The sequence below is a fragment of the Chryseobacterium sp. 3008163 genome (assembly GCF_003669035.1).
Classification (GTDB): Bacteria; Bacteroidota; Bacteroidia; order Flavobacteriales; family Weeksellaceae; genus Chryseobacterium.
Genome location: NZ_CP033070.1, coordinates 2,249,188 through 3,171,933, shown reverse-complemented (window position 1 = coordinate 3,171,933; position 922,746 = coordinate 2,249,188). Strand labels below are relative to the sequence as shown.

The window sequence follows — 922,746 nt, the reverse complement described above, 5'->3', positions numbered from 1 at the left end:
ACCTCTGTTGAGAACTCCGACAAAGATAAATTTAGAATCTGGACTCCAGGTAATTGCTGTTAGATACTGATCTTTTTCGCCTTCAATTTTCAAGAAAGTCGTTGATTCATTTTTAATATTATACACTCCAAGTGTCACTTCGTGAGAAGTTTTTCCCGCCATTGGATATTTAATGTTGGTATTCACCGCAGGAGTTACAGACCAGTCGATGACAGGATAATCCGCAACCATCGTCTGATCCATTCTGTAAAACGCAATATTTTCAGAATTTGGAGAAGGGAAAATTCCACTGTCGATTCCGAATTCGTTTCTGTGAACGTTGGAAGCTCCATTGAGAATATTTTCGTTGGCATCATTCGTTACCGCAACTTCTTTTCCGTTTTTGTTGATGAATAAATTATTGCCTTTTGTATAAACTAAAGTCTGATTATCAGCAAGCGTTTTTACAGTAGAAGGATTATCTCCCAATGCTGCAGAACGCTTCACTTTCCAGTCGTTTCCGGATTTCTCCACCCAATACATCTGATTGTTGGCTGAGAAATAAGCGTTTGAATTACTCGTGAACTTTACCGGTGGAAGACCTTTCAGCTTTTTGTCTGCGAAACTTTTATTTAATTGATATAAAGAAATCAAAGTATCTTGTTTGCTGGTTTTCAAATCTGTCAAAAGATATCCGCCTTTCACTGCCTGAATGTATGATTTGTTATCAGCAGACCATGAAAACTGGGAGATGTTTTTTACCGCCAGATTGCTTCGCATTCCGTTGACGGCTTCTGCCATGGTAAACTTTTGGGTCTGTGCAAAAGCAGTTCCACCCAAAACAACCATCAATAAAGAAAATTTATGTAATTGCATTGTATAAAATTGAATCTGTCAAAAGTAAGAAATAAAAGTCAACCGTTAAAAAATGTTAAAATAAAAGATGAATTTATTTAAATAGAAAGGTAGTTTTAATGATGATGAGAAAATCCGTTGCTCTTTTACAGAATCATCTTAATTATTCAAAAAAGCAATTTCAATTGTTCCTTATAGTATACTGAGAATGCTTTCCCGAAGTGTCGGGACAGGCTATTCCTCGCAATGACAGATCTTAGAATTCCCCTCCTTTGGAGGGGTGGCGAAAATTCTGAAAGAATTTTTGACGGGGTGGTTTTAAAATGCACATTTTAAAGTGAATGTCCAATCGTTAATTTTTCAGACCAATTTAAATCAATAAACCACTTCCCTAGCCCCGATAGAAGCGGTTACCCCACAGCAAGCCTTCGACAGGCTCAGGACAGGCTGGCTTGCGAGGAGTATGAGTGGATAGCGGGATAAGCTCCCCAAGATAATAAGTAATGGGTAATTAACAATAAGTAATGATCAAAACAAGAATTCTTGTTAAATTTATAATAAAACTGATTTCTTATCCTAAATCAATGAATCGGAGATTGTTCTTGGTGTAGATTTGCAGTATAAATAACAAAAAAAATAAATACAATGGCTACAAAATGGAATTTAGACCCAGCGCACAGTGAAATTACTTTTAAAGTAAAACACATGATGATCTCAAACATCAAAGGTAACTTCACCAACTTTACTGCAGAAATCGATGCGGAAGACGATACTTTTGCGAACGCAAAAACTACCGCTACCATTCAGACAGATTCTATCTCTACACACAATACAGACAGAGATAATCACCTGAAATCTGCAGAATTCTTCAACGTAGAAGCTAATCCTACAATTACTTTCGAATCTAATGCTTTAAACAATTCTGTAACAGGAAATCTTACCGTAAACGGTATTACAAAGCCTATTACTTTGGATGTTGAGTTCGGAGGAATTAATGTAGATCCTTGGGGAAATACAAAAGCTGGTTTTTCTTTTGAAGGAAAAATCAACAGAAAAGAATTCGGACTGAACTGGAACGCAGCTCTTGAAGCAGGAGGTGTAATGGTAGGTGAAGATGTGAAAGTGGCAGGTGAACTGCAGTTTGTAAAGCAAGCATAGTAAATTAAATATAGTTTTTGAGATTCGGTGGTTTGCTATAATCACCGAATCTTTTTATTTTAAAAATATAGATTATGCAACTTAACGACTTACAAAATATCAGCGATCAGTTTAAAAACACTCAGGAAATGCCCGTGCTATTTCTTGGTCATGGCTCGCCTATGAATGCAATTGAAGAAAACCAGTTTGTTCAGGGATTTAGAAATGTGGCGAAAGAAATTCCGAAACCCAATGCAATTCTGTGTATTTCTGCACACTGGTTTACACAGGGAACTAAAGTCACTGCAATGGATATGCCCAAAACGATTCATGATTTTGGCGGTTTTCCGCAGGCTTTGTTTGATGTACAATATCCAGCACCGGGGAATCCCGAACTGGCAAAGGAAACGGCAGCGCTTCTTTCTCCCGTTTTCGTGGAAGAAGATCATAAGTGGGGTTTAGATCATGGTGCGTGGTCGGTGATTAAACACATGTATCCGGATGCCGATATTCCTGTCATTCAAATGAGTATTGATTATACGAAACCACCGCAGTATCATTTTGATTTGGCTAAAAGATTGGAAAAACTGAGAGAAAAAGGAATTTTGATTATCGGAAGCGGAAATATCGTGCACAATCTTAGAATGGTAGACTGGAAAAACATCAACACCGTTGGTGCCGGCTGGGATTGGGCAATCGAAGCGAGAGAGAAAACTAATAATTGGCTTTTGGACGGAGAGTTTCAGAATCTGATTGATTATCAAAAGCAGGGACTTTCGTTGCAATATGCGATTCCGACGCCTGATCATTATCTGCCGCTGATTTATTCTTTAGGTTTAAAAAATCAAGTTGAGGATTTGGTTTTATTTAATGATGATTTGATTGCAGGGTCTTTGAGCATGACGAGTGTAAAGATTGGATAGTTAAATTTATTTCACCCTCTTTTTTTATCACTATAAATTTAGTAATATTGTTTACCATGAAAAAAACAGTATTCCTTTTATTGATTATTCTGCCGTTTTATCTTTCAATTGCTCAAACGATTAAAGGAAAAGTGGTGAATGATATTGAGAAACCTATTTCAAACGTCAATATTTATTTGGACGGAACAAAGACGGGAACAATTTCTGAAGCAGACGGAAGTTTTACGCTTCAATTGCCTTCTTCGAATAACAACAGTCTGGTTTTTCAGAAGGACGATTACGAAACATTTACCATCAATACTTCGGAAGTTTTAAACAAGACCTTAAAAGTGGTTTTAATTAAAGCTAAAGAAATTGAGGAAGTACGGATTGTCCCTTATACAGAAACAGCTTACAAAAATTATATTCAGTTCTTTCTTGATTCTTTCATTGGTTATGACAAACAGAATGTAAGAATTAAGAACCAACGATCGCTGAAGTTTTCATACGATAAAGAAAATAAAATTCTAAAAGTAAAAGCTCCGCAGACTTTAATCATCGAAAACAAAAATTTAGGCTACACGATTGACTATAATTTGGTAGAATTTTCTGCCAATTTTGATGAAAACACGACTCGATTTATGGGAACCAGTTTTTTCAAAGAAACAAAAATCAATGATAAAGTAAAACTCAATAGGATGAATGCTTATGACGGAAGTCAGACTCATTTTTTCAGAAGTGTGTATGAGAACAAAGTTGCAGATGAAGGTTTCATTGTCAATCAGATTACTAAGTTTCCGAACTCAAAATATCCAACGGAAGAGGAGTTGCAGAGATTGAAAGATTTTGCAAAAACATTAAAATCAAAAGGTACACTGAGTGTTCCTGAAGACATTTTAGATATTGGTAACAGAAAAAGAAATGAACTTCCTTACAAAATTGCCATCACAAAAACTCAGATTCCTGAATCTGATTATACTAAAAAGACAGACGGCAAATTGTTTTTGGATTACGACTACATGATGCAGATTAATTTTAAAAGATATTTTTATGAACTGAAAAAAGGGCAGTTTGTGAAAGCAACGATTCCAATTATTCAGACTTCTTTTCTTCATCCAGAAGGTGAAACTTTTGAAATTTATCCTGATGGAAACACTTCAAATCCCGGAATGCTTACCAATCAGGGAGAATTTGCTAAGGATAAGATTGAAAAACTGCTACCACTGGATTATAAGCTGGGAGATTAATTTAATTCTTTCTCAAAACAAACACTGTTTTCTACGCCAATATACTGTCCGTAATTTGGAATTCTATGATATCCGCATTTTTCATACAATGCGATTGCTTCAGGTTGTTTGATTCCTGTTTCTAAAACACATTTTTTGTACCCCAATTCTTTTGCCCAAATCTCCAGTTGATGTAAAGTTTCAGACGCCAAACCCATTTTTCTCTTTTGAGGATTGGTGTACATTCTTTTCACTTCCACACTTTCTTCATTAAAAGGTTTAATAGCTCCACAAGCGACAGCTTCATCTTCCAAATAAGCAACAATGGAGTGTTTCAGCATATCAATTTTGTTGAATTGATGGTAGAAAGCATGATCTTCACCATCGCGGATTGCCAAATCTGCATCTAAAAGTTTGACGAGCTTTTGAAAATCTTTATCTGTGGAATCAACTCTCTTGAATGTCATTTTTTATTTTTCAAGCAAATTAAATTAAAATTTTTAAAATTAAAAACTTCGAGGTTGATTTAAATAAAGAAAGCTTCCATTATTGAAAGCTTTCTATAGTATCTGAGAAATTTAAACTTAACATTACTGTACAGCCTGAAGAACATTGATATTTCCATAGCCAAAATCTGCATTTTTTGTAGGGTAATAGGTCGAAGACTGTCTCATTTTATTTAAAACCTGATCTCTCGTCCACGAAGGATTTTTTGACCAGACCAAAGCTGCTATTCCTGCTGTGGAAGCTGTGGCAACCGAAGAACCTCCAACATAATCTGTCTGCGAATTGTAGTAACTCAACACCGGAATATTATTTCCTGAAGCTCTTTCCATCTGATACGTAAAATCGATTTCACTTCCTGAGTGGCAAACGTCACATTTTTGGTTAGATGTATTTTCTTTCACACCCGTTATTGCCTGTGTTTCCGGCATCCATGCAGGAAAAATGACACCAACGAAAGTCGTAAAACTTGTAGATGTTCCACCTGCGCAGAAGATCAATTTTCCTTTTGAGTAAGCATATTTCACACCGTCTTCGATCTTACCGACAGAAAAAATATGTCCCATTGACATGGAGATAATTTTCACAGAAGTATTATTTCCTAAAGCCGTAAAAGCAGTTTTCACCCCTTCTTGTTCGTGATAACCATCCAAAACGACATTAGAAGCAGCTCGGTATGAAATTAAATTCGCATTGTATGCCACACCAACTGGCTGTCCGAGATTGTTTCTTGGAGCTGCCATCGCAGAAGCCATACTCGTTCCGTGACCACATTTGTCATCTGCACCGTCGTAACCCGAACTCCAAGGCCAGACAGAATCTACATAGACACCGTTTTTGCTAATGGTTCGCCCGGAAGATGAACCGTTATTAAAACTGCCACTCAATAAACCTTGGTTAAAAGAAACTCCTGAATCGATTAATCCAATGGTAATTCCTGCTCCTGTGCTATAATTCCATGCGCTGGTAATATTGTGTTTTGCGAAAGACCACGGCGCTTTTGCATTGGGCGTAACTGTTGTGTAGTCTGCGGAACTTAAAGCTGTAGACTCCAAACCGCAACCCGATGAACTTCCGCTTGATTTGGCAACACCGCTTAGTTTGTTTTCATTTTCAAAATAATGGTAATCGGCTGGTTCAAAATAACGTATTGATTTTAATTTACGCAGTGCAATGACTGTTTCCTGCTTTTCAATATAAACATCAATCTGATTCAGATATTCGTCAGATGCCATGAGAACTCGGTCTTTTTTGCCTTCGTACTGTGAAATTACCTCAAGAATTTCGTTCTGTAAAGCTTCAGAATTGGAAGATTTGCTTCGATCGAAATCATCTTTAGAATCTCCAAAACCTATGGATGCAACTTTATTTCCCTGAACAATTCCGCTCCATAGAAAGTGGGAGGAAGATTCGTTCCAGGAAAATCTGCCTTTGGTTTTGGTGGTTTCGTTAATCTTATCATTGATTTGTCTCGCTGTGAGCGGATCTGTTTGTACAATTTCGCTCTCAATAGCCGATGTCTGAAGATCATCATTGTTGCATGAACTCAAAGCGAATGCAGTGAGTAAGAAGAATACACATTTTTTCATAGTAAAATTTTTGTTTGGTTTTACCAAATTAGTATTTTCTATTGAATTACAGATACTTGATGATTGAAATTTAATATTGAGTGCATAGAATCCTAGGTCTTTTAAACAAAAAAGCTTCCGATGTGGAAGCTTTTGATTTATTATAAAATTAAAGAATTAAAAATTCACTACAAATTTTCTCTCATTAATCAATTCGGCAATAGCCAACATATCTTTTCCAATCAATCTATCTTCTTCTAGTTTTTCAACTTTCGTACGAAGAATTGCGAAGTTTTCTTCAATAATTTTAGAACATTTTGCAGGTCTTCTAAATTCTAAACCTTGCGCTGCAAACATCAGCTCTACCGCTAAAATGTTTACTAAATTTCCTAAAACCTGATTGAATTTTCTTCCCGAAATACTTCCCATAGAAACGTGATCTTCCTGACCCAAACTTGTAGGGATTGAATCTGCAGAAGCTGGGAAACAAAGTGTTTTATTCTCCGTTACTAATGCCGCAGAAGTATATTGCGGAATCATAAATCCTGAATTTAAACCTGAACTTTCCGTTAATAATCTTGGTAGACCGTATTTTCCTTCCAATAATAAATAGCTTCTCCTGTCTGAAATATTTCCCAATTCAGCCGCCGCCAAAGTTGCATAATCTAAAGGCATCGCCAGCAATTGTCCGTGGAAATTACCTCCAGAAATCGATTCTTCAGCACTTAAAACAATTGGATTATCAGTTACAGAATTTAATTCTATTTCAGTAAGTAATTTAAGATGTTCAAAAGCATTTCTGCTGGCACCGTGAACCTGAGGAACACATCTCATCGAATAAGGATCCTGTACTCTGTCACAATATTCGTGAGCTTTTAAGTTGTCAGAATTCTTTAAGAATTTAAGCATTCTCGCAGCCACTTTCTTGCTTCCTTCAAAAGGTCTGATGTCATGAAGTTCTTTCTTGAACGGACTTGCCGAACCTCTGTACGCTTCCAAACTCATTGCAGCGGTCATATCTGCCAAGTCTAAAAGGTATTCAAATTTTTCTAAACCCTTGATGGCATGCGCCAGGATAAACTGAGTTCCATTAATCAATCCCAAACCTTCTTTTGGACCTAAAACCAAAGGCTCAAGGTTATTTTTTTCAAGAATTTCAGCAGTTTCAAAAATTTCGTTTCCTACCCAAACCTGACCTAAACCTAAAAGCGGCAAAACCAAGTGTGATAAAGGTGCCAAATCCCCCGAGGCTCCTACAGAACCTTGTTCCGGAACTACCGGAATGATGTCTTTTTCAAGCATCAGAATAAATCTTTCAATCACTTCCAGAGAAACTCCCGAAAAACCTTTTGACAACGCATGAACTTTTGCAATCATCATGATTTTTGAAAATTCTTTATCAATGGGTTTTCCAACGCCAACAGCATGAGAAATAATTAAATTATATTGAAGTTGCGCCGTTTCGTCAGCAGAAATTTTAGTATCACAAAGCGGCCCAAATCCTGTATTGATACCATAAACACAACGATCTGACTCCACAATTTTCTTTACATTATCCTGAGATTTTAGGATCTGCTCTTTCGCAGTTTCATTTAATTTAGCTTTATTTGGGGCTTTGCAGATTTCCAAAACATCATGGAAACTCAAAACATCTACTCCGTATATCATTTCAAAAAATTTGCTTAAAAATACACATTTTGACGCGAACTGAAAAAGTGATATTTCAAGTTTAAAATAGATGGTTGAGAAGCCATTTATTTCACTATTTTTATCACCTTATTTAATAACTAATCTATATGAAATTCAAAGTTTTATTATTGGCACTTTCGTTGACGAGTGCATTCTCATTTGCGCAGGAAAAAATCAAATATTCTAAAGAGCAAAAAAAAGAGATGAATCAATATCTGTTCAATGAAGGTTTCAATACGGCATCTCCAAAAAAAATATCGACCATTATACTGAAAGACAATAATGAATATCAAGGTTACAGCAAATCTTGGGAAAAACAAAAAGGACAGATTCTTTCTATTACGATTGAAGATGCCGATACAGGAAATATCAAGAAATTTGAAGCTAAAGATATTGCTGAAATGTATTTGTATGCGAATGATGTAGAAAAGAATGTAAAAGCAGTGAAATTTATTTCAAACATTAGAAATTACAGTACCAAAAAATTCAAAAAACAAACTTCAGATGAACGTATTCACTTCGTTAATCAAACGGTTTCACTAAAAAACAAGAAAGAAAATAGAGAATTTCTGATGCAGGTAATTAATCCTGATTTTGCTGAATCAATTGAAGTTTATCACGATCCGTTTGCTTCTACCACTGCAACGACAGGTTTTGCAGGAGCCCCAGCTTTTGGTGGCGGAGTAACTAAATCTTATTACGTAAAAAAGGGCGACAAAGTAATATGGCTGCATAAAGATGACTTTGAAGATAACTATGAATTCTTATTTGGTGACAATGCAGAATTCATGAAAAAATACCCTAAAAAATCTGTAGAATGGGATTATTTTAGCTTTTTGGTGAGTGAATACACTGAGATGATGAACGGATAAAATTATTTAAATATAAATCTGAAGCTGTAGAATTTTCTGCAGCTTTTTTTGTGCTTTTAAATGACATCAGGATTCCGTAATTTTGCTTTATGAATCCTTCTTTAGAATTACAGCTTAAAACTTTACCATCAGAACCCGGCGTTTATCGTTATTACGATAAGAACGAAAATTTACTGTACGTAGGAAAGGCTAAACATTTGAAGAAAAGAGTTCTATCCTATTTTAATAAAAATCTTTTAGGTTCCAGAATAAAAATCATGGTTGGTAAAATCCACCGGCTTGAAACTACTATCGTAAACAGTGAGTATGATGCACTTTTATTGGAAAATAATCTAATAAAAGAGCATCAGCCTTTTTACAATGTGATGTTGAAAGATGACAAAACTTACCCCTGGATTTGCATTAAAAATGAAGATTTCCCACGAATTTTTCTCACGAGAACGAAGATTAAAGACGGTTCAGAATACTATGGACCTTATGCAAAAGTGCGCCCGGCGAAGATTCTTTTAGATACAATTAAACATATTTATAAGCTTAGAACCTGTAATCTCAACTTGGCTTCAACCAAAATCGATGACGGTAAATATAAAGTCTGTCTTGAATTTCATATTAAAAACTGCGAAGGACCATGTGAAGGTTTGGAAAGCAAAGAAGATTATGATGAAAAAATCGATGCGATACGAGGTATTATTAAAGGAGATTTCCAGACTGCAAAAAAATATTTGATCAATCAAATGATGAAATATGCTGAGAATCTTCAGTTTGAAAACGCGCAAACCATCAAAGAACGCATAGATATGCTGGAAGACTATCAGGTCAAACATACCGTGGTGAATCCTAACATTGACGATGTGGATGTCTTTGGGATGACGAGTGATGAGACGGCGGCTTATGTGAACTATTTTAAAATCAGAAATGGAAATATTATTCAGAGTTTCACCACAGAAATCAAAAAAATTATTGAAGAAAGTGACGAAGATATTTTGGAAGAAGCTTTGATTGAGATTCGTCAGAAATTTGAATCTGATTCAAAAGAAGTACTTATACCATTTCATTTGACGGTGGAAATTCCTAATGTGAAACTAATTGTTCCTAAAATGGGCGATAAAAAGCGTATCGTGGAACTTTCGGAAAAAAATGCAAAGGAATACAGAATCGAAAAGCTAAAACAGGTACAAATTGTAGATCCCGAAAGACATTCAAATAGAATCATGGCAGAAATGCAAAAACTCCTGAGAATGCCTGTCGAGCCACGTCACATTGAAGGTTTTGACAACTCTAATATCCAGGGAACCAATCCCGTTTCAGCGTGTGTTGTTTTTAAAGATGGAAAACCGAGCAAAGCCGATTACAGAATTTTCCATCCCAAAACCGTCATTGGTCCTGATGATTTTAAAACGATGGAAGAGGTAATTTTCCGACGTTATAAAAGAATGCTCGACGAAGGTGAAAGCCTGCCACAGCTGATCCTGATTGATGGTGGAAAAGGTCAATTATCATCAGCTATAAAAAGTTTAAAATTACTTGGACTGTACGGAAAAATAACGATCGTAGGTATCGCAAAAAGATTAGAAGAAATTTTCTTCCCCGAAGATCCTATTCCTTTGTATCTCGATAAGAAATCTGAAACGTTGAAAGTTTTACAAAGAGTACGTGACGAAGCCCACCGTTTCGGAGTAAAACACCATAGAACAAGAAGAACCAATTCAACCATAAAATCTGAATTGGAAGAAATTCCTGGTGTTGGAGAGAAGACGATTGAAATGCTTTTATCTAAATTGAAATCTGTTAAACGAATAAAAGAAGCAAACCTTGAGATTTTGGAAGAGATTTTAGGAAAAAGTAAAGGGAAAATAGTACATGATTTTTTTAACAATCCATAAAAAACAAAATCAGCTCAAAAATTTGAGCTGATTTTTTATAATATTTTAATCAATTTTTCTTATACTCCACCCATCACAAACATATTTTCCATCGTAGGAACTTCACTTCCCCCTTTTTCTCAAGAGTGATTGCAAAAGCTTGCGCATTGGTGATATTAGAGATTGCTATTCTGCTGTCTTTATCTTCAGAATACATTCCGGCATTTACTGGCTTACCGTCTGCAATTGCCCACAATTGATACTGCATACCTTCCGGAGCTTTTGGCAGAGAATTTGCAGATAGATAAATATCTTTGGAATTACTATCCCATAGTACTGTTGCTTTAGCCTCAGGGTGTTTTTCTACACCAGCCAATACAACTTTTTTCATATTCGGATTAGCAAAAACATCCAATTTTTGCTGCATATTCTGCATCGCCAATTGATTTGTTTTGCGTTCACTTTCTACTTTTACAAGTTGGTCATTAATTTTTGATTGACTATTCATCCAGTATAAATTAATACCGGTGCTGATTAAAAATAGAACCGCTGCTGCAATTGCAAAATTCTTCCAACTGCTGCTTTTACTTTCTTTAATTTCCTTAACTTCTTCCTCTACCTTCACTTCTTTTTCAATATTGTTTTGGATCGGAATGACAGGTTTTTCAACTTCAACTGTTTGTTCTTGTTGAATTTTAGCCCAAATTTTAGATTTTAAATCATTGGGTGGGATCACAGCCTGCGCAGTGGCAAGCATCTCAAAAGTTTTTTGTGCTTCTTCAAAAGCCTCTCTTACTTCATTATTGTTCTTCATTACACATTCCAAAATACCTGCTTCCTCGGGAGAAACATGACCTAGAATGTATGATTCTAGAATTCCGGATGATATGTACTCTTTACTATTCAATGTTATTGATAATCTTTTAATAAATCTTTTAATTTCATCAATGCATTTCGCATCTTCGTTTTTACAGTACCTAAAGGCATATTCAGTTTTTCTGATATCTCACTCTGCGTGTAACCTTGATAGTATGCCAAATCTATAAGCTCCTGTTTATCAGAATCTAAAGTTCCAAGCACATTACTAAACCCAATAAAATCTGAATTATTGGTGGTTGAAAGTTCCGCATTATTATATACGAAATCAGGAAGTGATTGGTTTTTTAACTCGTTCTGAAAGCTTTTAGATTTTAAATAATCGATTGCTGTGTTTCTTGCAATATTAATCATCCAAGTATAAAAACGTCCTTTGGCAGCATCATATTGATGAATCGAATTCCAGATTTTCATAAAAACATCCTGAATAATTTCTTCAGTATATTCTTTAGACTGCACAATTCGGAGAATCACACCATATAATGCCCCAGAATAGTGGTCATATAAGTGGTGAAAACCAGATTCGCTCTTTTCTCTGAGCAAAGCTATAAGTTCGTCTTCCGAATAGGTTGTTTTAATATGAAGTATTTTACCTACCAAATATAATAAAATAAATCGTGTAGGGCTGAAAATCTTTTAAAAAATTTATCTCGTATATATAATCATAAACAATTATTACAATCAAAATGAAAAATGCAATTACTAAAATATTTTCCACATTACTGATTATGTTGATGTTTGGAATTTATTCAGCACAGTCAGAAAATTTTAAGGCAAAAAATCCTTATTACTCAAAAACCAATACAGCTCACTTAAAAGTAAGCAATGCAGAGTGGAAAAAAATTCTTAAACCTGAACTCTATCAGGTGGCAAGGGAGGGTGTAACAGAAATGGCATTTACCGGAAAATATTATGAATTTGATGTAAAAGGAACGTACTACTGCTCAGTTTGCGGAAATGCTTTATTTCTTTCGACTTCAAAATTTGCAACGACTTGCGGATGACCTTCTTTTTATGAACCCTTGAGAAAAGATGGAGTAAAATATAAAAAAGACAATTCTCATAATATGGAGCGTACCGAAGTACTATGCGGAAGATGCGATTCTCATCTGGGACATATTTTTGATGACGGGCCAAAACCAACAGGAAAAAGATTCTGTATGAATTCGGTTTCTCTGGAGTTTGTTCCTAATCAAAAAACAAAGAAATAAATTTAATCAACTGATTTACAGTAAAATAAAATAAATTTTTAAAATATTTAAAACTAAAATCAGCATACTGTCGTAGATACCAATAACAGAGAAAGAAACTCACAACTCAAATAATAATAATTTAAAAAATTAAAAAAATGAATACAAGAACAAAATTCGTAGCGTTAGGAATGGTTGCATTATCATTCGCATTAAGTGGAAATGTAGCCGCACAGAAAATGAAAGAAAAGACGGTAATGGTTGGCGGAGCGCCAATGTATCCTTCTAAAAATATTGTAGAAAATGCAGTAAACTCTAAAGATCACAAAACATTAGTTGCAGCAGTAAAAGCAGCTGGCTTGGTAGAAACTTTACAAAGCGCAGGACCTTTCACAGTATTTGCACCTACAGATGCAGCTTTCGCAAAATTACCAGCAGGAACTGTAGAAAATTTGGTAAAGCCTGAAAATAAAGAGATACTGACTAAGATTTTAACTTACCATGTTCTTCCAGGAAAATACAGCTCTAAACAAGTTTGGGCAGCAGTAAAAGCAGGAAATGGAAAAGCAATGATGAAGACAGTTGCAGGAGAAGAGCTAACGTTCTGGACAAAAGGAAATGACTTATATGTAACCGACGCAAAAGGTAACAAAGCAAAAGTAACCATTGCTGATGTGAATCAGTCAAACGGTGTTATACATGTAATAGACACTGTTCTATTACCATAGTTTTAGTTTTTTATGGTTTATTTTAAGGAAGCCTTATCTGGATGACAGATAAGGCTTTTTTTGTATTTATTTTAAAGTGAAAACTTCCTTCGAATAATCATCGTTGCCCTTCGGCATTTCAATTACGATATTTCCGTTTTCGTAATAACCGATGGTTGATTCTCCTGAATTTAATTTTACTTTAAAAGTGTCTTTCTTACTTGTCGATTTGAATGTCGCAAAAGGAACTGAGCTGTTATTTTCAACTAAAATAAACTGACTGTCATCAATCTGAACTTTCTGTAAACTTACTTTACCGTTCGTATATTTTCCTGATTGAGGAGGAGTTGAATTTTCTGCCGCCTGGCGATTAACTTCTTTTACAGGTTCAGAAGTTTGTACTTCCTGTACAACTGTTTCTACCTGATTGGAAATTTCTTTCGGGCTTGAGACAGGAACAGTTACCAAAGCTTGCTTTAAAGCATCCTGAAAACCTTCTTCAAATTCTTTAATCGAAGTACTGGCTTTTTGACTTGCAATCACTTTACCGTTGCAATCTTTGAATTCTAAAACAACTTTATTTCTTAAAAAACCACTGTCATTGATTACATCTGCATTCAAAACGCTGCATGGATTTGAATTTGCTTCCGCCGTCCATTGACTCCTATTTCCTGAAACAACTACATATTGTTTTTGTTTAAGTGTTTTAGAAAGCAACACATCCAATTTGTATTGATCATTCTTAAATCCCTTGAATTTCTCTGGAAGGGCAATATATTTATAATCGGAAACCTTTTGGGCATACGAAAACGTAATGCAAAGAGTTGCTATTATTATTGAAAGTTTCTTCATTGTAATTAATTTAAAATAATTCTGATTTTTTTAATCGTTTCTAAATTCTCCCATATCCAATTTCAAAGAGAAAAAGTTGGAGAAGAAATTAGACCCTCCGATTCCTGAATTGCTAATGGCGTAATCAAGCGTCAGTCCTCTGTATCTGATTCCTAAACCTGCACTTGGTTGAAAAGAAACCTTTCTACTTAAATCTTCAATATCTGTAATAGATTGAAATCTATTGACCCCCAATCTCACAAAAATCATTTTCTGGTAACCTAATTCTGCTCCTGCATACGGCGTGATACTTGCAAAATCTGTTGAAAGAAGAGCTGCTGTTTTAGCAAAATCAACGTTAATACCCGCTTCTGGTAAAACATATAAACTGCTGTTGATATTGAATAATTTACTTGCACCGGCATTCAGCTTAGGCATCGTTAATTCCATTTTATCAGTAGGTGCAGGGTTAAATTCTTCCCCATTTACAATTGTTGATAATTCCTTTTGATTCACAGACCAAAAGTTTACAGTTGTGGTTGCATCACGAAGAACTCCCCCGAATTTCCAGCCATTATCAGCTTTGTAAATTGCTCCGACATCAAAACCGAAACCATAGCCGCTTGCAAATTTACCTACATTACGGTAAACAATTTTGGCATTGACACCGACATCCAATTTTGGATTTCCACCAGGATTAAATGCATAAGAAATAATTCCAGCATAATCTGATTGTGAAAATTTGGTAATTTTATCGTAATCAATATTTCCTTCAGTATCGATCAACTGAGTGGTATTTAAAATGTTATCAACTCCCAATCTTACAATCGAAACTCCGAAAACACCTTCTTCTAAAACTTTTGCGTAAGCCAGATAATCATATTTCGCAATCGATTCAAAATATTCTGCGTGCATTGCTGCTCCCTGCCAGTCTTTTGTAATCCCATTCAAACCTGCCGGGTTCCACATCGGGGAATAGACGTCATCCTGATTGGAAATCACAGCTCCACCCATTGCAAGACCTCTCGCTCCGGCACCAATATTTAAAAATTCATTGGAATATTTTCTGATGATCTGAGATTGAGAAAACCCAAATACAAGGGGAAATAGTAATAAAAGATATTTTTTCATCATGCAATTTGATGCTTAGTTAATTGTTTTTTGTTTCCTGGTTTTGATCAGAGCATTCGCTACAATCGCCAAAATCATAACGAGTGAAGCCACATAAAATACTGGACTCATGTGTTCTGATTCCCCAAAGATAAAAAAAGCTAGTATAATTCCGTAGACTGGTTCTAAATTTACTGTTAAAATTAATGTGAAAGGCGAAATATATTTCATCAGCTTTACCGATTCTAGCATCGGGAATGCCGTGAAAACACTTGCCAACAAGCATATTAACGCCAAATCTCTGTAATTTATTTCATTCATCGAAAATATTTGACCAGATAATAAATAAAATACAGTCAAAATAAGCCAACCGCTGAAGATTTCGTAAAAAATAATATTGCCCGGACTGGTTTTACCAAATAGTTTTCCATTGAAAACAGAAAAGATAGTCCCAAAAACGGCACAAAGAATACCAAAGAAAATACCTTCTTTATACTGAAACTCTGTTTTAAAAATAAGAAGAATACACGCAACAATCACAACTCCCATGACAACTTCTGAAACATCTACTTTCCTTTTAAAAACGAGAGGTTCTAAAATGGCTGCAAACAATGTAGACAAAGAAAGGCAGCTTAAAGCAATTGAAACATTCGAAACTTTAATAGAATAAAAAAACATAACCAATGCAGCGCCATGAAAAATCCTATAGCAGAAAGCTGTAAAAAAAGTTTTTTGGAAACTTTAATACTTTCCTTTTTAAAAACTCTGATGAAAACAAACAGAAATATCGCAGCAAACAGCATTCTGTAGAACACCAAAATATGTGCATTGGCAGTAATCAGTTTTCCCAAAATTGCAGTAAATCCCCACAAAAAAACAATCAAGTGCAATCTGAAAAGAGCTAATTTTTGCATGTCTATTGATATCAAATTTTTAACAAGCAAATTTACGAATAGGTTTTAGTAAAACACAGAAATATTATCCTATAAGAATGAAAAAATATTGAGTGAAATTAAAAAAAGTGAAATTTTCTTCATAATACATAAAAAACCCTGAAAGTCTGTTCAACTTTCAGGGCCTTCAAATAATAAACTATTAAAAAAATAAACTAGGAACAGAGGATTTATAACGGAGTAATCAGCTCCTTTCCTCTTATGTAAAATTATAAAAAAACAAACATAAAAAAACTTAACTGTGTTAAATATTTCATAATTTTATGATTTTCAATGCGTTGAATCATAAAAATTTGTAATATATTATTTTTTATAAAAGTAGTATCTTAGGCACATTAAAATAGAAATTTCATGGATATTGAATTCAACAAACGAGAAGATCAAAACAAATTAAAATTATCTGAAATAAATCGTTTACTTTCTGAAATAAAAAAGGCGGTGGAGAAAAAAGACTTCAAAAGCTTCGTGATGAAGGGAAAATGACGGCGAGAGAAAGAATAGATTATCTTCTCGACAAAGATTCAGATTCCATTGAAATTGGCGCTTTTGCAGGTTACGAAATGTATGAAGAGCACGGCGGCTGTCCAAGTGGCGGAGTTGTGGTAGTAATGGGCTATGTTTCAGGAAAACAATGTCTGGTTGTTGCCAATGACGCTTCTGTAAAAGCAGGTGCGTGGTTTCCAATCACCGGAAAGAAAAACCTAAGAGCTCAGGAAATCGCAATGGAAAATAAACTTCCAATTATTTATCTTGTTGACTCTGCAGGTGTTTATCTTCCAATGCAGGATGAAATCTTCCCAGATAAAGAACATTTCGGCAGGATTTTTAGAAATAATGCGAAAATGAGCGCCATGGGAATTATTCAGATTTCTGCTGTGATGGGAAGTTGTGTTGCGGGAGGAGCTTACCTGCCTATTATGAGCGACGAAGCTATGATTGTTGATAAGACAGGTTCTATTTTCCTTGCCGGAAGTTATTTGGTGAAAGCAGCTATCGGTGAAAGTATTGACAATGAGACTTTGGGTGGTGCAACAACACACTGTTCAATCTCGGGAGTAACAGATTATAAAGCTAAAGATGATCAGGATGCTTTGAACAGAATAAAGAATATCATGAAATCTATCGGAAGCTACGAAAAAGCAGGTTTCGACAGAATTGAAAGTTTTCCACCAAAAGAAAATATAGATAACATTTTCGGAATCATGCCGGTTTCCCGTGCCGACCAATATGATACTTTAGAAATTATCAAATGTCTTGTAGACAATTCTGAGTTTGAAGAATACAAAGCAGATTACGGACAAACTATCATTTGTGCTACGGCAAGAGTTGACGGATGGTCGGTAGGAATCGTCGCTAATCAAAGAAAGCTCGTTAAAAATGGTAAAGGAGAAATGCAGTTTGGAGGAGTAATTTACTCCGACTCAGCTGACAAAGCAACACGTTTTATCGCTAACTGTAACCAAAGAAAAATTCCATTAATCTTCTTACAAGATGTAACAGGTTTCATGGTTGGTTCAAAATCAGAACATGGTGGAATCATTAAAGACGGTGCAAAAATGGTGAATGCCGTGGCCAATTCTGTAGTTCCTAAATTTACCATCATCACAGGAAACTCTTACGGCGCCGGTAATTACGCAATGTGCGGAAAAGCTTATGACCCAAGATTAATTGTAGCTTGGCCATGGGCAGATCTCGCTGTTATGGGAGGTTCTCAAGCTGCTAAAGTTTTAGCGCAAATTCAGGAATCTACTTTGAAAAAACAAGGAAAAGAAATCACTGAAGAAGCTCATAAAGAAATTTTAGATTCCATCTCTAAGAAATATCAAAAGCAGACAGAAGCTACATATGCAGCATCAAGATTATGGACGGATGCGATCATTAATCCTATTGATACCAGAAAATGGATTTCTATGGGAATTGAAGCCGCTGATCATTCTCCTATTACTGAAAAATTCAATTTAGGAGTTATCCAAGTCTGATCAATACTCAATTGTACAATATTTTGCCTCACTTTAGAAGTGGGGCTTTTTTATTATGTTAAATAGTCCTAAAGAATTATAAACTGTCTTAACGACATAACATAAGGGTAAGATTTTTGTTATTAAAGAATACAAAAACTAATAAGCACTTCAACCTCTTTTTAATTACTAATCCCTAAAGGAAACCTATGAAAAGATATTTTGCAGTATTTATTGCCTTATACACCGTCGTTTTATTATATATGATGTTTTATGCTTCTGGTAGAGAACCTTCAGAAATTTCGTATATCCAGCATCAGCCATTTATTACCATTCAGCATTTTTTCAATGACAACAATATTGATAATCAAGCTTTTATTGTCAATATATTTGGTAATATATTTCTCTTCAGTCCATTTGGATGGTTAGGATTATGTATTAAAAAATTCAATCATTTTGTTCCCATCACATTATTTTTTCTTATAGCAATAAGTATTATTGAATCCATTCAATATATATCAGGAAGAGGCGTTGCAGATATTGATGATGTGTTTTTGAACACCATAGGAATGTTAATCGGATTTGTACTATTCAAATATGCAACTTGGAAAAATATTGCCAATATCAAGGTTCACTTTGAATTGTTAGATTCTAAAAGTAAGCGTGTATCAACGGTTTCATAATATTCACGAAAAGAATAAATCAACATTTATGTTAAATTATTAACGATCTGTCAAACTAAATTTTTCAGGAGCTTGATCCAGCTCTACACTATATCTTTTTTGTGCCTGTGCTTTTACCGGATAACAAAAAAGGATGCCGTTTCGATCTGGGCTATGGGTGACTGCATTCTTTGATTATATGTCAAAAAAATGACTTTTTCCATTTTCAAAACTATTACTTGATGGTTGATGGTTGATGGTTGATGGTTGATGGTTACGCAAAATTACATTTGTGTGGGTATTTTAAGATGAATAAAAATCATCTTGTATTCATCATTAAAATGAAGCTTATGAATCATCTTAAAACAATTACAATATATAACTTTCCAAGATGTGTAGTTGTTTCCAAAAGCCGCAGAGCGGCGGACTGTTAGTAGAATATGAACAAAAGCTCATGGAAGGAGAAACTCCTCCAGAGCGACCTGTAAATTCTGTGCAGCATTTACAAATGAGGAATAGATAGCGTTCCTACGGAACGCGCTTGTGACCGCTTCAGCTTTTTTCTACACAGATATTGCTCCTACGGAGCAACAGTATGGATTATTGGATTAAATTATCTTGATTTTCATTAACTTCTTTACCCTAAACTAGATCTCGAATCATGTAAACACTTAAGTTCTTTTATTTTTAACTTAATTTCTAAAATTTAGAACAAGAAAAGTCTCCTACAAATCCATGCCTGAGGCTTCTAAGGGTTAGTTAGTTAGATTTTAAGGTTTACTTAAGGTTTAGGACAAAAAAAAGTCTCATACAACTGAATGTATGAGACTTTTAAATAAAAACTGGCGGCGACCTACTCTCCCGCTTTCGCAGTACCATCGGCGCTGGTGGGCTTAACTTCTGTGTTCGGAATGGGAACAGGTGAGCCCCACCGCTAAAACCACCCTAAAGGTTGTATATTGTTGTCAGTTTTTGGTTGATTGTTGATGGTATAATACTATCAACTGTCAACTCTTTACTGTCAACTGTTTTATCGATAAAAATGTTCACAAAGAGAGAACCTTGATTGCGCAATTAAGCGTTGCCAATTAGGCTATAAATCTACGGGTAATTAGTACTACTCGGCTATGCTGTTACCAACTTTACACCTGTAGCCTATCAACGTCGTCATCTCCAACGACCCTTAAAAGATGTCTCATCTTGAGGCGAGTTTCGCACTTATATGCTTTCAGTGCTTATCTCTTCCAAACGTAGCTACTCAGCGGTGCTCCTGGCGGAACAACTGATACACCAGAGGTTTGTTCAATTCGGTCCTCTCGTACTAGAATCAAGCCCTCTCAAACATCTAACGCCCGCAATAGATAGAGACCGAACTGTCTCACGACGTTCTGAACCCAGCTCGCGTGCCACTTTAATGGGCGAACAGCCCAACCCTTGGGACCTTCTCCAGCCCCAGGATGTGACGAGCCGACATCGAGGTGCCGAACCTCCCCGTCGATGTGAGCTCTTGGGGGAGACTAGCCTGTTATCCCCGGAGTACCTTTTATCCTATGAGCGATGGCCCTTCCATACGGAACCACCGGATCACTATGTCCTGCTTTCGCACCTGATCGACTTGTAGGTCTCACAGTCAAGCACCCTTATGCCATTACACTCTACGCACGGTTACCAAGCGTGCTGAGGGTACCTTTGAAAGCCTCCGTTACTCTTTTGGAGGCGACCACCCCAGTCAAACTACCCACCACGCAGTGTCCTTCTAAAAGAAGTTAGGCTCCAAGTAAGTAAAGGGTGGTATTTCAACGTTGACTCCACAAACACTAGCGTGCCTGCTTCAAAGTCTCCCACCTATCCTACACATTACTTACTCAAAGTCAATACGAAGTTATAGTAAAGGTTCACAGGGTCTTTTCGTCCCATTGCGGGTAAACGGCATCTTCACCGTTACTACAATTTCACAGAGCTCATGGTTGAGACAGTGCCCAGATCGTTACACCATTCGTGCAGGTCGGAACTTACCCGACAAGGAATTTCGCTACCTTAGGACCGTTATAGTTACGGCCGCCGTTTACTGGGGCTTCAGTCAAACGCTTCGCATTGCTGCTAACGCCCTTCCTTAACCTTCCAGCACCGGGCAGGTGTCAGACCCTATACAGCATCTTTCGATTTAGCAGAGTCCTGTGTTTTTGATAAACAGTCGCCTGGGCCTCTTCACTGCGGCCAGCATTGCTGCTGGCGTCTCTTCTTCCGAAGTTACGAGACTATTTTGCCTAGTTCCTTAACCATGATTCACTCTAGCACCTTAGGATTCTCTCCTCGACTACCTGTGTCGGTTTTGGTACGGGTTGCTTCACTTCGGCTTTTCTTGGAAGCACTTTCCTTACAGCAACTTCGCCCGAAGGCTAGGTCTTGACTATTCCGTCAGTCTCCAGTAAGTACGGCACTCCGTCCCCTTTTTAGTGTGAGCAAGTATGGGAATATTAACCCATTGTCCATCCACTACCCCTTTCGGGTTCGCGTTAGGTCCCGACTAACCCTCAGCTGATTAGCATGGCTGAGGAAACCTTAGTCTTTCGGTGAGCGGGTTTCTCGCCCGCTTTATCGTTACTTATGCCTACATTTTCTTTTCTGTCCGCTCCACCAAGCCTCACGACTCAGCTTCTGTGCAAACAGAATGCTCCCCTACCAGATACAACCCTAAGTTGTAAATCCATAGCTTCGGTACTCTATTTATGCCCGATTATTATCCATGCCGGACCGCTCGACTAGTGAGCTGTTACGCACTCTTTAAATGAATGGCTGCTTCCAAGCCAACATCCTAGCTGTCAATGCAGTCCAACCGCGTTGCTTCAACTTAATAGAGATTTGGGGACCTTAGCTGTTGGTCTGGGTTCTTTCCCTCTCGGACACGGACCTTAGCACCCGCGCCCTCACTGCCGTGGAACATTTATTAGCATTCGGAGTTTGTCAGGAATTGGTAGGATTTGACTCCCCCGCATCCAATCAGTAGCTCTACCTCTAATAAACTTATACACGACGCTGCACCTAAATGCATTTCGGGGAGTACGAGCTATCTCCCAGTTTGATTGGCCTTTCACCCCTACCCACAGGTCATCCGAAGACTTTTCAACGTCAACCGGTTCGGTCCTCCACTTTGTGTTACCAAAGCTTCAACCTGCCCATGGGTAGATCACAAGGTTTCGCGTCTAATACTACTAACTAAGCGCCCTATTCAGACTCGCTTTCGCTCCGGCTCCGGACCTGAAGTCCTTAACCTCGCTAGTAACATTAACTCGTAGGCTCATTATGCAAAAGGCACGCCGTCACCCAACTTGTGGGCTCCGACCGCTTGTAGGCGTACGGTTTCAGGTTCTATTTCACCCTTCTATTCGAAGTGCTTTTCACCTTTCCTTCACAGTACTTGTTCACTATCGGTCTTTCAGGAGTATTTAGCCTTGGAGGATGGTCCCCCCATATTCAGACAGGATTTCACGTGTCCCGCCCTACTCATTTATCATCTAAATATACCTTTCATGTACGGGGCTATCACCCTCTATGGCTGTTCTTTCCAGAACATTCTATTAAATATATAAAGACTTTTGGGCTAATCCGCGTTCGCTCGCCACTACTTACGGAATCTCTTCGATTTCTTTTCCTCAGGGTACTTAGATGTTTCAGTTCTCCTGGTTTGCTCCTCTTACGAGGTGACATGTCTTCAACATGCCGGGTTGCCCCATTCGGACATCTGCGGATCAATTCGTGTGTGCCGATCCCCGCAGCTTTTCGCAGCTTACCGCGTCCTTCTTCGCCTCTGAAAGCCTAGGCATCCGCCATACGCCCTTAACGATTTCTTTCCTAATTATTAATTAGTTCAGTATTTTTTGCTTAGTATTGCTACCAAGCTATTTTTGTAAACTCAAACGCTTAATTGCGCTCGGTTTTCTCTTTGTGATATTTTTACCGTTAATGTCAATGATCTTAATTCTTTCTGCTTGTCTGATAAATGGATATTTGTTTTGGCTCTATCCATCGTACTTTTAAATCAAACGCACAAAACTGTGGAGAATAAGGGAGTCGAACCCTTGACCTCCTGCGTGCAAGGCAGGCGCTCTAGCCAGCTGAGCTAATTCCCCCTCTAGTAGTTGTCAGTTGTCGGTTTTTAGTGGTCAGTTGAAAACTAACTTCTAATTACTAACTTCTAACCTCTAATTCAATTAGTAGTCTCGGGCAGGCTCGAACTGCCGACCTCTACATTATCAGTGTAGCGCTCTAACCAGCTGAGCTACGAGACTTCATGTTTTTAGTTGTCGGTTGTCGGTTTTTAGTTGTTAGCTTTAAAACTAACTTCTAATTATCTAACCTCTAACTTCTGTAACTAAAATCTCTCTTTCCCTGATACTAATTTCTAGTGGGTTTTGTATTTTTATAATATAAGCAACCGAGTAAAAAACTAAAACGTTTTCTTTTAAGTAAGTACATGATACATTTAAGTATCTTTATTTGTTTAACGTCTAATGACGCTCTAAAATGAGATGTTCCAGCCGCACCTTCCGGTACGGCTACCTTGTTACGACTTAGCCCTAGTTACCTGTTTTACCCTAGGCAGCTCCTGTTACGGTCACCGACTTCAGGTACCCCAGACTTCCATGGCTTGACGGGCGGTGTGTACAAGGCCCGGGAACGTATTCACCGCGCCATGGCTGATGCGCGATTACTAGCGATTCCAGCTTCATAGAGTCGAGTTGCAGACTCCAATCCGAACTGAGACCGGCTTTCGAGATTTGCATCACATCGCTGTGTAGCTGCCCTCTGTACCGGCCATTGTATTACGTGTGTGGCCCAAGGCGTAAGGGCCGTGATGATTTGACGTCATCCCCACCTTCCTCTCTACTTGCGTAGGCAGTCTCACTAGAGTCCTCAACTAAATGTTAGCAACTAGTGACAGGGGTTGCGCTCGTTGCAGGACTTAACCTAACACCTCACGGCACGAGCTGACGACAACCATGCAGCACCTTGAAAATTGCCCGAAGGAAGGTCTATTTCTAAACCGATCAATTCCCATTTAAGCCTTGGTAAGGTTCCTCGCGTATCATCGAATTAAACCACATAATCCACCGCTTGTGCGGGCCCCCGTCAATTCCTTTGAGTTTCAAACTTGCGTTCGTACTCCCCAGGTGGCTAACTTATCACTTTCGCTTAGTCTCTGAAGCTTAAAGCCCCAAAAACGAGTTAGCATCGTTTACGGCGTGGACTACCAGGGTATCTAATCCTGTTCGCTCCCCACGCTTTCGTCCATCAGCGTCAGTTAAGACATGGTAACCTGCCTTCGCAATTGGTGTTCTAAGTAATATCTATGCATTTCACCGCTACACTACTTATTCCAGCTACCTCTACCTTACTCAAGACCCGCAGTATCAATGGCAGTTTCATAGTTAAGCTATGAGATTTCACCACTGACTTACGAGTCCGCCTACGGACCCTTTAAACCCAATAAATCCGGATAACGCTTGCACCCTCCGTATTACCGCGGCTGCTGGCACGGAGTTAGCCGGTGCTTATTCGTATAGTACCTTCAGCTTTCCACACGTGGAAAGGTTTATCCCTATACAAAAGAAGTTTACAACCCATAGGGCCGTCGTCCTTCACGCGGGATGGCTGGATCAGGCTCTCACCCATTGTCCAATATTCCTCACTGCTGCCTCCCGTAGGAGTCTGGTCCGTGTCTCAGTACCAGTGTGGGGGATCACCCTCTCAGGCCCCCTAAAGATCATTGACTTGGTGAGCCGTTACCTCACCAACTATCTAATCTTGCGCGTGCCCATCTCTATCCACCGGAGTTTTCAATATTAAATGATGCCATTCAATATATTATGGGGTATTAATCTTCCTTTCGAAAGGCTATCCCCCTGATAAAGGTAGGTTGCACACGTGTTCCGCACCCGTGCGCCGCTCTCAAGATTCCGAAGAATCTCTACCGCTCGGCTTGCATGTGTTAGGCCTCCCGCTAGCGTTCATCCTGAGCCAGGATCAAACTCTCCATTGTATGTTTGTCTGACTCACTCAAAGTTTTGACGCTTTAGTTTTTCCTTACTTGGTTGTTATATCTATTTTTCAATGATCTCTTCTCTTCCGCTTCCTCAGCTACCCTTTTCTGTCGTTGGGCGTTGCCGTATTTGCGTGTGCAAAAGTAATAACTTATTTCTAATTGACCAAATGTTTTTTGAAGAAATTTTAAAGTTTTTTAAGTAACCCTAAACCCTTTTCCTAAACATTCAATCTGCTACTCCTGCGCTTCCCGTATTGGGATTGCAAAGATACAAATCTTTTTTATTCTCACAACTTTTATTGCTAAAAATTTTCAGTGAATCTTTTTTTGATTTACATCCTATAAAGTAACTTAAATTATATGCCCGAAGGCCCTCCTGCGCTACTGATATACTCTCGTTTTCAGTGGGGCAAAAGTACCAACTTTACCCCCACACTTCCAAATCTATTTAACATAAAATTCAAATTAAATTCATATTTGACGGTAAAACCTTGAAAGCGTGGGAGAAAAATTTTCATTAGGTTGGAGGTTGGATGGTAAAGGATGGGGGTTGTGTTGGGGAGAGTTGATGCGTCGAGGTGCCGGAGCGTTCGAGAGGGGGTTGAAAGGTGGCGCTCCTACGGAGCTCATGCTCTTTATTGTAGATTAAACTAAAAACATCACACTCCTACGGAGCTCAAAATTTACTCTATCCGATATACTATGAACAGTGAGCTCCTGAAGGAGCTCAAGCATTCGTTTTTGCAATGGAGGTTATAAACATAGAGGCCCTAATAGAGCTTATGAGTGATTCGGAATTTTTTTCACCTGTCGGTCTTATTGATAAAAGCATATCGGAAGTTTTGTTGAGATGTTGATTATGAGGTTTACTTGACAAAAAAAACATCTTACTTTAGAAATGTAATTTTTACTTTGGTGATTTTTGATACATGACCACTACCCTAGCCCCGATAAAAGCGACATCCTTTTTCTGGTTGCCGATGCAGAGCAGCGGTAAACAGAAAAAGATACAGCGGTGAGCGGGATTAAGCTACTAATGAAAATGAAGTATAATGGCGGTGTGATACATGAAAGATACCGAAGTCGTTAAAAGAATCCGTAATCTAATTAAAATATCTTTTGATGAGTCTCTTATATATATAGTATCCGAGAAGGCAACCAATGGTGTCGGCAACAATGTCTAAAGTTTCCATTGATCTGCCGAAACCCATTTCTTCCTGAAGGATTTCTGTGAGGAAGGCGTAGATAAGGATGATCTGAAAAAAGTAAAAGAACTTGATTCTCGGGAAAGCCGCCATAAATGAGAAACCAAGCATTGCAAATATTCCCAGATGCAAAACTTTGTCGATTCCCTCGAACATAAAGAAATATTCGTGGTTTTCTACTCCGGGGCGCAGGAGCATATAAGTAAGAAATGCCCAATAAATGGGCAGTATCTTTATAAATATGTTTGAAATCTTATCCAATTAATGCCTGGTATTCTTCTGCAGAAAGCAATTCTGACTGATCTGCACCGTCAGCAATCTCCAATTTGATAATCCAACCGTTTCCGTAAGGTTCTGTGTTTAGTAATTCTGGCTGATCTTCTAACGCAGCATTGAACTCAATTACTTTACCAGAAATTGGCAAGAACAAATCTGAAACCGTTTTTACAGCTTCTACACTTCCGAAAACATCTCCTCCATTGATATCATCATCTACCGTATCTACATCTACATAAACGATATCTCCTAATTCTCCCTGTGCAAAGTCTGTAATACCAATTGTAGCAACATTACCTTCGATCTTTACCCATTCGTGATCTTTAGTGTACTTTAATTCTGATGGTGTGTTCATTTTAATTTTTTATTTAATATTGACAAATTTATTCAAAATACAGATATGCTCAAAGAAAATAAATAATTATTTAAAAAGCAGGCTAAAAGAGGGAGGTTTGGAACTTGAGAAGTTTTACATAGGCGACTTAAATTTAAGTTTTAATTATTTAAACACCACTAATTTTTTAAATATTCTTTTTTGCTAAATTCAACATTTAATATATAAAGGTAGAAGTTTAGAATGATCAAAAACCAAATCCATCAATATTATAACGACCTCGCAAAATCCTATGATGAAAACAGGTTTGAAAATTCTTATGGGAAGTATATTGATCAACAGGAAAGATATTTTTTGAATTCATTTTTGAGAGATGATAAGTATTCAAAAATTTTAGATTTAGGTTGCGGAACAGGAAGGTTATTGAATTTTGCAACGCATGGCGCAGATTTCAGTCAGGAAATGCTGAATATTGCTCAGGAAAAATTTCCACATAAACAATTAAAGATAGGAGAAATTTCAAATATTCCTTTTGAGGAGAACTTTGACTGTATTTTTTGTTTTCATGTCATCATGCATCAAACCAGACAGGAAACTGAGAATTTTCTAAATGAATGTTATAAAAAAATAAATAATGATGGAATTTTGATTTTTGATTATCCGATTAAATCAAGAAGAAAAGTACCTTCACCACAACAAGATTGGCATGCGAATAATACTTTTACACCCAATGAAATTTTAGATTTAATAAAAAGTGATTGGAAGATCATTGAAAGAAAAGGAGTTTTATTTTTTCCTATTCACAGAATTCCAAAGGCATTGAGGAAAATATTTCTACCTTTAGATATATTGATTTGTAAAACATTTCTAAAAAAGTGGGCATCGTATCAAATCGTAGTTCTGAAAAAACGATGAAACAGTTTATCAAAAACTCTCTTCCCTACTCATGGAAATTGCAGTATAGGTTATTGCAAAGGATTTTTCATGAACAGAAAAACGCTCACTTATATGCTAAAAATTATTTGAATGAAGATATTGGAGGTTATTCAGTAGAATTTAAGCAAGTAATCAGAAGAGGAGATTTCCACGAAAATAAAATTCATAACCTAAAAATCGTCTGTGAAAAAGTCAACAACTTAATCATTCAGCCAAATGAAATTTTTTCTTTTTGGAAAATAGTTGGCAAACCGAGTAGAAAAAACAAATTCAAAGAGGGCAGAAATTTAGTTAAGAACAATATTTCACAGGATTTCGGTGGCGGAATCTGTCAGTTCTCATCGATTTTATATTATTCTGCGTTGCAATACGGATTGGAAATTATGGAAAGACATTCTCATTCGATTGACATTTACAAAGAAAACGAACGTTTTACCCCTTTAGGTTCAGATGCTACGGTCGTTTTTGGGTATAAAGATTTGCAGATAAAGAATAATTTCCTGTTTCCGGTACAATTCAAATGTTGGGTAAACGAAAATGAACTTCACCTCATCATTCGCTCTCAAAATGAAATCAAACTGAACACTATACATTTCAAATATCAGGAAACTGAAAACGGAGTTTGGGTAGAAACCTTAAATAATGACCAAACTTTATTTAAAAATTTCTATATTCGTTTATGAACTTTCTCGCCCACTCTTTTCTCACATTTAATGACGGACAAATTGTCGGGCAGTTTCTCGAAGATTTTATCCGAAACAAAGACCGCTACTCTTTTCCGAAAGAAATTCAGGATGGGATTACTCTGCACCGTGCCATTGATACTTTTACTGATTCTCATCCAGCGATTCATGAAGCAAAAAAGGTTTTCAGTCCGCTAGTTAGGTTGTATGCAGGAGCTTTTGTAGATGTTTCTTTGGATTATTTTGTCGCCAACGATTTACAGCTAAATTCTCTACAAGGCTGGAAAGACCACTCGTTAAAAGTGTACAGAGTTCTCCATGAGCACTACGAATTTTTACCGGATAATTTCAGGTACATGCTTACCAAAATGGAACAGGATAACTGGCTGTACAATTACCGTCACGATCAGAATATTAAATTCAGCATGAGAAATGTTTTGAATAAAGCTAAATATTTAGATAAAGATATTCCGGTATTTGAGGCTTTTTTAGACAATAAAGATATTCTGCAGAAATGCTATGATGATTTTTTTCCTGATCTTTTAGCTCATGCAAAAGCAGAAAATGAGTTACTGCAACTTCGAAAATAAATTTTAAAACTGTTGAAACAAATACCGATTCGGATACGTGAGTTTTTCACTTTTACGGTTTCCATTGACGATGATGTGAACGAGATTAATCTGGTCATCAAATAAATTATACAGAAAACTCACCGCAGCTTCTACTTTTTTTGGATTTTCCACTTTTTCAGATTCCAGATAAATATTGACCGATTCGCTGTCTTCTTCGTAACCGATGTAATTGATTTTTAAAAACTGATTATCTGTTTTGAGTTTAAAATATTCTGAACTATAATTTTTTAAGGCCTCATTAATCTTAGCTTTATATTTGTTATCATTAAAATGAAATGACTTTCCGTATTTCTTGCCAAGACCATTTTCTAAATCATCTAAGAAAAATCTTCCGGTAATCTCAAAAGTTTTTGATTTTGAATTATAATTAATTTCTACCGAACCGACGTGATAAGGATGTACTTCTTTGGTGAAAGAAAGCAATAATAAAAGAGCCGCTAAAAAACAAAAAACCTTTTCATATCTATAAACTCATTGATCGTTCAAATCTTTTCCGAAATTAATCATTATTTTCGTAAACCTAATATTCATAACATAATGCAGGACTTTTTATTTTATTTAAAACTCGGTTGGGAACATATTATTTCATTGGATGCGCTTGATCATCAGCTTTTTGTTTTGGCATTAATTGCCGTTTACACTTCCAAAGACTGGAAAAAAATTCTGATTTTGGTGACTGCATTTACCATAGGACATTCTATCACTTTGGCTTTAAGCATTCTCGATGTGGTAAGACTTCCTTCTGATTGGGTGGAATTTTTGATTCCTCTGACAATTGTTTTGACGGCGGCCGGAAATATTTTAATGAAAAATAAAAAACAGACTCAGAATAAAACCAATTATTATTTAGCCCTATTTTTCGGATTGATTCACGGATTAGGATTTGCGAATACTGCGAGAGTGATGATTGCGAAAAGTCAGAGCATTGCCGTTCCGCTTTTAGGTTTTAATATTGGGTTGGAACTCGGACAAATCGTGATTGTGCTGGCCATTTTAATATTGCTTTTTATTCTTTTAAACCTTTTTAAAATTAATAAAAAAGACTGGATACTTTTTGTATCATCTGGAGTTTTTGCATTGGCTTTAAAAATGACCTTAGAGAGAATTCCTTTTTAGATCAATCATTGGCTTGTTTTTGAGATCTGCAAAGTCTTCTATTTTCCTGCAGCGAAATTGTCTTTCCGTTTTGTACCTACTCTTTGAAGAATATCCTTTCACATTGTAAAAACAAAAGTCGACACCGTGCCAATATTAAACAACAAGACAGGAATATTATTCCACATTGCAAAAATATCAAGTTACATAGAAAGAATGTAACTCTACATTGCAAGAATATAACTCCACATCGAAAGAATATACCATCCCATAGGAATAATATAAAATCACATCACAAGAATATAAAAACATCTGCCTCAAATATTATTACTTTGCAATCAATATCTCACCATCTTATTGCTTTTGAAAAACATTTTACAGTTTCTTTTAAACCGAATGTTTTTTAAGATCCGCCAATTCCCAAATATTCAAATCTATCACTGTAACATTCCCAAATTTTCAAATACTTATTATTATATTTGATCATTCTTAAATCATTCGTCAATGCAACTAAAAGTAACAGCACTTTCGCTATTTCTATATGTAAGTGTTTCTGCCCAAAACATTCAAAACAATCCGGGAAGTAATCACGGAAACAGATTTGAACAGTTGGGGACCATCCTTCCTACTCCAAACGTTTACAGAACGGCTTCAGGAGCTCCGGGACAGGCTTATTGGCAAAACAGAGCAGATTACGACATCACCGCATATCTCGACGAAGATAAAAGAAACTTAAAAGGTTCGGAAACGGTTACCTATCACAATAATTCGCCGGACGATTTAGATTATATTTGGTTACAGTTAGATGAGAACCAACAATCAACGGTCAAAAAAGCGGATTATCAGTTCTCTTCTACCCTGCCGAAATCTTTGAACGATCAGCAATTAAAGACGACAGATATTCCTGCAAAAGATAACGGGTATGGTGTTAATTTAGAAAAAGTAATTGATGCTTCAGGAAATCCTTTGAAATACACCGTCAATAAAACGATGATGCGTATTGATTTGCCTAAAGTTTTAAAGAAAGGCGAAAAATTCATCTTTAAAATAGATTGGAATTATAACATCCCGAACCGCACAAAAATGGGAGGCCGCGGCGGTTACGAAAATTTCGCAGAAGACGGAAATGATCTTTATACGATTACCCAATGGTTCCCGCGAATGTGTGTGTACAGCGACTTTCAGGGTTGGCAGAATCATCAGTTCACAGGAAGAGGTGAATTTGCTTTAGTTTTTGGGAATTATAAAGTTTCGATGAACGTTCCGGCTGATCATGTGATTGGAGGAACCGGAGAATGTAAAAACTACGAACAGGTTTTAACTCCTGAACAATTATCAAGATATAAGAAATCACAAACTTCGAATGAGCCTGTAGAAATTGTGACTTTGGATGAAGCTAAAAAAGCAGAGAAAAATCATTCAAAACAGAGAAAAACTTGGGTTTTTGAGGCAAAAGATGTCAGAGATTTTGCCTGGACGGCTTCAAGAAAGTTTGTCTGGGATGCAATGGGCGTTACGATTCCCGAAAACAATAATAAAGTAATGGCAATGAGTTTCTATCCTAAAGAAGCTTATGGTTTATACAGAAAATTCTCTACAAAAGCGGTTGCTCATACGATTAAAACGTATTCAGAATTCACGATTCCCTATCCTTATCCGGTAGCGCAGTCTGTGGAAGCTTCGAATGGAATGGAATATCCGATGATCTGTTTCAATTTTGGAAGAACAGAAAAAGATGGAACATATTCTGAAGGAATTAAAAACGGAATGATCGGGGTAATCATTCATGAAGTAGGACACAACTTTTTCCCGATGATCATCAACTCAGATGAAAGACAGTGGAGCTGGATGGATGAAGGTTTAAATACATTTACAGAATATTTAACGGAAGAAAAGTGGGATAATAAATTCCCTTCAAAACGTGGTCCGGCATGGACAATCGTTGATTATATGAAGCTTCCGAAAGATCAGCTGGAACCGATTATGAGTAATTCTGAAAACATTATTCAGTTTGGTCCGAACGCCTATTCAAAACCTGCAACAGGACTGAATATCCTTCGTGAAACGATTATGGGAAGAGAACTTTTCGATAAAGCATTTAAAACGTATTCAAAAAGATGGGCGTTTAAACATCCTGAGCCTGCAGATTTTTTCAGAACAATGGAAGATGCGAGTGGTGAAGATCTTGATTGGTTTTGGAGAGGCTGGTTTTACGGAACTGATCCTGTAGACATTGCGATTGATAAGGTTACGATTGCAACTCCGGATTTAGATGCAGTACCAATGGCAAAAGAGGAAACTTATACGGTTGATAGGCCTTTACAAAATGAATTTGAAGATATTTCGAAAATCAGAAACAGAGAAGATAAAAACATCACTTTTGATGTAGAAAAAGATAAAAGTCTTCAGGATTTCTACTATCGTTATGACAGAGGTCAGGAAAAAGTAGACAACAGCAAAACGTATACTGTAAAGAAAGATGAAAATGCGGCTTTAGATTCTAAAGACAAGGATAAATTTAAAAATATCACAGCGTATCAGATCGATTTTGTAAACAAAGGCGGATTGGTAATGCCTGTTATTCTTGAATTTACTTTCGAGGACGGTACAAAACTGTACGATAAATCTTCGGCTCAAATCTGGAGACAGAATGAAAAGAAAGTTTCGAAAACATTCTATTTTGATAAAAAATTAAAATCAATTCAGCTTGATCCGATGAGAGAAACAGCGGATATTGATACTTCAAATAATTTGTGGAGTAATGACGGAAGTTCTGCCACAAGCTCGAAATTTCAGTTATTTAAACAAAAACAAGACGGCCCAGTAAGAGGTGGAGGAACAGGAAAGGTCAATCCGATGCAGGCTGCAGGAAAGAAAAGCTAAAAAATAATTTTAAAAAGTATTCAGACTCTGGATACTTTTTTTTAGATTTGCCACCTATTAAAAAACTTTTACCCCCATGAAAAAACTTAGTTTATTGTTGATATTTATCTTTTCAGCACAGAGCTTTTTTGCTCAGTCTTTACAATTCTACACCGGAAAAAGAGATTTCATCCCCATTGAAATTCTGATGGAAGATGGCAGTACAAAAAAGGATTCGCACAGGATTTTATGCTTCCGGATGTTGCTACTTTCAGCTTTATGGGAAAAGGCGCAAAGTATGCTAATCTAGACAGAAAGGAGGTGAAATTTAAATCATCAAAAAGCGATACTCAAGTACAATTGATTTCAGTCTCAGATATAAAAAACCTTATTTATACAAACGAAGACACGCAGGAAACATCTCAACTAGATAAACGTCTTGTAAAAGAAATAAATAATGATCTGGAAATGGAATCAGAAGGTAAAGTATTGATGCTTCCACTGATGCAAAAAGGGAAAATAAATCTATACGGCTACAGAAGTATGATGTGCAGAGCCGATTTTGGGGACAATGTTTCTTCTGGATTTAATGGAAACGAAGACAATTGCCAACTTACTTATGTGATGATCTATTTAAGTAAACCAGACGAAACTTTTGCCGTTGCGCCGGTAGATTACAGTTCATTAAGTCCTTTAGCTTTATTCAATATGAAAACATTGTATAAAAAGTTTTACAAAGCATACGACATTGTAGGCGCCGACTGCCCTGAATTTCTGAAAAAAGTGGATGAAGCAAGACAAAGCGATTATTTCTCCAACAAAACTTTCAAAGAAAACAAAAGAGAATCAGAAGCCGAAAGAAAAGCTTTAATTAAAGGAAAAAAAGGTGCAGAAGCATCAAGAATCAATATGAAGTTCAGAACAGAATTATTCATAAAAATGTACAAAAAACTGCTTGATGATTATGAGCAAACATGTCATTAATTATCATTTAAAATTCACTTATTATAAGTGAATTTTTTTTATGAAAAACCTTATTTTTTTTAATTCAAATACGTTTTCAAGAAATTCTTATACGTTCTGCCTAACGGAAGTTTATCACCGTCTTTAAGATAAACATTCCCGGTATCATAAGAACTGATATGAGATGACAAAACGATGTATGATTTATGAATTCTGATAAACCCTAAGTCTTGAAATTTCTCTTCAAAATTAGACATTCGTTCAAGAATCATGTATTTTTTGAGAGCCGTAATAAGGATGATATATTCTCCAAACCCCTGAATCCATTTAATATCTTCCAAGAAAACTTTATTCATGATATAATTGGATTTAAACATGATAAAATCTTCCTGCTTTTTATTCTCTGCTGAATTTTTAAACTGTAAAAAATCTTTTGCTTTATTGACTGCTTTTTTAAACGTTTCAAAATCTACAGGCTTCACAAGGTAATGCACAACATCCAGCTCAAAAGCTTTTACAGCATATTGGGTTTCCAGCGTAAGGAATATACAGAGAGGTTTGTAGGGTAACTGCTGCAAAAGTTCAATCCCATTCATATAAGGCATATTGATATCCAGAATCACAAGATCTACTTTATTTTTCAGAAGATATCCCAATGCTTCTTCCGGGTTTTGAAATCCTTTTATAAGGTCGATCCCTTCTATTTGATAACAGTATTGCTCGATAAGCTGCAACGCAGGATATTCATCATCTACACTTACTATTGTCAAATTGGTCATGATAATTTAATTTTTAAAACGGTCTGATATTCTTCATTCTCTCCTTCTGTAGAAATAAAAGTAAATATACCCGAATAATTTTTTTCTAAGATACTCATTACTGCTTCATTCCCTAATCCGCCATTATCTTCGTTGTTCACAAGGATTTTCTTTTTAGCAATGCTATTTATAATTTCAACAAATATCTCCTGATTTTCTATTTTGTATTGGACTTTTATAAAACTGTCAGATTCAATTCCGATGGCCGAATGCTTAAGTGCATTTTCAAATAGCGTAAGAAAAATTGAGGGCGGAATTTCAATTAATTCCAATGTTTCTTCGTCCTGAATATCAAAAGAAATATCCAGCCGGTTATTGTATTTCAGCTGATACAATCCGGTAAGAGACTGAATAGATGAAAACTCCTGCGCAATATTTATTTTTCTTTATTGGTATCATAAATTACATATTGAAGCAGCTTGCTGAGTTGTAATATAGATTCTGAGGTATTTTCTGAAGCATGAAAACTTTTTGAATAAATGTTATTGAGTGTATTCAGCAGAAAGTGAGGATTCAATTTAGATTTAAGCAAATCCAGATGTAACTGGTCTTTTTCTTCTCCCAATTCCTGAAAATCCTGTTCTATTAAAAATTTATCTTTCGTTATTCCTAAAAATGAAGCCACAAGAATCACAATTCCCTGCTGTGTATAGACATTGTATAAAAATTTGGTATTGGAAAGCGTCTCATTAAAATTCATTTTAAAAACTGCCGGCTCTAATAAAATTCTGAAAAGACTGAACACCAAAAAACAAATCAAAGCATACAAAATAAACTGCGGATATTTATTGGATAAATAAAATTGCGGAACAAGATAATAGTATACCAAATAATATAATCCAATATTGAAAAGAATTACAAATAATACACACCAAATTAATTCCGGAGCATCAAGAAAGTAGTTTTCGGTGAAAAAAGTGATCAAAATGAAAACAAAAAAGAAGAAAACATGCTGAAACTTCAATAAAAAGCCCCAACGGTATTTCATCAGCATTTTTAGAATCTTATTATTAAATAAAACTCTAAAAACCAACAATATAACCACAATATTTACTAATAAAAACATCTGAAAACTAGAATTTTCGGTCTTCCAAATATAACATCTTTTTAACCTTATCATGTAGTTTACTGATAAAATAGGTCATTGATTGAAAAATTAATCCGCGATTTCTCCTTCTGGATATATTTGGGAATACAGATATTAATTAAATATTACATGAAGATTAAATTAAAATTAACTATCATTTTACTGATATGTTTCTGCACCTCAGCAAACGCGCAAAGCCGTGATAATTACAACATGTGGTTTCAGTATCTTATGTCTGCAAGATTAACAGACAAAAGTACGTTAACTGCACTTTCTCAATACCGCTCTTTTGATTTGGCTTATGACACAAGACTTTTCTTGGTCTCAGCCTATGTAGATTATGAGATTGCCAATGATGTAAAACCCGCGGCAGGATTTATGTTCCTTGTTTTGGACTCTTATAAATCTGATAACAGTAAAAAGGAAAGATATGAAAAACGACCTTTTCAACAGGTGAGTTTAGGAGGTAATATTGGAAGAACATCCATATCTCACCGTTTCCGTGTAGAAGAACGTTTCATCAGTAATCCGGACGAATTCATTGTAAGGCTTCGTTACCTGATTTCCCTGAGAATTCCATTTAACAAAGCCGGAGAAAAAGAAAAATTCTACGGAATTCTGAAAAATGAGATCAGAATGAATGTGGTGAAAGAAGATCCGTTCGACAGCAACCGTTTAACCGCAGGAATCGGCATAAAAACAGGAAAAAACTCAGCGATAGAAGTTGCGTTTATCAACCAACTCGAAACCGGATCTACAAGTAATTACGGATATATCGGATTTAGAAACAGCTTCGACTGGCGCAAAAAAGAAAAAAACAGATAACCCAAAATACATTTAGTTATGCTTACATTCCTTGGATTTTTAATGATCATCATCTTTATGGTGCTCATTATGAACAAAAAAATGACCCCGCTTACAGCTTTGGTTATCGTCCCTGTAGCCATCGCTCTTTTTGCAGGCTTCGGCCCTGAACTCGGAGATATGATGAAAAACGGGGTTAAAGAAATAGCTCTTACCGGAGTGATGTTAATTTTTGCTATTCTTTACTTCAGTTTAATGATTGACACAGGATTATTTGAACCGTTGGTGAATATGATTCTAAAAGCCGTTGGAGATAATCCTATAAAAACGACCATCGGAACAGCCATCCTTACAACGCTCGTTTCTCTGGATGGAGACGGATCTTCCACTTATTTAATTGTCGTTGCTGCCATGTTGCCACTTTATAAAAAGCAAGGATTGAATCCTTTAATCCTAACCTGTATTATTATGTTAGCAGGCGGAATTATGAATATTCTCCCTTGGGGCGGGCCTACCGCAAGAGTAATGAGCTCTCTGAAGCTTGGGCACACAGAAATATTTGTTCCCATGATCCCTATTATGGCTATAGGTATCGCGTGGGTGATATTTGTTGCTTATATCTTAGGCAGGAGAGAGAAAATAAGAATTGCCAAACATGGAAAATATACCAACTATAATACTAATGATATAATCGGTGAAGTAGATCTTAAGCTTAGACGTCCGAAATTAATCCTCATCAACCTGACTCTTACAATTGCGCTTTTGGTCGTGATGATTCTGGATGTGGTTCCTTTGGGAATTGCCTTTATGATCGCCTTTTGTATTGCATCTATTATCAATTATCCAAAATTAAAAGACCAGCAAAAGATTATGTCTAAACATGCAGGAAATGCTTTATCGGTTGCAGGAATGATTTTTGGTGCAGGAATTTTCACGGGAATTCTCAATGGCTCCGGCATTATGCAGGCGATGGGAAACAGCATGATAGAAATAATCCCCAAAAGCTGGGGTGGATCTCTGAATATCATTACAGCCGTATTTAGTGTTCCGCTTACCTTTTTCCTTACCAATGATGCTTACTATTTCGGAATTCTTCCGATTATCACAGCAACCGGACATCAATTGGGAATTCCGCCTGACGTATTGGGAAGAGCAAGTCTTGTTGGGCAGGCTTCCCACCTTTTAAGTCCACTTGTTCCTTCAACGTATTTATTGGTTTCTCTTGCAGGCGTAGAATTTTCAGATCATTTAAAATATACTTTAAAATGGGCTCTCGGATCCTCTGTTGTGATGTTATTGGCTGCGCTGATTCTTGGGATTATTTAATATTAATTAAAAACACCTTTATTCTGGTGAGAATATAATTATATTTTTGTAGAGACAAATAGTTTTTGAAATGAACCTTTTCCATACAAAAAAGACATTTACAGGCAAATACTTAAGGAATCTTACCCTTTATGTATTTGCTGGCATTATCGGGGGAGTGCTTATGGGATATTACTTCCCTGAGGTAAGCATTAAACTTGGCGTGGTAAGTCAGTATTTTTTTATGGTGCTGGAAACACTCATTCTGCCGATTATTTTCATGGCTATTATTTATGGGATCTGTCATTTAGCGGAAATTAAAAATGCAGACAGACTTATCTGGCAAACCGGACTCTATTTTATTTTGACAACTTCTTTAGCCATTATATTAGGGTTTATTTTTGGTTTCGCCGTACAACCGGGAGCCAACACTGGCATCGACAGCAGTAAAATAAATACCTTTCTTCCCAAAACGTTTGCAATTAATGATAATTCTATCACTTCCGTTCTTTATCTTAACCGACATGTCATTTTTCTTATTGTGTCGATTATTATCGGTGTCTCCTTAAATCTGTCTAAAGGAAGAGAACGTTTTATAAAAGTATTGGATTATGGATTGGGGGCTTTCTACACTGTTATCAAATATTTATATATCATACTTCCGATTATTATTTTCTGTAATATCGCTTTTGGGATTTCAATGTATGGCATCAATACTCTTTTACCGCTCAGCAAAGTCGTGGCCACCGTATATCTTGCGGATATTGTTTTTATTTTCGGAGTGTTGGGGTTTGTTTCTTATCTATTTAAATTTAATCTTTGGAAATTTCTTCTCAACATCAAAGAAGAAATTATTTTAGTGATTACAACCTCTTCTTCAAAAACAGCCTTTCCCATCATTTTTGAAAAAATGGAAAGCGAAGGATATAGTAGAAAAATTTTAAGATTTATTATTCCGTTGGGATATAATTTTAATCTAGCTGGGGCTTGTATTTATCTTTCTGTAGCCTGTTGTTTCCTTATACAGTTTTATAACATTTCTTTAAGCATTAATGATTACATTTGGCTTTTTATCATCATTTCCATTACCTCTAAAACTGCTTCAGGAGTTCCCGGATCAGGATTTTTGGCACTTATTTTCACATTAAACAGATTCGGAAAAATCCCTTTGACTGATATCGCCTTGCTCTACAGCGTAGACCGCTTTATGAATGAAGCAAGATCTGTTACCAATTTTATTGGCATTGCGGTTTCCGGTGCGGTAATCTCGAAGCTCAATCAACATCAAAAAAATTAAGAGTCTGTGATTATGATATTTAATATTGGACACATAGAATTTTAAAATATTTTCACCCCTTTAAGAAGAATTTAGCGATTAAGAGAAAATCCATGGATTTCCTTAAGCAGGTCAGTTTAAAACAGAAATAAAACTTATTATTCTAAAAATTTCAAGTCCCTCTAATGGTCAAAATAATCAATCTTGATTCACCTGAATTACGCCTTACCCTATATTGATATTTTACCATCAGACGATTCTTACAATTTTCAAAAAAAGGATCGAAATTTTTCTGCCAAAATTTCACATCTTCAAAAAAAACCTGCCAAAAATCTCCTTCAAGACCGTTGGCATAGATTTAGAGAATTTCAACACAGAAATAATTAAAAATAAAAATATTATGTCAGTAAACTTTAAACCCTTAGCAGACAGAGTGCTTATCGAGCCAATCGCTGCAGAAACTAAAACAGCTTCAGGTATTATTATCCCAGACACAGCTAAAGAAAAACCACAAGAAGGTACAGTGGTAGCAGTAGGTCCTGGTAAAGTAGATGAGCCTACAACTGTAAAAGTAGGTGACAAAGTTCTTTATGGAAAATATTCAGGTTCTGAATTAAAATTAGACGGAAAAGATTTCTTAATTGTAAAAGAAGGAGATTTATTGGGTGTAATTGGATAAGATTCCAGATACAAAACATCAGATTTCAGACTATTCAAATTAAATTCAAATTAAAACAAGTGTTACATGTCTAACTTCTGACATTTAACATCTAATATCAAATCAAAATGGCAAAAGAAATAAAATTCGATATCGAGTCAAGAGACGCTCTAAAAAGAGGAGTCGATGCATTGGCTAACGCAGTAAAAGTAACTTTAGGACCAAAAGGTAGAAACGTAGTAATCGAAAAATCATTCGGTGCACCTCACGTTACTAAAGATGGTGTTTCTGTAGCAAAAGAAATCGAACTTGAAGACAGAGTAGAAAATATGGGAGCGCAAATGGTAAAAGAAGTTGCTTCCAAAACTAATGATATTGCAGGAGATGGTACTACTACCGCTACTGTTTTGGCACAGGCTATCGTAAGAGAAGGTCTTAAAAACGTAGCTGCAGGTGCAAACCCAATGGACTTGAAAAGAGGAATCGACAAAGCAGTAACTGCTGTTGTTGCTAACCTTAAAGAGCAGTCTAAGCAAGTTGGAGACTCTACAGAAATGGTGAAGCAGGTAGCTTCGGTTTCTGCAAACAATGACGAAACAATCGGATCTTTGATCGCTGAAGCTTTCGGAAAAGTTGGTAAAGAAGGTGTAATCACTGTAGAAGAAGCAAAAGGTATCGATACAACGGTAGATGTTGTAGAAGGTATGCAGTTTGACAGAGGATACCAGTCTCCATATTTCGTGACGAACCCTGAGAAAATGACGGTTGAATTGGAAAATCCTTACATTCTTTTAGTTGAGAAAAAAATCTCTTCAATGAAAGAATTGCTTCCTGTTCTTGAACCAATTGCACAAAGCGGAAAATCTCTATTGATTATTTCTGAAGAAGTTGAAGGTGAAGCTTTGGCAACTTTGGTAGTGAACAAATTAAGAGGTTCTCTTAAAATTGCTGCTGTAAAAGCTCCTGGATTTGGTGACAGAAGAAAAGCAATGTTGGAAGATATCGCAATCTTAACTGGCGGACAGGTTATTTCTGAAGAGCAAGGTTTCACAATGGAAAACGTATCTCTTGATATGTTGGGAACTGCTGAAAAAGTATCGATCGACAAAGACAACACAACAATCGTAAACGGTGGTGGTGAAGAAAGCAAGATCAAAGGAAGAGTAAACCAGATCAAAGCTCAGATGGAAACGACTACTTCTGACTACGACAGAGAAAAACTACAGGAGAGATTGGCTAAATTAGCCGGTGGTGTTGCCGTACTTTACGTAGGTGCAGCTTCTGAAGTTGAAATGAAAGAGAAAAAAGACAGAGTTGACGATGCATTGAACGCTACGAGAGCAGCAGTTGAAGAAGGTATCGTTGCAGGTGGTGGTGTTGCTTTTGTAAGAGCGATCTCTGCTTTAGAAAATCTTGAAGGAATCAATGCTGACGAAACTACAGGGATCAAAATCGTGAAAAGAGCGATCGAAGAGCCATTGAGACAAATCGTTGCTAACGCAGGAGGTGAAGGTTCTGTAATCGTAGCTAAAGTTGCTGAAGGCAGCGGAGACTTCGGATACAACGCTAAAACTGACGAGTATGTAAACATGCTTGAAGCAGGAATCATCGACCCTACGAAAGTAACAAGAGTTGCCCTTGAAAACGCAGCTTCTGTTTCTGGAATGCTATTAACAACAGAGTGTGTTATCACTGAAATTAAGAGCGCAGAACCTGCTATGCCAATGGGAGGTGGAATGCCGGGAATGATGTAACACGGCGTGTCACCGAGACAATATAAAATTAAAACCGTTCAGATTTTTCTGAGCGGTTTTTTTAAACGATTGTTAATTAATTATAATATACAAATTTAAAATCAACTTATTTTCAACGACAACTATATTTCACAAAATTATGGATATAAAAAAAATTATTACTGATTCCCCTCTTTATTCTAAATGGAACAACAAAGTCGAATTAGAGGACGAAAATGGCATTTTATCTGATTATGATTTGGATTATTTAATATCAAGCTATAATGGAAGATTTGATCATTATTGTACGGAATGTGAATCTCAAAGAATATTTGCGCCTGATAAAGGTCTTTATGATTCTGCATATAATGTAAACCCACATTTCGGAGGTAAAACAATTAAAAATAAGCCTAGTTTATTTAAAACATTTAGATGTAGTGCAAATCCAGAACATCAAATACTTTTTGGATTTTATTTAGAAAATGATCAGCTTGTAAAAGTTGCAGAATATCCTTCAAAATATGATACTGTAATTGATAAGTTTAATAAATATAAAAAAATTCTTGATAATGTTCAGTTGAAAGAATTAGCAAAAGCATCACAATTAGAATCCTATGGCTACGCAATCGCATCATTCTTATATTATAGAAGAATTTTCGAAGGTATTATTTTGAAAAACTTCAATGAGTCTGAAATTCAAGAAAAAATATCTGAAGAAGAATTTAGAAAGTTAAGAATGGAAGATAAGCTGAGTTATGTAAAAGAATTTTTGCCAAATTATTTTAATGATAATGCACATATTTACTCAACCTTAAGTAAGGGAGTTCATGAATTGGAAGAAGCCGAATGCCAAGAATATTTGCCAATAGTTCAAGCAATAATATTTTTTTCATTAGATGAAGCTGTAGATAAAAGAAATCAGGAATTAAGAAAATTAGAGTTTGCCAAAAAACTTAATGATATTAATTCAAAAATTAAATAAACGATAACCATATAAATTCTAAAAAACAAATTAAAACAATGAATAACATAAAGAATCAACTTTTGAATGTACAAAAGGATATAATAAGCAGTTTAGATAATAGTTTTGTAAATTATTTATTAGGGACAACTAGTATTTTTTTTACTGGAAATTATCCTCAATCATATGAAAACTTATTGTTGATAGGTACTAATAATTTAAAAGTAAAGATTAATGATGAATATATAAGCCCTTATTCAGAAGAATTTATTAATAATCCAATAAATAATAGAGAGTATATAGTTAATCTTTCATTTTTACATACATATTGTTTTAGTTTATTTACTAATTTTTTTGAATTTTTATATTATGGCTTACCATTTGAAGGAGCAAAAGAATATTATAAAGAATTTGAATTTTTCCTAAATACGCAAATTATTTCTGAATTTGATGAATATAATATCTCATATAAAAACCATTGGCTTGAGCTATTATCTAGAGTGGATTGGGTATTAGAATATAATAATCATTCATTTGCTCATTTATTTAATCATGACCTACAAAAAGAAATTAGAACCTACTTAAATGGTACAATAGATTCTTTAAAATAAACCCTGATGTCGCGGATTTGAAATCCGTGACTTTACTTTAATATTAATCTCTTGGCCGTGCGAGCATCTCGCTCATATCAATAAATATAAAAACCGCTCAATTTCAAGAGCAGTTTTTCATTTCAAAAAAACCTCAACATCTAGAATTCGCAATCAGCAACTTTTCTCCCGCTGCGCAAAGTCTCCTGACTTTGCTCAATAAATAAAAGACACAATCCCGAGTCCCAGATTTCCAATCCATGACTTTTCCCTATATTTAAAACATATTTTTATACACAGAAATCAATTAAACCCGCCCATCGCAAATCTGCAAAACCGTTATGTGTAATATAAACCAAAAATAGAAATGAAAATAAAAAAATATTATTCAGCATATTAACCGCTCTTGTTTTAATAATATCAATATTCCTTTATATGAATAAGGATAAATTTGTCTATGTAGGTTCAGTAGATATTATTGAAGTCGATTGTAGCAAAAAACGTCAAATCCTGAGCGAAGTTTTCGAAAGTGACCAAAGGATTAGAAAAGCAAATGAACCCATCAAATACGCTAAAGAAGATCACAGGAATCAAGAATTAGTAATCAGCATTATTGAAAAGTGCGGTATGCCAACATTAAAAGAGGTGGATCAAAAACAAATGGATGCAATCTGGTTGGGACTTCAACACAGTACTGAAGAAATCAGAAAAAAGTATTTTCCACAAATAGAGAAAGCGGTTAAAAATGGAGACTTATCTAAAGGACAGTACGCATTGATGAAAGATAGGATTTTAATGGACGAAGGAAAACCTCAAATATATGGTTCACAAATAAAAAATGGTAAATTGTATAAATTAGAAAATCCTGCAACTGTGAACGAAAGAAGAAAAGAAATGGGAATGGAGCCAATAGAGGATTATTTAAAGTATTTTAACATTCAGTTCAATCCGAATTAAAATACTACACCCACAAACATAAACCACTCATTGCAAATTCATTTTAATTGTTCGATTATCTAATTTCACTATCAAAATAATAAAAACGAGCCTTCAAAACTCATCATCGAGTATTGAAGGCTCGTTTTTGAGACTCAAAGACTCGACAATGTGGTAAAAGACTCTTCAACGAGTATGAAAGACTGGTTTTTTTGATTATAAAACACTGGATGCTGAATGTGAAAGATGGGATGGTGAGTCTTTAAGAATAAAAACCGACTCTTTTACGATGATTACCGACTATTAAAGAGTCGATTTTGAGTTTTTAAAAAGAAAAAAAAGATGACGTTGTCCACTTGACTTTCTGGATTTCCAATCCGTGACTTTTCCCTATATTTAAAACATATTTTTCTACACAGAAAATCAATTAAATCAAACCTCAGCACCATTGAAAACAAAATTATTCCTCCTTTCACTTTTCGGTTTATGCTTTGCCAATGCACAAACCTTAAATTTTAAACATCTTTCGGATATGTCTGTTCGCAGAGGAGCTGTAACCAGTGCCATTGCAGGTGACAATATCTATGTGAGCAATGGGTATAAAGATTCGGATGGTAATGCCACTATTATTGAAAAATACAGTATTAAAGATAACCGTTGGAGTGTTATCAACTCCAGTTTGGTTCCTAAAAGATTTGCCAATTCGGAGACTTACGGTAACAAAATTTATATTTTTAACGGTTGGGGAAACAGCCATCTTGAAATTGTAGACCTTGAAACTCATCAAAAAACGAAGGGAGCTGTTAATCGTGCCTATACAGGAAATGCAGGTTCTGCCATCCATAACGGAAAAATATATACGTTCGGAGGCAGTGGGCTAAACAATGCTGCAACCACTGTATTTTCTGATAGATTCCAATATTATGACATTGCTTCAGATACATGGCATCCGTTACCAAATATGCCTAACGCCAGAGAAGCAAGGGGCAAAATTGTGAATGATAAGCTTTACGTCCTTGGAGGTTTTAACGGTACGTCATCCCGCCTGGTGAATGTGTATGATCTCAACAAAAATCAGTGGACTGAACAATATACGATACCCGCTGCGATATCGGGTCATTCATTAGCGGTATCCGGTACTAAGATTTTTATTGCAGGCGGTTATAACAATCAAAATTTTTTGGCTTATTTTGATACAGAAACCAATACGTTACATCGGTTATCATCCAATATGATTCCTAGACGACATGCTGCTGCAGAGGTATATAACAACAAATTATACATCATGGGTGGAAGTACAGCCTCCTCAACCAAATCATCTATTAAAAGCATTCAGGTTGCGGATATTAGCGAAGAAGTGCTTTCTGCAAAATAACCCCGATGCTGCAGATTTGTAATCCGTGACTTTACAGCTACAAAAGTCTTTTCCTAAATGTCATAAAAGCAAAAAAAATCACGAAAAACCATTTCGATAAGACCTACAATCATTTCAACATAACTTTCAACTCATTCGTTTAAGTTGTCAACTTCTTCGTAAAGACAATCAGGCATTATGTTGAGGCGTTCAAGCATTTCGAAGAAGCGATTAACCAGTTCGAAGAGACAATCAACCATTCAGAAGAGGCAATCAACCACTTCGAAGAGCCGATCAACCAGTTCGAAGAGGCAATCAAGTACTCCGAAGACGCAATCAACCATTCCGAAGAGACAATCAAGTACAATTTATTATATTTCAGTACTTTACAGCCCTTTTCAAACTTGGTGAATACCCAGAATATTATTGATAGTGACATCTGAAAAACAATTAAAGCCAAATGTTTATCTTAACCGCCAATTTCCAGCCTATACCCTTTCCCACGGATTACCACAATTTTTATATTCGGTTCGATTTCCAGTTTTTTTCTGAGTTTTGAGATAAACATATCCAGACTTCGTCCTACAATCACACCGTCATCTTCCCAGATTTCTTTTTGCAGTCGGCTTCTCTCGATGATTTCGTTGGGAGACGATGCGAAAATAAGCAATACACGGCTTTCCGTTGCGGTAAGATCTAAGGTTTTCTCATCAACGATGAGTTTCCTGTTTTTCGAATCAAATAACACTGAGCCCAAAGTGAATAGATCAGTTTGCAGACTTTCAGGTAAAACTTTTTGTGGCTTTACAGATTTAGATCTCAAAAAAACAAAACCGATGAATGCCAAAAAAGACAATCCGCCCAAAAGATAAACGCTTTTTGTTGTGTTGATTCCTGTTGATTTAAATTTGATGTTGATTGTGTAACAGGCTTTAGGTTGTTTTCTTCCTATACAAGCTATAATATCATCTTTTTTATTTTTAGATACCGAATATCCATAGGCTACACTGGAATTTCCACAGTTTAAAACGTTAACAATATAATCACTTGCAACCGGATCTTTCGCCAACACACGCTTCGTAAGATTCACCAAAGAGTCGGGTTGAAAAGTAATTTCATTCTCGAAGCTGATCTGATATTCATTTTCCGAAATCTTTTTTACAGGAAGCACTCTTGATGTATGGTCGCCCGACTGTAAAAGTAACTCATGCCCTATCCTGCGGAGTAACACTTCCCTTTTGGCAAAATTAAAGTCGTCATTATCCTCAGTACTGAAAGCGGCACAGACTACAAAAATCAGTGAGAGCAAAATGATTGTAAAAAGGTATTTTCGCTTTCCTGAGAAGAGATTTTGACTAAGATGCATAGTGTCAAGTTATTATTTACAAAGTTTACAATTTTATTTACAATTCAAATCCTTAGATCTGAAAAATATCAAAGTATTTTCGTTGAGTCAACTTTGATAGATTATTAAAAACAAAAGTAGGTCTTATCAGATCTGACTTATCAAGAGAATCGAAATTTAATTTAAAATTAAAACTTATGAAAAAAGTAATTTTTGCGCTCATGCTACCAATGCTTGTAGTGAGTGGACTCTTATTCGCCAATCGTGAAATCAAGAATGAAACCAGTAAGAAGCCGATTCAAAAGCAACTGTCTGCTGCTGAAAAGAATGCCGAAATGAAAAAATGGGAAGCTACCCCGGCCGGTAAAAAGTTCAAAGAATGGGAAACATCTCCCCGAGGTAAAAAAGTGTATGCCGCCGAAGCTAAAATTTGGAAGCGCATTACAAATTACACCAATATGGAGGGAGTTGTCACCTCTCTTTCTCTTCCGCCAGGCTCAAGATTAGGTTTCGGAGTAATGGTCAGGATTAATGGTGATGATTATATTGTAACATTTGATGCAGAAAAATTTCAACTTGAGCAGTTGCAAGGCCTGAAAGTGAACGACAAAATAATTTTAAAAAGCCGTTATGTAGCACACGCACCGAAGTACTCATATCCAATTGTAGGATGTGAATATGCGGAAAAAGATGGCAAAATACTATTTAAACGTGTACCCCGAAAAAGCGGTTGCTGAAAATTATAATATATATACACTTTATATTAGCCACAACACCCAAAGCACATATCCACCGCTGTTACACAAATTCTTTCGTGTAGCCTTTTCTAAAAAACAAAAACCGTTCATATTATCTGAGCGGTTTTGTTTTGTTTTATACCTAATTATAGGGTTAATGTATCTTCATCAATATTACCCTAAAGTGTTATTGATTCATTTTTATGTCCTTTTTAATTTTACAAAAAAAACGGGGATGCTGAAAACCGAAAATAGAGTAAGCTAAAAATAAAAACTAAAAACCATGAAAAACTTACTTATTGTAATTACAGTATTGATCAATTGCATTGTTTATTCTCAATGCAGTTTTGATCAGGCAACATTTGACATTATTACTAACAAGTATCAAAAAGATTTTGACTATTTAGAAAAAAGATCACAAGATATATCTAAAGATTCCCCTGATCCTAATGATGTGGAAGGTGTAGTAAATGCTGATTTTGAAATTAAAATGATTCGAAAAAACTTTTCATGCAGCATACCACAAGTTACCTTGAAAGATAAAAAATTAGTATTTGACACTCCTCAGGTTACCATGAAATTGAAGTCAATAAAACTCAAAAAGCCAGTAACAAAGATGGTTATAAAGAAAACTGGTCAATATCCAGTTTTTAGAGGTTTCACTGTCAAATGGAAAGACATAAAAACTTCAGTTCCTGAAGTGACTATGGAAGAACATGAAATTAAAACAAAGATTCCTGAAATAAAAGTTGAAACCACCAATATTACAACAGCTATACCTGAAATAAAAATGGTTCAAAAAGATATGTCTATCAATTTACCATCAGTAACAGTAAAAAAAATAACAGCTGAAGTAAAAAAAATAGAAGATCGTGCAAAAGAAGTCTCTTTAGAGAATGAGAAACTACTGGAATCACAAAATGAAGAATTTGCACAAGCAATCCATAAAAATTTTGAATGTCAGCGAACAGATTTAATCTACTCTAGAACGAATATGGAAAATGAATTTTCAAATTCAATTTTAGAAATTGAAAATAGTATTTCTGATTTAAAAGCTAATGGTATAAATCCAGAATTAATAAAAGGCGATCAAGGAGAAAACATTAATCTCGTCTCAATTAGAGATGAATTACTTTTAAAAAAGAAAGAAGCTTTTGAACAAATTGATGCAGCTATAGAAAAAATGAATACAGAAGAGAAAAATGCAATTAATATGCTTTCAAAAAAATAGAAGTTTAGCTACTTAACTTTAGATCAATTAGTGAACTTTTATTTTACAAGAAAATATATTATAATGTTAAAATCTCCCTATCAATAGCGGAAAAATTCTTTTACATGGCTCATAGAAGCAAATCAAACCGCTCGACTCCCAGAGCGGTTTGATCATATCAAAACAAATTCCCGATGCTGATGCGACTATCTTACCCGTACCTACAAAATAAGCTTCCAGAAATTTTAATTGTTATTTTAAAAACTACCCTTTTTGCATCAACCTCGATGATTATCAAAGTTAAGCGAAGCTTAATAATTTCAGAACATCTTACAAGTGCGGAGTAAACTTCACTATCACTATTTATTATTTAAAAATTAGATACCCTAAAATCAAGAGAAACATTTAATAATTATTAAATTTGAAATGCACCATTTAATAATCATTAGAACATGTACAATACAAAAATCCAGAAAGTTACGGCTTCACTACTTGCTTTAATAGCGTGGTTTTGCGTCGTCTTGCAGTTTTATATTTCGACGGATACCTTTACCAATGTGATCAGCTATTTTACCATTTTGTGCAATTCCTTAATCGCAGTCAGCCTCACATTTTCCGTTTTCTTTTCACAAACTCAATTGGGAAAATTCTTTTCAGGTCTGTCTGTCAAAACAGCCGTTGCACTATACATTTTTATCGTATTTGTAGTCTACAATACGGTTTTGAGAGGCATCTGGAAACCGACCGGATGGCAATTGTTTTTAGACAATATGCTTCATGTAGCCATTCCGATTTTGTATATTTTGTACTGGTTATTTTTGGTTGATAAAGGTAAACTCAACTGGAAGAACGGCCTTTACTGGCTTATCTTTCCGCTCTTTTATCTAATCTATTCATTGATTCGTGGCTCTGCGGTTGGCTGGTATCCTTATCCTTTTCTGAATGTAGACAAATTAGGTTTTGGTCAGGTTCTAATCAATATTGTAATCATGCTCATTGTATTCCTGATAAGCGGATCTGCATTGATTGCCATTAATAATAAATTTGAAAAAAAAATTAGATTAGAAAAATAACATAAACTTTTAAAAAGATTAAAATGCCCAATAAAGATTTAGAAAAGTACATCAAAGACATTGGAACTCCGCGAGATTATTCCAACAGCAAATATCTTGTGTATGTAGAATTGTACAAAGCAGATAAAAAATTAAAGAAAATTATCTCAGAGCATTGCAAAGTCATCAAAGAACTTGAATTCGGCTACCTGTGTGAAGCTCATTTGCAGGCAATTCCGGAAATTACGAGATCTTTGTCTCTGAAAAACCACGCTGTATATCAGATTGTGAGGTTGGTGAAAATTTCTTGAAATAATTTAAAACGTTCAACGTTGCATATTTTCAACTCAACTGTTTTATTGCTGACTAAGGCTCTGCGCTCAAAAAATAAATCAAAACTGCTCAATTCCCAAAGCGATTTTCCCATTTAAAAACAAATTCCTAAGTTTACAAGTTCTTCCAACCTCAAAAACACTACCGCAATGGAAAACAAAAAAGACGAGCAGATTCTGGATAACGGTCCATTCTACCACGGAACAAAAGCCAATCTTAAAATCGGCGATCTTATTGAAGTCGGTTTCGCATCCAATTACGGCAAAAAAAGAAAATCAAAATACATCTATCTCTCCGAGACTTTAGATGCCGCAACCTGGGGTGCAGAATTGGCTTTCGGAAACGGAAAAGAAAGAATCTACATTGTGGAACCCACTGGAGAAATCGAAGATGATCCTAACCTGACAGACAAAAAATTTCCGGGAAATCCTACGAAATCTTACCGCTCGCAACATCCTTTCAAAGTTGTCGGCGAAGTTCAAGATTGGCAGGGGCATTCACCCGAGCAACTTAAAATGATGAAAGATCATTTGGAAAAACTGAAAGAACAGGGAATTGAAGCCATTGAAGATTAATCAAAAACACACGAATTAAATTTCAAAATCATGGCTAAAGCAAACAAAACCACCGAGACAGAAGTCAGCGTCACAGATTTTATCAATTCTTACGTCGAAAACGAACAGAAGAAAGCAGACAGCTTTGAACTTATTAAACTGATGAGCGAATGGTCTGGTTTTGAACCGAAAATGTGGGGACCAACGATTATCGGATTTGGAAGTTATCATTACAAATATGCCAGCGGACATGAAGGTGATATGCCCATCATCGGATTCTCACCACGCAAGGCAGAATTTTCACTCTACATCTACTCACCAACTGAAGAAAACATACATTTATTAGATGATTTTGGGAAATTTAAAATGGGCAAAGCCTGTATTTACGTCAAAAAATTGTCTGATATTAATATTGATTCGCTTGAAAGAATTTGTAAAGCGACCATTGAATATTTAAATAAACATCACGAATGTGCTTGCCACAAAAAATAAAAAAACCAATTTATTTTTTGATTATCTTTATAAGAAAAAATAAACATGAAAACAACTCTATTCTTTTTAATGGCGTCAACAGCTGTATTATCGGCTCAAGCCACAATTACAAAGGCATTTCATGATCCTAGTGTGGGCGATGTTTCTAATAATATCAATTTGGCAGGTACACCAGATAACTCTGCTACAGGTGTTAATACTATTTTTAATAATTCTTCACTCACACAAAGTGGCGGGGTTTCCGGAACATATTCTACACCAAGCAGTGCAGAGATTTCTTCTTATCCGGGATCAACTTTGAAATATGTCAACGGTTCTACCACTGTTTTTTACAAACAAACTGCTACGAAACTTGAAATTACAGGTTTGGTAACTCCCGATGCAACTCTTAATTTCAGCGCAAACAACGGTACATTCATATCTTATCCTGCTACTTATGGATATTCTGAAACAGATAACGCATCCGGAACATTTTCTTCCACGCAAGGTTCTGGTAATTTCAGTGGAAGCATCACTCTTTCTGGGGATGCATGGGGAACTCTTCTCATTGGCTCTAAAACGTATACGAATGTTACCAGAATAAAATCTATACAAAACTTTGTTCTTACTGTTTTTGGTTTTACAGCTGCTACAGTTGTTAATACCTCATATACATATTATGACGGTTCTCACAAATTTCCTTTGTTTAGTACTACTAATGCTGTAATTACTCCAACAGGAAGCACTGCACAAACCACCAATGGTGCTCAGGCTCTAAACGAAGTATTTTTAGGTACATCAGACTTTGTAAAGAAAGATTCATTTAAAATTTATCCAAACCCTGCTCAGGATTTTATCGAGTTTAAAGGTGATATGTCAAATTATTCTAAAGCAAACATCTACAGTTTAGACGGGAAACTGATTAAAACTTCAGATTTAAAAGCAGGAAAAGTACAGGTTTCAGAATTACCAGCATCTTCTTACTTCATTGAATTTTCAGGAAACAAAACACAATCTGAAAGCATAAAATTCATCAAAAGTAATTATTATTAATTATTTCAAAATAAATTAAGCCGTTCTAAGTTTTTAGAACGGTTTTTGATTTAACTAAATTGTAATTTAATGTTCTTTTAAATTTCACAAAACCAAATCGCATTTTATTTAACTTAAATCAAAAATCTTAAGCCATGAAAAAACTACTTATACTTCTCCCACTCTTTATTATTTCAGGAGCCCATGCACAAGGAATAACGACATCAGAAGTAAACACCGTTCCTGAAGATAAAATGAATATTATTAAAACCAATATTACCGGCTACGCTTTCAGAAATATCAATCTGTCTTATGAGCGGTCAATTAACCGTTGGTTTGCAATCAATGTCGGTTTTGGAACCGTTACCGAAGGCAAAGTTCCGTTTATGAATGCTTTTTTGAGTGAAGAAGATGAAAAAGATTTTCAGAATTTAAAAATTAAAGCGACCAATTTCACCATCGAACCAAGATTTTACATCGGTGAAGGCTATGGAAAAGGATTTTATTTCGCTCCCTACTACCGTTACTCAAAGGTTTCAACCAATACGTTTGATTACACTTATGACTATACCGCATTCGGAACTACTCTACCAATTCCGCTGAAAGGTTTGGGAGATGCTAAAGGAAACAGTGGCGGACTGATGGTTGGTGCCCAGTTTTTTCTGAACAAGCAGCATAGTTTTGTGCTAGACTTTTGGATTGCCGGTGCACATTATGGGTCGGGCAAAGGAGATTTTAGTTTAACGAGCGATATTTTTCTTACTCCGGAAATGCAGGCTGAGCTAAAGAGAGAGATTGAAAACCTAGATATTCCTTTTGTAGATTATACCGTAGAAACCAATTCAAATGGTGCAAGAATCAAAGTTGACGGTCCTTGGGCAGGTTTCAGAAGCGGATTTTCCTTGGGATACAGATTTTAATCAATCATCAAGATAAAAAAATACCGTTCACAAATTGTGAACGGTATTTTTTATTTATAGGCATCTTTAAATTTTTCAATAAGATGATCGAGCGTGTGACGCTGCACATATACTGTTCTCACATCATCATATCGTGGGGATCTGTAAAAGACTTCATGAAAGTCCATACTTCCATTTCCTACTTTTACTACTTTTTCAACATCAATGTTCAATTTCTTTAATTCTTCTTTTAAGACTTGAAATTCGTCTTGGATATTATTCATCTTTATATTTTGGTTTAAGTTAAAAAATCATCAACAATTATCAAACTAACCCCTATTAATTTCAACAGATGGTTAAATTTTTAATAAATTTAGTAATTTACTTTGAAATAACCATAGGGTTTTCAATAATTTTTATATTTAATCTAAATAACAAAAACTATACCTAACTGTATAGTTATTAATTTAAAGTGAATTCAATGTTAACCAAATGTTAACAAATCTAGTGAAATAGGGATTTTTTGATGTCATAAACCTGCAATTCCGCATACTTATAGAAGCTTTATCTTCAGGATATCCTCGATCAGATTTATGGTGAAGAAAAATATTACGTTGATGAATATTTAATTGATATGGATTTTTCTTCCAAGCAAGGTATCACCAAAGAAGAATTTAAAAAGATTCTGGAAAAAGAATATGATATTGAATAAATTTTCAAGTCTAAATTTATTCTGTTCTTAAGAAATATCTATTAAAAGTGATTTTTAAATTTAACTCTTAAAACAATTTGCAATCAAATAAGCAAATATATTTTAAGCCATGAAAACATTTAACGCTTTTCTAATTTTGACTTTACTTACAGTTTCAGGTTCTACTTTTGCACAGAAAAACACGCAGAATAAATCTGATAACGTTAAAACAAGTACAACAAAGAATGAAAGGACTTTACCAAACGAAAATGCTCCACATTTCATGCAGTTTGGAATCATGTCAAGAAATCACGATGAATTCAGAAAAAATATGGAATTTCCGTTATTTATCAGAATTGCGTGATCAGCCAATTTCTATCGCAGAAAGCCAAAGAAAATAATCAACTCATTGCTAAATCTCTTACTGAAAAATATGGAGATACATGGCGAAAAGACCTCGGATTTATTCCTTACGGCTTATAATTTAAATTAAATCTTTTCATCAACTTCAATCTCGTGTCTCAGCTGCGCTTTGTACAAGGTTGAATAATAACCGTTATTAGCGAGAAGTTCAAGATGCTTTCCTTCTTCAACGATTTTCCCATGATCCATCACGATGATTTTATCAGCTTTTTCGATGGTTGAAAGTCGGTGTGCAATAATGATTGAAGTTCTGTTTTTAGTAATTTTTTCAGTTGCTCTTTGAATCAGTTTTTCGCTTTCATGATCAATTGATGAAGTTGCTTCATCTAAAATCAGGATTTTGGGATCAGATAAATAAGCTCTTAAAAATGATAATAATTGTCTTTGCCCAAGTGAAATAGAAGAACCTCTTTCACTCACCACATATTCGTAACCGCCGGGAAGACTTTCGATAAAATCATCGACTTCAATTTCCTTTGCGCCGGCTTTTATTTTTTCTAAAGTCACGCTGTCATCTCCAAATGCAAGATTCTCAAAAATACTTCCATGGAACAAAAAGACATCCTGCAAAACAACACCAATGTGACTTCTCAGATTATACAGTTCGTAATCTCTCAGTTCAACATCATCTATATAAATTTCGCCTGAATTAATATCATACAACCTTGTAATCAAACTGATAATCGTAGACTTACCCGCTCCGGTTGCCCCGACGATGGCTACAGTTTCTCCAGGATTTACTTTAAAATCAATTCCTTTTAAAACTTCCTGCTTGTCACCATAAGCGAAACGTACATCTTTGAATTCTATTTTTCCGTCGAAATGGTCTTTAGAAACCTTACCATCATTAGGCATGGCATAATCTTCATCCATAATTCCTAAAACTCTTTCTGCGCCTACAATTCCACGCTGAATATTGTTGAAACGATCTGCAATCTGTCGCAAAGGACGAATCAACATCGAAATAAACTGAATAAACGCAATCACAACCCCCGCACTGATGGTAATATAACCACCATAAAAAAGAACAAAACCAATGAAAAGTGAAGAGATTAATTCAACTACAGGAAAAAACAGTGAGAAGATGAAAACCGTTTTCAGCAAAGCACTTTTTAACGTGATATTGATATCATCAAACTTTTTAAATTCAGCCTGTTGTCTGTTAAAAACCTGAATAATCGGCATTCCAGCAAGCCTTTCCTGTACAAAAGAGTTTTGATTGGAAGTCCAGGTTCTTTCATCACCAAAAGCTTTCTTCAGTCTTTTCTGAAAAAATCTTGTAATAACGACCATTAAAGGTAAGATTGCCAAAGAAATATAACTCAGATGTACATCCACCTGAAACATCATGAAGAGCACAAAAATAATTCTTAAAACATCTCCGAAAACCATTAAAAAACCATCTGTATAAACGGTAGCAATCGTTTCGACATCCCCAACGGCTCGTGTTACCAGCTGACCAATCGGGGTTTTATCAAAGAAAGCTGTTCTGAAATAAATCAGTTTATTGTACAACCTTTCACGAATATCTCTGATCACATTCTGTGAAATATAATTGGAAAAATAAACCAAAAAGAAATTTAAAATCGTCTCAGCAAAAACCAATCCGACTAAGCCATAAATATGCCTCATCATCAAGGCTTTATCTTTCAGTTTCGTAATGTCATTATCCACAATCTGCATCGTGAGATAAGGTCTGTAAGTAGAAACGATGGACAGTATGATAGAAATAATCAGGGTAAAAATAAACCAGGAACGAAACTTCATACCGATGAAGAAAAGCCTTTTTACAATTGCCCAGGTATCTTGTTTTTTCATTTATAGAATTGACGTAAAGAATTAATTTGAAAAATTCTCTGCAAAAATACGGCTTTAAAATTTTACAGCCTTTACAACTCTATCAAATAGTCATAGAAAATTTCTGATTCCTGTTATTGAGCAAATAAATATTAAGCTAGTTTTCTCAACCAGTTCAAAATATATTCAGCAACTTCTTCCCAACCCTTTTCTCCGGCAATAAAATGGCTTCTACCTTCAAATTCTTTAAAATCAACGATACTTTTCTGGTTTTTGTAAGCATTGGCAATTTTTCTTGAAAATGCTGCCGGAAAAATATTGTCGTTGGAACCTGCGATAAATAATAATGGTTCGTGAGGTTTGTTTAAATCTAATTTTGCGGAAGATTTGAAAAGCGGATCTCTTGCTAATTTTCTACTTTCAGGGGCGGCAACAGTTTCGTACAATTTATCGCTTTCTGCTTTTGTATAATTATTGAAGAAAGCTTTGTGATACCATTCTTTAGATCCCAAAAACGCAGAGTTTCCTTTGAAGAAATTCACTACAGGCCAAACGACTTTCACGGTAGAAAAAGGAGCCATTACATTTTTTGGAGGTGCACCATCAATACTGACACCCGCAACAGCTTTTCCCATATCAATTAATTTCTGAACCATCAATCCACCGAATGAATGGCCGATAACGATTGGTTTTTCAGGAAGGGTGTCGATGAATTTTACTAAATTTTGTACCGTGTCATCAAAGCCAACATTTTTCAGTTCTGAAGGAATGTTTTTCTTTAGATCAATTGGATTTCCGTCGTGTCCGGGATTGGATGGAGTATGTACGGTGTAACCTTGTGCTTCAAAATAAGTTTTCCAGTTTTTCCAGCTTGTATTGTTAACGAATAATCCGTGAATCAATACGATAGTTTTTGTTTTCATAATAAATATTGTTTTAAATTATGAGACAAAGTTGCGCAGATTAAGCGAGGATAATTTTAACTTTGGTTAAAATCGTAACAGTAGGTTTAAATTTAATGTGATTGTTATTCACGTGCTATTTTTTAACGCAAAGTGCGCAAAGATTTTTTTTAACTACTAATTGTTTTTAAGCTCACAAAGGCATAAACTTAACAAAGAACACAAAGATTTCTTTAATTAGGAAAATTGCGGGAAAGTTTTAATTGATTCTTTTCTCTTTTATCAGCGAATTGCAGCAGCCCGGCTTGAACGGAGCTCTTTTTGCCGGAGCAAAGCGGAGGCAAAAAAGCGGGAGTGGAAGACGGTAAAAGCTGCCCAAATAAAAAAATAGGAAAAATTAAATTACTTCCCTGAAATTCTTTTTCTTATCCTGCTTAAAGAAGGTCCCTGAATTCCCAAATAAGAAGAAATATGATACAGAGGAACGTTGTTGAAAATATCAGGATGCTGTTTCATCAAATCTAAATATCGCTCTTCGGGTGACTTTAAAATAAAGCCTTCAATCCTTGACATCGTCACATTAAAAGCTTCCTGCGCCAAAAGCCTTCCGAATTTTTCCCATTGATGCGACTGCTGATACAACGAAATCAAATCTGTATAACGAATGTAAATAATAGTAGCATCCGTCAAAGCCTGCGTATGATAATCGCAAGGAATCTGATTGATAAAACTTTTGAAAGAAACTACAAATCCGTTGGCAGAATAGAGAAAAACATTCTTTTCTTCCCCAGTTTTCTCATCAATCGTGTAAGAACGGAAAACACCATCAACAATAAACCCAAAATAGGTACAAACCGTCGCCCGAAGATTGTAAAATTCTCCTTTTTTGTATTCTTTCGGATGCCAAAAATCCTCAGATAATTTAAAATCTTCTTCTGAAAGACCAGCGAAATGATTGAGTGCAAAGGCAAGTTTTTCTATTTCGGTCATGGTTTTAGTTTTTTAAATTATTCTTTAACCCCTATTTCTTCTATTTCTAAGGAAGGTTTTTTAATATTTTCCTTCTTAAACTTTTTTTCAAGAATATGATATACTGCATAAACGCCCGCAATTGCAAAGAGCCAACTGATAATATTGATCAATGAAAAACCTGTATAATTATTATCATTCAAAGAGCCTGTGAATGCTTCATACATTCCATAACCAAAAAGAAATGCAATCTGAAATCCTAAATAAATTGCAATTGCTAACAGACCAAACTGCCATTTGGTTTTACCAAATCTTTCAGCTAAGCCCGCATAATATCGATATGCTCCGATTAAAATAAAAATTGACATCATAAGTTTTAGTTTTTAATTAGTTTTTATTAAATTCATACCCAACATCCACCAAATACAACGCATGCGCGGGCGCAGAAACCCCTGCAGAATTTCGATTCTTATTTTCAATTACTTTTCTTACATCTTCCGGCTGTATCTTTCCTGAACCAACTTCAATCATTGTTCCTACGATGGCTCTTACCATATTTCTGAGAAAACGGTTTGCTGAAACAGTGAATTTTAATTCTGTTCCGTTTTGTTCCCATTCTGCTTTGTACATTTTGCAGAGATTGGTTTTGTTGTCGGTGTGAAGTTTTGCAAAACTTGTAAAATCTTCATATTCAAAAAGAATTTTACTGGCTTCGTTCATTTTAACAACATCAATATTTCTTCTCCAAAGTTGCCATGCAGAATCTTGTGTAAACGGATTTTTTTCTAATGAAATGTAATATTCATACGTTCTGTATGTTGCATCAAATCTTGCATGAAAATCATCTTTAACTTTAAATATTTTTTTGACTGAAATATCTGCCGGAAGAAAACTATTGAGTTTGTGTGAAAGCTGATCGCTTAAAACTTGCTCGGTTTCAAAATGCGCAAACATCTTTTTTGCATGCACGCCAGTATCGGTTCTCCCCGCTCCTACCGTTTTGATGGGTTCCCGCAAAATGGTGGAAAGTGCTTTTTCCAGTTCTTCCTGCACAGAAATGTCGTTGGGCTGAATCTGATAGCCAAAATAATTTTTACCGTTGTATGAAAATTCTATAAAATACCTCAATGCAAATAGATGTTATATTGTAAATTTTGCTTTCAAGCTTATTTGATTTTTTGAATTGCTAATTTTAAAAATCAGATTTAAAAACAATATTGCAAAAATAATTTAATTTAACAATAATTAAGAACCTATTTTTTAAAATAAATGTTGATAAATCATAGACATATTCTATAAAAATCGGCTATAAAATTCTTATTTTTGTCAACGTATGAAAAGATGGTATCTCTATCCTTTTTCTTTAGGTTATCACATGGTGACGGGCATCCGAAACACAATGTATGATCTGGGAATATTTAAATCTACGAAATTCAAGACTCCGATTATCAATGTCGGTAATCTTTCTGTGGGCGGAAGCGGAAAATCGCCAATGGTAATGTATCTGGCTAAATCTTTATCTAAATATTACAGAACCGGTGTGCTTTCCAGAGGCTACGGAAGACTCACGAAAGGATATGACGTTACCAATTACGACAGCAATTACAAAACTGTAGGTGACGAAGCGATGCAGCTATTTGAACGTTTCAAAAACCGTTTTGTAATCGCAGTTTCCGAAGACCGTGTTCCCGGAGCCAAAAAAGTGATTGATGATATGGATCTTGATGTTTTGATTCTTGATGATGCCATGCAGCACAGAGCAATCAAGGCCGGGTTTAATATCCTCATGACCGACTTTAATGATCCTTATTTTAAAGACCATCTTCTTCCAGCTGGTGATTTGAGAGAATCCAGAGGCGGAGCAAGCCGTGCAGATATTATTATGGTCAGCAAATGTCCGGATGAGCTGACAGAAGAAACCAAACAATATTACATCTCAAGAATACGACCGGCTCATAATCAGAAAGTATTTTTCTCATCGATTGGATATGATGAAAATGTATATTCAAGAGAGAAAATGCTGCCGGATAATAATCTCAATTATTATGACATTCTGCTTATCACAGGTATTGCCAACCCAAAACCCTTGCTAAATCATTTGTCTAAATTTTCTCAAAAAGTGAAACATCTTAAATTCAGAGATCACCACAATTTCTCCGATGCAGATATTAAAAATATTGTTGCAGAATACAAAAAACTGGGCGAGTACAAATTAATTCTAACCACAGAAAAAGATTATGTACGTCTGAAAACTTTCGATTATCTGCGAGATATGGTTTATTATTGGCCAATCAATGTCGTTATTGATAAGAAGGAAGAATTTAATCAGATGATTCTGAATTATGTTAACAAAAAGCATTAAAACTAGATACTAAAATCCGCAGCAGCCGTTGCGGATTTTGTTTTGTTGAAAATAGAATTTTTCGATTTTTCAAATTTCTGTTAAATCATATAATTTCACACTAAAATTACGTTTCAATGTTTAGATTTGTAAAAAAATAGAATGAAGCAGCTCATGACATTTTTGATGTTGAGTATTTTTACTTTTGGATGTTCACAAAAAACTCCCGAAGTTTCAAAAACTCAATTTTCAAAAGAAGCATTAAAACAAAAATTAGAAGATGAGAACGGGAAAAAAATTACCGTTCAGGAAATATTAAATCAGCACAAAGGAAAAGTTTTGGTCATCGATTTTTGGGCAGGCTGGTGCAGAGATTGTCTTATCGCTTTACCAAAAGCTGAAGAATTAGAAAGAAATAACCCGAACATCGATTTCGTATTCTTTTCATTGGAAAGATCAAAAGAAAAATTCGACAGTAGTCTTGAAAGATTTAATATGAAAGAGAAAGAAAACTATTGGTTTTCTGTAGGCTGGAAAAATGATTTTAATGAATACGTTGACCTCAACTGGATTCCGAGATACATGGTGATTGATCAAAAATCTGAGATTGCAAAATACTACTCCATTTCTCCAGAAGACCCGGAAATTCAGACTACGATTGACAAACTTTTGAAATAGTTTTTTTTAGGTTTAGAATTTAACAAATAGTAATCATCTCAAATTGAGATGATTTTTTTATTTTATCTAACAGAATTTTATCTAAATTTACTTAAAACTAACCATGATGAATCTCTTAAAATTATTTGGAGTAGTATCTCTTCTTTTTTTGAGTGGTTATTTTTTGCCCAGAATTATTCTCTTAACAATACATTTCACACCGACAACTCTAAACTTCCAAGCAATCTTATTTTTGATTTAGAGCAAGACGACAAAGGCTTTCTTTGGATTGCAACCGAAGATGGATTAAGTCGTTTTGACGGATTGAATTTCTTTAATTATACTATTAAAAACGGTTTACCTTCCAACAGTGTTTTGCAAGTTGTAAAAGATAAGTCGGGGAAAATATGGGCAATCTGCTATAAGCAACCACCTTCTTTTTTGATGAGAAAAACAACCGTTTTATCACGCAGAAAAACTTAAGCTTAGAAAAAAAATGTAATGCAGTTTTACAATATTATTTTAATGAAAAAGGAAATATTATTTTTTACAAAGCCCCTGACTATCTTGAAATAACAAGTGCCACCACTTTTATCGTTAAACAAAAACCAACTATTTTTATTGATAAAAAACAGATCGCTTTTCAACTCAAAAATGATTTCACTTCTACAAAACCTAAAGTTTTATATCGTAAAAAAAGCAATGAGATTGTATTTTTAAATTTTATCCCAAGAAAATCATTCATTGCAAAAAACTCTTATTTCATCTATAAGGATGACAAAATTCATAAGTTTTCTCATTTTAAAACAGGCCCCTTCACTTTCAAAGAACAAAGTCTGAAGTATCCCGAGGGTATAAAGTGGCATAAGTTGGTATATGACAAACTATACCTCATCACCAACAAAAATTATTTTGAAATAATTGACTTAGAAACATTTTCTGTTGAGAAAAAAATACGATGTGATGAAAAAATAAAATGCGCCTTTTTAGATACTCATCAAAATCTTTGGAGCGGAACTTTCAATGAAGGAATTCAACTTTTCAATACCGGAAAAATAAGAAATCTGACAGTGCCTGATAGTTTTAACAACAAGAATTTCAATACTGTAACTGCGAATGAAAAAGGTGAAATATTTGCAGGAAACTTCAACGGAGAAATTCTAAAAACTGACGGTATTACTACTGAAAAAATAAAAACAGGAACCGATTTCTGGATCAGAAAAATTCTCTTTTTTGGCAAAACGTCTTTGGTTGTTACCGATAAAGGATATAGTATCAATTGGGGAAAAGTTCAAGATATAAAAGATGACAGTTACCCACTTTATTCATTAAAAAAAGCAACAAAAGCGAATGACAGCATTGCACTGATTTGTACAATTTCCGGTGCATTTCGACTCAATATTTTAAAAAACACTTATCAGAAAATTAATTTTCCGAACGAAAGAATCATGTCTTTTTCTAAAATAAAAGAAAATGAGTTCTACGTGATTTCATCGAGCGGATTTTATACTTATGATTTAAAAAACAATACTTACCAAAGAATTTTAGAGAAATACAATTGTACATCAGGAAGTTATGACGGAAATTTATTTTTCGCAGCCACAACTTTGGGTGAAATCTATATTTTTAAAAATAAAAAATTGATTAAGATTATCCCAAATTCTAACAATCTGCCGGAAAATATTTCACAGATGGAATATATCAATAAAAAATTATGGATTGGCGGACGAAAAAATCTATCTATTCTATCTTACTCTGAAAATAATGGAATCATTGAATATGACATCAAGAAAATCGGTAAAAATGATGGATTGGCCTCAAATGCAATTACTGACATTTCAAGTTCCGGAAGAAATGTACTGGTTGCGACAGAAAATGGAATTTCCGTAGTTCCTGATGATATTCAAATTTTAAATTTCGAAATACGTCCTGAGATCATTTATCTGAAAATAAATCAGGAAATAAAGCCTATTGCAGATGTTTATGATTTAAAAAGTGACCAAAACAATATAAGTATTGCTTTTTCCGGGGTTGAACTTTCCGGTCATTTTAAAAACTTTCAATACAAAATTAATGATTCCAAAAAGTGGAGCAATCTTTCAGGAAATATACTCAATCTGGAGCTGAGTGGAGGCAAAAATGTGATCACCATCCGCGCAACAGATAAAAACAATTATATAAGCTTAAATACAAAATCAGTAACATTTAATATCAGCATTCCTTTTTACAAAAGTATTTGGTTTTGGACTCTTGTAAGCGGTGTGTTTTTCGGAGGAATCTTTGCGTTTTATGGTAGATGGAGGTTTTTGAAACAGCAGGAATTTTACCGCCACAAATTAGATTTAGAAAATCAACAAAACAAAATTACAGCAGATCTGCATGATGATTTGGGTGCTACCCTGAGCAGTTTACAGATCAATAGTGCAATTGCACAAAAATTAATGGAAAAAGATCAGCACCAAACGAAAAAATTCTTCAAAAATAGAACATCAAGCGAAAGAAATTTCAGAAAACATCGGAAATATTATCTGGAGTATGAAACCCGGTAAAAACGAATTTATGTCTTTGAGCACCCGAATAAAAAACTTTGCAAGCGAAATTTTGGGAGATACAGGCATTTTGTACACCATAAAAATTGATTCTGACATAGATTTAGAGATTACAGATTTTACAGTTAGAAAAAACCTGATTCTCATCTGTAAAGAAGCTCTGAATAACATTGCTAAGTACAGTCTGGCAAAAGATGTTCAATTGTCTTTACATAATGTAAACTCAGAATACATTCTAAAAATATCCGACAACGGAATTGGTTTCGACCATACAAAAACCACAGGAAACGGATTGCAAAACATGAAGAAGCGAACAGAAGAAATGAATGGAAAATTTGAAATCCTTGCTGATACCGGAACACACATCACAATTTATGTCCCTAAAATTAGGGATTGAAAAAAGGGCTTTTTCCTTATATATTTGTACCATAAAGCTAATAACCATTTCTAAGTTTGACAGTACAGAAATCAGCAGATCAATCAAACTATAACTATTTTTTTTTAAATCATGATTAGAATATTCGCATATGACGACAATCCCGAAAGACTGCAAAGTCTAAAAGCGCTTATCTCTCTAAGTGATAATATGTCGTATGTAGGTGATGCAGATTGTTGTGAAAGCGTGTTGAGCAATATGCAGGAATATTTTCCGGATGTTATTTTAATGGATATCAATATGCCAAAAGTTGACGGAATTGAAGGTCTTAAATTGATAAAATCTCATCATCCACAGATAAAAGTACTGATACAGACGGCATTTGATGACAGCGACAAAATATTCCGATCAATATCTAACGGGGCAAGCGGTTACATTCTAAAATCAGACAACCCCAAAAGAATTTTACAGGCAATAGAAGAAGTCTACGAAGGCGGCGCATCTATGAACCCCGCTATTGCCAAAAAGGTAATGGAATACTTTCTTCCGAAAAAACAGAAGAAATTCTCACTCCAAAAGAAAATGAAGTACTCAAATATCTTTCTGAAGGTTTGAGCTACAAAATGGTTGCCGACAGATTGGGAGTGAGCTACTCTACCATCAACACACATACTAAACACATCTACGAAAAACTGCATATTTCCTCTTTGGGAGAAGCAATTTCCTGGTATTACAAAAATTTTTAATAATTGATTTTACAATTTTCTGCGATTGCTCTTACTCCCTATAATTAGGGATTTTTTTATGTTAAAATTATCTTAAAATTTGTTGAAACATTTAAACTAAAACCAATGAAAAATTTCAACTTATTATTAAAAGGAATCATCTTATCAGGATTATTTTTCCAATGTACCAACAAAGACATTACCATAGATGATAGTATAACGCCACCTTCTGCACAGAGGCTGAACGCATTATTCGAAGAAGGACTTACAAGCGAAAAGGCATTTGCCCATTTTGATTCTTCACTTCCCAACTACATGTACACCTCATCCCGAGGAACGACAGTGAAGGTGAACGGAACATGTCTCAGATTAAATGGAGCTCCTGTCACCGGAACTGTTATTCTTGAATTTGTAGAAATGTACGATCGTGCAAAAATGATCGCATCTAACAAGCCTACGATGGGAATAAAATCACCGAACGAACAGGAAATGCTTTTATCAGGTGGTGAGTTTTATGTTAATATTAAAAAGATGGAAATACATTAACCACAACATGCCCTATTATCATCGAAACTTCGACCGCTAATTCAGGAGGTACTGTTGCCGGAATGCAGGCTTTCAATGGTATAATATCTAACAACGCTTTAACATGGGAACCCGCAAACAATTGGGATGTTGTTACCAACACCCAATTAAATCCTAATAAATATGTATTGACTATTCCGGGATTCGGATGGTATAATTGTGATAAATTTTTTAATTATCCTGATCCGAAAACAACCATCACCGCAAACGTTCCCGCCGGTTACGGAAGTGCTTCTCAAATATTCATTCTGACAAAAAATATCCCTAACGCACTGGGAACAACATACGGCAAATTTCCTGTGGGAATGCAATGCTATCTGATTTTTGTGACAGAAAACAATGGCAACTTCATGTGGATTATCAAGGAGCAGACCCTCACAGCAAATCACACGATTTATTTTGAATTGAAAGATGCTAAAGTGGGGAAAAACGCTGATTTCGTAAGCAATATCACACAATTAAATTAAAAAAAATGAAAAGAAAATCTTACTTATAGTATTACTTCAGTTTTGTTTCACCTATTTTTTCGGACAAACTGCAAGTTTAAGTTCTACTAATGACATCAACAGAGGATTTCAAATATCTCTGAGAGGTGGTTATGATGCCATTCCTATTTATGATAACAACACTCCATACATTGATTATAAAGGAAACTGGATGGCCGGCGGAAGTCTTGACTATTATTTTAATCGTTGGTGGGGAATTGGGGTAGACTTCGATTATTTAGTTAATAATCCTAAAAACACTTATCCCACGGAAAATGTTATATACAGCAGTTTTACGGTGAATCAATTTCATTTAATGGAAAACTATATATCCCGTACTTTTTTAGGAATCGGACCCAATTTGAGATACAAAAAAAATGACAAATGGAATCTTGAATTAAAACTGAGAGGCGGAATTTCTAATATTAAAGGAGGATACACAATGCTTGACGGAACAATTCCGATGGTTCCTACACCGATGAATATTGCACTCAATCAGCACGCAGGATATGACGCAAAAAACATTTTCTCTGGTAAAGCATCATTACAGTACAATTATTTTATCACGAAATCATTAGGTCTGCATTTAGGCATTTACCATATTAATCATTTTAAAGTTCCTGAATTAATTGATCCGAGCATAGGCTATTCTTCAAGTTATTACAGTTTTACAAACGATGAAGGAGCAAATAACCTGGCATTAGAACCAAAATTCAGAGATAAAGCATGCAATTGCAATATCAATTCTACAGGCGTTTATGCAGGGGTAACTTTGAGATTTCCAAAAAAAGAAAAATGTACTACCTGCCAATTGTGCAACGTTTGCCACAAAGTACATGAGCCACCAATGTGCGCAGCAACCTGTAATACATGTGGGTGTAAAATATCAGTCACAGCTAAAGATAAGCTAAGCGGAGAAGTTCTTGATCATACTGATGTCGTATTACAAAGACAAGACGGAACGATTGTAGAATCTGGTAAAACTAACAGCTTTGGTGTCGTTGTCTTTGATAATGTATCGGCAGGAGACTATTCTGTAAAAGGTAGACTCTACAGCGTCAATTTGCAGGAAAGCAAAATTTCACAGGCAGAATTTGATCAGTGTAAAGCAAATGGTGGAGTTATTCAGAAAGAAATCCTGTATACAGACGATAATTTTGTTCTGAAAGGCCAAGTCTTCGAATGCAATACCACAAAAACCATTGAAGGAGCAAATATAGAATTGTCGCATCTGGTTTCCAACACGAAGAAAAATACAATCTCTTCTGCTTTAGGAGAATATATTTTCAACATCAGTAAAAATACAGCTTATTCTATTAAAGGAAACAAAGACGGATATTTTTCAAATGAAGTAGAAATAAATACAGCAGCTTACGACAGAACAAAATCATTATTTATAAAATTTGAAGTTTGTGTAGATCCTTGTGGCAAGGCAATCATACTAAATAACATCAATTTTAATTTAGATAAATCAGATATTTTAAAATCATCAGAGGCAGATCTAAATTATGTTGTGAATTTAATGAAGAAAAATCCAAAATCAAGGTAGAACTATCTTCGCATACTGACTCCAGAGCGAGCAATGCTTATAACCAAAAACTATCTCAGAGAAGAGCCGATTCTAGTGTCAGCTATATCGTTAGTCATGGTATCGAAAGAAGCCGATTGGTTTCCCGCGGCGCAGGCGAAACAGAATTGCTCAACCGCTGTTCAGACAATGTTGCGTGTTCCGAAGAAGAACACAGAATCAACCGCAGAACAGAATTCAAAATCTTATGTGTAGAAAATTATTAATCTAATCAATGAGACACTTATAAACATTTCATTATTAACCTGAAAAGAATAGAGTGTTTCATTTCTCAAAAAATTTAAATCCATGAAAATATTCAATATAAAAATAATAGCCGCAATGAGTGTTTCACTACTCATCAGCTGCGACAAAGAAACTTGCGAATATGTAACCCAATGTGAGCCATTAGGAAACAATACCGAGCAATCCGGAATTACTGTTGTCACTTATAATGCAGATAATCCCACCGATTTTGTGGGTGCAATTTATGACACCAGAAACAACGCTTCAGCACCATTAGGAACAGATTGGGCACCCGCTCTTGGCACTGGAGGAAAAATTACAAAACCAGCAGATTGGACTCTGGGTAAGCTGGGAAGAATCTTTGGGATTGCGATGGACAAAAATTCAAATATTTATCTTGCAGCATCAGGAGTTTACGGGCAAAACTTTTTGAATACCCCTTATCAAAATACAAATCCGGGTAGAATCTACAAAGCTACGGCGGGAAGCTATTCGACATCATCATTTGTAGATTTGCCAATGTCGTACGCCAGCTCTGCAGGAAGTTTAAACGGGATAGGAAATGTAGCTTATGATAAAATAAACAATCAGCTTTTTGCCACCAATCTTGATGATGGAAAAATTTACAGAATCTCCATGACCGGCACCATACTTCAAACCTATGATCCTTTTTCTGTAGATTCTGGTACTCCCGACATTACTGTACAGGATGAAAGAATATGGGGAATCGGGGTAAATTATGAAAGCGGAAAAGTAAAAGTTTATTTTCCCAGAATTACCACACCCGTTACCACGCTTGCTAATAGAAATCTGTATTCTATCACTTTAAATTCCGGTGGAAATATGCCTACCTCCGCTCCGGTATTAGAAATCCCTAATCTTCCTGGCGTTGCAGAATCTATTACAGACATTGAATTTTCTGCCGACACTCAAAAGATGATTTTAGCGGAAAGAGGAGACCCACACAATGCTATGTCTTTCAGTTATAATAAAATTGGAAGTAGCTGGAATTCTAATACTCAATATTTCGTGGGTGGTTTCACCGGAAAAAATGCCGCCGGAGGTGTAGATTTCGCTTTTGTAGGCGATGATAAAACGCCTGTAAAATGTGAAGAATTCATCTGGGCAAGTGGAAATTATTTAGAAGCTGCATCCGTCAGTCCCGGAAGAGTTTACGGTTTACAAGGTATCAAATATGCAGGAAATACTTTAACATCAGCTCCTTCATCAGATTTATTTGTAGATTATAATCCGCCTATTTACAATTTTGCTCAAAAAGGTGACATTGGTGATGTAGATGTTTTCGATGCAGACACTTGTTCTTGCATTTCAAAATAATAGATTCAGATTGAATATATTATTTAAAACTCGAAAATTCCGGTTGCATCAATCGGAATTTTTTTTGTGTGATTAAGAACTTCGTTTGTAAGCTTCTATAAAGTCTTCTTTTTTAAACAACTCTATTCAACATTAAAATTGATGCTAAAATATTTTACCTTCTTGTAAATAATTGTCAGTAATTTTGTAGCAATGGCTTTTCCCCAACGCAAAATAATTCATGTCGATATGGATGCATTCTATGCTTCTGTGGAGCAGCATGACAATCCTGCACTTCGCGGAAAAGCCATTGCAGTGGGCGGTGGGCATCGAGGTGTAGTTTCTGCGGCAAGTTATGAAGCGAGAAAATATGGTGTGCGCTCTGCAATGCCTAGTAAAACGGCAAAAGAAAAATGTCCGCATCTTATTTTTGTTCCGCCAAGATTCCCGAGGTATAAAGAGATTTCAAGAATGATTCGTGAGATTTTTCATGAATATACGGATTTGGTAGAACCGCTTTCTTTAGATGAAGCCTATCTTGATGTTACCGAAAATAAAAAAGACATAGATTCTGCCAATCAGATTGCCAAAGAAATCCGCCAGAAAATCTTTGAAAAGACTGGTTTGACAGCCTCTGCAGGAATTTCAGTTAATAAATTTTTAGCTAAAGTCGCCTCCGACATCAATAAACCCAACGGACAAAAAACCATTCATCCCGAAAAAATTGAAAAATTTCTGGAAGAACTTCCTGTAGAAAAATTTCACGGTGTGGGAAAAGTTACTGCCAACAAAATGTTTAGTCTGGCAATTTATAAGGGAAAAGATTTAAAGAAAAGATCGCTGGAAGATTTAACGAGACTTTTCGGTAAGTCGGGAAAATATTATTATGATGTCGTACGTGGTATCCATCATTCTGAAGTGAAACCTCATAGAATTCAAAAAAGTGTTGCAGTAGAAAGAACTTTTTTTGAAGATCTTTCTGATGAGCAGCAAATTGACGAAAAACTTGAGAGCTTAAGCGAAGAACTTCATCAGAGATTGACGAAAAACAATATCATGGGAAGATCTTTGACCTTAAAAATAAAATATAAAGATTTCTCACTATTCACAAGAAGCATCACAAAAGAAGAATATTTCAGCTCTCCTGAGCAATACTTTAAAACTTCAAAAAAGCTTTGGGAGCTCCGTCCTTACGATAAAGCGGTACGATTATTGGGTCTGTCGTTATCTCATCTCAATACCGAAGAAAAAAAGCAGATTTCTGTTCAGCTTAAAATTCGTTTTGAGGAATTCGAAGATTAGCAATAATTTTCATTAAATTATACTACCAAATACAATAAACTATGAACCAGACAATGATTCAATTTTTCCATTGGTACAGTGACGGAGACGGGGTGCTATGGAAACATGCCGAAAAAGAGGCAAAACATTTATCAGAATTAGGAATCACATCAGTTTGGTTTCCGCCCGCTTATAAAGGAACAAACGGAGGATACTCTGTAGGATATGATGCGTACGATCTCTATGATTTGGGGGAATTTGACCAAAAAAACAGTATTCCTACAAAATACGGAACCAAGCAGGATTACATCAACTCAATTAAGGCATTAAAAAAAGAGAACATACAGGTTATCGTTGACATTGTGTTAGGTCATAAAGCCGGCGGTGACGAGCTTGAAACCTTTAAAGCAGCAAAAGTAGACGAAAACAATCGCGAAAAAATCATTTCAGAGTTTTCAGATATTCAGTCGTATACAAAATTCACCTTTCCCGGAAGAGGAAAAAAATATTCTGACTTTGAATGGAATTTCACCTGTTTCAGCGGTGTTGATTATGCCGAAGGAAAAGATTCTCATATTTACAAAATACAGTCTGAGTACGGAAATGACTGGGAAGAAATGATCGATGATGAAAAAGGAAATTACGATTATCTAATGTTTAACGATGTTGAACACAGAAATCCTCACGTACGAGAAGAGCTTAATAATTGGGCAAAATGGTATTTTGACCAAACCGATTTTGACGGCGTAAGACTAGATGCTTTAAAGCATATCTCTTATGATTTTTATAAAGAATGGTTGACGATGTTGCGTACGAATTCCGGTAAAAATATCTTTGCAGTCGGCGAATATTGGGCTCCCGGACAATTAAATTTACTCCAAAAATATATTGAAGCCACAGAAGGTTGCATGAGCTTATTTGACAGTTCGCTTCATAACAATTTTCACACCGCATCCAACGAAGGCGGTTCTTATGATTTGCGAAGAATTTTTGATGAGACACTAACGGCATCAGACCCTTTGCATTCTGTAAGCATTGTAGATAATCATGACACACAACCTTTACAGGATTTGGAAGCTCCGGTTGAAACCTGGTTTAAACCCTTGGCGTATGCATTGATTTTGCTTAGAGAAAATGGCTATCCGTGTATTTTTTATCCCGATTTGTATGGCGCAAGTTATAAAGATAATGACCGTGAAGGAAACGAGCAGGAAATATTTTTAGATAAAGTAGATGGTATCGAAGAGCTTTTGAAAGCCAGAAAAGAAAATGCCTACGGAATTCAGAGAGACTATTTTGAAGACGCCAATTGTCTAGGCTGGACTCGTGAAGGCGATGATGAACATCAAGGTTGCGCTATTGTGTTGAGCAATAAAGACGCTTACGAAAAGCCAATGGAAATGGGTGAAAAATATATCGGTAAAACTTTTTATGATTTTCTTGGAAGATTTGAAGATAAGGTAACTATTGATGAAAACGGTTGGGGGAATTTCCCTGTTCCTGCTGGAAATGTGAGTGTTTGGATCCCGAAATAGATTTTTTACACGAATTTCACTAATTTACTTGTGCTATTTGTGAAAAACATTCGTGTCATTTGCGTTTTAAATCAAAACTAAATCTTTCGGAGAACTAAAATCTCAGGTCTTTCAGAATCATCAGATATACTACCGCTTTGGGCAAATTCTGCCCAAAGCTTTCTTAATTTTTTACCGTTTTCATTAATATATTTCCAGGGAATATTTTTTAAAATTCCTGCATTTTTCCAGGCAGATTCATTCCCAAAAATAAAAGGAAGATCAATGGCATGTGCTCCCATAAAATAATTTTCAGTCAGACGCGGATGAATGCGGAATAAATAAACATTTCCTCCTGCTTCAGCATAATTTTCAGCAAAATCTTTAGCAGGTTTTCCGTATATAATTTCAGTAGTCGTCCGGATTGCTCTATTAATGATTCTTTTCGGCAAATATTTATTTAAATTGTCTGAAGCTTTTAAATAAAATGAAGTTTCTTCGTCATTTAAACCAATTAAAACATCGATATTTTTAGCATTATGCTTCCATTTTTCTTCCACTTCACTTTCGTTACACAATGGCGGAAAACCATATTGAGTTCCGAATGGCATTGCAGCTTTTAAACCATATTTTATAAAAGACGGGAGATTATTTTTGTAGTTTTCTATCATCTCTACAGCATCAGATTTTTCATCGAAACTTTTAGTATTACCTAAAAATTCCATAGACATTTTACTTCTGTTTTGCCTTAAACCTAACGGCGCACTGTGAATAATGACTCTTTTAAATAAATTTTCGATTCCTTCGGATGCCATCAGATGAGCAATCGCATCACCTCCGGACGACTGTCCGAAAAGAGTAATATTTTCTGCATCACCTCCAAAACTTGAGATATTTGTTTTTATCCATTTCAAACCTTCAATGATGTCAAACAATCCTAAATTGGCTGGTCTTTCTTTTGTTCCACCTAAAAATCCAAAGATTCCTAAGCGATATGAAACGGTGACAACAATTAAATTTTGTTCTTTCACCCAATCTGTAGGATCTGCGGTTGCGATATCTCCACAGCCAATTTCGTAAGAACCACCGTGAATCCATACGATAATTGGTAATTTTTCATTAAAATTTTCAGGACGTAAAACCGAGATAAATTGTGGCGACTCATCCACTTCAAAATCATCCAAATTGGTTTTGCCAATCATTTTCTCTAAAAGCGGACTGATGTTTTGCGGACAAACAGGAGTTTTTTCAGGAAAAAGAATTTCAGAATCTGATGGCTCTGTTGCAATTGGTTTTTTAAACCTTTCAGAATAAGCATAACGGATGTTTTTGGCTTTCATGATTCCGTTCTGTTTCAAGGCTAAAATTTTTCCAAATGGTGTATGAAAAGTATGCGTTTCAATATTCTGCTGAGATTTCATTTGTACAATGAATTTATATTTAAAAATATGATTGTTTAACTAAAAAAGCAACTTTTTTAATGATATTTTAACCTTGTTTTTATAACAACGAATCATTGTAAAATTTACTTTAAATAAAAAAGATCAGCATCAGTAAAAATGGTATCTGATTCAGTAATTTATATAAGTGATATTTCTTAAAAAGTCCCGATTTTTGCATAAAGAAGAATAACTTAAAATTAAAAAATGAACACATACTCAGTAAAAGCTTACGGTACGGAATCTAAGGAAGCCGACTTAAAAGAAATGAATATCGAAAGAAGAGAAGCAACACCAAAAGATGTAGAAATAGAAATTCTGTTTTGTGGTGTTTGTCACTCAGATCTTCACACGGCAAGAAACGATTGGGGCGGAACAAAATATCCTGCCGTTCCCGGACATGAGATTGTTGGGAGAATTACAAAAGTAGGAAGTGAAGTTTCTAAATTCAAAGTTGGAGATTTAGCAGGAGTTGGTTGTATCGTAGATTCTTGCGGAACATGTGAAAGCTGCAAACAAGATCTTGAACAATACTGCCAAACCGGCTTTGTAGGAACTTATAACGGTAAAGATGAGCATTTGGGAGGTCATACTTTCGGTGGGTATTCTCAGAAAGTAGTGGTAGATGCTGATCACGTTTTAAGAATTCCTGAAAACTTAGATTTAGCAGCCGTTGCGCCACTTCTTTGTGCAGGAATCACAACATGGTCACCATTAAGACACTGGAATGTTGGTCCGAATTCTAAAGTTGCGGTTGTAGGTTTAGGAGGTTTAGGGCACATGGCAATTAAGCTTGCAAAAGGCTTGGGCGCTGAAGTGACTTTATTCTCAAGGACTCCAGGAAAATCTGAGGATGCAAAACAGTTGGGTGCAGATCACGTAATAATTTCTACAGACAAAGAGCAAATGAAATCGGTAAGCGGAAAGTTTGATGTGATCATCGATACTGTCCCTTATGATCATGATGTGAATCCTTATATAGCAACTTTAAATATTAACGGAACTCATGTTTTGGTTGGATATTTAGGTGGTCTGGAAAATATTATCAATACAGTTCCGATGATTCTGGGAAGAAAATCGGTGGCAGGATCTGTCATCGGTGGAATTGCCGAAACTCAGGAAATGCTTGATTTCTGTGGTGAACACAATATCGTTTCTGAAATTGAAATCATTAAAATGCAGGAAATCAACGATGCGTACGAAAGAATGCTGAAAAGCGATGTGAGATATCGTTTTGTGATTGATATGAAATCTTTGTAAGATTTTCTTATATAATTTAACTAAGGCTCTCATTTTTGGGAGTCTTTTTTATTTTCTTTACCGCAAAGGAAGACAAAGTTTTTTTAATAGAATATGTTTTAAAGGAAAACAAAGGCATTTCATTTAAGAAAAGAAATACAATTATTTTAGGTTTTGGCTAAAGCCAAATTTGATTATTTTAATTTTGAAAATGGTCTAAAGCCCATTCCTATTGATGATTTGAAGATCTTTAGAAAAAAGTTTCTGTCCAATTATCCACATTTATATTTTCCGTCCATATCTTTAAAAGCCCATTCTGCCATTTGATGGATGACAGGAATTAATCCTTTTCCGGATTCACTCAATTCATAGGTTACATGAGGAGGAATGACCGGCTTAGCTGTTCTGATCACCAATCCGTCTGCTTCCAATTGTTTTAAATGTTGAATCAACATCTTTTCGGTAACTGCAGGAATACAACGTTTTAATTCGCTGTATCTTTTATCTCCGTTTGAGAGATGATATAAAATAATAGGTTTCCAAAATCCACCGATTTTTTCCATAACATACGTCACCGGACAAAGATCGAGTGCGTATTTTTTATTCTGCTGAATGGTAGAACTTTCTTTAATGGCCGTCATGTTACATACTTTAGGGTAAGTACTTGTATAAAAGTAAGTACAAATATACCTTTGTTCTCAGAAATAACAACAAAAAAATAAATATTTACTTATGAAAATTATTATTACAGGTTCTCTAGGGAACGTCGCAAAACCATTAGCTCAACAATTAATTACAGAAGGTCACGAAATTACGATTGTCAGCAGTAACGAAAATAAAAAAAACAAAATTGAATCTTTAGGTGCCAAAGCAGCGATTGGTTCGATTACTGATTTAGATTTTTTAGTTCAAACATTTGAAGGAGCAGAGGCAGCATTTCTAATGACTCCTCCAAATATGGGCGGAACTAATATCGTTGAAAATACAATCAATGCAGGAAGAAATTATGCTGAGGCAATAAAGCAGACAGGCGTAAAAAGAATTGTTATGTTAAGCAGTATTGGTGTAGAATCTCCGGTAGATAATGGTCCAATTAAAGGATTACACTTTATTGAAAAGTTTTACAATGACTTGGAAAATACTTCTGTAACTTTTTTAAGAGCAGGATATTTTTATATTAATTTCTTCAACGATATTCCTTTGATTAAAAATGCGGGAATTATTGGAGCTAATTATCCTGAAAATGCAAAAGTTCCATTAGTTCATCCTACTGATATCGCCAAAGCTGCTGCTGAAGAATTAGTTAAATATTCTGAAGATAAAGATGTGAGATATATTGTGAGTGATTTTCGCTCGGCTTCGGATTTAGCAAAAACTTTTGGTCATGTAATCGGAAAATCTGAACTTCCGTGGGTTGAATTTAAAGATGAAGATTCTCTCAACGGAATGATTCAAGCCGGAGTTCCACAAGAAATGGCTGAGCTGTATACGGAAATGGGATTGGGAATCAGGACTGGGCTTGTTCAGAAAGACTTTATTGAGCATGGCTCTTATGTTGATGGTGAGATTAAATTGGAGGAATTTGCAAAAGAGTTTGCTGATCGATTTAATTCTTGATGTTTAAAAAAGCAGTATCGGCGGGCCTTTGACCCGCCGATACTGCTTTTTTAATGTAATATATTTGATAGGATTTTATCCTATCCTTTGTTAGGTCGTCCCGTTGGGACTTTATTTTTTTAAAGTTTCTTTTAATACTTTCAGCTTTCCGTCAATTTTATTTTCTGGTTTTAAACCTAAAATCTCAGCAACCAAAGGATAAACGTTCACATTTGAAAACTCATCAATGATTAGATTATTTTTAAACCCGGATCCCCAAGCAAAAAATGTTGCTTTCATTTCGGGAACTAGTTTTGGATCATAGCCGTGTTTTCCTAAAGATGTTTTCTGATCTTTTTCTAGAAATACTTTCGGAGCTTTTGGAATCAGAAGAATCTGCCCTATCCTATTGTATCGATCGTCTCTCGTGGCAAAATGCAAATATTTCGGTAGTTTTTTATCTAAATACACTTCATAGTCATTCGTTTTATTCGCTTTTAATTCTTTAAAAACAGTTTTAACGTCTGCAGGATTTTTTACATACACTCTCAACAAAGTCTGGGAATTGTAAAAATCAAATCTTTTTTTATCAAAAAGCATCGCAGGAATTACTAAAGGATTTCCACCATCCACCTGAATCATCCCGTGATCTGAAACGAAAATGAAATTGATATTTTTTAAATCTAATTGCTTTACTTTTTCCACTAAATCTCCAATCGCAGCATCAACCAACTGAACTGCATTTTCAGTTTCTTTAGCTTCGGGACCAAAATGATGCCCAGCTCCGTCCACCTCAGGAAAATACATAGAGATGAAGTGCGGTCTTTTATCTTCAGGAAGCTTCAACCAATTGACAACCTTATCCACTTTTTCTGAAGGGCTAAATTTTTCGTGATACGGATAATAATAGGTTGGTCTTTTTTCACCAGCTTCACTTGCAGAACCCACCCACTGCATAGATGCACTTATCATTCCTTGTTTTTCAGCCAACGCCCAAAGTGGAGTTCCGCCGTACCAGCTTCCATCTTCTACAATTTCTTTTTTGTTCATGGCATAGTTCTTTTGCAATTTGTAGTCGTAAAAGAAATTATCAACCAAACCATGATGCGCAGGATATAATCCGGTAATCAAACTCCAATGATTAGGAAAAGTGATGCTTGGATAACTCGGAATCATTGCTTTTGCCTGAATTCCTTGAGCTGAATATTTCAGAAGATTTTGAGCGTTGTATTTTTTAGCATAATCATATCTGAAACCGTCTGCGGAAATCATAATTACATAAGGTTTTGACTTTGCTTCAGCATCATTCAATCGATTGGGAATGATAATTTGTGCTGTATCAATTTTAGTTTGTGAAAAAACTGATACAATTGTGAGTAGAAATATGATCGAAAGACTTTTTTTCATCCTTTAAAAATTTATGCAAATTTAAGTTGAATGTCTATCGCATAAAAGTTTGTTGAGTTAAAAAATAATTAAAAGATTTACGCAATAACATTATTCTGTAAATCAAAAAAAGCCACTTTTCAGTGGCTTCATTTTATTCTTTAATTAATTTTTCAAAGGTCAGACTTCCATCTTTTAAAGTCATTTCAAAATAATAACTTCCGGATTTCAGATCAGCAACATTGATGTTTTCGCCTTCTAATTTCACCGATCTTACTTTTCTTCCTGTAGATTCGTAGATGTCGATAGACTTTATCTTATCTGCATTTTTTAAGCTTACGGTTTCTTTTGCAGGATTCGGGTAAAGCTTTACTTTGTTTTCTTCTAAAGCATTCAATTCATCTACTCCCAATACAGTCGTAAAAGAAGCAGTAGCATATCCTACATTAGCGGTTCCGCCATGTGGAGCAACTGTTGTAGTTGCAGTAGGTGGTCTTACACCAGCTATACTTATTGAGTTGGTAGTTGCATAAGGGAGCTGAAAATCATTAGTATCAGAATTCGTTAAGTTTCTGGTTAAAGTTACAGTTCTTATTCCTGCAACAACATTATCACTTACAATTGTCCAGTCTTGTACAGCATCAACCGGAGGCTGTTGCGTTCCTATGAAATTTCTGTCTGTGAGCATTGGAGATGTAACAGCAGAATAAACTAACGCATCACCTGAAGACATACTGAAACCAGCATTTACTCCTATTCCCAATCCAAACCATCTGTCTGAAGGACCTTTAAGCAAAAGAGTTACTTTAGAAGTTGTATTGTTTAAAGTGAAATTTGCCATAACACCATTATTAGGAGATAATGTAATATCTCCGGTAGTTTTTTGTTGAGCAAAGCTCAAAAAACTGATTAATGAAAGTGAAAAAATTACAATTTTTTCATATTTTATTTTTTAGTTGGTTTATAAGTTCTTGATTTTTTGAAAATACAGCATATTCAAAAGCCGTTTTTCCTTCTTTATCTATTATACTTTTTTCTGCCTTATATTTTATAAGAAGTTTTACCATATCAACATTTCCTAATTTTGCAGCAAAAATAAGAGGGGTTGTGCCATGAGAATCTGCTTTATTAATATCACATTTATTGTCTAATAATTTTTGAGTTAATTTCAAATCACCTTTGAATATTACTCCCATGAGCGCAGTACCCATTGGAGAATTGTAATTGATATCCTTTACATTATCAATAAGAAAATCAACCACTTCCATATTTCCACGGTAACAGGCTAAAATAAGAGGAGAATAATTCTGCTCATTGGTCTCATTGATAACATCAGGATTTTTTTTCATTAAATCTTTTAGTTCTGCAAGCGTACCACTTCTTGCAATATCAAAAACTGATTTTGCTTTTTCCTGAGCTGATATAAAAGACAAACTCAAGAAGAAGACTGTGAATAAAATTAACTTTTTCATTGTTTTACAAGGGTATAATTATATTCTACATTAACGTTTTCTGCGACTTTTTTCATAACCATTTTTGGGATGGTTACTTTGAAATCTGCTGACTTAGCAATAAAATTGCCTTTCATATAAATCTTTCCGTCTTTTGAAGAAATCGTAGCCGTGGAAGAAATATTTCTATCTACTCCGTGAAAGTTTAATATTCCCTGAACAGTAAATTTTTGTGGATTTTCACTAAGCTTTGTTTTATCAAAATTCAAAATCTTCCCTTTGAAAGTTGTCTTCGGATATTTTGCTGTTTCGGCATAGCTTTCATTGAAATGCTCTTCCATCAGTTTGACTTTAAATTTGAAGTTTTTCACCACTGAAACAGAAGCCATTTCTCCGGTATCCGCATTGAGAACCACAATATTATTGTCATCCTGAGCAAAAACATCTTCAAACATAGGAATTGATGCTTCGATTGTAACTTTTCCTGTTTTTGAGCTGTATTTTTGAGCCAAAACAAGATTACTAAACAATAACGAAAACATTATTAATACTACATTTTTCATATTCAATTCTTTTAATTTTCAATAAGACCATCAGCTTTCCATTTAACGAAAAGATTAATCTGATTTTGAGACAGAGAACCTCCTTGAGGCATTTTTAAAGGATCTCCATTGGGTCTTTGAATTCGGTTAATGATGTTATCAATATTCGTTTTTACCTGATTATAATTTGTCCATGGCTGAAAAGAAGCTGATCCTCCAGCAGAATGACAAACTGTACAGTTGGCATCGATAATCGGTTTTATGTCTGTTTGATACCTTACAGTTTCTGCGATTGGTGTATTGTCAGAAATCTCTTCATAGGTTCTGCTTTCGCAAGAGGTAATGAAAAGAATAAGACTGGTTATGTAAATTATTTTTTTCATTTTAAAATACTCTGTAAAGATTAAACCCAAAGAAAATCTGTCCTTTATCCCACTTTCCGGTAGCGTTTGTCAGATAGCCAATATCAGAATTCAATTGAGAATTGCTAAACAGCAGCTGAAAAACGTGACCTCCTGTTTCAATATCCATTCCTAATGACAACGGATTTTTGTAGAAACTGTGACTGTCGAAATTCACAAAATACTCTGCATTGATTGAGATTCTTTTGGAAATTTTGTATCGTCCTCCTAATCCGGTTAAGAATTGATTGTTGTTTTCAATGCTCGGCTCATAAAGATTTTTATGAACATAAGACGGCGTCAGCTGTAAAGAAAAATTCTCATTAAACCTTCTGGAAATAAGAGCTTGTGTAAGATAAGAAAGCCGGTCGCCAAACTTCAGATGCGGATAAGTTTCGGTATCCAAATCTGTGTTTAATGCCATTACATTATATCCTACAAGATCTACGGGTACGTCATCATTTTGTTTCAGAAGCTTGTATTTTGCTCCGAATTCAAAAGTTTTCATGTTGGTTTCCCTTGAAAGACTTAATGAAATTCCGTCTGTTACACCGTAAATTACTCCAAGCTTGGTAGAAGCATCATCCAGACCAAAAAAGTTTTTGAACCCCTCGCTTACATCTCCAAAACGGTGCGCAATAACCACATACCACTCATTTTTTGCAGTGAGTTTGGTTGATTGTCCGGTAACGATTTGAAGTGCTTTGAAAGCCGGCGGCGAAGTTGAGTTGGTTGTTGAAATGGTGTCAATATCTTTCAGCAGATCTTCCTGTGAATAGGCAAGAACTGAAGAAATCATCGACAAAAATAATAGAGTTTTTGTCATATAATTTTAATTAAAATTGATACAACAAACTTATCGACTAAAATTTTTAAAAGTGTGTGACAAAAGTCACCGACGATATTGTTTTTATCAATCAGCTTTATAAAATCATTAAAACAAATTTATTAGAACTGACTAACATTTTCAGACTGCACTATTCTGATGCCCTGCTTACTTTGAGAAATCTCACCTTCGTTTTCAATTTTTTTCATCACTCTGCTCACCACTTCTCTTGAAGTACCAAGATTGACGGCAATTTCCCGATGGGTAAGCTTGATGGGATTGTTACCAGTCAATACTATCTGTTGTTTGATATAGCTTAGGATTCTTTTATCGAGCTTGTGAAATACAGCTTCATTCACCATATTCATGACATCTGAAAACCGTCTATCATATTCCTGATAAAATAATTTGTTTATTGCAGGGAACTGTAACAACCAATCGTGCATTACAGAAACCGGAATCAATAAAACCTCAGAATCTTCTTCTGCAACTGCATAAATACGGCTTACATAATCAGAAAAAATAGAGGAAAATGTCATCATACAGCTATCATTTTCTCTTACGTAATAGTAAATCAGCTCCCTTCCGTCATTTAATGAAAATACTCTGATTGAACCTTTGATAAGAAACGGGACAAATTTATTCTTCTGCCCTTCACTGGCTAATTCAGTTTTAGCTTTTACATTGCTGATGATTCCATGCTTGTTGAGATCTTTTAAGAAATCAACACCCAAAAATCCGAATTTGTTAATAATAAATTGATTCTTCAACATATATTTTATCTAAAACTTAAACAAAGGTATAAAATTGAAATATTGTTAGTTACATTTATTTTCATCAAGCTATTATTTTTAATCATTCTTAATAATTCACTTTTGGACTATGAAAATAAGTTTCATAACATGAAAATTTTGACTAAAAATGAAAGAATGAGAATATTGCGCCCCGGCCTGAACGGAGCTGTTTTTGCTGGAACGAAGCGGAGACAAAAAAAGCGGAAGCCCTTCGATACAGCTCAGGATAAATTCCGGATGAAATTTGGCGTCCAAATAAATATCATGATTATATTTTGTACAAAAAAATGCCCCAACTTTCGCTGGTGCATTCTTATATATTTTGAGAAAACCTTACGCTTGTACGTTATTTCCACCTACTCAACTTTTTGATTTCTCCGAACTGCAGCTCGTAGTTTATGATGTTTTGCTGAAGAACCGCAACAACTCTAAATTCATTGAAAACAATCTTGTATTTAATTCAATTTATTAAATTATAAACACACATACTAACATTACATTAAATTATTTATTTTCATTTATTTTATCACTATGTAATGGGTTATTATTTATTTTTTATATATTTGATTTTAAATCAAAATATTATGAAAAAAACAATTGTACTTTTAGTAAGTGTATTACTCTTGTCTTGTAGCACATCAGAAACTGATATTTTACGTGATAATGAAACGAAACCAACAGGAAATCCTTCAAAAACTATTGATCCTCAACTGGCATATGAATCTCCGTATGATATTGCCGGGGTTGGTAAAGATGTCATTTATAAGTTTGAGCATTCCACTCCGTTTCAAATCAAAATTAAAGCTTATGTAGGCTTAGCTTATATTGATGATAGTAGTCCGCACTACCCTGATTATATGGGCTTTAATTTGGATAGTGGTCAATATCCATTACTCTACCATTCAAATTTAAAATATGGCAATACAATTGCTTCAGACGAATTAATACTACCAATTGCTTCAAATGGTTTTGGTGTTGATTCTATGATAGGACACTTGCCAATTTCTGGTTTAGGACCAAATATTTATCCTCAAAACATTGCTTTTAGCTTCAGCGCCTCCGGAGCTACTGCCGAAGAATTAGAATTACTTTACAGAGCCGGAAAAATATATTACATGAGATATGAAATACTTGATGCAAGTAATAATCCTGTTGCTAATGGTTATGTAAATTCTGGATTTCCATCAGGAATTGGATCATTTGGCACACTTCCTTCCAATTGGTCACATGTAGGGTATGATACTAATTTTACCAGAGAACTGATTTCAGAAAATAACTCAAAAGAAATTGTTGTAACAGATGATCTAACATCTTTTGGGTCTGTAGTTCCTTTTAGTTACGGTGGTAATAATTATCAAGTAAAAATGTTTTCTGATCCAAATATTGTAGTTTTTGGAGTGTATCCGAATTAAAAGTCTCTTAGCTTTGCATAGCAAAGGAATTTTATAATATAAAACAAATAAAAATGCCCCAACTTTCGCTGGGGCATTCTTATATATTTTGAGAAAATCTTACGCTTGTACGTTGTTTCCACCTAATACGAAAGGCTCAACTTCTTTGATTTCTCCGAACTGCTGCTCGTAGTTTGTGATATTTTGCTGAAGAGCTGTAAGAACTCTTTTAGCGTGAAGTGGAGCAAGAATTACTCTTGAACGCACGTTCGCTTGCTGTACACCTGGCATAAGCTGGATGAAATCTACTACAAACTCTGATGGAGAATGGTTTACTAAAGCAAGGTTACAATAAACCCCTGAAGCTACCATTTCGTTTAGTTGAATGTTAATGTTGTTTGGATCTTGGTTTTGATTTTGGTTGTCCATTATTTTTGTTTATGTTTTATGTTTAAAAAATTCAAGGCTCAAAAATAAATTAAATCTTTGAACCTTGAACATTAAATTTTGAATTAATTTAAATCTTCGAATTCTTTTTTAGAACCTACGATTACATTCTGATACTCTTTAAGACCTGTACCTGCAGGAATTCTGTGTCCTACAATTACATTTTCTTTAAGACCATTCAAGGTATCTACTTTACCAGCTACTGCTGCTTCGTTTAGAACTTTAGTGGTCTCCTGGAATGATGCTGCAGACATGAACGACTTAGTCTGAAGAGCCGCTCTTGTAATCCCTTGCAATACCGGCGTTGCCGTTGCAGGAAGTGCTTCTCTTACTTCAACTAAAGCCTGATCTTCACGCTTCAACTTAGAGTTTTCGTCTCTTAGCTCTCTTGCAGTAATCATCTGTCCTGGCTTGAATTCTTTAGAATCACCAGCATCTGTAACTACTTTAAGACCAAATACTCTGTTGTTTTCAATTAAGAAATCGTATTTGTGCTCTAGAGCAGCCTCAAGGAACTGAGTATCACCTCCGTCAACGATTGAAACTTTTGTCATCATCTGTCTTACGATGATTTCGAAGTGCTTATCGTCGATTTTCACCCCTTGTAGACGGTAAACTTCCTGAATTTCGTTTACTAAATATTCCTGAACCGCAGTTGGTCCTTTGATCTTCAAGATGTCGTCTGGAGTAACTGAACCGTCAGAAAGTGGCGAACCAGCTCTAACGAAGTCATTCTCCTGTACCAAGATCTGGTTTGATAATTTAACTAAATAAATTTTTCTCTCACCAGTTTTAGCTTCAACGATCAATTCTCGGTTACCTCTCTTGATTTTTCCGTAAGAAACTACACCATCGATTTCTGTAACAACCGCTGGGTTTGAAGGGTTTCTTGCTTCAAATAATTCTGTAACTCTCGGAAGACCTCCGGTGATATCCCCTGACTTAGCAGATTTTCTTGGGATCTTGATTAAGACTTTACCAGCCTTAATTTTTTCACCATCGTTTACCATTAAGTGGGCTCCTACCGGTAAGTTGTAACCTTTTTGCTCAACTCCTTTAGAATCTACCACCTTCAATGTAGGTACGGCTTTCTTATTTCTAGATTCAGAGATTACTTTCTCTTCAAATCCTGTTTGCTCATCAATCTCCAGTTGGAATGAAATACCTTGGATAATATCCTCGTATTCTACCTTACCAGCGTTTTCTGCAATGATTACCGCGTTATACGGATCCCACTTAGCAATGATATCGCCTTTTTTCACTTTATCACCAGATTTAACTAGTAACTGAGAACCATAAGGTACGTTAGCAATCATTAATGGTGTTCTGGTTTCGTTATCAGCAACCAATCTAAATTCTGTTGTACGAGATACTACTACTTCCGCAGTGTTTCCGTTTTCATCTTCAGAAGTAATTGTTCTTACCTCATCCAATTCAACGATACCGTCTCTTCTTGCAGAGATTGAAGGATTTTCTGATACGTTTGTAGATACACCCCCTTGGTGGAAGGTTCTCAACGTAAGCTGAGTTCCCGGTTCCCCAATTGATTGTGCAGCAATTACACCTACCGCTTCACCCATATGGATTTTCTTACCAGTTGCCAGGTTTCTACCATAACATTTAGCACAGATTCCTTTTTTGGTTTCACAAGTAAGTGGTGAACGTACTTCTACTGCTTCAATACCCATTTCCTCGATTCTTTTCGCTAAAGCTTCCTCAATAATCTGATCAGCAGTTGCTACTAATTCGTCGGTTTCCGGATCGTAAATGTTATGAAGAGATACTCTACCTAGGATTCTTTCAGAAATTCTTTCAACGATTTCGTCATTTTTCTTAAGCGCAGTAACTTCAGTTCCTCTAAGAGTTCCACAATCTGCTTCAGTAATGATAACATCTTGTGCAACGTCTACCAATCTTCTCGTTAAGTAACCTGCATCGGCAGTTTTCAATGCGGTATCCGCAAGACCCTTACGAGCACCGTGAGTAGAGATAAAGTATTCTAAGATAGAAAGACCTTCCTTAAAGTTTGCAAGAATCGGGTTTTCGATAATTTCCGCACCGGTAGAACCAGCTTTTTGCGGTTTTGCCATCAAACCTCTCATCCCTGATAACTGACGGATCTGTTCCTTAGAACCCCTCGCACCAGAATCAAGCATCATGTATACAGAATTGAATCCACCTTGGTCAACTTTCATTCTGCTCATGATCATTTCAGTTAATCCAGCATTGGTGTTTGTCCAAACGTCGATTACCTGGTTATATCTTTCTGTATCTGTAATAAGACCCATGTTATAGTTGGCTCTAATTTCGTCTACAGTTTCAATAGATGTTGCGATCATTTTCTTTTTCTCAACAGGGACAACGATGTCACCTAATGAGAACGAAAGACCTCCTTTAAATGCATTTGAATAACCTAAGTCTTTCATAGCATCCAAGAACTTCACAGTGGTAGGGAAATCTGTATCAGCAAGTACTTTACCAATTACATTTCTTAATGATTTCTTCGTAAGAAGTTCATTAATATATCCTGACTGTTTAGGAACAATTTGGTTAAATAAGATTCTACCAACAGAAGTTTCAATCAATTTTGTAGTGATTACACCTTCTTCTTTTACCGGTAGTCTACATCTTACTTTAGCGTTCAATGAAACTCTACCTTCAGCATAAGCGATTTCCGCTTCTTCCGGAGAATAGAATGCAAGACCTTCTCCCAAAACTTTTTTCTCATCTGTAGAGCTTAATTCTTTGGTCATGAAATAAAGACCAAGAACCATGTCTTGAGATGGTACCGTAATTGGAGAACCGTTTGCAGGGTTCAAGATATTCTGAGAACCTAACATCAATAACTGAGCTTCCAAAATTGCTTCAGGACCCAACGGTAAGTGTACCGCCATCTGGTCACCATCAAAATCGGCGTTGAATGCTGTTGTTACTAATGGGTGTAATTGGATTGCCTTACCCTCGATCATCTTAGGTTGGAAAGCCTGAATACCTAGTCTGTGCAAAGTAGGTGCTCTGTTTAATAAAACAGGGTGACCTTTCATTACACCTTCTAAGATATCATAAACTACAGGTTCTTTTCTGTCAATAATTCTCTTTGCAGATTTTACTGTTTTTACAATTCCTCTTTCAATCAGTTTTCTGATGATAAACGGTTTGTAAAGTTCAGCTGCCATATCTTTAGGAATACCACATTCGTGAAGCTGTAAGTTTGGACCTACAACAATTACAGAACGTGCAGAGTAATCTACCCTTTTCCCTAGTAAGTTCTGACGGAAACGACCTTGTTTACCTTTCAATGAATCTGAAAGTGATTTCAATGGTCTGTTTGATTCAGATTTAACTGCAGAAGACTTTCTTGTATTATCGAATAATGAATCTACAGATTCCTGAAGCATACGCTTCTCGTTTCTCAAGATTACTTCAGGAGCTTTGATTTCCAATAATCTCTTTAAACGGTTGTTTCTGATAATTACTCTTCTGTAAAGATCATTTAAGTCAGAAGTTGCGAAACGTCCTCCATCCAATGGAACTAATGGTCTTAATTCTGGTGGTATTACAGGAAGCACACGCATAATCATCCACTCTGGTCTGTTGATCATTCTAGTGTTAGCACCTCTCAATGCTTCTACTACGTTCAATCTTTTTAGAGCTTCTGTTCTTCTTTGCTTAGAACCTTCGTTGTGAGCTTTGTGTCTCAAGTCGAAAGACAATGCATCAAGATCAATTCTTTTTAGCAATTCTTCAACAGCTTCCGCACCCATTTTAGCAAGGAATTTGTTTGGATCTGCATCATCAAGATATTGATTATCCGGAGGAAGAGTTTCCAAAACATCCAGATATTCTTCTTCTGTAAGGAATTCTTTCTCGTCAAAATCTGAACCATCTGCTTTCTTAGCGATACCCTGCTGAATAACAACATATCTCTCGTAATAGATGATCATATCTAATTTCTTAGAAGGAATACCCAAAAGGTAACCGATTTTGTTTGGTAAAGAACGGAAATACCAAATATGCGCAATAGGAACAACCAAACCAATGTGTCCGATTCTTTCTCTACGTACTTTTTTCTCCGTAACCTCTACACCACAACGGTCACAAACGATCCCTTTGTAACGAATTCTCTTGTATTTACCACAAGCACATTCGTAATCTTTGATAGGACCGAAGATTTTTTCACAGAACAAACCATCTCTTTCTGGTTTATGCGTTCTGTAGTTAATAGTTTCCGGCTTAAGAACTTCTCCTCTTGAGTCTTGTAAAATTGACTCAGGTGAAGCTAAACCGATGGTTATTTTATTAAATCTACTTGATTTATTTTTATTTGACATAATTTAATTTTTGATTAAAAGATTAAAAGATTGAAAGCTTCAAATCGCTTTCGCACTTATTATCTCTGAGTTTAATTAATGCTTTAATTTTTTAACAATTAAATCTTAATTTACTCTTCCAATCTTACGTCTAATCCAAGACCTTGTAACTCGTGAAGTAATACGTTGAAAGATTCCGGAATACCTGGTTCAGGCATTGCTTCACCTTTTGCAATTGCTTCATAAGTTTTTGCTCTACCAATCACGTCATCCGACTTCACAGTCAAGATTTCTCTCAAGATATTTGCAGCTCCAAATGCTTCAAGAGCCCAAACCTCCATCTCTCCGAATCTCTGACCACCAAACTGAGCTTTACCTCCTAATGGCTGCTGAGTAATCAATGAGTAAGGTCCGATAGAACGTGCGTGCATTTTGTCATCTACCATGTGCCCAAGTTTCAACATATAGATAATACCTACCGTTGCAGCTTGTGTAAATCTTTCTCCGGTACCACCATCATAAAGGTGAGTGTGACCGAATTTAGGAACTCCTGCTTTCTCAGTATACTCTGTAATCTGATCAAGAGTTGCCCCATCAAAGATTGGCGTAGCGAACGTCATCCCCAATTTCTGACCAGCCCATCCAAGAACTGTTTCATAAATCTGTCCGATGTTCATACGAGAAGGTACCCCAAGTGGATTCAATACGATATCTACTGGTGTTCCATCTTCTAAGAATGGCATATCTTCTTCACGAACGATTCTCGAAACAATCCCTTTGTTACCGTGACGTCCTGCCATTTTATCCCCAACGTTTAGTTTACGTTTTTTAGCGATATATACTTTAGCCAATTTCATGATCCCTGCTGGAAGTTCATCTCCGATAGAAATTGCGAATTTCTCGCGGTTTTTAACTCCTTGAATATCGTTGAATTTGATTTTGTAGTTGTGAATCAATTGTTTGATCAATTCATTCTTATCGTTGTCAACCGTCCAATCTGCACCGCTAACGTTTACGTAATCTTCTACTGAAGTCAACAATTTGTGAGTGAATTTCACGCCTTTACCGATAATTTCTTCATCTAAGTCATTCGTAACTCCCTGAGAAGTTTTACCACTAACTAAAGTGTTTAATTTTTCGATTAAAGTATTTCTCAACTCGTCAAACTTAGCCTTGTAAGTGTTTTCAATCTCTTCAAGCTTAAGTTTTTCTTCAGTTCTTTTCTTTTTATCTTTAATGTTTCTAGAGAACAATTTCTTGTTGATTACAACACCTCTTAATGAAGAATCTGCTTTCAATGAAGCATCTTTTACATCACCAGCTTTGTCACCAAAGATTGCTCTTAGAAGTTTCTCTTCAGGAGTAGGATCAGATTCACCTTTTGGAGTAATCTTACCAATCATGATATCACCAGGCTTCACTTCAGCACCGATTCTGATCATTCCGTTCTCATCAAGATCTTTTGTAGCTTCTTCAGATACGTTTGGAATATCTGCTGTCAATTCTTCCATACCTAATTTGGTATCACGAACTTCAAGAGAATACTCATCCACGTGGATAGAAGTAAACCAGTCTTCACGTACAACTTTTTCGTTGATTACGATTGCATCCTCAAAGTTGTATCCTTTCCAAGGCATGAAGGCTACCACTAAGTTTCTACCAAGAGCTAATTCTCCATTTTCGGTTGCATAACCGTCACAAAGAACCTGACCTTTATGTACCGTCTCACCTACTCTTACGTTTGGTCTTAGGGTAATTGTCGTACTCTGGTTAGTTTTTCTGAACTTAGTTAATTTATATGTTTTCGTAGCAGATTCGAATGATACTAAATCTTCGTCATCGCTTCTTTCATATTTAATAGTAATCTGATCAGCATCTACATATTCAACGATACCATTTCCTTCAGCATTGATCAAAATTCTAGAATCTTTTGCAACTTGTTGTTCCAGACCTGTACCTACGATTGGAGCTTGTGGCTTCAACAAAGGAACTGCCTGACGCATCATGTTTGATCCCATCAACGCACGGTTTGCATCATCATGTTCCAAGAATGGAATCAATGAAGCTGAAATACCGGAAATCTGGTTAGGTGCCACGTCGATCAAATTAACCTGAGCAGGCTCAACTACAGGATAATCACCATCTAATCTGGCAATAATTCTGTCTGTTAAGAAAGCTCCGTTATCGTCTAACTCAACGTTTGCCTGAGCAATTACTTTATCTTCTTCGTCTTCAGCATTAAGATAAATAGGATCAGCATGTAAATCTACCGTGCTTCCTTCTACTTTTCTATATGGAGTTTCGATGAAACCTAAAGAATTGATTTTTGCATAGATACCCAAAGATGAGATCAAACCAATGTTTGGTCCCTCAGGAGTTTCGATAGGACAAATACGACCATAGTGAGTATGGTGAACGTCACGTACCTCGAAACCTGCTCTTTCTCTTGATAAACCACCAGGTCCTAGGGCAGAAAGTCTACGCTTATGCGTGATTTCTGATAGAGGATTGGTTTGGTCCATGAACTGAGAAAGCTGGTTGGTACCAAAGAATGAGTTAATAACTGATGTTAAAGTCTTCGCATTAACAAGGTCAAGTGGAGTAAAGATTTCGTTATCTCTAACGTTCATTCTCTCTTTGATTGTTCTTGCAATTCTAGAAAGACCTACACCGAACTGTCCTGCTAATTGCTCACCAACAGTTTTAATTCTTCTGTTTGATAAGTGGTCAATATCATCAACATCAGTTTTTGAGTTTACTAACTCAATTAGGTGTCTTACAATCGCAATGATATCTTCTTTTGTAAGAACTTCAGTTGTAGTTGGGATGTTTAGGCTTAACTTTTTGTTTAGTCTATAACGTCCTACTTCACCCAATGAATATCTTTGCTCAGAGAAGAATAATTTTTCAATAATTCCTCTTGCAGTTTCCTCATCGGGTGGATCTGCATTTCTTAACTGACGATAAATATATTCAACCGCTTCTTTTTCTGAGTTGGTTGGATCTTTTTGTAAAGTATTCTGGATGATAGAGAATTCGTTTGAATTTTCTTTGTGAATCAAGATAGATTTCACACCTGCATCCAAAATAAGATCTAAATGTTCTTTTTCAAGAATCGTTTCTCTGTCTAGGATAATTTCATTTCTTTCAATAGAAACAACTTCTCCAGTGTCTTCGTCTACGAAATCTTCGAACCAAGTATTCAATACTCTCGCAGCCAATGTTCTACCTTCTACTTTTTTAAGTGCAGCTTTAGAAACTTTCACTTCTTCTGCAAGGTCAAAAATCTGAAGAATGTCTTTATCAGATTCGAAACCGATAGCTCTTAATAATGTAGTTAAAGGTAATTTTTTCTTACGGTCGATATACGCGTACATTACGCTGTTGATATCGGTAGTAAATTCCATCCAAGATCCTTTGAAAGGGATAATTCTTGAATAATACAATTTAGTTCCGTTTGCGTGGTAAGTCTGTCCGAAGAATACACCCGGAGATCTGTGTAACTGAGTTACGATTACACGCTCTGCTCCATTAATAATAAATGAACCAGACGGAGTCATGTAAGGAACCGGACCTAAATAAACATCTTGTACAACAGTCTGAAAATCTTCATGCTCAGGATCTGTACAGTATAATTTAAGTCTAGCTTTTAGAGGAACGGAATACGTTAAACCTCTTTCCACACACTCATCGATTGAGTAACGTGGTGAATCTACCAAATAGTCTAAGAATTCCAAAACGAATTGGTTTCTAGAATCGGTAATTGGAAAGTTTTCTTGGAAGGTTTTGTGCAAACCTTCTTTCTTTCTGTCTTCAGGAAGTGTATCTAATTGGAAAAAATCTTTGAATGACTCTAACTGGATATCTAAGAAATCCGGAGTAATGATTTTTCCTTTCGCTGTAGAGAAATTAATTCTCTCATTTCCTTTAGTAATTGCGGTTGTTTTACTCATAAAACTTTTAAGAAAGGGTTAAAAAATATTTTGATTTTACAAAAAATATCAGAAAAAGACTAAAAGATAAAAGAGGCAAGATAAAAGACATTTGATGTTTGGCGCTATCAGAAGTGGTCTTTGTTCTTAGTTCTTTATTCTAAACTCTAATTCTAACTGCAACGCTGGTATATCTTTTCACAGCGTAATGCAAAATATTTTTAAATTTTTATTTTGGACGAAAAAAATGTAAATAATCTATCAACAAGAAATCCCTTTCAAAATTATGAAAGAGTTGATTTACAATGTTTTACTGATGTATGTATATTTATTAGCGCCAAAAGAACTGCAAATATACTAATTTTTAAGTGATTACACAAATTTAAGTATCACTCTATAACTTTTGTAATTATAAAATTTTCTTATTTTTTTAAAGAGTTGATATAGCAAATTAGCTGAAGGTTTACCTCATACAGCAAAAGTCACTATTTTTTAAATCAAAAAAACCACCACCTTATAAACAAGGCAGTGGTTTTTAACTTTAAAGAAATTGATTTAACTTAAATAAAAAGTTAATTTTTTATACATCTTACTGACATACCATAAGCCCGTTGAACCACCGAACCTGCTGCTGAAGAGTTAAAATAAAAAAAAGTAGTATTTGTACCAGATTCTGAACTTGTATAGTAATAACCAGTGCCTCCTACCTGCTGTAGAGAACCATTGTTATACTGTCTATAACCAGCAACAGTCAATTTTAATGGAGAATTATAAGCACCTGAAGCATTTTGAGTTGCAAGCAACGCTATTTCAGCCTGAAATTCAGCTGTCGTAGGAATTCTAAAACCACTTGGACAAGGATTATTAATTCCATTTACACCCTCCCATAAGTTATTATTCTGTGGGTTTCTCCAGTCAAGTTGGCCCGTAGTAACTATAATAAAATTACCATTACCAGGGACATCCGTACTGCTTGTAGCATTCAAAACACTATTAGGGGATGTTCTTAGCTGGTGCCCATCAGACAATCTTCCCCATTGGTAAAGACTACCATAAGCAAGAGCATCTGTAGAACTTGTAGCCACCTGCGTTGCACCTAAATTACGATCCATCCATACTCTTCCAGTTCCTGTCGTTACAGTAGGAACCGCTTCGATTCCTCCCCGCCAGAAAGACCAAACTGTTCCGTTATAAACAGCTAACACCTTATTGAAATTATCATACACCATCATACCGGGTGCAGGATTTATGATATTAAGATGCGGACTTGCAGCTGTAGGTAAAACCATAGCCTTGTCGGTATCTTCTAAAACCAATATTCCAGGTGCAGAACTTAAAGTTGTTCCAATGGCTGTTTTAGCAGAAGTATTTTCAGCTACTGAACTCGCTTGAATTAAGGCACCATCTACACCGCCCTGCACTGTTGTACCATTTGTATTAACTGTAAGATCCTTCCAGCCTGACGCGTATTTTACCTTCACTTTTTTATCGTTAAGATCATAAACCAATGTACCGTTTACAACACCAGTAACACTTCCTTCTGAAGTTACCCATGGTAAAATAATCCCACGATTCCCAAGTCCGAAATCAAGTGAAACAGATGGTGAAGACACACTTTCTTTACCTATCGCTATTTGAGAATATACATTTCCTGACAAAAAAGCCAGTATGATTAGGAATAAATATTTCATTATTAATTCTTTTTATTGTTAAACATTAATTAGACGGACACGTAGGTGTACTAAAACAAGTCCAACCCGCTGGAGTACCCGTTGTGTTGACCTGAAGACAATCTGATGTAATATTGTACACCATCATTCCTTCTACCAAATTTGCTGCAGGAATTTGCGAAATCTGCAGTGCTGTCAATCTGTTTACAACAAAACCTTTAGTTCTTGATTCCAAAACCGTCCAAGCTCCTTTTCTTATCATTGGCCAATTGCCCGATGCAGTACCACCTGCTCTTGCTAAAGAAGTAAAACCGTGATTTGTATTCAATACAGTTCCGCTTGTAATTCCTGGTCTGTAACACACCTCCTGAGTATCAGTATCGGTAGCCGTATTATTAGTCAAATTAGAATCTGTACTGTTTGCCGGCGCTGTAATGGTGACCGTATTCACAAGATCACCTGTGAAAGTGAACGGTATACCTACCGTTACCGTGTAAGTTACCGTAGCATTTACAGGCAGATTTACCACATCATTGATCGCTCCAGTCTGCGTTCCCAAAACAGAAGTTGTCGCACCTCCTGCAGCAACTGCAGTATAGCTTACATTCGCAGCAAGAATACCCACTGGCAAAAGATCTGAAACCGTTGCTCCCAAAACACCAAAAGGCCCATTGTTTCTTGCTACAATTGTATATACCCTTGTAGAACCCGGTGCATAAGCTGTTGTATTATCTGTCTTGCTTATGGCAAGATCGGCGCTGAACGCAATCGGAGATGTCACACAATGCGCTCCGTCATTAGAACCACTCGCAGGCGAATCTGAAATCAAAACTCTTTGTCCAGTAGTAAGATTGAATTGGTAAAATCCACCACCATTTTCCGATCCGTAGATCTCTCCTGTACTAGAACCGAACAACGCCCCAAAAGCAATAGTTCCCGGCGAAGGTCCAATCCCGGTAACAGTACCATTAGCAGGATTGATTGACATCAACCGCCCTGTATCATTACTAACAGTATATAAAAGACCGTTTGTAGTTCTAAAAGCAAGATCTGCCACAGTAATACTTGCCGATAATGTAATAGGCGTAGCTACTAAAGTTGTTACATTAACTCTGTACAAAATATTATTAGACCCTGACGCTTTTATATAATAGTTTCCTAAATTATCAACCTCACCCGAATTATATGCATCCGCAGGCAATCCTGTCACAGGACCTAAATTAACTGAACTTCCATTAGGATTAATAATCCATAAATTATTAGAAGCTATACTAGGCATTGCGTACATACGCCCATTCAACGGATGGATCCCTATTGCATTATAATCACCTGAAGCATCTCCAATAAGAGGATAGGCAAATGGATTACTTGATGTATCAACAGAATATAAAGTCTTAAACTGCGCAAGATATAATGCATTAGTACATCCAATTGCTGTAGAACATTCAAAATCCTGTATTGCAGCATTCTGAGAAGTTCCTACTCCCTGACCAACATCGCTTCCAACATCAGCAACACCTCCTGTATTTACCAAATTAGGAACACCATTAGCATTTACTGCTCCAGCAATACTTCCATTTGCATTAAGCTGAGCTCCCGTAACATTTTCATCACCCTCCACAGCATCGAAACATCCGTCATCGTCAGAATCTAGATCTAAATAATTAGGAATACCATCATTATCTAAATCACATACTAATCCATTTATAGATACATCATCCACACTCCAATCATCACTTTGAGAAGTCATTCTGAACGCCAAAGTTGCGGTATTCGGACCTGTATAAGGAATATTGATTGTGAATGGAGCAGATTGGGTATACCCCGTTGCAGCCCCAGTTCCAAAGGTTGTAAATGTTCCGGTTGCTCCATTTGCATAAGTTATAGTAACATTACTTGTATTTCTCAAAATAGAATTTGATAAAGTCGCATATACAACATTATTCAAAACAACCTGTAAACTTGCTGTAGATCCGGCAGAATTATTACCATCCTGAGCTCCAATTCGCAAATTAAGCGACACAGTTCCATTAGGCACCACAGTATTTAGATTGCTTATAGATTGAGATAGTGGGCTCAAAGTAAGATTTTCACCAACATTATGAGCATATCCGCCAGCAGCATCATACACCCAACCGTTTCCTAACGTCCATCCGCCAAGCCCAGTAGCAAAGGCTCCATTAGTTACAAGATTTGCAGGTGGACATTCCACAGTATCTAAAATACCGTCATTATCGTCATCAAGATCTATGTTATCAGGAACGCCATCACCATCAGTGTCTGGATCTACCGCTACTACAGAAGTATTATTCGCAGCATTTGGATCTGATAGCGAAGCACTTGTTACAGTAGCCGTGTTTGTATAAGCTGTGTTTGCATTTACCGTTGCATTGATAGATAATGTTGCTGAAGCTCCATCGTTCAAAGTAGGAATATTCCAGACTCCGGTTCCTGTGGCATAAGTCCCTACAGAAGGCGTAGCAGATACAAAAGTATATCCGGAAGGTAAAACATCTGTAATATTGATATTAGTATTATTCGAAGCTCCATTATTGGTAGCAGTTACCACAAAATTCACCGTACTACCAACCGCTGCAGATGAATTATTCACGGTTTTTGCAACTTGTATATCCGACTCAGCAGCCGACAATCCTATTAGAAAAGCATCCAATCCATCCCATGTAACCACAGTTGCATCTGCCCCATTTCTATTACCATATACCTCCAAAACAACAGTTCTTATATCATTATTTTGAAATCGAACTGTTCCCCTAGCAGTATTTACTGTAGCAGGATCCGTCGTTCCAATATAATCGTTATTTATAGTCTTAGCAGCATTATTCACATTGAGATTGGTACCCGACAACTGTGAAATAACGGTACTTCCAAGAATTTGTGTACCAGATGAATTTAAAACGGATTTTACTGTAAATTCCGCTGTAAGAGATGTTGTTGCATTACCACCTAATCCTTTGAAATGCAGATGAGGATTATTAACCCCTCTACTCAAAGTAATGGTTATTTCACCAAGCTTTACCCTGCCATTTCCTGCTTGATTACCTGCAGCTACAAAATTGCCTTCAATACGTGTTGCATAATTTGTAGCAACATCAATTCCCGTACCATTGGCTGGAACTCCATTAGAGGTATATTGAGTATTATCACCACCGGCATTTCCTATATTATTCATTAATGTATAATATGGCGCAACACCACTCGCACCAAACCTAACAGCATCAGTGAAATTTGTTGTATTTACATTGAAATTCACAGTTAATGCACTAGGAGATGCATAATTAGTTAATGTCGTTGTAGTATTGTTATTTGTATCTTTTTGCAAAGCTACCGTTACATTAGTTGCAGCTCCTACACTTGGAATAACATTTCCCATTTCCAGATCCGGATAAGTCTGAGCAAAAGCAAGAGACGTAAACATGACCAAAGAAGCCACTGCCTGTTTTTTTAAATGTTTAAAAAAATATTTAAGTTTCATTATTCATAAAGTATTAGCATACCCACTATAAAAACGTGAGCATGAGTATTAATAAAAATTATTCGAATTTTATTTAAACTAATACCGGTGGCGGTCTCACAGAAAAGACCTCAGAGAAACAAAAATCCAGAGATTTGTTATTGTAGTATGTGTATTTTTGAGAATGTAGAAAGTCTAAAGCCTGAGTAATTACATAAGCGTCTGCCGAAATATAGAATTTAGAAAAATCGTGAGTGTTTTGACTAGGTATTACATAGTTTTTTGCGATTGAGCTTGAAGAAAAAAACTGATCAGGAGGCGGAGCACCATTGAAATCATGCTTAACAAAAACCTGAACCCTTTTTTCAAATTTTTCTATTTCTTTTTTTACTTGTTGTAAAGCTTCTTTTTGTCTTTTATTTTCAGCTATTTTTAACTGATTCTTAAGATCTTTCTTTTCTTCCTTTTGGGATTGCTTGGCAATTAATTTGAGAAGGTGTTCTTTGCCTCCGTTTTCCTGATAAGAAACATCAGAGTTTTTCAGAATAATTTTATTGCTAAGAATCTGCTTATTAAAATTATCATCTGCAGAGTACAAATTTGCCCCATCTTTTAAAACAATGGTAGTCGGCGTAATTTGTTGCTGAGAATTAGCTTTTTGAGCGTAAACATTATTTATTAAAGAAAATAACATTATCAACAATAACGCTGGAAAATAATTCAAACCTTTAATAAAGTTCAAATTTTTAGCAACCGTATTGTTATATAATAAAGTTTCTTGCAAGGATATTAGTTTACAGGTGCAAAAGTAAGCAATAAATCAACAAATATTGTATTAAATGAATATCAACAAATCACATAGTATCACGTTATATCCGAATTGCGTATAAAAACAATATCATTAAATTTTTAACCGCATTTTTTCAATAACAACGCATTTAAAAATTGATTTTTTACACTTAAAATTTCAAAAAAAATTGCAATAATTTACACCTACATTTATTTTCTGATTAATTTATAAAATCTCGAAATAATGGATACTACCAACCTAAAAGCATTATTAACAGGAATTACATAAGAAACTTATATAAATAAAATACATTAAACACGAATACCTGAATATGATTGCTAACTATACTTTATCCATAATTTTAATTTAAAAAAATAAAATTTAAGAAAAAACAATCCATAAAATTAGAGATACATCATCAACAAATATTTGATTTTCATTTCATCACCACGTGAAATTATTTTTAAACAAAAAAAAAAAGTTGCTCCATCACGAAGCAACTTAAAATATATATTTATTTTACTGTAAATCTATGGTTTCCAAAAAGACCAAACTTTACCATTAAAAACTGCCAATTGCTGTTTTACCGTATCATAAACCATTGTTCCAGGTTCAGGATTTGAGATATTCAGATGCGGACTTGGCACTTTTGGGAGAATCATTGCTTTGTTAGCGTCTTCCAAAACCAAAATCCCGGGAACCGAAGTCGGTGTTCCGATGCTTGTTTTGGCTGTAGGACTATCCGCTAAAGCAACACCATTGAAAGTATCCTGAAGTGTCGTGTCTACCACACCTTGGGTACTGTTTATCGGTGCAGGAGCGCTTTCGTTTTTCGTGAGAGCCACCCAGCTTGTTGCCGCAGTTCCGTTTTTGTACTTCACGATAAAATCTGTGGTATCGTAGATAATTGTCCCTTCCACTGCAGCAGCTTTATCCATCGCAGCAGTTGTCCAGGGTAATACAAAACCTTTTCCCTGATTGACTACATAATCCCCAAATTCCAGAGAAATTGAAGGATTGGGAGTTCCTGCCGGAGCCGGTAAAGGCAAGGTGGTGAGTGATGATTTCCCGATTGCCACCTGAGCAGAGGCAGAAGCAGCGATGAAGAGAAATGCTATTTTTAATATATTTTTCATGTTTTTTAAAATTTAAACTTAATTAAAATCTTAATTGAATTAATCCGGACAAGTCTGTGTACTGAAACAGCTCCAGATTGTACCATTGTAGATTTTCAAACACTTTGCTACGGTATCGTAAACCATCATTCCCTCTACATAATTCGCTGCAGGAATGGATGCCAATGGTGGCGTGGTTGGTGTAGCCGTGTTAGAATCTGCATCTACGAATGCCATACGGTTGAGAACAAAACCTTTAGTTTTAGACTCTAAAACCGTCCATGCACTCTGTCTCACAACCGGCCAATCTGAAGTACCTGAATTTGCTCTTTTTAGTGCAGTAATTCCGTGTTTTACAGGGTTCGGATTTCCTGCAACCACTACTTCAGGTTTGTAGCAATAACATCCTGAACTTATCAATGCGTTTTGCGAATCACCGATTCCCTGACCAACATCTCCTCCGATATCGGCCGCTCCTCCAGAATTCACTTGGGTAGGAACACCATTAGCGTTAACACAGGTTCCGGAAGCACACAAATTCTGATTGGATGCTGATGAACCTGTTCCCACACTAAGACCTGATGCTGCATTAACCAACATATTCACAGTAACGTTCTCATCTCCTTCCATCGCATCTAAACAACCATCGTTATCGGAATCAAGATCTAAATGATTAGGGATTCCATCATTATCTGTATCACAAGTCAGCGGCTGCAGATCTAAAAATACAATCTCATTCACAGAAGCTCGTGGTGGCGTTACAGTACTGTAGCCTTGGCTGGAAACAATAGTGAACCGAACTCTTGCCACATTTGTATATTCTTTTGTAAAACTAAAAATAGGAGTTCCCGTATATTGATCCGGAGCTACAAAATTCTCAGTTCCCAAAAGTGTATTGCCCGCATTATATAATTCAATTGTAAAATTACCAATCCATTCATTGAATCCCCATGGACCATATAGTTTAACATGATCAATTGTAGAGGAAGATTGCATATTCATACTGAAAGCTATGGGAAGGTTTGGCACGTTGGTGTACCAGTAAGGGAAAGGACCATCTCCCGATCCACCTGCCCCCTCACCGTCAGCAATTTGCGGAGCGGTTCCAACAGTTATAGGTTTATCGGCTGTAACTGAAGACGAAGTAACCGGGCGCACTAAATAAGTTGGTGTACATTCTACCGTATCCAGAATCCCATCATTATCATCATCTAAATCCTGCCAATCAGGAAGACCATCGCCATCAGAATCTAGACAATCGTTTTTCGATGAATCCTGAGATTGTCCAACAGACTGACCTGCTCCTACTGCAGTAGGTACGCCTGTAGTCACACTCACCGCAGTTCCAAAGTTGGTATTTGGAGTTTGGGAAGCAATTGTTCCTGATGCAATTGTTGTAGGGTTGAAATTTCCTGCACCTTCTCTGGCATCTGGACAGCCATCACCGTCTGAATCTAAGTCTAAATTATTGGGAATTCCGTCACTATCAGTATCAGTACCACAGCTGAACCCTACCGATGGTGCTTCCGAAATATCACCCCAACTATATCCAGAAGTCAGGGTAGATATTGTCCCTAAATTAGCTGCATTATTTGGATCTATTCGTATTAAATTTCCACTATTGCTCCCTATCAAATCTCCATTCGCACCAAAAAACAATTGCGTACCTGAGGCTGAGGCTGTTGTTCCAACAGAAATCCAAGCTGATGAAGGAGTAGTTATACTTAAGTTTAAACTGCTCAAGTCAAGTTTATATAGAGCACCTGTGCTGCCTATAACATAAACCATCCCTGAAGAATTGATCGCAATATCTCCTAAATCTATTCCAGAAATAGGGTCAACAACTTTGGTAAGGGTACTCGCATTTCCGCTTGCATTAAACGTTACTCGCCACAATCCCTGACTTGTTGTTCCTGTGTCATCGTAAATAAAATAATCATTGTTATACATTGCGGCCCCTCCTGAAGCATCACCCAAACTTGATAAAAATCCTGAACCTACATTTACAACGGTATTGGTTGAAAACTGATAGGCAAAAAGACTTCCCTGCGCTATATTATTTGCAAATAACACTCTGTTTCTCGCAGCATCTGTTGTCATGTGATTGGCATCATTACCAGGGATAATATTTGTTGCTATAGTCGTAGGAGTATAAGTATTGCCTGTTAAACCTATTAAATTAGCCTGAGTAGCAGATATCGTTCTGATCCCAAATCCGGAATAGTTGTAAATTGCACCCCCTCCACATTCAGCAGTGTCTAAAATACCATCGTTGTCATCGTCATCATCTATATAATCAGGAATACCATCCCCATCACTATCGACAGCTTCCTGCAATACTAAATCATCAAGAGCAAAATCATTTCCCGTGGTAGATTTTGTGGTATTTTCCCAAGTCATATCTACTGAAGTAACTGACGAAGGAACCGTAAATTCATACTGAACATTTTTCCACGCATTCACATCCGCAACAACCATTCCCGAGGTATAAAATGATGTCGTATTGCCTTGTGGTGAAACCCTGAATGTGGCGTTTGCCCTATTTGTAGCAGTACCAGGAACGGCTCCTAATGTTGCAAAACGGTAATTTATTCTATATGTTTTCCCAGGCACTACAGTCATAGTTTTTTTGAAAAACACATTTTCTGAAGCTGGTATAGCGACCCCACCTTGTGTCCAAAACATCAGAAATCTCCCACCCGCTGCATCGGAAGGTACTTGTGTTGTACCTGCAACAATATTATTAGCTGGGTTAGCTTCAAAAGCGCCATTTATCTGACTATTTTGTGGCGGGTTGGCACTATTATTCCAATATCCTGTAACACCGTTATTGTAAGACGAACTGTAAGAAAGCCCGTTGAAATTCTCAGTCCAGACTGTCGTCCAATTCTGAGCTTTAAAAAAGTTAATTCCAAATGCACACAAAATCATTGTAGGCACAAGGACATACTTGAATATATTTTTTTTCATTTTAATTTTTTTTATATAAGAATTCAATATTTCAGGTGTTTACAAGAGAAATTATAAATAAACAATCCTCTTTTTAATTACCTGATTAGAAAAATTATATAAAAAATGGTGGTGGCCTTACAGAAAAGACTTCAGAAAAACAGAAATCTAAAGGTTTGTTATTGTAATAAGTATATTCTTTAGGGTATAAAAAATCTAAAGCCAGCTTAATTATATACTGATTTTCTGCACTATAAATTTTAGATAATTTATGCTGATGGTAGCTCGGGACTACATAATCTGTGTTGACGTGAGTAGATGAAATGAATTCTTCAGAAGACGGAAAAGTCTTTATTTTCTCTGATTCGAATTTTTCTTTTTGAGATTCATAATCAGAAACCTGCTTTTTTAGTTTTTTTAGCGCCTCTTTCTTCTTGTTGTTTTCAGCAATTTTTACCTGAGTTTTGAGATCTTTTTTTTCGGATTCAATACTTTTTTCTGAAGCAGCTACCCATATTACTTCATCACCATTCTCACTTTCATAAAAAACTTCTGTGTTTTTTAAGGAAATCTTGTCTGAATTTATTTGCTGATTAAAGTTGGCATCTGTAGAATAAATCGCAGCCCCATTTTTAAGAATAATCGCAGACTGAGCGGGATTCCCAATGCCTACTTGTGCATTCAATAAACTATTAAAAGAAAAAAATAACAAGACACATAAACCGCAAAAATATCCAAAGCCTTTATTAAGGTTCGAATATTTTTTAGCACAGCTAAAGCTTGTTAGTTTCTTTTTCAATTATATCATTTGTTTGCGCAAATATAATCATTATATTTAACTAATCAATTGTTTCTTTGTCAATTATCTAAAAAATATCATTTAACATAATATTTAATTTCACACAATAAAGAATAATAAATAAATATTTACTTAAAAAATAAATGCTGTCTCATTTCTGAAACAGCATTTATTAAATGTAATTGTAAAAAAATTATTGTATTGGTTCCAAAATCTTCAAGGAAGATGAGGTACCTGCCATAGTAGCACTCAAAGTATTAACTACACCAGTCTGTGCCTGCCCTACTGTTAGTACACTTCCAACAGGAACATTACGCTGAGCACAGGCAAATTTATAACTGTGGATACCCACAGGTAAATCAGGAATAGATGCATTCAGTGTTAAAATTTTATAAGAACCTGTAGCGCCTGTAACAATTCCTGTTCTTGTAAATCTCAATTGATTATCTATATAAATACCACACCCGAACGATCCTGTAGCATTAGCGCCCGTTACCTGTGCTACGGTCTGTACAAAAATATTGACAATATTGGTTGTTTTATTGATTCTAAATGAAGTCTCACTTACTCCGGTAATCTCTATCCAATCAGCCGGCAGTGCCTGATTTTCGTTGTAAGAGACACCATTACTCCCGGTTCCATTAAATGAGGCTCCTACGTTGGTAGACTTCAGATAAGATGCAGTAAGTATCAGACCATCTAAATAGCCATTTGGCAAATCAAATTTTTTCCATTGAGGGTTTGTAGCACCATTTGCAGAAACGAGGTCTCCTACAGTCCCCGGACTTCCGACAGCTGAATCTGATCCTCCCAAATTAATTTCATTATTAACATTTGTTGTTCCATTTACATCAAGATTTGTTCGCGGATTTACTGTTGCGACCCCCACGTTTCCTGTCTGTGCAAAAAACAAACCCGATTGTATTGCAAAAAGAAGAATTAAAATATATTTTTTCATTTTAATAAAATTGATTAAGGATTATAAACCGGTACAGTATTGCTCGTACTAGGTTTTTCATAGGTTTCTACTACCAGTGATGATTTTGTCATAAAATTATTCAAATTTCCACTTACAGCCCTGCCAATTCCGAGCTGGCCAGAAAAGCCGTTGATGTTTCCTCGTTTTTTACAAGCAACTTTGGCGGTATGATTTCCAACCGACAAATTATTTGCAGAAGCTAGTAAATCAAATGTAAAGAAGGGGGTTACTGCTGTTCCTGATTGATCGACAGTATACACTCTTATACCTTTTAATAAATCATCAACAAAAATACCGCACGAAAAGTCTGCTGCACTGTACTGAATGGTAGATTCTAAATGAGCTATCGTTTCGAATGACAAAAACGTTATATTCTGTGGGTTATCAATCTGAAAATCACGTTGTAGCTCTGTTATCTGAGTTCCTGCAAAACTACTTAAAGTCTGGTCTAAAGCATACAGTTGAAACCCACTGGCTGCAGTACCGAAGATAATACCGTTTTGTGTTTCTGCTGCTGCATTATTAAAGATGGTGTACAAGAAAGGATTAAAATCTGGTCTTCTTATCAGCTTCCAAACCGGAGGATTGTTTGCTCCCTGCGAGACCAAAACTGTACCAACATCACCCAGAGAACCATTTGCCAAATCTGTTCCCCCTAAAAAGATTCTGTTTCTTACACTTAAATTACCCTGTACATCTAGCGTTGCGTTTGGAGTTTCTGTGTTGATACCTATCTGTGAATTTGCAAAACCACCTAGAACCAACAAAAGAAGAAGGAATATATTATTTTTTGTTTGCATGACTTTTAATAAATTATTTTAACTTGTTCACTTACATCAAATTTGAGAACAGATTTAAGCATAAAATTGTTGGCAACCTGAGTACCATCTGTTGTTGTTCTGCCAATTGCAAAATGAAAACCTGTATCACTTGATGTAATTCTTCTACAAGCTACCTTCACTGTATGGTTACCAGCCGATAAATTATCTACGGTATAGTTTAAGGTAAAAATTGATTGGTTTTTTTGGCCTTTATTGTTAATACCATTGATCTGATCGGCTCTTATTGCTCTCAGTGTATCGTCTATAAATATGCCGCAAGCAAAACGCACATATTTACCTGTACCTGCTCCAATGTTAGACATTTCTAGGCCTGTCTGGAACAAAAAGTTTGTTCTGTTTACCGGATTCGCCACATTAAAGCTAGATGCCAAGCCGGGAATCTCTGACCAAACAGGCGTTGCAGAAGTAATGCTTTCTCCAACAGCACTTGTGGTAATTCCATCACCTGCACTTGTATTTCCGAAATTGATTCCTACTTCATCGGCCGTAGCGTTAGAATCTGTTATTCTGTATTCGTTCAGTTCATAAAAACCAAGTTTGGAAGTTTTCCATATTGGTGTAGTATTGTCACCTTGTGAAACTAAAATCTGATTATTTGTACCCGGATTACCATTTACGTCTTTCGTACCGCCTACACGAAGTTCGTTTCTTAAAGTAATGTTGCCATTAACATCTAATGTGGATTGTGGACTAGTAGTATTAATTCCCACCTGTGCGAATAATGTTGCGCCTATAAGTATTGCACAAAATAAAGCATATTTTGTCATTGATAAAATTTAATTAAAATTGATAATAAGTAGATATAAACCGTCTTCTCTAAAAAGCAGTTTAAAAATAGTTTATGCAAAAACTGGTGGCGGTGGCCTTACTGAGAAAACTTGAGAAAAACAACCGTCAAATGATTTATTGTTATAATAAAAGAATTTTTGGGTATGCAGAAAGCCCAACGCTTTCTTGATTAAAAAAAATTCTGAAAAACATACTTGTTTACAAACATTCTGATTAGAAGGTTTGGGAGCAATATAATCTTTAGTATTAGACTTAGAACCAGAAAATTTATCTGAAGATTGTGGCGGGTAAAATTCTTTGATTAAAGAAGATTTATTTTTGCTTTCGAATTTTTCAATTTCTAGTTTAACCTCTTCAAGAGTTGTTTGCTTCTTTTTTTCTTGTGTCAATCTGACTTCTTCCGTAAGATCATATTGTACAGCTTGCTTATTCTTACTAGAAGAATTTTGTGCAATTGAATGTGATTTTTCAAAATCTTTTTCTGATAAGGCTGCTTCTTTATATCTGAGCTTTTTGTTGAAGCTTTCATCTTTAGAAAATACAACTACATTTCGGTCTACAAAAATGAATGCTGTATCTGTGTGTTCTTCTTTTGAAGACTCTTGTGCATTTAAAAACTGAAACTGAAATAGGAAAATAATGAATCCAAGAAAACGCAGCAAAAATTTAAAACTTTCACCACTAAAGTTCTTAGAACTTATGCATATATGTAAACCATCACTATTCAAAATACCTACTGTTTTGCAAAAATAGAAAAACTATGTGTTTTAGTTCAAAATCAGTATGTTAAGAAATCCTAAAAATGATATATATCAACAATAGTAAATTTAACATAAAAATTTATGTTTTAAAATTTATTAATTGAAGAGTAAAAGAAGCGGCAAAAATTTAACCTTTTTGCTATTTCTAAGGCTTAAAACAATCCATTAAGACGGTCAGAAGTTAACCATCAATACAACTCTGTTAGCTGTTGGGAATTCCAGAAATAGTACAAAAAAAAAGCGATAAACTAAGTTTATCGCTTCCTTATATTTAAAAATTGAAAATTATTTCAATTCTACTTCAGCACCAGCTTCTTCTAATTGCTTCTTAAGAGCTTCAGCTTCGTCTTTAGAGATACCAGTTTTGATTGCAGCAGGAGCTCCATCTACGATATCTTTAGCTTCTTTAAGACCAGCACCAGTTAAATCTTTTACTAATTTAACGATAGCCAATTTAGAAGCACCAGCAGCTTTAAGAATTACATCGAATTCTGTTTTTTCTTCAGCAGCTTCAGCACCAGGACCAGCCATAACAACTGCAGCAGCAGCTGGCTCGATTCCGTACTCATCCTTAAGGATAGTAGCTAATTCATTTACGTCTTTTACTGTTAAGTTTACTAGCGTTTCAGCTAAATTTTTTAAATCTGACATTGTTGTAATGTTTTTGTTGATTATTTATTTAATTTTTTGAGAGTAATTATTCAGCAGCTGGAGTTTCCTCAGTGCTTTCTGCAGCAGGAGCTTCTGGAGCTGCCTCAGCAGGAGTTTCTTCTACAGCAGGTGCAACAGCTTCTTCAGCTTTAGCTTCTACTGTTTCAGATTTGTTTTGAAGAGCAGAAACAACTCTTTGAATTGGAGACTGAAGTAATCCGATGATTTCACCGATCATTTCTTCTCTAGACTTAATGCTTACTAAAGCATCTAGATTGTTGTCACCAACATAGAAAGTTTCTTGTACAAAAGCAGATTTTAAAGCCGGCTTTTCTTCTTTTTTTCTAAAGTCTTTGATTAATTTTGCAGGAGCGTTAGCCGTTTCAGCAATCATTAATGCAGTATTCCCTTTGAAAGTTTCAAACATTTCAGAGTAATCTACTCCTTCAATCTGTTCCATTGCTTTTTGCAAAAGTGTGTTTTTCACAACTTTTACTTTAATATTTTGCTTGAAAGCCTGTCTTCTGAAGTCAGAAGATTTAGCAGCATTCAAACCGTCTAGATCTGCTACATAAACTACTTTAGCATCCTGAAGCAAATCTTTGATCTCTTGTATTGCTACAACTTTTTGGTCTTTTGTCATTGTCTTAAGGATTATAATTAGTTAACAGATTTACTATCAATTGCAATACCTGGGCTCATTGTAGAAGACAAATAAATGCTCTTCACATAAGTACCTTTAGCAGCAGTTGGTTTCATTTTGATCAAAGTAGAGATTAATTCCTGAGCATTCTCCTTGATTTTAGCAGCATCGAAAGATACTTTACCAATACCAGCGTGGATAATACCGTATTTGTCTACTTTAAAGTCAATTTTACCAGCTTTTACTTCAGTTACCGCTTTACCAATTTCCATAGTTACAGTACCTGATTTTGGGTTAGGCATCAAACCTCTTGGTCCTAATACTCTACCCAATGGTCCTAATTTACCCATAACAGCTGGCATAGTAACGATAACGTCAACATCAGTCCAACCATCTTTTATTTTTTGTAAATATTCGTCAAGACCTACATAGTCAGCACCAGCTGCTTTCGCTTCAGCTTCTTTATCTGGAGTTACTAAAGCCAAAACTTTAACATCTTTACCAGTACCATGAGGAAGAGATACTACACCTCTTACCATTTGGTTAGCTTTTCTAGGGTCTACACCCAATCTTACAGCGATATCTACAGAAGCGTCAAACTTTGCAGTGTTCACCTCTTTTACAAGAGCAGAACCTTCTTCAAGGTTATAAATTCTTCCTTTTTCTACTTTGCTTAAAGCTTCCTTTTGCTTTTTAGTCAATTTTGCCATTTCTCTTAGTTTTAAGCGTTAGTTGGTTTAGTTCCTGTTACTCTTAACCCCATAGATCTAGCAGTACCTGCAACCATAGAAAGAGCTGAGTCCAAAGTAAAACAGTTAAGATCTGTCATTTTATCTTCAGCGATTTTTTGAACTTGCGCCCAAGATACAGCACCTACTTTGTTTCTGTTTGGTTCACCGGATCCTCCTTTGATTTTAGCTGCATCCATTAACTGAATTGCTGCAGGTGGAGTTTTAATAACGAATTCAAAAGATTTGTCTTCGTACACTGTAATTACTACAGGTAAAACTTGACCTGGCTTATCCTGAGTTCTTCCGTTAAATTGTTTACAAAACTCCATGATGTTCACACCTGCAGAACCTAATGCCGGACCAACTGGTGGAGATGGGTTTGCTGCTCCTCCTTTTACTTGGAGCTTAACCATTTTAAAGACTTTTTTAGCCATTGTTTGTTTTTTAAAAATTGAATAATTAATGAGTTTGGAAGCATTTATTATTCAGCAGGTTACCGCACTCACATAAAGCAAACCTACTTTTCGGACTGCAAAATTATGAAAATTATTTTAAATAGCAAACACTTAACTAATTAAATTTCAATATAAAATAATAAAATCTGTTGCATATGAAAAAATAGGTTTCATTAATTCAACGATAAAATATATAAGTCTCAAAGGTTAAACCACTAAATATATACTCAAATTGAATACAGATTTAATTTAAAAAATTATTAAAAAAAATACCGCTCATTTCTGAACGGTATTTTTTTATATTTTAAAAGTTTTATACTTTTTCTACTTGTGAAAAGCTCAGTTCCATTGGAGTTTTTCTTCCGAAGATTAAAACAGAAACTTCTACTTTTTTCTTGTCTTCCAAGATTTTCTCTACTGTACCGTTGAAACCATTGAATGGTCCATCGATTACTTTCACGTTTTCACCAACGATGAATGGAATTTCTGCATCTGAAGCAAATTCCGAAAGTTCATCCATTCTGCCAAGCATTCTGTTGACCTCAGATTTTCTCATCGGAACAGGATCTCCACCTTTGGTTAAACTCAAGAAAGAAATCACACCAGGAATGTTTTTGATCACGTGAGGAATCTCTCCCATCAACTCTGCTTCTACCATCAGATAACCAGGATAGTATGGTCTCTCTTTTGGCACTTTCTTCCCATTTCTAAGCTGAATAACCTTTTCCATAGGAATCACTACCTGAGTAACATACTGCTCAAAGCCTAAACGCTTGATTTCTGTCTCAATATAGTTTTTCACTTTATTTTCCTGTCCGCTGATCGCTTTCAGCACATACCATTTCAATTCGCTCATTATGGGAAAATACTTTATTAGTTGAAGGTATTGATTAGTATTCCGATGATGTTGCTGATTGATTTTGAAAACAATTCATCAACGCCAAAGGTAAACAATGCCAAAATAACAGTTGCTACAGTAACAACAATAGTTGAAGACTGTAAGTCAGACCACTTTGGCCACTCTACTTTGTGTCTAAATTCGTGATAAGAACCTTTTAAAAATTCTACTAAGCTCATTATTTTCTTTTTGCACGGGCACAAGGATTCGAACCCTGATCAACGGTGTTGGAGACCGGTATCCTACCATTGGACGATGCCCGTAGATTAAAAGTTCCGTAAGTTTCCTTACGGAACTTTAATTATATTAAGATGATTAGTCTAAGATTTCAGTAACCTGACCTGAACCAACTGTTCTACCTCCTTCTCTGATTGCAAATCTAAGACCTACGTTAAGAGCGATTGGCTGTAACAATTCTACAGTGATCTCTAAGTTATCACCAGGCATTACCATTTCTACACCTTCTGGTAAGAAGATTTCACCTGTAACGTCAGTAGTTCTTACGTAGAACTGAGGACGATATTTGTTGTGGAATGGAGTGTGACGTCCACCTTCTTCTTTAGAAAGGATATAAACTGAAGCTTTGAATTTCTTGTGAGGCTTCACAGAATCTTTCTTAGCGATAACCATACCTCTCTTGATGTCAGTTTTTTCAATACCTCTCAACAATAGACCTACGTTATCTCCAGCTTCACCTCTATCTAGGATCTTTCTGAACATCTCAACTCCTGTAATAGTAGAAGTTAATTTCTCTTCACCCATACCAATGATATCTACAGGATCTCCTGTGTTGATAATACCAGCTTCGATTCTACCAGTTGCAACAGTACCTCTACCTGTAATAGAGAATACGTCTTCGATTGGCATCAAGAATGGCTTATCAGTATCTCTTGGTGGTTGCTCGATCCATTCGTCAACAGCATCCATTAATTGCTCAACAGATTTAAACCATTGATCATCAGTCTTAGCACCTCCTTCTGCAGTAGCAGCAGTAAGAGCACCAAGTGCAGAACCTTGAATTACTGGAGAGTTATCTCCGTCGAAATCGTAAGTAGACAATAAGTCTCTCAATTCCATTTCAACAAGCTCTAATAACTCAGCATCATCTACCATGTCAACTTTGTTCATGAAAACAACGATTCTAGGTACGTTTACCTGACGACATAGAAGGATATGCTCTCTAGTTTGAGGCATTGGTCCGTCTGTAGCAGCACATACAACGATAGCACCATCCATCTGAGCAGCACCAGTTACCATGTTCTTTACGTAATCCGCGTGACCTGGACAGTCAACGTGAGCGTAATGTCTTTTTTCAGTTTCGTATTCGATGTGAGCAGTATTGATAGTAATACCTCTTTCTTTTTCTTCTGGAGCAGAGTCAATAGCAGAGAAATCTTTTTTCTCAGCAAGACCTTTGCTAGCCAATACAGCAGAAATAGCTGCAGTAAGTGTAGTTTTACCATGGTCAACGTGACCAATAGTACCAATGTTCAAGTGTGGTTTGTTACGATTAAACGTTTCCTTTGCCATGATATTAAATTATTTATTTTATTGTTTATTCAAATTTTCAGTGTGCAAATATAATGATTTTTTAAATACTAAAATCTTTTTGTTAAAAAAAAATAGTACTCAAACCAAAAAAAATGCAAACATCCATTTCCCTAAATTGGAATTGCAAATTTATAACAAAAAAATGAATTAAAAAAAACACTTTACAAATCCAAGTTTATTTTTCTCTCGTATATTTAGACGAAACTATCAATTAAAATAAATTTTATGAAAAAACTATTCAACATTTGTCTGGCTACATTTGCATTTGTCACGATCATCTCTTGCGATGACGACGATGACATGAGTACACCAGAAACACCTTCCGTTGCACCAGACGTTATGGTCTACGGTTTGAGTGCCAACAACGACCTTTTAGCTTTTAATGCTAAAAACAGTAACGTAATAACTTCCACCAAGCCTATTACAGGACTTGCAACGGGAGAAAAATTATTAAGTATCGATTTCAGACCTGCTACCGGAGAACTTTATGCAGTATCCAATAACAGTAAATTGTATATCATTAATACAGCTACTGCAACAAGCAGAGTGGTAAGTACTACAGCATTTAGTCCTGCTGTTTCGGGAACTATTGTTTCTATTGACTTCAATCCTACTGTTGACCGTATCAGATTGGTATCAAACACAGGACAAAATCTTCGTATCAATCCTGAAAATGGAGTTACTGCAGCTACTGATACAAGCATTGCAACGACCGCAGCAATTGCGGGTATTGCATATACCAACAGTAAATCTGGTGCTGCAACAACTACTTTATATGATCTTGATTTAACTTCAGGAAAATTATTTAAACAAGATCCACCTAACAATGGAACTTTGGTAGAAGTAGGAAGTTTAGGCTTTACATTCTCAGGTCAGGCAGCATTTGACATCAGCCCGGATAATACAAATGCATTAATGGCAGTTACAAGTGGAGGTCAAAATGCTTTGTACAGCGTAAACCTTACTACAGGAAAAGCTTCAAGTATCGGTACTTTACCTCAAAAAATTATTGATATTGCTATCCCTACAAACGCTGTTGCTTATGCAATTGATAACTCAAATGCATTACAAATTTTTGACCCTAATAAACCTGAACCAGTTACTAAGCCAATCACTGGATTACAAACCGGAGAAGGAATTCTTGGGATTGATTTCAGACCTTTAAACGGGCAATTGTACGCCTTAGGAAACTCAAGTAGAATTTATACGATTAATTTAGGTACTGGTGCAGCAACTGTTGTAGGAGCTCAACTTCCTACATTATTATCCGGAACTGAGTTTGGTTTTGATTTTAATCCTTTAGTTGATAAAATAAGAGTAGTAAGCAATACAGGACAAAATTTAAGATTAGATCCTGTCACAGGTGCAATTACTGGTACAGACACCGTACTTAGCCCAGGAACTCCAGCTGTAGGTGCAGCAGCTTATACCAATAATTTTGCCGGAACAACTGCTACTGAGCTTTTTGTAATCGACCATAATACTGATAAATTATATCTTCAAAATCCACCAAATGCAGGTACTTTGGTAGAAAGAGGAGCCTTAGGAATTAACATAGCAGCAGCCAACGGTTTCGATATCGGAAGCACAAGCCAGAAAGCATATTTATTAGCTACTGTTGGTACAGAAACAAAATTATATACAGTAAACACTACAACCGGAGCAGCTTCTTCATTAGGCACTTATCCTAATCCTGTAAGAGGATTTACGGTAGGTTTAGGATTCTAAAAACAGACTTGATTTCATATAAAGAAGCCCGAGATAGATTATTCTATTCCGGGCTTCAACTTTATAAAGATAAATGAAAGAATGATTTTTTAATTTTAATGAATAGCCTTTAAGCTATAAAACTTCTGTTTTCTTGGTTTTATTAAATATCCAAAAGATAATCGGGAAGATTAATAAGGTTAAAAATGTTGCCGTAATTAATCCGCCGATGATTACAATCGCTAACGGTTTTTGCGATTCTGAGCCAATACCTGTAGAAAGTGCCGCTGGTAAAAGCCCAATCGATGCCATTAATGCTGTCATAATTACTGGTCGCGTTCTGGATTTTACACCGCTAAAGATGGCGTCATCTATTTTCAACCCTTCTTTTACATTTTGATGAAATTCTGTGATGAGAATGACTCCGTTTTGAATACAGATTCCGAGAAGGGCAATCATTCCTACTCCGGCAGAAATACCGAAATTCATATTCGTTACATGCAGTGCGATAATTCCGCCAATTAAAGCAAAAGGTACGTTCGCCAACACCAATAATGAATCTTTCATATTTCCGAAAAGGATGAATAAGAGGAAGAAAATCCCCAGAATACTTACAGGAACGACCTCTGTCAGTCTTTTTGTAGCTCTTTGCTGGTTTTCAAACTGACCTGTCCAGCCTACAGAATATCCGTCAGGAATTTTAATTTTTGCCACTTCTTTCTGTGCATCGCCAATTGTTCCACCTAAATCACGGTCACGAATCGAGAATTTAATTCCGATATATCTTTTAATATCATCACGATAAATAAACGCTGCACCGTTATCTTTTACAATTGTACTGATTTCTTTTAAAGGGATTTTTGCACCGTCCTGCGTAGGAACCATCAGTGAAGCAATATCTTTTTCGTCTTTTCTGTACTCTTCAGAATACCTCAACCTTATTGGGAATTTTCTTTCTCCGTCAAACATTTCAGAAGCCGTTTTTCCACCAAATGCCATTTCCAAAACCGATTGTGCATCATCCGGCATCACGCCGTAAGCCGCCATTTTATCTCTGTCGAGCACCACACTAACTTCCGGTTGCCCAATATTTTTAATGATTCCGGCATCTTTTACACCTCCTACATCTTTAATTGATTTTAAAACCTCATCCGCCAATCTGTCTAGCGTCTGTAAATTGTCACCGTAAATTTTAATTCCATTTTCAGCTTTAAAACCCGCCACCGCTTCTGCCACGTTATCTGAGATCGGCTGAGAATAATTGAACGTAATTCCCTGATAATTTCTCAGTTTTTTATCAATTTCTTCTACGAGTTCTTCATAATTGATTTTTCGTTTCCACTCATCTTTTGGCTGAAGATTCACGGCAAACTGCACAAATCCGAAACCGTTGGGATCTGTTCCGTCATTACTTCGTCCGGTTTGTGCCAGAACATCGGTCACTTCCGGAACACTCATAATGTCTTTCTTCAAAATCTCTGCAGTCTTCAACGATTCTTTTAAAGATGAACTCATCGGCATTTCTGCAGTGATCCACAGCGAACCTTCATTTAACTGAGGTAAGAATTCTGTTCCTAAAAATTTTCCTGAAAATAAGGTCACTGCCATGAAGGACAACGCAACAATTAAACTGAGTTTTTTATGTTTAAATGTAAAACTGAAACCTTTCAACACAATTCTGTCCCAGAAATTCACAAACGGATTGTTCTTTTCCCTCACATTCTTATTTAAAAGTAGATGCGTAAGAACTGGAACCAGCGTCAGCGTGAAAATCAATGCTCCGATCAATGCAAAACCAAGTGTGAACGCTAATGGTGAGAACATTTTTCCTTCCACTTTCTGGAATGAGAAAATTGGAATTAACGAAGTAATGATAATTAATTTTGAAAAGAAAATTGCTTTTCCTAAACCTGTCCCGGTCTGTTTAATCCACCCGGCTTTTGCCATTTTGTTAAATTTCTCAGGACCGTATTTCTTGGCTTTATGGTCGAGCATGACAAAGATTCCTTCGACCATGACGACGGCTCCGTCAATGATGATTCCGAAATCGACTGCTCCAAGTGAAAGTAAGTTGGCACTCATCCCTGCCATTTTTAAACATAAAAAGGCAAACAGTAAGGATAATGGAATGATGATGGAAACAATCAAAGTTGTACGCCAGTCTGCCATGAAAATTAAAACGATAACTGTCACCAGAATAATTCCTTCCAGTAAATTATGCATTACAGTTTCTGTAGTGAAATCCATCAGATTATCTCGGTCGTAAAAAGTGACCATTTTCACATCTTTCGGAAGAATCTTTTCGTTCAGCTCATTAATTTTAGCTTTTACACCCACCAAAACCTCTCGTGGATTTTCGCCTTTCCGCATCACCACGATTCCTTCTACGGTATCATCCTGCTTATTCAGACCAGCCTGCCCTACCCTTGGCAGTGAACTCTCGTGAACTTCCGCTACATTTTTTACCAAAACCGGATTTCCGCTTTCGTTTTGAATCGTGATGTTTCCAATATCTTCATTCGATTGTACCAAACCAATTCCACGAACAACGTAGGCTTGTCCGTTTTTCTCGATCACATCTCCGCCGACATTCAGATTGCTTTTTGTAACAGCTTCAAAATCTGAGAAGGTGTCAGATTGTATTTATCTAAAGCTCTTGGGTCAATGCTCAGCTCAAACACTTTATCCTGACCACCGAAGACATTGATATCAGCAACTCCGGGAACACCTCTCAGCGCACGGTCGATGACCCAGTTTTGCAAAGTCAGCAATTCTCTTGAATCTTTAGTTTTACTTTCCAAAGTATATCTGAAAATTTCTCCGGTCGGTCCGTATGGAGGCTGCACTTCCGGGTCAACCTCATCAGGCAGACTCACATTTCGAAGCTGATTGTTGACCTGATTTCTGGCAAACATATCGTCTACTCCATCATCAAAAAGAATTTTAACAATAGAAAGTCCGAACATCGTTGTACTTCTAACGCTTGTTTTTTTCTGAACTGGACTCATCGCCAGTTCAATAGGTGTCGTAACAAATCGTTCCACTTCTTCGGCACTTCGGCCATTCCACTGGGTGATAATCACAATTTGGGTGTTGGTGACATCGGGGAAAGCTTCAATCGGCATATTTTTGAAACTGATAAAACCCGCAACCGCTAAAACCGTTACCCAAATAAAGGTGAAGGCTTTATTTTTGAGTGAAAACGAAATGATATTTTTAATGAATTTATTCATAATAGAAATTAGATGTTAGCTTTAGATATTAGACTAATAACTAAATGTTTAATTTTGAAAAACTTTAACTAAGAAAATCGTTGAATAGATTTGAACCATTAAGGACTATTAAGGAGTTAAGGGTTATTAAGGAATTCGCAGGCAAATTTCATAAGAATTCTACAACGTATTTAAACTTCACAGCTTAATCAAAACTTAATGTTTAAATAAATTAGTTTTTCAGCGAACGGTAAATCAGTAGTTGGTTATTGGTGATTACATTTTCTCCTTCGGTAAGACCTGCTGAAAGGTACGTCACGTCGCCAAGCTGTTTCTGAACTTTAATTTCTTTGACTTTCACATCGGTTCTTGATTTAAAAACAACAACAAAACTTCTGTCATCATCAAAAATTACTGCTTTTGACGGAACGGTAAGCGCTGAAGCATTTTCAGATTTTGAAACTTTGATGGTTGCTTTACTTTCAGGAATTAATAATCCGTTGGCATTATCCAAAACCACTCTTGCCTGCATCGCATTGGTTTGCGGGTCGATAATTTTAAATATTTTATCAATCTTCCCGTCAAAAACTTTATCCGGATATGATAATGTGGAAACCTGCGCAGTCATTCCTAAACTGATTTTATCAATATCAGATTCGTTGACATTCATGATTGCCCAGACGTTATTTGTATTGGCCACATCGAAAATATTTTCGCTTCGGTCACTTCTCAGCTGCATATCTTTATTGATATCTTTATGCACAATATATCCGTTGATCGGAGCAAGAACGCTGTATATATTTCCTTTTTTCACATTATAAACTGTACTTACTGCGGAAGATCTCTGCATCTGATCCTGTGCTTTCTGCACCTGACTTTTAGCTTCTAAAACATCTCTTTCGGTATTTAGTTTTCCTTCATACATTTCTTTGGCAACACGTAAATTGTTTTGAGCAACCAATAAATCGGTTTTAGCATCACTCACATCTTTCTGAACATCTGCCAATTCCGTACTTCTTATGGTTGCGAGAACCTGACCTTTCTTTACATAATCTCCCAATTCAACATTTACACTCATCACATTTCCGCCAACCAAAGGATAAACGTCGATGTAAGAGTTCCTGTCTGCAGATATTTTTCCGTAAAAATTGTAGGCGTCTTCTATGTTTTTGAATTCAGCTTTTGCAGTGGTGATCGATTCGAGCATCGTATTGCTCAGTTCAAAACCTTTAAGTGCGGCTTTTTTCGGTGTTTCTTTTTTCGAACAAGACGTTAAAAAAAGTGCAATAATTAAAGGGATTATTAATTTTTTCATTTTTAATAAAAGATTTTCGTTTGTACCAATTGATTGAGTTGTTCTGCGGATTGTATCAATTCATTTTTCATATCATAGATCTGAAGCGAAGTCTGACGGTAACTTTCCATAAAATCTGTAAAATCGATGAGATTGACGTTTCCGTTTCTGAAGTTTTTGAGAATTCCGTTGTAGACCAGGTCTAAATTATCGAGGTCGGTAGATTTTATTTCAAGCAACTGTTCGTATTGATTTTTCCACATTTGAAAAGCCGACTGCACTTTAGTCTCCAGATTTAGTTTTTGAAATTCTGCATTTCTCTGATTCTGCTGAATAGCAAAATTGGCTTTCTGCACATTTCCTTTATTCACTTTCCAAAGCGGTATGGGAATTCCAATTTTTAAATTGATTTCATTATTAAAAGTTCCTGAAGCTTGATCGTATTCAGCACCCACATTCAGATCTGGAACATTGAGAGATTTTTGCCATTGAGCATAAAGTTTAGAATTATCAATCAGTTTTAAATTAAATAAATAATCTGCGTTGTTTTCAATGGCTTTCCTTTTTAAATCAGATTCGTCTCCGAAAGGTTGTGCAGCAAGAATTTGTTTTGCTTCGTCATCTGAAATTTGAGGCTCTATATTTTCGGTAATTCCCGTAAGAAGTTTTAAGTTTTGCTCAAATTCCAAAATGTCTTTATTGATTCTCAGCTTATCATTATTCAGCTGAATTACAATACTTTGTAATCTCACTTCATCTTTCAGAGAAACATTTCCTTTAGCAGATTGTACTTTATAAGCTTTCAATAGGTCATTCATATATCCCAATTGCTTATTGGTGTTCTCAAGCTTCAGTTTTTCATAATAAAGATTGTAGTAATTGGTATGAAGTTGTGTTCTCAATTCAACAAGAAGCTGAGTAAACTGAAGCTGTGCCAAATCTTTATTGGATTTTGCAAAAGCAACTTCGTTTTTCTTCTTTCCGCCCATGTAAATCAGCTGTGTCACTTCAAAACCTTTCGCTTTACCTGCATCTAAAAATTTTCTGTCTTCAGGATTATAGGCGTTGATGTAACCACTCATCTGTGGAAGTTCCCAGATTTTAGCCTGCAAGATATCCGCATCAGCCATGTTGATGTTGTACTGTTCGGCAAGAAGCTGAAGATTGTTTTGCTGAAAGGCATTTTCGCAATCCAAAAGCGACATTTGCTGTTGCGCTGTCATTATCGAAGATATAACAACGAACAGTCCTGCAATTTTGTTCATTCTCTCAATTTTGATGACAAAAGTGCGGTTGCTCGATTAAAACGACCTTAAAGGAGACTTAAAAAAAATTAAATTTGGTTTTGGGTGCGAATTCGCTAAGTTTTTTTGAACCATTAAAGGAATTAAAGGGTTAAGATTCTTTAAGAAAATCAAATAGATTTTATTTAAAGCTGAATGCTTAAAATATTTCACAGAAAGAAATTTTCTCTTCGCCAACCAAAAACTACTTGCAAAAGAATGTTTAGAAAAATATTTTAAACGCAACGTGAGACAAAGCTCTTTTTTAAATTCTATATTAAAATTTTTAAGATAAACAAAGCCGTTTCACTTAGCCAAGTAATACAATTTATTTCTGGGCAAGTATCTTGGCACTCTTAAATCTTAATCGTTAAAAATATTATTTATTAAAAGTAACACTAAACTTATTAGTATGTTCAGCAGGTGAATTGTACTTGATTTTCGCATTGTGGTATTCCAGGATTCTTTTGGCAATGCGGAGTCCGAGGCCGGAGCCTGTAATATTTTGAGAATTATTTCCACGCATGAAGGCGTCAAATAATTTGGGTTGCTCTTCCATTGAAATGGTATTTCCTGCTGAAACGACATCTACGATGAGTTGAGATTCTGTTTCTGTGATTAAAACTTTAGCCTCGGAATCGTCTGAATAAACGGCAGCATTTTTAAACAAATTGATAAAAACAATATTAAGCAGCGACTGAACTCCTTTTATGGTCAGAAACGCTTGATCAGAAGTGGTTTCCGAAATCAGAAAATCCATAGTGAGGTTGGGGAAGCTTTTTTGAACACGCTCGAAAGATTCAAATATTACCTCATCAATCCGTACTTCCTCGTAAATCGTCTGAATATTTTCTTTGTCGAATTTTGTGAGAAGCAGAAGAGAGTTCGTCAAATCTGAAAGCTGATAGACATCTTTCAACATTTGTTTTAAAGCGGAAAGTGTTTCGGGCGAATGCTGTTCGAGTTTAATTAAATTTTCCAATTGGAAAGCCATTCTGGTAATCGGTGTTCGAATTTCGTGGGATGCACTTGCGGTAAAATCTTTCTGTGACTGGAAAACATCATTCAGGCGAACAATCATCGTATTAAAAGACTGCGCAAGAATACTGATTTCGTCATCGGACTGTTCAACAGGAATCTGCGTGGTGAGTTTGTGTGCGGTCACTTCAGAAATTTCTTTGTTCAAATCTTCCAGCGGCTGAAGAAATTTACCCATAAAATAATAGCTGAAAAACCCAATCAGAAGGGCGCAGGTGATGAAAGCAGTAATCAAAAGATACTTAAGATAGTCCAATTTGGATTGTCCGTTGGCATCAAATGCGCTGGTGAGAATGTAATAATTTTCTCCGTTGATGTTTTTTAAAGCTGCGTAGACTTCAGGATAAGTATTTTCTTGATGCACTGCTTTTTTTTGATCAACTTCCTGCAGTAAATTCTTGTCCCAGGTTACTTTTCTGTCTTTTATGGTACTATAGATGAGTTCCTTTTTAGCATTAAAAATCAAAATCGTTTCATTCAACAAGACATTATCAGAATTTTCATTGAAGAAAATAGGAGCTTCCTCTACAAAATTTTTAGATTTAGAAATAAAGTTGGTCGTAAAATCTAAACGACGGACGAATCTTTCTTTAAACTCTTCTTTCCTGAAATCATTAAAAGAAACATAAATAATGATAAGAACAATACCAAAAAGTAATGAAAATGAAATGCTGAGTGTGAGCGCAATTTTCCTTTTTAAAGACATCTATAAAGGATTTAAATAATATCCGAAACCGGAACGCGTGTGAATCAACTTAACTTTATAATCTTTATCTAACTTTTTCCTTAAAAAATTGATGTAAACTTCAACCGTATTAGTGTTGGTATTGAAATTATGTTCCCAAACGTTTTCTGTAATCTGCTGTTTTGAAACCGTTCTCCCTTGCGCTTCTGCCAGATAAGTTAATAATTGAAATTCTTTTAAGGTCAAAGCGATTTCGTTCCCGGCTCTGAATACTTTTTGTTCGGTTTTATTAATAATTAAATCATCTACTCTGATGATGTCCTGGTCTACAGTATCAGACGGTACTTTTCTTCTTAGTAAAGAATTTATTCTCAATAGTAATTCTTCAAACTGAAATGGTTTCACCAAATAATCGTCAGCTAATCTTGTAAACGCATCTTTTTTATCTGAAAGATCGCCGTAAGCAGAAATGATAATAATAGGTGTGTTTTTGTCAAAAGACCTAATGGTTTGACAAACATCTAATCCGTTGATCTTTGGAACATTGATGTCTAAAAGATACAGATCATACGAATTGCTTTTTATCTGGCGAAGAAAGGTTTCTCCGTCATAAATTCTGTCGGTGGTAAAACGGTTTGACTCTAAAAACTTACTCAATTCTGCAGAGAGAATGAGATCGTCTTCCAAAAGAAGAATATTCATCAAGGATATATTTACTACGAATTTAACGAAAAAAATAATGAGCTTGAGAATTGAAAGATTAGAGAAAACTTTTAAATAAGTAAAATGTTAAAAGAAAGACTTAGTTTAGAGCTATTGATTTGAATGTTTTTAGTTTTTCAATTATGATTAATTAAAATAATATTAAACTTTTAAAGTTTGTCAAAATCAGATTAAAAACAAAAAACCTCAGATATTTCTATCTAAGGTTTTCATTGATTGGTTTCCCGATTTGCGGAGAGAGAGGGATTCGAACCCCCGGACCTGTTACAGTCAATAGTTTTCAAGACTATCGCAATCGACCACTCTGCCATCTCTCCATTAACTCCGATTGTATCGTTGTTTTTGGTGGTGCAAATATAATACGTTTTTTTTAATCTCCAAAATATATTTTTAAAATTAAAAAAAAATGTTCTTAAAAATGGTTTAAAAGCCCTAATGTTTATTGGTTTGAAGATATACAATTTATTAATCTTTTAATTCCTCTCTTCTAATTACATCTAAAGATGATTTGAATTTCTCTTTTGCTTCTGAACTTTCATTATCAGCAGTTTTATAAATATTATTATCAATAAGGTATAGGGTAGAAATAACTCGTGCTTCACAATCGCTTGAGTGACCGTCTATCAACATATACGTCATGCTTAAATTTTTTAAATTATTAGTCCAAGTTTTAGTATATATTGATGATCCCAAATCAAATGACTCACCCCCAATTCTGCATTTATCAGAACTTTCTCTTTTTTAAGTTCTCCTTTACCAAATTTCAATTCTAAATCATCAATAAGTTTACTATCAGGTGAAGTAATGTCTATTTTGTACAAAATATTTTTATAAAATGAGAGTGCAATTCTTTTATTATCATATTTTCCATTCAGTTTGTAGTTATTAATTGAGTATGCAGAAATATTCTCCGAATATGAGGCACCAGAAGGGCTTTTATATGCTTCCGATTTATTAGGCTTTAGTTTCTTAATATTGAATTTATATCCAGCGGACAATTCACAACTATAACTATCGCAATCTTCTATTGCAATTTTATTGTTCACGGCAATAGAATCAATTTGATTTTCTTTAAATTTCGCAAGTTTAAAAATTCCGAGTCCCTCAATTTCTTGAGAAAAGAATACTGAGTAAGTTAATAAACTAAAAAGTATAAATATTTTTTTCATAGTAGATATTTTAAAGTTTGATTAGAAAATTAGAATAAAAATTCGACTTTATTTAAACTGTATTTAAATTAACTGTTACGTATGACTATATTTTTTAATCAAATTTTAGGAATAAAGATTTGAATTTGCTTTATGATTTTATAGAAATGAAAATCGCCGAACGCAATTTTTTTATTGAAGTATTTTAAAAACTTCGGAAAGCCAATGTAGGAAAGGCTTTCCGAATTGAGCCAACTACGGGACTTGAACCCGTGACCTCTTCCTTACCAAGGAAGCACTCTACCGCTGAGCTAAGTCGGCATTAAAAGAAAAAAATCACGCTGTAAAAGAGTGATTTTTTTGAGCGGAAGACGAGGGTCGAACTCGCGACATTCAGCTTGGAAGGCTGACGCTCTACCAACTGAGCTACTTCCGCAATTTTGTTTCCAAAATTATTGGTAAACGCTGTACAAACTTAGGATAAACCCTTTAAATCTGCAAGTTTTTTTCTAATATAAAATGTGGGGAGAGCAGGATTCGAACCTGCGAAGCCGAAGCAACTGAGTTACAGTCAGTCCCATTTAGCCACTCTGGAATCTCCCCAGATATTTTATATTAAATTGAGCCTCCAGAGGGACTCGAACCCACGACCTGCTGATTACAAATCAGCTGCTCTAGCCAACTGAGCTATGGAGGCAATTTAATAAAAACTGAAAGCTATCAGAGAAATTCTACTCTGTGCTGCATCAGCAGTTAAAAAAAATCACGCCAAATGCGGTGTGAAATTGAGCGAAAGACGAGGGTCGAACTCGCGACATTCAGCTTGGAAGGCTGACGCTCTACCAACTGAGCTACTTTCGCAATTTTGTTTCCAAAATTATTGGTTAACGGTTTGCAAATGTAACAAAACTTCTTGAAACTTGCAAGCTTTTTTTTAATATAAAATGTGGGGAGAGCAGGATTCGAACCTGCGAAGCCGAAGCAACTGAGTTACAGTCAGTCCCATTTAGCCACTCTGGAATCTCCCCAGATATTTTATATTAAATTGAGCCTCCAGAGGGACTCGAACCCACGACCTGCTGATTACAAATCAGCTGCTCTAGCCAGCTGAGCTACGGAGGCAAAATAAAAAAAGATTTCAAAAAACGATTGTTCCTTTTTGCGAGTGCAAATATAGAACAGATTTTTTGAAATCTCAAACTTTTTTAGAAACTTTTTTTAATTTATTTTCTATGCTAATTCTTTTTTCTTGATTAACAGTTTCTTAGCCGCGTCAACACATTGGTCTAAACTTTCTTCAAAACTCGTACTTGTCTTTTTCACGACGATATCTTCACCCGGAACTACCAAAATAAGCTCTGTTGTCTTATTGGATTTGTCTGAATTGTTTTCTACTTTTAAGAACACTTTGCATTCCTGAAGCTTGTCGTAAAACGTATTAAGCTTGCTTACTTTTTTGTCAACGTGTGACTCTAGCGGTTCGTGTGGAGTTAAGCCGATTGCTTGTACTGAAATCTTCATAATTCTTCTTTTTTAACAGCTCTTGGATGAGCTTGATTAAACACTTTTTTCAACTGTTCTATATTGGCATTCGTGTACACCTGAGTGCTTGCAAGACTAGAATGCCCTAATATTTCTTTTACTTTAGATATCTCTGCCCCATTATCCAAAACATGCGTAGCAAAGCTATGTCTTAAGATGTGCGGACTTCTTTTTTCCTTCGAAGTAACAAGACTAAGGTAATTATTAACCACTACATAAACAAATTTTTCTGTCAGTTTTTTTCCCTTTTTGTTGACAAAGAAATATTGTTTAAAATCTTCATGAGGTTTTCTGATTTCCAAATAGCCTTTCAGTAGTTTTGCTAAGTCAGGTGAAATAGGAACATAACGTTCTTTATTTCCTTTACCTAAAATTTTCAATTGTTCCCCTTCGAGGTTTACACTCTCAAATATTAAGCCACAAAGCTCAGCCTTTCTGATTCCTGTTTGATACAAAACCTCCACGATGCATTTCTCTAAGATATCGTCAACATTGACAAGAATCTTATCCTGAAGCACCTCCATTTCCTCCACAGACATAGGAATTTGCTTCTCTGCGTAAAATTTAAGGGAAGTAACCGTTTCTACAGGAGAAACTTCAATTTCGCCTAATCTTAAGAGAAAAAGATAAAAACTTCGGAGCGAAGACAGCTTGCGATTGATACTTCTTTTTGAAATATCATTCTCACTGAGTTCAACGATAAAATTTCTGATTGTTTTTTTATTAGCTTTAATGATGTTTTCTGAACCTTCTGTTTTAAGATAAAAAGAAAAAAAATCGTCAAGATCCTTACGGTAACTTGTTATGGTATGAGGCGAATACCTCTTTTCGAGCTGTAGATAGTCTAAAAACTTCTCTCGCATAATGTATATATAAAACAAAAATCACTCCTCAAATATAACTATTTAAGAAGTGATTTAGTATGTGTTTAAGAAAATTTCTTAAGCTTGTTCTTCCTTGCTTAATCCTCTTTGCTTATAAGCTGCTTTCAGCCTAGATTGTCTAAGAGTTACAGAAGGCTTAATAAAAGCTTGTCTAGATCTTAATTGACGAACTGTACCAGTTTTATCAAATTTTCTCTTGTATTTTTTAAGTGCTCTATCGATGGATTCACCATCCTTTACAGGTATTATTAACATAATTTACATCTCATTTTGGATTGCAAAAATATAACTTTTTTCTTGATTAGCAAATTATTTATCTATAAAATCGACATTAATTCTGAAATTTCTAAACACAACTTTTTAATATGAATTGAATTTAAACAAAATATTGTATCTTTGCCTCTACGTAAACATGGGGTTGACTGGTTTCGACAGCAAGATCAATGGGTAAGTAAGCATGCAGAGAACCGTAGTGCGATCTCTTTAATCACTTGCTACAAACTTTTAACTGGCAACGAAGAGTTCGCTCTTGCAGCTTAATCCGAATAAAGTAAGATTCAAGCGCTTTCCCGAAGATAGTAAGGAAGCAAGATGTCTCACAAATGCTCTGTTCTGCGGCGTTTGATTCTGAGATATAGTAATGCAGAAATAAGGTTTTGGGAGCTTTGACCAAGACTCGAAAACTTCAGAAGCTAAGGTTTAAGTTGGGTGTTTGCTCTCTGCTTAGGCACGAAAATCAATAGTAAAATAAGCATGTAGAAATCTTATGTATTGCTTGTTTGGACGAGGGTTCGAATCCCTCCAACTCCACTTCAAACCCTGTAAATCAATTTATTTACAGGGTTTTGTTTTTTTAAGGTGCTAATTTAAGTGCTACCTCTGTTGTTTTTACAAGAGCATAACTTCCTTGTAAAATAATAAGCCGGACACCAATTGAATGATTACGTGTTGGCATTTGAAGTACCCTCAGCAGAAAATCCTTACCAAAAATCAGCACTTCAGTACAAATACAAATTCCTAATATTACATGGAACATTAATAGAGATTAGAACTGTGAATCAACACCTCCCTCCCTACGATGCAAGTTTTCAATTTAAAAATGCAAAATGAAATCCTCAAATAAAGCTTTTTTGTAATTCAATAAGGATATTTTTGAAATAATATTAAAAAAAATAAAATCAAGTTTAAAAAAAATTATATTTATATGTCAATACAAACGTTTATCCATTGCGATAATTAACGATTTATTGATAATTTAAAGATCTAAATTTAATATGTATGAATTTTTCTAAACCCCCTATCACTATTACTCTGATTACTTTATTACTAATGATGAGTTGCGGAAGCAGATCAACAGATTTTCAAAAGTCAGGAGACACAAGCTTTTCTCATAAAAGTGGCCGCCAGGAGGAGTTAAATTATATAGCGTATTACTCCGAGATTTACAAGGCAGACAGTTTATTTATGACGAAGAATTATGATGAATCTTATAAAATTCTAGATTACCTGCTGAAGAGATACAAACCCGTCAAAGGTTGGTTTGTAAATGTATCGAGAGATTATTTGATCTCTAAGAGTAAAGTGGCAAAAGTTGAAAGAACTGATGTTGAAAATTATCTTTACGAACAAGCATACGTTTTAGAAGCTATTTTAGGAGATAAAAGTGTAGCAAAACTTTTAGAAGAGTTTCATATCGACAAGATTGAAGTTGAAAAAATCGTCGCAAAAAATGTCAGCAAAATCAACATCCCATTAAGAAATGAGCTGGGCAATATGACACTGAAAGATCAGGACATAAGAAATACAAAAAACTACGACAGTATAAAAAAAATTGATTGGCAGCACAGCCAAAGATTAAAAGAAATAATCGAAACAGTCGGCTTTCCTAATGAAAAAATTGTTGGTGGATATAATCTGCAAGGAAAACCACATTCGGAAATATTCTTACCCCAGATTTTTAACCACATGGCCTATAATGGGGATTATGATTATTTCAAAAAGAAACTGCCCGAATTAATCAGAAACGGAACATGCGATCCGTTTAATTATGCGATGTTGGAAGATAGAAGAAATGAGATCAATAACAGGCCAATAGAATATCATGTGATTATTCCGATAACGGAAAACAGCGATAAAAAGAAGATCAATGCCAATAGGAAAGCCATTGGTTTACCATCTGTAGAATTCGAGGAGTTCAAAAAGAAAATAATGTCAAATTAATCATATACTCGTAATAAAGTATAATTGCAAAGGCTAGTTATACCGTTTCATTGCGGTGATGATTTTAATTTAAAAATCAAGTAAGCTGTTATTATCAATATGGCTATAAGAATAAAAGCGGAAAATTATAGCACTATTGAAAATATGAAAATTCGCCAACTCAACTTTAGTAATAAAAAAACTCAATGTTTGTTCTTTTTTTCATTAACACATACCACAACTTCTGCACAATAATCAGAAAGGCATAGTATATGCTAATACTAAAATATAACACCCAAAAATTTTATTATGAGAAGTTTACTATGGTTAGTCGCAGTCATTTGTATTATCGTTTGGCTTTTAGGTATATTGAATGTCGTACCAGGAATCGGAACTAGTTCTTTAGTACATATATTATTGGTAATTGCAGTTATAGTAGTGCTTTACAATATTATTAGTGGAAGAAAACCACTTGATTAAAAATCTAAACTAAAACTATTTAAAGAAAAAAAACACCAACAAAATTTGTTGGTGTTTTTCTTTGAAAGTAAAAATCAAAAATTCATTTTAACACCTTCGTTCTTAACAAGGCAACCAAGAATACATGATACCTTATCAATGCATAGATTGAAGAATTGAAAACATTTTTTTCGTTTGCTTTTGCTAAATCCAGAAAGGACAACTAGGTGATAAAGCCAATAAACCTGAATTGATGGGTTTACTAGTACACTTATCTACTTTATCCATATTACCTACAACGAAAGGTACCGTCCAGAATCTGTAAATTCCCGCATTTAGATAAGTTGAATCAAGAATCGATCTACAAATATTTGAAAATTCACCCCAAACCTTTCGTGTAATATCTATCTGCTTGACAACGTCCAGAAATTCACTTTTAAGTAATTTACAGTTTTACATCTTCTAAAATAATAGAATTCTGGCTTGACGCATCTTTGTTAAATACAATTCCTATAATTAAGAATCAACATATTGCAATACGCTCTTAAACCTCGCATCTTTTTTAAAGCTTTAGCCGTTTCAGGATGTTATTAAGGGCTCAAAAATTTACTTTTAATGCAATTTTAATAAAAATTTAAACTAAAAAGTTTTGAGAATTAAAAAAATAAAACATCAAAACAAACAATCAGATTTAATTTAAAATCTAAACACCTGAAAACTAAAATACTAAAGTCTGAGACAATAAAATAAGCGGTATTGGTCCACAAAAAAGACTAAAAAAATGTTTTATCGTAAAGAATTTTATATATTTGCACAATCTAACAATTAAAAAAATAATTTACTATGTCAGACATTGCATCAAGAGTAAAAGCTATCATCGCTGATAAGCTTGACGTTGAAGAAACAGAGGTAACTCCAGAGGCTAGCTTCACAAATGATTTAGGAGCTGACTCTTTGGATACCGTTGAGTTAATCATGGAATTTGAAAAAGAATTTAACATTCAGATCCCTGATGACCAAGCAGAAAAAATTACTACTGTAGGGCACGCTATTGCTTACATTGAAGAAGTAGTAAATAAATAATATTCTTCAACAAAGAAAATTTACAAAGTTTATGGAATTAAAAAGAGTAGTTGTAACCGGTTTTGGCGCCTTAACACCCATCGGTAATAATGCGAATGAATACTGGGAAAGCCTGTTAAAAGGTGAGAGCGGAGCCGCTCCGACGACTCTTTTTGATGCCACAAACTTTAAAACAAGGTTTGCTTGCGAGGTGAAAAACTTCGATCCGCTGGATCATTTCGACAAGAAAGACGCCAAAAAGATGGATCGTAACACCCAACTTGGTATGGTAGCTGCCCGTGAGGCAGTTGCTCATTCAAGGATTATGGAAGACAATGTAGACAAACACAGAGTCGGAGTTATCTGGGGTTCAGGAATTGGTGGTTTAGAAACTTTTGAAACTGAGGTTTTAGGGTGGGCAAACACAGATATTCCGAGATTCAACCCTTTCTTTATTCCTAAAATGATTGCGGACATTACGCCGGGACATATTTCAATAGAATATGGTTTCCACGGTCCCAATTATACTACTGTTTCTGCATGTGCTTCATCTGCAAATGCATTGATTGATTCTAAAATGCTGATCCAATTAGGAAAGGCAGACGTTATTGTTTGCGGAGGCTCTGAAGCTGCCGTTACAGCAAGTGGCGTTGGTGGTTTCAATGCGATGATGGCACTTTCTACAAGAAATGACGATCCGAAAACAGCTTCAAGACCTTTTGACAAAGACAGAGATGGTTTTGTATTGGGTGAGGGTGCAGGAGCAATCATTCTTGAAGAATATGAACACGCTGTAAAGCGTGGTGCAACGATATATGCAGAATTATTAGGTGGCGGTATGAGTGCAGATGCACATCACATGACGGCACCACATCCTGAAGGTTTGGGAGCTTATTTAGTAATGAAAAATTGTTTGGAAGATGCAGGATTAACTGCTGATGAAGTAGACCACATCAATATGCATGGTACATCTACTCCATTAGGAGATCAGGCAGAATCTAGTGCAATTTCTAAATTATTTGGTGAGCACGCTTACAATATTCAGATTAATTCTACAAAATCAATGACAGGTCACCTTCTGGGTGCTGCCGGAGTCATTGAAGCTATTGCTGCTTTGGGAGCTATTATTCATGGTATTGTTCCTCCTACAATCAATCACTTTACGGATGATGAAAAAATCGACAGCCGATTAGATTTCACATTCAATAAAGCGGTGAAAAAAGATGTGAAAGTAGCGATGAGTAACACTTTCGGGTTTGGTGGACACAACGCTTGCGTTCTATTCAAGAAAATCTAATTATTACTGAATGGAGTTACAGAAATACTTTTCTAAATTCCTTCTCAAACAAAGAAAAAAAGTATTAACGGAAAGAGATTATTTCCTGAGCATTGAGCTTAATAAAATTTTAGGCACACCCGTTCAGAATATCAACTTTTACCGCGAAGCTTTTTCTATTAAAAGTTCTTCTAAAAATCAAGATAGTAACTACGAAAGACTTGAGTTTTTGGGAGATTCTGTTTTGGGTACAATTGTTTCATGTCATTTGTTTAGCACTTATCCTAAAGGTAACGAAGGATATATGACGCAGATGAAATCTAAAATTGTAAATAGGAAGAATCTGAATAAATTAGGAGAAGATTTAAAACTTACCGATCTTTTACAAAAAAACAACAATTCTGCTGCTTTAGGAGAGAATATTTCAGGAAATCTCTTTGAAGCTTTGGTGGGAGCTGTTTACCTTGACTTTCAATATGATACCTGCAAAAGAATCGTATTGGAAAGATTGCTCACGCCTTCAGAAATCAACAAGCTTGAAAATAAAATTGTAAGCTACAAAGGTCTTCTGCTAGAATGGAGCCAAAAGAAAAAGGTCAACATTAAGTACGAAACTTGTGAAGAAATTCAGGTGAACAAGAGTATTGTTTTCCGCTGTCACGTGTGGTTAGGTGATGAAAAAATTGCCAACGCTACCGAAACTTCCAAAAAGAAAGCCGAAGAAAAATCGGCACAAAGAGCATTTTATATTTTAAATAAAAAAGAAAATATACTTGGAAATCCAAAAACTGTATGATCTTGACGATATAGAATTTGAAGATATTACCATTGGTTTGGTAAGATTAGCTAAAAATATACCCGATCATGAGTTTTTTTTCAAAATAAATCAAGGAAACGATTTGAAATTTTCAAGAATTAAAGATCTTGTTTTTCACGGAGTTTACTACGATTATTATTTTCCAAGATTTGAGGCATACCACAAGTTTACAAAGACCTGCTTCACTTTTATTTCTAATAAATCTTCAGATAGTAAACAAAAAAAGTTACAAACTGAACTCTTCTCAGAAGAAGAAAACATTAAATTTTTATTAAATAATCAGACAGAAGTAGAATATATTCTGCATAGTCCGGAACAATTCACTGATTTTTCCGTAATTTTGCTGCCTGAAAATCTTGTGTTTCCAATTCAAGATTACAATTTGAGTTCTGAGGATGAACTCTATCAAATAATACAGTATTATGAATAAGTATTTAAAGAAGACAAAAATTATCGCAACGCTTGGACCCGCTTCCTCATCAAAGGAAGTAATGTTAGGATTGATGAAAGCTGGTGTTGACGTATTTAGAATAAATTTTTCACACGCAGATTACGATTTAGTTCGTTCTAATATTCAAACCATCAGAGAGCTTAATAAGGAATACGGATATTCTGTAGGTATTTTAGCAGATTTACAAGGTCCAAAGCTAAGAGTTGGTGTTGTAAAAGAAGGTTCTTACTTAAATCCTGGTGACGTTTTAACGTTTACCAACGAAAAGATTGAAGGAGATTCTACCAAAGTATACATGACGTATCAGCAATTCCCTCAAGATGTGAATGTTGGTGAAAGAATCTTGATTGACGATGGAAAATTGGTTTTAGAAGTTCTTGAAACAAATAAAATTGATACTGTAAAAGCTAAAACGATTCAGGGTGGACCTTTGAGTTCTAAAAAAGGGGTTAATCTTCCTAATACGAACGTTTCACTTCCTGCATTGACAGAAAAGGATATTTTGGATGCCAATTTCATGTTGGATATGGAAGTTGACTGGATTGCACTTTCTTTTGTACGTCACGCACAAGATATTATCGATTTGAAAGAATTGATGTCTAAGCACCCGAACGGTAAATTTAAAACACCAATCATCGCTAAAATTGAAAAGCCTGAAGGTGTAAAAAATATTGATCAAATCTTATTGGAATGCGACGGATTAATGGTTGCCCGTGGAGATCTTGGGGTAGAAGTTCCGATGGAAGAAGTTCCTGCGATTCAGAAAACTTTGGTTGAGAAAGCGAGATTCTATTCTAAGCCGGTAATTATCGCTACTCAAATGATGGAAACGATGATCAACAGTTTGACACCAACAAGAGCGGAAGTAAATGACGTTGCCAACTCTGTATTGGATGGAGCTGATGCCGTGATGCTTTCTGGTGAAACTTCTGTAGGTAGATATCCTATCCAGGTAGTTGAAAATATGGCGAAAATTGTTCAAAATATTGAGCAGACTAATTTTTATCAACATAAAAATGAGCCGATTGAAAAAGACTTCAACTGTATTGATGAGAGATTTATCACAAACAGAGTTTGTCTTGCTGCGGTAAGAATTGCAAAGAGCACCAACGTTTCTGCTATTGTTACTTTAACGAATTCAGGATACACAGCGTTCCAGATATCTGCTCACAGACCAAATTCTCACATCATTGTTTACAGTGCCAACAAGCGTGTAATCACGATGCTGAATTTACTTTGGGGAGTTCGTGCTTATCATTATGATATGCATAAATCTACAGATGAAACAATTATTCAGGTAAATATGCTGACACACAATCACGGTTATATTGAAACCGGAGATTTTGTAATCAACATCAACGCTACTCCATCTTATGAAGGCGGAAAAACGAATACTTTGAGATTAACAACAGTTTAATCTTTTTGATATAAATAAAAAACTCTCGAGAATTCTCGAGAGTTTTTTGTTATTTCTTTTCTAGTAATGGTAAAACAATTCTTTTGATTGTAGACGTATCATCTTTCCATTGCGGATATTCTTTGTTGTCTTTCCAATTGGTAACCAATTGCACTTCTCCGGAATTATTCAAAACGATATACTTCGACATATCCGGAATAACCTCATATTGACTAGGCGTAATTTCCTTCACAAAATCTTTATATTTTCTACCGTTTTTCTTTTCCCTATCTTTTAAAATAACAATTTTTGCATCCGGATAATCTTTGAGTACATAATCCATTGCAATTTTTGTCCTTTCACTTCCTTCATTATCCATGAGAAGAACATAGGAGTCAACATTGTATTCTTTTTCGATTTTCTTAAAATTCGGCAGATGATAAAGACAAGGCTCACACCAGCCGGCAAACGTGAAAAATATCGTATTTCTTTTGTCAGAGTTTTTTGCTAGACATTTTAAATCCTCAGTACCTACTTTATAAATATCAAAGTCCGATTTTTTCAAACCACACTTTTCTTCTTGGGAGAAAACATTCTGTGCGATCATAATTCCAACGAGAATGAAAAGTTTTTTCATAGATTATTTTAAATATTCATGAAAATAACAAATTAAATTTAAAAGTCAGGAATTTATATTAAAGAATTATTTCCCTAAAATAGTCTTCGCCGTCACAAACTCTTTTAAAGCCAATAAAGAAAGCTCCGTTCCATATCCTGAAGACTTTGTACCTCCGAACGGGAAACGTGGGTCAGAACTCGTCATTCTGTTGATATTCACCGTTCCTGATTCCAATTCATTGATGAAAAATTGCTGACGGTCTGTATTTTGTGTCCAAACTGAATTTGAAAGTCCAAAAGGAATATTGTTTGCCATATCCAGAGCTTCATTATCGTTCTGAGCAATCATGATCATTCCCAAAGGACCGAATAATTCTTCCTGCAAAATAGGATTGCCTTCTTTCACACTGATTAATCCCGGCTTGAATTCTGTATCTGAAATTCTCTCTAAAGGAATAAGAGCTTCTGCCCCATTATCTAAAGCCTTCTGATATTGTTTTTCTAAATCATCTGCCAAATCTGGTCTTGCCATTCCTCCTAATTTTGTTTCCTTATTCATCGGATCGGCAGGAACATATTTTTTATATTCTTCGATAAATTTAGGTAAGAAATCAAATTCAATATCTTTCTGAATGATAAATCTTTTTGCCGCAACACAAGTCTGTCCGCAGTTTTGAAGTCTTGCCAGAGCACCAACTTTCGCTGCTTCATCTAAATCTGCATCATCCAAAACGATAAAAGCATCGCTTCCTCCCAATTCAAGCAAAGATTTTTTGATTTTCTGTCCGGCAATTGATGCGACTTCGGCACCCGCTTTTTCGCTTCCGGTAAGACTTACACCTTTAATTATCGGATGTTCAAGAATTTCTTTTACTTCTTTGTGCCCAACTTCTAAGTTCTGAAAAACACCTTCAGGAAAACCAGCTTCCAAAATATTTTTTCTATAGCATTTCCACTTCCGAAACATATTGAAGCATGTTTCAGAACAACGGTATTTCCAGCTAAAATTGCAGGCGTTGCAAATCTTAAAACCTGCCAGAAAGGAAAATTCCAGGGCATAACTCCCAAGATTACCCCTTTCGGAACATAATGAATCTCAGAAATTTTATATTCAGATTCTATTTTTTCGGGTTGTAAAACGTTGTCAGCTTCCGCATAATAATTCATCATCAACGCACATTTTTCTACTTCTGAGATAGATTGCGAAATGGGTTTATTCATTTCTTTGGTAATGATGATGCCAAATTCTTCTGACTTTGCTTTAAATAATTCTGCAGCCTTTTTAATTAATTTTTGTCTGTCTGCAAAAGGTACTTTTTTCCACTCTGTAAAGGCTTTATCTGCTTTTATGAGTTTACTTTCGATTGATTGTTCCATGTCGTAATTTCATTTAAAAAATTCAAAAATGAATTTTCTGCTTTTGGATAAAGCATGAGTAAGGCAACAAAATATGTTCCTTCGTTATATTTAAAAAAATGATAATCTCTATTGACTTAATTTGTCTTTTAGATCATCAGCCATTCATTTACCAAGCTCGCTGCCAACCTCGCTGTCCTTTCCTGAATATCATATTGAGGATTCACTTCAGCAACATCTAATGCAACGAGTTTTTCGCTCTTTAAAATATGTTTGTAAAAATGCATAAAAGCGGCATCCGTAAACAACCCGTTGTAGGCTGCGGCTGAAACTCCGGGAGCGATTGCGGCATTGAAAACATCCATGCAAATCGTAAGATAAACCACATCCACAGACTCTATCAACTCAGTAATACGTTCGTACACCGATGGAAGATTTTCAAAAAACAGTTCGTCTGCTAAAATATATTTCATCCCAAACTGATGAGCGGTATCAAACAATTTTAAAGTATTTGAATTTCTCTGAATTCCAATATGCAGCGTATGATTGTTTTCTTCCTGAGCAATTTGCCAAAATCCGGTTCCGGAACTTGCTCCAACTCCGGTCTCCGGCCTGCGGTTGTCAAAATGAGCATCGATATTGATGATTCCAATTTTTTTATCGGGAAAAGCATTTCTAATTCCTGAGTAATGGGCAAAAGTGACTTCATGACCGCCACCTAACACGAGAGATTTCGCACCTTTCGCTAAAGCCTGAGCAACATTTTCTGCAAGAGCATTTTGAGCTTTTTCTAAATCTCCGTCTTCGCAAGTAATATTTCCAAAATCAAGCATCGAAAAATCCGGCAAAATCACAGGGAAATTAGCCATGTTTTTTCTAATAATGTCCGGTGCATCTTTCGCTCCTACTCTGCCTTTATTTCTTTTAACACCTTCATCTACTGCAAAACCATGTAAAACGAAATCATTAGTTATAATAAGATCATGATTTTCTGCTTCCTGCACACGCTGAAAAAGTCTGTGAAACAATGGTTCTTCTCCGTCTAATCTTCCTTGCCAGATCATAATTTTATCTAATTTTAATTGATATTATAGCGTTCGAAACTTTGCCAGTATTTGTCTTTATAAATTTCGAGTGACATTTTATATTCGGGGTTGTCTTTGATAATTTTTTGGAGAATCTTTGAAACAGACCTGAAATCTTTACTTGCAAAATAAATTTCTCTTACCCCATCTGCACTTTCTCTTCCAATGTAAAGATTTCCTTCCTCATTTTTCAGATTCTGAAAAGCCGTTTCTTCTATGGTATTTAATTTCTCGTAGTCTTCGTTTTCTGGAAGCCCGTTATTTTCTTCTCCATTGTAGTGAATTTTTAAAACTGAAATCCATGGATACGAAGCTTTAGCATCATATTTTAATGAAGTTGTATTAATTGTAGCAATCAATGGCAATCCGTTATTTAAGACTGCTTCGAGAACAGTGTAAGCATCTTCTTCACTGAAATCTTTTACGTTTTTATATTTTTCCGTAAATTCTCTTTCTCGCCACTGCAAGTAATCTTTCAGTTTCGTGATTGGGATGAGTTCATTTTTGACTTCATCTTTTCCAATGACGTTAAAAGTATCGATCTGCGTTGCAAAATTTAATTCACCTAAAAAATTATCCAAAAAGATGCAGACTCCTGTTACTGCAGAATCTTTATTATCGGCGTTCAAATGATCATAAACGAATGTGATGTCAATCTCGTCTGGATAACCTTCGATTTCATTTGCGTAAAAGTGAATGTTTTCTGTATTGAATTCAAGACCTTCCATACGAATGCCGCTGTCTAAATTCATCTCCGGTTTTAGTGCCGTAAACTTCCATTGATTTAACTTCGGAGCGGCAGCAATAATTTCTTCGGCAAAAACGATATTTTTAATTTCACCTTCTGCAGTAATAATCAATTCTACGGTTTCATCGTCGCTCATCCCTGCAAGAAAGTAAAAACCTACATTGATCTTGCGTAGTTGAGATGACATCAAATCAAAAAAGTCAGTTTCAATATGAGTGCGGTTTTTCACAATCGCATGAAACTCTTTTTCTTTCGTTAAAAACCAATTCCAGAAATCCTGATAGGTTTGAATTTCAACATCAACATTTTCTTCTTTTTTCCGAAAACTTTATCAAATATTCCCATCTTATTTTACTTTTGTGCCATCAATAAAAACACTTTCAGCTTTTAAACTTCCCTGATTGTACAATACATTCTGGAAATTATCTGTTTTATAAGTTACAAAATCTGCTTTCATATCTTTTTCCAACCTGCCTCTGTCTTTTAAACCTAATGCAAAAGCTGAACGGAAAGTCATTCCTGCCAAAACTTCAGCGGTAGTTAGCTTTTCATACGTTGCTAAAATTGATGCCTGCGTAATTAAATTTCCCATGGGTGCAGAACCCGGATTCCAGTCACTAGCTATTGCCAAAATTGCGCCAGCATCCAATAATTTTCTTGCGGGTGTAAACTTTTCTCCCAAACCTAAACTTGCGCCGGGCAAAGCGGTTGCAACGGTATTTGACTGAGCTAAAAATTCAATATCTTCATCAATGGTCGCTTCTAAATGATCTGCAGATTGTGCACCCACTTCGACAGCAATTCTTGAACTACCAGGTGTAAATTGGTCTGCATGAACCGTAATTTCAAAACCTAAGTCTTTAGTTTTAAGTAAAAACTCTTTGCTTTCTTCAGGTTGAAATGCTGACTTCTCAATAAAGATATCGACTCTATTGGCAAGGTTTTCTTCTTTTACTTTGGGTAAAATTTCAGCTAAAATATAATCTAAATATACTTTATTGTCTCCCTCAAAATCTCTAGGCTTCAAGTGTGCAGACAAACAAGTCGGAACTAATGTTGCCTTAGTTTGAGACTGTGCATTTTTGATGATTCGAAGCATTTTTAATTCGTTTTCTACATCTAGACCGTAACCACTTTTCACCTCAATTGTGGTGATTCCTAAAGCTATTAAAACATCAATTCTTTCTAATAAAGTTTTTAATAACTCTTCTTCAGAAGCATTTCTGGTATGTTGAACGGAACTCCAGATTCCACCACCGCTTTCGGCGATTTCAAGATATGTTTTCCCTGCATTTCGCATGGCAAAGTCATTGGCACGGTTTCCTCCAAAACAAATATGGGTGTGAGAATCAACAAAAGCAGGAAGAACGATTTGCTCTCCTTCAATTGCTTCAATCTCTATATTTTGATTTTCTGATTTTAAATTTTCAAAGTTTCCTACTTTTTGAATTTTGTGATCATCCACTAAAATTCCGCCATCAACAATAACTTCAAGTTGCTCGTCTGAAAGTTTTCCTCTTAAGGGAAGATTGGCAAGTGTAACCACCTGCTTGAAAGGTCCAATTAATTTCATTAAATTAAGGTTAAGTTTGAGGTTGTGGCCGAAACCGCAACGTTGAAATTTTCTCTCTCAAAATTACTTAAAATATATCAATTTGCTAAATCACGTGTCTTCAGACTTGTAACCTCAGACTAAACCTTAAACTCAGCCTGAAATTTTCCTCAATCTCAGTCTCAGCCTAAACCTAAATTTGTTATCTTTGAGGTAAATGAAATGAATTAATGCCAGATTTTTTACATCCTGATAAGGAAAATTATTCCGATGACGAACTCGTACAGGAAGAAAAAATTCGTCCGCAGAGTTTTAAAGATTTTGCGGGACAAAGAAAAACATTAGAAAATCTTGAAGTTTTTGTGGCTGCCGCAAAGAATCGTGGGGGTGCGCTCGATCATGTTCTTCTTCACGGTCCGCCAGGTTTGGGAAAAACAACTTTATCTAATATCATTGCCAACGAATTGGGAGTGAATTGTAAAATTACCTCGGGTCCTGTATTGGATAAACCAGGAAGTCTTGCAGGATTGCTTACCAATTTAGAGGAAAATGATGTTCTTTTTATTGATGAAATTCACAGGCTATCACCGATTGTGGAAGAATATCTTTATTCTGCAATGGAAGATTACAAGATTGACATCATGCTGGAAACCGGTCCGAATGCTAGAAGCGTTCAGATCAGTTTAAATCCTTTCACATTAGTTGGTGCAACTACTCGAAGCGGAATGTTGACAAAACCGATGTTGGCGAGATTTGGGATTCAGAGCAGATTAGAATATTATTCAATTGAATTACTTTCAACTATTATTATCAGAAGTGCCCGTGTTTTGGGTGTGACCATTTATGAAGATGCCGCAATTGAGATCGCAAGAAGAAGCCGAGGTACACCAAGAATTGCCAATGCGTTGTTGAGAAGAGTTCGTGATTTTGCAGAAATAAAAGGAAACGGAGAAATTGAAATCAACATTACAACGTATGCTTTGAATTCTTTAAATGTTGATGAATTTGGTTTAGATGAAATGGATAATAAAATCATGCGCGTGATGATTGAAAATTTCAAAGGCAAACCTGTGGGAATCTCAGCTTTGGCAACATCCATCGCTGAAAACCCAGAAACTTTGGAAGAAGTGTATGAACCGTTTTTAATTCAGGAAGGATTTATCATCAGAACGCCAAGAGGACGTGAAGTGACGGAAAAAGCATACCGACATTTGAATATTGCTATACCGAGAAATCCGGGAGAATTATTTTAATATGTTTATACCTAAAATATACCGAAGTGAAGATGATCATTTGATGAAAGAAATCATCAGAAAGAATGCTTTTGCTTTACTGATCTCGTCGGAAAATAAAATCAGAGCAACACATTCTATGATGATGCTCAATGAAGATAACCCAGAGGAAATATACATTGAAACACATATTTCAAGAGCTAATCCACAAGCCAAAATACTGAAGGATGGCGACGAAGTTTTATGTGATTTTTTAGGAGCACACACTTATATTTCAAGCAGCTGGTATAATCATTTGAATGTTTCTACTTGGAATTATGAGGCTGTTCAGGTTTATGGAAAAATCAAACTTATGAATCACGAAGAACTTTATAATCATCTTGAAAAACTTACTTCAAAATACGAGCAATCTCAAAAATGCCCGGTATTCGTAAAAGATATGGGTAAAGAATTTGTAGAAAAGGAAATGAAGGGTGCTTTTGGTATTAAAATCTTTCCTACTGAAATTTATATCAATCAAAAGCTGTCTCAGAACAGGAAAGAATCAGATTATCAAAATATTATTTCTAATCTGGAAAATTCCGGCAATGAAAACAGTAGAAAAATTGCCGACAAAATGAAATCAATACAAATTAAATAACAATATACTATATGAAACTATATCCTATCCAATGCGGAAAATTCAAGCTCGACGGCGGAGCCATGTTTGGAGTCGTCCCGAAAAGTCTGTGGGAAAAAACCAATCCGGCAGACGAAAGAAATTTAATTGAATTAGGAACCCGTTCTTTACTCATTGAAGACGGCAAAAAGCTTATTCTCGTAGACTGCGGCCTCGGCAACAAGCAAGATGACAAATTCTTCGGCCACTACTCTCTTTGGGGCGATGACAGTTTAGATAAAAATTTAAAGAAATATGGTTTTGTAAAAGAAGACATTACCGACGTATTTTTTACACACTTACATTTTGACCATTGCGGTGGTGCCATCGAATGGAATGATGATAAAACAGGCTACAGACCTGCCTTTAAAAATGCTCAGTTCTGGACGAATGAAAATCATTGGCAATGGGCAACAGAGCCAAACGCAAGAGAAAAGGCAAGCTTTTTAAAGGAAAACATTTTACCTATTCAGGAAAGCGGGCAGCTTGGGTTTTTACCTCTTCCGGTTAACGGAAATTACGGTTTCTCACCAGACCTTAAAATGGATGTTATCTTTGTGGATGGTCATACCGAAAAACAAATGCTACCGGTGATTCAATATCAGGAAAAAACCATTGTTTTTGCAGCCGATTTAATTCCTACTGCAGGACATATTCCACAAGTGTATGTGATGGGTTATGATACAAGACCATTATTGACCATTGAAGAGAAAGCAAAGTTTTTGAAGCAATGTGTAGATAATGACTATTTATTATTCTTTGAGCATGATGCTCATAACGAATTGGCCAGCCTTAAAATGACTGAAAAAGGAGTGCGTTTAGATGAAACATTTAGTTTTAATGAAGTTTTTGGTTATTAATTATGGAAGAATTACTTGCAGAAACTCAAAAAGCAGAGCCTGATTCTGCCTCGAAAATAATAGGTCTTACCGGTGGAATTGGTTCCGGTAAAACAACAGTAGCTCAGTACATAGAAGACTGCGGTTTTCCGGTTTATTATTCTGATGACAGAGCTAAAACAATTGTGAATGACAACGAAGTCGTAAAGAATAAAATCAAAGAACTTCTGGGTGCAGATTCTTATGATGAAAATAACATTTACAATAGGAAATTCGTTGCCGGAAAAGTTTTCAATGATGAAGAGTTGTTACTTCAGTTGAATGGAATTATTCATCCCGCAGTACGTTTAGATTTTGAGGAATGGGTACGCAAGCAAACCAAATATCTGGTTTTTAAAGAAACCGCTTTGTTGTTTGAATTAAAGCTTAATCTTCAATGCTACAAATCTCTTTTGGTAACCGCAGAAGACAATATAAGACTTAAAAGAGTGATGGATAGAGACTCCAAAACCTACCGTGAAGTGGAGACCGTAATGAATAATCAAATGCCTGAAAAGGACAAGATAAAATTAGCTGATTACGTTATTTATAACAATACTAATCTGGATGATTTAAAAGAGCAGACTGAAAAAATTATTTTTGAAATTGAATAATTATAATTAGCACATTACAAATAAAAACCGTTGAATTATCAGCGGTTTTTTTATGCCTAATTATCTAAGATCACAAAAAAATAAGCTCTCATTTCTGAGAGCTTATTCTGTATTTAGAATTTATTATTTAAATTATTCTTTAATAAATTTCTTCTGAGCAGTACCCTGAGCGTCTTCTATGTCAATAACATAAACTCCGTTGATTAGTCTGCTTACATCAATCTTATTGTTTAAGATTAATCCGCTTGATACCACTTGTCCTGCAGCACTGTAAATTTTATAATTCGCTTTTTTGCTGATATTTTTTACATTTAAAACTGTGCTTACCGGATTCGGATAAATTAAAATTTCCGTTTGGTTAAGAGCATTTGCAACACCTGGCTTAGATATTCTTACCGTATAATCTTCAACTTCACCGTTTTGGAAGCTTACGCAATTTACCGGAATTTCATCTTTCGCCATTGCTACTCTCATTCTTACATATTTGTAATCTGTCATACTTACAAATGCATCAGCTGGTACATTGAATGTTGCAGATACTGAAGGATTAATGTTTGGTCCATCAGCCATGATTCTTTCATTTAAATCGAAATATCCATTTCTGTTGAAGTCGATCCAAACTGCTACCCCTGTAGGAGATGTACCTACTGTTTTGTCAACTGTAATCTGATTACCTGTAGAACCTTGAATTAATTCAATATACTTCGCAGGAATTGCAGTAAAGTCAGAATACGTACCTCCAGTAAGATCTTCATTGACCATTTCTAGCTTACCTGTCGGCTTAACAGTAACTTTATTAATAAAGTATTCTGATAGTGTCGTAGCAGTCATCTGGCAATAAACCACAGTCGGTGTTGTAAAGTAGTAAGGAGGGGTAAAGTTACCCGGAGTTCCACTACATACATTTGCTACCTGCATTTCGTATTTAGTTAATTCTAATAATCCAGTTAATGTATAAGTATTTGTATTAACATTAATAGTCGTCCAACTTGGAATTCCTACTTTTCTGTATTTTAAAATATAACTTCCTGTCGCTCCTGCACCTGTAAAGGCATCCCATACTACTTCAGCACTTGTAGGTGTTAATGTAGTAATTGTCAATCCTGGAGGAGGTATCTCACAAACTCTTACCGTAGTAAATACTTGAGGGTTTGACCAAGGATTGTCAATCGTTGTTCCGTTACATCTACTTCTCACTTGCACTTCATAAGTTGTGAATGAAGTCAAATTTGGAAGTGTATAACTGTTTAAAGGAGGCTGAGGTGTTCCGCCTGTAGGAGCGAACCAACCAGGAGTACCAACAATTCTCCACCTTAATTCATAAGATGCGTTTGCAACAAGTGGATTCCATGTCACTAAAGCCGATGTAGCAGTAATGTTAGAAATTACAACATTTGGAGGTGTAGGGTCACATTTTGTTGTAAAGACATTATTTGAATAAACGCCAATAGTATTTCCACTGTTACATACCGCTGCAACTTCTACTTCATAAGTTGTCACAGGTAAAAGAGTACCAGCAAAGGTATATGTTTGAGTAGTACCAGGTACAGCAGCCACATCAATAGGACCGGCTACAGGCAACCATGTAGTAGTACCTACCGGTCTATATCTGATTTTATAGTCTGCACCGCCAGTATCTTGTGGCCATGTAATAGTAGCTGAATTATGTGTAACAGAAGCTGCTGTAACAGTAACTACAGGTGTAGCTGTACTACAAACTCTTAACACAATATTATCTATTGCAGCTGGAGGCTGAGTTCCACCACCACCATCGTTTCTCCATTCAAATACTAAACGCATCACAGTACCTGCAAAAGCAGATAAATTCAAGTTTGCATTCGAGTAGGACTGCCATGTACCTTGAAGGTTATATTGTCCTATTAATACTCTTCCAGTACCTGCGGTAATTAAAGTTCCCGGAGTTGGTAAAAAATTAGAAGGAACTAACCATACTTGCAAGTAATCATACTTGAAAGTCGTTCCTTCCCCTTGCCCTTTCCAATCAAAAGAAAAAGTTGCTATCGTTGTACCATTAGGAATTGTAATATCTCTATATGCCTGTACAGTACTTGTTGTATGTGTGTAAGCATTAGTTACGCCATTATCATTTGATATATATAATGATTGAGCAGGGTTTCCTGTAGCATTACCACGAACCCATTTATTGGTCTGAGTGCCATTTAATAACCCAAGATCATTACCTGTAGTAAAGTTTTGAATATATGGTAGTGTAGCAGGAATCTGAGTTGTCATTACAGATACAGGTTCTGATAAATCACTTTGATCTGTACCACTACAAATTGCTCTAACCCAAATATTATATGTGGTACTAGGAGCTAAACCTGGAATTGTATAACTTGTACTCGTACCTGGTACACCCACTATTTGAGCTGTAGGAGGAGGAGTATTGGTAGTACTATAATAGATTTGGTATCCATTTGCAGGCTGTGTTGTAGGCGGATTCCATGATATACTAGCTGTATTCCCTGTCACTGCAGTAGAAATAACCCCTAAAGGCTCTATACATGTAGGAGCGACTCTTAGTCGGAAATCATCAACACCCATATACCAAGGGGTGAAATTAGATGATGTGTTCACAGCAAAATTATATGTTCCTGTAGTTGTAGGAGTATAATATACTTTATATTGAGTATAAGCACTCGTACCTTGTGTTGCAGTGATAAATGTACCTAGATTTGTAGCCCCAGTCATAGATTGTGAAGTATTCACCAAAACATTACCTGTATAACCGATTAGAGAACTAGTAGTTCCACCAGTATGATAATAGTATGAAAATTCATAAGTAGTTCCTGCCGTTAATGCAAATCCTGGAGTCCATAATTGGCTCGCATTTGTATTACCATATTGTATTCTGACATAATTTGGCGCAGATCTAGGACCTGGAGATGTTGTAGAAAATACTGCATTTGATGATGTCCATGCACTAGTTCCTGTGACATTTTTCCAACAAGGAGGTAAAATTCCAGCACCTAAAGTTGTCATAGAATCGAAATTCTCTATCCAAGGTAATGCATTTACGGGCACACATAAAGTCATGAATGACGGCATCGGTGTCCACGTACTTAAATCGGTACCAGTACATTTTGCTCTCACCCATACATAATATGTAGTGATAGGCGTCAATCCTGTGATATTCGCAGTGGTAGTAGCACTTTGTACAGAATTGGTTGCATTTAGCGGAGTAGTCGCAATAGGAGCTACACCCGTTGTATTGTAATAGATATCATAACCGTTTGCCGGCGCTGGTGTAGGAGCAGTCCAAGAGATATTTGCATTTGTTGCTGACACGTTAACCAAAGTAAGATTAAATGGAGCTAAACAAGATGGTGCTGCCCCTTGAGACATTACAACATTATCAAAATAATAGTAGCTATCGTTTGTACCAGACTGAACGTAAAATCTCACATATAAATTACCCGCCAATGGACTGAATGTTATCGTTCTCGTCGCACAGGTATTAGCTGTTATGTGATTTGTTGAGTTTACAGTGTAGGCAGTAGTCCATGGACCACCCATGTTGTTTGAATATTGTACAGCTATTGTACCAATAGTTGCTGCTGGAGTAGCAACAGTTCCGGCAGACCAATTCGTAATTTTATAATCAAACGACATGGTTACGACCCCTTGGTTATTACCAGGAATATTTGGAGATGTAAAATCTCCTGCATTCCCACTGTATCTGTTTCCTCTTATGGTTCCTCCGGTAGTACCACAAATTTGGTTTGCGGTAGCATCTCTAGAAAAAACACTGCTTGTGGATGTCCAGTTACTAAGTCCCGTGGCCGTCCAGTCTTGCGTATAGTTGACTTGGGCCATGAGAAATGCGCCATAAAGTAATTGACACATGAGTAGAAGTTTCTTCATAATATTAAATATTAAAATAAAATTGGATACTAAGGTAATTTATAATTTTACCATTTAAAGAATCTGTAAAATCATGAGCACTATTTGTTCTTAAAACACAATAATTATTGCTAGATAACAGACTGGTTGTATACCTATCACATGATTTAAGTCTATTTATCAAACTTATTTTCATGAAACGACTAGGATTTAATAAAAAAGTAAAGGATTTCCTCATAGGCTATATTTATTTTATTAAATACAAATCTAATCATTTTTTGTTATTTGCTGATATTTTTGGCATTTTTTTTTATTACAACTACACTTAAACTTAACTTATGATTACATAATAAAAAAAATCCCCAGCAAAAACTGAGGATTTATTAAGTATTAAGATGTTTTGTTATTTCTTAATGAATTTAGAATTGAAACTATCTTTCCCTTTGTCGTCGATTGAAATTACATAAGCTCCTTTGATTAATGAAGATACATTAATTTTTCCATTGCTAATACTTCCATTACCAACTAACTGACCAGCTGCACTATAAATTTTGTATGTAGCTTTGTCTGAAACTTTAGTAACATTTAAAATATCACTTGCCGGGTTTGGATATATTTGGATACCATTATTGGCACCTGATGTTTCGTTTGTACTCAAAGGAGACGCAACTACAACATTATAATCTTCTACCTCGCCATTCGGGAAAGATCCACATGCAAAAGAATCTGGAATACTAGCACCAACAGACTGAGGAGTCAATAACACAGTCACGATTCTCATTCTTAATGAAGAATTTGTAACTGCTGTTGCCGGAACTGAAAACACAGCCGTTTTCGTAGTTACACCAAGTGGCAAAGCTTGTGCTGGCATATTTAGAACTCTTTCACTAGCATCAAAAACACCATTTTTATTGAAATCAATCCATACAGCCATTCCGTTAACTGCAGCATTTGCTGAAGTAGTAGTCAAAGAAACACTCAAAGAATTATTCGTACTATTAGGCACCAAGTTCACTTGCAACGCACTGTTGGTTGTAAAGTTTGAATATGTAGTACCACCTGTCGTATTATTTACAGTAGCCAATGTCAAATTAGAAATATAATTTAATTGTCCACTACTACTTACTGAAGCACAATATGGTACAGCTGTAGTTGAAAAATTAGTAGAAGCAGAATAAGCCCCCGGAGTACCCGCACAAGTAGCTGAAATTTGTACTTCGTATGTTGAAGCATCATTCAAGCCTGTCAATGTTACAGTTGGAGAAGTAGAGGTCGTTTGTAACCAAGTAGTTTGCCCCACAACTCTATATCTAATTGTGTAAGTAGCATTGGAAACTGGGGTCCAACTAATAACTGCCCCACTTGGAGTGATATTACTTGCAACAACTCCAGTAGGAGCAGAGCCATCACATGGAGCGAATGCAGCAACAGTTATTTGACCAATTGCATAGAATACATTGTTAATAGATGAAATTCTCAATTTAATAACTTGTCCATTTAATGCAGCTGGAAAAATAAAATTTTCACTACCATCATTAGGAGTAGAATTTGTTACAACAACCCAAGAAGCACCATTATTTGTCGTATAATCAATTTTGACATCTGTAACATTATATGGAGCTGTATTAGTATTTGAAACCGCCCAATCTATTGGAGTTGAAACACCACCATTTGCATATTGACTAATGACCTTAAACGGGCCATCATTTCCGACAACAATTTGTTGAAAATTATAATCTGCTTGTTGCTGCGTTGCAATAGGACTATTATCTCTTACAGTAACTGCAAAGTTTGTAGTTCTTGCTACTTTAGAAACAGATTCCCATGTAGTATTACTATTATCTACTAGACCATTTAATACGGTTTCTAATTTAGGGAAATAACGAGCTGGGCTTGTCGTTGGGCTGACTGATCTGAATGTAGCTCCTGAAGCAGTAGTTCCTAAGTTTGTTCTAGTAATAACAACACCTGCATTATCAACTTCTTCCCATGTATATGTCATAGGGTCGTTCTCAGGATCAGTCGCTGAAGCTGTAAGCACAAACGCCGTTCCCTTAGGAATACTATATGTTGCCATATCAGCTATTACAGGAGGATTATTTGTAATAGTAGTTTCTACGTCACATGTTTTATTTATCAAATTTTCATTTACCTGATCTAAGCTGATTACATGGAAATAAGGATCTGAATGTGGCTGAACATCGGTGTTTGCTCCACCAGTAATACCTGCATATCCCATAATTGTAGATCCAGAACCTGGTTCCATCTGAGAAATCGCGCCCTGCATAGTATGTGCAAAAGTATGATTAGCACCTAATTGATGTCCTAATTCGTGAGCAACATAGTCAATATCAAAGTTATCTCCAGAAGGAGGATTTGCCGCAGTTGGATTTACAGATCCAGTTGCCGGAGAGGTAATTCCCGATCCTTTACCATAACCTACTACAGGATCATAACCAGTACCTACCGGGCTCATACACACACAGCCAATACAACCTGCATTTCCACCGCCGCCAGAAGCACCAAATAAATGTCCTACATCATAATTAGCCTGACCAACAACACTTGCCAATACATCTCTTAGAGAAGTATTCCAAGACCCTGGTGGTGCATTCGGGTCTGTAACAGTAGCATAAGGATCTGTAGAAGCATTAGTGTAAATAAGCTGAGGGTAACTTAATATATTTAAATGTAGTGCAAAGTCTTTTTCAAAAACACCATTTACCCTAGTAATTGTTGCGTTGATCTGAGTTAATGCACCTGTTACACCTCCAAAAAAATTCGTATATTCAGCTGTTGTCGACATTGCCAACTTCATTGTTCGATACTTCTTATCGTAACTTTTATTAAAAGTAGTTGGTTGATTTGAAAAAGATTTACCACGTTGAAGTAAGTTATCAATTTGTTTTACAGCAGAAGGAGCTTCCTGTGTAGAGCATAAAAATCCGAATTCATTTTTTGAGATTTTGGGTGTACTCTATACACTGTTTTGTCTGCATTTGCAGGTTCAATGAACTCATATTCTCCACCCTTGATAATCATTGATTGAAAATCTGTTGGAGCAACAGAAAATCTTAAAAATTTTGTAGGATCATCGATTCCGACACCTACATAAGAGCCTAACTGATATTGGTCAGCCAAATCTTTTGCAAATACAGGAGAACTATACACTGAAAATTTTTCTACTTTTCCAGATAAAGTAGGTAATGAAATCTCGACAGCTTGTGCTGTAGATCCCATTTCGTGTGCATTTCTTAACTGTAATCTGATTTTAGCTAAATCCAGCGTGTAATAACTTTCTACTGACGTGGCTTTCACATCACCTGCCCGTTTGGGAACACTTGAATAGGTAGTAGGTACCCACTGAGCAAAAGCTGAAGCACCAATCATACTACAAAATAAAGCAGTAATGAGTTTTTTCATATAATTGAATTATTTTTATTTTTCCAAATATAGCAGTTTCATATCGATTAAGTAATAAAAAAGTAAAATTTAACCAACAACACTAGCATAAACAAAAAATCCCTAGAAAAACTAGGGATTTTAGTATGATAAAAACTTTTATTATTTTTTAATAAACTTAATACTTTCAGAGATATCTCTGTCATTGATTGTAATAATATAAGTTCCTTTTACCAATTCAGCAACTCTCACTTGATTATTATTAATCTCACCTGCTTTTACAATTTGTCCAACTGCATTATGAATTTCATATTTAGCTTTGTTAGAAACTTTTGTAATATTTAAAATATCGTCAGCTGGATTTGGATATAACGCAAACGTCTCTTTAATAACTTCATTAGTTCCTAAAACTTGAGCCTTAAGAAGTCTAGTTTGAGTTAGGCTATAATGAGAACCAGTTATAAGGGTAGCTCCAGATTGTGTTTTTATATTATAATAACCACCCCATTGATAAATACCATCACCAAAACCATCATTTATGGTAAATGTATAACACTCCAAAGGATTTAGTGTCCAATTAAAAGTTTGTAATGCTGGAAGGCTCGTATTAGTACTTGGATAAGCTGAACCACTGTAAACTGTTACTCCCGAACTATTTTTTAAATTCCAACTAACTTCAGCTCCATAAGGATCTAATTGAAGATTAAAAACTACGTTTGCATCAACTCTAGCAGGAGCACCAAGATAGTTAACTGTTAGATTACTGTTAGATGATCTCTGATCTGCTGTACCATTTACAGAAGTAACATTTATATTTAATTGTCCCCCAAGTGTACTTGCACCCATTGGAAGCGTTACAATTTGATATTTATCTTGAGCCAAATTACCTGTCCAGTTGAGTGTTTGAGAGTTACCATTTATAGTATAAGTAATTACTGCGGAAGTCAATGCACTTGTTCCTCTATTATAAAGTGAAATTTTAGGACTTTGTGCTACCGTTGAGCAAGAAATAGTTGCACATTCTCTCTCAATCTTTACTTCTGCATCATTTGCAAATAAAGGAATCGCAATATCTTTCGTAGATGTTTTAAGCTCTAATCTCCTAGGAGAATTATTCATAACAGCTGTAATTCTAGCTTTTTGATCAATTGTAAAGATGTTCATACAGGCATCATTAGTGTAATCCATGTAATTTTCTACCATTTCAAAAACAGCTGGATTATCACAACTTGCTATAGCCGGATTACATACATAATTTTCCATATGAGCTGTTGGAGTGTCTGTACAATAATCTGTTCCACATGCTTGATCTCCCCAAATATGTCTTAATCCTAAAAAGTGACCGACCTCGTGAGTCATAGTCCTTCCTTTATCATATCCAGTAATCATAGAAAATGTACCATCCACATCATAATCAGTACTTCCAAAAGTACCATATCTAGCTACAACACCATCCGTATAATAATCACCACCTACTGGATCTAAACCTGCAAGGTTAGAATCAGGAAATTGAGCGTAGCCTAAAATGCTTGAGTTACTTGGGAAATTCACACTCCACATATTCATATATTGTGTAGTATCCCAGCTTGTTTCTGGTTTTACAAATTGTTCTACTTGCTGTCTAGTCCAAGATGCCTGACAAAGATTAACTCTATCAATACCATTTGTCGGATTCCCGTTAGGATCCACTTTTGCCAGAGCAAATTGAATCTGGGTATCTGCACCTACAACATTACTATTAAACCCTGGTGTTCCTGTTAATCTACGGAAATCATTATTCATTACAGTAATTTGAGACATTACCTGCTCATCGACAATATTCTGTGCAACACCATAGGCCTGACCACTATGAATAACGTGAACAACTACAGGTATCGTAACAATATTTCCAGATTGAGATTTATTTGCTTTAGCGTTCTTCACTAAAGGCGCAAGCCAAGATTCAAATTGCTCCGTTGTCATTCTTCCTGGAAAACTTTCTCTAAGAAAATTCTCATAGTCAACAGTTGAGCATCTCTCATAACCAGAAGGGTTGGATGTATCTCCGAAAGATTTTTCTTTAAATTCAGCATTCTTGGATCCCTTTACTATTTGAGCATGATATACTCCAATCGTAAGAAAAGTAGATAATACAGCTACTCTTAAACCAGTAAATTTCTTCATTTTTAAAATTAATTTAAATTTTGCCAAATATACATCAATTCAGTAATTACACACTTTTTTTAATTACTTTTTTCAATATCTATGATAGTATTTAACGTTTTACCCTAAAAATAAATTTTTTGAGAATTAATCTAGAAAATGTTTTTGATTAAATTAATAATGACATTTAATCCATACTTATGCATTATTTCATAAACGGGTTAAGTCTAATAAATTTTAAGATTAATTATTAATAAAAAACAATTTCTAAAAACATGGAATACAATAATATTCTGGCATAATTTTCTGTATATCTTTATACTTATTTATATTTAAAAAATGAATTCAAAAACACTTCTTATTTTAATAATTTCTTTTGTTTTAAATATTAGCTGCTTATCACAGAAAAAAGATTTACAATTAATGAATAGTATTAGTACAAAAACCGAAAATCAAATCATAAAAAAGATTGAATTGACAGAGAAAACAAGAGGTACGAATAGATTATTTACCTTCGCCAAAAATTCTTTGACTAAAAACATAAACGGCGAAAAAACAACTTCAACATTATCATCTTTGCAATGGAAAAACATTCTCCAAATTACTAAAATGATTGACTTACAAAAAATATCCACGTACAAATCGCCAACAACTGGTAGATATTCTGATGCAGCATTAGCAAGTACAATAATCATCACTGTTGATGATAAAAAATATAATTCTTCTGATTTCGATGAGGGTAAAGCACCTAAAGAATTAGAAGCTTTGTATAATGAGCTTCAAAAAATTGAGGAAAATGTGAAGTAGAAAATCACATTTCTAAAAAGTTATACTAAAACTTATATGCAATACTCCAAGCAAAACCCATATTAAATTTAGAAGAGCTTCTTCCAAAACCTGGAACAATCATAGGCACAACTTCATCTTGTTTTGAAGTCACCATGAGATATCTCGGTTGCATATTGACATCAATGAAAAAATTTGAGGTAAATAACTGAACTCTTCCACCTATCGTTCCTTCCAACCAGAAAGATGATTGGGAAGATGCAGGCATTGAAACTGATGAACTGCTTCCACCAAAACCTCGGATAGGGATTGCAAAGTATTCCTGAGTATAAAATGACCCGCCTATTTTTGCTCCGCCATAGAAACCGTTGAATTCATTTTCAGGATCTCTCGCTAGCATATAAAAACCACCAACTTTGAAAAACGGACCGTTAGCAGTTGCATCGTAACCATTTTTCTGATAGATGTTTTTCTCAAATCCTGCTTCTACGATTGCATGGATGTTGCCTTTTATTTTTGATGAAATAAATCCCTGAAACAATTGTCTGTCTGAAAAAAATGAAACTCCGGTGTTCAAAACATCTACCCCAACCATGAAGTTGGGTTCGTATTTCCATTTTTCTTTTTCGGCTTCCTTTTTTTCCTGCGCAGAAAAAAGCAGTCCCAACAGACTAAAAAACGAGGTAAAGATTAGTTTTGTCTTCATTTTCAATAAAGTTTTGTCCGGATTCTAGTTTTATGACAGGGGTTACTTTTAATAATTGTCCGCTTACGTTTTCATAATTTAATTTGGCTCCACAGCCAGGCGAAACGTAAATTGATTTTGTAGTGTAACTCACCCGTACTTTTGATGAATCACCTTTTTTAGTCCTTTTTACATACAAATCGGTGAATGGAGAATCGTCAACACGAAGAGGAACTAAGATAGAATCTGTATTTCTGCTCCATCCCAAATCCACCGTTCTCGCTCCATAATCTACATATACCTTTAGAGAATCTAAAGTGGTAATTTTATCGGCATTTTTAAACATGATTTTCATTCTTGGCGTACCTTCACCGCTTTCGCAGATGTCGTCATCTCCGCCACAGGAAATCATGATGACAGATAATATAAGGAATGACAGTAATTTTTTCATTTTAATTATTTTGGATCTAAAGCCTTTTCAATACGGAAAACCAAATCTTCGTAATGGTATTTATTCACCAGGTCTGAACTTGATTTTGCAGAAAGGTCTTTTTTAATGGTATTTAAATTCCCTCTTACCAATGCAGAAACATCTGATTTGTCTGAAGCTCTATTATCAACGAGTTTTATTAATGAATCGATATAATTTCTCTGAAGATTTCTTCTGTAAATATCTACATTATCATTTTTAAGAATGGCTGTATTTAAATCTGAAAGCAATTCAATCACAGAATAGGTGTTAGATTCTACAGCTTCCATTTGATACATATTCTGAAGAACCATCGGGCTCAAAATTCTTCCCAAAACACCATTCTGAATTTCTTCAATTGTTTTCACAGGAGTTTTTCCGGTTTTTTCAAAAATATCTTTTTTTATCAGCCATTGAGGAGTTGTGAAAATATTTTCATCTAAAAACTTCATGGCTTCTTTCTGATCTTTTTTAGCAACAACTTCATACACTGCTCCCGACTGTTCTGCCGTTTTCGGAGTTTCCATCTGTCCACCGACGTATTTTGAAACGTGACCTAAGTATCTTCTGAACTGGCTCGTCACCTGATCATACATCATATCAAGGTTTGCATAATCTTCGTTTGGAGTTTTCGTCCAATTTTCTAAATTATCAACAATTCTCTGAAGGTTTTTAATTCCATAAGTACTTGCAATCATTGCATTGTCACCAACTTGTTCACTTTGTGATCTTGGATCTAATGGATTTGTTTCTGTTCCGAACCACAATCTTTCGTTTTTCAGATTTTTAATTACCCATTTATTCAGATATTCTTTTTCTGCATCCGGAGTTTTAAACTGATTGAATCTTTTGTATCCCCACTCTATTGCCCAATCATCATAATCACCGATTCTTGGGAAAATCCCGGCATCACCAATATTATCTTCTGGTTGTGCAACATAATTAAATCTTGCATAATCCATAATTGAAGGCGTGTGGCCATTCTTTTCCAGCCATTTTTTATCTCTCAGTTTTTCGACAGGAACCGTTGAACTTGAACCGTAATTATGTCTTAAACCTAAAGTATGCCCAACTTCATGAGAAGAAACAAAACGAATCAACTCACCCATTAATTTATCTTCAAATTCAATTTTTCTTGCTCTTGGATCGTTTGGTGAAGCCTGCACGAAATACCAATTTCTCAACAACAACATAACATTATGATACCAGTTGATATGACTTTCTAAAATCTCTCCGGTTCTAGGATCGGCAATTGAAGGTCCTGAAGCATTAGACACATCAGAAGGCTTATAAACAATCGCTGAAAATCTTGCATCTTCAAGGCTCCATTCTGTATCTACTTTCGGATCCGGAACTTTTGCTACGATTGCATTTTTAAATCCTGCTTTTTCAAAAGCTTTCTGCCAATCATTGACTCCCTGTATTAAATAAGGAACCCATTTTTTTGGAGTTGCCGGATCAATGTAGAAAACAATCGGTTTTGCCGGCTCTACCAATTCGCCTTTATTATATTTTTCTACATCCTGAGGTTTGGGTTCAAGACGCCACCTTTTAATCAAAGAAATCTTTTTTACTCCTTGAGGATCAAGATCGAAATCTGTATAACCCACTGTAAAATATCCAACTCTCGGGTCAAAGTATCTTGATTGCATTTTATTTTCCGGAAGAAGTACAAATGAAGAATTAATTTCTACCGTATAATTCCCACTTACTTTTGGAGCGGGCATTCCGGGAATTGCCGGGGTTGTTACTCTACCTAAAGTTCTCGCGAAAGTTTTAGTAGTATTAATTTCAATATTCGTCGGGAAAGATTTAACAAAATTTACAAATGACATGTCTTTCTGAAATACGCCAACTCTGTAAGAATCTTTAGACCAAACCGAAAAAGATGTCAATTCATTATCAGAATTTAAAACATCCGTAACTTCAATTACAGACGAATTTTTCTTGACACCATATGCTTTTACATCAAAAGATTTAATGATAGACTGCACATTGTTTCTCGTCACCGAATTATACATTTGCGACGTAGAATCTTTCGAATAATCAACGTGAGAAATTGAACGTAGCAAGATTTTATCTTTTGGCCCTTTTTCAAAAGCGATTACCTGTTGACCAATCTGATCTCCAGCATAACCGGAAGTTCCAGAACGCATTCCAGCGGCAGCTTTTGTTAGTCTTGTCACCAATAGAAATTCCTTCTTCAACATCGAATCTGGAATTTCAAAATAATATTTATCGTCTACTTTATGAACTGTAAAAACTCCCTGATCAGAAACCGCTTTATCGGTAATAATTTCTTTAAATGGCTTAATCAGGCTTTTCTTTTTATCGTCTTTTTTTACTTTTGCCGTATCGGTTTTCGCAACAGCCGAATCTTTAGGCTTTTCCTGAGAAAATAAATTTTGCTGGCAGAATACCAAAGCTGCTAATAATAAGAATGTTTTACAGTTTTTTATCATATCAATATCTGATTTGTCTATTCAAATTTAAAAATAATTATTTCTTAACCAACAATGCAATGTTCTCAACATGATGCGTCTGTGGGAACATATCCACTGGCAAAATTTTGACTAAAGTATAATGGTCTTTCATTAAAGCTAAATCTCGTGCCTGAGTTGCCGAATTACAGCTTACATAAACCACTTTTTCAGGAGCTAATTTTAGGATTTGTTCAACAACTTTTTGGTGCATTCCGTCTCTTGGAGGATCGGTAATCAAAACATCTGCTTTCGGATGATTTTCTAAAAACTCATCATTGAAAACGTTTTTCATATCTCCACAGTAGAAAGTTGTGTTCGTCAAACCGTTTAATTCAGCATGCTCAATGGCTGCATCGATTGCTTCCTGTACCGATTCAATTCCGATAACGTGTTTAGCATTTCTGGCAACATATTGTGCAATCGTTCCTGTTCCTGTATATAAATCGTAGACCACTTCATCACCTTTTAAGTCGGCAAATTCAAGTGTTTTTCTGTATAATTCTAAAGCCTGTTTATAATTGGTTTGAAAGAAAGATTTTGGGCCGATTTTAAATTTAAGACCATCCATTTCTTCCATTAAAAATCCTTCACCAAAATAAGTATTTACATTAAGATCGTAAATAGAATCATTCTGTTTGGGATTGATGGCATACACCAACGTTTTGATCTGTGGGAATTGTTCTAATAAATAATCAAAAAGTTTTGTACGGTTTGCTTTTTCTTCTCTGTACAATTGAAACAAGACCATCCATTCTCCTTTCGAGTTTTGTCTCATCATCAAAGTTCTCAGAAAACCTTTTTGCTCTCTGACATCGAAAAAATCTAATCCGTTCTCAATTCCGAAATTTCTTACAGCCAAACGAATCGCATTAGAAGGATCTTCCTGCAACCAGCATTCTTTTAGATCTAAAATCTTGCTCCACATTCCCGGAATGTGAAAACCAAGCGCATCTCTGCTTCCGTAGTTTTCTTCAGAACTGATTTCGTACTGAGTCAGCCATCTTGCATTAGAGAAAGAAAACTCCATCTTGTTTCTGTAGAAGTATTGCTCTTCTGCACCTAAAATACGAACGGTTTCGAAATCATCAATTCCGCCAATTCTTTTGATATTATTGTAAACTTCTTCTTGTTTAAAGTCAAGCTGCTTTTCGTAGCTCATATTCTGCCATTTGCAACCTCCACAAGTTCCGAAGTGAATACATTTTGGCTCAACTCTGAATGGCGATTTCTCAACAATTTCTTTTACTTCTGCCTCAAAATATTTTGATTTTGACTTTTTCACTCTTGCATTCACCACATCGCCGGGAATTGCTCCTGAAACCAGTACTGTTTTTCCTTCTTCAGTTTTTCCTATGGCAACACCTTTTGCGCCTGCGGCAAACAATTTTATATTTTCAAGAATTACATCTTTCTTCTTTCTCATATCAATTTCTATCGCTACGGATATAGCTTTCTATTTCTATCCCCGTAAATTTTCTATTTTTTCTGTACTATATAATGGCTAAGCAATCAGCTTTCATGATTAGCTTATCATTCAAAGTTTAAAATTTAGCTTTAAATGTTTGAGCTATTGACCGATTAGCTTTTTATTTTCGCTTTGCAAAAATACAATAAAAAAAACCTTATCCGAAGACAAGGTTTTTTTCTATTGTGTAAGTTTTATTATTTTGTCTGAGCCGGTTGCTGAGGAGCTTCCTGAACTGGAGGAGCAGGCTGAGCTGATGGATCCATATTCATTTGAGGCATCATCTGCTGTTGAGGAGCAACCTTTGGTGCAGAAAGACCTGTTTCTTTATCTAAGATCGTAATCAAATCCTGATCACCTAAGTTAACAAAAGATCTGCTTGCGATTTTACCGTTTTTGTCTACCACGATGAAGTTTGGCAATTTAAATCCATAAACTCCGTATTTTTTAGCGATGTCAGAATTAAGACCACCTTCAGCATAAACATTCGTTCCCTGAATTCCTTTCATCATTGAATTGCTAGTTTTTGTAAACTGATCTTTTGTATCATCAACATTTACGAAAACGAAATTCATTTTAGATTTATAGAAATTCACTACTTCTTTCAATACTGGGATTGTACCTTCTGCGATGTAAGGATTCCAAGATGCATAGAAAACCAATACGTAAGGCTTCCCTTTGTTCTCGCTCAATTTGTAAGCTGAACCGTCTGCTTTTACTAATGAAGCTTCTGGAGCATCATCACCAATTTTGAATCCGTTGATGGTAAACTGCATTTTTTTAACATCTGCTTTTACACCAGCATCTTTGATATCTTCTTCGATGATTTTTTTGATTTTATCAGTTGTTGCAGCAGGAGTTTGTGGGTGAATATCAGACTGAGCCATTACGAATGCCAACAAATAATCTTTAGTAATCTGAGAAACTTCTTTCTGAGACTTCAAGAAATCATTAAACAATTCTGTAGTTGTGATATCTGTTTTACCTTTACTTTTTCCTTCAGCAAATTTTTGGAAATCAGGGCTCATTTTAGTTAAAAGATATTGTCTGAAGAAAGGGCTTGTTTTCACCATTTCGTCATTGTTTTCTTTTAATTTATTTTCATAGTCTGTAAATACTTTCCCCATTTTGAAAGAAGGATTTCCAGACATTTGCTTTTTAGTCATTTCATAATTTACCAATAAATTAAGAATAGCAACTTTAGCATCAGTTTTTTTCCATTCAACCACTTCTTTACCCGGGTTGAATTTCTTTACGTTCTCTTCGATATTTTTGTTGATATCAGCTTCGATTTTCTGCATAGCCTTTACGTACTTTGCTTCATCACCAGCTAATAATTCCTGAATGTTTAAACCTTGGCCGTAAGTAGAAAGAAATTTCTGACTTGCTTGGTAAAAGTCATTATCATTTTTAGCATCACCTGTTACGACATACTCATTAGGGAAAGTAGCTGCACTTCCGGAGATGTTCACAGTTTGTCCGCCTTTAAGGAAGATTAGGTTTTGCTTTCCTGCATAGTTGATAACGTACATTCCATTTTTAGGAGCTTCAAAAGTTCCTGCGAAATTTCCGTCTTTGTCTAAGCCCATGTTGATTAATGGCAAAGTAGCAACACCAGAAGCCTCTACAAATTCTACTCTTTCTAATGGAGAGCTTCCTGCGATTTTTCCTTTTACTTCAACTTTTTTTGAACAAGACATTGCAAATATTGCAATGACAAATAACAAAAGATATTTTTTCATTTTTGATTTTAAATAATTTAGCAAAAGTAAGTTTTTCGATAAACTTACTGCTATCTAATAATTGATTTTATGAAAGATTTAACTAAAAATTTCGCCTTCATTGAAGAAGACGAAATTTTAAATATATTTTTAAAACAGATTAACCTCTGTCTGCCATAGCAGCCATGTACTCTCTGTTCATTCTTGCAATATTCTCAAGAGAAATACCTTTAGGACATTCTACTTCACAAGCACCAGTGTTTGAACAGTTACCAAAACCTTCCTCATCCATAGCTTTCACCATGTTCAGAACTCTACGTTTTGCTTCTACTCGACCTTGAGGTAAAAGAGCATACTGAGAAACTTTAGCTCCAACGAATAACATTGCAGAACCGTTTTTACAAGTCGCTACACAAGCTCCACACCCGATACAAGCTGCAGCATCCATTGCTTTGTCTGCATCTTCTTTAGGAATAGGAATTGCATTCGCATCCAAAGTGTTTCCTGAAGTGTTAACCGAGATAAATCCTCCCGCAGCCATTACTCTGTCGAATGCGCTTCTGTCTACCATTAAATCTTTGATCACAGGGAACGCAGCGCTTCTCCAAGGTTCGATAACGATCGTTTCACCGTCTTTGAACATTCTCATGTGAAGCTGACAAGTTGTAATTCCTGTATCTGGACCATGAGCTCTACCATTGATGTAAAGAGAACACATCCCGCAGATTCCCTCACGACAGTCGTGATCAAAAGCGATGGGTTCTTTTCCTTCGTTGATTAAGTTCTCGTTCAGAATATCTAACATCTCCAAAAATGAAGAATCTGTAGAAACATCTGATATTTTATAGGTCTCAAACTGACCTTTAGTTTTTGTATTTTTTGTCTCCAAATTTTCAGCGTAAGATGAAGGCCTTTTTTTGCACTCATAATTTTATATTTATAGGTTGGAGATTATTTGTAACTTCTCGCTTTAACTTCGATGTTGTCATAGATAAGATCTTCTTTATGCAGAACTTCTTGCTTAATATCATCACCCTGATATTCCCAAGCTCCTACATATTTGAAGTTGACATCATCTCTTTCTGCTTCACCTTCAGGAGTAGAATGATCTTCTCTGAAATGCCCACCACAAGATTCGTTTCTGTGTAATGCATCGATAGCCATTAACTGTCCTAATTCGATAAAATCTGCAACTCTGAACGCTTTTTCAAGTTCGGTGTTCATCCCTTCAGTTTCACCCATTACTTTCACGTCTTTCCAGAAATCTTTTTTTACCTGATCAATTTCTGCAATAGCTTCTCTTAAACCTTCAGGAGTTCTTCCCATTCCAACTTTATTCCACATGATGTGTCCTAACCTTTTGTGGAAATGATCTACCGAATGTGTTCCTTTATTATTTACAAAGAAGTTTACTTTGTCTTTAATTTCTTTTTCAGCTTCGTCAAACTCGGCAGAAGTCGTAGGAATTTCTCCTGTTCTAATGTCTGCAGAAAGGTAATCTGCAATGGTGTATGGAAGAACAAAATATCCGTCTGCCAAACCTTGCATTAATGCTGAAGCTCCCAATCTGTTTGCTCCGTGATCTGAGAAGTTGGCTTCACCGATTACGAAACATCCAGGAATTGTAGACTGTAAGTTATAATCAACCCAAACACCACCCATTGTGTAGTGAACGGCAGGATAAATCTTCATTGGAGTTTTGTAAGGATCATCCGCAGTAATTTTTTCATACATTACGAATAAGTTACCGTACTTCTCTTCAATCCAAGCTTTTCCAAGGTCGTATATCTGTTGATCTGTAGGATTTTGAATATTTTTTTCGATAGCGGTTTCTTTACCTTTTTGATAATCTCTGTTGAGAAATCAAGATAAACACCTTCTTTGGTCTCGTTATTTTCTATACCATAACCAGCATCACATCTTTCTTTACCCGCTCTAGACGCAACGTCACGAGGAACTAGGTTTCCGAATGCAGGATACCTTCTTTCAAGATAGTAATCTCTATCTTCTTCTTTAATATTTTCAGGTCTTAATTTACCTTCTCTGATTGCAACTGAATCTTCAATTTTCTTAGGAACCCAGATTCTTCCGGAGTTTCTAAGTGATTCAGACATCAAAGTCAGTTTAGACTGCTGAGTTCCGTGAACCGGAATACAAGTCGGGTGGATTTGCACATAACAAGGGTTTGCGAAGTACGCTCCTTTTTTGTGAATCTTCCAAGCTGCAGAAACGTTTGAACCCATTGCATTGGTAGAAAGGAAATATACATTCCCGTAACCTCCTGAAGCAATAACCACGGCGTGAGCAGAATGTCTTTCAATTTCGCCAGTTACAAGGTTTCTTGCGATAATTCCTCTTGCTTTTCCATCTACGATTACTAATTCTAGCATTTCGTGACGGTTGTACATTTTTACTCTTCCTTTTCCAATTTGACGGCTTAATGAAGAATATGCACCTAATAATAACTGCTGACCAGTTTGTCCTTTTGCGTAGAAAGTTCTTTTAACCTGAACTCCACCAAATGAACGGTTATCTAATTGTCCGCCGTAATCTCTACCAAATGGAACTCCCTGAGAAACACATTGGTCGATGATATTTGCAGAAACTTCAGCTAATCTGTAAACGTTTGCCTCTCTTGCTCTATAGTCACCACCTTTGATGGTGTCGTAGAACAGTCTGTATGTAGAGTCACCATCACCCTGATAATTTTTAGCAGCGTTGATACCACCCTGAGCCGCAATCGAATGCGCTCTTCTTGGTGAATCCTGATAACAAAATGCTTTCACATTATATCCCTGCTCAGCCAAAGTAGCTGCTGCAGAACCCCCTGCTAAACCTGTACCTACAACAATAATATCAATTTTATCACGGTTGTTAGGCGCAACAAGGTTCATATGGTCTTTATGATTTTTCCATTTATCCTTAAGTGGACCAGCTGGAATTCTTGAATCTAATTTACTCATATTAGTATATTGAAATTATTGAGTTACGTAATGAAAAACTGCGATGAAAATAAACCCAAGCGGAATAAGGATAGAATACCAATTTCCAAAAGCCTTAATTACCGGTGTATATTTTGGATGTCTTGCTCCAATTGATTGGAAAGAAGACTGGAATCCGTGTGCTAGATGTAAACCAAGCAATCCAAAAGCGACTACATAAAGAATCACTCTCCAAAGATCATGAAACTTGTGGTGAAGTTCAGCATAATACCTAGTTTCATCTGGTGTATTTGCCTGAATGTATTTGTAATTCATTTCAGGAAAATAAAAATCATAAAAATGCAATACCAAGAAAGCTAAAATCACAGCACCAGAAATAATCATATTTCTAGACATCCATGTAGAGTTAGCAGAACCTTTGTTATCGGCGTATTTTACAGGACGTGCCTTGTTATTTCTTATTTCTAAGATGAACCCCATTGCAAAATGGAATATTACCGCAAACATCAAAATAGGTTGCATCAGGAACTGAACCGCCGGATTGTACCCCATAAAATGAGAAGCTGAGTTGAAAACATCTTCACTGAAAACAGATGTCATATTGGTGGATAAATGCATCAACAAAAAGATCAGCAAAAACATTGCTGAAAGCGCCATCGCATATTTCCTTCCTATCGAAGAACTTGTTAAACCTGCCATATTGAGTTTAAATTTGATTTTCCACAAAATTAAGGAATGTTAACAAAACTAAAAAGTGAGAAATCTCACTATTAGGCAGTTTGTAATCTTTCTAAATAACTATGGAATATATTGAAAATGCGAGAAAAATTTAAAAAATCGATATTATTTTAAATTATAAACTTGGTTATTAAAAACCACTTTTTCCGATAAAGCAGGAAGTTGTTTAATCTTAAAATTTTTCACCCTTCGAGAAGACACGTAAGGATTAATAATATATTGCCGAATTTTCTTTTCATCATCCCAGTGTTGAATCCAAAAACAGACTACATTTCCTTTTTTAACCGAAACAACATTACTTTTTCTATATTGATGAACCAAAATTTCTTCTTTTTGATTCTCATAAATTGTAAACGAAATTCTCAAAATAAAAAAGAATAAAATTGCCAAAGAAAATTGCGCAAATCTTTTAGCATTAAATTTAACAATCACGAATCTCAAAAGGTAAATGACAATAAAAAGTATGGCAACCTCAACGAAATTCATTGAGATGTTTTCAAAAAACAAAGATTCAAAATCAGCAAACCAATGAATTATTTTTAACAGTAAATCGATGATGAAATTGTAACCCGAATTTATAATACCGAAATCTAATCCCAAAGCCATCAAACCTGTCACTAAAAATGAAAAAATGATAATTACTTCAGAAAACGGAACGATGAAAAAATTAGCAACAATTGAAATAAAAGAAAATTGGTGAAAATAGTACAAAACCAACGGCAGCGTCGCCAATTGAGCAGAAATCGAAATAGAAACCGTATTGAAAATAATCTTTTTGAAATAATTATCTTGTTTTGGCAAATATTTTAAAATCGGCTGATTGAGCCAGAAAATCCCGAACACTGCCAGAAAACTCAACTGAAATCCAACATCAAAAAACTGCTGCGTATCAATCATCAAAATAATGAAAGCAGATAAAGCTAAAGAGTGCACTAAATCTGGTTTTCGCTGAACCAATACATAGACAAAATACACCGTAAGCATAATACAAGAACGTATTACCGAGCTCCCAAAACCGATAAACAAAGCAAAAAACCAAATGAAAGCCAAACTTAAAATGATTACAGATTTTCGGAATCTTAACGGCAAAATTTTCATTAAAACAAAATAGAGCATCCCGAAAATAACTACAACATGAGTCCCGGAAATCGCAAGAAAATGCACCAATCCCGAACGGTTAAAATCCTGCAAAGTTTCCGAATCAATCTCTGTGCGATCCGCCAGAATAATTCCTTTTAAAAATTCCTGACTTTTCGGTGACATTTCAGAATGATTAATTTCCTTTAAAACTTCCAGTCTTTTCTGACTGATTTTTTCACCAAAAGACAAATCATTTCTTATTACTGAACTTACCTCATCATTAATATAACATTGATAAAAAATGTTTTTCCGATGAAGATATTTTGCATAATCAAACTGAAAATCATACTGCGAAGATTGAGGTTGGCTTACATAAGCTTTAGCTTTGTAATAATGCTCAAAATCAAGCTCTTTACTCTCTTTTGGAATTAATACAATTGCATTAAAAGTTTCTTTTCCAATCTTTACAATTGCTTCGTATTTTTTATTTTTTTCTGTTGAGTTTAATTTTTTAGAAATCTTAAAAACAATGTTTTCATTTGATTTAAATGAAATTTGAGAAGCGTTTGGAAAATTTAAATAATGCAAACAGATTCCCAATCCGAAAAAGAATAACCCAAGTAATATTGAATTGAATTTCGAGATAAAAAATGATTTGATGAATGTAGAAATCGCAATAAAGAAACAGAAAACCGCAACAGTAAGAATGAAATTTTGTTTAAAAGAAAAATAATCCTGAAATAAAATTCCAAGAATAAAGCAGCAAACTAATATTAGCAATGGCTGTCGGTTCAATTTTCATCAATTTGTACTACTAAAGTAATGAAAAAATGAAAATCTTTCGTAAAAAGTTTATTTAATTTTCAGAATAATATCTGCAGCATTATCGCTTGCACCTTTACCCCCAAGCTTTGTACGTAAAGTTTCGTACTCTTTGAGCATCAAATTCCTTGAGTCGCCTTCAAGAATTAATTTTAATTGCTCAACAAGACTTTTAGTATTTAATTCACTTTGAATCAATTCTTTAACCACTTCTTTATCCATAATTAGATTGACGAGCGAAATATATTTGATATGCTTCACCAATCTTTTTGCAATCGCATAAGAAATCTTGCTTCCACGGTAGCAAACAACTTCCGGAACATTTAATAATGCCGTCTCAAGAGTCGCTGTTCCAGAGGTTACCAATGCAGCTTTAGAACATCTTAACAAATCATAGGTTCTGTTGGACACAAAATGCACATTTTCGTCCACATATTTCTGATAAAAATCCTTTTCAAGACTTGGAGCTCCCGCGATAACGAACTGATAATCTTTAAAATAAGGTCGTACCGAAAGCATAATCTCCAACATCTTTTCAACTTCCTGCTTTCTGGAACCTGGAAGCAATGCGATAATTTCTTTTTCGTTTAAGTTATTTTCTTTTTTAAAATATTCAATATCAACATCTTGCAACGTCGAAATTGCATCAAGCAAAGGATGTCCTATAAAATGAGATTTTACGTTATGTTTATGATAAAAATCTTCTTCAAAAGGAAGAATGACCATCATCTCATCTACATATTTTTTGATGGTTTCTACTCTACCTTCCTTCCACGCCCAAAGTTGGGGCGAAATATAATAGACCACTTTAATCCCGAGTTCTTTAGCAAACTTTGCGATTCTTAAATTGAAACCCGGATAGTCAACCAAAATCAAAACATCTGGAATATTATTTTTAATATCGGCTTTGCAGAATTTAATATTATTTAAAATTGTTTTTAAATTCATTGCAACTTCAAGAAAACCCATGAAAGCAAGATCACGATAATGTTTTACCAAAGTTCCACCTTGTTTTTCCATCAAATCACCTCCCCAAAACCTGAATTCTGCGTTGGGATCTTTCTGCTTTAAGGATTTCATTAAATTACTTCCGTGCAAATCTCCGGAAGCTTCACCTGCAATGATATAGTATTTCATGAACGATAATTGATAAATGATTTTATCTATTGAAACAACAGTTTCAAACATCAAAATTCAAATAATAATTGAGTAAATTTGCTTCAAAGATAATGATAAAAAATGTCAGAAGAATTTGAAATAAAAAATAAAATTGCGTCTAGCGGACTGGTCAATTTTGACCTTACAGATTTGGTTCCGAAAGGCATCAGAAAAGGAATTGATTTGAAAGATTTTCTTTTCATGGAAATGATTTTGAAGGAAAAGGACTTCCGTGAAAAAGTGGCTGCTATCAATCCTGAAGAGTACAAAGATCAATATGTTTACATCTACAATTCTGCAGATGCAATTGTTCCGCTTTGGGCATATTTTCTTATTACTGCAAAATTAACCGATGTTACAAAGAAGATAATTTTCGGAAATAAAGAAGATCTGGAAGTTCTTTTGATGCATAATGCAATTCAAACACATGATTTTGATGATTTGAAAGACAAAAGAGTTTTGGTAAAAGGCTGTTCTGATAAAGAAATTCCTGAAAATGCCTACATAGAATTAGTTGAACAACTGAAACCGATTGTAAAATCCTTGATGTTTGGGGAAGCTTGCTCTAATGTTCCTATTTTTAAGAATTAAATCTATGAGTAAAAGAACTTTAGCTTTTTTAGTTTTTATTGCTTTTTTCTTAATTTATTATATAGGTAGTTTTTCCAAAATATCTTTTGGAGACTGTATAGGATTTGTTTTGGATGTAGAAAATCGTGAATTTTTAACTATAGCTACACCACTTGCTCATTTTCTGTATATTAATACTGCCGTAGTTTTTACAAAATTTTTAAACTTTGACAGTGTTTCGGTCATGCGACTCATGTCTGTCATTCCAGCCGCTATTACGGTAAGTGCACTATTCTATCTGATAAAAGAATTTATTGAAGAAAATTGGATTGCAGTAACCTCAGTGTTCGTTTTTGGTTTGGGGTTCACATTTTGGCGGAGTGCAGAAACAGTAGAAGTTTACACCTTCAACGCTCTTTGGGTTATTCTTTTTTTTATCTATTCAATCAAATCATTAAAGAGTAATTCTCAAAAATACATTGTGGCTGCTGGTATTTTATTGAGCATAAGTTTTTGGGTTCATATCCAGAATATTATGCTGATTCCTGCATATTTGGTTTTCCTTTATTTATTAAAATCTGAACGCAAGAGCATTATCTTATCTTTCATCTCCTTTATTTTTATTTTTTCTTTGATGTTTTACACAAATCATCTTAATAATATTGAATTGAAATATGTTTTCACATCAAAAAGCGGACCTTGGGTAGAAAACACTTTTAAACAAAGCTTTTCTGATTTAGTAAAAGATGTCGCAAAATCTCTATTGTATTTGATTTATAATTTTAATCTATTCATTGTATTTGCCATTAGTGGAATGATTTATTTATTCAAAAATTATAAAAAGAGCTTTCTATTTTTGTTCATAGCTTCTTGTTTCACGCTTGGTTTTGCGACATTTTATGCAGTTTCAGACAATTATGTTTTTTTATTCCGTTTTATTTAATTTTTACAGTTTTTATTGCTTTAGGAATAAAGCAATTGAGTAGTAAATACAATTTGAAAAAATTAATATTTGCTCCTTTGTTTATTCCATTCATATACATTTTAAGTCTTTATATTGTTTCGTTAACTCCTCAAGGAAAAAAATTTCATCAGGAGAAATTATACAAAGGTGGTTTGTATTATTATATGCTTCCTTGGCTTACCGATAATGTAGGATGTATAGAATTTACTTTAGACAACATAAAATGTAAGGATAATGTTGAAGCTTTAATTGAGCAATCAAAAGAATTTATACAACTCCGACTGAAATATCAGCCACTTTCAGAAATTCGCAAACTTTAACATTCATTTTAATCTAAAAAAATTTTTAATTCAAGAATTTTGATAACTTTGATATTCTAACAATTTTAAAATTTAAACACAAAAACAATGAATTTAATCGACCTTTTAACAGGAAACACAGGAAATCAAGTAGCTGAACAAGCCGAGAACAAATTCGGTATAAGCAAGAACCAGATTATTGCACTTTTGGCAGTGGCTACCCCACTTGTTATTTCTTATCTTAGAAATAAATCTCAGGATGCGAAAGAAGCGGAAGCTTTGAACAATGCTTTAGATAAAGACCATGACGGAAGTATTTTAGATGATACATCTCAACTTGACAACAGACAAGACGAAGGTGGATCTATTCTTTCTCACGTTTTCGGAAATCAAAAAAACAATGTAGAAAACCAATTATCTCAGAATACCGGAATTTCTATTGACAAAATCGGACCCATTTTGGCGATGCTTGCTCCAGTAATCATGGGTTACATAGGGAAAGAAAAGCAACAGAATAATGTGGGAGCCGGTGGCCTTGGTGATCTTCTTGGAGGAATTTTGGGAGGTGCTCAAAATCAGGCTCAGCAACAGCAATCTAGTCCTTTAAACGATATTTTGGGAAGTGTTTTAGGCGGCGGACAATCACAATCTTCAGGAAATCCTTTGAATGATATTTTAGGAAGTGTACTTGGAGGCGGTGGACAGCAGCAAAAACAACAACAAGGAGGATTGGGAGATCTACTTGGAGGACTTTTCGGAGGAAAGTAAACTTATTTTAAACATAAAAAAATGACCGGAGAAATAATCTTCGGTCATTTTTATTTTTAGTCTTTTGACTTTTCAGCAGCTGCTGAATAAGCTTTTGAAGCTTTTCTAGGTCTTTTCTTTCCGTAGCTTCCTAAGATGATTTTCCCTTTTCTTGACTTTCTGTCTCCTTTTCCCATAATATTATAATTTGTTATTCTTCACAAGTTACACATTAACAACAAGAAGTCAAAAGATTTTGCAGTTAAATATATTATAATAAATAAGTTACACTTTCACATTCTTCCATTTTCCTTTTTTAAATAAAATAAAAGCAATGATTGTTATCAATGTTTCTGCCACAGGAATTGAAATAAAAACTCCTTTCGGACCCATTTCAAAATATTTTGACAACACATAAGCCAAAGGAATCTGAAACATCCAAAATCCGAAAAAATTGAGACAAGTTGGTGTCCACGTATCTCCTGCTCCATTGAAAGCATTAATGGTTACCATTCCTATTCCATAAAACACAAAACCGATACTCATTATGTGTAATGCATTTTTAGCATAATTTTTTATTTCAATCTGCTCCGTGAAAAAACCAACAAGGAAATCGCCAAGAATTAAAAACAGCAAACTCACCAAAAGCATGAAAATCACATTGTACTTTACGGTTTTCATAACAGATTGTTCTGCACGGATCATTTCACCTGCACCCATATTTTGTCCGACTAAAGTTGAAGCCGCATTACTCAATCCCCAGGCTGGAAGCATAAAGAACATCATTAATCGAAGTGCTGTCTGATAGCCTGCCGATGCATCTTCCCCACCGGTTGTTGCGACCAATTTTGCAAGAAAAATCCAGCTGCATGAAGCGATGACAAACTGGAATATTCCGGGCATGGCAATTTTTATGATGGACATGATTAATTTAAAATCAGGTTTAAAATAAATTGTTTTGATTCTCACCAAAGAATCAGCAATAAAAATATGATACAACTGATAAAGAACTCCTGTACTTCTCCCGATGGTTGTTGCAACTGCAGCTCCAGTTAAACCCATTGCAGGAATCGGACCCAATCCTCTTATCAAAATCGGACAAAGAATAATGTTGGCAATATTGGCAATCCATAAACTTTTCATGGCGATGGCAGCATTTCCTGCACCTCTGAAAATTCCGTTAATTAAAAATAACAGCATGATAATCACGCTGCTTCCCATCATAATTCTTGTAAAATCTTTTCCGTATGCTGCAGCATCCGGTTTTGAACCCATCAAAATCAAGATTTCTTCTGCATAAACCACTCCCAATATACTCAAAACAGAAGTCACAACAAATGAAACTGAAATCACCTGAGCCGCGCTTCTGGAAGCCTGTTCAGGATTTTTCTCACCGATTCTTCTTGCCACAACTGCGGTTGCGGCCATACTCATTCCGATAGCTATAGAATAAATGATGGTCAACACAGACTCAGTAAGACCAACAGTTTGAATGGCAAAACCACTTTCTTTGAGGTGACCAACAAAATAAAGGTCAACCAGAGCAAAGACAGATTCCATGGCCATTTCCAGCATCATCGGAATCGCTAAAAGAAGAACAGCACTTCTGATACTGATTTTGGTATAATCAGTTTCTTCTTCGCTAAACGCTTTTTTCAGAAAATTTAAATATTTTTTCATCTTAAAATTAATCGCCTTAAAAATACGATTTCAATAAATTTAATTTCAAATAAAATAATTTTAATAATTAATTATCGTAAAACAATAAATATTTATACATTTGCAATAATAAAATATTAAAACAATGAAAATCATCGGAAAAAATTCTCTTTCTCAATACATAGGCTATTTCCTCTTTGTATTGTTTATTATTCTGTCAGCTCAATTTATCTACGAACAAATTGGCTATGCCACATCTTATTATAATTTTAAAACCAATAATTCGATGTTATCAGATTTCTATATCATCGGAAATGATGTTGGATGGGCAAAAAACCACTACACCGTAAAATTTGATGATCTGATGAAGTTCAAATTTTATGTTCCCTTTACAACTCAGAATTTGATAACAGGTATTTTTAGTCTCACTACCTACATCAGCAATACCGTGAGAGGTATTTTTATGATTGCTTTTTTTTACAGCAGTTATAATATTTTCAAAGAAATCAGCAACGAAAAAGTGTTTAATTTAAAAGCTATTCTCTGGTTGAAAAGGTTTGGCTTGCTCAATATTCTGTATACAGTTGCAATGATTGTTATAAGCATTTTCCGCATCAACGATTTAGGCAATACAGCATTTTCTGCCATCCCTTTTTTATTCTTCGGAGTTCTCATTTTATTTATTGTAGAATTTTTTAAAAAAGGTTACAACTTACAGTCAGAAAACGATTTAACAATATAAACCATGCCAATCATAATCAACGTAGACGTCATGTTGGCGAAAAGAAAAATGCAGTCTCAGGAACTTGCAGAGAAAATAGGAATTACACAAGCCAATCTTTCCATTTTAAAAACGGGGAAGGCAAAAGCCTTGAAATTATCGACATTAGAAGCAATATGTAAAATTCTCGATTGTCAGCCCGGCGATCTTTTGGAATACGTAAAAGATTAAAATTCTTTAACAGTTTACTTTTAAATTTAATTTTCAAAACTACAAGTATCTTAAAAACTTGTACAAACTATACTTTCAAAAAAAAACACTCACTCAAATAAAATCTTCAATTATGAAAAAATATTTAATTTCAGCCTTATTAATGTTAGGTTTAAATTCTTTTGCACAACAGAAAATTGAAAATCTTAATTTTGAAAATTTTGAAAATGATCTCCCTTCTCAATGGACAACATTTGGTGGCAGCATTGCAAAAATATCAGCAGATGCAAAAGAAAAACAAGAAGGAAAAACTTCGGTTTTGTTTCATACAACAGAAAACTCAGGATTTAAAGCATTAATGTATACACTTCCCGAAAATTATGCAGGGAAAAAAATCACACTCTCCGGTTATATCAAAACAGAAAATATTTCTGACGGTTTTGCCGGTCTTTGGCTAAGAATAGATCCTGAGATTGCTTTTGACAACATGGAAAAAGTAAATTTAAAAGGAACAAATGATTGGAAAAAATATGAAGTAACGCTTGATATGTCTCCGGAAAATACCAAGAAAATAGTTTTTGGTGCTTTACTTTCTGGTACAGGAAAAATGTGGGTTGACAATCTAAAAATCACGATTGACGGAAAAGACATTAAAGATGCTAAAATTTTCGAAAAAAATTAACCAAAATTGATCTGGACAAAGAGTTTGACCTTGGCTCAAAAATTTCAAATATAAATCTTGATAAAGAAAATGTAGATTACCTTACAAAACTTGGACTCATTTGGGGCTATCTTAAATACTATCATCCAAGTGTTGCAGAAGGAAATCACAATTGGGATTATGAGCTTTTCAGAATATACGAAAAGACAAAAGGCGTTTCACTTAATAAAAGAGACGAAATTCTTATACAGTGGATCAAAAATTTAGGCAAATACCAAATTGCAAAAAATTCTGAGCCGGAAAATGTAAAATTTAAACCCGATCTAAACTGGATTACTAATTCAGGTTTTTCAAAAGAACTTTCTGAAGAACTTTTAAAATTAAAAGAAGCGAAAAGACCACAAGCAAACTATTATGTAGATTTTTTTAGGCAAGTAGGGAATCCCGATTTTAAAAATGAAAATCCTTATCAACAGATGAATTATCCTGATGAAGGTTTCCGCCTGCTTTCGCTTTATAGATATTGGAATATGATTCAGTATTATTTTCCATATAAAAATCTCATTGAAGAAAATTGGAAAAATGTTTTAAAGGAATTTATTCCCAAATTTATCAACGCAAAAAACGAAACAGAATACGCCTTAGCTTCCCTTGAAATAATCACAAGAATACGAGATACACACGCAGATATCACAAATTACAACAAAGGGATTCATCATTTTTTCGGGACAAGATATACCGCTCTACAGTTAACTTTTGCAGAAAACAAAGCTGTCGTCAATGATTTCTATAATGAAAATTTTGCCAAAGAAGCCGGAATTCAGAAAGGCGATGTCATTACAGAAATTAATAGTGTAAAAACGGAAGATTTTGTAAATAATTTACTCAAGTATATTCCAGGTTCCAATTATCCTACTCAATTGAGAGATGTTGCTGGAAATTTATTGAGAAGTAATAACGAAAACATTAAGATAAAGTTGACAAGAAATGTGAAAACAGAAGAAAAAACAATTAAAACCTACACCGGTACTGAGCTAAAATATACAAGAGAGAAAAAAGAATTTTTCAAAATGCTCGACAATAATGTTGCTTATTTTTATATGGGAAGTGTAAAAGCTGATGAACTTCCTGCGATTTTTGAAAAAATAAAAAACACAAAAGGTTTGGTGATTGATTTTAGAAGCTATCCATCAGATTTCGTTACCGTAAAAATGGGGAAACTATTAAAACCTGAGACAACAGAATTTGTTAAGTTTTCAAATACAAACAATACTCAACCTGGGCTTTTTACTTTTACAAAAAGTTTGGTAATTCCCGGATCCGGTAAAAACTCTTACCAGGGAAAAATTGCCATACTCATCAATGAAACTACTCAGAGTAGTGCGGAATATCATACGATGGCATTCAGAACGGCCCCAAGTTCAAAAGTTTTTGGTTCACAGACAGCAGGAGCAGACGGTAATGTTTCAGATTTTGTTCTGCCTGGAAATATTACAACGATGATTAGTGGAATTGGAGTTTACTATCCCGACGGAAAAGAAACCCAAAGAATAGGAATTATTCCTGATGTAGAAGTAAAACCTACCATAGCCGGAATCAAAAACAACAAAGACGAAGTTTTGGAAAAAGCAATGAATTGGATTAATAATTAAAAGTATCAAAAAAAATATTTAGATTTGTATATTAATTGAAAAAATAAATTTTATGAAAAAGATTATATCGGCTACTTTGCTTCTTGCAATCTCAATTTTCGCAAACGGATTATTTGCTCAGCAAGTCTCTAAAGACCAAATGAAAATCTTCCAAACTGATAATCTTCAGGGATTTAAAACAGCATTTACACAAGAAGAATACAATAAATGTTTCAACATCAAAGACAGATCTTATGACCTTCTTTCTCTTGCTGTAAGACATGAAAGAAAAAATAATTTTGCCTTTTTAATCAATAACACGACAGATGTCAACAGAGTATGTGGCAACAATACTCCTTTGATAGTTGCTGCGACTTACGGAAGAATAGATATGGCAAAAGCACTACTGAAAAAAGGTGCAAGCAAATCTGTTAAAAATTCTAACGGAGAAACGGCTAAGGATATTGCTATAAAAAACAATCATCCAGAACTTGCAAAGATTTTGTAATACAGTACAAATTATATAATTTAAAACTTCCTTCGGGGAGTTTTTTTGTTTATAAACCCTGCAAAAATATTATCTTTGCACACGGAAATTTCAAACTTCCTAGTTGATTGATTTGGGTCTGATACTCAAAACTTTAAACTATACATTCAAAACTTTAAACAAATTAGTATGTTTCGATCGCACACAAACGGAGAATTATCTCTCAAAAATCTTAATGAAGAAGTTACACTTTCAGGATGGGTACAAACCATTCGTGATAAAGGATTTATGATTTGGATAGATCTTCGAGATCGTTACGGAATTACTCAGTTGGTTTTCGACCAAGACCGTTCTTCAGTAGAATTGATGGAAAATGCAAAAAAACTGGGACGTGAATTTGTAATTCAGGTTACAGGAAAAGTAATCGAAAGAGTAAGCAAAAACCCCAATATTCCAACTGGAGAAATTGAAATTTTAGTTGAAAAATTAGAAGTTCTTAATGAATCTCAGCTTCCGCCTTTCACCATTGAAGATGAAACAGACGGTGGTGAAGAATTAAGAATGAAATACCGTTATCTGGATATCAGAAGAGCTCCGGTAAGAGATAAATTGATTTTCCGTCACAAAATGGCGCAGAAAGTGAGAAATTATCTTTCAGACGAAGGATTTATCGAGGTTGAAACTCCGGTTTTAATCAAATCTACTCCGGAAGGAGCGAGAGATTTCGTTGTACCAAGCAGAATGAATCCGGGACAATTTTACGCATTACCACAATCTCCACAGACTTTCAAACAATTGTTGATGGTTGGCGGAATGGATAAATATTTCCAGATAGTGAAATGTTTCCGTGATGAGGATTTGAGAGCTGACAGACAGCCTGAATTTACACAAATCGATTGTGAAATGGCTTTTGTAGAGCAGGAAGACGTGATGAACGTGTTTGAAGGAATGACAAAAACATTGATCAAAGATATTACAGGTCAGGAATTCGGAACTTTCCCAAGAATGACATTTGCTGATGCGATGCAGAAATACGGAAACGACAAACCGGATATCCGTTTCGGAATGGAATTCGTTGAGCTGAATGAATTAGTAAAAGGAAAAGATTTCAAAATATTTGACGACGCAGAATTGGTTGTCGGAATTAATGTTGAAGGCTGTTCAGATTACACAAGAAAACAAATCGACGAATTGGTTGATTGGGTGAAAAGACCACAGATCGGGGCTTCAGGAATGGTTTGGGCTAAATTCCAGAATGACGGTGTGAAAACTTCTTCTGTAAATAAATTCTACAACGAAGAAGATTTATCGAAAATTATCGAAAAATTCGGAGCGAAAGAAGGCGATTTAATGTTAATTCTTTCAGGAAACGAACACAAAGTAAGAACTCAGCTTTCTGCCTTGAGAATGGAGCTTGGAAACCGTTTGGGATTAAGAAAAGGAGACGTATTCGCACCACTTTGGGTTGTTGACTTCCCATTATTGGAATTTGACGAAGAAAGCGGACGTTACCACGCAATGCACCACCCTTTCACCTCTCCAAAAACCGAGGACATCCATTTATTGGAAACTGATCCAGGAAAAGCAAGAGCTAACGCTTACGACATGGTTTTGAACGGAAATGAAATCGGTGGAGGTTCTATCAGAATTTTCGACAGAGATCTTCAATCAAGAATGTTTGATCTTTTAGGATTTACAAAAGAAGAAGCAGAAGCTCAGTTCGGGTTTTTAATGAACGCCTTCAAATATGGTGCTCCGCCTCACGGTGGTCTGGCTTTCGGGTTTGATCGTTTGGTAGCAATCCTTGACGGAAATGAAGTGATCAGAGATTACATCGCATTCCCTAAAAACAATTCAGGACGAGATGTGATGATTGATGCTCCGGCCGCAATTGCAAACGAGCAGCTCGATGAACTGGAACTGAAATTAAATTTAAAAGCATAAATTAGGAGCGGAGATTTTTTCTCCGCTTTTATTTTGAATCTAACAAGTTTTAAAGCTCTAATAAGAATATCAAAATTCGGAATTATGACATTCTGTTTTTCTTTATTTTATTAAAAATCTGATTTCCAACATCTTCTACAATAACAAATACGCAGAATTTCTAAATTATATTATAGTTTATCGCTAAATTTATATCATACACAACAATATGAAAATAAGGTCTTTTTCTTGAAAATTTTAGGTCTCTTTTTTTTCTTTTTTTCGCAAAATTCAATTTGTCAAAGCCCGAAAAATTTAGAAAAAGAATATGAAAAAGCGAGAGAAATGGCTTCCAAAGATCCAGATAGTTCTTTGGTCTTGCTTAATTTTATTCAGAAAAATGCGATTGAAGAAAAGAATGAGAAAATTGAAATAAAATGTGATTATCTAAAATCTTACAATTATTATCTAAAATCAGATGCCCAAAAATGTATAGATTACGCACAAAAAGCACAAAAAAATGCACAAAAATATAATTATCCTGATGGTGAAGCTTTGGCATTAAGAATACTTGGAGCTCAAAATGCTAAATTAGGCTTATTAGAAAATGCCCAAGAAAACCTCAATCAAGCTCTGAAAATAATCAACACTTCGGAAACCGAAGAATCTAACGAAATTCGGGGGTTGATTTATAATTCTTTTTTGATTTTATTCAATGAAAATGATATTCAGAAAAAATTATACTTTTCTAAAAAAGCAATAAAAGAGTTTTTAAAAATAACCAATTCTAAAAGAAAAAATGAGCTTTTAAGCTCTGCTTATACCAATTTGGGTTACAATTATGTTTCAGAAAAGAAATTTGATTCGGCGGGTTTGTATTTTAATAAATCTCTGTCTGTGCTTTCTCCTACTCAAAATTATCTGAAATCTGCCGTTTTTCACGATATTGGGTTTTCTTTTGCCCAGCAAAAAAAACATGACAGTGCTATTTTTTATTATCAAAAATCGCTTCAGTTGGTTGAAAAATATGGTTTTTCTGAAAAAAAGAAAGAAATTTTAAAAAATTTAGCCACTTCTTATCAGGAAAAAAAAGATACGATAAATGCAGAAAAATATGAATTAACTAAGTTAAAATTTGAAGACAGCCTTCAAAATAATAATAAAACCGCCATCAATAATGTAGTGAAGTTTGAAAAAAAGAGACAAAATCACTTTTACATACTAAAAATAATTTCCTGAAAATAGGTATTATCTTTATTCTTTTACTGTTGCCATTATTTTATTTTTTGTGGCGTAAATATAAAACCCAACAAAAAAAATATGCAGAAATCGTTGCTAAAATAAAAAAAGAAGGACTTACAGATACCAATATTTCTCTTAAAGAAGATACTGAGAAGGATTTGCATGCAAAATCGGAACCCTTTACTATTTCTGCTGAAGTAGAAGAAAAAATTTTACAGGAGTTGATAATCTTCGAAAATGAAGGAAAATTCAATAGTAAAACAATGTCTCTTTCTCATCTTTCGGACCAGATGAATGTGAATAATAAATATTTGTCAGTTGTCATAAAAAAGCATAAAAACATGAATTTCAACGGTTATATTAATCATTTAAGAATCAATTATTTAATTGAAAAATTAAGAACAGACCCCGAGTTTTCAAAATATAAAATAAGTTACCTTGCGGAAATTACCGGTTACTCTTCTCATAGCGCATTTTCGGCAGTATTTCAACAAATTGTGGGTGTATCCCCGTCTGTATTCATCAACGAACTGAACAGGCAAAAATAAAAGGCGCTCAGAAAGGAACGCCTTCATTAAAAACCCAAAACAAATTAGCTATTGCTCTGCAATTGTAAGATTGTTATATCCTCCTGAAACATTGAGATTTCTTGTCCCTACTCCAGTAAATAAATTAAACCAAACATAAGGCATTAATCTTTGTCCTGCAGTCATATAAAATGATGCGGTGCAGTTACTTCCTGCATCAACATTTGTTCCCATTGCCGGAAAAGGGTTTGAACATTTTACCTGATTGATGATATTTAAAGGTGATAATAATCCTGTGTTGTCATACATTTCCCAAATTGCTTCTATTTGTTTTTGGTTGGTTGCTCCACTTTGATTAATAGGACCTGAAACCAAAGCAAAAGTATAACTCGCAACATAAACTCCAGTTTTAGGAGCAGTAAAAATTCCGGTTGCAGGGTCAAAAGCATTGCTGTTGTCAAATTTTTCTGTCCAATCAACCAAATAATTTTTCCCAGAATTTTGTAATCCTGAAGTATTAATATTTGTTGGAAGTGTTTTTTTCACATTACTTGTTGTTTTCGCTGCAATAATAACCAGTTTTGGTGTTGCACTTGTTGTAAAAGGAATCCAGCTTGTTCCGTTGGAATATTCTATACCATTGTTGTATCTTACGGCACCTTCTCCGGCTGAACTCGCAGATAATGTTGTATTTCCAAAACCTATGGCGTTATCTGTATTTCCTGTACCTCTTACATCGAGTTTTGTTGTTGGGACAATTTTCCCGGCTCCTATATTTCCGTTAAAATCTACAATTATGTCGTTTGCTTGTTGTGTAGAAGAAAAAGTGGTTCCTGTAGAAGGATTGTCTTTTGTACCATCAATATGCAAAATTCCTTGTGGATTTGTGGTATTAATCCCAACTCCGGAAGTTTGTCCTGAAATAAATGAAACGGTAAGTGATAAAAAGGGTATATAAACTATTTTTTCATTGTTGTATTTTTATTTAAAGCCCAAAAACACTGAACGAAGTAAGTGTCTTATCTGTACTTAAAGATTTTGAAGTTCCTAAATTTTGAAAAACACTGGGTCTTATAGTGTCTCCCGTTACCAGATTGAAAATCCCGGAACAACTTCCTGAAACCAAATTTGTGGCTGTTCCCGCTGTATTTCCAGGGTATGAATTCACACACTTAAAAATAGGATTGGTTGTAGTAGAAGTATTGCTCGTTTGCACAATGGCTTCAATTTTAGTATCATCTGCAATAGTTCCTGAAGCAAAAGTAAAGTTGAAAGAGACTACATAAATTCCGTTTTTAGATGCGGTAAAAATTCCTGTTGCTGGATCGAATCTGGAGTTTACATCTTCATTTTCTGTCCAACCTGTTACAACATTGGTCGTATTGTTGGCAAAACTTTGACCTGAAGAATTTTCTGCCTGTACAAAATCGCTCGGTGCTTTGTATGGCAGTTGAATCCAATTGGTTCCATCCGAATAACTCATATCTTTTGTTGAGGCATTGTATCTTAATGCTCCTGCTTTTGCTACAATTGCCGTTTGTGTGGTACCTCCAATTCCTATGGCATTTTTATTTTCCGCAGACCTAAGATCTACTCTTGTTGCGGGAGATATATTTCCTACTCCCATTTTTCCTGAAGCAGTAATTCCGGCATCATCATAGTAGCTTGTTGCATTGGTAGAAGTTGTATTCTTTTTTGCATCAATGTGGAAAATTGTTTCCGGAGATTTTATCCCGATTCCTACATTTTGGCTATAAAAAAATGCTGAAAACAGAACTGGTAAAGAATAAATTATTTTTTTCATTTGTGTTTTTTATTGTTCTACTATTGTAATGTTATTAAAACCAAAATCGTTGTCTATATTAGTTGGTCCGCTTCTCATACTCAAGTCACCATTATACACTTTTTGATTAATCTTTGCTTCCAAAGTATCACCTTTAGTAAGTTTTATTGCTGAAATACAATTACCTCCATTTTGGGAAGCAGTTGAAGTTTCTCCATACGCTCTCAAACATTTTTTGGCAATAGTGCTTCCGTTTACTACAAATTGCGATTCTACCAAATAAGGAGAAACAATGGGTATAGAAACCAAATTATATGTAAAAGAAACTAAATAGATACCTGTTCTGGGCGCAGTAAAAACACCAGTTGTACCATCAAAATTTAAAGTTAAGTCAGCAGTTACATCCCAATTGGTGACAGTTTTGGCAACTTGATAAGGAAACTTATATGTAAAATTGGGAGCCTGAATTCTTGCAACCACTGTTGCTTTATTGGGATTTGATATAAAATCATTCCAAACAATTCCATCAGAAAATTGCATTTTACCACCATTTGTAGAGTTATACCTCATCGCTCCTGCTTCTGCTTCTGCAGCCGTTTGTGTAGTTTGCCCTATTCCTATAGAATTATCTGTATTTACTGTAGATCTTGTGTCCAAACGTGTAACAGGACTCAGTACACCAACCCCTATTTTTCCTGTTGTTGTGAAAACTACATCATTGGCAAATTCATTATTGGTAGGAGATACGGAAGTATTATCTTTTTGCCCATCAACCTGAAGAGAATGTGTAGGGAAAATAGTATTAATCCCTACTTGAGATTTTAAAAGTGTAAATGAAATAAAAAGAAGCCCTATAATGTAAAATTTTCGAAACTTCTTAGCTTTGAGATTTGTAGTAAAATTCATCATAATTGTTTTTTGTTTTCTAAAATAGGCGACAAAATAACATCTTTATTATACTCAAAAAAAAGAATAATGTATCAATATTCGGAATTATGACATCAGAAAAATAATATTAAAGAACAAGTGACATTACTTTAAATTCAAATAAAATTTAAATTTTCAGAATGTAGCGGCAAGAATTTTAACATCACTATTATTGTTAAGAAAAACAATTGGAAAGAGTTCTTTAGTAGAAAGAAGAAAAATTAGATAAATTACGGCCTATTCCCAACTATATACTGAAGAGCATGAAAGAAAGTACGTCATTAGAATGGGCTTATAATTCTAACAATACTGAAGGGAATACTTTAACACGTTATAAACCAAAAAAACTATTGAAGAATCTTTTCCGTCTATTATTATTTTGAAAAACATCCTAAAAATATTGTGACAGTTTGAATTTAGCTACCAATAATTCAAACCCTTTTCTTTTGATTTGGAAAGCACGGAAATTTTTTAGCACTTTTTTAGGGCAATTTCGCCACCAAACCCTCCGGCAAAATTTTCAAAATAAAATAAATGAGTTTCCATTTAAAATTCGGAACAATGGTAAAAGAATTTCCGGCATTCACGATATGTTTTGCCACATAATCTGGTTCCATCAAAAGACTTTTATTAAGTTTTAAACCTGCGTTGATCTTTGTATTGATATATCCACTGACCAAAACGTTCACTTTTATATTTCTATCAGCTAATTCTTGTCTTAAACCAGCTAAATACGTCGTAAAAGCGGCCTTTGTACTTCCGTAAATGAAATTACTTTTCCTGCCTCTGACTCCGGAAAGCGAAGATAAACCGATGATTCTTTCTAAATTTCTGTTAGATTGATCCATCGCAACAATATTGAGAATAGAAACTCCACCCATATAATTGACCTGCATCATTTGTTGGGTTCCTTTGAAATCTTTTAAAGCCTTTTCATTTTCCACTAAAAATCCTGCAGAATAAACAACAATATGAGGTTTTGTCGGAAGTTCATTATAAAATATTTGGTGAGAATCAAAATCTGCTGCATCGAAATGTAAAACTTCAACCTTTTCAGACAAATTATTTTTAGCGACAAAATCGTTCAGGGCATCGGTATTTCGTGAAGCAGCGATAATTGCAAAACCTTTATCAGCATAATGCAAAATGCATTGTTTGGCGACATCGGAATTGGCACCGAGAATGAGAACGGTTTTGGCGTTGTTATGATTCATACGGCAAAGATATTTTTTAAACACGAATTTTGCGAATTTTTTATACGAATGAGTATAAATTTAATTACGATGAATAGCAATCTTAAAATCTTTTAGAATGATAAAATGGTTGAAAAAGAATCGGCGCGGTGACCTTTGGTCACCGCGCCGATTCGCAATATTATTTAAAACTGAAAGATTATTTCTTTTCAGTTTCTATAATTTCTTTTTTGTCAGCTGTTGTTGTAGCTTTATCCCCAAATCTGTTAGCAGTAAATTCTCTTGAAATGGCAGCTTTCTCAAATTTTAATTTTCCGGAAAGTGTTTCAATAACAACTCCGTCATCGTGAATCTGAGCAATTCTTCCGTGAAGACCAGAAGTAAGCACCACTCTGCTTCCTACTTTAAGCTCTTCTTGAAATTTTTTCTCTTGCTTCTGTTTTTTCATCTGAGGTCTGATCATCAGGAAATAAAACCCAACAAACATTACCCCCATCATGATTAGCATCATTGGAGAAGATCCTCCTGCAGGTGCTGCCTGTAAAAATATTGTCAACATAGTAGTTTAATTAAGGTTGAATGTTCGCATTGAACGTTAGTTTGATAGGCGATTTTTCTACGTTAGCAAAAACGTCTGCATACTTTTGAACCGCACCGTCAAAACTTGTCGAATCAAAGCTTAGAGTTATTTTTCCTTTTTGACCAGGTAAAATTGGTTCTTTCGTAAACTCAGGAGCAGTACATCCACATCCAGGCTTAACTTCAGAAATAACCAAAGGATTTTTTCCTGTATTGGTAATTTCATATACGTGGTTTACTTTATCTCCTTTTTTAATTTTTCCAAAATCATAATTGCTTTGAGATAAAGCGATTGTCGTTAAAGGTTGGTTTGATACCGGAGCAGCAACCGGTGCACCAGTCACAGCTTTTGTAGGTGCCGTTGCTGACAATGAATCGCCTGGCAAAGTTTTTAAAGAATCTGATGTTGCAGTTTCTGAATTTTGAACTTCTTTATTTCCTTCTTTTTTACAAGAAACCAAACCGAAGCCTATTACTGATAAAGCGATAATTGATAACGTCTTTTTCATTTTTATTTTTTTAAATTCTATTTAAGTCTTTACAATATTTATCTAAAATTCCATTAATAAATATATTTGAACGGTCTGTTGCAAATACTTTAGCAATCTCGATGTATTCATTAATGATTACTCTTGAAGGAGTAAGAGGAAAATGATCAAGCTCAGAGATAGCAATAGTAAGAATCACTTTATCCATCAACCCAACTCTATCCAAATCCCAGTTTTCTAATCTCTCAGAAAGCTTCTTCTCGTTGCCTTCCCAATTGTTTAGTGTATCTCTTAATAATTTTCCAGCGAAGTTTTTATCTTCTTCATCTTTAATCATTTTGATTAACGTACGGCTATCTTCATTTTCTTTGATAAAACCAATCGTCTTTTGAACCATTGAGTTCGCAATATGAATATCATCCGACCACGAAAGTTCTCTGTCCCCTACATAATCATGAAAATCTTCGTTTTCAGCAATATATCTTAAAAATAGCTTACCGATAAACTTTTGATCTTCTTCGAAAGAATATTCATCAACCTTCATGAAATCCTGGTAACGCTTTCCTGAGGTCATTCTCTGGAAAGTTCTTACCAAAAAATCATCATGCAAATCCCATTTCAAATCTTGGTGCTGACCAGAAAAGAAAAGTCTTTCAGGGTTTTCTTCCAACTTAATCAATACTTGATTATTGATGAATTTTTGATTTGGGTTGATATCAGAATCGGTTTTAATGTACTTATTCTTACCGATTTCCATTTGATTTTCTGCGAGACCTTTAAGGGCTACCAAAAAATTGAGTTCCAACACATAAAGATTATAGATTTTCTCTATACTCGAGAACATGTTTTTTTCTAAAACATCAAATTTAATTGGATTTTGGTAGTATGAATACACGTTTTCTACTACTTTCTCACGGATTTGTCTTCTTCCTAACATTCAAAGAGCTTTTTATGGGTGCAAAGATATGAAATTTAAAGTTTATGAAATTCTTAGTCTCTATCAATTTTCGTAATTTTGCGAAAGTTTATGAAAGCACTGAAAACTCTGAACCCTTATTTTTGGAAGCACAAAATATTATTGTTTTGGGGGTTACTCTTTATCATCGCCAGCAACTTTTTTAATATTTATAAAGTACAGTTTGTAGGAAAATCTGTTGATGAGCTGACCAAACAAGGGAATTTAGGCTTTAACAAGCAGGTTCTCATTTACGTTGCCATCATTGTCGGATGTTCACTTTTGACCGGATTTTTCACTTTTATGATGAGACAGACCATTATTGTTGCATCAAGAAGAATTGAATATGAGCTTAAAAATAAAATCTACAGACATTATCAGGAATTATCCTTAACAGATTATAAAACCACGACAACAGGAGATTTAATGAATCGTCTGAGTGAAGATGTTGTGGCGGTAAGAATGTACCTCGGGCCAGGCGTGATGTATGTTGTGAACTTATTAATTTTGTTGACAATCACCTGCATTTACATGTTAAAGACTGATGTTTCAATGACGGTCTGGACTTTATTTCCACTTCCTATTCTTTCTTACATCATTTTTAAAGTAAGTTCGATTATTAATAAAAAATCGAAAATCATGCAGAAAAGCCAATCTGCGATATCAACTTTTGTACAGGATAGTTTTTCAGGAATCCGTGTGGTTAAATTTTTCGCTAAAGAAAATTACATTAAAAAAAACTACGGAGCCAAGGTTACCGATTATCAGGATAAAGCTTTAGACTTAGCAAAAACAGAAGCGTATTTCTTTACCATTATTTTATTTGTCATCGGATTATTAAATGTTGCGATTATACTGATTGGCGGACAAAAATATATTGCAGGCGAACTGAGCGTTGGTAAGATTGCAGATTTCTTCATGTACATCAACATCTTAATCTGGCCATTTTCTATGGTTGGCTGGGTAACTTCTGTTAATCAGAGAGCCGAAGCTTCCATGCAGAGAATTAATGAATTTTTAGATAAAAAATCTGATGTCATTAATAAGAATTTTGAAAAGCAGCCAATTAAAGGAAATATAGAATTTAGAAATGTGTCTTATGTTTATCCAAATACCGGTATTAAAGCTTTAGATAATTTAAGTTTTAAAATTGATGCAGGACAATCTTTAGCGATTATGGGTAAAACCGGAAGCGGAAAATCTACCATTGCTCTTCTTCTCTGCAGATTAATAGATCCGACAGAAGGAGAAATTCTGATTGACGGGAAAAATCTTAAAGACCATAATCTCGATAACTATAGAGATTTCATTGGTTACATTCCGCAGGAAAGTTATTTATTTTCAGATTCTATTGAACATAACATCGGTTTCTCAATCGACAATCCTTCTCATGAAAGAGTGGTTGAATATTCTAAAATTGCTGACGTTCACAAAAACATTGTAGAATTCAAGGAAGGCTACAAAACGATGGTTGGAGAACGCGGAGTGATGCTTTCAGGAGGTCAAAAGCAGAGAATTTGTATTGCCAGAGCTCTCATAAAAGACCCAAACATTATTATTTTTGACGATTCACTGTCTGCTTTAGATACAGAAACTGAACAGAATATCTTAGAAAACATCGATACTAAAATTCACAACGCAACTTCTATAATCATCACACACAGAGAGTCTAGCGCTCAACGTGCAGATAAAATCATTAATCTTACCGAAATTACCAATTCTGTAACCGCTTAGCCTATTTATTCACAAATGTTAAATAAATCATAAAAAAAATTTTGTGATTAAAAGAAATATTTTATATTTGTTCTTAACAAGATTAAAAAATATCTAATAATGAGTGAATACAAGGAACGCCATGAGAATGAAATTTTCACGAAGGTGTTAAAAGCAGGAAGAAGAACGTATTTCTTTGATGTGCGCGAGACGAAAGCAGGAGATTATTATCTTACAATTACCGAAAGCAAAAAGAATTTCGGGGAGAATGGAGAGGCTACATTCGAGAAGCATAAAATTTACCTTTACAAGGAAGATTTTAAGAGTTTTCAGGAGATGTTTAATGAATCTACAGATTTTATCATTAATGAAAAAGGAGAAGATGTAATCTCTGAAAAACATGATAAAGATTTCAAAAGCAGAACTTACACTATAGATTCTGACGACGAAGTTTAAAACAAGCAACCCAAACCAAGTATATAAAAACACAAGCATCTTTTCAGATGCTTTTTTTGGCATAAAAAAACACATTTTCAAAAGAAAATGTGTTTATGTGGGGTGAATGAGGGGTCTCGAACCCCCGACCTCCGGAACCACAATCCGGCGCTCTAACCAACTGAGCTACAATCACCGTTTTTGGTGGTGCAAATATAGGAAAGATTTTTTAATTACCAAACAATTCCATCAAAATTTTTCAACGCCATTAACTTCTCAGACGTAAATCCCTCAGCATAAGTCACTCCGGAAAGCCTTCCTAAATCCTGAGCTCTGTAGGTAAGACTCTCATAAAAATCTTTTGAAGTAATAGGTGTTTCCGGCTCTGTAGATTTGGGATCGTAAAACTGTGTTTTGAATGCCATACACGCTTCCAATTTCTTATCTAAATACTCTGATATATCAATGACAAATTCCGGTTTGATATCTTTCCATTGAATATAATGGAAAATCTGTTTTGGTCGCCATACGTCTTGGTTTTCCCCATCAATATTTGTCTCAATCTTTCTTAAACCAGATAAAAAGCACGCATCCGACACTAATTTCGCTGCTTTTGCATGATCCGGATGCCTATCATCAATCGCATTAGCTAAAACGATTTCCGGGCGGTATTTACGGATCATTTTCACGATGCTTAATTGGTATTCTTCTGAGTTGACCAAAAAGCCATCTTTCATTCCTAAATTCTCTCTGGCAGAAACTCCTAGAATCTTTGCAGATTCAGTTGCTTCTTCATGTCTTATCTCATCAGTTCCGCGAGTTCCCAATTCACCTCTCGTAAGGTCAACAATGACGCATGTTTTTCCATCAGAAATTAATTTAGCGACAGTTCCGCCACAACCTAACTCAACATCATCCGGGTGTGCGCCAAATGCAAGTATATCTGTTTTCATCTATTCTTTTTATTTTAATTTGTCAGATGGAACGTCCTATAAATTTCCTCATATTTTATAATTTTAATCCTGAACGTTTCATACTTTCAAATATAAGATTTAAAATAAAAACTTCCCAAACTTGAGGAATGGGAAGTTTTAATATGTATAATTTAAAATTTAAATTATTTATTGATTTCTGTATTTAATTTCACAGCATCCTGATAACTTGGATCTAACTGTAAAGACTTAGCAACATAATCTTTTGCTTTTGCTGCATCAGAATCTTTAGATAAGTAAGCAACGGCAAAGTACGCATACGCTAAAGTCTGCTTGTTAGCTTCTACCTCTGCAGGTTTTACTGTCGCAATATATTTTTCGTAAGCAATTTTTGCTGCATCATTATTTGTTGCTTGCTGATAAGCATAACCTAAACTGTAGTAAGCAGGAGCCCAATCTGGTAAAATCGCACTCATTTTCTGCCAAGTTGCAATCGCACCATTCCAGTTTTTAACATCCTGGTAAGCTGTTGCTAATTTGTACAATGCGTCAGAATCTTGAGCGTTTGCTGCAACTTGTTTTTTCAATGCTTCAATCTGTGGATTTGTAGGACCAGCGTCTACAGAAGCCTGAGATGCTGTACCTCCACCACTGATTTTTGCCAACTCCATATCCCACTTCATTGTTTCGTCTTTAGCTGCTTTTGCAATCGCAATTTTTTGCTGAGATTCTGCTGTTAATGCTGCTTTTTTAGCCGCATCAGTTTCAGTTTTAGCCAAACCTGCAGCAATTAAACCTTGTAATCCTTGATCAGCAGGCTGAACTCTAGATTTTTCCGCTTGAGACACGAAAGTATCCATATTTTGTTTTGCTTCTGCGTATTGTCCGTCTGCATAGTTTACATAAGCTCTCAATTTGAATTTGATAGGATCTGTAATTTTATCAAAAATCTTATCTAATATCAATTTTGAATTTGCATAATCTTCATTGGTGAAATACAATTTTGCAATCTCCAACTGAGTGTAAGGATCTTCATCAGCATATTTTGTATAGTTAATCAAATCCTGAGTTGCTTTTGCATTTTCCTGATATTTGATATTGTATGCAGCTAGAGCTTTGTAAGCCGGAGCATAAGTTGCGTCAGTAGAAATTGCCTTCTCAATACTTGTTTTAGCTTGTTGCCACTGTTGAGCAGCCATCCAAAGTGTTCCAATTCTTGTATAAACAGAAGCCTTGTTTTTAGCTAAAGGTAGCGCTTTGTCATAAGCTGACATTGCATCACCAGGAATTCTCTTCAATCTGTAAGCATCACCTAAGGTGTAATAATAGTTAGCAGGAACTTCTTTTTTGGCAGCTCTTTCAATTGCTTTATTCAAGAATTGAATTGCTAAATCAGGTGAGTTGTTTTTTTCAAATAACGTTAAAGCTTCTGCAGCTCTGAAAAGAACTTCAGCATCTTTCTCTCTTGAGTCAGTTACTATTTTCTGAATTTCAGCAATAGCACTTTTATCTCCTTTACCAAGTTTAACCGTAGCTAAACCTAATTTATTTAAATAGCTTTTACTGTCTGCAGCAAGGCCTTTATTAAAACTTTCAGTAGCCTGAGCAAAATCCGGCTCAGATTGTCTCAAAAATGTATTTCCTAAATAGAAATAGTTTTCAGCTTTTGGTTCTTTGGCAATCATCTGCGTGAAATTTGTTTTTGCCTGAGCAAATTTATCACTATCGATGCTGTTAATACCATCTTGTAACGTTTGTGCAATGGCAAAATTGCTAAAAAATACAACCGCCGCCCCAAAAGCAACTTTCTTTACATTCATAATCATTATATCTTTCATTATATATTTTCTAAATTGAATTATAATTTACACACAATTTTCAGACCAAAATAAATGAATTAAATTGGTATTCAGATGAATTTAATATTATTTAACGCATCTGAACTTCTCGTGGATAAATATTATAGGGCTGTAAGCCCTCTTTTTGAACGATTTTCTGTCCCAAATGAGTACAAGAATATCTTATAAAACCATTGGCAATGTTAAAATTACCTTCATTTGTTAAGAAATACAAAACCCTTGTAAAAGGATATTTCATCTCACGCATTCCTTCAAAATCTGCAGAATATGTTTTTCCATTACTAACAATTGGTAAAACTTTTATGAGTTCTCTTAATTTTTCCGCATTTTTATCATAAGGTCTGCTGATTGTATTAAGACCCACAACACCAATTTTATTTGGATATTTATTCAATTCCTCAATCACATTTGCACTTCCCGGAATGATTGAATACTTTAAATCTTTAGGAAGTTTTTTTAGTTTTTGTGCTACAAAATTTAAGTTACTTGAATTAGCTCCGTCAAATATAAAATTCTTTTCTTCTGATTGCATCCCTTGAACGATTTCTTCCATTGTAATGCTTGTTTTTTCAGAATTTTTAGGAACAACAAACACCACTGCATCAGCAGCGAATTTTGCCGGAATAAATTTTAAATCTACTTGTTTTTCGTAAGCTTTCTTTTCTTCAGGAGACAAATCCTTAGACATTACAGCAATCTTTACTTTATTATTTAAAAGATCTAAAAACCCAAGGTCTTCTTTCTTTGTAACAACTTTTATTTTGCTTTCAGGATAACTGATCATATATCCTTCAGCTAGTGCTTCTGTAACACTTTTGAATGATTCGTCAGTAAGAATAGTCATCTCACCATTGTTATATGACAGAGACTTTTCGCCTTTCTTTGAGCAGCTTACAATTGTTGCTAACAAAAAAAGAAGTATAATTTTAATACTATTCTTCATCTGCTGTATTTTTTAAATTTAAAAATCCCCTCCAAATTCTGAACATTCCGTATAAAATTATTGCTATACCAAACACCAAAATCATTGTAGGATCAAAACTCGCAAAAGATGCTTTATAAAAAATAATGATGAGTCCTAAGACTATATAACAAAATCCTGTTACTAAGGATAAATATTTGAAAACCATATAACAAAAGTATTAAAAAAATAAAAAGAGAAGCATAAGCTTCTCTTTTTTAATAATATTTAAAGATAAATACTATCCTTCAAAATTCATTGTTAAAGGTAATCTGAATCTGTAACGAACAGATTGACCATTGATTTTTGCAGGAGTCCATTTATTTTTAATTGACTTAATTGTTCTAACAGCTTCAGAATTAAAATCTGCATTTTTACCGTTAGCTTTTACATCTGTAATTGTTCCGTCTCTTTCTACTACGAAAGTTACTTCAGCTTTTACAGTACCTTCATCACCATTCATTGCTGAACCGTCGAAGTTACCAGATACTTTATTTCTAAATGCATTGATACCTCCAGGGAATTCTGCAGTTTGCTCTACCTCGCTGTATACTTGCGTATCACTTACCTGAGGTTTAACTTCAGCTGTTGAAGCTTTAGTACCTGTAGATGGTGGCGGCGGTGGTGGCGTATAAGCCGGAGCTTTCACACCTTCTTGAGCTGTAACACCCGTAGTTGTTTCTAATTGCTTAGAAATTGGCGGTGGTGGAGTTTCAATTTTTGGAGCTTTCACTGGTTCTGGAACCACATTCTGAATAATTTCAATCTTCTCCTCCTCTTTTGGTGGAGGTGGTGGAGGTGGTTCTTCTTCTTTAGGCTGCTCTATAATTTTATCTTCCTGAATAATATCAACCAAATCTGCCTTCACTTCTACTTGCTCTTCAGCAGCGAGGTTTTTGATGGTTAAATAAATAAGAGGAGATAAAGCAATCAATAAAAATATAGATGTTCCAATGATAAAAGATTTTGTCAGTAATCTAGGATACTGCGATCTGATATCATAAGCTCCATAATTTTTATTTCTATTTTCAAATACAATCTCGTCTAATGTAAGATTTTGACTGTAAGCATTTTCATCTGCCATTGTAATATAAATTTAATGGTTAATTACTTTGTAGTAATTATTTGTTGCCAACTCTTTTATCATAAATAGCTTTTTCCCAAGGCTTCAAATCGGTAACACCGTATCTTTCGCTTTTAGTAATAGCCATTTCGTCAAGAATGTCTACAAAGTTCTTATATACTGCATCGTCAGTTGGCTTGATAATTACTGTGAATTTTTCTTTATCTGCTGCTCCTGCTTTTGCTTGCTCTATAATCTTTCTGATACCTTCTCTATCAAAAGATGTTTCAGTTAAATTTTGGTCAGTTAAAGATGTATTATCTTGCTGATGCCAAAAAATTCTGTTGTCTTTCCCTAATAATAAAGAGATTGAATTAGAAAGTTTAATTTCTGTCTGTGGAGGAATTGGATCGTTTGGTTTTGGTTTACCAGGAAGACCTAAATCCATCACATTTGGTTTACTAAACGTTGATGTAAACATAAAGAACATCAATAGTAAGAAATTCAAATCCACCATCGGAGTCATATCGACCCTAGGGTTATTTTTCTTGGAACGTACCTTGCCGCCTTTGCCGCCTTTCTCTTGTACCTGTACTTCTGCCATTTCTATTCCTTATTATTCGTTAGGTTTACCTTCTTGTGACGTAATCAACCAAAATTTAAGAAAATCAATATCTCTTAAACCCTCAAATAAACTTTTAACTTTTGGATATTCTGTAGTAACGTCACCCTTAATCGCTAATTTGTATTCAGGATTAACGCTTAAACTTTGCTCTACCCAGTCTACTAATTGTTTATTTGTACTGTCCATAGGAATCCCTTTTGGACTTTTAAAATTCTTCTGCTCATCCTCAGACAATGAAAGATAGCTTCTAAGTTGGTTCATAGGAACCCCAATTGTCTGAACTCTCTGAAATGCAGCTTTCTGGTTGTTGTCAAAAGTAACACCGTACTTTTTCCCCATTTTATCCAAAAGCTCTAATCTTTCTGTTGCGTTCTCTACCGGCTGGAAATAGAATTTTCCGTCTGGTGTAGCGTTAATAGTCATTAAACTAGCATCAGGAAGTAATTTTTCTGAGATTGAAGATGGCGGTTTGATTTGCTCCACATCAGGCTTTTTGAACTGAGTGGTCATAATAAAGAACGTAAGTAGTAAGAACGTAACATCGCACATTGCGGTCATATCCGTAACTACCCCATGTCTTTTTGGTTTTATTCTCGCCATTATTATTATCTAATTAAATTATAAACTTCTTTTTGTGTAAAACACAGATTCACTTAATTCTTAGTGAAATTCTGCAAAAGACTGCTGGATGCTCATTGCAATCTCGTCGATCTTGTAAGTCAATCCGTCAATTTTAGAAGTAAAGAAGTTATAAAGGATAATCGCTACAGCTGAAGTACCAATACCTAATGCAGTGTTGATCAATGCTTCAGAAATACCAATTGATAATGCAGCAGCATCAGGTGTACCACCACTAGCTCCTAAAGCGAAGAACGCTCTAATCATACCAATTACAGTACCTAATAGTGCTACCAATGTTGCAACTGTACCTAAAGTAGAAAGAATCATCATGTTTTTCTCTAACATTGGCATCTCAAGAGTAGTAGCCTCTTCGATAGCTTTGTTTAGAGCAATCATTTTTTGTTCTTTGTTTAAAGTAGTATCGTGAGCCAACGCTTTGTAAGTCGTCAAACCTTCTTTTACTACATTTCCTACAGAACCTTGTTGTCTGTCGCACTCTTCTAGAGCTTCGTCAACTTTGTTCTGGTTTAGCAAACTTCTAACTTTTACAACGAAGTTGTCTACATTTCCTGCACCTGAAGCTTTGTTTAAAACAAAATATCTTTCAAATGAGAAAACGATTACAGTAATCATGAATGTAACAAGCAATGGTACAATAACACCTCCCATGTAAATCATTCCCATGAACCCTTCTGGATGAAGATCTTTACCTTCAACATCAGAAAAAGCTACTGAACCTCCTCCTAATCTAGGATCAGCTTTAAAATTACCTGGGCTACCCAATACGAATAACCAAATACAAATCCCCAACACCAATAGGATAGGAATAATTACAGCTGGATTTAAACCTCCTGCCTTTCTAGCAACTACTTGCTCATCATTTTTTGAAACATTCATTTCCATATTTAACTAAATTATATTGTTTAAAAATTTTAAAGTTGTAAAATAAAGGCAAAATTACTTAAAATGCAATAGTCTTAAATAAACATTTTGTCTTTTTTTGATAACGAAAAATTAATACGATTCCGATATTGTAATTATATCCAAAATTATTAATGATTTTTATCACTTTTTGTAATTACATTAAAAAATCAAAAAATTTAATGCTTTAATTTTTTGAAATTACCAATGTTAAATTTATTTTAAATTACAATATTTACTATCTTTTTATGCACTACAATGATTTTTTAGGAGTTTTCCCCTCTAAAATCTCTTTCAATTTGTCATTTTGAAGCACTAAAACCTCAACATCTGTTGCAGAAAGCTGAGCCGAAAGAGAAATTTTAAATTTCATCTTACCATTTACGCTTATTGGATAATTAATCTCGTCTTCAACTAAGTATTCCTCATTCAGAATAGGGAATGTTTCAAACTCTATCGAATCGTTATGACCAAGCAAATTCCATACCTCTTCACAGATATGTGGGGCGTAAGGGGAAATTATAACGGCTAAAGGTTCTAATATATTGCGTTTGTTGCATTTTAATTTCTGTAACTCGTTGACAGCAATCATAAATGAAGAAACTGACGTATTGAAAGAAAAATTTTCAATATCATAAACCACCTTCTTTATTAAAGTATGCAAAATTTTATATTCAGCTTTTGTAGGTTCATCTTCAGAAATTTCAAAAACATCTTCGTTGAAATACAAATTCCAGAATTTTTTCAGGAAACCGTAAACTCCACTAAGACCTTGTGTGTTCCAAGGCTTGGATTGCTCTAATGGACCTAAGAACATTTCATACAATCTTAAACCGTCTGCTCCGTATTCTTCACAGATGTCATCAGGATTTACAACATTGTATTTTGACTTAGACATTTTTTCTACTTCACGACCTGTGATGTATTTTCCATCTTCTAAAATAAATTCTGCGTCTGCATAATCTGGCCTCCAAGATTTGAACGCTTCAGTATCCAATTCGTCAGAAGTTCCTTTTAATAAAGATACATCAACGTGAATAGCCTGAGTCTGATAATCTTTTGCCAAATTTTTAGAAACATACTGATTAGTACCCTCCACTCTATAAGCAAAAGCACTCATCCCCAAAATCATCCCTTGATTGATCAACTTTTGGAAAGGCTCATCCTGATTAATATACCCTCTGTCTTTTAAGAACATATTCCAGAAACGAGAATATAATAAATGTCCAGTTGCATGCTCGCTACCTCCAATATATAAATCTACTTGTCCCCAATAATCAGAAAGTTCTTTTTTAGCAAAAACCTCATCATTATTCGGATCCATGTATCTAAGGAAATACCATGAGCTTCCCGCCCAACCCGGCATTGTAGATAATTCTAATAGAAATACCGTTTGATCATCAATTAAATCTGTTGCGACGACTTTTTGATTAGCTTCATCCCAGGCAAAAGATTTTGCGTTTCCTAATGGTGGATCTCCGTCTTCTGTCGGCAAATACTTTTCAACTTCAGGAAGTTCCAAAGGCAATGCAGAATTTGGCAATGTGTAAGGCATTCCTTCCTTATAATATATAGGGACCGGCTCACCCCAATATCGCTGTCTTGAGAAAATAGCATCACGCTGTCTGTAGTTCGTCGTTCCGTGACCGATTCCCTTGTTTTCTATTTCAGCAATTATTTTGATTTTGCATCATTATAATTTAAACCGTTTAAGAAATCAGAATTCACACAAACAGAATCTTTAGAATCAAAAGATTTTTCCTGAATGTCTTCTTCGGTTTCTACAACTTTTATAATTTCTAAATTAAATTTCTTTGCAAATCTGTGATCACGCTCATCGTGCGCAGGAACAGCCATTACAGCTCCCGTTCCATAGCCCATCAAAACATAATCTGAAATATAGATCGGCATCTTTTTTCCGCTAAACGGATTGATTACATAAGTTCCGGTGAAAGCACCGCTCACGTTTTTCACGTCAGCCATTCTATCACGCTCAGTCTTTTTAGAAGTGTCTTCTATATAAGTGTCTACCTCAGCTTTTTGTTCTGCAGTCGTGATATTTTCAACCAAAGGATTTTCAGGAGCCAACACCATAAAGGTCGCTCCAAAAATAGTATCAGGTCTTGTAGTGAAAACTTCGATGATTTCTTCGTGATTTTCTACCTCAAATTTTACTTGAGCTCCTTGAGATTTCCCAATCCAATATTCCTGGGAATCTTTCAAGGGTTGTGGCCAGTCCAGAGTTTTTAATCCTTGCAATAATCTTTCAGAATACGCAGAAATTCTCATGCTCCACTGCATCATTTTCTTTTGAAAAACAGGGAAACCTCCTCTTTCAGATTTCCCGTCTTTAATTTCGTCGTTAGCTAAAACAGTTCCTAATGCCGGACACCAGTTTACAGTAGTTTCAGCTCGGAAAGACAGACGATAATTTAATAAAATATCTTCTTTATCAATTTCAGAAGCGTTTTTCCATTCTTCTGAAGTGAAATTTAATTCGTCGTTTTGATTGGCGTTAAGACCTTCAGTTCCTTTTTCTTCAAAATGTCTGATTAAAGTATCGATAGATTCTGCCTTGTCTGTATCTTTATTATACCAAGAATGAAACAATTGAATAAAAATCCATTGTGTCCATTTATAATAAGAAGCGTCAGAAGTTCTCACTTCCCTGCTCCAGTCAAATGAAAAACCTATTTTTCTTAACTGCTCTTCGTATCGTGTGATATTCTGTTCTGTAGTCACCGCAGGATGCTGCCCAGTTTGAATAGCATATTGTTCTGCAGGCAAACCGAAACTATCATAACCTACAGGATGCAAAACATTAAAACCCTGATGTCTTTTATATCTCGCATAAATATCTGACGCAATATATCCCAGCGGATGACCTACATGTAGCCCTGCTCCCGATGGATACGGAAACATATCGAGTACATAAAATTTAGGTTTATCTGTTTTATCGGAAGTTTTGTAAGTTTGATTGTCTTCCCAGTATTTCTGCCACTTTTTTTCTATCTGCTGATGATCGTAAAACACGTTATAATGATATTTGTTGTTAGACTTTTATGAAATTTTAGATTTTATTTAAATCAAGATTCACAAATTTAATGATTTTAAAAGAATTGGTTATTTAATTTTAAACTAATTGAACGTTGCCCTAAACAAAAAATCTCATCCGGAGATGAGATTTATATAGATTATTATTAATTTAAATACTAAGGAGCTACTCTTTTGAAAGTATACGTTGTTGCTTTGTAAACTGTAGGATCTATATTATCCTCAATTTTAAGATTCATTGTTTCTGCAGTTAAATCAACAATTTTCCCTTTTTCAGAAACTACCGTTCCTTGATATTTGATTTCAAAATTCTTTTCAGTTTTGTTATACGTATAACTGAAGTTACGTTCAGAAATCGTTGAGCACGTTAGTGAAGACCCTGCCAAATCTTTATTTGTTCTTTTCCCTGAATTATTTTCATTAAATACCCATCTAGATTCTTGCTGACAAGTAGTGTATGTAATTTCATCAGAAACCCCGACACCGTCAAGATCAACTTCAGTTCTTACTTCTGCTACCGGCTTCCAAGTTCCTACAATGGGAAACTCTTGTACAGTCTCGTCATCATCGTTACATGCGGTAGTAGCTACCATTAATGACAAACCTGCAAATAATAATGCTAATTTCTTCATAGATCAAATTTTTCAAGGCATAAAATTATGATTTTTTATTAAAAATCAATCATTTTTTTGAATTTTGGAATCATAATTTACATTTTCTTAAAAATACCGCTTTTAAAGACCATTTCCAAAGCCTTATATTTGCAAAAAATACTGAATGCCTGAAGTTTCCATCATCACGCCTTGCTATAATTCTTCGAAATTTTTGGAAGAAACCATCGCATCTGTACAAAATCAGACTTTTAAAGATTGGGAGTGGCTGATTACAGATGACAAATCTTCTGATAATTCTGTGGAAATGATTCAAAGACTGAATGATCCGAGAATAAAACTGACGATTGCAGAAAAAAATGGAGGAGCAGGACATGCGAGAAATATTTCTTTAAAAAATGCAAAGGGAAGATTTATTACTTTTCTGGATGCAGATGATTTTTGGGAACCAAATTTTCTGGAAGAAATGATTGGATTTATGAAGAAAGAAAATGCAGAAATCGCCTACTCTAATTATGCACGATGTGATGAAAATTTAGTTCCGAAAATTGAGGATTTTAAAGCGGATAAAGAAGTGACTTTTGAAAATTTACTCAAGACTTGCCGCCTGTCTTTACTTTCATCAATGTACGATTCTAAAAGAGTTGGTGTGGAATATTTTCCAGAAGGAAGTAAACGTGAAGACCATGTGATGTGGCTGAATTTATTAAAGAAAATCCCCATCGGAAAACCGCTTCCAAAGACTATGGCAAAGTACAGAATGCATGCAACAAGCGTTTCCAGAAAAAAGCAAAACATTGTGAAAGATCAGTATTTAGTCTACAAAGATTTTATGAATTTTTCTACTGTAAAATCTTTATATTACACCGCCAATTGGGCAATTAATGGATTTTTGAAATACTCTAAAATATTTAATTAATGGAATATTCAAAAGAATTTAAAGCGGCACTAAGCAACTTTTCGGCAATTGAAAAAGACCGACTTATTTTCCGTTTGCTAAAAAAAGATAAATTATTGTCTAAGAAACTTTATTTTGAACTGATAGACACGGAAACGACCGACCAAAAAAGAAGTCAGATGGAAGAGCAAATCGAGGAAAGAATTCTTCTTGCATCAAAATACATTGGAAATCCTAAGTATTTTTTGGTTCTCATCAGAAAAATAAGTGCAGAAATTACGGAGCATGTGAAAGTAACAACTGATAAATTCGGAGATATTGCTCTGCAGTTATTTTTGGTTAATCAAATTTTAGAAAATAACGACAAGCTCAATAATCAAAGGTTTGATAACATTTACAAGCTGTATATTTATCTGATCAATAAACTTTTGAAAGCCATCATTTCGATTAAAAAATTGGATGAGGATTACTGGATGGAATTGAATGAAATTTTAGAAAGTATAGAATCAAAAATTCATGAGAACAGATATTTCGAAAAACTCTGCATCAATAATAGCTTTGATTTTAATTGGCTGAACATTGAAAAAATTCCCGATCATTTAGATTTATTAGTCAAAGACATTAAAAGCCAGGGATTTTTAAAGTGATAGAATCTTCTTTAGAATTAATTCTGAAGAATTAGGTTGTTCTGCAACAAATTTTCCGGCGTTTGCAGACATCGTTTCTAGCTCTTCTTCATTATTTAAAAGATACAGAGCAAATTCTGCAGCTTCATTTTCATGTTCAAAACATTTTCCGCCTTCAGCTTTAATTAAATCATCCGCTTCAGGATTTTTCTTGTAATAGTTCCCAAAAACCACAGGAATACCGAACGTAGCAGCTTCAAGAATATTATGCAATCCGGAATCATGAAAACCACCGCCAACAACTGCAATATCTGCATATGAGTAAAGTTTTGAAAGCAACCCGATACTGTCGATGATTAAAGTTGGAGAGTCTGATGGCTGTAGAGTTTGAGCGTTTTTTAAGTTGCTATAAAGAATAGCGTTTGGGAATATTTCTTTTAAATTTTCTACTCTTTTTAAATCGTGTGGAGCGATGATTAATTTTACATCTTGATTTTTTTCTGAAATCATTTTCGCCAGTTTCTCTTCCGCCTGCCAAGAACTTCCGAAAACGATTGCTTTTTTATCATCAATAAATTCTTTGATAAAATCAACATGATTATCACGATTTTTCAAATGCTTTACTCTGTCAAATCGTGTATCGCCAGTCACTGAAGCGTTCTGCAAACCGATACTTTTAGCCAAAAGATAAGACTGTTTTGTCTGGTGAAAAAACCAATCGACATTCTTTTTCAATTGCTTTACAAACCACTTTCCATACGAGGTGAAGAATGATTGACTTTCATAAAACAAAGCGGAAATCACAAATGTTTTTACATTCCTATTTTTCAGTTCCTGAAGAAGATTATACCAGTAGTCATATTTCACCGTAAAAAATAGTTCAACATTCATCTGAGCAAGAAATTCTTTTACATTTCGCTCTGTATCAAAAGGTAAATAACAGATTGCATCAGCTATATTTTTCTTTTTAACAACATTCTCTAATCCTGATGGAGAAAAGAAAGTTATCAAAATTTTATGATTAGGAAATTCGTCCTTAAGCTTTTCTAAAACGGGTAAACCTTGCTCATATTCGCCTAAGCTAGCAGCATGCATCCAGATCACTTTGTCATGGGCTGAGAATGCTGATTTAATGATATTCAAAGATTGTTTTCTTCCTTCAATGCCCTTTTTAGTTTTATCATTAAACAATGAGAAAACTTTCATTCCGAAAATGAGAAGTTGGATAAAAAGATTGTAAAGGAAAGCCATATTTAATTATTTAAACTGAGCCGTAATGATAAAAACTGCAATTAAACTACCAATAATAGAAAGCAACATCGTTGAAAAAGGAACTTTTGCTTTTGCATCTTCATCAAAAGCATATCTGAATGTAAAATCCTGATTGTTTAAAAAATTAAACAAATTAAAAGAAAAAGCCATCTTATAAAAAAGTTCATGATAAAGAACTGCACATCTCTGTTTTCATCATTAATCTCAAAAGGAAAATTAGCAGATTCCGGGGAACGTATCAAAAAGAAAATGCCTATGTAAAAAATAATGCTTAGAATCGGAGTAAAGAATGCATACTTTTTATTTCCGAAATTATCTGGTTTTCCTTCAACATCGAAATGTGTAGGAATTCTTTGAGGTAATGCTTTGTAATTTTTTATTGTAAACCACCACAAGAAAATAACCAATCCGAGATTGAGTAAATCAAATACTATAAATAATGCATCTTCCATTCTAGGCTATGTTTAAGATTACAAAACACTTTTAATCACTCTCAGTTTATGCGTATGCTTATTCATTTCTTTATTGAAAATTCCGGTAGAATCCAACGTGTCGATTCTCACTTTTCCTGATGCGTGAATAATTTTCTGATTTTCAAGCATAATTCCAACGTGAATAATTTTGCCTTCAGAATTTTCGAAATATGCTAAGTCGCCGGGCTGGCTTTCTTCCACAAAACTTAAAACGTCACCAACTTCTGCCTGCTGATAAGTATCTCTGGGCATTTTCACGTTATGAATCTTATATACCAACTGTACAAAACCCGAACAATCTACTGCAAAGAAACTTTTTCCGCCCCATAAATACGGAACATTCAGGAATTCTTTTGCTGTCAGAGCGATACTTTCACGCAAGTCATGACTCCTACTAGACGCAACGGCAGGATATTCTACTTCAGAACCCATTGAAAGCAAAGTGCGGCCGTCATTTGTCATGATAGATGCAAAATCTTCAGTAATTAAAGTTACTTTTCTGTTTGCTAAATATTCGTCGGTTACATGTTTGATTTGTTTGGTATCCATCCAGCCTTCATAGCCGTCGTAGTGCATTTTTATTTTGGTCCAGTTTTTATTCACTTCCAAGATATCCGCACTTTCGCCAAACAATATTTCAGTAACAATTTCTGCTCTGTCAGAATTTTCTGCACGCACCGGCGCCACTGTTACCACACAAATTCCTTTATCCATTTATTTAAGTTTTAGGTTAAGTTTTAGGCTGATTATTATTAGCCTAACCTTTGCCTGAATTATTTCCTGCGAAGCAGATTTACTCCGTCACGCAAAGGTAAAATAAGATTTTCAAAATCTTCATCTTTCGCCGCCAAATCATTGAGTTCTTTGATGACTTGTGTTGATTTCTGTTTCGGGTTTTCCTCTAATACTTTTCCGTACCAAAGCACATTGTCAAACATCACGACAGAGCCTGATTTTGTTTTTGGTTTAATTAATCTGAAATATTCTGCGTAATTTTCTTTGTCAGCATCAATGAAAACCAGATCAAAAATCTCATCGGTTTCCTTTAAAAACTCTTTCGCATCCTGAAGTTTAAAATGAATCTGACTAGAAAATTTGCTTTCAGCAAAGTATTTTTTTGGTAAATAAGCTAAATCCTCATTCACATCTAAAGTCGTTAGCTTTCCTTCTTTTGACAAACCTTCTGCCATGCAAAGTGCAGCATATCCCGTAAAAGTTCCTATTTCTAATATATTTTTCGGTTGTAAAATTTTTGAAATAATGGTTAACAATCTTCCCTGCTGATATCCTGAAATCATGTGAGGCTGAGTTGTCTTCTGAAAAGTTTCTCTTCTCAGTTTTCTCAGAATTTCAGGTTCTGCAGAAGCATGATTCTCCAGATATCTGTCCATCTCAGCATTTTCTTCTTCAAAAAAGCTCATATTGATAATTTTTACGATTCAAATTTACTTAAATATAAACAATTTTTTTGAAATGTTAAAATCAAAAAATCCGTATAAATACGGATGCTTGGTAACGGTTTATCGTGTTAGATTTGCACGAGCAAGAAATCTTGTACATGATGGTGAAAAAAGATTTATTGAAAACGGAGGTAAAAACAAGTCGATGAAACAAACTAATCCTTCAGACAAAAAACAATTCCTAAGAAGAGGACGCAATTCCCTTTTAAAAGCTATCTTCTTTAAACTTAAAAAGGATGATGTTGTCTAACAAAAAAATCCCGATAAAAATTTATCGGGATTCTTTGTGCTATTTTGAAAGCAATTATTTCTTAGGAGTAATATCCATCAGTTTCATAAATTCATCAAGCTTAGGCATAATGATGATTTCCGTTCTTCTGTTTTCAGATCTTCCGGAAACACTCATGTTTGTCGCTTTCGGATTGTATTCTGAACGCCCACCTGCTGTAATTCTTGCAGGATCAACACCAAACTGGCTTTGCAATACTTTTGCAATTGAAGTTCCTCTTAGAGCAGAAAGATCCCAGTTATCTCTAGGTAGATTTGTAGAGCTTAATGGAGAATTATCTGTATTACCCTCAATCAGTACAGAATATTTGTCGTAATCGTTGATCACCTTAGCTACTTTCCCAAGAACTTCCTGAGCTGCCGGAAGCACGTTGTAATCTCCTACTTTGTATAACATTTTATCTGAAAGTGAAATCATTACAACACCTTTCAGAACTTTTACCTGAACATCATCATCAGTTACGTTATCCAAAGATCTCTTCAACTTGTTTGACAAAGCTAAATTTAAACTGTCATTTTTCGCATTAGAAGAAATAAGCTGCTTGATATACATATTAGAAGAATTAATTTCTCCTACCAATTTATCAATGTTTGCAGAGCTTTTTCCTGTATTTGAAAGACATGCATCCAAAGATGATTTCAAAGCATCATGCTGACTTTTTAATAGGTTATTTTCTGCGGTCAACGTAGAGTTCTGACCTTTCAGATCCTGAATTTCTCTTTGTCTTTCGCCGATATTTTCGATACACTGTTTGTAGTTGCCGCTCAATGCGTCATACTGCTTTTTACTTACACAAGATGTTGCACCCAACGCCATTGCAGAAACTGCTAAAATTTTAAAAATCTTCATAAATAATCTTTTTTAGACGAGCCAAATTTAGGAAAATTCATTTTAATTATATGGTTTATCTTTGTACAAAAGAAATTCTGAGCCTCATGCTGGAAAAATCAACCTTCAAAAAACAACTCGAAAATCTCATTTCATTTCCCGAAAATCAACGCTATCTTTTAGCAGTTAGCGGAGGTGTAGATTCCATGGTTTTAGCGCATGTTTTCAATGTTTTAGGTTTAAATTTCGAAATTGCGCATGTGAATTACAAACTTCGAGGAGAAGATTCTGATGCTGATCAAAAAGTGGTTGAGAATTTTTGTTTTGAGAATAAAATTAAATTTCATTTATATGAAGTTTCAGAAAAAGACAACAAACCTGAAAATTCAATTCAGCTTTGGGCAAGAGAACTTCGATATCATTTTTTTAAGCAAATTCAGGAAAAAGAAAATCTCGAATTTTTAGTGACGGCTCATCATCTGAACGATCAGCTTGAAACTTTCATCATTAATTTATCTAAAGCTTCCGGAATTAAAGGCTTGAGTGGAATTCCCGCAAATGACAACAAAATCCTCCGGCCGCTTTTGCATTTTTCTAAAGATGAAATTTACGATTTCGCCAAAGAACATAAGATTGAATACCGCGAAGATCTTTCCAACAAAAAAAGTAATTATTTAAGGAATAAAATCAGAAATGAGATTGTTCCGAAACTTTTGGAAACGAATGATCATTTTCTAGAGAACTTTAAAAAATCTTTGTGTTATTTAAATCAAACCAAAGATTTTGTTCATCAACAAATTGCAGAAATTGAAAACAGAATTACTATTCCTAACAAGAAACATAAAATTTTAGATAAAGAAAAACTCAATCTCGAAAGCGGTTTTGTGAAATTTGAAATTTTAAAAAAACATGGTTTTGAAAAAGAAGAAGAAATTAAAAAAATCTTTAAATCTGAAACCGGAAGCGCATTTTTCTCAAAAGACTTTCAATTGATCATCAACCGAAACGAATTGATTTTAAGCAAATTAAATCAAAAAACAGAAAGTCAGGAAGAAATTATTTTAACCAATGCGTTTGAATTGAATCAAAACATCGTTGAACTCAATATTTCAGACACAATTTCGAGTATTGAAGAAATCAATAAAACGTTTCGATGGGATTTTGATGCCAAGAAAATCACGTTTCCACTAAAGCTTCGCAGAAAAGAGGAAGGAGATGTGTTTTATCCGATTGGTTTTTCGGGAAAAAAGAAAGTTTCGAAGTTTTTTAAGGACGAAAAATTGTCTATTTTAGCCAAGCAAAAAATCTGGCTTCTGACAGACGGAAACAATAGTGTTTTAGGCATTATTCCTTTCAGGCAAGATAGACGCTACGCAAAAGATGAGAGAACGAAAAGTATTCTCACAATTTTTAATGAAAAGTAAAATGAAATTCAAAAACTGGTTTTTACTCATTCTCCTGTTCTTATTCACGGGAATCAATGCACAAATCAAGAATCCTGTAAAATTTAAATTCACGGTCAACGAACTGGGCAACAACCAATACGAAGCCGTTCTGAATGCAACTCTGGAAAGCGGATGGCATATTTATTCAAGAGACATTCCTGAAGATACAGGAATTCCTACAGAATATGTTGTGTCAGGAAAAAACATAGAGCTGATCGGTAAATTTCAAGAAGTTGGAAAGAAGCACGAAGAATTTTCTGAGGCTTTCGGCGGAACGATTATTTACTATTCTAATTCAGCAGGTTTTAAGCAGAAATTTAAATTAAAAGATGCCACAAAACCAGGTGAAGTCGTTGCTGAAATCACCTACCAAACTTGTGACGACAGAGTCTGTCTGGCTCCGAATACTTTAGAATTCAATCAGAAAATTACTCCAAAAGGAGTTTCAGAAGATGCCGTTGTACCCACTGAAGAAGTAAAAGATACTGTAAAAACCACCGAAACGGTAGTTGAAAATCCTGCAAAAGGAGAAATTACGGTCACAGAAACTTCAAAGCTCGACCCAAAACAGCTGAAAATAGCATCTATAGATTTCAAAAAACCTTTGACTGATTGCGGAACCAAAACCATTGAAGCATCTGAAAACTATTGGACCTATTTGTTCTTAGGTTTCATTGGCGGATTGATCGCTTTGCTTACCCCATGCGTTTTCCCGATGATTCCTTTAACGGTTTCATTCTTTACCAAAGGAAATAAAAACAAAGCAAAAGGTAAAAGAGACGCTTTGATTTATGGGTTTTTCATCCTGATTATTTTTGTTTTATTGAGTCTTCCTTTCCATTTAATTGACGGAATTGCAGGAAATGTTTTTAATGAAATTTCTACAAGCGTTTGGCTGAATGTGGTGTTCTTCATCATCTTCATTTTCTTTGCAGGAAGTTTCTTTGGATACTACGATATCACTTTACCAAGCTCAATTGCCAACAAATCTTCAAAAGCTGAAGAAGCAGGAGGAATTATTGGAATTTTCTTCATGGCGCTGACATTAGTGATTGTCTCATTCTCTTGTACAGGACCTATTTTAGGAAGTTTATTGGGGAGCGCCGTGACAGGTTCTACAAACGTTCCGATGTTGCTGACGTTTGCTTTGGCAGGTTTCGGATTTGCTTGGGCGATCGTTTTCGGACTTTTAGCATTATTCCCGCAGGCTTTACAAAGTCTTCCAAAATCCGGAGGATGGATGAATACAGTGAAAGTGGTTTTAGGTTTCGTGGAATTAGCTCTAGCTTTAAAATTCTTATCAAAAGCAGATTTAGTTTCAAAAACTTTCTTAATTAAAAGAGAACTTTTCATTGCAATCTGGATTGTAATTGCAATAGGTTTAGCATTATATTTATTCGGGTTAATCAGGTTTCCGCACGATGATAAAAAACCAAAAATTTCGATTACAAGAAAAATTCTGGGAGCTTTAGGAATTGGTTTTGTGATTTATTTAATTCAGGGATTAATTCCTGCAGAAAGACCGAAACTTCAATTATTAAGCGGAATTTTACCTCCGTTGAATGTAAGTTATTTCCACAACGAAAAAGACGGAATTCTGGGAATGAAGCCCGAACATGACTTCTTTAACGCTATTGAATTAGCCAAAAAAGAGAACAAACCCATTTTAATTGACTTCACAGGTTACGGTTGTGAAAACTGTAGAAAAATGGAAGAATTTGTCTGGAGCGAACCGGATATCTTACCGATTCTTCAGAACGACATTGTACTTGCTTCTCTTTATGTAGATGATAAAGAAGAACTTCCTGAAGATCAAAAAACGAAGATTGATTTAGGTGAAGGTCAGGTAAAGAAAGTAAAAACAATTGGTGACCGATGGAGTTTATTCCAGCAGGTGAACTTTAATAATAATTCTCAGCCACATTATGTTTTGATAACGCCTGATGGTAAGGTAATCAATACGCCTGTTTCCGGATATATGCCGAAAGAAGATTTCAAAAAATTCTTAGAGTGCGGAGTTAATTATTTTAAGAATAATAAATAAGACATAAACATTATAGATTTCAGCCTTATCAATTGATTTTGATAAGGCTTTTTTAATGAAACCCCACAACAGGTATTAAATCAAAAGATAATTTTAATAATTTAACATCAAAACAAAAATTTAGGTATAAACTTTGCATAGATTTCTGAAAATTACGAGATAATCTTTATCACATTTTCTTTAACATTAAAAAGTACAATCATGGCTGAAATCATTGCACAAGAGAAATCAGGAGGCAGACAAAAAAAGAAAAACGTTAAAATCGATATGACTCCGATGGTCGATTTAAATTTTTTATTACTCATGTTTTTCATGTTTACATCAAGCTTTTCAAAACCTAACGTAATGGATTTGGGATTACCTGGAAAAGATCCTGTTTTAGACCCGAAAACCGTCATTGATCAGAGAAATCAAATCACATTTATCATCGGAGAAAACAACCGAATCTTTTATCATCAAAGTAATGCAGAAGAACTTACAGAAACTAGATTGAAAGAAACTGATTACAATGGCGTGAATGTTTCAAAAATAATTTCCAATGCGTATGAAAAGGCACCGAAAAAAGAAAAATTCACCATCATCGTAAAACCTACAGACGAGTCGAATTACAAAAACTTTGTAGACATGATGGATAATATTTCAATTTCGAAAAAAGAAAGATACGGAATAAGCGATATCAAACCCTGGGAAAAGAAAGTTTACGAAAACGTAATCAAATAATACTCGAGAGCATTTTTATAATGCTCTTTTTTTATTTAAATTTGAGAATATAATTTATGTATTGATGAAAAAAACTTTAATCATAGCCATCGCAGGAATTCTCACTTTTTCATGTTCGAAAAAAGAATCTCAAAAAACTCCTGAAAAATCTGACAGCACCAAAATCATAGACTCCATCAACGCTGAAAGAACAAAAATCAACGACAGCATCAAAGCTTTAAACAGCAAAAACCGGTTCAGAGATTTCAGCGGAAGTCACAAATTTGTATATCAGAATGACAGTTCACCTAAATACTCAGGCTCAGTAAATTTCACCAAAATTGAAGGTGAAAGAGATAATTATACTATATCAGGAAGTATAAAGTCGGGTAATAATTCAGTTAATCTAAAAGGTTTTGTACAGGTTGTTACTTCTAAACATATGAATTTCACAGGAGAAATCACTCAAAGCATTTCTGATAACGATAACGGAAAACCATACACCAGAAAAGGTACGAAAACGTTTATGTCTAAAGATGGCGGAAAAACCTACAGACTTCAGGATATGGTAAATGGTTCGGGTTTTGTAGATTACATTGATATTCATTTTTAAATCTACACTATGCTCAACTTCGAAAAGAAAGGAAACGGAAAGGAAACATTGGTTCTGCTGCACGGTTTTATGGAAAACCTAAGCATCTGGCATGAGATGGAATCTTATCTTTCTAAAAATTTCACCTTGTTAAAAATCGATCTTCCCGGTCACGGAAAATCTGATATCTTAGCTGAAGTTCACACCATGGAACTGATGGCTGACGAAGTAAAGAAGGTAGTAGATAGTGAAAATTTAGAAAAATTTCATCTTTTAGGTCATTCGATGGGCGGTTACACTTCATTAGCTTTTGCTGAAAAATTTCCCGAAAATCTGAAAAGTTTAACTTTATTTTTTTCAACCTATTTCGCAGATGACGAGGAGAAAAAAGAGCAACGTATTAAAAGTTACAGAATCATCAAAGATGCTTTTCCGCATTATGTGAGAGCTGGAATTCCGAATTTATTCAATCAAAATGAGAGAGATGTTCTGGAAGGAAAAATAGAAATTGCTTTGGAAACCGCCCTTTCAACCAATAACCTTGGAGCTTTAGCTTGTGTAAAAGGCATGGTGGCAAGAACCGATAAAAAGCACATTCTTGAAAATCTAGAAGCCAAAATTTTAGTCATTGCCGGAAAACATGACAACGCTGTAAAAACAGATAAAACTATCAACAACCTGCCCGACAGAACCAACATAAAATCATACGTCGTTGATTGCGGACATAATGGTCATTGGGAAAAACCGAGCATCTGTGCAGAAATTATCAACACAGAATTGCTTCATCATCTTCCGAAAAAATTTCTTCTATAAAAAATCATTATGAGAATTTGGATACTTTCTGTGCTTTTCGTTTCATTAATTGGTTGCAAAAAAGAATCATCGGCTTCTACTATAAATCAAAAAGATACAACATCAATTGCTGAAAAATCTAAACCTGATTCTTTAGCCATAAAATCAGCTCAGCCCGAAATTTTCTCTTTTGTCACAGAACTTTGCGACAGTAAAGGGTATTTTGACGCTACGAAATATTCTCGTGAAGAATTGGAAGGAACTTATAAGCTTTGGTTTCAAATGGGCGGAGTTCAACTAGACACGCCATCGGTTTTTGATTTTGATGACTTGCAGAAGGTAAGGCAAGACAAAAATCAAATTTTAGATCAACTTGATAAAGATTTTGCAACAAATAAAAAAGTGATTGAAAATCTGAATGTTGTCAATATTCCTTACTGGCAAGATATCAAAAAACTACAGGCAAAATCTCTGTATCAGGAATATGAAAAGAAGAAACTTCAAATTACAGCTTATTCTGATCCTTCAATTTTAATCAATAATAAATTTACAGGAAACTGTAGAAATTTCGCAAAAGCTTTAAATTCTAATGATGACGAAATGATTGCTGAATGGCGAAAACTCCGTGAAGAAATGAGTAAAGGAAATGGTGATCCGCAAAGGATTATCAATGAATTTGAAAATCATCTTAAGTCCTCAGACTGGAAAGATTACGCTATTATAGATTTAATAACATTTGGCTGGGGAAATTGCGTCAATGAATATATCGAAAGACCTGAGCATGACGAAAAAATGAATAAAGAATTTGATGCATTATTTATAAAAATAGATTCTGAGTGTGACGAACCATAATATTTCTGTAAATTTCACTTAATTTAGTACAGCTTAAAATTTTCAATGGGATTATTCTCTTTCAAAAAAAAGAAACCAATTATCGGTCTGACTTTATCGGGCGGCGGAATGCGTGGAATTGCTCACATCGCTGTCCTCAAAGCGCTGGAAGAATATGATCTGAAGCCTCAAATCATCTCGGGAACCAGTGCAGGTTCTATCATTGCCGCATTCTACTCTATCGGAACTTCTCCCGATGAGATGATGGAAATTGTAAAGAAAACAACTTTTTTCTCTCGTTCTTATTTAAAACTTTCCAAAAACGGAATCTTTAGTTCAAAATTTATCATGAAATTACTGATGGATCATTTTCCTGAAGATGATTTTAAAGTTTTAAAAATCCCCGTTTATGTTGCAGCGACAGAAATGACTCATGGGATTGTAGATTTTTTCTCGGAAGGCGAATTATTCAGACCGCTTTTAGCGTCGTCAAGCGTTCCTTTTGTATTGCCTCCCGTAAGAATGGGTGAAAAAATCTATATTGACGGCGGAGTTATAGACAATTTACCCATAGAGCCTATTATTGATAAATGCGATTTTCTAATTGCTTCACACGTCAATTCTATAAGCTATGACAGCCTTGAAAACATGAGTTTAATGAAAGAATTTGACCGTATTTTACATTTAGCCATCGCAAAATCTGTTTATTCTAAAGCTAAATCCTGCGATATATTTTTAGATCCTCCAAAAATGACCAAGTTCAGTTTATTCAATAAAAAATTCCTGGACGATATGTTTTCTGAGGTTTATGAATATACGTGTGTAGAGCTTGAGAAAAAAGGATATAGCAAGATATGAGTTTAGAGTTATTAATTACGAGTTAATATTTACTAACTACAAATTCTCATCAACCAATCTCTTTTTAAACTTCTCAATCGTATCTGGCAAAGATTCCATAGATTTTCCTCCGGCTGCGTTGATATGGCCGCCACCGCTGAAATATTTTCTTGAGAACTGATTAACATCTACATCATCTTTACTTCTGAAAGAAATTTTAATAAAATCTTCATACAGATCTTCCATAAAGAAGGCAGACATTCTCACCCCGACAATACTCAGTCCGTAATTCACAAAACCTTCCGTATCTCCTTTCTGGAAACCGTAATCCTGAAGTTCTTTTCTTGTTAAAGATAAAACAGCTACTCTACCATCATTTACCACTTCAATTCGACCTAAAACAAGTGCCAACAAATGTAAACGTGAAACCGTGTTGGTATCCCAAGTATTTGAAGTAATCACTGAAGGGTCGGCACCTTTTTCAATTAAATTAGCCACAATTCTATGCGTCGCCGCACTCGTAGATCGGAAACGGAAACCGCCGGTATCAGTCATAATTCCGGTGTACAGACATTCTGCAATCTCTTTATTCACCAAATCTTCATCATCCATCGCCTCAATAAAATGATAAATCATCTGACAGGTTGCAGGAATAACCGTATCTGAATACACAAAGTCAAAATCTTCCGGTTGCTGGTGATGATCGATAAGAATTTTCTTTGCTTTTGCCCTCATCAGCCAATCACCCAAAAGTCCGATTCTTGCAGGAGAATTAAAATCTAAACAGAAAATTACATCTGCATCATTAATCAAATCAAAAGCTACCTTTCTTTTGTATTCGCCAATGATGTTTTTCTTTGCTTCAGGCATCCATTTCAGGAACTTCGGGAAGTCGTTTGGTGTTACCACTTCCGCTTCAATACCTTTAGCACGCAGATAATGTTTAAGGCCTAAACTGGAACCAATGGCATCACCATCCGGATTGTAATGGGTAAGGATTACGATTTTATTTTCCGGGATAAGAAGCTGATTGATTTCTAAAAGTTCGGCAGGTGTAAACATTTTATTTCTTTAAATTTTAGTCTTCAAAGATAAAGTTTTTATACGGATGAATTTTGAAAAAGTACAAATACCTACATCAAACTCCTCATTGCCGACCTAATATTTCATTAAAATATTTTAAAATTATATTTGCACTTAATAAAAATATACATATATTTGCAACCTGAAAATTAATAGATAATTACGACTAAAATATATAGTAATGAGTAAAAGAACGTTCCAGCCATCAGAAAGAAAGAAAAGAAACAAGCACGGTTTCAGAGAAAGAATGTCTACGCCAAACGGAAGAAGAGTTTTGGCAGCGAGAAGAGCTAAAGGCAGAAAAAGCCTTACAGTTAGTTCTGCAAGAGCTAAGAGATAATTCTTAACTTACAATATACAGATTATGCTTGAAAATAAGTTTTTTCAAGCATTTTTTGTTGTTAAATTTTCCTAAATTTTAGGTTTATAAAGCTTCTTTTTTCTATTTTTAAAATCTGAAAAAACTTTTTGGAAAAAGCCTCTAAAAATCGAATTTATGCCACATACAAATATATCCGGAAACAACATTATCAATCTGCAGCACGCAAAAATTACACAGAAAAATTTCACCGTGCTTACTGATGTTAATTTAAACATCAAGAAAGGCAGATTCTGCTATCTTATTGGGAAAACCGGTTCCGGAAAAAGCTCACTTCTGAAAACTTTATACGGACACATTCCTTTGGTTGCAGGAGTCGGCGAAGTGGTAGGTTTTGATTTGGCTAAATTAAAAGCTTCTGAAGTTCCCAATTTGAGAAGAAAATTAGGAATCGTTTTCCAGGATTTCCAACTGCTTTCTGACAGAACTGTTGAGAAAAATCTGAAATTCGTTTTGGAAGCTACAGGATGGAAAGACAAAGCAAAAATGGACGAACGCATCAACGAAGTGCTTTCCAGCGTGAATATGAAAGGAAAGAAGCACAAAATGCCGCATGAACTTTCCGGAGGTGAGCAGCAACGTATCGCCATCGCAAGAGCTTTATTGAATCATCCTGATTTGATTTTAGCAGATGAGCCGACCGGAAATCTGGATCCCGAAACATCAAATGAAATTATGACTTTACTAAAACAAGTTGCCGCTGAAAACGGAGCTGCAGTTGTAATGGCAACGCATGATTATCACATGATCCAAAACTTTCCTGGAGAAGCAATCAGATGTGAAGATGGTAAAGTTTCTGTGCTTGATACAGCGGAATTATTTGAATAAATTATTCTTTAAAAACATGAAACTCTTTGGTGAGTTCAAGATATTGGTCCGAGTATTTTCTCGGACTTTTTTCTATGATAAAATCAGATTCTTCCAGACCTTTCTCAATTTGAGAAAATTCCAACACCAATCTTTTTATTTTTGAATTTTCTATTCCGTAAACGTTGATTTTTCGGTTTAAAAACAATTGATTTTCTTCCGCAATTCCGATAAAATAAACACCAGCTTCAAAAGGAATAATTACAGAAAGAATTCCTTTTTCTGAAAGTAATTTGGATGATTTTGAAATCAATTGCTGGAAATTTAATTCAACGGTTTGCCTTGCGAGAATATCTTTACCAGAAGAATTCTCTTCAAAATAAGGTGGATTTGAAACAATTAAATCATACTTTTCATCAATTTCATTTTTTTTAAAATCGTGAAGAATATTTTTTAATCTTAAATGAAATGGCGAGTTTTGAAAATTAAGTTCCGTGAGATTTACAGCTTCTTCATTGATGTCAATGCCTAAAAAATTTGCATTTAAATTTCTTTGAGCCAGCATTAAAGAAATCAAACCCGTGCCCGTCCCAATCTCCAGAACATTTTCAGCAGAATCAACATTTACCAAAGCGCCCAACAAAACTCCGTCAGTTCCCACACGGAAAACATCAGTTGACTGCTGAATTTCGAATTGTTTAAATTTAAACGGTTTCACTAAAGATTTGTAGGTAATGTAATAATGAATGTAGAACCTTTTCCCTCCTCAGACTTTACAGTAATCTGACCCTTGTAGTCTTCCACCATTTTTCTGACCATTGATAAACCTAGACCCATTCCGCTATTTTTTGAGGTGAAATTAGGTTCAAAAATTCTTTCGTACATATTTTCAGCAATTCCAATTCCGTTATCCTGAATTGAAATCATAACTTTTCTTTGATGCTGCTCAATATCTACATTCACGAGAAGATTGCGATCATCACTTTGCGCCTGTTTTGCATTTGTTACAAGATTGGTAATGATTCTGGAAAGATAAATTCTGTCCATACTGATCATGATATTGCTTTTATTGGAATGAACGAATATCTGATCATCGTTGAAAACCCTTAGAATATCATCAATTTCTGTATTCAGATTGATGACTTCATTATTTTTTTCGGGAAGTTTAGCAAATTCAGAGAATGCAGACGCGACGGTAGCAATTAAATCTATCTGATCAACCATCGTTTTGCTTAATTTTTTAACCTTTTCACTTACATCAGGATCATTGGGATCAAATTTTCTTTCAAAATTCTGAATGGTCAGTTTCATCGGTGTCAAAGGGTTTTTCACCTCGTGTGCAACCTGTTTTGCCATTTCGCGCCAAGCTTCTTCTGACGCTTTGAAACGAAGCCTTTCTTTTTGATCCTGAATCTGAAGAATCATTCGGTTATACGCTCTTGCCAAGGCATTCAGCTCGTCATTTTTATAATATTTAATAGGACGCATTTCGTTTTCAAAAAGCGTAATTCGGGTGATCATATCCGAAAATTTGGTGATATTTTTCGCAAGATTTGTAGAAGTCACCCAGCTCAGCCAAATACTGAAAGCAATCAGTAAAATATCAACAATTAAAATATAAATAACGTATTTATGAAGAACATCAAGATAAGCAGATTCATTGTGGTACAAAGGAATATAGATAATCCCAATTGGCTCCCACATATTGTTTTTTAAGAGCAAATAAGATGACGTAAAAACAGCATCTTTTGACTCATCTACTTCCCTAAAATCATGTCTTGCTTCTGTTGACAACAGTTTATTAACGATTTCGATAGGAATCTTCTTTTTATCAACTAAGTTTTCGTCCCTACTAGAAAGTAAGTAATTCCCTTTTAAGTCATAAATAATAATATCGTGTTGATTGATGTCTGCAATTTCAAAAATTTTATTCTTTAAAACCACAGGAAGATCTTCTGTACGCACCGTCGACTGACTGACTGCGTAATCCAAATACCTCATCACCGCATTGGTCTTCTCCTGCATATCAATTTTACTTTGTTGCAGAGAATTATTTCTCAAAACAAAGTAAGGCACCAATGAAGAAGCAGCAACACTCAAAAGACATACGAGTAGGAAACCAAAAAAAACCCGGTTTCTTAAACTATATCCTTTATATTTATTAAACGACATTCCGCTTGTTAATTAATTTAGCAATGTATTTACCAACGATATCAAATTCAAGATTGACTTTATCACCGATTTTCACATTTTTCATATTGGTAAACTCCCAAGTGTAAGGAATAATAGCTACCGAAAACTTAAAATCTCCGCTTTTGGCAACAGTAAGACTGATTCCATTCACAGTGATTGAACCTTGCGGAACTGTTACGAAACCTCCTTCTGAACTATACTGTACAGTAACAAAATAGCTGCCATCTTTGTTCTCAATATCAATTATTTCACCGGTTTGATCTACATGCCCCTGAACAATGTGCCCATCAAGTCTTCCATTCATCATCATGCAGCGCTCAAGATTCACCACACTTCCTACTTCCCACTTTCCTAAATTGGTTTTTTCTAAAGTTTCATTGATTGCAGTAACAACGTATTGGCTCTCGGTAATCTCAACCACCGTAAGACAACAGCCGTTGTGAGCAAGACTCTGATCAATCTTTAATTCATGAGTAAACGGACAACTTAAAGTAAAATTAATGTTGCTGCCATTTTCTTCAATTTTTTCAATAACTCCTACCGCTTCAATAATTCCTGTGAACATATTATTTTTTGCTAAATTTGTAAAATTATAATCTTCAAAGATAATCAAAATGAGCCCAAAAAACCATAAAGTACGAGTAGGAATTTCAATTGGTGACTTCAACGGCATCGGCCCGGAAATCATCATGAAATCTCTGAAAGACAAAACCATTACCGACTTTTTTACCCCAATTATTTTCGGCTCAGGAAAATTATTCACTTACCAGAAGAATATTTTTAAGCTTAATTTAAATTTCAACTACATTACAGAAACTTCACAGGCTCAAAACGGAAAGCTGAATATGCTTAATTTGGTGAAAGATAATTCTAATGTAGAATTGGGCAAACCATCAGAAGAATCTACCAAAATGGCGATTGATTCTTTAGAAGCCGCAACCGATGCTTTGATGAAAGGTGAAATTGATGTCTTGGTTACCGCGCCCATCAACAAAGATGAAATGATGAAAATGGGTTTTAAACACGCAGGTCATACCGGTTATTTTGAAGAAAAATTCAACAAAAAAGGATTGATGTTTTTGGTAACAGACGGTTTGAAAGTTGCCGTTTCTACGCATCACATACCGATTTCTCAGGTTGCTGAAAACATTTCAAAGGAAAAAATCAAGAAACAGATTAAGGCTTTAAACCAAACTTTGATTGAAGATTTTTCTATTTCTAAACCAAAAATTGCGGTTTTAGGTTTAAATCCACACTCAGGAGATGGTGGTGTCATCGGAAATGAAGAGATTGAAATTATCTCACCCGCCATCAAAGAACTTTCAGATCAGGGAATTTTGGCTTTCGGACCTTTTCCGGCTGACAGTTTCTTCCAGCCAAGCAAATACCAAAGTTTTGATGCTGTTTTAGCGATGTATCATGATCAGGGTTTAGCTCCTTTTAAAACTTTAGCTTACGAAGAAGGCGTAAATTACACCGCGGGACTTCCTTTCATCAGAACTTCACCCGATCACGGCGTTGCGTATGATATTGCAGGGAAAAATATTGCCGATGAACAGAGCTTTATGGAAGCGATTTTCATGGCGATTAAGATTTTTAAAAATAGAAGCGATTATAAAGAAATGATGGTCAACAGACTTCAGCCAAGAAGAATGCCTTCAGACAACGGAATTGATGAAGATCTTCCTGTAGAAAGCGAAATGTAAAACGTTAACTCAATTAAAATTAATTTTGTTACCTATTTTATTTGTAATATTAAAATAAATGCATATTTTTGCACACTCATTTTATGGACAAGTTAAGAAACTACGATATAAGCTTTTCCGGACTGAAAATCGGTAAGCACGAGTTCAGGTTTGAGATAGATAAAGAGTTCTTTCAATTATTCGACACTGAACAGGAATTTACAAATCCTGAAATACATGTAGAAGTATTTTTAAATAAACACACTACATTTTTAGAATTTGAAGTAAAAGTAGATGGAAAGGTAGAATTGGTTTGTGATATCACAAATGATAGTTTTGACCACGACATTGAAAACCAAATCGGTATTTTAGTAAAATTCGGGGAAGAGTATGACGACAGCGAAGAAGATGTAGTTACCATTCTCGCTAATGATCACGCTTTCAACGTAGCACATTTAATTTATGAAAATGTAGCACTATCAATACCTATGAAGAAAGTATCACCGAATATAAGTGATGAAGATTTGGCAATTCTTGATAAATTCAGTCCGAAAGAAATTGAGGAAAAAGAAGAGGAAGTTGACCCTAGATGGGAAGCTTTGAAGAAATTAAAAGATAAAAATTAAAAATAATAATAATATGATGAGATGATGAAAGATCTCATCGCTCATCAAATTAAAAAAGTTATTACAAAATGGCACATCCAAAGAGAAGACAGTCGTCTACAAGAAGAGATAAGAGAAGAACTCATTACAAAGCAGTAGTTCCTCAATTGGCAAAAGATGCAACTACAGGAGAAATGCATTTATACCACAGAGCACACTGGCATGAAGGAAAATTATACTACAGAGGAAAAGTAGTATTGGAAAAAACAGTAGAAACTACTACAGAAGAAAACTAAGAGCTTTTTACTTTAAAAAGCCCTATTTAATACAAAAACCACTCATTTTTAATAAAAATGAGTGGTTTTTTGTTGCTTTTTGTGTTTTTTTGGTATCTTTGACGACAAATCAAATATCAATTTTATGGACATTAAAGACATACAAAATCTTATCAAGTTTGTATCTAAAGCTGAAGTTTCAGAAGTAAAATACAAGACTAAAGATTTCGAAATTACTATTAAAACACCACTTGGAGGAAATGAAGTAAGCTATGTTGCGCAACCGCAAATGTATCAGCAGGCTCCTCAGCAAGCAGCTCCAGGACATGCACCAGCTGCAGTCTCTGCATCTCCGGAAAAAACTGAAGCAGCTTCTGAAGATAGTAAATATGTAACTATTAAATCTCCAATGATCGGAACTTTCTACAGAAAACCATCTCCGGATAAAGATGTTTTCATCAACGTAGGTGATGAGGTATCAAACGGAAAAGTAGTTTGTGTAATCGAAGCAATGAAGTTATTCAACCAAATCGAGTCTGAAGTAAGCGGTAAAATCGTTAAAATTTTAGTTGACGACGCTACTCCTGTAGAATATGACCAACCATTATTCTTAGTAGATCCATCTTAAGTAGAAGTTAGATGTTAGACATTAGATGTTAGATTAAATTCTACATTAAAATAACATTATCTAATTTTCAAATTATCTAATTTTCAAATTGAAAAAGATGTTCAAAAAAATATTAATTGCCAATCGTGGCGAAATTGCAATGCGTATTTTACGTACTTGTAAAGAAATGGGAATCAAAACTGTTGCGGTATACTCTACTGCCGACAAAGACAGTCTTCACGTAAGATTTGCTGACGAGGCTGTTTGTATTGGCCCTGCAATGAGTAAAGATTCCTACCTTAAAATCCCTAACATTATTGCTGCTGCTGAGATTACCAATGCAGACGCCATTCACCCGGGATACGGTTTCTTATCTGAAAATGCTAATTTCTCAAGAATCTGTCAGAAAAACGGTATCAAATTTATTGGTGCAAGCCCTGAGCAAATCGAAAGAATGGGAGACAAAGCGAATGCTAAAGCAACCATGAAAGCGGCTAACGTACCTTGCGTACCAGGTTCTGAAGGTTTAATTGAATCTTACGAGCACGCCGTAAAAACAGCTGAAGAAACAGGCTATCCTGTGATGATCAAAGCTACCGCAGGTGGTGGTGGTAAAGGAATGAGAGCCGTATGGAAAGCCGAAGACCTTAAAGAACACTGGGAATCTGCCATTCAGGAAGCTGTTGCAGCCTTCGGAAACGGAGGAATGTACATGGAAAAACTGATTGAAGAGCCAAGACATATCGAGATTCAGGTTGCAGGTGACCAATTTGGCAAAGCTTGCCACCTTTCTGAAAGAGACTGTTCTGTACAAAGAAGAAATCAGAAATTAACTGAAGAAACTCCTTCTCCATTCATGACTGACGAGCTTCGTGAGAAAATGGGGGAAGCAGCAGTGAAAGCAGCAGAATTCATCGGTTATGAAGGTGTAGGTACCATCGAGTTCCTTGTTGACAAGCACAGAAATTTCTATTTCATGGAAATGAATACAAGAATTCAGGTAGAGCACCCAATTACTGAGCAGGTTATTGATTATGATTTGATCAGAGAACAAATTCTTTTGGCAGCGGGAACTCCTATTTCAGGAATCAACCACTATCCGAAATTACACTCCATCGAGTGCAGAATCAATGCAGAAGATCCTTACGCTGATTTCAGACCTTCACCGGGAAAAATTACAGGATTAAACATCCCTGGAGGACACGGAATCAGAGTGGACACTCACGTTTATTCAGGTTACACCATTCCGTCTAACTACGATTCTATGATTGCAAAACTAATCACGACAGCACAAACCCGTGAAGAAGCGATTGCAAAAATGAAACGTGCTTTGGAAGAATTCTATATTGAAGGCGTGAAAACAACCATTCCTTTCCACAGACAGTTGATGGAAGACGAAGCTTATCTTTCCGGAAACTACACGACAAAATTCATGGAGAGTTTTGTAATGGATAAGAAATATGATAATCATTAAGATTATTTGATATAAATTTAAACCGTCTCAATTTTGAGGCGGTTTTTTTATTTTATATTTAAATTCAATATTCCAAAAGATATAAAAACTACATCTCATAATGACTTTGGCTAATATTTTCTGATAGATTATTTCATATCATCAAAACATACTTGAATACATCCAATACTCAGCATCATTATTCTGTTGAGCCATCTGGTTTATTATCCTTAATTTTGTACAAAATCAAATATATGTCAACAACAGAACAAACAAAAAATTCACAATACTTCATCGAGCTCGAAGAAAAACATGGCGCACACAACTACCATCCGCTTCCTGTGGTTTTAGATAAAGGAGAAGGTGTATTTGTTTGGGACGTTGAAGGCAAAAAATATTATGATTTCCTTTCAGCTTATTCAGCTGTTAATCAAGGACATTCTCATCCAAAAATTGTGGAAGCTTTAGTTAATCAGGCTAAAAAATTAGCTTTAACGTCAAGAGCATTTTACAATTCAAGTTTGGGAGAATACGAGAAAAAAATCACTACCCTATTCGATTTTGACAAAGTTTTACCAATGAATTCCGGAGCTGAAGCGGTGGAAACTGCAGTGAAATTAGCCAGAAAATGGAGCTATGAAGTAAAAGGAATTGCTGAAAATGCAGCAAAAATTGTAGTTTGTGAAAATAATTTCCACGGAAGAACAACTACAATCGTTTCTTTCTCAAATGATCCTGATGCAAATAAAAACTACGGTCCTTTCACACCGGGATTCGTAAAAATTCCGTACAATGACCTTGCAGCTTTAGAAGAAGTTCTGAAAAATGATGCATCAAATATTGCAGCATTTTTAGTGGAGCCAATTCAAGGGGAAGCTGGAGTTTACGTTCCGGACGAAAACTTCTTGAAAGATGCTTCTGAACTATGTAAAAAGCACAACGTTCTTTTCATTGCAGATGAAGTTCAAACCGGAATTGCAAGAACTGGTCGCTTAATTGCCTGTCATCACGAAAATGTACAACCCGATATTTTAATTTTAGGAAAAGCCCTTTCGGGAGGAATGTATCCTGTTTCTGCAGTTTTGGCGAATGACGAAATCATGAATGTTATCAAACCGGGACAGCACGGTTCAACTTTCGGAGGAAACCCAATTGCTTGTGCAGTTGCCATTGCCGCTTTAGATGTTGTAGAAGACGAAAAACTTTCAGAAAGAGCGGAAGAGCTGGGTCAATTATTCAGATCTGAAATTGAAAAAGTGATTGAGAAATCTGATTTGATTACCAAAGTAAGAGGAAAAGGTTTGTTAAATGCAATTTTAATCAACGATACACCGGAAAGTTCAACTGCCTGGAATCTTTGTTTAAAATTAAAAGAAAACGGATTATTAGCAAAGCCAACCCACGGAAACATTATCAGATTGGCTCCGCCATTGGTCATTACAGAAGAACAATTGTTGGATTGTGTGAAGATTATTGAAAAAACAGTTTTAGAATATTAAGAATTTTCACTTAGAATTTTCTTATAAAAATCAAGATAATTATTGGACATAACAGTATAACTATATTGTTTTGTCCAATTTTTTATTTCCAGACTTATTTGTTCTTTATTTTGATGATAAAAATTCATTTTCTCATTGAAAAGATGAGCCATCGAATGAGCATCAAAATTATCAAAGTAAAATGCGGCTTCTCCTCCTATCTCGGGTAGACTTGTATATTTTGAAAGGAAAACAGGCTTACCAAATGCCATTGCCTCAATTGGCGGAATCCCGAAACCTTCTGCAATAGATGGATGACACATTGCCTCGCAGTTTTGTATAAGAGCATATTTTTCTTCCTCAGAAATATTTTTAAGAAAGTGAACTCTATTAGATAATTTTAAATCTTTAATTCTTTTTCTTACAACATCAGCATAAGGTAGTTTTTCATCTGAAGCAATTAAAACCAAATCTTCTTCAATGTAAGGAAGCATTTCGATAAGGCTTAATTGATTTTTTTTATCAAATAAAACACCAATATTCAGAATATATTTTTTTGTTTGAAAATCCTGATATTTTCCTAAATCATATTTTTTATCTTCCGGAAGCTGAATACCATTGTGAATAACCACAACATCCTTAAGCTTAGTGAAGTTAAAAAGATTTTTGTTTTTAAGTAAATCTTGTTTGGCGTATTCGGAAATGCAAACTACATAATCGGCATTTTTTAAGTTGCTTCTCACCTTACCCAGCATTTTTCTCCTTTTAGAATCGCTTAGATTTTCATGCAGGAAATTCAGGTCATGCAGAGTAACTATTTTAAGCGAATCCTTATAGTTCCTATGAAAATAAGACGACAGCTGATGACTTACATGAATCAAATCAAATTGCCCACTGAAACGTTCAAAAAACTTATGAGTCTTATTCCAGAAGATAGATTTTAAACAAGGTTCGTAAGCACTTAGTTGCTCTCGGTTGCCAAAATAAGATATTTCAAATTCTGTATTATTTTTCTGTAAACCTTTAGTAAGATTTTTGAAAACATTTGCGATTCCGGAATTGGGATACCTAAGACGCTCAAGGTCAATTAAAATCTTTGCCATATCTGTATAACGGAAAATAATTATGAAAATTTGTTTTTAAAGAAAGAAATTTCTTTTTCTATACTGTGATTATTCTTGATAAACTCATGTGCTTTGTGTCTCTGCTCATCGTAAAATTCATCATTTGAAATTAGAAGATTTATGTATTCAGCAAATTTTTCGGCATCTTCTGTAACCAAACATCCATTATTATTTTTTTGCGAAAGACCATCTACACCTCTTGTATTGGTAACAACAGGCAGATTATTCGACAGTGATTCTAAAACTTTTATTTTGACACCGGTACCGCTTAACATAGGACAAATTGTAATTCTTGCATGATCATAGAATTCGTTTAAATCATTTACCATGCCATAGATTTTCACGTTAGGATATTCTTTTTTAATTTCTTTCCCTATTTTTCCAATGATATGAATTTGAATATCCGGTTTTATAAATGATAAAACATGATCTAAAAACCAGTGAATACTCGTTGTATTATGAGGATTGTTACTCGCCACATACACTACATCATATTTGTAAGTAGGTTTCAGAGGCAGCAAATCTTTTTGCGGAAAAGGAATAGGAAGATATTTCACTTTTTTATTGGTAAACTGTCCGAAAATATATTCTTCTTCTACAGAATAGGTCCATATTTCGTCAAATTTTCTCAGTATATCCATTTCGCCCTGAAATATTTTTCCAATTTTTTTGATTTTCTTCCGATTTTGAGCTGTTATAAAATCATGCGTATCTACGATGAAATTTGTTTTGATTTTCACATTATCAATTACTTTCCCCCATGTTGCATAACTAACAATGATGTGGTCAAATTGATCTTTGTTTGCAATCTCTGCAAATTCTTTTCTCAAAATCCAGCTTGTCATATCCACCGGGTTTTGTTTAAAAAATAGGGAAGTTTATATAGAAAGAAATATTTAAAAAAACTTTTTTTATACTTTTTATCTAAAAGAATCAGCTTAATATGTGGATATTTCTGAGCAAAAAGATCTTTTTCAGAATCTTCCCACAGCCCCCAGTCTTTTAAAGAAACAAAAGTAATATCTGTATTCTCGAATGTATTAAAATAAGAAAGCAACTGATTAAGTCTTGTCGTATTTCCTGCGTTTCCAGACATTGGGTTATCTGGCATAAAATACAATACTTTCTTTTTCATGAAATTTATTTTAATTTTCTTTACTTTTAGGTCTACAAATATGGATATTTGCAGCGATATATGAAAGATTTAGCAATTATAATTTTAAACTATAATTCTTATAGTGACGTAACAAGACAGATTATCGAATTCAGTAATGATGCCAAAATTAAGGATGGATTAATCATTTTGGATAATAATTCTGATGACGGTAATGCTTTATCTGAATTTTGTGATGAAAAAGATGTATTTTTCCATCAAATGGGCAGCAATTTGGGATATGCTCACGCTAATAATTGGGGTCTCAAAAAAGCAATAAGTTTAGGGAAAACAACATTTTTATTGCTTAATCCTGACATTCATATTAAAACTAAAGACATAGATGATTTATACAAAACCTTAGAAGACAATCCTGATTTAGGTGTTGTCGGTCCAAGATTATTGTATGCTGAAGAACCTTCAAAAATTTTCTCAGATGGAGGACTTCTGTTTCCTAAAAAAGGTTTTGAGGGAAATCACGTTCACTTTAATAAAAATATTGATGAAGTTAAAATTGAAGGACTCAATTATAACATTGATTACGTGAACGGAAGCAGCATGATGTTTAAAAAAGAGGTTTTGGATGAGTTGGGCTTTATGATAGAAGAATTATTTATGTATTATGAAGAGTCTGAATGGTGCTACAGAATAAAAAATAAATCTAAATGGAAAATAGCCATTGACACTGACGTAGTAGCCTATCAATCTGACAGCTCAAGAGGCAAAGTTTATGAATATTATATGACGAGAAACAGAATATGGCTGACTAAAAAATATTCCGGGAACTTATTTTTTGTTCTTAGGGAAAGAATGATTTTTGCAAGAAAAAAACTATTTTCATCAAAAGGAAAATTTAAAGATAACTTATCTTTTTCACGTAATGTCGTAAAAGGTATTTTTGATGGCTTAACAAACAAATTAACCAAATTATGAGTGAATTGGTTTCAATCATTATTCCATATCACAACGGGCAGGACTATATTGAAGAATGCCTTGTAAGCGTATATAATCAATCGTATAAAAATATAGAAGCTATTGTTGTGAATGATGGTTCACCACATACTTTTTTAGAAGAGCTCCAGAAAGACAAATACCCATCGCTTAAACTTTATTTACAGCAAAATCAAGGGCCTTCTGTTGCCAGAAACAGAGGTGTAGAATTGGCATCCGGAAAATATATTCTGTTTTTAGATTGTGATGATACGATAGAGCCAACTTTTGTAGAAAAAACATTCAATGTTTTAAAAAACCAACCAGAAGTAAGATTGTGCTACACAAAAGGAAATTATTTTGAAGAAAAAACCGGAGAATGGTATCTGCCTGAATTTAATTTAAATAATTTTCTGCTTTGTAATTGCATCCCGATTTCCACTCTATTTTATAAAGAAGATTTTATAAAGTCCGGAGGTTTTGATGAACGCCTCAAGTTTTTTGAAGATTGGGATTTGTGGATGTCTATTATTGAAAAAGGAAATAAAGTTGCCCGAATAGAGGAATTTCTTTTTAATTACAGAATCAGAAACCAAAAAAATTCATTGACCAATACATGGGCAAACAATCATTTTGTAGTTGCCGATTACAAATTTATTATCTATCAAAAGCATTATGCTTTGTATGAGAAAAACGGATTAGACTTTAATTCTCTCACCAATATCGTCAGTGAAAGAAATAAGTACAAGAGAAAATACTATAATGTTTGGTATAAAAAATTGATCTATAAATTTTTTAAGAAAAAAAATATCAGGAAATTTATGACTCATTATAAATTCACCCATAAAAAAAACATAATTCACATTCGAATTATGTTTTTTTATTTTGAAAAATCCTGATTAGATTTTTGTTATTCTAAAAAGTGTAAAATGCAATTTTACTCTCTGTCATATATATCTTCAATTCTTACAATGTCATCTTCACCAAAATAAGTTCCTGTCTGTACTTCAATGAACACGACAGGTTGATCAGAAAGGTTCATCATTCTATGTTTAGAGCCCAATGGAATGAAAATGCTTTCGCCGTAACCCAATTTTATTTCTTTTTCATCTAAAACTACCGTTGCATCACCTTCAATGACCGTCCATTGTTCTTGTCTTTTATGATGATATTGATAAGATAGTTTTTGGCCGGGATTCACTTCAATTCTCTTTAATTTATAGTGTGGCTCGTCTGCCAAAACGTAATATTTACCCCAAGGTCTTTCCCCTATTTCCAACATAGCATGATTTTTTTAGCGAATGTAATTAAAATACTTTTGTAAAACCAAAATCGAAATTAAATTTTCCACATTTTTGTTGTTAAACTGAGCTCTGTATTCTTTCGCATTGTTTATAATGTCTTTGGCTTCAGATTCATGATCAATATAATATTGCAGCTTTTCTTCGAGATTTTTATAATCTTCATTGATTCCTATAAAATGCTCGTCCGGTTTCAAAGTGCCTTCCATATACCAGGTTTCCATCTTTAATGGTGGGGATACAGCGATAGAATTTGAAGACATGATCCATTTCAAATTTGTGGCGACATCATTACCCTCAAGACTCAGGATAAATTTATTTTTAAGATGATCTGCAATACTGATTTTTGGTTTTATCCAATCAGGATTACCTCCGTTTTTATTTACCTGCCCAAGATCACATAATGTACTGTTGTAGTAATTTTCATAAAATTTAATTCTGTGCTCTTGGAAAACTGCTGCCCTGCCAATCATTTTATCTTTTTTCTGAGAATAGTTTAAAGAATCATTTACAGAAACAAAATGTCTGGCTTTATCTAAATTCAATAAGATATTATTTTCGTTATTTCCGTTAATGGGACGGCTTTTTGTAATCATCGGAAGATTCAAAATGGTATTGACATCACCAAATGCAAAATCAATCAGATGATTTTCAGGAAAATATCTTGCATATTCATAGGTATCAAAATAATATGCTTTGGGAGTTTTGGGCTTAAGCAAATCTTTAATATATGTACCTTGATGAGCAACTTCTGTCTGGGAACATATTTTATTATAATAATCTACTCTTCTTTCAACATTATTCACTTCTTCTTTAGAAAGTACACTGTACAGTTTACTGACTTTCTTTTCTAATGACTTTACGGGAAGTAGCCCCCTTGTAAACCCCTGAATATAAAAGGATAATTTATTTTTTTTAGTAACCCTTGTCATGATATATAATATGAATCAAAAATACGCTAATCTATCCATTTTTCGTAAATTTGCACCAAAATTTTATTTAAAAATGGGGAAAGTAAGAGTCCGTTTTGCACCAAGTCCTACGGGGCCGTTGCATTTGGGAGGTGTAAGAACTGCGTTATATGATTATCTTTTTGCTAAAAATCAGGGCGGAGAATTTGTATTGAGAATAGAAGACACCGATACTGCAAGATATGTAGAAGGTGCCGAAGATTATATCGAGGAAGCTCTTGAATGGTGCGGAATCATCCCCGACGAAAGCCCTAAAAAAGGCGGAAAATTTGCTCCTTACAGACAATCCGAAAGAAGAGATATCTATGACAGATACACCGAGCAAATCTTAAAAACAGATTATGCCTACATCGCTTTTGATACTGCTGAAGAATTAGATGCCATCCGAGCTGAGTTTGAAGCTAAAGGTGATGTTTTCTCTTACAATAATGTTTCAAGAAACCGTTTAAAAAACAGCCTTTCACTTTCTGAAGAGGAGGTTAAAAAATTGCTGGACGAAAAGACGCCTTACGTGGTAAGATTCAAAATGCCGATTGACAGAACACTTGGCTTAGTAGATATTATCCGTGGAAACACAGCCGTGAATACCAATACTTTAGATGATAAAGTTTTAGTAAAAAACGACGGAATGCCAACATATCATTTCGCCAACATCATCGATGATCACGAAATGGAAATTACACACGTCATCCGTGGTGAAGAATGGCTGCCATCTTTAGGCTTACACATTTTATTATATGAAGCGATGGGATGGGAAGCTCCGGAATTCGCCCATCTTTCTTTGATTTTAAAACCTGAAGGTAAAGGAAAATTAAGCAAAAGAGACGGTGATAAATTCGGCTTCCCTGTATTTCCTTTAAATTTTAAAGATGCCGAAACCGGAAATATTTCTAAAGGATACCGCGAAGAAGGTTATCTTCCTGAAGCTTTCATCAATATGGTAGCGCTTTTAGGCTGGTCTCCTGCTTATGATAAAGAAATTTTGTCTCTGGATGAAATGGTGAACGAATTTGACTTAAATAAAGTTCACAAGGCCGGAGCAAGATTCAATAAAGAAAAAGCTGAATGGTTTAATCATCAATATATTCAATTAAAATCAGATGAGGAATTATTAGAAATACTTAAAAATTCAGATTTAAATTTAAATATCGGAGACGAAAAGCTATTGAAAATCATCAATCTGATGAAAGAAAGAGCAACGTTCCCGAAAGATATTTACGAAAACGGAAAATTCTTTTTTGAAGCTCCAACGTCTTACGACGAAAAAGCATCTAAGAAAGCTTGGAACGACGAAACGTCCAATCTTTTGACTGAATTTGCTGAAAGTTTACAATCAATAAATGATTTCACTTCAGAAAATATTAAGCAAAACTTACACGATTTTGCAGAAAACAAAGGTGTAGGAATGGGAAAAGTAATGATGCCGCTACGTTTAGCGTTAGTTGGAGAATTAAAAGGCCCAGACGTTCCGGATATCGTGGAACTCGTTGGTAAAGAAGAAAGTATCGCCAGAATAAGCAATGCTATAAATAATTTTAAATAAAATTTCATAATTTTTCATACATTTGAAAGATTTAATTTACTTCAAGAATGGAATATTTAAGTTTCGAACTTCCTATAAAAGAACTGATGGATCAGTATCAAACCTGTTCATTGGTAGGAGAAGAAAGTGGTGTTGATGTAAAATTAGCATGCAGTCAGATCGAGGATAAGATTATAGATACCAAAAAACAGATCTATGGAAATCTTACGCCTTGGCAAAGAGTACAGTTATCGCGTCATCCGGATCGCCCTTATACAATCGACTATATCAAAGGTATGGTAGACAAAGGAAGTTTCTTAGAACTTCACGGTGACAGAAACTTTGCAGATGATCCTGCGATGATCGGAGGTTTGGCGACTTTAGACGGTCAAAGAGTGATGCTCATCGGTACTCAAAAAGGGAGAACCACCAAAGAAAGGCAACACAGAAGATTCGGAATGCCGAATCCTGAAGGATATAGAAAGGCTTTAAGACTAATGAAATTAGCTGAAAAGTTCAAAATTCCTGTGATCACTTTAGTAGATACGCCGGGAGCTTACCCAGGATTGGAAGCTGAAGAAAGAGGTCAGGGTGAAGCCATTGCAAGAAATATTTTTGAAATGACGATGCTGAAAACTCCTATTTTCACATACATTATCGGCGAAGGAGCGAGTGGCGGAGCTTTAGGAATTGGTGTTGGTAACAAAGTTTACATGTTGGAAAACACTTGGTACACCGTAATTGCACCGGAAAGCTGTTCTTCAATCTTATGGAGAAACTGGGATCACAAAGAAGATGCAGCAAATGCATTGAATCTGACTCCAAAAGATGCTTTAAGAGAAAAATTCATCGATGGAATCATTGAAGAACCTCTTGGAGGAGCTCATTACGATCCTGAAACTACTTACTTGAATTTAAAGACTTCGATTTTGCAAAACATCAAAGCGTTCTCAAAATTCACAGGCAAAGAACTGGAAACCCAAAGACAAGATAAGTTTATTGCGATGGGGCAATTTAAAGGATAAAAATAAAAAAGGTAGTTTAGAATTTCTAAGCTACCTTTTTTTATTTTGATTTAAAATGAATACTAATCAGCAACATCCAGCTGTATCTCAATATCTTTTGTAATCTTCTTCAATGAAGAATATTTGGCATCACACACCATTGTCGTCAGTACATAATCTCCTTTTTCAATCAATACGAAGTTTTGCCCTTTTGCAGGAACGTCGAGATTATAATATTTTTTTCCGCTTATTTTTACGATCAGTCTGCAGTTTGATCTGTTTTTGATATTGATGTAAGCTTCTTTATCACTCGGATCATTATTAAAAAGATGAGTCAGCATTGATGCCGTTTTTTTCGCTTTATCGCTTGGCTCTGCTTTTTTACTTGCACCTCCTACACTTGCATAGGTCACGTTTCTTTCCGGCGTAGAGGTAGTTTTTACATTTGTGCCTAAATTTTTCCCTTTATTAAGTTCACTATTGTTTACAATATTTTCAATTTTATCTTTACTAATTGGTTTTATTGTGGGTTTTGCTTCCGGTGAATTGTCAGCCATAATGATGGTAATCAATCTTTTCTTAAAAAAATCAGTCCTTGCATGACCGGGATTTTGTTTTAGAAAACCTGCGATAATTCTGGGTTCGTTAGAAGTTTCAGCTTCTGTTTCTGTATAAATAATGACCGTTTCTTTCTCGGCGACTACTTTTGCTTTGCCTTTTTTCTTCTTTTGAGAGAAGCCAAGACAGAATATGGAGAGGAATAAGATCAGAAATAATTTTCTCATTGAGTAAAAACCTTTAAAAATTTATTAAATAATACTATAACGTGAAAAGTCATTTTTTAGTTTATCATTAAAATCATTATCTTTGCACATCTTTATAATAAACTATTAAAGTTAATCATAATTTTAAATAAAAAAATAATAAATATTATGTCTTATTCACCAGCTGCTGCAGACGTAGCAAAATTGAGAAACCAAACAGGTGCAGGTATGATGGACTGCAAGAAAGCTTTAGTTGAAGCAGAAGGAGACTTCGAAAAAGCAGTAGATATCCTTAGAAAAAAAGGACAAAAAGTTGCTGCTAACAGAGCTGACAGAGATTCTTCTGAAGGTGCAGTAATCGCTAGAGTAAACGAAGATAACACTTTAGGTACTGTTATCTCTTTAAACTGTGAGACTGACTTTGTTGCTAAAAACGAAGCATTTATCGAGCTAGCTTACGAAATCGCTGAAATGGCTATTTTCGCTGCTACAAAAGAAGAATTATTGGCTACAGATTTCCACGGAATGACTGTTGCTGAGAAATTAATCGAGCAAACTGGAGTTATCGGTGAGAAAATCGAGATCGGTGCATTCGAAAGAATTACAGGACCTTTCTTGGGAGCTTACATCCACGCTGGAAACAAAATCGCTGCAATCACTTCACTTTCTGCAAAAGTAGACGGTGCTGATGAAGCTGCTAAAGCTGTTTCTATGCAGGCTGCTGCAATGAACCCTATCGCTCTTGACGAAACTAAAGTTTCTCAGGATACAATCGATAAAGAATTGGAAATCGAAAGACACAAACTTACTGAAGAAGGTAAGCCTGCAAACATCATCGAAAACATCTTGAAAGGTAAAATGCAGAGATTCTACAAAGACAACACTTTGGTACACCAAGATTTCATCAAAGACAGTTCTATTTCTGTTGCTGATTACGTAAAATCTGTAAACGCTGACTTGAAAGTTACAGGATTTGTAAGAGTAAGCTTAGCTTAATCAATCTTTCCAAACAAATATATGATCCCGGTGAAATTTTTTCACCGGGATTTTTTATACCAACCAAATTATGGATATTAATTAATCATGAAGTTTATTTTAAATATTCTACACTGTCTCATTTTCACAAAAATATGTTAAAAAAATACGTAATATTTTGATTATTAATAATTAAATTTGTCGCCCTTTAAGAATCGGCATGAAAAAATTTTTATTAAGTCTTTGTATATTTCTCTCTTTATTGGTAAATGCACAATTGGATACTGAGCATTGGTTTGCACCGATGTCCGCCAGTTCATTGCAGGGAACCGCAAAAGGTTATCTGTATTTATCTACTGATCAAACGACCCCGTTTTCAGTTCAGGTATTTAATAACAACACCCTTTTTACAACTGTACAGGTAAGTAAAAATAATCCCGTACAATTGACGATTCCTAATAGCTTCATGATTTCATCAGCACTATCAAATCTTTTTGTTTCAAACTCGATGGGACTGAATGTGAAAGGAAGTAAGAAATTCTTCGCCAACTTTAGGTTTTCAGTTCCTAACCAAGCGGAAATTATTACTTCAAAAGGATTAGCGGGTATCGGCAAAAACTTTTTTGTGGGTATGGCTCCCAACACTACGGCAAAACCTTATGTAAATTCTACGATTGGAGTTACTGCAACAGAAGACAATACGACCGTTACTTTGTCTGGCTACAATCCTAATGTTGTTTTTTCTGATGGAATTTCAGCTCCAACAAGAACTTTCACCCTAAATAAGGGTAAATCATATATTATAGAAGCTCAAAGTGATCTTTCTCCGAATAACTTATCCGGTTTGGTAGGAGCGAAAATTGTCGCCAGCAAGCCTATTTCTGTAACCAACGGAAATTTCAACAGTATTTACACTACTCAGAATAGCAGCAACGTAGATGTTTTAATGGATCAGGCTGTCCCTGTCGAAAGATTAGGTAAAGATTTTGTTATGGTAAAAGGAAATGGCCCTTCCAATTCAGGAATGGAAGCAGCATTAGTTATCGCAACAGCAAACAATACCAAACTTACAGTCAACGGAAACCTTCTTGCGAATGTTACCTTGAATGAAGGAGACTTTTATCTTGTGCAAGGCACATACTATGTTCATCAGGGAAATAATAACTTTAACATGAGTATTTCTTCTAATAACAATGTTTATGTGTATCAATTGCTTGCAGGTGCATCAGGAAGTACGGTTTATGCAACCGGAGGAATGAATTTCATCCCGCCATTAAGCTGTTTTATGCCTAATAAAATTGAAGAAATAGGTTTTATTAACAAAATTGGATCAGATTCATTTAGCACCAAATTAAATATCATCACCCAAACCGGCGCTGTTGTTACTTTCAACGGTAACAATATCAACACAGCAAACGGACCTTATGCTGTGACGGGAAACCCAAATTGGGTCACCTACTCGATTCCCAATGTGACAGGAAATATCACCGTGAATTCTACCAAAGCTTTAACTGCAGGAATTGCCGCCGGAGACAATGCCGTGGGATACGGAGGTTATTTTGCAGGATTTTCATCTGTACCCGCCATTACAAAAACCGGAGACTGCTACCTTGGGGTATTGCTTCAGGTTGACAACAATTATGATAGTTACCAATGGTATCTGAATGGAATTATCATCCCGGGTGCTACTACTTTTTCAATCAATCCTGAATTGTATGGTACGGGAATCTATACTTGTATGGTCAGTAAAAACAACTGTGAAACAAAATTGACATCCGAATACGATTATACACTTTGTCCTCCAATATCTACAACGACTTACAATATCGGATCTTGTAGCACTAAAGTAATCAATCCTGCTTTTACTACTTCTACACAAGCGATTGTCCCGAATCAAACTGCAATCATTGCGGCTCCTACATCAGGAACGGCTGTTGTAAATCCTACAACCGGGCAAATCACTTACACACCAAATTTAGGATTAACACTTGACACAACTGATACATTCACCTATTATATTCAAGGAAATGGAAATCCTGCGAGTTTTGAATATTTTAAAGTGATCATCAACATTGACGTTCTTCAGGTTAACAATGCGACCTTAACAACTTGTAGCGCCAATGGAAATTCCGGAATATTTAATTTAACAACAGCAGTTGTGACACCAGATGCCGGAACAACCGTAACTTATTATACAGATGCTTTATTAACTACAATCATTGGAAATCCTTCAGCATATATTTCTAATTCTGGTATTGTGTATGCCAATGTAACTTCAGCAAATGGATGTTCAAAAGTTGCACAAATCACTTTGACGGTAAATCCCGGTGCAAATATCAACACAACCAATTACAATGCAAATCTTTGTGATGATAATTTTGATGGAATTATTAATGTAAACTTTACAACGGTAACGCCTCAAATTGTAGCGAACTCAACAAATTTCACAGTAAAATATTATTTAAATCAAGCTGATGCCACTGCAGGAAACAACAACACATTACCTGCAAACTGGACTTATTCAGCAAACACAACCGTTTACGTAAGAGTAGAGTCTACCAATGGCTGCCCGCCGGTTTTTGGACAAATAAATTTCACAATAGGAAATAAACTTCCATTACTAACAACAGATTACACGACCTTGGTTTGTGATGATAATTCTGACGGAACGGAAACGGTAAATTTAGATGTTTATAAAAATAATTTCACCACAGATAATACGGTATCACTTACTTATCACAATACTTTAGCAGATGCACAAAATGGCACAAATGCTGTAAATGTTTTACAAATCATTGCCCCTACTAAAATACTTTACATAAGATTTCAAAAACCAAATTCTTGCCCGAATATTGCAAAAATCACATTAAGTTTAGATACTATAACATCTACTAATGCAACACTTAGTGGTTGCGCAAATAATACAGGCACCACAACTTTTAACCTTACAACGGCAAACGTAACTTCTACAGCTGGTGCTACACTTCTATACTATTCTAATGCTGTTTTGACCACGCCTATCACTGCACCTTCAGCTTATAATTCTGGAACTTCTGTGGTATATGTGAAAATCACTTCACCATTCGGTTGTATAAAAACAGCTCAGATTTCATTGGTATCGAACCCACTTCCAAATGTCAATACAGGAAACTACAATGCAGCACTTTGCGATGATAATTTTGATGGAATTATTAATGTTAATTTTGCAAATATTACTCCTCAAATTGTAATAAATTCTGGTAGTTTCACAGTAAGATATTATTTAAATCAAACTGACGCAACCGCAGGAAATAACAACACATTACCTTTAAACTGGACGTACACAACCAGCGCAACAGTCTATGTAAGAGTTGATGGAACGAACGACTGTCCTTCGGCTTTCGGACAAATCAATTTCTCAATTGGTAACAGAATAACTTTACTGACAAACACCGTAAATACACAGATTTGCGACAATGACCTTAATGGTTCTGAAAATGTGAACCTTAATGATTTTAAAAATCAATTCACAACAGACCCTTCAGTGAGTTTGACATTCCATTTGACATTAGCCAATGCTCAGGCAGGAACAAATGCAGTTGCAGCTCAACAAACAATCACCGGATCCGGAACTTACTACATCAGATTCACCAACAATAATGCTTGTCCAAATACAGGAACAATCACCATAACATTAAAATCAGGAAAAAAATCTGAAACACTAAAAAATCAGATCATATGCTCAGACCGAAAAGCAATTCTAAATGCCGGAGACGGTTTTACATCTTATTTATGGAGTACAGGCGAGACCACTTCATTCATCACTGCAGGTGTAGGAACTTATTTTGTTGATTTAACATTTAACGGTTGTATCTATAGACAAACCGTAAATGTGACCGCTGCACAATCACCTACTATTACAAGTATACAAGTGACCGGATCTAATGCAACAGTTAATGTATCAGGCGGAGCCGCCCCTTATCAATATTCACTAAATGGAATTGACTATCAATCTTCAAACATTTTTTACGGCTTGACGAGAGGAACTTACAAGGTGTATGTTTTGGGTGCAAACGGATGTCAGCCTGTTACAAAAGAGTTTATCATTTTAAATCTTGTAAATACAATAACACCAAATGGTGATGGTCATAATGATGTTTTGAACTATTCTGAGCTTAGATTAAAACAAAATGTCAGCATTGAAGTGGTAGACAGATACGGAGCACCAGTTTATAAATCTTCAGATAAAAATTATATATGGGACGGAAAATCTGGTGGAAGACCTCTGTCAACAGGGACTTATTGGTACATCTTGAAATGGATAGAACCCGAAACTAAATTGCCAGTTTCGCATTCCGGATGGTTATTAATTAAGAATCGAGAATAATTTTTATATTTTCTTTAGCATTTATTAACAATATATTAAATAATATACTAATTTTGTAGAAATCCTAATTCTATACCTATGAAAAGATTTCTACTCAGTTTAGTGATGGTTTTTCTTTCGTTCACATCTCTATTTGCACAGAGAGATACTGAACATTGGATAGCTCCATTTCATTTTACACAACCTTACACCCAATCTGTTTATCTGTCTACCGATTCTCTGACACCATTTGTTGTTACAATATACAGTAATAATGTCTCACTGGGAACAGTTACTATCAGTAAAGGCGCTCCGATGACTTTTGTTATTCCTCCAGCAAGAATATCAACAAATACCGCATCAGAACTTTTTAATGTTATAGATAAAGGGTTATATCTTCAGGCTGCTAAACCATTTTATTGTACACTTCGAATGGTAAGTAGTACTACACACGCCGAAATTGTTACCAGCAAAGGCAAAGCAGGTATTGGAAAAGAATTTTACGTAGCCAATACACCTTCTACTGGTATAGGTAATAATTTTACAGCAGGAGTTTTAGCAACTGAAAATAATACTGTTGTTACTGCAACTTGGACTGGCGCAGTGGCTTTCATCGGTGGTGCACCAACCGGAAATACCCAAACATTTACATTAAATAAAGGTCAATCTTTTATTTTTGCAGGTAATACTGCAGGTACTGCTCCATTTATGGGAGCAAAAATTGTATCTGACAAACCAATTACACTTACAAACGGAAACGTTAATGGAAACTTTGGAAACAGTCCTTCAGGATCAGATGCTATTTTAGATCAATCTGTACCTGTTGAAAGACTTGGAAGTACATTTGCAATGGTAAGAACAAGATCTACAGCGGCAGATCTTGAAGGAGCTATTGTTGTTGCAACCGATAGCAACACTCAGATATTTTTAAATGGCTCTACTACTGCTGTAGCAACATTAAATCAAGGTCAATGGTACAGAATTACCGGAGACAACTATGTCGCTCAAGGAACTGCAGGTCATTATAATATGCTTGTATCGACTTCTAAAAACGTTTATTTATATCAATTAGTATCTGTACAGGACAGCAATGCAACGTGCGGATTTAATTATATACCACCATTGAACTGCTTCTTACCAAGAAAAATAGATGAAATTGGTAAAATCAATGAAATGCCTTTACCGAACCCTACCCCGAATGATATGGTTATTAAACTAAACATATTGACGGAGGCAGGCGCAACTGTAACTGTTAGCAGCAATGGAGGAGCACCTACTCCTCCTACCGCAGCCCAAGGCCCCTATCCATTAACAGGGAACACCGCTTGGGTAACATATAGTATAGAAGGTGTTGCAGGAAATCTAGCCATACAATCAAACAAAGCAGTCACAGCGGGAATTAACGGTGGATATAGCACCTCTGGTTATGGTGGATATTTTGCAGGATTTTCATCAATCCCTCTAATTGCAAAACAAACAGGAGATTGTATTCCGGGAATTATTCTGGAAGTAGATGATGGATACGAAACATATCAATGGTTTTTAAATGGCGTTGCTATACCTGGAGCAACATCTTATACATACACTCCTCTAGTAGCAGGAAATTATACTGTAAAGGTAACCATGGGAACTTGCCCTCCACTTACCACACCTATTTATAAAGTATTTACTTGTCTACAACAGACCACTAAATCTTTATACATCTGTGGCAGCAAAGCAATCACCCCTGCCTTTACCAGCTCTACACAGGCTCCAACACCAGGTTCTGTTACTATTATTACACAACCAACACACGGAACAGTTACGATAAATCCATCAAATGGGGTAATTACTTACATTCCAAACCCTGGATATTTAGGGCCAGATGTTATTGTGTATAAATTCTGCGGTAATGCACCTGAGTTTGTAGATTGCGAACAAGTTACTTTAAACTTAAATTTAGTTCCATTCGTATTGACAGACAGAACGATAAAAGCTTGTCAGTATTCAGGAAACGGATTTTTTGATTTAACTACGGCAAACGTTACAGACAACGCAGTGCCAACAACTAAAAAATTCTATCCTACATTGGCAGACTTAACTGCAAATACCAATCAGATCAGTAATCCTACAAATTACTTTTCAGGAGCAGGATCGGTATATGTAGCTGTCACAACTTCTGAAGGTTGTTTTGGAACTGCAAAAATCACTCTTGATTTCTTCCCGACTCCGGTTGTGAACGATGCAACTTTGACAGTATGTTTTCTTCAAAATAATGAAACAAAAGGTTTATTTGATTTAACGTCTGCTGTAATAAGCACTGAAACTCCGATTACGAAAAAGTATTATCCAACGTTCGTAGATGCAAGTAACGGAACCAATGAAATTTTGAATCCTACGCTGTATATTTCTGGTGACGGATCTGTACATGCGAGAGTTTTCAATTCAAACGGATGTTACGCGATTGCTAAAATCAATCTTAAAGTAACTCCTCCAAAGAGATCAACCACTTTGGTAGATAAATTCATATGCATTGATGAGAGAATCACACTAGATGCAGGAGCAGGATTTACATCTTATAAATGGAACACCGGTGCGACGACACAGACTCTACAAGGTGTTGGTGTAGGTGAGTATTGGGTAATTCTTGAAAACAACGGTTGTTTCATAAAACAATTTGTAAGTGTTAAGAAGGTAGGCGAACCTGTAATTACTTCGATTGAAATATCAAACAGTACAGCGACTGTAAATGTTCAAGGTGGCAACGCCCCTTATCAGTATGCAGTTGACACACCTGCGAATTGGCAAAATTCTAATGTATTTACCAATCTTTCAAGAGGTCAGCATAGATTTTTCGTGAAAGATGCAGCTAATTGCGACCCTGTTTCTGTGGAGATTACAGTTCCTAATCTGGTCAATGCGATTACGCCAAATGGAGACAACGTAAATGATTTCTTAGATTACAGCGAATTGGCCTACAAAGGCGATCTTACATTCGTAATATACGATCGATACGGTAATAAATTGTTCACCGGCGACAGATCAAACAATTACAAATGGGATGGTAAGTTTGCAGGCAAAGGAATTCTCACAGGAACTTATTGGTATCATATCAACTGGATAGAACCAAATGCACAGAAGACACCAATCAAATACACAGGGTGGATTTTAGTGAAAAATAGAGAATAATTCTAAAATTTAGAAAAAACCACGGTTATTAACCGTGGTTTTTTCATATATCATTAATATATCTTAAAAAATTACAAAACATATTGAATATTCTATTATTTTTGTAAAAATCCTAATTCTACGCTTATGAAACAATTTCTACTTATTTTTCTATTAACGATTTTAGGCATCAATGTTTCTGCTCAAAGAGATACAGAGCATTGGATCGCACCATACTATGCAACCACAGCTGTTACAGCACAGTCACTTTATCTTTCCACTGACTCTGTAACACCTTTTGTGGCAACGGTATACAGCAACAACATTGCATTGGGAACGGTAACAATTAGCAAAGGAAATCCTCAGATTTTTGTAGTCCCTTCAAATAATATAGCAGCTACAATTACAGGAGAAGCTTTTACGGTAATTAATAAAGGATTATATATTAAGGGGGATAAACCTTTTTACTGTACCCTTCGATTAGTTAATTCAACTCAACATGCTGAAGTGGTAACCAGCAAAGGGAAAGCTGGTATTGGGAAAGAATTTTTTGTTGCGAACACTCCATCTGTTACGACTCGTACCACAGACAATTTTACGGCAGGAGTTTTAGCAACCGAAGATAATACAATAGTTACTGCCACTTGGAGTGCAATTACTCCGATAACTTTCTATGGAGCAACACCACCAACCAATACACATACTTTTACTTTAAATAAAGGACAATCTTTTATTTTTGCAGGTGGTATAGGTCCCGCTGCACCATTCATGGGAGCAAAAATCGTTGCTACTAAGCCAATCACCCTTACAAACGGAAATGTGACAGGGAATTTCGGTAATACAACTTCTTCAGGGACTGATATAATTTTAGATCAGTCTGTTCCCCTTGATAGATTAGGGAATGAATTTGCGATGGTAAGAACAAGATCAAATACTGCGAATGAACTAGAAGGAGGAATTGTGATTGCTACAGAAAACAATACTGCAATATATTTGAATGGATCTACCACTCCTGCAGCGACTTTAAATGCTGGTCAATGGTACAGAATTTCTGGAAGTAGTTATATAGTTCAAGGTGGTGCACACCCTAACATGTACATCAATACTTCAAAAAATGTTTATTTGTACCAACTGGTTTCGGTAAATAATGACACTGCCACATGTGGATTTAATTATATCCCCCCTTTAAACTGCTTTTTACCAAGAAAAATTGATGAGATTGGTAAAGTAGGTGAAATGCCAACAGGTACCGGAGGAGCTAGTGTTATACCTAGTGGTACTGTTGTAAAGCTTAATATTTTAACTGAAGCGGGTGCTACAGTTACTTATACCGTTAATGGAGGAGCACCAATAACTCCCACTGCTGCACAGGGTCCGTTTCCATTGACAGGAAATACCAATTGGGTAACCTATGCAATACAGCCTATTACCGGTAATATAGCCATACAATCTAATAAAGCGGTCACCGCCGGAATTAATGGAGGACACAGTACTTCTGGATATGGAGGATATTTCGCTGGATTCTCATCAATTCCGCTTATTGCTAAGCAGATTGGTGATTGTATTCCAGGATTGGTTTTGGAAGTAGATGACAGTTATGATACTTACCAATGGTTCAGAAATAGCATTGCAATTCCGGGAGCAAACAGCAACTCTTACACACCAACACAGTCAGGAAATTATACTGTAAGAATTACAGTGGGATCTTGTATTCCGGCAACAACTCCTGTTTATAAGGTATTTACATGTCTTCAACAAACTACAGCTGCAAAAACTGTTTGTGAAGGCTATCTTAATATTGCTCCAGCCTTTACTTCGTCTTCACAAACATTTGTTCCGAGTACTGTACAGATTATTACACCTCCAACAAATGGTACAGCAATCATCAATCCTACTACAGGAGTGATTGGATATGTTCCTAACTTTGGTTTTGCAGGAACAGACACCATTACATACAAATTCTGTGGAAACGATCCTGAATTTGTAGATTGTGAACAAATTACTTTAACCCTTACAATAGCAGAGAGCCCAGTGGTGAATAATGCACTATTGAGATCTTGCTACCTTGAAGAAAATATTGCTACAGGATTATTTAATTTAACTAATGCAAGCGTAACCACTCAGCTAGGAACAACAAAAAAATATTATCCTTCATTGACAGACGCTAACAACCAAACCAATGAAATTCTAAATCCTGCGAATTATGTAGCTCCAAACGGTATTGTATATGTAAGAGTAAGCAATGCAAACGGATGTTACAGAGTGGCAGAAATTACATTAGTTGTTATCCCGCCTACAAAATCAACTGTTTTAGTTGATAAAGAAATCTGTATCGAAAACAAAACAACATTAGATGCAGGCCCTGATTTTGACGGTTATCAATGGAGCACAGGAGCAACAACTCAGATCATCAGTGACGTTACCGTAGGAACATACTCAGTAATCCTTAAAAAAGGAGATTGTTTCACAAAACAAACAGTGACGGTTTATGCTACTCAGCAACCTGTAATTTCGAATATTGAAGTTACTACTAACGACATCACTGTATTTGCAATAGGAGGAACTGCTCCTTACAAATACTCAATCGATAATATCAACTGGCAGGATTCTAATGTTTTCACCGATATAAAAAGAGGTGACATTACGGTTTATGTAAGAGATTTCTTTAATTGCGAACCGTTAGAAGTGACCGTTACAGTTCCGAACATTGTCAATGTAATTACACCAAATGGTGACGGAGTAAACGATGTTCTTGATTATTCTGCTTTAGCAAAAAAACCTAATCTGCTCTTAGGAATTTATGACAGATACGGAGTTAAAATATTTGAAGGAAACAAAGACACCGGTTATAAATGGGATGGAACCATCAATAAAACCAAAAAAGTTTCTACCGGAAATTACTGGTTCAGCATCAGCTGGAATGAAAGTAAAAACAAAACTCCAATCAAATTCTCAGGCTGGATTCTAGTGAAAAATAGAGAATAATTATGAAAAAAATAAATATTATGAAAAAAATTCTATATACATTCTTAATTTTTTCGTCAGCAATACTATTTGGACAAAAAAACAGTAAAGTGAAATTTGCTATTTGCAATGGTGCTGTGGGAACTACTGAAATGTTTGAGCCGTACAAAAAAGATATAGAAAGTACCACTTTTTTAAGGCTACAACAAAACTACCGCAACATCTACAAAAGTTCAGTTATTTGGCTGAAGGCGGTTTGACGGAAATTAAATTTAAGAAAAATGTAGGCACACCAGATATTATGTCACTTGAAGCTCTTAATGAACAAAGCAATATACCTAAAGATACAAAAGTAATGATTGATGGTTATGTGTTTGATAATCCGACGACTAACATCTATAGTGTACTGGTTAAAAAGATAGAGGTAAAAGAAGATAATGGCGAAAAATATCTTTCTATCTTCACTTCTGATAATTAAAATAAAGTGAAAATTAATTTGGTCGGAGTAATTTCCGGCCATTTTTTTATATGGAAATTTAAATTTTAATCAAGTAATAATGAAATTAAGTGATTTCTTTAATTGCGAACCATTAGATTTACAATTCCAAATATTATCAATGTAATTGCACCAAATGGTGACGGAGTAAACGATGTTTTTGATTATTCTGCGTCTAGCGAACAAATCTGATCTTAGGAATCTATGACAGATACGGAGTTAAAATATTTGAAGAAAACAAAGACACTGGTTATAAATGGGATGGAAGCATCAATGAAACCAAAAAAGTTTCTACCGGAAATTACTGGTTCAGCATCAGTTGGAACGAAAGTAAAAACAAAACTTCAATCAAATTCTCAGGCTGGATCTTGGTTAAAAACAGAGAATAACATTATTTTTAATAATATTATTAAAACCACGACCTTGAGTCATGGTTTTTTTGTTCATTTTTAAATGATTCAACGTATTTTATTATTAAATTTGTGATAAAATCAAATACAGAATGAAGAAACTTCTATCTTTTTTTCTTATTTTTTACATATTCTCTATTTCTTTTGCACAATTAGATAGAGAACATTGGTTTGCGCCAATGGTGGATAGAACAGGAAACCCAAACCCATACCAGAAACTATACCTTTCTACAAATCGTACAACCCCCTTTCCTGTAACAATTTATAACAACAATGTTGTTATAGGAACCGTTACAATCAGTAAAAACAATCCTCAAAAATTTGATGTTTTAAGAAATTATATCATCACAACTTTGCAGACTGATCTGTTTACGCCAACTACAAAAGGCCTTTATGTAAAAGCTGATTTTCCTTTTTATGCCAACTTAAGATTTTCAGTATTAAATCATGCAGAAATCATTACATCTAAGGGCATACCATCAACAGGAAAAAACTTTTATGCTGCCAACGCCCCTATTACGGTGAGCAATGGTATTCTTAATTTCATGACTAGTATTTTGGCAACAGAAGACAATACAACGGTAACCATTTCAGGATATAAGCCCGCTGTACAATTTTCAAACGGAACAACAGGATTGACCAATCCTACGATGACTTTTATTTTAAATAAAGGACAATCTTACATCATCGATGGTATCGGGAATATTGCCGGCAATTTTGACGGATTTCTAGGTGCAAAGATAACAGCCGACAAAGCCGTTAATGTTACCAACGGAAATTTCAACGGTCAGTATTCAGGAAACGTTCCTCTGAGTTCAGATATCCTGATGGATCAGTCGGTACCGGTAGAACAGCTGGGGACTCAGTTTGCACTAGTAAAAGGCAACGGAAGTATTGGCACTAACATGGAAGGTGCTTTGGTTATTGCCACCCAAGACAACACCCAGATTTTTCTTAACAATGAAGGTTTACCGATAACAACCTTAAACACTGGTCAATATTATGTAGTACCAGATTCTAAGTACCAACTTCAGGGAACAAGCCATTATAATTTATACATAAGAACTACTAAAAACGCCTATGTTTATCAGCTTCTTGCTGGTGATGCTCTAGGGGGAAGTGAAGCAGCAACCGGTGGATTTAATTTTATCCCTGCACTAAGCTGTTATCTTCCTAAGCAAATTGATGAAATTGGTTTAATTAATGAAAATTTTGTTCACTCAAATGTCAACCCAGCAGGAATTCTGAATATTCCTACGAAATTAAATTTGGTGACCGAGCGTGGAGCTGTTGTTACTGTCAACGGAGCTTTTCCGCCAGCAAGCACAGGACCTTTTGATATTACAGGCCTCACCCAATGGGTCACCTACGGAATTCCGAATACAACGGGAACTATAACCGTAGTTTCAACCAAAGCTATTACAGCGGGAATTACAGCGGGAAGTGATGCAGTAGGTTATGGAGGTTTCTTTGCCGGATTCTCAACTCAGCCAGTCATTTTAAAATCTGGTGGAGACTGTGTTCCAGGAATTGTATTGACAGTTGACCCGATCATTTACGAGACTTATCAATGGTATAGAAACGGAATTCTCATTCCTGGTGCTACTTCAGCCTCTTACACTCCTACACAATCAGGAAATTACACGTGCTCTGTAACCATGGGAAGTTGTGCGCCCTTGGTAACGGCAGTTTATAAAGTTTTAAATTGTGTGAAGCTAACGAACGTAACTTATAATATTTGCGAAAACAAAGTAATTACACCTGCATTTACTACATCAACACAAACTCCCGTAGCATCAACAGTTGCAATTGTTACAGCTCCAACTCTTGGAACTGCAACCATCAATACTACTTCAGGGGTTATTACTTATACTCCAACCAATCCGGCAGTAGCAGGAACAGATACTTTCGTCTATACTTTCTGCGGTAACGATCTTATATTTACGGATTGTGAAACGGTAACGGTAACGATAAATATTCAACCAGTTACAGTAACAAATACAACTTTAACTTCTTGCAACATAAACGGTGTTGGAACATTTAATTTAACAACTGCAAATGTCACAAATAATACACCTGTCACAAAAAATTATTACACCAGCTTAGCAGCAGCACAAAACGGAACTACGGTCGGAGAAATTCTGGCTCCACTTACGTATACTGCTCCGGCAGGAACAATTGTTTATGTTTTAGTTAAAAATCCTACTGGCTGTAAAAATATTGCAGAAATTACACTTAATCTTTTTCCTTTAGCGGTAATCACACCGGCAAATTTTGGAAACCAGTGTGATGAAAATCTTGACGGAACAGTAAATGTCGTTTTATCAGATATTACTCCATTGATACTGAATAATCCAACCTATTTTACCAACGTCAGATATTACGCCTTATTAGCTGATGCCAATTTAGGAAACGCAAATACACTTCCCAATAACTGGAGTTATACCGTAAATACTACGATTTACATTCGGGTAGAATCTCCAGACGGATGTGCACCGGTAGTTCAACCAATTAATTTTACGGTCGGTTCAAGACTACCTTTAATAACAACAACTCTAGTTCTTGATTTTTGTGATGACGATTTAGATGGAATCAAACCTGTAAATCTTTCACAATTTATTTCACAGTTTACGTCTGACCCTTTGGTATCCGTAAGTTATCACATGACTCTACTCGATGCTCAAAACGACACCGCACCCATAAGCGGAGCTGTGAATCTAACGGGCACACAAACCTATTTTATTCGATTTGAAAAAACCGGATTTTGTCCCAATGTTGCAACTATTAGAATTAATTTAAAAATTCCGAAAAAATCAGATATTTTGTTTGATAAATTAATCTGCCCGAAAACTACAACGACTTTAGATGCCGGGCCAGGATTCACTGCCTATCTTTGGAGTACAGGAGCTACTACCCCTTCAATCTCTAACCTTCCTGCAGGAAATTATTGGGTAGAACTTACTTTTAATGGTTGTGTTTACAAACAGTTTGTGAATGTCTCAGAATCTGTATTGCCGGTTATTACTTCAATTGACATCAACGGAACCACAGTAACAATTGGGGTAACAGGAGGCGTTCCACCATACGAGTATTCATTAGATAATAACACTTGGCAAAGCTCAAATATTTTTTATAATGTGCAGCGTGGTAACCATAAAATTTACGTGAGAGACGCTCAAAAATGTGCCGTTGTAGAAAAAACTTTTGTGATTATTAATTTAATCAACACCATCACGCCAAACGGAGATGGGCATAATGACGTTATCGATTATTCATCTTTGATGAGCAAAGACAATCTTGAATTCAGAATATTTGATCGATATGGTGCAGAACTTTTCAGAGGTTCTCCTTCAAATAATTTTAGGTGGGACGGAAAAATGAAAGGCAGACCTGTATCAACTGCAACCTACTGGTATTTCATCAGCTGGACAGAGTTTGGAAATGCAACGACTGTAAAATATACGAGCTGGCTTTTGGTAAAAAACAGAAATGACAGCTTGTGGGACAAATAATTTTCACATTTAGAATCTTACCTTTCATTTATAACATTCATTAACAGTTTAAATAAAAGTTTAATATAATTTTAACCTGTTTTCGGAAAATTAAAGACATTAAATGATGCTTTTCTTGTGTAATTTTGCACATTATATGAAGAAAGCAATTACCCTTTTGCTATTAATTTTTATTATTAAAATTAATGCACAGATTTTTACGGGACAGGTATTTTTAAGAGACAATTCTGTATTGTATCTTAATCAGGTATATGTTACCAATCTTACCACATATAAAACCGTTCTTACAAATTACAATGGAGATTACACCATACAGGGAAATCCTGGTGATGTGATTCGCTTTACTTCAATCATTACCGAAAGAAAAGACGTTAAGTTATCTGAAAAAAGTTTTGGGATAAGAAATTTAATAGAATTGAAAGTTGCCTATCACGATATTCAGGAAGTTGTGATCAATAGATTCAGACCTACCGGGAATTTGAGATATGATGTTAATTCATTAAGAAAAGAAGACAAAGCCTACGCCCTGAAAAAAGTAATCGGGCTCCCAGAACCTAAAGGTGACGGCACGCCACCAGAACTTCCGGTGGCTGGTCTGAGAGATGGCGGACTTACCTTTAGCTTAGAAAGTATTTTTGATATTCTTTCTGGTGAACGAAAGAAAAAGCAACGTTATGTAGCTTATGAAAGAATGAATAAATCTGTCGTAAACATCAAAAATTATTTAGGCAAAGATTATTTTACAAGATTTAAAATTCCGGAAAATCTAATTGATAATTTCCTGCAGTTTGTATATACTTCTGAGAATATTGAAAGCTACGTACAGAGCGGTAACTTTGAAGCTATCAAGATTCCTATTGAAAAATATTTACCAATTTACCAGCGGAGATTAAGAAATTCTCACTTGCAGGATGTTTTGAAATAAATATCCTTTTATGGCACGTTCTTTTCTCTCATCAACATACTTGAAATTTTTAATATTAAAATTTAAAACTACTATTTAAGAATTAACCTAAATTTTTAGTTTTTTTAATGATTATTTCAAGAGAAACACAAATGATTCACCTCAGTTTTACATTAAATGAAAAAGTTATTTTTACTCTTTACCACACTTTTATTCGTCTGTCTTTCTGCTCAAAAACAAGGCAAAGATTATAGCAATATTTTGAAAAGTAAAAGCATTTACGAAATCAATGCTTTTCTAAGAGATGCGCATCCTGATGATCCCCGCAGATCTGTTTTGAAACCAAAAGTGATGGAATTGATGAAAGACTACATCAAAAATGCACCTCCGGGCGACCAAAAAGTGAGACAAATGCAAGATTGGCTGGCAATACTGAAAAGAAAAGCTTCTACAAAAATTACTTTTGACGAAATGAATGCCATCATCAAGAAAAAACAAATTGCAAAATATCAAAAAGAACTTCAGGTGGGGCAATCTGCTGTTGCTTATACACCTAGTTCCCCCCAAAATGTTTATGTGGCTACCTCTTCTACTTCGACGACAACTAAAAAAACTACAGCGGTTATCGCTAATACCGAAGCATCAGAATTTAATATGTTGATGGCAGATAATCCGGTGGAGCACAAAAATAAGACCGTGAAGATTCTTAATTCACTTTTTGACAACGATCCTAACGCTAAAGAATGCATTGTCATGATTGAGAATAAATCTGACTGCAATATCATTGTAAGAATAGAAGGTATAGGAAATACAAAGTATAGACTTCCGGTTCCTGCACATGGCGACAATTCTATGGTTATACAAAAAGGAGATTATCTATTGACAAGTATCGTTTGCGGTGCTCAGTACGCTTCACAAAAAACTATCCAAAAACCTTTGATGGTAGCTTTGGGGAGCTCATCTAAATAATTAGTTCAGAAACATATTTTCAAATCTATTTTTCTCTTTAAAAATCAAAGAGATTGTATCATATTTTTGCTAATTTTGCAGGTTCATATATATTACATGGGCAAGAACAAATTAGCAAGATTCGCAGAGAACAAAATATTACCAAACGTCATTCAGCCAACCAGAGACGAAGCCCTTAACAGCTTTGAACTGAGAGGAAATTGGAGAAAAGATTTCTTTAAAAATGACCAACCTATTGTTCTCGAATTAGGCTGTGGGAAAGGAGAATACACTGTAGGTCTTGCCAAAACATTTACAGATAAGAATTTCATCGGCATTGATATCAAAGGTGCCAGATTTTGGTTCGGAGCCAAAGAAGCGGTTGAAAATGATATGAAAAACGTGGCATTTATTCGTTCTCAAATCGAGCTGGTAGACCATTTTTTTGCTGAAAATGAAGTTGATGAAATCTGGATTACTTTCCCAGATCCACAAATCAAATACAGACGTACAAAACACAGACTAACACACCCCGATTTTCTTGAGAGGTATAAAAAGTTCCTAAAACCTGGCGGAATTGTTCATCTTAAAACAGATTCAGAGTTTTTGCACGGGTACACTTTAGGTTATCTACAAGGAGCAGGTTACGAAATCATTAGCGCTCACCACGACATCTATGGCGCTGCAGAGTACGATCCGGGAACACCCCATTTAAGAGATATCAAAACTTATTACGAAGAACTTTTTTCAGCAAAAGGAAAAACAATAACTTATATAAAATTTAGAATTAATTAAATGAAATAATAAACTGATGAAAAAAAATTACCTCATCATTTTATTCTTCACTCTCACTTCTTCATGTTCTACACAAACAAGCAATCATGAAGACATTTTAAAAAACACAAACATTACCGAGATTGAAGAATATTTGAAAACTGCACACCCGGAAGACCCGAAAAGGCGCATTTTAAAATCAAAACTAATTGCGCTTAAAAACAGTGAATGGACAAAAGGTTCTGCCACAGCAAAACCAATGGAAGTTCGCCCTATTATTACAGAAATCCCACAAAATTTCAAAACCAATCTTATTGCTAAAGACTCTGAAGAGTTTAAAAAATTAATGTCAGAAACTTCTTCTGAGCACAAAGAAAAGACCGTACAATTGCTCAACGCAATGTTTAGTGAAGACATTAACAGTAAAGAAGCAATTTTACTTTTCAGGAATAATTCTGATTGTAATTTGGTTTTAAAAATCAGTGGAAAGAAATTTTACAATTTAGCTGTTCCTGCTCACAACGAGAATTTTATTGTTGTAGATAAAGATCATTACTCTCTTTCATCTAACATATGCGATGTTGAATATGCATCAAAAAGACAAATCAATAAAAATATTCAAATAGCAATTAATAACCCTCAGTATAAATTTAATGAAAATGAAAGTTTGGCTTTAAATAATGAACTAGGTAGGGATGCAAACAATCAATCTTCAACAAAAAAAAATAATTTAGCCAAGCAAAAAAAGACTAAAAAGAAACGTTGATATGAAAAAACTGCTGATCGGATTTGTAATTTTTATGGTTTTAAATAGTTGCGGGACTACATACAATAACTACCCTGTCAAAAGTTCACCATCCAATACTGAAAGAGAGTATCATGAGGTGTTGAAAACTTACAAATCTGAAACCGCAGAAGTATTGACCTATTTGCTGAATGAAACATCACCAAATGACCCCAAAACAGCACTAACGGTTGAGAACACTTCCAGATGCAATATGGTTTTAACCGTTAGTTCAAATAATTATTACAAGAAGATTCCGATCGGTGCCGGAAAAATCGGTTCTGTGATGATTCCTAAGAACCAAACTTATAAATTATCGGGAATGGTTTGCCAGTCAGCATATCAGACTTCTAAATTTATTACATCTGCATATTCAATAAAACTTTCGAATTGATTTTAAACTTAGATTATATTTAGGTTAAAACCAATACTGATTTTAAAAATTCGAAAAACGGTATAAAGCCCGTTCCTATTGATTGTCATTGCAGTTTAAAACTCAAGTTTAAACTAAAATTTAACATAAAAACATAAAAAACCGCTAAACAAGTTTAGCGGTTTTTCTTTATTTCAAAGATAAATCTTCAATTATTCAGCAGCAGCGTCGAAATCTGCATCTTTATCAGCAGATACTACTTCTCCTTCTTCTTTAGATTTTTCTTTATCAGCTTTTCTCTGAGACTGACCTTCTTTGATAGAATCTGAAACTACGTTTAAGATCATATCGATAGATTTTGAAGCATCATCGTTTCCTGGGATAACGAAGTCTACTTTTCTTGGGTCAGAGTTTGTATCAACAATACCGAAAACTGGAATACCTAATTTCTTAGCTTCAGTTACAGCGATGTGTTCTCTCATGATATCTACAACGAAGATTGCAGAAGGAAGACGCACCATGTCAGAGATAGAACCTAAGTTTTTCTCTAAGTTAGCTCTTTGTCTGTCAACTTGTAATCTTTCTTTTTTAGATAAAGTTTCGAACGTACCGTCTTTTTTCATTTTGTCGATAGAGTTCATTTTCTTTACAGCTTTTCTGATTGTAACGAAATTCGTTAACATACCTCCCGGCCATCTTTCTGTAATATAAGGCATATTAAGTTCAGCAGCGTGCTTAGCAACTACTTCTTTCGCTTGCTTTTTGGTAGCTACGAAAAGAACTTTTTTACCTGCAGAAGTTAATTTTTCTAAAGCGCTGCACGCTTCATCCAATTTAACAGCTGTTTTATGTAAGTCTACAATGTGAATACCATTTTTCTCCATAAAAATGTATGGAGCCATATTTGGATTCCACTTTCTAGTCATGTGACCGAAGTGTACACCAGCCTCTAGAAGGTCTTTTACATTTGCTTTTGCCATGTTTTCTGTTTTTGTTAGTTTACTTTCCGTTTCTTAAACAATCAACGACTTCTTTAGATGGGAGAAGTGTTTGGATGCTAAACGTAACGGGCAATTTTTTTGTTTTGATAAATAGCTTTCAGATATAAGACAACAGACAGAAAAAATTCTGAAATCTGATATCCTGAATCTGAAGTCTGAAAATTAACGTTTTGAGAACTGGAATCTCTTTCTTGCTTTTTTCTGACCTGGTTTCTTTCTTTCTACCATTCTTGCATCTCTTGTAAGTAAACCTGCAGGCTTCAACAACAATCTGTATTCAGCATTGATTTCGCAAAGCGCTCTAGAAATACCTAATCTGATAGCTTCTGCCTGACCTGTATTACCACCACCGAAAACATTTACGGTAACGTCATACTGACCAACAGTCTCAGAAAGGATAAACGGCTGATTTAATTTATAAACCATTACGTCTGTAGAGAAATAAGTTGCAGCTTCTTTACCGTTTACTGTAATCACACCAGAACCTGGTTTTACATAAACTCTTGCTACAGAAGTCTTTCTTCTTCCGATTTTGTGAACTATAGACATATTAATTATTTAAATTCGTTAATATTAAGTGTTTTAGGCTGTTGAGCTTCGTGCTTGTGCTCAGTTCCTTCATATAAATAAAGGTTTTTGAACAAAGCAGATCCTAATTTAGTTTTTGGAAGCATACCTTTTACAGATTTTTCCAATACTTTTAAAGAATCTTTCTTTAGAAGTTCAGTAGCCGTCATAGACTTTTGACCTCCAGGATAACCTGTATGCCAAATGTAAGTCTTGTCTTCCCACTTGGTTCCGGAAAGGGTTACTTTCCCAGCATTCAAAACAATAACATTATCACCACAATCTACGTGAGGTGTAAAGTTTGCTTTGTGCTTACCTCTCAAAATCTTTGCAACCTTAGAAGCTAGTCTTCCTAACGGTTGTCCTTCAGCGTCTACTACAACCCATTCTTTATTTGCAGTAGCTTTGTTCGCTGAAACAGTTTTGTAACTTAATGTATTCACACGTTTTAGTTAAAGATTAAACATAATTTTCCCCATAAGGGTGTGCAAAGGTACAAATTATTTTTAGATTGTGAAAACATATTTAAACTTAATAAATCTGCATCTATATATATGATTGGATTTAAAGTTTTAAAAATAGTTTTAAAAGAAGAATTTTTGAAACAAATATTAATTACGCAAAGACTTATTAGCCCTGAAACTTGCAATTAAATAATACGCCACAAAAACCGTAGAGAATTTCAGAATGGCAGGAATTGCCAATTCAAGATTAAATATTAGATAGCCAATTAAAACCAATAGTCCCATTGCCGCAAAAGAACTCAATAACTTTTGAACTAAAGTAAATTTCGGAGTATCAAGATAGTAAGATAATCCCCAAGCTGAGCCGAAAGCAATCGCATAAAAAATATCTAACCCTATATTTTCACTGCTGATGAAAAAATAATTGATCACAAAACTGAGAACCGTTCCCAAAGCGAAATACATCAGTGCTTTCTGCATACTATTTTAATATGACGCAAAAATAACGAATTTTATTTTGAAAGAAAACTGTTGAAATTAAATCAGGTCTATTCCTTTATTTATTTTAACTCTTCGTATTTCGAAAATAAGTGAAACGCCTTTGTTTATCTTGAGTACAATAGCATCTTTAAGTTTCTTTGTCTGCCATTGCGTTTTAATCTCAATGATAGACTAAGTTTTTTAAAAAAACTTAAAACAGGAAATTTACATTTTAAAAAATTTATTTAAATATTTAAAAATCAATATCTTGAATAATTAAAATAAGTTTTTATTAAATTGTTATATTTGGAAACTTAGAAATTTTCTACAATCAATATGGAAACCCAAAAATATACTCCAACAAACAAAGTAAGAATTGTAACAGCAGCGTCGTTATTCGACGGTCATGATGCAGCTATTAATATTATGCGTCGTGTGATTCAGGGAACAGGATGCGAAGTCATTCACCTTGGTCATGATAAATCTGCCGAAGAAGTTGTAAACACAGCTATTCAGGAAGATGCAAACGCAATTGCTTTAACATCTTATCAAGGCGGTCACAACGAATATTTCAAATATATCTATGACCTTTTAAGAGAGAAAAACTCCCCACAAATCAAAATTTTCGGTGGTGGTGGCGGTGTAATTCTGCCCGAGGAAATCGAAGACATTATGTCTTACGGAATCGACAGAATTTATTCTCCGGACGACGGTCGTGAGCTTGGTTTGCAGGGAATGATCGATGATTTGGTGAAAAGATCAGATTTCGCAACAGGAAAAGATGTAACGGCTGAAGATTTAGATTCAATTAGTTTTGAAAATTCTACAAGTATTGCTAAAATCATTTCTGCGGTTGAAAACTTCTCAGAAGAAAAACCTGATTTGGTAAAAGCCATTGATGAAAAATCAAAAGATTTAAATATTCCAATTATCGGGATCACAGGTACAGGTGGAGCCGGAAAATCTTCATTAACAGACGAATTGGTAAGACGTTTCTTACGTTCCAATATAGATAAAAAAATTGCGATCATCTCGATTGACCCTTCGAAAAAGAAAACCGGAGGTGCACTTTTGGGAGACAGAATTCGTATGAACGCGATCAATGATCCGAGAGTTTATATGCGTTCGATGGCGACAAGAGAAAACAACGTTTCCGTTTCTCCGTTCATTCATTCAGCTTTGAATGTATTGAAATTAGCTCATCCTGATGTTATCATTTTAGAAACTTCAGGAATTGGACAATCAGGATCGGAAGTATCAGATTTTGCAGATGTTTCAATGTATGTGATGACGCCTGAATATGGAGCTTCAACACAGTTGGAAAAAATCGACATGTTGGATTATGCGGATTTGGTTGCCTTAAATAAATCTGACAAACGTGGTGCTTTAGATGCACTTCAAGCCGTAAGAAAACAGTTCCAGAGAAACCATTTATTGTGGGAAAGTCCGTTGGATGATATGCCGGTTTATGCGACAAAAGCATCTCAGTTCAACGATCACGGAACAACTGATTTATACAATAGATTAATTGAAAAAGTTAACGAGAAATATCCAGATTTAAACTTACAAGGATTTGTTGAACAGGAAGTTTCTGAAGACATTACCATTATTCCTCCAAAAAGAGTTCGTTATTTATCGGAAATTGTAGAAAATAATAGAATTTACGATGCTAATGTTGAAAAACAAGCCGAATTAGCAAGAAAAATGTACCACATTGAAGGGGTGAAAAAATTCCTTTCTAATGAAACTTTAGATGCAGAATATCAAAAAGCAGAAAAAGACCTTCAACAGGAAAATATTGACTTTCTGAACAATTGGGATGATACGAAACAGGCTTTCAAAGCTGAGTTTTATTCTTATTTCGTTCGTGGAAAAGAAATCAAGGTTGAAACCTCAACAGAATCTTTATCACATTTAAAAATTCCAAAAATTTCTTTACCAAAATATACCGATTGGGGTGATTTGATCAAATGGAAAGGTCAGGAAAACCTTCCGGGAGGATTCCCTTATACAGCAGGAATTTATCCTTTCAAAAGAACAGGTGAAGACCCGACAAGGATGTTCGCCGGAGAAGGAGGACCAGAAAGAACCAACAGAAGATTCCATTACGTTTCTGCGGAAATGGATGCAAAACGTCTTTCAACAGCATTTGACTCTGTAACTTTATACGGTCAGGATCCAGCTTTACCTCCGGATATTTATGGTAAAATCGGAAATGCGGGAGTTTCTATCGCAACTTTGGATGATGCGAAAAAATTGTATTCAGGATTTGATTTGGTGAATGCAATGACTTCGGTTTCAATGACGATCAACGGACCTGCACCGATGTTGCTGGCTTTCTTTATGAATGCGGCAATTGACCAAAACGTTGAAAAATATATTGCTGAACACAAGCTTGAAGCAAATGTTGAAAAAGCTTTAAAAGCAAAATTTGACGATAAAGGTTTAGAAAGACCAAAATATAATGGAGAATTACCGCCTTCCAATAATGGTTTAGGTTTAAAATTATTAGGCTTAACGGGAGATGAAGTGATTCCTGCTGAAGCGTATGCTGAAATTAAAGCTAAAACCATAGCAACCGTTCGTGGTACCGTTCAGGCTGATATTTTAAAAGAAGATCAGGCTCAGAACACTTGTATTTTCTCTACCGAATTTGCCTTGAGATTAATGGGTGACGTTCAGGAATATTTTATCACAGAAAAAGTAAGAAACTTCTACTCTGTTTCGATTTCTGGTTATCACATTGCAGAAGCGGGTGCGAATCCGGTTTCTCAGTTGGCATTTACTTTAGCAAATGGTTTTACTTATGTTGAATATTATTTGTCAAGAGGAATGGACATCAATGATTTTGCACCGAACTTATCGTTCTTCTTCTCCAACGGTATCGACCCTGAATATTCAGTAATCGGACGTGTGGCAAGAAGAATCTGGGCAAAAGCAATGAAACTGAAATACGGAGCAGACGAAAGAAGCCAAATGTTAAAATATCACATTCAGACTTCAGGACGTTCGCTTCACGCTCAGGAAATTGATTTCAACGATATAAGAACGACACTTCAAGCATTGTATGCTATTTATGATAACTGTAATTCACTTCACACGAATGCTTATGACGAGGCGATTACAACTCCGACTGAGCAATCTGTAAGAAGAGCAATGGCGATTCAGTTGATTATTAATAAAGAATTAGGATTGGCGAAAAACGAAAATCCGCTTCAAGGTTCATTTATTATTGAAGAACTGACAGATTTGGTGGAAGAAGCTGTTTACGCAGAATTCGACAGAATTACAGAAAGAGGTGGTGTTTTAGGTGCAATGGAAACAATGTATCAACGTTCAAAAATCCAGGAAGAATCAATGCATTACGAATGGTTGAAACATACCGGAGAATATCCAATCATCGGAGTTAATACCTTCCTTGGAAAAGATGGTTCGCCAACGGTTCGTCCGGGAGAAGTCATCCGTTCGACTGAGGAAGAAAAGCAGGTTCAGATTGAAACGCTTCATAATTTCCAACAAGCTAATGAAGATAAATCTGAAGCAGCCTTAAAAACTTTGCAACACGCTGCCATCAATCAGCAGAATTTATTTAATGTCATGATGGATGCCGTGAAATATTGTTCGCTTGGGCAGATTACCAACGCTTTGTTTGAAGTGGGCGGTAAATATCGTAGAAATATGTAGGCACGTGTCGGGCAGACTGTTTTAACTGCTAACTGTTTTAAATATAAATCAAACCTCAAGGAAGTTTCTTTGAGGTTTTTTGTACTTTTACTTTAAGAAAAATATTAAAAATGAAAAGTTTTATCAGAATAATTTCAGCAATTTACTTAATGGGATCTGCTGTCTCGTGTAAATCTTATCCGATGGAGACTCCTCAAAAAAGCGATGTCGACAGAAATTCTGAAGAACTGCAAAAAAGACAAGCTGCGGAACGCGAAAAAACAGAGATTAGTAATCTAAATAATTTTGGAAAACCACCAAGCAAATAGCTTAATTTAAACTTTGTCACTACAGAAAACCTTCAAGAAATTTCTTTGATGTTTTTTCTTACTTTTACTCTCATAAATTTTCAAATGACAAAATATATTTTATTAGTGATGGGAATAATTTCCAGTGCACTATTGAATGCACAAGAGGCTGACAACAATCTTCAAGGTTATTTTATGACCCAATCTAAAGAATCTTTGTATTCTTATTTTGCTTTTGATGGCAATGGAAAAGTGGATATCGCAGGCTACGGAAAGGGTGATTATTTTGTAAAAGGCGATTCTGTGGTTGTATTTCCGGATAAGGATATTTTTATATTTAAAATTTCTAAAAATCGTTTGAGCGGGAATTCAAGTTGGGTAAAAAACACAAAATGGGATTTGAAGAAAGACAGTATTGCCGAAAACAACAGAAAAGATGATGCTTCAGCTAAAAAAAATGCGCAGCTTCTTTACGAGTATTACCGAAAAACCAGAGCTAAAAGCAATGATTTAGAAAAACTGTTTGATGAAAGCGCAATGGCAAATTATACCAAAACCATTGATGATTTATGCAACAGAGGTCTTGCAAAAGCCTGTATGGAGAAATTTGGATTAATGGTAATGGAAGATATTGGCGGAATGGGCGCAGTCTTGGCAAGCAAAACAAAAAAGCCAAAACAGAATCCTGAAATCATCAAATTGGGACAGAAAATCATCAGTATGGGCGAAGTGGAAGGCCATACAGCTTTAGGGAGTTATTATTATAGTTTAGGCGATAAAATAAAAGCTGAAAGAGAATGGCAAAAGGGCACTGACAAAGGAAGTACGAAGGCTGGATTAGCACAGTTCGAGGCGGAAATGTCTGAAGTTAAGTAAGCGAATTTTAATTTTAAATAAATTGAAAACCTTGAAGAAAATTTCTTTGAGGTTTTTTTGTATTTTAGATTTAAATAAAACCTTATGATCCGAACAATTCTATTTGTCTCATTTTTTTTAATGACACTTTTTGCATGTCAACAAAAAAACACCACTGTTTCTATAGAAACAAAAGAAAATTTTAGTGAATATATTCCACCCGTGAAATTAGACAGTCTATTGGATGAAAAATATTTATTAAACAAGTATTATGCATTAGAAAACAGACAGAAAGAATTTTCTTTCTATACCCCAATATCATCAGCTAAAACATATGAAAATTTTATTGATGAAAAAGGAAATCTAACATATCCTGACTATCCGGAACATATTCTATCTGAAATCTATTTTACTAAGGCAGGAAAATTAAGCTCATTTGAAAATGTAAAAGATGATAAAAAACTAACTGTGATTTACAACGATAAAAATCTCGTTCATTATTATATCAAGTATGAAAAAGATTCCTATTCAAAAGAAGACATAGAAAATATTACAGAATATAAATATGATGATAAAGGAAATATAGTAAGTACTTTTAATTATAAGAAAACAAAAACTGCACTAGATTTCTGGCATTATACGGAGTATAAATACCTTGTAGAGAATGGAAATGTTGTTGTATGGAAAAATCGCTTGGAAAAATTTGCGAGATATTATTTCAATCAAGAGAAAATTACTTTTGACAATAAAAAAAGAATTATCAAAAAAGAATCACTTACTCAAAATGTATTAGCAGGAGGTCGGGAGATAAAATCTGAAGAAAATTATTTTTATGAAAATCCCAATTTTCCAGAAAAAATCACAAAACAAACATCGATTGCAAAAACAGATAATAGTAGTAATTTAGAAACTTATGAATATGACAAAGATGGCAATCTTACTAATTACTCATATTCAGATAATCCCGCAACTACAATAATTGTGAATAATAACAAGTACATCTCTAAAAATAAAATTGAAAAAACTTCAGAATTCAAAACTCTTAAAGATTATAAAATAGGAAATGTAACAATGACTTCAGACGATCGCAACGAACATATAATTATTACTTATGATAATTTTGGCAACATTCTACAGGAGGAAAACATCAAAAACATATCCGAAAAAAAGTACATTAGCAATATCTACAAATTTGACGCTAAAAATAATTGGATCGAAAAACTTGTAAAAGAACACACTTATATACCAAAAGAATATCTTAATGAAGATATAAAAGAGGATGGATACACTAAATACAGACGTGAAATAAATTATTCTGATTTCAAAGAAAAAACCATGAATAATATTAATTATAAAGAAGCAGAAGTATTTAAAAAGAAAATTCTTGAGCAAGAAAAATTCTACGAAAAGTTTAGAGGTTTAAATTAATCTACAAGTATATATTGAAGCAAAAACCCGCCGAAATCTTCAGCGGGTTTTGTTTTACATCAATTTGGCTTTTATTTCTTATTAAAATCTCCGGCAAAAACTGAAGTCATTTTATCTTCACTGATGTATTTTTTCAAGACATCATTTACCTGATTGACTTTTAATGCCTTCACTTTTGTTTCTAAAGCGTCATAATCTTCTAAAGGAACCCCGTATTGCAATTGTTGATTGACCAATCCCATCAAAGCTCCGTCAGTACCTAAGTTGGTTTTTCGGGAAGTCAGCCACGAGTTTAAATTAGACTTAAATTCGTCTTCTGTAAAACCATCTTTCACTGCTTTATTTACTTCTTCTTTCAAAGCTTTGTTGACGTCATTTTTCTTTGTAGGATTAAAAAATGCATACCAACCCCAAGATGCTACATCATTACTCACAGGCACACTCATGTAAGAACCGGCACCATAGCTGATTCCTTCTTTTTCACGAAGTCTTGTAGGAATTCTTGATGTTAAGAAACCACCGCTTCCCAACATTTCGTTGGCAATAAGAAGTGCAGGATAATCGGGGCTTTTTGTATCCATAGTAAAGCTGATTTTCCCTACTGCAGCGCCGTTTTCTTTATCCGGAGTGATAAAGTCTTTATCTTGTTTTTTTGTTGCAAAAAGTTCCGGTTTTACATATCCATACTTAGATTTTGAATTCCATTTACCGAAAGTCTGATCAAGCAATGTTGAAGCAGTTTTGGTATCTAGATCGCCAATCATACTTCCTACTCCGTTATTACTTCCTAAAATTTTGTTGTAGAAATCAATAAGATCTTCTCTTTTTATTTTTTTATTATTATCAATCTGCTCTTGCGTAGAAGATGTATAATATATGCTTTCTTTAGGATAAGCTTCCGTCATTTTTTCTATTTCGGTAAAGGCAATTGACTGTGGGTCGTTCAATGAACTTTCCAGATACGTATTGTATTCGTTAACCGTTTTTGCCAATTCAGCTTCTGGGAAATTAGATTCAGTCAGAATTTCTTTCACTAATCCCATTACTTTTGGTAAATTTTCTTTGTAAGTACTGATGTTGACATAAAAAGTCTGCCCGCCGAATCCGAAATTCACATTAGATTTCCACTGATCAAGCATATCCTGGATTTGCTCTTTGGTATGCGATTTTGTTCCGGTTTTCAGAACCTGCGCCATCAGCGAACCGATATGCGATTTACCGCTTAAATCTTTCGCATTACTCACCGGAAATCTAAAGCTTCCCAATACTTTCCCGCCTTTGATCTCTTTTTTAATGACGCCATATTTCATCCCGTTGCTTAATTTACCTTCGGTAAGATTAGCTTTAAGGTTTTTTACGCTCGCTTCAAATGGTGCGACTTCTTTCTCAAGAGCTTTACCTTTGTAATCTTTCGTCAGCGAAGCAATTTGCTCATCAGAATATTCCAGATTTTTGACTCTCACCTCATCTTTAGTCGGGATGAAAACCCCTATTGTTCTGTTGTTATCTTTAAAATATTTATCTGAAACTCTCTGAACATCAGCCAACGTTAATTTCTCGATGTTATCACGATAGAGCATTGATAATTTATAATTTCCTGCACCTACAATTTCAGTTAAACTAATCGCTAGATTGATTGTATTGTTTTTGGTATTTTCAATCTGTTTCAGGATTTTGGCTTTCGCTCTTTCAACATCCTGGGCAGTATATTTGATTGTAGTTATTTTACTAAGCTCTGTTCTGAAATCATTTTGTACAGCTTTTACATCTTTATCAGCAGGCACTTCCAATCCGAAATACATAAAAGAGGCATCTCTTACAGTTGGCTGATAAGAATGTACAGACGCAGCTTTACGAGAATCAATCATCGCTTTATACAAATATCCTGACGGATCTGAAGTAAGAATCTCAGACAAAGCATCCAAAGCCGCATAATCTTTATCTGCGTAAGGCGCCGTATGATACAATGCGCCAACAATTTTACTTTCACCAGAACGTTTCAACTCTACAAAACGTTCACCATCTTGTGCCGGCTCTACCGTATAAGGCTGATCGAGCACTCTGGAAGGTTTCGGAATAACCGAAAAGTATTGCGAAACGTAATTAAGAGCCTGCTTTTCATCAAATTTTCCGGCAACAATCAATGTAGCATTATCCGGCTGATAAAATTTCTCATAAAACTTCCTCAAAGTTGGCGCTTTTACTCTCTCAATATCTTCTTTGCTTCCGATGGTACTGTTTCCGTAGTTGTGCCACAAATAAGCTGTTGAAACAATACGCTCCATCAAAACACCACCCGGATTGTTTTCGCCAATTTCAAATTCATTTCTTACAACAGAAAATTCTTTGTCGAGGTCAGTCTGCAGAATAGTTGCATTGATCATTCTGTCCGCTTCCATATCCAAAGCCCATTTTAGATTTTCATCACTCGATGGGAAAATTTCATAATAATTGGTTCTGTCATACCATGTTGTTCCGTTCGCATCACCACCTTTATCAGAAAGCTGTTTCTTTATATCACCCAATCTTTTAGTGCTTTTGAAAAGCATGTGCTCAAGCAAATGCGCCATCCCTTTTTCGCCGTATCCTTCATGTTTGGAACCAACATTATACACAATATTGACAATCATATTGCTTTGTGAACCATCAGGAATTAAAAGAACTTTCATCCCGTTATTCAACGTATATTCTTTAATGCCTTCTGTGTTGCTTACAAATTTTGGAGTTTCAGCTTTTTGGGAAAATACAGGATTGATGCTTCCTGTAAAAAAGAGAACAGCCGTACCTAATAAAAAGTTTTTCATATTATTATTTTAAGATTTTAAATTTATAAAATTTTTCAACGCCATGATTAGATATTTTACCTTTATATTTGATTTTGTAATAGTTATAAAATGACTTTAAAATATTTTAAACATCATTTCTTTCAACTCATCTTTAAATCTTAATATTGCTGAATGAAACCCAAAGCCATCTTCAACTGGAGCAGCGGAAAAGATTCTGCTCTTGCATTGTATAAAATTTTAAAAGAGAATCAATTTGCAATCACATCTCTCTTAACAAGCATCAATCAGGAGTTCCAAAGAATCTCGATGCATGGCGTTCCTGTTTCACTATTAGAAAAACAAGCTGAAAGTTTGGGTTTTCCTTTAATTAAAATGGAAATTCCCAAAGAACCATCGATGGAAGATTACCAGAAGATTATGTCTGAAACGATGACAAAAATTAAATCTCAAGGAGTCACCTACTCTGTTTTTGGAGATATTTTTCTGGAAGATCTGCGAACGTATCGAGAAGAACAATTACAATCTATCGGAATGAAAGCTGTTTTCCCTTTATGGAAGCAAAACACGAGTGACCTCATTCAGGAATTTTTAGATTTAGGTTTTAAAACGATTGTTACCTGCGTGAATGAGACTTATCTCGATAAAAGTTTTGCTGGAAGAATAATTGATGAAGATTTCATTAAAGATTTGCCTGAAAATGTGGATACATGTGGAGAGAACGGAGAGTTTCATACTTTCACTTTTGACGGTCCTGTTTTTAAAAATCCTATTGCATTTGAAATTGGAGAAACGGTAAAAAAGACTTATCCGAAACCAAAGTCTGATGAAACCAGTGAGGAAGGAGAATATGTTTTTTGGTTTTGCGATTTGATTTCTAAATAATTTCTATTTTTATGTTAATCATATTTTTCATATTTTTAGGAAAACAATCTTAAATGCTGAAAAAATCACTCTTCCTCTCCTCTCTTTTTATCTTTTTAATTTCCTGTCAAAAACCAGAAACGCCAAAACCCGTTGATAAAAAAGCAATCGCAGATTCTGCGGTGGCAATTTTTCAGAACAAACTGTATCAAAATCAAATTGATTCCGTTTTTTCAAAATATAATTTTAATGGAAGTGTCGCAGTTTTTAAAGATTCAACCGAAATCTTTAGAAAAAATAATGGTTTTGCTGATTTTAAGAATAAAAAAGTTATCGACAATCAGACGATTTTTGCCATCGGATCTGTGAGCAAACAGTTTGCGGCCGTTTTAATTTTGTTGAAAATGGAAGAAGGAAAATTGAGTTTGGAGGATAAAGTTTCAAAATATCTAAAAGAATTTCACTCCAATGGATATGAGAACATTACCATTTCTCAACTTCTTAATCATACTTCTGGGCTGAATAATTTTGGCGAAAAATTAATGTTCAAAAGCGGAATCGGTTTTAATTATTCTAATGATGGCTTTAATGCTTTAGGAAAAATCATTGAAGAAGTTTCGGGAAAATCTTATGATGAAAATGCGATGGATTTATTTGAAAAAGTGGGTATGAAACATTCTTCTACCGGAAATCTATTTCAAGGTGAAAATTTTGCCTCTGCTTATTTGGGGAATGGAAAAAAATTTGAAATCATCGGGAATATGCCCAAAAGATTAGGCGGAAAAGAAATTGGTATTGCGGCAGGCGGAATTTTATCTACGATTGACGATTTGCATTTGTGGAATAATGCTCTCTACTCCGGAAAAATAATACAGCCGGAAACTTTAAAGAAATTTTTAAACAAAAGTGCCGAGAGACAACATGCCATTTTCGGGAAAATGGGTTACGGCTACGGAATTATGATGAACATCGGAAATCCAACTGCTTACTTTCACAGTGGTTATGTAAAAGGTTCGCCTTCACTCAACATTTATTATCCTGCAACAAAAACTTCGGTCATCATTCTTTCAAACATTGCCGATGAAGAAAAAGGGAAAAGCTCAACTTTCAAACCTCATCGTGAGATTAAAAACTTCACCGATATGATGGAAAGTATTTCTCACCAATAAAATTCATCACTAGCTTACGGAGTTTTGATAAAATTCTGAATTTTCAATAATGCTTTTTTGTGTTCAAGAAAATTGATAACTGAAAAAACTACTAATGTCTGCAATAAAATAGGAACAATCAACATAATGAGAAATGGAGCAATACTACTATTTCCTTCTTTTAAAAATAAATACGTGTACGCTTTGCCATTAGCGTTTACCGCCTGAATCATAGTTGAAACACTAACAATCATCAGTCCCAGATTCTGTTGATACATTGAATAAAATACTTTCCCTTTATACTTAAAATCTGCTTTTATATACTTCCAAATTTTGTAATTGCTTAGTATCAAGAAAACAGGTACAATAATGAAAAAAGCATTCTGAATTTTAAAAAACAACTTGAAAGTTTCTTCATTTGGAGAAATATAAATGAGTGCAAGGTTCAATAGAAAAGAAATAAAAGCTATTATCAAAGCCTTTCTGATGATTCTTCGATAATTCGCCTTTACAATTTTTTTGAAAATTGCAGGAATATGCTCAAGAGAAAAAGCAGAATATGTTGTCATTTTAAATTCGTCTTCCCAAGCTATTTTAGTCTTAAAAAACGCCTGTTCAAAACTCAGATTTTCATGAATCTGAATGTCCAAAATCTGCGAAATCATGTGATCACGAACTTCCAGTAAAATATCCAATGGAAGCTTGTTCAGAATCAGATAATCGTCTATTTGCTTTTCTTCTGCTGAGGTAATCATATATTGAAAATGGTATTTAGATTAAACAGATAAGTTTTCATTTCTGCTTCTTGGGCGGCTTGTTGTTTTTTTCCTTTCTCTGTTAAAAGATAGTATTTTCTGTCTCGTCCGTTAATTTTCTGAATCTCGGAAGTGATGAGACCATCGCCTTCCAATTTGTGTAACAATGGATATAAAGCACCTTCGGTCATCTCCAACTCGCCTTCTGTAAGCTCTTTCGCACGCTGCGTCATTTGGTAACCATACATTTTCACCTCTTTTGAAAGTAATTTCAAAATGATATTTTGTAAAGTTCCTTTGTAAAGACTGTTCTTTTTCAATTCTCAATTTTATACATAACAAATCTATATATAATTTTCTTATGTATTAAATTTTTATATCTAATTTTTAAAAAGTTTATTTTTATGGTATGAAAAAAATGTATTTCATAGCCATCTATCCACCACAGGAAATCATTGATGAGGTGAAGATTTTCAAGGAAGATTTAGCTTTAAATTATAATAATTCTAAAGCTTTGAAAAATGATGCACACATCACATTATTTCCACCTTTTGAGAGAGAATTAGCTTTGGAGAATGATATCCACGAAGCTTTTCAAAAGATTGACACCAATGTTTCCCCTTTCGAAATTACACTGAATGGTTTTGGCAGTTTTCCGAACCCTAAAAATCCGGTTTTGTACGTACAACCTGAAGAAAATGATGATTTGAAAGATTTGCATTTAAAAGTAAAAGAAAGATTTAGTTTTAAAAATTATTCATTCCATCCTCATGTAACAGTCGGATTTCGTGATTTAACATTCGAAAACTATCTTAAGGCTTGGGAAATTTATAAAGAAAAAGAATTTAAAACTAAATTCATCGTTGAAAAAATCATACTCCTTCGTCATGACGGAAAATGGATTTCGATTGCAGAAAAGAAACTTGAAAAACCATAAAAAACCGACCTGAAAAAGTCGGTTGAATTAAAAAATGTGTGATAATTTATTCTTTGATCATCTTCTGAGAAATGATCATATTTTTATTCTCTGTAGCCGTCACCGTATAGACGCCCGCAGGAACATTTTTGATATCAACATAAACAGTTGCGGCATCTTTCAATTCAAATTTTACAGAAACTAACTTTCCTGATGCATCAAAAAGATGGATGTTTACATCTTTCGAGAAATTTGATTTTCCTTTAATGAAAAATTCATCTTTTGCAGGATTAGGATAAATGCTGAATCTTCGCTCTTCCGCTTTAATTTCTGATGTTCCTAAAGTACTCTTATTTAAAGTCCACGAAACATTCGTAAAATGCACTGTACTGTGGTTATCTGTTTTCACCAACGCCGTATTATCAGTTACTGAAAACAGCAATGTATTATTTCCATTATTTAGCTGACCAGGAGTAACAGTCAGCGTGTTTGCTGTCGAGGCAAGTACAGTTCCGTTTAACGTCCATTTGTTGACCAAAGTATTCGGTATCGGAAGAATTTCGTTGACGGTGAAAGTGACATTAGCATTAGCATCTACAGAACTACTGTTTGCAGGAGTGTAAGAATCAACAGGAGATACCAATCCGTGAATTTTCTCAATAATTCCCTCTTTACAAACCGAGCAGAATTGCTGATTGAGAGATCTCATCTCACAACTTTGATGTGGTCTGTACCAATTCGGGCTTTCTGCATGTGAATAAACTCCAACATTATTAATACCTATCCAATTTTTCCATTTGATTGTTGTTGGACTGGAAGTTTGGGTTTTATTTGCTGCCTCACCAGAGCCAGAAAACCAATACTCGTCGGCTAATTTACCAAATGAATGACCTAACTCGTGCACAACAATTTCGTTTGCAGAAGCATTGAGCGAAGCAAAAGCATAAGTTCCTCCACAACCACCATATTCTGTAGTATTTCCTAAAATATAAGCTATATCAAAATCCGGAAGATTGGCAGCTAAAGTCTGTGTAACTTTTGTAGCATTTCCATAATAACATCTGTGTACTCCGTTATCAAAAGTAGAACTGAAATAATTATTCGGATTAGAAACCGGAAAAATAGGCTCAGTGACATCTGTAGCTGTTCCCGGATGTTTTACACCAGATTCTGCAGAAATTACATTAATTGCATAAGCATTAAAATAATTTTTGTATTCTGTGTAAGGACTTTTTGTGAATAAATAATTAATCGTTGCCTGAGCAGAACTGACAAAAGCAGTCTGCTGCGTCGCAGTAAAACCATCTCCTAATACTGCGATATTGATGCGTTTGTCATTGGTCCCATTTTGAAGTAACGGTGAAGTAGTAAATGTCTGAGATAAGCAAAAGGAGCTACCCATCAACAGGAAGAATATATATTTTTTCATGATTAAAAGTTTTGGGTGAAGAGTACTTGTTTTTTAGAATTATTAATTCTTTCAATTTTGACAGATTTAATTTCATCAGAATAAGGAAATCTAAAACTGAATTCACTTTCCTGCAACGACATTTTGTGTCTTTCTATCGTATCCCCATAACTTTCAAATTCAGGATTTAACGGATCTTCTACAGACTGTTTTATAAGCTCATTCCCTTGTGCATCAGATAAAGTAATTACAAAATCATTCTGCAAAGCCTCTCTATCACCAAAAGTCGGTATTGATTTTAATTTTCCTTTTACAATTTTCTTGTCATACAAAGAAATTTTTTCTACGCCTTTGGTGTCTTTATTAATCTTAAAAAAAGATAAGCAATCTGATTTTCGTTTTGCTGGTTTATATTTTGAGAGGGTTTAGACTGGCTTTTGAGAGTGCCTGCCCCACCACACAACAACATACTGATTGCCAATAAATTATTTACTATTTTCATGATAGTTTTTTTACTAAATTATAAAAAGAAACTTTAAGTTGAGTAAATTTTTAAATAAATTTAAGAATGCCTTATCTTTGGTGCGATGATTTCAACAGAGAAAATAATTTTAGGTATCGACCCGGGGACTGCCATTATGGGTTTTGGACTTATTTCGGTAAAAAAAGGGAAGATGGAAATGATTTCTATTCATGAACTGATTTTAAAAAAATATCCAAATCATGAAACCAAGCTTAAATATATTTTCGATAAAACGTTGGCATTGATTGACGAATTTCATCCTGATGAAGTCGCATTAGAAGCTCCATTTTTTGGTAAAAACGTACAGTCGATGCTGAAATTGGGACGTGCTCAAGGTGTTGCAATGGCCGCAAGTCTACACCGAGATATTCCTATTACAGAATATTCTCCAAAAAAAATAAAAATGGCCATCACCGGAAACGGAAACGCCAGCAAAGAGCAAGTTGCAGGAATGCTGAAAAACCTTTTAAACCTGAAAGAATTTCCTACAAAATATCTTGATGCTACTGATGGTTTGGCTGTTGCCGTCTGTCATCATTTTAATTCCGGAACGATTACTGACACGAAATCATACACAGGTTGGGAAAGTTTTTTGAAACAGAATCCTGATCGATTGAAGTGATCTTTTTGCTATAGGTATATTTTCTATTTCTGTGGTAAAAGTATGACACTAAACGATTTCTTCATCCTGCTTTATTTTAAGTAAAAAAAAGCCCTTATAAAAAGGGCTTCTTAGTTGTTAATTGTTAAGGAATTTTTTCGATCCTTGTTTATCGCCATCTGAATAATTGACGATATATGTGCCTTTTACTAATTCTTGATTGATCTGGATTTCATTTGTTTTTGAATTCCCTTTCTGAATCAGTTTTCCACTCATATCATAGATTTGATAGTCGCCAAATACAAGTTTGCTGGCTCCAAAAATCTGAAGTTTGTTGCTGGCTTTGGTATAAACAATTTTAGTTTCAGTATTATCTTTTTTAATATCAGAAGTACTTAATGTTTCCAAAATCCTAACTGCGTAGTCCTCCATTTGACCATATTGTAATTGCGAACATGCATCAAAGTCAGGGAAAGTTACTCCATTGAATGTAGCAGCATCTACCGCTATTCTCATTCTTAAGTACACATTCTTTACAGCACTTGCTGGAGGGGTGATGTTATTGGCTAGGGTAAGTCCTGAATTTGTTAAATTGGCTGATAAGTTATTTACTACCAATTCTGAGTTTTCAAAAATCCCATTGTTATTATAATCAATCCAAACTTTCGTTCTAAATTTATCAGGATGGTTAAATGCATAAGCATAAGTTACTTTCAACTCTGTTGCAGTATTTGAAGCAATGTCTGTAAAATAAGCAGGTCTTATGCAGCTTGCCGTAGCATAATTTGCATAATAAACGGGAGTTGCTTCGTCAGAATCATATCCGCTACTTATACTATTGATAGTTCCGAAAATTACTCGCGTCGGCCCCACAGCACTATTAGTTGGATTTACTATTCCAGAAGGACTACATTGTACGTTCACTACAGAAACGGGGGTAGTGACAACTGTTGCAGGATCGGTACCGGCAAGTGAATTGAGCAGATTTTTTCTATATTCCATCATCAGCAGAACAGCTCTGTTTCTCTGCCCTTCTGTAAATTTACGGTTAGAATTTGTGTAGTTCATTACATTATACTGCGTACCATCGTAATTTTGAGCTGTACATGGATCTATAGCATTATTGTTGGGAATTGCAACTCCATACATACTTCTAGATGGTGAAGTATCACAAACCCGGTCACCTTCTGTTGAGCAGTTGTTATTTACTGGACAGCTTGTTTGACTGCTTGCCGAAATTCCTTGAAAAGTATGATAAAGCCCAAAAGCATGACCCAGCTCGTGAGTAAGTGTTGTATCATTTTGATTCTTAATCGTTGCTACTTTCATAAAACTTTCATAATCGTAATCATATGAAGTTGGAAATGCAGCATAACCCATTAGCCCATAAGATAACTGCTGCTGTCCGTCAAAACCAATGACAACATAAATATTAAAGTATGAATTTTCAGGCCAATGTGGTGCAAGTTGGTTTTTAATTTGAGAATCTGTGGCTCCGGTATCAGTTACTCCATTTTGATCATAATCAGGAAGAGTACTTCCGTTATAGCGTATAATACCAGTCGTAGGCATACATGTTGGCGATCTTTTTGCCAAAACAAGTTTAAATGGCATTACATTTCCACCGGCAGGGCCAGCCCCTTCAGGATAAAAGCCATTACCATAAGTAGTGGCATACATACTGTTTGCTCTTCCAATCCAATTGATAATTTCTTGGTCAGTTACTGCTAAATTAGCATTTGCTGCATCCTGTGATTCGATTACATGTACAACAACAGGGATCTCATAAAGCTGTCCGGTATACAATGCATTCCACGAAGAAGTTGCCCCGACTTTATTTAGAAAAGCCTGTTGATTGATACCGTTGATCTTCTGCTCACCTTCTTCTCTCAATCTTTTTGATCTGGATGTCTGTCATCCAATCTTTGCATGATTTTATCAAAACCACATTCTTTATGTAAGTCCTGCGAAAATGAATTAACAAAAAACACAATCAACAAAACAGTACTGATTCTTTTCATTTTTACTTAAATTTTTAAATATTTGACCGCAAACTTACTATTTTTTTATCAATTCTTCAATTAATAAAACTTTTAATTTAACAATAAATTAACATCAAATAGTTTTTAATATTTAAACACATGGTAATCAACCATTTAAATATCAAAAAATAGATACTTGGTAAAACATATTACTGTTTGTAACATTGGTATGATTTTTAATACTAATTTTGTATAAATTTTCAATAATGAAAAACAGTCAACAAACTATAAATCAGACGAATCATCAAATTAATTGGTTTCAGAAATTTTTGATGGTCTGCTCAGGAGGAAATATTCATATTCTCAGAAAAACACCAAGCGAATGGAATAAATTTTCCGGAATTGGTGGCATTGTATTTTTTACAGCGATTTTTGCAACACTTTCTGCTGGTTACGCAATGTATACCGTATTTGATGATCTATTAATTTCCGTGGGATTTGGGATTTTGTGGGGATTGATGATTTTTAATTTAGACAGATATATTGTTTCATCTATAAAAAAAACCGGAACGTGGTGGAATCAGATTTTGATGTCGATTCCGAGATTGATTTTAGCAACATTTTTAGGAATTATTATTTCCAAACCTTTAGAACTTAAAATTTTTGAAAAGGAAGTCAACAAACAATTAAATACCATTATTCAAAGAAATAAAAAACAATTACAAGGCGAAATGAGCGGAAGAATACTTCAGCAAAGTGGGCCTTTTGATACCGAGAAAAAACAAATCTCTGATAAAATTGCTCAATACCAAAAGTCATATGATTCTGCAGCCGTTGAATTGGAAAAGGAAATTTTGGGAAAACAATCGGGATTAACAAGTGGTAAAGAAGGTTACGGGCCGAATGCAAAGCGTAAACAAGAATTAAAAGAGCAACGCAGAGTTGATCTTGAGAATTACCAAAAGCAGGCTGCTCCAAGATTAGAATATTTAGACAAAGAAATTTCAAAAGTTTATACCAGCTTGGAAACCGAAAGAAAATCAACCGAAACTATTGAAGATAAGTTCAATGGTTTTGCTGCGAGACTTCAGGCTTTGGATGAATTAGGAAAAAACTCAGCCATTATAGCAACTGCCGCTGCATTCATCATGGGACTTTTCATTTGTCTGGAAATTTCTCCGGTTTTGGTGAAGTTGATTTCCCAAGTCGGACCTTATGATTATCTATTAGAAAAAACTGAAAATGACTTTAGATTATATGCCAAAGAAAAGATTGAAAAAGGAAATGCACTAACCGATTTTCGAATTGATGATTTTAAGGATAATTTAAAAAATTAAAGTAAATACATCAACATAATGTTACCTTTCAGTTAATTTTGAAAGGTTTTTCTTTTTATGAGTAAAATAACTTTAATATTTCTTAATTTTGTTAAGAACTAAAATTAATCACCATGAAAAAATTAGCATTAGCATTAACGATGCTTGCAAGCATTGCGTTTACACCAACAGCAAAAGCTCAAGCATCAGATCCTTACATCGGGCAAATAATGTTCGGAGCCTTCCAAAACGCACCAAACGGATGGGCAGAATGTAATGGACAACTTCTTCCAATCTCTCAAAATTCAGCATTATTTGCACTTTTGGGCACCACTTATGGAGGCAACGGCCAAACAAATTTTGCCCTACCAGACATGAGAGGGCGATCAATTGTACATCCGGGAACAGGCCCAGGGCTAAGCCCGATAGTGAGCGGACAAACAGGTGGTACAGAAACCGTAACTTTGACACAGTCCCAGATGCCTCTTCACTCTCATACAGTAAATGCAGTAAGCACAGAAGGGAACCAAAATACCCCAACAAATACACTACCTGCAGATACAAAAGTACTTGATAAAGAATACTCTGACGCAAATGCAAATACAGTAATGAAAAGTACAATGATCAATCCGGCAGGAGGAAATCAACCACACGAAAACAGACCCCCATATATTGGGATCAAGTGTTATATAGCTTTACAAGGAGTTTGGCCATCATGGAATTAACAATATGAAAAGTATCTATCTTTTAGCACTGGCACTCGGAAGCTCAGCTTTTGGCCAGACAATAACTTTCAAGGGTTGTTATAATCTTTTTGAAAACCAAACCTATACTTTTACAAAAACAGGTTTAGATGCTAACAATAAAGGTATTTATATAACAACACCTGTAACCGGAGATCAGGATTGTGGGGGATTAGGAACATGTGAGTTTAAAATACAATGGAATAATACATTAACCAGATGGGAATTTTTAGCAGATTCGGGAAATGGAAACTTTGTTAACCCTTTTTTAATTTATTATAATTCGACAGGGAATAATGCAGTTTCAACTCCACCCGCAAACAATTTTGGAACATGGGTTGAAAACACGGCAGTAACTAACGGAGAATGTGGAGGAAATCTTACTGCTGCGAACTCTACAATGACAGGAAATGTTCATTCAAGCAATTTAGGAACTTCAACTTCAGAGCTTACGAGAACTAAGATTCAGATTTTCCCTAATCCGGTATCTGAAATCATTAGTATTTCTGGTATTGAAAATGCTCAAACAGTTGAAATTTATAATATGGCCGGGCAATTGGTAAGAACTGAAGATTTTGCAGAAAAATAAATGTCTCTTCTCTTAGCTCAGGAACATATGTACTTAGGATTAAAACAAAAGAATCTAAAGTTCTTGAGTTTAAATTTGTAAAAAATAAGTCCTCAATTTTACGAAAAATAAAGCTCTCAGGATATTCTGGGAGCTTTTTAAATATAAAAAAACCATACAAACTTATAAAGAATGCATGGTTTATAGTTATTTTGAATTTTTATAAAGAATAATTAGGAGCTTCCTGAGTAATAATCACATCGTGTGGATGAGATTCTTTCAATCCGCTTCCGGTAATCATAACCATTTTGGTGTCTTTTTGTAAAGCTTCAATATCTTTAGCTCCACAGTAACCCATTCCGGCTCTAAGACCTCCGGTCAATTGGAAAATCACATCTTCTAACTTCCCTTTATGAGGAACTCTACCTTCAATACCTTCCGGTACGAATTTTTAGCTTCACTCTGGAAATATCTTTCTTTACCGCCTCTCTTCATTGCAGAAAGACTTCCCATCCCTTGGTAAGCTTTGAATTTTCTTCCTTGATAAATGATTTCTTCACCCGGAGATTCATCGGTTCCTGCTAAAAGTGAGCCCACCATTACAGCTCCTGCTCCACTTGCGATTGCTTTTACGATATCACCTGAAAGTTTAACACCTCCATCGGCAATAACAGTTACATTTTTAGATTTAGCATATTCGTAAACGTTGTAAATAGCTGATAACTGAGGAACTCCAACTCCTGCAACAACTCTCGTTGTACAGATAGATCCCGGACCAACACCTACTTTAAGAACGTTTGCACCAGCTTTAATTAAATCTTTTGCACCTTCTGCGGTTACAATGTTTCCACCTACTAAATCTAAATCTGGATAAGCTTTTCTGATTTCAGAAATTCTGTCTAAAACTCCTTTTGAATGACCGTGTGCAGAATCAATAGCGATAATATCTACACCAGCTTTCACCAATGCAGCAATTCTATCCATTGTATCTTCTCCAACTCCAACTCCGGCTCCAACGATTAAACGACCGTTTTCGTCTTTGTTTGCGTTAGGATATTCTAACTGATTATCAATATCTTTAATAGTAATCAAACCAACAAGCTTATATTCTTTATCTACAATCGGAAGTTTTTCAACTCTGTTTTTAAGAAGAATTTCTTTTGCTTTTTCAAGGTTTGTGCTTTTATCAGAAGTAATCAGATGATCTTTTGTCATGATTTCTTCTACTTTCATATCAAGTTTCTCCTGATACTTCACATCTCTGTTGGTGATAATCCCAATTAAAACATTATCTGCGTCAACCACAGGAAGACCAGAGATTTTATATTTAGCCATCGTTTCTTTAGCCTGAGCCAAAGTGTGATCTTTAGAAAGCGTAACAGGATCTGAAATCATTCCGTTTTCTGAACGTTTTACACGGTTAACCTGTGCAGCCTGCTCAGCAATCGGCATATTTTTGTGAATGAAACCCAAACCACCAACTCTTGCCAAAGCAATTGCCAAATCAGCTTCTGTAACAGTATCCATCGCTGCGGAAACTATGGGAACATTAAGCGTAATTTTATCGGTAAGTCTTGATTTTAATGAAACCTGATTAGGTAAAACTTCAGAATAAGCAGGGACTAGAAGCACGTCATCGAAAGTGATGGCTGTCTCTACAATTTTGTTATGAATAGACATCTTTACTTTCTTGCAAAATTAAGGCTTTTTAGCGAGATACGAAAATCCTTTTTAATAGTTTAAATAAAACTTAACAATCAATTATATTTATTAAAAAAGTCGCAATCTAAATGACTGCGACTTTCTACAATATAAAAATAAGTTAATATGAATTCTATTTATCTGAAACATGACTGATCATCTGAGAGATATCATCCGGAGTGAAACTTCCTTTTACATCCACAAAGACCAATTCTTTATCTGAATTTACGGTGATGAGCATATTTTTGATAAATTCACCTTTCTGCTTTACTCTGATGTTGACGTTATTTCCGTCATGCTTTATAGTTGCCCAATCTTGGTAATTGTTGTTGTTTAAATAATTAGAATAATCATTCAGCATTGTTTTGTTTCCGTTTTCAACGGTCATTATTTTTATTTTCGAAACTTTTTTTACGAGATCATACACCGCTTCACTTTCACCATCTTCTTTCAATGCTCTCTTGATATAGGGCTTCGCCAAAAATAACGGAACATTAAAACTCACAAATCTTGCCCCTTGGTAATCATAATCTGCATTTGAGAAAAATTCCATATTTGGTTTTTTTGAAACCACGCAAGATTGCATGAAGGAAATTGTACAAATGGCAATAAAGATTGTTTTTAAAATTTTCATGGTTGGTGTTTTTAGTTGATTGATGAAAGACTTCCTCCGGACATTTTACTTACATCAGAATCAATCTTAGGATTCCCTTTGTATCTTACCGATCCACCTGAAGATGCTTTCACTCTCATTTTGTCTTTCACATTCACAGAAACACTGCTTCCTGATGTAGATTCTACTTCTGCATTGTTTATTCTAAGGTTATCTGCTTTTACCTCCGCTCCACTGCTTACATCAATCATTCCGATGTCTGAATTTCCTTCTAAGTTAACACTGGAACCACTTGAACATTTTACCAAAATTTTTCCTGAAGTGACACTTGCTTTCACATCAGAACCTGAGCTAGCACTAAAATCCGTTGTGTTATTTACTGTAAACTTACCGGCAACACTAGATCCTGAGGAAGCATCAATTCTAAGATTATTTTCTTTAATTGAATTCACAACCGTAAAAATAGAACCAGATGAAGTTTTAATATTATCCATTCTTGGAGAAGAAATATTGACACTTAAGTTTTTAAATTTCATCTTTTTTGCGCCTTTGTTATCGATATAGACTTTCAAAACACCGTTCTCAACTTTTGTGATGATATTATGAAGCTTATCCGAATCTGCATAAACCTTAACATTGGTTACATTTTCCTGCTTGAAAACCACATTTACGCCTGTACTCACTTCAATTCCTGAAAAATTGCCTACATTTCTGGTTTCACCATTTAAATAAGATGAGTCACTATTAGAATTAAAACTGTTTTTTACAGTCGTAGTGCTCGTAGAACTTGTTTTTGTCTCGCTGGAATTGATAATTTTATTCACATCATCCATTGAAAGTTTCCCATCAAGCATGACCAGAATATTCTCGCCGTTTCCGCTGTCTATTCTTAGCAAAATATCTTCAAGAAGTCCGTTTTTAGCTTCTGATGAAAGAAATTTAATCTTACTATCTCCATTTTTCACAGACATCATTTCGCTGTAATTCATGTTTTTCAGGTAAGAAGTAATTTCTTTATTCAGCTGATTGAGATTATTCGAAGATTTTCCGTTTTCAGGACTTTCTGTGATTAAAACTTTCAATCCGTTGATTTTGGCAAGTAAAGGTTTTATCTGATCCAATTCTGAATCTGCAATGTTAAGATTGCTGAGCATCCCAAACATGGGTTTTGCAATTTTGATGGAAGTTACTCCTTCAACTTCCTGATACTTGTCGAAAAGCTGGTCTAATTTTTCTCTCTGCCCGTACACATTGAAAAAATGTGAAAAAGCGAGTGCAAATATGATGAATATTTTTTTCATGACTTTAATTTAAATTTAGTTGACTACAAGCCGCCTGATCAGTTGCGTAATCTATATTGATTGTTCTATTAGTATTCTACGTTGTCCATTACTTTTGGCTGTGTCAATGCCTGATTCATGTTGTTGGCAACTACCTGAAATGAATATTTTGTAACATTAATGGCTTCTTCCATATTTTCGATTCTTTTACCGTTCACGATAACATAAGAATCTCTGTATCCTGTGGAATCTTTTATATTTTTAACTCCGGAATTGTTCACGTATCTCGGCTTTGTTTCTTTTTTAATTCTGCTTTTTTAGAAAGAATTTTATCTAGAACATCTACTTCCGCCAAAGAAACCTCCTGAAATATGGAATCTTTTTTCTCTCCTGAAATTGAGTCGTTGCTTAGTACTGCAACCTGAGTCTGATGCTCGTGATTTTCTTTAATAAAATCAGATTTTTGCTTTTGAATTGCGTTTTCAACCAATTGTGCCTGATTTTCTACGTCTCCATTTTGATTATCATTAAAAATCAATCCGACACTGAAAATCAAAACTACACCTGCTGCCATCCAAAACCATTTTGGGAATGAAGGTTTGCCTTTACCGATAGGAATAATTTCAGCTTCATCATTACCTTCTGCCTTTTGAAGAAAATCTTCAAAATCCCAATTCATTTTTTCATCTTTTAAGTCATTGAAGACTTCTGTATATTTATCCTGATATTGTTCGTTGCTCATAGCTCATCAGTTGTGAGATTTGTTCTTTTACTTTTTGTCTCGCCCGCATAAGATTCACTCTTACTGCATTTTCTTCCATTTCCAGCATTTCGGAAATTTCAGACACATCATACTCTTCTACATCTTTCAAATGGATGACCATTTTCTGTTTCTCAGGAAGCTGATTGATAAAACCAATGATATGCTCCTTGAGATTATTCACATCCATACTGTAGAATTCCGACCGGTGAAGCTGCAGATCTGCAAAGCCTAACTTCACGTCGTGGTGTTTCAATCTATTGAGGCATTCATTTTTTACAGATTTTAATGCGTAGGATTTTAAATTTCCAAATTTTTCAAGTTCTTCTTTTTTCTGCCAAAACTTGATCATTAAATCTTGTACCACATCTTCTGCCTCATCACTGCTCATGACAAACCTTTTCGCAAAACGATACATCTCATCTTTGAGAATGAAAACCGTGTTCTTGAAAATCTCTTGGGTCATAAGTTTGTTTCTATAAGTAAGACATCTAAAAACTGAAATATATTACATCTAAAACAAAAAACTTCAAAAAAGTTTGAAGTTTCATTATTATTTCGTTTAATATTCGTCAAAAATATGCTTTAAAATTGCCTTGTCATCGTCTGTTAAAGGCAGTTTTCTTCGTGCCATTACTTTCTCGGCGACTTCGTAGGCTTTGTCTAATTTAAATCTTTCATCATCTTTAAATCCGCCCCAAGAAAAACTTTCTATCAGATTTGGAGCAAAGCCTGCTCTGAAAATATTGGCAGCCACTCCAATGACTGTCCCTGTATTTAATTGGGTATTGATGGCAGTCTTAGAATGATCTCCCATGATTAAACCTGCAAACTGCAAACCTGTATCTTCAAAATGTTTGGTTCTGTAGCTCCAAAGTTTTACGCTTGCGTAATTGTTTTTAAGATTAGAAGAATTGGTATCTGCACCCAGATTGCACCATTCGCCAATCACAGAATTTCCAACAAAACCATCGTGACCTTTATTAGAATATCCGAAAATAATAATGTTATTCACCTCTCCACCCACTTTAGAATGCGGACCAATCGTAGTTGCGCCATAAATTTTTGCTCCTAAATTAAATTTAGAATCCTCGCACAATGCAATCGGGCCACGAAGATTACACCCTTCCATCACTTCAGCATTTTTTCCGATGTAGATTTTTCCGGTTTTAGTATTAATAGTGGAAAATTCGATTTGTGCACCTTCTTCGATGAACAAATCTTTCTTATCGCCTAAAAATCCATTAGTTGAAGATAATTCCTGAGAAACTTTTCCTTGGGTTAATAATTCAAAATCAAAATCGATGGCTTTATCATTATAAGTAAAGAGATCTGTCGGTTTTTTAAAGAAAATCAATTCTTCTTTGATGTCGGTCATTTTCTCAATCTGGTTCAGAGAAAAACCTTTCATATTGATTCTTGCAGCGATTAATTCATCTTCATAAACCAAAGCTTCACCTAGTTTCAAATCTTTTATCTGCCGAATAATTGTTTCTGTCGGTAAAAAATTGGTTACCAAAAAAAGACTTTCCACATCTTCCGGATTTTTAAATTTTCCTTGAAGATAGTTTTCGGTAAAAAAAGAAACTTCAGTGTTTTCTAAAATTTTCTGCCATCGTTCGGAGAAGGTCAGAATTCCGCATCGCATTTCTGCAACAGGACGGGTAAAAGTAAGCGGAAGAAAATCTTCCCAATATTGTGCATCTGAAAATACTAGCTGCATTGTGTTTTATGTTTAAAATTCTAAGTTTGATCTTCTCACAAAAATACAAATAAAAAAGTCTTCCAAAATTTTGGAAGACTTTAAATATTTTTAAAACAAAAAATTACTTAGAGAATTTCTTGTATTTATTCATGAACTTGTCTACTCTACCTGCAGTATCAACTAATTTAGTCTTTCCTGTGTAGAAAGGGTGAGAGCTAGAAGAGATTTCCATTTTGATCAATGGGTACTCTACACCTTCGTGCTCGATAGTGTCTTTTGTTTCAGCAGTAGATTTTCCTACAAATACCTCGTCGTTACTCATATCTTTGAAAACAACAAGTCTATAATTTTCTGGGTGAATTCCTTTTTTCATAATACAATTTTTTAAAAAAATTAAAGTTTTGCTTTCGAAATAGTAATGGTATTTCTCTGCTAAATTTTAGGTTGCAAAAATACAATATTTTTTATAATATACAAATAGTTGTACAATAATTTTTTAGAGATAAGAAAATTAAAGTATTTTCGTTAAATTTGGAATCTATATAAAACTTCATTATCAATGAAATTCAAATTACTACTGTTTTGCTCTTTCTGGATGCTTCTATTCGCAATTTCTTGTAATAAAGACGAAATTTCTTTTGACGCACCGTCTCAGGAATTGAGTTTTTCAAAAGACACTGTATTTTGTGACACCGTTTATCATCAGGTACGTTCAGAAACTTATGCTGTGAAAATATACAATAATGAAGATAAAGATGTTATGATCCCGAGAATCAACCTTGAAAAAGGTGCTGCTTCTTTATATAAAATCAATGTAGACGGAAAATCTGGTCATGACTTTACCAATGTACCTTTAAGAAAAAAAGACAGTCTGTTTATTTTTGTTGAAATTGCTCCTCAGGCAACAGGTCCGGAGGCTATTGCTGAAGACCGTATCCTTTTCAATAGCGGGACTGGTCAACAGCATGTAACATTATTTTCTGTCATTCAGGACGCTGAATTTTTTATTCAAACCCCTTCTAATCCTAATATTTTAAGCAGCAACACAACGTGGACGAACAATAAAGCTAAAATCATCTATGGTAATCTTACCGTTGATCAGGATGTTATTTTAAATATTCAGGCAGGAACGAAAGTTTATTTTCATAAAAACAGCGGAATGAAAGTTGCCAGCGGTGCAACATTAAATATGAACGGAACTCAAGCCGACCAAATTATCGTCCGTGGTGACAGAAACGACTCTTATTACGACACCATCCCAAGAAACTGGAATTCTATTAAAATGGAACCAGCTTCTATTCTGAACATGAATCACACTAGACTTTTTGGAGGAACGAAAGGTTTAGACATGAAACAGGCAAATGCCACCATAAAAAATTCGTTCATCCACACTTTCCAAGAATTTGGAATTTATGCTGTAGCTTCTACGGTGAATGCAAGTAATTTAGTTATGAATAATTGCGGAGAATCTGCAATCGGGATTTTCAAAGGTGGAAATCACACCTATACCCATGCAACAATTGCGAATTATTCTTCAACGATGGGTTCTCTTAACCGTATGGGAATTTTTGCCACCAATGAATGGAAAAACGAAAACGGACAAACCGAACAGGGAGCGTTGCAGAACTTAAACATCCTCAACAGCATCGTTTACTCAGACAGAGATGATTCAGTGAATTTTGAACAGACACCTGGACAGCAGTTTCAGTATTTGATTCAAAATTCATCGATAAAATATGCAGGTGCTAGCGGAGCAGGATTTACATTTGATAATAATCCTATGAATGTTATTCAAAGTTTTAAAAATGAAGATCCGAAATTTATCAATTACTTCGCAGCGCAAATGAATCTTCGTGTAAAAGCAGATTCACCGGCAAGAAATAAAGGTGCAGTCTCAATTGCAGCAACAGTCCCTACAGATATTGTAGGAACTACAAGAACGACAAGCCCAACTTTAGGAGCATATCAATAATGGAAATCACAAATCTGCAGCAGCAAGTCGATGAATGGATCAAAACCATTGGCGTTCGTTATTTTAATGAATTGACCAATATGGCAATGCTGACCGAAGAAGTAGGAGAAGTTGCAAGAATCATCGCAAGACGATACGGCGAACAAAGCGAAAAAGAAAGCGATAAAATCAAAGATTTGGGTGAAGAGTTGGCTGATGTATTATTTGTAACATTATGTCTTGCCAACCAAACCGGAACCAATCTGCAGGAAGCTTTCGACAAAAAATGAAAGTGAAAACTGATCGCGATAAAGATCGTCATCAGAATAATGAGAAACTTAAATAGTTATGAATGATGAGTTATTAGTTATAAATACTTGACTGATCTTTTTATATAAAGAAGAAATAATGAAGCTAGAAAAATCAAAATTAATCGGAAATAAAACCATACAAATCAGCGGTTCGAAAAGTATTTCGAATCGTTTGTTGATTTTGGAAAGTTTATTTTCAAACATAAAAATCGGGAATTTATCTAATTCTCAGGATACACAATTATTAAAAAAAGCACTTTCGGAAAACACTGAAACTGTTGACATTCATCATGCAGGAACGGCGATGCGTTTTCTGACATCCTATTATTCTATTCAGGAAGGAAAAACTACCATTCTCACCGGTTCAGGAAGAATGAAAGAACGACCGATTAAAAATCTGGTGACCGCTTTACAGAATCTCGGCGTTCAAATTGAATACTTAGAAAATGAAGGTTTTCCGCCATTGAAAATTACGGGAAGAAAAATCACTGAGAAAAAAGTGGATGTTCCGGCAAATATTTCAAGTCAGTTTATTACTTCTCTCCTACTGATTGGAGGAAGATTGGAAAACGGTCTGGAAATTAATTTGGTTGGTGAAGTTACTTCAAGGTCATACATCGAAATGACTTTGGATATTCTGACCAAATTCGGGATTAAAAATACCTTTGAAGGAAATACTATAAAAGTTGAATCATTCATCAATAATCATTCATCAATTATAAATTACGAAGTAGAAAGCGATTGGAGTTCGGCGTCGTACTTCTATTCATTCGCAGCAATTGGAAGAGAAACAATCCATCTGAAAAGTTTTTACAAAGAATCTACACAGGGAGATTCTACGATTGCAGATATTTATGAACGGTTTTTGGGGATTAAAACTATTTTCACAGAAGACGAACACAAATTGACTCTTCAACCTATTGAGAATTTCCAATTCCCGGGAAAAATTGTTTTGGATATGAATAATTGTCCGGATATTGCACAAACGCTTTGTGTGACAGCAGCAGCTTTGAAAATTCCGTTTGAAATTTCTGGATTGGGAACTTTAAAAGTAAAAGAAACCGATCGACTTTCAGCTTTACACAACGAGTTGAAAAAATTAGGAGCGGAAACGGAAATTACAGATTTAACCATACAATCTTTAGCATTTAAAGATGCGGAAGAAAATATTTCTATTAAAACATATCAGGATCACAGAATGGCAATGAGCTTTGCTCCGTTTTGTCTGATTAAAGAATTGAATATTGAGGACGAAAATGTAGTGGAAAAATCTTATCCGATGTTTTGGGAAGATTTGACACATATTTTGCTAAAATAAACTCATATGAAAAAGTACATCTTCATCTTAACGTTTTTAATTCCGGCTACATTTTGGGCGCAATATCTTCTACCAAATGAAGAAGTTGTTTATTCTTTTGAAACCAAAAACGGTAAGAAAATGTCTTTGGTAAAAGATAAAACGAATCAATACATTCAATATCGTTTTGGAACTAAAAACAAAGTTGAAATGGAATTTCCTGCCGAAAGAACGAAAGAAAGCTGGAAAAAATTTCATTATAACTCGTACATGAGAGGCGGCGGAAAAGACAATGCCGGAATGGAAATCGACAATCTTTTATTTAAAAATAATGGATATGAATATGTGATATTCAGAGCGTATCATTCTGAAGGAAACGATTACTCTGCGGGAATAATCATCAAAGACAGCAAAGGAAAAGAAAGCAGAATTTCAGGAAATTACAAAACTGTAAAAGGATGTATCTGTAATCTAGAAGAAACGGGAATGATTGAAAGAGAAGATATCGGCTTAACATTTTAAATTAGAAAAAATTGAATAAAACAATCATCATCACCGGAACTTCCTCAGGAATTGGTTTCGTGTTAGCAGAATATTTCGGGAAGAAAGGTCATAAAGTCTACGGTCTGAGCCGAAAATTTACCGAAAGCCAATATTTCAAATCAATTCCGACTGACATTACTGATAACGATGCCGTTCAAAATGCCATTGCGGAAGTTTTAAAAACAGAAACCAGAATCGATGTTCTCATCAACAATGCGGGAATGGGAATGGTAGGTTCTGTGGAAGACTCTACGAAAGAAAATATTCTTAAATTATTTAATCTGAATCTGGTTGGAGCCGTGCAAATGATGACTGCTGTAATGCCAAAAATGCGTGAAAACAAATTTGGAAAAATCATCAATGTTTCCAGTATTGGAAGCGAGATGGGATTGCCGTTTCGTGGGTTTTATTCGGCTTCAAAATCTGCTTTAGACAAAGTGACAGAAGCCATCAGATATGAAGTTTATCCTTGGAATATCGATGTTTGTTCGCTTCATTTAGGTGACATCAAAACCAATATTGCAGAAAACAGAGTCAAGACGAAAGTTTCTGAGCCTTACAAAAGCGTTTTTGATAAAGTGTATGCTTTGATGAATTCTCACGTTGGCGACGGAACTGAACCTTTGGAAGTTGCAGAATATATTGATCAACTTTTAACTAAAAAGAAGTGGAAAGCTCATTATTATTTCGGTAAATTCGGGCAGAAAATCGGAGTTCCTTTGAAATGGATTTTACCGCAGGGAACGTATGAGAATTTAATGAAGAAGTATAATAAACTGGCTTAGATTCAGTTATTAAAACAAATTTTAAATACAATTAAAATATTTTGGACCATTAAGGAGATTTAAAAAAGTTAAGTTTTATTAAGAAAAATCAATAGATTTTTTAATCAGCACAATGCTTACGGCGAAGCTCAACTTAATATTCTTAATTCTTAACAGAATCTTAATGGTTTAAATTCCGAGAAAAGTTGAAGTTATTTCTAAACATATTTTTTATCCTGTTCTGCGTTTTTACACAAGCGCAGAAGAAGCATTATTTTCTGATTGATTCTGAAACGAAAGTCAAGAAAAAGGTAAAAGATTCTGTTTCTGCCGTGAAATTTCTAGATTCTTTGGCACAGAGTAATTACTTTTTCACTGAATTAAAAGATGTCAAAATAAAAGGTGACAGCACAGAAATTATCTACGATAAAGGAAAAAACTTCAACGAAACTTTTGTTACACTTTCTGATTCTATTATCAAAAAACATAAAATCGAAAGGGATTTTTTTACTAAAAATTTAGATTCCACAAAAAAGGTCATCAACAAAAAATATATTGATGACGGTTTTGCTTTCAGCAGAATAAAATCGAAATATAAAGGTCAAAAAAACGGTTATCCGATTGTAGAGCTCGACATCAACAAAAATGATAAACGGACGATTGATGGTTTTGTAGTGAAAGGTTATTCCAGAGTTCCTAAAAGATTTATGAAAAATCTTGAAAAAGAATTTAAAGGAAAGACCTACGATGATAAAAACCTAATTTCCATTAACAAAAATTTTCAAAGTCACGCTTTCGTTAGTCTTGAACGGCCCCCGCAAACCCTTTTCACAAAAGATTCTACGCAGATTTATCTTTTTATGGAAAAGAAAAAGACCAACAGCTTCGATGGGGTCATCGGTTTTGGAAATGATAAAACAGATAAATTCACGTTAAACGGAACGCTGAATGTCAATTTCAGAAACATGTTCAACGGATTTGAAACCGTCAATCTATATTGGCAGCGAAACCCAGATAAAGGGCAAAATTTTGATCTTCAAGCAGATATCCCTTATCTTTTTAAATCGAATGTTGGTTTGAATATGAAAGTGAATATTTTCAGACAAGATTCTACTTTTGCTAATGTAAAAGCGCTTCCTGCTTTATATTATCACATGAACAGCCGAAATAAAATCGGTTTGAGAGGAACTTTTGAAAACTCTACAATCATCGACTCTCTCTACGTTCAGGGAAAAGATTACAACAAAAAGGAATCGGAATCTGGTTTGAAATGGTAGAACCTACAGACATCGATTTATTTCTTTATAAAACAAAAATCAATGCAGGATATGATTATCTGACGACAATTTACACCAAAGACAATATTACGGCTCCGCAAAATCAGTTTTACTTTTTTGGGGAACACAATTATAATATCAACGGCAATCACTTCCTCAACATCAAAGCTGAAGGTGCAATGATGGATTCTAAAGTCGATTTCTCTGCCAATGAACTCTACCGTTTTGGAGGCTGGAATTCCCTGCGGGGGTTTAATGAAAATTCTCTTGCCGCCGATTTTTATTATTACGGAAGTTTAGAATATCGATATCTAATAGGTAATCAGGCATTTTTTGATGTCTTTGGCCAATATGGGCAGCTCAATAACAAATCGCTCAATGTAAAGCCTAAATTGTACAGCGTCGGGCTTGGTTTCAATTTCTTTATTCCGATTGGCTTGATGAGTTTCCAGCTGTCGAATGGTAACGAATTTGGAAATCCCTTCAAGTTTAACGATATAAAAATTCACTGGGGAATTTTGAGCAGATTCTAAACAGAAAACTCAATGTTTTCCGATGTTATATATATTTATAAAAAAACAAAAATTCTTTTACATACCACAAATTTCATCTTTATCATTACATTAATTTTATCATTGTCTCTTATTGAAAAAATGTTTTTTTCGTAACAAAGTGTTAAAACCTAAGTAACAGTACCCATCTAAATTTGCAGTCAAATTTAGAAAATGAAAAAAACTTTAGCCACGTTTACGGTATTGTTGCTTCCACTCTACCTGAGTGCACAAGAAATCAACATTACCGGAACTGTAAAATCAGAAGAGGGAACTGCAGTTTCTGGAGTAAATATTACCGACAAAAACACGGGAACAACAGTTACATCAGATGAAAATGGAAATTTTACTATTTCAGCCAATCCGAAAGATATTTTAGAGTTTTATTCTGATCATTATTCACTTTACACTGTAGAAGTTTCTTCGAGAAGAAATTACACCATCATGCTGAAAAAAGTAAATGAAAAACAGATTGAGGGTGTTGTAATTACTGCTTTAGGAATTGAAAAAAAGAAAGAAAAATTAGGATATTCTACCCAGGAAGTTAATACTAAACAGTTTGAAACCATCACCACACCAAGTTTAGGAAACTTATTTTCAGGACAGGTTGCTGGTTTAAATGTTTCAAACCCAACAGGAATGCAGCAGAAACCTGTTTTTTCTCTTCGAGGAAATACCAACTTAGTGTATGTCATCGACGGTGTAATTGTAGAACCAGAAGTTTTTCAGAATTTAGATCCAAACAATATTTCGAATATTAACGTGCTGAAAGGAGCAACTGCTTCTGCTTTATACGGATCAAGAGGTCGGTACGGAGCTGTTTTAATCACTACAAAAAACGCTAAGAAGCAAGGGTTTTCTGTTGAGTTTTCTCAGAATACAATGGTTACTGCAGGATTTACCAATCTTCCGGAAACTCAGACTGAATACGGAAACGGTTCTCAGGGAAAATATGAATTTTGGGACGGAGCCGACGGTGGGGTAAATGACGGAGATATGATTTGGGGACCAAAATTTGTTCCCGGTTTAAAAATTGCTCAATGGAACAGCCCAATCAGAGACAAGCAAACTGGGCAGGTCATTGAATGGTATGGAACTGTTGCCGGAAGTCCTTATGATGATAAGTCAAGATATGAAAGAGTGCCTATCGACTGGAAATATCATGATAACTTAAAGACTTTCATGAAACCTGCCGTCATCAACAATAATAATTTCTCAATCAGTTACAAACACAATAAAGATTCTTACCGACTTTCAGGGAATTTCATGAATTATGATGATAGAATTCCAGAGGCTTATCTGCAGCGTTACGGAATCAACTTTGCGTCTCAAAATTATTTCGGAGAGAAATTTATTCTTGATACTAAGTTTAATTTCAACCAGACTTTCACGCCGAATGTTCCCAATTATGACTACAACCCCAGCGGTCACATGTACACGATTTTGATTTGGATGGGAGGTGATGTAGACGGAAATGCTTTAAAAAATCATCTCTGGGTTCCGGGGCAGGAAGGAAAAACACAAGCCAACTGGAACTACGCTTGGTACAATAATCCTTGGTTTGGAGCTGAAAAATATAAAAATCAAAACCGCACGAATATCATCAATGCTCAAACGAGTTTAGAATATAAAGCAACAGAAGATATTTCCATCAAAGGAAGAGCTTCAATTGTTGAAAACCACAACAAACAGGAGATTTCAAGTCCGTATTCTTATTTTAATTACAGTGCTCCAAGAAACGGAGGTTATATTTTAAATGACATCAAAACATGGAATATGAACTCAGACCTCTTGGCAACATACAAGAAAAAGATTTCAGACAATTTTGATTTCAGTGTGAATACAGGAGCCTCTACTTTTTACTATAAAAATGATATTGGTAATGCTTCAACAGACGGATTAAATATTCCCGAAGAATATACCTTAGAAAATTCTACAGGTGCTGTAAAATATTATAATTATCTAAAAGAAAAACTTATCTACTCTACTTACGGAACGATAGATATTGGTTTGTACAACGCATTTTTCATCAACGTTTCGGGAAGAAATGACTGGTCTTCAACTTTACCGAAAGCCAACAGATCCTATTTCTATCCGTCTGCTTCATTGAGTACAATTGTTTCTAATTTGGTTAAAATGCCTGAAGCGATTAATCTGTTAAAGATTTCAGCTTCATGGGCAAAAGTAGCGTATGACTTTCAGCCTTATGCTATTAGAAATTACTATTTAAATAACAACGGAGTTAGTTTTAACGGAAATCCTACGTTCTATTATCCGACGACTTTGAATTATGAAAATTCACTAAAACCTGAACAGACCAAATCTTACGAAATCGGTTTAACGGCTGGTATGTTTAATAATAGAGTGACTTTAGACGCAACGTATTTCCGAACTTTAGATTATGACAATATCCTTCAGTTCCCAAGTACACCTTCTTCAGGATTTACTTCCCAGAACGTGAACGGAAACGAATATACAACCAAAGGTCTGGAAATATCCTTAGGCTTAGTTCCCGTTAAAACTACCAATTTCACCTGGAGGTCATTAATCAACTGGAGTACCTATGAGAAAACATTAACGGAAATCTACGCCGGAATGCCAAACTATAACAACATCAAGTTGGGCGAAAGAATGGACACCTACTACGATGTAACATGGCAAAAATCTCCGGATGGAAAAGTAATTTTGAACGCTACAACCGGAATGCCGACAAGAGCAACCACACCAACTAATCTCGGACATTTCAACCCAGACTGGACTTTTGGATTTAACAACACCTTTAAATACAAAAAATTAAGCTTAAACATCGGAATCGACGGTAGCATCGGCGGTGTGATGAGATCTCAGGTTGTAGAAAAAATGTGGTGGGGTGGTAAACACCCAAACTCTACCGCATACAGAGATATTGAATATGCAAATCCGGGAACGTATTATTTTGTTCCGGACGGTGTAAATTACAATGCTTCTACAGGAGCTTATACACCTCATACAACACCTATCAGTTTCCAAAGTTGGGCGCAGAATTATCCTTATCAGGCTAGAGTTACAGAAGATGAAAGCGAATTGTTTGCGAATGTTTTCGATAGAACTTTTGTAAAACTGCGATCAGTAGTTTTAGAATATGATTTCTCTCACTTATTAAACCCGAATGGTTTTGTAAAGAGCTTTACCGCAAATATTTCAGGATATAATTTAGCCATGTGGAAAAAATCTAAAAATCTTTACTCAGACCCTGATTTCCAGATTGGAAGTCAGACTTCAGGTTCAGGAAACGATATTCAGGATCCTTCGAGCAGATGGTTCGGGGTCGGATTTAATCTTAAATTTTAATGAAAAACAAATGAAAAACAATATCTTCAAAATAGTAGTTTTAGCCGTTGGATTATTTTCACTTTCATCGTGCGAAACCGATTTGGATAAAATCAACGAAAACCCAAATGATCAGGCTAATATCGACCCGAAATATCTTTTAACATACGTTTCAAAATCTGCATTTGCCGTTCAGGGAGATCCGATGTATGCTTCCAGAATGCTGATTGGTACCGATGGTGAAAATATTTACCAATACATGAAATGGAATGATGCTTCATTTGGTACGTACAGCACAGATTTGCTGAACACGATGAAAATGATGCAGGAAGCCGAAAGAATTAACAATAAAAATTATCAGGCAATTGGTAAGTTTTACAGAGCTTTCCATTTCTATAATTTAAGTTTAAAATTCGGAAGCATTCCTTATTCTGAGGCGATAAAAGGAGAATCGGGAATTACACAGCCAAAATATGACAGTCAGGAAACGGTAATGGCCGGAGTTTTAAATGAACTGAAACAAGCCAATGATTTAATTAATTCTTCAGATGCGATTGCCGGGGACATCATTTTCAACGGTGACGCTACAAAATGGAAAAAATTGATTAACTCTTTCCGATTGAAAGTTTTAATGACTTTATCTAAAAAAACAACCATTGGCGGAATTAACATTGCCACTGAATTTGCTTCAATTGCAGGAAGCCAAAGTTTAATGACTTCCATTCAGGATAATGGTGAACTGAAATTTGCAGATGCTGCAGACAGCCGATACACAACTTTTAACAGTAGTGGTTATGGTTCTAGTTTGTATATGGCGAATTACTTTATCAACATGTTCAAAGACAGACAAGATCCAAGAATTTTTACGTTTGCAGAACAGACGACCTCGGCTAAAGAAAATGGTTTGGCAATTACCAACTTTAACGGTTACAACGGAGGCAATCCTACTTCACCTTACGCTGATAATGCCGCATTGATTATCGCTAAAAACATCTCAAAAGTCAACGAAAGATTTTATAAAGATGCTACCAATGAACCTTCATCTATTCTTTCTTATGCTGAACTTGAATTTATTTTGGCCGAAGCCACAGCAAGAGGCTGGATTTCAGGATCTGCAAAAATGCATTACGATAACGCAATCAAAGCAAGTTTTCAGTTTTACCAGACATATGTAAAAAATTCGAATCAGTATTTTGCAGGATTTAATGTTGATAATTATTTGGCGAGCTCATTAGTGCTTTATAATAATTCAGCTCCGCTTCAGAATCAGCTTGAAAAAATTATTACACAAAAATACATGACCATGTTCCATCAAGGGCAATGGACATCTTATCAGGATTACTTGAGAACTGGTTACCCAAATCTGCCTTTGCAAACAGGCGTTACCGCACCTTCAAGATTCAGATATCCACAGGTGGAATACAATTATAATAATATCAATCTGCAAGCAGCATTGACTGCACAGTACAACGGACAGGATAATATTACTTTAAAACCTTGGTGGTTGCAGTAACAGAAAGCTAACAATTTTGTAATTTTCAATTTAAGAAACCGTAAGCTGATGATGATACTTGCGGTTTCTTTCTTACTTAGTATTTTTCGATATGAACAGAAGAGAATTTTTAGAAAAATCGGGAATTTTAATGGCCGGTTTGGGAACTTCAAGTATGTTGCATCCTGCAATTTTAAAAGCTTTAACAATAGAAGCTGCAGCCGGATCTACATTTTATGATGCAGAACACGTTGTGATTTTAATGCAGGAAAACCGTTCTTTTGATCACGCTTTCGGAGCTTTGAAAGGGGTTCGGGGATTTTTAGATCAAACTGCATTCGCTAAAGAAGATGGCCACTCGGTATTTTTTCAGAAAAATAATGATGGAAAATATGCTGCTCCGGGAAGATTAGATTTAAAAATACCAAATCTACATGGATGAGCTCATTGCCGCATTCATGGTCTGATCAGCAACATGCCTTAAACGGAATGAAGTACGACCAATGGCTTCAGGCAAAAGCTTCCGGAAATAAGGACTATAAAGAAATGCCTTTGACTTTGGGGTATTATAACCGTGAAGATTTACCTTTTTATTATCAGCTGGCAGATTCATTTACAATTTTTGATCAATATTTTTGTTCGTCATTGACAGGAACTACACCTAACAGATTATTTCTTTGGTCTGGAACGATTCGTGAACAGCAAAATGGCAAAGTAAAAGCCAATGTTTACAATGACAACATCGATTATGATAAAAACAGACAGGCAAGATGGAAAAGTTTTCCTGAAATACTGGAAGAACAAGACGTTTCGTGGCGAATTTATCAGAATGAAATCAGTCTTCCGAAAGGGATGCCTGGTGAAGAAGAATCTTGGTTGAGCAATTTTACCGATAATCCCATTGAATGGTTTTCTAATTTTAATGTCAAATTTTCTAAAGGTTACCATCAAAATATTCCCAATCTCATTAATCACTTAAAAACTGAAATCGAGAAGAACCCGAAAAACAAAGAACGTTTTGAAAATTTAATTAAAGAGCTTGAAGAAGATTTAATAAAATATCATCCTGATAATTTTGCAAAGCTTTCTCAAAAAGAAAAAAATCTTCACGAAAAAGCATTCACCATCAATTCGGATGATCCTGATTACTGGAATTTAGAAGTGGGAAAAGATGAAAACGGAGAAAGGCTGGTTGTTCCAAAAGGAGATGTTTTGCATCAGTTCAGAAAAGATGTACAAGACAAAAAACTTCCATTAGTTTCCTGGTTGGTTGCACCGGAAAGATTTTCTGACCATCCTGGTTCACCGTGGTATGGTGCATGGTATATTTCTGAAGTTTTGAATATTCTTACACAAGATCCTGAAACCTGGAAGAAAACAATTTTCATTATTAATTATGATGAAAATGATGGTTATTTTGATCATGTGATTCCTTTCGCACCGCCGTTAAATCCGAATCAACCCGTTGATATGAACGGAAAAGAGGGTGTAGAATATGTGAATAAGAATCAGGAATATATGTCAAATTCTGACCTTCATGATAATGAACGAGTTGAAGGAACGGTTGGTTTAGGATTTCGTGTTCCGATGATTATAGCTTCACCTTGGACGAAAGGTGGTTTCGTCAACTCTCAGGTTTCTGATCATACTTCGGTTTTACAATTTCTTGAAAAATTTATACAGAAAAATATAACAAGGATGTAACGGTGGACAACATCAGCGATTGGCGAAGAGCAATCTGTGGTGACTTGACATCAGCTTTCAACAAATCTGAAAGCAAAATTCCTACAATGAATTATTTGAATCAAAAAGAGTATGCAAAGATCATTAATTCAGCAAAAAACAAACCCACACCCAATCTCAAATGGTATTCTGAAAAGGATCTCAATCATCAATTATTACAAATTCAGGAAAGAGGTATAAAACCATCAAATCCATTACCTTACGATTATGAGGTCAACCTTAAAAATCATAAAATTGTGATGACCAACCTTAAAGATGCTGCAGTACCTTTAATTATTTATGATAAAAATAAATTTGATACACCAGATTATTATTTTTCTTATGCGCTCTATGCAAAAGAGGAGATTTCTCACGAAGCTGATATTGATTCTTATAATTTTGAAGTAACAGGACCCAACGGTTTTGTAAGAAAATTTAAAGGAAATAAAAAAGCAGAGGTAGAAATAACATTATCAAATAATATTTCGAAAAATGAAGTTGAAATAAAACTGAATAAGATCTCTGCTAACAAAACAACTATTATCTTAGAAAATCTTTATGATGGGAAAAAGCAAGAAATTCCTCTCGAATCATCAGGAAAAAAATAATTTTTAATCTTGATAAAACAAAAGGCTGGTACGATTTCAAAATAAAAACTGAAAATAACAGTTGGCATTTTGCGGGAAGAATAGAATCAGGAAAACCTACAGTGACGGATCTTCATTGGTCTTAAAATAATTTAAAATTTAGATAAAATCTTACACAAAACAATGTGTAAGATTTTTTTTGATGTTGACTTTAGTCATAATATTTACTGCTTTTTTTTATAACCATGAAAAACAAATTATTTAATTATTATTAGATATTGTAAATGAATAGATAACAATAAAAAATTCTTATTAAATATTTCATATTGTAATGAATTTTATTAACTTTAGAAACTAAAACTTAATTCCATGAGAAAAACAACATTAACCTTAGCTATGTCTTTAGCAGCTTTTACTTTCTCAGCAAATCTAAAGGCGCAAGACATTAACACAGACAATCACACCATCGGGATTACTATTCCTGAAGTAGCACTCGTAGACATTGAGCCTGCTGCCAACAAAAACATAACTTTAGGATTTACAGCTCCTGATGAAGCTGGTCTTCCTATCGTTCCAAGTGGTACAAACAACACACTTTGGCTGAATTATTCATCGATTAAATCTGTTGCAGATGCTACCCGTAATGTTTCGGTAAAAGTAGATGAGATAATCCCTGGTATTGACATCAGAGTAACTGCTGCTACAGCAACTGGTTCAGGAGGAGGAACTCTGGGAACTCCATCTGCGCAGTTGACGCTAACTGCCGCAGATCAAACAATCATTTCCGGAATTGGAAGTGCTTACACAGGAGATGGCGCAAATAACGGTCACAATCTTACGTATGCTTTAGCTGCAGGAAGCGGATCTGGTACCATCGCTGCTTATGCAGATCTTGAAGCAACTACGACTGCTGTTGCAACTGTGACCTACACTATTTCGGATAACTAAATTCTGAAAAACATCTTTTAAACACGGAGAAATTTAAGATTTAAGTTTCTCCAAGTTTTTCTTGTCTTTATTTTAAACTCAAACTTTACATTCAAATGCTAAAGCGTACCATCTTTTTCATTATCCTGATGTTTTCATCTTATTTTATAAAAGCTAACATTGTCATACTAAACGGGCTTTCACACAATTATAAAGTAGAAAACGGACATATTTATAAAGGAAAAATAAGTCTAGAAAATACAAGCAATCAGCCACAAAGTATAAAATTATTTCTGCAGGATTTCAACTATCAGTCAGACGGGTCAATACAGTACACAGTTCCAAACACAAATCCTAAAACTAATGCTCATTGGATTAAGTTAAATACAAATCTGATTAATCTAAAAGCGAAACAAAAAACTGAAGTTTTATACGAAATTACAATTCCAAAGCAAGTTGCTGATATAGGAAGCTATTGGAGCGTAATCATTGTAGAGCCAGTAGACAACATTAGACCAAGCAACGAAAAAGAAGGCGTAAACATAACATCCATCGTTCGATACGCTGTTCAAATTATTACTGATATAGATTCTGAAAAAGCAAAACCCAATCTAAAATTTGAAGGAGTAAAAATTGAAAAAGAAGATAAACTACAAATTTTAAAAATTGCAGTCGCCAACGAGGGAAACCTTTATTGCAAACCCAGCATAGCAATTGAAATTTATAACAAAAAAAACGGAGACAAAGTCGCAACTTTTTCAAGTCTGCCAATGGGATTGCTACCGCAGACTTCAAAATCATTTTATATCGATATCAGTAAAATGCCTCCAGAAAAATACAATGCGGTTCTCATTGCCATCGATGAGGACGAAAATGCATTCGCACTCAATATTGAACTAGAAATAAAAATGAATAAAACGTGGTTACTATATATTACCATTCTATTCCCCGCGCTACTTTTTTCTCAAAAAAAGACAGTTTAAAGCCGGGAACTTCATCTTCTATTTCATTCATCATAGAAAACAAAACTTCCGAGAATAAAATATTTGACATTGCGATTGAAACGTCTCACCAATCAATCACTCCGATTTTAAAAAATGATCAGATAAAAATTTTTTCTAACGAGAGCACAATTCACATTGTTCCGTTAAAAATTGCTACAGAAACTCCACAAGGTCAACATAGAATTACAATAAAAGGAATCGAAAAAAATACAAAAGAAGAATTTATCCAAACTTCAGATTTTATCGTTTCCGGAAACAGAAAACTTACATTAACCGCAATTAATTCTCCTGAATTTGTAAAAGCTGGGGAAACTATTAAATCAACTTTCCTTTTAAAAAACAACGGCAATGTTTCGGAAAATTTAATTCTAGAAAGTAAGAATGCTGTCGTTGATGAAGATATTTATCTAAACTTACCTGCAGGAGAAGAAAAATTAATTACCATCAGTAAAATCACCAACCCAGAATTAGGGAAAAATGAATTTGTAAATCTAAATCTTACAATTTATCCGGTAGGAAATCCCAAAGAGAATCAAACTATTTATACAAGCATTAAAATAATTTCAACAAAGCCTATTGAAGATGATATTTTTCATAGAATTCCCATCTCTGCATCAATGTCTTTTGTCGGAATGCAAAACCGAGGTGAATATAATGATGGATTTCAGAGCGAAATTTATGGAAAAGGAAGTTTAGATCAGGAAAACAAAAATCTATTGGAATTTCGTGCAATTACAAAAAATCCTGTAGAATTCAATTCTTTTACCCAATATGAAGAATATTTTGTGAATTACAAACGAGACAATTTATACATACATCTCGGAGATAAAAATTACTCTTCTTCATTTTTAACGGAATATGCGAGATACGGGCGTGGCGCAGAAATCAGATTTGATTTTAAAAAAATAAGTTTTGGCGGTTTTTATAATCACCCAAGATTTTTCAGAGATATAAAAGGTGAATTTAATTTTTACACAAAATTTAAAATTGCCAAAGAATCAGAAATTACTACCGGATATCTGTATAAAATCTCGAGAAAGGAAAACGTAAACTTTAGTTTTAGTAATCTAAGATTAGATTCTAATGCGCATTTACCATACATCGAAGGAAAATTTAAGCTCAATAATAACCTTGAAATTGCTGGAGAAACATCTTACAGTAAAACAGATAATGCAGAAGGAACGGCTTACATGTTGCAAACTCATGCAAATTTTAAACAAGTCAGCGGAAACCTCATGTACATGAGATCAAGCCCAGAATATGCAGGATATTTTAACAATACCAATACGTTTAATGGCAATCTACAGTTCAGGATTTCAAAAAAAATAAATTTAATTTCGACCTATACTCAGGATGCAAGAAATTTTCAGAGAGACACTCTATTTCTTGCAGCACCTTATAGAAAATATCTGCAGTACGGAATTCAGTATAAATATTTACCCAGCGGTTCAATCATGCTTTATAACGGGTTTCAAAGATATGAAGATCGCTTGATGCCGAAAGAATTTGATTATAAAGAACATTTTTTCAAAGTAAGCCTTGACCAGCAAATTGGAATTTTTCAATTGAATTTTGAAGGACAATTCGGTAAAACTAATAATTTCTTGTCGGGATTTTCGGGTAATTCAAGTTTCTATACTGCGAATGTAGGTTTCGAAAAGTTTAAAACTTCATTTAATCTATATGGAAGTTATGCGGTCACTTCACGCTATCAGCTGCAAAATCAGAAACAGTTTTATTACGGTGTGAGAATGATGAGCCGGTTTTCTGATAAAACCAGCTTCAGTTTATTTTATCAGAATAATTATATGCCCGAAGATTATTATACGGATAGAAATCTTTTTGAACTTCTTTTTCATCAACAAATTTTTCGAGGTCATGAATTTGATTTATCTGCACGATACAATTTGCAAAGAGGAGAAATTGGAAATAAAGATTTTATTTTCTCACTTCGCTATACTTTAAGAATGAATATTCCGATTCAAAAAACTGCTGAATACACTACACTTTCTGGAACGATCAATAATCTTGCAGTAAAAAAAGTAGACGGCATCCGTTTGATTTTAGGAAATCATCTTTCTGTAATAGACAAAAACGGAAATTATGTATTTAAAAATGTAAAACCTGGAGACTATGTTTTGGAAATCGACAGATCAACAACAGAAATCAATGATATTCCAGATCTTAGTTTACCTATTTCTTTAGTTTTAAATCAAAAAGAAAATATTTTTAATTTCGGGTTGACAAGTGCAGCGAGTATTCAGGGAAAAATTGATTACTCTGAGCCAGAAAGTAAATTAAGTTTTGCACAACTTCCACTCAAAAAAGATAGGAAGAAAAAAGAAAATTTAATTATTGAAGTTTCAAACGGAGAACTGATCCTTAGAAAGCTTGCGATAATCGGGCAAAATTTTGATTTTACTTATCTGCGTCCCGGAGATTGGAAAATTAAAGTATATCGGAATGGTTTAGATAAAAAATATAAAATTCCGATTGATCAGTTTGATATAAATCTAAAACCATCAGAATCAAAAAATATTATTATCAATGTTATAAAACAGCAATCTGAAATAAAATATCAGCAAGAGAGTGTAAAAGTAAGTTACAACGAAAATAAAAAACAAGAATGAATTATTTTAAAATATTGATTGTAGCTGTTAACTTATTTTCTTGTATTGCATTTTCACAAACAACAGGAAACAGAACGATCGGCATCACATTACCAGTTGTAACATTAATGGATATTGAACCTGCAGGAAATATTACAATGAATTTTACGGCACCTACTGACGCAGGAAGACAATTGATTGCGCCTGCTCCCAACACCACAAAGTGGATTAATTATACATCTGCAATCGTATCAGGTGGAGTCACAAGGAGAATTACTGCCTCAATAAATCAGGTGATACCGGGAGTTGATATTAGACTACAAGCTGCGACATCATCAGGAGGAGCCGGCGTTTTCGGAATCCCAACTGCAACAGTAACTTTATCTACAACTTCACAAACAATTATCAGCGGAATTGGTGGCGCATTTACCGGCAATGGCGCAAATAACGGGCATCGCATCACCATCACATTATCTGCGAACACCTATGCAAACCTATCTGCGAGAACAAATACACCGGTCGTAATCACCTATACCATCACCGAATAACTTAAGATTATGAAGATTAAGACAAAATTGTTAAAATATTTATGTAGTATCATCCTATTAGGATTTGCAACAAGTATAAAATCTCAGACTTTAACTGTAGGTGGAACAAATTGGACTGTACCTATAACTACCATTACAGAAGCAGGAAATAATTATTCTGGGACTTATGAAAGTGTTGCCAACCAAATTCTTTTAGCGGCATCAGTTCCCTTACTTTTAGGAAATGCAAAAGTATCTGTGCATTATGAACCCAACCCGACTTGGCATAATTCATTGCTCTTGGCAGCCAAGAGAACAGGAAATGGTACAACGCTCTGCGTACTTTGTACCATAACAGGTGGAACGACCTATTTGCCGTTCACGCAGACTGCTGTTGAATTATTCAGAATTCAAGCAGTTTTAGCATTAGCTTCATACTCCAATATTCCTATTCAAATACAACTGAGTGGAGTTTCAGTAACTACTCCAGTTGCCAGTTACAACAGCAGAATAGTTTTTACAATTAGTGGCCTTTAAAACTTCTCTCTTTTATTGGAAGCTTCATCCAGCTCTTCACTGTATCTTTTTTGTGCCTGTGCTTTTTCCAAATAACAAAAAAGGATGCCGTTTCGATCTGGGCTAGGGGGGTGACTGCATTCTTTGATTATTTGTCAAAAAAACAATGATTTTTTTTATTTTCAAAGCTTGCTTTTGATGAATGATGAATGATGAATGATGAATGATGAATGATGAATGATGAATGATGAATGATGAATATTCAAAATTACATTTGTGTGGGTATTTTAAGATGAATAAAAATCATCTTGTATTCATCATTAAAATGAAGCTTATGAATCATCTTAAAACAATTACAATATATAACTTTCCAAGATGTGTAGTTGTTTCCAAAAGCCGCAGAGCGGCGGACTGTTAGTAGAATATGAACAAAAGCTCATGGAAGGAGAAACTCCTCCAGAGCGACCTGTAAATTCTGTGCAGCATTTACAAATGAGGAATAGATAGCGTTCCTACGGAACGCGCTTGTGACCGCTTCAGCTTTTTTCTACACAGATATTGCTCCTACGGAGCAACAGTATGGATTATTGGATTAAATTATCTTGATTTTCATTAACTTCTTTACCCTAAACTAGATCTCGAATCATGTAAACACTTAAGTTCTTTTATTTTTAACTTAATTTCTAAAATTTAGAACAAGAAAAGTCTCCTACAAATCCATGCCTGAGGCTTCTAAGGGTTAGTTAGTTAGATTTTAAGGTTTACTTAAGGTTTAGGACAAAAAAAAGTCTCATACAACTGAATGTATGAGACTTTTAAATAAAAACTGGCGGCGACCTACTCTCCCGCTTTCGCAGTACCATCGGCGCTGGTGGGCTTAACTTCTGTGTTCGGAATGGGAACAGGTGAGCCCCACCGCTAAAACCACCCTAAAGGTTGTATATTGTTGTCAGTTTTTGGTTGATTGTTGATGGTATAATACTATCAACTGTCAACTCTTTACTGTCAACTGTTTTATCGATAAAAATGTTCACAAAGAGAGAACCTTGATTGCGCAATTAAGCGTTGCCAATTAGGCTATAAATCTACGGGTAATTAGTACTACTCGGCTATGCTGTTACCAACTTTACACCTGTAGCCTATCAACGTCGTCATCTCCAACGACCCTTAAAAGATGTCTCATCTTGAGGCGAGTTTCGCACTTATATGCTTTCAGTGCTTATCTCTTCCAAACGTAGCTACTCAGCGGTGCTCCTGGCGGAACAACTGATACACCAGAGGTTTGTTCAATTCGGTCCTCTCGTACTAGAATCAAGCCCTCTCAAACATCTAACGCCCGCAATAGATAGAGACCGAACTGTCTCACGACGTTCTGAACCCAGCTCGCGTGCCACTTTAATGGGCGAACAGCCCAACCCTTGGGACCTTCTCCAGCCCCAGGATGTGACGAGCCGACATCGAGGTGCCGAACCTCCCCGTCGATGTGAGCTCTTGGGGGAGACTAGCCTGTTATCCCCGGAGTACCTTTTATCCTATGAGCGATGGCCCTTCCATACGGAACCACCGGATCACTATGTCCTGCTTTCGCACCTGATCGACTTGTAGGTCTCACAGTCAAGCACCCTTATGCCATTACACTCTACGCACGGTTACCAAGCGTGCTGAGGGTACCTTTGAAAGCCTCCGTTACTCTTTTGGAGGCGACCACCCCAGTCAAACTACCCACCACGCAGTGTCCTTCTAAAAGAAGTTAGGCTCCAAGTAAGTAAAGGGTGGTATTTCAACGTTGACTCCACAAACACTAGCGTGCCTGCTTCAAAGTCTCCCACCTATCCTACACATTACTTACTCAAAGTCAATACGAAGTTATAGTAAAGGTTCACAGGGTCTTTTCGTCCCATTGCGGGTAAACGGCATCTTCACCGTTACTACAATTTCACAGAGCTCATGGTTGAGACAGTGCCCAGATCGTTACACCATTCGTGCAGGTCGGAACTTACCCGACAAGGAATTTCGCTACCTTAGGACCGTTATAGTTACGGCCGCCGTTTACTGGGGCTTCAGTCAAACGCTTCGCATTGCTGCTAACGCCCTTCCTTAACCTTCCAGCACCGGGCAGGTGTCAGACCCTATACAGCATCTTTCGATTTAGCAGAGTCCTGTGTTTTTGATAAACAGTCGCCTGGGCCTCTTCACTGCGGCCAGCATTGCTGCTGGCGTCTCTTCTTCCGAAGTTACGAGACTATTTTGCCTAGTTCCTTAACCATGATTCACTCTAGCACCTTAGGATTCTCTCCTCGACTACCTGTGTCGGTTTTGGTACGGGTTGCTTCACTTCGGCTTTTCTTGGAAGCACTTTCCTTACAGCAACTTCGCCCGAAGGCTAGGTCTTGACTATTCCGTCAGTCTCCAGTAAGTACGGCACTCCGTCCCCTTTTTAGTGTGAGCAAGTATGGGAATATTAACCCATTGTCCATCCACTACCCCTTTCGGGTTCGCGTTAGGTCCCGACTAACCCTCAGCTGATTAGCATGGCTGAGGAAACCTTAGTCTTTCGGTGAGCGGGTTTCTCGCCCGCTTTATCGTTACTTATGCCTACATTTTCTTTTCTGTCCGCTCCACCAAGCCTCACGACTCAGCTTCTGTGCAAACAGAATGCTCCCCTACCAGATACAACCCTAAGTTGTAAATCCATAGCTTCGGTACTCTATTTATGCCCGATTATTATCCATGCCGGACCGCTCGACTAGTGAGCTGTTACGCACTCTTTAAATGAATGGCTGCTTCCAAGCCAACATCCTAGCTGTCAATGCAGTCCAACCGCGTTGCTTCAACTTAATAGAGATTTGGGGACCTTAGCTGTTGGTCTGGGTTCTTTCCCTCTCGGACACGGACCTTAGCACCCGCGCCCTCACTGCCGTGGAACATTTATTAGCATTCGGAGTTTGTCAGGAATTGGTAGGATTTGACTCCCCCGCATCCAATCAGTAGCTCTACCTCTAATAAACTTATACACGACGCTGCACCTAAATGCATTTCGGGGAGTACGAGCTATCTCCCAGTTTGATTGGCCTTTCACCCCTACCCACAGGTCATCCGAAGACTTTTCAACGTCAACCGGTTCGGTCCTCCACTTTGTGTTACCAAAGCTTCAACCTGCCCATGGGTAGATCACAAGGTTTCGCGTCTAATACTACTAACTAAGCGCCCTATTCAGACTCGCTTTCGCTCCGGCTCCGGACCTGAAGTCCTTAACCTCGCTAGTAACATTAACTCGTAGGCTCATTATGCAAAAGGCACGCCGTCACCCAACTTGTGGGCTCCGACCGCTTGTAGGCGTACGGTTTCAGGTTCTATTTCACCCTTCTATTCGAAGTGCTTTTCACCTTTCCTTCACAGTACTTGTTCACTATCGGTCTTTCAGGAGTATTTAGCCTTGGAGGATGGTCCCCCCATATTCAGACAGGATTTCACGTGTCCCGCCCTACTCATTTATCATCTAAATATACCTTTCATGTACGGGGCTATCACCCTCTATGGCTGTTCTTTCCAGAACATTCTATTAAATATATAAAGACTTTTGGGCTAATCCGCGTTCGCTCGCCACTACTTACGGAATCTCTTCGATTTCTTTTCCTCAGGGTACTTAGATGTTTCAGTTCTCCTGGTTTGCTCCTCTTACGAGGTGACATGTCTTCAACATGCCGGGTTGCCCCATTCGGACATCTGCGGATCAATTCGTGTGTGCCGATCCCCGCAGCTTTTCGCAGCTTACCGCGTCCTTCTTCGCCTCTGAAAGCCTAGGCATCCGCCATACGCCCTTAACGATTTCTTTCCTAATTATTAATTAGTTCAGTATTTTTTGCTTAGTATTGCTACCAAGCTATTTTTGTAAACTCAAACGCTTAATTGCGCTCGGTTTTCTCTTTGTGATATTTTTACCGTTAATGTCAATGATCTTAATTCTTTCTGCTTGTCTGATAAATGGATATTTGTTTTGGCTCTATCCATCGTACTTTTAAATCAAACGCACAAAACTGTGGAGAATAAGGGAGTCGAACCCTTGACCTCCTGCGTGCAAGGCAGGCGCTCTAGCCAGCTGAGCTAATTCCCCCTCTAGTAGTTGTCAGTTGTCGGTTTTTAGTGGTCAGTTGAAAACTAACTTCTAATTACTAACTTCTAACCTCTAATTCAATTAGTAGTCTCGGGCAGGCTCGAACTGCCGACCTCTACATTATCAGTGTAGCGCTCTAACCAGCTGAGCTACGAGACTTCATGTTTTTAGTTGTCGGTTGTCGGTTTTTAGTTGTTAGCTTTAAAACTAACTTCTAATTATCTAACCTCTAACTTCTGTAACTAAAATCTCTCTTTCCCTGATACTAATTTCTAGTGGGTTTTGTATTTTTATAATATAAGCAACCGAGTAAAAAACTAAAACGTTTTCTTTTAAGTAAGTACATGATACATTTAAGTATCTTTATTTGTTTAACGTCTAATGACGCTCTAAAATGAGATGTTCCAGCCGCACCTTCCGGTACGGCTACCTTGTTACGACTTAGCCCTAGTTACCTGTTTTACCCTAGGCAGCTCCTGTTACGGTCACCGACTTCAGGTACCCCAGACTTCCATGGCTTGACGGGCGGTGTGTACAAGGCCCGGGAACGTATTCACCGCGCCATGGCTGATGCGCGATTACTAGCGATTCCAGCTTCATAGAGTCGAGTTGCAGACTCCAATCCGAACTGAGACCGGCTTTCGAGATTTGCATCACATCGCTGTGTAGCTGCCCTCTGTACCGGCCATTGTATTACGTGTGTGGCCCAAGGCGTAAGGGCCGTGATGATTTGACGTCATCCCCACCTTCCTCTCTACTTGCGTAGGCAGTCTCACTAGAGTCCTCAACTAAATGTTAGCAACTAGTGACAGGGGTTGCGCTCGTTGCAGGACTTAACCTAACACCTCACGGCACGAGCTGACGACAACCATGCAGCACCTTGAAAATTGCCCGAAGGAAGGTCTATTTCTAAACCGATCAATTCCCATTTAAGCCTTGGTAAGGTTCCTCGCGTATCATCGAATTAAACCACATAATCCACCGCTTGTGCGGGCCCCCGTCAATTCCTTTGAGTTTCAAACTTGCGTTCGTACTCCCCAGGTGGCTAACTTATCACTTTCGCTTAGTCTCTGAAGCTTAAAGCCCCAAAAACGAGTTAGCATCGTTTACGGCGTGGACTACCAGGGTATCTAATCCTGTTCGCTCCCCACGCTTTCGTCCATCAGCGTCAGTTAAGACATGGTAACCTGCCTTCGCAATTGGTGTTCTAAGTAATATCTATGCATTTCACCGCTACACTACTTATTCCAGCTACCTCTACCTTACTCAAGACCCGCAGTATCAATGGCAGTTTCATAGTTAAGCTATGAGATTTCACCACTGACTTACGAGTCCGCCTACGGACCCTTTAAACCCAATAAATCCGGATAACGCTTGCACCCTCCGTATTACCGCGGCTGCTGGCACGGAGTTAGCCGGTGCTTATTCGTATAGTACCTTCAGCTTTCCACACGTGGAAAGGTTTATCCCTATACAAAAGAAGTTTACAACCCATAGGGCCGTCGTCCTTCACGCGGGATGGCTGGATCAGGCTCTCACCCATTGTCCAATATTCCTCACTGCTGCCTCCCGTAGGAGTCTGGTCCGTGTCTCAGTACCAGTGTGGGGGATCACCCTCTCAGGCCCCCTAAAGATCATTGACTTGGTGAGCCGTTACCTCACCAACTATCTAATCTTGCGCGTGCCCATCTCTATCCACCGGAGTTTTCAATATTAAATGATGCCATTCAATATATTATGGGGTATTAATCTTCCTTTCGAAAGGCTATCCCCCTGATAAAGGTAGGTTGCACACGTGTTCCGCACCCGTGCGCCGCTCTCAAGATTCCGAAGAATCTCTACCGCTCGGCTTGCATGTGTTAGGCCTCCCGCTAGCGTTCATCCTGAGCCAGGATCAAACTCTCCATTGTATGTTTGTCTGACTCACTCAAAGTTTTGACGCTTTAGTTTTTCCTTACTTGGTTGTTATATCTATTTTTCAATGATCTCTTCTCTTCCGCTTCCTCAGCTACCCTTTTCTGTCGTTGGGCGTTGCCGTATTTGCGTGTGCAAAAGTAATAACTTATTTCTAATTGACCAAATGTTTTTTGAAGAAATTTTAAAGTTTTTTAAGTAACCCTAAACCCTTTTCCTAAACATTCAATCTGCTACTCCTGCGCTTCCCGTATTGGGATTGCAAAGATACAAATCTTTTTTATTCTCACAACTTTTATTGCTAAAAATTTTCAGTGAATCTTTTTTTGATTTACATCCTATAAAGTAACTTAAATTATATGCCCGAAGGCCCTCCTGCGCTACTGATATACTCTCGTTTTCAGTGGGGCAAAAGTACCAACTTTACCCCCACACTTCCAAATCTATTTAACATAAAATTCAAATTAAATTCATATTTGACGGTAAAACCTTGAAAGCGTGGGAGAAAAATTTTCATTAGGTTGAATGATGAATCTCAGAGGATGGAGGTTTGTGTTAAGGGAGTTGATCGGTTGGAACGTGGGAGAGCTTTGAGAGGTAAGTGTGAATGGGCGTTAACTTGAATGTGCGGGAAACACCAATGTCATGTGGCGCCCCTACGGAGCTCATCCTCTTTATTGTAAATTAAACTAAAAACATCACGCTCCTACAGAGCTCAAGTTTTAATATTACAGATGGAGGTTATAAACATGACGCTCGATTGAGCTTATAAGTCATTCGGTTTTTTTTTACTTTTTCGGTCTTATTCATAAATCGTATTCGGAAGTTTTTTTCGAGAGGTTTGTTTGGCTTTAATATATTAATTTAGAAAGTCAACTTTTACTTTGACAAATATTGATATATGACCACTACCCTAGCCCCGATAGAAACGGTTACCCCACAGCAAGCGTTGGGAAAAGCATTGGCGCGAGGAGTATGAGTGGATAGCGGGAGAAAGCTAATAATAAAATGATGTGTAAGAGAATTAATTTCAAACAAAAGAAATGCCCCAGAAATTCTCTGAGGCAATATTTTAAAATCGTTTAAATTCAATATTATTTTGTTTCCTGATAAATGACTGACAGAAATTCGGCGAAAGATTTTTCTAAACCAACGATGTCACCAGATTTTAGATGAAGAGTTCCGTCGTTTTGAGTACTGTTTCCTAATCGTGCTGAGGAAATCTGATAATATTGATCAGAATTTTTTGTGCCTTTCTGAATTTTTATTGTGGAACCCAAAAGTTTCTTCGTTGAAATGGTGTACACTTCGCCAGAAACTAAGGGAATCTTTAAATAAGTACGTGGAGAAAGATTGTAGTCTTTTCTGTTGATGCTTATCTTTTGATCTTTTGATGATGACGCAAAGAGATATAAATCACCTTGTTCCTGTGCCAATTTTTCGGAAGAAATATAATAGAGCTTAAGCCTATAATTCGAAGCATTAAATTTCTGGAAATTACCATCGACATTTTCGAATGGTTTTACAGTATAAGAGTTGGCTCCAACTTCTTTTGCTTTCTTATAGATTTGAGAAAATACGGCCGCATCGTCATTTGAAAATCCCTGAACTTCGATTTCACCCAAATATTCTGCGTCGTTGGTTTCTATAATATGATATAGGAATTTATCCTGATTCTCGTTGGTTTTTTCGACTTTAGTCAAGAACACGTTTTGCGCATTGATTATTTGAGCAAAGAAAACCAATAAAACAATGATAATATTTTTCATATGAAAATTATTTAGAAAGAATTTCTATGCATTCTTCCAAGCTGTTTTCCCAATGCTTGGGTTCTATCTTATAAATTTCTTCAATTTTATCTAAACACATCGTACTTCTCTTTGGTCTTTTTGCCGGAGTTGGATATTGCTCCGTGGTTAAAGAATTTAATTTCACAGATGATTTTGAAAAGTCTGCGATTTTTTTAGCAAATTCAAACCATGTGGTTTCTGGATAATTGGAAAAATGGAAAATTCCAAAAGTTTTTTTCGGGTTTTCGATGATTTCCATGATTGCTTCTGCCAAATCGTTTGCGTTAGTAGGTTGCCCAAACTGATCACCTACGATTCCTAACTCGTCTTTTTGAGAGAATAAATTCAGCATCGTTTTAACAAAATTCTTATTAAACTCCGAATACAACCAAGATGTTCTTAAAATAATGGTTTGAGGATTGGCTTCTAAAGCGAGTTCTTCACCAATTCTTTTAGACTCACCATACACTCCGATGGGATTTGTAAAATCATCTTCTGAATAATCTAAGTTGGTTTCGCCATCAAAAACATAGTCTGTAGAAACGTGAATGAAAACCGCTTGGTGCTCCGAACAAGCTTTTGCCAAATTCTCTACTCCATACGCATTCACAGCAAATGCTTTTTCTTTTTCCTGCTCGGCAAGATCTACTGCAGTATATGCTGAAGCATTGATGCAGAATTCCGGTTTTTGTTCTGAAAAGAAATCATTGATTTGCCCTTCATTGGTGATATCTAAAGTTTTTGAATCTGTAAAAACGAATTCATAATCTAATTCAAAATTGGGAGCTATCTTTCTGATGCAGTTTCCTAACTGTCCGTTGCTGCCTATTACTACTATTTTCTTCATTATTATGAATTTTTTGCGTTTTGCGATCTTAAAAATTTAACTCTTGGCTGGAAATCTTTCTGTTCTAAATTTACAAAGAATTTGTGGAAAGTATCTTTTATGTCTTCAGGATGAACTTCTGATTTTCTTGTTTTGATATTGAAATAAATAACAGTGACCCAAAGAACCGCATGAACGGTTTTTTCATCGAGACTTTTCATTAAAATTTCAACCTTTGCCGTTCTGTCTTGTATTTCTATGGTTTTGCTGCTGATGATAACTTGGGTATTATATCTTACTTCCCGTAAGTATGCAATTTCATTTTGAATAGCAATCCAGGTACAGCCTGTTTTTTTTGTGTATTCTTCGTAAGTGAAACCATAAAATTCTTCTACGTGGTCTTCTCTGGCGTTGAACATGTAATCTAAATATTTCACATTATTCAGATGCCCAATAGGATCACAATCGCTGAATCTTATTTTTACCGTAGTTGATACTTCTTTTTCCATAGCGCAAAAATAAAAAAACCACCTCTAATAGAAGTGGTAGTTTTTATAAATCTTTGTTAATATCTCTATTAAGGCTGACCTAATTCTTTTTTTACAGCTGCAGTTGCATCAGGACCATTCTTGTAAACAAGACCAGTAGAGTTTGCATCCATGATATAATCGTAACTGTTTGCTTTAGCAACTTTGTTTACAACTTCCATCAATTTTTTCTCGATAGGCTCAAAAAGGGCATCCTGCTTAGCAGTAGCGTCTTTTCTCATTTTGTCTTCCATCTGAGCCATTTCTTCCTGAAGTTTCTGCATTTCCTCACCTCTTGCTTTGTTTTCAGCTTCGGTTTTCGTAGGAGCTTCTTTTGATAAAGCGCATACTTCGCTTGTGCAGCTTCTCCTTTTTTCTTTATTTCAGCTTGTTTAGCATTTACAAAAGCTGTTAAATCTGCATCAGCTTTTTTCTTTTCTGGCATTGCATTAAGAATACCTGCGACATCTAACGTAGCCAATTTTTGGGCTTTTGCCATACCTACAGATACAACCATCATCGCTGCTGCAAATAATACACTTAATTTTTTCATAACGGGGTAATAAATAATTAATTTTGTTTTTAGATTTTAAATTTAAGCAAAAGTTAATTCTGAGAAACTAATTTTACTTTTTTTACTTGATTTTTTTTCTTTATCTGTTGTTCCTTTTAATAAAATATCTAATACTTTGTCTGTATAATCATATCTTTTTTCAAGAGAAATCACATTAATGTCGTTACTTTTATCAAGAACTATGCCCAAACCATTCTTTTGTACCATCGTTCTGATGGCTGTAAAGATTTGATCCTGGAATGGCTCTACCAAGTTGGCTCTTAATTGGTGAATCTCACCTGTTTTTCCGAATCTTAAACTTGTAGTGGTTTTGATGTTTTTATCTAAATCTGCTACTTCCTTTTCTCTCAACTTCAACTGATCACCTATCAATAAAACTTTTTCGTTTTCGAAGGCTGATTTTTTCTTGTCGTACTCAGCCTGCATACTTTGAAGTTCTTGTTCCCAAGTATCAATCTGAGAATTTAATCTTGCTTCTGCCTCTTTATATTGCGGCATCATATTCAAAATATAATTGGTGTCAACAACGCCTATTTTCTGAGCATTGCTGAAGCCGAAAAGCAAGAGCGCTAAAGATGTGAAAAGTATTTTAAAATTCTTCATTTTTATTATAAAGATTGGTTCATTAGGAAGTGGGTCTGGTTTCCATGAGGTTCTGTACTTAAAATTGTCTTATCAAAACCATAAGCAAAATCAAATCCGATCAAACCAAATGCCCCCATGTAAACTCTTACACCAACACCAATCGATCTTTTCAACTGGAAAGGGTTGTACTTGCTCCAAGTGTTCCAAACATTACCACCTTCAGCAAAAGTCAATGCGTAAATTTTGGCGGTTTGACTCATTGATATCGGATATCTTAGTTCTAACGTAAATCTATTGTAAATAGTACCTCCACCTCGTGGGGTAATATCATCGTATTCTCCTCCGTAAGTAGAAGCATTTTCGTAACCTCTCAAAGGAATTAATTCTCTACCGTCAAATCTACCTCCAAAAAGTCCTGTACCACCTACATAGAATCTTTCAAATGGCGGAGCTCCCAATTGCTTGTTATACCCATCCATGAATCCCATTTCAGCAGAAGATCTTAAAACCAATTTACCGGCAACTTCGTTGTAAACGTCTGCTTTAAATTTGATTTTATAGAATTCCATCCACTTATATTTGTCTGTAGGAGACATTGTAGAGTAGTCTTTATTGCTAAACAATGAATATGGTGGAGTAAATTTACCTGACAATTCAATATTAGAACCCGTTGTTGGGAAAATAGGATCGATACCCGCAGAGTTTCTGCTTAATCCAATATTTAAACTTAAGTTATTGGCGTTACCGTACAATTCTGTAGTATCCCCAAACTCAAACGGATAGTTACTGAAGTTATATTTTTGGAACTGAATACCAGTGTATAATGAGAAATAATCATCCGGCCATTTCAACAACCTGTTCAGACCTACCGTTGCTGAGAAAATATTTAATCTCTGATCCGGACCGCTTACCTGACTATAATTTACTCTTGAGTTGTTTAAACTTACAGAAAGCGCAGTTGGCTTCGTACCAAATAACCATGGCTCTACAAAAGAAACACCATAGTTTTGGAAATACTGACCAGCTTGTGCTGTGATAGACAATGTTTGCCCGTCACCCTGAGGAACCGGTCTGAAGTCTTTGAATTTCAAGAAATTTTTAAGAGAGAAGTTGTTGAACGTCAATCCTAAAGTCCCGATAAAGCTGTTACCACCGTAACCTGCCTGCAACTGAACCTGAGAAGATCCTTTTTCAACCAATTTCCAATTAATATCTACCGTATTGTCCTGCTGATTAGGCTGAATATCCTGACCGATCTGTTGAGGATCGAAGAAAGACATCCCTGCTAAATCAAAATATGTTCTTTTAATTTCTGTTTTCTTGAACAATTCTCCCGGTTTTGTTCTTAAAGCTCTTAAAATAACGTGGTCATGGGTCGTTGTATTTCCTTCCCAAGTTACTCTGTTCCAAGTTGCCTGCTCTCCTTCATTGATTCTAATTTCCAGATTGATGTTATCTCCTGAAATAGATTTTTCTACCGGTGTAATGTTTGAGAAAAGGTAACCGTTATTCATGTACATCGATTTGATATCAGAATCGTCTTCCTTACCACCGTCTTCCCCAACTTTTTTGTTGAATCCTACCGCATCATAGATATCACCTTTTTTATATCCTAACTTTCTTTGAAGATATTCTGTAGCGTAAACTGTATTTCCGGTGAAAGTAATATCACCGATGTAGTATTTTTTACCTTCTTTCAGTTTTACGTTAATTTCGTAGTTATTTTTCTTATTTCTCCAAACAGAATCAGAAACAATTTGAGCATCTCTGTATCCTAAAGAGTTATAATAATTAACTAAACTCTGTTTGTCTTCCTGATATTTTTCTTCGATAAATTTTGAAGATTTTAAAATACCACCAATACCAAATCTTTTTTGTTTAGTTTCTTTGAATGCTTTCTTTCTTAGTTTAGCATCAGTAATACTTTCGTTACCTTCAAACTCGATATGGCTGATTTTTACTCTTCTGCCCTTATCTACATTAATCGTCCAGTCAACCAAATTAGGATCACCCGCATTTACCTTATCTTCGATGCTGATTTTAGCATCTGCAAAACCTTTTTTCACATAATCCTTAGGGATATTTGTTTTAAGGCTGGAGATAAGATTCTGGGTAATCTTTGTACCTGGCTTCAGGTTATTATCTTTGGCTAATTTTTCGTTTTTAGATTTACCAATCCCTTTCCCAGTGAATTTTACTTCACCAAGGTCTTTTAAATCCTGAAGATAAAACTTCAAAACGACAGTTTTTCCTTCAATACTCTCGATGTAAACTTCTACTTCAGAGAAAGATTGAGAGTCCCAAAGCTTCTTGATACCGTTGCTGATTTTCTGCCCCGGAATATCAACTTCTTCACCTTTGGTAAGACCTGTAAATCTTAAGATTTGTGCAGGTGTATATTTTTTTACCCCATCAACAACAATGTCTTTCAGAGTGTAAGTTCCTGTTTGATTTTCCGCAAGAACAGAGGTAGTGTTTACCTTTGTGCTGTCTTGTGGCGTCACCTGTCCATAAAAATGTGCAGAAGCAGCAAACATAATGATGGGTAATAGTCTAAACTTCATTTTATCGTAATCTTTCTTTTCTTAATTTACTGGATTTGTATTTGTTCGCCCGTAAGGCCATATCGTCTTTCCTTGTTTTGATAATCAACAATACATTGGAAGAAGATATCTTTTGTGAAATCCGGCCACAAAACATTTAGAAACTGCAATTCTGCGTAGGCAATCTGCCAAAGTAGAAAATTGCTTATCCTTATTTCGCCACTGGTTCTGATCAACAAATCTACAGGTGGAAAATCTTTGGTATAAAGATAGTTTTCAAATAATTTTTCATCAATATTTTCAATATCAACTTTCCCTTCTTTTACGTCGGAGCTGATGTTTTTAACGGCATTAAGGATTTCGTTTTGCGAGCCGTAGCTTATCGCCAAAACCAAATTGCCTTTCGTGTTTTCTTTAGTTAAATCAACAACCTTTAAAAGTTGTTCTTTCACCAAAGGTGGTAATTTTTCCAGATTCCCGATTACGTGCATACGCAGACCTTTACTGAAGATTTCATCGGCTTCCAAAAGCAAGGTTTCTGTAAGCAGAGACATCAGCGTATTTACTTCATCAGTAGGACGCTTCCAGTTTTCTGAGGAAAATGTATAGAGTGTAAGATAGGGTATGCTGATTTCATTACATGCATTAATAGCATTTCTTACTGCATCAATGGCATTTTTGTGACCATACGTTCTTTCTTCACCTCGAGATTTTGCCCATCTTCCATTACCATCCATAATGATGGCTACATGCTGCGGTAAACTCTCGGAATCTATTTTATCTTTAATCAACGACATAATTAATTAATCACAATAACATGGTGGTCTTCCGAAAGAATAGGTCAATCCTAAACTAAAGGTATTCATCCAATCTTTTGACTCGGGATCACCGACTGTTCTTTTATTTAAGAAAGCGGCTTCTCTCTCTTTTGAAACTGCAAAATAATCTCCTGTCTGCAAAAGCGATCCGCCAGTAGAAGGATTTATGATATCAGCATTATAATTTGAAATCAAATCTTTAGATAATATTTTGCTGTGATCTAACTGATCTGTCAAAGTATATCTGAATGTAGCTTCAGCAAATATTGCCCAGCCATGATTGAATTTATATTTTAAACCAACTCCAAAAGGGATATGAGCAACAGTTTTTCTTCCCATCGTATATTCTGTAGTTGTAACGAAATCTAGTTCATCAACCGGCGCTTGCGCTACCCCATCAGCATTTCTTCTGTAGTCATGATTTAATGTTGCTTTTGGAGCATCATACATCAAACCTCCAACACCAGCAAAAATATAAGGACTCAACATGCTTAACTGCTCATTATTTACCGGGAAGAAATTGTATTCGAATACAACGCTTGCTTCATACACATTGTTCTTACCAAATGAATTTCTATTTCTTCTATACTCTTCTTTAGCAGCTTTATCACTAAACTGCACTTGATTGTAACCTAAATCCACTCTCACAGTCTGGTGAGGGTTAAAATTGAATCTATATAACAAACCACCATAAAAAGGAACTCCCCAATCTGAAACCCTGTCAAAATCCAATGGTTGTTGCAGAATGTAATTGGTTTTTCCTATATCACCTACTAAATTACTCATCCCAAGACGAATTCCCAATTCATTTCTTTGTGCCTTTATACTTACCATTGTGCCTAAGAGGGTAAGGAAGCTAAACAATAATTTTTTATTCATAGAAGAATATGGATTTATGGTTATTTTAAAAATTAATTTTTGCAAATATAAAACATTTTTATATTAATGATAACCTTAATGTTTCGTTAAAAATAAACAAAAAACATAATTTGTTATAAAGTAAACGACAAACAAGCAAAATTATTCTTTTTTTAACAGATTCTGTTTTCTCAGATAACAACAAACCCCCATTTATTGAGGGCTTGATATTATTTATTTTTAGTAAAAATTGCTTTAACTATGTTTCGTATTTTTATAAGCATTGGCTCTTTGTAATTTTTGTCTTCATCAAAATAACCATAACCATAGCCATAGCCGTAACCGTAGCCATAACCGTAGCCGTACCCCTGTTTCACTACGTAATCATTATACACGAATCCTAGATGTTTGATCTCATCGTTGTGATATTTTTCTGTAATCATTTTCAGCATATACTTTTCTGTGTACTCATGACGCACTACGTATAAATTGGCATCCGAATGCTTCATCAAATCATAAGAGTCTGCAACCAAACCTACTGGCGGAGAGTCGATAATGATAAAATCATATCTGGTTTTAAGCTCCTCAATCAGCTGAAGGTTTCTGGCACTCATCAGAAGCTCAGATGGGTTTGGCGGAATAGGCCCCGATGTAGCAACATCCAAATTAGGAATTTTGGTTTTATTAATGATTTGCTCAATCGTCACCTCACCTGTAAGGTAATTTGAAATACCATTTTTATTATCTATATTAAAATCGCCGAAAATTTTAGGCTTTCTAAGATCCATTCCTAATAAGATTGTTTTTTTATCACTTAATCCTAATACAGAAGCTAAGTTGATAGAAACATAGGTTTTCCCTTCACCTCCTACAGAAGAAGTTATTAAAATCACCTTACTATTGCCGTCTTCATTTGAAAGAAATCTCATATTTGCTCTAATTCCCCTGAACGCCTCAGAAACAGATGATTTAGGTGAATCTAAGACGGTCAGCATGTTTTCATTGTTATTGTTTCCAATAACACCCAATAATGGAATTTTTGTTGCGCTTAGTAATTCTTTGATATTTCTGATTTTGCTGTCTAAGAGCCCACCTATCAGAATAAGTACAAACGGCACAGCTAATAAGCCTCCGATGATGGCCATCTGAGTGCCTTTCACATTCGGACCGATTGGGCCTTGTCCCAGATTCTTTGCCGGGTCAATGACCGTAATATCAGATTGATTGGTTGCCAATCTCATCTGGCTCTCGTTTTGTCTGCTCAACAAGCTATTATAAGTAGCTTCAATCATATTGTACCCCCTTTCAGCATCTAAATATTTTCTTTGCTTCTCAGGATAAGTTGATAGATCAGAATTTGCTTCACCAACTTGCTGATCAATCTTACTCAGTTGTTCGGTATATACATTATAAACATTTCTTAATGACCCTGAAGAATTCTGTTTTGCTTCGCTGATAAGCCTGTTCACTTCTTTAATGGGTTCAGAATTCGGAGTATAGATCGTAGATAATTCTCTTTTCTTAAGGTATAAAGCTTTCAACTCAGATACAGAGGCAGTAAACAAGCCGTCATCAAAACCTGCGGCTGAAGAGCTGATCATTTTATCAAAATTTTGAGTTTCTACAGAATTTCTGATATTACTCAAAGAAGACATTTTGCTAAGAATTTCAGCTTTTTTTGCTTCAAGCTCTTTGATTCTCGTCAGAGACTTTTCGTCACGATTCGAAATATCATATAGTTTTTCTGTAACTTTCAAGTAATTGAGAACAGCACCACTGGAATCTAACTTCTTTCGTATGCTGCCTAAACTTTCTTTAAGATAAAGTTCTGTATTTTTATCTACTTTTATTTTATCATTAAATCTTTTCTTCTGCAATTCTGTAACCGATTTATTTAAGAAATTAACGGTACTATTAAGATTAAAACCTGTTTTGGTGATAATCATAATTGTATTAATCTCTTTATCAAAATCAACCCCTACAGTACCAATAATCCCGTTTACAGCATCATTTACCGTAGTTAAATTAACAATAATATTTTCTAATTTGATTTTAGCAGCCACAGGATTGGACAATAATCTAAATCTTAAGTTTGGAGAAGTATACCACTCGTTGACCTTTATTGTCTTATTGGCAGGTCTTTCAAAAGCATTAATATTCTGAAACCCTTCAAAATCATATGAGTATAGATTAGTAGATTCACCTTCCTCCGGCAAAACTACTTCATAGGAATCATTCCCTTTTGGAATGAATGTAATAGGATAATTAACTTGCTGAAGGTGTTTTCTGTCAACCTCTAGGAACACTGGTGAATCATCTTTATCCAAATAAGTAGACTTAATAAGGCCTTTTGTCTGATAATTGACAAAGTAATTGAGCTCCTTCACCAAAAACTCGTTATGAGATCTTGACAAAAGCATCTTTTTAAGATAAATTCCATCCTGATTTCCATTTTGCCCCCAAATGAAATTGATTGATTGGCTGGGTGTGAAGTAACTCGCAGTATTGCTTGAGACACTTAGAGATAAGCTTGATGCATAAATACTTTGTGCATAATACTTCCCATAAAACCATGAAAAGCCATAGCCTAACAAAAGCATAAAAACAAACCAATACCAATTTTTCAGAAGTCGTCTTAAGAAATGTTCAACATCAAAAAGCGCAAATGATCCAAATTTTTCTTTCTGAGCTGCATTTTTATCTACAGTAGCATCTTTTCCTGGAATCATAATTAAAGGTTTTTAAGAAGTAGATAAATTGATAATGCGGTAGTAATCACAGAAACCCCACTTATAAGAGTCTGTATAGGATCTTTCCCGAAACCATTAAGTGCTCTTCTCTGTGTGGTAAGGAATATTTCGTCACCATTTTGCACATAATAATATGGAGAATTCATTACATCTTCTCTAGTAAGATCTATTTTCGCTTTTTTAATTCCCTCTGGATATTTTCTATGAATAACAATATTTTTTCTATCAATCGTTCTGTTTAATCCTCCATTAATGGCAATCGCTTCAGAAAGCGTCAAAGTATTTTTGTGTGCAACCCTTTCTCCTGTCATACCAGTTGTTTCAACATCACCTAAAATATAATAAGTAATACCATTGGTATCTAGCCTAACCTCAGATTTTCCTTCTTGAAAGTTTTCGTTGACTTTTTCCTGAATTTCTAACCTGATATCTTCAGTAGTTCTGCCTTCTGCTTTGATATAACCAATACCAAAAACATTGATGTCTCCTTTTGAATCAACTCTCAGACCATTAAAATAAATGATAGCATTACCTCCTGATCCTGAACCACCTGTTACGCTTATAGTACTTTGTCCCGTCGATGAGTTCAATGAAGAATAAAATTGTGCAGCATCACCTTTAGGGGTAGTTACAATATTAAGAATCAACATGTCATTTTTAGTAATTCTATACACAGGAATGTTGTAAGGAATCAGACCTTCTTCATTAATTACCAAACTTTCGCTTGGCTGCATATATTTCACATCTTTTGAAGTGATGCAAGATGATAAAAGGAACGGTAGAATTAAAAATAAAATATACTTAAAGATTTTCATCATAATTAAATGTAGTTTGCAAAAATAGAAATTTAATTATTATTTTTTAAATTATTGTTATTTCTCATCAAATAAAAGACATCTGGAAGATAAGCTCCCAAGAAACCCAATGCTAAAACTATAATAAGCAGAAGATTCACATTACTGTGTCTCATAAAATAAGCTACTGCAATAATAAAAAGATAATAAGTTATGATATAAAAGCTGGATCTTCTATGCGTTAAATCAAGCTTTAATAGTTTATGGTGAATATGATTTTTATCTGCCTCAAAAGGAGATTTTTTATTCCAAAGTCTGACTAAAATAACGTTGAGAGTATCAACAATAGGTAAAATCAAGATGGCAACAGCAATTACCGGAGCTGATTGTAAATAATATCTCGGGACATTCGGAAGTTTTTTATCAATAAAAATATCAATAAAACAAATACAAGTAAATGCCAGTAAAAATCCTAAAAGCATAGATCCGGTGTCTCCCATAAATATTTTGGTTGCTCTATAATTTGATAAATTATAGTACAGAAATGCGAGCACCGAGCCAATAACCACTACAGATAGCACAACCAGAGGATAATTATATTCCCCTAAACGATAATAGCTAATGCCAAAAAGCGCACAGCATATTACTGAGTAACCGCCTGCCAAACCGTCAATTCCATCAATTAAGTTAAAAGCATTAATCAATATAACAAAAGTAATAATGGTAACAATTATACTTATCAGGTAATTAATTTGATAAATTCCGCAGATCCCGAAAAGATTTCTGATTCTGATATCTGAACCTATGACGATAAATGCAGAAACAATAATTTGAGCCACTAACTTTTTGTATGCTCTCATCACCACAATATCATCCATCACGCCCACATAAAGCAGAACAATGAGCGAGGCAAAGAGAAATTTATATAAATCAAAAAGTTCGTAAGCAAAAACCGAAGTACAGATACCGATTGAATAAAACATCGCAATGCCACCAAGATTAGGGATTTTTCTAAGGTGCGAACTTCTAACGCCTGGTTCATCCATCAGATTTTTTCTTCTGGAAATTTTAATAATGGTGGGAATTGAGAAAAATGTGATTAAAAAAGAGAATAGAAAGCCCAGACCTATTTTTACATAAAAATAGAAATTCCAGAGCTATATAAGAACAATTCAAAATTCTTCATTTTTTTTCTGTTAAGTACCTTTCGGGCTTAGTTGACCGAAATGTCTTAGTGAAATATTTGCCAGTCATTTGTTATTCTGACAAATTTCTTATCACTTGTGTTTACATTAATTTTCTTATCAGTTTTTTTTGTCCAGCAAAAAAGAGCAGATAAAATATCTTTTTTTTCAGGGGCAAAGATAAAATATAATTCGTATCAAAACGATTGTAATTCAATATATCTTTAAAATTAATATTCCGTTCTTGTATGAAAACGTCTAATTGATGCGCCATTTCATAGAAAACACTTTCATCTTTCACAAATGCTAAATACGCCAAAAAGGTATAAATACCTTCCAAAATTTGGAAATTCTTCAGCTCTTTTAGTTTGGTAGAATACTGTGATTTTTGGAAAAAAACCTCCACATCTTTCACTGCATTTAAGATATCAAGACCTTTTTCTGTATGTGTTTTTGAAATAGAATCAGTTCGTTCCAAATATTGATAATGAAAATTCTGCGTTTGTGCCAAAGTTTTACACTCCAGCAATAACTGCGGAATCAACTGAATATCTTCATAATGAATTCCTTTTTTAAACCTTTTATCTTTAAAAAGATCTTTTTTAAACAGTTTATTACAAGCAAAATAGCTTAAATCTGAAAAGACAGAAAAATGACTTTCCAAATCAATTTTCTCGGGCATATTAGGAATTTGCGTAAGCTTTTGAGTTACATTTCCATGCTCATCAACTTTCTGGATGTTGCAGATGACCATTTCAGCCTGATGTTTTAATGCTAAATTCAGCATTTCTTCAAACATCGTTTCCGTAACGTAATCATCGCTGTCGACAAATCCTACATAATCTCCAGCTACATGGTCTAGCCCAAAATTTCTGGCATCACTTAAACCTCCGTTTTCTTTAGTAAAAGCTTTGATTTTTTCAGGGAATTTCTGAGCGTAATCTTGAATTATTCTCTCAGAAGAATCTTTACTTCCGTCATTTACTACCAGAATTTCCATATTCTGATACGTCTGATTCACCAAAGAATCAAGACATTTTGCCAAATAATTTTCGACATTATAAACCGGAACGATGATAGAAATTAAAGAGGGAACGTTTATCATCGTTTAGCTTTTTGTAAATCTTGCACTCAGCCAGCCTTTTTTGGCTTCATCAAAATCTTTTCTCGAACACGGAATACAGTTTTCTATATTTTCATCATCTCCGAAATACCAAAGATTGCTGAACGTATCACGCTTGAAAGCATATTGTCTGTCCTCAATCAAAACATAAAACATTTCGTACTGTCTTTCTTTCGGATGCGACTGCTGAATATTGATTCCTTCGATCAGATACCAAATCATTTGTGCCAAAAGCTGATGATTGAGCTGATTTTCAGTGTAAATATTATAATTAAATATTCCTACAGACTTTAGATTTTCACTCAGTCCGATTTCTTTCATGTAAGCACAGATTTCTCTTCGGTTCAAACCATTCACCTGCGGATTCATCGAAAAAGCATCACTGAAACTTTCAATCGCGTCACAATTTACCGTCACCAAATCTGCTTTTCTGAAAAAAGGTTCCGTTTTCTCAGTAGAATTCATCATTTCAGCCAAACGAACAATGTCAAATTCAACCTCTTTGATGAGTTTTACCGAATCTGATTCGTTCAGATGCTTTTGATAACCAAGATGATGATAATTTTTGATAGAGAAATTTTTTGAGCCTAAAATTTTGCTTAAAAAAGTATGTTCGTCAATACTTTCACCTTGTTTCAATGAAATAATATTGCTGATCTGCGTATAGTTGATGTTTTGCTGATGAAAATTTAATCCTGAAAATAACGAAAAAGCAAAGTCATTAGAACCCCCAATAATCACCGGAATGGCTCTTTTAGAATGACAAGCCGACAAAACTTCCTGCAAAATATAATGCGAGTCTTCCACCGATTTCCCTGAAACCAAATCTCCCAGATCAACCACCGGAATTTCAAAATCAAGCTGTGAAAGTTTGTAAAACTCTCTTCTGATTGCCGTAAAATCCTGCACTTCTGCATCGCCATTTGCACCACGGTAATCGGAAACAAAGAGCAAAACAATACTATCTTCTTTTATTTCTTTGGTAATCTTACTGCCAATCTGCCAGTTTTCTGTCCTGAAATTTCTTGGTGAAATTATAAAATCTTCAAAATCCATTATATAATTACTCTTAATTACTTTACTTCAATATATTTGGGTTCAACTTTCCAAATTCTATATTCTATATCCATATTTTTTGGAATATAGAAAGTATACGGTAATACTGACCTATATTCTTCTATCTTTGGATAGTTATATACTTTTTTATCAATCTTCTTATTAGAACAATTACCATTTTTAAAAGTTATTATTTCTATATTGGGATTGCTTAGTTCATAGTAAGCATATCTTGCTGGTGGAACTAAGAATTTCGTTTCAAGTTTTGCATTTAAGCTAGCATTCTCACAATCATCTAATTTCATATTTGAAACTAGAAATATTTCTATTTTAAAATCTTTATTATCAATTTTTGAAGGCAATTTAAGCTCTACTTTTTTATATCCATCTTTTGCTTCAGGATATTCAACTTTTTGAGAAAAACAAAAAGAAACAAATAATAATAATAAAAATAAGGTGTAGTATTCTTTCATCAAATATATTTCAGCAAACATACAAAAAAACCCTATAAACTTAGACTTGTTGTAATATTCATTATAGCAAAAAACCGTCAATTAATAGTTGACGGCTTGTACAAGTATTTTAGAATTACTGTTTTTAACCCCTCAAAATCTCAAACACAAAAGTCGTAGAAGTCTCAAACTTTCCACCCTGCGTTGCCCCAAATAAAAATTGAGGTCTTTTTCCGTCTTTACTCATCAAAATCATAGGACGCTCAAGTCTTCCAAATCTTTTTAAATGTTTCGGTGGAGCTGCTTCCTGTATATAATGTTGCATATTGAGATAGGCAATTTCAGGTTTTGTCCATTTGATGCCATCTTTTGTGGTTAAATGCAAACCGTATTCATGATTAAAAAATCCCATATCCCGGGCAACCATGTGAAATTTTCCGTTTTGTTTCCAGATAAAAGCGTCTTCTAACTGAGCATTGTTGGGCAAAGAAGAAAAATCAATCACCGGATTTTGAGATTTTTTTTATAAGGTCCCATTGGAGAATCTGCTTTTGCCAATCCGTATTTTCGGTTTCCTCGGACTGCTCCTTTTTGGGTTTCATATTCTTCGGTGTTCCAGGATTTGTAAAACAGCCAGTATTTTCCGTCGTTTCCTTTTACAAAAGCAGGATTTGTGGTACAATGATCGTCCCACGCACCTTTTTCTCCGGGAAGAAGCAATGGTTTTTCAGGTCTTGTCCAATCTCCATCCAAACTTTTTGAAGTTGCCAATCCTATCCTTTTAGTATTCGTCTTTCCATTGGAAGTTCCCATGAAGAACAGATAATATTGATCTTCCACTTTTTTGATCAAAGGATTGTGGCAGGTTGTTGCATCCCAAAACTCGCCGCCTCTTGGAGCAAGTACAATCTGCTTGTGCTGAAATTCTTCAAATGGTGAGTTGGCTTCTGCACGACAGATCTCAGAACCGTTGAGCCAGCCGCCCATTCCTTTTTCTTTTTTCCAGCGGGAGTAGAAAAGATGCACTTTCCCATCTTCACCCCAAATTGGAGATGAACACCAGATATAATAGCCATCCAGTTCTAATGATCTTCCGATGGGTTTTAAATTAAAATAAGGTTTGTCTGAAAAATCAAATGCGCGAGTAAATGATGAACTGAAGAATACTGCTGCAATTCCCAATGCTGAAGTTTGCAAAAAATCTCTGCGGGTGTATTTTGACTGGCTCATTGTATTTGATTTTCAGCTAATGTAGAAGAAAGCTATACAAATAGTGTCCTGCGGTTTAGGGTTTACGTTTTTAAATAATATTGTTTATAATGTTTTTAAAATTATTCAATTTTTAAATCTAAGCTATTCGGTCTAAACGGATGGAAATTGAGGTAAGAAGATTGGCTAGTAAAATTTTTGGAGTGGGAAAATCGTTATATTTGACTGATTAATAATAGAAAAAAATCGCTAACACCACCGCAAGACTTCATTACTAATAGAGACCGACTAAACTGAAAATGAAAACTATAAATAAACCGACTGTTTTTAAAAAGATCGTAAACAGAAAACAATTTTGCAAAAATCTTCTTTTGGTATTATTTCTTTTGGTTACTGTTACTCCTTTGATGGCAATTCCGCCAGGCTTTACAACCAAGAATATAAAATTTATAAGTGAAGGAGACTCGCTTGCAGGAACTATTTATAAGCCTGATCATATTTCTGCAGCTGTTGTACTTATTCACGGATCCGGACAAGAAAAAAGGATGACAAAGTTTGCAACACTGCTGGCTAAAAATGGAATTGCTGTTTTAACTTACGACAAACGTGGTGTCGGAGAATCTGGCGGGATCTATGCCGGACCCGAAGTAGGAACCAATAATGTAGACGCTGCCAATCTTAATCTTCTGTCTATGGATGCGAGCATTGCAGTAGATGTATTATCTAAATATTTATCAAACAAGCAAATATCAATAGGTTTAATTGGGGCAAGCCAAGCCGGATGGATTATTCCGTTGACTGCAGAGAAGAATAAGAAAGTCAAATTTATGGCGATTTTCAGTGGTGCACTGATAACGGTGAAAGAGCAACTTAGGTTTCAGTTTTACACCAACGGAAATTCAAAATTCTGGGATACGCACACAGAAGAAGATGCAAGAAAACATACCATGACTGACCCTGATAAATACGAATTTACAGATACTGATCCGCAAGATGTTCTTTCCAAATTATCAATTCCGGGACTATGGATTTTTGGAGGAAAAGACATTCAGGTACCCGTGAATTTATCCATTGAACATCTGAATACATTAAAAGCAAAAGGTAAACGCTATGAGTATAGATTATTTCCCAAATTAGGGCATAACACTGCGTTCTCAGACGATGAAAAGCCGATGAAAAATGTTATTGAGTGGATGAAGAACGTAAAACCAAAATAGACACGAGATGCTAGATTTTTACATTATAGGAGATGCTCAAGCAAAACCAAGTTATCCCGAGCAATTAGGACTTGAGTTTATCGGTGAACTTGATTGTAAAACATTTGACAATTTGCAGAATAAAGGAATAATTGACAGGCGATTTGACTTTTACTCAGATTTTAGATTAGAGAGTTTGTTAATTAAACAAATCAGACAAACAATTTTAGAAAAGCAATTACAGTCTGATATTGACGTTAAAAAGTTAATTCAATTATTTGATATTGCTGACAAAAAACAAAGTGGATTAGTTGCCTACGGAGACTAAGGAACCAACACAAAACTCTATTTTGCGGATTTGCAATCCGTGACTTCAGTTATAGTAAAAAAAATAAACAGCACGGTTGCAAATCCGCGCTATCGGAAATTTCCTTCCTAACGTGGATGCGAGCGTCTCGCTCGTCATCGAAAATCATTTAATATTTTTCATATATTCGTTAAGCATATTTATGTATGTTGTAATGAGCTCTGAGCTTATCTGATACGGATAATCTTCATACTTTGAATTTCCCTCATTAAAAGTATATCCCATTTTGTAATCATGTTCACACTCTTTGAATAATTTCAAAGCTTCTTCAAAATCGCTAATATTTGCAAGACATTTGGCTTTATAAAATTTTGCATCTGAAAAAGATTGATATTCTGATAATGATTTATCAAAATAATTTATGGCTATTTCATAATTCTCTAATTCATATTCTATAACACCTAAATAAAATATCTCGTAAAAATTGACAGTATTATTAAATTCTCTTTTTTGATTATCTATTGATTTTTGAATATAGCTTTTTGCAAGTTCAAAATTATTTAGTTGCAAATAACATAAACCTAACCAAAAATTATATGAATGATCCATTACATAAAAATCTTTTCCTTGTATCTTCTGAAGTTTCTCAAAATCACCTATTGATTCTTTGTAGCTTCTTTGAAATATGCACTTAATAAAAGCTCTATATTCCAGATAGTGGTTGGTATTATCCAAATTCACTGCTTTATCTAAATAGATCATCCCTAATTCATATTTCTTTTGTTTAAAAAACGGCATTGCCTTTTGTTCCCATAAATAAGGATCATTTGGTAAAATTGCAAGTGCTTTATCTATATTAATTTGCCACTGTTTTGAGAACATAGGATATTGCCAAGCGCCATTTTTTAAGTACTGCTCAATAATAGAATCTCGATTTATAGGTTGTTGCTTTTTCAAATCGTGATTCTGAGCAAAAAAACAATTACAAAATAGAAAAAGCAGTATCACAGAGCAAAAACCAATATATTTCATTGCTAATTTTTTTAAAAAAATTGTATTTATTGAATTGATATTCTTGATTGGAAAAATCAAATATATGCAAATAGATTTTTAACATCACTCAGGTACGAGCGTCCCGCTCGTACCTGACCAAACCCTTACCGCAGACAAGAACCAAAAAGCACAGACCAAAAATCTGTGCTTTTCTATTTTATTAAAAACTAATTATTTCTTAGCGGCTGGCTTCTTAGCAGGAGCTTTCTTCGCTGTAGTCGCTTTTTTAGCAGCTGGCTTTTTAGCTGCAGGTTTCTTTTTCTCGGCAAAAGCTTTAGGATCCTGTGCGGTAATCCATTTTTTAACCTCATCAAGAGAAACTTCTTTCAACTCGTCAGATTCATACTTGGTATCATCTTTTTTCTTTGGAATTTTGAACATTGCTTTTCCAAATTTGATGAATGGTCCCCATCTTCCGTTTTCAAGAGAAATTTTCTCTTTTTCCCACTGCTGGATGTATCTGTTGGCTTCTTTCTCAAGTTTAGCTTCCACCAATTCGTTGATGTCGCTTTGAGAAAGATTATCAAAATCATATCTTTTAGGAACGTTGATAAAGATGCTCTGATATTTAATGAAAGGTCCGAATCTACCCGTTCCTTTAGTAATTGGTTCACCTTTGAAGTTGGCGATCGGTGCGTCAGCTAATTTCTTCTCGGCAATAATTTCCTCTGCACGCTTTTGATCTACAGAAAGTGGATCTTCACCTTTCGGGATGCTAATGTACGTTTCGCCCCATTTCACATAAGGCCCGAATCTTCCAACACCGATTGTCACTGATTGGTCTTCGAAATTATTGAGTTCAAAAGGTAATTTAAACAATTCTAAAGCATCCTCTAAAGCGATGGTTGCAATATTTTGTCCGGCCATTAATGATGCGAAAATTGGCTTTTCTTCATCGTCCTGTTCACCAATCTGAATCATCGGCCCGAACCTTCCGATCCTTGCATAGATATTCTTCCCTGATTTTGGATCAACTCCTAAAAGACGTTCTCCATTGGCACGGTCTGCATTTTCTTCTACATCTTCAATTCTCGGATGGAATTTTGAGTAGAAATCGGTCATCATTTCTTTCCATTTCTGCGCTCCGTTGGCAATTTCGTCAAAGCTTTCTTCCACTCTTGCTGTAAAACCGTAATCAAGGATTTCAGCGAAATTGTTGGTTAAGAAATCATTCACCACTTCACCAATATCGGTAGGAATAAATTTATTTTTATCGCCCCCGAATTTATCTTCAAGAACTTCTTTTTTGATTTTATCTTTAGCTAAAGAGATTTTCACCACTTCACGAGTTTGCGGTTCAAGCTCTCTTTTGTCTACATATTCACGATTCTGAATCGTCTGAATGGTTGGAGCGTACGTTGACGGACGGCCAATTCCCAATTCTTCCAGCTTTTTAACCAACATGGCTTCGGTAAATCTTGCAGCAGGTCTTGTAAATTTTTCTGTAGCAGTGATTTTTTTATAGTCTAAAACTTCACCTACTGTAACTTTCGGCAATAATTTTTCGTTGCTTTCTTCGTCTTCGTCTTCAGTTTTTACGATTCCGTAAGCTTTTAGGAAACCGTCGAATATAATGACTTCACCCTGCGCTTCAAAATGTTGTGAAAGTTTTGCATTTCCTATTTCGATGACGGTTTTCTCAATTTTAGCATTTGCCATTTGAGAAGCTAACGTTCTTCTGTAAATTAACTGATATAATTTACTCAACTGAACATCACCAATCGATTTCACAGAAAAATCTGTCGGACGGATTGCCTCGTGAGCTTCCTGCGCTGAAGCAGATTTGGTGGTATATTTTCTAGGTGCAGAATATTCTGCCCCATATTCTGAAGTAATTTGATTTTTAGCACCTTCAATAGCTTCCTGAGAAAGATTTACAGAGTCAGTTCTCATATAAGTAATGAAACCTTCTTCGTATAATCTCTGAGCCAAACGCATCGTGTTGGTTACATTATAACCTAATCTTGACGAAGCTTCCTGCTGAAGCGTAGACGTTGTAAACGGTGCAGAAGCAGAACGTGTTCCCGGTTTGGTTTCCACATTCAGAACTTTGAATTCTGTGGTTCTTGCTAATTCTAAGAATTTCTCTGCGTCTTCTTCTTTATCGAAATCTTTTTTAAGCTTTGCAGCGATTTCCTGCTCTGCTTTATTTAAGAAAACTCCGTCAAGCTTGAAACTTGCCTTAGGAGTAAACTGACGAATTTCTTTTTCTCTTTCAACCACCAATCTTACGGCTACCGACTGCACTCTTCCTGCAGACAATCCCGGTTTTACTTTTTTCCAAAGTACAGGAGACATTTCGAAACCTACAATTCTGTCTAAAACTCTTCTTGCCTGTTGAGCATTTACTAGGTTCTGATCAATATCTCTCGGATTTTCTATTGCTTTAAGAATAGCATTTTTGGTGATCTCGTGAAAGACGATTCTTTTTCTGTTTTCAGGTTTCAGTTTTAATTCATCTGCCAAATGCCAGGCGATTGCTTCACCCTCGCGGTCCTCATCGGAAGCGAGCCAAACCATTTCGGCTTTCTTTACGGCAGACTTTAATTCTGTTACCAGTTTCTTTTTATCGGCGGAAACTTCGTAATCCGGACTGAAGGTGGCAAGGTCAATTCCCATTCCTTTTTTTGGAAGGTCACGGATGTGCCCGAAGCTCGATTTGACCTCGAAATCCTTCCCTAAATATTTCTGAATAGTTTTTGCTTTTGCCGGAGACTCGACGATTACTAAATTTTTCGACATCCTCTAAATTTTTGCAAAAGTAAAGCTTTTTTATTATATCATTTTTCCGTCAGACCATTTTATGCAATAATTCTATCGGTGCAATGAAGATTCTATAGAAAAAACCTTCAAAAGTAAAGCCTCTTCCCGACATTTCCACACGATAGGTCAACGATAAAATAATAATGAATAAGGTAACGTAGAATTTCAGATTAAATTTTAAAACTTCAGAACTTGTAGAATCCGTGCTATCCTTCAACTGCATGGCAAAAAGCACAATCATAAACATCATGTGAATATACATCCACCTTCCCCAATCGATGGCCAAGTAAAACAGCGGTAATGAGAAGAGAAATGCACCTATTAATAAAATAGATGTTGCCTTTCGATGAGTTTGATATTTTAAATAAAACCCAATGTGGAAAAGTGATATCAGAAAGCTAATGACATACAGTCGGTATTCTTTAATATGTTCAATGATGTATTGTCTTTCATTGATATCCCAAAAGAAAATACCTTTCGTTAAAATTACCCCACGTTCCTGAAGGATTTGTAAAGATTGTCCTTCATTGATATTTTCCCCTAACAAAGCGATGAAGATTGCCGGAACAAAAACCACGAAGATGTATTTTAAATATCTTTTTAATTCGACTTTTTCAGTCTTTAAATACAACGCAATCAAGAAATAGGGAATGAAAAACAAGGTGATTTCATGGAAAAACATGGCAATGAAAAGTCCAAGGCAAACCCAATATTCTTTTGATTTTGTGAGTGAATTTTTATTTAAATGATAAACGAAATACGCAAATAAAAAGAACACAATAAATTCTTTTTTGCCTACATAATCAACGCAGTTAAAAAGCCCTATAAAGCCGATGGAAGATAATAAAAGTGAGAGATACAGAAATGTCGCTTCTTTGTACTGTATCAATTTAAAATAAAAATAAAAAAAACCTGAAATGATCAGTACCTGAAAAAAGTAGACTAATAAATTCAATTTTAAACCTGAAATGTCCTGCAGAAGAAAAAAGAAACTTCCGGAAAGCCCTCTTCTTTTGAAACCACCATCCTGATAATTAATGAGCCAGTCGCCTAGGATATATCCATCTGATTTTGCATTATGAAGATAGGTAAAAACAAGCGCAAACAAGGCTGTTGCGGCAATCAGAATATAAATAAAGACCTTAATATTTAAAAAAGATAAAATTTTCTCGCGTATCATCATAAGTTTCACGGGACTATTTCAAACAAAAAAAGAGAAGCAAAACAGCTCTTAAAATATTATATAAATCCGTTGATTTTGTGAAATCAAAAATAGGGATTTACAAATAGCTAAGCACTATTTTGTTTCTCTTTACTATAGATTTAAAGAAAAATTCTTTCGGGGTTTTATTTTTTCACAATCTTCACTACAGTTTCAGAATTATTGATTCTCACTAAATAAACTCCCTGCACAAGCGAAGAAACATCGGTCTTGGTATCTTCAAACTTACCAGATTTCACCATCTGACCCGAAGCATTATAAATTTGATAGTGATAATCTTTATTATCCGTAGCTTTTATATACAATACATCTTTCACAGGATTCGGAAACAATGTGATTTTGTTTTCTTTGGTAATCTCAGCAATTTCATTTTTAGTGAAAACATTAGAAGCTTTTACCGAAGCTCCTGCAGTAACCGGAATTGCAGGAATAGGTCCGGATTCGTTTCCGTTTTGATCATACTTAACTTTTACACAACGGCAATTCATTCCGAAATACGGATCGTTATTGTCATGAAAGGCAATCAAACGGTTTGCGGATGAAGCAGCATCAAAAAGTATATTGATTGGTCTTCCGATGTAATTTGAATTCAAAGCAGCCGTCCATACTCCCGGATATTGGAAATTATTTACCGTAAATGTTCCTGATGCAGTCTGATTAGCCGTCACACTTCTGAAACCACGCGATCCTGAATTAGGATAATTCCCCACAGAATAACTTGCATCATTAAACATATAACCAATTGTAGTTGTGGTAGTATTTCTCACTCTTACCCCTGCATAATCATTAATTACACTGTATGGCGTTGCTACTTTTTTATCTATTTTATACCAAGGTGAAATTCCATAATCGCGATTTGCAAGGATTGCTACAGCTGTAAGATCAGGAATCCTCCAGCCTTCCGGACAAGGATCAAAAGGAGATTTTTCGCCACCTCTTCCCCATCGGTCTGCGGCGACATTTGGTTCATTTAAAAGCCAATCTGTTCCGTTTGTATAATTTGGAACTGCACTGTTGTAAGGAGCAAAAGCACTCGGAATCATATACACCAAAGGATTTTTAACTGAATAGGACAGCACTTTTGCTATTTTGTCTGAAGTTTTATCAGTCGCTAAAACATTCGCATTTGAAGTATTTGTATAGGTGTCGTAAGGAACAATATAATTACCTGGAAGACTATTGTAAGTACCTAAAGTAAGCGTCGTGTAAGCAACACCGCCATTCGCATTTACATTTCCTAAAAATACATTGTAAGAAGCTCTTGTATCTGCATGTTGAAATGATGGAATAGGATCTTTTCTTCCCCACTGATACTGCAAACCTGTAGAAGCTCTTATTTTTGCATATTCCGCCGCAGTTGGCGTTAACGGATTAGCCACAATCGGGAATGCATCTGTTGCGCCAAGGTTTCTATCCATAAATTCTGTTTTTAAAACATCTCCTTTGGGAACATAATTCACATAATTAGTTGCTACTGCATTAGGTGTTTCTGTGGTGTAATTGTAAGAACCAATTGCCGTATCTGTAACCCAAATATGCCAAGACCAGTAAATAGGATTCGTGATGTTTCCATTATGCAAAGTAACCACAGCATTTCCGCTCTGATTGGGATTTAAAGTCACTAAAATTTTAGAATTAGCAAGACCTAAAGTTGAGCTTGGTGAAGGATTACTAATCGTAACCGCATTAATTAAACCTGTATTGGTTGTCCATAAAACATTTGCTTTTAAATTATTAAAACTTGCAGGATTAAGAATCGCAGGGTTATTTAACAATTGACTCTGAGCAGAAAATGCCTTAGAAACTGGAATTTCAATTGTTGACAAAGCAGTGTTTTTTACAACCTGATACGTATTCGGATTATTTAAACCTTCTGTATATTCTACATTGGCATTCAAATATTGTGTAGGGAAATCATATCCATTCACCACATACAAAGGATCTTTCACACATCTACAGCCATTGGCATCGGATGTTTTACTGCTTGATGTGGGAATGTAAAAATATCTACCTTTCACGCTGGGGTTAGCAGGATCCGGAATATCATTCTGATATTTATCGGGAAGCATAAATAGTGCTCTTGCTCCTACCGCCGGAGTCGTGTCAAAAAATCTTGTCATCGTTGCTGTCCATAACGAAACATGATGCTGATCGGTGTACTGACCTGCCTGAGAGTTAATGGCTAATTGCCCTGTCCCAGGAAAAATTCCCATGTTATTTCCGTCGATGTTGGATAAATCGAAACCGACATTAGAATATAATTTGAATCCAGTCATAAATGAAGGCGTATTGGCATCGTTTGGCTTTACAATATGATAACCATTAGCTTCAAAAGCATTTTTACCTAAATTGGTTCTCACCCCAAAAGGCGAATAATCTATCCTGATATCATCTACGGAAGCATCTGATGCTAAATTAGCAACAAGCATTGAAGGAATTCTCCAGCCATTCGGGCATGGATCAAATGGAGATTTATCTCTATAAGGCGCGGCACTATTATCATTGTTATAGTCTGTTGCTAAAATACCTTTTGAATTGTCTGACCATAAATTAAGTTCTGGTAATCTGCTGTCATTAACGCCCGCAGCTCTACCAAACCAATTGACCATCAAATTTGCATTATTGTTGTAATAAGCAGGTCCCGAATTGTCATCTTTATTGACATAAATTAAGCTTAAAGGATTTTTAACAGAAAGCTGAAGATTATTGCTTAAAGTAGCATTAGAAAACAATACAAATTTTCTGAGAGCATCAAAATTTATCGCATTTGTGAAATTTTTTGCACCTCTGTGTCTTACCCTTCCGATAGTACCCGAAACCTCATAAAAATCTTCTCCTTTCATTACCAAAGGCGGAATAGGATCTTTCCTCCCCCATTGGTAAAGAAGTCCTCCGCTGCGATTCCAATCACCGCTGGTATTGCTGTTGGTCATGGCTCCTAAATTCCTGTCCATCCATTTCCATTCGGCATCGGGAATATCTTCTATTATTCCGTTTTTTCTTTCTCTTTTTACACCAGCAAAACTTTTGTAAGTAGAGCCGTTGGTAGGATCATCTGTGACCCAGATATGCCAAGACCAGAAAATCTCGCCATTTACTCTAAAAGCCACAACAGCATTTCCTTTTTTTGCTTTGTTGATCATGACTTTTATTTTCCCGTTTTCACCAGAGTCTACAATTTCTAAATTATAGTTTGTTCCCGATTTTACAAGACCATGAACGTCTTCCCAGAGTACTTCAGCACTAATTTTACCTTTTATAGCTCCTGCACTTGCCAAATATTTGTAGCTACGCCACATTTCATAGGCTTTTTTGACAGGAATATACAATCCTTCACCGTTTTGAGCGGGGTCAAAAATATAACTATTAGGAGCTTTCGTCCAGTCCGGAGCTACCGCAACACGCGATTGACTAAGCAACTCGTCATTTACATTCCCTGAGATTTTATCTAAAGTATCCTTTTCAATAAAGCTATACGGTTTAGATGTACCAAAATCTCTGTCTTTTTCTAAACTATTTTTAGAATAACCATTTAAAGAAGCTAAGCAAAATATTGCTATTAGGTTCTTACTTACTTTACCTTTCATACTTAAAGAATTGCGCTTGCCAAACCATTTTTAAATCTTAAACCAAAATAAACGATAATCGATTTGTTTTAAATATAAGTAATATATATAACATTTATATTATCAAATAATCAAAATTAAATTGATTTTAACGAAAACTTCATTTAATGATTTTGAACAAAAATACAATAATCTGCGAATAAACGAACATGCGCAGAGTCAATTTTTCTTAATATTAAAAAAGCTTAAATTTTGTAGTAAAAGATGTGAAGAAATGTAAAAAAAATTTACGGCAATAAGTAGTTGTGGTAGCGGTCGATGGTAAAGTTACCGTTCACAATATTTCTGAAACTTGCAAAGACAATAAAGTTAAACACAAACAAAGCAATAATGAATGTATGAATTATTTTTTTCTGTCCCAAAGAAACCACGTACATGGCATTAGGTATAATGATATAAGAAAATCCGATAAATGCACCCGCCAATCTCGAAGAAAAAACAGGGTTGTTTCTGAAAATAAAGTAAAAACAAATTCCGATTACTGCATAATTCCTATGATACTCGTAGTAAGGATACTTCTCCTTCATTGGAGTATCAAAAAAGAACAGGAAAAACGTCAGAATCGCCATCAATCCTTCGGGAATACCAATTCCTCCATTCAAACGCTCAGATGTCTCATCAACATATCCGTTAAAACCTTCTACAAGCATATTATCGCTGGCGATGCCACTGATGAAATCTCCAAAAATCCTATACACTTCAAACGGAGACGCAAAAATGGAGGCGATAATAAAAATTAACATCCAAAATTTATTCAGAGGAATACGTGCCACCCAATACATCGGTAAAAACACATAACAAACATTATGGATACCCGCACCCAGATAAATACATAGCAAGTACATGAAAAGCCTTTCCTGTTTGATATATCTTATTCCGTAATACACAATAAAAGACCCCAAACATTGTCTGATCTGCCCACTTTCCCCAATAAAAAATCCGGGAATAAACATGAACAGAATAAAGGTAAAGGGATAAAAGGTGTTATCATCAATATACTCTATTTTGAGAATGATAGTAATCATCGCAATCACCAACGTCAACATATAAAACGGAGCATTGAAGACATTGAGCAAGACCTTATTAATCAAAACAAATAACCACTCGAGCTCTACCGGCTGCGGACCATCGAGATAGAGGGCTTTTAGAATAATACTTACATAATCTTTTGTATCAGAATAATTGTAAATCCCGATATAACTTCCATAATCTGGGCCTACCTGATTACGCAAACCTGCAAGAACAATTAAATACCCTCCTAAAAACCACAGCCATTTTTTTTCAACTTTCTGCCCGTAAACCTCCTGGAAACTGAAAATAACCAAGAAGATAAGAGCTATGATATAATATGGATGCAGTAAACTCATTGTTGCGGTATGGATATTTTAAACTGATGAAAAGCCACAATAATTCCCGAAAGAATAAGCGGCAAAAAAAGTCTGGTTTCCCAAAAAAGCCCGACAAAAGTAATCATTCCCAAATAGGGTAATGAAAAAATAAGATATTTCTTTAAAATTAATTTTCCGTAATCATCACAAAGCCTGAACGTAAAGTAAAAACCAAGCAATCCAAAAAACAATCCTGCAAGATTAAAAGGGCTGGTGAAATTTTTAACGAAATAAACCCCTTCAAAAAACGATGTATTTTGGGGAATCATCAATTTCAGTCCGATGTATGGGAAAACAAAAGACAAAACCAAAAAGGCAGTTTCTCTTATATATTTAAAATTTCCAGCTTTAAGTTTTTCGAAATCAATAAAAATTGCAGCGAAAAAAGCAATATTCAAACAAGAGGTTTCTCTCACAAAAGTTGAAATAAAAATTGTAAGACACAAAAAAATAAAATCTGAAGTCTTCTTCTCATGGTAATATTTTAAGCTAAACAAAACTCCTAGAAGATAAAAGAAAATTGCAATACAATCGCAGTTGGTGGGCACATACTGAACAATGACAATAAAGAAAACTGCCAAAAGATGAACCAGCCATTTTATATTTGAATTGAAAAGAGTACTGACGGGCTTATATTTTAAAATTAAATTTAAAATATAAGATGAAAGCACAAAAAAGAAACTGTTGATTAGAAAAATACTGTGATAAAAAACAGTTCCGTTCTTCAGAAGCATTGATTTTGCAGATGGTAGAAAAAGATTGATAAAAGAATTGAGCAAATCTGTTACGTGTACCATCAGAAAATTAGGAATCACACGATAGGCATACACCGATGTAAACATAAAATCCGGAGCCTTCTCCATAGATTTGAGCTTTACATACGACGATTCAAAGCCATAATAAGACATGAAAAACAGCAGAAATGGGAAAATTACTACAAATAGAAATCCGTTTAATTTTTCATCAAAAATTTTCAACATACAAGATGTCCCTCAATTTAAAAATAATTTCGTGTTTTATAAATAAGTAGCAAAAAAGGGAACTTGTGCAAAAGTAAAAGATTTTTTCATTTTAAATGGAATATTTTATTGATTTTCAGCGAAAACTTCTCTCACAAATGTTTTAAACTACTCTATAAAAATTTAAATTTGCAAACTTGATTTGAGAATCTCATGCATCGCTTTTTTATTTTTTATATTATCTGATTGCCAAAAACAGAATTCTTTCCATCGCAACGGCGCTGGGAGTTGCTGTTTTGTGTTTATTTTTTGCTTCAAAAATCAACTTTGAAGAAGACATTAATCAAATCATTCCCAAAAGCGAAAAGTCTGATTTGACGGCGAAAGTTCTGAAACAACTTAATTTTTCAGACAAAATCATCGTCATTATCGAAAAAAAATCGAAAGACGACAACTTTCAGTTATCCGAAACAGCTGATCAATTTTTAGAAAAAACTCAGCCTTTACAGAAATACATCGGCTCGATTCAGGGAAAGGTGAATGATAATGAGATTTCAGAAACCTTTGATTTTGTCAATCAGAATCTCCCTTTATTTTTAGACAAAAACGATTACAAAGAAATTGAAAGGAAGCTCAACAAAGACAGCATTGCAAAACAAGTTGAGAACAATTATGTTTCATTAGTTTCTCCGACGAGTTTGGTGACGAAAGAATTCATTAAAAAAGACCCACTCGGAATTACCTTTTTAGGAATCAAAAAACTGAACGCTTTAAACATCAGTAAAGATTTTAAACTTGAAGACAATTACGTTGTAACCAAAGATGGAAAAAACCTTCTGCTTTTTATCGAACCAAAAAATAAAAGCAACGACACCAAAAACAATGAGGCTTTTGTCAATCAGCTGAACGAAATCAAAGACAACCTCAACAAAGAATTCAAAGGAAAAACAGAGATCAGCTATTTTGGCTCACCGGTAATTGCTGTTGCGAATGCCCAACAAATCAAGAAAGACATTCAGAATACGGTTATTATTTCGATGACTGTGCTAATGATTTTATTGATTTATTATTTTAGAAGTTTTTTCACACCCATCGTTATTTTTCTTCCGACTTTATTTTCGGTATTGCTCGCGTTGATGGTTTTGTATTTTATTAAAGATAAAATTTCAGCCATTTCATTAAGCGTCGGAGCCATTTTAATTGGAATTACGATTGATTACGCACTCCATATTCTGACGCATTACAAGCACAACAATAATATTGAAGAACTTTACAAAGAAATTACCCAACCGATTATTCTGAGCAGCGCAACGACGGCAGTTTCATTTTTATGCTTGGTTTTTGTACGTTCTGAAGCGTTGAAAGATTTAGGACTTTTTGCTTCGATTACAGTTTTGTTTTCGTCAGTTTTAGCTTTAATAATTGTCCCGCAATTGTATCATCCGAAGGAAAAATCAAATCAACTAAACACAAACTTTATAGACAAAATCGGGCATTATCCTTACGAGAAAAACAAACCTTTGATTATTGGCTGTTCGCTTGTGATTATTGCATGTTTGTTTGGTTTTAGGCACGTTGGTTTCAATGAAGATATCGGCGACCTTAATTACATTCCGAAAGATTTAAAAATAAGTGAGGCAAAACTTGAAAAATTGTCTGACATCACTTCAAAATCTATTTACACCATTTCTTACGGAAATTCTGAGGAAGAAGCTTTAGCAAGAAATTCAGATTTGAGTCAGTTTTTAGAGAAAGAAAAAAAAGAAGGGAAAATTTTAAGCTACAATTCCCTTGGGAATATTGTTTTCTCTGAAAAGGATCAACAGAAAAAAGTAGCAATCTGGCAAAAATTCTGGAACGAAAACAAGAAAAACCAAACCGTTTCTGAATTGGTCAATAACGGAAATAAATTTGGTTTTAACAGTTCTGCTTTTGACCAGTTTAATGAAAATTTAAATAAAAACTACTCTACTGTAAGTTTAAAAGATTACGAAAAAATAAAAGCACTTCAAATCTCAGAATTTCTCAGTCAGGAAAATGGTTTTTACACCGTATCGAATGTGGTGAAAGTGGATGAAAAGAAACGTGATGCTTTCATCAAAGACGTCGAAAAGAAACATGATGCCATCGCCATCGACCGCCAGCAAATGAATGAGAACTTTTTAGGCTTGCTGAAGAGAGATTTCAACACCTTAATCAATTACTCATTGTTGGCAATTCTTCTTACGATTATTGTTTTCTTCAGAAATTTTGAATTGACGCTTCTCACCATGTTTCCGATTGTTTTGACGGGAGTTGTGACCGCGGGAATTCTCTATTTTTTAGGATTAGAACTCAACATTTTCAGCACCGTTGTCTGCACTTTGGTTTTCGGGGTTGGTGATGATTTCAGTATTTTCCTTACGAAAGCGATGCAGAAAGAACATACGACAGGGAAAAATGAACTCCCTACGTATAGAATTTCAATTATTCTGGCAGTTTTCACAACAATTCTTTCTATTGGTTCTTTGATCTTTGCAAAACATCCGGCTTTACATTCTTTAGCTTTGGTTGCATTGATTGGAATGCTCTCTGTGATTATCATTACTTCAACTTTGTATCCGTTTTGGTTTAGGTTTTTAATTATCAATAGAACTAAAAAAGGACTTTCACCGATAACTTTGAGATTGTTGGCACGTTCCGTTCTGTCATTTATTTATTATGGTCTGGGTGGACTTTTCTTCTCATTTTTCGGACATTTTTTTGTGAGAAAAGCCAAAGGAAAAACTTTAAATTTCATAAAAAAATCAATTGCTTTATTCTTAAAATCAGTGTTACATCTTTCACCTTTCGTAAAGAAAAAAGTAATTACAAACCCGAAAGAAGATTTCAGCAAACCTGCAATCATCATCGCCAATCATACATCATTCTTAGATACTTTGGCTATTGCGATGGCAACACATAAAATTGTTTATCTGGTCAATGATTGGGTCTATGATTCTCCGGTTTTTGGCAAACTTGTAAAGGCTTTAGGATTTTATCCGGTTTCTCAAGGCATCGAAAATGGAAAGGAAAAATTAAAGGAAAAAATTGACCAGGGTTATTCATTAGTCGTTTTCCCAGAAGCAGAAAGATCTTATACGAATGATGTAAAACGCTTCCATAAAGGTGCTTTTTATCTTGCAGAAGAATTTGGTTTAGATATTTTACCACTTTACATACATGGGAATTCTGAAGTTTTACCAAAAGGTGATTTTATTATTTACGATGGCGATATTATTGTGAAAGTTGGTGACAGAATCAGCAAAAACGACTTATCATTTGGAACGACTTATAAAGAAAGAGCTAAAAAAATCAATTTTTATTTCAGAAATGAATTTGCCAAGCTAAGAAATGAAATTGAAGACGAAAATTATTTTAAAAAGAAATTATTTTTGAGCTTTCTCTATAAAGAAACCGAAGTTGTAAAAGAAGTCAAACAGGATTTCAAAAGAAATAAATCTGTTTATTTTGAACTGAACAAACATATTGCAAAAGATGCAAACATCTTACACATCGCAGATGATTTTGGTCAAAAGGATGCTTTGATAACGCTTCAGCAAGCCGGAAGAAGAGTTTTCAGTTTAATTGAAAATGAAGAAAAAAGACAAATTGCAGAAAACAATTATGTCGTTAAAACAAGAAAAATAAATTACATCAAAAACACTTCTGAAATCGTCAAAGACATTGATGTTCTTTTGATTTCAGATCCCAAATTTAATGTAACCGAAATCACTCAGCTTCCAGAAACCGTTATTTTTGTAAACACTGAAAATATTATTTTTGAAAACCCTTCATTTAACTTAGTGTTCACTTCGGAATCAATAAGAGTATTCCGACACGAATAATAAATTTTAAAAGCATATTTTTGTAATCCATAAAGAATATTAATGCAGAAAAACGTACTTGTTCTCTATTATACACAGACGGGTCAGCTGGAGGATATTATGAAAAATATTGCCCAGCCGTTTGAGGATAAGAAAGACGAATATCTTGTCACCTATTACAACATTCAGCTCAAAGAAGACTTCCCCTTTCCCTGGCCGAGTGATGTTTTTTTTAATACTTTTCCGGAATCTTATTTGCAGATTCCAAGCGACATCCTTCCGCCACCGGAAAATGTGCTGAATAAAAAATATGACCTTATTCTTTTCGGATATCAGGTTTGGTACCTGACGCCTTCTATTCCTATTATTTCATTTTTGAAAAGTAGTTATGCAGAAGGTTTATTAAAAGACACTCCCATCGTTACCGTTTCTGCAACCAGAAATATGTGGATGCTTTCTCAAGAAAAATTAAAAGTTTATTTAAAAAATCTAAATGCCAAACTGATCGGAAATATCGCTTTGGTAGACAGACACGACAATTACACCAGTGTTTTGACTATTCTTCGCTGGCTGACAACGGGACAAAAAGAAAAATCGGGAATGCTTCCGGCAGCCGGAGTTTCAGATGAAGAAATCAACGGAGCCGGAAAATATGGGAAGATCATCGAAAATCACTTTGAGAACAATGATTTCACCAATCTACAGCCCGACTTAGTAAAAAACGGAGCTGTTGAAATAAGACCCTTCCTGGTGCGTGTAGAGAAAGTAGGAAACAAAATCTTTACCATATGGAGTAATCTGATTATCAAGAAAAAAGAAAAACGACCTTTGCTGATAAAATTCTTTAAGGTATATTTGATGGCAGCAATTTGGATAATTTCACCAATTGTTTTGATTTTTCATTTATTATTAGCGCCTGTTTTATGGTCTAAAAGACAAAAGCAGAAAAAATATTTACAAGGAATTAATTTAAAATAGAAATGTACGACGTATTTATAACAAAAGCTTCAACATACTTGCCGAATGAGCCGGTTTCGAATGACGAAATGGAAAGCTATCTTGGCTTGGTAAATAATACACCCTCTAAAGCGAGAGCTTTAATTCTAAGGAACAATAAAATCACTACGAGATATTACGCTTTAGATAAAAACGGAGAATCTACTCACTCTAATGCTCAGATTACCGCAAAGGCAGTGGAAGGACTCTTTGATGAGAACTTCAAAAAAGAAGATCTGAAACTCTTGTCCGTGGGAACTACTTCGCCGGATCAGATTCAGCCTTCACATGCATCTATGGTACACGGTGAGCTTAATATTGGGAGATCTATCGAAATAAATACCGCAACAGGACTTTGTAACTCTGGGATGAATGCCTTGAACTACGGTTTTCTTTCCATAAAAGCGGGAGTGCAGGAAACTGCCGTGTGTGCTGGTTCTGAAAAAATGTCTTCTTGGATGACTGCCGATAAATTTGATCATGAAGCAGAAAATCTAAAACTTTTAGAAGAAAGACCAATTATTGCTTTCAAAAGAGAATTCCTTAGATGGATGCTTTCGGACGGTGCCGGTGCATTTTTATTGCAAAACAAGCCAAGAGAAAACGAAATTTCGTTAAAAATCGATTGGATAGACTTCTATTCTTACGCTCACGAAATCGAAGCTTGTATGTATTCCGGTTGTGAAAAGCAGGAAGACGGAAGCTTGAAATCTTGGGCAGATTACCCATCAGACGAATGGCTGAAGCAATCTATTTTTGCTTTAAAACAAGATACTAAAATTCTTGATAAATATATTTTGGTGAAAGGTGCAGAAAGTTTAAGAGCATCTTTTGACAAACACCAGCTTGATCCGGAATCTGTAGATCACGTTTTGGCGCATATTTCTTCAGGTTATTTCAAAGAAGGTTTAAAAGAAGAATTTGCAAACGTAGGATTAGATTTCCCTTGGGAAAAATGGTTCTATAATCTTTCAGAAATTGGAAATATTGGTGCAGGATCTATTTTCGTTGCCGTAGAACAATTGATGAATTCAGGGAAATTGAAAAAAGGTGAAAAAATCCTTTTATGTGTACCTGAAAGCGGAAGATTTGCCTATTCTTGTTCGTTACTAACTGTTGTATAATGGAAATTACTTTACCAAATTCTGATCAAAGTTTTGTAGGAAGTCTTATTCCGCAGAAAGCACCTTTCGTGATGGTAGGCGAGGTTTCAGAATATTCAGAAAACCACGTGATCTCAGGATTCACTATCAAAGAAGACAACCTTTTTGTACATGAAGGAATTTTTCAGGCTTCAGGCTTAATCGAGCATCAGGCTCAGACTGTGGCCTTACATACCGGTTACAAATATTTTCTTTTAGGGAAAGAATCTCCGACGGGCTACATCGGTGCCATCAAATCTTTTGAAGCAGACGCTTTACCAAAATTGGGTGACCAATTGGTAACCGAAGCTACCATTCTGAATGAAATGCTGGGTGTAACTTTAGTAGAAATTATCACTAAAATAAATGATACCGTAATTGCAAAATCACAGATGAAAACGGTTGTAAAATAGATTTAAAAACAATTCGTCAGTTCGAGTAAAATTCTGGAAGAATTTGTATCGAGAACTTTAGCACATCAACTTCTCGATACGATTTTTTCAAGATCTAATCGAAGTGACGAAATGATATAATTAAAGTTTTTTAGAAGGAAAATTTACATGGAGTTAAAAGAAGAAAACATCATTAATATTCACCATTTTTTACCACATCGCGAACCGATGCTGATGGCTGATTATATTCTGGAGCTTACTCCGGAAAAGGTGATTACTTCTTTTGAAATTACTTCTGACAACATTTTCGTTCACAATAATCATTTTGTAGAAGCGGGTCTTATAGAACATTCGGCACAAACTTGTTCTTCAATTCTCGGACAGAGTTTTTTTAAAGGTTCTGATGACGGAACTAAAGTAATCGGTTTCATTACCAATATCAAAAAGATTGAGATTTTTGCCTTGCCCAAAATCGGTGACAAAATTATTTCAAAAGCTTCTTTAATTTCTCAATATGAAAACATCTGCCAGATTTTCTGTGAAACATTTCTGGACGATGAATTGTTGATTCGTACGGAGATTAGCTTGTTTATTCAGGAACTGAAATCTTAGAATATTGTTTTAAAATATACAAGGCTTACTTTTTTGATGAACCTGCTTTAACAACATTTCTTTCCGGCTATACAATTGACGCAGCTTATTGGCATTTTCACTCGAAGGATTCCACATCCTCAATTCGTACTTTTCAGCATATTCTACAATCGTTTGAACGTCTTTCTTATCCGTTTTGCGCAATACAGATTAGTTTGGGGAAATTGCTTTATTACCAAAGGATTCACTACGCAGATCTGCATTCCCATCTTGTTAACAACTCCGTCAAAGGAAGATAGAGCTTCCTGATGCTTCCTTCGCAACCCAATCTTCCGGATCTATAAGTTGTAATAATTTTTTGAATCCGTAAGCCTTGTTCTCAAAAACATGATGCTTCCAAATTTTATCCTCTGAAAAACTAACATCAAATGTTTGCTTACTAATGTCAATTCCTATAAATTTACACATACAATATTTTTTACCGAGAAGAAGTACTACACTAGCTTATCTATCCTAAATGCAGGCTTTATAACCTAATGATCTGTTCAAGCTTTTGTAGTAAAGGGTAAAGGAACTTACATTCCGTGCTGTCTCCAAGACTAATGACAATTTGTAGCTTTTTCTTTACCTTAACTTCTCTATTATTCCTTAAATTTATTGTTTTGCAAACATAGGATGACAAAAACTAAATTTAATCTTTCGTAAATAATGTTGTTTTAAAATAAGAATTTCCTTGAAAAAAACATACGACATATTGATTATCGGCAGCGGAATAGGAGGTCTTGTTTCGGCTCTTATTTTGGCGAAAGAAGGCTTAAAAGTCTGTGTATTGGAGAAAAACAATCAATATGGAGGAAACTTGCAGACCTTTTCAAGAGATAAATTAATTTTCGACACTGGAGTTCACTATTTGGGTGGACTTTCAAAAGGGCAAAACCTGCATCAGTTTTTTTCTTATCTGGGAATAATGGATAATTTGGAACTCCAGAAAATGGATGAAAATGGCTATGATAAAATCACTTTCGGAGATGATGAAATTGAATATCCACACGCTCAAGGATATAACAATTTTGTTGAGCAATTATCCAACTATTTTCCTGAAGAAAGAGAAAAATTAGAAAATTATTGTGAAGAAATCCAGCGTGTCTGCAATCATTTTCCGAGATATAATATTGTCGGAAAAGATAGTTACAGTGAAGAAATTCTCCATTTAAATACCAAAAGATTCATCGAATCGATTACTCAGAACAAAAAACTGCAATCCGTTTTATTAGGCTCTAATTTTTTATACGCAGGAGATTCTGAAAACATTCCGTTTTATGTTCATGCCTTGACAGTAAATTCTTACATTCAAAGTGCGTACAAATGCGTGAAAGGAGGAAGCCAGATTTCTAAACTTTTAATTCGTAAATTGAGAGAATACGGAGCAGATGTTCATAAACATTCGGAAGTGGCTGAGATTATCTTTAATGAAAATAACGTTCTAAGTTCTGTAAAAACGAAATCAGGGAAAGAATATTTCTCTAAACAGTTTATTTCAAATATTGAAATCCGGTCTTTAACTAGATTAATCGGTGAAGAAAGACTGAAGAAATCTTTTTTAAACAGAGTGTTAAGCTGGGAGCCTGTTTCGTCGTGTTTCAGTGTTTATTTGGTTTTAAAACCGAATTCAATTCTCAATTTCAATCATAATATTTACCATTATTCATCCGAAGAAATGGTATGGAATGCTTTTAAATATAAAAAAGAAAACTGGCCGGAAACTTATATGCTTTCGTCTGCTCCTTCAAAGCAGCATCCTGAATTTGCAGAAAGTCTGACCGCAATTTCTTACATGGATTTTGAAGAAGTGAAAGAATGGGAAAATACCTTCAACACGATTGCAAACCAGCACGAAAGACACCAACTCTACGAAAAATTTAAACTTGAAAAAGCTGAAAAAATGATTCAGGCTTTAGAAAAGAAAATCCCGGACTTAAGAGAATCGATTAAAATATTTATACTTCATCACCGTTGTCATATCGTGATTATATCGGTAGTTTTGAGGGAAATATGTACGGTTACAAAAAAACTTCAGAAAACCCCTTAAAAACGATGGTTTCGCCACGCACGAAGATTGAAAACCTTTTCCTCACAGGTCAATCTGTGAATATGCACGGGATTTTAGGCTGTACAATTGGAGCTTTCAATACCTGTGCTGAAATCTTAGGGAAAGAATTGATCGATGAGCGGTTATCAAAAATTTTAAATCAAGCCGATGAAAAGTAAATCTTTATTTTTTCTTTTGCTGGTTTTAAATCTCATTTCGTGTGGAACAAGAAAGTCTGTTAAACACACTCCCGAAGTACAACAGTATGCGCTGGAAATTCCAAAAGTTGAGAAGATCAACGATTCCACTTTTAGTTTTAATCAAAATTATTTAACCAAGAACAAACAACAGCTTTGGGAATTGTACATTAAAGGAAATCCTTTGCAGTTAGGCTATAACAACGGAGCTTTAACTGAAAATTTAACGCAAAAGCAGGAAGAAATTTTCTTTTCTAAAGTGGAAGGTTTTGTTCCGTCAAAGTTCAAGCAAAAACTGTTGAGAGGTTTCCTGAAATGGTACAACCGCAAAATGTATCTCAATGTAAGAGAAGATTTTCAGGCTGAATTGTTTGGTTTGTCTCAATATTCATCAGACAAATATGATTTTATTGCTCCAAAATTCAGAAGAGCAATGTATCTGCACGGAGCGCACGATATTGGTCACGCAATGCAGGATTTAATGGTAGTAGGTTGTACATCTTTGGCTGTTTGGAACGAAAATACAGAAGACGGAGATTTATTGATCGGTAGAAATTTCGATTTTTCTGTAGGTGAAGATTTTTCTAAAAATAAATTAATTGAATTTGTAGAACCCGAAAACGGAATTCCATACATGTCTGTAAGTTGGCCAGGAATGATTGGCGTGGTTTCCGGAATGAATAAAGAAGGAATTACGGTGACCATCAATGCCGGAAAATCGAAAATCCCGTTGATGGCAAAAACACCGATTTCTCTTGTTACGAGAGAGATTTTGCAATATGCCAAAAACATTGATGAAGCGATTGCGATTGCAAAAAAGAGAAAGGTTTTTGTCTCAGAATCTATTTTGGTTGGGAGCGCAAATGATAAAAAAGCCGTGATTATTGAAGTTTCACCTAAGAATTTCGGTGTTTATGATGCGGCTAATTCAAGCAGGGTATTTTGTACCAATCATTTTCAATCTGAAGCTTATAAAAATGATAAAAAAAATAAAAAGCATATCATCGAAAGTCATTCAGAATACCGCTATGAAAAACTCCAAGAGCTTTTGCAGGAAAACCCAAAACTGAATCCTGAGAAAATGGCTTCGATTTTAAGAGACAAATCTGGTTTAAAAGATAAAAGTATTGGTTACGGAAATGAAAAGGCTATAAATCAACTTTTAGCTCATCATGCGGTAATTTTTTCGCCTCAGAAAAGATTAGTTTGGGTATCGTCAAATCCTTATCAGTTGGGAGAGTTTGTCTGCTATGATTTGAATGAAATTTTCTCTGATCAAAAATTGAAAGATGGTGACTTTGCAAAATCGGAATTCAATATTGCTAAAGATCCATTTGTTGAATCTAAAGAGTTTGAAGATTATGAAGAATTTAAGTTTGCGAATGGAGAAGTTCAAAGTGCAATTGATGGTAATGATGTTCTTTTAACTGATGATTTTATTCCTCATTATCAATTGTTGAATCCAGATTTTTGGTTGGTTTATTATCAGGCTGGGAAATATTATTTTAAGCAAAAAGAATATTCTAAGGCAAAAACTGAATTTGAAAAAGCTTTGAAGAAAGAAATCACAACAGTTCCGGATCGTGAGAATGTTGAGAAATATCTGAATAAAACTGTGAAGAAATTGAGGTAATCTGTTGAATCACTTCGTGGCTGTACAGAATGTTGAAAATAGAGTAAATCTGCAGCCCGACTTGAGCGGAAATCCTTTTTTGCTTGGTTTTTCAGTTCTATTCAAGCTCAATCGTCTTGCAAAAAAGATTGGGAGCGGAAGACGGAAAAGCTGCCCAAAAAAAATTAATTATTCTCCGGACTCACTTTATTCAAAAAAAGAAAAGCAACAATTCCCGAAACCGTAGACGTTGTTGACGCCAAAATAAGGCTTCCGATAATGTATTGCAGAAGATTGTTTTTTACCAAATCAAAATTCAGATCTTGGCTCAAAATATTAGAGTTTCCCGAAACGAAAGGCGCTCCCAAAAAGAGTGAAGCGGCAATAATGAACGGAATAAACGGTGGCAAACTTACATTGGAAGCCACAAATGCCAAAACTTTATTGAGTTTGAAAAGTACGGCAAGAGAAATCACCAGCAACGTCTGAAATCCCCAAAACGGAGAAAGTCCGATGAACACGCCTAAAGCAATTGAGAAAGCTTTTACACGATTGGTACCCTCGCTTTCTAAAACATCTTCTTTGATGAAACGTTTGAAACTTTTCTTTCTGAAATTCCGAATAAAATTTCTTGGGATGATGTAAAATAAAGTGATGGTAACCAACACCGTATTTAAAATACTGATTCTAGTAAAATCTTTAAACGGTCTGAAGTGAGAAACCCTTTCTGCGGGGTCATACAGAACTTTTATCGGAACATTTTTTACAGGAATATGTCTCCAGGCTGTCCGTACAATGATTTCAATTTCAAATTCAAATTTCGGAGTGAAGTATTTTTTGGAATTTTATGTAAAGGATATAAGCGGTAACCAGATTGGGTGTCTTCCAGTTTAATTCCGGTTTCGAACCAGAACCAAAAATTTGAAAAACGATTTCCGAAACTGCTTTTCTTGGGAATTCCGTTTTGCGACATATTTCGGTTTCCAATCAAAAGAACATCCTGATTTTCATTCAATAAGGCTTCTACAAAAACGGGAATATCGTTTGGGTAATGCTGTCCGTCAGAATCAATCGTGATTGCATGATGGTAACCTAATTCTTTTGCTTTTCTGAAACCGACTTTTAAAGCATTTCCTTTCCCTTTATTTTCAGATAAATTGAGGATGGTAAGTTGAGAATAAGTTTTTAGAATTTCTGAAGTAGAATCTATAGAACCGTCGTTGACAACAATAATGTTTTGAGTGTATTCCAAAACGCCATCAATCACTCTTCGCAGTGTCTTTTCGTTGTTATAAGTCGGAATTAAAACGCAGATTTCTCTCTTGTCAATTGCATTCTGTACTTCAGAAAGTGTCATTTATTTCAACGAATTTTTTTCCGTTGCGGTCATTGTTTTAGACTGCATGGCAAATTTTTTAATGTAAACCTTCAGCGCAGCGTTTTGCTTTGAATAGTTACTTAAGATATAAGTTTTGTCTTCTTTTAAATTTTTAGAATACCCTACGATTTTCGGAATATTTTCCTGAACGCTCATTCTGATCAATCTCAGTTCTACGTTATTGGGGTTAGATTTTATCACACTTTCTAATTCTGTAGCACCAGATTTAACGAAAGATTTTCTTTTATTCTTTTCTGTAGTTACTTTGGCTTCAAGAATTTCTGCAGCAGCTTTGTATCCTTTAGTCAACGGATCGGAAGATGAATTTTTCTCCGCAATTTCAATGAAATTTTTCGCACCTTCATTAGAAAGATTTGCCTTAGAATAAGCGCTTCTCAAAGCATCTAAATCGGATGTCTGGAAAAATAAAAACAAACCCGTGAAAAGAGATAATATCAGTTTCATGTTATATTTTTGTGTAATTAACTGACATTTTCAATGCAATAGTCTCGCCAAACGAAGTTAAGTTTTTTACCTTCACTTCATTTTCGCCTTCGTTGATATCAAGTTGTATCTTAAGATCAGGCGTTTCGAAAGGATTGATAATCGCCATAAATTTCACGTTAGAAGCAGATTTTAGAAATAGTTTTCTACCTGTAAACTCTTCAGTCAGCTCTTTCACAATTTGCATCATACAGACTCCCGGAGTTACCGGATTTCCCGGAAAATGACCGTTAAAAATATCGTGAGCCTGATTTAATTTAATATTTGCGATAAAACTTCCGCTCTCTGTTTTTTCCTGAGTTTCTAACGTATAAAAGTCAGTAAGAATCGTTTGCATATTTATTCAGTTTCGGTAATTTGAAATAGTTTAATATTGATTTTGAAATCTTTATGTTCAAGATTAATCATCTCTGCAAAAGTAGGTTTTTTAGCTTCAAAACTAAAATTGATTTTCTCCTTATTATTCTTTGTGTAAACAATATTTGTGAGAAGAGAATTTTCTTTGTTGAAAGACAGATAGTATTTTTTTTTGTCTCGTTCTGATCGAAAAATACTGAAGTTTTCATTTTCAAAGCTTTCAGCGACAGGATATTTTTGTCTTAATAATTCCTGAAAGTCATTTTTCAGAAAATTAATGACCATTTTTTTGTCTAAATCTGCCAAAACATAGTTGAGTTTAAAATCGTTTTCAGAGATTTCAAAATCAATCATTTTATTCCCAAAATCAGAGGTCATTACAACTCTGTGCGTGGTTTCGGAGATTTTTTTAATGATAAGAATTCCGCTGATATCGTTGCCGTAAACTTCCATTTGGCATTTGTAAACATAATCCTCGTTCGAAGAGAAGTACAAATTTTCAACTTCTTTTTTAGAGTTTGAAATTGGTTTTACATCTGTCAATTCAAATGTTTTACACGAAATAAAACTAAGAAAAATGAGACTATAAAGAAAACTCAGAAGCAGGAATCGGCGCATTGATTTTGGTGTTTTTGAAAACAATATTGGTTGTATCTCCAGAAGCTTCTGTCATATTCACCTGCGAAACTGTCGTCTGATTTTTAGGAAAATGAAGTTCAATTTGCTTAATGTATTTCAACAATTGAGCAGATTTCGGAGTGAATTTAGCGATATTTGAAGTTCCATTTTTAAAATAAGCAACCACAAATTCAGGGTCTAGAAACATTTTCCCATTTGAACTTCCGACTATTAATTTGTTGATTTTTTCAAAGGTTTTGCTTTTGGCATCCACCGAAGATTTTTTCCCTTGGTCGTTGATGAAGATTTTATTTTCCTTAAAAATAATGCTGTATTGATAAGGTTTTGTGTATTTCCAACTTAAAGTATTTGGAGATTTTAAAGACATCCTGCCTTGTGTGACAATATTTTTATCTAAAAATCCATTTTTTTGGTTTGAACGAAGTCGCTTTGTAATGTTTTGATTTCTTTCGTTTCAGAAGAAATTTTGGTCACGAAGGCTTTTGTTTCTGCGCTCGTCATTGCCGTATTTTGAGCCAAAACAAAACTTGAAATTAATAAATAGGCGATGAAGACTATATTTTTAAACATTATTTTTAGATTTAAATATTGAATCAATTGTAAAAGTTGAGTACTTTTCACGCTCCAAAAATAACAATAATTCGAGCAAAACATTGTACGTTTTTTCCGAAGTATCGTGAAGCAGAATAATGCTTCCTATTTTCAAACCTTTTGTTACTTTCCTTAAAATTTTCTTCTCGTCCGTAATTACAGTGTCCAACGAACGTACATTCCAGCCGATGCTTTTTTTCTTTGTTTTCTTGATCGCTTTGGCAATATTCGGATTGGTTACTCCAAAAGGTGGTCGATACAAATCAGTTTTAAAATTTTCAATTTTCAACATTATTTCATCACATTTCTGTATTTCTTCTATCATTTTTGAAGTAGATAAAAATCCTGTATTGTTAGAATGTGAATAGGTATGATTTCCAATGGTGTGACCTTCCGCAATGATTCTCTGAAAAGTTTCGGGATATTTCTCAATCTGCTTTCCGATGCAGAAAAATGTGGCTTTGATTTTATTCTCTTTCAAAATATCTAAAAACTTCGGTGTGAACTCGGTTGGGCCGTCATCGAAAGTTAAAGCAACTTCTTTATTTTTTGTTCGTTTATGGGTAAAACTGTTGACAAAATAGCCTAATTGAATATCAAAAGAACCCCAAACTACAACTGCTGAAAATAGTATAAAACAAAATATGTAAACCCAAATCGTTCCTTGAAAGGTATAAATAAAAAGGTTTAAGAAAAGATAAAAGATAATAAATGGGTAATGTTTCATCTTTATTATTTTGGAATTTGATTTGAAATATTCTCTTTGTCATTCTGAATGAAACGAAGTGGAGTGAAGAATCTAAAATGAAAATGTAGAGATTTTTCCTTCGTCAGAATGACAAACACACTATCTTAATTATGTAAAATCAAACTTTCTCTAACAAAACCAAGCTATGGTCATTTCCACCCAAATGATTATACAAAAGAATATTTTTAATGCTATCTTTTTTACAGAATTAATCAACATCACTTCCGGAATCTCCTGGTTTTTAATAATTTGACAAGCTATAAAGGTTGAAAATCCACTCGCTGTATTGAATTCTCCACTCAAATGTTTGTAATAAAGTAACGAAGAATTTGGAAATAATTCCGATGTATTTTGATAATAAGCGTCCGATTTTGAATCTCCGCTGAAACCTAAAATCACAGCATCAATATCTTCGTTCTTCAAATTATTCTTCGCTAAAAAATCATCAATGAATTTCTGAGTTTCGTTTAATTCTAACGAATTAACAATCTGAATATCTTTTAATTGCGCATAAGAAGTTTCAGTTTTCTCTTTTCCTAAAACGAAAAAACTAGAACCTTCGCCCCAAATCACACCTTCAGTAGTTGAATTTAAATAATCAATCGGAAAATTTTCTTCTTTTTAATAGAATTATTGAGTTTGTACAATTCCATTGTTCTGTCGGTTTGTTCGTCTGTTGAACCCACCAAAACATTATCAGCTTCGCCGTCCAAAATCTGAAGTTTTGCATCCAACATTGAAAATTCGAGCGATGAAGAACAGTTGACGTAAGTGAAATTATAGCCGTGACATTGCAATCCCAAAGCAATTTGCCCGGCAACCGTATTGTGAGTTGACTGAATGAAAAAAGTTGGCGTTAGAAATTCCTCATTGTTTTCCAGAACATTTTTCAGAAACTTTTCAGAATCTTGAGAACAGCCCATTCCGGTTCCAACGATGATGGCGTCGGGTTTTTCAATTCCAGCTTCCTGCAAAGCTTTTGTGGAAGCTACGGAACTCATTTTTACCGTTTTAGACATTCTTCGGCTCATTGCTGGAGGAATGAATTCTTTATAATTCGGCTCAATAGCTTTTAAAATCTGAACTGAATTTTCAGGTTTTAAAGTGTCAAAGAAATTTTCGTTTAAAGTGTCCTGAACCGAGATGCAGGCGGCACTGTTGATGTAAACTGCACTCATTATTTAGAAAAAATTAAAGTTGAACAGTTTCCTCCAAATCCAAACGAATTGGAAAGTACGTGATTGATGTTTTTCTCTTTCAGTTTGGTAACCGGCGTCAAATCAAATTCTTCCATTTTCGTTTTAAAATTTAAATTTGGAAAAATCACATTATTCTGCATCGCCAAAATCGAGTAAACCGCTTCAATTCCCGCAGCCGCAGCCAAAGTATGACCGGTAAACGCTTTTGTAGAACTGAATTCAGGAACCTGATTTTCGCCAAAAATCCGAATCATTGCAACGCCTTCTGACAAATCATTATTCGGAGTCGCCGTTCCGTGAACGTTGATGTAATCAATGTTTTCTTTATCTAGACCAGAAACTTTTAACGCTTTTTCCATTGCTAAAAACGCACCTTGTCCGTTTTCCGAAGAAGCGGTTTGGTGATGCGCATCGTTGGCATTTCCGTAACCGGAAAGATAAGCGAGGACTTTTTTGTTTTCTTTTTTCACCACTTCATCAGATTCCAAAACAAGGAAAGCGGCTGCTTCGCCCAGATTCAGACCTTTTCTGTCGTTGTCAAAAGGCGTATTGTAAGAATCCGTCAAAATCATCAGCGTATTAAATCCATTCAAAGTAAATTTTGAAAGAGAATCTGTTCCGCCAACAATCACACGGTCAAGAACGCCGTTTTTAATGAGTTTTGCGCCCATCATAATCGCATTGGCGGCTGACGAACAGGCTGTGCTGATGGTAGAAACCATTCCTTTCAAGCCTAATAATTCTGCAATCGCCAGAGATGAATTTCCGGCATCGTGCGAGTCAATATATTTTTGCTTTTCAGGAAAATCTTCGTAGGTGTAGAAATATTTTTCGGTAATATCCATTCCGCCCACGCTGGTGGAGGAAATAAGTCCGGTTTTGTATTCATTAATATCGGAAATTCCGGCACTTTCTACAGCTTCCTTAGCGGCGACCATTCCCAACAAAGCAGTTCTTGTAACGTTGTTGTCCTCATTAAGCTGAAGTTTCTGAACAAGTTCTTCATTAGACAGTTTTATCTCGCCTGTTTTGATGCTTCCGGCGTGGCGTGTTTCAAACAGTTCAATGTCTGAAATACCGTGTTTACCGGTGGTCAGCGAAATAAAATTTTCCTCGACATTGTTACCAATGGAGGAAATAATGCCCATTCCTGTAATGGCAATTTTTTGACTCATCTTTTAATAATGTAGCAATGTATCAGTTTAACAGTGTAACAATATTGGTACATTGCTAGATTGATACATTGTTAGATTGAATTATTTTGTTCTGTTTTCTTCGATGTATTTCGCCATCACCTCGATAGACTGGAAGATTTCTTTTCCTTTTTTTGGGTCAGATAATTTGATTCCATAGTCTTTGTCAAGAAGGACGATTAATTCCAAAGCGTCAATAGAGTCCAATCCAAGACCACCACCAAATAATGGATCTGTGTCTTTGATTTCTTCTATTGCAACGTCTTCAAGATTAAGAACTTCTATGATTTTGTTTTTTAATTCTAATTTTAAATCTTCCATAAATAAATTTCATTTATAATGTACCAATGTATCAGTTTAGCAATTTACCAATTATTTCAAGGTATTTAATTATTGGTAAACTTTTACATTGTTAAATTGTTATATTACAAAGTCAGCAAATATACAAAAGCTTTATAACTTTCCTGATATAGTTCGACCCAGCCGCACAAGACTTTTTCAGCTTTCCCTGATTGCAGAATCTGTGCCGCGTATGAGTTTAAAAACTCTTCATCAAATTCATCCAAGACGAAAAAGGCATTTTCAGTCTGCATTTTATGTTTAATGCTGATTTCGCCAACGCAAATGTTAGGTAAAGTGTATACAAAAACGGCAGGACTCGGGAAATAATTTTCCTGAGAATTGATGCTTTCCTGATATTTAAAATCGGTGTCGAGGCTTGATGATTTGTTGGCGAAAACCAAGGCAGTTTTACTGTGGTCGTCGTTTTTCAGAATCATTTCCGAAGCGAGAAAGGCCAGTTTACTGAGATTATCCATTTTGTGAAATTTTGGATAATTCAGTTCTAAAGTTTTATAAGCTTCTTTTGCAAAGTCTGAGAAATTTTCGGTTTGGCTTTCAAAAACAATTTGTTCATTGACAATTATTTTTGAGCTTTTTATAGTGCAGGATTGTATTGTTGTCATTAATGAATTTTGTAATTAAGGTTTTCGCTGTGGATTTTGATGAGTATTAAAAACAGAGAAGACCACAATTTCATTTTCTATCAATTCAAAAATGATAACGTAAGGGAATTTTTGGATGTAAGCCTCACGCAAATTTCCTTTTTTCAAAGGAAAATGTAGCGGATTATTTTGAATTCTAGAAAAATAAGATTCAACCTTTTGTGTGAATTTTTCTCCAAGTCCAATTTGGCGGCTTTCGTACCATAATGCAGATTCAAGCAAATCAGCCTCAGCATTTGGAGATAAGGAAAGATGATAAATCATAATTTCTCCAGCAATCTTGCTTTCACTTCTTCCCAAGAAGATGTTTTTAATTCACCTTTTAAATATTTTTGACGTTCTTCTTCAATCTTGTCATAAATATAATCCGGAACTTGATGATAATCAGAAGGTTCTATGTCAAAATCTTCCTCTTCAGCATCAATGATTGCATTGAAAATACGAAGTATACGTTCATCTGCATCATCAATGTAATCGTGAATTCTTTTTCTGATTTCTAAAGTAGATTCCATTTTTTAAACTTTAATTCTATCAAAATTACAAAAATTTTCTTACGCTTTCTCTAAAACAATGGCCGCATTACATCCACCAAAACCAGAAGCTGTTTTCAGAATGTATTTAATTTCTGCCGATTGATTTTCTTTAATAATATTCAAATCCTGAGAAACGCCCATTTCTTCGAAGTTTTTAGACGGAATCAAAATATTGTTCAAAGCAGATTCCATTGAAATGATGCTTTCCAATAAACCTGATGCGCCCAAACAATGTCCATAATAGCCTTTCATACTGTTTAAGGGAACATTTTGCAAATCCATTCGGTTGAAAGCAATGGCTTCCATCTCGTCATTGTAAAGGGTTGCCGTTCCATGAGCGGAAATATAATCGATTTGTTCTGCGGAAACATTTGCTTCTTTTATCGCATTTTGAACGCTGGCAAATAACCCGTCGCCAGTTCTCGATGGTCCGGAAATATGATTAGCATCATTAATCGATGAATCGCCTAAAACTTTAAACTTAAATTTTTCGTTTTGTGAGGTTGCTTCGTCATTTTGTTCTTCGCAATGACCCGTGATATAAACTACTGCCGTCGCTTCGCCCAAATTAATTCCGTTTCGATTTTTATCGTAAGGTTTGCAAGGTTCACTTGCAATCGCTTGAAACGAATTAAAACCCGAAATCACAAACTCAGAAATCTCGTCTCCTGCGACTACAAATGCATTTTTGTATTTTCCTGCCTGAATCATATTCTTTGCCACAGAAATCGCCATTACACCAGAAACACAAGCATTGGAAACGACAATTGGTTTGGTTTTAAATCCAAAAAAATCAGCTAGTTTTTGAGCTAAATTTGAAAGGTAAACGCTTTCCGGTAAAGTGGTTTCGTTTTTTAATAAACTGATATTTCCTTTTGTTGTTGAAAGAATAAAAGCTGTTTCATCTGAAATTTCATGTCTTTCTACCAAAGGTCTCAGGCTCAGCAAAAACATTTTTTCAAGTCTCGTGAAATTTTCATTGTCATTCTGGGCGGAGTCAAAGAATCTATTAAATTCCTCTTCCAATTTTTCAGAATCAATTTTAGAAACAAAAAAAGCGTCGTGATTGTCTATGATTTTATGCAAAGCGACACCGGATTTCCCTTCCAAAAGTGCCTTCCAATTTGATTCAACATCAAAACCTAAAGGTGTGACGCAATTGTAATCCGTAATGTAAATTTCCTTCATCATAATCCCATTTTATCTTTCCAGGTTTGAAAAAACTCAGGATTGTACAGGCATAAGTTATTGTCAGAATCTAAAAAACCTGAATGGTCTCGCCGCTACAAACCAATTGATTTTGTTGGTTAAAAATCTCGTATTTATAAATCAATTTCGCAGAAACAGAATTCATGAAAGTCGTCACGATATTGAATGTTTCTCCATATTTCAAAGGAAGAAAGTGTTCGCAGGTACTTTTCACAATCGGTGTTACAAATCCTGCTTTTTGGATGTCGAGATAGGTCAAGCCGTGCTGTCTTCCGAAAGCCTCTCTTCCGTCTTCAAAATACACTATGTAATGCCCATGCCACACGATGCCCAGCGGATCTGTCTCATTGAATCGTACGCGTATTTCTTCGGTACAAGTTAAGTTTTCTTTAGACTGCATTTTGTTTCCGTTCATATAGTAAAGAGATGGTTACCATCGCAATATAAAATAAAAATAAGAAAATCAGTTCCTTAGCAATTTCGCCAATGCCGCTGTTTCTTAAAATAATATCGTAATACGCATTCAGTCCCCAATTCATCGGGGAAAACTGCGCAATTTTCTGCATAAATTCAGGCATCAGGAAAACTGGAACCCAGATTCCGCCAATCGCTGCCAAAACTACCACCGAAGTTGCTCCAAATGGTGCTGATTGTTCCTGAGTGTTTGACATTGTTCCTATTAAAACCCCAAATCCAATCGCTGCCAATCCTGCAAAAAGAGTGACAATGAGAAGGTGGAACATTTTTCCGGAAACATCAAACTGAGGTAAGTCCATCAGCGGGAAAAGCCAGATTCCTACCGCAACCATCAGTAAAAACTGGATGACGCAGATGATAAGATATGTGAATGTTTTTCCTAAAATATGAATGTAATACGGCGTCGGGCTCACACGAACTCTCACGCTCGTTCCTTGACTTTTTTCTTTGACTAAATTAATCGACAAAGGCACCACAATAAAGAAAATAGCAAACAATGCCCACGCCGGAACGTTGTGCTGAACGGAATTCGGCATCAGTTCTTCTTTGCCTTTGTTAGGTGTGATTTCTTTGAAGGTAATAAGACTTTTATTTTCTAGGTCTTCCGTGGTCCCGAGTTGGTCTTGGAAGGCTTTGTATATTTTTTTATTCTCGATTTCGAAAACCATTTTGTTGATGGCATTCATCACAGAATTTTTGAAACCGGCGTTGGTTGCAGGGTCGAAATAGAGATGAATGTCTTTCGTTTTTGAAGCCACAGCTTTTGTCGCAGTCGAATCGGCTTCCAAACCAAACGAGCTTACGACGGTCTGAACTTTAGAATCGATATTTGAATTTAAATCTTTCGTTAAATTTTCAGGAATGACAATAGCCATCTGATAATCTCCCGTAAAGACAGCTTTTTCAGCTGATTTTTCATTGTAATCCGTGACTAACTCAAATGTTTTGCTGGTTTCCAGTTCTTTTTTAATGACTTTGGAAACTTCAGATTTATCATTGTCAATAAAAATAATCGGGATTTTTGAACCTTCCAGATTTTTGAATGTTGAATCCTGAATTAAAGTAATCGTAATAATCAGCAACAACGGCATCAAAAAAATGATGACAATTCCACCCGAATCTCTTTTCAACAACTGAATTTCCTTGATGAAACTTCTCCACAATTTATACAACATCTCTCAATTCTTTTCCGGTTAATGAAATAAAAACATCCTCCAAGTTTTCCGCATTGGCAACTTTTTCCACCAATTCTTCCGGCGTTCCTGTCGCATGGATTTTTCCGTGGTCGATGATGGCAATTTTTGTACAGAATTCCTCAGCTTCCGATAAGTGATGAGAAGTGTAAATAATGCACGTTCCTTTTTTATTTAAATCTAAAAGATAATCGATGATGGCTTTTTTTGACTGAACATCTACGCCAACGGTCGGCTCGTCCAGAAACAAAACTTTTGGGTTGTGAAGTGTTCCGGCAATCAGATTGCAACGGCGTTTCATTCCGCCTGAGAACTGGTCGACTTTTTTATGGGCAAATTTCGTTAAGCCCATCAATTCCAATGCTTCGTCAATTTCTTTGTGAAGGTTTTTAGATTTTAAACCATACAGACTTCCGAAGAACAAAAGGTTTTCTTTTGCTGTCAAAGTCGGGTAGAGCGCATATTCCTGAGGAACAACGCCGATGATTTGTTTAATTTTGGAACCGTCTTTTTTAGGAGACAATCCGTTGATGGTAAAACTTCCTGAGGTTGGTTTGATTAAACCTGAAAGCATAGAAATCAGCGTGGTTTTTCCCGCTCCGTTGGGACCGAGAATTCCATAGATTTCGTTTTTATCGATGTTCAAAGAAATATCATTAACCGAAAAGTCTTCCGAATTTTTGTATTTCTTGTAAAGATTTTTTATTTCGATGATATTCTCCAAACTATATTGCTTTTCTCAATTTCTTATAAAAAGCTTCCTCCAAATCAGCAATATGAAGCATTGATTTTGAAAGCTGATTGTAAATGTCGCTTTTCGAATTTCTGTTTTTGTAAACTCTTGCAATATCCACAGCAAAATCTCTCCAAAGGTCACCGATGGCAGTGATTTCTTTGGATAATTCCTTTAACTCGTCATTTTTAAGAATTACAGCGGATTCCTGTAAAAAAGCACCATAAATAAACCTGAATCCGCCACCGCCGGTTCCGATTTCCTCCTGCATTCTGATGAGTTGTCCGAGATAATGATTGGTCACTTTCGTGCCTTTTTTCTCTGCCCATCTCGGGATGCTTTTCGCCACCCAACGCATTGCTTTTACTCCAATGATCGGAACAGGAGCCAACATATTTTTACAAGTGTCTTTGATTCCTTTTTTGATAGCTTCTTCCAAGTTTACATTTTCCGGAATGTGCGTAGGGAAATACATATGACCTTTCGGAGCGAGTGCGCCTTTCGCATAACGTACTTTTTCCAATTCAGCTTCCGTCAAAGTTGTTGCGAAATCCATTACAGGGTCACTGATGAGGAATTTTCCGTCTTCTTTTCCGTAAACCACTAAGTTGTGAGCATTAAAATGGAATTTATATTCTTCAGGAAAATAAGTAAGGTTGAAAACGCCTACTTGCAAACCTGTCGGGATATTTTGTTCTAAATTTTTCTCTAAAGCAGCCTGAGCTTCTTTCGGGTTTGAAAATTTAACTCTTTTGATTTTGATACCCAATCTTTTTGCCGCTTTGCTGAAAATAGCTCCCGGCATCGGACGGTAACTGAAACCGGGCGCAAAATTTACTTTCAAAAAAGGCAAATACACGAAAAATAATCCCGAACCGATTCCGAAAATCATGGGTTCGCTAAGTTTTAAACCTCTGTTGAGAAGTAAATTGGAGGCAACACCGTTTTCGCAGTGGGCTGTCTGATGGTGTTCAAAATTGATCTTCATTTATTTACCGTCGAAGTTTTTTAATTCATCTACTGAAATTCCGAACGTGTCGGCGTATTTTTTCAAAGTAAAATCGCTGAGTTTTTTAAATATTTTCGGTTTTGCGTGTCTTTTGACCGTCCATTGCCACTTTCCAACGTACGCTGCGAGAACCTGTAAATCCATTTTATTTAATTCCATAAAATAGATGATTGGACTCACGATATTGTTGGCCACATTTTGTTTTGCTTCTTCGATTCTCTCGTTGATGAGCGCCATCGACTCGTCAAGGGCTGCCTTTTTTGCTTCCCAGCCGATGCTTTGAGCGGTGGTATAATTGTTATTTTCATCAGTCACATATAACATTTCAGTCATATTTGCTGATTGAAGATTACTTTCGTCTTGTGGAATATCTTGTTTTTTCACCCGAAAAGATTGATGTTTTAATAATCAGATGATATTATATGCATCTGTTTCTTACTGATTTTTCAATGCGCTAAAATAATAAAAATGCAGGACATAGGATAATGGAATATATCGAGACAAATTGCTCAGATTTAAAGCAAATTCTTTGTAATTCGTCGTGATTTGATATTTAATTACATCATAAATACATTGAACTTGTGTCCATCGGGATCTGAGAAAGTAAATCCGTAATACTTGTCACCAAATTTTTTCGGTTCAGATTCTATTTTTCCGCCAGCGTTTTTCACAGAGTCTGCCCAATCATCAACTTCTTCTTTTGTTTCTGCTGATAAAGTGAAAATAATTTCATTGGAATTCGGATTGTTCAGAAATTTGAGATCTGTATTTTTCTCTAAAATATCTTTTAGGAAAAAATGAATCACAAAGTTATTGTCGCCAAAGAAAAAACTTGTCAATTCGTCAGCACGACCATTTGATTTAAATCCTAATGCATTGTAAAACTTAGTAGTGCGGTCAAGATCTTCCACGGCAAAGTTTGCCCAAATCATTTTGGTTTTCATAAGATATTATTGATTAGTAAGTTACTGAGTGCAAAATCTATTCCTTGTGAGCGTGTATTCGTTAAAATATATTCCAATCTTAGATTTACAGATAATTTAAAGCTGAGAAAATTTTAATTAAAATAATAATTGCTCTATCGGAGCAAAACGTTTGTAGAAAAAATTAAACGTAATTAAAGGAGAGCTCCGTAGGAGCGGCATTTCGATATAGCGAGATGTAAATTTCATAGTCTGTAACAAACACTTTCATTTTAAGACTAATCATTTTATATTAAAATGATTTAATAAATTCTACTATGAAGAAAGTTTTTATTTCTCTTTCATTCTTTTCATGATCAATGCAATGGCGCAGAAATTTGATACGCAGACAGTGACCGACGGTCAGGGTTATACGTACGAAACTGTGAAAAATGATCAGGCTGGAGTGAGAGTCTATACTTTAAAAAACGGATTGAAAGTTTATCTCGCAAAGAACGACGATGCTCCGAGAATTCAGACGTATGTGCCTGTAAGAACGGGTTCAAACAATGACCCGAGTGATAATACCGGATTGGCTCATTATCTTGAGCACATGGTTTTCAAAGGAACTTCTCATTTGGGAACTCAGGATTGGGCAAAAGAAAAAGTTTTGCTTCAGCAGATTTCTAACCTTTATGAACAACACAAAGCAGAAAAAGATCCTGAAAAGAAAAAAGCACTTTATAAAAAGATCGATGAGGTTTCTAACGAAGCTTCAAAATTTGCAATTGCTAACGAATATGACAAAGCAATTTCATCTTTGGGGGCGACGGGAACCAATGCTCACACTTGGTTAGACGAAACAGTTTACAAAAACAACATTCCGGCTAACGAATTGGAGAAATGGCTGAAAGTTGAAAAAGAACGTTTCTCAGAATTGGTTTTAAGACTTTTCCATACAGAATTGGAAGCAGTATATGAAGAATTCAACAGAGCTCAGGATAACGACAGCCGCTTGGTAAATTATGCTTTAATGGAAGCGCTTTTTCCTAAACATCCGAACGGACAACAGACTACGATTGGTACTTCAGAACATTTGAAAAGCCCGTCAATGGTGGCGATTCATAAATATTTTGATACGTATTATGTGCCTAATAATATGGCGGTTGTTTTGGTTGGAGATTTAGATTTCGACAAAACGATAAAATTAGTTGACCAATATTTCGGGTCGTTCAAATACAAAGAACTCCCGATGAAGAAAATGGTTTCTGAAGAGCCAATGACTCAGGTGGTAACAAGAACTGTAAAAAGTCCTTCTACACCAAGAATGACGATGGCTTGGAGATCTGATTCTTACGGAACAAAAGATGCAAGATTGGCAAGTATGATTGGTGAAATCTTAAGCAACAGCGGTGACGCAGGTTTGATAGATTTAAATATCAGCCAAAAGCAAAAAGTTCTAAGCGCAGGAGCTTATGAATCTCCTTACAAAACTTATGGTGCGTTTACAATGTATGTTGTGCCGAAAGAAGGACAAAGTTTTGATGAGGCTAAAAAATTGTTGCTTGGACAATTAGATTTGGTTAAAAAAGGACAGTTCCCGGATTGGATGCTGAAAGCCATCGTGAACGATATGAAAGTACAGCGTATGAAAGGTTGGGAAACTGCAGACGGTTTGGCAACAACTTTATACAATGCTTACATAAACGAAAGAACCTGGCAACAGGAATTAGACGAAATTAATGATTACGAAAAAATCACCAAAGCAGATATCGTGAAATTTGCGAATGAGTTTTTCAAAGACAATTATGTTGTCGTTTATAAAGAAAAAGGAGTGAATGACAAATTGGTTCGTGTACAGAATCCTGCCATCACGCCAATTAAACTCAACAGAGAAGCGCAGTCGCCTTTCCTTAAAGATATTTTAGGAACAAAAGCGGGAGATATCAAACCTCAGTTTATTGATTACAAAACGGCAATTGCTACTTCTGAAATTAAAGACAAAAAAGTAAGCTTCGTTGAAAACAAATACAACAAAGTAGCTCAGGTAAATTATATTTTCCCTTTTGGGACAGATAATGACAAAGAATTGAGCCTTGGAGTAAGTGTTCTACAATATTTAGGAACTGATAAATACACTCCTGAACAATTAAAAGAAGAATTCTACAAATTAGGAATTTCAAACAGCTTCAGAACTTCAAATGACCAAACGATCATCTCTCTGAGCGGATTGGAAAGCAACATGAAAAAAGGGGTAGAATTGCTGAACCACTGGATGACCAACGTAAAAGCCGACAAAGCAATCTACGACCAAACCGTAAAAACAATCTTAGAATCAAGAGAAGTTGGTAAAAAAGATAAGGGAAGAATTATGGCAGCACTTTCTAATTACGCTAAGTATGGAAAGGACTCCAGAATGACTGATATTATTTCTAAGCAGCGTTTGGAAAGCATCAACGTGAATGAATTGATGTCAAAAATCAAAACATTAAACCAATATCCTTACGAGGTTTTCTTGTACGGAGAAGATCAGAAAGGTCTTGAAAAAGCGGTGAAACCTTTTATTGACAACACCAAACTACAGCCTGCAACTGCAAAAGTATATGCGGAGCCTGCAACTGAAGGTAAAATATATTTCACCAACTATGACATGGTGCAGATGGAAATGGCGAAAGTTGCTAAAGGAGGCAACGTAAACTTAGCAGACTTCGGAAAGTCTAATGTATTCAACGAATACTTCGGACGTGGTTTATCTTCTATCGTTTTCCAGGAAATAAGAGAGAGTAAGTCATTGGCTTATTCAGCATATGTTTCTTTTGGTACAGCTTCTGAGAAGAATCACCCGAATTATGTAACCAACTACATCGGAACTCAGGCCAATAAATTGCCTCTTGCTGTAAATGCAATGAATGATTTGATGGCCGATTTCCCACAAATTCCGGCACAGTTTGAGAACTCTAAAGGTTCAGCGTTGAAGCAGATTGCCTCAAACAGAATCAACAGAACCAATATTTTCTACAATCAATTGGCGTTGAAAAAACTAGGTGTTGATTATGACATCAGAAAAGATATCTATGCAGAAATTCAGACATTAAGCCTGCCACAACTGACAAGCTTCTACAATACTGAAATCAAACCGTTGAAATATAATACCGCCATCATCGGGAAAAAAGAAAACCTGAATATGGAATCAATCAACAAAATGGGAGAATTCAAAGAAGTTACCCTAGAAGAAATCTTCGGATATTAATTTTTCATTAATATAAATTGTTTGAAGTGAGGCAGAAATGTCTCACTTTTTTGTTTAATTTAGAAGCTGTTTTAAGTACTGATGAAAGATAATTTACTAATACAATCACTTACAATTCTTTCAAAAGATGCATCTGAGCAAGAAGAATATATTCACAATTTATTTAAAGATGAAAAATATACTAATGCTGAAGAACTTCTTTTGGAATTTGAAGATGCTACATTTATGATTGAAAGTTATTTAAATGATCAAGAGATAAGCAGTTTATTTTTTGAGCTAAAAAAATTAATAGACGAAATTGATATTAAAAAATTATTCTATACTCACCAATTAAGGCATGGCTTATGGGAAAGAGTACGTCTTACAAGTAAAGAGCTTTTGATTATCTTAAAAGATCAAATTTAATAGACAGAATAAAAGCTGCTCAGTTTTGGGCAGCTTTGTTTGTAAATACCGAAATTTTAGATTTAATCTATGAGGTCAAGTTTTCTCAATTCATACTCTACATCATGGTCTTCAAGTTGAGTATTATTGATTTTTTTAAAGTTAAGTCTTTCCAAAAGCTGAACGGCCCGATGATTGTCTCTATTGGTTACTGCCCAAATACGGTCAAGGCCAATTTCTTGTAATCCATAATCTATCGCTAATGAGAGAGCCTGCGTCATGTAACCTTTTCCTTGTGATTCTGAGAGCAAAATGCAACCCAGTTCACCACCGTTGTTTTCGAAGCCTCGATAGTAGCCACAAGTACCTACAATATTATTTGTAGAATTCTCTGCAATCCCCCAATGAATAGAATTTCCAGTAATATAATCCTGGTTGATTTTATTCTGCATTTCTTCTGCTATTTCTACAGTTGTTGCTTTTACGGCATCGTAAAAAGAGATTTCAATAAGAGCCGGCATATCAGCGGATGTAATATTTCTCAGCGTGATGTTTTCATTTGAAACTATAGGAAAACTAGAATAGGGCGGTGTTCTCATTTGATTTCTTAAAGATTGTGTAAAAAATAAATAGAAATACTAAGTACGAATTATTTTCTCCTTTTATACTTTAAATGAATCAATAAATATACCTCATCTTTCTCTATGTCTTTGCACCAAGTACGTTCGGTAACCAACGCATTTTCATACAGATAAAGATCTTCCACATTATTGACATATTCTAATCTTTCGGAAGTTTTATATTTAAAAAATGAAATCAGGTTCACCTCATCACCTACTGCAGGCGCAACAGGAAACTCCACAGAGTTCTCAAACTCAAATTCTATATCGTAGGAATAAAACCTTACTTTAACGCTCATACTTTTATTTTTATCAAATATATCGAAAATAAAGGGGTTTTTAAGAACATAATTTATACTCGTAGCTTATGAAATTTCTTTTTTTTGATGTGTGTTTTAATTTTAGAGACAACTTATACGCAAAGTTTGTCATTCCATAGGAATTCAAACGAGATTCCTTAGATTCCAGAATAAATCGTAAGCTTTAAATTGAGTTTTAATTCTATGTTTACTCTGTTGCAGCCCGACTTGAGCGGAAATCCTTTTTTCGCTTTGGGAAAAGCTTTGGCAAAAAAGATTGGGAGCGGAAGGCGGAAAAGCTGCCCTAAAAAATATTGAAAATTAATCAATATCATCCCAAAAATCGAAATAGTTGAACCATTGAAGCGGATATTTTTGAATCATTGATTCAAGGTTTTGAGTATAAGAATTTAAAAGCCCCTGTGCATCGCGTTTTTTCACGTTTTCCGCAACTCTAGCATACAAATGATAATGAAGATTTTTTTCTTTCATCACATAGACATAAACAACCGGAACGCCCAATCTGGAAGCAATAAGGAACGGACCTGCAGGAAATTTTGCACTTTTCCCTAATAAATCTCCCTCAAGAAATTTTGAACCTTCAAAATAACGGTCACCTGTAAAGCAAATCAATTCGTTTTTTGACAAAGCTTCATTGATGTCGAAAATATGCGACATGTCATCTTTTACATAAATGAATTTGATGTTGCTTTTCTTTACAGAAACACTTTCAAGATATTCTTTAATGACTGTAACTTCCTGATCTGTAGTAACTAAATTAATCTGACAATCGAAATCAATTTCGGCAAAAAAATGTTCTGCAATTTCGAAATTTCCGATGTGCGCGCTAATAAGAACACCACCCTTTTTTTCGGCTAAAAGGCTTCTGAGATTTTCTATTCCGTCGAATTCGTAGGTGTATTTATCTCTTAAACCTGCAGAAATAGCAGTCTTATCAATCAAAACCGTCCCAAATGTAAAATAGCTTTTGAATACTGAAAATTTTGATTTCCAATATCCATAGTTTAATCTTTTTTGAAAGTAATAAGAAATGTAATGATTGCTTTTCTTCTCGAAAAGGGAATAGTAAGTTGCAACGAAATAAAGAACAAAATAAGAACTGCGGATTCCCATATTTCTAATGCACCAAACAAAGATTCTGTATCCTAAAATTGAGCCTTTAGACTTGCCTTTCCACTTGTTCATAAATACAATTCACCAATTTATCAATTCAGTAATGTAACAAATTTATTCTCATTGGTACATTGCTAAACTGTTATATTGCTACATTTTTAAAGTAAATATTAGTCGATAATTAAGCTTTTTTCTCAGTGATTTTGTTTTCAATTGTCGAGTAGAAATCATCGAAAGTAACGATGTTTTTGAAATCGGCTTCTCCTAATTTCACACCAAAACTGGACTCGATGACCACCACCAAATCAATATAATCTAAACTGTCTAAGCCCAAAGTTTTCTTGAAATGGGCATCATTGCTGATCTCATCACCATCTACCTCAAACTCATTGATTAAAAAATCATTAGCAATGGCAACAATTTTTTCTCTTTCCATGTTTTTTTTATTCAAATTTTTTAACGATTAATGCAGAATTTGTTCCTCCGAATCCGAAAGAATTCGACAAAAATACGTCAATTTTTTGATTTTTAGTTTCGGAGATTAAATTAATCTTTTTGGCGTCTTCATCGGGGTTTTCCAGATTGATATTAGGAGCTACAAAATCGTTCTGCATCATCAGAATGGAGTAAATCACTTCACTTGCACCCGCCATCCAGCATTCATGACCGGTCATCGATTTTGTAGAACTCACCGGCACTTCACTTCCAAAAATTTCGTGAATTGCTTTCGCTTCATTCCCATCACCAATTGGCGTTGAAGTCGCATGAGCATTGATGTAATCAATATCTTTCACATCTAAACCTGATTGTTTTAAAGCTCGGTTCATGGCCAAAGATGGCCCCTCAACATTGGGTGTAGAAATATGAGCTCCGTTTGAAGAAAAACCATAACCTACGATTTCTCCTAAAATAGTTGCGCCTCTTTTTTGTGCAGATTCTAAACTTTCAACAATTAAAGAAGCCGCTCCACCACTTGGAATTAAGCCGTCTCTTTCAGAATCAAAAGGTCTTGATGCCTTGGTCGGTTCATCTTCTCTTACCGAAAAAACGCCCAAACCATCAAAACTCGCCATCGAATATTTATTGGTTTCCTGAGCACCACCGCAAACGATGATGTCCTGAAAACCGTTTTTAATCATCATATAAGCCAACCCTAAAGAATGAGAACCGCTTGCACACGCTGCGCTGATGGTTAAATTGATTCCTCTTAATTTAAAAATCGTAGAAAGATTCATCGTCACAGTGGAATTCATCGATTTGAAAATCGCTCCTGAACCCATTAAAGTCGTATCTTTTTTTTCCCTCGCAATGTCGATAGATTCTACAACTGCTTTTGAAACACTATCGTTTCCATATAAAATTCCGACCTCATTTTGGTCTAAAAAATCCTGGTCGATATTGGCTTGCTTTAAAGCATCAAGGGTTGCGACATAAGCATATTCGCTTTCCTCGCCCATGCTTACACGCTGGCGTCTGTTAAGATGATTCTTCAAATCAGGTTTCGGAACAACTCCGGATAAACCAGATCTGAAACCAAATTCCTTTCTTTCATCAACTAAAACAATTCCAGATTTACCTTGATACAGGGATTCTTTCACTTCTTCCAAAGAAGTTCCGATGCAAGAATAAATTCCCATTCCGGTAATGACTACCCTATTTTCCATCTTTTTAAATTTAACAATGTATCAGTCTAGCAATGTAACAATTTTAAACATTGATAAACTGATACATTGTTATATTGGCACATTATTTTACGAATAAATTCCTCCGTTAATATTAATAATTTCTCCTGTGATGTAGGAAGATTTTTTTGATGCTAAAAATGCGACTAAATCTGCCACTTCTTCCGCTTCACCAAATCGGTTGGCGGGAATCATAGCTTTCAGTTCGTCTTCGTTGAAATCCTGCGTCATATCTGTTTTAATGAAACCGGGAGCAACAGCGTTTACTGTAATATTTCTTTTAGCAACTTCCTGAGCCAAAGCTTTTGTAACTCCGACTAAAGCACCTTTTGCGGCTGAATAATTGGTTTGTCCCGCAGTTCCTTTCACTCCGGAAACAGAAACCATATTGATAATTCTGCCGTATTTGTTTCTCAATAATTTCTGAATGAAGAAATTGGTCACGTTATAAAATCCATTTAAACTCGTGTTAATCACAGAATTCCAATCTTCGCTTGGCATCCACATGAATAATCCGTCTCTTGTAATTCCGGCATTATTGACGATAACCTCAACGATAGCTTTTGGATTGTTTTCTTGCCATTCATTTAAAACTTTCTGGGTTTCTTCGGCATTACCTACATCGAATTTAAGAATTTCTCCTGTAGAACCCAGCTCTTCCACTTTAGCTAAAGTTTCCTTGGCTGCAGCTTCGTTTGAAGTATAATTAATTAAAATATGATAATTTTTCTCCTCAGCTAGTTTTATACAGATTGCTCTTCCGATTCCGCGGGAACCACCTGTTATGATTGCACATTTCATATGTGTTATATTTTTTTTATCTGATCGGTATCCAATTGTTGAACACTTTTGTAATTTGATTCATTGTCATAGGTTTCACCTGCGGCTATTCATATTGAACCCTTCGGGTTTTCATTTTCAAACCACTTATTTCTTCAAATAATCCTTCACTTTTTGAAGATACGGGTACATTACCATGTCATCCGAAAAAGCCGGGATTAATTGTCTGATATCATCATACAATTCTTTTGTTTTAGATGAAACTTTATCCTGATACCCGCAATATTCAATTGCCTGAACGACTGTAATGGCTTCGATTGCCAAAACTTCAAACGCATTTTCAATTACTTTTCTGCAAATCACCGCAGCATTCGTTCCCATGCTTACAATGTCCTGATTATCATTATTATTAGGTATACTATGAACGTACATCGGGTTCGATAACATCTGGCTTTCCGCCGTTGTAGAAGTTGCTGTAAACTGAACGCCCTGCATCCCGAAATTAAAACCTAATTTACCTAAATTTACGAAAGGAGGCAAGATTTCGTTGATTTTTGAATTTAAAAGGTAATTCAATTGTCTTTCTGCCAACATTGTGAGTTTCGTCACCACAATTTTTAGCTTATCCATTTCCAAAGAAATATAATCTCCGTGGAAATTTCCGCCATGGTAAACGTGCTGGTCTGCCACGTTGATGATCGGGTTATCGTTTGCCGAGTTGATTTCGTTTTCTAAAACTTTCTCGGTATATTCTAACGTATCTAAGACGGGTCCTAAAATTTGAGGAATACATCTTAACGAGTAATATTCCTGTACTTTTTCTTTGAAAACCTTTTCTTGCTCCTCAAAATGAGTATATAAATGATCGGCTCTTTTTCTGATCAACTTACTATCTGACAGATGAACACGCATTTTTTCTGCGATTTTTTGCTGACCTACGTGAAGTTTTGTTCCGTTCAGTACTTCCGAAAAATGATCATCGTAAGCCTGAACAATTTCGTTGATAGCGCAAGATAATTTAATTGAAATTTCAGTTAACTGATTGGCTTTGTATGCATTTACAATTCCAATTCCAGACATAACCGAAGTTCCGTTCATTAAAGCTAAGCCTTCGCGGATCTCCACCTGAATCGGCTCTAAGCCTTCAATTTCAAAAACTTTTTTGGTCGATTTTCTTTCGCCTTTATAAAAAACTTCGCCTTCGCCAATTAATACTAAAGCTAAATGGGCTAACTGTACTAAATCACCACTTGCTCCTACTCCGCCATGTTCGAAAATCAGTGGCGTAACATCTCTGTTTATTAATTCTTTAAGTAAATTCACAACAGATTCATGAACTCCTGAATTCCCTAATGACAAAGTGTTTAATCTTGCCAACATACAAGCTTTCACTTCATCTGCCGGAAGCGGATTTCCGATACCCGAAGAGTGACTTCTGATCAGATTATATTGAAGCTGGTGTGTATCTTCATCACTGATTTTGAACTGAGCCATCGGTCCGAAACCTGTATTCACACCATAAATTACTTTATTTTTTGAAAATTCTTTCAGAAAAGAAAAACTCTCATTCACTCTTTGGAGAAGTGATGGATCTAATTCTATGCTTTCGTTTTCAATAATAATTCTCTGAAAATCTTTCAGTTCTAAAAATTTATTTATTTTCATTAATTAAAGTAATAAGAGATAATTTTGTAAAATATAATTAATTGTCACTAATTTTGCGCAAAGATAAAAAGTTTTATTAAACAAATGGACAAAGAAATTGTTGATGTTTTAGTAATTGGAGCTGGACCTTCCGGATGCGTATCTTCTGCTTATCTGAAGAAGAATGGGATCAATGTAAAGGTAGTCGAAAAGACAAAATTCCCTCGACTTGTAGTTGGCGAAAGCCTTATACCGCGAGTGATGGATCATTTTGACGAGGCCGGATTGTTTCCTGCGTTAGATAAAATGGGCTTCGAAAAGAAACTCGGAGCACGTTTTATGCGTGGAAACGAAGTCTGCATTTTTGATTTCAGCAACAAATTCGGGAAAGGCTGGGACTGGACGTGGCAGGTTCCGAGAGCTGATTTCGACAATACTTTGGCTCAGGAAGTGATTAATAAAGGAGTTGATCTTGAATTTGAAACTGAAGTGATTGGCATTGAATTTAATGGAACCGATTCTATCACAACCGTAAAAAACAAAGACGGAAAAACTAAAGAAATCCATGCAAAATTCGTGATTGACTCGAGCGGTTACGGAAGAGTTTTGCCGAAACTTTTAGATTTAGAAAAACCTTCGAAACTGTCTCCGCATTCTGCTATTTTTGCACATGTTGAGGATATTAACAGAGAAGATGGTGAAGAGGGAACTTTAATTTCATTTGATATTATTGAAACCGAAGTTTGGCTTTGGGTAATCCCTTTTTCTAATGGAAATACAAGCATAGGAATAGTTGGCCCGACTGATTATATTGAAAAATTATCTGAAAACGGCGATACGACTGAAGCTTTGAGAAAAGCAATTTCACTTTCCGATTATTACGTAAAACGTTTCGGAGATGTGGAATTTTTATTTGAACCGAGACATCTGAAAGATTATTCCTGTTCAGTGAAAAAATTATTCGGAGACGGATTTGCATTGACTGGAAATGCTTCAGAATTCCTTGATCCTGTTTTCTCCTCAGGAATGGCATTTGCCACCGAAGGCGGAATGACTGCAGCAAAATTGGCAATTCGACAATTAAACGGTGAAAAAGTAGACTGGCAAACAGAATTTGCAGATTATATATTGTACGGCGTCAACGTTTTCACAACTTATGTGAAGGAATGGTACACCGGGAATCTTCAAGAATTATTTTTCCATCAGCCGGAAAACCCTGATGTGAAAAGAAAAATCTGTGCTGTTTTGGCAGGTTACGTTTGGGACAAAAAGAATACGTTTGTAAGAATACACGACACTGCAATCGTAAACCTTGCGAATTTCATTAAAGCAGAAAAACAACAAGCATAAAAAAACGGTCTGAAAATTTTCAGACCGTTTTTATTTTATTTCAAAGCTTTCTTGATTTCGGCCCCAAGTTTTTTACCTGTAATCTCATACGCTGCAGCGATTCTTCCGTATTCCCAAGAAAAATCTTTATTCATTTTTTTGCCCTGAATTTTATCTGCTTGTAATTTCATGATAACATTAGAAGGATTATCTGTTTCTACAAATAGTAGATCCGCAGTAAGTTTTGCTTCTTGCGAACCAATCATTCCACCGTACCAACCGGCATAAACCCATTTTGCATCGACAATTAAGGTATATTTTGCTTTGATGCCATTCCCAAAAGTTATATTTTTTGATTTAGCATTAATTCCTTTAAAAAAATAATCTAAATATTCTGAAGTTTTAAATCTATCCCATTGGTAAGTCCAATTTTTCCAGACTTTTTCACCTTTTCTTTCAGAAATATCAGCTTTTCTATTTTCAACATATTGAGTTTCGGTTACATTTTTCTCCTGATAAGTTGCATTATCAAATTTCAACTGAACATTTACATCTGTTTGGTCTTTCAAAAAATCAAAATTATCTCCGGAAACAAAATTAATTTGATTCTGAGCAAAAGTTGTCGATGCAATAGCAAAAAACAACATCAGGAATAGTTTCTTCATAGCTTATTTAAAATTTCCCGCAAAGATAAGCGTTCACTATCAATAAAATTTAAGTGATTAAAATATTTCCTATTTATTTGAATTTATCTTAAGTCTAAAAAATGAATTGGCTTTCTGCTATTTGGATTCAGAACCGTTTTAGATAAAATATCAAAATCAACGAATTCAATTTTCGGGCTTACCCTTAGTTTTGCCCTGAAATGATCACGAACTTCGCCTTCAAAACTTTCATCTTCTCTTTCTGTACTCAATTTAATGATAATTTCATCCAAACCTATTTCATTGGATTGAATTACAATCTGGTAACATAAAATTCCGTCAAAATCATTCAAAATATCATTCATCGCAGGCGGATATAATGTTGTTCCTTTATATTTGATCATCTGCTGTTTCCTACCAACAACCGGACCTAGACGCATCGTGTTTCTTCCACACTGACAAGGCTCGTAATGGGCTTTAACTAAATCTCCCGTTTTAAATCTTAATAAAGGAAGTGCTTCAACACCTAAAGTTGTAATTGTCAGTTCACCGCTTTCTCCATTTTCCACAGGATTCTCTTCATCATTAAGAATTTCTGTAATAATTAATTCCGGATGCTGATGTCCGCCAATTTGCAATTCACATTCTGTAAAAGCCGTGCTCATTTCCGTTGAAGCGTAAGTAGAATATAATTGAATATTCCATTTTTCTTTAATCTTCTGCGAAAGAATATTATCGGTAAAATCCTGATTTTTGATACTTTCACCAATACAAACAGCTCCGAGAACACTAGAGTTTTTATAATCAATTCCATTTTTCTCAGCGTAGTCGATCATTTTTAAAAGAAATGAGGGAACCGTAATTAAATATTTAGGTTTGTATCTAAAAATTGAATCCCATTGCAATTCAGGAATTCCCGGTCCCATTCTGATGACGCTTGCACCCATTTTTCTTAAACCTAAAAGATAGGCGAGCCCAGCAATAAATCTTTTGTCAATGGTCGTGATCATTTGTACAACGTCGCCTTTTTGAATTCCTGCACAAGAAAGAGATATCGCTTCATTGTAAGCAATTCTTTCCATATCATTTTCAGAAAGTCCAAAAGTCACCGGATCACCCAATGTTCCTGAAGTTGTACTGTAATCAACAATTTGATTTTGTGGAACACAGAAAAAGTCTTCATTATTCTGCTGAATATCATTCTTCGATGTCGTCGGGATTTTCTGCAAATCTTCCAAAGTCTGAATATCAGAAATCTGAATATTATTTTCTTTGAATAGCTTCTGATAAAAAGGTGAATTCGCCTCAAGATATTGTAAAAGCTCCTGAAGTTTTTCTTCCTGAAACTTTTTGATGTCCTGAATGCTTGATTTCTCGATGAGTGGGAAGAGTTCCAATAGTTTAAATTTAGAAGACAAATTTATTTAAATTAAAATTAAAAGAGGAATGCTAAATTTTGTTTCCACGTATCACATAGATTTTCACAGATTATTGTTTTAAAATTTAATCTAATAAATCTGCGCTATCTGCAAAATCTGCGAGAGAAATGTAAGTTTTGGCTAAAGCCCGCTTCTATTGATGAAAATCACAGATTTTATTAGTAAAACAATTTAAAATTCACTTTCAAAAACGCTTCAATTTTCACAAACTTTTCAATAATTCGACTCAAAATAAAACATATATTATAAACCGACAAAAATCACTAAATTTGCCAACTTGATTAATCAACGAAATTGAGAAATTACAATGAGCCAATTTAAAGAATATAAAAACCTTAACCTGATAGACGTAGCCGAGAATGTTGCGGAATTCTGGAAAGCCAATAAAACCTTTGAAAAAAGTGTTGAAACTCGTGAAGGAAATCCTGAATTTGTGTTTTATGAAGGTCCACCTTCAGCAAACGGAATGCCCGGAATTCACCACGTTATGGCAAGAGCGTTGAAAGATATTTTCTGTCGTTACCAAACTCAGAACGGGAAACAGGTTTTCCGTAAAGCGGGTTGGGACACGCACGGACTTCCGGTAGAATTAGGAGTTGAAAAAGAACTAGGGATTACAAAAGAAGATATTGGCAAAAAAATTTCGATTGAAGATTACAACAAAGCTTGTCGTGAAGCGGTAATGCGCTATACTGATGTCTGGAATCACCTGACCGAAAAAATCGGATATTGGGTAGATCTTGAAGATCCGTACATCACGTACAAATCAAAATACATGGAAACCGTTTGGTGGTTGTTGAAGCAATTGTACAGCAAAGATTTGTTGTATAAAGGGTACACGATTCAGCCGTATTCTCCGAAAGCAGGAACGGGACTTTCTTCTCACGAAGTTAATCAACCCGGAGCTTACCGTGATGTGACCGACACAACGATTGTAGCACAATTCAAGACACTTCCTGAAACATTACCTTCGTTTTTACAAGGTTTTGGAGATGTACATTTCTTAGCATGGACGACAACTCCTTGGACTTTACCTTCGAACACTGCTTTGACGGTAGGTCCAAAAATCGATTACGTTTTAGTAAAAACATTTAACCAATATACTTTTGATCCGATTAATATTGTTTTGGCTAAAGCTTTGGTTGGAAAACAGTTCGGGAAAAAATTCATCGAAGGAACTGACGAAGATTTCGCTAATTATACTTCATCAAGCAAAACCATTCCTTTCCAAATTCTTGGGGAGTTCAAAGGTTTTGATTTGGTTGGAATTAAATATGAGCAGTTATTACCCTACACTTTACCGTACCAAAACCCAGAAAATGCTTTCAGAGTAATTTCAGGAGACTTCGTTACGACTGAAGACGGTACAGGAATCGTTCATACAGCGCCAACTTTCGGTGCTGATGATGCGAAAGTTGCCAAAGAAGCGACACCTGAAGTTCCGCCAATGTTGGTTTTAAATGAATTCGGAAACCCTGTTCCGTTGGTAGATTTACAAGGAAAGTTTACTTCGCAGATGGGAGATTTCGCAGGTAAATATGTGAAAAACGAATATTATGATGCAGGAAAAGCACCAGAAAAATCTGTTGATGTAGAAATTGCAATTCGTTTAAAAGAAGAAAACAAAGCTTTTAAAGTTGAAAAATACGTTCACAGTTACCCACACAGCTGGAGAACAGATGAGCCACTTTTATATTATCCGTTAGATTCTTGGTTTGTAAAAATGACAGCGGTAAAAGACCGTTTGGTAGATTTAAACAAAGAAATCAACTGGAAGCCGAAAGCTACAGGAGAAGGGCGTTTCGGGAATTGGCTGGAAAATGTGAACGACTGGAACCTTTCCCGTTCAAGATATTGGGGAATTCCTTTGCCAATCTGGAGAACAGACCCTTCAACAGGCTCAGCACAGGAAGAAATCATCATCGGTTCTGTTGAGGAATTATACAATGAGATTGAGAAATCTATCGCAGCAGGATTGATGAAAGAAAATCCGTTCAAAGGATTTGAAATCGGAAATATGTCTGAAGAAAACTATTCTTTGGTTGATTTACACAAAAATATCGTTGACAAAATAGTTTTGGTTTCAGAATCAGGAAAAGCAATGAACCGTGAGAGCGACTTGATCGACGTTTGGTTCGATTCAGGTTCTATGCCTTATGCGCAGTTGCATTATCCTTTTGAGAATAAAGAATTAATTGACAATAATAAAGCTTTCCCGGCAGACTTCATCGCTGAAGGCGTTGACCAGACTCGTGGCTGGTTCTACACACTTCATGCAATCGGAACTGCGGTTTTTGATTCAGTTGCTTATAAAAATGTAATGAGTAACGGACTTGTTTTGGATAAAAATGGTCTGAAAATGTCAAAATCAAAAGGAAATGCAGTTGACCCATTCGAGACTTTAGCAGTTTACGGACCTGATGCAACACGTTGGTACATGGTTTCGAATGCAAACCCTTGGGAAAACCTGAAATTTGACATCGAAGGAATTGACGAAGTGAGAAGGAAATTCTTCGGAACTCTTTACAACACCTATTCATTCTTCACTCTATATGCGAATGTAGATGGATTTAAGTATTCTGAAAAAGATATTGAAAACAGACCAGAAATCGACCGTTGGATTTTATCTGAATTGAATCTTTTAATTAAAGAAGTAAAAGCATTCTACGAAGATTATGAGCCTACAAGAGTAGCAAGATCCATCAGTAATTTCGTAAACGATAACTTGAGTAACTGGTATGTAAGATTGTGCAGAAGACGTTTCTGGAAAGGAGACTATTCTGATGACAAAATCTCTGCTTACCAAACTTTATATACGTGTCTTGAAACTGTTGCCAAATTATCCGCACCCATCGCTCCGTTCTTTATGGATCAGTTGTATCAGGATTTAAATGCAGCGACAGGAAAAGAAACATTTGAATCCGTTCACTTAACAGATTTCCCGGTTGCCGATGAAAGTTTAATCGATCAGGATTTGGTTGAAAAAACACATTTAGCACAGAATATTACGAGTATGGTTTTCTCTTTGAGAAAGAAAGAAAATATAAAAGTGCGACAGCCGTTACAAAAAGTTTTGATTCCTGTTTTGGATAAGAAAACTGAAGAGCAGATTTTAGCGGTTTCAGAATTAATTAAACAAGAAGTTAACGTTAAAGAATTGCAGTTAATCAATGCTGAAGAAGCATCTCATTTAATTGTAAAACAGATCAAACCGAACTTCAAAACTTTAGGTTCAAGACTCGGGAAAGACATGAAAGTTGTTGGTAGTGAGATTTCTAATTTCACACCAGAGCAAATTTCATCTTTAGAGAAAGAAGGAAAAACAGACATTCAAGGGTATGAAATTACAACAGCCGATGTAGAAATTTCAACGAAAGACATTCCGGGATGGACCGTAACTTCTGACGGGAAAACAACTGTGGCATTAGATTTGACGCTAACAGAAGAATTAAAATCTGAAGGTATCGCAAGAGAGTTTATCAACAGGATCCAAAATCTTAGAAAAGAGAAAGATTTTGAATTAACAGACAGAATAAACATCATTTTGGAAGAAAATACACCATTTTTGGAACAAATTAAGCAAAATGAGGAATATATTTCATCTGAGGTCTTGTCAAATAAAATAGAAATTGTATCTTCACTTTCAAATTTTAACGAAATCGACATCGATGACCTTAATTTTAAAGTAAATGTTGAAAAAAATTAATATTTAATTATTGTTTTTTCAAAATCCATTTCATAAATTTATTAAAAAAGAAAAAGACAATGCAAGACGAAAGGGTAAGATATAATGACTCTGATTTACAGGAATTTAAAAAGTTAATCAAAGATAAAATAGAAAAAGCAGAGAAAGATCTGCAGTTGATTAGAGAAAGTTTCATCAACGATCAAAACAACGGAACTGACGACACATCACCAACTTTCAAAGCTTTTGAAGAAGGTGCTGAAACGCTGAGCAAAGAGCAAAACTCTATTTTGGCAGGAAGACAGGAGAAGTTTGTGAGAGATCTGAAAAATGCTTTAATCAGAATTGAAAACAAAACGTACGGTGTATGCCGAGTAACTGGAAAACTGATCCCGAAAGAGAGGCTTTTGGCAGTTCCACACGCTACTTTGAGCATTGAAGCTAAAAATATGCAGAGATAATTATTTTTATCTTATTTTTGTAAATAATTAATTGGGTTTATATGATGTTATTCAACATTGTATAAACCTAATTTTTAATTATATCTATGAGTGAATATTTGATTTTAGGAATTATCCTTGTGGCAGTTTTATGGTATTTTAATCGAGATCTGATCAAAAATAGATTCTATCCCGACAAACCTAAAAATCTGACCATCGATCAACAGTTCAATTCAGATAAGCGAGAAAGGGAAAAGGAAATCGACAGACTTCTCAGTAAAATGGGCAAGAACGGAATCAACGACCTGTCTGCAAAAGACAGAAAAAGATTAGACGAACTTTCTAAGCATTAACATTAAACATAAAGCGTTGGTGAAGCTTTAGGCTTCACCAACGTTTCAAATAAATTAAAATGGAAGCATTAATTGTACACCCCAAAAACCAAATGGAGCTGAATGCGCTGAAAAGCGTGATGAAAGATATGGGAATTCGTTACGAAAAATTTCACACAAGAGGCGCAAAAACTCAAACTTTTGAACCTCGTACTCCTGCAGTGAAAAAAGATAAGCCTGTAAGAAACTTTAAAGACAAACCAAAGCCGAATTTGTAATGAAGAAGATTGCACTTATCACTTTTCTTATTTTATTGATCGATCAGGCATCAAAAATTTATATTAAAACTAATTTTAGCCTTAATGACAGTGTTTCTGTTTTTCCAGGTTTTAAATTAACTTTTGTCGAAAATCCAGGAATGGCTTATGGCTTTCATTTTGGAGGAATGCTTGGCAAATATTTTCTGGTCATCGTTCGTATTTTCTTGATAGGCGGAATGGTTTATCTGTTTAAAAAATGGTTGGCAAGAGGTGAATCTAATTATCTGATTATTCCAATGTCCATTATTTTTGCCGGAGCTATTGGAAATCTTATAGACGGAATGTTTTACGGATTAATTTTCGACAGCGGGATGGTTTATGATGAAAGCGTTAATCAATGGATTGGTTACGGCGGAGTTTCTAAATTAGTTCCTTTCGGTGAGGGTTACTCTACATTTATGAAAGGTTGCGTGGTTGATATGCTTCATTTTCCTTTGGTAGACTGGACTGCTCCCGAAAGCTGGCCGTTAATTGGAGGTAAGCACTTCGAATTCTTCAAATACATTTTCAATGTTGCCGATTCTGCAATAACTGTGGGTGCCGCATTTTTATTGATTTTCAGAAAGAAAGCTTTCCCGAATGGATTAGAATTTTAAAATATTTCATACTTTTATGAAACCTTTTAGGGTTTAAAATGTATGAAAAGAATTATAAAAAATACACTCAAAATCTTCCTGCTACTTTTTGTGGCAGGAATTATTTTTGTCATCTGGTCAAACTTCACCATTAAAGATCAGGCGGAAAATTTCGTTACTTCAGATCTTTCAAAACTACCTACCGAGAAAACAGGACTTCTCCTTGGAACGAGCAAAACGCTTTCAAACGGAAATCCGAATGCATACTTTTTTAACAGAATAAAAGCCGCCGCAGACTTATATAAATCCGGGAAGATTCAAAACATTATTGTAAGCGGAGATAATTCTCAAAAGGATTATAATGAACCTGAAGAAATGAAAAACGAGCTGATCAAAGCCGGAGTTCCTGCAGAAAGAGTCTTTGAAGATTTTGCAGGCTTCAGAACTTTAGACTCAGTCGTTCGGGCGAAAGAAATTTTCGGGCAAAATTCTTACATCATTATTTCACAGAAGTTTCACAATGAGAGAGCCGTTTTTCTTGCCAGAAAAAATGGAATTGAAGCATTCGGTTACAATGCTGCAGATGTGAATAAATATGCCGGCTTTAAAACCAATGCGAGAGAAAAACTGGCGCGAGCAAAGGTTTTCTGGGATTTCATTTTTGGAGTTGAACCGAAGTTTGGTGGAGATAAAATTTTAATTCCTTAGTTTTTTTAAATTTAATATAAAAACTAATAAATACTCTTGAGAAAAATGAGCGTCTTCACTTATCATTTAGTAAAAACAAACTACTTTTCTGCGCTTAGAATTCTTTTGTTTTCACCAAAGCCAAAAAACACTCCGGGTTTGATTCATGCAGAATGTATGACCGCAATGACGCTTGGTTCTGCTATATTTTCACCTTCACGAATGCTGATAAGACAAATCGCAGTGTTTGCTCAATGGGAAAATGAAAGTGATGTTGATAATTTTTTAGCTAAAAATAATTTTGGAAAAATCTTATCTAAAGGTTGGCATACGAGATTAACTTTTATGAGAAAATGGGGGAAATTCAATAAGTTTGAAATTCCGGATGAAACTTTAGAATTTGAAAATCCTGATTCTCCAGTTGTCGCTGTCACTATTGCACGAATGAAATTTCTGCAAATCCCAAGATTTATTCATTGGGGAAGACCGGTTGAGAAATTGGTTAGAGATAATCCTGCAACTACCTTGTCTTTAGCTTCCATTAAATTTCCAAATACCGTTTCTACTTTTTCAATTTGGAAAACGCAGAAAGAAATGACCGATATGGTTCATGGACACAGCAAAGTTCCAAAGCCAGAAAGACACGCTGATGCAATGAAAGAAAGAAATCGAAAAGATTTTCATTTTGAATTTACAACGTTGCGCTTCAAACCCATCTCGGAATTTGGTGAATGGAACGGACGACGCAACATTATTCCAAATCTCAAAAGTAATTAAATGAGATTCGCTTATCCGATGCAGAAGTTTCAGGATTGGATGACTCAGCAATGGGTGATTCTGCGTGGAAGAAAAATAAAGCCAGAAGATTTTCCTTGGCTGATGGGACCGTTTGGAAATCTGGATGCAATTGGTGAAGATTTCATTCACAAATTTGCGGAAAAAGAAAATTTAATTATTCAAAAAGATTCTAAAGCAAAAGGCATTATCCCCGCAATGCAGAAATTGAATTTATCTGAAGCTGAATTTTCTAATTTATCTAAAAGTGTGATTGAGTTTTATGAAAAAACAGACAATTACAACTTGCAATTTTCTGTACATTGGAATCCGTTTTTCAAACTTTTCGGGATTTTGATTAATAAATTATTCAGCAACAGAATCAATCAATTAAATATTCCGACTAAAAACATTGATGACTCAGAATTTTTAAAAAGTGAGATTATCAACCTTATTGATGTAAATACCAATGAAATCAAATATACATTTTGGTTTCGCTCTATTAAATCCAGCGGACAAGTGATCTATTCTGGCGTTTATGGAATTAGCAATTTACCTTCAGGAAAAACCTGTGTAAAAGCCGTTTTCCCCCTTCCCAATGGGAATGCAACAGTGTTGATGAATCCAAGTATTGGAGAAAATGGGGAATTGATTTTAGATTCTTCAGGAAAAAAATTTGGTGATGCCGGGTTTTATTTTTTACTAAAAGATTCTAAGGGTGATTATTGGTCGCAATTCATCAGTTCATTCCGTGACCGTTTGATTATTGGTTCACAAAACGATATCATCTCAGCAGAACAGACCTTAACACTCTGGCATTTAAAGGTTTTAACTTTTAAATACACAATTGAGTTGAAGAAATAATTCTTCTAAATTTGAACAGAACTAACTTTTTTAATAGAGATAATTTTATATTACTCTACGGTAGTTTTGAACAAGATAAATTCTAAATTTTCCCTATTTTTGCACAAACAATTTTAAACAAATGTCAAGAATTCTTACCGGCATACAAGCCACCGGAACTCCGCACCTTGGAAACCTTTTGGGTGCTATTATTCCTGCGATTGAGCTATCAAAGCAAGCAGGAAACGAATCATTTTTATTTATTGCGAATCTGCACTCACTTACGCAGATCAAAGACGCAAAAGAACTTAAAAACAATACCTACGAAATTGCTGCAGCTTGGCTTGCCTGCGGATTGGATACTGAAAAAACATTCTTTTACAGACAGAGCGACATCCCTGAAACCTGTGAACTATCTTGGCATTTATCATGTTTTTTTCCTTATCAGAGACTGACCTTAGCGCATTCTTTTAAAGATAAAGCAGATCGTTTACAAGATGTTAATGCTGGATTATTTACCTATCCGATTTTGATGGCGGCAGATATCTTATTGTACGACGCAGAGATCGTTCCTGTAGGAAAAGACCAGCTTCAACACCTTGAAATTGCCCGTGACGTTGCCTCAAGATTTAATAATCAAATGGGAGAAGTTTTGGTTTTACCTCAAGCTGAATTGCAGGAAGACACCAAATATGTTCCAGGACTTGATGGACACAAAATGTCTAAATCCAGAGGAAACATCATCAATATTTTCTTGCCTGAAAAGGAATTGAAAAAACAGGTAATGAGTATAGAAAGTGATTCTAAATCTTTAGAAGAGCCAAAAGATCCGTCTACAGATAAGACTTTTGCTATTTTTGAATTAATTGCTACACCTGAACAAACTGAAGAATTGAGAGCCAAATATCTAGCCGGAAATTTTGGTTACGGTCATGCTAAAAAAGAACTTTTCGATTTAATTCTAACAAGATTTGAAAAAGAAAGAGAATTGTTTTCTTACTACATGAACAATCTTGATGAACTAGAAGCAAAACTTCAGGAAGGAGCAGAAAAAACGAGAGCAATCGCCACACAGACCATTCAGAGAGTAAGAGAAAGTTTGGGAATTTAATTTAAACTTTTTAAATATAGGAAAGCCTTTCACGTTGAAAGGCTTTTGTTTTTTAATTGTGTATTAATTTTTCGAAAGAATAAAATAATGCATACCATCATCAAATTCATATGTAACATCCCATTGCGGATATTGTTTTATAATAGTCTTAATGATAGACAGTCCCAATCCTGTAGATCCCTGATCTGAACCTTGTTTATAAAAACGATTAAAAATCTGAGATTTATCTAAAGGAATTTCTGAGCCTGTATTTTGAAATATTAGTCTTTCTTTTTCTGTGATAATATTAATAATTCCGTTTTGGTTGTTATATTTTACTGCATTTTTAAGTAAATTTGAAAGAAGAATATTGACAAGATCAGGATCAAAAGCTGCTTCAAAAACCTCTTTTTCAACCACATTGAGATCGATCTTTTTATATTCAATAAAATCTTCATAGCTTTTCACCAAATCGTTGATCAATACATTAAAATTGACATTGGATATTTTATTAAACTGATTATTTTCAATCTTGGAAAGCATTAACAAAGATTTATTCAATCCAGCCATTCTTCTGAGATCATTTTTTACATCATTCAAAAAGTTGAGATTTTTCTTATCGAGCTCACCATTTTGAATTGATAAGTCAATTTTATTAATCACAATTGCCAATGGAGTCTGCAGTTCGTGAGAGGCATTTTCTATAAACTGTTTCTGCTGATGAAAAACGAGTTCATTGCGCTCGATCATTTCATTAATTTCAATATTTAACTCCTCAAATTCTTTTATGGAATAATTTTGAGGTTCATTAAAAGAAGAAGCACCAAACTGGTATTTTTTAAGCTTATCTAAAATTAAATAAAACGGTTGCATAGCTTTATGAAGCAGAAATCCATTAACGGCAACAATACTTACTACCAAGAGAAGATACAGAACAATCAATGCTGTTGTAAGGTCGTATACCAACTCATCTTCCTCTACAGTAGACGTTCTGATGATAAGCTGCTGATGTTTTCCAAACTGGTCTATAAAATCAGTTTTAAGAACCCGGTATGGCTGTTCTTCATCATCATATTCCATATAATACATTTTATTATACAGACTGTTTTTATCTTTATATTCTGACGCAGAAATAGGATTTATCTTAAACTCATTAAAGCCAAATTCATTATTTCGCAACAAATTTTCGTCAAGATATACCGCCTTAATAATTTGTATTTTCCTGTTTTTTAAGCCATCATCTACATTATCATACACTTCATCTAAAATATAAGCGTAAAACAACGCAGCCCAAACAGCAATGATCAATAATAAGATCGTGATGAGGTACTTTATTGTATAATATTTTAGAGAAACTTTCATTAAATAAATTTATAACCAATCCCATAAACAGCCTGAAAATCAGCTTCAGATTTGAATTCTTTCAATTTTTTACGAAGATTTTTTATTTGAGAATAAATAAAGTCCAGACTGTCTGCCTGATCAATATAATCTCCCCAAATTGCTTCTGCAAGCATTGTTTTCTGCAATGTTTTTTCAGGATTTATAACAAAATAATAGAGAAGATCATATTCTTTACGATTAAGGATCAATTCATTATTATTGATCTTCACTATTCTGCTTTCCGGGTCGATGTGAATATTTTTATAGCTAATTGTATTTTCTCCATCCTGATTTTTTCGTCTGATGACAGATTTAATTCTAGCCATCAATTCCGCCAGATGAAAAGGTTTAGCGAGATAGTCGTCTGCTCCGATTTCCAATCCGTTCACTTTATCATCTACAGAATCTTTCGCAGATAAAATGATTACAGGATCTTTTTTGTGCATGCTTTTAATTTCCTTCAGAAGATCCATCCCGTTTCCGTCCGGGAGCATTATATCCAGAAGAATACAGTCATATTCATAAGAAATGATCTTTTCTAATCCCGATTGATAATCATCAGCATATTCTACGATAAAATGTTCTGTTTCAAGAAAACTTTTCACCACATTTCTTAATTCCGGCTCATCTTCTATAATTAAAATCTTCATATCTGCATTTATAATTAAGCTCTATCAAATATATAAAATTACAACCTCCTGACTACAGGAGGCTGTTTATCCTTTAAGAATTTGTCTTTATTTGTTGGTGTATAATTTTCGTTATTAATCATCAATTCGTTTAAAATTTCCGTTTTTATCGAATTCAAGATCTATTCCGTTAGAAAGTTCGGCTTTATATGACCAGCTTTTTCTTTCTATTTTAGTAATCTGGGTATTGGGAAAACTTTTGGCCACGTAGTTTCTTATATTGACAGGAATAAATCCGTAAGGGACTTTCTGATGCTCACCGTCCACCTCTTTCCAGTTTCCTTTGCTGTCAAATTCAACTTTTATTCCGTTGCCCAAACGTACTTTATATTCGTCAACACCATAAATTTCACGGTCTTCAATTACAGAACCTGCGGCAACTCCTTTAAAATTGACAGCTAGAAAGTTTTTGGCAGTTTTTGGCAGTTGGTTTGCGCTTATTACTTTCTCCTGTGCAAAAACAAAGCCCGCCATTAATAGGAAAATAAGAGTAAATGCTCCTGTGATTTTTTTTAATTTTCTCATAATATAAATTTTTTTGTTCGTTATTATGAAGCAAAATTCTATATTAATTTAGGAAAGAATTAGGAATGAACCACAAAAGCAATTTTTTATAAATATTCTTTGATCTGTAAAAGATGCTTAATCACTTTTAAATTTTCCTGCTCCGGATTTTCATTTAAAACATCAAAGAAAATAACATCTATTCCGAAATTCTGCGCTCCTACAACATCTGCAATCCAATCGTCACCAATCAGAATACTTTCTTCTTTCTGAGCCTTAGCAAGACCTAAAGAATACTCAAAAATCGTTGGATTTGGTTTTCTTACACCAACAGAATCTGCACTGGTAATCGTATTAAAATAATGATCAATACCAGACAAAATACATTTTCTCTCGGTCACTTCCTGAAAACCGTTTGAAATAATATGAAGTTTGTAATTTTTAGCTTTTAAATAATCTAAAATATATTCTGCGCCTTCAACCAGGTGGTTGTAATTTAGAATTTTATCTAAAAAATGTTCTTCAAAAAACATAGACAATTCCAAATCATCAATCCCAAAACGTTTAAATGTATCGTAAAATCTATGTTTTCTCAGATACTCTTTATCAATTTCACCATCTCTTATTTGTTCCCACAGTTTTTCGTTAATCTTGTGATACACAGAATGAAACTCTTCAAAATCTATATTGTATTTTAAGGTAATTTCTTCTTTTCCGAAAAGGTCTTTAATGGTAAGATATGCGTTCTTGCGGTGATCCCAAAGGGTATTGTCGAGGTCAAAAAAAATGTGCTGAATTTCCATACAGCACAAAATTAATGATTAATTTTTTGAAACGTGATAATGATTATTCTTAATCTTTACAACGTCAAGACTTTTTGAGAAACTAAGTAAAAAATCAATGGTTTGTTTTTTGGGTTTCAAACTTTTAATTTTTAAAGAATCGTTATTTTTCATAGGCAAAAAATGTTTTTTCTTTAAAACGTGAAACATTGTGAATTATTATCTCGTTAAGACAATATTATTTTCTTCCATGATTTTTCGTAGGTTAATCAAAGCATAGCGAACACGCCCCAAAGTCGTATTAATGCTCATATCTGTATGATCTGCAATCTCTTTAAAACTTAGTCCGTCAAAAAACCTGAGTTTTATCACCTCTTGTTGATTCTGTGGTAAAAACTGCAGCATTTTCAGCAAATCTTCCTGAATCTGCATACTGACCAACTGATCTTCAATATTTTCTGAAGGCTCTCTGATTAAATCAAAAATAGAAAACTCATCATTATCAAAAGTGGTCTCCGAAACTTTTACGTTTTTGGATTTTGCTCTGAAATGATCGATAATTAAATTTTGTGCAATTCTTTTTGCCCAAAGAATAAATTTTCCTTCCTCATTATAGCGCCCTTCTTTCAGCATAATAATGATTTTGATAAAAGTATCTTGGAAAACATCATTTGCCAAATCTTCATCGTTTATCTTATAGAGAATAAACGAAAAGAGGTCTTTCTGATGACGATGTATAAGGGTTGACAATGCTTCTTCGTCTCCTTTCTGGTAAAGAGATATTAATAGGCTATCTGTTGATTTCATGACTTTGTTCTCAGTATATACCCGTAGCCAAACTGTCTCCCGTCATTCTGACTGGTTTATTTTCCGCTACAAAGTTTGTTAGAGTAAAGTCTTATCAATAAGCATTAAATTATGCTGTAAATATAAATAAAATTTTAATAACTGTTAAGTAATTATTAAATATTTAGAATAAATATTTAATAAAACCTACTTAAACATGTCATGTAAGAACGTCGTAGGAATATTTAGTGTGAAATTAATATTTAAACCTTTCAATTCTTTTCCATTTAATCTTGAATCTGCTATAGAAAAGGCATATCCTCCGGTTAAATCCAGAAGCCCAAATAATGAAACACCAATTTTTGGAGCTACATATTTGTTGGTCCCTTCAATACCGGCAAGAAAATAATAGGAATGTTTGAAATCTACATTTTTTTCAAAATTCAATAAAATATCAGCATTCACTTTTGGCATGATGGCAAATTCAGAATTGGCAGAGCCCATCAATGCAGAAGCACCTAATCGGTAGATGACATCATCAGTTTTCAAGAAAAGCAATTTCCCTCCTACTTCGCCAAAGCTTTGATTTTGATATACATATCCTACATTCAACATTTTATGTATTGTAACCTGAGCATTTGCAAAAGCGCTTAGAAAACATATAAATATTATTGCCACTACCCAACGAAAGTTCTTCATCTTATTTTATTTAAAACGTAAAATTAAAAAAAACTGCTTTATCTCATGAAGATAAAGCAGTTTAAATATCTAAAAGAAAAGATTAAATTCCAAAAGCAGATTTAATTTCTTCTACTTTGTCTAATTTTTCCCAAGTAAAAAATTCAAGACCTGTAAGAGTCAATTCATTTTTATGACCTTTGTTGAAAGTTTTATCTGCAACGAAATGCTCTCTTCCCATGTGACCGTAAGAAGCAGTCTCTTGGTAGATAGGATTTCTCAACTTCAGATTTTGCTCAATTGCGTAAGGTCTAAGATCGAAAATTGTAGAAACTTTTTTAGCGATTTCTCCATCATTCAAACCAGTTTTAGAAGTTCCGTATGTGTTGATGTATAAACCACAAGGTTCAGCAACACCGATAGCATAAGAAACTTGTACTAAAACCTCGTCTGCAACACCTGCAGCTACCAAGTTTTTCGCAATGTGTCTTGTAGCGTACGCTGCACTTCTGTCTACTTTTGAAGGGTCTTTTCCTGAAAATGCGCCACCACCATGAGCACCTTTCCCACCGTACGTATCAACGATAATCTTTCTTCCTGTAAGACCTGTATCTCCGTGAGGACCTCCGATTACGAATTTCCCAGTTGGGTTGATGTGATACTTGATTTGATCATTGAATAAAGCCTTGATTTCCTCAGTCTGCAAAGCCACAACTCTAGGAATCAAAATAGTTTTGATGTCTTCTCTGATTTTATTCAGCATTTCTTCTTCAGCAGCAAAATCGTCGTGCTGGGTAGAAACTACGATAGAATCAATTCTTACCGGTTTGTGATCATCAGAATACTCAATAGTTACCTGAGACTTTGCATCCGGACGTAGATATTTGATTTCAGAATCTTCTCTTCTGATTGCAGAAAGTTCTTTAAGAATCGTATGTGCAAGATCTAAAGCCAAAGGCATATAGTTAGACGTTTCATTCGTTGCATACCCAAACATCATCCCTTGATCACCCGCACCTTGAGCGTTTGCTTTAGCTTCGAAAGATTCGTCATTTACAGCTCTGTCAACCCCTTGATTGATATCCGGAGATTGTTCGTGAATTGCAGAGATTACACCGCAAGAATCACCGTTGAACATATACTCACCTTTAGTATAACCGATTCCGTTGATAACTTCTCTTGCGATCGTCTGAACGTCAAGATACGCATCAGATTTTACCTCACCAGCCAAAACAACCTGACCCGTAGTAACCAAAGTTTCACAAGCTACCTTTGAAGTTTTGTCGTATGCTAAAAAGTTATCGATTAACGCATCGGAAATCTGGTCGGCAATTTTATCAGGATGCCCTTCTGAAACTGATTCAGACGTAAATAAATAAGACATATTATTCTTGTATTTTTAAAATTAAATGTAGAAGAAAAAAATGAATAATTGCCCAGAAAAGCTAAAAAGAATATACTGTTTTAGCATTTTTTTAGAGAGGTTGCAATCAGGTCAAATTTTTCCTCGTTATAAACGTCAGCAAATTTAAGTACTATTTTCCTAATACTCAAAACTTTTGCGTGGTATTTATACTTTTCTTGAAATTACTAGGTTACGTAAGCTTGAATAAGACTATTGAGGCTTGATGCTCACGTAATCTTTAGGATTTTCATTAAAATTCAGCTTTGTAGTCAACGAATCTTTAATGAAAATTTTCAATTCATCGATGATTTTTTGTTTGAAAGTTGGCTTGTAATAAATAATACTGATTTCTCTGTAAGGAAAAGGTTTTTTAAATCTGAAAACTTTATTTTTTTGTTCTTCAGATAACTGATTAAGAGCCAATTCAGGTAAAATACTGATTCCGCCAACTTTATCAACCATGTGAACCAAAGTCTGAATATTCGAAGCTAAAAACTCAAGATTTTTAGGCTTTAATCTGTTTTCCTTTAAATGGCAGATATTTTCAAATTGATTTCTCAAGCAGTTTCCTTCTTCCAAGAGCCAAACTTTTTCTACATTCAATTCGTCAGGAACGATAAATGTATTTTTCTTATTTACCTCAGTATCCGAACTGTAAATCATCAGTTCTTCATTAAATAAGAAATCCTGATAAAATTCGTTGGCATTATCGTAAGGTGTAGAAATAATTCCTGCATCTAATTCACCAGCTTTTAAAGCTTTGATAATATTATCAGTAGTCATTTCTTTCACATTCATCAGAATCTTAGGATTTTCTTCCAAAAAATGGAAAATTTCTGTTGGTAAGATAAATGATGAAACCGTTGGAATAATTCCCAAATTAATTGTTCCTCCTAAAATATTGTTTAATAAATTCGCTTTATTTCTAAGTTCATTTACCCCTTCAATAATAACTTTAGCCTGATCAATAATCTGTAATCCCACATCAGTAGTACGGATCGGGTGGGTCGTCCTGTCAAAAACCTTCACATCCAGCTCATCTTCAAACTTCTGTATCATTGCACTCAAAGTCGGTTGGGTTATAAAACAAGCCTGAGCAGCTTTACCAAAATGTTTATACTTATCGACAGCGATAAGATATTCCAATTGCTGAATGTTCATTTGATTAATATTATCTATGACAAAGATATGACGTTTTTAGCATAACCAATAAAAATTTCTACTAAATTTGATAATTATTAAGCTGAATACAGCTCTTAAAAAATGAAAAAATCAATCAAATTATAACTCTATGGATTCGAAAAAATTAACGTCAAGCAGCGGTGCTCCGTACTTTGAGCATCAGGATTCTCAAACTGTAGGCTCAAGAGGCCCAGTTTTGTTACAGGACTTTATTTTACAGGAAAATCTTGCTCACTTTGTAAGAGAAAGAATTCCTGAAAGGATTGTTCATGCGAAAGGTAGCGGCGCTTATGGAAAACTCACCGTTACTCATGACATTTCACAATACACAAAAGCAAAACTTTTCTCAAAAGTAGGAAATTCTTGTAAAATGTTTGCCCGCTTTTCAACCGTTGGTGGTGAAAAAGGAAGCGCAGACACCGCAAGAGATCCTCGTGGATTTGCTTTAAAATTCTACACAGAAGACGGAAATTGGGATTTAGTTGGAAACAACACTCCGGTTTTCTTTATTAAAGACGCTAAAAAATTTCCCGATTTTATTCACACTCAAAAGAGAGTTCCTAAAACGAACTTGAAAAGTGCAACAATGATGTGGGATTTTTGGAGCTTAAATCCGGAATCGCTTCATCAGGTTCTTATTTTAATGTCTGAAAGAGGTACGCCTTATGGCTATCGTCACATGCATGGTTTTGGATCTCACACTTTCTCAATGATTAATGAAAGCAATCAGAGAACTTGGGTGAAATTTCATTTTAAAACAAAACAAGGAATTAAAAACTTCACCAACGAAGAAGCTACAAAAATGGCAGGAGAAAATCCTGATTTTGCTCAGGAAGACCTTTGCAACGCAATCGATAACGGTGATTTCCCAAAATGGACGATGTACATCCAAGTAATGACTGAAGAGCAGGCAAAAGAATTCAGATGGAATCCTTTTGATGTTACAAAAGTATGGTCTCAGGCAGATTTCCCGTTAATTGAAGTGGGCGAAATGGAATTGAACGAAGTTCCTGTCAATTATTTTGCACATGTAGAGCAATCTACGTTCTCTCCTAGTAACTTAATAAACGGAATTAGTTTTTCACCAGACAAGATGCTTCAGGGAAGATTATTCTCATATCCCGATGCTCACAGATACAGAGTGGGGGTAAATGCACATCAATTGGAAGTAAACAGATGCCCTTTCGCAGTCAATAATTATCAAAGAGACGGATTTATGGCAGACTCCAGCGAATATCAGGATAAACCCAATTACCATCCTAACAGCTTTGACGATATTCAACCCGATGCATCATACAAGAATTTCGAATATGAGTTAGACAATAATCATGTTGCAAACTATAACCGTAACGAAAATGATGATGATCACTACACTCAACCCGGATTATTGTATACAAAAGCAATGAATCAGGAAGACAGAGATCGTTTGGTTCATAATATTATTGACAATATGAGCGGTATCGACGGACCGAAAAGAGATGAAATTATCAACCGCCAATTGTGTCATTTTTTCCGTGCAAACATTGAGCTTGGCATGAAAGTGGCTTCCGGTTTACACATCAATATTGATTCAAACATGATGAATCATTTAAAATAAACTATTATAAATAAAAGAAAAAGGGAAAAAATTAAACTTTTTCCCTTTTTTCTGCAAAATAATTTTTAATTTGCAGGTTATTAAAGATATAGACCGCTAATGAGCTACGAAAATATAATTTTGAGCAGAGAAGACAAGACTGCTATCATCACAATCAACAGACCTGAAAGCCTAAATGCATTGAATGCAAAGACAATAAAAGAAATCAGTTCTGCGCTAGATGAGTTAGCGTCTGACCATGAGGTAAGGGTTATTATATTGACAGGAAGCGGAGAAAAATCTTTCGTAGCAGGAGCAGATATTAAAGAATTCAGTGATTTTAATCAAGAAAAAGCTGAAGAGCTGGCAAGAAATGGGCAAAATATTCTTTTCAACAAAATTGAAAATTTATCAAAACCAGTAATTGCTGCTGTAAACGGATTCGCTTTGGGCGGAGGTTTAGAACTAGCGATGTCTTGCCACATTAGATATGCATCTGAAAATGCAAAATTGGGTCTTCCTGAAGTAACTTTAGGGTTGATTCCTGGATACGGAGGTACACAGAGACTTCCCAAACTAGTAGGAAAAGGGATAGCCAACGAGATGATTTTCTCAGCTAAAATGATTCCTGCGCAAAAAGCAAAAGAAATTGGACTTGTAAACGAAGTCTTCCCTATCGAAGAATTGTTGACCAAGACAAAAGAATTAGCAAAAACAATTGCGAATAATTCTCCAATGGCAATTTCTAGAGCAATACAAGCCACCAATCTGTCTGACACGGATAAAGGTTTTGAAACTGAAATTAAATATTTCGGAGAACTTTTTGAACTAGAAGACAAAAAAGAAGGAGTTTCTGCTTTCCTTGAAAAAAGAAAGCCAAACTTCTAATATACTTTATCACAAATTATTTCGAAAAAACCGATGCAGATGTATAATAAGTTTGACAAAGCTTATCTAAAAATGGCTCTTGAATGGGCAAAACTTTCCTACTGTGAAAGGAAACAAGTAGGAGCTCTTATCGTAAAAGATAGGATGATTATTTCAGATGGTTACAATGGTACCCCTTCTGGATCTGAGAACTGCTGTGAAGACGAAAACGGTAAAACACACTGGTACGTGCTGCACGCAGAAGCAAATGCGATTTTAAAACTAGCCGGTTCTAACCAATCAGCCAAGGGAGCAACTTTATACCTCACGCTATCCCCATGCAAAGATTGCAGCAAACTGATACTACAGGCTGGCATAGAAAAACTCGTATATATTAATGCGTATTCAGATAACGAAGGAATATCATTTTTACAAAGCCATGGTATTGAAATAATACAAGTTTCCGAAAATGAATTAAAAACTTAAAAAAAAAACACAACACAATGACTTGGGATGAAAAAATTAAAGATTTCGAAATTTTTCTAAGATTTGAAAGAAACTTTTCAGAAAACACACTAGACGCTTACGTTCGCGACATCAAAAAACTTAAAGATTACGCAGAAGAAGACCTTCAAAATGTTGGTCCTGACGTGATTGCGTATGAAAATCTTCAGGAGTACATTTTCACACTTTCTAAACAGAAATTCAGTGAAAGATCACAGGCAAGATGGATCTCTTCCATCAAAGCATTTTTCAGATTTCTTTTGGAAGACGAAATTCGTGAAGACAACCCTTCAGCATTGCTGGAAGGCCCAAAATTAGGTTTATATTTACCTGATACATTGAGTCTTTCAGATATCAACAAAATTATTGATGCTATTGAAATTCACACTGATCTTGGAAAAAGAAATCATTGCATCATCGAAGTTTTGTACGGCTGCGGAATTCGTGTTTCTGAATTGATCGATCTTAAAATATCCAATATCAATTTTAAAGAAAATTACATTAAAGTTGTAGGTAAAGGTAACAAAACGCGTTTTGTTCCTCTAGCAAGTTACACCGCAGACTTACTACAAAACTATATTAGTGAGGTACGTTCTGCCATTAAGATTAACAAGAAACATGAAGACACTTTGTTTTTAAATAGCAGAGGAACTTCTATGTCTCGTGTGATTGTATTTATTATCATTAAAGAACTTACTGACAAAGCTGGAATAAGCAAGAAAATATCACCGCATACTTTCAGACATTCATTTGCTACACATTTACTGCAAAACGGCGTAGACTTGCGCTACATACAGGAAATGCTAGGTCATTCGAGTATTACAACAACTGCAGTTTATACGCATCTGAAAACTGAAGAACTTCGTGATGTTATCTTAAACTTTCATCCGCGAAATAAGGCTAAACTTACTGAATGAAAATATTGAAATTTTGCCCAAACTGTGGCAAAGAATCATTGAATTGGGACCGCGAAAAAAAATGGAGCTGTCCCAATTGCAATTTCAATTTATACAATAACGTTGCAGGAGCTGTTGCCGTCGTAATAAGATGTGGCGACGAAATTTATCTTACCCGACGTAATCAGGAACCTAAAAAGGGAAAACTTGACCTCGCAGGTGGTTTTGTAGATCCAAAAGAAAGCGCAGAAAACACTTGCAAAAGAGAACTTTTTGAAGAACTTCAGTTAGAAATTGACATTACAAATCTAAAATATCTAACAAGCCTTCCAAATGTTTATCAGTATAAAGAAATTGATTACAACACCATTGATTTGTTTTATGAATACAATGTTTCAGAAAAATTTGAAGTTAATTTAGAACTCTCTGAAATTTCAGAAACTCAATGGATTCCTGTTTCGGAAATTAATCTTGATGATATTGCTTTTGATTCTCAGAAAATATTTTTTGAAGAATACTTAAAGAATTTTTAAGCTTAAAAATATTTCCCACACATTTTAAAACAACCAAAATTTTGGTAACCTTTTAAAATGTGTGGGATTTTTGTTTTTGGTCTAATAAGATTTAGACTTCAAAATTTCCTCGAAATAATTGATCAAAACAGTTCTTTCTGCTTCAGATAAATTAGCTTCGTCGTGATAGACAATATATGCGGGCATTGGCATTGATTTATTCTGAAGAGTCTGTACAGCATTTTTAAGCATATTTTCTTTCAAATCTTTGTTGTAAGTATTCCAGACTGAAAAATTGAGATGTTCTCTTCCTTCATTCACATGATCTTTCACTGACCACGAGAAAGGTGCTATGTAAGCATATTTAGGGTAAACTGTTTCGTTAGAATGACAATCATAACAAGCGTTTTTCAGTAATCCGACAACTTTTGAAGGTGATTTTTTAACTTCGATAAAGTTGACAGTACTATTTACAGGCTGATTGATCTTATCGGTGGGTATAAACTGAATCAGCGCAAAAGCCACCAGACTCCAGAACACTATTTTTTGAATGTTTCCATTATCTCGTAAGTTGTGGCGTTCTAGTTCTTGTACCTGACTGTGTAGGATTATTTAAAGTACCATTGTTATTATTAAAACTTGGCTGCAGTTGTTCCGTATCTTCATTATTCTTTTTAGGAGCTTCTTTTATGCCTTCAAAAGTTCTTTTATCATTGAGATCCCACTCTTCTTTAGACTCCCACAAAGGCCTTGCTACAACCATTTTATAATAGAGATATGAATCTTCTGCAAAAACTTGATTTACAAAATCGGCTTCATCCCAACGCTTATTGCCATTATTGTCAACCAAAATTCTTACGATGTAGTCGCCCGGTTTTACAATATCAAATTTAACAGCATTTCCGCTGGTGTATTTTTGGTAAACTGCCTTTTCTGATGTATCTAACAGCTGAATCCAATATTTTGTAGTGGGCGCATTGGTAAGTATAAAATTAAAACTTCCATAATTTTCAGCTTTATCTGCTTCAAAATCGAATCTTTTAGACTCAGCATTCTTTTCATAATAAGAAGAAACGGTGGTTTTAGGAATTGTCAACTGATATTTTTTCCCGGCAATAAAATCAGACTGAACTAAAATCTCGTAAGGATTTGACTCGGAAATTTTAGCTGTGAAATTCTGGGTGGTAAGACTGTCTACTTTTAAAGTCCATTTTTCTGGGCTTATCTTATCTACTACATAATTTGAAACTAACCTGAAATCGCTTTTGGGAGGAAGTATAGAACCGCCGATATTATTATCGACTGTCATTGTATTTTTTGCATTATACTTATAAAAAACCGATGTAGAATCTTTTCTCTCGTCTGCTTCATAAGCAAATTTGAGATTCTCAGTAACCGTTTGTCCGATATTACTTTTCACTGCATCAAACCAAATTCGTACAGAATCTGATTTTGGAATATGCGTTACTTTATAATCCTGAAGTTTTTCGTTTTTAGAAACAACTTTCACTTCACCCGGATTTCCTTCAAATGACATCAAAATACCACCCTGAATTTCTTTCAGTTCAGGTTTTTTGAATAGCTTTTTAGATGGATATAGTTTTAAATTTAAACCTGAAATCGACTTTTCTATGTTTATAGTATCTTTCTGGAAACCTATTTTTTCTTTCCCCGGATCGTAGATAGAATTACCGTTTTCATCGTCAAATGCTATGATTTTAAATTTACCCGGAGCTAGATAATTAAGCTCGTAATATCCGTCGTCATCTACCTTTGTGATATAGTAAGGTTTCTTTTTATAATCAATAGTGTCTTTCAACTGATATAAGCCGACAACCATTTTATTTTCGCTGCTGTTCTGTTTTTTGATGGTGAAAGCATCCTTCACTTCACCACTTATGTAAAGATCATCGAGTTTTTCGCCTGTAGAAAAAGCGAAATTAAAATATCTTAAAATATTAGATTCACTGTTATCTGCAATTGAATTTCCGAAATTAAAATTATACGTTGTGTTTGCCTGAAGCGTATCTGACCACTGAATGATTAAATATTTATTGGCAATATTTGAAGGCAAAATTCTTGTGATATTTTCGATAGGCGGAGAAATATTTAGATTTTTGCTCACATCTTTCAACGTAATGTATTCATTAAAATCTATTCTCAATTCTTTAATATCTCTTCTCACATTGACTCTGGTCGTGTCAATATTCGAACTTAAAAACTGTGGAGCCAAAGTATCTTTCGGCCCACCAACCGGCGAACCGACTCTTGCGCAAGAATGCACAAGAAAACTGACAATCAGTAAGAGAAGAATTCTTTTCATGAATATATTTGAGCAAAAATAAACATTATTCTCCAAAAACCTCAGTTCCGGTTTTCAAAGTATCCTGATTATCATTCATAATGTGATTCAGCTTATCTTTCTGAGGTGGAAAATCTTCGAATAACCCTGAAAGTGCCAAAGCAGAATACACCTTCCCTGAATATTTATTACCAATGGCAACGATGGTTACTTTAGACTTTAAAAGATGGGCAAACACCGAGTTAGTTCCGTGCCACCAGCCGTTGTGATACGTCAATTTTTCACCATTATCAAAAATTTTCATTCTGAATCCTAAGCCGTAATTATTTTGTCCTGCCTTTTCATTACTATAAGGTGCAAAAATCATCTCTTTCAATTCAGGTTTTAAAAAATCTTTTGAAAACATTGCTTTTGAAAAACTATACAGATCTCTTGGCGTGGTGTAAACATTTTTATCCCCATAAATTAGATCTAAACGATCCAAAGGATACAATCTGTTTCCTCCGTAATAAAATGATTGAGCCGCAGTCGGAATGTCTTTTTCCTGGAAAATATAACTGTTCGTCATTTTCAAAGGGGTAAAAACCATCTCCTGCATTGCTTGTGGAAAAGGTGTTTTCGTTACTTTCTCAATCAACAATGCAAGAAGTGCAAAGTTGGTATTACAATACATAAAACCAGTGTCGGTGTCTCTTGCCAATTCCGGTTTGTATTTGATGATCATATTCAGAACATCCTGATTGGTAATGTATTTTTTTGAAAGTTCCGCTGGAGCCGGCTGAATTTTTGTGATGAAATATTCGTATTTCGGAAGCCCGCTTCTTTGATCTAGTAAAGTCTGAACCGTCACGTTCGGATAAGGAAATCCGGGAAAATATTGCGTTAAATGATCTGATAATTTTATTTTTCCTGCCTCTATCAATTTCAGCATTGCCATTGCAGTCAAAGTTTTTGAAACTGAAGCTACATGCAGAGGAGTATTTTTATCAATAGGCATTTGATTACCTTCTCTCGCAAAACCTCTGTAGTTTTCAAAGAGAATATCATTTCCTTTTGCAATCAGAATTCCGCCGCTTAGGTCGCTTCCTTCCCAAACTTTTTTATAATATTGATCGATATAATTAACAATAAAGTCTTTGTTTGAAAGAATAGCATCTTCCGGAGAAAATACTTTCCCCAAATCTACATTTCCGTAATTGGGCAGATTTGTGGTGTTTTCTGAGACAGACTCTTGGTTTTCGGATTTGTTTTTACAGGAAAAAAGGAATAAAAATAAGGTTGTAACAAGTACAAAAGTAAGCTTCTTCATGAGTTTCAAAAATGAGTGGCAATTTAATAAAACTCAAAATGAATCGTGAAAAATCATTGTAAATTGTGAATTATTTAACATAATCCGAATTGCTTAATTCGAATAAGAAGCTAAAATTTTATCAACAATTACCTGAGCTAATTTTTGTTTGCTCTGATGCGTCCAGCCAGCAATATGAGGCGTCACAATGGCTTTTTCAGAGTTTAAAAGGTATTTTAAATCTTCATTTTCTGTTTCCAGATTTTCGAATGAAGCCTTTTCATATTCCAAAACATCAAGGCAAGCTCCTTTTACCTTTCCTGATTTTAAAGCTTTAACTAAACTTTCCGTTTCTACATTCTTTCCTCTTGCTGTATTGACAATGTAGAAATCATTTTTCATCTCAGAAATAAATTCAGCATCCACTAAATAATTTGTTGAATCTGTCAAAGGAATATGCAGGCTCAAAACCTCAGCATTTTCTTTCAATTCTTCTAAAGAAACCTGCGTCGCAAATTCATCTGAAAGACTAGGAAGAATATCATGAAAAATTACTTTGCACCCGAAACCCGAAAGTCTTTTGGCAGTTGCTTTCCCCATATTTCCATAACCAATCAACCCGACAGTTTTCCCGAGTAATTCGTCACCACGGTTTTCTTCACGCAGCCAGATTCCGTTTTTCACTTCGTTTGAGGCAATGAAAAGTCGGTTCATTAAAATCAATAACATTCCGACAACATGTTCGGCAACAGAATCTCTGTTTCCTTCAGGAGAATTGATCAGTTGAATTCCTAATTTTTCAGCAACAGGAATATCAATATTTTCCATTCCCGCTCCTACTCTGGCGATGAATTTAAGGTTTTTTGCTTTCTCTAAAAAGTTTTGGTCTAAAGGAATTCTGCTTCTGATGATGATCCCTTCATAATTTTCAATTTTATAGCAAACCTCATTGTAAGAAGACGTAAAATCTTCTTCCAAAATAAAGTTTTTTCTAAAAGTTGTTCGGTGATGAGCGGGTGATTTTTATCTAAAAGGAGAATCTTCATTTTTTTTAAAATTAACTATTGATATTTTACCTTAAAATTCTACGACTCTGCTCAGAATGATTTTTTATATTTTATCAAGCTAAGCAGAGTCGTAGATTTACTATTAATTTATTTATTTTAAGAAGGATCTTGAAATAATTTCTTAAGTTCCACAGATTCTGATGGCTTCATTCTTCCTGAAAGAATTAGAGAAAGCTCTTTTCTTCTTAACGCGGCATCGAATCTTTCCACTTCAAGCTCCGTCTCAGGTTCCATTGCAGGAATCGGAATGGGTCTATTAAACTCATCCACCGCCACGAAAGTGTAAATTCCTTTATTGGTCTGAATTTTTTTGTGATTAATTGGATCATCCAACCAAACATCAACATAAATTTCCATTGATGTTGAGAATGCACGCGAAACTTTAGATTCCATCACAACGATTCCTCCTTCCGGAATCGGATGGTCAAATGAAACGTGGTTTACAGAAGCTGTTACTACTCTTCTTTCGCAATGTCTGGTTGCTGAGATGGAAGCACAACGATCCATTCTTGCCAATAATTCGCCTCCGAAAAGATTTCTCAACTGATTGGTATCATTGGGAAGTACGATATTGGTCATCACCGTCAGAGATTCTGACGCTTTTTTTATTTTTGCCATCTTGATTTTCTTTTTTGGGAGCTTGGTTTCCAAGTTTTTGCAGCTTGTTTTATTGAATCTTTTCTTAAAGAATCTGCCTTAAAAACTTTTAAAGAATCTGCTTTTTTTATCTGAACTGAATCAATTTTTACCGAAATTTTCTTTTCAATCCTTTTCGTTTTGGTCTGTACCGAAACATTATCAAAAGATTTTTTTCCGAAAATCAATTCCTGCTGGGTGTATGCTAAATACAACATTCCTAAAACCGGAACGATGAACAAGAAAATCCAAAGGATTGATTTATTGAATTTGTAATCTTTCTCTATATTTTTAGGCGTTTCAAAAGTCTCACCTTTGTTAATATCTGAAAAGTGGATTTCTTCTAAACCATAAAAATCGGGATGATCAGATTCTAAACGGTTTCCTTTAAAATGAAGCTGTCCGTCTTCGATGAAAATAGTTCCAAGATCTTGAATCTCCAAAACCTGTTCTGCCTGCAATTTCTTTTTCCAAAAATCAGTTTGAATCTGCAATTCGTTTTCTGCTGCTTCTTTTGAAACCGCTTTCTGACTGCTGATAAACTGCACCAAATCATCAGATAAAACCTGATAATCAGAATGAAACGCAATTTTGGTGGAGGGCGGAAGGATGCTTCCGTTTTCTGAGTTGAGGACTGCTTTAGAATTTTCCAGAGAAAATACACCAAACTTCGGAATGGTGGCCGTTCCAAATTGTTTCAAATAGTCTAAAATGTAAGCTGAAATATTCATTTGACGGCAAATTTATAACTTTTCCGTGACTTTTTCAGAGATTTCTTTGCAATATAAACGATCGAATGCTTCCCACGGATCACACAGATCTACACAGATTTTTTTCAAATAAGCTTAAAATTTATCATACCTCAACCGTTTGATCTGTGAAAATCTGTGAAATCTGTGGGAATAGCTTTTGTTATTTAGTTTAAAACAAAAAGACTGCCGAAGCAGTCTTCAAAAATTTAATCTGAACTTTACTGAAAATATAATGACATGAAATGGTGTTTAATTTTATTACTGAATTTTCCAGCTGATCCCAAACATGAAATTGGCTCCTGCCTGAGAATAATAATATGGTTCACCATACCAAACAGCTCCGTTGTTAACATATTTTTTATCGAATAAATTATTGACTAATAACTTTAAAGCGATATCATTTTTAGCTATTTTAAAATGATATTGTGCATTAAAATCGGTTAGAAAATAATCTTTTAGCTGTAGATTTTTATCTTCTGTATTGTCTAAATACTGCTTTCCAACATATTGATTCATCAAAGCAAACTCGAAGTTTTTATTGGGCGTAAATCTCAATCCTAAATTCGCAATGACATTGGGTGAAAAAGAAATTTCCGTGTTGCCCAATTCTCTTACGACATCGTCGTTTTCTATATTAAAATCAAGGTTTCTGTTTTGGCTTAAACTTACATTTCCTGAGATTTCCCATTGTTTAGAAAGTTTCGCCAAAGCACCCAACTCAACTCCTCTTCTGTAACTTTCACCGGAATTGGTTCTGATAAAAGCACCGACATTATTCAACTCGCCGTTTAAAACCAACTGATTCACATAATACATATAATATAAATTGGCAGTCAATGACACAATTCCGAACTGTTTTTCTAAACCTGCTTCAAAATCATGCAACTTTTCAGATTTTACATCAGGATTTGCAAAAATGTCGTCACGGTTGGGCTCGCGTTGTGCGTGAGCATAAGAAAGGAAAACTTTGCCATTCCCTATTCTGTAATTAACACCGGCTTTCGGATTAAAGAACAACCAATTACGCTTAACATCTGCACCCTCTCCGTCTCCTGCAGCTAAAATTTTTGTGTCGTAATCGATATTTCTTAATTGTAAATCTCCAAAAAATTCGAAATCATTTACTTTAATCAAAGCTTTAGCAAAACCTGCAATTTCGTTTTTCACAGAGCGGTTTCTGTAATACTCATGTTCATCAATTTGTGGAAAGTAAACTCCTGTTACATTTCCGAAATGCCTTCCGTAATATTGATTGGCAACTACTCCTACATTTACATCTAACTTCTCGAACTTTCCATATAAAGTAGAAACTACTCCGTAAAAATCATTATCTAACCATTTTTTTCTGATAAAATCTGTGATTTCTACTGGAGAACCGCCTACAATAGGTATTGGCAGATTATAATTTGAGTAATGAGTACCCTTTGCATCAGTTTCGTCAACTCTTTTATAGTTTTCGTAATATCCTTTTCCTCTGGTATAATGAAGAGTCGTTTCTAAATTCCATTTGTCATTGAATCTTTGTTCCCATAAAAGTTGATAATGATTTTGTCTGTAGTTGTCGGTTTCATTATCGTAGAATTTATCTTCACCCGTAAACAAATCTGTGTACATTCCCGAATAATTAAATCTAGGATTGGTTTCCCAAGTTTGTCTGTCGATTCCGTTCCAGGCTTGGTAGGTTTTTTCTTTTCCACCAAATGCCATCAGACGAAGTTTCGTTTTTCCTTCTTCAAACAAAGCCATGAAATTGTATGAATGCAAATCTGAGGAAGCCCTGTCGATATATCCGTCAGAATGAATATTAGTATATCTTCCCATCACAGAAAGACGGTCTTTCCAGAATTTACCTGAACCTACCTCAGCAGAATATTTGTATGTATTAAATGAACCGTAGCTGTCATCTGTTTTAAAATAAAACTTTTCTTCAGGCTCTTTAGAAATCACATTGATACTTGCCCCAAAAGCCGAAACTCCGTTGTTGGAAGTTCCCACACCTCTTTGTATTACAATCTGAGACGCTGAACTCGTTAAATCCGGAACGTTGACAAAGAAAGTTCCCTGACTTTCAGAATCGTTGAACGGAACACCATTCATCATCACGTTAATTCCTCTTCCTGCAACCCCACGAATTCTAAAACCCGTGTATCCAACGCCATTTCCAGCATCAGAAGTAGAGATAATTGAGGTTTGGTTTTTTAAGAGAATCGGTAAATCCTGCCCAAGGTTTCTGCCGTCTAAATCCTTCTGTACATTGATGATTTCCTTGGCAACCGGCAACCTTTTGGTAAAGTTGACAGCTTCGATTTCTCTGACTTTCAGAGAATCTGTATTCTGAGTTTGTGCAAAACCCATAGAACTTGCGGTAAGTCCTAAAAAATAAATCCTTTCATTCTTATAAATTTTTAAAATTTAATGGAATAAAAGGGGATCGATAAGATATTATGATACAACATCCCTAAACAGCATTACCCGTTCCAGGTTCATTGGGTATAATCTCAGCCCCCATTGGAGCACCCCTTTAATTTCAGCGCAAAATTACAAAAATTTGATGATGTTGCAAATTTAATAGGCTTTGTTATTAGAATCAATATAATAATAGGTTTTATCGTCTTTGGTTACTTCAAACATTTTCCCCAATTTCCAGCTGTAGTTTCGTTTGATATCAGCATATTCAAATGGAATAATAATATTATTGTTGACATCGATGATGCCAAATTTGTCCTTATGAGAAGCCACAATCATAGGATTTGACAAATCATCTCCTTCTAAAATATGTAAATATTCATATTTGGGATAAATTTTAAAATGTGAGCGGTCAGAGGGGTTACTGAACTTCGAATCTTCTATAATTCCATAAGAACCATTTAAAATATAAGCATGGAAAAGTTGTTTTTTAAATTCAGTCTGACATTTTCCCAAATCTGCATTTTTAAATTGGTATAATCTCTTTCCAGCCTGATTGATTCTGTATGAAATACCGTTCTTTTCAACTGTGGCAAAATGAGCTGTACCAAATTTCTTGGCTTTGGGGTTGGGTGAATTTAAAAGATTGCAATCTTCAGCAAAAAACATGGCGATGTGGTATTCAGGAGCGATAACTAATTTCCCTTTTTGATTGACATATCCAAAATTACCATTTAATCTTTGCGGAATTAACAACGGAACATTTTCATTAATAACAACCAAATTACTCTCAGGTTTTTTCTTAACAATCTGTTTTACCGGATTCTTCTTAGTAACTAACTTATTATTTTTCAAAACCTTAGACTGAGCAACGAAACTCATCGATAAAAGAATAAAAATAACATTGAAAATTTTCTTCATGACTGTTTGTGTTCAAAATATCTGCCAAAAATAGAAAATATAAAACACATATTTATACAGAATCTAAATAATTTAGACCAAAAAAATATTAAAATTCCGTATTTTTGGGAACATTTTTAAATGTTTGATAATTTTAAAACGTTTTTAAGCCACAACATTTGATTGCAACACATCAAAAGCCACCAAACGTTTTATCCGAAAAGAGTTTTTGCGGCGAGACAGATTGCAGGTAAACCACTTACATTTTCAGAGGAAGTCCTTTTACTATTTATCCATCGGGACAGATTATTATCTCACATTTTTAGAAATGGTGTAGATCATACAGCTTGCTTCTGTACTTTCAGATGACAACTATTCAATATCTACCTTTAATTTTTTAAAAAGAACTTCTATTTATGAATATTTATCAGGATTACATCCAAGAGATTGAAGAAAGAAAAATTCAGGGTCTTCACCCAAAACCAATTGATGGTGCAGAACTTTTAAGCGCAATCATTGCACAAATTAAAGATACTAATAACGAATACAGAGCAGATTCTCTGAAATTCTTTATCTACAACAGTTTACCGGGTACAACACCTGCTGCAGTTGTGAAAGCTCAGTTTTTAAAAGAAATCATTTTAGGTGAATCCGTATTAGAAGAAATAACTCCTGCTTTTGCATTCGAGTTATTATCTCACATGAAAGGAGGTCCTTCAATCAAAGTATTGTTGGATTTAGCTTTAGGTAACGATGCTAATATTGCTAAAGAAGCTGCAAACGTTCTAAAAACTCAGGTTTTCCTTTACGAAGCTGACACGGATCGTTTAAAAGAAGCATTCCACAACGGTAACGAAATTGCAAAAGAACTTATTGAAAGTTATGCACAGGCTGAATTCTTCACAAAACTTCCTGAAGCTCCTGAAGAAATCAAAGTAGTTACCTATATTGCTGGTGAAGGTGATATCTCGACAGATTTATTATCTCCTGGAAATCAGGCGCACTCAAGATCAGACCGTGAACTTCACGGAAAGTGCATGATGACTCCGGAAGCTCAAGAGGAAATTAAAGCTTTGCAGGCACAACATCCTGACAAAAGCGTGATGTTGATCGCTGAAAAAGGAACGATGGGAGTTGGCTCATCAAGAATGTCTGGTGTAAACAACGTGGCACTTTGGACAGGTAAACAAGCGAGTCCTTATATTCCATTTGTGAATTTCGCACCAATTGTTGGTGGAACAAACGGGATTTCTCCGATTTTCTTAACGACTGTTGACGTAACTGGTGGAATCGGTATCGACCTTCAAAACTGGGTGAAAAAACTGGATGCAGAAGGTAATGTTATCCGTAATGAGAACAATGAACCCATTCTTGAAGAAGTTTATTCTGTAGCTACAGGAACTGTTCTTACCATTAACACAAAGACTAAAAAATTATACAACGGCGATCAGGAATTGAAAGATATTTCTAAGTCATTCACGCCGCAAAAGATGGAATTCATCAAAGCTGGCGGATCTTACGCAATTGTCTTTGGTAAAAAATTACAAACTTGGGCTTCAGGAATTTTAGGAATTGAAATCCCTACCGTTTATGCACCATCTAAAGAAATCACTAAAGAAGGTGTAGGCCTTTCTGCTGTTGAAAAAATATTTAACAAAAACGCAGTTGGTTTAGCTCCAGGAAAAGTATTGCACGCTGGTTCAGACGTAAGAGTTGAAGTTAATATCGTTGGCTCACAAGATACAACTGGTTTGATGACTGCACAGGAATTGGAATCAATGGCTGCAACAGTTATTTCTCCAATCGTTGACGGTGCTTACCAATCAGGTTGTCACACTGCTTCGGTTTGGGACAAAAAAGCGCAGGCAAACATTCCTAGATTGATGAAATTTATGAATGATTTCGGTTTGATCACTGCTCGTGACCCGAAAGGCGAATATCACGCTATGACAGACGTGATTCATAAAGTACTTAATGATATTACGATTGACGAATGGGCAATCATCATTGGTGGAGATTCTCACACAAGAATGTCCAAAGGTGTTGCTTTTGGAGCCGACTCTGGAACTGTAGCTTTAGCTTTGGCAACTGGAGAAGCATCTATGCCGATTCCGGAATCTGTTAAAGTAACTTTCAAAGGTGATATGAAACATCATATGGATTTCCGTGATGTGGTTCATGCAACTCAATTGCAAATGTTGCAGCAGTTTGGAGGAGAGAATGTTTTCCAGGGTAGAATCATTGAAGTTCACATCGGAACACTTCCTGCTGATCAGGCATTTACATTTACTGACTGGACTGCAGAAATGAAAGCAAAAGCTTCGATCTGTATTTCTGAAGACGATACTTTGATTGAATCATTGGAAATTGCAAAAAGCAGAATCCAGATCATGATCGATAAAGGAATGGATAACCACAATCAGGTTCTTCAGGGATTAATCAACAAAGCAAACAAGAGAATCACAGAAATTAAATCTGGTGAAAAACCAGCGTTAACTCCGGATTCAAATGCTAGTTATTATGCAGAAGTAGTTGTTGATCTTGACATTATTGTTGAGCCAATGATTGCTGACCCAGATGTAAACAACGAAGATGTTTCTAAAAGATATACTCACGACACCATCAGAGATTTGACTTATTATGGAGGTGACAAAAAAGTAGACCTTGGTTTTGTAGGATCTTGTATGGTTCACAAAGGCGATTTGAAAATCGTTTCTCAAATGCTAAGAAATATCGAAAAAAGAGACGGTAAAGTTGAGTTCCTTGCACCACTTGTTGTTGCAGCCCCGACTTATAACATCATCGATGAATTAAAAGCTGAAGGTGATTGGGAATTATTGGAGAAATATTCAGGTTTTGAATTTGACGATAATGCTCCAAAAGGCGCTGCACGTGTTGAGTACAAAAACATGATGTATCTTGAGCGTCCAGGTTGTAACCTTTGTATGGGTAACCAAGAAAAAGCTGAAAAAGGAGATACTGTTTTAGCAACTTCTACGAGACTTTTCCAAGGAAGAGTGGTTGAAGATTCTGAACGTAAAAAAGGAGAATCTTTATTGGCTTCAACACCAGTTGTCGTACTTTCTGCCATTATGGGAAGAATTCCAAGCATTAAAGAATACAAAGCAGCAGTTGAAGGTATTGACTTGACTACTTTTGTACCATCTATCAAGGAATTGGTTACCGTTGGTCACTAATAGATTTTAAGTTTTAGTCGAAAGACTTTTTTAAATATAAAATGGAAGATTTCTTTTTGAAGTCTTCCATTTTTTTGTTTAGAACGTTTCCATTTAAGCCTCATCTTATTTATTTTATCTTAAATCAATAACCGAAATTTTATTTTTCCTTAACTTGATAGTTAGAAATAATCTCAGTCATTCATCACATTTATCCCTTTTCTAGATTGGAGGAACAGTATTTGATGAATAATACACGATTATAATTTTCTGCTTTATATTTTATTTAAAGAACAGAAGATTTATTGAAAACAGAAAAATTAAATTAAGATATGACTTTCGACATTGACATGATCAAAAAAGTGTACGAACGTTATCCTGAACGTATTGCAGCAGCAAGACAGATTACAGGAAAACCATTAACACTTTCAGAAAAAATTCTTTACACACACTTGTGGGAAGGAAACGCAACAAAAGAACATGAAAGAGGAAATTCTTACGTAGATTTCGCTCCAGACAGAGTTGCCATGCAGGATGCAACAGCTCAGATGGCTCTTTTACAATTTATGCAGGCAGGAAAACCTAAAGTGGCCGTTCCTTCAACTGCTCACGCCGATCACCTGATTCAGGCAAGAGTAGGTGCAGAATCAGATTTACAGGAAGGAATCAATAAGAACTCTGAGGTTTTCAACTTCTTGGGTTCTGTTTGTGATAAATACGGAATCGGTTTCTGGAAACCGGGAGCCGGAATTATCCATCAAGTTGTTTTAGAAAATTACGCATTTCCCGGAGGAATGATGATCGGAACTGACTCTCATACGGTTAACGCAGGAGGTTTAGGAATGGTTGCCATCGGAGTTGGTGGTGCAGATGCTGTAGACGTAATGGCAGGAATGGCTTGGGAGCTTAAAATGCCAAAATTAATCGGTGTAAAATTAACCGGTAAAATGTCTGGCTGGACTTCAGCAAAAGACGTTATCCTAAAAGTTGCCGGAATTCTTACCGTAAAAGGTGGAACCGGATGCATCGTAGAATACTTCGGGGACGGTGCTATTTCTTTATCCGCAACAGGAAAAGGAACTATCTGTAACATGGGAGCCGAAATTGGTGCGACCACTTCTACTTTCGGATACGACGATTCTATGAGAAGATATTTGGCTTCTACCGGAAGACAGGATGTTGTAGACGCTGCCGATAAAGTAGCTGAACACTTAACAGGTGATGCAGAAGTGTATGCAAACCCGGAACAATATTTCGATCAGGTCATTGAAATTAATCTTTCAGAATTAGCTCCTCACTTGAACGGACCATTTACTCCAGATTTGGCAACTCCCGTTTCTGAATTTAAAGCGAAAGCTGAAGCAAACGGATGGCCAATTGAAGTTGAATGGGCATTGATCGGATCTTGTACCAATTCTTCTTATGAAGATTTATCGAGAGCCGCTTCCATTGTTGAAGATGCCGTAGCAAAAGGTGTTAAACCTAAAGCGATTTTAGGAATTAATCCAGGTTCTGAGCAGGTGAAATTTACTGCAGAAAGAGACGGATTTTTAGATTCTTTCAGAAAATTTGAAAACGCAAGAATCTTTACCAATGCTTGCGGACCTTGTATCGGACAATGGGACAGAGAAGGTGCTGATAAAGGCGAGAAAAACTCGATCATTCACTCTTTCAACAGAAACTTCGCAAAAAGAGCAGACGGAAACCCGAACACTCATGCTTTCGTAGCTTCACCAGAAATGGTAGCAGCAATTGCAATTTCAGGAAGATTAGATTTTAACCCAATTACAGATACATTAACCGCTGAAAACGGAGAACAGATCAAATTAAACGAGCCTCAAGGTTTTGAATTACCTGAAAAAGGATTTGCTGTTGATGACAATGGTTATCAAGCACCTTCGGCAGATGGTTCTAGCGTAGAAGTAAAGGTAAGTCCTACTTCTGACAGACTTCAGTTATTGGAAGAATTCCCGGCTTGGGATGGTAAAAACATTACAGGAGCGAGAGTTTTAATTAAAGCTTTTGGAAAATGTACTACGGATCATATTTCTATGGCAGGACCATGGTTGAAATACAGAGGACATTTAGATAATATCTCAAACAACATGTTGATTGGTGCTGTAAATGCGTATAACATGGAAACCAACAAAGTAAAAAACCAGTTAGATGGTGCTTATGGTGAAGTTCCTGCCGTACAAAGAGCTTACAAAGCTGCGGGAATTCCTTCAATTGTTGTGGGAGATCAGAACTACGGTGAAGGTTCTTCAAGAGAGCACGCTGCTATGGAGCCGAGACATCTTGGTGTAAAAGCTGTTTTGGTAAAATCATTTGCAAGAATCCACGAAACGAACCTTAAAAAACAAGGAATGTTGGGATTAACGTTTGCTGATGAAGCAGATTATGATAAAATTCAGGAAGATGACGTGGTTAATTTCTTAGATTTAGATCAGTTTGCTCCGGGAAAACAATTGACTTTAGAATTCATTCATACAGATTCGACGAAAGATATTATTTTGGCAAATCATACGTATAATGATCAACAGATTGATTGGTTTAAGGCAGGTTCTGCTTTGAACTTAATCAAACAACAGGAAAACTAAAATTTCTGTTACATATAATGAAAGCAACTTCAAATTTGGAGTTGCTTTTTTATTTCAGTTTTTCCAAAAGATTTGATTTGTACATATCTCCGATTGGAACTTCGTGCCCTGAATTGAGAATGATCTTTTTTGAACCTAAACTTTTTATTTCATTTAAATTTAAAATAAAAGATTTGTGCACTCTTATAAAATTTTCAGGAAGCTGATTTTCTAGAGATTTTAAAGTTTCTAAAACAATGTATTCCTGAGCTTCGGTTTTGATGTTGACATAATCTTTGATACTTTCTACATATAGAATTTCATTAAAATTAATACGATGCTGTTGACCTGAAGATTTTACGAAAAAATGATTCACTTCTTTTGTTTCTTCTAAAGGAAAACGTTCCTGAGCTTTCAGGACACTTTTATTGAATCGGTCGAAAGAAATCGGTTTTAAAAGATAATCAACCACATTGTGCTCATAGCCTTCCAAAGCATATTCTGAATACGCAGTTGTGAGAATGTATTTCATTTTATCGCCTACAATTTTCATGAAATTAATTCCCGTCAGCTCCGGCATCTGAATATCTAAAAACACAAGATCAGCTTCATTTTTCTGAATAAATTCTAAAGCTTCAATAGGATTTTCTGAAGAGAAAACAAGTTCAAGAAATGGAATTTTCTCTACATAATTTCCGAGAAGGGAAACAGCAAGCGGCTCGTCGTCTACAATAATGCATTTAATTTTCTTCATTCTTCAAATCAATCTTTAAATCTACTGTAAAATCTGTTTCTGTTTCTGTAATTTTCAGTTCATATTTTTTAGGATACAAAATTTCAAGTCTTTTTTTGACATTCTGAATTCCGATTCCGGAAACTATGTCTTTCATTTTCTCTTTTTTAAAATTTAAAAGATAAAAATGCAGAATTTTATTCTCATCGGAAATTTTCATTTCAAAACCTTTATTTCTAAAATCACCATGCTTAAAAGCATTTTCAACAAACGGAATTAAAATCATAGGCGAAATATTCAGCATTGGATGATTTAGTTTTTTTTCAACATTCAATAATTCAGGATTTTTGATTCTTAGTTTTTCTAAAGCTATTAAACTGTCGAGATAGCCGATTTCTTTATCTAAAGTAATAAAATCTTTCTCAAGATCTTTTGTGCTGTATCTTAATAATTGCCCTAATTCTTCAATTGCAGGCAACGCTTTATCTGAATTCTGGTAAACTAGAGAATAAATATTATTTAAAGTATTAAAGATAAAATGCGGATTGATTTGAGTTTTCAAAGCCTGCAATTCAGCATTTTTCTTAGCCTTCACCAATTCCGTTTTTTCTACTTCTGTTTTTATAAAATATCTGAAAAACCAAAACGTAGTACTTATAAAAATTGTTGTGCTGCTGTAAAAAATATTATCAAAATAATAATAAATAAACTGTGTTTCTTCTGCGTAATTTCTAACCCCGAAAAAGGTTGGTAAAAGCCATTCTTCCATAAAATATCGGACACCGACAAAACAACTTGCACTTAGGAAAAACACAATCACCGATTTATAAATTTTATTTCCGTCAAAAAACTTAGGAACGACCACAAAATAATTTACATAGAAACAAATGATGCTTGTGATAAAGAAAGTAATATTAAAGACAGTAGCCCTGGAATCAAAAACAAAATAAGGAATAAGAACTGAGCCGATGATATAAATCGTCCAAAAGAAAATATGCAGATAAAGAAGTTTATTGATTTTCATAGAACAAAAATAGATTTTCTCTGAAATTTCTTATCCATTTTTCGATAAACAATTCATTTTTCCCGATGAAAAATATTTCATACCATTCTATTTTCGGTTCGTCGAAACGCTATTACTTCAAATTACATTAGACAGTAATTTTGTCAAAAAAATAGCCTTATGAAAACATTATTGTATACTTTTTTACTTTGTTTGTCAACAGTCATTTCTGCACAGAAAAAACCTTCGGAATATTTTACAAATCAAAAAACTAAAGTTTTGGTTGTTGGTTCATTCCATTTTGATTATCCTAATCTTGATGCTCATAAAACCGAAAAAAGCGATCAGGTAGATGTTTTATCGCCAAAAACAGCAAAAGAAGTCACTGAACTTATTAATTATATTAAAAAATTTAAACCTACAAAAATCGCGATCGAAGCATGGCCAAACTGGAATGCCAATCAAAAATTAAAAGAATACAAAGAAGGCAAACACACGAATCAAAGAGATGAACGTTTTCAAATTGCAATGCGAATTGCAAAAGAGCTTAATTTGAATGAATTATATAGCATTGATGCCAATTCTGTTTTAGATGATCTTGGAGAAAAATTTGGAAAGAAAGACTCTCTATATTTTAAAAATTTAGGTGCGGATTATGATTTTTTAAGCGATGATATTATTTCAAAACAGTATAACAATTTTTTTAAAAATACGGAACGAAAAAACTTCCAATCAATTCTAGATCTTTTCAAATTCATGAACAGCAAAGAATATCATCAGTATGAATACGGTGCTTATCTAAGTGGAGATTTTAAACTAAGAGAACATGATGGTGCAGATATGTTAGCTTTATATTGGTACGACAGAAACCTGAGAATGTTCCGAAATATTCAGAATATTCCACATACTTCAGAAGACAGAATATTGGTGGTTGCAGGAAATGGTCACGCTTCAGTTTTAAGACAGCTATTTACCTCATCTCCAGAGTTTGATTATATAGAATTTGATTCATTAAAATAAAGTGTAGAGTAAGTTTTGTAACAAATCAGATTTTTCTTCGTCTAACAGAATAGATTTACTCACATTATGAAGAAAACATTACTTACTCTCTCAATTTTAGGTTCAGTTTTAGGTTTCGCTCAGGAAACGAAAGATAACAAAGAAACCAAGGAAAAAGAAATCAAAGGCGTTGTCATTACCAAAACTAAAAAAGCCGTTGAGCAAAAAGCCGACCGTACTATTTTTGATTTTTCAGAACAGCCAAGCTTAAACTCTGGCTCTTTAATGGAAGGTGTAAAAAAACTTCCAGGTTTGGTGGTATCCGACATGGTAGGAATGATGTATCAAGGGAAACCATTGGATGTTTACATGGATGGAAGACCTTTGAACATTTCAAGTAATGAACTGAATGCTTTTCTGGAAGGAATGCCCGCAAATTCGGTTGACAGAATTGAAATCATCACCCAACCCGGCGCAGAGTTTCCTGCAACTTCTGGAGGTGCTATTTTAAACATTATCACAAGTAAATCTGCTAAAAACTACCTGACTGCAGTTTATAACGGAGGCTACCGTTTTTCGAGCTATGATAAATACAGAAGTAGGTTTAATAATTCAATCGCATTAAATTCAAGAAATAAATGGTTCGGATGGCAGGTCAATCTGGGTCAGTATTACAGAGAAAGTTTATCTCTTTCTGAGTTTGATGCGCTTACCAGAAATCACTCTAATTCTTTGGGAAGAACCTATTATATGAATTCTGCTTTTACTTTTGAGCTTGGAAAAGACAGATTGCTATTGAACTATGACATCAATCACAACAACGGAGGCGCAGATATTACGACTGATTACTTTTTAAATGGTACTTCAACATCTAATTTTGGAAGTGATTCTAAAGGGTTAAGACAAGAAGTTGCTGCTACGTATCAGAAAAAATTTGAGGATAAAAATAAAAAGCTTGATTTTAAAGCAATTTATACCAACAGCGATTCAGAGTTTAATCAATTTGGAGATAAATCATTAAACAACTCTTCTTTATTCAATCTATATAATTTCCGAGTTGATTATTCTCAACCTTTGAAAATTTTAGATGAAGGAAAGGTAAGTTTCGGAGGTTTATTTGACCAGCAAAATTTTGAAACGAAAGATGGAAATTTGGTGAATCTCGATTACACAAGACAGACTACTTCTGCGTACTTAGAATTTCAGGCAACTTTAAAGAAGTTTGATTTCATTGCCGGAGCAAGAGCCGAAAATTATGATATCACAGGAATTACACGCTTCTATGATAATAAAGGTATTTTAAATGAAAGTAATTTAAATCCATTCAAAAAATTTAAAGTTTTTCCAAATGCAAGTGTGCAGTATAATTTAATGAAACAACTTTTCATTAATTTAAACTATAACAAAAAAATCAGCCTGCCAAGTGTTTCGCTCTTAAACCCTAATAACAATACACTCACAACAGAAACACTTACATCAACTGGTAACCCCAATCTACAGCCAACAATTTTTGACAATGCGGAAATCAAAATCAGTGCATTTGATTATGCCTACATTGGCTATAACACAAGTTGGGTGAAAAATCAGATTGTTCAGAAAGTTTCGAGGGAAGGTAATTTAATCAGAAACGAACAGGTACAGGTTAACAGCATCAGAACACACAATTTCAATTTCGGAATGCCGATTCCGTTTATGCTTTTCACAACGCCTTTCAGCGAGCTGATGAAATTTAATGTAAATCCTGATAAAATGAACTTATTATATGTTTATGCAGGTTATCAGATTCAGGAAATGCCGGATATTAAATCAAAAGGTTTCTGGGTTTTCAGTTTAATGGGACAGTTTATTCTCCCAAAAGACATCAGACTTCAGGCAAATTATAACGTGATACCCAAGGGAGGAAATTTCTATTATTTTCAAATTGAGAAACCTTTGAATAATGCTTTTGATTTAACTGTATCAAAAAAGTTCATGGCGGATCGTCTTAATCTTTCGCTCTACGCTAGAGATATTTTTAATCAGAATAAAAGTGTCATTGTAGCAAATTCTTCAGGAGGGAAAGTCTTTACATCAAACAAATTCGACAGCCGAAGTTTCGGAATCACCGTAAATTATAAAATTCCAACCAAAAACAAATTGGCGAAAGAAGATCCGAACATGATCAAACAAACCACCCAAAGTGAAAACACAGGTGGAATCTTGCAACAATAAGATAGATAAAAAGAAATCGGCTCTAAAAATATTTAGAGCCGGTTTTTATTTGATGGTTAAAGTATTATTTCTTAATTACCTTAATGGTTTGCTTAGAACCATCTTTCATATCAAGTTGCAGTAAATACATTCCCGCAGAAAGATCATTTAATCTTATTACAGATTCTGGCTGATTGATTGTCTTAATCAATTTACCAGAAAGATCTGAAACTTGTATCATTTTCACTAATTCTGGTTTATTAATATTTACCACTTCTGAGAATGGGTTTGGATATACTTTTATTGCATCTTTCTTAGTAGTTTCTGAGGTCGATAGACAATTTGTATCTACCGTAGCTGTAACCAATGTTCTTGCAGATTCGCATTTTCCAGCAACTTTCCAATTATAAAGATAGTAATAGTAACTCGCACTAGGATTTACTCCAAAGCTTGCAGCAGTAATACTACATACACCCGGTAATGTATAAGGATATGCAAAACCACTACTAATTTCTCTTCTTAAATTACTAATTCCCGAAGCCGCATCGACCACCAAGCGATAATCGTTACCCGCTGAAGGAACATCAAAATTTAATGTTATCGTATTCAAGACACCCGCTACAGAAACATTTACATTAGCAACTTGACTTGCTAAAACTGTCCCTGCTGAATTTTTTAAATTGATAGTCACTGTACCCGTGGTATTGGTAGCATGCATGGGATATACATCAACTTCTTTAATCGTCATCGGGCCGTATGCATCGAAAACCAAACCATAATTTGTAAAAGTAGAATTTCCTGTTGTTGCAGTAGGAGTATCTTTTCCAACAAATTGATCTGATCCCACAGAAGCTGCTGCTACCCAATAGTTAGTAGTTGCAGATAATGAAGGCGTTGTATAAGTAGTGCCTGTTGTTAAAATATTACCCACAGTTGCTGCATCATACCAAGTTAATATTGCACCACTAACTGTAGTAGCTGATAAGGTTGCAGTTTGATTAGGACAAACCGTTGATCCAGCAGTAGAAATTAGCGCAGGTGGTTGACATTGTGTAATCATAACTAATGGCTGCAAAGACCATACACTCACATTACCTGCACCACAGTTTGATCTCACCCAAACATAATAAATCGTTGAAGGTAATAATGAAGGTATAGTAGTGGAAGTTGTAGTGATATTTTGCAATTGTGGAACTGTTGAAGAGGTCGGAACTGTACTTGATGTACTGTAATAAACCTCATAACCATTACCTGGAGGAGAAGAAGTTGCATTCCAAGATGTATTCGCAGTATTTGCTGTTGTGCTTACAAGTGCTAATCCAGAAGGTGAATAACACGTAGGCGGAGTCCAAGTATAAGTTAAACCAGTGGTAGGCATCCCTGGAATTACATTAGTTGTGCTAAAACTTTGTGTACTGCTATTTGCTGTACCAGCAGTAGAATTTATAAACTCTAATGTTGTAGCATTGATTCTGTTATTAAAATCTGCATTAGTACTACCTCGCAAGCCTATCTGTGCAGTAGATGCATAAGATGTAGTACCCGCCAAATAAGAGCCATTAGTGTACATCATCCTAATAACATTCGTAGTTTCTTCCAAGCGAATTTGAAATGAAAAAGCATACGCAGCGGTAGTGCTTGTAGTATTCGTTGGTCTGAAATCTTTCCATTGTATAACAACCTCTCTATTAGGAGTTGTACCAACAACATCCCAACTGATATTTCCTGTAACTCCAGCTATATCAAAAAGACTGACAAGATCCCTGCCAAAAGCAGACACAGCACCAGCGTAAGCAACAGTTCCAGATATGGGTGTTGTAGTACTTGTAAGAGGTGGTGTTGTGCCGAAAGTAACAAAACCGTTCGAGGAAACATTAAGTGATGTATATGAAACATCATTAAAATTAAAGCCAAACGGTATTGTGATAGGATAAACCTCACTATTAAGATTTGTGGCAGAAGTATTTCCTGTTGCAGTCCCTAAAACCGTACCCGTAATAGGTGTAAAGGTTCCAGAAGACCGTGCAAAGCTGTAAGCACTTACTTGAGCATTTACAGTATTGTAACCTGCAAACAAAAATGCCAGACCTGCGAAGGCATTTTTCAGATAATTTTTCGTTGATTTCCTTTTAAGAAAAAGACTTTGGTAAAACTGCTTCATATTTGTTTCAATTTAGATTAAAACAAATATACTATTTTTTACATAACTTAAATTATATTTAAAAAAAACAATAAAACATTGAGAAATAATTAAAATATTAATAGACATTATGACTATTAATTGATTTTGAAACTTAATTAATCCCACTATATTGAATTCTCACAAGCTCTCCAAATCGTATCATTCTGTGGAACCGGAGCAATAATTTCAATATTTTCCTTAGTAACCGGATGTACAAATTCCAATTTTCTTGCGTGTAAATTTATTCCGCCATCAGGATTTGAACGTGGCGAACCATATTTTAAATCACCTTTAATCGGAACTCCTGTTTTTGATAACTGAGCACGAATCTGATGATGCCTTCCGGTTTCAAGATCAATTTCCAAAAGATGATAATTATCTAAAGTCTTTATAATGTTATAAGTAAGAATTGCTTCCTTTGCGCCATCAGTCACTTTGGTAAAAACAATTGCTTTGTTATTTTTCTCGTTCTTCTGTAGATAATGAACCAATCTTTGGGTTTGAGGAATCATTTCTTTAGGAACAACCGCCCAATATGTTTTTTTGACCTCTCTGTTTTTAACCATTTGCGTTAAACGGGAAAGTGCCTTTGAAGTTTTAGCATAAATTACCAAACCCGAAGTCGGCCTGTCGATACGATGAACCAAGCCCAGAAAAACATTTCCAGGCTTGTTATCTCTTATTTTAATATAATTTTTAATGGAATCCAGCAGAGACTCATCTCCAGTTTTGTCGCCTTGTACTAATTGCCCAACTTTTTTATTGATGACCAAAAGGTGGTTATCCTCATAAACGATTTGTTCCTTCATAATTACTGACGGTTCACAGATCTATTGGTAAACGAAATAATCACTCCACCAAGCAAACCAACTGTTTTTATAAATGAAAAATCAGATTCTACGGGAAGAAAAGCTCCGATAATACATAATGCAGCCGCTCCGTACATAGGATATGTAAATTTCGCATTAGAAAGCAATGGAGCCTGCAAAACAAAACTCAACCCTATTAAAAGATAAAATAATTTTCTTGAAATGATCTCGTTGACTTCCGGCGAAAACATTCCAAACCATCCAATAACCAGACAAAGTATTGCCAACACAGAGATAATCCCCTGTGCCATTTGTAAATTATTTCTCATTAGTAACTTTCTTTTTCATTAGGGAAATCAGCACTTTTCACATCTTTCACGTATTGTGCCACAGCTCCGGTGATTTCTGTATATAAATCTAAATATCTTCTTAAGAATTTTGGTGAAAAACCTTTGTTCATTCCTACCATATCATGATATACCAAAACCTGCCCGTCACAGTCAGGACCCGCCCCAATTCCAATAGTTGGGATCGTAATGCTTTCTGAAACTTTTTTAGCCAAATCTGCAGGAATTTTTTCTAAAACAATAGAAAAACAGCCTAATTCTTCCAAAAGCTTTGCATCACTAATCAATTTTTCAGCCTCTTCTTCATCTTTCGCTCTCACTTTATAAGTTCCGAATTGATAAATAGACTGCGGTGTCAATCCCAAATGTCCCATTACAGGAATTCCGGCATTGATGATTTTCTTTATAGATTTTGAAATTTCTTTTCCACCTTCAATTTTTATGGCGTGAGCACCACCCTCTTTCATCATTCTTACTGATGATTCCAATGCTTTATCAGGATTACTTTGGTAAGTTCCGAAAGGAAGATCAGCCACAATCAAAGCTCTGTCTATTCCACGCACAACACTTTGAGTATGATAAATCATTTGATCTAAAGTAATAGGCAATGTAGTTTCAAAACCCGCCATAACATTAGCTGCCGAATCGCCAATGAGCACGGCATCAATTCCGCCGGCATCTACCATTTTCGCAGTGGTAAAATCGTAAGCGGTAAGCATGGTTATTTTCTCCTTATCGAATTTCATTTTTCGTAAGGTTTCAGTGGTAACTCTTTTGATTTCAGAATGAACAGACATAATATATGTATTGTTTATAAGTTAAAAAGTCGGCTTCCGCCGACTTGTATATTGAATGATTATAAAACTACGTGACCGAGTTTCATGAGTTTATCGTGATTGAGAATTTTAATGTTTCTTCCGTCTACTTCTATGAGCTGATCTCCTTTAAATTCAGAAATCAATCGGATGGCACTTTCTGTTGCAGTACCGATAATGTTTGCTATCTCTTCTCTTGTTAATGAGATTTTGATGAAACCTTCAGGATCTGTACCTAATTTTTGCTCTAAAAGAATTAAAATCTCCGCCAATCTTTCTCTAACTGTTTTTTGAGCTAAAAATGTAATGGTGTTTGAAGATTCTCCCAACTCATAGGCTATTTTTTGAAGCATGATGAATGACAGCTGAGGATCAACCTCAAGAAGATCCATAAAAACATCTGCAGGTAAAAAAGTGCATTCTACATCAGTCATCGCCTCTGCTTTAGCTTGAAAGTTTTCACCACAAAGCAAAGCACGATATCCGATGATATCACCCTCTTTTATAAATCTTAAAATCTGATCTTTCCCAAAAGAACCAGACTTCGACAATTTTGCAGCTCCTTTTTCCAAAAAATAAACTCCTTTCGGAATTTCACCATCATCAAAAATGATGTCGTGTTTCTGAAAACTCATCTTCTTTTTTGCACCTAAGTATCTTTCAAAATCAGTATTGGAAAGCCTTTCTTTGAAGGATTTATCGTTAAAAACCCTGGCAAATCTTTCTTCAATAGCAATCTGTTGTTCCTGCGACATTTTAATATGACATTTATCACAAAAATAGAACATTTAAACTCGATAAACAAAAAAATTGTTATAATTTTGTCAGTCAATAATTTATGAAGGTGAGCGAGAACTGTTTTCATTGTGGACAAGACATAGAAAAGGAGAGAATTCCTTTTGACGAGAAAATTTTTTGCTGCAATGGTTGCAAATCAGTCTACGAAATTCTGAATATCAACAATCTAACTAATTTCTACGAATTAAATAAGCGTGCAGGAATCCGCCCGAACGACGAAAATTCTTCACAGTTTGATTATCTCGACACGCCAGAAATTTTTGAAAAAATCACTGATTTTTCAGAAGGAAACACAAGTTTGGTCACATTTAAAATTCCGGTGATTCACTGCTCTTCTTGTATCTGGCTTTTAGAAAGTCTTCATACGCTTCATAAAGATATTAAATATTCTCAGGTCAATTTCACAAGAAAGAACTTACAGATCTCATTCAACCATAACGATTTAAAATTAAGCGAATTAGCTAACTTTTTAACTAATTTAGGTTACAAACCAGCCATAAGTTTAGAAACTGCTGACAAAAACGAAGATCATTTAGATAAATCTCTTTTAGTAAAATTAGCGATTGCAGGTTTTGCATTCGGTAACGGAATGTTTTTGGCCTTTCCAGAATATATTGGTGGCGAAGACGTTTGGATGGAACATTACAAAGGTTTATTCCGTGTGCTAATGTTTTTACTTTCACTTCCGGTTGTATTCTATTCAGCTTCAGATTATTATAAATCCGCTTGGTATGGTTTAAAAAACAAAATCGTCAATATTGATGTTCCGATTGTTTTGGGAATTTTCGTGTTATTCGGACGAAGTGTTTATGAAATCATGACTGATTACGGTCCGGGATATTTTGACACATTATGTGGACTTCTATTCTTTATGCTACTAGGGAAAATGTTCCAGAAAAGAACGTACAGTTCACTTTCTTACGACAGAGATTACAAATCTTTTTATCCGATTGCAGTTACCAAAGTTGATTTCGGTGGAAAACAGCAAAACATTTTGCTTTCTAAAATTAAAATTGGCGACAGAATTCTAGTTAGAAATCAGGAAATCATTCCGGTGGATGCGGTTTTGATTAACGGTGAAGGAAACATCGACAACAGTTTTATTACCGGAGAAAGCGAAAGTATCAGCAAGCAACCTGGCGATAAAATTTTTGCCGGAGGAAAGCAAGTCGGATCTTCTCTTGAATTAGAAGTCATTAAAAACGTAGACCAAAGTTATCTAACTCAGCTTTGGAATAAAGAAGCTTTCAAAAAACACGAAACAGGATTAGATACACTGATCAACGACATCAGTAAATATTTCACGTTTATCATTTTAGGAATTGCCGTTATTTCAGGAATTTACTGGTCATTTATTGATTTAGAAAAAATGTTCCAGGTGATTTCAGCGATTCTGATTATTGCTTGTCCATGCGCATTGGCATTATCTTCCCCGTTTACATTCGGTCACATCATGCGAATTTTGGGTCGAAATAAATTTTATGTAAAAGATACGCTGACGATTGAGAAAATTTCAAAATTAGACGCCATCGTTTTTGATAAAACAGGAACGATCACCGAAAGAAAAAAGACAAACATCAAATTTGAAGGCCCTGAGATCCAGGAATTTGATTTAATGAATGTCAAAACTTTATTAAAGAATTCAAACCACCCGCTTTCAAAATCACTGTACGATTTCATTGAAATTAATGATGATTATTTTCCGGTTGAACAATTTATTGAGATTTCAGGAAAAGGTTACGAAGCAAACGTAAGAGGCAATTTATATAAAATCGGTTCCGCAAAATACAACAATCAGGAATCTAAAAACCTGGAGACCGCTGTCTACATCAGCAAGAATAACGAGTTTATCGGGAAGTTTATCTTTAAAAATGAATACCGAGAAAACCTTAAAAATTTATTTAAAAAAATCGCTCAGTACAAGATTTTCATCTTAAGCGGAGATAATTCTTCAGAAGAAAGTCAGCTAAAAGCTATCATCCCAAATGTGAGCTCGATGGCATTTAACCAAAGCCCCGAGGACAAATTAAACTTCATCCAAAGCCTACAAAACAACGGAATGAAAGTCGCAATGTTAGGTGACGGATTAAACGATGCCGGAGCCCTAAAACAAAGCAATGTTGGAATTGCCATTTCTGATGACACCAACAGCTTTACACCATCTTCTGATGTGATTATGAACGGTGAAAAAGTCTCACAATTAGACAATTACCTGAATGTTTGCAAAGGATCAATGACGATTGTAAAATTGACATTCGTAATCAGTTTTCTTTACAACATTGTTGGTTTGAGCTTTGCAGTTACCGGTCACATGTCACCATTATTTGCTGCCATTTTGATGCCACTGAGTTCCATCACCGTCATTTCATTTACTACACTTTCGACCTGGATCCTGGGTCGCAAATATTTCCGAAAAACCGCTTAAAAGCCCTTATTTAGACTGATTTTAAATTAGCCAAAGCCCGTATTTCGTGATTAATGTCATTATTTTTCACTAATTTTGAACCCCGAAAATAGGTTAATTTTGTTGTCTAATGGATATTCTATATTTAATGATCTTATGCAGTGTTTCTTTAGCTGCAGTTTTCCTGATCGTTTTTATAGTTAACGCCAGAAAAGGACAGTTTGAGGACGATGAGTCACCGGCTGTAAGAATACTTTTTGATGATGAGATAAAGGAGGAGAAAGAAGATTCTGGCAACAAGAACGATAAAAGTGAAAAAGGAGAAAGTAATAAATTTGAAGAAAAAAGTGAATAGTTAATATGGAGACACAAAAGTTTAGTTATGACAACAGTATTGTTCGGGCATTCCTATACGCGACCATAGTTTTTGGGATTATAGGATTCGTGTTTGGGCTGACAGCAGCTTTGATGCTTTTCTACCCTGAGCTTCCTGAATTCTTTTTCGGGACTGATGATACAACGATAAACAGTTTATCATCTGGTAACATACAAGGTTTGATCAACACACACGGTGCGTTTGGTTTTGGTAGAATAAGAATGCTGCACACCTCGACAGTAATCTTTGCATTTGTATGTAATATCGTTTATGTAGGAGTTTACTACTCTACACAAAGATTATTAAAAACAAGAATGTATAGCGACACGCTGTCTTGGATTCATTTCTGGACTTGGCAGTTCATGATTGTAGCTACGTACATCACCTTCTTTATGGGGATCAACACTTCAAAAGAATATGCTGAGCACGAATGGCCAATCGATATCTTGATTGCCGTATCTTGGATTATCTTCGGTGTAAACATGATTTTAACCATTAAGAAAAGAAGAGTAAGACACCTTTACGTAGCCATTTGGTTCTATCTTGGAACTTGGGTTGCCGTAGCGATGCTTCACATCTTCAACAATCTTGAAGTACCTTTATCTTTCTCTGGCTGGAAATCTTATTCAGCATATGCAGGAGCAAAAGATGCTATCGTACAATGGTGGTACGGTCACAATGCGGTTGCATTCGTATTGACGACTCCGGTTTTAGGTTTAATGTATTATTTCTTGCCTAAAGCAGCAGACAGACCTGTATTTTCATATAAATTATCGATTATTCACTTTTGGTCATTGATCTTCGTATATATTTGGGCTGGTCCTCACCACCTTCAGTATACAGCTTTACCAGCATGGGCGCAGGCAGTGGGAACTGGTTTCTCAATTATGCTAATCGCACCGTCTTGGGGAGGGATGTTGAATGGTCTTCTTACACTAAGAGGAGCTTGGGATAAAGTAAGAGAAAATCCTATTTTGAAATTCTTCGTAGTTGCAGTTACTTGTTATGGTATGGCAACGTTTGAAGGACCACTTTTAGCAACAAAAAACATCAACAAAATTGGTCACTTTACAGACTGGGTTATCGGTCACGTACATTTAGGAGCATTAGGATGGAATGGTTTCATGGCATTCGGTGTTATCTATTACTTGGTACCGATTATGTGGAGAACAAAAATGTGGTCTGTAAAATTAGCTAACTGGCATTTCTGGTTAGGTACATTAGGAATCATTTTCTATGCAGTACCAATGTACATCGCAGGATTTACACAAGGTCTAATGTGGAAGCAATTCAACCCAGATGGAACATTATTATGGAAAAACTGGTTGGATACTGTAACGGCAATTATTCCTTACTACAAATTAAGATTCTTAGGAGGTTTATTCTATCTTTCGGGTGGTTTATTAATGGTTGTGAATGTTTGGAAAACTGTTAGACAGGGATCATTCCAAAAAGAAGTTCCTGCAGAAGCACCAGCTTTGGCAAATATCGGGAACAAACGTAAAGAAGGAGAAGGTTTCCACCTTTGGTTAGAGAGAATGCCAATGTTGTTAACTGTATTGTCATTACTAACCATTTCAATAGGAAGTATGGTAGAGATTATTCCTACCCTATCATTAAAGAAAAGTGTGCCGACGATTTCAGCAGTGAAGCCTTATTCACCGTTAGAATTAGAAGGTAGAGATTTATATATCCGTGAAGGTTGTAACGCTTGTCACTCTCAGATGGTAAGACCATTCAGAGACGAGATTGTAAGATTTAACGGTAAAAACGGACAGTATTCTAAAGCAGGGGAATTTGTTTACGACAGACCTTTCCTTTGGGGGTCAAAAAGAACAGGACCAGATTTGCATAGAGAAGGTGGTAAAAACCCAAGTTCTTGGCATTACAAACACATGTATAACCCAAGATCTACCTCTGCAGGTTCTATCATGCCTCGTTACCCTTGGTTGATTGCAACTAATCTAGACAGATCTAAAATGGTTGACAAAATGAAGTTGATGAAGAATACTTTTGATGTACCTTATACAAAAGCTCAAATTGATTCTGCAGATAAATGGGCAGACAACCAGGCTGCAAAAATTGTAAAAGACATCTACTCTGAAGCAGCTGACTTGAAAGCGGAATACGCTAAAAGACCAGACGTAAAATTGGAGAAGAAGGAAATTGTAGCTTTGATCTCTTACCTACAAAGATTGGGTACAGATATTAAAACTACTGAAATAAAAACAGCTAGTAATAACTAACATTAAAAGCTCATGATTCCTCAGAACTTTAAAGATATATTATCCAATACGGAAAATGCAGGTTTGTATCAAACTTTGGCTCTGATTTTCTTTATGTTGTTCTTCATCGCTTTGATCATTTATGTTTTTAGCAGGCCTAAAAAATATTACAGAGAAGAAGAGAACGCACCTCTTGGGGATGATGAAGATGATTTTAATTTAAAAGATTAAACTATTATTGATTATGAAATCGCCGTTAGCCTAGTTATTGATAATAACATTTTGACGATGGTGATTTCATATGACATTTAAAAACAATAAACATTCACTTATGAAACAAAGAACACCGGTTTTTGTAAACATCTTGATAATAATGGGGCTTCTTATAGTTTTTTATTATTTATTTGTTCAAAGCTACTCGTTTTTAGCTTCACCTTATTTCTGGGGAACTGTAGCAATCAGTGCAATCTTGGCATACATTCACAGTGCAATCGGAGATTTGATTGAAAATAATAAATTCAAAAAATTATCTGACGCAGAAAAAGCAGCGTACTTATCTGAAAAGAAAATTCCTTTCTTAAAGAGACAGTATGACGCAGCTTTCAAAAAGCAGTCTGATACAGAAGAAAAAGATATCCTTATTGACCATGGTTTCGACGGGATTATGGAGTTAGACAACCAATTACCAAAATGGTGGTTAGGATTATTCTACTTCGGAACTGTATTTTGTGTAGTGTATATTTGTGCATATTCTTTCACAGACTTTGCTCACCCATTGAGCGAATATGATGCTGAGTATAAAGAGCAAATGGCATCTATCGAAGAATACAACAAGAGCCAGCCGCCTGTAACAATAGAAACAGCTGTATTTTCTGAAGATAACATCGCTGCAGGTGAAGAAATCTTCAAAAGCAACTGTGTATCATGTCACTCAGACGGTGGTAAAGGAGGTATCGGTCCTAACCTGACAGATAACTTCTGGCACAACCAACCTGAGAAAACATTATTCAAAAACGTATTCCACGTTGTAGAAAATGGTGTAACAGGAACTGCAATGCAGGCTTGGGGTAAAAACGGAGTATTAACCGGAACAGACATTCAGAATGTTGCTGCTTACGTTTACCACATCAACCAGGAACTTCCACCAATTACAACAGACAAAGGCGGAGCACCAGCTTATGGTGATGAAGCTAAGTGGGAGAAAAAGTAATTAAAACTTGAAAATATATGATTAAACATAATTTGTTATTAAATTAAAAAATAGTAACGAATTATGTTTTTTCTTTTTTTAAATAAAACCAAACTATAATGTCAGATAAAGAAGAAGATATTCTGCGCGGCGGACAGGGACAGGTTTTAGATCCTGAAACCTATAGAGATTCTATAGGCACAATGGAACAATCCGGAAAGAGAAAATGGGTTTTTCCAAAAAAACCAAAAGGTAAATATACCAACTACAGAGACTTTGTAAGTTACTTCTTACTAATCGTCTATTTTACAGTACCATTCATCAAAATCAATGGCAATCCTTTCTTTCTGTTTAATGTTATCGATAGAGAGTTTTTCATCATTGGACAGCCTTTTTATCCACAAGATTTTTTCATCCTTACTTTAGGAGCTATTGCTTCTCTTATTTTCATTATTATTTTTACGATTGCATTCGGAAGAATTTTCTGCGGGTGGATATGCCCTCAGACAATTTTTATGGAATCGATATTTCGTAAAATAGAATACCTGATTGAAGGAGACAGAAACAAGCAGATGAAGCTGGACAGACAAGAATGGAACAGCGAAAAAATCTGGAAGAGAAGTTTAAAGTGGTCGATTTATGTCGTGATTTCATTAATCATTACCCACTTCATGTTTATGTACATCGTAGGATATGAGCAGGTCATAGAGATTATATCAGCAGGGCCATTTGCACATCCAACCAACTTTATTGTAATGATTCTCTTTGCCGCAGCATTTTACTTTGTGTTCGCTTGGTTCAGAGAACAGGTTTGTACATTGGTTTGTCCTTACGGAAGATTACAGGGTGTTTTAATTGATAAAGAAACCATCAACGTATTTTACGATTTCAACAGAGGTGAGAACCGTTCTAAATGGAGAAAAGGTGAAGACAGAAAAGTTGCCGGAAAAGGTGACTGTATCGACTGTTACCAGTGTGTAGTAGTTTGCCCGACAGGAATCGACATCAGAGATGGACAGCAGTTGGAATGTATCAACTGTACTGCTTGTATCGATGCCTGTGATGAAGTGATGGAAAAGGTAGGTTTGCCTAAAGGTCTTGTACGTTACGCATCAGAAAAAGAAATAGAAACCGGAGAACCTTACAAATTTACCGGAAGAATGAAAGGCTTTGCGGTTGTTCTTATTCTTTTGGTAGGATTCTTAGGATATTTACTGTCAAGCCGTGGCGAGATGGAAGCAAAATTCATTAAACCAGCCGGAAGCACATTCTTTGTAAGAGAAGGAAAAATTACCAATACCTACAACTATACCTTCCTGAATAAAACCAACGATAAAAAAATCGTGACCATCAAAGTCATTGAACCTGCACAAGGTGAAATCAGCTACAGTGCATCAAGCAAAATTACGGTTGCCAGAGATAAGATTACCAAGGGAACCATCAACATCAGCTTCCCGGAAAATGCCATGAAACTGTCTAAGCAAAACATCAAAATCGGAGTTTACGATATGAAGGGCGAGCTTATCGATTCTTATGAGACTTATTTTGAAGGACCATTTAAATTACAATTTTAAATTTTTTAAGGAATGAAAAATTTCACTTGGGGACACGGCGTATTTTTGGCGCTCGGTTCTTTTATTATATTTATTTTATCAATGCTGTTTTTATTTCCGAACGGACAGAAGAACTCGGAAATGGTAACTGATAAGTATTACGAAGAAGAATTAGAATACCAATCGGTAATCGATGCTAAGAAAAGAGCAGATACCATTAAAGAAAAGCCAGCCTTTTCTCAGAATGCGGAGGGAATTAAATTGACTTTCCCAAAAAATATCAACAACGCAAATTCAAACATAAAATTTGTGCTGAACAGATCAGACGATCAGAATTTAGACATCAAAAGATCTGAGCAACTTGACGCTAATCAGTCATTTTTTATTCCTGCAAGAGTTTTAACGAAAGGAAATTATACGTTGCGATTGATGTGGACTACCAACAAGACAGACTACCGACTCGATTATGATGTAATATGGAAATAGCATTTGTGGTATCGGCGATTGCTTTAGGCTTTGCTTCCGGTTTCCATTGTATCGGAATGTGCGGCCCGATTGCTTTGTCGATGGGATTAACCAAAAAACAAGCGACCAATTTTTATCTTCAAAACTTAACCTATCAGTTCGGAAGAATTTTCACCTATTCATTATTAGGTGGAATTTTAGGAATTATTGGTGAGGGATTTGAAATGGCAGGATTTCAGCAGTATTTAACAATTGCTGTCGGAATTTTATTAATTGTAATGGCTTTATTTTCATTTGGAGGAAAAGACTTTGCTTCAAAAATTCCTTTTTTATCTAAATTTCTATTTTCAGTAAAATCAAACTTAGGAAAACTTTTACAGAAAGCAGATTACCGCTCAAGATTCACCACAGGAGTTCTCAACGGATTTCTTCCTTGTGGAATGGTTTACATGGCATTAACGGCAAGCTTAGCAGCCGGAGGAATCTTACAAGGGGCTTCATATATGGCTTTATTTGGTTTAGGCACCCTTCCGTTCATGTTTGCAGTAGTTTTGGTCGGAAACCTGATGAATCAGGCTTTCAGACTAAAGATTTTAAAAGCAATTCCTATGATTATGATTATTTTGGGAGGATTATTTATTCTGAGAGGTTTAGAATTGGGAATCCCTTACATCTCACCAAGAGCTGAAGCAATGACCATTTCAAAAGACAATGTAGGCGAATGTCATTTGCCGGGAGATCACAGCACGCATCCTCATAATGCGAATTGTCATTGATTTATCATTGAAGCGATTATGCTTGCTGATAAATTGGTTTTTGTCGTTAAACATTTCGGGATTTCCGTTGACGATATTATTTTCTTCAATGAAAAAAATAATGTTCCCAACGAAGTTTCTATGGAAGATACCGCAGTTCTGGAACAGCTAAAACTCATCAACGAACTCGACACCGAAGAAAAAAACATTCTCCTAAAACTCATTGAAACTTTCGTTTCCAAAAAACGTTTTAAAGATTATCTGCAGAAAAATATTGCTGCTTTATAATAAAAAAACCCATCGCAATTGCGATGGGTTTTTTTATTATCTACCACACGATGCAATCGTGCGGTAGCGAGGGGGTGCTAAAATTAAATAGATTGGCTTTTGTATTTTTCCCAAGACTCAAATATAATTTTACTCAAGTCTTCAAAACTATGTTGAAGCCCTACAGATGTCAGAGTTATAGGGGTGTTATAAGTTTTCATATTTTGTTTTAATGAGAGTTTTTTTATTGTGTTTGCTTTTTCTATGTACTCATTAGGATTAATAACTTCAATTAATAAAAACTTTGTTGACATAACTTTTTCTATTCTAATATTGGTAACATCAACCCACTTTATCAAACCTATAGAACTAAAGTTTGTATTATCTAGTATTCCTTCTTTATTTATAACTAATCCAAGTTTATTATCAAATAACTTTATAAATAATAATATGGAAGCAATTCCAAATACTACAGTTCCTAAAACACCAATTAAAAAGATTACTTTTTCACTACGTGTTATAAAGCTCACAAAATAAGAGGGATTTATAATAAATAACGAACTAATAATAACAAACCCTATTGCCAATAATAAAAGAAATATTAATTTCTTTTTACTTAATTTGATTTCTATATCTTGCATTTTATTCATATGCTTTTTCTACTCCTGCTTCACCTAATTCTGAGCCACCCCAACTTCCAAGTACACCTCCGATGATTCCACCTACGAGGGCGCCGGGACCTGCACCTACACCACCAAACCAAACGCCAATTACAGCTCCAGCTGACACTCCAGCTTCTGCTACGCCATTTCCAACTTCTATTACTCCTAAAGTAACAGAAGCAATCACAGATCCTTTTTTCAAAGTCTTAGACACATTATAATACCTGCTCCTTGTGAGCCCTCTTGCGCCAAAGTTATCAGCTCGATACAAAGGAGAAAACCCTTGTAAACTAACATTTCTATTACTAAAAACCCTAAAAGATCCTCCTTGCCATCTTCTACTTGCTAATACGTCCGAAGTATCACCTGCTCTGTCATTTAAAAAATTAAGATAATCTAATGCGCCACTGCCACCTTTCTTTCCTATAACTGAAACTTCCTGTATCTGAGTTTCTTTCTCGCCATTAGCTAATAAGTTTACAACATCTCCACTTGCATTAGTATAAGATCCTGTTGGACCTACATATTCATATCCCAAAGGAGTATCTCCATAGCCTGTAACATTTTTATCAAATTTATATTCTCCAGTTGATAAATTCTTAATCCAATCTGAAAGCATTTCAGGTCCTCTTTCAAGTAAACCGCTAGGATCTGAAAAATAAACAGGATTATTAAAGGTAAAACGATAAGGTGTCCAACTAGGAATTACTCCTGCTAGAGGATCCATAGCTGCAAAACGTCCAATATCTGGCATATAATGGCGCCAATCCATTGCAACCATTCCCGTCTCTTGGAGTTCTTTACCGTTGTACTTATAATTATTGTGGAGGAAGCGGCGTTACTTCATACAGTAACTCTTTTGAAAAATTATAATGTGGTATTTTTACAAATGTTTTTGATTGCTGTAGCAATATTAAATCTTCAATAATTTTTTCTTGCTTTTTCGATAATTCATGGGAATAAAACCTAAATTTTTCATTTTGTCCATTTAAGTAATAATTTATCTGCTTTGATTGGGCGTCAGGAACGCTTCTAAATGTTGATAAGGTATCAAATGAGTTTAAAACATTTTGTTTGAAAAATGAGAAATCAATTCTTTTAGTCGATTTGAAATATTCATATTTAGTATTCTTATTAGTTGTTCCTATAATTTCCTTACACATATAGAGAGAATCTTTATCATCAATAAGAATTCCAATCCTTGGCTCATTGGGATCCATGCTGGATCCCAATGTTAATTCAATATATTGTTTCTTTTCGTTATTACAAGATAATAACAACATACAGGTTATTATAAAATTAATTATTTTCATAATACTATTGATCTTTATGTTTCAAATTTCCATTTCCATCTACTTTTATCATAGAACCGTTAAAATTCCACATTTCTTTTTTTATTTTAGAATCACCTAGTTTTAATTTTAAAGCTTCATTAGCTTGTTTTAAAATTTGAAAACCTTCTTTAGTATATGTATTTACTTTATTATTTTTAGGATCTTTCAAATACTCATTTTGAATATAATAATGTTGTCCATGTTGGGAACTCCAAGTATCGTATTTTCTGTATTCTTTTGGAATACTACTTGAGTTTGTATAGCCATCATCTATGAGGTCATTAGCCTCCAAATCAGCATGAAGAAAAGATTCATGTACTATCTGTCTTAAGTTATTAAAAAATTGGCTTCCAGAATCGCCATATGCATTATTTGAAATCAAAATTGAGACTTTACCTTGTTCGTCTCTCATTTTACCTGTAGTAGATGCTCCTACAGATGAATCCGTTTTAACTCCATATGATAAATCAATTCCATTATTATGAAACTCACCATTTGCTTTCGCTTCAAAAATTGTTTTTCCTCCATAAGTAATAGTCTGTCCCTTTTCCATATACTTAGATAAAAAAGCTTGCCCATCTTTAGTCCTAGCAAAGAAAACAAAAGCTTTGTATTGCTCTTCATTACCTTTTTTCATAATATTACTTAAATCAAGCTGCATTCCATCTGGATCAATATAAAGAATAGGATTATTTGCAGTGTAATTAAATGGTGAAAAATTAAAATACTTCTCCGCTAGCGGATCAACAACGCCCCATCTTCCGATATCCGGCATATAAAATCTTGCGCCATAATCATACATTCCGGTCTCTTGAAGTTCCTTCCCATTGTACTTATACTGATAACTTGGGTTTCCAGCTAAAGCATTGTATCCTTCGTGCTTCAACCCAAAAGGATAATAATTATTTTCTTCAATAACTTGTATGCTACTATCATTACTTCGGTAGCTTAATCTCACATTTCCCAAATGATCTGTGTAATTGTAAATATACTTATTTTTTACAAAATCAAAATAGCCTTCAGAAGTAGGACGAAATTCTAATACTGCTCTAAGACCAATTGGCCTAGGTCCAAGCATTACCACTGATCCTGTCTTATATTGGAATCCGTCTAAGTATTCTGTTGTTTCAGTAGATAACTCAGTTGCTGTACCCATAGGATTGTAGGGTGCAAATTTGTAGATTTTCGTTAACTTCACTCCATCTGAACGATAGGTATGAGTAGTATTATTTCTGATAATTCCGCTTCTTAATGACAACCCTGCATAAAAGGTAATTCTACTAGGAAGGTTTAATATGTTATAGCTGATTCCTAAAATACCTTTATCTTTATTTGTAGACATGTTTCCATTCAAGTCATAACTAATCGGATTTCCTGATGTATCAGGGTAGCCATTGTATTGACCCGAGAGGTCTGTAACCGTATTGAGCCTGTTTCCTGTATAATTATAATCAAGATTATCAATGGTCATTGCAGTTGCACTGCCCAATAACATTCCTTCCGACCTTTTGAGGTTAGTGATATTTCCATTAAGATCGTAGGTTATTTTTTCAAAGAATTCATTCGCTCCAGGATTTACTCCATTCTGATAAAACCCTGCCTTTAGTCTGTTTAATCCGTCATAAACGTACCCATATCTTCTTAGATTGTCATTAGGATTTGTTGCCGTTTTCCAATCTACTTCGGCAATATTCCCATTGAATCTCGGAATCACTTTTAATGTTCCGTCTAAAGCATCAGGAGTTTCTAAGCCTTCCCTCTCATTATATTTTATTTTATATCCAAAAAGATCGTTACCTAAGTTAGCAGGGTCATTGATTTTGGTCATCCATCCTCTGATGTTGTAAGCGTAATCTATAGTCTGAAGTCCAGTTCCCAAACTCGTACCGCCTACTTTTTTAGTTTTTAGTTGTGAGAGCGGATTGTATTCGTTTTGAGCTAAATATTCACCCGGGTTGTTATCAATCTGATGGGTGTGCGTTTTCAACCTGTTCTGATGATCGTAGGTGAAATTCTCAGTAATCACTCTTTCAGTATCGCTGTCCAACCTTTTGTGTTTTGTAACTGCCTGTAGCTGAGTTCCCGAAAAATCGAGCAAAGATTCCGTTTTGGTATATCCTCCCAGATAATTGACAGAATGGCTTGCAACAGGCCTTCCTTTGGTGTCATACCATGTATAGTTCTTTGTCCAATTGTCATCCTCAATATTCTTTACATAAGAAGCAACAGGTAAACTTTTTGTGCTGATGTTGTATAGCTGTGCATTTTCGTGCAGGATATTCTGTCCCAAAACTTGGGTCGGTATTGCAGGGCTTCCTACAGGATAAATATCATAATAATTTACCGATAACACGGTTTCAAGGTTGGGAAATATTCCGTTAGAATAATAGATCTGCATGCCGTTCTTTGTGAAGCTGCCGTTTGTACTTTCTATAACCACCTGATTTCCTGCCTGGCTCTGTATACTTTCTCTTGCTCCTCCTGCAATAATCCCTGTATAAATCACTCTGCCAAATGAATCATACTTTGTAATGAGCCATTTTCCCTGCTGCTGCAAATTCGCATCTCGGGTTAGAATAAGCCTGTCTGCTTTATCATACACCATATATTCCCATCCTTTTCCGGGAAGTTTCTTTTCTACCAAACGTTTTCTACCGTCATAGCGGTATTGATAATAAAGGTTTTCTACGGTGGATGGTTCTATCGTAGGTGCCGAAGCTAATGGCGGAATAACAAATGCGAGCTGATTATATTCGTTATACACATAATAGGTATCTGCATTTTCTGTAGCACTCAGAACTTTTCTCACGAGAAGAGTCTGCCCTTGTCCGTTTTTGAATTCTATGGTTTTGTTTCCGTCTTCATCAGTTATGGTGTTCTTGTATAACTGTGAGGGCTGGAAATATTGAAGGAGCTGAACAGCGGTTTGCGTTCTGCCTTCAACCCATGTCGTAGTAGTTTCATATTTTCTTACATAGTCGCTAGCTGCGTTGGCATCATAATCAAATTTTACAGGTTTATTAGTCCAGTCGTTTCCTACCTGAATCTGCTGTTGGATTCTGTCTAGTGGTGAGTTCTCTAAGATTTTTTCTGCATATATTTTCTCTGATCCGTAGATGTCGGTTTGTGTGGCATTGGCAAGGGGTGTTGGCACAATAGCACCATTCATTGTTCCACTCTGAGGTATAGGAAGATAGTCTTTCACCTGTCTTCCAAAACCGTCATATTCGATATGGGTAACCACATCTCTGCCTAATGGTGAAGCTTTAATATTCACGACTTGTTTGGGTCTTCCCAAACCATCCATATACTGAACGGTTTCTGCCGTTTTTGTTGGCGTAGTTCCAGTATAATCAAGATAAGTCTTGCTGTACACATAGTTTTCTGCCGTGCTGAGCTGTGCTTGTGCCAAACCTGAGATTAATAAAGCACTTATAGGAATTATTTTTTTTTCATCGTGTCTTAGTGTTTGTAGTTGTATTGGTATTCTTTCAGCAGTTTATAAACTACATTTCCGTTTACATCTATTTCCTGCTGCTTTATTTCTTTCAATCTGTTAGCAGAATCATAGAAATAAACCTCTCTGATTCCTGACGGTGGGGTGATGCTCGTCACTCCGATTAATGGATCATAAGTGTAAGTTGTGATTTGGTAATTATATAAACCTGAATCTTTTCTGAATGCATCTAATGCATTAATCAATGCAGGTTCGCTAGAAGGATTCGAAGCATCAAGATCTGAAGCAGTAATAATTGCAGTTGCCAGATTGCTCACTTGTGCGTAAGCAGCTCCTGTCACTTTGGCTATCGGCTGAGTACCGTTATATCCCCAGATAATGGCAGTGGGAATGCCGTCTTTCGTCGTGTATTGCAACAAATTGCCCTTTACATCGTATTGATCATAGGTGACTTCTGTGAATGAAGTTGTTGGGGTTTGTAAATCGTAAGATAAAACAGAGCTTGGAAGCACAATGCCATCATCCGTTTTAAATAAATTACGTTGAATTGATGTTATCTGACCATTTCTTTTAGTAACAGTTTGTATAGGAGTCGCTATACGATGTAAATCATCGGCCTTTAATCGATCAATTTGCGTATATTCATAGGATGTTAAATTGCCACCTTCAGCTAAACTTGCCGTAGATGAAATATCGTCGGGATAGTAAATCTTGGTTTCTAAAACTTCGCCTGAACTATAAGTGGATTCAATTCTTGTTTTTTGAAGATGCATCCCATTCTCATAATAAAATTTTTGCCCATTTAAAACAGGATTTTGTCCATTAATGTCATATAAAGTTTCTCTTATAGCTGTTTGCTGGATTAAATTGGAATAATATGGATATAATTGAAATTGAAAATAACCACAACCCATATAATTACCGTCCGCCAAAGCAAAATTTTCTTTTTTGGCACCAATAATATAATCAGAATTATGATACAATGTATGAAGGTCAAAATTAGATGCAGAAAATCCATTGATATCGTAATCATTCTCAATCTTACTAACCAAACTATAGAAATTCCCTTGCCGCTTGTAGTTTTCCGTCATATAATTCAGTCCATTGCGAGGACTTTTCAAGGTAGGAAAACGATAGTAATCGTCTCGACCCTTAATTAGTGGAGTAGACAAGCCTTGCAAATCATCTGTTACATTGTAAAACTTTTTAATTTGCTTCCCATTATTAACATTATCGCTCACGTAAACAGTTTCCACTTGGTCGTAACCAACATAACTGCCGGCATCTTTTGAAAAAACGTTAATAGAATTTGAACTACCAACTATCACAGGATTTCTTACTTGATTATTAATTTGTCCGCTATAGGTATAAGAATGTTCACGTTCGTATCTTACTTTCGAAGTGTGTAATTTGCCATAAGACTTCTGGACTGTCTGTCCATTTATCACGTTTATATAATGATAGTTGAATGCTCTTTTCATTTTCAAACTGCCGTCTGAATCAGAATCTGAAATTGACTTAATACGTAACCCGCCACCTTTCGAATAATAGGATGATACAAGTTCATCCCAACTTGCCCTTATATTAGCTACGCCCATTAACAATCCATTTTGATCATTAAAATAGGCTTCGAGTATAAATTGATTACCACTAATTGGATGCTGTTGTGTGCCAAATTCTTCAGCAGGATATACATACCCAGCATAAGAGCTCCCTGGTACATTATTCCACTGCTGATTTCCTACATCGGACGGGAAGTAATAATACCTTAACTCCGTACCATCAGCTTTTTTAAGCTTAAGATTAAAAGTGGTTGGGAAATTGACATAAGGCTTATTTGGGGACATGGATGAGTTCCATCCCTGAAGAACAAAGGAAGCTACAATTCTAAAAGGTATTTGGGGTGTAAATGGTACAGATACAGTGTATGGAGTTGTTTCGTCTGCTTTAGCTGTTATCGATTGTGTGGTTGTCTGGGTTGCAAGTTGTATTTTGTCAAAAGTATTTGTCTCATAATCAAATACTGTTGAGCCTTTTGTTGGGTAGGTAATTTTATTCAGGCTAAAAAGTTTTGCATGAACATCATTAGGTTCTCTATTGGCTGCAACAAAAAAACTGCGTTGAAATCCCGAAATATTAGGATTGACTGATGGAATAAAAGATCGGGTGTTATTGGCTCCGTTGTAAAACCCCCAATAATCCTGATCTAAAGTTGTCTTATTGGGAACATAATTATTATAACCAGAGTTATATTCAAAACTATGGGTTTTTACAGAATCTTCAGTCACACTATCCAATCGTAGCCTAAGGTTAAGATGCGATTCACTACCCAAAGAATATATCGATTGTGAATAATCCCCTTGAGTCAGGCTTTTTGAACCTCCATTACTAATATTGCCAAAATAAGAATAATTAAAATCATTTCGTTTGACAATATTATTTGTATTATCTTTAATCTCAATTGAATTTAAATAATATCCTTTTAAATCAGTTCTGACATTGTAATTCGAATAATTTAACTTTACTTTTCCATTACTAAAATGTATTTCAGATAAATAAATCCCTTCAATGGTAGTATAGGGACCAGCATATTCTTTAAAACTTGCTATCGGATTTGTACAATCTTGACTAGAATCGTTAAGAGCTGGGAAATGAATACAGGATTTAATTTCAAAGTTTTGGGTAAATGATCGTAAAGGAACTATATTTTCCTTATTTTCATATATAAAATCGATATGGTTACCTGAAATGTCAGTAATTTTTGAAAGATACCAAGAAGAGGTATATCCTTGGATACCAAGACCAGTACCCGAAAAATTAGTGAATTCAGTTTTGTTAAATTCATAAATTGTTCCATCTTCCGTTGTAATTGTAAATTTCACTGATTGGCTTCCACCAGACCTATCTACTAAAATCTTCAAGCCTTCTTTTTTCATCAATACAACATTTGCGTTTGAATCCAATACAAAGGATCCAGAATAGCCGTTAAAGCTATAATAAAATACATCCGGCATAAAATCGTAGTCTTGATAATAATATGGAAAAATAGTTTGATCGAAACTTGTAAGATTACCGTTTACCAAAAATTTGCACTCCGAATTTGCATTAACAAGACCGTATTGATTTGGATCGAAATAAGCATCAGGTTCAGGAAAAATATAAGGGTCGGGGTACCGTTTACCATGCCGTAAATAACCGACACTTGAAGTATTAAAATCATCATTCCCATTAACCATTCTTGTTATTGCACCACCTGTATTTAAAGTCCATCCCAAGCCTACAATTCCTGATTCTTCCGAAACCTGAATTCCACTATTATTATAGCTTAAAGAAAGAGGTACGGTAATAGCACCTTCTGTTACAGTGTATAAAGGAATTGAAACATTGGCTAAGCCGCTATATTCATTAACAGGGGTTATTGTAGATTTAAATAGCGAAGCTACGTTGGGATTTACTGGTACAATTTTGGAAAATTCCTGAGAAAAAACACGTAACGACAAAAAAAACAAATAGATAACAAAATAAAATTTTTTCATATAATTTTTTTTACACAACAAAAACATAACCTGTTGAAGATTGCGACGTGAGGTTTTTAGCGAAGTATTGTACTTATAAAGAAGATTTTTTTTAATATATTTATCATTTGTATTTACTTTTTAATCAATTTAGCATTCGCCGTTTTATTCGTATCTGTTTTTATAGTCACTAAGTACGCTCCCTGAATCAGGTTCTGTGTATTGATCTTGGTTACTTTGTTCTTGGTTTTTAGTGTTTGGAGCTGTCTTCCGCCCATATCATACAGCAAAATATCTGCTTCCTTAAAGTCAAAACCAATCTCAACATAGCAGTAATCAGATACAGGATTCGGATAAATCTTAATGTCTAGTTTTTCAATCAGCTGATCCAGTTGTTTATCACCCAGCTTTACGATTTTCCAGTTCTCTTTGCCTAGCTCTTCAGCACTTGTTCCTGCCAATATAATTGAGCCGTCTCGGTTTAATTTAATATCAGATAACCTTTCTTCTTTTTTCTCGATTCTCCTTTCACATGTTTTCTCCACTGCTCGTTGCCATCCTGATTCAGATAAAGCATCCAAAAGGTTTCATCATCTGCTTCTATTCTCCCTTCCGCCTGAGTATAACCTCCGAGCAAAATTCCTTTCGAGCTTTTATCGTCTCCGGTTTTTACCACATTCATGCCCATCAGAACATCTCTGTTCTTAAAATTGTAAGATTTCTGCCACAGTTCTTCACCTCGATCATTTAAGGATATTAACCAAATATCAGTTCCTTCTTCAATGCCTACAGATTTATTTCCTGACCTTTCAGATCTTGATTCTCCGCCAACGATAAATCCTGTTGAAGTCATCGCTAAAGTTCTTAAATGATCATCGCCTTTTCCTCCAAAGTTCTTCTCCCATTCCACTTTTCCGTCTCTGCTCAGCTTCACCACCCAAAAATCTCCTTCCCCGAAGTTTTCAGTTTTCTTTGATCCACCTGTAGTACTTCTGGAGTAAATTCCCAATAATGCACCTCCATCAAGAGTAGGAATCATTTTTTCCACTTCATCCAATCCTTTTCCTCCTAAAATAATCTGTGAAAGCTCTTTCCCATTTTTATCGATTCTTGAGATCAGGACATCTTTAGACCCAAAACCTTTCGAATCCTGAGCTTGTCGAAGGGCTGTACCATTTCCGGCAACAAAAAATCCAAAATCTGTAGTTTGAATCACCGCTCTGGCTTCCTCATCCTGAGAAGTTCCCAAAGTTTTCTGCCATAGCTCATCTCCAAATTCATTAATTCTGATCAGCCAGATATCAGATCCGCCTTTAGATTCCTCTTTTTTGTCTAAACCTTTTCTGGAGTAAGAAGTCCCGGCCAACAGAAAACCACCTTCCTGAGTCGCCACTGTGGCCGAGAGAAAGTCATGATTCTGTCCCGAAAAATATTTTTCCCAGACTTCTTCACCTTGTTGATTGAGTTTTACGAGATGAAAATCGTAACCGTTGTTTTGTTTGTTTTCGGAAATAAGCTTCTGCGATTGAATAGAGCTTCCTGTAATAAGATATTGCTGATCGATTGTTGTGGTGACTTGTGAGAGAAAATCCTGAGTGGAGGATTTAATGTCTTTTTGCCATACAACATCCTGCGAATACAATACGGCAGTTGTACATAGTAGAACTGCACTCGTGTAGAGTTTTTTCATGATTCGGTAATTATTATTTTTTGCGAATTTAACCTTTCTTAACTTAATAGATTTTCTCATGAATGAGAATTAATATAGATTTTATTGTATCAATATCACAAATATAATTGCGTATAGCGACAAAAGGTGTCGCATAAATTAATTTATATTATATTTTGTACATTAAGTATGAGTGATTTTTATTATGAAAATTATCTAATATTTATAAAATAAGTTAAATATTTACCACAAATTATCAAATTAGCTACATTTGGTTCATTATTAATTTAAAAACCACAAATAATGGCAGAAAGTAAAAACAACATTGTAACCCATGGCTTAAGTGGAAAAGTAGGAGATTTATTGGTATTCAGCCAAAGAAATGGCAAAACAATTGTATCTAAAGCTCCCAAAGAACGCACTGGTGAATTGTCTGATAAACAGAAAGCTCACAAATTGAAATTTCAGAAAGCAGTATTGTACGCAAAATCAGCATTGGCAGATCCTGTTAAAAACCAGATGTACGGTATAAAGTCAGACAGCTCCTCAGGAATTACGACTTATAATGTTGCAGTAGCAGATTTGCTGAATGCACCCGACATCGAAGAAATCGACCTATCAAACTACAGCGGAAATCCGGGAGATTTAATTAAGATTACTGCGACTGATGATTTTCAAGTGATATCAGTTACCGTAAAGATTGAAAATGCAGACGGCATACTTGTAGAAGAAGGAAATGCGGTTGATAACGGTGCAGAATGGATATACACAGCAACCGCATCCAATTCTGATTTAGCAGGTGATAAAATCACCGTTCATGCAACAGACAACCCTGCCAACATTACAGAACTCACACAAAACCTTTAATAAGATAAAATACATTTTTGATACAGAAAGCATACAGAGATGATACAGAGATAGCCTATCAAATAATCTGTCAAAATGACAAAAGCCATCCGAATCGGATGGCTTTTATTGTATTACTATTGTAAAATTTTAATTAATCAATTCAAATCTCGCATATTCAGCGATTTTCTTTGGAAGCTTAATACCTTCCTCAGTCTGATTGTTTTCAAGCAATGCTGCCATAATTCTCGGCAACGCCATTGCAGAACCGTTTAAAGTATGTACCAACTGAGTTTTACCATCAGCTTTGTAACGACACTTCAATCTGTTTGCTTGGAACGTTTCAAAATTTGAAACAGAACTCACTTCCAGCCATTTCTCCTGAGCTGCACTCCAAACTTCAAAATCATACGTCATTGCAGATGCAAAACCTGTATCTCCACCACACAATCTTAAAACTCGGTAAGGCAATTCAAGATCAGTAAGGATTTCTTTAATGTGCTCTACCATTTCTTCCAAAACAGCGTAAGAATTTTCAGGCTTTTCTAATCTTACGATTTCTACCTTTTCAAATTGGTGAAGACGGTTCAGACCTCTTACATGAGCCCCGTAACTTCCTGCTTCTCTTCTGTAACACTGAGAAAATGCCGTGTTTTTAATTGGAAGATCTTTTTCATCCAACAAAACATCACGGTACAAATTTGTCACCGGAACTTCTGCTGTAGGAATTAAATATAAATCATCTGCATTGATGTAGTACATTTGGCCTTCTTTGTCCGGCAACTGTCCCGTTCCGTACCCTGAAGCTTCGTTCACAACATGAGGCGGATTGACTTCAAGATAGCCGGCATCCACATTTTTATCTAAAAAATATTGAACCAAAGCTCTCTGCAATCTCGCGCCTTTCCCAAAATACACAGGAAAACCAGCACCTGCGATTTTTACACCTAATTCAAAATCAATTAAGTTATATTTTTTCGCCAGTTCCCAATGAGGAATTGCACCTTCGCCTAAACCTTCCACATCGTGAGACTGATAAATAATTTCGTTATCGTCTGCAGAAGCTCCTGCTTTTACCAATTCGTAAGGTACGTTTGGAATTTGATACAGAATATCCAACAACTTTTTTTCAACAACCTCTAATTGAGACTTCAATTCTGCGCTCGACTCTTTATATTGTGCTGTTTTAGATTTTGAGGCTTCAGCTTCTTCTCTTTTTCCTTCTTTCATCAACATACCAATCTCTTTGGAGATTTTATTGATTTCTGAAAATTGAGAATCTAATTCAAACTGAATTCTCTTTCTCTCTTCGTCAGTAACGATTGCCTCGTCTACCAACTCAAGACCCTTGAATTGTCTTTTTTGAAGACCTTCTAAAACGCGTTCTTTGTTTTCGCGCAAAAAATTGACTTGTAACATAAAGTGTTTTATAATTTAAGTTTCAGCGTTTCAAAGTTTAAAATCCTGAGATTTAAGCCTTAAAAAACGAACTGCTTATGCAAATTTAAGATTATTTTGTGATTTTCACCACATTACGATTTTCTGAATCTTTTGTTAATGGTAATTCAGAATTGTTGTAAGAAACTTTAGAAACCGAAAAAACTTCAGGAGTCCAATGGTAAAGAATTTCTAAAGTATCATTTACAGGCTCCGCAAAAGTAGAGTCCGTCAACTTTTTGGTAAGTGCCACCCGAATTCGGGACCGATAAATTCTGTCATCAGAATCCTGACCACTTTGTAATTGTCTGGTGGCTCCCGCAACATACTCAAGCAAATTTTTAGAATTCGCATCTGTCTTTGGAGAAAAGCTCACAGACGCAACGTCTGTTGCCGCCAAAACATCATTCATAGAAACAGAGGTATAAGATCCGATGGTGTTCGGCATTAATAAATCTTTACCGGCAACATCCTCAATGTAAAAATGAATTGTTTGATCTATTTTTTGAAAAGAATCTTCATCACTCGTACAACTGATAAGCGCAAAACATCCCAATAAAATTCCAAAAAGTAGATTCTTCATATGGCAAAGATAATTATTTTAGATTCTTTAAATATTTATTAAAATGATAAAAATAGAAAAATCCCGAACTTAATAAAGTCACAGAAACACTAATTGCCATTCCTAAAATATGATATTTTGGAACTAAAAAGAAAGAAAATACAATAAGTGTAATGAATGAAATCACAGATCCTTTGGTATTGACCGACATTTTACCTATCGCAGATAAAAGATTCCCGTAAAGATTTCTAAACAAAATATTCATTAAAAAAGTTGCCATGAAAATAACAAATATATAAGAACTTTCTGCATACTTTTCTTTGGATATTACTATCAGAATTTCTTTACTAAATAACGTGCTAATGATAAAAACAAGCAAACAAATTGGAATAAAAAACTTGTAGTATCCAATGATGTAGTTTTTAAGAAAACTGCGGTTTTGATAGTTCTTTGCCAAAGTATGAAAATCACTCTGCATAAAAGACAATGCTAAAAATGTCACATTTGAAGGAATCAAAATAGCTACTCTGTAATCTGCCACCGCATCTTCATTGAGTAAAAAACTTAGAATAATAATATCTATTGAAAAAAGAGCATCGGAGAGTAAGGTTGTTGCAGAAGTATTAAATCCGTATTGTCTAATTTCTTTCAAATTAAAATTATCAGACAACTTTACAGTATTCATACTTGATTTTTTTAGCCAAAATAAAGACAGAAAAGGAGTGAAAGCCATCGCAATGAGATACCCTTTTAATTGAAAAAAATAGGTTAAAATTAGCAGGACTAAAAGCCCAGATATGCTTAAAAAGTTATTAAACCCGGCAAACTCTCTGTTTTTATTATACACTCTAAGATCTGATTGCACATAAGTAAAAAAATAAAAGCCGATAAGACGAATACAGAAAAATAAAAAAATATAGAAAATATCTTCATATTTTGTAATGTAAAAAAAACTGACTATCAAAAAAATTATTGATAATAAAATTTGATAATAAAAGCCTTTTCTAAAAAGATAAGCCGATAAGTTATTCTTTTCTGCTTCCAGATTAGAAATAGAGCCGAATCTCAATAAACTTTGATGACTGCCAAATCCGCTACATGCAGATAAGATAGCAAAAACAGCAGCAACAATACTCATCTTGCCAAAATCTTCTGTGGGGAGTATTTTAATGATAAAAAGAGATGATAAAAGCCCACAGATTTTAGCAATCAATAGTGAAGTCAAAACATAATGTCCCTCATTTTTAAGGAAGTTTTGCAAGAAAAATATTAAGCTTTTCATTTAAAAATAAAGCTTAAAAATAGATAAAATATTGATTGCGTAAGCTTTGTCAAAAATGAAGATGAACTAAAGAGTGATTTCACATCGTTTTGCAATTCAATATAATTTTCCAGACGGTCAATATTTTCTGTAAAATAATTTGAATAATACTGTTGTATAGATCTATCATTATCAAAATAAAACTGATAAGGATACATACTCGTTTTTGTCGGCTTGTTTAATAGTTTCTGATAAAAAGCTTTACGAGCACCCTTCAAATACTTCTCACCAAACCTTATTTTCCATTGGGCATCTGGTTTCATTAAAGTTCTTTCCCAAGTGTATTTAGATGCTTCTTTACAATGTTTTAAAAGCCATTGCTGATACAATTTATGCTTAAACTTCCACTCTTCAGGAAGACTAACAGACAATTGCATAAAATCTTTGGTCATGTAAGGTGATACCATATACGCTTTTTGCCGGAGGACCTGCGAGCCCAGAACTGTCCTATTATAGGCAAGATTTTTTAGTAAGAAAATTTCTTCACGATCATATTTTTTTAAAACAGAATCAATATTGGATTTTATCTTGGGAAGAAAATCCGAATTTACAATAATCTTATAATGAGAAGGTGATTTTCGTCGTGGTTCAGAATTAAAACCACCTAAAATACCATCACCAATCTGCCCGCCATGAAATAATGAAAAATCATTATATCTTAAATGCTCTACTGCATGAGAAACATGGATTCCTCCTATAAAATGTATACAACCCTCAGAAATTCTTGTAAGTTCATCTATTTTTTTAAAAATAAACCATTATCAAGCGGTATAAACTCATAATTTATGTCATAATCTGCAGCTATCTTTCTCGAAATTTTTTCATCAAGATATTCGGACTGAGAAAAACAGAGAGTTGAACCAATTTCAAAACCTTCTTTGATAGCATACATCAGTGCCATTCTGCTATCTAATCCGCCACTCAATAATGCCAAATGCGACGTATTATATTCTAAATCTTTTTCATATTCCATTTTTACACCAGCAGCAAAAACTTCATGGATCTGATCTAATGCCACCTCTTTGGAGTTTGAAAAATATTCTGTTTGGGCGATATCAAAATATTCTCTTTCAATAATCGATTGCGTTGTACAATCTATCATTAAAAAATGACCATCTAAAACCTTGTATATATTTTCAATAGGAGTTCTGTTCTCTAATAAATTTCCAATTGCCAAAATTTGGTAGAGTGACGTGATATCTGGACTAATAGAAATGTTATTTTCTTTAATTGTTTCACTCATTCTCACCAAATCTGAATCGATAAAAATAACTGAATCTATTTTTGAATAAAAAACACGTTGACTAGATGTGGGATTCGTAAATACAAGGATTTTATTTTCTTTTTTATCCCAAATGCAACCTCTGAATTCTCCTTCAAGTTCCTGCAAAACGCGCCAGCCGACTTTATGATATGTATTTATAAAAAACTTGGTGAAATCGTTTGTAAACGAATTTTTCAAAAGTGCCTTTTTATTGAGAACCACACCTTCAAGAATAACATAATATTCTGGCGTTTCAACGTAGAAAGAATCATAAGTTTCTTCTTGAAAAAAACTTTTAATCTGAGGTTGGCTCTTATTAATTAAAATTGAAAATCCCTGATTCATTTCAATGTTTCATTATATATTTTTAAAAATTTTTCAGAGATTATCTCTTGTGAGAAAGTCTCTTCTGCATAGATTTTCAATGTTGAAGGATCAGGTTTTTTCTCACTCATCAACATTTTTAGCATAGCATCTTTAAGTAAATCTTCTTCTTTATTTTCGAGCAAAATTCCAAAATCATCTGGAAAAAACTCAGATATGCCGCCAACATTTGTAGAAATTACCCTAATTCCGCTCGCAAAAGATTCTGCAATTACACATGGCTGGTTTTCATAATCACTAAAAAGAATAAAGCAATCAGACCGCTGCATTCTTTCTGCAATTTGAGGAAGAGTCTGAATTCCAAAAATTTCAATTACAGATTCGAGGTTCTCATTTTTAACTATTTTTTCTAATTCAGAAGTGTCGCCGTCACCACCAATCTGTAGTTTAAAAGAATAGCCTTCTTTTAAAAGTTTAATGGCAACATTTAAAATTTTATCTGCACTTTTATTAGCCGTGAGGTTTGAAACATGTATAAAGGTAAATTTCTCTGTACTTATTTTTGCAGGAAAAAAAGATTTGTATTTACCACATTCGGAATTACTTCCATTGATGTTCTAATTCCTAATTTTTCTAAACTTTCTTTTAGGTTTTTAGTAACAGGAAGAATCTTATAAGCCTGATTACCAATCAACCTAGCAACCAATTTAATAATAAAAGATGTTTTATGTTGATTTTCTATTTTTAAGGCACTCCAATGTTCACTTATAACAAAAGGTATTTTAAACTTTTTTTTAAGATACACAGCAAAGAACATAGAATTATGCAAAACATTTGCATGAATAAGATCTGGATATTGAAGTTGATGGAAGCCTTTTTTATAAGCAATCATTCTTCTATAAAAATTCTGAAGAGGATTTTTTGAATTTTTATAATAAACAATTAATGTTCTGATATTATTAATGACTTGGTCATCAAATATAAACTTTTCTGATTGCTGGAAGTTTCCTATTGTATGTAAAATCTCAACATCGCATATTAAAGATGCCGCTTCTGCATGGCGTTGCACAAAGTTTCCATTGGTAGGCTCTAGTTTATTCGGAAACCAAGATGAAATAAATAAAACTTTATGCTTCATTAATTATCAGTTCAAAAATATATTTTTAATATGGCTAAACAATCATGATCTGCGCATTTTACTGACCACCATATTTAAATTGTATATAAAGACTATTTAGTCTATGTTTTATTTTTTGGAGTATTGTTCGTTTGTCATTAACAAAAATTTTATCATAATCTGTTTTTTTCTGAATAACTATAAACTGATAATCATGTTCAACCCAAATACTATAGGTATCGAAATTAAGTATTTGAAGTCCGTTCGTTTCTGCATTCGTTAAAATAGTTCTCAAAGGTATGGGCTGATCGATGATTTGTAAAGATGATGGATCATTTTCCGTTAAGTAGTTAATAAACTCAGGATTAGGAATGTTAATAACTATCTTGGTATTATCATCCGATAATTTTGCCAAATTTTTAAAAAGATCAAAATGTTTTTCAATTGGGATATGCTCAATAACATCAAATAGAGTTATAAAATCATAGTTCTTTTTTCGGGAATATAGTTTACAACATCGCCTACAAAAAAAGAAATGTTTTTTTTATCTAGTTTTGATTTTGCTAATTCTATTGACTTATCACTTAAATCTACAGCTTCGATATATCCCTCTTTTACCGTATTGGATAATAATTTAGTCATTACGCCGATTCCACACCCCAACTCCAAAACATTTGAAGAAGACACAAGGTTCAGAGATCGCATTTTTTTATATAAAGTGTAGATTCTTTCGTTGATTCCTGAATTTGTCTGGTAGTTTACGAAATCATTGTAGAAATCTTTAACATTATCGTTATTCATATTATTACAGCTGAATATTTTAATTCAAATGATGAACTTTTGTACAAAAATTAAATAATTATTTAATTCCGGCTGCCCAGCTTCTGTTGAAAGGAAGTAAGAAATTCCCTAAAAATTCTAGATAAGTATTTTTCGAAAAATCAAAAACTTCAATTTCCGCAGACAATTCTCCGCTTCTTACTTTATTTTTAAAGTCTATTAATTTTAACGTTTTTACTTCACCATTTTCTATGAAACTTGCTTTCATACGGTCAAATAATCCCAATTGATATTCCTCATCGATTTCTCTCATAATCTTGCCTAAAGCATCAATACTGCAGCCGGATGCCATCTCTTTTTCCTCATCAACACAGATAACGATAAACTGATTTTTTTCAATTTTAAAAGATGATGAAAGAGGTTTTCCGTGAGCTGCCCATCCTGCCAGAAAGTCGTACAACTTTTCTGTAATAACTTTTGCTTCTTTGGTTGTAAACGCTCTTGATGCAGGATATATAATTACTCTGTAATCTTCAGCTTCTACTATATTTGATTCTTCAATTTTCATTTCCAATACATTTTAAAGAGTAAAATTACGGAATTTTGTCGAGTTTAAAACCATTATACTTTTTACTGATTGTATGAAGCATTATTATAAAAAGTGGGAAAATAAAAGGAAAAAAAAGTCTGGTTTCACCTGATTGAGGAAAGAAAAAAAACTTTATATAAAGATTGATAAAAAATAGAACAGTAAGTATCCTAATCCATAAATCATCTGAATATTTGAATATAACAAATAGTAAAATAATTGCAGACAAGGTAACTTTCTTAAAGTGTATTAATTTATCAAAAGTAATAAAAAGATAATCTTTTAAACTAAATATTGCTGCTTGTGAAGACAGCATAGGCCTCCTATAAATAAATGAATCATAAAATAAATTTTTCCAACCTGGATAATGATAGTATTTGATAATAATAAAATAGAGACATAGCAACAAAACAGCTTGAAGAATGAACACCACATTCATTTTTTTGTTTTTTGTATATTCAAATAAAAATACAGCTAGTAAGTATGTTAAAGTCAGAATTATATAATCCGGTCTCACCAAAGTAATGAAGAAAAGGACGACAAACAATATCCATTTTTTCCACTTACTAAGTAATCCTAAAAGAAAAATCAAAATAAATTGAAAAACAAATAAGTCTGGTGTAGGTGACCGCGACATAAGTATTAGAGGAGGAAGAAACATAACACCACTAACAATCAAAACGGTTAAAAGCCAATTGTCTGGGAAAATAATTTTTAGAATAAAAAAAATCAATATTGCTGAAAAAAATAAGATAAAAGACTTATAACTATTACTGACATAGGTACACTTAATCCTATTTTATATAAAAGCAAAAGAACTAAATTATAACCTACTTTTATCTCGTAATAAGGAAGCTGTTCGGAGAAAGCTCTCGCATTTTTCTCATACAATTGAATTGCATTGCGAAACGGTTTAACTCCACTTAGCTTTTGATAATGGTCTCTTGGGGCTTCTTCCTTTATTGATTGAAAAGTCAATTTATGAACTTTATCCTGTGAATCAGGAAATTCCATTTTGTAAACAGACCCTACATAGCCTGGCATATCCCAATCATACTCTCTGTTTTTATAATTCAAGCTCGTTAGATAAACTGATAAAAAAACAATAAAAACAAATGAAAAAAACCATTTCAGATTCATTACTAAAACAGTTTTTGGTTACAAATCCTCAGCTTCCGCCAAAAGTTCTACAATATCTTTTACTTCTACTTCAGTATTTTTATTGAAATGCTTTACACCATCCGTCAACATCGTGTTACAAAACGGACAACCTGTTGCGATGATTTTAGGCTCAAATGAAAGTGCTTCTTCAGTTCTTTCAACGTTGATGTCTTTATTCCCTTTTTCAGGTTCTTTGAACATCTGTGCACCTCCTGCTCCACAACATAGACCGTTCGTTTTACAACGTTTCATCTCAACCAACTCGGCATCTAGCTTTTCTAAAAGCATTCTCGGTGCTTCATATTCGCCATTTGCTCTTCCCAGATAACAAGGATCGTGAAATGTGATTTTTTTTCCTTTAAAAGCTCCGCCTTCAATTTTCAATCTTCCTTCTTCCATCAATTGTTTTAGAAATTGAGTATGATGAATTACTTCGAAGTTTCCTCCTAAACTTGGATATTCGTTTTTAAGTGTATTAAAGCAGTGTGGGCAAGCCGTTACGATTTTTTTAACATCATAGGCATTCAGAACTTCAATATTCGTCATTGCCATCATCTGGAAAACAAATTCGTTCCCTGCTCTTTTTGCGGGGTCACCTGTACAGCTTTCTTCCTGTCCGAGAACGGCAAATTCAACCCCGATTTTATTCAGAATTTTACAGAATGCTTTGGTAATTTTTTTTGCTCTGTCGTCAAAACTTCCGGCACAGCCAACCCAAAACAAAACTTCAGGTGATTTTCCTTCGGCAGCATAATCTGCCATTGTTTTTATAGTGAAATCCATTTTGTTATAAAATGTATTTTGTATTAATTAGAATTAAATTTTTAGGAAATTAATTAATTGTTTTTACAAATAATTAATCATTTGCCCAATTCAGACGGTCTGCCTGATTATACTGCCATGGTGCAGCATTGTTTTCTACGTTGGTCATCATCAGATTCAACTCTTGTGGAGCGGCAGACTGTTCCATTACTAGGAATCTTCTCATTTCGAAAATGATAGAAAGTGGATCAAGCAATACCGGACAAGCCTCAGTACAAGCGTTACAAGTGGTACAAGCCCAAAGTTCTTCTTTTGTGATATAATCGTTCAACAATTTCTTGCCGTCATCTTCAAACTTTCCGTTTTTATCAATATTTCTTCCAACTTCTTCCAGACGATCTCTGGTTTTCATTAAAATCAATCTTGGAGACAGTTTTTTACCCGTAATATTTGCAGGACAGACCGAAGTACAACGGCCACATTCTGTACAAGAATAAGCATTTAATAGTTGAACCTGATTTAAATCAAAAACATCCTCTGCGCCAAATTTCGACGGAGCTTCTGCAACAGTACCTTCAGCCGGAGCGGCATAAGGATCAGCATTTGGATCCATCATCAGTTTAATCTCAGCTGTAACTGAATCTAAATTATTAAACTTTCCATACAAATCTAGATTTGCATACCAAGTACTTGGAAATGCTAAAATAATGTGTAAATGTTTAGAATAATAAAGATAGTTCATGAAGAACAAAATTCCCACAAAGTGAAACCACCAAGCAGCTCTTTCAACAAAAACTAAAAATCCACTATCGAAACTGAAAATTTCTAAAAATGGAACTAAGGTAATTTGACTGATAGGAAAACTACCATGTTCTGCTAAAACTCCTCTCTGTTGTAAGATAAAGTCTGAAGAATTCATACTAAAGAAAGCAATCATTAAGGCAAACTCAATGATCAAAATCCAATTAGCATCATTTTTTGGCCACCCGAAAAGTTCTTTCATCGTTAATCGCTTAACTCCGTAGAAATTTCTTCGGATGAAAAATAACACAACCCCAATGATTACAAGTATTGCTAAAACTTCTAAAGTCGCTGTAAAAATATTGTAGAAAGTATGTCCGAAAATCGTTGCTAAAAATCTATGTGTTCCAAAGATCCCATCAACAATAATTTCGATTAATTCGATATTAATAATCACAAAACCTACATACACAAAAAGGTGAAGAATACCTGCTACAGGCCTTTTCACCATTCTACTCTGACCCATTGCTACACGAGCCATTGTTTTCCAACGTTCAGGTTTTCTGTCGCTGCGGTTGATTTCTCTTCCTAATCTAATATTTCTATAAATCTTAAAGAGGCTTTTTCCGAATAACCCAAAACCTGCAACTAATAGAATCAGAAAAATAATATTGTCAAGATATTGCATAATAATGAATTAGTCTTTACTGTTCTTACCAAATACTGAGAAATTAACGTATTTCTTAGGATTAGCTTTTAAATCTTCAATAAGAGCATTTAGGTTTGTAGAAGCAGCGTTCAGATTATTGTATAACTGATCGTCTTTCATGATCTTCCCTAAACTTCCCTCACCTCTGTCAATCCCGGAAACAACTTTATTTAATTGCCCAACGGTGTTATCTAAATTAGCAATAGTCGCATTTAGTTTTTGCGTATCAATGCTTTCAGCTAAATTACCATATTTATCTAAAGTAACTTTCCCACTTTTCATGGTAAGACTCGCCTCATCGAGAACTTTTTGAAGTTTTGGGTCATTATTCCCAACCAATCTGTTTACACTTCCGGCCGTAGTTTCTAAAGCGCCAACAGTTTTATTAAGATTGTGAAGTAAAATTTTGATTTCTTCTCTGTTCTGCTCATTCATCACCTGGTTGGCATTCACCATCAAAGAATCAACTCTGTGCAAAACGGTTTGTAATTGATCTTTTACCGGACCAACCTGAGAAGAAAGACTGTTCATCATTCCTAATTTGAAAGCACCTTTTAATGTGTCACCATCTTTTGCAGTAGCACCACCGTAAAACAAGTTCACTCTCATCTCTTTGCCACCCATTAAACTAGGTTCAAAGATTTCCAAATTTGAATTTTTGGAAAACTGAAAATTATCATCAACAGTAATTTTAACGATAAAATGAATTTTACCATCCTTTGATGTTTGTGGTATAATCTTGTCCACCTGCCCTACTTTTAAACCATTAATAGAAACCGGTGAAGACTGCGTAAGCCCCTCAACGTTATCGTATTTAGCGTAAAATATATTGTCGGTAGTAAAAAGGCTTCTGCCTTTCATGAATTGGAACAAAACGACAAAGCCTACAACAGCCAAGATCGCTATTAGACCAGCTTTTATTTCTTTACTGAACTTCACTTTTTATATTTTTTCTAATAAGCAAATATAGTACATTTAAATTAATGTTTTTCTCTATCGCTATGGGTTAAACACAAAAAAAAGTGGCAAAAACTCTGCCACTTTTAATATTGTTGATTTTAGATATCTTATTGTTGATTTCCAAGCTTGCTCCAGATTTCGATTCTATAATCATCGATGTCTGCGTTATCTTGTAAACTCTTCAACCAAGCCTGACCAAACATTCCTGCATTTCTCTGCGTAACAGATTCTGTAAACTGTTTAGCATCTCCTGCTTGTTTGTTGATTGTTTCGTTCTTTTTAACTAAAACATAAACTCCTGTTCCACCTTCGATAGCGTTAGAAATTGCGCCCTTTTTAACTCCGAATGCAGCACCTGCAACTTTAGGCTCCATTGCTCCTGCAACTGATGGGTTTAGTAAATTAACCTGCGCAGATTGCTTAGTAGTAGCAAAAGTTTTAGCAACCTGATCTAGGCTCGTAGCCTTACCTATTTTATCAGAAATCTGCTTCGCAGCTAATTTATTCTGAACAACAGTTTCGATTTGATCTCTTACAGATTCAGGATCAGCAAGACCTTTTTCCTGTTTTCCGTTTAAGTAAACTACTACTTTATCTCCTGTTCCTTCTACTGTAAAGAATTCTGTATCTCCTTTTTCTCTTTTCTTATCAAATGCCCAAGTGATGATTTCAGCATCTTTATCAGTTCCTAAACCTTGTAGCTGACCGTCAAATCTCTTAGTCGATTTTGCGTTTGAATATTGATAGTTTGATTTTTTAGCAATATTAACAAAATCATTGAATGACTTCCCTTGAATTTGCTGAATGAATCTTCTTGCATTTTTATCAACTGTAGCTTCTGTAGCATCAGAAGGCTTGATAGATTTTACTAAGTGCGCTACTTTGTAACCTAATTTTTTGTCATCAACTTTTATGATATGATATCCAAAAGAAGTTTCAGCTAAACCAATGTTACCAACATCGTTTTTACGTAAAAAATCTAAGTATTCAGGTGCAAATTGACTTTGAGAAGTAGTCCATCCCACGCTTCCTTTTCTTTCAACAGCATTAGGCTCGTCTGATAATTTTAAATCTTCTCCAAATTTTAAAGGACTAGCTTTTATTCCAGCTAATAAACTATCTGCAATTTTCTTCGCTTGTTCTTTTGTTCTTGTAGCAGTAGATCTTTCAGCTCCTTTATATGCAATAAGAATATGGCTAGAAGTCACAGAATCTGAAGCTTTTTTCTTATCAATCAATTTAGAAACAACATATAAGTTTTGTTCTTTGTATGGACCAAAAGTCTGACCAATCGCAGCAGTTTCCAATTTACCTTTTAAACCTTGAGGCATTTGGCTAGCTGAAACATATTGGCTATTGAAAGGAATATCAGAATTTGCCATTACAAACATAGAATCGTTTGTAGTATTCATGAAGTTCTCTTTTCCGCCGCTTTCGTCTGTACCTACAGAGAATACTTTGGTAATATCTTTCAATACCGCTGCATCATCTGCCGGGCTTGGCTGTGAAGGGAAAAATACAATTCCCAAGTTTCTGCTAGGCTCAGTTTTGAACATTATAGGATGCTGGTCGATGTATTTCTTTAAATCTTCAGTAGTAACTTTGATTTTATTTTTTTGAAGATAAGAAGCGTAATCAACTTTTACAAAATCGATATCAGCTAACTGATCTCTTTCTTTCATTAATTCCTCAGCCTCTTTTTTACCAGTCGTAATACCTGTAGAAATATTAGCAAACACTTGTCTTGCCATGATTCTGTATTCGATTGTTTTTTTGGTTTTCAACCACTGAGCATATCCTTCAGGGTTTGTATTTTGTAGAGTTTCAATTTCTTTCTTCAATTCCTGAAGCTTGAAATTACCTTTTTCGTCAAAAAGCTGTTGATTTTGAGCAAACATCTGATCAAACTGAATTTGGTTCCAGAACAAATCGTCTGTCATTTCAAATCCCATTTTTTCAAATTGCTGCTTTACCAATTTTGATTGCACAAGCAATTGCCAAGCCTGCTCTTCAAGTCCGGTTTTTGGTTGTTGCTGTTGCTCAGCCTGCTGCTGTAATACGAAAAGCTGGTCATTATACTCCTCACGAGTAATCTTCTCACCATTTACTTTTCCTAAAATATCAGGATTTTTTCCAAAAACTTTATCGAGACTTTCTGGGTTTACCAAAAACGCCAATAGCGCCAATGCGATCATTCCCATCAAAAGCCAAGGTCTACTCCTAATCTGTCCTAAAATTGCCATTTTATAAATATAGTTTTATATCAGTGTGCGAAAATACACATTTTTAAGAAATTACAGAAATATAAGATGGTTTTTTAATTTTTAAAATTTAATATCGCATAATATGGAAATTTTGACCGTATTTTTTATCAAAAAACAAATGGCATAAGTATTGTGAAAATTACGTACACATTATATGTAAAGCTATTGTTCAACATATTTTGATTTTATCCTTTAACGATTAAAACTATAAATGACAATTTGTCATTTAACTTATTATGACAGAATTTGAAGATATAAATTTTGATGAAATCTTGGGCGACGGATTTGATATTGTAGCCGAAGAGATCAATCTTTCTGATATTGACGAAAGCGCAAAAAACTCTGAACAGATTATTTTCCCGATACTTCCTGTAAGAAATATGGTGATGTTCCCGAATGTGGTCATCCCTATTACTGCCGGAAGAAAAACCTCTATACAACTTCTTGAAGAAGCTCAGCAAAATGGCGATTTCATTGGAATCGTAAGCCAGAAAAGCTCTGATATTGAGCAGCCTACGGAAAAAGATTTTTACCAGATTGGTACTTTAGCCAAAATCATTAAGATCATTAAACTTCCTGAAGGAAACGTTACTGCCATCACTAAGGGTTTCCACAGATTTAAAATAAAAAAAATCACAGGCAGCAAACCTTATTTTAAAGCTGAAATTACAAGACTAAAAGATTCGAAACCAAAAAACAAAGAAGAATATGAGGCTTTGCTGGAAAATGTAAAAGATTTAGCCTTAAAAATAATTGAGCTTGACCCTAATATTCCAAATGCAGCCAATTTTGCGATAAAAAATATCAACAGTAATGATGATTTATTAAATTTCATCTGCACCAATGCAAGTTTTCCTTACGCAGAAAAACAAAAATTGTTGGAGGAAAAAAGCCTCATGGAAAGAGCCAACAAGTGTTACGAAATGATGCATGAGGATTTCAGAAAGCTGGAATTGAGAAATCAAATCCATCAGAAAACTTCAAAAGATCTTGACAAACAGCAAAGAGAATATTTCCTGAACCAGCAGATCAGAACCATTCAGGATGAGTTGGGTGGCGGTCCGGAAAGCGATGTAGAAGATTTATTAAAAAAAGGAAGCGAAAAAAAGTGGAAACCTGAAGTTGAAGAGCATTTCCAAAAAGAAATTGGAAGATTACAGAGACAAAACCCAAATTCTCCCGATTACAATGTTCAGAGAAATTACTTGGATTTCTTCACAGATCTTCCTTGGGAAACCTTTACCAAAGACACTTTCGATATAGAAAAAGCCGAGAAAGTTTTAGATAAAGCTCATTTTGGTTTAGAAGATATTAAGAAAAGAATTTTGGAACACATGGCTGTTTTAAAATTAAAAAACAACATGAAATCCCCAATTTTATTATTGGTAGGACCTCCGGGAGTTGGTAAAACCTCTCTTGGAAAGTCGGTTGCCGATGCTTTAGGTAGAAAATACGTTCGTGTTTCATTGGGCGGACTTCATGACGAAAGTGAAATTCGTGGTCACAGAAAGACTTATATCGGTGCGATGGCAGGAAGAATTCTTCAATCCATTAAAAAATCCGGGACATCAAATCCTGTGATTGTTTTAGACGAAATTGATAAAGTAGGAAAAGGAATGCATGGCGATCCAAGTTCAGCGCTGCTTGAAGTTCTTGACCCCGAACAAAACAATGCTTTCTATGATAATTTCCTTGAAATGGGGTATGATTTGTCTAAAGTGATGTTTTTGGCTACTGCAAACTCTTTGTCAACGATCCAAACTCCGCTTTTAGACAGAATGGAAATCATTCAGATTGCGGGTTATACTTTAGAGGAAAAAATTGAGATCGCCAAGAGACATTTAATTAAAAAGCAGCAGGAAGAAAACGGTTTGACGGCAAAATCTTTCAAATTAGGAAATCCTGAGCTAAAACATATTATTGAAGCACATACTTCAGAAAGCGGTGTGAGATCTTTAGAAAAAAGAATCGCAGGAATTGCTCGTTGGGTTGCCCTGCAAACCGCTATGATGAAAGAATATGATGCTAAAATTTCTGTCGAAAAAGTAGATGAAATTTTAGGAGTTCCAAGACCGAAAAGCTTGTCTGAATTAACAGACGTTCCAGGTGTAGTAACCGGATTGGCTTGGACAAGTGTTGGAGGTGACATTTTATTTATTGAAAGCATTACCAGCAACGGAAAAGGAAATCTTACCATGACCGGAAATCTGGGAACGGTAATGAAAGAATCTGCGACGATTGCTTTAGAATATATTAAAGCTAAACACGAAGATTTAGGAATTACAGAAGATGATTTAGAAAAGAAAAATATTCACGTGCATGTTCCAGAAGGCGCAACCCCCAAAGACGGACCTTCTGCCGGAATCGCAATGCTGACTTCAATGGTTTCTACCTTCAGAAATAAAAAAGTAAGACCTCATCTGGCAATGACCGGTGAAATTACCCTGAGAGGAAAAGTACTTCCTGTAGGCGGAATTAAAGAAAAACTTCTTGCCGCAACAAGAGCAGGAATTAAAGAAGTAATCCTTTGTGAAGCCAACAGAAAAGATGTGGAAGAAATCAAACAGGATTATCTGAAAAACCTGAAAGTAAACTACGTGAATTGGATGACTGAAGTTCTTGAACTTGCTATCGAAAAATAAAATTTTTATTAATAAATTTATAACCTCATCGTAAACGGTGAGGTTTTTGTTATGTGTAGAAAAAAATCCTCATGAACCTTTTTAAACTACCCTTTCTTCTAAAACTCGCACTCGCCGTTGTTTCTATTATCGGAATCGGCTACCTTATTAAGTTAGGACAAAGCATTTTAGCTCCTTTCTTTCTGGCGTTTTTGATGGCGATGCTTTTTTTGCCGATTGCTAATTTTTTAGAAAAGAAACTAAGATTTCCAAGATCAATTTCCACTATTATTTCGGTGATGATGATGTTGGTTATTTTGACAGGAATGATCTTTTTCTTCGGTTCTCAAATCTCTAGTTTTAGTCGTGATGTTCCGCATCTGACGAAACAGTTTAATCTGGTTTTCCAAAATCTTCAGACTTGGGTTTCTCATACTTTTAATGTGAAAATTGATGAACAACTTGACTATTTGGATCAAGGCTTAAGCAAGCTTCTGTCTTCATCCGGAGTGATTTTAGGATTTACTTTTGGAATTTTTTCTTCAAGTTTAGGGTTTCTAGCCTTTTTCATCTTATTCTTTATTTTCATCTTAAACTACAGAAGAATTCTAAATAATTTCATTGTCAATGTTTTCAATGAAAAGCATAAATCGAGCGTTCAGGAAGTTGTTTCTGAGGTAAGAATTATGACAAAAAGATATATCATAGGATTGTGTCTTCAGGTGATTATCGTTTCTGTTCTCACAACAATTGTTCTCACTATCTTGGGCGTAAAATATGCCATTTTATTAGGTGTTTTAACAGGATTATTAAACGTTATCCCCTACATCGGAATTTGTATTTCATTATTAATTTCATGTTTCATCGCTTTTGCAACGGGAACTGTTTCAACCTGTGTTTATGTTGCCATCGGCTACGTCATCGTTCATGCAATTGATGGGAATATCGTTCTTCCATTTGTAGTGGGTTCAAAAGTAAAGATCAATGCTTTATTTTCTTTCATCGGTATTCTTTTAGGTGAACATCTTTGGGGAATTTCAGGAATGTTTTTGTGTATTCCTGCGATTGCAATCATTAAAATTATTTTCGAAAGAGTGGATGGGTTGCAACCTTGGGGCAAGCTTTTAGGCGAAGATGAAAAACCTAATAAGAAAAAGAAAAGCTATAAGATTTCCAAAAACATCACATTAAAGGAAATGGATTGATTTATTGGAAATAAGCAACAGGTAATGAGTAATTTACCTTAAAATAATAAAGCCCTCCAAATTGAAGGGCTTTCTGTTTTTTATCCAAGAGCACAAAGAGGATTTCTTCTATTCGGACAAAGTTGATCGCAAGGAATATAGGTTCCACTATCAGGACAGTAACCAATATTAGGATCATCCCCTCCTTTAATCGTTTTTAGATTCGAACGCTCTAATTTTTTAAGGTTTTTCAACATAATTATTTGTTTAGTTTGATTTGTAAAACAAATATATAAAATATAAGAATATAAAATATAATTATTTCTCTAAAAAGAGAATAAAAAAGGATTTATTTAAAAAATTCAAATGAAAAACTAATTTTATTTAAATTTGATAAAAATCAACATCATGAAAATCGTAAAATTTATTATTTGTCTTCTTTTTGGGCTGATGTTCTTCAATGCCGGATTAGACAAGTTTCTTCACTACATGCCCATGCCCGAATTTACACCCGAACAAATGAAAGTTTTCGATGCTTTCAATAAATTACATTGGCTGATGCCGTTAGTGGGAGCTGTAGAAGTTATTGGTGGCTTATTATTTATCTTCCAAAAAACAAGAGCTTTAGGAGCAATCATGATTTTACCGATAATGGTTGGAATTATTCTGCACGTTTTCACAATCGACAAATCCACAACGGGAATGTCCATCGCAGGAGTTCTATTTCTTATCAATCTTTGGATGATTATCGATAATAAAGATAAATATAAAGCTTTGATTAGCTAAAAAAGCAAATGACCAATTGTGAATCCGTTTCCACTTGTTAATTTTTCAAAATTCACTTGGGAAAGATTCACAATTGATTATTCAAATATATTAAACGAATGCGCTGAATCCGGTAATTGATCTACCGACAATCAGTGAATTGATCTCTTTTGTTCCTTCATAAGAGTAAATTGCTTCTGCGTCAGCGACAAACCTTGCGACATCATATTCAAGCAAAATTCCGTTTCCACCTAAAACTTCTCGTGCTCTCGAAACAATATCTCTTGTTCGCATGGTACAGAAAACTTTAGCCAAAGAAGCATGCTCGTCTTTTAAAATTCCTTCATCCTGCATTTCAGAAAGCCTGAAAACCATCGTCTGCATTGCTGTTAAGTTAGAAAGCATTTCTACTAAATGTCCCTGAATCATTTGGAACGAGGCAATCGGTTTTCCGAATTGTTCTCTTGTTCTTGTATAATCTAATGCACTTTCATAAGCTCCTCTTGCACAACCTGTCGCCATCCAAGCAACGCCAGCTCTTGTCATTCTCAAAACTTTTGCCGTGTCTTTGAAGGAATTAGCATTTTGTAAACGATTATCTTCTGTTACAATACAATCTTTCAAAGTAATCAAACCATTTTGAACGATTCTCAAAGCCATTTTCCCTTTAATCTTCTCAACAGAATATCCGGGATTATCTTTTTCAACGATAAAACCTTTCACTTCACCATCATCTAAATCTCTTGCCCAAATAATAATTAAATCAGCAAACGTTGCGTTTCCGATCCATTTTTTTTGACCATTTAAGATCCAGCCATCCGGAGTTTTTTTACATGTCACCGTTAGACCACCTGCTGCTCCTGAACCAACTTCAGGTTCTGTTAATCCAAACGCACCAATTTTCTCGAACTTCTGCATTTGAGGAAGCCATTTTTGTTTTTGTTCTTCCGAACCACAAATGTAAATTGAGCCCATCGACAAGCCAGATTGTACTCCAAAAAAGGTGGCAATTGAAGCGTCGACTCTTGCCATTTCCATCGCTATAACACCTTCCATCAGAAAGGGCATTCCTTTGCAACCGTAACCTTCATATGTTACTCCACAAATATCTAATTTTTGGAATTTAGGAATTAATTCATGAGGAAATTCGTCTCTCAGCCAATAATGATTAACTAAAGGTTTCACTTCTTTTTCCATAAACGCTCTTACTTTAAGCTGAACTTCTCTTTGTTCTGGCGTCAAAGTGTGATAAATATCGTAAAAATCACCGTCAATCGGCGGAAGTTCTTTCTTCTTTTTATTCGGGTCAAGCATTTTCATCATTCCACTTAACTGTTTATCGTCCAGTTTGGAAAAGTTTTCCATTAGTTTGGGGAGATTTACTTTTTGTGAAATTTCGCCTAACTGATCAAAGTCGATTGATTTAAATAATTCTATGGCGTTTCTGATTTTAGAAAAAGTATTAGACATATTGATTTTGGTTTGATTTGTAAAATTTAAGCAAAAATCAATCCGAAATACCAAAGACACAGACTTTAATATTTTACAAAATACTGATTTACAATAATTTAAACTGAATATTTTATTTACAAATTTTTACTTCCTATTTTCAAACATTACAAAGGTTTCGTTCTCAACTTTGAAGTAAGCAAAACATTAAAAAATCAATACTATGAAAACGACCTACATCAGATTAACCATTGCAATTGCAATTTTATCAGGAATTTATTCTTGTAAAAAAGGTGAAGCAACCACGAGTGATTATGAAATGTCTGTAGCAGCAGATTCAGCTTCGATAAATATTTCTGATAATGTTTCGTCAGTTGCAACGATGTCCGTAAAAGACAAACAATTTATCAAAACAGCCAATGTAAACATGGAGGTAAAAGATGTTTATGATGCAACTATTTCGATTGAGAAATCAGTACAGGAACTTGGCGGATTTGTTACGCACAGCGATTTACAAAGCAGAGTAATTTCAGAGGAAACTTATAATACTTCCGATGAAGACGCAATGCTTGTGAAAAAATATCAGACTGAAAATTCTATGCAGGTAAGAGTTCCCACTTCAAAATTGGGCGAACTTTTAACCCTAGTTAATGATAAAAAATTGTTCCTGAATTCAAGAATTATTAATGCAGAAGATGTGACTTCAAGTATTAAATATGCAGAATTGGAAGGAAAAAGGATCAAGAAAACCGATGAAAATATTTCTGAGCTTAAAACCACAAAAGATAAAGTGAAAATGAGCGACGAGAATATGTCTGAAGAAAACCAGCAACAGCTTGCAAATCTTGATGTAACCGAAAATTTAAAGTACAGCACCGTTGATATTTATATAAAAGAACCAAAGCTTCGCATTGCAGAAATTGCCGTAACCAACTCAAAAAACATTGACAATAAATATAAATTCAATTTCTTTTACGATGCAAAAAATGCTTTTGTGGAAGGCTTTTATTTAATTCAGAGAATTGCGGTGGGATTAATCACCATTTGGCCAATTTTATTGATCGCAGCAGCAATTATTTATTTGTTGAGAAAAAGAAAATATTTTAAAAAGCCTGATCAGATTTAATTAAAACTATCCTAACCGTAATGGTTATCAACATAATTTTAGATTTTCAAACCTCCATTTCAGGAGGTTTTTTATTTTTTTCAAAAAAAAACTGTAACGATTATAATACTGCCCTTACCTACTATTTAAAGAATAAAAAATTAAAACCTTAATCATATGAAAAATTTAGTAAAACTTGGGTTCGCAGTATTATTATCAGCAACTTTCACAACAGCAAAAGCTCAGAATACGAACCTCGAAAACAGTACACTTTGGGAAGTTTCAGGAAATGGACTCACAAAACCATCTTATATTGCAGGAACATTCCATATTATGTGTAGTCAGGATTTTGAGATAAAGTCTAAAGTTATAAAAGCTCTTGAAAAATCTGATCAATTTGTCATGGAGATTAATTATACCGATCCTAATGAAATGACAGCGATGCAGAAAATGTATCAGACGGATAAAAAACTATCTGATCAGCTTACTCCTGCAGAAGCAAAGAAACTAGATAAGATCCTTGCCGATTACGGAACAGATTTGACGAAGATGGACAATTCCAGCTCACAGGCATTGTATGCATTGATTTCGATGAAAGCTATACCGTGTCCACAAACTGAAGTAAAACTGTATGAAATAGAACTTCTCAAAAATGCGTTGAAAATTAAAAAGAAAGTCTTCGGGCTTGAAAAAGTAGAGGATCAGATGACCTCCATTAATAAAGCTTATGATTTGAAAGCTGTTATTGAGCAACTAAAAATGGGAAAGGAATATGAAATCCTACTTAAGGAAATGATCGTTGCATTTAAAAAAGAAGATATAAAATCTCTTTACACACTCTTTAAGAATGACAAAATAATGAATGCCAAACAGGAAAAAGCCATGCTTACGGACAGAAATAATAACTGGGCAGAAAAAATGCCGGAAATCATGAAAAAAGAAAGTTCGTTCTTTGCCGTAGGAGGTGCTCATCTTATGGGTAAAAACGGAGTTATCCAACGTTTAAAATCTAAAGGATACACCCTGAAACCAATTCCAAGCCTTTAACACATAACCAAACCATGAAATCATCGTGAGCAGTCAAACTGAAACCACTTTTTTTAATCTCGTCAACAAACACAAAGGTATTTTGTATAAGGCCTCACGAATCTATGCGGATTCTTTGGAAGACCGAGAAGACCTGCAGCAGGAAATTCTTATTCAGCTTTGGAAATCTTATCAGAACTTCAAAGGTAACAGTGAATTTTCAACGTGGATGTACCGCGTAGCCATTAATACTGCAATTACTTATTTAAAAAAAGAAAAAAGGCGTACAAATAATCACACAGATGTTCCCGATCATTTTGAGATTCAGCATGAAGATTATAATCCTACGAAAGACATGCAGCTGGAAGTTTTTTACACTGCCGTTCAAGAACTTAAAGCTTTAGAAAAAGCCGTTATATTTTACTTTATGGAAGGTATGTCACATAAAGAAATCGGAGACAATTTAGGACTTAGTGAAGGCAATGCCCGTGTAAAACTTAACAGAACCAAAGAAAAAATACAGCAAATCATAAAAAAATCAGGCTATGAATTTTGATCAATTAAAAGAACAATGGAATAATGAAAACGCCGATAGCGTCAACATTCCCAACAACATAGAACAGCTAAAGAAAAGCAAACATCCTATAGAAAAGATCCAAAAAAGCATGAAAATGGAATTTCCATTTCAGATTATTGCCATCATTCTTCTCGGATTCTTTCCACAACAATTAAATTTTCCTGCCTCACAACATGTTATTTATTATACCTCTTACGCCATGCTTGTGGTAATATCTTCTTATTACTTTTTCGGATTTTATAAATTTTATAAACAGACCGAACTGTATACCGGAAATACCCAAAACAGCCTCTGGAAAATATATCATGAATTGAAACTAAACTTGGAAAGATACCAATCTTTCGGGTTCCTTCTTCTTCCTCACTTTATGATCACATTAGGATTGGTGCTTTATAATATGTTGGAGAAAAAAGGAGAGTCTTTAGAAAATATGTCAACCCATTATCAGCAGGTTTTGATACTGAGCGTTCTCATAGGAACTATGGCAGTTGTAGCAGGCATTGTTTTATGGACAAAATATTTCTATGGAAAAAGTGCCAAACAACTCGAAAATATACTGAACGAAATAGACGAATAATTTCATAATTCAAAAAATAACAACCATGAAACCTCAGACTTGATCTGGCGTTTGTTTTTTAAAAAATTGTTATTTATAACGCTCAAATTCATCTGAGGTTTTATTTTTCCTTAAATTTGCAAATTAGAAATTTAATGATACCCTTTTTAGAAATTTTTAATCCAAAATTAATTTCTAGAATTAATAATCTAAGTCCTTAAGAAATATATGTTATCAAAAATAAATCCTACACAAACCAATAGCTGGAAATCACTTGACGAACATTTCGGAAATAATGATTTTGAATTGAGAAGCCTTTTTCAATACAATCCGAACCGTTTTGAAGAGTTTTCTATCAAAAAAGGCAATTTTCTATTCGATTATTCTAAAAACTTGATTGATACAAGAACAAAAGAATTATTATTAAATCTTGCAGAAGAATGTCAGCTAAAAGATGCGATTTCTAAAATGTTTTCAGGAGATAAAATCAACGAAACAGAAGGAAGAGCGGTCTTGCATACAGCATTAAGAGATTTTTCTGATAAGGAAATTTTGGTTGACGGTGAAAATATCAAGCCTCAGATCAAAAGAGTTTTGGATCATATGAAATCTTTTTCTGAAAACGTTATTTCAGGAAATCATAAAGGTTTCAGCGGAAAAGAAATCACAGATATTGTGAATATAGGAATCGGAGGCTCAGATTTGGGACCTGTAATGGTAGTTTCAGCTTTGAAGCATTTCAAAACAAGATTAGACGTTCATTTCGTTTCCAACGTAGACGGAAATCATATCGCAGAAGTTGTTAAGAATTTAAATCCTGAAACCACTTTATTTATCATTGCTTCTAAAACGTTTACGACACAAGAGACAATGACAAATGCTAATTCGGCAAAAGATTGGTTCTTAAAAGCTGGAAAACAGGAAGATGTAGCAAAACACTTTGTGGCTTTATCAACTAATGTTCAAGCTGTTAAAGACTTTGGAATCGCAGAAGAAAACATCTTCGAATTCTGGGATTGGGTTGGCGGAAGATATTCACTTTGGAGCGCGATTGGCTTAAGCATTGTTCTTTCAGTTGGATATGAAAACTTCGAACAATTATTAAAAGGAGCTTCTGATAGCGATCAACATTTCCAGACCGCAGATTTTTCTGAAAACATTCCTGTTTTGATGGGGCTTTTAGGAATTTGGTACCGTAATTTTTATGCGGCAACAACGTATGCAATTCTTCCTTACTCTCAATATTTAGACAGATTTGCAGCGTATCTTCAACAAGGAGATATGGAAAGTAATGGAAAATGTGTTGATAGAAACGGTGAATTTGTAGAATATGAAACCGGGCCAATCATTTGGGGAGAGCCGGGAACAAACGGACAACACGCTTTCTATCAATTGATTCACCAGGGAACAGAATTGATTCCTGCTGATTTTATTGCGTATGCAAAAAGCCCAAACAAAGTTTCTGATCATCAGGATAAACTTTTAGCTAACTTTTTCGCTCAGACTGAGGCACTTGCCTTCGGAAAAACGGAAGAAGAAGTCGAGGCAGAATTAAAAGCTTCAGGAAAGTCTGATGAAGAAATCGATTTCTTGTTAAATTATAAAATCTTCCAAGGAAACACCCCTACTAACTCGATCATGTTCAAGGAATTAACTCCATTTTCACTAGGACAATTGATTGCAATGTATGAACATAAAATTTTTGTACAAGGTGTAATCTGGAATATTTTCAGTTTTGACCAGTTTGGAGTAGAATTAGGAAAAGTTTTAGCAAACAAAATCTTGCCGGAACTTGAAAATAATGAGGCAATTGGCTCTCATGATTCTTCAACAAATGGGTTGATTAATTATTATAAAGGAAATAAGTAAAAATCTAATAAAAGTAAAATGGCAGAAATTCTTGACGGATTAAAAGTATCCAAAGAAATAAAAGCAGAGATCAAGGTTGAAGTTGATAAAATCCTTGCGAGCAAAAGAAGAGCCCCGCATTTGGTAGCAATTCTTGTAGGAAACAACGGAGCGAGCAAGGCTTATGTAAATGCTAAAGTAAAAGATTGTGAAGAAGTTGGTTTTCAATCAAGCTTAATCAAATTTTCAAGCACAGTTTCTGAGTCTGAATTATTGGAAAAAATCGAGGAACTCAATAAAGATAAATCTGTAGACGGTTTTATTGTTCAGTTACCTTTACCCGACCAGGTTGATCAGGAGAAAATCATCAACGCAATCGATCCAAGAAAAGATGTTGACGGCTTCCACCCTACAAATTTCGGGAAAATGGCTTTGGAAATGGATACTTTCTTACCTGCAACGCCTTTCGGGATTTTAACATTATTGGAAAGATACAATATCGAAACAAAAGGTAAAGACTGTGTCATTATTGGAAGAAGCAAGATTGTAGGAAGACCCATGAGTATCTTGATGGGAAGAAAAGATTTCCCTGGAAATTCTACGGTTACCCTTACGCATTCTTACACAAAAGATATTGAAGAATATACAAAAAAAGCAGACATCGTCATTACAGCTTTAGGCGATCCTCACTTCTTAAAAGGTGAAATGATCAAAGACGGAGCAGTAATCGTTGATGTAGGTATTACAAGAGTAGACGACGACTCTCCAAAAGGATACTATTTGGCAGGTGATGTTGATTTCGACAGTTGTGCAGCAAAAGCAAGCTGGATTACGCCTGTTCCCGGAGGAGTGGGTCCCATGACAAGAGCAATGTTGATGAAAAACACCATCATTGCCTACAAAACTTCAGTCTATAACGACTAATTTGAAATGGATTTAGTAGAAGATATATTATTAAAAGAAGGTAAAATGCTCCCGGTGATGGAGCATTTTTACACTATTCAGGGAGAAGGTGCTCATACCGGAAAAGCAGCTTATTTTATAAGGTTGGGTGGTTGCGATGTCGGCTGTCATTGGTGTGACGTGAAAGAAAGTTGGGATCCAACACTTCACCCTTTAATGAATGCTGAGGAAATTGCAGAAACGGCCGCAAAATATTGTAAAATTGTAGTTTTAACAGGTGGCGAACCTTTGATGTGGAATTTAGATATTTTGACAGGAAAGTTAAAGGAACTAGGATGTACCGTTCACATTGAAACCTCCGGAGCTTATCCGATGAGCGGACAATTGGACTGGATTACCCTTTCACCAAAGAAAACAGGATTGCCGAAAGAAGAAATTTATCAAAAGGCTCACGAACTGAAAGTCATTGTTTTTAATAATAATGATTTAAAATTCGCTGAAGAACAGGCTACAAAAGTTTCGGAAAACTGTAAACTATATTTGCAAAGCGAATGGAGTAAACGTGAGGAAATTTATCCTAAAATCACCGACTTTATTCTTGCCAATCCACGTTGGCAGGCATCGGTTCAGACACATAAATATCTGAATATCCCATAAAAAATCCATAAATTAGCTTTCCGTATCCTAAATATCATTAGATGCAAAGAATTCGATACTCTAGATATCTAAAATCGATTATTGTCTTGCTTGACCTTTCGGTTATTGCATCTGTGTTTATATTCTTTTTTATAAGCCGAAATGAGGGTTTGAGACATCACGAAGAAACATGGTATCAAAACAGTTTTTCTCTGGCATTATTATTCTTATTCTGGATGCTTTTGAGTGGCAGAACAAGAATTTATAATATCCCCAGAAACCTTACTTATACTTTGTTTCTTGAGCGATTATTCAGTCATTTTGTGATCTTTACTATAGGAATTTTATTGATTGGCAAGGTCAGCAACAATCTTTTTTTTAATTCTGACATTTACTGGCTTACTTTATATTTATTTTTCTTTATTTTCTTTTAAGATCAATAATATTTTTCATTATAAAGTATTTACGTTCAATTGGTATCAACCATAGAAACATTATGTTTTTGGGTGAAAACGGCTCGACTGATGTTTTAAAAGACATTTTGAAAGGCAGAAAGGACTACGGATACAAAATTTTCAGTTACAATTCTTCTAATCTTTCTTTTAATGAATTAATCGAATTCTGGAAAACCAACGGAATTCATACACTTTTCATTCCAACAGATAGTGCTCTTGACAAAGAATTAGAGAAGAGATTATTTAAATTAGCTGAAGAGCACAAAGTTCACGTATCGCTGGTTCCCAATATTTCAAAAAGCAACTTTTTCTATTATGATTTGGGATATATTGAAACACAACCTGTTTTAAATCAGGCAAAATATCCTTTAGATTATTATTCAAATTTCTTTCTAAAAAGAACATTTGACATTGTGTTTTCTACATTGGTCTTAGTTTTGATTTGTTCATGGTTGTTTCCAATAATTTCTATTTTAATTAAAAGAAACTCAAAAGGTCCTATTTTTTTTGTTCAAAAAGATACGGCTTTCATGAAGAGGTTTTTAATTGTATTAAATTCAGAACAATGATTGTTAACGATGAATCTACTACAAAAACTACCAGTGATAATGACTCGAGAATTACAAAAATCGGAAGGTTTTTAAGAAAGACGAGTTTAGACGAAATGCCTCAGTTTATTAATGTTTTAAAAGGCGAAATGTCTATTGTTGGCCCAAGACCTCACATGTTAGCAGTTGACAATTATTATAAGCCGAAAATAGGAAGATACACACTGAGAAGTTTAGCAAATCCAGGAATTACAGGTTTAGCACAGGTAAGCGGTTTCCGCGGAGACTCCGGAAACGTAGAAGTGGAGATGAATAAAAGAATACTTGCCGATGCTTTTTACGTAAGAAACTGGAGTTTTGTACTTGATCTGGTGATCATTTTAAAAACCATTGTACTGGTAGTAGGAGGCGATAAAAACGCCAAGTAAATAAATAAAATAGTCTAATTTAGCAGAATGTTAAAAAAGTTTTTTACAGCCATAGGAGAATACATGATTCTTATCGGTAAATCTCTTCAAAAACCTCAGAAAATGAGAGTTTTTTGGAAGTTGTTTATGAGAGAGATCAATGATTTGGGTGTTAACTCGTTCGGGTTGGTTATTTTCACATCCATATTTGTGGGTGCTGTTGTTGCCATCCAGATGTTTAATAATTTTGATGCCTCTTCATTTCCGATTCCAACGTCATTTGTAGGATATGCAACAAAAGCAGTTTTAGTTCTTGAATTTGCACCTACGATTATTAGTTTGATCCTTGCAGGAAAAGTAGGTTCATATATAGCCTCTACGATTGGTACTATGCGTGTTTCTGAGCAGATAGATGCATTAGATATTATGGGTGTAAATTCTCCCAACTTCTTAATCTTACCAAAAATCATAGCTTGCCTTATTTTCAATCCTATTCTGATTGCACTAAGTATCGTTTTCGGTATTGGTGGCGGTTATATTGCAGGAATGCTGACAGGGAACTGGACAACTGCAGATTATATCACCGGTATCCAGATGTATATGCCTAATCTTTTCATCTATTATGCATTTGCAAAAACAATTGTATTCGCATTTGTGATAGCTACGGTTCCTTCTTATTTTGGATATTTTGTAAACGGTGGTTCATTGGAAGTAGGTAGAGCAAGTACGCAAGCTGTGGTTTGGACAATGGTTTTCATCATTATTTCCGAATTAATTTTAACACAATTAATATTAAGCTGATGATTGAGGTAAAAAATCTTAAAAAGAGTTTTGGTGATGTTGAAGTGCTTAAAGGAATTTCAACCAATTTCGAAAAAGGAAAAACAAACCTGATTATCGGACAAAGTGGATCTGGTAAAACCGTTTTCTTAAAAAGTTTATTGAATGTTTATCAGCCCTCATCAGGAGAAATTTTGTTTGACGGTAGAGATATCAATGTGATGAATCGTGAAGAAAAACAGCAATTACGATCTGAAATAGGAACATTATTTCAGGGAAGTGCATTGTTTGATTCATTGACTGTGGAAGAAAACATCATGTTTCCTTTAGACATGTTTACTAATCTTACTTTCAGAGAAAAGAAAAGAAGGGTTTTTGAGGTAATCGGAAGAGTTCATTTAGACAAGGCCAACAGAAAGTTTCCGTCAGAAATATCCGGAGGTATGCAGAAACGTGTAGCGATTGCAAGAGCCATTGTAAACCACCCGAAATATCTTTTTGTGATGAACCCAATTCTGGGCTAGACCCTTACACATCTAATGTAATTGACGATTTATTACTTGAAATCACCAAAGAATACAATACCACAACCATCATCAATACCCATGATATGAACTCGGTGATGACAATCGGGGAAAAAATTGTGTATCTAAGATTGGGAATAAAAGAATGGGAAGGTAATAAAGATATCCTGATTACCGCAGGCAATAAAAATCTGATAGATTTCGTTTATTCATCAGAATTATTCAAGGAATTGAGAGAATATCTTTTGGAGAATAATAAAACAATTGAAAATACTATTACAAAAATAGACGACAATGAAAAAATTAATTAGTGCCGCATTGATAGGCTTTTCAGTTTTTGCTTCAGCGCAGATTTCGTTGGCAGCCAAAGCTAATGTAGCAATCCCAACAAGCTCTGCTTCTTGGAAAAATTTCAAAACTGCAGCCTCAAATACTGTGGAACAAAAAGGAAAAAATATTACCGGCTTCAATGTTGGTTTGTCTTTAAAAATCGATTTACCAACTGCTTTATACTTAATGCCGGAAATTTATTATACCAATTTCAGCAATGAAGTTACTGTACAAAATGATGTAAATTCAGCTCAAACTACTATTAAAGCTAAAAACAGCAGAGTAGATATTCCTGTTTTGGTTGGGGTAAATGTATTAGGAAATCTCTTGAGTGCTTACGCAGGACCTGTCGGAAGTTTTAATTTAGCGAAAAGTGATGATTTTGATAATTTCGTACAGAAAGTGGATGCTAAAGAATTTACAGTAGGTTACCAACTAGGTGTACAAAGTGAAATCAAAAAGATCATTCTTTCAGCAAGATATGAAGGTGCATTCTCAAAAGATCAGAGAAAATTCATCAACAATGTTGCAGGTTCAAACCAAGAAATTGATTACGATAACAGATCAAGTTTATTTTTATTAGGTGTAGGGTATAAATTCTAAATTTAAATAAAACAAATAGTCATAAAAAATCCTCAAATTAAATTTGAGGATTTTTATTTTGCCTTTCAAGTTCCGATTCACGCTGTGCGATGATGGCGGCTTGTTTTTCTAATTCTTCTTTATCTTTCTGAAGTTGCTTAAATTCTTTTCTTTGCTGTTCTGCTTTAATCGCTGAACCTTTGCTCACATAACCAATCATTCCACCGATGATGAGACCAATACCAATTCCTGCCATTACTCCCATTACATGGGAAATCTCAATTTTATTAACAGTAAAATCTGTTGTGAGATAAAAGAGTAATGCTGATACTGCTAAAAGTATAAGTCCTGTTATTGAAATACCTTTCATATGCGTTGTGTTTTGTTGGTTAATAATGAGTGAGAAAATTTAAATTAAATCTTTCCTCCAGCAACTTTATAATATTCTAATGCTTTTGGTAAATCTTGCTGAATTCCAGAAACTCTGGTTCCCGGACTTGGGTGAGTCGATAAAAATTCCGGCTGTCTCGATCCTGAAGAAGACGCTTCCATTCTGTTCCAAAAAGGAATTGCCTGTCTTGGGTCATATCCTGCCATCGACATCAGATACAATCCCATTTTATCAGCCTCAGACTCTTGATTTCTACCATATTTTAACAAAACAACCTGCGATCCAATCGGATAAACACTTTGGAAAATTGCAGCCGTTTTTTCATTCTTGATAGCTAAACCAGATGCCGTTCCTAAACCCTGAGCAATCATTGATTGAGAAATTCTCTCGTTCCCATGACCCGCCAAAGCGTGCGATACTTCGTGACCCATTACAACAGCTAATCCAGTTTCATCTTTTGTGATAGGTAAAATTCCTGTGTAAACAGCAACTTTTCCTCCTGGCATACACCAAGCATTTACCTGCTTATCCTGAATTAAATTAAATTCCCATTTGTAATTTGCTAAGTCTGCACCCCTTCCAATACTAGAATAATATTTTTCTGCAGCTGATTTAATTCTGTTTCCCACGTTTTTTACGCTTTGTGCCTGAGAACCCGTGACAATTTTAGATTCTGTTAACGTTTGTTTGTATTGTTGTAATGCCATTGCTTCAATTTCAGAATTGTTGGCAATTTGTATAGATGATCGACCTGTAATCGGGTTTGTTGTACAAGCTACAACGGCTACTGCTGTTGCTCCTATTCCTAAAAGATGTTTAATTTTCATTGCTGTGCATATTATAAGTTCAACCTTACAATTTCTATTCCAAAAATAAAATCGAGGATAGATTTGCATAGATTTTGCTATTTAAATTTACTAATTAATATAGTATCATGAAAAAATATCTCAAAATAATCTCGATTTTTCTTTTAGTGTTTACTTTCCAAAGCTGTTCTGCTCAAAAGGTTGACCCTCAAATAATAAACAATTTAGTAGGTTCAGACGAGTTTACTTTTCATGCTGAAAAAGCAAATCCTATGAATTATGATGTGATCAATGTCGTCAATTCAATTCCAAATGCACTTCAGCTTCGTACATTTCAAATCTCTGGTAACAACTACGGAATAGAAATCAAAAAAGGGGTGATGGAAGTTACCCTTCCTTATTTCGGAAGAGCTTTTACATCGACATATGGATCTTCAGATACAAGCTATAGATTTACATCAAAAGATTATACAGTCACAAAAACTCAAAGTAAAAAAGGAAATTGGGTTTACAAAATCAAACCGAATGACGTGAGAAATGTTTCTGATATCAACATTGAAATTTATAAAAACGGAAGAGCATTAACATCAATCAGAAGCAACGACAGACAACCTATTTCCTATGATGGGTATATTTCTGAAAATGAAATGTCAAAAGAAAAAGAAAAGCTTTAGTCTTTCTTAAGAAATTTTTCAACAAATAATTTTGCTTCGGTACTTGGATTTGAAACCAACGCTGAAGCATTTTTTTTATGCTGAATATAGGCTTCTTCAAGCGATTCATCTCGTTTCATCATATTTAAAATATATTCCTGAACCCAATATTCAAACCGTTTTTCAGATTGTTCTTTTCGCACCAAGTCAAACCGTTCAGTCTTCTTTTTTAAATCGATAAACTCATTGATTCTTTCAAAAACATCTGGCAAACCTTCATTATACAAAGCAGAACCCAGCAAAACAGGAACTTTCCAATCTTTTTCTTTCGATGGGAGAAAATCTAAAGCACGTTTCAGTTCAAGTCTTGTATTTTTAGCTTTTTGAAGATTGCTTTCTTCCACTTTGTTAATGAAAATAACATCAACCATTTCCATAATTCCACGTTTGATTCCTTGAAGCTCGTCTCCGCCACCGATAATTTTTAAAAATAAAAAAACATCGGTAATATCTGCAACCAAAACTTCAGATTGACCTACTCCAACGGTTTCAATTAGAATATAATCATAACCTGCGGCTTCGCAAATCATCATCGTTTCGAAAGTCGTATTGGCAACTCCACCCAAAAATCCGGAACTCGGGAAGGTCGGATGAATGCATTTTCTTCCTTTGCCAATTCTTCCATTCTGGTTTTATCACCCAGAATACTTCCTTTGTTAATGGCCGAACTTGGATCAATTGCTAAAACAGCGACTTTTTTACCATTTGAAATAGCTAATCTTCCGAAATTTTCAATAAACGTAGATTTTCCCGCTCCCGGAACGCCTGTAATTCCCACACGGATTGATTTTCCGGTAAGAGGCATAATTTTTTTCAATAAATCTTCCGCCTGAGTACGATGTTCCGCCTTTTTACTTTCGACTAAGGTAATAGCTTTTGCAATCAGACGTTTGTTGCCTGATTTTATGCCTTCTATTAAGTCTTCAGTAGAAAATCTCATTTAATTCATTAAGTTTTTAAAGTGGGATGCGCCTCTTACATTTAAGTAATTCAAAAATATAAAAATAACCCTCATAATTAGAGTAAATACCTTATTAATTTTAATGCTTCTAAATTAAATACCATTCGTCGAAGCCTTTCAAGAATTGCTTACTTTTGTTTTAATCAAAAATAAACTTCATGAAAAATATATTTTTTGCTGCAGCTTTTGCTTCTGTTTTATTGGCATCTTGTACACCAAAATCTACACCGGTTGCTGAAGCTCCAAAGTCTGCAACAAGTACTGCTGAACAAATCGCTCAGGGAAAAACAATCTTTGAAAATTCATGCAAAAGATGTCATGGCTTACCAGATCCTACAGCATACACCTCTGTGCAATGGGTTGGTATTATGAATTCTATGGCGCCAAAAGCAAAGCTGACAGACGAACAGCATCAGTGGGTTTATGATTATGTAGTTTCAGTGAAAAAGTAAGGTTAAGATAAAATTTCACCAAAAACAAATTATTATGAAAAAAGTAGTTTTAAGTATCATTCTAGGTTCAGCCTTTTTAGCTTCATGCGGACCAAAAAGCGTTGCTGTAACCGGACCTAAATACACCTCATCTGAACAGTTAGCACAAGGACAGACCGTTTTCGAAAACTCTTGCAATAAATGTCATAAGTTACCGGATCCTGCGAAACATGATAATCAGGGATGGATAAAAACGCTAAGCAGAATGGCGCCAAAAGCCAAACTAACCGATGAGCAACACCAAATGGTTTATGACTATCTGATTTCAGTAAATAAAAAGTAGACTTTCTTCGGAAAGTCTTTTTTGTTTTAAATTTTTATAAGTTCCACTCCCAAACCTGGCTTTCCGGAAAGATTAATTTTGCCATTTTCTACAAAATTTCCGGTTGCATAATCATTGGAAATAAGGGTCGCTCCGTCTAAATCTGCAAAATCCACAAGCCCGGCCAGAAGACATCCAGCAGAAACGCCAACCGTAGATTCTGTCATGCAGCCGATCATGATTTTGTAGTCTAATTCTTTTGCTTTTTTAATCATTTCTAAAGCGGGAGTCAAACCGCCGCACTTCATCAGTTTTATATTGATGCTTTTATAATAAGGTATGAGCTCACTCAGCGAATCTATATTCTGGCAATCTTCGTCTGCCATCCAATTGGCAAAGATTTCTTTTTTTAACACCTGATAATGGTCGATCGCTCGTGGTTGTTCCAAATAGGAAAACTTCTGAACATTCTCATTTTCCTGAAGCCAAATACAGTCATCATCCGTAAAACTTGCGTTGGAATCTAAAGCGATATTTCTGTCTATTGCTAAAAGCTTTTCGACATGGTTTTTATCTAAACCTTTACATTTTACTTTAAACTTATTCCAGTTACTTTTTTCAATTTTTTGAATCTGCTGGTCTATTTCTGCGACGGAAATGGTAATTGAACTTTCTACTAAATTTTCAGAAGGAAGTTGATTGAGTTCAATAAAACTTTTATTCTCCAGTTTTCCAAATAAATCCCAATATGCGCAATCTAAAGCAGAAAGTAAAAAAGGATGAAGATTTAAACTTAATAAAAATTTAAAAAATTCTTTGGGATGAATGATTTTCTGAGTTTCAATCTGTTGTTGAATTTCTTTCAATTTTAAAACAAAACTTTGAAGATTTATCTGATAATAATCAATCGCCAAACACTCGCCGTAACCATTACATTTTTGATGAGATAATTCAATGAGCAATGCATCACGATGGTTGTAATTTCCGTAAGCAATGGAGAATGTTTCTTTTAAATGAAGCTTTTTGAGGTCAAATTTTATTTTCATGATACTAACTTACCCAAGTATCAAATGTTTTTATTCTTATCCATTTTCCTTTTATTTTTTTATAAATAGAAGTATTTCCACCTCCATCCAATGGACCACAAGATATTGAACACTGAAGGATGCACATCGTTTTATTTTTATTAAAAAATGGAACAGAAAAAGTCCTTATGCATTTGTTCTCATAACGTTTATCAAATTCAGTCCAAAAATTTCCTGATTTGATTTGACTTATTTTATAAAGTTCATCATCATTAGTAAAATCTAAATTTTGTTTTATTCTGTTTTTATTAAATTTAAAATTTGATATTTCTTTTTGTTGTTGGAAATAGTAAGCAGAATCTTTTTGAAGAAAAATGGAATCATATTCTAAATCGACTCCAAGATTTGGAGGTGGAGGAGGTTCACCATTATTTCGTTTACTTTGCAGGTAAACCTTTTTCAAAGAGATATTATAAACGTAATTACTAGTGAACTTTTCATTGAGAGCGATTAAACTATCATCTTTAAGTTCATCAGAAATCAACTGATTCAAAACTTCATATTTTAAATCTAAGGTTTTGTCTTTCGATTTAACTTCCGTTTTCGCCGAATTTTTTTCACAAGAAAACATCAAAATTAAAATCAAAAATAAATAGTTTTTCATCCCTTAAATTTACAAAAAAAGGAGACTTATTTCGTCTCCTTCTTGTTTTTAGATTTCTTTGGCATCTTAGACTTTATAAATTTCTTACGATCTTTTACTACATCCAGACTTTGTGACGAGAAACAATACTTTGCAGATTCAGTTAAGAACCTTAAAGCATTCGTTAAACTTCCTCTTTTTTCTGAAAGCATTGATCTGAAAAACCATAAAGTTGCTTTATCAATTCCTTTTATTTTTAAAGAATAAATAATCAATTTTTCTGCTTCCTGCAAATCTTCGTTATCCAAAAGACACTTGATGTAATATTTTGGCGTATTGAGATTTGTGACATCGCATAGCATCGCTTCTTCGAAATAGAGTTTTGCCTTTTCATAATCGTTGAGCATCTCGCTGTAGATTCTTCCCATCAGACAAAGCGAATCTGCATCTTCAGGGTCGTAGGAAAGCGCATAATTCAACGCTTCCAGACAATCCGGCAAGCTGTATGGATAATTATCCAGAGCTTCGAAATAATATTTACTTTTAGTTAAGGTCATTTCTGTAGTTTTTTAATTCGTTTTTCAGTTGATTTCTTTCTTTTTTGAAAGATTTCTCCTGATGATTCTTTTTAAAATCGGTTCCCGAAAATGTTCGGATTGGGTTTCCTCTTTGAACATTCAAATGATTGTTCCACGTTTCCTGCATCTGTTTTTCCAATTGCTGAATATGAAATTCCATTACTTTTTCTTTCAGTCTGATGATGGCAAGTTTCTTATTCTCCAATTGCGAACGGGAATCCTGAACGAAAACACTTTGTCCGGTTTTCGGATAGGTTGCACGAACAGCGGTTTCTACTTTATTCACGTTTTGTCCGCCACTTCCTTGACTTCTCGCCGTCTGAAACTGAATTTCTTTTTCATTAAATTCAATTTTCTCCAAACCTTCTAGTTCAAAAATCCCGATAAACCAATTGCTTCTTTTATGAAATTTTCTGTAGGTGCTTTTCCCAATCCAAAGAATGCTTCCGAGCCAAGTTTTTAAAAATTCGTTGACTTCTTTTCCTTTTAAAAGTAAGGTCGCAGATTTCAAAGTCAGGTTTTCATCGCCATTTTCTCGATGAATGATTTCGTAATCGATTTTATTTTGTTTTGTCTCTTCAAGGAAAACCTTCAGAACTTTGGCAACTATCCATTGACATTCCAAAGGTCCTCTTCCCGAGGTGATTTGTATTATTTTGTCCATTGTTTTTTAATTTGTTAATTGTTGAAAGTTGTCAGTTGATGGTGTTAAAAATCCTAACAACCATCAACCAAAAACTAACAACCATTTTATTTATCCATCCTAACAATTCGAGGTTGAAAAGTTCCCAGAATATCGACCAATTCGCTTTGTGCATTCATCACTTCATTGATGTCTTTGTACGCCATCGGTGCTTCTTCGGCATTTCCGCCCATCAGTGTGACATTTTTGAGTTTTAATTCTTTCTTGATGTCATTTTGGGTGAAGCGGTTTCTGCATTCGCCTCTCGAAAAAGCTCTTCCCGCTCCGTGTGAAGCCGAGTTCAGCGAATCCGGATTTCCTTTTCCGCGAACGATAAATCCTTTTGCGGTCATCGAACCTGGAATCATTCCCAACTCGTTTTCATTTGCCGGAGTTGCACCTTTTCGGTGAACAATCACTTCCTTTCCGTTGTGGATTTCTTTCCATGCGAAATTGTGATGGTTTTCGATTCTGGCTTTTACTCTTCCGCCGACTGCTTTTACCAATCTTCTGTGAATATCGTTGTGACAGGCAGAAGCATAATCTCCTGCGAGATTCATCGCTGTCCAATATTCTAATCCGAGGTGTGTGTCAAGATCCAGCCAGGCGAAGTTTTGCGCTTCTTTTGGTAACGGACATTGTTCGGTCGCAACTCTCGAATAATATTGAGCGATCTCTGCTCCCAATCCACGTGAACCGCTGTGCGAAAGAATTCCCAGGTATTTTCCTTTCGGAAGTCCGATTTGCTCGTCTTCTTCCGTAATTTCAACTTCCCCGAATTCCACAAAGTGATTTCCGCCACCGGAACTTCCCATTTGCTTCATGGCTTTTCCTTTTAATCTTCTCAAAATCGGGATCATATTGAAAGTATCTCTATCGAAAATTTCGTGCTCGATGTGAGATTTGTGTGTTTCGTACATTCCGAATTTTGTATGTTCGGCAAGCGCTTTTTCATATTTGTCTCTTGCGCCATCGAGATATGAAATTGGCGTATCCAAAATACTGAGGCTCATTCTGCAGCCAATATCCATCCCGACTCCGTATGGAATCACGGCATTTTCTACGGCGAGAACTCCACCGATTGGAAGTCCGTAACCGCTGTGTGCATCTGGCATTAAAGCTCCCTGCATTGCAATTGGAAGTTTCAATGCGGTGTACAATTGATTTTTTGCTTCATCTGAAATGTTGTTTCCGAAAATCTGAAATGATGCCCGATTGGTGTTGAGCATTCTTTTTTCTGTTTTCTTTGATGAAAGTAAAGCTTCTGCGATTTGTCCGAAGGTTAAATCTTTCTCGAAGTTCTCCGGATTTTGGTGGATTTCCTTGAGAAGAGATTTTACATAATGAATATTTTTGGTTGCAAAATTCCTCTTCATCACTTCCAAAGCGATGTTGATGCTCTGGTTGTTTGGATAGCCTAATTTTAATATATCTTTTCCTTTTAGTTTTAAATTTCCCATTGTTTTTGTTTTAAAATTTTAGGACAAATATGTCCTCTAAGTTTTCTGCAATCTCAGTTGCAGACATTTTGTAGTGAAAGCATTTTCTGTTTTTCAACTGATCACGTTTGTATCTATCTTTCCATGAATTAGATCTTCCGTAAATAGTTTTGTGAATAATCCCCGCTACTTTATACCTATCCAAATAAGATTTTAACTCATCGTGTTCTTTCTCCAATTCTGAATTTAATGGCTTATAATGAGTAATCATGCAAGGTCTTATTCTTAAGGTAAATCTCCATACTTCAATAAATTCGTAATAAGTGTCATAGCTTTTTCTGACAGGATTATAAATTTCTTTTTTCGAAAATATTGTTTTTCACCATCCGTTAATCCCAACTTAGGATCATTCCATTGATAAGCTGACAGCTGAACTAATTTTTGCTCTCTGTCAACATAAATTCTTCGTCCGTATTTTCTTTTCTTTTTAAGAATTTTCGGGTTGGGGAATACATTTTTGTGTTGATTTTTTTAAGAATTCCTTCGAAAAAATTTCCATACTTGGAACGTTTCACATCGTCTCTTACTACAAAAAACCTCACAAACCCCTTCTGATAAGGAGTCTCCAACGGAACTAATGGAATATTCCGTCTTAAATCCCATAGTTCTTCACTATGTCTATACTTCTTCCGAATCTGTTTTTCTAAATCTGTTTTTATTATTCTTTTTCTGCTTCTCAAACTTCTTAATCGAAAACACAGAAGATTATCATTTCCCATTACTAAATTATTTTAGTAGTAATTCTATTAAACTAGATTTCTAGTTCAATCGTGTTTGTAAACCTAACGGTTTTTTGAAACCCGTTAGGTTTTATGGCAGGAGTTTGTTTTAGCCCCGATGGAAACGGCATCCTTTTTTTGCTTTGGCTTGAAAAAAGCTTTGGCGAAAAAAGATACAGTGAACAGCGGGATTAAGCTCCTAAAAAATTGATTTCGGGGAAACTGTTTTGAGTTTGAAATATTGCGCAATAAAAAACCCGAAATCTTTCGACTTCGGGTTTTGATATTTCATTATACTGTTATTCTAAGAAGGTACCAAACCACGAAGCCTCGCCTTTGCAAAAGGCAATCCTACTGACGTATATAGATTGTATTTGAACATTGCTTCGTTGTTTTTTTATTGGTTGAACTTGATTTTCAGATGCAAAGATATAAATTTTTCTGAAACTCAAAATTATTTTTTTCTTTTTTGAAGTTTTTGACTTAAATAACTCTCATTTAAATGAAATTTCATTGTCGTGAACTGCAAATTAGTATATTTGTTTTTTAAACAAAAAATTATGAGAAAAAATTTAATAAGAAACTTATTCTATGTATTTGCATTTGCAGTATTATTCTCTTGCAGTTCTGGCAACAACAATGATATACTGACGTATACGACCGACGCTACTCTCGGGCTTTCACGTGTAAATCTGAATAAAATTTCGGATAAAATTCCGGTGGAAAAGATACTGAAAGAGAAGAAAGATCTGAATAACGATGAGAAATTTTTCCTGCAATTGGTCAACAAACCGAAAGAATCGGGAATTGACATTGACCAACCTCTTTATTTTATTGCAGACCCTGGAAAATCTACTTACGATCCAGACATCAAAGCTTTTTTCTGGATTGATGATAAAGCAAAATTTCAAAAAAGTATGTCTGATCTTACGAAAACTAAAGTAACGATCGACAAAAAAGATTACATCTACGTTGACAGCAAACTGACGGGAAGCATAAAAGGAAAAATGGCCGTTGTGTCGAGCGATTATTCATACAGAAATCCTTACAACTCATATTCTTCAGATATGGAGAATGTTTCTAAACTGAACGAAAAGTATTTCACAGATTTCTGGGGAAGAAAAGGAACTGCTAATTCGGCAATAAAAGATCAGGTTAACAAATCTTTGGTAAGCGATAAAGACATCAGCGGATGGATGAATATTGCTTCTGTTGCGAGTTTTGCATCGAAAGGTTACATAGAAACTCTTGCTGTAAATAAGCTAATCAAAGATTCAGGAATTGGTTTTGATTTTAATTTTGACAAAGGGAAATCTGAAATGGATACCAAAACGTTTTTCAACAGCGACATGAAAAAGATTGTTGAAAAATATTACGATAAAAACAGTATCAATTATGATTTGGTGAAAAATGTTGACCTTGATCAAGCTAAATCTTTTTCTTTAGGATTTTTCAGTTTAGACTTTATGAAATATCTGATTAAAGAAGCTGGTTTTGAGGCAACTATAAATCATTATTTAGCATCAACAAACAAGACATTAGAAGATATTACTTCAACATTTACAGGTGATTATGCTTTTGTGGAATTTAAGCAACCGGCAGATTCTATGGATTATTACCGTTCAAACAATGCTTTTGTATTAGGTTTCAATCCGAAAAATAAAGCTCAGCTTACGACATTTCTACAAGGTCCATTAGGAGAAGGTAAAAAGTATGTGATTGGTGACAATCAGGTAATTTTCTCTGAAGACAATAAAGCAATTTATCAGTTTAAAGGTAAAAAAGAAAGCAAAAATTCTAAGCTTAATAAAAAGTCCGGAATCACTGCATATTCTTGGTCTGATGGTAAAGATTACAACAGCAATAAAGAAAACAGCTCTGTGAAAATCATCGATGTAGTGAACGAATCTAAAGAAGATAACGGAGATATGGTTTCTAAAACGGTTTTCACTTTAGATAAGAAAGATGAGAATGCACTTTATTATTTAATCATGAATGGATAATATTAGCTTAGAAAATATTTCCCCAAAATATTTCACTCCCCGAAACGTTGAACAATCTGAAATCTGGAAGAAAAACATCCGTTTCAGCAAAGGTGACAAACACCTGATTGTAGCGCCTTCAGGGAGTGGGAAATCTACTTTGGCAACAGCTATTCTGGGAACTCATTTTCAGTATGAGGGAAACATCAAATATGACCAGCAAGTTGTAAAAGATTTACATCTTGAAAAGATTGTCAGCAATAGAAAAAATGGGGTAAGTCTTCTTTTTCAAGATGTTCGTTTGATTAAAAACCTGACCATTTCTGAGAATATTCTGCTTAGAGTTTTTAATGAAGACCGAAAAAAATATATTCCCAAAATGGAAGAATATGCTCAAAGATTGGGAATTGAAAATCTCTTGAATAAAAAGGCCGAAAACTGTTCGTACGGCGAGCGTCAAAGAAGTGCCATCGTAAGAAGCTTGATTAATCCTACGAATTTTTTGATTTATGATGAATGTTTCAGTCATTTGGATGTCAACAATAAGCAGATTGCTTTCCACTTGATTGACGAAGTTTCAAAACAAAGCGGAAGTTCAGTCATCTTTTTTGAGCTGAATAAATTTCAGTTTGAGCATCAATATCAACTTCTTCATCTCTAATATTATGAAGAAATTTTTTAATTCAATCATCCTTTACGCCGGACTTTTCATTGCCTTTATTTTGGTATTGTCTTGTCTGCAGCTTTACGAAAATGCCAACAAACTTTTCGGGAGCAAAAGCAGTGAGGGAAATTACTGGCTGACATTCAGCAAAAAAATGACTCCCGACAATATCGGAAGGAAAGAGTTGCTTGGTTTTAACGAAAATGATGTCGCCCAACTTAAGAAATGGACTGAGATAAAAAACGTGTATCCCTTTTCTGCCAACGAATTTAAAGCTTCGGCAAACGGCGGTGATTTTATTCCTTTCTACACAGATTTGTATTTCGAAAGTGTCGATTTGAAAGCTATCGATGTTCCTGTAACTGAGGAGGAGTTTAAAGTGAAGGGTAACGAAATTCCAATTATTATTTCACGGGAATATTTGAATCTTTATAATTACGGATTTGCTCTCAACCAAGGTCTGCCACAGATTTCAGAAGATTTTGCAAAGAAAATAGAAATCAATCTGAACATTACGGTCAATAAAGAAAATAAAACGTATAAAGGAAAACTCATCGGACTTTCAGACAGAATACATTCAGTTTTAATTCCTAAAAAGTTTCTGGATTCTTTAAATTTAGCTACAAAACCAGAACTTGCTGCACAACCAAAGATTTTTAACAGGGTTTTGGTGCAGGTAGCAGATTCAGGGGATGAAAAGTTGATTTCTAAAATGAAAGAAAACGGCTACGAATCTAATCAGGAAAGTCTGCGTTCTGCAAAGATAAAGTCTAAATTATTTTTAGTTTTAAAAGCTATTGCCGTGCTAGGAATTTTCATTTTTGCATTGTGCCTTTACATTATTGTGAGTTTTATTAAAATTCAGTTTTTAGAAAAACAGGAAGAGGTTTCCATCAAAAACAGTTTGGGATATTCACCAAGGAAAATGGTGAATGACATCAGCAGACGTTTTAGCATTCATTTGGTGATTGTGTTGATTTTAAGTTTGATTCTTATTGCTGCAGGACAGTATTTTGCTTCTACCTCAGCAGTTTCAAACGGATTATTATCGCCATACATCAATCCATTCCTTTGGTCTGTGATCATCATCATTCCGGTATTGGTTTATTTTTTCGTAAAAGAATTGATTTACCGCTGGCTCATTAAGTCATGGAAAATCTAAATAAAAAATGACCGTCAAAATTGGCGGTCATTTTCTTTATTGGTTGTGAATATGTTTTAATCTTTCGAACCCAAACCATCCATAGTATCTCCCATACCTTTGCTGGTCGTTGTAGAAACTCTTTCATTGTCTAAAAAGTAAACATCATGTTTTGCTTTTGCAATGATGCCGTTGTAAACATCTTCCGGTAGCCCTGCAGTTTCTTCAGAATCACTCTGACTAACAGAAGGTTTATTATAAATCTTTAATGCTCCAAACTGATCTAATACTTTTTTTGCGTTTTGCGCCTCGGTAAGATTAGAAGTGTAGACCACTAGATTGATTTTGCCAATACTTTCTTTACTGTAAGCCGCTAAAATCTCGTTATCATTTACAAAAACATGATCCCAGAAACTTTTTGTTTTTTCGTCATCCTGATAATTATCAACCGATGAATCGTCGTCTAATTTAGAGGTAGAAACAATAATATCTGCTTCGTTAAATCCCTGATTTTTTAATTCTGCTTTGATTTCCTCTGTGTCTACACCTGCCGGAAATACTGAAATTACTGTATAAGCCATAATATTTTATTTTTTGGTTATGGTCTACAGTACAAAGGCTATGCAAGTAATGGCTTAAGAAATGTTAAAATATGTTCCTGAATAAATTATTTGAGTTCTTCAAAATTTTTTATCCAAATATTTGCCTCATTTAAGACAGCTTCAAAAAAATTATTGAACGTCACATTTGGGTAATGACAGCTCATTCCCAGTTCTTCTAAATCTTCCCAAGAATATTTTAATAGATAAAAAGGATAAATACTTTCTTCATAATCATCATCAATACACATTTGACAAAGAGTGCGAAGATGATGAAGTATAATTCCTTCATTATTCAAAATACTCCAAATATAGAAGTATGCTCTACTTGCGAGCGCTTTCTTCCCTTCAAATTCTTCAAGATTAAATTCTTTCAGAACATTTCCTACATAGTGCTTAATCTCCCAATAATTAACCGGTTTAGAAAATGAAGCAAGCATCTCAACATTATCTGTTATTATTCCTTTTTGTAAAAGTTCAATAGCCCAATCAACGCAACAATCATATCTAAAGGTGTCAAACCCTCTGTGTGATTGAATTAATCTTGTAAATTTTGATTTTTCTAATAAGATATTCACTATGCTAAAAATCGATTCAAAATATCTACCGCACATTTTGGAAGATTTGTACCAGGACCGAAAATAAAATCTGCTCCGTTCGCATATAAAAATTCATAATCTTGTTGTGGAATTACGCCGCCAACAACAATCGTAATATCTTCAGCACCGAGTTTTTTCAGTTCTTCAACGACTTGTGGAACTAAAGTTTTGTGACCAGCAGCCAAAGAAGATACACCCAAAATATGAATATCATTTTCTACAGCCTGTTTTGCAACTTCTTCCGGAGTCTGGAATAACGGTGCAACATCCACGTCAAATCCCATATCAGCAAAGGCAGTTGCGACCACTTTTGCACCACGGTCGTGACCATCCTGTCCCATTTTTGCCACCATAATTCTTGGGCGGCGACCTTCTTCTTCTTCAAATTTTTGGGTAAGCAGAAGCGCCTGACCAAAGTATTCGTTTTTACCTGCGTTCATAGCGTAAACTCCTTGTATGGTTCTGATGTTGGCTTTATAACGTCCGAAAGTTTCTTCCATGGCATCACTCATTTCGCCCAAAGTAACCCTTCTGCGGGCTGCTTCGATACATAATGCCAGAAGATTTCCACTTCCTGTTTTTGCAGATTCACGGATTTCATTTAAAATTTCTTCAACCGCTTCAGAATTTCTGCTTAATTTAATGGATTCAAGTCTTTCAATTTGTTTTCTGCGAACTTCTGTGTTATCAATATCTAAAATCTCCAATTGCATCTGTTTTAAATTTGATTTAAAAGAGTTGACACCGATGATAAATTCTTCGCCACTATCGATTTTTGCTTGTTTTATTGCAGAAGCTTCCTCAATTCTCATTTTAGGAATGCCGGCTTCAATGGCTTTGGTCATTCCGCCTTCCTTTTCAACCTCATCGATGAATTTCATAGCTTCCTCGATCATTTGCTGAGTTAATGCTTCCACTAAATTGCTTCCACCCATCGGGTCTACGACATCGCAAATTCCACTTTCTTGTTGTAGAATAATTTGTGTATTCCTTGCAATTTTCGCTGAATAATCTGTTGGAAGCGCAATCGCTTCGTCCAAAGCATTCGTATGCAACGACTGAGTTCCGCCTAAAGATGAAGATAAAGCTTCTATGGCAGTTCTTGTGATATTGTTAAAAGGTTCTTGTTCTGTTAGAGACCAACCTGAAGTTTGAGAATGCGTTCTTAATGCTAAAGACTTAGGATTTTGAGGATTAAATTGTTTCAATAATGTCGCCCAGATATATCTCGCAGCACGCATCTTAGCAATTTCCATGAAATGATTCATCCCGATTGCCCAGAAAAAAGACAGTCTTGGGGCAAAATCATCAACGTTCATTCCAGCTTTTATTCCGGTTCTTACATATTCTAAACCGTCAGCTAAAGTGTAAGCCATTTCCAAAACCGGCGTAGCACCTGCTTCCTGCATATGATATCCAGAAATTGAGATGGAGTTGAATTTCGGAATATTTTTAGAAGTATATTCAAAAATATCAGCAATGATTTTCATCGAAGGTGTTGGCGGATAAATGTATGTATTACGCACCATAAATTCCTTCAAAATATCATTCTGAATGGTTCCTGAAAGTTTATCCTGAGAAACGCCCTGTTCTTCTGCAGCGACAATATAAAAGGAAAGAATCGGCAAAACTGCTCCATTCATCGTCATGGAAACTGAGATTTCATCTAACGGAATTTCATTAAACAAAATTTTCATATCCTCAACAGAATCAATCGCAACACCAGCTTTCCCGACATCACCAACAACTCTTGCATGATCGGAATCATACCCTCTGTGAGTCGCCAAATCGAATGCAACTGAAAGTCCTTTTTGCCCTGCCGCTAAGTTTCTTCTGTAAAAGGCGTTGGATTCTTCAGCAGTTGAAAATCCTGCATATTGACGAACCGTCCAAGGTTTTTGAACATACATCGTTGAGTATGGACCTCGTAAAAATGGTGTAATTCCCGGAGAAGTCTTAGTAAGAGAATCATCTTTTACGTCTTGTCTTGTGTATGATGATTTTAGTTCTAATCCATCTTTTTCAAATGGGTAGATTTCAGTTTGCTTTTCTGATATTGTAAATTGGGGATTTTTATTTTGAATTTCCCTTCTCATGAGTTCTGATTTAAGATTTTAAAAATAAGCATTTTTGCGGTAACAAATCTGTCCTAATTTTCATATAAAAAAGCGACGTTGCAATGCTGCAAAGTCGCCCTTTAATTCTATAATTTTTAATTATTTTCCAAGCTTTTTAATTCCCATTTCATACAAAGCAAAAGAAATCAAATCTGTATTTTCGCTGATTACCTGATCGGTCGCTCTTCCTGCACCATGACCTGCATTCTTTTCAATTCTTACCAATATTGGGTTTGCACATTTCTGTTTGTCCTGCAATTCTGCGCCGAATTTAAATGAGTGCGCCGGAACCACTCTGTCATCATGATCGCTTGTGATAATCATCGTTGAAGGATAGCAAGTTCCTGCTTTTACATTGTGAACCGGAGAATATGATTTCAGATAATCAAACATTTCTTTGTTGTCTTCTGCAGTTCCGTAATCGTAAGACCAACCTGCTCCGGCAGTAAATTTATTGTACCTCAGCATATCTAAAACACCAACTCCCGGGAAAGCAACTTTAGCCAAATCCGGACGCATCGTCATGGTTGCACCAACCAAAAGTCCACCGTTTGATCTTCCTGAAAGTGCCATGTATTCTTTTGAAGTGTAGCCTTTGCTTTGCAAATATTCTCCAGCCGCTATGAAATCTTCAAATACATTTTTCTTATCCATTTTAGTTCCTGCGTCGTGCCATTTTTTACCATATTCACCACCACCACGAATGTTTGGAACTGCATAAATTCCACCATTTTCCATCCAGATGGCATTAACTACTGAAAACGATGGCTGTAAACTGATGTTGAAACCTCCGTAAGAATACAACATCGTAGGGTTTTTTCCGTTCAGCTTTGTTCCTTTTTTATAGTTAATCATCATCGGAACTTTTGTACCGTCTTTTGATGTGTAAAATACTTGTTCAGAAACATAATCTTCAGGATTGAATTTTACTTTTGGTTTTTGATATACCTCAGATTTTCCGGTATCTGCATTGAATTTATAAGTTGTTCCCGGCGTAATATAATTGCTGAAAGAATAGTACATTTCCTTCTCTTTTTCTTTACCGCCAAATCCGCCAACATTACCTTTTCCAGGCAAAGATATTTCTCTGATCAGTTTTCCGGTTTTGTCAAACTGTTTTACTTTATCAATTGCATCAACCATATATGTTGCGAAGAAATATCCACCACCAGAAGAGATTCCTAGCACATTTTCTGTTTCAGGGATAACATCTTTCCATGTTTCTGGAGACGGATTTTGGATGGTTGTTTTTACCAAACGCATGTTGGGAGCATCTTTATCTGTAAAAATGAAAAGTTGATCGCCTTCTGTATCGACCAAATTTACATTGATATCGAAACCTTTATTGATTTGAACAAAGTCACCGCCTTTCTTTAAATCTTTAATGTATAATTCGTTTCCGTTGGTTGCGTTTGCTGCGGAAATGATTAAATATCTTTGGTCTTCGGAAACGCCTGCTCCCAAATATCTTCTCGGAGTTTTATCTCCCCCGAAAATCAACTGATCTTCAGATTGTTTTGTGCCTAATTTGTGGAAGAAAACTTTGTGCTTATCTGTCATCCCAGAAAGTACAGTTCCTTCTTTCGGCTTATCGTAGCTTGAATAGTAGAAACCTTCATCGCCTTGCCAGGAAATTCCACTGAATTTTACATCAACGATGGTTTCGTCGATTTGTTTTTTGGTAATAGCGTCGAGAATGATGATTTTATTCCAGTCGCTTCCACCTTCTGAAATTGCGTATGCCGCTAGATTTCCTTTTTTGTTGAAAGACAAACTTGAAAGCGAAGTTGTTCCTTTTTCTGAAAATTTATTTGGATCTAAAAATACTTCTGTCGTTTTAGTTTTGTTATCGGTTCTGTACAACACAGATTGCGCCTGAAGTCCATTATTTTTATAATAATACGTATAATCTCCTTCTTTGAACGGTGCACCAATTTTTTCGTAATTCCAAATGTCTGTTAATTGCTTTTTAATTTGCTCTCTGAAAGGAATTTTAGAAAGATAATTCTGACTGTAGGCGACTTCTTCATCGACCCATTTCTTCGTAGGTTCGGAGTCATTTTCTAAATCTCTGTATGGATCTGCAACGGCAGTTCCAAAATAAGTATCGGTCTGATTTCCTTTTACTGCTTTAGGATAATTCATTTTCTGAGAATAAAAAGTTGCTGAAAACAAAACTCCAGCCGTTAATAAGATAGGTTTAAAATTCATGATGAAGGGTTTGACCAAAAATACGTAAAGTTGTGGGAATAAAAAAAGTTCCAATAAAAATGGAACTTTTATGATATAATCTATTATGAACGAATCAATTTATTCATTTGATCCGAAACTTTCCAAATAGAAATCAGTAAGGGTAGAAACAATTTGATCGGGGCTTCCGTTCCAATAATATATTTTATTATCCTGTTTAAGTTCATACAAGCTAAACTCCTGTTCAATTTGCACTGTTTTATCTGCATTCTTAAAATCCTGAACAGCCAGTACCAGATATTTTTTTAATTCTTCAGCTTTTACTTTTTGAGGATCACCTGCAGGTCCTGTCATTAGTTTTGAAGGCACTTTAAAACTAACGATATACTTTATTTCGGCGATTTTTTCATTTTCAATATATTCGTTAGGAACAACATTTACATTTTTAATCGTCAGCTTAGCGATTTTAAAATTCTCGAACATAGCTGTAAAATAGTCTTTTGCTTCTTTTTTACAAGCAGAAGCAGTAGTTTTAGAAAAAGCCGAAAGGAAATTCTCCACAGTAGAGCTCAACATTTCTTCTGAAGTCTCCTTAAAATTTACTTGATAAGCATTCTGACCTTCTACTGTTGGTCTTAAATAATCATTCAGCTTATCTAAAGCAATATCATCATTGTTAACAAAGGTTTCAAAATACATGTTAAATACTTCGCTCGGCTTTTTCACTTCCGTTTGAGCGACAAGCTGCTGTCCTAGCATTATAAAGAATAGCAATAAAAAAATTCTGTAATTTTTCATTATAAATATTTTAGTGAGTATACTTTCTGATTTAATTATTTGAAAAAGGAAAGCCTCTGAAAAATCAGAGGCTTGTTTTGTATATTTTGTAATTCTTAATAATTCTCCTCTTCACCTTTCATTTTCTCTGCATTTTCTGCCATGATTACGGCATCGATCATTTCTCCGATGTCACCATTCATATACGCATCAAGGTTATACATTGATTTGTTAATTCTGTGGTCAGTAACTCTTCCCTGAGGATAATTGTACGTTTTGATTTTTGCAGAACGGTCACCGGTAGAAACCATCGATTTACGCTGTGCCGCGATATCTCCCACAGATTTCTGAACTTCGATATCGTATAATTTGGTACGAAGCATTTCCATTGCCAACTCTCTGTTAGCCAACTGAGAACGAGCCTGCTGACAAACGACCACCATTCCTGAAGGTTTGTGCGTCAACTGTACTTTGGTTTCAACCTTGTTAACATTTTGTCCACCCGCTCCACCTGAACGTGAAGTCTGCATTTCGATATCTGCTGGATTTAATTCAAAATCAATTTCTTCAGCTTCCGGTAAAACAGCAACCGTAATTGCCGATGTGTGTACTCTACCTTGAGATTCTGTTTCAGGAACACGCTGTACACGGTGAACTCCTGATTCGAATTTCATGATTCCGTACACGCCGTCACCTTCAATTTTGATAATTAATTCTTTATACCCTTTTGCAGCTTCGCTAGAGTCTGTTATTTCGTGCTTCCAGCCTTTAGTTTTAAAAAACATGGCATACGCTCTGTATACATCTTCCACGAAAATCGCAGCTTCATCACCACCTGTTCCGGCACGAAGTTCTACAATCACGTTTTTATCATCGGTAGGATCTTTAGGAATTAAAAGAACTTTTAATTCCTCTTCAAGACCTGGAAGTTTCCCTTGAGCTTCTACTTTTTCTTCTTTAGCCATATCGACCAAATCTCTGTCTGAACCATCTGCAATGATTTCCTCAGATTCTGCGATATTGTCTAAAGCACCTTTATATTGATTGTAAACATGTACAATTTTTCCTAAATCGCTGTATTCTTTATTTAACGAAGAATATTTTTTCTGATCCGAAATTACGTCTGGCTGTATAATAAGGTCTGCTACCTCATTATATCTTTGTTTTATCGCTTCTAATTTTGGAATTAATGACTTAGACATATTAAAAATTTAGTTTGCAAAGATACGGAATTGGGAACTAAGAAAAAAGCCGATTTGCTTGAGTCTTATGATGTTCTATATTTTTAAATTAAAAACAAAAGCCTATGCAAAATACATAGGCTTTCTCTGTAAAATAAAATTAAAAAATTTAAAGATTTTGGATTTGGTGTATGTTTGATTTTTTAGTTTTTAATAATTTTTTTTGAAATCTTCTGTCCATTTTTCAAAGCTAATTCTACAATATAAACTCCGCTTGGCAGACCGTTCATATTGATTTGATTGTTTTTAAACTGCACATTGATTTCTTGTCCTACTACATTTGTTACTTTTACGTTTTGAATTTCTGAATCAACTTTTACATTAAGAATTCCGTTGGTTGGGTTAGGGTAAACACCTACAGTAACTTTTTTGATATCTGAAGTGCTGAGCCCTGACGTATCTTTTATACATCTTACTGAAGCTCCCTGACCTCTGGAAGCTCCGGACGACGGATTTGCCGACGAAGTTCCTACGTAAAGAAACCTCCCTCCGGAATTAGAAGTATCAGAACTCCAGAAATATCCTCTTTGCCCTACAAAATCGAACGTTCCATTTGTAAAAGAACGGTTTCCTCCTGCCGGTAATTTTAATTTGCTGCTATACGCCATTGCAGGATTAGATATCCCTTCTGTATTTACCGCCGCAGTCCATTCTGCCTGAGATGGCATTTTCCATCCTTGTCCGATTGCTTTACACGGATCAGCCCCATTAGAAGATGTTACGGCCGAAGCATTTACTGCTGTCCATTGATCACTTAATGCATTGGTACTCCACCATCTTTCTGAAGCTGCTGAACCTATGATAAAAGATCCTGATCCACTCAGTCCATCCGGAGAATTGGTTGACTGAATTGCAGATGTTTGAGAGTTTCTCAACTGATGACCATCATCCCATCTTCCCCACTGGAAAAGATCTCCGTAAGAATCTTCGTCTGCTTGTGATATTGCCACCTGAGCACTTCCTAAATTCTGCTGTAACCAAATTTTACCATCTGCTCCGCGTACCGTAGTATAAACAACAGACTGTCCTCTGTAATTAAAAGTTACACATCCTGTGTCTCCGGGATTATTGCCGGGATCTGCATTGTTGCATGTTACAGAAGTTGACGGTAATGCAATTCTCTTCACTTTTACACCACTTTGTGAATACGTAAGAACTAATGAATTATTGACTACATCATATTGCAAGTCATTATATACAGCAGTACCATCAGACACAAAATCACCGCCAAAAGTTTCCCAAGTATTAGATGTTGAATTGTATTCATAAACCGTATTTTTTCCACTGTTCATAGCCCATCCGCTTGCAACAGCGTACAGTTTTCCGGCTGGAGTTACTGCGATTGATACATTATAAAGATTATCCGAAATTCCAAAATCAGCATTTCCCACTTGTACCCAGTTGGTTCCATCAAATTTTTTAACATTAAGCCGTCTGTTATTGGATGGTGCTGAAGCATAAATAACATAGATTGTATTGTCTGCTCCCAGCGCAAAGTCTACCGTAGAATTGACACCTTCAGTAAATGTGCTTCCAACGCTTGCTCCACCAACTAATGACCATTGATCTGATGAATTTGCTGTTGCAGAGTTTTCAAATACTTTAACACCTGAGGAAATTCCGCAAACATATACTTTGCCATTAGTTCCTACAAGCATTTCTGAGAACGATGGTGTTCCGAAACCAGTTGCACCCACCTGATCCCAAGCATTGTTTACATAACGTTTTACAGATCCCGATTCTGCATTGGAGTATATAAAAAGAGTATTGTTTGGAGATACAGCAGAGGCCTGATGATTAATGGTAGCTGTAAATGGTTTTGCATACGAAGTCCATGTATTTCCATCAAATTTTCTCACTTCCATTCCTGCATTGGGATATCCGTCCTGATTAGTGTAAAAAACATTTCCTAGGTAATCCAATGATAATGAATTAAATGTTGCCGTTCCAGTTGTAATACCTGCTGAACCTCCTAAGTACGACCAAGACGTTCCGTTAAACTTCTGTACAGATCCCTTAGCAACAGAAACGTCATAATAAGAGACATAGTAATTTCCCTGTTCATCGATTACTAAATTATTATAACTGCTCGCCCCTGCAGAAACCGTCGCAATACCTACATCTTGCCATTGCTGTGCATACGATAGACCTCCTGTAATAAAAAGCAACCCCAACCCCATTTTAGCTATTTTACAATATAAATTTTTAAACATGATCAATCTTATTTTTATTTATTCTAAATTTAATTTAATTTTGCGCAAAATTACATTTCATACTTGGGGCAGACTTATCATTTTCAAATTAGTTGTTATCTAGTCTTAAACCAATGAATATATTATTTAGAAGAAAAAATCTCATGCAGAAGCAAACTAACAAAGGATTGATATTTATGTCTAATAACATCAAAATAATATTCAATGATGATTCGGAGGTAAATAATTTTATAAAAACTAATTATGTTGAAGGAAAATCAAGCTTCAATCTATTGTTTCTTTTAAGTTCGGATATTCATCTGAATGCAGACGATTGCAAAACACAATTTATATTCAATAAAAACCAATATATTTTACATTATACTCCAGAAGAAAGCCAAGCCGAGCTTTGGACAAATAATGAAACAATGAAATATCTACAGATTCAAATTAAATATCAATACATTTTCAATCTGATTGACCCCGAATCTAATCGGGAAAATGCTGAAATTTTGGAGCAGATGATTCACAATAATTTCATTTTTCTACATAAAGAAACACCACCCAACATGACCGTGGAAATGCATATTATTCTAAAAGAAATTCTCAGCTATTATCGAAAAGGTGTGATGCAGAAACTTTTTGTAGAAGCTAAAATAATTAAGCTGTTAATTCTAATTTTCGAACAGTTTAATGAAAAAGATACGGCTCAAGATTTATCTGAAACCCCTTTACTTATAAAAAAATTTGTTGATGACAACTTTCATAGAAATATAAAAATAGAAGAAATCAGTAAAATTTTAGGAATCAATGAAAGTAAAATCAGGAAAGAGTTCAAAATTCATTATCACATGACAATTGTCGACTATATATCTGAGCTAAGAATGCTGAAAGCCAAGAAATTGATAGTCAATAAAGAATTAATGATCAAAGAAATTGCAATAGACTGTGGCTACGAATATGTTCAAAATTTCACCCGTGCTTTCAAGAAAAAGTTTGGCGTATCACCAGAGAAATTGAGAACGAGCGCATTTTAAAACAGAAAAACCACCGATAAATCAGTGGTTTTATATATGTTGTTTTGCTATGATATCACTTTTTCAGAATTAAGGTGAAAAAGCGATGACATTCAATTAATGATGTCCGTTGTCGTGTCCGTGGCTATCATGTAAGAAAGGACCGTGACCTTTAGGCTGGTTGAAAATTACTTCAACACCTTCCTGCTCTGTAATTAATTTTCTTCTGATGTCTTCAGGATCGAAAGGCTTTACCTTACCGAAATACTCCTTCAAACCTTCTGTTAACCACAATGGGATAACAAAACCGAAAAACATAAAAATACACCAGAATCCCACTAGGAACATTGTAACAAAATAGATTGTCCAAAGGAACTGATAAAACGGCCAAAATGCTGATAACATCATCTTTCTTATAGATTTTAGGCAAAAATAGGACTTTTTTCTTTTTCATCAAAAGATATAGAACCTAAATTTTACAATTTGTTTTTATTTTAAACTAATTTTTGGAGATATTTAGAAAATAGACTTTAGATAAAAGACTCAAACTCTCCAAATTTCTATTCCTAATGCGCAAGATTGGCAAAGAAGTCATTTCCTTTATCATCGGTAATAATGAATGCTGGGAAATCTTTCACTTCAATTTTTCTTACCGCTTCCATTCCTAATTCCGGGAAATCAACCACTTCGACTGACAAAATATTATCTTTTGCTAAAATTGCAGCTGGCCCTCCGATCGAACCAATGTAGAAACCTCCGTATTTGTGACAAGCATTGGTAACATCAGAAGTTCTGTTTCCTTTTGCCAACATCACCATGCTTCCGCCATGACTTTGGAATTCGTCAACATACACATCCATTCTTCCTGCAGTTGTTGGCCCGAAACTTCCTGAAGCCATTCCTTCCGGAGTTTTTGCAGGTCCTGCGTAATAAATCGGGTGATTCTTGAAATATTCAGGCATTGGCTGTCCAGAATCCAATAATTCTTTGATTTTTGCGTGAGCAATATCTCTTGCAACAATAAGAGTTCCGTTTAATTTCAATCTTGTTTTGATGGGATATTTTGACAGTTCAGCCAAAATTTCAGGCATTGGCTTATTCAAATCAATATCAACTGCTGCTTCTAAATGTGGCGGCGTTGCAGGTAAAAATCTTTTTGGATCTTGCTCCAACTGCTCTAAGAAAATTCCTTCTTTGGTAATTTTTCCTTTAATATTTCTGTCAGCTGAACAAGAAACTCCCATTCCCACTAGACAAGAAGCCGCGTGACGAGGTAATCTTATTACTCGAACATCATGAGTTAAATATTTCCCACCAAACTGAGCACCAATGGCACTTTCCTGACAGATTTTCTGAACTTTTGCTTCCCATTCCAAATCTCTGAAAGCTTGACCAGCTTCATTTCCTTCAGTCGGAAGGTTGTCGTAATACTTTGCTGATGCTTTTTTTACTGTTGCTAAATTTGCTTCAGCAGAAGTTCCACCAATAACCAAAGCCAAGTGGTAAGGCGGGCAAGCTGCAGTTCCCAAGTCTGAAATTCTTTCTTTTACAAATGCTTCAAGAGATTTTTCGTTGAGTAAAGATTTTGTTTTTTGATACAGGAAAGTTTTGTTGGCAGAACCTCCACCTTTCGTCAAGAACAAAAACTCGTAATAATTTCCTTTTTTAGCATAAATATCAATCTGTGCGGGTAGATTTGAACCAGAATTTTTCTCATCAAACATCGTCAAAGGAACAACCTGAGAATATCTTAAGTTTCTCTTCTGGTACGTATTGTAAATCCCTTTGCTTAAATATTCGCCGTCATCAACGCCTGTGTAAACATTTTCACCTTTTTTACCCATTACGATTGCAGTTCCGGTATCTTGGCAAGAAGGCAAAGCTCCCTCTACCGCAACCGCAGCATTTTGAAGTAAATTATAAGCAACGAATCTATCGTTATCTGTAGCTTCAGGATCATCAATAATTTTTCTTAAGCTTTCCAAATGTGAAGAACGAAGCATGAAAGAAACGTCTGCCATAGCCTCTTCAGCCAGTAGCTCCAAACCTTTCGGGTCGATCGTCAAAATTTCTCTTTCTCCGTGCTGCTCAACTTTCACATAATCTGAAGTCAATTTTTTATAAACCGTATCATCTTTCAAAATTGGATACGGATCCTGATATTTAAAATCCATTTACTTTCTATTTTCGGTGCAAAAATAAAACATAGTGAAAAAAGCATGAGCAAAATCAGTGACTTAGATTGATATTTATAATGATTATAAATTGCAAGGTTTTTAGGCATTGTTTAACTTTAAAGAAAGTTTTTAAACACATTAGTCACTTTAAGTTTAATAAATGATGCTTTAGAAGAACACATTAGTTTTTGAAACCTCTTCGAGGTTTCTGATGCTTAAAAAATTAAGCAAAATCTTTGATTTTCATCTTAAGTGAACTTCTATTTTCAAACAATTGAAGCTTATAAATAACTAAAGTGTTAATTTTTTTTGCCTTTTATGGTTTAATTTAAATAGATAAAATTTTCAATCACAATGAATTACAGAATAGAAAAAGACACCATGGGTGAAGTGCAGGTTCCTGCTGACAAGTTTTGGGGTGCACAAACAGAACGTTCAAGAAACAATTTCAAAATCGGCCCGGAAAGCTCTATGCCACATGAAATTATTGAAGCTTTTGCTTATTTAAAAAAAGCAGCAGCCTTCACCAATGCAGATTTGGGGGTTCTTCCAGCAGAAAAAAGAGATATGATTGCAAAAGTTTGTGAAGAAATCCTTGAAGGAAAATTAAACGATCAATTTCCGTTGGTAATCTGGCAAACCGGTTCGGGAACGCAGTCGAATATGAATGTGAATGAGGTAATCGCCAATCGTTCGCATGTAAATGCAGGAGGAAATCTTGGGGATAAAACTGAAGTTCACCCGAATGACGATGTCAACAAATCTCAGTCTTCAAATGACACTTATCCGACAGCAATGCACATCGCTGCTTATAAAAAAGTGGTTGAAGTAACCATCCCTGCAGTTGAGAAACTAAAAAATACGTTGGACGAAAAAGCAATTGAATTTAAAGACATTGTAAAAATTGGGAGAACACACTTGATGGATGCTACTCCATTGACTTTAGGTCAGGAATTTTCAGGGTATGTTGCTCAGTTAAATTACGGCATTAAAGCTTTAAAAAATACATTACCACACCTTTCCGAATTGGCTTTAGGAGGAACTGCAGTGGGAACAGGATTGAATACACCAAAAGGTTACGATGTAAAAGTTGCAGAATATATTGCTAAGTTTACCAATCTTCCTTTTGTAACAGCAGAAAATAAATTTGAAGCCTTGGCGGCTCACGATGCAATCGTAGAATCTCACGGAGCGCTGAAACAATTGGCTGTTTCGCTATATAAAATTGCTCAGGATATAAGACTAATGGCTTCCGGACCACGTTCAGGAATTGGCGAAATTCATATCCCGGAAAATGAGCCAGGTTCTTCAATCATGCCAGGGAAAGTAAACCCTACACAGAACGAAGCCTTAACGATGGTTTGTGCTCAAATTTTAGGAAACGACACCACGATTTCTTTTGCGGGAACCCAAGGGAATTATGAACTGAATGTTTTCAAACCAGTGATGGCTTATAACTTCTTACAGTCTGCCCAATTAATAGCTGATGCTTGTATTTCATTTAACGATCATTGCGCCGTTGGAATTGAACCTAATCACGAAAGAATCAAAGAACTGGTCGATAAATCTTTGATGCTAGTAACTGCTTTGAATACGCATATCGGTTACGAAAATGCAGCAAAAATTGCAAAAACCGCTCATAAAAACGGAACTACGTTAAAAGAAGAAGCAATCAATCTTGGTTTTGTAACTTCTGAACAGTTTGACGAGTGGGTGAAGCCTGAAGATATGGTGGGAAGTTTAAAATAATATACCACTTCATAAAAACAAAACACTCCGTAGAAAAATCTACGGAGTGTTTTGTTTGTTAATATGAATGTGTAAAAACTACAATCCAAATCCTATGCCAAAAATGATTGCTTTGTCATTTTCGAAGTGATTTCCTTTGAAAAAGTTGCTGAAATCTTTTTTCACGAAAAGACTGATGTTGTCGTAAGAAACCGTAAACTGCGCACCATACACCAAAGGGTTTACCTGATAATTCCCTCTGTCTCTGAAATCCGGACCGTCACCTCTTACAATGTTGTTAGTTGACATTTTTACGCCTCCATACATATTCGCAGCAACTCTAAATCCATCAGAGTAAGGTCTGTACTGAACATCCATTCCGGCATTTTTCAGCTTTGAGAAATTATACTGAATACCCAGCGGAACCATAATGTACCCCGTTCTCAATTTCGTTTTATCAACATCGCCGCCATAGTTTGCTAAATAAACTCCTGCATTGGCATCTTTAGCAAAAATCATATTATTATCTGGACGAAGCGTTCTCCATGAAAATCCAATTCCGGAAGTCAATCCCCACGGACTTGTTCTGCTAAACTGATAATTAAATTTCAAACCAAATTCAAGATTGCTCGCATATCCCATGTTTTTATCTAAGCCATTATCCGGAAGGTCATTGGTAAGATTCATAATACCGTAAGTGAAATATCCTGAAAAATCTTTCGTTGGCCGGAACTTCTTCATCAGTTTTGCCTTCAATTCTTCATTAGAAGTCACATCAGAATTCAGCAATGAGAATCTTACCTGCTTTTGGATTACATTATCCAGATCAAAACCCAAAGATTCAATTCTCTGATCAATTTTCTCAGAATAATTATCTGCAATCTGAGATTTTTGCTTATCAAATTCCGCTTTATCTAAACTTTTAGTTTGAAGAGCAAGTAATTCTGCTTCCATCAGATTTTTCTCCTCCTGAATAATCTCATTGATCTTCACAGAATATTCTTCAATTTTCTCTTTTACAATGGGGCTTACCTTTGTTTCGCTTTTAGAAGAAAGGTCTATTTTAAGCGATTTTTGTGCATTTATTGATGTGGCAATAAGGCACAACATTCCTGTGATGATAAATTTCTTAATCATAGTATTATTATTTTTTTTAGTTTAAATTGATTTAATTTGAATTGAGATCAACCTTTGCGACGTTGCTTCCATCTTTCGATTTTTCGATAACGCTTTTATGTTCTACCGAGAAAAGTAAAGTTGAAGGATCAACATATCTTTTCTTTTTGACCTGAACTTTTGCCGAATCTGCTTTTGCAATAATTTTCTCTGCCGGAATCTGAGAAATCTGAGCTGCAATCTCTTTAGAATTTTCTTTAATGATAGGAAGCATCTGCTTTTCTTCATTAATTTCAGAACTCACCATTTCAGATTTTGTAGAAGCTAAATTATCTACTCCCTCATGTTTTTCCTGACCTTGCTGAATAATTTCAAGAGTATTTTTAATTTCAGGTTTTGCAACCGGGTCTTTTATAATCGTTTCTTTCTGTGCAACCTGAATGTCGGATGATTTATTTTCATTAAAAATCAAAACGGCTCCCAAACTGATCATTAAAACTAAACAAGCCGCTACCAAAAACCAATTGATTTTTTTTGTCTGAGTGTCACCAACTATTTGAGTCTGCACTTCAATTTCAGACCACAAATCTCTTGAAGGAGCAATTTCTCTCTCCTCGACTTGCTTTTTGATCTGATATTCCAAATTATTTTTAGACGTGTTCATTTTTCAGTTTTTTTTGTTGTTGAAAGTAAATCTTTCTCAATTTTTCTTTGGCTCTGAAGAGTTGCGTTTTGCTTACAGCAGTAGAAATATTTAAAGTATCTGCGATTTCCTGATGCGAATATTCTTCAATCACATAAAGGTTAAAAACCATTCTGTAAGCATCCGGAAGCTGATCTAAAAGTTCCTGTGCATTAAAATCAAAGACGATTTGCTCTTCATGAATTTCTTCCAAAACAGAAGCGTTGACGTCGTCGAGATAAAAAACCGTTTTGTGGCTTTTAATAAAATTAAGACACTCGTTAACCACAATTTTTCTCGCCCAACCTTCAAAATTTCCTTCACCGCGAAAGCTTTCAATATGTTTAAAAATTTTGCAAAATGCTTTGATTACACAATCCTCCGCCTGATAAATATCGCTGATGTAGCTTTTTGCCACACTCAGAAATTTCTTTACACTCTGATCATAAAAGATTTTCTGCGCGGCCGGATCCTGTTTTTTCAAACGGCTCAGCAAATCTTCTTTTTTATTTTTAAACAAAAGCTTCATGGTTGTTATTCTGTTTCTACTATAAAGACCGTAAAAAGTTGAAAAGGTTACACAAAAAAAATATTTTTTGTTATCAAAATGATAACTAACTAAAAATGAGCAGTAAAAAAATCCAATTTCTAATAAAGAAACTGGATTCTGATTTTAATTTAAACTGGGATATTCACCTGATCGGCAAAATATTGCTCTAAATCTTTCAATGTTTCCGGATTGGTTTGGATATCTTTTACCTGAAGACCTTTATTGACAACAACAATTCGGTTGCAGACTTCAGTGGTGTGCGCCAAATCGTGACTTGAAATCAAGAATGTAACACCACTTTGCTTAGATAATTCTTTAATTAAATTTTTAAGCTTGATTTGTGTAGAAGGATCAAGGTTGGCAAAAGGCTCATCCAAAATAACGATTTCAGGATTTCCGATGATTGCACCTACAATTCCTACTTTTTTCTGATTTCCTTTGGATAGATCTCTCACGTATTTTCCTGAGTTGACGATTTCACCATTAAAAAGATCATGGAACTGTTTCAGAAATTCATCCACAGAAGCTTTGTTCTGCCCTCTCAATTCACCGATGAAATAAAAATATTCCTCCGGCGTCAAATATCCAATTAAAAAAGTATCATCTACGAAGGCGGCAACTTTAGATTTCCAGGCTTCAGATTCGTTGACTTTTATTCCGTCGATGCTTACAAAACCGGTTGTCGGCTGAATTAAATCCAACATTAAACTGAAAAGCGTAGTTTTCCCTGCTCCGTTGTTTCCTACCAGACCGAATGTTTCACCTTTAGGAATTTCAAGATTTTCAATATTGAGAACGGTTGCTTTTCCGTACGTTTTAGATAAATTATTTATAGTAATCATTGTATTAATTTTTAGATTTAAATGCTTCTAATGTGCTGTATTTTTCACTTTTGTACTGTTTCACAATTGTATCAAATATTTTTTCTCTGAATAAAAATCCTATCAGACCAAGAATAGCAATAGAAACCATACCGCCGGTCATTCCGAAGAAATATTTAGATATACCAAAAACCGCCATTGGCAAAAGCATTTTTGGTATCAATAATAAAAGACTTTTCAGATTGAAACTATTCTTCTGTCCCATCACTTTTTCTTTGGAATTAAGGTCAATCTGCGTTTTATTAAATGCTCCCGACCACAAAGTGAACTGAGAATTGACCCCAATATTATACAAACCTGCAGCGAAAAAAGTAAAATACATTTCCCAACTGATAATCGCATAGAACAAGGCAACAACAATGGAAACTGCCGTCACAATATTCATCAGCCACCATTTCGCCTTTAGATATTCTTTGTATGGAACATTCAAAGTCATCATTAAAGGATAGTACGAACTGTCGAAAGAAGGAACTCTCTGCCCGAATAAAAACTGAAAACCGCCCGTCACAAACAACCCCATAAACATCATCATGTAAGGTGTTTTGTAGATATCTGACGAAAACATCAGCAACCCGTAAAATATAAACATGAAACTTCCGATGATGATTCCTTTGGTGACTTTATTGCGTCTCATCATTTTGATATCGTTGTTGATGAAACTTCCGATTGCTCCGTATTTATTGAGGAAAGCAATGTTTTCTGTCTTACCTATTGTTTTTTTATCTTCCAGGCCTTGATCAAGATAGAATTCTTTTTTTACGTGGTTGAAACATATCCACCATAATCCGGCAAATAAGGCAATTGAAAGTACCGTAAAATAAGGCTGATCATAAAATGCATAAAAAAGTTTTTCAGAATAATCTAAAACCGGAACAATGTTGTAATACGCCAAACCGCCAATAATCGCAAACAAAACACCTACTGCAATGGCAATATTTTCTCTATTATTAAAAAGAATATTGATAAAATTATTAAGATAAAACAGCAGTGAAAGTGCAATCAGCCAGCTTAAGCTTCCCAGAACTCCAAAACCATTGAACATACAGATTGCCGCAAATGTCACAAAGAAAAAGGAATTCATCCAGCTGAACGGTGAGAGAAAAGTCTTAATCAGCATATAATTGACGAGCGTTTTCTTCGAAATATTCAGTGTGAGAAATGGTTTGATGTTTTGTGTAGACATCTGCTGCATCATATATTTAAAAATCAAATCAGCAACCCACACGATAATCATAAATTTTGAAACCACCTTTAAAGGGTCTTGTTCCATTTCTTTCTCTACATAGAAAAAAGCCAGAAAACCCGCCCCGATGCAATAAGCAATCATCGATAAAATTCCTAAAAACCGGAATATCTTCATTGCCAGATTGATTCCGACGGAAGTGCCACGAAAAAAACTTTTGATTTCTAACTTCAGGAACTGTACAAACATAGTTTACTTTTTTACATTAGTAAATATAATGCAGTTTTTGTTACAGTTTTATCCTAAACTTGGGATTTTAATTGGATTTTAAGGTAGTTATCTTTTAACAAGTAAAGTGTACGGAAAATTGATGGTCTAAATTCTGGTCAAACAAAATAAGCGCAATGTTTGTCATTCCGGAGGAATCTAGATAGAATGAAGAATTGTTGAGATTCCTCCGGAATGACAAAGTGTATGCAGAAATTCGTTACCCAATCAACTCCCTCGCCTGCGCCATCGCAGCCTCCGTAATTTTACTTCCGGAAAGCAATTGAGCAATCTCATTTAATTTTTCTTCTTCGTTTAAAGTGATAATTGTAGATTGTGTTTTGCCGTTGATATCTTCTTTTACGACTTTATAATTATCATTTCCTTTTGCGGCAACCTGTGCTAAGTGAGAGATGACAATTAACTGCATATCCTGAGACATTTCACGCATCAGATTTCCGATTTCTTCGGCTACTTTTCCGGAAACTCCGGTGTCGATTTCATCTAAAATAAGTGTAGGAAGCATATCGCTTTCAGCAATAATTTTCTTCACCGCCAACATGACACGCGATCTTTCACCTCCTGAAATAGCAGTCTGAATCGGTTTTAAAGGAAAACCAGAATTTGCCTGAAACAAAAGCTGAATATTTTCTTTTCCAAATTGATTAAATTCCGGAACATCGGTTAATTCGATGTCTACTTTTGCTTTTTCAAGGCCTAATTTTTTTAATAAATCTTCGGCTTTTTTAATGAAAACAGGAACGCTTTTCTTTCTGTTCTTAGAAAGTTTTTCAGCTAAAGACTGAAGTGATTTTTCTTTTTTTGAAATATTCAATTCAATTTCTGAAATATATGCTTCAATTTCCGCCGTTCCTTTTTGTTCGCCGGATAATTGATCTCTGATTTCTTTTAATTCATCAAGATCAGAAACGTTATGTTTGAGAAATAAAGCGTTGATTTTATTATTCAGTTCAGAAAGTATGGCTAAATTTTCAGGATTGATTTCAATTTTTTCAGCTTCGTCTTCCAATTCCTGGAGAATATCTTTTAATTCAACAAAAGAACCTTCCAACCTTCCATCCAATTCAGAAAAAGAGTGAGAAACATCAGCAATTTTCGACAGTTTATTTTTAGCTTCATTAAAGAAAGAAAGAATTCCGATTTCTTCCTGGTGGAATCTTGAGAGAATCTGTGCTATATTTTCAGAAATCATTCCTGCATTTTCCTGCATAGAAAGTTGATTCTGCAAATCGTTATAATCTACATCATCCAATTTCAGATCTTCCAATTCATTCAGTAAAAACTGTTTGTAATCGCTTTCCTTTGTATTTTCTGAAAGTTGTGTCTGGAATTTTTTAAGCTGTGTTTTTAGACTTTGAAATTCTAAAAAATCCTGCTGATATTCTTCAATGATTTTTTTATTATCTGAAAGTCCATCGATAATTTTAAACTGATAATCTGCCGTAAAAAGATTAGACGTTTCAAACTGCGAGTGAATATCGATCAACTGTGAAGTAAGTTCTTTCAACACATCCAAAGTCACCGGAACATCATTGATAAACGCTCTTGATTTCCCTGAAGGCAAAATTTCTCTTCTGATAATCGTTTGATGTTCGTAGTCGAGATCGTTTTCTATAAAGAATTTTTTGAACTGATTATTCAGGTCAAATTCAGTTTCGACAATACTTTTTTCGTCAGTTTTTGATATTGATTTTACATCAGCTCTTTCACCTAAGATCAATCGAAGTGCACCCAAAATAATAGATTTTCCGGCTCCGGTTTCACCGGTAATCACCTGTAAACCATTTTTTAAGGACACATCTAATGCATCAATAAGGGCAAAATTTTTAATGTATATTCTCGAAAGCATGATGAGTGGCAGATTTCTTTATACTGCAAATATAAAATTTTAGAATTCAGAATTCAAGAATAAGATGCTTTACCTCCACTTATTCCATTTGGTGTCGGCAAATTTTGGCGCAAAAATAATCATCAACTGTTTTAAGTCATTCAATACAATTCCACCGTTGTTTCCTGAGTTGAAAATATTGAAAATCTCATCATTTTTGGTATTGATAAATGTATTGAAGAAATAATTTTGCTGGAAAGAGTTTTCGTACGTTTTCAACTGCATTAATGCATCAAAAATAATCTTTTTAGATTGTGTCTGATCCTGATTAAACATCCCGTCTAAACCAGCCCTGTGATAGGTATACATCGACTGACGAAGTTGACTCATGTTCGGATTTAGAATCTCTCCAATCAAAATAGAACGGCTTCTCGGATCATTGATTTGCCCCCAACCGTCATATCCACGGTTTTGAGAATTTTGTGCAATTTGCTGTGCTTTTGTAAACCACTGTGTTCCACCTGAAGCCTGGAAGCTGTCAGCATCATAGCCTAAAATCAAATACACATAAAAACTGATGACATCGATTAAGTTCTTCCCAGAAAACTGTCTTTCGTTAAAGACTAAATTTTCGTTTTCAACATAATCAAAAGCAAATTTTGTATCCTGAAGATTCAACAGTGGAGATTCGTAAGACGAACTGAAAACCGGGCGAACTGCCTGAATAACAATACTCCCTTTATATTTGTTACCGTCTCTTTCACTAAGAACAATAGCAAAATTAGATTTGATTTTTTCGAAATTCTGAAGCTTTTTCCCTGTCCAGCTTGTATTGTTGACAAAATCTCTAAGACTTTTTTCCAAAGCTTTAAAAGCCTGCTGGTTACTACCTCCCAATTGCTGAGCATTCACCTGAACCGTTGCCAAAAGTTCCTGAGAGAAACTAAAATTGCAAAATAGAAGTAAAAATAAGAGAATTGTATATTTTTTCATATGTAGCTTTAACTGTTTTTAAAGGTCATATGTTATCGCCCATTATTCGGTGTTTGATAATCAAAACCTATCATGGTGATTTCATTATGATCTAAATGTTGAGAACGGAAATTTATAAAAATTATTTTAGAATCTGACCTTCAATGGTATCGAGAATATCTTTTGCCACATTTTCTTTTGATTTTAGGTCAAATTCTATTTTATCTGTTTTGGTGAATATCTTTATTTTATTGGTATCATTTTTAAAACCTGCACCTTCATCACGAAGCGAATTGAGAACAATCATATCCAGATTTTTCTTCGCCAATTTTCCTTTTGCGTTTTCTTCTTCGTTCTGAGTTTCAAGGGCAAATCCAACTAAAAACTGATGAGACTTTTTCTCGCCCATAGTTTTCAGAATATCAGGATTTTTAATTAATTCAATGGTAAAAGTGTCTTCATTTTTTTTAATTTTTTCTGAAGCAACTTCCTTCGGAGCGTAATCTGCAACGGCTGCGCTGGCAATTCCGATATCAATTCCATCATAAAATTCAAATACTTTATCAAGCATTTGCTTTGCAGAAGTCACTCTGTGAAGCTGAATATTTTCATGTTTTGAATTGAGAAAACTCGGTCCGGAAATCAATATTACTTTTGCGCCACGTTTTGCAGCTTCTTCAGCAATTGAAAATCCCATTTTTCCTGAAGAATGATTTCCTATGAATCTTACAGGATCAATGGCTTCATACGTAGGTCCTGCTGTAATTAAAACTGTTTTATTTTGTAAAGATTTCTTTTCATTTAAACTAAAAAAATCTTCTACCGCTTTTGAAATGGTTTCCGGCTCTGCCATTCTTCCCTGACCGATTAAACCGCTTGCCAATTCTCCACTTTCTGCAGGAATTACAATGTGGCCGTAATCTTCTGCCAATTCTAAATTTTGTTTAGTAGACGGATGTTGATACATATCCAAATCCATTGCAGGAGCAATGAAAACTGGGCATTTGGCTGACATATAAGTTGCAATCATTAAATTATCGCAAATGCCATGAACCATTTTGGCTAAAGTATTAGCCGTGCAAGGTGCCATGATAATTACGTCTGCCCAAAGTGCCATCTCTACATGACTGTTCCACGTTCCGCTGTCGCCGTAAAAATCTGTATAAACAGGATTTTTAGATAAAGTAGAAAGACTCAGCTTCGTTACAAAATGCTCTGCGTCTGGAGACATAATAACCTGAACTTCTGCCTCTTTTTTCACAAAATCTCTGATGAGAAAATGAATTTTGTAGGCAGCAATTCCACCAGAAACGGCAATGAGAATCTTTTTCCCGGAAATATTCATGTAGATTATTTTTAAAGCACTAAAATACTTCTTTTTTCTAAGAATGGAAACTTGTAGCAACAGCAAAGGTCATAAAGAAAATAATTTCTTTATGACCTTCATTTATGAAAAATCACCGGAGTGATTAGTTTCTCTCTTCAGTCTTTCTAAAGTATACTTCACCGTCTAACCATTCTTGGATAGCAATAGAAGTTGGTTTTGGAAGTTTTTCGTAATGTTTAGAGATCTCAATTTGCTCTCTGTTTTCGAAAACTTCTTCCAATGTAGAATTGTGAACTGCAAACTCGTCTAATTTATTGTGTAATTCAGTACGGATTTCTGCATTGATCTGCTCAGCTCTCTTCCCCATGATAACAATAGCTTCATAGATTGAACCTACTTTCTCTTCAATCTTATCTTTATCGTAAGTAATAGTATTTACTTCTGCTTTTGTATCTTTTACGCTCATTTTCAGAAAATTATTTAATTATAAGATGGCAAATTTACGAATTATCTTTGGATTCTGAAAGTAGCTGCCGGCGGAGGTGTTTGTAACGCTGCGCTGTCTCTCTGAATTTGCATTGCTTTTTTCTCGTTTGACACTTGATCCTTGATTTGTTGTTCAGTTTTTGTGTCTTGAGCCAATTTATCAGCGATCTTTTTTTGTTTTGCTGTGAATACTGCGATTCTCTCGTCATTCAGTTTCTTTACAACTACAAAATCTTTTTTCTCTTTTTCCAGTTTTTGTCTAAAATCTACTGCCGTTTTAGAATATTCTGTATCCGGAAGCTCTTTTTCTACTTGTTTTGTGAAGGCCAAAGCACTTTCTATACGCTCGTCTTTCAAATCATAAGCTGACCCAATCGCTAAGAAATAACGGGATTTCATCATGTAATCATAGATTTTCGGACGAAGCTTTGTACTTGGGAAATCTTCTAAAACATTTTCGAAAGCGGCACTTGTAGCTTTATAATCAGCCATTTTGAAATACTGTTTAGCATTTTCGTAGGCTTTAAACTCTAATTTGTAAGATAACTCATCAATTAAAGTATTGATGTTTTTTGATCTTTCAGAGTTTGGATAATTGGTCAGGAAATCCTGAAGCTCATTGATTGCCAATTCTGTACTAGTCTGGTCCAAGTTATAATCCATAGACCCGTTATAGTAACATAAAGCAGACATATAAGATGCTTCTTCTTTTCTGTTATCCTGAGGAAAACTTACTGCAAAGTTTTTAAACTGGTGACCTGCCAATTTGTAGTTTTTATCGTAATAATTTGCATACGCAGAATTGAAAACCACATTCGGAGCATCATCTGTACCTGCAACAAGATTAGGAAGTCTGTCGTAAAGTGCTAAAGCATTTTTCCACTTCTTTTTAGCGAAATTTTCATTAGCAGCTTTTAGGATAAAAGTTTTATCCGCACTTTTCATCGCTTTATCTTGCTGACTTGTGCACGCCGAAATGACAGCTATGGCAAAAATACCTAAAATATATTTCTTCATATAAAATTCAACAGTTTTCGGTTTTACCGACCTATTAATTTGCAAAAATATAACTTTTTTGCTAAAAGATTTTTTTTATGATTATTTAACGCAAAATTAGTCGGCTGCGTATCCCAAAACTGCAAAAACATTCATCAAAAGATTCATTCGTACTTTTTTTTCAGCTTCTTTGGTGTAAGTTTCGTCATCTTTATGAGGAACGTAAAGTTCATAGAAGTTTTTATTTCGAATCACAAAAAGTGTAGATCCTATAATGGTTGTCAAAATATCTTCAGGTTTTGGAGTAAACGTAAAAACTCCTGAAGTCACCCCTTTTTGATAACATCATCCAGTTTTTTTACAAATAACTGATAAAAATCGAGAAGTTCGTCTTTCAGGTTTTCAGTATGGCGCAATTCCTGAGTCACAAAACCGTGGAAATAATTGTATTTAAAAAGCTGTGCAACGATGTACTTGATCATTTCTTTCAGCTGCATTTCCGGTTTTCCATCTTTGATGGTGTCGGCAAATTCAGAAAAATTCTCTCTCGTTTTCAACACACGGTATTGATAAAGATAAGACATCATCTTTTCTTTTGAACCAAAATAATATGAAATCATCGCCACATTGATGTTAGCTTTCGAAGAAATATCTCGTACCGAAGTTCCTTCATAACCCTTTCTTGCAATCAACTCTTCGGCAATATCTAAGATATGAATCTGCTTGTCTGTGAATTTTTTCCCCATGTGTCGTTTTTAGTAAAGTTAAGAATTTTTTAACATATTAATAAACGAACGTTTAATAATTTTTGCTCAACTTTTATTTATTGTATTTTTGAATATGGATTTTTTTGATTTTCATCATCACAAGAAAAATTTAACACACGGAATTTACAATTTAGACATTGAAAAAACTCCACCGGATTTTTATTATTCTGCAGGAATTCATCCGCAAGACATTCAGTCTGAAAATATTGACAATCAATTTATTTGGTTACAATCTGTCATTACAGAAAATTGTTTTGCAATCGGAGAATGTGGCTTGGACGGATTGGTTTCTGTAGACATGAAAATTCAGGAAGACGTTTTTTTAAGACAGATTCAGTTGGCTAATGAAGTTAAAAAACCTTTAATCATTCACTGTGTACGGAAATTTTACGAAGTTATTTCGTACAGAAAAAAATCTGAACAAGCGATGATCATTCATGGTTTTAATAAAAAACAGAGCGTTGCAGATGATCTTCTGAAGAATAATTTTTATCTGAGTTTTGGGAAAGCTGTTTTGTATCATCTATCTTTGCAGGATACTTTGAAAACTGTTCCTTTAGATAAACTCTTTTTAGAAACTGATAATGATAATTTTGACATCAAAGAATTATATCAAAAAGTTTCAGAAATAAAGAAAATTTCGATAGAACAACTTCAACAACAGATTGTAGAAAATTTAGATACGATAAAAAATGGATAAGTTTTGGCTGGAAAGAACAGAGCTTCTGATCAAAGAAGAAGGCATTAATATATTGAATAATGCGACTGTTCTCGTAGTAGGTTTAGGTGGCGTAGGATCTTTTGCTGCCGAGTTTCTGGCAAGAGCCGGGATTGGAAAAATGACTATCGTAGACGGCGACACTGTAGATATTACCAACATTAACAGACAACTTCCTGCACTTCATTCAACTGTAGGAAAACATAAAGTGGAAGTGGTTGCAGAAAGATTGATGGACATTAATCCACAACTTGAATTGACAAAGATCAACGAGTTTCTGAATCCGGAAAGAATGGCTGAAGTTTTAGATAGAGAAAAATTCGATTATATTTTAGACTGTATTGACAGTATTACCCCAAAAGTGAGCTTAATCATTGCAGCTAAAAGACGAAAAATTAAAATCGTAAGTTCAATGGGAGCTGGCGGGAAATCTGACCCTTCAAAAGTGTTGGTGAGAGACATCCACAAAACTGCTGAATGTCATCTTGCAAAACAAGTGCGAAAAAGACTGAAGAAAGAAAAGATAGACAAAGGCATCAGATGTGTTTTCTCAAGCGAAATTCAGGATGAAGACAGCCTGAAAATGACCGACGGAAGCAATTATAAAAGATCTTTTTACGGAACCATCAGTTTTATCCCTGCAATTTTCGGGTTGTATGCGGCTGCGGAAGTCATCAATCATTTAGTGAAAAAGACGGATGGAGAACTTTAAATATCCGAAAGCGGAAAAACTCAAAAAAAAGGATGAAATCACTTTGCTTTTCGAAAAAGGCAAATGGAAAAACAGTGGAAATCTGAGAATTATTATTCTGAAAAACCATCCTGATCTTTTGACTGAAAATGTTAAACTGGGTGTTTCCGTTTCTAAGAGATATTTTAAAAAAGCTGTTCACAGAAACCGTATTAAAAGACTTTTACGAGAATGCTATCGCCTCAATAAAGATTTATTTAAAGAATATTTCGGCGAAAAAACTACGGCGATGCTGTTTTGGGTTTCTGCTGAAATGCCTGAAAAGTTTCAGGATGTTGAGGCGCAGTTTATTAAATTGTGCCAGTCACAGAAGAAAGCTTAAGCATGATTTCCCACGGATCGCACAGATTTTCACAGATTTTTTTGTGCTAAAAGCTGAAACTATTTTATTTTTATCTCGCAGGTTGAGCTGATTAAGCAGATTTTCATTTCTATTACACTGAAATATTTACAAAAATAAATTCCGATTGACATTTTATATTTTTTTGTAGCTTTAAGCAAACAATTGAAGAATAAAAATGTTAGATCAAGTTCCCTATTTACCTTATGTCCTGAGTGCTTTTATCGGTATCGGTTTGGCGGCAGCTTCAGGTTTCAGAGTTTTCTTACCGATGTTTGCGGTAAGTTTAGCTTCCTATTTCCATTGGATTCCTATGAGCGAAAGCTTTGAATGGCTCTCCTCTTTACCTGCATTAATCACCACAGGAATTGCAATGATTGCTGAAATTTTAGCGTATTATATTCCTTTTGTGGATCATTTACTCGATACGATTTCAATACCGATGGCAACGGTGGCGGGTTCCATATTATTTGCAAGCCAGTTTACCGAGCTGGGGACGTTTCCGCAGTGGGCTTTGGCATTGATTGCTGGTGGCGGAACGGCTGCAACAATCAGCACAGGTTTTGCAGGAATTCGGGCAGCATCTACCGCAGCGACGGGCGGACTAGGAAATTCAGTTGTGGGAACTACCGAAACTGCCGGTGCAGGAATTATGGCTATTTTAGCAATGGCAGCACCTTTTATAGCAGCGATTTTCACTGTCATTACTTTGATTCTCGTTATATTTTTTGGGCGAAAAGCCTGGCGAAAATTGAAAAGTAAAAAAGACTTGAGTTCTACAAATACATAAAAAGCAAAACGGCAGAAATTCACTTCTGCCGTTTTTTATTCAATTTAATTTTTACTTCTGCTATCTTTTATTTCCTGAATTTTTTCTTCAAAATATTCTTTTCTGTCCGGAAACTTATTCGACAAAATCAAGAAGGCATTGACCGCTTTTGAGTACAGTTTTTGTTCGATATACAAATTCGCTAAAGTCTCGGTCATCAGGTGGGAAATATCGTCTGTTTTTTCTTTTACAACGAAATTAACCTCATCTTTTAACTGACTGATTTTCGGATTATTTTCGATGAATGACTCAATGACTTTATTTTTGATCTCGGTTTTGTCTACTGGCGTTTCTTCAGCACGGTCGATTTTCAACCAGCTTTGCCATGTATTGATAAATCCGGGAACATTGCTGTCGTCAATTTTCTGCTGAGCAATTTTATCTTCCAATTCTTTAGCGTTTGCCTTTTCTTTTTGATCAGATTTATAAGACTGCCCTAAACTTGCAATTCCAGATCCAAAGAACGAAACGTTCATTACCGGAGCGTCATTATTTTGCTCTTCCTGAGTTTCTTCGTTTTCAATTTCTTTCGAAACATTTGAGGCTTCAGTAGATTCAACAACTACAGATTGAACTTCAACCGGAATTTCTTTTTGAATTTCTACTATAGGTTCGAGTTTTGGAGCTTCTTCAGCTTTTTGAACTTCTTCTTTTGGTTGAGAGACCTCAATAGACTTATTCGATACAGAATCTGGGCGGCCGGTTTCAAAAGTCATAGGTTTCCATGTAGAAATGGCTTCTGTTTCTAAAACCTCTTCTGTAGTTTCAATATGATCCTGAGATGTTTCTTCTTCTAATTTCTCTTCAACGATTGACTCAGCAGCTTTCACCACCACTTCTTCAGCAACTTTTTGCTCTTCGCCTACATGAAATGCCTGAGTTTCTGCAAAACTGATATCGTGGCTGATTTCCTCTTCTTCAATTTGCGCTTTTTCCGGAGCATTTTCTTTATTTGTTTTCATCCTTTTCTCCACTTCTTCTATCAAACGGCGCATTTCGTCTTCATGCTTGTTGATATTTGATTTTGGAGTTACAGACTGTAAATTCTCAGAAGTTTTATTAGATTCGATTTTAACTTCCGGAAGGAAAGAATCTGTTGCGTGGAAGCTTAATTCAGCCGCATCATTTATTTTTTCTGCAACTTGTTCAGATTCTATTTTTTCTTCTTCAATAATTAATTCAGGATTTAAAACTTCTGTAATTTCTTCAGATTTATTTAAATCAGATTCAACATTTTCTTGAGTTAAAAGTTCCTTTTCCGTTGGGAAAGATTCAACTTTCTGGAAACTTACTTCGCTTTCATCATTGACCTTTTCAGTAACTTTTTCGGAATCGATTTTATCTTGGTTAATAATAACTTCTGACTTTGGAGCTTCTACAACTTCTTCGTTTTTATTTAAATCAGATTCAGATACAATTTCTTCTAAATTTAATTGAGCATTGTCGGTGATTTCTTCGACCTGAGTGTCCGGAATTGGAGTTTCATCAATAACAGCTTCAGAAGAAATTCCTGCTAATTCTTCAGCAACAATTGCATCTTTTTTGGCAGATTCATCTAAATTATTTTGGCTAGAAACTGTTTTATGAGTTACAATTACTCCCGATTCTAAAGTTGATTCAAGGTCAATTGTTTCATTATTATCTTCATCCAGAAAGTTTTCTTCACCATCAAACAAAATTCTGTTGCGTTCACCGTTTACAACTAAATGTTTTATTTCTGGTTGATCTGCAAGTAATCCTTCAGAAGCAGCTTCGTAATCATGATCCGCAAAACTTTTAGGAGCTTTTCTCACCGAAACGTCTTCTTCCGGAATTGTATTTTCTACTGCAATTTCGGTTTCTACAACTGGAGTTTCAATTGTTTTTTCCGGAGTTATTTCCTGCTTTTCTATAATGATTTCCGGCTTAATCTTTTGGATTTTACCATTAATCAGCTGATACAGTATTTTTTTATCTGTAGTGTATGCAGCCGTTGCAGAGAGTGCTTTCTGATAATTTTCTTTGTCATACAAATGAACACCGTACAAATGCAGCGCTCTGATGTTTTGAATATAGGGGAAAGAATTAATTTCCTCTTTCAAAAGATGGAGATCTTCTGACTGAATATTTTTCGGATTTTTTAATAATTCTAAAACTCTAGTATTTATCATCTTACCAATTCGCTACGATGTCGTTAAATATTTTATTGATAATTCTGTCTGTCGCAATTTTCACCTGAGAGGTTTCTATAGCATTTAGAGACAAGCTGCTGTTGAAAACGGCTTCATCAGAATAGGTTCTGTCAAAACTTGCCTCGGGACGCACTTTATTTTCATAATGCACTTTTACAGTAATGGTCAACTTATTTTGTGAATCCTGAATAACTCCTGCTGCCGTATTTTGCGTGGTAGAACTGATTGTGGTGGGTGTAATCGTGTAATCTGTGATTTCACCTTCAATTAAAATATCCGGATTTTGCTTTGTTCCTTTAAGAGTCGTTCTCTGTAAAAACCTGTTCTGAATATCTGTTGAAAACTGCTGAGACAAAGTAGGATTTACCAAAGGTGAATTGTTTGGAAATTCATTGATCTGCACTGTTTTTTCATCTTTCAATGACGAACCGCTGAATGTGTAGCATGAATTTAAAAATCCGACACAAATTATTAAAAGAAAAAGGTTTCTAAACTGACTCATTGTAACTTTTTTAAATCTTAATATTTTTCCTGGATTCCAATTTCTGAAATCTCATCACGCTCAATCTGACTCATTGCATCTTCATAAGCAAAATAGTTGGCAACATACATGAAAGGCATAGTAGCTAACAAACCAATACCACAAGCGATAATGCCTATCTGAGAAAGTATTCCTACCACTAGTGAGAACAAGAATATTGACAGTAAATTATCTTTGGTCATGATTTTTGAAGTATTCCAAGCAGATTTGATATCTGTCACATCTTTGAAAGAAATCAATGCCGGAATGTAAAATCCTTTCAATACAAAATATAAAATTGCCGCATAAATAATCAGCATATAAGGAATCATAATAAGTGAAAGCACCGGAGACGGATCATCGCCCTGAGTGTAAGCTATAGCCGGCATTAGAAAAATGAACGGAATATATAATAATAAAATTCCTCCGATCAATATTAGCTGTACAATAAAGTAAGGCATAAATTTATCGAAATTAAAAATATCACTCGGACTTGCCTGCTGACCTCTGTTTACTTTTCTCAGATACTGATAGAAATTTCCGGCTCCCAACATTCCGCAGAAAGGAATAATCCCCATTACAAGGCAGCATAAAAATGCTACAAAAATATTTCCGAAATCTTTTTTCAAAAGTTCAAAACCTTTGCTCAGGTATTCTCCTAATTTAAAATTGATTGGTTTTGCGGTAAAGTTTACGTTCATAATTTTTTGATTTAATGTTTATTGATTTAGTCTTCTAAGTTGTATTGTTTTATTTTTCTGTATAAAGTCCTCTGCGAAATACCAAGCTCATCTGCTGCTCTGTTTCTCCTTCCGTTATGTTTTTCTAACGCTTTGATAATCAAATCTTTTTCATTGTTCTGAAGTGATAAAGATTCGGGTCTGTTTTCCTCCACTTCAATGTCTTCAAAATCTTCGTAATGATCTTCAGAATTTGATATAATCGTCGGAGTTTGAACATTTTGGTTATTATTATTTTCAAAGAATAACAAAGAATTCGGACTTGCATTTTGCTGTGGCTCAGGCGTATAAATTCTATTGATCAAATTCTTTTCCTGATTGCTTAAGTCTGATGTACCTCTGTTTTTTATCAATTCCGAAGTTAAGGATTTTAAATCATTAATATCATTTCTCATATCAAAGAGAATCTTATACATGATTTCTCTTTCGTTTCCAAAATCGGACTGTTTTTGCGTATTGGGATGATTTACCACCATTGGCAAATGAGAATCCATAGGAATATATTCTGTCAATTTTGCTACAGTTACACTCCTATCGGTTTCTACAACCGTCATTTGCTCTACCAAATTTCTCAGTTGTCGCACATTTCCCGGAAAAGTATAATTTTCGATATAATGAACAGCGCTAGCTTCGAGCTGCAATTCCGGCATTCTGTATTTTTCCGCAAAATCGATCGCAAATTTTCTGAAAAGCAAGTGAATATCACCTTTTCTTTCTCTCAAAGCAGGCATATCAATCTGCACCGTATTCAAACGATAAAACAAATCTTCACGGAATCTGTTATCCTGAATCGCCTTCATCATATTGACATTGGTTGCCGCAACGATTCTCACATTGGTTTTCTGAACCTGCGAAGAACCTACTTTCATAAATTCACCACTTTCTAAAACTCTCAACAAACGAACCTGAGTTTGCAAAGGCAATTCACCAACCTCATCCAAGAAGATTGTTCCGCCATCTGCGACTTCAAAATACCCTTTTCTGGTAGCCGTTGCTCCTGTGAATGCACCTTTCTCGTGTCCGAAAAGCTCGGAATCAATCGTTCCTTCAGGAATTGCGCCACAGTTGACAACGATGTACGGCTGATGTTTTCTTTTTGATTCTGAATGAATAATTTTCGGGATAAATTCTTTACCCACACCACTTTCCCCAATAACCAAAACGGAAATATCGGTAGGTGCAACTTGTATAGATTTTTCGAGAGCACGGTTGAGAGCCGGAAAATTTCCGATGATACCAAAACGTGCTTTTATAGATTGTAAGTCTGCCATTTTCTTGATTTAAATATTAAAAAAAATTAAAGATTTTTGAAATAATGAGAACCGTTTTTAAGATACCTCATGATTGATATTTTAATTCTTATTTTTTAAATCTAAATCATCTTTATTTCTAATTTTTGCAACTTTACTTTTAAAATAAATGTTTTCAGCAAAATCATTTTGCTTACTTTGTTTTTCGAAGTTTTTCAGGATTTTGTAATGCTTTTCTTTTACAGAAAAATCAGCTCCTGACTTTTTATGATAAGAATTGTTCTGTTGCTTTTCTAAAATATAATTTCCGAAAAGATCGACTGCGTTCCGCTTATGGTTTATTGTAAAATTACGAGTCGATTTCTCTTTTAAACAAAACTCTTTTGAGGTCTCAAATCCACAATTTAAAAACTGACTGTAGATTTCGTAGAACTGCTTACAGTCAATATTTTTTATAGATCCATTGTTGGTATGTGCCGAAATATTACTGCAGACTATTACCAATAATACACTCAGGCAATATTTATGTAGTTTTTCCATTGTCTGAGTTTAAAATATTAATAAAATTGTAAAAAGGTCAGACAATGTCTGTCTTTTTTGATTAACAACAACTTTATTTCTCACATTTTCCAATAATGCAGAAATATTTTTTAAAAGTTGTTTTTTCGTTAAATCTTTAGACATATTTTACTTTGTAACCGTTTCCCCTAAAAGTGTGCCCTGCGTATTATTAAATACAAAAACATCCACAATGTCACCCAGTTTCTGACCTTCCAACATATCAAAAACGCAAACTGCATTTTGAGAGTTTCTGCCTTTCCATTGGTTTTTGTTTTTCTTTGAGATTCCTTCAATCAAAACGCTGTGAACTCTACCAACATAACCTTCCATTCTTTTTCTAGACAATTCACCTTGCAAAGCAATTACTTCTGCCAAACGTCTTTGTTTAACATCAGCCGGAATATTGTCCTCCATTTTTTTGTGAGCTGGCGTTCCCGGTCTTTCAGAGTAAGAGAACATATAACCGTAGTCAAATTCTACCTCTCTCATCAGACTTAAGGTATCTTGGTGATCTTCTTCAGTTTCGCCACAGAAACCTATGATCATATCCTGAGAAAACGAAATATCCGGAACGATTTCTTTCGCTTTTCTTATTAATTCTAAATATTCTTCACGGGTATGTTGTCTGTTCATGGCTTCCAATATTTTGTTGCTTCCACTCTGAACCGGCAAATGACAATAGTTACAGATATTATCATGTTTTGCCATCGTTCTGAACACATCAAGACTCATATCCTGAGGATTGGATGTCGAGAATCTGATTCTCATCTGAGGGACAGCTTTAGCAACCGAATCGAGAAGTTTTGAGAAATCAACTGCAGTAGCTTTCTGCATTTCTGATGCTTTGGCAAAATCTTTTTTTGGGCCGCCTCCGTACCATAGGTATGAATCTACATTTTGTCCAAGAAGCGTAATTTCTTTATAGCCGCTTTCCCAAAGACTTTTACATTCTTCTAAAATAGAATGCGGATCACGGCTTCTTTCTCTACCTCTCGTAAAAGGAACTACACAAAATGTACACATGTTGTCGCACCCACGGGTAATCGTCACAAAAGCTGTCACGCCATTCCCTCCCAAACGCACAGGATTAATGCCTGCGTAGGTTTCTTCTTTGGATAAAATTACGTTAATGGCATCTCTTCCGTCTTCTGTTTCTTTTAAAAGATTGGGTAAATCTCTATAAGCATCTGGACCAACTACCAAATCAACCAATTGTTCTTCCTCTAAAAATTTAGTTTTAAGCCTCTCAGCCATACAACCCAAAACACCAACTGTCATATTGGGTCTTTCTTTTTTAAGATTTTTGAACTGTGCAAGACGCATTCTTACAGTCTGCTCAGCTTTTTCACGAATGGAACATGTATTTAATAAAATCAAATCTGCTTCCTCAACTTTTAGTGTGGTGTTGTAACCCTGATCATTCAAAATAGAAGCTACGATTTCAGAATCAGAGAAGTTCATCTGACAGCCATAACTTTCTAAAAAAAGTTTTTTAGAATTACCTGTTTTCTCTGCAATTGCAAATGCCTCTCCCTGCTTTGTTTCGTCTATATATTTTTCTTGCACTATAGTCTGTTTAAGGCTTAAAATTTAAAGCTAACTGCTCAATAAAAATTTGAACCAAAAAAACATTAAATTTTAAACTTGTTGAATTTGCAAAGATACAAAATATTGTGACAGAATGTCAGAAAAGCAATTATAGTTTAAATAGACGATTTAGAAAAATTCAATTAATTCGCATTAAATCTAATTGGCATTCTAAAAACCTGTTTTATTGCCACTCCCTTGTAGTAGCCTGGTTTCCAATATGACTTTTTTGTATTAGAAGCGCATTTTACAACCATCTCGTTGAATTTTTCTAAATTTGATTGATTCTCTATGTAAAAGAATCCTGCATCTCCACTAGTATCAACATCAAAATTTAATACGAAAGAATAATCTGCATTTGAACGATAACCGTTTGCGTCAAAACATTTCGCAAAATTTTCTCTGAATTTCATAATATCGCTTTCTTTATCTTTGTAGATGTAAATCGGTTTTGAGAAATCTTCTTCATCCGGCTTATTATTCAATAACAAATCATCCGAAAAAAGTACACAAAACATTGCCGGTGTTTTTTTTCCATTTATTTCGGCAGGCTTCCAATTATTAGTCTGTCTTATTACTTCCAGCACTTTACTTTTCAAGCACTTATTATTTTCAACAGCATTTGTATCATCATCAGCGATATATTTCACTTTATTGTCCGGATACACAATAAATCTCATAAATAATGCTTCTGTTTTTTCGCAGGGCTTTATGTTATTTTTTACAACAACCTGCTGAATATCTTCGAAAAGACCTTTTCGCCCACCTTCATAAAAATCCTGACCCTTCGGATAATTGTATAAAACCTGTGCATTTATCTGAAGAACAGAAGTTACAGTACTTAATAAAAATAATATTTTTTTAATCATGATCAAAATGGTCTGAGGTAAAATTGATTTTAATAACTTTTTTTGAAACAACAGGAACTCCTTCCTTCATTGCGGGTTTCCATTTTTGCTTTACTCTTTTGATTGCAAACTGCATATCTTCAATGAACATTTCGCTGTTTTTCACTTTTGGCAAAACATCTAGATTACCTATTTTCCCGTTGGAATTTATATCAAAAATAAAAACAAACTGCCCATTTACAGCATATTTTCCCAAGTCGATGTAGGCATGAATCATTTTCAGGTATTCTTGGGAAAAAGCAGAATCTCCACCTGGAAATTCTGCATTAGCCGATATTCTGTTTTCGTTTTGCGTTTCCTGAGCGAACGTCATAAAACCAACAAACAGGAAAAAAAGTAAAATATATTTTTTCATAAATTAAAAATCCGCTGATACCGAAGAAAAGTTCATTTTAAGTTTCATTTCAGATTTTACAGGTTGATTGTTGCAGGTTGCGGGGATCCAGTTTTTCTTGATTCTTCTTACAACATACTGCATATCATCAAAGAAAACTTCGCTATTTACAACTTTTGGCGAGCCTTCCACATCAGTGACTTTCCCGGTAGCATCAATGGTCAGTGTAAATGTGAACTCTCCTGTCAAAGTATAATAATCTGAATTCAAATAAGTAAACATATATTTTTTCAAAAGTTCTTTATAAGAAGTAATACCCCCTTCAAAACCTGCAGTTTTAAAATCTTTACAGTCTTTTAATGACACCTGTAGAAATGGTTCCTTGATATCAATTTTTAAAAGGTTTTTATTATTTTCTATAATGAAAGAATCATCTCTCTGCTCCAGATCATCTTGTGCAAAAGAAATATTAAAAGCAAAAATGGTTAATAATAAAATTAAATTTTTCATGGCTTTCATTTTTAAATTCTTAAAACAAAGATAAAACTTAGATAATTTATAAAAAGAAAAACTTCACACATGAGTGCGAAGTTTAATTAATATTGTCGTATTTAAATTACTTAAACAGCTATCGTTTGATTTTTGACTTTGCTTCCGGTTTCTTTCAGTAAAAATGAAATTAAAATCGCCAAAACAATTCCGGAAATCCAAAATAAAACGGAATGCTCAAAATGTAAATTTCCTGCTGAAGTATCTAAACTTTTCCCAAACCATCGGCTGAAAACCGGGCTTAGCAAAGTGGTAACGCCGAAAGTAATAAAGTTGATTGCTCCCGTTGCACTACCTTTTACATAATCAGGATTGGTTTCTTTAATCACAGAATACGGAATCATCGCCGCACCCGAACCTACTCCAAAAATAAACATACTGATTTTTGCAGCATACAAATCCGGAAGGTAAATCATTTGAAGAAAACTTAGAATCATCAATAATGCACCACCAATTAAAACAGGTTTTCTCCGACCTATTTTATCCGTAATAAATCCTAATAACGGACAACCAAAAGCCCAACCGAAAGCGACCATTGCACTAGTAATCGTTGCTTCACGGAAAAGAAACTGCTTATCTTTTTCGAAAAATGCGACCGCCCAGGTCATTGCAAAAATTGTAGTTGGTGCAAAAAGTAATCCTGAAATAATTCCGCATAACCAAGATTGAGGATTTTTAAAAACGACTTTATAAGTTTCTAAGTAGCCAACAGATTGATGTGGTTTTTCTTCCGGCTCATCAGACTGATCATCTTTAGGAGTAAAAAAGTAGAGCAAAACAGCTGTAATAATGGTGATAATTCCAGACCAAAGCCAAAAACTATTGATATTAATTCCTTCTTCCACCCATGGTCCTACTAAAAATTGCCCCGCAGTTCCACCCAACATTCCGATGCATTGTGTTGCTCCGATGGCTGTTGCCAAAGATTTTGACGAAAAGCCTTTACTGGCAAGATAAACGCAGCCCGGAAAAGCAAAAGCACAACCAGCACCTTGTAATAATCTTCCGGTAATTCCGGCGGTCTGGCTTGAAATTAAAAATAACAAACAGCCTATTCCCAATATCAGACAACCTGCAAAAAGAGATCTTTTTCCGCCAAATTTATCTAAAGCAATTCCGGCAATCAAACTACAGGTAGAATAGGTGTAATAATAAGTACCCACCATGCTGATCAGTTTCAGTTCGGTCGTTTTAAAATTATTGACCAATTCAGGAATCATTACTGCCGGAGCCGCTCTGATCACGTAATCTAAAAAATAAAATATAAGACCAAATACCCATGCAATGACATAGAATTTTTTCAAAGTACTACTCATTACAATAACTCCTTGATATGTTTATAATTACTCTTTACAGTGTCTAGAGCTTCCTCCATTTTACCTCCCAACATCAGCTGCGCCATAGATTTTGTCATTCCAATTACCTGCTCAAACTCAATTTTCGGAGGCAACGCCAGAGCGTTTGGATTCGTGAAAATATTGAGAAGATAAGGTCCGTCATGATTTAAACACTCGGTAATCGCACCTGCAACTTCTTCCGGTTTGTGAACATTTTTCCCGGGATAACCCATCGCCTGTGCAATCATCGCAAAATCCGGATTAATCATATCGGTTTCGTTATCCGGCATTCCGCCGACTTCCATTTCCAGTTTTACCATACCGAGACTTCGGTTGTTGAAAACAATCAGTTTGATTGGAAGCTTATATTGAAAAATAGTTGCCATATCGCCTAAAAGCATTGACAAACCGCCGTCGCCACACATCGCAATCACTTGTCTTCCGGGATATGCCAAAGAAGCTCCGATTGCCATCGGCATTGCATTCGCCATCGATCCGTGATTGAAAGAACCCAACATTTTACGCTCGCCTGTTCCTGTAATAAATCTTGCTCCCCAAACACAGCACATTCCTGTATCAACGGTGAAAATTGCATCATTTTTCGCAATCTGATCTAAAGTATGTGCAACATATTCTGGCTGAATAGCGTCTTCTTTTCCGAACTCTTTTACATAAGTCAACTGGTGTTCTTTTACTTTTTCGTAAAATTCCAATTGTTGATTCAAGAAGTTAACATCTGTCTTTTCTTTTAATAAAGGTAGTAAGGCTTTAATGGTTTCTTTCACATCGCCAGTAAGACCTAATTCTAATTTTGCTCTCCTTCCTAGTCTTTCCGGACTTTCGTCAATCTGAACGATTTTATTCTTTACAGGCATAAATCTCTCATAAGGAAAATCTGTACCCAACAGTAAAACAAGATCAGCTTCGTGCATCGCATGATAAGCTGAAGGCAATCCTAAAAGTCCGGTCAATCCTACTTCATTCGGATTATTCGGCTGAATGGCCATTTTACCTCTGAAAGAATATCCAACAGGAGCTTTTAAAAATTTAGCTAATTCTACAACCTCAACATTCGATTTTTCGGCACCTATTCCACAATAGATAGTAACTTTTTTACTTTCATTAATCAAATTTGCCAAGTGATTTAATTCTTCATCTGAAGGACGAATCACAGGATTTGTTCTGAAAATCTGATTAGAAGTTGTCGCTTCTTCAGCATCTAGCTCAGAAACATCACCGGGAAGTCCGATTACCGCAACACCTTTTTTAGAAATAGCATGCTGAATTGCTGTCTGCAAAGTTCTTTGAACCTGTTCCGGTCTTGTAATCATTTGATTATAATAACTGCAATCATCAAATAATTTTATGGTATTGGTTTCTTGAAAATAATCCATTCCCATCTCATTGCTTGGAATCGTTGACGCAATTACCAACATCGGAACATGCGATCTGTGGGCTTCGTAAACTCCATTGATCAAATGGACGTGACCGGGACCGCAACTTCCTGCGCATACAGCAAAACCATCCAGTTCCGCTTCTGCGGCGGCAGCGTAAGCTCCAACTTCTTCGTGCCTTACATGAATCCACTCGATGCTGCTTTTTTTCACAGCGATATTTAAATGATTGAGACTGTCGCCAGTTACTGCGTATATTCTTTTGACATTGGCATTTTCGAGCATTTCTACAATTTGCTCTGCAATATTTTTAGCCATAATTTACTATTTTTTTAGATTAATTTCTATTTAGAAAATAGAATCTGAAATCAATTGATTATTCATGATTTCGAATGATAAACGAACAATCAAATTTAGTTAATAAAAGATTCTTAAAGAAGCATTGATCAAAATTTATTCAACATCTTATTTTCCGTATAGAGCAAAAAATACTCCGCAATGTCTTGCGGAGTATGATTTTTATTTAATTTAAGTTATTTTGTAGAGCAAAAGCTTTGTTGAGACGTTGCGTAATTGTCATTCGTCAATAGAGCACCATTATTTCCGGAATCTATGTAGTCTCTGGAAAAATTCAGAGCAACAGAAATTTTCTGATTGGTATTATTGGCAAAATGTTTTTTCATTCGCAATACATCTCTTTTCACTTCTCTTTCAAATGCCTGATCAAAGAGTTGCGGGAAAAGTTTGATATCAGAAATTTTTCCGTCTTTATCAATACTGAAATTTAATTTAAAATCTCCAAGCGCCTGAAAAACATTTGCAGTATGTCCTAAATTATTTTGCAAATCTTTATTGAATTTTGCCTGACCTCCGTTATACACTTTTTCCAATTGTTGTTTATCAGACTTTACGCTGACGTTGGTTTGAGAAAAAGAAAATGTAAAAACAGCAATAGCCAAAACTGAAAGTAATTTTTTCATGATGTAATTTTTCGGTATTTTAAAGATACACCTTTTAGTGAAATTTACAAAACTTCAATCTGATTCCTCAAAAGATCTTCAAATTCGTCTCTTTTTCTGATCAAATGTGCCTTTCCGTCTAAGAAAAGAACTTCAGCAGGTTTTAATCTTGAATTGAAATTTGTACTCATCTCAAAACCGTAAGCACCCGCCGTGTGGAAAGCCAAAACATCGCCTTCTCTTACTTCATTCAGTTTTCTGTCCCAAGCGAAAGTATCTGTTTCACAAATATTTCCTACAACAGTATAAATTCTTTCTGCACCTTTTGGGTTTGACAAATTTTCAATGGTATGGTAAGAATCGTAGAACATCGGACGGATCAAATGATTGAATCCTGAATTAACTCCTACAAAAACCGTAGCTGTTGTTTGCTTGATGACATTCGCTTTTACCAATAAATATCCACATTTTCCAACAAGAAATTTCCCTGGTTCAAACCAAAGTTCAAATTTCTTACCGGTCTCCTTAGAAAAATCTGAGATAGCTTTTTCAACTTTTTTACCTAAAGCTTTCACATCAGTTTCCATATCGCTTTCCTGATAAGGAATTTTGAAACCGCTTCCCATATCCAGATATTTCAAATTCGGGAAATGTTCAGATAATTCAAGCATAATTTCAAGAGCCTGCAAAAATACTTCAGGATCTTTAATTTCGCTTCCTGTATGCATGTGAAGCCCTTCAACATTAAGATTGGTACTTTTCATCACTCTTTCAATGTGACGCATTTGGTGAATAGAAATTCCAAATTTTGAATCGATATGTCCTGTGGAAATTTTATGGTTTCCGCCAGCATAAATATGTGGATTGATTCTTACAAAAATAGGATATGTATTTCCGTATTTGTTCCCGAATTGCTCAAGAATTGAGATATTATCGATGTTAATATGAACACCGTGCATCATTGCTTCTTCTATTTCAGCTAAGTCAACACAATTGGGAGTAAATAGTATTTTTTCTTTAGTAAAACCGGCTTTTAAACCTAATTTCACTTCACTAATCGAAACGCAATCCAAAGAAGCGCCGAGGTTCTTTATGTATTTTAAAATATTGATGTTCGTTAAAGCCTTTGCAGCATAAAAGAACTTGGTGTGTTTTAAAAAGAAGATGTAAGTTTCTCGTATTGAGTTTTGATCGATTCAGCATCGTAAACATACACTGGTGTGCCAAATTCTTGGGCAATCTTTAATAATTCTTTTGGATTCATATTCTAAATTTTACATAAAAAAAGGCAGATTCTTCGAAAAGAGTCTGCCACAATAATTATTTTTTATGCAACACAACTCTTTTAGGTATTCCAAACCTTTGAAAACTTTACAGCTCCCTTTTTTCCGGTTTGTTTTTGTTTAAAATTTTGCATTGCTTATTTTTATTCTTTTGCAAAAATACTATTTATTTTGAGAAATTGAATTTGAAATGGATTTTCTTCTTAATAAAAATACATCTGATTGTAAAATGTTCTCTTATTTCGGTAATGGCAAAGTCTCAAAATCACCTTTCAGCAAAGCCAATTGTAAATCATTGGTAAGATCAGATGCTGGCAAAGGCAAATCGATTTTTAATTTTGAGATTTTACTTAAAGTCTGAATTTGGGTAAATAATTCATAGAAACCATAAGAAACTGCTTTTCCGTTTTCTATGATTAAAAATAATTTTTCACCTAATTTTCTACCACTCCCCAACCAAAGTTCGTTTCTTTTTCTGAAATCAATTTTCTTTTAAAAGCTTCAACATCTTTATATTCATCGATTTTACTGATAAACTGAACCGCTTTAGATCCTTGAGTAAAAGCTTTAAACTTCAGAATCGGCTTTTCAGTTTTATTCAATGTATTTTTTTCAGCAACATATTTATTGTTTCTAAAATACAAACCAAAAGGCAAAGACTCTCTCTTTTGATATTTTTTGAATTTAAAATCAGCTTGGCAATGATATCAGTTCCTGTCAATTCAAAATTGATTTGCTCAACATCACGCTGAATTTCTTCAAATTTTTTCGATTTAGAATTGAAAAGCTTTTTTGAAAACTTATTGATATCCTGAACATACTCGGAAAGAATAATCTTCCCAGATTCATTCTGGAAATAAACAAAACCTTTTTCGCTCGGCAAATCTTGAGTTAACAATTTGATTTTGTTGATATAAGTCTTAGCATTCGTCTCTTCGTGCTGCTCCTGAATAATCTCGTTTTCGGTATCTTTTGAAACCAACAATTTAAACAATTCTAAAGTTGCTCTTGCGTCACCTTCTGCACGATGTGCATTGACTAAAGGAATTCCTAGCGATCTTACCAATTTCCCCAATGAATAACTTACCTCATCAGGAATTAGTTTTTTTGCTAAAGGAATTGTATCTAAAGTATTGATTTTAAAATCATAACCAAGGCGTTGAAACGATTGGCGAAGCATTCTATAATCGAAATCGATGTTGTGTCCTACTAAAGTTGTGCCTTCTGTAATTTCAACGACTCTTTTTGCCAATTCATGAAATTTCGGAGCGGTTTTTACCATTTTCGGACTGATATTGGTCAATTTCTGAACAAAGGGAGTAATATCACTTTCAGGATTGACAAGCGAAATAAATTGGTCGACAATTTTATGACCATCATATCTAAAAATGGCGATATCGATAATGCATTCTTTCCTGAACCCTGCACCATTGCTTTCTATATCTATAATCGAATACATTTATTTCTTATCTAACTTAGAATTTCTATCAAAAACTGAACCCTAAAAATCTCAGCACCTATGGAATTCTGCTAAAATAATCAAAATACGTTAAAAACTGCAAAAGATAGACGTCTATCTTTTTCTTCCGCCTAAACCGAACATTCCCAAAATCGCTTTTGCACCTTCTCGCATCAAAGTATTGGCAAAAGTTCTACCGGCTCTGCTTTTTAGAACCTGCTCAAACATTCCCGGTTCTTCTTTTACTGGTTTAGTTTTTTGTGTAGGAGCTGAATTTTCTACCGCTTGTTCCATCCTATTAACTAAAATCTCGTACGCAGACTCACTGTCAACTGGTTTTTCGTATTTTGAAACCAATGCAGACTTTGAAATTAATTCTGAAACTTCTGAATCATTCAAAACATCCATTCTGGATTCTGGAGAAATTAAATAAGTATGAACCAAGGGCGTTGGAATTCCTTTTTCGTCCAAAGCAGTGATAAAGGCTTCTCCAATTCCTAAATTCTGAATTAACTCAGAAGCGTTGTAAAACTCGGTTGTAGGATAATTTTCTACGGCTTTAGAAATTTCTTTTTTATCTTTTGCGGTAAAACCTCTCAGCGCATGCTGGATTTTTAAACCTAATTGAGAAAGCACATTTTCTGGAACGTCACCAGGAATTTGAGTAATGAAATAAATCCCAACTCCTTTCGAACGAATCAATTTTACCATTGTTTCGATCTGAGAAGCCAAAGCTTTTGAAGCTTCGTCAAAGATTAAGTGTGCTTCATCGATGAAAAGAACCAATTTTGGTTTTCCGCTGTCGCCTTCTTCCGGAAACGTCATGTAAATTTCAGCAAAAAGCGAAAGCATAAATGTTGAAAACAGCTGCGGTTTATTCTGAATATCAGCAACTCTTAAAATATTGACAACACCTTTCCCATCTCTCGTTTCAAGCAAATCGTGAACATCAAAACTTAACTCTCCAAAGAAATCTGTAGCACCTTGTTGTTCTAATGCAACGATTGATCTTAAAATAGTTCCCAAAGAAGCGGATGCGATCGATCCGTAATTGGCTGATAATTCAGCTTTACCTTGAGGGTTATCCGTCACATATTGCAGGACTTTCTTTAAATCATTTAAATTAATTAAAGGCAAACCTTTGTCGTCGCAGTATTTGAAAACAATAGACATGATACTTTGCTGCGTATCATTGAGTTCTAAAATTTTACTTAATAAAACAGGACCAAATTCTGTAACGGTTGCACGCAATTTCACACCTTTTCCACCCGAAATACTCATCAATTCAACCGGAAAAGCCTGTGGATTGTAAGGAAGTTGAGTTTTTGCATATCGCTCCTCAATAATAGAATTCATTTGTCCGGACTCAGCAATTCCTGAAAAATCACCTTTAATATCTAAAACCAAAGACGGAATTCCCGCATGAGAAAGCTGCTCAGCGAAAACCTGAAGTGTTTTTGTTTTTCCTGTTCCGGTGGCTCCGGCAATCAGACCATGACGGTTAATGGTTTTTAAAGGAATAGTAACGTTGACCTCTGTGACAACATCTCCTTCCAGCATTCCTTTTCCCAGAATTATATGTTCTCCTTTAGGAGTATATCTTGTCGAAAGTTCGTCAATAAATTTTGTTTTGTCTGCCATTTGATATTTTTTAACTCTTAAAGGTAATTATTTTTATAAAATCTCGAGTTTCAATTTTGTGAATTTCTTAGTAAACTAAATTAAAATTGAATATTGTTGAATATTGTTGAATATGATATAAAACAGTCTACCTATTTTATCCACTTCTCAAATATTGTTTCTGTCTGATATTTAATCCCTTTCACATAGATTGAAAATATGAAAATTGTAATATTGAAAGAAACTATCAATCAGAATTATCATTTCTTTATAATTAATTCATTACTTTGTATAATCATAATATTTAAATAAGACTCAATGAAAATTGAACAAATATATACAGGCTGTTTAGCACAAGGCGCATACTATATCGTATCAGAAAATGAATCCGCAATTATAGACCCGCTGAGAGAAGTAAAACCTTATCTTGACCGCCTTGAAAAAGACAACGTTACCTTAAAATATATATTTGAAACCCATTTTCATGCAGATTTTGTTTCCGGACATTTAGATTTAAGTAAAAAAACAGATGCACCGATTGTTTACGGACCGACTGCAGAACCAGATTTTGACGCAATCATTGCTGAAGACAATCAGATTTTCGAAATCGGAAATATCAAAATAAAAGCACTTCACACTCCCGGTCACACCATGGAAAGTACAACTTACCTTCTGATTGACGAAAACGGTGTTGAAACTGCAATTTTCACAGGTGACACTTTATTTTTAGGTGATGTAGGACGTCCAGATCTTGCTCAAAAAGCAGGAAGCATGACGCAGGAAGATCTCGCCGGAATTTTGTACGAAAGTCTTCACAGTAAAATTTTGCCTTTGGACGATAGCATCACGGTTTATCCGGCTCATGGTGCAGGATCAGCTTGCGGAAAAAATATGCAGAAAGAAACTGTGGATATTTTAGGAAATCAAAGAAAAACCAATTACGCTCTGAATCAACCAGATAAAGAGTCATTTATCAAAGAAGTTCTTGACGGTCTGACGGCTCCACCGAAATATTTTGGGATGAATGTTGCGATGAACAAAGGTGGTTACGACAGCCTTGACGATGTAATGACAAAAGGCTTAAACCCAATTTCTGTAGAAGATTTTGAAAGTTTTGCCGAAGAAACCGGAGCTTTAATTTTAGATACAAGAGGTGCCGGGGAATTCCACAAAGGATTTATCCCAAACTCTATTAACATTGGTTTGAAAGGAGATTTCGCACCATGGGTTGGAAGTTTAATTGTTGATGTAAAACATCCTTTGCTTTTAGTTGCAGACGAAGGAACCGAAGAGGAAGTGATTACGAGATTAAGCAGAGTTGGTTTTGATAATGTTTTAGGATATTTAAAAGGTGGTTTCACCTCGTGGAAAAATTCTACTAAAGAAATTGATGAAGTAAAAAGAATTTCTCCTATTGAATTTGCAGAAAAATTTAATGAAAATTCAAAAGTCATCGACGTAAGAAAGATCGGAGAATATTCTGCTGAACATATTGACAATGCTTACAGCAAGCCATTAGACAACATCAGCGATTGGGTTTCTACAATCGATGATTCTGAACATTTCTTCTTGCATTGCGCTGGAGGTTATAGAAGCATGATTGCAGCAAGCATCCTTAACTCTCACGGAATCAGAAATTTCACCGAAATCGAAGGTGGTTTCAACGGAATTAAAAAAACAGAAAAATTGCCGACTTCGGATTTTGTTTGTCAGTCTAAAACGCTTTAAATGAAAACATTTTTATTTGGAATTATTCTTGTTGCATTTTTTTCACTGAATGCCTGCAAAACCGCATCTGTACAACAAAATGTACACAAAACTGATATTAAAGAATTGGTGAAAAATTCTGAGACCATTTTGGTTGACGTAAGAATTCCGGAGCAGTATGCAGAAGGAACTGCAAAAGACGCCATAAATATTCCTTTAGCGGAAATTCAGAACAAAGCAGAATCTCTCAAAGGTAAAAAGGTTGTGGTCTTTTGCAATAAAGGAATTCAGGCAGACGAAGCCGTAGAAATGTTAAAAAAGAACGGCGTCGAAGTGTATGATGGCAAGACTTTAGATAATATTAAAGCCATTCAAAATTTAAAGTAAAAGATTAAATTAAATCATTATGTCACAAAAATTTCAGGAACTTATAGAATCAGAAAGACCCGTATTGATCGATTTTTTCGCAACATGGTGTCAGCCTTGCAAAGTGCAGTCATCGGTTTTAACGACTGTTAAAGAAAAAGTAGGTGAAGGTGCAAGAATTGTAAAGATAGATATTGATCAATATCCTGCAATTGCTTCTCAGTATGGCGTGCGTGGCGTTCCAACTTTGGCAGTCTTCAAAAAAGGAGAATTGCTGTATAAAGAAAGTGGCGTGCACGATGTGAATCGTTTGACGCAGCTTTTAGAGCAATATATTTAGGTTCAGGCTAAGGTTAAATATAAAAATATATAAAATTTACGGGAATTTCTTGTATCAGTTAGTAAATCCAACTTTTTTAAGGACAGTTTTTCTCATATTCTTTGATGAGTCCCAAATAAATTTCAGCTTGTCGGCTTTGCACCTTATCTGCCACAATATGGAATAACTTTCTAAGTTGCTCCCTGTCATTTTTCACTTCCTTCAGGGTTGTTTTATAAATTTCCTGATATTCTTTTTGTAAAGTTTTGTCCAGCTGTTTGTCCTTCATCATATTTTTATCGAAATCATCAAGATACTTACTAAAAGAACTGCAATTTCCTCCCACCGCTCTGAATGCAGGAACAATTTTTTCAATAGATGACCCCATTTTAGTATTAAACTGGCTTTTAGTCTTTACTGCCAACACCGTAAAAGCACCATCCGGTTTTTTAATATAAAAATTTGAATGGGTGTAATAACAATTGGTCAGATCAAGACACTCGAAAACATTAGAACTGTAGAGTTTAATTTTACCATCATACAACAGATATTCAAACGTTTCAGCTGTTTCATTTGAAAGACTTGCGTCTTTATCAACCGTTTTTACTTTGATTTTTTCCTGAATCTGTGAAACTTCACCACCATTATAGTAAATCACTTTTTTCACATCTTTCGCGCTTATTTCCTTTTTCTTTTGATCATCTAAAGTCGCGTATTTAAATCCAGAAATTCTGTTATGAATAATGATCTGACCGACATTAAGTGTGTTCGTAACAGTGCCAATAATATAAGCTTTAAACGATGACCCATCTTCCAATTGGAATTCAGCAATATCATTTTCATCATAACGACTATCTTTTTGTGCATTTAAAACAAAGCTGAATAGACAAAAGATAAGCAAGAATAATTTTTTAGTCATAGAGTTTATGTTATTAGAATTTAAAAATATAAAAAATTATAACATTTCAACTAAAAAGAAATATATTATTTAAAATAATCAACAATACTTATAAAATGCAACGAATTAACTATCCCTAATATAATTAAACATATGATATTCTTAAAACCCAATCAACCTTAGAATAGCTAGATGAGAGTTCTATGTTTAAATTTTCTACATATAGATAATGCTAATCAGTAATCTCAAAATCATCCCGGTCATTCAAAAACTGAAAATGATTTCTAAAATTCTTTAATTCTTCCAAATTTAATTCTGCTGAAACCAAATTTCCTTTTTTCTCAGCAATTTCCTTTCCATCGGCAAAAAAGCAGTGCGAACTTTCCTGATAAAACAAATCATTTCCATCTGTCCCAATTCTGTTTAAACCAAAAACATACGATAAATTCTCAATTGCTCTCGCTTTTAATAAATGCTCCCAAGCTCCAACTCTTTTTTCAGGCCAGTTGGCAACGTATAAAATCGCATCGTAATCATCATTGTTTCTTGCAAAAACAGGAAACCTCAAATCATAGCAGACCTGCAACAGAAAACGTATTCCAAGATATTCTACAATGACTCTTTCTTTTCCTGGTGTATAAATTTCATCTTCTCCCGAGAATGAAAACAAATGTCTTTTATCGTAAAAAGTGACTTCGCCTTCTGGCTTTACAAAATACATCCTATTATAAAACTTACCTTCTACTTCCACTGAAGCACTTCCGGCAAAAGCTGTATTTTTCTCTTTTGAAACCTTCTTTAAAAACTCCAGAGCTTCTTCATTTTTATCTGAAACTTCAGCAGCATCCATACAAAAACCCGTAGAAAACATTTCGGGTAGAAGAAACAAATCTGCATCCTGATTTTGAAGCTGATTTTCAATTAATTTAAAGTTTTCATCTTTATTTTTCCAGACAATATCCTGATTTAATCCTACAATTTCCATGTTTCTATTTCAAAATTTGTATAAAATTACAGCTTTTAATTCGTTTCGGTTTTATATTTGCTACAAATTGTCATTAGTAATAATTTAAAAATAAATCTATGAAGAAATTGGTTTTTATGCTGATGCTGGTTCTTACGGGAGCAACAGTGAGCGCACAAGCCTACACGGGGAAAGGAGATCAGAAAGTAAATTTAGGCTTAAATGCTTGGGGGTACGGAACAGGGATTGCCGCCACTTATGATTATGGTTTGAATCAACTTATATCCGTTGGAGCTGGAGCCAATGCTTATTTTGACGGTTATAAAGACAATAATGAAGACAACAGAGTTTTTATTTTCGGGAGAGTAAATTTCCACTTGAAAGAAGCTTTGGATTTACCGGAGCAATTGGATATTTATCCCGGCGTTGACTTGGGAGTTCTTGGCAGAGACTTCGGAATCGGAGCGCACATTGGAGCAAGATATTTCTTCACAGATAAATTCGGAGTTTTCGCAGAAGTGGGAAACAACGGAAGCCTTGGTGTTTCTTTCAATTTCTAAAACAGTGGCAGAATATATGACAAAGCTTCTCATTTCGAGGAGCTTTTTTGTTTGACATCCTTTTGATAATTGTTACCTTTGCAAATTAAAATCTAAAAACAATTAATGGAATTAGCAATTAAGATCTTTCAATTTATATTAAGCATATCTATCTTAGTAATTCTTCACGAACTTGGGCATTTCTTACCCGCCAAATATTTCAAAACCAAAGTAGAAAAATTTTATCTATTCTTCGATCCGTGGTTTTCTTTAGCAAAAAAGAAAATTGGTGAAACCGAATACGGTATCGGATGGCTTCCTTTCGGAGGTTATGTGAAAATCGCCGGAATGGTTGACGAAAGTATGGACACAGAGCAACTGAAGCAACCTGCACAGCCTTGGGAATTCAGAGCAAAACCGGCTTGGCAGAGATTAATCATCATGCTTGGAGGAGTTACAGTAAACTTCTTTTTAGCTTGGATTATCTACGGATGTCTTTCTTTTTTCAACGGTGAAACATCTTTTGACACTGCGAAAGTTGATGCTCCGATGAATTACACGAGCGTTGCAAAAGGAATGGGTTTTCAGGATGGAGATAAAATCTTAAAAGTAGACGGAAAAACTCAGAATAATCTTGATAAATTGGCTTTAGACGTTCTATTGAGCGACGAAATCACGGTTTTAAGAAACGGAAAAGAAGTTACTTTCCCAACCAACGACGACGGTAAAGCAATGGCTTTCAGAGACGAAAATCCTAAAGCATTTCTTACTCCAAGATTCCCTGCAATTATCGATTCTATCTACAACCCTAAAACAGCGCAAGCTGGTTTGAAACTTGGTGATCAAGTTGTTTCTGTAGACGGAAAGAAAATTTCTTATTATGACGAATTCCAAACTACAGTAAGAAACAGCGCAGGAAAAAACCTTAAAGTAGATGTAATGAGAAACGGAGCAGTTCAGCCGCTTGTTTTATCAGTATCAAAAGAAGGAACGCTAGGATTGGCTTCTTATAAGCAGCTACAAAAATTCTATGAAACGAAACATTTCACTTTCGGGCAATCAATCGGAAGAGGCTTTACAAGAAGTATTGAAAGCTTAACATATCAGGTAAAACAATTTAAATTAATCTTTAACAAAAAAGTTCAGGGTTACAAAAAAGTTGGCGGACCCTTAGCAATCATCAAAAACATGCCCGTTGACAAAGCTCAAGACGGAAGTGTTTCTATCGACTGGACGGCTTTCTGGAGTTTTACAGCAATGTTTTCTGTTTGGTTGGCGTTCTTAAACTTAATTCCTATCCCTGGATTGGATGGCGGACATGTTATTTTCACATTATATGAGATGATTGTTGGAAAACCAGTACCGCAAAAGATACTAGAAAATGCGCAGATGGTTGGTGTTATCTTCTTGTTAGGATTAATGTTACTGATTTTCGGAGCAGACATCTTTAAAATCATTACCAATAAATTTTAATTTTATTTAAAAAATTAATTAAAAAACTTGCGTGGTTTAAATATCAGTCCTATATTTGCACCACCTAAAAATAGGGACATTCCTCCTTAGCTCAGTTGGTTAGAGCATCTGACTGTTAATCAGAGGGTCCTTGGTTCGAGCCCAAGAGGAGGAGCAAAAAAGACTTACAGCAATGTAGGTCTTTTTTGATTTTAATACTTTCGTGTTTCCATTTATTTTAAAATTTAAATTCCTGAAAAATAATCTGATAGCACTTTTCGGGTAATTTTAACCAAAAAATATTTGCTTGATATTATTTTTCATATTATATTTGCACCACTCTAAAAGAGGAACATTCCTCCTTAGCTCAGTTGGTTAGAGCATCTGACTGTTAATCAGAGGGTCCTTGGTTCGAGCCCAAGAGGAGGAGCAAAAAGACTTACATTACTGTAAGTCTTTTTTGTTATGTATTATATTTATATTTTGTTCTCAGAAACTGCTGATAAATTCTATGCCGGATATACGCAATCTCCGAAGGAAAGACTTTTGAAACATAACCAGCAGGAAGATTTCAACACATTTACCAGAAAATTTCGTCCTTGGAAAATGGCGGCACTTTTTGAGGTTTCAATAGATAAAAATCTTGCAATACAGATTGAAAGGTTTATTAAAAAGCAAAAATCCAGAAAATTTATAGAAATGCTTTGTGACGAAAACTCACAATTCTCGGGTATTTTAGCTCAGTTGGTGAGAGTCCCGAAGCTTCGGGATTAATCAGAGGGTTCTTGGTTCGAGCCCAAGAGGAGGAGCAAAAAAGACTTACATTATTGTAGGTCTTTTTTGATTTTATACTTTTCCATAATCGTACTTTACATTATTTATCAAATATCAACCTCCAGGGTTGTGTAGACGCAATATTCATAGGTTTATTTTCATTACATTTGCATTTTGGTAAATAAACCCAAAAGTCTTTAAAAAAACTTTTAAATTTTAATCATAAACAGCACAATTTTTGTTTAGCTAAATGCTTGAAGATACGAATGATGTCAACCAATCAATTTAAATACGGTTTCCTTTATATTTCCCTTTTTATAACCAGTCTTTTTCATGCTCAAAACACAGCAAACGGAAAGATTGTAGATAACAAAAACAACAAAGAGATTAGCGCAGTTGAAATCTTTATCAACGACAGCAATACTCCCATTCTTACTACTACTTCAGGAAGCTTCAGCGTGAAATCTGACAGCATTATTTACAAACTTAAATTTCAGAAAAAAAACTATGCTTTAGAAAGTGTAGATATTACTGCAGACAAAAACAGCAATCTGATCATTAAATTATCTTCTGAAAAAGTAAGCAGCATCGAAGAAGTTGTTATCCACAACGAGAAAACAAAATTTAAGAATAAGAAAGAAAATCCCGCATACCGAATCATGCAGGAAGTCTGGAAACGCAAGAGAAACAACGGTCTTGATAAATTTGACACTTACACTTACAAAGAATATGAGAAGATTCAGTTTGACGCCAACAATCTTGACAGTGCTTTCATGCATAGAAAAATCTTCAACAAATTAGATTTTATCTTTGATTACGCCGATTCTACAGCAAGAGGAAAAATGGCGTTGCCTATTTTCTTAAATGAATCTATCTACAACCATTTCGGAGAAAACAAACCGAACAAGAAAACAAAAAAACTTTTAGTTGCTCAAAAAACATCCGGATTTCAGGATAATCAGGTGATTGCGATTACCGCTAAAAATCTTTATCGTGACATCAATATTTACGATAATACTTTAAATTATTTTGACATTGGATTTCCAAGTCCGGTGGGGACGGATGGTTTTAGCACGTATGATTACAACTTGACTGACACAGTTTCCATTCGTGGAGAACAAGCCTACAAAATACGTTATCAGCCGAGAAGAACTGAGGTTTTGGCTTTTCAGGGATACCTTTATATTGACACCGATTCTTATGCGGTTTTAGAAGCTAGCTTAAAGTCGACCAATAAAATCAATGTCAATTTCATCAATTCCATTTCAACAGAACTGGAATACGACAATCCTGATGATGAAACATTTTTACCTAAAAAATACGTCACCGAAATTGAAATGACACCTTTCTCAAAAAAGAAAAGTGCCAAAAGCATTATTGCCAAGCGTTCTGTAGACTATTCTGAATATGATTTTAATAAACCTTTAGCAGACACTATTTTCACAAGAAGAAAAGAAGAGTATGATGACCATTTTGTGGATAAAGATGATGCTTTTTGGGTAAAAGCAAGACCCGATTCACTTTCAAAACAAGAAAAAGGAGTTTATGAAATGCTGGACAAGCTGCAACAAACGCCTAAATTCAACAGAATTTTAAAGCTTACAGAAACATTAGCTTCAAGATATTATAACGTTACAAAAGGCATCGATTTAGGTCCCATCACCTCTGTTTACGGGAAAAATGATGTGGAAGGTGACAGAATAAGATTAGGAGCAAGAACCTACTTTGGACAGAACGATCCTTGGAGAATTGAATTTTACAACGCCTATGGCTTTAAAGATCAGCAATTCAAATACGGTGTGGAAGGACGATATATGTTCAACAGAGTCAACCGTTTTATGATAGGAGGCGGGACCAAAAGAGACATTACCCAACTTGGAGTACAGCTAACGACAGAAGACGGAATTTTATCGCGTTCTTTCGCTTCTTCAACCGTTTTCGCGAGAGGAGAAAACGCTTCTTTAAGTTCGGTTAACCAAACGAGTTTTTTCACGTCTATTGAGCCTTGGAAAAACTTTCAGATACGAGTTGACGGAACGATGCAAAGCATTAAATCTGCCAATCCATCAGGTTTTAGTTTGATGTATTACAGAAATGGTGTATTGAGGAAAACAACGATTGATTCGCACGTTACTGTTAGTTTAATTGCAAGACCAGGCGCTACGTTTTCTCAAACCGGAGTCGACCGTTACGAACATGGAACTTTGGCACCGACGATTGTTTTAAAATATACGAGAGGTATTGATGGATTATTTAATGCCGATTTCAATTATAATAAATTGCAGTTTATGTTTTACAAACCTGTACTTCTGGGAAGTTGGGGAAAAACATTGCTGAATTTTGAAGCAGGAAAAAACTTTGATACCGTTCCTTTGGCATTGCAAAACATTATTCCGGGAAACCAGTCGTACGGAATTGTTCCAAATACTTTTGCTCAGTTAAATTATTATGAATTTGTTGCCGATACTTATTCTACCCTTCACATCGAACATCATTTTAACGGTAAAATTCTTTCATTTATCCCTTTAATCAAGAAACTGAAGCTGAGAGAAGTTGCATTCATCAGAGGCGCTTACGGATCTTTGAGCGACGCGTCAAAAAACATCAATGTTGAAAATTTAAAATATTCCGCACCGGATCAGCAAGTTTATTACGAATACGGTTTTGGTATTGAAAACATCGGTTTTGGAAACATCAGAATCTTCCGTGTAGATTTCAACTGGAGAGGAAATTACCTTGACCGTCCGGATGCTTCTAAGTTTGGAATTAAGGCTGGTTTCCAGTTTGGTTTTTAAAAAATATGACTGGTTCTGAAAGTCTAGTCTAAAAGGATATAGATAATAAAAACTCTGGGCAAAACTTTTGCTCAGAGTTTTTTACAGGTTTTCGTTTGATTTCCAGAACCTTAACTCTGTTAATAATTGATGTTTTTCGTTTTAATTATGTATATTCGATAAAACTTTAAATTAATTATCATGAAAAAACTATTTATTCCCTTTGTTTTATTAGGAGTATCTCTTAATGCTCAAATCACAACATTTCCTTGGACAGAAACCTTTGAAACCAGCTCTACAACAGCAGCGGCATGGACAAAAATTTATGAATCAGGAACACAGGAATGGAGTAATGTTGCCACTGCATATTATGGTTATACAACGGGTGCGCATCAAGGAGATCTAATGGCAGAGTTTGACATAGACTCATTTGACGGAGATGCAACGAAGTATGTAAGCCCTATTTTAAATTTATCTTCTGTAAACAGTCCTACATTAGAATTCTATTACCGAAACAAAGATTGGGGTGGCGATCAAAATGAACTTAAAGTTTATTACAGAACCTCAACTACCGGAACTTGGACATTAATTACAACTTTCAACAGTAGCATCAGCGATTGGACTAATTCCGGCACATTAACATTACCTTCGCCCTCAGCAACTTATCAAATTGCATTGGAAGGCGTTGCTTGGTATGGATGCTCAATTAATGTTGATGATGTTTTAGTAAAAAGTGGAATACTATCAACTTCAGAGTTTGACAAGAAGAAGAACACATTCAAAGTATATCCGAATCCAACATCTGATTTTATTAATATCAAATCAGAAAAAAGAATTTCAGAAGTGTTAATATTTGATTTAGCAGGAAAACGAATGAATCAAATTAAAGAAGACAATAATGAAGTGAAAATTCCTGTTCATCAATTACCTACAGGAACTTATATTATTCAAATAAAGAATACAGAAGGAATACTCAATTCTCAAAAATTTATTAAAAAATAAATAATAACAAAAAATCCTCAACAAAAATGCTGAGGATTTTATTTTTATAAAACGCTTATTAATTATGCGTTTGGCTCAATAGATACGTAAGATCTGTTGTTTGCTTTCTTTCTGAAAACTACTTTACCGTCAACAAGTGCGTGCAAAGTGTGATCTTTACCCATACCCACATTGTTACCTGGGTGGTGCTGAGTACCTCTTTGTCTGATAATAATGTTACCAGCAATAGCGTCTTGTCCTCCGAAAATCTTCACACCTAATCTTTTAGAATGAGATTCTCTACCGTTTTTGGAACTACCAACTCCTTTCTTGTGTGCCATTTTATTTTAAGGTTTTTTGGTTTAACAATTATTCTGCGCTTTCAGCGTCAGCTTTTTTAGTTGTTTTTTTAGCAGGCTTCTCTGCTTTTTTACTGTCAAATCCTGTAATACCAGTGATTTTGATCTGAGTTAAAGATTGTCTGTGACCATTTTTAACTTCATAACCTTTTCTTCTTTTCTTTTGAAGATGATTACTTTATCAGCTTTTACGTGGTCAAGGATCTCTGCCTCTACAGTGATACCGCTTACAGCTGGGGCGCCTACAGTGATTGCTCCGTTTACAGTAAGAAGAATTTTATCGAAAGATACTTTTCCTCCTTTATCTCCTTTCAAACGGTTCACAAACAACTTCTGGTCTTGCTCAACTTTATATTGAAGCCCTGCTATTTCTACAATTGCAAACATTGTCTATAAATTTTTAGTTAATTCGAGGTGCAAATATAAGAATATTTTTCTAATTATCTTACTATCAAAACAATCTTTTTGACATTTATAAAATTAACTATGCTGTAAATAATTTTCAATTAAAAAAATGTCTTAAAATAAGTTAAAATCAATAATTTCGTTATCACCAAATTTTATTGATATGAAAATAAAACTCTATTTCCCGATTATTACGGGAGCTATTGCTGTACTATCTCTAGCAGCATGTAATGATGACTCATTAGAAAACGTAGATCCGCAACAGGAAAACCTAAAAATCGAGCAACCCAATGCTTTAGAAAAAGTTTGTTATTATGTAGATCAGTATTGGAGTTCTAATGCCGTATTGACGACATCTTTACCTACTTCTACAGACACCAACTTTATGAATTCGCAAATGACTAAAATTGCAAGTCTGTGGGGAAGGAGCAACCCAACGTTGAGATTTGTAAATGATCCGTCGAACCCAAATTCCACTTATAATGCAATTTCTTATTCCACAGGAAAAATTTATTATGGATACGCCATTTATGCAGATGCAAAAAATAAAGGCGGAAATATTGTCAATGCAATGATTCTAGCTCACGAATATGGTCATCAGCTGCAATATATCTTCGGCTTGCCTTCTGTAAGTGAGTCAACTGCAAGACCCAATGAATTGGAAGCAGACGGTTTCGCCGGATATTATTTAAGAAGGCCGAACGGATATAACCAAACAACCTTTGCCCAGATTGCTACAGCTTATGAATTTGCACAAAGCATCGGTGATTATCAGACAACAAGCGCAGGACATCATGGTACACCTCCGCAGAGAAGATCTGCAGTTCGTTTAGGATTTTTATTAGGACAGTACGACCTTACAGCTTCTTCGTTTGATTACAACTTCTTCTATTATTATCAGGGAGTTCTGAACGGAACTTACAAAATGGGGAAAAACTCTCAAAATCCTGAAATCGATGCTTACATGAGTAAATATATTGATGAGTTGAGAAAAATTCAAAGCGGAGAAATTTCTGCAGAAGAATTTAAAAACCTTCAATAAACTCACTTTTAAAATATATTCACCAAAGAGGTAAAACATCATTCTTGCCTCTTTTTCTTTGTATAAAATATTCACAAAGTTTAATTACTTTTGAAATATCGTATACACTAACATGAACAGAGATCTCTATATCGATTTTGCGAAAGGTTTGGCCACGCTTTCCATTATATTTATTCATACCGCATTTTGGTCGGGACAGTTTTACATTATTCCTGAGATCAGAGTTTTTTCTTTGGTTTTTGATGTTGCTCTGTTTTATGCTTTAAGTGGAATCACTTCAGGTTCGAATATTGAAAAAACGCTTTACAGATTACTGAAGCTTCAGATTACCTACATGATTTTTGTAACACTTCTGTTCTTTCTAGATTATTTCTTCAAAATTTTCGGGCTCACATTTTTCTCGCTCGAATGGCTTCAGAGCTTCTACTCTACTTTTGGTTCAAAGTATTCGGCGACGAGTATTTCAACGGCGCCACAGTGGCAGAATTTAGGAAACTGGTATCTCCATGAATATTCAAATGCAGACACTTTTCCGGTGGTGATGGGAAGTTTTTGGTATTTAAAAGTTTACTTTATATTGACTGTTTTCGGAGTTTTAATTTTAAGATTTTTCCCGAAACACGTCAATTGGTTTATCGGTATTTGCATTGCTTCAACTTTACTGTTTAATATTTTCCCTGAAATATATCCAACCGGACAAGTCGGTTATGTCGCTTTTTATATGACGGTTTTCCTTATCGGAAACAGAATGCGAGGCAAAACCATCCCTACCAAAATGATTCCTGTACTTTACGGATTGGTGGCAGCAGCTTTGGTCTGGATGTTTTGGTATTTCGGAGACGAAGTGTTTTTTAAAATCAACAAAAAGAAATTCCCGCCGCAAACTGCATATATCATTTGGACTTTCTTCTCACTGACTACTTTATTTGTACTATATAATCGATTAAAAATCACCAAAGAAAATTTCGTCACTCATATCGGTAAAAATGCTATTTTCTTTTATTTCGGTCAGGGAATCAGTTCGTCGTTGGTTTATTTTCTGGTTGTTCCAATGAAAGAATCGATGCCTTGGTGGGTGTTGATGGTTATTATTTACATCATTAATGTGATTTTAGCTTTCATCATTGCAACAGGTTTGAAAAAATTTGATACTTTGGGATGGAATATTTTAGAATTTTTGCGAAAAAAAACCGCTCAGTAAATTACTGAGCGGCAATATTTTAATTTGTTTTCTAAAACTTAATCTCTTCTTGTTCGTCCTCCTCCTCTCACAAGCAATGCGATAATGACGATAAGAACAACTCCTCCGATGATAAGATAAGTAGGATCCATGTACCATTCTTCAGTTGTAGTGGTCGTTGTAGATGTATTGACTTTGTTATCAGGACCCGAATCCTGAGCAAATGAGATGACACTGAAAAATAATGCCATCATAGTAAATGCAAACTTTTGTAAATTTTTTCTAATTGATAAAGTATTCATGATTTAAGGTTTTAATGTTAAACCTTTTAAATCCAACTCTATGCCACGGATGATTACAGCTATAAAAATTCACAAATAGAAATTTAGCATGATTAAATGTTAATTTTATTAATTAAATTTACCAAAATTTTTAAATCATGTTTAAGTTGAAACTTCCTACCGATCCAAGGTGGGCAAACATTGCAGAGGATAACATTCAGGAAATTTTAACCGATCATGCTTGGTGTGAGCAAAAAGCTGCTACCAATGCGATCGGATTGATCACTATGCTTCCGGAGCGTCCGGACATCGTGACGGAACTTTTGGCAATTGCTCAGGAAGAACTAGAACATTTCGGTCAGGTTTTAGAGATTATCAAGAAACGTGGTTACACTTTTGGCCGTACAAGAAAAGACGATTACGTCAACGAACTGGTGAATTTTATCCAAAAAGGAGGTCACAGAGACACGATGATTGTTGATAAAATGCTTTTTGCTGCGATGATTGAAGCGAGAAGCTGTGAGAGATTTAAAGTTTTAACAGAAAATATAAAGGACGAAGAACTCAAAGTATTCTATAAAGAACTGATGATTTCTGAAGCCAATCATTATACAACATTTATCGGTTTTGCAAGAGAACTAGGCGATCCTGATCAGGTAAATAAACGATGGGAAGAATGGCTGGAATATGAAGCCAAAATCATCAAATCTTACGGTAACAAAGAAACTATACACGGCTAAAAAATCCCATTGAAAAAACTTACCTTTGAAAATATCACTAATTTTTTTCTGAAAAATTTCTTTCAGGGATTATTAATCATTGGCCCTATCGGGTTGACGATTTTTGTGATCTGGTATGTGATTTCATCTGTTGACAACATTATTCCATCTGTTGCAAAACAAATTCCGGGATTGGTTTTTGTGTCTACAATTCTCGTGACCGCATTATTAGGATATTTGGGAAACAAATTTGTGGTCGGGCGCTTTTTTGTGGATGCCATTGACCGCATTTTAGAAAGAACTCCCGGTATTAAACATATTTATTCGCCTACAAAAGATGTAATGTCTTCATTCGTAGGCGATAAGAAAAAATTCAGTGATCCAGTCTGGGTTAAAACCAATGAAAACCCAGAGATTTGGAGAATTGGTTTTTTGACGCAGAAAGACATGTCAGATGTTCACAAGCATGATTTCGTTGCGGTATATCTTCCGCATTCTTATGCAATTTCCGGTTGGGTAATCATAACCGCAGAAAAAAACATCAAACCCGTAGTGGGAATGACTGCAGCCACAGCAATGAAATTTGCGGTAAGCGGCGGTGTGGCAGGTTTCCATTCAGACGACAACGTATTTAAAGCTCCAGAGTAGAATTAACTTAATATCAGTAGATTTGATGTCCTATCATTTCTTTCTTTATATTATGTTAAATCAAAATACTTTACAATGGATACAGCTCTCATGACAGTTCTGTCTATACTTCTTAATTTTATTAATGCTAATCATTTTAATACTATGAATAATAATCCTCTTCTTAATTGTGACTACGAAAAAGGTGTGTGCGAAATTCTTGAAACACCCGCTGACGAATCTTCTTCTGCTGAATTTACAACAGAAAAAACAGATAAAATCAAAATCATTTACTATACAGACCCTATTTGCTCATCATGTTGGGGAATTGAAGCTCAGCTTAGAAAATTTAAATTAGAATATGGCGATGCCGTAGAGATCGATTACAGAATGGGCGGACTTTTGCCTTCTTGGGACATCTACAATTCCGGTGGAATAAGCAAGCCGAGCGATGTTGCAGGACATTGGGAAGAAGTAAGCCCTCACTACAAAATGCCAATCGACGGCGGAGTTTGGATTGAAGATCCTTTAAACTCATCTTATCCTCCTTCAATCGCTTTCAAAGCAGCACAAATGCAGGATGAAAAGAAAGCCATTGTGTTTTTAAGAATTCTCCGTGAAATGGTTTTCTTGGATAAATTAAATATCACAAAAGATGAACATTTAGAAAAAGCAGCAGCGTTAGCAAAATTAGATGTTGCACAATGGAAAGAAGATTATGAATCTAAAGCTCAAATCGAGTTTAAAAAAGATCTTGATCTTGGAAAACAATTGGGCGTAAGAGGATTTCCTACTTTGATCTTCGTGAAAGATGATGAAATGCTTGATGTTTTGTATGGTTTTAAACCCTACGAAGAATTTGAGAAAAGAGTCAAAAAGATCGATCCCAAAGCTAAGAAAAAAGAATATTCTTCAGAATGGCAAAATTTGTTTGCGGTTTACCCTACACTTACCACTCAGGAATTTGCGGTACTATCTAATAATTCGTTTGAAAAATCTCAGGAGTTTTTATTAAATCTAAGCACTGAAAATAAATTGGAGCGTAAGAAAATCAAAAATGGTGATCTTTGGATTTTAAATTCTAATTAAAATGAGCAAAGTTGCAATTATCGGAGCCGGTGTTTCAGGATTGAGCATGGCCAATTATTTAGAAAAAAATAATCTCGATTACCATCTTTACGAAAGACGAACAAAAGATGACTTGAAAGGTCACGGATTTATCCTGCCAAAAGAAGGAATCGAATATCTTTCGGAAATCATTGACATCAACGACCTTTACACCAAAGGAAGTTTTCTGAAAAAATACATTCACTACTGCCACAACGGAAATGTTCTTTCAGAAAAAGATCTGGATAACGTTTTTGTGATTTCAAGAAGTACTTTGATTGAAGTTTTAAGCCAAAATATTCCTGCAGACAAAATTTTTTACAGAAATACACTTAATCTGACAGGCTTTTCAGATGGAAAAGCCGAACTTGAATTTGAAGATCACACAAAGCTACAGGCCGATGTTGTGATTGCATCCGACGGTTCAAGAAGCAGAATCAGAAGAGCAATCTTTCAGGATGAAGTGATGAAGGCGGTGAGAGAAAATGAAGTCGTGAACATCATCGAAAATGAAGAAATTGCCAGCCAGATCGAAGGTAACTTTCATAAATTTCACCATGAAGACGGCGGATTGACTTTCGGAGTTTTAAAACTGTCTCCTACCAAGATTTTATGGTATTGTCAGTTTGACATCACCCGTTATTTCATTAATGAAGATTATACGGCAGATTGCATCAAGCAATTTATGCTTGACAATTTCGGAGACTGGAATCCTTTGGTTTCATCGATTGTGAAAGAATCAAGCTACGATAACGCTCACATCTGGAGAGTATATGAATTGGAAAAACTCAATCCTTTTCATTATAAAAATATTGCATTTTTAGGTGACGCAGCGCATCCATTAATTCCTTTTACAAGCCAAGGTGTAACCTCAGCTTTGAAAGATTCTTATATTCTGACGCAGCTTTTACTCGAAAACAAAGACTTGAAGGAAACTTTCCAAAAATATGAAGAGGAAAGAAAACCTGAGATAGAAATACACATCAAAAACGGTAGAATATTGCTTGAGCAGTTTTTATTACCTGTCAGTGAACAACCAAAAGACTCCTTACCAATCTCTTACAAATAATATGTTTAACAATACTGATATAAATTTTGAGGCTCTCAAAAAAAAGGCCTACAACGGAAGATGGGCAACTTTAGAAGACGGAATTATTCCTCTTACCGCTGCTGATCCGGATTTCAGAATGTCTACCGAGATCGAGCAAGGCATTATTGAATATATTAAAGACGGATATTTGAGCTACGGCCCATTTTCTGGATTACCTGAGTTTAAAAAAAGCGTTTCAGAACATTTCAATACAGGAAAAAACGGAAATTTCACTCCCGAAAATGTATTGGCTGTCAACAGTGCTGCGATGGGAATGTTTATGGTTGCCAAATACGTTCTAAATCCCGGCGACGAAGCGATTATCTTTGATCCGGTTGATTTTTTATTTAAAAAAACGGTCGATGCAGTTGGCGGAGTTTTAAAACTATGTCCGGTCGATTCTCAGACAGGAGATATTGATTTTGAGATGTTGGTTTCATTAATTGGTCCTAAAACAAAAATGATCAGTATTTGCAACCCTCACAATCCGGTTGGACGAGTTTATTCAAAAGAAATTTTAAAGAAAATCTCTGAAATTGCAGCAGCTCATGATCTTTGGGTGATGAGTGATGAAATATGGAGCGATATTGTTTACGATAAAAGAGAATTCAATACATACTCATCCGTTTCTGAAGAAGCGAAAAAGAAAAGTTTCACCGTATTCGGATTTTCAAAATCATTTGGAATTGCAGGGTTAAGAATTGGTGCCGTTTTATGCAATGACCAGGAATTATTGGACGATTTCACAGAAAAATCTCACTTTAATTCTACGATTGAAGGTGTTTCTACTTTATCTCAAATCGCAGCAAGTGTGGCAATTGACCGAGCAAAACCTTGGTTTAATGATTTCCTAACGCATTTGCAGCACAACAGAGATTTAGCTCACAGCATTCTAAGTAATTCAGGAATTTTAACTCCAAATCTTCCTGAAGCCACGTTTGTTATTTTTCCAAAAATTGAAAACGGAATGTCGAGCGACCAGTTTGCTCAACACGTTTTAAAGCAAGGAAAAGTGGCCGTTGTTCCCGGTTCTGAACGCTGGTTTGGAAAAGGAGCAGAAGGTCACATCAGAATATGCTTCTCTACTTCTAGAGAAATTTTGGAAGAAGGATTGAACAGGATTATTAAAAGTTTTTAGAATACAATAAATAGGCGACAAAATTTGTCGCCTATTTTCTATCATAATGTTATTGATAGGATTGCATCCTATCCTCTGTTAGATCATCCCTTTTGGACTTTCTCACTTCGAATTTATTTTTTTGAAATCTTGTACAGTTTTCCGCTGTCGGTAATACCATAAAGATTTCCGTCAGAACCATTCAAAACATCTCTGAATCTTTCTTTTTGGTCTAAAAGCAATCGTTCTTCTCCTACAACTTTATTGTCTTTCATCACAATTCTGTTAATGTGTTGTCCGCTCAAACAGGCTATGAATAGATTGTTTTTCCATTCTTCAATATTTCCTGTGTAGAAAGTCACTCCACTTGGTGAAACTACGGGATCCCAATAGTAAACTGGCTGTTCAGTTCCTTCTTTCTGTGTCGTTCCATTGTTGATTTTTTCTCCCGAATATTCAATTCCGTAGGTTACATCTCCCCAACCGTAATTTTTTCCTGGCTGGATTAAATTAATTTCATCTCCACCTCGTGGTCCCATTTCAATATCCCAAAGCTGACCTTTTTCGTCTAAAGCCAAACCTTGAGGACTTCTGATTCCGAAAGCATAAATTTCAGGTTTATAACCATCTTTTCCAATAAACGGATTTCCCGGAGCTGGTTTTCCGTCTTTGGTGATTTTTAAAATTTTACCTAAATAATTATCTGTTTTCTGAGCATAAACTCTTGTCTGCTTATCTGATCTTTCACCCGTACTTACAAACAAACTTCCATCTTTGTCAAATTGAAGACGACTTCCGTAATGTTTATCACCATCATAAGAAGGCGTTGCCCGAAAAATGACTTTAACCTCAGAGATATTTTTCAAATCTGTCGAAAGTTTTCCTTTTGCAACTGAAGTCAAGTTTCCATCTCCGAAAGGTTCAGAATAACAGAAATAAATTATGCTGTTCGTTTTAAAGTCTGGATCCAAAGCCACATCGAGCATTCCGCCCTGTCCTTTATCATCCACTTTAGGAAATCCTTCAATCTTGGAAATTTGTTTTCCATCAGTTGAAACGACATTGATAAAGCCTGATTTTTCGGTAATTAAAAACTTTCCGTCTGGTAAATTTACAATCCCCCATGGTCTACCTAAATCTTTAGTTAGAATTTCTACATTGTAAGGAGTTGATGTTTTTACGGGACTTATTCTTGTTTGTCCTTCAAAAGAAGGCTTGTAGCTTGTATTTGCTTTTTCTTCTTTCGCTGATGGTTCGCTTGGTTTGCCTTTTCCCTGACACGAAACAATCATTGTTGCCGAAGCTAATAAAATGGGTAATAATAACTTTTTCATAAATAATATTTAAGTGGTCATGAGATGAGTGTAAAAATAATGCCATAAAAAATTGCAGAATTAAATTTTTATTCTACATTTGTAGAGCAAAATAGAAATACGTAGAACATGAAAGAAATAAAACTGACAGATTCTGAAGAAGTGATTATGGAAATGCTTTGGGAAAAACAAAAGCTTTTCATGAAAGAAATTCTGGAATCTTACCCTGCACCAAAACCTGCATCAACAACGGTAGCAACTTTACTCAAAAGAATGCAGAATAAAGATTTAGTAGGCTACACCTTATATGGAAATTCACGCGAATACTTTCCAAAAGTTGCGAAAAGTGAATATTTCAAAGAAGAAATGACTTCTATGATTGACCGTTTTTTTAACAGCTCGGTGACACAGTTTGCATCGTTTTTTACCTCAAACACTAAATTGAGTCAGAAGCAGTTGAAAGAACTTCGTGAAATTATCGACAAAGAAATAAAAGAATAGCCATGGAAACGATCATTCTAAAAATAATTCTGTGTTCAGGAATTGTGCTTGGACTCTACTATTTATTTCTGGCAAAAGAGAAAACATTGACCTTCAACCGCTTTTATTTATTGTTGGGGCTTATTTTCTCCTACTCAATTCCTTTTGTGACGATTGAAACCAAGGAAATTGTAAAGAACAAACCAGTTCTGTTGATTGAGCAGGAAATTCCACAACAGATTTTGCAGAATTCTACTACAATGCAGGCGGAAACGTTCGATTACACTCAATTATTGCAGATCATTTATTTCGTAATCTCAGGAATATTGATTGCAAAAATGCTGTATTCAATACTAAAAATTAAAACACTTAAAGGCCGGAAAATCATTTATCAGAACCGAAATGTCATTTTGCTTAAAAAAGAGATTACGCCGTTTAGTTTTTTGAATACAATTTATCTTTCCGAAAAGTATTTTAAGGATCAAAAAATTGACGAAAGAATATTTCTTCACGAGGAAATTCATGTAAAACAAAAGCATTCATTCGATGTATTACTGATCGAAGTTGTAAAGGCTTTTTCGTGGTTCAATCCTTTCATTTACTTTTATAAAAATGTGATGATTACCAATCATGAATTTTTGGCAGATGAAGAAGTTATTATCAAAATGAAAACATTAAAAACTATCAGGAACTGATTCTGAATGAAGTTCTGAAACAGCAAAACTTACAATTAACACACCAATTCAATTTCAATAACACAAAAAAAGATTCATTATGATGACAAAAACAAATTCAAAATTTGCGGAGGCAAAAAAGTATTTAGCTATACCTCTATTTATTCTGCTTGCAGGTTTTTTTGTGGAGAAAGTCTATGCAAAAGATTCTTTACCTCAAATTTCAGGCAAAACTGAAAGTATTTTTGCGGAAGATCCTTACACTGAGTTTAATAAGATAATTAAAAAATATGGTAATCTTATAGAACTAAAAAAATATGCAGAGTTTGAGAAAACTGTAAGTTTATCTGACCGAGAAAAACTTAAAGATCTCTATTTTCAACTTACGAAAGAACAGAGAGACGCAACTCCATTTTACTTTTTTAATATAAAAAAATCTGAAAAAATTAATGTAACCCAAAATCAACTTAATGATTTTAAGAATTCGAAAAAATACGGTTTATGGATTGACGGTAAGAAAACCAAAAATCAGGATCTACAAAACTACAAGCCCGAAGATTTTTCACATCAATCTGTAAGCAAGAGGTACCCTAATGCTATAAGCGCAAAAAATCCTGAACCTTATCAGGTAAATTTAATGACACATCAATATTTTCAAAATTACCAAAATGAAAAGGAAAAAACCTTCATGGGTTTTAAAGCAAAAGCGTTCATCAAAGGAAAAGATACTATCACTCCGGGAAAAAATGTAGATACAAAATTGAAAGAGGTAAATTCTCAAAATTCTGATTCAGATGCAAAAAAAGTTCAGGATCTTTCTATTCCACCACCACCTCCTCCATCAACTAATTTTGTACAGGCAGAATTTCCGGGTGGCACAAATAACTTTAGGAATAAGATTGCAGGAATTTTTGATGGGTCAGTTTTTAAGGGTGATGAAGGTACAGTTAAATCTGCAGTTTACATTGCAATTGATGAGAACGGTAATATTGATAAAGTAATAGCAATTGGAGATAATAAATTATTTAATAATGAAGCCGAACGAGCCGTAAAATCAGTAGTTGCAAATACAAAGTGGAAACCCGCAACAGATAACGGAAAACAGGTAAGAACAACATTCAGCCTACCATTGACAATGACATTTGAATCTACGAAAAAAACACAATAAATTATATTCGGGAGTCCTCTTTAGGACTCTTTTTTATTTCATAAATTTGATGTATGAAATTTAATCTTCAATCAGAATATAAACCAACCGGAGATCAACCTACAGCCATTGAAAAACTAACTGAAGGTTTAGAAATCGGTGAAAAATATCAGACTCTACTCGGGGTGACAGGTTCCGGGAAAACGTTTACCGTTGCCAATGTCGTTCACAATACACAGAAGCCAACTTTAGTTTTGGCTCACAATAAAACTTTGGCAGCTCAGCTTTTCATGGAGTTTAAAGAATTCTTCCCCGAAAATGCTGTTGAATATTTTGTGAGTTACTACGATTATTATCAGCCTGAAGCTTACATCGCAAGTTCAGGAACTTATATTGAAAAAGATCTCAGCATCAACGAAGAAGTCGAAAAACTTCGACTTTCGGCGATTGCAAGCTTACTTTCAGGACGAAGAGATGTTTTGATTGTTGCTTCAGTATCATGCATTTACGGTGTTGGAAACCCTGCGGAATTTCATAAGTCTTTGATTTCACTTGAAATTGGTGAGAAAACAACAAGAACAGCATTACTCCATTCTTTAGTTAATGCTTTATATTCCAGAACATTGGCAGACTTTTCGAGAGGTACGTTTCGTGTAAAAGGAGATGTAGTAGATATTTTCCCAGCTTATGCAGATAACGGCGTAAGAATTCAGTTTTTTGGAGATGAAATTGAAAAAATCCAGAGTTTTGATCCTATTTCAGGAAATACAACTGCTAATTTTGACCAGATTCAAATTTACCCTGCCAACCTTTTTGTGACCTCAAAGGAAACTTTGAATGGAGCCATCAGAAATATTCAGGATGATATGGTCAAACAAGTCGACTTCTTTTCTGAAATCGGAAAACCTTTAGAATCAAAAAGACTTCAGGAAAGAACAGAACTCGATCTTGAAATGATCAAAGAATTAGGTTACTGCTCAGGAATTGAGAATTATTCACGCTATCTTGATGGAAGATTACCGGGCTCAAGACCTTTCTGCCTTTTAGATTATTTCCCGAAAGATTATTTGATGGTTATTGACGAAAGCCACGTTACCGTTCCACAGGTTCATGCCATGTATGGAGGTGACAGAAGCCGTAAAGAAGCTTTGGTAGAATACGGATTCCGTCTTCCTGCTGCAATGGATAACCGTCCTCTGAAGTTTGAAGAGTTTGAAGGAATTCAAAATCAGGTAATTTATGTTTCCGCTACGCCGGCAGATTATGAACTGGAAAAAACAGGCGGGGAATATATTGAACAGATTATCCGTCCGACCGGACTTCTAGATCCGATTATTGAAATTCGTCCTTCTTTGAATCAGATTGATGATTTAATGGAAGAAATCAGAAAACGCGCTGAAATAGATGAAAGAGTTTTGGTAACTACTTTAACCAAGAAAATGGCTGAAGAACTGACAAAATATTTTGTAAGATTTGGCATCAGAACAAGATACATTCACTCTGATGTTGAAACTTTGGAGCGTATTCAGATTATGCAGGATTTACGTCTTGGGATTTTTGATGTTTTAATTGGGGTCAACTTATTGAGAGAAGGATTAGATTTACCGGAAGTTTCGCTCGTTGCAATTCTTGATGCCGACAAAGAAGGAATGCTAAGAAGCAGAAGATCAATGATTCAGACGGTTGGTCGTGCGGCAAGAAATCTTAACGGAAGAGCCATTTTATACGCAGACAAGATTACCAAATCAATGCAGGCAACTCTCGATGAAACCGAATACCGTCGTGAAAAACAAATAGCTTACAATCTTGAACACGGCAAGGTTCCGATGGCTTTAAATAAAAAGATCTCTGAAAATCTCGTTGGAAGAAGTAAAGATTTCCCAGACGAAAAATATACTCAGAAACAAATTTTACAAAAAGTTGCCGACGTAAAAGCAACCTACGCAACAGAAGATGTAGAAAAATTAGTTGCTCAAAAGCAGAAAGAAATGGAAGGCGCTGCTAAAAATTTAGACTTTATAAAAGCGGCACAGTTGAGAGATGAGATTGCAGCTTTGAAGGGTTAATTTTATATCTATTTAAAATTTCGGTGGCTCCCTTTGGGAGCCACCGAAATTTTCTAATAAATCTATTATTTAGAACTTATAAACCTTCGTCTTAGGCTTCTCATACTCCACTTTCCCTCCACGAAGCGGCGTCAACAAATCCATCAAACCATTTAATTTTATCTCATAAATTGTCGCCAATTGCATTCCCAGTTTTCCTTTTGGCATCCCTTGTCTGTTAAACCATTCTAAATAGCTTATTGGTAAGTCAGCCAAAACAGTGTTTTGATACTTTCCGAAAGGCATTTTCACCACACAAATTTCCTGTAAAATTTCAGGATTTATTCCCTGCTCCATTTTTTTAAACTATTAAATCAATTTTATTTTCCAAATCGTCATTATTCCCTTTACTGGAAAGTTCAAGTTCTGGGGTATCATCATCCGAAAATTCGTTTCTGTAAACCTGAATCAAAAGAAGGGTAAAAGAAACCAAAATCGGCCCGAATACTAATCCCATGAACCCAAACAAATTCATTCCCATAATGATTCCGAAAACAGTATTTAAAGGATGTATATCTTCAAGTTTTTTTAATAAAGTAAAGCGCAGAATATTATCTGTAAGACCTACAACAACCAAACAGTAAATTCCCAAACCAATCCCCGGACCGGTTTGTCCTTCAGCAATCATAAAAATACAAATCGGGACATAAATAATGGCTGCTCCCACAATGGGAATCATCGATGCCGCTGCTGTCAAAGCAAAAAGAAGAATGGGACTTGGCGCTTCAAAAATGAAATATCCAATCAAGGCAATAATCCCCTGCCCAATAGCTACAACAGGAATTCCTATCGCATTGGCCATAATTAATTTACGCATCTTCTCACCAATCATAGACACATTTGCCCTTTTCAAAGGTGCTGCAGAAGCCAAAATCCTTTCAAACAACCTCGGTCTTTCAAACATAAAATAAAGAATAAAATACATCGACATGACCACAGTAAGGGTGTTGAAAGTACCACTTAATGCTGTTGTGGAAAAACGACCAGCCGTTTCTTTCACCTTCACCATATTTTCTTTACTTAAGAGATCAATGTTAGTTTTAGAATAAACAAAATCATGAATTTTATCGATAAAAACATTGAATTTGTTCATGTAAGCCTGTGCATTTCCAAGTTTTTCTATCAAAAGATCGGCAATGAAGTAAATCGGGAGAATGATAATAATCAAACTCGCCACCATCAAAACTAAAGCCGAAGCCCAAGGTTTCCATTTCCTCTCCTCCTGAAGATAGAAATTATACTTTCTGCAAACGACATAAATCGTAATTGCCCCTAATACAGAAGGTATAAAAAGTGCTAAGTTAAAGCAAATTAAAGCCGCCAAAATCAATATAATAGCGAGCAGAGCAATTTGCTTGATAACAACACTGCTGATTTGTTTTTCGTAGTTTGACATTATTTGTAAGTTATTTGTCTTGGTTTACCGAGATAGGCACAGTACACAGAGTACATGGCGATATAAATAAATGGATAAGTAAAAATCAGACCAAAACAACAAAGTAATACTCCAGAAATCGAAATAAGAGCCGATAAAATTCCGGTTCCTAGAAAAATACCGTAGTTTTCTTTTGCAATGTTGTAGGTTTTTGAAATTGCATCCATTGCATTTGCATTCTCAAATAAAAGAACGGGATAACCCAAAAGAAATAACGGAAAAACAAAAAATACAGGAATCACACACATCATCGCTGCAATAGTAAGGATGATATTGGTGATCAGACTATACAGTAAAATGTTACCCAAATTTTGACGATAACCAATAAACAAATCTGAAAATTCAACAGGTATTTTAGTATTAAATTTATTGGAAATATAAATTAATCCAACAAAAAGTGGAGATAAAAGAATCGTGAACAAACCTGTAAATGAATAATACAAAGTCATTCCTGGACGATTAAAAAGAATTTCTTTGTAAGCATCCTCATCAAAATCTTTAAAATCGCTGTAATTCGTGTAGGAATTAAACCCAGAAATAGATTTTATGATGGAATCTCCTATGATGTAGATAATCATTACAACCAGAGCATAAAGAAAAACCCCTTTATACATCTCGAAAGCATGCGAAATAATGGATCCTGTATCTCGATTGGGAGCAGAACCTTGCTGGTCAAATTCGTTAAAGTCAGACATGGTTTAGATTTTTTTAATGTTTCTCAAATTTAAATTTTTTCGAGAACAAATCTGTTACCATTCTAAAATTTAACTTTCTTCTGTAAAAATGGTTTTATAAAGTGAATAAATCATCGCATTCCAAAAAGGAAAAGTAAATAATATTCCTATAAAAAACAGTGCGAAACCAACATATCTAAAAATAAAGGCTACAATAACACAGACAAATATTTCTATGAAATACATTTTTAACACTTTCCAGTTTATAGAAATTGCTTCGAATATTGTTTTATTCTGAAAAAACATCAATGGAGCAACAAAAAGCGTTACCATAACCCAAAAAACAGGAATAATAAGTGTAACCGTAGTCAATCTAAAAAACATAAACCAAAAAGAAAATAACTGACGTAACGGAAAAAATTTAATCCTTTATATCCTGCAAACAAATCACCTAAGCTTATTGGTTCTTTCAAATCTATCTTTTTATAAATTTGAAAAAATCCTAAATTTAAAGGATAAAGAAATATTAAAATTCCTGAAAATGCATAATCAAAATAAATAACATTTTCTGTAGTACCCATTTTTTGAACCTGCTCAAGATAAGCTTCCTGACCTTTTCTAAATGCATCTATAAGTTCGGCATTGTAAGAAGAAATTCCATAATAATCTACAAAGAAAAAAAATGCTGTAAAAAATACCGCAAAATAGATGATTGAAAACATCACCTGAAAAAGCAATGTTCTGTTCCAATAATAAAACGCTTGTTTTAAGATAAAATCGAGTCCCGGTTTTTGTGGATATTTCTCCTGCATTGAAAATATTTTGTGCAAAAGTAAACATCAATAACTACTTTTGCGGAATGTTTTCGGCAAATCATCAAAAATTTATTGAAATGGACGAACTTTCACTTCAGAAAGTTCCCTTTTTCTTTATCATAGACTTTCTCGTTGACAAGGTAGAAATTTTTAAGGAGAATGAAATTAATGAAAACGGTTTGTTAATTGATTTTCAGTCATTTTCAAACACAGAAAAACAGGAAGCATTAAATAAAAAAACAGAATTGAAATCTTTTCCTGAATCGCTTGAAAGCTTTCAAAAAGGTTTTGATCATGTTCAACGTAATATTCGCTTAGGAAATTCATACTTAACGAATTATACCCGAAAAACAAAAATTGAAACCAATCTGAGTTTAGAAGAAATTTTTTATCATTCTCAGGCAAAATACAAGGTTTTATATAAAGATTTTTTCGTATTTTTTTCTCCTGAAACTTTCGTCAAAATAATCAGTGATAAAATCTTCACTTATCCGATGAAAGGAACGATTGATGCATCTTTGGAGAATGCAGCAGAAGTTTTGAAGAACGATAAAAAAGAAAAAGCCGAACATTACACTGTTGTCGATTTGCTTAGAAATGATTTGAGCATTGTCGCAGATGATGTGAAGGTGGATAAATTTCAGTACATTGATTTTCTGAAAACACATCAAAAAGATCTTTTTGCAATGAGCTCAGAAATTTCAGGAAATCTGAAGTCCGAATTTAAAGGAAAAGTGGGAAGCATTATGCAAAAACTTTTGCCTGCAGGTTCTATTTTAGGTGCACCAAAACCCAAAACTTTAGAAATTATTTTGGAAGCAGAAGGCTTTGACAGAGGTTTTTACACCGGAGTTTGCGGTTGGTTTGATGGTGAAAATCTAGACAGTTGTGTGATGATTCGTTTTATCGAAAAAGAAGCCGATCAACTGTATTTCAAAAGCGGCGGCGGAATCACGCACATGAGCAAGTTAGAAGACGAGTACGAAGAAATGAAAAATAAAATCTATGTCCCAATTCATTGAAAGCATTAAAGTAGAAGATCAGGAATTGTTCCTGCTAGAATATCACCAAAAACGTGTCAACGATACTTTTGCCCATTTCGGGAAAGAAGGTTCTATTGATTTGGAAAAAATCTTTAAAAACCTGAATCATGATGAGGATGGCTTGTACAAACTAAGATTAACTTATGATCTGGATAAGAAATTCAGAACCATGATGATTCCTTACGCAATACCGGAGATACAGGATTTTCAATTGGTGGAGAATAACATTTATGATTATTCTTTTAAGTTCGAAGACCGTAAAGAACTAGAGAAAATGAAGATGAAATCTAAAGCTGAAGAAATCATCATTGTAAAAAACAACCACATTACCGACACTTCATTTTCTAATCTTTTATTCCAAAAAGGGAAAGAATGGTTTACCCCGTCAACTTATCTTTTAAATGGAGTTCAAAGACAGCATCTTTTAAAGAAAAAGAAAATCAAAGAAGCAGAAATCACTTTACAAAACATCAAGGAATTCTCACATTTTCAATTAATTAATGCGCTAAATGACTTTGACGACATGTTCATTTATCCTATTTCGAAGATTACTAATCTTCCGGGGAATGATGATTATTTGGATATGTAAATTTAAAATATACTCTCGCAGATTAAACTAATTAAGCAGATTTATTAAATTATAAATCTGCTTTTTTTATCATTACGATTTTTTAAGGAGTTTAGAATATTAAAATTTAGCTTCGCCGTAAGAATTTATGCTTAAAAAATCTACAGATTTTTCTTAACCTATCTTAACTGCTTAACTTTCCTTAATGGTTCAACATTTCTTAGTTTTCCTTTAAAAAATTAAAATAGGCCTTCTGCGTATCCGCATTATTCTTCCCCTGTGTATTGACTTCCATGATCTTAGGTTGCACATCAGGTTTAAAGAAATTATCAAAAACACGGTCTAAAGTTCCGTCATCATCAACTTTTACGTAAGAAAAACCGAAATGCTTCGCTAAAAACTCGGCATTTTTATGATGTTTTGTTGAGATAAATTCGTCAACCGTATTGGAGTTGGCATTTCCTGGCCCGGGAATAATTTTGAAGATATTTCCTTCCCCGTTATTGAAAATAATAATTCTTGTAAACGGTGGAATATATTGATTCCAAAGTCCATTGATGTCGTAGAAGAAACTTAAATCTCCCGTAATCAACAAAGTCGGATTTGCATTTTTTATGGCAAAACCCATTGCTGTGGAAGTTGAACCGTCAATTCCGCTGGTTCCTCTGTTGCAATACATTTTTCTTTTACCAAAATCAAACAACTGTGCATAACGAATTGCCGACGAGTTGCTGAAATGAATATTGTAATTTTCAGGAATGCTTTGCGAAGCTTTATTAAAGAAATAAAAATCTGAAAACTCTGTTAAATTTAAAAAGTCTTTATGTTTTTTATCTTTTTTATCCCTTAAAACATCCCAAAGATTGTAGTAAGGCCTTGGCTCTAAGTTGATGAAATTTAATAATTTAGAAAAGAAAAGCTCTGGTTTAATCTCCAATTTCTGCGTTAAAGCAAAATAGGTGTCAGGTTGCCAAACCTCATCCAAGTGCCAATGCTGTTTCGGATGTGCATTTCTTAGAAACTGTTTTACTTTTTTTGAAACCACGTTTTGTCCGACCGTAATCAATAAATCCGGAGCATACGTTTTAAAATCCTCTTCTGTAAAAGCAAAAATATAGCGATCAATATGTTTGAAAAACTTTTCGTGATATAAATTTGAATTAGCTTCGCTCAAAACAACCACTGAATGATTTTTCACCAATTGCGCCAATTGATTTTCCAGTTCCGGACTGTAATCTTTTGTCCCAACCAGAATCATAATTCTCTGTGAAGTATTCCATTCTGCTACTAAATTTGATGGGATTTCGTATTCTTTTTTCTTGATTGTTTTCTCAACCTTAGGAAAAGTCGGAAGTTCAGAAACTAAGTCATACAAAGGTTCTTCCAAAGGAATATTGATATGAACCGGACCTTGCTTTTCAAAACAAAGCTCGATTGCTTTTTTATAATATCTGAATTGATGCTTTCTGCATCATCTTTGCTGTCTTCCACCAATTGAAAATCTCCGTAAGAATGCTGATGGAAAAGATTGTTTTGTCTAATGGTTTGTCCGTCAAACAAATCAACATAATCAGTCGGTCGGTCTGCCGTCAAAATTAACATCGGAATGTTTGAATAAAAAGCTTCGGTCACGGCAGGATAATAATTTGCAGCTGCAGAACCGCTTGTACAAGTAATTGCAACGGGTTTTTTCTCGCTCATTGCCATCCCAAGAGCCACAAAGGCTGCACTTCTTTCGTCAACAATACTATAACAGTTGAAATCATCCACTTCCGAAAAATGAATCGCCAAAGGAGCATTTCGAGATCCCGGAGATATGACAACGTCTAAAATTCCGTATTGCTGAAAAAGATTGGCAAGTACCTGAATACTTCTCTTGGAGGAATATTTTTTCATAGAGCAAATTTAGTTTATAAATAATTAATTGTAAAATGATTTAATTCAAAAAAACTGTATTTTAGCATCACGTAAAATTTCTATAAAATGGATAAAATACCTAGTGTAGACCTGCGTGATTTCCTTTCGGACAACCCGGAACGCAAACAGAAATTTGTAAATGAAATCGGAAAAGCTTACGAAGAAATTGGTTTTGTTGCCTTAAAGGGACATTTCCTGGATGACCAACTCGTAGATGATCTTTATGGAGAAGTAAAAAACTTCTTTGAACTTCCCACAGAAACCAAACAAAAGTACGAGATCCCCGGAATCGGCGGACAACGTGGTTATGTAGGTTTCGGAAAAGAAACTGCAAAAGGATTTAAAAAAGGCGATTTGAAAGAGTTTTGGCATTTCGGGCAGTATGTTTCGGATGACTCAAAATACAAAAGCCAGTATCCCGACAATGTCATCGTAGACGAACTTCCAAAATTTAATGAAGTAGGAAAGGAAACTTATCAAATGCTAGAAAAAACAGGAAAATATGTTTTGAGAGCGTTGGCATTGTACCTTGGTCTTGATGAGTTTTATTTTGATGATAAAATTGCAGAAGGTAATTCTATCTTAAGACCAATTCATTATCCGCCAATCACTCAGGAACCGGATGATGCAGTAAGAGCAGCTGCTCATGGAGACATCAACTTGATTACTCTTTTGATGGGCTCTCAGGGAAAAGGTCTTCAGGTACAAAATCATAAAGGAGAATGGATTGATGCGATTGCAGAACCAGACGAATTGATGATTAACGTTGGAGATATGCTTTCGAGACATACCAATAATAAATTAAAGTCTACGATTCACAGAGTGGTTAATCCGCCAAGAGAATTGTGGGGAACTTCAAGATATTCTATCCCTTTCTTTATGCACCCGGTGAGCGAAATGTCGCTGAATGCGCTTGAAAACTGTGTAGATGAAAACCACCCTAAACTGTATGAAGATACAACTGCAGGAGAATTTTTACACGAAAGATTAATTGAATTGGGATTGATCAAAAAATAATTTTAAAACCGGACGTTGAGTTCGGTTTTTTTATTTTCAAACAGTATCATCTGTGAAAATCTGTGAAATCCATGGAGAGTAATTCTTCCCACAGATTTCACAGATTGACACAGATTTTTTTAAGTTGAATCAGATTTATGATTGATACCCCAGCAATTTTCTGATCTGATAGAAAAACCTTTCAATCAATCTAAGATCCTGAGTAACGATTTCTGCATTTCCTCTCAGTTCTTTATCAAACTTTAAAGTTTTGTTATATGATGTTTTTAAGCCTTTTGGCAGAACAACATCTACGTAATAATTTCCTTTATCATCGGGAATCAGAGAGATGTTTTGCACTCTCCCTTCAATGATTCCGTATTCCTGAAAACGGTAATTGTCTAATTTAATTAAAACTTTTTCTCCGGGAATAATCTTCCCAGAATTTGCTGTCGGCACAGACATTCTTCCCACCAGTTGCTCTGTATGATCTGGTAAAATTGAAACAATCGGATCTCCCGCTTTTACGAATTGATTTTCACCATAAAACTGCTGAAAACTCGCCATTCCGTCGGTAGAAGAAACAATGAGATAGGTTTGCTCCCATTGTTTAAGAGATTTTCTTAATTGCTCAAATAGCTGCAGAGTCTGGGATGAATACGTAATTTTATCTTTTTCGGTATTGATGGCCGCTCCACTTTTTGTTTTATTGAGATTCGAAATACTTTCTTGCATTTGAGATAAAGAAATACTTATGTTTTCTAAATTCTGCTGAGCCTGAAGGTATTTTAGTTTTTCGCCTTCCAACTCTACCGCCGCAATTACGCCCTGATTGAACAACTCTTGTGATCTCTGATAATTCTTGCGGGTGAGTTCAGTTTTTGCAGCTTCAAGGTTTCTCTGCTGTCTCAAATTAATAATTCTGCCTCGTGATTCTGAGATACTTTGATTGGCAGCAAGGTTTTCTGGTGCATAAGGCTGCAATCTTGTAAATAAATTCTCATCTTGGAAAGCTTTTGCAAAGCTATTGTAATCGGCTTGAAGTTCGCCCAGTTTATAATGGGAAGCTTCATTCACGGGAAAAGAAAGCAATTGATCAGAAGCGATAGAATCTACTATTTTTTTCAACTTTAAAACATCCTGATAGTGTGCAGTAGACTGCAAAACTAACAAAACATCGCCCTTTTTTACCTTCTGATGATCTTTGATGAATATTTTTTCGATTTTCGAACTGCTTCTTGCCTCGATTTTTTCCGGTGGATTTTGTGAAGTCACAATAATAGGTGCCGGAACAAATTCCGGATATTTGATGATGTAACTCATCGCAAGAATCATCAATAATATGATTAATATAATCGTATTTCCCCATCGGAACATCCAGTGTGGCGGTTCTGTGAGAATATCCTGAACACTTTCTGAGCGGAGTTCTATATTGTCTAAAATGTCTTTTTTAGTTTCCAAGTTCTAACTGATTTTTAACGAGTCTGTAATATTCACCTTTTAAAGATACCAATTCCGCATGATTTCCCTCTTCCACCACTTTACCTTTATCTAAAACGATAATTTTATCCGCATGTTTTACGGTTGACAATCTGTGGGCAATCACAATGGCTGTTTTACCTTCAAAAAACTGTTCCAGATTTTCCATGATTACTTTCTCATTATTCGCATCCAAAGCACTTGTGGCTTCATCGAAGAAAATATATTCCGGAGATTTATAAACTGCTCTTGCGATGAACAATCTTTGTTTTTGTCCGCCACTCACACCAAGTCCTTCGTTTCCGATTTTTGTGTTGTAGCTTAAAGGCAATCCTTCAATGAACTCTTTGATATTGGCAATTTCGACTGCTTTTCTCAGTTTTGATTTATCTACATAGTCTTCACCCACTGCAATGTTGTTTGCAATCGTATCATTAAAGACATATCCTTCCTGCATTACGACGCCACACTGATCTCTCCAGAATCTTGGCGAAATATTTTTCATCTGGGTATTCCCAATTTTTATTTCGCCCTCGTTGGGTTCATAAAATTTCATTAATAATTTTAAAAGCGTCGTTTTTCCACTTCCGCTGGCTCCGACGATTGCCGTTGTCTTCTGATAAGGAATATTTAAACTTAAATTTTCAAAAACAGGAACATCCGAACCAATATATCTGAAAGACATATTGCTGATTTCGATATCTTTTTCCGGAATTTCGGTAGCATATTGCTCATCTTTACTTTCTTCGTCTTCCTTATCGTGAATTTCGCCCAATCTTTCCAAAGAAATTTTAGCATCCTGAGTCTGTTTGATAAAATCAATGAGTTGTAATAAAGGGCTATTCAATTGACCGATAATGTACTGAACAGAAAGCATCATCCCCAAAGTAAGGTTTCCTTCCAAAACCAATTTGGCAGAAAGAAAACTCACCAGAATGTCTTTCATTTGATTGATAAAGTTTCCACCGACAGACTGCCATTGCTCAAGTGAAAGAGATTTTATTCTGATTTTAAATAATTTAACCTGCAGAAACTCCCAATCCCAACGTTTTTGTTTTTCGGCGTTGTGCATTTTGATTTCCTGCATACCGTTGATGAGCTCAATAACTTTGCTTTGTTCTTGGGAAACCTGTGAAAATCTTTTGTAATCGAGTTCTTTTCGTTTTCCGAGGAAAAAAGTGATCCATCCGATATATAAAATCGCACCAACCAGATAAACAACAAATAATCTGTAATCATAGAATAGTAAAACGATACTGAAAATGATCAAATTGACTAATGAGAATAATGTATTCAAAGAAGAATTGGTCAAAAGCTGCTCAATTCTATGATGATCGTTGATTCTTTGCATGATATCCCCCGTCATTCTCGTATCAAAGAAACTGATGGGAAGCTTCATTAATTTAATAAAGAAATCTGAGATAATCGAGATATTGATTCGGGTGGAAAGGTGAAGCAAAATCCAGCTTCGGATGACCTCAATTCCCATTCTGCCAAGAAAAAGCATAACCTGAGCCAATAAAACCAGATAGATAAAATTAAGATCCTGATTCTGAATCCCCACATCCACAATACTTTGGGTAAGGAAAGGAAGAATCAAAGAAAGTAAACTTCCCGCCAGTAAACCCACCGCCAACTGAACGATCAATGATTTATACTTAAGCAGATGCTTTGAAAGAAAAGAAAAACTAGCTTTACTTTCCTGATCGTCAAATTCAGTTTGGAAAAACGCAGGTGTGGTTTCAAGGATCAATACGATTCCTTCTTCTGTATTTTCATTGGCATTTTCGCCGATCCATCGTTTGATAAATTCTTCCCTTGTGTAGGTAATTAAACCATAACTCGGATCTGAAATGTAAACAATGCTATTTTTATCGATTTTATAGACAACTACAAAATGATTTTTGTTCCAGTGTACAATACAAGGGAAAGGAACTTCTTCAGCCAATGTATTAAAATCGATCTGCACTCCCAAAGAACGGAAGCCTAAATCTTCAGCAGCATCGCTCAAACCAAGCAGACTGCTTCCTTCTCTTGTCGTTTCTGAGAGGTTACGAATTTGTTGTAAAGAAATGCTTTTGCCGTAATATTTGCTGACTATTCTCAGACATGTGGGACCGCAGTCTTTGGAATCCGGCTGAAGGTAAAAGGGGAATTTTTTTGCCAATTAATTGTGATTTAATATTTCTTAACCAATTCTTGCACGCCATAGTACTTTATCGCTTTCTCTTTGAGTGGGTTGATACTCCACTCTTCCCACTCACCAGTATAAGGATCATAACCACATTTTAAAGGTTTTGAAATATCTAATCCTTCTTTATCTTCATGTGTCCTTTCAGTATAAGCTCTGCAATCTGTACAAATATAACGAAACTCACAATCTTTGCAAACTTCTATTTTATCCTTGGTAAGATTCCAATATTTTTTGAAGTCTTTGTGATGTAAGGCTTCTTCTAAGGTTGTATCTTTTATATTTCCAAAGCTTTGGGGCATGGAAGGGCAGTTCTTAATATTTCCATTTACATCAATTCCCATTTTTTTATGAAGGCATGAATTGTGATGCAATGATTCCAAAAAAGAATATTTATTAAGTGTAAATGCAGCTTCATAAACTATTCCGCATGATTTTTCTGAATTCAGATTATCTGTGGAATAATATATAAAACTTTTGCTATCTGACGAATAAATTATTTCACTCGAATTGCTATTATAGACCTGAAGATAAAAAACTCTGTTTATATCAATCAATTCTTTATAATTAATATCATCACTAAATGGTAGTATAAAACCAACAGAGCTTATAAATAGTGAATTTTTCTCAATAATATTTATGATGCTATGAATTTCAGATTCTGTGGCTAAATGAAAGAACCGAAACTCTATGGTTTGACAGAGCAATTCTGACAACTGAAAAATAACATGTTCTAGTTCAGAAAAAATCTGAGGAGATATATCAATAATAGCATTACTTATTTTGCTTGGAGCATAAAAATTATCATCTATTTTTGGGAACAAATCAGGAATGTCTGTTATAAAAACAAACTCATTTTCGATTAAAAAATTGATATTATCAAATAAATTGACATCTATTATTTGAATTTCTTCTATATTAATTTCTTTGCTTTCATTTTCTACAATCCATTCATATAAATCAGCCGGAATATTTATAATGTTATTTCTTTGTATATCACAGATCAAATAATTTGTATAACCTTTTACCAGCTTACAGCTTTGGAAAATTTTTAAAAAACTCATAATTTTATTTCGATGATTCGGGAAACAGGTTTATAGAAAGTTTCCATTTCCTTATAATTATTCTGAAGTGAAGATATCTTTATAAATCTATTACGGACAGCTATCTCCGGAGTATAACTCTTTTTTGTTTTCGAGTTAAAAATATGGGTAGAATTATAAGAATTAGTCTTGATTTTCTTTTTTTTCATTTTTGATAAGGTCTTCGGCTATATATTTTTCGATATTATAATTACAGTTCTCAGACAACCAATTGAATTGTCCCTGTGGATTATTTTCTAAAAAATAAAACTCATTTTCAGCACTCACAATTAAATCAACTGAGCCGGTATTTATATTTTTCGCTTTGAAAAAAGCAAATATCTTTTTCTCAATTTTTTCAGGCAGTTTTACAGGTTCACATCGGTTGGGAGTTTCCAGATTATAATTGCGATAATCGTATTTTGTCTGTGTATCTTTTTGCGAAAAAATTGCCATTGGAAAGATCTTATCTTTAAAAAAGAAAGCTCTTATTTCATATTTTTTCTCTATATATTCTTGAAATAAGCTTAGTGAAAAATGGCTTTTTAATTTTCTTATATCATTTTTTTTAACCCGATATGTTCCAATATCACTGAAAGTAAAACCTTTGGAGTTCAAGCTTATTGGTCTTCTTATAGATTTTGTGATCAATTTTCTTTGACTAGCAAAGGCTATAAGTTCTGTTTTTGAATTGGTTATAAGAGTTGCCGGAATTTTTATTCCCAAAGATTCAGCAATATGTAGATCATATAATTTATTATGCTGGTCTTCTTCATTAAATTCACCTATATAATTACTTTGATGATCATTTTTATAAATTTTTTCCCAGCCTTTAAGCAACATGTTGGTTTCCTCTCGTACATATGTATCAATAGAGTAATCATTGATGAACCTTATTGTACTGAGTTTTCCTCGTCGGTGATATATATTCTTCGTGTTTTTTTGTTGAGAGGCTCCCAGATAAAAAGAAAAATCAGTAAAGTCTTCTACATTATGCCTTTTGAAATCGAAATTGTAATACAATAACCATTTACAGATTTCATCGGTGCTCTTATCTGTTTTTTGAGTAATAATCTCAATCATATCCTTTTACTCTGCTTAATAATTCTTGATATAGTTGGTCTTCCGTAAGAGTATAACCTTCAGGCAACTTTTTGCCATAAATTAATTTATCATATAATAGGGGGGGAAATCCGATTTGCTTTAATCTTGCATCGATACCACTAATATCTTTTATTGGATATACTTCAAAATAATCTGAATAAGTACCATATACTTGTTTTCCGCTATTAATTATTTCGTATTCATCATCAAACATTGCAAAGAAACTTTTATGAAGGTTTCCATTTTCTATTTCTTTTTTTATAAGAGGTTTGAAAAATTTCCAGAACTTACTGTTTTCATTCTTGTATTCTTGTCCTCTCTGATGCCATAAAATAATCCAACCTTTATCTTGGTAACCATATTTTTTTGTAATTTCAATTAAAGAATTAGTAGTAATAGAATCAACTTCTATCATTTGTTGATTAAAAATGCTATCCAATCTTTTTTTATCCTTAATATTTCTAGGGAGTTTTTTTGTAATATTAATGTGTAGGTTGCGTATATTTTGATCTTTTTCAATGAGTTTTTCTACTTCTATATAAGCCGCAATACTTTTCTTAGATTTATAATATTCTTCAACATAATTTTCATAGTTTACTTCTATATCTGTAAAAATTTGATCTTTTTTAAATTTTTGCAGTCCTTTGTATTCTAATACAAATTCTTTAGGAGCGTTATATCCAACAATAGCTTCAACAATATATTCTTTCGCAAGTTTTCTATTATTAATCTCAAAAGCCACTGATGCAGCATCTAATAAGTCATTTGAGTCTTCGACTTTATGTAATTTAAAAGCCTTGCCATATCTATTATTAGATGATTGATAATCTTTTTTATAAGCATCCATTTTAGCGAGATAAATAAAGTTTTTGCTTAAAATATATTTTTCCTCAGAAGTTTGAGAAAACACTAAGATGATTTTTAATAAAAATATTAATGTAAAAAACTTCATAATTTCTTTTTTTAATTAGGCTGTTTTCACAATTGTGAAAACAGCCAATTTTAATTATTCTTCTTCTTGATATCGAAGAATTTTCAACTAAAATAAATAAGTTTGAGATTACTTGTATTAGTTTGTACTCGAATTAACAGCAACAATCGAAACAATTTTATCGCCTTCATCTGTTTGCCCATTTCCATTGTTATCAACATAAACATCCTCCCAATGTACTTTCAATAAGGTCATGCTACTGTGTTGTAAACTCGGACCTCTTCCAAAAATATTTTTTGCATTTTTAGAATCTATTTTTTTAGAATTAAGTCTAGAATTCATGTACGTCAATTTAACCATTATTTCCACAATCTACAGATACACACATTGTCATTGATTCATCTGATCCTCTTTTTCCATTTCCGTTAGCATCATACCAAGAATCTGTAGTATGTACAGTACAACCGTTAGCATCTTTTGTATCTGGTGGACTTGTTGTCACCCATTGTCCACATCCATAAATATTCGACATTGCTTGGATTTTAATTTCTTTGTTTTTAAGATTTGTTAAATTTTTCATCTTGTTAAATTTTAAATTTAGTAATTAATTTTGCCATACAATCCCTGACATGGGTTTTTTGCTGATCAGCGCTTCATATTTATAATTTTGTACTGTACACATACAAAAAATAAACATTTGTGTTTTTGTTGAAGCAAAGATGCAGGAGCTTTATGAAAAAACAAAACATGATATATCGAAATTGGTAAATTTCGGAAGTTGAGTATTCTAAATTGATAAAAACCATCACCAGGAATAATTATAAATACTTAATATTCAAAATATTAATAATAATATTTAAAAAAGGATTAAATTCTAAAAAAAATGTAATTTTGCATCATAAAAATACAAATGTTTCGATTTTTTTCTATTATTTTAATTCTGATCTCCCAAAATTTATTCTTTTCGCAAAGCATAAAAAACTTTGCAGTACCAGATTCTTTGAAAAATAAAAACCTCGAAGAATTACAAAAATCTTACGATAAAGTTTTTAGAATTGATAATAATAAGGCAGAAATATATGCAAATACAATTTTAAGAAAAGGAAAAAAAGAAAGAAATAATGATCTTATCTATGACGGATATTATAGAGTAGCTCATACAAAAGGTCTAAAATCTGAAAATGGGCATCCGTATGCTGATTCTTTATTAATGATTACAGAAAACGTTAATACAAAAGAATATCCGGCGAAAGCACATATTATAAAAGGTATTTTATACAATTATGATTGGAAATACGCAGAAGCTCTTGATCATTATATTGAAGCGCAAAAATTATCCAAAAATAAAAACTCAGATCAGTTCTTCTATATCAAAAAGCTTATCGGAATCCTAAAAACAGCTACTGACGAAAACAAAGAAGCTCTTCCCCTTTTCTTAGAATATTATAATTATCAAAAACAAAAAATCAATACAAAAGATCAAGATGTTAAAAGCTATATAGGCTCAATCTTTTCTGTAGCAAATTGCTATAATAAAGACAAGCAATACAAAAATGCTTTAAATTATATAAATATTGGACTTAAGGAATGTAATAGATTTAAAGATTATACACACTACCCATATTTTGTATCAGGAACAGGGATTGCTAATTACTATTTGAAAAATTATAAAATAGCTTCTGATAACCATCTGGAAGCCGAAAAGAGTTTTCTGAAAAATAATGATTACGGAAATTTAGCTATAACTTACTATTTCTTAGGTAAAATCAATCACGATATTCATAAAGATAACATTGCTGTAATGTATTTTATCAAAGCGGATTCTGTTTTGGCTTTTTCCAAAGAGTTTTACCCAATTACACGGGATGGTTATGAAGTCTTGATTGACTACTACAAAAAAACAGGAGACAAAGAAAAACAGCTTAAATATATTGACAAATTATTCTACGCAGACAGTATAATCAATAACAGTAAACAGTATCTGTCAAAAGAAATTTATAAAAAATATGACACCCCACTATTATTAGAGAAAAAAGAAGAACTAATTAATGATTTAAACAACAAAAACTCTGTGTTATACTGGTGCTTAGGGGGCGGGTTGATTATTCTTTCAATATTGCTTTTTATGTTCACTAAAAACCGAAAGAAAGTAAAAGAATATCAAAAGCAAGCAGAACTCTTATTAACAAACTCACTAAAAGAAAGCTCACTTCAAATAACACCAGTTCATAATAATGACATTATTGAAAGTAAATCTATTGGAGAAAAGGTTAGGAGTACAATCCCAAATAATATACTACAAGAATTAAAATCAAAACTTATGTTGTTTGAAGTCAATAAAGATTTTCTACATAAAAATATAACGATAGATGGATTAGCAAAAGATTTGGGAACAAACCGTGATTATCTTTCAAAATCGGTTAATGAACTAAAAGGAAAGAATTTTTCTCAGTATTTGAATGAATTGCGGATTAATTATATCGTAGAAGAACTAAAGAGTAATGAAAAACTGAGGAAATATACCATATCAGCAATTGCAGAAGATATTGGATTTAACAATCCTGAATCATTTTCTAATGCTTTCAAGAAAATTACAGGAACATTGCCTTCATATTATATTAAATTGTTAAACGAGCAGTGATAAAAATAACAGCCTGATTATTAGTCTCTTGCGGAATAACAGTACATGGTATTTATCAATTTCGACTAATAGTTTTTTTAGTATTTAAAATAAAGAGCTTAATTTGCCACCCAATTAATATTTTAAATATCCTATAAATGAAAAAGAAAAACCAATTTGAAAAAAATTATCTTTAAAAAAATTACAAATTACTCAGTTGAATATCATTAAAGGTGGTGGTGGAGATGATGCTACTATGACAGGTGGAGATACAACAAATACTAAAACCCCACCAAAAACAGCTACAACTACAAAATTACCCCCTATTGTTATTCTTGGAGGTGATGATGGAGGAAACGGCGGCGGTGGAGCTGGGTATTATTAATATTTGAAAAATGAATAAAAAGTATTTTCTGTGTATTTTATTTCTGTTCTTAGTATCATTATGTTTTTCTCAAAAACTATATTTTAAGAAAATAGAATTTGAAAATCCTGAATTTGAAAATAAGCTCCTTACTCTAAGTAAGGAGCTTATGGAATTATATAAAGAAAGTGATTCTCTCAAATTCAATGACAATTATATGAGATTTCAAATGTTAAATAAAAACTATGATGGTGCTTTAAAAACATTAAATAACTTCCGCAATATTTATAAAAATTCATATCCAGACTATTCAAGGATGGCAGGAATTCAATTCGAAATTTTTATTTTGGCTAAAAAAGCTTCAAACAGAACGAAGATATTAGACCAATTTATCAAAAAATTCTTGAAAAAAAATATAATGAACTTCCGTTGTCTTCAAAAAGCCTTGTTCCTGATGCTTTCAAATTTAAAGATGGTTACAATAAAAAGGAAATAAAAAAAATATTAAAAGATAGTATATCAGAAGATAGTATTACTTTAAAAAATGCAATCTTACTTTGCAGACATTTTAATTACCACACCATTATTAAAGAAACTTTTGCAACAGCGATTCCGTTATTAAAAAAATTAGATAAAGAAGAATTTTTAGTGAAAGATAGTGTTATCGTTAAAACAAAAAATGGGAACGAAATAACTCTTTACTATGTACTTGATAAAAAATAAAGCAACCAAAGCCTTCTATTTTACATTTTTCAACATACCTCCGTAATAATGATTATTTTATTTCTAATGCAAAAACAAATGCAAATAGAGGCTATAATATTATATATGCTTTTAGCAGAGGGATTTATTTAAGTAAAGATCAAATTACACCATTTGAATTCGAAATTGAAGATGTAAATGAAGTAATAGAATGGATTTCTAAGCAGCCTTGGAGCAATGGAAAAGTAGGAATGATTGGAGGAAGTTATGACGGTTTCAGTCAATGGGCAGCAACAAAAAATCTGCACCCTGCTTTAAAAACAATAATTCCTTCCGCATCTGTAGGCTTTGGAATTGATTTTCCTATGTATAATAATTGCTTTAGTCCCTATATGTTACGTTGGTTAAGTTATGTAAAGAAGGAAACTGACCATAAACTTTTTAATGATGAAAAAAAATGGCTTTCCATATACAATTCATATTATAAAAACGGAACTGCATTTAATAAATTAGACAGTATATACGGAAAAACAAATCCTATATTCCAGAAATGGCTAAAAAATCCGTCTTTTGACACTTATTGGCAATCAAAACTTCCTTATAAAAAGGATTTTGCAAAAATTAATATTCCTGTTCTGACGCTTACAGGATATTATGACGCAGATCAGAGAGGAGCAATGTACTATTACAATAATCACCTTAAATATAACAAGAAAGCAAACCATTATTTAATAATTGGCCCATATAGTCACAGCGGAGTAGTTTCAGGAGTTGAGGGAGAATATAAAGGGTATAAAATCGATTCTGTTGCAAATATTGATTTAGAAGATCTTTCTTACAAATGGTTTGATTATATTTTGAAAGGACAAAAAAAACCCGAGTTTTTAAAGGATAAAGTCAATTACCAAGTAATGGGATCCAATCAATGGAAAAGTGCGCCAAGCATTGATAAAATAAGCAATAGTACCCTTAAGTTATATTTAAATAAAAAGAAGCTTGACAAAATTAAGTCTAAGAAAAATTTTATTATTCAAAATATCGATTTTGCAGACAGAAGAGATACCCTGCAAAGTTTTAATGATGAAAAAATACTAGATAGTGTAATTTATAAGAGAGATTTAATTGAAAAGGTTGTTTTTGAGAGCGAAACTTTTGATGATTCTTTCGAAATAAATGGAAGCTTTACAGGGAATTTAAAAGCTTCTATAAATAAAAAAGACATGGATATTACCCTAAATATTTATGAAAAACTTGCCAATGGGCAATATTTTAAATTAACACACGAGCATTTTGCAAGAGCAAGCTATTCCAAAGACAACACAAAAAGAAGCTTACTTAAACCCAATAAAATAGAGACAATCCCTATTAAAAATACATTTTTCACAAGTAGAAAAATAGAAAAAGGCAGCAAGTTAATTATATTATTAGGTGTAAGAAAAAGTCCTGATGCACAAATTAACTACGGTACTGGAAAAGATGTAAGCGAAGAAACAATAGCTGATGCAAAAGAACCATTGGAAATAAAATGGTACAACGACAGTTATATAGAAATACCAATTTTAGAAAAATAATGTGTCTTAATAAAAAGCTCATGAAAAAAATAAATTTCATTCTTTTTGTATTTATTTGTGTAATAGCAACAGCTCAAAAAACCAATTTAGCACCTTCAAAACCTGTCACTGATGAATATTTCGGAACCAAGATAGTCGATGAATATAGAAATCTAGAAAATTTAAAAGACCCTGCTACCGTCAATTGGATGAAATCACAGGCCGATTACGCAGATTCCATACTCGACAAACTTCCCTATAAGCAATACTTTATTAATGAAAGACTGAAATTTGATAAAAGGAGCGGATATAAAGTATCAAATTTGAAAATTACAGGAAATGATCTATATTTTTATTTAAAGCAAACCGCTGACGAAAAAATTGAAAAACTATATTGCAGAAAAGGATTCAAGGGAAAAGAAGAAATTTTATACGACCCCTCAACCTTTATCTCCAGATTTGATCCTGCTTCAAGGCAAAAACATAATTTCACTATAAATTATATCAATCCAAGCTGGGACGGAAGGAAGATTGCTATTTCATTATCCGAAAACGGAAAGGAAACCTCCGAAGTCATCATCATGGATGTCAAGACAAAACACATTTATCCGCACGTAATTACCAATCTTGAACCTACAAATATTGGACAGGTAAAATGGCTTGAAGACAATAATAGTTTTTTCTATACCTATTTTCCATTAATCGATTCAGATTCACCTGAGTATAACAAAAATACGGAAGTAACCTTTTACAGATTAGGTGAAGATCCCAAAAAGCATAAAAATGTTTTTTCCAAAGTCAATAATCCTGAATTAAATATTGATGAGAGCAGATTTCCCGGAATTGTCCAGTTTAATCAGGATGACCCCTATTTCATTGGAAACTTAGGTGATGTAGATGATTACACCGACACTTTTATTATCGACAGAAAAGACTTTGAGCAAGGCATTAAAAGCTGGAAGCCGCTCTATTACAAAGCAGATAAAGTATATGAGAAAAAGCCTTTAGGAAAAGAACTATATTTTATGTCAGGTTACAATTCACCTAACTTTAAACTTTGCAAAACAAACCTTGAAAAACCGGACTTTAAAAATCCCGAAATTTTAGTTCCTGAGAAAAAAGACGAAGTCATTCAAAGCTTTGAACTTACAAAAGACGGAATGTACTATACAACCACTAAAAACGGTGTTGATTCCAGATTTTATCTCTATAAAAATGGGAAAGATACTCCAATCAAACTACCATTTGTTGCAGGAAGTGTAGAAATTCAAACAAAAGGGAAAGACTATCCTCATGTTTGGGTCTATTGTTCCGGTTGGGCCAATGAAACAAGAAGATACAAGTATAATATAAAAACAAATCAATTCAATGAAGAAAATCTCATTCCGCCAACCAAATATCCCGAATTTGAAGGGGCAGTTATTAGAGAGATCAGTATAAAATCTAGGGACGGTGAAGACATTCCACTAACATTGATTTACGATAAAAATCTTAAAAGAAACGGAAATACCCCTGTTTTAATTGAAGCATATGGAAGCTATGGAACCATTCATACCCCTTTCTTTGCCAAAAGTTATTTAATGTGGGCGAAAAAAGGAGGAATTATAGCGATTGCCCATGTAAGAGGAGGTGGAGAAAAAGGAGACAGATGGCATAAAGCGGGCTACAAACAAACTAAGCCTAATACTTGGAAAGACTTGATTGATTGTACAGAATATTTGATAAAAGAAAAATACACCTCAAAACATAAAGTGGCAATTTGGGGGTCAAGTGCAGGAGGAATTACAATAGGAAGAGCTATTACAGAAAGACCAGATTTATTTAAAGCTGCTATCATTAGTGTAGGATCTACCAACACAATCCGAGATGAAGTAACTCCAAATGGTCCCGGTAACGTTCCTGAATTTGGAACAGTAACGAAACCAGATGAGTTCAAAGCTTTATTAGAAATGGATGCTTTCCACCATATCAGAAAAGGAGAAAAATATCCCGCCACTCTCATAACTGCCGGAATTAATGACAGCCGTGTTGTTTCGTGGATACCTACAAAATTTGCAGCAAAACTAATAGTAAACGATGTTTCTGATAATCCTATCTTTTTAAAAATTGACTACGAAGGCGGTCATGGAGGTGGTGTTGATCTTCTGCATACATATGCTAATTTAGGAGAGATTTTCGCCTTTGCTTTTTGGCAGCTAGGTCATCCGGATTACCAGCCAAAAGAAAACACAAAAAAATAAATACATAGATCTTTTAAAAATGAAAATCAAATTATTAATTATAGCTTTATTTTTTAGCAACGTACTATTTTCACAAAAATTTTATTTATCTAAAAATTCAATATCAGACTCTTTAGTTTTAAACCAAAACATTTCCAATATCGCAGATAAAATTTCCGAGAAATACAAAAATGCTAAAAGACCAGATTCTTTAGAGAAATTATTTAAATTAGAAATTCTGGCAGGAAACTATAAAAAATCACTTTCAACAATAGATGCTTATAAAAAAGCCTATGCAGATAGCAATAGTGCTTGTATTAAAGCTATAGCTTTTGAATTCTATAGCTTAGCTAAAGAAATAGAAAAAAATGAAAAAATTACTTTTTCAAAAGCATTAAACAAAGCGTTTGAACTAAAATACGCTACCTTACCTGAAAAATACTCTTTTCGTATTACTGATTATTTCACAGAAAATATTCCGGATTACAGAGAAAAATTTCAAAACTCATTAGACTCTTCCAAAAAAACAGACAGCATAAGTTCCAGCTTTGCCATAGGGTTATGTCTAAATTATTTAAACTATAAAACTTATTCAACGATCCAATCTCAAATAATCCAACTTCTAGATTCAAAAGATAAGAAGAAATTTATAGTAGAAACTCATAATCTAAAAACAAAAAGTGGAGGAAGCGTCACTGTAACTGTTACTCGACGAAAAGAAAGCAAGCAGTCTCTACCCGTGATTTTAACGAATAATATATATGCCGGAAAATATGATGATGCCTTAAGAAAAAGAGCTGTAGCATATGATTACATAGGCGTAGTATTAAACACTAGAGGGAAAAGAACCAGCAACGATATAATAGAGCCTTTCGAGCATGAAGCACAAGATGTATACGATGCCATCGACTGGATAAGCAAACAACCTTGGTGCAACGGGAAAGTGGGTATGATCGGTGGAAGTTATTTAGGTTTTAGCCAATGGGGGGCTGTAAAAAAGATACATCCGGCATTGAAAACAATTGTACCTCAGGTAGCTGTAGGAATAGGAATAGATTTCCCTAAAAACAATAACGTATTCATGAGCTATATGCTGCAATGGATATCTTATGTTACTAACAATAAATTTACTGATGAATTAGATTTTAATAATTATGCAAAATGGGACTCTATCAATACAGCATGGTATAAGAATGGCAGATCCTTCAGGGCATTAGATTCAATAAGTGGAAAACCCAACAAAATCTTTCAAAGATGGCTAGATCATCCTGATTATGATGAATATTGGAAAAACATGATTCCTTATAAAACTGATTTTTCAAAAATAAATATTCCTGTTCTTACTACAACAGGCTATTATGATGCAGATCAGTTAGGCGCATTATACTATTTTAAAGAGCATTACAAGTATAATAACAATCCCAACCATTATTTGGTAATAGGTCCTTATGATCATGGAGGAGCACAAAATTTTGCTACAAATATATTACGAGGCTATAAGATAGATGAAGTAGCTAGAATTAATATCAATGACTTAGCTTTTTCGTGGTTTGATTATATTTTAAAAGATGGCAAAAAACCGGAATTACTGAAAGACAAAATCAACTTTCAGGTTATGGATACCAATGAGTGGTATCACGCCCCAACTATAGAAAAAACCCATAATAGTTCATTAACCCTTTACCTTAAGAAAGATTTAAATTCAAACAGATTAATCAAAGAAAAACCTAAAACAACTGATTTTATTACTCAAATTGTTGATTTTAAAAACAGAGAAGAAAAAGATGTTTATTTTAATGCAGGAAAAGATAGCATACGAATTAATAACTCTATTGTTTATCAAACGGATATATTAGATAAAGATGTTATCATCAGCGGTGCATTTACTGCAAGACTCAAAACTGCAATCAACAAAAAGGATATGGATATTACCATAAACTTATTGCAGATAAAACCGGATAAAACTATGTTTTATCTGTCTGATTATTTAGGTAGGGCAAGTTATACCAAAAGCAATGAGCAAAGACAACTTTTAAAACCAAATGAAATAGAAATTATTCCTATTGATAATTCGACATTTGTGAGTAAGAAAATTTCTAAAGGCAGTAAACTTATTGTCATTTTAGGAATAAATAAAAGTCCCGATTATCAAATCAACTACGGTACAGGAAAAGACGTAAGCGAAGAAACAATAGCTGATGCAAAAGAACCTTTGGAAATAAAATGGTACAACGACAGTTATATTGAAATTCCAATTCTAGAAGAATAAAAATGCCCCAATTCCCCTATCATTTTTTGAAGAGTATATTGTTCGTTCTCCATTATTTTCACGCAGGAATTTTCATGAAAATGCATATAAAGAAGCCTTTTCTGATGATGAACTAAAAGAAATTTGCGAAGATTCGATTTTTCAGGAGGCAATATATCTAGCGTCACCCAATCTGTATCATGAGCTGAATCGATGGTTGCATTCAGAAAAAGAATTATCCTCAAGTCAACACCAAAAATTTAAAAACACCATTTTAAAATACTATACCAGAATGAGTACAAGATGTACTCCATTCGGACTTTTTTCAGGGGTTGGCTTGGGGAAATTTAATCAAGAAACAATAAATAACAAACTTTCTGACAACATTCAGTTACAAGTAAGAGATACGAAATTGGATATGCATCTATTGGTTTTTCTTTCGAAGACTTTAGAGAAAAATCCGAACATTAGAAACCAACTTCTATATTTCCCAAATAATAGTATTTATAAAATAGGGAAGAAAATTCGTTACGTCGAGTACGAATATAAAGAAGGAAAAAGAGATTACATTATTTCGTCGGCTCCAGTCTCTGAAGAGCTATCTCAGATATTAGATTTCTCAAAACAAGGTAAAACCATCACAGACACTGCAAAAATTCTTGTAAATGAAGAAATAAATCATGAAGAAGCAAAAGAATTCATAGAAGAATTGATTGACAATCAGGTTTTAGTGAGTGAGCTAGAGCCTAATGTTTCAGGATGCGATTTTTTAGATACCCTAATTTCTATTCTAAACCGAATTGAAGCTAAAAATGAGACTGACGTTTTAATTTCAATAAAAAATAAATTAACCGAATTGGACTTAAAGATCGGAAACCAAGTTTCTTTATACTCAGAAATTGAAGATCTGATTAAATCTTTCAAAACAGATTATGAGCAAAAGTATCTCTTCCAGACGGACGTTTATTTTAAAGATGAATTTACAATATCAACTCATTGGAAAAAAGAAATCAAAAAAGGCTTGAGTTTTCTCAATAAGATTACTTTACTAAACAAAGACACTCCTTTTGAACATTTTAAAAAAGCATTTTATGAAAGGTTTGAAACTCAAGAAATACCCTTATCTTATGTTTTAGATACAGAAATAGGTATTGGCTACCTTCAGAATAAAAACGCTAAAGGAATTCATCCGTATTTGGACGATCTAAAACTTCCCAATTCTCAAGAGAAACAAAATTTCCATATTCAACTAACCCCATTTCAAAGAATCCTTAATGAAAAGTTGCAGGAAGCTTTAGTCGAAAATGAATTTACGATTTCATTAAATGATAATGACATAAAAGATTTTGAAGAGAAATGGCATGATTTACCGGATACTTTATCAGTTATGGCAGAAATCGTCTCCGAAAATAATCATGAGAAATTATGCATTAGAAGTGTTGCCGCAAGTAGTGCAGCAAACCTTTTAGGAAGATTCTGTTCAGAAAAATCACATCTTCAACATTTAACGAAAGAAATTACAAAAAAGGAAGAGATGCTTTCCTTCGGAAATCTCATGATAAACTCAGATCAGCATGACAATAGTGAAATTTTAGCAGAAATCATTCATCTGCCAGAAGCCAGAATTGGAAACATCATCAGAAGACCTTCGCTGCGTGAATATGAAATCCCATATTTAGCTGCATCTGTTTTGCCGAAAGAAAACCAAATTCTTGTCGATGACCTATATATTTCTTTGAATAATAACAGAATTATTTTACGGTCAAAAAAACTGAATAAGGAAGTAAAACCTTACTTGACCAATGCACACAATTACCATCACAATGCTCTGCCGATTTACCATTTTTTATGCGATTTACAGTCACAAAACACTCGTACAGGTTTGTATTTCAATTGGGGAGGTCTTTCTCAGATTTATAAATTTCTGCCAAGAATAGAATACAAAAATATCATCTTATCAAAAGCCCAATGGAATATAACAGACAAAGAAATTGCTTCATTAGAATCATTACTGGAAAATAAAAATGAATTTCTTTCACGAATGGAAATATGGCGAAGCAAAAGACAAATTCCCCAATGGATACAATGGGTGAAATCTGATAATACTTTACCCATGAACTTAGAAAATTATGACATGGCAAAACTTTTTATACAAACAATAAAAAGTGAAAAATCGATTACGATTGAAGAGTTTTTATACAATGAGAATGATGATTTTAAGCGAGAATTTATTTTCCCGATGTACAAAGAGAAAGTAGAAATATGATGATTGAAAAGAGAAAATTTGCTCCTGGGACAGAATGGCTCTATCTGAAAGTTTATACTGGTGTTAAGACTTCCGACCTTATTTTAGAAGAAACAATAAAGCCTCTGACTGAATATCTACAGACAAATAATTATATCTCAAAATGGTTTTTCATTCGCTATCATGATCCAAAACCGCATTTGAGAATAAGATTTTGTTTAAATAATATTAAGGATTACATTACCGTGCTTAACAGAATAAATGAAGAACTTCAAGAGTTTGTTGACAGCGGAGAAATCTCAAATATTTCAATCGAAACTTATAGCAGGGAAATTGAACGTTACGGGCAAAACACCATAGAAGAAGCCGAAACGTTATTTCACAAAAACAGCGAATTTACTTTACTGTGTCTGCCATACGATGATGAAGATAAGTTGATCTTCAGTATTTTTTATATGAATGAAATGTTGAATAAGCTTAATCTTGTAATTACTGAAAAGCTTGTTTGGATCAAAATTTTTAATGATGCATTCAAAGAAGAATTCAATGCCGATAAAAATCTCAACAGGCAGTTAGACAAAAAACACAGAGAATTTAAACCGAAACTAATGAACTTCATGCAATCGGATGAGTTTTCGGACGAAAGAAATGCAATTATTCTTCATATTGAAGAATGCGCTTCTGTACTGCAAAATATTCTTCAGCAACATCAAAACCAATCTCTGGAAGTTTCTTTGCAAAGTTTTTTTCAAAGCATATTTCACATGAGCATCAACAGACTTTTTGTTTCTAACCAAAGATTGTTTGAAATGGTGATTTATGATTACTTATTGAGGTATTATAAATCATTAGCATTTTATAGTCTTCATGAAAAAACTTGATAATTAATATTAAACCAAAACAGTTCAATTAAGTAATGAGAGATAATATCTCAAAATAAGCCAAACCCAATACCAAAAAAGAGAATTTGTAAAGTTAAAAATAACTTTACAAGAATGGCAGAGAATTTCAAAACTTTTGGACGTTGAAGTTGATGAGATTTACGAAGAATATTTTAATCCGACTCGTGCGATCAACTTCTACGACGAATTAGAAATGTTGAAAGAAAAAATTAAAATTTTGGGGCAAAAATTAGCTTAAATGTTATTTAACATTTCTAAATAAATGATTTTTGTTCCAGTGTACAATACAAGGGAAAGGAACTTCTTCAGCCAATGTATTAAAATCGATCTGCACTCCCAAAGAACGGAAGCCCAAATCTTCAGCAGCATCGCTCAAACCAAGCAGACTGCTTCCTTCTCTTGTCGTTTCTGAGAGGTTACGAATTTGTTGTAAAGAAATGTCTTTTGCCGTAATATTTGCTGACTATCCTGAGACAGGTAGGACCGCAATCTTTGGAATCCGGCTGAAGGTAAAAGGGGAATTTTTTTGCCAATTAATTGTGATTTAATTTTTCTTAACCAATTCTTGCATGCCATAATACTTTATCGCTTTCTCTTTAAGTGGGTTGATACTCCACTCTTCCCATTCACCAGTATAAGGATCATAACCACATTTTAATGGTTTTGAAATATCTAATCCTTCTTTATCTTCATGTGTTCTTTCGGTATAAGCTCTGCAATCTGTACAAATATAACGAAACTCACAGTCTTTGCAAACTTCTATTTTGTCTTTAGTAAGATTCCAATATTTTTTGAAATCTTTGTGGTTTAAGGCTGTTTCTAAAGTGGTCTCTTTAATATTCCCAAAACTTTGAGGCATGGAAGGGCAGTTTCTAATGTTACCTTCAGAATCTATGGAAATTTTTTTGTGGAGACAAGAATTATGATTTATTGCTTCTAAAATTTTCGGAAGGTTTGTATTAAAATATTTGAAATCTACCTTACCACAAGAATTCATTTTAATACTCTGATTAGTAAATGTTAAATCGAATCTATAGTTATCTTCGACTTGAAATGGAGCTTCATTACAATTATAAAAAACTAAATTATAAATTCTAGCAGTTTTGAGATTCAAATCATTAATAAATGTGGAGTTAATAGCTTTATGATAATGAGAATAGATTTCTATGCCTTGTAGAATAGATTTTTCAAATATTCTATCTATGCCAATTACATCTTCTAAACTTAAATTTTTGTCAAAATGGATAATAAGATGTTGTATCTGAAGTTTTTCAATGGATTGCTTTATTTTTTGAAGAACTGAAATATCAATAATTTCAGCAAATAAATTAGAAATTGAACTAGGATTTTTATATTCGTAAGAAAGTGGTGGGAAATTTTTATCCCAATCGTTTTCTGTAATAAAACCATACTCCTTATCTAATAAAAAATCTAAATATTCTTGAAATTTTTTTTTGATTTTATATTTAAATTCTTACTTATATCTTCAATTGAATTATTTTTTAATTCTTCAAGTATATCGTTGAACTCTTTTGAATGTAATTCTGAAACATTTCTTTGTAAATCAGAAATCAGAATTCTATTGGCTCCTTTTGTTATTAGAATATTGCTGAAAAAATTAAAGAATCTCATATTAATCTTGTTAGATTTTTATTCGGTTTTGTCCTTTTGTAAAAATCAGTTAAACACGTTTCACATTTTACGTAAAAAACAACATTATTATTTAATTTAAATTTTTCCTTTTTAAAAACCTCTAAATATTGAAAGGTAAGTGGGAGTAAATTTTTTTCTTGAATGAAATTTTTCATAAGTTACTTGCTATAATTTTATCTAAGTTATAATTACAATTGTCCGAATGTGCTAAAAATTGACCAATTGGATTAACTTCTAAGAAAAAATATTGATTGCCTTTCTTAATAAAGTCTAATGAGCCACTATTTAAATCAAGCATTTTCATAAGTTTTTGGCATTTCCTCTCAATCTCTTCTGGGATTAAATATGGTACATTTCTATTTGGTTTATCGTCGTTGTATTTTCTAAAATCAACTTTTGTCTGGTTATCATTTTGAGAAAATATTGCCGTAGACCAACACATTCCATTTAAATAGAATATTCGTATTTCGAAATCTTTATCAATTTTCTCTTGAAAAAAAGAAATAAACACATCATTATCAATCAATTTATCAACGACATTAGTATACATCATTGCATCTTCATCTTCAGTAATTGATTGTAACATTGGGTTTCCAGCAAGAGGTTTTACTATTGTTTTTCCTATCAATAATTTATTCATTTTATTTGATAAAAAATATTTAGGTATATCCAAACCAACTTTTTTCGCTTTTTCTAAAACTAAAAGTTTATTAAAATGTACTTTAGACTGTTTATTTATGTGAGGTTTAGATTCAATTATATTTAGAACATAATCTTCGAGCCAATGTTGAACTTCATTCATATGTAAATCTACAGCCTCATTACTATAACGTAAACGTTTAAATTTAATTCCACCTCTTCTGTACCAGACGCTTACTATATCATCTAAAAAAAAATAATTTTCATCACTTTGGAGAGCTAACTTATCATCTTTCATTATTATTTCAAAATATTCATTCTCATTAACTCTAATGAAATTTTTATCCATTAGCACCAGCCATTTTATAACTTCATTTGTGGTGTTTTCTTTTGTATCGGAAATAATTAATATCATAAATAATAATTAAAAAATTATCTTTAGTAATCAATTCTATGATTGAGTTCTATCGGGTTGTTTGTACTTTTTATATAATTCTGTTGTCCCTTGTTCATTTCTTTTAAATTTAACTCAATATCATTTCCTTTTGCATCCTGATATCTATAATATTTATAACTTTTAATTTTTTGTTCTAAAGAAGAATTAGGATTTTCATAATATGTTTTTGCTAATTTTTCAAATTTATTCCAATCAATAGTTATCGTATTCTTTTTAACATCAAATAAGTTTGAGGATTTTTTAATTTCAATCAAATTAAACTCATAATCTCTATCTTTATCAACTATTGAAACAATTAATCCAGGTAAACCATTAAAAATGTATGGACCATCATTAATTGGAATTTCATTTGTGAACCAAGCTATCCATTCTCTTCCACCATAATTGACTGAGGCTTTCTGACAGTTATTACTACCTATTTTTTTCTTTTCAGATAAAATTTCCCATTTTAAAACTTCTTGTATTCTAATAAGATATATAAATTCGCTATTTGTGATTATATTTGCGATATCACTATTTATTAAATTTTTTTTTATATAAAATTGATTTTCAAAATTTGAAGAATATATTTTTGATGATCCATTATTCATTTTTAAAGAATCCGAAATTCTATCAACCTTACTCCGAAATATAGAAACATTATCTGAAAAATCTAAAATCATTGTATTAGTAATATACTTATCAGGATTTTTTTTATTTAATCTATATTTCATTTCATAAACAAAACTCATTTTTTGTCCAAACAAAAATGTCATTAGAAATAGAGAAGTTACAATTAAACACTTTTTCATAAAAATATATAACGCCGTAAATTTGCTTATTTTGTAAAAAAACTGAATTTTTCTCAAAATCTATCATTGAAAAACTAAAAAAGTCAAAGAAAGGGTGGAAACTCCACCCCTTTGTTTGACTTTAATAAAAAGGATGGTCACAAAATGTCAGCCTAGCTTTATATTGCCAATTATCTTTGGTACCTCCTGCATCAGTATAAACATCTTCATCTCCACATCCTTCACCCACAGCATTAGATGGAGCTGATCTAACTGAATCTTCTCCACCTCTAATAGTACGTAAATCTCTCAATTTTTTGTTTTCAAGAGAAGAGAATGTGCTTTTCATTCCTTTTAAGTTTTTCATAATAAAATGTTTTAAAATATTTTGTGTCACTATCGACCATTCGAATTTAAAAAACTTAATCCACTACAAAAAATAAAAACTATTGCTTTTTACAGCCTTTATTTTTTGACATAAGAAAATTATTCATAAATTCGTTGTAAGAACACAAATATTCAAATGAAAAAAGAAAAACTGATCACAGCTCGTAAAGCAAGCAAAATTTCGCAAACAGATATTGCTACATATCTCAAAATAAGCCAAACTCAATACCAAAAAGAGAATCCGGAAAGATAAAAATAACTTTCCAAGAATGGCAGAGAATTTCAAAACTTTTAGATGTTGAAGTTGATCAAATCTATGAGGATCATATCAATTTAACAAATACAATCAACTTAAAAGAAGAATTACAAATCTTGAAAGAAAAAATTAAAATTTTAGAGCAAAAATTAGCATAAATATTATAACAAAAAGAGACTGAATAAACAGTCTCTTTCTTTATAAATGATTGTCAGATATTAGACAAAAATTAATTGTCACTAAAATCCTTTATACATACTGCGGGCAAACCACAGCCGGACAGTAAATTTTCGGACATCTTGGTCTGCCATCTGTAGGACAGCAAGCTGTTGAACATCCAATAAGGATTGGCCCGGCTCCAAAAATGTCTTTCATTTCGTTTCTTGCTAATTTTTTCAGATTTTTCATATGATTATCTTTTAAGATTCTACAGGACATGGTGCAAAACAATAAATATTTGGGCATCTTTTTATTCCCGGAGGAGGACAACATGCTTGAGAACAACCTAAAGCTCCACCGTTAATGCCTTTCATCTGATTTCTTGATACTTTTTTTAAATTTTTCATAATACTGTAATTTAGTTTGATTTGATGATTAAATTATGGCTGGTTTCCGCCACCGCATCCGTCGTAAGGCATGCATTTCCATTTTCCGTCGATCAGGCAAAGTTGCCCACCTTTACAGGTAAGACCTCCCTGAATCGTTTTCAATTCTTGTCGATTGATCTTTTTTAAATTTTTCATACTGATTGAATTTGGTAATTTCCTACTCTTTTTAAGCTTTTCGGATCTCGCTTTTCATTCATTTAAAATTAAGCAATTTTAATTAAATGAAATATTTTAAGCAGGAAAACCTTCATCTTCGATCAATTCGCTGATAAAACAATAAATGTTCACGGTAATGTGAGTTCGAAAACTAATAAAACAGTGTAGAAAATGAACTGTTGTTGCAATCATTTCCTACTAAAGATATATCAGATATTTTTCAAAATTATATTCTTTGTAAATGCCATCCAATGTAACAACTTTTTTTGCGAGGTTAATTTTGTAATTAGTACTCTAGAAATCAACTATTAGAAAATTTAAAGGGCAAATTAACGATGTCAATAACCTTTTCACCATGACTATTTTTTCCAGATTCCCATTTAACTTTTAAAGTGGCCTTATCAGCAGCTTTTTTAACCTCGTTATTAAAAGCTTCATTATTTCCATAAGTAGAAATATTGACCACATTACCCTGAGAATCAATTTTTAAAATAATCTTTGTTTGAAGGTTTTTACCTAAAGATTTTAGCGCATCTTTATTTAAATTATTTTTAACAACTTCAACAAAAGCCTTATTCCCATTTGGATATTGAGCGGGAAAAGCAGTCATTGGTGGTGGTGGAACAGATAAATATTGGGGTTGTTTAGATTCAAATTTATCTTTTACTCTTTCATCCGTTTTTACTTTTTGTGCAAATCCTATTTCGAATACTATTAGAAGTATTAATAAAAATATTTTTTTCATTCTATTCTTAGTCTTGGATAAATTAATATCAAAATCTATCATTACAAGCATGGTTGTGACAACTTATACACTTATTTCATGTGTAATTCCATCCATCACAAGGAGCACTTTTCATTCATTTAAAACTAATCAGTTTTAATTATACAAGAAGTTATTACTTAAAAATCTTCATCTTCAATCAATTCACTGATGAAATAATGAATATCTTCACGATCATATTTATCCGGAAACTGGTAGCCATTAATAATAAAAACAGGTGTGAAAGTAAGCCCGGCAGAACTATTTTCCGCAGTCATCTGAATAACATTTGTAAGGTCTTGCAAATTTTCTGATCCCGATTTTATTTTAATTTCATTTTCATCTCTATTTTTAAACCAAATATCAACTACTTTTAAAAATTCTTTTTGTTTTTTGTTTTTGTAAATGCTCAAAAAATCTGAAATAAGTTGAGTATACTTTTCATCAGCCCTTTCATTTGAATAATTAAACCTCATCTGTGCAGAAATCTCATCAGGATATTGTAAAAGCAAGTCTTCTACGATCTTATGGGCATCTTTACAAAATCCGCAGTAAGGATTAGAAACTACAGAAATATGAAGTTTGGCTTCTTTACTACCTAAGAAAAATGTTTTATTATCTGTAAATTCTATTTTTTCTTTATCTGTAAGTTCTCTTTTGAAAAGGTCATAGTTTCTTTTAAACCTTAAATTCTTTGCATTAGATTTTTTGAGTTCTTCTTTCTGATTCATCAGATTATTTAAAAAAGCAACCATAAAAAACAGAGAAATAAATAAGATGGCGGTAATAAAAACGACAGCCAAAGTTGATTCCATATTAAAAAAGAAAGAACTGATCGCAATCTGAGCCAACAAGACAAAAATAATAACCAGACATACTCTGCAAAGTGATTTTTCAACAAAAACCTGAACATAAAATGAGTAAAAAATCACAAGAATCGAAATGATTGCTGTAATTCTCAAAATAAACTGAGACTGCGGCAAAACAAGCCCTATAAATGTAATTCCAAGGAAATATATCAAGCTAAAATCTGAAAGTTTTAGCCCCAAAACATCTGTTTTATCTGAAGAGAAAATCTTGGAACATGAACTTTGAGAAGAACTATTCGCTGCACCGCCGCAAATATTACTAACCACGGCAGATTCCTGACCAAATTTTTGATTAAAAAGCTCTAAAGAAATATAAACTCCTACCAGCGACAAAATGTTGAAAACACTTTCGTACCAAGTAAACTGCAGAAATGAAAAAAGAATAATAATCCCGAAAACCAAATAAATAAATGGTTTAAAATTGAAAAATGAGGTCGTTTTTACATTCTCCGTTTTCTCAAAAAGAAGCACAAAATCTCCTGAATTTTTGTAAAGATCTTCCTTATTCAGCGTTTTTATTTTATCAGAATAAATTGTGAAATCATTCCCTTTCTTTTTTACCAAAGAAAACGAATTGTCAACCAACGCCATATATTCTTCCGGCAGTTCGTCCCAATATTCTTTATCTAATTCGTAGGCGTCGTTTTTTAACCCTAAAAAGTTCAGAGTATCACTGAAAGCCAGAGCCGAAGGATAGTTGGGATGAGAATTGAACTGGAAGTAAAATTCCTGTTTGTCGAGTTTGAAATGGTCTATGAGTTTGTCGAAATTCATGTATTGATTTGGTATGTAGTTAATTTTATGAAGATAAAAATTAATTTCAAATTAGTCAAATAGAATTAATCTTTTGAATATAAATTTAGTTTATAAAAATGAATACCATAAAGCATCAATACAAACAAAATTTAATTATCTTTACCATATCATCAAATTTTAAAACTAAACAATATGAAAAATCTAAAAAAACTTAGCAAAGGCGAGTTAAAATCAATCTCAGGAGCAGGAGTAAAAGAATTGCCACAACCTGACTTCTGTATGTATTATTGCAACGGCGTTGTAATCTGTGCAACTTGTAGTAAAGATTTTAAATGTCCGGATGATACAATGTAATAATCTGCAAAATTAAAAACCGTTCCTCTCAGGAGCGGTTTTCTTTTAAAACAATCTTAGTTGCTGCTCTTTAGTTCCCGTAAAACCATCAGTTGAAAGCTTAGGAAACTCTTTTCCTTGAAAGTATTTCTTTCTCCCTATTTTAAATGTATTATGAATCATTTCAGCAATATTCCCTTCACCTTTGTGTCTGTCAAAGATCCTTTTATCTCCTAATTTTCCGCCACGCATTGAGCGAATAAGATTTAAAACTTTTTGTGCTCTGTCAGGAAAAGCATCTTCAATCCATTTTACAAAAACGGGTTCCACGGTGTCATTTAATCTCACCAAAGTATAGCCAAAACTTTGTGCTCCTGCATCTGAAATGGCTTTTAAAATAGCCAAAGGCTCATCACTATTCAACCCCGGAATAATCGGAGCAACCATGACATGAGTAGGAATTCCACTTTGAGAAAGAATCTCTACCGCTTTCAGTTTATTTTTTGAAGAACTTGTTCTGGGTTCCATCTTTCTTCGAAGATCTTCGTTGATGGTCGGAATGCTTAACGAAACTGAAACTAAATTCTTTTCAGCCATTGGTTTCAAAATATCTAAATCCCTAAGAACTAAAGCATTTTTTGTAAGTACATTGACAGGATGTCTGTAATCAAGACAGACTTGCAGAATTTTTCGGGTAATTTCAAATTGTCTTTCGGCAGGTTGATAACAGTCTGTGTTTCCGGAAAGCAAAATCGGTTCAGGTTTATAGCCTCTCTTTCTGAAAAATTTCTCTAATAATTCCGGAGCATTTTTTTTGACCATGATTTTTCTTTCAAAATCAATTCCGGCGCTGTAACCCCAATATTCATGCGTTGGTCTGGCGAAACAATAAGAACATCCGTGTTCACAACCCTGATAAGGATTCATAGAATATTCCATCGGCAAATCTTCGCTTTTCACCTGATTCACAATAGTTTTTGGAAAAACTTCAGTGAATGTTGTTTTTATGGTTTCAAAATCTTCATCTTCAGGCTCAAAGGTATATCTGTCGAAACGGTTGATTACATTTCGCTGAGCACCTTGTCCTTTTATGATATTTTCGTTCTGCATTTCTGATGTAAAATTATAAACCTTTGGCTGGAAAATAATGAGTTTTAAGACGAAAGTTTTCCACAAAAAAAATCCAACACCAAAAAATGGATGCTGGATTTTAAAAATTTATATCTCTACTACTTCTTGTATTATATCTTATTTGAAAGCATAAAATTCAATTCCATGATCATCGTCTTCAGAATTTTTGTCAAAATGTCTGTGATGGTCAGAATAATATTCGCTGTATTTTTTATGCTTTTTACTTAATATTTTTTTAACGCTTAAAAAGCTAAGCACCGCCAAGAGACCAACTCCTCCCGCAAGTAAAACTCCTACTTCTTTTTTCATATTTAGTACAATTTTGTAATATGGTCTATCAAATAGTGTACCTTTTTCACCCACTGTCATTATAATTTTTGTTAACATTAAAACCAAGTAATGAGATTGCACAATTAGCTTACAAAGCATGTTATGGTTTGAAAATTGCACTTATCTATTGAACTGACACGCAACAAAAAATTAATTATTATGGAAAATCCGGAAAACATTGACAGAATGACCACCCTAAGCCAGGTCATGGAAAGATTACGAGAAAGAGGCATTCACAGGGAATTCAGAATGAATGAATCTTGCGAAATGAAATATGAAGATTCAGACAAAAATTATCACCCCAACGAACTGACCATTTTAAAAACCTATCGTTTTGAAGGTGACAGCAACCCCGATGACAGTGCCGTTTTGTATGTGCTCGAAGATAATTCAGGAAATAAAGGCATCATCATTGATTCTTATGGTGCAGACAGCAATTATTCCGGACAAGAATTTGATACTTTTTTAAGAGATATCCCTGTTAACGAAAGTGAAGAATATAATTTTAATTAAATTTTAAATTAATACAAATATGCCCGAAGCCTAATTAGTTTCGGGATTTTCTTTTTTGTTAAAGACTTTTCTGAAAATTCCTTTTTTCTCTTTTGGTTTTTCCATTTCTGGTTTTTGAATAGATTTTACTGCTTTAGAAATATCTTTTTTAGCTTCTTTTACTGAAGCCTTCGCATCTTTAACGGTATTTTTCACCTCTTTTACCGTTTCCTTTGTTTTTTCAACGGTTTTTTTAGTTTTATCGATATCAATACCTATCAACGTTTTCTTCAAACCGTCTTCAATACCTTTCCAAAACAGATTAAAGAATGATTTTGTAGGATCTCTTTCAACATTTTCCACTGTGACCGATTCCGGAAATTTCCCTGAATCTGATTTAACGAAAATATTCACCACAGCGCTCAAAACACCTTTTTTCTTTTTGCTGTCTTTATCTAATATTGAAACTTTCAGATCTTTATGTTTTATATTAAAAGTTCCGCCGATACCTTTCGGATTTCCTTTAAAATTAAATAACATTTCCTGAATTGTTCCGGTAGCTGTAACGCTCATATAAGGAACGACAAATGCGTTCAGTGCCACTGCCGGAATATTATTCAGTTTTCCTGTAATGGTAAAGCGATCACTCTGATCTGCTGTATTGAAGCCCCAATTGACAGAAAGTGGTGAGCTTTCCATAAACGTACAATCGATTTTGATGTCAACCTGAGTGGGTTTGCCTTTCATTTTGGCAGAATTCAGATTCTTAACGTTCATATTGAAATTAGTAAACGTCAATTTCCCTGGTCCGCTACTCTTCGGTGTATCTTCTTCATATTCTAAAACTGAATTTTTTAGTTGAAGCAGATCAATAAACATCGGGATTTTTATATTCCTTAAAAGCCTTGAATACAATAGTTTTTCCTTCGGATCATCAGCCGGAATTTTACTTCTGAAAATATTGGCATTCGCAGACAAAATGGTAACATTAGTAGCATGAAGAAATTTATCTTCAGAGAAAAAATCCCATTGCCCTGCAACATTCACTTGATTTGCTTTTAAATCATATAAATCGCTCTCAACTGGAATCATTCTGATAAACTGTGCTCTCGAAACCAACGGTTTCATCGCAAACTGATCCAGTTTTATTTTATTTTTATCAAATGCTAAAGCAGCAACCGTCATGTTGTAAAATTTCGTTTTGTAGGCGAAATTTTTCGTCGTCAGTGTATAATCTTTTACCTTAACAGCCAATCCACCATTCTTTGGTTTTTCGCTGAGTTCAATATTTTTTATGGAAGCATTTAGATCATTAAAAGTGAGCGGCTGGCTTCCTTTATCGTATGTAATATTTGAGTTTTTCAGATTGACATTTCTGATAGCAATAGGAAATTGAATTCCATCAAAATTTGATTTTTTATCAGACTTTCCTGTTCCTGCCGTAATGTTTCCGTTCACTTGATTGACTAAAACATCCTGAACATCGAGATTGAGTTTTTTATCAACAATTTCCCATTTATTGATGTTAAAAGCAATTTGATTTGCCTTTAGATTCATCGTAGTTTTGTTTGCCTCGGAATGATTGGGAATAATCGAAATATTTCTGATGTCACCTTTTTTCGGACTTAATGCAATGCTTTCTACGTTGATGTTCTGGTGGTTAAAAAACTGGATATCTCTCCCTGAAAAATTAAAATCCTTGTATCTCAAAGGAATCATTTCTTCAAAAGTTTCTTTGCTGAACTCAATATTTTTAATGTTTAAATTGACGTTTTTCGCAAACAATAGTTTGTTTCCATCAGGTTTATTCACTTGAATGAGCGCATTATTTAATTTAAAATCATCAAGATTTAATTCAAAATTAGTTGGCTTTTTTACTTTATCCGGAACTGCATTGGTGGTATAAACTAAAATATTAGGGTTTTGAAAAGTAGCATTCGTGAGAGAAACTTTATTATCCTTTAAAACAACATCTTTAAAATCAATTTTCTGGATGGTTGCCGATATCAATTGCTTTTTCTTTGGATAAATTTTCTTGAAATTTTCAAAATCAATAATTGGCACAAGTTGAAGGTTGTCAATAGAAATCTGCCCGTTCGTTGTCGTTATTTTATTTATTTTTAAAGTATAAATATTATCAGGTTGAAAGAAAAAATTCGTCCCTTTGATGCTGTATTGGTCGAAGACAAAAGGAAGTTTGTCTTGTACAGACTCTTCTGTCATCTGAAGATTCTCAACCATTAAATCTAAATCATTAACCGAAAAAAACTTTTGCTTTGTATGCCTAAATACCTGAATAGTTCCGTTGTTGATTCTTATGTTTTCAAAATCAAGAGGAGTGGTGTTTTTTTCTTTTTTCTTATCTGCGGGTTTCGCTAAATTGATATTCAGATTAGGCTTTGCCAAATAAATATCTGATGTACTTATTTTTTTATTAAAAATCGCATCATAAATTCCTAAACGGCTAATTTTCAAGCTATCAACCGTTCCCTGAAAACCTATAATATTTACATTTTGAGGATTTTTATTGTTAACGGTTATTCCTGTTGCAAAAATATTTCCGGTTCCCAAATCTACGTTCAGAGATTTGTACGAAACTTTATAGTCTGTATTTTTCTTGATATAATCAGGAAGCTGGGTTTTTAGCCAAATGTTGATTGCTAAGTTGGCAATCAGAATAAGTCCGAATACAATTCCAAGACCTATTATTAGCTTCTTAACCCAGGGTTTTTTCATGATTTAGTTATTTGAATTAATGTTTCCATCTTTACTACTTAGTTCTTGGAGGCAAAGGCGGTTCTGGTATTTGTTTTCTATTAATAACGGGAATTTCAGAATTCTCAATTACAAATTTTCGAGTTAAGTTTGATTTTACAATTTTTCCTTTAGCATTAATTTGAAGATAAGAATTTCCTTTTTTTGCATAAATTCTTGGTTCAGTACTATTATAGCTGTAGAAATCACTTAGATTAGGATAAATTTCATCATAAATAAAATCACACAAAACATTTCCTTCCTCATCTATAATTCCTTCTTTGTTTTGTTTCTTAGCGAAAATTAAGCCATTGAGATACCTAAATTTATCATAAATAGGCGGAATGGTGATTTTAAAAGTTTCATGATCGATTAAACCGGTTTTTCCGTTTTTGATAATAAATTTTGAATGTCTTGGTCCATATTCTGTCCAATTAGAAATTTCATCATATTCTAAAGGAAGAATTATTTTTTTGTTGATATCAATAATTCCGAATTTTTTGTTTTTGGAAACGCTAAGAAAATTATGATTATTAAATATTGGAGTCATCGAATTATATCCATCTATTAATACATGATTATTACTATTTATTACTTTGCCATCAGCAATAAACAAATTCTTTTTACGAAGTTCTTCGTCATCAAATTTATCATACAGCGGGTATATTATTTTGTATTGAACAGGAATTTTGATTTTTCCTTTCTCATCAATGATACCGAATTTATTCTTTTGAGAAACTGAGAAGAGATTAGTCCTTTCAATTTTGTAAATTTCATCAAAATCAAAAGGGATAATTTCTTCTCCAGTGGAAGCAATCATTCCGTATTTATTTTCTAGATTTTTAAAAATTACAAAAGGGGTTTTATTAGAAAAATCATTGTAAACTGGTTCATAAGATTCTCCTAATTTTTTCAGATTCCTATTAAAAATAGAATATATCTTGCCTTTTCTGGCATTATAATATTCCGAAGAATTGTGATTTGAATCAAAATACTCTACAAAATCATATTCTATCGATACTTTTGCTTCACCATTAGGTTTAATCATTCCATATTTACCATTCCTTTTAACAATTGCATTATTGTAGGTGTCAAAAACCGATGCCGAGTCAAATTTATTATTGGGAAAAGCAGGTTCTATTTTTTCATTAAGGAATTCGTATTTTCTATCTTTAAAAACTAAAACAGCTCCATTTTTAAAGTATGTTGTTACTTCACTTATGTTTGAGAGAGGTTTTATATTTAAATTATACCCGCTGAAAACCTTATCATAAATAAAATCAGAAAGAAGTTTGCCATTGTTATCAATAAAAGCCCATTTTGATCCTTTGGAAACAATTACAATATTGTCTGCATGTGAGTTTTGTACAGATTCATAAATAAGAGGAATCACCTCTTTACCATTTTTATTGATAAAACCAAATTTATTATTTCTTGAGACAATACATAATCCCTGATAAAAAGAATCTACACCATCATATTTAAATGGAATTGCAACATTTCCTTTGGTATCTAAAAACCCATATTTTCCATCTTTTTTCGCTTCTACCAATCCTTCTGAAAAAAGACCTACTTTTTCATATATAGCAGGAATTATTATTTCTCCTGTGGAATTAATGTAAAGTTCTTTTCCTTTATCCTTCGCATAAACCAGTTTATTTTCATCAAAAGGATTTACAAAATCATAGATGAATGGAATTTTCACACTATTGTTATCATCAATAAAACCCCATTTATTTGGTTTATTAAGTAATATTCTTTTCCATCCTGTTACAACATCTTTTTCGGAAATTGAAATATTTTTCTGCGACAAATCTATTTTATCTTGTGATTTAGAATTACAAGAAATTATGATTCCAAACAAAATAAATAGAAGTTTTTTCATATCTATGAAATTCCCAGCTCAATCACATATCCCTCATGCCCTCTTATATTCATAAAATCACCACCTTCAAAAGCTAAATATTGTCCTTTAATTCCAACAAGTTTTCCTGAAAATTCAGGTTTTTTGTCTAAAGTAAAAGAAGTCACTTTTTCCGGCTTTGAAAAAGGATAATCAAACTTCCACATATCTTCGCCTTCAGAATAAAACTTTTGGAAATCTTCAGGGAAATATTCTTTTATTTTCTGCTGGAAATCTGCCAAATCTACCTCATCTTCAAAATCATCCTGCAACATTTTTCTCCAATTGGTTTTGTCGGAAAGATGTTCTTTGAGGGCAACTTCTATCATTCCGGCTTCATAACGGTTTTCGGTTCTGGCTATCGGTAAAGCAAATGTTGCGCCCTGATCGATCCATCGTGTCGGAATTTGCGTATTTCTCGTCACACCCACTTTCACATCGCCGGTATAAGCTAAATATACGGTATGTGGCTGCAATTGGATTTCTTTTTCTACATCAAGATTACGCTCACCAATTCCTAAATGTGCGGTAGAAAGCTCCGGACGAATAATGGTATCACTGGCATATGGACTTTCAAAAAAACAGCTTTTGCAGAAGCCCATTCTGTAAATTGTTTTATTTAAACCACAATTTACACATTGATAACCTGTATGTTTAATGCTCAATTTCTTACCTAACAATTCGTTCATATGGATGAGATCACCCGAAAGATTCAGATAATATTGAATAGGTTGATCATTGAAACTCGTCATTTTTAAAATTTGCCCTTGAAACTGCATGTTTATTAACTTTTAAGTAAATATAAAATTTTAGAATCAGTTATTATTCTTTTTTGGTTTTTAATCGTTCCATTTCTAGCTTTAATTCAGAAATTTGCGCCTGCATTTCGTTTATTTTTGCTGTTTCTGGATTTTGCTGTTTTGGTGAATACTGCCAAATAAGATGGATGTCTTTTACAAGATTATTGTGTTCGTCTAATCTGTTTTTGCTGATTGCTACACTGTCGTTTAATAATGTGATTTTTAAAAACTTCTCTCCCTTTTCCTCAAAATTTTCGTGACTGATAATAGCGAGTTCCGGATGGTTTTCTTTGATGGTTTTAATGTAACTTTCAGATCTTTCTTTAAGCTTTTCTTTTTCCCATTTCTTTTTTGTCAGTAGAATGCTTGGAATAAGAATTAAAGCAGAAATTAAACTGATAAAAAGAGATATTTTTTGGTTTTTAATTTTGTTTTTCTGAAGGTAGTATTTTTGATAACCTAAAATAATACTAAGAATCCAAGTGCCAACTGCGATAAAGAAACAGTTGATTAAGTAAAAGTAAAATCCTCCCCAGAAATATTCCCAATTTCCATTTGCTATTCCGTATCCGGCGGTACAAAGTGGCGGAATGCATGCGGTAGAAACTGCAACTCCCGCAATTACTTTGATCGCTTCTTTTCTTACAATGCCCAAAAACCACGCAAAACCTCCTAATAATGCTAAAAAACAGTCAAAAATAGTAGCGGTTTTAAAGCTTTCGAGTTGTGCGGTTTCTGAATGAAAAGGTGTGATGAAAAAATACAATGCAGACGAGCAAAGTGCCACGACAATCATTAGTGCCCAATTGATAATGCCTAAACGCATCAAATGTCTGTTACCAATCGAAAAACCGAATGCTGCGCCCACGATTGGTCCCATTAAAGGTGATATCAACATCGCTCCGATTACCGCTGCCGGACTATTGATATTTAGGCCGATACAGGCAATACCCATCGAGATGACCAAAAGCCAAAGATTGTGACCACGAAAGAAAATGCCTTCCTCAATCTCATTAAAGGTAAAATCTTCTTCTTCCTCTTTCGGTAAAGCAAAAAGTTTTTGAAAATTAATCATCAATTCAGTTTAAAAAACAAAAGTAAGAAAAGAGCATTCAACTATTATTAATAAATTTGTCTTCTAAAAAAATACACATGACGTATCTCGTTACGGGAGGAAGCGGATTTATTGGTTCTCACTTGATAGAAGAATTATTGAAACACGGACATTCTGTCATAAACATTGACAATTTTGATGATTTCTATGATTATAAGGTGAAAATTAAAAATACTTTAGATTCTATTGAAAAAAATATTGATTTTGAATTTTCTGATAAAGAAAGCGACATTCAAAATTTGATTTCCGCATCAAAATCAGAACGTTACACTTTATATGATCAGGATATCAGGGACAAAAAAGGTTTGGAAAAAATATTTAAAAATCATCAGTTTGATTTAATTATTCATCTAGCTGCACTTGCCGGAGTTCGACCATCTATCGAAAGACCTTTAGAATATGAGGAAGTCAATGTTCGAGGAACAATGAATCTTTGGGAACTGTGCAATCAGTTTGGAATTAAAAAATTCGTTTGCGCTTCTTCCTCAAGTGTTTACGGAAACAATGAGAAAACTCCTTTTTCAGAAACCGATAATGTAGACCATCCTATTTCCCCTTACGCTGCAACCAAAAAATGTGGTGAAATTTTAGGTCATGTTTATCACAGCTTGTATTATATCGATATGATTCAGCTAAGGTTTTTTACCGTTTATGGACCGAGACAAAGACCTGATCTAGCGATACATAAATTCACAAAACTGATTTCAGAAAACAAAGAAATCCCTTTCTACGGCGACGGAAACACCGCTAGAGATTACACATACATCGACGATATCATTGATGGAATTGTGAAATCAATTGATTATTTAGAAAAGAATTCTAAAGTGTACGAAATTATTAATCTGGGGGAAAGCGAAGTCATCAAGTTGTCTGAAATGTTGTCTGCTATCGAGCAAAATCTTGACAAAATTGCCATAAAAAAAATACTGCCAATGCAGCAGGGCGATGTGCAGAAAACCAATGCTGACATTACAAAAGCTAGAAATCTGCTTGGTTACGCCCCTACAACAAACTTCCAAAATGGCACAAAAAAATTTGTGGAATGGTTTTTGAGAAAATGACATCAACCTACCGCAATCACGCTCACAAAAGCATTTGCAGTAAACATAGACAAAATTTAATAAAAGAATTGAAAATCAAGTCATAAAAAAAGTTTATAATATAACCTATTTTTATACTTTTGCAAAAAATAAAAATTATGTACTGGACATTAGAATTAGCTTCATACCTAAGCGACGCACCTTGGCCGATGACAAAGGCAGAACTTATCGACTACGCAATCAGAACTGGTGCACCCATGGAAGTTGTAGAAAACCTTCAGGCTATTGAAGACGAAGGAGAGGTTTACGACGCTATTGATGAAATATGGGCCGACTATCCTACGGACGAAGATTATCTTTGGAACGAGGACGAATATTAATAAAAGCATTAGGCTTTAGGCAATACGCTTAAAGCTTTTTCAATAATAACATACACCATCGAGTGTAATTTAATACGCTTAAAGCCTGAGGTTTTGAGCTTAAAACAAATTCTATGAGTTTTTTAAATAAAGTTCTTAAAGGGTTTTTGGGAGACAAAAAAGCGCAGGACCTAAAAGAAGTAAAAAAAGTTGTAACAAAAATCAAATCTGTTGAACCAGCCATCGGAGAATTATCTGATGACGGTTTAAGAGAAAAGACCGCTGAATTTAAATCTAAAATTAAAGAAGCGACCAATACGATTACAACTCAGATAGAAGAAATCAAAGAGCAGATCAAAAACTCAAAAAACGTTGATGAAAAAGAGGCTCTTTTCTCTAAAATAGAAGCTTTGAAAAAAGATTCTTATGAGATTGAAGAAAAAGTTCTTTTACAGGTTCTACCGGAAGCTTTTGCGTTGATCAAAGAAACATCTAGAAGATGGGCTCAAAACGGAGAAATCCGTGTAACGGCTACAGATTTGGATAAAGAACTTGCTGCAACTAAAGATTTCGTTGAAATTCAAGGAAATGAAGCAGTTTGGAAAAACTCATGGAATGCAGCCGGAACTACTATTTTGTGGGATATGGTGCATTACGATACTCAGTTTATCGGTGGTGTGATTCTTCACAGTGGTAAAATTGCTGAGATGGCAACAGGTGAAGGTAAAACTTTGGTAGGTACACTTCCTATTTACTTAAACGCACTTCCGGAAAGAGGCGTACACGTAGTAACGGTAAATGATTATTTGGCGAAACGTGACTCCGCTTGGATGGGACCTTTGTACCAATTCCACGGAATGTCTATCGACTGTATCGATAATCACCAACCGAACTCAGACGGAAGAAGAAAAGCATACAACTCAGATATTACTTACGGAACGAATAACGAATTCGGTTTCGATTATCTGAGAGATAACATGGTGGCTTCACCTTCAGAATTGGTACAGAGAGAATTGAACTTTGCAATTGTGGATGAGGTTGACTCAGTTTTGGTGGATGACGCAAGAACTCCTTTGATTATTTCTGGTCCGGTTCCTCAGGGAGACAGACAAGAATTTGATGTTCTTAAACCTTCTATTGACAGAATTGTTGAAGTTCAGAAAAAAACCGTTTCTGCAATTTTCAATGAAGCAAAAAAATTAATCGCTGCTGGTAAGACTAAAGAAGGAGGATTCAAATTACTTCAAGCTTACAGAGGTTTACCAAAAAACAGACAGTTAATTAAATTTTTATCAGAAAGCGGAAACCGTGCATTGCTTCAAAAAACTGAAGCTCAATACATGGCTGACAACAACCGTGATATGCCGATTGTAGATCAGGATCTTTACTTCGTAATTGAAGAAAAAAACAATCAGGTTGATTTGACAGATAAAGGTGTTGAATATATGTCTCAAGGAAATGAAGACAATAACTTCTTCGTTCTTCCGGACATTGGAACTGAGATTGCTGAAGTAGAGGCTAAAAATTTATCTAAAGAAGAGGAATTCGAAGCTAAAGAAAAACTATTCTCTGATTTTGCCGAAAAATCTGAGCGTGTTCACACGATGAGCCAATTGTTGAAAGCCTACACATTATTTGAAAAAGATGATGAATATGTAGTGATCGATGGTGAAGTAAAAATCGTTGATGAGCAGACAGGTCGTATCATGGAAGGAAGACGTTATTCTGACGGTCTTCACCAGGCGATTGAAGCTAAAGAAAGTGTAAAAATCGAAGCGGCTACTCAGACATTTGCAACGGTTACTCTTCAAAACTACTTCCGTATGTACAACAAACTTGCGGGGATGACGGGTACAGCAGAAACTGAAGCTGGAGAACTTTGGCAGATTTACAAATTAGACGTGGTGGTAATCCCTACCAACCGTCCGATTCAGAGAAATGACAGACAAGATTTGGTTTTCAAAACCAACAGAGAAAAATACAATGCAGTAATTGAAGAAATTGAAAATCTAACATCAGCCGGAAGACCAGTATTGGTTGGGACGACTTCAGTTGAGATTTCTCAGTTGCTTTCAAAAGCACTTCAGTTAAGAAAAATTCAGCACCAGGTTTTGAATGCTAAACTTCACAAGAAGGAAGCAGAAATCGTTGCCGGAGCGGGTCAGCCAGGAGTTGTAACCATTGCAACCAACATGGCGGGTCGTGGTACCGATATTAAGCTTTCGAAAGAAGTAAAAGAATCTGGTGGTTTAGCGATCATCGGAACAGAAAGACACGATTCAAGACGTGTTGACAGACAGTTAAGAGGTAGAGCAGGACGTCAGGGAGATCCTGGGAGTTCGCAGTTCTATGTTTCTTTGGAAGACAACTTAATGCGTTTATTCGGTTCTGAAAGAATTGCTAAAATGATGGACAGAATGGGTCATAAAGATGGTGAAGTGATTCAGCATTCTATGATTTCTAAGTCTATCGAGAGAGCTCAGAAAAAAGTAGAAGAAAACAACTTCGGAACAAGAAAGAGACTTCTTGAGTACGATGATGTGATGAATAAGCAGCGTGATGTAATTTACAAGAGAAGAAAGAATGCTTTGTTCGGTGATCACTTGAAGTACGATATCACCAACATGATTTTTGATGTTTCAAATTCTATTGTGGCTAAAGGTAAAGCTACCGGAAACTTTAAAGATTTTGAATTTGAAGTGATTAAAAACTTCACAATGGAATCTCCGGTTTCTGAAAATGATTTTAAATCTAAACAAATTCCTGAACTGACAGATCTTCTTTTCAAAGCAGCTCAGGCTGACTATGATATGAAGCTAAATCTTCTGAAAGAAAAATCATTCCCGATTATTGAGAATGTTTATCAGAATCAGGGTTCAATGTTTAAAATGATCCAGGTTCCTTTCACAGACGGAGTTAAAACTTTAACGATTGTTACAGATTTGAAAGAAGCTCACGACACCAACTGTGACAGCTTAATCAATGATTTCGAAAAGAACATCACATTATCAATCATCGATGAAAACTGGAAACTTCACCTTCGTGAAATGGATGATTTGAGAAAATCTTCTCAAGGAGCTGTGTACGAACAAAAAGATCCATTGGTCATCTACAAACAGGAATCTTTCCATTTGTTCAGCGAAATGGTTGACAAAATGAACAAAGAAATTATTTCATTCTTATACAGAGGAGAAATTCCCGCATAAGAGACAATTACAGATATGATAAAAAACCGCTTCAATTGAAGCGGTTTTTTTGTTATTTAATGAATAGCACATCTAAAGAAACATGACAAATGTCAATTTTTACAATTTATTTAGAATAATTAAAAACAATATATTTGCCAAAAATAATTCTTTCATGAAAAAGCTACTGGTTTGCGCATCATTGTTGGGTTCAATGATAACGTTTGCACAAGAAAAAGACACCATTAAATCTAATGATATTGAAGAAGTTGTAGTAAACGGAAAATACTACAAAAAATATGTGGAAAAAGAGGGGTCATCTTCTCTTAGATTAGATGAGGAGCTTATCAAAATCCCTCAAAACATCTCAATCATTACCAATAGAGCTTTGGAAGATCAGCAAGTTACAACTTTGAGTGATGGCGTTCTTAGAAACGTTGCTGGAGCTCAGAGATTAGAACATTGGGGAGATATGTATACGAGAGTAAACATGAGAGGATCCAGAGCTGCAGCATTTATGAATGGAGTGAATGTAACTTCAAACTGGGGACCTTTAAGCGAAGACATGTCTTTCGTTGATCATATCGAATTTATTAAAGGGCCATCAGGGTTTTTAATGTCAAACGGAGAGCCAAGTGGTATTTACAATATTGTGACTAAAAAACCAACAGGAAATGCTTTAAACGGAAGCGCTAGAGTGACCCTTGGAAGCTTCAATATGTACAGAGGCGAAACAGATATCGATACAAAGATTACTGATAAAGTAGCTTTCAGATTAAATTTAATGGCTCAGAACAAAAACAGTTTCAGGGACTACGAGTTTAATGACAGATACATCATCAACCCATCAATTAAAGTAAATCTTTCTGACAAAACTACTTTAACTGCAGAATACATTTATCAGAAAGCAAAAATGTCTGAAGTAGGTTCTGCATACGTTTTCAGCTTTGACGGATACGCTACAAGACCTGTAGAATATACTTCCACAGATTCTGGACTTGCCCCAACTAAAGTTGACAATAATACGGTAAACGTAAATCTACAACATAAATTTAACGAAAACTGGAAGCTAACTTCTCAATTAACTTACGTTAATGAATATACAATGGGAAGTAACCTTTGGCCAAGCAGTTTCGAGGGTAATTATATGATCCGTCGTCTAGGATATTGGGAAGGTGATAATACCATGAAGTTCGGACAAGTTTTCTTAAATGGATATGCGAAAACTGGCGTTGTTTCTCACAAAATTTTAGCAGGATTAGACTTGGGAAGCAAAAAATATATGGCAGATTGGAGCCAAGGATATAACCTTGATAAGTACAATAAAACTGATGATTATACTTTGCCCGCAGATCATAAATATTGGTATAATCTAAACACCAACAACTACGACATAAACGGAACAGGAACTTACTACGGTCCAAATAATACCACAGCATACCTTCCTTTTGATGGCACTACAAAACCTCTTTCTGTAAGAGCTGGCGCAGGAAGTACTTTGGAGCAGAACTATACTGGTCTATATTTACAAGACGAATTAGGATTTTTTGATGATAAATTGAGGGTAACACTTGCAGCTCGTTACACAACCGTTAAAGAAAACAGCTATGGGACAAAATCTGAAGCTGACAAAATTACTCCACGTGTTGGTATTAGCTATTCTATCGATGAATCAATGTCTGTTTACGGTTTATATGATCAGGCATTCGTTCCTCAGGCAGCAATTTTCAGAGACGGAAGTACAGTAAAACCAATCACCGGAAACAATATGGAAATTGGTCTGAAAAAAGATTGGTTCGGAGGAAAATGGAATACAACATTATCTGCCTACAACATTATAAAAAATAACGCTACAATAGGCGATCCTACAAACAGCCCAATCGAACAATTCTCAATTCTACTTGGAAAAACAAGAGTACAAGGTGTAGAATTTGATCTTAAAGGGGAAATCACAAAAGGATTCAACGCAATTTTCAACTATGCGTTTACAGAAAACAAAATAACAGAATCGAATGATCCTGTTGGTAATCCTGAAGGGAAAAGAGTTCCCGGATACGCAAAACATACAGCGAATGGATGGCTAAATTACACATTTACAGATAGTGTTTTAGAAGGATTCGGATTAAGCTTCGGTGGAACTTATCTTGCTGATAGAAGCAGCTGGGATTGGGGAGGAACTAACACTCAGCAAATGAATGATTATGTAAAATTTGATGCTGGTGCATCTTGGGAAAACACAAAATTCAGAGTTGGTTTGAATATATTTAATGTATTCAACAGATACCTGTATTCAGGATCTCCTTACGGTAACTACTATTATTACCAAGCTGAAGCTCCAAGAAACTTTAGATTATCAATAGGATATAAATTTTAAATAATTAAAAGCTAGCCAATGGCTAGCTTTTTTTATATGAAGAAGAAGCATCATCATAAAAAGAAACCTTCGTTTATAAAAAAATGGTCTGCTAAACTGCATTTGTGGTTTGGTTTATCTGTTGGGATTATAGTATTCATCATTTCTTTGACAGGGACGATGTATGTTTTTAAAGATGAGATTCAGAGTCAGCTCAGGAAAGATGCGATTTACGTTAAGAAAGAATCTATCATTGCAGAGCCTTTGTCTATTGAAGTACTTCGTGATAAAGTTTCGTTAGAGGTTAATGAAAAATATCAGATTAGCTCTGTGGAGATTCCTTTAGATAAAAATAAATCTTACGAATTTCTATACTACGAAAAAGACAAAAAAGCCTGGAATTATTTTGATGAAGTGAAAATCAACAAATTAGTTTATATGAACCAATACACCGGAGAAATTCTGGGGATTTATAATGAAAAATATGACCTCTTCCCTATTTTAAAATCCATTCATTGGAGCTTATTATTAAAAGCTGATTGGGGAAAATATGTAGTAGGAATTCCGGTTGTCTTGTTTATCATTATGCTTATTACGGGAATCGTTCTCTGGTGGCCAAAAAATAAGAAAATGATAAAAGGTCGTTTTTCATTCGACTGGAAAAACGTAAAAACCTGGAAACGTAAAAACTATGATCTTCATAATGTTTTAGGATTTTATGCTTCATTTATTGCTTTAATCATGAGCCTTTCCGGAATTTATTTCGCATATCCCTGGGTGAAAAATGCATTCAATTTTACATTATCCGGAACGATTGATTTGCCTAAAGAAAAGGAAGCTAAATCTCCTGATTCACTTTTAGCAAAAAACAATTCAGTTTTTGACCTTACAGCAAAGGAGACCCGAAAATTATATTCAAGTTCATCAAGTTTCAGAATTCCGTTAAACGGAAAAAATAAAAAAGGAAAAGATTTAAAAAATATTCCAGTGACTGTTTATGGTGAAGAAGGAAAATTTGCCATCAGAAATCAGTTAGCATTTGATAAATATTCAGGAAAACTCCTGTCTAATAAACCTCATCAGGAACTTACTACTGCAGAAAAATATGCCTATGCCAATTATGACATTCACACAGGATCCTATTTCGGATTCATAGGAAAGATTATTTGGTTTATTGCAGGGCTGATCTGCACATCATTGCCCGTAACGGGATTTTTAATATGGCTGGGGAAACAAAAGAAAAAAGGAATTAAAGCGTAATCATGAAGAAAATCATTTTATCTGTAGCATCTTTAGCTACTATCACAACATTTGCTCAACAAAAAGATTCTTTACAAGTTAAAGACGTAGACGAAGTGGTCATGACAGCTTCCAGAAAAAGCGAAAACATCAAAGAAATACCAAGTTCAGTTACGATTGTCGGCGAAAAGCAGATTCAGTCGCAATTAACGGTTAACTCAGATATTACAAGTATTTTACAATATACGGTTCCGAGTTTGGCGACAAGTTCAGGACAGACTTCAAATACCGGACAAACATTGAGAGGACGCCAGGTTTTGGTTTTAATTGATGGAATTCCGCAATCTACACCGCTTAGAAACGGAGCGAGAGATTTAAGAGTAATTGATCCTACCGTTATCGAAAGAATTGAAGTGATCAAAGGTGCTTCATCAATCTATGGAAACGGTGCAGACGGTGGAATTATCAATTACATTACTAGAAAAAGCAAATCAGATAAAAAGATTTCCGGAATTTCCCAAGTTGGAATTACCGGACAGCCTTACGGAGGAACTCTTGGGGTGAGAGCTAGTCAGTTTTTATCCGGAAAAATCACAGATAAATTCGATTATGTGGCTTCTTTCGCTTACGAAAGAACAGGCTATATGAAAGATGCAGATGGCATCAATTTAAGTCCCACGTACAGTCCTGCAAAAATGGATAACTACAACGGAATGTTGAAATTAGGCTATAATTTTAATGAAAATCAAAGGATTGAAGCGTCTTACATTGGTTACGCTTCAAAATCTGATCTTAATTTAGGTTTAAAAACAGGAAAATATGGCCAAATTCCAACGATTGGGGAAGGCGAAAGCAAAAACTTAGAAACAACACCGCAGGGAACACCAAGAAATCACAATTTTAAAATCAGCTACGACAATAAGAATATATTTTGGAACACCTCACTCAATCTCAACCTTTATCTGCAGGATTTCAGAACAGTTTACGGATATAGTGATACTTTCTTGAACGGAGGTCAGTCTAATGTTATTTCCAATAAAAAAGGAGCAAGACTTAACTTGGATACTCAATTGTGGAATGCTAAAAATTCTCAGGGAGAAGTAATTTATGGAGTGGATATCCTGAATGACCAAACCGTTCAGAAACTAGAAGATGGCCGTTACTGGACTCCCGATATGGATATGACCAACATAGCCCCTTTCCTATTGGTGAAAATTGATTTACTAAAAAATTAACGATCAAAGGAGGACTTCGCTATGAAAACATGAAAGTAAAAGTAGGTGATTTTGACACTCTTTCATCACTAAAAGCCGACGGAACTTTTACCAAAAGTATTTTTGTGAAAGGTGGAGAACTCGAATACAATGCATTAGTAGCCAATCTTGGACTCCGTTATAATATCAACCCGATGATTAATCTTTTCGGAAGTTTTTCACAGGCTTATTCTATTAACGAGTTGGGAAGAATTTTAAGAACCTCAACTTCCGATACGATTACCAAGCTCGAAACCAAACCAATCATTGTCAACAACTACGAATTGGGAGCAACAGGGCAAATTACCAAATGGTTAAATTATGAAGTAACTTCTTACGTAAGTACATCAAAATTAGGAGCTACATTCATCCAAAGTCCAGACAGAGCTTTAACAATCCAGAGATCTCCCGAAGTGGTGTATGGTGTGGAAGGATTTTTACATTTCACTCCTGCAAAATGGATCAATTTCGGAGGAAGCTACAGCTGGATGGAAGGAATTACTTCTGTAAAAGATGACGGAGATTATTCAACAAAAATTAATAACAGCAGAATTTCTGCACCGAAAGTTCTCGCGTATGTTCAGGTAAGACCTACTGAAAAATTATCTATCGGAGTGGATATGCTTAATGCTTTCAGGCAAAATAGATTTGACCCAAATGCAAAAACAGGATTGTATGTTTATGGCGAAGGTGAAGTACCCGGCTACACTGTTTTCAACTTTAAATCGAGCTATGATGTTAACCAAAACTGGAAAGTATCTTTAGGAGTAGAAAATGTGTTCAACAAAATGTACCAGCCTGCAATTGCGTGGTGGGCAGCAAGAGACGCAGACTTCACGAATTCATTAGGGATGCGTGGAACGTTCATGGTTGAATACAGATTTTAATTAATCTAAATAAAAATAGAAAATCTTATATTTGCACAACTTTAGAAATTCATGAAGAAAAAACATCACCACAAAAATAAACCAAGCCTTTTCAAAAAATGGACAGGGAAACTGCATTTATGGTTCGGATTGGGAATCGGATTTCTGATTTTCATTATCTCAATTACCGGTGCTTTGTATGTGTTCAAAGACGAGGTCGAAAACTTTACCAGAAAAGAGGTTATCTATCATAACGAACAAAATATTGATCAGAAACAAATCCTTCCAATCAGAGTTTTAGAAAAATCGGTGGTGGCACAGGTGAAAGAAAAATATCCCGTGCATTGGGTCAATATTCCGATTGATAAAAAGATGTCTTACCAGTTTTATTGGTATGAGCACAATCCGAAAGCATGGAATTATTTTGAAGAATTTCCTATTTACAAGGTGGCTTACGTCAATCCATACAACGGAAAAGTTCTACAGACTTACGACGAGAAAAATGGCTTTTTCCAGATTGTAAAAATGATTCACTGGAGTTATTTACTAAAACAGGAATGGGGAACTTACGTCGTAGGAATCCCGGTGATTATCTTTGTCATTATGCTGATTTCAGGGATTATCTTATGGTGGCCAAAAAACAAAGCAGCCAGAAAACAACGTTTTTCATTCAAATGGCAAAATGTAAAAAGCTGGAAAAGAAAAAACTACGACCTTCACAATGTTTTAGGTTTTTACGCATCCATATTTGCTTTAATATTTTCTCTGACAGGTTTATTCTATGCTTTTTTTGTTGTTCAGGCAGCATTTTATTTTATCTTTTCAGGTGGAAGTACGGCTTATCCAGACTTTACATCGATTAAAACAAAAGCACCGATTGAGTTGAGAACCGAAGAAACTTTAGACAAAATCAGCAATACGGTAAAAGCAAAATATCCTGAATCTTTCGGCTTTGCAATCGATTTAGGACATCCCCACATGGATGATCATGAGCATCCGAACTTTGAGGTTTATGTAAAACACCTCTCCTATTCTTATCACAAAAGCAGCAGTTTGATTTTTGATGAGAACTCAGGTGAACTTTTGCATACCCACGATATGAAAGACAAAAATTTTGGTGAAAAAACTGTGGGAGCCAATTATGATATTCACGTGGGATCAATCTTAGGTTTACCTACTAAAATTATTGCCTTTATTGTAAGCTTAATTTGTGCTTCATTACCTGTAACCGGATTCTTAGTTTGGTGGGGAAGAAGAAAAAAGACGAAAAAGGCCATTTGATTATTTTTAAATAAAAGTTGAGCTAAATCATTATTAATACAATCTTTTTTATAAATTTATTGCCTCGAAATTATACAATAAGAAAATGTCAGTAGTAGATTTGTCAAAACAGGTTGCATTAGGTATCGATATCGGTGGAACCAATACTAAATTTGGTTTAGTAAATCACAGAGGCCAGATTTTAGCAAAAGGTTCACTTCCCACCGATCAGTATGATACGCCGGAAGCATTTATCGATGCATTGCATGAAAAAATTCAACCGTTGATCGATGAGCATGGAGTAGAAAAAATGATAGAAGGAATCGGTGTAGGAGCGCCTAACGCAAACTATTACAGAGGAACCATCGAGCAGGCCCCTAACCTTCCATGGAAAGGCGTGATTCAGTTTGCAGACTTAATGACTGAAAAATTCGGACAGCCTTGCAAAATGACCAATGATGCCAACGCTGCAGCTTTAGGTGAAATGATGTACGGCGCTGCAAGAGGCATGAAAGATTTCATCATGATTACCTTAGGAACAGGCGTTGGAAGCGGAATTGTTTCTAGCGGACATTTAATTTACGGTCATGACGGTTTTGCAGGAGAATTGGGTCACACCATCGTAAAGCCAGGCGGAAGAAAACACTGGAGCACCGGCTCTGAAGGAAGCCTTGAAGCATATGCATCTGCAACAGGTATTGCCATTACTGCAAAAAAAATGAGAGCAGAATTCCCAGAATCTATGCTGAATCAATATCCTGAAGACACCATCAATTCTAAAACAGTTCACGAATGTGCTTTAAAAGGTGATCCCGTAGCCATAGAAGTTTTCAGATATACCGGTCAGAAATTGGGTGAAGCTTTGGCAAATTTTGTCATGTTCTCTTCACCAGAAGCAATTTTGCTATTCGGAGGGGTAATCAAAGCAGGAGATTTTATTTTAAAACCTGCAAAACTTCACATGGAAAGAAATCTTTTACCTATTTTCAGAAACAAAGTAAGATTGGTTTTCAGTGAATTGGATGAAGCAGATGCTGCCATTTTAGGAGCAAGCGCTTTGGTTTGGGAAAAATAATTCAAACAAATAAAATATATCAGGCATTCTCTTTTGAGGATGCTTTTTTGTTTTCAATATTTAAATGATTCTCATTGGTGATTATTTGTGATATCTATTAGTGAAATTTGTGTTTAGATATTGCATTTAAATCAAATTTGATTCAATTTTTCTTATTTTTGATGAGTTTTTAATCAACCTAAAATAGGTATGAGAATGAACGACTTAAACAAACAATCAATTTAAAATGGATAAAAATAATTTACAGCAAATTACTTTCGGAGGCGGATGTTTCTGGTGTGTTGAAAGCTGTTTTAATATGTTAAAAGGTGTAGAGTCTGCAATTTCAGGATATTCTGGGGGCATAAAGACAATCCGACTTATGAAGAAATTTGTACAGGAGAAACGGGACACGCAGAAGTAGTACAAATTACTTATGATCCGGCAATTATTTCTTATGATCAGTTGATGGATGTATTTTTCTTCCTTCACGATCCTACTCAGCTTAACAGACAGGGAAATGATATTGGAACTCAATACCGTTCAGTCATTTTCTATAAAGATGATGCAGAAAAACAAAGAGCAGAAAACGCCATCAAAGAATCTGAAGCATCAGAAAAATGGTCAGGAAAATACGTGACAGAATTGGCGGCATTTGAAAAATTCTGGCCAGCAGAACAGTATCATCAAGGATATTACCATGTCAACCCAAATCAACCTTACTGCAGCGCGGTAGTTGGTCCAAAAATTCAAAAGTTCAAAAAACATTTCGGAGAACTGGGAATGTTGACAGATTCAGAATAAATAAGAAAGCGGAGAGAAATCTTCGCTTTTTTTATTGCTCTACTTCCTCTTCCATAACTCCAGCATATTTATCAATAATATATTCTGTGGCTTTTCTTAATTCTCTCCCATTATTAGGATCTACTCCATCATTTGTAAAAAATTCCACTACCCCATTATATTTTGAATACCAAACTTTTCCGTAAGCATTTTCCACTGTCAAAGTATCTTTTCTTTCAATTCTTTTCAAATACTTCAATTGTATCGTATCAAGTGGTATAACATTGTGTTGTGGATTTTTGTCGTCACAATAAGCCAATCGGTATTCATTTTCTGCCCAATACATACATTCTTCTTTCTTTGCAACTTCTGATCCTCCAAAAATACCCAAACGCATTATATTTTCGTCTTTTCCAAATTTACCAGAACCAAAACTACTTGTTCCCGTAATCAAAAGCAATACAAAAACTAACTCCACAATTCCGAAACCATTCTGCTTCATAAATTCTGGCATTTTGAAATTCTGTTCGTTGGTAATAAAAATATTGATGATTTTGTCAGTTAAAGAAGTATCATTTTCATCCACACTTATTTTTACTGTTGTTTTGTTTGCATCATCTTCTTTTTTCACAAAAGTTCTGGAAAAATCAGAGAAGTCTTTGTAACCTAAATATTGACTCAACTTATTCAAAGTATCAGAGTCTATATTTATTTCTTTATTATCTCTAATAAATGCGTCGTAATATCTGATAAAAGTTTTATCTGAAATACTTGGTGAAAAATGATCATCAAAATAAGACCATAAATAAGCCGCTATTCCACTCTTTGCATCTTTCCCCGATTCTCTTTCTCCTTGCTTAAATACCTCATCGATTAATAGTTTTCTTTTGGACATAATTAGTTTTTAAGAGCATTACAAAATAGGTGATTTCCAACCACACTTCACTACGGTTTTCCGTAATCAAATCCTGTCCATTTATTGTCCATCGATGTCTATGTTTTGTCTAACACTGGCGTTACCTTTTGTTGCAAATTTGCTAAAGAAATCAGTGATAAACAAACAATTACAAAAAACAAATTTACAAAACTGATTTCAAAATCACCTGATAAAACGGAAGAAAACTCCGGGTTGGGAAGCAGATGTTTCTCTTCCGTTTTTGAAGGTTCACTTCCCAAAAAATTTAGAAGCGCTTCAATTTTTTTTAAACGTGTAACACTGTCTGCGATCTGTTTCGCAGCGAAGAACACGAATGCTTTAATAATAAATTTTTTGACAAAATGATTCAAATACTTTTAATGCTACTTGGCTTAGCATTCGGAAACAATAACGGAAATGCAACATGCAATAATAATAACGGAGGAACAGTGACAACACAGGATTCAGGAGGCGGAACAGGTTTTGATCCGGGAACGGGAACTGGTGATGATGGTAGAACGGGTGGACCAGTAACTGGGAATACGGGGCAAACTCCACCTCCTAGACCTTAACATTTATTGAAGGACAGATTTTTATCTGTCCTTTTTTGTTAATTTGCATAAAAACTAATTTATGAGACCAAATTATATATTTATAATATTATTAATCTTCTATTCTTGCAATAAAGTAAAAACAAGAGATGAGGTATATCCAAAAACACTTTACGAAAAAGCAAAAAAATTTGCAAATGAAAATACTTCAGATTCTGCATTTTATTACTTTAATCTTGCCAAAAATGATTATCTCGAGATTTACGATTCAATTGGATCAGGGAAATCATTAGTGAATATGGCAATTATTCAATCTAATAACGGAGATTTTTACGGAAGTATAGAAACTTCATTAGAAGCTAATAAATTATTACGGGATGAGAGTGACAGTATTGTAAAAAGTACTTTGGCTGCCAGTTACAATAATATGGCAATTTCATCATCATTTTTAAAAAATTATGAAGAGTCTGTTTCTTTTTACAAGAAAGCTTTACAATTTTCCAATGACGATAAAAATAGATATATATATAATAATAATATTGGTGATGCACTTATACTTTTAGGCAAATACAAAGAAGCTAAAAAGCATTTGGAATTGGCTTCTTTAACAAAAGACAGTTTAATTTATGCAAAGGCACTTAATAATCTTGCTAGAGCTAAGTTTCTTGAAAATCAAAATTATAATCCATTATTGGAATTAAATAAAGCTTTACAAATCAGACAAAATAAAGAAAATTTAGAAGGACAAAATTCAAGTTTTTCGACATTAGCAGATTATTATTTTGATAAAAAGCCTGAAAAATCTTTATTTTATGCATATAAACTTCTGGAAACCGCAGAGAAAATAAAAATTCCCGAAGATCAAGTAAACGCTTTACAAAGAATTATTGTTCTTGATCGACCAAATTATTTAAAGAGCTTTCAAAGATTAACAGCAATAAATGATAGCACACAAACCGCCAGAAATAAAGCCAAAAATCAATTTGCCGTAATAAGATATGATGTTGAAAAAAAGATGTTGAGAATAAAAATTTAAAACTTAGAGATGTTGAAAACAAAATTAATATAATTTATCTGTGTTTTGGATTAGGAATTTTAACTCTGACCTTGATCTTGGGATACTTTTGGAACGAAAAAAGAAAAAAACATATAAGACTGGAGAAAGAAAAAGAAAAAGAACTCGAAGTAAAAAACACAGAACTCAGATATTCCAAAAAAGTACACGATAAAGTAGCCAATAAGGTTTATCATGTAATGTCGGAAGTGGAAAATACTGAGAATATGAATAAAGAAGTTTTGCTTTATAAACTTGATGGAATTTATCAGATTTCGCGCGATATATCCTATGAAAAAAATGATGTTGCTCTTGAGCATAATTTCTCACAGCATTTATCTCAAATGCTAAAATCTTACTCCTCAGAAACAATTAAAGTTCCGATTATAGGCAATGAAGAATCTTTATGGGAAGACATTCCAGACAATTCTAAAGTTGAAATTTTCTATATTTTACAGGAACTCATGACCAATATGAAAAAACACAGCAAAGCCGATAAAGTTCTTCTTGATTTTTCACGGGAAAATGGACTGATCAACATTTCATATTCTGATAATGGCGTAGGAATTTCAACACATTCTCCTAAAAATGGTTTGCAAAATACGGAATCCCGTATAAATTCTATTGGTGGAACAATTAATTTTGACACGAAGACAGAAAATGGTTTAAAAATAAACCTTTCATTTCCAGCAAAAAATTAATAATATGTTTAAAAAAGCACTAATAGCCGAAGATTTCGAAAGTTACAACTCATCCGTTCAGAAAGCTCTTGAAGAATTAAAAATTGAGATCATAGACAATGTTCATTATTGTGATGATGCATTCATGAAGATCAAAAAAAGCATCCGTGAGAGAAACCCTTATGATCTGCTTATTACCGATCTTTCGTTTGTCAAAGACCACCGAAAGCAGAATATCAACGGTGGTCGAGAACTCATAAATGCTATTAAAGTTGAACAACCTACCATAAAAATCATTGTTTTCTCAATAGAAGATCGTGCTGAAATTGTAGATGATCTTTTCAAGACCCATGAAATCAATGGTTTCGTATCAAAAGGACGTGAAGATCTTAAAGAATTGAAACGAGCAACAAAAGCCATTTATAATAATGAAAAATATATTTCAACTAATGTCAAAAATTCAATAAAAACCAAAAACTCTTATGATTTTACAAGATTTGAGATTATTCTGGTGAAGTTGCTTTCAGAAGGTATGAAGCAAAAACAAATTCCAGATTATTTAAAGGATAATAATATTAAGCCATCTAGTTTAAGCAGTGTGGAAAAAGCTCTCAATAATATGAAAGAATCTTTGGAAATCAGTAGTAACGAGCAATTCGTTGCTCTTTGTAAAGATTGGGGAATTATTTAGAATTTAAAAAATATTTATTAAAAACCTTTCATTTTTTGAAAGGTTTTTTCGTTTTATGGTTTCCCGTAAGGATTGCTTTTCAAAGGGTTATACTTTTGGAGTATAAAACAACTTAAAAAATATTTATTATGAATGTAAAACACACACCAACAGCAATCGTTCACAAAGGACAAAAAGGAGGGACAACAGGATGCGGAACCGATACAACAGTTCATTCTGATCATTGGACAAATACCTCTGATAAAATAACTTGCGATAAAAACGGCTGTAAAAACTAAAATCATGGGAAAATTTGTAATCACTCAAAGAGTAAACAAAGAATATCAATTCAACCTAAAAGCCAACAACGGAGAAATCATTTTAATGAGTGAAGGTTATGTACAGAAATCATCTTGCCAGAAAGGAATAGAATCTGTGAAAATCAATTCTCAAGACGACGCAAGATATGACAGACGAGTTGCTGTAAACGGTAAAGATTATTTTGTTTTGAAAGCTGGAAACGGAGAAATTATTGGTACGAGCCAATATTACAGTTCGAAATCTTCAATGGAAGTAGGGATTTCTTCAGTAAAAATAAATGCTCCAACAGCAGAAGTTATTGATGAAACTATTTAAAAATCAAAACTATGGATCTTAAAATTAAACTTGAGCAATTACACCAAAAGGTTGTTGGCTTAAAAGACCAGATCGGAACAGAAGAAGCTACAAAAAATGCTTTTGTAATGCCTTTTATTCAGATTTTGGGATATGATATTTTCAATCCGACTGAAGTAATTCCGGAACATATCTGTGACATCGGAACCAAAAAAGGAGAAAAGATAGATTATGTCATTCGAAAAAATGACGAACCTATTCTTATCATAGAATGCAAACACTGGAAAGAAAGTGCAGATGCCCACAATTCTCAGCTTCATCGGTATTTTCATGTTTCAAAATCAAGATTCGGGGTTCTTACCAACGGAATCATCTACAATTTCTATACTGATCTTGAGAAACCAAATATTATGGATGAAAAGCCTTTTTTCACCATCAATATTGAAGACATTAAAGACAGTTCGATAAAAATACTGGAGAGTTTCACCAAGAAAGATTACAATCTTGAAAGCATTTTAGACTCTGCGGAAGCTTTGAAATACATCAGAGCCATCAGAAAAGAATTTGAGAAAGAAATAGAAAATCCATCCGACGAAATTGTCAAGCTTTTAGTCGGGCGTTTTTTTGAAAAACCTTTAACTGCAAACCGAATGATTGCTTTTAAAGAATATACTAAAAAGGCATTAGCGACATCAATCAACGAATCCATAAGTTTCAGATTAAAATCTGCTCTAAGTATCAACGAGCAAATTGAAAAACAGGAAGAAAAAGTAATCAACTCTACATTAATTGATGATAATAATGATTCAAAAATTGTCACAACAGAAGAAGAACTCGAAGGATTTCAAATTGTAAAAGCCATCTGAGAGAAAAAATTCCTTCTGAACGAATTGCTTACAGAGACACATTGTCATATTTCGGGATTTTATTGGATGATAACAACAGAAAACCTCTTTGCAGACTGCATTTCAATACTGCAAACAAATATCTCGAAACGTTTCATAACGGAAAAGATGCCGGAGAAAAGATTTTGTTAAATAGTTTGGATGAGATTTATAATTTCAGAAATCAGCTTCATTTGACATTAGAAAATTATTCTTAAAAACTAATAGCCATGAAAACTTTTTTACTGATTCTTAAAATTCTACGTTGGTTTTTCGGAGTTTTATTTTTTCTTTTATCATTGGGTTTATTACTAGAACAAAGCTTTATCGCTTCTGTAATAACTTTAATACTTACCCTATTTCTAATTCCATTAACAGGTGATTTTATTATAAGTAAAATAATGAAAATCAACCTTGACGGAACCAGTAAAATATTACAAACAATAAACTATTCTGATCTCAATACTATTTTGCCAACCTATCAGCAAAATGTATTAAATTACAAAAAGCCATTAAGTGATAAGCTAAAAATAAAAGTCGGAAAAAAGATTTACTACAATACTTTGTGTACTGCAATTTCAGACTTTAATCTTACTCAGGATGAAATATTTAAACTAAATGAAATCAAAGTATATTTCCAATTATCTAATCAGCAAATATTTATTGAAAAAAATAGAATATCAGAAAAAACTGTGAAAAATTTAATTCAAAAATGCTATTCAGATCAGGTATTGACCGATTCCGAAAATCAACAAATAACAAGCGTATCTAACTTTCTTCAATTTCCACAAGACAAAACTGAAGCGATCAAAAACAAAATTGCTTTTTCATTGTTTAATAAAATTCTTGAAGAAAAAATATCTGATAAACGTCTTTCTCCTATGAAAGAAACGGAATTGAAGCAGACAACAAGAGACTTGAAAATTGATCACCAGAATATTAAAAATTTCATCTCTGAAAGAAAAATTAAAAGTCTACAACACGCTAAACTATTATGGAATTTAGATCATGGTATTTTTCCGCTTGTCTACAATCCTCCAATAATTTTAAGCAGAGATGAGCAATGCTATCTGAGTATTAATGCCAATCTCATTGAAAACAAGTTGGTTCATAAAGGCTATTCGAGTACAAACTCCAGCGTTTCTTTTAGAGTTGCGAAAGGAGTAAGTGCAAGAGTTGGCGGCGGAAGATCCCGTCCTATAAAAGAAAACGTGACACAGCTACATCCCGGAACTTTATTTTTAACAAATTCTAGAATTGTTTTCAATGCTGGAGGAAAAAGCTTTCAAATTCCCTTTTATAAATTGATTTCTCATGATATACGGGGAGGAAGTTTCGAATTTATTGTTCAAAACAAAAGCTACTTATTACGCTTAAATCATAATGAAGCAGAAATACTATCACTTGGATTATCCAGCTCTATCAGACAGCATAGAAATGCCAATGATCATGTAAAAGCACAAGCGATGAGAGAAAAATCTATGAATGAAATTTTTATATAAATAATTACCATTAAAACCATGAAAAAACTACTATTTACAAGCCTTTTAGGTTTAAGCTTACTATTGCCTGCAAACATTTTTGCATCAACAAACAACACAACTTCTACAACCGAAATGTCTTTTTCAAAAGGAAAGAAAAAAAGGAGTACAAAAAGCAAAAGATCCAAAACAAAAAGATCAAAATCAACAGCAAGTCGAGGTTGTACTTATAATGGGCACGAATTAATTGTTGGTTCGAGAGGAGGTTGCTATTACTATTCCGGAAACAGCAAAGAATATGTAGACAGATCATACTGTTCAGGATGTAACTAATTCACAATAAAAGTCCGGCAAATTTTAAAACTAATAATATGAAATACCTCATCATTATAGCTTCATTATGCTGTTTTATCGGCATTATCGATTTACCGATTGGCTACTACACTTTTCTTCGGATCATCGTTTCTTTCATGTCATTCGTGATTATTGTGAATGAATTTAAAACAAGAAGATTTTGGTTTATCACTTTTGTTTTGATCTTTGTTCTTTTCAACCCGATTTACCCGATTTACCTTTATTTAAAGTCAGTTTGGATCTTTATTGATTGCATTGTCGGACTTTTATTACTCTACTATTTCTACAGTTTAATTCCAAGGAAAAAAATAAAAGAACCGGAAACAATCGACATTCAGCACCAAGAAATCCCAAGAACAAGAGACCGAATAATCAAATAAAACTATGGAAACAATACAAATACCCGAAAATCTTAAAGCTCATTTTTTAAGATTATATCAAATGGCAATTTGCGACGACGATTTTAGTCCGCTCGAATTGAAAATGCTTTACAAATTAGCCGAAGAAAGAGGCATTTCGTCAAAAAATTTAGATGAAATTCTTCTGAATCCAATTAATTCAAAATCTCTGATTCCGGAAACAATCGAAGAAAAAGTAGAATATCTCTACGATCTCACGATAATGATTTGGGCAGACGGAATTGTCTCCGAAAATGAATATTCTGCCCTCAAAAAATACGTGGAAATGTTCGGTTTCTTAGAAGAAAACGTACAAGATATTGCCGATTACTTCATCGAAGCAGCAAAGAATGGAAAAACCAAAACTGATATTCTTAATGACCTAAAAAACTGATCACCATGAATGCCATGACCTCAAATATTAAAAATCTTTTCAGATTAAAAACTGTTCCGACTGATGAAAATCAAAATCAACTTCCGACAGCTGAATCTGTAGACAATGAATCAACAGAAGAAAGCCGAAAAAGAACGTATCACGAATCCGGTTACAGGGACGGAACAAGAAATAGCGGAAATCACACTGCCCTATCAATTTGCCTTGATGCCATTTATTCTAAATTTCAAAATGAAGAAAAACAACTCGTTGAAAAACAAAGTAAATTAAAAGAACCTTACCTCAACGAACAGAAAAATAAGGAAACCGAGATCAAAGGACTCACCGTTTCTTTAGATAACAAAGAAGATAAACTCAACAACATTGGAGAAGATATTAAAAATGTTCAGGATAAAATTGAAGGTTTGAAATTTGAAATCAATGATTTACCAAGAAATCCTGAAGCTTACAGTGTGAACGCCACAAAAGGTGCCTCTACGAAATTCTGGATTGGTTTGATTCTCTTAATTCCGATCAGTTTATACCTGTTTACTTTCTACATTTCAACTTCTTATTCTGCTTTTTTCAAAAGTTTCGATGCGAACGGAAATATTATTCAAAGTGTTCTCGATGCACAGGCATTCAACAAAGCTTGGGCTGAAGGTCCGCTGGAAGGTGCTTTTGTGACTTTGATTCCGTTTGTTTTCTTAGGTTTGGGATATTTGATCCACATGTTTGGCGAAAATAAAAGCTTTGGCAATTACGCTAAAATCGCATTATTATTCATTATCACATTTGTTTTCGATGCAATTCTGGCTTACGAAATTGAATCTAAATTATATGAACTGAACAAAACTTTTGAGTCTCTTCCATTCGATCTCAAAATAGCATTTACGAAAAACCAGTTTTGGGGAATTATTTTCGCCGGGTTTATAGTGTATATCATTTGGGGGTTGGTTTTCGACTTTGTGATGAAAGAGCATAAAGAAAAAGACAAGATCAAAAACGAACAAATTAGAAGACAAAAAGATATTTTGGTTCATCAGGAAAGAATCGTTGATTTTGAGAAACAAAAAGAAGAAGTGAGAAACAGCATCGGAAGCATCAAAGAATTGATTGCCAAAGCAAAAGGCAGAATTGAAGAACTTCAGAATATTATCGACGGAGTGATTATTCCAACTAAAGATTACAAACTCTACGCATCAGAATATATGCAGGGCTGGATCACATTTATGAGTGAAAAATTAGCCGTTTCCCAATCAGTAAAACAGGAAATGATAGAAGAATGTAAGAAGCAATACAATTACAATCTCAACAAAGTAGGAGCAAATTCCGACAGTCAGAATTCTGTTTATATGTCAGTTTTATAAAATTTAATTATGAAAAAAATATTGTACTTCATCATAGCTTCTGCGCTTTTCATTCAATGCGGAAAGTCGGAGAAAAAAGTTTCAGAAAATACACCGCCAATAGATAATTCTGCAAAAAACCTGAACGTAAGCGTTTTAATTGATCTTTCAGACAGAATTGATCCTGAGAAAAATCCAAATCCGACGATGGAATATTTCCAGAGAGACACGGAATACATCAAAGCGATTGAAAAAGGATTTTTAGATCACATTAAAAGCAAGAAAGTCATTCAGCTCAACGATCAAATGCAGGTTTTCTTTAATCCTGAACCTTCAGATCCGAAAATGAACGAACTGACAAAAGAATTAAAAGTTTCTTTTGATAAAAATACGACGAAAGAAAATATTAATTTAGTTGAAAACAAATATTCAACTTTGCCATTACAGATTTATGAGTCAGCCATAAAAGACAAAAAATATGTTGGTTCAGATATTTGGGAATTTTTCAAGAATAACGCGAAAGATTACTGCATTAAAGATGATCACAGAAATGTACTTTTCATTTTAACTGACGGTTATATTTATCACAAAGATTCTAAATTTTCTGAAGGTCAAAAAACCTCTTATCTCACTCCAGAATTGGTAAAATCTTTAAAACTAAATTCTTCGGATTTCAAAAATAAAATTCAGGATAAAGGTTTAGGTTTTGTAAAAGCCAATGATGATTTAGATAATCTTGAAGTAATCGTTTTGGGAATTAATCCTGCAAAAGGAAATCCTTTCGAAGCCGATGTCATCAAAGAATATTGGGAAAATTGGTTTAAAGAAATGAAAATCAAAAATTATCAGATAAAATCTGCCGATTTGCCATCCAATTTAGAACCTATTATTTTAAAAGCAATTTCGGGTAAATAAAAACACTTTTCTACATATCATTTATTCCAAAGGCGAAGTTTTCTTCGTCTTTTTGTTTTTTAAGCTAAACCTCATTTGTATTCTTTTCCTTATTTTTGTGAAATTCGTTACTCTATGAAAAAAATTGTTCTAATCGAAGATGAAACCAGCGTAGTTTCTTTTATTAAAAAAGGGCTTCAGGAAAAAGGATATGAAGTTTCGGTGGCATTTGACGGATTAACCGGCGTAAGCCTGGTGCAGGAGAATGATTTCGAACTGGTCATTTTAGATATTATGCTTCCCGGAATGAATGGTCTCGATGTCTGCAAAGAAATCAGAAAAACCAACAAACACGTTCCTATTCTTTTCTTAACGGCATTGGGAAGTTCAGAAAATATTGTACTCGGACTAGAAAGTGGCGGTGATGATTATCTGGTAAAGCCTTTTAAGTTTATCGAATTAGTTGCCAGAATTAAGTCATTACTAAGAAGAAGCGTTCCCATTGCAACTCCCGAAGTAACAGAAGATGAAACTTTTAATGAATATCTTTTTCAGTTTTCAGATTTGACGGTGAACGATTATACCAAAAAAGTAGTGCGTGCCGGAGAAGAAATTTCTCTGACCTCTACCGAATATAAATTATTGATGTATTTCCTCAACAATCCCGAAAAAGTAATTTCAAGAGCTGAAATTCTGGATGCTGTCTGGGGCGTAAATTATGAGCTTGGAACCAATGTTGTAGATGTTTATGTCAATTATTTAAGGAAAAAAATAGATAACCAGGACGACAAAAAGCTCATCCACACAGTGATTGGTATGGGTTATGTTCTGAAAAAGCCATAGAAAATGCTTAACAAAGTCATTACAAATCAGACCAAAACGATGGTGCTTTTGATGGTTGTTTTTACAACCGTTATTTCCATTTTTGGGGGTTTGGTTTATTTTTCTATTGTTAATTTTTCGCATCAGCGTTTTTATGAATTGCTGAAAATCCGTACCACAACAATCGTACAGATTGAAAAAGGAAAAGAGCATCTTGATTTACCTGAAAATTATATCCTCAACGGTTTAAACGACGAAGAACTTCCTATGGAAAGGGATTATGTATTCGCCGTGCCTTCAGATTCAAATTTTAAACATATTTCTAAAGAAGTACACATTCCTGATACTTTTTTTAAAAACATCATCAGACGAGGCGAAGCAAATTATAACGATAAAGAATTTTACTACATCGGCCAGTCTTTTAGATTTCAAAATAAAGATTACATCGCTATTGCATCCGCAAAAAACCATTACGTTGTTCATTATTTAGGATTTTTGAAGAGAACATTGATTACCTGTATGATTCTCTCGATTTTCTTCAGCATGATTTTTTCTTTTTATTTATCTAAAACTTTATTTAAACCTATCCTTAAAATCACCGGAAAAGTAAAAGAAATCAGCTCAGAAAACCTGCATTTAAGATTAGAGCCACAGCCTGACAATAAAGAATTAAACGAATTGGTGGAAACATTCAATACGATGTTGACAAGAATTGAAACATCATTTGAAACACAGAATCACCTGATTGGAAATGTTTCTCATGAGCTGAGAACACCGTTGACTTCAATTATGGGAGAAGCTGATGTTGCACTTTCTATCAACAGAACCGCTGATGAATACAAAGAAACTTTAGAAATCATCCTGGACGAAGCAGAAAAACTCGATAAAAAATAAAAGCGCTTTTAATCATTGCTCAAACCGGTTTTGACGGAAAAATTCAGAAAATCGATAAAGTAAGGATCGATCAGCTGCTTTGGGACGTGATTGAGACCATCAGAAAAATAGATTCACGAAATAATATTTTTCTCGACATCAGCATGCTGCCCGACAATCCGAAAAAACTAAAAGTTCAGGGAAACGAGCAGCTTCTTCATCTTGCAGTTGCCAATATTGTGAATAACGGTTGTAAATATTCCAACTTCCAACAGGTAAAAGTTTCACTTGGAGCTACAGATACAGATGTTTATATCATTATCAAAGACACAGGAATCGGTATTCCGGAAACTGAAATGGATAAAATCTACGATCCTTTCTTCCGAGCCTCAAACACCAAAAATTATGAAGGGTACGGCATCGGACTTCCCCTTGCCCGAAACATTGTGAGAATGCATAACGGTGAATTGATTGTGAGTTCACACGAAAATCAGGGAACAACAGTACAAATGCGTTTTCCTACTATTTATGCGGCACAGCAGAAAGAAAAACAATCTTAGCTTCAAAACGAAGCATTTTTAAAATGAAATTCTAATCTCATTTTAATCTCTTTAATTACATTTTAATTTTGTTCTAAAGGTCTTCTAATCTTACAGATATAGTTTTGTATTATCAAAATCGGTAATCACTAAATCTAAAAGATATGATCAAGACCATTTTAATTGCAACAGACTATTCTCTAGAATCTTTAAATATATTAAAGAAAGTTTTAAAAGAGAAAAACGCTACGGAAGAAAACACACAATACAACATTTTGCTTGTATCGGGTTATGACATGGGAGATTCTATCAGAGATCTTTTATTCAATACCAAAGGAACGGTTTTCAACAAAATCAGATCAAAAGAATTCTGCGATGCATACAGCATTATCAAAAACAAATATCCTCACTTGGTAAATAGAATTGTTTGCGATGTCTTCACCGGAAGTTTCCAGAGAGCATTCAACAATTATCTGACGGCAGAAAATATCGAAGAAGCATATTATGCAGCTAATCTGAAAGATAAGAATACCAAAGGGAAATTTGACTTAGCTCCTTACATCAAAAAGGCGAAAGACATTCAGGTGAAAGAAATAACGCTTGGTGTTCCTGAATTTATGCCCGAAAGAGGAAGACTTGCAGAAGTTTTTGTTGAAGTTTAAATTAAATGTCACCATTTAAAATCTAAAAAATGTTAAGAAATTATAGTAACAGCAGGACATTGGGAGACAATATAAGACTGGGGACGCTGACTGCCTTTACGGCAGGAACTATAAATATTGCATCTCTACTTATATTTTTATCATTTACCTCAAACGTAACGGGACATTACGCCGTATTTGCCGCAGAAATCAGTAAAGGAAACTGGTCGCAGGTTGCCGTTGTTGGCGCATGGATTTTCCTTTTCTTTTTCGGAAGTTTCACAGCAAACTTTTTCGTCATCAATTTTAATAAGAAAAGTAAATATTTTGCCCATGCAATGCCGCTTATTCTGGAAATTCTATGTCTCGTGGGGGTAGGTTTTTACGGTCAGTTTTATTATCGAAAAACTCTGGAAGAAGCTGAATTTTTAGTAGCTTTAATGCTCTTTGCAACAGGTCTACAGAATGGTTTGACGGCAAGTATATCCAACTTTTTGGTTAAAACAACACACCTTACGGGTACTACAACAGATTTAGGAATTCTGGCATCCATGTTTACCCACAAAAAATACAGAAAAAACCCTGAATTGATTGCAAGAGCAAAGCTTTTATTGAGCATTATGTCTGCTTATGTTTTAGGGGCCATTTTCTCAGGGATGGTTTATTACTCATTAGAATTCAGTGTATTTTATATCATCAGTTTATGTTTACTGGTCGTGATTGGATATGATTTCTATAAAATTAATATCAGACACTTTAAAACCAATTACCGATATGCAAAAATTTACAACAAGCCGAATTTTATGGCATTTATGTATGACAAAATACACGGTAATGGTGAAGTGATGATAAGAGAAACCAGAAAGGAAAAATCTAAGCTTGTCTTAGAAGAGACTTAAATAATCAGTCAATTGACAGCACAAATCGTATATACTTTAGTTTTGTAGCCTCTGTTTGTTTTGCAAACGGGGGCTTTTTATTTGGCTTAAAATCCGGTTTTTTGGTAATGAAAACCTTTGTGGTCTTTGTTAAGTAGAACGCCTTTGCGAACCTTAAAAGCAGTTAGTATATAAAAATCTTTGCGAACTTTGCGTTAAAATTATTTTTTGCCTTTAAAAACGTGTAATCAGATTAATTTTAATCAGACTTAATTTTTAATTCATCCCTTATTTATTTTAAATCTTATTTCCTTTGACTATTTTTGTAAGTTCATTCATCATTTTATGTCAGATATTATTCAGCTTTTACCGGATCATGTAGCCAACCAAATTGCAGCAGGTGAAGTCGTGCAAAGACCTGCGTCGATTGTAAAAGAACTTTTGGAAAACGCCATTGATGCCGGAGCTTCAAAAATAGAACTGATCATAAGAGATGCCGGCAAAAACCTCATTCAGGTGGTTGATGACGGCAAAGGAATGTCTGAAACCGATGCAAGAATGGCATTTGAAAGACACGCCACTTCAAAATACGAGCAACAGACGATATTTTTAAAATTTCTACAAAAGGCTTTCGTGGTGAAGCTTTAGCTTCTATTGCAGCTGTTTCACAGGTAGAGTTAAGAACAAAACAACCGGAATCATCTCTAGGAACCAATATTTATATCGAAGGTGGAATTTTTCAGTTTCAGGAACCTGTACAGACTGCTGAAGGATCTAATTTTTTAGTTAAAAATCTCTTCTACAATGTTCCGGCAAGAAGGAAATTTCTCAAAAACAATAATATAGAATTCAGACACGTTATTGATGAATTTCAGCGTGTAGCCTTGGCTCATGAGAACTTAGAATTCTCTATGTTTCATGATGATGATCCTGTTTTCAGACTGAGAAAAGGCACACAGATGCAAAGGATTGTTGATGTTTTCGGGAGAAAATTACATCCACAGTTGATTCCTATTAAAGAGGATATTCTTTGGTGTAAACTTCACGGATTTGTCGCTAAACCTGAAGGAGCAAAAAAGACGCGTGGCGAACAGTTTCTTTTCGTGAACGGAAGATTTTTTAAAAGTCCGTATTTCAACAAAGCGGTTCAGGAAGCTTTTGAAGGACTTCTTTTACCTGGATATATCCCGACATTTTTCCTTTTTCTGGAATTAGACCCTGAGAAAATTGATGTGAATATTCATCCGCAGAAGACGGAAGTAAAATTTGAAGACGAGCATTTGATTTTTGCTTTGATTCGTTCTACGATTAAAAGATCGTTGGGAATTTATAATATTGCGCCGAGTCTAGATTTTGAAAAAGATCCGATACTGGACGAGATGATGCAGAAAAGTTTCCCGAGCAAAGCCAATAATTCGGGAAGTTATAAAATGCCGGAAATAACGGTAGATCGAGATTATAATCCATTTTTGGAAGAACGAGAGGTTACGAAAAACGAAATTCAGAATCTTACGGAAATGTATCATCAGAACATTTCTGCAGAACCTTCTAAGATCAATCTTTTCGAAGACGAAGATTTTGATGAAGATTTGATGAGACTTCCGAACGGATATTGGCTTTTTAATAAGGGTGACAGAACACTGATGCTTGATTTGGGTAGAATGCACCGATTGCTGGTTGCCGAAAACAATAAAAATGTAAAAAAAGGCAACGTAAGTCACGCCTTACTGTTCTCTTTGGAGTATCACATGAACGAAATTGAGAAAAATAAATACAAATCAATCAAAAAATTTCTGCCAGAGCTCGGGTTTGACATGAAAATTGCACATGAGAACGTGCTCAGAATCGATACCGTTCCTGAAGGACTAAAAGAAACTCAGGTGATGAAGTTTCTCGAGAATCTTTTTGATATTTTGGAATACAAAACCGAGGACGAGTTTATGCAGTTTTATCACAATCAATGGGCAAAAATGCAGTCGAAATCAAGATTTGATTTTATTTATAAAGCAGATGCTGAGCAAGTGATCAAAGACTTCACCGCATTAGGTTTCCCTGAATTTTTACCTACCGGAAAAAGATGCTTCTATGAAGTTCCGTTTAATGATTTGAAAAATAAATTTTAGAAGATGTTTAATAATATACCGCCAATTACGAGAAATCTGGTTATTATAAATGTTGTTGTATTCATAGCATCATTTTTATTACCTCAGCTCAATACTATGCTTGCTGCTTATTATCCATTCTCTCCTAATTTCAAATCATGGCAGATTATAACGCACATGTTTATGCATGGTGGTATAATGCATATTTTATTTAATATGTTCACACTTTTTAGTTTCGGACCTATATTAGAACAGTCTTTAGGAGACAAAAAATACTTAATCCTCTACTTTTTAAGTGGTTTGGGAGCTTTTTTCCTTTTTAATTTGTGGAATTTTGTGGAAGTGCAGAAAATTATAAGTGACATGGAAGCTTTAGGACTAAACCCCGCAGAAATTTTCGCTAAAGCAAACGTTAACTATGTTGGAGATTTAAAAATTAGCGCAACAACTGTAGAAGGGCAGGAATTATCCCAAAATTTATATATAGCACTTAGAACTCCAATGGTCGGCGCATCAGGAGCTATTTTTGGCGTTATTGCAGCATTCGCAACATTATATCCTGAAGCAAAAATTGGTATTATGTTTATTCCAATACCCGTAAAAGTAAAATACGTATTGCCAATTGTTGTGATAGGATCAATTTATTTAGGTGTCACAGGAAATGGAGGTGGTATTGCCCATCTTGCTCACGTTGGAGGTGCCATTGTAGGATTTATTCTTGCAAGAATCTGGAGGAAACATTTATACCGATTTAATTAAATTTACTTGTGAAAATTCTGCGTCTGACTTTATTAATACTTCACTTAGCCACATTATTTATGTTGCTGGGTGTTTTGCTGAACGCCTACATTCCGCCGAAAGTTTTTCCTTGGTTTAATCTGCTGTCTTTAGGATTTCCGGTTTTGATGATTGGATATGTTTTGCTTACCTTTTTCTGGATTTTTTCCTGGAAAAAAAGAGCGTTTGTTTTCATGTTTTTGGGATTATTTTATTAAATCCTGTCAAAAGATGGGTTAATTATTCAACTGAGAGTAAGGAGATTGCTAACCTAAAGATTATTTCTTTTAATATAAAAGGTGGAAAATTAGAAATTGAAAACATTCAGGAATATATCAACCAACAAAATGCAGATATCGTTTTGCTACAGGAAGATGGAGGTCGCGAATATCAATTTAAAGATCTTAAAAAAGATCATACAGCTCCTATTGTTTCTACCTATTCAAAATACAAAACTATAGCTCACAAAGAATTGTTTGCAGGGATGTATAATGAAGAATTTAATGCCTATTCTGAATATTCTGATATTGAAATAAAGGGGAAAACATACCGAATTATCAACACCTATCTTCAGCCTTTCAAGTTTGAGAAAAGCATGGTCAAGCTCAATGGCAATAGTGAAGAGGATGAACAGAAAGTAAAAGACATCGTTAAGCGATTAATTCCTACTTTCAAAATGCATCAAGAGCAGGTAGATATCATTCGCAAAAGCATTAACGAGTCTCCATACCCCGTTATTTTAGCCGGAGATCTAAACTCAGTTCCTAATTCTTATGAATATTACCATTTAGGAAAAGGCTTAAAAGATGCTTTTTTTGAAGTGGGAAAAGGAAGTGGAACAAGCTTTCATGACTATAAATTTCCTATCAGAATCGATTTTATTTTCACTTCATCTTCTGTGAAACCTGTTACTTATCAAGTTGACCGCTCAGTAAAACTTTCTGATCATTTTCCGGTAGTTGCTACGTTTAAAATTGATTGATTATAAGCCTATTTCGTTATTTATCATAATGTTGGCAGTATTTTTGTTGCGGAAAACACATATCAGAGTTTTCAATGAAGTGTGCACATGTATTTTTAGTTTTTCATATTTTATTAATTATATTATTACTGAGCACTTTTGCCAACGCCTGGGTCGCTCCGAACTATTTCAGCAAACTCAATTTACTCTCTTTAGCCTTTCCTTATCTGATTATTCTTCATCTTTTATTCACTATTATCTGGTTTTTTAAAGAAAAGAAAATTGCAATGGTTTTTTTGCTTTCGACTTTTATTTTTTATAATCCAATGCGAAGATGGGTCAACTTTACACCACAACAGACCGCTCAGTCTCATCAGAAAGACATTAAAGTTTTAACCTTTAATGTAAAATACGGAAGCTCAGGCTGGCCAACTGTTAAAAAATATATTACGGATCAAAATGCCGATATCATTCTCGTTCAGGAAAAAGATACTAGCACTGCATTAAGGAAAGATCTGGTGAAATACCCTTCGGTAATCCTGAAAACTAAGCATAAAATTTTGCGTCAAGGCGATTTAATCAATGATGACTCAAAAGGAAATTCATTTTATGCAGATATCGATATTGACGGAAAAATTATCCGAGTAATTAATGTTTATCTGGAACCTTTTAGGCTCAATAAAAACATGCTCGGTATGCAGGATAAAAACTGCGGAAAAGACGAAAAAAACAAAATGGCAGCACTATTTTCAAGATTGATTCCTACGTTCAAAACACATGAGGAGCAGGTGAAAAAAATCAGAAAAGCGGTTGATCGATCACCTTATCCTGTAATTTTGGCAGGAGATTTCAATTCAGTTCCCAATTCCTGGGAGTATTATAATCTCGGAAGAAATCTTGATGATGCTTTTGTAGAAGCAGGAAACGGAAGTTCTACAAGTTTTCATGATTATAAATTTCCTCTGAGAATTGATTATATTTTCACCTCAAAAAGCATTACAGCATTAAATTACAAAGTCGATTATTCCGTAAAATTATCAGATCATTATCCGGTAATTGCTGAATTTCTATTAAATTAGTTCCATGAAAAAAGTATTGGCTGTGGGATGCATCATTTCCATATTTATAATTGCTTGTTCGAAACGTGAAGCGGCAAATACAAATGAAATTCAGGCAGTACAGCCTCATTATGACACGACGGCTATTGACTCTTTTTCGGCAGGAGCAACCACAGTAGATATTGTACGCCAGATAAGAATGTCTTCTCAAAAATATCAGGACTCACTGAAAGAAGCAATAAAGCTAGAACAAGAAGAAAAACGAATTACTGCAGAACTTGAAAAGGAAAACAAGAAAAAACTGGAAGAAGAAAAGAAGTTGAAGGCTAAAGAAAATACGGCCATTTCTACACCAAAAACAGATTAATAACATAATTTAAATATACACAATGAAAAAACAAATCTTAGCAGCAATCGCTGTATCAGCGTTTATCGTAAGCTGCACACAATCTACATCAAAAACTGAAAAAGTAGAAAATCCGGATGGATCTGTCACCACTACCACGACAACTGAAAGCAGCACAGGCTTGGTAGATAGCGCAAAAATAGACAAAACCAAATCTGACATCAAAAACACGGTTGATAAAACAGGTGACAAAATTGATCAGACTGCACAGAAAGCAAAAGAAGATCTCAATGCAGCAGGGAAAGATATTAAAAACGAAGCCAACAAAGTAGGAAAAGACATCAAATCCGGCGCTCAGGAAGTTGGTAAAGACGTTAAAAACACCGCAGCACAAGGCGCCCAAAAAGTAGAAGATGCTGCAAAAAAACTGAAGGAAGATCTTAAAAAATAAGAAACAAAAACCGCAGAGATTTCTGCGGTTTTTTTATGCTTTATTCATTTCCAGTAAAGGATCAATATATTCTCTGTCGTTGCTCAGACGTGGCACTTTATTTTGTCCGCCAAGCTTTCCTTTAGATTCCAGCCAGCAATAGAACAAATTGGGTCTAGCAATGTGAATGACAGGTTTTTTCAAAGTAATATTGTTATATCTTTTGGCTTCGTAATCAGAGTTGATGGCTTTTAGATGCTGATCAAAAACATCAGTAAATTCTTCTAAACTATGCGGTTTTTCACTGAACTCAAAAATCCATTCATGGGCACCACCTTCGTTTTCTTTCATAAAAATCGGAGCTCCTGTAAAATCTGTCACAGCCGACTTTGTCGCTTCGCAGGCTTTCGTTAAAGCAGATTCTACATTGGTAATCATCAGTTCTTCACCAAACGCATTAATGTAATGTTTAGTTCGTCCTGTTATTTTTATTCTGAAAGGACTGACTGATGTAAAAATCACTGTATCCCCAATTAAATATCTCCATAGCCCTCCATTGGTAGTAATCACCATCGCATAATTTTTACCGATTTCTACATCTTCCAAACTCACCACTTTCGGGTTTGAACAATGAAACTGATCCATCGGGATAAACTCGTAGAAAATACCATAATCCAGCATCAGAAGCATTTCGTCGCTATTCGGCCTGTCCTGAATTCCAAAGAACCCTTCCGAAGCGTTGTAAATTTCGTAGTAGTTGATATTTTTTCCTATGATTTGTTTAAACTGATCTTTGTATGGTTTAAAACTGATTCCACCGTGAAAAAACACTTCCAGATTTGGCCACAGCTCTGAAATATTTTTAACGTCTGTTTCTTTCAAAACTCTCTGCAAAAGCACCATCATCCAACTGGGAACTCCTAAAATACTTCCCACATCCTCATTTTTAACTTCAGAAGTAATGGCTTTCAGTTTACTTTCCCACTCTCCCATCAAAGAAACTTTCTTGCTCGGAGTCGTGGTAATTTCAACCCAAAAAGGAAGATTGTCAATTAAGATTGCCGAAAGATCTCCAAATTTGGTATTAAAATCAGCGTATAATTCTGAGCTTCCACCCAGACGTAAATTTTTATTGGTGAAAAGCTGATTTTCCGGATGGTTATTGGCATAAATGGAAACCATGTCCTTTCCGGCTTTCATGTGGCAGTATTCGAGGCTTTCTGCCGAAATAGGGATAAATTTACTCTTGGCGTTCGTCGTCCCGGACGATTTCGCAAAATGTTTAATGTAACCAGGCCAGCTTACGTCTTTATGACCTTGCCTTGCTCTTTCGATATATGGCTCAAAATCTTCGTAGGTAACAACAGGAACTTTATTTTTAAAATCCTGATAGCTCGAGATAGTATTAAAACCATATCGCTTGCCATACTCGGTATCTTCTGCATGAAACAACTGAGAAAACAGAATTCCGTTCTGCGTTTCGATAGGATGATCCATAAAATTCTGTATCTGATCTATCCTTTGGCGGATAAACCAATTGACTACAGTATTGAAAAGTGCTTTCGTTGCCATTTCAACAAATATAATCATATTTGAATTTCCAAAGAATGATTTAAATAAAAAACCGTCACAAAATTTGTAACGGTCAGTTTTGATTGAAAACTTCCAATAATTACTTGGTTAATTACTACCTTGTCTCACTTCTGTTGAAATTTCCCCATTATTATGAATTTTATAATAAATGAAACTATTAAAACTGTGCTGTAAGTAAATCGGATAACCGTTTTCATCATTTATTAAAAGTCCTGCTAATTGGTTTTTACCCCAATCTTCTTCTCCAAAAAACACCGATACATTCCAAGAGTTTATTCTTTCTCCATCCAAATAAAAATCCTCATTTTCACGGATAATCATTTTTTCTTTAGTATCATAACTGAAATTTGTTTTTTCTAAAACCTCTTTGGCAATTTCCTCAATTTGTTCTTTTGTGTGTTTCATTTTTACTCTTCAATAGTAAACTTTACATTAGTACTACTAACAATTGTTTTTCCATCACTTGATAAAGAATATCTAATTTTAGATTGACCGAACGAATGAACCAATAAAAGAGGTAATTTTTTATCATCATCAATATATAGGAAAACGGGTATGTTTTTAAGCCTTCCTTTTTATGGTAGCTTATCAGTGTTTCTCTTTTTTTTCAGCCTCTTTTTATAAAATTATTCTTCAATATCCAAATATCCATGAGGGGTTATGATATATAACAATTCTCCTGTTTCTGCATGAATTAAAATTCCCATACTTCTTTCTTCAATTCCCCATATTTCTCCATAAGAAATTGCGTAGTAATCTATTTTTTTCCTTCATATTTCCCATGAGAAATAGGATAATTCATTTCCTCTTTTGAGGTAAATGCAATTTCGTTAATACTATCAATACTTGAATATTTAATATTTCTATCTAAATAGCTTTTAATTTTATTATAGGCTTCTTCTTTTGTTATCATAATTATTTAATTTTTAAAGGAACTTTTTTTAAATTCCTTTTATCAAATTATTCTTAAATATCCAAATATCTATGTAGAACTGTGATTCAACATTCTATTGTTTATCGTAAGGAAAGGAAGGACTTATAAATTTTTTATCCTTTGCTTCTCCTTTATCATTGTAAATAATTTCAAAAACTCCATGGTCTGTTAGTATTCCTTTAACTTTCATCGTTTCTGCATCTACAATGCAATAATAAGGAGTTGGAATACCAAATACATCATGAGAAAAATCTACACTATAATGACTCCACTCTTTACCATCATACATTTTTCTTTTTTCACTATACATTGCATCCATAAATTCTAAATGCTCCTTTGTATTTCCATACTGAAATTTTAATTGGCCTAATACCCTTAAAGCAATTGCTATTACTTCTTTTTCTTTTGCTGTTTTTTCCATTTTATTACATTTTTTTATAATCAATACCTACTTTTTCTAACTTTTTGATTGCTTGTCCTAAAACCCATTCAGCATTTTCTAACTCTAATTCGTTAAACAAATGCTTCTTCTCCATTATTTTGTCATAAACCCATTTTTCTCGTTTATAAGTTCTTATACGTTGTTCTACCAATGTTCCAGCTGCTCCTTCCAAATAAGCTTCTTTTCCTAAAAGTTTAAATTCCAAAGCGTGCTGTATCTCATGGAAAGCTTCATAAAATGTAAACTTTTTCCTAAAGAATAACTCTCTGCTAGTTGGGGAAAATCCTGCCTGTGCACCACTTACATCTAAAAACTTATCTTCTCCTTTTCGCATAACCACTCCTACATCTCCCAAAACTTCTGCAATATACTTTTCAAGAGCCTTCATTTGCCTGTTATTCATAAACTCTCTTCCCAAAAATCTCCCACGCTTGCTTGCTGATTTCCCTTCCCAGCCTAACTCATCCAATAATTCATCAAAGAGTTCTTCTTCTCTTCCTAACATTTGGTTAAACTTGGTCTTTAAGTAATTAGCTAATCTCCCATTTTTTATCGCTTCTAACAATTCCAAAAACTCTTTTTCCAACCATTTATAAAGGTCTTTTGTGGAATTTGCAATTTTCCTCCCTAAGCCTTTTCCAAAATTGAGAGCTTTTGCTCCTGCCTGTTCTACTTTAGCTGTCAATCTACTAATTTTTGCAGAAGCTTCTGCAACTAATGAACTTCCACCTGTAAAGTAAGCAATAACAGCATCTAAAATCAATTCAAAGGCAACGCCTCCAATGAAATAAGCCCAAAAACACTCATTATAGTTAGAAATTTTTTTAGCCAAACCTGAGATAAAAGTAGAAATGTCTTTCCAAATTTTATCATCCGTAAAGAGTTTTTTAATCCCGTTAAGAAATTCTTTTGCATTTTTATCAAATAAATCTACAAAATCTTCTATAAACTCCAATTTTTCTTGGTGTTTTGCTAACTCCAAAGCACTCATTTTCTCTAATTCAAAAATAGGAAGTTTGTCCACTATCATTGCTAATAGCATAATAATCAATTGTACCAAAGAGATAAGCCCGTTGAGTATCCCACAAAGAAAAGCATTGATTTTTGCAATCTCCTGGTTTAATTTTTCACTAATCTGGCTTCCAATATTTGAAACAATATCCAGAACTTCATTAAATAAAACTTTTAGTTTATTATAAATATTCTTTATACTATCAGGCATGTTGTCTTCGATGAAGTTTTTCACAAGGAATGTAACAGCAAACAAAATATCATCAGTAATCGTAGGGGTTGTCTTGACAATATTAAAAACAGCAGCAGTGGAAATTTCATCAAATGAGGCTATAAACTCTGAAAGCTTTTTTAATCCTGCTTCAGCAATATTCTGAGTATTATCAGACATATTCTTATACTCATTGCAAGGGAACGGAACAGGAATAACAGGCTTATATTTTACCTCTTGTTTGGGATGCCCATTTACACCGATTTTATTTTGGTAATTGTTATACATAGGTTCTACATAAAACTTGATGTAATCGTAGTTTTCCTCTGTAAATTTCCATTTTTCAGTGGCTTCAATACCACCTCTTAACCAATCTGCTAATTGATTGTTTAATGAAGATACGTTTTTAAAAGCTTCGTTGATTTTACTTTTTTCAAGTATTTCTAAATAAATAGCACCTTTCAATAATGTATCATCAATTCCGAAATCTTTGGCAATTAGTTTGATGAGACCATTAAAATCTGAGACACTTCCATCTACTGTATTGCCATCATAGTTAATCGTTTTTCCTTTACTGTTATAGTCCTTTATTAATCTTTGCCTTGCATAATCTCCCATTTTCACCCTACAAGCTGTACCAAAAAAATTACTGGTGTTTTTGGAAGTCTCCTCGTAGTAAATAGTAAAGTAGTCAGACTCTATTTTGTCCTTTTCGTATTTGTCAAAAACTTCAATTCCACTTTTACAGAAAACAGCCTGGTGATGAACTATACTGTATTTTTCTGACTTGGGATAGCTGTCTTTTAACTCTGGAGGAACAACAAATGTTTCATAAAACACACTGTTTTCTCCTAAAGGACTGTCAATGTTTCTGTTTAAGACAAACTCTAATTTCTGTATCATAATCATTTGAATTTATTGTGAGCCAAATGTAGATACGTGTGACGGCAAAACTCGACGTGTTAAAAACAAAAAACCGTCACAAAATTTGTAACGGTTTCTATATAAAGCTTTTAATTACTTACTATTAGCAATATTCGTCATAAGCAGCCTGAAGGTTTGCAGCGATTGCTCCTGCAGGATTTCCTTCAATATGATGTCTTTCTAGCATGTGAACCAATTCTCCGTCTTTGAAAAGCGCTACACATGGTGAGCTTGGAGGGAATGGTGCCAAATGTTTTCTAGCCGCGTCAACTGCGTCTTTGTCAAAACCTGCAAATACAGTCGTTAAATGATCTGGTTTTTTCTCTCCAGTCAAAGAATAAACTACTCCTGGTCTTGCTGCCCCTGCCGCACATCCGCACACAGAGTTGATTACTAAAAGAGTCGTTCCAGACTGCTTCAAAGCATCTTCTACCTGTGCAGGAGTTTCTAAATCCTGAAAACCTTTATCTGTAAGTTCAGCCTTCATCGGCAATACTAAATCTGATGGATACATTTCTTGTAATTTTTAATTGTAGACAAATTTACAACATTTCTAAATTTATCTCAATTAATAAAAACTATTGATGAGTTCGCAAAACAAAATTAAAAACAATAATTACATATTTAAATCACACAATAATTTAATTATTAATAAAAATATTTAGTTAATATATAATAATTTTTTACTAATTTTGAAATGATTCTAAAAACGAGTTCCCATGAAAAAAAACTTATTAATTAAATTTTCTAAGACATATCAGAATAAATATGATATGAAATGTTGTATAGTTCCCAACCCTTTTAATTATCAATCAGTAAGTTTTTAGAATAACAAACCGGTAATTATGAGGAGTCTATCAAATATATGAAGCCCGAAACATAATGTTTCGGGCTTCGTTAATCAAATCGATATGCAAAGGTTGAATATCCAAAAAAATATAATTGATGATTTATAATTGATGAATGATATCAAACATCAATTATCATTCATCGATCATGTTTATGAAAGTAACTTCTTAGCCATCTCGGAAATACTTTTTCCGTCAGATTTTCCGGCTAAGTTTTTTGAAGCCAATCCCATCACTTTTCCTAAATCTTTGATAGATTCAGCGCCAGTTTCGGAAATAATCTGCTTGATTTCTGCTTCTAATTCTTCAGGAGATAATTGTGCAGGTAAAAATTTCTCAATGACTTTCATCTGAGCATCTTCCACTTCCGCCAAATCGTTTCTTCCCTGAGCTGTAAACTGCTCATAAGAATCTTTACGCTGTTTAATCATTCTCTGCAAAATTGCAATTTCCTGCTCAGGTGAAACTTCAGCTCCTAAAGCTTCGGTTTTCAGCAATAATATCTGAGATTTTACAGCACGCAGAGAATCTAAAGCCACTCTGTCTTTTGCTCTCATCGCTATTTTTATTGCTTCGCTTATAATAAGTTCTAAACTCATATTAATTAATTTAACAATGTATCAATGTAACAGTTTACCAATGAAATGCTTTGACAAGCTCAGCATGACAATTCGAGGTTGTTACATTGGTACATTATTTTAGTCTACGTCTTTATTTAAAAATCTGTTTTCTCTGATCTGCATATTTCCGTTGTTATCAGACAAATAGGTGTTTATATTTTGGTCTGATGCATTGGAACCGTCGATAGAGATGTTTTTTCTCTTGAAGGCAGGTACAGATTCAAACTCATTCACATGATCAAAATTCTGATAACGAGAGTTGAATTCTTTCAGCTTGTTTCTTCTTTCTGATGCTCTTTCCTGATCTGCAGGTTTGTTAACGAAAGTGAATTCAGATTCTGTATGTCTCGTAGTTTCAATTTCTACTCTTTTTCAACAACAGGTTTTTCTTCAGCTTTTGGCTGCTCTTGAGTCTGATAGAACGTTTCAACTTTATGAGTTATTTCCTCTACTCTCTCGATTACCGCAGAAGTTTCAACCTCATTTTTTGGCTGTCCGAAATCATATTTAGGTTCAGCAATCGGTTCGTTAACGGTAAAATTAAACTCAACAGCTTTTTCGTTCGAAAAATTATTGCTGAAAGAATTTTCTTTTGGCTCTTCTTTTTATTTTCAAAATCGAAAGAGAACGACTGAATTTCTAAATCATTCGGATCGTCATCAAAAGAAAACAAATTAACATCGTCTTGAGCACTTGGTTCTTCGTTTCTCCAGCTCTGAATAGGGCTTTCTAATGTATCTTCCTCTCTATCAGAGAATTTTATTTCAGTTTTCACATCTTCATCCTCGATCATCATTTTTTTTCAGAAGCCGACATCTTAAATTGTGACGCATCCTGATCTTCATCATCTAATCTGAAAAGGTTTTTTCCTCCAAAATCATACCCCTGCTCAGGCGTTACTTCTCTCTCATCTCTTGTTTTGAAAGGAGACGATTTTGGGTTATCCAAAGCATCATTTAAGCCAATTCTGATTTTCTCGGTAGGACCTGAAAACTTTTGGTTATCATTAGAAAAACCAGTCGCAATCACCAATACACTTACAGCATCGCCCAATTCTTCATCAGCACCAACTCCAAAAATGATATCAGCTGTGTGACCAGCTTCTTTCTGGATGTAATCCATGATGATACCGATTTCGTCCATCGTAGCTTCTTCTACACCACTTCTGATCAACAATAACACGTTTCTTGCGCCTGTAATTTTGTTGTCATTCAATAATGGAGAATCTAATGCTTTTCTAACCGCTTCTTCAGCTTTATTTTCACCTGAAGCTGTTCCTGTAGACATTAATGCCGTACCTGAATTCTGAAGCACAGATTTAGCATCTCTAAAGTCAATGTTGACATCAAAGTAACCGGTAATAACCTCTGCCATCCCTTTTGCAGCGTTGGTTAAAACTTCATCGGCTTTTGAGAATCCTTGTTTGAAACCAAGATTTCCGAATTGCTGTCTTAATTTATCATTGTTGATCACAATTAATGAATCAACATTATTTCTTAATTTTTCTAGTCCAAGTTCTGCCTGATCCAATCTTCTTTTCCCTTCAAAGCTGAAAGGAACGGTAACGATACCTACCGTAAGAATTCCCATGTCTTTGGCAACTTTAGCAATAACCGGAGCAGCACCCGTTCCGGTACCACCACCCATTCCTGCGGTGATGAAAACCATCTTGGTGTTTTGTCCCATTGCAGCTTTGATTTCTTCAATACTTTCTATCGCTGCTTTTTCACCCACTTCAGGATCTGCACCTGCTCCAAGACCTTCAGTAATGTTTATTCCCAACTGAACCTTATTTGAAACCGGATTATTATCTAAAGTCTGCGCATCGGTATTGCAAATCACGAAATCTACCCCGTGAATTCCTTTTTCGTACATGTGTTTTAGGGCATTGTTTCCACCGCCACCAACACCGATAACTTTAATGATCGAAGAATTTCCTTTTGGCAGATCAAATGAAAATCCTTGTGTGCCTATATTTTCCATACTTATATTTTTTTATAATTGATAATCGACTATGATAGCTGATGAGCATATCTTTCATCGCTTATCATTCATCATTTATATTTTTATTCTACTTCTTCAAAGAATTTTTTCACCTTTTCCATCAGAGACTGCCCGAAAGTAGGTTTCGAAGGTCTTGATGTTGTTACAGGAGCTTTAAACTCTTCTTCAATAGTTTGATTAACTGAAGTTTGAGATTCAGAACTAGCAATAGCTTGTTGCTCTTTTTGCTCAACTTTCGCTTCAACCTGAATTTCAAGTTCCTCTTCTACAGCAACCGTTTTTTTATCTCTGATTTTCAAACTTTCCATCAGCAAACCGATAGACGTTGCAAATTCCGGTCCTTTAAGATACTGGTTTTTATCGTTTGCAATATATTCATTTGCGAAACCAATTCTACTATCGAATCCTGTTGTATAATTTGCCAGCTGACGAAGATGTTTCAAATTTGAACCACCGCCTGTCAGAACAATTCCAGCGATCAGTTTTTTCTTCTGTTCAAATGCTCCGTAAGCCTTTAATTCAGTGTTCACCATTTCCAAAATTTCTTCCACTCTCGCATTGATGATCTGCGCTAAAGTTTTAAGGGAAATTTCTTTATCAGGTCTTCCGTGAAGTCCTGGAATGGTAACAAATGTGCTGTCTTTTTCCAACTCAGGAACTGCAGAACCGAACTTAACCTTTAATTGCTCGGCATGCTTTTCAATAATTGAACAACCTTCTTTGATGTCTTCCGTGATAATTCCGCCTCCGTAAGGGATGACGCAAGTATGACGGATGATATTATCTTTAAAAATAGCAATATCTGTAGTACCACCACCGATGTCTACAATTGCTACTCCTGCTTCTTTTTCTTCTTTAGTTAAAACGGCTTCAGAAGATGCTAAAGGCTCTAAAGTAAGCGCCTCCATCTCCAAACCTGCTTCTCTTACACATCTTGCGATGTTTCTGATGCTTCCCATTTGTCCTACAACAACATGGAAATTGGCTTCAAGACGTTTTCCGTGCATCCCGACAGGCTCCTGAATTTCACCTTCAGAATCAACCTTATATTCCTGCGGAAGAACGTGGATAATTTCCTCGCCCGGCAACATAACCAGTTTTTTCACTTGGTCTTTTAACGCTTCAATGTCATCATCTGTGATGAATCTGTCCGGATTCTCACGCATAATATAATCTGAATGCTGCAATGAACGAATGTGTTTACCCGCAATTCCTACAGTGACCTTATGGATAGGTACACCTGCACTTGACTGTGCTTCTGCCACAGCTGCTTTAATAGAGTTAATGGTTTGTGAAATATTATTCACAATTCCTTTATGAACTCCAAGACTTTTGGCCTTACCAACACCGAGAATTTCTATTTTCCCGTGTGCATTCCTCCTTCCGACAATGGCGACAATCTTGGTTGTCCCGATGTCAAGACCTACTGAATACTCTTGATTTTCCATTGTGTATATCGATTTGATTTAATTACTTATTTAATTTAATAGGCTTGCCTATTTTTTTGATTTGATAGGATTTTATTCTATCCTTTGTTAAGTCATCCCTTCGGGACTCTTTTTTATTCTATCTTGACCTTTGCCTTCGGCTTTGGCTTTGTGGCCGGTTTCTTTTCAGGAGTTTTCTTTTTCTCCTTTGGTTTGACGACTGCTTTAGGCTTTGTATTTTCTTTTGGTTTTAAAGAAGTTGAACTCGCCTTTTTTACTGCTGGTTTCAGATTGACTTCTGCTTTTTTAACAGGAGCCACTGCAACTGGAGTTTTAGCCAAATCTTTATGTCCTGCTTTTAAAATACTGTCATTCTCTTTAAAATAAGGATTCAAAGTCGTTACAATCTGATTCTGATATTTTACAGAAACCATACTGTACTTCTGGGGGTCTTGAAACACAAGATATTTCTCAACAAACGTTTTAAAACCTTTTACTTTTAATTCAATATTATCTAAATCTCCAATCTCCACTTTATAATTTCCTTCACTCGTCAAAAGATTGTAGCTGTCTTTATATTTTGAAATTCCAATAAAATATTTTTTGCTGAAATCATCTTTGTCAATTTTATCAACCAATTCTGCCAGCTTTTCATATTCATCTTTCTTCACATCGCCCGTCACCAGCATGCATGGATGAGAATACGTTCTTGAGATAGGAAATTCTGTTCCTTTTTCGTCTACATAAAAATCTTTTCCATTATAATTTAATCTAAAAACAGGAACTCTCTGTTTGATATCTAAATTCAGTTTTCCATTTAAATTTAAATAAACATTGGCGCTGTCGACCGCCGGAAGTGCATTGATTTTTTTTTCCAGTTCCGGAATATTTAAATCTCCAACTTTTCCTGACGGATTTTCTTTGATGACGATTTGTTTGATGTCTTTTTCGTCAATAAAGTACACCGGAGTTTTCTCATTCATTTTTACAGAAATTTTCTCATCCGTAATCTTCTGACCACTGAATTTCTTCAACGAGAAACTCAGCAGGAACCCAAGAATGATCACTGTGATGGCAATTTTTAAAATTCTGTATTTGTTTTTCATTGTTTCTAAGATGGTAGATTTTAGACGTCAAATTTCAGACATTTAAAATTTTATTTATTTTTAATTATTTCCTAACCACTCACAAATCGGGTCATACAGTGTATCAATATTTCCTGCACCAACCGTGAGTAAAATATCAAACTCCTTTTCTTTTATTTTATTAAAAGCTTCAGACAAACCTGAAATTTCTTTTTTATCTAAACTCACTTTTTCCAACAACCAATCTGAAGTAATACCTTCAAAATTTTCCTGAAGTTCTCTTGCCGGATAAATGTCGAGCAAAATCAATTCTTCAGAATTACTTAAACTTTCAGCAAATCCATCCACAAAATCTCTCGTTCTACTGAATAAATGCGGCTGAAAAACAACCAACAATTTTTTATCTGGATAAAACGTTTTGATCGAACCAACTACAGCATTTATTTCTGTCGGATGATGAGCATAATCGTCAATGTAAATTTTACCGCTCGGATAAATATGTTTCGTGTATCTTCTTTTTATGCCTTTAAAATTGGCAATTGCTTTCTTTAAAATTTCAAAATCAACTCCCAGATTATTCAGAATTGCCAACGCAACCGTGGCATTTTCGACATTGTGAATTCCAGGAACATCCCAGACAAAATCTTTTATAGTTTCTGTCGGAGTATGAAAATCGAAGTAGATTTTATCATAATCCATACGAAGATTGTCTGAGTAATAATCTGCAACTTCATTCACAGCGTAAGTTTTATGTGCTCTTCCAATCTCAATTCCTTTTCTTACAAAAAGCTGTTTATCATCAGGAACCAAAGCTGCAAACTGTCTGAAACCCTCTTCAATTGTATTTTTATCTCCATAAATATCCAGATGATCTGCATCTGTTGAAGTAATCACCGCCCAATCCGGAGAAAGGTTGAGGAAGCTTCTGTCGTATTCATCGGCTTCCACCACAGAATACTGAGTTCCATTATAAAGGAAATTTGATTTAAAATTTTCAGAAATTCCACCTAAAAAACATGAGAAAGGCAAATCTGCTTCTTTGCATAAATGTGAAACCAAAGTAGACGTTGTTGTCTTTCCATGAGTTCCTGCAACTGCGATGCAGTCTGTATTATCGGTGATTAAACCTAAAACTTTTGCACGTTTTAAAACTTCAAAGCTATTTTCATTAAAATAATCTAAAATCCCAAGCTTTTTGATTGCCGGAGTGTAGATGACCAATGTATTTTCTTGCTGAAGTGACGTGATTTTATCATCAATAATATCTTCAAAAACAATATCAATTCCCTCTTCCATCAAAGCCGTCGTCAATTTTGTATTGGTTTTATCGTACCCCAAAACTTTCTTTCCCGAAGCATGGAAATAACGCGCCAAAGCACTCATCCCAATACCTCCGATTCCGACGAAGTAAAAATTTTGATATGTTTCTAAAATTTTCGTTTTTTTAGATGAAAAATAATTTTTAATTAATAGTTCTGCTTCTGAGCTATATTTTTGGCTATAATCAATGAAGTTAATTTGTCCTTCGTAAAAGTTTTTTAAAACCTCTATTTCATTATATCCTTTTATTCCTCTTTCTTCATAAATTTTAGTTAGCTCTTCCCTAAGATTATAACTACTACTTGAGAGTTCATTAAATACTTCATTACTACTTGGATTTGTATCCAAATATTCTGCAAATTGTTTCAAATAAAGATTTAAAACATTATCAAGATCTGTATTTATGTTACTCATTATTTAATCACTTTAAAAATCTCATCCACAATCTCCTTCGCCGCATTGGGTTTGGCAAAATATTTCAGATTGACAGACATTTCTTTTCTTACATTTTCGTTTTCGCAGATTCCTGATAATGTATCCCAGAATTTATCCTGCATTTCAGAGTCTTTGACCATTTTGGCTGCATTTTTCTCAACCAAATTCATCGCATTTTTAGTTTGATGATCTTCCGCCGCAAATGGAAACGGAACCAACAAAACCGGCTTTTGAGCAACAGCCAACTCTGAAATGGCAATCGCTCCAGCTCTTGAAACAATGACATCTGCTGCTGAATAGGCAGTTTCCATGTCTTTGATGAATTCCTTTATTTGGATCTGATTGCTAGTTGTTGGTTGTTGATTGCCTGAATTTCCATCACCTGACAACTGACAACTATCAACAATCTCTTTGTAGTCCAATTTTCCGGTTTGCCAGATTAACTGATATCCTTTTTCTTTTAATTTATCTAAATTGTCTTTCCAGCCGTTGTTTAATGTTCTGGAGCCCAAAGAACCGCCTACTGAAAGAATGGTGAGTTTATTTTGATCCAAACCCATTTTTTCTTTTGCATGAGAGGTTTGCTGCATTCCTGAAATGATATTTTCACGAATCGGATTACCTAAAAACTTTATTTTTTCTGACGGAAAACCTTCCACTTTCGGATAGGCTGTAAAAACGGCTTTTGCTTTTTTACTTAATATTTTATTCGTCACTCCTGCATGCGCATTCTGCTCCTGAATAAAAATCGGAATTCCCATTTTACTCGCTTCGTACAAAGCCGGTCCGCTCGCAAAACCGCCTGTTCCGACTGCGAAATCCGGAGCGAAATTTTTAATTATTTTTTTAGATTTAGATAAACTTTTCAAAATCTTGAAAGGCAAACCTAAATTGGATAACATATTTCCCCTGTCGATTCCAGCAATGTCAATTCCTTCGATTTTGTAGCCAGCTTGCGGAACTTTTTCCATTTCCATCTTTCCGTTGGCACCAATGAACAAAAATTCTGCATCAGGAAATCTTTTTTTGATCTCATCTGCAATAGCAATCGCCGGGAAGATGTGTCCTCCTGTTCCCCCTCCGGATAATAATACACGGATGGCTTTTGGCTTTTGGCTGTTTGCTGATTGATTGTTCATTTTATATCAATTAATTGATTCGTTTTTTTGATAAGGTTTTATCCTATCCTTTATTAAATTGTCCCTTCGGGACTACTTAAGCAATGTCGTTTATTTCGACAATGCTTTGTTTTTTGCCCATTCCTTCTTCATCGTATATCTGGATTCTTGAGCTTATATTTAAAATAATTCCTAACTGTAAATAGGTTACCAACATGGATGTTCCACCATAACTTATTAATGGCAACGGCTGTCCGGTAACCGGTATCAGATTGACTGCAACGGCAATATTAACCGCTAATTGCACAAAAATCATCACCCCGAGACTGAGCACGAGCAACGACCCGAAAAATGCGGGCATCTTACTCGCAATCATCACTATTCTGATAATCATAATGAGATACATACTGATCAGGAAAACCGCTCCTATTGCGCCATATTCTTCAACAATTACTGCAAAAATAAAATCTGAGGCAGACTGTGGAAGCATTTGTTTTAATGCGCTTTTTCCAGGTCCCATTCCGGTAATTCCACCGTGAACGATCGCAGCTTTTGCCTGCATTACCTGATAGTTTTTTGCCTTTACACTTTCATCATCAACATCGGCAGTTTTTGCTTTGCTTGAGGTAAAAGTTTCAATACGGCTCATCCATGTATGTACACGGTTTCCGCCGATCAAATTGGTATTTAATGCAACCAATAAAAACAGAACAATCGCTACAAATGAAGACGAAATAAATCCTGCAATGTACTTCCAGTGAAGCTGTCCGATGATCAAAACGATTACTGAAACCATTAAAATCATCAAAGCCGTAGAACCGTTATCTTTCGCAACAAGTACAAAAACCAATAAAATCGGCCCAAAAATAAAACCGACATTTTCACCAACAGTACGCTCTCTGGTTATCTTTTAGTTAAATATCTGCACAAGTAAATAATCAACATCAGGAAAGCAAATGATGAAGGCTGAAATGAAATCGGTGTTCCCGGAATTTTCAACCATCTTGAGGCACTCGCTCCGTCAATCGTTTGTCCGGTAAACATCGTAACGACCAATAAGAGGATCATTAAACCAAGCAAAATACTGCTGAGTTTGCCAATGTATTCGTATTTGACCACACCAACGAATCTCATGATAACTAAACCTAAGACCACAAAAAACATATGCTTCATAACGTGACCCGTTGTGGTTCCGTTATTGACAATGTATTCCAAATTTGAACTTGCAGAATACACCGGGAAAATCGAGAAAATAGAGATCACAATAATGACCATCCAAAGCACTTTATCGCCCTTTAGATATTCAAATTTGTTTTCTTCTGTGTATTGTTCGTTCATATTTCTTTGCTTTTAGCTATTGCTATTAGCTGTTGCTCTTAAAACCTGTTCTTTAAACTGATTGCCGCGGTCTTCGTAATTTTTAAATAAATCGAAGCTAGCGCAACATGGTGATAATAAAACCGTATCGCCATTTTTGGCTAATGATTTTGAAATTTTCACCGCTTCTTCCATGCTGGAAGTATCATAAATAAACTCTTTCTTGTCTTTAAAAAAGTCTATAATTTTTTGATTGTCAAGTCCTAGGCAAACAATTGCTTTTACTTTTCTTTTAACTAAATTTTCAATTTCTGAGTAGTCATTTCCTTTATCCTGTCCGCCAACGATCCAAACGGTTGGGGTTTTCATACTTTCTAAAGCGTAATATGTTGCATTCACATTAGTTGCTTTGCTGTCGTTGATGAATTTTACACCATCAATTTCAGTTACCAATTCCAGTCTGTGCTCAACCGCCTGAAAGGTCATTAATGAATTCCTGATACTTTCATTATTGATTTCCAATATTTTACCTGCAATTGAAGCGGCTAAGCTGTTGGCAACGTTGTGGGTTCCCATTAATGACAATTCTTCAATTTTCATCGAGAATTGATCTTTAAGCTTTACAATTAATTCTTCATCATCAATAAAACCTCCTTCACTCAATTTTTCTTTAGTAGAAAAAGGAATCATTTTCGCTTTGATTTCAAACTTTTCAAGAATATTTTTACTCATTTCGTCATCTTTATTATAGATGAAAAAATTATCATTTTCCTGATTTTCAGCTATTCTGAATTTTGCCAAAGCATATTCTTCGTAGTTGTAATTGTATTGGTCTAAATGATCCTGAGACAAATTCAACAGTAAAGAAATATATGGTCTGAAGTTCTGAATATCATCCAATTGGAAAGAACTTACCTCCAAAACATAATATTCATGATTCTCATCTGCTACCTGCTTTGCAAAACTGTAACCAATGTTTCCGCCCAAACCTACATTCATTCCGTCACTTTTCAGAATGTAGTAAATCAAAGACGTTGTCGTTGTTTTTCCGTTGCTTCCGGTGATGGCGATAATCTTTGCGTTGGTAAATTCTGAAGCAAATTCTATTTCCGAAGAAATTCTGATTCCCTTCATATGAATTTTGTGAATCATCTCTGCCTTTTTCGGAATTCCGGGGCTTTTTACAATCCAATCTGCACTTAAGATTCTTGCTTCATCATGGTTTCCTTCCTCAAATTCAATTTCATTTTCTGTCAGAAACTGCTTATAGTTATCCTTAATGGCTCCTTTGTCTGAAAGAAATACTTCCAAACCTTTCTTTTTAGCCAAATAAGCAGCACCACAACCGCTTTCTCCACCTCCTAAAACAACTATTTTCATATAATTTGCTTTACGCATTAGGCTTTAAGCTTAAAGCTTATCACTTACTGCTAATTTTATCTCATTTTCAATGTAATAAGACATACAATCGCTAACATTACACCAATAATGATCATTCTGTTGACGATTTTACTTTCGTGAAAACCATCCTTCTGATAATGATGATGCAATGGGGACATTTTAAACAATCTATTGTTCTGGGCATATTCTAACCCAAATTTTCTTTTTCTGTATTTAAATACAACCACCTGCAACATCACTGAAACATTCTCTATTAAGAAAATTCCGCAAAGCACAGGAATCATTAATTCTTTTCTTAAAATAACCGCCAAAACAGCTATTACACCACCCAACATCAAACTTCCGGTATCTCCCATGAAAACCTGTGCAGGATACGTATTGTACCAAAAGAATCCGATAACAGCTCCCACCATTGCGACGACAAAAATCGTGGTTTCACCCATGTTTGGGAGGAACATAATATTGAGATAATCTGCAAAGATGATGTTCCCGGAAACGTAGGTAAAAAATGCCAACGTCAGTAAAATAACCGTACTTGTTCCGGCTGCAAGACCATCAATTCCGTCGGTAATATTGGCTCCGTTTGAAACGGCTGTTACGATGAAAATAACGATAGGGATAAATACAATCCAAGCCCATTCGTGGGCATCTTCGTCATTCATCCAAAATAAAACTCCACTATAATCAAACTCATTATTTTTAGCAAAAGGAACGGTAGAAACAGTGATTTTCTCAGCAGGCATGAAGTTTTGCTCTACATTGTTTCTGTTGACCACTTTTGTATCTGCATATTTTCTTTTAACCGTAATATCGGGATGGAAATACATTGTAACTCCGATAATTAACCCTAAACCGACTTGTCCGACAATTTTAAATTTTCCGCTTAATCCGTCTTTATTTTTCTTTATTTTCTTTAAATAATCATCTAAAAATCCGATGGCGCCCATCCAAACTACGGTTACAATCAGAAGAACTATATAAATATTGGTAATTCTTGTAAATAACAAAACAGGAATTAAAGTCGCAATAATAATGATGAAACCTCCCATTGTAGGCGTTCCTTCTTTTTGTTTTTGTCCGTCTAATCCAAGATCACGAACCAACTCGCCCATCTGTTTTCCTCGCAGATAATTGATGATGCTTTTTCCATAAATAAGCGCTATCGTCAAAGACAACAAAACCGCCATCCCCGCACGGAAAGAGATATACTTCAACATTCCCATCCCAGGAACGTGGATGCCTTGGCTCGTTAGATATTCGTATAGATAATATAGCATAATGCTTTTTATTTAAAATTTATTTGCTCATTAATTGCCATAACTCATTAATCACTTCTTTGTCATCAAAATGATGTTTCACACCATTGATTTCCTGATAATTTTCGTGCCCTTTTCCGGCTACGAGAACAATATCTTTCGGTTCAGAGAATTTGATTGCCATTTTAATGGCCTCTCTTCTGTCTGGAATTGAAGTGTATTTGCTAAAGTTTTGAGGTTCAACACCTGCTTCAATTTCTTTGATAATCTGGTTCGGATCTTCCGTTCTCGGGTTGTCTGAAGTGATGATTGCCAAAGTTGATTTCTTTGATGCAATATTTCCCATTTCAGGTCTTTTGGAGTGATCTCTGTCGCCTCCACAACCGAAAACTGTAATCAGTCTTTCATTTTTTGTTCTGATGTCATTGATGCTGTCTAACACATTTTCCAACGCATCAGGAGTATGCGCGTAATCGACGATGAAGAAAATTCCGCCATCAGATTTGAAAGTTTCAAATCTCCCGGAAACTCTTTTTAGAATGCTGATTGCCTGAAGAATTTCATCCTGTTCAAATCCTAATTCAGAAGCAATTCCGAAAACAAGCAATAGATTATAGACATTAAACTTTCCTGTTAAAGTCGTCCAGAACTCTTTTCCGTTGAAATTCAAAAGCATTCCGTTGAAATCAACTTCCAGAGTTCTTCCGTGATAATCCGCCATCGTTTTCAAAGCATAAGACCTTTTTGCAGCCTTTGTGTTTTGAAGCATTACGTTTCCGTTTTTATCGTCTACGTTAGTGATGGCGATTGCATTTTCATTTAACTCATCAAAAAACCTTTTCTTGATTTTTAAATATTCATCAAACGTTTTATGATAATCTAAATGATCGTGTGTAAGATTTGTAAACCCGGCAATTTTGAAAGTCAGACCTTCAATTCGGTTTTGGGCAATGCCATGAGAACTCACTTCCATAAAAGCAAATTCGCATCCTTCCTCAACAGCCTGAGCCAAAATTTTATTGATGGTAATTACATCCGGAGTCGTGTGTGTCGCCGGAATTATTTTTTCTCCGATTCTGATTTCTACTGTTGACAATAAAGCTGAATCGTAGCCTAAATTTTTAAACACATCAAACAGCAAAGTCGAAACAGAGGTCTTCCCGTTAGTTCCGGTAACGCCGATCAACTTTAACTTTTCAGAAGGATTTCCATAGAAATTGGAAGCCAAGTGACCTAAAGTTTTAGAAGCATCTTTTACTTTAACGTAAGTAATGTCTTCATTTAAATTTTCAGGAAGTTCCTCGCAAACAATAATTTTTGCGCCTTTTTCAATTGAAGATGCAATAAATGAATGTCCGTCTACAACCGTTCCTCTCAATGCGATGTACAAAGAGTTTTCGGAAACTTTTCTGCTGTCAAAAACCATTTCGGAAACCTCACGGTTATTTTCACCGTGAATTTCTAGTACTGGAATTCTGTTTAATAATTCAACTAATTGCATTTCTTTGATGCGGTTTATTTTATTTTTTATGACCGTTTATTTTAATAGGATTTCATCCTATACTTTTTTAGGTCGTCCCTTCAGGACTTTTTTTTAATTTTGCAGAGACAAATAAATTCTCTGGTTTTTACTGATTGTTGTGCCTTCAAGTGGAAATTGTTCTTTAATTCTTCCAACTCCTTTAAAGTCTACACGATATCCTAAATTTTCCAATTGTGGAATAGCATTCTTACCAATCAGTCCCACTACATTTGGCATTTGTTTATTATTAACTGCTACTTTTACATTCGGTTCAACCATTTTATTCAGATTGACCTTTCTGTCTACCAGCATTTCCTTTTCAACATTTTGAGGTGTTTTCAGGAAAGTCTTTCCGGCAATTTCTTTAAAAACCGGTGCGGAAACTGTTCCTCCGTAAAATCCTTTTGAAACATTCGGCTCGCTGATCATCACGTAGCAAGTATATTTCGGATTGTCTGCCGGATAAAAACCTGCGAAAGACGCTCTGTATTTCATCGGACCAGGCAACCAGTATTCAAATCTTGCCGTTCCTGTTTTTCCCGCCATTTTCAGATTGGGTGTGAAAATACTTCTTCCCGTTCCTTTTTCAACCGCTTTCGTTAAAGCGCTCGTCATCATCTGAATGGCTTTATCAGAAGCCATTTTTTTAACCATCACCTCTTCTTTCGCTTCGAAAACAGTTTTCCCATCTTTCATTATTTTATCAATGAAGATCGGTTTCAGCATTTTTCCTTTATTGGCTACACCGTTGTAAAAGGTTGCTAATTGCAGAAGGTTGATGTTCGTTGCATATCCATAACCTATTGAGGCTAATGTTGCAGCGTTCCACGATTTGCTTTTTGGAGTTAAAATTCTTGGTTTTGTAATTCCCGGAAGTTCAATATCCATTTTGTCAAACAGTTTCCATCTTCTTAAATGATCGAGAAAAATTTCCGGTTTGTCAGCGTAAAACTTAGTAATCAATTTTGCCGTCCCCACGTTGCTTGATTTTGCCAAAACATCACTGATGTCATAAGTTCCACCGCCGTGACCGTCAGAAATTCTCTGTTTTGCATACACCCACACTCCGTTTCCTACGTTTACGGTTGTATTTTCATCGATAAATCCGTCATCCATTGCCGCCAAAAGCGAAATCGTTTTGAACGTAGACCCTGGTTCAATATTATCTTTTAATGCATAGTTATAAGCATCTTCATAAACTCCCGGCTCGGTTTCTCTTAAATTAACCAAAGCACGCACTTTTCCGGTTGCCACTTCCATGACGATCACCGTTCCGTGCTTTGCTTCAAAATTTATCAGTTGTTTTTCTAAAGCCGAATGGGCAATATCCTGAATTCTAAGATCTAAAGTTGTATAAACATCCTGACCATCTGTAGGTTCGTTTACTTTCCAAAAATCAATCGGTTTCCACTGAGAAGAGTTTACTCTTTGTTCGTATCTGCTTCCGTCGATTCCTGTTAAATATTTTGAAAACGCTCCTTCAAGTCCGGCTTTTGCGACTCCGTTATCGATTCCTATCGTTCCGGCTCCAATTTCTGAAGTTGCTAATTCTCTTTTATAATTTCTGTCGATGATGAAACCACCTTTATTTTTTCCTCTTTTAAAAATCGGGAATTTTCTGATTCTGTCGTATTCATCGAAATCTAACCCTTTTACCAAAGAATAATACTGGTTTTTCTTTTTTCTCTGCTCGTCAAATCTTTTTCTGAAATCAGCTCTCGGTTTTCCGAACATTTTGCTTAAAGAATCTGTGAGCGGACCGATATTGTTCGTGTAGACCGTATCTTTAATTGTTTTAAAATCAAGATAAACATCATAACGCATCACCGTCGTCGCCAAAATAGAACCGTCTGAAGCATACAGATTTCCTCTTGCGGCTTTTAAAGTGGCGTTTCGGTAATTATTATTGATATAATCGTCTTTAATTTCCTGAACATTGGTATTCTGCAGAAGAATAATTCTTCCAATGAAAAGCACAAACACGCAAAGAGCCCCCACTGCAAAGAGGTAGCCCCATCGTAACGTTTTTTTACGTTTGTTGTCGTATTCACTTGGCTTTTGCATCTGTACTGTCCAATTTTATTAACAATTTGTGAGGATGACTTTCTAAGGTCATTAATGAATCTGCGGCAACCTGTTTCCCCAACTCAGATTCCATTTTTACTTTAATGAGCTTACTTTGTGCGTAAGCATTTCTTGATTTAAACTCTTCTGTTTGTTCTTTTAAAGCATTAACAATTTTAATTTTTTTGTTCACCAAATGGTTTGAATAAATCATCCCCATCATCAAAACAAAAATCAATAAGAAAAACTTATAATGCGTGGTCAACTCATCACGGTTCAGAAAATTCCCTTTTATAATATCTATAAAAGTGAGTCTTTTTTGAGGACGATATGTTGGTTTTCTTGCCACAGACTTTGTCTGATTTTATTTTTATTATTAATTATTCTTTTTAAACCACCCCGTCAAAAATTCGCTTGAATTTTTGACATCCCTCCAGAGGAGGGGAATTCTCACTCTGTGGTTTATAATTTTATTCCTGTTCTCATTTTAGCACTTCTGGCTCTTGAGTTTTCTTCAATTTCCTTGTCATCAGGAATGATTGCTTTGCTTTTTACAAGTTCAAATGCTTTCGCATAATTTCCGTAGATATCACGTTGCGGTTCTCCTTCAAACATTCCGTTTTTCAGGAATCTTTTGACCAAACGATCTTCCAAAGAATGATAAGAAATCACCACTAGTCTTCCTCCCGGTTTCAAAACATTGTAAGCCTGAACGAGCATTTCCTTCAAAACTTCTAGTTCCTGATTGACTTCAATTCTGATCGCCTGAAAAAGCTGTGCATAAAATTTATTCACTTTATGCGGCGGAAGAAAGCTGAAGAGTTTTTTCAGATCTTCCGTTGTATTGATTGCTTTTATTTTTCTGTGATGAACGATGTCTCTCGCCAGTTTTCTCGCTTCTCTCAATTCACCATAGTAATAAAAAATATCCGCTAAAGCTTCCTCTTCATACTCATTGATTACTTTTTTAGCATCCAAACTCTGCATCACATTCATTCTCATATCGAGCGGCGCATTGTTTCTTGTAGAAAACCCTCTGACCGCTTCATCAAACTGATGAGAAGAAACGCCAAGGTCAGCCAAAACACCGTCAACCTTCGCAACCCCGTACATCAAAAGAGAATTTTCAAGAAATCTAAAATTTTGATTGATTAAGGTAAACTTCGGGTCATCAATTGTATTTTTTAGTGCATCCAAATCCTGATCAAATGCGTACAGCTTTCCATTTTCAGAAAGCCTGTCTAAAATTTCCTGTGAATGACCACCACCACCAAATGTGCAGTCCACATATATTCCGTCCAGATTCGTCACCAAATCATCCACACTTTGCTTCAATAAAACGGGGTTGTGATATATGCTCATTTGTGATACTTTTATTTATTCTTCATCAAAAGTGCCCATTACATCTTCTGCCAGACTTGCAAAATCTTCTTCATTGGTTGCGATTACCTTTTCATAGGCATCTTTATCCCAAATCTCGAAAAGTTCGCCTGCACTTGTCACTACAATTTCTTTCGTAAGATTTGCATAATGCGTAAGATCTTTTGAAATCTGCAGTCTTCCGGCACTGTCTAGTTCTACAGTTTTTACACCTGCAGTAAACATCCTGATGAAATCAGCATTCTTTTTAATGAATCTGTTTAGTTTATTAATCTTTTCCATAAGCTTATCCCATGCTTTCATAGGATAAACTTCGAGACACGGTTGAAACACAGAACGCTTTACCACAAAGACTTTCTCCTCAAAGTTCTCCATCTGCTTAATTAGCGATGAAGGCACCTTTAGGCGACCTTTGTCGTCTATTTTGCACTCATATGTTCCAATGAAATTTCTCATTTGGGACAAAATTATACAAATTTTTCCAAAAGCTCCCACTTTTTCCCACTTTTTGACTTAATGTTAATAAGTTTTACACCAGAGTCAACAAAAGCGGTTTAAATATTTGATTCGAAAAGACTTACAAGCCCTGCTATTCGTCGAATAATAAAAAGATTTTTAAAAAAGACTGTAAGAAAAGCCTTATTATATTATTTTTATTTTAAATTAGAGATATCAAAAAATTTTTGGTGTATAATTTGTATTTTTGCAATGCTTTATTAAAGCGATTTTATGATATTTAGTACAAAAAAAGATAAGAAATATACCTTCATTGAAGCTGGGGAAGGACATCCATTGGTGCTCTTGCACGGTTTGATGGGTGGGTTGAGCAATTTTGACAAGATGGTGAATTTTTTTTCAGAGAAAGGGTTTAAGGTCTATGTACCTCAGCTCCCCATCTATGATTTGCCGGTACTCAATACCAATCTTACAACAATCGCCAAATACGTAATTAAATTTATCGAAAGCGAAATTGGCAAACCCGTAACCATTGTAGGAAATTCTATGGGTGGTCATGTGGGACTTATTTTGACTTTGGCAAGACCAGATTTGGTGAAAAACTTAGTTCTTACCGGAAGCTCTGGATTATACGAAAGAGCATTTGGTGACAGTTTCCCGAGAAAAAATGACCGTTCATATATAAGAAAGAAAGCTGAAGAAGTTTTCTACGATCCTGCAGTTGCTACAGAAGCTTTGGTAGACGAAGTTTTCAGTGTGGTCAATGACAGGATGAAAGGAATCAAAACGGTGATGTTGGCAAGAAGCGCAATTAAACACAATATGTTAAACGATCTTCCTAAAATTGTGCGCCCGACGTGCCTGATTTGGGGGAAACAGGATAACGTAACACCTCCTGAAGTTGCTATTGATATGCATAAATTTATCCCAAATTCAGATCTTTTCTGGATTGATAAATGCGGACATGCTGCAATGATGGAAAAACCCGATGAATTCAACGAGATTCTATACAATTGGGTAAAAGATAAAATATAAATTGACAGTAAGCCATTAAGAATTTCTTAATGGTTTATTTTTCTAAATAAAATCAAGACAAAATGGTTATAAAGACAGCAGAGTTTGTAAAAAGCAGTGGAAAATGGCAGGAATGCCCCGAAGGAACCATCCCTGAATATGCTTTTATCGGACGCTCAAACGTAGGAAAATCTTCATTGATCAACGGAATGCTCAACAGGAAAGATTTGGCAAAAACTTCGGGAACTCCGGGGAAAACTCAGTTGATTAATCATTTTATCATTAATGAAAGCTGGTATCTTACCGATTTACCGGGATATGGATATGCAAAGGTTTCAAAAGTAATGAGACGTGATTTTGAAAAATTAATTAACAACTATATTTTAAATAGAAACAATCTGGTGAATCTTTTTGTTTTGATTGATTCTCGTCACACCCCTCAGAATATTGATTTGGAATTTATCCAATGGTGTGGAGAAAGTGGTGTCCCGTTTTCAATAGTTTTCACGAAAGTTGATAAACTAAAACCGAATATCGCCATAAAAAACGTTGAAGATTACAAAGCTGAACTTCACAAAACATGGGAAGATCTTCCAGAAATTTATGTAACATCTGCTGAAAAGAAAACCGGAACAGATGAGATTTTAAGTTTCATTCAAAAAACGAATGAATTTTTGGTTAATAACGGCGTGACTTTCAATGAATAATATTGTTTGGAAAATAAAAAGTTTTGAAGAGATTACCACTTCTGAACTTTACGAAATCATTAAAGCGAGAGTTGATGTTTTTGTGGTAGAACAAGATTGTCCTTATCATGATTTGGATGGATATGATCAGCAGGCAATACATATTTGGGCAGAAGAAGATAAAAATGTTTTAGCGTACTGCAGAGTTTTTAATAAAGGAATAAAGTATCCCGAAACTTCTATCGGAAGAGTTTTAACAACGGAAAAAGCCAGAGGAAAAAGCTTAGGCAAACAACTGATCCAATACGCAGTAGAAACCATCGAAAATCGCTTTCATACAAGCGAAGTGAGAATTTCTGCCCAAGATTATCTTTTAAGATTTTATTCAGGATTTGGTTTTGAAGATACCGGAAAGAAATATTTGGAAGACAATATTCCGCACACGGAAATGTTTAGAAAATAATATACATATTAAACAGCACTTTTTTAAGGTGCTGTTTTTTTAATTATAAAAACAAAAAAGAGCCCGATTCTAAAAACCAGACTCTCCATTTATAAAACAAAATAATGTTTAAGGATATTCGTTTCTTGCTCTTGTCACGAGACCAACTAAATCTGAACCCCCGCTTGCAAAATTAATGCTTGGATTATGTGCGCTTTGAGTGGCAACTGCATACGGCGAACCATTCCAATACCCCCAAAACGGGCCACCGCTTTGTCCGGGCCAGATATCAGCTTTGTGTTGAATACTTTGATTATCATCCGGACTCCAGAAATCACCATCTAAAGCAATGCCTGTTTGATAAGTAGGTCTTTGCGTTCCCGTTAAATCTGCAGGATAACCAGCGTGAGTAAAAGAAGCCTGTCCGTCCCAAGAATCAGAGTAAGATTTAGAACCTAACCAGCCTGTACTGTTTCCAATGGGTCTGTCGAGAACGACTACCACATAATCAAACTGAACTTCTGTGCCATCAATCGTAGGACCAGCAACTTTATGTTTGTAGTAGGTTTGAATTCCCCAAGAACTTCCGTAAGGCGCGCTACCATTATAATACATAGGTGTGAATTTTAACCAGCCTGTTTGATTATTGGGTTTCCAATCGATGATATGTGCACAAGTCAAGAGATGTCTCGGGCCAATCATAACACCACTCGCAATTCCTAAAGAGCTCTCTACTCTTCCGACGCAACGCCACGGGTAAGCTGTAGAATTGAATACTTTTCTCTGATCAACTCCGAAGATTGTTCTTGCCCCTTCAGCACTTAAGAAATTTTCTCTTTCAATAAATTTTGGTTTACGGTCTTTTTTAGGTTCTAATTTTGGTTGATATTCGAAGTCTGAATGAGTTGGATAGAAAAAATCTGTTTCAAGGTTTTCATCGACAGCTGATTTCTCATTCATTGTGATAGCTACAGACTTCATTCCTTTTGGATAAGCTCTTCCATCGATGGTTTCCATTTCCGGTTCTTTGGCTGATAATTTTAAATTGGCTGATTTTTCAGCTGATTTTGCTTTGATAGTTTTAAGTTTTAAAACTTCTTCAGCAGACATTGGGTTGTTTTTTTCAATATTAGACATGATTATTTGGTGTTTTAATCAGTTTTTTCCTACTCTTTGGATGGCTTTTCGGATTCCGCCAGTTTGATTTTTATGAAAATATTTTTTGTGAAAATTCTGTTTTGATGCTTTCAGTCTGGTTGCTTTGCGCCGCTCCCATTGTTGCTAATGCCATTGCGATTTGGTTGTCAAGCGTTTTTCTGACAATATTACCATTGGTCGCACGCAAAATTTTGCAGAAATGATAGGTAAAATAACCTCTGATTTGCCCATTCATACTTCCTTCCATAGAAACCTGGTTATCCTTAGAAGCAGCCCACAACGTATGATTCATACCTACAACAGGAACCAGAGCTTTTGTGGTAAATGTTGATTTTTTTGAAGTTTTAGATAATGGAATTTCGTTGGCGTAGGTCATATAAAACTCGTCTTCCAACATGGGCGGAATGAAACGTGCTGTTTCGTAAGAAAAATCTACGCTCAGTCCTAAATCCATTTTTCTTGTTCCGGTTCCGGAGTGACAGCAGTCGAAGACAACTTCAAGATTTACTCCGGCTTTCAGTTTACTGAGAACAGCTTTAAAATCATCATCACGAATAACTCCTGCGCTTGCATAATCGTGTGGACAAATAGCTTCATCTAAACCGTCAATCTCTAAATCTGTTCCGATGTTGGCAACTCTCGTTCCGTGTCCTGAATAATAAAACACCAACGAATCGCCTTTAACACTGGTGTTCACCAAAGATTTCAGATAATTTAAAATATTGGCCCTTGTAGCATTTTGATTGGTCAAAATTCTGATTTGTGAAGGTGCAAAACCACAAATTACCAAGGTGTTTGCCATATCACGTGCGTCATTGATGCATCCGTTTAAATCGGGACCACCTGATCCGATGGGCGCGTAGTCATTGATTCCTACGATAAGTGCTTTTTTCATTGTATTAGTTTTTTAAATTTTCCTTACTCTGTTTTGGCTTTTCAGGTTCTGCCTGTAACTTTAATTTTACATGACAAAATTCTGATATTCAATAACATGAGAATAGAGGAGAAAACCTTAATTGTTACAGGAAAAGCACCTGAGTAGGAATTTTAATTTTAGAAAAGATTTGGAGCATAAAAAATCCTCACCAAAAATTGGTAAGGATTGATTGTTTTAAAACTAAGTGTCATTCCTACGGAACTCTAAATTATGGGTTACATATTACTACAAACAATTGCTCCGCTAGAGCAAAAATTCATGTGATTATTTTTGTATTTAAATTAAATCAACACAAATTATGTTTTAAAGCAAAAAGTACAAGACCTACTCTGTTTTTTATTTCTAATTTAACAAAAACAGAATCTCTGTAACCATCGATGGTTTTTGGACTGAGGCACATTTTGTCAGCGATTTCTTTGTAGGTTAGCTCACTGCATGCTAATTTGATAAATTCTTTTTCGCGTTCTTTTAAATCTGATAGAAGTGAGGCATTTTTTGCATCCTCAGTTTGTACTTTCAACAATTTTTGGGCAACAAAATCAGTATAGAAACTTCCTTTTTCAAAAACGGTATCAATTGCCTGAAAAAGTATAGAAGGCTGCATATCTTTCAGCAAATAACCTTTTGCACCGGCTTTTAACATTCTAATTAGTACTTTCTCATCGTCTTCCATCGTTAAAGCAATCACTTTGATGTCTGGATGATGCTCAGTAAGCCATTCTGTCGTTTCAATGCCGTTTTTGTAGGGCATATTGATATCCATCAAAACAACTGCGGGCAGTTCGGAAATATTTTCTAACCCAGAGATGAAATCTTCCCCATTTGGCTGATTCATTACCACACGGTATTTTGGGTTTTCTGCGATCATACTTTCTAATGCTTTAGACATTAAAGTATGATCGTCAACTATTGCAATCGGAATTGTTTTCATGGTAAGTTTTTGTGGTATGTGATTGTGGTTTTGGTTCCTTCTTCAAGCTTTGACTGAATAGAAAATTCTGCGTGTATCAATTTGGCTCTTAACTCCATGTTCTTTAATCCTGAACCGTCATTTATAATATTGGTATTGAAGCCCTTTCCATTATCTGTAATTGTAATTTGTAACGTATCGTGGTCGTCTTCCAGCTTTATGGCTACATTTTTGGCTCTTGAATGTTTCAAAATATTATTAATGCTTTCTTGAATGATTCGGAATAAAATCAACCCATGTTTTGGTGTAATATCAATGTCATGCTTTTGCGAAATGAAATCTATGGTCAATAATCGCAACTTTTTTATCCTTTTAATTTCTCTTTCGATAGATTCTATTAATCCGAAATGAATAATTTGTTCTGTAATTAAAGTTTTAGATAAATTTCTGACATCCTGGATGCATTCGCCTAATAATTCATTTAATTCGCTTAACTCTTCTTTTTCTGTATTTGCCAGCTTTGGAATCAATTGATTTTGTCTTAATCTTACAACTGAGAGTTTTTGTCCTAAATCGTCATGCAACTCCTGCCCGATATAATTGAGCGTCTGTTCTTTCATTTCTACCTGGGAAGTGGCCAATTCTTTTTCAAAATGTAAGTCTTTTTCTTTCTGCTCAATTAACAGCTTGGTTTTTTTCCGTATGAAAATAACGTAAACGAAAATCATCGTTAACACAATTATCAATAAAGTAACTGTAAAAATTATTACCAAATCATTCTGATCGTCCTTCATAATTCTTCTAGTTTAACAATATCTGATTTGCTCCCAAACAATCCGAAAATAATCACTCCATTATGGATAAGATTTAATAAAAATAAAAAAAGTAGTAAATATCTTCCGAAACTGTAGTTCTAAAATAAAGGATTGGAATAATATCTATGTAAAAAATAAACAAACCAACAGAAATCCAAAAAGGTAGATAATTTTTAATCTCAAATATTTTATCTGAATTGAATGTCTGATATAAAAATAATATGATTGAAAATATTAACAAAAGAATATTCAGATAGAACATATTGAAGGATAAACGTTGAAAAAAATTTTCTTCTACCAGGGATATCCCAAAAATATTGACAAAAAACAAGCACAAAATTATTTGTTGTATTTTTTTCAACGAAGATATATACAGCAACTTATAGTAATAAATCAAGTAAATAAAAAAAACGATTGCAAAACAAATACTATAATATTTCTCCGTTGGCAAATTCTTTAATTTCGCATAATAGAAAAAAAAAAGATCATTCAATGATAGCATGAAATATCCTATAAAAAAAACAGATTTATTTTTTCGATTTTTTTATATTTTACAATAATCAAAATCATCGTCATGACCAAAACGATCATCGATATCTGTTTCCCTAGTTCTACATTCCAAGCCATGGCTATAATTTCTAATTCAAAGAGTTTGCAGACAAACTATTAGGAGGTGGTGAAAGGTTTGTCATATTCATCGGCTGTATAGACTCTATCTTTTCATCTTCTTCAGTTGCTCCACGTCTTTTCATTGTCGCATCAGAAGTTCCTTTCTTTTTAGCTGTAGGCATTAAAAAGATTGTTTGATAGCCGCCAAATTCAGGTTTTGCCATTTTGTTTGTTGGATGATTTGCTGGGTATTTCCCCATATAAATTTTAATTCCTACATTTTTAATGTTCTGTTCTTTTGCCTGTTCTTTTACATATTGAATATATCCTTCCATTTCTTCAATGGTAAAAGAATACCATCTTGAATCGGGATTTCCGTTTCTGGAGTCTGCTAGAACTTTGTTATTGGTTCTTGTATATTCATCAAAAAGAATCTGTGCATCCTCGTGCGTGATGAGTTTCTTTTTATAACTATCATCTACAGGATTTTCAGGTGGAGGCGGAGTACAGCGTACATAAGTGAACACAACTAAACACAGCGCAAGCATTCCTATAAACGAACTTACATTCTTAAATAAAAAAGGAGTTTTCATGGATATTGTTTTATAAGGTTATCTAACAAAAGTAGTTAACTCTTTAAATATACAAAAGGGGAAAATCACTGTTTTTGAAAATTTACCGAAAACGATCCTGAATAATTACTGAAATAATAAGAATAATCCCTGAATAAGACTGTCAATTATGAAAAATTAGTGAAACTAATAATTGGATAATTTTTTTTAAGACCACAAAACAAAAAAGACTGCTAATCAATGATTAACAGTCTTTTTGTGTACCCCAGACGGGGGTAATATTAATTCTTTCTCATTTTTAGTTACTTTTAACTCATTTATATTCAGTATATTTGAGCTATAGGCTATTTCGGGAATGTTTATTTTTAGAACTTTAATCATTTTAAGTTAAAAATTTGTTCCCCCTTTTTATAACTAAATAAACTTTGCCATTGCTCAAGTGAAAGAGATTTTATTCTGAGCTTAAATAATTTAACCTGAAGAAACTCTCAATCCCAACGTTTCTGTTTTTCGGCGTTGTGCATTTTGATTTCCTGCATACCGTTGATGAGCTCAATAACTTTGCTTTGTTCTTGGGAAACCTGTGAAAATCTTTTGTAATCGAGTTCTTTTCGTTTTCCGAGGAAAAAAGTGATCCATCCGATATATAAAATCGCACCAACCAGATAAACAACAAATAATCTGTAATCATAGAATAGTAAAACGATACTGAAAATGATCAAATTGACTAATGAGAATAATGTATTCAAAGAAGAATTGGTCAAAAGCTGCTCAATTCTATGATGATCGTTGATTCTTTGCATGATATCCCCCGTCATTCTCGTATCAAAGAAACTGATGGGAAGCTTCATTAATTTAATAAAGAAATCTGAGATAATCGAGATATTGATTCGGGTGGAAAGGTGAAGCAAAATCCAGCTTCGGATGACCTCAATTCCCATTCTGCCAAGAAAAAGCATAACCTGAGCCAATAAAACCAGATAGATAAAATTAAGATCCTGATTCTGAATCCCCACATCCACAATACTTTGGGTAAGGAAAGGAAGAATCAAAGAAAGTAAACTTCCCGCCAGTAAACCCACCGCCAACTGAACGATCAATGATTTATACTTAAGCAGATGCTTTGAAAGAAAAGAAAAACTAGCTTTACTTTCCTGATCGTCAAATTCAGTTTGGAAAAACGCAGGTGTGGTTTCAAGGATCAATACGATTCCTTCTTCTGTATTTTCATTGGCATTTTCGCCGATCCATCGTTTGATAAATTCTTCCCTTGTGTAGGTAATTAAACCATAACTCGGATCTGAAATGTAAACAATGCTATTTTTATCGATTTTATAGACAACTACAAAATGATTTTTGTTCCAGTGTACAATACAAGGGAAAGGAACTTCTTCAGCCAATGTATTAAAATCGATCTGCACTCCCAAAGAACGGAAGCCTAAATCTTCAGCAGCATCGCTCAAACCAAGCAGACTGCTTCATTCTCTTGTCGTTTCTGAAAGGTTACGGATTTGCTGTAAGGAAATGCTTTTGCCGTAATGTTTGCTGACTATTCTCAGACATGTGGGACCGCATCAGGCTGAAGGTAATTGGGGAATGGAGGCCTAGATTTCATTTAATTATATTTTAATGACAGTCGAAAGTTAGAATTGAGTTTTTTATGTAGTTGTTAAAAAATAACAATTGATAACCATACCCAGATACTCCATTAAAAAGACCAGGTATAATAAGACCTTTATTTTGTTTGATAAAATATAAATTATTGAATGAATTTAGATAGCCTTCAATTTCATTCAAAATCTCAAGATTATTAGTGTAGCTGGAAAATCGCACAAGAAGTTCAACATTTCCATATTTCCCATATATCAAAGAATCTTTTCCCTTCAGACCGTTTTTGAATGTTGATTCAACGCAGTTTTTTAAATCTGTTTTTAAAATATTCAAAAATTCTTCTGAAAGAAATATATCTGATTCAATTAATTCTAATCGAACCAAACCTATTCCGGGACTTCCGTGAGACCAACCAAAGGAGGAGAATTCTTGTCCTTTAGAAATAAAAGTTCTATTATCTTTCCAGTTCTTATTTTTATCACAATAAAATGTGTTCTCAAACAGTACTGCTTGTTTTATTATATTTTTACATTCTAAATTTCTGGATTGTTTAAAATATTTTGATAGTGCTAAAATTATTCCCGAAGACCCATGAGCAACTCCACATAGTGGTTTATCGTGGAATTCTGACATCCAGTAAATACCTTCTGGACATTTAATTGCAGATGAAATTAATTTATGATAATTACATTGTACTAATTCATGTATAACTAAAGAGTCAGTTAATTTTTCTAATTCAATTAGCGCAATGAGTAAACCCGCTCTTCCATAAATAATTCCATTATTCTTCGAACTTTCAATAATATTTATTAAATCTAAAGAATTGATGTAGTTTAATGCATCATTGATAAATTTATTATCATTATATATTTTATACATTCGTAATAGAAAATATATAGATCCCCCGATGCCCGCCATGCCTAAATAATCAGAATTATAAAGATACTTTATGTTTTCATCATAAATTCGAAAGATAGTTTTATCGATATAAGAATTATTAAATTTTTTATTTGCTTCTGCTAAAAATAACAAATCTCCAAACTTACCATTAATTATATCATTATTGCTATATTCAAAATTATATTGATTAGGTAAATCATATGATTCCTGAAGCGTTAAATATGTTACATTTTTTCCGATTAAATTTTTAAAAAAATCATATGTTAATTTAATATTTTCTGAAATATGCTTTTTTGTGAAAATATTACGCGAATTTCCTGTGGTATTTTGAGCAAAATTATATTTGATTAGTAGTAATTGTCGTTGCAAATCTTCTTTAGATATTTTGTTATTCAATTTATATAAAAGTGAATCTAATGGGCTTTTTTTAAAGAATTTTTTTCTTGAAATCCACTGCTGCTTTGCAGAGCTCTAGATCTTAAATTACTATAATAATAGGGTATATCGTTGTTAAGAATATCGGCAACTTCAGAATCTAATAAATTACTATTTTCATTAAAAGGTTTATCTAATTGTTCAATAAAAATAATCCTGTCGTTTCTATCCGTTAATAGGATTGGAGATATTGATTCATGTAAAACATGAGCATAAAGAAAAGTATTTCTAAGTAAAAATCTGATTGGAAAATTGAAGTTGTCTTTATTAAAAAATGGTGTAATCTTTTTCTTATTCTTCATTAAGAATAAATAAGATCTCTCGAACCCGGCTAATATCTCTTCAATATTATCATTGATATTATCTGGTTCATTAGATTGCAAATTATTGGGTTTTATCAATTTGCTTTTTTCACTAAATAATTTGATTTCACCATTCTCAACACGAATACTTTCTTTTAATACAGGAAACTCTTGAGGTAGATTTTCATTTATATTTAACCCTCCGAAATCTAATTGATGATCTCCAACTTTGATTTTTTTTGATAAAAGTCCGATAGACAAGACATTGTGCTCATTTGCTATGGTGTCGAAAGGGTATAAAATTGACTCACAATCTATTAGAACTAATCCTTTTTTATTATTTACAATTATGTTTTCATAGTGGAAATCAGTTCCATTCAAAAAATACAGAATGCACAGTATATGTCCTATTTCTTTATATAAGTTAGCATTTCGATTTGAATTATTGGACTGTTCTATAAATTCTGTCCAAGAATATTTTTTTCTATATAAAGTTTGTGGCAAATATATATTGGTATCACAAGATTTATTATAATAAGACAGGAAATTAGAAAAACACACTTCAACACCTAAATCTCGAGGTTTAAAAATTATTTTTTTTCTCCTTCTAATTGTAATAAAGTAGTGCTTTTATTGTTATTGTGTCTGTCACCCAATCCCATTTTGATATATTCTATTCCAGAATTTTTAAGATCAAATATCTTCTTGATTTCATTAAAATCATTAATGTAATAAGATATTATATCATTAAGATTAGTAATGAAATAATTTATATTTATAAAGACCAATCTAAAAAGTTCCGGATATTCATCTAATAAATATTTTCTGTATTTAACAGATAAAAGTTTTTTTTCAAATTTACATAAGAGCTTCGCAGTAGATTTTACAGATGTTTTTATATTTTCTTCGAAAACTTTATATTCAACAAACAACGCTCTTTCCGCAATTTCTATGATAATATCATATAGTGAGTTAAATGACAATTTTATGGACTCACTATTTACAAATCCTTCTACTACTATTATTCTTTCATGCGCTTCATCTAGCCAGTCGGTAAACAAATTTAAAAACAAAGTTTTTTCATAAGTCCCACTGGTAATAAGGTTTCTTTTTTTATTGGTAATGAGTGAATTGTATTCCATATTTTGATTAAAAATTTTCGTGGTATATTTTGCGAAAGAATTCTAGAAATAAATTTGAGATGAGTATAGGAAGAGATTCCTCTTGTCAACGGGTTAAAAAAAAGGCTATCTCAATTTATGAGTAGCCCGTTTTTGCTATTTTAAAAAGTTATTTAATTAAAAAGGCCAACAGCTTTTACCATCTTTTCTACATTCTCCACTTATTGTGTACCAATTTCCACAGTTTGAAGATATAGGACCTGCAACAATTTCTGCATCTTGTACACCCCCTTTGATTCTATTTAATAAATCTTTGTTTAACATAGGTTTTTTTAAAAATTTTTCAAATTTTGATTTTTCTGTTTTCATAATGCTATTTTAATAATTAATGTTTTTAAGAAATATAAATGGAAACAAATTTAAATTAGTTTTGTTTCATAAAATTTTAAGATGATGGCAATAATTAAAGCAATGCTAATAATTAATATATTTGTTTTGCTTTTATCATAGGTATAGAATAAGGCTGTAATTATATTTTTCAACCTCTTATTATCAAATAGTAATATTAAAATTATTAAAATCTGATAGTAAATAGCGGATGATAATGCTACCACATTATATATATAATCTTGAATAATAACGTTGATTAAGATTATAGTTAATATTAAACAACCCAAAATTCTCGTCTTATTAAATAAAAGACTTATTGCTCCTATAATTTCAAAAATGCCTACAATTATTGGATATGATTTTGAATAACCGTAAAAAACCCACATTATTTCCTGACCAGATAATTTAGTAATATTTCCAATTTTTTCAACACTCTCAAATTGAAAAGGTTTGCTTACGCCATATACAAGCATAGAACCCGATACTGTGAAAATGGCAAACCAATACAATAAGTCTTTTATGTTTGTTTTTTTAGTCATATAATCAATTCAATCTGAACTACACTATTTTTATGTTTTTTTGGTACTACTTCTTTATCTAAGTAATTATTTTTCACCTTCAGTAATCTTTCAAATCTACCTTTTTACAATATGTACACTAAATGAAGATCGTAACCATTTCTTCATTGTTTTTTCTTCACCAAACTGCGCAACTCATCAGAAGTTATTCTGGAAAATCTTCGATAATTGCCTGTTGGAATCCCAAACTAATGTATATCTTGAAATACTAGCAGTAAATCAGAAAGGGTAATAGAAAAAAATTGTGATGCTCTAAAAAGGAAAGGAACACTAGGTCTAAGCCTGCCATTTTCAATCTTGGATAGCTTACTTTGCGAAATATCTAATTCTTCTGCTAATTCTTCTTGAGAAATGTTCTTACTTTCCCTTAGTTTTTTTAATTTAAAACCAATGTTTTCCATCTTTTTGCATATTTAATAATTGTGTGGTACAGCAAATATAAAAACATTTTCTTAATATCAAAAAAAAATTTTCACACGAATATTCCAAAATGGAATTGTAAATTATAAATTTTGTTTGAAAATTTGTAACCATACAAAAATGATATAAATCACACCAGTGAGTTGGTAACGTGTACTATCATAATCGTTTAATGGCTTTTTTAAATAATGATATGGTGATATAAACATCTCTCAAAACACTTCACCACAAAATTATAATTCAATAATATAAAATATTTTAAAATAAATATGGTTTGTTCTAAAAGAAAATTTATGAATGTTTTTCTTCTTAAAATTTGTTATGCAATTTTTTTAATTCCTGTATTATATAATTCTCAAACAGCTCAGAGATTTTATTATGAATTAACTTACAGACCTGACAAAGCTCTTAGTGATAAAGAAAAAACAACAACTATCCTAGATATTAATAAAGATAAGTCGATTTATCGCGATTATACAGTGATGGCTCAGGACTCTATATTAAAATCTGAAATGGAGAAAATGCAAAAAAGCGGGGTATATACTGAAATGGAGAAAATGATAAAAATGCCAAAATTCAGCTATAGAGTTTATAAATTTTATCCAGATAATAACAATATAGCTTATGTTGATGGAATTGAAAAGAGTTTTTATGGATATAAAGAAAAAATAAATCTTCCATGGGATATTCTAAAGGACAAATCTTTTATTGAAGGTTATAATTGCCAGAAAGCAAGTTTAAAATTTGGAGGAAGAATTTGGAATGCCTGGTTTACCCAAGAGCTGCCTTTTCAAGATGGTCCATATAAGTTTGGAGGACTTCCTGGCTTAATTGTTAAAATTGAAGATTCTGAACAAGATTATGTTTGGTTGTTAAAAGGAAATAAGAAAATTGATAATTATAATGAATTTTCATTTACTGATAATTTATATTATAGAGGAAACTTTAACATCACGTATATCAGTAAAAGTAAGTTTGAAAAAACATATAACGAGTATAAAAAAGATCCTTTAGCTGCAATGAAAGGTCAGGTTAAGCCTGAAATGCTATCTCAAAAAATGCCAGGAAGTGATGTTACATATGGACAAATGTTTGAGAATCAGAATAAAGTTTTAAAAAAAATATTAGGATCAAATACTAATCCAATTGAGAAAAATCAAAATATTACTCAAAAGAAAAAATAAAGACTTATAAAAACAAATGTCTAACCTTTAAATTAAAATTTATGAATCAAAACAACCAAAAAATGAACGAAAACATGAACAATGATGTAAACATGCAAATTGAAAACATTTCAGAACAAGAAATGCTAGAACTTTTCAAAGTTGAAGAACTAGAAAATAGATTAGAAATGGCCGCAATTGCTCCAAGTCAAATTGAAGCAGCAGATGGCAACAAAGTTTGTTGGATAGGATAATCCCTGCAAACAGACAACATTAAAAATAAAGGCTTCTAAATACAATATCTAAGAAGCCTTTAGTTTTTCCTTAAGATCAGTAATGACAAATTAATTATATTAATATTTATGAGCAGTAATGAGCAAAAAATAAACGAGATCTCAAATGTTGAGAATATTTCAGATCAAGAAATGTTGGAACTTTTCAAAATTGAAGTACTGGAAAGCAGATTGGAAATGGCAGGGGTTACTACTCCTAGTTCGATTGAAGGACCAATTGGTAACGACATTTGCTGGTGGGGTGGCGAATAATTCAAAAATAAGCTTAAGCTCTAGCAGCTGAAAAATGTAAATAAGTGATTTTAAAAAGCGTATTTGAAATTAGGGTTTATCGATATATAGTGACTCTATAAACTTATAGTTTAGCCCTCAGTCAGAGGGTATTTTTTTATATACCAATAAGCGAATAATATTCTTCTGATTGGTCTTTCAAGCGTTATAAAATAACCAGCAATAATAAACTCATTTTAATGACTCACATTTTAGTAGTGTGAATTGTTGTTAATTATATTCTCAATAATAATCATGTTAAATATAACCAATAAACTTCAGATTAATCTAGATGAAAAAGATTTAAGTTCCTCAGTAAATCATATATATAATCAGATAGATAATGTAAATATTCCACTTACTCTCAAACAAATTGTCTTTCCAGAAAATTTTTTAGACCACAAGTTCTATTTTATTATGCCCAAATTTTTTAAAGATATATATGGCATAAAAAATAAAAAAGCAATAAATGATATATGTAATTCAGGTTACTTCTATTTTAGATATCTTCTTTGTCTGGATTCATTAGCAGATCAGGATACCATTATAGAAGATGAAAATTTGAAAAAACATATGTATAAGATGCAGATTTTACAGTCGCACATCTATCATGAGCAGGCATTAATTACATTGGGTTTTTACTTTGGGAAGAATCATGATTTTTGGGAAACATGGGGTAAAAGGAATAAAGACTTTTTAGAAAGTATCCAGATGGATAGTGTATACAATATATCTCTTACGATCAAGGAATATGAAACTTTATGTATTGGAAAATGCAGTTTTACAAACGTAGCGGTAGATGTTTTTGAATTTTATACTAAGAATGAAAATAAAGAAATGTATAATGATCTCATAGAGATCAATAATTATTTTTCAATAGGAAGATGTATTCAGGACGATATTGAGGATTTTAAAAAGGATTTGATTTTTCAGAAAAATAATTTGGCACATGTATTTTTAAATAATTGGTTGATATCAAAAAATCTTAATATCACTGATTATAATAATGATCAACTTGAGAAGCTTTTAATTTCATCAGGAGAATTAGAGAAATTACTTTCTTTATCAGGTGATTATTTAAAAAAAGCAATTGACCTGTGTGATAAATATGACTCGAAATTGATTAAATACAAAAAACTGTTGTCGTCAATGTTAAACACAATTGTTTTTTATAAAGTTCAAATAGAAGCATATAGAATAGATGTATTAATAAAAAACAAATTGAAAAATGTGGATAAATTAAATTCAAATAATTTACCAAATGCTATTTCCATCTCAAAAAAATATATTAATGATCTTCAATTTAAGAACGGAAGCTGGTACGAAAATTTAAATAAACAGGGATTCAGTAATTCTTGGGCAACCGGATTCATTTCTTTATTTTTAGATGATGCTGATGCTGAAAAGGATAAATCTATTGAATTCCTTAAAAAATCACATCAAAATAATTTATGGGGGTACAATACCGATTGGTCCTATGATTATGATTCAACTACTTGCTCTCTTATTAATGTGGTGAAAAATAAAAAAGATTTTCATTTAATAGAAAAATGGCAGACCGGACAGAATAATAACGGAGGATTCAGTACTTATTCAGATAATGATCCAGAATTATTAGGGAGGTTGAATTTAACAAAAAGTAATATTAAAGGCTGGGTTCAGTCACATGTATGTGTAAGTGCTTTAGCATATTATTTTGTAGTGTCAAAAAAAATAGAAGAGCATATTGATATCCAGAAATTAAGAACGTATATTTTCTCCAATACAAATAAAGACGGTATATGGGATGCTTATTGGTGGACATCTCCTATATATCCTACTTCTTTTATTATTCAGGGAATGATCATGGAAAAAGAGGCTTATGATATGATAGAAGATAAATTAAAGATATTATTTGATTTGCAAAATGACAACGGGAGCTTTAGCTGTCCGGTCAGTAAACAGGAAAGCGCTTTTTATTCAGCACTTGTTTTAGATACTGTATCTCTTGAAAGAAAATATTTTGATAAGTTTTCGGAAAAAGCTGATAAACTATGTAATTGGCTTATGGAAAATCAATTATCAAATGGATCATTTGACAACACTTACTATCAGGTAATCCCAAATCCAAATATTAAGCAATGGAAATCTAATCATAAATTCAATAAAAATATGTTTGGCGCAGGTAATAGTGTTACGGGAGAACAGTATGCCTTATTTTCTACTGGTGTAGCACTCAGAGCATTTAGGAGGTTTTCAAAATTAAAAGTTAAATAATGGAAAATGTACTTGATTTATCCAGGGTTTTAAAAATAAATGAAAATTGTACTTGGAAAAAATTTGATGAAAAAAACTATCTTATCTGCATAGATGATGGAGATAGGAATTCAAAACTATATATATCAAAAGAAGTAATAGAATTGTTAGATTTAATAGATGGTAACAATTCCTTAGAAGAAATCAAGACAATCTATAATAAAAACTCTAAGTATAAATTAACGGATGATACGATACTGAAAATATTTCAAAAAAACTTATCTGGATATGGAATATTTGAAAATGATGATGACAGCAGGATTAAAGTTAAAAACAAATATATATGGTTGAAAATGACAATCTTCAACAGGTCTATTGTTAAGAAAGTATCAAGATTTCTAACTCCGGTTTTCAGTGAAAAAATTTTTTATCCGGTATTGTTGACCTCTCTTTTCATTACCATAATCCCCTTTCTTTTTGCAGACTACTCAAATGTTTACAATGCAGTAGACGGGAATTTATTTGTCAACTTTATTATAATAAACCTGCTGACACTGGTTTTTCATGAATTCGGACATTCAGCGGCATGTGAAAAATATGGTGCCGACAGCGGTAAAATCGGATTTGGATTGTACATTATGTCCCCTGTTTTTTTTTCTGACGTGTCCGATGCATGGAGGTTACGAAGAAAAGAAAGATTAATTGTCGATTTAGGCGGGATATATTTGCAGTTAATTATAACAGCTCTGCTTAGCATTTATTTTATAATCAATAATGATGTTAAAATTTTATCCCTGATTTCTCTGATTTTAATTGGTATTCTTTTTAATCTGAATCCCTTTCTTAGATTTGATGGATATTGGGCATTAAGCGATTGCACCAATATTACGAATTTAAGAGAAAGAGCAACAAAAGCTTCTGTAAAATTCTATGCATGGTGTATCGGTCGCAACAAAAGCTTTAGCCCAACCAAAAAGGAGATTTTTTTAATACTATATGGTAATTTTTCGTTGCTTATAGTGATAAATTTTGCATTATTCATGGTAGTAAGACAGCATAATTCGATTATATATTTCCCAAAAAACCTCTATCTTTTTGTACATGAGATTATAACAAAATTCCCTTCTGATTTTAATTGGTACAAAAAGAACATTGTTACTTTGATGCCTTTCTTCGCTTTTTATATCATATTCATCATTTCTTTTTATCAGGGGTTAAAAAAATATTTAAAAAAACGTTATGCAATATAAATTATCACATTATCTAATTTTTAATGACAGCCTTATTGACAAAAATCAGGCTTTAATATATTCTACAATTACTAATAAGTTGCTGAGAGTATCAAATTTATTAGCGGGTATGTTACAAAGAAAAGAGTTCCACAAACTTCCAAATGAAACATTAGAAAAACTAATAACAGACAGAATAATTGTCAATGAAAATGAAGATGAGCTACTTACAGTAATTAATGAAAACAAACAGCATAGCAGCAAAGATTCTACTTTGTTTGAAGTTATTCAGCCCAGTGCTTGGTGCCAGCTTGGATGTTACTATTGTGGGCAGGCTCATAAAAAAGATCTTTTATCTGATCAGACAATCAATAATATAGCTAACAGAATATTTGAAAAATTAAAAAAGAACTCTAAATACAAATTTTTAGCGATTGGCTGGTTTGGCGGGGAACCACTAACAGGTATGAATACAATGAGAAAACTTAATAATCTCATTAAGCGTCATTGTGAAGATCTCAATATTGAACTAAAAAACTCGGTCATAGTTACAAATGGCATGAGTTTGAAATTTAATATCTACAAAGAGCTTGTGGAAGATTTTAAGATTAGCCAATTTGAAATTACAATTGATGGAATCGGCAGCTATCATGACGATCATAGATATTTGAAAAAAGACAAAGAAGGTTCTTTTGATTTAATTTATAAGAATATCACTAATATTTTAAATTCAGATTTTTATTCGGAGGGGTCACAAAAAATTACCATAAGATGTAATGTAGACACAAAAAATTTTGATGGCGTAGAACCACTTATCAAAAAGCTGGCAAATGATAATCTGCATAATAAAATTGAACATTTGTATTTTGCTTCAATATATTCTTGGGCACAAAACAACGCACACCAACAATCACTTTCAAAAGAAGAATTTGCTTTTTATAAATTGAAATGGGAACTGCTGAAAATTAAACACGGCTATAAAACCAATGAGATCACTAAAAGAAAACATAATACCTGTATACTTACAAGCAATGATTCTGAAATGTATGACACCTATGGAAACGTATACAGTTGTACGGAGGTATCATTTACAGATATATATAAAAATTCAAAATATTTATTAGGAAACGTTAATAAGAGCATATCCGATGAAAGAAGTTATCTGAACTGGTATGATCAGGTATGGGAAAAGAAAGATTCCCAATGTAATTCATGTAAATTATTTCCAATATGTGGTAGTGCATGCCCAAAATCGTGGATGGAAGGCAATCCGCCATGTCCTACAACTAGGTATAACATAAAAGAAGAAATACAATTGCAGGAAATTAAAATGCATAGCAAAACCAAATCCGAATTAGTTGAGCTTCTTGATTCTTTTGAACAGAGTTTAGCAATTGAAAACATGAAGTATAGTTAAAAATGGAAAACAGTTTACTGAAAAGCTTTTTAGGAGATATCCCTAATTTATTTAATAAAAAGAACCCTTACAAAGATTACAAAAAATTAAGAGAAAAAACACCTTTATATAGAATTTCTCCTATGAGATGGATGATTATGAAGTATGAAGATGCCGTTTCTTTAATGCAAAATCCTTCTGTTTCACATTGGGGACAAGATACTGAAACACAAAATGCATTATTTGGAAACAAAAAAGTATGATTTCCAAAACAATGTATGCTTATGCTCCGGAAATAGACAGTCCTTACCGAAAAAACGTATTACATGGTCTGGCTGCAAGAAACTTGAAGTTCGAAAAAGACGAAATGAAAGCTTCAGCTGAAAAATTTCTAAAAGAATGCCTCGAAAAAGGGAAATTTGATTTTATAAATGATTTCGCACATCAATACACGTTCGAAACAATAAGCAGAATCATCGGGATTCCTGAAGAAGATATTGCAGAATTAACGGAGGTCGTTTCTAAACTAAACAAAGGATATTTAAAACTTATCAATAATCTGGAAACTTCCGATCCGGCTGAGCAAGATTTTATTCTATTTCTAAGAAAATTTATTCAGAAAAAAGAAAACTCTCTTGGCAAAGATTTGGCAAGTGCTTTAATCGAATCTTGTAAAGTGACTGACGAAAATAGTGATTTCGCATTATGTTTATTGATATTTCTTTTTTATGCGGGACATGATAATATGATGAATTTTTTAGGCAATGGTTTTCTATCTTTATATAACAATCCACATGTTTTCAACGAATTAAAAGGGAAGCCTCATTTTATACAAAATGCAATTGACGAGCTATTGAGGTATGACAGTCCAGTTCAGTTTTTTACGATGTATACAAAAAATGACATTGTTATAAGAGATACAAAGATTTCCGCAGGTTGTCAACTTCTTGTCTGTGCCGGTTCTGCTAATAGAGATCCAGATAAATTTCAAAATCCGGATGAGATAAAAATTGATAGAAGCCCTCAACATTTAAGTTATGGTTTTGGAGCTTACAGATGTATTGGAGCAAGATTGGCACAATTGCAGTCTGCAACCGCTTTTGAAGTTCTTATTCAAAATTTAAATATAGAGGATCTAAAAATTTCAAACCCGATTTGGAAAAATGAACAATACATACAAAGAGGTCCAAAAAAAATAATAGTAAATACCAAATAATATGGAATTTAAACTATCAAAATATATAATTCTGAGCGACATTTTCAAAGAAGAAGATGACAACAAAAAAGCATATAGAATTCTATTTTCCAGCAGAAAAAAAATGGGAATCAAAGTTCATGCAGGATTAGTCGAAATCCTGAACAGACAGCTATTTGATAAGCTTCCAGACAATATTTTTTCGATGTTAATGCATTACGAAATCATAATTCCCGAGAAAGAAAACGAAGAACATTATCTTTTAGACGTAAGAAGATTATTAATTAATCATGACAACGGCTCATCTCACTCGGAGCAGACTTCACCGCACAATGACAGTAAATTGAATGATTTTTTAAAGAAAGAAAATTCAAAATTATTAAATCTTATTGATGACGGTATTACGTATGATTTTTTAGAAGAAGATTACAATACTTCATTAATTTTAATTCAAGAAGACGAAATCGATTTTATCCCGATTGATGATAGTGAAACTTATAAAAACTATGACTTTTACAAGGATAAAATTGAAAAATTTTCTTCTGGAACTACTTTCCTTTTACCGTTACATCAATACAAAACGTTGGGAAAGATCACAAAAGAAAACCTTGATCTTATTATTGAAAATTTCAAGTTAATGCTTCTATTAAAATATAAAATCAATACAAAACATGCTTAACCATAAGGACCGCCTTCAATGGCATAAAAATTCTCTTATCGAGAGAAGTGGATATGTTCTTTTTTACATGAATTCTTTGCGTGACCATTTACCTGTTGAGGATAGACAAACGCTTTACATGATCGCTAAATATTTTACCGACGCCGTAGAATTTGCAAGAACCAATATTCCTGCAGCAGAATATTTCTTTGAAATTGGCGAACGCTATCAGTGCGAAATTCCGGAAGACAAGGTTTTACTGAAGAAATTGATTTTTAATTCTTACGACAGAGCAAAATCTTATTATTTTTTAAAATTAATCAATATGATAAAGCTTTTGAAAGGATACATCATACTCTTGAAATTAATAAAAACCTCAACGAAAAGTTTCCGATTTTAGTTTTTGACAGTATTTCTCATTATCAAAACCTACTAAAGGTCTTAATGTTTCAGGATAAAAAAGAAGAAGCAAATACCATAATTTTTGAATTAGTAAGGTTTTTACTCACCGGAAATACAGAATTAAAACCATTACAAAACTCATTCCATATTATCAGTGAAGATGTATTTATCGATTTTAAGCAGTTTTTCCTGAACGAATTTATATTCAATTATATGTTTTTAAATTCAGACTTTGATATTGCATTAAATAACCTTTTCAGTATCTATAAAAATCAAAAAGAACTTATAAACAACGAACCAATATCCGGTTTTCTGAATGTTTATCTTAATGATGATAGTAACGAAGAAAATTACCACATTTTTAAGGAAAAGTATGCCAATTACTTTAACGGAACTCCATTAAAAATTCTTCAGGAAAAATATGTAGCATAATTTTTTCCTTACTCAAAAGTTATGATGATATGCAGTAATTATTAAACATTGAAGACCATGAAAAGATACGCTATACTTTTTGCTCCTGCAGTGCTTTCACATGACATGAAAGATTATAAATTATTATACTCTTATAATGATTTTGTAAGAAAAAGAATTGGTGAAGTCTCATTATTAACAGGAATTCCTGTAAAAATATTATTAAAAGATCAGGAAAACAACACTGATTTTTCACACTTTCAGATCATTAAATTCTGTTTATTTGCCGGAATGTTGGGAATTGCAGAACACATCTGTTCATTAGAAAAAGCATCTCCTGTTATTAGTGGCGGAATAAGTTTAGGAGACCTTAATGCCGTTTGTTTATCACAGGCAATCGGGTTTGAAGATTCTATTAATATATTAAAATTAAGAGAAGAAGCAGAAGGTGATACGGAAGCTGTAGCTCTAACTTATGTTGATATAGACGAAGATTACGAATATTTTACCCGATTTGAAGATATGGGTATTGCCGTGAACTTTGGTACGATAGATTCTGGCAAGAGAAGAATGTTGATGTTATCCGGACATAGAAGGGTACTAGAAACTATAGGAAAACAAGGTCCTGCAGATATTAATATTATGCCTAAAGAAATGTGCAGAGCAGCGCTTCATTCTGGGTTCAGAAACCATGTCGCTGATGAAACGAATGATTATCTACAAAATATTACAGTAAACGATCCTATGTTTCCGATAGCAAGTGCAGTAAGAAATATTGATATTATTACAAAAAAACAGACAATAATTGAGAATATTGTAATCGGAGAAACAACGACATTGCAGTTAGATCAATTAATCGGACAGATTGAGTCTATGAATGTTGATGAAATTTATTGTGTTGGTCCGTTTTTGAGAGATTTAAATATTAATTTTAAATCAAATGCAGTTATTGAATATTTTGATAAAAAGAATTTAATTCATTTAATATAATCACCAATGAGCTCATTAACTATCATTTCCATTCTATTGCTAACATACAAACTTGACTAACCAAAATGTCAAAAGTTTTTAAAATCAACAGTTTGCAACACCACTCTACATCAAAGATATTAGATTTTAGTTTCATTTATGGTTTTGGTAATAGATCATTTTTTTCACAAACAAAAAATGATCTTAAGATATTTTTCGAATTTACGATTACTATAGGCATAAGATCTTTAATTATTAAAGAAATTTGTTAGAAAAACGGTAGTATTTTGAAATTTCTAAGATGTAAACTTTGAAATCATATTTTTTTAGTTAACATTCTCAAAATCTCATATCAATAAAATACCCCGAGGCTAGCCTCGAGGTATTGGTTAATCCCATAGCTTGAGTTGTTCGCCGTGGATTTTTTTATATTCTATCTCTTTCCCTTGGTTTCCAATATATTTCCGAATAACATCTTTATTTCCATATTGACCAACTGTATTAGCATAGTACCCGCTTATCCACAAATTGCCTCCCCATAAAATCCTTTTTATCTCTGGATGTGCTTTAAATAATTCTCGTGCACTCAAACTTTTTATCAGGCTTACTAATTTTGAAACCGAGATACTTAGAACATTTTGAACTAAAAAATGAACGTGGTCACACTCATAACCAATTTATACAAATTGAATCTCAAAGCGTTCGGAAATCCCAACGCATATTAGTCTTAGGCTCTCTCCTATTTCTTTCGTTTATACAGATGATTTAGCTTTAAGATTCAACATCATTAATAATATTTGGAATTCTAATAATTTTTCCCAGTTTATAAAAAAATTAATAAAAACATAAAAATATTAACTGTTCAGTTTTACAATAGTCCGAGAAATTTTGATCTAAATTATTTTCCCCAAAACATAATAAATAATTTTCCCACTGGAAGAATAAAAATAAAAGACACATCAAGAAATAGTGATATTAATACTGAATATATTTCAACGGAAAATACTAGCAAAGATATAGTTATTGATTATGATTATGAAAAAAGATATGGAGTATATTCTACAGTCTATATACAAGCGGTATTAAACAACAACGTTCTTAGAACTCTTTATTACTATAATTTTGAATTTGGTGGTATCGCAAAATATTTCAATTTAAAAATGATAAATGGATAATATCATCCGAATTTGACTACAAGAATGCATTAAACAATAAATAAAAAAATACAGCTTTGTATTAGCAATAGGCGGGCTGAACCGCTTCGTATCAACGGAAGTGCAAAATTTAACTTCTTTTCTTCAATTAAACTTCAGTGCTAAAAATTCCGCCCAACGCTAATACGCGGCACTTTAGATCTAGAAAAAACTAAGTATCAAAAACCATGAAAACCATATTTTCATTCATATTATTTTTCGCATTTCTGTTTTGTTCTTCGCAGGAGATTACTAATAAAGAAGCTTTTGCAAAATGCAGAAAAGAATTTAGCAAAAAGACTTGTCATCGTTTTTACTTATATGAATGTCCAAAAGTATTGGGTATTGCAAAGATTAATGGAACATACTGATGATGATGGTGTTATTGATAAAAGATGATGCTTGCGTAGATGTAGTTGGTCCATCAGAAAATAACGCCAGATACGGATGGCGATAGTGTTTTAAATAAAGATGACGCTTGCCCAAATGTTGCAGGAATTCCTGAAAAGCAGGGGCGTCCAGAGAAAGACTGTGAAAAAATTGCAAATACAAGACAGTCTTGATTTTATTAATTTTAAAATTATTAATAAAGAAATAAATATCAAATATTTAGCCTTAGGAAAGTTAATAATTTAAAAAATAAAAAAGTTGAATTTATCTATATACATTCTCCTCAACGTGCTTATTGTTACTATCTTCCAAATTCATATAAACAACTTTGTAGTAGTAACTTGAGCAGTAATATCAATCTTTTTTTAACATTGAAAATATTCACAAAATCTTTTTTTGAAGAAATAAGTAAAAAATCAGAAAGACCGATAATGATTACATTGCTTAACAACAACTTCAACACCCTTAGAAAACAAGACTGCCCCACAAGTATTTATATAAAAAATACCATCAGATTTTGAAATAAATTCTTTAACATGAAACAAACCATATCCTCTGCCCTCAGACTTAGCACTCTTAAATCCTTCTTGTAAAGACCTTTCTAAAATCTCCTCTTTTGATAAATCTTTAACTCTACTATCATTCTCAAATGATTTTAAAAAACCATCTCCATTATCTATTATAATTAGCTTAATATACTTCTTTTTTTTAAAAGTTCGTGCAAAAATAACGCCACCAGCTTTTGAATTTGAATGCATATCAACATTGCCTAAAATCTCTCCCAAACAATAATCAATACATGTTAAGATTCTATTGTCTAACTTCAAATTTTGCTTAACTTTTGTTGTGACATCATACATGTTAGAAGAAGTAAATTCAGTAATCTCTATAAGGTTAGAGGTGTTAGTTTTTGTAAACTTTTCATCATAATCTACTCCAATATTCTTAAAAAAATTAATTCTTGCTAGATAATCACTTGCCTCACATTCCATTGAATTCTCAAATTCAAATTCAATATTCTTAGACTTTAAATAGTTAATATATGAATTGATTAGTGCAAAAACTTCACCATTTATAAATTCACACTTGTAATTCAAGATGATTTTTTTTTTGACCAAACTGTAATCAAGCAAAGAAATAATGTTATCAAACTTAGTACTACTAGTTATATCAAACTGAATTGTTTTCACAAGAAAAAGTTTTTTGTTACTGTTATGTGACTGATTAAAACAAAAAAGACTGCTAATCAATGATTAACAGTCTTTTTGTGTACCCCAGACGGGACTTGAACCCGTACATCCGAAGATACAGGATTTTAAGTCCTGCGTGTCTACCAATTCCACCACCAGGGCGTGATGAGAGCGAAAAACGGGACTCGAACCCGCGACCCCAACCTTGGCAAGGTTGTGCTCTACCAGCTGAGCTATTTTCGCAATTTGTAGTGCGGATGAAGGGACTCGAACCCCCACGCCTCACGGCACCAGATCCTAAGTCTGGCGTGGCTACCAATTACACCACATCCGCATTATTATTGAGTTATTTTAAAGATCTTCTTTCGTTTTTGTGAGTGCAAATATAGGGCAATAATTTTTATTTGCAAGAGTTTTCACAAAAAATTTTATTTTTTTTACAAAGTTTCTTTCCGTGTTGTTTTATTACATTTCAATTTACTACTTTTACAAAGTTAATATTTACGATATGGAATTACAAGGAACGGTAAAGAAAATCACTGATGTTCAAACATTTGCGAGTGGTTTCCAAAAGAGAGAAATGGTTATTCTTACACAAGAACAATACCCACAGCCAATAAACATCGAGTTTTTACAAGATAAGATAAATTTATTGGATGTTTTGAAAGAAGGAGAAAATGTGAAGGTAGGAATCAACATCAGAGGTAGAGAATGGGTTTCGCCACAAGGAGAAACTAAATACTTCAACTCGATTACAGGATGGAGAGTAGAAAAAGTGATGGATGGCGGTACAGGTTCTGAGCCAACCCAAGCATCTTCTCAACAATCTGCTTCGCCAGTTTCTAACGAAAATCCTTTTGCCGGAGACGACGATGACGATTTACCTTTTTAATTAAAGCATACTATCAAATACAATCCCGCTTTTTAAGTGGGATTTTTTTCACCTATGATTCGATTAGACCCAAAAGAAATTTCGTTTCCCAACCCGCAGATTTATGACGGTCACGAGGGCATTATTGCTTTCGGGGGCGACTTGTCTATGGAAAGAATTTGGTTTGCGTATCAGAATGGTATCTTCCCGTGGTTTAATCCTGATGAAGAAATTCTATGGTGGTGTCCCGATCCGAGATTTGTTTTATTTCCGAATGAACTGAAGGTTTCGAAATCGATGAGGAAAATTTTGAGGAATAACTTATTCACATTTACAGAAAATCAGAATTTCAGAGAGGTAATCAAAAACTGTCAGCAGGTCAGTCGAAAAGGACAAGACGGAACTTGGCTTTCGGATGAGCTGATGGAATCTTTTATGAAACTTCATGAGTATGGTTTTGCAAGAAGCATTGAAGTTTGGCAAAATGACCAATTGGTCGGTGGATTTTATGGTTTGCAGGTCGGAAAAGTATTCTGCGGAGAAAGTATGTTTGCCAAAGTAAGCAATGCTTCAAAAGCCGGATTTATTCATTTCGTAGAAGCTCATAAAAATGATCTCGCTTTAATCGACTGTCAATCTCACACAGAGCATCTTGAAAGTTTAGGCGCAACCATGATTTCTAAAAAAGAATTTCTAAAAACATTACACGAAAACAATGAACGCAGATAAAGAAAAATGGATTCTTCTGATTACCCTCACTATCATTTGGGGCTCATCATTTATTTTAATTAAAAAATCTTTAGACCATTTTACGCCTTATCAGGTCGGAGCGTTGAGAGTTTTAATAGCCGGAATCATTCTGATGCCGATCGCCATATCAAAATATAAACTATTCCCAAAAAAACATTTGAAATGGCTGATTTTAGCGGCATTTACAGGAAATTTTATCCCGATGTTCTTATTTCCTATTGCTGAAACTGAGATCAGCAGCAGTATTGCTGGAATTATCAATTCGATGATGCCTATTTTTGTCATTATTGTAGGAACATTATTCTGGAAATTTGAAACAACCAAAAGACAGATGACCGGAATTTTCATCAGTTTCACCGGAGTTTGTCTGCTTGCTTTCGGGGGCGGAGATGATTCTACATTTAAAATATTCCCTATTCTGCTTTTACTTTTGGCAACACTATGTTATGCAATCAGCACAACGACTGTAAAATCTAAGCTGATGGAAGTTTCATCGACGGTTTTGTCTGCATTTGTATTCTCTTTTATTTTATTCTTGCCATCACTTATTGCCTTAATATCAACAGGTTTTGTCTCAACATTTACTTTTTCAAAAGAAAATATGATGGGGTTGATGTTTGTGAGTTTACTTTCCGTTTTCGGAACCGGACTGGCCATGATGATGAATTATCGTTTATTAAAAGTTTCCACTCCGCTTTTTGCATCGACGGTTACTTTGCTGATGCCGATTGTTGCAATCATTTGGGGGATTTTGGATGGCGAAAAACTGACGATTTTACAATTTGCGGGAGCAAGTGTCATTATTGCAGGTTTAATCTTTTTAAGGGCTAAAACTGTTGTTCAAAAATAAATGCTGGATTATTTATTTAGATGATTAAATGCATTGTTTTAAACGCAAAGTTCGCTAAGATTTTTTTTAACTATTAACTGCTTTTAAGTTCGCAAAGGCGTTCCACTTAGCAGAGACCACAAAGTTTCTTGATTACATTAGCTAGATTGATAACTGTTGTTCAAAAATAAATCCCGCATTGCTGCAGGATTATTTTATTTGAATTGATTAAAACGTTTATTGATGACTACTTTGCAGCCCGACTTGAGTGGAAATCCTTTTTGTTTTTTTCTAGAAAAACAAAAAGATTGGGAACGGAAGGCGGAAAAGCTGCCATAAAAAATAATATTAAACCGCTTTCGACGAATGCCAAAGTCAAATTACTGCCCAAAATAAAACTCTTATTTTAAGCTCTTATATTTCTTCTATTCACTCTTTTTCTTCACTTTCGCTTTAGCCTTTTTCACCTCATCTTTGATATACGGATATTTTTTCTGCATATCTGTAATCAATGAAGGATCAAGCTCTAATGCTTTTTCTAAAGTTTCGGCGCCTTTGGTTGTATTTTTTAGATTAAAATAACAATTACTCAGCTGATAATAGAGTTCTGCACGGTTGTGATGTTCCAAAGCTGAAATCAAAACAGTTACCGCTTCGTCATATTCACCCACCAACATCAAAACTTCAGTGTAGGCATACCAATTGTAAAATCTTGACGGTTCTGCATCTACCAATTTTTTCAGACAAGAAAGACTTTCTTCAAACTTTCCTGAATCGATAAATAAAAATGCGAGTCTTTTCTGATACTCAAGGTTTCCGTCATTCAGCAAAGTCGCTTCTCTTGCAAAGTGCAATGCTTCCGGCATTCCGCCCATCTCTTCGTAAAGATAAGACTGCTCCATCATTGCCATATAAAACTGAGGATCTTCTCTCAATGATTTCTGGAAATAATTCAAAGCTATGGTCGGCTGTTTTAAAGCCTTGTAACACAATCCGATTTTATAAAATGTAAAAGCTTTTGTGTATTCCAGCTCAAGCATTTCTTCATATACTTCAATGGCTTTTTTGTGTTGATTTAAAGCTTCATAACAGGCTGCTTTACTTGCGTAAACTCCAACAGCGCTGGAGTTGATTGCCAGCATATAGTCGAAACCTTTGATGGCTTCTTCGTAATTTTTTCTGTTGAAATAGTACTGTCCGTACTCGCTCCACGCTACTTCTGAGTAGGCAAAATTATCAAGATAGTCATTCAGGAAAGCAATAGCTTCCTCGCTCTTATTAAGATCACTGAAGCAGATCATTGCGTTTTCCAACGAATATTCATCCGTAGGGTCGTCTTTCAATGCCTGCTGATAATGTTTAAGAGCGTTAAAAGGATCTCCTAAATTCACATATTCATCTGCAATAAAATTATTCAGGAAGTTTTCTTCTTCATTTAATTCTAAAGCTTTTTTACAGATTTCAATAGATTTTCTAGGGTTTCCTAAATTCGAATAATACTTTGCGTAGCATACCAAAAAGTCTGTATTCTCCATAGAAGAACCTTTTAACTCGTCGATCATTTCCTTCGCCGTATTATAATCTTCCCATTCTAAGAGCACTTCAAGTTTTTTGATCTTGATATCCAAAGAATTGGGATGAAGTTTGAGACCGTAAGTTACTGCCATATCGGCATAATTAAAATCTCCCAACTCCAGATAATAAACAATAATATCATCTAATTCTTCTGTATCGAAGTAGAATTCATCATTATTTTCCATCATTTCCTCGAACTTTTTTACAAGTTCATTTCCAAAATATTCTTCCAATATAGTATCTCAGCGTTATTTTCAAAGTTCAAAATTTCTTTGTAAACTTCGAAAAAACTTTTTTTAATTAAATTTTCCTATTGCTAGGATTTTGTCGATTTGAAAAAAATGAAATAATTTCAATCTTTTCATTTTCTATTTTATAGTATAAAGTATTAAACTTTGCTATAACCACTTTACGAATATCTAATTTTTCTGTTCTTGAAAAAATCAGAGGATTTTCTGAAATTATATCTAAATTTCTTTCAATCTCAACCGACAACCTTCTCAATTCCTTATTTGTAAAATTCTGCTCTAGATATTCAATTGTTTCTTCTAACTCTTTTAGTGATTGATCAGACCAAACGATTTCATAACCACTTTTCATAAAGCTTTTTTACTTCCGAATGGGCAACTACTCTACCTTCTTCAATATCTTCTAATCCCAATTCTATTGATTTCTTTTCAGCATCTGAAAGTTCATCATACCAATCTTCATCTGGAATTTCTTCTACAAAATCAATTTCAACTGCCCTTAAAATCGCTTTTATTTTGGCAAGTTCTTTTTTGTTTTTAGGATTAATGGTAATTGTCATTGTGCTATTTTTCTATACTAAATATACAAAAATTCTGAATTAAATCAAACTTCTGATTTTAGCTATCATATCATCGCCTAATTTGTCGGCTTCTTCCTGTGAGAAAGCCTCTGTATAAATTCTGATAATCGGTTCTGTATTTGATTTTCTCAAGTGAACCCAACTGTTTTCAAAATCGATTTTTACTCCGTCTACCGTAGAAACCTCTTCATTTTGATATTCTTTTTCCATTTTAGTTAAAAGATCATCAACATTAATATCCGGAGTTAATTCAATTTTCTTTTTCCCCATGAAATAACTTGGGTAGCCGGCTCTCAATTCGGAAACCGTTTTGTTTTCTTTAGCTAAATGCGTCAAAAACAAAGCAACACCCACCAAAGAATCTCTTCCGTAATGAAGCTCAGGATAGATAATTCCACCGTTTCCTTCGCCACCGATCACGGCATTTTTTTCTTTCATTAAATTCACCACATTCACTTCTCCCACTGCGCTTGCAAAGTATTCTGAGTTGTGCGTTCTGGCAACATCTCTCAATGCACGACTTGACGAAAGATTTGAAATGGCAACTCCGTTTTTATTTTTCAACAAATAATCAGCAACGGCTACTAATGTATATTCTTCACCGAACATTTCTCCGTTTTCGTCTACCAAAGCCAATCTGTCAACATCTGGATCTACTACAACACCAAAATCAGCTTTTTCTTTAATCACCAATTCGCAAATGTCTCCTAAATGCTCTTTCAAAGGTTCAGGATTGTGCGGAAACTGTCCGTTGGGTTCGCAGTATAATTTTACCGTTTCACAACCCAATTTATCTAAAAGCATAGGAATTGCAATTCCGCCTGTAGAATTTACAGCATCTAAAACGATTTTATATTTTTTAGCTTTAATGGCTTCTACATCCACCATCTGCAAATCAAGAATCTGCTGAATATGAATATCAAAAGCATCATCTCTTGTTTCGTATTTTCCTAAGTCGTCAACCTCAGCATAATTGAAATCTTCATTTTCTGCCAACGCTAAAACTTCCGCACCATTTTCGCCGTTGATAAATTCTCCTTTTTCATTTAATAATTTCAGTGCATTCCATTGTTTTGGATTGTGAGAAGCCGTTAAAATAATTCCACCGTCAGCATTCAATTCAGGAACCATAATCTCAACCGTTGGAGTTGTAGAAAGTCCAAGATCAACGACATTAATTCCCAATCCCTGCAAAGTTGCAGTTACTAAAGAATTAACCATTGAACCAGAAATTCTGGCATCACGGCCAATCACTAAGGTTAAATCTTTTTTATTTTTATTGTTCTGAAGCCAGGTTCCGAATGCAGATGCAAATTTCACGACATCAAGTGGCGTCAAGTTATCATTTACTTTTCCACCAATCGTTCCTCTGATTCCAGAGATACTTTTTATTAATGACATACTATTAAAAATGTTTTTGCAAAAATACGAATAAAACAAAGATTGAATAATGAAATATGCTTAACGTTAGTAAGTTGTTCTTCTCTATAGAATCATCTTTTAACTGTCAAAGCGCTAAGAACACCCACAATCCTTATCGCAACCTGATCTTTTAGAATCAAATTTCTTGGGTGCAAAGTTTTTCCTGATATATCTGAATAGAGAATAACAAGCAAAAAGCACCACAAGAGCGATGATAATATATTGAAAAATTAAAGAAAAATCCATTTATTTTAAGATTTGATAAGCTATTAGTGACACAAAATATGCCAAACCGGTCATCATTACCACCTGAAAGCCTGTCCATTTCCAGCTTTTGGTTTCTCTATAAACTACTGCAATGGTAGAAACACACTGCATTGCAAATGCATAGAACAATAAAACCGAAATACCTGTTGCAAAACTGAAAACTTTTTCGCCATTGGGTTTTACATCCATTCGCATTTTATCGATTACTTTACCTTCGGGAGCATCGTCATCCAAACTGTATAAAGTAGACATCGTTCCCACAAAAACTTCTCTTGCCACGAAACTCGTCAGAATTCCGACTCCCATTTTCCAATCGTATCCTAAAGGAGCAATGGCAGGTTCAATAGCTTTACCCATTTTAGCCAAATAAGAATGATCAAGCTCAACATCCGTGGCAACAATCTGATCGTCGTTTTGTTTTGGTCCGAAATAACTTAAGCACCAAATGATGATACTCACGATGAATATAATTTTCCCCGCTCCGGTAATGAAGTCCCACACTTTACCCAAAACCATTTTCAGGTCATATCCGAAAAGCGGTTTTTTGTAGGTTGGTAAATCCATTACCAAGTAGGTTTTTCCTTTATTTTTAATGAAACCTTTTAAAATCGCTGCCGAAAGAAGCGCTACAAAAAATCCCAACAAATACATTCCTAAAAGTACCAAAGCTCTATATTGAATTCCGAAAATCGTTTTATCTGAAATAATCAACCCAATAATAATACTATATACCGGAAGTCGTGCCGAACAAGTCATAAACGGTGTTACCAAAATCGTCAGCAATCTCTCTCTGAAATTTTCAATATTTCTTGTTGAAATAACGGCAGGAATTGCACAAGCCGTTCCTGAAACCAATGGAACGATGCTTTTTCCATTTAATCCGAACGGTCGTAAGAATCTATCCATTAGGAAAATCACTCTTGCCATATATCCTGAATCTTCCAAAAGATAAAGGAAGTATAATAAAATCCCGATTTGTGGTGCGAAAATGATGATTCCACCCAATCCTGGGACTATTCCATCTGAAATCAGTGAATTGATCGGACCTTCAGGTAAATGTTCTTTACTAAATGCAGAAAGCCATGCAAAAAACTCATCGATCCAGTTCATCGGATATTCTGCGAGAAAGAAAACGCTGTTGAAAATAACCAGCAAAATTCCAATAAAAACAACATATCCTAAAATCGGATGAACGAGAACTTTATCTAATTTTTCGGTTAAAAGTTCTTTGAACTGAGGTTTTTTAGAAATAACATTTGATAAAATTTTATCAATATTTTGATATCTCCTTACCACTTCCTGAACCTGCAATCTCTTCGGAACTAAACTTTTAGCTTCAGAATCCGTAATTAAATCTGTCGCAGAATCTAATTTATTTATATCTGCACCAACAGAAATGCTCATCCAGGCTTTATAATCGTTTTCAAAATGATTGTGCAAAGAAATTTTATTTAAAAAATCTTTATGCTCTGCAGGGATTTCAAATGAAGGATTTTCTATTTTAGCAAAATCATTGTTTAAAACAGCTTCCTGAATGGCTTCAATTCCTAACTGTTCTTTGGCGTTGGTCTGAATAATTTTGATATTCAAAGCCTGAGAAAACTTTTCGATATCGATATTAATTCCTCTTCTTTCTGCCTGATCCACTTGGTTAACGACCAAAATCATCGGAACGCCCAAATCCTGAATTTGCTGAAACAAAAGCAATCCTCTTTTTAAACTTAAAGCTTCCAGAATATAGACAACCCCAGCAAAATCTTTCTGACCTTCCAAAAGAAATTTAGAAAAAATCGCCTCATCCTCAGAACTTGGATAAATGCTGTATGACCCCGGAAGGTCTACAACCTCAACCTCTTCATTTTTATACGTATAATTCCCGGAATGGCTAGAAACTGTCACCCCTGCATAGTTTCCTGTCTTCTGTTTTTTGTTGCAAAGCGCATTAAAAACGGTTGATTTTCCTACGTTTGGGTTTCCGACTAAAAGTATCTGTTTTTTGTTTTGTTGCTGCATTAATTCCAATCTTCTACAATGATAAACTCGCCTTCTTCTCTACGCAGTGCAATCCGGCTTTTTTCTTCGCCAAACTCCACGTAAAGAGGACCGTTGAAAGGTGCCTGGTACAGAATTCTGAAAACAGTTTCAGGCAAAAGCCCCATTTCTATAATTTTGTTGGGCATCTTCAAATGATCATTGTCATAGCCCAAAATTTTCCCAAGTTTGTTCTTAGGAAAGTTGCTTAATGTTTGTAAATAGTTATCTTTCAATACCTATATTTTTGTAAGTGCAAATATACTCTATTTAAATTTAATCTAAATAACGCTCTTTTAAAGATTTGTAGAAAATTATTAAAACAATAAACCCAAACACATTTCTGCATTTGGGTTTATTTCAATATAGTTGAGTTAAATATGAATGTTATTTTTTGTCTTGAGACTTTTCAATAGGGTTATCATTTGCATTATAAAAATCTTTATACATTTTCTCCTGCTTTTTCATCATATCTCCTACTGTTCCGTCTGTGCCGGGAACTGGTCTCGATAATATTTCCTGTGTCATCATTGGTCTTACCGAAGAAAAAGGATCTTTTTTGAAATCGTTAAATGTTTTGTCAAACTTTTCTCTTGTAAGTTCCTTTGGTTTTCCACCTGTCGCCTGCATTAACCCTTCTATGTAAGAAAACTCGTTGTATTCTTTTATTTTTTATTTCCCTGTAGTACCCAAGAGTAATTTTTGTCGGCATCTTCAATTTTTACAATCAAACCAGGAAGTCCACTGAACTTATAAGGTCCATCCTGAAAGGGAATGTCTGAAGAAAACCAAGCTGTCCAAGTTCTTCCACCATATTCTGTGGTTGCTTTTTGGGTATTGTATTCACCAATTTTCTGTTTATCATTTAATATTTTCCAGTTAAATTTCAAATCTTCAGTGTAAGCGATGTTTACCGGAGTCATTCCGTTGGCTACTTTATCTACATATTCAACTTTCATGCTTGGATAGAATTTATGAATTCTTGCTGAAAACTTCGGTGTTTTAAGAGATTTTGAAAGGTCTTTGTATACCCCTGCTTTTTGCATTGTTTCAATTTCTACTTTTGTGATAGAATCTTGAGAAATCACTGTGTAATCCTGATAAACAGATCTGTTTTTGTCTGTAATATCCAACACAGTAATTACTTTATCAAGCTTGGCAGAATCTTTTTTTGGTTTGAAAGTAAGCTCATAAAAGAAACGGTTTGAGCTTTCTTTGGCTTCTTGTGCGTTAGCAATTGTGAAAATTGCGATAAATAGTATTGAAAATAAATTTTTCATTTTAATAACGTTTACATAATTAGTTAGCTGTTGTACAATTTTGTTACAGATTTTTTTAATTAAAATTTCTTTCGATATTATTTTATCTAAAATTTTTATCTTTAAGTACCTAAAAACAAATATTGTATGGACCCATTAAAACAATTCAGAGATGAACTCGAAACCGAGTATCAGACGACAAAGAAGTTTTTTGAAATCTATCCAGAAGACAAAAATGAGTACAGTCCGCATCCTAAAAGCATGAAAATGGCACATCTTGCGACCCATATTGGGGAAATTTTTGGTTGGGCAGGTTTTATGCTGAACAGTTCTGAAATAGATCTTGCACAAGGCGGAATGCAGCCAAAACTGCTTACCACAAAGGAAGATTTGCTTAAAGTTTTGGAAGACAATTACAAATCTAGCGAAGAAGCTTTAGAAAAAGCAAAAGAAGAAGATCTTGAACCAAACTGGTCATTAAAAAATGACGGACATACTCTATCTTCATGGACAAAATACGGTGCCATCCGTCACAGTTTGAGTCAAATTACCCATCACCGTGCACAGCTGGGAGTTTATTACCGATTAAATGATATTCAGCTGCCCGGAAGTTATGGCCCTACTGCGGATTTGCAGGACTTTTAGATTTAAACAAAAAACCAACCTCAGTGAGATTGGTTTTTTTGTTTTTATTTGAAGTTGAATTTTACTGCCAGCATCACTTGGCTTGGTCTTAATAACATTGTCGTCTGGCTTATTGAAGCATCGCCAACGTCTATTCTTTCAAATACTTTTCTGTTTGCAATATTCATCCATTTCAATTCAAAATCAACTTTTTTGCTTGCCCAGCTGTATTGGTAAGACAAATCAAAGAATCCGTTTTTATATTCTTCATTTGCCTGACTTGAATTGATTTGATCCCAATAGAATCCTAATGTATGGTTTTCTAATGGATAAAGGAATACATTTAAGTTGTGCGTATAACCTTCCGCTTTACCTAAATCTCCCTGTAAGATTCCATTGGTTCTGTTGCTCCAAGTTTTAGAGAAATTGAAATCAACGCTCATCCAAGAGAAATAGGTATTGTTGAATTTGAATCCTAAAGCATTTGATAAATTCTTATTATCTAAAAGATCATTATTTCTTATAGACTGAGATATTGTTGTCCCTTGATTAAACGTAACGGATGCATTTGTTTTGAATTTTGGAAAATATTTTCCAACTTCCCCGTATAAAGTATTCGTTTCTCTTTTGTTTTCTCTCTCAATATATTCAATAACACTAAATCCTGAAGCATTTACTGAACTTGAAGCCAATAAGTTATTTTTAGCGTCACTTATTCTGTAACCGGCGTTAAAGAATAAGTTATTTAGTGGATTTCTATACTCTAATCTTCCCCCTAAGCTTTTTGTAGTTGTTTGAGGAATTGGATTTTGAGCATTCATTACGTTAAATCCACCAGGACTTGTAAGAATATACCCTGCATAAGCAGTTTGAATGTCTCCAAAGTTGTTGCTGATATTTCCGTTTACACTTGCTTTAAAGAAAGATGCAAAAGAATATTGAGCAAATAGATTGGGTGTGAAAGTAGTTCTACTCAAAGTTTTATTAACACTTCTAGAAGGATCTTCAGCTTTTATATTATTAAAATTTACGGGTAGACTAGAAAATATGCTCCATGCATCAGATTTATAGTTAATACCAACTGAAGCAAAAGGCTTAAATTCTGTGAACTTTAAGCTGTTTTCATAAAGCGAACTTCCAAAATCAGGAGTTGATCCTGTAGTAGCACCATCAAAGTTTGTTGTCAGGTTGTCAGTTGAAAAATCTACACCAACTTCCGGTGTAAAAGTCCATCCTTTTGTAGTGAAGCTAATGTTTGCAGAATGTGAAGTGTCTAAAGTTTTCATTCTGTAATTTTGCAATGCCATACTTCCAGGAGCAAAAGGAATCGTCGTAAGTGGACCTGTAGGAGTTGCTCTGAAAGGTATTTGAAGATAATTTGCCGGAGTAATCTGCAATGTTTGAGAATCATCCTGATAGTTAATATAAGATTTTAAATTAACCATTTTCTCTTTCCATGGAATAATCGTACTCAATGAGTTCTGAAAAGATGATGTAGGTGATTGCACTGCCTCGCTTCCAAATCTGTTACCTGCAATATTATCATATCTATTTGCATTAGATCGATCTGCATTCCAGAATTGTGAGAAAGTAGTTACGTTTTTGAAAAAACCTTTTTTAGCATTTTTAGTGAAAATTAATTCTCCTTTTAATTTGTCTGTATAAAAGTTGTTTAAGAAACTGTATCCATAAGATGTGTTTTGCTGAAAGTCATTTACATTTGTAGTGGATTCTCTTTCTACGGCATTGTTGGTATAGTTGGCGTTAACCTTCAATTCCCATTCTTTTTTCTTATCAATATTTGTTAAATAATTTGCTGATAAGTAATGAACATTATTAAATAAATACCTTCTTACCGGAAGATTAGGTACACTTGCATTTTCTACACTTAGCCAATTATTCTGCGAAGCATTTCCTCTTCTGCCTTCCCATTGATTATAACTTCCCAATATATTTCCTTCGTTTTCTACCTGTTCACCAACATTGTTTGTCTTATAGTTAACTACCCATTGGCTTTTCTGACCAAAAAACATAGGTGTTAGTTTCACATTCCAAAGCCAAGGGTCTCCAAAACCGCTTGCAACTTCACCTCGACCGGTCATCGTTACTGAGTTTTTAAGCTTAATGTTGATCGCTGCTGCGTCAGAAGGAATTTTCCCCTGAAGCATTTTTACGGGTTGGTGATTTTCAAGAACCTCAACTTTTTGTACAGCATCTTTTGGAAGCGAATTGTTAATCGTTCCGTAACCGCCTTCCATTAAATCTTTTCCGTTGACGTAGAATTTGTTGATGGCATTTCCCTGATAAAGAATAGAACCGTCTGCGTTCACTTCAATTCCCGGAATTTTCTTCATTACGTCAGCCAAAGTACGGTCGTTTTTGCTGTCAAATGCTTTCAGATCATAAGCAATAGTATCACCTCTTGAGGTAATCATTTTGGTTTTCAGCTGAACTTCTTTGATTTCTGTTGCCTCAGACTGCATTTTGAACGTTAATGTCTGATCGCTGTTTGAGATTTGTTTTGTTAGAGGTTTTTGGTTAAAAGCTTTAACCTTCAGGTCTACATTAGATTCTGCAGAAGTGAATGTCACCTTATATTCTCCTTTAGAATTGGTAATTCCGTATGCAAGGATGGCATCTTTGCCGGGCTCTTCTACCGTTACACTGGCACTTGGGATGGCCACACCGTCTTCATCTGTGATCTTCCCGGAAACTGTTTTCTGTGCGAAAGCAATGACTGAGAAAAATACCATGAGAAATAAGGAAATTTTTCTGTTCATAATTTATTATTTGAGTAATTAGTTATTTGTTCTTGTTTTTTGTTACACATTATAGAGATCTAATTTTTGAACAAAGGTTAAATTGATTTTTATGACTACAAAAATAGTGATAAATTGTATTTTGAAGCTCTTTTTTTTAATATTTGAAAAAATTTATCTCTTTTAGTATAACCGATTACCATACACAAAAAAAACCTTGTAATAAATACAAGGTTTTTTTGTGTATGAATGATTGTTTAATTTATCTACTCTCCGCAAAAATATTCATCTACATAAAGCATAATATCTATTACATCGTTTTCATTGTAATAATCAGTATCATATTCTGCCCAACAAGGAATGCCACATGAAGTAGTAAATTCAATGTATTTCATTTCTTTTTTAAGTTGTACTTTTTGTTTTGACACCTTTCCAAATGTAAAATGACTGTTTGATGGCAGTTCTTTTGTTTGAATTTCTTTAGAAGTAAAAGATGATAATGTAATAAAACATACCAAAATAAAAATAGCTTTTTTCATTTTTTTGATTTTAAAATTTAATGTCCAACAAACATACACATTTACCCTATATATTCGAAAAACAAATTTTAATCATTCACGCTAATTTTTAAAAATTGATTATAATTTCATACAATTATACACATAAAAATATATAATTAGCAATAATTCCCTCGTAATTAAATACATCTATAAATTTAAATAATTTAGAACAATAATTTATACTCAATCTAAATAAAAAATGATAAAGGTCATAGATTAAAAAGAACAATATTTCAATTTTCGTATAAGTTTATTTAATAATTTTGTAACATAAAATTTATAAAAATGGGGGTTATTCTAAAACCTATAGATATTGTTGATGATATTACTCAAGAAGAGTTCCGCGAGAAATACCTGATCCCAAGAAAACCGGTAGTGATAAAAAATATGGCCAAAAAATGGCCAGCCTATCAAAAATGGACGATGGATTATGTGAAAGAAGTGGTAGGAGACATTATCGTTCCTCTTTATGACAGCGCAAAGGCTGATCCTTCGGCTCCCATCAATACACCGACTACCGAAATGAAATTTGCAGATTATATAGATCTCATCCAAAGAGAACCTACTGATCTTCGAATTTTCTTTTTCGACCCAATCAAACACGCTTCAAAATTACTTGATGAGTATATCCCACCGAAAGAACTGATGGGTGGTTTTTTGGATAAATATCCGGGAATGTTTTTTGGAGGTCAAGGTTCTGTAACTTTTTTACATTTCGATATCGATTTAGCTCATATTTTCCACACCCATTTTAACGGAAGAAAACATGTTTTGCTTTTCGAATACAAATGGAAAGACAGGTTGTATAAACTTCCTTATACTACGTATGCATTGGAGGATTATGACATTTCTAATCCTGATTTTGAAAAATTTCCGGCATTGGACGGTGTAGAAGGAATTGAGTGTTTTCTAGAACACGGCGACACTTTGTTTATGCCAACAGGATGGTGGCACTGGATGAAATATCTGGATGGAAGTTTCTCTATTTCGCTTCGTGCATGGGACAAATCATGGGCGGTGAAAGCCAATTCTTTGTGGAATCTGACCGTTCAGAGAAATTTTGATAATTTCATGAAAGGTCGTTACAAAAAACGCTACATGGACTGGAAAGAGAAAAAAGCCGTTGAAAGAGCCAATTATGCTTTGAAAAAAGGGTTACCTAAAAGATAGAAAAATACGCTTCTAATTGGAGCGTATTTTTATTTTGAGATCATTAATTAAATTGAAATTCTCAAGAATTAAATACTCAAAAGTAACTCTTCCATATTCCGGGTTACTTCGTTGCAGGAAAAACAGGCATTTTCTCTATCCTGAAAAAACCAACGGCATTGGGAACGAATCGGGCAGAATGATAATTCCTGTACTCTGTCTTTTTCAAGTGTTTGAACTTTTTGTGAGAGCGAACATTTCGACTCTTCTTTATTCCATTGTGAACACCCTTTTTCTGCGCATTTTCCTGTAAAACGGAATCGCTGCTCGAGATTGCTTTTCTTTTTATTGAGCTCAAGAAACTCTTCTGTGACGGTAAGTGGCGTGATAAAATTCACTTTCCCGTCTTTTCCCAATACTCCAAAAAGCTGCGCCCCGGTTTTTCCTAAGTAACTGGGACACATCTTTTTTGATGAGCTGTTTTTAGCCTCCATAAGCTTTGATTTGAGACTGAATATCTTTTAACTGAGACTGAATGTCAATCTGCGGTTTGAGGATGACAATTCCCCACGGAAACCAGTCTTTGATGCGAAGAGGCTTTATAATGGCTCTGAAATCTCGTTGAGCAGAGAAAGACTGCGTGTTATCGACTTTTGAAAGCTCAGAAAGTACTACATTCTGAATTCTTTTGTCGATGTTTTTTAATTGTTCGTCGCTAAGATCTACTCCTTCTAATGAAACGAAAAAATGTTTTTTAGTTGTCATGATTTTTGGTTTTTAATGGTTTAACAGAACAAATTTCGCTCTATAAAAACATAAAACTTACAGGAAAAACACCTGAATCACGGAAGGAAAAAGACTAGATTTATTTTAATTAAATATTTCAATACCAATAGATTGAAAAACAATTACTCATGAGTGATATATTTCGACTTCACAAAATCCGTCAGCCAAACCTCGTTTTCCGAAAGATAAAATTCAATTCCCTCTTCAAACATTTTTTGTGTTCTGATCGTTAGAATAACCGGTTTTCCGTGGCGCATTCCTACTCTGGTAGCGGTTTCTTTATCTTGACTTAAATGAACATGTTGTCGGCTTCTTTTTTCAATACCTTTTTCTAAAATGGATACGATATTACTTTGAGCTGTTCCGTGATACAAAAATTCAGGTGGTTGTTGTGGAATTAAAGCCAGATTAATCTCAACTGAATGTCCTTGACTGGCTCTGATTCTTGTTTTATCTTCATTAAAAGCAAAACGCTTTTTTTCGTTAGTTTGTACGATTTCATCTAATTCTTCAAAGGTAAAGCCTTCATAAGAATCTCTTTTTGATTTTGTGATTAATTCATCAACATCTGCCCATCCATTTTCATCCAAATTCAAATTGATGAGTTCGGGATGATGCCTGAGAACATAGCTCAGGAATTTGCTTAATTTTTTCTTATGTTGTTCGTTCATGGTTTGTGCTTTATTTCATTATTTTTTTCTCTAATTTATTACATAAGTTTTCAATATCCTCCTTCCTCACTAATTCAGCAATCCATTCTTCAGGAATATTTTCAAAACCATAATAAATTCCTGCAATTCCGCCTGTAATGGCTCCGGTTGTATCGGTATCTTCTCCTAAATTGACGGCTTTCAAAACGGCTTCGGAATAACTTTCGGAATTTAGGAAACACCATAATGAAGCTTCTAAACTGTGAAGAACGTAGCCGCTACTTCTAATTTCATCTACAGAGTATTTTGAAATATCATTCATTAAAATTCTTTCAAACAGTTTAATCTCATTTAAGTTAAATCCTTGAAATTCTGCATATTCCAAAACAAACTTTTGAACATGATGATATGCTTCTTTTTTATCTCTTTGTTTAATTAATTCAATGGCAAAAATCACATAGATAAAACATGCAAAAACAGAACGAAAATGTCCATGAGTAATTGACGAAACTTCTTTTACGATTTGATATAATTTTTCAATATTTTCTTCATCTTTAAGATAAAAAGCCAAGGGAAGGATTCTCATCAAAGAACCATTGCCATTATCTTCTTCAAAAATATTTCCTGAAAATTTTGCACTTTCTCCCTTAATCAATCTTGCAATGGAATGCCTTGTTGTTCCGCCAATATCGAAAAGTCTTCCGTGAGCTGTCCAATGTCCGTATTTATTCCATTTTACAAAGCTTTCTCCAATTTTTTCTAAGTCGTAGCCTTTTGCCAATACTTCTGCAAGACAAAGAGTTAAAGAACTGTCGTCGCTCCAAGTTCCTTTGGGCTGATTCCATGACATATATTCCAAATATCCGGTAACAGGGGATTTTTTCAGATCTTCTCTCTTCTTAAATTCCACCGGAACGCCCAAAGCATCGCCAATACAAACTCCAAAAATTCCGGCTTTTACACTATTTTCCATTAGGCTAGATTTACAAGCTTATCAAACAATAATTTCATTCCTTTCGTTGCGGTCTCTTTCATGACAACCGCCCTTTGTCCGTACCCGAAACCTGTTTCGTTGGGATTGATTACAATCAGCAAACAGTCATCTTTGATGTCGTGTAGCAGTCCTGCAGCAGGATAGACCTGTAAAGAAGTTCCGATGACCAAAAAAATATCTGCCTCTCTTGCTTTTTCTGTCGCTTCTTTCATCAAAGGAACATCTTCCCCGAACCAAACGATGAAAGGTCTCAATTGTGCTCCGTCTTCTGCTTTATCTCCGATTTTGATGTCGTCTTTTTGTTCGTAAATCAAGCTTTTATTATTGCACGAACAAGATTTAAACAATTCGCCGTGAAGGTGAATGATATTTTCCGAACCAGCTCTTTCGTGTAAATCATCGATGTTTTGAGTGATGATTTGAACTTCGAAATATTTTTCTAAATCGGCAATGAGCTTATGCGCATCATTCGGTTCTACTTCATGAAGCTGGCGACGTCTCTGGTTGTAAAATTCAAGAACCAGTTCTCTGTCTTTTCTCCAGCCTTCCGGACTCGCTACATCCGTGATGCTGTGATTTTCCCAAAGACCATCTCCGTCTCTGAAGGTTTTTATTCCGCTTTCGGCGCTGATTCCGGCACCGCTTAATATGGTTAGTTTTTTCATTGGTTTTTAATTTTTTCTTTTAAAATTTGGAATCGTAATATGATTAGCAAAATAAGAGATAATGGTATTGAAATTATGTACAGAGGAAAATTTTTCAGGTGTTGCTTTGGTGTTAAGCCATATTTTCTCTCTGTCTCACAATTTATGAAGGCTATAAAATTGTTTTCCTTCGTTTCTCTTATTTGCTTTTTGAAAGCAAGCCATCCTTCATTAATACAGACTTCCTCGAAAATATAAAGTGTAGGATTCCATTTATTTTCGGAAAGATTAAAAAAATAATACGTTTCAAAATTTGAATTGAAATATTCTTCATATACTTCATACTTTTTTATACAAAGAATATTTTCATTTTGTAATAAATTAAGTTTATCCAGTTCTGATCTTAGTTCATTTTGAATTTTTCTTAATATTTCAGCGTTTGTTTCAACCTGAAAAACATTTGATTTTTTGCCGGCTTTTTGAAGAAAAGAAATATAAATTTTGGGAAATCTCAAATTTGATTCTTCTTGGAGAGAATCAATTTCCTCAACCGTTAATCCTTCATTTTTATTTTCAGGATCATCTACAAATCTGAAATTATTGTTCCCCATTATTGTAAAAACTTATTATAAATTTTTTCATTTTCCTCATCAAAGCATACAAAAATAACTTTCTCAACAATATCTGATTCAAACTTCTTCACTACCTCAACAGCAATTTTCGCCGCTAATTCTTTTGGAAATCTATAAACTCCTGTACTGATATTTGGAAAAGCAATAGTTTTTACATCTAAACTTTCAGCCAATTTTAATGAGTTTCTATAACAATTTGCTAGAAGTTGTGAAGATTTTTCTTCATCGTTATTCCAAATTGGACCGACCGTATGAATGACATATTTTGCGGGAAGATTTCCGGCTGTTGTTTTTACAGCTTCTCCTGTTTTACATTTTCCCTGTCGGTTTCTGATTTCTTTGCATTCCTCCAAAATCTGCGATCCTCCGGCACGATGAATAGCACCGTCAACTCCACCGCCACCAAGCAATGAAGAATTGGCAGCATTGACGATGGCGTCTGTATTTATTTTTGTGATGTCGGCTTTTATTAATTCAATCTTCATAAAATCTGCTTTTTTTCCAATTTTCAATATTCTCCGTCCAATCTGGGATTGAATTTTCATCGCAGCATAAAATACTTATTCCTGCCACCATTGCACAGGTTGTATCTCTGTCTCCCAATGCAGAAACTGTATTCCAAAGACATTCTTCAAAATTATTTCTATATCTCGAAAGCATCCAAATGACAAGTGGAACTGTATCTTGAGCGGTCATTTTGATTCCGTTTCCTAATGTTTTTACCAGCAGTTCAATACTTGGATTTCCATTTAAGTGAATAACTTTATTAAGCTTACTTTTCATATCAGAATCATTTAATTCATCCTGAATTTTTTGAATAAATTCTTCCTGAGAATATTTTTTAATTCCTAACTTTTCCCGAATCGCAAAAGCTGCAGCCAGCGCAATTGCTTTTGTTCCTTCTATTGCTTCTTTATTTGCGTGAGTCACTTCACAGGATAGTTCTGCATTGATTTTAAGTTGATTCAAATCATCATAAAAGTGTGCCCCAATCACAGAAGCTCTCATTGCACCGCCATTTCCCATCGAACCTTGTCCTTCAAATTTTGAATAAGAAACTTCTTTCCAGTTTTCTCCACTTTTTACAGCTCCGAAATATTGATGCATTGATGGTCCGTAACCTCTGTTTATATCTAAATAATAGTTTTTTGTAAACTCTTTCGCCAGAAAATCCTGATTAATCACGCCAAATTTTTCCAAAGACTTGAAAGTTGCAATCGACATAATTGTGTCGTCTGTAAAGTCAAGAGAAGTTTCAGGAAGAATTTTTTGATGAATATAATTTTTCATCAAATCTTCATGCCCGAAAAAACTTTCTCCAAAAGCATCCCCTATGGAAACTCCTATGAGAGATTTTGAAGCGAGTAAGAGTTTATCTGTTTTCATTATATTCCTTCGAACGGCTTTATCATTTCTTCTTTCTTCGTCAGAACTGCAAAAACCACTCTTTTAAATTTATTTTTATACTTTCCGTGAAGATGCTTTTTAAACAATTCCGCAATTTCTTTAGGATCATTTTTAAAAACACCGCATCCCCAGGCTCCTAAAATTAAGGTTTCATTTCCCTTGTTTAAAGCCAAAGCCAACATTTTATCCGTTCTTACATCCATTGCTCCGAAAATTTCATGAGCCCTTTCCGGTTCCTGGCGTTTTACAACACCTGCATTCACTGCCGGAGACGTGATGAAATTACACAAAACAGGTTTCGGCAACAATTCGCCTTTATCTTTTCTGAAAACCGGAACTTTCGGGCTGTAGATCATCATATCGGTGTAAAAGCAAGATTCCATTGCACGGTGAGTTTCGTAATATTCCCAACCTTGCAGCAAACTGTCATGAAGTCCAGAAGTTCTCGCCAGGCTTTCTTCCTGAGCTTCGGCTCCGTTGATAAAACCACCTCCTGGGTTTTTGGCTGATGCGAAATTCAGACACATGATTTTTTCCTGATTTTCTTCTTCAGCTAATTCTAAAATTGCTTTTAAAGAACTGCATCTCCAAACCTCAAATTGCGTTTCGAAATTTGTTTTGGGGAGTTCTTTTTTATCATTTCCGAAAGTTCATCCGGTGAAAACAAAATGGTTCCTTTTGTAGAAATTTCCAGTTCGTTTTCTATATTTATTTTTTCGTTGTTTTCGTTTATATAATATTTTTGGATAAGATGCCTAATGTATCTTTTGCCATTTCTTTATTTGTCATGGTTAGTTTTTTATTTATTCAAAATCATAAACATATACTTCCACATTATTTTTCAACAATGTTCTTTCAATAATCGGTTCAATTTCTTCCCAATTTCCTCCTGCTAAACCGCAACCGATTCTTGGCATATGTACACTTGCATTTAATTTTAAAGCTTCATCAGTTAATTTCTCTAAACATTTTTCTACAGCTTCATATCTAATTGGAGCTATTCCTTTGGAATTTGAGATCGTTTTATGTTGACCAATCATATTACAAATCCAAATATCTTCTTCGACTTGAACAATTTGAATTTCTCCAAGATTAAAAATTTCTCCACTTTGAAACCATTTTCTATATTCATTTTCTGGATTCTTCCATTTTTTAGAAATTGCCATTACAAAACCTTTTCCCCAACCTCCTATATCATTACATATATGTGTGATGATTTTATTTCCTTTTATCTTAGGGTTTGTTGCATCTCCTTTTAAATAATTGATAGTTTTCATGTTTAAATGAAGTGTTTTTTATTTTAATAATCTTTTCTTTAAGTTTTGGCTAAAGCCGTTGAAATTTATTCATTATAAAAATTGGCTGATGTAAAAAATGTTTCTTTTAAAATTAACTAATATTTTCTTATCGATCAATTCTTTTAAAATCCTTTGAATATGGAGAATAAGACTCATAAACCACATCAAATTTCACATCAAGATTTTCTATTTTAAATTCCTCGTCCAATTGATCCAGACAGGTCACCACCAGATTTTTCTTATTGGCAGTAACATAAGCTGCATCCAGCTTCAAAGCATAATTTAATAAATCATAATCCAAATCACCAAAACGAAGATCCTTTTGATATTCATTAAAAATGCAGGTTTCCTCCTCATTATTTTTTAATGCTAAATCCTTTTCATTGCTCATCCATCCGCTTCCGTGACGTGTTGAATACGATCTTGTGACATAAAACATTTCAATATTTTCAATATTCAACAATTTACAAACTTCATAGGCATTTTTTGAAGTGGTATTTGCAAAAGTCACATTCGGGAAAACGCCATGATCCATATCTAATAAAATTCCCTGACTGCCTTCAAAAATAAGATGGTTAAATGAATTTAGATAATTATAACCTTCAATTTTCCAATCAATTCTATCGATAGCTTCTAAAAAATCCTGTAAAGCATTTTGGATTTCCTCTCCTTCTTCAAAGCCATAATAATTGGAAATTCCTTTTAATTTTTCAATCAACATCGATCTTGGGCCGATCAAATCAACAGCAAATAATTTAAACGGACTTTCATTTCTCTTCATCGTCGCTCCGACTCCTTTTCCACAGGTTCCGTGTTCTAAGTTTCTGACATTATTTCGATTGCTGAAAACATCAAAAGGTGTGGTCACTTTTGCCAACGGATGAATATGTAACTCAACATTTCCGTTTTTCTTGATTAATTCTTCTCTTTCATTAAATAAGAAAGTCGGATGAATCGTGCAATGTTCGGTGAAATAAGATGGCAAACCACGCAGCGCTCCACTTGCAAAACTTGAGTGAATATGCTTTTTATCATCAATCATTACCGTATGCGCCGCCTGTTGTCCTCCGGAAAAACGAATAACTACAGACTCAGGATTCTGCTGAGCCAGAAAATCTGTCGCGATTCCTTTTCCTTCATCACCAAAACCTAAGCCTATAATTATTTGTGCGGTTTTCATTTTTAAAACATTTGAATATTATTAAATCCACCTAAATCTTTAGTTTTGAAATGATCTTCACCAAATCTACTGCAAACTACCTCTTTGATTACTTTTGGAACATCTCTGTAATCTTCGATGGATAAACAGTTTTGTCCTAATAAATCTTTCCAGCCTTGATCTGCATTCACCGCCTGTCCGGAATGCAAAACGCTGATGTGGAAAACCTCATATCTCTTTTTTGCTTCTTCCAACAATTCTGTATGCTTAAAACTCTGTTGTCCGCTTCCCATTATTTCTCTGATTGCTGAAGCAGGAAGTGTTTTCAGGCAAGGTTCATCACCAACTGTAAACAATAATCCTTTTTGACTTCTTTTTTCAAAAGCGTCGGTTCTGGTGTGAAAAGCAGCAAAATACCAAGCCAATAAATAACTTTCTCCAGCATTTCCTCCACCTCCGGATTCAATATAAGTTCTTGTCAACCACATATCCAATTCTTCATCTCCGGATTCAAACTGGCCGACCTGTAAAGGATAGCCGTCACACTCATGATCGCCGATTCCTAAGAACAAAAGTGCGGGATCAGGAACGCCTCCTTGGATGATTCCGCCCATTAATTTTGGAAGACCTTCTTTAATTAATTCATGAGGAATATGTCCCATACTTCCCGTGACATCCAATCCTAAAATAATAGGAACTGAATTTGGGTGAACCGCAGAATCTCTTGATTCTCTGAAAGAAATGCCATTAGGATTCATTGATTCGTGTGCCCTTCTTTTTGCATTCTGAGTGAAAATTTCACTTGCAGATTTTGATGCATAACCTTCTTTTCTTGCTCTGTCATAACGAGCGTCCATGTCGTATCTTGTACTTCCCATAACTAAAATTTTTACCAAATAAATATTCAAATCTTTTTGTGGAAACTTCAAGCTGAATATTTAAATTTCTGATTGTTAATGATAATTCTATGTCTCTCTGAACGAATGCTTCCGGCTGAAAATCGGCAAATGTTAAACTGTTTTTGTCTAACGGACTGATGTCGATAAGACCTTCCTGTTCACGCTCCAGTCTTTTTATTTTCAGTTCAATGTCTTCAACTCGGCGTCTGTATATCAACTCTGAATCTTCCCCGATTGTTCGGGCTCGATCTTCTCTTATCTGGTCATTATTTCTTTGTAATGATTCGATAATCTGGGTTTTAGGTCTTCTTCCATGTTTTCAAATTTTATTTGCGTTTGTTTTACACTAATTAAAAACTGCATAGTTTTGCTATAATTCTTTGCGAATTATTTTCTAGAGTACATCACATCCGTTCTCAAAACATACTTTAGTCCGCTGATTAAAGTTTTACCTTCATGTCTTAAAGGATGATGAAAAACCAATGCAGAACCTTTCTTTGGAGCAACTGTGAAGGAATTTTCGAATTCTGTTTCACCACCTTCAAAATCATCGTTCAAATAGATCATAAAGGTGTAAAAACTTTTCTCACATTCATTTCTGATATAACTTCCGTCACGATGCATTTTAAATCTTTGCCCCGGAGAATATTTATAAATCCTTAGCATTTCATTAAAATTCAAAACTTTATAGTTGTCGTGAATTTGTGGAAGGAATTCAACTGCTTTCTCGAAAAAGTTTTCAGCTAGTTCATTATCGAAAACCATCAGCCTGTCATTATTTCTGACTCCTTTATTCATTAACTGCTGACCGTGCATATTGATTTTCGCTTCTTCAAAAACTTTGTCCTGCGTCAAATCAATGTAATGGTCACATTCTTCATTTGTAAGAAAATCTTCAATCAAAAAAATCTGTGGATGTAATTCTATCTTTTCATGATTAATATTTTGTGTTTGATTATTGTGTTTCTACCCTCTTAATTCGTCTCTTACTTCCATTAAAGCAAATCCTAACAAATTTTCACCATTCCAATGAAGTGGATCTTGTGCTTTTGGATCTGTTTCCAACATTCCGATTCCCCAGATTGTGTCGTACGGACTGGCTTCAACTAATATCTTATCGTTTGTTGAAAGTAAAAACTCTTTAAATGCTTCATTCTGAGAAAATTTTAACAAGTTTGCTTTTCGCACAATTTCATATTTTTGCTCATCCCAAACTTTCGGATCAAAGTTTTTGACTTTTCTACCTAAACTCTTCGCTTGATTTGGAGAATCTGATTTTAAAACTTCCTCTAACGTTTCATTATCATTAAAAAGTCTCGCTTTCCCAGCCATCATATAATGTTCGGCAGTTGGATAATTTGTTCCACTTTCTTCGAATTGTAAAGGAAACCATTGGCTAAAACAAGCTTTTGTAATCTCATCTTTCACCGTATGTCCCCAGAAAAACAAGAACTCTGGATTTTCTTTTTTCTGAAATTTTTCTATTGTATTTTGTAATGTATATTTCATGATTGCGTTATTGTTACACAAATATAAGAAGGTTTGATTTTATTAGCCAAATTTATTTGTGTTTATTTTACGCTAATAAATTTAAGTAATTGATATTCAGATATAAAATTTATTTTATAAAACACGAATCCCACAAATATTTTTCATGAATGGCACAAATAATTATTGTTCATTTAAGTTTTAGCTAAAGCTGATGGAATGTTTATTCATTAAAAAACGGGCTAAAGCCCGTTCCTATTGATGTATATAATTTGTATTTTTCTAAAAATATTTCTGCTAGCTTACATTAAAATATTTGTGAAATTTAGTGCTAAACATTTGTGATATTTGTGTTCAGACCTTATTTAATTTCGAAGTAAAAACCTTCTTCTTCAAGCTCTTTATATTTCTCCTGATTGAAAGTAAATAATTTTCCTGGTCTACCGCTGCCTTCTTTTTTAAATTGAGAAGTTTCGTTGAGAAGTCCATAGCTCATGATTTTTTTTCTGAAATTTCGGCGGTCGATTTCCTTTCCGATAATAGTTTTGTAGAGATTCTCCAATTCAGAAAATACAAATTCATCATTCAAAAGATTAAAACCAATCGGCTGATATTGAATTTTTGTACGAAGTCTTTTTAAAGCAATGTCAATAATGGTCTGATGATCAAAAGCTAATTTCGGAAGCTCATTGACACTGAACCATTGCGCGTCTTCTGCATCTGAATCTGCAAACAACTCATGATAAGACGGATTGACTAAGCCCAAATAAGCAATGGAAACTACTCTATTTCTTGGATCACGACCTACATTGCCAAATGTGTAGAGTTGCTCCAAAAAATCAGGCTTTATGCCCGCTTCTTCGTGTAATTCTCTTTTTACAGCGTCATCTAGGTTCTCGTCATCCAAAACCAAACCACCCGGTAATGCCCAACCACCTTTGAATGGTTCAATATTTCTCTTAATTAAAAGAAGTTGTAAATCTTTTTTATCAAAATATCCGAAAATAACGGCATCGACAGCAACTTTGATATCCTGTAGTTTTTTTGGAGAATCCATAATTCAATTTGCGTTATGAGTACACAAAACTACAACTATTACTTATTAATATCGGGATTAAAATAATAATTTTTTGAATCTTATTTTTTATTAAATTTATAATCAACTTAAAACTAAACAATTATGAAAAATTTATTCTTCGCAGCTTGTACTACGTTATTGTTTGTCGCTTGCGATAAAGTGAAAATGGATGTAAAAACAGGTTCAGACGCAACCGAATCTACGGAAAAAGAAGAATGGAAACCAATAGATTCTGCAACCGCTAACAAAGCTTGGATGGATTATGCAACGCCGGGAGACATGCAGAAAATGCTTGCAAAATCTGACGGAGCATGGTCTGGTGAGAACACGATGTGGATGGAAGACGGCGGAAAACCTATGACAAGCACGTCAACAACGACCAATAAAATGATCTTTGACGGACGTTATCAAACCAGCGAACACAAAGGAGATTTTATGGGAATGCCTTTTGAAGGAATGAGCATTACAGGGTATGACAATTCTAAAAAGAAGTTTGTAAGCACGTGGATCGATAATATGGGAACCGGATTGATGACTATGGAGGGTGACTGGAACGCTTCCAAAAAATCAATTGAATTTAAAGGAAAAATGACCGACCCATCAAGGCCCGGAAAAGACTACGACGTGAGAGAAGTCTATACTTTTGTGGATGACACGCATCAAACCCTCGAAATGTACGGTCCTGATTCTAAAACAGGCAAGGAGTATAAGACGATGGAGATAAAATATACCAAAAAATAGATAGCAAACCGTTTCAGTTGAAACGGTTTTTCAATAAAAAATCCGCAGATTTTTTCTGCGGATTTTACTTTTATCTTTTGCCTTTTTACTTGGCTCTTTGCTTAATCATTCAGCTTCAAAACAGCCATAAATGCCGACTGCGGCACTTCTACTCTACCAATCTGCTTCATCTTTTTCTTCCCTTCTTTCTGCTTTTCAAGAAGTTTTCTCTTTCTTGAAATATCACCACCATAACATTTTGCGGTAACGTCTTTTCTCAAGGCTTTAATCGTTTCTCTTGCAATAACTTTCGCTCCCAACGCTGCCTGAACAGCGATATCAAACTGCTGTCTCGGGATCAGTTCACGAAGCTTTTCACACATTTTTTTACCTATATAATAAGCATTAGAATCGTGAATCAATGAAGATAAAGCGTCTACCATATCTCCGTTGATAAGAATATCCATTTTTACCAATTTCGAAGCACGCATCCCGATTGGTGAATAATCGAAAGATGCATATCCTTTAGAAATAGATTTCAGACGATCGTAAAAATCGAAAACAACCTCAGCCAAAGGCATATTGAAAGTAAGCTCTACTCTATCGGCAGTCAAATAACTTTGGTTAACGATTTCACCTCTTTTCTCGATACAAAGTGTCATTACAGATCCAACAAAGTCAGATTTTGTAATGATAGAAGCTTTGATATAAGGCTCTTCCACTCTGTCTAAAAGATTGGGATCAATCATTTCAGATGGGTTGTTAATTAAAATCGAAACGTCCGGTTCTCTTTTAGAATATCCTAAATACGATACGTTGGGAACGGTCGTGATCACGTCCATATTAAATTCTCTATCCAGTCTTTCCTGCACAATTTCCATATGGAGCATTCCTAAGAATCCGCAACGGAAACCGAAACCAAGAGCTGCTGAACTTTCAGGTTCGAAAACCAAAGAAGCATCATTCAGCCTTAATTTTTCTAATGAAAATCTTAATTCTTCAAAATCCTCAGATTCGATCGGATAAATTCCGGCAAAAACCATTGGTTTTACTTCCTCAAATCCGTCAATCGCTGCAGCTGCAGGATTTACGAAAGAAGTAATCGTATCTCCCACTTTCACTTCACGGGCATCTTTAATCCCGGAAATAATATATCCTACATCACCACATTCAATTGTCTTTTTCGGAACCTGTTTTAGTTTTAAAGTTCCTACCTCATCTGCACCGTATTCTTTACCTGTAGCAAAAAACATGATTTTCTCGTTTTTAGAAATACTTCCGTTCACCACTTTGAAATACGCTTCAATTCCTCTAAATGGATTATAAACCGAGTCAAAAATCAAAGCCTGAAGTGGCGCGTCAGGGTCTCCAACTGGTGGCGGAACTCTTTTTACAATTTGTTCCAACAAATCATGAACTCCTTCTCCCGTTTTCCCGGAAACTCTAAGAACATCTTCGTATTTACATCCGATCAGTCCCATAATTTCGTCGGTAACTTCTTCAGGATTCGCTGATGGAAGGTCAATTTTATTTAGAATCGGAATAATTTCCAAGTCATTTTCTAAAGCCAGATACAAATTACTAATTGTCTGTGCCTGAATACTTTGTGCAGCATCAACAATCAAAAGTGCACCTTCACAAGCTGCAATCGAACGGGAAACTTCGTAAGAAAAATCTACGTGTCCCGGCGTATCAATAAGGTTTAAAATATATTTTTCGCCATTAAGCTCATAATCCATCTGGATGGCGTGAGATTTTATCGTGATCCCACGTTCTTTTTCCAAATCCATATCATCAAGCGTCTGAGATTGTAATTCTCTCTGAGTCACCGTGTTGGTGTACTCCAAAAGACGGTCTGCCAAAGTAGATTTACCGTGGTCAATATGGGCGATTATGCAAAAATTTCGTATGTTTTTCATTTAAGAACTATGTAATTTGCAAAGATAAAAAAAGAGGGACAAATCGTCTCTCTTAATTTTGCAGGATGCGTTTATTTTGTTAAAACAGAACACCTTTTAGAAATCTAAATTGTCTATTCATCAGAAAAATCATATTCTCCAGTAAGAGGATCTATGTAAATTTCCATAATTTCATCTCTTTTCATTTTATTTTGTATGATGCTTCTGTCGATTACACTTACAAGCCCGATGGCAATCCCATTGTATACTCCACCGACTCCAACAGAGAATGAAGATGGTTTTACAGGTAGAATATTGCCTCGGTTACTCATCAGATAAAATCCTTTTTCATTTTTAAATACTTCCATAAATCCAGAAAAAGTATGTTTGTAGATTTTCCCATTTTCTATGTAAGCAAACATTTCGTGTGCTGAGATTTTATCTTTTTTTCCGTTCTCGTCTTTTATGGCTTTTGTAACATCTCCTTTGCCATTTCTTTCAAAAATATATTTTCCTTGTAATGGAGCTTGATGCAGAAAAGATTGATGGTCTAAATAAATCCCATCTTTTAATTGACTGCTTGTATAGGCTTCAGAATTACTTTTGACATAAGATTCATAATCTGCTAAAGCATCTGATGTAACAAATTTGTCATCAGCCTTCTTCGTAAATGTTTTCTTCATAAACATCGCAAAAACTACTGGAATGTTTTTTACAACAACATCTGAAATATTTTTACTTTTAAAACTGTACACCGTATCTTTTTTATACAAAAATGAATATCGGTCACCTTCTTTCAGAAAGGTTTGAGCAGAAAATTCTACGTCAGCCTCTGTTTCTTTACTAGAAGTTTCGCCTATTGTGGTCTTTAATTTCTTTAAAACTAAAATCAGTTCGTGTTTTCCGCCTTTATGATTGCTATCTGTGTACCATTTGCTTAAAAAAGCATTTGCAGTAACCGGAAAAACGATTTCTCTTACTTTTTTATCATCTCCAAAAGGCATTTCTCCTATCTTTTTATCTTCTCTCTGATCAATTACTTCGAGAGATTTGTAGATATTTCCTTTAGGGTTTGAAAGATTTCCTCGCTCCTTGATGATTTCTTCACCTTGCGCAAAACAAATAACTGAAAAAAGAATAAATATGATTCGAATTATTTTTTTCATTATGTAAAGATTTATTTCAAAAGTAGGAATTAATTTAACTTAAACGACCCTCGCAATAAATTGAAAGGGTTGAATTAATTATGATTATTATAATTTATTTTTGAAAAACATAAGCTCCTGTTAAAGAATCAATGTAAATATTTGCTTCTATTGTAGATTTAAAACCCATGCCATTTACCGCCCCACTGTTCTTGTTCGATCCTGAATCTATTGCTGCACCAATAACAGCACCTACAATCCCTCCCGCAACAGCACCAACAAGAACACCTCCAGTTTTAGATTCTGCAAAAAGGTTTGCTCTTGAAGAGTAAATATAAAACCCATTTTCATCTTTTTTCATTTCATCAAAACCAACTGGTGTAAGTTTGTAAGCCTTCCCTCCTTCCACATAGCAGAACATTTCAGATAAGGAGGTTTGCAGATCTTTATGCATCAATCTTACTACTTTGCCTTTTTTATTTTTTCCAATAGAATAATCACCATTGGGTTCTTGGTTATAAAAGCTTTTAAAATCTGTATAAACACCCTCTCTTAATTCAGAATTGTTGAAGGCTTTATAGTTTTTATTTAAATATCCTTTGTAATTATGAATCTCATTTTCAGGAATAGAATAAGAGGTAATTGTATTAGAATAAGAGGCCTTTATAAACTCTGTGATAATTTCTGAAATCTGCTCAGCCAAATATTTAGGTGCATGTGCCACACTTTTTGGATTACAGACAATCACATTCTCAAAACGGTAAATAAAGTAGTAATTATTATTTCTTTTTAGAAAACTTGAGATTTTTATTTTAGTTTTGGCATAAGGGTATTCTTTATCTTGATCCTGCTCGTTATAGACTTTTAATTCTTCCAGTATTATAACAATATCTTTGTTTCCAGTCTTTTTATTGTCTTCCAAAAACGAGTTTTCTATGTGGCTTTTCACATCTTGATTTTCAAATTTTACTTCTACTAATTCTCCTTTATCATCTATTATTCCTATGCTTTTATCTTGTCTATTATCAATAAAAGTAAGTGATTTTGTAAGTCCTTTTTTATCTTTAATGTTTTGCTTGAAATTAATCGTTTCCGTTTTCTGAGCAATGAGCGAAACAGAAAATAGAAGAAATAAAAGAAGTTTTTTCATCATTAAATTTTTACAAAAATAAAGATTAGAGATTGATAAGTAAATTAAATTTTCCTGAAATTTTTCAAAATTAAACGACCCTCACAATAAATTGCAAGGGTCGTCCAACATTAAAAAAATAAACTATTATGGGTTTTGCTTGGGTTTTGAACCCCTATTCTTCCCATCTTGAGGTTTTCTTTCATTCATCTTATCTCTCATCATACCTTCCGATTGAAACAACTTCAAAACTTTCTGGCACGGAATGACTGTTTGCATCTTTTCCGCATATTTTTTTCTGTTATCTAATAATTTTTGTCCTACATCAAAACTCTGCTGCAGTTTCACTTTCGCTTCGTCTTCTGATAATGTTTCCGGGTTAAAATTAGAATCAAACTGACTCTTTATTTTCTTCTGGTTATCCAGATATTCGTTATACATTGCTGTAAATTCGTTTTTATCTTTCGGGTCTACATCAAGATTATCAAGCACCATATTATTTCTAAACTGCGTAAGAAGCGCTTTTCTCTCGTCAGGCGAAAGATTATTGATAACTTCTTTTCTTTGCTTAGGATCCATCTTTTTCCAGTCGTAATCCGTCTTCTGGGCATTTAAGCCAAAGCCATAAATAACAAGAAGTGCAAATAATATTTTTTTCATCTCTCTTTTAATTATATAAGTCCAAATAAACATCCTGCGTTGAATTGTTGGCTAATTCTGTAATTTCAGAATTAGAAAACGAATCTAAATATTCTGCCATTTGAGCTTCTGTTTTCTTAGAAACCGGTTTCACCGTTTGTGGCTTTGCTTCCGTTTTCTGAGGAATATCAGCAACCGTTCTTATCTGTGGATTTGTCTGCTGATTGTCAATTGTTTGATTGTTATTTTCAACAGAAGTTAAATCAGATTTTAAAGTCTCATAAGCAATCTCGCTTTCTTTTTTTGGAGCGGAGTTTGTTGCATAATTTTCTGTAAAATCCTGATCTTTATTTGAATCAGAAAAAGAATTATACAAAAAAGTAGACCCAAAAATCAACGCCAAGGAAGCTGCTGCTGCATATCCCCAATTTAATTTAAAAATAGGTGCTTTTTTATCTGCCTTTATCTCGCTCAATACCTTCTCCTGAATGTTTTCAAAAATATTTGCAGAAACTTTATAAATATTCTTGCGCTCTAAGTTTTCAAGATCAAAATCATTGATGTTACCCAATACTCTCTTTTGAATATCTTCAAACATATTTTCAGGAACTGTGTAAATGTTTTCGCGTTCTAAATTATCCAGATCAAAATCATTCACCTTACCCAATACGCTATCCTGAATATTTTCAAACATATTCTCAGGAACTGCGTAAATGTTCTTGCGTTCTAATTTATCTAGATCAAAATCTTTCATGTCGTTGTTTCTAAAAAATTATCTTTCGTAATTTTCTTTAATATATTCTTCTATTTTCTGCTTGGCATAGTGATAATTTGTTTTTAAAGTCCCCACCGACATATCCACAATTTTGGATATTTCTTCATAGGGCAAATCATCATAATACCGCATCATAAATACCAGTTTCTGCTTCTCAGGCAGGCTTTGTATGGCTTTCTGCAAGAAGACCTGTATTTCTTCAGCATCACTGTGCACATTATCTGCCACTAAATTTTGCATGTAATACTCCGGATCTTCATCCGTTTTCTGCATTTTCTTCAGCTTGTTGATTTGCTGTAACGCTTCATTGGTTGCAATTCTGTACAGCCATGTGTACAGCTGACTATCATTTTTGAACTGGTAAAAATTCTGATATGCTTTGATGAAAGTCTCCTGCAAAGTGTCCTGAGCAAGGTCTCCGTCAACAATGATTCTTCTGATATGCCAATACAATCTACTCTGATAAGCATCCATCAGCACACGAACTCCCTTCTCCTGGGTTCGGGGGTCTTGCATTAGCGCAATAATCTCTGCGTCTTTAATCTTCATAAGATGCTTTCATTGTTTTGGATTACAAAAGTATTTAAAAGTTAAATTACTTATTCAATTTTGAGTCCAAATGTTTTAACTTAATAATTATAAACTTCAAATTTCTTTAAAATCTTTTTTTTCAATTCTTCTAAAAACAATTTCATTTTTACCAGTATGATTATTAAAAATTGTAATAACTAAATCATTTGAAAAGTAAAGACTAATTCCGAAATTTATTTTTTCATTATATTTTGACACTATTTCTTTAAAATACAATAGTTTATGAGAAATATATTTTCGAAATTCTGGAAATACAACAGAAAATTTTTCTGTTGTATACTTGTATTCATCACTTCCATATTCTTTATAATTGGCAACATTTTCGTCACATAATCGAACTACGATTACACCATCTGTAATAATAACTTCAATCCACTTGTTAGCAAACTTTAAATATGTTTTATAGACTAAATCCTGTAATTCATTTTCATAAAAATACGATTGAATTGTTCCATCTCTCAATTCTTCGCCTACTAAAGACTCAATGATTCCAGCACCTTTCATAGAAAATATATTTGTTGTAAAACTAGTTTTAAAATGCTAATTATTCAAAGTTACTTCATATTTAGCTCACAATTTAAATCAACCTAAAATCTTATCTTTGTTTTATGCAAATTGTAATCATTGGTTCCGGAAATGTAGCCTATCATTTGGCTAAAGCTTTCACTCAGAAAAATATTCCTTTGGCTCAGTTATTTGGCAGAAATGAGGAAGATTTAAGCAATATATCACAGGAATTGAGCATTCCCTTTTCTACAGATACTTTGGAAGATGCAGATTTGTATATTATCTGCGTAAGTGACAGTTCTGTGGAAAATGTTTCAAAATTAATTGCAAAAAAAGATTGTCTGGTTACCCATACTTCAGGTTCTTTATCTAAAGAAATATTGGTAGGAGAGTACAGAAAATCAAGCTTTTATCCTTTACAGACTTTTTCAAAATCTAAAGAATTAGATTATTCTAAAATTCCTTTCTTTATAGAAACTGAAAATACTGAAGATCAGAAATTACTTACAGAATTGGCGTCTCAAATTTCAGAAAATGTGATGGAAAGCAGTCATGAAAAAAGAAAATATATTCACCTGACCGCAGTTTTTGCCTGTAATTTTGTCAATCATCTTTTTTCGAGAGCGAAAGAAATTTCAGATGCTCAGGAAATTCCGTTTGATTATTTTTTACCGCTGATTGATGAAACAGTGAAAAAGATCCACGAAATTGAACCTAAATCAGCACAAACCGGACCTGCCGTGAGAAACGACAAACGAGTTTTGGAATTGCATGAGCAGTTATTAACAAATGAAAGTCTGGAAATTTATAAAACAATGAATCATTCTATTAAAAAAATGTATGATTTAGAATAAAAACATTGCAATTTGCTATCTTTGGGGAAATCACAGAATAAAATGAAAACAAATTTCGTCCCTTCACTGATCATCGGAATCGCAGTAATTATCACAGCATTGATACTAGGTTCCAGCTTCAAAAACAGAAATGTAAAACAAGACACCATATCTGTCACGGGTCTGGGCTCCAAAGATTTCACCTCAGATGAAATACGATGGGGAGGAAGTTTTGACGCTTCGGCACTTGATGCAAAAGACGCTTACAATTTAATTTTACAGGATAAAGAAAAAGTAAAAACCTTTTTCCAGAGCAAAGGTTTCAAAGCAGATGAGTTTTCTTTTGGTGGTGTCAATTTCTCAAAATCCTACCGTACCGTTACCAGTAAAGATGCTGAAGGTGTTGAAAAGTCTGAAGAGATCTTTGACGGTTATAAAGCCACACAAAGCATTTCATTTACCGCAAGGAAAAATCCAGATCTTATGAGAAAGATAGAAACCGTGATGGATAAAACTGCAGAACTAATCAACAGTGGAGTACAGTTTGAGCCGGGAACGCCACAGTATACGTATTCTGATCTTGCTTCACTGAAGCATAATTTAATAGAAGCCGGCGCCAAAGATGCCATGCAGAGAGCAGAAAAAATTGTAAATACTGCAGACGGAAGCCTCGGAAAACTGAAAGATGCTTCGATGGGAGTATTTCAAATTACCGCAAAAGGCTCAACGGATGAAGACAGCTATGGCGGAAATTTTGACACTTCAAGCAAAGCAAAATCTGCAAGAATTACGGTCAGACTTACTTACAATTTAGATTAAATGATATTCAATAAATGAGTTATAAAAAGAAATTAAAAGATATAAAAGCATTTGTATTTGATGTAGACGGAGTTTTCACCGACGGAAGCGTTTATCTGATGCCGGGAGGAAATATGAGCAGAGTAATGAATGTTTTGGACGGATATGCAGTTGTTAAAGCTTTAAAAAATGATTATCTAATCGGAGTAATTACCGGAGGAAATGATGAAATGGTGAGACATCGTATCAACTATCTTGGTATTGAAGATTATTACGCAAAATCACATGACAAAATGGTGGATTATGCAGATTTTAAGGCCAAATATAATCTTAAAAACGAAGAAATTCTCACAATGGGAGACGATCTTCCGGATCTTCATATGATGCAAAATTCGGCGATTTCGACATGTCCAGAAAATGCTGTTCCTGAAATCAAAAATATTGCAGATTATATTTCACAAAAGCAGGGTGGAAGCGGAGCAGTACGCGATGTTATCGAACAAGTGATGAAAGTTCAGGGGAAATGGCATGATGACAATACACAATCTGTTTAAAATTAAATCATGAAAATACTTTTAGCATCGCAATCTCCAAGAAGAAAAGAATTGCTTACCAGTTTAGGATTTGATTTTGACGTTGTAAAAATTGACTGCGAAGAAATTTTACCTGAAAATATAAAAATAGAAAATGCCGCCGCTTATTTATCTGAATTAAAAGCTAATGCATTCAGAAAACTAGAGCAAGATGAAGTTTTACTTACCGCAGATACCGTTGTTGCTATCGACAATCAGATTTTAGGTAAACCCAGAGATGAAGCAGATGCCAAAAATATGCTGCAGAAACTATCAGGAAAAACGCATCAGGTTTATACCGGAATTACCATTAAAACTTTAAATAAAACTATTACTGAAACTGATGTTGCCGATGTAGAATTGGAAGAAATTTCAGATGAGGAAATTGATTTTTATATAAAAAACTACAAACCTTTCGATAAAGCAGGCAGCTACGGTATTCAGGAATGGCTTGGAATGGCAAAAATTACAAAAATGAATGGCAGTTTTTATACCATCATGGGACTGCCTACCCATTTGGTTTACAAAATTTTAAAAGAAATATAAATAATTTCCCCATAAAATTTTATTATTTTTACAGAATCATCAAAATGCTTTGATAATAAAAAGCATATTAGCGAGTTATATTGAATAATGAAAAAGAATATTATATTCCTTTTGACGGCGATTATCGTTGTTTCCTGCGGAACGAAAGTGAAAAAACCGGAAGCCAGATCAAAGTTTTTAAAAGGATTTTCGACATATTACAATACACTCTTTAATGCTAAAGACGCATTGAACAGTGAATTTACAGACAGAGACAAAGCTCATAAAGATAATTTTTATGCGCCACACATTCCTATTTTGACGTATGAAGAACAGCCGATAGGAAGTGATCTTGGACAATCCTCTGCTTTCGCAGAAAACTCTATGAAAATGGCAGAAGTCAACAGGCCGGCACAAGGAGGAAGAACTGCACCGGGAATGCCTCCAAACGGACCAGGAGGAAGACCGGGAATGCCTCAAGATCCAAATAATCAACCAGAAAATAAAGGTGCAACTGCACTTCAAATTGCAGAAGCAAAAGCTTTAAAAGCAATCGGAAAATATTCTGTAATCAGAAAAGGAGAGGAGCAGAATAAAACTATTTTTGATGCATACATTATTCTTGCTCAATCACGTATTTATCAGGGAAAATCGAGACAGGCACTAGATGCACTGAACTACGTTTTCACCCACATGAAAGAAGACAAAAGACTTCCTTTAGCACGCGTTTATGAAGGTTTAGCATATGCACAGCTTAAAGATTATCATAAATCTGATCAGGTTTTCGCTAAATTAAAAAGTGAAAAAATCAGTAAAGATCATGACAAACTTTTAAGCATCTATTATTCAGAATCTTTATTGGATGCAGGAAAAAAAGAAGAAGCAGTAAAAGAATTAGACCGTGCTTTTGAACTAAACGGAAACAGAAAACTTAAAAGCAGAATTGCATTTTTAAGAGGTCAGGTTTTATCTGAATTAGGAAGAAACGAACCTGCCCGTGAAAGCTTTGCAGCAGCCTACAAATATGCTAATGATTTTGAATTTGAAGTCAAATCGCAAATCGAAATCGCTAAAACATTCAACGGAAAAGGAGACTATGCGGGCGCAAGAAAATACTTAGAAGATATAAGCAAAAAAGGAACTTATGCTTCAAGAAAAAACGAGTTCTATTACGCATTAGGCTTAATGGCTACCAAAGCTGGAAAACCGGATGAGGGACAAGAGTTTTTCAGAAAATCTCTTTTAGAGAAAGTTTCAGATCCACAGGTAAGAGGCTTGACGTATTATGAAATCGGAAGAAGATATTTAGATAAAAACGATTACATCGGTGCGGGTGCTTATTATGATTCTGCATTGGCTACAATGACGTACGAGCCTTCAAAAGTTCTGTTAAAAGATCAGTCTGAAAACATCAAAAAGATTTCAAAAAACTATTATTTAATAAGAAAAAACGACAGTATTCTGACGATTGCTAAAATGTCTGAACCTCAGAAAACAGATTATTTTGCTAAACATATCGAAAAATTAAAGGCTAAAGAAGCTAAAGAAGAATTGGAAAGAATTCGTGCAGAAAGAAGTAAAGGTTTTGATACAGGAGACTATAATGCCAATTCAATATTTGCCAACAGCTCAAATTCTTTTGAAGATTTTGGGACTGCAACTAAAGGTTTTTATTACGGAAATACAGGAACTGTAAGCAAAGGAACTTCAACCTTTAAGCAAATTTGGGGTGATAGAGCTTTGGTAGATAACTGGCGTTATTCTAAAAAAATGGCATCTATTGAAGATATGAAAAATGAAGCTCTGGGAGTAAACACGGTACCCAACCCAAGACGTTTTGAGCCGGCCTATTACATTGAGCAAATACCAAGTGATGCCGGAAAACTATCTCAACTGAAAAAAGACAGAGATACCGCTTCATTAGGACTTGGAATCATGTATCAGAACTATTTTACCAATACACCATTAGCTACAAAAACACTATATGATCTGGTAGATGTAAAACCAGAAGAAAAGGTAATGCTGCAGGCTTTGTATGAAATTTTTGCAATGAATCATGAGAAAAATCCTCAGGCTTCAGCAAAAGCAAAACAAATTTTACTGACAGATTATCCTTACAGTTCGTATGCAGAATTTGCCAGAAATCCTAAAAATAATACGTTTGTAAAGTCGTCTCCAGAGATGGAAAATGATTACAAAACAGCATACGCATTATTTGAATCTGAAAAGTTTACAGAAAGCCAAGCCATACTTGATCAAGCCATTCAAAAAAATCCTAAAGATGCACTTGTGCCTAAACTTTATCTTTTAAATGCATTCAACGCAGGAAAATCGAGTGGGAAAGAGGTAATGATTTTACAATTGGAACAAATTGTTTTAAACTATGGAAAAACTCCTGAGGGTGAAAAAGCAAAAGAAATGCTTAACTATCTGAAAAGTGATATCGCATTTCAGTCAACTGATAATAAGGGAAATATTGTACAGCAAAACACTCAGAATGCTCAGCAAAATTCAGGTGCATTCGGTCAGCCATCACAGAATAATATTCAACAATCTCAGAATATCACGGCTCCCGGAAATCAAAACAATCCGTTGCCAAATAGTTCACAGCCGGTAAATAATGCTATCCAAAGCGGCAGTGTTCCTAAGAAGCCTGATATGATGAATAATAATATTCAAAAACTTCAACCGGCATCGGTTCCGGCTCAGAAAAAATAAACAAAAAAGCGAAGATTATTCTTCGCTTTTTTTCTTTTTAACTCCGTGAAATTCTTTTAAATAAAAGGGCTCAAAATAGGCAATGTCTTCAAAATCTTTATTTTTAATTTTCTCTAAAGTTTTCTTGACTAAATATTGAGCAGAAGGGTAGATATCTTCATTAAATTCAGCATCGGGAAGTTGCAAAATCTCTTTTGCTTTCTTTGCTCCGTCACCTACAAATAAGATTTTCTTATCATTAAATTCCTGAAAAGATGTTTCATCTAAAACTTTAGCTTCTGTTGGACTGAGTTCATTTCCTGAAATCCCATCATAAACAGCGGTATAAACCTCCATTCTTCTTGCATCTACTAAAGGGATGACTAAGTCATAGTTTTGTACTAAAAAAGTCTCTTTCATGCTTTCTAAAGAATTAACAGCTACCAAAGGAATATGTAAGCCATAACAAAAACCTTTTGCCGAAGCGGCACCAATTCTTAATCCGGTGTAAGAACCCGGGCCCTTTCCAAGGCAAACTACATCAATATCTTTTATCGAAAGCTCTGCACCTTCCAAAGCCCATTCTACAAATGAGTGAAGACTTTCTGATTGTTTATAGTTTTCTGAAACTTCTTCTGCTACGCAAAGCAGCTTTTCGTCATCTGAAATGGCGACTGAGCAGTTTTTTGAGGAAGTTTCGAGGTATAATATTTTCATTGAATTAAATTTAAACAAGAGATAATGACAAAACTCTCTTTTCTACCGCAAAAGTACCAAAAGAAATGATTGAATAAAAGTGTTTCAAAAGTTGACAAAATGTAAAGTCTTAGAAGCTTAAAGATTCTTTCCTAATTTTTTTATTTCTTTATCAAAATCAGAAATTATTTTTTGGGTTTTATTGAATGTTTCGTATTCTATGACTGCTTTTTTATCCGCAACAATTTTGGCTACCTTTCCGTTTCCTTCCAATACTTTGTATTCGTTGAAATTTAAAAACTTATTGACACTTTCCGCCAAAGCTTCCATCGTAAAAGTATTTTCTCTTTCAATTAAACCCTCGATATAATCAAAATAACCTGTCACCGTTCTTTCAAGCTGCTGAATTTCTTTTTCTGCGAGATAATTTTTGGCAACTACAACATCAGATTTCAAAATTCTTCCATCTGGAGAATGTTTCCATGTAGTCAAGCCCATATTTTCTTTTTCGCTGTTGGCGTTTTTATAAATAATTTCGGCGGCAGTTTTTCCGGTTATGGCAAAATGAAATTTATTCTGAACTGTTGCGTAAAAGTTTTTAGTAACATCAGAATTTTTATCATAATCAATACTGCATTCGGCGAATAGGTCTGTGACTTGTTGATAAATTCGCCTTTCACTTGACCGAATCGAGCGGATTCTTTGCAGTAATTCTTTAAAATAATCTTTACCGAAAACGGTTTGTCCCTGCTTCAAACGTTCATCATCCATCACAAAACCTTTGATGATAAATTCCTTCAAAGTATGCGTTGCCCAAATTCTGAATTGCGTTGCTTTTGCTGAATTGACTCGATAACCGACAGAAATGATGGCATCGAGATTATAATATTTTGTTTTATAATTTTTCCCGTCAGAAGCAGTTGTTTCCAAAATGGAAATAACTGAATTTTCTTCAAGTTCTCTTTCATCAAAAATATTGGAAAGATGTTTACTAACTGCGGGAACATTTACATCAAACAAAGCCGCCATTGACTTTTGCGTGAGCCAGGCCGTTTCATTTTGCAGAAAAACATCGACCCGAACTTCATTGTTTGGCGTCTGATAAATTAAAAATTTTTGGAAATATTCGTTCATTATTTGTTCGTTTTATAACAAATTTATGGCTTTATTTCCACACTTTGGCGGCTCCACAATTTCCAGACAGATTTCTTTTTGATCCATATTTCCAGTAAAGCCAGTTTCATTTTAAAATCATTGTTTTTGTAAGATCCGGCAACGCTTATTGTTCTTCTTAGGCTTACTGTATTTTTATTTTGCTTTAATTCTGAAATTTCAGTCTGTCTTATTTCTTTGTAAATCACTTTTTTTGATGAGAAATCTTTCTTAAAATCACCCAGATTCTGAATCCAGCCGTTGGAGTGACCGAAAGAAACATCTGAACAAAACAGATTCACAATTTCAGAATCATTATTCATCATCAGAGAATCCAATTTTTTAGCCTGAATCAAAACCGCATCTTCCGCCTTTGAATATTTTTGAGAATATCCAAAAACAAAGAACAATAAAAAATTCCACAAAAAACTTTCATTTTCAAATTCTCAAATTAACCCTTTTCAAATTATCCTTTTCTGTAAATCGTTCTCGGCTCACTCTGAGCACTAGGATAGATTGTCATGTCTGAAACCGTCACATGCTGAGGAGCATTCACACAGTACGCAATAGCATCAGCAATATCTTCAGCTTTTAAAGCTTCATAACCTGCATAAACAGTCGCTGCTCTTTCCTGATCACCTTTAAATCTGATCAAAGAAAAATCTGTTTCTACAGCTCCGGGTTGAATATTCGTCACTCTGATTCCAAACTCTGTGAGTTCGATTCTCATTCCTTCAGAAATCACATCAACTGCCTTTTTTGTAGCACAATACACAACGCCATTCGCATAAGTCTGTCTTGCTGCAACCGAGCTGATATTGATAATTTGTCCGGAATTTTTTTCTTTCATCATCGGGATAAGCGTTTTTGAGACGTATAAAAGTCCTTTCACGTTTCCGTCGATCATAGAATCCCAATCATTGGTACTTCCGGCTGATAATGGCTCTAAACCATGTGCATTTCCTGCATTATTGATGAGAACATCAACGTTTTTCCATTCTTCAGGAAGTGATGCGATGGCACTTTCAACTTCTTCAAGATTCCTAACATCAAATTTTAAACTAAAAACTTCGGTAATAACCGATAGTTCTTTTTTTACAGATTCTAAAACCTCTGATCGTCTTCCGCAGATGATGATTCTGTTTCCTTGTTTTGCAAAAAGTTCTGCGGTGGCTTTTCCTATTCCGGAAGTTGCTCCGGTGATGAGTATTGTTTTCATAAAAATTTTCATTTTTAAATCTAACAATGTATCAGTATATCAGTTTACCAATAATTGGTACGTTGTTAGGTTGGTAAATTGTTACATTAAATTAATTGGCATCGAATGCCTGAAAAGCATCCGGAATATGTTCTATTATTAAATTTCCTTTTTGGTCAGGGAGCACAGAGATAATGTCAAATCTCACTTCCTGATTTTTATTAAATTCTTCCATAAAATGATTGGCCGCCGTAACAATTGACTTGATTTTTCCTTTTGTAACAGCTTCTTGTGGAAGAATGAAAAAATCGGTTGATCTGGCTTTCACTTCTGTGACAATAATTAAATTATCTTTTTCAGAAATAATATCAATTTCAGTTTTTTTAAATCTGAAATTTCGCACCAAAATTCTGTAGCCGCTTTTTACTAAATATTCGGCGGCTAAATCTTCTGCTTTCTTGCCAAGGTCGTTGTGCTCTGCCATTATTTTCTAAACTGGTACGCCCACCAAATCAAAACTATCTGTAAAGGAAGTCTCAAAACCGTGAGCCAAAAATATTTATGATGAATCTGATAAAACTTTTTTGCCATCTCAATATTTGCAGGAAAAACTGCGATAAATAAAGCGATACAAAGATAAGCTCCCAACTTTTGAGTTTCGGGAAAAAGAAGGAGAATTCCGCACAAAATTTCTACTGCGCCACTGATGTAAACCATCTGCAGATGCATCGGAATATAATCTGCCATTATTTTCATGAAAATCTGAGGCTTTACGAAATGTATAACTCCAGCTAAAATCAAGAAAAATGCGAGTACAAATTTTGAGTACAACATCATTCTATTTAAAAGTTAACGATACATTTTTTCCGGCTTTCAAAGATATTTCTGCTCCTATTATCAAAGGAATATTATTGTGAATATGCCCATTTGGAAAAGCAAAAACAGTCGGAAATTTATATTTTGAAATTCTGTCTGAGATTAATTTGTAAGCAAACTCATCAAAGCTTTCTTCGTATTGTTTATTTTCTTTTTCGTCTCCCATATTGGTCATTCCGCCTATAATTAAGCCTTTAATTTTTGTAAAAACTCCGGCCAATTCTAAGCTCATGATCATTCTGTCGAGTGCATAAAAGTTTTCGCCAATATCTTCGATGAATAAAATTTTATCTTTAAAATCAAAAGAATATTTTGTTCCTAAAAGTGCATAAATTAAAGCTAAATTTCCTCCAATCAATTCACCTTCCACATTTCCTTCTTTGTTGAAATGATTCGATTTTAAAGTATATTTTAAAGGTTTTCCTTTAAGAATATTAAAAGTCAGGTCATAACTTTCATCGGTCACTCCGAAACTTGAGGTTTTAATGGTTTGTCCGTGAATCGAAGCGAAACCTTTTTTCAACAAATAACTTTGGATCACTGTATTATCAGAATATCCAATATACCATTTCGGATTCTTTGTAAAACCTTTTAAGTTTAAATTTTCAATGAGATGCTGACAGCCATAACCTCCACGAGATGCCCAAATAGCAGAAATTTCAGAGTCGTTTAAAGCCCAATTGATGTCTTTGGTTCTTTGCTCTTCAGTTCCGGCATAATTGTAACCGTTTGAAAATTTTGTGTAGAGATTTTCACCTAACACTGGTTGAAAACCTTTGCTTTTAATTAATTTAATTCCTTTCTCAAGCTGAGCGGGTTCTACGGCTCCGGCAGGGGAGATGATGGCAATTTTATCGCCTTTTTTAAGAGATTTTGGAAATATTTTTTTCATCTGTATTTTTTATTGTTTTTATAGGTCATCTGCAATCGCTAAAACGTCATGGATATTTATACCATTAAATCATTGCGATTTCATTTTTCAATTGATGTTTTTTTTAATCAGACTGATCTATTGATCTTTCTTGTATTTTAGTTCTTTCTTTTCTGCTTCTTCTAATCTTTTGTCAAACTGATTAAACTTTTTGAAACTTTGCAGAAATATGAAGAAACTGAAAATAATAAGCACAATACCAACACCTTTTCTGATACTGTTTGCCAATTTTTGAGTCAATCTATCGTGGAATTGTTTTGATAAGAAAATTTTAGCCAAATCTATCAAAAGATAGGTCATAATCACGATGGCTAGGTATAAAATCAAAGTTCCGGTATCAGGATATTGATTTCTCACACCAATAACCGTAAGTAACCAGAAAAGTATGACTCCTACATTTAAAATATTTAACAGAAAACCATTAAGGAATGTTTTTATGTAGTTCTGACTGATGATTTTTTCTTCGCCGGGTAAATGCATTTTGGTTTTGGTTACCAGCATGACAATCCCATAAGAAAGAATAAGAATAGATGTTATTCTATAAAAACCGGGGTGTTTATCAATAAGATTTACAATGTCTGCACTGGCATAGTAGGCTGCTATAATGCACAGTAAATCTGCTGTAATGACACCAAAATCAAGTGCTAATGCGTGTCTTGGACCTCTTGTAAAACTGGTTTCTATCAAGAGGAAAAAAATTGGACCAATGAAAACTAAGCTCAACATAAAGCCCAGACCAACGGCCGATAATACGAGTTCAAACATTCAAATTTGTTTCTATCCCAAATTTAAAAATTATATTTCTATTTGTCTGCAAAAATGAATTTTTTAAATCTAAATCGTATGATAAAAACTTTTTTAAACAAAAAAGACTGCCACATAGGACAGTCTTTCATTATTTATTTTTAAAATTTAATCAACAATCTTAAAATCCAATTGCTTCTGAATTAAATTGGCTTTTACCACTTTGATCTGAACTTCTTCACCCAGCTGAAACTTTCTACCTGTTCTTGAGCCGTAAACAGCGTGTGTCGACTTATCATACGTATAAGAATCATCCATCAAATCACGTAATTTAATCAAACCTTCAGCACCGTTTTCAGGAATCTGCACCCAGAAACCAAACTCTGCAACTCCGGAAATAACACCCGTAAATGTTTCTCCCAAATGTTTTTCCATGAATTTTACCTGCATGAATTTGATAGAATCTCTTTCTGCATCGGCAGCCAAACGTTCTCTTGCACTACAATGTTTAGCTTTTTCTTCCAATTCATTTTTATCAGGAGATTTTCCGCCATCTAAATAATGTTGAAGTAATCTGTGCGCCAATAAATCGGGATAACGACGGATAGGAGAGGTGAAGTGTGAATAATAATCAAACCCAAGACCGTAGTGACCAATAGGCTCAGTAGAATAAACTGCTTTGCTCATACTTCGCATGGCAAGTGTTTCGATCATATTTTCTTCTCCCTTACCTTTTACTTCAGAAAGTAAGTTATTTAGAGATTCGGCAACTTTTTTGGTGTTTGCCAGATCCATTTTATATCCGAAAGTCGAAACGAAATCTCGTAAAGCTTCTAATTTCGCAGGATCTGGATCGTCGTGAACTCTGTAAATAAAGGTATTTCCGTTTGGTCTTCCTTTTTTAAGAGAAACAAATTCAGAAACCTTTCTGTTGGCCAAAAGCATGAATTCTTCAATCAAATGATTTGAGTCTTTGCTGACTTTAAAGTAAACTCCAATCGGTTCGCTTTTTTCATTTAAATTAAATCGAACTTCGCTTCTGTCAAAGGTAATCGCACCGTTTTTGATTCTCTGATCACGCATGATTTTTGCGAGTCTGTCGAGCGTCAGAATTTCTTCCGTTAAATCGCCTTCCTGAGTCTCAATTCTTTCCTGAGCTTCTTCATAAGTAAATCTTCTGTCTGAGTGAATTGCGGTTCTTCCAAACCATTCATTCACCACTTCAGCTTTATCATTCATCTCAAAAACCGCAGAGAAAGTAAATTTATCCTCGTTCGGACGTAACGAGCAAACGTCATTACTTAAAACTTCAGGTAACATTGGTACAACTCGGTCAACCAAATACACAGAAGTAGCTCTTTCGTACGCTTCATCATCCAACATTGTTCCCGGAACTACATAATGCGAAACGTCGGCAATGTGTACTCCGATTTCCCAATTTCCGTTGTCTAATTTTTGTATAGATAAGGCATCATCAAAGTCTTTTGCATCTTTCGGGTCAATGGTAAACGTGCAGATTTTTCGCATATCTCTACGCTTCGCAACCTCTTCATCGGTCACTCTTCTGTCAATTTTATCGGCATCCGACTCTACTTCTTCAGGAAAGCTGTACGGCAAACCGTATTCAGCTAAAATAGAGTGAATTTCTGTTTCGTGTTCTCCTGGAGCTCCAAGAACTTTAATAATTTCACCATCAGGATTTTTATCTCCAGGTTTCCATTCCAGCATTTTTACAACGACTTTATCGCCGTTTTCTGCACCGTTAATTTTACCTTTTGGTATAAAAATATCAGTGTTAATCGTTTTTTTATCGCAAACGACAAACCCGAATTCTTTATGCTGAACGAGCTGGAAAGTTCCTACAAATTCTGTGCGGCTTCTTTCTAAAACTTCAAGCACAGAGCCTTCCATTTTCTTTCCTTTAAAATTGTAAGTAACGATAAGAACTTTATCGCCTTGCAATGCATCTTTTACATTCTTTGCGTGAACGAAAACATCATCTTTTAAATTCTCGACTGTTACGTAAGCATTTCCACTTTGATTAAAGTCTATAATTCCGGTTAAAGTACCTTCAATGTTTAGATTGATGCTGAATTTTCCTTTTTCAGTTTCTTTGATTCTTTGATTCGCTAAGAGCTTATGCAAAGATTGAATCACTAACTCACGTTGTCTCGGATTTTTATAGTCAATTCCGTCTGAAATCTGTTTGTAATTGTATATTTTGGTTTGGTTCTGATTCATGAAACGGAGAATCAGTCTTCCGATTTCCAATAGTTTTGAGTCATTTTTCTGACTTATGTATTTATTTTTTTTTGCATTTTATTCTTTTAAATTTTTAATATAATTATCAAATTTCTCTGATAATTCTTCATTATTTGGTAATAATTTTTGGTAATCTTTTGGTAATTTTTCTGAGGTGGAGTATGTTGCGACTCCGATTGGCAGATTACCTGATTTCAGCGAATATTCTACGATTGTACGGTCTTTACTTTTGCAAATGATAATTCCTATAGCTTCATTTTCGTGGGATAATTTTACTTTATCATTCAGAAGATTAAGATAAAATTCCATCTTGCCTTTATATTCCGGTAAAAATTCTCCTACTTTCAATTCTACCGCAACAAGACTTTGTAATCTGCGATGAAATAGCAATAAGTCGATAAAATATTCCTTCTCAGAAACAGAAACTTTATATTGGTTTCCGATAAAAGAAAAATCACTACCCAATTCCAGCAGGAAGCCCCGGATGTTTTGAATTAATTTAATTTCTAATTCTTTTTCAGAATGCTCTTCTTCTATTCCAAGAAAATCAAAAATGTACTCGTCTTTTACTGCTAGAATTGCTTGATTTTTTAACTTCTCAGGTAAAGTTTCATCAAAATTGGTTTGGTTTAACAGATATTTTTCAAATGTTTTATTTTCAATTTTGTGAATGAGAATATTTTTTGTCCAACCAAATTTCTTGGTTGAGAGGATATAAAATTCTCGTTCTTTTGGATCCTTGCATTTTCTCAATATCACAGTATGTTTACTCCAGCTAATTTCTCCTACCAATGGTTGGAGATTTATATCTGATTGATATTCAGAATAAAACTGCATCATTAGCCACAGATTAGTAGTGGAAAAACCTCCAACTCCAGGAAATTCTTTTTGTAATTCTTTGGATAGTGTAGCAACAACAGATTTCCCCCAATTTTCTGTCTGGTTTTCCGATATAGATTTCCCAATTTCCCAATACAGATTAATCAAGGCAACATTCACCGCCTTCATTGCTTCGTACTGTGCATTTCTTACTTTAGTTTTAATTTCGGAAATGAATTTTATTTGAGAATTTTCTAACATTGATGATATTCGTTTACATTAATAAAACTGCTTTTAATAAAGTAAATGATCTTTTAGTTTTAATATTTTTTAATTGAATTTTCAGTTATAATGAAAGTTTTAGTTGTATAAATTTAATACAAAAAAGGAGAAGTGGGAGGAAAACCTTTCAATAAATATCTAAATTATTTTCAGGCTTTGGATGGAATAAACAGATTGGTAATTTCTGTTTGATAACGCAAATATAAGAAATAAAAAATAAATAAGGCTTGCAAACTGAATTACAAGCCTTTATGATTTAACAGAATGCTATTTTATCAACTCTTGTCTGATGCCTTCCACCTTCAAAATCGGTAGAGAGAAATCTGTTTGCAATTTCTATAGCAACTTCTTTAGAAATAAATCTAGCAGGGATAGAAATCATATTTGCATCATTATGCTGTCTTGCCAACTCTGCAATTTCCGGCATCCAACATAGTGCACATCTGATTTTCTGATGTTTGTTTGCCGTAATCTGAACTCCGTTTCCGCTCCCACAGATCAGAATTCCTAGTTCATTTTCACCGTTCTCAACAGAAGTTGCAGCAGGATGCACAAAATCCGGATAATCTACACTGTCGGTAGAAAATGTTCCAAAATCTTGTACTTCAAACTTTTCTTCAAGATGTTTTTTTAGGATTTCCTTGTATTCAAAACCGGCATGGTCTGCGGCAATAGCGATTTTTCTTTTCATTTTTATATACTTTTATTTTTTATTCATTTTCTAACATAAACTGATAACCAATTAATTACAATCCCATTAATTGATTATTTTTGAGTGAGTTTACTTTGTAAGAGAAGTTTATTTTCTTTGTCTCATTTGCGTTCAATGAAATATCCCAAGTTAGAATTCCTGTCTTTTCATCATATTCTTCAATCCCTCTATCAATCATCGTAATGATAATCTGCTTATCAGATGAAATAGGAATTTGGTCTTTTACTTTTATATTTATTTTTTCGCTTTTGTTGTTTCTTACAGTAATCTCGTATGCAAATTGCTGTTCTTTATTTGTAGAAGAAATATTTTTTGTAAACGTTTTATCTTTTACAGGCTGTCTCTTTACATTGATTCTACGGTCTTCGCCCAAAGTAAGAACCATTTTACTATCAGTAGTTTCCGGATTTATGACTGTTTTTCCGACGTTGGTATCTTCGAATACGATATTTGCATCAGCTTTTATCAGATTATATTTATCCAAATTCTCAATTTCGGCAACCAAAAATGCTGAATTTGAATATCTTGGAACCGAAGAATAAATAAAATTGGCTGGAATCTCGAGAGCATTAAGATTTATACTATTGTCTTTATTATTAGATAAAATTGTATAGTTATCTTCCAATTCATAACTCAAATTTAATTGATTCTGTGAAGCAGTATTTCTTACATTCCCTGTGATTACCACTTCAGCTATTTGAACTGAACTTGCAGATCTTGTAGAAATTTCATTTTTTTCACTTTCATTGTATTTTGGTGGTGGCGGCTGGTAATACAATTGCCAAACACCCAATGTAGGAAGTACCTTTTGCTGATTCGGATAGCCGGAAACAAGGTTCATTTTAATGTTTTTCCAATCTAAACCTGAGTTTTGACGAACCATTGCCTTGTATCCCAAATTTATTTTACTGTTCAATCCATTTGCAATAATATCGTAATAAGGTCTCCAAGAAGCTTCACGAACGGTATATTTAATATCTAAATTGACATTTTCATTAGCTTCTGCTGAAATTTGAAGGATGAGTTTTCCTCTCGGATAATTTTCTCTTTCTTTATTATTAAGATTAAATTTTGTCTCTAAACCAGCCAATTTATTTTGCCATTTTTCTAATATTTCCTGATTGCTGTCGTAGGCTAAATTTAATTCCAATCTTTTCTTTTGATTAAATTTTACCAGCTTAGAGACTTCTGAAGCGTACGAAGTAGAACCAGAATTTACAGTTTGATTTTTATCTAAAATCTCAATACTTTTTGAAATAGAAACACCTTCTAAGTTCAAATTTTTTATTTGCTTTCTTACTAAATCTATACTATCTAAAACAATCTTGTGTTGAGGGTTTTTCTTATCCAATGCCACTTCATACATTCCATCATCGTTAGAAAAACGGTAGGTAAGGATAGAAATTTTATTCTTACTTCCTATTTTTATGGTACTCTCATCTATATTCTCTGCGATATTGGTAACAACAATTTCCGAACTTCCTTTCGGAATTTTAAAAGCAGTGCTGGAAAAAAGCTCTCCGGATTGTTCGTAAACCGTAGCAGATTTGAGTTCAGCTTCTGCAAAGATCGATTTTTGGGAAAAAATAGAAATTGAAAAAATACTAAAACCTAACAAAAGGAAGTTTTTCATTTTATTAACATTTGAATACTACAAATTTAAGTATTAAAATGCAAAATGTGATTTACCTACTCATAAAATGTGAAAAGCACTGTGAATAACTGTGGAAAACTTTTCTGAACTAAATATTTCTTAATCCAAATAAAATGTTACTGAAAGTTGTCTCCAAAAATAATGACCAAAACTTCAAAAAACTTTCCTGTCAGAAATCTGGCATTTCTCCATAATCAAGAAACTAATATTTAACATTGCTCAAAAGTTACTAATATTTGTTAATAAGTCTTAAAATTATCAGCTGTTCAGCAATTTACATTGTTAATTAAATATGAATTGAATTCAAACTGAATGTTATGAAGTTTTAACATAAAAGTTATCCCCGAAACTCACAACACTCAACAACAACTATCATTCTTTTTTTTATATATAAAGAAATTAATGTTGATTAGTGAGTGATGGGTTTGTGGGAAATTTTTTGAAAACTTTTGTCTTTTTGAATCTTTTGCAAAAGTTTAAAATCTTACATTTGTGAAACAAAAATTAGAAAATATTTATGAATCGAAATGAATTGAGAAGAGACAAATACTAATTCATCAAAACGATTTCAAAAAAATAAAAATATTAAATCAGCATATGAAAACAATTAGTGATTTCAATTTTAAAGATAAAAAGGCTTTAGTAAGAGTTGACTTTAATGTACCTCAGGACGACCAGCTGAAAGTTACAGACAACACAAGAATTTCGGCAGTGAAACCAACTGTTGAAAAGATTCTTAAAGACGGGGGTTCTGTAATTTTAATGACACACCTAGGTAGACCAAAAGGAGAAGTTAAAGATGAATTTTCTTTAAAACATATTGTAGAAGAAGTTTCTAATGTTCTTGGTCATCAGATTAAGTTTGTAGAAGAATCGATAGGAGAGAAGGCTGAGCAAGCTGCTGCAGAACTTCAACCTGGCGAGATTTTATTATTGGAAAACCTGCGTTTTCATAATGAAGAAGAGAAAGGTGATGAGGCGTTTGCTGAAAAACTTTCAAAATTAGGAGATGCTTACGTGAATGATGCCTTTGGCACAGCTCATAGAGCTCATGCTTCTACAGCGGTTATTGCTAATTATTTTAATTCAACTAAATTTTTCGGTTTACTGATGGCTAATGAATTAAAAGCGATTGATAAAGTTTTAAAAAGCGGTGAAAAGCCTGTTACAGCGATATTAGGAGGATCAAAAGTTTCAACTAAAATTACCATTATAGAAAATATTTTACCTGCAGTTGATAATTTAATCATCGGTGGAGGTATGGCATTTACTTTTATTAAAGCGTTGGGTGGTAAAATTGGAAATTCATTGGTAGAGGAAGATAAATTACCACTAGCATTAGAGATTTTAGGAAAAGCCAAGGAACATAATGTAAAAGTATATTTACCTTCAGACACTGTAATTGCTGAAAGTTTCAGTAATGATGCAAATAGAAAAGAGGTTGATATCTATGAAATTCCAGAAGGTTGGATGGGATTAGATGCAGGACCAAAATCTCGTGAGCAGTTTAATGATGTTTTATTAAACTCTAGAACAATTCTTTGGAATGGGCCGATTGGTGTTTTCGAAATGTCTAATTTCTCTGCCGGTACAATTGCTTTAGGTGATAGTATTGCTGAAGCTACAAAATTAGGAGCTTTCTCTTTAGTAGGTGGTGGTGACAGTGTAGCTTTTGTTAAACAATTCGGTTATGCTGATAAAGTGAGTTATGTTTCTACAGGAGGAGGGGCGATGTTGGAAAGTTTAGAAGGTTTAGAACTTCCGGGTATTGCTGCGATTAATAAATAAATTAATTTAAAAAAAATATTTAAAGTCTGCTGAATTTTTTCGGCAGATTTTTTTATTGACAATTGTAATTTCTGAAAAAGTAATAAAAAATGACCTTCAGACTTATATTAAAAATTTAAAATCTCAGATTTTCCGAGGATTGATATCTAATTTCTATTTAAGGTTAAAAATGATTGGTTTTTGTAAGAATTTGTAGCAAGAAAATCAAATTTATCTTAAAATCAGTATTTTTTGGTTAATATTTAAGTTTTTATTTTTTGAAAATGAAACTTAGTTAAACGACTATATATTTTAGTGGAAAATTATTTAGTCCTTGAAAATTTAAAATTTATAGAATGAAAAATTTAGCAAGTCGATGATAATGACTCTTTAGAAATTTATAATTAATAAAACTGAAATATTTTTAAACAAGAACAAGAATATTAAAATAGAATTGTAAATTTTAAAAAATTTGAACTTGTAAATTTAAAATTAGTTAACGAAAGAAAATTTAGAAAAGCAAAAAACTCAGGAAATTATCCTGAGTTTTTTATTTTTATGCGAATTATGATGAAAATCGGCTTTCAGAAATGCCTTAAAAATCGATTTTCTACTTTTTTTCGATAATGTATATCAAACTTGAAAATTCGTTAGAAAACAATGCTTTTACGTTAGAAATCGTTCCGTGAATGACTGCTTTTAGCCAAAATAGAGGTGATTTTTTATATTTTTCGCTCAGCATCGAGATGTAATAGGAATCTAAAACCAAAGGTTTAATTTTTCTCATTTTCCAATTTTGATTTTTTGATATGAGATTTTCCATTCCATTTTTAGAGAAATGAAAGATGTGTCTTGGCACGTCATAAGCTGCCCAAAATTCTTTATAATGTTTTGCATCGTAAGAAGTAGGGTTAGGAACTGCAATAATCAATAAACCTTTTTCTTTTAATTTAGAATGAAAAACTGACAACATTTCACTTTGGTTTTCTATGTGTTCGAAGACATGCCAAAGGGTAATTGCATCTAAACTTTCGTTTTCTATCAATTGAATATCTGCTATTATTTTTGCTTTGGAGACCTTACTTGTTGCAGCTGTTTTAGCATCAGGATCTGGTTCGAACCCAAAAGTTTCAAAATCATTTTCAATAAATTTAACAAATTCTCCGGCACCGCAACCATAATCTAATACCTTAGAATTCTTTTTTATTCTATCAATTAGAATAGTTTTTTTATACTGAAGATTGAAAGATTGTAAAAATTTATAGAGTTTTTCTTTTAAACTTCCTGAGTCTTGATGATGAGAAATGTAGTCTTCACTTTCATAATATTTAGAAATATTAGATGGAATAGGAAAGGTTTTAAAAACTCCTTTGGTTTCCGTTTCTTGTATTTCAAATATTTCCTGAGAAAGAAAATGATCTTTTATTTTCATTTTGATTATTGTATTTTAAAAATAAAGGTATTCAGAAAAGTGTTTTAAGCCTCTAAATACCTTAGTTTATTGTATATGTTTCACGTGAAACATATTTGGTTTATCGTCCTAAATACACCATTAAAACGTTAATATCAGCCGGAGAAACGCCACTTATTCTGCCAGCTTGAGCCAAAGTTTTTGGTCTTACTTTGTTCATTTTTTGCTTTGCTTCCGAAGAAAGACTTGTGATTTTAATGTAATCAAAATCCTCAGGAATCTTTACATTTTCAAGTCTGTTCAGCTTGGCAACATTCTCTTTTTCCTTTTCTATGTAGCCTTTATACTTGATATTAACTTCAGCTTGTTCTCTTACTTCATCGCTAAATTGAGATGTAAACTCTTTGATAGTGTCAATCAAATCAAGTTTATCTAAAGTAATATTAGGTCTGGTAAGAAATTGAGAAGCTCTATATGCCTGATCTACAGGATTACTTTCAATACTTTCTAATATTGGATTGATAATTCCTGGCTTTAAAGAAGTTTCTCTAAGATAAGCTTCAAGTTCCTGACTTTTAGTGATTTTCTCTTCAACTTTCTTTAATCTTTCTTCTTTTGCTAAACCTAAATGATATGCTTTTTCAGTCAATCTAATATCTGCATTATCCTGTCTTAAAAGCAATCTGTATTCAGCTCTGGAAGTAAACATTCTGTAGGGTTCTTCGGTTCCTTTTGTAATCAAATCATCGATTAAAACGCCGATATAAGCCTCATCTCTGTTAAGAATGAAGTCATCCTTTTCATGAACCTTATTGTGAGCATTAATACCTGCCATTAAGCCTTGCCCGGCTGCTTCTTCATATCCTGTTGTACCGTTGATCTGACCCGCAAAGTATAAATTATCCACCAATTTAGTTTCTAAAGTATGCTTTAATTGAGTAGGAGGGAAGTAGTCATATTCAATAGCATAGCCTGGTCTGAATACCTTTACGTTTTCAAATCCTGGGATATGTTTCATTGCTTTGATCTGAACATCTTCGGGTAAAGAAGAACTGAATCCATTGACATAGATTTCTACTGTTCTCCAACCTTCCGGTTCTACGAAAAGCTGATGTCTTGTACGTTCAGCAAAACGATTGATTTTATCTTCAATACTTGGACAATATCTTGGTCCTAAACTTTGAATTGTACCATTGAACATTGGGCTTCTGTCAAAACCTTCACGTAAAATATCGTGTACAGCTTCATTAGTATAAACGATATGACAGCTTAATTGTTTGGTTAATTTAGGAGTATCTAAATAGCTGAATTTTTGAGGATTTTCATCACCTTTTTGTTCTTCCATTTTAGAATAATCGAGGCTTCTACCGTCTACTCTTGGTGGAGTACCGGTTTTCATTCTTCCAGCTTCAAAACCTAAAGAAACCAATTGTTCGGTAATTCCGAAAGCTCTTGGTTCGCCCATTCTACCACCTCCTAATTGTTTATCACCAACGTGTATCAAACCATTCAAGAAAGTGCCGTTTGTAAGAACTACAGAGTTTGATCTTATTTCAATTCCTAAAGAAGTTACAACACCGACAGCTTTATTATTTTCTATAATTAAGCTCTTCACCATATCCTGAAAGAAATCAAGATTTGGAGTGTTTTCTAATGCATAACGCCATTCTTCTGCGAAAAGCATTCTGTCGTTTGCGTTCTAGGAGACCACATAGCCGGACCTTTTGAAAGATTCAGCATTTTAAACTGTATCGCAGATTTGTCAGCAATAATTCCGGAGTAACCTCCCATCGCATCTATTTCTCTTACGATTTGTCCTTTGGCAATTCCACCCATTGCCGGGTTGCAGCTCATCTGTCCGATGGTCTGCATATTCATAGTAACCAATAAAGTTTTTGAACCTAAATTGGCAGCAGCGGCAGCAGCTTCACAACCAGCGTGACCTGCACCTACTACAATTACATCATATATTTCTGAAATCATTTTAATTGCTTATTTAAGCCTTAAATTTTTAAATTCTGTATAAATGTTTCACGTGAAACATTGTATCGAAATAGGGCTTAAAAGTGCCTGTATTTCGTGGTTTCTAGCCCCGATGGTAGCATTTGTTTGAGCTCTTTTTTCTTTGAAAAAAGAAAAAAAGCGAGTGCGGACAGCGGGAAATAGCTCCTAATTATATTTTGCAATATAAAAGTCTTCTTTGCTTCGCATTTCCTGTTCTTCTTCTTCTGATTTATCTTTATAACCGCACAAATGCAGAATACCGTGAGCCAAGACTCTTCTTAATTCTTCTTCGTAGTTTTTGGATAGGGTAGAAGCGTTGTCTGAAATGCGCTGCAAAGATACGAAAATCTCTCCGCTTATTGTTTTGCCTTTCACAGAATCGAAAGTGATGATGTCGGTGTAATAATCATGCTGCAGATAATCCTGATTTATTTTGAGTAAATACTCATCGTCGCAGAATACGTAATTAATATCACCTAGTTTTTTTTCTTCTGAAAGAATGATTTCTTCCAGCCATTTTGTATAATCTGTATTCACAGATTCTTGTAGGTTTTCGTAAAAGAATTGTATCATTGTTTTAAAACCAGTGCCCTAAAATAACACTGAATATACCTTTTTGATTATTTTTAAGTGAATGGCTGAAGTTGAATTTAATTTGTCCGAAAGGAGATTTATACCCCGCCATGATTCCTACAGAGCTGTAATTAACTTTTACTGCATCTTCGAAACTTATATCGTCTGATAGATTGGCAAAAGAGAAGTTTCCGCTCAGGAAAAAGTTTTTATTGAACTTAAATTGAAGATCATTTGAAATTAACGCAACATTATTGCTGTTTAATTGTGCAAAATAAAAGCCATTGAATGTTTTGAAATTGATGACATTTTGCTCGAAAATTCCACCTAATCTGTATTGATAGTATTCTGGAAGATTTTCACCAATTGTTACTCCGCCATACAAATTAAGGTGATAACTGAACTGCTTTGACAAAGGAATATTGATTCTTATATCTGCTTTTACCTGAACCACTCTTTTGTCGACAGCAGATTTCAGTAAATCTATTACTTTTCCTTCAGCATTCAAATAAAATCCTCTGCGCGGAAAGTCTTTATCGTCCTGAGTGTCGCTTTTTAGAAATACATAAGGGTTCAAAAATCGATTTGATCTCTTGTTGATACCGTTCATTTCAGCATCGAAATAATCGTGGCTTAATCCGGCTCCAACAGCATATTTATCTTTCCAGACAGATTGAATGTAAATTTCGTTTCTAAGCCATTGCCATTTATCAACGTTGATATTGTTGTTTCCTTTCAAATCAAAACTCATCCCCGAAGAGTAAAGCCCGAATCCCGGAATGTAGCCATTATCTACAAAATAGTTCAAGTAATATCTAGGTTTGTCACCTACGACAACATCTAAGGATAAATTTGAATTTTTGAACAATAATCTTTTTGCTGAGTAATTAAGAAGTAATCCCGTTTTGAAGATTTCGTCGTAATGCAATCCGAACTTTAGAAAATGTCTTGCATCATCTTCTGTTACATACAATTTTAGATAATTTATATTATTTTCTGTGACGATGTCGTAGTTAATGAAACGGTAGTTATTTGTCGCCACCAATTTATCAATCCCTTTATTCACACTTCCGTAGGTTTGCATAGACGGAAGACGAAGCCCCATCTTTCCTAAGACGTAGTTTTTACCGTAAATTCTGCTTCCAATTAATGAAATGCTGTCAATCTTATAGACATTAGAATAAATAGGATTTACGGGCTGCCTAAGGCGTTCGAATGAACGTTTAGGAAGATCATCCAAGATATCTGTATATTTTAAACCTTCTACAAAGCCACTGTCAAGAATTTTCTTCTTTTCATCATAACTTGTTGCGGTCATTCCTTTCAAATTCGGTTTGATATTAATGTCGGTGAATCTATACTGACGTCTTGTGTCTTTTTGAATTCCGAAGTCAATTACCTGATTCAAAATTGAAATGATGTTGTTTAAATCTTCTCTTTTTGAAAGATCTTGATTTAAATCTACGCCAATTACAATGTCAATGCCTTTATCTTTTAAAGGTTTTGAAGGATAATTAACGGTCATCGCTCCATCAATGTAAATACTGTCTCCAATTTTCACAGGATCCATTAATGAAGGAAATGCTGAACTTGCCATGATAGACTGTACCAGATCCCCTTTTTCAAAAATCTGCATATTGCCACTTTCCAGATTGGTAGCAACGCACATGAAAGGAATCGGTAATTTGGAAAAATCTTCAATGGTTGAAACATTTTTAAACAATTCTTTGAGCAAATAAACATTTTTCTGCCCGGAACTGATAGAAGAGGGAAGATTGATTTTCCCGTTTTTTAAAGGAATCGAAAGAAGATATTTGTCAACAGATTTGTTAAAGAATGTGCTTTCTGTGCGGGATTTTGGATCTCTGATTAAAGAATAGAAATCAGTATCCATTACAATTTTTTCGATGTCTTTTCCTGTGTATCCGGAAGCATATAATCCGCCGACAATTGCTCCCATACTGGTTCCGGATATATAATCAACTTTTACTCCTAAGGAATCTAAAACTTTCAAAACACCAACGTGTGCGAAGCCTTTCGCTCCACCTCCGGCAAGGGAAAGTCCGATTTTTGGATTTTTTGGTATGACCAAACCTTTTTTCACCTGTGATTGGACGAAAAGTAACTGAAATGCAAATAAAAGAACAAGGAGTTTCTTCATAATTAATCTTTTATATAGATCCGTTTCACACGAGGAGAAATTGAGGTTAAAACTTCATATGTAATCGTTTTGCAGTAATCTGCAAATTCTTTGAGACTAGGCTTGGCATTAAAAACCGTGACGGTATCACCTTCCTTTACATTCGGAATATCATCTACTTTGATCATCATCATATCCATACAAATGTTTCCGACGATGGGGGCGAGGGTTTTGTTGATGCCTACATTTCCGATTTGGTTACCTATTAATCTCGGAATTCCATCAGCATATCCTACAGGGATTGTTGCAATTTTTGTTAAATGATCTGTCTTGTATTTTCGGCTGTAACCTACAGATTCTCCATTTTCAACTAAAGAAATCTGCGAAATAACGGTTTTAAAACTTACCGTTGACTGAAGCTGCTTCTGAATATCAACATTTGCAGATTCGCCAAGCATTCCAATTCCGATTCTCACCATATCATAATGATGGTTGCTGTAATTGGTGATTCCTGACGAGTTTAAAATATGTCTGAGTGGTTGATAGCCCAACTTTTCAATTAAATAACTTGAGTTTTTTTCAAATATTTCTAACTGTTTTAATGTAAATTCTTTCTCTGTTGGAACATCTGCGGACGATAAATGACTGAAAATACTCTGAACTTTCAGATTTTTATATTCTAAACTTTGGCTTAATTGGTCTAGTTCATATTCCTTAAAACCAAGACGATGCATTCCGGTTTCCAACTTAATGTGGATGGGATATTTTTTATCATACCCAGATTTCTGAACTGCTTCATAAAACAATTCCAAAACTCTGAAACTGTAAATTTCCGGCTCAAGATTGTACTGAATAATTGTATCATAACTGTGCTGCTCAGGATTCATCACAACTATTGGAGTAGTAATTCCTTTTTTGCGAAGTTCAACACCTTCGTCGGCGTAGGCAACTCCAAGATAATCAATGTGATGATGTTGAAGAAACTCGGAAATTTCATAACTTCCTAAACCATAAGCATTTGCCTTTACCATTGCCATCATTTTGGTTGTAGGCTTCAGCAAGGATTTATGGTAATTGATATTGTGAAGAATAGCGTTTAAATTTACCTCTAAAACCGTATCGTGTTTTCTAAGTTCAAGCAAATCCTTCAGTTTTTCAATCTCAAATTTCCTAGCACCTTTTAACAGAATAATTTGATTTTCAATTTCTGTAAGATATTTATTATCAATTAATTCCTGAGTGTCAATAAAAGTGTAGGTTTTAGACTTAAATAAATCTTTGAACTGAGTAATTTCTTTCCCAATCAAAAATAAGTTTTCAAAATTCTGCTCGTTGACCAATTCTGAAACTTCTTCATATAACTCTTGAGAATTGGCATTAACACCGATAATATCTGTTAAAACAAGTGATTTTTTCGACTTCTTATATTCATTGAGAAACTGCAGGGCAGTCTTTAAAGAATCCATATCTAGATTGAAAGAATCATTGATAACTATATTGTTTTTAATTCCTTCTATGGCTTCAAGTCGCATTTCTACGGCTTTCAAAGCGTTGATTTTATCAACTATTTTATCATTACTGATATCTAGTTCTTTTAAAACGGTTATCAGCGCTAAAGCATTCGTTAAAGTGGCTTCATCGCGCTGATGAACAGGGAAGGAGATTTCTTCGTCAAAATAGGTGACGACAACATCTTCTTTTTTGAAATATTATTTTTAAAAGAGACATCATTATTTTCGTTGAATCCGTAAGATATTAACTTTTTACTTGAATAAATTTCTCTTATTTTTCTGTCAACCAATCGATTATCTCCATTGAAAATAATCACTTCAGAATCTTTGAAAAGCTTTATTTTTTCATCAATTAAATCTTCTTCAGACTTAAAATTAGCTGCGTGAGCGGTTCCGATGTGAGTCAATAAACCAATTTGCGGATGGAAAATACTTTCCAAAATCTGCATTTCATTTGGCATCGAAATCCCTACTTCAAATATCCCTAATTGGTGACTTGAATTAATTTGAAGCAAAGAAAGTGGCAGACCAATCTGAGAATTAAAACTTTTAGGACTTTTCACGGTCGTAAATTCACTCCATAAGCATTGATACAGCCATTCTTTGAGAATGGTTTTACCATTGCTTCCTGTAATTCCTATTGATTTTAAGTTTGATTTTTCGAAATGATGTTTTGCCAGTTTCTGAAGAAATTCCACAGAATTTTCCACAATAATCCATGTTACATTTTCAAATTGTGGATATTGATGTTCAGAAATAATGACATTAATTCCTCGGTCTACAGCTGATTCTATAAATTTTTCACCAGAATTTTTTGAGTATTAATTGCAATAAAAGCAGCATTTTTAGTTGAATAAATAATTCTACTGTCAAAAGCTATATTTTTGATTAATAGATTTTTATCACCAATAATTTCTGAACTGGTGATTTCTGCAATTTGTTGTACTGTATAATTCATTGGTGCCCTATCTGCTTATATTTTGTGTCTGATGTATTTGATTCTTAATGTTTTAAGGTGCAAAGATTTCATCTTATATAGAATTTGATCTGAAAAATTGCTGAAAATCTGTGATTTTCTTACGTCTTAAAAAACCAGTTCAGATAAAACTTTGCGCCTTTGCGATAAACCAAATTAGATTGAAACCTTAAACTCAGACTAAATTACTCATTATTTCTTCTTAGAAAGTACTTCTTCAATAAAAACTCGACGACTTACCGCTTCATAACTTTCTGTTTCTCCCAATTCCACCAGATTATTCCCCTGAGAAATTCTCATGGAGTAGTTGGCTAAATTTCCTGTACGTTTGCAGATGGCATGTACTTTCGTTACATATTCTGCCGTTGCCATCAGATTAGGAATCGGTCCGAAAGGTCGTCCTAGAAAATCCATATCTAAACCTGCAATAACGACACGAATTCCGCTGTTTGCCAGTTGATTAGCTACTTCCACAATGCTTTCATCAAAGAACTGAGCTTCATCAATTCCTACCACGTCACAGTTTGACCCCAAGAGAATAATTTCATTAGGATTTTCTACTGCAGTACTTCGGATTTTATTTTTATTGTGCGAAACAACATCTTCATCAGAATATCTTGTATCGGTTTTTGGTTTAAAAATTTCCACATTCTGCCCCGCCATTTCAGCTCTTCTCAGTCTTCGGATCAACTCTTCGGTTTTTCCGGAAAACATGGAGCCACAAATAACTTCCATCCAACCGCTTTGTTTGGAATGATTAATTGTATTTTCTAAAAACATTTGTTATTTTAGCCGTAATATTTTAAGACCAAAAGTAAGCAATTTTAATAAGATTCTTCTATGCAGAACATCCAAGATTTACAGGAAAAGATTTTTTTTGAATCTAAGAATATCATTGGTATTCTAGACAAAATAAACGACGTTGACGAGCTACTTTCTAAGCAAAATCTTATTGATGAGCTTACAGACAGAATTTCATTTTTAAAACTGCTTAAAAATAAGGTAGAATACTATAAAAATGATGATTTACAGTTTTCAGGACCTTTATCAGGCTCTTTTTTAGCTGAAACAATAACCGAATCTCATAATTTTTCTCATGAAGTAACAGAGGAAGAAGCAATTTTCAATAATGAGTTGAACGAGATTGAGGGAAGTGAAAGCAATCTGCCAAATGAAGTCATGGAGGAAGAAGCGATTTTTAATAATCAATTGAATGAGATTGTTAAAAACGAATACCATGAAAATATGGTGAATCTTGCCGAGGAAGAGAAAATTGAAGAGAAGACGGAAGATTTTAATGAAGAAATTACTGAGCAGGAAAATTTAAATATAGAAATCGTTGAAGAAAATGCTGTTTTTAACGAGCAACTGAACGAAATAGAGGAGGAAGAATCTTCTGAAGAAATTTCAAAGGTTTTAAGTTTTGTAGATGAAGAAAGAATTCTTGAAAATTCTGTTCCGGAAGATGAAGACGATATTGATGAAGAAATATTTGACCAAAAAGTAACTGAAGAGGAAGCGATTTTTAATAATCAATTAAATGAAATTGACGAATTTGAAAATGAAATTTCTGATGAGAGTGTTGCAAATGATTTTGAAGAAGAAGAGCAAATTCTAAGCAATTATGAGTCTGCAAAGGCAAATGAAAATTCTTCAGAAAAGATTCCGAATATGTTTGAATCCGAACAGCTTGAAGATGAAATTTTGATTGAAGAATCTGAAAATGAATCTGTTTCTGATGATTTTAAATACGATGAAGACGGAATCATGACTGAAAATTCGAATGTCGAAAGTATTCTGACAGAAATAAAAAAAGATACTGAAACACATGAAGAAGAAATTCTCATAAGTGAAGATATAGACAGAAGAAAAATTGTTGAAATAGACAAACCAACATCTGAGTCTGATAAACCTGCCTCAGATGAAAGTTTTGAAAATCTTGAAGCTTATCAGCAAGAGAAAAAAATAAGACTCGCGAATATAAAAGGTTTAAAATCGATTCAAACATTATTTGATGATGATCATTTGGAAAGAGAAATTCCTCAGGAAAAACCGGCTGCGGTTGTAAAAGAAGATACAGGAAGCCTTTTAAAAACAAATATTCCGACCAATTATATGGAAGCGGAAAAACAAAAACCTGAGTTCAGATTAGATCTGAATGACAGAATGGCTTTTACAAAACTGCTTTTCGGAGGAAGCCAAACAGACCTTAACCATGCCGTTGCTGAGCTGAACAGGTGCAGAAATCTGGAAGAAGCAAAAGAATATCTAAGCGATCTCTACTACGACAGAAAATGGGATAAAGTAGACGAATACGCACAAAGACTTTGGATATTGGTAGAAAATAAATTCTTATAATTTTGAGTGGAATCCTATATTTCGTTCCCACACCCGTTGGGAACTTAGAAGACATGACTTTCAGAGCGATTAAAGTGCTGAAAGAAGTCGATTATATTTTGTGCGAAGACACAAGAACTTCTGGAGTGCTTTTGAAGCATTACGAAATTTCAAAACCTTTAAAATCTTATCATTTACATAACGAGCATCACACTACTGAGAAGGTTATTATTGACCTTCAAAGTGGTCAGAACATCGCAATTATTACAGATGCCGGAACTCCGGGAATTTCAGATCCGGGTTATCTTTTGGCAAAAGCAGGTTCGGACAGCAATATTGAAATGATTTGTTTGCCCGGTGCGACAGCTTTAATTCCGGCTTTGGTGGTTTCAGGATTACCAAATAATGAGTTTTTGTTCGCCGGTTTCCTTCCTCCGAAAAAAGGAAGACAAACAAAGCTGAAACAGCTGGCTGAGGAGAAAAAGACAATTGTTTTGTATGAAAGTCCGCATAAGATTAATACAACTTTGGAGCAGATTAAAGAATTTTTCGGAGAAGAAACGAGGGCAAGTTTGAGCCGCGAAATTTCGAAAAAATTTGAAGAAACTAAAAGAGGTACAATCGATGAGTTAATTGAATTCTCTAAAAGCAAAACTTTAAAAGGGGAGATTGTACTGATTGTGAATAATTCTGTGAAGTAATTTACATTTCAATTAGTATTACAAAATTATTTTAAGATAAATAATATCTTTGCACACTCAAACTAAATGATACAAGATAAATAATAATCATATATATGAAACTATTAGAAGGAAAAGTAGCGCTGATTACCGGAGCTACAAGAGGAATCGGGAGAGGAATTGCTGAAATTTTCGCGCAACAAGGAGCAAAAGTGGCATTTACTTACGCAGGTTCTGTGGAAAAAGCTAAAGAATTAGAAACTACTTTGAGTTCTGTAACTCAAATTAAAGGATATCAGTCTGATGCGTCAGATTACGATGCTGCTCAGAAATTAGTAGAAGAGGTAATGGCTGAGTTCGGTAAAATTGACATTTTGGTGAATAATGCAGGTATTACAAAAGATAATCTGTTGATGAGAATGTCAAAAGACGATTGGGATACTATTATCAAGGTAAATTTAGATTCTGTATTCAACCTTACTAAGGCAGTTATTAAGCCGATGATGAAGGCTAAATCTGGTTCTATTATCAATATGACTTCTGTAGTGGGAGTGAAAGGTAATGCCGGACAAGCCAACTATGCTGCTTCTAAAGCCGGGGTTATTGGTTTCACAAAATCTGTAGCGCTTGAATTAGGTTCTAGAAACATCCGTTGCAACGCTATTGCTCCAGGATTTATCGAAACTGAAATGACAGCTGCTTTAGACGAAAAAACAGTTCAAAGCTGGAGAGATGGAATCCCATTGAAAAGAGGAGGACAGCCAGAAGATGTTGCCAATGCATGCGTTTTCTTCGGTAGCGAAATGTCTTCTTACATTTCCGGACAAGTCTTGAATGTAGACGGCGGAATGCTTACTTAAGAGAAAGATTTAATATAAAATACAATCCCTTTCATTTTTTATGAAAGGGATTTTTATTATTTAGAATCAATATAATTTCTCAACCAAATCTGCAAATCTTTTTCAGGAGAAATTCCTAGTTTTTTGCGGAAATTATAACGGTTGTTTTCAATTGTTTTTACGGCTTTAAAAGTGTAATCTGCAATTTCTTTGGTATTAAACCCTAAATAAATATAAGCAGCAAAAGTAAGTTCAGAAACTTTAAATTGGGAGTTGACTTCCAGCATTTTTATTCTAAAATGTGGATAGACTTCCTGAAATCTGATGAAAAAATCAGGACTGTTTTCTTTCGCTAATTTTCTTACTTCTTCAAATGCTTCACTCAACTGTAATTTTAGGGTATCTTTTTCCTTTTCATTGATTGCTTTTTCAGACTGCAATTGTTTTGTAATTTCTAAAGCCTTTTGGTTTTTGGTTTTTGATTTCTGAAGAAGATAAATGATAAAAACAGTAATTAAAGCTAATAAAGAAACGATCAACCAAGTCATTTTCTGGTTTTTTTCACTTCATTCTGATGCTGTGCTTTTTCTTCTTTCATTACCTCATTCAGTACAAAATCACGTTCTTTTTTCTTTTGAGCATCTAATTTGTTATGCGCTTTTAGGTATAAATCCTGATAATGTTTTGCTTGTGTTGCGTTGCCTTGGGAAATATAGAGCTCTGAGATTTTTTTAAACAATTCGCTTTGGATATCCGGAAAGTTATTTTGTTCAAAGCTATGTATAGCATTATTGTAGTATTGATGGGCTTTTTCGTACTCTTTTTCATGGGTATGAAGATTTCCTAAGCCAATGAGAGATTCTATTTTGCATGGATGTTTTTTTCCATTAAAAAATTCCAGAGATTTATTGTAATAATATTGTGCAGAATCTATTTCATTCTGATTTAAGTGATAATTTCCGAAACCTAAACACGAACAACCATTTTCTATATAAGCATTTTTAAATTTGACTTTCTTTAGAATTGTGTTCTCTTTTTTAAGATAAAAATACATTGAATCCGGCATGTTGATATTCTGAAAAAGATAACTTAGGTTTGAATAAACAGTGCTTTGTGTAAGTGAATCGGTAGTGTTTTTTTTCTTCTTACTATCGAGAATGCTGAGTGCTTTCCTGTAATTTTTAGAAGATAGCGTATATAGGTCCAACAACAGATAATTTCCTCCCAACAATGCAGAAATTCTGGCAGATTGGGTTTTGTCTTTAGCTAAATACTTGCCGTATTTCTGCGCTTTTTTAGCGTGGTGTATACTTTCCATAAATTCCGCATTATCGTAGTAATATGAAGCTAAATAATAGTAACCGTAGGAAAGACCTTTATCGTATTTTAAATTTTCAGATTCAGTAATTATTTTTTTTGAAATATTCAATACAGCATCAGTTCTTCCATCCAAATACAATTGGTTGGCATTTTCTATTAACTCATCAATTTTCTGAGAACCGTTTTGTGAAAACAGCGAAATACTCCACAGTAGGAGAGTTGGTAAAAATATTTTGATTAAGGATCTTTTGAAATCCATTTAATGTTTAGTGATAATAATTTAAAAATTTATATAAAAAAGATTGTACAAAAGATATTGCTAAAACTAAGCCAAGAGCAGAATATTATTCACCATCGATATAATTTCTAAGCCAGAACAACAAATCCTGGTCGGGTGAGAGTTCTAGCTTCTTTCTAAAGTTATAACGGTTATTTTCTATCGTTTTTATAGCTTTAAAAGTGTAATCAGCAATTTCTTTAGTACTAAAGCCCAAATAAATATAAGATGCAAAAGTAAGCTCTGTTATTTTAAAATTCTGATTTATTTTAAGCATTTTCGGAGTAAACTGAGGATGTTTCTCCTGAAACTTGATAAAAAATTGCGGACTGTTTTGTTTTGCAAGACTCATCACTTCGTCAAAACTTTCATTGATTTGGTTTTTAAGCACATCTTTTTCAATCTCCTGAATGGCATTTTTAATTTTTAATTTATCTGTAATTTTCTGCGTATTTGCATTTCTTTTTTTGTTTTTTCTCAGGAAATAGATAATAATTGCTGCGATAATTAATAAAATTGAAATCATTAAAAGGGTATATATTTTATTCCTCTCTTTTTCGATTTCATTATTTTGTTCTTCCTCTTTCATCACTTCATTGATGATTAAGTCTCTTTCCTTTTTCCGTACTTCATCCATCTCAAGATTTTTTTTCTGATAGAGATCCTGGTAGTATTTTCCTTTTACCATATTCCCTTCCTCAATGTAGGCTTCTGAGATTTTTTTGTACAGATTATTAACAAGTTGTGGATAATGATTTTTCATAAAACCATCTAAAGCTTCGTTGTACAATTCATAAGCTTTTTGATAGTTTTTATTTTTAATTTCAAGATCTGCTAAACCGGTAATTGCATCAAACTTACAAACATTATCTTCATTTTTGAAAAAAGCAAGAGACTCATTAAGGTAAATTTTAGCTGAGTCTAATTTGTTGATTTTCAAATAATAATGCCCAAAATCATTCGAAGCACAACCATTTTCGGGATATTCTTTCGTTTCTTTAATTTTTGCAAGACTGTTTTTTTCTTTTTTAAGATAATAATACATAGAATCCTGAAGATTCATATTATCATAAAGTATAGCTAAATAAGAGTAGGAAGTACTTTCAGAAAGATAATATAGCGTGTTTTTATTGGGAACCGTCTGAAGAATTTGAAGTGATTGATGATAACTATCCGCTGACAAGGAATAAAGTTCAAGACTCAGATAATTATCTGCCAGCAAACCGTAAGCTCGTGAGTGATGCAGAATGTCTTTTTTTAGATAATCCTTATACGTAAGTGCCTTTTTTATATAATTGATGCTCTCACGATACTTTCCGACAGTATACAAGCAGGCTGCAAAGTAATAATAACCGCAGCTTAGGCCCATTTCGTCATCTGATTTTTCAGAAAGAGAGATGAGTTTCTGAGATTCTGCTAAAACCTTTTCAGTCTTACCGTCAATGTAGAGCTGTTCTGTATAGTCTAATAAATCAGAAATTTTTTGTTTTTTTGAATCAATTTTTTGAGCAAAAAACAAAATGCTGTTAAAAAAAACAATAAGAAAATATATTTTTGAGGACTTTATAAAATCCATTTTTCTTTAAAACTAATGTTGATTAAATTTTTATATTAAAATAACAAAATTTTCATGAAAATCTTTATGCGTTATATCGATAAGATTGATTTATAATTTGTTGTTGTTTTTAATTAAAGAATAAATGTAGGTTTAAATTAATTATACACAGTATTCTATTTCAAACTTAAAAAATCATAAAATGCCTACAAAAGAAAAAACTTCACATCAATGCAAAGTTTAAAAAAAGAATCAATATAATTTAGATAAAATAGTAAAGTGAAAATTTATGCAAAATGTATCATATAATTTAAAGATAGAATCAACTTAAGAAATGGCTTATAACTAGCAAAAATTTTTTGTAAAAAAGGATAAAAAAAACTCCGAACACTTTTTCCAAGGAGGATAAAATATTCGGAGATGAACTTCTTCCGTCATTCGTATTCTTTGTGTTTTATTTGATGATGCAAATAGACACAAAAACGTAAAAAATACCAAAAAAACTGCCCCTCAACAAACCCTCTAGTTTATAAAACCCTTTGTTCATGGTGTTTTAATTAGCTAAATTATAAAACGGAGCAAAATAAAAAATCGCCAAAATCAGTCATTAAAAATCTGATTTTCCTGCTCCTGAACTCTGATGAAAGTCGTTCTTTTTGATAATTCTTTCAAGGTTGATGCTCCAACATAGGTGCAAGTTGAGCGGACACCGCCCAAAATATCTTTCACGGTTTCAGATACAGAACCTTTATATTTTATCTTTACAGTTTTACCTTCCGAGGCACGATATTCGGCAACACCTCCGGCGTGTTTATCCATTGCGGTCTTAGAACTCATGCCGTAGAAAAGTTTAAATTTTTTTCCGTTTTCTTCGATCATTTCGCCGCCACTTTCATCATGTCCGGCAAACATTCCGCCGAGCATCACAAAATCTGCACCGCCACCAAAAGCTTTCGCAACATCTCCCGGAACTTTACAGCCGCCATCAGCAATGATGTGGCCTTTCAGACCATGTGCAGCATCAGAACATTCGATAATTGCCGAAAGTTGAGGATAACCAACGCCGGTTTTCACTCTTGTTGTACAAACCGAGCCGGGGCCGATTCCCACTTTGATAATGTCTGCACCTACCAAAAGCAGTTCTTCCACCATTTCCCCTGTTACAACATTGCCTGCAATGATAATTTTATCAGGAAAATCTTGTCTTGCTTTCTTTACAAACTGCACAAAATGTTCTGAATATCCGTTTGCGACATCAATACACAGAAACTCAATCTGCGGATGCTTATCAAGAATTAGTTTAATTTTTTCTTCGTCAGCTTTTCCCGTTCCGGTGCTCAGAGCGATATACTGATGAATGCTTGTTTCTTGATTGTCAAGGAATTCAGACCACTCTTCCACGGTGTAATGCTTGTGCACAGCGGTGATGATTTTATCTTTTGCCAATTCAACAGCCATTTCGAAAGTTCCCACGGTATCCATATTGGCGGCGATAATAGGTGTGCCTTTCCATTTTTTCTTCGTGTGGAGGAAGGTAAATTCTCTTTCGAGGTCAACTTCTGAGCGGGATTTTAAGGTTGAACGTTTCGGTCTGAACATCACGTCTTTAAAACCCAGCTTTATATCATTTTCTATTCGCATTTTGGTGAAATTTATTTTTATTTAAATATTAAAATTAATAATTTACCTTAAATATACTACTTTTGGTAGGATGGATTTCCCTGTTACTTTTCAGATTTTTGGTAAAACGATTCTCGCACATCCTGTTTTTGAAACATTAGGGATATTTCTTGGGATGCGTTATTATTTCTTTTTAAAAAGGAAATCATCTGAGAAATTATCATTCAGAATTTCGGCGGCGGTTCTAATAGGAGCTACTGCAGGTGCTTTAATCGGTTCAAAACTCATCGGAAATCTTGAAAACCCTTATGTCTTATTTGAAGATTTTAGTTTTAAAAGAATCTGGACAAATAATACGATTGTCGGTGGTTTAGCCTTCGGACTGATTGGAGTGGAACTGGCAAAAAAAATCGTCGGTCATAAAGAAAGTACCGGAGATTTGATTGTTTATCCTTTAATTTTAGCCATTATCATTGGAAGAATCGGTTGTTTTCTGACGGGAGTTCATGAAGAGACTTATGGTTTACCAACGACATCAGTTTTCGGAATGCATCTCGGGGATGAATATCTCAGACATCCTGTCGCACTGTACGAAATTGCATTTTTACTCTTCATGTGGTTCGAATTAAAAATGATTGGTCGGAAAAATAAATATGTTTCGGGATTTCTGTTTAAGCTTTTCATGCTGAGTTACTTTTCATTTAGATTCCTTTTAGATTTTATTAAACCTAAAATTGACATCATGGGAAATTTGGGAACCATCCAACTCGTATGTCTTTCAATGATTATTTATTATATTTATTTATTAAAAACTAAGAGAAATTTAATTCAACCTAAAAACACAATTAAATTATGAAAATACTGACACTTTTGGAAGTTGGTGGGTTAGAAGGTTTGGTCGCCATGATCATTCTGATGATTCTTGCTGTAGCTTTCGTTGTATCATTAGTTGTTACAGTTTTTGTAAAACTTATTTACGAAAGTAAAGACGGACGAAAATTTTCTAAAAGCCAGTTTTGGACGACAGTTCTTATTTCAATGTTGATTTGCGGATTGATCAGTGGAGCTGTTTGTGGAGGAATGTAAAAATTGAAATTATGCCAGTAAGAAATTATACCTATTACGATTATACCATCAGTCTTTGCCCTGAATGCCTGAAAAGGGTAGGAGCGAAGATCATTATTGAAGATGAAGCGGTTTTCATGACCAAAAGATGTCCTGATCATGGCTTTTTCAAGACAATGATTGCTTCGGATGTTGAGTATTACAAAAATATCAGAAATTACAATAAAGCATCAGAAATGCCCGTTCATTTCGGAACTGATGTGGAATATGGCTGTCCATACGATTGCGGATTGTGTGTAGATCATGAGCAACACAGTTGCTTGTCAATCGTTGAGGTTACCGATCGTTGTAATCTGACCTGTCCGACTTGCTATGCGATGTCATCGCCACATTACGGAAGTCACAGAACTTTGGAGCAGATTGAAGCCATGTTTGACACGATCGTTAAAAATGAGGGTGAGCCTGATGTCGTGCAGATCAGCGGTGGCGAGCCGACGATTCATCCTGAGTTTTTTAAAATTATGGATATCGCTAAGACAAAACCCATTAAACATTTAATGCTCAATACCAACGGAATCAGGATTGCCAACGATCCCGGTTTTGCTGAAAAACTGGCGACTTATGCTCCGGAATTTGAAATTTATCTTCAGTTTGATTCTTTTAAACCTGAAGTTCTGGAAGATTTTCGAGGAAAAGATCTCACGAATGTCCGTATAAAAGCTCTGGAGAAATTAAATGAATTAAATCTTTCTACAACGCTCGTTATCGTTCTTCAAAAAGGAAAAAATATAGACGAGATCGGAAAAGTGATTGAGTTTGCTTTAAAACAAAAATGTGTCCGCGGAATTACTTTTCAGCCTGTCGAAGTTGCGGGAAGAAACCGTGAAGATTCTGCACACGAAAAAATTACTTTAACAGAGGTTCGTCAAGAAATTTTAAATCAGTTTCCCCTTTTGAATGGTGATGATATTATTCCGGTTCCTTGTAATCCGGATTCTTTGGCGATGGGGTATATTTTGAAGCTTGAAGGTGAAACAATTCCTTTAACACGATATATCAATCCTGCTGATCTGTTGAATAATGAAACGAAAAATACGATCGTTTACGAGCAGGATGCAGGTTTGCATATGCAGCTTTTAGACATTTTCAGCACAGGAATTTCAGTGGATAAAGTTCAGCCTAAAGTAAACCAATTATTATGCTGTCTTCCAGAAGTTTCTGCTCCGAATTTAGATTATGACAACTTGTTTAGAATTATCATCATGAATTTTATGGATGCGCACGATTTTGACGTTCGAGCAGTAAAAAAATCATGCGTTCATATTGTCAATAAAGATTTAAAAATAATTCCTTTTGAGACGATGAATTTATTTTACCGTGATGATAAAATTAAATATCTGGAGGAACTACGAAAGAAGGATAGAGTTCTGTTTTAAATTTAAATACCGCAGAACAATAACTTAAAAGTAAAATGTTCCCACAGATTTCACAGATTTGCACAGATTCTTGATAAAATAATCTGTGATTTTCATTATTCAATAAAGACATAGGAATCTGATACGTTAAGAAACCACGAAGAGGTTCGCTGATTCAAATAGAAAAATAAAAAAGCGCAGAAGCAAAATTTAAATTTAATCCGTTAAAAAATTCCCACTGTTCGAAGCGCAAGAAAAATATTAAATAGAAAAACAATAGTCAATTCACGCAAGTTTGGAAATTTTATTATCATAATTGATAATAATTATTACTATTTCAACTGTTCCATCTTCTTCCTTAACCGTGAAATTAACTGCCACATTTTGCCGTTGTAGTATCTAATTTTATAAAGCTATAACGTAAAAAGATAAATGAAATCAAAATCTAATAAAATTTTGACAGAGTAGGACGTTGTCGTAAACTCTTAGTTATTGCAGACTAATTAATTTTTAATACATCAAGTTCTGTTGCAGATTGCAAATAGCTTTGCAAAAACATGATAATGCTCATATTAAATCTCGTTAATGAGATTATAATATAAGTTAAAAAAAAGTTAATTTTGCCGAACAATTTTAAAAACTAAATGAAAAAAATATTACTTGTAAGCACTGCGCTCTTTACCTGCATTTCTTATGCACAAACATGGAATACCTCCGGAAATGCCGGATTATCATCAGCAAATAATTTTTTAGGAACGACAGATAATAATGATCTTGTCTTTAAAACAAATAACACTGAAAGGATAAGAATAAATGCTGCCGGTCAGATTGGAATTGGGGCTAGTCCTGTTTCACACCTAAAACTTAATTTATTTGGAAGTACTGAGTTTAATACTGACAGTAAAGGAGATAGTTACCATTTTTTTAATGAAGCTCAAACCCTTAATCCTGGCGGTGATTTGATGTGGCTGAGTTACAAAAATTATCAGGCAAACGATATTGGAATGCTTACCTTGTCTACTCCTCCAACACCGGGAAATTGGTCTCAACCAATATTTTCAATCAGAAACAGCGGAAAAGTATTTGTTGGCGTTTCCTCTAATAATTACTCTTTATCCGGGTGCTCAGATTGCAACGAATACAAACTATTTGTCAAAGACGGGATTAAAACCGAAAAGATTAAAGTTGATATTGCTTCGACAAATGGTTGGGCTGATTATGTTTTTGCAAAAGGATATAAACTGAAAACTTTGGAAGAAGTGGAGAATCATATTCAAGAGAAAGGGCACCTTCCTAATATTCCTTCTGCAGAGGAAGTGACAAAAAACGGAGTAAATCTTGGAGAAATGGATGCCAAACTTTTGGAAAAGATTGAGGAGTTGACTTTATACACTATTGAGCTTAATAAGCAAATCAAAAAATTGCAGGAAGATATAAAAGGTAAATAAATAATACTAAGTGATATTTTATGAATATTGACTTTGATAACTAATATTTAAAATTAATAAAAACGAAAACTCAACAAATGAAAAAAACTTTACTTTTCGCAGGACTTATATTTAGTTCAATTGTATTTTCTCAAAATACCCAGACAAGAAATGATGCAGGTGCACCAACATCAAACAGTGGCTTTTATGAAACTAACACGCCTATAAATTATCCAGATGGAGCTGCAAGTTGGTGGCATCTATTGGATGTAAGACATACAAACGGAACAAATAATTATGGGATGCAGTTTGCAGGAAGTTTTTTTGATCAGGAATTGTATTTCAGAAAAACTAATGATAACGGTTCTCAACCTTGGAGAAAAGCTATTTTAGAAGCAACTCCGGGGAAAGTAAAAATTGGAGTAAATGATGTTACAGCTTCAGATGCCAATTTAAGAATTTTTCAGGGGGAAAATGCATATGTTGAGTTAGCCAATTCCCATGGGAGATTAGTAATAGCTAAATCTTCTTGCAATGGATGCTTTGCAACTGAAGCTTTACCGGGAGACGCGGTGATAAGAAACATGGGGATTTCACATAATATTTTGTTTTCCATGCCAAACAACAATAATGACGGAAACTCATATATTGGTATAAATGATGGTACAAATAATACTTGGATAAAGTTCTTTAATAATGCGACTGCGAAATTCAATGGGAAAATATTTGCGAAAGAGGTTGAAGTGAAAACAAATGTTTGGGCTGACTATGTTTTTAAGAAAGATTATCAACTAAAGACTTTAGAGGAGGTTGAAAAGCATATTGTTGAAAAGGGACATTTACCAAGTATACCCTCTGCATCAGAAGTTATTGAAAAAGGAATTAATGTTGCTGAAATGGATGCTAAACTTCTGGAGAAAATTGAGGAATTAACTTTATATTCAATCGAACAGCATAAGCAATTAAAATCGCAATCTGAGGAAATAAAGGAACTTAAAAACCAGGTTCAACAACTTATTTTAAATCACAAATAAATTTATTATGAAAAGAAAATTACTTTCGGCGTTCTCATTGATTGTGGGCTTTATAGGATATTCACAAACTCAGACTGAAGTTTATTTCAAATATGATGAAGCCGGAAATCAAAGATACCGTGGTCCTAACGTTAATGGGAAAACGGCTCCAAAAGACTTATTGGCTAAGGAAACAATAAATGATACTGTAAAAGTTGAAGAAAAGGCAGTAGCCGAAACTCCAGCACTTGATGCAAAATCATTCTGGAAGCAGATGAGAATTTATCCTGTACCTGTCAATGACTTTTTGACAATTGATTGGACGGATGAACTTGACGAACTTATTGCTACGGTTTCTATCTACCAGCACAGCACAGTTCACTGGAAATTTCAGCAGCAGAATCTTCCTAATCTCAACAAACAGTTGAAAATAAACATGACCGGTTATGAGTGGGGTGTTTATGTTTTACATGTTCAGTTGAAGGACGGTAGAGTATTCAGCAGAAACATTACCAAACGATAAAAAAATTAATAAACTCCCATATATCTCAAGAATATGAAATTATTCTATTCCATCCTTGTATCTTTTTTTTCGATACTAGGATATTCTCAAACAATATTACATCAGCCAGAAAGTACAACGAGAACTGTCCAGGATCCTCAAATGATTGTTTTAACTCCAGGATTCAATGCAACTTCAGGAGTATCAAATCCATTTGTAGCTAAAATAGGTCCCGGAACGGAAAATCCAGGCGGCGGACCAACAGATTCTCAGGCTGGAGTCAACAATCCTTCAGGGAGCAATGTTCCTCAGGGAATGAGTTTCCACGACACTAAAGGTGATATCGACGTCAATGGAGGTGGACAACTACAATTTACTTTACCTATTGCATTACCTCCAGGAGTAAAAAGCGTAGCACCTCAAGTTAATTTAGTCTACAACAGTGGTGGCAGAAATGGGATTGCCGGATATGGTTGGAATATCTCCGGAATTACAGCTATTTCTAGAGTGAGTAAAAATATTGAAAAAGATGGAAAGATAAAAGGAGTGCAATTAGACTACTCTGATTATTATAGTTTTAATGGGCAAAGATTGATTCTTAAAACTGGCGAATATGGTAAAGATGGTGCAGAATATATTACCGAAAAATACTCAAACATTCAAATTAAATCATTGGGAGCACTATCTGGTCAGTTATGGTCAGGTCCGGAATATTGGGAAGTGACTTTTGAAGATGGTTCAAGGGCTTGGTACGGATCAACTTCTATTGGTGGATCTTCTCCAGCAAGAACACCAACAGACTATAATATTGTAAGATGGCAAGATGCACAAGGAAATTATATCATTTATAATTATTCTCAGAACGCTAATAATGTTTCTGTTATTTCATCTATTCAATGGGGAGGAAATCAGACAATGGGCAAGGCGCATTTTAATGAAATTTTGTTTAATTACATTATAAGAGATTTGAAAGAACAGTCTCATGTTAATGGTGTTTCTTTTATTCAGGACTATTTATTGAGTAATATAGAAGTTCGAACCCATGAAAATACGTCAGCTAAAAGTTTCAAAAAGTATGAAATCAACTATAAAAAACAAGGAACAAATTATCAATTTGTTGATTATATAAAAGAAAAGAATTCTGCAAATGAAGAATCTAACGCAATAGTTTTTGAAAATGGATCGGATGTATCTGTAAGTAATTTATTCAGACAAGATTCTAGATTCGATGATTTGCGATTGAAGAATTTCAGTGGGGATTTTAATGGAGATGGAAAGTTTGATTTGATTAGAGATTACACACTAATGCTTTCAAGACTAGATGGAGCGAATAATTTTAAAAATGTTAATTACGATGGCAGCATCCTTGCTGTAGGAACATATGCTAATACCAATACACCTCTTACTAATCAAGTTTTAATTACTGGAAAGCTTGATATTGATTTAAAAAAATTCCATGTATATTTTTACAAATATCTAAATGACAATTTTATTAAAATAGGATCTAAAGAAATTGACTTAATTAATTATCAATATCTATTTGATTCTGATCCACAATCAGATCCAAGATGTACTTTAGAAGGATTTCCTTCTGTTGATTTTATGGCTAAAGAAATTGATTTTAATGGAGATGGATTATCTGAATTAATATTAGTTTTAAATAATGTAAACTATTGGAGATGTCCTGATTGGGATGGAACTACATATACACAAACTACTTCGATGGGTAATGTGAAATTACATATTGATTTTTATAATAATCAAATAACAGAGGTAAATGAAAATGGATATTATATTGATTATGAAACGAGTGCAGCTATTGATTTTGACGGTGACGGAAAACAAGAACTTCTTGAAAATACTCAAATAAATACAATTAGTCTTTTTTCATTTGATATTGACAGTGGAAAGTTTAATAAAACAGTTCCTGATATTTACCGAGGTGGTAGTGGAGCAACTAGACCTAACCCTATTGTAGGAGACTATAATGGAGATGGAAAAACAGATATTCTAATGGCTGCTGATATTAATTCTTCTGACTGGAAAATGTATATTTCTACAGGAAAAAGTTTTAAAGAGTTTTATTATTCCAATTTATTTTGGTATGAACCCTCTTGGCAGGGTAAACCAAGAAAAAACAGACATATTGTAAGAACATATTCTGCACCAGATTTAAATAAAGATGGTAAAAGTGATTTTGTTATATTCGAATCTCAGGTTTGGTTTAGAGATTGTGCCACATGTTGGAACAACTCTGATTCTAGTTATGGCTTCAATTATTTACGAAATGAAGGAGTAGATTCTTCAGGAAAACCGATGTTTTCAAATGCATATAATATTGCTCCTAAAGAGTTGGTGTGGGATGGTGAAGATATAAACTATTCTATGTATGGAGAACATTATACTCCTCTTTTTGGTAATTTCAGGACTGCACAACTCAATACAGATTTTGTTATTATCCACAAAACAAAATTAATTACTTGGGATTTAGGAAGTAAATTAAATGTGATTTCAAAAATCAAATCCATCACTCAAGGTGGTCTGAAAACAAATATAGAATATGCAAAATTAACCGCTACCGAAAATATTTATAAATCATATTATGATACAAATGCTGTTTTTTATCCTTATGCAAATATTACTGAAAATTTAAATTATGATGTAGTTTCCAGATTAATACAAGGCGAAAGAAAGCAAGATTTTCGATATCGTGATATGATCGGTCATCTACAGGGTAGAGGGATGATTGGCTTTCGCCAATCTGCTCGTTCTACATTCTATGCAGACGGATTGGAAAACACAAAAATTTGGAGTGGCTCAGAAATACATCCAACGAATGAAGGATTACCCTACAAGGATTGGTCAATTAGAACTACAACAGAATCACAGATATTCCCGGCAGACATTTCATTAAATAATGTACAACTACTTGCTTATAAAAACTATGAGTATAAAATTGACAAATTATTGAATGGGCAAGTTGTAACAACGGTATCTAATAGTGATAAGCCAAAAGTCGTTACAGCGATTAACCCTTTTATTACTACCAGTAAAGATTTCTTAAGAAATATTAAAACTGTTCACACTGTTGAAAACTATAACAATATTTATCTTCCTACTAAATCTATACACAACATAAATGATGGTTTTTCTGTTTCAACCTCTGAATTAGAATACTATCCATCTAATTTAACACCCGGAAATAATTATAGTATTGGTAAACCGAAAACTAAAATTTCATCAACACAGGTTTATGGCGATTCAAAAGGATCCAAAGAAGAATACGTTTATGAAAATAATCTTTTGAAAACAGTCAAAACCTGGAACAGAGATAATACAGGCTATCTACAGGAGACTAATGATTATGATGGTTTCGGAAATATCACCCAAAAGGTAATCAGCAACAGTGTAGACTCGAATACCCAAACCACTAAAGCACAATATGATGATAAAGGAAGATTTGTTATTAAGAAAACAGATATTCTGGGTTTAGAAACAAATATTGAATATAATAACTGGGGACAGATCAAAAAGCAAACCGATCCATTAGGAAATATTCTTACCAATACGTATGATGCATGGGGAAAACTTCTTACTTCCAAAACTAATTTGGGAGGGGCTAGAACTTATTTTTATGAAAGAGATGCAAACTCGAATATAACGGTAACTCAAAATGATCCTGATGGTAATACTTCAAAAAAATATTCCAATAAATTAGGACAAGATTATAAATCCTCAACAAAGGCCTTTGGACAAGGACAGTACATTACTAAAGATATTGTTTATGATGTTTTAGGAAGAAAAAAAGCAGAAAGTGAACCTTATTTTGAAGGTCAAAATGCTAGTCTTTGGAATGTTATAACGTATGATGATAATGTATTTCCTGCAAAAGCAACTTCAACTTCTCTAGCCTCAGTTGGGCAAGGTTATCAAGTTACTTCCTTTATTGGAAAACAGGTGCAAACTTCCGTATCTGTAAATACTACAACAGTCAAAGAACTCAACGGATACGGTAGAACCACTACAGAGACCACTGATGCTTTAGGTAATGTAGTTTCTACTACAGATAAAGGTGGAACAATCATTTTTTCATACAATGCAGCAGGAGAACAGATAAAAGCACAATATGCCCAAAACAGCGTAACCACCAAATATGATGTGTGGGGCAGAAAATCCGAATTTAACGATCCTTCGAATGGATTATATAAATATGAATATGACGGTTTTGGACAAACAAAAAAAATCATCAGTCCTAAAGGAAACAAAGAATTTAGCTACAATGTTTTAGGACAATTGATTTCTCAAAAAGAACTTTCTACTGTTGATGGAGGAGAAGCAACCAATAAATTAATTTCCTTTAATTATGATGATAAAGGAAGAATTGTTTCAAAATCAGGAACTTCGAAAGGAAAATCATACAGTTCCAATATCAGTTATGATCCACAGGGACGAGTATTATCATCTTCGGAAAGCGCCAACGGAAAATACTTTATTCAAAAAGGAATTACCTATGACGATAAAGCAAGGGTTACTTCCTATGAAAAGCAATTGTATTCTTCAGGGGTTTTAACAAAAGTATATATAGATAATGTTTACAGCACTTGGAATGGAGAATTGACTACGATCAAAGATAAAACATCAGGAAAAGTATTATGGGAACTTCAAGAAACTAATGCAAAAGGGCAGGTACTTAAAGCTAATCTTGGGAAATCGAAAATATATAACAGCTATGATGGTACTGGTCATTTGTTACGTACTGATCATCAGTATTGGCATCAGCTGCAAGGCACACCAAGCATACTGGAGGTCAATTATAATTTTGATGCAATCAAAAATGAATTAACCAGCAGGATCACCGGTGGTGATTTTAGCATTGCAGAGACCTTTACCTATGATGATAATAACAGATTGATCAATTGGACGAACCCAAGAACCGGGCAGGCTTCTCAAAATACCTACGATGTCAAAGGAAGGATTCTTGAAAACGATCAGGTAGGAATCATCAAGTTTGAAAATTCTGCCAAAATTTATCAACCGACCGGAATGACACTGAATGCGGCAGGGATCCAAAATTACAATAATGATTTAATTCAAAGTATTGTCTATAACGAGAATAATGATCCCGTATTTATTGATGGAGAAAAAGGAGATGTGTCCTTCCAGTATGGGTTAACAAGTATGAGACAAAGGGTAACCTATGGGGGTAACTTCAATATTGATGAGGAAGGTAAATTTACCAAATTTTATAGTGAAGATGGAAGCTTTGAAGTATTGAAAGACAATACAACAGGTAAGGAAAAACATATTCTCTATATTGGAGGAAGTCCGTACGAAAGTAATATTGTATATTTAAAAAACTTTGATGAAAGTAATGGATCTTATAAATTCTTACACAAGGATTATATAGGAAGCATCTTGGCCATCAGTGATGAAGTGGGAAACAAACTAGAACAGAGGCATTTTGATGCATGGGGCAATATGACCCATCTAAAAATTGGAAACGGCTCGATTATCACCGATAAGAATATAATTGATAATACTTCGTTATTTATCGATAGAGGATATACCAGTCATGAACATTTTGCAGAGGTGGGCATTATTCACATGAACGGAAGATTATATGATCCATTATTGAGAAGATTCTTAAATGCAGACGAAAACATACAAGATCCTAGCAATACCCAGAATTATAATAAGTATGGGTATGTTTTCAACAATCCGTTGATGTTTAGTGATCCGAGTGGCGAATATGGGATTGTAGAATCAATGATTATTGCAGCGGGTGTTGCAATACTAGCCTCCGTGGGTACAGATTATTATCTTAATAGACCCGTCGATATTGGAAATATGTTTCAATCTGTTACGATGGCTGTAATATCGGCTGCAGTATCCTATGGAGTTGGCGAAGTTTTTAAAGTAAGTGGCGAGATTGCTAAGGCACTAGGTGAAACAGGAACCATACTTTCCAAAGCTGGTGCCCATGCACTTACGCAGGGAACATTATCTTATGTACAGGGTGGTAATTTCTGGAGCGGAGCATTGGCAGGGAGCTTTTCTAGTGCTTCGAATGATCTATTAGGCCTAGCAACATCTAATATACAGGGCAAACATTTCATGAAAAGTGATGCTTTTGCTTTGCTAAACGGAGCTACGTCAGGAGGAATTGGCTCTGTATTAGGAGGCGGTAATTTTTGGATGGGTGCAGGACAAGGTTTAATTGTTACCACCTTTAATTACCTAGCTCACAAACCTAAATCAACATTTAAGATATATGATAGTGATAGAGAATATGTAGGAAAAATGAAAGTTGAAGCATACGAATTATATACTAACCCAGACAACGGCGAACAAGGAATTCATGTGCAAGTAAAATTTACCAGTGCTTCAAATAAATACTCTGACTATAAATGGGTTCAAACAGTGGGTACAAATGATCCTGATGGAGGGGGTAGCAATTTTACTATGTATAATGATCCCCATAGAGTAGGTGGAAATAACGGACCATTTTATTATGCTAAGAGTGATTATATTACATATGGTTCTCTAATAAAAGACGGAAATAAACATGTATTTAATGATAATCCAACTAGAGGTAGAACTGCTCATACTATAGGTTGGAGAGCTGAATTGTCATTGGTCGGCTTTAACAGTAGTGGAGCTCACGCAGTACATACATTGTATTATGGATTTAATTTATATCCATCAGGCCATACTCTTACAATGCCTATTTACAGTGTTCCTTATCGAAATAATTATTGGTGGTTAAAAAAATAAAATATGAAAAATTTACTTATTGTTTTGGTTATATTGTTTCTAGGTTGTTCTAAAAAAGAAACCGAAAATATTATTGTTTATCAGATAACTGTAAGTTATACAGGGCATGAAAACTCTCCATCTCAAAAAATTATTCTTACAGACAGGAAGCCGAATGAGAATGTTTTCCCAGAGGTTAATTATCAAGTAGAAAAAAAAGATTTGATGAAGATCGAAGAAATATCTTACTCAAAACTAAAAGAATTCAATGAGGGTTTGTTACTTTTAGTTAAAATTACTAAAGATAATAAGATTCAAAAATATTATTTCAATAAGAATGATGGTGTTGAGATTTTAGATAAAATTAAAAAAATAACTTCACATAACAACAATGATCGATTAAATGCTGATCTTTCTGATCTACAATTAAAAACTAAAAATACAAATAAGCAAAATTGGTATAATGATGTAAGGGTTATAAGACGTTAAAAACTTGTTAATCAATAAATAGATTATAGGATGAATTTTACCAGGTCAATTTATATTAGTTATTGTTATGCGAAGGCATTCTCAACAAAACATATAAAAGATTATAATATTGGTGGTGCTTCTTAAACCATATCAAAATAATGATTCGTTTTATTATGCCAAGAGAGATTATGTTGAAAATTCTTGGATAAAAGAAGGAAATAAACATACTTTTAGAGATCTGCCCACTCGAGCTAGACTAAGTACTCCCACAGGTTGAAGAGCTGAACTGTCATTGGTCGGTTTTAACAGTAGTGGAGCTCACGCTGTACATACATTGTATTATGGGTTTAATTTATACTCATCAGGTCATAGTCTAACCATGCCTCTTACAAGTATTCAATATACAAATAGATATTGGTGGTTAAAAAAATAGAATATGAAAAATCTACTTATTGTTTTAGTTGTATTGTTAGGTTGTTCTAAAAAAGAAACTGAAAATATTAATGTTTATCAAATAACTGTAAAATATACAGGACCACGAGATGCTCCACCTCCATAATTATTCTTAAAACACGAAGCCTAATGAGAACATTTTCCCAAAAGTTAATCATCAAATAAAAAAGAAGATTTAATGGATATTGAAAAAAATTCCTATTCAAAAATAAAAAAATTCACTAAGGAGTCGAGAGTACTAGTTGAAGTAAATAAAGATAACAAGCTTGAACAATATTTTTTCAATAAGAAAAATGGTGTTGCAATTTTAGATAAAATTCTGAAAATAACTTCCCATTATAATAACGAAGGATTAAATGATAATCTTTTTTATCTACAAATCGTAACAAAGAAAAATTGGAATGGTGATACAGAAATTATAGAGCGTTAAACTATTAGTAATAGATATTGGTGGGTAAAAAAAATAGGATTTGAAAAATTTACTCATTATTTATATTGTTAGGTTGTTCTAAAAAAGAAACCGAAAATATTAATGTTTATCAAATAACTGTAACCTATATAGGTTCACGAGAGACACTCTTCCATAAAGAGTGTAAGTCAAAAAAGTTAGGGCTTGGCTTTTATAATCTGAGCCTTTTTTAAAAAAAACTCGAAAAATGCGAGGTTTTTGTATATAAAATCATTGTGTCCTTTATATGAAATAGAACAGCTAAAACATAGCAATATTTTTAAATCTAGAAACAATCATAGAGGTATCCATTGTTGCTAACAGACGAAATATATCCATTTCCAGAGCTGACAAATATAAAATTACCATCTACTTTTTCCCACTCATAGTTCGTGTTATTGGCATTCCATTCATTCCTATACCGTCTACAACAGCATTAAATACCGGCCCATAGCTTCCACTATTAATACATACCGTATCATATGGATTCCCACAAGAAGCTTAACTCTGACCCGCCAATCCAGACATTTTTAGTTACTGTATTAGATCTGCCATCTCCTTGAAGAAAAGCCTGTAATGTAACATTTCTATTTGCATTAGGTTTAGGGTTGATATCAACTAAGGTAAGTTGGTTGGTCAGTTGATATCAACTAATGAAGTACCGTCAGTCACTGACAATGTAATAAATGGTGCAAATCCGGTGGTAAAAGCTAAAGGCGATCCGTTACAGCAAACGATATCTTCTCTGCCAATTTTAATTTTATCACCACAAAGATATGCTGATGCACGTAAAGTATTTTGAACACTTAAATTTGCAGAAAGTTGATCTTTAAAAGATAATCCCCGCTCCCGCACGAATCCTTTCGTGTGGGAGTTATAGATTGATTACCTACAATAAATATCTTCTTTTACTAGACGCTAAATTAGTATATCCAATCTTTTATATAAATATTTAGATTACTAATCCTTCAAATTTATTTGAAAATTTTGATGTGATTCAAAAGTGGTTGATATTTATGATAAAATCAAAAGCTTAAATCAAAAGTATAATGTAATTGCTTGATGGTTATTTAATTGTTTTTTAGTTTTTGGTTATATTTAAGTTTTTGATAAAAGACTTTATAAAAGCTTTCGATAAATTATAGAATTAAAATTTAATTTTTAGCCTTCAGATTCCAAGTCTTGTCCCTAAGCTTCGGGACTGGTTCTTATGTTTGACTACGTCGAATCTTCAATTTCAAGACAAAACAACATAAACAATAAAAAAGCGTGAGAATAATTTTCTACGCTTTTTTTATTTTTAATCAAATTTCATCACCTCATTCAGCGTATTCATATACTCATAAGCCGTCATATCAAATTTCACAGGAACAATAGAAATATATCCGTTTGCCAAAGCCGTTTCGTCAGCATCTTCAGACTCATCCATATTATTGAAATATCCGGTTAACCAGTAATATTTTTTACCGTGCGGATTGATTCGTTCATCAAAACTTTCTTCCCATTTTGCATTGGCCTGTTTACAAATTTTTACGCCTTTAATTTCCTCTTTTGAAAGTTTAGGAATGTTTACATTGAGAACAACACCTTTAGGCATCGGGTTTTCCAATGTTTTTCTTACGATTCCCTGAATATATTCTTTGGCCTGTGTAAAATCTGCTTCCCAACTGAAGTCAAGAAGCGAAAAACCAATCGAAGGAAGACCTTCCACACCGCCTTCTACCGCAGCAGACATCGTTCCTGAATAAATTACATTGATCGAAGAATTGGCGCCATGATTAATCCCTGAAACCACAATATCCGGTCTTCTCGGAAGAATTTTATCTAAAGCCATCTTCACACAGTCTACAGGAGTTCCGCTGCAAGAATAATCTTTTTGTGGACCTTCAAGCTGAACTTCTTCGTAGCTTAAAGTCGAGTTGATAGTGATTGCGTGACCTTTTCCGCTCTGAGGAGAATTGGGAGCTACCACGATTACTTCTCCGATTTCGTTCATAAATTCTACAAGATTTCTGATACCGGGAGCCGTAATTCCATCATCATTGGTTACCAGAATAAGTGGTTTTTCCATAAAAATTAAATTTTAACAAAATTACTTAAAACTAATTGATAATTATAAATAAGGTATTAAATTTGATAGTTTGTAACAGTCATTTAATAAATGCTACTTATTGAATGATTTTTTTTAAACTTAATAAAATATACAATACAGATTTATGTGGAAAAATTTTAAACTAAATAAATTTCTACTCCTTATTCCATTGACAAGTCTTATGTTTTGTTTCAACTCGCCAAAAAATGACGATGAGAAAATGCAGACGATAATGGTGAGCGTTAAAAACACCCTTTCTTATTTACATTACAGCCCAAAACCTATCAACGATGCCTATTCGAAAGATGTTTACAAACATTATTTCGAAATGATCGATCCGGGAAAAAGATATTTTCTGCAGTCTGATATGGCAGAATTTGGCAAGCACGAAACCAAGCTTGACGATTATCTGAACATGGGCGATTTGTCCTTCTATAAATTGACGGTTGACAGATTGTACCAAAGAGTTGACGAAATCGATAAAATCACTCAGGATATTTTCAGCAAACCAATTAACCTGGAAGAAGATGAAACTTTGACTTTGGAGTCTAAACTTAAAAAAGTTCCGACAGATAAGAAAGAGCAATATAATGAATGGAGAAAATTCATCAAATACAATATTCTTCAGGAAATTGAATCGATGAACAGCAAAGAAGAAGCGCAGAAAGAAAAGAAAGATTCTGTACAGAAATACAAGTTGAATGACACCATTAAATTGCAGATTCTTACGCCTGAGCAGAAAAAAATCAAAGCAACTGACGAGGTGAAAGATTTGGTGAAAGAAACGTTCACCAGATTCCAAAAAAGAAAAAAATGGATTGGTTTACGGTGTATATGAATGCGTATACTGAAGTTTTCGATCCGCACACGAACTATTATTCTCCAAAAGATAAAGAAGATTTCGATACTCAGTTCAAAGGAAAGGTGATCGGAATCGGAGCAATCATTCAGGAGAAAAAAGGTAATCTTTTCCTTGGGGCATTGACGATTGGTGCACCGGCTTGGAAATCTAAAAAGCTTTCAGAAGGGGATAAAATTCTTAAAGTAAGATCTAAACCAAAAGAAGATGCAGTAAATGTTGTCGGAATGCTTTCTGATGAGGCAGTGAGATTAATAAGAGGTGAAAAAGGAACTCCGGTTACTTTGACGGTTCAGAAAAAAGATAAAACGATTGTTGAGGTGACGATGATTCGTGAGGAAGTTGCGATTGAAGACACTTTCGCAAGAAGTATTATTGTAAACTCTCCAAACGGGAAAAAATACGGAGTCATTAATTTACCAAGTTTTAATGCAGATTTTGAAGACGAAAAAGGAAGAAATGCTTCTGATGACATCAAAAACGAAATCGTAAAACTGAAAGCTCAGGGAATTGAAGGAATCGTTTTAGACCTTAGAAATAACGGTGGTGGTTCATTGACGGAAGTGGGTGACATCATGGGATTATTTATGAATGCAGGTCCTTATGTTCAGGTGAAAGACGGAAACGGAAAAATTCAGACTTTGAAAAATAAACAGGAAACTCCGATCTGGACGGGTCCTTTAGTAATTATGCAAAACGAACTGTCTGCTTCAGCTTCTGAGATTTTAGCAGGTGCAATGCAGGATTACGGAAGAGCAATCATTGTTGGTTCTCCACAATCTTTCGGTAAAGGTACCGTACAGACTTTTGTTGATCTAAACAGATTCTTAAATACAGAAGACGATTTCGGATCATTAAAACTGACGATTCAGAAATTCTACAGAATCAGCGGAGAGTCTAACCAGAGAAAAGGTATCGTATCAGATATCAGAATGGAAGATTTCTTCACGTATGCTGAAGTAGGTGAGAGATATGATGATTTTGCTTTAGCTTGGGATAAAATTCCGAGTTCAACTTATCAGAAATTGAGTTATTTTGACGTAAAAGCTTTAGAAAAATCTAGCAACGATAGAATGGCTAAAAACACCAACTATCAGTTATTGCTTGAGTCTGCAAAATGGAGAGAGCAATTAGATAAAGAAGAAACCATCACTTTGAATATCAATAAATTCAATGACCTGATGAAGCAGAGAAAATCTCAGATTGAGAAATTTAAAGCTTTAACTAAATTTGAAAACGGTCTTAAATTCTCAATGTATCCTGCAGAAGTTGAAAGAGAGAAAAAAGATGAAGTATTCAAGAAAAAATCTGAAATGTGGATCAAAAATCTTAAAAAGATACTTACCTTCAGGAAGCGATGAACATCATTGCAGAAATGAAAGCTAAAGTTTAAGATTATAAATTTAAAAAGAAGCGGCGCTAATCGAAGATTAGCGCCGCTTCTTTTATTTAATAGATAAATTATTTAATTTCGATACATCCCACTCTTCCGCCAGCATTTCCGGTTGGCTGAGTTTGATAATCATCTTTCCCGGCATGAATGATTAGGCCTTTCCCCATAATATTTTTAGCCTCTTCAGGACAATCCAAACACCATTTATCCGTTTTAAAGGTCAGTTTTGCCTTTCCTTCATGATCAGCAACCAGATTTCCGATATCGCCCATGTGAAAGTGTGCATTTCCCCATTTTCCGTGGTCAGATTTTGAAGGATTCCAATGTCCTCCGGCAGATTCTGCGGTAGGTGATGAGCAGTCGCCTTTCTCATGAATGTGCACGGCATGAATTCCGGGAGTTAAATTATTGACTTCTAAGTTCAGCACCACATCATTTCCGTTTTGTGTAAATTTTGCTGTTCCGTCAGTTTTTGTTCCGCTTTTTGCTAAAATGTTGTAGGTTTTACTCGTACTGCAAGATGCTGCAAATAAAGCGCAACCCGTTAATAATGTTAAAGTCTGTAGTTTCATAAATTAATATTTAAATGTTGTAATCTTAAATTTAATAAACAATTTCAGAACAGTTTATGATTTGAAATCGTTTTCTGCAATTAGCAATAAAAGACAAATCGTCCTCAAATTATCTTGATACCTTTGCAAAAATTTTGTCTTGAAAGAGTATAAGAAAAGAATGGTAAAAATCATTCAGTATATAGATAACAATCTTGATACCGAACTAAGTTTAGAAAAAGTTGCGAAAATAGCAGCCTATTCACCGTTTCATTTTCACAGAATTTTCAAGATGATCATTGGAGAAACTTTGCAGAATTATATTTTTAGAAAAAGAATAGAAAAAAGTGCATTCTATCTTTCATTGAGAAAGAACTTATCGCTAAAAGATATTTATCTGAATTTAGGATTCTCCAGCCATTCAGATTTTAATAAAGCTTTTAAAAAATATTACGGAACATCTCCTTCAGAATTTAGAAAACTCAGTCCGGAAAAATTTCATACAATTTCGCCAATACAAAGCAAGAACGGACAAGTAGATACCGTTTTTGACCAATACATTTGCAACATAGAAAACCTATTAAACTGGACAACAATGAATTTAAAAATTAAAGTAGCACATCTTCCGGAAATGAATCTGGCAGCTGTAATGAGCCTTGGTATTGCAAATGTAGAATCTTCTTTTAATCTTCTGATCGATTGGGCAAAAGAAAAGCAGTTATTTCCCCGAGAAAATCTTAAAATGATTTCTGTTTATCATGATAGTTTTAAAGTGACAGCCGCGGATAAAGTAAGAATTCATGCCTGCATGCTTCTGGATGAAAAATTGGAGAAACAAGAAGGAGAAGTGTTTCCTGAAACCTTGGAAGCTGGAAAATTTATCGTCGGAAGCGGAGAAGTTACCCTTGCTGATTTCGAACAATCTTGGGTATCTTTATTTTTATGGATGAAAGAAAACGGTTATTCAACTCGCAAAGCACTTCCTTTCGAAATCTATCACTCAAACTTTAAAGAACATCCTGAAGGAAAAATGGTTGTTGATTTCTGCATTCCAATTAATTGATACAATAGCAAATCCTTCGTGCATTTAAAACTTGTATTGCTTGAATAAGTGAAACGCCCTTGTTTACCTTAAAATAATGGGTATTTTTTGACAAAAAATCTTAGTTTTTCTTTGCGTTAAAATGTATGCGAGGTTAAAAAATAGACAGAAAACTCTTTAAATACGGTTCAGATTTCAAATTCTACAGCTCAGCAACAAAAAATTCAAAACAATAAAAATTCATCATATTTTTGATTCGAATTAATACAGCTATGAAAACAAAACTATTATTTCTTGTCTCTTTTTTCTTATTTATACTGAGCTTTTCTCAGACAAAAATTACAGGAAAAGTGACTTTTAAAAATAAAGGCGTAAGTGAAGTCAGCGTGACGCTGAAGGATACATACGACGGAGCAACAACAGATATGGAAGGAAATTTTTCTTTTGAAACGACTGAAAAAGGCAACCGTATTCTCACTTTCGTACATCCAAAATATAATGAAATTGAAAAGACTATTCTCATCGCAGATCAGGATGTCTACATGAATGCAGAACTGAAAGAGCAAATCAACGAAATAGATGCTGTCGTAGTTTCGGCGGGTTCTATTGAAGCGAGCGATAAAAAAAGAGCAACCGCTTTGCTTACACCGATTGATATTTATACAACGGCTGGTGCTGACGGACAAATTTCTTCCGCTCTAAATTATCTTCCCGGTGTACAAAAAGTGGGCGAGACAGAAGGATTATTCGTTCGTGGGGAACAGGAACTGAAACCAAAATTTTTATGGACGGAAGCTTAATCAATAATTATTTTTCAAGTTCCGTTCCCGGAATTGCGGGAAGAGACCGCTTCAATACGTCTCTTTTCAAAGGAAATGTTTTTTCGAGTGGCGGGTATTCTGCTCTTTATGGGCAGGCGCTTTCCGGTGCTTTGATGCTTGAAAGTGTAGATCTTCCCGATCAGAGCTCTTATGATTTCGGGGTTTCACCGATATTTTTAAATGGAGGTTTTCAGAAATTAAGTGAAAATAAAGATCATTCTTATGGAGCGACCTTAGGTTATTCAAACTTAGGTTTGATGCAGGACGTTTTTAATTTTAATACCGACTTTATTGATGCTCCACGAGGTTTTAACGGTGATGCAAACTTTAGAATCAAAACAAAGTCCGGCGGATTTTTTAAATATTACGGAATGTTTGATAACAATAAAATGGGCGTGAAAACCGAAAGTTTAGAACCGGGATACGATTTTGCATTGGTAAGATTAAAAGGAAAAAACACGTATCACAATTTGTCTTTAAAGCAAAAATTCGGGAAATATCTTTTAAATACAAGTGCCTCATATTCTTATAACCAATCAGATTTAAATTTCTCGACAGAAACCAATGACATTGAATCAGAAAAAACACAATTATTGAATGATGGAAATTACATTAATTTTAAAGCGGTTGTCGACAGAAAAATCAATAAAATAAGCGCTTTACGAGGCGGGTTTGAATTAAATTATGCCAATGAAAAACTAAATTTCGGCGAAGTCAATAAAAATTATCGGGATTTGATTTCTTCTGCTTTTGTGGAAACAGACTTAGGTTTCAGCAATCACTTTTCTGCAAAGATTGGCGTGAGAGGAGAAAACTCTTCTTATCTTAATAAAACTAATATCGCACCACGTTTTGCTTTGGCTTATCGTTTAGCAAAAGACTGGACAACCTCTTTCGCTTACGGATTGTTCTTTCAAAATCCTGAAAGTAAATACATTAACTCATCTGCGAATTTAGATTTTCAACAATCACAACACTTTATTTTTCAGGTTCAAAGGTCAACAGAAGGCCGAAGCTTGAGGTTTGAAGCATTTTATAAAAAATATGATGAACTGATAAAAACACAGAATATTGTTCCGAATGGTGACCAGAACCAACAGGTACAAACGGCCTTTAACAATAACGGAAACGGTTTTGCAAAAGGATTGGAACTATTCTGGAGAGATAAAAAAACATTCGAAAATATAGATTATTGGGTCAGCTATTCATTTCTTGATTCCAAAAGAGATTTTCTGAATTATCCTGTAAGTTTAAAACCGAATTTCGCTGCAGAGCACACCATTTCCCTTGTTGCCAAAAGATTTATCCCCGAATGGAAAACTGGCGTTAATCTGTCGTACACCTACGCAAAAGGCAGACCTTATTATGATATAGTTACTCAGAATGATAAAAATATTATTCGAAATGAAGGCAGACTGAAAGATTATAATTCTCTCAATTTAAGCTTTAATTATCTACCCAATCTTGGTAAAAAAGATGCAAAAGCGTTTACTATTTTTGTTGTGAGTATTTCAAATGTTTTAGGAACAAAAAACATTTACGGCTATAACTTTTCACAAAACGGATCAAGAAGTTCAGCGGTCGTTCCGCCGGTTAACACGTTTGTATTTGTGGGGATGTTTATCAGTTTTGGGGTAGATAAAACACAGGATACAATTAATAATAATCTATAATATTATCTTTAAATCATAAAAAACAATTTTAAAAAATTTAGAAATCATGAAAAAATACATTTTAAGTTTTGCTTTAGCTTGTATGAGCTTACTATCTTTTGCTCAGGCTAATTACGAAAAAGTAATGAAAGAGAAAATCGCTAAAATTGAAACCTGTAAAACACCAGAAGACTTTCAGGCTTTAGCTAACGATTTTCAGAGAATTGCTGAAAAAGAAACTACAAAATGGCAGCCGAATTATTATACCGCTTTTTCCTGCATTCAAAAAGGAAGAGTTTTGATGAGAGAAGGAAAAATGCAGGAATTGGATGCTGTCGCAGATCAGGCTCAAAAATATATTGATGCTGCTGGAAGTACAGATAAAGATAATTCTGAGATTCATTTGCTTCAGAAAATGGCTTATTCACTGAAAATGATGGTCAATCCTCAGGAAAGATATATGACTTTCGGGATGAAAGCTCAGGAAGAATTAACGATTGCTGAAAAATTAAATTCAGATAACCCAAGAGTTAGCTTAATCAAGGCAGAAGACACCTACTTCACACCGGAACAGTACGGAGGAAGCAAAACTAAAGGCATTGAACAGTTCAAAACAGCCTTGGAAAAGTTTAATGCCTTCAAGCCAAAAACTATATTAGATCCTGATTGGGGGAAATCAGAAGCTGAATATTTTATCGGATTGGGAGCTTCATCTACAAAATAATTTAAATAAGAACAACCTGAGAACCTTCTATTGCGGAAGGTTTTTTCAGTTCAGAAAACAAAATCAACCGTTCGGTAACAAATAATTTTTGTAGCAGATAATTTGATTTATTTTTGAATCAGAAAATCTTAATTATGAAGCGTAAAGAATTAATCATACTGTTTTGGATCTCGATGGGAACGTCGCTTTTCTTCTTTTTCGCATTTACCGATGAAAAAACGATTGAGAACTTTTTTCTAACTGTTCTTATTTCGTGTATGTATTCATTCGTTCTTGGCGTCGGAAACGGCTTAATTAATGAGTTTCTGAACAAAAGATTCCCTTGGTCTGAAGCGACAACAAAAAGAGCAATTATCAGCATTATTTCTATTCTTATTGCCAATATTATTTTGGTGCATTTCTGCAATTATATGAATTTTGTAGTATTTCAGAAAGCAGCAACTACGCAGGAGTATTTTTCGGGCAGATACAATTTTACGAACTGGTTTACCATCAATATTGCGCTCCTGATCTCTACTTTCCTGCACGCCAAAGGTTTCATGGAAGAATTGAAAAAAACTTCCAGAAAAGAAGTTGTAGAGCAAAAGCTCATTGCAAAATCTGCCAATGCACAGTTTGAAAGTTTAAAAAACCAGCTCGATCCGCATTTTCTTTTTAATTCATTGAATGTTTTGAGTTCATTAATTGATGAAAATCCAACTCAGGCGCAGAAATTTACCGCTTCAATGTCGAAAATTTACCGATATGTTCTCGAGCAGAAAGACAAAGAACTGGTAACGATTGAAGACGAAATAGAATTTGCAAAAACCTATTGTGACTTGCTGAAAACAAGATTTGAGGACAGTGTCAATTTTATTTTTGATGTAAAAGATGAAGATTTACGAAGATTTGTCGTTCCGCTTTCTTTGCAATTGCTTTTAGAAAACTGTATCAAACATAATTTAGCAACATCTTCAAAACCTTTATTGATTAAAATTTTTACAGAAGGAGACACGTTATGCATCGAAAATAATCTGCAGATTCGTGAGCAGATGAAGGAAAGTGCAGGAATTGGTTTAGCGAATATTGTACAGCGATATTCTTTGCTTACCGATAAAAATGTTTTTATTGAAAAATCTGAGGATTATTTTAAAGTGAAACTTCCGGTATTATCTGAAAAACCAAACACTGAAAAGATAGATATACAAAGCCAGGATAAAGCTTATGACAGAGCTAAGAAAAGAGTGAAAGAAATTAAAGGTTTTTATGGAAATCTTATTTCTTACTGTGCAGTTATTCCTTTCCTGATTTTTGTGAATTTCTACACTCAAAATAATTACTATTGGTTTTGGTGGCCACTTTTAGGATGGGGTGTCGGTGTAGCTTCTCACGCTTTTCAGGTATTTGGAATCGGGACTTCTTGGCAGGAAAAAAAGATTCGGGAAATTATGGATAAACAGAAAAAATAGGAAAAAATGGAAAAATTTGACGAAAATGATATTAATTATCAACAGGCTAAAAAACAAGTAGAAAAATTGAGAGGTTTCTATGGACATCTATTTTCATACGTTGCGGTTAATCTTTTGTTTGCTTATTTTAACTACATCAATTTAAAACCAAATGAGAGTTATTTTCAGGTTAAAAATTTCCTTACAGCAATATTTTGGGGAATAGGTCTTCTTGCGCATGCATTATTTGTTTTTCTACCCAGATTTAATTTCGCAAAACAATGGGAAGAAAAGAAAATCAAAGAACTGATGGAGAAAAACAAGTAAATGAATGCGCTGTATTTACTTTTTTACGTCTCGATTGCGGTCTGGTTTTTAAGCGAAATTTATTACAAGCAAAAATTTAAATCAGAAAAAAAAGACCAAAAGAAAGATCAATCTACGCTCAATATTTTGTGGGTAGTGATCCTTCCGTCGGTATTTTTAGCGGTTACTATTTCTAAACTGACTACTTTTCCTATCAGAAATCAATACTGGATTCTATATCTGGGTGAAATTTTGATGGTGACCGGAATTTTTTTCCGCTGGATGATCATTAGATCTCTCGGCAAATTTTTCACGGTCGATGTTTCAATTAAAGACGATCATCAAATCAAAAAAGAAGGATTTTACAGATGGGTAAGGCATCCTTCTTATTCGTTTGCGCTGCTCACATTTTTTGGATTTGGATTATTTCTAAATAATTGGTTTTCTCTGTTTATCGCATTTGTTCCAACGTTATTAGCATTTCTCTACAGAATTAAAGTTGAAGAACAAGCATTGATAGAACAGTTCGGAACTGAATATTCAGAATATAAAAAGAAGACAAAAAAGTTGATTCCGTTTATATTTTGAAAATAAGCCTTTATACGCATCAAATAAAATCCCGATTTGAATTGAGTTGGGATTTCTGCTGTTCAGTCTCAAAAATCTACCGTTCGGTTATATAAAGTTGAAGTGAAGCTGTTTCTTGACCTAAATTTGACTCAAGAAAACAAACAAATATTAATTTTTAAAACAAAACATCATGGAAAATTTATCATTCAACAAAGAAAATTTAGCTTACGAAAAAGCAGCTAAAAGAGTAAAAGATCTAAAAGGATTTTATGGCAATCTAACTTCTTATTGTTTAGTCATTCCGTTTTTATTGATTCTAAATCTTTTGACTTCACCTGAGCATTTGTGGTTTTACTGGCCGATGTTAGGCTGGGGATTAGGTCTTACGATTCACGCAGTAGGCACTTTCGGAATCGGCAAAGACTGGGAAGAAAAGAAAATAAAACAACTGATGGAGGAGGAGAGAAGAAGTTCAAAATCACTTTAATTAACAAACTTTAAAAAATTAATAAAATGAACTTTAATAACGCACAACAAAGAGTAAAAGATTTGAAATCATTCTATAAAAACTGTATGTGGTTTGGGATCGTAGCTTTGATCATATTTTTCAGAAGGTTCATGAAATCTGGCGATTTATCTCAATCAATATTTAGCGGATCAATCATCCTGACGGTTTGGGGAATTATTTTGGCAGTAAAAGCAGTGAAACTATTTGTCTTAAATGCAGAATGGGAGAACAAAGTATTAGAAGAAGAACTAAGCAAAACAAAAAAACCAATTAATTTTTAGAAACCGAAAAGATTTAATTATTTTTATTTAAAATTTATTATTGTCTGTAATCTATTTTAACTTAAAAACTTCGTGAACTTTTATAAGTGAAACGGCTTTGTGTAACTTAAAAAACAGTTAGTAGTTAAAAAATCTTTGTGAACTTTGCGTTAAAATTAAACATTATGACTACTAAGAAATATTCAAATTAAACTAAAAACCCCACTCAATGATTAAAACGGTCATCATAGAAGACGAAAAACCCGCTGCAAGAAAGTTAGAAAGAATGTTGAGTCTTTTCCCTGAATTACAATTGGTTGCAAACTTAGAATCTGTGGAAGATGCCGTACAATGGTTCTCGGAAAATGAACATCCGCAGCTTATTTTTTCTGATATTGTTTTGGGTGACGGACTTTCGTTTGATATTTTTGAGAAAATTTCCACCAAAGCTTTTATTATTTATACGACAGCGTTTGATCAGTATACTTTAAAAGCATTTAAATTAAACAGCATCGATTATCTTCTGAAACCCATCCTGGATGAGGATTTATCAGGCGCAATTGAAAAGTTTAAAACTTTCCTTCCTTCAGATCAGTCTGTAAATTCGGATGATATCAAACAACTCATCAAGAAAGAAAAATCAACGCTTTCCCGGATTTTAGTGAAAATAGGATACAACTTGAAAATCGTTCAAACGCATGAAGTCAGCTGTTTTTTTAGTGAAAATAAGATTGTATATCTGCAGACTTCTGATCGTGTTTATCCTTCAGATTTTACTTTAGATGAATTGGCTGATGTTCTTGATGATAAGAAGTTTTTCCGTGTCAACAGACAGTTTATTATCAATTCAGATTACATCAAAAACATCCATACTTCACCCAATTATAAGGTTGAATTGAACTTTCAGCCACAGGAAGAAATTACAGTAAGCCGTGAACGTGTAAAAGATTTTAAAGATTGGCTGGTAGGTTAATTTTGAATTAAAACTAACAACGATCAACCAAAAATCATCAACTATTTATAATCTATTCGGTTAGCCTCTGTATCTTCTAATTGTTTAATAATTGATGGCGGAATTTCGTCGCTGTCAATAGGAAAACTGATAGAATCAGGAATGAAGTTTTTTCTGTCAGCTTTTTGAAAGATCTCGAAAAGAGCAATCGGCTCTTGATTAAAACTAATACAAGTACTTATAAAATGCAGTTCATAGAGCTTATATTCTGGGTTTTTAATCTTCTCATTGATATCTTTTATTCTTGAGATAAAATGCCTTTGGCGGATAAACGTGTTACTGTTCATGATGATAAAAACATAATCTGAATACGCCGTTATTTTCCCGAAATACTTGTGACGGTCGCCGCCGCTTCTTTCGACGAAATATTCACCCGAAGTTTCGGATTTGTAGATTTCCATTGCAGAGCGCCAGATTCGATCGTCTTTTGCCTGAGAAGGGTTTTCCGGAAGATTTCTATTATAAGAATACCAACATCCGACAAGCCTGTCAAGCAATTCTGTGTTCTGTTTCACATTATTCATATCAATTCTCAAATCATTAAAATTGAATGATTCTGTATTTGAATTAATGAAATCGATATAATTTGAGTAACCTAAAACTTTGACAATCAAACTTAGTTTTGCCAGATTCGGTTTGCTTATAACTAAATTTTCGTTTTGGTAATATTTCTTTAGTTTGTTGATAATCAAATGTTCATACAGGTAATTTAGACCTAAGATGTCTGCTTCTTTCTTAATATTCTTATCTGAATTTTCATTGATAATTAAATCATTAAGTTCTGCAACGATGTATGACCATTCGGTTTTTGAAACATCTTCCCAATGGTTTTTCTTTAAGAAATGCAGGCTCAGAAAGTTCATCAGCTTCTCCAAATGCAGAATATCTTCTTTTTTCATTTTAAGTTTTGTTTGATAAGACTAATTTAAGATTATTTTAAAACCAAAAAAGATTATTGCAAGACTTTTATATTTTTTATCAGTGCCATATTTGAATAGAAAATAAAAGTTAAAACAATGGAAACAAAAATCTTATTACAAAATGATTCTCTTTGGAACAGACTTCAAAGTTTTTCATTAGACACCCCAAATGTCGATTTTCCCTTTTCAAAAAAATTGGCAAAAGAAGAAAACTGGACTTTAGATTTTACTGCAAAGGCAATAGAAGAGTACAAAAATTCGTTTATCTCTGTTGTACTTTACCAAACGGAGCTTCACCAAGCGAAATTGTCGATAAAGTCTGGCACATGCATTTGATTTACACCCAAAATTACTGGGAAGAGTTTTGCCCGAATATTTTAAAAAGAAAACTTCATCATCATCCGTCAAAAGGCGGTTTTGAAGAAAAAAATAAGCACACAAGCTGGTTTTCGGATACATTAAACGGCTACAGAGAAGTTTTTCAGGAAGAAGCTCCGGAAGATATTTGGAAAAATAAAAATATTAAACAAAAATCTAAAAGGTTTTGGTTAAAAAATATCAAGATTTTTTCTTTAATCTTCATTGTATTGATATTAAATTCTTGCTCAGATAATGTTGGTTCAACTTTGTTTACAGTGATATTAATCGGGGGCGTGTTATTCTTCATTTTTGGGATACTGGGTTCAATATTCGAGGATAATAATGTGACTGATTTAAAAAATAAAAAACAGAATGATGACTCGGGTGGAAGTTGCGGCGGCGGCGGAAGTGGATGTAGTGGTGGAAGCGGTTGCGGAGCAGGATGTGGCGGCGGTTGTGGTGGATGCGGCGGATAAAATAAGAAGCTATGAAAAAGATAATGATTCACATGATTCCGGTTATAATGAGCTTAGTTTGGCTTGTTATTAATAAAGATACCTTCAATCCTATTTCTTTGAAAGGTCCTGATTTTTTAAAATTCTATTTAATTGTTTTATTTGGATTTTACAGTTCAGTTTTTGGGTTAAAATTATTCAAAGAAAGTATTTCCAAAACGACATTGTACTTTCTGATTTCTATTTTCATATTAGGGATTGTAAAATTAGTACGAGGACTATTTTTAGGAAAACCTGTCGGATGTTTAATACTAATTTTAATTTTAGAATTCATTGTTATATTGTTTATTAATTTGAATAACCTAAAGTTCAAATTGAAATAATAACGCAAATATTATTTCCAAAATAAACCCGAAACAGAACGCTTCGGGCTTATATATTTCTCAATAAATTTTTAGTTTTATTCTTTTTCATTGTTGATTGTGTACCCATATTTTTTACATACGAAATAAGTAATTGCTAAAAGAATAAAACTCAAAATAAGATGAGATTTTTCCGGATGTACGATCGCCTGATAAAGGTTATATCCGAACACTGCGGAAACAATAGAAATTAAAATGTTGTTGGTGTAGACGTACTGATTTTTCAAAGAAGTTTTCATAATGATATTTTTTATTGTTATTTACTAAGTAAGTATCACAACTCCAAATATGTTACAGAAAAAAATAAAAGTACGGAAAACTTATTTCCAGACTTTCTTAGTAATGAATGCTTAATTTTTTTTGGATCGAAAAACTATTTCATCAAACTGATATTTGTAAGACCTCCGTCAGCCAGAATTTCTGTTCCTACAATAAAAGATGATTCATCTGAGGCTAAAAATACCTCAGCATTTCCGATTTCAGAAGGCAAACCTTGTCTTCCGATTGGCGTTATGTCTCTCCAGATTTGTTTCACTTGCTCCCACAGATATAATCTAATGGATTCTTAAAAGAAAAAAGACCTTCAGAAAAGGTCTTCTAATATATTTACGAAATAACTCCGCTTCCAATCAGTTCATCATCAATATACCACGAAGCAAATTGTCCTTCAGCGATAGCTGATTGAGAATTTTCAAATTCCATATAGAAGGCGTTTTCAAACTGATAAATTTTCGATTTTTGAAGTTCTTGTCTATAACGGAATCTTCCGAGAACTTCCATTGATTCTCCGTTTTTTAATCTTAAATCTTCTCGAACCCAATGAAGTTCTGATTGAGCAATTTTCAAAGCTTTCTTATGTAAACCTGGGAAACTGTGACTTTCACCAACGAAAATGATGTTGTTTTCCATGTCTCTGGAAACAATAAAACAAGATTCTTTATGTCCGCCGATTCCTAATCCTTTGCTCTGTCCAATTGTGAAAAACTGAGCACCCTGATGCTTTCCGATAACTTTTCCGTCAGCTTTTTTATAATTGATTTTTTTACTTAAAAATTCAAGCTCTTCTTCTTTAGACGAAAATGTTGGTACTTCTTCAGAAAATAATGGTGAATCTTTGAAAATTTCTACAATTTCACCTTCTTTCGGTACCAATTGTTGTTGTAAAAATTGAGGTAAGCTTACTTTTCCGATAAAACATAATCCCTGAGAATCTTTTTTATCAGCCGTAACCAACCCGATTTCTTTTGCGATTTCTCTAACCTGAGGCTTTGTCAGTTCTCCGATAGGAAACAACGCTTTTGAGAGCTGATCTTGATTCAGCTGACATAAAAAATAAGACTGATCTTTATTGTTGTCTTTTCCTGCCAAAAGGTGGAAAATTTCCTTTCCGTTTTCATCAAAAGTAGAATCTACTCTTGCGTAATGTCCGGTTGCTACTTTATCTGCACCCAAAGACATTGCGGTCTTCATAAAAACATCAAATTTCACCTCTCTGTTACACAAAACATCAGGATTCGGAGTTCTTCCTTTCTGGTATTCATCAAACATGTAATCAACGATTCTTTCCTTATACAAATCGCTCATGTCAATCACCTGAAACGGAATTCCCAATTTCTGGGCAACCATTAAGGCATCATTGCTGTCCTCAATCCAAGGGCATTCGTCTTCTAAAGTTACGGAAGCATCGTTCCAGTTTCTCATAAATAAAGCCACAACTTCGTGACCTTGTTGCTGCAGCAAATACGCTGTAACACTCGAATCTACACCTCCTGAGAGGCCTACTACTACTTTCATGTATTCAATTTTACGAAACTCTTAACGGGAGTTCTTAGTTGAGCTGCAAAATTACGATAATCCTATTCACAAAAAAAATGATAATTTTATGGATTGATAAAAACGATAGAGTCACAAAATTGTTGTTTAATTTTTAGCAAACAAAAATATTTAATATGAAAAAACTATTAATTTCTTCATTCCTCCTGATTTCAGGACTATCATTTTCTCAGGTTTCTGTAGGAACACCAACAACTGAAACCAATAAATGGACTTTCGGAGGTGGTTTAGGAGTTGGTTTTGGAAGCAATTCTTATTTTAATCTTCAGGTTGCGCCGAGAGTAGGGTATCGACTGACCAATGATTTAGAAGCAGGTTTAATTGGAAGCGTTTCTTGGCAGACTTCAGATTTTTATAAATCGACGATGTTTGGTTTTGGGCCATTTGTGAATTATTATTTTGCCAGGTCTTTCTTTGTGAGTGGTAATTTGCAGCATTTCTTTATCAATTATGAAGATAAATTTTATGATTTTAAAGATAATCAGCAGGAGACTGCTCTTTATTTAGGTGGTGGATATATGCAGCAAATCGGGAATAATTCTTTTATGCAGATCGGTTTGATGTATAATGTTTTGTATAAAGAAAACAGCAGTGTTTTTTCCGGAGGATTGATTCCTAGTGTAGGTTTTGTGGTGGGACTTTAAAATTTACGCAGATAATTGGGGAGAAAACATTTTACTCTCGCAGATTTACTGATTAAGCAGATTTTTAAGTCATTATTCTAAATTTCTGCAGCAGCATCCGTGAAAATCTGTGCAATCTGTGGGAGAAATAAATAATGAAAGCATCGGAAATTTCCCGATGCTTTCATTATTTATTTAAAATTAATTATTATTAAGATTTCTCAATTGCCGACTTTTTAGTCTTCTGAGTTTTTCCTTCTAATCCGTCTTTAGCTTCATTTAAATCTAAAGTTACAGTTTCGCCTTCAGTTAATTGTTTGTTGACGAGCATTTCTGCTAATAAATCTTCAATATACTTCTGAATAGCTCTCTTCAATGGTCTTGCGCCAAAATCTTTGTCCCAACCTTTTTCTGAAATGAAATCTTTGGCTTCAGTAGTTAAATCTACTTTGTAACCTAATTTTTCAAGTCTTGAATATAGTTTACCTAATTCAATATCGATAATTTTAGAAATATCTGTTCTCTCAAGAGAGTTGAAGATAACGATGTCATCAATTCTGTTTAAGAATTCCGGAGCAAATGCTTTTTAAGAGCGTTTTCAATCGTACTTCTCGTTCTTGAATCAGAGTTAGATTTTTTCGCATTCGTTCCAAATCCTACACCATCACCGAAGTCTTTAATATCTCTAGTTCCGATGTTTGAAGTAAGGATGATAATTGTATTTCTAAAATCAATTTTTCTTCCTAAACTATCAGTTACGTGACCTTCATCTAAGATTTGCAACAAAATATTAAATACATCTGGATGCGCTTTTTCGATCTCATCTAAAAGAACTACCGCGTAAGGCTTTCTTCTAACCGCTTCGGTTAACTGTCCGCCTTCTTCGTATCCAACATATCCTGGAGGCGCACCAACCAATCTTGAAACAGCGAATTTCTCCATGTATTCACTCATATCAATTCTGATCAGTGCTTCGTCAGAATCGAAGAGTTCTCTTGCCATTACTTTTGCCAGCTCAGTTTTACCAACACCTGTTGTACCTAAGAAAATGAATGTTCCAATTGGTCTGTTTGGATCTTTCAGTCCGGCTCTGTTTCTTTGGATAGCTTTTACTACCTTTTTCACAGCGTCTTCTTGTCCGATCACTTTTCCGTTCAGGTTATTATCCATTCCGGCTAGTTTATCCAACTCGTTCTTGCCAACTTTCGTTACAGGAACACCGCTCATCATAGAAACCACTTCGGCAACACTTTCTTCAGATACAACCTCTTTTTTCTCTTTTACATCTTTATCCCATTGATCCTGAGCAGAATTCAACTCCATTTGTAAACGCTCTTCTTCATCCTTCAGCTTTCTTGCTTCCAGATAATCCTGAGCTTTTACAGCTTTTTGTTTCAGTTCTTTAATGTCTTCGATTTTCTTTTCAAAGTCAATGATTTCTGTAGGAACTTTCATGTTTTTAATATAAACACGAGATCCAGCTTCATCCATCGCATCAATCGCCTTGTCCGGTAAAAATCGGTCTGTAATGTATCTTGATGTCAAATTGACACAAGCCAAAATAGCTTCCTCCGTATACACTACATTGTGATGTTCTTCATATTTATCTTTAATCTGATTCAAAATCTGAATCGTTTCCTCAATATTGGTAGGCTCTACCATTACTTTTTGGAATCTTCTTTCTAAAGCACCATCTTTTTCAATATATTGACGATATTCGTCAAGAGTTGTAGCACCAATACATTGAATTTCACCTCTTGCCAAAGCTGGTTTGAACATATTAGAAGCATCTAAACTTCCTGTAGAACTTCCTGCTCCCACAATTGTGTGCAACTCATCGATGAATAAGATCACATCGCGGTTCTTTTCAAGTTCCGTCATGATGGCTTTCATTCTTTCTTCAAACTGACCACGGTATTTTGTTCCGGCAACTAAACTCGCCAAATCAAGCGTGATGACTCTTTTACCAAAAAGAACTCTAGAAACTTTCTTCTGTTGAATTCTTAAAGCCAAACCTTCGGCAATTGCAGATTTACCAACTCCAGGCTCACCGATCAGCAACGGATTGTTTTTCTTTCTTCTTGATAAAATTTGAGAAACTCTTTCGATTTCTTTCTCACGACCGATTACTGGGTCTAATTTCCCGTCTCTTGCCAAAGAAGTCAAATCTCTACCAAAGTTATCCAAAGTCGGAGTTTTACTTTTTGCAGAACCTAAATTTCCTGTAGGCTTTCTCATTTGCTCAAATTCTTCTCTGTCATCGTCATCATCATACGCAGAGTTTTGAGGTGCAGATTGACCGGAATTTTTTAGCATTGTTTGATATTCTCTTGAAACTCCTTCATAGTCAATGTCATAAGCTCCTAAAATACTTGAAGTAGGATCCTCATATTTGTATAAAATGCCCAAAAGCAAGTGAACGGTATTGATCTCGTTGCTTTTATATTGTCTGCATTCTAACTCTGCACGTTTAATGGAATGATCTGCCATCTTGGTGAAAGAAATATTGGTAACCTCCTCAGAAATAGGATTTAGACTTGCTGTATTTAAAGTTTCAATTTTTCTTCTGATTTGTGTTAAATCGGCGTTGAGCCCTTGAAGGATTTCTTTTGCAGAGTTTTCTGTTTTTATAATACCTAAAAGTAGATGTTCTGTATTAAGAAATTCACTTTTCAGCCGCTTAGCTTCATTTTTGCTTTGTTTGAACACTTGGCTCAAACCTTGTGAAAACTTATAATCCATAATATTGTATCTCAAATTGGAATAACGATAACATTTATCGTTTATTCTATATCTAAATTACAAATATTTTACCAAAAAACAATTAATGACTTTATGGCAGAAAAAAGTTTTTTATCTTACTGAAAATGACTAAGTTTGTTATCCTCAAATTTCCCTCATGAGCTCCGAAATTACAAATTACATCGGCTATGCCGCTTCCGTTTTCATTATATTAAGTTTTATTCTTAAAGATTTAACCAAAATCAGGATTGTCAATTTGGTCGGATGTATCTGTTTTGTCATCTACGGCATTTTCAGCGGAATGCTTTGGCCGGTAATTATTCCAAACGGAATTATATGTTTTGTACAGGTTTATCATTTACTGATTGGAAAGAAGAAATAATGGCTCAAAAAAAGTATTGACTTCCGCATTCAGTAATCTTTATACCGATCAAAGAATTGAAAAAGTTTGCAAAACACTGCATGAAAAAGGATATGAAATTGAGCTGATTGGTAATAATTGGGGCGGTGAAGAAAAAATATCTCGCCCATATCCTGTTTCTAGAATACCTATTATTTCGAAAACTTTAAAGACCGCTTATTTTGAATTCAATTGGAAATTATACAAAGAGCTAAAGAAAAAAGCTGACGAAAATACCATTCTTCACGCCAATGATTTAGATGTATTGCTCCCGAATTATCTTTTAGCAAAAAATTAAATATTCCTTTGATATTTGATAGTCACGAAATTTTCTCGGAAATGCCTGCAATTCAGGGACAAATGTCTCAAAAAATATGGCGTTATCTGCAAAATAAAATAGTTCCTAATCTTAAATTCATGATTACCGCAAGCGGAAGTTACGGAAAATGGTTTGAGAATAAATACGGAATTAAGCCAATTATCGTTCAAAATGCGCCTAGAAAAATTGATTTTTCAATAGTAATTCCTGAAAATTACCCGAAAATACTTTTGTATCAAGGTGCAATCAACCCTTTTCGTGGAATTGATAAAGCCATTTTGGCAATGCATCATGTTGACAATGTTATTTTTAAAATTGCCGGCGATGGTCCAAAGAAAAGAGAATACGAAGATTTAGTTATCAAAAAAAACCTTCAGGCTAAAGTTCAGTTTTTAGGAAAATTGCTTCCGGAAGATTTAAGAAAAATCACGTTAACTGCCGACGTAGGAATGAGCATCGAAGAAAATGGTGGAGAGAGTTATGAGTTTTCACTTCCTAATAAAGTGTTAGACTGCATTCAGGCAAGAGTTCCTTTAATTTTATCCCCACTTCCAGAAATGCTAAATATTAAAAATCAATTTGATGTTGGTGAGATTATCGAAAATCACGAGCCTGAAAATATCGCTAAAGCAATCAATTTAATTTTAAATAAAGGAAGAAAAAACTATCAATCTGAATTAGAAAAAGCCTCCGGAATTCTTTGCTGGGAAAATGAAGAGATTAAATTACTAGGAGTTTTTGAAAAAGCATCTCTTTAATTTTAAACAATTCAATCGTTCTAAATTTAAAACTACTAATTAAAATTTTACTTGCAATTCTAAAAAAAGGACACCTTAAAACTTGTATTTCGAAAATAAGCGAAGCGGCTTTGTTTATCTTAAAATATTTCCAAACCTTTCAAAAAGTATTTGTCTAACCTTGCGTTAAAAAATCTTTAAATAACAAGTAACAGTTTTTTCAGTTTAAATCTGACCTAAATTATCTTTTTAAAATTGGTTATCTTTGCAAAAAGAAAGTAGAAATGACCATTAAAGAAAATCAGCAGGAACTTATTGACGAATTTGCTTTTCTTGAAGACTGGGAGCAGAAATATGAGTACATCATAGATTTGGGTAAAGAATTGAAAGGTCTTCCGGAAGAACAGAAAACAGATGATAACCTCATTAAAGGGTGTCAAAGCAAAGTGTGGATTGACGCTGAATTCAAAGATGGAAAACTATTTTTCAACGCAGATTCTGACGGAATTCTTCCAAAAGGAATCGTTTCTTTATTGGTAAGTATTTATAGTGGTCACTCTACTCAGGAAATCCTTGATTCTGATTTTGAATTTATTTCCGAAATCGGATTACAGGAATTTTTATCCCCTTCCAGAGCCAACGGATTGATGGCAATGACCAAGCAAATCAAATTTTACGCAGTCGCATACCAACTGAAATCTTAGTTGTGACGAGAATTTTAGCATATCGTTTTTCCGCTTTTGGTGATGTCGCTATGACAGTGCCTGTTTTCTGTGAGTTTCTTGAGCAAAATCCTGATGTTGAAATTGTGATGGTTTCAAGAAATAATTTTGAGAGCTTATTCACTGATATTCCGAATGTTATCTTTCACGGAATTGACCTTGATGATTATAAAGGTTTTTTAGGAATCAGACGATTAGGTAAAGAATTGCTTAAACAATATCAGCCTGATTATATTGCTGATTTACACGATGTTATCCGCACGAAAATTTTAGATAAAATTTATGTTCGCAAAGGTTTAAAAGTTTTCAAAATCAACAAAGGTAAAGAGGAAAAGGAAGCCCTGACGGATGTTTGGAATTTAGATAAAATCCAACTGAAAAGAACAGTAGAACGTTATGCAGATGTTTTTCGTGATATGGGTTTTAAGGTTCAACTCTCGCACCAATTAAGACCAAAATCTAATCAGAAATCGGGAATTGGTTTTGCGCCTTTTGCCCAACATAAAGGTAAAATGTTGCCGCTGGAAAAATCTTTCGAACTTGTGAAAATTTTAGCAGAAAAGCATGTGATTTACTTTTTCGGTGGTGGTAAAAAGGAAACTGAAACTCTCGAAAGCTGGGAAAAACAAATTCCAAATACTCAAAGTTTAGCCGGAAAACTTAGTCTCTCTGAAGAACTGAATAGAATTTCTCAACTTGAAGTAATGATTTCGATGGACTCAGCTAATATGCATTTAGCGAGTGTTGTAGGAACTCGTTGCGTTTCTATTTGGGGTTCTACACATCCTTATGCAGGGTTTTTAGGGTTCGGGCAAAGTGAGGATGATGTTATTCAAATTAATGATCTTACCTGCAGGCCTTGTTCTGTTTTTGGCGATAAAGAATGTTATCGTGGAGATTGGGCTTGCCTAGAGGAAATAAGTGTACAGCAAATCATTAATAAAATTTAAGTTTAATGAAGCTTTCTGTATGTATTCCGGTCTATAATTTTGATGTTCGGGAACTCGTTTTCGACCTGAAAAAAGAAATCAAAGAGAATCTTATAGACGCAGAAATTATTTTGATTGATGATGCTTCTGATGAAAAATTCAAAACAATTAATAAAGAACTTCAAAACGAAGTAAAGAGTTTTGTTTTACTTGAAAAGAATATCGGTAGATCGAAAATTCGTAATCTTTTTTTACAATATGCTGAAGGTGATTATTTGCTTTTTTTAGATTGTGATGCTAAAATTGAACGTAGTGATTTTATCTCTAATTATTTAAGTGAGATTAATCAGGATAATCGAGTAGAGGTCATTTATGGCAATTTCAAAATTTCCCCACTGTACTCCCAAAGTTTGCGAAATAAATATTCAGCTGAAAGAGAAATTTTTCCTGAAAATAAATCGACAGATTTTTCGGTTTTCAAAACGGTCAATTTTGTCATTAAAAAAGAGGTTTTTAGAAAGTTTCCATTTCATGAAGAGTTGATCCACTACGGATATGAAGATTACGTTTTTGCAAAAAAGATGGAACTTGCGAAAGTAAGGTTTTCAGCAATTAATAATCCTGTCATTCATATTGATGAAACCGCCAATGATGTTTTTTTGGACAAAACGAAAACCGCAATAGATTCATTGTATCAACTTTCTCAAAATTCTGAAAACCTTATCTACATAAAAGACATTAAAGTATTTTTCATAGCTCAAAAGCTGAAAAAAAACAATCTAAGCACCTTGTTTCTATTTTTCTATAGTATTTTAGAAAAGAAAATGATTAAAAATCTTCTTTCAAATAAACCCAATTTAAGAAGTCTTGATTTTTTTAAGTTAGGATTACTTTTACGAAAGATGAGATAATGTTTGCTCTTTCTAGTAGTAAATTATGAATGCCTAAAAGTATGCCTCAAAATCTCAAAAAGACCTAATAATCAGCCTTTTCAAGAATTCTCACAAATTTTTAAAATCTTTGTAAATCCTCATGAATAACTATGAAATAAAAAACTCTCAGAATAATCTGAGAGTTTTTGTGGGCCCTGAGGGATTCGAACCCCCGACCCTCTGGGTGTAAACCAGATGCTCTGAACCAACTGAGCTAAGAGCCCTGAATTTTTTTGAAAGGTTTCAGTAAACCTTTGTGGGCCCTGAGGGATTCGAACCCCCGACCCTCTGGGTGTAAACCAGATGCTCTGAACCAACTGAGCTAAGAGCCCTAGACGATTTCTCGTTTTGAGTGGTGCAAATATACATACTTATTTCATATCAGTCAAGTTTTTTTCTAAAAATTCTCCGACTACAAAGTTGCTCCCGCCAATAAAAATCAAATCTTCGTCTGTAGCTTGTTGTTTTGCAGAAAGATAGGCTTCTTGTACAGAGTCAAAAATTTTATAAATTATTTTTGCTTGAAGTAATAAATCTTCATATTCTTTAGGGTCGCGACCTCTATTTATCGCTGGTTTTGCAAAATAGAACGCAGAATTTTCAGGAAGTATCGTCATAACATCATCAATTTTCTTGTCATTCACGAAACCTAAAACGATATGTTTATGTTTCGGGATGGAATTTAATTGAGAAAAAACATATTCCAGACCGGCCTGATTGTGTCCAGTGTCACAAATCGTCAAAGGATTTTGTGAAAATTCAAACCAGCGGCCGATGAATCCAGTGTTCTGATGGACGTTTAGTAATCCTTTTTCTAGATTTTCGTCAGAAATTTTTACATCTAATTTTCTAAGCTCTTCAATCAAGGCTAAAACAACCCGAATGTTCTTCTCTTGGTAGTTTCCTTTTAGATCTGATTTTAAATTTGTTTTTAATAGAGTAGCGTCAACGAAATGGGTGTTTTCTTTTTCAGCTTTAATTTTAATAATATTTCTAACTACTTCATTATCGTCACCAAAAATCACCGGAACATCTGTCTTAATAATTCCTGCTTTTTCAAAAGCAATTTCTTCAATGGTATTTCCTAAAATATTCTGATGATCAAGCTGAACATTTGTGATTGCAGAAACTAATGGTTTAATGATATTGGTAGAGTCTAATCTTCCACCCAAACCGACTTCTATAATGGCAAAGTCAACTTTTTTCTGATAAAAATATTCAAATGCCATAATGGTTGTAAATTCAAAAAAGAAGGTATGATATCTTCTGGCAGTGTTTTAAGCTTTTGGATAAAATGAAAAACAAACTCTTTATCACAGTTTTCTCCATTTATTTTGATTCTTTCTGTGAAATCAATCAGATGAGGTGAATTGTACAAACCAATATTGTAGCCTGATTCTTGAAAAACAGAGGCCAGCATATTGCTTGTAGAACCTTTTCCGTTGGTGCCACCAATGTGAATGCATTTAATCTTCTCCTGCGGATTGCCAAAAAAATCGCAGAGTTTTGTAATATTATCAAGTCCTGGTTTGTAAGCTTTCTCCCCATCAATCTGATAATTCGGAGCCTGAACGAAAAGCCACTCGACGGCTTCCTGATATTCTTCGTTTGTCATGATGCAAAATTCCCAAAACTTTCATTAAAATGAAACAATAATTTTTCGAAATTGTAACTTTTTTCAATTCTCTTCGTCTAATCGGTAAAAAGCAATAAATATCTACGTATGAAAAAAGTTTTGATGATTATTTTAGGATTATCTGGTCTGGGTCTGAGCGCTCAGAAAAAGTGGTCTTTGAGAGAATGTGTAGATTACGCAGTGGAGCATAATCTTCAGGTTATTCAAAATCAATATTCAAAACAAATTCAGGATGTCAATCTGAAAATTGCTCAGAATAACTATCTTCCGTCGGTTTCTGCCAATGTAGGAAACAATGTAAGTTTCGGGCAGGCTTCTTTAGGTACGGGAAGTATCAGAAACGACAGGTTTAGTAACAATGCAAACATTTCGGCAGATATTTTACTTTACAATAACGGAAGACTTGAAAAAACAGTCAGAAAAACTCAATTTGATGTAGAAGCGAGTCAGTACGATATTGAAACCATTAAAAATGATATTTCTCTTCAGATTGCTCAACAATATTTGACGACTTTACTCAATAAAGAAATCGTAAAGATTTCTCAAAGTGCGACTGAAAATGCCAAAAAACAATTCGACAGAGCAAAAATAACCACAGATGTCGGTACAACAGCTCAAACAATTGTTGCAGAAGCAGAAGCGGCTTGGGCAAGAGAAAAGCAAAACCTGAAAACTGCCGAAATCAATGTTGGTAGAAGTTTGTTTGCATTGGCTCAGCTTTTACAATTACAGGATTATAAAGATTTTGATGTTGAAAACGTAGAAATAGGCGAGCAATTGAGTCCGCAATTAATTTCTGTTGATGATGTACTAAATACCGCTTACGAAAGTCAGCCACAAATAAAAGCGGCCGAAAGCAGAATTAAATCTGCCTTGGCTCAGACTGAAGTTACCCGTACTGCTTTTTGGCCAACGGTGACTGCAAGTATCGGAGTTGGAAGTTTTTATAATAATTTATTGAATACTAGTTTTTCCGGTATAGATCAGTTTGGAAATGCTACCGCAGAGCCAAATTTTTTCAGACAATACAAAGACAATTTTGGTCAGCAGGGTGGAGTTTCGGTAAACATTCCGATTTTCAATAAAGGAATTACAAAGCTTCAGGTAGAGCAGTCTAAAATCAATGAAAGTATTGCCAAAAATTCTTTAGACCAACAAAAACAAACGGTAAAACAAAACGTACAAAAGGCACAATTTGATGTTGATGCTAACTATGAAGTATATTTAGCATCTGTTGAAGCAGAAAAAAGCACCAAACTGGCAATGGAATTTGCAGATAAAAGCTATGCGGCAGGTCGTACAACAATTTATGATTTAAATGTTGCCAGAAACAACTACGCAAACGCTCAGGGTTCGGTAGAACAAGCAAAATATAATTATCTTTTCAGTCTTAAATTATTGAATTTCTATGCAGGAATTCCATTAAGTTTGTAAAATGTCTATTCAGTCTTTAGAAAAATATTTACCTCAAAACACTCTAAATCATTTAAGGAATTGGTTTTCTGATTATTCTATTCATATTAAAATTACAAGAAATAGAAATTCTAAGCTTGGAGATTACCGTAAACTTCGTGATCTTTCTCATGAAATAACGATCAATTCAACATTGCAGCCGCAGCTTTTTTTCTTCGTACTGACTCACGAATTGGCTCATTTAATTGCCTTCGAAAAATTCGGAAGAAGAATTTCTCCTCACGGAAATGAATGGAAGCATACTTTCAGAATCATGCTTTTGGAAAGTCTGGAAGTGTACGAAGATGATTTAAAACCGATTATTCTTAAATTTTCGAAATCACCAAAGGCCAATTTCATGGCAAGCCCAGATTTGGTGAAGTATTTTCACATTGAAAACCAAGATGATGATGAAATTTATATAGAGCAAATTACGAAAGGTGAACATTTCATTTATCGGGATCAAAAGTATTTATTGGAGGGTCTGATTAAAAAAAACTATCTTTGTCTTAATCTGGCTACAGGAAGGAAGTACTCTTTCAAACCTTTGGCGAGAGTGAAAAAATGCAGTTAAATATGTCAAAATCAGATAAATACTGTGTGATTATGGCGGGAGGAATCGGTAGTAGATTCTGGCCTCTGAGCACACAGAAATTCCCAAAACAATTTCAGGATATTTTAGGAACGGGTCGTACCATGATTCAGCAGACTTACGACAGAATAAGTAAGGTGATTCCTAATGAGAATATATTTGTGATTACGAATAAAGAATATGTACATCTTTCTCATCAGCAGTTGCCGGAGATTCCTGCAGAAAATGTTGTTGGTGAACCTTTGATGAAAAACACTGCCGCCTGTAATCTTTACATGGCCAACAAAATCGCAGAGGTTAATCCTGATGCGACGATGATAGTGCTTCCTGCAGACCATTTAATCTTAAAAGAAGAAACGTTTTTAGAAAAGGTAGAGTTGGCATTTAACATTGCTTCCACACACGATTATTTGGTGACTTTGGGTATTACACCCACAAGACCAGATACCGGTTATGGCTATATTCAGTTTGTTGAAAAGAAAGATTCTGATTATTATAAAGTTAAAACTTTCACAGAAAAACCAATGCTGGAAATAGCTAAAAGCTTTCTGGAAAGTGGTGATTTCCTTTGGAATGCTGGTATTTTTATCTGGAATGTAAATTCTATCCACAAGGCGTTTGAAATGTTTCTTCCGGAAATGACTCAACAGTTCACCGCGTGTGAATATAATGCTGAAGCCGAGGAAAGCTGTATTGAGCTTATTTATCCTAAAATTCAAAAAATATCCATTGATAACGGGATTTTAGAAAAAGCAAAAAACGTATATGTTATTCCTGCAGATTTGGGTTGGAGTGATCTCGGAACATGGACTTCAGTTTTTGAAAACAGCGAAAGAGACGAAAACGATAATGCAGTGAACATCAAAACTGCCCTTACTTACGATTCTACGGGCAATATTATTCATGTGAAAAATAATAAAGCGGTCGTTATAGACGGATTAAAGGATTTTATCGTTGTAGATACAGACAAAGTTTTATTGATTTGCCCAAGAGAACACGATCAGCAGATCAAAGACTATGTTTTAGATTTAAAAAGCCTTAAAAAAGGTGAAAAATATATGTAAAGCAATGGCACAGTTTCTGCCGCAATCTCAGCTATGGTAAGATATCAAAACCGCATTTTCCTTTCTGTTTTTCTATTCTTAGGAATTACAGTATTTTCACAAACTAAGAAGAAATTCTCGAGTGTTGAAGGAGTTTTAGCTCGGGTTATCCCTAACGATAAAATTGATTTTTGGACGTTGATCCATAACAGTTATGGTAAGAATCGAGAAGTGAGAATTTCGGGTACAAAGAAAGATTATGTGCCTCAGTTTTCAGGTTTTAATTTGAGTCCGGCAGAAGATAGTTTTTACTACATCGTGTATTCCAGTGTGGGGAAATTGAATTACATCACAGAAATTAAAGATTTAAAAGATTTTTTAGGAAAAATCGATAATGCTGATGAAGCAGCTTTATCTGCCGTTCTTGACGGTTATATGATTGACGAGCAGTTTGTAGACGTTGCCGCTAATTATTATGAAGATAAAGACAATTATTATCTTGATTTAGGAAAAGTAACCTCTAAAGAGTGCCCTTATCAGAAAAATCATTTTACTCTTACAGTAAATAAGTCGACCGGTATCGTTTCAAATGTGAAAGACAATGGTACCTACATCGAACTTTACAAAAAAAATTGCACCAATAATCCACGATTGTTAAAAATCGAAAAGAAAGAAGAACCTAAAGATGAGCCAAAGAAAAAGCCTGTCAAAAAACGGAAATAAAGTTTACGAAACCGAAAGATTGATCATTCGTCCGATGTCTTTGGACGATGCAGATCTTATTTTGGAGCTTTATAATATGCCTAACTTTATTAAGTTCATTGGCAACCGTAACATACATTCTCTTACTGATGCCGAAAATTATATTAAAGCTAAATTTCTTCCGCAGTTTGAAAAATTGGGATTTGGGAATTATTTAATTGAATTAAAAGAAGGAAATATCAAAATCGGTGGAGTGGGAATCTTTGAAAGGGAAGGTTTAGATATCGTTGATATTGGCTTTTCTGTTTTGGAAAGATTTGAAGGCAAAGGATATATGTTTGAAGCCGCACAAAAAGTAAAATCGATTGGCATGGATGATTTTGGCTTAGATAAAATTTCAGCCATTACATCAAAAGACAACTTTTCTTCTCAAAAATTAATCGAAAGATTAGGATTGAAATTTCAGAAATACGTCACACTTCCCAATGAAGATGAAGAGTTGATGTATTATGAAACGGAATAACTAGGCACGAGATTCACAAATGTTTTCACGAATAACATTAAAAATTTGTGTCATCCGTGAAAACATTTGCGCAATTTGTGTTTAAATTAATTCTCCAGGATTTGTTCAGCCGCAGTTTTAGAAGTCACTTTTTCAATTACTCGTGTGCAAATTCCTTTTTCATCAAAAATAAAAGTGGTTCTTACAATTCCCATATAGGTTTTTCCGAACGTCTTCTTTTCCTGCCAGACCCCGAATTTCTCTATAATATCACGGTTTTCATCTGCAATTAGATCATAAGGAAAGGCAAATTTGTTATGAAAGTTCTTTTGCTTTTTTACCGAATCTCCACTAATACCCAAAAGTTGAAACTCAGCTTTTTCTAATAATGAATAATTATCGCTGAGGTTACACGCTTCTACTGTACATGTCGGAGTATTGGCTTGTGGATAAAAGAAAATAACCAATTTCTTTCCAATTAATTTTTCCGAATTTACGGTTTCTCCATCTTGATTGATTCCTTCAAAATTGGGTAATTTATCTCCTACTTTCAGCATAATGATTTATTTTTGTTCAAATTTAATGGTTACATGACAAAAAAGCAAAGAGCAGAGCTTGTTCAGATAGAATTAGAGAAATTATATCCGACCGTTCCCATTCCTTTGGAGCACTCAGATCCGTTTACTTTAATGGTTGCGGTAGCACTTTCTGCGCAGACTACCGATAAAAAAGTGAATCAGGTGACACCAGAACTTTTTGCTGTAGCAGGAACACCGCAAAGAATGGCAAAGCTGGAGGAATTTCAAATTAAAGAGCTCATCAAAGAAATCGGACTTTCCAATACGAAAGCTAAAAACCTGAAAAGAATGGCTGAACTCCTTTTGGAAAGACATAATGGAGTAGTGCCACAAACCTATGAAGAGCTTGAAGCACTTCCCGGAGTGGGTCACAAAACTGCTTCTGTCGTGATGAGCCAAGGTTTCGGATTTCCTGCTTTTCCAGTCGATACGCACATTCACAGATTAATGACACAATGGAAGTTGACTTCTGGAAAAAACGTTGTAGAAACTGAAAAGGATGCTAAAAACCTTTGGAAAGAAGCAGTCTGGAATAAACTACATCTTCAGATTATTTTTTACGGAAGAGAGTATTCTCCCGCAAGAGGAAAGGGTGAGAAAGATTTCATTACAAAAATGATGTTCGAGAAATAATAAAATTTTAGCAGTCACAAAATTCCCCTCCCTTGGAGGGGTAGCTAAAATTCAAAGAATTTTTGACGGGGTGGCTTTAGAATAAAAAAATTTAAAAACTACTTGGCATCCAACAATCTTCTGTGATAATTGATCTGCCCCAAATGATAACTCAAATGTCCAAACAAATGAATCAGAAAATATTCTGTTGTCATTGGATAGCCTAAAGCTTCAAAAGAATATTCTTTTTTCAAATCGTCCTCTGATAATTGATCAAGCGAAGAATGTATAACCTCAATAGTTTTTTCAATTTGCAGAATCAATTCGGTTCTTGGAATATTTTTTAATGAAAATTCAAGCTCCCTATTTCTTATATAACCAGAATTCCCCAAAATAGCTCCGATAAAATGATTAAGATTTCCAACCAAGTGAAGGCAAAGATTTCCTGCGGAATTTAAAATGTTTTTATCAATTTTCCAAAGTGCTTCTTCGTTTTGGTAAGATTCAATTTCTGTTTTTAATTTATTTAAATCTCTTGTGTAAAGTGATTTTAAAGATTCTGTTATCATTTTGCTTATTTAATTTTAGTTCTAAAATAGCCCTTGAATTCTTTGTTAATATGATTTTCAACGGTTGCGTGATAATAAATAGCTCCGTAAATACTATCATTTTTGCTAAACCGATCATTATTTAGTACTAATTTTTGAAGAATAGGTTTTGCAGACAAAAACTTATCCTCACCCTTTAATGTTTTTGGATCAACATCTTTAACGAAAAACTGACCGTCAAAAACTTTGATTAGGACGCCATTGCCAAAATACTTATTGCTGTTATTTAGCGAAATATTAAGCGTGTCATTTTCAATGGTAGCATTCGCTTTATAATTGTCAAATTTCGTTGCTAAATTATATCCACTAACAGTTTGAACGATATATGCAGTTCTGGTTTTGCTTTCGACAACTTCGCTTCTAAATAATTTTAATTCAGAAATCTTTGCAAGACGTTTAATAGTATCGTTATTAATGAGATTTTTATCAATAATAAACTTGTCGTAAGACTTCTTTTCATCAGTTTTACAGCTGATTATCATTGTTAAAGCAAGCAAGATTAAACTGTTTTTCATTAAATTATTTCTGCTTCTTCGCCCAAAGCTCCATTTTCCTATTCAAAACATCCAGCGGAAGACAACCTTGGCTTAAAAGTTCATCATGGAATTTTGCAAGATTAAATTTATTTCCGAGCTGCTTTTGATATTGTTCTCTCAATTCACGAATTCTCAATGAACCGATTTTGTAGCCCAAAGCCTGTCCAGGCATTGCCATATATCTTTCTACTTCTGCAGTTGCGCCAGCTTCGTCGTAAGCAATGTTGCTCAGAAAATAAGTGATTGCCTCTTCTCTCGTCATTTTTCCGGTGTGAATTCCGGTGTCGACAACCAAACGAACGGCTCTCAACATTTGGTCGCTCAGATACCCCATTTTTTGGTAAGGATCAGTGTACAATCCAAATTCAGGACCTAACGTTTCACAATAATGAGCCCAGCCTTCGCCATAAGCTCCGAACCAGCCGAATCTCATAAACTTTGGAAGTTTCGTGTTTTCCTGCTGTAGAGAAACCTGATAATGGTGTCCCGGAATGGCTTCATGTAAGAAAAGTGATTCCATTCCAGAAGTAACGTTGAATTTTGAAGGGTCGGGAAGTGGCATGTAGAAAATTCCCGGTCTTTTTCCATCCGGAGTTCCCTGAATATATTCTGCACTCGCACTGGCTTCTCTGAATTTTTCGGTCTGTCTGATTTCAAATTTTGTTTTTGGGGTTACGCTAAACATCGTTTTCAACTTCGGAGTGATCTTCGCTAAGATCCCATTAAAACCATCTAAAACTTCTTTCGAGGTTTTGTAAGGCATCGCTTTCGGGTCTGTTGTCACTGAAGAGATGAACTCTTCAAGGGTTCCGGTAAAGCCAACCTGCTGTTTTACTTTTTCCATTTCTGCACGAAGCATGGCGACTTGTTGTTGTCCGATTTTGTTGATTTCCTCAGGTGTTTTGTTGGTAGTTGTCCAGCTTTTCACATAATATTTGTAGATGTTTTCTCCTTTAGGAAGGCTATTGTAACCATCTGTTTCTCTGGATTTAGGCAAGTATTCTTTCTCTAAAAATTCCCCCATTTTTATATACACAGGGATGATGTTTTTGGCCACTGCATCTTCGTAAAGTTTAGTAAATTTTTCTTTCTGTTCAGCAGTGAAATTTTTAGGGAAATTCTTTATTGGTCCGGAGAAAATGTTTTTATCAAAATCAGATGTGATGATTTCTTCCGCTTTCATCTGCGGGATCATTTTCAGAACCAGCTTTCTCGGAAGAACAATTTTATTGGTCATTCCTTCACGGAAGTTTTCTGTGGCAGCATTCATCCATTCCGGGAATTTCTCCATTCTTTTTAACCAGTCTTCATAATCTTTTTCAGTATTAAAAGGCTGGCTTCCTTGTCCGCTTCCATACAAAGGAAAATTCAACGGAAGTCCCCCAAACTGAGTGAAAGGAATATATTCCGGATGATAAGCGTAGGCTTCGATTTTATCTTTTAAAGAATAATCCAAAACATCATAAACTACTTTGTCTTCACCTGAAAGGGCTTTATAATCAACGTTTTCAAGCTGAGTTTGTACAGAATGGTAAAAAGCAATTTCACCCGAAATAAAATCTTTGTCAATGTTAATTGGCAATTGGTCATTATATCTCAAATCTCCCTGTGAAGTGGCTTCCAAAGGATATAATTTTAAATACTGCTCGTAATAGTTTGCAGCAATAGAATCCAGATTAGTTGGGGTAATTTTCGTTAGAGGCGAATCTGTCTTTCTGCAAGAAGCAAGACTTACTATTAAACCTAATCCCAATACAGCTTTTGATACGATGTTTTTCATTATGAAATCTTTAAAACACAAAAATAAAGAATATTAGCTCAAAACAGATTTGAAGAATCGTTATTTATAAAAAAATAATTTTGAAAATATTTTAAACATTCATACAATTTTTATCTTTGCCTAAAGCGTTTAACTATCATACTATTACAGTTCTTTTTAAGAAATAATGAAAGGGATTTTAAAAATTTACCATCCGGACGAAACATTGAAGTACAATATAAAAAGCACTTACTGCAAGGCTGTTTATAGTAATCAAGAACATTTTCTAGAAGTAGAAATCATTACGGACGACGGGCTCGATCATGTAGAGGATGATTCTTTACAATACAATTTTCCTCAGCTTTCTTTGGAAATAATTGAATTTCCAATAGATTCTTCTGAGATCGAAGGAAAAACATTTGCCATCAACGATTCTGAAGATGAAATATTTACCGAAGTAGATTTGTTTGATGATGAAGAAGCTTTCATTTATGATAACGAACTTGTGTTTGATAAAAATGAAGAAGGCGAGCTTCAGGTAACTTGGAAAGGAAACATCGACGATTTCTACACAGGATCTGATAATCCACTTCCTTTTAGGCTTAAATGCGAGTTTACTCCAGATGAAATCATCGTAGACGAAGACTAATCGTTACCCAATATTCACTATAAATTTCTTTTCAAATATTTTTGGAAAGAAATTTGCTGTTTTTAGGCGGGATATTTATTTTAAACTCATATTTTAAGCTTATTTTAAGATAAGTATTGATAATATTCCTTTATTTTTGTCGTTCAAACCATTATAAATAAACTAATTGATGCTGTTAACGGAACTTACTCAGATTTTATTTGCACAGGTCGCTGTACCTGCAGTGCCTGTTGAAAAACTTGAATTTTCATTTTGGGACATCTTGTTTCATGGTGGTGCTTTTGCTAAAATAGTAATGGCAATTGTTTTGGCGCTGGGTGTTTTCTCAGTGTATCTTTTCTTTGAAAGATTTTTCTACATCAGAAGAATGACGACAAAGACAGATTCAAACTTCATGAATAACATTGAAGACTTCATCAGAGATGGGAAAATTGAGGCAGCAGCAGATTATTGCAAAACACAAAACTCTCCAGAATCCAGAATTTTAGAAAAAGGAATTTCAAGATTGGGAAGACCGGTTTCAGATATTGTAAGTGCGATGGAATCTCAGGCTCAAATCGAGGTGGCCAACATGGAAAAAAACCTGAATCTTTTGGCAGTTGTGCCGAGTATTGCGCCGATGTTAGGACTTTTGGGAACGGTTATCGGGATGATCATTGCTTTCTTTGATTTGTCGCATGCTGAAGGAGCTTTTTCTCCAAAAACATTATCTGAAGGTATTTATACAGCATTAGGACAAACAGCTGTTGGTTTGGCGGTGGCAATTCCGGCAAACTTTTTCTACAATATCTTGCTGACAAGAATTGATAAATTCGTTTTGAGAACACAAAATGTTTCGGGAGAATTTTTAGATTTAATTAATAAACCTTTGTAATATTCAAGTATGAAAATTCAAAGAAGAAATAAAGCACATCCGGAATTCAGCTTAGCGGCGATGACCGACGTTATTTTGCTGATGCTGATCTTTTTTATGATCACCTCTTCGGCAGCTAATCAAAGTGCGATTGATGTGAAACTTCCTCAAACAGGAAGTGTGGAAGATAATATTCCGAATCCGATGACGGTAAGCGTAAAGCCAGATGGTTCATATTATGTGGATGACAAACCTGTTGCGAGAGAATTGGTAGAGCAAACGATTGTGTCTGACCTTCAAAGTAAATCTGCAAAGTCATTTACGATAAGAGCAGACGAAAGTACCATGCATAAAGATGTGGTTTTTTTAATGGAAATTGCAGAAAAGCATAAATTGAATATTGCCATTGCAACGGTAAAAGAATAAATCAAAATGAGAGGTTACACGATAAATAGAGAAGAAGAAAAAAGAGACAAACTGAAGAGTGCAGGACTATCTGTTCTTATTTGGTCTGCCATTCTGTTGTTCGTTTTTATCTATAAAATGAAACCTACAGAGCGACCAAAAGAAACGGAATTAGTCACTACGATGCTTGTCAATTTTGGAGATAACAGAAACGGAGCAGGAATTGACGAACCAGCCAATCAGGAAGGAAGTTTGGCAGCTAAGACTGAAGAAAACGCACCTGAACCGGTAGAAAATGTGGTTTCTGAACCGAAAACTGTCATTACTCCAGATCCAAAACCTGAAGCTAAGAAAACCGAGGTAAAAGATAAAATCATTACTGGTACTAATTCTAAAGTTGCAGTTCCAAAAAAGGAAGATTCAAAAACAAATAAAAAATCAATAGCAACTTCTACGACAAAAACCAAAGCTAAAAGCTCTGCCACAACCGCCAATTCAAAAGCAGGAAATGGTGATGGAAAAGGAACCGCAGCAATCGGGAATTTAATCAAAGGTCGTGGCACAAAAGCCGGAAGCCAGGGAACAGGCGACGGAATCGGTAACAACGGCGATCCTTTAGGCGGTGACGGAAACGGTGACAGCAAAGTGGGAATCGACAGAAGATTAGTAGGCTATATTCCCGGAACAATGGGAAGAGGCGGTGCTCAACCGAGTCACAGTTGCTCTGCAAGTGGCTCAATCACGATTTCTTACATCGTTGATAAAGCCGGGAATGTTTCGTCAGCGAGAAGATCAGGTGGAGTTTCAGATCCTTGTGTAGTTTCAACTTCCGTAAGTTGGGTTAAAAAATATGTAAAGGCTGAGAAAGCTAGCGTTTCTTCCACCGGAAGCTACAGCATTACATTCTAAAAATACAAAAGCACTTTATTCAAGTGCCTTTTTTTATTTCGTTGATTCTATTGATAATGGGAAGGGAGAATATTCCGCTGGTCTGAAGATATAATTGGTAAAAGACGATGGCTTTTTCTGAAAAATCCTTGTTGTAAGTTTCTTTTGCTTTCGCATAAAAAAGATGACCTAAAAGTTCAAAATACGGAATATGGTGATTACTTTCTTTTTCATGAATTGATTGTGTAATTTCTTCGGCAGATTTTGAAGAAAGTTCATCAAAACTCATCTTAAAAGTGTCGTTCATATTGGTGTCGAAAATTCTTTGCTGATCGGAAATTTTTTCTTCATTTTCACCTAAAATTCTTTTAGTAAGAAATTCAGAGAATTGTTTTACAATGCGAAGAATGTAGTCTTTATCGTGTATCATATTTTTTATTTTTAATTATTAAAAATTTTATTTAAAATATTAGTATTTATTATCTATAAAAAATGCTATAGAAAGAATGCTACCAATAATGAAAATAAGCATAGAAAAGATAAAATCTTTTTGAGTGGATTTTCTGTTTTCTATCTGACTATACCTATGAAAAGCTTGTCTATAGACAAGTAGCGGAATAAATTCTTTTTTATAAATCCATTTAAATATCAACCGAGTGATTTGTGTGAAAACATAAGTGAATAGTGGCAAAATTGAAGTTATTAAATCTTCCTTAATTATGATCCAATATATACAAATTGAGATCCAAATTAAGGAGAAATATACATTCCTAAATCTATCTGATAATGGAGATGAGAGTGGAATCCACCATAGAACTACTAAGACTATTGAACCTATAATGTTAGTAGCTTCTGAATAAATATCATTAAACTTAAAATAATAGATAATAGTTTCTGATAATATAATTAAACTAAGAAAAGCTATTTCGCATAGGGTTAAGGATTTTAAGAAAAATCCCAATTTTATATTTTTCAACTTTAAAAAAATTCTTTCTTAATATTAGTTACAAGTGACAGTTAAGCAAAAAACAAATACGCCAATCCAATTGCAGTAATTACGCCCACCAAATCAGCCAAAAGCATAGCAATTACCGTATATCTTGTATTCTTCACGGCTACTGCTCCAAAATAAACCGCAATCACATAAAACGTCGTATCTGAGCTTCCCTGAAGAACAGCTGCCAATTTCCCCTGAAAACTATCTGCACCGAAAGTTGCCATAGTATCCATCATCATTCCTCTTGCTCCGGAACCCGAAAGAGGTTTGATTAAAGCGGTCGGAAGTCCGTCAACAAATCTTGCGTCTAAGTTAGCTGCGTTAACCAACCACTTCATACCGTCGATAATCACTTCAAAAACTCCTGAAGTTCTTAAAAGTGAAATGGCAATCAACATTCCAACAAGATAAGGAATGATTTTCACACTCGTCGTAAAGCCTTCTTTTGCTCCGTCAACGAATGCTTCAAAAACATTAATTTTTTTATAAAGAGCCCCGAGCACAATGGCTAAGAAGATAAAAAGGATCAGCCCATTACTTAAAACCTGACTGAAAATATCTAAATTTTCTTTGCTAAGTCCTGTGAGGTAATAAACAAGAAGTCCAACCAACAAAGAAATCCCACCGACGTAGGCCAAAAGTACAGGCTGCAACAGATTTATTTTCTGATAAATTGAAACAATGATCATAGCCGCTAAAGTCGCCGCAAAGGTTGCGATCATGCAATAAAGAAATATGTCTGTAGGGTTTTTTGAACCAGCAGAAGCCCTCAAAGCAATGATAGAAACGGGAATCAACGTCATTCCTCCTGCGTGAAGGCAGAGAAACATAATCTGAGAATTGCTTGCCGTATCTTTATTTGGATTTAAAGTCTGTAAACTTTCCATTGCTTTTAAACCAAATGGCGTTGCCGCATTGTCTAAACCTAAAAGGTTGGCGCTGAAATTCATCAGCATATGCCCAAACGCTGGATGGTTTTTTGGAATTTCGGGAAATAATTTTGAGAAAAAAGGCTGTATTAAACGGCTTAAAAGATTAATTCCACCGGCTTTTTCGGCAATACTCATGAATCCCATAAATAAAGCCATAATTCCAATTAAACCTAAACATATTTTAACAGCAGTTTCGGAAGTTCCGATGACACCATCTGCTTCCTGTACACGGTAAACCTGAACGTTCTGTTTCAGAGAATCGGTTTTATAATGAATTCTGCTGTCTGCAAAATCATTTTTCTTCATCAGACTGTCTCTTACAATAGGAGAAAGGGCACTGATGTTTTGTGTTGCCACTTGTACTGTGTCGCCACCTTTTCCTACAACCATATCATTGAAAATGGTTTTGTAGTGGCTAGACGAAATGTATTTTATACTGGCAATGGCGATGGCGATGATAATGAAGGCCGACCAAATTCTGCTGAGAACCATTTGATTAAATTAATTGTTTAAACTTAGTTAAAAATATTTTAAACTGCAAAAGTCACAAAGTTTGTAAAATGTATTATCAGGATGAGAGACAGAAAATTATTTTTCATCCAAATAAACTAATTCTCCCGCAAAATCATCATCCAGATTTTTCAAAATCTTCGCGTTTGCAGTTTTCTTTTTTAATTCTTCAATAAAGAAATTTTTCTCAAAAAACTGACGGTGAATTCCAGGTAAAAGTTCCATGAAATAATCCATACCGATTTTATTGTTGTGGAGATCCATTTTGGTTTCTAAAGGTTGATTTGGAAATAATTCTTCATGCAAATCTGTAATTTTCTTGCAAAAATCCAACGCTTTTTCTGGCGAAGAAATTTTGCTGCAATACATCATGATCAGGCAACACCAAAGCGAGTGTCTGAAAGCATTTCCCTCGCCATTGTTAGATGCTGTTTTGGGATATAATTTTTGTGCAATAGAAAAAGCTTTTACCGTTGCATAAAAACTCAAAATTGAAAATAGGGGATGAGGTAAAATAGCAGATAAGAGCTTAAGAATTTTCTTAAAACTCATGCTTCTGATTGTGTTGAAAATTACTTTAAAAGTCCTCATAAAATAAAAATCTCTCCCGAATAGAGAGAGATTGTATAATTTTTAGTTTAAATTTTAAGCTTTTGCGGCTAATAAATTCACTGTTTTAGAAACTACTTCTTTGATTTCAGTTCTTTTTACAATGAAATCCACAAAACCTTTTTCCTGCAAGAATTCTGATGTCTGGAAACCTTCCGGTAAATCTCTACCGATGGTTTCACGGATAACTCTTGGTCCTGCAAATCCGATCAATGCTTTTGGTTCAGCCATGATGATGTCTGCGGTCATTGCAAAAGATGCGGTAATTCCACCGAAAGTTGGGTCACAAAGATAAGCAATGTATAAAAGGCCTGCTTCTGAAAGTTGAGCTAGTTTTGACTGCACTTTTGCCAATTGCATTAAAGAATACGTTGCTTCCTGCATTCTCGCACCTCCAGACTGACAAATGATCATGTACGGAAGTCTTTTTTCGATACAGTAATCAATAGCTCTTCTGATTTTTTCACCCATTACAGAACCTAAAGATCCTCCGATGAAAGCAAAATCCATACAAGAAACCACCATTTCAGTTCCGTTTACAGTTCCAACTCCGTTTCTGATAGAATCCGTAAGTTTTGTTTTGGCTTTCACTTCTTTCAGACGGTCTGTGTATGATTTAGTATCTTTAAATTGAAGCATGTCAATACTTTCAACATTCGCATCGAGCTCAGTGAATTTTCCTTCGTCAAAAAGAATACTGAAAAACTCAGCACTTCCTATTCTTACATGAAATCCGTCTTCAGGAGAAACATAATTGTTTTTCTTTAGTTCATCGTGTTCCACAACTTTTCCTGACGGAGTCTGATGCCAAAGACCTTTTGGTACGTCTTTTTTGTCATCAGTAGAAGTGGTAATATTTTGTGCTTTTCTTTTAAACCAGTCGAATGCCATAACTATATAATTGATGTATAATAAATGATAAAAGATGAGGAAAGCGTTTAAAAATCACTTATCGCTCATCTTTTATCAATTATAATTTATTTAAGCGTATTTACGTTATTTAAATCTTCAAATGCTCTTACCAATCTTTTAGAGAAAGTTTCTTCACCTTTTCTTACCCAAACTCTTGGGTCATAGAATTTTTTATTAGGCTTTTCTTCTCCGTCAGGATTTCCGATTTGAGTTTTCAGATATTCTACATTTTCTACCATGTAATCTCTGATTCCTTCTGTGTAAGCAAACTGAAGATCGGTATCAATATTCATTTTAATTACCCCGTAATCAATTGCTTCTCTGATCTCTTCTAAAGTAGAACCTGAACCACCGTGGAATACGAAATTGATCGGCTTATCAGCAGTTCCGAATTTCTCCTGAACAAATTTCTGAGAGTTATCTAAGATTTTCGGAGTCAAAACTACGTTTCCTGATTTGTAAACTCCGTGTACGTTTCCAAAAGCTGCTGCAATGGTGAAGTTGTCAGAAATTGCTTTCAGTTTTTCGTATGTGTAAGCTACATCTTCAGGCTGAGTATATAATTTTGAGTTGTCAATGTCAGAATTGTCAACACCATCTTCTTCACCTCCCGTTACTCCAATTTCAACTTCTAAAGTCATCTGCATTTTTGCCATTCTTTCGAAATATTCAGCAGAAATCTCAAGGTTTTCTTCTAAAGATTCTTCAGAAAGATCAAGCATGTGAGAAGAGTAAAGAGATTTTCCGGTTTGTTTGAAAAATTCTTCGTTAGCTTCCATCAAGCCATCGATCCAAGGCAATAATTTTTTTGCAGCGTGATCGGTATGTAAAATTACTGTCGCTCCGTAAGCCTCAGCAAGGGTATGGATATGTCTAGCTCCTGCGATGCCACCTAAAATAGCTGATTTCTGAGCATCATTGCTAAGTCCTTTTCCAGCGTTGAAAGATGCTCCACCGTTAGAAAACTGAATGATGACAGGTGAGTTTAGTTTTGCTGCAGTTTCCATTACTGCGTTGACGTTGCTAGAACCGATTACGTTCACTGCAGGCAATGCAAATTTGTTTTCTTTAGCATACTGAAAAATATCTGTAACTAACTGACCTGTGGCAACTCCTGCCGGGAAAATTCTGCTCATGTTTTACTTTATTATTATATTAGGATGTTTTTTGAAAATTCTTGTAAAGATAATCAATTTTGAGAAATTACTAATTTCTTTTATCTCGTCCCCAAAGTAGCTTTTGGCGAATGGTTTCATAGAAACTTAAATTGTTCGGCTGCACCAATAATAGCTGGAAACTTGCTTTTCTGATTACAATTTCCTTATCAGTTTCAATATGAATTAATCTTGAATCTAATGAAAGAGAATATTGTGGAACCCTGCTTTCTACTTTAAATTTAATTTCAACCTTATCATTCACAACCAAAGGTCTTACATTTAAATTGTGCGGCGCAATTGGAGTGATGACAAAGTTTTCGTTATTAGGAGAAATGATCGGTCCGCCACAACTTAACGAGTAAGCCGTAGAACCTGTCGGTGTAGAAACAATCACACCGTCACCCCAGAAAACATTAAGAAATTCATTGTTGATGTAAGAATCCACCGTTACCATTGATGTCGTTTCTTTTCTGGAAATCGTGACATCATTTAAAGCATATGGAAAAAATTCGTCAGATTTTGGAGAAACAACTTCGATCACTGATCTTCGGCTGGTTTTAACATCACCTTTCAAAATAGAGTCTAATTCTTTGAAGGCTTCTTCTTTGGTAAAGCTTGCCAAAAATCCAAGTCTTCCCGTGTTTACACCAACGACAGGGATTTCAAGGTCTTCAATGAACGTCAATGAATTAACAATCGTTCCGTCGCCACCAAAGGTGAAGAAAAGATCAATTTCTCTGTCGATTAGATCCTGCTTGTTGCCAAAAGTCTCAAATATTTTTGAAAATTGAAGCGCTTCAGCCATCTCGTCAAACAAAACAGATTTTACGCCTCTGCTTTCCAGTTCAGAAATAAATTTGCTTAAATATAAAAAAGTATCAAGATCTTTTTTCTGAGAATATATGGCTGCCTTCATATTATATTTCGATAAATTTTTGTAAAAAACCTAAACGGTCTTTGAAAAGATCTGTTTTCTCATCAGAATAATATTTTTCAACAATTCTGTAATCATAACGGTCAAAAGTAGCATCAATTGAAGCTAAATTTTCGTTGCTGATTTTAATGGTGATGTGAATAAATTCGTCTGACATGAAACTGATAAATCCGCCGTAGAACTTCGAGTTGTTGCTCTCAACGATGTTTGCAATTTCGGTCATTGAATATTTTCTTGCCGGAGTTTCTATGGTTAGAGTTGCGCCGCTTTCCGAAAACAGAGGGTATTTTGAAAAAGTTTGGAAAACATCATCACAACAGATGTATCCCAGATATTTCTCGTTTTTATTGATCACCGGGATCACGTTGGCATTGAATGTATAAAACAACCGGATGCTGTCCATGATATTATTATCCTCCAAAATGGCGAAGCGCTCGATCTGATGTTCGAGATTTTTCAAAGTTCCTTCTTCTTCATAAAGAAAGTCTTTGGCGATGGCTCCGTAAAAATGGTGTGATTTTTTAATGAAAATATGCGTATATCCAAATGCTTCTAGGGTTTCTCTAGCTGATTCGATAGAGTCAGTCAGATGAAAACACGGAAAATCTTTTGAGATATAGTCCTTGATAAACATTGTGCTAATTTATAAAATTTTAAACGAAACGTTTGTTATAAAAGTACGTTATTTTCAGAAAAATTTAAAAAAGCAAAAATAAATTTTGTTGGTGTAAGATAAAAAATTATCTTTGTCGCCTTTCATTTTTACTTTTTATTAGATTTATTTCAAACTGCACTGTCTTTTGACAGACGCAGTTTTTTTATTTTAGGGCCTTTGCAAATTCCCACATTACAATTCCGCCACATACACTTACATTTAAAGAATGCTTCGTTCCAAGCTGCGGAATTTCAATAAAAGAATCAATATTCTGTAAAGCTTCATCACTGATTCCTTCTACTTCGTTGCCTAAAATCACTGCGTATTTCTTTGAATTGTCAATTTTAAAATCAGTAATCATCGTGCTGTTCGTCGTCTGTTCAATTCCTACAACCTCAAACCCCTGACTTTTTAAATCATTAATCGTGACATTAATATCTGCTTCATGCAGCCAATCCACGCTTTCTGTTGCTCCTAAAGCTGCTTTGTGAATTTCACGGTGTGGCGGTTGCGGCGTGATTCCACACAAAATAATTTTCTGAACCAGAAACGCATCTGCCGTTCTGAAAGTCGCACCCACATTGTGCATACTTCTGATATTATCTAAAACAACCACCAGCGGAATTTTCTCAACCTTTTTAAAAGTTTCTACATCAATTCTGTTGAGTTCTTCTAGTTTTAATTTATTTACCAAAATAATTTGTTTATTTCTTATTTACAATTTACGAATTCTTAATCATGAACGGATTCTAATTTGTTCATTATTTTTTTTCTCCCATAATCTGATGCACATTTTTCTCAATATTCTGAGCAATTGTTTCCATCGGAATGTCGTTTTCATCATTATTAAAAGGATCTTCAATTTCTTCAGCAATCAATTCCAGACTCATCAACACGTAATATACAAAAACCGTCAGCGGAATCATAAATAATCCGAGGTTGATGACATAAGCTATGGGTAAGGCAACAACATATAAAATGATGAATTTTTTTATAAATGAAGAGTATGAATATGGAATTGGTGTATTTTTAATTCTCTCACAACCGCCACAAACATCCAGAAAACCTGTCAATTGGGTGTCCAGATAAAGCATTTCAACATCAGAAATTTTTCCTTCTTTTTTTAACTGATATAATTTGTGGGTTAAAAGAATGACCAAATCAGTCGGACCGTGATTTTTTAGAGATTTTTCAATTTCAGAATAATCTTCATCTAAAGCGAGTCTAGTAGATTCCTGCGAAAGATGTTTGGCTAAAAAATGCGGGAAATATTTAAGGTATCTTGATATCTGATCAGCAGATTTTCTGTCGTCTCCAAGAATTACATTGATTTTTACTGCAAAATTTCTTGTATCGTTCACCAGTTTTCCCCAAAGTTTTCTGCCTTCCCACCATCTGTCATAGGCCGTATTGGTTCTGAAAACCAACAGCAATGACAAAACAAATCCCAGTAATGAGTGAATCAATCCTATATTGCTGACTTTTGATTTTGCCGTCAAATGCAGATACTCAACTTCTAGGTACTGAATTCCATACGAATAGATAGCCATCAAAATCATTGTTGGAAACAGGATTTTCATGGTGTCGCTTTTATGTAAGCTGACCAGTATTTTCAGGAAATTTTTGGTGTTATAAACTCTCATGGTTAATGTCTGTGTTGCAAAGATAAATTTTTATAAATTTCAAAAAAACACTATTTTTATTTCGCATTAAATTACAAACTCATGATTCTCGAAAAGGTAGATGTTGTCAATGATATCAGTAAGGAAGATTTTCAGGAAAATTATTTCAAGAAGAGAAAACCTCTTCTGATTAAAAACTATGCAAGCCGATGGGAAGCTTTCGATAAATGGAATTTCGATTTTATTAAAGAAAAAGCGGGCGAACAGGAAGTTTCGTTGTATGACAACAAGCCTGCAGACTCCAAAAAAAGTTCAGATGCACCTGTTGCAAAAATGAAAATGAAAGATTACATCGACACGATAAAATCTAAACCTTCGGATCTGAGAATTTTCTTTTACATTATCACCGATCGTCTTCCTGAATTATTGAAGAATTTCACCTATCCTGATTTGGGAATTAAATTTTTCAAACGTCTTCCGACTTTATTTTTCGGTGGAAGTGATGCTCATGTTTTGATGCATTATGATGTTGATCTGGGAGATTTTATGCACTTTCATTTTGAAGGGAAGAAAAGAATTCTTTTGTTTGATCAGAAACAGTCAAAGTTTTTATATAAAGTTCCGTTGTCGGTTCATACGGTTTATGATATTGACTACGAAAACCCTGATTATAAAAAATTCCCAGCTTTAAAATATGCAAAAGGGATCGAGATTTTCATGGAACACGGAGATGCGCTGTTTATTCCTGGAGCTTTTTGGCATTTCAACAGATATCTGGAACCGGGTTTTTCAATGTCTCTCAGAGCGCTGCCGAACAAGCCGAAAGTTTTTGTGAATATGCTGTATCATGTTTTCATAATGCGATATACTGACAAAATTCTGCGTAAATTATTTAAAGAAAAATGGGTAAATCACAAACAGAAATGGGCTTATGAAAAGGCGACGGAAGCTCTGGAAAAACATTTGAGTAAGAATAAAATTTGATTACCCGCAGATCGCACAGATTTTCACAGATTAAATATTTTCAATCATTCGTGAAAATCTGTGCAATCTGTGGGAGATTTAAAAATCAACATTTCCCTCCTTCTTATTTATTTCATACTTTTACCAACCCAATTTTAAGAACGATTTCAATGGCAAAGGCGACGAAGAAAGAGACCCCGTTAATGACGCAGTACAACACCATCAAGGCGAAATATCCTGATGCACTTTTGCTTTTCAGAGTGGGAGATTTCTACGAAACTTTCGGGCAGGATGCTGTGAGAACTTCTCAAATTTTGGGGATTGTTCTGACGAAAAGAGCCAACGGAGACGGTCATATCGAGCTGGCTGGTTTTCCGCATCATTCTGTCGATTCTTATTTGCCTAAATTGGTCAGAGCCGGAATTCGTGTGGCGATTTGCGACCAATTGGAAGATCCGAAGACTGTCAAAGGAATTGTAAAACGTGGAGTAACTGAGTTAGTAACGCCTGGAGTTACGTTCAACGATCAGGTTTTGACTTCCAAAAAGAACAATTTCCTGCTTTCGCTTCACAAAGAAAAAGAAAAATATGGGATCGCTTTGGTCGATGTTTCAACTGGAGAATTTTTGGTAAGCGAGGGGAATTTAGATAAAATTTTACACATCATCAATACGTTTGATCCGAGTGAAATTATTTATCAGCGAAGTGTACAGATTCCCGATCAGCTGAAAAACAGAAATGTTTTTAAATTGGAAGATTGGGCATATCAATATAATTTTGCCTACGAAAAATTAACGAATCAATTCAGAACCAATTCATTAAAAGGTTTTGGAGTTGAAGGTTTACCTTTGGCAATTACCGCAGCAGGTGCGATTTTCGCTTATCTGGTTGAAGATACCCATCACAAATTATTGGCGCACATCACCAAAATTCAGATTATTCCGCAGGAAGATTATCTGATGATGGATCATTTTACGCTGAGAAATCTCGAAATCGTTTATCCAAGTCATCCGAAAGGAAAATCTTTGCTCGATATTATTGATAAAACGTCTACACCAATGGGCGGAAGATTGTTGAGAAGACGAATTATCCTTCCGTTAAAATCTGTAGAAGAAATTGGACGTAGACTTTCATTAATCGATTTTTTAAACGAAAATGATCAGCTGAAATTTGAAATTTCAGAATTACTGAGAGCGATCTCAGATTTAGACCGATTGATGGGAAAACTGGCGGCAGAAAAAATTTCACCTAAAGAATTAGGTTATCTGCGCCAAAGTTTAATTAATATTCAGAAGATAAAAGGATTACTTCATCCTCATGCCGATGTCTTAGCTTGGTTAGAGCCATTAAACTCTTTAGATGATTTGATTGAATTACTTGAAAATCATCTGAATGAAGAACTCCCTGTCAATTTGGCGAAAGGAAATGTCATCAAACAAAATATCTCCGAAGAACTCGATCATTTACGAGGTTTACAAAACAAAGGCCGTGGTTTCCTTGACGAAATGTGCCAGCGTGAAGTGGAACGCACCGGAATTACAAGCCTGAAAATTGATTTTAATAATGTTTTCGGATATTTTATTGAAGTTAGAAATACGCATAAAGATAAAGTTCCGAGTGATTGGATAAGAAAGCAAACATTGGTCAATGCAGAAAGATACATCACTGAGGAATTAAAAGAATACGAAAGCCAAATTCTGGGCGCTGAAGAAAAAATCAGTGTTTTGGAAAATCAATTGTACCGAAAAGTCTGTTCAGATACCATGATTTATATGGATAGAATTCAGGAAAATTCAAATATTATTGCGCAGCTTGATGTTGCAGTGGGTCTTTCTGAGCTGGCGGTTTCTGAAAGTTATACAAAACCTGTCTTAAATGATGGTTTTAAAATCGATTTAAAAGAAGCGAGACATCCGATCATTGAAAACGCACTTCCTTTAGGCGAAAAATATATTCCAAATGATATCTTTTTAGATAAAGATTCTCAACAAATTATTATGGTTACCGGACCCAACATGGCGGGTAAATCTGCAATTCTTCGTCAGACTGCAATTGTTTGTCTGATGGCTCAAATCGGAAGTTTTGTTCCTGCAAAACACGCGGAAATTGGAGTTTTAGATAAAATTTTCACAAGAGTTGGGGCGAGCGACAATATTTCTGCCGGAGAATCAACTTTTATGGTGGAAATGAATGAAGCGGCTTATATTTTAAATAATATTTCAGACCGAAGCTTAATTTTATTAGACGAAATCGGTCGTGGAACTTCAACGTATGACGGGGTTTCGATTGCGTGGGCTATTGCAGAATATCTTCATCAGCATCCGACGCAGGCAAAGACTCTATTTGCAACGCATTATCATGAGCTGAATGAAATGACTGTCAACTTCGAGCGAGTGAAAAATTTCCACGTTTCTATTCAGGAAAACAAAGGAAATATCATTTTCTTAAGAAAATTAATTCCGGGTGGAAGTGAGCATAGTTTCGGTATTCACGTTGCGAAATTGGCTGGAATGCCATCGAAAGTTGTGAACAGAGCGAATGATATTCTTAAAACTTTGGAAGCAAGCCGTTCACAAAGTGGTTCTTCTGAAAGCATCAAAAGAGTAACTGAAGAAAATATGCAGCTTTCTTTCTTTCAACTTGATGATCCCGTTCTGGAGAATATCAGAGAAGAGCTGACGAAAATTGACATTAATACGTTGACGCCGATTGAAGCTTTGATGAAATTGAATTCCATTAAAAAGATGATTGGAAAGTAGGAAATGAAAGGTATTATTCACAAAAAACCGACGTTTTGGAAGTATGAAACCACAGCATCCTACGTTGTTCTTTGTTGTCAATATCTCTATATTTTGGTGTTTGGGAAAAACATTGATAAAGAAGTTGCAAAGCAATATGTAGATCTTTGGTTTTATGATCTGATGATTTTTTTTCCTGTAATCTTTCTTTTATTTTTCCCTCAAAAATTCCGTGTCGTTTTCCTTTCCCTGATTTTTTGTAGCGGACTGTTTTATTTTTATAATGGATTGGGATTCAACTCCATTGTTTTTAATACCTTTCTTTCTATTTTTTGGCGAATAAATATCTTTTATTTAATTTTTCAGACGAGCAGAGAGGAAAGTTACTTAAGTTTCGTTTTCTTAAGATTTTACTTCTCTTCCCGATTATTCTGATTACTGTTTTAGCCGAGAATTTTTTAGAATATTTGGGGATTACAAATCCAGAAATCAGAGGCGATGGAAAAGTAATGACCAATTTTGGAAGGTTTTTACTTTTCGGTTCTTATTATGGTGGGCTGGCTTATTTTGCTTATAAAGAAGAAAGAAAATCAGCGACCGATCATCTGTAGAGTTTATCACAAGTTTAAGATTGATGATTTAATAGGTGTAATAATAATCAATTAAAACTTTCTCGAAGATAAAGGAAATGTATAAAGATAACGTACTGGTTTGTCTCCAATCATTGCTGGTTTCCAGCGAGTAAAAATTCTTTTAACGCCTAATTCTGCTGCTTCTACATGTTTTTTGTCGCTTCCGATAGCTGCAATATTTCTTACATAGCCGTCTTTCTCAACAACAAAATAAATGCGGGTATCTAGCTTTTGATTTTGCTTTAGATTGACAGTGGGCATTCCTTCAAAATATTTTTGCTTAAAAACTTCAAAACCACCAGGGAATTCGGGCGCTTTGTCTGCAGAGGTTACAACATCTTTTAAATTAATCTTTTTCTTTACCAATTCACTATAGTTGGGTATCTCTGATATATTGTTTTCAATTGTGTTTTTATTGGCAGTTTCCTGAGCATAAATAAATGTTCCCAGAGACAAGCCAAGCAAAAAAATCGCTTTTTTCATTCCATTTGATTTTATTAGTAACACTGATTCTGAAAATAATTCCCAGATGTGTAGTTAATTAGCTGAAAGGTATCAAACTTAGTACCAATGCTTAGAAAAATTTAAACTAAAAACGAACTTAAAAGGTAATTTTATAATTATTAATTCCGAAGGGAGGTAAAAGAAAAGGGAGAATAAAATTCGTAGTTTAACAAAAATATTTAATTAACAAAGTTTAACAACGGTATCGTATTGATATACAGATTCATTCGCTAATTTTGAGTATGAAGAAGTTCTCGAGTTTAATTGCATTGATTTTCAGTATGTCTTTTTATTTTTCACAGGAACAAATTATTATAAATGATATTCCTATGATTAAATATGAACAGTTAGAAAATAAGATTAAGAAAGAAAAAGATGTAGTATTGGTTATAAATTTCTGGTCGACAACCTGCGCTCCGTGTGTGAAAGAACTTCCGGATTTTATGGAAGTCAACGAAAAATTTAAGGGCAATCCCAAATATAAAATGCTGTTAGTTTCTTTAGACAGAGCCAAAGATAAAGAACGTGTGATTGAATTTATCAAAAAGAAAAACCTCACTGCGGAAGTGGTTTTATTGGATGATATTAAAAGAATGAATACCTGGATTCCTCGTTTCGAGAAAAACTGGGACGGAAATATTCCGGTAACGATTTTTTATAAAAATGGAGAAAAAGTACATTTCAATGATGGCGAAATGAGCAAAGAAGAGTTGGAGAATACGATTGTGAAAAATTTAAATTAAACAAAATCGAAATACTATGAAAAACTTTAAAATTTTAACGACAGCTGCTATTGTAGTGCTTGGATTACTGAGTTTTACAAAAATCAACAGCGATAAAAATGAAAATCCTAAGCGTGAGATTTCGTCTTCAAAAGGATATGAAGTAGGGGATGAAGCAGCAGATTTTAAACTAAAAAATGTCGACGGAAAAATGGTTTCTCTGAGCGATTTTAAAAAAGTCAAGGGTTTTATCGTTGTTTTTACCTGCAATCACTGTCCGTACGCAAAAAAGTATGAAGACAGAATTGTAGCACTTGACAAAAAGTACAAATCTCAGGGATATCCCGTGATTGCAATCAACCCGAATGATCCGAATGTACAGCCTGAAGATGATTATCAGCAAATGATTACAAGAGCCAAAGAAAAAGGTTTTACGTTCCCGTATTTGGTGGATGAAGGTCAGAAAATATATCCTCAATATGGTGCGACAAAAACGCCGCACGTTTTTATTCTTCAGAAAGAAAATGGAAAAAATATCGTGAAATACATCGGAGCAGTAGATAATAATTATGAAGACCCGAATGATGTTTCAGAGCGTTATGTAGAAGATGCTGTGGATGCTTTAATTAAAAATCAAACGATAAAAATGAATAAAACCGTTGCCATCGGATGCACGATAAAAGTGAAAAAATAATTTCGGATATTTAAATAAAATATAGATATTGGGCGGACTTTAGTCCGCTCTTTTTTTAACACAAAATCAAATACTTTAGCCAAAATTAATCACGATGAAATTTAAATTTAACCTGAAATATTTCTTTTTAACCCTCCTTATTTTCCTTGTTGAGGTTTTAATTGCCACCGTTTTAAAAGATCAATTCTTTATCCGAGCATATTTGGGAGATGTCATAGTTGTCATGCTTTTATATACTCTTGTGAAAAGCTTTTTCATAACCAACAACACAAAATTAATTCTCGGAATTTTTGCTTTTTCTTGCCTGATAGAGTTTGCTCAATTTTTCAACATTGCAGACAAATTAGGCTTCCAACCGGGAAGCCTAATGTATATTGTTATCGGAAATTCTTTCTCGTGGATTGATATTATATGTTATGGAGTGGGATGTTTGATCCTTTATCTTTTGGTTAAAATTAAATTTTATCAAAACGAATCTTCAAAATCCGTTTAATCTTCGGGAAAATTACCTTCCAAAAGAATCATATTTATCCTCCGCATATTTTATAAAACGATTCAGCAAAGCTACATTTTCTTTTTCCATCGGGGAAAGCTCGCTGTCAACATTATTGGAAACCGGAATGTACCAATCGGTCTGTTCAAAAAAGTTTCTGTAAGTCTGTTTTTTGAATGAATAACCATGTCTTGCGAAAACCGAATTTTTAATGATTTCCATGTCGAGTTTTCGAAGGTTTTTGATGTCTTTTTCGCTCAGTTTTTGTTTTGAAGCATTGATTTTAAAAACCGCATCAGAAGCAACTCTATTTTTAGATTGGGTGTATGTTTCTGTTTTTCCTGTTTCTTCGTCGGTATATTTTTCTTTAAAATCTCTCGGATTTTCCCAATCAATTAATTCAGAATTTTGATCCAGCATAAAATTCGGATTGTAGACAAACTCTTTTTAATCAGTTTTAAATTTTTCAAAGAAGCTTTTACTGCAGATTTATTAAAAGCAGTCCATTTTCCGGTGATGCTGTCGTTTTTAAGTTTAACTTCAAATCTTCCATCGGTTTTATCATTTCCTGGTTCATCCAAAATAAAAGATTGAGAACTCTCGTTAAAAATACCTCTGAAAGGTCTTTGTGTTCCGTTCACAATACTTTGTCCATACACAGAATCTTGAGTAATTCGGTTAATTTTTAAAGACAGTCTTTTGATATTTATTCCTTCATAGTCTTCATCAGCTTCATTATCATGCATCATCTCTTTTCCGGCAAATTCTCCTGTATAAATTCCATAATATTCTTTATGAACTTCGGGAATGACGACAGAATCTTTTTTAGCAGTTAAACTGTCTTTAGATTTTTCTTCGGTTGTAGCGTCTTTTTTACAGCTTGTCAAACCAATTGTAAACAGAGCAATTAAAGTTAATTTTAAAATTTTCATATAAATTAAATGTGCTTTTTTCTGATTAAATATTCAATTAAAATAATATTCGGAACCCAGCCGAGCCACGCAATGATTTGATAAACATCCATCGGGTTTGGATGGAATAAATATACAATAATTACTTTCCACATTCTCAAAGTGATGGCAGAAATTGTCAATGCAAAACTTCGCCACATCCATTGTTTGTGTTCTTTAAATTTCTTTTGCCGGGCTAATTGATAAGCTTTTAACGTAGTAAACCACCATAAGCAGCCTAAAATAACGAACGAAATTTTAGATAAAAAACCACCATTGGCAAAAATCCCCATATAAATTCCGGAAGGTGCTGCAAAAATTAAGATCAAAAAAATATAAATTTTACCGGCATTTCTATGAAAGTTTTTCAATCCGAAATCTTTTCTTAGAATGGCCAGAAATCCTACCAATAAAACAAAAATACTCGTGTAAACATGGCTGTAAAAAAAATATAAATATTCAGGTCTTTCTACGACTTCAGTTTGTTTAATCATTAAAAAACTGACATTGGAGTCTAAAGGAATATATTCTAAAGTGATTTTCAGCATTTGCCAAAAGAAATACCCGAACCCGATTATTAAAAGGATTTTTGAGATATTCTGAATATTTTTTTTAGCTGAAAGCATTTATGATTAATCAATGAAAGCGGAAAAAGGAAGCTGAAACCAATATTTCACAGGGTGTGATTTGTATGTTGCAGGTTTCCACTTGGTTTTTATTGACTTTATTGCATTTTCTACTTCGCTATTAAGATCATCATTATTTCCAAACACAGTAATGCTTTCTATATTACCTTGCATGTTGACTGCGAATTTGGCTGTTGAGTTTACTTTCCCTGTTGCATTTTTTATTTTTTTAATATTTATTTTTTGTGCAACTTTACCTCTAAACTCGTTAATTCCACCGGGAAAAGAAGGTTGAATATCAGCTTCAGGAACGTAAGTTTCTCTGGAAGATTGGCTTGCCTTTATTCCTTCCTGTACTTGAGAAAAAGCAAGTGTAAAGCCTAAAAATGAGATTAGGACTAAATTTTTTTTCATATTTTTTTAGTTTAAATTATTCAAATCCTGTGCAATCAGCCACGCCTCGCTCCAGCAAGCTTGAAAATTAAATCCACCAGTTACTGCGTCGATATTTAAAACTTCTCCAGCAATATAAAAGTTAGTCAACAATTTCGAAGACATATTTTTAAAATTTATTTCCTTCAAATCTACACCACCTGCAGTCACAAATTCATCTTTATAAGTAGATTTTCCGGTTACCTGAAATTTCTTTTTGCAGAGATTTTCCAAAATCATCTGTATTTCTTTTCCGGAAATGTTGGCAATTTGTTTATTTAAATCAACTTTTGAAACTTCCAAGATTCTTTGCCAAAAACGATTCGTCACCTCAAAAATTTTCGATGATCCAATTAATTTCTTAGGATTTGACTGTTTAAAATTCTGAAATAATTCTTCTGCATCATTAATATCTTTTGAAATAAAATTAACCTGAACTTCAAAATTGTATTTTACTTTCGCCAGATTAATCGCTTCCCAAGCCGAAATTTTCAATATTGCAGGTCCCGAAAGTCCCCAATGCGTAATTAACAATGGTCCGCTTTCCTCAGTTTTTAATTTCGGGATCGACGTTTCTGCCATTTCAAAACTTGTTCCCAAAAGATCTTTCAGCAAATCATCTTTAATATTAAATGTAAAAAGCGAAGGAACCAAATCAATAATTTTATGTCCCAAATTTTGAAGCATCTTTAAAGATTTCGGCGAGCTTCCTGTGGTGTAGATGACATAATCGCATAAAAAGTCTCCCGAACTTGTTGAAACTAAGTATTGATCGTCTTTTTTAATGATGTCTTTTACCGAACATTTCGTTTTCACTTCAACATTTTTCTGTTGAATTTCATTCAGAAAAGTATTGATAATTGTTTGAGAAGAATTGCTTTCCGGGAAGACTCTGTTGTCATTTTCAATTTTTAACGAAACTTTTCGTTTTTCAAACCAATTCATCGTGTCGCCAGGTTGAAACTTGGTGAAAACACTGAGTAATTCTTTATTTCCACGAGGGTAAAACTGAACCAATTCTTTTGGGTCAAAACATGCGTGAGAAACATTGCATCTTCCGCCTCCCGAAATTTTTACCTTCTGGAGTACATCTGAATTTTGTTCGAGAATGGTGATTTTATATTTCTTTTCGTCAAGATTTGCTGCACAGAAAAATCCTGCTGCACCACCTCCGATAATGATAATTTGCTTCATAACTATGTAATCTTATGCTGAAGATTATTTTTACAAAACTACAATTTTTATAAACCATCTTATTTGAGTAATTTTGAGGATTATAATTTTTGAATTTTTAAACGAAATTATTAACCACAATAAGTATTTTTTCTCATTCTTTATCTAGTTTGTCATTCCGTAGGAATCTCAGCTGATTTAAATGGTCTTGTTTGGATTCCTACGGAATGACAAACATTGCAGATACTTCAGATGGTTACTATTCAATAATTCACTTTTAAACAAAATTAAATGACTTTCTATCATACCTTTGAAGTACGCTGGAGCGATCTAGACGCTAATAAACATCTTGCCAATTCGTCTTACGTGCAATATTGCGCGCAGACTAGAATGGCTTTTATGAAAAAAGAAAAAATGGGAGTTACCCAAATGAGCCGTTGGGGAATTGGTCCGGTGATTATGCACGAAAGATTTTCTTTTTTAAAGAAATTTTCGCAGACCAAAAAGTAATCGTAAGCCTTGAAATCGACGGGTGTGCAGAAGATGCTGCAATCTACCGTTTTGTACATAAGTTTTATCTTCCTGATGGTTCACATTGTGCCACTTCAGAAGCGACAGGAGTTTGGATTGATACCATGTTGAGGAAAATGACTTCCCCACCAGATGACGTTGTCGAAGCGATGAATAAATACAAAACTGCGGAAACCATATTGATGACGAGAGAAGATTTTAAAAAACTTCCTTTCCGCCCGGAAAATATTGATCCATCGCTATTAGCTGTTTAGCTTATTGTTTAAGGTCTTGAGTTTAATTTATTGACAGCACTTAAAATTACTCATTACCAATTACCAATTACTTATATAAAATTTATGTTTGAAGATAAAGAACCAGAATTAACGCCAATCTCTAAATTAGGAGAGTTTGGACTGATAAAACACCTAACGGAATTTTTTCCTTTATCCAACGAGTCTTCGGAACTTGGAGTAGGAGATGATGCCGCTGTAATCAATCCCGGAAACAAGAAAGTAGTTTTAACGACTGACGTTTTGGCGGAAGGAGTTCATTTCAATTTAGGATATGTTCCATTGAAGCATTTAGGCTACAAAGCTGTTGTGGTAAATCTTAGTGATATTGCTGCGATGAATGCAACGCCTACGCAGATCTTGGTTTCTCTTGCAGTTTCAAACCGTTTTCCCGTGGAAGCTTTGGAAGAATTGTATGCCGGAATTCAGGCGGCTTGCGGAAGATATAAAGTTGATTTAATCGGTGGAGATACAACAAGTTCCAATGCAGGTTTGGTCATGAGCATTACTGCTGTCGGAATTGAAGATGAAGAAAATATCGTGAAAAGAAGCGGCGCAAAACCAAATGATTTGCTTGTAGTAAGTGGAGATTTGGGTGGCGCTTATATGGGACTTCAAATTTTGGAAAGAGAACATGCCGTTTTCTTAGCAGACCCAAACATGCAGCCTGAAATGGAAGGTTTTGATTATATCTTGGAAAGACAATTGAAACCGGAAGCAAGAACCGATGTAAAAGGAATTTTAGAGCAATTAGATATCAAACCAACTTCTATGATTGATATTTCTGACGGCTTGGCTTCGGAAATTCTGCATCTTTCTGACCAGTCGAAAGTTGGTTTCAGATTGTATGAAGAGAAAATTCCGATGGATAATCTGACGATTACAACGGCGGATGATTTGAATTTAAATCCAGTGATGACGGCATTAAGCGGTGGAGAAGATTATGAATTATTGTTCACGATTTCTCCAAATGATTTTGAAAAGATGAGAAATCATCCTGATTTTAGCATCATTGGCCATGCTGTTGATAAGGAAGAAGGGAATTTTATGGTAGCAAGAGGTTCTAATCAATTGGTTGCGTTGACAGCACAAGGTTGGGATGCTTTTTTAAGCAATCAGCAAAACGGTTAAAATTTAATTTTAAATATTGTGAAGCCACTGCATTATTTGTAGTGGCTTTTTTGTTGATTTTAAATGTATGGATGAACCAAATAACAATTTAAGCGTTCAATGCTATTGTTGTGGATATTTTACTCTAAAGGAAAGAGGAAATTACAATATATGTAAAGCTTGTTTTTGGGAAGATGATGGATGTTTTGATTTGAAAAAAATTAGTCATCCGAATCATATGACTTTAGAAAAAGGCAGGGAAAATTTTATAAAATTTGGAGCATGTGAAGAACGATTTGTGAAAAATGTTGTAAAAAATCCGGAGAATAAAATTCATAAGAAAACAAATTAAAAGCAATATCAGTTTTATCTCATCCTTCCATTATTCCAACTCATCATAGCATCTCGACACTTAATCAAGTAATTTTTGTAAAAAAGAAACGAAGACCTCTCTTTGCATAAATTTTTTAATTATGAAGAAAGGTCTTTTGACTGCTTTTTATTGTTTGACCCATTTCAATTGTTGGGTAAATGCACAGACCGGAATTTCCGGGGAGCTTAAAACAGAATATATTCCACACTCTAGCTATATCCGTCCGGAGGATAGTGTGAAAACGGATTCGAAGAGTGATTTTAAAAGGGTAGATCTAAGCTTTAATATTCCATTATCAATGAAGAAAAATGAGGATGGTAAAGTGAAGTCGTGGTCTTTACTCGCCAATGGTTCTTACGCTAAAATGTCTCACAGAAACTATGAAACTCAGCTGTTTCCTGATCAAATGCTGAACGCTCAGGTCGGTTTGCAACATTTAAGACCTTTAGGTGGAAAATGGAGCATGATGATGACGGCATCAGTCGGCGTCTATACAGATCTTGAAAATGTAGATTTTGATGATGTTTTAGGACAGGGTGGAGTACTTTTTATCAAGAATTTTAATCCTAACCTGGCTCTTGGCTTAGGACCCGTTCTGACCACTGCGTTTGGAGTTCCGATGATTATGCCCTGGATCTATTTTGATTGGAAAACAGGCAATAAAATTAAGTTTAACATCAATTTTCCGGAAGGAATGGAAGCCGGCTATCAGTTCACGGACAAATTTGCATTAAAAGCTGTTGTTGGTTTAAACGGAATGACCGTAGAAAGGAACAAGGACGGAAAATCTGTATTACTGGGATATCAGCAGATCACAGCAGGCTTAAGACCGGAAATTAAAATCAATGAATCAGTAAGCCTGAAATTAACGGGAGGAACAGCTTTACTGAGAAGCTTCAATGAAAACGAGCGCAAAATAAAAAGCATTTTTAAGATGAAAAAAGGTGAAGATCCCCGATTTTCAAGCACATTTTATGTAGCAGTTGCCCTTCGTTGGAATTTACCCTAAACTATTTACTAATGAGCTTCTTATAAACAACCTGATTGAGCAATTCTTCTTTTCGGGTTCTGGATATAGGAAGCTCAATTTTATTGATAAATAAACGTCCTCCTGAGATCATATCGATATGAGTGATATTGATTAAAAATGATTTATGAATCCTGAAAAAATGCTCAGCAGGAAGCGATTCTTCGATAGCTTTCATCGTTTGATGAATGACAAGCGATTTGTCTTTAAAATGAAGCTTCGTATAATTCTGCATACTTTCAATAAATAAAATATCTACCCACGAAACTTTGATAAAAGAATCAGACTGTCGCACATACAAAAAAGGATCATCGAAAGGGGTATTCTTTTTTATTTTTTCAGACATAATGAATTGTTGCTGTGCCTTATTCACCGCCTGGTAAAAACGATTAAAAGCAATAGGTTTCAACAAATAATCAACTACCTGAAGTCTGTATCCTTCCAAAGCATATTCCGAATAAGCGGTTGTAAGAATACACAACGGCGGGTTTTCTAATTGCTCCAAAAACTCTAGCCCGTTAAATAAGGCATGTTAATATCCAGAAAAAGAAGATCGATCTGTTTTTCCTGTACTTTAGAATTGGCTTCCAAAGCAGTTGCACAAGTATCTACAACCTCTAAAAAATCAATTTGATCTGCCATTTCTTTCAGATGAAATCTCGCTAACGGCTCATCATCTATAATTAAGCATTTCATTTTGGGAAGATTATTGTTCGTCATTTTCTTGGGATAATTTTAAAGTTAAAGAAACTTTGTAGATGTCATCATTAGATTCGATTTTTAACGTGTGTGAATCCGGATATTGAAGATTTAGCCGTTTTTTTACATTTTGAAGGCCGATTCCGTGTGCGCTGTCTTTCTTTTTGTAAGTGGTGATGTTTGAATAAGAATTTTCAACATAAAAGGAAAGCGTATTGTCTTTTTCTTTACATGAAATGATGATGTAGCCTTTGTGTCCGGGCAAACGACAAACATATTTAAAAGCATTTTCTATAAATGGAACGAGCAGAAGAGGAGCAATGAAAGCTTTTTTATTATTAATATCCCAGGTGGCTTTTACATCTAGTTCATTTCCCCATCTCAATTTTTCAACTTCCACCAGATCTTGGAGATATTGAATTTCCTGGTTGACCATAACCTGATTTTTATTGCAGTGATACAATTGATACCGCAGAATATCAGAAAATTTTAACAACAGAAAAGAAGCAAGCTCCGTATTCGTTTTCATTAAAATATGAATGTGATTCAAAACATTGAACATCACATGCGGATTGATCTGATCCTGTAATAGTTTAAGCTGACTTTCCAAATGTGCCTGCTGTAATAAAATATGATCCCGTTCTATTTTTCCGTGTTCAAGATAAAACCTTATTCCACAAGCAGTTCCGATAATGAGAAGCGATGCAGGAATTGATAAATAAAAACCTTTCCATAAGACAGCCAAATGCCCCGAGAAACTTGGCGGAAGAGGAGTCTGCGCGTCAATATTGATATAAGCAAAGACAAACGAGAATATAAAACTCAGTAAAATAATTACAATTCCGGCTTCTACTAAAAACTGATTCATCTTTTTGGAAATCAGTGCTTTTGGGAGAAGTTTGTCGGTTAAGAAATGAGCAAAAATAAAAGAACTTATCAGGATGATAGAAGTCTGTATAAAGGCATTATACATTCCGGCGTCAACCTGAATCTGCATCCAGATCGCCATCCCGAAAACAAGCCAGAAAATGATAATTAATATATGTTTTTTTAAGACTAAAGGCTTTGTCATAGATTGAGCAAGGTAGATTTATAAAAAATTAGAAACCGCAAAACTGCAGTTTCTAATACGTAAAGATAATTTAAGTTTTTAGAACAGGAAATATCCTATTCCCAGTGAAAAGCTGTGAGGTTTAGATTTAAATTCCTTGCTGATGCTGGATAATCCTGTCTCATAACGAAGATCAACGGAGAAGTTTTTATAATCCATTCCGACGCCTCCTGTGATCCCGACGTTGAACTTATCAAATTTTTTGAATCCTTCCTGAAGAGCTTTCGTTGCAGATAAATTATCATTAAAAGCATAACTGTAAACGCCACCTGCAAACGCCCTGATATTGAAATCTTTGTTGTTGACGATTTTATAACCAACGACGATAGGTACATCAATGGAATTCCACTTTAATTTTGAAGAACTCCTGTCTTTCATTTCGTAAGAAGTTTTTCTTTTGTTGAACAAAACCTCTCCCTGTACATATAAACGGTTAAAATCTACTCTTGTCATCACTCCAGCTTGATATCCCAAGCCATATTTCCCCTCGATTCCGGAAGATTCAGTAGATGTTTTTGTAAAATTAGTTCCTCCTTTGATACCGATGTGGAAGGCCGGGGTTTGCTGTGCATTGGCTTCAACCGAGCAAGTAATGCATACAAATAATGAGCTTAATGCTAAAAAACGTTGTTTCATAAGATGTTATTAAAAATCTGATGCAAAACAACAACTGCAGGCGATGATTTGAAATTTTATTTGATGAATGGTAAGGATGATTTGACGAGAAGTGAATTCTGTTTGAAAAAAAGAATCCCCGCTACGAATGCAGCAGGGATTTAATATGATTTTAAATTATTTTATTACGCCTTCACAATATTCACAATCACCTCAAGCGCTTTCTCCATACTTTCCAAAGCTACATATTCGTAAGGTCCGTGGAAGTTCATTCCACCTGCAAAGATATTCGGACAAGGTAATCCCATATAAGATAACTGAGCCCCGTCTGTTCCTCCTCTGATTGCTTTGATTTTAGGTTCGATATTCGCTTCTTTCATGGCTTTTGCTGCAAGATCAATGATGTGCATTTTGCCTTCAAATTGCTGCTTCATATTGCGATATTGTTCTTTGATTTCCACTTCAGCCGTTCCTTCTCCATGTTTTTGGTTGAATTCAGCAACTTTTTCCTCCATGAATTTCTTTCTCGCCTCAAATTTCTCTTCGTCATGATCGCGGATAATGTATTGAAGTTTAGCCTCAGAAATATCAGCGGTAATATCCATTAAATGATAAAATCCGTCAAAACCTTTTGTTGTAGCCGGAGTTTCATTAGCCGGAAGTAATTGAATAAATTCAGCAGCTAAAAGACCCGCATTCACCATTTTTCCGAAAGCATAACCAGGATGTACGCTCAGTCCGTGGATTTTCACCACTGCTCCGGCTGCGTTAAAGTTTTCATATTCTAACTCTCCAACTTCACTTCCGTCCATTGTATAAGCGAATTCTGCCCCGAATTTTGTAACATCAAATTTATGTGCGCCTCTTCCGATTTCTTCGTCCGGAGTGAAACCAATTGCCACTCTTCCGTGCTTGATTTCAGGATGAGCAATCAAATATTCTGCGGCGGTTACAATTTCAGCACAACCTGCTTTATCATCAGCTCCCAGAAGGGTATTTCCGTCTGTTGTAATCAAAGTCTGACCGATATACATTTTTAAGCTTTCAAATTTTGAAGGCGATAATGTGAAGTTCGTTTCTTTATTTAAAACTAAATCTTCACCCTGATAATTTTCCCAAACCTGAGGTTTTACATTTTCACCACTGAAATCCGGTGAAGTATCATAATGTGAAATAAATCCGATGGTCGGTTGACTGTCATTCTCCAAGTTAGAAGGAACATAAGCCATAATGTAACCGTGGTCATCGATAGAAACATCTTCCAAACCGATGGTCTTTAGTTCTTCTACAATATAGTTGGCGATGTCCCACTGTCTTTCAGTAGAAGGTGTCGCTTCGCTTTCTGCGTCACTGGTTGAATATATTTTTACATAGCTGAGAAAACGGTTCAGTAATTTTTCTCTCCACATTTCGTTGAATTCGATTGTACTCATTAGATGTCTAAAATTTTAACAAAGTTAGCAAATTTGATGCTGAGAACACGTTTTTTGTATTTGAATATGAGATATTGAAATTATAAATCAGATATAAATTATTGGTTATCAAAAGAATCTTAGCTTTGTTTTGTACAAAGAACTAATTGTTTTAGTTTTATTATATTTGAGAAAATCAAAAGTGAAAATGTTTCTTACAGAATGTCCTAGAGATGCCATGCAAGGTTGGGGAGAATTTATCCCGACTGCCAAAAAAATCGATTATATCAACTCGCTGATGGAAGTGGGTTTTGATGTTCTAGATTGTCTTAGTTTTGTGTCTCCAAAAGCAATTCCGCAAATGGCTGATTCTGCTGAGGTTGTCGAAAATATCGATAAATCTTTATCCAACACCAAAGTTTCTGCAATCATCGGAAACTACAGAGGAGCTGAGAAAGCTTTGATGCATCCATCTGTGGATATTTTAGGTTTTCCTTTTTCAATTTCTGAAACTTTTCAGCACAGAAACACCAATAAAAATCAGGAAGAGGCTTTTAATGATGTGGTTAAAATGCTTGAGCTTACAAAAAGGGAAGGCAAAGAATTAAATCTTTATTTCTCCATGGCATTTGGAAATCCTTACGGTGAAATGTGGAAATGGGAAGATGTAGATTTTTGGGCCAACCGTTTTTCTGAAATCGGAATTAAAAACATTTTATTGTCTGATACTACGGGAGTTGCAACAACAGAAACAATCTCTGTTTTGTTCGAAAAAATTCCTTCAAAATATCCAAATATTGATTTTGGAGCGCATTTTCACAACCGTTACGAAGATTCTTATTCTAAATTGAAAGCTGCTTATGATAAAGGTTGCAGAAGATATGATTCTGCTATCAAAGGAATTGGCGGTTGTCCGATGGCAAAAGATGACTTGGTAGGAAATATGCCGACCGAACAGGTGATCAATTTCATGAGCGTAGAAAAAGCGGAACACAATTTGAACTTACTGAATTTCGAAAGTTCTTATAACAGGGCGAAGGATATTTTTCATTTCTGAGATATTGTCGCTTTTATTTTTATTCAAAATAGTATGACATCAAAAATAACATACATCGGCGGACTCAGATGTTCAGCAGAACATTTACAGTCAGGAACCATCATCGAAAGTGATGCACCAACCGATAACCACGGAAAAGGAGAGAAGTTTTCACCAACTGACCTTTGTGCAACTTCTTTAGCAGAATGTGCGCTGACAACTATCGCCATTTTAGGCAAAGACAAAAAAATCAATATTGACGGAGCGTATTGTACGCTTCAGAAAATTATGAAAACCGAGCCGAGAAGAATTGGAGAAATCGTTTGTAATTTTGTTTTTGCTGATACGTATTCAGATAATGAAAAGGCATTTATCGAAGAAACCGCACACAATTGTCCGGTAGCGAGAAGCCTTCATCCAGAGTTGGTTCAGACCATGATTTTCATTTATCAATAATATAGCCGCAGAGATTTCTGCGGTTTTGTTTTTTTACACTTTACAGTAATTTTAAAAATAATTTATATTTTCCTAAATTCATTCTAAGCTCCTATGAACAAAATATCTCCAATAATTTCAGCTTCTGAATTGAAAAATATTCAAATCGAAAATTTAATTATTCTTGATGCAAGAGTAGGAAAAGATGCTTATCAAAGCTATTTAAATAAACACATCCAAGGAGCAAGATTCGTAGATTTAGATAAAGATTTGGCGGAAATTGGAGAAGATGCAGCTTTTGGCGGAAGACATCCTCTTCCAACCATTGAAAAGTTTGGAGAAACGATTTCTCGTTTAGGAATTTCAGAAGATTCTCACGTTGTAATTTATGATGATAAAAATGGAGCGAATGCCGCAGCGAGAGTCTGGTGGATGCTGAAAGCTTTTGGTTTAAAAAATGTTCAGGTTTTAGATGGTGGATTTCAAGAAGCTGAAAAAGAAAGTTTAGAGTTTACATCAGGCGAAGAAACTTTTGAAAAAATTGAAATTATCGACAGAAAAGATTGGCTTCTGCCAATTTCAACCTTGGAAGGTGTTGAGAATGAATTAATAAACGATTCTGCAGCTGTAGTTGACGTAAGAGATTCTTATCGATATAAAGGCGAGTCTGAACCGATAGACTTAGTTGCCGGACATATTCCCGGAGCAATTAATATTCCTTTTTCTGAAAATTTAGATGAGAATGGATATTTCCTGAAACCTGAAATTTTAAGAGAGAAATATTTAAAATTACTAGAAAGTAAACCTGAAAAACTAATCATTCACTGCGGTTCCGGAGTTACTGCTTGTCATACAATTCTGGCTCTTGATTATGCTGGTTTTGAAATTCCGAATCTGTACGTGGGTTCGTGGAGCGAATGGAGCAGAAGAGAAGGAAAAGAGATTTCTAAAGACGTATGAATAATTTAATGCTGTAATCTTAAGATGAAATCAAACTTAATATTTCTTATCAATTTAATTACCTTAATGGTTTAAAATTAATTTTTGAATCAAAAAAAGCTGCCAAAAAATGACAGCCTCATTTATTTTAAAGAAAATTTAAAGCATTCCCAGCTCAAATTTTGCCTCTTCACTCATCATGTCTTTGTTCCAAGTTGGTTCGAAAGTAAGTTCCAAATCTACGCTTTTTACATTTTCTACTTCGGCAGTTTTGTCTTTTACTTCTTGCGGCAGACTTTCTGCAACGGGACAGTTAGGGCTCGTTAAGGTCATGATGATTTTCACATCGGCTTCTTCCGAAATCTGAACGTCATAAATCAATCCCAATTCGTAAATATCCACCGGAATTTCGGGGTCATAAACGGTTTTTAGTACTCTTATAATTTCTTCACCGATGTCGGCAATCTGATCGTCTGTAAAGTTCATTTGTTAATCTAAATTGATATTTCTCTGCAATAAATCTTCCTGACGCATACGCCGGAAAATATTTGCCAAAGTTAAGACATCTTTTTCACAATAGTCGACTATTCGCTGCAAGTCTTTTTCTATGTAGTAGATTGATGAAACCATTGAGCCGTCAATGTCGTCTTTCGGGGTCGGAATTCCGAAAACATGGGCTAAAAGTTCCAGAGAAATATAGCTTTTATAATCTCCGAATTTCCAAAGTTCCATCGTATCAAGATGAGGGATTTCCCACGGTTTTTTTCCAAACATTTGAAATGGGGTTGGCGGTTGCATTCCGTTAATCAGAAAACGTCTCGCAACCCACGGAAAGTCGAATTCTTTACCGTTGTGTGCACAGAGAATGACATCCCGAAGCCTCGGACTGTTGAACAGTTCGCCAAATTCCTGCAGCAGTTTTTTCTCATCATCATTGGCGAAACTTTTTATTCTTAAAGTTTCATTTTTCTCGAGCATTCCAATGGTGATGCAGATGATTTTCCCGAACTCTGCCATAATTCCAGCTCTTTCGTAGAAGTCTTCAGCTGAAACTTCATCTTTGCGCTGATATCTTGTTTTTTTATCCCAAAGTTTCTGCTCGGTTTCCGGAATTTCGTCCCAATTTCCGTAAAGTGGAACCGTTTCAATATCAAGGAATAAAACTTTTTCTAAAGGAATGTTCTGTATCATATTTGTGTTTGAAATTTTTAAATTAAATTATCCAACCTGAAGTCCGTTTTTTGTCGGAAGAGAAGGTGATAAAAGTGTAACATCTTTTGCATCTTCACCATAAACTCCCAAAACCAGACATTCGCTGAAGAAATTGGCAATTTGTTTTTTAGGAAAATTTACAACTGCTAAAATCTGTTTTCCAACTAATTCTTCTTTATTGTAAAGTGTCGTGATCTGTGCAGCTGATTTTCTAATTCCTAAATCTCCAAAATCGATTTCAAGCTGATAAGAAGGATTTCTGGCTTTTTCAAAATCATTCACGGAAATAATCGTTCCGCATCGTATGTCTAATTTTTCAAATTCTGCCCAGGATATATCAGGTTTTATGTTCATTATAAATTATTATTAAGTGCTGTTTCCAATAGTCATCAAGTATTGTGGTAAAATGAAGTTGTATTGAATCCAGCTTTATAACAAATGTATTAAAATAATAAGAAATCTAAAATCTGATTTAAATTTAAAATTTCCGTTTTGAGAATCAGTTAGTTATGTGTTTTTAAGAAAAAAGGATGCAAGATTTTTGAAATGATGGGTTTATGTTATTGAGTGCTCAAAAAATAGATGTTTAACGATAAATTTTAAAAAATGAAGAATTTAATTGCCTTTAAGGCATTTGCAGTTGGTTTTTTTGCATTGATAGCGTTTTCCTTAATGTCTTGTATGGATGATTACGAGCCGATTCCTGTGAAATTAGAAGATGTGAACGGGAATTATAAAGCCAGACTTTTTACAACACAAGGAAATATTAAAAATGAAAAAACAGTTGATCTTAGTGTAAAAAAAGACACGGTGATATTCAATGATTTTCCTATAAAAGAAATTGTGAAAACGGTAGTGACGAATCCTGTGAAAGCAGAAGCTGCATTGACTGCTATCGGGAAGGTGAAGTATAAGCTTAATTATACCTCATCATTAAATACCACTAACAATGTAGTTGAATTGAACTTTGCTCCAAAAACTTTAGTATTGCAAATTCCGGTGGACGGGGTTACAAAAAATGCGATTGTGAAAATTGCTGCACCGCAAAAAGGATTTTATGTAGGGCAAGATAGGTCATTAAGATTTGGCATCATTGCTGAAAAAATAACCGTTGACGGCGTTGATTTAACTCCTTACGAAATCATAAAATATGATTTTCCGTATTGTGTGAAAAACTAAAATATGATCAAAATAGATTGCGCTTTAGTAAAGGGCAATCTATTTTTGCATTCGAATTTAAATATTTAATTAAAAAATAAGAGTAACTGACGCAGTACATGGAAGAAACTAAGGAACAGATTTTGGCAAAACGCCTTCTTGCAAAAGAAGAAGCTGCCTGGAAAGAGCTTTTCGGAGCTTATTCCGGAAATCTTTCCTATGTCTGCTCACGTTACATTATTGAGAAAGATGATGTGCATGATGTGCTGCAAAATAGCTTTATTAAGATGTTCCGTTCCATAGATTCTTTTCAGTATCGTGGAAATGGCTCTCTGAAAGCGTGGGTAACTCGTATCGTCATCAATGAATCTTTAAGGCATCTCAAGCAGAATCTCAGTCTGAAAACGGATACAGATCTCGACACCATTCCGGATTTTTCTAATGATGATGAGCCTGATCTTGAAAGTATTTCAAAAGAAAACCTGATGGAAATGATCAGATCGCTTCCAGATGGTTACAGAACTGTATTTAATCTTTATGTGTTTGAAGAAAAAAGCCATAAGGAAATTGCTGCGATATTAGGAATAGCAGAAAATTCTTCAGCTTCCCAATTTCACAGAGCGAAGGCGATACTTGTGCAGAAAGTGAATGAACATAAAATGATAAAAAAAGCGCATTATGAGTAAAGATTGGCTAAATGATCTGCGCGGAAAAATGGAAGATCACACAGAAGATGTTCCAGACGGATTGTGGGATGATATTCAATCTGAATTATTCGATGAAAATGAGCATGTTCTTGGTGTAGTTCCTGCTGATGTTAAAGGTCAGATTAAAAGGAATACTTATTCCAAACCTACTACTATTATTTATAGAGCAGTAAGTGCGGCCGCCGTACTTGCATTTGTGTTTTTTGGAATCAATCATTTTTTTGAAAATTCGAATGAAAAGAAAATTGTAGAGAAAAATGTACAGTCAGATTCCAAAACTGAAAATGTGATTGCTCAATCTTCTTCTGAAGAAATTAATAATGGCAAAAATTATAGTCAGAATCACATTTTTAAAAATGACTATGTAGAAAGTATTTTCACAGATAAATTGTTTGTAAATACCTCTTCAGAAACCATCAAAGACTTGTTGAAAGGCGAAATAGCGCATGTTTTTAGCTCTGACGAAAAACAAAAAAGTTCAGATTTCAATAATCAAAATCAAATTTTATCTCAAGAAAACACGGTAAAAAATAACGATGATGATTTAAGAGAAAACGAAGAGCTTTTAGCAATAAACGAGTTAGATAAAAAACCAGATTTACCTAAAATTAAAACAAATAAATCCTGGATGGTAAGTGTTCTTACAGGAAATGCCTCTTCGGGTTCTGCAGGTCAAGTTCCGGGATATGCTACTTTCAACGGAAGCAACATGAGCATCAGTGATGTTTTTCACAGTTCAAGTACAGAGCTTGATCCTCTTACTCAGGTGCTTTTAGCCAACCAAGATCAACAAGTTGATGCCAAAATAAAACATAAAATGCCTGTGACTTTCGGTGCTTCTGTGTATTACAACATTGGCAAAAGGTGGGGAATTGGTACCGGAATTACGTACACCAAACTTTCCTCGGACTTGCATTCCGGAAGCGATGCGAATTATATACAAAGTGATCAGACCATTCATTATGTTGGTGTTCCGGTGCAGGTGAACTATAATGTAATCAAGGAAGCTAGTTTCACTGGATATCTTACGGCAGGAACTTTAATAGAAAAATCAGTTTCGGGAAGTCTAAAAACAAAATACGTCGTAGAAAATACTCTTAAAGATGAAACCGAAGAGAAATTAAGCTCAAAACCTGTACAAATTTCCGTCAATGCTGCAGCCGGAGTACAGCTTAACATTACCAATCGGCTGGGGATCTACGCAGAACCCGGGTTAGGATATCACTTCAAAGACAACAGTACATTAAACACCATTTATAAAGAAAAACCGCTCAATTTTAATCTGAAATTCGGATTAAGGTTGTCGCTCGACTAAATACAAAATCACCAAACAAATCAATTTTTATGAAAACAAAAATCACTTTTTGGCATTTTTACTTTTAAGTTTTTTTAATCTAAAAGCACAATGCAACCCTACAGTTACCAGCCCGAGATTAGACGCAATGTTTCAGGGCAGTATCGTATTCTGTAACTCAGAGTCGGAAACGTTATCTGTAACGCAATCCTTCCAAAATTACCAATGGTACAGGCAGGAATGGGATTGGCAGACTCCCAACAACAATCCTTGGGTAGCTATACCGGGAGCGACATCGCAGACATTGACGATTAATGGAACTGCAGATATGCTTCATTACTTTAAAGTAGTTGTTTCAGGGAATGACTGTACTGATGAAAGTACGCCGATTCTTGCAGACGGATATGCTTACGGCCTTCCGTATCTGATGGCCAATTTCACACCGGGAACTTACGAAGAAACCAATCCCGGAGAATATAATGTTTGTATAGGTGCATCGGTGCAGCTAGATAACGGATTTCCGGGTGTATATGGAACGCATACGTGGTTTAGATGTCTTCCTGGAAGCAATCCACCGTCACCCAATGAACCTTGCACGATACCAGGAGCAACGGGTGATACTTACATTGCAACAACAACTGGGGAATATGGCTTTTATGCCTGTACTGAGTATTGTCCCGATCAGTGTGAGATGCTTGCTTCTTTTGCTTTCATTAAATTAAATTTTGGAGAGTACGGCTTCTGTAACTTGGCAACCGGAGAAACCAAAACGAAAGAAAATAGTTTAAGTATTTACCCGAATCCTACAGCGCAGCTTTTATACATCGGAAAAGAGTCTGATAAAAAGTACAGCGAAATTTCAATAATTGATATGTCCGGAAAATTGGTTCTTCAAAAACGAGATCATCAGGCAGGTAAAGCCATTGATGTGAGTACATTGGTTCCCGCAACATACATGATTGTTTCAAAAACTGCCAATGGTAGAATTTATAAAAATAAGATGATTAAGAAATAAAAGATTAGATAATCATAGTTAGTTTTTTTATACTTTTAATGTGGAGTCGGCGCAAATTATTTTGTGCCGATTTTTTATTGTTTGATGAGAAAAAAATATTAATTTTACTTAAAACACAAAATAATGCTGATTAAAATTTATGGAAGTTCCATCTTCGGGGTCTCTGCACAGACCATCACCATAGAAGTAAACATCGATACGGGTGGAGTAGGATATCACCTCGTTGGTTTGCCTGATAATGCTATAAAAGAAAGCAGTTACAGAATCTCTGCTGCACTGAAAAACGTCGGCTACAAAATTCCCGGAAAGAAAATTACGATTAACATGGCGCCCGCAGATTTGCGGAAAGAAGGTGCTGCCTATGATTTGAGTATTGCCATCGGGATTTTAATTGCCTCTGATCAGATTTTGGGTGAAAATGTACAAGATTACATTATTATGGGTGAGCTTTCACTTGACGGAAGTCTGCAACCCATTAAAGGTGTGTTGCCGATTGCCATTCAGGCGAGGGAAGAAGGTTTTAAAGGAATTATTTTACCGAAACAAAATACGAGAGAAGCAGCCATCGTCAATAATTTGGATGTGTATGGCGTTGAAAATATTAAAGAAGTCATTGATTTTTTTAATGAAGGAAAGCCTTTGGAGAAAGTTATTTTAGATACCCGAAAAGAATTTCAGGATAAAATAAATAGTTTCCCATTTGATTTTTCTGAAGTAAAAGGTCAGGAAACCGCCAAAAGAGCAATGGAAGTAGCTGCTGCCGGTGGTCATAACATTATTCTCATTGGTCCGCCGGGAAGCGGAAAAACTATGCTGGCGAAAAGAGTTCCGAGCATTTTGCCGCCACTTACTTTAAAGGAAGCTTTAGAAACCACAAAAATACATTCTGTAGCAGGAAAAATGGGCACGGAAACGTCTCTGATGACCGTGCGTCCCTTCAGAAGTCCTCATCATACAATTTCAGACGTCGCACTTGTCGGTGGCGGAAGTTATCCTCAACCCGGAGAAATCTCATTGGCTCACAATGGTGTTTTGTTTTTGGATGAAATGCCTGAATTTAAACGAACAGTTTTGGAAGTGATGCGTCAGCCTTTGGAAGACCGTGAAGTAACGATTTCCAGAGCAAAATTTACCATAAATTATCCTTCTAGCTTTATGCTGGTGGCTTCGATGAACCCAAGCCCGAGTGGATACTTTCCCGATGACCCAAATAATACGTCGTCGGTTTTTGAAATGCAAAGATATATGAATAAGCTTTCGGGACCGCTTTTAGACCGAATTGACATTCATGTTGAGGTTCAGAAAGTTGAATTTGAGCAATTGGCGGCGAAAAGAAAAGGCGAAAAAAGTGAAGACATCAGGAAACGTGTTTTGATTGCCCGTGAAATTCAAAATGAAAGGTATAAAGATTTGTCAATCAGTTATAATGCTCAAATTGGTTCCCGTGAATTGGAAAAATTCTGTGAATTGGATGACGCATCTTTTAACCTCATCAAAATGGCGATGGAAAAACTAAATCTTTCTGCAAGAGCGTATGACCGAATTCTTAAAGTGGCAAGAACGATTGCAGATTTGGAAGAAGCTGAAAATATTTTGTCGCATCATATTTCTGAAGCGATACAGTATAGAAGTCTGGATCGGGAGTTTTGGAATGTTTAATTTTTAGCATAAAAGCCACCACAAAAGAAACTCGTCAAGTTTTCCGTCTTTAAAATAAAAGAGAAACGCATCATCTACATCTTTACCGGTCGGGATTCTGAATCGAGAGACGTTTTTCTGATCAGTAACCTCCTTTTCTAATTTCGGAAATAACTTTTGAAACTCTTCAATCGTTGTATTTTGATTCAATATAATATGATGAGATTTAATCTGAAAATTATTCTTGTCAGCATTGGCAGAGTTAAATAGTACAATGTGTTTGTTTGAATTAAATTCTGCATTCTTGGTATACATTGACGTTATTTTTCCATCAAATCTTTCAAAAGTTCCTGAGTTGGAATTTTGTTTTCCGTAGGTTTTGGTCATCCAGTCTTCATCTAACCATTCAAACGGACTTCCACATTCCCATAAAGCGGTTTTTAAAGAATCTTTTTTAGGATAAATTTTATCAAATTCATTTTGTGAAAGGATAATTTTATGACCATTAATTTCAGCATCTTCGATCTTTAAAAATTCTTTGGTGTAGGGTTTAGGCTTTACAGAAACAATCTCAGGAGATTTTATGCTATCCTTTGGTTTTATGTTTGAATCTAATTCAACTTTTGTTTCATTAGCTATGGAATTGCTATCGTTCTTCTTTTGGCAGTTCAGAAGAGTGATGAATAGGGTTAATGCTAAAATTATTTTTTGTTTCATATTAATTTTGCTACTGCACAAATATTTATAATCTGGTCGTTCAAAATTAAGTGAAATTATTTTTTATTTTAATGAAACTTTCAAAATTCTATGCTAATACCATAAAAAAGAGAACCGATAAAATCGGCTCTCTTTTCTTAATATTGGTATTGAAATTATTTTTTAATCAATTTCATACCCTCTGTTGAATCATTTGTTTTAACAATATAAATACCTGCTGGTAAATCACTAATGTTTATTCTGTTGTCAGTAACTTTTGAAATAGTTTTTACTACAGCTCCTGTTAGATTATAGATCTTAACTTCAGAAACCTGTTTTGAAGATTGTAGCATTACAAAATCTTTTGCAGGGTTAGGGTATAATAAGTTCCCTTTTTTCGCAGAAGAAATATCGTTTACAGATAAACTTGCATCATCAACACATTTAACCTGATTAGGAATAATGCTATTAGTTTGTGTACCATCACCGTTACCTAGTTGCCAGAAACCATCCCATCCCCAAGACCAAAGGGTATTACTAGTTCTTACACCTGCAGAAGAATTATCCCCAGATCTTACAGGAATTGACAACCAATCATTATCAGTACCTACTCTTGTTGGCACATTAACGTCTATCACTGTGCCAATTCCCAATTTTCCGTTGGCATTATATCCCCACGTCCATAAAGAGCCGTCGGTTCTAAGAGCTGATGAAGCTTCGTTTGTAGCTCCTATAGAAGACCAAGTATTACCAGCCACTTGCTGTGGAGTATAATGATAACCTCCTGATGTTCCTAATCCCAATCTTCCATTACCATTACCGCCCCAAGCCCATAGCTCTCCGTTTGATTTTAGCCCTAATGTATGGTAAATGCCTCCAACTACCTTAGTCCAGTTTGTATCTGTACCCACTTGTGTGAAAACTGCAGTTTCATTAGTACCTAATGAAGCAGGTGTTCCTAAACCTGTTTGCCCCTCAATATTAGTACCTGCTGACCACAATGTACCATTTGTTTTAATAGCAAATGAATTATACCAAGTAGCACAAGTTGACGCCCAATCGGTTGCATTAGTTGCTTCCTGCTGGAATGTATTGTACCAATGCACACTTGTACCGACACCTAATCCGCTCCAGTCATTATATCCCGTACCCCAAAGTGTACCATCTGTTTTCACAATAAGCGTGTGGTAATATCCTGCAGAAAATGCAGCCACATTTTGTTGAATAAGTGTAGGAGTAAATACATTGATGTTATTACCAAGACCTAATTGACCAAAGTCGTTTGCACCCCAGCCATACAAATCACCATTAGCTTTTTTACCTAAAGCAAAGTAACGACCGGTAGATATATCTGTCCAGTTACTCTCAGTCCCAATTTGCACCGGATGCTGTATTTCTGTAGCTGCACCGGTACCATCACCAAGTAATCCGTAAAGATTTCTTCCCCATACCCAAAGCGTTCCATCTTGCTTCAGCGCTACAGTGAAATTTTCACCTTGAGCCATCTTTGACCATCCCGTTAAAGAACATTGTGCACTCATGTTGGTTTGAAGGACAAGCAGTAAAACCAATCCTAACAAACCTTTTTTGTTTTTTTCAACATTGATAAAAATTGTTCCATAATTATTTATTTTTAAATTTTATTGTACAATATTACAAACATTCTCTTTTGTTAAACAATCAATAAGCTGAATGAATTCGGAAATTATTCCTTGTTGTATGATATTTAAAGTGTTTTAAATCAGTTAGGTGAAAGCGTTTGTGATTATTTGTATATTGACAAATTCACTTTGTAAATATCAACTAATTAGGATTTATTAATGTTTTATAAACAAAAAAAGATCTCACATTGTATCCTTATTCATACAGATCATAGTGAAATCATTTATTTTATTTTATTTTTTAATCAAATGTTTTTGAATTAGCGATAAAGCATATATAATGTAAATTATTTAGATTTTATTTAACGAGGGATTAATGTCTTTTTTAAGATTATAGGATTATAACATTTATATAGCAGAGTATAATTTTCTCCATTTTGTTACGGTATTTCTACTGAGATTAAAATGATTGGCCAGTTCTAGATTATTAAGCCCTTGTTTCTTTTGATAGCTAAGCATTTTCAAAATAGTGGGTTCATCATAAGATTTATGTTTCTGATTAAAAGCCAAAGTTTCTTTATCATTCAGTTTAAATATTTTGGAGTTAAGGGTGATGACATCCATAATTGAAAATTGCTCTTTATGAAGATAATGTTTGAATTCATCTTTCCGGTCAGGGCATTTTTTTGTAATGATGTCTTCAAATATTTTTTTATAATCCGGTCTGTTGCTTTCCATACTTTATTTATTGAGAAGAAGAAATGTTATTTTCATGATCATATTTATTGATCCATTTGTACAAAGTGGTTTTGGGAATTTTATATTCATCAATAATCTGCTTTTTTGTTTTTTCACCAGATTTTAGAGCGTCCAGAATAAAATCGATTATTTCCTTTGTGTAAATATTTTTTCTAAACTGGGGTAGTGAAGTTTCTTTAGATACATCTTTTTCAGATTTGTGATTTGAAGAGAAAAGCATGATGTGTTGAGAATAAATTCTGAAGAAATCATACCGTAATAACTTACTCCATCTTAACAGCATTGCAGAATCTATACCTCTGGAAGCATACATTTGATCGATTTCTTTTTCTGAGCAATTTAGAAAACTGCAAATCCGAGATAGTTCTATCTTATTCTCTAGAACCCTTTTTTCTATCAACTGACCGATGTGTATATTTTTTAAATCTATCATTGTTACAAATGATCATTATTTTCTTCTTATTTCTTTGTTTTATCGTGTCAAAGTATATTTCAACTTTGACACATAAAACAAATTTTACATTGTAATGACCATGCGTTGCTGTGAAGTAATTTTACTCACTTACAGATGAATGGCATCTATTTTAAAATTATGGTTTCCAGAAAGACCACACTGTACCGTTGTAAACAGCAAGCTGTCTTTTTGTAGTATCATAAACCATCATTCCCGCTGCGGGATTGATAATGCTTAAATGTGGATTTGCTACTTTTGGGAGAACCATCGCTTTATTGGCATCAGTTAAAACCAAAACTCCCGGCGTTGTGTCTGTTGCGGCTGTCGTTCCGATAGCAGCTTTAGCAGAATTAGAGTCTGTTTTTAATGTTTGAATGGCAATATCCGCTGTTCCTATCGTGGCCGCTGTTCCATCGTCTTCACTAAGATTAGCCCACACACCAGTGTCTTTAAGGTATTTCACTTTATGATCTGTAACATCATAGATGATGGTACCGTTTTCCGTAATTCCTGTTTTTGTTTCTACGTACGGAAGAATAAGACCACGGTTTTCTGTAGTATCAAACTCTAAGGAGACAGAAGTATTGCTTACTGCTTGTTTTCCTATTGCGATTTGTGCGTGTATAGATATACTTACGAAAACTACTGCAATTGCTGTGATTATATTTTTCATATCTATTGTTTGTTTTAGAAATTAATATTTTGAGATGATTGTAAATCAATCTCTTTTAATCTTTCATTTTTAAAATAGACTGAGCAGCTTTTGACAAACTACTCAGTCTGTATTTAAATCTATTAATCAGGACAGGTTTGTGTGGTGATACAATGCCAAGCCATAGAAGAGTCTCCTTCTTTCAAGGTGTAGATCTTCATACATTTGTTGGTGGTATCATATACCATCATCCCTTCTACGAAGTTGGCAGGAGCGATTCCCACAGGATTTCCTGCGCTGAATGCTACTCTGTTTGGTACAAAACCTTTGGTTTTAGCTTCTAGTGCTAGCCATCCACCTTTACGGGTCATAGGCCAGTTGTCACTGTCTGTCGCTCCGGCTCTGTTAAGAGAAGTAATACCTACTTTGGTGTCTAATGCTGTTCCCGCTGTTATGCCTGGTTTGTAGCAGGCAGTTTGACAGCCGTTAATCGCTATATTCTGCGAACTTCCAATGCCTTGTCCTGCTCCTGCGATGGTTGGAATACCATTTGCGCCTACACAAGTAATGCCTCCACATAAATTTTTAATTAATGCGGTTGAACCAAAACCAACTGTAACCGTACCACCAGCGGGTACTAGATCACCTACTACAAAATTTGCGCTTCCTTCTAATGCATCTAAACATCCATCGTTATCTGAATCTAAGTCTAAATGATTCGGGATGCCATCTCCATCAGTATCTTTACTCGTACAAGCTGATTGTTGAACCACAAAAGCCCAGATATTAGCAAAAAGCTTATCATTATTTGAAGTAATAGCATTACCATTTGTCACACCTCCGATTGTAGTCAAAATATCAACATCAGCAATCATTAGATCATTGTAATTTCCGTCAAGAGAGATTACAGGATTATTATTTTGATCTGTCGCTAATGCACCAGTATTACAAGGAGATACTATGTTTGTGAAATACCCCTGATAAGACCCTCCTTGATTAAATGAGGTAATATTCCCAAAAGGACCATTAAAAATAGGGGTTTGACTTCCGTATGGTGTAGGAATGTCTGGGTTTACATTTCCCGCAACTGTAGTTGCTCCCCATGGCTTAGTTTGTACTTGTGTTGAAACGACAAAATTATTCGACGATTCAGCTGACCAGTCTTTGATTGCATCAAACTCAGATGCTGATAGATAAGAAGTTACCACATTATCAATTCCTCCAAGAAATATAGCATTCAAATTCAGGGAGTTGATAATGTTTTTAGTAATTGGTGCAGTTCCCATATTTACCAAAACAATAGTAGCCTTCACAGTTCCAGCAGGTCCAAAATTAGCCGGATTAGTTAACTTCAATGCTCCAGAGTTATTCATATACTGCCCATCAAAAGTATATCCACTGTCAGCAGAAGCGGTAGCTCTTGAATCTGGGATATATCCTATTCTAATGGTTTGTCCTGTAAGTTCACAACTTCTTTCATTTACATCAAGAATCCCATCATTATCATCATCAAGATCGCACGCATCTATCACCCCATCTCCGTCTGTATCAATCCAATAAGTGGCAAATGTAATATATTTACCATCTGCGATATTTTGGTTATAGATATACTTTCCGGAATTATTAGACAAAGGGTTTATTGCTTGTACATTAGTTGTAAAATTAGCATCATCCGCTACTAACATTACTACATTACCGTCTGTGGCTGGTAAAGCAAGATTATAAGCAGAAAGATTTGCTTCAAAGAATAAAGAACCTGCATCAGATTTTTTCTCTTGTGCCATCCAAGCTCTCTGAATTCTCTTATAGGTATTTCCTGCAACCGTAATGTCAACAAGAGGTGTTACCGTCACATTGTTATCTCCCAATAGGAAATATGTTTTATCGTTGGCAAATCCTGTACGTGCTACATCCTGGTTTGGATTGACGAAATCATTGGTAGTTGCCACGGTAAGTATTGTTCCGGTATTCACACTTTTAGATACTTTCTGTTCGAAAACCTCAATATCATCTCTTGATACCCCGAAGATATTATTGTTGTAAGTGATGTTTGATGCACCATTCCAAACTATAGTTCCGTCAGTATCTAAATAATGCTCTGTATCTACTCGTCCCATAGTAATTCCATACTTGATAGCAAGGTAAGAATCTACTCTTCTACGTTCGGTAGTTGTCAAATTACCAGCACCGTAGATGATGGTCTCTCCGAGATTACCAATAAAACCTCCGTTATCACTTCCGCTGCCAGTCCAACGAGTATCACCAAATATATGACCTCCTAAGGCTAATCCTACAGCAGTATAGTTAGCTGTAGTTCCATTAGCTGCCCCATTCAACCCTCTGGCTAATGTGGTATTAGTAAAGGTATTATACATGATGCTTGGAATTGTTGTAGAGAAATTAACTGCGGAATTTACGAATTGTGTTCCTCCACCTACAACTCTTCTTTCTATGTTGGTACCGGCAGGAGTAAAGCCCGTGTAATCCCAATTTGAAATAGTGGTGTTTACATTATCCATACCTATACTCAAGAAATGAGGAGTTGGACTTCCTGAGGATGTCATTCCTTCTTTAGTAACTGTAAATATGTCATTACTGGTATTTGTAACTGTTTGTGTAGTTATATTACCTAATGTCTGATTAATAGCTGTAAAGTTAATTCCCGGGTTAAAATTGAAGTAACTTGATGTACCTACAGCATACTTAGGAAGCGCATTGGTTACTCTTTGTGAAACTGTAGTTCCGTTCCACATATCCGTCCATCCAGTCACATCTGTTGTAGCTCCAGTGTTGGTGGCGTTCTTGTCGGCTCTGTACCAGTAAGATAGGTTAGAGGCAACACCTCCAGGAGCGTTTCCGAATCCTGCAAAAGTGAAGAATTGTCCATTTCCTAACGTTACATTTACCGTATTATATACCACACCATTTACAGTGACTTCTGTAGTCATTGGTGTAAAAGTATCTGTTGCATCAAAACCTGAATCTGGTGACTGCACTAAGTACAAGTTTTTCACACTTTTCGGCCATGCTACGGTAACAGTTCCTACATTATTCGTGTTTTGAACTTTCCAGATTGATTCAAAACGATAGTTTGCAATGCCGTTAGAACCGGCAGTATAACTCAAAGGAGTTGTTAGACTTTGTCTTAAGCCATTATCACCTGTCATCAAGAACTGTAGGTCACTGATGACGTTTGTGCTATTGGTAGCATTGCTGTTTGCAAATCCGGTAGTGGAAATTACTAGTTTCTGTCCGCTGTTTACACTTCCTGCCTGCTTCTGGTGCAATGCTGTGAAATCATCCTTAGCAATACCGAAGATATTATTATTGTATCCGGTATTAATGGTTCTGTCCCATACCACAGTGCTGATTGTAGAAAGATAGTTTTCATTTAATGTAACTCCATTCTTTACAGCCAGATAAGAATTAACTCTTGATTGCTCGTTGGCAGTCAGTGTACGGTTATACCAAGCAACCTCCATGATATCACCAGGGAAAGGAGCTCCAGCATCCCAACCGGCCTCACCTATTCTAAGGTTTCTACCATAAATTTGGAATCGGTTAGTTGCAGCGAAACCTGAAAAAGATTCATAAGAGCCATTAAGACCCAATCTTTTTTCTCCTCCTGCGATAGCTGAAGTTCCACCGTTGGCAACCGTATTATTGGCTAATGCTGAAAATATATTAGACTGCCCTACATTGAAATCTACAGAAAAATCTGAAGAAGTTGTTGATGCGAAAAATTCATATTGTCTTGGTCTTCCGCTAGCAATAGAAAATGCTGGTTCAGCTGCATATGTTGCATCATCATCGATACCTACAATACGTCCTGTTCCGTTAACAGTAGTAGGTCTTACTGCTGAGAAAACGGAGGTGTTGGTGTTAGGTAATTCTACATTACCCAGCGGATTCATTACCGAAGAAGAATTATAAAAGAATTTACTACCAGTATAACCAGAGGTATAAGGATGGAAGTTATGGTTTCTATCCGCTGGAGATAAAGCAATTCCACCTACATTCGGAATGTCGTCTGCATTGATAGAATTATCTTTCCATGCTGTGCTAATCGTTCCTGCATCGTCAGATTTCACCCAGAAATCAGGACCAGTAACTCCTCCAGGAGCTTGTGCAAAACCTGCAAATGTGAAGAATTGCCCGTTTCCTAATGTTACAGTAGCAGTATTATACACTACACCATTTACAGTCACTTCTGTGGTCATTGGTGTGAAAGTGTCGGTTCCATCGAAAGCAGCATCTAGAGATTGTACTAAATACAAGTTTGTCACACCTTTTGGCCACGCAACGATTACATTTCCTACGGTGTTTGTATTTTGTACTTTCCAGATCGATTCAAAACGGGTGTTGGTAACTCCGTTAGAACCAGCAGTGTAACTCAATGGAATACTAAGGCTTTGCTTCAAGCCATTATCACCTGTCATCAAGAACTGTAGGTCACTGACAACGTTTGTGCTATTGGCAGCGTTGCTGTTTGCAAATCCAGTAGTAGAAATTACTAGTTTCTGTCCGCTGTTTACACTTCCTGCTTGTTTCTGGTGCAATGCTGTGAAATCATCCTTGGCAATACCGAAAATATTATTATTATAACCGGCATTGTTTGTTCTGTCCCATACCACACCACTATTTGTAGAAAGGTAGTTTTCATTTAATGTAACACCATTCTTTACAGCCAGATAAGAATTAACTCTTGATTGCTCATTCGCAGTCAATATACGGTTGTACCATGCAACCTCCATAATATCACCTGGAAAAGGACCACCTGCATCCCAACCTGACTGACCTATTCTTAGATTGGTACCGTAAATTTGGAATCTATTAGCTGCAGAGAAACCCGAAAAAGATTCATACGTACCATTAAGACCCAATCTTTTTTCTCCTCCTGCGATAGATGAAGTTCCACCGTTGGCAACCGTATTATTGGCTAATGCTGAAAATATATTAGACTGCCCTACATTGAAATCTACAGAAAAATCTGAAGAAGTTGTTGATGCGAAAAATTCATATTGTCTTGGTCTTCCGCTAGCAATAGAAAATCCGGGCTCGGCTGCATTCGTATCATCATCGATACCTACAATACGGCCTGTTCCGTTAACAGTAGTAGGTCTTACTGCTGAGAAAACAGAAGTGTTGGTGTTAGCTAATTCTACATTACCCAGCGGATTCATTACCGAAGAAGAATTATAGAAGAATTTACTACCAGTATAACCAGAGGTATAAGGATGGAAGTTATGGTTTCTATCGGCTGGCGATAATGTAATTCCACCCACATTCGGAATGTTATCTGCATTGATAGAATTATCTTTCCATGCTGTGCTAATCGTTCCTGCATCGTCAGATTTCACCCAGAAATCAGGGCCTGTAACCCCTCCCGGAGCTTGTGCAAAACCTGCAAACGTGAAGAATTGCCCGTTTCCTAATGTTACAGTAGCAGTATTATACACTACACCATTTACAGTCACTTCTGTGGTCATTGGTGTGAAAGTGTCGGTTCCATCGAAAGCAGCATCTAGAGATTGTACTAAATACAAGTTTGTCACACCTTTTGGCCACGCAACGATTACATTTCCTACGGTGTTTGTATTTTGTACTTTCCAGATCGATTCAAAACGGGTGTTGGTAACTCCGTTAGAACCAGCAGTGTAACTCAATGGAATACTAAGGCTTTGCTTTAAACCATTATCTCCTGTAAGAAGAAATTGGCTCTCAACTAAGCTATTCGTATTGGCTGCATTGGTATTTGCCAATGAGTTTCCTGCCCCTATGATTAATTTCTGATTCGCATTAACACTTCTTGACTGCTTTTGATACATCACTGAAATGTTATCTCTTGCAATACCAAAAACATTGTTATAGTAGCTATTGTTAGCAGTTCCATCCCAAACTACGGCACCTGTAGAGCTCAAATAATTTCTGTTCTGTTCTTTACTTAATGTTTTTCCGTATTTGATGGCAAGGTAAGATTCTACTCTGTTTACTTCTGGATCAGATAGTTTATAATCAAAAACAATCATTTCGTTTTGCTGGAAAGCTACTGATGTTTCTGCTCCTCCAGCCATCAATGCATTTCGACCTGCTGCAGTATTTACATTTGAGATACCTGTGTTGTAGGTTTGATGGAAACCATCTAATGTGATGTTTACAGCATTATTTCCTGCAGCTCCGGCACCATTCTGCCATGTACCTCCGCCAATGTAAGGACCATTGATAGTATAGGTACTCACAGGGTCATAGTCTAAAATTACCGGATAGAATAAAAATTTATTCCCTGTGAAATTATATAAGCCCGGATCATCCATTGTGTTTCCGGCTCCTGATGTTCCAAAGCCAAAAAAGGCTGTGGTACCCGTGGTATTACCCGCAGAAAACAATGCTCCGGTACTTCTGTCTATGATATTTCCCAGTGTATTTCCGTCATACTGCAACCATTTACTAGATGTTGTATAGTTTACAGTAGGGTTGAAGTTTACCAATGTTGTGGTACTTGAAAACTGTGGACGGAGTGTAGTGGTAGCTTGCGCCAAAGTAAAAGGTCTACCGTTGAATTCTTTCCATTGCTGAATCGTTGCATTGTCTGCAGCTGGAGTAGTACCTGCATCTGAGAACAAGGTTAAAGGTGCATCTGCACGATACCAAGCCGCAGAAAACACTCCACCCGGAGCTGCATCTGCAACATTCACTACCGTGTCATCTGAGGTGGTACAAACACCTGTTGCCACTGTCCATCTAAAGGTATAATTACCTACAGTGTTAAGCCCTGTCACATTACTGTTGGGAGATGTCGGGGAAACGATAACCGGATCCGGAGCTCCCGCAGGTTTTGATACTAAAGTCCATGTACCGGTAGCAACTCCTGTGTTGTTACCTTGTAAGGTAGCGATGCTTCCCACAATACTTTGATCAGATCCTGCATTTGAATTCACCGTAGTGGTTACAAATATAGAAAAGGTATCTTCTCTGGATGTTCCGGAGCAGGCATATTCTTTATCTAAGAACGCTCCTATAGAACTATTTACAGGGTTTGATTTTATGGTGAAAACATACTCTCCGGGCGTCGTAAGATTTCCGATTTGGGTAGAAGATAACGTGAACAATCTTAAAGATCTTGCCGGAATGGTAGGTGTTCCTGATCCTGCAGGCTTAGAAACCACTGTAAAGTCATATTGTGCATCAAAATCTTGTAAGTAGCTGGTGTTGACAGCACCCTTGTAAACGGCTGGCAGAGGAACGGTAGCTGTTACGGCTCCACTTCCCGGATAACATACTGCGATATCGTTTACTGTTACATTAGGTCGAAGTCCATCCGATATGTGAATGTAATATACCTGGCTTATTGGGTTACAGGTTCCGTTATTTGTACCAACTGTAAATTTGTAAGTTCCCACACGCCATCCACCTGTGGGAGGAGTTACGGTAAAACTTCTGTTTGCAGAGGTGCCTGAACCGCTTACCGCAGAAAGGCCGGGAGCCGTTCCTGGAGGTGGGGTGCCAGAGTTAGTTACTGTATTGGTAATCGTTACAGGGTCAGATGGATTTATAGAAAACGAAACGGTAATGGGTGTTGTCTGAGCTGCCAAGTTACAGTGAACTTCTCCTCCCGATGCACCGGAATTATAAACCATCATCTGGTCGGGCTCTGAAGCCACCAAAAATGAGACATTGCCTGGAGGGATGCCGCTGTACACATACGTTATCGTAGGTGTAGTATAGTTTCCTGCTCCATTGTTTACCGTTATTGTAAAGGTATATGTTCCTACTGCAGTCACTCCATTGAAATATACACTATTGTCATATATTCTAGAAAACGAGATATTAGCTCCCGCAGGCTGAGTGATAGGGTTTACTGTTACTGTAGTTCCAAATCCTGGAGCACCAGAAGATCCTGTAGTCCCGGTATTGAAAATTGGAGAACCGGAAACTGGAGCACCTGTTTGTAAAAGGATGAAATGACTACCACCACTTGCAACACATTTGGTCGTTGATGCTGGAAGTACAATTTGTGGATTGGGGATAAAGCGTACGATTGCCGTATCTTCATAGTAACAGTCTGGGTTTAGTGTAGACGTTATTCTTAAAGTCACCACATATGCAGGATCAATTTCGTGAATCACTTTGTTGATCAGGCTAAAAGTAGTAGATGCAGTAGTTGTAGAACTAAACTGCGAATTTGTATTGGTCTTAATGCTGCTTCTTTCCCATGTGTAAATATTATAAGCACTCCATTGTGCAGTATATCCTGCCGGAATGACACCATTTAGGGTTACTGTACCCACACTAGCATTAACATTGGTAATGTCTGGGCCTGCTGTAAATGTATTTACATCGCCGGGAGCCGTAACGGTCACTTGTGAAGTGGCCGGTGGTCCTGTGGTGCAGGGTTGAGTAATCTGGAATACATAGTTTCCGGGGAAAGTCATTCCGGTAACATTGGGTGTCAAAGTGTTTACGCCTGTGATCACAGGGTCTGGCGCACCGGAGGGTTTTGACACCAGAGTCCATGTTGGGCTTCCGGAACTGTTTGCTCCTGCGGTACCCTGCAGTGTAGATGCGGTACCACAAATCGTCACACTTCCACCCGCATTCACAGTACACTGCGAGTAGATGAGACTTCCTGTTAAAAACAGGATCATTAGTAATAAATTCTTCATAGATTCATAATTTTATGTTTAATAGTTTTTCACTTGTTGAATGTTACTATTCGATAGTAATTATCTTCTGAATTCACGGCCTGCTGCCGTACGAATTCAGTTTTGATTTGTTCGTCGTGTTTTTTTATTAAATGAGAAAAGAGCGAGATTTGCCCGAATGAGTTTTAATTCAAAAAAACTTAGAAACAATGATTAATTATTGTCTCGGTCAGGCTAGGTAAATGGAGGAGGCCTTGTAAAGCTATAACGATCTGTAATCTCCTTTATGAAAGGGATTGAATATTTGAATAAAGAATTATTGTAAAATGATAGAGGTATTATTTTAAAATCAAAGAAAGTATCATGTACAATAGATTTTAAAGTATTGTTTACCGTAATTGTTCCAACACTCGTAGTGTGTTTGCTTACATTGAAAGAATTGTCCGATGGATGGTTTAATACTAATATTTTGGTTTCAGGCTTTTTAGATTTGTTTTCAAGCTGAACATTCTTTTTTGTAAGTTCAATTGCTTTTCCTTTGCCTGCTCGTTTTTTTTGCTTTCTAAGCTTGGATGATGATGAAGTTGCAGGGGTTTTTGAAGTAAGATCTGAACCATAGATCGTAGTTCCTTCCGCAACATGAATTACTGTCTCCGGTGTTTGAGCAACTGAAACAGTAGAAAAATCTACAACCGACTCTGAGGCAGTCGTTTCCGAATGAGCAAAAACAGAATTTGACGTAAGAATAAGTAAGAATGAAAAAAAGAAACCCAATTTCCACATGGTACCTTGCGGTCTCATGTTTTTGAAAATTGAGTTCTTGTTCTTTTTCATCATCAGAGTCTTATTTTGTTGTATGTTTTTAGTGTAATAAGGTAGAGGGGATGTTCTTATTAAAACTGAAACAATATTACATAGTTGTCTCCCATGAAAAAAAAGAATGATCTCAGATATTCCGAAATCATTCTATGAATAATTGTTATTTTACAAAATAAAACTATTGATTTTCAAGTATATATGGATTGAAGGGTAAATTCGTGACAAAACTAAAAACCGCTTGAAACAGCGGTTTTTAGTTGACAATATTAGCTGGTTTCTTACCGGAATAAGATGATTTAATGAGCAATTCTGCTGTGTAAATTGAAAATTGTATAAAAGCGGGTTGTTTTTTTTAAGTCATGCTCAAAGATATACGTGTGAGTATTTGGTTTTTAAAATTCATATAAATAACTAAACCATCGTACTGCTACCTTGAAACCTAATTAAAGATTGTCCTCATTAAGATTTTGAATAAAATAAGAAGGGGTAACTCCGTTTATTTTTTTGAAAGCTAATACAAAAACCTGCGATGAAGCATATCCGCAAACCTCTGCCAGATAGCTTATTTTGTAACCTCGATATTTAGGTTCGTTATACAGCTTGTGAACGATGTGGTTAATCTTTAAATTATTGATGTAGTCGCTGAAACTTAAAGATTTGTTGTTCTTAATGATTTCGGAAAGATATTTAGAGTTGGTTTTTAGCTGACTGGCAAGCAAGCTGACGGTAAGGTCTTTTCTAAGAAATTTCTCTGATTTTTCAAAGCTTTGCAGGCTTTTAAGAATTCTTGCTTCGGTTTGGCTTGAAATTACATTTTTACTAAGAGAATGAGATTGTTCATCATCAATTTCAGTTTCTGAAGAGGTCTCTATTTCTTCATTATAGCCATTTGGATTTAATGATTGAGTAGACTGTTCGTTCTTTAGCCTGTCGATCATCTGCTCATAGTTTTTGCGGAGAATTTTATTTCTTCTTCTCCAATAGATGATGATAGCTGTGGCAGCAAAAAGAGCTATTATCCCGGTTATAATCCATTGTTTTTTGGTGTTTTCTTTGTGCTGATGATCTACTTCTGCTACCATCTTTTTCATGGTTGAATTACTTGCTTGTATTTCTTTGTAATTAATACTATCAAATAATTTTGAATATTTATTTTGATAAAACTTAGAATTTTCAGTATCACCGTTTTCAAGATAGGCTTCTAAAAGTGCTTTATAAGATTGAAGTCTTGTATAAGGATTGCTGTGCTGTTTCTCATTTTCAAGAGCCTTTTTTCCATAATCAATTGCTTCCTGAGGTTCTTTTTTTGAGTGTGTAATCTACTCAAAGCAGAATAAGCACGTGCTTTGTTTGCAGGATCTAGCTGAACTTTAGGGTCTTCGTAAATTTTTAAAGCTTCATGTAGATATTTTTCTGCTAATTGTAAACGTTCTTTAGATTTACTGTGATCAAGATAAAGGTTTCCGATTTGCATATTGCCATCTGCAATGAGGTCATGCTTTTCGTTAATAGAAACTACATCATTATTGTTGCTAATCATTTTGGCCATTTCAAGGCCTTTCTTAAAATTGCTAAACATCGAGTCTATCAGCGTGGGTTCTTCCTTTATTTTGTTGAGATAGTAAATATTAAGATTGTTGTAGGCAAAAGCTGATAATTTGCTTTTTTTATCATTATTTTCAACGTCTTTTACAAGTTCAATTGCTTTTTTAAAGTCTTTCAGACTCGCATCAGATAAGCCTAAATAGCCGAGGGTAAGCGCACTGCGTCTGTAAATACTTGATATGTGACCGTAAGTGTCTTTCTTGTTTTTAGCAGTTTTCTTGAGTTCAGTAGCAAGTTCAGCGGCTTTTTTGTCGTTTTCTATTCCTACGTACAGTCCCATCAAATAGTCCCCGCTTCTCAAAACACCGTCATCATATCCTAGTTTCTGTGATTGTGATTTTAATTGAAGCAAAGGTGCTTCGTATTTAGGGTCGATAAAAGATTTTGTCTTTTGGTGAATCTCCTCTAATTGCTTATCAATTGCTTTTGCTTCAGGTGTTTTTCCGACAGGTTCTGTTTTTTGAGAAAACAATGCTTGAGACACTGCGAAAATAAATAATAGGTAAAGAAATCTTTTCATAAAGGTATTCTTAAATGGTTATTAAATTGAGCTAAAGTACAAAATAGTTAATAAGTGGTATGTGGCAGATTTATTATTTAATCATTAATAGCACATTCTGTAGACCTAACTTTGAGTTTTTGATAAAATAAATTTATTATGTGAAAGAATTTCAGAAATATATAGGTTTGAAATTGCTAAATAGATGGGTGGTTAAATTGTGTGTTTTACAAATTAGCTATATTGTTAATCAAATGCTTAGCTTAAAATAGGTTAGCATAATATCAGAATAGATTCAATGTTTTTTTCAAAAGGCAAATATCATAATCCTAATTTTGGGATATAAAATTCGTTTTTGTGAATTTTTAACCAAAAAACAAAGATTAACCATGAACCAAAATCTATTGATTCACAGACGGTTTTTTTTCCAATCTAAGAGAAAATCATCAGTCATCAATTTTTATGCGCTTAAAAATATTCTGATATTTCTGACTTTATTTTACTCATCTTGTGCCAATGCTCAGCAACTTACGTTGAGAGAAATTTCAGCAGCTTTTGAAAGACAATATTTGAAAGATTTAAAAAAAAATGTATACTTAAAATGTGTAGATTATTATTCAGATTTGAGTGAAAGAGATGTGTTATTTCAAAGACAAATTCTAAAAGCTTCTGTTTTTATAGCCAGTAATAATACAAATATTAACATCACTGCTGTCTTTATTTATTCAATTGTTTTGATTCTGATTATTGCAGCATTCTTATTTTATCACAGAAAGAAATACCTATTACAGCAAAACAACTATGATCATTTTACTTCTACTCTAAAAATACAAAACAATGATTTTAATTTGGATGATGCTTCGGAAACCCATACAAAATATTCAACTACGATTTCAGAAGAAACATCCAATGCAATTCTTAAGAAGATCATTAAGTTTGAGAATTCTGAGAAATTCCTCAGAAAAGACATTAATCTTACCTGGCTCTCAAGTCATTTAAATACCAATACGAAGTATTTGTCCGAAGTTATAAAAGTCCACAGAGATAAAAACTTCAATAGCTATATCAATGGGCTTAGGATAAGTTATATTACTAAAAAACTGTATGAAGATTCTGTCTATAGAGAGTATAAAATCAGCTATCTTTCGGAAGAGTGTGGTTATGCCTCACCGCAGGTTTTTGTAATCGCTTTTAAAAAGGAAACAGACGTTACGCCGTCTTGTTTTATTGAACGATTGAAGAGCGGAATTAAAGATGGAACTGAGACTTTTTATGAAATTAATGGTAACGTTTAATAGTTTGTCAAATACCTGCTTCAAAATATTGTACCTAAAGATAATTTAATAAAGGTTTTTAAATGGATCTGTTTGAATTCATAATAATTAAAACAGATTTTTCCAGCTTATAATAAGAATCGGACTGAGGATATTTAAAATAAAAAGCCAAGGTAAAACATATTTACCTTGGCTTTTTAATTATAATCTCATCGAGGTTTTTGTTCGATTGAGTAAGAAATATTATTTCTTTTTCTTTTTTGCAGGAACATTCTTGATTTTAGATGCGCCTGTGTCAGCCGGAGTATTTTCATCTCTTACCAATTTCAACTCATCTACAATTCTTCTTGCACCAGCATATTTGTCGATCGTCCAAAGAACAAAACGGATGTCTACACTGATTGTTTTCTGCCATTTGTCTTCAAAAACAATATCTCCGCTTAATGCTTCGCTGTTTCCGTCGAATGCAATACCAATAAGGTTTCCGTCACCATCGATTACCGGAGAACCAGAGTTACCACCTGTAATATCATTGTTTGACAAGAAGTTCACGGGAAGGTAACCTGCTTTATCAGCATATTGACCGTAATCTTTAGCATTTTGAAGCGCAATAACTCTCTGTGGAAGATCAAATTCTTCGTCACCAGCTTTGTATTTACCCACTAAACCTTCCATTGTTGTATAGTAGTTATCAGTAACTCCAAAGTAGTTTCTGTCGTCTCTGATTGGCAATGTATCAATTTGTCCGTAAGTTAATCTCATTGTAGAGTTAGCATCCGGATAGAATTTTTTCTCAGGCATTGCTTTCATTAAACCAGCTAAGAAAAGACGGTTGTTTTTAGCAAAGTTATCATCAATTTTCACAAATCTTTCGTTAGAAATTCTTTGATCATCAGCGACACCTTTTGCGATTTTCAATAGTGGATCTGCGTCTAATTTCAAACGATCCGGGTTCAGAACAAAATTCGTTACAGAAGTTTTGTTGGCAAATATTGAAGAATATGCAACATTTGATAATGTATTAGCATCAAGTGCCATAATCGTCTGTGATGCAACATCGGCTTTTACCTTCGTTTTGTAAAGGTTGACCAAAGAGTTTAGCATTTCGCCTTCCAACTCAGTATTTAGGTTATCATAAGCATCTTTAATAGCTGCTTCAACTTTAGGCTTCATTGCCAATCTTCCTGCCATATCTTGTTTTGCATAAGCATCTAAAGTAGGTGCCATCTGGTAAGCAAGAGCGATATATTTAGCATTTCTTGTTAAAAGAGAAGCATAATTTCTTTCTACGTTTCTGTCTGTAACTTGTTTGTAGTAAGTAGCGATTTGGTCTAAAACGCCATCGTACATTTCATTACCCGGCTGTACACACCATTCTCTGAAGGTTTTTTCGATGTTCTGTTTGTCAGAAATAGTTCCGTTTTTGATAACGGCATCGATGGTTCCTTGTCTATTTTTCCAATAGTTGGCTACAGAAGCATATTGAGAAGCATAACCCAACTGAGTTGTTTTATCTTTATCCATGTACTTCTTCATGACATCCATTGCCATTTTTGAAGTTTCTACCCAAGCCGGATAGTCTTTAGAAACCATTTGGTTGATTCCGTAAGAAGTCAAATAACGGTTTGTTCTTCCGGGATAACCTAAGATCATTGAGAAATCTCCAGGCTTAATTCCTTTAAGAGAAACCGGTAAAAAATGCTTAGGCTTCAAAGGAACGTTGGTTGGCTTAAATTCTGAAGGATTTCCCGCAGCATCAGCATACACTCTGAAAACTGTAAAATCTCCTGTGTGTCTTGGCCATTCCCAGTTGTCTGTATCTCCACCATATTTCCCGATTGCAGATGGCGGTGCACCTACTAATCTGATATCTTTATAATCCTGATAAACGAAGAAATAAAATTCGTTTCCGTTGAAGAAATCTCTTACTACAACAGTGTATTTTCCGTTTTCAGAATTTTCTGTCTGAATTGCTTTTGTTTCAGCATCGATTACAGCTTTTCTTTCAGCTGCAGTCATGTTGTTGTTTAATTTTGAATTGATTCTCTGCGTAGCATCATCCATTCTTACCAAAAATCTTACATAAAGATCTTTAGAATTGAATTCTTCTTTCTGGTTCATTGCCCAGAAACCATTCTTCAAATAATCTTTTGATGGAGTAGAAGCTGCAGCAACTGCACCGTAACCACAGTGGTGATTGGTAAAAATCAACCCTTTGTCTGAAACGATTTCTCCTGTACAAAAACCTCCGAAGCTTACAATAGCATCTTTAAGGCTTGAATTGTTGACAGAGTAAATCTCTTCCGGAGTAAGATGCAGACCTTCTTTCTGCATATCTACACCGTTAAGTCTTTTAACGAGCATCAATAACCACATTCCCTCGTCTGCTCTCATTTGAGCAAAACCAAGTAAGAAAGTGAATAGTAAAAATATTCTTTTCATTTTATAAAATAATTTATTTGGGGCTAATTTACTAATTTTTACGATAACCTATCCGTAATTGGTACGAAAATGGGTGGGAGAGTGGTATGAAAAACATTTTATCGTTTGTTTTTGCCTTTTTTATTTTAAATTTAGTTTTAAATTGTTCCGCTGCAAAGTCAAATAACCCGCATTACCAAAGAGAATGGATGTTGGTTTCATTTGATCAGTTTCCCAAACAGGAGTTGATTGAAAATAAGGCTGGAATTAATTTGACAGGTGAAAAAATAAATACTGAAGTCAAAGGAAGTGCCACAATGGGATGCAATAAGATTTTTTTCACAACTGAATTTAAAAATAACGGAAAGCTGAAAATCTCAAATCTCGGAAGTACCGAGATGGCTTGTCAGAATATGAATCTTGAAAATACATTTATAAAGAAATTCGGAAATATGATCCATTATAAAATTGAAGGACATCGATTAACGCTTTCTGATAAAAATGGAAATGAGATGAAATTTATCGCCGCTGATTGGGATTAAATTTTAAAAAAAATAAAGAAGTCCACATGAATGCGGACTTCTTTTGATATAAATGGTTACTAGTCTAGTTTTTTGGAATCGTTTTTTTGATTTCCGCTAAGGTTGCCGTTTTTGGTAAACCTTGAGCTTTAGAATTATTTGTAGAAACTTTTGCCTTGCGAGTATTTTGTCTGCCTGGGATTGATGCTAAAATCTCTTCAAAACTTGCAGTATTAGGTAATAATTTCCCTTGATTGTTGCTTTGGTTTTGAACTTTTTCACCTTGTTCTTTTACTTCAAGACCTTGTTCTGATGCTAAAGTGGTTTGCTCGTCTTTTTTGGGAGAAGTAAGTTCGCTTTCTTTTTGCATTTTCTGCTCGAATGCTTTTGCTTCTTTTAGAACTTTTTCCTGATCCTGAGGTTCTACGGATTTATTTTCTTGTGCATAAAATGTTACGCTTAAGAATAAAAAAGGAATGATATATAATGATTTCATGGTAGTTTTTATTTGATGTTAACTAATACTTTTATTTTCCCGATTGAGTTTTGGTCATAATCCTGAAGGGCTTTTCCGATGACCTGTCCTATTCTTACTTTTTTAGGATTGGCTTTCATGGCAACTCCGGATTTTGACGAGGTCACCAAAAGATCACCTCTTTTTATTTTTCCTCCTTCGAGACAAACTTTAGTAGGAATTACCCCTACAACCCCATCGGTACTTTGCCAATTAACTCGGAATCAATGTTTTCTTCTGTTAAAAGAACCCCTGGTTTTGTAGCATAAACCCCGGCAACCAGAGTAGAATATGGTTTTGAAGATTTTTCTACAGTTCTGTCTGTATCTGTTGAAATTACTAGAATATCTCCCGGCTCATAATCTGACGTATTTCCTTCTACATCGAATGCTTCTGCTAAATCGGCACCACTGTTTTGGGTTCCTCCGTTGAAAAATCCTTTTCCGGTTTTATCAATACGGGCTACATTGGCTGAATTGTTTTGGTAGGTGGCAATATTTCCTGACGGACCTTGATGGTTGATTAGTAATGTCGAACCGGTACCTGTTGTTGTAACGTGAACTACTGGCTGGCCGTTTGCGTTATTGAAGTTTCTGAAATATCCTGCTTTACCTGTTCCGAAATTCGGAATCCATCCATAAATAGCTGAACCAGTACCATCTGCTGTGGCTTCTACACCGTCTCCGCTTCCGCCTGCATTAGCGGTGATTCCGTTTCCGTTTCCTTCAGTTAAAGCTAATAAAGCGGGGCCATTTCCGGTGGCGTTTGAGGCATAAAATAAACCTCCGAATCCGCCTGTACCAGATGAAAGACCATAAACACCTGCTGTACCAAAATTGGCGAATTGAGATGTCACTTCACCTTTTACGGCTGGGGATGTTCCTGTTGTTCTGTCGACTTTAAAGTTTCCGGCGATACCGTTACCAACTGTTTTTACAGATATAACATCGCTTTCATTTTCATCATTGAAAATTTCAAATCTACCTGCACGTCCTTCCGAAAAAGTAGGTACCCAGGCATAAAGTGCATTTCCTGTTCCGTCTACATTAGCTTCTATTGCATTTCCGTTTTTTCCGGCATTTGCTGTAATAGCATTTCCATTTCCGTCAGTTATTGCTATCATTGCGGCTCCATTTCCGTTGATATTTGAAGCATGGAAAAGCCCTCCGAATCCTCCTGTTCCGGATGATACTCCAAAAATGCCTGCTGCACCAAAGTTTCCGAAGATGGTTTTTACTTCGCCTCTTACTGCTGCACTTACACTGTTTGTGTTACTGGCAAGAAAAGATGAAACGTTACCTTGAGTATTGTCTGGGATATTTCCGGTGCTGTTAGATTCTACTTCGAAAGTGTTTCTGTCATTTGTTGCGAGGAAATTTTGAAATCTTCCTGCCCGGCCTTTGCTTCCGCTGATGCCGACTCTTCCATATACTCCAATACCGTTCCCTGTTGTATTTGTTGCTACAAAACCGTGTACTCCGTAACCTCCGCCGTCATTTCTACCGACCACAGCTCCGGCAATATCGCTTGTGTTTCTACCTACTACAGCTTCACCGGCGCCATTGTTATCGGCAATAACTCCTGCAGAACTCTGTGCACTCGTGATACCATGAATGGCGAATCCGGTTCCTGTGCTACTCATAACGCCTGCTCCTGAACCAGAAGATGAGACATTGATGACGGTTCCGTTTCCTACGGTATTTGCGGTAAGAACCGTATTTGCATTTGCATTATTTGAAATTGAAATGTTGGCAGCGGGACCATTTGTACTTGTAGCATTAAGTCCCGTTCCTGTATTGCTGTTGGCATAAACTCCATAACCTGCACCTGATGAATTTCCGTAGACCCCAAGCCCGCTCGGAGTAACACCGTAAACACCCCATCCGCTTCCGTTTTGGCTTCCCCAAACACCGACACCTAATCCTCCTGTACCATTATTTATTCCTCTTACACCTGAAGAAAAACCTCCAGGAGTAACATTAGTAACAGTTCCTCGAACAGCCACTATACTTGACGTTGTAGTGTTGTTGTTTCCTTCAAGAGAAGTTCCGTCGCCATCGTTTGTTATTGAGAAAAGATTACTGGCATTGTTTACTGTCGCAGTATAGGGTAAGGTAAGACTTCCCCTCCGGAACTACCGGAAGTCTTTGCATACATTGCATAAGGTACACTTAGTAATTGACTTGTTCCCGCAATTGTGTAGGTCGTTCCGCCTGTAGGGTCGGTTTCTGTTTTTAAATAATAATTGCCAGACGGCCAGTTGATGGTTGCAAAAGTTCCTGAAAGTACAGTTCCTGTTCCTATTTCCATGCTGATTAATCCGTTGACATTGGTCGTTCCGGTCAGTCTTTCAGAATAAACTACTGTTCCTGCAGGTGAACCTTGTAAAATGCTTACTTTCACTCCGATGCTCTGATTAACTAGCAATTGACCGGTTGTGTTTCTCATTACGGCCTGATAACTCATTTTTTCCGGAGCTTGGGCTGATACTAAATGACAGCCTAGTAAAATTCCGACTGTTAGTAAAATTCTTTTCATGGTGGTTATTTTTTAATGATTTTGAATGTTTTAATGTTTTTCCCGTTTTGATTTATTCGAATGATGTACATCGCAGAAGGGAGGTCTGAAAAATTGAGTTCTGATTTTGATTCTTTGATCTTGCCCTGTTTCACAAGTTTACCTGAAGAATCAAATAATTGATAGTCAGAATTTCGGTAGTCGTTTGTACTAAAATCCAGAAAAATAAAGTCTTTAAAAGGATTCGGATACAATAAAATGTCTTTTTTGTCTGAGCCCGCAGTTTCTGTGGTAGAAAGGGTAGTAATTTCGTAGGCTTGTTGTACACCTTCCATGATTAAACTATTTGTTCCTTTGTTGGTGTAATCAATCTGCCCTACGCTGTAAGAAGCTGAGCCGTTACTTCCTGTTGCATTTGATCCCGTTGCGAGAACTGCTTTTTGTGCATTGATGGGCAGAACTGTGCAGAGGGTCAAAAAGAAGCCGTAGATAAAAGTTCTTTTCATGTTTAATATTAATTTGGGGTTAATAATTAGTTTTAATGTTATCTTCTGTAAATGAATTTTTTACGGTGTAAAGGTAAGTGCAGGTGATAGAGCTAAAACAGAGGAAAAGAACTAGAATTGAAAAGGGGAAAACACCATATTTGAATACTCCGCTTGCATTTATTAATTAAAAATGTTATCTTGTAAATCTTATAAATTATACAGAATTTAATGTTAGAAAAGAAACAACATAATTACGAAAGGGCAGTTTTGGTGGGCGTTGTCACACAGAATCAAGATGCTGATAAGTTACAGGAATATATGGATGAGCTGGAGTTTTTAGCTCTAACGGCAGGCGCTACGGTAGACAGACGCTTTACTCAGAATTTAACTCAGCCAGACCCCAAAACTTTTGTAGGGAGCGGAAAAGCTCAGGAAATAAAGGAATATGTAAAAGAAAATGAGATAGGAACCATCATTTTTGATGATGAATTGTCACCTTCTCAGCTTAAAAATCTTGAAAAAGAAATTGAAGTAAAAATCCTCGACAGAACTAATCTTATCCTTGATATTTTTGCCCAAAGAGCCCAGACTTCTTATGCAAGAACGCAGGTAGAATTGGCGCAATACCAATATTTACTGCCTAGATTAAGCAAAATGTGGTCTCACTTAGATAAGCAAAAAGGGGGAATTGGGATGCGTGGTCCCGGTGAAACGGAGATTGAAACGGATAGAAGGATCATCCGTGACAGAATCTCATTGTTGAAAGATAAACTGAAGGTCATTGACAAACAAATGGCTACCCAGCGTACCAACCGTGGTAAGGTTGTTCGTGCGGCTTTGGTAGGTTATACCAACGTAGGAAAGTCTACGTTGATGAATGCTATTTCTAAATCTGATGTTTTTGCGGAAAATAAACTTTTTGCAACATTGGATACGACGGTAAGAAAGGTAGTAATTGGAAATTTACCTTTCCTTTTGACGGATACAGTAGGTTTCATCAGAAAATTGCCGACTCAGTTGGTAGAGTCGTTTAAATCTACTTTGGATGAGGTAAGAGAAGCTGACTTGTTGATTCATGTGGTTGATATTTCTCACGAAAGTTTTGAAGATCATATCGAATCTGTAAATCAGATTTTAATGGAAATCAATGCGCATCAAAAACCGATGATCATGGTTTTCAACAAAATTGATGATTTCAGTTATGAGAAAAAAGACGAAGACGATCTTACACCGGGTTCAAACAAAAATGTTTCTTTGGAAGAATGGAAAAGAACGTGGATGAATAAATCTAAACATCCTGCAGTTTTCATTTCCGCTTTGACGAAAGAAAATTTCCCTGAAATGAAAAAATTGATTTACGATGAGATTATGACGATTCATATTTCAAGATTCCCGTACAACGATTTTCTTTTCGAATATTTTGATAACGACGAAGACGAAGCATCAGAAAAAGAAGATTAATGAATTACAGAATCTTATTCTTTCTCCTTATTCTTCCGTTTTTTGGGTTTAGCCAAAAGGCAAAATTCGATATGAAGAGTATTGAGAAGAATCTCAGTAATCCCAATTCGCCTTACAATTACGAAAAGCTTATTTTTAAATTTAAAGGGCTTCCAAAATCACTCGACAGTATAGAAGCACAACATCTGTACTACGGGAGAAATTTCAGAAAAGATAAAGTTTCTCAAGTGGGAGACGAGTTCAAAGGTTTAGCGGAAGCTTTTAAAAGCGGTAATTTTGAAGAATGCATCAGACTTGGGAAAATTCTTTATGCAAAAGATCCTACCAATCTCGATGTCATTCTCATTCTGCTTCGTTCTTATGACCAGAAGAAAGATGTAAGCAATTTTTCGCATCATATTTCACAGTTAAGGCTTCTTACCGATGCTATTAAAAGTTCCGGAGACGGAAAATCAGAGAAAACCGCATTTAAAGTGAACAGCGTTGGGGATGAATATATCTTTCTTAATGTGATGAATATTGATCAGGATTACACACGGGGGTCCAAAACTTTGCAAGATGGCGTGGTTGACGTTTGGGAAAAAGGAGACATCAAAATTTATATCAAAGTACTTTATTTAGACTTAATTTTTTAAAACAAATTCATTGGAATTATATTATTCATTTTCAGCGCTCATCGTACTGGCATCCATTTTTGCATATATCAACTACAGATTTTTGAAACTTCCGAGCACCATCGGGATTATGGTTATTGCCATTGTGGTATCTATCATTTTGGTTTTATTTGGTAAAGATTTCCTTCCAAAAACATTCGGTCATCTGAATGATTTGATGAACAGTATCGACTTTACTGAAGTTTTGATGGGAGCGATGCTGAATTTTCTTCTTTTCGCCGGAGGAATTCATATTAATATTAATGATTTAAAAGAACAGTTCCGGCCTGTCCTCATATTTTCTACGGCAGGTGTCATCATTTCAACCTTTATCGTAGGTTTTGGAATGTTCTATTTGTTGCCTTTGGTTGGTTTAAAAATTCCTTTCATTTACTGTCTGGTGTTTGGAGCATTGATTTCTCCTACAGATCCGGTTGCGGTTTTAAGTGTTTTAAAACAAGCTAATATTTCAAAATCATTAGAAACAAAAATTGCTGGGGAATCATTATTTAACGATGGTATGGCAGTTGTAGTTTTTACAGTAGTGTTGCAACTTGCAATAGGAAGTGAGGTAGATTTGGGAATAGAAAATATTACGATTTTATTAATGAAAGAAGCTGGTGGCGGACTGCTCTTAGGTGTTCTTTTAGGTTGGATAACTTCAAGGTTAATGCGTGAAGTCGATGATTATATTATTTCAGTTTTGGTGACATTGGCTGTTGTAATGGGCGGTTATCTTGTAGCAAGACAGATGCATGTTTCCGGACCGTTGACGATGGTTGCTGCCGGATTATTCATGGGGAATTTTAATGTTAAATTTAAAATGAAATCGGTCACTCAGGATTATTTGATTAAATTCTGGGAACTTATTGATGAAATTCTGAATGCCGTTCTGTTCCTTTTCATCGGGTTTGAATTGTTGATGATTAAAAATTTAAACCATTATGTAATTCCTGGATTATTGGCAATTGTGGTAGTTTTGGTGGCAAGGTTTATTTCAATTTGGGGACCTACAAAATTTATGTCTTTCAGAACGAGGTTTAGTCCGCAGACGATAAAAGTCTTATTTTGGGGAGGTATTCGTGGCGGTGTTTCCATTGCTTTGGCTATGTCTATCCCGAAAAATGAGTACAGCAATGCTATTTTAAGTATCACTTACTGTGTGGTTGTGTTTTCTATTATTGTTCAGGGACTTACGATTGCAAAAGTTGCCAATCCAAAAAGGATTGCTGATGAAGAAAAAGAGTTAGAAAGTATAGCTTTAGAAGAAAGTCATTAATCGATTGTTAATCAATGAGTACAATGCTTAAAGAGATCAAAGAATCACTGGCTGTTTTATCCATTCCGGAGAAAGCAGCTTTTTTTCCTAAATTTTTTAAGACAGGAAAAGGAGAATATGGCGAAGGAGATTTATTTTTAGGTGTAACAGTTCCAGATCAACGGTCTGTCGCCAAAGAATTTTATTCAAAAATTAGTTTAAAAGAATTAAGCGAATTGCTTTCTTCACCTTATCACGAGCATCGACTCACAGCCCTGCTGATGCTGATTTCTAAATTTGAAAAAACAAAAGACCAGGCTGTAAAAGATGAGGTTGTTAAATTTTATCTCAGTCATCTTCCGCATATCAATAATTGGGATCTGGTGGACACGAGCTGTTATAAGGTTTTAGGTCGATATGCGTTTGAAAATCAGAAAGAAAACCTTTTAAAAGAGCTTTCAAAATCTGACCAAATGTGGCATAAAAGAATTGCCGTTGTAGGAACGATGTATTATGTGAAAAAAGGTTCTTTTGAATTAACTAAAGAATTTGTAACTCAAAATTTACATCATCCACACGACTTAATGCACAAAGCCAACGGATGGCTTTTACGGGAGATGGGCAACAAAAATGAAGCGGAACTCATAGATTATCTAAACAAATATTACAAAGAAATGCCAAGAACCTGCCTCAGATATGCCATAGAAAAGTTGGATGAAGAGGTAAGGCAAGATTATTTGAAAGGCAGAATTTAAAATAAACTAGATTATGAAAATTTTTCTCAAGCGGTTGCTGTTTTTGCTTCCTATTTTATTGCTGACAAGCTGTTTTGATATTTTAGATAAAGTCAATGTGAAAGCTGACGGAAGCGGTGAGTACTCGCTTATCCTGAATGCCAGTAAAAGCAAAACCAGATTGGCATCCATTTCAAAAATGGAAACCATAAACGGCAAAAAAGTTCCGAAAAAAGGTGAAATTGAAGCTAAAATCAATGAAGCTGCAAGAATTTTTAAAACCGTTCCAGGGATTTCAAATGTGAAAACTTCGATGGATTTTGATAATTACATCATTAAACTGAGCTGTAATTTCAAGAAAATTGAAAACGTCAACGCTGGTTTAGAACAACTGAAAGCCAAAAATATTTTAGGCAAAATGATTCCGACCAATATTTACAGTAACAATCCACAAAAAAAATCTTTTACCAGAAATAAAATCAACACCTTCAAAAGTGATTATGACAAACTGAGTGCAGCCGACAAAGAAGTTTTTAATAATGCTAAATATACCTCTGTTCTGCAGTTTGAAAATACAGTGAAATCTCAGTCTAATAATTCGTATCAGCTTTCGCCCAACAAAAAAGCGATGAAGCTTGAGGGTAATATTTTAGATTTTATCCTTCAGAAAAAGCAGACTCAAAACACTATTTTATTCCAGTAATTCCACAAATTATATATGAAATCTCTACTTTTAAAAACACAGACTTTAGCTTATTTGCTTTTAGGTTTCATTGTTGTTTTTGCACAAAACAGCATGAAAATTCCGCAGAATACTGCATTTTACATGGAAATCAATGGCAAACAGCTCAATAAAAAAATCGATTGGGAAAGATTCAACCCATTTTTGCAGGAAATCACCAAAGATAAAGGCAAAGACAAAAAACCGTCGTGGAACGACTATTCCAAAACGGGAATAAAATATGACGCAACCCAATATCATTACGGAACCTTGAATGATTCTGTTCAAAGCTATAATGCGCATTTTATTATTGATAATCAGGAAAAGTTTCAGGAATTTATTAATTCAACCAAGAAAAAAGGGCTGGAGGTTTCTAAGAAAAGCAACTATTCTTACATCGATATTGACGACAATACATTCGTAGCCTGGAACGGAAATCGTGCCTATCTTACGATGATCAACTACAACAAACCGTCAAAAGATAGCTGGACAGATTATGATGCAGCTGACAGCACCACTGTTGTTGTTGATAGTGCCGTTGCTGTTGTTGATAGTGCTGCGGCAGTTTATGAGGAAGAAGAAAAGCCTTTCGATTATAAAGAAGAAATTCAGTATTTGAAAGATGAGATTAAATATTTAAAAGAAAACATCAAATCAAACAATTCCGATATTCTGAAATATCAAAAAGACATTAAATATCTAGAAAAACACCACAAATATCCTACAGACAAAGTAGAAACTAAAGTTGATCAGCAGAAAGATTATGATCAAATTCCGCCGCCTACCTCTCAGGATGATTATGCAGAAGCAGAAGCTTATCCTTTAGATACAGATTATCAGAAAGAATTGGATTCGCTGCAATCGGAAAAATTTAAAATCGTGAAGAAATTTGCAGAAAATAATTTTGATAGATATTTCAGTTCAAATTACGAGCTTGATGTTCCGAAGGAAATGTTGAGCTTCAGAGATGCTAATTCTGATGTTTTTGTATACACAGATTACGGAAAAATCATGAACGAAGGTATATACGGAAAGATGTTCAGACGTGTTGGGTATACAAAGTTTCTTGAGAAAATGTACAATTCAAATTCTGCGTACAATCTTTATTTCGACAAAGATAAAGTAAGGCTTGTCAACAATATTCAGCATAGAAATTCAGACATTCAGAAAAGCATTTCTGATGTTTACAGAGGCAAGAAAAACAAAAAACTAACCGCTTTAATTAGCGATAAAAGTGTAGGATATTATGCAATGAACGTCAATGGATACAAAACTTTTGATATGATGTACAGCTTTTTCCAGGGCGCCGGAGAAAAAGAATATCAGAAAGAACTTCAGTTGATGATGGAAACCATGAAAATCGTTCTGGATGAAGAAGCCATTGCTAAAATTGCACCCGGAAACGGAATTTTTGTTTTGAACGAACTGAAATCTAAAAAAGTAGATTACACCGACTACGATTACGATGATGATTATAACGAAAAGGAAGTGAAAAAGACCAAAGACGTGATGGTTCCTGATTTTACATTTGCTTTTGCAACAGAAAATGAAGGCTATTGGAAACGTGTTTTTGATGTTTTGACGACCAATAAAGATTTTGCTAAAAAGTTCACAAAAAACGGAGATGTCTACACTTTTAAAGAAGGCAAAAGCAACGGATATCTTGATCAATTATACTTTACGGTAAAAGACGGAATTGTTTATCTTACAAGTTCTACAGAGAATCTGACTGCGAAAAATCAGTCATCGAGTTCAACAAAATGGATGAAAGATTCTGCGAAATATCCTTTGTCCGGAAGATTGGATATTCAAAAACTATTGGTTGGTCTGGAGCAGGAATTCAAAACAGTTTCTGAGAAAAAAACGTTGAATTCGATAAGAAAAAATGTGGGTGAAGTGTATTTTAAAACTGAAGTGAAAGGGGAAAGCATTCAGACAGAAATGGATTATAACATTAAAAATTCTTCGGAAAACAGCTTAATGTATTTCTTCGATTTGTTTGACGAAATTTTCAAAAATATGGAAGCGGATAAAAAGCCACAGACACTTTAGGAAGTTTGATTATGATAATTTAAAGGAAATTCATGAAGAAAAAATATATTGCTCTTATTATCACAGTTCTGCTTTCGGTTGGCGTTTATTTTCTGTTTTTCCATAAAGATAAAAACTTAAAATACATTCCCGAAAATGCAGATGTTGTGGTTGTAGTCGATGTTAAAAAAGCGACAAGACAATATATTTCCAGCTTTTTGATGCATCCTTCAAAATGGTTTGAAGAGGGTGAAAAAAATGACAAGAAAATTTCCATTTCAGATTCGGGTTTGAAAATTCCGGACTTTCTTCAGATTTTTCATTTAAAAAACACTAAAATTTCTGAGTGGTATACCATTTTTGAAATCAACGATAAAGTAAAGTTTTCGACATTTTTAAAAGAACGAAAAATCATATCTTATGGAAAAGATTTATTTAAAAATAACCAGCTTTTTATAAAAATTGAAGGTGGAAAATGTATCGTCGGAACATCAGATTTAAATTTTAAAAACATCGGAAAACCATTTTTTCAAAAATTTAGAAATAAAGTTTTGAATGCAGATTCTTTTACAAGTGAAGGTTTGGGGAGTGTTTCTTTTTTTTCAGAATTGCGAACCCAGAACTTTTCAATTCATTTAAAAGACGATGAAATTGAAATAAAAAATGAACAGAATTCTTCCAATTTCGAATCATTGATTTCAGATTTAAATAAGGAAACACAGTTTTTGAATGTAGAATTGAATTCGGAAAATATTAAAAAAATAAGTTCTGTTTTTAAAGAAAATAGTACAGATTCTGCATCGATTAATCATTTGAAAATGAGCGCAAATCTTGCGGAAGTGAATGATACGATTGTCAGTTATGGCTACGACGATCAATTTAACGAAATTGAAAAAATCAGTTATCAGAAAATCGTTCAACCCAATTATGAAATTTTGCTTCAAACTTCAAATCCCGATAAAACCTGGAATTATTTCCAGCAAAAAAAATGGATTAATGCACAAAATCAGTTTACAGCAATTCCATTTCAGCCAAATTTGATTAGCAAAAGCAAGAATCAGCTTTCTATAAAATCTACGCAAAAAGTTGTGAAATTGAGTGAAAGAAATCAAAACTATATTTTCATCAAAAACAGTCCTTTGCTTTTTTCTTCATTTAAAACTTTAAATAATCCGATTTTTAAAGACGTTGAATATCTTTTCTATGGAAATGAAAATCAGGATTATACGTTGAAATTTAAATTCAAAAAAGAAAAATATCCATTAATTCTAAGGTAAAACAAAATGTGTCCTCCTGAAATTGCTCTCCTAAAAACATGTACGCATTACTTTCTGCATTTGGCCTTTCCTGCAATTATTGCCTTTGTTTTTTATCGTAGTCAGTGGAAAAAAACGTATTTAATTCTTTTGGCAACAATGCTGGTTGATCTTGATCATTTGTTTGCGGATCCTGTTTTTGATCCGAACAGAATGAGCGTTGGATTTCATTTTTTACATTCTTATTATGCCATTGCGGTGTATTTTTTGCTGTTGTTTTTTAAAGGAAATTTAAGAATAATTGGCATCGGATTACTGTTTCACATGTTGACAGATGTTCAGGATTTTGAGCTATGGTGTCATTAAAATATTATTAATATTTTCTTTTAATAATTGAGTTTTCATAGATTTTTTGTATTTTAGAGACACTTATGAAGCTAAAAGAATTCTTACACTACACATATGTTTTTCCTGTCTTAGCGGTAATCTATTACTTCACCGGATTGATGGGAACTGGCACAATTTCAGACATTGTTGCGGGTATTTTGTTAACCGGAAGTGTGCTTTCTGCTGTACATCATGCTGAAGTTGTAGCACATAAAGTAGGAGAGCCTTACGGTACAATTATTCTGGCGCTTTGTATCACGATTATAGAAGTTGCCTTGATTGTGTCGCTGATGGTTGCGGGTGGTGACCAAGCAATTACTTTAGCTCGAGATACGGTTTTTGCGGCTGTAATGATTATTCTGAATGGTATCATCGGTATTTGTATTCTGGTAGGAGGTGTTAAGTATTTCGAGCAGTATTTTGCCCGTACTTCTGCAACGACTTATCTTGTGAGTATTGTTTCAATTCTTGTGATAACATTAGTTCTTCCCAATTTCACTTCAAGCGTCAACGGACCTTATTATAATAATGCACAATTGGTTTTTGTATCAATTGCCTGTCTTGTGATTTACGGAGTTTTTCTGATGGTTCAGACGGTAAGACACAGAAGTTATTTTGTGCCCGCTGATGGTAATGCAGAAGAGTATTTTATTCCGAATAGAATGCAGACTATTATCAGCTTTGTATTTTTGGTAATTTGCCTTGTGATTGTCGTATTATTGGCAAAAGGCCTCTCAAAAACAATCGAAGATGTGGTACAGGGTATGGGAGCGCCTAAGTCTCTGGTAGGAGTTATTATTGCAGGAGTTGTATTGCTTCCGGAAGGTCTTGCGGCCATACGAGCGGCGAGAAATAATCAGATACAGTCGAGTTTAAATTTAGCTTTAGGATCAGCTTTAGCAAGTATCGGATTAAGTATTCCGGCTATCTCTGCGGTGAGTATTATGTATGATATTCCTTTGGTTTTGGGGCTTGATAAGAAAGATATTATTCTTCTAACCCTATCCGTATTTATCGTGATGTTGTCCTTAAGCAGGGGGAAAACAAATGTCTTATACGGAACAGTTCTTTTAGTGAATTTAGCAGCCTATATCTTTACGGTAATCGTACCTTAATTTTTAACCCGAATTCAGAAACGCTTAAAGTTTTCTCGCCACTTCCATTTTGTAAGCCATCAGATTGGCGATGTTTTCTGACTTTGTAATTGCCATATCAGCATTTTGACCTGTGAAATTTTCTTCAATAGTTTGTTTCCACAGTTTTAACCATTGTGCAAAATGATGCTTTTCCATTGCTTCCAATTGGTTGATCGGGAAATGTACTGCCATCGGATTTCCTTTATAGCTCATTTGTCCGAACAAAATAGTTTCCCAGAAAGAATACATTTTTGGTAAATGCTTTTGAAAATCAACTTTTACAATGTCTTTAAAGAAGAAACCGATCGTTTCATCCTTTACCACTTTATCGTAAAATGAATTAACAAGCAACTCTATATCTTCTCTCGATTCTAAATTTTTCATTTCAGATGTATTTAATTGGAACTAAAAATTATACATCAAATTTAGTTTAATTCTAAATCTTAAAGAAGATCGTACGCTTGATAAGATTCATAAAAACAATATTTTATCTTTGTAAATTCTTTTATCTTTTTTAAAGTTAAAAATAAAAACCACACAAATGATTTACTAAATATGGCAAAAGGTTTCAGAAAAAGAATCAAACAGGAAAACGCTGAAAACAGTGGCTTTGGAAGTCGGGCTTCGGGAAGATTTATCAATAAAGACGGGCTTCCTAATGTAAGAAGAAGAGGGGTTAACGTCTTCAACAGGCTGAGTTGGTATCATACGATGCTGAATTTATCGTCATTTCGATTCATAACCTATTTGGTGATGATGTATATTCTGATCAATCTGGTTTTTGCGTGTATTTACTACCTGATTGGTGTAGAGCATCTTACCGGAATAGATAAGAGCAATCCTTTAGATGAATTTATTGATGTGTTTTTCTTTAGTTCACAAACTTTTACTACGGTTGGTTACGGCAGAATTGCTCCGATAGGATTTTTGGCAAGTTTGGTTGCTACTTTTGAGGCGTTTTTAGGATTGCTTACCTTTGCCATTGCAACAGGTTTGTTTTACGGAAGATTTTCAAGACCCAGAGCTTATCTAAGGTTTTCAGATATTGCGGTGATTGCTCCTTTTCAGGATGTTACAGCGTTGATGTTCAGGTTGGCTCCTTATAAAAATAATGCTTTGACAGATGCTGATGTTACCCTTTCGACAGCCATTGAGATTAATGAAGATGGAACGACGAAAAGTAATTTCTACCGACTCGAAACTCATTTAAGTAAAATCAATACTTTATCTCTGAACTGGACGATAGTGCATAAAATTGATGAGAATTCTCCATTTGCCGGATTTTCTGCTGATGATTTTAAAAATACAAATATTGAAATCATCGTACATGTACGAGCGTTTGATGAAGTGTTTTCAAATACGGTTGTTCAGAGAGCATCGTATGTGTCGAGGGAGATTATCTACGGAGCAAAATTTTCTCCAATGTATTATCCTGACGAAGAGAAGGATTCAACGGTTCTGGATCTTGATAAAATAAATGAATATCAGAAAGTAGAACTTCCGGTTTTTGAGGCGGAGAAATCATAATGAATTTAGAATTATACAAAAAACAGGCTTTAGAAAAGCAGAAAGAGCATAAAAAATTCTTAGAAGGTTTGAAAAAAAAGCCTCCTAAAAATCTTGATTACATTGTTCAGGAAATACATGAAGAAGTTTTTGAAAAAATAGACTGTCTTCAGTGTGCCAATTGCTGTAAAACGACCGGACCACTTTATACGGAGAAAGATATCGAAAGGATTTCCAAACATCTTCGCATGAAGCAGGCAGATTTTGAAAGTAAATTTCTACGTGTTGATGAAGATAATGACAAAGTTCTCCAAAACCTACCTTGCTATTTTCTAAATGAAGATAATACCTGCTCAATCTACGAAGTTCGTCCGAAAGCGTGCAGAGAATATCCACATACAGACCGAAAGAAAATCTATCAGATTAATGATTTAATGATAAAAAATACGGTCATTTGCCCGGCTGCTTTTGAGTTTGTTGAAAGCATGATGAAGAATTTGAATAAATAGATTTCAATCTTAAAAATTTCTAAAGTCTTATAAATTTTAGTTAAAACGAGTGTGAATTATAATTTTATCTAAACAACTTCGTTTCAGAATTAAATCAATCCCCAATTGATTTGCTATTAGAAGTAGTTTTTTTATATAAGTAAAAATGGAATCCTGAGATGTAATGTTTCAGGATTTTTTTTGTAATTATGTGTAAATAATTAATCACTACATAATAGTCATTTTCTTATTACATGAAAAAACTCAACCCATCGATTAAGCATCATCTACTAATAGGGATCTTCCTCAGTATCTGGCTTTTTATCTTTGCTTTTTTTATAAGACCGTTTGATGATGGAACGATAAGTTTTAAAGTATGGGTTCTTATCAGTATCGGATTTAGCTTCATCGCATTTCTATCTTATGGTGTTCTGGCTTTACTTCAAAAAAAGATTTATAATAAACTATCAAAATGGAATATTGGATTGGAAATAGTCAGCCTTATTTTTTTTCAACTTCTTTATTTGATATGTACGTTTTGTTTTTACAAAAGTCCGGTCTTACAAGGAGGATATGATTTTTTTACATTTTTAAAGATTATAATTCTTAAATCGGCTTTGATCTCGACACCTATCATAGTTTTGGCAAGAATATATGCTGTTACATTAATTCCTGCAAAAGACGATAATATCATTATGAGAGGAGAGAACAAGTTGGATATTTTAAAAATAAGAAAAGATGATTTGATCTGTGTCTCAAATTCGCAAAATTATGTTGAGATCTTCTTTATAGATGGTAGCGAGCTAAAAACAAAACTTATACGGAGTACGCTTAAAAAGATTCAGAATGATTTTGATTTTTTAGTTCAGGTTCATCGTTCGCATTTAATAAATCCGTCCCATTTTAAGGCTTGGAAAAATCAAGATACCATTTCTCTTACCCAAATTGAACTTCCTGTTTCTAAAAATTATAGAGAGTATTTATTGACCCTGTAATTTCTGTACCTAAAACGGTATACTTCATACCTAATCCCCATATTTACATGGATTTAAGTAGTATTTGTATTTATTTTGTTTTTCAAATTAAACGAGATAATTTATGAAAAAACGATGGATTAGGAGAATTTTGTATTCAGTTATGGCATTATTAGGTGTTGTTATCTGTGCTTTTATTTGGGCAGATCATGAATTAAATAAAGTCATGGGGAAATCTACCAAGACTATTGATATTTCTTCGACTATTAAACCTTCTAAAATGCTTCAGATAAGAAATGTCAACGTTCTTTCAGAAGATTGCAGTCATTTTATTAAAAATCAAAATATACTTATTAAAGACGGTGTGATTCTTCAATTAAGCGAAGATCAAACTATAAATAGAGAGGCTACTATTATTGATGGTACAGGGCAATATTTGATTCCTGGTCTTGTAGATAGTCATGTTCATTTAAAAGAAAGCAAGAATGATTTGTTTTTATATTTGGCGAATGGAATTACTTACATCAGAGAAATGGCCGGACAGCCTGTTGTCTTAGAATGGAGAAAGTCAATACAAAAAAATGGTCTCGGCCCACGAATGTTTATTGCATCCCCACCAATATATAGTGAGAGCGGATTGACGGGTTATTATTATAGCTGGACAAGAAAATCCATCAACTATTCAAATAAAAATGATGCCCAAAAAGCAATAAAAAAATAAACGAACAAGGCTATGACGCGATTAAAATGTATGGTTTTGTGACTCAGGAAATGGTTAAGACAACCAATGAAATTGCTAAAGAAAATAATATTCCGGTGATTGGGCACATACCTTTAGTTAATTTAGAAACCTTTTATAAATCAGGTCAAAAAGAGGTAGCTCATATTGAAGAACTCACCGTTAAAACAATTGATGAGTTTGGAAAACCAATTTCTAAAAACCGTAAAGAATATCTTACATTTTTAAAAGTACGCTCTGTGCAGATTGCGAAAAAGCTGAAAGAAAATGATATTAGTATTACTTCAACGGTTGCGTTGTGTGAAAGTTTTGTGGAGCAAAGATTTAATTTAAAATCTAAACTTAAAGAGGTAGAATTAAAATATGTCAACCCAAAAATTATTAAGGGAACTCCGCTGTACAAATTAGGCTGGCTACCCGGCAAAAATGGATATGAGTATGATGGAAAAGATGAGCCAAGCGCAAAAAAATCATCATTGACTTTTTGGAAAACCTATGTAGAGGCTATACATATCATGACAAAGGCATTGGTAGACTATAAAGTACTGATTATGGCCGGAACAGATGCTAATGTACCTGTTTCTGTCCCTGGATTTTCTCTTCATAATGAGTTGGAATCTTTATCTAAATCAGGAATGACCAACTCACAAGCCATTTATTCTGCAACTGTTGCGCCAGGCAATTGGATGAAAAGTAAAACGGGAAAAATAAAAATGGGATATCATTCAGATCTGGTGCTGCTTAGAAAAAATCCATTAGAAGATATTAAAAATACAAAGACTATTGAATATGTGTTTTTTAATAAATATGTCATCAATAAAAAACAAATTAAAACTATTTTGAAAGCTATTGAAGATGCTAATAATGAAAACAGAAGTATGAAAATTAATGAATATTTACATTGAAAAAAGATAGCGTTTTAACTATAACAAAACAATATCTTTTCATCAGATAAAAATAAAAAAAGCATTGAACTGGACATTCAATGCTTTCACTTTCACTATTACTTTTTTCCCATTTGTAGTCCCGGGACAGGTTGTAAGAAAAAAGGTCGGGAAACCTCCCGACCTTTATATTTTATACTACTCCTTGAGCAAGCATTGCTTCTGCTACTTTTACGAATCCGGCGATGTTAGCGCCTTTTACGTAGTTCACATAGCCATCTTCTTCTTTACCGTAGTCTCTACAAGCTTTGTGGATTCCGATCATGATCTCTTTCAGTCTTGCGTCAACTTCTTCTGAAGTCCAGTTCAATCTGATTGAGTTTTGAGTCATTTCAAGACCTGAAGTGGCAACACCACCTGCGTTAGAAGCTTTCCCGGGAGAGAACAATACTTTGTTTTCAAGGAAATAATTGATTGCGTCTAATGTAGAAGGCATATTCGCTGCTTCGGTTACACAAAGACAGCCGTTTTCTACCAACATTCTTGCATCTTCTAAGTGCAATTCGTTTTGAGTTGCAGAAGGGATGGCTACATCACACTTCACTTCCCAAGGACGTTTCCCAGCGTGGAATACCGCAGATGGATATTTTTTAGCATAATCTTCGGCTCTGTTGTTTCCTGAAGATCTCAATTCTAATAAATAATCGATTTTTTCTCCGTCGATACCGTCTTTATCATACACATAACCGTCCGGACCAGAAAGGGTAACTACTTTTCCGCCAAGTTCTGATATTTTTTTGATAACTCCCCAAGCTACGTTTCCGAAACCTGAAACAGTAACTGTTTTATCTTTAAAGGTTTGTCCGATAGTCTTTAACATCTGCTCAGCGAAGTAAACAACACCGTAACCAGTCGCTTCAGGACGGATTAATGAACCTCCGTAAGCAAGACCTTTTCCGGTAAGAACTCCGGTAAATTCGTTTCTGATTTTCTTGTACTGACCGAATAAATATCCGATTTCTCTTGCTCCAACACCGATGTCTCCCGCAGGAACGTCAGTTTCAGGGCCAATGTGCTTACACAATTCTGTCATGAAAGCCTGGCAGAAACGCATCACTTCCATATCAGTTTTTCCTTGTGGGTCAAAATCTGAACCTCCTTTTCCACCTCCCATTGGAAGCGTAGTCAATGAGTTTTTGAAAACCTGCTCGAAAGCTAAGAATTTAAGCACAGAAAGGTTTACTGTAGGATGGAAACGAATTCCTCCTTTGTAAGGTCCGATGGCAGAGTTCATCTGAATTCTGAAACCTCTGTTTACTTGGATTTCTCCTTTATCATCAACCCATGGAACTCTGAAAATAATAATTCTTTCAGCTTCAGCCATTCTCTCAAGAAGCTTCATGCCGGTATATTCTTTTCTGGTTAGGATAAACGGAATTACAGTTACAGCAACTTCTTTAACTGCTTGTAAGAATTCCGGTTCGTTAGGATTTTTCGCCTCAATTTTGGAGATAAATTCCTGGATTTTCTGGTCAATATTATATTGTTCCATATTAGATAGGGTTGAATATTATGTCAACAAATTTAATTTTTTTTCAAGATTCACAATAGCTTATTTAATATTTGCTGATAATTCAATAATAATGGGATGGAATATTATTAAATTGATAATTTTAAACTAAAGTTTGTTAAAAATTAAATGTTATATGTGAAATAATGAAATATTAAGAAATCGTTAATTCTTATATTGCTAAAAATTGTCTCCCGGAAAATGATTTTACTTTTCCCAAAAGCTCCAATTCTAATATTACCGGCAGTATTTTGTGTGAAGCCACCGAAATTTTTTCTGCTAAATCATCCAAAGAGACGTGTGGATTTGCTGCAATATTTTGATATATTAATTCTTGATTTTCAGATAATTGAATTGAAATTTCACTGCGTGGAAAAAGTTCTTCAATTTTCTCTTTTGGATCATTAAAACCAACCAAATCAAGTAAATCTTTAATTGTAGAAATGGCTGTCGCTTTATTCTGAAAAATAAGATGGTTGCAACCTTGGCTGTATTTGTCAGTAATCTTTCCGGGTAAAGCAAAAACGTCCCTGTTATAGGTGTTGGCAAATGTTGCGGTACTGATTGAGCCTCCGCCGAATGCTGTTTCTACCACAATCGTAGATGAAGAAATTCCGGCAACAATTCTGTTTCTTTGAATAAAATTTTCCCGATCCGGCTTTCTTGAAGAATTAAATTCTGTAAGCAATCCTCCGTTTTCTTCAATGATTTTTTCTGAAAGTTTTCTGTTTTTTGAAGGGTAAAACGTGTGAAAACCATGCGCCAAAACTCCAATCGTGGGAATCTGATGTTTCAATGATTGCTCGTGAACTTCCTTATCAACACCTAAAGCTAAACCGCTAACGGAGATGAATTGATGTGATTTTGCTTCTTCGAAAAAATCTTCGATAAACTTTTTGCCGTAAGCTGTAATATTTCTGGTTCCAACTAAACTTATCGTTTTTAAATTGTTGTCAAAATTTCCTTTCTGGTAGAGAATTGCGGGCGCATCATCACATTCTTTGAGCAAAAAAGGAAGTTCATTTTGATGCCGTAGATTGATTTTTATGGAATTTTTTTCGCAAAATAAAAGCTCTTTTTCAGCAAATTTCAAATGCTCAGGATTTCCAATATCGGAAACTGTTTTTGTGCCGATTCCGTCGGTTTTGCTGAGTTCTTTTTTTGCTGACTGCCAAACATTTTTTGCGCTTCCGAAACTTCGGACAAGTTTGAAAAAATTAATATCACCTATAAAATTACACTCGCGGAGAGCAATAGAGTAGAGATGTTCTTCAGAATACATTTGTGTGTTATTTTATTCAAATGTAGCAAATTAGGATTTATTTTCGTCGTAATTCTTCCAAATGATCCCAAATATCTTCATTTTTTTTGTAGGGTAATTCTAAAAAGTCATCAGGATGGTTTTCTTTGTATTCCTGCCAAAGCTTGTCATCTTTTTCACTATAATAATTAGGAAATTCCCAAATGAATCTCTTCTTTTTATCACCTACATTTTTAAATATAAAGGCAAGAATAATTCCTACAACAGCTCCTGATAAATGTGCTTGCCAGGAGATTTTGCTCGGCTCCTGAAGATTGTGAAAAAGTTCTTCAGGAAACATTCCCCAAATTAAGCTTCCATAATATAAGACGACCAAAAGTGAGATGGTAAGGAGTGTCATATTCCATTTAAAAACACCACTGAAAAACAGAAAAAATGCAAGCACATAAACAACTCCACTGGCTCCGATAGTACAAGTGTAGGTGTATTGTCCAGTCATAATATCAATTGGTGGAAGCGCCCAAAGTAAAAGCCCAGTCGCAAGCCAACCGAGAATAAAAACTTTATTGGCCACTAAAGGATAAAATTGATATAAAAGGCACATTAAAACTGCGATAGGAATGGAGTTGCTCACTATATGATCAATACTTCCGTGGAGTAAAGGCGAGGTGATAATCCCAAGCAAACCTTCCGGAAGTAAAGGGATAATCGCCCCAAAGCAACTTGCAAAAAAGCCCTGCATCTGTAGAAAATATCCCAACCACATGGCACCCAGCATGAGCAGAGGATTGATGATGGCGTTTTTGTGAATTACATTTTTAAACATACCTGAAAACTGTCAAATCAAAAGCCAAGTATAAATTTCGGAAAATTTGTCGATGATTTTAATTTTAATCAAATATTTGAGACAAAAAGTAATGTTTTTGGGAATATAATGTTTTAAAATCATGACGTAAAGTGTTTGATTATAAACCTCTGAAAACGTGTAAACTTGGTGTTTCACATTATATTCCTATTTTTGCATTTGGAAAAATTGAGATTTATGAAAAAGATTTTCGTTTTACTTTTTATGTATCTGAGTGTACATTCATTTGCGCAAGTTGTCATCAGTGACTCTGCAGCCGTTGATACCATAAAAAAACCAAGACACTGGTCTGTGATTGCAAAAAACAGTGTGATGTTTAACCAGGCAGCTTTCTCCAATTGGGTTGGTGGTGGAGCCAACAACGTGGGTTGGTTGGCTAGCGCAAATTATAACCTTGTGTACGAAAATGGGCGACACCTTTGGGAAAATATTATTATCCTTAATTACGGACAAAATACGACCAAAGGAGTTGGGACAAGAAAAACTCAGGATGTCCTTAATATTTCCACCAACTACGGACGACAGTTTTCAAAGAGCTGGTATGTTTCTACTGGTGCGAGTTTACTGTCACAGTTCTCAGGTGGTTTTGAAGATGGAAATAATCCTGAAGCTAAGAAAATTTCTAACTTTATGGCTCCGGGATATGTGAATGCCGGTTTAGGTATCACTTACAGACCAAATGACAATCTTACGGTTACGCTAAGACCTGCCAATGGTAGATTTACATTTGTTTTAGATAAAGAATTGCAGCTTACAGGAAACTATGGTTTAAAATCGGATGGAGATTTTTTCTTGATGCAAATAGGTTTCCTAGGTTCAGCAATTTATAAAGTTAAATTGATGGAAAATATAGAAATGACCAATACAGCATCTATATTCTCCAATTATCTTGAAAACCCTGATCACATGGTGTTGTCGTACAATATGCTTCTAAATATGAAAATCAACAGATTTGTATCATCCATTGTTACTTTAGATTTGATGTACGATCATAATCAAATTCAAAAAACTCAGCTAAAGCAGACTTTGGGAATTGGTTTTGCCTACAATATTGATAATGGAGTGAAACGTTCTGACAGAAAAGACAGCCAGTGGTGGCTTAAAAAATAGATTTAAAAATCACTATAAAACAAGAAAAGCACTTCAATTGAAGTGCTTTTCTTGTTTGTAAATTAACACAGATACCACTTGTGTTAAGGTAATCTGTTATAAATGATAAGATTGCGATTTATTTCTTGTGATAGTGTATAATTTTTTATTTATCTTGGATATACATTTAAAAATAAATTTATCATGAAAAAATTCTATTACCACTCTCTATTTTTTTTGGAGTAGCTGCTTCTGCACAAGATTTAAAAACAGATGCAGTAATCGCTGATACTACAAAAGCATGGTCTATTCAGGGACAAAATACTTTAATGCTCAATCAGGCTGCCTTTTCAAATTGGGTAGGCGGTGGAGCTAATAATGTAGGCTGGCTTGCAGGTGCCAACTATAACATGACTTACGAAAAAGGGAAAGATTTATGGGAAAATATTATTATTCTCGGTTACGGACAAAATAATACGCAAGGCGTTGGAAACAGAAAAACTCAAGATGTCATTAATCTTTCAACTAACTATGGAAGAGAGTTTGCAAAAAGCTGGTATCTTTCTGGTGGAGCAAGTTTGCAAACGCAGTTCGCCGGAGGTTTTGAAGATGGAAATAATCCTGATGCAAAGAAAATTTCAAACTTTATGGCTCCCGGCTATGTAAATGTTGGCGTTGGAGTTACTTATCGGCCTAATGATAATTTTACAATGACTTTACGCCCTGCCAATGCGAGAATTACTTTTGTATTAGATGAAGAACTGCAGACGGCCGGAAATTATGGGTTGAAAAATGATGGTGATGCCTCATTATTTCAATTTGGTTTCTTGGGTACAGCGGTTTATAAATTGAAATTAATGGAAAATATCAATTTAACCAATACGGCTTCTGTTTTTTCAAATTATTTGGATCATCCTGAAAGATTAGTACTTGCATACGGTGCAGTATTGAATATGAAAATCAATAAATATATCTCATCAAATATTACTGTTGATGTATTGTATGATCATAATCAGATTCAGAAAACCCAGTTAAAACAAACTTTAGGTGTTGGGCTAGCATACAATATTGATAATGGAAAAAAGGCTTCTGATAAAAAAGAACAACAGTCTTGGATGAAGAAATAAGAAACGTTTTCAGGATAAAACCTAAAAAAGCACTTCAATCGAAGTGCTTTTCTTTTATGTATTCAAATGGAAATTTAAAATTCCATTGTAACTTCAAGTTTTTCGGCTAAAAGTTGCTCGATTTTTACTTTTAATGGCTCAATGTCGATGTTCTGCATTGCGTCATTGGCAAAAGCGTAAAGCAATAATGCCTGAGCTTCTTTTTAGAAATACCTCTTGCTCTTAGATAGAATAATGCATCTTTATTGAGTTGACCAACTGTACAACCATGAGAACACTTCACATCATCTGCGAAAATCTCCAATTGCGGCTTGGTGTCGATTGTTGCTCCTTCGCTTAATAAAACGTTGTTATTTTGCTGATAAGCGTTGGTTTTCTGAGCAATCTTGTTTACAAAAACCTTTCCGTTAAAAACACCGTGAGATTTATCTTTGTAAATACCTTTGTAGTTCTGGTAACTCTGACAGTTTGGAGTATTATGGTGAACCGCTGTATGGTGATCGACCAACTGATCTTTCCCGATAATCGTAATTCCGTTCATGAAAGAGTTGATATTTTCTCCGTTATGAATAAAATCAAGATTGTTTCTGATGATCTTTCCTCCAAAAGTAAACGTATTCACAGTCGTTAAGCTATCTCTTTCTTGTTTTGCAAACGTATGATCTACCAAATAAGAAGTATCGCTGTCGTTCTGAATTTTGTGCCAGTCTGCTTTTGCATTCTGATACGTGAAAATTTCAGTTACCGAATTGGTAAACACAAAACTCTCATCAAAATTATGATGACTTTCGATGATTTCTACTTTTGCTCCTTCTTCTACAATCAATAAGTTTCTTGTATTGTAGAACGTGTTTTCTTCCTGATTTTGAGAAAGGTAAAAAACGTGAATCGGTTTCTCAATGATCACATTTTTCGGGACTTTCAAGAAAAATCCGTATTTGCAATACGCCTGATTTAAATTTGTAAAAGCTAAATCTTTTGCGGCAATCGTATTAAAATATTTATCGAAAACGTCTTTGTGATTCTCATCATTCAAAGCATAGTTGAAAGATAAAAATTCTGCATTTTCGATAGAAATGTTTGAAAGCTCTTTGTGAAGCTGACCGTTTACAAAGACAATCCAGTCAAAATTTTCTTCTCCCAAATGCAGCTCATCAAGCTGTTCTTTGGTGATGTTGTGACTTTCTTTCGGGAAAAAATTGTAATCTTTCTCCGTGATTTCTTTGATGTTGGTATACTTGTATTCTTCGTCTTTCTTGGTAGGAAAACCTTTGATTGCAAATTTCTGAAGCGCCGTTTTTCTGTCGTCATCTAAAAATCTATGACGCAGACTCTCCAAAAATTCACTGTGATTTTCTATTGTTTGATCGTATAAAGCCATTACTGATATTTCGGCCATCACACCTTTATTATAAATTTAATTTGTATCAATATCGCAGTTTTTCACTGCCTTTTCGACTAAGGATTGATAAAAAACTTAACCAAAAATATTTTATTAGTTAAGCAACCAGTCGTACCCTTTGCTTTCTAATTCTAAAGCTAAAGATTTGTCACCTGTCTTAATGATTTTTCCGTTCGCTAAAACGTGTACATAATCAGGCTCAATATAATTTAGCAATCTTTGATAATGCGTAATCAAAAGAACTGCATTTCCTTCGTTTTTAAACTGGTTTACACCGTCTGCAACGATTCTCAAGGCATCAATATCCAATCCGGAATCTGTTTCGTCAAGAATCGCCAATTTAGGATTCAGCATCATCATCTGGAAAATCTCGTTTCTTTTCTTTTCACCTCCCGAAAATCCTTCGTTCAATGATCTTGAAAGGAAATCTTTTTTAATTCCTAATTTCTCAGATTTTTCACGAATCATAGCCAGCATTTCTTTTGCAGGCATATCTTCCAATCCGTTTGCTTTTCTGTTTTCGTTTAAAGCAGCTTTAATGAAATTCGTCACAGAAACTCCCGGAATTTCTACCGGATACTGAAATGAAAGGAAAATTCCTTTGTGCGCTCTCTCTTCAGGAGCATCTTCAATAATGTTTTCACCTTGAAAAAGGATTTCTCCTTCCGTTACTTCGTAATCTTCTTTTCCTGCAATCACAGAAGAAAGAGTAGATTTTCCCGCTCCGTTGGGTCCCATGATCGCATGAACTTCGCCCGGCTTGATTTCAAGATTGATACCTTTTAATATTTGCGCGCCATCTTCAATTCTGGCATGTAAGTTTTTAATGTTTAACATATATTTTTAATTTATCGCAAGGTTAGACAAAGATTTTTATTTGTCTCCTGTGTTATCTTTAAAAGATAAACAAAGGCGCTAACGCTTAGCGAGGAAATACTATTTCTTTTTTTAATATTTAAATTTCATCAAGATTGTTTGCTATTCTTCTAACACCGTCCTTAAAAAGTTGAGAATTAAAATTTAAAAGCATCCCTAATTTAAAATTTCCGATTCTCAAATAATTTTTTAACTGTAAAGCATGAAAATTATTTAAGCTTTCTACTGATTTAATTTCTAAAACGACTTTATTTTCAATTAACAAATCCATTTTGAAAGCTCTTTCTAAAATAAGTTCTTCATATTGGATATTCAGGAATTTCTGTTTTTCAACTATTAATCCTTCTTTCCGTAATTCATAAAATAAACAATCTTCATAAATGGTTTCAAATAAACCAACACCTAATTTTCTATGAATCTTTAATCCGCTTCCAAATACAATTTTTGAAATCTCATTTTCTGTCATTTGTTTGTTTTTCGCAAAGATACAAGTTGAAAATTAATTTCGATTGTATTTCTTTCCTAAGCGTTAGCGGCTTAGTTTATCTTAAAATAAGCGAATCGCTTTTAAAAAAAATCTTTGTTTTACTTTGCGATAAAATCAAATTATCCTACAGAACCCTCCAAAGAAATCTCAAGTAATTTCTGAGCTTCAATGGCAAATTCCATTGGTAATTTATTTAAAACTTCTTTACTGAAACCATTGACAATCAACGCAATTGCTCTTTCGGTATCGATACCTCTCTGGTTACAGTAAAAAATCTGGTCTTCACCAATTTTTGAAGTGGTAGCTTCGTGTTCTAGCTGTGCAGTAGGATCTTTAATTTCGATATAAGGGAAAGTATGCGCTCCACATTCGTTACCCATTAAAAGTGAGTCACATTGTGAAAAGTTCCTGGCTCCTTTTGCAGAAGGCATCACTTTTACCAATCCTCTATATGAGTTTTGAGATTTTCCTGCAGAAATTCCTTTCGAAATAATTGTTGATTTTGTATTCTTACCGATGTGAATCATCTTTGTACCTGTATCGGCATACTGATGATTGTTGGTTACTGCGATAGAGTAGAACTCACCGATAGAACCGTCACCTTTTAAGATACAAGACGGATATTTCCATGTTACAGCAGATCCTGTTTCTACTTGTGTCCATGAGATTTTTGCTTTTGTTTCGCACAATCCTCTTTTGGTTACAAAGTTGAAAACTCCTCCTTTTCCTTCTTCATTTCCTGGGTACCAGTTTTGCACTGTTGAATATTTAATTTCAGCATTATCCATCGCGATCAGTTCTACAACTGCTGCGTGAAGCTGATTTTCGTCTCTCGACGGAGCTGTACAACCTTCAAGATAAGAAACATAACTTCCTTCATCAGCGATGACAAGTGTTCTTTCAAACTGACCTGTTCCGGACTGATTGATACGGAAATAGGTTGATAATTCCATAGGACATCTCACCCCTTTTGGAATGTAGCAGAAACTTCCGTCAGAAAATACTGCGGAATTCAATGCTGCATAAAAGTTATCACCTCTAGGAACTACTTTTCCAAGATATTTTCTTACTAAGTCCGGATGATTTTTGATCGCTTCGGAAATTGAACAGAAAATAATTCCTTTTTCTGCTAAGGTATCCTGAAAAGTTGTTTTTACAGAGATAGAATCGATTACAATATCTACGGCAACATTTGAAAGTCTTTTCTGTTCTTCGATGTTGATTCCTAATTTGGCGAAAGTAGCCAATAATTCAGGATCCACTTCGTCTAAGCTTGCCAATTCTGGTTTAGCTTTCGGTGCAGCGTAATACTTAATTGCCTGAAAATCTGGTTTTGTGTATTTGATGTTTGCCCACTCAGGCTCAGTCATTTTCAACCAAATCTTGAATGATTCTAAACGCCATTCTGTCATCCATTCCGGTTCTTCTTTTTTAGCAGAAATAGCACGGACGATGTCTTCGTTTAGACCAATTGGGAAATCTTCGTAATCGAGTATGGTTTCCCAACCGAATTCGTATTTTTTATTTTCTAAATCGACACGTAAGTCGTCTTCAGTATATTTACTCATTTTAATAGATTTTAGAGATTAGATTTAAGATTTAGAGTATTCTAAATCAGTACTTCCAATGTCTAATTATAAGCTAAAACTCTCACCACAACCACACGTTCTGGCTGCATTAGGATTGTTAAAAACAAATCCTTTTCCATTCAATCCACCTGAGTATTCGAGGATAGTACCTGCTAAATAAAGAATAGATTTTTTTTCTACCACAATTTTGATGTTATTGTCTTCGAAAATCTGATCGGTATCTGTTTTTTTGTTGTCAAAACCCAAAACATATTCCAAACCAGAACAACCTCCGCTCTTTACCCCAACTCTTATATAATCTTCTGCCGGATTAAAACCATCTTCTGTCATCAGTTGAATGGCTTTTTCCTTAGCATAATCTGAAACTTTTATCATTGTATTTATTTAGAATGATTTAATAGTGCAAAAATACGAACAATAATCAGTATATAAAAATCGTCGTTTTTATTTTATCGATTTTTATCATCGATGGTTTAACTTTGATGCATATTTAAAATCAAAACTATAAATCAGGAAAATAATGAAAAAATTAGGCATTCTTGCTGTAGTCTTGCTTGCACAGGCTACTTTCGCACAAACTAACAGATTTGTTTATCAGGTAACTTCAAAACCAGATGTCAATAACAAAACTGATATTAAAACTGAAAATGCATATTTAGATATATCTGCAGAAAAATCCATGTTCTATTCTGAAAACAGGATTAAAAGAGATTCAGTGATGAAAGCCAATTTTCAAAGCGGTGGTGCAAGAGGTTTTAACAGAGAACAAATGGAAGGTTTGAGAACGAATATCAATTATTCCATTGAAAAAGATAAAAAAAATCAGAAAACCTTATATAAAGACCGTTTGGGAAGAGATCAATATTCATACGAAGAAGATCGACCTCTGAATTGGAAAATTTTATCTGAAACCACAAAAATTGGTGAATATAAAGTGCAAAAAGCCGAAACCGAGTTTGGCGGAAGAAAATGGACGGCATGGTTCACAACAGATCTTCCTTATCAAGACGGTCCTTATAAATTCAGCGGACTTCCAGGTTTGGTTGTGAAAGCTGAAGATGCTAACGGAGATTATTCATTTGATTTAATGAAAAATTATAAAATTGCTGATTTTCCTGAAATGACAACATTCGGAAATGTTATTAAAGTTAAAAGAACTGATTACGTAAAACAACAGGAAAAATTTAAAACTGACCCGATGTCTTTCATGAATAATCAACGTGGCGGTGGAATTTCTCCTCCAATGAGAATCGGCGGCGGTGGAAACCAAAATCCTGCAGACATGAGAAAGCGAATGGAAGAAAGAGCTAAAGAAGAAGCAAAAGAAACAGCAATCCGATTGAACTGAAATAATAAAAAAGGACTGAAGAAATTTTCTTCAGTCCTTTTTGTTATCTTAAAAGTTGATTAAAGGTATCTCCTTGTTTGATGTCTCCAGAGTTATATCCTTTCATAAACCATTCTTTACGTTGGGCTGATGACCCGTGTGTAAAACTTTCCTGATTCACATAACCTTGTGATCTTTTCTGAATATTATCGTCACCTACAGCTTCTGCTGCTTCAACTGCAGATTCTAAATCGCCCGGTTCAAGAAATTTCTCTCTCTCGTTAGAATATCTTGCCCAAAGTCCGGCATAGAAATCAGCCTGAAGTTCAGTAGCTACAGAAACCTGATTAAGTTGTGCTTCAGAATATCTTCCGCTTCTTCTTAATTGGTCTGTTTTATCTAAAGTTCCTAGAAGATTTTGTACATGATGTCCCATTTCGTGAGCCATTACGTAAGCGATGGTAAACTCTGTGACTTTTGCTCCGAATTTTGACTGAAGTTCCTGAAAGAAACTCATATCCATATAAACAGATTGATCGGTTGGGCAATAAAATGGTCCCATTGCGGACTGTGCTTGTCCACAACCGGAATTTGTACCTTCTCTAAACAAGACAACTCTGGCTGGTTTGTATTGCATACCGTTTTCGGCAAAAATTTTAGTCCAAGTTTCTTCGTTTTCAGCAGTAATCATTTTAACGAATTCCCCCACTTGCAGGTCTCCTTGACTCAGTTCTCGCTGCTCGGTTCTTGGTGATGAACTTCCACTTGAAGAAAGAATTGCCGAAGGATCTCCTCCAAGAAAAAATACGATTGCAGCAATGATGATTGTTCCTAAACCGCCCCCTACAATGGCGCCGCCACCGCCGCCGGATCCTCTTCTGTCATCTACGTTGCCACTTCTGTCGTCTGTCCATTTCATTTGTTTGTTATTTTTATATGTAAATTTAAAATATTAAATAATATTTTTGTCAAAAATTACAATTAAAGTGAGAAAAATTCAAATTGCTCTTTTGTTTTTAAGCTTAATCACTATTGCGGCTTGTAACGACAGTGAATCTAAAGAGGATACAGTGGAAAACGTTGATAAAAAATCAGCCATCGAAACCGAACTTTCTGTGCAGCATATTGATACGGCAGATGTTTTAATAACAAAGCACAAAATCTGGAAAAACAATAAACTTTTTAAAGAAATTATAAAAAGAGATACCATTCCGAGTTTGGGAGATACCTTGCAGATCGTGGAAGATGAAAGTGGTAATGAGCATGATGCTAAGGTGAAAAAAGATTACGAATTTTATATAACCGTGCAGTAATGAAAAAATCAAGTTCTATAAAATTGCTTTTCGTCACAGGGATTCTTGCGGCTTGTTCTCAGGAAAAACCAAAAGAAGAGTGGGGGAAAGAAAAAAAGGTATACATGAGATCAGATACTACGGCATCATATTCCAGATCACATGGTTTCATGACTGGTTTCTTGCTATATCATGCATTCCGTCCTTATGGTGCTTACAGCAACGGCGCTTATCAAAGAGCGGGATATTACAGTGATGCAATCAGTTCAAAGTCGAATATTGGCAGAAGTTCTTACAAAGGAAATGTCGTGAGAGGAGGATTGGGTAGAAGTGGTTTTAGAGCATCATCGTAATTATGAAGAGAATACAATCACAATTCCGGAAAAACTGGGAACATAAACTTGAAAACCTCGGGTTTGGCTATCATTCTTTGGAAGGACTTTATTGGGATGAAAGTCATTATTACGAATTCTCATCAGAAGAAATCAACAAAATAGAAAATGCAACTGCAGAATTGTGGCAGATGTGTCTTCAGGCTGTTGATTATATTATTGAAAAAAATCTTTGGGATAAATTCAATATTCCCGAATGGTTTAGAAATTATATTATTACAAGTTGGGAAGAAGATCATCCGTCTATTTATGGGAGATTTGATTTTGGTTTTGATGGCGAAAATTTAAAATTGCTTGAGTTTAATGCAGACACGCCGACCTCTTTATATGAAGCTTCGGTCATTCAGTGGTATTGGCTGCAGGAGATGTTTCCGTACAAAGATCAGTTCAATTCAATCCATGAAAAGTTGGTTGATTACTGGACGTATCTTAAAAAATACATGAATCCGCATTATATTTATTTTGCTTCATTAACGAATATTGAAGATGTAACGAATGTGGAATATTTGAGGGATTGTGCTACACAAGCAGGTTTCGAAACAGAATTTATTCCGATTCAGGATATCGGTTGGGCAGAAGATATTCAAGAATTCATTGCAGGCGACAGAACCGTTATGGAATATATTTTTAAATTATATCCTTACGAATGGATTCTGCAAGATGGTTTTGGCGAAAAATTGATCAGCAATAATTTCAGATCTCAATGGATGGAGCCGGCATGGAAAATTCTTCTTTCCTCAAAAGCTATTTTGCCGATCCTATGGGAAATGTTCCCGAATCATCCATATTTATTGGAATGTTATTTTGAACCGAAGCATTTAAAAGATTACGTTAAAAAACCAATTTATTCAAGAGAAGGAGCCAATGTGAGTTTATTTAAAAATAATATTGCGATAGAAGAGAATGAAGGTGATTACGGAAAAGAAGGTTTTATTTATCAGCAATTGTTTAACCTCCCAAACTTCGACGGAAATTATCCTGTCATCGGAAGTTGGGTGATTGGTCAGGAAGCTGCCGGAATCGGGATCAGAGAAAGTGTACATTTAATTACTAATAATCAGAGTAGATTTATTCCTCATTTGATCGACTCAAATAAAATTTATATAAAAGAAAAGGAGCTGTAAAAGCTCCTTTTTTATTTCAGTAGATTCTGGTTTTACTTTCCAAAACCGATGTTACCTTTTTTATCAGAAAGATTTCTTTTAAAATTAATCATGCTTAAAGCGGTCACTGCTGCTTCTACGCCTTTGTTTCCAAGATCACCACCGCTTCTTGCGATCGATTGTTCTTTAGTGTCATCTGTCAAAACGCAGAAAATCGTTGGAGTATCGGTTAAGATATTGCAGTCTTTAATTCCCTGTGCGACTGCGTCACAAACAAAATCAAAATGCGGAGTTTCACCTCTGATCACACATCCGATAGCAATTACTGCGTCAAATTTACGCTCTTTGCAAAGCTGCATGCTAGCATAGTTCAATTCAAAAGCTCCCGGAACGGAAAATAATTTGATGTTTTCAGACTTTACGCCTTCTTTCTCAAGAATTTCTAAAGCCGCATCACGTAGATTATAAGTTACAAAGTCATTCCACTCAGAAAAAACAATGCCGATAGAAAAATCCTCGGCATTATTTATATGAAGTGGCTTGTAATCTGAAAGATTAACTGTTGCCATGTTTAGTAATATTTAGTCATTTCAATATAAGAATCAGACATTCCGTTGTCGTAGTCCTGATATTTTTCGTCAATTGCTGCGAAATATTTTTTAGCTTCTGCATTTTTCTTCATTCCCAAAGCAACGATTCCTGCTTTTCTTGTGAAGAAGTAAGATGTATAAGGATCATCTGAAGCCGAAGCAGCTTTGTCTAATAAAGATAATGCTTCGTCATTTTTGTTAAGACCAGATTTTGCATCAGCCATTGCGCCATACTTCATCGCCATCAATGTTTTGTTGTCAGAAGAAAATTTATCTAAAAGATCAAAAGCCTCCTGAAATTTCCCTTCTTTAAATTTCAATAAACCTGCATTGTAAGCAGAAAGTTTACCTATTTTAGTTGAAGAATATTCGTTGTAAGTTCCTAGGTAACCAGGATTAGCAGCAGATTTCCCACCTAAAGCTTCTTTATCTTTACCTTCTGTAAGATTTTTCTGAGCAGCTAAATACGTTTTTACCGCTTCAGCATTCTTTGGAGCTACCACAAATTGCTGGTATCCGAAATAAGCTAAAACTCCTACAACTAAACCAATAAAAGCAGCACTTAATGGTTTTTGATATTTTTCTAAGAATCTTTCTGTGTTTAAAGCCTCTCTGTCAAGGTCTTTAAAAAATTCTACTGTTTCTTTACCTTCTTGCTCATTTGGAGCATTTTTTCCCAATTTTGCCATAAATTCTTAAAAAATTGAACTGCAAATTTAATTGTTTCTGAGTGATTTACAAAATACTTTGCAGGTATTATTAAATGAATTGTAATTTCTTTATTTTTCCATTAATTTTTCTATGATTTAAATAAAAGAATTAATGATTGTAAATTTTTAATATTCTAAAGTATGATAAATTTCCGCATCAAATTTCTTGAGCTTTTCTTCACCTTTTAGATCTTTTAAACCAATCAGAAAACTAAACTGAACGACTTTTGCTCCTTGCTTTTCAACCAATTTTGCTGCTGCTTCTGTAGTTCCTCCTGTTGCTAAAAGATCATCATGAATTAAAATTCTCTGACCTTTTTTGATTTGACCTTCACGGGTTTCTATTTCTGCACTTCCGTATTCCAAATCATATTTTTCTGAAATAATCGGCGGCGGAAGCTTGCCTCTTTTTCTGATTAAAATAAACGGAACATCCAAAGCTACTGCGATGGCAATCCCGAAAAGATAACCACGGCTTTCAATTCCGCAAACTGCATCTACTTTGCCTTTGCTGAATTTAACCAAATCTTCAATAACTTCTTGGTAAAGTTTTGTGTCTAAAAAAATGGGCGAAATATCTTTGAACTGAATTCCAGGAATCGGAAAGTCTGCGATATTTTCAATCGTGTTTTCCAATTTTCGTATCAGTTCTTGTGATGCCATGTTTTATGGATTGATTTTATAACTTGAAATTTTCCATTCTCCGTTCACGCTTTTCAGTCCGAAAGTTGCTTTAAGAGAAGTTGTTCTTCCATTTTTATCCGTCACATCGTACGTTGCATTTACACTTGCTGCGTTAGGATTTGTGGCATTTGTTGTAATGTTTTTCACACTCACATTTTTCACAGCTCCAAAGCCTGAAGTCGGGTTTGAGAATGACTCATAGCTTCCCCAGCTTGGGTTGCTTGATGAATCAAATGCTGCTTTTAAATTTTGTGAGCTTACATTATTTAAAAATTTGCTTACTGTATTTTTCGGATCAGCAGTTGGCTGCTTTGGCTGAGTCGGTGTAGTAGTATTTGGATCTGTAACAGTACCAGTTGTTCCTGTTGGATTAGTCGGATCAATTACTGCATTCGGATCTTGTACCACCATTGTTGAATCTGTTTTTGGAACTTCAGGAACTTTCAATGCGTTAGGATTTACATCCAATCCGATTTTTGACATTTTGAAAGTCTTCGCTGTTGTTTTTACAGAAACTGTGATGTCAATTTTATTGTCAACAATTTTAGATGCCAATAAAGATGAAAATCTAAGATTAAAACCTCTGAAATTATTATCCAACATCAGATTTTTAGCCGTTGAAAGCTTCACACCATTGCTGAAAACTTCTAAAGTAGTTTCTAAAGCTGCACCATTGAAAACAATAGGTCTTCCTGCATTATCTACCAATCTAGGAATAATTTGTATAGCTGTCGGTCCGTTTCCGGTATCGCCGCTTAATTGAGTTACAATATTTAGAGAGTTTGCTTTTACATCATTCGGGTCGCTTTCTTTTGCCGTTTCGTCACCGAAGATATTCATTTCTCCTAATGAAGGCGGAGCTGTACTTGCCCACTCAATACCGTTTTTCTGAGCCACCTGATCTGCCATTGATAAAATCTCCGGAACTTTTTTTCCGTCAATCAGCTGTCCTAAAGCTTTCAACTCATTCACATCACCTTCAGCTTCTACACCGAAAGTTTTTAGAATATATAAAGCTTCATTAAATTTGATTTGTTTAATGGTTGTAAGGCTTGATGCCATGTCATTGATGCTCGATTGTAAAGTCTGAGTCGTAGTTGCATCGGCATGGTCTTTTTTACAAGCTGTAAAAAGAAGTAAACTAAATAGCAGTAGAAAAGTTACCTTTTTCATTTGTTTATGGTTTGATGCAAATTTAGTAAAACCTTTATGAATACAGATTTTTTATTTTTTGTTTTCTTTTTCCTTTAAATCTTCTTTGAAGAAGGTACTAAAAATGGTCTGCATATTCGGGAACGATGCATCCTGCCAATACTTGGTTTTGTAGTTGCTGACGTTTTTGTCATATTTCACTTTTTCTACATCATTTTTATAACTAAAATCTAACTCTGTAGGATGGAAATTTCTGTAAACGATAACTTGGTTATAATCTGGCTCAGTTTTATGTTTCAGTTTGATGAAGGCAATTTCATTTGATTCTAATAAATCTCTTAAAGTTTTCTTTGAGTCTTTTTCGTAGGAAATATTAATGATTCCTCTTACGTCAAAGAAACGGTAGCCAAAAAACGCGAATTCTTTTTCCTGAAGAGCTTCGCCGGTAATTTCGATTTCATCTTTAGTTGTTCCTTTAAGTTCTTTTACTTTTGTATTTTTTTGTTTGTATTCTTCGATGTTTCCTACACTTTTTAATTTGGGTAGATCAAGAAACGAATTGTAATCCCAAGAACTCATTTCTTTTTTCTCGTTTTTAGCACCTTCTAATCTGAAAATTCTATACTGCTCAATATTTGTGCTTTTTACTTTTTTGGTTTTATTATCGAAAACGTAGGTCACGATTCCATCTACATAACAGTTTAATTTATTGTTTAAAGTAACATAAGCATTAAAGTTTCCTTTTACTAAAACATATTTTGCAGGTTTATTGTTTTTGATGACAACGGCTTCAATATCTTTTACTCTGTCATTTAGTTTTACAACATCTTTATCCAATTCTGCATAAGAAAATGCTCCGAGTGATATATTCTCATAGACTAGTTGAAATTTTTCCTGTGATGGAGTTAATGTTTTTCTTTCAATTTTTCCGTCAATGTCAGAATAGGCGACGATGCTTCCGTCTTTTCCGAATACGGAAACTTTTGGCAAGGGTTGGCTTGTTTTCTCCGAAAGAAAAGTTGTGGTTTGTGCGCTTACAAAGTTGAGCAATAAAATAAATAGCAAAGAGAGCAGTTGAGTTTTTTTCATGGCTTATTATTTAGGTTTATTTATTATTAAGACAACGAATTTTAGAAAAGGTTGCCTTAGATTACAAAAAAAAGACTGATTTATTATAAATCAGTCTTTTAAAATTTTATTTTGTTACAAGTCCTTAGAAAGGATACTCATAAATTTCAGATTCGTGAAGGTAAGGATTACCTGTCGGAATTAATTTCAATTTAGATAATGCAGACATTACTGTGAAGATAAATAATCCTGCAACAAATAATACAGATCCCAATACTAATAAAAGTACTTCTGGAGTGTTCCAATATGGACCAACTGTTCCCGGCATTACCATATTAAAGTAATCTAATAGGTGACCTAAGATTACGACAACAGCCATAATAGTAACCACTTTGTAGTTTCTCTTGATGCTAGAACTTACCAATACTAATAATGGTAATAAGAAGTTGATGATCAACATTGGCAAGAAAGTGACTCCGTAGTGTTGGAATCTACCGAAGAAGTAATTTACCTCTTCCGGTACGTTTGCATACCAATATAGCATAAACTGAGCAAACCATGTGTACGTCCAAAGCATACTTGTAGCAAAAAGGAAAACTCCTAAATCGTGCAAGTGATTGTCATTGAACTGTGGCAAGAATCCGTTTTTCTTAAGGTAAACACTTAGTAAGATAATTACAGCGATACCACTAGAAAGACAGCTAACCATAGAATACCAGATATACATTGTAGAATACCAGTGAGGGTCAATAGACATCAACCAGTCCCAAGCCCAAGCTGCAGAAGCAAACCCGAAGAATGCGATATATCCTACTGCCCATCTGTAAAGGAACTGATACTCAACCAAAGATTTTGTATCATCTACTTTTTTAGACTGTGCTTTCAATTTCCATGCGAAGAATGAAGCTCCGATTACGTAGATCAAAGTTCTGATAGCATAGAAAGGAATATTTAAGAATCTTTTCTTTTCAAATAAGATCACATCAAAATGAGCTGAGTTAGGATCTGTTAAGTCCGGATCCATCCAGTGGAATAGGTGACCTTGGTGGAAGATATTCAATAACATTAATATTATTAAGATAGCTCCTCCGTAAGGAATATAAGAAGCAATAGCTTCCATTACTCTTGTGATAATAATTGGCCATCCTGCGTGAGCTGCGTGCTGAATACAGTAGAAAAACAATACCGCACAACTTACTCCGAAGAAAAACACTGCTACAAAATGAATTGCTGCTAAAGGTTGGTTATGAACCTGCATTGTAGCATGTTCAAGATGTGAAGCGTGATCCTGAGGTCCTATCATCTCACTAGAGTGAGTAGGTGCATCGTGACCTGCAGAGTGTACTGCCTCCATCATATGTTCTATTTTTTCTTGAGTCAATCCATGATTCATGAAATAACCGATTCCAAATAGAACTAAACCTACAACAAGAAGTATTATAGAAGTTGATTTTAATTTTGGTGAAAAACTATACATTTCTTTTCTTATTTTTTAGTTGCGGTAGAATCTGTTTTTGCTGCTGTAGCTGAAGCTGCTGCCGGTGCGCCTTTTTTGAAAGCGTTGATCACATACATTGCAACTCTCCATCTGTCTCCAGCGTTCAATTGTCCTGCATAAGAACCCATTGCATTTCTACCGTTAGTTAATACATAATGAACAGAACCTACAGTGATTTCTCTGTCTGCATAATTTGGTACACCTGAGTATGCTCCGCTTTGAACAATTGGCCCTTGTCCGTCACCACCAGTTCCGTGGCACGCTGAACAAGTACGATCAAATAACATTTTACCTCTTTCGATATCTTTCGCAGCGTTAGCAGGATTCAAAGGAGAAGAAGTTAATGATTTTGAAGCATCATAACCTGCGTTATACTCATCCGGATTTTTTGGAAGTTTACCTTCTTCAAAAACACCGTCTTTATTTTGAGCAACAGAACCTTCTACTGGAGAAAGACCTGTAGCGCCATTATTTCTAACAAATGCAGGAATCTCATTTTCATGATCTGAATATGCATCCTGAGCTTTCATCAAAGGATCGTAAGCTACCGGAAAGTACATATCCGGGAAATATACCAATGGTGTATTTTCTTTCGGTCCGCAAGAATTAAGTAAAACTGCTGTTAAACCTAAAACTGCTGTAATTTTTAGTACATTCTTTTTCATTTTAAGCATCTTTAACAGTTATTTCTTCAACTCCCGTATCAACAAGCAGCTGCTTAATAGATTCTACATCTTCAGTAATAAATTCCATCATGAATTTATCATCTGTAGTTCTTGGATCTGGGTTCTGAGCCGGAGCACCAGGATACATTTTGTTTCTAACTAAGAAAGTTAGAGACATCATGTGTGCTGCACAGAACACCATTAATTCAAACATTGGAACTACAAATGCAGGCATGTTTCTGGACCATTCAAAAGCTGGTTTACCACCAATATTCTGAGGCCAGTCATGATTCATAACGTACCAAGTAACTGTTGCGCCAATACTTACACCATACAAAGCGTAGATAAATGCAGCATCAGAAATTCTTGTTTTCTTTAAACCTAAAGCTTTATCTAGCCCGTGAACAGGGAATGGAGTATAAACTTCGTTTATTGCGATTCCTTTATCGTTGAATGCTTTAACTCCGTTCATTAGATCGTCGTCGTCCGCATAAAGTCCGTATACAATTTTAGTGGTGCTCATCTCCTTCTTTTGCTTTATAAGTTTCACCTGAGATTTTCAAAATCGATTTTAATTCGGCCTGTGCAATTACAGGGAATGTTCTTGCATATAATAAGAATAATACAGAGAAGAATCCGATAGTTCCTAAGTATACACCTACGTCGATAATGGTTGGTTTAAACATCGTCCAAGATCCTGGCAAGTAATCTCTTGAAAGGTTGATAACGATGATGTCAAAACGCTCAAACCACATACCGATGTTGATGATCAATGCGATAACAAATGTTGCAATAATATTTGTTCTTATTCTCTTGAACCAGAATAATGCAGGAATAATCAAGTTACATGTAATCAATGCCCAGAAAGCCCACCAGTACGGTCCTGTTGCAGCACCCGGAGAAAGATAAGTAAAATCTTCATATCGAGAACCAGAGTACCATCCGATGAAATATTCTGTTCCGTAAGCTACCGTTACCATACCACCTGTTAAGATGATTACGATGTTCATAATTTCAATATGATACATTGTGATGTAGTCCTCTAGATGACAAACTTTTCTAGCGATCAACAATAGGGTCTGTACCATTGCAAATCCTGAGAAGATTGCTCCTGCAACGAAGTAAGGAGGATAAATCGTAGAGTGCCATCCTTTAATTACTGACGTAGCAAAGTCAAAAGATACCGTCGTGTGTACCGAGAATACTAATGGAGTAGCCAAACCTGCCAATACCAAAGATAATTCTTCGAATCTCTGCCAGTGTTTTGCTTTACCACCCCAACCAAAGGCAAGGAATGTATAAATTTTCTTAGTCCAAGGAGTTTTTGCTCTGTCTCTGATCATTGCAAAGTCAGGAATCAATCCCATAAACCAGAATACTGTTGATACTGAGAAATATGTTGAGATTGCAAATACGTCCCAAAGTAGAGGAGAGTTAAAGTTCCCCCAAAGAGAACCAAACTGGTTAGGAAGAGGGAATACCCAATATCCTACCCAAACTCTACCCATGTGGATAACCGGGAAGATTGCTGCCTGTACAACTGCGAAGATCGTCATCGCTTCCGCTGAACGGTTTACAGACATTCTCCAACGCTGTCTAAATAATAATAATACTGCGGAGATAAGTGTTCCGGCGTGACCGATACCTACCCACCATACGAAGTTGGTAATATCCCAACCCCAGTTAATAGTTCTGTTAAGCCCCCATGCTCCAATACCTGTCCCGATAGTGTAGGCGATACAGCCGAATCCGTAGATGAATAGAACTAAGGCTGCATATAGTGATACCCACCATAATTTTCCTGCTCTTTCTTCGATAGGTCGTGCAATATCTTCTGTGATATCGTGATAAGTTTTGTGACCAATAATCAGAGGTTCCCTTATCGGAGCTTCGTAATGTCCTGACATTTTTTACCTATTTATTATTTAAACTTTAATTTTCTGCTCTGTTTCTTACTTTAGTGTGATAGAACACGTTTGGTTTTGTGCCGATCTCTTCAAGTAAATGATATCTTCTGTTGCTAGAATATAATTCTCTCACTTCAGATTCTTTGTCATTCATGTCTCCAAACATCAGTGATCCTGTTGAACAAGCCGAAGCACAAGCTACTGAATTTTTAAATTCATTATCTGTTACTTTTCTGTTTTCCTTCTTAGCATTTAAGATGGTAGCCTGAGTTTGTTGGATACACAATGAACATTTTTCCATTACCCCTCTTGTTCTTACAACAACATCCGGGTTAAGTACCATTCTTCCTAAATCGTTATTTTGATTAAAATCAAAACGGTCATTCAGGTTATATGTAAACCAGTTGAAACGTCTTACTTTGTACGGACAGTTGTTTGCACAATATCTTGTACCAATACATCTGTTGTATGCCATGTGGTTTTGACCTTGCTTACCGTGTGAAGTAGCCGCTACCGGACATACCGTTTCACAAGGAGCGTGGTTACAGTGCTGACACATTACCGGCTGGAAGATTACATCTGGACTTTCATTTGGTTCAATCAAGATGTCGTACAATTGAGGAACATTTAAGCCTCTTTCAACACCTTCTTTAGTCTCGATTTTTTCTTTTGCAGAATAGTAACGGTCAATTCTCAACCAGTACATATCTCTAGACATTCTGATCTCTTCTTTACCAACAACTGGAACATTGTTTTCTGCCTGACAAGCAATAATACATGCTCCACAACCAGTACAAGAGTTCAAGTCAACTGATAAGTTAAAGTGAGGACCGTCTGTATCATCAAATGCATCCCAAAGGTCAATTTTACCTGCTGGTAATGCACCGCTGATGGTGTGATATTCCAATGGCTTGTTCCATCCGTGGTGTTCATCATCAAATGCTACATTTAAGTATTCCGTTAACGGAACTTCTTTAGCAATATCATAACGACCCATTAGAGTGTTTTGAAGCTGAATACCTGCAAACTCGTGGCTTTCACCTGTTTTTTCTATTTTAACATTAGAAATAACAAGATTTGAACCATCAAATAAAGGATAAGCATTTACCCCTGTATCTGCAGTTGCTCCCGAATCTTTTTTACCATAACCAAGCGCAAGACCTACTGATCCGTCTGCTTGTCCCGGCTGAATAAATACAGGAACGTCTTTTATTGTTACTCCGTTTACTGTAAGATTTACAATAGAACCGTCTAACTGCATTCTTGCATTCAGATCATTTTCTATACCTAAATCTTTCGCATCTTTCGGAGAAATCGTTAAGTAATTGTCCCAAGACATTCTTGTCAATGGATCCGGTAATTCCTGCAACCAAGGATTGTTTGCCTGAGTTCCGTCACCTATTGAAGTCTTAGTATATAAAACTAATTCTAAATCTGAAGCTTTAAAGTTTCCTAGTTCAGCAACAGCCTGTGCAGCGTTTCCGCCAGCGTAAGATAAAGTAGTTGCATTAGTAGAAGCTACGATACCATTATACAAAGCTTTATTGAATGAAGTTCCACCTAAAACAGAAGCTGAATTCGCTTTTAAATAATCGTAATAATTGTTTGCTGCGTTGTTCTTTCCGTTTTTCCAAACCAATAGAGATTCTTCAATCTGTCTTGATTTGTAAATTTTCTGGATCGTTGGCTGCATTAATGAATAAACTCCAGACTGAGGCTCAATATCACCCCAAGATTCTAGCCAGTTAGCTACAGGAATTACAGCCTTCGCTGCTTTATACATTTCATTTTTCTTGTCTGCGACAGCAATAACGTAAGGAACTTTAGCTAAAGATTTTTTGAAATCTTGTCCTTTGTGGTGAGAATAAATTGGGTCAACGTTGTTCGTGATTAAAACACCAACTTGTCCGCCATTTACCCATCCTAAAAATTCCTGGAATCTTGCTTTGTCAAACTCTTTTAGGAAGTTTGCTTTACCAGTGAAAGCTACTGATCCTAATTTTTGGTTGATTAAGTGAGCTAAAACCTGAGCACCTTTAGAACCATCAGCGAAAACTACAGCTTTGCTGCCTTTTGCTGATAATTCTTTAGCAAGCTCGTTAGCTAATTTATCTGAAGAGCCACCTCCAACGATTGCGTTGTAAACTTCAACCAAAGTTTTGTTTACAGCACTTGGCTTTAATCTGTATCTTGAATCTGCATTAGCACCTGTCAATGACATGTTTGATTCCACCTGAATGTGTCTCAACATGTTTGCTCCCGGCTTTCTTGCTACAGCGTAAGAAGTCTCTAAACTTGCTGCATTGTATTCTCCTAAGAAATCTGCTTGGAAAGCAACCACCAATTCAGAACCTTTAAGGTCATAAACAGGTAAAGCTCTCTGTCCGAATACTTCCTGTGCAGCATCCAAAGAAGCAGCGTAAGGAATTGCATCATAAGTTACCAGTTCAGCGGTAGGATATTTAGCTTTAAATTCAGCAAATAATTTTTTGAATGTCGGCGAAGCAAAAGAGTGAGATAATAAAACGATTCTTTTACCTGAAGCTTTAGCTTCTTCTAAACCTTTGATTACAAAATCATCTACTTTATCAAAAGTTTCGTCTTTCCCTTCAAACTTAGGTTGTTTTACTTTATCATTATCATAAAGAGAAAGTACACTTGCCTGAGCTCTTGCGTTAGTTTTACCTAAATCACCAGCTGCCGGATTCGGATCAATTTTGATAGGTCTCCCTTCTCTGGTTTTTACTAAAACACTTGCGAAATCGAAACCGTCAAAATATGTTGAAGCGTAATAGTTAGGAACTCCCGGAATAATATCATGCGGTTTTACCACATAAGGAATTGTTTTGATTACCGGTGCCTCACAAGCTGCTAAAGTAACTGCTGCAGTAGAGAATCCTAATAACTTCAAGAAATCTCTTCTTGTTGTACTAGCATCACTTTTCTCAGCATCTCCTAAGAAATCTTCTACCGGAATTTCTTCTTGGAACTCTTTAAGAGCCAGCTTACCGTTTAGGGAAGGGTCTTTAAGTTCGTGAATACTTCTAAATTGTATTTTGTTTGAAGCCATTTATACTTCTGATTTTTTAGTTATTAATAATGACATTTACCACACTCAAGACCTCCAATTGCATCTACAGTAATCTTACCACCATCTTGAGGGTATTGCTTTTTAAGCTTTTCGTGTAGATTTTTGAAGTATTCTTTATTATAACCGTTGTTCATATCAACTTCTGTAGTTCTGTGACATTCGATACACCATCCCATAGTGAAGTCGTTTGCCATTTGTACCACATTCATTGTATCAATTTTTCCGTGACATGCTTTACACACAACATCAATCTTGTTGTCAGGATTTTTCTTGTTGAATGAGTTGATAATCGCTTGTTCACCTGCTACTACGTGCTGAGAGTGGTTGAAGTAAACGAAATCTGGCATATTATGAATTCTTGTCCATTCTACAGGAGTTGTTTTACCTGTGTACTGTTGTTTTTCTGCATCCCAACCAGTTGCAGCATAAATCTTCTGGATTTCTCCATCGTAGAATGCTTTATCTTTTCCTGGCTCAATGTATTTACCTTTGTACTCAGAAATTGTTCTGTGACAGTTCATACAAACGTTCATAGAAGGGATTTCAGAAACCTTACCGTATTTAGCACTTGAGTGACACAATTGACAGTCGATTTTGTTTTCTCCAGCGTGAATTTTGTGAGAGAAGTAGATAGGTTGTTCAGGCTTATATCCTTTGTAAACACCGATCCACATGATCCAGTTCCATACACCATAAGTAGCCAAGATCGCTAAAACAGCTAAAAGACCTTTACCGATGTAGTGGTATTTTTCGTAGATTTCACTGAAAGATTTTACTCTTGTTTCGTTAAGTCCAGCTAAATCATCAGACTGACCTAATTTCACTAACTGTCTCAGTTTGACTAAGATCCAAACCAATAAAGCAGCAATTGCTAAAAGTGAAATGATAACGATACTTGAAGTAGTATTGTTTGCTGGTGCAGCACCAGCTGTTTCTGTTGTCGGATTTTTAGGTTCTTCTACAACAGGTGCAGGAGGATTAGTTGTATACGCTAAAATATCGTCAATATCCTTATCTGCAAGATTAGGAAAGACCTGCATTTCAGTCTTGTTGTACTTTTCAAAAACTTCGTTAGCATACTTATCGCCAGAAGCTCTAAGTGCTTTGTTGTCTTTAATCCACTTGTGAAGCCAAGCTGTATCTAGTCCCTGCTCAGATTTAAGTCTTTCTACCACACCTTTCAATGCTGGTCCTACAACTTGTTTGTCTAAAGCGTGACATGCCGTACAGTTTGCCTTAAAAAGTTTCTCACCATTTGCAGGATCGCCCTCTTGCCCGTAAATTGAAGCACTTGTTGATAGCAATAAACCTATCGCAATCAGCCCTTTTTTATAATGCTTTCTCCAACTAATCATTTAAATTGTCTTATGTTAGTAAATATTGAATCTGTAATCAATCCCGCAAAAATAATATTTTTAACATGAATTTAACGGCATATACAAAGGGGAAAATGTCATTATGGTTTAATTTGTAACTATTCTAAATAACTATGGTTGCTGTATTTTCAAATTATTCTAAATTTGCAGAAACAAGTTTAAATGAGAAATTTCATAAAAATATTTTCAGTACTTTCTATCTTTGGTTTTTATACCTTTGATGCCCAACAGGTTGTAAAGAGAGATACATTGTCCGGAACAGAGCTGGTAATGACGATGGATTCGCGAGTGAGCGATGCAATGGGTAGTCTTGAAGAGAAATGTGCAAGAGTTCCGGTGAATAATTCTACGCATACAGATTACGATGCTCCGGCGAGACCACCTAAAATTTTTGTTCCAAGTAGGGAGTTGACGAACGCAGAAGTTTGTAGAAAAAACCCAAGAATTTTAGGATTCAAAATTCAGATTACAACGGTAAAAAGTAATGAGGAGGCAAACGAAGTGAAAGCCTATTTCAGAAAAAGATTCCCGAATCTGAAAGTTGAAACTGATGCATCTTTAAGACCAAATTACAAGATTTTAGCAGGAAGTTATTTTACAAAACAAAGTGCTGCGGCTGATCTTTCAAGAGTAAGAGAATACTTCAAATCTGCGGTTGCTGTACAATACAGAATTTTTTGTGCTGAAGCGAAATAGATTTTAAAATATTTTAAAAAGGGCGGAGAAATTTAAATTTCTCCGCCCTTTTTTTATTGGTAGTATTTGTTTAGAAATTCAAAGAAATCTATCATACGGTGGTAATTGTTTAGTAGCAAATAAACTGTTAAAATACCGATACTTATTGTCAGAAAAGACAATGTTTTTGGTGAATCTCCGTATGCGAAAAATAGCCAACCTATCAGTAATGGATAAACAAAAATAAAGTGCCCGCCGTAGATATACGAGGTGTGAAGGCCAAATCTGAAGATGCAGTGAATGGCAATATCTACCAAAAATGAAATCATAAGAATCTGAACCAATTTGTTCTTGAAGTTTTTAAAATAACTCCACAAAACAAATCCTAAAATCAGTCCGATGAAAATGTAAGCAAATGCGGTAGAGTAAGTCTCCATGAAGATGGCTTTAAAGTAAAAACCTTTCATATTGTGTTTTTCTCGGATGAAAAAACTTGGGAAAAGGATATTTCCTCCAAAAAAATAAGAATAAATCATATCCCAAATCGGCGTCGACTTCACATTCGAGAACTTTTCATACTGTTCGCCAGATTTCGAAAGGATGTTTTGATACTTAAAATCAATCCGGTTCAGATATAAAAGAATAAAAACTCCACAAGATAGGATCACTCGGAAAGCTGCATTTCCAAATTTTTTCCAGCTCTTAAATAGGCCTTTTTCAAAAATGATTGGGATAAATATTTTAACAATATTTGTTACGGTCAGCCCACCGATTGTTACTCCAGCAAGTACCAATGCAGAACCCGCAATTTTTCCGTCTTTTTTAAATTTAATAGCGGTGTAATAATTGAATAGAACCAATAAAAACAGCGTGTAGGTATATGTTTCCGGCGTGAAAGAAAGAAGAATATTCGTTGAAAATAAACTGAAAAAGAAAACAATCAATAAATTGATCAATAATGGAAGTCTAATGATATTTTTTAGATATTTATAAATCTGAACCAAGCTTAAACTGATAATAAAATTGCTTAACCAAGTCAGAATTAATCTGAAATTTACATCCGTTTTTCCATTCGTAAAAAACAAAACAGAATCTCGCATCCAATTGAAAAAGTAGTAGGAAAGTGGGTGTCTTTCAAAGCTTCCGCCGGTCATAATGATGGCTTTATTGTCAAAACTGAAATACGCATCCCAGGGAATTCTGCTGTCGAAAATAATTCGATAGTTGAGTGCAATGTATGAGCCCAAAATTCCGTAGGCAGTTAAAAAGAAGATGAAAATTCCCAACTCAAAAAATGTAGAAGGAAAAACAATTTTAAAAAAGTTTAAAAATTTTGATTTGATAGACACGTATTTAAATTTCTGCAAAAATAAAATAAAAAAACTCACCGATTGAGGTGAGTTTAGTATATTATTTAAGAATAAGTTTAGTCTTTCAATATTTTTTCAGACTGAGTACTGCCGTCAGCAAACTCAACTTTTAATAAATATGTTCCTTTTGTGAAAGAATTGATATTTACTTTTTCTGAATTTGTTTGTAATAGTACTTTTCCTGTAAGATCATATACAGTAGAAGATTTTATCTTTTTATCAGTTTTGATATTGATTTCTCCTTTTGTTGGATTAGGATAAATGCTTGTTTTAGATTTTGAAACTTCGTCGGTTGATAGCGTTGTTGCTAAAACTTGTACGTCATCTATTGCAACTGCATCTGCATCATTTGCAACATACCTAAACCTTACTTGAACATTCGCTTGTCCTATGTATGGAGATAAGTTGATTTGTACATTAATATTTTGATAAGTGTCAGTAGCATCTAAGCCATCACCATCATCAGACCAACCCACCTGATTGTCTTCATTCCATAAATTGGTCCATAATGACCCTCCATTGGTAGAAATTTGTACTAATAAATCTCCTGCATTATCACGAATCATGTAAACCCAACCTACTGTTACCTTAAATTTCAGAATTGGGCTAGCTGCTCCAACTAAGCTAAAAGATGGAGTTACTAAATTTGCGGTATTTGCCTGATTAGTATAGTCTACTCCTGCAGATTTTGTTCCTGCTAAAGTAAACCAGGTCGATACACTCACCGGAAGGGGGGTAGCTTGCCAAGGTCGGGTCGCTACAGTAGAAGTAGCTGTCCATCCTGTCGGTGGAAACGTAGTTCCCTCAAATCCTTCTGATAGTAATGTCTGTGCATTAATTGATAGACAAGATAGAATTCCTAAAGAGAGTAAAACTTTTTTCATAATATTTTTTTATAAATCTACAAAAAAATAGATAATTATCACAAATAATTGATTTTTTTTGTCTAAGAACTACAAGAAAGCATAGAACATCCACTAATGTCATCATAAGTCGAAGGTCTTTTCACCGAAAATTCAGAGAGGATTTCTTCGTAAGGATTTTCTAATGCCGTTGTTAGTTTTTCCAGCATTTCGGTTTTTCCTTCGTTGATTTCTTCGATGCACTCAAATAAAAGATAGTTTCTCAAAAGAAATTTCGGGTTTGTTTTCATCATTAAATGTAATGACTCTTCTTTTGAAATTGTATTACTTTTAAGGCGTAATTGATATTGTTCAATGAAATTTTCAAGCTTTCTTAATTTAATTTCATCTAAAATGGTGTAAGAAATTTTTTGGAAGTCTCCTTTTAAATCAGAAACAGCATCAATTTTTTCTAAGACATTAAAAAATAAAGTGTAATCTAACTGAAGTTCCTGCATAAGACCTTGCCAATTGGTGAAGAAATCTTCGTCAGTTTCTTTCAATTCATCAAAACCGAATTTCTTGCAAAGCATTTTGTCATGAGCTTCCCAAAAATAGCTTCCGTAAGAATTCAACGTTTCTTCGAGAAATTTTTCATCTTTAATTAAAGCAAAAAGAGCATTGGCCAATTGCCAAAGATTCCATTGAGAAATTTGACCCTGTTTCCCAAAAGCATATCTTCTTCCGGGAAGATCGGTTGTGTTTGGTGTGAAGTTCAAATCATATTCATCCATCATCGAAAATGGTCCAAAGTCAATTGTCAAACCGAGAATCGACATGTTGTCGGTATTCATCACGCCATGTACGAAACCAACTCTGAACCATTCTACCATTAAATCTGCAGTTTTAGTACAAACAGATTGGAAGAAGTCTTTGTATTTTTGTTCGCCTTCGGTAGTGATTTCGGGAAAGTAATTTTTGATCGTGAAATCTGCCAATTTCTGCAAAGTGTCAATTTCTTTTTGAGCAGACATCAGTTCAAAATGACCAAAACGAAGGAAACTTTCTGCAGTTCTTACCACCACTGCACCTTTTTCTTCCTGCGGATTTCCGCTGTACATCATATCACGTACCACATTTTCCCCAGTGAAGCACAAGCTCAGTCCTCTCGTTGTCGGAATTCCTAAATGATGCATGGCTTCGCTCATTAAATATTCTCTGACAGAAGATCTTAAAACTGCTCTTCCGTCGGCGTGTCTGGAGTATGGTGTTGCTCCCGCGCCTTTCCATTGGATTTCAGTTTTCAGACCTTCATTGTTTTCTATTTCTCCGGCAAGAATAGCTCTTCCGTCACCCAATTGTCCTGCCCAGTTTCCAAACTGATGTCCGGCATAGGCGGTGGCATAGGTTTTTATATTCTCAGGTAAATTATTTCCGACAAGAAAATCAAAATCGTTATCATTCAATTTTCCTAAACCTATTTCTTCGGAAAGTTTTTCGTTAAAAATAATCAATTTAGGTTCATCAAATCCTACAGGATTGATGGTAGAAAACAAAACTTTAGGCGTATTTCTCTGGATTGGATTTTTGGAAAAATCACCTGGAAAAATTTCAAGAAATGGTTGTTTGATATTTTGAAGATTCATGGTTCAAATTTATGAAAACAAGGCCAAAAAAAGACCTTTCAGTGATTGAAAGGTCTTATGATAATTATTAAAAATTTTACTTATTAAAATCTATATCTTCGCCGGTATTGAGATTTTCATTGACATTATCCTCTTTTTTACCTGAATTGTTTTTCGGTGTAGGATCTGCCTGTTTTGGATTCTTAATTTGATCAATGGTTTGCAATCCACCATCATCACCATAACCACCGCTCAGTCCCTGAAGATTGCTACACCCATCTTTCCATTCGCTAGGTTTTACAAATTTATCTTCCTGAGAAATCTTAAGCGATTTGTCTGCCCAGACTTTTTTCATGAAAATCGCCCAAATTGGTAAAGCCATTTTTGCCCCCTGACCTTCACCGGTTCCCCAGAAGTGGGTTGCTCTGTCTTCCCAGCCTACCCAGGCTCCGGTTGCTAATTTCGGAGTAATTCCCATAAACCAACCATCAGAGTTGTTTTGTGTAGTACCAGTTTTACCTGCTATTTCCACATCTTTAGAAATTCCTCGTCTGCTAAGCTCCCCAGAGGCAGTTCCATATTGAGCAACACCCTTCATCAATTCAATCATGGTGTAAGCGTAGTTAGGATTCATCACTTCTTTTGGTTCAGAATTGATTTCTTTAATTACTCTGTTGTTGGCATCTTCAATTCTCCAGATCATCTCTGGCTTATTGTAGTTTCCGTAATTTGCGAAAGTACTGTACGCTCCTAACATTTCGTAAATGGTAATATCAGAAGAACCTAACGCAATCGTATTGTTTCTTGGGATTTCTTCCGTAACACCCAAGTCTCTAGCAGTTTGAATTACGGCATCAGCACCCGTCATTTCAATCAAACGTGCTGCCACGGGGTTTTGAGAATGGGCTAATGCATCTTTTAAAGTAATCATTCCGCCACGACCTCCGCCAACGTTCCAGCCGTTATGACTGTATGGAGCATTTGAAATCGTAGAACAAGGGGTCAAACCTAATTTCATAATTGCCGTAGCGTAAACGAAAGGTTTAAACGTAGATCCTACTTGTCTTTTTCCTTGTTTGATGTGATCATACTGAAAATGTTGCCAATCGATACCACCTACCCAAGCTTTGATTTCTCCGGTTCCTGGAACCATTGACATCAAACCTGCCTGTGCAATTTGCTTATGATATCTGATAGAATCCCAAGGTGACATTTCTACTTCTTCTTCTCCCGCCCAAGTAAAACGCGAAGTTTTTATAGGCTTTTGGAATTCCATCATAATAGAATCCTCAGATACTCCAGCTCTTGCAAGTTGCTTATAGCGACCCGTTCTTTTTACAGCCTGCATCATTACTGCATTCGCCTGTTTGTCATTTAAGTAATAGAAAGGTCTGTTTTTTCTTCCTCTCTGCTCTGCATCAAATCTTTTCTGAAGGTCAGTCAAGTGTTCTTTGATTGATTCCTCTGCATATTTTTGCATTTTAGAATCGAGCGTCACGTAAATTTTCAAACCGTCTTTGTAAAGATTCAGTTTTTTACCCTTTGCTTTCTCGTAATCTTCAAGATATTTATCAATTTCTTTCTTTAAATAAAACTTAAAGTAAGCCGAATGATTATCATTGATGTTTTTAATCGGAGTATAATCTGTATTTATCGGAGTTGCGATTGCTTTGTCATAGGTTGCTTGGTCAACGTAACCTGTTTCAAGCATTTGAGAAAGTACAACGTCTCTTCTTCTTTTTGCTCTATCCGGATTTCTCAAAGGATTGTTTGCAATCGGAGCTTCCAGCATTGATACGAAAACCGCAGCTTCGGGTAATGTGAGTTGTTTTGCAGACTTATTAAAGTAAATTTTTGAAGCCATTTCAATACCATTGGCATTGTAAGTGAAGTCAAATTTATTAAAGTAAAGAGTGATAATTTCTTCTTTGGTGTATCTTTTCTCCAAACTTACCGCAACAACCCATTCTTTAAGCTTTTGAATGGCTCTTTTTACAGGATTTTTAGATGGTTCTTTTGTGAAAAGAAGTTTTGCTAACTGTTGGGTAATCGTTGAGCCTCCACCTCTGTCACCTCCAAATCTTACAGCTCTCAAAATAGATTTTAAGTCAATACCTGAATGTTCTTTAAAACGCTCATCTTCTTTAGCCTGCAGCGCGTAAATAAGATGCGGCGGAAGTTCCTGATAAGTAACCGGTTGAGTTTTTTCTTTTTCAAATTTACCTAAAAGCACTCCGTCTGCAGAAAAAATCTGTGACGCAACATAGATGTCAGGATTTTCAAGCTCTTTTACATCAGGCATTTCACCAAGAAAACCTTGGGATACCGCAAAGAAAAGTCCTGAAATTCCTAAAACTACTGCAATAAAGCTAACCCAAATGAATTTGACCCATCTTTTCCAAGCAGTACTTTTAGCATTCTTTTTAGGAGGAAGCGGGAACGTTTTCCCTCTGTTTCCTGTATTTTGTTTGTTTTCTTCCATGTATAATTACGGTTTAGCCGTTTCTACTTTTATACCTAAGTCTTCAATTCCCGGAAGTGCATCGTTTCGCATTGCCTGCGCAACGCCAATTTCATACGTTCCTTTTTCAGGGAATTTATAATTTGTTTTGTACTGAAATAAAGTTTCCTTTGTTTCTCCAAATCCCGTTCCTAGCCACTCGCCATTTGGTTTTGCCAAAATATAATTTAAGGTGTCAACCTGAGCGATTTTGCTTTTTGGGTTTTTAAAATTAACAATAAATCTAATATTGCTGTAAGGATAATCATTATTATTCCTTACAACAAATATAATATTTTTAGGATTTTGAGGATCCGTAATTTCAAGTTTAAATTTCTGTTCGGCTTTTTTACTCCATTTATTATCAATAGGATTCATGATGACATCTTCGCCTGAAGCGTTGCATCCTACTAAAAAAATAAGCATTATAACCCTAAAACTCTATGCATTGTTATCTTTTTTGGGCGGAAATTTCTTTTTAAATTTCTTTTTTGGAGGTTGCTGTGGTTTTTGCTCTGCATTTACATTAGCCTCTGCTTTTTCTACCTGAACCTTTGGCTGCTGTGGCTGTTGTTGCTTTGGCGGTCTTTGATTTGGGTTCTGGTTCGGATTCGGTTTAGCGTTCGGGTTTGTATTTTTTGGTCTTTCAGAATTTACAGGTCTTTCAGCTGTAGGACGATCCGTTTTTTGAGGTCTGTCATTTCTGTCAGTCCTTTCCGGGCGGTCTTTTCTCGGTCCCTGATTGTTTGGTCTGCTCTGATTTGGGTTTTGATTCTGATTAGGATTTCTGTTTTTGTTGAAACCTCCTCTGTTTTTCTTCTCAAATCTGTCAACACTGTTCTCCTGAATAAGATCTACACTTGGTAAAGCAATATCTGGCACTTTTAATTCTTCAAGCGGAAGTATTCTTTCGCCTTTTTTATTTTGTGCAATCAGTTTTTTAACTAAATCGATATCGAAATCGTACCAAGCCATTGAGCTATCAACGTAAGCAAACCACATTTTCTTTTTGAAAACGTCGATTTTTATACAAAAAGCTCTTCCTTTTTCTGTGTCCAACATTGTTGATGAGGATGGAAAGTGACTTAATGCATCCAAGTAACTATCAAGCTCATAATTCAAACAACATTTCAGTTTTCCGCACTGTCCTGCTAATTTCTGAGGATTGATGCTTAATTGCTGATATCTCGCTACGTTGGTGTTTACTGATCTGAAATCTGTTAACCAAGTAGAACAACACAATTCTCTTCCACATGAACCAATTCCTCCAATTTTTGCAGCTTCCTGTCTGAAACCGATCTGTTTCATATCGATTTTGGTTCTAAAGGTTCCTGCGAACTCCTTAATTAACATTCTAAAATCTACGCGGTTATCTGCTGTGTAATAAAATGTGACTTTTGAGGCATCACCTTGATATTCCACATCTGTGATCTTCATTTCAAGACCTAATCTGTGAGATATTTTTCTTGCGTCTACCTTTACGGTTTCTTCTTTTTTTCTTGCTTCCTGCCAGACTTCGATGTCTTTTTGGTTAGCCAATCTGTATATTTTAAGAGGGTCTTCAGTTGAAAATCTTTTCTTTTTCATCTGAATTTTTACCAATTCTCCTGAGAGACTTACCACTCCTACATCGTGTCCGGGGCTAGATTCTACTGTTACTACGCTACCTATATGTAAAGGGATATTGTTTACATTTTTATAAAACGATTTTCTGTCATTTTTAAACCTAACTTCCACAAAATCAAATCGGTTAGACACCGGGTTTTGTACGTTAGATAACCAATCGAAAACACTTAATTTATAACTATTACCACAGGTATTTACACTTTCACAGCCATTCGCGGATTTCGTTCCGCAAGAATGTGCAGAATCGCCGGATGTTTTGCATCCACAACTCATATATTATAATTTATTTAATCTTGCAAATTTATTGATTTTTATCTTTACACAATTCCAAAAATAGTAAATCTTTATTTTGTAAAATGTTTAAACTTAAACATTGTGAATAATATATGACTGTTTGTTTTGTAATGTCTTTAAAGGTAGTTACTTAGCGGGTGATTTACGCAAAGTGTTATTTCAAACATAGTTTTCTTTTGTGACTTTGTTTAAAAAATTAAGATTATTTAACAAGCGTAGTCAAAATAATTTTATATTTGGAATATATAATAAATGTCTATGAAAAAAATATTAGTATCAACTGCTTTGTTGGCTGGGGTTCTATCTTATGCGGGGGGCTTCAGAGTTTCTTTGCAAGGGGTAAAGCAATTGGCAATGGCGCACACCAGTGCTCATGCTGAAGATGCGAGTGTTGCATTCTTTAACCCTGCAGGTATGTCATTCATTCCTTCGAAACTGAGTATCGTTGCCGGAGGCTTTGGAGCGAGTAATAAAGTTACTTTTCAAAATTTAAATACTTTACAGAGTACAGAAACAGATAACCCAATGGGTACACCAATTTATGCTGCGATTGCGTACAAGCCAATCGACAAATTATCTATTGGTTTCAGTTTTTCTACACCTTTTGGGAGTACAATTCAATATCCTTACGATTGGGAAGGTAGAGAGATGGTGCAAAAACTTGAGTTGAAAAGTTTCTATTTTCAGCCAATGGTTTCTGTAAAGATGGCAGATTGGTTGTCTTTTGGTGCAAGTTATATCTATGCTAGAGGACAAGTAAATTGGGATAAAGCTGTTACACAGTTTGGTGGTACAGTAAATATTAATGATGAGAAAGCAAGCGGACATGGTTATGGTTTTGGTTTTTATTTCAGACCCGACCCAAAATTTGACATGAGTATTGCTTATCGCTCACCAGTTGATATGAAAGCTAAAAAGGAACTGCAACATTTACCGTTCCTGCACAAAATACTGTGAATACTTTATTAGGATTAAACGGTGCCGGACAAGATGGTTTTACTGCTACATTACCTTTGGTAGATGAGTATACAATCGGTATGACCTATAAAGTGACTCCTAAATGGTTAGTCTCTGCAGATTTTAATTACCACGGATGGTCTAGATACAGCAAGCTGACATTAGATTTTGCAAATGCACCAATCGGAAATCAGGCAGATCCAACAGTGCTTGTTGCTCCTAAAAACTTTAAGAATTCTAAAACTTTTAGATTAGGAACACAATATATGTTCAGCAATATGGTCTTTGGGCGTTTAGGTGCTTACTATGACGAATCTCCTTATGAGGATAAAAACTTTATCCCTGAGACACCTTCTTTCGATTCTTTTGTACTTACGGGTGGTTTAGGATTTAAATTTAAACAATTCGGAGTTGATGTTGCCGGTGGATATGTAATGCCACAGAGCAGAGACGTGAAAAATGATTATCTTGGTTTCTATGGTCAGGCGAAGGCAAAAGCATTCTATTTTGGTCTAGGTTTATCTTACAACCCTTTTTAATTGAATTAATATGAAAAAAATAATAATATCTACACTTGCTGTTTCTGCGCTTTTCCTTACAACAAGTTGCGAAACAGATTTTGATACAGACGTACAAGATATCGTTGTCACTAAAGGTGAAGCAGATTTCTCAAACTATGTTTCGTTAGGAAACTCATTAACTTCAGGATATAGAGACGGAACGCTTTATAGTGATGGACAAAATGAATCTTATCCGAGCATGATTGCTATGCAGATGAAACTTGCAGGCGGTGGTGGGTTTAAACAACCGATGATGCCAAATAATGTTGGAGGTTTTACAAATTTACCTGGTTTTCCCGGAAAGCTTGTTTTGAAAATGACTAACGGAGCGTTGGCTCCAAGTGCTTCTCCTGCTGCTGCAGCTTTGGATAATGTGTCGGCTGGAAGACCTTATAATAATCTGGGTGTTCCTGGTGCAAAATCTTTTCATTTAGTAGCTCCAAATTATGGTAGTCTCGCTGGTTTGGCAACAGGAACGGCAAATCCGTATTTTGTACGATTTGCTTCTTCTGCAACAACAAGTGTTTTGGCAGATGCGATGGTACAAAAGCCAACATTCTTCTCTCTTTGGATAGGAAATAACGACGTACTATCTTATGCAACAAACGGAGGAACCAATTCACAAACCACCGGAGGTGTAACTACTTATACGGCTGCAACAGTTCAAACTGGAAATACTAATCCTGCGACTTATAAATCAAATGATATTTCAGATGCTAATGTTGTGGCGGGTTCTATAAAGGCTGTTCTGGATGGTTTAAAAAGTGTAGGGTCTACAAAAGGAATTATTGGGAATATTCCGGATGTTACCAATATTCCGTTTTTTACAAGAGTACCTTATAATGCAATTCCTTTAGACGCTGCAAAAGCTCAGGCTTTAAATACACAGCTTTATGGACCTTTGAAGGCTGCTCTTACAGCATTCGGGCAAGGAGATAGAATTAACCCTGTTGTAGCAGGAAATAATCCTGTTCTTATTATTGATAATAAATTAGCAAACCTTTCAGCTCAGCTTACGGGTGCATTAACTGCAGGAGGTGTTCCTGCTGCTCAGGCTGCATTTATAGGAAATGCTTTCGGAAGAGCACGTCAGGCAAAACCGGGAGAATTAATGCTTCTAACATCTAGTACTTTATTAGGTTTAGATGCGACGACTAATCAACCGGCAACACCTAGTTCAGTGTTTATTTATGGTGCGAGTTTCCCAATCGGAGATCAGTATTCTTTAACAACAGATGAAGTAAATAATATTGGTACAGCCGTTAAAGCTTACAATACTTCAATTAAGGCAATGGCAGATTCTTATGGTCTTGCTTTTGTTGATATGAATGCAAAAATGTCTGAATTGAATTCCAAATCAGGAATTTCTTGGAATGGTGTGAAATATACAGCAACATTTGTAACGGGAGGAGCATTCTCTCTTGATGGTGTACATCTTACAGGTAGAGGTTATGCTATTGTCGCCAATGAATTTATAAAATCTATCAACGGGAAGTATAAATCAACTTTACCACAAGTAGATCCTAATAAATATTCGGGAGTTACATTCCCTTAAATTTTAATTAAAATAAAAAACGAAACCACAGGATTGATTCTTGTGGTTTTTTTTAAATTTGCAAAATCTTTTAAAAAGTAAAAATGGCCGAGCAACAAAGTTATCTATTTTCGACAAGAACTAGTAAGGAGCTAGCAGAAAAAATTGCCCATCACTATGGGAAAGAATTAGGGAAAATCATCATCCAGGAGTTCAGCGATGGTGAATTTGAACCTGTGCTAGACGAATCTGTAAGAGGAGGAAGGGTTTTCCTAATTGCTTCTACATTTCCACCGGCAGACAATCTTTTAGAGCTTCTTCTAATGATTGATGCATCAAAAAGAGCTTCTGCTAAAAGTATTACTGTGGTACTTCCATATTTCGGGTTGGCAAGACAAGACAGAAAAGACAAGCCAAGAGCACCTATCGGAGCAAAATTGGTAGCAAACCTTTTAACTGCTGCCGGAGCAACTAGAATCATGACGATGGATCTGCATGCAGACCAAATTCAAGGGTTCTTTGAAATTCCTGTTGATCATTTGTATGCTTCTACAATATTTGTAGATTACATCAGAGATATGAATCTTGATAATTTGACCATTGCATCTCCGGATATGGGTGGAGCAAAGAGAGCGAAAAACTATGCAGGTCACTTAGGTGCAGACGTTGTAATTGCTTACAAAGAGAGAAAAAAAGCAAATGTAATCGAAGAAATGTTCCTTATCGGGGATGTGGAAGGTAAAAACGTTATCCTTATCGATGACATGATCGATACCGCAGGAACACTTTGTAAAGCTGCAGGTATTTTGATGGAAAAAGGTGCAAAATCTGTAAGAGCAATGGCGACTCACGGTGTGCTTTCTGGTAAGGCTTATGAGAATATTGAGAACTCACAATTGCTGGAAGTGATTGTAACTGACTCAATTCCTGTAAAAACTAATTTGTCATCTAAAATAAAAGTGCTATCTTGCGCCCCATTATTTGCTGATGTTATGAAGATGGTGCATGAGCATCAATCAATTAGCAGTAAGTTTGTTATCTAGTTGATAATTAGTCTTTTGCAAATTAAAAACAAAACAATTTTTAAATTTTTATAAATGAAATCTATTACAATTCAAGGTACAAAAAGAGAAAGCGTGGGCAAAAAGTCTACAAAAGCTTTACGTGATGCTGAATTAGTTCCTTGTGTTGTTTACGGAGGTGGCGAGCCATTGAACTTCTCTGCATTAGAGAAAGCGTTCAAAGGTTTAGTGTATACTCCTGAAGCACACACGGTATCTATTGAAGTTGACGGACAGGTAATTCCTGCTGTTCTTCAGGATATTCAGTTCCACCCAATTACAGACAAGATTATTCACGCAGACTTCTACAGATTATCTGACGATAAGCCAGTAGTAATGGAAGTTCCTGTAAGATTAACAGGTCGTTCTAAGGGTGTTGTAGCTGGTGGTGTTTTACGTCAGTCTTTCAGAAAGTTGAAAGTAAAAGCTATTCCTGCAAACTTGCCAGACGAGGTAGTTGTAGATATTACTGCATTGAAGATTGGTAACAAACTTTATGTAGGAGGTCTTAAAGCTGAAGGATTCTCTTTCGTACACCCAGACAATGCAGTTGTTGTAGCTGTTAAAATGTCTAGAAATGCAGCGAAAGGTGGTGCAATGGCAGACGATGACGATGAAGAAGTTGAAGGAGAAGCTCCAGCAACTGAAGAAGCAGCAGCTGAATAAGAAATTTCTTAATCACAATACAAGACCTGTCAATTTATTGGCAGGTTTTTTTGTTTTAGATGAAATCTATCACTCTATTGATCTGACAGACTTTTGAATAAAATGTTGTAAATTTGAGGTGTTCTAAATAAGAACGTTTAATCATAAAAATTGTAATAAATGTTTGACATTCAGGAAATAAGAAGTCAGTTTTCTATATTAAACCAGCAGGTGAATGGTAAGCCATTGGTTTACTTAGACAATGCAGCAACATCACAGAAGCCAAATTCAGTTCTTGAAGTTTGGAATCAATATTATACAGAAATCAATGCTAACGTACACAGAGGAATTCATACTTTGAGCCAGTTGGCAACCGAAGAAATGGAACTTTCGAGAAGAAAAATCCAAAAATTCATCAATGCTAAAAATGATTTTGAAGTCATTTTCACTAAAGGAACCACAGAAGGGGTTAACCTCATCGCTTATATTCTAACAGGAAAATTAAAAAAGACGATGAGATTATTATTTCTTACCTAGAACATCACTCGAATATCGTTCCGTGGCAATTGTTGTGTGAAAGAACCGGAGCGAAACTTCGTGTCATTCCAATTGACGAAAACGGAATTCTGCAGTTGGATTATTTAGATGAATTTTTAAGTGAAAAAACAAAGGTTGTCTCTGTGAATCAGGTTTCCAATGCTTTGGGAATCGTTAATCCTATTGAAGAAATTATTGCGAAAACAAGAGCCAATTCAGATGCATATATCGTTATTGACGGAGCTCAGTCTGCACCGCATTTTAAAATTGATGTTCAGGCTTTAGACTGTGATTTCTTTGTGTTTTCGGGTCATAAAATGTATGCTCCGATGGGAACCGGTATTTTGTACGGAAAACAAGCGATTTTGGAAGATTTACCGCCATTTCACGGTGGAGGAGAGATGATTGCTGTTTGTTCTTTTGATCAGACAACCTACGCAGGTTTACCTTTTAAATATGAAGCCGGAACGCCTAATGTCGGGGGAAATATTGCTTTAGGTGCAGCCGTTGATTTCATTAATAAAGTAGGCCACGAAAATATTCAAAAACACGAAAATGCTTTATTGGAATATGCTCAAAGACATCTTCTCGAAATTGAAGGCCTAAAAGTGTATGGAGAAAATGCCAACAGAACGGGAGTCGTTTCATTTAATTTGATTGGAATGGGAATTTCTTCAGATGTCGGAATGATTCTCGATAAAATGGGCGTTGCCGTAAGAACCGGACATCACTGTACTCAACCGATTATGGATTTCTTTAATATTGCAGGAACGGTGAGAGCAAGTTTTGCAGTTTATAATACATTTCAGGAGATTGATTTGTTGGTGGAAGGTGTTAAAAAAGCACAAAGAATGCTGGCGTAATTTTTCAGAAATTTAATTTAGACATAAAAAATCCCTTTCAGCTTTTCGTTGAAAGGGATTTTGCTTTTATAGTTTTTGCTAAATAAAATCTGTGTTAATCTGTGTGATTTGCGGGAGATTTACATTAATTATTAGGCTTCCAATCTACCACTGCTCTGATAAACGCTTCCGCATTTTCCAAAGGAACATTAGGTAGGATTCCATGACCCAAGTTGGCAATATATCGGTCTTTTCCGAAACGGTTGATCATTTCATTCACCATTTTCTTAATGGTTTCCGGAGTTGAGTGTAGTCTCGCAGGATCAAAATTTCCTTGCAAAGTCATTGTATGATTTGTCAATGTTCTAGCCAATTCCGGTTTAATCGTCCAGTCCACGCCTAAAGCAGAAACCGGCGACATCGTCATATCCTCCAACGCAAACCAACATCCTTTTCCGAAAACAACAACGTGCGTCAAAGGAGCCAAAGCTTCAACAATCTGACTGATGTACTGCCAAGAAAATTCCTGATAATCTTGTGGAGAAAGCATTCCGCCCCAAGAATCGAAAACCTGAACTGCAGAAACTCCTTTCTCTACTTTTCTTTTCAAATAAGCAATCGTAGTATCTGTGATTTTCTGAAGCAACAAATGCGCAGCTTCCGGCTGCTGGAAACAGAAAGATTTCGCAATATCAAACGCTTTACTTCCTTTTCCTTCCACGCAATAGCAAAGAAGTGTCCAAGGCGATCCGGCAAAACCAATCAATGGAATATCGTTATCTAATTTGATTAAAGTCAGTTCGATCGCATCAAAAACGTAGCCTAAAGTATCATTCACATCCGGAACGATTACATTCTGTACATCTTCCATCGTTCTGATAGGATTATCCAGCCACGGACCAACGTTTTCTTTCATTTTAAAATCAATTCCCATCGCCTGAGGAACCACCAAAATGTCTGAAAATAAAATCGCAGCATCCAAAGGATATCTTCTGATGGGCTGAACGGTGATTTCAGACGCCAATTCCGGAGTCTGACATCTTGTGAAAAAGTCGTATTTGTCACGCAATGCAATGAATTCCGGTAGGTATCTTCCTGCCTGTCTCATCATCCAAACCGGTGGTCTTTCTACAGTTTCTCCACGAAGTGCTTTTAAATATAGGTCGTTTTTAATCATATCTTTTAGTTGGTAGTTGTTGGTTTTGAGTTGATTGCTTTAAAATTAGTTATTCTTTAAAGCATCTTTTATAACCGACAACAGGTTTGATAAAGTATTTTTTTTACTTGTAAAAATCTCTGATTCTGTATGTTTTCTTAACTCTTTTGAAGTAGTTTCTCCTATTGAAAAAAGAGCTGAATTTTCTAAAGAATTATTTTTCGCAAAACTACGAACTCCGCTTGGGCTAAAAAAAACTATTGCATGATATTTTTCAGGTATTACAGGATTCAGCTCTTCTGTCTTGTAAACAGTAACTTTTTTGTAGCTGATATTTTGTAGCGGAAGGTTGTTATCTAATACATCAATCGCCAGATTTCCACAAAAATGAATGAATTTTTCGTGAACACAGTTGTCAATAATGAATTTTGAAAGTGTTTCAGCGTTTTTTAAAACTTTAAAAGTCCCGAAACCATTCTTTCTGATTTCTCTTTTTGTTTTCTCGCCGACGCAGTAGATTTTATTGTAGTTTTTTGCGGCAAAATCTTCGTTTGGTTTAAATTGATTCTCAAAAAAGATTTCACACCATTTGAACTTGTGAAAATCAGCGAGTAATTTTTTAAATCAAATACTTCAACTTTTAAATTTTCTATTCGAATGACCTCAATACATTCAGCCGAAATATCGTTTCCCAATTCTTTGGAAAGCAATTCTGAACCTATGTTTTTGGTGAATAAAATTTTCATTAAGGTTTGTCTTTCAAACGTAAATCAGCGACTTGTAATCTTACCTTGTTCATAAAATCTTTTCCGGGATCTTCTTTTCCGGTGAAATATTTTGGGTCAGATTCTTTCCAGAGCTTAGAATTTCTGAAAACTCCATATTCTGAATGACCAATTAAGTATTCGATTTTATATTTTTGAGTTAAATATCTTACTAACTGAGCATTTGCTGCAACTTGCTTTTCTGTGAGAGGCTGTTTTTTACTTCCGATATTTTCAACTCCGATGGCGCAATAATTTAAACCAATTGTATGTCTCGCAAACATATTTGGTTCCATCAGCTGATAAATCGTTCCGTCCCGGTCGACGATGTATTGTGAAGATACATTAAGTGTACTTTGTTTTTTTAAAGTATTTCTAGCGCTTTCGAGATGTGTATTGTTGAAGTATTTAAAATTACTTTCCACGGTTCCGCCGGCGGTATAATGCAGAACAATCACTTTCGGAACAATCGTTGGCGTTTTTTGAGTCAAGCCGTGATGGTCTTTCAAATATTCCAGGCTAAGACGAATTCTCTCCTCAGAATAATTGATAGGTTTACTGACTATTTTAAACTCGCTTTGTTGTGCAGGAGAGAAATTTAATATCAATAAGAATAAGAGGTAAGTCAGGTTTTTCATGAATAATTATTTCTGATATTGATAATGTCCTGTTATGGTAAAGTTAAACAGACAATCTTCAATAACCTGCCCGCCACCGATGTTATGAACGATCAAATATCTTTTTCCGTCAGCCGATTTTTTATTCACTACAATTCCGATGTGTGTCAAATTTCCGGGTAAAAGCCATGTGACAATGTCGCCGGGAGCATAAAGCGCAGGATTTTTTTCAGTAGATTTTGACTGCCCGAATTTTGCAAAGAAAACTCTCAGATTAGGAACTCTTCTGTGGTCGATATTGGTATCGGCTCTTTTCAGACCCCAGTTTTTAGGATATTTAGAAAAATTCTTCTTCATATCTTCATGCACTTCTTTTTGCAAATCAATCCCCAATTTTCTGTACGCTCTGATGACAACATCTGTACAAACACCTTTGTCTGCGGGGACGTCACCGTTTGGATATTTGATGGTAAAATAAGCAGGATCGTAAGTGACTCTGTCTTTTGTTAAGCTTAAAGCGGCATCAGATAATTTTTGAGCAAACTGATTCTGAGCATTCGCTGTAAAAACAAAAAACAGGAATAAGATTATGGAAAAGTACTTTTTCATAGACTTGAAACTTTGAATTAAAAACAGTTTTGTAAAGTTCAAAAATTTAATTTAAACAGTAAGAAACTTTAGACATAAAGAAATGTTAAGATTCAGACGCATCTCAATTTAGCGGTCTGCTAAATAAATTTCTTTAGAAATTCACTTAAATTATCTTTAAAACTTATAAATCTTAATGGTGAAAAATATTTAAAAATTACAGCTGACTTTTAATCTCCGCCATCAATTCTCTTCCGCCATTTTCTAATACGATGTTCGCAAATTTCTCACCGAAATTTTCTTCTTCATTGTATTCAAAACTTTCGTCGATAGCGATATAGTTTTTTCCGTCAAGCGAACAAAGCGCTCCTTTAAAACGAATCTGGTTCCCAATTTTTTCCGCAAAAGCGCCAATCGGAGCTGTACAGCCACCTTCAAGCGTGCTCAGGAAATTTCTTTCCATTTCTACGCAGATTTGGGTTTGCTTGTGATTGATCGATTTTAAAATCTCGTTGATTTCAGGCTTTTCAGAATGTCCGGCAATGGCAATCACACCTTGCGAAGCAGCAGGAATCATTACGGGAAGCATCTCGTAATTGATATCCATATTCATTCTTTTGATTCCGGCTAGAGATAAAATCGTTGCATCAAAATCCTGTTCTTCCAGTTTTTGTAATCTCGTTTGGATATTTCCTCTGATATCAAAAAACTGAGTGTCGGGATAATGTTTTGACCAAAAAGCACGTCTTCTCAAGCTACTTGTTGCCAGTTTCAGTTCGTGAAATTCTTTGTCTTGTGCAGATTTTCTTCTGATTAAAACGTCCTGCGGATAATCTCTTTCAAGATGCGCAATCAGTTCAATATTGTGTGGAAGTTGCGTGGGTACATCTTTCAAAGAGTGTACGGCAATGTCAATTTCGTCATTTAATAAAGCGACATCCAAATCTCTTGTGAAAACGCCTGTAATTCCTAAAGAATAAAGTGGCTGATTGAGATTTTTATCTCCCGAAGAAATGATGGGAGTGATCTCCGTAAGGTAATTATTGTTCTGTAAGTGCCTGGCAACTTCTCTGGCCTGCCAAAGTGCAAGTGCCGAATTTCTGGTTCCTATCCTAATGCTTTTCATTGAATTCGTTATTGGGTTGTTCAACTAATATTTCGTGCATTAATTTACTAATTTCTTCGGCTTTGAGAGGGTTATCAATGATATATTTTGCAAAACGGTTGGTAATTTTCTGAATCATTTTCTCAGAAAGCTCCATGTCGTTGATATTGATGTACTTATTTTTTCTGTAGAAATTATGCATCTCATTACGCTCCATATTTTTCAAGACCGCTTTGAAGTGATGGATGTTTGGTGCCAGTTTTCTTTTTTCTCCCATTCAAGGAAGTCTTTGGTCATTTCCTTGATGATTTTTTCAGCTTTTGGGATTTCTTTTTCCCTCTGCTGAATGGTTTCCTGAATTTGTTTTGAAAGCTCATCCACATCAATCAAAGTAACATGATTGAGTTCCGAAACGCTTTTGTCAACATTATGCGGAATCGAAAGATCAATTACCAGAGTTTCTCTTCCGTTTTGAAAATGAGATTTGTTAATGATTGGGGTTTTTGCGCCGGTCGCTACAATCAATATGTCAGTATTCTCAATTTCCTGATCGAAATCAGCGTAATCAATATTGGGAATATTATATTTTTCAGAAATTTTTGCTGCCGTTTCCTGAGTACGGTTGGCGATTTTTATTTTGGGCTGATAAACGTGTTTTACTAAATTTTCAACCGTGTTCTGTCCGATTTCACCGACTCCGAGAAGTAAGATGTTTTTTTCGTTCAGTTTTTTTTGATTGTTTAAAATATAATGAACTGCCGCATAAGAAACCGAAGCCGCACCGTTGGAAATTGCCGTCTCGTTTTTGATTCTTTTAGAAATTTGAATCGCAGAGTTGATGGATCGTTCCAAATAAGGATTAGAGTTCTGTCGTTCTTTCTTAAACCGGGCGTACGCTTTCTTGATTTGTCCGATAATCTCAAAATCACCGATGATCTGACTTTCCAAACCGGCTGCTACTCTGAACAAATGTTTCAGCGCTTCTTCTTTTGTTAAAATATTGGCAAAAGGCAGGAAGTCTGAAAGGTTGACACCAATCGTTTTGCAATACTCTTCGGCCACAAAAAGATAGTTGGATGTCGTTGTATAAATCTCAGTTCTGTTGCAGGTGGAAACCACAAAAGCATCCCCCAGATTTTCGTCGTGAATTCGGGAGACAAAGTTTTTGATATTTTCGTCGAAGAATGCAAATTTGCCCCTCGTTTCTACATCTGCCTTCTCATAACTCACTGAAAGTACAGCGAAATTTGTCGTCTGATGTATGTTAGAATACTGTATCATAAGCGTTGCAAATTTAAGTATTTTTAAATTAAGCTCCTGCTGATATTGTGTATGATAAATATCGTAAAAAGCTATAAATTCTATTGAAAAAGCTGTAAGAATCAGATAAACGAAAGATTAATGAAAAATTAAAAATTTAATAAAATTTTAACCAAATTATATTCATGATATTATTCATAAGTAGTCATTAATTTATATCTTTGTAAACTTAAATCAGGACAAAATTATGAGTATATTCGATATGTTTACGCAAGACATTGCGATAGACCTTGGAACTGCCAACACGCTTATCATCCACAATAACAAGATTGTTATTGATCAGCCATCAATTGTTGCAATTGAGCGTTCTACAGGTAAGCCAATCGCGGTAGGTGAGCAGGCGAAACATATGCAGGGTAAAACTCATGAGGATATCAAAACAATTCGTCCGTTGAAAGATGGTGTCATCGCAGATTTCCATGCTTCTGAGCACATGATCAAGGAGTTTATCAAAAAAATTCCTGGGATCAAGGGTAGATTTATTCAGCCTGCTTTAAGAATTGTAATCTGTATTCCTTCTGGAATTACAGAAGTTGAAAAGAGAGCGGTAAGAGATTCTGCTCAGAAAGTAAACGCTAAAGATGTAAGGTTAATCTATGAGCCAATGGCAGCTGCAATAGGAGTTGGTATTGACGTTCAGAAACCTGAAGGAAATATGATTATCGATATAGGTGGTGGTACTACAGAAATTGCAGTCGTTGCCTTGGGAGGTATTGTTTGTGATAAATCTGTGAAAATTGCAGGTGATGTATTTACAAATGATATTGCTTATTTCCTGAGAACACACCATAACCTTTATATTGGTGAAAGAACTGCTGAAAGAGTGAAAATTGAAGTAGGTTCTGCTGTTGAAGATCTTGATGTGGATATCGAAGATATTCCGGTACAAGGTAGAGACTTGATTACGGGTAAGCCAAAAGAAATTATGGTCGGTTACAAAGAAATTGCACGTGCTTTAGATAAATCAATCATCAGAATTGAAGATGCTGTAATGGAAACACTTTCACTTACACCTCCGGAATTGTCAGCCGATATTTACAAAACAGGTATTTATCTTGCTGGTGGTGGTGCTTTGTTGAGAGGCTTGGCAGATAGACTTCACAAGAAAACAGGTCTTCCGGTTTTTGTAGCTGAAGATCCTTTGAGGGCCGTTGTACGTGGTACAGGTATCGCACTTAAGAATATGGATAAATTCAATTTCTTAATTAAATAATTTTAACTTTTTACGACTCTTTATCTGAATGGGATTTTTGCTGCGATTATTTTCAAAGAATGCTCTTCTTGTCTTCTTTATTTTCCTGCAAATTATTGCTCTTGTTCTGATATTCTCTAAAAACGCAATGCAACAATCCTGGCTTGCGGGTCAGACGGCTGCGTTCAATTCGTGGGTTTCGGGGTATATTGATGAAGGAGTTTCTTATTTAAAACTAAAACAAACCAACGAAGATCTTGTCGCTCAAAATAAAGCGTTAATGCTTGAGCTTTACGGAAAACAGGGAGCGAAAAATCCTCTATTCAGAAAAGTACATGATACTTTGGGTGGCGGACAGATCTATACATTCGTTGACGGTGAAATTGTTTTCAACAGTATCAACCGACGAAATAACTACTTTACCATCAACCGTGGAAGACGTGATGGTGTTCTTCCTCAGATGGGCGTTATGGCTCCAAAAGGAATTGCCGGAATCGTCATCAATTCTACTGAGAGTTATGCTTTGGTACAATCTGTATTGAGTGTCAATAAAATCAGAATCAATGCTGCTCTTAAAAAATCGGGGTATTTCGGTACGTTGACATGGAGAGGTGATAACTCTAGAGTCATGCACTTATCTGATGTTCCAAAATATGTTTCCCTGAAAATTGGTGATACGATTGTAACAGACGGTAAATCAGCAATTTTCCCTAAAGGTATTATGATTGGAACTGTCGCAGGATATACAGTAGATAACCAGACAGGTTTCTGGGATATTTCTGTTGAGTTGAGCGAAAAATTGGGCGCTTTGAATAAAGTTTTTGTCGTTAAAAATCTTAAGAAAGCTGAGGTTCAGAAAATCAGCGATACAATGCAAGCCGTAATAAAAAAAGAAAATGATTAGCAGAACGTTATTTACAGATCTTTTGATCATGATTTTTCTGGTTGCATTACAGATATTTGTTTTGAACAGGATTACGCTGTTCGGAAAGTATACGCCGGTTCTGTATCCGGTTTTTGTGATGTTCTATCCTTTTTTTAGAAATAAATTTCAGTTTTTAGCTTTAAGTTTTTTGATAGGTTTGTCGATAGATACTTTAATGCATTCTGGTGGTTATAATGCGTTTGCTACAACATTAATAGCTTATTTTAGGACTTTAATTTTTAGATCTTCTACGGATACATCTACAGATTTCTTCTCATTTCAGTCTCTGCAATGGACTCAGTTTTTACTATTTTTATTCTCAAGTATTTTCTTGCATCAGCTTGTGGTACAATATTTCGAGTTTTTTAAATTGAGTAGAGTTTTTGAAATCTTACTTAATGTGTTGGTAACTAGTGTAATTTCTTTTATATTTATCATTATTTACGCATTAATCTTTAAAATCAAACAGAAAGTTTGAACACACGCCATATAAAAATTTTAACTGTTCTCATCGTTCTTGCTCTCATTTTTGTGGCAAGACTTTCTTATTTACAGTTGTTCACAGACCGATACGCATTAAATGCTGCCAACACGTCAATCAAAACCGAATACGTCATTCCGCAACGTGGAGTTATTTTTGATCGAAACGGTAAGATCATGGTGGGAAATCAGCCTGCGTACGAGATTTCTTTCACTCAGGCATTGATGAAACCTGATTTTGATACCTTGTCTTTCTGTAATTTAATGAAAATTGATAAAAGAGATTTTATTAAAAGAATTAATGTCATCAAAAAAGAAAAATATTATTCTAAACTGACTCCGATGACTTTCATCAAAGACCTCAGCAGAGAGGAAATTGCAAGAGTTCAGGAGATTATATTTAAATATCCTGCTTTTAGTATCGTTCAGCGTCCGCAAAGGCAGTATGAAGTTTCAACTTCCGGAAACCTTTTGGGATATACGAGTGAAGTCAACGACAGAGAAATCAAAAAAGATTCTACCTATTATCTTCCCGGTGACCTCATCGGAAAAACCGGAATCGAAAAATCTTATGAAAAAGAGCTGCGTGGGGTAAAAGGAATTAAATACATTCAGAAGGATATCAAACTTAGAAATGTCGGCCCATACAAAAACGGATCTTTAGACAGAGATGTTGTTACAGGAAAGGATATTACCCTGACCATTGATTATGATTTGCAGAAGCTTGCGGAAGAAATGTTGGTCAATAAACATGGTGCTATTGTAGCAATAGATCCTAATAATGGTGAAGTTTTGGTATCTGCGACAGGTCCGGATATTGATCCTAATCTTTTTACAGGACCCAACAAATCAAAAAATTTATACGCACTTTCAAAAGATACGATTTACGAAAACAAACCTACATTCGACCGTGCTTTACAGGCTGGTTATCCGCCAGGTTCTACGTTTAAACTGTTGACAGCATTGGCAGCAATGCAAATGGGGGTGATGACTGATAAGACTATTTTTCCTTGTGGTGGCGGTTTCTTTTATAAAGGTAAAAGAATAAAAGGTCATGGTGGAGCTGATCCTCTGATACCGGCGATTCAGGTTTCCAGCAACTGTTTTTTTACCTATGCATTTATTGCGATTATTAAAAAATATCCTGGAAATCCATCAAAAGGAGTTGACGAATGGAAGAAAATCATGAGCAGCTTTGGAGTTGGAGAATTTCTGAACAATGATTTTGCAGTTGGTGCGAAAGGTAGAATTCCTTCAGGAGATTTCTATGAAAGAAGATTTAAAGCCATCATTAAAGCAAATGGTTCTAAGAAAGACGATTATAAAAATTGGGATGAAATGTCTACCGGAGCTATTTATAATGGAATGGGACAAGGTGACGTAATGGTGACGCCTCTTCAGTTAGCAAATTACGTTTCTGCAATTGCCAATCGTGGCTGGTATTACACCCCTCATATTGTAAAATCGATTGATGGAAAACCTAATCCAGACCCAAGATTTAAAGTTAAACATCAGACTTTGGTTGATGCCAGACATTTTGGTCCTGTTCTAAAAGGGATGGAAGCGGTAGTTCTAAATGGTACTGCAAGAAGTTTGAAATCGAATGATTTTACTCAATTAGCAAAAACAGGAACAGCGCAGGTTCCTCAAGGGAAAGATAATGCTATTTTTGTGTTGATTGCTCCCGCAGAGAATCCTAAAATTGTAGTTGTCGGCGTGATGGAGCACGGTGGATTTGGGGGTACTTGGGCAGGTCCGGCATGTACTATAATTGCCGAAAAATATATTACGGGTGATATCAAAAGAGAACATCTCTACAAAAAAATGATTACTGCGAGCTTTATGCCCGAATACAAAAGACAGTGGATTGTTGATCTCAAAAGAAAAGGACTTTACAAAGAACCTAAACCAGACTCTCTTAAACTTAAAAGAATACAGGATAGCTTAAATCTCGTTAAAAAAGCAAAAGAAAAACTGAATGCTAAAAAAGTTGAACCCAAAAAAACCGCAAAACCATGAAATGGACAGAAGGAATAGATAAATTGGGTCTTGGCTTATACCTCTTGCTTTGTATTTTTGCGATTGCTAATATTTACAGTGTAGATGAAGGTTTAGGTAAAAAACAGCTTTTGTTTTTCGGGATTTCTATATTTGTAGGATTGATTATTTTCTTCAGCCGAAGTAAGTTTTTTGAAAATATGTCCGGGATTATTTACGTAGGAGGAGTTCTGATGCTTGCAGGTCTTCACGTTTTCGGAACGGAAATTCTGGGTCAGAAGAACTGGTATAAATTCGGAAGTTTTACCATGCAGCCTGTAGAGTTTTCGAAGATCGGGGTCGCTCTGATGTTGGCCAATTATGTATCGGGATCAGAATTTAATTTAAAAAATAGAACATCACTCATCGCAGTTTTAGCAATTATAGGTATTCCTGCAATTGTGGTGCTTTCAATTCCTGATGTGGGTTCACTATTGGTTTTTACGGCATTTTTTATCGCTTTATATCGTGAAGGTCTTAGCGGAAAACTTTTTCTGATTGGTGGTCTTTTCGGAGTTGTTTTTCTTTTGGCTAATTATCTCAACGATCCTCTTCAGTGGAGCTTATGGTATTTTACCGGATTTATTATTTTCATTGGCGGATTGTGGTTTGCTTTTAATGCGGCTTTTCTTCGTAAAAATATATACACACTTTTACCGGGTGTCGGAATTGTTCTTCTTTTGGCGGCATTATCATTTATTTCGCCTGTTATTTTTGAAAAACTTCCTAAACATCAGCAAGAGAGAGTAGAGGTTTTGTATAAAGGAGAGCGTGAATTCCGTGATACTTCAGGGTATAATCTTTTGTATTCAAAAACAGCAATCGGGTCCGGTGGTTTTTTTGGAAAAGGCTTTCGTGAAGGTTCTGTAACACAGGGAAAATTCGTTCCGGAGCAGGAAACCGATTATATTTTCTGTACAGTTGGTGAAGAATGGGGTTTCCTTGGAAGTACCATTTTGGTTTTGGCATATATGGTTTATATCGGACGAATCTATTATCTCGCAGAAAAGCAGAAATCGACCTTTAACAGAGTTTTCGGTTATTCTTTTGCCTCTATCCTATTGATGCACTTTTCAATCAATTTAGGCATGGTTATGGGATTGTTCCCGACGGTGGGTATTCCGTTGCCGTACTTTAGTTATGGTGGAAGTTCATTGCTTGCCTTTTCGATGATGACTTTTATTTTCTTTAAATTAAATTACGCTGATAAAAATAGTTTGGTTTAAAGTTAGAAGCGGAAAGCTGGATGATGAAAGTTTACAATCATTCTTTAATTTTTTTTACAAATAAATCTTTACAATCTGCGAGATAAAATTTCTATTAATTTTCTCTTTTACATAAAATCTTAAAAGTCGATGAACGAAGCTTACGTCTTAGATCATAATTATGCTCATTTAAATTTTGCTGAATCACCTTTGCAGATTGGCGAGTACGAAAACTGTACATTTCAAAATAGCAATTTTGAATATGCTAATATTTCTCAATTTAAATTTACCAATTGCGAATTCACAGACTGTAATTTAAGCATGACTAAGCTTAGCGGAACTGCCTTTCGTGATGTATTTTTCAAAGAATGCAAAATGTTCGGGATGCACTTTGACGACTGTAACGAGTTTGGAATGTCTTTTAGATTTGAAGGCTGTGCTCTTAATAATTCTGTCTTCTATAAAACTTCCATCAAAAGAACATTATTTAAAAATTGTAAACTGATTGAAGTTGATTTTGCTGAAGCAGATTTGTCGAATTCAGTATTTTCAAACTGTGATTTCAACGGCGCCACATTCGAAAGAACCAATTTAGAGAAAACAGATTTAAGAACATCTTTCAGTTACACGATCAGTCCTGATTCTAATAGGCTAAAGAAGACGAAATTTTCACTTTCAGAAGTTCACGGACTCTTACGACGATTCGATATAGAAATCGATAAAAACAGCTGATTTGAATTGTCTTAAGCGAAAGCTTATCTACCATATGAATCAATAGGAATGGGCTTCAGCCCGTTTAAAAAAATGTCAGCGCAATAGATGGCTTTAGCCGAAACTTATAATCTTATTGTAGGCTTTGGCTTAGTTTTTAAACAAAAATTAAAGCCATCAAATTTTGATGGCCTCGTTTATATAAATCAATTATTTAAAACTAAAAACTAGTAGAGGCTAAGTTGTTGTAGCTTTCTCCATTCTCATTGATTACTCTTTTTGCAAACCTGAATTTTGGTCCCCAATAAGAATCATTCAGTGAAGAGATCATTACACCTTTTGAAGTCGCTGCGTGAATGAATTTTACTTCTCCTTCTTCAGTTACGCTTTCTACAATTCCTACGTGAGAAATTCTTCTGCCGTGAGAAAAGAAAATCAAATCTCCTTTCTGAAGGTTTTCTTTATCGATAGCTTCTCCTTCCTGGGATTGAGATGCTGCTACTCTTGGTAATGTAAGACCGGCTGCTGCTCCGAATACTGATAAAACAAATGCTGAACAGTCGATTCCGTTTCTTGTAGTTCCCCCGTATCTATAAGGAGTTCCTAAGTAGGTTGAAGCTTCTGTTAAGATGTTATCAATGGTCTTATTGTGTTTGATCGCTTTTGCGATTTCAGAATTTTTTAAAGAATTTTTTGCGTTTGAGATGGCTACTGCTTTTTCAGATATAAAAGAGTTGATTAACAGCTTCTTATCATTCTCTATCTTAGTGTCTAAAGCAACTAGTTTGGCATCTGTTTTGTACTCTTTAGTGTAAGTTGCCGGTTTTGAAACTACGTAATTAGTAACGCATGATTGTAGTGATATTGTTGAAACAAAAGCAACTAAATAAAACAAAACTCTTTTCTTCATATTTTTTAATTTCCGGTTGAAAAAGAAATATTTATTTCTCTAAAGCCCTACAAAAGTAGAGATTCCATCTAAGACAGCCTCAATATGATTATTGTCATGTTTGTGTTTTAACACATTTTAACATCTCGTAGAAGTATGTTAAAGAAAAAGCAGCTGTTAAGCGCCTGTTTCGGTGAGTGTACTGTTTTTTTTATTAAGATTTTTTAACATAATATATTCGCTTTCCTTTATTAATCGAGGTTCTTTGAAATCAATCATTCAGAATTTATCTGTTAAAAATGCATAAAAAAGTTCCCCGAATAATCGGAGAACCTTCACTAATATGGAATTTTACAGATGTTATCTTGTAAATAACATTTCTCTATATTTCGTCATTGGCCAAAGCTCATCATCCACCATCATTTCAAGATCGTCTGATGCATCTCTGATTGCGTCAAATAATGGCTTTACTTTATTACAGTAGTCTTCTGCCTGTGTTTGGCTTTCAGATACTGCTTTTGCGTTCGCTCTTGCTTCAAGAAGCTGTTCAACACCCAATTTGATTGTTGAGATATTTTCTGAAATATTGGTAATCAAACTTATTTGCTCTTTTGCCAATGTTTTGAATTCTTTTTCTCCGAAAATATCTTTAAGACCTCTTACGTTTTCAATCAGTCTGTTCTGATAATTTAAAGCGGAAGGAATGATGTGGTTTCTTGCGATGTCACTCAACACTCTTGCTTCGATATCAATAACAGTTGAATATTTTTCCAGTTTGATTTCGTTTCTAGCCTCCACTTCTCTGTGGTTGAATATTCCGATTTCTTCATATAGATCAAGGAATTTCTGGTTCATTTCCTGCTTCAATGCTTCAGGAGTGGTTTTCCAGTTGTTTAATCCTCTTTTTTCAGCTTCTACAGCCCAGTCATCAGAATATCCGTCACCTTCAAACATTATGTTTTTACACTGCTTGATGTATTCTCTCAATACGTTGAAGATCGCTTCGTCCTTCTTAAGACCAGTTTCAATTAAAGCATCAACTTCTTTTTTGAAGTCACCCAATTGTTTTGCAGCAATAGTGTTCATCACAGTCATAGATTCTGCGCAGTTTGCAGAAGAACCTACCGCTCTGATCTCGAATTTATTTCCAGTAAATGCAAAAGGAGAAGTTCTGTTTCTGTCAGTATTATCCAACAAAATTTCAGGAATTTTTCCAACTACATTTAATTTTAAGTCTGTTTTTTCGTCTGGTGAAAGTTTTCCTTCCGTTACTTTTTCAAGCTCTTCCAAAACTCTGAACAACTGGCTTCCGATAAATACAGAAATAATTGCTGGTGGAGCTTCGTTTGCCCCCAATCTGTGATCGTTGCTTGCAGACGCGATACTTGCTCTTAAAAGATCCGCATATTCGTGAACTGCCTTAATTGTATTCACGAAGAATGTTAAAAACTGTAAGTTTTTCTTAGGGTTTTTTCCGGGGCTTAAAAGGTTTTCACCTGTATCAGTTGCTAAAGACCAGTTGTTATGCTTTCCGCTTCCGTTTACTCCTGCGAATGGTTTTTCGTGGAATAAAATATGGAAATGGTGTCTGTGAGCAATTCTTGCCATTACGTCCATCAAAAGAGAGTTGTGGTCTACCGCAACGTTTACTTCTTCAAACATTGGTGCAAGCTCAAATTGGTTTGGAGCTACCTCGTTGTGTCTTGTTGTTACTGGGATACCCAATTTCATACATTCAACTTCCAATTCTTTCATGAAATTCATGACTCTTGTAGGAATTGAACCGAAATAATGGTCATCTAATTGCTGCCCTTTTGCAGGAGAATGTCCTAATAAAGTTTTACCTGTTAAAACTAAATCCGGACGAGATTGATACAATGCAGAATCAACCAGAAAATATTCTTGCTCCCAACCTAAAGTAGGAGTTACTTTCGTTACATTTTTGTCGAAATACTGCATTACGTTGGTTGCAGCTTCGTCTACAGCGTGCAAGGCTCTCAATAAAGGTGCTTTATAATCTAAAGTTTCTCCAGTGTAAGAGATAAAGATTGAAGGAATACATAAAGTAGTTCCCATAATGAATGCAGGAGATGTAGGATCCCAAGCAGTATAACCTCTTGCTTCAAACGTATTTCTGATTCCACCGTTCGGGAAAGAAGATGCATCAGGCTCTTGCTGAATCAATAAGTTTCCGCTGAATCTTTCGATCGCTCTACCACCTTCGATAGGTGTGAAGAATGAATCGTGCTTTTCTGCAGTGCTTCCAGTCAATGGCTGAAACCAGTGCGTGTAGTGAGTAACCCCTTTGCTCATTGCCCAATCTTTCATAGCTACTGCTACCTGATCTGCAATTAATCTCTGGATTTTACTTCCTTTTTTAATAGCATCCATAATAGATTGGAATGCTTCTTTTGTTAAGTATTCTCTCATTGTGTTTTCAGAGAATACATTTTCACAAAATAATTCTGATAATTTAGCAGGAATTTCTACTGAATTATCTTTTCTAAAGTCCTTGAATGGTAAAGTTTCTAAAGCTTTAAATCTTAAAGTTGACATATAGTGTTGAATTTTTATGGTGCAAATTTACAAAAAAAATGAATTGAAAATAAAATACCCCTATTTTTTTTAGACTATTTAATTATTTGTTTTGATTTAAATCTAATTTGACCCCTGTTTTGATATGGGGTGTTTTTAAAATGAAATTAATTTTTAGTTTAAATATCATTAATATGGGTACAGATAAGTGCTTTTCTGTTGAAATAAGATTTAAAAGTAAGTTTAAACATTTTGAGAATAACAATTTTCCCGAACTCCTTTTAAAAAAGAAGCTTATGATGCTTAAGAATTCTTATTTTTGAATAAATCAAAACCCGATGATAAAAAAAATCACCCTAATTATTTCCTGCTTGTTTTTGCAAATGCTTTTTTCTCAAAAATCAGATCCTATATATTATGATAAAGATTGGGAAATCACGACAAAAGCAAATGCTTCTTATTATCGACTCATGCCTTTAAAACAAATTGGCGAATTGGTTTTGCTTCAGGATTTTTATATCAACGGAACTCAGCAGTTTGAAGGCTATACTTTGAAAAATAATGAAAATGCATACGTTGGCGATATTATTTGGTATGACGAAAATGGAAATGATGAAAATTTTAAACAATATAGAAATGATACAAAAAATCTTACCTTATTATATTATCACAGCAATGGTAAAGTCCGGAAAAAAGTTCAGTATAAAAACGGAGTGAAAAATGGTGAAGCCATAATTTACG

At 34.6% G+C, this 922,746-nt stretch carries 847 protein-coding genes, 21 tRNA genes, 6 rRNA genes, 1 other RNA gene, 41 pseudogenes and 1 riboswitch (2 of these 917 cut by a window edge); of the genes and pseudogenes, 401 read left to right on the top strand and 515 right to left on the bottom strand.

Annotated features, from left to right (window positions below):
- Nucleotides 1-855: the 5' end (the start) of a S9 family peptidase gene (locus tag EAG08_RS14520; RefSeq protein WP_129536055.1), read on the bottom strand. Its footprint begins 1,287 nt before the window's first position; 855 of the gene's 2,142 nt are visible here — the first part of the coding sequence; it begins with the start codon at nucleotides 853-855; the stop codon falls past the left edge of the window.
- Between the two features lie 624 nt (nucleotides 856-1,479).
- Between EAG08_RS14520 and EAG08_RS14515 the strand changes: the two genes are divergently transcribed.
- The 3 genes from EAG08_RS14515 (at nucleotide 1,480) to EAG08_RS14505 (ending at nucleotide 4,120) form a co-directional block, all read left to right on the top strand.
- Nucleotides 1,480-1,992, top strand: a complete 513-nt coding sequence (locus tag EAG08_RS14515; protein ID WP_129536054.1) for a YceI family protein — start codon at nucleotides 1,480-1,482, stop codon at nucleotides 1,990-1,992.
- A 74-nt stretch (nucleotides 1,993-2,066) separates the two neighbouring features.
- The gene (ygiD, locus tag EAG08_RS14510) at nucleotides 2,067-2,894 is read left to right on the top strand and encodes a 4,5-DOPA dioxygenase extradiol (protein WP_129536053.1); all 828 of its coding nucleotides are present in this window, start codon (nucleotides 2,067-2,069) and stop codon (nucleotides 2,892-2,894) included.
- Between the two features lie 56 nt (nucleotides 2,895-2,950).
- On the top strand, nucleotides 2,951-4,120 hold the full coding sequence (locus EAG08_RS14505; protein WP_129536052.1) for a carboxypeptidase-like regulatory domain-containing protein: 1,170 nt from the start codon (nucleotides 2,951-2,953) through the stop codon (nucleotides 4,118-4,120).
- Here the strand turns inward: EAG08_RS14505 and EAG08_RS14500 are convergent.
- The 3 genes from EAG08_RS14500 to hutH (EAG08_RS14490) form a co-directional block, all read right to left on the bottom strand.
- Complete coding sequence (locus EAG08_RS14500) at nucleotides 4,117-4,566, bottom strand: GNAT family N-acetyltransferase (protein WP_129536051.1); 450 nt, start codon at nucleotides 4,564-4,566, stop codon at nucleotides 4,117-4,119. The two genes, EAG08_RS14505 and EAG08_RS14500, sit on opposite strands and share 4 nt — an antisense overlap.
- Before the next feature lie 123 nt (nucleotides 4,567-4,689).
- Complete coding sequence (locus tag EAG08_RS14495) at nucleotides 4,690-6,192, bottom strand: S8 family serine peptidase (RefSeq protein ID WP_129536050.1); 1,503 nt, start codon at nucleotides 6,190-6,192, stop codon at nucleotides 4,690-4,692.
- A gap of 156 nt (nucleotides 6,193-6,348) precedes the next feature.
- Nucleotides 6,349-7,839 carry a histidine ammonia-lyase gene (hutH, locus tag EAG08_RS14490; RefSeq protein WP_129536049.1) on the bottom strand — a complete coding sequence of 497 codons (1,491 nt, stop codon included), beginning with the start codon at nucleotides 7,837-7,839 and terminating at the stop codon, nucleotides 6,349-6,351.
- 128 nt (nucleotides 7,840-7,967) lie between these two features.
- Between hutH (EAG08_RS14490) and EAG08_RS14485 the strand changes: the two genes are divergently transcribed.
- Complete coding sequence (locus EAG08_RS14485; RefSeq protein WP_129536048.1) at nucleotides 7,968-8,732, top strand: hypothetical protein; 765 nt, start codon at nucleotides 7,968-7,970, stop codon at nucleotides 8,730-8,732.
- A gap of 89 nt (nucleotides 8,733-8,821) precedes the next feature.
- A complete protein-coding gene (uvrC, locus tag EAG08_RS14480; protein ID WP_129536047.1) occupies nucleotides 8,822-10,615 on the top strand; it encodes an excinuclease ABC subunit UvrC in 1,794 nt (597 codons plus the stop codon).
- A 73-nt stretch (nucleotides 10,616-10,688) separates the two neighbouring features.
- Here the strand turns inward: uvrC and EAG08_RS14475 are convergent, their stop codons facing one another.
- Complete coding sequence (locus EAG08_RS14475) at nucleotides 10,689-11,501, bottom strand: anti-sigma factor domain-containing protein (RefSeq protein ID WP_228446588.1); 813 nt, start codon at nucleotides 11,499-11,501, stop codon at nucleotides 10,689-10,691.
- Between the two features lie 2 nt (nucleotides 11,502-11,503).
- On the bottom strand, nucleotides 11,504-12,070 hold the full coding sequence (locus EAG08_RS14470; RefSeq protein WP_228446587.1) for an RNA polymerase sigma factor: 567 nt from the start codon (nucleotides 12,068-12,070) through the stop codon (nucleotides 11,504-11,506).
- 128 nt (nucleotides 12,071-12,198) lie between these two features.
- Between EAG08_RS14470 and msrB the strand changes: the two are divergent.
- Both msrB and EAG08_RS14460 read left to right on the top strand, forming a co-directional pair.
- Nucleotides 12,199-12,681: pseudogene (gene msrB, locus EAG08_RS14465) on the top strand (peptide-methionine (R)-S-oxide reductase MsrB).
- A 137-nt stretch (nucleotides 12,682-12,818) separates the two neighbouring features.
- The gene (locus EAG08_RS14460; protein WP_129536046.1) at nucleotides 12,819-13,388 is read left to right on the top strand and encodes a fasciclin domain-containing protein; all 570 of its coding nucleotides are present in this window, start codon (nucleotides 12,819-12,821) and stop codon (nucleotides 13,386-13,388) included.
- A gap of 66 nt (nucleotides 13,389-13,454) precedes the next feature.
- Here EAG08_RS14460 and EAG08_RS14455 read toward each other — a convergent pair whose 3' ends face one another.
- From EAG08_RS14455 to EAG08_RS14445, 3 genes and pseudogenes are all read right to left on the bottom strand, one after another.
- Nucleotides 13,455-14,219 (bottom strand): hypothetical protein, encoded by a 765-nt coding sequence (locus EAG08_RS14455; protein ID WP_129536045.1) that lies wholly within the window; start codon nucleotides 14,217-14,219, stop codon nucleotides 13,455-13,457.
- Nucleotides 14,220-14,249: 30 nt separating this feature from the next.
- Nucleotides 14,250-15,332, bottom strand: coding sequence for a PorV/PorQ family protein (locus EAG08_RS14450; protein ID WP_129536044.1), 1,083 nt, complete (start codon nucleotides 15,330-15,332; stop codon nucleotides 14,250-14,252).
- Nucleotides 15,333-15,344: 12 nt separating this feature from the next.
- Nucleotides 15,345-16,222, bottom strand: a pseudogene (locus tag EAG08_RS14445) (DMT family transporter).
- A gap of 390 nt (nucleotides 16,223-16,612) precedes the next feature.
- Here EAG08_RS14445 and EAG08_RS14440 point away from each other — a divergent pair.
- Nucleotides 16,613-18,240: pseudogene (locus EAG08_RS14440) on the top strand (acyl-CoA carboxylase subunit beta).
- Nucleotides 18,241-18,428: 188 nt separating this feature from the next.
- Nucleotides 18,429-18,902, top strand: a complete 474-nt coding sequence (locus tag EAG08_RS14435; RefSeq protein ID WP_129536043.1) for a VanZ family protein — start codon at nucleotides 18,429-18,431, stop codon at nucleotides 18,900-18,902.
- Nucleotides 18,903-19,721: 819 nt separating this feature from the next.
- Here EAG08_RS14435 and rrf (EAG08_RS14430) read toward each other — a convergent pair.
- The 7 genes from rrf (EAG08_RS14430) to gcvH form a co-directional block, all read right to left on the bottom strand.
- A 5S ribosomal RNA gene (gene rrf / locus EAG08_RS14430) occupies nucleotides 19,722-19,829 on the bottom strand.
- Between the two features lie 143 nt (nucleotides 19,830-19,972).
- Nucleotides 19,973-22,732 (bottom strand): 23S ribosomal RNA (locus EAG08_RS14425).
- Nucleotides 22,733-22,937: 205 nt separating this feature from the next.
- Nucleotides 22,938-23,011 (bottom strand) — tRNA-Ala (locus tag EAG08_RS14420).
- 85 nt (nucleotides 23,012-23,096) lie between these two features.
- Nucleotides 23,097-23,170, bottom strand: a tRNA-Ile gene (locus tag EAG08_RS14415).
- A 233-nt stretch (nucleotides 23,171-23,403) separates the two neighbouring features.
- Nucleotides 23,404-24,921: ribosomal RNA gene (locus tag EAG08_RS14410) — 16S ribosomal RNA — on the bottom strand.
- Together the 16S, 23S and 5S rRNA genes with 2 tRNA genes alongside form the textbook arrangement of a ribosomal RNA operon.
- A gap of 1,106 nt (nucleotides 24,922-26,027) precedes the next feature.
- The gene (locus tag EAG08_RS14405) at nucleotides 26,028-26,390 is read right to left on the bottom strand and encodes a VanZ family protein (protein ID WP_228446586.1); all 363 of its coding nucleotides are present in this window, start codon (nucleotides 26,388-26,390) and stop codon (nucleotides 26,028-26,030) included.
- Nucleotides 26,383-26,760 (bottom strand): glycine cleavage system protein GcvH, encoded by a 378-nt coding sequence (gene gcvH / locus EAG08_RS14400; RefSeq protein WP_129536042.1) that lies wholly within the window; start codon nucleotides 26,758-26,760, stop codon nucleotides 26,383-26,385. Before gcvH ends, EAG08_RS14405 begins: the two co-directional genes overlap by 8 nt.
- A gap of 222 nt (nucleotides 26,761-26,982) precedes the next feature.
- On the opposite strand from gcvH, the gene EAG08_RS14395 reads away from it, so the two are divergent.
- The 3 genes from EAG08_RS14395 to EAG08_RS14385 are packed head-to-tail and all read left to right on the top strand — an operon-like array spanning nucleotide 26,983 to nucleotide 28,948.
- Entirely contained in the window at nucleotides 26,983-27,654 is a 672-nt protein-coding gene (locus EAG08_RS14395) for a class I SAM-dependent DNA methyltransferase (RefSeq protein WP_129536041.1), read from the top strand.
- Entirely contained in the window at nucleotides 27,651-28,358 is a 708-nt protein-coding gene (locus tag EAG08_RS14390; RefSeq protein WP_129536040.1) for a VanW family protein, read from the top strand. The genes EAG08_RS14395 and EAG08_RS14390 overlap by 4 nt, the downstream gene beginning before the upstream one ends.
- Nucleotides 28,355-28,948 (top strand): ACP phosphodiesterase, encoded by a 594-nt coding sequence (locus EAG08_RS14385; RefSeq protein WP_129536039.1) that lies wholly within the window; start codon nucleotides 28,355-28,357, stop codon nucleotides 28,946-28,948. Before EAG08_RS14390 ends, EAG08_RS14385 begins: the two co-directional genes overlap by 4 nt.
- 3 nt (nucleotides 28,949-28,951) lie before the next feature.
- Here EAG08_RS14385 and EAG08_RS14380 read toward each other — a convergent pair whose 3' ends face one another.
- Nucleotides 28,952-29,413: a DUF6702 family protein gene (locus tag EAG08_RS14380; protein WP_129536038.1), complete on the bottom strand. Its 462-nt coding sequence runs from the start codon at nucleotides 29,411-29,413 to the stop codon at nucleotides 28,952-28,954.
- A 114-nt stretch (nucleotides 29,414-29,527) separates the two neighbouring features.
- On the opposite strand from EAG08_RS14380, the gene EAG08_RS14375 reads away from it, so the two are divergent.
- From EAG08_RS14375 to EAG08_RS14365, 3 genes are all read left to right on the top strand, one after another.
- Entirely contained in the window at nucleotides 29,528-30,106 is a 579-nt protein-coding gene (locus EAG08_RS14375) for a HupE/UreJ family protein (protein WP_129536037.1), read from the top strand.
- Between the two features lie 483 nt (nucleotides 30,107-30,589).
- Entirely contained in the window at nucleotides 30,590-32,968 is a 2,379-nt protein-coding gene (locus tag EAG08_RS14370) for a M1 family metallopeptidase (protein WP_129536036.1), read from the top strand.
- A gap of 228 nt (nucleotides 32,969-33,196) precedes the next feature.
- Nucleotides 33,197-33,931 carry a hypothetical protein gene (locus EAG08_RS14365; protein WP_129536035.1) on the top strand — a complete coding sequence of 245 codons (735 nt, stop codon included), beginning with the start codon at nucleotides 33,197-33,199 and terminating at the stop codon, nucleotides 33,929-33,931.
- A 59-nt stretch (nucleotides 33,932-33,990) separates the two neighbouring features.
- Here the strand turns inward: EAG08_RS14365 and EAG08_RS14360 are convergent, their stop codons facing one another.
- From EAG08_RS14360 to EAG08_RS22230, 3 genes are read right to left on the bottom strand one after another with little or no spacing between them, the layout of a single operon-like run.
- Nucleotides 33,991-34,689 (bottom strand): LytR/AlgR family response regulator transcription factor, encoded by a 699-nt coding sequence (locus EAG08_RS14360; protein WP_129536034.1) that lies wholly within the window; start codon nucleotides 34,687-34,689, stop codon nucleotides 33,991-33,993.
- Entirely contained in the window at nucleotides 34,686-35,063 is a 378-nt protein-coding gene (locus tag EAG08_RS22235; protein WP_228446585.1) for a GHKL domain-containing protein, read from the bottom strand. Before EAG08_RS22235 ends, EAG08_RS14360 begins: the two co-directional genes overlap by 4 nt.
- Before the next feature lie 41 nt (nucleotides 35,064-35,104).
- A complete protein-coding gene (locus EAG08_RS22230; protein WP_228446584.1) occupies nucleotides 35,105-35,794 on the bottom strand; it encodes a histidine kinase in 690 nt (229 codons plus the stop codon).
- A 150-nt stretch (nucleotides 35,795-35,944) separates the two neighbouring features.
- Here EAG08_RS22230 and EAG08_RS14350 point away from each other — a divergent pair, with 150 nt between their 5' ends.
- The 9 genes from EAG08_RS14350 (at nucleotide 35,945) to EAG08_RS14310 (ending at nucleotide 45,453) form a co-directional block, all read left to right on the top strand.
- A complete protein-coding gene (locus tag EAG08_RS14350) occupies nucleotides 35,945-36,640 on the top strand; it encodes a DUF2490 domain-containing protein (RefSeq protein WP_129536033.1) in 696 nt (231 codons plus the stop codon).
- An 18-nt stretch (nucleotides 36,641-36,658) separates the two neighbouring features.
- Nucleotides 36,659-37,945, top strand: coding sequence for a CitMHS family transporter (locus EAG08_RS14345; RefSeq protein ID WP_129536032.1), 1,287 nt, complete (start codon nucleotides 36,659-36,661; stop codon nucleotides 37,943-37,945).
- Nucleotides 37,946-38,015: 70 nt separating this feature from the next.
- Nucleotides 38,016-39,221, top strand: coding sequence for a cation:dicarboxylate symporter family transporter (locus tag EAG08_RS14340; protein WP_129536031.1), 1,206 nt, complete (start codon nucleotides 38,016-38,018; stop codon nucleotides 39,219-39,221).
- A 379-nt stretch (nucleotides 39,222-39,600) separates the two neighbouring features.
- The gene (groES, locus tag EAG08_RS14335; RefSeq protein ID WP_047444781.1) at nucleotides 39,601-39,879 is read left to right on the top strand and encodes a co-chaperone GroES; all 279 of its coding nucleotides are present in this window, start codon (nucleotides 39,601-39,603) and stop codon (nucleotides 39,877-39,879) included.
- Nucleotides 39,880-39,986: 107 nt separating this feature from the next.
- On the top strand, nucleotides 39,987-41,612 hold the full coding sequence (gene groL, locus EAG08_RS14330) for a chaperonin GroEL (protein WP_129536030.1): 1,626 nt from the start codon (nucleotides 39,987-39,989) through the stop codon (nucleotides 41,610-41,612).
- A 139-nt stretch (nucleotides 41,613-41,751) separates the two neighbouring features.
- Nucleotides 41,752-42,573, top strand: coding sequence for a hypothetical protein (locus tag EAG08_RS14325; RefSeq protein WP_129536029.1), 822 nt, complete (start codon nucleotides 41,752-41,754; stop codon nucleotides 42,571-42,573).
- Between the two features lie 38 nt (nucleotides 42,574-42,611).
- Complete coding sequence (locus EAG08_RS14320; RefSeq protein WP_129536028.1) at nucleotides 42,612-43,163, top strand: hypothetical protein; 552 nt, start codon at nucleotides 42,612-42,614, stop codon at nucleotides 43,161-43,163.
- Nucleotides 43,164-43,577: 414 nt separating this feature from the next.
- Nucleotides 43,578-44,099: a DUF6624 domain-containing protein gene (locus EAG08_RS14315; RefSeq protein WP_129536027.1), complete on the top strand. Its 522-nt coding sequence runs from the start codon at nucleotides 43,578-43,580 to the stop codon at nucleotides 44,097-44,099.
- A gap of 427 nt (nucleotides 44,100-44,526) precedes the next feature.
- A complete protein-coding gene (locus EAG08_RS14310) occupies nucleotides 44,527-45,453 on the top strand; it encodes a Kelch repeat-containing protein (protein WP_129536026.1) in 927 nt (308 codons plus the stop codon).
- A 448-nt stretch (nucleotides 45,454-45,901) separates the two neighbouring features.
- Here EAG08_RS14310 and EAG08_RS14305 read toward each other — a convergent pair whose 3' ends face one another.
- Nucleotides 45,902-46,741 carry a winged helix family transcriptional regulator gene (locus EAG08_RS14305; RefSeq protein ID WP_228446583.1) on the bottom strand — a complete coding sequence of 280 codons (840 nt, stop codon included), beginning with the start codon at nucleotides 46,739-46,741 and terminating at the stop codon, nucleotides 45,902-45,904.
- Nucleotides 46,742-46,974: 233 nt separating this feature from the next.
- On the opposite strand from EAG08_RS14305, the gene EAG08_RS14300 reads away from it, so the two are divergent.
- From EAG08_RS14300 to EAG08_RS14265, 8 genes are all read left to right on the top strand, one after another.
- Nucleotides 46,975-47,514, top strand: a complete 540-nt coding sequence (locus tag EAG08_RS14300) for a hypothetical protein (protein WP_129536024.1) — start codon at nucleotides 46,975-46,977, stop codon at nucleotides 47,512-47,514.
- A 283-nt stretch (nucleotides 47,515-47,797) separates the two neighbouring features.
- Nucleotides 47,798-48,745: a hypothetical protein gene (locus tag EAG08_RS14295; protein WP_129536023.1), complete on the top strand. Its 948-nt coding sequence runs from the start codon at nucleotides 47,798-47,800 to the stop codon at nucleotides 48,743-48,745.
- A 431-nt stretch (nucleotides 48,746-49,176) separates the two neighbouring features.
- The gene (locus EAG08_RS14290; RefSeq protein WP_129536022.1) at nucleotides 49,177-49,797 is read left to right on the top strand and encodes a Pr6Pr family membrane protein; all 621 of its coding nucleotides are present in this window, start codon (nucleotides 49,177-49,179) and stop codon (nucleotides 49,795-49,797) included.
- Nucleotides 49,798-49,820: 23 nt separating this feature from the next.
- Complete coding sequence (locus EAG08_RS14285) at nucleotides 49,821-50,087, top strand: hypothetical protein (protein ID WP_129536021.1); 267 nt, start codon at nucleotides 49,821-49,823, stop codon at nucleotides 50,085-50,087.
- Nucleotides 50,088-50,258: 171 nt separating this feature from the next.
- On the top strand, nucleotides 50,259-50,684 hold the full coding sequence (gene arr, locus EAG08_RS14280) for an NAD(+)--rifampin ADP-ribosyltransferase (RefSeq protein WP_129536020.1): 426 nt from the start codon (nucleotides 50,259-50,261) through the stop codon (nucleotides 50,682-50,684).
- Nucleotides 50,685-50,714: 30 nt separating this feature from the next.
- The gene (locus EAG08_RS14275; protein WP_129536019.1) at nucleotides 50,715-51,155 is read left to right on the top strand and encodes a DUF1801 domain-containing protein; all 441 of its coding nucleotides are present in this window, start codon (nucleotides 50,715-50,717) and stop codon (nucleotides 51,153-51,155) included.
- 45 nt (nucleotides 51,156-51,200) lie between these two features.
- Entirely contained in the window at nucleotides 51,201-52,187 is a 987-nt protein-coding gene (locus EAG08_RS14270) for a T9SS type A sorting domain-containing protein (RefSeq protein ID WP_129536018.1), read from the top strand.
- Between the two features lie 134 nt (nucleotides 52,188-52,321).
- Nucleotides 52,322-53,086 (top strand): DUF3575 domain-containing protein, encoded by a 765-nt coding sequence (locus tag EAG08_RS14265; protein ID WP_129536017.1) that lies wholly within the window; start codon nucleotides 52,322-52,324, stop codon nucleotides 53,084-53,086.
- A gap of 50 nt (nucleotides 53,087-53,136) precedes the next feature.
- Here the strand turns inward: EAG08_RS14265 and EAG08_RS14260 are convergent, their stop codons facing one another.
- A complete protein-coding gene (locus tag EAG08_RS14260; RefSeq protein WP_129536016.1) occupies nucleotides 53,137-53,349 on the bottom strand; it encodes a hypothetical protein in 213 nt (70 codons plus the stop codon).
- A 537-nt stretch (nucleotides 53,350-53,886) separates the two neighbouring features.
- On the opposite strand from EAG08_RS14260, the gene EAG08_RS14255 reads away from it, so the two are divergent.
- Nucleotides 53,887-54,120: a hypothetical protein gene (locus EAG08_RS14255; RefSeq protein WP_129536015.1), complete on the top strand. Its 234-nt coding sequence runs from the start codon at nucleotides 53,887-53,889 to the stop codon at nucleotides 54,118-54,120.
- 125 nt (nucleotides 54,121-54,245) lie between these two features.
- Here the strand turns inward: EAG08_RS14255 and EAG08_RS14250 are convergent, their stop codons facing one another.
- The 5 genes from EAG08_RS14250 to truA all read right to left on the bottom strand — a co-directional run bounded on the left by EAG08_RS14250 (nucleotide 54,246) and on the right by truA (nucleotide 58,975).
- Complete coding sequence (locus EAG08_RS14250; RefSeq protein ID WP_129536014.1) at nucleotides 54,246-55,997, bottom strand: ABC transporter ATP-binding protein; 1,752 nt, start codon at nucleotides 55,995-55,997, stop codon at nucleotides 54,246-54,248.
- A 131-nt stretch (nucleotides 55,998-56,128) separates the two neighbouring features.
- Nucleotides 56,129-56,899, bottom strand: a complete 771-nt coding sequence (locus EAG08_RS14245) for an alpha/beta hydrolase (protein ID WP_129536013.1) — start codon at nucleotides 56,897-56,899, stop codon at nucleotides 56,129-56,131.
- Nucleotides 56,900-57,280: 381 nt separating this feature from the next.
- Nucleotides 57,281-57,868, bottom strand: coding sequence for a Crp/Fnr family transcriptional regulator (locus tag EAG08_RS14240; protein WP_129536012.1), 588 nt, complete (start codon nucleotides 57,866-57,868; stop codon nucleotides 57,281-57,283).
- 17 nt (nucleotides 57,869-57,885) lie between these two features.
- The gene (locus tag EAG08_RS14235; RefSeq protein WP_129536011.1) at nucleotides 57,886-58,218 is read right to left on the bottom strand and encodes a hypothetical protein; all 333 of its coding nucleotides are present in this window, start codon (nucleotides 58,216-58,218) and stop codon (nucleotides 57,886-57,888) included.
- A gap of 16 nt (nucleotides 58,219-58,234) precedes the next feature.
- Nucleotides 58,235-58,975: a tRNA pseudouridine(38-40) synthase TruA gene (truA, locus tag EAG08_RS14230; RefSeq protein ID WP_129536010.1), complete on the bottom strand. Its 741-nt coding sequence runs from the start codon at nucleotides 58,973-58,975 to the stop codon at nucleotides 58,235-58,237.
- A 205-nt stretch (nucleotides 58,976-59,180) separates the two neighbouring features.
- Here truA and lpxK point away from each other — a divergent pair, with 205 nt between their 5' ends.
- The 14 genes from lpxK to EAG08_RS14165 all read left to right on the top strand — a co-directional run bounded on the left by lpxK (nucleotide 59,181) and on the right by EAG08_RS14165 (nucleotide 71,511).
- The gene (lpxK, locus tag EAG08_RS14225; RefSeq protein ID WP_129536009.1) at nucleotides 59,181-60,209 is read left to right on the top strand and encodes a tetraacyldisaccharide 4'-kinase; all 1,029 of its coding nucleotides are present in this window, start codon (nucleotides 59,181-59,183) and stop codon (nucleotides 60,207-60,209) included.
- 141 nt (nucleotides 60,210-60,350) lie between these two features.
- Nucleotides 60,351-60,866, top strand: a complete 516-nt coding sequence (locus EAG08_RS14220; protein ID WP_129536008.1) for a TlpA family protein disulfide reductase — start codon at nucleotides 60,351-60,353, stop codon at nucleotides 60,864-60,866.
- A gap of 48 nt (nucleotides 60,867-60,914) precedes the next feature.
- On the top strand, nucleotides 60,915-61,328 hold the full coding sequence (locus tag EAG08_RS14215; protein ID WP_129536007.1) for a two-component regulator propeller domain-containing protein: 414 nt from the start codon (nucleotides 60,915-60,917) through the stop codon (nucleotides 61,326-61,328).
- Nucleotides 61,329-61,714: 386 nt separating this feature from the next.
- The gene (locus EAG08_RS14210) at nucleotides 61,715-63,394 is read left to right on the top strand and encodes a hypothetical protein (RefSeq protein ID WP_129536006.1); all 1,680 of its coding nucleotides are present in this window, start codon (nucleotides 61,715-61,717) and stop codon (nucleotides 63,392-63,394) included.
- Nucleotides 63,381-63,791, top strand: a complete 411-nt coding sequence (locus EAG08_RS14205) for a sensor histidine kinase (RefSeq protein ID WP_129536005.1) — start codon at nucleotides 63,381-63,383, stop codon at nucleotides 63,789-63,791. The genes EAG08_RS14210 and EAG08_RS14205 overlap by 14 nt, the downstream gene beginning before the upstream one ends.
- Nucleotides 63,792-63,902: 111 nt before the next feature.
- On the top strand, nucleotides 63,903-64,385 hold the full coding sequence (locus EAG08_RS22225) for a response regulator transcription factor (RefSeq protein ID WP_228446582.1): 483 nt from the start codon (nucleotides 63,903-63,905) through the stop codon (nucleotides 64,383-64,385).
- Between the two features lie 8 nt (nucleotides 64,386-64,393).
- Nucleotides 64,394-64,516 carry a LuxR C-terminal-related transcriptional regulator gene (locus tag EAG08_RS22220; RefSeq protein WP_262696742.1) on the top strand — a complete coding sequence of 41 codons (123 nt, stop codon included), beginning with the start codon at nucleotides 64,394-64,396 and terminating at the stop codon, nucleotides 64,514-64,516.
- A gap of 105 nt (nucleotides 64,517-64,621) precedes the next feature.
- Entirely contained in the window at nucleotides 64,622-65,041 is a 420-nt protein-coding gene (locus tag EAG08_RS14195; RefSeq protein ID WP_129536004.1) for a hypothetical protein, read from the top strand.
- 62 nt (nucleotides 65,042-65,103) lie between these two features.
- Nucleotides 65,104-65,547 (top strand): hypothetical protein, encoded by a 444-nt coding sequence (locus EAG08_RS14190; RefSeq protein WP_129536003.1) that lies wholly within the window; start codon nucleotides 65,104-65,106, stop codon nucleotides 65,545-65,547.
- 190 nt (nucleotides 65,548-65,737) lie between these two features.
- Nucleotides 65,738-67,114 (top strand): carboxypeptidase-like regulatory domain-containing protein, encoded by a 1,377-nt coding sequence (locus EAG08_RS14185; RefSeq protein WP_129536002.1) that lies wholly within the window; start codon nucleotides 65,738-65,740, stop codon nucleotides 67,112-67,114.
- On the top strand, nucleotides 67,036-67,359 hold the full coding sequence (locus EAG08_RS23150) for an OmpA family protein (protein ID WP_129537273.1): 324 nt from the start codon (nucleotides 67,036-67,038) through the stop codon (nucleotides 67,357-67,359). The genes EAG08_RS14185 and EAG08_RS23150 overlap by 79 nt, the downstream gene beginning before the upstream one ends.
- A gap of 115 nt (nucleotides 67,360-67,474) precedes the next feature.
- On the top strand, nucleotides 67,475-68,716 hold the full coding sequence (locus EAG08_RS14175; protein ID WP_129536001.1) for a hypothetical protein: 1,242 nt from the start codon (nucleotides 67,475-67,477) through the stop codon (nucleotides 68,714-68,716).
- A gap of 228 nt (nucleotides 68,717-68,944) precedes the next feature.
- A complete protein-coding gene (gene dinB / locus EAG08_RS14170) occupies nucleotides 68,945-69,997 on the top strand; it encodes a DNA polymerase IV (protein WP_262696741.1) in 1,053 nt (350 codons plus the stop codon).
- Nucleotides 69,998-70,038: 41 nt separating this feature from the next.
- Nucleotides 70,039-71,511, top strand: coding sequence for an alpha-amylase (locus EAG08_RS14165; protein ID WP_129535999.1), 1,473 nt, complete (start codon nucleotides 70,039-70,041; stop codon nucleotides 71,509-71,511).
- Nucleotides 71,512-71,588: 77 nt separating this feature from the next.
- Here the strand turns inward: EAG08_RS14165 and EAG08_RS14160 are convergent, their stop codons facing one another.
- Nucleotides 71,589-72,911 carry a carboxylesterase family protein gene (locus EAG08_RS14160; protein WP_129535998.1) on the bottom strand — a complete coding sequence of 441 codons (1,323 nt, stop codon included), beginning with the start codon at nucleotides 72,909-72,911 and terminating at the stop codon, nucleotides 71,589-71,591.
- A gap of 225 nt (nucleotides 72,912-73,136) precedes the next feature.
- On the opposite strand from EAG08_RS14160, the gene EAG08_RS14155 reads away from it, so the two are divergent.
- Nucleotides 73,137-74,189: an NAD(P)-dependent alcohol dehydrogenase gene (locus EAG08_RS14155; RefSeq protein WP_129535997.1), complete on the top strand. Its 1,053-nt coding sequence runs from the start codon at nucleotides 73,137-73,139 to the stop codon at nucleotides 74,187-74,189.
- A gap of 251 nt (nucleotides 74,190-74,440) precedes the next feature.
- Here the strand turns inward: EAG08_RS14155 and EAG08_RS14150 are convergent, their stop codons facing one another.
- Nucleotides 74,441-74,809: a winged helix-turn-helix transcriptional regulator gene (locus tag EAG08_RS14150; protein ID WP_129535996.1), complete on the bottom strand. Its 369-nt coding sequence runs from the start codon at nucleotides 74,807-74,809 to the stop codon at nucleotides 74,441-74,443.
- Nucleotides 74,810-74,900: 91 nt separating this feature from the next.
- Between EAG08_RS14150 and EAG08_RS14145 the strand changes: the two genes are divergently transcribed.
- Nucleotides 74,901-75,785, top strand: a complete 885-nt coding sequence (locus EAG08_RS14145; RefSeq protein WP_129535995.1) for an SDR family oxidoreductase — start codon at nucleotides 74,901-74,903, stop codon at nucleotides 75,783-75,785.
- Between the two features lie 111 nt (nucleotides 75,786-75,896).
- On the opposite strand, the gene EAG08_RS14140 is transcribed toward EAG08_RS14145, so the two are convergent.
- From EAG08_RS14140 to EAG08_RS14110, 7 genes are all read right to left on the bottom strand, one after another.
- On the bottom strand, nucleotides 75,897-77,171 hold the full coding sequence (locus EAG08_RS14140) for an ectonucleotide pyrophosphatase/phosphodiesterase (protein ID WP_129535994.1): 1,275 nt from the start codon (nucleotides 77,169-77,171) through the stop codon (nucleotides 75,897-75,899).
- Between the two features lie 133 nt (nucleotides 77,172-77,304).
- Nucleotides 77,305-78,051 carry a T9SS type A sorting domain-containing protein gene (locus EAG08_RS14135; RefSeq protein ID WP_129535993.1) on the bottom strand — a complete coding sequence of 249 codons (747 nt, stop codon included), beginning with the start codon at nucleotides 78,049-78,051 and terminating at the stop codon, nucleotides 77,305-77,307.
- A 37-nt stretch (nucleotides 78,052-78,088) separates the two neighbouring features.
- On the bottom strand, nucleotides 78,089-78,622 hold the full coding sequence (locus EAG08_RS14130; RefSeq protein WP_129535992.1) for an ankyrin repeat domain-containing protein: 534 nt from the start codon (nucleotides 78,620-78,622) through the stop codon (nucleotides 78,089-78,091).
- Complete coding sequence (locus EAG08_RS14125; RefSeq protein WP_129535991.1) at nucleotides 78,619-79,164, bottom strand: YceI family protein; 546 nt, start codon at nucleotides 79,162-79,164, stop codon at nucleotides 78,619-78,621. Before EAG08_RS14125 ends, EAG08_RS14130 begins: the two co-directional genes overlap by 4 nt.
- Nucleotides 79,165-79,175: 11 nt before the next feature.
- Nucleotides 79,176-79,526, bottom strand: coding sequence for a hypothetical protein (locus tag EAG08_RS14120; protein WP_129535990.1), 351 nt, complete (start codon nucleotides 79,524-79,526; stop codon nucleotides 79,176-79,178).
- A 1-nt stretch (nucleotide 79,527) separates the two neighbouring features.
- Nucleotides 79,528-80,370: a DUF5777 family beta-barrel protein gene (locus tag EAG08_RS14115; protein ID WP_129535989.1), complete on the bottom strand. Its 843-nt coding sequence runs from the start codon at nucleotides 80,368-80,370 to the stop codon at nucleotides 79,528-79,530.
- A 122-nt stretch (nucleotides 80,371-80,492) separates the two neighbouring features.
- The gene (locus tag EAG08_RS14110) at nucleotides 80,493-81,143 is read right to left on the bottom strand and encodes a Crp/Fnr family transcriptional regulator (protein WP_129535988.1); all 651 of its coding nucleotides are present in this window, start codon (nucleotides 81,141-81,143) and stop codon (nucleotides 80,493-80,495) included.
- Nucleotides 81,144-81,748: 605 nt separating this feature from the next.
- Here EAG08_RS14110 and EAG08_RS14100 point away from each other — a divergent pair.
- Nucleotides 81,749-82,576, top strand: a complete 828-nt coding sequence (locus tag EAG08_RS14100; protein WP_129535987.1) for a hypothetical protein — start codon at nucleotides 81,749-81,751, stop codon at nucleotides 82,574-82,576.
- Between the two features lie 99 nt (nucleotides 82,577-82,675).
- On the opposite strand, the gene EAG08_RS14095 is transcribed toward EAG08_RS14100, so the two are convergent.
- From EAG08_RS14095 to tuf, 21 genes are all read right to left on the bottom strand, one after another.
- The gene (locus tag EAG08_RS14095; protein ID WP_073291426.1) at nucleotides 82,676-82,984 is read right to left on the bottom strand and encodes a DUF3467 domain-containing protein; all 309 of its coding nucleotides are present in this window, start codon (nucleotides 82,982-82,984) and stop codon (nucleotides 82,676-82,678) included.
- 83 nt (nucleotides 82,985-83,067) lie between these two features.
- Nucleotides 83,068-87,333 carry a DNA-directed RNA polymerase subunit beta' gene (rpoC, locus tag EAG08_RS14090; RefSeq protein ID WP_129535986.1) on the bottom strand — a complete coding sequence of 1,422 codons (4,266 nt, stop codon included), beginning with the start codon at nucleotides 87,331-87,333 and terminating at the stop codon, nucleotides 83,068-83,070.
- Between the two features lie 110 nt (nucleotides 87,334-87,443).
- On the bottom strand, nucleotides 87,444-91,265 hold the full coding sequence (gene rpoB / locus EAG08_RS14085) for a DNA-directed RNA polymerase subunit beta (RefSeq protein WP_129535985.1): 3,822 nt from the start codon (nucleotides 91,263-91,265) through the stop codon (nucleotides 87,444-87,446).
- Between the two features lie 551 nt (nucleotides 91,266-91,816).
- The gene (locus EAG08_RS21405; protein WP_185145165.1) at nucleotides 91,817-92,902 is read right to left on the bottom strand and encodes an FISUMP domain-containing protein; all 1,086 of its coding nucleotides are present in this window, start codon (nucleotides 92,900-92,902) and stop codon (nucleotides 91,817-91,819) included.
- 58 nt (nucleotides 92,903-92,960) lie between these two features.
- Nucleotides 92,961-96,407: a DUF11 domain-containing protein gene (locus EAG08_RS14075; RefSeq protein WP_129535984.1), complete on the bottom strand. Its 3,447-nt coding sequence runs from the start codon at nucleotides 96,405-96,407 to the stop codon at nucleotides 92,961-92,963.
- Between the two features lie 73 nt (nucleotides 96,408-96,480).
- The gene (locus EAG08_RS14070; protein WP_129535983.1) at nucleotides 96,481-97,080 is read right to left on the bottom strand and encodes a hypothetical protein; all 600 of its coding nucleotides are present in this window, start codon (nucleotides 97,078-97,080) and stop codon (nucleotides 96,481-96,483) included.
- Nucleotides 97,081-97,706: 626 nt separating this feature from the next.
- Complete coding sequence (locus tag EAG08_RS14065) at nucleotides 97,707-98,312, bottom strand: hypothetical protein (protein WP_129535982.1); 606 nt, start codon at nucleotides 98,310-98,312, stop codon at nucleotides 97,707-97,709.
- Nucleotides 98,313-98,351: 39 nt separating this feature from the next.
- A complete protein-coding gene (locus tag EAG08_RS14060) occupies nucleotides 98,352-101,261 on the bottom strand; it encodes a hypothetical protein (RefSeq protein WP_129535981.1) in 2,910 nt (969 codons plus the stop codon).
- Between the two features lie 94 nt (nucleotides 101,262-101,355).
- Nucleotides 101,356-102,039, bottom strand: coding sequence for a hypothetical protein (locus EAG08_RS14055; RefSeq protein WP_129535980.1), 684 nt, complete (start codon nucleotides 102,037-102,039; stop codon nucleotides 101,356-101,358).
- 193 nt (nucleotides 102,040-102,232) lie between these two features.
- Nucleotides 102,233-102,997 carry a hypothetical protein gene (locus EAG08_RS14050; protein WP_129535979.1) on the bottom strand — a complete coding sequence of 255 codons (765 nt, stop codon included), beginning with the start codon at nucleotides 102,995-102,997 and terminating at the stop codon, nucleotides 102,233-102,235.
- 14 nt (nucleotides 102,998-103,011) lie between these two features.
- Nucleotides 103,012-103,818 carry a hypothetical protein gene (locus EAG08_RS14045; RefSeq protein ID WP_129535978.1) on the bottom strand — a complete coding sequence of 269 codons (807 nt, stop codon included), beginning with the start codon at nucleotides 103,816-103,818 and terminating at the stop codon, nucleotides 103,012-103,014.
- 5 nt (nucleotides 103,819-103,823) lie between these two features.
- A complete protein-coding gene (locus EAG08_RS14040; RefSeq protein WP_129535977.1) occupies nucleotides 103,824-104,627 on the bottom strand; it encodes a hypothetical protein in 804 nt (267 codons plus the stop codon).
- Nucleotides 104,628-104,699: 72 nt separating this feature from the next.
- Entirely contained in the window at nucleotides 104,700-105,311 is a 612-nt protein-coding gene (locus EAG08_RS14035; RefSeq protein ID WP_129535976.1) for a hypothetical protein, read from the bottom strand.
- A gap of 384 nt (nucleotides 105,312-105,695) precedes the next feature.
- Nucleotides 105,696-106,061 carry a 50S ribosomal protein L7/L12 gene (rplL, locus tag EAG08_RS14030; protein WP_129535975.1) on the bottom strand — a complete coding sequence of 122 codons (366 nt, stop codon included), beginning with the start codon at nucleotides 106,059-106,061 and terminating at the stop codon, nucleotides 105,696-105,698.
- Between the two features lie 46 nt (nucleotides 106,062-106,107).
- The gene (gene rplJ, locus EAG08_RS14025; RefSeq protein WP_129535974.1) at nucleotides 106,108-106,704 is read right to left on the bottom strand and encodes a 50S ribosomal protein L10; all 597 of its coding nucleotides are present in this window, start codon (nucleotides 106,702-106,704) and stop codon (nucleotides 106,108-106,110) included.
- 17 nt (nucleotides 106,705-106,721) lie between these two features.
- A complete protein-coding gene (gene rplA / locus EAG08_RS14020; protein ID WP_129535973.1) occupies nucleotides 106,722-107,414 on the bottom strand; it encodes a 50S ribosomal protein L1 in 693 nt (230 codons plus the stop codon).
- An 11-nt stretch (nucleotides 107,415-107,425) separates the two neighbouring features.
- A complete protein-coding gene (gene rplK / locus EAG08_RS14015; protein ID WP_047444876.1) occupies nucleotides 107,426-107,869 on the bottom strand; it encodes a 50S ribosomal protein L11 in 444 nt (147 codons plus the stop codon).
- A 334-nt stretch (nucleotides 107,870-108,203) separates the two neighbouring features.
- On the bottom strand, nucleotides 108,204-108,746 hold the full coding sequence (nusG, locus tag EAG08_RS14010) for a transcription termination/antitermination protein NusG (RefSeq protein WP_129535972.1): 543 nt from the start codon (nucleotides 108,744-108,746) through the stop codon (nucleotides 108,204-108,206).
- A gap of 17 nt (nucleotides 108,747-108,763) precedes the next feature.
- Nucleotides 108,764-108,967 carry a preprotein translocase subunit SecE gene (secE, locus tag EAG08_RS14005; RefSeq protein ID WP_052187936.1) on the bottom strand — a complete coding sequence of 68 codons (204 nt, stop codon included), beginning with the start codon at nucleotides 108,965-108,967 and terminating at the stop codon, nucleotides 108,764-108,766.
- A 13-nt stretch (nucleotides 108,968-108,980) separates the two neighbouring features.
- A tRNA-Trp gene (locus EAG08_RS14000) sits at nucleotides 108,981-109,051 on the bottom strand.
- A 52-nt stretch (nucleotides 109,052-109,103) separates the two neighbouring features.
- Nucleotides 109,104-110,318 (bottom strand): elongation factor Tu, encoded by a 1,215-nt coding sequence (tuf, locus tag EAG08_RS13995; RefSeq protein WP_129535971.1) that lies wholly within the window; start codon nucleotides 110,316-110,318, stop codon nucleotides 109,104-109,106.
- A 246-nt stretch (nucleotides 110,319-110,564) separates the two neighbouring features.
- Here tuf and EAG08_RS13990 point away from each other — a divergent pair, with 246 nt between their 5' ends.
- Nucleotides 110,565-112,067: a DUF4394 domain-containing protein gene (locus tag EAG08_RS13990; RefSeq protein ID WP_129535970.1), complete on the top strand. Its 1,503-nt coding sequence runs from the start codon at nucleotides 110,565-110,567 to the stop codon at nucleotides 112,065-112,067.
- Between the two features lie 114 nt (nucleotides 112,068-112,181).
- Here EAG08_RS13990 and EAG08_RS13985 read toward each other — a convergent pair.
- The 18 genes and pseudogenes from EAG08_RS13985 to rpsU all read right to left on the bottom strand — a co-directional run bounded on the left by EAG08_RS13985 (nucleotide 112,182) and on the right by rpsU (nucleotide 124,110).
- Nucleotides 112,182-115,279, bottom strand: a pseudogene (locus EAG08_RS13985) (efflux RND transporter permease subunit).
- A 211-nt stretch (nucleotides 115,280-115,490) separates the two neighbouring features.
- A complete protein-coding gene (locus tag EAG08_RS13980) occupies nucleotides 115,491-116,573 on the bottom strand; it encodes an efflux RND transporter periplasmic adaptor subunit (protein ID WP_129535969.1) in 1,083 nt (360 codons plus the stop codon).
- Nucleotides 116,574-116,575: 2 nt separating this feature from the next.
- Entirely contained in the window at nucleotides 116,576-117,817 is a 1,242-nt protein-coding gene (locus EAG08_RS13975; protein WP_129535968.1) for a TolC family protein, read from the bottom strand.
- Nucleotides 117,818-118,214: 397 nt separating this feature from the next.
- On the bottom strand, nucleotides 118,215-119,579 hold the full coding sequence (locus EAG08_RS13970) for an ATP-binding protein (RefSeq protein WP_129535967.1): 1,365 nt from the start codon (nucleotides 119,577-119,579) through the stop codon (nucleotides 118,215-118,217).
- Nucleotides 119,580-120,260 (bottom strand): response regulator transcription factor, encoded by a 681-nt coding sequence (locus EAG08_RS13965; protein ID WP_129535966.1) that lies wholly within the window; start codon nucleotides 120,258-120,260, stop codon nucleotides 119,580-119,582.
- A 253-nt stretch (nucleotides 120,261-120,513) separates the two neighbouring features.
- Nucleotides 120,514-120,598 (bottom strand) — tRNA-Ser (locus EAG08_RS13960).
- Between the two features lie 148 nt (nucleotides 120,599-120,746).
- Nucleotides 120,747-120,920, bottom strand: a complete 174-nt coding sequence (locus EAG08_RS21400; RefSeq protein WP_164998577.1) for a hypothetical protein — start codon at nucleotides 120,918-120,920, stop codon at nucleotides 120,747-120,749.
- An 11-nt stretch (nucleotides 120,921-120,931) separates the two neighbouring features.
- A complete protein-coding gene (locus EAG08_RS13955; RefSeq protein WP_129535965.1) occupies nucleotides 120,932-121,450 on the bottom strand; it encodes a hypothetical protein in 519 nt (172 codons plus the stop codon).
- 228 nt (nucleotides 121,451-121,678) lie between these two features.
- A tRNA-Thr gene (locus EAG08_RS13950) sits at nucleotides 121,679-121,750 on the bottom strand.
- 42 nt (nucleotides 121,751-121,792) lie between these two features.
- Nucleotides 121,793-121,865 (bottom strand) — tRNA-Gly (locus tag EAG08_RS13945).
- A gap of 86 nt (nucleotides 121,866-121,951) precedes the next feature.
- A tRNA-Tyr gene (locus EAG08_RS13940) sits at nucleotides 121,952-122,032 on the bottom strand.
- 20 nt (nucleotides 122,033-122,052) lie between these two features.
- Nucleotides 122,053-122,126 (bottom strand) — tRNA-Thr (locus tag EAG08_RS13935).
- Between the two features lie 91 nt (nucleotides 122,127-122,217).
- Nucleotides 122,218-122,290, bottom strand: a tRNA-Gly gene (locus tag EAG08_RS13930).
- An 86-nt stretch (nucleotides 122,291-122,376) separates the two neighbouring features.
- Nucleotides 122,377-122,457 (bottom strand) — tRNA-Tyr (locus EAG08_RS13925).
- 20 nt (nucleotides 122,458-122,477) lie between these two features.
- Nucleotides 122,478-122,551, bottom strand: a tRNA-Thr gene (locus EAG08_RS13920).
- Between the two features lie 108 nt (nucleotides 122,552-122,659).
- Nucleotides 122,660-122,950 (bottom strand): HPF/RaiA family ribosome-associated protein, encoded by a 291-nt coding sequence (locus EAG08_RS13915; protein ID WP_129535964.1) that lies wholly within the window; start codon nucleotides 122,948-122,950, stop codon nucleotides 122,660-122,662.
- Nucleotides 122,947-123,834, bottom strand: coding sequence for a tyrosine-type recombinase/integrase (locus EAG08_RS13910; protein WP_129535963.1), 888 nt, complete (start codon nucleotides 123,832-123,834; stop codon nucleotides 122,947-122,949). Before EAG08_RS13910 ends, EAG08_RS13915 begins: the two co-directional genes overlap by 4 nt.
- Nucleotides 123,835-123,912: 78 nt before the next feature.
- Nucleotides 123,913-124,110, bottom strand: coding sequence for a 30S ribosomal protein S21 (gene rpsU / locus EAG08_RS13905; protein WP_034723363.1), 198 nt, complete (start codon nucleotides 124,108-124,110; stop codon nucleotides 123,913-123,915).
- 159 nt (nucleotides 124,111-124,269) lie between these two features.
- Here rpsU and ssrA point away from each other — a divergent pair.
- The 8 genes from ssrA (at nucleotide 124,270) to pyk (ending at nucleotide 131,536) form a co-directional block, all read left to right on the top strand.
- Nucleotides 124,270-124,668: a transfer-messenger RNA gene (gene ssrA, locus EAG08_RS13900) on the top strand.
- A gap of 465 nt (nucleotides 124,669-125,133) precedes the next feature.
- Entirely contained in the window at nucleotides 125,134-126,075 is a 942-nt protein-coding gene (locus EAG08_RS13895) for a hypothetical protein (protein ID WP_129535962.1), read from the top strand.
- Between the two features lie 288 nt (nucleotides 126,076-126,363).
- A complete protein-coding gene (locus EAG08_RS13890) occupies nucleotides 126,364-126,534 on the top strand; it encodes a lmo0937 family membrane protein (protein WP_129535961.1) in 171 nt (56 codons plus the stop codon).
- 822 nt (nucleotides 126,535-127,356) lie between these two features.
- Nucleotides 127,357-127,596, top strand: coding sequence for an acyl carrier protein (locus EAG08_RS13885; protein ID WP_002976354.1), 240 nt, complete (start codon nucleotides 127,357-127,359; stop codon nucleotides 127,594-127,596).
- A gap of 31 nt (nucleotides 127,597-127,627) precedes the next feature.
- Nucleotides 127,628-128,872: a beta-ketoacyl-ACP synthase II gene (fabF, locus tag EAG08_RS13880; protein WP_129535960.1), complete on the top strand. Its 1,245-nt coding sequence runs from the start codon at nucleotides 127,628-127,630 to the stop codon at nucleotides 128,870-128,872.
- Between the two features lie 10 nt (nucleotides 128,873-128,882).
- Nucleotides 128,883-129,647: a ribonuclease III gene (gene rnc, locus EAG08_RS13875; protein ID WP_129535959.1), complete on the top strand. Its 765-nt coding sequence runs from the start codon at nucleotides 128,883-128,885 to the stop codon at nucleotides 129,645-129,647.
- On the top strand, nucleotides 129,625-130,098 hold the full coding sequence (locus EAG08_RS13870) for an IPExxxVDY family protein (RefSeq protein WP_129535958.1): 474 nt from the start codon (nucleotides 129,625-129,627) through the stop codon (nucleotides 130,096-130,098). The genes rnc and EAG08_RS13870 overlap by 23 nt, the downstream gene beginning before the upstream one ends.
- On the top strand, nucleotides 130,091-131,536 hold the full coding sequence (pyk, locus tag EAG08_RS13865) for a pyruvate kinase (protein ID WP_129535957.1): 1,446 nt from the start codon (nucleotides 130,091-130,093) through the stop codon (nucleotides 131,534-131,536). Before EAG08_RS13870 ends, pyk begins: the two co-directional genes overlap by 8 nt.
- A gap of 49 nt (nucleotides 131,537-131,585) precedes the next feature.
- Here the strand turns inward: pyk and EAG08_RS13860 are convergent, their stop codons facing one another.
- The 5 genes and pseudogenes from EAG08_RS13860 to hutI all read right to left on the bottom strand — a co-directional run bounded on the left by EAG08_RS13860 (nucleotide 131,586) and on the right by hutI (nucleotide 136,895).
- Nucleotides 131,586-132,152, bottom strand: coding sequence for a thioredoxin family protein (locus EAG08_RS13860; RefSeq protein WP_129535956.1), 567 nt, complete (start codon nucleotides 132,150-132,152; stop codon nucleotides 131,586-131,588).
- Between the two features lie 66 nt (nucleotides 132,153-132,218).
- Nucleotides 132,219-133,510 (bottom strand): annotated as a pseudogene (locus EAG08_RS13855) (aldehyde dehydrogenase family protein).
- Between the two features lie 128 nt (nucleotides 133,511-133,638).
- The gene (hutG, locus tag EAG08_RS13850) at nucleotides 133,639-134,553 is read right to left on the bottom strand and encodes a formimidoylglutamase (protein WP_129535955.1); all 915 of its coding nucleotides are present in this window, start codon (nucleotides 134,551-134,553) and stop codon (nucleotides 133,639-133,641) included.
- Nucleotides 134,554-134,567: 14 nt separating this feature from the next.
- The gene (locus tag EAG08_RS13845; RefSeq protein ID WP_228446580.1) at nucleotides 134,568-135,509 is read right to left on the bottom strand and encodes a DUF695 domain-containing protein; all 942 of its coding nucleotides are present in this window, start codon (nucleotides 135,507-135,509) and stop codon (nucleotides 134,568-134,570) included.
- Between the two features lie 159 nt (nucleotides 135,510-135,668).
- Nucleotides 135,669-136,895 (bottom strand): imidazolonepropionase, encoded by a 1,227-nt coding sequence (gene hutI / locus EAG08_RS13840; RefSeq protein ID WP_129535954.1) that lies wholly within the window; start codon nucleotides 136,893-136,895, stop codon nucleotides 135,669-135,671.
- Nucleotides 136,896-137,104: 209 nt separating this feature from the next.
- Here hutI and ruvB point away from each other — a divergent pair, with 209 nt between their 5' ends.
- Genes ruvB through coaE form a run of 4 tightly spaced genes read left to right on the top strand, consistent with a single transcriptional unit; the run spans nucleotide 137,105 to nucleotide 140,256 of the window.
- A complete protein-coding gene (gene ruvB, locus EAG08_RS13835) occupies nucleotides 137,105-138,127 on the top strand; it encodes a Holliday junction branch migration DNA helicase RuvB (protein ID WP_047444967.1) in 1,023 nt (340 codons plus the stop codon).
- A 1-nt stretch (nucleotide 138,128) separates the two neighbouring features.
- Entirely contained in the window at nucleotides 138,129-138,746 is a 618-nt protein-coding gene (locus tag EAG08_RS13830) for an FMN-binding negative transcriptional regulator (RefSeq protein WP_129535953.1), read from the top strand.
- An 11-nt stretch (nucleotides 138,747-138,757) separates the two neighbouring features.
- The gene (locus tag EAG08_RS13825) at nucleotides 138,758-139,624 is read left to right on the top strand and encodes an MBL fold metallo-hydrolase (protein WP_129535952.1); all 867 of its coding nucleotides are present in this window, start codon (nucleotides 138,758-138,760) and stop codon (nucleotides 139,622-139,624) included.
- A gap of 2 nt (nucleotides 139,625-139,626) precedes the next feature.
- Nucleotides 139,627-140,256 carry a dephospho-CoA kinase gene (gene coaE, locus EAG08_RS13820; RefSeq protein WP_129535951.1) on the top strand — a complete coding sequence of 210 codons (630 nt, stop codon included), beginning with the start codon at nucleotides 139,627-139,629 and terminating at the stop codon, nucleotides 140,254-140,256.
- Nucleotides 140,257-140,388: 132 nt separating this feature from the next.
- Here coaE and EAG08_RS13815 read toward each other — a convergent pair whose 3' ends face one another.
- From EAG08_RS13815 to EAG08_RS13805, 4 genes are all read right to left on the bottom strand, one after another.
- Nucleotides 140,389-144,141 carry a fibronectin type III domain-containing protein gene (locus tag EAG08_RS13815; RefSeq protein WP_129535950.1) on the bottom strand — a complete coding sequence of 1,251 codons (3,753 nt, stop codon included), beginning with the start codon at nucleotides 144,139-144,141 and terminating at the stop codon, nucleotides 140,389-140,391.
- Nucleotides 144,142-144,523: 382 nt separating this feature from the next.
- Nucleotides 144,524-146,938, bottom strand: a complete 2,415-nt coding sequence (locus tag EAG08_RS13810; protein ID WP_228446579.1) for a reprolysin-like metallopeptidase — start codon at nucleotides 146,936-146,938, stop codon at nucleotides 144,524-144,526.
- Between the two features lie 89 nt (nucleotides 146,939-147,027).
- Nucleotides 147,028-147,543 carry a hypothetical protein gene (locus EAG08_RS22210; protein WP_228446578.1) on the bottom strand — a complete coding sequence of 172 codons (516 nt, stop codon included), beginning with the start codon at nucleotides 147,541-147,543 and terminating at the stop codon, nucleotides 147,028-147,030.
- 141 nt (nucleotides 147,544-147,684) lie between these two features.
- Complete coding sequence (locus tag EAG08_RS13805; RefSeq protein ID WP_129535949.1) at nucleotides 147,685-149,712, bottom strand: M43 family zinc metalloprotease; 2,028 nt, start codon at nucleotides 149,710-149,712, stop codon at nucleotides 147,685-147,687.
- Between the two features lie 291 nt (nucleotides 149,713-150,003).
- Between EAG08_RS13805 and EAG08_RS13800 the strand changes: the two genes are divergently transcribed.
- A complete protein-coding gene (locus tag EAG08_RS13800; RefSeq protein WP_129535948.1) occupies nucleotides 150,004-150,471 on the top strand; it encodes a hypothetical protein in 468 nt (155 codons plus the stop codon).
- A 25-nt stretch (nucleotides 150,472-150,496) separates the two neighbouring features.
- Here EAG08_RS13800 and EAG08_RS13795 read toward each other — a convergent pair whose 3' ends face one another.
- The 10 genes and pseudogenes from EAG08_RS13795 to lpxB form a co-directional block, all read right to left on the bottom strand.
- Complete coding sequence (locus EAG08_RS13795) at nucleotides 150,497-151,156, bottom strand: DUF6048 family protein (RefSeq protein WP_129535947.1); 660 nt, start codon at nucleotides 151,154-151,156, stop codon at nucleotides 150,497-150,499.
- On the bottom strand, nucleotides 151,122-151,586 hold the full coding sequence (locus EAG08_RS13790; RefSeq protein ID WP_228446577.1) for a hypothetical protein: 465 nt from the start codon (nucleotides 151,584-151,586) through the stop codon (nucleotides 151,122-151,124). The genes EAG08_RS13795 and EAG08_RS13790 overlap by 35 nt, the downstream gene beginning before the upstream one ends.
- A 5-nt stretch (nucleotides 151,587-151,591) precedes the next feature.
- Complete coding sequence (locus tag EAG08_RS13785; protein WP_129535945.1) at nucleotides 151,592-154,066, bottom strand: zinc-dependent metalloprotease; 2,475 nt, start codon at nucleotides 154,064-154,066, stop codon at nucleotides 151,592-151,594.
- Nucleotides 154,067-154,103: 37 nt separating this feature from the next.
- Nucleotides 154,104-155,510 (bottom strand): 23S rRNA (uracil(1939)-C(5))-methyltransferase RlmD, encoded by a 1,407-nt coding sequence (gene rlmD / locus EAG08_RS13780; protein ID WP_129535944.1) that lies wholly within the window; start codon nucleotides 155,508-155,510, stop codon nucleotides 154,104-154,106.
- Nucleotides 155,511-155,749: 239 nt separating this feature from the next.
- Entirely contained in the window at nucleotides 155,750-157,294 is a 1,545-nt protein-coding gene (locus EAG08_RS13775) for a TlpA family protein disulfide reductase (RefSeq protein ID WP_129535943.1), read from the bottom strand.
- 139 nt (nucleotides 157,295-157,433) lie between these two features.
- Nucleotides 157,434-158,200: pseudogene (locus EAG08_RS13770) on the bottom strand (succinate dehydrogenase/fumarate reductase iron-sulfur subunit).
- Between the two features lie 24 nt (nucleotides 158,201-158,224).
- Nucleotides 158,225-160,236, bottom strand: a pseudogene (locus EAG08_RS13765) (fumarate reductase/succinate dehydrogenase flavoprotein subunit).
- Nucleotides 160,237-160,251: 15 nt separating this feature from the next.
- On the bottom strand, nucleotides 160,252-160,914 hold the full coding sequence (locus EAG08_RS13760) for a succinate dehydrogenase cytochrome b subunit (RefSeq protein WP_129535942.1): 663 nt from the start codon (nucleotides 160,912-160,914) through the stop codon (nucleotides 160,252-160,254).
- Nucleotides 160,915-161,058: 144 nt separating this feature from the next.
- On the bottom strand, nucleotides 161,059-162,813 hold the full coding sequence (locus EAG08_RS13755; RefSeq protein WP_228446576.1) for a ComEC/Rec2 family competence protein: 1,755 nt from the start codon (nucleotides 162,811-162,813) through the stop codon (nucleotides 161,059-161,061).
- A gap of 72 nt (nucleotides 162,814-162,885) precedes the next feature.
- Nucleotides 162,886-163,992, bottom strand: coding sequence for a lipid-A-disaccharide synthase (lpxB, locus tag EAG08_RS13750; protein WP_129535940.1), 1,107 nt, complete (start codon nucleotides 163,990-163,992; stop codon nucleotides 162,886-162,888).
- Between the two features lie 102 nt (nucleotides 163,993-164,094).
- Between lpxB and EAG08_RS13745 the strand changes: the two genes are divergently transcribed.
- The 4 genes from EAG08_RS13745 (at nucleotide 164,095) to EAG08_RS13730 (ending at nucleotide 166,614) form a co-directional block, all read left to right on the top strand.
- Nucleotides 164,095-164,604 (top strand): DUF2480 family protein, encoded by a 510-nt coding sequence (locus EAG08_RS13745; protein ID WP_129535939.1) that lies wholly within the window; start codon nucleotides 164,095-164,097, stop codon nucleotides 164,602-164,604.
- Between the two features lie 4 nt (nucleotides 164,605-164,608).
- Nucleotides 164,609-165,526, top strand: coding sequence for a protein O-mannosyl-transferase family (locus EAG08_RS13740; protein WP_164998576.1), 918 nt, complete (start codon nucleotides 164,609-164,611; stop codon nucleotides 165,524-165,526).
- Between the two features lie 77 nt (nucleotides 165,527-165,603).
- Entirely contained in the window at nucleotides 165,604-165,867 is a 264-nt protein-coding gene (locus EAG08_RS13735) for a hypothetical protein (protein ID WP_129535937.1), read from the top strand.
- A gap of 87 nt (nucleotides 165,868-165,954) precedes the next feature.
- Entirely contained in the window at nucleotides 165,955-166,614 is a 660-nt protein-coding gene (locus EAG08_RS13730) for a DUF937 domain-containing protein (protein ID WP_129535936.1), read from the top strand.
- A 56-nt stretch (nucleotides 166,615-166,670) separates the two neighbouring features.
- Here EAG08_RS13730 and EAG08_RS13725 read toward each other — a convergent pair whose 3' ends face one another.
- Nucleotides 166,671-166,790 carry a 30S ribosomal protein THX gene (locus EAG08_RS13725; protein ID WP_129535935.1) on the bottom strand — a complete coding sequence of 40 codons (120 nt, stop codon included), beginning with the start codon at nucleotides 166,788-166,790 and terminating at the stop codon, nucleotides 166,671-166,673.
- Nucleotides 166,791-166,878: 88 nt separating this feature from the next.
- The gene (locus EAG08_RS13720) at nucleotides 166,879-168,273 is read right to left on the bottom strand and encodes an MATE family efflux transporter (RefSeq protein ID WP_129535934.1); all 1,395 of its coding nucleotides are present in this window, start codon (nucleotides 168,271-168,273) and stop codon (nucleotides 166,879-166,881) included.
- 124 nt (nucleotides 168,274-168,397) lie between these two features.
- Between EAG08_RS13720 and EAG08_RS13715 the strand changes: the two genes are divergently transcribed.
- The 8 genes from EAG08_RS13715 (at nucleotide 168,398) to EAG08_RS13680 (ending at nucleotide 175,675) form a co-directional block, all read left to right on the top strand.
- A complete protein-coding gene (locus tag EAG08_RS13715) occupies nucleotides 168,398-168,994 on the top strand; it encodes a DUF2975 domain-containing protein (RefSeq protein ID WP_129535933.1) in 597 nt (198 codons plus the stop codon).
- Between the two features lie 3 nt (nucleotides 168,995-168,997).
- Nucleotides 168,998-169,204: a helix-turn-helix domain-containing protein gene (locus EAG08_RS13710; protein ID WP_129535932.1), complete on the top strand. Its 207-nt coding sequence runs from the start codon at nucleotides 168,998-169,000 to the stop codon at nucleotides 169,202-169,204.
- Between the two features lie 112 nt (nucleotides 169,205-169,316).
- The gene (locus tag EAG08_RS13705; RefSeq protein WP_129535931.1) at nucleotides 169,317-169,865 is read left to right on the top strand and encodes a hypothetical protein; all 549 of its coding nucleotides are present in this window, start codon (nucleotides 169,317-169,319) and stop codon (nucleotides 169,863-169,865) included.
- 455 nt (nucleotides 169,866-170,320) lie between these two features.
- Nucleotides 170,321-171,496, top strand: a complete 1,176-nt coding sequence (locus tag EAG08_RS13700) for a S41 family peptidase (protein WP_129535930.1) — start codon at nucleotides 170,321-170,323, stop codon at nucleotides 171,494-171,496.
- Nucleotides 171,497-171,548: 52 nt separating this feature from the next.
- Nucleotides 171,549-171,983 carry an ankyrin repeat domain-containing protein gene (locus tag EAG08_RS13695; RefSeq protein WP_129535929.1) on the top strand — a complete coding sequence of 145 codons (435 nt, stop codon included), beginning with the start codon at nucleotides 171,549-171,551 and terminating at the stop codon, nucleotides 171,981-171,983.
- 168 nt (nucleotides 171,984-172,151) lie between these two features.
- On the top strand, nucleotides 172,152-173,906 hold the full coding sequence (gene aspS / locus EAG08_RS13690) for an aspartate--tRNA ligase (protein ID WP_129535928.1): 1,755 nt from the start codon (nucleotides 172,152-172,154) through the stop codon (nucleotides 173,904-173,906).
- Nucleotides 173,907-174,230: 324 nt separating this feature from the next.
- The gene (locus EAG08_RS13685) at nucleotides 174,231-175,124 is read left to right on the top strand and encodes a tetratricopeptide repeat protein (protein WP_129535927.1); all 894 of its coding nucleotides are present in this window, start codon (nucleotides 174,231-174,233) and stop codon (nucleotides 175,122-175,124) included.
- Nucleotides 175,125-175,171: 47 nt separating this feature from the next.
- Nucleotides 175,172-175,675, top strand: a complete 504-nt coding sequence (locus tag EAG08_RS13680) for a helix-turn-helix domain-containing protein (protein WP_129535926.1) — start codon at nucleotides 175,172-175,174, stop codon at nucleotides 175,673-175,675.
- A gap of 48 nt (nucleotides 175,676-175,723) precedes the next feature.
- Here the strand turns inward: EAG08_RS13680 and EAG08_RS13675 are convergent, their stop codons facing one another.
- From EAG08_RS13675 to nusB, 7 genes are all read right to left on the bottom strand, one after another.
- Complete coding sequence (locus EAG08_RS13675) at nucleotides 175,724-176,524, bottom strand: hypothetical protein (RefSeq protein WP_129535925.1); 801 nt, start codon at nucleotides 176,522-176,524, stop codon at nucleotides 175,724-175,726.
- A 115-nt stretch (nucleotides 176,525-176,639) separates the two neighbouring features.
- Complete coding sequence (locus EAG08_RS13670) at nucleotides 176,640-177,458, bottom strand: hypothetical protein (protein ID WP_129535924.1); 819 nt, start codon at nucleotides 177,456-177,458, stop codon at nucleotides 176,640-176,642.
- Nucleotides 177,459-177,467: 9 nt separating this feature from the next.
- Nucleotides 177,468-178,346: a hypothetical protein gene (locus EAG08_RS13665; protein ID WP_129535923.1), complete on the bottom strand. Its 879-nt coding sequence runs from the start codon at nucleotides 178,344-178,346 to the stop codon at nucleotides 177,468-177,470.
- Nucleotides 178,347-178,846: 500 nt separating this feature from the next.
- Nucleotides 178,847-179,578, bottom strand: coding sequence for an SDR family NAD(P)-dependent oxidoreductase (locus EAG08_RS13660; protein WP_129535922.1), 732 nt, complete (start codon nucleotides 179,576-179,578; stop codon nucleotides 178,847-178,849).
- A gap of 178 nt (nucleotides 179,579-179,756) precedes the next feature.
- Nucleotides 179,757-180,116 (bottom strand): preprotein translocase subunit YajC, encoded by a 360-nt coding sequence (yajC, locus tag EAG08_RS13655; protein WP_129535921.1) that lies wholly within the window; start codon nucleotides 180,114-180,116, stop codon nucleotides 179,757-179,759.
- Nucleotides 180,117-180,126: 10 nt separating this feature from the next.
- On the bottom strand, nucleotides 180,127-180,645 hold the full coding sequence (locus tag EAG08_RS13650; RefSeq protein WP_129535920.1) for a DUF1573 domain-containing protein: 519 nt from the start codon (nucleotides 180,643-180,645) through the stop codon (nucleotides 180,127-180,129).
- Between the two features lie 10 nt (nucleotides 180,646-180,655).
- Nucleotides 180,656-181,561: a transcription antitermination factor NusB gene (gene nusB / locus EAG08_RS13645; RefSeq protein ID WP_129535919.1), complete on the bottom strand. Its 906-nt coding sequence runs from the start codon at nucleotides 181,559-181,561 to the stop codon at nucleotides 180,656-180,658.
- Nucleotides 181,562-181,651: 90 nt separating this feature from the next.
- On the opposite strand from nusB, the gene EAG08_RS13640 reads away from it, so the two are divergent.
- Both EAG08_RS13640 and EAG08_RS13635 read left to right on the top strand, forming a co-directional pair.
- A complete protein-coding gene (locus EAG08_RS13640; RefSeq protein ID WP_129535918.1) occupies nucleotides 181,652-183,313 on the top strand; it encodes an ABC transporter ATP-binding protein in 1,662 nt (553 codons plus the stop codon).
- 99 nt (nucleotides 183,314-183,412) lie between these two features.
- Nucleotides 183,413-183,748: a DUF3276 family protein gene (locus tag EAG08_RS13635; protein ID WP_029295477.1), complete on the top strand. Its 336-nt coding sequence runs from the start codon at nucleotides 183,413-183,415 to the stop codon at nucleotides 183,746-183,748.
- Between the two features lie 98 nt (nucleotides 183,749-183,846).
- On the opposite strand, the gene EAG08_RS13630 is transcribed toward EAG08_RS13635, so the two are convergent.
- The 10 genes and pseudogenes from EAG08_RS13630 to EAG08_RS13585 all read right to left on the bottom strand — a co-directional run bounded on the left by EAG08_RS13630 (nucleotide 183,847) and on the right by EAG08_RS13585 (nucleotide 194,395).
- Nucleotides 183,847-183,923: transfer RNA gene (locus EAG08_RS13630), tRNA-His, on the bottom strand.
- Nucleotides 183,924-183,960: 37 nt separating this feature from the next.
- On the bottom strand, nucleotides 183,961-184,680 hold the full coding sequence (gene bshB1, locus EAG08_RS13625) for a bacillithiol biosynthesis deacetylase BshB1 (protein ID WP_129535917.1): 720 nt from the start codon (nucleotides 184,678-184,680) through the stop codon (nucleotides 183,961-183,963).
- A 164-nt stretch (nucleotides 184,681-184,844) separates the two neighbouring features.
- Nucleotides 184,845-186,497: a tetratricopeptide repeat protein gene (locus tag EAG08_RS13620; protein ID WP_129535916.1), complete on the bottom strand. Its 1,653-nt coding sequence runs from the start codon at nucleotides 186,495-186,497 to the stop codon at nucleotides 184,845-184,847.
- Between the two features lie 91 nt (nucleotides 186,498-186,588).
- On the bottom strand, nucleotides 186,589-187,461 hold the full coding sequence (locus tag EAG08_RS13615) for a PstS family phosphate ABC transporter substrate-binding protein (protein ID WP_129535915.1): 873 nt from the start codon (nucleotides 187,459-187,461) through the stop codon (nucleotides 186,589-186,591).
- A 259-nt stretch (nucleotides 187,462-187,720) separates the two neighbouring features.
- The gene (locus EAG08_RS13610; protein WP_129535914.1) at nucleotides 187,721-188,563 is read right to left on the bottom strand and encodes an energy transducer TonB; all 843 of its coding nucleotides are present in this window, start codon (nucleotides 188,561-188,563) and stop codon (nucleotides 187,721-187,723) included.
- A gap of 37 nt (nucleotides 188,564-188,600) precedes the next feature.
- The gene (locus EAG08_RS13605; protein ID WP_129535913.1) at nucleotides 188,601-189,146 is read right to left on the bottom strand and encodes an ExbD/TolR family protein; all 546 of its coding nucleotides are present in this window, start codon (nucleotides 189,144-189,146) and stop codon (nucleotides 188,601-188,603) included.
- A gap of 12 nt (nucleotides 189,147-189,158) precedes the next feature.
- On the bottom strand, nucleotides 189,159-189,767 hold the full coding sequence (locus EAG08_RS13600; RefSeq protein WP_129535912.1) for an ExbD/TolR family protein: 609 nt from the start codon (nucleotides 189,765-189,767) through the stop codon (nucleotides 189,159-189,161).
- Between the two features lie 60 nt (nucleotides 189,768-189,827).
- The gene (locus EAG08_RS13595) at nucleotides 189,828-190,691 is read right to left on the bottom strand and encodes a MotA/TolQ/ExbB proton channel family protein (protein ID WP_129535911.1); all 864 of its coding nucleotides are present in this window, start codon (nucleotides 190,689-190,691) and stop codon (nucleotides 189,828-189,830) included.
- A gap of 239 nt (nucleotides 190,692-190,930) precedes the next feature.
- A pseudogene (leuS, locus tag EAG08_RS22960) lies at nucleotides 190,931-193,742 on the bottom strand (leucine--tRNA ligase).
- Nucleotides 193,743-193,921: 179 nt separating this feature from the next.
- Entirely contained in the window at nucleotides 193,922-194,395 is a 474-nt protein-coding gene (locus EAG08_RS13585) for a lipocalin family protein (RefSeq protein ID WP_129535910.1), read from the bottom strand.
- 145 nt (nucleotides 194,396-194,540) lie between these two features.
- Here EAG08_RS13585 and EAG08_RS13580 point away from each other — a divergent pair, with 145 nt between their 5' ends.
- Both EAG08_RS13580 and EAG08_RS13575 read left to right on the top strand, forming a co-directional pair.
- Nucleotides 194,541-195,293, top strand: coding sequence for a glycosyltransferase family 2 protein (locus tag EAG08_RS13580; RefSeq protein WP_129535909.1), 753 nt, complete (start codon nucleotides 194,541-194,543; stop codon nucleotides 195,291-195,293).
- Nucleotides 195,293-195,919, top strand: coding sequence for a deoxyuridine 5'-triphosphate nucleotidohydrolase (locus tag EAG08_RS13575; protein WP_129535908.1), 627 nt, complete (start codon nucleotides 195,293-195,295; stop codon nucleotides 195,917-195,919). Before EAG08_RS13580 ends, EAG08_RS13575 begins: the two co-directional genes overlap by 1 nt.
- Here EAG08_RS13575 and EAG08_RS13570 read toward each other — a convergent pair.
- The 5 genes from EAG08_RS13570 to EAG08_RS13555 are packed head-to-tail and all read right to left on the bottom strand — an operon-like array spanning nucleotide 195,911 to nucleotide 199,064.
- Entirely contained in the window at nucleotides 195,911-197,149 is a 1,239-nt protein-coding gene (locus EAG08_RS13570) for a 3-deoxy-D-manno-octulosonic acid transferase (protein WP_129535907.1), read from the bottom strand. The two genes, EAG08_RS13575 and EAG08_RS13570, sit on opposite strands and share 9 nt — an antisense overlap.
- Before the next feature lie 6 nt (nucleotides 197,150-197,155).
- Nucleotides 197,156-197,302: a hypothetical protein gene (locus EAG08_RS21395; protein WP_164998575.1), complete on the bottom strand. Its 147-nt coding sequence runs from the start codon at nucleotides 197,300-197,302 to the stop codon at nucleotides 197,156-197,158.
- Complete coding sequence (locus tag EAG08_RS13565) at nucleotides 197,287-197,622, bottom strand: DUF1648 domain-containing protein (protein WP_129535906.1); 336 nt, start codon at nucleotides 197,620-197,622, stop codon at nucleotides 197,287-197,289. Before EAG08_RS13565 ends, EAG08_RS21395 begins: the two co-directional genes overlap by 16 nt.
- Before the next feature lie 18 nt (nucleotides 197,623-197,640).
- On the bottom strand, nucleotides 197,641-198,357 hold the full coding sequence (locus EAG08_RS13560; RefSeq protein WP_129535905.1) for a C40 family peptidase: 717 nt from the start codon (nucleotides 198,355-198,357) through the stop codon (nucleotides 197,641-197,643).
- A gap of 59 nt (nucleotides 198,358-198,416) precedes the next feature.
- Nucleotides 198,417-199,064, bottom strand: coding sequence for an O-methyltransferase (locus tag EAG08_RS13555; protein ID WP_129535904.1), 648 nt, complete (start codon nucleotides 199,062-199,064; stop codon nucleotides 198,417-198,419).
- A 52-nt stretch (nucleotides 199,065-199,116) separates the two neighbouring features.
- Here EAG08_RS13555 and EAG08_RS13550 point away from each other — a divergent pair, with 52 nt between their 5' ends.
- The gene (locus EAG08_RS13550) at nucleotides 199,117-199,353 is read left to right on the top strand and encodes a hypothetical protein (RefSeq protein WP_129535903.1); all 237 of its coding nucleotides are present in this window, start codon (nucleotides 199,117-199,119) and stop codon (nucleotides 199,351-199,353) included.
- 54 nt (nucleotides 199,354-199,407) lie between these two features.
- Here EAG08_RS13550 and EAG08_RS13545 read toward each other — a convergent pair whose 3' ends face one another.
- Nucleotides 199,408-200,241 (bottom strand): OmpA family protein, encoded by an 834-nt coding sequence (locus EAG08_RS13545; protein WP_129535902.1) that lies wholly within the window; start codon nucleotides 200,239-200,241, stop codon nucleotides 199,408-199,410.
- An 86-nt stretch (nucleotides 200,242-200,327) separates the two neighbouring features.
- Here EAG08_RS13545 and tilS point away from each other — a divergent pair, with 86 nt between their 5' ends.
- The 7 genes from tilS (at nucleotide 200,328) to EAG08_RS13510 (ending at nucleotide 207,481) form a co-directional block, all read left to right on the top strand.
- Nucleotides 200,328-201,644: a tRNA lysidine(34) synthetase TilS gene (gene tilS / locus EAG08_RS13540; protein ID WP_129535901.1), complete on the top strand. Its 1,317-nt coding sequence runs from the start codon at nucleotides 200,328-200,330 to the stop codon at nucleotides 201,642-201,644.
- Between the two features lies 1 nt (nucleotide 201,645).
- Entirely contained in the window at nucleotides 201,646-203,709 is a 2,064-nt protein-coding gene (locus EAG08_RS13535) for a protein-disulfide reductase DsbD family protein (protein WP_129537272.1), read from the top strand.
- Nucleotides 203,710-203,910: 201 nt separating this feature from the next.
- Entirely contained in the window at nucleotides 203,911-204,429 is a 519-nt protein-coding gene (locus EAG08_RS13530; RefSeq protein WP_129535900.1) for an ExbD/TolR family protein, read from the top strand.
- 64 nt (nucleotides 204,430-204,493) lie between these two features.
- A complete protein-coding gene (locus EAG08_RS13525; protein WP_129535899.1) occupies nucleotides 204,494-205,021 on the top strand; it encodes a hypothetical protein in 528 nt (175 codons plus the stop codon).
- A 9-nt stretch (nucleotides 205,022-205,030) separates the two neighbouring features.
- A complete protein-coding gene (locus EAG08_RS13520) occupies nucleotides 205,031-205,813 on the top strand; it encodes an alpha/beta fold hydrolase (RefSeq protein ID WP_129535898.1) in 783 nt (260 codons plus the stop codon).
- A gap of 9 nt (nucleotides 205,814-205,822) precedes the next feature.
- Complete coding sequence (locus tag EAG08_RS13515) at nucleotides 205,823-206,644, top strand: hypothetical protein (protein WP_129535897.1); 822 nt, start codon at nucleotides 205,823-205,825, stop codon at nucleotides 206,642-206,644.
- A 45-nt stretch (nucleotides 206,645-206,689) separates the two neighbouring features.
- Nucleotides 206,690-207,481: a patatin-like phospholipase family protein gene (locus EAG08_RS13510; RefSeq protein ID WP_129535896.1), complete on the top strand. Its 792-nt coding sequence runs from the start codon at nucleotides 206,690-206,692 to the stop codon at nucleotides 207,479-207,481.
- A 36-nt stretch (nucleotides 207,482-207,517) separates the two neighbouring features.
- Here EAG08_RS13510 and EAG08_RS13505 read toward each other — a convergent pair whose 3' ends face one another.
- On the bottom strand, nucleotides 207,518-208,522 hold the full coding sequence (locus tag EAG08_RS13505; protein WP_129535895.1) for a DHH family phosphoesterase: 1,005 nt from the start codon (nucleotides 208,520-208,522) through the stop codon (nucleotides 207,518-207,520).
- Nucleotides 208,523-208,724: 202 nt separating this feature from the next.
- Between EAG08_RS13505 and rpmH the strand changes: the two genes are divergently transcribed.
- Both rpmH and EAG08_RS13495 read left to right on the top strand, forming a co-directional pair.
- Entirely contained in the window at nucleotides 208,725-208,883 is a 159-nt protein-coding gene (gene rpmH / locus EAG08_RS13500; RefSeq protein ID WP_034679005.1) for a 50S ribosomal protein L34, read from the top strand.
- 156 nt (nucleotides 208,884-209,039) lie between these two features.
- On the top strand, nucleotides 209,040-209,750 hold the full coding sequence (locus EAG08_RS13495; RefSeq protein WP_129535894.1) for a cell division ATP-binding protein FtsE: 711 nt from the start codon (nucleotides 209,040-209,042) through the stop codon (nucleotides 209,748-209,750).
- A gap of 1 nt (nucleotide 209,751) precedes the next feature.
- On the opposite strand, the gene EAG08_RS13490 is transcribed toward EAG08_RS13495, so the two are convergent.
- The 3 genes from EAG08_RS13490 to EAG08_RS13480 are packed head-to-tail and all read right to left on the bottom strand — an operon-like array spanning nucleotide 209,752 to nucleotide 212,487.
- Entirely contained in the window at nucleotides 209,752-210,447 is a 696-nt protein-coding gene (locus EAG08_RS13490; protein ID WP_129535893.1) for a tRNA1(Val) (adenine(37)-N6)-methyltransferase, read from the bottom strand.
- Nucleotides 210,447-211,901, bottom strand: a complete 1,455-nt coding sequence (locus EAG08_RS13485) for a sensor histidine kinase (protein ID WP_129535892.1) — start codon at nucleotides 211,899-211,901, stop codon at nucleotides 210,447-210,449. Before EAG08_RS13485 ends, EAG08_RS13490 begins: the two co-directional genes overlap by 1 nt.
- Entirely contained in the window at nucleotides 211,891-212,487 is a 597-nt protein-coding gene (locus tag EAG08_RS13480; RefSeq protein WP_129535891.1) for a riboflavin synthase, read from the bottom strand. Before EAG08_RS13480 ends, EAG08_RS13485 begins: the two co-directional genes overlap by 11 nt.
- A gap of 49 nt (nucleotides 212,488-212,536) precedes the next feature.
- Between EAG08_RS13480 and pdxA the strand changes: the two genes are divergently transcribed.
- The 6 genes from pdxA to rocD all read left to right on the top strand — a co-directional run bounded on the left by pdxA (nucleotide 212,537) and on the right by rocD (nucleotide 218,046).
- Nucleotides 212,537-213,628, top strand: a complete 1,092-nt coding sequence (gene pdxA / locus EAG08_RS13475) for a 4-hydroxythreonine-4-phosphate dehydrogenase PdxA (RefSeq protein ID WP_129535890.1) — start codon at nucleotides 212,537-212,539, stop codon at nucleotides 213,626-213,628.
- A gap of 83 nt (nucleotides 213,629-213,711) precedes the next feature.
- On the top strand, nucleotides 213,712-214,233 hold the full coding sequence (locus tag EAG08_RS13470; protein ID WP_129535889.1) for a YceD family protein: 522 nt from the start codon (nucleotides 213,712-213,714) through the stop codon (nucleotides 214,231-214,233).
- A 68-nt stretch (nucleotides 214,234-214,301) separates the two neighbouring features.
- Complete coding sequence (gene rpmF, locus EAG08_RS13465) at nucleotides 214,302-214,508, top strand: 50S ribosomal protein L32 (protein WP_047445089.1); 207 nt, start codon at nucleotides 214,302-214,304, stop codon at nucleotides 214,506-214,508.
- A 124-nt stretch (nucleotides 214,509-214,632) separates the two neighbouring features.
- Complete coding sequence (accB, locus tag EAG08_RS13460; protein WP_129535888.1) at nucleotides 214,633-215,115, top strand: acetyl-CoA carboxylase biotin carboxyl carrier protein; 483 nt, start codon at nucleotides 214,633-214,635, stop codon at nucleotides 215,113-215,115.
- A gap of 97 nt (nucleotides 215,116-215,212) precedes the next feature.
- The gene (gene accC / locus EAG08_RS13455; protein ID WP_129535887.1) at nucleotides 215,213-216,568 is read left to right on the top strand and encodes an acetyl-CoA carboxylase biotin carboxylase subunit; all 1,356 of its coding nucleotides are present in this window, start codon (nucleotides 215,213-215,215) and stop codon (nucleotides 216,566-216,568) included.
- A gap of 233 nt (nucleotides 216,569-216,801) precedes the next feature.
- A complete protein-coding gene (gene rocD / locus EAG08_RS13450) occupies nucleotides 216,802-218,046 on the top strand; it encodes an ornithine--oxo-acid transaminase (RefSeq protein ID WP_129535886.1) in 1,245 nt (414 codons plus the stop codon).
- Here rocD and EAG08_RS13445 read toward each other — a convergent pair.
- From EAG08_RS13445 to EAG08_RS22195, 3 genes are read right to left on the bottom strand one after another with little or no spacing between them, the layout of a single operon-like run.
- Nucleotides 218,043-219,128, bottom strand: a complete 1,086-nt coding sequence (locus EAG08_RS13445) for a glycosyltransferase family 4 protein (protein WP_129535885.1) — start codon at nucleotides 219,126-219,128, stop codon at nucleotides 218,043-218,045. The two genes, rocD and EAG08_RS13445, sit on opposite strands and share 4 nt — an antisense overlap.
- A 20-nt stretch (nucleotides 219,129-219,148) precedes the next feature.
- Nucleotides 219,149-219,994 (bottom strand): glycosyltransferase, encoded by an 846-nt coding sequence (locus tag EAG08_RS13440; protein WP_228446573.1) that lies wholly within the window; start codon nucleotides 219,992-219,994, stop codon nucleotides 219,149-219,151.
- The gene (locus tag EAG08_RS22195; protein WP_228446572.1) at nucleotides 219,991-220,284 is read right to left on the bottom strand and encodes a hypothetical protein; all 294 of its coding nucleotides are present in this window, start codon (nucleotides 220,282-220,284) and stop codon (nucleotides 219,991-219,993) included. The genes EAG08_RS13440 and EAG08_RS22195 overlap by 4 nt, the downstream gene beginning before the upstream one ends.
- Nucleotides 220,285-220,344: 60 nt before the next feature.
- On the opposite strand from EAG08_RS22195, the gene EAG08_RS13435 reads away from it, so the two are divergent.
- Together EAG08_RS13435 and EAG08_RS13430 are read left to right on the top strand one after the other, a co-directional pair.
- On the top strand, nucleotides 220,345-221,235 hold the full coding sequence (locus tag EAG08_RS13435; RefSeq protein ID WP_129535884.1) for a glycosyltransferase: 891 nt from the start codon (nucleotides 220,345-220,347) through the stop codon (nucleotides 221,233-221,235).
- Complete coding sequence (locus tag EAG08_RS13430) at nucleotides 221,232-222,131, top strand: glycosyltransferase family 2 protein (protein WP_129535883.1); 900 nt, start codon at nucleotides 221,232-221,234, stop codon at nucleotides 222,129-222,131. The genes EAG08_RS13435 and EAG08_RS13430 overlap by 4 nt, the downstream gene beginning before the upstream one ends.
- A gap of 38 nt (nucleotides 222,132-222,169) precedes the next feature.
- Here the strand turns inward: EAG08_RS13430 and EAG08_RS13425 are convergent, their stop codons facing one another.
- Nucleotides 222,170-222,511 carry a phosphomannose isomerase type II C-terminal cupin domain gene (locus EAG08_RS13425; protein ID WP_185145195.1) on the bottom strand — a complete coding sequence of 114 codons (342 nt, stop codon included), beginning with the start codon at nucleotides 222,509-222,511 and terminating at the stop codon, nucleotides 222,170-222,172.
- Between the two features lie 15 nt (nucleotides 222,512-222,526).
- Complete coding sequence (locus EAG08_RS13420) at nucleotides 222,527-223,465, bottom strand: glycosyl transferase family 90 (protein ID WP_129535881.1); 939 nt, start codon at nucleotides 223,463-223,465, stop codon at nucleotides 222,527-222,529.
- A 73-nt stretch (nucleotides 223,466-223,538) separates the two neighbouring features.
- Between EAG08_RS13420 and gltX the strand changes: the two genes are divergently transcribed.
- Nucleotides 223,539-225,047, top strand: coding sequence for a glutamate--tRNA ligase (gene gltX, locus EAG08_RS13415; RefSeq protein WP_129535880.1), 1,509 nt, complete (start codon nucleotides 223,539-223,541; stop codon nucleotides 225,045-225,047).
- Between the two features lie 47 nt (nucleotides 225,048-225,094).
- A complete protein-coding gene (locus EAG08_RS13410) occupies nucleotides 225,095-226,051 on the top strand; it encodes an acetyl-CoA carboxylase carboxyltransferase subunit alpha (protein WP_129535879.1) in 957 nt (318 codons plus the stop codon).
- A 62-nt stretch (nucleotides 226,052-226,113) separates the two neighbouring features.
- Here the strand turns inward: EAG08_RS13410 and EAG08_RS13405 are convergent, their stop codons facing one another.
- Nucleotides 226,114-226,815: a DUF6759 domain-containing protein gene (locus tag EAG08_RS13405; RefSeq protein WP_129535878.1), complete on the bottom strand. Its 702-nt coding sequence runs from the start codon at nucleotides 226,813-226,815 to the stop codon at nucleotides 226,114-226,116.
- 147 nt (nucleotides 226,816-226,962) lie between these two features.
- Here EAG08_RS13405 and tsf point away from each other — a divergent pair, with 147 nt between their 5' ends.
- The 13 genes from tsf to EAG08_RS13340 all read left to right on the top strand — a co-directional run bounded on the left by tsf (nucleotide 226,963) and on the right by EAG08_RS13340 (nucleotide 246,447).
- The gene (gene tsf / locus EAG08_RS13400) at nucleotides 226,963-227,790 is read left to right on the top strand and encodes a translation elongation factor Ts (protein ID WP_129535877.1); all 828 of its coding nucleotides are present in this window, start codon (nucleotides 226,963-226,965) and stop codon (nucleotides 227,788-227,790) included.
- Nucleotides 227,791-227,989: 199 nt separating this feature from the next.
- The gene (locus EAG08_RS13395) at nucleotides 227,990-232,135 is read left to right on the top strand and encodes a gliding motility-associated C-terminal domain-containing protein (RefSeq protein WP_129535876.1); all 4,146 of its coding nucleotides are present in this window, start codon (nucleotides 227,990-227,992) and stop codon (nucleotides 232,133-232,135) included.
- Nucleotides 232,136-232,213: 78 nt separating this feature from the next.
- Entirely contained in the window at nucleotides 232,214-235,282 is a 3,069-nt protein-coding gene (locus EAG08_RS13390) for a T9SS type B sorting domain-containing protein (RefSeq protein WP_129535875.1), read from the top strand.
- Nucleotides 235,283-235,408: 126 nt separating this feature from the next.
- Nucleotides 235,409-238,246: a gliding motility-associated C-terminal domain-containing protein gene (locus tag EAG08_RS13385; protein WP_129535874.1), complete on the top strand. Its 2,838-nt coding sequence runs from the start codon at nucleotides 235,409-235,411 to the stop codon at nucleotides 238,244-238,246.
- 20 nt (nucleotides 238,247-238,266) lie between these two features.
- Nucleotides 238,267-238,485, top strand: coding sequence for a hypothetical protein (locus tag EAG08_RS13380; RefSeq protein WP_129535873.1), 219 nt, complete (start codon nucleotides 238,267-238,269; stop codon nucleotides 238,483-238,485).
- The gene (locus tag EAG08_RS13375) at nucleotides 238,467-238,703 is read left to right on the top strand and encodes a hypothetical protein (RefSeq protein ID WP_129535872.1); all 237 of its coding nucleotides are present in this window, start codon (nucleotides 238,467-238,469) and stop codon (nucleotides 238,701-238,703) included. The genes EAG08_RS13380 and EAG08_RS13375 overlap by 19 nt, the downstream gene beginning before the upstream one ends.
- A 206-nt stretch (nucleotides 238,704-238,909) precedes the next feature.
- Nucleotides 238,910-239,110 (top strand): T9SS type B sorting domain-containing protein, encoded by a 201-nt coding sequence (locus EAG08_RS13370; protein WP_129537271.1) that lies wholly within the window; start codon nucleotides 238,910-238,912, stop codon nucleotides 239,108-239,110.
- A gap of 113 nt (nucleotides 239,111-239,223) precedes the next feature.
- A complete protein-coding gene (locus EAG08_RS13365; protein ID WP_129535871.1) occupies nucleotides 239,224-242,643 on the top strand; it encodes a T9SS type B sorting domain-containing protein in 3,420 nt (1,139 codons plus the stop codon).
- A 136-nt stretch (nucleotides 242,644-242,779) separates the two neighbouring features.
- Complete coding sequence (locus EAG08_RS13360) at nucleotides 242,780-243,568, top strand: hypothetical protein (protein WP_129535870.1); 789 nt, start codon at nucleotides 242,780-242,782, stop codon at nucleotides 243,566-243,568.
- A gap of 156 nt (nucleotides 243,569-243,724) precedes the next feature.
- Complete coding sequence (locus EAG08_RS13355; protein ID WP_129535869.1) at nucleotides 243,725-244,516, top strand: DUF6759 domain-containing protein; 792 nt, start codon at nucleotides 243,725-243,727, stop codon at nucleotides 244,514-244,516.
- Between the two features lie 96 nt (nucleotides 244,517-244,612).
- Complete coding sequence (gene trmB, locus EAG08_RS13350) at nucleotides 244,613-245,290, top strand: tRNA (guanosine(46)-N7)-methyltransferase TrmB (protein ID WP_129535868.1); 678 nt, start codon at nucleotides 244,613-244,615, stop codon at nucleotides 245,288-245,290.
- Nucleotides 245,291-245,306: 16 nt separating this feature from the next.
- A complete protein-coding gene (locus EAG08_RS13345) occupies nucleotides 245,307-246,035 on the top strand; it encodes a DUF6759 domain-containing protein (RefSeq protein WP_185145164.1) in 729 nt (242 codons plus the stop codon).
- 1 nt (nucleotide 246,036) lies between these two features.
- A complete protein-coding gene (locus EAG08_RS13340; protein WP_129535867.1) occupies nucleotides 246,037-246,447 on the top strand; it encodes a DUF6759 domain-containing protein in 411 nt (136 codons plus the stop codon).
- Between the two features lie 191 nt (nucleotides 246,448-246,638).
- Here the strand turns inward: EAG08_RS13340 and rpsB are convergent, their stop codons facing one another.
- The 4 genes from rpsB to EAG08_RS13320 all read right to left on the bottom strand — a co-directional run bounded on the left by rpsB (nucleotide 246,639) and on the right by EAG08_RS13320 (nucleotide 248,938).
- Nucleotides 246,639-247,406 carry a 30S ribosomal protein S2 gene (rpsB, locus tag EAG08_RS13335; RefSeq protein ID WP_047445142.1) on the bottom strand — a complete coding sequence of 256 codons (768 nt, stop codon included), beginning with the start codon at nucleotides 247,404-247,406 and terminating at the stop codon, nucleotides 246,639-246,641.
- Nucleotides 247,407-247,589: 183 nt separating this feature from the next.
- Complete coding sequence (gene rpsI, locus EAG08_RS13330) at nucleotides 247,590-247,976, bottom strand: 30S ribosomal protein S9 (RefSeq protein WP_129535866.1); 387 nt, start codon at nucleotides 247,974-247,976, stop codon at nucleotides 247,590-247,592.
- 5 nt (nucleotides 247,977-247,981) lie between these two features.
- The gene (rplM, locus tag EAG08_RS13325) at nucleotides 247,982-248,437 is read right to left on the bottom strand and encodes a 50S ribosomal protein L13 (RefSeq protein WP_047445148.1); all 456 of its coding nucleotides are present in this window, start codon (nucleotides 248,435-248,437) and stop codon (nucleotides 247,982-247,984) included.
- Nucleotides 248,438-248,605: 168 nt separating this feature from the next.
- Nucleotides 248,606-248,938, bottom strand: a complete 333-nt coding sequence (locus EAG08_RS13320) for a hypothetical protein (RefSeq protein ID WP_129535865.1) — start codon at nucleotides 248,936-248,938, stop codon at nucleotides 248,606-248,608.
- Between the two features lie 336 nt (nucleotides 248,939-249,274).
- Between EAG08_RS13320 and EAG08_RS13315 the strand changes: the two genes are divergently transcribed.
- The 4 genes from EAG08_RS13315 (at nucleotide 249,275) to EAG08_RS13300 (ending at nucleotide 255,192) form a co-directional block, all read left to right on the top strand.
- Nucleotides 249,275-252,622, top strand: a complete 3,348-nt coding sequence (locus tag EAG08_RS13315; protein ID WP_129535864.1) for a methylmalonyl-CoA mutase family protein — start codon at nucleotides 249,275-249,277, stop codon at nucleotides 252,620-252,622.
- A gap of 110 nt (nucleotides 252,623-252,732) precedes the next feature.
- A complete protein-coding gene (locus EAG08_RS13310; protein WP_129535863.1) occupies nucleotides 252,733-252,930 on the top strand; it encodes a hypothetical protein in 198 nt (65 codons plus the stop codon).
- Between the two features lie 84 nt (nucleotides 252,931-253,014).
- Complete coding sequence (locus tag EAG08_RS13305; RefSeq protein WP_129535862.1) at nucleotides 253,015-253,785, top strand: hypothetical protein; 771 nt, start codon at nucleotides 253,015-253,017, stop codon at nucleotides 253,783-253,785.
- 120 nt (nucleotides 253,786-253,905) lie between these two features.
- Nucleotides 253,906-255,192 (top strand): hypothetical protein, encoded by a 1,287-nt coding sequence (locus EAG08_RS13300; RefSeq protein ID WP_129535861.1) that lies wholly within the window; start codon nucleotides 253,906-253,908, stop codon nucleotides 255,190-255,192.
- Between the two features lie 71 nt (nucleotides 255,193-255,263).
- Here the strand turns inward: EAG08_RS13300 and EAG08_RS13295 are convergent, their stop codons facing one another.
- Nucleotides 255,264-257,996, bottom strand: coding sequence for a M16 family metallopeptidase (locus EAG08_RS13295; RefSeq protein ID WP_129535860.1), 2,733 nt, complete (start codon nucleotides 257,994-257,996; stop codon nucleotides 255,264-255,266).
- 153 nt (nucleotides 257,997-258,149) lie between these two features.
- Between EAG08_RS13295 and EAG08_RS13290 the strand changes: the two genes are divergently transcribed.
- Both EAG08_RS13290 and EAG08_RS13285 read left to right on the top strand, forming a co-directional pair.
- The gene (locus EAG08_RS13290; RefSeq protein ID WP_129535859.1) at nucleotides 258,150-258,860 is read left to right on the top strand and encodes a diphthine--ammonia ligase; all 711 of its coding nucleotides are present in this window, start codon (nucleotides 258,150-258,152) and stop codon (nucleotides 258,858-258,860) included.
- A gap of 53 nt (nucleotides 258,861-258,913) precedes the next feature.
- Nucleotides 258,914-260,008 carry a serine hydrolase domain-containing protein gene (locus EAG08_RS13285; protein WP_129535858.1) on the top strand — a complete coding sequence of 365 codons (1,095 nt, stop codon included), beginning with the start codon at nucleotides 258,914-258,916 and terminating at the stop codon, nucleotides 260,006-260,008.
- 14 nt (nucleotides 260,009-260,022) lie between these two features.
- Here the strand turns inward: EAG08_RS13285 and EAG08_RS13280 are convergent, their stop codons facing one another.
- Nucleotides 260,023-260,742, bottom strand: coding sequence for a hypothetical protein (locus tag EAG08_RS13280; RefSeq protein WP_129535857.1), 720 nt, complete (start codon nucleotides 260,740-260,742; stop codon nucleotides 260,023-260,025).
- Complete coding sequence (locus EAG08_RS13275) at nucleotides 260,739-261,062, bottom strand: PadR family transcriptional regulator (protein ID WP_047445167.1); 324 nt, start codon at nucleotides 261,060-261,062, stop codon at nucleotides 260,739-260,741. The genes EAG08_RS13280 and EAG08_RS13275 overlap by 4 nt, the downstream gene beginning before the upstream one ends.
- 98 nt (nucleotides 261,063-261,160) lie before the next feature.
- Here EAG08_RS13275 and EAG08_RS13270 point away from each other — a divergent pair, with 98 nt between their 5' ends.
- Nucleotides 261,161-261,679 carry a 2'-5' RNA ligase family protein gene (locus EAG08_RS13270; protein WP_228446571.1) on the top strand — a complete coding sequence of 173 codons (519 nt, stop codon included), beginning with the start codon at nucleotides 261,161-261,163 and terminating at the stop codon, nucleotides 261,677-261,679.
- A 46-nt stretch (nucleotides 261,680-261,725) separates the two neighbouring features.
- Here the strand turns inward: EAG08_RS13270 and EAG08_RS13265 are convergent, their stop codons facing one another.
- From EAG08_RS13265 to EAG08_RS21390, 3 genes are read right to left on the bottom strand one after another with little or no spacing between them, the layout of a single operon-like run.
- The gene (locus EAG08_RS13265) at nucleotides 261,726-263,087 is read right to left on the bottom strand and encodes a M64 family metallopeptidase (protein WP_129535855.1); all 1,362 of its coding nucleotides are present in this window, start codon (nucleotides 263,085-263,087) and stop codon (nucleotides 261,726-261,728) included.
- A 2-nt stretch (nucleotides 263,088-263,089) separates the two neighbouring features.
- Nucleotides 263,090-263,398, bottom strand: coding sequence for a hypothetical protein (locus tag EAG08_RS13260; protein WP_129535854.1), 309 nt, complete (start codon nucleotides 263,396-263,398; stop codon nucleotides 263,090-263,092).
- Between the two features lie 11 nt (nucleotides 263,399-263,409).
- Nucleotides 263,410-263,568 carry a hypothetical protein gene (locus EAG08_RS21390; protein WP_164998574.1) on the bottom strand — a complete coding sequence of 53 codons (159 nt, stop codon included), beginning with the start codon at nucleotides 263,566-263,568 and terminating at the stop codon, nucleotides 263,410-263,412.
- Nucleotides 263,569-263,656: 88 nt separating this feature from the next.
- On the opposite strand from EAG08_RS21390, the gene ruvC reads away from it, so the two are divergent.
- Nucleotides 263,657-264,211 (top strand): crossover junction endodeoxyribonuclease RuvC, encoded by a 555-nt coding sequence (ruvC, locus tag EAG08_RS13255; protein WP_185145194.1) that lies wholly within the window; start codon nucleotides 263,657-263,659, stop codon nucleotides 264,209-264,211.
- A 117-nt stretch (nucleotides 264,212-264,328) separates the two neighbouring features.
- On the opposite strand, the gene EAG08_RS13250 is transcribed toward ruvC, so the two are convergent.
- Together EAG08_RS13250 and EAG08_RS22710 are read right to left on the bottom strand one after the other, a co-directional pair.
- Entirely contained in the window at nucleotides 264,329-266,083 is a 1,755-nt protein-coding gene (locus tag EAG08_RS13250) for a zinc-dependent metalloprotease (protein WP_228446570.1), read from the bottom strand.
- Nucleotides 266,080-266,211 carry a hypothetical protein gene (locus EAG08_RS22710; protein WP_262696738.1) on the bottom strand — a complete coding sequence of 44 codons (132 nt, stop codon included), beginning with the start codon at nucleotides 266,209-266,211 and terminating at the stop codon, nucleotides 266,080-266,082. Before EAG08_RS22710 ends, EAG08_RS13250 begins: the two co-directional genes overlap by 4 nt.
- Nucleotides 266,212-266,438: 227 nt before the next feature.
- Between EAG08_RS22710 and EAG08_RS13245 the strand changes: the two genes are divergently transcribed.
- The 3 genes from EAG08_RS13245 (at nucleotide 266,439) to EAG08_RS13235 (ending at nucleotide 268,820) form a co-directional block, all read left to right on the top strand.
- A complete protein-coding gene (locus tag EAG08_RS13245; protein WP_129535852.1) occupies nucleotides 266,439-267,509 on the top strand; it encodes a DUF4407 domain-containing protein in 1,071 nt (356 codons plus the stop codon).
- A 113-nt stretch (nucleotides 267,510-267,622) separates the two neighbouring features.
- The gene (locus EAG08_RS13240; protein ID WP_129535851.1) at nucleotides 267,623-268,213 is read left to right on the top strand and encodes a phage tail protein; all 591 of its coding nucleotides are present in this window, start codon (nucleotides 267,623-267,625) and stop codon (nucleotides 268,211-268,213) included.
- Nucleotides 268,214-268,217: 4 nt separating this feature from the next.
- Nucleotides 268,218-268,820 (top strand): T9SS type A sorting domain-containing protein, encoded by a 603-nt coding sequence (locus EAG08_RS13235; protein ID WP_228446569.1) that lies wholly within the window; start codon nucleotides 268,218-268,220, stop codon nucleotides 268,818-268,820.
- A 199-nt stretch (nucleotides 268,821-269,019) separates the two neighbouring features.
- Here the strand turns inward: EAG08_RS13235 and guaB are convergent.
- The 8 genes and pseudogenes from guaB to EAG08_RS13195 all read right to left on the bottom strand — a co-directional run bounded on the left by guaB (nucleotide 269,020) and on the right by EAG08_RS13195 (nucleotide 275,231).
- Nucleotides 269,020-270,479: pseudogene (guaB, locus tag EAG08_RS13230) on the bottom strand (IMP dehydrogenase).
- Between the two features lie 154 nt (nucleotides 270,480-270,633).
- Nucleotides 270,634-271,134 (bottom strand): DUF4252 domain-containing protein, encoded by a 501-nt coding sequence (locus EAG08_RS13225; RefSeq protein WP_129535850.1) that lies wholly within the window; start codon nucleotides 271,132-271,134, stop codon nucleotides 270,634-270,636.
- A gap of 11 nt (nucleotides 271,135-271,145) precedes the next feature.
- A complete protein-coding gene (locus EAG08_RS13220) occupies nucleotides 271,146-272,414 on the bottom strand; it encodes a DUF4252 domain-containing protein (protein WP_129535849.1) in 1,269 nt (422 codons plus the stop codon).
- Nucleotides 272,415-272,482: 68 nt separating this feature from the next.
- Nucleotides 272,483-272,674 (bottom strand): hypothetical protein, encoded by a 192-nt coding sequence (locus tag EAG08_RS13215; RefSeq protein ID WP_129535848.1) that lies wholly within the window; start codon nucleotides 272,672-272,674, stop codon nucleotides 272,483-272,485.
- Entirely contained in the window at nucleotides 272,671-273,135 is a 465-nt protein-coding gene (locus EAG08_RS13210) for a hypothetical protein (protein WP_129535847.1), read from the bottom strand. Before EAG08_RS13210 ends, EAG08_RS13215 begins: the two co-directional genes overlap by 4 nt.
- Nucleotides 273,110-273,619 carry an RNA polymerase sigma factor gene (locus EAG08_RS13205; protein WP_129535846.1) on the bottom strand — a complete coding sequence of 170 codons (510 nt, stop codon included), beginning with the start codon at nucleotides 273,617-273,619 and terminating at the stop codon, nucleotides 273,110-273,112. Before EAG08_RS13205 ends, EAG08_RS13210 begins: the two co-directional genes overlap by 26 nt.
- Before the next feature lie 96 nt (nucleotides 273,620-273,715).
- On the bottom strand, nucleotides 273,716-274,876 hold the full coding sequence (locus EAG08_RS13200; RefSeq protein WP_129535845.1) for a GlmU family protein: 1,161 nt from the start codon (nucleotides 274,874-274,876) through the stop codon (nucleotides 273,716-273,718).
- A 103-nt stretch (nucleotides 274,877-274,979) separates the two neighbouring features.
- Entirely contained in the window at nucleotides 274,980-275,231 is a 252-nt protein-coding gene (locus tag EAG08_RS13195) for a type B 50S ribosomal protein L31 (RefSeq protein ID WP_129535844.1), read from the bottom strand.
- A 186-nt stretch (nucleotides 275,232-275,417) separates the two neighbouring features.
- On the opposite strand from EAG08_RS13195, the gene EAG08_RS13190 reads away from it, so the two are divergent.
- From EAG08_RS13190 to EAG08_RS13125, 17 genes and pseudogenes are all read left to right on the top strand, one after another.
- Complete coding sequence (locus tag EAG08_RS13190) at nucleotides 275,418-276,830, top strand: hypothetical protein (protein ID WP_129535843.1); 1,413 nt, start codon at nucleotides 275,418-275,420, stop codon at nucleotides 276,828-276,830.
- Nucleotides 276,830-277,155 (top strand): annotated as a pseudogene (locus EAG08_RS13185) (nucleotide pyrophosphohydrolase). Before EAG08_RS13190 ends, EAG08_RS13185 begins: the two are co-directional and overlap by 1 nt.
- A gap of 62 nt (nucleotides 277,156-277,217) precedes the next feature.
- On the top strand, nucleotides 277,218-278,438 hold the full coding sequence (locus tag EAG08_RS13180) for a 3-phosphoshikimate 1-carboxyvinyltransferase (RefSeq protein WP_129535842.1): 1,221 nt from the start codon (nucleotides 277,218-277,220) through the stop codon (nucleotides 278,436-278,438).
- A 6-nt stretch (nucleotides 278,439-278,444) separates the two neighbouring features.
- Nucleotides 278,445-278,939 carry a hypothetical protein gene (locus EAG08_RS13175; RefSeq protein WP_129535841.1) on the top strand — a complete coding sequence of 165 codons (495 nt, stop codon included), beginning with the start codon at nucleotides 278,445-278,447 and terminating at the stop codon, nucleotides 278,937-278,939.
- 11 nt (nucleotides 278,940-278,950) lie between these two features.
- Nucleotides 278,951-279,745: an SDR family oxidoreductase gene (locus EAG08_RS13170; protein ID WP_129535840.1), complete on the top strand. Its 795-nt coding sequence runs from the start codon at nucleotides 278,951-278,953 to the stop codon at nucleotides 279,743-279,745.
- 185 nt (nucleotides 279,746-279,930) lie between these two features.
- Nucleotides 279,931-281,001 (top strand): hypothetical protein, encoded by a 1,071-nt coding sequence (locus EAG08_RS13165; RefSeq protein ID WP_228446568.1) that lies wholly within the window; start codon nucleotides 279,931-279,933, stop codon nucleotides 280,999-281,001.
- Nucleotides 280,995-281,534 (top strand): BamA/TamA family outer membrane protein, encoded by a 540-nt coding sequence (locus tag EAG08_RS22190; RefSeq protein ID WP_228446567.1) that lies wholly within the window; start codon nucleotides 280,995-280,997, stop codon nucleotides 281,532-281,534. Before EAG08_RS13165 ends, EAG08_RS22190 begins: the two co-directional genes overlap by 7 nt.
- Nucleotides 281,535-281,726: 192 nt before the next feature.
- Complete coding sequence (locus EAG08_RS13160; RefSeq protein WP_129535839.1) at nucleotides 281,727-284,882, top strand: SusC/RagA family TonB-linked outer membrane protein; 3,156 nt, start codon at nucleotides 281,727-281,729, stop codon at nucleotides 284,880-284,882.
- Nucleotides 284,883-284,892: 10 nt separating this feature from the next.
- Nucleotides 284,893-286,374, top strand: a complete 1,482-nt coding sequence (locus tag EAG08_RS13155; RefSeq protein ID WP_129535838.1) for a SusD/RagB family nutrient-binding outer membrane lipoprotein — start codon at nucleotides 284,893-284,895, stop codon at nucleotides 286,372-286,374.
- A gap of 91 nt (nucleotides 286,375-286,465) precedes the next feature.
- Nucleotides 286,466-286,795, top strand: a complete 330-nt coding sequence (locus tag EAG08_RS22705; protein WP_262696737.1) for an alkaline phosphatase family protein — start codon at nucleotides 286,466-286,468, stop codon at nucleotides 286,793-286,795.
- Nucleotides 286,792-288,057, top strand: a complete 1,266-nt coding sequence (locus EAG08_RS22700) for an alkaline phosphatase family protein (RefSeq protein WP_262696736.1) — start codon at nucleotides 286,792-286,794, stop codon at nucleotides 288,055-288,057. Before EAG08_RS22705 ends, EAG08_RS22700 begins: the two co-directional genes overlap by 4 nt.
- A gap of 2 nt (nucleotides 288,058-288,059) precedes the next feature.
- On the top strand, nucleotides 288,060-288,683 hold the full coding sequence (locus tag EAG08_RS22175) for a phospholipase domain-containing protein (RefSeq protein WP_228446566.1): 624 nt from the start codon (nucleotides 288,060-288,062) through the stop codon (nucleotides 288,681-288,683).
- Nucleotides 288,684-289,031: 348 nt separating this feature from the next.
- Nucleotides 289,032-289,610 carry a hypothetical protein gene (locus EAG08_RS13145; RefSeq protein ID WP_129535837.1) on the top strand — a complete coding sequence of 193 codons (579 nt, stop codon included), beginning with the start codon at nucleotides 289,032-289,034 and terminating at the stop codon, nucleotides 289,608-289,610.
- Nucleotides 289,611-289,705: 95 nt separating this feature from the next.
- Nucleotides 289,706-290,572 (top strand): WxL protein host-binding domain-containing protein, encoded by an 867-nt coding sequence (locus EAG08_RS13140; RefSeq protein ID WP_129535836.1) that lies wholly within the window; start codon nucleotides 289,706-289,708, stop codon nucleotides 290,570-290,572.
- Nucleotides 290,509-293,223: a hypothetical protein gene (locus tag EAG08_RS13135; protein WP_129535835.1), complete on the top strand. Its 2,715-nt coding sequence runs from the start codon at nucleotides 290,509-290,511 to the stop codon at nucleotides 293,221-293,223. Before EAG08_RS13140 ends, EAG08_RS13135 begins: the two co-directional genes overlap by 64 nt.
- Complete coding sequence (locus tag EAG08_RS13130; protein ID WP_129535834.1) at nucleotides 293,220-293,750, top strand: hypothetical protein; 531 nt, start codon at nucleotides 293,220-293,222, stop codon at nucleotides 293,748-293,750. The genes EAG08_RS13135 and EAG08_RS13130 overlap by 4 nt, the downstream gene beginning before the upstream one ends.
- A gap of 9 nt (nucleotides 293,751-293,759) precedes the next feature.
- On the top strand, nucleotides 293,760-294,266 hold the full coding sequence (locus tag EAG08_RS13125; RefSeq protein ID WP_228446565.1) for a hypothetical protein: 507 nt from the start codon (nucleotides 293,760-293,762) through the stop codon (nucleotides 294,264-294,266).
- An 803-nt stretch (nucleotides 294,267-295,069) separates the two neighbouring features.
- Here EAG08_RS13125 and rrf (EAG08_RS13120) read toward each other — a convergent pair.
- From rrf (EAG08_RS13120) to EAG08_RS13025, 22 genes and pseudogenes are all read right to left on the bottom strand, one after another.
- A 5S ribosomal RNA gene (gene rrf / locus EAG08_RS13120) occupies nucleotides 295,070-295,177 on the bottom strand.
- Nucleotides 295,178-295,320: 143 nt separating this feature from the next.
- Nucleotides 295,321-298,080 (bottom strand): 23S ribosomal RNA (locus EAG08_RS13115).
- 205 nt (nucleotides 298,081-298,285) lie between these two features.
- Nucleotides 298,286-298,359: transfer RNA gene (locus EAG08_RS13110), tRNA-Ala, on the bottom strand.
- An 85-nt stretch (nucleotides 298,360-298,444) separates the two neighbouring features.
- Nucleotides 298,445-298,518, bottom strand: a tRNA-Ile gene (locus EAG08_RS13105).
- 233 nt (nucleotides 298,519-298,751) lie between these two features.
- A 16S ribosomal RNA gene (locus EAG08_RS13100) occupies nucleotides 298,752-300,269 on the bottom strand.
- Between the two features lie 1,098 nt (nucleotides 300,270-301,367).
- Nucleotides 301,368-302,042, bottom strand: coding sequence for a hypothetical protein (locus tag EAG08_RS13095; RefSeq protein ID WP_129535833.1), 675 nt, complete (start codon nucleotides 302,040-302,042; stop codon nucleotides 301,368-301,370).
- Between the two features lie 7 nt (nucleotides 302,043-302,049).
- Entirely contained in the window at nucleotides 302,050-302,910 is an 861-nt protein-coding gene (gene rfbD, locus EAG08_RS13090; protein WP_129535832.1) for a dTDP-4-dehydrorhamnose reductase, read from the bottom strand.
- A 2-nt stretch (nucleotides 302,911-302,912) separates the two neighbouring features.
- Nucleotides 302,913-303,398: an acyl-CoA thioesterase gene (locus tag EAG08_RS13085; RefSeq protein ID WP_129535831.1), complete on the bottom strand. Its 486-nt coding sequence runs from the start codon at nucleotides 303,396-303,398 to the stop codon at nucleotides 302,913-302,915.
- Nucleotides 303,399-303,466: 68 nt separating this feature from the next.
- Nucleotides 303,467-303,721: pseudogene (locus EAG08_RS22695) on the bottom strand (OmpH family outer membrane protein); the annotation flags it as partial.
- Nucleotides 303,655-303,861, bottom strand: coding sequence for a hypothetical protein (locus tag EAG08_RS22690; RefSeq protein WP_262696841.1), 207 nt, complete (start codon nucleotides 303,859-303,861; stop codon nucleotides 303,655-303,657). The pseudogene EAG08_RS22695 and the gene EAG08_RS22690, both read right to left, overlap by 67 nt.
- Nucleotides 303,862-304,011: 150 nt before the next feature.
- Nucleotides 304,012-304,593, bottom strand: coding sequence for an OmpH family outer membrane protein (locus EAG08_RS13075; protein WP_129535830.1), 582 nt, complete (start codon nucleotides 304,591-304,593; stop codon nucleotides 304,012-304,014).
- 5 nt (nucleotides 304,594-304,598) lie between these two features.
- Complete coding sequence (locus tag EAG08_RS13070) at nucleotides 304,599-307,139, bottom strand: outer membrane protein assembly factor (RefSeq protein ID WP_129535829.1); 2,541 nt, start codon at nucleotides 307,137-307,139, stop codon at nucleotides 304,599-304,601.
- A 26-nt stretch (nucleotides 307,140-307,165) separates the two neighbouring features.
- Complete coding sequence (uppS, locus tag EAG08_RS13065) at nucleotides 307,166-307,915, bottom strand: polyprenyl diphosphate synthase (RefSeq protein ID WP_129535828.1); 750 nt, start codon at nucleotides 307,913-307,915, stop codon at nucleotides 307,166-307,168.
- A gap of 6 nt (nucleotides 307,916-307,921) precedes the next feature.
- Nucleotides 307,922-308,815, bottom strand: coding sequence for a DUF6089 family protein (locus EAG08_RS13060; protein WP_129535827.1), 894 nt, complete (start codon nucleotides 308,813-308,815; stop codon nucleotides 307,922-307,924).
- A 209-nt stretch (nucleotides 308,816-309,024) separates the two neighbouring features.
- On the bottom strand, nucleotides 309,025-311,523 hold the full coding sequence (locus tag EAG08_RS13055) for an exopolysaccharide transport family protein (protein ID WP_129535826.1): 2,499 nt from the start codon (nucleotides 311,521-311,523) through the stop codon (nucleotides 309,025-309,027).
- Nucleotides 311,524-311,525: 2 nt separating this feature from the next.
- Nucleotides 311,526-312,362, bottom strand: coding sequence for a polysaccharide biosynthesis/export family protein (locus EAG08_RS13050; protein WP_129535825.1), 837 nt, complete (start codon nucleotides 312,360-312,362; stop codon nucleotides 311,526-311,528).
- Nucleotides 312,363-312,391: 29 nt separating this feature from the next.
- Nucleotides 312,392-313,384: an MraY family glycosyltransferase gene (locus EAG08_RS13045; protein ID WP_228446564.1), complete on the bottom strand. Its 993-nt coding sequence runs from the start codon at nucleotides 313,382-313,384 to the stop codon at nucleotides 312,392-312,394.
- A gap of 241 nt (nucleotides 313,385-313,625) precedes the next feature.
- Complete coding sequence (locus tag EAG08_RS13040; RefSeq protein WP_129535823.1) at nucleotides 313,626-314,627, bottom strand: glycosyltransferase family 2 protein; 1,002 nt, start codon at nucleotides 314,625-314,627, stop codon at nucleotides 313,626-313,628.
- Nucleotides 314,628-314,630: 3 nt separating this feature from the next.
- A complete protein-coding gene (locus EAG08_RS13035; protein ID WP_129535822.1) occupies nucleotides 314,631-315,701 on the bottom strand; it encodes a formimidoylglutamase in 1,071 nt (356 codons plus the stop codon).
- Nucleotides 315,702-315,718: 17 nt separating this feature from the next.
- On the bottom strand, nucleotides 315,719-316,174 hold the full coding sequence (locus EAG08_RS13030; protein ID WP_164998573.1) for an ecotin family protein: 456 nt from the start codon (nucleotides 316,172-316,174) through the stop codon (nucleotides 315,719-315,721).
- A 124-nt stretch (nucleotides 316,175-316,298) separates the two neighbouring features.
- Complete coding sequence (locus tag EAG08_RS22170) at nucleotides 316,299-316,658, bottom strand: hypothetical protein (RefSeq protein ID WP_228446563.1); 360 nt, start codon at nucleotides 316,656-316,658, stop codon at nucleotides 316,299-316,301.
- Entirely contained in the window at nucleotides 316,655-317,383 is a 729-nt protein-coding gene (locus EAG08_RS13025) for a glycoside hydrolase family protein (protein ID WP_228446562.1), read from the bottom strand. Before EAG08_RS13025 ends, EAG08_RS22170 begins: the two co-directional genes overlap by 4 nt.
- A 278-nt stretch (nucleotides 317,384-317,661) precedes the next feature.
- Between EAG08_RS13025 and EAG08_RS13020 the strand changes: the two genes are divergently transcribed.
- Nucleotides 317,662-318,579, top strand: a complete 918-nt coding sequence (locus EAG08_RS13020) for an alpha/beta hydrolase family protein (RefSeq protein WP_228446561.1) — start codon at nucleotides 317,662-317,664, stop codon at nucleotides 318,577-318,579.
- Between the two features lie 7 nt (nucleotides 318,580-318,586).
- Nucleotides 318,587-318,886, top strand: a complete 300-nt coding sequence (locus tag EAG08_RS13015) for a hypothetical protein (protein WP_129535820.1) — start codon at nucleotides 318,587-318,589, stop codon at nucleotides 318,884-318,886.
- A 144-nt stretch (nucleotides 318,887-319,030) separates the two neighbouring features.
- Here EAG08_RS13015 and EAG08_RS13010 read toward each other — a convergent pair whose 3' ends face one another.
- The 6 genes from EAG08_RS13010 to EAG08_RS12985 all read right to left on the bottom strand — a co-directional run bounded on the left by EAG08_RS13010 (nucleotide 319,031) and on the right by EAG08_RS12985 (nucleotide 329,897).
- A complete protein-coding gene (locus EAG08_RS13010) occupies nucleotides 319,031-319,897 on the bottom strand; it encodes a tetratricopeptide repeat protein (RefSeq protein ID WP_129535819.1) in 867 nt (288 codons plus the stop codon).
- Nucleotides 319,898-320,089: 192 nt separating this feature from the next.
- Nucleotides 320,090-322,660 carry a type I DNA topoisomerase gene (topA, locus tag EAG08_RS13005; protein ID WP_129535818.1) on the bottom strand — a complete coding sequence of 857 codons (2,571 nt, stop codon included), beginning with the start codon at nucleotides 322,658-322,660 and terminating at the stop codon, nucleotides 320,090-320,092.
- A gap of 49 nt (nucleotides 322,661-322,709) precedes the next feature.
- Nucleotides 322,710-323,864, bottom strand: coding sequence for a hypothetical protein (locus EAG08_RS13000; RefSeq protein ID WP_129535817.1), 1,155 nt, complete (start codon nucleotides 323,862-323,864; stop codon nucleotides 322,710-322,712).
- 164 nt (nucleotides 323,865-324,028) lie between these two features.
- Nucleotides 324,029-327,490 carry a T9SS type A sorting domain-containing protein gene (locus EAG08_RS12995; RefSeq protein WP_129535816.1) on the bottom strand — a complete coding sequence of 1,154 codons (3,462 nt, stop codon included), beginning with the start codon at nucleotides 327,488-327,490 and terminating at the stop codon, nucleotides 324,029-324,031.
- Between the two features lie 266 nt (nucleotides 327,491-327,756).
- Entirely contained in the window at nucleotides 327,757-328,896 is a 1,140-nt protein-coding gene (locus tag EAG08_RS12990) for an EpsG family protein (RefSeq protein ID WP_129535815.1), read from the bottom strand.
- Nucleotides 328,893-329,897 (bottom strand): hypothetical protein, encoded by a 1,005-nt coding sequence (locus EAG08_RS12985; protein WP_129535814.1) that lies wholly within the window; start codon nucleotides 329,895-329,897, stop codon nucleotides 328,893-328,895. The genes EAG08_RS12990 and EAG08_RS12985 overlap by 4 nt, the downstream gene beginning before the upstream one ends.
- 275 nt (nucleotides 329,898-330,172) lie before the next feature.
- Between EAG08_RS12985 and EAG08_RS12980 the strand changes: the two genes are divergently transcribed.
- The 5 genes from EAG08_RS12980 to EAG08_RS12960 all read left to right on the top strand — a co-directional run bounded on the left by EAG08_RS12980 (nucleotide 330,173) and on the right by EAG08_RS12960 (nucleotide 336,863).
- Nucleotides 330,173-333,742 (top strand): MMPL family transporter, encoded by a 3,570-nt coding sequence (locus EAG08_RS12980; protein WP_228446560.1) that lies wholly within the window; start codon nucleotides 330,173-330,175, stop codon nucleotides 333,740-333,742.
- Nucleotides 333,743-333,784: 42 nt separating this feature from the next.
- Nucleotides 333,785-334,699 carry a dialkylrecorsinol condensing enzyme DarA gene (locus EAG08_RS12975; protein ID WP_129535812.1) on the top strand — a complete coding sequence of 305 codons (915 nt, stop codon included), beginning with the start codon at nucleotides 333,785-333,787 and terminating at the stop codon, nucleotides 334,697-334,699.
- A 2-nt stretch (nucleotides 334,700-334,701) separates the two neighbouring features.
- Nucleotides 334,702-335,841 (top strand): beta-ketoacyl-ACP synthase III, encoded by a 1,140-nt coding sequence (locus tag EAG08_RS12970; protein WP_129535811.1) that lies wholly within the window; start codon nucleotides 334,702-334,704, stop codon nucleotides 335,839-335,841.
- Nucleotides 335,841-336,272: a hypothetical protein gene (locus tag EAG08_RS12965; protein WP_129535810.1), complete on the top strand. Its 432-nt coding sequence runs from the start codon at nucleotides 335,841-335,843 to the stop codon at nucleotides 336,270-336,272. Before EAG08_RS12970 ends, EAG08_RS12965 begins: the two co-directional genes overlap by 1 nt.
- Nucleotides 336,273-336,419: 147 nt before the next feature.
- Nucleotides 336,420-336,863, top strand: a complete 444-nt coding sequence (locus tag EAG08_RS12960; protein ID WP_129535809.1) for an ABC transporter permease — start codon at nucleotides 336,420-336,422, stop codon at nucleotides 336,861-336,863.
- Between the two features lie 264 nt (nucleotides 336,864-337,127).
- On the opposite strand, the gene EAG08_RS12955 is transcribed toward EAG08_RS12960, so the two are convergent.
- Complete coding sequence (locus EAG08_RS12955) at nucleotides 337,128-337,310, bottom strand: hypothetical protein (protein ID WP_129535808.1); 183 nt, start codon at nucleotides 337,308-337,310, stop codon at nucleotides 337,128-337,130.
- A 265-nt stretch (nucleotides 337,311-337,575) separates the two neighbouring features.
- Between EAG08_RS12955 and EAG08_RS12950 the strand changes: the two genes are divergently transcribed.
- The 3 genes from EAG08_RS12950 to EAG08_RS12945 are packed head-to-tail and all read left to right on the top strand — an operon-like array spanning nucleotide 337,576 to nucleotide 340,761.
- Nucleotides 337,576-338,931, top strand: coding sequence for a phytoene desaturase family protein (locus tag EAG08_RS12950; RefSeq protein WP_317126276.1), 1,356 nt, complete (start codon nucleotides 337,576-337,578; stop codon nucleotides 338,929-338,931).
- On the top strand, nucleotides 338,895-339,110 hold the full coding sequence (locus EAG08_RS22955; RefSeq protein ID WP_317126275.1) for a hypothetical protein: 216 nt from the start codon (nucleotides 338,895-338,897) through the stop codon (nucleotides 339,108-339,110). Before EAG08_RS12950 ends, EAG08_RS22955 begins: the two co-directional genes overlap by 37 nt.
- The gene (locus tag EAG08_RS12945) at nucleotides 339,100-340,761 is read left to right on the top strand and encodes a C45 family autoproteolytic acyltransferase/hydolase (RefSeq protein ID WP_129535807.1); all 1,662 of its coding nucleotides are present in this window, start codon (nucleotides 339,100-339,102) and stop codon (nucleotides 340,759-340,761) included. Before EAG08_RS22955 ends, EAG08_RS12945 begins: the two co-directional genes overlap by 11 nt.
- Before the next feature lie 164 nt (nucleotides 340,762-340,925).
- On the opposite strand, the pseudogene EAG08_RS12940 reads toward EAG08_RS12945, so the two are convergent.
- From EAG08_RS12940 to EAG08_RS12850, 21 genes and pseudogenes are all read right to left on the bottom strand, one after another.
- Nucleotides 340,926-342,097, bottom strand: a pseudogene (locus EAG08_RS12940) (DUF2062 domain-containing protein).
- On the bottom strand, nucleotides 342,098-342,583 hold the full coding sequence (locus EAG08_RS12935; RefSeq protein ID WP_129535806.1) for a hypothetical protein: 486 nt from the start codon (nucleotides 342,581-342,583) through the stop codon (nucleotides 342,098-342,100).
- A gap of 1 nt (nucleotide 342,584) precedes the next feature.
- Nucleotides 342,585-342,959, bottom strand: a complete 375-nt coding sequence (locus tag EAG08_RS12930) for a 3-hydroxyacyl-ACP dehydratase (RefSeq protein ID WP_129535805.1) — start codon at nucleotides 342,957-342,959, stop codon at nucleotides 342,585-342,587.
- A 2-nt stretch (nucleotides 342,960-342,961) separates the two neighbouring features.
- On the bottom strand, nucleotides 342,962-343,522 hold the full coding sequence (locus tag EAG08_RS12925) for a hypothetical protein (protein WP_228446559.1): 561 nt from the start codon (nucleotides 343,520-343,522) through the stop codon (nucleotides 342,962-342,964).
- 40 nt (nucleotides 343,523-343,562) lie between these two features.
- Complete coding sequence (locus EAG08_RS12920) at nucleotides 343,563-343,985, bottom strand: outer membrane lipoprotein carrier protein LolA (RefSeq protein ID WP_228446558.1); 423 nt, start codon at nucleotides 343,983-343,985, stop codon at nucleotides 343,563-343,565.
- A gap of 26 nt (nucleotides 343,986-344,011) precedes the next feature.
- Complete coding sequence (locus EAG08_RS22165; RefSeq protein WP_228446557.1) at nucleotides 344,012-344,188, bottom strand: hypothetical protein; 177 nt, start codon at nucleotides 344,186-344,188, stop codon at nucleotides 344,012-344,014.
- The gene (locus EAG08_RS12915) at nucleotides 344,181-344,936 is read right to left on the bottom strand and encodes a polysaccharide deacetylase family protein (protein ID WP_129535803.1); all 756 of its coding nucleotides are present in this window, start codon (nucleotides 344,934-344,936) and stop codon (nucleotides 344,181-344,183) included. Before EAG08_RS12915 ends, EAG08_RS22165 begins: the two co-directional genes overlap by 8 nt.
- Before the next feature lie 150 nt (nucleotides 344,937-345,086).
- Nucleotides 345,087-345,530, bottom strand: coding sequence for a hypothetical protein (locus EAG08_RS22160; protein ID WP_228446556.1), 444 nt, complete (start codon nucleotides 345,528-345,530; stop codon nucleotides 345,087-345,089).
- A gap of 17 nt (nucleotides 345,531-345,547) precedes the next feature.
- Complete coding sequence (locus EAG08_RS22155; protein ID WP_228446555.1) at nucleotides 345,548-346,135, bottom strand: beta-ketoacyl synthase N-terminal-like domain-containing protein; 588 nt, start codon at nucleotides 346,133-346,135, stop codon at nucleotides 345,548-345,550.
- Nucleotides 346,135-347,331 carry a beta-ketoacyl-[acyl-carrier-protein] synthase family protein gene (locus EAG08_RS12905; RefSeq protein ID WP_129535802.1) on the bottom strand — a complete coding sequence of 399 codons (1,197 nt, stop codon included), beginning with the start codon at nucleotides 347,329-347,331 and terminating at the stop codon, nucleotides 346,135-346,137. The genes EAG08_RS22155 and EAG08_RS12905 overlap by 1 nt, the downstream gene beginning before the upstream one ends.
- Before the next feature lie 81 nt (nucleotides 347,332-347,412).
- Nucleotides 347,413-347,670 (bottom strand): phosphopantetheine-binding protein, encoded by a 258-nt coding sequence (locus tag EAG08_RS12900; RefSeq protein ID WP_129535801.1) that lies wholly within the window; start codon nucleotides 347,668-347,670, stop codon nucleotides 347,413-347,415.
- Nucleotides 347,671-347,774: 104 nt separating this feature from the next.
- Complete coding sequence (locus EAG08_RS12895) at nucleotides 347,775-348,314, bottom strand: 3-oxoacyl-ACP synthase (protein WP_129535800.1); 540 nt, start codon at nucleotides 348,312-348,314, stop codon at nucleotides 347,775-347,777.
- 15 nt (nucleotides 348,315-348,329) lie between these two features.
- Nucleotides 348,330-348,653, bottom strand: coding sequence for a type II toxin-antitoxin system RelE/ParE family toxin (locus EAG08_RS12890; protein WP_129535799.1), 324 nt, complete (start codon nucleotides 348,651-348,653; stop codon nucleotides 348,330-348,332).
- The gene (locus tag EAG08_RS12885; RefSeq protein WP_129535798.1) at nucleotides 348,614-348,865 is read right to left on the bottom strand and encodes a hypothetical protein; all 252 of its coding nucleotides are present in this window, start codon (nucleotides 348,863-348,865) and stop codon (nucleotides 348,614-348,616) included. The genes EAG08_RS12890 and EAG08_RS12885 overlap by 40 nt, the downstream gene beginning before the upstream one ends.
- Nucleotides 348,866-348,904: 39 nt before the next feature.
- Complete coding sequence (locus EAG08_RS12880) at nucleotides 348,905-350,077, bottom strand: beta-ketoacyl synthase N-terminal-like domain-containing protein (RefSeq protein ID WP_129535797.1); 1,173 nt, start codon at nucleotides 350,075-350,077, stop codon at nucleotides 348,905-348,907.
- Nucleotides 350,074-350,495: pseudogene (locus EAG08_RS12875) on the bottom strand (acyl-CoA thioesterase). Before EAG08_RS12875 ends, EAG08_RS12880 begins: the two are co-directional and overlap by 4 nt.
- Nucleotides 350,485-351,747: an ABC transporter permease gene (locus tag EAG08_RS12870; protein ID WP_129535796.1), complete on the bottom strand. Its 1,263-nt coding sequence runs from the start codon at nucleotides 351,745-351,747 to the stop codon at nucleotides 350,485-350,487. Before EAG08_RS12870 ends, EAG08_RS12875 begins: the two are co-directional and overlap by 11 nt.
- Nucleotides 351,737-352,489 (bottom strand): ABC transporter ATP-binding protein, encoded by a 753-nt coding sequence (locus EAG08_RS12865; protein ID WP_129535795.1) that lies wholly within the window; start codon nucleotides 352,487-352,489, stop codon nucleotides 351,737-351,739. Before EAG08_RS12865 ends, EAG08_RS12870 begins: the two co-directional genes overlap by 11 nt.
- 1 nt (nucleotide 352,490) lies before the next feature.
- On the bottom strand, nucleotides 352,491-353,486 hold the full coding sequence (locus tag EAG08_RS12860; protein WP_129535794.1) for a BtrH N-terminal domain-containing protein: 996 nt from the start codon (nucleotides 353,484-353,486) through the stop codon (nucleotides 352,491-352,493).
- Nucleotides 353,487-353,891, bottom strand: a complete 405-nt coding sequence (locus EAG08_RS12855; RefSeq protein WP_129535793.1) for a hypothetical protein — start codon at nucleotides 353,889-353,891, stop codon at nucleotides 353,487-353,489.
- A 173-nt stretch (nucleotides 353,892-354,064) separates the two neighbouring features.
- Nucleotides 354,065-354,451 carry a VOC family protein gene (locus EAG08_RS12850; RefSeq protein WP_129535792.1) on the bottom strand — a complete coding sequence of 129 codons (387 nt, stop codon included), beginning with the start codon at nucleotides 354,449-354,451 and terminating at the stop codon, nucleotides 354,065-354,067.
- A gap of 343 nt (nucleotides 354,452-354,794) precedes the next feature.
- On the opposite strand from EAG08_RS12850, the gene EAG08_RS12845 reads away from it, so the two are divergent.
- Together EAG08_RS12845 and EAG08_RS12840 are read left to right on the top strand one after the other, a co-directional pair.
- A complete protein-coding gene (locus EAG08_RS12845) occupies nucleotides 354,795-357,659 on the top strand; it encodes a M16 family metallopeptidase (RefSeq protein WP_164998572.1) in 2,865 nt (954 codons plus the stop codon).
- Between the two features lie 81 nt (nucleotides 357,660-357,740).
- A complete protein-coding gene (locus EAG08_RS12840; protein ID WP_129535790.1) occupies nucleotides 357,741-358,064 on the top strand; it encodes a hypothetical protein in 324 nt (107 codons plus the stop codon).
- 62 nt (nucleotides 358,065-358,126) lie between these two features.
- Here EAG08_RS12840 and EAG08_RS12835 read toward each other — a convergent pair whose 3' ends face one another.
- From EAG08_RS12835 to hutH (EAG08_RS12805), 7 genes are all read right to left on the bottom strand, one after another.
- Complete coding sequence (locus EAG08_RS12835) at nucleotides 358,127-358,642, bottom strand: GNAT family N-acetyltransferase (protein WP_129535789.1); 516 nt, start codon at nucleotides 358,640-358,642, stop codon at nucleotides 358,127-358,129.
- Nucleotides 358,643-358,692: 50 nt separating this feature from the next.
- Nucleotides 358,693-358,962 (bottom strand): hypothetical protein, encoded by a 270-nt coding sequence (locus tag EAG08_RS12830; RefSeq protein ID WP_129535788.1) that lies wholly within the window; start codon nucleotides 358,960-358,962, stop codon nucleotides 358,693-358,695.
- A gap of 321 nt (nucleotides 358,963-359,283) precedes the next feature.
- The gene (locus EAG08_RS12825; RefSeq protein WP_129535787.1) at nucleotides 359,284-360,168 is read right to left on the bottom strand and encodes a lipid A biosynthesis acyltransferase; all 885 of its coding nucleotides are present in this window, start codon (nucleotides 360,166-360,168) and stop codon (nucleotides 359,284-359,286) included.
- Between the two features lie 109 nt (nucleotides 360,169-360,277).
- Nucleotides 360,278-360,532, bottom strand: coding sequence for an acyl carrier protein (locus EAG08_RS12820; protein ID WP_129535786.1), 255 nt, complete (start codon nucleotides 360,530-360,532; stop codon nucleotides 360,278-360,280).
- A 7-nt stretch (nucleotides 360,533-360,539) separates the two neighbouring features.
- Nucleotides 360,540-361,760, bottom strand: a complete 1,221-nt coding sequence (locus EAG08_RS12815) for a beta-ketoacyl-[acyl-carrier-protein] synthase family protein (RefSeq protein WP_129535785.1) — start codon at nucleotides 361,758-361,760, stop codon at nucleotides 360,540-360,542.
- A gap of 87 nt (nucleotides 361,761-361,847) precedes the next feature.
- A complete protein-coding gene (gene fabG, locus EAG08_RS12810; protein ID WP_129535784.1) occupies nucleotides 361,848-362,579 on the bottom strand; it encodes a 3-oxoacyl-ACP reductase FabG in 732 nt (243 codons plus the stop codon).
- 126 nt (nucleotides 362,580-362,705) lie between these two features.
- Nucleotides 362,706-364,223, bottom strand: coding sequence for a histidine ammonia-lyase (hutH, locus tag EAG08_RS12805; protein WP_129535783.1), 1,518 nt, complete (start codon nucleotides 364,221-364,223; stop codon nucleotides 362,706-362,708).
- 84 nt (nucleotides 364,224-364,307) lie between these two features.
- Between hutH (EAG08_RS12805) and EAG08_RS12800 the strand changes: the two genes are divergently transcribed.
- The gene (locus EAG08_RS12800; RefSeq protein WP_129535782.1) at nucleotides 364,308-365,552 is read left to right on the top strand and encodes an NAD(P)/FAD-dependent oxidoreductase; all 1,245 of its coding nucleotides are present in this window, start codon (nucleotides 364,308-364,310) and stop codon (nucleotides 365,550-365,552) included.
- A 35-nt stretch (nucleotides 365,553-365,587) separates the two neighbouring features.
- Here the strand turns inward: EAG08_RS12800 and EAG08_RS12795 are convergent, their stop codons facing one another.
- The gene (locus tag EAG08_RS12795; RefSeq protein WP_129535781.1) at nucleotides 365,588-366,196 is read right to left on the bottom strand and encodes a hypothetical protein; all 609 of its coding nucleotides are present in this window, start codon (nucleotides 366,194-366,196) and stop codon (nucleotides 365,588-365,590) included.
- A gap of 83 nt (nucleotides 366,197-366,279) precedes the next feature.
- Nucleotides 366,280-367,572 (bottom strand): phenylacetate--CoA ligase family protein, encoded by a 1,293-nt coding sequence (locus EAG08_RS12790; protein ID WP_129537268.1) that lies wholly within the window; start codon nucleotides 367,570-367,572, stop codon nucleotides 366,280-366,282.
- Between the two features lie 349 nt (nucleotides 367,573-367,921).
- Between EAG08_RS12790 and ileS the strand changes: the two genes are divergently transcribed.
- From ileS to trpS, 9 genes are all read left to right on the top strand, one after another.
- The gene (gene ileS / locus EAG08_RS12785; RefSeq protein ID WP_129535780.1) at nucleotides 367,922-371,320 is read left to right on the top strand and encodes an isoleucine--tRNA ligase; all 3,399 of its coding nucleotides are present in this window, start codon (nucleotides 367,922-367,924) and stop codon (nucleotides 371,318-371,320) included.
- 59 nt (nucleotides 371,321-371,379) lie between these two features.
- A complete protein-coding gene (locus EAG08_RS12780; protein ID WP_129535779.1) occupies nucleotides 371,380-371,760 on the top strand; it encodes a TraR/DksA family transcriptional regulator in 381 nt (126 codons plus the stop codon).
- A gap of 86 nt (nucleotides 371,761-371,846) precedes the next feature.
- Nucleotides 371,847-372,092: a DUF6576 domain-containing protein gene (locus EAG08_RS12775; RefSeq protein ID WP_129535778.1), complete on the top strand. Its 246-nt coding sequence runs from the start codon at nucleotides 371,847-371,849 to the stop codon at nucleotides 372,090-372,092.
- A 59-nt stretch (nucleotides 372,093-372,151) separates the two neighbouring features.
- Nucleotides 372,152-372,349 carry a DUF2683 family protein gene (locus tag EAG08_RS12770; protein ID WP_129535777.1) on the top strand — a complete coding sequence of 66 codons (198 nt, stop codon included), beginning with the start codon at nucleotides 372,152-372,154 and terminating at the stop codon, nucleotides 372,347-372,349.
- Nucleotides 372,349-372,987 carry a lipoprotein signal peptidase gene (locus EAG08_RS12765; protein ID WP_129535776.1) on the top strand — a complete coding sequence of 213 codons (639 nt, stop codon included), beginning with the start codon at nucleotides 372,349-372,351 and terminating at the stop codon, nucleotides 372,985-372,987. The genes EAG08_RS12770 and EAG08_RS12765 overlap by 1 nt, the downstream gene beginning before the upstream one ends.
- Before the next feature lie 42 nt (nucleotides 372,988-373,029).
- The gene (locus tag EAG08_RS12760) at nucleotides 373,030-373,674 is read left to right on the top strand and encodes a vancomycin high temperature exclusion protein (RefSeq protein ID WP_129535775.1); all 645 of its coding nucleotides are present in this window, start codon (nucleotides 373,030-373,032) and stop codon (nucleotides 373,672-373,674) included.
- A gap of 45 nt (nucleotides 373,675-373,719) precedes the next feature.
- Nucleotides 373,720-374,430, top strand: coding sequence for a hypothetical protein (locus EAG08_RS12755; protein WP_129535774.1), 711 nt, complete (start codon nucleotides 373,720-373,722; stop codon nucleotides 374,428-374,430).
- Nucleotides 374,431-375,291, top strand: coding sequence for a hypothetical protein (locus EAG08_RS12750; protein WP_129535773.1), 861 nt, complete (start codon nucleotides 374,431-374,433; stop codon nucleotides 375,289-375,291).
- A 121-nt stretch (nucleotides 375,292-375,412) separates the two neighbouring features.
- Nucleotides 375,413-376,381: a tryptophan--tRNA ligase gene (trpS, locus tag EAG08_RS12745; RefSeq protein ID WP_129535772.1), complete on the top strand. Its 969-nt coding sequence runs from the start codon at nucleotides 375,413-375,415 to the stop codon at nucleotides 376,379-376,381.
- Between the two features lie 63 nt (nucleotides 376,382-376,444).
- Here trpS and EAG08_RS12740 read toward each other — a convergent pair whose 3' ends face one another.
- From EAG08_RS12740 to EAG08_RS12705, 8 genes are all read right to left on the bottom strand, one after another.
- Entirely contained in the window at nucleotides 376,445-377,722 is a 1,278-nt protein-coding gene (locus tag EAG08_RS12740; RefSeq protein ID WP_129535771.1) for a sensor histidine kinase, read from the bottom strand.
- On the bottom strand, nucleotides 377,722-378,393 hold the full coding sequence (locus EAG08_RS12735) for a response regulator transcription factor (protein WP_129535770.1): 672 nt from the start codon (nucleotides 378,391-378,393) through the stop codon (nucleotides 377,722-377,724). Before EAG08_RS12735 ends, EAG08_RS12740 begins: the two co-directional genes overlap by 1 nt.
- Nucleotides 378,394-378,507: 114 nt before the next feature.
- Nucleotides 378,508-378,957 (bottom strand): PepSY-like domain-containing protein, encoded by a 450-nt coding sequence (locus tag EAG08_RS12730; protein WP_129535769.1) that lies wholly within the window; start codon nucleotides 378,955-378,957, stop codon nucleotides 378,508-378,510.
- A gap of 86 nt (nucleotides 378,958-379,043) precedes the next feature.
- Nucleotides 379,044-379,739, bottom strand: a complete 696-nt coding sequence (locus EAG08_RS12725; RefSeq protein ID WP_129535768.1) for a YjjG family noncanonical pyrimidine nucleotidase — start codon at nucleotides 379,737-379,739, stop codon at nucleotides 379,044-379,046.
- A 198-nt stretch (nucleotides 379,740-379,937) separates the two neighbouring features.
- Complete coding sequence (locus EAG08_RS12720) at nucleotides 379,938-380,525, bottom strand: RNA polymerase sigma factor (RefSeq protein WP_129535767.1); 588 nt, start codon at nucleotides 380,523-380,525, stop codon at nucleotides 379,938-379,940.
- A gap of 186 nt (nucleotides 380,526-380,711) precedes the next feature.
- Nucleotides 380,712-381,203: a hypothetical protein gene (locus EAG08_RS12715; RefSeq protein WP_129535766.1), complete on the bottom strand. Its 492-nt coding sequence runs from the start codon at nucleotides 381,201-381,203 to the stop codon at nucleotides 380,712-380,714.
- A gap of 82 nt (nucleotides 381,204-381,285) precedes the next feature.
- A complete protein-coding gene (gene metK / locus EAG08_RS12710; protein ID WP_129535765.1) occupies nucleotides 381,286-382,566 on the bottom strand; it encodes a methionine adenosyltransferase in 1,281 nt (426 codons plus the stop codon).
- A 231-nt stretch (nucleotides 382,567-382,797) separates the two neighbouring features.
- Nucleotides 382,798-383,748, bottom strand: a complete 951-nt coding sequence (locus tag EAG08_RS12705) for a LysR substrate-binding domain-containing protein (RefSeq protein ID WP_129535764.1) — start codon at nucleotides 383,746-383,748, stop codon at nucleotides 382,798-382,800.
- A gap of 130 nt (nucleotides 383,749-383,878) precedes the next feature.
- Here EAG08_RS12705 and EAG08_RS12700 point away from each other — a divergent pair, with 130 nt between their 5' ends.
- The 5 genes from EAG08_RS12700 to EAG08_RS12680 all read left to right on the top strand — a co-directional run bounded on the left by EAG08_RS12700 (nucleotide 383,879) and on the right by EAG08_RS12680 (nucleotide 388,145).
- Nucleotides 383,879-385,366 carry a catalase gene (locus tag EAG08_RS12700; RefSeq protein ID WP_129535763.1) on the top strand — a complete coding sequence of 496 codons (1,488 nt, stop codon included), beginning with the start codon at nucleotides 383,879-383,881 and terminating at the stop codon, nucleotides 385,364-385,366.
- A 99-nt stretch (nucleotides 385,367-385,465) separates the two neighbouring features.
- Entirely contained in the window at nucleotides 385,466-386,233 is a 768-nt protein-coding gene (locus EAG08_RS12695) for an enoyl-CoA hydratase-related protein (protein WP_129535762.1), read from the top strand.
- Between the two features lie 33 nt (nucleotides 386,234-386,266).
- On the top strand, nucleotides 386,267-386,698 hold the full coding sequence (locus EAG08_RS12690; protein WP_129535761.1) for a deoxycytidylate deaminase: 432 nt from the start codon (nucleotides 386,267-386,269) through the stop codon (nucleotides 386,696-386,698).
- 17 nt (nucleotides 386,699-386,715) lie between these two features.
- A complete protein-coding gene (xerD, locus tag EAG08_RS12685) occupies nucleotides 386,716-387,633 on the top strand; it encodes a site-specific tyrosine recombinase XerD (RefSeq protein WP_129535760.1) in 918 nt (305 codons plus the stop codon).
- Nucleotides 387,630-388,145, top strand: a complete 516-nt coding sequence (locus tag EAG08_RS12680) for an NUDIX hydrolase (protein WP_129535759.1) — start codon at nucleotides 387,630-387,632, stop codon at nucleotides 388,143-388,145. The genes xerD and EAG08_RS12680 overlap by 4 nt, the downstream gene beginning before the upstream one ends.
- An 81-nt stretch (nucleotides 388,146-388,226) precedes the next feature.
- Here the strand turns inward: EAG08_RS12680 and EAG08_RS12675 are convergent, their stop codons facing one another.
- From EAG08_RS12675 to EAG08_RS12640, 8 genes and pseudogenes are all read right to left on the bottom strand, one after another.
- Entirely contained in the window at nucleotides 388,227-388,664 is a 438-nt protein-coding gene (locus EAG08_RS12675; protein ID WP_228446554.1) for a heme-binding domain-containing protein, read from the bottom strand.
- Between the two features lie 19 nt (nucleotides 388,665-388,683).
- Nucleotides 388,684-390,447 (bottom strand): Ig-like domain-containing protein, encoded by a 1,764-nt coding sequence (locus EAG08_RS12670; RefSeq protein ID WP_129535758.1) that lies wholly within the window; start codon nucleotides 390,445-390,447, stop codon nucleotides 388,684-388,686.
- Nucleotides 390,448-390,472: 25 nt separating this feature from the next.
- Complete coding sequence (locus EAG08_RS12665) at nucleotides 390,473-391,735, bottom strand: serine hydrolase domain-containing protein (protein ID WP_129535757.1); 1,263 nt, start codon at nucleotides 391,733-391,735, stop codon at nucleotides 390,473-390,475.
- A 93-nt stretch (nucleotides 391,736-391,828) separates the two neighbouring features.
- A pseudogene (locus EAG08_RS12660) lies at nucleotides 391,829-392,760 on the bottom strand (2-hydroxyacid dehydrogenase).
- A gap of 117 nt (nucleotides 392,761-392,877) precedes the next feature.
- Nucleotides 392,878-393,399 (bottom strand): acyl-CoA thioesterase, encoded by a 522-nt coding sequence (locus EAG08_RS12655; RefSeq protein WP_129535756.1) that lies wholly within the window; start codon nucleotides 393,397-393,399, stop codon nucleotides 392,878-392,880.
- A complete protein-coding gene (locus tag EAG08_RS12650) occupies nucleotides 393,387-394,148 on the bottom strand; it encodes a hypothetical protein (RefSeq protein WP_129535755.1) in 762 nt (253 codons plus the stop codon). Before EAG08_RS12650 ends, EAG08_RS12655 begins: the two co-directional genes overlap by 13 nt.
- A gap of 279 nt (nucleotides 394,149-394,427) precedes the next feature.
- The gene (locus EAG08_RS12645) at nucleotides 394,428-396,524 is read right to left on the bottom strand and encodes a TonB-dependent receptor (protein WP_129535754.1); all 2,097 of its coding nucleotides are present in this window, start codon (nucleotides 396,522-396,524) and stop codon (nucleotides 394,428-394,430) included.
- Nucleotides 396,525-396,606: 82 nt separating this feature from the next.
- A riboswitch (TPP riboswitch) is annotated at nucleotides 396,607-396,700 on the bottom strand.
- A gap of 34 nt (nucleotides 396,701-396,734) precedes the next feature.
- The gene (locus tag EAG08_RS12640; RefSeq protein WP_129535753.1) at nucleotides 396,735-397,496 is read right to left on the bottom strand and encodes a WG repeat-containing protein; all 762 of its coding nucleotides are present in this window, start codon (nucleotides 397,494-397,496) and stop codon (nucleotides 396,735-396,737) included.
- A 395-nt stretch (nucleotides 397,497-397,891) separates the two neighbouring features.
- Between EAG08_RS12640 and EAG08_RS12635 the strand changes: the two genes are divergently transcribed.
- Nucleotides 397,892-400,672 (top strand): bifunctional aconitate hydratase 2/2-methylisocitrate dehydratase, encoded by a 2,781-nt coding sequence (locus EAG08_RS12635; protein WP_129535752.1) that lies wholly within the window; start codon nucleotides 397,892-397,894, stop codon nucleotides 400,670-400,672.
- A 311-nt stretch (nucleotides 400,673-400,983) separates the two neighbouring features.
- Nucleotides 400,984-403,251 carry an aconitate hydratase gene (locus EAG08_RS12630; protein ID WP_129535751.1) on the top strand — a complete coding sequence of 756 codons (2,268 nt, stop codon included), beginning with the start codon at nucleotides 400,984-400,986 and terminating at the stop codon, nucleotides 403,249-403,251.
- A gap of 49 nt (nucleotides 403,252-403,300) precedes the next feature.
- On the opposite strand, the gene EAG08_RS12625 is transcribed toward EAG08_RS12630, so the two are convergent.
- Together EAG08_RS12625 and EAG08_RS12620 are read right to left on the bottom strand one after the other, a co-directional pair.
- Nucleotides 403,301-403,984, bottom strand: coding sequence for a LytR/AlgR family response regulator transcription factor (locus tag EAG08_RS12625; protein ID WP_129535750.1), 684 nt, complete (start codon nucleotides 403,982-403,984; stop codon nucleotides 403,301-403,303).
- Complete coding sequence (locus EAG08_RS12620) at nucleotides 403,971-404,987, bottom strand: sensor histidine kinase (RefSeq protein WP_129535749.1); 1,017 nt, start codon at nucleotides 404,985-404,987, stop codon at nucleotides 403,971-403,973. Before EAG08_RS12620 ends, EAG08_RS12625 begins: the two co-directional genes overlap by 14 nt.
- 159 nt (nucleotides 404,988-405,146) lie before the next feature.
- Between EAG08_RS12620 and EAG08_RS12615 the strand changes: the two genes are divergently transcribed.
- Together EAG08_RS12615 and EAG08_RS12610 are read left to right on the top strand one after the other, a co-directional pair.
- Nucleotides 405,147-405,986 carry a DUF5694 domain-containing protein gene (locus tag EAG08_RS12615; RefSeq protein ID WP_129535748.1) on the top strand — a complete coding sequence of 280 codons (840 nt, stop codon included), beginning with the start codon at nucleotides 405,147-405,149 and terminating at the stop codon, nucleotides 405,984-405,986.
- A 66-nt stretch (nucleotides 405,987-406,052) separates the two neighbouring features.
- Nucleotides 406,053-408,176: an outer membrane beta-barrel protein gene (locus EAG08_RS12610; protein WP_129535747.1), complete on the top strand. Its 2,124-nt coding sequence runs from the start codon at nucleotides 406,053-406,055 to the stop codon at nucleotides 408,174-408,176.
- A 64-nt stretch (nucleotides 408,177-408,240) separates the two neighbouring features.
- On the opposite strand, the gene EAG08_RS12605 is transcribed toward EAG08_RS12610, so the two are convergent.
- The 5 genes from EAG08_RS12605 to EAG08_RS12585 form a co-directional block, all read right to left on the bottom strand.
- Nucleotides 408,241-410,316, bottom strand: coding sequence for a T9SS type A sorting domain-containing protein (locus EAG08_RS12605; protein ID WP_129535746.1), 2,076 nt, complete (start codon nucleotides 410,314-410,316; stop codon nucleotides 408,241-408,243).
- Nucleotides 410,317-410,462: 146 nt separating this feature from the next.
- Nucleotides 410,463-411,149, bottom strand: coding sequence for an RluA family pseudouridine synthase (locus EAG08_RS12600; RefSeq protein WP_129535745.1), 687 nt, complete (start codon nucleotides 411,147-411,149; stop codon nucleotides 410,463-410,465).
- Nucleotides 411,149-411,475, bottom strand: a complete 327-nt coding sequence (locus EAG08_RS12595; RefSeq protein WP_185145163.1) for a hypothetical protein — start codon at nucleotides 411,473-411,475, stop codon at nucleotides 411,149-411,151. The genes EAG08_RS12600 and EAG08_RS12595 overlap by 1 nt, the downstream gene beginning before the upstream one ends.
- A complete protein-coding gene (panB, locus tag EAG08_RS12590; protein ID WP_129535744.1) occupies nucleotides 411,475-412,290 on the bottom strand; it encodes a 3-methyl-2-oxobutanoate hydroxymethyltransferase in 816 nt (271 codons plus the stop codon). The genes EAG08_RS12595 and panB overlap by 1 nt, the downstream gene beginning before the upstream one ends.
- A gap of 59 nt (nucleotides 412,291-412,349) precedes the next feature.
- Nucleotides 412,350-413,063 carry a Crp/Fnr family transcriptional regulator gene (locus EAG08_RS12585; protein WP_129535743.1) on the bottom strand — a complete coding sequence of 238 codons (714 nt, stop codon included), beginning with the start codon at nucleotides 413,061-413,063 and terminating at the stop codon, nucleotides 412,350-412,352.
- An 89-nt stretch (nucleotides 413,064-413,152) separates the two neighbouring features.
- Between EAG08_RS12585 and EAG08_RS12580 the strand changes: the two genes are divergently transcribed.
- The 9 genes from EAG08_RS12580 (at nucleotide 413,153) to EAG08_RS12540 (ending at nucleotide 422,361) form a co-directional block, all read left to right on the top strand.
- A complete protein-coding gene (locus EAG08_RS12580; RefSeq protein WP_185145162.1) occupies nucleotides 413,153-415,531 on the top strand; it encodes a heavy metal translocating P-type ATPase in 2,379 nt (792 codons plus the stop codon).
- A 109-nt stretch (nucleotides 415,532-415,640) separates the two neighbouring features.
- Nucleotides 415,641-415,865, top strand: a complete 225-nt coding sequence (gene ccoS, locus EAG08_RS12575) for a cbb3-type cytochrome oxidase assembly protein CcoS (RefSeq protein WP_129535741.1) — start codon at nucleotides 415,641-415,643, stop codon at nucleotides 415,863-415,865.
- A 5-nt stretch (nucleotides 415,866-415,870) separates the two neighbouring features.
- Nucleotides 415,871-418,132 (top strand): cytochrome-c oxidase, cbb3-type subunit I, encoded by a 2,262-nt coding sequence (gene ccoN / locus EAG08_RS12570; protein WP_129535740.1) that lies wholly within the window; start codon nucleotides 415,871-415,873, stop codon nucleotides 418,130-418,132.
- Nucleotides 418,133-418,144: 12 nt separating this feature from the next.
- Nucleotides 418,145-418,342, top strand: coding sequence for a cbb3-type cytochrome oxidase subunit 3 (locus EAG08_RS12565; RefSeq protein WP_129535739.1), 198 nt, complete (start codon nucleotides 418,145-418,147; stop codon nucleotides 418,340-418,342).
- Between the two features lie 100 nt (nucleotides 418,343-418,442).
- The gene (locus EAG08_RS12560) at nucleotides 418,443-419,321 is read left to right on the top strand and encodes a cbb3-type cytochrome c oxidase N-terminal domain-containing protein (RefSeq protein ID WP_129535738.1); all 879 of its coding nucleotides are present in this window, start codon (nucleotides 418,443-418,445) and stop codon (nucleotides 419,319-419,321) included.
- 98 nt (nucleotides 419,322-419,419) lie between these two features.
- The gene (gene ccoG / locus EAG08_RS12555) at nucleotides 419,420-420,874 is read left to right on the top strand and encodes a cytochrome c oxidase accessory protein CcoG (RefSeq protein ID WP_129535737.1); all 1,455 of its coding nucleotides are present in this window, start codon (nucleotides 419,420-419,422) and stop codon (nucleotides 420,872-420,874) included.
- Nucleotides 420,875-420,886: 12 nt separating this feature from the next.
- Complete coding sequence (locus EAG08_RS12550) at nucleotides 420,887-421,339, top strand: FixH family protein (protein ID WP_129535736.1); 453 nt, start codon at nucleotides 420,887-420,889, stop codon at nucleotides 421,337-421,339.
- Nucleotides 421,330-422,094: a sulfite exporter TauE/SafE family protein gene (locus tag EAG08_RS12545; RefSeq protein ID WP_129535735.1), complete on the top strand. Its 765-nt coding sequence runs from the start codon at nucleotides 421,330-421,332 to the stop codon at nucleotides 422,092-422,094. The genes EAG08_RS12550 and EAG08_RS12545 overlap by 10 nt, the downstream gene beginning before the upstream one ends.
- A gap of 18 nt (nucleotides 422,095-422,112) precedes the next feature.
- On the top strand, nucleotides 422,113-422,361 hold the full coding sequence (locus EAG08_RS12540) for an XRE family transcriptional regulator (protein WP_129535734.1): 249 nt from the start codon (nucleotides 422,113-422,115) through the stop codon (nucleotides 422,359-422,361).
- Nucleotides 422,362-422,444: 83 nt separating this feature from the next.
- On the opposite strand, the gene EAG08_RS12535 is transcribed toward EAG08_RS12540, so the two are convergent.
- The 7 genes from EAG08_RS12535 to EAG08_RS12510 form a co-directional block, all read right to left on the bottom strand.
- Nucleotides 422,445-422,981 carry an STM3941 family protein gene (locus tag EAG08_RS12535; protein ID WP_129535733.1) on the bottom strand — a complete coding sequence of 179 codons (537 nt, stop codon included), beginning with the start codon at nucleotides 422,979-422,981 and terminating at the stop codon, nucleotides 422,445-422,447.
- Between the two features lies 1 nt (nucleotide 422,982).
- Entirely contained in the window at nucleotides 422,983-423,774 is a 792-nt protein-coding gene (locus EAG08_RS12530) for an RHS repeat-associated core domain-containing protein (protein ID WP_228446553.1), read from the bottom strand.
- A 46-nt stretch (nucleotides 423,775-423,820) separates the two neighbouring features.
- Nucleotides 423,821-424,285, bottom strand: a complete 465-nt coding sequence (locus EAG08_RS12525) for a hypothetical protein (RefSeq protein ID WP_129535731.1) — start codon at nucleotides 424,283-424,285, stop codon at nucleotides 423,821-423,823.
- Nucleotides 424,286-424,319: 34 nt separating this feature from the next.
- Nucleotides 424,320-427,748 (bottom strand): DUF6443 domain-containing protein, encoded by a 3,429-nt coding sequence (locus tag EAG08_RS12520; RefSeq protein WP_228446552.1) that lies wholly within the window; start codon nucleotides 427,746-427,748, stop codon nucleotides 424,320-424,322.
- A gap of 50 nt (nucleotides 427,749-427,798) precedes the next feature.
- Nucleotides 427,799-431,329, bottom strand: coding sequence for a hypothetical protein (locus EAG08_RS12515; protein WP_129535729.1), 3,531 nt, complete (start codon nucleotides 431,327-431,329; stop codon nucleotides 427,799-427,801).
- A 113-nt stretch (nucleotides 431,330-431,442) separates the two neighbouring features.
- Nucleotides 431,443-431,769, bottom strand: coding sequence for a T9SS type A sorting domain-containing protein (locus EAG08_RS22150; RefSeq protein ID WP_228446551.1), 327 nt, complete (start codon nucleotides 431,767-431,769; stop codon nucleotides 431,443-431,445).
- A 20-nt stretch (nucleotides 431,770-431,789) separates the two neighbouring features.
- Nucleotides 431,790-432,998, bottom strand: coding sequence for a T9SS C-terminal target domain-containing protein (locus tag EAG08_RS12510; RefSeq protein WP_228446550.1), 1,209 nt, complete (start codon nucleotides 432,996-432,998; stop codon nucleotides 431,790-431,792).
- A gap of 282 nt (nucleotides 432,999-433,280) precedes the next feature.
- On the opposite strand from EAG08_RS12510, the gene EAG08_RS12505 reads away from it, so the two are divergent.
- Entirely contained in the window at nucleotides 433,281-433,844 is a 564-nt protein-coding gene (locus EAG08_RS12505) for a hypothetical protein (protein ID WP_129535728.1), read from the top strand.
- 129 nt (nucleotides 433,845-433,973) lie between these two features.
- Here the strand turns inward: EAG08_RS12505 and serS are convergent, their stop codons facing one another.
- The 15 genes from serS to EAG08_RS12435 form a co-directional block, all read right to left on the bottom strand.
- Nucleotides 433,974-435,242: a serine--tRNA ligase gene (gene serS / locus EAG08_RS12500; RefSeq protein WP_129535727.1), complete on the bottom strand. Its 1,269-nt coding sequence runs from the start codon at nucleotides 435,240-435,242 to the stop codon at nucleotides 433,974-433,976.
- Between the two features lie 91 nt (nucleotides 435,243-435,333).
- Entirely contained in the window at nucleotides 435,334-435,843 is a 510-nt protein-coding gene (locus EAG08_RS12495) for a hypothetical protein (RefSeq protein WP_129535726.1), read from the bottom strand.
- Nucleotides 435,844-435,856: 13 nt separating this feature from the next.
- Nucleotides 435,857-437,035, bottom strand: coding sequence for an oligosaccharide flippase family protein (locus tag EAG08_RS12490; protein ID WP_164998571.1), 1,179 nt, complete (start codon nucleotides 437,033-437,035; stop codon nucleotides 435,857-435,859).
- Nucleotides 437,036-437,100: 65 nt separating this feature from the next.
- The gene (locus tag EAG08_RS12485; protein WP_129535724.1) at nucleotides 437,101-437,550 is read right to left on the bottom strand and encodes a hypothetical protein; all 450 of its coding nucleotides are present in this window, start codon (nucleotides 437,548-437,550) and stop codon (nucleotides 437,101-437,103) included.
- A 329-nt stretch (nucleotides 437,551-437,879) separates the two neighbouring features.
- Nucleotides 437,880-438,752 (bottom strand): hypothetical protein, encoded by an 873-nt coding sequence (locus EAG08_RS12480; protein ID WP_129535723.1) that lies wholly within the window; start codon nucleotides 438,750-438,752, stop codon nucleotides 437,880-437,882.
- Nucleotides 438,749-439,267 carry a glycosyltransferase family 4 protein gene (locus EAG08_RS12475; RefSeq protein WP_262696840.1) on the bottom strand — a complete coding sequence of 173 codons (519 nt, stop codon included), beginning with the start codon at nucleotides 439,265-439,267 and terminating at the stop codon, nucleotides 438,749-438,751. The genes EAG08_RS12480 and EAG08_RS12475 overlap by 4 nt, the downstream gene beginning before the upstream one ends.
- Nucleotides 439,268-439,287: 20 nt before the next feature.
- Nucleotides 439,288-439,869, bottom strand: coding sequence for a glycosyltransferase (locus EAG08_RS12470; RefSeq protein WP_129535721.1), 582 nt, complete (start codon nucleotides 439,867-439,869; stop codon nucleotides 439,288-439,290).
- A gap of 58 nt (nucleotides 439,870-439,927) precedes the next feature.
- Nucleotides 439,928-440,263: a hypothetical protein gene (locus tag EAG08_RS22145; protein WP_228446549.1), complete on the bottom strand. Its 336-nt coding sequence runs from the start codon at nucleotides 440,261-440,263 to the stop codon at nucleotides 439,928-439,930.
- 59 nt (nucleotides 440,264-440,322) lie between these two features.
- Complete coding sequence (locus tag EAG08_RS22140; protein WP_228446548.1) at nucleotides 440,323-440,649, bottom strand: class I SAM-dependent methyltransferase; 327 nt, start codon at nucleotides 440,647-440,649, stop codon at nucleotides 440,323-440,325.
- Nucleotides 440,650-440,707: 58 nt separating this feature from the next.
- Nucleotides 440,708-441,196, bottom strand: coding sequence for a hypothetical protein (locus EAG08_RS12460; RefSeq protein ID WP_129535720.1), 489 nt, complete (start codon nucleotides 441,194-441,196; stop codon nucleotides 440,708-440,710).
- A gap of 750 nt (nucleotides 441,197-441,946) precedes the next feature.
- Nucleotides 441,947-442,357, bottom strand: coding sequence for a hypothetical protein (locus tag EAG08_RS12455; RefSeq protein WP_129535719.1), 411 nt, complete (start codon nucleotides 442,355-442,357; stop codon nucleotides 441,947-441,949).
- A gap of 18 nt (nucleotides 442,358-442,375) precedes the next feature.
- Nucleotides 442,376-443,161 (bottom strand): (Fe-S)-binding protein, encoded by a 786-nt coding sequence (locus EAG08_RS12450; RefSeq protein WP_129535718.1) that lies wholly within the window; start codon nucleotides 443,159-443,161, stop codon nucleotides 442,376-442,378.
- Between the two features lie 73 nt (nucleotides 443,162-443,234).
- Nucleotides 443,235-444,569, bottom strand: coding sequence for a (Fe-S)-binding protein (locus tag EAG08_RS12445; protein ID WP_129535717.1), 1,335 nt, complete (start codon nucleotides 444,567-444,569; stop codon nucleotides 443,235-443,237).
- A 9-nt stretch (nucleotides 444,570-444,578) separates the two neighbouring features.
- Nucleotides 444,579-445,529 (bottom strand): MlaD family protein, encoded by a 951-nt coding sequence (locus EAG08_RS12440; protein ID WP_129535716.1) that lies wholly within the window; start codon nucleotides 445,527-445,529, stop codon nucleotides 444,579-444,581.
- A 128-nt stretch (nucleotides 445,530-445,657) separates the two neighbouring features.
- Nucleotides 445,658-447,793: a peptidylprolyl isomerase gene (locus EAG08_RS12435; RefSeq protein ID WP_129535715.1), complete on the bottom strand. Its 2,136-nt coding sequence runs from the start codon at nucleotides 447,791-447,793 to the stop codon at nucleotides 445,658-445,660.
- Nucleotides 447,794-448,050: 257 nt separating this feature from the next.
- On the opposite strand from EAG08_RS12435, the gene lon reads away from it, so the two are divergent.
- Entirely contained in the window at nucleotides 448,051-450,456 is a 2,406-nt protein-coding gene (gene lon / locus EAG08_RS12430) for an endopeptidase La (protein ID WP_129535714.1), read from the top strand.
- 71 nt (nucleotides 450,457-450,527) lie between these two features.
- The gene (locus EAG08_RS12425) at nucleotides 450,528-451,640 is read left to right on the top strand and encodes an AI-2E family transporter (protein WP_129535713.1); all 1,113 of its coding nucleotides are present in this window, start codon (nucleotides 450,528-450,530) and stop codon (nucleotides 451,638-451,640) included.
- Between the two features lie 80 nt (nucleotides 451,641-451,720).
- On the opposite strand, the gene EAG08_RS23145 is transcribed toward EAG08_RS12425, so the two are convergent.
- Nucleotides 451,721-451,876, bottom strand: a complete 156-nt coding sequence (locus EAG08_RS23145) for a bacteriocin-like protein (protein ID WP_242802706.1) — start codon at nucleotides 451,874-451,876, stop codon at nucleotides 451,721-451,723.
- A 151-nt stretch (nucleotides 451,877-452,027) separates the two neighbouring features.
- Here EAG08_RS23145 and EAG08_RS12420 point away from each other — a divergent pair, with 151 nt between their 5' ends.
- Nucleotides 452,028-452,405 (top strand): MauE/DoxX family redox-associated membrane protein, encoded by a 378-nt coding sequence (locus EAG08_RS12420; protein WP_129535712.1) that lies wholly within the window; start codon nucleotides 452,028-452,030, stop codon nucleotides 452,403-452,405.
- A 90-nt stretch (nucleotides 452,406-452,495) separates the two neighbouring features.
- Here EAG08_RS12420 and EAG08_RS12415 read toward each other — a convergent pair whose 3' ends face one another.
- On the bottom strand, nucleotides 452,496-453,854 hold the full coding sequence (locus EAG08_RS12415; RefSeq protein WP_129535711.1) for an acyl-CoA dehydrogenase family protein: 1,359 nt from the start codon (nucleotides 453,852-453,854) through the stop codon (nucleotides 452,496-452,498).
- A 202-nt stretch (nucleotides 453,855-454,056) separates the two neighbouring features.
- Between EAG08_RS12415 and EAG08_RS12410 the strand changes: the two genes are divergently transcribed.
- The 12 genes and pseudogenes from EAG08_RS12410 to EAG08_RS12360 all read left to right on the top strand — a co-directional run bounded on the left by EAG08_RS12410 (nucleotide 454,057) and on the right by EAG08_RS12360 (nucleotide 464,131).
- Nucleotides 454,057-454,959 carry a DUF4349 domain-containing protein gene (locus EAG08_RS12410; RefSeq protein ID WP_129535710.1) on the top strand — a complete coding sequence of 301 codons (903 nt, stop codon included), beginning with the start codon at nucleotides 454,057-454,059 and terminating at the stop codon, nucleotides 454,957-454,959.
- Between the two features lie 156 nt (nucleotides 454,960-455,115).
- Nucleotides 455,116-455,985: a TraB/GumN family protein gene (locus tag EAG08_RS12405; protein WP_129535709.1), complete on the top strand. Its 870-nt coding sequence runs from the start codon at nucleotides 455,116-455,118 to the stop codon at nucleotides 455,983-455,985.
- Between the two features lie 25 nt (nucleotides 455,986-456,010).
- Entirely contained in the window at nucleotides 456,011-456,520 is a 510-nt protein-coding gene (locus EAG08_RS12400) for an RNA polymerase sigma factor (RefSeq protein WP_129535708.1), read from the top strand.
- Nucleotides 456,510-457,118 (top strand): hypothetical protein, encoded by a 609-nt coding sequence (locus tag EAG08_RS12395; protein WP_129535707.1) that lies wholly within the window; start codon nucleotides 456,510-456,512, stop codon nucleotides 457,116-457,118. The genes EAG08_RS12400 and EAG08_RS12395 overlap by 11 nt, the downstream gene beginning before the upstream one ends.
- Nucleotides 457,119-457,325: 207 nt before the next feature.
- Complete coding sequence (gene pgi, locus EAG08_RS12390) at nucleotides 457,326-458,966, top strand: glucose-6-phosphate isomerase (RefSeq protein ID WP_129535706.1); 1,641 nt, start codon at nucleotides 457,326-457,328, stop codon at nucleotides 458,964-458,966.
- A gap of 18 nt (nucleotides 458,967-458,984) precedes the next feature.
- Nucleotides 458,985-459,869, top strand: coding sequence for a bifunctional 5,10-methylenetetrahydrofolate dehydrogenase/5,10-methenyltetrahydrofolate cyclohydrolase (locus EAG08_RS12385; RefSeq protein ID WP_129535705.1), 885 nt, complete (start codon nucleotides 458,985-458,987; stop codon nucleotides 459,867-459,869).
- Nucleotides 459,870-459,875: 6 nt separating this feature from the next.
- Nucleotides 459,876-460,505 (top strand): 7-carboxy-7-deazaguanine synthase QueE, encoded by a 630-nt coding sequence (locus EAG08_RS12380; protein WP_129535704.1) that lies wholly within the window; start codon nucleotides 459,876-459,878, stop codon nucleotides 460,503-460,505.
- A 475-nt stretch (nucleotides 460,506-460,980) separates the two neighbouring features.
- Nucleotides 460,981-461,508 carry a sugar transferase gene (locus EAG08_RS22685; protein WP_262696735.1) on the top strand — a complete coding sequence of 176 codons (528 nt, stop codon included), beginning with the start codon at nucleotides 460,981-460,983 and terminating at the stop codon, nucleotides 461,506-461,508.
- On the top strand, nucleotides 461,490-461,915 hold the full coding sequence (locus tag EAG08_RS22680; RefSeq protein WP_262696839.1) for a sugar transferase: 426 nt from the start codon (nucleotides 461,490-461,492) through the stop codon (nucleotides 461,913-461,915). Before EAG08_RS22685 ends, EAG08_RS22680 begins: the two co-directional genes overlap by 19 nt.
- Before the next feature lie 27 nt (nucleotides 461,916-461,942).
- Entirely contained in the window at nucleotides 461,943-462,695 is a 753-nt protein-coding gene (locus EAG08_RS12370; RefSeq protein WP_129535703.1) for an MlaE family ABC transporter permease, read from the top strand.
- A pseudogene (locus EAG08_RS12365) lies at nucleotides 462,695-463,509 on the top strand (ABC transporter ATP-binding protein). Before EAG08_RS12370 ends, EAG08_RS12365 begins: the two are co-directional and overlap by 1 nt.
- Nucleotides 463,493-464,131, top strand: coding sequence for an outer membrane beta-barrel protein (locus tag EAG08_RS12360; RefSeq protein WP_129535702.1), 639 nt, complete (start codon nucleotides 463,493-463,495; stop codon nucleotides 464,129-464,131). The pseudogene EAG08_RS12365 and the gene EAG08_RS12360 overlap by 17 nt, the downstream one beginning before the upstream one ends.
- Nucleotides 464,132-464,168: 37 nt before the next feature.
- Here EAG08_RS12360 and EAG08_RS12355 read toward each other — a convergent pair whose 3' ends face one another.
- Complete coding sequence (locus tag EAG08_RS12355; RefSeq protein ID WP_129535701.1) at nucleotides 464,169-464,480, bottom strand: hypothetical protein; 312 nt, start codon at nucleotides 464,478-464,480, stop codon at nucleotides 464,169-464,171.
- 44 nt (nucleotides 464,481-464,524) lie between these two features.
- Nucleotides 464,525-465,328, bottom strand: a complete 804-nt coding sequence (locus tag EAG08_RS12350; protein WP_129535700.1) for a M48 family metallopeptidase — start codon at nucleotides 465,326-465,328, stop codon at nucleotides 464,525-464,527.
- A 107-nt stretch (nucleotides 465,329-465,435) separates the two neighbouring features.
- Here EAG08_RS12350 and EAG08_RS12345 point away from each other — a divergent pair, with 107 nt between their 5' ends.
- Entirely contained in the window at nucleotides 465,436-465,981 is a 546-nt protein-coding gene (locus tag EAG08_RS12345; RefSeq protein ID WP_129535699.1) for a DUF4251 domain-containing protein, read from the top strand.
- Here the strand turns inward: EAG08_RS12345 and meaB are convergent.
- Nucleotides 465,978-466,960 (bottom strand): annotated as a pseudogene (gene meaB, locus EAG08_RS12340) (methylmalonyl Co-A mutase-associated GTPase MeaB). The gene EAG08_RS12345 and the pseudogene meaB sit on opposite strands and share 4 nt — an antisense overlap.
- A 179-nt stretch (nucleotides 466,961-467,139) precedes the next feature.
- On the opposite strand from meaB, the gene EAG08_RS12335 reads away from it, so the two are divergent.
- Both EAG08_RS12335 and EAG08_RS12330 read left to right on the top strand, forming a co-directional pair.
- Nucleotides 467,140-467,433, top strand: a complete 294-nt coding sequence (locus tag EAG08_RS12335; protein WP_129535698.1) for a c-type cytochrome — start codon at nucleotides 467,140-467,142, stop codon at nucleotides 467,431-467,433.
- Between the two features lie 34 nt (nucleotides 467,434-467,467).
- A complete protein-coding gene (locus EAG08_RS12330) occupies nucleotides 467,468-467,755 on the top strand; it encodes a cytochrome C (protein WP_129535697.1) in 288 nt (95 codons plus the stop codon).
- 26 nt (nucleotides 467,756-467,781) lie between these two features.
- Here the strand turns inward: EAG08_RS12330 and EAG08_RS12325 are convergent, their stop codons facing one another.
- The 7 genes from EAG08_RS12325 to EAG08_RS12295 all read right to left on the bottom strand — a co-directional run bounded on the left by EAG08_RS12325 (nucleotide 467,782) and on the right by EAG08_RS12295 (nucleotide 472,880).
- Entirely contained in the window at nucleotides 467,782-468,780 is a 999-nt protein-coding gene (locus tag EAG08_RS12325; protein WP_129535696.1) for an enolase C-terminal domain-like protein, read from the bottom strand.
- A 4-nt stretch (nucleotides 468,781-468,784) separates the two neighbouring features.
- Complete coding sequence (locus EAG08_RS12320; protein WP_129535695.1) at nucleotides 468,785-469,423, bottom strand: hypothetical protein; 639 nt, start codon at nucleotides 469,421-469,423, stop codon at nucleotides 468,785-468,787.
- Between the two features lie 26 nt (nucleotides 469,424-469,449).
- The gene (locus tag EAG08_RS12315) at nucleotides 469,450-469,959 is read right to left on the bottom strand and encodes a tetratricopeptide repeat protein (protein WP_129535694.1); all 510 of its coding nucleotides are present in this window, start codon (nucleotides 469,957-469,959) and stop codon (nucleotides 469,450-469,452) included.
- Complete coding sequence (gene prfH, locus EAG08_RS12310; protein ID WP_129535693.1) at nucleotides 469,946-470,644, bottom strand: peptide chain release factor H; 699 nt, start codon at nucleotides 470,642-470,644, stop codon at nucleotides 469,946-469,948. The genes EAG08_RS12315 and prfH overlap by 14 nt, the downstream gene beginning before the upstream one ends.
- 86 nt (nucleotides 470,645-470,730) lie before the next feature.
- The gene (locus EAG08_RS12305) at nucleotides 470,731-472,122 is read right to left on the bottom strand and encodes an RtcB family protein (RefSeq protein WP_129535692.1); all 1,392 of its coding nucleotides are present in this window, start codon (nucleotides 472,120-472,122) and stop codon (nucleotides 470,731-470,733) included.
- A gap of 10 nt (nucleotides 472,123-472,132) precedes the next feature.
- Nucleotides 472,133-472,372 (bottom strand): hypothetical protein, encoded by a 240-nt coding sequence (locus EAG08_RS12300; protein WP_129535691.1) that lies wholly within the window; start codon nucleotides 472,370-472,372, stop codon nucleotides 472,133-472,135.
- Nucleotides 472,373-472,535: 163 nt separating this feature from the next.
- Nucleotides 472,536-472,880, bottom strand: coding sequence for a hypothetical protein (locus tag EAG08_RS12295; protein WP_129535690.1), 345 nt, complete (start codon nucleotides 472,878-472,880; stop codon nucleotides 472,536-472,538).
- A gap of 560 nt (nucleotides 472,881-473,440) precedes the next feature.
- On the opposite strand from EAG08_RS12295, the gene EAG08_RS12290 reads away from it, so the two are divergent.
- From EAG08_RS12290 to EAG08_RS12280, 3 genes are read left to right on the top strand one after another with little or no spacing between them, the layout of a single operon-like run.
- Nucleotides 473,441-474,883 carry a DUF4836 family protein gene (locus EAG08_RS12290; RefSeq protein ID WP_129535689.1) on the top strand — a complete coding sequence of 481 codons (1,443 nt, stop codon included), beginning with the start codon at nucleotides 473,441-473,443 and terminating at the stop codon, nucleotides 474,881-474,883.
- On the top strand, nucleotides 474,876-475,523 hold the full coding sequence (locus EAG08_RS12285) for an ATP-binding cassette domain-containing protein (RefSeq protein ID WP_129535688.1): 648 nt from the start codon (nucleotides 474,876-474,878) through the stop codon (nucleotides 475,521-475,523). Before EAG08_RS12290 ends, EAG08_RS12285 begins: the two co-directional genes overlap by 8 nt.
- A 4-nt stretch (nucleotides 475,524-475,527) precedes the next feature.
- Nucleotides 475,528-476,688 (top strand): FtsX-like permease family protein, encoded by a 1,161-nt coding sequence (locus EAG08_RS12280; RefSeq protein WP_129535687.1) that lies wholly within the window; start codon nucleotides 475,528-475,530, stop codon nucleotides 476,686-476,688.
- Between the two features lie 56 nt (nucleotides 476,689-476,744).
- Here the strand turns inward: EAG08_RS12280 and EAG08_RS12275 are convergent, their stop codons facing one another.
- The 7 genes from EAG08_RS12275 to EAG08_RS12245 all read right to left on the bottom strand — a co-directional run bounded on the left by EAG08_RS12275 (nucleotide 476,745) and on the right by EAG08_RS12245 (nucleotide 486,403).
- A complete protein-coding gene (locus EAG08_RS12275; protein WP_129535686.1) occupies nucleotides 476,745-477,248 on the bottom strand; it encodes a hypothetical protein in 504 nt (167 codons plus the stop codon).
- A gap of 86 nt (nucleotides 477,249-477,334) precedes the next feature.
- The gene (locus EAG08_RS12270; protein WP_129535685.1) at nucleotides 477,335-477,844 is read right to left on the bottom strand and encodes a hypothetical protein; all 510 of its coding nucleotides are present in this window, start codon (nucleotides 477,842-477,844) and stop codon (nucleotides 477,335-477,337) included.
- Nucleotides 477,844-479,961 carry a methylmalonyl-CoA mutase gene (gene scpA / locus EAG08_RS12265; RefSeq protein ID WP_129535684.1) on the bottom strand — a complete coding sequence of 706 codons (2,118 nt, stop codon included), beginning with the start codon at nucleotides 479,959-479,961 and terminating at the stop codon, nucleotides 477,844-477,846. Before scpA ends, EAG08_RS12270 begins: the two co-directional genes overlap by 1 nt.
- Nucleotides 479,962-480,081: 120 nt before the next feature.
- Nucleotides 480,082-482,193 carry a prolyl oligopeptidase family serine peptidase gene (locus EAG08_RS12260; protein ID WP_129535683.1) on the bottom strand — a complete coding sequence of 704 codons (2,112 nt, stop codon included), beginning with the start codon at nucleotides 482,191-482,193 and terminating at the stop codon, nucleotides 480,082-480,084.
- A gap of 99 nt (nucleotides 482,194-482,292) precedes the next feature.
- Entirely contained in the window at nucleotides 482,293-482,970 is a 678-nt protein-coding gene (locus EAG08_RS12255; RefSeq protein WP_129535682.1) for a hypothetical protein, read from the bottom strand.
- A 95-nt stretch (nucleotides 482,971-483,065) separates the two neighbouring features.
- Nucleotides 483,066-484,151: a peptide chain release factor 1 gene (gene prfA, locus EAG08_RS12250; protein ID WP_129535681.1), complete on the bottom strand. Its 1,086-nt coding sequence runs from the start codon at nucleotides 484,149-484,151 to the stop codon at nucleotides 483,066-483,068.
- 182 nt (nucleotides 484,152-484,333) lie between these two features.
- Nucleotides 484,334-486,403 (bottom strand): T9SS type A sorting domain-containing protein, encoded by a 2,070-nt coding sequence (locus EAG08_RS12245; protein WP_129535680.1) that lies wholly within the window; start codon nucleotides 486,401-486,403, stop codon nucleotides 484,334-484,336.
- 143 nt (nucleotides 486,404-486,546) lie between these two features.
- On the opposite strand from EAG08_RS12245, the gene EAG08_RS12240 reads away from it, so the two are divergent.
- Nucleotides 486,547-487,419 (top strand): helix-turn-helix transcriptional regulator, encoded by an 873-nt coding sequence (locus EAG08_RS12240; RefSeq protein ID WP_164998570.1) that lies wholly within the window; start codon nucleotides 486,547-486,549, stop codon nucleotides 487,417-487,419.
- 96 nt (nucleotides 487,420-487,515) lie between these two features.
- Here the strand turns inward: EAG08_RS12240 and EAG08_RS12235 are convergent, their stop codons facing one another.
- Together EAG08_RS12235 and EAG08_RS12230 are read right to left on the bottom strand one after the other, a co-directional pair.
- Nucleotides 487,516-487,806 carry a hypothetical protein gene (locus tag EAG08_RS12235; protein WP_129535678.1) on the bottom strand — a complete coding sequence of 97 codons (291 nt, stop codon included), beginning with the start codon at nucleotides 487,804-487,806 and terminating at the stop codon, nucleotides 487,516-487,518.
- Nucleotides 487,807-487,964: 158 nt separating this feature from the next.
- A complete protein-coding gene (locus EAG08_RS12230; protein WP_129535677.1) occupies nucleotides 487,965-489,572 on the bottom strand; it encodes a fumarate hydratase in 1,608 nt (535 codons plus the stop codon).
- Between the two features lie 357 nt (nucleotides 489,573-489,929).
- Here EAG08_RS12230 and fumC point away from each other — a divergent pair, with 357 nt between their 5' ends.
- Nucleotides 489,930-491,324 carry a class II fumarate hydratase gene (fumC, locus tag EAG08_RS12225; RefSeq protein ID WP_129535676.1) on the top strand — a complete coding sequence of 465 codons (1,395 nt, stop codon included), beginning with the start codon at nucleotides 489,930-489,932 and terminating at the stop codon, nucleotides 491,322-491,324.
- A gap of 78 nt (nucleotides 491,325-491,402) precedes the next feature.
- On the opposite strand, the gene EAG08_RS12220 is transcribed toward fumC, so the two are convergent.
- From EAG08_RS12220 to EAG08_RS12170, 11 genes and pseudogenes are all read right to left on the bottom strand, one after another.
- Nucleotides 491,403-492,440 carry an outer membrane beta-barrel protein gene (locus EAG08_RS12220; RefSeq protein ID WP_129535675.1) on the bottom strand — a complete coding sequence of 346 codons (1,038 nt, stop codon included), beginning with the start codon at nucleotides 492,438-492,440 and terminating at the stop codon, nucleotides 491,403-491,405.
- Between the two features lie 31 nt (nucleotides 492,441-492,471).
- Nucleotides 492,472-493,083: a hypothetical protein gene (locus EAG08_RS12215; RefSeq protein ID WP_129535674.1), complete on the bottom strand. Its 612-nt coding sequence runs from the start codon at nucleotides 493,081-493,083 to the stop codon at nucleotides 492,472-492,474.
- Nucleotides 493,070-493,630, bottom strand: a complete 561-nt coding sequence (locus EAG08_RS12210) for an RNA polymerase sigma factor (protein WP_129535673.1) — start codon at nucleotides 493,628-493,630, stop codon at nucleotides 493,070-493,072. The genes EAG08_RS12215 and EAG08_RS12210 overlap by 14 nt, the downstream gene beginning before the upstream one ends.
- A gap of 149 nt (nucleotides 493,631-493,779) precedes the next feature.
- Nucleotides 493,780-494,493: an ABC transporter ATP-binding protein gene (locus EAG08_RS12205; protein WP_129535672.1), complete on the bottom strand. Its 714-nt coding sequence runs from the start codon at nucleotides 494,491-494,493 to the stop codon at nucleotides 493,780-493,782.
- 4 nt (nucleotides 494,494-494,497) lie between these two features.
- A complete protein-coding gene (locus EAG08_RS12200; RefSeq protein WP_129535671.1) occupies nucleotides 494,498-495,964 on the bottom strand; it encodes a DUF5687 family protein in 1,467 nt (488 codons plus the stop codon).
- A gap of 238 nt (nucleotides 495,965-496,202) precedes the next feature.
- On the bottom strand, nucleotides 496,203-497,852 hold the full coding sequence (locus EAG08_RS12195; RefSeq protein ID WP_129535670.1) for a DNA repair protein RecN: 1,650 nt from the start codon (nucleotides 497,850-497,852) through the stop codon (nucleotides 496,203-496,205).
- A 69-nt stretch (nucleotides 497,853-497,921) separates the two neighbouring features.
- A complete protein-coding gene (locus EAG08_RS12190) occupies nucleotides 497,922-498,824 on the bottom strand; it encodes a DUF4835 family protein (protein WP_129535669.1) in 903 nt (300 codons plus the stop codon).
- A 121-nt stretch (nucleotides 498,825-498,945) separates the two neighbouring features.
- Nucleotides 498,946-500,148: a bifunctional phosphopantothenoylcysteine decarboxylase/phosphopantothenate--cysteine ligase CoaBC gene (coaBC, locus tag EAG08_RS12185; protein ID WP_129535668.1), complete on the bottom strand. Its 1,203-nt coding sequence runs from the start codon at nucleotides 500,146-500,148 to the stop codon at nucleotides 498,946-498,948.
- Nucleotides 500,149-500,272: 124 nt separating this feature from the next.
- Nucleotides 500,273-500,596 (bottom strand): DNA-directed RNA polymerase subunit omega, encoded by a 324-nt coding sequence (locus EAG08_RS12180; RefSeq protein WP_129535667.1) that lies wholly within the window; start codon nucleotides 500,594-500,596, stop codon nucleotides 500,273-500,275.
- 41 nt (nucleotides 500,597-500,637) lie between these two features.
- Entirely contained in the window at nucleotides 500,638-501,633 is a 996-nt protein-coding gene (locus EAG08_RS12175; protein WP_129535666.1) for an outer membrane protein assembly factor BamD, read from the bottom strand.
- A 96-nt stretch (nucleotides 501,634-501,729) separates the two neighbouring features.
- Nucleotides 501,730-502,358: pseudogene (locus EAG08_RS12170) on the bottom strand (TetR/AcrR family transcriptional regulator).
- Between the two features lie 94 nt (nucleotides 502,359-502,452).
- Here EAG08_RS12170 and EAG08_RS12165 point away from each other — a divergent pair.
- From EAG08_RS12165 to EAG08_RS12150, 4 genes are all read left to right on the top strand, one after another.
- Entirely contained in the window at nucleotides 502,453-503,079 is a 627-nt protein-coding gene (locus tag EAG08_RS12165) for a TatD family hydrolase (RefSeq protein ID WP_129535665.1), read from the top strand.
- Nucleotides 503,072-503,809 (top strand): ThiF family adenylyltransferase, encoded by a 738-nt coding sequence (locus EAG08_RS12160; RefSeq protein ID WP_129535664.1) that lies wholly within the window; start codon nucleotides 503,072-503,074, stop codon nucleotides 503,807-503,809. Before EAG08_RS12165 ends, EAG08_RS12160 begins: the two co-directional genes overlap by 8 nt.
- Nucleotides 503,796-504,170 carry a ribonuclease P protein component gene (gene rnpA, locus EAG08_RS12155; RefSeq protein WP_129535663.1) on the top strand — a complete coding sequence of 125 codons (375 nt, stop codon included), beginning with the start codon at nucleotides 503,796-503,798 and terminating at the stop codon, nucleotides 504,168-504,170. Before EAG08_RS12160 ends, rnpA begins: the two co-directional genes overlap by 14 nt.
- Nucleotides 504,171-504,366: 196 nt before the next feature.
- The gene (locus EAG08_RS12150; RefSeq protein WP_129535662.1) at nucleotides 504,367-504,978 is read left to right on the top strand and encodes a DUF4126 domain-containing protein; all 612 of its coding nucleotides are present in this window, start codon (nucleotides 504,367-504,369) and stop codon (nucleotides 504,976-504,978) included.
- Nucleotides 504,979-505,022: 44 nt separating this feature from the next.
- Here the strand turns inward: EAG08_RS12150 and EAG08_RS12145 are convergent, their stop codons facing one another.
- The 15 genes and pseudogenes from EAG08_RS12145 to EAG08_RS12075 all read right to left on the bottom strand — a co-directional run bounded on the left by EAG08_RS12145 (nucleotide 505,023) and on the right by EAG08_RS12075 (nucleotide 521,710).
- Nucleotides 505,023-507,167 carry a hypothetical protein gene (locus EAG08_RS12145; RefSeq protein ID WP_129535661.1) on the bottom strand — a complete coding sequence of 715 codons (2,145 nt, stop codon included), beginning with the start codon at nucleotides 507,165-507,167 and terminating at the stop codon, nucleotides 505,023-505,025.
- 1 nt (nucleotide 507,168) lies between these two features.
- Nucleotides 507,169-507,690, bottom strand: a complete 522-nt coding sequence (gene lptE / locus EAG08_RS12140) for an LPS assembly lipoprotein LptE (RefSeq protein ID WP_129535660.1) — start codon at nucleotides 507,688-507,690, stop codon at nucleotides 507,169-507,171.
- A gap of 17 nt (nucleotides 507,691-507,707) precedes the next feature.
- Nucleotides 507,708-508,409 carry a hypothetical protein gene (locus tag EAG08_RS12135; protein WP_129535659.1) on the bottom strand — a complete coding sequence of 234 codons (702 nt, stop codon included), beginning with the start codon at nucleotides 508,407-508,409 and terminating at the stop codon, nucleotides 507,708-507,710.
- Nucleotides 508,410-508,435: 26 nt separating this feature from the next.
- Nucleotides 508,436-509,719: a sigma-54 interaction domain-containing protein gene (locus EAG08_RS12130; protein ID WP_129535658.1), complete on the bottom strand. Its 1,284-nt coding sequence runs from the start codon at nucleotides 509,717-509,719 to the stop codon at nucleotides 508,436-508,438.
- Between the two features lie 81 nt (nucleotides 509,720-509,800).
- Complete coding sequence (locus EAG08_RS12125; RefSeq protein WP_129535657.1) at nucleotides 509,801-510,238, bottom strand: hypothetical protein; 438 nt, start codon at nucleotides 510,236-510,238, stop codon at nucleotides 509,801-509,803.
- Nucleotides 510,239-510,385: 147 nt separating this feature from the next.
- Nucleotides 510,386-511,825, bottom strand: coding sequence for a tRNA (N6-isopentenyl adenosine(37)-C2)-methylthiotransferase MiaB (gene miaB / locus EAG08_RS12120; RefSeq protein ID WP_129535656.1), 1,440 nt, complete (start codon nucleotides 511,823-511,825; stop codon nucleotides 510,386-510,388).
- 164 nt (nucleotides 511,826-511,989) lie between these two features.
- A complete protein-coding gene (locus tag EAG08_RS12115) occupies nucleotides 511,990-512,715 on the bottom strand; it encodes a hypothetical protein (protein ID WP_129535655.1) in 726 nt (241 codons plus the stop codon).
- Complete coding sequence (locus tag EAG08_RS12110; protein ID WP_129535654.1) at nucleotides 512,708-513,109, bottom strand: energy transducer TonB; 402 nt, start codon at nucleotides 513,107-513,109, stop codon at nucleotides 512,708-512,710. Before EAG08_RS12110 ends, EAG08_RS12115 begins: the two co-directional genes overlap by 8 nt.
- 3 nt (nucleotides 513,110-513,112) lie before the next feature.
- Nucleotides 513,113-513,598, bottom strand: coding sequence for an energy transducer TonB (locus tag EAG08_RS12105; RefSeq protein ID WP_129535653.1), 486 nt, complete (start codon nucleotides 513,596-513,598; stop codon nucleotides 513,113-513,115).
- 110 nt (nucleotides 513,599-513,708) lie between these two features.
- The gene (locus EAG08_RS12100) at nucleotides 513,709-514,953 is read right to left on the bottom strand and encodes an MFS transporter (protein ID WP_129535652.1); all 1,245 of its coding nucleotides are present in this window, start codon (nucleotides 514,951-514,953) and stop codon (nucleotides 513,709-513,711) included.
- Nucleotides 514,953-516,686 carry a thiamine pyrophosphate-dependent enzyme gene (locus EAG08_RS12095; protein ID WP_129535651.1) on the bottom strand — a complete coding sequence of 578 codons (1,734 nt, stop codon included), beginning with the start codon at nucleotides 516,684-516,686 and terminating at the stop codon, nucleotides 514,953-514,955. The genes EAG08_RS12100 and EAG08_RS12095 overlap by 1 nt, the downstream gene beginning before the upstream one ends.
- 215 nt (nucleotides 516,687-516,901) lie before the next feature.
- The gene (locus EAG08_RS12090) at nucleotides 516,902-517,348 is read right to left on the bottom strand and encodes a hypothetical protein (protein ID WP_129535650.1); all 447 of its coding nucleotides are present in this window, start codon (nucleotides 517,346-517,348) and stop codon (nucleotides 516,902-516,904) included.
- A gap of 44 nt (nucleotides 517,349-517,392) precedes the next feature.
- Nucleotides 517,393-518,591 (bottom strand): annotated as a pseudogene (gene lysA, locus EAG08_RS12085) (diaminopimelate decarboxylase).
- A 256-nt stretch (nucleotides 518,592-518,847) separates the two neighbouring features.
- Nucleotides 518,848-520,069 (bottom strand): annotated as a pseudogene (locus EAG08_RS12080) (PolC-type DNA polymerase III).
- A gap of 114 nt (nucleotides 520,070-520,183) precedes the next feature.
- On the bottom strand, nucleotides 520,184-521,710 hold the full coding sequence (locus EAG08_RS12075; protein WP_129535649.1) for a helicase HerA-like domain-containing protein: 1,527 nt from the start codon (nucleotides 521,708-521,710) through the stop codon (nucleotides 520,184-520,186).
- Between the two features lie 297 nt (nucleotides 521,711-522,007).
- Here EAG08_RS12075 and EAG08_RS12070 point away from each other — a divergent pair, with 297 nt between their 5' ends.
- Genes EAG08_RS12070 through EAG08_RS12060 form a run of 3 tightly spaced genes read left to right on the top strand, consistent with a single transcriptional unit; the run spans nucleotide 522,008 to nucleotide 524,102 of the window.
- Complete coding sequence (locus tag EAG08_RS12070; RefSeq protein ID WP_129535648.1) at nucleotides 522,008-523,417, top strand: MBL fold metallo-hydrolase; 1,410 nt, start codon at nucleotides 522,008-522,010, stop codon at nucleotides 523,415-523,417.
- Nucleotides 523,418-523,783 carry a rhodanese-like domain-containing protein gene (locus EAG08_RS12065; protein ID WP_129535647.1) on the top strand — a complete coding sequence of 122 codons (366 nt, stop codon included), beginning with the start codon at nucleotides 523,418-523,420 and terminating at the stop codon, nucleotides 523,781-523,783.
- A gap of 19 nt (nucleotides 523,784-523,802) precedes the next feature.
- A complete protein-coding gene (locus tag EAG08_RS12060) occupies nucleotides 523,803-524,102 on the top strand; it encodes a thioredoxin family protein (protein WP_129535646.1) in 300 nt (99 codons plus the stop codon).
- Between the two features lie 76 nt (nucleotides 524,103-524,178).
- Here the strand turns inward: EAG08_RS12060 and EAG08_RS12055 are convergent, their stop codons facing one another.
- Entirely contained in the window at nucleotides 524,179-525,000 is an 822-nt protein-coding gene (locus tag EAG08_RS12055; RefSeq protein WP_129535645.1) for a hypothetical protein, read from the bottom strand.
- Between the two features lie 211 nt (nucleotides 525,001-525,211).
- Entirely contained in the window at nucleotides 525,212-525,964 is a 753-nt protein-coding gene (locus tag EAG08_RS12050) for an amidohydrolase (protein WP_129535644.1), read from the bottom strand.
- A gap of 98 nt (nucleotides 525,965-526,062) precedes the next feature.
- Between EAG08_RS12050 and EAG08_RS12045 the strand changes: the two genes are divergently transcribed.
- The 7 genes from EAG08_RS12045 (at nucleotide 526,063) to EAG08_RS12015 (ending at nucleotide 532,484) form a co-directional block, all read left to right on the top strand.
- Nucleotides 526,063-526,503 (top strand): DUF6646 family protein, encoded by a 441-nt coding sequence (locus EAG08_RS12045; RefSeq protein WP_129535643.1) that lies wholly within the window; start codon nucleotides 526,063-526,065, stop codon nucleotides 526,501-526,503.
- A gap of 105 nt (nucleotides 526,504-526,608) precedes the next feature.
- Entirely contained in the window at nucleotides 526,609-527,955 is a 1,347-nt protein-coding gene (rseP, locus tag EAG08_RS12040; RefSeq protein ID WP_129535642.1) for an RIP metalloprotease RseP, read from the top strand.
- A gap of 80 nt (nucleotides 527,956-528,035) precedes the next feature.
- Nucleotides 528,036-528,109, top strand: a tRNA-Asn gene (locus tag EAG08_RS12035).
- A gap of 181 nt (nucleotides 528,110-528,290) precedes the next feature.
- Nucleotides 528,291-528,364, top strand: a tRNA-Asn gene (locus tag EAG08_RS12030).
- A gap of 35 nt (nucleotides 528,365-528,399) precedes the next feature.
- Entirely contained in the window at nucleotides 528,400-528,708 is a 309-nt protein-coding gene (locus EAG08_RS12025; protein ID WP_228446544.1) for a GIY-YIG nuclease family protein, read from the top strand.
- Nucleotides 528,709-528,974: 266 nt separating this feature from the next.
- Entirely contained in the window at nucleotides 528,975-531,503 is a 2,529-nt protein-coding gene (locus EAG08_RS12020) for a DUF5686 family protein (RefSeq protein WP_228446543.1), read from the top strand.
- A gap of 180 nt (nucleotides 531,504-531,683) precedes the next feature.
- Nucleotides 531,684-532,484: a T9SS-dependent choice-of-anchor J family protein gene (locus EAG08_RS12015; protein ID WP_129535641.1), complete on the top strand. Its 801-nt coding sequence runs from the start codon at nucleotides 531,684-531,686 to the stop codon at nucleotides 532,482-532,484.
- Nucleotides 532,485-532,546: 62 nt separating this feature from the next.
- Here the strand turns inward: EAG08_RS12015 and rpmA are convergent, their stop codons facing one another.
- Both rpmA and rplU read right to left on the bottom strand, forming a co-directional pair.
- Nucleotides 532,547-532,804, bottom strand: coding sequence for a 50S ribosomal protein L27 (rpmA, locus tag EAG08_RS12010; RefSeq protein WP_129535640.1), 258 nt, complete (start codon nucleotides 532,802-532,804; stop codon nucleotides 532,547-532,549).
- Nucleotides 532,805-532,832: 28 nt separating this feature from the next.
- A pseudogene (gene rplU, locus EAG08_RS12005) lies at nucleotides 532,833-533,209 on the bottom strand (50S ribosomal protein L21).
- A 181-nt stretch (nucleotides 533,210-533,390) separates the two neighbouring features.
- Here rplU and EAG08_RS12000 point away from each other — a divergent pair.
- Together EAG08_RS12000 and EAG08_RS11995 are read left to right on the top strand one after the other, a co-directional pair.
- Nucleotides 533,391-534,269, top strand: a complete 879-nt coding sequence (locus EAG08_RS12000) for a metalloprotease (protein ID WP_129535639.1) — start codon at nucleotides 533,391-533,393, stop codon at nucleotides 534,267-534,269.
- Between the two features lie 112 nt (nucleotides 534,270-534,381).
- Complete coding sequence (locus tag EAG08_RS11995) at nucleotides 534,382-535,470, top strand: acyltransferase family protein (RefSeq protein ID WP_129535638.1); 1,089 nt, start codon at nucleotides 534,382-534,384, stop codon at nucleotides 535,468-535,470.
- A 38-nt stretch (nucleotides 535,471-535,508) separates the two neighbouring features.
- Here the strand turns inward: EAG08_RS11995 and EAG08_RS11990 are convergent, their stop codons facing one another.
- Complete coding sequence (locus EAG08_RS11990) at nucleotides 535,509-535,751, bottom strand: hypothetical protein (protein WP_129535637.1); 243 nt, start codon at nucleotides 535,749-535,751, stop codon at nucleotides 535,509-535,511.
- A 137-nt stretch (nucleotides 535,752-535,888) separates the two neighbouring features.
- Here EAG08_RS11990 and EAG08_RS11985 point away from each other — a divergent pair, with 137 nt between their 5' ends.
- The 5 genes from EAG08_RS11985 (at nucleotide 535,889) to EAG08_RS11965 (ending at nucleotide 540,411) form a co-directional block, all read left to right on the top strand.
- On the top strand, nucleotides 535,889-536,470 hold the full coding sequence (locus EAG08_RS11985) for a tRNA-(ms[2]io[6]A)-hydroxylase (protein WP_129535636.1): 582 nt from the start codon (nucleotides 535,889-535,891) through the stop codon (nucleotides 536,468-536,470).
- A 9-nt stretch (nucleotides 536,471-536,479) separates the two neighbouring features.
- Complete coding sequence (locus EAG08_RS11980) at nucleotides 536,480-537,097, top strand: DUF502 domain-containing protein (RefSeq protein ID WP_129535635.1); 618 nt, start codon at nucleotides 536,480-536,482, stop codon at nucleotides 537,095-537,097.
- A gap of 75 nt (nucleotides 537,098-537,172) precedes the next feature.
- Nucleotides 537,173-538,165: a DsbA family protein gene (locus EAG08_RS11975; RefSeq protein ID WP_317126272.1), complete on the top strand. Its 993-nt coding sequence runs from the start codon at nucleotides 537,173-537,175 to the stop codon at nucleotides 538,163-538,165.
- 1 nt (nucleotide 538,166) lies between these two features.
- Nucleotides 538,167-539,252, top strand: coding sequence for an FAD-dependent oxidoreductase (locus EAG08_RS11970; protein ID WP_129535634.1), 1,086 nt, complete (start codon nucleotides 538,167-538,169; stop codon nucleotides 539,250-539,252).
- A 1-nt stretch (nucleotide 539,253) separates the two neighbouring features.
- Entirely contained in the window at nucleotides 539,254-540,411 is a 1,158-nt protein-coding gene (locus EAG08_RS11965; RefSeq protein ID WP_129535633.1) for a pyridoxal phosphate-dependent aminotransferase, read from the top strand.
- 113 nt (nucleotides 540,412-540,524) lie between these two features.
- On the opposite strand, the gene EAG08_RS11960 is transcribed toward EAG08_RS11965, so the two are convergent.
- Nucleotides 540,525-541,724: a PQQ-dependent sugar dehydrogenase gene (locus EAG08_RS11960; RefSeq protein WP_129535632.1), complete on the bottom strand. Its 1,200-nt coding sequence runs from the start codon at nucleotides 541,722-541,724 to the stop codon at nucleotides 540,525-540,527.
- Nucleotides 541,725-541,832: 108 nt separating this feature from the next.
- Between EAG08_RS11960 and EAG08_RS11955 the strand changes: the two genes are divergently transcribed.
- From EAG08_RS11955 to uvrB, 4 genes are all read left to right on the top strand, one after another.
- Nucleotides 541,833-542,204 (top strand): BlaI/MecI/CopY family transcriptional regulator, encoded by a 372-nt coding sequence (locus EAG08_RS11955; RefSeq protein ID WP_129535631.1) that lies wholly within the window; start codon nucleotides 541,833-541,835, stop codon nucleotides 542,202-542,204.
- Between the two features lie 2 nt (nucleotides 542,205-542,206).
- On the top strand, nucleotides 542,207-542,878 hold the full coding sequence (locus EAG08_RS11950; protein WP_129535630.1) for a M56 family metallopeptidase: 672 nt from the start codon (nucleotides 542,207-542,209) through the stop codon (nucleotides 542,876-542,878).
- A 79-nt stretch (nucleotides 542,879-542,957) separates the two neighbouring features.
- Nucleotides 542,958-544,025, top strand: coding sequence for an energy transducer TonB (locus EAG08_RS11945; protein ID WP_129535629.1), 1,068 nt, complete (start codon nucleotides 542,958-542,960; stop codon nucleotides 544,023-544,025).
- Nucleotides 544,026-544,078: 53 nt separating this feature from the next.
- Nucleotides 544,079-546,070: an excinuclease ABC subunit UvrB gene (gene uvrB, locus EAG08_RS11940; RefSeq protein WP_129535628.1), complete on the top strand. Its 1,992-nt coding sequence runs from the start codon at nucleotides 544,079-544,081 to the stop codon at nucleotides 546,068-546,070.
- Between the two features lie 69 nt (nucleotides 546,071-546,139).
- Here the strand turns inward: uvrB and EAG08_RS11935 are convergent, their stop codons facing one another.
- The 4 genes from EAG08_RS11935 to EAG08_RS22125 form a co-directional block, all read right to left on the bottom strand.
- Entirely contained in the window at nucleotides 546,140-546,394 is a 255-nt protein-coding gene (locus EAG08_RS11935) for a DUF3820 family protein (protein ID WP_129537263.1), read from the bottom strand.
- A 16-nt stretch (nucleotides 546,395-546,410) separates the two neighbouring features.
- A complete protein-coding gene (locus EAG08_RS11930) occupies nucleotides 546,411-547,505 on the bottom strand; it encodes an AI-2E family transporter (RefSeq protein WP_129535627.1) in 1,095 nt (364 codons plus the stop codon).
- Nucleotides 547,505-548,239 carry a beta-carotene 15,15'-monooxygenase gene (locus tag EAG08_RS11925; protein ID WP_129535626.1) on the bottom strand — a complete coding sequence of 245 codons (735 nt, stop codon included), beginning with the start codon at nucleotides 548,237-548,239 and terminating at the stop codon, nucleotides 547,505-547,507. Before EAG08_RS11925 ends, EAG08_RS11930 begins: the two co-directional genes overlap by 1 nt.
- 347 nt (nucleotides 548,240-548,586) lie before the next feature.
- Complete coding sequence (locus EAG08_RS22125; protein WP_228446542.1) at nucleotides 548,587-549,030, bottom strand: hypothetical protein; 444 nt, start codon at nucleotides 549,028-549,030, stop codon at nucleotides 548,587-548,589.
- 47 nt (nucleotides 549,031-549,077) lie between these two features.
- Between EAG08_RS22125 and EAG08_RS11915 the strand changes: the two genes are divergently transcribed.
- Both EAG08_RS11915 and EAG08_RS11910 read left to right on the top strand, forming a co-directional pair.
- Entirely contained in the window at nucleotides 549,078-550,055 is a 978-nt protein-coding gene (locus EAG08_RS11915) for an aminodeoxychorismate synthase component I (protein ID WP_129537262.1), read from the top strand.
- Nucleotides 550,039-550,665, top strand: coding sequence for an aminotransferase class IV (locus EAG08_RS11910; RefSeq protein ID WP_129535625.1), 627 nt, complete (start codon nucleotides 550,039-550,041; stop codon nucleotides 550,663-550,665). The genes EAG08_RS11915 and EAG08_RS11910 overlap by 17 nt, the downstream gene beginning before the upstream one ends.
- A gap of 199 nt (nucleotides 550,666-550,864) precedes the next feature.
- On the opposite strand, the pseudogene menD reads toward EAG08_RS11910, so the two are convergent.
- Nucleotides 550,865-552,540, bottom strand: a pseudogene (menD, locus tag EAG08_RS11905) (2-succinyl-5-enolpyruvyl-6-hydroxy-3-cyclohexene-1-carboxylic-acid synthase).
- Between the two features lie 87 nt (nucleotides 552,541-552,627).
- Between menD and EAG08_RS11900 the strand changes: the two are divergent.
- Nucleotides 552,628-553,578, top strand: coding sequence for an isopenicillin N synthase family dioxygenase (locus EAG08_RS11900; RefSeq protein WP_129535624.1), 951 nt, complete (start codon nucleotides 552,628-552,630; stop codon nucleotides 553,576-553,578).
- 135 nt (nucleotides 553,579-553,713) lie between these two features.
- Here the strand turns inward: EAG08_RS11900 and EAG08_RS11895 are convergent, their stop codons facing one another.
- The 7 genes from EAG08_RS11895 to EAG08_RS11865 form a co-directional block, all read right to left on the bottom strand.
- Complete coding sequence (locus tag EAG08_RS11895; protein ID WP_129535623.1) at nucleotides 553,714-555,018, bottom strand: HlyD family secretion protein; 1,305 nt, start codon at nucleotides 555,016-555,018, stop codon at nucleotides 553,714-553,716.
- Nucleotides 555,008-557,203 (bottom strand): peptidase domain-containing ABC transporter, encoded by a 2,196-nt coding sequence (locus EAG08_RS11890; protein WP_129535622.1) that lies wholly within the window; start codon nucleotides 557,201-557,203, stop codon nucleotides 555,008-555,010. Before EAG08_RS11890 ends, EAG08_RS11895 begins: the two co-directional genes overlap by 11 nt.
- 11 nt (nucleotides 557,204-557,214) lie before the next feature.
- Nucleotides 557,215-558,291, bottom strand: a complete 1,077-nt coding sequence (gwsS, locus tag EAG08_RS11885) for a grasp-with-spasm system SPASM domain peptide maturase (RefSeq protein ID WP_129535621.1) — start codon at nucleotides 558,289-558,291, stop codon at nucleotides 557,215-557,217.
- A 162-nt stretch (nucleotides 558,292-558,453) separates the two neighbouring features.
- Nucleotides 558,454-559,392 (bottom strand): hypothetical protein, encoded by a 939-nt coding sequence (locus EAG08_RS11880; protein ID WP_129535620.1) that lies wholly within the window; start codon nucleotides 559,390-559,392, stop codon nucleotides 558,454-558,456.
- A complete protein-coding gene (locus tag EAG08_RS11875) occupies nucleotides 559,385-560,365 on the bottom strand; it encodes a hypothetical protein (protein ID WP_129535619.1) in 981 nt (326 codons plus the stop codon). Before EAG08_RS11875 ends, EAG08_RS11880 begins: the two co-directional genes overlap by 8 nt.
- 117 nt (nucleotides 560,366-560,482) lie before the next feature.
- Entirely contained in the window at nucleotides 560,483-560,686 is a 204-nt protein-coding gene (locus EAG08_RS11870) for a hypothetical protein (RefSeq protein ID WP_129535618.1), read from the bottom strand.
- A 10-nt stretch (nucleotides 560,687-560,696) separates the two neighbouring features.
- Complete coding sequence (locus tag EAG08_RS11865; protein ID WP_129535617.1) at nucleotides 560,697-560,876, bottom strand: hypothetical protein; 180 nt, start codon at nucleotides 560,874-560,876, stop codon at nucleotides 560,697-560,699.
- Between the two features lie 378 nt (nucleotides 560,877-561,254).
- Here EAG08_RS11865 and EAG08_RS11860 point away from each other — a divergent pair, with 378 nt between their 5' ends.
- The 9 genes from EAG08_RS11860 to EAG08_RS22675 all read left to right on the top strand — a co-directional run bounded on the left by EAG08_RS11860 (nucleotide 561,255) and on the right by EAG08_RS22675 (nucleotide 573,432).
- Nucleotides 561,255-562,985: a helix-turn-helix domain-containing protein gene (locus tag EAG08_RS11860; protein WP_129535616.1), complete on the top strand. Its 1,731-nt coding sequence runs from the start codon at nucleotides 561,255-561,257 to the stop codon at nucleotides 562,983-562,985.
- 196 nt (nucleotides 562,986-563,181) lie between these two features.
- Nucleotides 563,182-563,349 (top strand): hypothetical protein, encoded by a 168-nt coding sequence (locus tag EAG08_RS21385; protein WP_164998569.1) that lies wholly within the window; start codon nucleotides 563,182-563,184, stop codon nucleotides 563,347-563,349.
- A 408-nt stretch (nucleotides 563,350-563,757) separates the two neighbouring features.
- Nucleotides 563,758-564,051 (top strand): hypothetical protein, encoded by a 294-nt coding sequence (locus tag EAG08_RS11855; RefSeq protein WP_129535615.1) that lies wholly within the window; start codon nucleotides 563,758-563,760, stop codon nucleotides 564,049-564,051.
- The gene (locus tag EAG08_RS11850; RefSeq protein WP_129535614.1) at nucleotides 564,048-565,601 is read left to right on the top strand and encodes a CocE/NonD family hydrolase; all 1,554 of its coding nucleotides are present in this window, start codon (nucleotides 564,048-564,050) and stop codon (nucleotides 565,599-565,601) included. Before EAG08_RS11855 ends, EAG08_RS11850 begins: the two co-directional genes overlap by 4 nt.
- Before the next feature lie 20 nt (nucleotides 565,602-565,621).
- Nucleotides 565,622-567,820, top strand: coding sequence for a prolyl oligopeptidase family serine peptidase (locus EAG08_RS11845; RefSeq protein WP_129535613.1), 2,199 nt, complete (start codon nucleotides 565,622-565,624; stop codon nucleotides 567,818-567,820).
- A 19-nt stretch (nucleotides 567,821-567,839) separates the two neighbouring features.
- Nucleotides 567,840-570,068 carry a CocE/NonD family hydrolase gene (locus EAG08_RS11840; RefSeq protein ID WP_129535612.1) on the top strand — a complete coding sequence of 743 codons (2,229 nt, stop codon included), beginning with the start codon at nucleotides 567,840-567,842 and terminating at the stop codon, nucleotides 570,066-570,068.
- Between the two features lie 10 nt (nucleotides 570,069-570,078).
- Nucleotides 570,079-572,313, top strand: a complete 2,235-nt coding sequence (locus tag EAG08_RS11835) for a lantibiotic dehydratase family protein (protein WP_129535611.1) — start codon at nucleotides 570,079-570,081, stop codon at nucleotides 572,311-572,313.
- A complete protein-coding gene (locus EAG08_RS11830) occupies nucleotides 572,310-573,173 on the top strand; it encodes a thiopeptide-type bacteriocin biosynthesis protein (protein WP_228446539.1) in 864 nt (287 codons plus the stop codon). Before EAG08_RS11835 ends, EAG08_RS11830 begins: the two co-directional genes overlap by 4 nt.
- Nucleotides 573,174-573,309: 136 nt before the next feature.
- Nucleotides 573,310-573,432 carry a hypothetical protein gene (locus EAG08_RS22675; RefSeq protein ID WP_262696734.1) on the top strand — a complete coding sequence of 41 codons (123 nt, stop codon included), beginning with the start codon at nucleotides 573,310-573,312 and terminating at the stop codon, nucleotides 573,430-573,432.
- Between the two features lie 24 nt (nucleotides 573,433-573,456).
- Here EAG08_RS22675 and EAG08_RS11825 read toward each other — a convergent pair.
- The 10 genes and pseudogenes from EAG08_RS11825 to EAG08_RS11795 form a co-directional block, all read right to left on the bottom strand.
- Nucleotides 573,457-573,727, bottom strand: a pseudogene (locus EAG08_RS11825) (cysteine peptidase family C39 domain-containing protein); the annotation flags it as partial.
- 11 nt (nucleotides 573,728-573,738) lie between these two features.
- Nucleotides 573,739-574,596 carry a grasp-with-spasm system SPASM domain peptide maturase gene (gene gwsS / locus EAG08_RS11820; RefSeq protein WP_262696837.1) on the bottom strand — a complete coding sequence of 286 codons (858 nt, stop codon included), beginning with the start codon at nucleotides 574,594-574,596 and terminating at the stop codon, nucleotides 573,739-573,741.
- 402 nt (nucleotides 574,597-574,998) lie between these two features.
- The gene (gwsG, locus tag EAG08_RS11815; protein WP_129535610.1) at nucleotides 574,999-575,901 is read right to left on the bottom strand and encodes a grasp-with-spasm system ATP-grasp peptide maturase; all 903 of its coding nucleotides are present in this window, start codon (nucleotides 575,899-575,901) and stop codon (nucleotides 574,999-575,001) included.
- A 23-nt stretch (nucleotides 575,902-575,924) separates the two neighbouring features.
- Nucleotides 575,925-576,674 (bottom strand): GLPGLI family protein, encoded by a 750-nt coding sequence (locus tag EAG08_RS11810; RefSeq protein ID WP_262696733.1) that lies wholly within the window; start codon nucleotides 576,672-576,674, stop codon nucleotides 575,925-575,927.
- Between the two features lie 181 nt (nucleotides 576,675-576,855).
- Nucleotides 576,856-577,080, bottom strand: coding sequence for a grasp-with-spasm system A modified peptide (locus EAG08_RS11805; RefSeq protein WP_129535608.1), 225 nt, complete (start codon nucleotides 577,078-577,080; stop codon nucleotides 576,856-576,858).
- Nucleotides 577,081-577,605: 525 nt separating this feature from the next.
- Nucleotides 577,606-577,764: a bacteriocin-like protein gene (locus tag EAG08_RS21380; RefSeq protein ID WP_164998567.1), complete on the bottom strand. Its 159-nt coding sequence runs from the start codon at nucleotides 577,762-577,764 to the stop codon at nucleotides 577,606-577,608.
- An 11-nt stretch (nucleotides 577,765-577,775) separates the two neighbouring features.
- A complete protein-coding gene (locus tag EAG08_RS21375) occupies nucleotides 577,776-577,922 on the bottom strand; it encodes a bacteriocin-like protein (protein WP_164998566.1) in 147 nt (48 codons plus the stop codon).
- A 33-nt stretch (nucleotides 577,923-577,955) separates the two neighbouring features.
- Nucleotides 577,956-578,099 carry a bacteriocin-like protein gene (locus EAG08_RS21370; protein ID WP_164998565.1) on the bottom strand — a complete coding sequence of 48 codons (144 nt, stop codon included), beginning with the start codon at nucleotides 578,097-578,099 and terminating at the stop codon, nucleotides 577,956-577,958.
- A 322-nt stretch (nucleotides 578,100-578,421) separates the two neighbouring features.
- Nucleotides 578,422-578,865 carry a hypothetical protein gene (locus EAG08_RS11800; protein ID WP_129535607.1) on the bottom strand — a complete coding sequence of 148 codons (444 nt, stop codon included), beginning with the start codon at nucleotides 578,863-578,865 and terminating at the stop codon, nucleotides 578,422-578,424.
- Nucleotides 578,866-579,023: 158 nt separating this feature from the next.
- A complete protein-coding gene (locus tag EAG08_RS11795) occupies nucleotides 579,024-580,526 on the bottom strand; it encodes a vitamin K epoxide reductase family protein (RefSeq protein ID WP_129535606.1) in 1,503 nt (500 codons plus the stop codon).
- A gap of 174 nt (nucleotides 580,527-580,700) precedes the next feature.
- Here EAG08_RS11795 and EAG08_RS21365 point away from each other — a divergent pair, with 174 nt between their 5' ends.
- The gene (locus EAG08_RS21365) at nucleotides 580,701-580,862 is read left to right on the top strand and encodes a bacteriocin-like protein (RefSeq protein ID WP_164998564.1); all 162 of its coding nucleotides are present in this window, start codon (nucleotides 580,701-580,703) and stop codon (nucleotides 580,860-580,862) included.
- Between the two features lie 45 nt (nucleotides 580,863-580,907).
- Here EAG08_RS21365 and EAG08_RS11790 read toward each other — a convergent pair whose 3' ends face one another.
- Together EAG08_RS11790 and EAG08_RS11785 are read right to left on the bottom strand one after the other, a co-directional pair.
- Entirely contained in the window at nucleotides 580,908-581,951 is a 1,044-nt protein-coding gene (locus tag EAG08_RS11790) for a PA0069 family radical SAM protein (RefSeq protein WP_129535605.1), read from the bottom strand.
- A 138-nt stretch (nucleotides 581,952-582,089) separates the two neighbouring features.
- Complete coding sequence (locus EAG08_RS11785) at nucleotides 582,090-582,281, bottom strand: hypothetical protein (RefSeq protein WP_129535604.1); 192 nt, start codon at nucleotides 582,279-582,281, stop codon at nucleotides 582,090-582,092.
- 180 nt (nucleotides 582,282-582,461) lie between these two features.
- Between EAG08_RS11785 and EAG08_RS11780 the strand changes: the two genes are divergently transcribed.
- The gene (locus EAG08_RS11780) at nucleotides 582,462-582,815 is read left to right on the top strand and encodes a hypothetical protein (protein ID WP_129535603.1); all 354 of its coding nucleotides are present in this window, start codon (nucleotides 582,462-582,464) and stop codon (nucleotides 582,813-582,815) included.
- Nucleotides 582,816-582,845: 30 nt separating this feature from the next.
- Here the strand turns inward: EAG08_RS11780 and EAG08_RS11775 are convergent, their stop codons facing one another.
- Genes EAG08_RS11775 through EAG08_RS11760 form a run of 4 tightly spaced genes read right to left on the bottom strand, consistent with a single transcriptional unit; the run spans nucleotide 582,846 to nucleotide 589,326 of the window.
- Nucleotides 582,846-585,530 carry a hypothetical protein gene (locus EAG08_RS11775; protein WP_129535602.1) on the bottom strand — a complete coding sequence of 895 codons (2,685 nt, stop codon included), beginning with the start codon at nucleotides 585,528-585,530 and terminating at the stop codon, nucleotides 582,846-582,848.
- Nucleotides 585,531-585,564: 34 nt separating this feature from the next.
- On the bottom strand, nucleotides 585,565-587,433 hold the full coding sequence (locus tag EAG08_RS11770; RefSeq protein WP_129535601.1) for a WG repeat-containing protein: 1,869 nt from the start codon (nucleotides 587,431-587,433) through the stop codon (nucleotides 585,565-585,567).
- A 2-nt stretch (nucleotides 587,434-587,435) separates the two neighbouring features.
- A complete protein-coding gene (locus EAG08_RS11765; RefSeq protein WP_129535600.1) occupies nucleotides 587,436-588,230 on the bottom strand; it encodes a DUF2797 domain-containing protein in 795 nt (264 codons plus the stop codon).
- A 43-nt stretch (nucleotides 588,231-588,273) separates the two neighbouring features.
- Nucleotides 588,274-589,326: a DUF389 domain-containing protein gene (locus EAG08_RS11760; protein WP_129535599.1), complete on the bottom strand. Its 1,053-nt coding sequence runs from the start codon at nucleotides 589,324-589,326 to the stop codon at nucleotides 588,274-588,276.
- Between the two features lie 77 nt (nucleotides 589,327-589,403).
- Here EAG08_RS11760 and EAG08_RS11755 point away from each other — a divergent pair, with 77 nt between their 5' ends.
- The 10 genes and pseudogenes from EAG08_RS11755 (at nucleotide 589,404) to msrA (ending at nucleotide 602,778) form a co-directional block, all read left to right on the top strand.
- Nucleotides 589,404-590,426: a GDP-mannose 4,6-dehydratase gene (locus EAG08_RS11755; protein ID WP_129535598.1), complete on the top strand. Its 1,023-nt coding sequence runs from the start codon at nucleotides 589,404-589,406 to the stop codon at nucleotides 590,424-590,426.
- Between the two features lie 137 nt (nucleotides 590,427-590,563).
- Nucleotides 590,564-590,785: a DUF2795 domain-containing protein gene (locus EAG08_RS11750; RefSeq protein ID WP_129535597.1), complete on the top strand. Its 222-nt coding sequence runs from the start codon at nucleotides 590,564-590,566 to the stop codon at nucleotides 590,783-590,785.
- A 113-nt stretch (nucleotides 590,786-590,898) separates the two neighbouring features.
- Entirely contained in the window at nucleotides 590,899-593,970 is a 3,072-nt protein-coding gene (gene secA, locus EAG08_RS11745) for a preprotein translocase subunit SecA (RefSeq protein WP_129535596.1), read from the top strand.
- A gap of 154 nt (nucleotides 593,971-594,124) precedes the next feature.
- A complete protein-coding gene (locus EAG08_RS11740; RefSeq protein WP_164998563.1) occupies nucleotides 594,125-596,323 on the top strand; it encodes a TonB-dependent siderophore receptor in 2,199 nt (732 codons plus the stop codon).
- A gap of 18 nt (nucleotides 596,324-596,341) precedes the next feature.
- Nucleotides 596,342-597,562 carry a PepSY-associated TM helix domain-containing protein gene (locus EAG08_RS11735; protein ID WP_228446538.1) on the top strand — a complete coding sequence of 407 codons (1,221 nt, stop codon included), beginning with the start codon at nucleotides 596,342-596,344 and terminating at the stop codon, nucleotides 597,560-597,562.
- A gap of 2 nt (nucleotides 597,563-597,564) precedes the next feature.
- Nucleotides 597,565-598,776 carry a TonB-dependent receptor plug domain-containing protein gene (locus tag EAG08_RS22115; protein ID WP_228446537.1) on the top strand — a complete coding sequence of 404 codons (1,212 nt, stop codon included), beginning with the start codon at nucleotides 597,565-597,567 and terminating at the stop codon, nucleotides 598,774-598,776.
- A 29-nt stretch (nucleotides 598,777-598,805) separates the two neighbouring features.
- Nucleotides 598,806-599,681 carry a TonB-dependent receptor domain-containing protein gene (locus EAG08_RS22110; RefSeq protein ID WP_262696732.1) on the top strand — a complete coding sequence of 292 codons (876 nt, stop codon included), beginning with the start codon at nucleotides 598,806-598,808 and terminating at the stop codon, nucleotides 599,679-599,681.
- 51 nt (nucleotides 599,682-599,732) lie between these two features.
- Nucleotides 599,733-600,941 carry a PepSY-associated TM helix domain-containing protein gene (locus EAG08_RS11725; RefSeq protein ID WP_129535594.1) on the top strand — a complete coding sequence of 403 codons (1,209 nt, stop codon included), beginning with the start codon at nucleotides 599,733-599,735 and terminating at the stop codon, nucleotides 600,939-600,941.
- 85 nt (nucleotides 600,942-601,026) lie between these two features.
- Nucleotides 601,027-601,995 carry an ROK family protein gene (locus tag EAG08_RS11720; RefSeq protein WP_129535593.1) on the top strand — a complete coding sequence of 323 codons (969 nt, stop codon included), beginning with the start codon at nucleotides 601,027-601,029 and terminating at the stop codon, nucleotides 601,993-601,995.
- Between the two features lie 226 nt (nucleotides 601,996-602,221).
- Nucleotides 602,222-602,778 (top strand): annotated as a pseudogene (msrA, locus tag EAG08_RS11715) (peptide-methionine (S)-S-oxide reductase MsrA).
- Nucleotides 602,779-602,809: 31 nt separating this feature from the next.
- On the opposite strand, the gene EAG08_RS11710 reads toward msrA, so the two are convergent.
- On the bottom strand, nucleotides 602,810-603,652 hold the full coding sequence (locus EAG08_RS11710) for a hypothetical protein (protein WP_129535592.1): 843 nt from the start codon (nucleotides 603,650-603,652) through the stop codon (nucleotides 602,810-602,812).
- Nucleotides 603,653-604,053: 401 nt separating this feature from the next.
- On the opposite strand from EAG08_RS11710, the gene EAG08_RS11705 reads away from it, so the two are divergent.
- From EAG08_RS11705 to EAG08_RS11620, 20 genes and pseudogenes are all read left to right on the top strand, one after another.
- Entirely contained in the window at nucleotides 604,054-604,245 is a 192-nt protein-coding gene (locus EAG08_RS11705; protein ID WP_164998562.1) for a hypothetical protein, read from the top strand.
- Nucleotides 604,246-604,522: 277 nt separating this feature from the next.
- Entirely contained in the window at nucleotides 604,523-605,260 is a 738-nt protein-coding gene (locus tag EAG08_RS11700; RefSeq protein ID WP_164998561.1) for a tetratricopeptide repeat protein, read from the top strand.
- Between the two features lie 77 nt (nucleotides 605,261-605,337).
- Nucleotides 605,338-605,979, top strand: coding sequence for a sensor histidine kinase (locus tag EAG08_RS11695; protein WP_129535589.1), 642 nt, complete (start codon nucleotides 605,338-605,340; stop codon nucleotides 605,977-605,979).
- A gap of 4 nt (nucleotides 605,980-605,983) precedes the next feature.
- Nucleotides 605,984-606,649, top strand: a complete 666-nt coding sequence (locus tag EAG08_RS11690) for a DNA-binding response regulator (RefSeq protein WP_129535588.1) — start codon at nucleotides 605,984-605,986, stop codon at nucleotides 606,647-606,649.
- 128 nt (nucleotides 606,650-606,777) lie between these two features.
- Nucleotides 606,778-606,927, top strand: coding sequence for a hypothetical protein (locus EAG08_RS21360; RefSeq protein WP_164998560.1), 150 nt, complete (start codon nucleotides 606,778-606,780; stop codon nucleotides 606,925-606,927).
- 4 nt (nucleotides 606,928-606,931) lie between these two features.
- Nucleotides 606,932-607,264 (top strand): YegP family protein, encoded by a 333-nt coding sequence (locus EAG08_RS11685; RefSeq protein WP_129535587.1) that lies wholly within the window; start codon nucleotides 606,932-606,934, stop codon nucleotides 607,262-607,264.
- Nucleotides 607,265-607,275: 11 nt separating this feature from the next.
- Nucleotides 607,276-608,345, top strand: a pseudogene (locus EAG08_RS11680) (type I restriction endonuclease).
- A gap of 12 nt (nucleotides 608,346-608,357) precedes the next feature.
- The gene (locus EAG08_RS11675) at nucleotides 608,358-609,629 is read left to right on the top strand and encodes a hypothetical protein (protein ID WP_129535586.1); all 1,272 of its coding nucleotides are present in this window, start codon (nucleotides 608,358-608,360) and stop codon (nucleotides 609,627-609,629) included.
- An 18-nt stretch (nucleotides 609,630-609,647) separates the two neighbouring features.
- Nucleotides 609,648-609,941 (top strand): hypothetical protein, encoded by a 294-nt coding sequence (locus EAG08_RS11670; RefSeq protein WP_129535585.1) that lies wholly within the window; start codon nucleotides 609,648-609,650, stop codon nucleotides 609,939-609,941.
- 38 nt (nucleotides 609,942-609,979) lie between these two features.
- Nucleotides 609,980-610,342, top strand: coding sequence for a DUF6804 family protein (locus tag EAG08_RS11665; RefSeq protein WP_129535584.1), 363 nt, complete (start codon nucleotides 609,980-609,982; stop codon nucleotides 610,340-610,342).
- Nucleotides 610,343-610,346: 4 nt separating this feature from the next.
- Nucleotides 610,347-610,754, top strand: a complete 408-nt coding sequence (locus EAG08_RS11660) for a hypothetical protein (protein WP_129535583.1) — start codon at nucleotides 610,347-610,349, stop codon at nucleotides 610,752-610,754.
- Between the two features lie 5 nt (nucleotides 610,755-610,759).
- Nucleotides 610,760-612,103, top strand: coding sequence for a beta-carotene 15,15'-monooxygenase (locus EAG08_RS11655; protein ID WP_185145161.1), 1,344 nt, complete (start codon nucleotides 610,760-610,762; stop codon nucleotides 612,101-612,103).
- Between the two features lie 9 nt (nucleotides 612,104-612,112).
- Complete coding sequence (locus EAG08_RS11650; protein WP_129535582.1) at nucleotides 612,113-612,997, top strand: hypothetical protein; 885 nt, start codon at nucleotides 612,113-612,115, stop codon at nucleotides 612,995-612,997.
- A 114-nt stretch (nucleotides 612,998-613,111) separates the two neighbouring features.
- The gene (locus tag EAG08_RS11645) at nucleotides 613,112-613,819 is read left to right on the top strand and encodes a response regulator transcription factor (RefSeq protein WP_129535581.1); all 708 of its coding nucleotides are present in this window, start codon (nucleotides 613,112-613,114) and stop codon (nucleotides 613,817-613,819) included.
- A gap of 3 nt (nucleotides 613,820-613,822) precedes the next feature.
- Entirely contained in the window at nucleotides 613,823-614,692 is an 870-nt protein-coding gene (locus EAG08_RS22105) for a histidine kinase dimerization/phospho-acceptor domain-containing protein (protein WP_228446535.1), read from the top strand.
- 86 nt (nucleotides 614,693-614,778) lie between these two features.
- Nucleotides 614,779-615,231 (top strand): sensor histidine kinase, encoded by a 453-nt coding sequence (locus EAG08_RS22100; protein WP_228446533.1) that lies wholly within the window; start codon nucleotides 614,779-614,781, stop codon nucleotides 615,229-615,231.
- Between the two features lie 143 nt (nucleotides 615,232-615,374).
- The gene (locus EAG08_RS11635; protein ID WP_129535580.1) at nucleotides 615,375-615,872 is read left to right on the top strand and encodes a hypothetical protein; all 498 of its coding nucleotides are present in this window, start codon (nucleotides 615,375-615,377) and stop codon (nucleotides 615,870-615,872) included.
- Between the two features lie 29 nt (nucleotides 615,873-615,901).
- The gene (locus EAG08_RS11630; RefSeq protein ID WP_129535579.1) at nucleotides 615,902-616,750 is read left to right on the top strand and encodes a YoaK family protein; all 849 of its coding nucleotides are present in this window, start codon (nucleotides 615,902-615,904) and stop codon (nucleotides 616,748-616,750) included.
- A gap of 324 nt (nucleotides 616,751-617,074) precedes the next feature.
- A pseudogene (mutL, locus tag EAG08_RS11625) lies at nucleotides 617,075-618,852 on the top strand (DNA mismatch repair endonuclease MutL).
- Nucleotides 618,853-618,855: 3 nt separating this feature from the next.
- On the top strand, nucleotides 618,856-619,590 hold the full coding sequence (locus tag EAG08_RS11620; RefSeq protein WP_129535578.1) for a rhomboid family intramembrane serine protease: 735 nt from the start codon (nucleotides 618,856-618,858) through the stop codon (nucleotides 619,588-619,590).
- Between the two features lie 85 nt (nucleotides 619,591-619,675).
- On the opposite strand, the gene EAG08_RS22670 is transcribed toward EAG08_RS11620, so the two are convergent.
- A complete protein-coding gene (locus EAG08_RS22670) occupies nucleotides 619,676-619,804 on the bottom strand; it encodes a hypothetical protein (RefSeq protein WP_262696731.1) in 129 nt (42 codons plus the stop codon).
- A gap of 165 nt (nucleotides 619,805-619,969) precedes the next feature.
- Between EAG08_RS22670 and EAG08_RS11615 the strand changes: the two genes are divergently transcribed.
- The 4 genes from EAG08_RS11615 to EAG08_RS11600 all read left to right on the top strand — a co-directional run bounded on the left by EAG08_RS11615 (nucleotide 619,970) and on the right by EAG08_RS11600 (nucleotide 622,424).
- Nucleotides 619,970-620,590, top strand: a complete 621-nt coding sequence (locus EAG08_RS11615; protein WP_410493262.1) for an endonuclease/exonuclease/phosphatase family protein — start codon at nucleotides 619,970-619,972, stop codon at nucleotides 620,588-620,590.
- Between the two features lie 74 nt (nucleotides 620,591-620,664).
- Nucleotides 620,665-621,648 (top strand): endonuclease/exonuclease/phosphatase family protein, encoded by a 984-nt coding sequence (locus tag EAG08_RS11610; protein WP_129535576.1) that lies wholly within the window; start codon nucleotides 620,665-620,667, stop codon nucleotides 621,646-621,648.
- A gap of 4 nt (nucleotides 621,649-621,652) precedes the next feature.
- Nucleotides 621,653-621,994, top strand: a complete 342-nt coding sequence (locus EAG08_RS11605; RefSeq protein WP_129535575.1) for a hypothetical protein — start codon at nucleotides 621,653-621,655, stop codon at nucleotides 621,992-621,994.
- A gap of 22 nt (nucleotides 621,995-622,016) precedes the next feature.
- On the top strand, nucleotides 622,017-622,424 hold the full coding sequence (locus EAG08_RS11600) for a hypothetical protein (RefSeq protein WP_129535574.1): 408 nt from the start codon (nucleotides 622,017-622,019) through the stop codon (nucleotides 622,422-622,424).
- Between the two features lie 33 nt (nucleotides 622,425-622,457).
- Here the strand turns inward: EAG08_RS11600 and EAG08_RS11595 are convergent, their stop codons facing one another.
- The 20 genes and pseudogenes from EAG08_RS11595 to mraZ form a co-directional block, all read right to left on the bottom strand.
- Complete coding sequence (locus tag EAG08_RS11595) at nucleotides 622,458-623,975, bottom strand: GH3 auxin-responsive promoter family protein (protein ID WP_129537258.1); 1,518 nt, start codon at nucleotides 623,973-623,975, stop codon at nucleotides 622,458-622,460.
- A 108-nt stretch (nucleotides 623,976-624,083) separates the two neighbouring features.
- Complete coding sequence (locus EAG08_RS11590) at nucleotides 624,084-624,401, bottom strand: hypothetical protein (protein WP_129535573.1); 318 nt, start codon at nucleotides 624,399-624,401, stop codon at nucleotides 624,084-624,086.
- A gap of 352 nt (nucleotides 624,402-624,753) precedes the next feature.
- A complete protein-coding gene (locus EAG08_RS22095) occupies nucleotides 624,754-624,909 on the bottom strand; it encodes a hypothetical protein (RefSeq protein ID WP_228446531.1) in 156 nt (51 codons plus the stop codon).
- A gap of 94 nt (nucleotides 624,910-625,003) precedes the next feature.
- On the bottom strand, nucleotides 625,004-625,351 hold the full coding sequence (locus tag EAG08_RS11580; protein WP_129535572.1) for a hypothetical protein: 348 nt from the start codon (nucleotides 625,349-625,351) through the stop codon (nucleotides 625,004-625,006).
- Nucleotides 625,352-625,355: 4 nt separating this feature from the next.
- Nucleotides 625,356-627,497, bottom strand: coding sequence for a zincin-like metallopeptidase toxin domain-containing protein (locus EAG08_RS11575; RefSeq protein WP_164998559.1), 2,142 nt, complete (start codon nucleotides 627,495-627,497; stop codon nucleotides 625,356-625,358).
- A gap of 124 nt (nucleotides 627,498-627,621) precedes the next feature.
- Nucleotides 627,622-628,032, bottom strand: coding sequence for a BrxA/BrxB family bacilliredoxin (locus EAG08_RS11570; RefSeq protein ID WP_129535570.1), 411 nt, complete (start codon nucleotides 628,030-628,032; stop codon nucleotides 627,622-627,624).
- Nucleotides 628,033-628,518: 486 nt separating this feature from the next.
- Complete coding sequence (locus EAG08_RS11565) at nucleotides 628,519-628,965, bottom strand: GatB/YqeY domain-containing protein (RefSeq protein ID WP_129535569.1); 447 nt, start codon at nucleotides 628,963-628,965, stop codon at nucleotides 628,519-628,521.
- A gap of 99 nt (nucleotides 628,966-629,064) precedes the next feature.
- Nucleotides 629,065-630,969, bottom strand: a pseudogene (ftsZ, locus tag EAG08_RS22950) (cell division protein FtsZ).
- Between the two features lie 83 nt (nucleotides 630,970-631,052).
- Nucleotides 631,053-632,438 carry a cell division protein FtsA gene (gene ftsA, locus EAG08_RS11555; RefSeq protein WP_129535568.1) on the bottom strand — a complete coding sequence of 462 codons (1,386 nt, stop codon included), beginning with the start codon at nucleotides 632,436-632,438 and terminating at the stop codon, nucleotides 631,053-631,055.
- Nucleotides 632,439-632,551: 113 nt separating this feature from the next.
- Nucleotides 632,552-633,523, bottom strand: a complete 972-nt coding sequence (locus tag EAG08_RS11550) for a cell division protein FtsQ/DivIB (protein WP_129535567.1) — start codon at nucleotides 633,521-633,523, stop codon at nucleotides 632,552-632,554.
- A gap of 60 nt (nucleotides 633,524-633,583) precedes the next feature.
- A complete protein-coding gene (locus tag EAG08_RS11545) occupies nucleotides 633,584-634,885 on the bottom strand; it encodes a UDP-N-acetylmuramate--L-alanine ligase (RefSeq protein WP_262696835.1) in 1,302 nt (433 codons plus the stop codon).
- Between the two features lie 350 nt (nucleotides 634,886-635,235).
- Nucleotides 635,236-636,396 (bottom strand): undecaprenyldiphospho-muramoylpentapeptide beta-N-acetylglucosaminyltransferase, encoded by a 1,161-nt coding sequence (gene murG, locus EAG08_RS11540; RefSeq protein WP_129535566.1) that lies wholly within the window; start codon nucleotides 636,394-636,396, stop codon nucleotides 635,236-635,238.
- Nucleotides 636,397-636,472: 76 nt separating this feature from the next.
- Nucleotides 636,473-637,713, bottom strand: a pseudogene (locus tag EAG08_RS11535) (FtsW/RodA/SpoVE family cell cycle protein).
- Nucleotides 637,714-637,725: 12 nt separating this feature from the next.
- Entirely contained in the window at nucleotides 637,726-639,072 is a 1,347-nt protein-coding gene (gene murD, locus EAG08_RS11530; protein WP_129535565.1) for a UDP-N-acetylmuramoyl-L-alanine--D-glutamate ligase, read from the bottom strand.
- Between the two features lie 56 nt (nucleotides 639,073-639,128).
- Nucleotides 639,129-640,370 (bottom strand): phospho-N-acetylmuramoyl-pentapeptide-transferase, encoded by a 1,242-nt coding sequence (mraY, locus tag EAG08_RS11525; protein WP_129535564.1) that lies wholly within the window; start codon nucleotides 640,368-640,370, stop codon nucleotides 639,129-639,131.
- A 19-nt stretch (nucleotides 640,371-640,389) separates the two neighbouring features.
- Nucleotides 640,390-641,850, bottom strand: coding sequence for a UDP-N-acetylmuramoyl-L-alanyl-D-glutamate--2,6-diaminopimelate ligase (locus EAG08_RS11520; RefSeq protein WP_129535563.1), 1,461 nt, complete (start codon nucleotides 641,848-641,850; stop codon nucleotides 640,390-640,392).
- A gap of 93 nt (nucleotides 641,851-641,943) precedes the next feature.
- The gene (locus EAG08_RS11515) at nucleotides 641,944-643,935 is read right to left on the bottom strand and encodes a penicillin-binding transpeptidase domain-containing protein (RefSeq protein WP_129535562.1); all 1,992 of its coding nucleotides are present in this window, start codon (nucleotides 643,933-643,935) and stop codon (nucleotides 641,944-641,946) included.
- Nucleotides 643,919-644,284: an FtsL-like putative cell division protein gene (locus EAG08_RS11510; protein WP_129535561.1), complete on the bottom strand. Its 366-nt coding sequence runs from the start codon at nucleotides 644,282-644,284 to the stop codon at nucleotides 643,919-643,921. The genes EAG08_RS11515 and EAG08_RS11510 overlap by 17 nt, the downstream gene beginning before the upstream one ends.
- Before the next feature lie 113 nt (nucleotides 644,285-644,397).
- The gene (rsmH, locus tag EAG08_RS11505; protein WP_129537256.1) at nucleotides 644,398-645,291 is read right to left on the bottom strand and encodes a 16S rRNA (cytosine(1402)-N(4))-methyltransferase RsmH; all 894 of its coding nucleotides are present in this window, start codon (nucleotides 645,289-645,291) and stop codon (nucleotides 644,398-644,400) included.
- Nucleotides 645,292-645,312: 21 nt separating this feature from the next.
- A complete protein-coding gene (mraZ, locus tag EAG08_RS11500) occupies nucleotides 645,313-645,771 on the bottom strand; it encodes a division/cell wall cluster transcriptional repressor MraZ (RefSeq protein WP_129535560.1) in 459 nt (152 codons plus the stop codon).
- A 273-nt stretch (nucleotides 645,772-646,044) separates the two neighbouring features.
- Between mraZ and EAG08_RS11495 the strand changes: the two genes are divergently transcribed.
- The 3 genes from EAG08_RS11495 (at nucleotide 646,045) to EAG08_RS11485 (ending at nucleotide 647,934) form a co-directional block, all read left to right on the top strand.
- Entirely contained in the window at nucleotides 646,045-646,806 is a 762-nt protein-coding gene (locus EAG08_RS11495; protein WP_129535559.1) for an alpha/beta fold hydrolase, read from the top strand.
- A 62-nt stretch (nucleotides 646,807-646,868) separates the two neighbouring features.
- Nucleotides 646,869-647,492 carry a ribosome biogenesis GTP-binding protein YihA/YsxC gene (yihA, locus tag EAG08_RS11490; protein WP_129535558.1) on the top strand — a complete coding sequence of 208 codons (624 nt, stop codon included), beginning with the start codon at nucleotides 646,869-646,871 and terminating at the stop codon, nucleotides 647,490-647,492.
- On the top strand, nucleotides 647,485-647,934 hold the full coding sequence (locus EAG08_RS11485; protein WP_129535557.1) for a GNAT family N-acetyltransferase: 450 nt from the start codon (nucleotides 647,485-647,487) through the stop codon (nucleotides 647,932-647,934). The genes yihA and EAG08_RS11485 overlap by 8 nt, the downstream gene beginning before the upstream one ends.
- Nucleotides 647,935-648,042: 108 nt before the next feature.
- Here the strand turns inward: EAG08_RS11485 and EAG08_RS11480 are convergent, their stop codons facing one another.
- The 11 genes and pseudogenes from EAG08_RS11480 to EAG08_RS11425 form a co-directional block, all read right to left on the bottom strand.
- On the bottom strand, nucleotides 648,043-649,050 hold the full coding sequence (locus tag EAG08_RS11480) for a trypsin-like serine peptidase (protein ID WP_129535556.1): 1,008 nt from the start codon (nucleotides 649,048-649,050) through the stop codon (nucleotides 648,043-648,045).
- A gap of 70 nt (nucleotides 649,051-649,120) precedes the next feature.
- The gene (locus tag EAG08_RS11475) at nucleotides 649,121-649,966 is read right to left on the bottom strand and encodes a caspase domain-containing protein (protein ID WP_129535555.1); all 846 of its coding nucleotides are present in this window, start codon (nucleotides 649,964-649,966) and stop codon (nucleotides 649,121-649,123) included.
- Between the two features lie 328 nt (nucleotides 649,967-650,294).
- Nucleotides 650,295-650,939 (bottom strand): response regulator transcription factor, encoded by a 645-nt coding sequence (locus EAG08_RS11470; protein ID WP_129535554.1) that lies wholly within the window; start codon nucleotides 650,937-650,939, stop codon nucleotides 650,295-650,297.
- Entirely contained in the window at nucleotides 650,936-651,712 is a 777-nt protein-coding gene (locus EAG08_RS11465) for a sensor histidine kinase (protein WP_129535553.1), read from the bottom strand. The genes EAG08_RS11470 and EAG08_RS11465 overlap by 4 nt, the downstream gene beginning before the upstream one ends.
- A gap of 659 nt (nucleotides 651,713-652,371) precedes the next feature.
- Complete coding sequence (locus EAG08_RS11460; RefSeq protein ID WP_129535552.1) at nucleotides 652,372-652,935, bottom strand: hypothetical protein; 564 nt, start codon at nucleotides 652,933-652,935, stop codon at nucleotides 652,372-652,374.
- Nucleotides 652,936-653,333: 398 nt separating this feature from the next.
- Nucleotides 653,334-654,473 (bottom strand): annotated as a pseudogene (locus EAG08_RS11455) (cysteine peptidase family C39 domain-containing protein); the annotation flags it as partial.
- Between the two features lie 67 nt (nucleotides 654,474-654,540).
- Nucleotides 654,541-655,821: a lanthionine synthetase LanC family protein gene (locus EAG08_RS11450; RefSeq protein ID WP_164998558.1), complete on the bottom strand. Its 1,281-nt coding sequence runs from the start codon at nucleotides 655,819-655,821 to the stop codon at nucleotides 654,541-654,543.
- 17 nt (nucleotides 655,822-655,838) lie between these two features.
- Nucleotides 655,839-657,304: pseudogene (locus tag EAG08_RS22075) on the bottom strand (DUF4135 domain-containing protein).
- Nucleotides 657,305-657,460: 156 nt separating this feature from the next.
- Nucleotides 657,461-657,652, bottom strand: coding sequence for a hypothetical protein (locus EAG08_RS11435; RefSeq protein WP_129535548.1), 192 nt, complete (start codon nucleotides 657,650-657,652; stop codon nucleotides 657,461-657,463).
- A gap of 50 nt (nucleotides 657,653-657,702) precedes the next feature.
- On the bottom strand, nucleotides 657,703-658,212 hold the full coding sequence (locus EAG08_RS11430; protein ID WP_129535547.1) for a hypothetical protein: 510 nt from the start codon (nucleotides 658,210-658,212) through the stop codon (nucleotides 657,703-657,705).
- 227 nt (nucleotides 658,213-658,439) lie between these two features.
- Nucleotides 658,440-658,652 (bottom strand): helix-turn-helix domain-containing protein, encoded by a 213-nt coding sequence (locus EAG08_RS11425; protein WP_129535546.1) that lies wholly within the window; start codon nucleotides 658,650-658,652, stop codon nucleotides 658,440-658,442.
- A gap of 312 nt (nucleotides 658,653-658,964) precedes the next feature.
- On the opposite strand from EAG08_RS11425, the gene EAG08_RS11420 reads away from it, so the two are divergent.
- The 12 genes from EAG08_RS11420 (at nucleotide 658,965) to EAG08_RS11365 (ending at nucleotide 668,913) form a co-directional block, all read left to right on the top strand.
- Nucleotides 658,965-659,855, top strand: a complete 891-nt coding sequence (locus EAG08_RS11420; RefSeq protein ID WP_129535545.1) for a GLPGLI family protein — start codon at nucleotides 658,965-658,967, stop codon at nucleotides 659,853-659,855.
- Nucleotides 659,856-659,896: 41 nt separating this feature from the next.
- Nucleotides 659,897-660,088: a hypothetical protein gene (locus tag EAG08_RS11415; RefSeq protein ID WP_129535544.1), complete on the top strand. Its 192-nt coding sequence runs from the start codon at nucleotides 659,897-659,899 to the stop codon at nucleotides 660,086-660,088.
- Nucleotides 660,089-660,196: 108 nt separating this feature from the next.
- Entirely contained in the window at nucleotides 660,197-660,379 is a 183-nt protein-coding gene (locus EAG08_RS11410) for a hypothetical protein (RefSeq protein ID WP_129535543.1), read from the top strand.
- Between the two features lie 273 nt (nucleotides 660,380-660,652).
- On the top strand, nucleotides 660,653-662,653 hold the full coding sequence (locus tag EAG08_RS11405) for a hypothetical protein (protein ID WP_129535542.1): 2,001 nt from the start codon (nucleotides 660,653-660,655) through the stop codon (nucleotides 662,651-662,653).
- The gene (locus EAG08_RS11400) at nucleotides 662,653-663,882 is read left to right on the top strand and encodes a hypothetical protein (RefSeq protein ID WP_129535541.1); all 1,230 of its coding nucleotides are present in this window, start codon (nucleotides 662,653-662,655) and stop codon (nucleotides 663,880-663,882) included. Before EAG08_RS11405 ends, EAG08_RS11400 begins: the two co-directional genes overlap by 1 nt.
- Nucleotides 663,872-665,278, top strand: coding sequence for a radical SAM/SPASM domain-containing protein (locus EAG08_RS11395; RefSeq protein WP_129535540.1), 1,407 nt, complete (start codon nucleotides 663,872-663,874; stop codon nucleotides 665,276-665,278). Before EAG08_RS11400 ends, EAG08_RS11395 begins: the two co-directional genes overlap by 11 nt.
- 2 nt (nucleotides 665,279-665,280) lie before the next feature.
- Nucleotides 665,281-665,520 (top strand): hypothetical protein, encoded by a 240-nt coding sequence (locus EAG08_RS11390; protein ID WP_129535539.1) that lies wholly within the window; start codon nucleotides 665,281-665,283, stop codon nucleotides 665,518-665,520.
- Entirely contained in the window at nucleotides 665,517-666,473 is a 957-nt protein-coding gene (locus EAG08_RS11385; RefSeq protein WP_129535538.1) for a cytochrome P450, read from the top strand. Before EAG08_RS11390 ends, EAG08_RS11385 begins: the two co-directional genes overlap by 4 nt.
- Nucleotide 666,474: 1 nt before the next feature.
- Nucleotides 666,475-667,131, top strand: a complete 657-nt coding sequence (locus EAG08_RS11380) for a hypothetical protein (RefSeq protein WP_129535537.1) — start codon at nucleotides 666,475-666,477, stop codon at nucleotides 667,129-667,131.
- A complete protein-coding gene (locus EAG08_RS11375; protein WP_129535536.1) occupies nucleotides 667,124-667,510 on the top strand; it encodes a hypothetical protein in 387 nt (128 codons plus the stop codon). The genes EAG08_RS11380 and EAG08_RS11375 overlap by 8 nt, the downstream gene beginning before the upstream one ends.
- A gap of 44 nt (nucleotides 667,511-667,554) precedes the next feature.
- A complete protein-coding gene (locus EAG08_RS11370; RefSeq protein WP_129535535.1) occupies nucleotides 667,555-667,944 on the top strand; it encodes a hypothetical protein in 390 nt (129 codons plus the stop codon).
- 57 nt (nucleotides 667,945-668,001) lie between these two features.
- A complete protein-coding gene (locus tag EAG08_RS11365) occupies nucleotides 668,002-668,913 on the top strand; it encodes a hypothetical protein (protein WP_129535534.1) in 912 nt (303 codons plus the stop codon).
- Between the two features lie 368 nt (nucleotides 668,914-669,281).
- Here EAG08_RS11365 and EAG08_RS11360 read toward each other — a convergent pair whose 3' ends face one another.
- The 5 genes from EAG08_RS11360 to EAG08_RS11335 all read right to left on the bottom strand — a co-directional run bounded on the left by EAG08_RS11360 (nucleotide 669,282) and on the right by EAG08_RS11335 (nucleotide 671,999).
- A complete protein-coding gene (locus EAG08_RS11360; RefSeq protein ID WP_262696834.1) occupies nucleotides 669,282-669,518 on the bottom strand; it encodes a transposase in 237 nt (78 codons plus the stop codon).
- Between the two features lie 1,373 nt (nucleotides 669,519-670,891).
- Nucleotides 670,892-671,665: a hypothetical protein gene (locus EAG08_RS11350; RefSeq protein WP_129535533.1), complete on the bottom strand. Its 774-nt coding sequence runs from the start codon at nucleotides 671,663-671,665 to the stop codon at nucleotides 670,892-670,894.
- A gap of 80 nt (nucleotides 671,666-671,745) precedes the next feature.
- Nucleotides 671,746-671,827: transfer RNA gene (locus EAG08_RS11345), tRNA-Leu, on the bottom strand.
- Nucleotides 671,828-671,835: 8 nt separating this feature from the next.
- Nucleotides 671,836-671,908 (bottom strand) — tRNA-Gly (locus tag EAG08_RS11340).
- A gap of 9 nt (nucleotides 671,909-671,917) precedes the next feature.
- Nucleotides 671,918-671,999 (bottom strand) — tRNA-Leu (locus EAG08_RS11335).
- Nucleotides 672,000-672,173: 174 nt separating this feature from the next.
- On the opposite strand from EAG08_RS11335, the gene EAG08_RS11330 reads away from it, so the two are divergent.
- From EAG08_RS11330 to EAG08_RS11320, 3 genes are read left to right on the top strand one after another with little or no spacing between them, the layout of a single operon-like run.
- Nucleotides 672,174-672,557, top strand: coding sequence for a DUF3127 domain-containing protein (locus EAG08_RS11330; protein WP_059124376.1), 384 nt, complete (start codon nucleotides 672,174-672,176; stop codon nucleotides 672,555-672,557).
- A gap of 54 nt (nucleotides 672,558-672,611) precedes the next feature.
- The gene (aat, locus tag EAG08_RS11325) at nucleotides 672,612-673,265 is read left to right on the top strand and encodes a leucyl/phenylalanyl-tRNA--protein transferase (protein ID WP_129535532.1); all 654 of its coding nucleotides are present in this window, start codon (nucleotides 672,612-672,614) and stop codon (nucleotides 673,263-673,265) included.
- Nucleotides 673,252-674,136: a DMT family transporter gene (locus EAG08_RS11320; RefSeq protein ID WP_129535531.1), complete on the top strand. Its 885-nt coding sequence runs from the start codon at nucleotides 673,252-673,254 to the stop codon at nucleotides 674,134-674,136. Before aat ends, EAG08_RS11320 begins: the two co-directional genes overlap by 14 nt.
- Before the next feature lie 404 nt (nucleotides 674,137-674,540).
- On the opposite strand, the gene EAG08_RS11315 is transcribed toward EAG08_RS11320, so the two are convergent.
- The 8 genes from EAG08_RS11315 to EAG08_RS11285 all read right to left on the bottom strand — a co-directional run bounded on the left by EAG08_RS11315 (nucleotide 674,541) and on the right by EAG08_RS11285 (nucleotide 681,519).
- Nucleotides 674,541-675,923 (bottom strand): tetratricopeptide repeat protein, encoded by a 1,383-nt coding sequence (locus EAG08_RS11315; RefSeq protein ID WP_129535530.1) that lies wholly within the window; start codon nucleotides 675,921-675,923, stop codon nucleotides 674,541-674,543.
- Between the two features lie 67 nt (nucleotides 675,924-675,990).
- Nucleotides 675,991-676,290 carry a type II toxin-antitoxin system RelE/ParE family toxin gene (locus tag EAG08_RS11310; protein WP_129535529.1) on the bottom strand — a complete coding sequence of 100 codons (300 nt, stop codon included), beginning with the start codon at nucleotides 676,288-676,290 and terminating at the stop codon, nucleotides 675,991-675,993.
- Nucleotides 676,274-676,498, bottom strand: a complete 225-nt coding sequence (locus EAG08_RS11305) for a DUF2683 family protein (protein ID WP_129535528.1) — start codon at nucleotides 676,496-676,498, stop codon at nucleotides 676,274-676,276. The genes EAG08_RS11310 and EAG08_RS11305 overlap by 17 nt, the downstream gene beginning before the upstream one ends.
- A gap of 39 nt (nucleotides 676,499-676,537) precedes the next feature.
- Nucleotides 676,538-677,920, bottom strand: a complete 1,383-nt coding sequence (gene glmM, locus EAG08_RS11300) for a phosphoglucosamine mutase (RefSeq protein ID WP_129535527.1) — start codon at nucleotides 677,918-677,920, stop codon at nucleotides 676,538-676,540.
- 267 nt (nucleotides 677,921-678,187) lie between these two features.
- Nucleotides 678,188-680,221: a ferrous iron transport protein B gene (feoB, locus tag EAG08_RS11295; protein WP_129535526.1), complete on the bottom strand. Its 2,034-nt coding sequence runs from the start codon at nucleotides 680,219-680,221 to the stop codon at nucleotides 678,188-678,190.
- Nucleotides 680,221-680,475 carry a ferrous iron transport protein A gene (locus tag EAG08_RS11290; protein ID WP_129535525.1) on the bottom strand — a complete coding sequence of 85 codons (255 nt, stop codon included), beginning with the start codon at nucleotides 680,473-680,475 and terminating at the stop codon, nucleotides 680,221-680,223. Before EAG08_RS11290 ends, feoB begins: the two co-directional genes overlap by 1 nt.
- 151 nt (nucleotides 680,476-680,626) lie before the next feature.
- On the bottom strand, nucleotides 680,627-680,869 hold the full coding sequence (locus tag EAG08_RS22945; protein WP_317126270.1) for a hypothetical protein: 243 nt from the start codon (nucleotides 680,867-680,869) through the stop codon (nucleotides 680,627-680,629).
- Between the two features lie 35 nt (nucleotides 680,870-680,904).
- Nucleotides 680,905-681,519, bottom strand: a complete 615-nt coding sequence (locus tag EAG08_RS11285; RefSeq protein ID WP_317126269.1) for a GLPGLI family protein — start codon at nucleotides 681,517-681,519, stop codon at nucleotides 680,905-680,907.
- Between the two features lie 126 nt (nucleotides 681,520-681,645).
- On the opposite strand from EAG08_RS11285, the gene EAG08_RS11280 reads away from it, so the two are divergent.
- On the top strand, nucleotides 681,646-682,143 hold the full coding sequence (locus EAG08_RS11280; protein WP_129535524.1) for a DinB family protein: 498 nt from the start codon (nucleotides 681,646-681,648) through the stop codon (nucleotides 682,141-682,143).
- A gap of 44 nt (nucleotides 682,144-682,187) precedes the next feature.
- On the opposite strand, the gene EAG08_RS11275 is transcribed toward EAG08_RS11280, so the two are convergent.
- A complete protein-coding gene (locus tag EAG08_RS11275) occupies nucleotides 682,188-684,902 on the bottom strand; it encodes a TonB-dependent receptor (RefSeq protein WP_129535523.1) in 2,715 nt (904 codons plus the stop codon).
- A gap of 245 nt (nucleotides 684,903-685,147) precedes the next feature.
- Nucleotides 685,148-685,420: a hypothetical protein gene (locus EAG08_RS11270; protein ID WP_129535522.1), complete on the bottom strand. Its 273-nt coding sequence runs from the start codon at nucleotides 685,418-685,420 to the stop codon at nucleotides 685,148-685,150.
- 306 nt (nucleotides 685,421-685,726) lie between these two features.
- On the opposite strand from EAG08_RS11270, the gene EAG08_RS11265 reads away from it, so the two are divergent.
- Nucleotides 685,727-686,611: a cupin-like domain-containing protein gene (locus EAG08_RS11265; RefSeq protein WP_129535521.1), complete on the top strand. Its 885-nt coding sequence runs from the start codon at nucleotides 685,727-685,729 to the stop codon at nucleotides 686,609-686,611.
- Between the two features lie 68 nt (nucleotides 686,612-686,679).
- Here the strand turns inward: EAG08_RS11265 and EAG08_RS11260 are convergent, their stop codons facing one another.
- The 16 genes and pseudogenes from EAG08_RS11260 to EAG08_RS11185 form a co-directional block, all read right to left on the bottom strand.
- Complete coding sequence (locus EAG08_RS11260) at nucleotides 686,680-687,054, bottom strand: hypothetical protein (RefSeq protein WP_129535520.1); 375 nt, start codon at nucleotides 687,052-687,054, stop codon at nucleotides 686,680-686,682.
- Nucleotides 687,055-687,073: 19 nt separating this feature from the next.
- Nucleotides 687,074-687,355, bottom strand: a complete 282-nt coding sequence (locus EAG08_RS11255) for a hypothetical protein (RefSeq protein ID WP_129535519.1) — start codon at nucleotides 687,353-687,355, stop codon at nucleotides 687,074-687,076.
- 143 nt (nucleotides 687,356-687,498) lie between these two features.
- The gene (locus tag EAG08_RS11250; protein ID WP_129535518.1) at nucleotides 687,499-688,047 is read right to left on the bottom strand and encodes an RNA 2'-phosphotransferase; all 549 of its coding nucleotides are present in this window, start codon (nucleotides 688,045-688,047) and stop codon (nucleotides 687,499-687,501) included.
- A gap of 10 nt (nucleotides 688,048-688,057) precedes the next feature.
- Entirely contained in the window at nucleotides 688,058-688,999 is a 942-nt protein-coding gene (locus tag EAG08_RS11245) for an ADP-ribosylglycohydrolase family protein (protein WP_129535517.1), read from the bottom strand.
- A complete protein-coding gene (locus EAG08_RS11240; RefSeq protein ID WP_129535516.1) occupies nucleotides 688,999-689,685 on the bottom strand; it encodes an SIR2 family NAD-dependent protein deacylase in 687 nt (228 codons plus the stop codon). Before EAG08_RS11240 ends, EAG08_RS11245 begins: the two co-directional genes overlap by 1 nt.
- A complete protein-coding gene (locus EAG08_RS11235; protein WP_129535515.1) occupies nucleotides 689,682-690,275 on the bottom strand; it encodes a hypothetical protein in 594 nt (197 codons plus the stop codon). Before EAG08_RS11235 ends, EAG08_RS11240 begins: the two co-directional genes overlap by 4 nt.
- On the bottom strand, nucleotides 690,275-690,781 hold the full coding sequence (locus EAG08_RS11230) for an O-acetyl-ADP-ribose deacetylase (RefSeq protein ID WP_129535514.1): 507 nt from the start codon (nucleotides 690,779-690,781) through the stop codon (nucleotides 690,275-690,277). The genes EAG08_RS11235 and EAG08_RS11230 overlap by 1 nt, the downstream gene beginning before the upstream one ends.
- The gene (locus tag EAG08_RS11225) at nucleotides 690,771-691,682 is read right to left on the bottom strand and encodes an ADP-ribosylglycohydrolase family protein (RefSeq protein ID WP_129535513.1); all 912 of its coding nucleotides are present in this window, start codon (nucleotides 691,680-691,682) and stop codon (nucleotides 690,771-690,773) included. The genes EAG08_RS11230 and EAG08_RS11225 overlap by 11 nt, the downstream gene beginning before the upstream one ends.
- Nucleotides 691,682-692,278: pseudogene (locus EAG08_RS11220) on the bottom strand (TIGR02452 family protein); the annotation flags it as partial. The pseudogene EAG08_RS11220 and the gene EAG08_RS11225, both read right to left, overlap by 1 nt.
- 228 nt (nucleotides 692,279-692,506) lie before the next feature.
- On the bottom strand, nucleotides 692,507-692,980 hold the full coding sequence (locus EAG08_RS11215) for a macro domain-containing protein (protein WP_129535512.1): 474 nt from the start codon (nucleotides 692,978-692,980) through the stop codon (nucleotides 692,507-692,509).
- A 127-nt stretch (nucleotides 692,981-693,107) separates the two neighbouring features.
- Nucleotides 693,108-694,181, bottom strand: a complete 1,074-nt coding sequence (locus tag EAG08_RS11210; protein WP_129535511.1) for an adenylosuccinate synthetase — start codon at nucleotides 694,179-694,181, stop codon at nucleotides 693,108-693,110.
- A gap of 2 nt (nucleotides 694,182-694,183) precedes the next feature.
- Nucleotides 694,184-695,038, bottom strand: coding sequence for a hypothetical protein (locus EAG08_RS11205; RefSeq protein ID WP_129535510.1), 855 nt, complete (start codon nucleotides 695,036-695,038; stop codon nucleotides 694,184-694,186).
- Nucleotides 695,001-695,276 carry a hypothetical protein gene (locus EAG08_RS11200; protein WP_228446524.1) on the bottom strand — a complete coding sequence of 92 codons (276 nt, stop codon included), beginning with the start codon at nucleotides 695,274-695,276 and terminating at the stop codon, nucleotides 695,001-695,003. Before EAG08_RS11200 ends, EAG08_RS11205 begins: the two co-directional genes overlap by 38 nt.
- A 170-nt stretch (nucleotides 695,277-695,446) precedes the next feature.
- The gene (locus EAG08_RS11195) at nucleotides 695,447-695,962 is read right to left on the bottom strand and encodes a 2OG-Fe(II) oxygenase (protein WP_228446523.1); all 516 of its coding nucleotides are present in this window, start codon (nucleotides 695,960-695,962) and stop codon (nucleotides 695,447-695,449) included.
- A gap of 63 nt (nucleotides 695,963-696,025) precedes the next feature.
- Nucleotides 696,026-696,568: an NADAR family protein gene (locus tag EAG08_RS11190; RefSeq protein ID WP_129535508.1), complete on the bottom strand. Its 543-nt coding sequence runs from the start codon at nucleotides 696,566-696,568 to the stop codon at nucleotides 696,026-696,028.
- Between the two features lie 340 nt (nucleotides 696,569-696,908).
- Complete coding sequence (locus EAG08_RS11185; protein WP_129535507.1) at nucleotides 696,909-697,604, bottom strand: NUDIX hydrolase; 696 nt, start codon at nucleotides 697,602-697,604, stop codon at nucleotides 696,909-696,911.
- Nucleotides 697,605-697,727: 123 nt separating this feature from the next.
- Between EAG08_RS11185 and EAG08_RS11180 the strand changes: the two genes are divergently transcribed.
- Entirely contained in the window at nucleotides 697,728-698,366 is a 639-nt protein-coding gene (locus EAG08_RS11180; RefSeq protein WP_129535506.1) for a DUF1579 domain-containing protein, read from the top strand.
- 101 nt (nucleotides 698,367-698,467) lie between these two features.
- Here the strand turns inward: EAG08_RS11180 and lepA are convergent, their stop codons facing one another.
- The 7 genes from lepA to EAG08_RS11145 all read right to left on the bottom strand — a co-directional run bounded on the left by lepA (nucleotide 698,468) and on the right by EAG08_RS11145 (nucleotide 705,026).
- Nucleotides 698,468-700,264, bottom strand: coding sequence for a translation elongation factor 4 (gene lepA / locus EAG08_RS11175; protein WP_129535505.1), 1,797 nt, complete (start codon nucleotides 700,262-700,264; stop codon nucleotides 698,468-698,470).
- A 113-nt stretch (nucleotides 700,265-700,377) separates the two neighbouring features.
- Entirely contained in the window at nucleotides 700,378-701,409 is a 1,032-nt protein-coding gene (locus EAG08_RS11170) for a hypothetical protein (protein ID WP_129535504.1), read from the bottom strand.
- Between the two features lie 94 nt (nucleotides 701,410-701,503).
- On the bottom strand, nucleotides 701,504-702,541 hold the full coding sequence (locus EAG08_RS11165) for a hypothetical protein (RefSeq protein ID WP_164998557.1): 1,038 nt from the start codon (nucleotides 702,539-702,541) through the stop codon (nucleotides 701,504-701,506).
- A gap of 123 nt (nucleotides 702,542-702,664) precedes the next feature.
- A complete protein-coding gene (locus EAG08_RS11160; RefSeq protein WP_129535502.1) occupies nucleotides 702,665-703,177 on the bottom strand; it encodes a hypothetical protein in 513 nt (170 codons plus the stop codon).
- 7 nt (nucleotides 703,178-703,184) lie between these two features.
- Nucleotides 703,185-703,910, bottom strand: coding sequence for a hypothetical protein (locus tag EAG08_RS11155; protein ID WP_228446521.1), 726 nt, complete (start codon nucleotides 703,908-703,910; stop codon nucleotides 703,185-703,187).
- A gap of 18 nt (nucleotides 703,911-703,928) precedes the next feature.
- On the bottom strand, nucleotides 703,929-704,480 hold the full coding sequence (locus EAG08_RS11150) for an RNA polymerase sigma factor (RefSeq protein ID WP_129535501.1): 552 nt from the start codon (nucleotides 704,478-704,480) through the stop codon (nucleotides 703,929-703,931).
- A gap of 96 nt (nucleotides 704,481-704,576) precedes the next feature.
- Nucleotides 704,577-705,026: a hypothetical protein gene (locus tag EAG08_RS11145; protein WP_129535500.1), complete on the bottom strand. Its 450-nt coding sequence runs from the start codon at nucleotides 705,024-705,026 to the stop codon at nucleotides 704,577-704,579.
- Nucleotides 705,027-705,130: 104 nt separating this feature from the next.
- Here EAG08_RS11145 and EAG08_RS11140 point away from each other — a divergent pair, with 104 nt between their 5' ends.
- The 5 genes from EAG08_RS11140 to EAG08_RS11120 all read left to right on the top strand — a co-directional run bounded on the left by EAG08_RS11140 (nucleotide 705,131) and on the right by EAG08_RS11120 (nucleotide 710,475).
- The gene (locus EAG08_RS11140; RefSeq protein WP_129535499.1) at nucleotides 705,131-705,883 is read left to right on the top strand and encodes a Rossmann-like and DUF2520 domain-containing protein; all 753 of its coding nucleotides are present in this window, start codon (nucleotides 705,131-705,133) and stop codon (nucleotides 705,881-705,883) included.
- A gap of 42 nt (nucleotides 705,884-705,925) precedes the next feature.
- Complete coding sequence (locus EAG08_RS11135; RefSeq protein ID WP_129535498.1) at nucleotides 705,926-706,681, top strand: SIMPL domain-containing protein; 756 nt, start codon at nucleotides 705,926-705,928, stop codon at nucleotides 706,679-706,681.
- A gap of 14 nt (nucleotides 706,682-706,695) precedes the next feature.
- Nucleotides 706,696-707,214 carry a KdsC family phosphatase gene (locus tag EAG08_RS11130; RefSeq protein WP_129535497.1) on the top strand — a complete coding sequence of 173 codons (519 nt, stop codon included), beginning with the start codon at nucleotides 706,696-706,698 and terminating at the stop codon, nucleotides 707,212-707,214.
- A gap of 9 nt (nucleotides 707,215-707,223) precedes the next feature.
- The gene (locus EAG08_RS11125; protein WP_129535496.1) at nucleotides 707,224-707,778 is read left to right on the top strand and encodes a Maf family protein; all 555 of its coding nucleotides are present in this window, start codon (nucleotides 707,224-707,226) and stop codon (nucleotides 707,776-707,778) included.
- A gap of 87 nt (nucleotides 707,779-707,865) precedes the next feature.
- Nucleotides 707,866-710,475 (top strand): tetratricopeptide repeat protein, encoded by a 2,610-nt coding sequence (locus tag EAG08_RS11120; RefSeq protein ID WP_129535495.1) that lies wholly within the window; start codon nucleotides 707,866-707,868, stop codon nucleotides 710,473-710,475.
- A gap of 15 nt (nucleotides 710,476-710,490) precedes the next feature.
- Here EAG08_RS11120 and tsaB read toward each other — a convergent pair whose 3' ends face one another.
- The 12 genes from tsaB to EAG08_RS11060 all read right to left on the bottom strand — a co-directional run bounded on the left by tsaB (nucleotide 710,491) and on the right by EAG08_RS11060 (nucleotide 721,759).
- A complete protein-coding gene (tsaB, locus tag EAG08_RS11115) occupies nucleotides 710,491-711,171 on the bottom strand; it encodes a tRNA (adenosine(37)-N6)-threonylcarbamoyltransferase complex dimerization subunit type 1 TsaB (protein ID WP_129535494.1) in 681 nt (226 codons plus the stop codon).
- Between the two features lie 117 nt (nucleotides 711,172-711,288).
- A complete protein-coding gene (locus tag EAG08_RS11110) occupies nucleotides 711,289-712,284 on the bottom strand; it encodes a virulence RhuM family protein (RefSeq protein WP_129535493.1) in 996 nt (331 codons plus the stop codon).
- Nucleotides 712,285-712,307: 23 nt separating this feature from the next.
- Nucleotides 712,308-712,727 (bottom strand): hypothetical protein, encoded by a 420-nt coding sequence (locus EAG08_RS11105; protein WP_129535492.1) that lies wholly within the window; start codon nucleotides 712,725-712,727, stop codon nucleotides 712,308-712,310.
- Between the two features lie 41 nt (nucleotides 712,728-712,768).
- Complete coding sequence (locus EAG08_RS11100) at nucleotides 712,769-713,521, bottom strand: SDR family NAD(P)-dependent oxidoreductase (protein ID WP_129535491.1); 753 nt, start codon at nucleotides 713,519-713,521, stop codon at nucleotides 712,769-712,771.
- Between the two features lie 91 nt (nucleotides 713,522-713,612).
- Nucleotides 713,613-713,984 carry a YraN family protein gene (locus EAG08_RS11095; protein WP_129535490.1) on the bottom strand — a complete coding sequence of 124 codons (372 nt, stop codon included), beginning with the start codon at nucleotides 713,982-713,984 and terminating at the stop codon, nucleotides 713,613-713,615.
- Nucleotides 713,984-714,334 carry a MauE/DoxX family redox-associated membrane protein gene (locus EAG08_RS11090; RefSeq protein ID WP_228446870.1) on the bottom strand — a complete coding sequence of 117 codons (351 nt, stop codon included), beginning with the start codon at nucleotides 714,332-714,334 and terminating at the stop codon, nucleotides 713,984-713,986. The genes EAG08_RS11095 and EAG08_RS11090 overlap by 1 nt, the downstream gene beginning before the upstream one ends.
- A gap of 4 nt (nucleotides 714,335-714,338) precedes the next feature.
- The gene (locus EAG08_RS11085; protein WP_129535488.1) at nucleotides 714,339-715,268 is read right to left on the bottom strand and encodes an LD-carboxypeptidase; all 930 of its coding nucleotides are present in this window, start codon (nucleotides 715,266-715,268) and stop codon (nucleotides 714,339-714,341) included.
- Nucleotides 715,269-715,385: 117 nt separating this feature from the next.
- Nucleotides 715,386-716,072, bottom strand: coding sequence for a LysE family translocator (locus EAG08_RS11080; RefSeq protein WP_129535487.1), 687 nt, complete (start codon nucleotides 716,070-716,072; stop codon nucleotides 715,386-715,388).
- Nucleotides 716,073-716,219: 147 nt separating this feature from the next.
- On the bottom strand, nucleotides 716,220-718,292 hold the full coding sequence (rnr, locus tag EAG08_RS11075) for a ribonuclease R (RefSeq protein ID WP_262696833.1): 2,073 nt from the start codon (nucleotides 718,290-718,292) through the stop codon (nucleotides 716,220-716,222).
- A 78-nt stretch (nucleotides 718,293-718,370) separates the two neighbouring features.
- Nucleotides 718,371-719,393 (bottom strand): YhcG family protein, encoded by a 1,023-nt coding sequence (locus EAG08_RS11070; protein WP_129535485.1) that lies wholly within the window; start codon nucleotides 719,391-719,393, stop codon nucleotides 718,371-718,373.
- 277 nt (nucleotides 719,394-719,670) lie between these two features.
- Nucleotides 719,671-720,105 (bottom strand): ribose 5-phosphate isomerase B, encoded by a 435-nt coding sequence (rpiB, locus tag EAG08_RS11065; protein WP_129535484.1) that lies wholly within the window; start codon nucleotides 720,103-720,105, stop codon nucleotides 719,671-719,673.
- 55 nt (nucleotides 720,106-720,160) lie between these two features.
- Nucleotides 720,161-721,759: a DUF4139 domain-containing protein gene (locus EAG08_RS11060; protein ID WP_129535483.1), complete on the bottom strand. Its 1,599-nt coding sequence runs from the start codon at nucleotides 721,757-721,759 to the stop codon at nucleotides 720,161-720,163.
- Nucleotides 721,760-722,377: 618 nt separating this feature from the next.
- Between EAG08_RS11060 and EAG08_RS11055 the strand changes: the two genes are divergently transcribed.
- Nucleotides 722,378-723,568: a phosphoglycerate kinase gene (locus EAG08_RS11055; protein WP_129535482.1), complete on the top strand. Its 1,191-nt coding sequence runs from the start codon at nucleotides 722,378-722,380 to the stop codon at nucleotides 723,566-723,568.
- Between the two features lie 589 nt (nucleotides 723,569-724,157).
- On the opposite strand, the gene EAG08_RS11050 is transcribed toward EAG08_RS11055, so the two are convergent.
- The 6 genes and pseudogenes from EAG08_RS11050 to EAG08_RS11025 form a co-directional block, all read right to left on the bottom strand.
- Complete coding sequence (locus EAG08_RS11050) at nucleotides 724,158-724,979, bottom strand: class I SAM-dependent methyltransferase (protein ID WP_129535481.1); 822 nt, start codon at nucleotides 724,977-724,979, stop codon at nucleotides 724,158-724,160.
- 100 nt (nucleotides 724,980-725,079) lie between these two features.
- Nucleotides 725,080-726,941 (bottom strand): annotated as a pseudogene (mnmG, locus tag EAG08_RS11045) (tRNA uridine-5-carboxymethylaminomethyl(34) synthesis enzyme MnmG).
- A gap of 186 nt (nucleotides 726,942-727,127) precedes the next feature.
- Complete coding sequence (gene ybeY, locus EAG08_RS11040) at nucleotides 727,128-727,535, bottom strand: rRNA maturation RNase YbeY (protein ID WP_129535480.1); 408 nt, start codon at nucleotides 727,533-727,535, stop codon at nucleotides 727,128-727,130.
- Nucleotides 727,536-727,539: 4 nt separating this feature from the next.
- Nucleotides 727,540-729,696 carry a patatin-like phospholipase family protein gene (locus EAG08_RS11035; protein WP_129535479.1) on the bottom strand — a complete coding sequence of 719 codons (2,157 nt, stop codon included), beginning with the start codon at nucleotides 729,694-729,696 and terminating at the stop codon, nucleotides 727,540-727,542.
- 2 nt (nucleotides 729,697-729,698) lie between these two features.
- A pseudogene (locus EAG08_RS22940) lies at nucleotides 729,699-732,144 on the bottom strand (bifunctional UDP-N-acetylmuramoyl-tripeptide:D-alanyl-D-alanine ligase/alanine racemase).
- A gap of 210 nt (nucleotides 732,145-732,354) precedes the next feature.
- The gene (locus tag EAG08_RS11025) at nucleotides 732,355-732,942 is read right to left on the bottom strand and encodes a thymidine kinase (RefSeq protein WP_129535478.1); all 588 of its coding nucleotides are present in this window, start codon (nucleotides 732,940-732,942) and stop codon (nucleotides 732,355-732,357) included.
- A gap of 60 nt (nucleotides 732,943-733,002) precedes the next feature.
- Here EAG08_RS11025 and EAG08_RS11020 point away from each other — a divergent pair, with 60 nt between their 5' ends.
- The 3 genes from EAG08_RS11020 to fabG (EAG08_RS11010) all read left to right on the top strand — a co-directional run bounded on the left by EAG08_RS11020 (nucleotide 733,003) and on the right by fabG (EAG08_RS11010) (nucleotide 736,039).
- Nucleotides 733,003-734,520, top strand: coding sequence for a hypothetical protein (locus EAG08_RS11020; protein WP_129535477.1), 1,518 nt, complete (start codon nucleotides 733,003-733,005; stop codon nucleotides 734,518-734,520).
- Between the two features lie 2 nt (nucleotides 734,521-734,522).
- Nucleotides 734,523-735,200 carry a 16S rRNA (cytidine(1402)-2'-O)-methyltransferase gene (gene rsmI, locus EAG08_RS11015; RefSeq protein ID WP_129535476.1) on the top strand — a complete coding sequence of 226 codons (678 nt, stop codon included), beginning with the start codon at nucleotides 734,523-734,525 and terminating at the stop codon, nucleotides 735,198-735,200.
- A gap of 95 nt (nucleotides 735,201-735,295) precedes the next feature.
- Nucleotides 735,296-736,039, top strand: a complete 744-nt coding sequence (gene fabG / locus EAG08_RS11010) for a 3-oxoacyl-[acyl-carrier-protein] reductase (RefSeq protein ID WP_129535475.1) — start codon at nucleotides 735,296-735,298, stop codon at nucleotides 736,037-736,039.
- A gap of 56 nt (nucleotides 736,040-736,095) precedes the next feature.
- Here the strand turns inward: fabG (EAG08_RS11010) and EAG08_RS11005 are convergent, their stop codons facing one another.
- The 4 genes from EAG08_RS11005 to EAG08_RS10990 all read right to left on the bottom strand — a co-directional run bounded on the left by EAG08_RS11005 (nucleotide 736,096) and on the right by EAG08_RS10990 (nucleotide 740,811).
- Nucleotides 736,096-736,566 carry a helix-turn-helix transcriptional regulator gene (locus EAG08_RS11005; RefSeq protein ID WP_129535474.1) on the bottom strand — a complete coding sequence of 157 codons (471 nt, stop codon included), beginning with the start codon at nucleotides 736,564-736,566 and terminating at the stop codon, nucleotides 736,096-736,098.
- Nucleotides 736,563-737,597 carry a tetratricopeptide repeat protein gene (locus EAG08_RS11000; protein ID WP_129535473.1) on the bottom strand — a complete coding sequence of 345 codons (1,035 nt, stop codon included), beginning with the start codon at nucleotides 737,595-737,597 and terminating at the stop codon, nucleotides 736,563-736,565. Before EAG08_RS11000 ends, EAG08_RS11005 begins: the two co-directional genes overlap by 4 nt.
- Before the next feature lie 85 nt (nucleotides 737,598-737,682).
- Nucleotides 737,683-739,191 (bottom strand): tetratricopeptide repeat protein, encoded by a 1,509-nt coding sequence (locus EAG08_RS10995; RefSeq protein ID WP_129535472.1) that lies wholly within the window; start codon nucleotides 739,189-739,191, stop codon nucleotides 737,683-737,685.
- A gap of 579 nt (nucleotides 739,192-739,770) precedes the next feature.
- Nucleotides 739,771-740,811 carry a GMP reductase gene (locus tag EAG08_RS10990; protein WP_129535471.1) on the bottom strand — a complete coding sequence of 347 codons (1,041 nt, stop codon included), beginning with the start codon at nucleotides 740,809-740,811 and terminating at the stop codon, nucleotides 739,771-739,773.
- Between the two features lie 70 nt (nucleotides 740,812-740,881).
- On the opposite strand from EAG08_RS10990, the gene EAG08_RS10985 reads away from it, so the two are divergent.
- The 10 genes from EAG08_RS10985 to EAG08_RS10945 all read left to right on the top strand — a co-directional run bounded on the left by EAG08_RS10985 (nucleotide 740,882) and on the right by EAG08_RS10945 (nucleotide 754,319).
- A complete protein-coding gene (locus EAG08_RS10985; protein WP_129535470.1) occupies nucleotides 740,882-741,646 on the top strand; it encodes a prolipoprotein diacylglyceryl transferase in 765 nt (254 codons plus the stop codon).
- A complete protein-coding gene (locus EAG08_RS10980; protein WP_228446517.1) occupies nucleotides 741,643-741,876 on the top strand; it encodes a hypothetical protein in 234 nt (77 codons plus the stop codon). Before EAG08_RS10985 ends, EAG08_RS10980 begins: the two co-directional genes overlap by 4 nt.
- Nucleotides 741,877-741,887: 11 nt before the next feature.
- Nucleotides 741,888-743,291, top strand: coding sequence for a radical SAM protein (locus EAG08_RS10975; RefSeq protein ID WP_129535468.1), 1,404 nt, complete (start codon nucleotides 741,888-741,890; stop codon nucleotides 743,289-743,291).
- 623 nt (nucleotides 743,292-743,914) lie between these two features.
- Nucleotides 743,915-744,718: a hypothetical protein gene (locus EAG08_RS10970; protein ID WP_129535467.1), complete on the top strand. Its 804-nt coding sequence runs from the start codon at nucleotides 743,915-743,917 to the stop codon at nucleotides 744,716-744,718.
- A gap of 77 nt (nucleotides 744,719-744,795) precedes the next feature.
- Nucleotides 744,796-745,731: a DUF536 domain-containing protein gene (locus tag EAG08_RS10965; RefSeq protein ID WP_129535466.1), complete on the top strand. Its 936-nt coding sequence runs from the start codon at nucleotides 744,796-744,798 to the stop codon at nucleotides 745,729-745,731.
- A gap of 7 nt (nucleotides 745,732-745,738) precedes the next feature.
- Nucleotides 745,739-746,233, top strand: a complete 495-nt coding sequence (locus EAG08_RS10960) for a T9SS type A sorting domain-containing protein (RefSeq protein ID WP_129535465.1) — start codon at nucleotides 745,739-745,741, stop codon at nucleotides 746,231-746,233.
- Between the two features lie 33 nt (nucleotides 746,234-746,266).
- Nucleotides 746,267-752,986, top strand: a complete 6,720-nt coding sequence (locus tag EAG08_RS10955) for an RHS repeat-associated core domain-containing protein (protein ID WP_129535464.1) — start codon at nucleotides 746,267-746,269, stop codon at nucleotides 752,984-752,986.
- A 3-nt stretch (nucleotides 752,987-752,989) separates the two neighbouring features.
- A complete protein-coding gene (locus EAG08_RS10950) occupies nucleotides 752,990-753,454 on the top strand; it encodes a hypothetical protein (RefSeq protein WP_129535463.1) in 465 nt (154 codons plus the stop codon).
- A gap of 418 nt (nucleotides 753,455-753,872) precedes the next feature.
- Nucleotides 753,873-753,995: a hypothetical protein gene (locus tag EAG08_RS22650; protein ID WP_262696727.1), complete on the top strand. Its 123-nt coding sequence runs from the start codon at nucleotides 753,873-753,875 to the stop codon at nucleotides 753,993-753,995.
- 72 nt (nucleotides 753,996-754,067) lie between these two features.
- A complete protein-coding gene (locus EAG08_RS10945) occupies nucleotides 754,068-754,319 on the top strand; it encodes a hypothetical protein (RefSeq protein WP_129535462.1) in 252 nt (83 codons plus the stop codon).
- A gap of 654 nt (nucleotides 754,320-754,973) precedes the next feature.
- On the opposite strand, the gene EAG08_RS10940 is transcribed toward EAG08_RS10945, so the two are convergent.
- Nucleotides 754,974-755,192, bottom strand: coding sequence for a hypothetical protein (locus EAG08_RS10940; RefSeq protein WP_129535461.1), 219 nt, complete (start codon nucleotides 755,190-755,192; stop codon nucleotides 754,974-754,976).
- A gap of 445 nt (nucleotides 755,193-755,637) precedes the next feature.
- The gene (gene surE / locus EAG08_RS10935; protein WP_129535460.1) at nucleotides 755,638-756,408 is read right to left on the bottom strand and encodes a 5'/3'-nucleotidase SurE; all 771 of its coding nucleotides are present in this window, start codon (nucleotides 756,406-756,408) and stop codon (nucleotides 755,638-755,640) included.
- A gap of 145 nt (nucleotides 756,409-756,553) precedes the next feature.
- Here surE and EAG08_RS10930 point away from each other — a divergent pair.
- Nucleotides 756,554-758,681, top strand: a pseudogene (locus tag EAG08_RS10930) (carboxy terminal-processing peptidase).
- A gap of 68 nt (nucleotides 758,682-758,749) precedes the next feature.
- Here EAG08_RS10930 and EAG08_RS10925 read toward each other — a convergent pair.
- Complete coding sequence (locus EAG08_RS10925) at nucleotides 758,750-759,253, bottom strand: superoxide dismutase family protein (RefSeq protein ID WP_129535459.1); 504 nt, start codon at nucleotides 759,251-759,253, stop codon at nucleotides 758,750-758,752.
- Nucleotides 759,254-759,392: 139 nt separating this feature from the next.
- Here EAG08_RS10925 and EAG08_RS10920 point away from each other — a divergent pair, with 139 nt between their 5' ends.
- From EAG08_RS10920 to EAG08_RS10880, 10 genes are all read left to right on the top strand, one after another.
- A complete protein-coding gene (locus tag EAG08_RS10920) occupies nucleotides 759,393-760,295 on the top strand; it encodes a GyrI-like domain-containing protein (protein ID WP_129535458.1) in 903 nt (300 codons plus the stop codon).
- Between the two features lie 251 nt (nucleotides 760,296-760,546).
- Complete coding sequence (locus EAG08_RS22070; RefSeq protein WP_228446515.1) at nucleotides 760,547-761,074, top strand: carboxypeptidase-like regulatory domain-containing protein; 528 nt, start codon at nucleotides 760,547-760,549, stop codon at nucleotides 761,072-761,074.
- Nucleotides 761,059-762,768, top strand: a complete 1,710-nt coding sequence (locus tag EAG08_RS10915) for a TonB-dependent receptor plug domain-containing protein (protein WP_228446513.1) — start codon at nucleotides 761,059-761,061, stop codon at nucleotides 762,766-762,768. The genes EAG08_RS22070 and EAG08_RS10915 overlap by 16 nt, the downstream gene beginning before the upstream one ends.
- Nucleotides 762,769-762,814: 46 nt before the next feature.
- Nucleotides 762,815-763,471: a hypothetical protein gene (locus tag EAG08_RS10910; protein WP_129535457.1), complete on the top strand. Its 657-nt coding sequence runs from the start codon at nucleotides 762,815-762,817 to the stop codon at nucleotides 763,469-763,471.
- Between the two features lie 134 nt (nucleotides 763,472-763,605).
- Nucleotides 763,606-764,919, top strand: coding sequence for a 2TM domain-containing protein (locus EAG08_RS10905; RefSeq protein ID WP_129535456.1), 1,314 nt, complete (start codon nucleotides 763,606-763,608; stop codon nucleotides 764,917-764,919).
- A 6-nt stretch (nucleotides 764,920-764,925) separates the two neighbouring features.
- Nucleotides 764,926-765,225, top strand: coding sequence for a 2TM domain-containing protein (locus tag EAG08_RS10900; protein ID WP_129535455.1), 300 nt, complete (start codon nucleotides 764,926-764,928; stop codon nucleotides 765,223-765,225).
- On the top strand, nucleotides 765,226-765,792 hold the full coding sequence (locus tag EAG08_RS10895) for a methyltransferase family protein (protein WP_129535454.1): 567 nt from the start codon (nucleotides 765,226-765,228) through the stop codon (nucleotides 765,790-765,792).
- A 172-nt stretch (nucleotides 765,793-765,964) separates the two neighbouring features.
- Nucleotides 765,965-766,261: a 2TM domain-containing protein gene (locus EAG08_RS10890; protein ID WP_129535453.1), complete on the top strand. Its 297-nt coding sequence runs from the start codon at nucleotides 765,965-765,967 to the stop codon at nucleotides 766,259-766,261.
- A 26-nt stretch (nucleotides 766,262-766,287) separates the two neighbouring features.
- Entirely contained in the window at nucleotides 766,288-766,563 is a 276-nt protein-coding gene (locus EAG08_RS10885) for a 2TM domain-containing protein (RefSeq protein WP_129535452.1), read from the top strand.
- A gap of 208 nt (nucleotides 766,564-766,771) precedes the next feature.
- Nucleotides 766,772-767,515: a LytR/AlgR family response regulator transcription factor gene (locus EAG08_RS10880; protein WP_129535451.1), complete on the top strand. Its 744-nt coding sequence runs from the start codon at nucleotides 766,772-766,774 to the stop codon at nucleotides 767,513-767,515.
- A gap of 41 nt (nucleotides 767,516-767,556) precedes the next feature.
- Here EAG08_RS10880 and EAG08_RS10875 read toward each other — a convergent pair whose 3' ends face one another.
- Nucleotides 767,557-768,453, bottom strand: coding sequence for a hypothetical protein (locus EAG08_RS10875; RefSeq protein WP_129535450.1), 897 nt, complete (start codon nucleotides 768,451-768,453; stop codon nucleotides 767,557-767,559).
- A 117-nt stretch (nucleotides 768,454-768,570) separates the two neighbouring features.
- Between EAG08_RS10875 and EAG08_RS22065 the strand changes: the two genes are divergently transcribed.
- Together EAG08_RS22065 and EAG08_RS10870 are read left to right on the top strand one after the other, a co-directional pair.
- Nucleotides 768,571-768,810: a hypothetical protein gene (locus EAG08_RS22065; RefSeq protein WP_228446512.1), complete on the top strand. Its 240-nt coding sequence runs from the start codon at nucleotides 768,571-768,573 to the stop codon at nucleotides 768,808-768,810.
- Nucleotides 768,801-769,310 (top strand): hypothetical protein, encoded by a 510-nt coding sequence (locus EAG08_RS10870; RefSeq protein ID WP_228446510.1) that lies wholly within the window; start codon nucleotides 768,801-768,803, stop codon nucleotides 769,308-769,310. The genes EAG08_RS22065 and EAG08_RS10870 overlap by 10 nt, the downstream gene beginning before the upstream one ends.
- Nucleotides 769,311-769,458: 148 nt before the next feature.
- On the opposite strand, the gene EAG08_RS21355 is transcribed toward EAG08_RS10870, so the two are convergent.
- The 4 genes from EAG08_RS21355 to mnmA form a co-directional block, all read right to left on the bottom strand.
- Nucleotides 769,459-769,623 (bottom strand): hypothetical protein, encoded by a 165-nt coding sequence (locus tag EAG08_RS21355; RefSeq protein ID WP_164998556.1) that lies wholly within the window; start codon nucleotides 769,621-769,623, stop codon nucleotides 769,459-769,461.
- 126 nt (nucleotides 769,624-769,749) lie between these two features.
- Nucleotides 769,750-769,950: a hypothetical protein gene (locus EAG08_RS10860; protein ID WP_129535448.1), complete on the bottom strand. Its 201-nt coding sequence runs from the start codon at nucleotides 769,948-769,950 to the stop codon at nucleotides 769,750-769,752.
- 134 nt (nucleotides 769,951-770,084) lie between these two features.
- Nucleotides 770,085-770,246 (bottom strand): SDR family oxidoreductase, encoded by a 162-nt coding sequence (locus EAG08_RS10855; RefSeq protein ID WP_228446508.1) that lies wholly within the window; start codon nucleotides 770,244-770,246, stop codon nucleotides 770,085-770,087.
- Between the two features lie 71 nt (nucleotides 770,247-770,317).
- Nucleotides 770,318-771,505, bottom strand: a complete 1,188-nt coding sequence (gene mnmA, locus EAG08_RS10850; RefSeq protein WP_129535446.1) for a tRNA 2-thiouridine(34) synthase MnmA — start codon at nucleotides 771,503-771,505, stop codon at nucleotides 770,318-770,320.
- Between the two features lie 155 nt (nucleotides 771,506-771,660).
- On the opposite strand from mnmA, the gene EAG08_RS10845 reads away from it, so the two are divergent.
- Nucleotides 771,661-772,188, top strand: a complete 528-nt coding sequence (locus EAG08_RS10845; RefSeq protein ID WP_129535445.1) for a hypothetical protein — start codon at nucleotides 771,661-771,663, stop codon at nucleotides 772,186-772,188.
- Between the two features lie 190 nt (nucleotides 772,189-772,378).
- On the opposite strand, the pseudogene EAG08_RS10840 reads toward EAG08_RS10845, so the two are convergent.
- A pseudogene (locus tag EAG08_RS10840) lies at nucleotides 772,379-774,909 on the bottom strand (ATP-dependent Clp protease ATP-binding subunit).
- 157 nt (nucleotides 774,910-775,066) lie between these two features.
- Here EAG08_RS10840 and EAG08_RS10835 point away from each other — a divergent pair.
- The 6 genes from EAG08_RS10835 to EAG08_RS10815 all read left to right on the top strand — a co-directional run bounded on the left by EAG08_RS10835 (nucleotide 775,067) and on the right by EAG08_RS10815 (nucleotide 778,927).
- Nucleotides 775,067-775,291, top strand: a complete 225-nt coding sequence (locus tag EAG08_RS10835; RefSeq protein WP_129535444.1) for a uroporphyrinogen decarboxylase — start codon at nucleotides 775,067-775,069, stop codon at nucleotides 775,289-775,291.
- Complete coding sequence (locus EAG08_RS22935) at nucleotides 775,275-775,607, top strand: hypothetical protein (protein WP_317126266.1); 333 nt, start codon at nucleotides 775,275-775,277, stop codon at nucleotides 775,605-775,607. The genes EAG08_RS10835 and EAG08_RS22935 overlap by 17 nt, the downstream gene beginning before the upstream one ends.
- Before the next feature lie 41 nt (nucleotides 775,608-775,648).
- Nucleotides 775,649-776,386, top strand: coding sequence for a glycosyltransferase (locus EAG08_RS10830; protein WP_317126265.1), 738 nt, complete (start codon nucleotides 775,649-775,651; stop codon nucleotides 776,384-776,386).
- Nucleotides 776,387-776,649: 263 nt separating this feature from the next.
- Nucleotides 776,650-777,069: a SufE family protein gene (locus EAG08_RS10825; protein ID WP_129535443.1), complete on the top strand. Its 420-nt coding sequence runs from the start codon at nucleotides 776,650-776,652 to the stop codon at nucleotides 777,067-777,069.
- 2 nt (nucleotides 777,070-777,071) lie between these two features.
- Nucleotides 777,072-778,037 carry a glycosyltransferase family 9 protein gene (locus EAG08_RS10820; RefSeq protein WP_228446506.1) on the top strand — a complete coding sequence of 322 codons (966 nt, stop codon included), beginning with the start codon at nucleotides 777,072-777,074 and terminating at the stop codon, nucleotides 778,035-778,037.
- A 5-nt stretch (nucleotides 778,038-778,042) separates the two neighbouring features.
- Entirely contained in the window at nucleotides 778,043-778,927 is an 885-nt protein-coding gene (locus EAG08_RS10815) for a glycosyltransferase family 2 protein (protein ID WP_129535442.1), read from the top strand.
- A gap of 170 nt (nucleotides 778,928-779,097) precedes the next feature.
- Here EAG08_RS10815 and EAG08_RS10810 read toward each other — a convergent pair.
- From EAG08_RS10810 to EAG08_RS10800, 3 genes and pseudogenes are all read right to left on the bottom strand, one after another.
- Nucleotides 779,098-779,172: transfer RNA gene (locus EAG08_RS10810), tRNA-Val, on the bottom strand.
- A gap of 33 nt (nucleotides 779,173-779,205) precedes the next feature.
- Nucleotides 779,206-779,280, bottom strand: a tRNA-Val gene (locus EAG08_RS10805).
- Between the two features lie 39 nt (nucleotides 779,281-779,319).
- Nucleotides 779,320-780,563, bottom strand: a pseudogene (locus tag EAG08_RS10800) (bifunctional folylpolyglutamate synthase/dihydrofolate synthase).
- A 108-nt stretch (nucleotides 780,564-780,671) separates the two neighbouring features.
- On the opposite strand from EAG08_RS10800, the gene EAG08_RS10795 reads away from it, so the two are divergent.
- The 5 genes from EAG08_RS10795 to EAG08_RS10775 are packed head-to-tail and all read left to right on the top strand — an operon-like array spanning nucleotide 780,672 to nucleotide 784,896.
- Entirely contained in the window at nucleotides 780,672-782,018 is a 1,347-nt protein-coding gene (locus EAG08_RS10795; protein ID WP_129535441.1) for a TolC family protein, read from the top strand.
- A gap of 1 nt (nucleotide 782,019) precedes the next feature.
- The gene (locus tag EAG08_RS10790; protein WP_129535440.1) at nucleotides 782,020-782,610 is read left to right on the top strand and encodes a SprT-like domain-containing protein; all 591 of its coding nucleotides are present in this window, start codon (nucleotides 782,020-782,022) and stop codon (nucleotides 782,608-782,610) included.
- A gap of 2 nt (nucleotides 782,611-782,612) precedes the next feature.
- Nucleotides 782,613-783,692 (top strand): mannose-1-phosphate guanylyltransferase, encoded by a 1,080-nt coding sequence (locus EAG08_RS10785; protein WP_228446504.1) that lies wholly within the window; start codon nucleotides 782,613-782,615, stop codon nucleotides 783,690-783,692.
- A gap of 33 nt (nucleotides 783,693-783,725) precedes the next feature.
- Nucleotides 783,726-784,394 carry a hypothetical protein gene (locus EAG08_RS10780; protein WP_129535439.1) on the top strand — a complete coding sequence of 223 codons (669 nt, stop codon included), beginning with the start codon at nucleotides 783,726-783,728 and terminating at the stop codon, nucleotides 784,392-784,394.
- The gene (locus EAG08_RS10775; protein WP_129535438.1) at nucleotides 784,357-784,896 is read left to right on the top strand and encodes a GNAT family N-acetyltransferase; all 540 of its coding nucleotides are present in this window, start codon (nucleotides 784,357-784,359) and stop codon (nucleotides 784,894-784,896) included. The genes EAG08_RS10780 and EAG08_RS10775 overlap by 38 nt, the downstream gene beginning before the upstream one ends.
- Nucleotides 784,897-784,982: 86 nt before the next feature.
- On the opposite strand, the gene bcp is transcribed toward EAG08_RS10775, so the two are convergent.
- Complete coding sequence (gene bcp, locus EAG08_RS10770; protein WP_129535437.1) at nucleotides 784,983-785,432, bottom strand: thioredoxin-dependent thiol peroxidase; 450 nt, start codon at nucleotides 785,430-785,432, stop codon at nucleotides 784,983-784,985.
- Between the two features lie 33 nt (nucleotides 785,433-785,465).
- Between bcp and EAG08_RS10765 the strand changes: the two genes are divergently transcribed.
- Nucleotides 785,466-786,086 carry an endonuclease III domain-containing protein gene (locus EAG08_RS10765; RefSeq protein WP_129535436.1) on the top strand — a complete coding sequence of 207 codons (621 nt, stop codon included), beginning with the start codon at nucleotides 785,466-785,468 and terminating at the stop codon, nucleotides 786,084-786,086.
- 98 nt (nucleotides 786,087-786,184) lie between these two features.
- On the opposite strand, the gene EAG08_RS10760 is transcribed toward EAG08_RS10765, so the two are convergent.
- Genes EAG08_RS10760 through EAG08_RS10750 form a run of 3 tightly spaced genes read right to left on the bottom strand, consistent with a single transcriptional unit; the run spans nucleotide 786,185 to nucleotide 788,989 of the window.
- A complete protein-coding gene (locus EAG08_RS10760; RefSeq protein ID WP_129535435.1) occupies nucleotides 786,185-786,634 on the bottom strand; it encodes a DinB family protein in 450 nt (149 codons plus the stop codon).
- 5 nt (nucleotides 786,635-786,639) lie between these two features.
- Nucleotides 786,640-787,188, bottom strand: a complete 549-nt coding sequence (locus EAG08_RS10755; protein ID WP_129535434.1) for a hypothetical protein — start codon at nucleotides 787,186-787,188, stop codon at nucleotides 786,640-786,642.
- A gap of 4 nt (nucleotides 787,189-787,192) precedes the next feature.
- Nucleotides 787,193-788,989: a DUF885 domain-containing protein gene (locus EAG08_RS10750; RefSeq protein WP_129535433.1), complete on the bottom strand. Its 1,797-nt coding sequence runs from the start codon at nucleotides 788,987-788,989 to the stop codon at nucleotides 787,193-787,195.
- 166 nt (nucleotides 788,990-789,155) lie between these two features.
- On the opposite strand from EAG08_RS10750, the gene EAG08_RS10745 reads away from it, so the two are divergent.
- The 4 genes from EAG08_RS10745 (at nucleotide 789,156) to EAG08_RS10730 (ending at nucleotide 791,784) form a co-directional block, all read left to right on the top strand.
- Nucleotides 789,156-789,617 (top strand): hypothetical protein, encoded by a 462-nt coding sequence (locus EAG08_RS10745; RefSeq protein ID WP_129535432.1) that lies wholly within the window; start codon nucleotides 789,156-789,158, stop codon nucleotides 789,615-789,617.
- A 169-nt stretch (nucleotides 789,618-789,786) separates the two neighbouring features.
- Nucleotides 789,787-790,491: a MotA/TolQ/ExbB proton channel family protein gene (locus tag EAG08_RS10740; protein ID WP_129535431.1), complete on the top strand. Its 705-nt coding sequence runs from the start codon at nucleotides 789,787-789,789 to the stop codon at nucleotides 790,489-790,491.
- Between the two features lie 9 nt (nucleotides 790,492-790,500).
- A complete protein-coding gene (locus EAG08_RS10735; protein WP_129535430.1) occupies nucleotides 790,501-790,896 on the top strand; it encodes an ExbD/TolR family protein in 396 nt (131 codons plus the stop codon).
- 6 nt (nucleotides 790,897-790,902) lie between these two features.
- Nucleotides 790,903-791,784 carry a ferric siderophore ABC transporter substrate-binding protein gene (locus EAG08_RS10730; protein WP_129535429.1) on the top strand — a complete coding sequence of 294 codons (882 nt, stop codon included), beginning with the start codon at nucleotides 790,903-790,905 and terminating at the stop codon, nucleotides 791,782-791,784.
- Nucleotides 791,785-791,803: 19 nt separating this feature from the next.
- On the opposite strand, the gene EAG08_RS10725 is transcribed toward EAG08_RS10730, so the two are convergent.
- From EAG08_RS10725 to EAG08_RS10685, 9 genes are all read right to left on the bottom strand, one after another.
- The gene (locus EAG08_RS10725; protein WP_129535428.1) at nucleotides 791,804-792,193 is read right to left on the bottom strand and encodes a hypothetical protein; all 390 of its coding nucleotides are present in this window, start codon (nucleotides 792,191-792,193) and stop codon (nucleotides 791,804-791,806) included.
- Nucleotides 792,194-792,780: 587 nt separating this feature from the next.
- Nucleotides 792,781-794,184, bottom strand: a complete 1,404-nt coding sequence (locus tag EAG08_RS10720; RefSeq protein WP_129535427.1) for a nucleoside recognition domain-containing protein — start codon at nucleotides 794,182-794,184, stop codon at nucleotides 792,781-792,783.
- A 96-nt stretch (nucleotides 794,185-794,280) separates the two neighbouring features.
- A complete protein-coding gene (locus EAG08_RS10715; RefSeq protein WP_129535426.1) occupies nucleotides 794,281-794,793 on the bottom strand; it encodes a DUF6973 domain-containing protein in 513 nt (170 codons plus the stop codon).
- 54 nt (nucleotides 794,794-794,847) lie between these two features.
- Entirely contained in the window at nucleotides 794,848-795,702 is an 855-nt protein-coding gene (gene accD / locus EAG08_RS10710) for an acetyl-CoA carboxylase, carboxyltransferase subunit beta (protein WP_129535425.1), read from the bottom strand.
- 86 nt (nucleotides 795,703-795,788) lie between these two features.
- On the bottom strand, nucleotides 795,789-796,859 hold the full coding sequence (gene fbaA / locus EAG08_RS10705; RefSeq protein WP_129535424.1) for a class II fructose-bisphosphate aldolase: 1,071 nt from the start codon (nucleotides 796,857-796,859) through the stop codon (nucleotides 795,789-795,791).
- A 70-nt stretch (nucleotides 796,860-796,929) separates the two neighbouring features.
- Nucleotides 796,930-797,796 carry an NAD kinase gene (locus EAG08_RS10700; RefSeq protein WP_056028055.1) on the bottom strand — a complete coding sequence of 289 codons (867 nt, stop codon included), beginning with the start codon at nucleotides 797,794-797,796 and terminating at the stop codon, nucleotides 796,930-796,932.
- 1 nt (nucleotide 797,797) lies between these two features.
- On the bottom strand, nucleotides 797,798-798,448 hold the full coding sequence (locus EAG08_RS10695; RefSeq protein WP_129535423.1) for a CBS domain-containing protein: 651 nt from the start codon (nucleotides 798,446-798,448) through the stop codon (nucleotides 797,798-797,800).
- Nucleotides 798,449-798,632: 184 nt separating this feature from the next.
- Nucleotides 798,633-799,163, bottom strand: a complete 531-nt coding sequence (locus tag EAG08_RS10690; RefSeq protein ID WP_129535422.1) for an RNA methyltransferase — start codon at nucleotides 799,161-799,163, stop codon at nucleotides 798,633-798,635.
- Between the two features lie 67 nt (nucleotides 799,164-799,230).
- Entirely contained in the window at nucleotides 799,231-800,049 is an 819-nt protein-coding gene (locus tag EAG08_RS10685) for a bestrophin family protein (protein WP_262696726.1), read from the bottom strand.
- 144 nt (nucleotides 800,050-800,193) lie between these two features.
- Between EAG08_RS10685 and EAG08_RS10680 the strand changes: the two genes are divergently transcribed.
- The 3 genes from EAG08_RS10680 (at nucleotide 800,194) to EAG08_RS10670 (ending at nucleotide 804,403) form a co-directional block, all read left to right on the top strand.
- Nucleotides 800,194-801,075, top strand: coding sequence for a cupin-like domain-containing protein (locus EAG08_RS10680; protein WP_129535420.1), 882 nt, complete (start codon nucleotides 800,194-800,196; stop codon nucleotides 801,073-801,075).
- A 149-nt stretch (nucleotides 801,076-801,224) separates the two neighbouring features.
- Nucleotides 801,225-803,813 carry a DNA mismatch repair protein MutS gene (gene mutS / locus EAG08_RS10675; protein WP_129537252.1) on the top strand — a complete coding sequence of 863 codons (2,589 nt, stop codon included), beginning with the start codon at nucleotides 801,225-801,227 and terminating at the stop codon, nucleotides 803,811-803,813.
- A 311-nt stretch (nucleotides 803,814-804,124) separates the two neighbouring features.
- Nucleotides 804,125-804,403 (top strand): hypothetical protein, encoded by a 279-nt coding sequence (locus tag EAG08_RS10670; RefSeq protein WP_129535419.1) that lies wholly within the window; start codon nucleotides 804,125-804,127, stop codon nucleotides 804,401-804,403.
- Nucleotides 804,404-804,454: 51 nt separating this feature from the next.
- Here EAG08_RS10670 and EAG08_RS10665 read toward each other — a convergent pair whose 3' ends face one another.
- Nucleotides 804,455-804,907 (bottom strand): energy transducer TonB, encoded by a 453-nt coding sequence (locus EAG08_RS10665; RefSeq protein WP_129535418.1) that lies wholly within the window; start codon nucleotides 804,905-804,907, stop codon nucleotides 804,455-804,457.
- A gap of 263 nt (nucleotides 804,908-805,170) precedes the next feature.
- Between EAG08_RS10665 and EAG08_RS10660 the strand changes: the two genes are divergently transcribed.
- From EAG08_RS10660 to EAG08_RS10650, 3 genes are all read left to right on the top strand, one after another.
- Nucleotides 805,171-805,671, top strand: coding sequence for a TlpA family protein disulfide reductase (locus EAG08_RS10660; protein WP_129535417.1), 501 nt, complete (start codon nucleotides 805,171-805,173; stop codon nucleotides 805,669-805,671).
- A gap of 16 nt (nucleotides 805,672-805,687) precedes the next feature.
- A complete protein-coding gene (locus EAG08_RS10655) occupies nucleotides 805,688-806,344 on the top strand; it encodes a thioredoxin family protein (protein WP_129535416.1) in 657 nt (218 codons plus the stop codon).
- Between the two features lie 94 nt (nucleotides 806,345-806,438).
- Complete coding sequence (locus tag EAG08_RS10650) at nucleotides 806,439-806,837, top strand: DUF2809 domain-containing protein (protein ID WP_129535415.1); 399 nt, start codon at nucleotides 806,439-806,441, stop codon at nucleotides 806,835-806,837.
- A 12-nt stretch (nucleotides 806,838-806,849) separates the two neighbouring features.
- Here EAG08_RS10650 and EAG08_RS22060 read toward each other — a convergent pair whose 3' ends face one another.
- From EAG08_RS22060 to EAG08_RS10630, 5 genes are read right to left on the bottom strand one after another with little or no spacing between them, the layout of a single operon-like run.
- Nucleotides 806,850-807,257, bottom strand: a complete 408-nt coding sequence (locus EAG08_RS22060) for a YARHG domain-containing protein (protein ID WP_228446502.1) — start codon at nucleotides 807,255-807,257, stop codon at nucleotides 806,850-806,852.
- The gene (locus EAG08_RS22055) at nucleotides 807,233-807,769 is read right to left on the bottom strand and encodes a hypothetical protein (RefSeq protein WP_228446500.1); all 537 of its coding nucleotides are present in this window, start codon (nucleotides 807,767-807,769) and stop codon (nucleotides 807,233-807,235) included. Before EAG08_RS22055 ends, EAG08_RS22060 begins: the two co-directional genes overlap by 25 nt.
- 5 nt (nucleotides 807,770-807,774) lie before the next feature.
- Complete coding sequence (locus tag EAG08_RS10640) at nucleotides 807,775-808,413, bottom strand: DUF2306 domain-containing protein (protein ID WP_129535414.1); 639 nt, start codon at nucleotides 808,411-808,413, stop codon at nucleotides 807,775-807,777.
- Nucleotides 808,414-808,419: 6 nt separating this feature from the next.
- Nucleotides 808,420-808,827: an energy transducer TonB gene (locus EAG08_RS10635; protein WP_129535413.1), complete on the bottom strand. Its 408-nt coding sequence runs from the start codon at nucleotides 808,825-808,827 to the stop codon at nucleotides 808,420-808,422.
- Between the two features lie 6 nt (nucleotides 808,828-808,833).
- Entirely contained in the window at nucleotides 808,834-810,039 is a 1,206-nt protein-coding gene (locus EAG08_RS10630; RefSeq protein ID WP_129535412.1) for an NAD(P)/FAD-dependent oxidoreductase, read from the bottom strand.
- Between the two features lie 270 nt (nucleotides 810,040-810,309).
- Between EAG08_RS10630 and EAG08_RS10625 the strand changes: the two are divergent.
- The 4 genes and pseudogenes from EAG08_RS10625 to EAG08_RS10610 all read left to right on the top strand — a co-directional run bounded on the left by EAG08_RS10625 (nucleotide 810,310) and on the right by EAG08_RS10610 (nucleotide 813,313).
- Nucleotides 810,310-810,803 (top strand): annotated as a pseudogene (locus EAG08_RS10625) (acyl-CoA thioesterase).
- An 84-nt stretch (nucleotides 810,804-810,887) separates the two neighbouring features.
- Nucleotides 810,888-811,952 carry a thiamine-phosphate kinase gene (thiL, locus tag EAG08_RS10620; RefSeq protein ID WP_129535411.1) on the top strand — a complete coding sequence of 355 codons (1,065 nt, stop codon included), beginning with the start codon at nucleotides 810,888-810,890 and terminating at the stop codon, nucleotides 811,950-811,952.
- 67 nt (nucleotides 811,953-812,019) lie between these two features.
- The gene (locus tag EAG08_RS10615; protein WP_129535410.1) at nucleotides 812,020-812,283 is read left to right on the top strand and encodes a CPCC family cysteine-rich protein; all 264 of its coding nucleotides are present in this window, start codon (nucleotides 812,020-812,022) and stop codon (nucleotides 812,281-812,283) included.
- A gap of 121 nt (nucleotides 812,284-812,404) precedes the next feature.
- Nucleotides 812,405-813,313 carry a DUF6268 family outer membrane beta-barrel protein gene (locus EAG08_RS10610; RefSeq protein ID WP_129535409.1) on the top strand — a complete coding sequence of 303 codons (909 nt, stop codon included), beginning with the start codon at nucleotides 812,405-812,407 and terminating at the stop codon, nucleotides 813,311-813,313.
- A gap of 1 nt (nucleotide 813,314) precedes the next feature.
- Here the strand turns inward: EAG08_RS10610 and EAG08_RS10605 are convergent.
- The 4 genes and pseudogenes from EAG08_RS10605 to pepT form a co-directional block, all read right to left on the bottom strand.
- A pseudogene (locus tag EAG08_RS10605) lies at nucleotides 813,315-814,051 on the bottom strand (LytR/AlgR family response regulator transcription factor).
- Entirely contained in the window at nucleotides 814,038-815,102 is a 1,065-nt protein-coding gene (locus EAG08_RS10600; protein WP_129535408.1) for a sensor histidine kinase, read from the bottom strand. The pseudogene EAG08_RS10605 and the gene EAG08_RS10600 overlap by 14 nt, the downstream one beginning before the upstream one ends.
- Before the next feature lie 78 nt (nucleotides 815,103-815,180).
- Nucleotides 815,181-815,777 carry a porin family protein gene (locus EAG08_RS10595; RefSeq protein WP_129535407.1) on the bottom strand — a complete coding sequence of 199 codons (597 nt, stop codon included), beginning with the start codon at nucleotides 815,775-815,777 and terminating at the stop codon, nucleotides 815,181-815,183.
- A gap of 164 nt (nucleotides 815,778-815,941) precedes the next feature.
- Nucleotides 815,942-817,189, bottom strand: a complete 1,248-nt coding sequence (gene pepT / locus EAG08_RS10590; protein WP_129535406.1) for a peptidase T — start codon at nucleotides 817,187-817,189, stop codon at nucleotides 815,942-815,944.
- Nucleotides 817,190-817,376: 187 nt separating this feature from the next.
- On the opposite strand from pepT, the gene EAG08_RS10585 reads away from it, so the two are divergent.
- The 3 genes from EAG08_RS10585 to EAG08_RS10575 all read left to right on the top strand — a co-directional run bounded on the left by EAG08_RS10585 (nucleotide 817,377) and on the right by EAG08_RS10575 (nucleotide 819,599).
- On the top strand, nucleotides 817,377-818,225 hold the full coding sequence (locus tag EAG08_RS10585; RefSeq protein ID WP_129535405.1) for a hydroxymethylglutaryl-CoA lyase: 849 nt from the start codon (nucleotides 817,377-817,379) through the stop codon (nucleotides 818,223-818,225).
- A gap of 33 nt (nucleotides 818,226-818,258) precedes the next feature.
- The gene (locus tag EAG08_RS10580; RefSeq protein WP_129535404.1) at nucleotides 818,259-818,660 is read left to right on the top strand and encodes an OsmC family protein; all 402 of its coding nucleotides are present in this window, start codon (nucleotides 818,259-818,261) and stop codon (nucleotides 818,658-818,660) included.
- Nucleotides 818,661-818,753: 93 nt separating this feature from the next.
- On the top strand, nucleotides 818,754-819,599 hold the full coding sequence (locus EAG08_RS10575) for a sulfurtransferase (RefSeq protein WP_129535403.1): 846 nt from the start codon (nucleotides 818,754-818,756) through the stop codon (nucleotides 819,597-819,599).
- Between the two features lie 138 nt (nucleotides 819,600-819,737).
- Here the strand turns inward: EAG08_RS10575 and EAG08_RS10570 are convergent, their stop codons facing one another.
- The 3 genes from EAG08_RS10570 to EAG08_RS10560 are packed head-to-tail and all read right to left on the bottom strand — an operon-like array spanning nucleotide 819,738 to nucleotide 821,144.
- Nucleotides 819,738-820,064, bottom strand: a complete 327-nt coding sequence (locus EAG08_RS10570; RefSeq protein ID WP_129535402.1) for an iron-sulfur cluster assembly protein — start codon at nucleotides 820,062-820,064, stop codon at nucleotides 819,738-819,740.
- 3 nt (nucleotides 820,065-820,067) lie between these two features.
- On the bottom strand, nucleotides 820,068-820,769 hold the full coding sequence (locus EAG08_RS10565) for a 3'-5' exonuclease (RefSeq protein ID WP_129535401.1): 702 nt from the start codon (nucleotides 820,767-820,769) through the stop codon (nucleotides 820,068-820,070).
- Nucleotides 820,770-820,796: 27 nt separating this feature from the next.
- Nucleotides 820,797-821,144, bottom strand: a complete 348-nt coding sequence (locus EAG08_RS10560) for a tRNA-binding protein (RefSeq protein ID WP_129535400.1) — start codon at nucleotides 821,142-821,144, stop codon at nucleotides 820,797-820,799.
- Between the two features lie 252 nt (nucleotides 821,145-821,396).
- Between EAG08_RS10560 and EAG08_RS10555 the strand changes: the two genes are divergently transcribed.
- From EAG08_RS10555 to EAG08_RS10535, 5 genes are all read left to right on the top strand, one after another.
- On the top strand, nucleotides 821,397-821,969 hold the full coding sequence (locus tag EAG08_RS10555; RefSeq protein WP_129535399.1) for a DUF4840 domain-containing protein: 573 nt from the start codon (nucleotides 821,397-821,399) through the stop codon (nucleotides 821,967-821,969).
- A 98-nt stretch (nucleotides 821,970-822,067) separates the two neighbouring features.
- Nucleotides 822,068-822,634: an RNA polymerase sigma factor gene (locus EAG08_RS10550; protein WP_129535398.1), complete on the top strand. Its 567-nt coding sequence runs from the start codon at nucleotides 822,068-822,070 to the stop codon at nucleotides 822,632-822,634.
- Nucleotides 822,627-823,970 (top strand): outer membrane beta-barrel protein, encoded by a 1,344-nt coding sequence (locus EAG08_RS10545; protein WP_129535397.1) that lies wholly within the window; start codon nucleotides 822,627-822,629, stop codon nucleotides 823,968-823,970. Before EAG08_RS10550 ends, EAG08_RS10545 begins: the two co-directional genes overlap by 8 nt.
- Before the next feature lie 49 nt (nucleotides 823,971-824,019).
- Nucleotides 824,020-824,964 carry a T9SS type A sorting domain-containing protein gene (locus EAG08_RS10540; RefSeq protein ID WP_228446499.1) on the top strand — a complete coding sequence of 315 codons (945 nt, stop codon included), beginning with the start codon at nucleotides 824,020-824,022 and terminating at the stop codon, nucleotides 824,962-824,964.
- A 123-nt stretch (nucleotides 824,965-825,087) separates the two neighbouring features.
- Entirely contained in the window at nucleotides 825,088-826,623 is a 1,536-nt protein-coding gene (locus EAG08_RS10535) for a YifB family Mg chelatase-like AAA ATPase (RefSeq protein ID WP_129535396.1), read from the top strand.
- 3 nt (nucleotides 826,624-826,626) lie between these two features.
- Here EAG08_RS10535 and EAG08_RS10530 read toward each other — a convergent pair whose 3' ends face one another.
- From EAG08_RS10530 to EAG08_RS10490, 9 genes are all read right to left on the bottom strand, one after another.
- A complete protein-coding gene (locus EAG08_RS10530) occupies nucleotides 826,627-827,319 on the bottom strand; it encodes a hypothetical protein (protein ID WP_129535395.1) in 693 nt (230 codons plus the stop codon).
- A gap of 155 nt (nucleotides 827,320-827,474) precedes the next feature.
- Nucleotides 827,475-828,839 (bottom strand): T9SS type A sorting domain-containing protein, encoded by a 1,365-nt coding sequence (locus EAG08_RS10525; protein ID WP_129535394.1) that lies wholly within the window; start codon nucleotides 828,837-828,839, stop codon nucleotides 827,475-827,477.
- 468 nt (nucleotides 828,840-829,307) lie between these two features.
- Entirely contained in the window at nucleotides 829,308-829,637 is a 330-nt protein-coding gene (locus EAG08_RS10520; protein WP_129535393.1) for a helix-turn-helix domain-containing protein, read from the bottom strand.
- Nucleotides 829,638-829,644: 7 nt separating this feature from the next.
- Nucleotides 829,645-830,091 (bottom strand): transposase, encoded by a 447-nt coding sequence (locus EAG08_RS10515; RefSeq protein WP_317126261.1) that lies wholly within the window; start codon nucleotides 830,089-830,091, stop codon nucleotides 829,645-829,647.
- Between the two features lie 157 nt (nucleotides 830,092-830,248).
- Nucleotides 830,249-830,785 (bottom strand): hypothetical protein, encoded by a 537-nt coding sequence (locus tag EAG08_RS10510; RefSeq protein ID WP_129535392.1) that lies wholly within the window; start codon nucleotides 830,783-830,785, stop codon nucleotides 830,249-830,251.
- Nucleotides 830,786-830,907: 122 nt separating this feature from the next.
- Complete coding sequence (locus EAG08_RS10505; RefSeq protein WP_129535391.1) at nucleotides 830,908-839,427, bottom strand: beta strand repeat-containing protein; 8,520 nt, start codon at nucleotides 839,425-839,427, stop codon at nucleotides 830,908-830,910.
- A 213-nt stretch (nucleotides 839,428-839,640) separates the two neighbouring features.
- On the bottom strand, nucleotides 839,641-840,243 hold the full coding sequence (locus EAG08_RS10500) for a hypothetical protein (RefSeq protein ID WP_129535390.1): 603 nt from the start codon (nucleotides 840,241-840,243) through the stop codon (nucleotides 839,641-839,643).
- A 425-nt stretch (nucleotides 840,244-840,668) separates the two neighbouring features.
- Nucleotides 840,669-841,316, bottom strand: a complete 648-nt coding sequence (locus EAG08_RS10495) for a helix-turn-helix domain-containing protein (protein ID WP_129535389.1) — start codon at nucleotides 841,314-841,316, stop codon at nucleotides 840,669-840,671.
- A gap of 110 nt (nucleotides 841,317-841,426) precedes the next feature.
- The gene (locus EAG08_RS10490; protein WP_129535388.1) at nucleotides 841,427-842,350 is read right to left on the bottom strand and encodes a hypothetical protein; all 924 of its coding nucleotides are present in this window, start codon (nucleotides 842,348-842,350) and stop codon (nucleotides 841,427-841,429) included.
- Between the two features lie 368 nt (nucleotides 842,351-842,718).
- Here EAG08_RS10490 and EAG08_RS10485 point away from each other — a divergent pair, with 368 nt between their 5' ends.
- Entirely contained in the window at nucleotides 842,719-843,624 is a 906-nt protein-coding gene (locus EAG08_RS10485) for a helix-turn-helix domain-containing protein (protein WP_129535387.1), read from the top strand.
- 222 nt (nucleotides 843,625-843,846) lie between these two features.
- Here the strand turns inward: EAG08_RS10485 and EAG08_RS10480 are convergent, their stop codons facing one another.
- Nucleotides 843,847-846,045 carry a S46 family peptidase gene (locus tag EAG08_RS10480; protein WP_129535386.1) on the bottom strand — a complete coding sequence of 733 codons (2,199 nt, stop codon included), beginning with the start codon at nucleotides 846,043-846,045 and terminating at the stop codon, nucleotides 843,847-843,849.
- 188 nt (nucleotides 846,046-846,233) lie between these two features.
- Here EAG08_RS10480 and EAG08_RS10475 point away from each other — a divergent pair, with 188 nt between their 5' ends.
- Nucleotides 846,234-846,566 (top strand): META domain-containing protein, encoded by a 333-nt coding sequence (locus EAG08_RS10475; protein ID WP_262696725.1) that lies wholly within the window; start codon nucleotides 846,234-846,236, stop codon nucleotides 846,564-846,566.
- Between the two features lie 64 nt (nucleotides 846,567-846,630).
- Here the strand turns inward: EAG08_RS10475 and EAG08_RS10470 are convergent, their stop codons facing one another.
- From EAG08_RS10470 to EAG08_RS10460, 5 genes are all read right to left on the bottom strand, one after another.
- On the bottom strand, nucleotides 846,631-847,041 hold the full coding sequence (locus EAG08_RS10470) for a hypothetical protein (RefSeq protein ID WP_129535384.1): 411 nt from the start codon (nucleotides 847,039-847,041) through the stop codon (nucleotides 846,631-846,633).
- 8 nt (nucleotides 847,042-847,049) lie between these two features.
- Nucleotides 847,050-847,187: a hypothetical protein gene (locus EAG08_RS22050; protein ID WP_228446498.1), complete on the bottom strand. Its 138-nt coding sequence runs from the start codon at nucleotides 847,185-847,187 to the stop codon at nucleotides 847,050-847,052.
- A gap of 59 nt (nucleotides 847,188-847,246) precedes the next feature.
- Nucleotides 847,247-849,064 carry a beta strand repeat-containing protein gene (locus EAG08_RS10465; protein ID WP_228446497.1) on the bottom strand — a complete coding sequence of 606 codons (1,818 nt, stop codon included), beginning with the start codon at nucleotides 849,062-849,064 and terminating at the stop codon, nucleotides 847,247-847,249.
- A gap of 86 nt (nucleotides 849,065-849,150) precedes the next feature.
- The gene (locus tag EAG08_RS22045; RefSeq protein ID WP_228446495.1) at nucleotides 849,151-849,597 is read right to left on the bottom strand and encodes a hypothetical protein; all 447 of its coding nucleotides are present in this window, start codon (nucleotides 849,595-849,597) and stop codon (nucleotides 849,151-849,153) included.
- Between the two features lie 5 nt (nucleotides 849,598-849,602).
- The gene (locus tag EAG08_RS10460) at nucleotides 849,603-850,082 is read right to left on the bottom strand and encodes a T9SS type A sorting domain-containing protein (RefSeq protein ID WP_129535383.1); all 480 of its coding nucleotides are present in this window, start codon (nucleotides 850,080-850,082) and stop codon (nucleotides 849,603-849,605) included.
- A 210-nt stretch (nucleotides 850,083-850,292) separates the two neighbouring features.
- On the opposite strand from EAG08_RS10460, the gene hflX reads away from it, so the two are divergent.
- The 9 genes from hflX (at nucleotide 850,293) to EAG08_RS10415 (ending at nucleotide 859,680) form a co-directional block, all read left to right on the top strand.
- On the top strand, nucleotides 850,293-851,525 hold the full coding sequence (gene hflX, locus EAG08_RS10455; protein WP_129535382.1) for a GTPase HflX: 1,233 nt from the start codon (nucleotides 850,293-850,295) through the stop codon (nucleotides 851,523-851,525).
- On the top strand, nucleotides 851,525-852,160 hold the full coding sequence (locus EAG08_RS10450) for a DUF4919 domain-containing protein (RefSeq protein ID WP_129535381.1): 636 nt from the start codon (nucleotides 851,525-851,527) through the stop codon (nucleotides 852,158-852,160). Before hflX ends, EAG08_RS10450 begins: the two co-directional genes overlap by 1 nt.
- A gap of 10 nt (nucleotides 852,161-852,170) precedes the next feature.
- Entirely contained in the window at nucleotides 852,171-853,457 is a 1,287-nt protein-coding gene (locus EAG08_RS10445; protein WP_129535380.1) for a cation:proton antiporter, read from the top strand.
- 23 nt (nucleotides 853,458-853,480) lie between these two features.
- On the top strand, nucleotides 853,481-854,191 hold the full coding sequence (locus tag EAG08_RS10440; RefSeq protein WP_228446494.1) for a DNA alkylation repair protein: 711 nt from the start codon (nucleotides 853,481-853,483) through the stop codon (nucleotides 854,189-854,191).
- Between the two features lie 13 nt (nucleotides 854,192-854,204).
- Entirely contained in the window at nucleotides 854,205-854,873 is a 669-nt protein-coding gene (locus tag EAG08_RS10435; protein ID WP_129535378.1) for a hypothetical protein, read from the top strand.
- A gap of 15 nt (nucleotides 854,874-854,888) precedes the next feature.
- Entirely contained in the window at nucleotides 854,889-856,943 is a 2,055-nt protein-coding gene (locus tag EAG08_RS10430) for a hypothetical protein (protein ID WP_129535377.1), read from the top strand.
- Between the two features lie 32 nt (nucleotides 856,944-856,975).
- Nucleotides 856,976-858,199, top strand: a complete 1,224-nt coding sequence (locus tag EAG08_RS10425; protein WP_129535376.1) for a hypothetical protein — start codon at nucleotides 856,976-856,978, stop codon at nucleotides 858,197-858,199.
- A gap of 6 nt (nucleotides 858,200-858,205) precedes the next feature.
- Nucleotides 858,206-858,544, top strand: coding sequence for a DUF6122 family protein (locus EAG08_RS10420; protein WP_129535375.1), 339 nt, complete (start codon nucleotides 858,206-858,208; stop codon nucleotides 858,542-858,544).
- Between the two features lie 65 nt (nucleotides 858,545-858,609).
- Complete coding sequence (locus tag EAG08_RS10415; protein ID WP_129535374.1) at nucleotides 858,610-859,680, top strand: calcium:proton antiporter; 1,071 nt, start codon at nucleotides 858,610-858,612, stop codon at nucleotides 859,678-859,680.
- Between the two features lie 24 nt (nucleotides 859,681-859,704).
- On the opposite strand, the gene EAG08_RS10410 is transcribed toward EAG08_RS10415, so the two are convergent.
- On the bottom strand, nucleotides 859,705-860,085 hold the full coding sequence (locus tag EAG08_RS10410; RefSeq protein WP_129535373.1) for a group III truncated hemoglobin: 381 nt from the start codon (nucleotides 860,083-860,085) through the stop codon (nucleotides 859,705-859,707).
- A gap of 171 nt (nucleotides 860,086-860,256) precedes the next feature.
- Between EAG08_RS10410 and EAG08_RS10405 the strand changes: the two genes are divergently transcribed.
- From EAG08_RS10405 to EAG08_RS10385, 5 genes are all read left to right on the top strand, one after another.
- Nucleotides 860,257-861,228: an ion channel gene (locus tag EAG08_RS10405; RefSeq protein ID WP_129535372.1), complete on the top strand. Its 972-nt coding sequence runs from the start codon at nucleotides 860,257-860,259 to the stop codon at nucleotides 861,226-861,228.
- Nucleotides 861,228-861,716, top strand: a complete 489-nt coding sequence (locus tag EAG08_RS10400) for a YkgJ family cysteine cluster protein (RefSeq protein WP_129535371.1) — start codon at nucleotides 861,228-861,230, stop codon at nucleotides 861,714-861,716. Before EAG08_RS10405 ends, EAG08_RS10400 begins: the two co-directional genes overlap by 1 nt.
- A 620-nt stretch (nucleotides 861,717-862,336) precedes the next feature.
- Nucleotides 862,337-862,690: a LytTR family DNA-binding domain-containing protein gene (locus EAG08_RS22040; protein WP_228446493.1), complete on the top strand. Its 354-nt coding sequence runs from the start codon at nucleotides 862,337-862,339 to the stop codon at nucleotides 862,688-862,690.
- 103 nt (nucleotides 862,691-862,793) lie between these two features.
- Nucleotides 862,794-863,390 carry a hypothetical protein gene (locus EAG08_RS10390; RefSeq protein ID WP_129535369.1) on the top strand — a complete coding sequence of 199 codons (597 nt, stop codon included), beginning with the start codon at nucleotides 862,794-862,796 and terminating at the stop codon, nucleotides 863,388-863,390.
- 26 nt (nucleotides 863,391-863,416) lie between these two features.
- Nucleotides 863,417-864,313 (top strand): hypothetical protein, encoded by an 897-nt coding sequence (locus EAG08_RS10385; protein WP_129535368.1) that lies wholly within the window; start codon nucleotides 863,417-863,419, stop codon nucleotides 864,311-864,313.
- A 172-nt stretch (nucleotides 864,314-864,485) separates the two neighbouring features.
- Here the strand turns inward: EAG08_RS10385 and gdhA are convergent, their stop codons facing one another.
- From gdhA to EAG08_RS10370, 3 genes are all read right to left on the bottom strand, one after another.
- The gene (gene gdhA / locus EAG08_RS10380) at nucleotides 864,486-865,844 is read right to left on the bottom strand and encodes an NADP-specific glutamate dehydrogenase (RefSeq protein WP_129535367.1); all 1,359 of its coding nucleotides are present in this window, start codon (nucleotides 865,842-865,844) and stop codon (nucleotides 864,486-864,488) included.
- A 190-nt stretch (nucleotides 865,845-866,034) separates the two neighbouring features.
- On the bottom strand, nucleotides 866,035-867,144 hold the full coding sequence (dprA, locus tag EAG08_RS10375; protein WP_129535366.1) for a DNA-processing protein DprA: 1,110 nt from the start codon (nucleotides 867,142-867,144) through the stop codon (nucleotides 866,035-866,037).
- Nucleotides 867,145-867,181: 37 nt separating this feature from the next.
- Entirely contained in the window at nucleotides 867,182-867,949 is a 768-nt protein-coding gene (locus EAG08_RS10370) for a rhomboid family intramembrane serine protease (RefSeq protein WP_129535365.1), read from the bottom strand.
- 216 nt (nucleotides 867,950-868,165) lie between these two features.
- Here EAG08_RS10370 and EAG08_RS10365 point away from each other — a divergent pair, with 216 nt between their 5' ends.
- Entirely contained in the window at nucleotides 868,166-869,098 is a 933-nt protein-coding gene (locus EAG08_RS10365; RefSeq protein WP_129535364.1) for a DUF3078 domain-containing protein, read from the top strand.
- Nucleotides 869,099-869,406: 308 nt separating this feature from the next.
- A complete protein-coding gene (locus tag EAG08_RS10360) occupies nucleotides 869,407-870,204 on the top strand; it encodes a DUF3078 domain-containing protein (RefSeq protein ID WP_410493259.1) in 798 nt (265 codons plus the stop codon).
- 74 nt (nucleotides 870,205-870,278) lie between these two features.
- Here the strand turns inward: EAG08_RS10360 and sufD are convergent.
- From sufD to EAG08_RS10335, 5 genes and pseudogenes are all read right to left on the bottom strand, one after another.
- Nucleotides 870,279-871,585: pseudogene (gene sufD / locus EAG08_RS10355) on the bottom strand (Fe-S cluster assembly protein SufD).
- A gap of 114 nt (nucleotides 871,586-871,699) precedes the next feature.
- Nucleotides 871,700-872,443 carry a Fe-S cluster assembly ATPase SufC gene (sufC, locus tag EAG08_RS10350; protein ID WP_059135694.1) on the bottom strand — a complete coding sequence of 248 codons (744 nt, stop codon included), beginning with the start codon at nucleotides 872,441-872,443 and terminating at the stop codon, nucleotides 871,700-871,702.
- Between the two features lie 118 nt (nucleotides 872,444-872,561).
- On the bottom strand, nucleotides 872,562-872,948 hold the full coding sequence (locus EAG08_RS10345) for a GxxExxY protein (RefSeq protein ID WP_129535362.1): 387 nt from the start codon (nucleotides 872,946-872,948) through the stop codon (nucleotides 872,562-872,564).
- A gap of 140 nt (nucleotides 872,949-873,088) precedes the next feature.
- A complete protein-coding gene (sufB, locus tag EAG08_RS10340) occupies nucleotides 873,089-874,537 on the bottom strand; it encodes a Fe-S cluster assembly protein SufB (protein WP_129535361.1) in 1,449 nt (482 codons plus the stop codon).
- Between the two features lie 66 nt (nucleotides 874,538-874,603).
- Nucleotides 874,604-874,933 carry a HesB/IscA family protein gene (locus EAG08_RS10335; protein WP_129535360.1) on the bottom strand — a complete coding sequence of 110 codons (330 nt, stop codon included), beginning with the start codon at nucleotides 874,931-874,933 and terminating at the stop codon, nucleotides 874,604-874,606.
- Nucleotides 874,934-875,078: 145 nt separating this feature from the next.
- Here EAG08_RS10335 and EAG08_RS10330 point away from each other — a divergent pair, with 145 nt between their 5' ends.
- Nucleotides 875,079-875,906: a GLPGLI family protein gene (locus EAG08_RS10330; RefSeq protein ID WP_228446492.1), complete on the top strand. Its 828-nt coding sequence runs from the start codon at nucleotides 875,079-875,081 to the stop codon at nucleotides 875,904-875,906.
- A gap of 43 nt (nucleotides 875,907-875,949) precedes the next feature.
- Here the strand turns inward: EAG08_RS10330 and EAG08_RS10325 are convergent, their stop codons facing one another.
- Nucleotides 875,950-876,804 (bottom strand): neutral zinc metallopeptidase, encoded by an 855-nt coding sequence (locus EAG08_RS10325; protein ID WP_129535359.1) that lies wholly within the window; start codon nucleotides 876,802-876,804, stop codon nucleotides 875,950-875,952.
- Between the two features lie 46 nt (nucleotides 876,805-876,850).
- Here EAG08_RS10325 and EAG08_RS10320 point away from each other — a divergent pair, with 46 nt between their 5' ends.
- Genes EAG08_RS10320 through EAG08_RS10310 form a run of 3 tightly spaced genes read left to right on the top strand, consistent with a single transcriptional unit; the run spans nucleotide 876,851 to nucleotide 878,693 of the window.
- The gene (locus tag EAG08_RS10320) at nucleotides 876,851-877,198 is read left to right on the top strand and encodes a hypothetical protein (RefSeq protein ID WP_129535358.1); all 348 of its coding nucleotides are present in this window, start codon (nucleotides 876,851-876,853) and stop codon (nucleotides 877,196-877,198) included.
- The gene (locus tag EAG08_RS10315) at nucleotides 877,198-877,530 is read left to right on the top strand and encodes a hypothetical protein (protein ID WP_129535357.1); all 333 of its coding nucleotides are present in this window, start codon (nucleotides 877,198-877,200) and stop codon (nucleotides 877,528-877,530) included. Before EAG08_RS10320 ends, EAG08_RS10315 begins: the two co-directional genes overlap by 1 nt.
- A 2-nt stretch (nucleotides 877,531-877,532) precedes the next feature.
- Entirely contained in the window at nucleotides 877,533-878,693 is a 1,161-nt protein-coding gene (locus EAG08_RS10310; protein ID WP_129535356.1) for a glutathionylspermidine synthase family protein, read from the top strand.
- A 32-nt stretch (nucleotides 878,694-878,725) separates the two neighbouring features.
- On the opposite strand, the gene ribH is transcribed toward EAG08_RS10310, so the two are convergent.
- From ribH to EAG08_RS10255, 11 genes are all read right to left on the bottom strand, one after another.
- A complete protein-coding gene (gene ribH / locus EAG08_RS10305) occupies nucleotides 878,726-879,241 on the bottom strand; it encodes a 6,7-dimethyl-8-ribityllumazine synthase (protein WP_129535355.1) in 516 nt (171 codons plus the stop codon).
- Between the two features lie 2 nt (nucleotides 879,242-879,243).
- On the bottom strand, nucleotides 879,244-879,951 hold the full coding sequence (locus tag EAG08_RS10300) for a tetratricopeptide repeat protein (RefSeq protein WP_129535354.1): 708 nt from the start codon (nucleotides 879,949-879,951) through the stop codon (nucleotides 879,244-879,246).
- 147 nt (nucleotides 879,952-880,098) lie between these two features.
- Nucleotides 880,099-880,635 carry an adenine phosphoribosyltransferase gene (locus tag EAG08_RS10295; RefSeq protein WP_129535353.1) on the bottom strand — a complete coding sequence of 179 codons (537 nt, stop codon included), beginning with the start codon at nucleotides 880,633-880,635 and terminating at the stop codon, nucleotides 880,099-880,101.
- A 3-nt stretch (nucleotides 880,636-880,638) separates the two neighbouring features.
- Nucleotides 880,639-881,829 carry a hypothetical protein gene (locus tag EAG08_RS10290; protein WP_129535352.1) on the bottom strand — a complete coding sequence of 397 codons (1,191 nt, stop codon included), beginning with the start codon at nucleotides 881,827-881,829 and terminating at the stop codon, nucleotides 880,639-880,641.
- A gap of 51 nt (nucleotides 881,830-881,880) precedes the next feature.
- Nucleotides 881,881-882,897, bottom strand: coding sequence for a hypothetical protein (locus tag EAG08_RS10285; protein WP_129535351.1), 1,017 nt, complete (start codon nucleotides 882,895-882,897; stop codon nucleotides 881,881-881,883).
- Between the two features lie 124 nt (nucleotides 882,898-883,021).
- On the bottom strand, nucleotides 883,022-884,353 hold the full coding sequence (locus tag EAG08_RS10280; protein ID WP_129535350.1) for a quinol:cytochrome C oxidoreductase: 1,332 nt from the start codon (nucleotides 884,351-884,353) through the stop codon (nucleotides 883,022-883,024).
- Nucleotides 884,354-884,361: 8 nt separating this feature from the next.
- Nucleotides 884,362-885,048, bottom strand: a complete 687-nt coding sequence (locus EAG08_RS10275; protein WP_129535349.1) for a c-type cytochrome — start codon at nucleotides 885,046-885,048, stop codon at nucleotides 884,362-884,364.
- Nucleotides 885,041-885,562 carry a DUF3341 domain-containing protein gene (locus tag EAG08_RS10270; RefSeq protein ID WP_129535348.1) on the bottom strand — a complete coding sequence of 174 codons (522 nt, stop codon included), beginning with the start codon at nucleotides 885,560-885,562 and terminating at the stop codon, nucleotides 885,041-885,043. Before EAG08_RS10270 ends, EAG08_RS10275 begins: the two co-directional genes overlap by 8 nt.
- Nucleotides 885,549-886,946, bottom strand: coding sequence for an NrfD/PsrC family molybdoenzyme membrane anchor subunit (nrfD, locus tag EAG08_RS10265; RefSeq protein WP_129535347.1), 1,398 nt, complete (start codon nucleotides 886,944-886,946; stop codon nucleotides 885,549-885,551). The genes EAG08_RS10270 and nrfD overlap by 14 nt, the downstream gene beginning before the upstream one ends.
- Before the next feature lie 25 nt (nucleotides 886,947-886,971).
- Nucleotides 886,972-890,016, bottom strand: coding sequence for a TAT-variant-translocated molybdopterin oxidoreductase (locus EAG08_RS10260; RefSeq protein WP_129535346.1), 3,045 nt, complete (start codon nucleotides 890,014-890,016; stop codon nucleotides 886,972-886,974).
- Between the two features lie 23 nt (nucleotides 890,017-890,039).
- Nucleotides 890,040-891,392 carry a c-type cytochrome gene (locus EAG08_RS10255; protein ID WP_129535345.1) on the bottom strand — a complete coding sequence of 451 codons (1,353 nt, stop codon included), beginning with the start codon at nucleotides 891,390-891,392 and terminating at the stop codon, nucleotides 890,040-890,042.
- 183 nt (nucleotides 891,393-891,575) lie between these two features.
- Here EAG08_RS10255 and EAG08_RS10250 point away from each other — a divergent pair, with 183 nt between their 5' ends.
- Nucleotides 891,576-892,109 (top strand): SPOR domain-containing protein, encoded by a 534-nt coding sequence (locus tag EAG08_RS10250; protein WP_129535344.1) that lies wholly within the window; start codon nucleotides 891,576-891,578, stop codon nucleotides 892,107-892,109.
- Nucleotides 892,110-892,162: 53 nt separating this feature from the next.
- Here EAG08_RS10250 and EAG08_RS10245 read toward each other — a convergent pair whose 3' ends face one another.
- From EAG08_RS10245 to EAG08_RS10220, 6 genes are all read right to left on the bottom strand, one after another.
- Entirely contained in the window at nucleotides 892,163-893,437 is a 1,275-nt protein-coding gene (locus tag EAG08_RS10245; protein ID WP_129535343.1) for a DUF6080 domain-containing protein, read from the bottom strand.
- A gap of 77 nt (nucleotides 893,438-893,514) precedes the next feature.
- A complete protein-coding gene (locus EAG08_RS10240; RefSeq protein WP_129535342.1) occupies nucleotides 893,515-894,342 on the bottom strand; it encodes a T9SS type A sorting domain-containing protein in 828 nt (275 codons plus the stop codon).
- Nucleotides 894,343-894,404: 62 nt separating this feature from the next.
- On the bottom strand, nucleotides 894,405-895,946 hold the full coding sequence (locus tag EAG08_RS10235; protein ID WP_129535341.1) for a protein adenylyltransferase SelO: 1,542 nt from the start codon (nucleotides 895,944-895,946) through the stop codon (nucleotides 894,405-894,407).
- Nucleotides 895,947-896,022: 76 nt separating this feature from the next.
- Nucleotides 896,023-898,407, bottom strand: coding sequence for a penicillin-binding protein 1A (locus tag EAG08_RS10230; protein WP_129535340.1), 2,385 nt, complete (start codon nucleotides 898,405-898,407; stop codon nucleotides 896,023-896,025).
- 6 nt (nucleotides 898,408-898,413) lie between these two features.
- On the bottom strand, nucleotides 898,414-898,851 hold the full coding sequence (locus tag EAG08_RS10225) for a gliding motility lipoprotein GldH (protein WP_129535339.1): 438 nt from the start codon (nucleotides 898,849-898,851) through the stop codon (nucleotides 898,414-898,416).
- A 15-nt stretch (nucleotides 898,852-898,866) separates the two neighbouring features.
- Nucleotides 898,867-900,324, bottom strand: coding sequence for a stage 0 sporulation family protein (locus EAG08_RS10220; RefSeq protein ID WP_129535338.1), 1,458 nt, complete (start codon nucleotides 900,322-900,324; stop codon nucleotides 898,867-898,869).
- A 279-nt stretch (nucleotides 900,325-900,603) separates the two neighbouring features.
- Between EAG08_RS10220 and EAG08_RS10215 the strand changes: the two are divergent.
- From EAG08_RS10215 to EAG08_RS10195, 5 genes and pseudogenes are all read left to right on the top strand, one after another.
- Nucleotides 900,604-901,841 (top strand): annotated as a pseudogene (locus EAG08_RS10215) (OmpP1/FadL family transporter).
- 10 nt (nucleotides 901,842-901,851) lie between these two features.
- Nucleotides 901,852-903,417 (top strand): SGNH/GDSL hydrolase family protein, encoded by a 1,566-nt coding sequence (locus tag EAG08_RS10210; RefSeq protein WP_129535337.1) that lies wholly within the window; start codon nucleotides 901,852-901,854, stop codon nucleotides 903,415-903,417.
- Between the two features lie 83 nt (nucleotides 903,418-903,500).
- Nucleotides 903,501-904,439: a ribose-phosphate pyrophosphokinase gene (locus EAG08_RS10205; protein WP_129535336.1), complete on the top strand. Its 939-nt coding sequence runs from the start codon at nucleotides 903,501-903,503 to the stop codon at nucleotides 904,437-904,439.
- Nucleotides 904,440-904,493: 54 nt separating this feature from the next.
- A complete protein-coding gene (locus tag EAG08_RS10200; RefSeq protein ID WP_129535335.1) occupies nucleotides 904,494-905,123 on the top strand; it encodes a 50S ribosomal protein L25/general stress protein Ctc in 630 nt (209 codons plus the stop codon).
- Between the two features lie 159 nt (nucleotides 905,124-905,282).
- Nucleotides 905,283-906,502, top strand: a pseudogene (locus EAG08_RS10195) (aminotransferase class V-fold PLP-dependent enzyme).
- Nucleotides 906,503-906,626: 124 nt separating this feature from the next.
- Here EAG08_RS10195 and hemE read toward each other — a convergent pair.
- The 6 genes and pseudogenes from hemE to hemA form a co-directional block, all read right to left on the bottom strand.
- On the bottom strand, nucleotides 906,627-907,658 hold the full coding sequence (gene hemE, locus EAG08_RS10190; RefSeq protein ID WP_129535334.1) for a uroporphyrinogen decarboxylase: 1,032 nt from the start codon (nucleotides 907,656-907,658) through the stop codon (nucleotides 906,627-906,629).
- Between the two features lie 45 nt (nucleotides 907,659-907,703).
- Nucleotides 907,704-908,216, bottom strand: a complete 513-nt coding sequence (locus tag EAG08_RS10185; RefSeq protein ID WP_228446868.1) for a uroporphyrinogen-III synthase — start codon at nucleotides 908,214-908,216, stop codon at nucleotides 907,704-907,706.
- Between the two features lie 166 nt (nucleotides 908,217-908,382).
- The gene (locus tag EAG08_RS10180) at nucleotides 908,383-909,039 is read right to left on the bottom strand and encodes a peptidoglycan recognition family protein (protein ID WP_129535333.1); all 657 of its coding nucleotides are present in this window, start codon (nucleotides 909,037-909,039) and stop codon (nucleotides 908,383-908,385) included.
- A gap of 6 nt (nucleotides 909,040-909,045) precedes the next feature.
- Complete coding sequence (locus EAG08_RS10175) at nucleotides 909,046-909,627, bottom strand: DUF1287 domain-containing protein (RefSeq protein ID WP_129535332.1); 582 nt, start codon at nucleotides 909,625-909,627, stop codon at nucleotides 909,046-909,048.
- 196 nt (nucleotides 909,628-909,823) lie between these two features.
- Nucleotides 909,824-910,732 (bottom strand): hydroxymethylbilane synthase, encoded by a 909-nt coding sequence (gene hemC, locus EAG08_RS10170; RefSeq protein ID WP_129535331.1) that lies wholly within the window; start codon nucleotides 910,730-910,732, stop codon nucleotides 909,824-909,826.
- A pseudogene (hemA, locus tag EAG08_RS10165) lies at nucleotides 910,719-911,992 on the bottom strand (glutamyl-tRNA reductase). Before hemA ends, hemC begins: the two are co-directional and overlap by 14 nt.
- 226 nt (nucleotides 911,993-912,218) lie before the next feature.
- Here hemA and EAG08_RS10160 point away from each other — a divergent pair.
- The 6 genes from EAG08_RS10160 to EAG08_RS10135 all read left to right on the top strand — a co-directional run bounded on the left by EAG08_RS10160 (nucleotide 912,219) and on the right by EAG08_RS10135 (nucleotide 918,602).
- Nucleotides 912,219-913,244, top strand: a complete 1,026-nt coding sequence (locus tag EAG08_RS10160; protein WP_129535330.1) for a rod shape-determining protein — start codon at nucleotides 912,219-912,221, stop codon at nucleotides 913,242-913,244.
- 28 nt (nucleotides 913,245-913,272) lie between these two features.
- A complete protein-coding gene (gene mreC, locus EAG08_RS10155; protein WP_129535329.1) occupies nucleotides 913,273-914,127 on the top strand; it encodes a rod shape-determining protein MreC in 855 nt (284 codons plus the stop codon).
- Nucleotides 914,120-914,626 (top strand): rod shape-determining protein MreD, encoded by a 507-nt coding sequence (locus tag EAG08_RS10150; protein WP_129535328.1) that lies wholly within the window; start codon nucleotides 914,120-914,122, stop codon nucleotides 914,624-914,626. The genes mreC and EAG08_RS10150 overlap by 8 nt, the downstream gene beginning before the upstream one ends.
- Nucleotides 914,623-916,647, top strand: a complete 2,025-nt coding sequence (locus EAG08_RS10145) for a peptidoglycan D,D-transpeptidase FtsI family protein (protein ID WP_129535327.1) — start codon at nucleotides 914,623-914,625, stop codon at nucleotides 916,645-916,647. Before EAG08_RS10150 ends, EAG08_RS10145 begins: the two co-directional genes overlap by 4 nt.
- Nucleotides 916,644-917,891, top strand: coding sequence for a rod shape-determining protein RodA (gene rodA / locus EAG08_RS10140; protein WP_129535326.1), 1,248 nt, complete (start codon nucleotides 916,644-916,646; stop codon nucleotides 917,889-917,891). The genes EAG08_RS10145 and rodA overlap by 4 nt, the downstream gene beginning before the upstream one ends.
- A 129-nt stretch (nucleotides 917,892-918,020) precedes the next feature.
- Complete coding sequence (locus tag EAG08_RS10135) at nucleotides 918,021-918,602, top strand: pentapeptide repeat-containing protein (RefSeq protein WP_129535325.1); 582 nt, start codon at nucleotides 918,021-918,023, stop codon at nucleotides 918,600-918,602.
- A gap of 199 nt (nucleotides 918,603-918,801) precedes the next feature.
- On the opposite strand, the gene EAG08_RS10130 is transcribed toward EAG08_RS10135, so the two are convergent.
- Nucleotides 918,802-919,491, bottom strand: a complete 690-nt coding sequence (locus EAG08_RS10130; RefSeq protein WP_129535324.1) for a C40 family peptidase — start codon at nucleotides 919,489-919,491, stop codon at nucleotides 918,802-918,804.
- A gap of 339 nt (nucleotides 919,492-919,830) precedes the next feature.
- Complete coding sequence (locus EAG08_RS10125) at nucleotides 919,831-922,026, bottom strand: glutamine synthetase III (protein WP_129535323.1); 2,196 nt, start codon at nucleotides 922,024-922,026, stop codon at nucleotides 919,831-919,833.
- 317 nt (nucleotides 922,027-922,343) lie between these two features.
- On the opposite strand from EAG08_RS10125, the gene EAG08_RS10120 reads away from it, so the two are divergent.
- Nucleotides 922,344-922,746, top strand: the 5' portion of a protein-coding gene (locus EAG08_RS10120) for a toxin-antitoxin system YwqK family antitoxin (RefSeq protein WP_129535322.1). It continues 2,096 nt past the right edge of the window; the window shows 403 of its 2,499 coding nt (coding positions 1-403); the start codon lies at nucleotides 922,344-922,346; its stop codon lies beyond the right edge, outside the window.

Excerpts from the sequence above, each read along its gene's own strand:
- EAG08_RS10680 (WP_129535420.1), top strand. The coding sequence starts at position 800,194 with ATGATTCTCGAAAAGGTAGATGTTGTCAATGATATCAGTAAGGAAGAT.
- EAG08_RS13885 (WP_002976354.1), top strand. The coding sequence starts at position 127,357 with ATGTCAGACATTGCATCAAGAGTAAAAGCTATCATCGCTGATAAGCTT.
- mreC (WP_129535329.1), top strand. The coding sequence starts at position 913,273 with ATGGGATTTTTGCTGCGATTATTTTCAAAGAATGCTCTTCTTGTCTTC.
- EAG08_RS10485 (WP_129535387.1), top strand. The coding sequence starts at position 842,719 with ATGAACCAAAATCTATTGATTCACAGACGGTTTTTTTTCCAATCTAAG.
- EAG08_RS11205 (WP_129535510.1), bottom strand. The coding sequence starts at position 695,038 with ATGGGAAGTACAAGATACGACATGGACGCTCGTTATGACAGAGCAAGA.
- EAG08_RS10290 (WP_129535352.1), bottom strand. The coding sequence starts at position 881,829 with ATGAAAAAGGTAACTTTTCTACTGCTATTTAGTTTACTTCTTTTTACA.
- EAG08_RS12125 (WP_129535657.1), bottom strand. The coding sequence starts at position 510,238 with ATGGAAAAACTACATAAATATTGCCTGAGTGTATTATTGGTAATAGTC.
- feoB (WP_129535526.1), bottom strand. The coding sequence starts at position 680,221 with ATGCAGCAACAAAACAAAAAACAGATACTTTTAGTCGGAAACCCAAAC.
- EAG08_RS12670 (WP_129535758.1), bottom strand. The coding sequence starts at position 390,447 with ATGAAAAGAATTCTTCTCTTACTGATTGTCAGTTTTCTTGTGCATTCT.
- EAG08_RS12960 (WP_129535809.1), top strand. The coding sequence starts at position 336,420 with ATGGAGTTAAAAGAAGAAAACATCATTAATATTCACCATTTTTTACCA.
- EAG08_RS12320 (WP_129535695.1), bottom strand. The coding sequence starts at position 469,423 with ATGAAAAACTATTTATTTTTGATTTTAATTTTGATGTTTTCTTGTGAA.
- EAG08_RS10255 (WP_129535345.1), bottom strand. The coding sequence starts at position 891,392 with ATGATTAGTTGGAGAAAGCATTATAAAAAAGGGCTGATTGCGATAGGT.
- EAG08_RS10825 (WP_129535443.1), top strand. The coding sequence starts at position 776,650 with ATGACCATTAAAGAAAATCAGCAGGAACTTATTGACGAATTTGCTTTT.
- EAG08_RS13410 (WP_129535879.1), top strand. The coding sequence starts at position 225,095 with ATGGAATATTTAAGTTTCGAACTTCCTATAAAAGAACTGATGGATCAG.
- EAG08_RS14205 (WP_129536005.1), top strand. The coding sequence starts at position 63,381 with ATGAAACCCGGTAAAAACGAATTTATGTCTTTGAGCACCCGAATAAAA.
- EAG08_RS12595 (WP_185145163.1), bottom strand. The coding sequence starts at position 411,475 with ATGAGAAATAATTTACAAATGGCACAGGGGATTATCTCTGTGTTGGCA.
- EAG08_RS11100 (WP_129535491.1), bottom strand. The coding sequence starts at position 713,521 with ATGAAAACAATACTCATCACCGGAGCAACTTCCGGAATAGGAAAAGCC.
- EAG08_RS10960 (WP_129535465.1), top strand. The coding sequence starts at position 745,739 with ATGAAAAGAAAATTACTTTCGGCGTTCTCATTGATTGTGGGCTTTATA.
- EAG08_RS11950 (WP_129535630.1), top strand. The coding sequence starts at position 542,207 with ATGGAAACGATCATTCTAAAAATAATTCTGTGTTCAGGAATTGTGCTT.
- EAG08_RS11255 (WP_129535519.1), bottom strand. The coding sequence starts at position 687,355 with ATGACAACTAAAAAACATTTTTTCGTTTCATTAGAAGGAGTAGATCTT.
- EAG08_RS10905 (WP_129535456.1), top strand. The coding sequence starts at position 763,606 with ATGAAGCGTAAAGAATTAATCATACTGTTTTGGATCTCGATGGGAACG.
- EAG08_RS14190 (WP_129536003.1), top strand. The coding sequence starts at position 65,104 with ATGCAGGCTTTCAATGGTATAATATCTAACAACGCTTTAACATGGGAA.
- EAG08_RS14495 (WP_129536050.1), bottom strand. The coding sequence starts at position 6,192 with ATGAAAAAATGTGTATTCTTCTTACTCACTGCATTCGCTTTGAGTTCA.
- EAG08_RS10695 (WP_129535423.1), bottom strand. The coding sequence starts at position 798,448 with ATGTTTATCAAGGACTATATCTCAAAAGATTTTCCGTGTTTTCATCTG.
- fabF (WP_129535960.1), top strand. The coding sequence starts at position 127,628 with ATGGAATTAAAAAGAGTAGTTGTAACCGGTTTTGGCGCCTTAACACCC.
- EAG08_RS13845 (WP_228446580.1), bottom strand. The coding sequence starts at position 135,509 with ATGTCATCTCAACTACGCAAGATCAATGTAGGTTTTTACTTTCTTGCA.
- EAG08_RS10845 (WP_129535445.1), top strand. The coding sequence starts at position 771,661 with ATGAAAAAACTATTAATTTCTTCATTCCTCCTGATTTCAGGACTATCA.
- EAG08_RS12330 (WP_129535697.1), top strand. The coding sequence starts at position 467,468 with ATGAAAAAAGTAGTTTTAAGTATCATTCTAGGTTCAGCCTTTTTAGCT.
- EAG08_RS13545 (WP_129535902.1), bottom strand. The coding sequence starts at position 200,241 with ATGAAGATTTTTAAAATTTTAGCAGTTTCTGCAATGGCGTTGGGTGCA.
- EAG08_RS10655 (WP_129535416.1), top strand. The coding sequence starts at position 805,688 with ATGAAAAACTTTAAAATTTTAACGACAGCTGCTATTGTAGTGCTTGGA.
- EAG08_RS13355 (WP_129535869.1), top strand. The coding sequence starts at position 243,725 with ATGAAAAAGTTATTTTTACTCTTTACCACACTTTTATTCGTCTGTCTT.
- EAG08_RS12065 (WP_129535647.1), top strand. The coding sequence starts at position 523,418 with ATGAAAACATTTTTATTTGGAATTATTCTTGTTGCATTTTTTTCACTG.
- EAG08_RS11150 (WP_129535501.1), bottom strand. The coding sequence starts at position 704,480 with ATGAAGATTAAAGACGCAGAGATTATTGCGCTAATGCAAGACCCCCGA.
- EAG08_RS12860 (WP_129535794.1), bottom strand. The coding sequence starts at position 353,486 with ATGAAGATCAATTTTGAACACCATCAGACAGCCCACTGCGAAAACGGT.
- yajC (WP_129535921.1), bottom strand. The coding sequence starts at position 180,116 with ATGTTGACAATATTTTTACAGGCAGCACCTGCAGGAGGATCTTCTCCA.
- EAG08_RS10835 (WP_129535444.1), top strand. The coding sequence starts at position 775,067 with ATGAGCTCCGAAATTACAAATTACATCGGCTATGCCGCTTCCGTTTTC.
- EAG08_RS21370 (WP_164998565.1), bottom strand. The coding sequence starts at position 578,099 with ATGAAAAATTTAAAAAAGATCAATCGACAAGAATTGAAAACGATTCAG.
- EAG08_RS13060 (WP_129535827.1), bottom strand. The coding sequence starts at position 308,815 with ATGAATAAAAAATTATTGTTTAGCTTCCTTACCCTCTTAGGCACAATG.
- rpmH (WP_034679005.1), top strand. The coding sequence starts at position 208,725 with ATGAGTAAAAGAACGTTCCAGCCATCAGAAAGAAAGAAAAGAAACAAG.
- EAG08_RS12290 (WP_129535689.1), top strand. The coding sequence starts at position 473,441 with ATGAGAAAAAATTTAATAAGAAACTTATTCTATGTATTTGCATTTGCA.
- EAG08_RS13270 (WP_228446571.1), top strand. The coding sequence starts at position 261,161 with ATGTATTTCATAGCCATCTATCCACCACAGGAAATCATTGATGAGGTG.
- EAG08_RS14325 (WP_129536029.1), top strand. The coding sequence starts at position 41,752 with ATGGATATAAAAAAAATTATTACTGATTCCCCTCTTTATTCTAAATGG.
- secA (WP_129535596.1), top strand. The coding sequence starts at position 590,899 with ATGAGTTTTTTAAATAAAGTTCTTAAAGGGTTTTTGGGAGACAAAAAA.
- EAG08_RS11495 (WP_129535559.1), top strand. The coding sequence starts at position 646,045 with ATGATATTTAGTACAAAAAAAGATAAGAAATATACCTTCATTGAAGCT.
- EAG08_RS13810 (WP_228446579.1), bottom strand. The coding sequence starts at position 146,938 with ATGAAGTTGGCAATGTCGACAACAGCTGAATATACGAATTTTTTTGGA.
- EAG08_RS12720 (WP_129535767.1), bottom strand. The coding sequence starts at position 380,525 with ATGAAATCAACAGATAGCCTATTAATATCTCTTTACCAGAAAGGAGAC.
- rpoB (WP_129535985.1), bottom strand. The coding sequence starts at position 91,265 with ATGAGTAAAACAACCGCAATTACTAAAGGAAATGAGAGAATTAATTTC.
- EAG08_RS12115 (WP_129535655.1), bottom strand. The coding sequence starts at position 512,715 with ATGATTAAAAAAATATTATTTTTATTAAGTACTGTAACTTCTGTTCTT.
- EAG08_RS10460 (WP_129535383.1), bottom strand. The coding sequence starts at position 850,082 with ATGAAAAGAACTTTTATCTACGGCTTCTTTTTGACCCTCTGCACAGTT.
- EAG08_RS11405 (WP_129535542.1), top strand. The coding sequence starts at position 660,653 with ATGTTAAATATAACCAATAAACTTCAGATTAATCTAGATGAAAAAGAT.
- EAG08_RS12525 (WP_129535731.1), bottom strand. The coding sequence starts at position 424,285 with ATGTTGTTATTATCTTGTAATAACGAAAAGAAACAATATATTGAATTA.
- lpxK (WP_129536009.1), top strand. The coding sequence starts at position 59,181 with ATGAAAAGATGGTATCTCTATCCTTTTTCTTTAGGTTATCACATGGTG.
- EAG08_RS11700 (WP_164998561.1), top strand. The coding sequence starts at position 604,523 with ATGGCAATTATTCAATCTAATAACGGAGATTTTTACGGAAGTATAGAA.
- glmM (WP_129535527.1), bottom strand. The coding sequence starts at position 677,920 with ATGTCATTAATAAAAAGTATCTCTGGAATCAGAGGAACGATTGGTGGA.
- EAG08_RS14145 (WP_129535995.1), top strand. The coding sequence starts at position 74,901 with ATGAAAATTATTATTACAGGTTCTCTAGGGAACGTCGCAAAACCATTA.
- EAG08_RS10330 (WP_228446492.1), top strand. The coding sequence starts at position 875,079 with ATGAAAAAATTAGGCATTCTTGCTGTAGTCTTGCTTGCACAGGCTACT.
- EAG08_RS13020 (WP_228446561.1), top strand. The coding sequence starts at position 317,662 with ATGAAAACTATAAATAAACCGACTGTTTTTAAAAAGATCGTAAACAGA.
- EAG08_RS13340 (WP_129535867.1), top strand. The coding sequence starts at position 246,037 with ATGAAAAAACTGCTGATCGGATTTGTAATTTTTATGGTTTTAAATAGT.
- EAG08_RS13650 (WP_129535920.1), bottom strand. The coding sequence starts at position 180,645 with ATGAAAAAGACGTTATCAATTATCGCTTTATCAGTAATAGGCTTCGGT.
- nusG (WP_129535972.1), bottom strand. The coding sequence starts at position 108,746 with ATGAGCGAATTGAAATGGTATGTGCTGAAAGCGATCAGCGGACAGGAA.
- EAG08_RS11365 (WP_129535534.1), top strand. The coding sequence starts at position 668,002 with ATGAAAAGATACGCTATACTTTTTGCTCCTGCAGTGCTTTCACATGAC.
- EAG08_RS11385 (WP_129535538.1), top strand. The coding sequence starts at position 665,517 with ATGATTTCCAAAACAATGTATGCTTATGCTCCGGAAATAGACAGTCCT.
- EAG08_RS10910 (WP_129535457.1), top strand. The coding sequence starts at position 762,815 with ATGAAAAAATACATTTTAAGTTTTGCTTTAGCTTGTATGAGCTTACTA.
- EAG08_RS11165 (WP_164998557.1), bottom strand. The coding sequence starts at position 702,541 with ATGATGAAAAAACTTCTTTTATTTCTTCTATTTTCTGTTTCGCTCATT.
- EAG08_RS13795 (WP_129535947.1), bottom strand. The coding sequence starts at position 151,156 with ATGAAGACAAAACTAATCTTTACCTCGTTTTTTAGTCTGTTGGGACTG.
- EAG08_RS12640 (WP_129535753.1), bottom strand. The coding sequence starts at position 397,496 with ATGAAGAAAATTTTCAATGTTATTTTTATTCTTTTATCGATGAGTTTC.
- EAG08_RS11800 (WP_129535607.1), bottom strand. The coding sequence starts at position 578,865 with ATGAAAAAAATATTTTTATTAATACTTCTAATAGTATTCGAAATAGGA.
- EAG08_RS12695 (WP_129535762.1), top strand. The coding sequence starts at position 385,466 with ATGAGCTACGAAAATATAATTTTGAGCAGAGAAGACAAGACTGCTATC.
- aspS (WP_129535928.1), top strand. The coding sequence starts at position 172,152 with ATGTTTCGATCGCACACAAACGGAGAATTATCTCTCAAAAATCTTAAT.
- EAG08_RS10175 (WP_129535332.1), bottom strand. The coding sequence starts at position 909,627 with ATGAAAAAGTACTTTTCCATAATCTTATTCCTGTTTTTTGTTTTTACA.
- EAG08_RS13695 (WP_129535929.1), top strand. The coding sequence starts at position 171,549 with ATGAAAAAGATTATATCGGCTACTTTGCTTCTTGCAATCTCAATTTTC.
- EAG08_RS12435 (WP_129535715.1), bottom strand. The coding sequence starts at position 447,793 with ATGGCAATTTTAGGACAGATTAGGAGTAGACCTTGGCTTTTGATGGGA.
- EAG08_RS11930 (WP_129535627.1), bottom strand. The coding sequence starts at position 547,505 with ATGTCAAACTACGAAAAACAAATCAGCAGTGTTGTTATCAAGCAAATT.
- EAG08_RS13520 (WP_129535898.1), top strand. The coding sequence starts at position 205,031 with ATGCTCAACTTCGAAAAGAAAGGAAACGGAAAGGAAACATTGGTTCTG.
- EAG08_RS10575 (WP_129535403.1), top strand. The coding sequence starts at position 818,754 with ATGAACAAAATATCTCCAATAATTTCAGCTTCTGAATTGAAAAATATT.
- EAG08_RS11140 (WP_129535499.1), top strand. The coding sequence starts at position 705,131 with ATGCAAATTGTAATCATTGGTTCCGGAAATGTAGCCTATCATTTGGCT.
- EAG08_RS22125 (WP_228446542.1), bottom strand. The coding sequence starts at position 549,030 with ATGCAGGAGAAATATCCACAAAAACCGGGACTCGATTTTATCTTAAAA.
- EAG08_RS10440 (WP_228446494.1), top strand. The coding sequence starts at position 853,481 with ATGCTTAAAGAGATCAAAGAATCACTGGCTGTTTTATCCATTCCGGAG.
- EAG08_RS13980 (WP_129535969.1), bottom strand. The coding sequence starts at position 116,573 with ATGAAAAAATTAATAATCCCTTTAATTATTGCACTTTTTTTAACGTCT.
- EAG08_RS11305 (WP_129535528.1), bottom strand. The coding sequence starts at position 676,498 with ATGACAATTACCATTAATCCTAAAAACAAAAAAGAACTTGCCAAAATA.
- xerD (WP_129535760.1), top strand. The coding sequence starts at position 386,716 with ATGACTTGGGATGAAAAAATTAAAGATTTCGAAATTTTTCTAAGATTT.
- EAG08_RS11865 (WP_129535617.1), bottom strand. The coding sequence starts at position 560,876 with ATGTCGAATATTTATGGATGTGGACAATGGGTGACAACAAGTCCACCA.
- EAG08_RS14260 (WP_129536016.1), bottom strand. The coding sequence starts at position 53,349 with ATGAATAATATCCAAGACGAATTTCAAGTCTTAAAAGAAGAATTAAAG.
- EAG08_RS12425 (WP_129535713.1), top strand. The coding sequence starts at position 450,528 with ATGAACCTTTTTAAACTACCCTTTCTTCTAAAACTCGCACTCGCCGTT.
- EAG08_RS12505 (WP_129535728.1), top strand. The coding sequence starts at position 433,281 with ATGGCAGAAAGTAAAAACAACATTGTAACCCATGGCTTAAGTGGAAAA.
- EAG08_RS12350 (WP_129535700.1), bottom strand. The coding sequence starts at position 465,328 with ATGAAAATTAAACATCTTTTAGGAATAGGAGCAACAGCAGTAGCCGTT.
- EAG08_RS13390 (WP_129535875.1), top strand. The coding sequence starts at position 232,214 with ATGAAAAGATTTCTACTCAGTTTAGTGATGGTTTTTCTTTCGTTCACA.
- EAG08_RS11740 (WP_164998563.1), top strand. The coding sequence starts at position 594,125 with ATGAAAAAGCTACTGGTTTGCGCATCATTGTTGGGTTCAATGATAACG.
- EAG08_RS22045 (WP_228446495.1), bottom strand. The coding sequence starts at position 849,597 with ATGAAAAGAATTTTACTAACAGTCGGAATTTTACTAGGCTGTCATTTA.
- EAG08_RS10230 (WP_129535340.1), bottom strand. The coding sequence starts at position 898,407 with ATGGAAGAAAACAAACAAAATACAGGAAACAGAGGGAAAACGTTCCCG.
- EAG08_RS13040 (WP_129535823.1), bottom strand. The coding sequence starts at position 314,627 with ATGATAAACGTTCCCTCTTTAATTTCTATCATCGTTCCGGTTTATAAT.
- EAG08_RS11620 (WP_129535578.1), top strand. The coding sequence starts at position 618,856 with ATGTTTAATAATATACCGCCAATTACGAGAAATCTGGTTATTATAAAT.
- bshB1 (WP_129535917.1), bottom strand. The coding sequence starts at position 184,680 with ATGAAAACAGATATACTTGCATTTGGCGCACACCCGGATGATGTTGAG.
- EAG08_RS10580 (WP_129535404.1), top strand. The coding sequence starts at position 818,259 with ATGACATCAAAAATAACATACATCGGCGGACTCAGATGTTCAGCAGAA.
- EAG08_RS10595 (WP_129535407.1), bottom strand. The coding sequence starts at position 815,777 with ATGAAACAACGTTTTTTAGCATTAAGCTCATTATTTGTATGCATTACT.
- EAG08_RS11000 (WP_129535473.1), bottom strand. The coding sequence starts at position 737,597 with ATGGATTTCAAAAGATCCTTAATCAAAATATTTTTACCAACTCTCCTA.
- EAG08_RS13045 (WP_228446564.1), bottom strand. The coding sequence starts at position 313,384 with ATGGATGAACCAGGCGTTAGAAGTTCGCACCTTAGAAAAATCCCTAAT.
- EAG08_RS11485 (WP_129535557.1), top strand. The coding sequence starts at position 647,485 with ATGAATAATATTGTTTGGAAAATAAAAAGTTTTGAAGAGATTACCACT.
- EAG08_RS11550 (WP_129535567.1), bottom strand. The coding sequence starts at position 633,523 with ATGAAAAACAAATACAGAATTTTAAAAATTGCCATCACAGTGATCATT.
- EAG08_RS11755 (WP_129535598.1), top strand. The coding sequence starts at position 589,404 with ATGACGTATCTCGTTACGGGAGGAAGCGGATTTATTGGTTCTCACTTG.
- EAG08_RS12740 (WP_129535771.1), bottom strand. The coding sequence starts at position 377,722 with ATGAAAGTTTCTCTAAAATATTATACAATAAAGTACCTCATCACGATC.
- EAG08_RS11675 (WP_129535586.1), top strand. The coding sequence starts at position 608,358 with ATGAAAACTTTTTTACTGATTCTTAAAATTCTACGTTGGTTTTTCGGA.
- EAG08_RS12045 (WP_129535643.1), top strand. The coding sequence starts at position 526,063 with ATGAAGAAATTGGTTTTTATGCTGATGCTGGTTCTTACGGGAGCAACA.
- EAG08_RS13485 (WP_129535892.1), bottom strand. The coding sequence starts at position 211,901 with ATGTCGTTTAATAAATATAAAGGATATAGTTTAAGAAACCGGGTTTTT.
- EAG08_RS12510 (WP_228446550.1), bottom strand. The coding sequence starts at position 432,998 with ATGAAAAAACTCTACACGAGTGCAGTTCTACTATGTACAACTGCCGTA.
- EAG08_RS12615 (WP_129535748.1), top strand. The coding sequence starts at position 405,147 with ATGAAAACATTATTGTATACTTTTTTACTTTGTTTGTCAACAGTCATT.
- EAG08_RS10955 (WP_129535464.1), top strand. The coding sequence starts at position 746,267 with ATGAAATTATTCTATTCCATCCTTGTATCTTTTTTTTCGATACTAGGA.
- EAG08_RS11965 (WP_129535633.1), top strand. The coding sequence starts at position 539,254 with ATGTTTAACAATACTGATATAAATTTTGAGGCTCTCAAAAAAAAGGCC.
- gdhA (WP_129535367.1), bottom strand. The coding sequence starts at position 865,844 with ATGGAACAATATAATATTGACCAGAAAATCCAGGAATTTATCTCCAAA.
- EAG08_RS12455 (WP_129535719.1), bottom strand. The coding sequence starts at position 442,357 with ATGAATCTGAAATGGTTTTTTTCATTTGTTTTTATTGTTTTTTTATCA.
- EAG08_RS11480 (WP_129535556.1), bottom strand. The coding sequence starts at position 649,050 with ATGTCTAATATTGAAAAAAACAACCCAATGTCTGCTGAAGAAGTTTTA.
- EAG08_RS13725 (WP_129535935.1), bottom strand. The coding sequence starts at position 166,790 with ATGGGAAAAGGAGACAGAAAGTCAAGAAAAGGGAAAATCATCTTAGGA.
- EAG08_RS11185 (WP_129535507.1), bottom strand. The coding sequence starts at position 697,604 with ATGGATTCTCCAAAAAAACTACAGGATATCAAAGTTGCTGTCGATGCC.
- EAG08_RS14285 (WP_129536021.1), top strand. The coding sequence starts at position 49,821 with ATGCCCAATAAAGATTTAGAAAAGTACATCAAAGACATTGGAACTCCG.
- EAG08_RS10965 (WP_129535466.1), top strand. The coding sequence starts at position 744,796 with ATGAAAAAAACTTTACTTTTCGCAGGACTTATATTTAGTTCAATTGTA.
- EAG08_RS10345 (WP_129535362.1), bottom strand. The coding sequence starts at position 872,948 with ATGACAGAAAATGAGATTTCAAAAATTGTATTTGGAAGCGGATTAAAG.
- EAG08_RS11985 (WP_129535636.1), top strand. The coding sequence starts at position 535,889 with ATGTTTAAGTTGAAACTTCCTACCGATCCAAGGTGGGCAAACATTGCA.
- EAG08_RS13560 (WP_129535905.1), bottom strand. The coding sequence starts at position 198,357 with ATGGATAAAGGAATTTGTGTGGTAACAGTGGCGCCGGTGCGTGCAGAA.
- groES (WP_047444781.1), top strand. The coding sequence starts at position 39,601 with ATGTCAGTAAACTTTAAACCCTTAGCAGACAGAGTGCTTATCGAGCCA.
- EAG08_RS10630 (WP_129535412.1), bottom strand. The coding sequence starts at position 810,039 with ATGAAGCAAATTATCATTATCGGAGGTGGTGCAGCAGGATTTTTCTGT.
- EAG08_RS13595 (WP_129535911.1), bottom strand. The coding sequence starts at position 190,691 with ATGGAAATGAATGTTTCAAAAAATGATGAGCAAGTAGTTGCTAGAAAG.
- EAG08_RS11760 (WP_129535599.1), bottom strand. The coding sequence starts at position 589,326 with ATGATTAATTTTCAAAAACTTTTTGCTTTACCGAAAGAGGAAGAAGAA.
- EAG08_RS12090 (WP_129535650.1), bottom strand. The coding sequence starts at position 517,348 with ATGAAAAAATTACTTTCAGTTTTGGCTATTGCTGTTTTTACATTTTCT.
- EAG08_RS14045 (WP_129535978.1), bottom strand. The coding sequence starts at position 103,818 with ATGCAAACAAAAAATAATATATTCCTTCTTCTTTTGTTGGTTCTAGGT.
- uppS (WP_129535828.1), bottom strand. The coding sequence starts at position 307,915 with ATGTCGTTGATTAAAGATAAAATAGATTCCGAGAGTTTACCGCAGCAT.
- EAG08_RS11970 (WP_129535634.1), top strand. The coding sequence starts at position 538,167 with ATGAGCAAAGTTGCAATTATCGGAGCCGGTGTTTCAGGATTGAGCATG.
- EAG08_RS13195 (WP_129535844.1), bottom strand. The coding sequence starts at position 275,231 with ATGAAAAAAGGAATTCACCCAGAAAATTATAGACTTGTTGTTTTCAAA.
- EAG08_RS12920 (WP_228446558.1), bottom strand. The coding sequence starts at position 343,985 with ATGTCTTTAAAATCTCCAAATACTTTAAGTTGGAAATACACAAAACCT.
- EAG08_RS13860 (WP_129535956.1), bottom strand. The coding sequence starts at position 132,152 with ATGAAAAAACTTTTCATTCTCGTTGGAATTATGATCGCACAGAATGTT.
- EAG08_RS11130 (WP_129535497.1), top strand. The coding sequence starts at position 706,696 with ATGAGTTATAAAAAGAAATTAAAAGATATAAAAGCATTTGTATTTGAT.
- EAG08_RS10480 (WP_129535386.1), bottom strand. The coding sequence starts at position 846,045 with ATGAAAAGAATATTTTTACTATTCACTTTCTTACTTGGTTTTGCTCAA.
- EAG08_RS12825 (WP_129535787.1), bottom strand. The coding sequence starts at position 360,168 with ATGAACAAGTGGAAAGGCAAGTCTAAAGGCTCAATTTTAGGATACAGA.
- serS (WP_129535727.1), bottom strand. The coding sequence starts at position 435,242 with ATGTTACAAGTCAATTTTTTGCGCGAAAACAAAGAACGCGTTTTAGAA.
- EAG08_RS11520 (WP_129535563.1), bottom strand. The coding sequence starts at position 641,850 with ATGCAATTAGTTGAATTATTAAACAGAATTCCAGTACTAGAAATTCAC.
- EAG08_RS11770 (WP_129535601.1), bottom strand. The coding sequence starts at position 587,433 with ATGAAAAAACTTCTATTTATTTTGTTTGGAATCATAATTTCTTGTAAT.
- hemE (WP_129535334.1), bottom strand. The coding sequence starts at position 907,658 with ATGATTAAAAACGACCTATATTTAAAAGCACTTCGTGGAGAAACTGTA.
- EAG08_RS12360 (WP_129535702.1), top strand. The coding sequence starts at position 463,493 with ATGAAAAAATTAATTAGTGCCGCATTGATAGGCTTTTCAGTTTTTGCT.
- EAG08_RS13360 (WP_129535870.1), top strand. The coding sequence starts at position 242,780 with ATGAAGAAAGCAATTACCCTTTTGCTATTAATTTTTATTATTAAAATT.
- EAG08_RS22140 (WP_228446548.1), bottom strand. The coding sequence starts at position 440,649 with ATGAATAACGATAATGTTAAAGATTTCTACAATGATTTCGTAAACTAC.
- EAG08_RS13245 (WP_129535852.1), top strand. The coding sequence starts at position 266,439 with ATGAAAAACAGTCAACAAACTATAAATCAGACGAATCATCAAATTAAT.
- EAG08_RS13535 (WP_129537272.1), top strand. The coding sequence starts at position 201,646 with ATGAAATTCAAAAACTGGTTTTTACTCATTCTCCTGTTCTTATTCACG.
- EAG08_RS13480 (WP_129535891.1), bottom strand. The coding sequence starts at position 212,487 with ATGTTCACAGGAATTATTGAAGCGGTAGGAGTTATTGAAAAAATTGAA.
- EAG08_RS13125 (WP_228446565.1), top strand. The coding sequence starts at position 293,760 with ATGAAGATTAAGACAAAATTGTTAAAATATTTATGTAGTATCATCCTA.
- EAG08_RS14185 (WP_129536002.1), top strand. The coding sequence starts at position 65,738 with ATGGCCGGCGGAAGTCTTGACTATTATTTTAATCGTTGGTGGGGAATT.
- EAG08_RS10160 (WP_129535330.1), top strand. The coding sequence starts at position 912,219 with ATGAGTATATTCGATATGTTTACGCAAGACATTGCGATAGACCTTGGA.
- EAG08_RS13785 (WP_129535945.1), bottom strand. The coding sequence starts at position 154,066 with ATGATAAAAAACTGTAAAACATTCTTATTATTAGCAGCTTTGGTATTC.
- EAG08_RS10665 (WP_129535418.1), bottom strand. The coding sequence starts at position 804,907 with ATGAAAAAAGCGATTTTTTTGCTTGGCTTGTCTCTGGGAACATTTATT.
- EAG08_RS12945 (WP_129535807.1), top strand. The coding sequence starts at position 339,100 with ATGAAAAGTAAATCTTTATTTTTTCTTTTGCTGGTTTTAAATCTCATT.
- EAG08_RS12915 (WP_129535803.1), bottom strand. The coding sequence starts at position 344,936 with ATGAAACATTACCCATTTATTATCTTTTATCTTTTCTTAAACCTTTTT.
- coaE (WP_129535951.1), top strand. The coding sequence starts at position 139,627 with ATGGAAGAATTACTTGCAGAAACTCAAAAAGCAGAGCCTGATTCTGCC.
- EAG08_RS11925 (WP_129535626.1), bottom strand. The coding sequence starts at position 548,239 with ATGTCTGACTTTAACGAATTTGACCAGCAAGGTTCTGCTCCCAATCGA.
- EAG08_RS21400 (WP_164998577.1), bottom strand. The coding sequence starts at position 120,920 with ATGACGTATATGTTGATAGACGGTCACTCAAGCGATTGTGAAGCACGA.
- EAG08_RS10950 (WP_129535463.1), top strand. The coding sequence starts at position 752,990 with ATGAAAAATTTACTTATTGTTTTGGTTATATTGTTTCTAGGTTGTTCT.
- EAG08_RS11995 (WP_129535638.1), top strand. The coding sequence starts at position 534,382 with ATGAACAGAGATCTCTATATCGATTTTGCGAAAGGTTTGGCCACGCTT.
- EAG08_RS11160 (WP_129535502.1), bottom strand. The coding sequence starts at position 703,177 with ATGAAAAAAATATTATTTGCACTTCTTGTTATTTATGGCTTTGGCTTA.
- EAG08_RS10830 (WP_317126265.1), top strand. The coding sequence starts at position 775,649 with ATGCCTGCAATTCAGGGACAAATGTCTCAAAAAATATGGCGTTATCTG.
- EAG08_RS14115 (WP_129535989.1), bottom strand. The coding sequence starts at position 80,370 with ATGACAAAAACTCTATTATTTTTGTCGATGATTTCTTCAGTTCTTGCC.
- EAG08_RS13530 (WP_129535900.1), top strand. The coding sequence starts at position 203,911 with ATGGCTGAAATCATTGCACAAGAGAAATCAGGAGGCAGACAAAAAAAG.
- EAG08_RS12315 (WP_129535694.1), bottom strand. The coding sequence starts at position 469,959 with ATGACCTTAACTAAAAGTAAATATTATTTCGAAGCTCTGGATAATTAT.
- EAG08_RS11250 (WP_129535518.1), bottom strand. The coding sequence starts at position 688,047 with ATGAACGAACAACATAAGAAAAAATTAAGCAAATTCCTGAGCTATGTT.
- EAG08_RS12535 (WP_129535733.1), bottom strand. The coding sequence starts at position 422,981 with ATGCAAGATATAGAAATCAAATTAAGTAAAAAGAAATTAATATTTCTT.
- EAG08_RS13055 (WP_129535826.1), bottom strand. The coding sequence starts at position 311,523 with ATGATTCCAGGAAAAGATGCTACTGTAGATAAAAATGCAGCTCAGAAA.
- EAG08_RS10900 (WP_129535455.1), top strand. The coding sequence starts at position 764,926 with ATGGAAAAATTTGACGAAAATGATATTAATTATCAACAGGCTAAAAAA.
- EAG08_RS10315 (WP_129535357.1), top strand. The coding sequence starts at position 877,198 with ATGAAAAAATCAAGTTCTATAAAATTGCTTTTCGTCACAGGGATTCTT.
- EAG08_RS11070 (WP_129535485.1), bottom strand. The coding sequence starts at position 719,393 with ATGTTAGAAAATTCTCAAATAAAATTCATTTCCGAAATTAAAACTAAA.
- EAG08_RS11580 (WP_129535572.1), bottom strand. The coding sequence starts at position 625,351 with ATGGAAAAAACAGCAAAAGAAAAAGAAGTAATAGCAATTGCTTTAAGG.
- rplK (WP_047444876.1), bottom strand. The coding sequence starts at position 107,869 with ATGGCTAAAAAAGTCTTTAAAATGGTTAAGCTCCAAGTAAAAGGAGGA.
- EAG08_RS12070 (WP_129535648.1), top strand. The coding sequence starts at position 522,008 with ATGAAAATTGAACAAATATATACAGGCTGTTTAGCACAAGGCGCATAC.
- rfbD (WP_129535832.1), bottom strand. The coding sequence starts at position 302,910 with ATGAAGAAAATAGTAGTAATAGGCAGCAACGGACAGTTAGGAAACTGC.
- EAG08_RS14235 (WP_129536011.1), bottom strand. The coding sequence starts at position 58,218 with ATGATGTCAATTTTTATTTTAATCGGAGCATATCGATATTATGCGGGC.
- EAG08_RS10310 (WP_129535356.1), top strand. The coding sequence starts at position 877,533 with ATGAAGAGAATACAATCACAATTCCGGAAAAACTGGGAACATAAACTT.
- EAG08_RS12150 (WP_129535662.1), top strand. The coding sequence starts at position 504,367 with ATGTTAGATCAAGTTCCCTATTTACCTTATGTCCTGAGTGCTTTTATC.
- EAG08_RS14290 (WP_129536022.1), top strand. The coding sequence starts at position 49,177 with ATGTACAATACAAAAATCCAGAAAGTTACGGCTTCACTACTTGCTTTA.
- EAG08_RS10200 (WP_129535335.1), top strand. The coding sequence starts at position 904,494 with ATGAAATCTATTACAATTCAAGGTACAAAAAGAGAAAGCGTGGGCAAA.
- EAG08_RS22115 (WP_228446537.1), top strand. The coding sequence starts at position 597,565 with ATGAAGAAAATCATTTTATCTGTAGCATCTTTAGCTACTATCACAACA.
- EAG08_RS11595 (WP_129537258.1), bottom strand. The coding sequence starts at position 623,975 with ATGGCAACGAAAGCACTTTTCAATACTGTAGTCAATTGGTTTATCCGC.
- EAG08_RS12750 (WP_129535773.1), top strand. The coding sequence starts at position 374,431 with ATGAGATTCGCTTATCCGATGCAGAAGTTTCAGGATTGGATGACTCAG.
- lptE (WP_129535660.1), bottom strand. The coding sequence starts at position 507,690 with ATGAGTCAGTTTAGAAACCTTTTTCTTTTAATAATTTGTGTCGGATTT.
- uvrC (WP_129536047.1), top strand. The coding sequence starts at position 8,822 with ATGAATCCTTCTTTAGAATTACAGCTTAAAACTTTACCATCAGAACCC.
- EAG08_RS10210 (WP_129535337.1), top strand. The coding sequence starts at position 901,852 with ATGAAAAAAATAATAATATCTACACTTGCTGTTTCTGCGCTTTTCCTT.
- EAG08_RS13365 (WP_129535871.1), top strand. The coding sequence starts at position 239,224 with ATGAAGAAACTTCTATCTTTTTTTCTTATTTTTTACATATTCTCTATT.
- EAG08_RS22955 (WP_317126275.1), top strand. The coding sequence starts at position 338,895 with ATGTACGGTTACAAAAAAACTTCAGAAAACCCCTTAAAAACGATGGTT.
- ccoG (WP_129535737.1), top strand. The coding sequence starts at position 419,420 with ATGTCAGATAAAGAAGAAGATATTCTGCGCGGCGGACAGGGACAGGTT.
- EAG08_RS12655 (WP_129535756.1), bottom strand. The coding sequence starts at position 393,399 with ATGGCAAAAATAAAAAAAGCGTCAGAATCTCTGACGGTGATGACCAAT.
- EAG08_RS12610 (WP_129535747.1), top strand. The coding sequence starts at position 406,053 with ATGAAGAAAACATTACTTACTCTCTCAATTTTAGGTTCAGTTTTAGGT.
- EAG08_RS10475 (WP_262696725.1), top strand. The coding sequence starts at position 846,234 with ATGTTGGTTTCATTTGATCAGTTTCCCAAACAGGAGTTGATTGAAAAT.
- EAG08_RS13895 (WP_129535962.1), top strand. The coding sequence starts at position 125,134 with ATGAATTTTTCTAAACCCCCTATCACTATTACTCTGATTACTTTATTA.
- EAG08_RS11605 (WP_129535575.1), top strand. The coding sequence starts at position 621,653 with ATGAAAAAAGTATTGGCTGTGGGATGCATCATTTCCATATTTATAATT.
- EAG08_RS12165 (WP_129535665.1), top strand. The coding sequence starts at position 502,453 with ATGGATTTTTTTGATTTTCATCATCACAAGAAAAATTTAACACACGGA.
- mnmA (WP_129535446.1), bottom strand. The coding sequence starts at position 771,505 with ATGAAAGTAGTAGTAGGCCTCTCAGGAGGTGTAGATTCGAGTGTTACA.
- EAG08_RS10785 (WP_228446504.1), top strand. The coding sequence starts at position 782,613 with ATGTCAAAATCAGATAAATACTGTGTGATTATGGCGGGAGGAATCGGT.
- EAG08_RS14220 (WP_129536008.1), top strand. The coding sequence starts at position 60,351 with ATGAAGCAGCTCATGACATTTTTGATGTTGAGTATTTTTACTTTTGGA.
- EAG08_RS14365 (WP_129536035.1), top strand. The coding sequence starts at position 33,197 with ATGCTTCCGGATGTTGCTACTTTCAGCTTTATGGGAAAAGGCGCAAAG.
- EAG08_RS13420 (WP_129535881.1), bottom strand. The coding sequence starts at position 223,465 with ATGACAAGGGTTACTAAAAAAAATAAATTATCCTTTTATATTCAGGGG.
- EAG08_RS13525 (WP_129535899.1), top strand. The coding sequence starts at position 204,494 with ATGAAAAAAACTTTAATCATAGCCATCGCAGGAATTCTCACTTTTTCA.
- EAG08_RS14395 (WP_129536041.1), top strand. The coding sequence starts at position 26,983 with ATGATCAAAAACCAAATCCATCAATATTATAACGACCTCGCAAAATCC.
- EAG08_RS11545 (WP_262696835.1), bottom strand. The coding sequence starts at position 634,885 with ATGAGTGCTTTGGCGCGTTATTTCCATGCTTCGGGAAAGAAAGTTTTG.
- rpmF (WP_047445089.1), top strand. The coding sequence starts at position 214,302 with ATGGCACATCCAAAGAGAAGACAGTCGTCTACAAGAAGAGATAAGAGA.
- EAG08_RS10280 (WP_129535350.1), bottom strand. The coding sequence starts at position 884,353 with ATGTATAGTTTTTCACCAAAATTAAAATCAACTTCTATAATACTTCTT.
- EAG08_RS13235 (WP_228446569.1), top strand. The coding sequence starts at position 268,218 with ATGAAAAGTATCTATCTTTTAGCACTGGCACTCGGAAGCTCAGCTTTT.
- EAG08_RS10585 (WP_129535405.1), top strand. The coding sequence starts at position 817,377 with ATGTTTCTTACAGAATGTCCTAGAGATGCCATGCAAGGTTGGGGAGAA.
- EAG08_RS11085 (WP_129535488.1), bottom strand. The coding sequence starts at position 715,268 with ATGAAAAAAATATTTCCAAAATCTCTTAAAAAAGGCGATAAAATTGCC.
- EAG08_RS10795 (WP_129535441.1), top strand. The coding sequence starts at position 780,672 with ATGAAAAAAGTTTTGATGATTATTTTAGGATTATCTGGTCTGGGTCTG.
- EAG08_RS22155 (WP_228446555.1), bottom strand. The coding sequence starts at position 346,135 with ATGAGTGCAGTTTACATCAACAGTGCCGCCTGCATCTCGGTTCAGGAC.
- ybeY (WP_129535480.1), bottom strand. The coding sequence starts at position 727,535 with ATGATACAATTCTTTTACGAAAACCTACAAGAATCTGTGAATACAGAT.
- tsaB (WP_129535494.1), bottom strand. The coding sequence starts at position 711,171 with ATGAAAATATTATACCTCGAAACTTCCTCAAAAAACTGCTCAGTCGCC.
- EAG08_RS13305 (WP_129535862.1), top strand. The coding sequence starts at position 253,015 with ATGACAAAATATATTTTATTAGTGATGGGAATAATTTCCAGTGCACTA.
- EAG08_RS13575 (WP_129535908.1), top strand. The coding sequence starts at position 195,293 with ATGGAATATTCAAAAGAATTTAAAGCGGCACTAAGCAACTTTTCGGCA.
- EAG08_RS10130 (WP_129535324.1), bottom strand. The coding sequence starts at position 919,491 with ATGAAGAAAAGAGTTTTGTTTTATTTAGTTGCTTTTGTTTCAACAATA.
- EAG08_RS11810 (WP_262696733.1), bottom strand. The coding sequence starts at position 576,674 with ATGAGTTTTGTTTATGAAATGAAATATAGATTAAATAAAAAAAATCCT.
- EAG08_RS14040 (WP_129535977.1), bottom strand. The coding sequence starts at position 104,627 with ATGACAAAATATGCTTTATTTTGTGCAATACTTATAGGCGCAACATTA.
- EAG08_RS22210 (WP_228446578.1), bottom strand. The coding sequence starts at position 147,543 with ATGAAAAAACTCATTACTGCTTTATTTTGTAGTATGATTGGTGCTTCA.
- EAG08_RS11765 (WP_129535600.1), bottom strand. The coding sequence starts at position 588,230 with ATGCAGTTTCAAGGGCAAATTTTAAAAATGACGAGTTTCAATGATCAA.
- EAG08_RS14370 (WP_129536036.1), top strand. The coding sequence starts at position 30,590 with ATGCAACTAAAAGTAACAGCACTTTCGCTATTTCTATATGTAAGTGTT.
- EAG08_RS22190 (WP_228446567.1), top strand. The coding sequence starts at position 280,995 with ATGGTAGAACCTACAGACATCGATTTATTTCTTTATAAAACAAAAATC.
- rnc (WP_129535959.1), top strand. The coding sequence starts at position 128,883 with ATGGAGTTACAGAAATACTTTTCTAAATTCCTTCTCAAACAAAGAAAA.
- EAG08_RS11145 (WP_129535500.1), bottom strand. The coding sequence starts at position 705,026 with ATGAAAGGTGCTGGAATCATTGAGTCTTTAGTAGGCGAAGAATTGAGA.
- gwsG (WP_129535610.1), bottom strand. The coding sequence starts at position 575,901 with ATGATATTAATTATTTCCGATACAAAAGAAAACACCACAAATGAAGTT.
- EAG08_RS12380 (WP_129535704.1), top strand. The coding sequence starts at position 459,876 with ATGGATTTAGTAGAAGATATATTATTAAAAGAAGGTAAAATGCTCCCG.
- EAG08_RS12680 (WP_129535759.1), top strand. The coding sequence starts at position 387,630 with ATGAAAATATTGAAATTTTGCCCAAACTGTGGCAAAGAATCATTGAAT.
- EAG08_RS11395 (WP_129535540.1), top strand. The coding sequence starts at position 663,872 with ATGCAATATAAATTATCACATTATCTAATTTTTAATGACAGCCTTATT.
- EAG08_RS12545 (WP_129535735.1), top strand. The coding sequence starts at position 421,330 with ATGGAAATAGCATTTGTGGTATCGGCGATTGCTTTAGGCTTTGCTTCC.
- ccoS (WP_129535741.1), top strand. The coding sequence starts at position 415,641 with ATGGATATTCTATATTTAATGATCTTATGCAGTGTTTCTTTAGCTGCA.
- EAG08_RS14060 (WP_129535981.1), bottom strand. The coding sequence starts at position 101,261 with ATGAAAAAAAATATATTCAAGTATGTCCTTGTGCCTACAATGATTTTG.
- EAG08_RS14240 (WP_129536012.1), bottom strand. The coding sequence starts at position 57,868 with ATGACCGAAATAGAAAAACTTGCCTTTGCACTCAATCATTTCGCTGGT.
- EAG08_RS11095 (WP_129535490.1), bottom strand. The coding sequence starts at position 713,984 with ATGGCAGAGCACAACGACCTTGGCAAGAAAGCAGAAGATTTAGCCGCC.
- EAG08_RS22070 (WP_228446515.1), top strand. The coding sequence starts at position 760,547 with ATGAAAACAAAACTATTATTTCTTGTCTCTTTTTTCTTATTTATACTG.
- EAG08_RS10270 (WP_129535348.1), bottom strand. The coding sequence starts at position 885,562 with ATGAGCACCACTAAAATTGTATACGGACTTTATGCGGACGACGACGAT.
- EAG08_RS11375 (WP_129535536.1), top strand. The coding sequence starts at position 667,124 with ATGCTTAACCATAAGGACCGCCTTCAATGGCATAAAAATTCTCTTATC.
- EAG08_RS12260 (WP_129535683.1), bottom strand. The coding sequence starts at position 482,193 with ATGAATTTTAAACCTATCTTATTAACGGCTGGAGTTTTGTTTTCAGCA.
- EAG08_RS10150 (WP_129535328.1), top strand. The coding sequence starts at position 914,120 with ATGATTAGCAGAACGTTATTTACAGATCTTTTGATCATGATTTTTCTG.
- EAG08_RS10240 (WP_129535342.1), bottom strand. The coding sequence starts at position 894,342 with ATGAAAAAAGTTTTACTCTCTTTAGGAATTCTATCTTGTCTATCAATT.
- EAG08_RS22220 (WP_262696742.1), top strand. The coding sequence starts at position 64,394 with ATGGTTGCCGACAGATTGGGAGTGAGCTACTCTACCATCAACACACAT.
- EAG08_RS13975 (WP_129535968.1), bottom strand. The coding sequence starts at position 117,817 with ATGAACAAAATTGCAGGACTGTTCGTTGTTATATCTTCGATAATGACA.
- EAG08_RS12410 (WP_129535710.1), top strand. The coding sequence starts at position 454,057 with ATGAAAACGACCTACATCAGATTAACCATTGCAATTGCAATTTTATCA.
- EAG08_RS13190 (WP_129535843.1), top strand. The coding sequence starts at position 275,418 with ATGAAATTCAAATTACTACTGTTTTGCTCTTTCTGGATGCTTCTATTC.
- EAG08_RS21390 (WP_164998574.1), bottom strand. The coding sequence starts at position 263,568 with ATGAAAATAGTAAATAATTTATTGGCAATCAGTATGTTGTTGTGTGGT.
- EAG08_RS14345 (WP_129536032.1), top strand. The coding sequence starts at position 36,659 with ATGCTTACATTCCTTGGATTTTTAATGATCATCATCTTTATGGTGCTC.
- rlmD (WP_129535944.1), bottom strand. The coding sequence starts at position 155,510 with ATGAGAAAGAAGAAAGATGTAATTCTTGAAAATATAAAATTGTTTGCC.
- EAG08_RS11805 (WP_129535608.1), bottom strand. The coding sequence starts at position 577,080 with ATGAAAAACTTAAAAGGAATGAAAAGCACATTCTCTTCTCTTGAAAAC.
- tilS (WP_129535901.1), top strand. The coding sequence starts at position 200,328 with ATGCTGGAAAAATCAACCTTCAAAAAACAACTCGAAAATCTCATTTCA.
- EAG08_RS12995 (WP_129535816.1), bottom strand. The coding sequence starts at position 327,490 with ATGAAAGGTAAAGTAAGTAAGAACCTAATAGCAATATTTTGCTTAGCT.
- EAG08_RS10815 (WP_129535442.1), top strand. The coding sequence starts at position 778,043 with ATGAAGCTTTCTGTATGTATTCCGGTCTATAATTTTGATGTTCGGGAA.
- EAG08_RS12975 (WP_129535812.1), top strand. The coding sequence starts at position 333,785 with ATGCAGAAAAACGTACTTGTTCTCTATTATACACAGACGGGTCAGCTG.
- EAG08_RS11990 (WP_129535637.1), bottom strand. The coding sequence starts at position 535,751 with ATGAATACTTTATCAATTAGAAAAAATTTACAAAAGTTTGCATTTACT.
- EAG08_RS14075 (WP_129535984.1), bottom strand. The coding sequence starts at position 96,407 with ATGAAACTTAAATATTTTTTTAAACATTTAAAAAAACAGGCAGTGGCT.
- EAG08_RS11380 (WP_129535537.1), top strand. The coding sequence starts at position 666,475 with ATGGAATTTAAACTATCAAAATATATAATTCTGAGCGACATTTTCAAA.
- EAG08_RS13070 (WP_129535829.1), bottom strand. The coding sequence starts at position 307,139 with ATGAAGTTTAGACTATTACCCATCATTATGTTTGCTGCTTCTGCACAT.
- EAG08_RS12415 (WP_129535711.1), bottom strand. The coding sequence starts at position 453,854 with ATGTCTAATACTTTTTCTAAAATCAGAAACGCCATAGAATTATTTAAA.
- EAG08_RS10390 (WP_129535369.1), top strand. The coding sequence starts at position 862,794 with ATGAAAAAACGATGGATTAGGAGAATTTTGTATTCAGTTATGGCATTA.
- EAG08_RS21365 (WP_164998564.1), top strand. The coding sequence starts at position 580,701 with ATGAAAAATCTAAAAAAACTTAGCAAAGGCGAGTTAAAATCAATCTCA.
- hemC (WP_129535331.1), bottom strand. The coding sequence starts at position 910,732 with ATGAAAAGCATTAGGATAGGAACCAGAAATTCGGCACTTGCACTTTGG.
- ftsA (WP_129535568.1), bottom strand. The coding sequence starts at position 632,438 with ATGGAAAATCAAGAGTATTCAGTAGGTCTTGACATCGGGACAACCAAG.
- EAG08_RS12895 (WP_129535800.1), bottom strand. The coding sequence starts at position 348,314 with ATGACAACAATACAATCCTGCACTATAAAAAGCTCAAAAATAATTGTC.
- ygiD (WP_129536053.1), top strand. The coding sequence starts at position 2,067 with ATGCAACTTAACGACTTACAAAATATCAGCGATCAGTTTAAAAACACT.
- fbaA (WP_129535424.1), bottom strand. The coding sequence starts at position 796,859 with ATGAGCAGAATTTTCCCGGCAGGAGTTGCCACAGGTCAGTTAGTTACA.
- ribH (WP_129535355.1), bottom strand. The coding sequence starts at position 879,241 with ATGGCAACAGTTAATCTTTCAGATTACAAGCCACTTCATATAAATAAT.
- EAG08_RS12690 (WP_129535761.1), top strand. The coding sequence starts at position 386,267 with ATGCAGATGTATAATAAGTTTGACAAAGCTTATCTAAAAATGGCTCTT.
- sufC (WP_059135694.1), bottom strand. The coding sequence starts at position 872,443 with ATGTTAAACATTAAAAACTTACATGCCAGAATTGAAGATGGCGCGCAA.
- EAG08_RS10300 (WP_129535354.1), bottom strand. The coding sequence starts at position 879,951 with ATGGCAAAATTGGGAAAAAATGCTCCAAATGAGCAAGAAGGTAAAGAA.
- EAG08_RS14195 (WP_129536004.1), top strand. The coding sequence starts at position 64,622 with ATGAAAAATTTCAACTTATTATTAAAAGGAATCATCTTATCAGGATTA.
- tsf (WP_129535877.1), top strand. The coding sequence starts at position 226,963 with ATGTCTTATTCACCAGCTGCTGCAGACGTAGCAAAATTGAGAAACCAA.
- EAG08_RS10520 (WP_129535393.1), bottom strand. The coding sequence starts at position 829,637 with ATGGAAAGCAACAGACCGGATTATAAAAAAATATTTGAAGACATCATT.
- EAG08_RS10970 (WP_129535467.1), top strand. The coding sequence starts at position 743,915 with ATGAAAAAAATATTACTTGTAAGCACTGCGCTCTTTACCTGCATTTCT.
- EAG08_RS13130 (WP_129535834.1), top strand. The coding sequence starts at position 293,220 with ATGAATTATTTTAAAATATTGATTGTAGCTGTTAACTTATTTTCTTGT.
- EAG08_RS14375 (WP_129536037.1), top strand. The coding sequence starts at position 29,528 with ATGCAGGACTTTTTATTTTATTTAAAACTCGGTTGGGAACATATTATT.
- EAG08_RS12145 (WP_129535661.1), bottom strand. The coding sequence starts at position 507,167 with ATGATAAATACTAGAGTTTTAGAATTATTAAAAAATCCGAAAAATATT.
- scpA (WP_129535684.1), bottom strand. The coding sequence starts at position 479,961 with ATGAGAAGGGAAATTCAAAATAAAAATCCCCAATTTACAATATCAGAA.
- EAG08_RS13000 (WP_129535817.1), bottom strand. The coding sequence starts at position 323,864 with ATGATGATACGCGAGAAAATTTTATCTTTTTTAAATATTAAGGTCTTT.
- EAG08_RS13180 (WP_129535842.1), top strand. The coding sequence starts at position 277,218 with ATGAAGCTAGAAAAATCAAAATTAATCGGAAATAAAACCATACAAATC.
- EAG08_RS14130 (WP_129535992.1), bottom strand. The coding sequence starts at position 78,622 with ATGAAAAAGTTAATTTTATTCACAGTCTTCTTCTTGAGTTTGTCTTTT.
- EAG08_RS22105 (WP_228446535.1), top strand. The coding sequence starts at position 613,823 with ATGCTTAACAAAGTCATTACAAATCAGACCAAAACGATGGTGCTTTTG.
- EAG08_RS11690 (WP_129535588.1), top strand. The coding sequence starts at position 605,984 with ATGTTTAAAAAAGCACTAATAGCCGAAGATTTCGAAAGTTACAACTCA.
- EAG08_RS13345 (WP_185145164.1), top strand. The coding sequence starts at position 245,307 with ATGAAAAAAAATTACCTCATCATTTTATTCTTCACTCTCACTTCTTCA.
- EAG08_RS11915 (WP_129537262.1), top strand. The coding sequence starts at position 549,078 with ATGTTTTCGGCAAATCATCAAAAATTTATTGAAATGGACGAACTTTCA.
- EAG08_RS22095 (WP_228446531.1), bottom strand. The coding sequence starts at position 624,909 with ATGATAACAAAAGAAGAAGCCTATAATAAAATTAAAAGCTATTTAGAT.
- EAG08_RS11910 (WP_129535625.1), top strand. The coding sequence starts at position 550,039 with ATGTCCCAATTCATTGAAAGCATTAAAGTAGAAGATCAGGAATTGTTC.
- sufB (WP_129535361.1), bottom strand. The coding sequence starts at position 874,537 with ATGAGTAAATATACTGAAGACGACTTACGTGTCGATTTAGAAAATAAA.
- rplL (WP_129535975.1), bottom strand. The coding sequence starts at position 106,061 with ATGTCAGATTTAAAAAATTTAGCTGAAACGCTAGTAAACTTAACAGTA.
- EAG08_RS14150 (WP_129535996.1), bottom strand. The coding sequence starts at position 74,809 with ATGACGGCCATTAAAGAAAGTTCTACCATTCAGCAGAATAAAAAATAC.
- EAG08_RS14360 (WP_129536034.1), bottom strand. The coding sequence starts at position 34,689 with ATGACCAATTTGACAATAGTAAGTGTAGATGATGAATATCCTGCGTTG.
- EAG08_RS21380 (WP_164998567.1), bottom strand. The coding sequence starts at position 577,764 with ATGAAAAATCTGAAAAAATTAGCAAGAAACGAAATGAAAGACATTTTT.
- EAG08_RS23145 (WP_242802706.1), bottom strand. The coding sequence starts at position 451,876 with ATGTTGAAAAACCTTAAAAAATTAGAGCGTTCGAATCTAAAAACGATT.
- EAG08_RS13710 (WP_129535932.1), top strand. The coding sequence starts at position 168,998 with ATGCCAATCATAATCAACGTAGACGTCATGTTGGCGAAAAGAAAAATG.
- EAG08_RS10685 (WP_262696726.1), bottom strand. The coding sequence starts at position 800,049 with ATGAAAATCCTGTTTCCAACAATGATTTTGATGGCTATCTATTCGTAT.
- EAG08_RS12645 (WP_129535754.1), bottom strand. The coding sequence starts at position 396,524 with ATGGGTTTTGCACAAACTCAGAATACAGATTCTCTGAAAGTCAGAGAA.
- EAG08_RS12050 (WP_129535644.1), bottom strand. The coding sequence starts at position 525,964 with ATGGAAATTGTAGGATTAAATCAGGATATTGTCTGGAAAAATAAAGAT.
- EAG08_RS10860 (WP_129535448.1), bottom strand. The coding sequence starts at position 769,950 with ATGAAAACTTCTTTGAAAAATCAGTACGTCTACACCAACAACATTTTA.
- EAG08_RS12850 (WP_129535792.1), bottom strand. The coding sequence starts at position 354,451 with ATGAAAACCAAAATGATTTGGGCAAACTTTGCCGTGGAAGATCTTGAC.
- EAG08_RS13740 (WP_164998576.1), top strand. The coding sequence starts at position 164,609 with ATGAGTAAAAGAACTTTAGCTTTTTTAGTTTTTATTGCTTTTTTCTTA.
- EAG08_RS10435 (WP_129535378.1), top strand. The coding sequence starts at position 854,205 with ATGAAAATTTTTCTCAAGCGGTTGCTGTTTTTGCTTCCTATTTTATTG.
- EAG08_RS11460 (WP_129535552.1), bottom strand. The coding sequence starts at position 652,935 with ATGAAAACTCCTTTTTTATTTAAGAATGTAAGTTCGTTTATAGGAATG.
- EAG08_RS10415 (WP_129535374.1), top strand. The coding sequence starts at position 858,610 with ATGAAGCTAAAAGAATTCTTACACTACACATATGTTTTTCCTGTCTTA.
- dprA (WP_129535366.1), bottom strand. The coding sequence starts at position 867,144 with ATGTATTCTGAAGAACATCTCTACTCTATTGCTCTCCGCGAGTGTAAT.
- EAG08_RS11720 (WP_129535593.1), top strand. The coding sequence starts at position 601,027 with ATGTCAGTAGTAGATTTGTCAAAACAGGTTGCATTAGGTATCGATATC.
- EAG08_RS13010 (WP_129535819.1), bottom strand. The coding sequence starts at position 319,897 with ATGAAATATATTGGTTTTTGCTCTGTGATACTGCTTTTTCTATTTTGT.
- EAG08_RS13730 (WP_129535936.1), top strand. The coding sequence starts at position 165,955 with ATGAATTTAATCGACCTTTTAACAGGAAACACAGGAAATCAAGTAGCT.
- EAG08_RS12530 (WP_228446553.1), bottom strand. The coding sequence starts at position 423,774 with ATGGATTGGCGCCATTATATGCCAGATATTGGACGTTTTGCAGCTATG.
- EAG08_RS11005 (WP_129535474.1), bottom strand. The coding sequence starts at position 736,566 with ATGACTTGGTTGATCGTTTCTTTATTAGCTTTAATTACTGTTTTTATC.
- EAG08_RS11515 (WP_129535562.1), bottom strand. The coding sequence starts at position 643,935 with ATGCAAAAGCCAAGTGAATACGACAACAAACGTAAAAAAACGTTACGA.
- EAG08_RS10780 (WP_129535439.1), top strand. The coding sequence starts at position 783,726 with ATGGTAAGATATCAAAACCGCATTTTCCTTTCTGTTTTTCTATTCTTA.
- prfA (WP_129535681.1), bottom strand. The coding sequence starts at position 484,151 with ATGTCTAAGTCATTAATTCCAAAATTAGAAGCGATAAAACAAAGATAT.
- EAG08_RS12300 (WP_129535691.1), bottom strand. The coding sequence starts at position 472,372 with ATGATTACTCATTATAAGCCATTAAATTCAGAATTGGAGAAAGAACAC.
- coaBC (WP_129535668.1), bottom strand. The coding sequence starts at position 500,148 with ATGAATATTTCCGGGAAAAAGATTCTCATTGCCGTTTCTGGTGGAATT.
- EAG08_RS12755 (WP_129535774.1), top strand. The coding sequence starts at position 373,720 with ATGAGCGTCTTCACTTATCATTTAGTAAAAACAAACTACTTTTCTGCG.
- EAG08_RS13050 (WP_129535825.1), bottom strand. The coding sequence starts at position 312,362 with ATGATGAAAATCTTTAAGTATATTTTATTTTTAATTCTACCGTTCCTT.
- EAG08_RS11955 (WP_129535631.1), top strand. The coding sequence starts at position 541,833 with ATGAAAGAAATAAAACTGACAGATTCTGAAGAAGTGATTATGGAAATG.
- EAG08_RS13610 (WP_129535914.1), bottom strand. The coding sequence starts at position 188,563 with ATGGCAGATGAAAATGCTTACAGTCAAAATCTTACATTAGACGAGATT.
- EAG08_RS13800 (WP_129535948.1), top strand. The coding sequence starts at position 150,004 with ATGAATTCAAAAACACTTCTTATTTTAATAATTTCTTTTGTTTTAAAT.
- EAG08_RS11285 (WP_317126269.1), bottom strand. The coding sequence starts at position 681,519 with ATGAAAAATTTATTTTCAATACTATTTATCGCAATTTTCACAATTGCT.
- EAG08_RS11190 (WP_129535508.1), bottom strand. The coding sequence starts at position 696,568 with ATGAAATATACATTACAAAATACAATAGAAAAATTTCAGAAAAAAGAA.
- EAG08_RS13315 (WP_129535864.1), top strand. The coding sequence starts at position 249,275 with ATGGAAACCCAAAAATATACTCCAACAAACAAAGTAAGAATTGTAACA.
- pyk (WP_129535957.1), top strand. The coding sequence starts at position 130,091 with ATGAATAAGTATTTAAAGAAGACAAAAATTATCGCAACGCTTGGACCC.
- rnr (WP_262696833.1), bottom strand. The coding sequence starts at position 718,292 with ATGAATCAGAACCAAACCAAAATATACAATTACAAACAGATTTCAGAC.
- EAG08_RS10650 (WP_129535415.1), top strand. The coding sequence starts at position 806,439 with ATGAAATTTAAATTTAACCTGAAATATTTCTTTTTAACCCTCCTTATT.
- EAG08_RS11610 (WP_129535576.1), top strand. The coding sequence starts at position 620,665 with ATGAAGTGTGCACATGTATTTTTAGTTTTTCATATTTTATTAATTATA.
- murD (WP_129535565.1), bottom strand. The coding sequence starts at position 639,072 with ATGAAAATAGTTGTTTTAGGAGGTGGAGAAAGCGGTTGTGGTGCTGCT.
- EAG08_RS12635 (WP_129535752.1), top strand. The coding sequence starts at position 397,892 with ATGAATATTTATCAGGATTACATCCAAGAGATTGAAGAAAGAAAAATT.
- EAG08_RS13395 (WP_129535876.1), top strand. The coding sequence starts at position 227,990 with ATGAAAAAATTTTTATTAAGTCTTTGTATATTTCTCTCTTTATTGGTA.
- EAG08_RS10790 (WP_129535440.1), top strand. The coding sequence starts at position 782,020 with ATGTCTATTCAGTCTTTAGAAAAATATTTACCTCAAAACACTCTAAAT.
- EAG08_RS14155 (WP_129535997.1), top strand. The coding sequence starts at position 73,137 with ATGAACACATACTCAGTAAAAGCTTACGGTACGGAATCTAAGGAAGCC.
- EAG08_RS12845 (WP_164998572.1), top strand. The coding sequence starts at position 354,795 with ATGGCGCAGAAATTTGATACGCAGACAGTGACCGACGGTCAGGGTTAT.
- EAG08_RS12295 (WP_129535690.1), bottom strand. The coding sequence starts at position 472,880 with ATGGGAAATGATAATCTTCTGTGTTTTCGATTAAGAAGTTTGAGAAGC.
- EAG08_RS11020 (WP_129535477.1), top strand. The coding sequence starts at position 733,003 with ATGCAGAACATCCAAGATTTACAGGAAAAGATTTTTTTTGAATCTAAG.
- EAG08_RS13605 (WP_129535913.1), bottom strand. The coding sequence starts at position 189,146 with ATGGCAGAAGTACAGGTACAAGAGAAAGGCGGCAAAGGCGGCAAGGTA.
- EAG08_RS10325 (WP_129535359.1), bottom strand. The coding sequence starts at position 876,804 with ATGAAATGGACAGACGACAGAAGTGGCAACGTAGATGACAGAAGAGGA.
- EAG08_RS11265 (WP_129535521.1), top strand. The coding sequence starts at position 685,727 with ATGGGGGTTATTCTAAAACCTATAGATATTGTTGATGATATTACTCAA.
- lpxB (WP_129535940.1), bottom strand. The coding sequence starts at position 163,992 with ATGAAATACTATATCATTGCAGGTGAAGCTTCCGGAGATTTGCACGGA.
- EAG08_RS12770 (WP_129535777.1), top strand. The coding sequence starts at position 372,152 with ATGGAAGCATTAATTGTACACCCCAAAAACCAAATGGAGCTGAATGCG.
- EAG08_RS11025 (WP_129535478.1), bottom strand. The coding sequence starts at position 732,942 with ATGTTTTTAGAAAATACAATTAATCATTCCAAACAAAGCGGTTGGATG.
- hflX (WP_129535382.1), top strand. The coding sequence starts at position 850,293 with ATGTTAGAAAAGAAACAACATAATTACGAAAGGGCAGTTTTGGTGGGC.
- EAG08_RS14300 (WP_129536024.1), top strand. The coding sequence starts at position 46,975 with ATGAAAAAAGTAATTTTTGCGCTCATGCTACCAATGCTTGTAGTGAGT.
- gcvH (WP_129536042.1), bottom strand. The coding sequence starts at position 26,760 with ATGAACACACCATCAGAATTAAAGTACACTAAAGATCACGAATGGGTA.
- EAG08_RS14110 (WP_129535988.1), bottom strand. The coding sequence starts at position 81,143 with ATGTTGAAGAATCAATTTATTATTAACAAATTCGGATTTTTGGGTGTT.
- EAG08_RS12060 (WP_129535646.1), top strand. The coding sequence starts at position 523,803 with ATGTCACAAAAATTTCAGGAACTTATAGAATCAGAAAGACCCGTATTG.
- EAG08_RS11475 (WP_129535555.1), bottom strand. The coding sequence starts at position 649,966 with ATGAAAAAAGCACTTATCGTAGGAATCAATGACTACGCGCCCATCGGA.
- EAG08_RS10450 (WP_129535381.1), top strand. The coding sequence starts at position 851,525 with ATGAATTACAGAATCTTATTCTTTCTCCTTATTCTTCCGTTTTTTGGG.
- lon (WP_129535714.1), top strand. The coding sequence starts at position 448,051 with ATGACAGAATTTGAAGATATAAATTTTGATGAAATCTTGGGCGACGGA.
- EAG08_RS14255 (WP_129536015.1), top strand. The coding sequence starts at position 53,887 with ATGAAAACATTTAACGCTTTTCTAATTTTGACTTTACTTACAGTTTCA.
- rpsB (WP_047445142.1), bottom strand. The coding sequence starts at position 247,406 with ATGGCAAAAGCAAATGTAAAAGACCTTCTAGAGGCTGGTGTACACTTC.
- EAG08_RS10985 (WP_129535470.1), top strand. The coding sequence starts at position 740,882 with ATGGATTTCCCTGTTACTTTTCAGATTTTTGGTAAAACGATTCTCGCA.
- EAG08_RS22165 (WP_228446557.1), bottom strand. The coding sequence starts at position 344,188 with ATGTTTAAAAATATAGTCTTCATCGCCTATTTATTAATTTCAAGTTTT.
- EAG08_RS11210 (WP_129535511.1), bottom strand. The coding sequence starts at position 694,181 with ATGAAAACCGCACAAATAATTATAGGCTTAGGTTTTGGTGATGAAGGA.
- EAG08_RS12110 (WP_129535654.1), bottom strand. The coding sequence starts at position 513,109 with ATGAAAAAATATATTTTACTTTTTTTCCTGTTTGTTGGTTTTATGACG.
- fabG (WP_129535784.1), bottom strand. The coding sequence starts at position 362,579 with ATGAAATGTGCAATCATAACAGGTGGTTCCCGCGGAATCGGAAGAGCA.
- EAG08_RS11860 (WP_129535616.1), top strand. The coding sequence starts at position 561,255 with ATGTTTCGATTTTTTTCTATTATTTTAATTCTGATCTCCCAAAATTTA.
- EAG08_RS21355 (WP_164998556.1), bottom strand. The coding sequence starts at position 769,623 with ATGAATTCTAAAATTAAAATTAGTATTAAACATCCGACAGGTTTTCCT.
- EAG08_RS22670 (WP_262696731.1), bottom strand. The coding sequence starts at position 619,804 with ATGAAAACAAACGCTCTTTTTTTCCAGGAAAAAATCCAGAAAAAGGTA.
- EAG08_RS10500 (WP_129535390.1), bottom strand. The coding sequence starts at position 840,243 with ATGATGAAAAAGAACAAGAACTCAATTTTCAAAAACATGAGACCGCAA.
- EAG08_RS10205 (WP_129535336.1), top strand. The coding sequence starts at position 903,501 with ATGGCCGAGCAACAAAGTTATCTATTTTCGACAAGAACTAGTAAGGAG.
- EAG08_RS12705 (WP_129535764.1), bottom strand. The coding sequence starts at position 383,748 with ATGAACATTCAGCAATTGGAATATCTTATCGCTGTCGATAAGTATAAA.
- EAG08_RS10530 (WP_129535395.1), bottom strand. The coding sequence starts at position 827,319 with ATGAAACAAAAAATAATTTTAGCATTAACCCTATTCATCACTCTTCTG.
- EAG08_RS11410 (WP_129535543.1), top strand. The coding sequence starts at position 660,197 with ATGAGCAGTAATGAGCAAAAAATAAACGAGATCTCAAATGTTGAGAAT.
- EAG08_RS13990 (WP_129535970.1), top strand. The coding sequence starts at position 110,565 with ATGAAAAAACTATTCAACATTTGTCTGGCTACATTTGCATTTGTCACG.
- EAG08_RS10660 (WP_129535417.1), top strand. The coding sequence starts at position 805,171 with ATGAAGAAGTTCTCGAGTTTAATTGCATTGATTTTCAGTATGTCTTTT.
- EAG08_RS12935 (WP_129535806.1), bottom strand. The coding sequence starts at position 342,583 with ATGAAACTGATATTATCTCTTTTCACGGGTTTGTTTTTATTTTTCCAG.
- EAG08_RS10760 (WP_129535435.1), bottom strand. The coding sequence starts at position 786,634 with ATGATAACAGAATCTTTAAAATCACTTTACACAAGAGATTTAAATAAA.
- EAG08_RS12650 (WP_129535755.1), bottom strand. The coding sequence starts at position 394,148 with ATGAATATTTCAGCTTACATTTTAGACTATTTGAAACAATTTGGAACG.
- EAG08_RS13670 (WP_129535924.1), bottom strand. The coding sequence starts at position 177,458 with ATGAAAAAAATAATTTATTCTTTACCAGTTCTGTTTTCAGCATTTTTT.
- EAG08_RS13035 (WP_129535822.1), bottom strand. The coding sequence starts at position 315,701 with ATGGATTTTGAAGATTTTATAATTTCACCAAGAAATTTCAGGACAGAA.
- EAG08_RS14485 (WP_129536048.1), top strand. The coding sequence starts at position 7,968 with ATGAAATTCAAAGTTTTATTATTGGCACTTTCGTTGACGAGTGCATTC.
- rpmA (WP_129535640.1), bottom strand. The coding sequence starts at position 532,804 with ATGGCACACAAGAAAGGAGTTGGTAGTTCCAAAAACGGTAGAGAATCT.
- EAG08_RS13815 (WP_129535950.1), bottom strand. The coding sequence starts at position 144,141 with ATGAAGAAACTTCTACTCATGTGTCAATTACTTTATGGCGCATTTCTC.
- EAG08_RS11240 (WP_129535516.1), bottom strand. The coding sequence starts at position 689,685 with ATGAAAAAACTAACCATATTAAGCGGTGCCGGAATCAGCGCCGAAAGC.
- EAG08_RS21375 (WP_164998566.1), bottom strand. The coding sequence starts at position 577,922 with ATGAAAAATTTAAAAAAAGTATCAAGAAATCAGATGAAAGGCATTAAC.
- EAG08_RS10420 (WP_129535375.1), top strand. The coding sequence starts at position 858,206 with ATGTGTCCTCCTGAAATTGCTCTCCTAAAAACATGTACGCATTACTTT.
- EAG08_RS12715 (WP_129535766.1), bottom strand. The coding sequence starts at position 381,203 with ATGAAGAACTTTCGTTGGGTAGTGGCAATAATATTTATATGTTTTCTA.
- EAG08_RS11960 (WP_129535632.1), bottom strand. The coding sequence starts at position 541,724 with ATGAAAAAGTTATTATTACCCATTTTATTAGCTTCGGCAACAATGATT.
- EAG08_RS12105 (WP_129535653.1), bottom strand. The coding sequence starts at position 513,598 with ATGAAAAATTTAATTTTATTATTAACCATTTTTGCTTTTAATATTTCT.
- EAG08_RS11655 (WP_185145161.1), top strand. The coding sequence starts at position 610,760 with ATGAATGCCATGACCTCAAATATTAAAAATCTTTTCAGATTAAAAACT.
- EAG08_RS11125 (WP_129535496.1), top strand. The coding sequence starts at position 707,224 with ATGAAAATACTTTTAGCATCGCAATCTCCAAGAAGAAAAGAATTGCTT.
- EAG08_RS12830 (WP_129535788.1), bottom strand. The coding sequence starts at position 358,962 with ATGAGCGTTAAAGTAAGGTTTTATTCCTACGATATAGAATTTGAGTTT.
- EAG08_RS10755 (WP_129535434.1), bottom strand. The coding sequence starts at position 787,188 with ATGAAAAACAGTTTAATCTTGCTTGCTTTAACAATGATAATCAGCTGT.
- EAG08_RS12255 (WP_129535682.1), bottom strand. The coding sequence starts at position 482,970 with ATGAAAAATTACAGAATTTTTTTATTGCTATTCTTTATAATGCTAGGA.
- EAG08_RS11630 (WP_129535579.1), top strand. The coding sequence starts at position 615,902 with ATGTTAAGAAATTATAGTAACAGCAGGACATTGGGAGACAATATAAGA.
- EAG08_RS13470 (WP_129535889.1), top strand. The coding sequence starts at position 213,712 with ATGGACAAGTTAAGAAACTACGATATAAGCTTTTCCGGACTGAAAATC.
- EAG08_RS13300 (WP_129535861.1), top strand. The coding sequence starts at position 253,906 with ATGACACTTTTTGCATGTCAACAAAAAAACACCACTGTTTCTATAGAA.
- EAG08_RS12480 (WP_129535723.1), bottom strand. The coding sequence starts at position 438,752 with ATGAATCAGGGATTTTCAATTTTAATTAATAAGAGCCAACCTCAGATT.
- EAG08_RS14385 (WP_129536039.1), top strand. The coding sequence starts at position 28,355 with ATGAACTTTCTCGCCCACTCTTTTCTCACATTTAATGACGGACAAATT.
- EAG08_RS22710 (WP_262696738.1), bottom strand. The coding sequence starts at position 266,211 with ATGAAAAGAATCAGTACTGTTTTGTTGATTGTGTTTTTTGTTAATTCA.
- EAG08_RS13965 (WP_129535966.1), bottom strand. The coding sequence starts at position 120,260 with ATGAATATTCTTCTTTTGGAAGACGATCTCATTCTCTCTGCAGAATTG.
- EAG08_RS11830 (WP_228446539.1), top strand. The coding sequence starts at position 572,310 with ATGATGATTGAAAAGAGAAAATTTGCTCCTGGGACAGAATGGCTCTAT.
- EAG08_RS12550 (WP_129535736.1), top strand. The coding sequence starts at position 420,887 with ATGAAAAATTTCACTTGGGGACACGGCGTATTTTTGGCGCTCGGTTCT.
- EAG08_RS13295 (WP_129535860.1), bottom strand. The coding sequence starts at position 257,996 with ATGAAAAACTTTTTATTAGGTACGGCTGTTCTCTTTTTTACAGGAAGC.
- EAG08_RS13200 (WP_129535845.1), bottom strand. The coding sequence starts at position 274,876 with ATGCAGCTAGTATTTTCAGATGCACAATATTGGGAAGATTTTCTTCCG.
- EAG08_RS10730 (WP_129535429.1), top strand. The coding sequence starts at position 790,903 with ATGAGAGGTTACACGATAAATAGAGAAGAAGAAAAAAGAGACAAACTG.
- EAG08_RS14350 (WP_129536033.1), top strand. The coding sequence starts at position 35,945 with ATGAAGATTAAATTAAAATTAACTATCATTTTACTGATATGTTTCTGC.
- tuf (WP_129535971.1), bottom strand. The coding sequence starts at position 110,318 with ATGGCAAAGGAAACGTTTAATCGTAACAAACCACACTTGAACATTGGT.
- EAG08_RS22060 (WP_228446502.1), bottom strand. The coding sequence starts at position 807,257 with ATGCTGGATCAAAATTCTGAATTAATTGATTGGGAAAATCCGAGAGAT.
- hutH (WP_129536049.1), bottom strand. The coding sequence starts at position 7,839 with ATGATATACGGAGTAGATGTTTTGAGTTTCCATGATGTTTTGGAAATC.
- EAG08_RS11780 (WP_129535603.1), top strand. The coding sequence starts at position 582,462 with ATGGAAAATCCGGAAAACATTGACAGAATGACCACCCTAAGCCAGGTC.
- EAG08_RS22650 (WP_262696727.1), top strand. The coding sequence starts at position 753,873 with ATGAAAAATCTACTTATTGTTTTAGTTGTATTGTTAGGTTGTTCTAAA.
- EAG08_RS11390 (WP_129535539.1), top strand. The coding sequence starts at position 665,281 with ATGGAAAACAGTTTACTGAAAAGCTTTTTAGGAGATATCCCTAATTTA.
- EAG08_RS11465 (WP_129535553.1), bottom strand. The coding sequence starts at position 651,712 with ATGAAGGACGATCAGAATGATTTGGTAATAATTTTTACAGTTACTTTA.
- EAG08_RS12780 (WP_129535779.1), top strand. The coding sequence starts at position 371,380 with ATGCAAGACGAAAGGGTAAGATATAATGACTCTGATTTACAGGAATTT.
- EAG08_RS12230 (WP_129535677.1), bottom strand. The coding sequence starts at position 489,572 with ATGGATTTTAAATATCAGGATCCGTATCCAATTTTGAAAGATGATACG.
- EAG08_RS10995 (WP_129535472.1), bottom strand. The coding sequence starts at position 739,191 with ATGGATTTTATAAAGTCCTCAAAAATATATTTTCTTATTGTTTTTTTT.
- EAG08_RS13155 (WP_129535838.1), top strand. The coding sequence starts at position 284,893 with ATGAAAAACAATATCTTCAAAATAGTAGTTTTAGCCGTTGGATTATTT.
- EAG08_RS10335 (WP_129535360.1), bottom strand. The coding sequence starts at position 874,933 with ATGATAAAAGTTTCAGATTATGCTAAGGAAAAAGCCATTCAACTGATG.
- EAG08_RS10880 (WP_129535451.1), top strand. The coding sequence starts at position 766,772 with ATGATTAAAACGGTCATCATAGAAGACGAAAAACCCGCTGCAAGAAAG.
- EAG08_RS11795 (WP_129535606.1), bottom strand. The coding sequence starts at position 580,526 with ATGAATTTCGACAAACTCATAGACCATTTCAAACTCGACAAACAGGAA.
- EAG08_RS13580 (WP_129535909.1), top strand. The coding sequence starts at position 194,541 with ATGCCTGAAGTTTCCATCATCACGCCTTGCTATAATTCTTCGAAATTT.
- EAG08_RS12565 (WP_129535739.1), top strand. The coding sequence starts at position 418,145 with ATGATTCCTCAGAACTTTAAAGATATATTATCCAATACGGAAAATGCA.
- EAG08_RS22110 (WP_262696732.1), top strand. The coding sequence starts at position 598,806 with ATGAAAGTAAAAGTAGGTGATTTTGACACTCTTTCATCACTAAAAGCC.
- EAG08_RS21360 (WP_164998560.1), top strand. The coding sequence starts at position 606,778 with ATGAATGTAAAACACACACCAACAGCAATCGTTCACAAAGGACAAAAA.
- EAG08_RS13825 (WP_129535952.1), top strand. The coding sequence starts at position 138,758 with ATGAAACTATATCCTATCCAATGCGGAAAATTCAAGCTCGACGGCGGA.
- EAG08_RS11135 (WP_129535498.1), top strand. The coding sequence starts at position 705,926 with ATGAAAACAAATTTCGTCCCTTCACTGATCATCGGAATCGCAGTAATT.
- EAG08_RS12385 (WP_129535705.1), top strand. The coding sequence starts at position 458,985 with ATGGCAGAAATTCTTGACGGATTAAAAGTATCCAAAGAAATAAAAGCA.
- aat (WP_129535532.1), top strand. The coding sequence starts at position 672,612 with ATGATTCGATTAGACCCAAAAGAAATTTCGTTTCCCAACCCGCAGATT.
- EAG08_RS13015 (WP_129535820.1), top strand. The coding sequence starts at position 318,587 with ATGCTAGATTTTTACATTATAGGAGATGCTCAAGCAAAACCAAGTTAT.
- EAG08_RS14265 (WP_129536017.1), top strand. The coding sequence starts at position 52,322 with ATGAAAAAACTACTTATACTTCTCCCACTCTTTATTATTTCAGGAGCC.
- yihA (WP_129535558.1), top strand. The coding sequence starts at position 646,869 with ATGGTTATAAAGACAGCAGAGTTTGTAAAAAGCAGTGGAAAATGGCAG.
- EAG08_RS11215 (WP_129535512.1), bottom strand. The coding sequence starts at position 692,980 with ATGAAAACTATCAATTATTTAAAAGGAGATGCAACAAACCCTAAGATA.
- hutG (WP_129535955.1), bottom strand. The coding sequence starts at position 134,553 with ATGATCTGGCAAGGAAGATTAGACGGAGAAGAACCATTGTTTCACAGA.
- EAG08_RS10525 (WP_129535394.1), bottom strand. The coding sequence starts at position 828,839 with ATGAGTGCACAATGTTCTTTAACGGGATGGTCAAAGATGGCTCAAGGT.
- EAG08_RS13685 (WP_129535927.1), top strand. The coding sequence starts at position 174,231 with ATGGCTTCCAAAGATCCAGATAGTTCTTTGGTCTTGCTTAATTTTATT.
- EAG08_RS11650 (WP_129535582.1), top strand. The coding sequence starts at position 612,113 with ATGAAAAAAATATTGTACTTCATCATAGCTTCTGCGCTTTTCATTCAA.
- EAG08_RS12075 (WP_129535649.1), bottom strand. The coding sequence starts at position 521,710 with ATGGCAGACAAAACAAAATTTATTGACGAACTTTCGACAAGATATACT.
- EAG08_RS13565 (WP_129535906.1), bottom strand. The coding sequence starts at position 197,622 with ATGGAAGATGCATTATTTATAGTATTTGATTTACTCAATCTCGGATTG.
- EAG08_RS10715 (WP_129535426.1), bottom strand. The coding sequence starts at position 794,793 with ATGAGGACTTTTAAAGTAATTTTCAACACAATCAGAAGCATGAGTTTT.
- EAG08_RS10990 (WP_129535471.1), bottom strand. The coding sequence starts at position 740,811 with ATGCGAATAGAAAATGATATAAAGCTGGGTTTTAAAGACGTGATGTTC.
- secE (WP_052187936.1), bottom strand. The coding sequence starts at position 108,967 with ATGAGCTTAGTAGAATTTTTAAAAGGTTCTTATCACGAATTTAGACAC.
- EAG08_RS11635 (WP_129535580.1), top strand. The coding sequence starts at position 615,375 with ATGATCAAGACCATTTTAATTGCAACAGACTATTCTCTAGAATCTTTA.
- EAG08_RS11735 (WP_228446538.1), top strand. The coding sequence starts at position 596,342 with ATGGCTAGCTTTTTTTATATGAAGAAGAAGCATCATCATAAAAAGAAA.
- EAG08_RS14245 (WP_129536013.1), bottom strand. The coding sequence starts at position 56,899 with ATGAAAACAAAAACTATCGTATTGATTCACGGATTATTCGTTAACAAT.
- prfH (WP_129535693.1), bottom strand. The coding sequence starts at position 470,644 with ATGGACAAAATAATACAAATCACCTCGGGAAGAGGACCTTTGGAATGT.
- mraY (WP_129535564.1), bottom strand. The coding sequence starts at position 640,370 with ATGCTATATTATCTATACGAATATCTAACGAGCCAAGGCATCCACGTT.
- EAG08_RS13310 (WP_129535863.1), top strand. The coding sequence starts at position 252,733 with ATGAAAAGTTTTATCAGAATAATTTCAGCAATTTACTTAATGGGATCT.
- EAG08_RS13910 (WP_129535963.1), bottom strand. The coding sequence starts at position 123,834 with ATGCGAGAGAAGTTTTTAGACTATCTACAGCTCGAAAAGAGGTATTCG.
- EAG08_RS12885 (WP_129535798.1), bottom strand. The coding sequence starts at position 348,865 with ATGGAATCTACTTTAGAAATCAGAAAAAGAATTCACGATTACATTGAT.
- EAG08_RS10980 (WP_228446517.1), top strand. The coding sequence starts at position 741,643 with ATGAAAATACTGACACTTTTGGAAGTTGGTGGGTTAGAAGGTTTGGTC.
- EAG08_RS10945 (WP_129535462.1), top strand. The coding sequence starts at position 754,068 with ATGGATATTGAAAAAAATTCCTATTCAAAAATAAAAAAATTCACTAAG.
- rplJ (WP_129535974.1), bottom strand. The coding sequence starts at position 106,704 with ATGACAAAAGACCAAAAAGTTGTAGCAATACAAGAGATCAAAGATTTG.
- EAG08_RS12275 (WP_129535686.1), bottom strand. The coding sequence starts at position 477,248 with ATGGCTTATACAGTAATTTCAGTATTTCCGGCAGGTGTAGACACAGAG.
- EAG08_RS10505 (WP_129535391.1), bottom strand. The coding sequence starts at position 839,427 with ATGAAGAATTTATTACTAATGATCCTGTTTTTAACAGGAAGTCTCATC.
- EAG08_RS13550 (WP_129535903.1), top strand. The coding sequence starts at position 199,117 with ATGTTAAAATCAAAAAATCCGTATAAATACGGATGCTTGGTAACGGTT.
- EAG08_RS11310 (WP_129535529.1), bottom strand. The coding sequence starts at position 676,290 with ATGAAAAGTGGTTATGAAATCGTTTGGTCTGATCAATCACTAAAAGAG.
- EAG08_RS13615 (WP_129535915.1), bottom strand. The coding sequence starts at position 187,461 with ATGAAGAATAGTATTAAAATTATACTTCTTTTTTTGTTAGCAACAATT.
- EAG08_RS12280 (WP_129535687.1), top strand. The coding sequence starts at position 475,528 with ATGAAGAAATTTTTTAATTCAATCATCCTTTACGCCGGACTTTTCATT.
- EAG08_RS11705 (WP_164998562.1), top strand. The coding sequence starts at position 604,054 with ATGCTACTTGGCTTAGCATTCGGAAACAATAACGGAAATGCAACATGC.
- EAG08_RS13205 (WP_129535846.1), bottom strand. The coding sequence starts at position 273,619 with ATGACCCAAGAGATTTTCAAGAACACGGTTTTCATTCTCAAAGATGAG.
- EAG08_RS14340 (WP_129536031.1), top strand. The coding sequence starts at position 38,016 with ATGAACCTTTTCCATACAAAAAAGACATTTACAGGCAAATACTTAAGG.
- EAG08_RS12930 (WP_129535805.1), bottom strand. The coding sequence starts at position 342,959 with ATGCAAACGATTCTTACTGACTTTTATACGTTAGAAACTCAGGAAAAA.
- EAG08_RS14070 (WP_129535983.1), bottom strand. The coding sequence starts at position 97,080 with ATGTTATTTTCTTTAATAAATAATGTTTACGCTCAAAAAGCTAATTCT.
- EAG08_RS11840 (WP_129535612.1), top strand. The coding sequence starts at position 567,840 with ATGAAAATCAAATTATTAATTATAGCTTTATTTTTTAGCAACGTACTA.
- arr (WP_129536020.1), top strand. The coding sequence starts at position 50,259 with ATGGAAAACAAAAAAGACGAGCAGATTCTGGATAACGGTCCATTCTAC.
- EAG08_RS12605 (WP_129535746.1), bottom strand. The coding sequence starts at position 410,316 with ATGAAGCAGTTTTACCAAAGTCTTTTTCTTAAAAGGAAATCAACGAAA.
- EAG08_RS13290 (WP_129535859.1), top strand. The coding sequence starts at position 258,150 with ATGAAACCCAAAGCCATCTTCAACTGGAGCAGCGGAAAAGATTCTGCT.
- EAG08_RS12880 (WP_129535797.1), bottom strand. The coding sequence starts at position 350,077 with ATGATGAAGGAAATTTACATTACGGATTACAATTGCGTCACACCTTTA.
- EAG08_RS12965 (WP_129535810.1), top strand. The coding sequence starts at position 335,841 with ATGGAAATTACTTTACCAAATTCTGATCAAAGTTTTGTAGGAAGTCTT.
- mraZ (WP_129535560.1), bottom strand. The coding sequence starts at position 645,771 with ATGAGAAATTTCATTGGAACATATGAGTGCAAAATAGACGACAAAGGT.
- EAG08_RS10885 (WP_129535452.1), top strand. The coding sequence starts at position 766,288 with ATGAACTTTAATAACGCACAACAAAGAGTAAAAGATTTGAAATCATTC.
- EAG08_RS11590 (WP_129535573.1), bottom strand. The coding sequence starts at position 624,401 with ATGAAACACACAAAAGAACAAATTGAGGAAATTGCCAAAGAGGTTTTA.
- EAG08_RS12795 (WP_129535781.1), bottom strand. The coding sequence starts at position 366,196 with ATGAAGAAACTATTCCTGATGTTGTTTTTTGCTATTGCATCGACAACT.
- EAG08_RS12585 (WP_129535743.1), bottom strand. The coding sequence starts at position 413,063 with ATGTCGCAGGAACAACAGATTGCTATTGAAGAAAGATTTGCCAGGGTT.
- EAG08_RS12485 (WP_129535724.1), bottom strand. The coding sequence starts at position 437,550 with ATGGTATCACCTTACATGACCAAAGATTTTATGCAATTGTCTGTTAGT.
- EAG08_RS10405 (WP_129535372.1), top strand. The coding sequence starts at position 860,257 with ATGGCAAAAGGTTTCAGAAAAAGAATCAAACAGGAAAACGCTGAAAAC.
- EAG08_RS12095 (WP_129535651.1), bottom strand. The coding sequence starts at position 516,686 with ATGGCTAAAAATATTGCAGAGCAAATTGTAGAAATGCTCGAAAATGCC.
- EAG08_RS14390 (WP_129536040.1), top strand. The coding sequence starts at position 27,651 with ATGAAACAGTTTATCAAAAACTCTCTTCCCTACTCATGGAAATTGCAG.
- hutH (WP_129535783.1), bottom strand. The coding sequence starts at position 364,223 with ATGAAAATAAATAAATTTTTAGAACTGAAAGATTTTCAGAGAATTATT.
- EAG08_RS12820 (WP_129535786.1), bottom strand. The coding sequence starts at position 360,532 with ATGGAAAGAGAAAAAATTGTTGCCATTGCTAATGATTTTTTAATCAAT.
- EAG08_RS13790 (WP_228446577.1), bottom strand. The coding sequence starts at position 151,586 with ATGAAAAAATTACTGTCATTCCTTATATTATCTGTCATCATGATTTCC.
- EAG08_RS10135 (WP_129535325.1), top strand. The coding sequence starts at position 918,021 with ATGAACGAAGCTTACGTCTTAGATCATAATTATGCTCATTTAAATTTT.
- EAG08_RS12215 (WP_129535674.1), bottom strand. The coding sequence starts at position 493,083 with ATGAACACGTCTAAAAATAATTTGGAATATCAGATCAAAAAGCAAGTC.
- thiL (WP_129535411.1), top strand. The coding sequence starts at position 810,888 with ATGTTTGAAGATAAAGAACCAGAATTAACGCCAATCTCTAAATTAGGA.
- EAG08_RS10285 (WP_129535351.1), bottom strand. The coding sequence starts at position 882,897 with ATGAAAAAAACTCAACTGCTCTCTTTGCTATTTATTTTATTGCTCAAC.
- EAG08_RS11280 (WP_129535524.1), top strand. The coding sequence starts at position 681,646 with ATGGACCCATTAAAACAATTCAGAGATGAACTCGAAACCGAGTATCAG.
- EAG08_RS12700 (WP_129535763.1), top strand. The coding sequence starts at position 383,879 with ATGGATTCGAAAAAATTAACGTCAAGCAGCGGTGCTCCGTACTTTGAG.
- EAG08_RS11330 (WP_059124376.1), top strand. The coding sequence starts at position 672,174 with ATGGAATTACAAGGAACGGTAAAGAAAATCACTGATGTTCAAACATTT.
- EAG08_RS11320 (WP_129535531.1), top strand. The coding sequence starts at position 673,252 with ATGAACGCAGATAAAGAAAAATGGATTCTTCTGATTACCCTCACTATC.
- accC (WP_129535887.1), top strand. The coding sequence starts at position 215,213 with ATGTTCAAAAAAATATTAATTGCCAATCGTGGCGAAATTGCAATGCGT.
- EAG08_RS14500 (WP_129536051.1), bottom strand. The coding sequence starts at position 4,566 with ATGACATTCAAGAGAGTTGATTCCACAGATAAAGATTTTCAAAAGCTC.
- EAG08_RS11775 (WP_129535602.1), bottom strand. The coding sequence starts at position 585,530 with ATGAAAAAACCCTGGGTTAAGAAGCTAATAATAGGTCTTGGAATTGTA.
- EAG08_RS12020 (WP_228446543.1), top strand. The coding sequence starts at position 528,975 with ATGATGTCAACCAATCAATTTAAATACGGTTTCCTTTATATTTCCCTT.
- EAG08_RS13265 (WP_129535855.1), bottom strand. The coding sequence starts at position 263,087 with ATGAAAAAATATATATTCTTCCTGTTGATGGGTAGCTCCTTTTGCTTA.
- EAG08_RS12130 (WP_129535658.1), bottom strand. The coding sequence starts at position 509,719 with ATGGCAGACTTACAATCTATAAAAGCACGTTTTGGTATCATCGGAAAT.
- EAG08_RS14120 (WP_129535990.1), bottom strand. The coding sequence starts at position 79,526 with ATGAAAAAAATAATTTACATAACCAGTCTTATTCTTTTCATTACCTCT.
- nrfD (WP_129535347.1), bottom strand. The coding sequence starts at position 886,946 with ATGTCAGGACATTACGAAGCTCCGATAAGGGAACCTCTGATTATTGGT.
- EAG08_RS13160 (WP_129535839.1), top strand. The coding sequence starts at position 281,727 with ATGAAAAAAACTTTAGCCACGTTTACGGTATTGTTGCTTCCACTCTAC.
- EAG08_RS12765 (WP_129535776.1), top strand. The coding sequence starts at position 372,349 with ATGAAGAAGATTGCACTTATCACTTTTCTTATTTTATTGATCGATCAG.
- EAG08_RS12325 (WP_129535696.1), bottom strand. The coding sequence starts at position 468,780 with ATGAAAATAAAATTTGACCTCAAAAAGCTTCATTTAAAAGAAACATTC.
- EAG08_RS11845 (WP_129535613.1), top strand. The coding sequence starts at position 565,622 with ATGAAAAAAATAAATTTCATTCTTTTTGTATTTATTTGTGTAATAGCA.
- murG (WP_129535566.1), bottom strand. The coding sequence starts at position 636,396 with ATGAACAATCAATCAGCAAACAGCCAAAAGCCAAAAGCCATCCGTGTA.
- EAG08_RS11430 (WP_129535547.1), bottom strand. The coding sequence starts at position 658,212 with ATGACTAAAAAAACAAACATAAAAGACTTATTGTATTGGTTTGCCATT.
- EAG08_RS13385 (WP_129535874.1), top strand. The coding sequence starts at position 235,409 with ATGAAACAATTTCTACTTATTTTTCTATTAACGATTTTAGGCATCAAT.
- pdxA (WP_129535890.1), top strand. The coding sequence starts at position 212,537 with ATGAGCCCAAAAAACCATAAAGTACGAGTAGGAATTTCAATTGGTGAC.
- EAG08_RS12220 (WP_129535675.1), bottom strand. The coding sequence starts at position 492,440 with ATGATTAAGAAATTTATCATCACAGGAATGTTGTGCCTTATTGCCACA.
- EAG08_RS12305 (WP_129535692.1), bottom strand. The coding sequence starts at position 472,122 with ATGGGAAATTTAAAACTAAAAGGAAAAGATATATTAAAATTAGGCTAT.
- ruvB (WP_047444967.1), top strand. The coding sequence starts at position 137,105 with ATGCCAGATTTTTTACATCCTGATAAGGAAAATTATTCCGATGACGAA.
- EAG08_RS13665 (WP_129535923.1), bottom strand. The coding sequence starts at position 178,346 with ATGATGAATTTTACTACAAATCTCAAAGCTAAGAAGTTTCGAAAATTT.
- EAG08_RS13890 (WP_129535961.1), top strand. The coding sequence starts at position 126,364 with ATGAGAAGTTTACTATGGTTAGTCGCAGTCATTTGTATTATCGTTTGG.
- EAG08_RS13210 (WP_129535847.1), bottom strand. The coding sequence starts at position 273,135 with ATGAGCAACGAACAATATCAGGATAAATATACAGAAGTCTTCAATGAC.
- EAG08_RS10220 (WP_129535338.1), bottom strand. The coding sequence starts at position 900,324 with ATGAGTTGTGGATGCAAAACATCCGGCGATTCTGCACATTCTTGCGGA.
- EAG08_RS12180 (WP_129535667.1), bottom strand. The coding sequence starts at position 500,596 with ATGAGCGTAAAAGATACAAAAGCAGAAGTAAATACTATTACTTACGAT.
- EAG08_RS12245 (WP_129535680.1), bottom strand. The coding sequence starts at position 486,403 with ATGTTTAAAAATTTATATTGTAAAATAGCTAAAATGGGGTTGGGGTTG.
- EAG08_RS13175 (WP_129535841.1), top strand. The coding sequence starts at position 278,445 with ATGAAAAAGTACATCTTCATCTTAACGTTTTTAATTCCGGCTACATTT.
- EAG08_RS22700 (WP_262696736.1), top strand. The coding sequence starts at position 286,792 with ATGAGCTCATTGCCGCATTCATGGTCTGATCAGCAACATGCCTTAAAC.
- EAG08_RS12335 (WP_129535698.1), top strand. The coding sequence starts at position 467,140 with ATGAAAAATATATTTTTTGCTGCAGCTTTTGCTTCTGTTTTATTGGCA.
- EAG08_RS12900 (WP_129535801.1), bottom strand. The coding sequence starts at position 347,670 with ATGGAAGATTTAAAATTAGAATTAAAAAACAAAATCATAGAAGTTCTT.
- EAG08_RS13505 (WP_129535895.1), bottom strand. The coding sequence starts at position 208,522 with ATGTTTACACCTGCCGAACTTTTAGAAATCAATCAGCTTCTTATCCCG.
- EAG08_RS10360 (WP_410493259.1), top strand. The coding sequence starts at position 869,407 with ATGCTCAATCAGGCTGCCTTTTCAAATTGGGTAGGCGGTGGAGCTAAT.
- EAG08_RS12515 (WP_129535729.1), bottom strand. The coding sequence starts at position 431,329 with ATGAAAAAATTTTATTTTGTTATCTATTTGTTTTTTTTGTCGTTACGT.
- EAG08_RS12760 (WP_129535775.1), top strand. The coding sequence starts at position 373,030 with ATGAAAAGAATTATAAAAAATACACTCAAAATCTTCCTGCTACTTTTT.
- EAG08_RS10635 (WP_129535413.1), bottom strand. The coding sequence starts at position 808,827 with ATGAAAAAAAATTTAGTCCTAATCTCATTTTTAGGCTTTACACTTGCT.
- EAG08_RS11470 (WP_129535554.1), bottom strand. The coding sequence starts at position 650,939 with ATGAAAACAATTCCGATTGCAATAGTTGACGATCATACTTTAATGTCT.
- EAG08_RS13775 (WP_129535943.1), bottom strand. The coding sequence starts at position 157,294 with ATGAAAAAATATCTTTTGTTATTTGTCATTGCAATATTTGCAATGTCT.
- EAG08_RS12905 (WP_129535802.1), bottom strand. The coding sequence starts at position 347,331 with ATGAGTCAAAAAATTGCCATTACAGGAATGGGCATTATTTCCTCCATT.
- EAG08_RS13030 (WP_164998573.1), bottom strand. The coding sequence starts at position 316,174 with ATGAAAGAATACTACACCTTATTTTTATTATTATTATTTGTTTCTTTT.
- EAG08_RS11270 (WP_129535522.1), bottom strand. The coding sequence starts at position 685,420 with ATGAAAAAAGCTATTTTTATTTTGGTATGTTTTATTACATTATCATCT.
- EAG08_RS10615 (WP_129535410.1), top strand. The coding sequence starts at position 812,020 with ATGGATGAACCAAATAACAATTTAAGCGTTCAATGCTATTGTTGTGGA.
- EAG08_RS12735 (WP_129535770.1), bottom strand. The coding sequence starts at position 378,393 with ATGAAGATTTTAATTATAGAAGATGAGCCGGAATTAAGAAATGTGGTG.
- EAG08_RS12445 (WP_129535717.1), bottom strand. The coding sequence starts at position 444,569 with ATGCAATATCTTGACAATATTATTTTTCTGATTCTATTAGTTGCAGGT.
- EAG08_RS22690 (WP_262696841.1), bottom strand. The coding sequence starts at position 303,861 with ATGCCAGAAAAGAAAAAAGCTGATGCAGATTTAACAGCTTTTGTAAAT.
- EAG08_RS13915 (WP_129535964.1), bottom strand. The coding sequence starts at position 122,950 with ATGAAGATTTCAGTACAAGCAATCGGCTTAACTCCACACGAACCGCTA.
- EAG08_RS14320 (WP_129536028.1), top strand. The coding sequence starts at position 42,612 with ATGAATAACATAAAGAATCAACTTTTGAATGTACAAAAGGATATAATA.
- EAG08_RS10180 (WP_129535333.1), bottom strand. The coding sequence starts at position 909,039 with ATGAAAAACCTGACTTACCTCTTATTCTTATTGATATTAAATTTCTCT.
- EAG08_RS11180 (WP_129535506.1), top strand. The coding sequence starts at position 697,728 with ATGAAAAATTTATTCTTCGCAGCTTGTACTACGTTATTGTTTGTCGCT.
- EAG08_RS10720 (WP_129535427.1), bottom strand. The coding sequence starts at position 794,184 with ATGGTTCTCAGCAGAATTTGGTCGGCCTTCATTATCATCGCCATCGCC.
- EAG08_RS13495 (WP_129535894.1), top strand. The coding sequence starts at position 209,040 with ATGCCACATACAAATATATCCGGAAACAACATTATCAATCTGCAGCAC.
- EAG08_RS12625 (WP_129535750.1), bottom strand. The coding sequence starts at position 403,984 with ATGAAGAAAATTAAATGCATTATTGTAGACGACGAGCCGCTTGCTGTT.
- EAG08_RS13640 (WP_129535918.1), top strand. The coding sequence starts at position 181,652 with ATGAAAGCACTGAAAACTCTGAACCCTTATTTTTGGAAGCACAAAATA.
- metK (WP_129535765.1), bottom strand. The coding sequence starts at position 382,566 with ATGTCTTATTTATTTACGTCTGAATCAGTTTCAGAAGGGCATCCTGAT.
- EAG08_RS13280 (WP_129535857.1), bottom strand. The coding sequence starts at position 260,742 with ATGATTACCTCAGCAGAAGAAAAGCAAATAGACGATTATCTGATTCTG.
- EAG08_RS13145 (WP_129535837.1), top strand. The coding sequence starts at position 289,032 with ATGAGAAAAACAACATTAACCTTAGCTATGTCTTTAGCAGCTTTTACT.
- EAG08_RS12405 (WP_129535709.1), top strand. The coding sequence starts at position 455,116 with ATGAAAAATTTAGTAAAACTTGGGTTCGCAGTATTATTATCAGCAACT.
- EAG08_RS12395 (WP_129535707.1), top strand. The coding sequence starts at position 456,510 with ATGAATTTTGATCAATTAAAAGAACAATGGAATAATGAAAACGCCGAT.
- EAG08_RS13745 (WP_129535939.1), top strand. The coding sequence starts at position 164,095 with ATGTCAGAAGAATTTGAAATAAAAAATAAAATTGCGTCTAGCGGACTG.
- EAG08_RS14215 (WP_129536007.1), top strand. The coding sequence starts at position 60,915 with ATGATTTTTTTATTTTATCTAACAGAATTTTATCTAAATTTACTTAAA.
- nusB (WP_129535919.1), bottom strand. The coding sequence starts at position 181,561 with ATGTTAGGAAGAAGACAAATCCGTGAGAAAGTAGTAGAAAACGTGTAT.
- EAG08_RS11710 (WP_129535592.1), bottom strand. The coding sequence starts at position 603,652 with ATGTCCAAAAGAAAACTATTAATCGATGAGGTATTTAAGCAAGGAGAA.
- lepA (WP_129535505.1), bottom strand. The coding sequence starts at position 700,264 with ATGAAAAACATACGAAATTTTTGCATAATCGCCCATATTGACCACGGT.
- EAG08_RS13700 (WP_129535930.1), top strand. The coding sequence starts at position 170,321 with ATGAATTATCCTGATGAAGGTTTCCGCCTGCTTTCGCTTTATAGATAT.
- EAG08_RS10600 (WP_129535408.1), bottom strand. The coding sequence starts at position 815,102 with ATGACAAAGCCTTTAGTCTTAAAAAAACATATATTAATTATCATTTTC.
- EAG08_RS11600 (WP_129535574.1), top strand. The coding sequence starts at position 622,017 with ATGAAAAAACAAATCTTAGCAGCAATCGCTGTATCAGCGTTTATCGTA.
- EAG08_RS12985 (WP_129535814.1), bottom strand. The coding sequence starts at position 329,897 with ATGTTGAAAATTTTTGATGAAAAATTAAACGGATTTCTATTTGTAGTA.
- EAG08_RS13830 (WP_129535953.1), top strand. The coding sequence starts at position 138,129 with ATGTTTATACCTAAAATATACCGAAGTGAAGATGATCATTTGATGAAA.
- EAG08_RS11420 (WP_129535545.1), top strand. The coding sequence starts at position 658,965 with ATGAATGTTTTTCTTCTTAAAATTTGTTATGCAATTTTTTTAATTCCT.
- EAG08_RS11750 (WP_129535597.1), top strand. The coding sequence starts at position 590,564 with ATGTACTGGACATTAGAATTAGCTTCATACCTAAGCGACGCACCTTGG.
- EAG08_RS13445 (WP_129535885.1), bottom strand. The coding sequence starts at position 219,128 with ATGGCAAAGATTTTAATTGACCTTGAGCGTCTTAGGTATCCCAATTCC.
- EAG08_RS22705 (WP_262696737.1), top strand. The coding sequence starts at position 286,466 with ATGAACAGAAGAGAATTTTTAGAAAAATCGGGAATTTTAATGGCCGGT.
- EAG08_RS12620 (WP_129535749.1), bottom strand. The coding sequence starts at position 404,987 with ATGAAAATCAATAAACTTCTTTATCTGCATATTTTCTTTTGGACGATT.
- pgi (WP_129535706.1), top strand. The coding sequence starts at position 457,326 with ATGTTATCAAAAATAAATCCTACACAAACCAATAGCTGGAAATCACTT.
- EAG08_RS12015 (WP_129535641.1), top strand. The coding sequence starts at position 531,684 with ATGAAAAAACTATTTATTCCCTTTGTTTTATTAGGAGTATCTCTTAAT.
- rpiB (WP_129535484.1), bottom strand. The coding sequence starts at position 720,105 with ATGAAAAGAAAAATCGCTATTGCCGCAGACCATGCCGGTTTTGAATAC.
- EAG08_RS14275 (WP_129536019.1), top strand. The coding sequence starts at position 50,715 with ATGGCTAAAGCAAACAAAACCACCGAGACAGAAGTCAGCGTCACAGAT.
- EAG08_RS11785 (WP_129535604.1), bottom strand. The coding sequence starts at position 582,281 with ATGAAAAAAGAAGTAGGAGTTTTACTTGCGGGAGGAGTTGGTCTCTTG.
- surE (WP_129535460.1), bottom strand. The coding sequence starts at position 756,408 with ATGGAAAAACCACTTATTCTGGTAACCAATGATGATGGAATTACGGCT.
- EAG08_RS12450 (WP_129535718.1), bottom strand. The coding sequence starts at position 443,161 with ATGGATTTCACTATAAAAACAATGGCAGATTATGCTGCCGAAGGAAAA.
- EAG08_RS14250 (WP_129536014.1), bottom strand. The coding sequence starts at position 55,997 with ATGAAAAAACAAGATACCTGGGCAATTGTAAAAAGGCTTTTCTTCATC.
- EAG08_RS10925 (WP_129535459.1), bottom strand. The coding sequence starts at position 759,253 with ATGAAACTACAGACTTTAACATTATTAACGGGTTGCGCTTTATTTGCA.
- EAG08_RS13430 (WP_129535883.1), top strand. The coding sequence starts at position 221,232 with ATGAGTGAATTGGTTTCAATCATTATTCCATATCACAACGGGCAGGAC.
- EAG08_RS13085 (WP_129535831.1), bottom strand. The coding sequence starts at position 303,398 with ATGGAAAAAGAAGTATCAACTACGGTAAAAATAAGATTCAGCGATTGT.
- EAG08_RS10700 (WP_056028055.1), bottom strand. The coding sequence starts at position 797,796 with ATGAAGGCAGCCATATATTCTCAGAAAAAAGATCTTGATACTTTTTTA.
- EAG08_RS11225 (WP_129535513.1), bottom strand. The coding sequence starts at position 691,682 with ATGAAAACAGATAAACTCTTACTCGCTTCAAAATCTCTCATAGGAGTT.
- EAG08_RS10495 (WP_129535389.1), bottom strand. The coding sequence starts at position 841,316 with ATGAAAAAGATGGTAGCAGAAGTAGATCATCAGCACAAAGAAAACACC.
- EAG08_RS12800 (WP_129535782.1), top strand. The coding sequence starts at position 364,308 with ATGGACAAAGAAATTGTTGATGTTTTAGTAATTGGAGCTGGACCTTCC.
- EAG08_RS13715 (WP_129535933.1), top strand. The coding sequence starts at position 168,398 with ATGAAAATCATCGGAAAAAATTCTCTTTCTCAATACATAGGCTATTTC.
- gwsS (WP_129535621.1), bottom strand. The coding sequence starts at position 558,291 with ATGAGTTTTTTAAAAATTTTCCAAAGCTGTAAGCTGGTAAAAGGTTAT.
- EAG08_RS12055 (WP_129535645.1), bottom strand. The coding sequence starts at position 525,000 with ATGACTAAAAAATTATTCTTGCTTATCTTTTGTCTATTCAGCTTTGTT.
- EAG08_RS10225 (WP_129535339.1), bottom strand. The coding sequence starts at position 898,851 with ATGCTTATTTTTTTAGTAGGATGCAACGCTTCAGGCGAAGATGTCATC.
- EAG08_RS12955 (WP_129535808.1), bottom strand. The coding sequence starts at position 337,310 with ATGTGTAAATTTATAGGAATTGACATTAGTAAGCAAACATTTGATGTT.
- EAG08_RS13435 (WP_129535884.1), top strand. The coding sequence starts at position 220,345 with ATGAAAGATTTAGCAATTATAATTTTAAACTATAATTCTTATAGTGAC.
- EAG08_RS10745 (WP_129535432.1), top strand. The coding sequence starts at position 789,156 with ATGAAAGGGATTTTAAAAATTTACCATCCGGACGAAACATTGAAGTAC.
- fumC (WP_129535676.1), top strand. The coding sequence starts at position 489,930 with ATGAATTACAGAATAGAAAAAGACACCATGGGTGAAGTGCAGGTTCCT.
- EAG08_RS11670 (WP_129535585.1), top strand. The coding sequence starts at position 609,648 with ATGAAAAAACTACTATTTACAAGCCTTTTAGGTTTAAGCTTACTATTG.
- EAG08_RS11080 (WP_129535487.1), bottom strand. The coding sequence starts at position 716,072 with ATGTTTGAACTCGTATTATCGGCCGTTGGTCTGGGCTTTATGTTGAGC.
- EAG08_RS11665 (WP_129535584.1), top strand. The coding sequence starts at position 609,980 with ATGAAATACCTCATCATTATAGCTTCATTATGCTGTTTTATCGGCATT.
- EAG08_RS13440 (WP_228446573.1), bottom strand. The coding sequence starts at position 219,994 with ATGACAAGCTGGATTTTGAGAAAAGAATTTGCAGAGATTGCAAACAAA.
- EAG08_RS14295 (WP_129536023.1), top strand. The coding sequence starts at position 47,798 with ATGAAAAACTTACTTATTGTAATTACAGTATTGATCAATTGCATTGTT.
- EAG08_RS14450 (WP_129536044.1), bottom strand. The coding sequence starts at position 15,332 with ATGATGAAAAAATATCTTTTATTACTATTTCCCCTTGTATTTGGGTTT.
- EAG08_RS10640 (WP_129535414.1), bottom strand. The coding sequence starts at position 808,413 with ATGCTTTCAGCTAAAAAAAATATTCAGAATATCTCAAAAATCCTTTTA.
- EAG08_RS10725 (WP_129535428.1), bottom strand. The coding sequence starts at position 792,193 with ATGATACACGATAAAGACTACATTCTTCGCATTGTAAAACAATTCTCT.
- EAG08_RS11685 (WP_129535587.1), top strand. The coding sequence starts at position 606,932 with ATGGGAAAATTTGTAATCACTCAAAGAGTAAACAAAGAATATCAATTC.
- EAG08_RS12000 (WP_129535639.1), top strand. The coding sequence starts at position 533,391 with ATGAAAATAAAACTCTATTTCCCGATTATTACGGGAGCTATTGCTGTA.
- EAG08_RS10875 (WP_129535450.1), bottom strand. The coding sequence starts at position 768,453 with ATGAAAAAAGAAGATATTCTGCATTTGGAGAAGCTGATGAACTTTCTG.
- EAG08_RS10125 (WP_129535323.1), bottom strand. The coding sequence starts at position 922,026 with ATGTCAACTTTAAGATTTAAAGCTTTAGAAACTTTACCATTCAAGGAC.
- EAG08_RS10735 (WP_129535430.1), top strand. The coding sequence starts at position 790,501 with ATGAAAATTCAAAGAAGAAATAAAGCACATCCGGAATTCAGCTTAGCG.
- EAG08_RS11565 (WP_129535569.1), bottom strand. The coding sequence starts at position 628,965 with ATGAGTTTAGAACTTATTATAAGCGAAGCAATAAAAATAGCGATGAGA.
- EAG08_RS11050 (WP_129535481.1), bottom strand. The coding sequence starts at position 724,979 with ATGAAAATAAAAGATCATTTTCTTTCTCAGGAAATATTTGAAATACAA.
- pepT (WP_129535406.1), bottom strand. The coding sequence starts at position 817,189 with ATGAGTACAATCGAATTCAACGAAATGTGGAGAGAAAAATTACTGAAC.
- EAG08_RS10890 (WP_129535453.1), top strand. The coding sequence starts at position 765,965 with ATGGAAAATTTATCATTCAACAAAGAAAATTTAGCTTACGAAAAAGCA.
- EAG08_RS12835 (WP_129535789.1), bottom strand. The coding sequence starts at position 358,642 with ATGAGAACACCGCCCTATTCTAGTTTTCCTATAGTTTCAAATGAAAAC.
- EAG08_RS12495 (WP_129535726.1), bottom strand. The coding sequence starts at position 435,843 with ATGAAGAATCTACTTTTTGGAATTTTATTGGGATGTTTTGCGCTTATC.
- EAG08_RS13380 (WP_129535873.1), top strand. The coding sequence starts at position 238,267 with ATGAAAAAAATTCTATATACATTCTTAATTTTTTCGTCAGCAATACTA.
- EAG08_RS12345 (WP_129535699.1), top strand. The coding sequence starts at position 465,436 with ATGAAAAAATATCTCAAAATAATCTCGATTTTTCTTTTAGTGTTTACT.
- trpS (WP_129535772.1), top strand. The coding sequence starts at position 375,413 with ATGTCAAGAATTCTTACCGGCATACAAGCCACCGGAACTCCGCACCTT.
- rplA (WP_129535973.1), bottom strand. The coding sequence starts at position 107,414 with ATGGCAAAATTGACTAAAAAGCAAAAGGAAGCTTTAAGCAAAGTAGAA.
- EAG08_RS11880 (WP_129535620.1), bottom strand. The coding sequence starts at position 559,392 with ATGATTGAGATTATTACTCAAAAAACAGATAAGAGCACCGATGAAATC.
- EAG08_RS10535 (WP_129535396.1), top strand. The coding sequence starts at position 825,088 with ATGCTGATTAAAATTTATGGAAGTTCCATCTTCGGGGTCTCTGCACAG.
- EAG08_RS14460 (WP_129536046.1), top strand. The coding sequence starts at position 12,819 with ATGAATACAAGAACAAAATTCGTAGCGTTAGGAATGGTTGCATTATCA.
- EAG08_RS11945 (WP_129535629.1), top strand. The coding sequence starts at position 542,958 with ATGATGACAAAAACAAATTCAAAATTTGCGGAGGCAAAAAAGTATTTA.
- accB (WP_129535888.1), top strand. The coding sequence starts at position 214,633 with ATGGACATTAAAGACATACAAAATCTTATCAAGTTTGTATCTAAAGCT.
- EAG08_RS22195 (WP_228446572.1), bottom strand. The coding sequence starts at position 220,284 with ATGAAAAAGAAAGTATTGTATTTTATGCCAGATAACCCAATGTCTGGA.
- EAG08_RS10610 (WP_129535409.1), top strand. The coding sequence starts at position 812,405 with ATGAAGAAAGGTCTTTTGACTGCTTTTTATTGTTTGACCCATTTCAAT.
- EAG08_RS10895 (WP_129535454.1), top strand. The coding sequence starts at position 765,226 with ATGAATGCGCTGTATTTACTTTTTTACGTCTCGATTGCGGTCTGGTTT.
- EAG08_RS11260 (WP_129535520.1), bottom strand. The coding sequence starts at position 687,054 with ATGTGTCCCAGTTACTTAGGAAAAACCGGGGCGCAGCTTTTTGGAGTA.
- EAG08_RS10550 (WP_129535398.1), top strand. The coding sequence starts at position 822,068 with ATGGAAGAAACTAAGGAACAGATTTTGGCAAAACGCCTTCTTGCAAAA.
- EAG08_RS12840 (WP_129535790.1), top strand. The coding sequence starts at position 357,741 with ATGAAAGATAATTTACTAATACAATCACTTACAATTCTTTCAAAAGAT.
- EAG08_RS13570 (WP_129535907.1), bottom strand. The coding sequence starts at position 197,149 with ATGGCTTTCCTTTACAATCTTTTTATCCAACTTCTCATTTTCGGAATG.
- EAG08_RS12870 (WP_129535796.1), bottom strand. The coding sequence starts at position 351,747 with ATGTTGTATAAATTGTGGAGAAGTTTCATCAAGGAAATTCAGTTGTTG.
- EAG08_RS10510 (WP_129535392.1), bottom strand. The coding sequence starts at position 830,785 with ATGAAAAATATAATCACAGCAATTGCAGTAGTTTTCGTAAGTATATCT.
- rodA (WP_129535326.1), top strand. The coding sequence starts at position 916,644 with ATGAAATGGACAGAAGGAATAGATAAATTGGGTCTTGGCTTATACCTC.
- EAG08_RS11235 (WP_129535515.1), bottom strand. The coding sequence starts at position 690,275 with ATGGGGAACAATAATTTCAGATTTGTAGATGATCCTGAAAATAAAAAT.
- EAG08_RS13225 (WP_129535850.1), bottom strand. The coding sequence starts at position 271,134 with ATGAAAATTTTAAAAACAATCTTTATTGCCATTTGTACAATTTCCTTC.
- bcp (WP_129535437.1), bottom strand. The coding sequence starts at position 785,432 with ATGCTGAAAGTAGGAGATAAATTACCCAATTTTGAAGGAATCAATCAA.
- EAG08_RS10275 (WP_129535349.1), bottom strand. The coding sequence starts at position 885,048 with ATGCTTAAAATGAAAAAGAATGTACTAAAAATTACAGCAGTTTTAGGT.
- EAG08_RS12540 (WP_129535734.1), top strand. The coding sequence starts at position 422,113 with ATGCTTGCTGATAAATTGGTTTTTGTCGTTAAACATTTCGGGATTTCC.
- EAG08_RS13955 (WP_129535965.1), bottom strand. The coding sequence starts at position 121,450 with ATGAAAAAAATATTTATACTTTTTAGTTTATTAACTTACTCAGTATTC.
- EAG08_RS10490 (WP_129535388.1), bottom strand. The coding sequence starts at position 842,350 with ATGAAAAGATTTCTTTACCTATTATTTATTTTCGCAGTGTCTCAAGCA.
- EAG08_RS14270 (WP_129536018.1), top strand. The coding sequence starts at position 51,201 with ATGAAAACAACTCTATTCTTTTTAATGGCGTCAACAGCTGTATTATCG.
- EAG08_RS11660 (WP_129535583.1), top strand. The coding sequence starts at position 610,347 with ATGGAAACAATACAAATACCCGAAAATCTTAAAGCTCATTTTTTAAGA.
- EAG08_RS14435 (WP_129536043.1), top strand. The coding sequence starts at position 18,429 with ATGAAAAGATATTTTGCAGTATTTATTGCCTTATACACCGTCGTTTTA.
- EAG08_RS14455 (WP_129536045.1), bottom strand. The coding sequence starts at position 14,219 with ATGAAGAAACTTTCAATAATAATAGCAACTCTTTGCATTACGTTTTCG.
- EAG08_RS12725 (WP_129535768.1), bottom strand. The coding sequence starts at position 379,739 with ATGGAAATTCAGCACATTTTTTTTGACCTCGACAATACCCTTTGGGAT.
- EAG08_RS13555 (WP_129535904.1), bottom strand. The coding sequence starts at position 199,064 with ATGAGCTTTTTTGAAGAAGAAAATGCTGAGATGGACAGATATCTGGAG.
- rpsU (WP_034723363.1), bottom strand. The coding sequence starts at position 124,110 with ATGTTAATAATACCTGTAAAGGATGGTGAATCCATCGATAGAGCACTT.
- EAG08_RS12355 (WP_129535701.1), bottom strand. The coding sequence starts at position 464,480 with ATGAAAGGTATTTCAATAACAGGACTTATACTTTTAGCAGTATCAGCA.
- EAG08_RS11575 (WP_164998559.1), bottom strand. The coding sequence starts at position 627,497 with ATGATACAGAAATTAGAGTTTGTCTTAAACAGAAACATTGACAGTCCT.
- rpoC (WP_129535986.1), bottom strand. The coding sequence starts at position 87,333 with ATGTCAAATAAAAATAAATCAAGTAGATTTAATAAAATAACCATCGGT.
- EAG08_RS13585 (WP_129535910.1), bottom strand. The coding sequence starts at position 194,395 with ATGAAGAAATTAGCATTATTATTTGCAGGTTTGTCATTAATGGTAGCT.
- EAG08_RS12190 (WP_129535669.1), bottom strand. The coding sequence starts at position 498,824 with ATGAAAAAATATACAATTCTCTTATTTTTACTTCTATTTTGCAATTTT.
- EAG08_RS13405 (WP_129535878.1), bottom strand. The coding sequence starts at position 226,815 with ATGAGAAAATTATTTCTGATCTTATTCCTCTCCATATTCTGTCTTGGC.
- EAG08_RS10570 (WP_129535402.1), bottom strand. The coding sequence starts at position 820,064 with ATGAACTTTACAGACGATCAGATTGCCGACATCGGTGAAGAAATTATA.
- EAG08_RS10260 (WP_129535346.1), bottom strand. The coding sequence starts at position 890,016 with ATGGCTTCAAACAAAATACAATTTAGAAGTATTCACGAACTTAAAGAC.
- mutS (WP_129537252.1), top strand. The coding sequence starts at position 801,225 with ATGGCAAAGGCGACGAAGAAAGAGACCCCGTTAATGACGCAGTACAAC.
- EAG08_RS13720 (WP_129535934.1), bottom strand. The coding sequence starts at position 168,273 with ATGAAAAAATATTTAAATTTTCTGAAAAAAGCGTTTAGCGAAGAAGAA.
- EAG08_RS11425 (WP_129535546.1), bottom strand. The coding sequence starts at position 658,652 with ATGGAAAACATTGGTTTTAAATTAAAAAAACTAAGGGAAAGTAAGAAC.
- EAG08_RS12175 (WP_129535666.1), bottom strand. The coding sequence starts at position 501,633 with ATGAAGAAATATATTTTAGGTATTTTTGCCATAGCTGTCATTTCGGCG.
- EAG08_RS11275 (WP_129535523.1), bottom strand. The coding sequence starts at position 684,902 with ATGAACAGAAAAATTTCCTTATTTCTCATGGTATTTTTCTCAGTCATT.
- EAG08_RS13760 (WP_129535942.1), bottom strand. The coding sequence starts at position 160,914 with ATGGCAGGTTTAACAAGTTCTTCGATAGGAAGGAAATATGCGATGGCG.
- EAG08_RS12630 (WP_129535751.1), top strand. The coding sequence starts at position 400,984 with ATGACTTTCGACATTGACATGATCAAAAAAGTGTACGAACGTTATCCT.
- EAG08_RS13075 (WP_129535830.1), bottom strand. The coding sequence starts at position 304,593 with ATGAAGAATTTTAAAATACTTTTCACATCTTTAGCGCTCTTGCTTTTC.
- EAG08_RS11110 (WP_129535493.1), bottom strand. The coding sequence starts at position 712,284 with ATGAACGAATATTTCCAAAAATTTTTAATTTATCAGACGCCAAACAAT.
- EAG08_RS12990 (WP_129535815.1), bottom strand. The coding sequence starts at position 328,896 with ATGAGTTTACTGCATCCATATTATATCATAGCTCTTATCTTCTTGGTT.
- rseP (WP_129535642.1), top strand. The coding sequence starts at position 526,609 with ATGGAATTAGCAATTAAGATCTTTCAATTTATATTAAGCATATCTATC.
- EAG08_RS11870 (WP_129535618.1), bottom strand. The coding sequence starts at position 560,686 with ATGAATTCTAGACTTAATTCTAAAAAAATAGATTCTAAAAATGCAAAA.
- EAG08_RS12235 (WP_129535678.1), bottom strand. The coding sequence starts at position 487,806 with ATGATGTTATCAGCATTTTGGCCGTTTTATCAGTTCCTTTGGACAATC.
- EAG08_RS12195 (WP_129535670.1), bottom strand. The coding sequence starts at position 497,852 with ATGCTTTCGAGAATATACATTAAAAATTTTGCCCTTATTGATGCATTA.
- uvrB (WP_129535628.1), top strand. The coding sequence starts at position 544,079 with ATGAAATTTAATCTTCAATCAGAATATAAACCAACCGGAGATCAACCT.
- EAG08_RS13660 (WP_129535922.1), bottom strand. The coding sequence starts at position 179,578 with ATGAATCATAACAACGCCAAAACCGTTCTCATTCTCGGTGCCAATTCC.
- EAG08_RS11415 (WP_129535544.1), top strand. The coding sequence starts at position 659,897 with ATGAATCAAAACAACCAAAAAATGAACGAAAACATGAACAATGATGTA.
- EAG08_RS13285 (WP_129535858.1), top strand. The coding sequence starts at position 258,914 with ATGCTGAAAAAATCACTCTTCCTCTCCTCTCTTTTTATCTTTTTAATT.
- EAG08_RS13220 (WP_129535849.1), bottom strand. The coding sequence starts at position 272,414 with ATGAAAAAAATATTCATCATATTTGCACTCGCTTTTTCACATTTTTTC.
- EAG08_RS10410 (WP_129535373.1), bottom strand. The coding sequence starts at position 860,085 with ATGAAAAATTTAGAATCGAGAGAAGATATAGAGTTGCTTGTTAATTCA.
- EAG08_RS12200 (WP_129535671.1), bottom strand. The coding sequence starts at position 495,964 with ATGTTTGTACAGTTCCTGAAGTTAGAAATCAAAAGTTTTTTTCGTGGC.
- EAG08_RS11975 (WP_317126272.1), top strand. The coding sequence starts at position 537,173 with ATGGATACAGCTCTCATGACAGTTCTGTCTATACTTCTTAATTTTATT.
- EAG08_RS12560 (WP_129535738.1), top strand. The coding sequence starts at position 418,443 with ATGAAACAAAGAACACCGGTTTTTGTAAACATCTTGATAATAATGGGG.
- EAG08_RS12285 (WP_129535688.1), top strand. The coding sequence starts at position 474,876 with ATGGATAATATTAGCTTAGAAAATATTTCCCCAAAATATTTCACTCCC.
- EAG08_RS10765 (WP_129535436.1), top strand. The coding sequence starts at position 785,466 with ATGACAAAAAAGCAAAGAGCAGAGCTTGTTCAGATAGAATTAGAGAAA.
- EAG08_RS12970 (WP_129535811.1), top strand. The coding sequence starts at position 334,702 with ATGTACGACGTATTTATAACAAAAGCTTCAACATACTTGCCGAATGAG.
- rocD (WP_129535886.1), top strand. The coding sequence starts at position 216,802 with ATGTCAACAACAGAACAAACAAAAAATTCACAATACTTCATCGAGCTC.
- EAG08_RS10555 (WP_129535399.1), top strand. The coding sequence starts at position 821,397 with ATGAAGAATTTAATTGCCTTTAAGGCATTTGCAGTTGGTTTTTTTGCA.
- EAG08_RS14125 (WP_129535991.1), bottom strand. The coding sequence starts at position 79,164 with ATGAAAAATGTAGTATTAATAATGTTTTCGTTATTGTTTAGTAATCTT.
- EAG08_RS10975 (WP_129535468.1), top strand. The coding sequence starts at position 741,888 with ATGCCAGTAAGAAATTATACCTATTACGATTATACCATCAGTCTTTGC.
- EAG08_RS11230 (WP_129535514.1), bottom strand. The coding sequence starts at position 690,781 with ATGAAGATTGAATTAATAAAAGCCGACATCACAAAAATAAATACAGAC.
- EAG08_RS12240 (WP_164998570.1), top strand. The coding sequence starts at position 486,547 with ATGCAGAAGCAAACTAACAAAGGATTGATATTTATGTCTAATAACATC.
- EAG08_RS11790 (WP_129535605.1), bottom strand. The coding sequence starts at position 581,951 with ATGCAGAACGAAAATATCATAAAAGGACAAGGTGCTCAGCGAAATGTA.
- EAG08_RS14160 (WP_129535998.1), bottom strand. The coding sequence starts at position 72,911 with ATGAAATCTCAGCAGAATATTGAAACGCATACTTTTCATACACCATTT.
- EAG08_RS11060 (WP_129535483.1), bottom strand. The coding sequence starts at position 721,759 with ATGAAAAACTTCCTTTTGTTAGGTTTTAGTATTTTTTCAATTTCTATT.
- EAG08_RS13140 (WP_129535836.1), top strand. The coding sequence starts at position 289,706 with ATGCTAAAGCGTACCATCTTTTTCATTATCCTGATGTTTTCATCTTAT.
- EAG08_RS12210 (WP_129535673.1), bottom strand. The coding sequence starts at position 493,630 with ATGAAGCTTTTGTTTAAAAATAAAAAAGAAGATTTGCTGAGCCGTTTG.
- EAG08_RS22230 (WP_228446584.1), bottom strand. The coding sequence starts at position 35,794 with ATGTTTTTATTAGTAAATATTGTGGTTATATTGTTGGTTTTTAGAGTT.
- EAG08_RS12205 (WP_129535672.1), bottom strand. The coding sequence starts at position 494,493 with ATGATTACTATAAATAATTTATCTAAAACGTACGGAAAAGCAACCGTT.
- EAG08_RS10365 (WP_129535364.1), top strand. The coding sequence starts at position 868,166 with ATGAAAAAGATTTTCGTTTTACTTTTTATGTATCTGAGTGTACATTCA.
- EAG08_RS13025 (WP_228446562.1), bottom strand. The coding sequence starts at position 317,383 with ATGAGCCAGTCAAAATACACCCGCAGAGATTTTTTGCAAACTTCAGCA.
- EAG08_RS12775 (WP_129535778.1), top strand. The coding sequence starts at position 371,847 with ATGAGTGAATATTTGATTTTAGGAATTATCCTTGTGGCAGTTTTATGG.
- fabG (WP_129535475.1), top strand. The coding sequence starts at position 735,296 with ATGAAACTATTAGAAGGAAAAGTAGCGCTGATTACCGGAGCTACAAGA.
- EAG08_RS11155 (WP_228446521.1), bottom strand. The coding sequence starts at position 703,910 with ATGAAAGATTTTGATCTAGATAAATTAGAACGCAAGAACATTTACGCA.
- EAG08_RS11120 (WP_129535495.1), top strand. The coding sequence starts at position 707,866 with ATGAAAAAGAATATTATATTCCTTTTGACGGCGATTATCGTTGTTTCC.
- EAG08_RS11570 (WP_129535570.1), bottom strand. The coding sequence starts at position 628,032 with ATGTATCCATCAGATTTAGTATTGCCGATGAAGGCTGAACTTACAGAT.
- EAG08_RS12370 (WP_129535703.1), top strand. The coding sequence starts at position 461,943 with ATGTTAAAAAAGTTTTTTACAGCCATAGGAGAATACATGATTCTTATC.
- EAG08_RS10740 (WP_129535431.1), top strand. The coding sequence starts at position 789,787 with ATGCTGTTAACGGAACTTACTCAGATTTTATTTGCACAGGTCGCTGTA.
- topA (WP_129535818.1), bottom strand. The coding sequence starts at position 322,660 with ATGTCGAAAAATTTAGTAATCGTCGAGTCTCCGGCAAAAGCAAAAACT.
- EAG08_RS12135 (WP_129535659.1), bottom strand. The coding sequence starts at position 508,409 with ATGAACGTAAACTTTACCGCAAAACCAATCAATTTTAAATTAGGAGAA.
- EAG08_RS22225 (WP_228446582.1), top strand. The coding sequence starts at position 63,903 with ATGATTAGAATATTCGCATATGACGACAATCCCGAAAGACTGCAAAGT.
- EAG08_RS11645 (WP_129535581.1), top strand. The coding sequence starts at position 613,112 with ATGAAAAAAATTGTTCTAATCGAAGATGAAACCAGCGTAGTTTCTTTT.
- EAG08_RS13705 (WP_129535931.1), top strand. The coding sequence starts at position 169,317 with ATGAAAAAATATTTAATTTCAGCCTTATTAATGTTAGGTTTAAATTCT.
- EAG08_RS13515 (WP_129535897.1), top strand. The coding sequence starts at position 205,823 with ATGAGAATTTGGATACTTTCTGTGCTTTTCGTTTCATTAATTGGTTGC.
- EAG08_RS13240 (WP_129535851.1), top strand. The coding sequence starts at position 267,623 with ATGAAAAAATTAGCATTAGCATTAACGATGCTTGCAAGCATTGCGTTT.
- EAG08_RS10250 (WP_129535344.1), top strand. The coding sequence starts at position 891,576 with ATGAGAAATTTCATAAAAATATTTTCAGTACTTTCTATCTTTGGTTTT.
- EAG08_RS10235 (WP_129535341.1), bottom strand. The coding sequence starts at position 895,946 with ATGAATCTTCAAAATATCAAACAACCATTTCTTGAAATTTTTCCAGGT.
- EAG08_RS13635 (WP_029295477.1), top strand. The coding sequence starts at position 183,413 with ATGAGTGAATACAAGGAACGCCATGAGAATGAAATTTTCACGAAGGTG.
- EAG08_RS14315 (WP_129536027.1), top strand. The coding sequence starts at position 43,578 with ATGAATAAGGATAAATTTGTCTATGTAGGTTCAGTAGATATTATTGAA.
- EAG08_RS12470 (WP_129535721.1), bottom strand. The coding sequence starts at position 439,869 with ATGAAGCATAAAGTTTTATTTATTTCATCTTGGTTTCCGAATAAACTA.
- EAG08_RS11900 (WP_129535624.1), top strand. The coding sequence starts at position 552,628 with ATGGATAAAATACCTAGTGTAGACCTGCGTGATTTCCTTTCGGACAAC.
- EAG08_RS22945 (WP_317126270.1), bottom strand. The coding sequence starts at position 680,869 with ATGCAGGCGACAGGTGGAAAACCAAAGGAACTTACAAGAGAAAAGTTT.
- EAG08_RS11400 (WP_129535541.1), top strand. The coding sequence starts at position 662,653 with ATGGAAAATGTACTTGATTTATCCAGGGTTTTAAAAATAAATGAAAAT.
- EAG08_RS10385 (WP_129535368.1), top strand. The coding sequence starts at position 863,417 with ATGTATGGTTTTGTGACTCAGGAAATGGTTAAGACAACCAATGAAATT.
- EAG08_RS13320 (WP_129535865.1), bottom strand. The coding sequence starts at position 248,938 with ATGCAGAAAGCACTGATGTATTTCGCTTTGGGAACGGTTCTCAGTTTT.
- EAG08_RS10565 (WP_129535401.1), bottom strand. The coding sequence starts at position 820,769 with ATGATACAGAACATTCCTTTAGAAAAAGTTTTATTCCTTGATATTGAA.
- EAG08_RS11370 (WP_129535535.1), top strand. The coding sequence starts at position 667,555 with ATGTTTCAGGATAAAAAAGAAGAAGCAAATACCATAATTTTTGAATTA.
- EAG08_RS11055 (WP_129535482.1), top strand. The coding sequence starts at position 722,378 with ATGAAAACAATTAGTGATTTCAATTTTAAAGATAAAAAGGCTTTAGTA.
- EAG08_RS12420 (WP_129535712.1), top strand. The coding sequence starts at position 452,028 with ATGAAAATCGTAAAATTTATTATTTGTCTTCTTTTTGGGCTGATGTTC.
- EAG08_RS13970 (WP_129535967.1), bottom strand. The coding sequence starts at position 119,579 with ATGTCTTTAAAAAGGAAAATTGCGCTCACACTCAGCATTTCATTTTCA.
- EAG08_RS13510 (WP_129535896.1), top strand. The coding sequence starts at position 206,690 with ATGGGATTATTCTCTTTCAAAAAAAAGAAACCAATTATCGGTCTGACT.
- EAG08_RS14095 (WP_073291426.1), bottom strand. The coding sequence starts at position 82,984 with ATGGACAACCAAAATCAAAACCAAGATCCAAACAACATTAACATTCAA.
- hutI (WP_129535954.1), bottom strand. The coding sequence starts at position 136,895 with ATGAAATTAATTGGACCTTTCAAGCAGGTGGTTACACTTGCCAATCTT.
- rpsI (WP_129535866.1), bottom strand. The coding sequence starts at position 247,976 with ATGTCTATAGTTCACAAAATCGGAAGAAGAAAGACTTCTGTAGCAAGA.
- EAG08_RS13620 (WP_129535916.1), bottom strand. The coding sequence starts at position 186,497 with ATGAAAGATATAATGATTATGAATGTAAAGAAAGTTGCTTTTGGGGCG.
- EAG08_RS10915 (WP_228446513.1), top strand. The coding sequence starts at position 761,059 with ATGGACGGAAGCTTAATCAATAATTATTTTTCAAGTTCCGTTCCCGGA.
- EAG08_RS11090 (WP_228446870.1), bottom strand. The coding sequence starts at position 714,334 with ATGTTGTACTCAAAATTTGTACTCGCATTTTTCTTGATTTTAGCTGGA.
- ileS (WP_129535780.1), top strand. The coding sequence starts at position 367,922 with ATGAGCCAATTTAAAGAATATAAAAACCTTAACCTGATAGACGTAGCC.
- EAG08_RS12025 (WP_228446544.1), top strand. The coding sequence starts at position 528,400 with ATGTATTATATTTATATTTTGTTCTCAGAAACTGCTGATAAATTCTAT.
- ccoN (WP_129535740.1), top strand. The coding sequence starts at position 415,871 with ATGGAGACACAAAAGTTTAGTTATGACAACAGTATTGTTCGGGCATTC.
- EAG08_RS22065 (WP_228446512.1), top strand. The coding sequence starts at position 768,571 with ATGGAAACAAAAATCTTATTACAAAATGATTCTCTTTGGAACAGACTT.
- EAG08_RS11435 (WP_129535548.1), bottom strand. The coding sequence starts at position 657,652 with ATGAAAACAGAAAAATCAAAATTTGAAAAATTTTTAAAAAAACCTATG.
- EAG08_RS14505 (WP_129536052.1), top strand. The coding sequence starts at position 2,951 with ATGAAAAAAACAGTATTCCTTTTATTGATTATTCTGCCGTTTTATCTT.
- rnpA (WP_129535663.1), top strand. The coding sequence starts at position 503,796 with ATGGAGAACTTTAAATATCCGAAAGCGGAAAAACTCAAAAAAAAGGAT.
- EAG08_RS11725 (WP_129535594.1), top strand. The coding sequence starts at position 599,733 with ATGAAGAAAAAACATCACCACAAAAATAAACCAAGCCTTTTCAAAAAA.
- EAG08_RS13600 (WP_129535912.1), bottom strand. The coding sequence starts at position 189,767 with ATGGCGAGAATAAAACCAAAAAGACATGGGGTAGTTACGGATATGACC.
- EAG08_RS10425 (WP_129535376.1), top strand. The coding sequence starts at position 856,976 with ATGAAGAAAAAATATATTGCTCTTATTATCACAGTTCTGCTTTCGGTT.
- EAG08_RS10750 (WP_129535433.1), bottom strand. The coding sequence starts at position 788,989 with ATGAAAAACATCGTATCAAAAGCTGTATTGGGATTAGGTTTAATAGTA.
- EAG08_RS10870 (WP_228446510.1), top strand. The coding sequence starts at position 768,801 with ATGCATTTGATTTACACCCAAAATTACTGGGAAGAGTTTTGCCCGAAT.
- EAG08_RS22685 (WP_262696735.1), top strand. The coding sequence starts at position 460,981 with ATGTTTTTGGGTGAAAACGGCTCGACTGATGTTTTAAAAGACATTTTG.
- panB (WP_129535744.1), bottom strand. The coding sequence starts at position 412,290 with ATGTCTGTTCATTCTGAAATCAAAAGAGTTACCACTGAAACCTTACGA.
- gltX (WP_129535880.1), top strand. The coding sequence starts at position 223,539 with ATGGGGAAAGTAAGAGTCCGTTTTGCACCAAGTCCTACGGGGCCGTTG.
- EAG08_RS14515 (WP_129536054.1), top strand. The coding sequence starts at position 1,480 with ATGGCTACAAAATGGAATTTAGACCCAGCGCACAGTGAAATTACTTTT.
- EAG08_RS10295 (WP_129535353.1), bottom strand. The coding sequence starts at position 880,635 with ATGGCATCACAAGAACTGATACGAAAATTGGAAAACACGATTGAAAAT.
- EAG08_RS10370 (WP_129535365.1), bottom strand. The coding sequence starts at position 867,949 with ATGTTTAAAAATGTAATTCACAAAAACGCCATCATCAATCCTCTGCTC.
- EAG08_RS14065 (WP_129535982.1), bottom strand. The coding sequence starts at position 98,312 with ATGAAAAATATATTAAAAATAGCATTTCTCTTCATCGCTGCTTCTGCC.
- EAG08_RS11245 (WP_129535517.1), bottom strand. The coding sequence starts at position 688,999 with ATGGAAAATAGTGTAAAAGCCGGAATTTTTGGAGTTTGTATTGGCGAT.
- EAG08_RS12730 (WP_129535769.1), bottom strand. The coding sequence starts at position 378,957 with ATGAGAAAATTAAAAAAAATCACAGGAGCATTTACTCTTATTTTCCTA.
- groL (WP_129536030.1), top strand. The coding sequence starts at position 39,987 with ATGGCAAAAGAAATAAAATTCGATATCGAGTCAAGAGACGCTCTAAAA.
- EAG08_RS14165 (WP_129535999.1), top strand. The coding sequence starts at position 70,039 with ATGAACCAGACAATGATTCAATTTTTCCATTGGTACAGTGACGGAGAC.
- EAG08_RS14175 (WP_129536001.1), top strand. The coding sequence starts at position 67,475 with ATGAGTGTTTCACTACTCATCAGCTGCGACAAAGAAACTTGCGAATAT.
- EAG08_RS14140 (WP_129535994.1), bottom strand. The coding sequence starts at position 77,171 with ATGAAAAAAAGTCTTTCGATCATATTTCTACTCACAATTGTATCAGTT.
- EAG08_RS12160 (WP_129535664.1), top strand. The coding sequence starts at position 503,072 with ATGGATAAGTTTTGGCTGGAAAGAACAGAGCTTCTGATCAAAGAAGAA.
- EAG08_RS12100 (WP_129535652.1), bottom strand. The coding sequence starts at position 514,953 with ATGAGTAGTACTTTGAAAAAATTCTATGTCATTGCATGGGTATTTGGT.
- EAG08_RS10775 (WP_129535438.1), top strand. The coding sequence starts at position 784,357 with ATGAGCCAAAGAAAAAGCCTGTCAAAAAACGGAAATAAAGTTTACGAA.
- EAG08_RS12815 (WP_129535785.1), bottom strand. The coding sequence starts at position 361,760 with ATGGAAAATAGGGTAGTCATTACCGGAATGGGAATTTATTCTTGCATC.
- EAG08_RS11875 (WP_129535619.1), bottom strand. The coding sequence starts at position 560,365 with ATGAAGTTTTTTACATTAATATTTTTATTAAAAATCATCTTAGTGTTT.
- EAG08_RS14050 (WP_129535979.1), bottom strand. The coding sequence starts at position 102,997 with ATGAAAAAATATATTTTAATTCTTCTTTTTGCAATACAATCGGGTTTG.
- EAG08_RS13095 (WP_129535833.1), bottom strand. The coding sequence starts at position 302,042 with ATGAAAAATATTATCATTGTTTTATTGGTTTTCTTTGCTCAAATAATC.
- dinB (WP_262696741.1), top strand. The coding sequence starts at position 68,945 with ATGGATGCATTCTATGCTTCTGTGGAGCAGCATGACAATCCTGCACTT.
- EAG08_RS12460 (WP_129535720.1), bottom strand. The coding sequence starts at position 441,196 with ATGAAAATTGAAGAATCAAATATAGTAGAAGCTGAAGATTACAGAGTA.
- trmB (WP_129535868.1), top strand. The coding sequence starts at position 244,613 with ATGGGCAAGAACAAATTAGCAAGATTCGCAGAGAACAAAATATTACCA.
- EAG08_RS10560 (WP_129535400.1), bottom strand. The coding sequence starts at position 821,144 with ATGAACATAAAACCTGATATATCCTGGGCAGAATTTGAAAAATTAGAC.
- EAG08_RS10545 (WP_129535397.1), top strand. The coding sequence starts at position 822,627 with ATGAGTAAAGATTGGCTAAATGATCTGCGCGGAAAAATGGAAGATCAC.
- EAG08_RS10400 (WP_129535371.1), top strand. The coding sequence starts at position 861,228 with ATGAATTTAGAATTATACAAAAAACAGGCTTTAGAAAAGCAGAAAGAG.
- accD (WP_129535425.1), bottom strand. The coding sequence starts at position 795,702 with ATGGCATTCGACTGGTTTAAAAGAAAAGCACAAAATATTACCACTTCT.
- EAG08_RS10430 (WP_129535377.1), top strand. The coding sequence starts at position 854,889 with ATGAAATCTCTACTTTTAAAAACACAGACTTTAGCTTATTTGCTTTTA.
- EAG08_RS10470 (WP_129535384.1), bottom strand. The coding sequence starts at position 847,041 with ATGAAATCATTATATATCATTCCTTTTTTATTCTTAAGCGTAACATTT.
- EAG08_RS10515 (WP_317126261.1), bottom strand. The coding sequence starts at position 830,091 with ATGATAGATTTAAAAAATATACACATCGGTCAGTTGATAGAAAAAAGG.
- EAG08_RS22055 (WP_228446500.1), bottom strand. The coding sequence starts at position 807,769 with ATGAAAATTTTAAAATTAACTTTAATTGCTCTGTTTACAATTGGTTTG.
- EAG08_RS14100 (WP_129535987.1), top strand. The coding sequence starts at position 81,749 with ATGAAAAAAACAATTGTACTTTTAGTAAGTGTATTACTCTTGTCTTGT.
- EAG08_RS11170 (WP_129535504.1), bottom strand. The coding sequence starts at position 701,409 with ATGAAAAAAATAATTCGAATCATATTTATTCTTTTTTCAGTTATTTGT.
- EAG08_RS11035 (WP_129535479.1), bottom strand. The coding sequence starts at position 729,696 with ATGAAGAAACTCCTTGTTCTTTTATTTGCATTTCAGTTACTTTTCGTC.
- EAG08_RS12665 (WP_129535757.1), bottom strand. The coding sequence starts at position 391,735 with ATGAAGAAGCTTACTTTTGTACTTGTTACAACCTTATTTTTATTCCTT.